Genomic DNA, 922,746 nt, shown 5'->3' with positions numbered 1-922,746 from the left:
TACAATTTTTTCGAAAAGTGTCTTAATCGATCATCGCCGACTTTTTCGATGCCCTGCAAAAGTGCGGATTTCTTTTCTACTGACTTCGGGAGGCGCGTAGACGCCATGGGACGTTTGACTACACACGTTTTGGACGCCGCGCACGGCTGCCCAGGCAGCGCCATCAAGGTGGAGCTGTATCGCGTTGAAGGGACACGGCTTGAACAGGTTGCCAGCGCCCTGACCAATAGCGACGGCCGTTGCGACGCGCCGCTGCTGCAAGGTGATGACTACCGTAGTGGGGTTTACCAACTGCAGTTCAGCGCCGGTGATTACTATCGCGCCCGTGGTGTGCAACTGCCGGAACCGGCGTTTCTCGACGTTGTGGTCCTGCGCTTTGGCATCAGTGCCGAACAGGAGCATTACCACGTACCCCTGCTGATTTCGCCTTACAGCTACTCCACTTATCGCGGTAGCTGAGTCGTCACCTCGCTTCACACCCCCAAAGCTCTTCGTTGGTTTCGCCCGCTCACACTGCGGGCTTTTTTTCGTCTGCGGATCCTGGGCGGGAATGAACGCCTTGGGCCAGCCCAAGGTGCAGTGTCAGCGACTGAGTAGCGAGGCGGCGCCGGCGCCGCCGAACAACCCGGCACTGACACGGTTAAACCAGCTTTGGCCCTTACCGCTACGTAAATAGCGCGCCGCGCCATGGGCGCTGAGGCCATAAGCCAGCTTGCACAGCAGGTCCAGGACAGTCCAGGTGGCGATCATGATCAGCAATTGCGGTAAGAAAGGTTGCTGGCTGCTGAGAAACTGCGGCAGGAAAGCGGCGAAAAACAGAATGTCCTTGGGGTTACTGGCGCCCAGGACAAACGCCCGCCCAAACAGCGTGCGAAAACGCGGCACCGGCGCGGCTTGCGGAACTTCCACGGCATGGCTCGGTTGGCGTGATTGCTGCCAGCTTTGCCAGGCAAGGTAGAACAAATACAGGGCACCCACGATCTTCAAGGCGCTGAACAATTGCTCCGACGCCAGCAACAAGGCGCCCAGCCCCAGGGCCGATGCGCTCAGCAGGCAGATCGAGGCAAACACGCCGCCGAGAAACGCCGGATACGAACGGCGCAGGCCATAGTTCAAGCTGTTGCTGATCATCAACAGGGACAGCGGGCCTGGAATCAGGATCACCACCAGCGCAGCGCCGCTGAACAGCAGCCAGGTTTCCACACTCATTACATTCCTCCATTCATGCATAAGCCCCACCCGAAGGCGTAATACCGTTCAGTTAAGGCTGAAAATCTCCTGTGGCGAGGGGGCTTGTCCCCCGTTGGGCTGCGCAGCAGCCCCAATAAAGAGGAATGCGGTGTATCAGGCATTCCTCAGCGGCTGGTTTAGGCTGCTACGCAGCCCAACGGGGGACAAGCCCCCTCGCCACAGGAGGGTGTTCGGCACGCGACTTTCTTAACTGAACAGCATTACGCCCGAAGGCGAGGCGGTTTTCGCCGGATCCCTGATTACAGGAAGATAAACTTGGCGATGAAAATTGCACACAGCGCCCACAGGCTGACGGAAATTTCCTTGTATTTGCCGGTGCCCGCCTTGAGTGCCACGTAACTGATAAAACCCAGGGCGATGCCGTCGGCGACCGAGAAGGTCAGCGGCATCATGATCACGGTGACAATCGCCGGGATCGTGTCGGTGGCTTCATCCCATTCGATATGCGCCATGCTGCCCATCATCAACATTGCCACATAAATCAGCGCCCCGGCGGTGGCATAGGCGGGAATCATGCCAGCCAGCGGCGCGAAAAACATCGCGGCCACAAACAGCACCCCCACGGTGACGGCCGTCAGGCCGGTACGCCCGCCAGCGGCGACCCCGGCAGCACTTTCCACGTAGCTGGTGACCGGTGGTACACCGACCATGGCGCCGAATACGCTTGAAGTACTGTCGGCTTTCAAGGCGCGGGAGAGGTTTTCAATCTTGCCGTCAGGGTTCACCAATCCCGCCCGTTGCGCAACACCCATCAGGGTGCCGGCGGTGTCGAACATGTGCACAAACAGAAACGCGAACACCACGCTGATCATGCTGACATTGAACACACCCATCACGTCCATCGCCATCCAGGTCGGTGCCAGGCTCGGCGGGGCGGCGAGGATGCCCTGATACTGCACCAGACCCAGGCCCCAGCCGGCCAACGTCACGGCGATGATGCTGATCAGGATCGCGCCGAACACACGGTGATAGCTGAGGATCGCGATCAACAGAAAGCAGACCGCCGCCAGCAGCGGAGCGGGCTCATGCAGGGAACCGAGCTTGATCAGGGTGGCGGGGCTGTCGACGATGATGCCGGCGGTTTTCAGACCGATCACCCCGAGAAACAGACCGACTCCCGCGCCCATCGCATGGCGCAGGCTCACCGGGATGCTGTTGAGCAGCCATTCGCGGATGCGCGACAGGGTCAGGATCATGAACAACACACCCGAGATGAACACCGCGCCCAGCGCCGTTTCCCAGTTGTAGCCCATGGTGCCGACCACGGTGTAGGTAAAAAACGCGTTCAGGCCCATGCCCGGTGCCAGGCCCACGGGCCAGTTGGCATACAGGCCCATCAACAGGCAGCCCAGCGCGGCAGCGATACAGGTCGCGACAAAGGCTGCGCCGTGATCGATGCCGGCGTCGGCCATAATGTTGGGATTGACGAAGATGATGTAGGCCATGGTGATAAAGGTGGTGAGGCCGGCAATCAGCTCGGTCTTCACTGTGGTGCCATGCAGACGCAGTTTGAACAGGCGTTCCAGCCAGCCTGGTTTCGTGGGGGTGAGGCGCGGCGACGCGAGGTCCAGCGGGGCTTCGGATTTGCGGCTTTCCACAGCAAGTACTCCTCAAGAGTTTTATTGTTATTTCCAGCGTCGGACACATGAGTGGGGTCGCGACGCTTTGAGGTACCAGCGGGCTTTGTTGACCGTTAGGTCAGGAACTCGCATGAAGCGAATTATGCTTTTGTATACAAATAAAGCAATTAATGTTTTCGATTATGTGTGCAAAAAAGATGAAAGGCTATTTCAAGGTAACGTCAGCGCCTTGTTCACCGCCAGCCACCCATTCACGGCGTCCTCGCCGGCTTCGGCGAACGCCCGCTGCAACAGCTTCACTTGTTGGCGGCGCAGGGATTGCTCGAAATGCAGCCCCTCTTCGGTCAGCTCCAACAGGCGTTTGCGCTTGTCGTTGGCGCAGGCGAGGCTGTTGACCAGATGCATTTCCTGCAATTGGCGCAATGGCATATTCAGCGCCTGTTTGCTTACACCGAGCAATTCCAGCAGTTGCTTGACGTTCAAGGCCGGATAACGGGCGATGAAAAATACAATGCGCTGATGCACCCGACTCAGGCCGCGCCGTTCGAGCATTTCGTCAGCCTTGGCGGTGAAGGCCTGGTAGCCGAAGAAGAACGCTTCCATGGCGGCTTGCTGCGAGTTCTGGTTTTTAAGGTCAAGCATATTGACGTATCTACTCAAGGCGTCGTAATTTCGGTCAACCAGTTTGACGTATTTTCCCCTGGCTTCGCTACCGGTGACCCGAATGGCTTTCTCTGAACGTGTTTCACGCCTTAAAAGCTCCTTGATCCGTGAGATCCTTGCCGCGGCCCAGCGTCCGCAAGTGATGTCGTTTGCCGGTGGCCTGCCCGCCGAGGTCATGTTGCCCGAGCTGGATTGGCAGGCGATGCCGCTGAATATCGGCCAATACGGCATGAGCGAGGGCGAGCCGCAGTTGCGCGAGTTGTTCGCGGCCGAGGCGCGAACGTTGGGCGTTGCCTGTGAGGCCAGCCAGGTGTTGGTGGTCAGCGGTTCCCAGCAAACCCTCGACCTGGCCGCCAAGTTATATATCGATCAAGGCACGCAGGTTCTGCTGGAAGGCCCGACCTACCTGGCGGCGTTGCAGATCTTCCAACTGTTCGGCGCCGATTGCCTGACCGTCGAGCTTGAGGCCGATGGCCCGAACCTGGCGACGCTGCGCCGCAGCCTGGAGCGCCAGCGTCCGGCCTTCATCTACTTGATTCCGACCTTCCAGAACCCATCGGCGGTGCGCTACAGCGAAGCCAAGCGTGGTGCGGTGGCGGCGTTGCTGGACGAGTTCGGCGTGACCCTGATCGAGGACGAGCCCTATCGCGAGCTGACTTTCGACGGCAGCAGCGCCCGGCCGATTGTCAGCCGTTTGCGGGCGGCAAGTTGGATCTACACCGGCACGGTATCCAAGACCTTGCTGCCAGGGCTGCGTGTCGGTTACCTGATCGCCAGTCCCGATCTGTTCCCGCATCTGCTCAAGCTCAAGCAATCGGCGGACCTGCACACCAATCGCGTTGGGCAGTGGCAGGCAATGCAGTGGATCGGCAGCGAAAAATACCAGCAGCATCTCGCGACGTTACGCAATTTCTACCGCGAGCGGCGCGATGGATTCCAGGCAGCGCTGGAGCGTCACTTCAGTGAGCTGGCCGACTGGCAGATGCCCGAAGGGGGATTATTCTTCTGGCTGACCTTGAAACAACCCTTGGACACCCGCACTTTATTGGCGCGGGCGCTTGAACAGGATGTGGCGTTCATGCCCGGCGAACCGTTCTTTTCCGAGCCGGATCGGCATCACGGCCACTTGCGACTCAATTTCAGCCACATCGATCCAGCGCGCCTGGATGAAGGTCTCAAGCGTCTCGCGGCGGTAATCCGTCAAGCACAGCTCGCGCAAGCGGCATAAGGAGATTTCCATGTACACGGTTTACGGCGATTACCGTTCGGGCAACTGCTACAAGATCAAGTTGATGCTCAACTTGTTGGGCATCCCGTATCGGTGGGTGGATATCGATATCTTGAAGGGCGACACTCAGACTGCGCAATTTCTGGCGAAGAACCCCAACGGCAAGATCCCGGTGCTGGAACTGGACGACGGAACCTGTCTGTGGGAATCCAACGCGATCCTCAACTTCCTGGCCGACGGCAGCGAATTCCTGCCCAGCGAGCCGCGCCTGCGCACCCAGGTGTTGCAATGGCAGTTTTTCGAGCAGTATAGCCATGAGCCATACATCGCCGTGGCGCGGTTTATCCAGTATTACCTGGGGATGCCGGAAGATCGACTGGAGGAATACAAGACAACCCACAAGGGCGGCTACAAGGCCTTGAAGGTCATGGAGCGCCAACTGCAAGCCACGCCGTACCTGGTGGGCGAGCAGTATTCCATCGCCGATATCGCGCTGTATGCCTACACCCACGTGGCCCATGAAGGCGGTTTCGACCTGAGCCCTTATCCGGCGGTACAGGCCTGGCTCGAGCGCGTGGCGAGTCATCCGAAACACGTGGCGATGCTCGACTGATGCGCGGGCTTCGCGGTGGAGTCAGATCGCCGCGAAGCGCTGGTCCAGATAGTCAATGATCACCTTGGAGTCATACATCCAGGTGGTCTGGCCATTTTCTTCAATGCGCAGGCAGGGCACTTTGATCTTGCCGCCTTGCTCAAGCAGGGTCTGGCGATCCTGTTCATTGTTCTTGGCGTCCTTCAACGCCACCGGCACATTCAAGCGATGCAGGGTGCGGCGGGTCTTTACGCAGAACGGACAGGCGTGGAACTGATACAGCGTCAGGTCCTTGGCTGCCGCGTTCACTTGGGCCTGTTGCTCGGCAGGACGCTGCTTTTTGCGGGGGCGGGTGATTAAGTCGGCGGCGATGATGACGTGGCCGAGACCGACTCGAAGTGCTTTGACGAACATGCCTGAAACCTCTTGTGCATGACAGAAGGGGCGGCAGCTTACCTGATTTTCCAAAGGCGAAAAAAAACCGACGATGAACGCCGGTTTTATCGAAGCGGCCTGTTACTTGATCAGGCTGAGGAACTCACTGCGGGTCGCCGCGTTTTCGCGGAACTCGCCCAGCATCACCGAGGTGATCATCGACGAGTTCTGTTTCTCCACACCGCGCATCATCATGCACATGTGCTTGGCCTCGATCACCACGGCCACGCCCAGGGCGCCGGTGACTTGCAGTACCGCGTCGGCGATCTGGCGGCTGAGGTTTTCCTGGATCTGCAGGCGACGGGCGTACATGTCGACGATGCGCGCGACCTTCGACAGGCCCAATACCTTGCCGCTCGGGATGTATGCGACGTGGGCCTTGCCGATGAAAGGCAGCAGGTGGTGTTCGCACAGCGAGTACAACTCGATGTCCTTGACCAGCACCATCTCGCTGTTATCCGAGCTGAACAGGGCACCGTTAGTGACCTCTTCCAGCGTCTGCTCGTAGCCACGGCACAGGTACTGCATCGCCTTGGCGGCACGTTTCGGCGTGTCGAGCAGGCCCTCGCGGGAGACGTCCTCACCCAGTTGGCCGAGGATCGCGGTGTAGTTTTGTTCCAATGTCACAGGGCTGTTTCCGTATGGGTTTCAGAGCGGTACGGTGTATGCCTGTACCAATGTGAAGCTGTACGCCAGCGAGCAAGAAGTTGCGCAGCATCGCCAGTGATTGGCGCACATAGTAGCGTAGCTATGGCAAGAGGTGTATGGCCGGAGGCGGTGACGCGGTAAATCGGCCGGACTTACTCGTCACGTCCTTCGAGCATCGTGCGCTTGAGCATCACGTAGACCGCGCCGGCTCCACCATGCCGCGGCTGGCATGAGGTAAACCCGAGCACCTGGGCATGCTGGCGCAGCCAGGTGTTGACGTGGCTCTTGATCATCGGCCGCTTGCCATCCAGGCGCACGGCTTTGCCATGGGTGACGCGCACGCAGCGGATTTCGAACCGGGTGGCTTCGGCGAGGAAGGCCCAGAGGGTTTCCCGGGCTTTTTCCACGGTCATGCCGTGCAGGTCCAGGCTGCCTTCAAAGGGGATCTGGCCAGATTTGAGCTTGCGTACCTGGCTTTCCTGGACACCGTCGCGGGCCCACATCAGTTCATCCTCGGGGCCGACGTCGATGACAAACTGGTCCGACAGCCCGTCCACCGTGGTGGCGTCCGTGCGCACCGTGGCCGCCTGGCGCAGTTTGGCGATCTGCGCACGGTCGGTCTTGGGTTTGCCGGTGTCGGCGCGGTCGTGCTTGATCGGCTTGACGCCGCGAAGCTCGTTTTTGAACAGGGAAAAGTCGTCGTCTTGCATGTCAGCCTCCGCGCAGGGCGGGCAGTTTACCCAAAACGTGGTGGTGCATGCCGGACAAAACGCTATCAGGGCTCCATCAATCGTGCTTTTTCATCAGGTGCGAGGCAATGTTCAGTGACAGCGGCTGGCGCATACGACGTCGGCAACGACGCCACAACCAGATGCCGAACCACAGGATCAATAGCCCGATCACCAGCAGTATTGCAGAGCCCGCAGGGCTGGCATTCAACTCGCCAAGGGCGGCTGAAAGTCCAAACAGACCGGCGGCGCCGGCCACAGTCAACAGTAAACCAAACATCGCCAGCAGCGCGGCAAAACCGACGCCCAAGCGCAAACGCCAGTTGCTCGGGCCTTTGGGGCGCAAGCGACGAGCGTCAAAACCATCGGATATCTTCATTCCGACCTTTCCTCCAGGGTATCGGCCCTTCGACCGGAAGATAAACAACTTGTTCCGGACAGGGAGGTAATTGCGGCAAATGACAGGCCTTTACAGATGAGCGGGGCCGAAAGAGGGCGCACCGCTCATCCCAAGGGCGATCAGATCAGATCTTTGGTCAAGGCAAGTGTGGCGAAATTGTCGGCCATGATCGCCATCTCAGTTTGCTGTACATGTTCGGCGCTGAGGATGCCGCCTTTGTAAGGCAGGTCCCGCGTCGCGCAGGCGTCTTCCACCAAGGTGCAACGGAAACCCAGGTTCTTCGCCGCCCGCACCGTGGTGCTGACACTGGAATGGCTCATGAAGCCGCAGACGATCAGGTCCAGGGAACCCAAATCCTGCAAGCGTTTTTCCAGCGATGTGCCGTGGAAGGCGCTGGGCAGCAACTTGCCGATGACCGTATCGTCACCCACAGGCTCCAGGCCGGGAATGAACTCGCCACGTTCGCCCTGTGGATCGAACAGGCCGCCGACGGTGCCCAGGTGATGCACGTGGACGATCGGGCGACTCGCACGGCGCGCCGCCGCAGTCAGCTGCTTGATGTTTTCCACGGCGCTGTCCATGCCCGACAAGGCCAGTGGACCGCTCAAGTATTCTTTCTGGGCATCGATGATCACAAGGGTCGCGTGGCTCAAATTGGCCGGCGCGTAACCACGACCGCTGAGTTGAAACATCGTCTTTGGAACGGACATTCTGGGGCTCCTGTGAGTGGGGCTTTTGCGACATTGTCCTCTGGCTGAGCGGTTCTGTGAATCGCTACTCACGCAAGGTACGCCGTTGCTGGCTTACAGCCGTGTCAAGAGGCGCGCGCGGGGACTGGAAAGTACCCGAAGCCGATGAAATCGGACGTATGGCTAAGGTGTTTTCGTACATCGTCGGTACAGCTCAAGGCTGTTAGAATCGCCAGTCGTTTTTTCCAGGAGTTTGCCCCCGTGATCACTTCCCGCCTGCGCACCTTGCGCGACCATATCCGTTGGGCTGTCAGCCGTTTCCATGGGGAAGACCTGTTTTTTGGCCATGGCACCGACAATGCCTGGGACGAAGCCCGGCAACTGGTGCTTGGCGCCTTGCACTTGCCTTGGGAAATCTCCGATAGCTACCTGGACTGCAACCTCGAAGACGATGAGTTGGTCAACCTGCAGCGCTTGCTCAAGCGCCGCATCGAGGAGCGTGTACCCACCGCTTACCTGCTGGGCGAAGCCTGGTTCTGTGGCATGTCGTTCATCGTCGATGAGCGGGTGCTGATTCCGCGTTCACCCATCGGCGAGTTGATCGAAAACCGCTTTGAACCCTGGTTGGGCGCACCGCCTGCACGGATTCTCGATCTGTGCACCGGTTCCGGGTGTATCGGTATTGCATGCGCCTACGAATTCCAGGAGGCCGAGGTGGTGCTCGCGGACCTGTCCTTCGAAGCCTTGGAGGTGGCCAATCAGAACATTGAGCGCCACGGCGCCGACGAGCGGGTCTATACCGTGCAGGGTGACGGTTTCGACGGTCTGCCGGGCCAGCGCTTTGACCTGATCGTGTCCAACCCGCCCTACGTCGATGCCGAAGACTTTGCCGACATGCCGGATGAATACCAGCATGAGCCGGAACTGGGCCTGGCGTGCGGTGATGATGGTTTGAACCTGGTACGACGGATGTTGGCCGAGGCGGCGGAGCATTTGACCGAGAAGGGACTGTTGATTGTCGAGGTGGGCAACAGCCAGGTTCACGTTCAAGCCCTTTACCCGGAAGTGGACTTTGCCTGGCTGGACTTCCAGCGCGGCGGGCACGGTGTGTTCATGCTCACGGCGCAACAGTGCCGCGAGCACCAGGCGCTGTTTGCTTCTCGGGTTTGAGTGAATTGGCGGCCCACATCTCTGAAGCGTACGCGGTGTAGCCTCTACATCCTTATTCGCTGACGAAGTCAGCGGTCTTTTGATCTGCTCTTGATCTTAGGCGCCCCGTTAAACCACGCTGGCCGAAGTCCGGTATTGATTCGGGGGGTAAACCGGCAGGACGCCAGTTTAGCCGCGCTGGGCCAGGGATGGCCCATCGCGGCGACCCCCCGAATCAATGTCGGACTGCGGGCACACCGAGCCTAAGCGAGGTGCCAAGTGGTGGGGCAAGAGCGCTTTGGTTACTTTCGCGCTCTTCGAAAGTGACTCGCCGTAAGGGCGAAACCAACATCAGCCGTGACCGCAGCAACGGATATGTACCCACACCCACACCCACACCCACAATCCGCTGTTTGCCACCGACCCCAAGCAGTCAACGGTGCGTAGCAATCCAAATCAATAACCCCGCCTGAAACACGGTAAACGCCACCAGGCAAGTAATGGTGAAGCGCAAACCGCTGTCCTCGCGCTTGAACTTGAGGACCTTTTCCTCCTCCTTGCGCAACTTCACTTGCAGTTCCGCCAGGTTCTGTTCGGCCTGTTGCAGCATCTGCGCCGCTTCGAGGATCTCCACGAACTGCACTTTCTCGGTGTTCCAACTGTCCAGCACATCGCGGACCTTGCCGGGCTGCACCTGACCTTTCAAATGCTGGACATCGGCATAGGCCACATCAAAACCCTGAACCCGCAGGAAATGATCACGCCGCAGCCGCGTGGCTTCATTCAGCGCGTCTTTGTTCGCCAGGTTGACGCCGTCGATGCGATAGTGCGACCACTTCTTTTTCGCCCATGCGGCGCCCTGGGCTACCAGGAAGCGACCCAGACCACGGTTTGGCGGTTCGATCTCCAGGCTGCTGCCCGGGCCGAAATACACGCGTTGGGTGGCGTGATCGACGTGGATATCCAAATGATTCTGCTCGCGCCGGACCCGCTGACCGGGTAACTGGATGACCATGCGCAGCAGGCTGTGATCCTTGTCATCGCGTTCGGCATAGCCAAACTGCACAAAACGCAGCGGGCGTGCGCCGGTGGCGCGGTCGGTGGCCAAGGGCGCCAGGCGCAGCATTCTGAAGTGTTCAGCTTGAACCTCCGCCCACGGCAAAGTGGCCGCTACGTTTTCTTCCGTTTCAGGGGGCGATTCGGGTATTGCTTCGGTGTTCGTCATTCGGCGCGATCCTGTCCAAGCCTTGCAGGTCGTCAGGCTTTTTGCTGTCGACCTAGTGCTTATCGGCCGCTTTCTTCAAGACTGGAGGGTAAATACTGGCTTAACGATGGCGAAGTCCGTCGATAAAGCGCACCAGGCGGTTACCCAGCTCGGCCGCGAGGGGCAATTGCGGATCGTTGTAGGAGCTCAATTGTTGTTTCACGTCGTTGGGCACAATCCGCATGACATGGTTCATGCCGGGTATCACCGTCAGCTCCGCATCCGGCTTGGCTGCCTTGAGTTTCCGGGCATCGGCGACACCGACCTGCAGGTCGTTGGTGCCCTGGATGATCAGGGCTGGCATCGTCAGCTTGGCGAACGCCGCCGAAGGGTCGGCGCGAAACAGGCTGATCAAGTAAGGCTGCACGCTGGATCGAAAAATACTTTCAAGCGGTGCCGGTACATCGTTATCAACCTTGCCGGCCTTGAGCTGGTCGAGAATCTGGTTGCTGCGCAGCAACAGGGCCGGTGGCAGGTGATCGGCCAGTTGTTGACGAATCACTTGATCCACTGGACGAGCGCTGCCGGACAGGGAAATTACCCCGGCCGGATTGAGCTGTGGAGCGGCGAGGGCGGCTACCAGCGCGCCTTCGCTGTGACCCAACACAATCAACGGCCCCAGCCGCGAATCGGACTTGAGCAACTTGCCCCAGGCCACGGCGTCGGCGACATAGGCGTCCAGCGTCAGGTTACGTTCGTCAGGCGTGGCCTTGAGGCTGGCGGCGACGCCGCGCTTGTCGTAGCGCACGCTGGCGATGTTGTGTCTGGCAAGTACCCAGGCCAAGCGCTTGAGGCTGTCGTTACGTGCGCCATCGGCACTGTTGCCGTTGCGATCGGTAGGCCCCGAGCCGGCAATGATCAGTACCACTGGCACCGGGCGCGCGGATTTGGGCAGCAGCAATGAACCAAACAGCTCGCCACTGCCGGTGTCCAGACTAATAGGGCGTTGCAGTACGACAGGCAAGGCCGCGTGGGCTACGGTGCAGAACAGGGTGAGGGTAAACAGCAAAACTCGAAGCATCATCGCGCCATCATCAGGAAGGTGCCGGTTGGACCAATGTCTACCGGTAAGGTTTCGAGGATGAACTACTCGGTTAGCCTGCGTATACTGGCGCGCTTAGTTATCGCGGTTGAGTTGGTTCAACTGATTTCACGGAGCGCCCTGCATGTCCGGCAATACCTTCGGCAAGCTGTTCACAGTCACCACCGCTGGCGAAAGCCATGGTCCGGCGTTGGTCGCCATTGTCGACGGCTGCCCGCCGGGTCTCGAGCTGTCCCTGGAGGATTTGCAACGCGACCTCGACCGGCGCAAGCCTGGTACCAGTCGCCACACCACCCAGCGCCAGGAGCCCGATGAAGTCGAAATCCTCTCCGGCGTCTTCGAGGGCCGCACCACCGGTTGCGCCATCGGCCTGTTGATCCGCAACACCGACCAGAAGTCCAAGGACTACTCGGCGATCAAGGATTTGTTCCGCCCGGCCCATGCCGACTACACCTATCACCACAAATACGGTGAGCGCGATTACCGTGGCGGCGGCCGCAGCTCGGCGCGGGAAACCGCGATGCGCGTTGCTGCCGGCGCCATCGCGAAGAAATACCTGGCGACCCAGGGCATTGTCATTCGTGGCTACATGAGCCAGCTGGGCCCGATCGAAATTCCGTTCAAAACCTGGGACAGCGTGCCAGACAACGCCTTCTTCTGCCCCGACCCGGACAAAGTACCGGAGTTGGAGGCCTATATGGACCAGCTGCGACGCGATCAGGACTCTGTCGGTGCGAAGATTACTGTGGTTGCCGAAGGCGTGAGGCCAGGGCTGGGCGAGCCGATCTTCGACCGTCTGGATGCCGAGCTGGCCCACGCGCTGATGAGTATCAACGCGGTCAAAGGCGTGGAAATCGGCGCCGGTTTCGCGTGTGTCGCCCAGCGCGGCACCGAGCACCGCGATGAGCTGACCCCGGAAGGCTTTCTCAGCAACAACGCCGGTGGCATTCTGGGCGGGATTTCCTCCGGCCAGCCGATTGTTGCGCACCTGGCCCTCAAGGCGACTTCGAGCATCACGACGCCAGGGCGTTCGATTGATGTCCACGGCAACCCGGTGGAGGTGATCACCAAAGGTCGCCACGATCCGTGCGTCGGTATCCGCGCCACGCCGATTGCCGAGGCGATGATGGCTATCGTGTTGATGGATCATCTGCTGCGCCATCGTGGCCAGAATGCCGAGGTGCGTGTGACCACGCCGGTGCTGGGTCAGTTGTGACGGTCTGACGGCCGTGGCAAGCCTTCCTTACTGGCGACTTTCCAGCTTCTACCTGTTCTATTTTGCCCTGCTGGGGGCGACCGCGCCGTTCCTCGCGTTGTACTTCCATCACCTGGGCTTCTCCAGCGCGCGTATTGGCGAGCTGGTAGCCATCCCGATGCTGATGCGCTGCGTGGCACCCAATATCTGGGGCTGGCTGGGAGACTACACCGGCCGGCGCCTGGCCATCGTGCGGTTTGGCGCGGTGTGCACCTTATTGAGCTTTTCACTGATATTCATCAGTCAGAGCTACGCCTGGCTGGCGCTGGTGATGGCCTTGCACGCGTTTTTCTGGCACGCGGTGCTGCCACAGTTTGAAGTGATTACCCTGGCCCACCTGCAAGGCCAGACCTCGCGCTACAGCCAGATCCGCCTGTGGGGCTCCATCGGTTTCATTCTCGCCGTGGTGGCCTTGGGGCGCCTGTTCGAGGCGTTGAGCCTGGATATTTACCCGGTGGCGATCATTCTGATCATGGCTGGCATCGTCGGTGCCAGTCTATGGGTGCCCAACGCCCAGCCCGTGTCTCAGGGCAACCGCGTGGCCGGTGATGGCTTTTTGCGGCAATTGCGCAGCCCCGGCGTGCTGGCGTTCTATGCCTGCGTTGCGCTGATGCAAATGAGCCACGGCCCGTATTACACCTTCCTGACCCTGCACCTCGAAAACCTCGGTTACAGTCGGGGCGTGATCGGCCTGTTATGGGCCCTGGGAGTGGTGGCGGAAGTGTTGATGTTCCTGGCCATGAGCCGCCTGCTGGCGCGCTTCTCGGTGCGTCGCGTACTGATGGCCAGTTTCCTGCTGGCGGCAGCGCGCTGGTTGCTGTTGGGATCCTTCGCCGAGCTTTTCTGGGTGTTGATACTGGCGCAGGTGATGCACGCGGCGACCTTCGGCAGTTTCCATGCGGCGGCCATTGCCTTTGTCCAACGCAGTTTCGGCGATCGCCAGCAAGGTCAGGGCCAAGCGTTATATGCCGCATTGGCCGGCACCGGCGGCGCTCTGGGAGCGCTTTATTCCGGTTATAGCTGGAACCTGCTGGGGCCGACCCTGACCTTCAGTATCGCCAGCGTCGCCGCATTGGCCGCTGCCGTTATCATCGGCCTTCGATTGCAAGAGCAAAACCAAGGAATCGTTCAATGAGTTATGTCGCCGTCTTCCCCCTCGCTTCACCCGACACCCCGAACAAGGTCCTGACCCACTTCGAGGATATTGTGTCGACCCTCGCCGCGCTCGGTGTACGTTTCGAGCGTTGGCAACCGGCCACATCGCTGGAAAGGGAGGCCGGTGAGGCTGAACTGATCGCGGCTTACCAGGCACAGGTCGATGCCCTCGGTTATGCGAACGTCGACCTGTTCAGTGTCACCTGCGATCACCCGCAGAAAGTCGAAGTGCGCGCGCAGTTCCTCGTCGAGCACCGTTACAGCGAAGACCATGTACGCTTTATCGCGGCTGGCCAAGGCCTGTTTACTCTGCATGTCGACGATTATGTCTATGCGGTACGTTGCGAGAGAAACGATCTGTTGATCATCCCGGCCGGCATGCCGCATTGGTTCGATATAGGCGAGAACCCGCATTTCGTTACGTTACGTGTGTTCGATACTCGGCAGGGGCTAGTGCCAGACGTCACGGGCAGCGTTATCGCAGCGGTTTTTCCGGGCCTGGATGACTGAAGCTTCTGATTGGGCCATCGCCAGGCTTGATAGGCATACTCTCCCAATCAATCTCCCGCCAGACAGTGCCGTAGGACATCGATAGCTGTGGTTGGGCGAAGCTGCCTTTTCGTCGGTCACGGCCCAGCCTGTGGGCTTGTGATGGGCGCATCAACGGCGAGATTTCCAACATGAACAGTCATGGCAGGCTTATGGCCGGCACGCTGGACAGCTTCAGCGGGTGCCCATGCCAAGCTCGACTGACTCCTTCGGTGTTCACGGCCGAGAAAACATTGCCATGACGGCCAAAGAGCTGGACGTCCTGCGCTGGGCGGCGGGGGGCAAGCATGGTTATGCCGAGAAACAAAACGGGCCGTGACGCGCAATGCGTCACGGCCCGGTTGTTGAAACCTGTACTTATGCCGAATGGTAGGTCGGCAGGGCGAAGCGGTGTTGGCTTTGCAGCATCGAAATCTGTGGCAGCTCGCTGGCTTGTTCGGCCAGGTCACGGCGAATGGCGCTGATGACCCAGGTCAATTGGTCGGCCGTGTGCAGCTGCTGATAGGAGATCGAGCGCTTGAACTGCTTGCCTTCGCTGTTACGCAAGGTCAGCAGGATGCCACCGTCAGGACGCGATTGGGTGGTGACGTCGTAGTTGGAGAATACAGAAGCAAATTTATCTTGGATCAGGCTCATGTCTATCAGCTCCATTGGTTCATGTTGGGCAGCGTGGAGTGATGAGTGCAGTGATTGTGCCAGTATTTCTCGTTAAAGAATTTCCTTTAAAATCAACTAGTTATAAATTATCGCGATTTACGTTTTCGTGCAATTTGCATGAATGGCCATCGTGCATCCTGCATTTTGCGTTATTCACTGTCGCTGCCTGGGCGTTTTGGGGGCTGTTTGGGTGATGGATCCGTCAAGCGCCGAGGAAATTTCTTTTTTCTCGTGACGGGACCCGGGATACAAAACTTTTCAAATCCTGCGTGTACAGCCAAAGAATGGCTGGCGTATTTTCCTGCAAGACGTGTGTTATCGGTCATACACCGAATGCAGGTCTAAGGATCATACGAATAATAAGAAAAAGGACGGCTGCGCATGAATCACCCGCGAGGCGAGATGATTACCTGGAGCATGATGCTGCGTAAGCTACCGAGCATTGTCAGGACCTTGCCACGACTGGTGCGTGGTATGCGCGTCGCCAATATCACCGATCCCCGACAGCCGTGCGGGCTGGCCTGGACCTTTGAGCAAGCCACCCTGCGCAATCCGCAAGGTGCGGCGTTGCTGTACGGCGATACGGTACTCAGCTATCACCAGGCCAATCAGCAAGCCAACCGCATCGCCCATTATCTGCAAACGCAGGGGATCGCCAAGGGTGATGTGGTCGCACTGTTTATCGAGAACCGCCCCGAACTGCTGCTGAGTGTACTGGCCGTGGCCAAGCTCGGTGGTATTTGCGCCATGCTCAACACCGCACACACTCAGGCGGTGCTGGTGCACAGTCTCAACCTGGTGCAGCCGGTGGCGATCATGGTGGGGGCCGAACTGGTCGATGCCTACACGGCGGTTCGTGAACAGGTGACGATCGAGCCACGGCGTACCTGGTTTGTCGCCGACCAGCCGCCCATCACTGTTGCACAAGGCTATGTCGACCTGCTGGCGGCCAGTGCGGCAGGATCGGTAGACAATCCCGCGAGTAGCCAGCGCATCTACTGCAATGATCCTTGCTTCTACATCTACACTTCCGGCACTACCGGGCTACCCAAGGCAGGTGTGTTCAAGCATGGTCGCTGGATGAAATCCTCGGCCAGTTTCGGCACCATCGCTTTGGATATGCGACCTGAAGACGTCGTCTACTGTACGTTGCCGCTGTACCACGCCACCGGCTTGTGCGTATGTTGGGGCTCGGCGATTGCCGGCGCTTCGGGTTTCGCCATTCGCCGCAAGTTCAGCGCCAGCCAGTTCTGGGAGGATGTACGCAAATTCAACGCGACGACCCTGGGTTATGTCGGCGAGTTATGCCGTTACCTGCTCGAGCAGCCGCCCAGCGAGCGTGATCGCGATACCCGGGTGGTCAAGATGATCGGCAACGGTTTGCGTCCGGGCGTATGGGCGTCGTTCAAGGAACGTTTTGGTGTCGAGCACATTTGTGAGCTGTACGCCGCCAGCGACGGCAATATCGGTTTCACCAATGTCCTGAATTTCGACAACACCATCGGTTTCTCCCTGATGCATTGGGCGCTGGTGGAGTACATGCATGACACCTGTGAGCCGATACGCGGCAGCAACGGTTTTATGCGCGAAGTGCAGAAGGGCGCTCAGGGCCTGTTGCTGGCGAGGATCGATGACAAGGCGCCGTTTGATGGCTACACCGACCCGGAAAAGAACCGCAAGGTGGTGTTGAACGACGTGTTCGAGAAGGGCGATCGCTATTTCAATACCGGCGACCTGTTACGCAGTATCGGTTTCGGTCATGCGCAATTTGTCGATCGCCTGGGGGACACCTATCGCTGGAAAGGCGAGAACGTTTCCACCACTGAAGTGGAAAATTTCTTGCTGCAACACCCGCAGATTTCCGAAGTCGTGGCTTATGGCGTTGAAATCAACGATACCGACGGCCGGGCAGGCATGGCGGCGATTACTCCGAGCGAGTCACTGGCCGCCCTGGATATGCGTGAACTGCTGCAATTTGCGCAGAGCCGTTTGCCTACCTATGCCGTGCCGCTGTTCTTGCGGATCAAACTGAAAATGGACACCACCGGCACCTTCAAATATCAGAAGGTGAAGCTCAAGGAACAGGCGTTTGACCCCGAAAAGGCCGGTGAGGATCCGCTCTTTGCCTGGCTGCCGGGGACGGACAGTTATGTCCCCGTCACGGGCCAATTGTGGACAGATATCCAGGCAGGCAAATACCGCTATTGATTTTGGCTATTGCGGGTTTTCGGAAAAAAACCATGACAGACGGGAACTCCCTCGCGAGACTGGGCGCCTTATACAGCACCAGACAAGGAGCTCCTACATGTCAGACCAAGCCAAACAAATGACCGCCGATGAAGCCGCTGAATTTGCCGAGCAGGTGTTCGATGTGGCACGCCGGGGTGACGCTGCAATGCTGGCAGCGCTGTTGGCCAAGGGCTTGCCGCCGAACCTGCGTAATCACAATGGCGATACCTTGCTGATGCTGTCGGCCTACCATGGCCACGCTGACGCGGTAAAAGTGCTGCTCGAATTCAAGGCCGATTCGCAGATCGCCAATGATAAAAACCAATTGCCGATTGCCGGCGCAGCGTTTAAAGGCAATCTGCAGGTGGTCAAGGCGCTGATTGAAGGCGGCACTCCGGTGGACGGTGCCTCTGCGGATGGCCGTACAGCGTTGATGATGGCCGCAATGTTCAACCGTACCGAAATGGTGGACTACCTGATCAGCCAAGGCGCCAATCCCCAGGCGACGGATGCCCAGGGCGTGACCGCGCTGGCCGCGGCCCAGACCATGGGGGCAGCGGATACGGCGGCGCAGTTGCAGAAACTGGTGTAGGCTTTGCGCCCTCAAAATCAGCCTCGCCACAGGATTTGCCCATGAACACCGCGCTCGTCGAACTCATCACTAAAATCAGTTCCGGCTGCCTGGGCGACGCCGAGATTGTGCGGATCGCCGACGAGGCCGCCCAGGCCTACGCGGATGCCGAAGGCTTTCTGGCGGCCAACCCGGACATCAACTACGACGACAGCTTCCCGATCCCGCTGGGTGAGTGGGTCGTCGTCGGCAGTCTGCCGGAAACCGTGTTGTTTCAGGCCGATACCTATCAGGAACTGTTCACGCAGATCGTTGCTTCCTTTGGCCCCGGCGTGGGCTTCAACCTCAAGCCCAAGCAGTTGGTGAAGACCGAGGCATTGACGGCGCTAAATCGTATCCAGATTCAGCTGAGTGCCATGAACCCGGAAAACGGCGGCTATACGCTGATGAATTTCAGCCAACTGCTGGATGACGAAATCCAGGCCGTATTGGTCTACGGCAATGATGTGCCTCGGGTGCGGGAATTGTGCGCCGACCTGGGTATCAAGGCCGAACCGTCCCTGGAAGCCTTGCGTGTTGCGGTCCACGTCTGAAATAAAACGGAACCCTCGCCAGCGCTGACTATCCTAAACAGGCAAACCCTCACTTAGGAGCGACACCATGGGTTCCACCTTTAATGGTCTGATTGGGCTGATCATCCTCGCGCTGGATATCTGGGCGATTATCAATGTCTTCAAAAGCGGTGCGAGCACCGGCGCCAAGGTGTTGTGGATCCTGCTGATTCTGCTGCTGCCAGTATTGGGCCTGATTATCTGGGCGATCGCCGGGCCACGGGGCAATGTGCGGATTTAATCACTGAACCACCCGGGCCCGGTTGCCTCTGCGCTGCGCCAGCCGAGCCCGGGCGCAGCCTCGCGTCACTCGAGCGCTACGGGCGTCGAGGATCCCTTTGCAGCTTTTTCCCCCTGCATGCGCAGGCGCGTTATTTGTATATCGGGCTATTCGCTGCACAAAATTTTCACACGTCATCCAAGACAATCCGCCGGCTAAATTTTCCTGCCCAGGCGCTAAAACCCGCGTCTGTGGCGGCGGGTGGGCGACGATCCTTGAGTAATCAATGGCGTTGCCGGCGTTGATCGGGCACCATCTGCCCACCGCGTTACTCCTGATCCTGCCGTTGCCTGACCAGGCATCGACAGAACAGCGCTGCATCATTTTCGCAACTTAAACTTCCAATGGGTCCTAAAACGACATGGCAAACCCGGACGCCCTGAATCAGCAACGAGCAGCCAAGGCTCGTCTGCTGCAACCCACCGTCAAATCTCATCTGGCGTACACGCTGCTTTGCGCACTGGTCATGATGGTGATGCTCTCGCTGCTGCGCCTGGCGCTGCTGGTGTACAACCGCGAGATGATCCTCGACACCCCGGCCTCGACCTTTCTCGAAGCGTTCGTCAACGGTCTGCGCCTGGACTTGCGCCTGGTGGTGTACCTGAGCATTCCGCTGATCCTGGCGCTGTTCAGCGTGTGCGCCATGGCTGCCCGCGGGTTCTTCCGATTCTGGCTCACCGTTGTTTCCAGCATCGCCCTGTTCCTGGGCTTGATGGAGATGGACTTCTACCGTGAGTTCCACCAGCGTCTCAATGGCCTGGTCTTCCAATACGTCAAGGAAGATCCGAGTACCGTGATGAGCATGCTCTGGTACGGTTTTCCGGTGGTGCGCTATCTGCTGGCCTGGGCCGTAGGCACCTTGATCCTGAGCATGGCCTTCAAAGGCGCGGATCGCGCGACCCGGCCTCGAGGACCGTTCAGCGGTGGCACCATCGGCACCCGCCAGGTCGCCCCGTGGTACAGCCGCATCGCGGTGTTCGTGGTGTGCCTGCTGATCGCGGTGGTCGCCGCCCGTGGCACCTTGCGCCAAGGCCCGCCGCTGCGTTGGGGTGATGTCTACACCACCGATTCGATCTTCGCCAACCAGTTGGGTCTTAACGGTACGCTGTCGCTGGTCGGCGCCGCCAAGGCGCGTTTCTCCGAGCACCGCACCAATATCTGGAAGGCCACGCGGGAGCAACCGCTGGCGACCCAGACGGTACGCGATATGTTGGTGCTGCCTGACGAGAAGCTGGTGGATACCGATACCGCCGCCGTACGCCGAGACTACATGCCGCCGGCCGACAAGACCCTGCCGATCAAGAACGTCGTGGTCATCCTCATGGAAAGCTTCGCCGGCCACTCGGTGGGCGTGCTGGGGCGTCCGGGCAATATCACGCCGTACTTTGACCAGTTGACGAAAGAAGGCCTGTTGTTCGACCGCTTCTTCTCCAACGGCACACACACCCACCAGGGGATGTTCGCCACCATGGCCTGCTTCCCGAACCTGCCGGGTTTTGAATACTTGATGCAGACGCCGGAAGGCAGTCACAAGTTGTCAGGGTTGCCACAGTTGCTCAGTGCCCGGGATTTTGACGATGTGTATGTCTACAACGGCGATTTTGCCTGGGACAACCAGTCGGGCTTCTTCAGCAACCAGGGCATGACCAACTTCATCGGTCGCAACGACTTTGTCGACCCGGTGTTCTCCGACTCGACGTGGGGGGTGTCCGACCAGGACATGTTCAACCGTGGCCTGGAAGAGTTGAAGGCGCGTGAGAACGGCAAGCCGTTCTATGCGTTGCTACAGACGCTGTCCAACCACACGCCCTATGCCTTGCCGACGCCGTTGCCGGTCGAGCCTGTTACCGACCGTGGCAGTCTGAACGAGCATTTGACGGCCATGCGCTACTCCGACTGGGCGCTGGGACAGTTCTTTGAAAAGGCCCGTAAGGAGCCGTACTTCAAGGAAACCCTGTTTGTGATCGTCGGTGACCATGGCTTCGGCAACGAGCAGCAAATCACTGAAATGGACCTGGGCCGCTTCAACGTGCCGATGCTGCTGATCGCGCCAGGGGTGCAGGAAAAATTCGGTGTGCTTGATCACACCGTCGGTACGCAGATCGATATTGTGCCGACCATCATGGGGCGCCTGGGGGGTGAAACCCGCCATCAATGCTGGGGCCGTGACCTGCTTAATTTGCCTGAAGGCGACAAGGGCTTCGGCGTGATCAAACCTTCGGGCAGCGATCAGACCGTGGCCTTGCTGACGGGTGATCGGATATTGGTACTGCCTAAGGACATGCCACCCAAACTCTGGCAATACCAATTGGGTGCCAACCCCGGTGGCAAAGTGATTCCCGAGTCGGCCGACGAGGCAGCGCTCAAGCAGAAACTCGAGTCGTTCCTGCAGACTGCGACCAAGGGCTTGCTGGATAACACCGCCGGTGTGGTGGACGGCGTGCCGGACTAAATAACCGAAAAGAGGCCTGAGGGCCTGATGCCGATGTAGGAGCGAGCTTGCTCGCGAAAAACCTCAACGATAACGCGTGCTTTCTGAATAAACGCGGCGCCTTTGAGTTCTTCGCGAGCAAGCTCGCTCCTACCGGGGGCGAGGTTCGCTTAACGGATCTGCATTAGGCCTGAGGGCCTCTTTTTTTGTGCGCGGTTTACGGTTTTATATCTTGCCGAGCAACAACAGAATCAACAGCACAATCAAGATGGTACCGAGAATCCCCGATGGCCCATAACCCCAGTTGCGGGAATGCGGGAACACCGGCAAACCGCCGACCAACAGCAGGATCAAGACAATGATAAGAATGAGGGTCATGGTGTGTTTTCCTTATTCGTCTTCTAGAAAGACCGGATGGTTAAGTAGCAGGGCCGATAGTCAATAACGCCTGCCTTAAAAAATCCGACTGTTGTGCGACCTGAAAGATTCAGTGTTTTTTTAAAGCTTTTCGCTTACTCGCTTATTTCTTTTTTAATTTGCCCACGTTGTGTGCTTAGTTCGCAAATATTGAACTTCTTTGGCAACGCGCTATCCGACCCAGCCGTTGGTTTGCCTGGGGCATTCAGCAATCTGATGGTCCACCGAAGACTTAATAACCTTCGCTACACTGGCGCCTACTTCTTCCCTGAACCACAAGGCACTTCCTATGCAAAATCGCATGATGATCACTGGCGCCGGGTCCGGCCTGGGACGCGAAATCGCGCTGCGCTGGGCCCGCGAAGGTTGGCAGTTGGCCTTGTCGGATGTCAGCGAACCGGGACTGCAAGAAACCCTCAGGCGGGTGCGCGAAGCCGGTGGCGACGGGTTTATCCAGCGCTGCGATGTGCGCGACTACAGCCAGCTCACCGCGTTTGCCCAAGCCTGCGAAGTGAAGCTGGGCGGCATTGATGTGATCGTCAATAACGCCGGCGTGGCCTCGGGCGGCTTTTTCAGCGAATTGTCCCTTGAAGACTGGGACTGGCAGATCGCGATCAATCTGATGGGCGTGGTCAAAGGCTGCAAGGCTTTCCTGGGGCTGCTGGAAAAGAGCAAGGGGCGGATCATCAACATCGCCTCCATGGCTGCACTGATGCAAGGCCCGGCCATGAGCAACTACAACGTGGCGAAGGCCGGCGTGGTGGCTTTGTCGGAAAGCTTGCTGGTGGAACTCAAGCAGCAGGAAATCGGCGTGCATGTGGTCTGTCCCTCGTTCTTCCAGACCAATCTGCTGGACTCTTTCCGTGGCCCGACACCCGCGATGAAAACCCAGGTCGGCAAGCTGCTGGAAAGCTCACCGATCAGCGCCGCGGACATCGCCGATTACATTTATCAGCGGGTGGCCGAGGGTGAGTTCATGATTCTGCCCCACGAACAGGGCCGTATGGCCTGGGCATTGAAGCAGAAGAATCCGCAGTTGCTGTATGACGAGATGACCAGCATGTCGGACAAAATGCGCGCCAAGGCCCAATCAGGCAGATCTTGAACAACGTGTTTAAAAGCTTGGCGTTTTGCAGGGGAAATTGTTATTTGTCTGTCAGGAAAGTTAACCCTGAGCTGCAGGAATTATCTGTTTATCCGGCAGGGCATTGATGAGGTATAGGCAAGAAGGCATGGTCAACGTCCGTCAACTTTCAAAGGACAGACGCCATGCTGATATTAAGCCGCGCGGTAGGCGAATTCATTTCCATTGGTGAACACATCACGCTGCGCATCCTGGAGGTAAACGGCAGGCAAGTGAAACTCGGCGTGGAAGCGCCGAGTGGGGTCAAGGTGTATCGGGAGGAGGTCTATCAGAGGATTCTCGAGCGCCAGGGCCGGTACGCAGCGCCTGAGTCGGTACCCAACCCTTAGTCAAACAGGTGTTTGGGCACATCGTGCTTGAGCATCAGTTGACATTGCTCGCTATCGGGGTCGAAAACGATCAATGCCTGGCCTTTGGTCAGCGCCTGGCGCACGCGCAATACGCGGGTTTCCAAGGGCGTGTCATCGCCATTGTCGGTGCCGTCACGGGTCACGAAGTCTTCGATGAGGCGGGTCAGGGTGTCGACTTCAAGTGCGTCGTGGGGAATCAGCATACAAGCCTCATGGTAGTGATCCCGGCGATGCTACTGCGCCGGGATCATTGTTGCCAGCTTCAGTTTTTTTGACCCAACAGGCTATCCACGGACGGTACGCGTGTATCGCTTTCCATTTGCGTCTCATGTTCCAGTTGATGACTGAACCGGTCGAGGGAGCCTTGGGCCGGTTGCGCATCGCTGGCAAACACCGGCGGGCTGAGGATATAAGCCCCCAACAGGCGGCTCAGGGCAGCCAGGCTGTCGATGTGGGTACGTTCATAGCCATGGGTGGCATCGCAGCCAAACGCCAACAGCGCGGTGCGGATATCGTGCCCGGCGGTCACGGCAGAATGCGCGTCGCTGAAGTAATAGCGAAACAGATCGCGGCGTACCGGCAGTTCGTTGTCCGACGCCAGGCGTAGCAAGTGTCGGGACAAGTGATAGTCGTAAGGACCGCCGGAATCCTGCATGGCCACGCTCACCGCGTGTTCGCTGGAGTGTTGGCCGGGAGCGACCGGAGCGATGTCGATACCGACGAATTCACTGACATCCCAAGGTAACGCGGCTGCCGCGCCGCTGCCGGTTTCCTCGGTAATGGTGAACAGCGGATGACAGTCGATCAGCAACGGTTCGCCGCTGTCGACGATAGCCTTGAGTGCCGCCAGCAGTGCCGCGACGCCGGCTTTGTCATCCAGGTGACGCGCGCTGATATGACCGCTCTCGGTAAATTCCGGCAGCGGATCGAAGGCGACAAAGTCACCGACGCTGATCCCCAGGGAGTCGCAATCGGCGCGCGTGGTGCAATAGGCGTCCAGGCGCAGTTCGACGTGGTCCCAACTGATGGGCATTTCATCCACGGCGGTATTAAAGGCGTGCCCGGAGGCCATCAAAGGCAGCACGCTGCCACGAATCACACCGTTGTCGGTAAACAGGCTGACACGGCTGCCTTCGGCAAAACGGCTGGACCAGCAACCCACGGGCGCCAGCGTCAGGCGGCCGTTATCCTTGATTGCACGCACAGCGGCGCCAATGGTGTCCAGGTGCGCGGAGACTGCGCGGTCAGGACTGTTTTTTTGGCCCTTGAGGGTCGCGCGGATGGTGCCGCGCCGGGTCATTTCAAACGGAATGCCCAGTTCTTCAAGGCGCTCGGCGACATAGCGCACGATGGTGTCGGTAAAACCGGTGGGGCTGGGAATGGCGAGCATTTCCAGCAGTACTTTTTGCAGATAAGCGAGATCCGGTTCTGGAATGGTTCGGGTCATGGAAACTCCTGATGGGGTAAGGGCATCGATGGTTTCGATGAAGGGGGCTGAAAAGTCACAGGCCCGTCTGTGAGTCGGTGTTGCGTAGCAGTTGTCGAGCCCCGGCGAGGCTGCGTCAACGGTCTGTCTGATACGCCGCTGACACAGCCTCGCGCGGGCTCGACAGCTGCTACGTGCGTTTCATGTCGTGGGCTGGCTGTGCGGGAACAATAAATCGACGAATTTTTCCGCCGTCGGCTGTGGCTCATGGTTGGCCAACCCGGCCCGCTCATTGGCTTCGATAAACACGTATTCCGGTTGATCGGCGGTCGCGACCATCAGGTCCAGGCCGACCATGGGGATGTCCAGCGCCCGAGCAGCGCGCACGGCGGCGTCCACCAGCGTGGGATGAAGAATGTCGGTGACGTCTTCCAGACTACCGCCCGTGTGCAGGTTGGCAGTGCGCCGCACGGCCAGGTGTTCACCTTGGGGCAGGATACTGGTGTAGTCGTAGCCAGCGGCTTGCAACGTCCGTTCGGTCTCGTGATCCAGGGGAATTTTGCTTTCGCCGCTGGTGGCAGCCTGGCGCCGTCGGCTCTGGGCTTCGATCAGCGTGCCGATGGAGTGCTGGCCATCACCGATCACCTCGGCCGGCCGCCGAATGGCCGCCGCGACCACCTCGAAACCGATCACCACGATGCGCAGGTCCAGGCCCTCGTGGAAGCTTTCCAGCAGCACTCGAGTATCGAACTGGCGCGCCGCTTCGATGGCTTTCTGCACCTCTTCGATGCTCTGCAGGTCCACCGCCACACCCTGGCCTTGCTCGCCATCCAACGGCTTGACCACCACGCGCTGGTGTTCGTCGAGGAACTCCATGTTGTCGTCGACGCTGCTGGCCAGTTGCTGGGCCGGCAGATTGAGTCCGGCGGCCTTGAACACTTTGTGGGTCAGGCTCTTGTCCTGGCACAACGTCATGCTGATGGCGCTGGTCAGGTCGCTCAATGACTCGCGGCAGCGTACCCGACGCCCGCCATGGTTCAAGGTGAATAAGCCGGCATCGGCATCATCGACCTGCACATCGATCCCGCGCCGATGGGCTTCCTCGACAATGATCCGCGCATAGGGATTGAACTCGGCCTGTGGGCCGGGTCCGAGGAACAACGGTTGGTTGATGCCGTTCTTGCGCTTGATGGCGAAGGTGGTCAGCGGTCGAAAGTCGAGCTTGGCGTAGAGGTTCTTCGCCTGGCGGTTGTCGTGCAACACCGACAGATCCAGGTAGCTCAAGCCGCGGCTCATGAAGTGTTCGATCAGGTGACGCACCAGCACTTCACCCACGCCTGGCCGACTGCATTGCGGATCCACCGCCAGGCACCAGAGGCTGCAGCCGTTTTCCGGATCGTGGAATGCCTTCTGGTGATTTAGGCCCATCACGCTGCCGATCACCGCGCCGCTGTCTTCATCCTCGGCCAGCCAGTACACCGGGCCACCTTGATGGCGTGGTGTCAGCAGTGCCGGGGCCACGGGCAGCATGCCGCGTCCCTGGTAAAGATGATTGACCGCCTGCCAATCCGCTTCGCTCTGCACCCGGCGAATCCGAAAGCCGCGAAACACCCGGGTGGACGGGCGATAATCGCTGAACCACAGGCGCAAGGTGTCGGACGGGTCGAGGAACAGTTGTTGCGGATCGATCCCCAGAATCTGTTGCGGCGCAGCCACATACAGTGCGATATCACGTTCCCCGGGCTGCTCGTTGAGCAGCTCCCGGGCGAGGCTCGCCGGATCGCAAAAGGTGTGGCCGATCAATAACCGCCCCCAGCCACAATGCACGGCAATCGAGGCAGGGCTCAGCTCACTGCCGTCCTCGGCTAAACGGGCTTGCAAGCGTTCGTAGGACGGTGACTGGCCGCGCAGCAAGCGTTGGCTGTAAGCCGTGGCATGAGGTTTCATCAATCAGATTCCTTGTTCGCTGAGCCACAGGTTCAGCGCCGCCAGTTGCCACAGCTTGGAGCCGCGCAGCGGGGTCAATTGACCTTGCGGGTCAGTGAGCAGGCGATCGAGCATGGCCGGGTTGAACAGGCCACGGTCCTGGCTCGGGTCCAGCAGCAAGTCGCGCACCCAATTCAAGGTATTGCCCTGCAAGTGCTTGAGGCCTGGCACCGGAAAGTAACCTTTCTTGCGGTCGATGACTTCGCTTGGAATCACCAGGCGCGCGGCTTCTTTGAGCACCTGTTTGCCGCCGTCTGGCAGTTTGAACTTGGCCGGGACGCGGGCCGACAACTCCACCAGGCGATAATCGAGAAATGGCGTTCGTGCTTCCAGGCCCCAGGCCATGGTCATGTTGTCGACCCGCTTGACCGGGTCGTCGACCAGCATCACCGTGCTGTCCAGGCGCAGGGCTTTATCCACAGGCGCATCGGCACCCGGCTGGGCGAAATGTTCACGGACAAAGTCGCCGGCAGCGTCATTGGCAGTCAACCATTGCGGTGCGACCGTCGCGGCGTAATCGTCATAGCTGCGGTCAAAAAATGCATCGCGGTAGGCCGCGTATGGATCGCTGGCGCCGTCCACCTGCGGGTACCAGTGATAACCGGCGAATAACTCATCGGCGCCCTGGCCGCTCTGTACCACTTTGCAGTGCTTGGCCACTTCCCGAGACAGCAGGTAGAAGGCGATGCAGTCATGGCTGACCATCGGCTCGCTCATGGCGCGGAACGCCGCTGGCAGTTGTTCGATGATTTCGCTCTCGGCAATGCGCAATTGGTGATGCTGCGTGCCGTAGTGTTTGGCGATCAGATCGGAATACTGGAACTCGTCGCCACGTTCACCGCCGGCGTCTTCAAAACCGATGGAAAAGGTCGACAGGTCCTGTACACCGACTTCACGCAGCAGGCCCACCAGCATGCTGGAGTCAACGCCACCTGACAGCAGCACGCCGACATCCACCGCCGCCCGTTGGCGAATGGCCACGGCGTCGCGGGTACTGTCGAGCACACGGTCGCGCCAGTCTTCCAGGGTCAGGTTGGCTTCATCGGCATGCGGCCCGTAAGTCAAGGTCCACCAGGTTTTCTGCTCGGTCTTGCCATCGGCCTCGATGCGCATCCAGGTGGCGGGCGGCAGTTTTTCAATGCCCGCCAGCAGCGTGCGTGGCGCGGGTACCACGGCATGGAAATTCAGGTAGTGGTTGAGCGCGACCGGATCGAGGATCGGGTTGATGTCGCCGCCCTTGAGCAACGCCGGCAAGGCCGAGGCAAAGCGCAGGCGCTTGCCGGTGCGCGACAGGTATAAAGGCTTCACGCCAAGGCGGTCGCGGGCAATAAACAGACGTTGGGCATCACGCTCCCAGATGGCAAATGCAAACATCCCGTTGAGCTTGGGCAGCAGCGCCTCGCCCCACGCGTGATAGCCCTTGAGCAACACTTCGGTGTCGCCGCCGGAATAGAAGGCATAACCCAGAGCTTCAAGCTCTGCACGCAATTCGGGGAAATTGTAGATGGCGCCGTTGAAGGCCAGTGACAGGCCCAGTTGAGCGTCGACCATCGGCTGGGCGGAGCCGTCCGACAGGTCCATGATTTTCAGGCGACGATGGCCCAGAGCAATCGGTCCCTGTGCCTGGAAGCCCCACGCGTCAGGCCCGCGTGGGGCCAAGTGGTGGGTGATTCGTTCTACTGCTGCCAGGTCGGCAGGTTGATGATCAAAGCGTAACTCGCCAGCTAATCCACACATATTGCTAAAGGCCTTGTATTTGCAGGGCCTTCACGCATCTACCGTGATTCAAGTACCAATTTTGTACCGTTTTTCGGTAAATCCAGCTTATCAAGCTCTGCGAAATCACTCGGAGAACTGATCCACTTGGCATAGGTTGAAAGCAGAACTTGAACGCTGTGTCCAAGCTGCGCCGCGATGAACGCTGGATTCATTCCCGACATAAGGCACATCGTTGCATAGGTGTGCCTGGTGTCGTACATCCGGCGATATCGCATTCCACTCTTGCGCAATGCCGTCAACCAATAGCGCTTAGCCCCTGTTTCGGAACGGATGTATAGCTCTGATCTTTCACCCGAGCCTTCCGGCGCAAAAACGTAATCAGAGCGCGCCGCCGTAAGAAGTCTGGCTTTTTCGAGTGCCTGCAAAGCGCGATCGTTCAATAAAACTTCCCGCGACACCTTCGTTTTCGTCCTTTCCTTGATCTTTCCGTAAAGCCTGATACGGCACACCTTAGCACGACGAGAGCGTGTATCAACCTCGCTCCACCGCAGGGCCATCGCCTCGCCTGGACGCATTCCTGTATAGAAAGAGAACTCAAAAAAGCACGCGTAGATCGACTGCAAACCGCTTGTCACTTCGTACACCTTCCCAATCAATACATCCGCTTCCTCGCGACTGAACGGATCAATCTCGCGCTTCGTAACCCTCGTTGGCGGGATTGAATTGGAGGGATTCCTCAATATCAGTTCATCGTTTACGGCCTGGGTGAGAAGACTGGTCACGAGGCGGATGGCACCTTTGCTCCTAATCGGTGAAGTCCACGTAATACCGTTGACGATTTTTCGCATCAGCACAGGAGTGATCTTGTCGAGCGGGTATCGGATCCAATCGGCGGTGCGACACATTACTATGCGACCACCATGCCGAAGCCTTCGGCCTGGGCGGCGGAGGCTAAACAGACGCTGCGTCTGGGGCATCACATGTTTTTCAAGGATGTGCCGTGATGATGCCCGGGAAGATCCTAGCGGCAGTCATGCTGGCGATGGTGATCAGCGCCACTGGATCCTGGCAGGTGCAGGACTGGCACATGGGACAGAAGCTGGCCGACCTTAATCTCGCTCATCAGGCCGATGTGACCACCATCAGCAATGCAGCTAACGCACAGACCCGCAAGGTACTGGAAAAGCAGCGTGCCGCCGAGCAGGCGCGTGCCGAACTCGACGCCATAGCAACCAAGGAGAAAGCGAATGATCTCTTCGAAAATGAAAGGTTGCGCCGTGCTGCTGACGATTCTGATCGCCGGCTGCGCATCACAGGCAGTTGTCGTGCCAATAACCGCAACGTGTCAAGTTCCACCAGCATGGGCAACGCAAGAACCGTCGAACTCACTTCAATTGCTGAACGAACTGTTTTCGATATCCGAGCTGGAATCATTGCTGATCAGGCAGCGTTGAGGGCGCTACAGAATTATGTTCGAGAGTTTTGTCGGTAGAAGGGCGGGCTTAAAGATGTTCACTAGGAGCTGGAGTAAGCATAGGCGTTAAACTGTGAACAATACGTGAAAGGGGAGAACGAAAGCCTGCACAAATCGGGAGTTTATCCGATGAGGCGAGTCGCCTGCCGGGACATCACCATTTCTTCCAATATCTCCCGGGCGAGCTTGTTGATGCCGGTCTCGCCATGGTATTGGCGCCGATCTATGTTAACGATAGTGAATTGGTCTGAGTCTGGACCTGTCACATCGACGGTCAAGCTGCCATCGACGCTGACCGTGCAGGAGATTACGCAGTTCGGCAGGCGGCTGGCGAGCACCGCCTCGATCTCCTGTCTGTTTAACGTATCCATTACATTCTCGCCTGGTAAGCCGAATTATGGAGCATAGAAGCATTGTCGTTGATGTGAATAATGGCCTATTGCCCTTTGAATGTAATCCCTCGCGTAGTCAGGCGAATCGAGGATACCGATGATAGAAGCGGTCCAGTCGGGTCGGAGTGCTCGCTGTAATGATGGGACCCGGAAATTAGATTGAGTCGAATCATTTCTCGTAACCCAAACAGAATCTGCTCTTGATCACCGTCCAGCTCTGTCGAGCTGATTTCTCCCTCAGCAGGCAATTGGTCCAGAATTGTACGGATCAAGTGGATGTTTTCGGTGAGGTACATAGCGCCACCATATTTGTTGTGATAATCCGTTCGATTTTTTCGGCAGTTGAAAGTTCACACTCAGGTGAATTGGATATAAGCCGCGCAGCATTATAGTGTCCAAACAGGCCTTCTCTCACCAGTCGCCTCTCGCATGTTCGCTTCCAATCTGATTTTTGAGCTTGGTGATTGCTTCCTGCATTCTCAGTTAAGGAGGTGAAATAGTTATCACCGTAGAGCCGGAGAACTCGCCAGGTGCGACGGTCCCTGAGCTGCTAAGTGTTGACGTGATGTCCAATTTGGTGGTCAGACCATCTGATACCTTGACATTGATACCCGTCGTAGCGTCCTTGCCGTTGATCGTAACCCTCGAGTACAGGCTACCATCGCTTCTGAGTTGAACGCCTGAAGAGTTTGTTCTGGATGCCGATACGGTCACACTAGCCGGGCCTCGACACTGCAAATCGAGTTGTGTCGAAGCTTTCGCCCCATTTAATGCATTATCCGGTAGGTTTCTATGGTTGATAGTTGTATCGCCTTTGATCTCGCATTGCAGCGACGGCGGAACTACCTTGGTGCATGGGCCGAAAAGAGAGACACCTCCGCCAATGTTTGGCCCCGTTTGCGAAAAGCTAAAAGAGATGCACAGGCGGTTGTTAGCGGATGCGTGAGGAACTAGAGTCGAGCCGTAAAAAGGCACTCGAAAACCCACTCTCATGAGGTCCGATAGTAGCGTTCCCATCGTGGAGTTACCCCAGTGGGTAGGTACCTTCCACTCGTAGGGGCGCACTGCCCCGTGATTCGTGGCTAAATAAATGTTACAGTTCTTCATTCGACTGTCTTCCGTTGAGCAAGGACTACGACCGCCCGATGTCCAATCTTGAACAACGTAGAAGTAACGAACACCGCCCGGCTCATAACGACTTTCTGTTGTAATGATATTATAGGCTTGTGCTTGCTCCGCAGCACCGTATAACAATACCAGTACCACGATGCAGCGGAACGTTAGTGAGTAAAACTTTCTCATGATGGTTACTCGTAACTCAAAGCAAAGGTCAGGGATGCTTCAAAGTCGCCTAACCCTAGTGCGCGATTTGCCAGCACCTCGGGTTCCCCTTGAAGGTATGCATTGAAGCTGACTAGGTTGTTGCCACTAGAAAGCTCCCCCATACGGTGACTCTTGTTCAACGGCAAGGCCTCACCGCCCGTTGTCTCCAGCCCCACCAGCAGGCCTTGCACGCTGGCGCTTTGGAGCACCAGCAGTCCGGGAAGGGCGCTGCTTTCGTTACCATTGAAAGTGATGCTGACCATGCGTTTACCGACGTCCAAGTCGCAATTTTTAAGGTGCAGATCGATAAGGTTTCCTCGGGTTCTGCCGTTAAGGTATAGGTCTTTGTCGATTACGCTTTTAAAGTCTAGTTTGATCAACTCATCTCTCTCATCCAGCACGCATGGCTCATTCACCAGCGTTCCGGAGAAGTACAGGTTGTCTTCTGCTGCCTGTACCGCCGACAACCACAGGCTGGCGGTGACCCAGGCGCTCAGGGTAATGGCCCACTTGCCCATAGAGCCTCCTAGTAGAGTTCGGCCATCAGTAGCGCCGATGCGGTAAAGTCGGTGCTGGGCAACGCTGCGCCGGTAAGCTTCACCGGCACGGCCTCCAGCACTGGCGGAGTCGATGCGTTGACATCGATATCTCGGGGCTGATTGGGAATCAATGGGGTACCGGCGAGCAATACCTTGATTCCCAAGTCCTTCACCGAGGTTTTGAGCGCGGTGGGGTCGAAGTGAGCGTCGATACCTTTGAGGGTCAGGCGCATGTGCCAGGTGATACCGGCACCGGCTGCACCCGGGCATTCGATCTGGTAGGGAATCGCTTGGCGATAAAGCTCGCCATCGATACGGTTGACGGCGATGTTGTTCTTGAATCGCACGTCGATACGTCCATCTTTGTCGCTGACTTTGCAGACGGGCGGTGCCAGCAGGTTACCGGTGAACAGCAGGTTGTCTGCTACAACACAGGGAATGGATAGGAGCGCGATTGATAGTATTGCCATCACGCGATGCAGAGTGTTCATCGATAATCCACCACGAGGGTTGCACTGGCCTTGAAGACACCGGCCTTGATATCGCTGTTCTGGCGCTTGACAAGTACCGCTTGCAGTACTGGCTTTTTGTTGGTGTCGAAGTCTGACCAAGTATTTATGGCAAGCCTTGTTCCGTCTTTTTTTAGAGCAACACCGAGGTTGTCGTAGCCCGGTACTAGCAGCAGCGAGGTGTCGAAACCTGCATCGTTGCCGCGCACTTGCATTCGCAATTCATTGGTCGTAGAACGACTGCAATCGAGCGAATAATCAAGGGTGATGGTTTTGTAGTAACCATCGATACCCGCAGTCTGAACATCACCAAACGGTTGAGTAAAGGGCTTGTTGTTATTGATCACGCAAGGAATCGCGGCGTATACAACACCTTTGATCGTTACCACCTGCTGCTCGGCAGCGAAGGTAGAGGATGCACAAATAGCCAGTACTGCCAGCAGTGCAGCGCGTCCGACATTCATCACGAGAGCCTCAGTCATACGCCAAGTGCACATTTAGGCTGGCGCGGAAGGTGCCTGGGCGTAGCGGCGCTGCCGTACGCTCAGGGCGGATGTAGTAGGTCAACTGGTCATCGCCAGGTGAGATGAACCAAGCTGGCGCGGTTCGGCCCAGGCGTACGTCGTTGCCTTGAATATCGAGCAATCGCAGGCCGAAGCCCTCGGCACCAACTACCTTTATTAGCGCGGGTGTATCGGCGTCGGCTACGGCGTCGAAAGCGACAGCAGCCACAGGCTCGATCGCGCTCCAGACTAAAATACCTTGCTGATCATCACGGCGGCCGCCGTCACTGCGCACACAGCCTTGCAACTTGAGGTGCAGGGCGACAGGCGCTCCCTGATCCCCGACGTGCAGTAAGCGGGCGGTGCTCAGGTCGCCTAGCGCCAAGCTCTGATAGGCGGAACTTGGGTCTAAGTAACAGGCGCTTTCAAGCAAGGTTCCAGTCACTTGAAACTCAGCAGTCTGTGCAAGAATGTCAGCGGCGTCAGAGCAAGTCGAAACGCTGGCACTGCAAAGCAAGGCCGCTAGGCAGTTACGGGTTATAGGCATCATGATTTGCCCTCACTTGAACAGGTCATGGCTCGGTGTCAGTGTTTATCGGTGACGGGACTGGCGGTGCAGGTGCCTGCGGCACAGCTGAACTGCAATTGCGGGCGGCCCCCGTAGTCGTTGACGTAGGTTAGTACTGGCTTGTCGCCCAGTGCTTTGCTGCTCACGCCCAGATCGAGTTGGCCTTTGGGGCTGATCATCAAGGGTTTGAAGTCAGTTGAGCTGGTAGCCTTGAGGTCACGGGCGGCATCGATCACAGTGACGTAGTAGGGCGTAGGGTTGTTCACCAGGTAACGATCGTCCTGGCGGATCAGGGTCAGCTTTTCCTGCCAGGGGGCTTCATTGACACCGACTTTACGGGCGATCGATACAGGTCGATAAAACAGCTTTACCCGCGTTTGCAGAGCAATTTGCAAGGTGTTCGGCTTATCGCTGCGCGGCGGAATTTCCCGCAGGTTGAAGTAGAACAGTGATTCGCGGTCCTGGGGCAGTCGGCTTAGTTCAGGCAGACCCTGGATCTTCACTTGACTATTGGTACCAGCTTCTAAACGCTGGATCGGCGGTAGCACTACAAGGGGACTGGTTATCTTTTCCGCGTGCTCGTTTTCGATCCAGGCCTGTGCCAAGTAAGGCAGCTGGGTATTTTGGTTGCTGACGCTGAGACTGACCGACTTCTCGCTGCCGGTGAAAATTACCCGGGTGCGGTCCAGCGACACAGCGGCCAGGCTGGTTTGCGCCGCGCAGGCGCCGAACAGCGCGAGGAGGGTAAGGGTGTTGCGTTTGAAGCTGATATTCATATAAGTACCTGTTGCAAATAGATTAAGCGGCGGAGTCGTCTGCGTCGCTGACGGGCTGGCACAGCAGCTCTAGTTGTCGTTCAAGCGCTGCTACTTGGTTGGGCAGGGTGAAATGGCAGCGTGCGCTGCCATCCCAATGCAGCGACATGGTTTCGCCCGGCTTCATACCGCTCAGGTAAGTCGATCCTTCTTCGCCGACAATGCCCGTTTCTTGGCCACGGCTGTTCTGTGCGGTCGCGCCAAACGGCGGTGCATTGCGGTTAGCCATACGGATGATGACCATGGCCTTGTGCCCGGAAATCACATCGAAACGGCGGTAGCCAATCGCACCCTCGGTCAGAGTCGCCTGGGTGACTGACTGGGTGGCTTCCACCTCGTCAGACAGACTGTCCAGGACAATGTTGGCCTGGTTACGGTAGTAGCTGTTGACGTCGGTAATTACCGCTTTGCCGAATCGGTTGGTACGAGTTACCGCGCCGTTGCCGCGCACCGGTACATTCGCTACACCTTGGGTATCCACTAGTAGCCGGGTACCGCCCATGATGCTGCTGCGGTGCAGCGCCGCGCCTTGACCAGTCAATGTCGCACCGCCTTGGAGGGACAAGCCTGCTGAGGTGTACTCACCGGCCTGGTAACTGGCGCTAGCCACAACCTGGGCCTGATCACCATCATGGGAAAGGAAGCCGCTGGCAGTTGTGCCGTTTGGAGTTGAACCGGCGCTGAGCATGTAATTATTACGCTCATCGATACGGTCGTAATAGCTCATACTATGGCTGCTTTCACCGCGGTTGAACGATGAGCTGAAGCTGAATGAGCCGGTGCTGTCCCAGGGGATGCTAACCGACAGATAGGCACCGTCATCGGAGGTTCCGTTGGCCTTGTTCTGGTACGCAGTCAGCGATAGGCTGAGGTTTTTCAATCCTCCCACATCAAAGTAGCGAGATAACGAAAGGCTGTAGCGATCGCTCGCCTGGCTGCTCCAGTAGGTTTGGTGGTTGTAATTGAAGTACACGCTGAGCGCGGAATCGCGAAACTGCTTACTTAATGTCGCCGTGTACAGTTCCTTGCTTTGGTTTAGCGGCTGTCCCCCACGCCGGGCTTCGATGAATTCGTTCATGCTCATGTAGTTCTCCTCTGAGAACCGGTAACCGGCGAAGGTGACCTGACTGTCGTACTCATCGAAGCGTTTGGAATAACTGGCACGATAAGACTTACCGCTCAATGAGTCGTGTTCCGGTAGGGTCGCCCGCGACTGAGTGACATCGAAGGACAGCGCGCCGAACGCCATTAGGTCGCGTCCCACACCCACAGCCAAGGAACCGTAGTCCTTAGCACCGAGGCCGCCGCCATACAGCGACCAACCATTGCTCACCCCCCAGGAAAACTCGCCAGTGGCAAAAGCGGGCCCATCGACTTGATGTTCCCAATCGGAGGGTTTGCCGGCCGCAAGCTTGTAGCGCACCGTGCCCGGACGGGTCAGGTATGGAATGCTGGCGGTATCGATTTGAAACTCCTGAGTGCTGCCGTCCTGCTCTTCAACGCGCACATCGAGTTGACCGGAGACAGCGTCGTTAAGATCTTGAATACGAAACGCGCCAGGCGGCACCTGGGTGTCATAGAGCACACGGCCTTGTTGGCGAATCACCACATGGGCGTTGGTGCGAGCCACTCCACTGACTTCAGGGGCATACCCCCTGAGGTTGGGTGGCAGCATGTTGTCGTTACTGCTCAGGTTGCCTCCGGTGTAGCGGAAACTACCGAACAGGTTTGAGTCTAGGTAGTCCTCACCGATGATGAGGCTAGAGCGCAGCGCCGGTATGGCACGCAACGCATAAAAACGGCTCCACGCAAATTGCTGTAGCGACGGTTGGTCAGCACTGCGTTGCATTTGAGTCTGCCAGTCGCCGCGCAAGCGCCAAGCGCCTAGGTTGACACCGGCGGTACCATTCCCACTGAGCTGGTCACTGCGCCCTTTACCGTGGTTGCGCTCGGTGGTCTGGGCGTTGATGTTGTAGTCGAAAAGTATGCCGCCAATGCCATTGTCCCAGCGCGAAGGCGGATCCCAGTTGGCTGCGGTGTACTCCAACTGGTCCTGGGGGATGCTCAGATATAGCCCAGCTGTGCCCAAGTTGCCACGTGCCTGCATACCAGGAACGCTGTCGAGGTTCAGGCAGGCGCCGTCGTGCCACCATTTCAAAGTTCTGAGGACGTTTTCTTTCAGGCCCAGTTCATCGACAATTGCCGGTGAAAGACAGGCAACACTGCTTTTTGGGTCGCCCTCGGCCAGAAAATAGTCGACTGGGAACTCGGTCAATGTATCGCTGTTCACGTGAACCATTAGAGTGTATTGGCCGGGCATGATGAAGTTGGCCGAGGCAAACACCCCCAGATCAAGATTCTCGCGATCCTTGAGGTCCAATACATCGGTGTTGAATTGGAATTCTTCGGCAGCACTTACACACGAGGCGAAAAAACACAGCGTCATGGTAGCCAATACCTTACGGTGATCCACGTGAATAAGTCCTTGTGTAACACTGCACAATCAGTGTCTGCAGTTCAGAAGTGTTGAATATTCAGCTTGATTGTGGCGTGATAATCGCCCGCTTTAAGCACATGACCGCTACCGACGAGGGTCAGGTAGTAATTAAGAATTAATATGTCGGCAGATTGCATGCTGTGGTCAAGTAACATGCCTGGGGAGATTAACTTCCCGTGTTCGTCTTTTATCTGTAAGGCAATGCCTTGAGCAGTCCCCTGAGTACCAAAGTGTTTGCCGTCAGTTTCACCTTCAAATGATAGCTTGAAAAGTTGTGGCGGCAGTGGACTTCTAAGTGCATGATAAGTTGTACAATCACTGACATAAATGTTGATGGGTTGTTGCGAGGTACTATCGCCGCTGACTAACCCGCTTAATACTGTGGGTTTAAAGGAAATTGTTTGACTTTCATTGCCCACGCGAATGGTGCAGGCGCTATCGACAATGCTTCCGGCTAGTTGAACGCGCCCCTTGAGTGCACCGCCAGACACTGCCTCAGTGGCACGAGCGGGCTCGCCAACCATGAACAGCGTCAGCGGTATCAGCGAAAGTGCGATTGAGCGAATCATGTAAATCTCCGCAAGCTTCCCCGCAGTACGCAGCCATTGCACACTGCGGGGCGCCTCAGTGACGAATGACGTTACTGATAAGCGAGGGTGAAGTTAGCGAAGGTCTCAAAGTCACCCGGTACGATCTCGGCCGCTGCCCCTTCGGCTCCGGCTTTGTCGCCCTGCAGGTAAGCATTGAACTGCAGGTAGGTGTTTCCATCGGATAACGTCTGCGCAGGCGAAGCACTGCCGAGCTTGATCAGGGCGCCGGTGTGGTCGGCAATGGCTAGGCTGGCACCTTGGGCAGTACCTTTAAGCGCCAGTAGGTCAGGGTTGGACGCAGGCGAGCCAGTGAAGGTTGCAGTTGCAGCTTTCAGAGCGCCCAGCTCACAGCCGCGCAACTCGATCTTGAAGGTGGTCGGGTTGGATTTGCCGCCGTTTTTCAGGGCGACGTTGGCGATTTGGTCCATGTCGACTGTTTGGTACTGAGACTCTTGAGCAATGGAGCAAGGCGCGTCAATAATCGCGCCTTTAAAGGTAATAACACCGTGACCCTGGTCTTCAGCAAAACTGACAGCAGAAGTCGCTGCCAGAGTAATTGCCATGACTGCACCAGCCAACGAACTAACTTTCATTTGATACTCCTAGATTGATATTGAGGTCCGTGAAGGGGCTCAATGGAACACTCTTCTCGCTCTGATACCTGTGTACCGTTGAGCTGGAGTAAGTCTAGGTGTAGAAAGGGAAGAAGTGAGTAGGACGTTGCCGATGCCGGCCTGGGAAATTTCCTACGAGCTATTTAATTGCCAGTCAGCGCATTGCGTTTGGCGAACTCGGCTAAATCAACCAACGACGTGGCCCCCAGCTTTTGTAGTAGGCGAGTTTTGTAGGTGCTCACGGTTTTATTACTGAGAAAGAGCATGTCACCAATCTGTTTGTTGGAGTAACCTTGGGCCAGATATTGCAGCACTGTTACTTCGCGGTCAGTTAGTGATCGAATTTGCTCCAGCTCTGATATTGTTTCCGAAGGGTTGACACTGTCAAACGTCAGCGAGGGAAAGAATGTATAGCCGGTATCCACCGCTTTAATCGCGGTAATCAGGCTGCCTAAGTCTTCTTCTTTATTAACGAAACCACGAGCACCTAACTGGATACAGCGTCGGCACACCGAGTCAGCAGGTTGCGAAGTCAGAATGAGTATTTCACTACGCACATTCAGTGCTTTGATTCGGGAAATAACGGTATACCCATCCAGCTTGGGGATACCAATATCGAGGATGACCACTTGCGGGGTAAGTTCGCGCACTAGCTGAACCGCATCGATTCCATTGTCCGCCTCACCTACCACGCGCATGCCGTGCTTTTCCAGCAGGACTCGGACGGCAAGTCGAATGACCGGATGATCGTCAACTATCAGAACGCTATGCATAGTGGGAATTTACCTTGAAAACACGCTTGTTATGGAACGGTACAGCTTGGCTAGCAGAAGGTTAACACTATTGGCCGTGTAGGACAGCGCTGTACTTGTTGTTACTTGGCTTTCGGAAATTTCCTAGGATGCAGAGGAAATCTCCCATGGATGTGTCGGAAATACGACTTGTACACTGTATCCCCTTCAATTGCGTGCGTGTAGACCTGCGATGCAAGACTTGACTGTTCTGGTGCTGGAGGATGAACCTTTCCAGCGCCTTGTCACCGTGACCGCGCTCGAAAAAGTATTGCCGGGACCCATCCTGCAAGCGGCGGATGGCCATGAGGCGGTAGCTGTGCTGTCTGACTGCGACGCTGTGGACATTGTCCTCTGTGATCTGAAAATGGCCGGTATGGATGGCCTGGCGTTTCTTCGTCATGCCAGTAGCAGCGGTAAAATCGGGGCGGTGGTGTTATGCAGCGAACTGGACCCGGTTCTGCGTCAGGCCACGGTCGCAATGATTCACTGCCTGGGTCTGACCTTTTTGGGCGACCTAGGCAAGCCGTTTAAACTGGAGGGGTTCAGCCAGATGGTCAAACTGTACCGGGAACACTGCAGCGCAGCTCCTAGGCAGTTGTCGTCCGCAGAGCTACCCACCTTGAGCGACGTGCAGGAGGGCCTCGATAAGGGTGAGTTCGAGGCCTATTACCAACCCAAGGTTACCATGAAGGGGCAGTTGCTGGTCGGCGCAGAAGTGCTGGCGCGCTGGACCCATCCCCAATGGGGGGTGCTGGCGCCTATGCATTTTTTACCCGTGATGGAAAAGCACAACCTGATTAATCGATTGTTCTGGCAGATGTTCGAGCAGGGCCTGGCACTGCAGCAAAGGCTGGCGGCACAGGGGCGTATAATCAACCTGGCGTTCAACCTGCATCCTGCACAGTTGGCCTGCTCGGCGCTGCCCGAGCGCATCAGTATGCTGATCAAACGCTCGCAGGTGCCCGCGGCCAGCGTGATGTTCGAAATCACCGAGTCTGGCCTTATCAGTGCACCGGCCAGAAGCCTGGAGAACTTGGTGCGCCTGCGTATGCTCGGCTGTGGCTTGGCGATGGATGATTTTGGCGCCGGCTATTCTTCGCTGGATCGACTAAGCGAGCTGCCATTCAGCCAGATCAAGCTTGATCGCGCGTTCGTTCGCAAGATGCAAAACCAGCCCAAAAGCGCCGCGATCATCAGCTGTTCGGTGGCTCTGGCCCAAGCATTGGGCATCTCGCTGGTTATCGAAGGTGTAGAAACGGTCGAGCAGCAGGCTCGCCTGATTGAGTTGGGCGGTACGCTTGCCCAGGGTTTTCTGTTTGCTCGGCCCATGCCGGAAAGCCACTTCATCAACTTCTGCACGCACCGGACATCACCAGGCAAGTCCTGATGAACGAGCGGCGACAACGGTCTTGAACTATCATTGCGCCGACTATAGTGGCGACCCTCAGGCTCTTTCGGTTTTTATTTCGCATGTATCTACGTTCTTTCTGCCTGTCCATCGGTCTACTGTTGAGTAGCGTGCAGCTGTTGGCGGCAACCTTGCCTGTGCTGTCCAGCCAGCTGCGTATTGATCGTCATGATATCGAGATTTCCACCGAAGACTGGCATTGGCTGCGGCGCAAGGCCGCGCTCAGGGTCGGAGTGTCGGAAACCGAGTCCGCGCCGTTTTCGGTCAATGCCCAAGGCAATCTGTACGAGGGCATCAGCGCTGATGCAACTGCACTGGTCGCGCAGCTATTGGGCTTGCAGGTGAAGATCGTGGCCTTTGCCAATGAGCAGGAGGCACGCAAGGCATTGCAGGCCGGGAGCGTCGATGTGATTAGTGTTCACGGCAGCACTGAACTACGTTCGGATTTGCTGTTAAGCATCCCCTACGCCCGGAACCGGCTGGCGGTGTTCAAGCGCAGTGCCGAACCCCGGCATTCCCCCGTCGATCTTGCCGGCTTACGCGTAGCGATCACCAACGAACGCGGCGCCGAGCTCAAGCAGCGCTACCCTCGGGCTGATTTTCGAGTGTATGCCGATCACGAAAAGGCGATTGCCGCTGCCGCCTTTGGCCAGGCGGATGTTTACCTAGATGACTTGTACAGCGCCTATTACCTGATCAATCGCGCGTTTTACAACGTTGTCAGTTTTGAGCGTTTCTCCGACGTGCACGGAGGCGACTACAGTTATGCTCTGCAAGTCGACAATACGCGTTTGCAGCGGCTACTCAACGTCGCCATTGGGGCCATCGGTGAAGATCAGTTGCACAACTTGGCCAAGCGCTGGGTGGGCAACAGCTTCATCCCCAGCGAAGAGCCCATCAATCTCACTTTAGAGCAGACTCGGTGGATCCAGCGGCATCCGGTGGTACGGCTGGTGATCAATGATGACCTGGCGCCGGGCGCATATTTCGACTCCAGCGGAGCGTTCTCCGGCGGGATCGCCGATATCCTCGAAGTGATAACCCTCAGTACCGGCCTGCATTTCGAAGTGGTTTCGCGAAGAGGTGGCTTTCCGCAGATCATCGAAGAGGTGCAGAAGGGTAAAGCCGATCTGGCTCTAATGACTGCAAGCCCTGAACGGGAGGAGAACTTGCGCTTCTCCATGCCGCTGCTCACCAGTCCATTCGTGTTGCTTAGTAGCATTGACAATCAAGGCAAATTGGAAAGTCTTATCGACAAGCGTGTGGCGGTTCCTACCGGGCACGTGGCCATCCAACGATTGCGCAAGCGATATCCCGAAGCCGTCGTAGTAGAAGCAGGCGGCTCGCTCGACTCGATGAATTTGCTCTATCAACGAAAAGCCGATGCTGCCATGGTGTCAATGCCCACAGCGCGGTACTACATTGAGCGCCTATTCCGCAATAAGCTGGCTATCAATCAAGTTCTCGATGTTGGGCCCGCGACGGTCAATTTTGCGATGCGCCGCAGCGATGTTGAGCTGCAATCGATTATCGACAAGGTCTTGCATAGCGTTGCTCCTGATGAGCTCAATGCAATTTCTAATCGCTGGCGCTCGCCTCCAGGTATGAGTGGTCAGACCTGGGTCGATTATGAGTCGGTGATTAGCGAAATCATCGCCGGTGCCTCGCTGCTTTTGTTGCTTTCGCTTGCCTGGGTGGTTTATTTGCGGCGGCAAATCAAGGCCCGACTCAAGGCCGAACGCCTGCTCAATGATCAACTTCAGTTTGTCGAGACGCTGACTGACTGTATGCCGCCGCCGTTGTATGTACGTGACATTAAGGGTCGCATGTTGTCGTGCAACCGCAGCTACCTTAAAAGCGTCGGCCTGAATTCCGAACAGGTGCTGAACAAAACAGTAGGCCAGTTACCCAAGGACAGTTTTGAAGGCCTTCCAGACTTTCATAGCATCTACCTGCAGGCGATTAGAGACGACCAGACCATAGAATCGGTACACGCTGTTGTCTTGCAAGGTAAGGAGGTGTGGATTAATCACTGGGTGCAACCGTTTCAGGATTCGCAAGGCGTCACCAAAGGGGTTATTTGCGGCTGGCTTGATATTACCGAGCACCGGCTACTGGTAGAGCAGTTACAGGAAGCGAAGAATCAGGCCGATGAGGCCAGCCGTGCCAAGACCAGTTTTTTGGCCACCATGAGTCATGAAATCCGTACCCCTATGAATGCCGTGATCGGGGTTCTTGAACTGGCGCTCAAGCGCGCCGATAGTCAACCGATTGACCGAGCCAGCATCGAAATTGCTTATACCTCGGCAAAAAGCTTGCTAGAGCTGATCGGCGACATTCTCGATATTGCACGAATTGAGTCGGGGCGTCTCAGTCTGTCGCCCAAGCGAGCAAACCTACGCGAATTAGTCGAATCAGTGGCCAGGGTGTTCGAGGGGCTAGCCCGGCAGAAGCGCCTGAACCTGATTCTTGATATCGATTCGAGCATCAACTGTGATGTGTTGGTCGATGCCCTGCGGCTCAAGCAGGTCTTGTCCAACCTGGTCAGCAATGCCATCAAGTTCACTGAAGAGGGGTCGATCAAAATCAGCATTTCTGGGCTACTCGCCAGTGCGAGTCTCCTTAAAGTCAGCCTCAGTGTCGAAGATACGGGCGTTGGCATCTGCCCTGCCGACCAGCAGCGCTTGTTCAGGCCTTTCGTCCAGGCGCAGCGCAATGTCCAGCAGACTGAAGGAACGGGCCTTGGCCTGGTAATCTGTCGCTCGCTGTGCGAGATGATGGGGGGGCGCGTAACCATGAGTAGTGCTTTAGGTCGCGGAACGCGGGTCGACGTAGAGCTGCACTTACAGGTATTAGAGAGCATCAGCATCACGCATTTGCCTGTCCTACCCTTGGTTCATCAACGTTACTGTTTACAGGTTCTTGTGGTGGATGATCACCAAGTCAACCGCCAAGTCTTACACCAACAGCTGAAATTTTTAGGTCACGATGTCTATGAGGCAGAAGATGGGCAGGGTGCGTTCGACTGCTGGAGAGAGCAGTCCTTCGATGTTGTCATCACCGATTGTCACATGCCGGTTATGAATGGTTCTGACCTCACACGAGCAATTCGTAGAGTCGAACAAGAGCAAGGTCTTGGGCCCACGGTAATTATTGGCCTCACTGCCGATGCACAGCCGGAAGAAATAGAACAGTGTATAAAAGCAGGCATGAATGATTGCCTGATCAAACCAATTGGTCTTGACGAACTGGACGCGAGGTTGCTGGCGCTACACCAGGATCGGGAAATAGAGAGCGAGTATCCCGAGACCTCATTGCCTCCAATGTCCCCAGATTCATTGCGACTGGTTGATCTGGGCTCCCTGGAGTTGCTCATCAATAGTGATCCGGTAAAGTTTCGCGAGATACTTGACGAGTTAATAAATAATAATCGTAAAGATTGTCAGTCACTGAAAGTTTTACTTCATAATGGTGAGACGGATAAATTAGGTGAGTTGGCTCACAGAATTAAAGGCGCTGCTCGTGTTGTGAAGGGAGAGATATTGGTCGAATCTTGCCGACGCATGGAAGCTATATGTGCGGACCCGCAATCTTCGTTTGAGGAGGTTTGTAAGGCGGTGGAGGAGGTGGAGATCGCCATAATCACAATGGAGCGTGCCCTTGGATCACACTGAGCCGGGCAATTTCTCTGGTGAGCTCGCATCGCGACGCATATTACTCTTGCTGCTTCAATTAGCTATGCATGCAATGTAGATCTGAGAATTCGGTAGCGGCATGGGGAAAACAAGAATCTGACTCAAGTGCAGCGCATGTTCGACGATCAAGGATTGATAACGCTGCGGAGGTGCCAGGCGTACGTCAGGGCTGTGGCCCCGTAGCACGCTCAACTCCAGCAGGAGCCGCTGATTCTCCCTTAATAGGCGCTCTCGCTGGCCAGCCACTATCTGGCGGCTGTTATTCTTCCTGCCCATCTCCCTGCTTTGGTAATTGAGCCTGTGAATCTCTAACTGCGCTTTCGCCAATTCGGATTCGGCCAGCGCCTTACCGGTGGCAAGCATGTCCTTCATCTGCACCAGTCCTGCGACATTCGCCCGAGCTTTGCGCAGCATCGACTGAGTTTCGATCAGCGCGTCCTCGAGCATGGCGCATGGGTGCTTGTACATTTCCAGGGGGGTTGGGCAGCCAAGCCAATCATCGGTGTTGTCGTCAACGTCCATAACGGAATCCAGGGTGCTGTATGTACAGTTATTGGGGTTTTCAGGGTGTGCGATTTGAGGCGACGAGCTGTAGTGGGGTTTGGTTCTGTGTTTCGTCGGCAGGACGCCTGGGGATGGGATGAAGCTCGTACCAGTTTCCTCGAGGGACTCTGCGGGATCTCAGAAGGCGCTGAAGCCCCTTGTCTAGCGCCTTTAGAATACGCCAGCTAATCCACACATAAATTCCTTACCGGTTTTCCGTTGGGGAGACTTCAGGGTACTTGAAAGCTGGCAAGCTCTTGTTGCGGTAGTTTTAGATCAATCGGTTATAAGGCGCGTGGCGCATGTGCCGGCGGGGCTGCCAGGGGATGGCAGCGCGGTGGGAAAATATCGGGTCGGTTTGCCCACTTTTCGAGGCTGGGCGGAGGGCTGGCTCAGGCTTGATTTCGTATCAAACGGCGCAACGCGAACCGGTTTGGGTGGCAGGCCTGGGCGACGCTGGCAGGCAACGGCAGCGGTTCCTGATTGATCCAGGCCGCCAGCAGTTCACCGCACAAGGGTGCGGTAATCAGGCCGCGCGAACCATGCCCGCTATTGACGTACAAACCGTCCAGCCAAGGGCAGGGCGTGTCCGGTACCTGGCGAGCGTCCTTGCGCAAGGCGGCGTAGGCCAGGGAAAAAGCCTGGCTGTCTGCCAGGGGGCCGACAATCGGCAGGTAGTCCGGACTGGTGCAGCGAAACGCCGCGCGACCTTCGAGGTGTTCGGGATCGAGCTCCTCGGCATGCAAGCGTTGCCACAGGTCGACGGAGATGTCCTGCAGCAGGCGCAGGTTACCGGCGTGTTCGCTGGCGGTCGGCGTCAGGTCCTCGCTGGTGAAGTCGAAGCTGGCGCCAAGGGTGTGTTCACCGAGGCGCGCCGGGGCAATATAGCCTTCGCTGCAGACCACGGTTGCCAGGTCCCGGCTGGTGGCGGTTTGCGCCAACCGGGTGATTTGCCCACGAATGCGCTTCAACGGCAGTTCGGCGCTGGCGGCAAAGCGTGTGACCTCGGCGGCGCCCGCGAGGACCACCACCGGAGCGCTGGCCAATACGCGGCCGGCCGCCTGCGCCTGCCATTGGTTATCGACCCGTTGCAGGTCGAGGGCGTCGTGGTGCGTCAACACCTCAATCAACGGGTGTGCGGCCTGCCATTGGCAGAGCGCCGGTGGATGCACCCAGCCACCCTCAGGGAAAAACAGCCCGCCGTGCGCCAGGGCGACACCGGCGATGGTCTGGGCCTGGGTCTGATCCAGGCACCGCAACAAGTCCGGCGCAAAGGCGTCGGCCAGTGTGGCCTGACGCTGGGCTTCCTTGGCGTTGAACGCCAGTTGCAGCACGCCGCAGGCGTCCCAGTCGACGCCTCGCTGCAACTGCTGCAGCAGGCGCCGGGTGTGGCCGAAACCGCTGACAATCAGCTGTGACAGCGCGGTGCCGTGGGCCGAGAGTTTGAGGTACAGCACGCCTTGCGGGTTGCCGGAGGCTTCCTGGGCCAGGGCAGCATGACGCTCCAACAGACTGACTCGCCAGCCACGGGCGGCCAGGCTGGCGGCCGTGGCGCATCCCGCGAGGCCGCCACCGACGACCATGGCGTGGCGTTCGCCGGTATGTGGCGCGGGGCGTGCGAACCAGGGCGCGGTGGTCGGCGGCCGCGGTGTTTGCTCGGGCCAGCCGAGAAATTCACCGCGCAGCACTTCCCACTTGTGGCCGATGCCCGGTGTGCGCTTCATCTTGAACCCGGCGCCATTGAGCAGGCGCCGTACCCAGCCGGTGCTGGTGAACGTGCTGATGGTCGAGCCCGGCGCCGCCAACCGTGCGAGTTCGGCAAACAGCTCGGCGGTCCACATGTCAGGGTTTTTCGCCGGCGCGAAACCGTCGAGAAACCACGCGTCGATTTGCGCGTCCAGCTGCAGCAGTTGCTCCAGCGCATCGCCGATCAACAATGTCAGCGTCACTCGACCGCTATCCAGTACCAGGCGTTGAAAGCCTTGATGAATCGCGACGTATTGCGCCAGCAGTTGATCGGCAAAAGGCTTGAGTTCCGGCCAGAGGGCGAGGGCCCGTTGCAGGTCGGCAGGTCTCAGCGGGTACTTTTCCACGCTGACAAAATGCAGTCGCGCACCTGCCACGGCCTGTTGTTCGAACAATTGCCAGGCGCAGAGGAAATTCAGGCCGGTGCCGAACCCGGTTTCGCCGATCACCAGGCTGCCGTCCACCGCCAAGGCTGCAAAACGCTCGGCCAGGCGGTTCTGTTCAAGGAACACGTGGCGGGTTTCTTCCAGGCCCGACTTGTCGGAGAAATACACATCGTCGAACACCCGCGAGCGCGGGCGTCCCTGGTCATCCCAGTCGAGCTGGGCGTGCGGCAGTACGGGGTTCATGGGCAACTCGGCAAAGGCAAGATGGCTATTCTAGCCGATCAACCGACGCGGAATATCGCTGTTGTGGCGAGGGGGCTTGTCCCCCGTTGGGCTGCGTAGCAGCCCCAAGCATTCAAGCAGCATGCGGTGTATCAGGCATTCCTCAGTGGCTGGTTTTGGGGCTGCTGCGCAGCCCATCGGGGGACAAGCCCCCTCGCCACAGACAAGCCTTTGCCTACAGACGAGCCTCTGCCTACAGGCGAGCCATCTTTCCACAGACAAGTCTCCTCACAGGGGCGTGCAAGTTTTTTAACTGAGACGGCATTAGGGCAAACGCCGGCGGAATTTCCTTGCGCCGGGTAATCTCCAATCCGCTAGTCTTGATCCATCTTGAAAGGGAGTCGTCCATGTTCGAATCTGCTGAAATCGGTCACGCCATCGACAAAGAGACTTACGACGCCGAAGTGCCGGCGTTGCGCGAAGCCTTGCTGGAAGCGCAATACGAGCTGCGCCAGCAAGGGCGGTTTCCGGTCATCGTGCTGATCAATGGCATTGAAGGGGCAGGCAAGGGCGAAACCGTCAAGCTACTCAACGAATGGATGGACCCGCGCCTGATCGAGGTGCGTACCTTTGACCAGCAGACCGATGAAGAACTGGCCCGCCCTCCAGCCTGGCGCTACTGGCGCCAACTGCCCGCCAAGGGGCGCATGGGGATTTTTTTTGGCAACTGGTACAGCCAGATGCTCCAGGGGCGGGTGCATGGCCTGTTCAAGGATGCGCGGCTGGATCAGGCGATTGCCGGTGCCGAGCGCCTGGAAAAGATGCTCTGCGACGAAGGCGCGTTGATTTTCAAGTTCTGGTTCCATTTGTCCAAGAAGCAAATGAAGGCGCGGCTCAAGACCCTGGCCGACGATCCGCTGCACAGTTGGCGCATCAGCCCGCTGGACTGGCAGCAGTCCGAGACCTATGACAAGTTTGTGCATTTTGGCGAGCGGGTATTACGCCGCACCAGCCGCGACTACGCGCCCTGGCATGTGATTGAAGGCGTCGACCCGCATTTTCGCGGTCTGACCGTTGGCAAAATCCTCCTCGAAGGCCTGCAAAACGCCCTGAAAGTTCGCAAGAGCAAGGCCAGCGGAATGAACCCGGCACCGTTGCTGGCCTCCGTGGATCAAAAGAACCTGCTGGACAGTCTGGACATGAGCCAGCGCCTTGAGAAAGACGATTACGAAGATCAACTGATTACCGAGCAGGCCCGCTTATCCGGCTTGATGCGTGACAAACGCATGCGCAAGCACGCGTTGGTCACGGTGTTCGAGGGCAACGACGCGGCAGGCAAGGGCGGTGCGATTCGCCGTGTGGCGGCCGCGCTGGATCCGCGTCAGTACCACATCGTACCGATTGCCGCGCCGACCGAGGACGAACGGGCCCAGCCTTATTTGTGGCGTTTCTGGCGGCAGATTCCGGGGCGGGGCATGTTTACCGTGTTCGACCGTTCCTGGTACGGCCGGGTGTTGGTGGAACGGATCGAAGGGTTTTGTTCGTCCGCGGACTGGATGCGCGCCTATGGCGAGATCAACGACTTCGAGGAACAACTGCACGACGCCGGTGTGATCGTCGTCAAGTTCTGGCTGGCGATCGACAAGCAGACCCAACTGGAACGTTTCCAGGCCCGCGAGGAAATCCCTTTCAAGCGCTTCAAAATCACCGAAGACGACTGGCGCAACCGCGAAAAGTGGGACGACTACCGGGCGGCGGTGGGCGATATGGTCGATCGCACCAGCACCGAGATTTCACCCTGGACACTGGTGGAAGCCAACGACAAGCGTTGGGCGCGGATCAAGGTATTGCGCACCATCAACCGAGCGCTGGAAGACGCCTTCGAGCAGTCCGATAAGCGTGCGAAGAAGGGCAAGAAAAAGTAACGCCATGCTTTTGCATACGCGGGGTGAATGATTGTCGCGGTCGTTGCAGGCTGGATCTATGCTCGGTCCAACTTCCACCCCCACAACAAGAGGCAAGCCCATGCGTGAAGTAGTGATCGTCGACAGCGTGCGAACCGGCCTGGCCAAGTCCTTTCGCGGCAAGTTCAACCAGACCCGTCCGGATGACATGGCGGCGCATTGTGTCAACGCGCTGCTGGCACGTAACGGCATCGACCCGGCCAGCGTCGAGGATTGCATCGTCGGCGCCGGTTCCAACGAGGGTGCCCAGGGCTACAACATTGGCCGCAACGTGGCAGTCCTTTCGCGGTTGGGCACCGGTACGGCGGGCATGACCCTAAACCGTTTCTGTTCCTCGGGCTTGCAGGCGATTGCGATTGCCGCCAATCAGATTGCTTGCGGCTGCAGTGACATTATGGTCGCCGGCGGTGTCGAGTCCATCAGCCTGACGATGAAGAGTGTCAACACCGACAACCTGATCAACCCGCTGCTCAAGGAACAGGTGCCTGGCATCTACTTCCCGATGGGCCAGACCGCCGAAATCGTCGCTCGTCGCTATAATGTCAGCCGTGAAGAACAGGACCTGTATGCCCTGCAAAGTCAGCAGCGTACGGCCCAGGCTCAGGCGGCCGGATTGTTCGACGATGAAATCGTGGCGATGCCGGTCAAGTACAAAGTCGAAGACAAGCATACCGGTGAGGTGCAGATCCTCGACGGCGTGGTGGACCGGGATGACTGCAACCGTCCAGACACGACGTTGTCCAGCCTGTCCGGATTGAAGCCGGTATTTGCCGAAGATGGGTCGGTGACGGCGGGTAACTCGTCGCAGTTGTCTGACGGCGCCTCGATGACGCTGGTGATGAGCCTGGAAAAAGCCCTGGAACTGGGGCTCAAGCCCAAAGCCTTCTTCCGTGGCTTTACCGTGGCCGGCTGCGAGCCGGACGAGATGGGCATCGGCCCGGTGTTCTCGGTGCCCAAGCTGCTCAAGGCGCGTGGGTTGCAGGTGGCGGATATCGACCTGTGGGAACTGAATGAGGCGTTTGCTTCCCAGTGTTTGTATGCGCGTGATCGGCTGGAGATCGATAACGCCAAATACAATGTCAACGGCGGTTCGATCTCGATTGGTCACCCGTTCGGCATGACCGGTTCGCGGCAGGTCGGGCATCTGGTGCGGGAGTTGCAGCGGCGTGATTTGCGCTATGGGATCGTCACCATGTGCGTGGGTGGCGGGATGGGCGCGACCGGGTTGTTTGAAGCGGTGCGGTAAAGTCCAGACAAATACCTCACCAATGTCCCAGTGATCCCCCTAGAATGCACACTTTCGTTCATCGTTCATTCGCGGGGCACTCATGCATATCTCATCCGGCCGCTGGGTCTACGGTTTATCGCTGACCCTGCTGACCGCGCTGCTCTGGGGCATTCTGCCGATCAAGCTCAAACAGGTGCTGCAGGTGATGGATCCGATCACCGTCACCTGGTTCCGCCTGATGGTCGCCGGCAGCTTTCTGTTCATCTACCTGGCGGCCGTGAGGCGCCTGCCTAACCCGCGTGCGCTCGGCCCGAAGGGCGGCTGGCTGGTGGCGATGGCGGTGTGTGGCCTGGTGGGCAACTACGTGCTGTATCTGGTGGGGCTGAAATTATTGAGTCCCGGCACTGCGCAACTGGTGGTGCAGATGGGACCGATCTTTCTGATGATCGCCAGCGTCTTTGTGTTCAAGGAGCGTTTCAGCCTGGGGCAGGGCGCGGGTCTGTTGGTGCTGATCATCGGCTTCGCGCTGTTCTTCAACCAGCGTCTGGCGGAGCTGCTGACGTCCTTGGGGGCCTACACCTCGGGCGTGCTGACGATTCTTCTCGCGACGACAATCTGGGTGCTCTACGCGCTGGGTCAGAAGCAGCTGCTGACGGTGTGGAATTCGTTGCAGGTGATGATGGTGATCTACCTGTCCTGCGCCCTGTTGTTGACGCCTTGGGCGCAGCCGATGGAAGCGCTGCAACTGAGTCCGCTGCAAGGTTGGCTGTTACTCGCCTGCTGTTTCAATACGCTGATTGCCTACGGCGCCTTTGCCGAGGCGCTGGCGCATTGGGAAGCGTCGCGGGTGAGTGCGACCTTGGCGATTACGCCGCTGGTGACCTTCGTGGCGGTGGCTGCCGCGGCCTGGTTATGGCCTGATTATGTGCATGCCGAGCAAATCAATGGGCTCGGTTATGGCGGGGCGGTATTGGTGGTGCTGGGTTCGGCGACGATAGCGTTGGCGCCATCGTTGTTCGCCGGGCTCAAGGCCCGGCGCACACGATTATTGTCTCAGTGACCCGCTTCAAGCATGTTTTGCGGACGTACCCACTGATCGAACTCTGCGTCGCTGAGGTAGCCAAGGTCCAGCGCTGCCTGGCGTAACGTGAGTCCTTCGGCATAGGCTTTCTTGGCGATCTCTGCCGACTTGTCGTAGCCGATATGCGGGTTCAATGCTGTCACCAGCATCAGGCCCCGCTCCAGGTGCTGCGCCATCTGCTCCGCATCCGGTTCGAGGCCGGCGATGCAGTGTTCCTGGAAGTTGCGGCAACCGTCAGCCAGCAAGCGGATCGATTCCAGCAGGTTGTGGATAATCACTGGTTTGTACACGTTCAACTGCAGATGCCCTTGGCTTGCGGCAAAGCCGATGGTCACGTCATTGCCCAGCACTTGGCACGCCAGCATCGACAGCGCTTCGCATTGGGTTGGGTTGACCTTGCCGGGCATGATCGAACTGCCTGGCTCGTTGGCCGGCAGCTTGATCTCGGCCAACCCGGTGCGCGGGCCCGAGCCCAACAGACGCAGATCGTTGGCGATTTTCATCAGGGCCACGGCCAGGGTTTTCAGGGCGCCGGACAGGGTGGTCAGCGGTTCATGCCCTGATAACGCTGCGAATTTGTTCGGCGCGGTGACAAACGGCAAGCCGGACAGCGCCGCGATTTCCGCGGCGATGGCTTCGCCAAAGCCATGCGGCGAATTGAGGCCGGTGCCGACTGCCGTACCGCCCTGGGCCAGCTCGCATACCGGGGGCAGGGCGCTGCGAATCGCGCGTTCGGCATAATCCAGTTGTGCGATGAACGCGGAGACTTCCTGGCCAAAGGTAATCGGCGTCGCGTCCATCATGTGGGTGCGTCCGGTTTTGACCAATTTCATATGGCGCGCCGACAACTCGGCCAGGCCTCCGGACAGCTCGCGAAGCGCCGGCAGCAATTGCTCGTGCACCGCTTGCACGGCAGCAATGTTCATCGCGGTGGGGAAGCAGTCGTTGGAACTCTGGGAGCGGTTGACGTGGTCGTTGGGATGTACCGGGCTTTTGCCGCCACGGGGTTGGCCGGACAGTTCGTTAGCGCGGCCAGCGATCACTTCGTTGGCGTTCATGTTGCTCTGCGTGCCGCTCCCTGTCTGCCAGACCACCAGCGGGAACTGGTCATCGTGCTGCCCGTCGAGCACTTCGTCGGCCGCTTGTTCGATCAACCGGGCGATGTCGGCGGGCAGGTCGCCATTACGGTCATTGACCCGTGCGGCGGCTTTCTTGATCAGGGCCAGGGCGTGCAGCACCGCCAACGGCATGCGTTGCTCGCCAATAGCGAAATTGACCAGTGAACGTTGGGTCTGTGCGCCCCAGTAAGCGTCATCCGGGACTTGTACGTCTCCCAGGCTGTCGGTTTCAATACGGCTCATCGCGAGGACCCTCCTTAAGTCAGTTAGCGCAGTTTAGGCCCTGTCTGGACCGTGGGGTTCCATTAAACATCTTTCGATGGGCGCTTTATGGCGTGACCCCCCGCAAAACCAGGTGCCGCAAGGTGTGGGGTTGAGTCGCGGCGTTTTTTAGGCGCAGAATGAGCGCCCTTGGGGTTTTACCTCGCCTGTTAGAAAGGAAACTCGATGACTCGTCTTCGTGCCATCTGTACCGCGGTTGCTCTGGTCTGCGCCAGCGGCCAGGTTCTTGCCGATACCGCCAGCCACAACGCCAGTGCCGAAGCCTTCCTTACCCTGGCCCATGCCGACAAGCTGGGTACCCCGGTGTACATGCAAGTGCAGCAAATGTTCGCGCAACGTTTCGAGCAGACCAAGGCGCCTGCTGCCAAGCAAACTGTCCTCGACAGCTATCAGGCCAAGGCCAACGCCGCCCTGGACCAGGCTATCGGCTGGAAAAAGCTCAAGCCTGACATGGTCAAGCTCTACACCAGCAACTTCAGCGAGTCCGAGCTCAAGGAGCTGGTTGCCTTCTACAAATCGCCCCTGGGCAAAAAAGTCTTGGAAAAAATGCCCCAGTTGACCCAGCAATCGGCCCAGTTGACCCAGGCCAAGCTGGAAAGCGCGGTACCGGTGGTGAACAAGTTGCTGGAAGACATGACCAACGAACTGGCGCCAGCCAAGAAAGCCGCAGCCCCTGTGAAGAAGTAAGTGGAGCCGGGAATGACCATGCAACAGCGTATAGAGACGGCACTTGGCGGCCTGAGCCCTGAGTACCTGAGCGTGCTGGATGAAAGTCATATGCACAGCCGTGGGTTACAGACCCACTTCAAGGCCGTGCTGGTCAGCCAGCAGTTCGAAGGGCTGAACCGCGTCAAGCGCCACCAGAAGGTCTATGCCACGTTGGGTGACCTGATGAGTGAGTTTCATGCGCTGGCGCTGCATACCTACACGCCTGAAGAGTGGGCGCAAATCGACGTCGCCCCGGCTTCGCCGACTTGCGCGGGCGGACATTGAAGCCAGCCTGAAACCCACACTGTGGCGAGGGGGCTTGTCCTGTGGTGAACTGTGGCGAGGGGGCTTGTCCCCCGTTGGGCTGCGCAGCAGCCTCAGTCAGGAAAAACGCGGTGTATCAGACAATTCTCGGTGCCCGGTTTTGGGGCTGCTGCGCAGCCCAACGGGGGACAAGCCCCCTCGCCACAGGAGTGGTCCATTCCAGGCGTCGACCCGGTCTGCCATGCCGTCATGGCAATTTGAAACTCCGCGCCTATCTAGAGTCGATGCTAACGTCGTGCGGATTTTGTTAGAATCCGCAGCGCGCCACACGGTTGGCGCTTTTTTTTGCATCCGGTTCACCCTTTACGAGGGTAGCCACCTGGAGAAATACCCATGACACACCCGATTGTCGTGGCGGCACTGTATAAGTTCGTCACCCTTGAAGATTACGTTGCCCTGCGCGAGCCGCTGCTCAAGGCGATGGTCGACAACGGCATCAAAGGCACCTTGCTGATTGCCGAAGAAGGCATCAACGGTACTGTTTCCGGCAGCCGCGAAGGCATTGATGGCTTGATCGCCTGGCTCAAGCATGATCCGCGCATGGTCGACCTCGATCACAAGGAATCGTACTGCGATGAGCAGCCGTTCTACCGTACCAAGGTCAAGCTGAAGAAAGAGATCGTGACCCTGGGCGTCGAAGGCGTCGACCCGAACAAGAAAGTCGGTACCTACGTCGACCCCAAGGACTGGAACGCGCTGATCAGCGATCCAGAAGTGCTGTTGATCGATACCCGTAACGACTATGAAGTGTCGATCGGCACCTTTGAAGGCGCAATCGACCCGAAAACCACCAGTTTTCGCGAATTTCCCGACTACATCAAAGCCAACTTCGACCCGGCCAGGCATAAGAAAGTCGCGATGTTCTGCACCGGCGGTATTCGCTGTGAAAAGGCCTCGAGCTATATGCTCAGCGAAGGCTTCGATGAGGTCTACCATCTCAAGGGTGGCATCCTGAAATACCTCGAAGAGGTGCCTCAGGAAGAAACCAAGTGGCAGGGCGACTGCTTTGTCTTCGATAATCGTGTCACCGTGCGCCACGACTTGAGCGAAGGCGACTACGATCAATGTCATGCCTGCCGAACCCCCGTCAGTGTCGAAGACCGGGCGTCCGAGCATTATGTGGCCGGCATCAGTTGCCCGCACTGTTGGGATAAGCTCTCCGAGAAAACTCGTCGCAGCGCGATCGACCGGCAGAAGCAGATTGAGCTGGCCAAGGCCCGCAATATGCCGCACCCGATTGGCTACAACTACAAGCAACCATCTTCCGAGGCCTGAGCCATGTCCGCGCGCCTGCTCTATGTAATGGACCCCATGTGTTCCTGGTGCTGGGGCTTTGCGCCGGTGGCCGAGGCGCTGGTGAAGCAGGCGCAAGCTGCCGGCGTCGAGTTGCATCTGGTGGTGGGCGGCTTGCGCACCGGCAGTGGCGCGGCGCTGGAGCCGACGACTCGGCGCTACATCCTCGAGCATTGGCAGGCAGTCACTGAAGCTACGGGCCAACCGTTCAATCGGGAAGGGGCGCTGCCCGAGGGCTTTGTCTACGACACCGAGCCCGCATGCCGCGCAATCGTTACCGCCCGCGGCCTGGCGCCGGATTGCGCCTGGACACTGCTGGGGCTGATCCAGCGTGCGTTTTATGTTGAAGGTCGCGACGTGACCCTCGCCAAGGTGTTGGTGGAACTGGCCGAACAGGCGGGTATACCGCGCATTGAGTTTGCCGAAGCGTTCGACCGTGCCGACCAGCATGCGGCCACTGCCGCTGATTTCACCTGGGTCCAGGATCTGGGCGTGGCTGGCTTCCCGACGTTGCTGGCCGAGCGTAATGGTCAATTGGCCTTGCTGACCAACGGCTACCAGCCGCTGTCCGAGCTGTCTGCGTTGCTCGGTCGCTGGCTGGAGCGCGCTGCCTGTGCCTGAGCCGTCTGCCGAGCAGGTCCAGCGTGTCGATCGGTTGACCTGGGCGGAAGTTCGCCGCCTGGCCCTGCACCACAAGAAATCCCTGTGGATTGCCAATGGCGTCGCCGTACTCGCGACCCTGTGCAGCGTGCCGATTCCCTTGCTATTGCCGTTGCTGGTGGACGAAGTGTTGCTGGGCTATGGCGACGCGGCGTTGAAGGTGATGAACCATGCGCTGCCGCTGGGCTGGCAGAAGGCCGCGGGCTACATTGGCTTGATGCTGTTACTCACCCTGGTGCTGCGTTGCGGCGCGCTGCTGTTCAACGTGCTGCAAGCCCGGCTGTTCGCGCGGCTGGCCAAGGACATTGTGTACCGTATTCGCGTCCGGCTGATCGAGCGGCTCAAGCGGATATCGCTGAGTGAATACGAAAGTCTGGGCAGCGGCACCGTTACCACCCACCTGGTGACCGACCTGGACACGCTGGACAAGTTTGTCGGGGACACCCTGAGCCGTTTCCTGGTGGCCATGCTGACGTTGGTTGGCACGTCCGCGATTCTGATGTGGATGCACTGGCAACTGGCGCTGTTGATCTTGTTGTTCAACCCGTTGGTGATCTACGCCACAGTGCAGTTGGGCAAGCGGGTCAAGCACCTGAAAAAGCTGGAGAATGACAGCACCTCGCGGTTTACCCAGGCGCTGACCGAAACCCTCGACGCCATCCAGGAAGTCCGCGCGGGCAACCGCCAAGGATTTTTCCTCGGCCGGCTGGGACGGCGAGCCCAGGAAGTGCGGGACTTTGCGGTCAACTCGCAGTGGAAAAGCGATGCATCGAGTCGTGCCAGCGGCTTATTGTTCCAGTTCGGCATCGACATCTTTCGCGCGGCGGCGATGCTCACGGTACTGTTTTCCGACCTGTCCATCGGGCAGATGCTCGCGGTGTTCAGTTACCTGTGGTTCATGATCAGCCCGGTGGAGCAGTTGTTGAATCTGCAATACGCCTACTACGCGGCAGGTGGTGCGCTGACACGAGTCAACGAGCTGCTGGCCCGGGCCGACGAGCCGCAATACGCCGGGGTAACCGATCCTTTTGTGGGGCGGGAAACGGTGGGGATCGAGGTGCGCGGCCTGAGCTTCGGTTATGGCGAGGAGCGGGTGCTCGACCAGCTCAACCTGATCATTGCGCCCGGTGAGAAGGTGGCACTTGTCGGCGCCAGTGGTGGCGGCAAAAGTACCTTGGTGCAACTGTTGCTGGGACTCTACACGCCGCAGTCGGGCAGCATCCGCTACGGCGGTGCAACCCAGCAGGAAATCGGTCTTGCAACGATCCGTGAGAACCTCGCGGTGGTGCTGCAACACCCTGCCTTGTTCAACGACACCGTGCGCGCCAACCTGACCATGGGCCGCGACCGCAGCGATCAAGCCTGCTGGCAGGCATTGGAAATCGCGCAACTGGACGCTACGGTCAAGGCTCTGCCCTTGGGCCTGGACAGCGTGGTGGGACGGTCCGGGGTGCGGTTTTCCGGTGGGCAGCGTCAGCGCCTGGCCATTGCGCGAATGGTGTTGGCCGAGCCCAAGGTCGTGATTCTCGATGAAGCCACGTCGGCTCTCGACGCCGCTACCGAATACAACCTGCACCAGGCACTGACGCGGTTTCTCAGTGGTCGTACTACACTGATCATCGCCCACCGTCTGTCGGCGGTGAAGCAGGCGGACCGGGTGCTGGTATTTGACGGCGGTCATATTGCCGAAGACGGTGACCATCAGCAGTTGATTGCCGATGGCGGGTTATACGCAAAACTTTATGGCCATCTGCAGCAAGTACGTTGATTTAGCTTAGGCTGTGCGCTCGGGGCGTGTTGGATTCGCGTGCGTATTTGGCGGTGCATGTGCAAGGGACCTCATGAAGCAAAAACGGACTTTCGGAACGCCACGGTTGTTGGGCATCGTCTGGCCATTTATCGCCGTGGTGCTGTTCCAGGCATTACTGGGTGGCGTCAGTCTCTACGTGCTGTCGGCGGTGCGTGGGTACGTCGCAGGCGAGAGCTTATGGTCCAAGGGGCAGAAAGATGCCATCTACTACCTGACGCTGTACGCCGATAGTCGTGACGAAGCCACCTTCCTCAAATACCAGAACGCGATTGCGGTGCCCCAGGGCGGGCATGAACTGCGGCTCGCCCTGGACCGCCCGACGCCCGACCTGAGCGCGGCACGCCTGAGTATTCTCAAAGGTGGCAACCACCCTGATGACGTTTCCAGCCTGATTTGGCTGTACCTCAATTTTCGGCATTTCAGTTACCTGGAAAAGGCTATCGAATTGTGGACGGTGGGGAATGGCTACCTGGTGCAACTGGATGCGTTGGCGCAGGAGATGCACCGGGCGATTCTTGGCAATCAGGTGAGCGATGGCGATGTGAAGCGCTGGAAAGCCCGCATCTTTGCCATCAATGACGGCGTGACACCGGCCGCCAAAGCCTTCAGTGATGCCCTGGGCGAAGGGTCGCGGGTGATTTTGCGCATGCTGTTGGTGATCAATCTCGCCACCGCACTGATCTTGATCGCTCTGGCGCTTTTGCGCACCCGCAAGTTGCTGACCCAGCGCCGCGCTTTTGCCGATGCCCTGGAGCTGGAAAAGGAGCGCGCACAGATTACCCTGGAGTCCATTGGCGACGGGGTCATCAGTACGGATGTCGACGGAGCCATCACCTATATGAATCCGGCGGCCGAGGCCCTGACCCACTGGAAAGCCGCTCAGGCCCAAGGATTGCCGCTGGCCGCGTTGTTCAATTTGCTCGATGAAGATGTCCAGGCCGATGGGTTTACCCTGATCGAGCATATTCTCGCTGACCAACTCAGCGGTGGCAGTGAGCATTCGAAGTTGATCCAGCGGGTGGACGGCAGCACGGTGTCCGTGACCCTGGTGGGCGCGCCGATTCGCAGTGCCGGCAAAGTCAGCGGCGCGGTATTGGTGTTGCACGATATGACCCAGGAACGTCAATACATTGCCAACCTGTCCTGGCAAGCGACGCACGACGCACTGACCGGCCTGGCCAACCGCCGCGAGTTTGAATATCGCCTGGAGCAGGTGATAAACAGCGCCGGTCGCCAGCACGGCGGGCGCCATGCATTGATGTTCCTGGACTTGGATCAGTTCAAGCTGGTCAATGACACTTGCGGTCATGCGGCGGGCGATGAGTTGTTGCGCCATATCTGCGCGCTGCTGCAGTCGGCCCTGCGTGAAGGTGACACCCTGGCTCGCCTTGGCGGAGATGAGTTCGGCATCCTGCTGCAGAACTGTCCGCCCCCGATGGCGGAAAAAATCGCCGAAAGCCTGCGCCATACTGTGCAAAGCCTGCACTTTGTCTGGAAGGGCCGGCCTTTCGTCACCACCGTCAGCATCGGCCTGGTGCATATCTCGCAAACCCCGACCACGCTGGAGACTTCGCTGCGGACCGCCGATATGGCCTGTTACATGGCCAAGGAAAAGGGCCGCAACCGGGTGCAGGTTTATCATGCCGATGATTCGGAGTTGTCTTTGCGTTTTGGCGAGATGGCGTGGGTGCAACGCCTGCATATTGCCCTTGAAGAGAACCGGTTCTGTTTGTATGCCCAGGAAATTGCTCCACTGGGCCATACCGAGTTGGGTTGCGGGCACATTGAGATTCTGCTGCGCCTGCATGATGAAACCGGACGGATCATCTTACCCAACAGTTTTATTCCGGCTGCTGAACGTTACGGCTTGATGACGTCGCTGGACCGGTGGGTGGTAGAGAACGTATTCAAGATCATTGCCAAGTGTATGCTCGAGCGGCCCGGCCGACCCATGGCGGTATGTGCGATAAATCTGTCAGGAATAACTATTGGAGACGACGACTTTCTCGGTTTTTTACGTGAGAAATTCAATGCTTACAATATTCCGCCAGAAATGATCTGTTTTGAAATCACCGAAACCAGTGCGATCTCGAACTTGGGCAGTGCAATTCGTTTTATTAATGAACTCAAAGCCTTGGGTTGCCAATTTTCACTGGATGACTTCTGCGCCGGAATGTCTTCATTCGCTTATCTCAAACATTTACCTGTAGACTTCTTGAAGATCGATGGAAGTTTCGTAAAGGATATGCTGGACGACCCGATTAACCGCGCAATGGTCGAAGTGATCAATCACATCGGGCATGTCATGGGTAAACGTACAATTGCCGAATTTGTCGAAACGCCGCAGATCGAGCAGGCCTTGCTTGAGATTGGCGTGGATTACGCCCAGGGTTACCTGATCGAACGTCCGCAATTGTTTACCTTTGATAGTTTGCAGTGTCGACCTGTGCGGGCACAGCCTCTGTTATTCAGGGCGCCTGGCATGTTCCGTTGAAACATTTGCTGGTCTGTACATATCACACATCAAAAGGAGCCCGACAGTGATCGACACATTCAACCGAACCGGTCCGCTTATGGATGCCTCAAGTTATCCCACCTGGGCTCAGCAACTGATCCAGGACTGTAGCGAGAGCAAGCGCCGCGTTGTCGAACATGAACTGTACCAGCGTATGCGCGATAACCAGCTCAGCGCCAAGACCATGCGGCACTACCTGATTGGCGGCTGGCCAGTGGTTGAACAGTTTGCGTTGTACATGGCGCAGAACCTCACCAAGACCAAGTTTGCCCGCCATCCTGGGGAGGATATGGCGCGCCGCTGGTTGATGCGCAACATTCGCGTGGAACTGAATCACGCTGACTATTGGGTGCACTGGGCGCGTGCCCATGGTGTCACTCTGGAAGAGTTGCAGGCACAAAATGTTCCGCCCGAGTTGCATGCCCTGAGCCATTGGTGCTGGCACACAAGTTCGGCGGATTCATTGATCGTTGCGATCGCTGCCACCAACTATGCGATCGAAGGCGCCACCGGTGAATGGTCTGCCGTGGTGTGCTCGACAGGCGTCTACGCGGCGGCCTTCCCCGAGGAAGATCGCAAGCGGGCGATGAAGTGGTTGAAAATGCATGCCCAGTATGATGACGCGCATCCCTGGGAAGCCCTGGAAATCATTTGCACCCTGGCCGGGATGAACCCGAGCAAGGCCCTGCAGGTGGAGTTGCGACAGGCGGTCTGCAAGAGCTACGACTACATGTACCTGTTCCTGGAGCGTTGCATGCAGCTGGAGAAAGCTCCGATTGCTCGCGAGCGGCAGGCGCTGGAAGCCAGCGAAGCCTGATATGACCTTGGCGGGGTCCTGGTTACCCCGCCAACGCCAGGCGATTACGGCCTTCGCGCTTGGCCACGTACAAGGCACTGTCGGCCCGGCGTAGCAGACTATCCGCGCTTTCTCCCGGCAACAACGTCGAGCAACCCAGGCTCACGGTTAATTCGATTCGTGTTGTATCCGCCCAATAATCCTGGGCTTGGGCCGCCTTTCGCAGGCGCTCGCCGACCAACGCTGCGGCCTCCCCGCCCGTGTTGGAAAGCAGGATCAGAAATTCTTCCCCACCAAAACGAAACACCATATCGACATTCCGCAGTTGGCTCTTGATCAACCCGGCGATCGCTTTGAGCACCTTGTCGCCGGTGGCATGGCCATGACTGTCGTTCACACGCTTGAAGTGATCAATGTCGAGCATCAGTAACGACAGCGGGTGCAAATGTCGCTTGGCCATGTCGATTTCCCGCTGCAGCGTCTGGTCCATGGCGATGCGATTGCCGGTGTCCGTCAAGGGGTCACGCAGCGCGCTGCGGGTTGCGGCCCGGTACATCAGGGCGTTGCGCATGGGATACAGCAAGGTGGCCAGCAACGACTCCAGGTTGCCTTGTTCCTCTTCACTGAAGCGCTGGTTGCGTCGGAAGATCAGTTCGCCCAGATGTTCACCCTCATGGCTGAGGGCATAGCTCACCGAGTGATGGCCGCGATGGCCGTATTCCAGGCGCAGATCACTGCTGTCGTGACGGTACTGCAGGGCCTCCAGGGGGACCAACCGCTGAATTTCGCGAAAAAACAGGCCGAGGATGCGTTCCGGCTGCAGGCTGGTCTGCAATTGCAGGGTCAGTTGCTGGCGCAGTTGCTCGAGGGTGGTGGGGCGAGGCGCAAGAACGGAAGGCCGACCAGAGCCCAAGCGCTGCAATTTGGCACTGTCGAAGTCAATCGCGTTGGTCTGGGTCGGTGTTTTCATGGATTGGCCTCTAAGCACCTAACACTGTCTGACAAGCTCAATGAGAGCAGCAGGTGCGGGTGTGCTACTGGTCATTCAGTTGTGTAAACCCTGAGTGACAGTTTAGTCCGCTTTGCCGAGGGTTATAACCCGCTTCCCATGCCGCGCGTCGTGATGTCGCGCAGCTTGCGTCGGGTAGAGTAGAGCGAAATTCATGCCATGTGCGTCAGCGGATAAAAAGCCAGCTGAATCATAGGATTGGAATTTGCTGGGGGCGCGGGCCGGACGGCGGAGAGTGGGCGCAGGCGCTGTCCGGGTCGAAATTTTCGCGATTGCTGGAAAGTTGCCGCCTCGTTTCGCTCGACCGCGCCTGCGGGTCGTGGGGTGAGCGGGTTATTGCGCGTCGAATGCCTGGCCATTGATACCGGTACTGTCCGGGCCCATCAGGTACAGGTACACCGGCATGATTTCCTCAGGCAGCGGATTGTTGACCGGGTTTTCCCCTGGATAGGCCTGAGCGCGCATGCTGGTGCGGGTGGCGCCCGGGTTGATGCTGTTGGCGCGTACGGCAGCGACGGTGTCGAGTTCGTCCGCCAGGGTTTGCATCAGGCCTTCGGTAGCGAATTTCGAAACCCCATAGGCGCCCCAGTAGGCGCGGCCTTTGCGTCCCACGCTACTGGAGGTGAATACCACCGAGGCATCCTGGGACAGCTTGAGCAACGGTAGCAAGGTCGCGGTCAGCATGAACATCGCATTGACGTTGATGTGCATCACGCGCATGAAGTTTTCGCCAGACAGCTGCTCGATCGGCGTACGTGGGCCAATGATCGAGGCGTTGTGCAGCAGACCGTCGAGACGGCCGAATTCTTTTTCGATCATTGCCGCCAGCTCATCGTATTGATGGGGCAGGGCGGTTTCCAGGTTGAATGGGATGACTACCGGCTGCGGGTGGCCAGCGTCTTCGATTTCGTCGTAGACCTGGGCCAGGTTGGCTTCGGTCTTGCCCAGCAGGAGGACGCTGGCACCGTGGGCTGCGTAGGTTTTTGCCGCTGCCGCGCCAATCCCGCGACCGGCACCGGTGACCAGGATGACCCGGTCCTTGAGTAATTCTGGGCGTGCGGAGTAATCAAACATAAACAACCTCAACAAAATTCAAGTGGCAATCCATGCGCCGCTGATTTCCCGTAGGAGCGAGCTTGCTCGCGAAAAACCTGAGAGCGCCGCGTCTAACCCGTAGCCGCGTATTATCGTTAACGTTTTTCGCGAGCAAGCTCGCTCCTACAGTGGGCGGGGGCGAATCAGCAGCTGCATAGCGCGTTATCCAGCACCTTGCGCAATTCCAGCGGGTGATTCACCACCACATCGGCACCCCAGTTGCGTGGGTTGTCGTCCGGGTGAATATAACCGTAGGTCACGGCGGCGGTGCGGGTGCCAGCGTCACGACCCGACTCGATGTCGCGCAAGTCATCACCCACGAACAGCACGCTGGCCGGGTCCAGGTCGAGCATCTTGCAGGCCAGGATCAGGGGTTCCGGGTCGGGCTTGCTGTTTTTCACGTGATCCGGGCAGATCAGCAGTGCCGAGCGGTTCGCCAGGCCCAGTTGCTGCATGATCGGTTCGGCGAAGCGCACGGGTTTGTTGGTGACCACGCCCCAGATCAGCTTGGATTTCTCGATATCGGCCAGCAGTTCGCCCATGCCGTCGAACAATTTGCTATGGATGGCGCAACCTTTCAGGTAACGCTCCAGAAATTCCAGGCGCAACGCTTCAAAACCCGGGGATTCAGGGTCCATCGAGAAGGTCACGGCGACCATGGCCTTGGCTCCGCCGGAGATTTCATCACGGATATGCTGGTCGTTGATCGGTGCCAGTCCGCGATCGGCGCGCATCGATTGGCAGATGGCGATAAAGTCCGGCGCGGTGTCCAGGAGGGTGCCGTCCATGTCGAAAAGAACTGCTTTCAACTTCACAGGCTCATTCCTCGCGCAAGGTCTGGATCATGTAATTGACGTCAACGTCGCTGGCCAGCTTGTAGTGCTTGGTCAGCGGGTTGTAGGTCAAGCCGATGATGTCCTTGACGGTGAGTCCGGCTTGACGGCTCCAGGCACCCAGTTCGGAAGGGCGGATGAATTTCTTGAAGTCGTGGGTGCCGCGAGGCAGCAGCTTCATGATGTATTCGGCACCGATGATCGCGAACAGATAGGCTTTCGGATTCCGGTTGATAGTCGAGAAGAAGACCTGGCCGCCGGGCTTGACCATGCGAAAACAGGCGCGGATCACCGAAGAGGGGTCCGGCACGTGTTCAAGCATCTCGAGGCAGGTGACCACGTCGAACTGCTCGGGCATTTCTTCGGCCAGGGCTTCGGCGGTGATCTGCCGGTATTCGACGCTCACGCCGGATTCCAGTTGATGCAGCTGCGCCACCGCCAGTGGCGCTTCGCCCATGTCGATGCCCATCACGGTCGCGCCGCGCAAGGCCATGGCTTCGCTGAGGATGCCGCCGCCGCAACCGACATCCAGAACCTTCTTGCCGGCCAGGTTGACGCGTTCGTCAATCCAGTTGACGCGCAATGGATTGATATCGTGCAGCGGCTTGAACTCGCTTTCGCGATCCCACCAACGATGGGCCAAGGCTTCGAATTTGGCGATTTCAGCGTGGTCGACGTTGCTCATGAATCATCCTCTAAATCTGATAAAACGGTTTGCCGGGCGTGAGGCGGGGCTCAAGCGCGGCGTTATTCGGTGTGTCCGCTGATGCGTTGGCCCCAGGCAATGGCCGTGGCGCACAACTGTTGTTCATCCAGGCGAGTCAGTTGCCGGTCGTCGAGCAATTGGTTGCCGTCGACCCAAAGGTGTTTCACACAATCGCGTCCGGTGGCATATATAAGCTGCGAGACAGGATCATAGATCGGTTGTTGCGCCAGGCCCGACAAGTCGAAGGCGACCAAGTCCGCGGCCTTGCCGATTTGCAGTGAGCCGATTTGGCTGTCCAGGCCCAACGCCCGGGCTCCATTGAGAGTGGCCATGCGCAACGCGCGATGAGCATCCAGGGCGGTGGCCGAGCCGGCAACGGCTTTGGCGAGCAAGGCCGCGGTGCGGGTTTCACCCAGCAGGTCAAGGTCATTGTTACTCGCGGCGCCGTCGGTGCCTACTGCCACATTGACGCCGGCTTGCCACAGACGTTCCACCGGGCAGAAGCCGCTGGCCAGTTTCAGGTTCGACTCCGGGCAATGGATGACGCTGCTGTTACTTTCTACCAGTAAAGTCAGGTCGTCCTCGCTGATTTGGGTCATATGCACCGCCTGGAAGCGCGGTCCCAGCAAGCCCAGGCGGCCAAGGCGTGTCAGCGGGCGCTCACCGTGATGCTCCACCGCCTGCTGCACTTCGAAGGCTGTTTCATGGACATGCATGTGAATGACGGCGTCCAGTTCCTCGGCGATCACCCGGACTTTCTCCAGGTTTTCATCGTTGACGGTATACGGCGCATGAGGCCCGAAGGCGATGTTGATGCGTGGGTGGTGCTTGAGGTCGCCAAACAGTTCGATGCCCTGGCGAATAGCCTCGTCGGCATTGCTGGCGCCGGGAATCGGGAAATCCAGGATCGGGACGGCGATCTGTGCGCGGATGCCACTGTTGTGCACCCGCTCGCTGGCAACTTTGGGAAAGAAATACATGTCCGAAAAACAAGTGATGCCGCCCTTGAGCTGCTCGGCGATGGCCAGGTCGGTGCCGTCACGCACGAAGGCTTCATCCACCCACTTGGCCTCGGCGGGCCAGATGTGATTTTCGAGCCAGTTCATCAGTGGCAAATCGTCCGCCAGGCCACGAAACAGTGTCATTGCCGCATGGCCGTGGGCGTTGATCAAGCCGGGGCTGAGCAACATGCCAGGCAGTTCCCGGACTTCGGTCGCCGCCAGTTTCAGTGCTTGCGTACGGGGGCCGATGAAGGCAATGCGCCCGTCACGGATACCCAGGCCGTGTTCCTTGAGCACTACGCCGGCAGGTTCGACCGGTACCAGCCAGGTTGGCAGGAGCAATAAGTCGAGCGGGGCGGCGGGTGGCATCATCGGAAGCGTCGTCCAAGGCTGTTATTAAGGAAGGGCGAAGTATACCCGAGCGTCTTGGCTGGCGGATCGCTATAATCGGCGGCTTTTGTGCATGAGTGCGGGGTGAGGGATGCGCGACCGACTGTTGGCTGCGGAGAAGGTAAAGGCCATCGATTGGCGTGATGGCGTCCTGCATCTGCTTGATCAGCGCAGGTTGCCATTCGAGGAAACCTGGATAGCCTGCGCCACTGCGGCGGATGTTGCGCTGGCTATTCGCTCGATGGCGGTACGTGGAGCGTCGGCGATTGGTATCAGTGCGGCCTACGGGCTGGTACTGGCGGCCCGTGCGCGGCTCGCCGAAGGCGGCGACTGGCAGGCGGCGTGGGAAGAGGACTTGGCGCTGCTGGCCGATACCCGTCCGACGGCGGCGCATCTGTTCTGGGCCTTGAACCGCATGCGCGACCGGCTGGATCGCTTCAAGGAGCCCGCCGACCCGCTGTCGACCCTGGAAGCGGAAGCCCGGGCGATCCATGAAAGTGATCGCGAAGCCAACCTGACCATGGCGCAGTTGGGTGTCGACCTGATCCGCAAGCACCAGGGCAATGCTCAGGCGATCCTTACCCATTGCAACGCGGGCGCCCTCGCGACCGGTGGTTTCGGCACGGCCCTGGGGGTGATTCGCGGGGCGTTCCTGGATGGCATGGTGGAACGCGTCTATGCCAACGAAACCCGTCCGTCGCTACAAGGTTCGCGGCTGACTGCGTGGGAGTTGGCGGGCGATGGCATCGCGGTCACGCTCAACAGCGATTCGGCCGGCGCCCATGTGTTGAAGACCAAAGGCGTCACCTGGGTGATCGTCGGGGCTGACTGCATTGCCGCCAATGGTGACGTGGCCAGCAAGATCGGCACTTATCAATTGGCCGTATGTGCGATGCACCACGGTGTGCGCTTCATGGTGGTGGCGCCCAGCTCCAGCATCGACATGATGCTGGCCAGTGGCGATGAAATCCCCCTTGAAGAGCGTGACGCAGAGGAGTTGCTGCAAGTCGGCGGCCAGCGGCTCGGGGCTGCCGTCGATGTGTTCAATCCGGTGTTTGACGTGACGCCGGCGGACTTGATTGACGTGATTGTCACGGAAAAAGGCATTGTCGAACGGCCCGACACGGCAAAACTGGCGCAATTGATGTGTCGTAAACGCTTGCATTGAGCGTTTTTCCCTGGAAAAACCGCCGAAGGTTTGCCTCAGGGCCTCTCTCGTCGCCGTCAAGCCTGTCATCCGTCAACTTACTATGCTCCATGCTCATCAGGGGGATAGGTGCGTGGCGGCGATTGTGATAACATTCGGCGGTTTCCAGGGTCACCCCAAGGGGTGATCTTTAATGCGCAGATCCGTGTCCTAACTCGTTGATTTGTCGTAAGTCGTTGCCAGGCACCATGCCGGCAGCGGCGAGCTTCGTTCGTCCCATATGGATGTGACGAGGTTTCACCCGAAAAAGGAATCAGGCTTCTCATGGGCGAACTGGCCAAAGAAATCCTCCCGGTCAATATCGAAGACGAGCTGAAACAGTCCTACCTCGACTACGCAATGAGCGTAATTGTCGGGCGGGCACTGCCTGATGCGCGCGATGGCTTGAAGCCCGTGCACCGGCGTGTGCTGTTCGCGATGAGCGAGCTGGGTAACGACTGGAACAAGCCGTACAAGAAATCTGCCCGTGTTGTCGGTGACGTGATCGGTAAGTATCACCCTCACGGCGACACTGCGGTGTACGACACCATCGTTCGGATGGCTCAACCGTTTTCCCTGCGCTACCTGCTGGTAGATGGCCAGGGCAACTTCGGTTCGGTCGACGGCGACAACGCCGCGGCCATGCGATACACCGAAGTGCGCATGACCAAGCTGGCGCACGAGTTGCTGGCCGACCTGCATAAAGAAACCGTGGACTGGGTGCCGAACTACGACGGCACCGAAATGATCCCGGCGGTCATGCCGACCCGTATTCCCAACCTGTTGGTCAACGGTTCCAGCGGTATCGCCGTAGGCATGGCCACCAACATCCCGCCACACAACCTCGGTGAAGTCATCGACGGTTGCCTGGCACTCATCGACAACCCTGAGCTGACCATCGATGAGTTGATGCAGTACATTCCCGGCCCGGACTTCCCGACCGCCGCGATCATCAACGGTCGCGCCGGCATCATCGAAGCCTACCGCACCGGTCGTGGCCGCATTTATATGCGTGCGCGCTCGATGATCGAGGACATCGACAAGGTCGGTGGCCGTCAGCAGATCGTCATTACCGAGCTGCCTTACCAGTTGAACAAGGCGCGCCTGATCGAAAAAATCGCCGAACTGGTTAAAGAGAAGAAGCTTGAAGGCATCACCGAGCTGCGCGACGAGTCTGATAAAGACGGTATGCGCGTGGTGATCGAGCTGCGTCGCGGCGAAGTGCCTGAGGTGATCCTCAACAACCTCTACGCCCAGACCCAGCTGCAAAGCGTGTTTGGTATCAACGTCGTGGCATTGATCGACGGCCGCCCACGCATCCTGAACCTCAAGGATCTGCTGGAAGCCTTTGTCCGTCACCGTCGCGAAGTAGTGACCCGGCGTACCGTGTTTGAACTGCGCAAGGCCCGTGAACGCGGGCACATCCTGGAAGGCCAGGCGGTAGCGTTGTCGAACATCGACCCGGTGATCGCCCTGATCAAGGCTTCGCCGACTCCGTCGGAAGCCAAGGAAGCGCTGATCAGCACCCCTTGGGAGTCCAGCGCGGTTGTCGCGATGGTCGAGCGCGCCGGTGCCGATTCCTGCCGTCCGGAGAACCTCGATCCGCAATACGGTCTGCGTGAAGGCAAGTACTTCCTGTCGCCGGAGCAGGCCCAGGCCATCCTCGAGTTGCGTCTGCACCGCCTGACCGGCCTGGAACACGAGAAGCTGCTGGCCGAATACCAGGAAATTCTCAACCAGATCGGCGAGCTGATCCGCATCCTCAATAGCGCTGTGCGCCTGATGGAAGTGGTCCGCGAAGAGCTGGAAGTGATCCGCGCCGAATACGGCGACGTGCGCCGTACCGAAATCCTCGACGCGCGTCTCGACCTGACCCTGGGTGACATGATCCCGGAAGAAGAGCGTGTGGTGACTATTTCCCACGGCGGCTATGCCAAGACTCAGCCACTGGCTGCCTATCAGGCCCAGCGCCGTGGCGGTAAAGGCAAGTCGGCGACCGGCGTCAAGGATGAGGACTACATTGCTCACCTGCTGGTTGCCAACAGCCACACCACGCTCCTGCTGTTCTCCAGCAAGGGCAAGGTGTACTGGCTGAAGACCTACGAAATCCCGGAAGCATCCCGTGCGGCCCGTGGTCGTCCCTTGGTCAACCTGCTGCCGCTGGACAGTGATGAATACATCACCACCATGCTGCCGGTCGAGGAATACACCGAAGGTCACTTCATTTTCATGGCGACCGCCAAGGGCACCGTGAAAAAGACCCCGCTGGAATCCTTCAGCCGCCAGCGCAGCGTGGGCCTGATCGCCCTGGAGCTGGACGAAGGCGACGTATTGATCTCCGCAGCCATCACCGATGGCGAGCGTGAGGTCATGCTGTTCTCCGACGGTGGCAAGGTCACGCGCTTCAAGGAGTCTGACGTGCGTGCCATGGGCCGTACCGCCCGCGGTGTGCGCGGTATGCGTCTGCCGGAAGGGCAGAAGCTGATTTCCATGCTGATCCCGGAAGAAGGCAGCGAGATCCTCACTGCTTCGGCTCGTGGTTATGGCAAGCGTACCGCTATCAGCGAGTTCCCGGAGTACAAGCGTGGCGGCCAGGGTGTGATCGCCATGGTCAGCAACGACCGTAACGGGCGTCTGGTCGGCGCGGTCCAGGTGCTGGATGGCGAGGAAATCATGTTGATTTCCGACCAGGGCACACTGGTGCGTACCCGTGTGGCTGAAGTGTCGAGCCTGGGGCGTAACACCCAGGGCGTGACGCTGATCAAGTTGGCCAGCGATGAAACGTTGGTCGGCCTGGAACGCGTCCAGGAGCCATCGGAAGTCGAAGGTGAAGAGCTCGAAGGCGAGACGTTTGAAGGCGAGGTGATCGCGGGCAGCGATGACAGCGTCGACGAGCCAACCCTCGACGCTGCCGCAGACGAAGAAGAACCGCAGGAATAAGCGGACATACAAGGGGGAGGATGAAAATTCGCCCCCTTGTTGTTTGTCCCGTTGAAATACAGCGTGGCCCGCGTAATGCTGCATCCGGTGCGCGTACGTCTGCCGGTCGCAGTGATTGCCCTGACTGTAGGAGCGAGCTTGCTCGCGAAGAGGGTTAACGAAAACGCAGCGCTTCTGGTTTATCTCGGTGCTCTCGGGTTCTTCGCGAGCAAGCTCGCTCCTACCGTCGGCGTTCGCAATGCGCCCTGGGCGGCGAGCAATCAGCGGTCTGCCGTTAATATTTGATGTATTGCACCACCCCACCAGATCAGAGTGAGATTGGATGTGAGCAAGAGAGCCTATAACTTCTGTGCCGGTCCCGCGGCGCTTCCTGAAGCAGTCCTGCAGCGTGCGCAGGGTGAACTCCTCGACTGGCATGGCAAAGGCCTCTCTGTGATGGAAATGAGCCATCGCAGCGATGAGTTCGTGTCCATCGCCACCAAGGCCGAGCAGGATCTGCGCGACCTGCTGGACATTCCATCCGATTACCAAGTGTTGTTCTTGCAAGGTGGCGCGAGCCTGCAGTTTGCCCAGCTGCCGCTGAACCTGCTGCCGGAAGACGGCACGGCCGACTACATCGACACCGGTATCTGGTCGCAGAAAGCCATTGAAGAAGCCTCGCGCTACGGCAACATCAATGTTGCGGGTACCGCCAAGCCTTACGATTACTTCGCGATTCCGGGTCAGAGCGAATGGAAGCTGTCTGCGGACGCGGCCTACGTGCACTACGTGCAGAACGAAACCATTGGCGGCCTGGAGTTCGACTGGGTGCCGCAGACCGGTGATGTTCCGCTGGTGTGTGACATGTCTTCGGACATTCTTTCGCGGCCTATCGATGTCTCCCGCTACGGCATGATCTACGCTGGCGCCCAGAAGAACATCGGCCCGAGCGGGATCCTGGTCAACATCATCCGTGAAGACCTGCTGGGGCGTGCGCGTTCGTTGTGCCCGACCATGCTCAACTACAAGGTCGCTGCCGATAACGGCTCGATGTACAACACTCCGCCGGCCTTTGCCTGGTACCTCTCGGGTCTGGTGTTCGAGTGGCTGAAAGAGCAGGGCGGTGTGGCGGCCATGGGCAAGCTCAACGAAGAGAAGAAACGCACCCTGTACGATTTCATCGATGCCAGCGGCCTGTACAGCAACCCGATCAACAAGACTGATCGCTCGTGGATGAACGTGCCCTTCCGCCTGGCGGATGATCGCCTGGACAAGCCGTTCCTGGCAGGCGCTGAAGAGCGTGGCCTGCTGAACCTCAAGGGGCACCGTTCGGTGGGGGGCATGCGCGCTTCGATCTACAATGCTGTCGACATCAATGGCGTCAAGGCGCTGGTGGCCTACATGACAGCGTTCGAAAAGGAACACGGCTAATGTCTGAGCAAGAACTCAAGGCCCTGCGCGTGCGCATTGACAGCCTCGACGAAAAAGTCCTGGAACTGATCAGCGAGCGTGCGCGCTGCGCCCAGGAAGTTGCACGGGTGAAAATGGCCTCCCTGGCCGAAGGCGAAGTGCCGGTGTTCTACCGTCCGGAGCGTGAGGCGCAGGTGCTCAAGCGGGTGATGGAGCGTAACCAGGGCCCGCTGGGCAACGAAGAGATGGCGCGGTTGTTCCGTGAAATCATGTCGTCGTGCCTGGCTTTGGAGCAGCCGCTGAAAGTGGCGTACCTCGGCCCGGAAGGGACCTTCACCCAAGCGGCGGCGATGAAGCACTTTGGTCACGCGGTGATCAGCAAGCCCATGGCAGCCATCGATGAAGTGTTCCGTGAAGTGGCGGCCGGCGCGGTGAATTTTGGCGTGGTGCCGGTGGAGAACTCCACCGAAGGCGCGGTCAACCACACCCTCGACAGCTTCCTTGAACACGATATGGTGATCTGCGGCGAAGTCGAGCTGCGCATTCACCACCATTTGTTGGTTGGCGAAAACACCAAGACCGACAGCATCAGCCGCATCTATTCCCATGCCCAGTCGCTGGCCCAGTGCCGCAAATGGCTGGATGCCCATTACCCGAATGTCGAGCGCGTGGCGGTGTCCAGCAACGCCGAGGCGGCCAAGCGGGTCAAGGGTGAGTGGAATTCGGCGGCGATTGCCGGTGATATGGCCGCGGGCCTTTACGGCTTGGCCCGTCTGGCGGAAAAAATCGAGGATCGCCCGGACAACTCCACGCGCTTTTTGATGATCGGCAGCCAGGAAGTGCCGCCGACCGGCGACGACAAGACTTCGATCATCGTCTCCATGAGTAACAAGCCCGGCGCGCTTCATGAGCTGCTGGTGCCGTTCCACGACAACGGGATTGACCTGACGCGCATCGAGACACGTCCGTCGCGCAGCGGTAAATGGACCTACGTGTTCTTTATCGACTTCATCGGCCATCACCGCGACCCGCTGGTCAAGAGTGTGCTGGAGAAAATCAGTCAGGAAGCCGTGGCGCTCAAGGTGCTCGGCTCTTACCCGAAAGCGGTTCTGTGAGGCTTTAACATGAGTGGCAATTTCCTCGCCTTGGCGCAGCCGGGCGTGCAACAACTGTCGCCTTACGTTCCAGGCAAGCCTGTGGACGAGCTGGCGCGTGAGCTGAATCTCGACCCGGCCAGGATCGTCAAACTGGCGAGTAACGAAAACCCGTTGGGCCCCAGTCCCAAGGTGCTGGCGGCGATTCGCGAAGAGTTGGCCGAGCTGACCCGCTATCCCGATGGCAACGGTTTTGCGCTCAAATCGCTGTTGGCCGAGCGCTGCCGGGTGGAGTTGAACCAGGTCACGCTGGGTAACGGCTCCAATGACATTCTTGAGCTGGTGGCGCGGGCCTATCTGGCGCCGGGCTTGAATGCGGTGTTCAGCGAGCATGCTTTTGCGGTCTATCCGATCGTCACTCAGGCGGTCGGTGCCGAGGCGCGGGTGATCCCGGCCAGGGACTGGGGGCATGATTTGCCTGCGATGCTGGCGGCGATCGATGCCCAGACCCGTGTGGTGTTTATCGCCAACCCGAACAACCCGACCGGGACCTGGTTTGGTGCCGAGGCGCTGGACGAGTTCCTGCAGGATGTGCCGGAACATGTGCTGGTGGTGCTGGACGAGGCCTACATCGAGTACGCCGAAGGCAGCGACCTGCCGGACGGCCTGGATTTTCTCGCCGCGTACCCCAATTTGCTGGTGTCCCGAACCTTCTCCAAGGCTTATGGCCTGGCCTCGTTGCGGGTTGGCTACGGCTTATCCACGGCGGTGGTCGCGGATGTGCTGAACCGCGTACGTCAACCGTTCAACGTCAACAGCCTGGCGCTGGCGGCAGCGTGTGCGGCTGTGCAGGACAGCGAGTACCTGGCTGAAGGCCGTCGCCTCAATGAAAGCGGCATGCTGCAGTTGCAGGAAGGTTTCCGCGAGTTGGGCCTGGGCTGGATTCCGTCCAAGGGCAATTTCATCTGCGTCGACCTCGGGCAAGACGCGGCGCCGATGTTTCAGGGGCTGTTGCGCGAAGGTGTGATCGTGCGTCCGGTTGCTAATTACGGGATGCCGAACCATTTGCGCATCACCATCGGTTTGCCGGCGGAAAACAGCCGTTTCCTTGAGGCGCTGGCCAAGGTCCTGGCCCGTGGTTGATGACACTGCGTTGCAACCTGTTGTGCCTGTGGTCGGTCGTCTGGTGGTGGTCGGGCTGGGGTTGATCGGCGGCTCCTTCGCCAAGGGGCTGCGGGAAAGCGGCTTGTGTGGCGAAGTGGTCGGCGTCGACCTGGATCCGCAATCGCGCAAGTTGGCGGTCGAGCTGGGGGTTGTCGATCGCTGCGAGGCGGACTTGGCGATGGCCTGCCGTGGCGCCGATGTGATTCAGTTGGCGGTGCCGATCCTGGCGATGGAAAAACTGTTGGCATTGCTCGCAGGCATGGACCTGGGGCAGGCGATTCTTACCGATGTCGGCAGCGCCAAGGGCAATGTGGTGCGTGCGGCGCGCTCGGCGTTTGGTGGCATGCCGTCGCGGTTCGTGCCGGGGCATCCGATTGCCGGCTCTGAACAGAGCGGGGTGGAAGCGTCCAATGCACAGTTGTTCCGCCGGCATAAAGTGATCCTGACGCCACTGCAGGAAACTGACCCGACCGCGTTGGCGGTGGTGGATCGCCTCTGGCGTGAGCTGGGCGCGGATGTCGAGCATATGCAGGTCGAGCGCCATGATGAAGTGTTGGCCGCGACCAGCCACTTGCCACATCTGTTGGCATTTGGTCTTGTCGATTCCCTCGCCAAGCGCAACGAAAACCTCGAGATTTTCCGTTACGCCGCCGGTGGCTTTCGCGATTTCACGCGGATTGCCGGCAGCGATCCAGTGATGTGGCATGACATCTTCCTGGCCAATCGCGAAGCGGTGCTGCGTACCCTGGACACCTTCCGCGGCGACCTGGATGCCTTGCGCGACGCGGTCGATGCCGGCGATGGCCATCAATTATTGGGCGTGTTCACCCGTGCGCGGGTGGCACGCGAGCATTTCAGCAAGATCTTGGCGCGCCGGGCCTATGTGGACGCTGCGGTGAGCGCCGACGAGGTGGTGTTTATCGCCAATCCTGGCGGTCGCCTGAGCGGGCAGATTCGGGTGCCGGGTGACAAGTCGATTTCCCACCGTTCGATCATGCTCGGTTCCTTGGCGGAAGGCGTGACTGAGGTCGAAGGCTTCCTGGAAGGCGAAGATGCGCTTGCGACGTTGCAGGCGTTCCGCGACATGGGCGTGGTGATTGAAGGCCCGCATCATGGGCGCGTGACAATTCATGGGGTCGGCTTGCATGGCTTGAAGCCGGCACCGGGGCCCATCTACCTCGGTAATTCGGGTACGTCCATGCGGCTGTTGTCCGGGTTGCTGGCGGCCCAGGCCTTTGACAGTGTCCTGACGGGGGACGCCTCGCTATCCAGGCGTCCGATGAGCCGCATCGCCAAACCCTTGCGGGAAATGGGCGCGATCATCGAGACCGGGCCGCAAGGGCATCCACCGCTGACCATTCGCGGCGGTCAGGCGCTTAAAGGCTTGAACTACGTGCTGCCGATGGCCAGCGCCCAGGTCAAGTCCAGTCTGCTGTTGGCCGGGTTGTATGCCGAAGGCAGGACGGCTGTCACCGAGCCTGCGCCGACCCGTGACCATACCGAGCGCATGCTGCGTGGTTTTGGTTATCCGGTTGAGGTTGCGGGGGCAACGGCTGCGGTCGAGTCGGGGCGCACGCTGCTCGCGACGCGTATCGAAGTGCCGGGTGATCTCTCATCTGCGGCGTTTTTCCTGGTGGCGGCCTCGATTGCCGAGGGCTCCGAGCTGTTGCTTGAGCATGTTGGCATCAATCCGACACGTATTGGTGTTATCGATATCCTGCGTTTAATGGGGGCGGACATCACCCTGGAGAATCTACGGGAGGTTGGCGGTGAGCCGGTTGCCGACCTGCGGGTCCGATCTGCGCCGCTGCAAGGCATCGAGATTCCCGCAGCGCTGGTGCCCTTGGCCATTGACGAATTCCCTGTGTTGTTTGTGGCCGCGGCCTGTGCCCAGGGTCGCACCGTATTGCGTGGGGCCGAGGAGCTGCGCGTCAAGGAGTCTGACCGGATCCAGGCGATGGCCGATGGTCTGCTGGCGCTGGGAGTGAAGTGTGTGCCGACACCCGATGGGATTATCATTGACGGGGGCGTGATCGGCGGGGGCGAGGTGCATGCCCACGGCGATCACCGGATTGCCATGGCATTCAGCGTGGCCTCGCTACGGGCTGCAGCGCCGATTCTTATCCATGACTGTGCCAATGTAGCTACATCTTTTCCGAATTTTCTTACACTGTGTGCCCAAGTCGGCATGCGTGTTGCCCAAGAGGCTTAATTGTGAATATCAAAGCACCGGTGATTACCATAGATGGGCCAAGTGGCTCGGGCAAAGGCACGGTGGCCGGCATTCTGGCCAAGCGCCTGGGATGGTGCCTGCTGGATTCCGGGGCGTTGTACCGCCTGCTGGCCTTCGCCGCGCGCAATCATGGCGTCGACCTGACCAATGAAGAATCGTTGAAACTGCTGGCCGCGCACCTCGACGTGCAGTTCGTGGGGGCGACGGAAGGTCATCCCCAGCGGATTATCCTGGAAGGGGATGATGTGACTGACGACCTGCGCAATGAGCAAGTCGGCTCCTGGGCTTCTCAGGTCGCCGCATTGCCGGCGGTGCGTGATGCGCTGCTGCAGCGTCAGCGGGCTTTTCAAGAGCCGCCGGGTCTGGTGGCGGATGGCCGCGATATGGGCACCGTGGTATTTCCCGAAGCGCCCTTGAAGATTTTCCTGACGGCCAGTGCCGAGGAGCGGGCCCGTCGCCGTTACTTGCAGTTGAAGGGCAAGGTCGATGGTGTTAGTCTGTCGAGTCTGCTAGATGAGATTCGTGCACGCGATGAGCGTGATACCCAGCGTTCGGTAGCCCCGCTTAAACCGGCGGCTGACGCCATACAGCTGGATTCCACGGAGTTGTCCATCGAGCAGGTGCTGGAACACATCCTGAGTGAAATCGCTATTCGCGATATCGCCGGATGACTTAGAAAAAAACGCAGGGGACCAGTCCTAGACCTGCGTTTCTTCTCTTATATGAACGTAACCCTCACCGTCTGGGGTGTGGCAGATGGGCGTATTCTTCGCCCTTATCAACAGGAATTAAAATGAGCGAAAGCTTTGCGGAACTCTTTGAAGAAAGCCTAAAAACCCTGAACCTTCAGGCAGGCTCCATCATCACCGGTGTTATCGTTGATATCGATTACCAGGCTCGCTGGGTAACCGTTCACGCTGGCCTGAAGTCTGAAGCACTCATCCCGCTTGAACAGTTCTACAACGATGCTGGCGATCTGACAATCAATGTCGGTGACGAAGTTCACGTTGCTCTGGACTCGGTTGAAGACGGTTTCGGTGAAACCAAGCTGTCCCGTGAAAAAGCCAAGCGCGCTGAATGCTGGATTGTTCTCGAAGCAGCCTTCGCAGCTGAAGAAGTGGTCAAGGGCGTTATCAACGGTAAGGTTAAAGGCGGCTTCACTGTCGACGTTAACGGCATCCGTGCGTTCCTGCCAGGTTCTTTGGTCGACGTTCGTCCAGTGCGCGACACCACGCACCTGGAAGGCAAGGAACTCGAATTCAAGGTCATCAAGCTCGATCAGAAACGCAACAACGTTGTCGTTTCCCGTCGCAGCGTCCTGGAAGCAGAGAACTCCGCCGAGCGTGAAGCTCTGCTGGAATCCCTGCAGGAAGGCCAACAAGTCAAAGGTATCGTCAAGAACCTCACCGATTACGGCGCATTCGTCGATCTGGGTGGCGTCGATGGCCTGCTGCACATTACCGACATGGCTTGGAAGCGTATCAAGCATCCTTCCGAAATCGTCAACGTTGGCGACGAGATCGATGTCAAGGTTCTGAAGTACGATCGTGAGCGCAACCGTGTCTCCCTGGGCTTGAAGCAGCTGGGCGAAGATCCATGGGTCGCTATCAAGGCTCGTTACCCAGAAAGCACCCGCGTTACCGCGCGTGTAACCAACCTGACCGACTACGGCTGCTTCGCAGAGCTGGAAGAAGGCGTGGAAGGCCTGGTACACGTTTCCGAAATGGACTGGACCAACAAGAACATCCACCCTTCGAAAGTCGTACAAGTCGGCGACGAAGTGGAAGTTATGGTTCTGGACATCGACGAAGAGCGTCGTCGTATCTCCCTCGGCATCAAGCAGTGCAAATCTAACCCATGGGAAGATTTCTCTGGCCAGTTCAACAAGGGCGATAAGATCTCCGGCACCATCAAGTCGATCACCGATTTCGGTATCTTCATTGGTCTGGACGGCGGCATCGACGGCCTGGTTCACCTGTCCGACATCTCCTGGAACGAAGTGGGCGAAGAAGCTGTTCGTCGTTTCAAGAAGGGCGACGAGCTGGACACCGTTATCCTGTCGGTTGACCCAGAGCGCGAGCGCATCTCCCTGGGTATCAAGCAGCTGGAAAGCGACCCGTTCTCTGAGTACGTTCAAGAGAACGACAAAGGCGCCATCGTTAAAGGCACTGTGAAAGAAGTTGACGCCAAAGGCGCCATCATCGTTCTGGCCGACGATATCGAAGCGACTCTGAAAGCCTCCGAAATCAGCCGTGACCGCGTTGAAGACGCGCGCAACGTTCTGAAAGAAGGCCAGGAAGTAGAAGCCAAGATCATCAGCGTTGACCGCAAGAGCCGCGTAATCCAACTCTCCATCAAGTCGAAAGACGAGATCGAAGAGAAAGAAGCGATCCAGAGCCTGCGCGACAAGCCAGCGACCTCTGACATCGCTGCAGGCCCGACCACTCTGGGCGACCTGCTGCGTGCACAAATGGAAAAACAGAACTAAGTTCTGCTAGACCATAGAAAAAGGGCGACTTCGGTCGCCCTTTTTTGTGGGTGGGATTTGGCCTGAAGCTGTGACCGGTGTCGTTTCTATCAGTCTATCCTCTGCTGTAAGCTTGGCGCCTCAAATCGTGTAGCTCAGTGAATTAGGTTGACGCTCCTGTCTTGGTTTTTTTGTCTGCGGCCACGGACTTGTTGAGATGAGGTATACCAAGGCGTGAATCTATATTGTTACATGTTTATGTATGGGGGGCATGTTCTAGCAAAAAAACCGTATATTATGCAATTGCCCATCGGTTCATTCAGGAAATATGTGTTCAAGTGGAAATGATAAGTGCATTTGCTGCGTTGGCGGCACTCATGATTGCGTTGTTATCAACTAATTTAATCGTGAATAAATTGGTAGCTCCTTCTGCTCACGGTCGATTTGTGACCATAGATGGTTTACGAGGGTATCTCGCTTTTTTTGTTTTTCTTCATCATTCGTGCATATGGTATTACTATTTGCAATCAGGTGTCTGGGCTTTGCCTCCTTCCAGGCTTTTTGTGCACTTTGGTCAAATTGGTGTCGCTTTATTCTTCATGATTACCGGCTTTCTTTTTTTTAACAAATTATTAGAATCGCGGGGACGAAAGGTTGATTGGCTTCGTTTGTATATCTCTCGCTTTTTGAGATTGACACCTCTTTATTTGTTTTCCATGGCTTTATTATTCTTGATTGTATGGGTGCTCACTAGGGATGGGTTGGTGCAACCGATCGATGAAATTTTGATAGGGGGGTTGAAGTGGATTGGGTTTAGGGTCGTTGGCGCCCCAGATTTAAATGGTCTCTTGGGTACAAGGTACATCAGTGCGGGGGTTACATGGACATTGCCCTATGAGTGGTTTTTCTATCTGTTTCTCCCGGTCATCGCGCTAGCTATAGGTCTGCGTCCGCCTTTCAGGTATTTGTTCTTGGCGGTACTGGCGGTATATGTATTTGAGGTTTATGGGTATAGATATGACTTCGGTTGGTTGTTTTTAGGTGGGATGGGTGCAGCCTTTCTGGTGCGCTACGATCGCTTTAATGCATTTGCTGTTTCAAGGTTGGCAACATGTATTATCGTAGGGGTTATTGTGTTCGTCGTGACCCGATATCCAACCATCTATGTTGGGTTTGAGCCAAAGTTGTTGTTAATGATTGTTTTTTGCTTGATCGCCGGGGGGAATAGTATATTTGGTCTGCTCAAACTTAAAGTGTCACGTGCTATGGGTGAGATGGCGTATAGTATCTATCTGCTCCACGGGATTTTGCTATTTGTGATTTTCAAGTTTGTGCTCGGAAGTGTAAGTGCTAGCCAGTTGACGTTCCTTCAGTATTGGGGGGTGATTGTGTTGGCTACTCCTGTTCTGATATTTGTCTGTGCTTTAACTTTCAGATTTATAGAGAGGCCTGCAATGAGAAGTGTCGACACATTAACCGGGTTGATCAGGGCAAAGAAAAAAAACTCGCTTGAGAGTGCTCGATAATCTGGGCAGTCTGCGTTGTCACCACCTTGCATTGCTGTCTACGACGTTTGACAGCTGGCAGTGCGGGGCTCGGCGCGGCAGCGAAGTCGTGGGAAGGGAGGGGAGGGGCTCTATTACCGATCGGTCAGCCCTTAACGCCACCTAAACGCCCTCGTAGACATTGGTCGCCGAAATTTGCATGTATCAGCGCTCCTGCAGAAAGGGGAGCGTTTTCCTTGATGCTGCGCGCTTGAATTTGGTCTCTTGTGTGCTGTGCTGCTACTTGGGCAAGATAAGTCAAGAGACAGGCTGTTCAAATTCATCAGGTCATGCTAAAACCTTCGGAGCGCTTTTCCTAGCTGCTTGAAAAAGAAGGGAAAAATATGACGAAGTCGGAGTTGATCGAACGAATTGTCACCCATCAAGGGCTGCTCTCATCCAAGGATGTCGAGCTGGCCATCAAGACCATGCTTGAACAAATGTCTCAGTGCCTCGCCACCGGTGATCGCATAGAAATTCGCGGCTTTGGTAGCTTCTCACTGCATTATCGTGCCCCTCGCGTTGGTCGTAACCCGAAAACCGGGCAGTCCGTCAGTCTCGATGGCAAGTTTGTGCCTCACTTTAAGCCGGGCAAGGAATTGCGGGATCGAGTGAACGAAGACGAAGAAGAGGGCGTCTGAGGTTTTTTGGAATTAGGAGAGGTTCATGCGTGGGGTCAAGCGCGTTATTTTGGTGCTGATTGTCCTGCTCGCCGCTTTGGCGATCCTGGCGTTCGTATTGGAAAACCAGCAGAACGTCGCACTGGCGTTTCTGGGATGGAGTACGCCGCAGATGCCGGTTTCGGTGTTTGTTACGTTGGCATTGATTGCCGGGATGTTGATAGGGCCGTTTCTGGGTTTGCTGAGGAAACGAAACGGAAGACGTAAGCAGCAGATCAAAAGCTTTGATAGTCTCTGATGGGAGTACTATTTTTAACTGGTAGCTACCGTTCGTCGGCTGGTCGGGCATGCGGAGTGCGTGATCTTCACGCTTGTTGCTGAGTTCATATTGATGCCGACTTCATGCGGGACCGCGTTTTTCCGTCAGGCGCCCATCTGCATTGCCTAGAGCAAGCAGCGTCAGATTGTTCCTGCAGGCATGTCAAGTCTTGTAATGTATTGAGGAGATGGCAAAATGCAACCTGTTCTCGATAACGGTCATTTTGTGTGCCCAACGCCCGGCAGCGACGCTTGGCTTTGTTGGCTGATCCTATAAGTATAAGAAACCCACAAAATCGTCTGCATAACGAGCCCGCAGTTTCTCTTTGAAGGCAGGTTTTTGTTGTGAGTAGTAGCTTCCGCGCCCCTCCTGTTTCCCTTTCAGATGATCACATAGACCTTTTTGTGCTTTCTCAAGCCATTTGGCGACAGAAGCTGTGCATCGTCGCGGTTGCCGCCGGGTTTGGCTTGGTCGCCGCCGTTTATGCATATGTTGCTACTCCTGAGTACCATGTCAGCAGTGTGCTCAGGCCCGCCGCGATAAATGAGCTTGATGCGCTGAATCGTTCGGACATTTATAAATTGCCGCCAGGCGCTGCCCTGAAAAAAGTTGGAGCATCACTGGAATCCTACGACACGCGTCTTGGTTTTTTTCGTGAAAACCGAAAATTGTTCGAAGAATTTGAGCGTCCGGGGCGAACGTTGGAGCAAAGTTTCGAAGAATTTAATGCTGACTCTATCAGGCTAACCCTCCCTGATCCTAAAAAAGCCGACTCCCTAAGCGCTTACATAAAGTTGTCGATGAACTATCCGAAGAATGTGGATGGTGTAGCGATTCTTAACGGTCTGGTTGATTACGCGATCAAGATTGAGCGGCAGCAGATTGCTAATGACATGGAAGTCATCGTCGACAACAGGTTGAATGAAATCAACGGCAAGCTGGATGCGGCCCGAGCCAGTTACGAGAATAGTAAAGAGGCTAAAATCGCATCGTTGATGGAGGCCGACACTGTGCGTCGTGCTCAGTTGCGCGATGAGTTGAAGGCGCTCAGGGCACAATTGAAGACGCGACGTGCCAACCGGGTTGCACAGTTGGACGAAGCCATCGGTATCGCACGCTCGCTGGGTATAAAAAAACCAGCGACGCCGTCTTCCTTGGGGGAAGCTGATCGCGGTGGCTCTTCAAGCGTAATGCGTACAGAAATCAACAATCAGCAGATTCCGCTGTACTTCATGGGCGTAGACGCGCTCCTGGCGGAAAGAACAGCCTTGGTACGGCGCAAGTCCGATGACTTTACCGAGGCACGCATAGCGGAGATCGTCAAGGAGCTACAGCTTCTCGAGGTGAACCGCAAAATTGAAGTGCTGAATGCGCGTGAAAAAGAGGATCTTTTCTTGCGTGACGTGGAGCCGCTGCGTGCAGAAGAGGCGCGCCTGCGCAATCTAAATCTTGATATTAGCCGTATCAAGCTTGTGACTATTGATAGGGTGGCATTGGAACCCTTGGAGCCTGTAAAGCCTCGTAAAACCCTGCTTATAGTCTTGGGGGTTTTACTAGGTTTCATTGTAGGTTTGGGGGGCGTAGTTCTTAGGCAGCTGTTCTTGTTGAAAAAAGAGGGTGGTGAAAATTTTTCGCACTCAGTAGCTCCTGCGATGATGGAAGGGGATGTCACTAATGCTCTGCCGCGGAGCCCGAGTGATCGCGGTTGATGCGGCTTTGATTTTCAGGTTGTTATGGATAATCATGCGCATGTCATGATCGGTCTGTTGCCTCAGGCAAGGTGTAGCGCCATCTGTTGGCGTGAATTGACCGCTTGTACGGAAGCGGTTTGAGGACCGCTTTGCATGGATCGTTCGGTCTGTATGTTATGCTCCGAGGCCACGTAGCCGAGTTGCACAATAGCTTGGGTCAGCGTCGCCGAGCCGGTGGGGCTGCTGAAAATAACGAAGTTTTCAAGGAGGAAATTCATCGAAGCGTCGAAATTCTAGAGTTAGATTCGAGTCTAAAGCGTCGAGGCGACTGAGGCATAACTGGTTGGACCCTCGAAAAGGGCTGAAAAATCAGGAAATAGCCCTATTCCCTCAGCTAGCTCAGTCATCTCCCTGCTTTTTGCTTTAGTCATGATGACCTACGCTGCTCGTATTAAGGCGTAGGGACGAAAATGTTGCGGTCACCATCAATCGAATTGAATTCAAGGTGATCTTAGGCTTCGCCTTGAGGTTGATAGTGATGAGCGAAGTATTGTTTTCAGTGCGGTAGCAGACATATGAACGTAGCGTTTGATTTTCCCTCATTGCGAATGATGGCTTATTGATACTGGTTGAGGGGGCTTTGGCTAATCCGATCTGTGAAAAATATAGCTATTGCTGAGCAAGGATGTGAAAGCTTGCAGTGATTGGGATTTTCGCTTCATTTTTCGGGCGTTCAATTTTATATCCAGCCCTGTATTGTGTGCTTTTAATAATGGGCGTCCAGGAAGGCTTCTGCGAAGGTATCGAGCCTGGATGTACTTGTTTCTTTGATTTTGGAGTTGTCGTGTGAAGACATTGTGCGTTTTTGGTACTCGTCCCGAGGCGATCAAGATGGCTCCGTTAGCTCTTGCGCTGGCAGCCGATGAGCGCTTTGAGGCCAAGGTCTGCGTTACTGGCCAGCATCGAGAAATGTTGGACCAGGTTTTGGAGTTGTTTGACATCCAGCCCGATTATGATTTGAACATCATGAAGGCAGGCCAGGATCTGACAGACGTCACGACATCAATCCTGCAAGGCATGAAAGCGATATTGGCGGAATTTCAGCCGGATATAGTTTTGGTTCACGGCGATACGGCGACAACATTTTCTGCGAGTCTGGCGGCGTACTTTCAACAGATCCCGGTAGCGCACGTAGAGGCGGGTTTGCGCACGGGTAATCTCTATTCGCCATGGCCCGAAGAGGGTAACCGCAAGCTCACTGGCGCGTTGGCTAATTTGCACTTTGCTCCAACGTCAAACTCCCAGGATAATCTGCTGCGCGAAGGCGTCAGCGCTGATCGCATCGTGGTCACCGGAAACACTGTCATCGATGCTCTGTTGGAGGTCGTCAATCGACTTGATCAGGATAGCGATCTCAGGGCTCGGGCGGCTGCTCCAGCGGCTTTTCTCGATTCAAGTCGCAAGTTGATTCTGGTGACCGGACACCGACGCGAGAGTTTTGGCGACGGTTTTGAGCGAATCTGTAGAGCGCTTATAGAGGTTGCCACGGCTCATCCAGAGGTCGATATTGTTTACCCCGTACACCTGAATCCGAATGTTCGTGAGCCCGTCAATCGATTGCTGACCGGTATCAACAACGTCCATTTGATAGAGCCTCTGGAATATTTGCCCTTCGTCTACATGATGAGTCGTTCGTACATCATTCTTACCGACTCGGGCGGTATCCAGGAAGAGGCCCCCTCATTGGGCAAGCCAGTACTGGTCATGCGCGATACCACTGAGCGACCCGAGGCTGTAGCTGCTGGTACGGTCAAGCTGGTGGGTACGCAAACGGAACGCATCGTTCAGGAGCTTAAGCAGTTGTTGGAAGACCCCGTCGCCTACGCGAATATGAGTTATGCGCACAATCCTTACGGCGAAGGGGATGCTTGCAAACGTATACTGGCGGCGCTGGCAGCATTGGATCAGTAAGTGAGTCCAGGGCCTTTCACGCATCACCTGAAATTCCGGCGCTGAGTGAAAAAAAACTGCACGTGGCCTAGTCATTCCAAGTTCAAATCGTTGTAAGGAACATTATGCCGTTTCAAACTATCTCTGTTGTCGGCCTTGGCTATATTGGGCTTCCCACTGCTGCTGTATTTGCGTCGCGCAAAAAACACGTAATTGGTGTTGACGTCAATTCAGATACAGTCGCGATCATCAATAAGGGCAGTATTCATATTGTTGAGCCCGACCTGGATATGGTGGTGCACGCAGCCGTGACTAACGGTTATCTGCGAGCGACGACGACTCCAGAAGCGGCTGACGCGTTCTTGATCGCCGTGCCTACCCCCTTCAACGCGGACTACACGCCTGATCTGGGGTATATTCAATCGGCCAGTGAGGCCATTGCTCCGGTTCTTAAAAAGGGCGACTTGGTTATCTTGGAGTCCACTTCTCCCGTCGGCGCAACCGAACAGATGTCTGCCTGGCTGGCATCTGCGCGTCCGGACTTGAGTTTCCCCCAGGATTGCGGCGAAGATTCCGATATTCGTATTGCCCACTGTCCGGAGCGTGTATTGCCGGGTCACGTACTGCGCGAGTTGGTACAGAACGATCGGGTGATTGGCGGCATGACGCCAAAGTGCTCTGCGGCGGCCGTCTCGCTGTATCAGATCTTCGTTGAGGGCGAGTGTGTCATCACCAATGCCAGAACGGCGGAGATGTGCAAGCTGACCGAAAACAGCTTCCGCGATACCAATATTGCGTTTGCCAACGAACTGTCGATGATTTGCGACAAGCTGCAGATCAATGTCTGGGAGTTGATTCGCCTGGCCAATCGCCATCCTCGTGTGAATATCCTACAGCCTGGGCCAGGTGTAGGTGGGCACTGCATTGCCGTTGATCCTTGGTTCATTGTCAGCAAGACACCGAAGGAAGCCCGTCTGATTCGCATGGCACGTGAGGTCAATGATAGTAAGCCTGAGTGGGTGTTGGAAAAGACCAAGCTGGCGGTGGCCGAGTTTCTTCAGGCCAATCCAGACAAGACTGCTCGTGAAGTAACGATTGCCTGTTTGGGCTTGGCATTCAAGCCGGATATTGATGACTTGCGCGAGAGCCCTGCACTTGCCATTACCCGGAAAATCCTGGCCTCTCACCCAGGTACGGTCGTTGCTGTTGAGCCGAACATCGAAGCATTGCCGAGTCAATTGGCTGATCAACTGAAGCTGGTTACAACCGAGTCGGCAATCGCCGATGCGGACGTTATCGTACTTCTGGTGGATCACAAGACCTTCAAGAAAATCCCGGCTACCATCCTTGAGACTCACAAAGTCGTTGATACTCGTGGCGTGTGGTCGGCTTGACCGCGAACCTTCGGGTTATGCAATGGGCCAATGAAAGAGTGTAAATGAGGCGGATGGACGCGAGCGTTCATCCGCATGTCCGTACTTGAGAAACTGTCTGGAATACTGAGAGGCAAGCCAGTATGCAATTGATTCAGCCAGTCTTGGCTAATCTCGTTACGGGGCAATGCTGGCGCCTTGCCGCTGATTCAGATGAAGCCTGTTCCTCAGGCATCGGGAACGCTCTATGAGGATTATGCGTGCGGGTTAACGCAAACGTTGTCAACGGTATATCGTTGATGGCAATACAAGGGGCTAACGCATTGTTCCCCCTGCTGGTCTTTCCTTATTTGCTGACATTGTTGGGTAAGGGCGCGTTTGCCGAACTGGTTGTGGCAGAAGCCATGGCATTTTACGTGCTGACCGTTTGCCTTTACAGTTTCGACACCAGTGGCGTGAATTCTATTGTTGAGGCGCGAAAGCAGGGTGATCTGTCAGAGGAGGCCGAGTGTTTTTTTAATATTCTTGGCGCGCGTATTTTTTTGTTTTTCGTGTCGGCGCTTCCTTTGGCTGGCGCTTACCATCTCTTTTCTGACGGCAGTTTGGCCGTACTGCTGGCTTGGTTATGCTTCGTGCTGGGCATGATTTTTCAATGCAATTATTATTTTCAGGCCGTCGAACGCAACTTACCGTTAGCGGTTTTTGTATTGGTTTCGCGGTTCGGTGCTGTATTGGCCATTTATCTTTTTGTGGGCGGGGCGACGGATCTGTTGCTCGCTTCGCTAATATTGGCGGGTAGTTTTTTAGCGTCCGGTATCGCTGCTTTTTTCTATTTGCTTTACCGCTTCGGTGCAGGAAACTTACGCTCGATGAGTGTTCGTTCGATTGTTTCTCTACTCGGTGATGGGCGTCACCTGTTTTTCGGCAACATCTCTGTAGCACTGTTTCGCGGTGCCAATATCCTGATTCTAGCCGGCGTTTCCAACAGCGCAGCCGTCTCCGCCTATGCCGTGGCCGAGAAGGTAGTAAAAAGTATCCAAGCCTTGGCTCGGCCACTTAATCAACTGTTCATGCCTAAAGCCGTTAAAGCTTGGTCGTTGTTGCCGGTTGAGGAAAAAACGCCATCGAAGGCATTTGATCTGATCTGGATTAATACGCGGATTCAGCTAGGCGTAATGTTCTTTGTAATGCCGCTTGGGGTGTTTGCGATCTATGTAGGACACCTCTTTGGTTTGCTGCCTGGGTTCGGCGACGAAGTGCTTCTGCTTATCGTATTGCTGGCACCGGCGGTGATATTTGGTGTTGCAAATGCCATGTTTGGAGCTGTGGGGTTAACGTTAATCGGTGCACAGGCCTATTTTGCGCGCTCTGTATTTGCTGTGGGGGCCTCTATTTTTCTGTTTTCACTGGTGGCGTCGTACTTCTACGATGCCGTCGGGGCGTCAGTAGCTTTTGTTTTGGCTGAGGTGTTGTTGTTGGTTATGTTTATGTGGAAGTATCAGCGGAAATTAAAGAATGGATAATTTTTGGGTTTTTAAATGTATAAGTTTGTTTTTGTCTTTTTTCTTTCTGCTCGGAGCGTGGTGCGCTAAAAAAGTTTTTAGAATCTGGTTAAATCCGGTTTCTATATTTTTGCTTTTTTGGTTTTTTTATACTATGTTTCCCCTTCTGGTAGCTTTCGAAGCTCCCGTTAATCCTTTGGTTATTTTATATATATTGTCGTTCTGTTTTGCTTTTTCCTTATCCTGTTTTTTCTTTCCGTGGTACATCGCATTAGCTCGAAATGAGAGCAAGTTGCCTTCAAGTTATTACTTTAATAGACCGTTGATTGTCGCGGCATTTTATGGTGCTGCCGGATTTTCGGCATTGATGATTTTTATGGGCGTATTGCAACAAGGAATTTCGATTGACCAACTGCTCGCGAATCCGATTGCTGTAGGTGGCGTTTACGCTGGAAAACGTTACTCAGGTGAAATTGTATCCAGTGTTTATGCGCAGCTTGGTCTACAGTGTAGCTATTACACTGCTGTTTTCGGTGGTTTGGTGTATGGTGCGCGTGGCGCTGCCAAAGGAAAAATAAAACTTCTAATAGTGTCTTTTCTTCCAGCCTTGCTCGTAATGTTTCTACAAAGTGCTAAAGGGCTTTTTTTCTTTTCTATTTTTTTGTTTCTTGGTGGGCTTTTGGTTGCTAGAGTCTATGATAAAAATTACACGCTGATTAATTATCAGGGTTTTCGCAGTTTATCTCTGTATGGGTTGTTAGTGTTTCCTATAGTCATTGCCTCATTTTTGTCTCGAGGTATTTATGAGCTTGATGACACAACGTTGATATTGAATCGCCTTAGGTATTATTTGGTTACCTACTCTTCCGTGCATTTGCCCGCTTTTTCTGACTGGTTTTCTGAGCGTTATTTGGGTGAGTCTTTGATGAGTTATCGACATGATACGCTGACGATGGGTTATTATACGTTTATGTCTCTATTTCAGTTGGCTGGTGATGATCGTAGTTTGCCTATGGGTATATATGATGAGTTTTATACTTATGGAGATTATGTTAAGGGTAATTTGTTTACGGTTTTTCGCGGAATTATCAATGACTTTGGTCTGATAGGTAGCATGTTTTTTGCTTTTTTTATGGGGCTTCTTTGTAATCTTGGTTATTGGCGCCTGTTGAGTCATAAGAATAGTGCGTTTGCAATTGTGTTCTTTGTTTATTTCGTTGCTATAAGTTATCAGACCTACATAATAAGCTCTATGAGTTGGCTGACACTTCCATTGGTTTTTACGGTTCAATGGATTTTATTGTTTTTGTTGATGAGAGTTAAAGTCTAATTGAGGTCTGAAGTGAAAATTCTCTTGGTTCCTGTTTGTTATAACGCCTACGAAGACGCAGGTCGTTTTCTGGCGTCTGTCGATCTGGCTTATCGGGCCTGTCCAGGTCTGGTGTTGGATGTAGTCCTTGCGGACAATTCAACCATTTCACCGATTAAGGACTTTTCCTCCAGTGACTACGCTTACTCATTCAAACATCTGAAAAACGAAAATGTCGGCTATTTTCCAGCATTTAATAAAGCATTGGCGAGTCAGCCTCAAGGGGTTGAGAGCTATGACTTCGTGGTGGTTTGCAACGTTGATCTGGTGGTTGCCGAGGATTTTTTTCAGACTCTCTTGGCGCATCCATTGGGCAACGAAACCGGTTTGATAGCCCCCGGCATTTTTTCCGATAAGGATGGCCGGGACTTGAATCCGAAGATGATGAGCCGCCCGACGGCACGTAAGATCAACTTCATGCGGATGGTTTGCTCTAACATTGTGCTATTTCGTTGGTACCACAAGCTGGTACGTATGCGTGAGTTGGCACGTTCCCGTGAGCAACGACGTGATCGCGGCCTTACAAGCGCGACCCCGACGGCCGCTGCGGTGGAGTCACCTATGTATGGTGCCCATGGTTCGTTCATGATTTTCACCCGGCGTTACTTTGCCAAGGGCGCCGACGTCGCTTACCCACGTTTTCTGTTTGGGGAAGAAGGCTTTGTTGCCGAACAGTTGCGCAGGCATGGCTTGAGCATTGAACATGTCCCAGGAGTGCGGGTTTTTGACAAGGAACACGCCTCGACCTCACAGGTGAAGTTGGACTTCATCTGTGCGGAGCACAAGAAGTCATACGACTACTTCTATACGCATTTTTTAAGGAACAGGTCCTAGCATCATGGCAAATACAGGATTGGTTAAGAAGATTTTTGCTCTGTCGCCGCATATCGAAATGCTCGGCCGGCGTGTGTATTGGCGCAACGTTCAACGTCTGGCCGGCAAGGTAAAGAAAAGCGCCAAGAAGAAGCGCCCTACCGAGACAGAGCAGACCAAACCTTTCGATTACCTTGCATTAGATCGTTATCTCAAAGACTGCGGTGCTCGTGCGGGTTCCTTGATGGTAGTGCACTCCGCATTTGCACCTTTTAAAGGGCGGGTGTCCGGGCCTGATGAAATGGTCGAGTTTTTGCTAGGGGTAGTCGGTGCCAGCGGTACGCTGGCAATGCCGGCGATGCCTATGTTCAGCAATTCGCGTTCGGTGGAGGAGTACCTGTCGACCAAGCCCGATGACAAGGTCTACGTCTACAACGTGCAGAAGTCGCGGATAAAGACCGGCGTTTTGCCTGGTGCGTTGCATAAGCGTGCCGGTTCGGTACGTAGTCGTCATCCGATCAATACGATGGTGGCCTCAGGCAAGCTTGCCGAGGTACTGATGGACGGTAATCTGACGGGAAATTCACCCCTGGCTTGTGGCGTGAACTCTTCCTGGAGCCGTTGCGTCGAACATGATGCACTGATCGTGGGCCTGGGGACTGACCTGACGCATAGTCTCACAATGATCCATGTGGCTGAGGATGTGAAGGATGCAGAATGGCCGGTCAGTGATTGGTATGTCGAGAAGCATTTTCTCATTAAGGATGGCGACTTCGAGGAGTCCCGCGTGCTGCGTGAGCGCGCACCTCGTTGGGGCGCGTTGCATTTTGGTGAACGGACGCTGTGTAAGGACTTGCTGGCAGCCGGTTTGCTGAAAACCGCGGTTATCGACGGAGTGGTTGTCGAGGTCCTTTCGGCCAAGGCGCTGATTGCGTTTCTTGATGCAAGAAATCACTCCGGTTATCCCTATTTCTGGGTGGGCTCATGAAGCCGGAATATGTATTGCCCAGGTTGAAACCTTTATTTCTGGATGACGCGGGACGTCTGGTGCTGGGGAAGGCCAATACGTTGTATCGACGCACTGAAGACGGTGTCCTTGAGCGCTTGGTTACTGTGCCTGAGTCGAGTAAAAGACGCTTGCTGGCGGCATCCCGCTGGACGTTTCGTCTGGCACGACTGGGCTTCGGAACAGGGGCTTTTTTTCAGGGCCTGTATTTTTTTTCTTATGGTGCCAAGCTTTACAGCTATTGTCCCGAGCAGGGGCAGTTACGTTGTGAGTTTTCGTTCAGGGTAGGTCGTGGACCGCTGAGCTTTTCCGTTATCGAGGGCGTTCCGGGTTTTGAGGACGGTATCTACTTCGGCGAGTATTTTGGCAACCGACAGCGCGATCCGGTCCACGTTTATAAGCGTGGTGAAGATGCTGGGTGGACCGTGGCCTATTCCTTTGCCACGGGTGAAATCAATCACATTCATGGTCTGGTGCCGGACCCTAAGCGTGGCTGTATCTGGCTGTTGGCAGGTGATTTTGAGCACTCGGCCAGTATTTGGATGGTCAAAGAAGGTTTCGCCCAAGTAGAACCCATTCTAAGGGGGGATCAGGCCCATCGCGCTTGTATCGCGTTTCCTATAGAACAGGGCCTGCTTTATGCGACGGACACGCAAATTACTCGGAACACCATCAGATTGCTGGTCCAACGTGACGGAAAATGGGTGTCTGAGCCGCTTTTAGATATCAATGGTTCGTGTATCTATGGCTGCGAGTTGCATGACTACTTTGTATTCTCGACAGCTACTGAGCCTTCGGATCAAAAGGGTAACCCCTTTATGGCGCTTCTGGATCGTCGGCCTGGCCCTGGAATAATCGAGAACAAATCCGATGTAGTAGTGGTGAGCAAAGCAAATTTGTCCCCTCGGATTTTGTTTTCCAAAGATAAGGACTTTTTACCTTATCGGCTCTTCCAGTTTGGTGCCGTTCAGTTCCCCCACGGGATCGCCCGTGATAACACCCTGTTTGCCTATTCAGTCGGCAACAAGGTGAATGATCTTGCTACCGAAGTGTATTGCGTGGATTGTAAATAATATTTTTGCGTTGAGGGTGGTATGAAGCAGATTCTTCAAGATATGGCCAAGGGCGGCACAACCGTAACAGTAGCCCCCGCGCCGCAAGTCTCCCGTGAACATGTGGTGATCAACACTACCGTGTCTCTGATCTCTGCCGGTACCGAGCGGATGCTGGTGGGCTTCGGCAAGGCATCCTATCTGGATAAGGCACGCCAACAGCCTGAAAAGGTCAGGATGGTGCTGGAGAAGGTCAACACCGATGGTCTGATGACGACGATTGAGGCCGTACAATCCAAGCTGGCTCAGCCACTTCCTCTCGGGTACTGCAATGTAGGCGTGGTGGGCGAGGTTGGTGCTGGTGTGCAAGGGCTCAAGACCGGTGATCGTGTTGTTTCAAACGGTCCTCACGCCGATGTGGTTAAAGTAGCGAAAAATCTGTGCGCGCGCATCCCTGACAGCGTCGATGATGAGTCCGCGGCATTCGTCGTAGTGGCCAGCATTGGCTTGCAGGGCATTCGATTGGCACAACCGACGCTGGGCGAAGCCTTTGTGGTCACCGGTGTTGGTCTGATCGGGCTGCTCACCGTGCAGTTGTTGCGGGCACACGGCTGCCGTGTGCTGGCAATTGACTTTGATGAGGCGAAACTCGAACTGGCTCGTCAGTACGGTGCGCAGATTTGCAACCCTGGGAAGGGCGAAGACCCCGTGGCCGCAGGCCTGGCCTTCAGTCGCGGCCAAGGCGTCGATGGCGTGATCATCACCGCGTCGACCAAATCCAATGACCCGGTAACCCAGGCTGCGCGGATGAGTCGCAAGCGTGGACGGATCATTTTAGTGGGCGTAACTGGACTGGAGCTCAACCGCGCCGATTTCTACGAGAAGGAATTGAGCTTCCAGGTTTCCTGTTCCTATGGTCCAGGGCGTTACGATCCCGAGTATGAAGAAAAGGGACAGGATTACCCTGTGGGCTTCGTGCGCTGGACTGAACAACGGAATTTTGAAGCGGTCCTGGACATGCTTGACAGTGGCCAATTGGAAGTCAAGACGCTGATCACCCATCGCTTTGCCTTTGAGGACGCTCCAGACGCATATGAAGCCCTGACCCAAGACAAGTCAGGCCTCGGTATGCTGTTGCTGTACACCTCGCCGGTCGCCGAGCGTGCCGTGCGGCAGGTGCCGCTTTCAACGTCCGCGACTTTTGACGCACAACGTCCGGTCATGGGGTTCATTGGTGCTGGCAATTATGCCTCTCGCGTCCTGATTCCTGCCTTTAAGGCCGCAGGCGCGCAGTTCCATACGATCGTTACTGCGGGTGGCATCAATAGCGTCATTCATGGGGCGAAATCCGGTTTTGCTCAAGCCTCGACCGATATGGATGCAATGCTGGCGGACTCGTCGATCAATACCATTGCCATTGTGACACGCCATGACAGTCATGCGCGGTTTGTCGCCAAGGCGTTGCTGGCAGGCAAGCACGTATTTGTCGAGAAACCGCTGGCAATTACAGAGGGCGAATTGGAGGAGGTGAAGGCCGCCTATCAAACCGCTCACCTGCAAGGCAAGGGGCCACAGTTGATGGTGGGTTTCAATCGCCGCTTTGCACCCCAGGTGCAGAAGATGAAGAGTTTGCTGGAAGCTGTCAAAGAGCCAAAAACCTTCATCATGACCATGAATGCGGGGGCCATTCCATCCAGTCATTGGACCCAGGACATTACGGTCGGCGGTGGTCGGATCATCGGTGAGGCCTGTCACTTCATCGACTTGATGCGCTATCTGGTGGGCAGCCCTATCGTTTCCATTCAGGCGCGACGGATGGGTGACTCTCCGGCAGTAGAGGTCTGTGAGGATAAAGCGTCAATTACGCTGGGATTTGAAGACGGCTCATTCGGGACGATTTTGTACTTGGCAAATGGCGCTGGCAGCTTCCCCAAAGAGCGGGTTGAAGTGTTCGCTGCTGGCCGAGTGCTGCAACTTGACAACTTCCGTAAGTTGAAAGGTTTCGGCTGGCCGGGTTTCAGTAAGTTCAATCTGTGGAAGCAGGACAAAGGGCAGCGACAGTGTGCAAGCGCCTTTTTGCAAGCCATTGAGCGTGGTACCCAGCCGGTCATCCCTTATGAAGAAATCATCGAGGTTGCTCGAGTATCGGTAGAAGTGGCTGCCATGTTGCGTAACCAGCAGGGTTGATCGGCGGAATGTCACTTCAAAAAATCAGTCGACTGGTTCATACCGTCCGATACCTCACCTTCCGGCAGGTGGCGTATCGACTGTACTACCGTTTTGTTCGGGTGGGCCTCGGACAGTTCCGCGACATTACGGCTCGTAGCTGGGTCGAGCGTTGGGATGCTCCGGCGTGGAGTAGACTATCGACTGACGACGGCGTTGGATTCACCTTCCTTGGAGTCCGGGGGGGGGTGCGCGACGCAGCCGATTGGCACTCGGGGCAGCACAGTAAGCTTTGGCTTTACAACTTGCATTATCTCGACGACCTGAACGCCATTGATATTGATAAAACTCCGGGTCTGGCCGATACCTTGATCCAGAACTGGAGTCATGCCAATCCCCCAGTTGTCGGTAATGGTTGGGAGCCTTATCCGCTTTCGTTGCGTATCGTCAACTTGGTGAAATGGCATTCTCGCAGCGACTCTCGGGCCGACGTTATGTTAGGCAGTCTGGCCAGCCAAACGGATGCTCTTGCGCAGCAGGTGGAATACCACATATTGGGTAACCATCTGTTTGCCAATGGCAAGGCTCTGGTATTCGCCGGCACCTATCTGTCGGGTGTCCAGGCAGACGCTTGGCTCGCCAAGGGGTTACAGATACTTGATGAGGAAGTCAGAGAGCAGTTTTTACAAGATGGTGGCCATTTTGAGCTGTCGCCTATGTATCACGCGACGCTTTTATGGGATATGTGCGATTTGGTTAATTTGGCTCGGCGTGCACAATTACCAGCCCTGATGAAGCGTTTGCCGGTCTGGGAACCTGTTGTCGCGCGAGGCATGGCATGGTTGCGCAGTATGTTGCATCTGGATGGAAAAATTAGCTTTTTTAATGATGCTGCGTTCGGCATTGCCCCTGATTTTGAACATATCCAAGGCTATGCAGCGCTGCTAGGTATACCAGACGCCGCTGGCGATGTACTACCTTCCGCCTTTCTTAATACTGCGACCGGCTACGCTGTCGTTACGCCCTCTGCGGGTGTCAAGGCGATACTCGATCTGGCTCAGGTCGGCCCTGACTATCAGCCAGGCCATGCACACGCCGATACGTTGAGCTTTGAACTAAGTGTTTTCGGGCAGCGATTAGTGGTCAACTCCGGCACGTCGCAATATGGAGAAGGACCTGAACGCCAGCGTCAACGTAGCACTGGTGCCCATAGTACAGTTGAAGTCGCCGGGCAGAACTCCTCTGAGGTCTGGGCAGGGTTTCGCGTCGCTAGGCGTGCAAGGCCGAGTATCGAGCGATTTGATCTGGCGGAAAAATTCATCTGCATTCAGGCAAGTCACGATGGTTATCGACGACTGCAGGGTTCCCCCCGTCACCAACGTACCTGGACTTTTGCTGACGATGGACTAGAGGTGGTTGATCAGTTGACCTGCAATCAGTCTGTGGCAGTTTCGCGTATTTATATCCACCCAGATGTCACCTTCCTTCCGGAGGCCAACGGTTTTGTTGCCGACATGGGTGAAGGAAAAAAAGTCGTCGTATCGATGCAAGGGGCCGACCAGGTAAGGATTGTTGGATCAACCTGGCATCCCGAATTTGGTTGTTCAGTAACTAATCAGTGCATTGAAGCCGTTTTCAGTAGTTGCTCACTGACCACGCACATCCGTTGGAGTTGATTTTGAGAGTATTGCTGCTGAGTTTTTACTACCAACCCGACCTGTCGGCAGGCTCGTTCCGTACCACTGCGCTGGTAAAAGCACTGCTTAACGTCCTTCCAGAAAATGCCAGTGTTGAGGTTATTACCACCCAACCCAACCGCTACAGCAGCTTCTCACTTGAGGCGCCGCTGCTCGAAGAACACCCACGGTTGACGATTCGGCGTATACAACTGCGTGACCATAACAGTGGCATGGTTGATCAATCGCGGGCATTTTTCGGCTACCTCAAGGAGGTTCTGAAACTCACTCGCAGCCAGCGATATGACGTGGTATATGCAACATCGTCGCGTCTGATGACTGCGTCACTGGGTGCCTTGGTCGCAAAACGCGCGAGATGCCCCTTGTATCTAGATATACGGGATATTTTCGTCGATACCATCAAGGATGTATTGCCCAGTAAAGTGACTTGGTTGATTAAGCCAGCGTTCTCCATAATTGAGCGTATGACCATTGGTGCGGCTACCCGCATTAACGTCGTTTCAGCAGGGTTTTTGCCATACTTCCAGAGCCGGTATCCGCGAGGTGAGTTTGTAGTCTTCACTAACGGTATTGACGAGGAGTTTCTTGACGCTCAACCGCAGGAGGAGCAACTGAGCGAATCAGGGGAATTGACTGTGTTGTATGCGGGAAACATGGGCGAAGGGCAGGGGCTTCATACGATAGTCCCGCAGCTCGCTCAACGTTTCGAGGGGCGCTTGAAGTTTCTTTGTATCGGTGACGGTGGGCGTCGATCCCAATTGAAAAGCGCGATTGAGGCCAGCGGCTGTCGTAATGTCACGTTAGCCCCGCCTGTTCGCCGTGATGAGCTTATCGCGGCTTATCAAGCGGCGGATGTGCTATTTCTTCATCTGAACGACTACGATGCTTTTCGCAAGGTATTGCCTTCCAAGCTTTTTGAGTACGCTGCGTTGGGTAAGCCGATCTGGGCGGGTGTGGCGGGTTACTCGGCTGAGTTTATTCGCCAGCATGTTTCCAATGCTGCAGTTTTCAGCCCTTGTAACGTCGAGGAAGCTGTTGAAGGTTTCGCATCCCTGAGCATGGCGACTCGCCCTCGGAACGACTTTGTCGAGCAGTTTGCCCGGACCCACATCATGCAGGGCTTGGCGCAAAATATTGTGTTGTTGGCAGGAAGTCAGTCTAAATGAATGTGTTTCTTACCGGGATAACAGGGTTTGTTGGTTGCGCCGCAGCAGAGCGGTTTTTGTCGGCAGGTCATCAAGTGCGTGCGGCGTTGCGCCATGCAAATTTGCCGTTGGTTCAAGGCGCCGAATCAGTGATTTTCGACGAGCTAGCAACTCACGATTGGGCGCCATCGCTCCTCGGGCAGTCCGTGGTTGTGCATTGCGCCGCTCGAGTTCATGTAATGAACGAACAGTCGATTGACCCATTGAATGAATTTCGCAAAGTTAATGTCGAGGGCACCCTCAACCTTGCCAGACATGCGGCGGAGACGGGGGTTAAGCGGTTTGTTTTTATCAGCTCGATCAAAGTCAACGGCGAAGGTACCCAGCCAGGTCAGCCCTACGCCGCCGATGATGTTCCGGCCCCGCTTGATCCTTATGGTATTTCCAAATGGGAAGCGGAGCAGGGATTGCGAGATATCGCTGCTCGGACAGGGATGGAAGTAGTGATTATTCGACCGGTTTTGGTCTATGGTCCGGGAGTGAAGGCTAATTTCCTGAGCATGATGCGATGGCTAGACAAGGGCGTTCCACTTCCTTTTGGTTCGATACACAATCAGCGCAGCATTGTTGCGCTGGATAATCTTGTAGACCTTTTGTTTACAACCATCGATCACCCAGCCGCAGCCAATCAAACCTTCTTGGTCAGTGACGGTGAGGATGTTTCGACTTCTGAACTATTGCGTCGTATGGCGAAAGCATTGGGACGCCCCGCCCGTTTGTTACCGGTGCCGAGTAGGGTATTGAGTAGCGCAGCAACGCTTTTGGGAAAGGGATCACTTGCCCAGAGACTCTGCGGCTCTCTACAGGTAGATATCAATAAAACCCGGTCTTTACTTCAGTGGGCACCTCCGGTTTCAATGGATAATGCTCTGAAAGTCGTCGCAGAAGTTTATATGGAAAGCAAAAAACAATGATTTTTTTGTGGCTGATTCCTATTGTTGTCCTTTTATCATTTGCATTAACTGCTGGTTTGCGGCGTTACGCGCTTCTTCGTAGCATTATTGATATTCCCAATGCTCGAAGCTCCCATTCATTACCGACTCCACGCGGAGGAGGGGTAGCGATTGTATTGTCTTTTTTACTGACATTACCGCTTTTGGGATGGGGCCAGCTCGTTCCGTTGGACGTTCTAATAGCAGTGGGTGGCGCTGGCGGTTTGATCGCCCTTATTGGCTTTATGGACGATCACGGACATATCGCGGCACGCTGGCGTTTACTGGGCCATTTTACCGCAGGCGGCTGGGCGTTATTTTGGTTGGAAGGATTCCCTGCGATTCAGTTTTTTGGCGTGACATATAATCTCGCTTGGGCCGGAGGCATTCTCGCCGCGTTCTACTTGGTATGGATGCTGAATCTCTATAACTTTATGGACGGTATCGACGGACTTGCCAGTGTGGAAGCTATATCTTCTTGCTTGGGAGTCTGTCTAATTTACTGGTTAAGTGGTTTTACCGGGTTGATCTGGATGCCCCTCTTGTTGTCTATGGCCGTAGGCGGTTTTTTGTGCTGGAATTTTCCGCCCGCTAAAATTTTCATGGGCGACGCAGGTAGCGGTTTTTTAGGTGTCACGCTGGGCGTTATCTCCATTCAGGCCGCATGGGCCTCCTCTCAGCTGTTCTGGGCTTGGTTGATCTTGCTGGGGGTCTTCATTGTCGACGCCACGGCCACGCTGATTCGTCGGTTGGTGCGAGGCGAAAAAGTATATGAAGCACATCGCAGCCACGCTTATCAGTTCGCTTCTCGACGTTTTGGCAAACATTTGCCTGTGACCTTGGCGGTGGTAGCCATCAACCTTTTCTGGCTATTGCCTGTCGCGCTATGCGTAGTATTGTTGGAACTGGATGGGAGTTTTGGACTGATTCTTGCCTATCTACCGCTAATTTTTCTCGCGTTTAAGTTCAATGCAGGCGGGCTGGAACGTGTTGATGAAACGGCTCAGAATCCAAGCTGACGTTTTTTGTAAACCATGACGCGACGAGAGACGTAGAATGGACGCTGATAATCAATTAGAGGAGAGGCATTCGGTGGCCGAAGGCGTTATGGACAAGTTACGGACGTTCTTGGTGGGCTTGCCCCGCCGCAAGAAAAGACTGCTCCAGGTAGTGACGGACATTTTTGTCGTGTGGGCCGCCCTGTGGCTGGCCTTTGTCGTGCGTCTGGGCATTGACGACATGATCAACCCATTTCGCGGCCATCTCTGGCTGTTCGTGGCTGCGCCGATTGTCGCCATTCCGTTGTTCATCCGCTTTGGCATGTACCGCGCGGTCATGCGCTATTTCGGCAACGACGCGTTGATTGCAATTATCAAGGCGGTCAGTCTTTCGTCGTTGATTCTGGGTATCGTCGTCTATTGGTACAGTAACCATCAAAGCGTTGTTCCGCGCTCGATCATTTTCAACTATTGGTGGTTGAGCCTGATTATGGTGGGCGGTTTACGTTTGGCGATGCGCCAGTATTTTCTTGGGGATTGGTTCAATGCTACGCAGCATGTTCCGTTCGCCAATCACGATGATGGCCTGCCGCGTGTAGCGATTTATGGCGCTGGCGCAGCGGGTAACCAGTTGGTGGCGGCGTTGCGCATGGGGCGTCTGATGCGTCCCGTGGCGTTTATCGACGATGACCCGAGTATCTCCGACCGTGTAATTGCCGGTTTGCATGTGTACAAGCCCAAGCATATTCAACGAATGATTGATCTCACGGGGGCGCAGGAAATCCTGTTGGCGATTCCCTCGTCCAATCGGGCCCGGCGTCGTGAGATTCTGGGTTTCCTGGAAGGTTTTCCACTGCACGTCCGCAGCGTTCCCGGCTTCATGGATCTTGCCAGTGGGCGGGTCAAGGTGGACGACATTCAGGAGGTCGATATCGCTGACCTGTTGGGGCGGGATGCGGTGCCTGCGCAAGGGGACTTGCTGGAACATTGCATCAAGCAACAGAGTGTCCTGGTTACTGGGGCAGGTGGTTCTATCGGTTCTGAGCTGTGCCGGCAGATTCTGGCACTGCGTCCAACGACCTTACTGCTGTTCGATCACAGCGAATTCAACCTCTATAGCATTCTCTCCGAGCTTGAACAGCGCATTTCCCGCGAGTCGCTATCGGTAAAACTGGTGCCGATTTTGGGTTCTGTGCGCAATGAGACCAAGTTGCAGGATGTGATGAAGGCTTGGCGCGTAGACACGGTCTACCACGCTGCCGCTTACAAGCATGTTCCAATGGTCGAGCACAACATTGCCGAGGGCGTGTTGAACAACGTGATCGGTACGTTATGCACCGCTCAAGCGGCTTTGCGCTCGGGCGTGGCCAATTTTGTATTGATCTCCACGGATAAGGCTGTACGTCCGACTAATGTGATGGGCAGCACCAAGCGTCTTGCCGAATTGACGTTGCAGGCTTTGAGCCATGAACTCGCGCCGGTGCTGTTCGGTGACAGTTCGAATGTGTCGAGGGTTAACAAAACCCGGTTCACCATGGTGCGTTTCGGCAATGTACTGGGCTCGTCTGGCTCGGTGATTCCGCTTTTCCACAAGCAAATCAAGTCCGGTGGGCCCCTGACGGTCACGCATCCGAAGATCACGCGTTATTTCATGACGATTCCCGAGGCGGCGCAGTTAGTGATTCAGGCGGGCTCGATGGGGCAGGGCGGAGACGTGTTCGTGCTGGACATGGGCGAGCCGGTGAGGATTGTCGAGCTGGCGGAGAAGATGGTCCACCTGTCGGGCTTCAGTGTTCGCTCCGAGAAAAACCCCCACGGCGATATATCTATCGAATTCACCGGCTTGCGTCCTGGCGAAAAGCTTTACGAAGAGTTGCTGATCGGCGACAACGTGGTCGCTACCCAGCACCCGATGATCATGAGTGCCAACGAAGATCATCTGGCGTGGGATATGCTCAAGGACAAACTGACCGAACTGCTCGCAGCCGTCGAGCAGGACGACTACAACCGCGTCCGCCAACTGCTGCGCGACACTGTCAGTGGTTATGCGCCGGACGGAGAAATCGTCGACTGGATCTACCAGCAACGCCGGCTGGAGCCCTGAGTTCACACCCTGTAACTCACCCATTTTTGACTAACTCCGCGCATCACCTAAGTTTGAAAAGCAGCTTCGGAAAAGCTGCTTTTCTTACTGATGTCATGGAGCGTCTCTAATGCGTAAATCCTGCTTTTCCTCGCTGGTCCTTGCCGTACTCACCAGCGTGTCCCTCGCCGTCACAGCCGCCCCTTCCGCAAAACCCGAGGCGCCATCGTCGATGGCCGCCCAGATGATCAAGGCCGAGCAATCCACTGCGAAGGTGAACCTCAACGCGGCAGACGTTGAAACCCTGCGTCGTGATCTGCTCGGCATTGGTGCTGCGAAAGCGAAGGCAATCATCGCTTATCGCGAGTCCAATGGTTCGTTCACGGTGGTGGATGAGCTGCTGGAGGTGAAGGGGATCGGTAAATCGCTTCTGGAAAAGAATCGCGATCGTCTGGACGTCAAATAAGCGTAAGGCCGGTTATTCCTCGCAATGCGGCTCAGTAAACGGTGAAGAGCCTCTACCAAGGCGCTTCATTCGCTTAACTGATCGGCATTAGGGTTTACCCGGCCTTTTTCGCCCACTGTTTTCAACTGCTCACTCACCACTTCTAGAATCCGCGTCGCCAACTCGGGGTTCTCGACGCTCCTCGCGAGCACCAATGCCCCCACCAGGGTCGACATCATGATCAGGCTTTGCTCGCCGGCATTTGGACTATGCAACGTCGCTTCTATTTGCTGGAGCCTGGTGCCTAGCACGGTGTCGGTGGTCGGGCTTGGTCGCCCTCGCTGCGCAATTTCCCAGGACATGGTCGGCAATGGGCAACCCTGGTCCGGTGAGGTTCGGTGCCATTCGGACAGGTAGCTGTCGATGAACGCGTGCAGTGGCTGTTCCTGGCTGAACAGCATTGCGCAGTGCGTGTCGAGTTCGGCGGCAGCGGCTTGCAGGGCCTTTTCCACCAGTTCGTCCTTGGATTTGAAGTGTGCGTAGAACCCGCCATGGGTCAGGTCCAGGGCTTTCATCAGCGGTTGCAGGCCGGTGGCGCCGATGCCGTCGCGACGAAATCGAACGGAGGCTTCTTTAATGATGCGCTGGTGGGTTTGAGCTTTGTGATCCTGCGAATAACGCATAGAGGCACCCTCCGAAACATCACGCCATATTAACCATGGTTTGGTACGGGTTCCTGCCTCTTTACAAAAAGCGGGCTACGCCTAATGCCGATGTAGGAGCGAGCTTGCTCGCGAAAGTCGTCAACGGTAACGCGTGCTGTCTGAGTAAACGCGGTGCCTTTGCATTTTTCGCGAGCAAGCTCGCTCCTACAAGAGCATTAGGGTCTACGCCGGCTTCTTTGCTGGTTGGCATGAATAGTGATTAGGCCTACCGAAATGAATGTTGAGTCCTCGTGACGTGTCGATGAGTAGCACTTCGTCCTTCGCCGGCCCTCGGCTCATACGCTGTTCGCCCACCGTTAATGGAGCATTGCACCATGTACAAAGACTATCCCGCGGCTTATCAGGTCAGCAAAGGCTCGGCGTTGCAGGTTGACAAGGCGTTCTACGAGCGGATTCGCGGTGAGGTTGATCAGCGCACACTGATTGAGCAGTTTGAAGTACCGATCAGGACGGGGCGTGCCTGGAAGGTGCCGGCCGGTCATGTGTTCCGGGTAACCACACCGGTTGGCCCGCAGGTGGGTGACTTCAATGTGTGGAACGCCAATGATCCCCGTGAGCGTCTGTGGGCGGCGCGTACTCGGCAACTGCAGGGCGCGCATGTCACGACCCATGATCGGTTGTGGTCAAACCTGCCGTTTTTGCGACCGCTGTTGACGATTACCGATGACAGCCTGGCTGCCTATGGCATCGATGAGCACGGTGGGCGTTTGCATGATCTATTGGGGACTCGTTGCGATCCTTATGTGAACAAGATGCTTACCGGTGAGGATTTCCACCATCATTGCCATTCGAATCTGACCCGTGCGGTGCTGCCACACGGGTTGACGGAGTTTGATGTGCACGATGTGCTGAACATCTTCCAGTGCACCGGCTTGAATCACGATGACATGTATTTCATGAAGGCCTGTCCGGCGCAGCAAGGTGATTACCTGGAATTTTTCGCCGAGATTGATGTGCTGTGCGCGTTGTCGACTTGTCCGGGGGGCGATTTGTCGCTGGCGATGTGGGGGCCTGACGCGCAGGATCCTCTCAGCGTCTGCCGGCCGTTGGGGGTGGAAATTTATCGGTTGGAGGACACCTTGCTGGAGGGCTGGAGTCCGCCAGAGCGTGCTGCCTACAACGGGCAGCACGGGCTGCATATCGCGAAAGCGGATTGGGAATAGACATCCCATCAGCGATCTTGTGCATCCTTGGCGTCTGCTTGCGCGTTGCGTTCAGCGACGCGCTTGCGTTGTTCATCGGTCAGTTCCACTTTGTTGGCGCTGTCGCGCAGCATCATCAAACCACCGACGATCGAGCCGATGGCGACAGCCATGATCAACCAGGCATACCAGGGCATAGGGTTCTCCTTGAGGCCGACTGCTGGGGGGAGGATTTCCCGCAGCACTATCAGCTTTGAGTGACGAGTTTCCTCAGTCGTTCCATTGTAGGCCGGTTACGCCCCACAGGCTCAGAGCCCGCTCGAGATTGCATCGGCGGGCGCGTGCGCAGCCGGGTGGGAGTCAATGAAAGCTGCTCGATACGACCGGGTTACGGTGCGCCGGGTTTGGGGCAATGCCGTTCAGTTAAAGCTGAAAATTTCCTGTGGCTAGGTAATGCCGTTCAGTTAAGGCTATTTGTAGGAGCGAGCTTGCTCGCGAAGAACTTATAGGCGCCGCGTTTATTCAGGAAACACGCGTTATCGTTGACGTTTTTCGCGAGCAAGCTCGCTCCTACCATGGATGCTATTCGCTTAACTGAACGGCATTACCTGTGGCAAGCCCCCGCGCCACAAAAGCGGTATCAGGCGCTCCGCTCCTACAAAAAATCGGTAAAGGCCCGTTCTTTACGGCGTTTTTACGCCCCTGCCATGCCCTCGCTCTCGTTCCTTTACACCACTCCTGTGGACAATCCTCCTACACGCGGCAGTCGCCGTACGACGGAGAAACTTCCATGAGCATTCTGGACGGAGTGTCACTGCTATTGGCCGTGGCGCTGTTCATTTATCTGCTGGTCGCGCTGCTACGCGCAGATCGGAACTAGGAGCGGCTATGCACAGTTATGACTATTGGCTGATCCTCGCCTTCTTTGTCGCAGTGCTGGTTCCGGCGCCTTTTCTGGGACGCTTCTACTACAAGGTGATGGAAGGTCAGCGCACCTGGCTGACGCCTGTGCTCGGGCCGGTTGAGCGCGTGTGTCTGCGCCTGTCGGGGGTTGATGCGCAACAAGAGCAAAGCTGGCAGAAGTATGCCCTGGCCTTGCTCGCGTTCAACCTTTCAGGCTTTGTGCTGCTGTTCGCGATCCTACTGCTGCAGGGCTATTTGCCCCTCAATCCGCAGCAACTGCAGGGCATGGAGTGGACGCAGGCGTTCAACACTGCCGTCAGTTTCATCACCAATACCAACTGGCAGTCCTACAGCGGCGAGGCGTCCCTGAGCTACTTCAGCCAGATGGTCGGCCTTGGCGTGCAGAACTTTGTCAGTGCGGCGACCGGCTTGGCCGTCCTTGTAGCGTTATGCCGTGGGATTGCTCGCAAATCGGCAAACACCCTGGGCAACTTTTGGGTCGACATGACCCGCGCCACGCTTTATGGACTGTTGCCACTGTGTCTGGTGCTGGCGTTGTTTCTGGTCTGGCAGGGCGTTCCTCAAACCTTCGCCCACTACGTTGATGCGCTGACGATGCAGGGCGTGGACCAGTTGATTCCTTTGGGGCCAGCGGCCAGCCAGATTGCCATCAAGCAACTGGGCACCAACGGCGGGGGCTTCTTTGGCGTCAACTCGGCGCATCCGTTCGAGGACCCGACGGCCTGGTCCAACCTGTTTGAGGTGTCGGCGATCATCCTGATCCCGGTCGCCCTGGTGTTCACGTTTGGCCATTACGTCAAAGACCTGCGTCAGAGCCGGGCGATTCTTGGCTGCATGTTCGCGCTGTTCCTGATCGGCGGCGCGGTGTCGCAGTGGTCCGAATACCAGCCCAACCCGACCTTGAATAACCCCGCCGTCGAACAGACCGCCCCGCTCGAAGGCAAGGAGTCACGCTTCGGCACCACCGGCACCGTGCTGTGGTCGGTGACCACTACGGCGGCGTCCAACGGTTCGGTCAACGGTATGCAGGACAGCCTCAGTCCCCTCAGTGGGATGGTGGCGTTGGTCAACATGATGGTCGGCGAAGTGATCTTCGGCGGCGTTGGTGCCGGGATGTACGGCATGTTGCTCAATGTGCTGATCGCGGTGTTTCTTGCCGGCCTGATGATCGGTCGCACACCGGAATATCTCGGCAAGAAGCTCCAGGCCAGGGAAGTGCAATTGCTGGTGGTGACACTGCTGGTCATGCCGGTGGCCGTGCTGGTGCTCAGCGCTATCGCCGCCAGCTTGCCTGGCCCGGCTGCGGCAATCAGTAATCCAGGCCCTCACGGTTTCAGCCAGTTGCTCTACGCCTACACCTCGGCGGGCGCCAACAACGGTTCGGCATTCGGTGGCTTTGGTGCCAACACGCCTTTTCACAACTTGATGCAAGGCCTGGGCATGTTGATCGGTCGTTTTGGCTACATCTTCCCAGTACTGGCCCTGGCCGGCAGCCTGGCGCTGAAGAAGAGCGCACCGGTCAGCCAGAACAGCTTTCCGACCCATGGCCCGCTGTTCGTGACCCTGTTGACCATGACCATTTTGCTGGTGGGCGGCCTGACTTTCCTGCCGACGCTGGCGCTGGGACCGATTGCTGAACACCTGAGCATGGGCTTCTGAAAAGGGATATGAACATGAATATGCCTGCAAAAAATGCCGCACCGGGCAAAACCCGCGAGCCTGCCAAAACCGCGATCTCAGCCCTGTGGCGTGCGGCGCTGGTCCAGGCGTTCGTCAAGCTGGACCCGCGCCAGTTGAAACGCTCCCCCGTGATGCTGGTGGTGGAGTTGACCGCGATCCTCACCACGCTCCTGTGCCTGATACCCGACACCGCTGTGCCCACCTTTATCGCCGTGCAAATCGCTGTGTGGCTGTGGTTCACGGTGCTGTTCGCCAACTTCGCCGAAGCCCTGGCCGAGGGCCGTGGCAAAGCCCGCGCCGACAGCCTCAAGGCGGGCAGCGAGGGCCTCAGTGCGCGCCGCCGGGAGGCGGACGGCAGCTTCACGGTGGTGCCGGCCTCGAGCTTGCACAAAGACGATGTGGTGCGGGTCGAGGCCGGGGAAATGATCCCCGGTGATGGCGAAGTCATTGAAGGCATCGCCGCCGTCAACGAAGCGGCGATCACTGGGGAATCCGCACCGGTGATTCGTGAATCGGGCGGCGACCGCTCGGCTGTCACTGGCAATACTCGGTTGGTGTCCGACTGGCTGCTGATCCGCATCACCGCCAACCCCGGCGAATCGACCCTGGACCGCATGATCGCGCTGGTAGAAGGCGCCAAGCGTCAGAAGACGCCCAATGAAGTGGCGCTGGATATCCTGCTGATCGGCCTGACCTTGATCTTCCTGCTGGTGGTCGTGACCTTGCAGCCGTTCGCTTACTTCGCCAATGGCAGCCTGCCGCTGGTGTTTCTGGTGGCGTTGCTGGTGACGCTGATTCCTACCACTATCGGCGGCCTGTTGTCGGCCATCGGTATCGCCGGCATGGATCGCCTGGTGCGCCTCAATGTGATCGCCAAGTCCGGCCGTGCGGTGGAAGCCGCGGGCGATGTGCATGTGTTGCTGCTGGACAAGACCGGCACCATCACTTTCGGTAACCGCCGTTGCGCGGCGGTGCATGCGGCGCCGGGTGTCAGCATCAACGAGCTGGTCGAAGGGGCGCTGCTGGCGTCTTTGGCGGATGACACCGCCGAAGGCAAATCCATTGTCGAGTACCTGCGCGCAATGCACCCGCAAACCGAACCGTCCGCCGGGGAACTGACGGGGGTGCCGTTCAGTGCTGAGACACGCTTGTCCGGCGTCGATTACCAGGGACGCGTCTTCCGTAAAGGCGCCGTCGACTCGTTGCTGAGCTTTATTGGCTTGCAGCGTCAGGAGGTGTTGCCCGCGCTGTCCAGGGAAATCGACAAAATCGCCCAGAGCGGCGGCACGCCCTTGCTGGTATGTGCCGACGGCAAGCTGCTTGGCGCGATTCACCTCAAGGACGTGGTCAAGCCCGGCATTCGCGAGCGTTTCGCCGAGCTGCGCAAACTGGGGATCCGCACGGTGATGGTGACCGGCGACAACCCGTTGACCGCCGCCGCCATCGCTGCCGAAGCCGGGGTTGATGATGTGCTGGCCGAAGCCACGCCCGAGAAGAAGCTGGCGCGCATTCGCCTTGAACAAAACGACGGGCGTCTGGTGGCCATGTGCGGCGACGGCGCCAACGATGCGCCGGCGCTGGCCCAGGCGGATGTCGGCATGGCCATGAATGATGGCACGCAAGCGGCCCGCGAGGCGGCGAACATGGTCGACCTCGACAGCGACCCCACCAAGCTGCTGGACGTGGTGCAGGTCGGCAAGGAATTGCTGGTGACCCGCGGTGCGCTGACCACGTTCTCCATCGCGAATGACGTGGCCAAGTACTTCGCCATCCTGCCGGCGCTGTTCGCCTCGATCTACCCACAATTGGGTGTGCTCAACGTGATGCACTTGAGCAGTCCGCAGAGCGCAATTCTCTCGGCCATTGTGTTCAACGCCCTGATCATCGTGGTGCTGATCCCGTTGGCACTGCGCGGTGTACGGGTGCAGGCGGCGAGCGCTGCGGCGTTGCTGCGGCGCAACCTGTTGATCTATGGCGTGGGCGGGCTTGTGGTGCCGTTCGTGGGGATCAAGCTGATCGACATGCTGTTGACGGCATTGCACCTGGTTTGAAGCGGTACCGCAGTTGTTGGCTGCGGTACTCAATGACGTGTTTCCCATGAGGATTTGATGATGACCAAGCTGATCCGCCCGGCCTTGAGCCTGCTGGTGTTGATGACCCTGATCACTGGCGTGGCGTACCCTTTGGTGGTCACCGGGATCGCCCAGATGGCCTTTCCTGATCAGGCCAATGGCAGTCTTGTACGCGATGCCGGCGGCAAGGTGCGTGGGTCCAGCCTGATTGCCCAGGACTTTACCGGTGATGGTTGGTTCCACCCACGGCCGTCTGCGGGGGCTTTTGCGACGGTCTCCAGCACCGCCAGCAACCTGGGCCCAAGCAACCCGGCGCTGGCGACGCGGATCTTCGACGACGCCGGTAAGCTCCAGGTTCCAGATCAGGGCCCGGTACCGCTGGCATTGTTGACGACTTCCGGCAGCGGTCTCGATCCGCACTTGCCACCGCAGGCGATTGCCTATCAACTGGCGCGGGTGGCGGCGGCACGGAATGTACCGGTAGCGACCTTGCAGCGGTTGTTGGATGAGCATATCGACAGCCCGTTGGTGGGGCCCGCTGTAGTCAATGTATTGGCACTGAACATGGCCCTGGAAAAACTCTGAACCCGTTTGATTTTCATTGTGCCTGATTACATGACATCTGAAGGACACTTCCCATGAGCGACTCCGGCCGTGCCGATGCCCTGTTAGCCGACCTGCCGCGCAATGGCCGTGGCCGACTCAAAGTGTTCCTCGGCGCCGCGCCTGGCGTGGGCAAGACCTACGCCATGCTCCAGGCCGCCCACGCCCAACTGCGCCAGGGCGTGAAGGTGGTTGCGGGCGTGGTCGAAACCCATGGCCGTGCGGAAACCGAAGCCTTGCTCGGTGGTTTGCCGCAGCAGCCTTTGCAGCGTTCCGAATACCGGGGCGTGATGCTGGAGGAGATGGACCTCGACGGCGTGCTCGCCACCAAGCCCAAGCTGGTGCTGGTGGACGAACTGGCCCACAGCAATGCGCCCGGCAGCCGCCACGAAAAGCGCTGGCAGGACATTCAGGAACTGCTCGCCGCCGGCATCAACGTGTTCACCACGGTCAACGTCCAGCACCTGGAAAGTCTCAACGATCAGGTGCGGGGAATCACCGGGGTACAGGTGCGTGAAACCTTGCCTGACTGGGTGTTGCAGGAGGCGGATGAGCTGCTGTTGATCGACCTGCCATCCCGCGAGCTGTTGGAGCGCCTGCGCGACGGCAAGGTTTACGTGCCGGAACAGGCCCGTGCAGCCATTGATGCGTTCTTCACCCAGACCAACCTCATGGCCTTGCGTGAATTGGCGATGCAGACCGCCGCCGCTCATGTCGATAATGATTTGACCCAGGGTTATCGCCAACTCGGCCAGGCCGTGCCCACGGTGCGCGGGCGGCTGTTGGTGGGCGTCGACGGAGATGGCCAGGCGGAGCGCCTGGTGCGGCATGCCAGCCGTGTGGCGCAGCGCCGGCATTTGCCTTGGAGTCTGGTGCATGTCGACAACGGCCGTGCGCGCGACGAGCAATCGCGTCTGCGCCTGCAAAATGCCCAGCAACTGGCAGAGCGTCTGGGCGGTGAAGTGGTGTTGCTGCGTGCCGGTGAAGTGGCCAAGACCCTGATCCAGCACGCCGCCGAGCGCCGTGCGAGTCTGCTGTTGGTCGGACAATCGCGTCCGCGTTTGCGACGCAGGCTGTTTGGCGGTGGGCTCGCGGCGCGGCTGTTGCGCAATGCGCGCGGCCTGGAAATCAACGTGCTCGACAGCGACGATGTACCGGCGCCAGCGCGTTTGCCCAGCGTGCGTGGTTTTGTGTGGTTCGACTATGCACTGGCAGTGCTGGCAACCTTACTCGCCAGTGCGTTGGCGTGGGGGGTGTCGAGCCTGTTGGCGTTGCCCAATATTTCCCTGGTGTTCCTCGCCGCGGTGTTGCTGGTGGCGGTACGCAGTAGCCTGGGGCCCGCGCTGGCCTGCGCGGCGTTGTCGTTCCTGATCTATGACTTCCTGTTTATCCCGCCAAATTTCTCCTTCGCCATCCAGCGTGAGGAAGACGTGCTGACGCTGGTGTTTTTCCTGTTGATGGCGGCGTTGACCGGCAATCTGGCGGCTCGCCAGCGTCGGCAGTTGCAGGCGCTGCGTGACACTCAGGAAGAAACCAGCGAGTTGCTCGACCTGTCGCGCAAACTCACCGCCGCCACGGATCGCCAGGCCGTAATCAGTGCGGCGGCTCATCATCTGCAAGGCTGGAGCGACCTGCAGTTGTGCCTCGTCAACCGCGACGGGCAGGGCGCCTGGAAGATCGAAACGGGTGGCCCGATCACCTTTACCGAAGCCGAAAGCGCCGCCGCCGACTGGGCCTGGCAGCACGATCAACCGGCCGGCGTAGGCACCGGCACCTTGCCGCTTGGACGTTGGTGGTGGTGGCCGTTGTCCGGCGAAGAGGGACCGCTGGGCTTGCTCGGTGTCAGCCCCAAGGCGGGCCGGGAGTTGAGTGGCCAGCGCCGTCGCTTGCTTACCGCCCTGAGCCAGCCGTTGGCCCAGGCGTTGGCCCGCGCGCAGTTGGCCCAGGATCTGGAAGCGGCGCGCCTGCACGGCGAAACCGAACAACTGCGCAGCGCGTTGCTGGCCTCGGTGTCCCATGACTTGCGCACGCCGCTGACCTCGATGCGTGGCAGCATCGACAGTCTGTTGGCCCTGGGAGAAGCGATTCCCCTGGCAGATCGCCGAGAACTGCTGGAGGGCACCCGTGACGAAGCCGAACGTCTGGACCGCTACATCCAGAACCTGCTGGACATGACCCGTCTCGGCCACGGCGCCTTGAAGCTGGCGCGCGACTGGGTCTCTCCCGGTGATATCGTCGGCAGCTCCCTTGGCCGTTTACGCGCAGTGCTGGCACCGTTGCAAGTGAGCACCGAGGTACCGGCCGAACTGCCGTTACTCTATGTGCATGCGGCCCTGATCGAGCAGGCCTTGGTCAATGTGCTGGAGAACGCTGCACGGTTTTCGCCGCCCCACGGCCGCCTGCAATTGCGTGCTGGCGTGACTGAGCAGCAGGTGTTTTTTTCTGTCAGCGATGAAGGTTCGGGCATTCCGCAGGACGAGCGAGCGAAGATTTTCGATATGTTCTACACCGCCGCCAGGGGCGATCGTGGCGGGCAGGGCACCGGACTTGGCCTGGCCATTTGCCAGGGCATGGTTGGCGCCCATGGCGGGCATATCGACGTGGCCGAGGGGATTGACGGGCGGGGCACTTGCATCACTTTGCTGCTGCCGCTGCCGGCTCAGCCTGGCCTGGAAAGTGAACATTGATCGCGGTTGCGCTACTCTCTTTTTCTCACCGGTTTTGATGGAATAGCATGAGCCAGACTGCGACGATTTTGGTCATTGATGACGAGCCGCAGATCCGCAAATTCTTGCGTATCAGCCTGGTCTCCCAGGGTTATAAAGTGATCGAGGCTGCAAGCGGCAACGAAGGGCTGGCCCAGGCCGCGCTGAGCAAGCCGGACCTGCTGGTGCTGGACCTCGGTTTGCCGGACATGGATGGGCAACAGGTGCTGCGCGAATTTCGCGAATGGTCGACGGTGCCCGTGCTGGTGTTGTCGGTGCGCGCCAATGAACAGCAGAAGGTCCAGGCCTTGGACGGTGGCGCCAATGACTACGTGACCAAGCCTTTCGGTATCCAGGAGTTTCTTGCCCGGGTGCGGGCGTTATTACGCCAGGCGCCGGCCGGCGAGGCTCAGGAAGCCGCACTGCGCTTCGGCCCGCTGACCGTGGACCTGGCCTATCGCCGGGTTTTGCTGGACGGTGTCGAAGTGGCCCTGACGCGCAAAGAGTATGCGGTGCTGGCGCAACTGGCACGTCATCCTGGCCGGGTGATTACCCAGCAACAATTGCTCAAGGATATTTGGGGCCCGACCCATACCGAAGACAGTCATTACCTGCGGATCGTGGTGGGCCATTTGCGCCAGAAACTCGTGGACGACCCGACCCAGCCACGGTTCATCGTGACCGAAGCGGGGGTTGGGTATCGATTGTTGAGTGCGCAGGCCTGACATTTGTACGCGCCGCCTCACCCCTACAACTGCTCGCGCTCATACCGATCCAGCGTATCACTGGCCACCTCACGACCCAGGGCGATCAACTCCGGCGCCTTGTAGAACTCGAAAAAACGGCACACCCGCTTAGGCACGTTGATCAGCACATCCGGTGGGTAGCCCGCGATCTTGTATTGCGCCAACGATGTTTGCATCACCTCGAAGCTCTGGTTGATCAAGTCCAGCAGCGAGGCGGGCCCCACGGTATCTATGATGAATGAACCTGTCGCCGACTTGGGCGTGCCGGCTTCTTCCGGAGCGGCGGCCGGTTGCTGGGATTCAGGTTCGGCGCCGTCCAGCCACGGTTTGATGTCGGCCGCCTGGGCCAGCAGCGCTTCCTTTTCCAGCGCCAACAGTTGCTCGGCCTGTTTGCGGCGGAATGGCAGGTGCGCGCCCAATGACTGCACCAGATTGTCGAAGCGACTTTTGAACGCCGGGGGACGTTGGATCACTGGCAGTTTGTAGTGCTTTTGATTCGTGGCGTTGAGGTTGACCGCGATGATCAGGTCGCAATGGCTGGACACAACCGGCACGATGGGCAGCGGGTTCAACAGGCCACCGTCCACTAGCATGCGATTGCCCTGCATCACCGGCGTGAACAGGCTGGGAATCGCCGCCGAGGCTCGCATGGCCTGATGCAGGCAACCTTCCTGAAACCAGATTTCCTGTTGGTTGGTCAGGTCCGTGGCCACGGCCGTGTACGGGATGCGCAATTCTTCGATATTGACCTCGCCGACGATCTTGCGGATCTGCCCGAAGACCTTTTCACCGCGTATCGCCCCCAGGCGAAAGCTGACATCCACCAGGCGCAGCACATCCAGGTAGTCCAGGCTTTCGATCCAGTTTCGATAGTCCTGGAGCTTGCCGGCGGCATAGATCCCTCCGACCACGGCGCCCATGGAGCAACCGGCGATGCATGCAATGTCATAGCCGCGTCTTTCGATCTCTTCGATCACGCCGATATGGGCATAGCCCCGTGCACCCCCGGAGCCCAGGACTAACGCAACACGTTTTTTCATGACCCTATCCTTCGTCAAACAGGTGTCCACAATGCACCCATCAAGGGAACGGCTTCAATCCCAATTGGCCAGAGCGATTATTTTCGTAAATCGAATTGTTTGCTCGGGTATGCTCTGGCGCCTGGCATCGTCCATTTCTCGCGGTGCGAGAAGGCACTTTTCGATGTAGGCAACGTCTACATCCCACGACTGTTTTTCTTTTCTTGAGGTGTCATTGATGAAAGCCTGGATGTGTTTGCCTGTGATCGTGCTGGCGCTGGCCGGTTGTGCCGGTAAAACTGCCTATCGCGACAGTTGCGGCAGCCAGTTGGACGCCGCCTGGCAGGAACTGGACCTGGCCAAGGCCGAAGGTTTTGCGGGCACCGTCAGCTACTCCAAAGCCTTGTCCTTGTTGACCGGCGCCAAGACGCAGCAGCAATTCGAAGCGTTCGAGGGGTGCACCAAAAAAGCCGAAAAAGCCCGCTTCTATATCCGCGAATCCCGCGCCGGCCGTTGATCGTGGTCAGCGGTAATCGTCTGGGTGGAGTGGGGCGCGGTTCGACTGCGCCCCAATTTTGACAGGGGAAGTACTATGTCTGCGCTGGTCGATCAGTTAGTCGCTCAGATCATTGGCCTGGAAGTCGGATTATTGAGTTGCCAGGCGCGCCTTGCCGCTGTGACGGATGATGAGGCGTTGCACGATCTGCGTACCACGGTGCGGCGTCTGCGCAGCCTGTTGCGGCCTTTGCGCGGTTTACCTGGTGTCGAGCAGCTTGAGAGCGCCGCCAGGGCGGTTGGTCAATTGACCACCCCGCTGCGTGACCGCGAAGTGCTGGCGGCCTATCTCCAGCAACATGACTATGCAGAAGCGGCTGCCCGGCGGATGCGCCAGCAGCCGAACGCCTACCGGCAGGTCGCCGCAAGCCCGGAGCTGGCGCAGCTGCTACTGATCCTCGGTGCGTTCCCCAGATTTATCCGTGCGTCCCAGCATCAGCATCTGCTCAAGGGCCTGCGTGCGCGCATCGAAAAGCGTTTGGCCAAGCAATGGCAGAAGCTCGATGCTGCATTGGATGATCCCGACCACGATCGCCACCGCCTGCGGCTGTTGATCAAGCGCGTGCGTTACGCGGCCGAGGCCTACCCGCAGCTGGGGAAATTGCCTGCGAAAGCGATGTCCCGCCTCAAGTCTGCCCAAGGTGCACTGGGGGACTGGCACGATTGCTGGCAATGGTTGGCGCAGGCCGGGCATCAAGCGGATCTACAGCCGTGCGTTGCGGTCTGGCACCGAACGATGGCCGAGGCTGAAGGAAGAGCGGACAGAGTGCTGGATAAGCTCGCCGCCGACTGCTTCTGACGTTGCCTTTCGGAGGACGGCTTATCTGTCCCGGACTTTGTCCGGAATAAGCGCTGTGTCTGACGGGAGCGCTGGGTAAGATCGCCCAATCGATTTTCCTGATGTGAGGTCGCCATGCGCTTTAGTGATTTGCTCGACGCTGTCCGTCGCAATCCGTTGGACGTGTCCGTTCCGCCTGAGTGGGCTCAGGGACGCGCCACGTTCGGCGGTCTGGTCGCAGCCTTGCAATATGAGGCCCTGCGCGCTCAAGTGCCGGATGACCGCCCGCTGCGCTCATTGGCCATTACCTTTGTCGGGCCGGTGGCGCCAGACGTTTCTGCGAGTTACCAAGTCGAAGTGTTGCGCGAGGGCAAGGCCGTCAGCCAGTTGCTCGGCCGTGTCGTGCAGAACGCTGAAGTCATGACATTGGTGCAAGCCAGCTTTGGCGCGTCACGAACCTCGGAAATCGACGTGGAGGCGCTGCCCGCGCCGCCATTCAAGCATTGGGACGAATGCCAGGAACTGCCCTATATCAAAGGCGTGACCCCCGAGTTCATGCGCCATTTGGCGATGCGCTGGAGCGTCGGCGGCCTGCCATTTACCGGCAACAAATCCCGTGACATGGGCGGTTGGGTGCGTTTGCGTGGCGATGTGAAAGAAGAGCCGCTGACCGAAGCGCATATCCTCGCGTTGGTCGATGCGTGGCCGCCAGCCTTGCTGCCGCACCTGAACAAACCCGCACCGGGCAGTACCTTGACCTGGACCATTGAATTCATCCAGCCGTTGCAGTCACTGAGCACGCTGGACTGGTGCCAATATCATGTCGAGATCGAACATGCCCGCGACGGATACGGTCACGCTGCGGCCGCGCTGTGGGGGCCTGATGGGCAACTGATCGCGATCAGCCGCCAGACCGTCGTGGTATTCGCCTGACCGAGTGTCAGCGCCGAGGGTGCTGACGCCATGCTTGCCACCAGCCACCGCTCAGGACAAAGCGCGGAAACGTCAGAAACTGCTCAACCACCAAGCGCTGTACCGCGTCTTTTGGATCACTGAACGGCTCGCTGGCCTGGGCTTCCAGGCTATGGCCATGACGTTGCAGCGCCAGGCCGGCCAGTACGCCGACCACGCCGATGGCAAGACTCGCCAGACTCAAGCTGAACACCCCCGACACAATCAGCAGAAACCCGATGATGAACAAGGGTACGGCAATCAGGTGCAACACCAGATTGGTCGGGTGCTGATGGTTCTGCGGGTAGGCGCGCCATTGCCAGGCGGGGAGATTCGGATGACGTTTGCCCATGGTGGTGAATCCTCTGTCCGTTGAAACGCGATACACAGAGTTTAGGTCGAGTGAGGGACGGCGGCGAATTGCGGTTGGCTATGGAGGGGATAGGTTTTTAAGGTCGCAAAGTGGCCCACGCTGACCGGCAAACCAGAAACCCTCTGTAGGCCCTGGCTTGCCGGTCAAAGGCGCTTACAGCTTGAGTTGCCCAATCGCCTTGTTCAACTCGCCAGCAAGGATCGCCAATTCGTTGCTGGTGGTTGCTGAGTCCACGGTCTGCTGCACGGTGTTTTCAGTGACATCACGAATGCTCACCACCGCGCGGTTCATCTCTTCGGCGACATGGCTTTGCTGTTCGGCGGCGGCCGCGATTTGCGTATTGCTCTCGCGCATCTGGGCTACGGCGTCGGTGATTTCGACGAGTGAGGCACTTGCTTCCTGGGCTTGCTGTACACAGTCGTCAGCCTTGAAGGAACTCTCCTGCATGAAGTCCACCGCGTCCCGGGTGCCGGCTTGCAATGCCGAGACCATGCGGGTGATTTCATCGGTGGAGTTTTGCACCCGCTTGGCCAGGTTGCGTACTTCGTCGGCGACTACCGCAAAACCCCGGCCCATTTCTCCGGCGCGGGCGGCTTCGATGGCGGCGTTGAGGGCCAAGAGATTGGTCTGTTCGGCGATGCTATGGATGACGCTGACCACCCCGTTGATTTTCTGGCTGTCCTCGGCCAGTTTCTGAATCATCTCGGCTGTTTGCTGGACGCCGGTGGACAGTCCGGCGATCGAGCGCTGCACCCGGCCGACGACTTCCTGTCCGCTGCCAGCCAGGGTGTCGGCGGTCTGGGACAGGTCGCGGGTGGCGCCGGCATGCTGCGCGATGTGATGCACGGTGGCGGTCATTTGATTGATGGCGGTGGCCGCTTGATCGGTTTCGCTTTGCTGGCCGAGCATGCCGTGCTGCACCTCGTTCATGCTGCTGGCCAGGCGCGCCGCGCCTTCATCCAATTGCTTGGCGGTGCGCGCCACGGTATTGACCACCCGTTGATAGCCTGCCTGCATGGCGTTGAAAGCACTGGCCATCTGCCCGACCTCGTCCTTGCACGCCAAGGGCACGTGGGCTGACAGGTCACCGGTTTCTTCCACGTGCAGCATCACGTCTTTCAAGGTGTTGAGTTGGCTGAGCAGAAAACGGATCAACAGCTGCGAGGCGCAGAGCATCGCCAGCATCAGAATCAGTACCGCCACCGCATACTGGGTGAAGCGCTCGGTGAAGACCTGGCTCAGGCTTGGCCCGTAAGCCAGTACCGCGACGTGTTGGTCGTCGGGGCGTGATATCACTTCGGCGCCGAGCAACAGGTTTTCGCCGAACAAGGGCAGATGGCTGAACTCGACCCAGCCGTTGGCACCGCTCAGGGCTGACAGGTCTTGATCCGCGGATTCGGGGGCCTGCCCACGGGTGAAGGCCAGCCAGTGTTCACCCTTGGGCAGCGATTGCCCGGCGGGCCAGGCAGCGAGCAGGCGCGCCTGGGTTTGCGCCGAGGCTTGGGCGGCGTGGCTGCGGGCCTGTTGTTCGAGCTGCACGGCGTACAGCACCAAGAGCAGGGTGGTGATGAACGCGACCGCATTCACGGCCCAGAATTTGTACTTCAGCGAGATGTTGCTAAGCCAGGCACCCATATAAGGTTTTCTCTGATAGCGGAAACAGCATTGGCAAGGTGCCATTATTGTGCCGCTATTCAGGAATGCGGTGTTGATATGGGTCAATGCGCCGCGTCAATCCGGCACGGGTAATCCGAAAAAGGCCCGGGCGCAGGCGGTCGTGTGTTGCGCCAGGTCTTCGAGGCTTTCTGCTCGATGCAAGGCTACTTCACGCAAGACTTCCGGCAGATAGGCCGGTTCGTTGCGACCTTTTTTTGGCTTGGGGCGCAAGGTTCGCGGCAATAGGTAAGGCGCATCGCTCTCCAGCATCAGGCGGCCACGGGGAATTTCCCTGACAAGCGGGTGCAGATGCGTCCCACGTCGCTCATCGCAGATCCAGCCAGTGATACCAATATGCAGGTCAAGGTCCAGATAGCTGAACAGCGCACGCTGTTCGCCGGTGAAGCAATGCACCACGGCGGCGGGCAGGCGATCACGATAGTCGCGCAGAATGTCCAGGAGCCGTTGCTCAGCGTCCCGTTCATGGAGAAACACCGGTAACTGGAGTTCGACCGCCAGCGCCAGATGCGCTTCGAGGACTTTTTCCTGCTGGGGACGTGGCGAGAAATCGCGGTTGAAGTCCAGTCCGCATTCGCCGACCGCTCGCACCCGGCGCGCGTTGAGTAGCTCGCGCAGCCGACGCTCGCTATCGGCGTTCCAGTCGCTGGCGGAGTGCGGATGAATGCCGGCGGTGCAGAACAATCGCTGAGCGCTTTCGTCCCGTTGCTGACACAGTTCCAGCGCTTGTTCACTGCCTTCGACGCTGGTACCGGTCAAGACCAACTGGCTGACCCCGGCGGCGTAGGCGCGGTCGAGCACAGCCTGGTGCTTGTCGTCAAAACTTGAGTTGGTCAGGTTGACGCCAATATCAATGAGTTGCATGGTGCTACCTCCGCCTGCGGCCGGAAAGCATATCAGAGCTGCGGATGTATAAGAAAAGCCAAGAACTACAATGCGTTATCGCTGTCTTTGAAGTTCGCAGGTGGCGCAGAGATTGGCCCGTTGGCGTGTGCTGTGCCAACCTTGCGTCCAAAATCTGCGCTCACAGCGCTCTGTTTCTGTCCCTCAATGTCTCGTTTTACGTGGTGCAATGGGCAGTTTTCTTTCCGGAGAACGGATGATCCGATCCTCAGCGTTGCTCATGTTGTGCCTGATGCTGCTGCCCATGGCGGCGGTTGCGCGCCTGGACGGGCCGCTGGAAGTGATCAAGCCCGGCAAGGTGCGCGACCTGGCAGAAATTCGCGGCAGCCGTACCTTGCGAGTATTGGTCAACCAGAGCCGCAACAGCTCGGGTGAAGTCCGGGGGCAGGCGATAGGCGTTGAGTATCGCCGCCTGCGGGCTTTCGAGCACTATCTGAACGGCCGTGCCCGTGCCGGACAGGAAATCCGACTCAAGATCATCCCGAAAGCCAAGGACCAGCTATTAGGCGCGCTGGCCCGTGGAGAAGGTGATCTGGTGGCTCCCGGTGAACTGTTGGATGTGGCGGCGGCGCACAAGATCATGAGCAGTGAGCCGATTGTCAGAGACGTGCCTCTCTGGCTGGTGGGCCGCAAAGGTGGACGACGTTTTACCCGCCCGGAGCAGTTGTCCGGGCGCACTGTGGCGCTGACCACTGGCAGTGCGGCGGGGGAGGCGGTGAACCAGCTCAATCAAAAACTGGCATTGCGCAAATTGCCACCGGTCAAGGTGGAGTGGGTGGATCCCAGTCTTGGGGTGGAAGATGTGCTGGAGATGGTTCACGCCGGGATCTTCAACCTGACCATCGTCGAGCGCCCGATTGCCGAGCGCTGGTCGAAAGTCCTGCCCAAGTTGCGCTTTGATCGGCAGGTGCGGATCAGTGAGCCGGGCGCGCAGTACTGGTTTGTACGTCAGGAAGCCTCGATGTTGCGGGCGAGCATCGACCGTTTCCTGAAAACCTACAAGACTCCAGCCGATCTCGACGTGGCCTTTCAACGTATTTACCGTCGTCTCTATCGCGTGCGCAATCCCCTGGTGCGGGCGGATCGTCAGCGTCTGGAGAAACTGCGCCCCGTATTGCAGAAACATGCTCGCGAACAAGGTATGGATTGGCTGAACCTGGCGGCGCTGGCCTACAAGGAATCATCCCTGAATCCCCGCGCGAACAGCGGCAAAGGCCCCAGGGGCCTGATGCAGATCACGCCGTCGGCGGCTCAGCGGGTGGGGGTCAACAACATCCGTTCGCTGGACAGTAATGTGCGGGCCGGGGCGCGTTACCTGGCAATGATCCGACGCAAGTTTTTCGCCAGTCCCAAGCTCAACGAACGCGAGCGCATGGCCTTTGTCCTGGCGGCTTACAACATGGGGCCGGAACGTGTGCAAGGTATGCGTGCCGAGGCGCGACGCAGGGGCTTGAACCCGAATCAGTGGTTCTTTCAGGTTGAACGCATTGCCATGGAGCAGGTGGGAATGGGCGCCGTCAGCTATGTTAATAGTGTCAATAAATACTATCTGGCGTTTGATCGTGAACGAACCACTCTGGAGCCATCCGCGGCAAAAAGGATTTCCCGTAAGTAATCGATAAATTCGATGTTTATAACGAGGTTTTTCGCCTTTAATCATTGCCTAAACTGATTAATATAGCGGCCAACCCACTCCTATATCGAAAAGGATTATCAACATGAGCCCAATGATCAAAAATGTTTTGTCCACGCGTGCAGGCTACGGTCTGACGGTGCTGCGAATTTTCGTCGGCATCATTTTCGCTGCCCACGGTTCGCAGAAGCTCTTTGGCTGGTTTGGCGGTGGCGGCCTGGCGGGTACGGCGCAGTGGATGGAAAGCATCGGTCTGGCGCCAGGCAGCTTGATGGCGTTGCTGTCGGGCGGTACGGAGTTTTTCGCCGGGCTGGCATTGATCATCGGTCTGTTGGCACGTCCTGCGGCCCTGGGATTGGTGATTGTTTCGCTGGTCGCGATTTTCGCGGTGCATATCAGTAACGGTTTGTTCATGGCGAACAACGGTTATGAGTTCGCCCTGGCCTTGTTGGGCGGTAGCGTTGCGGTGTTGTTCGAAGGTGCCGGCAAACTGTCTGCCGACCGCGCCATCGCCGATTGAGGGACGGCAAGACCCTCCTTGTGCGCAATGCTGTTCATTTAAGACTGAAGCCTCTTGTGGCAAGGGGCTTAAGGTTTTTGTAGGAGCGAGCTTGCTCGCGAAAAACGTCAACGATCACGCGTGTTTCCTGAATAAACGCGGCGCCTATGAGTGCTTCGCGAGCAAGCTCGCTCCTACAAAAATCTAAATAGGGCTTGCCGGAATACCGTATCGCCCCCTCGCCACAGCGGATTCTTGACACTGCCCTATCGGCTTCTCTAGGATGTTGCTCATGCGCCGATTTAAACAGCTAATTGCGGGGCGCCACAGGTGACTCATTACAGTCCCGACAGAAACCTGATCCAGGTTTCGAAATACCGCTAAAGCGCTGGTTCGGTGTTGCCTCTCACCTGCCCGCAGACTTTTGAGGCAGAGACACGACACGATGAATGCACTACGACCTCTTGTACGCCTGGCCCCTATCACTGCGGGCCTCACTCAGCGCAATCCGAAAATCCTCCTGGGCGGTAAACACCAGCCGACGCTATTGCGTTACCTGGATGGCTGGCCCCGCCGCACCGGCCGCCCTTCGGCCTTTCTGATCCAGTTTGTCGAAGACGGGGATTCCCTTGCGCGTTTTGCCACCGACAGTTTTGACCTGGCGGTGATTCAGGCGCCCAGTGCCGTGGATGCCGACGCGTTCATCCGACACCTGACCCGAGTCGCGCGCCAGGGTTTGATTACGCGCCGCTAGCCGGGACGCTCAGTAGAACGCTGCCGCAGGTGGATGTTGACGACGTCCGCGAACCAGCAAGATCCCCACGCCGAGCAAGCTCACTATCAACGGCACCGGCAGGATGGTGAGCAGCTTCACCTTGAACTCGAACTGACGGACGTTACGGTATACCTCGTTCCTCAACGCGTGCAGCTCCATGGGCAAGCGCAAGCGTTCTTTGTTGAGCGCTTGCAGCAAGGGGTTTGACGTCGCGGCTTGAGTCCCGAATGACAGGGCTGATGAGGTCAGTGACTGCCATTCTTTTTCCGTCTGATCCAGGCGTCGCGCCAGAGGGGCTGCCTGTTCTCGATAAGCGCGCTCAGCCTCGTTGCGCAATTTTCCCAGGCGTTTTGCAGGGCCTTGAATCCTTGCTTGAGGGCGGATAACCATCAGCGTGTCGGGGGCAGACAGGTTGTCGAGGATGTTCAAGACAAACGTGGCGTTATCCGGAAGCGGCTTTTTTTGCCCGGCGCTGTTTCGTACCGAAGTCCAGACGCGATCACTGAGCAGGTCGGTGTCGGCAACCACCACCACATGGATATCAGCGGCTTTGTGCAAGGTGGGCTTGTGTCCGTCGGTCCCGTCAGAAAATGCGGCATACGCGGGGCCTTGAACCCGGGCTGCGAGCACATGATGCTGGCCGCGAGTGGCTGCTTCCTGGATCAACGAATCGAAAGTCTCTGGCTGGGCAAAGCGGTCAACCCCGAACAGCGTCGCTTGGCCGGAGCTCTGGAGCAACGGGGTGAACCTGGTGCGGCTGTTCTTGCGCGGTGTGAGTGCGCCCGAACTCAACAGTCTGACGTTGTGCAGTTTCCGGGTACTGATGTCGTTTTGCGCCAGCGCCTCGCTGGGAAGTGTGAGGGCGCCGGGATGAAGCACCGGTGACGATCCGTCACCCAGAATGGCTGGCGTCGCGTACAGCTTGTCGGCCAGTACTTTGTCCATCGGCATCTGCACACCCCACGCGGCCAGTAAACCGTCCAGCCTGGAAGGCGAGGAGGGCGCCGTGGTGATTGAATTCCCCTCGCTCATGGGGTCGATAAACATCAGCAACTTGCCGCGTCTCAACACAAATTGCTCAATTGCAACCAGGGTGTTCTCGGGTAGTCGAGTCGGCTGAACGACCATCAACGTTTTTACGTGTTCGGGAATGCGCTGAGTGTCCTGGCCAAGGCTCATGAGGTTGAACTGCCGGCGAATTTCATCCAGTACCTGCCACGCGGGCACGAGTTGTCGGCTCTGCTCGTCGCGTCGGCTATCGATGGGCAATCCGGATATCAGCCCGACCACCGGCTGTTCCGTACGGACCACATGATGAATCAGGCGGCTGATTTCATATTCCAGAAATACCTCTTGATCGAGCCCGAGCCATTCTATTCGCTGCGGTTCACGATTTGCGCTACTGCCCACCAAGCCCAGGAAGCCTTGTTTGCCATCCAGCCCCAGTAATCCTGCCTTGTAGGCATCTTCCGAAAACGGCGCGGGATCAACTAGATTGAGAGTGATTTTGCCCCTTGCTGCGTTTTCATATTCCTTGAGCAGGGTGGTCACGCGCTCGACCTTTTTCTTCAGGTCCTGATTGTTTTGCGCAGAGGAATTAAAAAAATACAGATCCACCGGGTTTTCAAGTGCAGCAAGCATGGCTTTTGTGGTGGTGGACAGGGAGTGAATCTTATTGTTTGACAGGTCCAGGCGTAGAGTTGGCAGCTTCAACGCCCATACCAAATTGAAGGCAAGAAAAAGTAGAGCGATGACCGCAAGCGTCATGCCAAAACGTATTGAGTTCTTCATCAGGCTATTCCGTTCTCAGACTTTTCTGTAGTTCAGCGTGACGTTTGTCGCGGCGAGAAAAACCAAGATCAGGCTTGCGAAGTATAACAAGTCATGCAACGTCAGAAGACCCGAGTCGATAGTATTGAAACGTATTGACGGGCTAAGTTCGGTCAAGCTGTCAATGATCCAGATCGGAGTTTGATGATCCATTGCATCAATCATTGAAAATAAAATGCTGGTAGTCATCAATAATGCACAGGTGGAACCTAGAATGATCAGGCGCTGGTGAGTCAAGACACAGATAAAGCCGCTCGCGGAAAGGTAAGCCCCGGACAATAACCAGCTTCCCAGGTATTGAACGAGGATGACGCTGTCATTTGCAGTGCCCAGATAGTTAATGGTAATCAGGAGCGGGAAAGTTAATAACAGCGTAAGGCCACAGATTGTCCAGGCCGCGAGGAATTTTCCCAATGTCAGTTCAAGTGCCGTGACAGGTAGCGAATAAAAAAAATTCAGCGAGTCTGCTTTATGTTCGTCCGACCAGAGCTGGGTGGAAATAACCGGGATCAAGAACAGGTACAGCCACGGGTGATACTGAAAGAAAGCGTGTAAATCCGTTTGGTTTTGTTCAAGAAAGTTGCCTGCATGGAAACCGAGCACCGCGTTGGCTATGACGAACACGGCGATGCTGAAATAGGTGAGTGGCAGGCACAGGTAGTTGTTGAGCTGGCGTTTGAATATGACGGGCAAAAGTTTCAATTTGGCGCCTCCTGGCTCAATTGGTGGATGACGTCGCTCAGCCGGTCCGGCTCAAGGGTCAACCTGTTTATTTTCCAGCGGCGGTTAGCGATCAGGGTGTTGATGTGGGGGTAAATGATCTGCCCCGGCATCGCCAGCACCGTGACACTACCCGGCGAAACCCGGTCCTCTTCTATACCTGCTACTCCGGGCAGTACCGCCAGCGCCAGCAGATCCAATGGGCCATCGGCCGCCAGTGTGACTGCCTGGTGGTGGCGGGAGCTGCGTTGCAGCTCCTGCAGCGGGATATCCGCCAGTAACCTGCCTTCGCCCAGCACCAGCGCACGGCTGCAAATGCTCGACACTTCCTCGGGGTTTCGGGACGCCGTAACGACAGTCATTTCTTGCGCCAGGGACTTGATGAGTATTCTTATTTTGTGTTTTTGCGACGCATCGAGCCCTTCTGTAGGCTCATCCAGCAGCAGCAGTTTTGGGTCGTGCAAAATGGCTTGGGCAAGCGCCACCTTGCGCCTTAATCCTGGGGGCAATGTTTCCAAGGGCGAATTCAGTGCTTGCCAAAGTTCCAGTCGGGCGACCGCACGGTCGACCATTTTGCGTTTATCGATGCCGCGCAAGCCGCGAACCTCGGCAATGAAAGTCAGGAATGCCTTTACTGTCATGGTGCTGTGGCTAAGTGTGGATTCGGGTTGATAGCCGATTATTTTTCTCGCGTGCAACGGCTGTGTAGAGATATCAAATCCGGATATTTTTATGCTGCCCGAAGACCGCGGGATTGATCCTGACAACAAGTTGATCAGCGTGCTTTTACCCGCACCGTCATGTCCGAATAGTCCCACGCACTCTTGGTGCTGGACACGCAAAGTGAGGTCGTTGATAACGACCGATCTACCTCTTTTTTTTGTTAGATTTGTTATCTCGATCATTGTGCCTTTCTACTTGATTAAGTGTGCCAAGGCTCACAGTGTTGGCGAGCGCCTCGAGGAGCCTGCCTAAGCAGCGTGTGAAGTGTCGAAGTTGAAAGCTGAAACGTATTCGGCAGAGGATTTGAATATTCGTTTGTAAAAAAATAGTACGTTCAGTGGGGGATTTTGGGAACGTTGAAATGAGCGAATAAGGTAAGTCCTACATGGCGTTTGATCACGCCCTGAAACAATTGCACGGTTCTTGATGCTCTAGCGATTTCGAACCTGTAAATCTTGTGTATTTGAAGTATTGCCGTAACGGAGCCCGAATTTCATGATGCTTCTACGTACTCTTGTTCTTGAACAGTCTGGCCATGGCACCCCGGTCAACGGTGCGCTGCTCTGTTGTTTCGCTATTCCGCAAATAGCGTCAAATTATCTTGCTTATAGCCTGGATGAAGAAATGGAACCCGGAAGTGCCCGGGTTTACATGGCGGCGTTGCGTAAAAAATCAGAGAGGTATTTTCTTGGAAGTATCGATTCCCGGGATGATCTGCAGATAGCGATGCGTGTCTTCAAGCAAATCCTGACCTTGGCCGCGGCGTCCGGAACCAAGGACGGCAACGTCGCCGGGCCTCAAGTGCCGTACCACTTCATAGACCTGAAAGGCAGCAAATTGCCTCCCGCAAGACCCGAAGATCATCATTCGTTGATGATCAAGAAAGCGCTGGTGATGAAGGTGATCACCCTGGGCACTTCTGTTATCGGTCTGCCAGCTATCGAAAGCTCGGAATTGATTGTTCCGTCGATTCGCTTTTCCTCAAAAATGGTCACGCCGCTCAAGGCTGAAGATCGTCGTGAGGCACCCACACCCGCATTGCTTGAGGCGCAGCAAGCGCCGATGAGCGTAGCGGTGGCGCCACCCGTTGATGAGGTGCCGCCTGCCGCGATTGAGCCAACGGTGCCGGTGGTGAAGGAGGTATCAGCGCCACCTGCCACGCCAGATCAGTCAGATGCTACAGCGGCTCATGCCAAGCCATTCGCCCCCGCAGCCAAAGAGGATCAGGCCTGTCTGTTCGAGGTCGACAGTACGCTGGCCAACCTCGCCCGGGTGGCTCAGGAGTTGACGCAGCAGAAGCTTGCGGTGCTCAAGCAACAGGAAGAACTTGAGCAATTGCGTGGTCAACTGGAACGGGAAAAAGCCGCTTTAGACTGCTCAAGCCAACACGCGATTGAACAGGATGCTGCCATGCAGCAGATCGCCCGATCGTTGAGTGAGCGTGAAGAAGCATTGATCCATGGCACCCAAGTACAGCAGGCCGAGCAGCGTCGCCTGGAAGATTGGGCTCGGCAGCTGGAGAGTGAGTCGTTCAGGCTGCAGGCGCTTGATCTGGACATTCGCCAACAACAGGAGCAAGTATCGACGGGGTTCATTCAAGTATCAGGCATCAGGGACAACTTGAAGACACTGCTTTTTCGCCTGGATGAAACCCTGGTCCCCGTTGCAAATGAGCCTAACCAGATCAAGAGTGCCACGAGTCCATCTGACGCCTGAGTGCAGACGGTCTGACCACTCGGTTGCCCCGGCCGCGTTATCAGGTCTGGCTACTTTCTTGAGTTCATTTATCATCTGACTCCGCCAATCGGAGTCAGATGGTCAGTGTGCGCTTGCTTGAGGCCGCGATTGTTGAACACGTGAAAATTTCCCGGGGATGCGAAGCTTTTGAGTACCAAGCTGATAACCAAAGAAGGTCATGAGGCGCTGAAGAAAGAGCTTGATTATCTATGGCGAGAAAAGCGGCCTGACACCACTCGTAAAGTGACTTGGGCAGCGTCGCTGGGTGACCGCAGCGAAAACGCCGATTACCAGTACAACAAGAAGCTGCTGCGGGAGATCGATCGCCGGGTACGTTATCTGCGCAAGCGTCTTGAAGACATGCGCGTCGTTGAGTATCGGCCGGAGCAGGAAGGCAAAGTATTTTTTGGCGCCTGGGTGGATATCGAGAATGAACAAGGCGAGACCAAGCGCTTTCGTATTGTCGGTTATGACGAGATCTATGAGCGCATGGACTACATTTCCATCGACTCTCCCATGGCACGGGCGTTGTTGCGCAAGGAGGTGGACGATGAAGCGCTCGTCCAGACGCCCAATGGCGAAGTGTGTTGGTGGATTACTCGCATCGAGTACGAGAAGTAGCATTGATGGCCCGCGCTGCGTGAGGCAGGCGGGCCAATTTATTTCAACTGTCGCGCAACACGGTCAACGGACTGGCATTCAACGCGCGACGCGTACCGAATACCCCGGCGCCACCGATCAGTACCGCGCCGATGACAGGCAGTAACAGCAACCAGGGATGAGGGTGCCAGGCCAGGTCGAAGGCATAGCGGTAAAGCACTAGGGTCACCAGCTCGGTCCCCAGCGCCGCTAGCAGGCCGCTGACCGCGCCGAGCAATCCGAACTCAATCCGTCGTGCCTTGACCAGCAACCGGCGCTCCGCCCCAAGCGCACGCAGCAGCGCGCCTTGGCGGATGCGCTCGTCCAGCGTCGCCTGCAGCCCCGAGAACAACACCGCCATGCCCGCCGCCAGCACAAACAGCAACACGTATTCCACCGCCAGCGTCACCTGGGCAAGAATGCTGCGCAATTGGGCCAACAGCGCTTCCACCTGCAGGATGGTCACCGCTGGAAAGGCTCTGGACAGGTCGACGATCTGCTGGTCATGCCCGGCCGCCAGATAGAAGCTGGTCAGGTAGGTGGTCGGGAGGTTTTTCAAGGTGCCCGGTTGGAAGATCATGAAAAAGTTGGGTTGGAAGTTGTCCCAGTTGATCTCTCGCAGGCTGGTGACCCGCGCCTCGCGGGTTTCCCCGCCAACGGTGAACACCATGTGGTCATTGAGCTTGAGTTTCAGGCTGTCGGCGACCTTGGCTTCCACCGAGACACCGGGAATTCCATCGTTCGGTCGATCTGCCCACCAATTTCCCGATGTCAGGCGGTTGCCCGGCGGCAGGTCGGCGGCCCAGGTCAGGCTCAAGTCCCGTTGTGTCGCACGATCACCACTGGAATCCTTGCTGATGATTTCCTGGACCGGTTCGCCGTTGATACTGATCAGGCGTCCCGGCACCACCGGGTATAACGGCGCCGCCTGCGCCTGCAGCTCGAGCAGTCGGGCACCAAAGGCGTCCTTGTCCGCCGGCAGGATGTTCAGGGCGAAATAGTTGGGGGCGTCCTTGGGCAACTGATTTTGCCAGGTGTCCAGCAACTCCCCCCGCAACAAGGCAATCAAGCCCATGGACAGAAGAATCAGGCCGAACGCCAGCGCCTGGCCCGCTGCTGCCAGCGGATGGCGCAACAATTGGCCCAGCCCCAGGCGCCAGGGCAGGGAAGCCCGGGCGAGCAGGCGGCGCAGGCTCTGCAGTAGCAGAAGGAGCAGGCCGCCCAGTACCAGCGCGGCAATGACGCCACCTCCGAGCAGGGCGAAGGTCAGCACCAGGTCCAGGCTCAAGCGCCACATGATCAGCCCCAGGGCTAGCAGGGCCGCGCCGTAGACCGCCCACGTACTGGACGGGATCGGCAGCAAGTCGCGACGCAATACCCGCAGCGGTGGCACTCGACCCAACGCGGCCAGGGGCGGCAGGGCGAAACCGGCGAGCGCCACCAGCCCGGTGCCGATTCCGGCGACGGCGGGGAATAAGCCCCCCGGCGGGACATCTGCCGGTAACAGGTCGTGTAGCAGATAAAACAGTCCCAGTTGCGCCAGCCACCCCAGCGCAGCGCCGACAAGGCTGGCGAGCAAGCCCAGAACGCTCAGTTGCACGCTGAACAGCAGCATGGTTTCGCGCCGCGACAACCCGAGGCAGCGCAACAGGGCGCTGGCATCGAAACGCCGGCTGGCAAAACGATTAGCCGAGAGGGCCACAGCCACGCCGGACAGCAACACCGCCACCAGGCTGGCCATATTCAGGTAGCGCTCGGCCTTGCCCAGGGCGCCGCCGATTTGCTGGTTGCCGTCTCGCGCGTCTTGCAGGCGCTGGTTGGCGGCGATGCCCGGCTCGATCAGGTCGCGATAGGTTTGCAGGGCGGTGCTGGCTGGCGGGCCGCGCCACAGCTCGCGGTAACTGACTCGGCTGCCGGGTTGAACCACGCCGGTGGCCTCAAGGTCGGCCAGATTGATCATTACCCGTGGCGTCAAACTGTAGAGGTTGCCGGCACGATCCGGTTCGTACGTGAGTACGCGAGTCATGCGCAGGGGTTTCATGCCGACGTCGATGCTGTCGCCGATTTTCAGATCCAGCGCCGTCAACAGTCGAGCCTCGACCCAGGCTTCTCCTGGTTTCGGGCCGCCTCCCGACGTTTCCTCGGCAAAGGGTTCGGCGGCGCTTTTCAGCTCGCCGCGCAACGGATACTGCTCGTTGACCGCCTTGATGCTCGACAGCTGGATACCGTTGTCGGTGGCGATGACGCTGGAGAACTCCACCACGCGGGCATGCTCCAGCTCCAGTTCGATGCCGCTTCTTATCTGTTCGGCGCGGGCTGGGGAGCTGCCTTCCAGTACCAGGTCGGCACCGAGGAATTCGGTGGCGCGCAGCGCCATTGCGCCATTGAGGCGAGCCCCGAAATAACCGATGGCGGTGCTGGCCGCCACGGCCACCAACAAAGCAAAGAACAACACACGCAATTCACCGGCGCGGGCATCGCGCAGCAATTGACGTAGTGCAAGGCTGAACAGGCGCAACAGCGGCAAACGTGCCATCAAGGCTCCAGGGGCGCGACCATCAGGCCGGCTTCAAGACGGATCAGGCGGCGGCAACGATGGGCCAGGCGCTCGTCGTGAGTCACCAGCACCAGGGTCGTGCCGTTTTCTTTGTTGAGTTCGAAGAGCAGATCGCTGATGCGTTCGCCGGTATGGCTGTCGAGATTCCCGGTGGGCTCATCGGCGAAGAGCACGTCGGGCTCCGCGGCGAACGCCCGGGCAATCGCCACCCGTTGCTGCTCGCCGCCGGAGAGCTGGCGCGGCGAGTGGCTCAGACGCTGGCCCAGGCCGACGCGCTCCAGCAGGTGCCTGGCTCGTTCACGGGCGTCCTTGCGGCCGTCCAGTTCCAGCGGCAGCATGACGTTTTCCAGCGCGTTGAGGCTGTCCAGCAACTGGAACGACTGGAACACAAAGCCCACGTGTTCGGCTCTGATTCGCGCGCGCTGGTCTTCGTCAAGGGTGCTCAGGGCTTGACCGGCGAGGGTCACTTCTCCGCTGCTGGGCAGGTCAAGGCCGGCCAACAGGCCGAGGAGGGTGGATTTGCCGGAGCCGGAGGCGCCGACGATAGCCAGGCTATCGCCCTTGTTCAGTTCCAGGCTCAGTTGGTGCAGGATAGTCAGTTCACCTTCCGCGCTGGGAACCACTTTGCTGAGGTCCCGCGCGGTGAGAATGCTTGCGCCCATGGAGAATCCGATGCGAATGTGGTTTTTGAGTGCTGGCCTGGCCTTGATGTGCGTGGCCCAGGGCGCAGCGGCGGGTACAGTCCTGATCGTTGGCGATAGTATCAGTGCCGGTTTCGGCCTGGATACCCGCAAAGGGTGGGTAGCGCTGTTGGAGCAACGGCTCAAGCACGAGGGATTTGACGATAAAGTGGTCAATGCCTCCATCAGTGGCGACACCAGTGCTGGAGGCCTGGCCCGGCTGCCTGCGGCACTTGCAGAGCACAAGCCCGAACTGGTGATCATCGAATTGGGTGGCAATGACGGCCTTCGCGGCCAGCCTCCCGGGCAATTGCAACAAAATCTTGCGTCGATGATCGACCGCTCCAAGGCCATTGGCGCCAAAGTGCTGTTGTTGGGCATGCAGTTGCCGCCCAATTACGGCCCGCGCTACACCAAGGCCTTCGCCGAGGTCTATGCCACCTTGGCCAAGGAAAAGAACGTCCCGCTGGTGCCGTTTTTCCTTGAAGGGGTAGGGGGCAATTCGCAGCTGATGCAGGCCGATGGCATCCACCCGGCAGTCGGTGCGCAGAGCAAGTTGCTGGAAAATGTCTGGCCGACGCTAAAACCGCTGCTATGACGCTTTTCTAGCCGCGGTCTTTCGGCTAAGGTGGCGCCCCCGATTTGGAGCCCCCGATGTCGTCGCGTCCTGCCTGGTCCCTGTTTGCCTACCAACTGATCGAGCCTGACGAGCAGCTGGATCTGTTCGCCTGCCAGGAAGTACGGGTGCACCTGGTGACACGTCAACTGGAGCTGGGCGGTTCTATTGATCGTACGCTCTGTGGCACGTTGCTGCCGGCTCAACCGCGTTGGTCATCGGTAGATCGCTCGATCTTCCAGGATCAGCGCCTGTGCCCCCTGTGCCGGGCGATTCTCGAGTCGCAAAAGCGCGGTACACCGCCTATCTGGCCCGAGTTGCGCTTCGAGCTTTGAGTGTGGTGCCCGGCGGGCTCCCGTGTACAATCCAGTTTTACTACCCGTCGATCTGCGAAGGATTTTCCGGATGTTGTCGCGCCTCCCTGCCGTCACCCGCTGCCTGTCTCTCGCTGCACTGTGTGCAGCCGGTCCCGCCATGGCCTTGCAGTTGCCCTTGCCACCACCGGGTGAAGACATTGTCGGCCAGGTCCAGATGATCAAGGCCAAGTACGAAGATACTTTTGCCGATCTGGGGGTGACCTACGATCTTGGCTATGCGGAGATGGTCGCGGCCAACCCGGGCGTCGATGCGTGGTTGCCAGGAACGGGGGCGGACATTGTGCTGCCGACCCGTTTCATCCTGCCGCCGGGGCCGCGGGAGGGCATCGTGATCAACCTGGCGGAGTACCGCTTGTATTACTACCCCAAGGGCCAGGATGTGGTTTATACGTTCCCCCTTGGGATCGGTCGTGAAGGCTGGGGTTCGCCGATTGCCCATACCAGCATCATCGCCAAGACGCCGAACCCGACCTGGACACCGCCCGCTTCAATCAAGGCCGAGCACGCCGCCGAAGGTGATCCGCTGCCCAATGTGGTGCCCGCTGGCCCCGACAATCCGCTGGGGCCGTTCAAGTTCACCCTGGGCACACCGGGTTACCTGATCCACGGTTCCAACAAGAAGTTCGGGATTGGCACGCGTACCAGTCATGGTTGCTTCCGCATGTTTAACGAAAATGTGCTTGAGTTGGCGGATATGGTGCCGGTGGGCACGCCGGTGCGGATTATCAGTGAGGCCTACAAATTCGGCATGAGCGGTGGCAAGGTCTACCTGGAAGCGCACACACCCTTGAACGACGATGGCACGCCGTCGGTGGTGGACAAGCACACAGCGGTGATCAACGCCTTGCTGAAACGTGAAGACCTGTCGAACAACCTGCGCGTCAACTGGGATGAAGTGCGCAATGTGGTCGCGGCCGAAGATGGCTTGCCGACGGAGATCGGAGTCCCAGGCGAGGCGACGATGGTGACCAGCGCGCCGGTGGATCTGCAGTAGTAAAGGGATAGCCACTGCGCAATGTCTGCGTTCGGCCGGCGGGGTTTGGCGGGGGGCAGATTTCCCGCGTCATGGTTACGACCTTCGCGAGCGACCTCGCTCCTACAGACGTCCTGCCGGCCCGAATTGCGGGCAATAAAAAGCCGATCCAAAAATGGATCGGCTTGATAACAACCCCGAGGGATTATTATTTGCGGCTTGCTTTTTCAAGCATGCGCAGAGCGCGCTCGTTAGCTTCGTCAGCAGTCTGTTGTGCTTTTTGAGCAGCAGCCAGAGCTTCATCAGCTTTACGGTAGGCTTCGTCTGCACGGGCCTGGGAGCGAGCTGCTGCGTCTTCAGTTGCAGTCAAACGAGCTTCGGTTTCTTTGGATACGCTGCTGCAACCGGTAGCCAGAACTGCGGCCAGAGCCAGAGCAGAGAATTTCAGAACGTTGTTCATCGTGTTCCCCTTCAAGGACTTTCTATTTAATGGCTACTGTCTCAGAGTGAGCTAATAGCCGGCGTACATACTACCCATTACTTGTAGTAAGTAAACTGACGTAACGCAAGAAGCAAAAAAATCTTTCGGCGAGTCTATTTTGCTCAACCTTTAGCGGTTTTGTATAAAAAATATCCAGCGCATGAGCTATTCCAGAAGACTCGATCCAGCGCTGAAAGCGCCTCCTGGCAAGTGTTCGAGGTTGTAAGGTGCTGTCCATTTATATATCGGTCCGACTACTAGTGTTCAGGTTGTCTCTTCGCCTGCCGGTATCTTTTATGCATGTTGCGGTGACTTTAAGAGCGTCTGTTCGTCTCAAGGTTCAACTGCCGGCAATGTTCAGGCCATCGATTTTCAGGATGCTCGATTGGCCCTTTCTATGTCAGCCAGTCATGAGGGATGGTGAGTGCGTCTTGAGCCTTGGCGGGTTTGGCGTTTACTATTCCGACAGGCTGGTTGTGAGCGCTATAAGGCTTTCTCGTTGTCGAAACCCGGCACGGGTGGCATAGATGTTCCTTCGCCGGGAAAACATCGGTAAGGTAGGGGTCAGAAACCAAGACCCGCGAGGAGTAGTGATGAGCGAGGCGTTGTCCATCCACCATGACCAGACTGGTCATCAGTTCGAGACCACTGTGGACGGTCATCGTGCTTATCTGACCTATATGGACTTGGGCAAACAGACCCTGGATATTTATCGCACATTTGTGCCCAATGCCCTGCGTGGGCGCGGCATTGCCGCTGCGCTGACCGAACAGGCGCTGCAATACGCCGAGGGAATGGGTTACACGGTGATCCCATCGTGTTCCTACGTCGAACGTTACATGGAGCGCCATCAGCGCCACGCGGCGAAGTTGTGACCTGACTCTGCGACCATGAAAAACGCCGGGCTAAGCCCGGCGTTTTTGTGTGCGCAGTCTGCAATCAGCTGCGTTTGCGCTTGGGCAGTACGTCCTTGAGCTTGGCGTGCATGCTGCGCAGAGTGGTCTCGGTAGCGGACCAGTCGATGCATGCATCGGTGATCGACACGCCGTATTGCAGGTCGGCCAGATCTTTTGGAATCGCCTGGCAACCCCAGTTCAGATGGCTTTCGACCATCAGCCCGATGATCGACTGGTTGCCTTCCAGGATCTGGTTGGCGACGTTCTCCATCACCAGTGGCTGCAACGCCGGATCCTTGTTGGAGTTGGCGTGGCTGCAATCGACCATGATGTTCGGCTTGATCTTCGCCTTGGCCAGCGCTTGCTCGCAGAGGGCCACGCTGACCGAATCATAGTTGGGCTTGCCGTTGCCGCCGCGCAGTACAACGTGCCCGTAGGCGTTGCCTTTGGTGGTGACGATGGAAACCCCACCTTCCTGGTTGATCCCCAGGAAACGATGTGGACTGGAGACCGACTGCAGGGCATTGATGGCCACGGTCAGGCCGCCATCGGTACCGTTCTTGAAGCCGACCGCCGAGGACAGGCCCGAGGCCATTTCCCGGTGGGTTTGCGATTCGGTGGTACGTGCGCCGATGGCCGACCAACTGATCAAATCCTGCAGGTACTGCGGGGAAATCGGATCGAGGGCCTCGGTTGCCGTCGGCAGGCCCATTTCAGCCAGGTCCAGCAGCAACTGGCGGCCGATGTGCAAGCCGTCCTGAATCTTGAACGAGTCGTCCAGGTACGGGTCGTTGATCAAGCCTTTCCAGCCGACGGTGGTTCGTGGTTTCTCAAAGTAGACACGCATCACCAGGTACAAGGTGTCGGACACTTCCGCCGCCAACACTTTGAGGCGCTCGGCATACTCGTGGGCAGCCTTGAGGTCGTGGATCGAGCAAGGTCCGATCACCACGAACAGGCGATGGTCAGTGCCGTCGAGGATCTCACGAATGACTTCGCGGCCCTTGGTGACAGTCTGCAGGGCAACGTCGCTCAAAGGGATTTCGCGCTTGAGCTGATCGGGCGTGATCAGTGTCTCATTGGATTCGACGTTCAGGTCGTTGATTGGTAAATCAGCCATCGTGTTACTCGTCAGGGTCACGGGTGCCGGCCGCCAGCGATCCCCGTGCGGCGGAGCACAGCATGATTTAAATGCAGCGGGGGTGCCGAACCTTAGCGCGTAACACGCCTGCGCGACAATGGGCAATTGCGCGCGTTGTCGCTCGGCCTGATAGTGTGCGGGCGGCGCTTGAACGAGAACCAGAGGAGAGGCGATGACGGATACAGCACATCACACGCCCCGGATCGGCATTATCGGCACCGGTGCCATCGGTGGATTTTATGGCTTGATGCTGGCGCGGGCCGGGTTCGACGTGCATTTTTTATTGCGCAGCGAATACCCGGCGGTCAGTCAGCGCGGCTTGCAGCTCAATAGCGCGGTGCATGGCGCAATCAGCCTGAATCCGGTCCAGGCTTATGCCTGCGCGGCGGACATGCCGCCTTGCGACTGGTTACTGGTGGGGACTAAAACCACCGATAACGTCGAACTCGCGCCGACCATTGCGCAAGTGGCGGCGCCGGATACCAAAGTGGTGTTGCTGCAAAACGGGCTGGATGTCGAAGACCGTTTACGGGAGCACCTGCCCGAGTCAGTGCATTTGCTCGGCGGGCTGTGTTACATCTGCGTGCACCGCTCCGGTCCCGGTATTGTCGAACATCAGGCATTGGGTCGGGTCAATCTTGGCTATCACAGTGGCAGTGCCGCCAACGACGAGGTGCGCCGCCAGGCCATTGTCGAGGCGGGCGCCGGGCTTTTCCAGCAGGCCGGGATTGATTCCCAGGTCATGCCCAACCTGCATCAGGCCCGCTGGCACAAATTGGTCTGGAATGTGCCGTACAACGGGCTTTCAGTATTGCTGGGGGCGAGCACCACGGCGTTGATGGCTGATGAGTCGAGTCGTGAAATGATTCAGGCGTTGATGGCTGAAGTCGTGCTGGGTGCCAAGGCATGCGGGCATGAAATTGCCGCCAGCTATGCCGAGCAGATGTTCAGCATGACCGAACAATTGACCGATTACTGGCCAAGCATGTATCACGATCACGTGCACAAGCGCCCATTGGAGTTGGCAGCGATCTATGCCCGCCCGTTGGCTGCCGTCAGGGCGGCCGGGTGCGAGCTACCCCGCATGCAGGCGTTGTATCAGGCGTTGAGCTTTATCGATCGACGCAACCGCTGAGGAGCGAGCATGGCGAAAGGAATGAGCGACAAACTGGTGCTGGCGATTTCCTCGCGGGCGCTGTTCGACCTGAGCGAGAGCCATAAGGTCTACCTGGCCGAAGGTGTCGAGACGTATCGCAAGTATCAGATTGATCATGAGGAGGAAATCCTCGAGCCGGGCGACGCCTTCCCCTTGGTCAAGAAACTCCTGAGTCTCAACGCCAGCCTGGGACGCGCACGGGTCGAAGTGGTGCTGGTGTCGCGTAACAGCGCGGACACCGGCTTGCGTGTGTTCAACTCGATTCAGCATTACGACCTGGATATCTCCCGCGCCGCGTTTGTCGGTGGACGCAGTCCTTATCCGTATTTGTCGGCATTTGGCTGTCACCTGTTTCTTTCCACCCACGCAGAAGATGTACGCAGTGCTCTGGATGCCGGGTTCGCTGCGGCGACTATCTTGTCCGGCGGCGCCCGTCGGGCTTCGAGTGCCGAGTTGCGGATTGCTTTCGATGGCGACGCGGTGCTCTTTTCCGACGAGTCGGAGCGTATTTATCAGTCCGGCGGTCTGGAAGCGTTTCAGGCCAGCGAGCGGCAGTCCGCCCGCGAGCCCTTGCGCGGCGGGCCGTTCAAAGGCTTCCTGGCCGCTCTCAATCTGTTGCAGCGAGAGTTTCCCGACGAGTCATGCCCGATCCGCACGGCGCTGGTAACGGCGCGTTCGGCGCCGTCCCATGAGCGCGTGATTCGCACCTTGCGTGAGTGGGATATTCGGCTGGACGAGTCACTGTTCCTGGGTGGGCTGGATAAATCGGCGTTTCTCGAGGCATTCGCCGCTGATGTGTTTTTTGACGACCAGGCCGGTCATTGCGAGAGAGCCAGAGAGGTAGTGGCTACTGGGCACGTTCCTCACGGCATCAGCAACGAACTGAAAGTCCAAGCCCCTTGAGTCCATCGAAATCTCAAAGGCGCTGCTAAGCTGAAGCAATCCCCGCCATCCTGGCACACCAGGAGGTTCTATGATTCGTTCGATGTTGTACGCCACTGACCTCGGTCTGTATGCGCCTTATGTGATGCAGCACGCACTGGCGATGGCGCGAACGTTCAAGGCTGACCTGTATGTGGTTCATGTGGTCGAGCCCATCGGCTTGTTCGCCGAATCCGTACTGCAAAGCTATCTTGATGACGAGGCTCTCAATGATTGGCAGGCCCAGGGGTTGAAGAGGGTGATGGCGAGTATTGAGCAGCGCGTACTGGACAGCTTTCGTGAGGAACTGGCGGATGGGGAGCAGGACTTGTTGTTGATTCGGTCGGTACGGGTGATCCAGGGCGATCCTGCCCAAGCGATTCTCGTCCAGGCAGAGAAACTCTCTGTGGATTTATTGATCGTAGGTAGTCACAGTCAGGGGCCGGGTGTCGCCACCCCCTTGGGGCGCACCGCTGCCCGGGTGTTGCAGTTGTCCGAGGTGCCAGTGTATCTGGTGCCGTTGTTGCAGTGTCGGCGCAGTGATGATGTGTGAGGGAAAAAACGATAAAAAAGTTCTAGATTTGTCTTCGTTACCTTTAATATAGTTATATATCGTCGCTGATACTCATGGCGTCTATCTGCTTGAGGGACACATATGAAGCTTCAACAATTGCGCTACATCTGGGAAGTGGCGCACCACGACCTCAACGTCTCCGCCACGGCGCAAAGCCTTTACACCTCGCAACCGGGTATCAGCAAGCAGATCCGCTTGCTCGAAGACGAGCTGGGCGTCGAAGTGTTCGCTCGCAGTGGCAAGCACCTGACCCGCGTCACGCCCGCCGGTGAGCGCATCATCACCACGGCCGGGGAGATTTTGCGCAAGGTCGAAAGCATCAAGCAGATAGCCCAGGAATTCTCCAACGAGAAAAAGGGCACTTTGTCGATTGCCACCACGCATACCCAGGCCCGTTATGCGCTGCCGCCGATCATCAGTGCGTTTATCAAGCAGTATCCGGACGTGGCCCTGCACATGCACCAGGGCTCGCCGATGCAGATCGCCGAGATGGCCGCTGACGGTACTGTCGACTTCGCCATCGCCACCGAAGCCCTGGAGCTGTTCGGTGATCTGGTGATGATGCCGTGCTACCGCTGGAACCGCTGTATGGTGGTTCCCCAAGGCCATCCGCTGGCCAAGTTGCCGAAGCTGACCCTCGAAGCCCTGGCGGAATACCCGATTGTGACCTACGTGTTCGGCTTCACCGGCCGCTCCAAGCTGGACGAAGCGTTCAGTCATCGGGGGCTGACGCCGAAAGTGGTGTTCACCGCGGCGGACGCCGACGTGATCAAAACCTATGTGCGCCTGGGCTTGGGCGTCGGTATCGTGGCCAAGATGGCGGTCGACAGCAAAATCGACAGCGATCTGGTGGTGTTGGATGCCAGCGAGCTGTTTGAGTCCAGCGTGACCAAGATCGGTTTCCGTCGTGGCACCTTCCTGCGTGGCTTCATGTGCGACTTTATCGAGAAATTTGCGCCGCACCTGACCCGCGAAGTCATGGCCAAAGCCATCCAGTGTCACAACAAGCAGGAACTGGAAGAGCTGTTCGACGGCGTCGAGCTACCGGTTCACTGATTGGCTCACTTGACCTCGGTAACAGCGAACTGTTGCCGAGCGCCTGCCACCACAATCTCCACCTCATCCTCTTCGAACTTGCCCAGCAGGCTGTTGCCCAGCGGTGAGCGTGGGGTGATGACGGTCACCGGTTGCCCGACCACGTCCACTTTCAAGCCTGCTGCATCCGGCGCCAGGAACAGCCACTGCTGGCGACCCTGCTCATCCTCGAGCCCCAACAGCGAACCCATTTCAATTCCGCGCTGCTCATCGTAGGCGCGCAGGCTCAGGTTCTGGCAAAGCGTCAGCGCTTGCTTGATTTCTTCGACTCGCTTGGCTTGCCCGGCGGCGAGATAAGAGGCCTCCAGGCCTAAGGTGTCGTACTTGTTTTCGGCGATATTTTCTTCATGGGTCGCGGTTTCATAGGCGGTTTGCGCGGCGCGCTGGGCGACATCGAGATCGGCGACGAGTTTTTTCAGGATCAGTTGGTGCACGGCGTGTTTATTCATGGAAAGCTTTCTGATCAATCACAAAATTGCAGGACATTGGCCCGGGTTTTTTCGCTGGGGGCGTTCTGGTCCTGCTGGAGCCAGAACTGGCATTTGGGGTTGGACAGGTTGCGCGAATTATTGCGGGCCTGGTCCAGTGTCTGTTGTTGTTCCTGTTTGCGCAGGTTTTCCTGGTATTGCTCAAACATTCGATCTGGCGGTTCGGCAACCGCGGGCGGCGTCTTGCCTGGCTGTTGAATGACCTCGGCAAGTGGCGCCAGGGGAAGCCCGGGAAAATAGCGAGTAGCCAGCCAGCCGGTCAGCGCGATGGCGATAAAACCCAGCCACAGGCCCAGGGCAATGCCGATACTGAGCTTGAGCATCGATAACGGGCGTTCAGACATGATGGCCTCCAGGCGGGCATCTTCGGCACGTTGCGGATTGTCGCACAGCCTCTTTGCAGAATAATCCCTATCAACCCTTCTGCATTGCCACATTTATGCGGACAATCGAGCCTTTGAGTGGTGGAGCCCGGAATGAAAGCCCGCTGGGATATTTTTTGCAGCGTCGTGGATAACTTTGGCGACATCGGCGTGACCTGGCGCCTTGCCCGGCAGTTGGCGGCGGAACACGCCTGCGCGGTGCGGTTGTGGGTCGATGACTTGCGCGCCTTCGAGCGCATGTGTCCCGAGGTGGATGTGCAGTTGACACAGCAATGGCAGGAGGGCGTGGACGTGCGTCACTGGCCGCGGAACTGGACGACCACCGAGCCTGCGGATGTGGTGATTGCTGCATTTGCCTGTCAGTTGCCCCATGACTATATGGAAGGCATGGCGCAGCGTGAACGCGTGCCGTTGTGGATGAACCTGGATTATTTGAGCGCCGAGGAGTGGGTGGTGGGCTGTCACGGCCTGCCGTCGGTGAAATTCAAGGGTGTGCAAAAGTACTTCTTCTTTCCGGGATTTGGTCCAGGCACGGGGGGCTTGTTACGCGAGACTGGGTTGGTCGATCGACGTCAGGCGTTTCAGCGTGACCCTCAGGCGCAGCAACAATTCCTGCAATCGCTGGGTGTGTTTCCTATGGCAGGCACGCGCTTAATCTCGCTGTTCGCCTACGAAAATACCGGGCTGGCCAGTTGGCTGGAAGTGCTGGCGGCGCAACTGCAAGCCACGCATCTGTTAGTGCCGGAAGGACGCATCCTCGGTGACCTGCAGGCTTGGCTGGAAGTCGAGGCGCTGGCGGTGGGTGACGTGCACCGACGAGGCGCCTTGACCGTGCAGGTGCTGCCCTTCATGCGCCAGGAGCAATACGACCGCCTGTTATGGTGCTGTGATTTCAACGCGGTACGCGGCGAAGACTCTTTCGTGCGTGCGCAATGGGCCGGGCGCCCGCTGTTATGGCACATCTACCGTCAGGACGAAGACATTCACCTGGACAAGCTCGATGCCTTTCTTGCCCTCTACACCGAAGGCTTGTCCCCGGCCGCGAAAGCCGCGTTGATTGCCCTTTGGCAAGCCTGGAATGCCGATGGCGACATGGCGGAAAGCTGGACTAGGCTGCTTGAACACTGGCCGCAAGTGACACAACACGCCGAAAAATGGTGTCTGGAACGAGGCTTGCAGGCCGATCTTGCGACGGCGCTGGTACAGTTTTATGAAAGTTGGATATGATACGCGACCTTGATTTTTGTAAATCCCATCCAAATTTCGGATATACGCAATGAAAACTGGTAAAGAACTGAAACCCGGTACAGTGATCCGTCTCGAAAACGACCCTTGGCTGGTTCAGAAAGCTGAGTTCACCAAGTCTGGTCGTAACAGCGCAATCATGAAGACCAAGCTGAAGAACCTGCTGACCGGTTACAAGACCGAAATCGTCTACAGCGCCGATGACAAACTGGACGACGTGATCCTCGACCGCAAAGAAGCGACCCTGTCCTTCATCAGCGGCGACACCTACACGTTCATGGACACCACCGACTACACCATGTACGAGCTGAACGCCGAAGACCTCGAGGCCGTTCTGCCATTCATCGAAGAAGGCATGACCGACGTCTGCGAAGCTGTTTTCTTCGAAGAGCGCCTGGTTTCCGTAGAGCTGCCGACCACTATCGTGCGTAAGGTTGCCTACACCGAAGGTTCCGCTCGCGGCGATACGTCGGGCAAAGTGATGAAGGCTGCCAAGCTGGCTAACGGTACCGAACTGCAAGTGGCCGATTTCGTCGAAATCGACGACATGATCGAGATCGACACCCGTGAAGGTGGTTCGTACAAAGGTCGCGCCAAGAAGTAATTCCGGCGTCACCGCTACGAAAGAAAGCCCGACCAGTGTGTCGTAATGCTGTTCAGTTAAGAAAGTCGCGTGCCGAACACCCTTCTGTGGCGAGGGGGCTTGTCCCCCGTTGGGCTGCGCAGCAGCCCCTAAAAGGCCTCCCCGGTCGTCTAGTCAAACCGGGGTGGCAGGTTTGAGGGCTGCTGCGCAGCCCAACGGGGGCGATACGGCGTTCCGGCAAGCCCCCTCGCCACAAGAGCGGTAACAGGCGCTTCACTTGCTTAACTGAACAACATTGCGACCAGTGTGTCGGGCTTTTTCTTGTGCGCGGTTTTTGCGGCATGTGGCTATTTCAGGTGTCGCTTGAGTTCTTCCGACGCTTGCGACAGGGCGGAGCGCACCGCAGGAACCTGGCTGACCACGTTGAGCAAGCCGTAGTCGTGGATCATGCCGTTGTAGCGCACCGACGTGACAGCTACGCCAGCCTCATCCAGTTTGCGGGCATAGGCTTCACCTTCATCGCGCAATACGTCGGCGCCAGCGGTTTGCACCAGGGCGGGCGGCAGGCCTTTGAGTTGTGCGGGCGTCGCACGCAGCGGCGAGGCATAAATCTCGGCGCGCTGCTTGGCGTCGGTGGTGTAGTTGTCCCAGAACCATTTCATCATGTTTTTGCTCAGGAAATGGCCTTCGGCATATTGGTTGTAGGACGCCGTTTCAAAGTTGGCGTCGGTCACAGGCCATAGCAACAGTTGAAACTTCAGCGCCGGGGTGCCCTTGTCCTTGGCCATCAGGCTGACCACCGCCGCCATATTACCGCCAACGCTGTTACCGGCGACCGCCAGGCGCTTACCGTCGACGTTAATCTCTTTGCCATGCTCGGCCACCCACCGGGTGGCGCCGTACGCCTGGTTGATGGCAACGGGATAACGCGCTTCCGGGGACGGCGTGTAGTTGACGAATACCGCCGCGGCCCCCGAACCCACGACCAGATCGCGTACCAGCCGTTCGTGCGTCGGGAAATCGCCCAGCACCCAACCGCCACCGTGGAAGAACATGAACACGGGCAATGCCCCTTTGACGCCTGCCGGACGCACGATCGTCAGGTCCAGGGGCTGGCCATCGACTTGGATGGTTTTCTGGCTGATGTCAGCTTTGGGCAGAGTCAGCTTCACCCCGGCCTGGGCGCCGCTGAGCACGGCGCGGGCTTGCTCGGGCGCCAGCTGTTCAATCGGCTTGCCGGTACCGCTGTTCAATGCATCGAGAAACGCCTGGGTGTTGTGCTCGACATCCGTGCCTGCTGCAAAGGCGCTGGAAATGGACAGGGTGAGCACAGTGCCAGTCAGGGTTTTGCCAAATGTGTTCATGATCTTTTCCGGTGTGGGATTGGGATTAGACGGTTACGTGCAGGCGCACATCGACGTTGCCACGTGTGGCGTTGGAGTAAGGGCAAACCTGGTGGGCCGCCTCGACCAGACTCTGCGCGTCGGTCTGAGTCAAGCCGGGCAGGTTGACGTGCAAGTCGATATCCAGGCCGAAACCACCGGGAATCTGGCCGATGCCGACATGTGCGGTGATTGATGCGTCGTCAGGGATCTTGCGTTTGCTCTGGCTGGCGACGAATTTCAGGGCACCGATAAAGCAAGCGGAATAACCGGCGGCAAACAGTTGTTCAGGGTTGGTGGCCTGACCACCGGCACCGCCCAGTTCTTTGGGAGTAGCAAGTTTGACGTCGAGGACGTTGTCGCTGGAAACGGCGCGACCATCACGGCCGCCGGTGGCGGTGGCTACTGCGGTATAGAGCGTTTGCATGGGTAATTCCTCCCTGTTTTTGCGCTAAAATTTAGCGCGCTAAGTAAGTGGCGAGGTAAATGTATCGCGCTAATGTTTAGTGCGCAAGATAAATTTTAAAAAAATTCCCTCATCAAAGCGTGGTTGGCCTGTTGTAGGAGCGTGCTTGCTCGCGAAGAATTCAAAGGCGCCGCGTTTAGCCAGGATGCACGCGTTTTCGTTGATGTTTCTGGCGAGCAAGCACGCGCTCGTTTAACTGATCAGCAGCAGGGCTAGAGGCTGCCTTGCAGGTTGCCGCGCAACGCCAGCAAGTCGGTTTGCAGTTTGCGCAACTGCTCCATGTTCAACCCACTCGCGCCGAGGATGCATTGAGGAATATCCATGGCTTTGTCTCGCAAGGATCGGCCGGTTTCGGTCAGTTGCACCACTACCACCCGTTCATCTTCCCGGCTGCGCGTGCGGCTCAGCAGGCCTTCCGCTTCCAGGCGCTTGAGCAAAGGGGTGAGGGAACCTGGATCGGTCAGCAGGCGGTTGCTGATCTCGCCCACGGTCAGGCCGTCCTCTTCCCACAGCACCATCATGGCCAGGTATTGCGGGTAGGTCAGGCCCAAGGCTTGGAGCAGGGGTTTGTAGACCTTGGTCATCAGCAAGGACGTGGAGTGCAGGGCAAAACACAGTTGGTTTCCCAGCAACAGAGATTCGCATGGGTCAGAGGTCTTGGTCATGGCGGTGCCTTAAAACGCAGTTGATTTGGAATCTAGCGGGCAAATCTTTAACGCGCCAGATAATTCTGTCCGGACGATCAGCCCAAGCCGCTTTGCAACGCCAGATCCCAGGGCGGAACCGGGCTGAAACGGGCCTTGAGGTATTCCAACAACAAGCGACTGCGCGCATTGGCCTGTTGTTCCAGGCGCAGCGCATAAATGCCGGCAGTTTCGGGATTAGGCAGGCCATTTTCGCAAAACAACGGCACCAATTCGCCGCGTACCAGGTACTCACTCGCCAGCCATGTCGGCAGATGTGCGATGCCCAGCCCCGCCAGGGCGCCAGACAACAATGCCTCGGCATTATTGGCGCTCATGCGTATGCGTTGCGGACGAAAAGTGTTCTTGCGCCCATCCAGCTCGAAACGCCAGGCAAATAGCGGGGCCAAGCCCTCCCAATCGAGGCCGTCATGCTCATTCAACTGCCTCGGATGAGTCGGCGTGCCACGATTTTTCAGGTACGCCGGGCTGGCACAGGCGATCCGCACGATGCTGGCCAAGGGCGTAGCGATCAGCCGGCTATCGACGATATGGCCCGCGCGTAGCACCAGATCGACCTTTCCCAGGTGCTCGCCCTGCATGTCGACGAAGCTATCGATCAGGTGCAAATGTACGTCCAATCCCGGGTACACCGTGAGAAAGTCCGCGATGGCTGGCGCCAGATGCCGTCGGCCGAAGGCGGCGGGGGCGTCCACGCGTATAAGGCCTTCAGGCGCATGACTCAAGGACACGGCTTCGGCCCGGGCCAGTTGCAGTTCGCGAACGATCCGCCGCGCCCGTTCGGCAAACGCCAGGCCGGCAGGCGTGGGGACTACCGCGTGGGTGTTGCGCAGAAACAATCGGCTGCCTACGGAGTTTTCCAGGTTATCAATGCGCCGGGCTACAGCCGAAGGGGTCAATGGATGGCGGCGGGCCGCGGCGGAAAAGCTCCCAGCCTCCAGGACATCAAGAAACAGGCCCAATTGATCGGTCAAGGTATTAGGGTTCATTACAGTACTGCTTGTGCGAAATCGGCACAGCCATTGTGCGCTGCTGTGCGTTTCCCTGCCAGACCTGACGGCGTAGCATGCAGCGATTGTGTCGGTGGAGTAAGACGTTGTGGTTGATGTGGCGATGTATGTAGTGCTGGGCCTGGCATTGGGCACGGTTGGCGGCTTGTTTGGCATTGGCGGCGGCTTGATTGCGATCCCGGTCCTGGGGGTGGTGTTTGGTTTGGACCAACAAATCGCCCAGGGCACGGCGCTGGTAATGGTCGTGCCGAATGTGATGCTTGCGCTGTGGCGCTATCACCAGCGCAATCGCATTGAGCTGCGCCACGCATTACCGCTGGGGGTGATGGGCTTTTGCTTCGCCTGGCTGGGATCAATCTGGGCGGTGGGCATTGATGCCGGGGTCATGCGTATCGGCTTCATTGCATTTTTGCTGGTGTTGTCGATCTATAACCTGGTGCGCATGTTCACCCAGAATGCGCCGCGGTCGACGCAGATGCGTTATTCCTGGCCCTGGCTTGGCGTGCTGGGCGCGGTATCGGGATCGATGGGCGGTTTGTTCGGGGTGGGTGGCGCGGTGGTCGCGACGCCGGTCCTGACCAGTATTTTCGGCACCAGCCAAGTGGTGGCCCAAGGCTTGTCCCTGGCCTTGGCGTTGCCCAGCACCGGTGTCACGCTGGTGACTTATGCCTGGCACCATGAAGTGGACTGGCTGATCGGCGTGCCCCTCGCCATTGGCGGCCTGCTGAGCATCAGTTGGGGAGTGAAGGTGGCCCATGCCTTGCCCGAACGGCGGTTACGCGGTCTGTTCTGCGGCTTCCTGGTGGTGTGCGCGGTGATGCTGATGTTTAAAGTTTGAAGCCTTCGATGATGTAGTCCGCCAGGCACTCGGTGATCGGCGAAGTGGTGCGCGGGTTGCGCAGCAGGCGCAGGTTGGCCGAAGGCAAGGGCGGGAACCCTTCGGCTGGCCCCAAGACCCGCAGTTCATCGCTTATCAGGCTTTCCATGCTGACTGTCACCGCCAGGCCGGCGCCGACCACCGCCTGGATCGCGGCTCCGTTTGAGCTGTGATAGGCCAGGCGATATTCACGGCCCTGTGCGTCCAGCGCCGCGCAGGCCCACTGGGTGCCAAAACAGTCCCTGCCTGACACCGCCAGGGGCAGGGTGGCGTGCTCTTCCACGCAGAAGCATGCCGATGCGGCCCAGGCCAACCGTTCAATCCGCAGCAACTCGCCGATGTCATCGCCTTGTACGCGGCTGATCACGGTCAGGTCCAGGTCCTGGCGCTGCATCAGAATGGTTGACGCCTCGCAGTGCATTTCAATCTGGATCAGGGGATAGGCTTTGGAAAAACGCTTGAGGATGCCCGGCAAAAAGCGCATCACGTAATCATCCGGTGTCCCGATACGTACCAGCCCGACCATGTGCGGCTCGCGTAACGTATTGAACACCTCGCTGTGCAACTTCAGGATGCGCCGCGCATACCCCAGCAATACCTGGCCCTCGGGCGTGAGCTTGACCTGGCGGCCATCGCGGGCGAAGAGCTTGCGTTGCAAGATGTCTTCTTCCAGGCGCTTCATTTGCATGCTCACCGCCGACTGTGTGCGATTGACCTGCTCGCCGGCGCGGGTAAAACCGCCTTGATCGGCGATGGCGACGAAGGTGCGCAGCACTTCAGTGTCGATACTCGGGTAGCTGGGCAAATGATCAATCTCCGAGATGTATTGCATAAGAAACATTCGTTGGATTGATCATAGCGCCAGGCACAGACTTCAGTCATCCCCACTGGAGGGCGAGATGATGAAAGGTCAAAGAGGCTATGTGTTAATGGTGAAGCGGCCGTTTTCCGGGCTGTTTCAACGGATTTCCCGCTGGTCTGCCTTGCACCGCGAGCGTCAGCTCCTGGCGGGCCTGACCGATGAGTCACTCAAGGATATCGGGTTGACGCGTGCGGATGTCGAACCTGGGCGTCACCGGCATTTCTGGAATGATCCGTTGGGCAAATGATGCAAGTCGGGCTACACACGGACCCTGCGGTCAGGTAGTTTGCGAGCATACAAAGGAGATGCACATGCCCGCTGAACTGTCTTTGTCCCTCAAGCAGGCGCGGCGTCTGGCGCTGGCTGCCCAAGGCTTCAACGGGCGCCAGCCGCCGGCGCTGGTCAAGGCCACGCAGGTCAATCGCTTGATTGATCGCCTGGGTGTCGTGCAGATCGACTCGGTCAACGCAGTGGTGCGTTCGCATTACCTGCCGCTGTTTTCCCGCCTTGGCAATTATTCTCCACTCATTCTTGAGCAGGCCGCCTGGAGCCAGGGACGACGGCGCTCGTTGTTTGAATATTGGGGGCATGAAGCGTCCTTATTGCCGATGGCGCTTTACCCGCTGATGCGCTGGCGTATGCAGCGCGCCCGCGAGGGGCGAGGCATCTATCAGCAGATGGCGCGTTTTGGGCGTGAGCAGCAGGTCACTATCCGTCGGGTGCTGGCGATCGTCGAGCAGCAGGGCGCGGTGGGGGCAGGCAGTTTGTCGACCCGCGAGGAGCGCGCCGGGCCTTGGTGGGACTGGAGCGACGAAAAGCACGCCCTGGAGTGGCTGTTCGCCGCAGGCCTGGTGACAGTGGCCGGGCGGCGTGGTTTTGAGCGGCTCTATGACTTGCCGGAGCGGGTTATTCCTGCTGCAATTCTGCAGCAAGCGCCGTTGGGTGAAGCCGAGGCGCAGCGGCGATTGTTGCTGCATGCAGCAAGTGCCTTGGGCGTCGGCACCGAAAAGGACTTGCGCGATTACTTCCGACTGGAACCCGCGGACAGCCGTGGGTGCCTGGCTGAATTGGTCGAGGACGGCCAATTGCGCACTTGCCGCGTCCAGGGTTGGAAGCAGGCGGCTTATTGTCTGCCCGAACCGAAAGTCCCACGCAAAGTGCCGGCCAGTGCCTTGCTCTCACCGTTTGATTCGCTGATCTGGGAGCGCAGCCGCACCGAGCGCCTGTTCGACTTTCGTTACCGACTGGAGATCTACACACCGCAGGACAAGCGGGTGTACGGCTATTACGTGTTGCCGTTCCTGCACAACGAACGGATTGCCGCGCGGGTCGACCTGCGGGCCGAACGGGCGGCGGGGCGCCTGGCGGTACATGCAGTGCATGAAGAGCAGCCGGGCCTGGACGAGGAGGGGATGCAGGCGCTGGCGTTGAACTTGCGGCGGATGGCCGACTGGCTCGGACTTGAGCAGATTCAGCTCAATTGCCAGCGGCCCAGTGCCGCCCGGCTGCGGGCGGCATTGCTGCTTAGCGTCTGACCTGTTTCAAGGTCTCGGCAATCAAGAAGGCCAACTCCAGTGACTGGTCGGCATTCATGCGTGGATCGCAATGCGTGTGGTAGCGGTCCGAAAGCCCGTCTTCGGTAATCGGTCGTGCGCCGCCAATGCATTCGGTGACGTTTTGTCCGGTCATTTCGATATGAATCCCGCCGGCATACGTGCCTTCGGCTGCATGGACCTGGAAGAATTCCTTCACCTCACCCAGGATCTGCGCGAAGTCTCGGGTCTTGTAGCCGCTGCTGGCCTTGATCGTGTTGCCGTGCATTGGATCGGAGCTCCACAGCACCTGCTTGCCTTCGCGTTGTACGGCACGAATCAAGTCAGGCAGATGATCGCCGACCTTGTTGGCCCCCATGCGCGCGATCAGGTTCAGGCGGCCGGGGTCGTTGTCCGGATTGAGGGTATCGATCAGACGTATCAGGTCATCCGGGTTCATGCTCGGGCCGACCTTGACCCCGATCGGGTTGTTGACGCCTCGCAAGAACTCAACATGGGCGCCATCGAGCTGGCGCGTGCGATCACCGATCCACAGCATGTGTGCCGAGCAGTCGTAGTAATCATTGGTCAGGCTGTCACGGCGCACAAATGCTTGTTCGTAGTTGAGCAGCAGTGCTTCGTGGGCGGTGAAGAAGCTGGTCTCACGCAATTGCGGCGAGGTGTCCATGCCGCAGGCGCGCATGAAGGCCAGCGTTTCGTCGATACGGTCCGCCAGTCGGCTGTACTTCTCGGCCAGCGCGGAGTTGGCAATAAAATCCAGGTTCCACTTATGTACCTGGTGCAGGTCGGCAAAGCCGCCCTGGGCAAAGGCCCGCAGCAGATTCAAGGTGGCGGTGGACTGGTGGTACGACTGCAGCAGACGGTCCGGGTCCGGCACACGGCTTTTCGGATCAAAACCGATGCCGTTGACGATGTCACCGCGATACGCCGGCAGGGTGATGCCGTTGATGGTTTCATCATTGGCCGAACGCGGTTTGGCGAACTGGCCGGCCATGCGCCCAACTTTTACCACCGGGCAGCCAGCGGCGAAGGTCATCACAATCGCCATTTGCAACAGCACCTTGAAGGTGTCGCGGATCTTTGCCGCAGAGAACTCGGCGAAACTTTCAGCGCAGTCGCCGCCCTGCAACAGAAACGCGCGACCCTGGGTCACCTCGGCAAACTGACGGCGCAATTCGCGAGCCTCTCCGGCAAACACCAGCGGCGGGTAGCTGGCCAGGTTCTGTTCCACTTGCAGCAAGTGCGCAGCGTCCGGGTACTGGGGTTGTTGCTGGATCGGCAGGGCGCGCCAGCTGTCGGGGCTCCAGGGTTGGCTCATCATGAACTCGAGTGATTGACGGTAGGAGGCCAATGTTATCAGCAATTAGTGCGTGACCTGTTGTCGCCAGTTGGCCGACAATCGGCCCTTTGCAGTGCCGCAACGTTAGGAGTAGTGATGACAGAGGAGCGCGTCGAGCGCCTGCTGGCCGAGGTCCACGATGACTTTGGGATGATCCGTGTGCTGGAAGTGGCCGATTACCGTTTTCTCGAATTTGGCGATGCCATCGAGCAAAGCTGTGTGTTCACCGCGGACCCAAGCTGGCTGGAGTACGACTACACCCGGGCCATGTTGATCGGTGCGCTGTGTCATGAGCAGCCCGAAAGTGCGTTGTTTCTCGGTTTGGGTGCCGGGACGTTGACCCAGGCTTGCCTCAAGTTCCTGCCGCTGGAAGATGTCGAGGTCATTGAGTTGCGCCCCGAGGTGCCGCGCCTGGCCATCGAGTATCTGGGGCTGGATGATGATCCACGCCTGTACATCCGCGTTGGCGATGCCCTGGAGTTGCTGGACACGGCCGAACCGGCGGACTTGATTTTCGTCGACCTGTATACCGACGTCGGCCCGGGTGTAGGCCATCTGGCCTGGACCTTCCTGGAAAACTGCCAGAAAAAACTCAATCCCGGTGGTTGGCTGATCATCAATCAGTGGGCCACCGATGACGGCAAACCCTTGGGCGCGGCGTTGTTACGTGGGTTGTATCACCGGCATTACTGGGAGCTGCCGGTGAAGGAGGGCAATGTGATCCTGATCGTCCCCGCAGACCTGGATCAGGCGCTTGACCTGCCGGGGCTCAGCGCCCGGGCCGAATCCCTGGCACCGCGCTTGGGGTATTCGCTGCAGTCCTTGATCAAGGCGGTTCGTCCGGCGACTTGATCGGAGTGGATGGTAATGGTTGTGCCCTGTGGCGAGCGGGCTTGTCCCCCGTTGGGTTGCGCAGCAGCCCCAAAAAGGCCTGCCCGGTCCTCCAGCCAGACCGAGGTGACAGGTTTGAGGGCTGCTGCGCAACCCAACGGGGGACAAGCCCCCTCGCCACAGAAAGGTGAAGCGTTTAAGCTTCATGGCCAGCAGGGCCGGGCGTTTGAAAAATAGATGCCCTTGCAAGGATGTGCAAAGCCTGTGATACAGAGCAGTTGAATGGGCTTTTGCGATAAAAAAAGCTCCCTTTTTAACGGAATTCCGGTATAGTGCGCGCCGGCCTTTAACCGGGCCGCGTTTAGGTAGCGCAATTCCCCGAAGTCAGCTTCGGCTGCACGTCCGCACAGCGGACTCTTCCTTGACGAATCTTTTCATTCATTCGTTTTCGCAAATCCCCGCCGACAAAGCAGCCAGGGCGACTCTTGAGTCTCAACACGGCATGCGCAGCTTTGGAGCATGGGTCTTTGCGGATGCACTTAGAGGCAGACCCATGACCCAGGAAACCGGCGGCTTCGCCGCTTTTAATCTTAATCCGAATATTCTTGCAGCCGTCGCAGCGACTGGCTACGAAGAACCTTCGGCCATTCAGCAGCAATCGATCCCGATCATCATGGCCGGCCAAGACATGATTGGCCAGGCGCAAACCGGTACCGGTAAAACCGCCGCGTTCGCCCTGCCTATCCTGCACTGCATCGATCCTGCCAAGCGCGAGCCGCAAGCCCTGATCCTGGCGCCAACCCGAGAGTTGGCGCTGCAAGTAGCAACCGCTTTTGAAACCTACGCCAAGCAAATGCCAGGCGTCACTGTTGTGGCCGTTTACGGCGGCGCGCCGATGGGCCCGCAACTCAAGGCAATCCGTAATGGCGCACAAATCGTTGTCGCCACCCCGGGCCGCCTGTGCGACCACCTGCGTCGCGACGAGAAAGTCCTGTCGACCGTGAACCACCTGGTTCTCGACGAAGCCGACGAAATGTTGAAGCTGGGCTTCATGGATGACCTGGAAGCCATCTTCAAGGCGCTGCCACCCACCCGTCAGACCGTATTGTTCTCGGCTACCCTGCCGCAGTCGATCCGTGCCATTGCCGAACGCCATCTGCGCGATCCGCAACACGTGAAGATCCAGACCAAGACTCAGACAGTTACCGCGATCGAACAGGCTCACCTGTTGGTTCACGCTGACCAGAAGACCTCGGCTGTATTGAGCCTGCTGGAAGTCGAAGACTTCGACGCCCTGATCATGTTCGTGCGTACCAAGCAAGCCACCCTGGACCTCGCCAGCGCCCTGGAAGCCAAAGGCTACAAAGCTGCTGCGCTGAACGGTGATATCGCCCAGAACCAGCGTGAGCGCGTGATCGACTCCCTCAAGGATGGCCGTCTGGACATCGTTGTGGCGACCGACGTTGCCGCTCGTGGCCTTGACGTTCCACGTATCACCCACGTGTTCAACGTTGACATGCCGTACGATCCTGAATCCTACGTTCACCGTATCGGCCGTACCGGTCGTGCGGGTCGCGAAGGTCGTGCACTGCTGCTGGTGACTCCGCGTGAGCGCCGCATGCTGCAAGTGATCGAGCGCGTGACCGGGCAGAAAGTTGCCGAAGTCCGCCTGCCGGATGCCCAGGCCGTTCTCGATGCGCGCATCAAGAAACTGACCAACAGCCTGTCGCCGCTGGTGGCTGATGCTGAAGCGACTCACGGTGACCTGCTGGATCGCCTGACCGCCGATATCGGTTGCACCCCGCGTGCCCTGGCTGCAGCGCTGCTGCGCAAGGCGACCAATGGCCAGGCGCTGACCTTGGCAGCCATCGAGAAAGAACGTCCACTGGTGCCGAACAACGCTCCGCGCGGTGATCGTCCAGAGCGTTCCGGCGACCGTCCGGACCGTGGTGATCGTGAGCGTCGTGCGCCGATCCCGTTGGCCGAAGGCCGCGCTCGTTGCCGTACCGCGCTGGGTGCGCGGGATGGTATCGCCGCCAAGAACCTGCTGGGCGCTATCCTCAATGAGGGTGGTCTGGCACGTGAAGCCATCGGTCGCATCCAGGTGCGTGACAGCTTCTCGCTGGTGGAACTGCCGGAAGATGGTCTGGAAAAACTGCTGACCAAGCTGAAGGACACCCGCGTTGCCGGCAAGCAGCTCAAGCTGCGTCGCTATCGCGAAGATTGATCGGCGCTTGCGCTGATTGATCGTCGATAAAAAATCCCCGACTGGTTCGGGGATTTTTTATGCCTGAATATCTGTATTTAACCGAATCGGTAGATGTCCATGCCCAGCGCACCGAGGGTGAACCCTTGGTGTGCCACGCTGAATTCCCCGCCGGCCGCTCTGGCGAAATACAGCGGCAACAAATGCTCATCGCTGGGGTGGTTGCGCACGGCGTGCGGTGCCCGTCGACGGTAGTCGTGCAGTGCGGCTTCGTCTTGTGCGGCCAGTTTATCCACCACCCAGTCGCGAAAGTCCCGTGCCCAGGGCTTGATACGTTCCGGTGCGGCCTGCCAATCCAGTTCACCCAGGTTATGGGTAATGCTGCCAGACCCGATCAGCAGTACGCCTTGCTCGCGCAAACCGGCCAATGCATGCCCGATCTGGGTTTGCAGGGCCGGGCCCATCTGGCTTGGCAGCGATACTTGCATCACCGGAATATCGGCGCTCGGATACATCAACGACAGCGGCACCCAGGTGCCATGGTCAAAAGGGCGCAGTTTATCGACACGCGCATTCAAGTCACTGGCGGCGAGCAACTCGACAATCTGTTGCGCCAGTTCCGGGTTGCCGGGGGCCGGATACTGCACGGCAAACAGCTCTCGCGGGAAGCCGCCGAAGTCATGCCAGGTCTCTGGGGCGGGGCTGCCGCTGACCAGTAGCTCATGGCTTTCCCAGTGGGCTGACACCACCACAATCGCTGTCGGCCGGGGCAACTCGGCCGCCAGGCGCTGGAGTGCCGGACCGCTGGCGCCGGGTTGCAACGCGAGCATCGGCGAGCCGTGGGAGATAAACAGGCTGGGGAGCATGAGCAAGGCCCTCAAGGTTAAGATGGGACCATCTTCAATCAAGTCTTTGATCTAAATCTAATATAAGTTTTAGCGCGGTTTAATCGAATTTTTGGGGTGGTTCATGGATTTCACGTTTTGGCATGAGCGCTGGGCGCACAATCAGATCGGTTTTCATCTGTCGCAGGTTAATCCGTACCTGCAACGACACTGGCCAAGCCTTGAGCTTGCGTGCGATGCCAAGGTACTGGTGCCGTTATGTGGCAAAAGCCTGGATCTGATGTGGCTGGCCGGTCAAGGGCATCGGGTTTTAGGCGTCGAACTGTCGGAAAAGGCAATTGAAGCGTTCTTTCGCGAGCAGCGGCTAAGCGCAACCTTTCGTGAGCAGGGTGCGTTCAAGGTCTATCAGGCGGGAGCAATCGAATTGTGGTGCGGGGATTTCTTTGCATTGAGTGCGGCTGATGTGGCGGGTTGTACCGCGCTGTATGACCGGGCGGCACTGATTGCCCTGCCGATGTCGATGCGCGAACAATACGCTGCGCAGTTGAATACATTGCTCGTTCAAGGCAGAAGTGGCCTGTTGATCACCCTTGATTATGACCAGGCGCAGAAAGCCGGGCCGCCGTTCGCGGTGGGCGATGATGAGGTGAGAGCGCTGCTGGGCACACGCTGGGGCCTGAAGACGCTGGAGCGGCGAGATATCCTGGAGGCGAGCCCCAAGTTCCTAGAGCACGGCGTCCAGCGGCTTGAGGAGCGGGTCTACCAGTTAACCAGAACGTAAAAGGCGCGCAGAAAAAAGGAGCGATCGGATCGCCCCTTTTTGCCTTGCCACCGAGAATCAGCCGCGACGGCGCAGTGCGTCGATACGCTCTTCCAGTGGCGGGTGGCTCATGAACATCCGAGCCAGGCCTTGCTTGACGCCACCATTGATGCCAAAGGCATTCAGGGTGTCCGGCATATGCACCGGCAAGCCCTGTTCGGAGCGCAGGCGTTGCAGTGCGCCGATCATGGCGTTGGTGCCGGCCAGTTGGGCCCCGGCTTCGTCGGCGCGGAATTCCCGCTTGCGCGAGAACCACATCACGATGGAGCTGGCGAGGAAGCCCAGAACCAGTTCGGCAAAGATGGTCGCCACGTAGTAGGCGATACCCTGGCCGCCTTCGTTCTTGAAGATCACCTTGTCGACGAAGTTACCGATGATCCGCGCGAAGAACATCACGAAGGTGTTCACCACGCCTTGCACCAGCGCCAGGGTGACCATGTCACCGTTAGCCACGTGACCGATTTCGTGAGCCAGTACTGCCTTCACTTCGTCGGGCGAGAAACGCTCCAACAAGCCTTGGCTGACGGCAACAAGCGCATCGTTTTTGTTCCAGCCAGTGGCAAATGCGTTGGCCTCGTAGGCCGGGAAAATCCCGACCTCGGGCATCTTGATCCCGGCTTCGCGAGACAGCTGTTCGACGGTCTGCAGCAACCATTGCTCATGGCGGGTGCGCGGTTGGGTGATGATCTGGGTGCTGGTGCTCATCTTCGCCATCCACTTGGAGATGAACAGCGAGAAAATCGAGCCGGCGAAACCAAAGACCGCACAGAAAACCAGCAGCTGATTAAGGTTCAGATCAACCCCGTTGGCCGCCATGAACCCGTTGAAGCCAAAAAGGCTCAGGGTGATGCTGGCAATCAGCACGACCGCCAGGTTAGTGGCCAAGAACAGCAGGATGCGCATCATGGTTGTAGAATTCTCCTCATGCTTAATATGTCGCGTACTGCGGGGTATATAAGGTGCGGCACTGGGCTATTCAACCGGGCGACTATTTCAAACTGTGTCCTACAGCCTGAGCGTAGAGCCTTGAAGGTTTTTTCCGAGCCTGTGTGAAGATGAATATTCACGTTCGGTAGTCGTTACGCCCCGTGATTGTTGGGGGGAGCGCGTGGTCAGGCGGCGAGTGTGACGCTCTGCAGATGCCTGCAGCTGCCCAGGAAGAGATGTGTTGCCAGATAATCACTGTACGACCTTCAGCAGGTCGTACAGTGGAAATATCGTTATTGGCGATAAGACTTCAGGAAGTTGCCAATGCGCCCGATAGCCATCTCCAGGTCATCCACGCGCGGCAAGGTCACCACGCGGAAGTGGTCGGGCCATGGCCAGTTAAACGCCGTGCCCTGGACCACCAGCAGTTTTTCCGACAGCAGCAGATCGAGAACGAACTTCTCGTCGTTGTGGATCGGGCAGACCTTCGGGTCAATCCGTGGGAAGGCGTACAGCGCACCCATGGGTTTGACGCAACTCACGCCGGGAATGTCGTTAAGCAGCTCCCAAGTGCGGTTACGCTGCTCCAGCAGGCGGCCAGCCGGCAATACCAGGTCGTTGATGCTCTGGTATCCGCCCAGGGCGGTCTGGATCGCGTGCTGGCTCGGTACGTTGGCGCACAGGCGCATATTGGCCAGCATATCGATGCCTTCGATATAGCTCTGAGCGTTGTGCTTGGGGCCGGAGATCGCGACCCAGCCGGAACGGAAGCCCGCGACCCGATAGGACTTGGACAAACCATTGAAGGTCAGGCACAGCAGATCCGGTGCCAGGGAGGCGGTGCAGATGTGCACTGCGTCGTCATACAGGATTTTGTCGTAGATCTCGTCGGAGAACACCACCAGGTTGTGTTGGCGGGCCAGTTCAAGCATACCCAGCAACACTTCCCTGGAGTACACGGCACCGGTGGGGTTGTTCGGGTTGATGATCACCAGGGCCTTGGTGTTGGGGGTGATCTTGGCCTTGATGTCTGCCAGGTCCGGCCACCAGTTGGCTTGCTCGTCGCACAGGTAATGCACAGGATGGCCGCCGGCCAGAGACACCGCAGCGGTCCAGAGCGGATAATCGGGCGCCGGTACCAGCACTTCATCGCCATTATTGAGCAAGGCCTGCATGGCCATCACGATCAGCTCGGAAACACCGTTGCCCAGATAGATGTCTTCGATGCCGACACCTTCCACCTGCTTTTGCTGGTAGTACTGCATCACCGCCTTGCGTGCGCTGAACAAACCCTTGGAGTCGCTGTAGCCTTGGGCGGTAGGCAGGTTGCGGATCACATCCTGCAGAATTTCGTCCGGCGCCTCGAAGCCAAAAGGTGCCGGGTTGCCGATGTTCAGCTTGAGGATGCGTTGGCCTTCCTCTTCCAGGCGCTTGGCGTGCTTGAGCACTGGGCCGCGAATGTCATAGCAGACGTTGGCGAGCTTGTTCGATTTGCTGACCTGCATGGCGATGTGATCCTGAAAATGAACGATCCGACGGTGTGAAGACGACTGTGCCGGGAATCCCGCGTTGGCCTGACCGATAAATACGTTTGAATGCCGATAACGCGGGTGCCAGACTGGCAGTTTGAAGAGGCGCAATCATACGTGCCGCCTGATCCATGGAAAAGACACAGATCAGGCTTTTTCAATTGCCGAGGTGTATCGATGGAAAAGTTGCAGAAAACCCTTCAAGAATGGCAGGACATGCTCGACCCGGCGCAGTATCAGGTGTGCCGCCTCAAGGGCACCGAGCGACCGTTTTCCGGCAAGTACAATGCCACCACCACCGATGGTGTTTATCACTGCATCTGCTGCCATGAACCGTTATTCGATTCACAGACCAAGTTTGATGCCGGCTGTGGCTGGCCCAGTTTCTACGCGCCGATTGCCGACAATGCGATGATCGAGATTCGCGACGTCAGCCACGGCATGATCCGCACCGAGGTCACCTGTGGCAAGTGCGATGCGCATCTGGGCCATGTATTCCCGGATGGTCCGCCGCCGACGGGGTTGCGTTATTGCATCAATTCGGTGTGCCTGGATTTGGTTCCGCGTTAATCCATCGCGTTGCGCAGGGGTGCGTCAATCCGCTCCTGCCGTGGGTTATGCCGTGCCATAAGTGCGCTCAATTAAATTGTATGCAATTTAATTGAGCGCTATGTTTTGCGCCTGTTCACTCTTGCGAGACGTCATCATGAGCGACAACCTGCTGAGCATTGCGTGTACCACCATCAAGGGCGAGGAAAAGACCTTGGCGGATTTCGCCGGTAAGGCCATTCTCGTGGTCAATACCGCCAGCAAATGCGGTTTCACCCCGCAGTACAACGGCCTGGAACAGCTCTGGCAGCAATACAAGGACCGAGGCCTGGTGGTGCTGGGTTTTCCCTGCAATCAGTTTGGCAAGCAGGAGCCAGGCAACGAAGGGGCTATTTCCGAGTTCTGCGAGTTGAATTTTGGTGTGAGCTTTCCGCTGTTTAAAAAGATCGACGTCAACGGTGACGCGGCTCACCCGTTGTTTGTGCAGTTGAAACAACGCGCGCCGGGTGTACTCGGGTCCAAGAGCATCAAGTGGAATTTCACCAAGTTCCTGATTGGCCGTGATGGTCAGGTGGTCAAGCGTTTTGCGCCGACCACCAAACCCCGGGAGCTGACCCAAGAGATCGAAGCACTGCTCAAATGAACGACCTGAGCGCTGATTCCCTGAGCCTCGACAACCAGTTGTGCTTCAAACTGTACGCCGCTTCGCGGGCGGTAACGCGTGCGTATAAACCGATGCTGGAACAGTTGGGCCTGACTTACCCGCAATACCTAGTGATGCTGGTGTTGTGGCAATGGCAGGAGACAGCAATGCCACAGCCCACGGTCAAGGCCCTGGGAGAACGCTTGCTGCTGGATTCCGGTACGCTCACGCCGCTGCTCAAGCGGCTTGAGCAATTGGCCTTGATCAAGCGGCGGCGCAGTGCCAGCGATGAGCGCGAGGTGCATCTCAGCCTTGCCGAAGCGGGTATGGCGCTGCGTGAACGTGTCCAGCCGTTGAAGGCGCGCCTGTTGTGTGAGAGTGGCGTCGACCTGAGTCAGGCCGAGGTTTTGCGCCGTGGCCTGGATCAATTGCTCACGCAACTCAGAGACTTGTCGTAATCGGTACCCACAGGTCGAGCAGGGCGTTGAGTTCTTCCCGGCGAAAAGGCTTGGCCAGATAGTCGTTCATCCCCGCTGCCCGGCAACGCTCCCGTTCTTCGGACAGAGCATTGGCGGTCAGCGCGACAATCGGCAGCTCGGGCCAGCGTCCGCTGCGGCGAATTTGCCGGCTCGCCTCGTAGCCATCCATCACCGGCATGTTGCAGTCCATCAACACCATGTCGAAGCGGTGCTCCTCCAACAGCTTCAGCGCTTCGCCGCCGTGGGCCGCCACAATCACCTCGCAGCCGAGCTTGCCCAGCATGCCCTTGGCCACCAGTTGATTGACTGGGTTGTCCTCCACCAGCAGGATTCGCGCGCGGAAAGCCAGGGGAGCGCTTTCCAGTTGGACGAAATCCAGTGCCGTGTCGGCGCCGATGCGCAAGGTTCGCTGCAAAATCTGGTACAGCGCAGTGCGGCTCAGCGGACGTGCCTGCTGCTGTAAGGGGGCGAAGGCGGCCACCTCTGCGCTGGGCATGAAGTTACCGTAGGCAGTGACCAGCAGAATCGGTGCCTTGATGGCTGGCCGCAGATTGAACAGGCACTCAGGGCAGTCAGTGATCAGCAGATCGGGAGCGAGCCCGTACAAATTGTCGTCGAGGGTGTAGCAACGCGGCGTCAAGCCCCAACCGGGCAGCAGTGTGTTGAGTAATTCCGCAAGGCCGCTGCTGGCTCCGGTAATCACTATCACGTCACCCGCCAGAGGAGCCAGGTCGACGGCTGGCGTATGAGCGGACAATGGCAGATCGGCGCAGAACTGGCTGCCAAATCCCGCCTCCGAGCTGATGCTCAGGCGGCCGGACATGGCTTCGCAGAGGTTGTGAGTCAGCGCCAGCCCCAAGCCTGTCCCACCAAACTGGCGTGTAATGCCGGCGCCGGCCTGAGTGAAGGGTTGAAATATCTTCACCTGAGCCTCCTGCGCAATGCCGATGCCGGTGTCGCATACCTCGATGCGCACATCACCCTCATGCATGCCGACGCGCACATCGACCCGGCCGAAGCGGGTGAATTTCAAGGCATTCGACAGCAAGTTACTGATGATCTGCCGGACTCGGGTCGGATCGCCGATGATTTGGGCGGGAAACTGCGGTTCGATCAGGCACGTCAGCTCGACACTGGGTGCCGCGTTTTGCGAAAGCAGATTGGCGGTGTCCTCGACCAGTGAGCCAAGGTCGAACGGAATGCTCTCCAGCTCCAACTGACCGGCATCGAACTTGGACAAGTCGAGAATATCGTTGAGCAGTTCCACCAGCACTTTGCCGGAGTCGTGGGCGATGGACAGTTGTTGACGCTGCTCGGCATTCAGCGGGCTGTCCAGGGAAAGGGCGATCATCCCCAGCAAACCATTGAGCGGGGTGCGGATTTCGTGACTCATGTTGGCCAGGAAGGCGGCCCGTGACTGGGCCATGCCGAGGGCTGTCATCTTCGCAGCTTCCAACTCTTGGTTGGATTGGCTCAATTGAAGGTTGCTCGCCTTGAGCTCGGTCGTCCGCGCTGAAACAATGTCCTCCAGTTGCCCGAGATACTCGGTCAGGCGATCCTCGGCGTGGCGCCGTTGCTGGATTTCGGTTTCCATGTTTTCAAATTGCTGGTTGGCGACGTTGACCAGTACGCCGATTTCGTCGTGTTCGTGGCCCGGCGGGCACTTCAGGCGCTTGCTGGAAGCGTTGCGGGTGTCATGGGTGCTCAGTTCGCGGATAATCCGCACCAGGGGCTGCGTCAGCATCACGTAGAACAGCCCCAGCAGAAGACCTGTCAGGATCAGGCTGCGGGCAAAGCCGTTGAGCAGGGTGATCACGGCGCGGTGCAGGAAACGGTTTCCGAACGTGTAAGTGTCGACATCCAGGCGCAAGACCCCCAGGGACTCGCTAGGCATATGCGTGAGATACAGCCGGTCTTCGAACTGGCGATTGGCACCGAACATAAAATCGCTGAGGGGCCGGTAGCTGCTTTCCTTGCGCGGCCGGTCAACGTCCGCCAGTACCATCCCGTTGTTGTCGATCAATTGCGCCCGGATGATGGCGGGGGAGTGCAGCAGGCCTCGCGTCAGCTCCTGGGCCAGTTCGGCGTCGATGTTGTAGGCAATGCGCGAAGCCGGGTTATGGCTGATTTCTATCAGCGAGTGTATTTCACGGTTGATGGAGGCGTCTTCGCTGGCATAATCAATGCCGATCTGGATCAGGCTGAGCAAGGTTCCCAATACGAAACCGACCAGCACAGTCAGTCTGGCTTGCCTATAAGACAAGCGGTGGGAGAACTTGATATCCATCGAGTGCTGAACCACTTTACGTTTCCCTTCGCCCGGCAATCATAGCTGAACATTCACAAGATCGACCTTGCCCGGCATGAATCGATTTATTCAGGTGCAGCCCGCGGGCTGCGTCAGGTTGCCAATACGCCATCTTTTACAAAAACTTGCCAGAGGAATAGTCGTGGATTCTCGATTGAATGCCTTTCTTGAGCGGGCCGATGCGGTGCTTGCTCGTCTGGAGCCTTTATTGCCAGCCCCTCGCCAAGTCATTGACTGGGACCAATGTTTGGCTGCCCGCTGGCAGCGCGAAGGTCGCAGCGGATTCTTGTTGCCGCTGGAAGTCAGCCTGGATATGCGCCTGTCGGATTTGATCGGCGTGGACAAGCAGCGCGAACAACTGGCGCGCAATACCCAACAGTTTCTCGACGGTTTGCCGGCCAACCACGCATTGCTCTGGGGCGCGCGGGGGACCGGCAAATCCTCTCTGGTGCGGGCTTTGTTGGCTCAGCACGCCAAGGCCGGTCTACGGCTGATTGAGATCGAACGCGATCACCTGGCGGACCTGCCAAGGGTGGTGGAGCAACTGGTCAAGTTGCCACAACGCTTCGTGCTGTTTTGCGATGATTTGTCCTTTGAAGCGGGTGAAAGCGATTACCGGGTCCTCAAGAGCGTGCTGGATGGCTCCCTGGAACAGGCGCCGGAAAACGTCTTGCTGTACGCCACGTCCAACCGCCGCCACCTGGTCCCGGAAAACCAGAGCGACAATGAGAATTGGAAGAGAGTCGATGGCGAGCTGCATCCCAATGAAGCCGTGGAAGACAAGATTGCCTTGTCCGATCGTTTTGGGCTGTGGCTGTCGTTTTATCCGTTCAGTCAGGAGCATTTCCTGGATGTGGTCGAGCATTGGATCGGCGAGTTGGCGAGCAAGTCCGGTCTGCAATGGCAATGGGATGAAGAGCTGGACATTCTTGCGGTGCGCTGGGCCACGGGGCGCGGTAACCGAAACGGCCGCTGTGCCTATCAGTTCGCCCGTTATTGGGTAGGTCTGAAACTCCTGGAGCGTCAAGCATGATCGATTTACAGCAGGCCGGTACTGGCCTTGACGGGTACGCAATGCTGTGTGCGCAACTTGAGTCCTTGTTGGCGGATGAGCGGGACTTCATTGCCAATGCGGCGCAGTTTTCCGCGTTCCTGTTTAATCAACTCGAGGATTTGAACTGGGCGGGCTTCTATCTCAATCGTGACGAAGAGCTGGTCCTCGGGCCTTTCCAGGGACAGATCGCCTGCGTGCGAATTCCGTTTGGCCGGGGTGTCTGTGGGGCTGCCGCGGCCACACGGCAAACCCAGCGGGTGGAAGATGTTCATGCCTTTGCCGGGCACATCGCATGTGACAGCGCCTCCAACAGCGAACTGGTTGTCCCTTTGATCAAGGATGGGAAGTTGATTGGCGTGCTGGACCTCGACAGCCCAGAACTGGCGCGTTTTACCCTCGAAGATCAAACCGGTATCGAGCAACTGTCAGCGATTTTCCTGCGCTTGACCGACTGCTGAGCGGATCTGGCGTATACGAGCGCCTGATATTCGGGCGCCCGGATGAAAAACTGACGCTCGTCAGTGAGACGATGGCCGGTCGAGTTGCATTTTCAGGAGACGTTCCAGCTCCAGCATGGTTCTTTCGATAGCCTTGACCCACGTGTCGATGTGCGGTTGGTCGACACCTTCGCCAGCCTGTTCCAGGGCTTCGCATTGCTCCGCCAAGGTCCGGGCCTGGACGATTCTGGCCGCGCCCTTGATTTTGTGGGCCTGGTTAATGAGGTCTTGGCGCGTGCCTTGCGCCAGAAGTGTCATCAGCTCTTCGCGGTCATGGCGGCTGCTTCTGAGCAATTCCCCCAGCAGACGCTGGCTTAATATGGGGTCACCGCCGGTGAGGGCATTCAGGTTACCCAGCTCAAAGAGTTCACCGGGCGGCTTGGGGGTAATTTCGGCCAGGTGGCGCTCCAGCATCGTGAGGCTGATGGGCTTGAACAGACAGTCATTCATGCCGGCTTCTTTGCAGCGCTGCCGTTCTTCGGGTTGGGCATTGGCGGTAAAGCCCAGGATGATACAAGGCGCGAGGTTTTCCCGTTGTTCATGTTCGCGAATCGAGCGGGCCAACTCATAGCCGTTCATGATAGGCATGTTGCAGTCGGCGATGATCAGGTCGAAATGCGCCTGGCGCCACGCTTGGAAACCTGCTGCGCCATGCTGGACGGCGGTAAACTGATGACCCAGGAAGCCCAGTTGCTGGCACATGAGTAAACGATTAGCGGGGTGGTCGTCCACCACCAGTACGCTGAGTACGGCGGCCGCATTCGGGGCCGCGGGCTTGAGTTCGATCAAAGGCTGTGCGGGCGGCAGACTGGTCAACTTGAGTGAGACAAAGACCTCGGTGCCGACGCTGGGCACACTGCTCAGTGTCAATCGCCCGCCCATCATTTCGCACAGGCTGCGACAGATTACCAACCCCAGGCCCGCACCGCTTCTGGCCAGGTGCCCAGAGTTGTCGGCTTGGGAGAACGGTTCGAACAACCGTTGCTGATCACGCCGGCTGATGCCGATTCCCGTGTCTTCGACTACCAGCCTCATCTCGATTTGTTGCGGTTGGAGGGTGGGTTGGACGTCCACCTTGATCTTCACTTCACCCTGCTCGGTGAACTTGATGGCATTACTCACCAGGTTCGACAGAATCTGCTTGAAGCGCAGGGGATCGATCTGCACGTCGTTTTCGCTGACGCCGGAATTGAACTCCAATAGCAACTGCAGGCTTTTCTGGCGCGCCAGGCCATCGAAGACGCGTATCACCGACTCGATCATTTCTCGCAGGTTGACGCGTTCCGGTGCCAGGCTCAAGCGACCGGATTCGATCCGGGCGATATCCAGGATATCGCCGATCAACTCCAGCAGGTCTTTGGCAGAGTTGTAGGCAACTTCGATCGCCGGGCGATCCAGCCCCCCATGATCGGCGCGCTTGAGTGTCAGCTCAAGCATCCCGATGACCGCGTTCATCGGCGTGCGAATCTCGTGGCTCATGGTTGCCAGGAACGTGCTTTTGGCGCGATTGGCTTCATCCGCGCGATCCTTGGCGGCGCGCAGTTCATCGAACAATTGACGTCGTTCACTGATATCGATCCAGCCGCCGATAACGCCCTGGACTTCGCCGACTGAGTTACGGTACGGCAATATCCAGTGATAAATCGTCAACTTCTGCCCATGGATGTGCAAGGGGCGATCAAGGATCAGTGAGCTGCCTTCGCTCACCACCCGCTGATAATCGGCTTGGTATTGCTTGGCTTCCGAATCAATGTCGAGGCCCATCTGAGTGATGCATTTACCAATGACCTCCTCACGCTTGACGTCGAAAACCTGCAGGTAGCTGTCATTGCAGATCTGGAGCAAGCCATCGCGGTCACGTACGTAGATCGGGTGGGGCGTTTCATTGACCAGGGCGCGCATGAATTCATATTGGTCGTTGAGCGCGCGCTCAGCCATCTGGCGTTGCTTGATCTGCCTGCGCATGTAGGCATTCCAGGCTAAAGATGTCAGCAACAGCAGTCCGATACCCGTGATGATCTGGATAATCAAGCGGTGGTAGTTGCGCCAGTAACTGTCGGACACCTCCGTGTAACCGCGCCAGCGGCTGTTGATGACCCCCAGTTCATCGGGGGCGATGCTCAGGAGCGCCTTGTCGAGGATCGAGTTCAGTTCGGTGGCACCGCGCGAGGTCGCCAATGAAAAGGAAGCGAGTTCAGTGCCAATACTCGAGCTTATCTGCAAATTGTTCTTGAATACGTGCGAGGAGAGGAAGTAGTTGGCGACCACCAGAGAATTGACCGCACCTTCCACTTGCTCCTGGGCCAACATTTCCGTTGCCTTGAAGGTGTCGCTGACTTCCTGCAGGATAATCTGCGGAAACTCGCGCCGCAGATAGCTCACCACGGGATTGCCCTCGGTGACCGCGAGATGCTTGCCTGCCAACTGCTCCAGGCTGGAGGGCGCACCAGGTTCCTTGCGTGTCAGCAGGACATAGGAGTTTTCCAGGTAGGGACGGCTGAAGTTCAGCCTGCTCTCTCGTTCTGGGCTAGGGAGTATTGCCGCGATGATATCTGCCCTGCCGGTTTCAATTTGCTGGATCATTTCGTTGACGCTGCGGGTATTGTGAACCTCGAAGCGCAGACCTGTACGCAAACGGATCAGCTCCAGCAGGTCAGCGGTGATGCCGCGCAATCGGCCCTCCGAGTCAAGAAAGGTCAGTGGTGCGAAGGTCTCGTTGATCACCACCTTCACTACGGGGTGTTGCTTGAGCCAGCGCTCCTCTCGCACGCTCAGTTGCAACTTCTGATCGGTCAACAAAATGTCGCTGCCAGCGCTCCAGCGCTTGGAGATGCGTTCCCGCTCATGGGTGGTGACGGCGGCGAGAATCGAGTTGATGATGCTGAGCAGGATTTGCTGATCGTGGTGCACGGCAAAGCTGAAGCCATACGCTTCATGCTCGCCGAAATTCGCCATCCGGATATTTTTCAGATAGCCCTTGTTGATCATGTAGTGAGTGGAAATGGTATCGCCGAGAAATACATCGGCCTTGTCGAACGCCACGGCATTCAGCGCGTTCTGGTAGGACTGGTAAGTCTGGATAATGGCCTCTGGATAGAGCGCTTCGACTTCCGCCAAGGGCAAGTAATGGTAGACAAGGCTTAGTCGCATACCAGCCAGCCCGTCATTGAGTGGAGGGTTTTCTCCCTCTCGAGTGACCAGTACCGGCTGGTCTATAGCGTAGGGCTGAGACAGGACAATAGCGGAATTTTTTGCTTCAAAGCCGTTGGCAGTGCCCAGCAGGTCGATTTCCCCTGCTTCCAGTGCCTCGATCGCGGCTTCCCTCGACGGGTAGCGCAGCACGCTGATGGGCAGGGCGAGGGTCTTGGCGAGGATGCCGGCGTAATCGGCTGTGATGCCTTCATAGTCGCGTCCGCTGACGGTCACGTCGAAAGGGGCGTAGTCGGGTGCCGAGGTCCCCAGCACGAGCTCGCGTTTGTTTTGCAGCCATTCACGCTGTGTTTTGTTCAGTGCCGCAGTCCGCGGAATACTACTGGTACGGCTCAGTAGCGAATAACGTTCCGGATCGGCGTGAGTGGCTGACACTGAGGTACTCAGGCACAGCCCGAAACTTAATATGATTAAATAGTCCTTTAAGCGCCTTGGCATCCTGTTTCTCACACTAACGCGTTGCGTTTTGCCATCTCGATAAGTTCTACCAAGGATTTGGCTTTGAGTTTTTGCATGAGTCTCTTTTTGTAGGTGCTGACGGTTTTGTTACTGAGGAACATACCTTTGGCGATTTCCTTGTTTGTACGCCCTTGTGCAAAAAGCTGCAAAACCATTAGTTCCCGATCGTTGACGGATTTGAAAAGTTCAAGCTCTTCGTTGCTACCCTCTTCAGCATTACTGGCGTTCAAGGCCTGGCTGGGAAAGTAATTGTATCCGGATAGCACAGCCCTTATGGCGCTTATAAGTTCACTCAGATCACCCTCTTTACACACATAGCCATCGGCGCCTGATCGCATGCAACGTGTAGCGAAGAGTGTCGGAGACTGGGCTGTAAGAATCAGGGTTTTCATCGGAGTACTCATTGCATTGAACCTGCAAAGGACCTCCAGTCCGTCGAGTTTAGGAATGCTGATGTCAAGAATTATAAGGTCTGGAAGGCATTCGCGAACCATCTGTATTGCGTCGCAACCATTGTCGGTTTCACCAACTACTTTGTAACCTTCGTGTTCGAGTAACATTCGTATGGCAAGTCGAATAACAGGATGATCATCGATAATAAAAACTGAGTTCATAATCCAATTCCAGGCAAATGCAAATAAGCGCGCACATTAGCCCAGAAGGTAGGGCAGGAGCATGAAGGGATGGCTGGGCAGGCACAAAAGAGGAAAAATCCCACGCAAAATAAGGCGCTGGACTACATTCCGCTAAGGCGTTCTTAGCTGTTGTGTAAGAGTTTTCTGGGTGAAAGGTTATGACGTTTAAGTGGAGCGTACAGCGGTCTTACAAATGCGATATTTCGTAGGAACTTACGTTTAATGTCCTACGTATAGTATCTAAAATGGAGTTGGCTTGCGCTGACCCTTCAGGTCGGATTAATGAGGGGTGGCAGAACGCAGCTTTTGATTCGATGCAAGCCCGGAGTTACCAATGATCGTGATCCACGCTTCTTTATTCAGAGGTTTAGCCAGATAGCCGAGCAACGGGATGTTACGTTTTACTGCCTGGGTTTTCAGGCTTTCCAGTTCGATGACGGGGAGCCCGCTTAACAATATGGCGCGTTTGATAAAACCCGCGCGGTTGGCTATTTCTATCAGCTCAAGTCCGGTTAGGTCAGGCAGGCATTGATCGCAGATCATGACGTCGAATGGTATTTCGGTGTGTGCCATCAACTTGATCGCCTGTTCTGCATTTTCAGTGGGCGTCAATTGATTGAATCCAAAACTGTTGAGCAGGCTTTGGATCGCCAGAAGTTGGAAGGGATGATCCTCCACTAGCAGGATGCGCAGCTGTTGTTCGAGCATAGGAAGTTCCGTAGGAGTCGCTCATGCTGGAGTGGCTCCAGGCAAGTCTTGTATCGGTACGGCCTGTCAGTTGGTCGCCGATCTCGTGTTGAGCTGTAGGTATGTAGGATCTGCACGCTATAGCAGATGAGATTTCGGGGATTATTCACTGAAGGTTTGGGGCGCAGCGATCAGTTTGCTCTGGTCCCAACGTAGGCAGTTTCTTTGGCATGAATGCCCTGCCAGGACAATCTGGCAGGGCAGCAATTTATTGGGGGCTGGAACGCCCGGTCATCTCGCGCGCCATCTCGCTGGCATAGCTGTCGGTCATGCCCGCGATGAAATCAATCATGCGCAGGAATGAGCGATGCATCGACCAGTCCGGATGCGGAGCGCTGTTGCCCAATAAGTCGAGGATTCTTCTGTTCTTGAAGGATGGCGTGCGGCCGCCATGTTGCTCCAGTGCAGCTCCACAGAAGGCATTCAGGAGAATTTCCAGGGTGGTGTAGGCGCCAATTTCATGCAGCGTCTTACGTTTGTCCTGGAAGATCTTCTTGCGCGCCATGTCCTTGGCATTGAGTACGCAACGTTTGGCGGGGCCATGCATATGTTCCACCAGGTCACCTTGCAGGGTGCCGGCCAGCAACGCTGACTGCTGTTCGACGAAGGCCCGTGCCGCGGCGTTGGTCAAATGCTCGATGGCCTTGCCACGCAGGATCGCCAGCTTGCGTCGCCGGGAGTCCTGCGGGCCCAGTTGCCGATATGTCTCTGGCAAATCATCGCCCACCAGATTCAACAGCAGCGATTCGACTTCGGCGTATTCCAGCAGATCCATCTCAAGGCCGTCTTCCAGATCGATCAAGGCGTAGCAAATATCATCGGCGGCCTCCATCAAGTAGACCAGCGGATGGCGCGCCCAGCGTTGCTCTTCGAGTTGCGGCAGACCTAGTTTCTGGGCGATTTGCTCAAGGATCGGCAGCTCGCTCTGGTAGCAGCCGAACTTGTGTTTCTTGTAGCCCAGTGAATCGGCATGGCGAGCGCTCCAGGGATATTTCAGGTACGTCCCGAGTGTCGCGTAGGTCAGGCGGGTGCCACCGTCGAACTGGTGGTACTCCAACTGCGTCAGCACCCGGAAGCCTTGGGCATTGCCTTCGAAATTGAGGAAGTCATTGCGCTCGGCGCTGCTCATGTCATCCAGCCAGCCGCGACCCGCTGCCTGCTGGAACCAGTGGCGAATCGCGTCTTCACCGGAGTGGCCGAACGGTGGATTGCCGATGTCGTGCGCCAGGCAGGCAGAATGCACCACCATGCCCAGGTCGCTGGGGTCGCACCAGTCGGGCAGGGCGCTGCGAATTGTTTCGCCGACACGCATGCCCAGCGAGCGACCGACGCAACTGACCTCCAGGGAATGAGTCAGCCTGGTATGAATATGGTCGTTGCTCGTGACCGGGTGGACCTGGGTCTTGCGGCCCAAGCGGCGGAAGGCTCCAGAGAAAATGATCCGGTCATGGTCTTTATGAAAGGGGCTGCGACCCAGTTCTTCCGGGCTATGCAGGGATTTTCCAAGGCGTTCGCGGGTGAGCAGGGTGGGCCAATCCAAAGCGTGGTTTCTCCGTGCGGTGAATGACGCCCACCAGCTTCCCGGTTCGGCCCGCCGGGAGCAAGCGAAAAACTACACGCCAGTGGCATCAATAACGATTAACAGCAAACGCTGACCGTTGTCGAAGAATTGCCCTGCTGGATGGCGGTAGTGATGGGGCGCCACGTGGCGGTAGGGGCTGGAAAGACGCAGGTGGGTTCGTCCCGGCCTTCGGCCAACGGCTGATAAAAATAGCGCCGCCACGACTAATGCCAGTCAGTTAAGCCAAACTCCTGTGGGAGCGGCATAAAGAAAGCCCGGCTTTCCTCGCGAGAGAAGCCGGGCCTGATGCGCCTGCAGCGATGTAGCCAGCGTCGGTCAGCGCTTGCGACCGGCGCCCTGCATGGCCAATTTGATCAAGGGAATGAGGCCGGCACTGAGTCGTACCAAGCGAGTCATGGTGCTCAGACTGCCACCCTTGGCCCCTTTGCCGGTGAGAAACCCCAGCACGGTCACGGCCGCCACGCCCCACAGCGGCGCATGCTTGAGGCCGAAGCCGTCTTGCCAACTCTGGCCCATATTGCGCACCTTTTGCAGCGGTAGCAGCAGTTGCTGGGACTCGTGGCGAATTTCCTGGCGGTGCATTTCCATGCGCAAGCGAATCAACGCCTTGCGCATTTCGCGTCGGGAGTTGGTCTGCGGCAGTTCAGTCCGGCTCATGGCAGCAGGCGCTCCCGATCATTGGCCAACTCTTCGAGTGTGGCGTGGAAAGGTGTGGATTCATCAAACACCGCAGCCTTCAAGCGCACTCCACAAAACGCTGCGGCCAGTACATAGAAGACACAGAGACTGATAATCCCTGCCAGGCGATGGGTGTCCCATACCAGGATCATTACCAGTGCCGACAAGCCCACCAGTAACAGAAGGGCAAACACCAAAGCCAGGCCGGCAAATAGCAGCAGGCTGACGGTACGTGCTTTCTGTTCCTGCAGCTCGATGCCGAACAATTCGACATGACTGTGCAGCAAGCCCAGAACCGCTGCACCCAGGCGCCGTGAGGAAGAGCTTGGGCCCGTGGACGAGCCGGATTCGCCGATAGCCATGATTAGCGCCTTGTGGCCAGCAGGCCAATCAGAAACCCGACGCCGGCAGCGATGCCGACGGCCTGCCAAGGATTGGCCTGGACATAATCTTCAGTGGCGGTGACCGCTGCCTTGCCGCGCTCGCGCAAGGAGTCTTCGGTCAGTTTCAGGGTCTCGCGGGCCTTGAGCAGGCTATCGTGAATTTTTGAACGTAGTTCATCTGCCTGGTCACCCGCCAGTACCGCTGTATCGTCCAGCAGCTTCTCGGTATCGCTGACGAGGGTCTGGAAATCTTCCATCAATATTTCTTGAGCCGTCTTTGCCGTTTCGCTAGCCATGATTATCTCCATGAGTGGCTGGTGGGTATTTTTTCAATGGTTTTGTTTCGAGTCACCGGCATCGGTGAAGGTTCACTGCAATCGTCTGGTACAGCATATTGCTATGCCTTGCTGCGCAAACCCTGAACGTGCGCTGAATCCGAGCGGTTTCGGCCAAGGCCTAAAAAACCTTACCCTAAATAACTAAAACCCGTGGAAAAACCCGGCAGTCATTGTCTTTTCCAAGCGCCGCTGCGCTAAAGCGGTTCATGTTCTTTGACGAGGATCAAACGTCAGGTGCCATTTAGTGCGCGACCGTTGGCAATGAACTGATTGGGTGCTTTTCCTGAACTGCAGGCCTGCCAGCTTCCATGGGCAGTGTGCAAAGCGCGCTGGACATACTGGTCCATAGCTCCAATACCTTATTCATACGGTTCGGCGCGGTGATGGTTTTGGCCTTGCACGCCGGCTTCGCGTTTCTCGAGGTCGGCACCATCAGGCAGAAAAACCAAGTCAATGCGCTGTCGAAAATCCTCAGCGACCTGCGCTTGCCTCAGGAAGAGGAGTACTACGGCGCGAACTTGTCGATCCACCAGATTGGCGCTGTCAGTCAGGATTAATGGGGGGATCTCGGTCGGCGTTGCTCTTGCGATAGAAACCGTGAAGCAGGCTGTAGCGGTTGTGCCGTACTTCGTCGACGCGGTCCCGCACCTGCTGGTCCGGCAGTCCCAGCATGATCAGTGCATGCGAGGCGAGCATCAGGCTCGACTCCAGCAGCTCGGGCACTACTTCGCTGGCTCCGGCGGCTTTCAGTGCCGTCAGTTGACTGTCGTCGCGGGTGCGTACCAGGATCGGCACCTTGTGGTTGAGCCGTCGCGCTTCCTTGAGGATGGCCAGCGCAACGTCCGTGTTGTCCACGGCGATTACCACCAGTCGCGCGCGCTCAAGGCCAACTGCACTGAGCAGCGCGCCGCGACGACAATCACCATAATGCACGCTGCTTTCTTCGGTGGTGGCTTCCTGGACGCGCTCCGGGTCGTCGTCTAGGGCGATGAACGCATGTTGTTCGCTGCGCAGGAAACGTCCGATGGATTGGCCGACCCGGCCATAGCCGCAGATCAGCACATGCCCTTGCAGTTCGGCGTTGAGGGCGGTGATTTCTTCCAGCCGGACTTGTTGGTTGGGGTTGCGGTGCAGGCGCAGGGCGATGCCCGGAGCGGCCCGGAGCAGCAACGGCGTCAGCAGCATCGAGCAAAAGGTCGCCGCCAGCAGCAAGCCGCTGTATTCGGTGGGCAGCAGATTGCTCAACTGCATCTGTGCCATCAGCGCGAAGCAGAACTCACCTCCTTGCGCCAACGCCAGGCCGCTGCGCCAGGCGGTTTCACTGTCGCTGCCCCGCAGCTTGACCAGCAGGGCCACGATGCCGCCCTTGATCAGCATCAGGGCGAGGGTCAGCCCGAGAATCTGCAGGCTGTGGCTGACGAATAGTTGCAAGTCGATCAGCATGCCGATACTGACAAAAAACAGTCCCAGCAGAATGTCTCGAAACGGACGGATATCCGCTTCGATCTGGTGCCGATAATGGCTTTCTCCCAATAACATCCCGGCCAGGAAGGCGCCGAGGGCAGGAGACAGCCCCAGCAGGTGCGTCAGCCACGCCGTAAGCAGCACGATGACTAGGGCGAGCAGCACGAACAGTTCTGCCGAATGAGAGGCGGCTACTTCGTGAAACAGGCGCGGCAACAACCAACGGCTGGCGAACAGTAAGCCCAGAAACAGCACCACGGTTTTACCCAGTGTGGCCGGCAATGCCCAGTACCAGGTTTGATCACTGCTGCCGGCAAACACCGGAACCAGTGTCAACAACAGTACCGCCACCACGTCCTGGAACAACAGCACGCCGATTGCATTCTGGCCGTGGCTGCTGAATATCTCCCCAAGGCTGGTCAGCTCCTTGCTGACTATCGCAGTCGACGATAATGCCAGCCCGGCCCCCAGTAACAGGGCTGCGGTGGGGGTTAGCCCCACCAGTATCAGCAAGCCCCCCAGCAACAATCCACAACACAGCACTTGCAAACTGCCCAGGCCAAATACCACTCGGCGCAAGGCGAGCATTTTTGTCAGGGAAAACTCCAGGCCCAGGGAGAACAGCAGGAACACCACGCCCAGCTCGGCGAGGTCCGGCAGGTCTTCACTGTCATTCACCCAGTCGAGGGCGGTGGGGCCAACGGCCAGGCCCACGCACAGATAGCCGAGCACCGGGGGCAACTGCAGCCGCCTGAAGAGTGCGATGACCACCAGGGATGAGGCAAGAATGATCAGCAGGTTGGCAAACACAGACATCTCCGTTGGGAACTGCGGCAAAACGCTACGAGCATCGCTGACTGAGTGATAGGCCCTGCTGATCTGAATCAGCTGTCTGTCCTGACTCGACGAGGTTTTTCCCGCGGCCTAGAATAAACGCCTGTTCCTATTGGGTCTGTTCATCATGCCTCCTGAATGCCAGCTGTTCACCACCTTGGGTTGCCATCTCTGCGAACTCGCGGAAGAAGAACTCATGCCGTTGGTCGAGCACGGGCTGCTGGTGGAGTTGGTCGACATTGCCGATTCCGAAGCCTTGTTCGAAGCCTACGGGCTGCGTATTCCCGTGCTGCGCCGGGTGGACACGGGAGCGGAACTGGGATGGCCCTTCGACACCGAGCAAGTGGTCGCCTTTCTTCTAGGCTAGCGCTATTCCATTGGCGGGTTGCTGATTATTCGGTTACTGTATGTTTGTACAGCGATTGAGTGAGAGGGAACGCCCGTGGTGAATGTCGAACAATTGAAAAGCAGCGTCAATCGCATGTCTGTCGATGTGGTGCAAGATGCGGTGCAGGAGCTGCGCCTCGATGGCCTGGTCACTGAGGGCAAGACGCCGTTCAACAAAGTGCATTTTAATACGTGCTTTGCGGAAATCGAGGCATTGTTCCAGCGCGCCGGTTACCACAAACAGCTGGACGTCGTCGGCTATCAAGGCTTGTTGTACGCGCTGTACGATCCTGGCCGCTGGGAGGCGGTGGATGTGCTGCGTTGGCTCAAGGAGTTTACCGAGGCCGCGAGCGCGTCGAGGCTGCGGCAGGCCGAGCTGGTCAAGGCTTGAGATTTCCAGGCTTGGCGCGGGTTGATGAGGGATAATGTTCGTCGTACTTTCCAGGCTCTGAGCATTCGCATGTCCGATACCGGTTTTTCCGCTTCACAGAACCAGGCCAGCACCTTGTATCTGCCGCCTGGCCCTTGGGCGACGGTGCTGGATTGCCTTTGCGGGCACTTTCGCGCCATTGGCCGTGAACAATGGCTGGATCGTATTGCCCGTGGTCGCGTGCTCGACGGGAATGGTCGGCCAATTACCGCAGATCTGGCCTACAAGGAAGGCCTGCGCATCCACTACTTTCGCGAAGTGCCGGATGAGAAGCCGATTCCCGTACAGGAGAGCATTTTGTACGCGGATGAGCATTTGGTGGTGGCGGACAAACCGCATTTCCTGCCCGTCACGCCCGCGGGCGAGTATGTCGAACAGACCTTGCTGCGGCGCTTGATCCGTCGCCTGGACAACCCGGCGCTGGTGCCGCTGCACCGCATTGATCGCCACACGGCGGGGTTGGTGCTGTTTTCTGCCAATCCCCGGACACGCTCGGCGTATCAGCAACTGTTTCCGACTCGCCAAATCGACAAGTTCTACGAAGCCATTGCTCCGGCATTACCTGGGTTGACGTTCCCGTTGGTCCACAAAAGTCGCTTGGTGGATGGCGAGCCCTTTTTCCGCATGCAGGAAGGGCCGGGCGCAAGCAACACGGAAACAGCGGTGGAGGTTCGCGAAAAAAACGCTGGCCTATGGCGCTACGGCCTGTTTCCGGTGACCGGCAAGAAGCATCAGCTGCGGGTGCACATGACCGCGCTGGGGGCGAGTATCTGTAATGATCCGTTCTATCCCGATGTCATCAAGGACGCCGAGGATGACTATGCCAATCCGCTCAAGTTGCTGGCTCAAGGCGTGCGGTTCATTGATCCGGTGAGTGGGGCAGAGCGCAGCTTCAGCAGTGAAATCGTCCTTGAGTGGTGATCGGTTCCAGGCGCCAGATACAACGAAGCCCGCTAAAAAGCGGGCTTCGTTGTATCTGCATCAAGACTTACAGGTCCTTAACGGTGCGAACCTGATCCTTGTTGATCCGGGTGCGCTTGCCATCAAGTTGTTCGAATTCGTAGAAACCGGAGTCTTCGTTGAACTGAGGGGTATCGACGGCCTGGATTTCGCGACCGTCATTCAGGGTGATCACTGTTGGCGAGGCGCAACCGGCAAGGGTAGCGAGGCCCAGTGCAAGCATGAAAGCGGCGATGGTCCGTTGGGTCATGAGTCTGTCTCCGAGAGAATTCTGTTTTGATTACCGAACGTGTGACGTATGGAACGCGGGCAAAGTTCCTTGTGCAAGCTTCATTCTGACACGCTGGGCCGGGGGTGCAACAATTCTGGTGTGTTGAAATTGTCCAGGCGCGGATCATTTTCCGCGCAAACCAGGGCCTGGGCGCCCAGTTGCAACAGGATCTGCCGCGGGCTGCGCTCTCCGGCCTGCCAGGCGATTTCAACACGCGCGCGAAGCTGTGTCGGAATGACGCAGAGCAAGGGCTCCCAAAAGTCACCGTGCCGCAGCATCAAGGGCACCTGTGGATGTTGCCGGGTTTTTTCGAGCATGGCGTTCAACAGCGCTGCGTCGATTTGCGGCACATCGCAGGGCAGCACCAGCAAGTGTGCATGGCGAGCTGCTGCCAGCCCGGCCCGGATACCGGCGAGCGGGCCCGGAAAGTCGGGGCTGTCATCGCTGACCAGGCGATCGCCGTAGGCGGCGTACTGTGGCTGGTTACGGTTGCAGGAGATGATCAAGTCATCCGTCAATGGCCGCACCAGACGATGCAGGTAGGCAATCAGCGGTTGTCCTTGCCAGTCAAGCAAGCCTTTGTCTTGACCGCCCATGCGCTGGCCACGACCGCCGGCCAGCAGCAGGATCGAGCAAGGAATGAGGGAAGAATCGAGTGACATGACGGCTCCGCTGCGGCAGTGAAATAGGGGGCTGTGATATAACATCGGGCTGTTTCTTCGACAACCGGACCAAGCCATGAAAGCCAAGGCTGATGCGCCTTTCGTACCTCTGAATATCGCTGTACTGACTGTCAGCGATACCCGCACCCTGGAAACCGATACTTCCGGGCAGGTCTTTGTAGACCGTCTGCTTGCTGCCGGTCACCGTCTGGCCGAGCGGGTGTTGCTCAAAGATGACCTCTATAAAATCCGCGCGCAAGTCGCCCACTGGATCGCCGAGGAGGTGGTGCAGGTGGTGTTGATCACGGGCGGCACCGGCTTCACCGGTCGCGACAGCACTCCGGAAGCCGTGAGTTGTTTGTTGGACAAGCACGTGGATGGCTTTGGTGAGCTGTTCCGGCAAATCTCGGTGGCCGATATCGGCACCTCCACCGTGCAGTCGCGAGCGTTGGCCGGGTTGGCCAATGGCACTCTGGTGTGCTGCCTGCCAGGCTCCACCAATGCGGTGCGTACCGGTTGGGACGGGATTCTCGCCGAACAGTTGGATGCGCGTCATCGCCCGTGCAATTTCGTCGCGCATCTGAAGCAAGCCGCGCCCTGTGAATCCCGTGGATAAGCCCGGCAAGAGCGGCGCCCTGATGCCGCTGGAGGAAGCGCTTGAGCGCTTGCTGGCGATGGCCGCAGCGGCGCCGATCAGCGAGCGGGAACGCTTGCCGCTGGCTGAATGCGATGGCCGCGTCCTGGCCCAGGCACTGATTTCCACGCTCGACCTGCCGCCCTGGCCCAACAGTGCCATGGACGGTTATGCGTTGCGCTTGGCCGATTGGACGGGCGAGCCACTGGTGGTGAGCCAGCGGATTTTCGCCGGTGCTGCACCTGAGCCGTTGTCGCCGGGCACGTGCGCGCGAATCTTCACCGGCGCGCCGGTGCCGCTGGGCGCCGATTGCGTGGAGATGCAAGAAAACGCCGAGGTCCAGGCGGATCAGCGGGTGGTTTTTACCCAAGCGTTGCGTGTCGAGCAGAACATCCGGCCACAGGGCCAGGAAACCACGGTGGGCGAAGAAGTCTTGCCCGCCGGTACACGACTCGGCCCGATCGAGCTGGGCCTTGCCGCCTCCCTGGGGTGCGATCAACTGGAGGTGGTGCGACGCGTCCGTGTGGCGGTGTTGTCTACCGGTGACGAACTGATCGAGCCGGGCCTGCCACTCGGCCCGGGGCAGATCTATAACAGTAATCGACGCCTGCTGTGCAGTTGGTTGGCGCGCCTCGGGTGTGAGGTGATCGATGCTGGCATCTTACCCGACGATCTGCAGCAGACTCGTACCCGGTTGGCGGCGTTGGATTCGGTAGACCTGATTTTGTCCACTGGTGGTGTTTCGGTAGGCGAGGCTGACTTTCTCGGTGTGGCGCTGCGCGAGGAGGGCGAGCTGGTGTTGTGGAAGCTGGCCATCAAGCCCGGCAAACCCCTGACATTCGGTCACTTCCAGGGCGTGCCGGTGATCGGCTTGCCGGGCAATCCGGCCTCCACGCTGGTGACGTTCGCCTTGCTGGCCCGGCCGTATCTGTTGCGTCGCCAAGGCGTCGAAGCGGTGCAGCCGCTGCGCTTTGAAGTGCCGGTGGGGTTTGCCTGGCCCAAACCGGGCAATCGTCGTGAGTATTTGCGCGGACGCCTTGAGCACGGGCGCGCCATTATCTACCGCAATCAGAGCTCCGGCGTGTTGCGCAGTGCCGCGTGGGCCGAAGGCTTGGTGGAAGTGCTGGAAGGCACGACGTTGAAGGAGGGGGACCGTGTCAACTTCATACCTTTGAGCGAAGTGTTGGGTTGATGAATTAATTCGTCGCCAATGGCTTTTTTCCCAATCTTGAAGGTCAACATTCCTCAGATCCCTTTAAACGACAGGAGCATCACCCATGAGCAAGCCCAAGGCATTGTTGATTCTGCACGGCAAGCAAGCCCTCAATGAGGACGTGCGGGCAGCCGTGCAAGGCAAGCGCGAACAGGGTTGGGATCTTGCGGTACGGGTGACGTGGGAGGGCGGCGATGCGCACCGCTTGGTGGGCGAGGCACTTGAGGCCGGTTATACGCAACTGATTGCCGGCGGCGGCGACGGAACCCTGCGCGATGTGGCCGAAGCCATGGCCCTGGCCAAGACCGAAGCCAGCCTGGTGCTAATGCCCTTGGGTACCGCCAATGACTTTGCACGTGCCGCCGGTGTGCCGCTGGAGCCTGATCAGGCGCTCGCGCTACTGGATGTGCCAGCGCGTGCGATCGATCTGGGACAGGTCGGCGGGCAGGTTTTTCTGAATATGGCGACCGGCGGTTTTGGCAGTCAGGTCACCGCGAATACGTCCGAGGAATTGAAAAAGGTGCTGGGTGGGGCGGCTTATCTGTTTACCGGTTTGTCCCGCTTCAGCGAATTGCACGCGGCTTATGGCGAATTGCAGGGGCCGGATTTCCATTGGCGCGGCGAGCTGCTGGCCTTGGGTATCGGCAATGGACGTCAGGCCGGCGGTGGTCATGAATTATGTCCGGGCGCCCTGGCGAATGATGGCTTGCTGGATATCAGCATTCTGCCCGCGCCTCAGGAAGTGGTCGGCACCCTGCGCAGCCTGATGACTGACGGTTGGGGGCTGGACAACCTGTTTGTCCGCGCGCGGTTGCCTTGGGTTGAAATCAAGGTCTCCGAAGGGCTCGATATCAACCTCGACGGCGAGCCACTCAGCGGCAATGACTTGCGTTTTGAAGTGTTGCCCGGCGCACTGAACGTCCACCTGCCCGTGGATTCAGCGTTGTTGGCTAGTCGTCCAGACTGATGATCTGCTCGCGCACGGCAAACAACACCAGGCCTGCGATGTCGAAGATCTGCAAGCGTTTCATGATTTGCGAGCGATGGGCTTCCACAGTCTTGATGCTCAGGCCCAGGCCGTTGGCGATCTCCCGGGTGGACTTGCCGCGCACGATCAGCCGCAGGATTTCCAACTGCCGCACGGTCAGGTTGTGGTTATGCACGGGCGGCATAATCTCGGTTTGATTACGGGTCAGCGCCTGGCTGATGACCGTGTGGGCGATCGCAGGGCTCAAATAGCGCTCGTTATTGCGCAGCGCTTGCAAGGCGTGCTCCAGCTCGTTGGCGGTGGTGTCCTTGAGCAGGTAGCCATGGGCGCCTGACTCCAGGGCGCGCATGATCAGTTCCGGGTCGGTGTGCATCGACAGGATCAACACTTTGCTTTTGGGATAGGCGTGCTTGAGCTGCTGCAGGGCATCCAGGCCGCTGGTATGTTTCATCGACAAGTCCAGCAGCACGATATCCGGTTGCAGCGTCCGGAACTGTTCCAGTACTTGCGCACCGTCATCGGCTTCGCCGATCACTGCGTAATCGGGAAGGTCCATGACCAGTGCGCGCACCCCGGCCCGGATCAATATGTGGTCATCCACCAGCAGTAAGTTGCAGATCACTCTAGAACCTTATGGGGATTGGCCCGTTCGAGGACGCGCGGAGCCCAGGGGAAAAGCGCTTCGATCCGTGTTCCTTTGCCCGGTTGGCTAATGACAGATAACGTGCCTCCCAGTTGATCAACCCGCTCGGCCATGCCGGCCATGCCCCGCTGTCCTTCCCGGCCAGGATTGACGGCAGGGGAAAACCCTTCACCGTCATCGCTGACAAACAGCGACAGGCCCTCGGGCTGGCGTTGCAGGCGTACCAGCAGGTTACGCGCCTGCGCATGGCGCAGCATGTTGGTCACTGCTTCCTGGGTGATGCGAAAGGCCGCCACGGCTGTCTCTTCGGAAATTCCGTTCAGCCGCTGCTGGCATTCCAGGCTCCAGTGGACTGACGTATGTTCCAGCGTCTTGAGCAGATGCGCCCGCAGACTTGCCTCCAAACCCAGGCTGGCCAGTTGCCGTGGATTGAGAATGGCGGAAACGTCTCGCACCTTGGCCAGGGTTTCGTTCAAGGTATTGCACAACACGGCGCAGGGTTCTCGAAGCTCTTCCGGCAAGCGGCGCTTGAGCCAGTCGCTTTGCAGCTTGGCAGCGGTCAGCAGTTGGCCGATGTCGTCGTGCAATTCGCGACTGAGACGGTGGCGTTCGTTTTCCTGGACTTGCAGCAGCCGGTCGGCCAACTCCTGGGGTTGGAACTTGATGGCCTTGCGCGAACGCCACTGTTGCAAGCCGATAGCGGCCAGAACCGTCAAGTTGAGGATCAGCACGGCGATTGGCAGCGGAGCGGAGTGTGCGTACGTCCACAGACTGGCCAGGGTCGAGCTGATACACAGGCCGAGCGTCATCCAGCGTGCATTGCGTCGGGACACGGACCTTGCAATGAGGGACTTGAGACTGGCATGCATAACGGTTGGAGCCAATGGATGTTCGCTGCGGGTAGAAGACCCGTCACGAAGTTCGGCCGGGCGCTGTTTGGAAAACACGTGCGGGGCATAATCCGATTCGGGTCGACATGGCGTTGAGTTCGATGGGCGCGCGAGGTGCTTTTCATGTTTTCTTGCATCATGAAGTTCGGCGATCCAAGCGCGGGATAGTACCACTAACCACTGCCATTGGTCGCCCGGTGCTGTTCTCGAACGGTCTCACGGATCAACAAGGGCCGCTGCATAGGCGTTCCGTTAGCGTTTCGCTGAATAACTTATATGTTTCATCTTGTGTTGTGTCGTTATTGCCCGATCATACCCATCGTTTATTTTTCTCGAGGCGTACTGATGGGGGATTTAGTTGTCGTTTTCAGATACCTGCAGCGTCGAAGACGACATCTACAGATATCGACGAACTAAATTTGAAAAAGAGTCAGGCGGTGTGTGAAAGCGTTTGTCGAGCGGGGGACTCGAGGCCTATTTGGGGAATCTGTTGGATTGCCGTTGCAATCAATGCTGTTTGTTCGTTTTCATCGAGGCTGAGTTTGCCGGTCTTGGGGTCGATCAATTCCAGTTGCCAAGCCATCAGATTCAAGCAGTCGTGTAACACCTTCAGGGCTTCATCGTGGAGCTGCAGGGGATTCTGGGCGTTGCCGAACAAACTCAGGAGACGCCGTGGGAATGTGCTGATGGCGCTCAACGCCATGGCGTCGGCTTTTTCCGCCAACTTGAGCGGGCTGCCTTTCAAGCAGTCGATGGCGTCGTTATCGTTTCGGAACTGGCGCAGGTGACTTAAGCATTCTTCAGACTTGGTCAGCAGCATTTCAGCCTCCAGAAGGAATTCGGGAAGCGTGTCTTGCCACTCTTTACCGTCGTTCATCAGGAAAATCTCCACAACATACGGTCAGATGATGAGGTATCACACGGGGGCAAGAGCTGTAAGCTACCGTTGGAATATGACCGGAATTTGTAGTTTTCTTCTGATTTTTTCGTAGTGCGTTTATTGAGGTGATCAGCGCAGCGACGTGTGTCCCTGGGGGCCGTTGAACTAACGATGGTTGCCAAGGCGTGGGTGCCTGGAAGGCCTATGGGCCGTGGGCTTGCGATAGCAAACAAAAGCCTGACTCCATTCATTGCAATGAGAATGGCGTCACATTAATGGCTATTGGATATCGCGAATATCAGGTTAGGCCTGATTGCGTCTAAGGGAATCCCCTACGAAGCGGAACCTCGTGGCGAATTCAGGGTCGCGACCCTGTGTTTGAGGTCGAAGGCAGAAGTGAGTTCAGTAAACCATGATGTCAGTGTGACATCAATGTATTTGCATGGCATTTTAGGGGGAATCAAGGTCCGGCAAATGCCGCCGATAACCTTCCTAATAGAGCAGTAAAATTCTTTCGCGCATCAGGAGTCTTTAATGGCCGGCATTCTCGACACGGTAGATCAACGCACGCAATTGGTGGGTGAGAATCGCCTGGAGCTCCTCATGTTTCGCCTGGCCGGGCGCCAGTTGTTCGCAATCAACGTGTTCAAGGTGCAAGAAGTCCTGCAATTACCCAAGCTGACGCTGATGCCGCAACGTCATCCCTTTGTCTGTGGAGTGGTCAATTTGCGTGGCCAGACGTTGCCGGTAATCGATCTGTCCCAGGCCATCGGCATGCGGCCATTGGTGCCCGGCCCTGGCAGCACCATTATTGTCACTGAGTACAACCGTTCGGTGCAGGCATTCCTGGTGGGCGGCGTCGATCGCATCGTCAATATGAACTGGGAAGCGATCCTGCCACCGCCGACCAGCGCTGGCCGCCAGCATTACCTGACCGCCATCAGTAAGGTCGACGACCAGTTGGTGGAAATCATCGACGTGGAGAAAGTCCTGGCGGAAATCGTGCCCTACAACGCCAAGGTTTCCCGTGAAAAATTGGACGACCCCGTGCTTGAACGTGCGCGTGGGCGCGAAGTGCTGCTGGTGGATGACTCCAATGTGGCGCTGTCGCAATTGCGCGACACGCTGGGCCAGTTGGGGGTGAAGATGCACATCGCCAGTGATGGCCTCAAGGCTTTGAATATGCTCAAAGGTTGGGCAGACAGCGGCCAGGTGATGACTGACAAGCTGTTGATGATTTTCACCGATGCCGAAATGCCTGAGATGGACGGTTATCGCCTGACCACCGAGATCCGCAACGACCCGCGCCTGCGTAGCCTGTATGTGGTGCTGCATACCTCGTTGTCGGGCAGCTTCAACGAATCGATGGTGAAAAAGGTTGGCTGCGACAACTTCCTCTCCAAATTCCAGCCAGACAAGCTGGTGGATGTGGTGCGTCAGCGCCTGATGCTGGATGAAGCGGCGTCCTGATCTTTTTGATTCTCTCCACGGGCTCATATAGGGTGACGGTTTTGCCCATAGGAAAGCAGGCTCATGCTGCGTCTTAGCGCGTTGTATCGGTACCCGTTGAAGTCTGGCAGGGGCGAAACCTTGCAGCATATCGGTCTGGATAAACTCGGGCTGAATGGGGATCGACGCTGGATGTTGGTTGACGAGGCCAGCGGGCGTTTCCTGAGTCAGCGTGCGGTGGCGCGGATGAGCCAGTTGTCTGCGCTCTGCAACGCCGACGGAGGCTTGACCTTGAGCGCCACCGACATTCCGGCAATGGATGTGCCGTTGCCCGGGGTTGAGGCTCAATTGCGTGGCGTCACCCTCTGGCGCGACACCTTTCGGGTTCCCGACGCCGGCGACGCCGCGGCAGCCTGGGTCAGTGATTTCATCGGCAAGCCCACGCGCCTGGTACATCTCCCGCTGGAACGCGCACGTGCCACGGCAGCCGGATATGGCAAGGATGATGATCAGGTGGCTTTCGCCGACGGTTTCCCCTTGCTGCTCATCGGCCAGGCTTCCCTTGATGACGTGTCGCAGCGTATCGGCCGCCCCATGGAAATGCTGCGCTTTCGCCCTAACCTGGTGGTCGAAGGTGGTGAGGCGTTTGCCGAAGACAGCTGGAAGCGGGTGCGGATCGGTGATGTCGAGTTTCGCGTGGTCAAGCCCTGCTCGCGCTGCATTCTGACCACCCTTGATCCTCGAACCGGAGCGCGCAGTGAAGACCGTGAACCCTTGACCACGCTCAAGACTTACCGTGAGCGGGACGGTGACATTCTGTTTGGCCAGAACCTGGTCAACGAGGGGGCGGGTCACCTTGAGGTCGGGATGCCGGTGACGATTCTGGAGTAGCTGATCGCGCAATGAAAAAAGCCCGTCTCACAGCAGACGGGCTTTTTTTTGAACGCAAAAAGCTTAGGCGCGGTATTCGCACAGGTAAGCGGTATCCACCTCAACCTTCAACTGGAACTTGCTGTCGGCGGGCACATTGAATTGACTGCCGGTTTTAAAAGTTTCCCAGCTGTCGCTGCCCGGCAGCTTGACGGTCAAGGCGCCGGACACGACGTGCATGATCTCGCGCTGAGCGGTACCGAACTCGTATTCGCCCGGGGCCATGACGCCGATGGTCGCCGGACCTTCGGTAGTGCCGAAAGCGATCGACTTGACGGTGCCGTCGAAGTACTCATTGACTTTGAACATGGGCGAATCCTCGAAAAAAGGGGCAAGAAAGGCCGGCCAGTATGCCTTCTACACGGGCAAAATCAACGGCAGCAGGCGCGCAGTGTTGCGTGCATCTTCCAGTGCCCGGTGTTGCTGGCCGTTGAACTGCATCCCCGCCAGTTGCAGCGCTGCGTTGAGCCCCAGGGGCTTGTCCAGGCGCCGAGCCTTGGCAAAACGTTGCTTGAGGTTCATATGCGGCGTTTGACTGAGCACGCTGGGCAGGCCGTGGCGCTGCCACTCGATCTCCAGTTGCTGACGGTCGTAGTCGCCCCAACTGGCCCAACCTTCCAGGCGCGACCGATGCTGCCCGAGCCAGCGCTCGAACAGCGCCCAGACTTCGCCCAACGGCGCGGCGCCTTCGATATGAGCCTGGCTGATGTGCGTCAACTGGCGGCAGAATGGCGTCAGCAACGGACGGCGCAGAGGTCGCACGAAGCGCTGGAAATGGTCCAGCTCGCGGCCCTGGCGATTGACCAGGGTTGCACCGATTTCGATGACTTCCATCTCGGTCACGGGCCAGCCGCCTTCATCCGTTGTGGCTTCAAGATCAATAATCAGCCAATGAGGCATCGCAGGTTCCCGTACTATTCCTTTCCTGATGGGGATAGAGCGTAGCCAAGTCTGGTAGTTCCGCTCAGGGGTTACTCAATCAGCAGCAATACCTGGCGATTGCGCACTTGATCGCCTGTCGAAACTTGAATCTGCTTGACCACTCCGTCGATGCCGGCCTTGAGCGGGTGTTCCATTTTCATCGCGTCCAGCACCAGCAGCAGCTGGCCTTTACGCACTGAATCACCTTCGCGCACCTGCACCAGGGCGATGGCGCCGTCCATCGGCGCCTTTACCGTGCCACTGTGGGTTTCGGCCAGGCGGCTGGCCACGACTTGGGTTCGATTGATCACCTGCAGGCTGCTGCCAGTAACGCAGAACCAGAGTTGTGCGTCTTGCAGGTGATAGGCAATTCGACGGCGGATGCCGTTGAGGGTCAGGGTAGCCCAGCGTCCGTCGGTATCGAGGTCACGAATCTCGACACCGGCGATTTGCAGGTGATTGTCAGCCAGTGCGCTGATACTCACTTCGCTGATTTCATCCTCGACCGCCAGGCGGTAGCTGCAAGGTGCACTCGCGGTGTTGCGCCATCCGGCCAACGGCGGGGAATGCACCCGGGCGCTGTGTCGGTAAAACAATGCGGCAGCCACCGCCAGTTGTTCGTTGGTGATCTGTCGGGCGGTGATTTCGCTGAAGTGCGCGCCGATAAACCCGGTACTAAAATCCGCGGCGATAAAGCGCGGATGCTTGAGTAAATCCGCCAGCAACCACTGATTGCTCACCACCCCCAGCAATACACAGTCTTCCACCGCCCGCAGCAGTTTACGCCGTGCCTCTTCACGGGTTGCGCCATGGGCGATGATCTTGGCCAGCATCGGGTCGTAGAATGGACTGATTCGCTGGCCTTCAAGCAAGCCATGATCGATCCGCACGTCGGTGCCTGGTTCCCAGCGCAGCACATCGCCGGTTTGCGGCAGAAAATTCTCGCTCGGGTCTTCGGCGTAGAGTCGCACTTCCATGGCGTGGCCGTTAAGGGTCAGCTGCTCCTGGCGCAAGGGCAGGGGCAGGCCGGCGGCGATTTGCAGTTGCCAGTCCACCAGGTCCAGGCCGGTGATCAGCTCGGTTACCGGGTGCTCTACTTGCAAGCGGGTGTTCATTTCCAGGAAGTAAAATCGGCCACCCTTGTCCAGCAGAAATTCCACGGTGCCGGCGCCGACATAATTCACTGCGCGCCCGGCCTTGAGCGCCGCGTCACCCATGGCTTGGCGCAGTGCTGCGGTCATGACCGGGCAGGGCGCTTCTTCGATGACTTTCTGATGACGCCGTTGTACGGAACAGTCCCGCTCGCCGAGGTGGATCAGGTTGCCGTGGGCATCGCCGAACAGCTGTACTTCAACATGGCGCGGCTCGATCAGTGCCTGTTCGAGGATCAGTTCGTCGCTGCCAAAGGCATTCAAGGCCTCGGAGCGCGCGGTGTGCAACTGTTCCAGCAAGTGTTCGCCACTGTGTACCAGGCGCATGCCACGTCCGCCGCCGCCGGCGCTGGCCTTGATCATCAGGGGATAGCCGATGCGATCGGCTTCCTGTTGCAGCGTAGCGTCGTCCTGCGCGCTGCCTTGATAGCCGGCGATGCACGGGACACCGGCGTTGAGCATGGCGATTTTTGACTGGCGCTTGCTGCCCATCAGCTCGATGGCTGCGGCGCTGGGGCCGATAAATACCAGCCCGGCGTCGGCGCAGGCGCTGGCGAACCCGGCGTTTTCCGAGAGGAAACCGTAGCCGGGATGAACCGCATCGGCGCCGCTGATGCGCGCGGCTGCAAGGATGGCCGGGATGTTCAGGTAGGAGCTATGTACAGGTGCCGGGCCGATATTGACGGCTTCGTCGGCTATTTGTACATGCAGGGCGTTGGCGTCGGCATCGCTGTATACCGCTACGGTGCGGTAACCCAGTTTCTGGGCGGTGCGCTGGATGCGACAGGCGATTTCACCGCGGTTGGCGATCAGGATTTTCTGGAAACTGGGCAATTGGGAACCCCTTTGTTTGATGGTGTACAGATCCGCGTTCGCGATAACGCCCTGTAGGAGCGAGCTTGCTCGTGAAGAACCTGAGGGCACCGTGGAGTACCCGTTTTCCCGCGTTATCGTTAACGACCTTCGCGAGCAAGCTCGCTCCTACGGGGAGAGTGCGTTCGCGAAGCCGGGTTTTTTCAACGGCACATATGGAGGTTTCATCCAGCCCAGCGCGGCTTGCGCTTGTGCACAAAAGCCCGAGTTCCTTCGATCCCTTCCTCCCCACTTACCGCCTCGGCAAACCACTGCGCCGCCTGATCCAGCACAGGCCCCAACGGCTGTCCGAGACTTTCCAGCAGCAACGCCTTGGTTCGCGCATTCGCCCGTGGCGCGCAACGCAAAACCTGGTCCAGCACCTCATCCAGTCGCTGCGCCAATCCCTGCGCATCCTGCTCGACAAAATGCACCAGCCCCAGCCGCGCTGCCTCAACCCCGTCAAACCGCGCTGCGGTCAACGCCAGCCGGCGCGCCTGCGTCAGGCCGATACGCTTGACCACAAACGGTGCGATCTGCGCCGGCAGCAGACCGAGACTGGTTTCCGGCAAACCGAACTGCGCTTGATGATCGGCCATCGCGATATCACTCACACACGCCAGACCCAGGCCGCCGCCCAGCACCGCGCCCTGCAGCACCACAATCACCACCTGCGGCAGCGCTTCGAGCTCTTGCAGCAGCGTCCCGAAGACCCGGTTCAAATCACGCAACGCCTCGTGACTGGCGGCGCCGCTCATGTCCTTTACATCGCCGCCCGCCGAGAAGTGCCCGCCCGCGCCGCTGATCACCAGCGCCCGCACCTGATCGTCGCAGGCGACGTCCGCCAGCACGGCGCGCAACTCACTGACCATTTGCAGGCTCATGGCATTGCGGCTCTGCGGACGATTGAGGGTGATGTGCAGCACGCCGTTGTGGGGCTCCAGCAACAGCGTTTGACAGCACATCACGACTTTTTCCCCGGCAACGTGCCCATCAGTTTGCAGATGATCCCCAGCATGATTTCGTCGGCACCGCCGCCAATCGACACCAGGCGCACATCGCGATAGGCGCGGGCCACCGGGTTGTCCCACATAAACCCCATGCCGCCCCAGTATTGCAGGCAACTGTCGCTGACTTCCCGGCCCAGGCGTCCAGCCTTGAGCTTGGCCATCGAGGCCAGTCGTGTCACGTCCTGGCCTTTGATGTACTGCTCGGTAGCCTGGTACACCAGCGCCCGCAGGCACTCGATCTCGGTGGACAATTCGGCCAGGCGAAAGTGGATCACCTGGTTGTCGATCAACGCCTTGCCGAAGGTCTGGCGTTCCTTGCAGTACTCGATGGTGCTGTCGATGCAGTATTCCAGGCCCTTGATCATATTGGCGGCGCCGAACAGTCGCTCTTCCTGGAACTGCAACATCTGCATCATGAAGCCCGCACCTTCTTGGCCGATCCGGTTGCGCTGGGGCACCCGCACGTCATCGAAAAACACCTGGGCGGTCTCCGAGCTGTGCATGCCGAGCTTTTCCAGGGCCGGGCTGACGCTCACGCCCGGGGTGTGCATCGGCACCATGATCAAAGATTTGTTGATGTGCGGCTTGTCGTCGGAGGTGTTCGCCAGCAGGCAGATAAAATCAGCGCTGGGCGAGTTGGTGATCCACATTTTGCTGCCGTTGATCACGTAATCGTCGCCATCCTTGCGGGCATGGGTTTTCAGGCCGGCCACGTCGGAACCGGCGCCGGTTTCCGAAACACCGATACAGCCCACCTGTTCGCCGCTGATGGCGGGGCGCAGGAACTCATCGCGCAGTTGGTCGGAGCCGAAGCGCGCTAGCGCTGGGGTACACATGTCAGTCTGCACGCCGATGGACATCGGGATGCCACCACAACGAATGGTGCCGAATTCTTCGGCCGCGACAATCGAGTAGCTGTAGTCCAGGCCCATGCCGCCGAAAGCCTGCGGCTTGGAAATGCCCAGCAGGCCGAGGTCGCCGGCCTTGCGGAAAATCTCGTGGATCGGAAAGCGCCCGGCTTTCTCCCAGGCGTCGACGTGAGGGTTGATCTCGCGCTCGACGAAGGTGCGGACGGTGCGACGCAATGCTTCATGTTCCTGGGTTAAGATCATTTCTGTTCTGCTCCTGATCGTTAAAACCGCGCGATACCAAAACTGTTGGATTGCAGTGGTCGCGCCTGCGCTTCGTGGCAGATATCCAGCAGGAAACCCAGTAACGTGCGAGTGTCCCGTGGATCAATCAGCCCGTCGTCCCACAGATTGGCGCTGCCATACAACGCGGTGGATTGGCTGTCGAGCTTTTGCGCGGTGACCTGCTCGAGCAAGTCGAGCACCTTGGGATCGGGCACCACGCCGTCCTTCAATTGCTTGGCCTCGGTGACGATCCGCAGCACCTTGCCGGCCTGGGCACCGCCCATTACCGCCGTGCGGCTGTTGGGCCAGGCGAAGATAAAGCGCGGATCGAGGCCACGGCCGCACATGGCGTAGTTGCCGGCGCCATATGAGCCGCCGACAACCACGGTGAGCTTCGGCACGCGGGCATTGGCTACCGCCTGGATCATTTTTGCGCCGTGTTTGATCACACCTTGCTGTTCTGATTCGGTGCCGACCATAAAACCGGTGGTGTTGTGGAAAAACAGCAAGGGCGTCTGGCTCTGGTCGCACAGCTGGATAAACTGCGCCGCCTTACTTGCACCTTTGGGTGTGATCGGACCGTTGTTGCCGATAAAACCGCAGGCGCGGCCCTGGATGTGCAGGTGGCCGCAGACCGTATGGGCATCGAACTCGCTTTTGAATTCCAGAAAGTTGGATGCGTCGGCCACGCGGGCGATGATTTCCCGTACGTCGTAAGGGTGTTTCGGATCGTCAGGGATCAGTCCCAGCAGTTCTTCAATCGGGTACAGCGGCTCGGCATAAGTGCGCGCAGGGTTGAGCGGCAACGCGTCATTCCACGGCAACAGGCTGACAATCTCGCGCACGATGCGCACACCGTCTGCATCATTTTCCGCCAGGTATTCGGCGGTGCCCGCGACGTGCGCGTGCATCTCGGCGCCACCCAGTTCTTCATCCGTCGCCACCTCGCCGGTGGCGGCCTTGAGCAGCGGAGGGCCGGCGAGAAACAGCTTGGCCTTGCCGCGTACCACCACCACGTAATCCGACAATCCTGGCTGATAAGCGCCACCGGCCGTGGCCGAACCATGCACCACAGTGATTTGCGGCAGGCCCATGGCCGACATGCGCGCCTGATTGGCAAAACTGCGCGCGCCTTCGACGAAAATATCCGCCGCATAATTAAGGTTAGCGCCACCGCTTTCCGCCAGCGTCACCACCGGCAGTTTGTTTTCCATGGCGATCTGTTGCAGGCGCAGGGATTTTTTCAGGCCCGAAGGTGATATGGTCCCGCCCTTGATCGCGCTGTTGTTGGCCACCACCAGCACGCGCACACCGCTGACATAACCAATCCCGGCGATCAACCCGCCACCTGCGGTGCTGCCGTCCTTGTCGTCATGCAGTTTGTAGCCGGCCAGGCTTGCCAGTTCGAGAAATGGCGCGCCGGGGTCAAGCAACAGGTTGAGGCGTTCGCGTGGCAGCAATTGCCCGCGTTTCTCGAACTTGACCTTGGCCTCGGCGGCCTTGTTCAACAGGTTTTGTTCCAATTGGCGCAACTGCTCAATGGCGGTGCGCATTGCTTCGTGGTTGCGGGCGAATTGCGCACTGTGGGTGTCGAGTGGTGAGTCGATGACCGGCATGACTTATTCCCCCTTGAGCACATCCGGCAGGTACGCCCGGTGAAAGCCGTTAAAGGAAGCGTTCGCAGATTGGGCCTTGTGCAACGGCCAGGCGCGGCTACCGAGGCTGGCGGCACCGTCGATGCGCAACGTGCTGCCGCTGATGAACGCGGCGGCGGGGCTGAGCAGAAACACAATCGCCGCGCTGACTTCCGATTCGGTGCCGATGCGCTTGAGCGGTACGTGTTCGCGCAGGGTCGGGATCACCGCCTTGAACGCGCCTTCGTAGGTGTCCATGCCACTTGAGGCAATCCAGCCCGGCGCCACCGCGTTGACCCGCACCCCGGCGTAACCCCACTCGAATGCGGCAGTTTTGGTGAAGTTGTCCATGCCTGAGCGCGCCGCGCCCGAGTGACCCATGCCGGGCATGCCGCCCCACATGTCCGCGAGCATATTGACGATGGCGCCGCCGTGTTTACTCATCGATTGGTTGAACACTTCCCGCGCCATCAGGAACCCGCCGACCAGATTGGTGCGCAGTACCGTTTCGAAGCCTTTTTGATTGATCGACGCGAGAGGCGATGGATATTGGCCGCCCGCATTGTTCACCAGCCCATGGATCGGGCCGTGCGCTTCAATGATCTGGCTGACCAGGGCTTTCACCGCCTCTTCATCGCGAATGTCGCAAGCCTGGCAAGTGGCACGACCGCCATCCTCGGTAATTTCCCGCGCGACGTCTTGCAGCTTTTCAGGCTTGCGTCCGACCAGCACCACATGGGCGCCGAGCGCCGCCAGTTCATGGGCGGTGCAGCGGCCGATGCCGCTGCCGCCACCGGTGACAATCACGGTCTGCTCGTGGAACAGGTCGGCTTTGAAGATCGAGTCGAAGGCCACGGCGTGCGTCCTTTAATTAAGTTGATCAGCGAGGTGTTGCGGTACGGCGATGGGAATTTCCAGCAGTTGCTGGGCAAACGCCTTGCCTTGAGGGTCAATGCGCAAGCTGGCGATCCCGCCACCGCCCAAAGCGTTTTCCAGGAGAAAATTCAGGCTGTGGCTGCCGGGTAGATACCAACGTTCCACGCGACCGTGAACCGGGTCGAGAACGTGACTCATCCAGTCGACGATAACTTCTGGCGTCAACGCCTCGGCAATCCACGGCAAGTATTCCGGACGACGCGCGATCACCCCGATGTTGCTGTGGTTGCCCTTGTCACCGGAGCGGGCCACGGCCAGTTTCACCAGCGCCACGCTGGCGTCGGCGCGACCTTCGGGTTTGGCTGGAGCAATCGGCGCGTGCGGGGTCTGCATGGACGCCGCCCCAGGCAGCGCACACGGGTGACGCTCGCCTTGAAAGTCGACGCTCAATTCGCACGCGGACTTGTCGATCAGGAACGAGAACAAGCGGATCAGCGGATACACAGTCGGTCGGCCCCCGACAATGCCGGTCAGGCCAGGCGCCATGCCGGTGGCCGCCTGGGCGATCTCCCGGGCGAACAGCAGCAGCGCTTGTCTAGTCGGATGACGCACCGCCAGCTTGAGCACCACTTCGCGGCAATCCTGGCGTCGGCCGTGGGCGCCGTAGGTGGCTTCGCTGCCCAGCAGTTCGATATTGACCTCGGAGTAGGGCGCCCAGCCGCGCTGGCTGAACAGTGCCGACGTCTTGTTGATGATCGCCTGGCTGACCCGCTCGGCCTTGGCTACCGCGTCGATGCCGGCCAGCAGGCAACTGGCGGTGCAGCGAAAACCATCGGGGTACGTCGCGCTGACCTTGTATTGGCCGGTGGGCGGCAAGCCTTTCGCGCCGTGCAGGCGCACCTGGTGTTCGCCCTGTTGTTGCAGCTGGACTTGACTGAAGTCGCAGATCACATCCGGTAGCAGATAAGCGCGTGGGTCGCCGATTTCATACAACAGTTGTTCAGCGACGCTCAGCTCGCTGATCAGCCCGCCGCTGCCGTCGACTTTGGTAACGCTGAAGTGCCCGTCGGCCCCCACCTCGACAATCGGAAAACCGATGTGTTCGTAATCCGGCACGTCGCGCCAATCAGTGAAATTGCCGCCGGTGCACTGGGCGCCACATTCGATGATATGGCCGGCCAACGCGGCCTGGGCCAACCGGTCATAGTCTTGCCATGACCAGTTGAATTCATGCACCAGGGCGGCGCTGACCACGGCGCTGTCGACCACGCGGCCGGTGATCACGATATCGGCGCCCAGTTGCAGCGCCTGGACGATGCCCGGCGCGCCCAGGTAGGCGTTGATGGAAACGCACATCGGTGGCAGAGGTGCGCCGCTGAACATATCGGTAGCGCCTTGTAGCTGTTTGAGCTGCGGTTGCAGGTCGTCGCCCAGCAACACGGCGATTTTCAGCGGGATCTGCGCCTGGTCGCAGGCGGCTTGCAGCGCGGCGGCGCAGGCTTGCGGGTTGATGCCGCCGGCGTTGCTGATCACGCGAATGCCCTGGCGCTGGATGTCGGCCAGCAGCGGTGCGAGGACTTCGATGAAATCCGTGGCGTAGCCGGCCTGGGGATCCTTCATTCGTGCTCCAGCGAGAATCGACATCGTGACTTCCGCCAGGTAATCGAACACCAGATAGTCCAGCGCGCCGCCCTGCACCAACTGTGCGGCGGCGGTACAGGTGTCGCCCCAGAATGCACTGGCGCAGCCGATACGAACGGTCTTGTGCATGAGAAGTCCTTCTCTGAAATCGCTGGCTGGAGACTACCAAGCAAGCGCTTGGTTTGTAAACGATGCTGGTAACTTTTACCCAAGCGCTTGCTTGGGTGGCCGTCACGGCCTAAATTGCCGGCCATGACGCAATCAAAGTAGTTGAGGAGAGCAGCATGGATGAGCAAAAAGCCCTGCTGGTAATGCGCGGCATGGTGGACGGTGGGCAACTGACCGACCCCGAGAGTGCCCGGGGCAAGTTGCTGCAAACCGCGGCTCACCTGTTTCGCAACAAAGGTTTTGAGCGCACCACGGTGCGTGATCTGGCCAGTGCGGTGGGAATTCAGTCCGGGAGTATTTTTCACCACTTCAAGAGCAAGGATGAAATCCTGCGGGCGGTGATGGAGGAAACCATTCTTTACAACACCGCGCTGATGCGCGCCGCCCTCGCAGAGGCCGGTAACGTGCGTGAGCGCGTGCTGGCGCTGATTCGCTGCGAATTGCAGTCGATCATGGGCGGCAGCGGCGAAGCGATGGCGGTGCTGGTCTACGAATGGCGCTCGCTGTCGGCCGAAGGCCAGGCCCAGGTGCTGGCGCTGCGTGATGTCTATGAAGACATCTGGTTGCAGGTCCTCGGTGAAGCCCGGCAGGCCGGGTATATCAAGGGCGATGTGTTTATCACCCGGCGTTTTCTAACCGGCGCCTTATCCTGGACCACCACGTGGTTCCGCGCCCAAGGCAGCATGACTCTGGAGCAACTGGCTGACCAGGCATTGCTACTGCTCCTGAAGTCCGACTAGAGACCCCGCGCAAGCGATTAATTGTCAGGGATAAAGTTGTCTCGCCAGGTGAAAACGCCTAGCTTAGCGAGATTACAGTTTTGAACGGTGTGTGCCTTGATGTTTTCGCCATTGCGGCTGGCTGCGGGACTTTCATTGTTGGCGATGGGCATGCTCTGGCAACTGCCGGTTTCGGCGGCGCAACTGGTAAGGATTGGTGCCGCGCATTTTCCGCCTTATACCGTGCGTCCGGAGCAGGGCGCAGACACCGGCTTACTGCCGCAGTTGGTGGAGGTATTGAATCGTCGACAAACCGCCTACCGGTTTGTGCTGGTGCCGACCTCGATTCCCCGGCGTTTCCGTGATTTCCAGCAGGGCCGGGTCGACATGGCGATCTTCGAAAACCCGCAGTGGGGTTGGCAGGATATTCCTCATACAGCAGTCGATATGGGCCTGGAGGATGCGGAAGTCTTTGTCGCCCTGCGTGCGCCCGGTCGTGAGCAGTCGTATTTCGCCGATCTTTCCGGCAAGCGCCTGGCAGTGTTCAGCGGTTATCACTATGCCTTTGCCGACTTCAACCCCGATCCCAAGAACATGGCGCGTCAGTTCAATGCCACGTTGACCTATTCCCATGACAGTAACTTGCTGATGGTCGCCCGTGGCCGCGCCGATATCGCATTAGTGACGCGCTCTTACCTCAGCGATTTCCTGGTGTACAACCTCGATATCGCCGGGAAATTCCTGGTATCGGAGCGAATTGATCAGATCTATCGCCACTACGCCCTGATCCGCCCCAAGGCCCCCATCAGCGGTGCGGCATTTGCCGGCTTGCTCTCGGACCTGCGCGACAGTGGCGAGTTGCTGAAGATCTTCGAACCTTACCGAATTGACGTCAGGCCTGTGCCTGCCGTGCCATGAGCGAGGCAGCTCGGGCTTAAATTTTTCCCGTTGGCTCACGTCACTTCGTCTAACTGTCGACGATTCCTGTGAGCCCCCTTCATGCCCAATCTCAACGCTTTGTCCGTCCTGCCGCTGCCGACGGGGCCCGCCCTGAACGCCGATGAAAGCGACAACCGCCTGACCCTGACCCTTGCGGGTCAGCCGCTGTTACGTCTACACCTGGAACACGGCGATACGTTGCAACTGCACTTGCTCACGCCGGGTGAGGTGCCGGCTGCGCGTGCCGTGTGGGCAGCCTGTTATTGGCTGTTCGCCCGGCAGCCCGAGCGCCAGCAACTGACCTGGCATCTCGAGCACGCGCCTGACGATGCACTGCGCAGCGGCTTGCTGGTCGCGACTGACGTTGCTGGCCAGTTCCGCAGCGAGCGCACGCTGTTCTGGCAATTGCCGCAGCCCTGGCTGGGCCAACCCTGCAACAACGGCTACCCGCAACAGATGATCGTCAGCGCCGGCAAACGTCATCCCGTTCGCGCGCCCAAGCCGCGTGGCGAAGTCTATCGCCGTTTTGACGCGCGCCTGGGTGCCTGGGTGTCATTGCGCACGCTTGAGGTGGAGGTTGATCTGGCCCGTTTCAATCGCTGGCAGAACAGCGCCCGCGTGGCGAATTTCTGGCAGGAAAGCGGCAGTCTGGAACAGCACCGTGAATACCTGGAGAGGCTCGACGCCGACCCGCATTGCCTGACTCTGATCGGTTGTTTCGATGATGAACCGTTTGCCTACTTCGAGGCCTATTGGGCCAAGGAAGATCGGATCGCACCGTTCTATGACGTGGCGGATTATGACCGAGGCATTCACATGTTGGTTGGAGAGGAACATCACCGGGGACCGCACAAGGTCGCCAGCTGGTTGGCGGCGCTGGCGCACTATCTGTTTCTCGACGACCCGCGCACCCAGCGCGTGGTGGCCGAGCCGCGTGCCGATAACGCCAAAATGATCCGCTACATGCAGAATCAGTGCTTTCACTGCGAGAAAGAGTTCGATTTCCCCCACAAGCGTGCGGCGTTGATGGTGCTTGGGCGCGAACGCTTTTTTGATCGGTGCGGGTTGGTGTGAGGGGGCCTGTAAGCGCCAGTCTTTCCAGGGTCTTTGAAAAAAAGTCGCATTTGGCTGATACCGAGCTGTCGAGAGCTGAAGATCTGCCAGCGGGTGAAATCCTTGTGGGAGCTGTCGAGCTTAAAAAAGGCGGCGTTGGCCGTAAGATAATTGGCAGGTTTGGAAAGCGCCCCTCACCTTAACCCTCTCCCGGAGGGAGAGGGGACTGATCGGGGGATATCGGCGGTTTACGGCGACCTGACAGATCGGCGTTGAATCCATAATCAAAACGGTTGTTCAGGTCGCCCATTTTCTCAGCACACTTCAGTCAGTCCCCTCTCTCCTTTGGGGAGAGGGTTAGGGTGAGGGGCGGTTTCCAAACCTGCCAATTATCTAACTGCCACCCCCGCATCTTTAACCTCGGCTCACTCCCCAACAACTCTGCTGTACCGCGCGCGTGCTCAAACGCGCCGCGCAAAGGTATCGCTGTGCGTCCCGGAAACCTTGCGGCAGTGCACCAGCGCATCGCGAATCATGAAGTTCACCAGGGTCGGCGAAACCCCCAGTTCCTTGGCGATGTCCTTCTGCGGTACACCGTGCAAACGGTACATCTCAAACGCATAGCGGGTTCGTTGGGGCAGTTCGGTCAGCGCGTCGGCGATGTTTTCCAGGGTGGAAAAGTTGATATGCGAGGTTTCAGGTGATGCGCCGTGAATGACTACATTCAAACCTTCCTCCTCGGTCCCGGAGTACTTCAGCTCAAGCGCCTGCTTGCGGTAGTGGTCGATGGCCAGGTTACGCACGATCTGGAACAGATAACTGAGTTGTGCCTTGAACGAGGAGGTGATCTGCGGTGCTGATTGCAGTCTGAAGTAGGCGTCTTGCACCACGTCTTCGGCGCGGGAGCGGCAGCCGGTAATGCGTGCCGCGATCTTGACCAGGATCAGCCGGTTATCAACGAAAGCCTGGAGGAGTGGCGAGTCGCACCTGCTTGTGGAGACTTGTTCCGTCATGGAAATCACCTTGCTGCAAATAAGGTTAGTGGAGGGCATCCGTGCTGCGACCTCCTACACATCGGGCAACAAATTATTCTTAATGATAATTATTGTCAAATGAGAAGGCGAACTAATCTTATGTCTGAATGCGAACTGTGAGACAGGTCGCTTTGTGCTCAGGCTCCTATCGGGCGACTAATTATTTGCCGGTGCCATCCGTTTTCATTGGTGACAGGCCGGGCTAGCTGCCGGCCAAGGATTTGCACCCGGAGGAGGGCGACATGGGTTTCTATCGCGAAATCAGCGCCGAGCTGGGCGCCCCACATGCCTTGTTCGGTCACAACCTGGGTGGTTTGTGGGCATTCGAACTGGTCCACGTCTTGCGCGAGCGAGGCTTGCCGCAACCGCGAGCGACCGGCTGATCAGTTCGTCGCCTGCGCGCCTTCGTCTTCTATCCCCGATTTCCCCGTAAGCCGATTTCAGGCAGGAACCCTTCATGATGGACGCCTTCGAACTTCCCCGCACGCTGGTCCAGTCTCTGCAACAGCGTGCTGCGCAGACCCCGGATCAAGTGGCGCTGCGCTTTTTGGCCGAATCTGTCGAGCAAAGCGTCGTGCTCAGCTATCGCGAGCTGGACCTGCGTGCCCGTACCATCGCTGCCGCCTTGCAGGCTTCGGCTGAGTCGGGCGACCGCGCTGTGCTGTTGTTTCCGAGCGGTCCGGATTACGTCGCGGCATTTTTCGGTTGCCTGTATGCGGGCGTGATCGCGGTGCCGGCCTATCCGCCGGAGTCCAGCCGGCGCCATCATCAGGAACGGTTGCTGTCGATCATCGCCGATGCCGAACCGCGGCTGTTGCTGACCAGTACGAGCTTGCGTGACGCGCTGGCACAGATCGATGAAGCGCCGCCGTTGCTGTGTGTCGACGACCTGAATAGCGCGATTGCAGAAAGCTGGCTCGCCCCGAACCTGCAGGACGATGATATTGCCTTCCTGCAATACACCTCCGGTTCCACCGCCTTGCCCAAAGGTGTGCAAGTCAGCCACGGCAACCTGGTGGCCAACGAATTGCTGATCCGTCGTGGTTTTGGTATCGACCTGAACCCCGATGACGTGATCGTCAGCTGGCTGCCGCTGTACCACGACATGGGACTGATCGGCGGCTTGTTGCAGCCGATTTTCAGTGGTGTGCCTTGTGTGTTGATGTCGCCGGCGTATTTCCTCGCCCGGCCATTGCGCTGGCTGGAAGCGATCAGCCAATACGGCGGCACCATCAGTGGCGGGCCGGATTTCGCTTACCGTCTGTGCAGCGAGCGGATCAGTGACGCGGCCTTGGAGCGCCTGGACTTGAGCCATTGGCGCGTAGCTTATTCCGGTTCTGAACCGATTCGTCTGGACACCCTGGAACGCTTCGCCGAGAAGTTTGCCACCTGCGGTTTCACGGCCGAGAATTTCTTCGCCTCCTACGGCTTGGCCGAAGCGACCTTGTTTGTTGCCGGAGGGCAGCGCGGCCAAGGCATCCCGGCCTTGCGCCTGGATGATCAAGCCTTGGCCGCCAACCGTGCCGAGCCAGGGCAGGGCCGCGCGATCATGAGTTGCGGCACCAGCCAGCCCGAGCACGCGGTGCTGATTGCCGATCCCCAGACGCTCAGCGAATTGGCGGACAGCACCGTCGGTGAGATCTGGGCCAGCGGGCCGAGTATCGCCCAGGGTTACTGGCGCAATCCCGAAGCGAGTGCCACCACGTTCGTCCAGCATCAGGGCCGCACTTGGCTGCGCACCGGTGACCTGGGGTTTATCCGCCAGGGTGAGGTGTTTATCACCGGGCGCTTGAAAGACTTGCTGATCGTACGGGGCCACAACCTCTATCCACAGGACCTCGAGCAAACCATCGAGCGTCAAGTCGAGGCGGTGCGCAAGGGTCGGGTCGCGGCGTTCGCGGTTAACGACCAAGGCTTGGAAGGCATCGGCATTGCGGCGGAAATCAGCCGCAGCGTACAGAAAATCCTGCCGCCCGAAGCCCTGGTCAGAGCCATTCGCCAAGCCGTGGCCGAGGCCTATCAAGAAGCGCCGAGCGTGGTGGTGTTGCTCAACCCCGGCGCGTTGCCGAAAACCTCCAGTGGCAAGGTCCAGCGTTCGGCTTGCCGCAAGCGGTTGGCCGATGGCAGCCTCGACAGCTACGCACAGTTCCCTGAGTTGAACGTGCAGGCTGATGCCGCTGCGCTGGTGGGCGAACTGCAAAGCCGGATCGCCGCGATCTGGTGCGAACAGTTGCAGTTGGCGAGCGTGGCCGCTGACGATCACTTCTTCCTGCTGGGTGGCAACTCCATCAGCGCCACCCAAGTGGTTGCCCGCCTGCGCGAAACCCTGGGCCTGGAACTCAATCTGCGCCTGTTGTTCGAGGCTCCGACACTCGCTGCGTTCGCCGCCTGTGTCGAGCAATTGCAGGAGGCCGGCGGTGTGGTCCAGGGCTCGATCCAGACGCTCTCGCGCCAGGAGGATCTGCCGCAGTCCCTGGCCCAAAACCGTCTGTGGATTACCTGGCAACTCGACCCACGGAGCAGTGCCTACACCATTCCCGGCGCGTTGCGCCTGCGCGGCGAGCTTGATGAAGAGGCTGTGCGTAGCAGCTTTCAGCAGTTGGTCCAACGTCATGAAGCCCTGCGCACGCGCTTCTATGAGCGTGATGGCCAGGCCTTCCAGCGCGTGGATGCTCAGCGGAAGGTTGATCTGCAAGTCATCGACCTTGGCGATTTGCCTGAGAACGAGCGCGAAGCCCGTGCCCGACAACTGCGTGAAGACCAGGCCCGCACCGGCTTCGATCTGGAAAAAGGGCCGCTGTTCAGGGTCACCTTGCTGCGCCTGAACGAGGATGAGCACCAACTGCTGGTGACGATGCACCACATCATCGCCGACGGTTGGTCGCTGAATGTGCTGATCGACGAATTTTCGCGCCTTTACGCAGCGGCTGCCCAAGGTCAGAGCGTTGCATTACCGGCGCTGACCCTGCAGTACGCCGACTACGCCAGTTGGCAGCGCCAATGGCTGGCCGAAGGCGAGGGGCAGCGCCAGTTGGCCTACTGGACGCAGCAGTTGGGTGACGAACATCCGGTTTTGAGTCTGGCCACCGATCATCCACGTTCGGTCCAGCAACGGCGCAGTGCGTCGCGTTACAGCGTGCGTCTGGACGCGAGCTTGGGAGAAGCCATTCGCCAGACCGCCCAGGCCCATGAAAGCACGCCGTTCATGCTGTTGCTGGCGGCGTTCCAAAGCTTGCTGCATCGCTACAGCGGCCAGCGTGAGATCCGTGTCGGCGTGCCCAACGCCAACCGTCCACGCCATGAAATCCAGGGCCTGATCGGCTTCTTTATCAATACGTTGGTGATGCGCGCTGAGCTGGGCGCACGCCTGCCGTTCAGTCAATTGCTGGCGGCGACCCGTCAGGCCGCGTTGGATGCGCAAGCGCATCAGGACCTGCCATTTGAGCAACTGCTGGAAGCTTTGCCGAGCGCCCGTGAGCACGGCTTGTTCCAGGTCATGTTCAACCACCAGCAGCGTGACCTCGGCGCCTTGCGCCGCTTGCCCGGTTTGCTCGCGGACGAGCTGCCGTGGCACAGCCGTGAAGCCAAATTCGACCTGCAGCTGCACAGCGAAGAAGATCGCAACGGACGCTTGAGCCTGTCCTTCGACTACGCCGATGAACTGTTCGACGCTGCTTCGATCGAGCGTATGGCCCAGCACTTGGTCAACCTGCTGCAGGCTATCTGCGCACAACCGCAACAGGCCATTGGTGATGTGAACCTGCTGAATGCCGATGAGCAGGCCCAGCAACGCCAATGGGGTCAAGCAGCGTGCCAGCCCGCGCAAGCCTGGTTGCCGGAGCAGCTCAACCGGCAGACCTGCGAGCGCACCGCGCTGGTCTGGCAGGACGGCAGCTTGACCTATGCGCAACTGCACAGCCAGGCCAACCGCCTGGCGCATTATCTGCGGGACAAGGGCGTCGGCCCCGATGTGTGCGTAGCCATCGCCGCCGAGCGTTCACCGCAACTGGTGATCGGTTTGTTGGCGATCCTCAAGGCGGGCGGTGCCTACGTGCCGCTGGACCCGGATTACCCGCGTGAACGCCTGGCATACATGCTTAAGGACAGCGGCGCGCACTTGCTGTTGACGCAGTCTTCGTTGCTGGAGCAACTGCCGGTTGCCGAAGGCGTCTGCGTGATTGCCATGGACAGCCTCAAACTCGATAACTGGCCCACTCAAGCGCCGGGCCTGCACCTCAATGGCGACAATCTCGCCTACGTGATCTACACCTCTGGCTCCACCGGCCAACCCAAGGGCGTGGGCAATACCCATGCGGCATTGGCGGAACGTTTGCAGTGGATGCAGGCCACCTATCAACTGGATGAGACCGATGTGCTGCTGCAAAAGGCCCCGATCAGTTTCGACGTGTCGGTGTGGGAATGTTTCTGGCCGCTGATCACCGGTTGTCGCCTGGTCCTGGCTGGCCCTGGCGAGCATCGCGATCCGCATCGCATTGCACGTCTGGTGCAGGAACACGCTGTGACCACGCTGCACTTTGTGCCGCCGCTGCTGCAGCTGTTTATCGAAGAGCCGCTGGTTGCCGAATGCACCAGCCTGCGTCGCCTGTTCTCGGGCGGTGAAGCCTTGCCCGCCGAGTTGCGCAATCGTGTGTTGGCGCGGCTGCCGGCGGTACAGTTGCATAACCGTTATGGCCCGACCGAAACCGCGATCAACGTCACCCATTGGCAATGCCGTCACAAAGACGGCGAGCGCTCGCCGATTGGCCGGCCGTTGGGCAACGTGATTTGCCGGGTGCTGGACGAGCAGCTCAATCCGCTGCCCAGCGGCGTGCCCGGTGAACTGTGTATCGGCGGGACAGGGTTGGCGCGGGGCTATCTGGGGCGTGCCGCGCTGACCGCGGAGCGTTTTGTCGCCGACCCGTCGGGCGCGGCGGGTACACGTCTGTACCGCACGGGTGACCGCGTGCGCTGGGGGGCTGACGGTGTACTGGAGTATCTGGGGCGCCTGGATCAGCAGGTCAAGTTGCGCGGTTTTCGGGTTGAACCGGAGGAAATCGAAGCGCGCTTGCTGGCCCAGGCGGGTATCGCCCAAGCCGTGGTGCTGGTGCGCGAAACCGCCGTCGGTGCGCAGTTGATCGGGTATTACAGCGCCTGTGGCGAGTTGGACGAACAGAGCATACAAGCCACCCTGGCCACCGAGTTACCGGAGTACATGGTCCCCGCGCAGTTGATACGCCTGGACGTGATGCCCCTGAGTCCCAGCGGCAAGCTGGATCGCCGTGCCTTGCCGGAGCCGGTGTGGCAGGTGCGTGAACATGTCGAGCCGCAAACTGCCCTGCAACAGCAGATTGCCGGAATCTGGCGCGACGTGTTGGGCCTTGCGCGCATTGGTCTGCGTGACGATTTCTTCGCGCTGGGCGGTCACTCGCTGCTGGCCACGCAGATTATCTCGCGCACGCGTCAGGCCTGTGACGTCGAGCTGCCGTTGCGCACCTTGTTTGAGGCCAGCGAACTGGCTGATTTTGCTGAGCAGGTGCGACTGATTCAGGCTGGCGGGCAACGTAACCAGCAAAGCCTGATTGGCACGGTCGACCGCAGTCAGCCGGTGCCGCTGTCCTATTCGCAGCAGCGCATGTGGTTCCTCTGGCAGCTGGAACCGGACAGCCCGGCCTATAACGTCGGCGGCATGGCGCGACTGCGCGGTGTCCTGGATATCGGGCGCTTTGAGGCGGCATTGCAAGCCTTGATCATGCGCCATGAAACCCTGCGTACCACGTTCCCGAGCGTCGATGGCGTGGCGCGGCAGCAGGTCGCCGCGCAATCCGGCGTCCGCATGGACTGGGAGGATTTTTCCGCCCTGGACGGCGCCGCTCGGCAGCAACGCTTGCAGCAGTTGGCCGACCGCGAAGCTCACACCCCGTTCAACCTGGAAACCGGCCCATTGCTGCGTGCTTGCCTGGTCAAGGCTGGTGAACAGGAACATTACCTGGTGCTGACCCTGCACCACATCGTCACCGAAGGTTGGGCCATGGACATCTTTGCCCGTGAACTCAGCGCGTTGTACGAAGCCTTTATCGACGAGCGCGACTCGCCCCTGGCCCCGTTGCCGGTGCAGTATCTGGATTACAGCGTGTGGCAGCGCCAGTGGCTGGAGTCCGGCGAGCGTCAACGCCAGCTGGATTACTGGCTCGCGCAACTGGGCAGCGAACATCCTTTGCTCGAATTGCCAAGTGACCGTCCGCGCCCGGCAGTGCAAAGCCATCAGGGCGGGTTGTATCGCTTTGACCTGAGCGATGAACTCGCTACCCGCGTACGTGCGTTCAATGCCGAGCGTGGTCTGACGTTGTTCATGACCATGACCGCGACCCTGGCGGTGTTGCTCTACCGCTACAGCGGCCAGACCGACGTGCGCATTGGCGCACCGGTGGCCAACCGTATTCGCCCGGAAAGTGAAGGGCTGATCGGTGCGTTTCTCAACACTCAGGTCCTGCGTTGCCGGCTTGACGGTCAGATGCGTGTCGGTGAATTGTTCGAGCAGGTCCGTCACACCGTGATCGAAGGCCAGTCGCATCAGGATTTGCCCTTCGATCATCTGGTGGAGGCCCTGCAACCGCCGCGCAGCGCCGCTTACAACCCGCTGTTCCAGGTGATGTGCAACGTGCAGCGCTGGGAGTTCCAGCAACGCCGTCAGCTTGCCGGCATGAGCGTCGAGTACCTGGCCAACGACGCCCGCGCGACTAAGTTCGACCTCAACCTGGAAGTCACCGACCTTGATCATCGGTTGGGTTGCTGCCTGACATACAGCACCGATCTGTTCGACGAACCGCGCATTGCGCGCATGGCAGGCCATTGGCGCAACTTGCTGCAAGCACTGATCGCCGATCCACAGCAACGCTTGAGTGAACTGCCGCTGCTGGCGGCGGGTGAACAACGAGCACTGCAAGACAGTCTTCGGGCCGAGGCGGGCGAGCAGCGTCTCGACCAGTGCATTCATCAGCTATTCAACGCACAGGTCCTGGCCCGTGCCGATGCGCCGGCGCTGACCTTCGGCGATCTGACCCTGAGCTATGGTGAGCTGAACAGCCGCGTCAACCGCCTGGCCTGGAAACTGCGTGAATGTGGGGTTGGACCGCAGGTGCGTGTCGGCCTGGCATTGCCCCGCTCGTTGGAAATGGTCGTTGGTTTGCTGGCGATTCTCAAGGCGGGTGGCGCCTATGTACCGCTGGACCCGGAATACCCGCTGGAGCGTCTGCGCTACATGATCGAGGACAGCGGCATCCGCCTGTTGCTCAGTGACCGGGCAATGTTCGACGCCCTGGGTGACTTGCCGCTTGACGTGAGCCGTTGGTGCCTGGAAGAGGACGGGCCGGCGCTGGCGGATTATCCGGCCAGTGAGCCGCCGTTTATCAGCGATGCGCAGCATCAGGCGTACTTGATCTACACCTCCGGCTCCACCGGCAAGCCCAAGGGCGTGGTGGTGGCCCACGGCGAAATCGCCATGCATTGCCAAGCGGTGATCCGACGTTTCGGCATGCGCCCCGACGATTGCGAGCTGCACTTCTATTCAATCAATTTCGACGCGGCCACCGAACGTCTGCTGGTGCCGCTGCTCGCCGGGGCGCAGGTGGTATTGCGGGCCCAGGGCCAATGGGATGCGCAAGAAATGTGCGGGCTGATTCGCCGACATCGCATCACCATTCTCGGCTTTACCCCCAGTTACGGCAGCCAGTTGGCGCAATGGCTCGCCACCCGACAGCAGACCTTGCCGGTGCGTATGTGCATCACCGGGGGCGAAGCCTTGACCGGCGAGCATCTGCAGCGCATTCGCGAGGCGTTCCAGCCGGCAGTGTTTTTCAACGCCTACGGCCCGACCGAAACCGTGGTCATGCCGCTGGCCAGCTTGGCTCCGGATCAGTTGGAAGAGGGCGCTGGCAGCGTGCCGATTGGCAGCATCGTCGGGGCTCGTGTCGCTTATATTCTCGACGCCGACCTGGCGTTGGTGCCACCAGGCGCGAGCGGTGAACTGTACGTCGGCGGCGCCGGTCTGGCCCAGGGTTACCACCAGCGTGCGGGGCTGACGGCGGAGCGCTTTGTGGCTGATCCGTTTGCCAGCGGCGGGCGGCTTTACCGCACCGGCGACCTGGTGCGCCAGCGTGCCGATGGCCTGGTGGAATACCTGGGCCGGATCGACCAGCAGGTGAAGATTCGCGGCTTTCGTATCGAACTGGGCGAAATCGAAACCCGTCTGCTGGAACACGAGGCGGTGCGCGAAGCCGTGGTGTTGGCGCTGGATGCCCCCAGCGGCAAGCAATTGGTAGCGTATCTGGTCAGCGATGAAACAGATCCCGGGGTCTTGCGCGATGCGCTCAAGACGCATCTGAAAGCGCAATTGCCCGACTACATGGTGCCTGCTCACTTGATGGTGCTGGACAGTATGCCGTTGACCGCCAACGGCAAACTCGACCGCCGCGCCTTGCCGCAGCCGGACCCGGAAGCCAATCGTCAGCCATTCGTGGCGCCGGGCAACGAACTGCAACTAACCCTGGCGGCCATCTGGTGCGCGGTGCTCAACGTGCAACAGGTCGGTCTGCACGACAACTTCTTTGAACTTGGCGGCGATTCGATCCTGTCGATCCAGGTGGTCAGCCGTGCGCGCCAGGCGGGGATTCATTTCAGCCCCCGCGACCTGTTCCAGCATCAGACCGTGGAGGCCTTGGCGGCGGTCGCCCGTCGCAGCGAACAGGTCAGCGCCGAGCAAGGCGTGCTGAGCGGCCCTTCGAGGCTGACACCGATTCAGCAGTGGTTTTTCGACAGCGAAATCCCGGCCCGTCATCACTGGAACCAGGCGTTATTGCTGGCGCCGGTGCAGGCCCTGGATCCACGGCGGCTGGAACAGGCGCTGCTCGCGGTATTGGCGCATCACGATGGGTTACGCCTGAGCTTCACCCGCCACGAGGGACAATGGCAGGCCAATTATTTGCCGGTGTCGGAAGATGCTGTGTTATGGCTGGCTCAGGTAACGGACATGGAGCAGTCCGCTGCACTCTTCGCCGATGCCCAGCGCAGCCTTGATCTGGAGCAGGGCCGGCTGTTGCGTGCCTTGCTGGTGGACGGGCCGCTGGGCGAGCAACGCCTGTTGATCGTGATCCATCACCTGGTGGTGGATGGCGTGTCGTGGCGGGTGCTGCTGGAGGATCTGCAACAGGCTTATCGTCAATTGAGCGACGGTCAATCGCTCAGCTTACCGGCCAAGACCAGCGCCCTGCGCGACTGGGCGGCGCGTTTGCAAGCCTATGCCAGCAGCGAATCCCTGCGTGAGGAACTCAGCGTATGGCAGGCGCAATTGGCCGGTGCGAAGGTTGAACTGCCGGTGGACCGTGCCCAAGGTGCGCTGCGTGTTCGCGATGCCGAAACGATCAGCGTGCGGCTGGACGCTGATCGTACCCGGCAACTGTTGCAACAGGCGCCGAGCGCCTATCGCACCCAGGTCAACGACCTGCTGTTGACGGCGCTGGCCCGTGTGCTGTGCCGCTGGAGCGGCCACGCATCGGCGTTGATTCAATTGGAAGCTCATGGCCGCGAAAGCCTGTTTGACGAGATTGACCTGACACGCAGCGTCGGTTGGTTTACCAGCGCCTATCCGCTCCAGCTGACGCCCGTGCGGATCGAGGATGCAGCCGGGCAGGGCGCGTCGATCAAGGCCATCAAGGAACAACTGCGCGCGGTGCCCCATAAGGGCCTGGGCTACGGCGTGCTGCGCTACCTGGCGGACGATCAGTGCCGCCAGGCCATGGCGGCGCTGCCCAGCGCGTCGATCACGTTTAACTACCTTGGCCAGTTCGACCAGAGTTTTGATCGCGACGCCTTGTTCCACCCGCTGGAGCAGTCCGCAGGCCCGGCGCATGACCTGGATGCACCATTGCCTAACGCGCTGAGCGTCGACAGTCAGGTCTACGGCGGTGAACTGCTGCTGCGCTGGACCTTCAGTCGCGAGCGCCACGATCACCAGACCATCAGTGAACTGGCGGACGCCTACCTCGACGAATTGCAGAGCCTGATCGCTCATTGCCTGGGGGATGATGCGGGCGGTCTCACACCGTCGGATTTCCCGCTGGCGCGCCTGACCCAACCGCAACTCGATGCCTTGCCGGTGCCGGCCAGCGCCATCGAAGACGTATATCCATTGACGCCGATGCAGGAAGGCCTGCTGTTGCACACCCTGCTGGAACCGGGCACCGGTCTTTACTACATGCAAGATCGTTATCGCATCAACAGCGAGCTGGACCCCGAGCGCTTCGCCCTGGCCTGGAAAACCGTGATCGCCCGTCATGAAGCGTTGCGCGCGTCGTTTTGCTGGAATGTCGGCGAGGACATGTTGCAGGTGATCCACAAACCCGGCAGCACGCCGATCGAATACCTGGACTGGAGCACGATTGCGCAAAACGAGCAGGAGCCACGTTTGCAAGCCTTGCTCAAAAGCGAGCGCGAGGCCGGTTTCGATCTGCTCAACCAGGCACCGTTCCACCTGCGCCTGATCCGGGTCGGCGCGGCGCGCTACTGGTTCATGATGAGCAATCACCACATCCTGATCGATGCCTGGTGCCGTTCATTGTTGATGAACGATTTCTTCGACATCTACATGGCCCTGGGCGAGGGGCGCGAGGCACAACTCGCGGCGCCGCCACGCTACCGCGATTACATCGCCTGGCTGCAACGCCAGAATATGAACGAGGCGCGGCAGTGGTGGCAACAGAACCTGCGCGGCTTCGAGCGCACCACGCCGATCCCCAGCGACCGTCCGTTCCTGCGCGAACACGCCGGTCACAGCGGTGGCATGTTGGTCGGTGACTGCTACACGCGGCTCGATGTACGCGACGGCGCGCAATTGCGTGAACTGGCGCAGGCGCACCAGTTGACCGTCAATACCTTCGCCCAGGCGGCCTGGGCGCTGGTGCTGCGGCGCTTGAGCGGCGAGCGTGACGTGGTGTTCGGCGTCACCGTCGCCGGACGCCCGGTGGACATGCCCGAGATGCAGCGCACGGTGGGTCTGTTTATCAACAGCATCGCTCTTCGGGTCAAGTTGCCCGAGGAGGGGCAGCCCTGCAGCGTGCGTCACTGGCTGAGTGGCCTGCTCGACAGCAATATGCAACTGCGCGAGTACGAATACCTGCCGCTGGTGACCCTGCAGGAACACAGCGAACTGCCCAAGGGCCAGCCGCTGTTTGACAGCCTGTTCGTGTTTGAGAATGCCCCGGTGGAAGTCTCGGTGCTGGACCGTGCACAAAGCCTGAACGCGACCTCGGATTCCGGCCGGACCCACACTAACTTCCCGCTGACGGCCGTGTGTTATCCCGGCGATGATCTGGGCCTGCACCTCTCCTATGATCAGCGCTACTTTGATGAAAGCACGGTGCAAGGCATGCTCGGCGAATTCAAGCGCCTGTTGCTGGCACTGGTTCAGGGTTTGCATGGCGACATGGCCGACCTGCCGCTGATTGGCGAGCAGGAACGCGAGTTCCTGGTGCACGGTTGCAACCAGAGCGCGCGTGAGTATCCGCTGGAGTGCAGCTATGTCGAGCTGTTTGAAGCTCAGGTGGCCGAGCACCCGCAGCGGATTGTCGCCAGTTGCCTGGACCGGCAATGGACCTATGCCCAACTGAACCGTCGCGGCAACGGCCTGGGGCATGCCTTGGTCGCGGCGGGTGTCGGGCTGGATCAGCCGGTGGCTTTGCTGGCCGAACGCGGCCTCGATTTGCTTGGCATGATTATCGGCAGTTTCAAGGCCGGCGCTGGTTATCTGCCGCTGGACCCCGGCCTGCCGACTCAGCGTTTGAGCCGGATCATCGAACTGAGCCGCACGCCGCTGCTGGTGTGTACCGAGGCCTGTCGTGACCAGGCCCTGGCGCTGCTGGAAGCGTTCTCCTGCGCCGGGCGGCCAACGTTACTGGTGTGGGACGAGGTAATGGGATCGGACGCCAATCCCGGGATCTACAGCGCCCCGGACAATCTTGCCTATGTGATCTACACCTCGGGTTCCACCGGCCTGCCGAAGGGCGTGATGATCGAACAGCGCGGGATGCTCAACAACCAGTTGAGCAAGCTGCCGTACCTGCACCTGAGCGAGCAGGACGTCATCGCCCAGACTGCTTCGCAAAGCTTCGATATTTCGGTCTGGCAATTCCTCGCCGCGCCGCTGTTCGGGGCGCGGGTGGATATCGTGCCGAACAGTATCGCCCATGATCCGCAAGGCTTGCTGGCACATGTACGGTCCCAGGGCATCACGCTGCTGGAGAGTGTGCCGTCGCTGATTCAAGGCATGTTGGCGAACGAACACATCGGCCTCGAGGGGTTGCGCTGGATGCTGCCCACCGGTGAAGCCATGCCGCCGGAACTGGCGCACCAATGGCTGTCGCGTTACCCGGACATCGGCTTGGTCAATGCGTATGGCCCGGCGGAATGCTCCGACGACGTGGCGTTCTTCCGCATCGACCAGGCATCGACCCGTGGTACTTACTTGCCCATCGGCACGCCCACCGACAACAACCGTTTGTACCTGCTCGATGATGCGTTGGAACTGGTGCCGCAAGGCGCGGTGGGCGAACTGTGCGTGGCCGGCATCGGTGTGGGACGCGGTTACGTCAGTGATCCGTTGCGCACTGCCCAGGTGTTCGTGCCGGACCCGTTCGGCGCAGCCGGAGCGCGTTTGTACCGCACGGGCGACCTTGCGCGTCGCCGCCGCGATGGCGTGCTGGAGTACGTGGGGCGTATCGACCATCAGGTGAAAATTCGCGGCTATCGAATCGAATTGGGCGAAATCGAAGCCCGTCTGCACGAGCAAGCGCAAATCCGCGATGCCGCGGTCGGCGTGCAGGACGGCGTCAACGGCAAGCACTTGGTGGGTTATCTGGTGGCCACCGAGGCGGTCCTCAATTTCGCGCAATGCCTGGACCATATCAAGCAACGCCTGCGGGCCGAGCTGCCGGAGTATATGGTGCCGTTGCATTGGTTGTGGCTTGAGCGCCTGCCGCTGAACGCCAACGGCAAACTCGACCGCAAGGCCTTGCCGACTCTTGAAATCGGCCAGTTGCACAGCCAGGACTATCTGGCACCGCGCAATGAGCTGGAGCAGACGCTCGCCGCGATCTGGGCCGAAGTGCTGAAGGTTGAGCGGGTCGGGGTCAGGGACAACTTCTTCGAACTGGGCGGACATTCGTTACTGGCTACGCAGATTGCCTCGCGAGTGCAGAAAACCTTGCAACGGGATGTGCCGCTACGGGCGATGTTCGAGTGCAGCACGGTGGAGGCGTTGGCGGGGTATATCGACGGGCTGGTGGCCAACGAGCTCAGCGCCGGGACGGTGGATCGGTTGAGCGATCTGATGGCGGAACTGGAGGGTTTATAACGTAGTACCGAGCACTTGTAGGCGCAAGCAAGCACCAGGCGTGACCCTCGCGCCTACAAGTGAACGGCGTTACTTCGCCCCGAGAATTTTCACCAACTTATCCGGCGAAGGCGCGCCTTGTTGTTGCTGCAATTGGCCCTTGTCATCCAGGTAGAAGATCGCTGGCGTGGCGGACAACTCCAACTCGTCCATCAACTTCATGTTGGCTGCGAGTTTGGCCTGGATCTCGGCGGGAATTGTGCTCAGTGCTTTCAATTGGCTGCCTTTACCGGCGGACTCATGTTCTTGCAAGGCCTTTGCCGGGTCTTTGCTGGCCAGCAGCGCCGCCGATTTGCCGGGGCTGTCTTCGCGAATAATCCCGACCATGATGTGTCGCAGCTGCACCTTGCCGGCTTTCACCCATGGTCGTGCCTGTTCCCAGAACATGTTGCAGTACGGGCAATTAGGGTCGCTGAACAGGTAGACGGTGCGCGGAGCCTGTTTGTCGCCGTCCTGGATCCAGCTGCTCTGTTCCATCTTGGCCCAGACTTCCTTGGCCATTGGCGCGTAGACCAGTTTTTCCAGGGGCGCGCTGCTCAGATCATTGCCCTTGGCGTCGTACAGATTGCCGGCGATGACGTGCTGGCCGTCGGCGGTCAGGTACAGCGCCATGCCGCGGTTCTGGTATTGCGCTGCGTAGCCCTTGAGGCCGCCGGGAGCATCGAAGCTGCCGATGATCTTGGCGCCCTTGGCTTCGATCTGTTGGATCGGCGCAGGCCATTCTTCGGCGTGAACGAGGGTGGCGGCCAGGGTCAGCGGCAACAGGGTCAGCAGGTGGCGGAGGCGGGGCATAACGGTTTCCTTGTGGAGGCTGGCTTGGCAGCGGTTGTGTCCGTGGGGTCGAAATATTCCATGGCGCGGGCCAGGCTGGCCTGGGATAACTCACCGAGGTGGCTGTTGATCAGGCGTCCATCGGCTTGATAGAAGAGGGTGGTGGGCAAGGCCATCGAACCGACGGCTTGGCCGAGGCGGCCGCTGGCATCGAACAACACGTTGTCCAGGTTCAGGCCCTGGGTCGCCAGGTAGGTGCTGACGCTTTGCATGCTTTCAGCCTGGTTGACGAACAGAAAGGTCACGTCGGGCCGCTGTTTCTGAGCGTTTTCCAGTACCGGCATTTCGCGTCGGCACGGCGGGCACCAAGTGGCCCACAGGTTGATCACCAAGGGACCGCCTTGGTAGTCAGTCAGTTGTACGGTTTCGCCACTGGCAGTGCGCAGGGTTATCTCCGGCAGGCGCGTGCCTTTTTCGTAGATATTCAAGGAAAAGCTGGCCATCGCCCAGAAGGCCAGGCCCGAGATGACACCTGCACTCAACGGCTTGCGCAGGGGCGGGCGACGCCAGCCCCAAAGCGTCGCACCGAGCAGCAGTGCGATGACGCCGGGCCAGGCAAGGAAACCGCCGTCGCGCAGGTCGACGATTTGCAGTGGGTCGTCGCGGTAATAGGCCCAATACATCAAGACGAAGCTGATCCGCGCACTGAGCATGCCCAGCAGAAACAGGCTGAACAGCACCGATTCGGGGTTCTCGCCGCCGCGCTTGGCCACTCGCCAGCCCACCAGCGTGGCGAGGATCAGTGCGCTGATCAGCAGCAAGTGGTTCAGTGCAATGGCAAAGGTGCCAATGGTCAGCGTCAGCATCAGAGGGCGTCCCGGGTCTGGGTCCAGCGTTGCAGGAAGGCCTCGGCGTCCACTTCACCGGTGATGCGTTGGGCGCGGCGTTCCTCACCGTCCGGACCGATCCAGACGAAGCTCGGTGGGCCCGGCACCTTGTAGCGCCCCAGCAATTCACGGCTGGCTGCATTGTCGGCGGTGACGTCCAGGCGCAGCAGGCGCACGTCCTTGAGCGCGTCCATCACTTCAGGTTTGCCGAACACCTGTTTTTCCATGATCTTGCAGGACACGCACCAGTCAGCGTAGTAGTCCAGCAACACCCATTGGCCCTGGGCCTTGGCGCTGTCGAGCTGGCTTTGCAACTGCGTCGGGTCATTGAGGGTGAGGAACGCATCGTGGGCGGTGGGGGCGCTGCTGATCTGCGATCCGCTGTAGACCTTCAACGGTTGCCACAGATCATCGCTGCCACCGGCCGCACCCACCACCAAGACGACGCCCCACAGCCCGAGCACCAGGGAACCTGCGCCGATGACCTTGGCCGCAAGCCCATATTCACGCGCCAGGCCCCAGCCGCAATAGGCCATGACCAGCGCCAGCACGCCCCACAGACCGAGCCACAGGCTTTCGCCGACCACCGGGCGAATCATCAGCACGGCGGTGGCGAGGAACAGGAAGCCGAAGATGCCCTTGAGCACATTCATCCAGGTGCCTGGCTTGGGCAGGAAGCGATTGCCCACGGTGACCAGCAACAACAGCGGCACGCCGATACCGATGCCCATGGCAAACAGGATCAGTCCGCCGTGCACTGCGTTGCCGCTTTGGGCGATGTACAGCAGCGCACCGGCGAGTGGCGCGGTCATGCACGGCCCCACCAGCAGGCCGGACAGGGCCCCGAGTACGCCGGCGCCGACCAGGCTGCCACCGCTTTGCTGGCGGCTCACATTGTCGAGGCGGTCACGCAGGAACGCCGGCAATTGCAACTCGAAGAAACCGAACATCGGCAACGCGAGGATCACAAACAGCGCGGCGAAACTGCCGAGGATCCACGGCGTCTGCAACCAGGCGGCGAGGTTGCCGCCCAATAGCGCAGCCAATACCCCGAGGCTGGCGTATACCAGGGCCATGCACACTACGTAGCTGGCGGCCAGGGCAAAGCCGCGTCGCGGGCTGGCGCCGCTGCCGACCACTAACCCGGCGAGGATCGGCAGCATCGGTAATGAACAGGGCGCAAAGGCCAGCAGCAGCCCCAGGCCGAAGAACACCAGCAGGCTCCAGCCCAGGCTGCGTTGTTGCAGGCCGCTGGCCAGGCTTTGATCCTGCGCCTGGGCGGTGGCGGCGACGGCCGGATTGCCACCCAGGTCGACCGTGATCGACTGCGGCGGATAGCACAGTCCCGCATCCGCGCAGCCCTGCCAACCCAGCTTGAGCTGGCCGGTGGCGTCCGCGGGAATCTTCACTTCAAGGCCCTGGCGATACACTTGCTGCTCGCCAAAGAACTCATCGCTATGGGCTTCGCCGTCAGGCAACACCGGCTTCTGGGCCAGGCCGTCGAACTTCATGCGCTGTTGGTATAGGTAGTAGCCATCGGCAATCTGCCAATACAGCTGGGTTTCGCCGGACGCCAGGCGTTCGGAGGTAAAGACAAAGGCTTTACCCACTGGAAGGAAATCGGGTTTAGTCTCGAAAGGATTATTGCCAGGCGCTGCCTGGGCCAATCCAGCGAACAACGCCAGCAGAAAGATAAATAGATGCCGCATGGTCAAGCCTTAGTTCGATGCAAGTGGGGCACACAATGTGTGGCGCTGATTAACCGATGATTAACCGGGCTATTCTAAGGTGTAGGGATTCTCTGAACGTGCCTCTTTTAACGGCATAATGCGCGCTTAATCCGTCATCCTTTAAATCAGCACTTTTGCGAAGGGTTCACTATGCACGTACTGGTCTGTGAAGACGACGAACTGATCGCCAGCGGCATCGTTGCCGGCCTCGGCGCCCAGGGCTTCACGGTCGAGCGCGTCGGCACGGCGGCGGCGGCGCGGGCGATGCTCAAGGCGGCCGAGTTTGACATCATGGTGCTCGACCTTGGCCTGCCGGATGAAGACGGCCTCAAGCTGTTGCAGCAACAGCGCAGCGCGGGCCTGGAGATTCCGGTGTTGATTCTCACGGCGCGGGACTCGGTGACCAACCGGGTCGATGGGCTGCAAGCCGGTGCCGACGATTACCTGCTCAAACCCTTCGACCTGCGTGAACTCGCTGCGCGTCTGCAAACCTTGTTGCGTCGGGTCGCCGGGCGCAGTGTCAATCTGATCGAACACGGCCGGTTGACCTACAACCCCAGCAGTCGGGAAACCTTGCTCGGCGGCCAGCCGGTGGACTTGTCTCGCCGCGAGCAGGCGCTGTTGCAAGCGCTGCTGCATAACAAGGGACGGGTGCTGTCCAGCGAGCAGCTCAAGGACAGCGTCTACGGTTTCAGCGACGAACTGGAAAGCAATGCCTTGAACGTCCACATCCACCATCTGCGCCGTAAACTGGGCAACGGCATTGTCGAGACAGTGCGCGGGCTCGGCTATCGCCTGGGCTCCGCCGACACAGGAGAGGACGCTTCGTGATGAGCCTGCGTCTGAGGCTGACGTTCAAGCTGGGCGCCGCGTTTGTGCTGATCTGGACGCTGGCGGCGGCCTGGATGCTGAACGACCTGCGTAAACAGATGATGTTTTCCCTGGATCAACGGTTGGTCGCGTCGGCACGCATGGTGGCCGGGTTGATGGAGCAGATGCCGGACCTGGTGAGTGTGGGCGAGGGCAAGCGTTTCGGTGCTGAGCAATTGAATGTTCCCGGCGGCATGGCGTGCCAGGTCAGTTCGCTGCGGGGCGAAATCCTCGCCCACAGTCATAGCACCCCGGATCAGGGGCTGGAGTCCCGGCAAAGCGGTTTTCGCGACCAGATCATCGACGGTGCCAGTTGGCGCAGTTTTACCCTGGCCCGGGGCGACTTGCTGATCACCACGGCTGATCGCCAGGTGGAGCGCGAGGCCTTGAATATGTCGATCCTGCTGGCGGCCTCGGTGCCGGTGGGCGTTGCGCTACTGGGCTGCCTGTGCCTGCTGTGGCTGGGGATCGGCCAGAGCCTGGTGCCGCTCAACCGGATGCGCGATGCGCTGAGGCGCCGCAGCGCCGATTCACTCGAGCCGTTGCAGATTCATCCGTTGCCCAGTGAGCTCAAGCCGCTGCTCGACACTCAGAACCAGTTATTGCAACGCATCGCCAAGACCATCGAGCGTGAACGTCGCCTGACGGGCGACGCCGCCCACGAACTACGCAGCCCGCTGACAGCGATCAAGACCCATCTGCAAGTGGCACGTATGACCGAGGGTGCGGCTCGCGACCAATCCCTGGCCCACGCCGAGGAAGGTGCCGACCGTTTGCATCGCACCCTTGAACAGCTGCTGTTGTTGGCGCGGGTCGAAGGTAGCCTGTCGTTTGACGATGGCTTGCAATCGAGCGCCGAACAAGTGGCCCGCCTGGCCATTCAGGATGCGAATGCCGGGGATAATCGACGGATTGACCTGGTTCTGCCGGATACCTTGCCCGAGACACCTGTGGAGATGCCCGTGGGACTGGCCGTCGCCGCCTTGCGCAATCTGCTGGATAACGCTTTGCGCCATACCCCGGATGACACGCGGGTGGAGCTGAGCTTGTTCATCACCGGCGACCAGGTCGTGTTCCGTGTGCGCGATCATGGCGCGCCGATTTCCAGCGAAGACCTGCAAAACCTCACCCAACGCTTTTGGCGCAATGGCAACAGCGCCGGTTGCGGCCTGGGGCTGGCCATTGTGCAGGCGATCGTGCAGCGTTGCTCCTGTTCGTTGACATTCGACAGCCAGACGGATGGCCTGCGGGTTGATTTGGGCATGCCGTTGCGGCGTTGAACCTTCACCGACACCTGCTGCACATAGATACCGCCATTCTCCAGAAGGATGGCGGTATTTTTTTTGGTTTGAAGGTTTACCGGCTGAATGACTCAGCCCGTGTTGAAAAGGACAGCGCCATGTTGGTCATCGATACCACTTACCCTGCGAAAGATTTTAATGAGCGTGATGACGAAGCCGTGCGCCAGGTGATTGTGCATTACACCGCCGCACCGTTTGCTTCGTCCCTGCGCACCCTGACCCAGCTTGGGGTCAGCGCGCACTACCTGCTTCCCGACCCGCGTGAGGCCAGCTACAAGGCCGCCGGCTATGACGAACTACGCGTGTTTCGGCTGGTGAATGAGCGCCAGCGCGCGTGGCATGCCGGCGCCAGCCATTGGGCGGGACGAGACAACCTGAACAGCCGTTCGATCGGCATCGAAATTGTCAATCTGGCCCGTGATGAGGGTGGGGTTTTTACCTTTGCGCCATATGCTTCGGAGCAAATCGAAGTGTTGATTGCCTTGATCCGCGACATTTGTCGGCGCTACCCGCAGATCGGTGCCACGGACATCCTCGGGCATTCGGATGTAGCCTACGGGCGCAAAAGCGACCCCGGCCCCCGACTGCCATGGCAGCGTCTGTTCGAGGCGGGTATCGGAGCCTGGTTCGATGAGGCAGTCAAAGCCGCCTATCAACGCCGGTTTCGTCTCGGGTTACCCATGGAAGTGGAGATCGAGCGCGCATTCCAGCGCTACGGTTATGCGCCGGCGAAAAATCGTCAGGCGTTCCAGCAGCGTGTCCGGGCGTTTCAGATGCACTTTCGGCCTGCCGATTATTGCGGGCAACTGGACGTCGAAACCTGCGCGATTCTGTATGCGTTGAATGAAAAGTACAGCTGTACCCCCGAGTAGCGACATTCGCCGGCTTTTAACGTCTCACGGTGTAAATTCTCAAACCGCTGAAGCGTTTCCAGAACAGGAAATCCGTGCGTATGCCCTCTTCGGGCCAGACGCCAACGGATGGGCAGTTTGGTCATCATCAGCGTATTGAGGGATCGAGAGATGTCAGTCGCTACCAGTCATATCGAAGATTTTCAGGTTCCGGCCACCCCGGCACCCGTCGAAACACTCTATGAGTTCAACGAGTCTCCGTTGCTGGCCCGTCAGTGCCAGCAGGAATCCAATGCTCGCAGCTATCCCCGACGCATCCCCCTGGCGCTCAAGCGTGCCAAGGGAATTTATGTAGAGGACGTCGAAGGCCGGCGTTTCATCGACTGCCTGGCCGGCGCCGGTACCTTGGCTCTGGGGCATAACCACCCGGTGGTCATCGAGGCAATCCAGCAGGTGCTGTGCGATGAGTTGCCCCTGCATACCCTGGACCTGACCACGCCGGTCAAGGACCAGTTCGTTCAGGACCTGTTCGGCTTGCTGCCGCAGGAGCTGGCGCGGGAAGCGAAAATCCAGTTCTGCGGTCCGACCGGTACCGATGCGGTGGAAGCCGCGTTAAAGCTGGTGCGAACCGCCACCGGACGCAGCACCGTGTTGTCGTTCCAGGGTGGTTATCACGGCATGAGCCAGGGGGCGCTGAGCCTGATGGGCAGCCTGGGACCGAAAAAGCCTTTGGGGGCGTTGCTCGGCAATGGCGTGCAATTTCTGCCATTCCCTTATGACTATCGGTGTCCCTTCGGCTTGGGTGGCGCGCAAGGGGTGAAGGTCAACCTGCATTACCTGGAAAACCTGCTGAATGACCCTGAAGCCGGTGTCCTGCTACCGGCGGCGGTGATCGTCGAAGTGGTTCAGGGTGAAGGCGGTGTGATTCCGGCGGATCTCGACTGGCTGCGTGGCCTGCGACGGATTACCGAGCAGGCTGGCGTGGCGTTGATTGTCGATGAAATCCAAAGCGGTTTCGCGCGTACCGGCAAGATGTTTGCCTTTGAACATGCGGGCATTGTCCCGGACGTGGTGGTGCTGTCCAAAGCCATTGGCGGCAGCCTGCCGTTGGCGGTGGTGGTGTATCGCGACTGGCTCGACACCTGGCTGCCCGGCGCTCACGCCGGGACCTTCCGTGGCAATCAAATGGCGATGGCCGCGGGCTCGGCAGTGATGCGTTACCTCAAGGAACACGACGTGGCAGCTCACGCGGCAGCCATGGGCGAGCGACTGGGCGAGCATCTGCGTGTCTTGCAACGGGACTTCCCGCATCTCGGCGATGTTCGCGGGCGCGGCCTGATGCTGGGCGTGGAGTTGGTGGACCCCAACGGTACGCCCGACAGCCAGGGCCATCCGCCGGTGCATCGCCAGTTGGCACCGTTAGTCCAGCGTGAATGCTTGAAGCGCGGGCTGATCCTGGAGTTGGGTGGGCGCCATGGCGGCGTGGTGCGCTTCCTGCCACCTCTGGTGATCAGTGCAATGGAGATTGACCGGGTTGCGCAGATCTTTGGTCGTGCCCTGGCGGCAGCGGTGGCCAGCCTCTAATTTTCCACAGACCTTGTACGTTCCTACTACATCAGTGCCGTGCGTGGTGTGCGGCCAGCCTTTGAGTGACGGAGAACCGTAATGACCTCAGTATTCGACCGCGAAGACATCCTGTTCCAAGTAGTGGTCAACCATGAAGAGCAGTATTCCATCTGGCCTGACTATAAGGCTGTACCGGAAGGTTGGCGCACCGTGGGGAAAAGCGGGATGAAGAAAGACTGCCTGGCCTACATCGAAGAGGTGTGGACCGACATGCGCCCGCTGAGCTTGCGCCAGAAGATGGACGGTCAAGTGGTGGCGGGCTGATCAAAGGCTGCAAACAAAGGCACCGATCAGTTAAGCGAATGAGGTACCTGTAGGAGCGAGCTTGCTCGCGAAGAACTCAAAGGCGCCGCGTTTATCCAGAATGTACGCGTTATCGTTGACGTTTTTCGCGAGCAAGCTCGCTCCTACAAAAAAGGCTTAACCGATCGGGTGCCTTTTTTGAGAGGAGGTCTACAAGGTCAAGGCCTTGATCAGTTGATTCACATTCCCCTCCAGTTCCGCCACCGGGTCCGCGCCGTCGGTACCCAACACCAACAGTTTGGCACCGCCTGCGCTGACCGCCGATTTCACCGCCTCGACCGGCTGGCGATGGTGCAGCACCAACGCCACGTCGTTGTCCTTCAAATTGTCAGTCAGTGCCTTCAAGGCGTCAGGGGTCCATTCGGTATCGGGTCGTGGGTCGGTGCTCACCAACTCCAGATTCAGCCCGTTGACCAAATACCCGAAATGATCGCTCAAGCTGACCACGCTCAGGTTCTCGACCTCGGCCAAGCGCGCCTCGCTGTCTGCGTTGAGCTTGAGTAAGCGTTGCTTGAGGTGCGCCAGGTTGCTATCGATCTGCACCTTGGCATCGGGTGCCAGGCGTGACAGGTCGGCAGCCATCACATCCGCCATGCGTCCGAGGTTGTTGCTCGACTGCCAAGGCTGGCTGTTGAGACCATCGACAGCGCCAGGTTGCAGGGCGATCCCCGGCAGGCCGCCATCCACTGGCCGCGCGGCGTCGACTTCAACGATGCGGATATTGCTGCGACGTGAAACCGGGTACAGCGGGTCGTCCGGCCAGATCGAACGCAGGCCGATGGCGGCGTCGGCATCCAGCGCCAGGGCGTGTAAGGCGGGCGCCCCGCGCCCGGTGAAGTAGGACGTCTGGCGTGAACCGGGCAATTTGGCGGGCGCCGCGCGTTCAAGTCTGACCTCGGTGCCTTTGAGCAGTTGCTCGGCCAACCCGTAGGTCACCGGCAAGGCCGCGAGGACTTTCACCGGCTTGATCGACTTGGTCTTGGACAGGGTAGCGTGGCCAACGCCTTGGTTGCCGGTGATCGGCAGCGGTTTGAAACTGTCGCCTGCCAGCAGCGGGGTGCTGATCAGGCAAGCGATGGTCAGGGCCAGGGGGCGAAGAGCAGCGTGCATTATCCGAGGTTCCCTTTCAGGCTGGGGAGAGTACCGCGCGCAATGGCGGCGAGGGCGAAGGCGATACCGGCAACCAGAATGATCGCGGCACCGGACGGAATGGGCAGGTCAAAGATGATCGGCAGTAGGATTCCGCATAAAGTGCTGAGGGTGGCAATCACCACCGAGATCCAGAAAAAGCCCTTGAGCGACTGGCTCAACAAGCGCGCGGCAGCAGCCGGGATCACCAACAGGGCGCCCACCAGGATCGCACCGATGACCTTCACCGCGGCCACGGTGATCAGTGTCACCAGGATCACGAACAGATAATCCAGGGTCTTCACCGCGACGCCGCGCACGGCGGCCAGTTGCGGGTTGAAGCTGGCGAGCATGATGCGGTTGTACAGTGGCAACGCCAGGGCCATCACCAGCGAGCCGACAATCGCCAGCACCAGCAGGTCATTGCCATTGACGGTCAGCACCGAGCCGAACAACACGTTCTCCAGGATGTGCACGTTGATCTTGCCCGCCAGGATCAGCAGCAGGCTCGCGCCCAGTGCCAGCGACACCGAGAGGAAAACCCCGATCAGCGTATCGGGTGCCAGGCCGGTGCGGTTGCGCAGGTAATTGAGCAGGATGCCGAACAGCAGGCAGTAACCGAACAGGCTGCCATAGGGCCCGGTATAGGGTTCTCCCAGCAGAATGCCGACGGCCACCCCGGTCAGCGCGGCATGGCCGACCGCTTCGGAAAAGAACGCAAAGCGCTTGACCACCACCAACGTGCCCAAGCCGCCCAGCACCGGGCCGATCAGTAAACCCGCGAGCAAGGCATTGACCACAAAACCGTAGGCCAGGGCTTCCGGTAGATACCCGGAGGAGGCCCAGCCCTGGACCATCAAGCGGAAGGCTTCGTAGCTCATTGGGCCGTGCTCCGTGGGTGCGTGGAAAACAGCGTCAGCAAGCGATCCGGGGTCAGCGCTTGCTTGGGTGTGGCATCGAACAGTACGCGGCGATTCAAGCCGGTCACCCGATCCGCCAGGCGCGCGACGGCTTCCAGGTCGTGCTCGATCCACAGCACGGTGATGCCGGTCTGGCGCCAGTCGTGGAGCAAGCGTTCGAATACCTGGATCCCGGCCTCGTCGAGGGCAGACATCGGTTCATCAAGCACCAGCAACTGTGGCGCCGGAATCAGGCCCTGCGCCAACAGGACCCGTTGCCGTTCGCCGCCGGACAACGCGCCCATGCGGCGTTTGCGTTTGTCCTGCATGCCAACGCGCTCCAGGGCTTCGCCAATCGCGGCGGCGTAGTGCCGGGACAAGCCAAGAAAGGCCGGGCGACGCTGGCACATGGCTGCCATGAAGTCATCGACCGTGATCGGTAGGCCTCGGTCGAACTCCAGCGCCTGGGGCACGTAGCCGATGGTGCCTGGCGCATCCGGCCAATGCAGGCTGAGTTGACCCTGGTGCGGGGTTTGCCCCAGCAGGGTCTTGATCAGCGAGCTTTTGCCACCGCCGTTGGGGCCAACCAGCGCGTGAATACTGCCCGGCTGGACCTGGAAACTTACCGTTTCGAGGATCGCGGTGCGCCCGAGTGTCAGTGAGACCTCGTTGAAATCAATCGTCGGGCCGATGCCAAGGGGTTCGGCCGCCGTCATACCCCGGACTCCTGGATCGCACGGACCACGGTGTCGAGGTTGCCGGTCATTTCCTCTTCGTACTTTTCAGCGCTGTATTCACCGTAGGAAATATGCGACAGCGGGTAGAGCTTGACCCCGGATTCACGCTGGATGGTATCGACGTAGCTGGACGGAAAGTCTATTTCCGAGAAGATCACTTTGACGTCCAGTTCACGCAGCTGGTCGATGGTCTTCTTTAATTGGCTCGGACTTGGTTCGATGCCGTGGGCCGGTTCCACCACTGCAGTGACTTCCAGGCCAAACTCGCGCAGCAGGTAGTCATAGGCGGAGTGTACGGTGGCCACTCGCAGGTCGGGGTTGGGCGCGCTGGTGAGCTTGGCCAGGGCAGCGGCACGCATCTGGCGCAGGCGCTTGCCATAGGCACGGGCATTTTGGGTATAGGTCTTGGCGTTGTCCGGGTCGATCTTGCCCAACTCCCGGGCAATGTTGTTGACCTGGGCGATGGACGCACTGATCGACAGGAAGGTGTGTGGGTTGACCACCTTGCCGGCGCCACGGGCGGCATTGCCGGTGGCCGCGAGCAGGGGCACGTTGGCATTGGCTTCAATCACCGGGATATCCGGGCGCTCGCTGGTGGCGATCATGCGGTCGGCAAAATCATCATGGCCGACGCCATTGAGTACGATCACGTCCAGCGTGCCGATACGCTTGATGTCTTCGGCGCGCGGCTCGTAGGCGTGGGGGTTGAACCCAGCCGGAATCAGCGGCACCACGTCGGCTTTGTCGCCGACGATATTCGCCACATAACTGTAGTACGGATGCAGGGTGATACCGATACGCAAGCGTTTGCCCGCCTCGGCGTTGGCCAGCGGTACCAGCACAATGCTGATCAGGCCGACCAGCAGAAGGCGTAACAAGGGAGATAAAATGGACATGGGGACTCGGTCTTCTCTCGGATACGGCATGAATTCAGTGGCGATGCTGGCGGGTGACACCGGCGTCGAACTGCGCCACGACCTGCTGCCAGCCGGCATCGATCAATGCCTGGTCGCTAAGGTCGCTGGGAGCGGCGAGGTTGGCGCGACGATTGAGCCAGATGTCCGGCTCGGCACCGCTCACGCGCATCAACAGGGAGCCGCTGGTTTCCACCACCTGACTCAAACCCAGGTAGGTCGAAGGTTCCAGCAATTGCCAGTGATGGCCGCCACGGCTGATCGAACTGGCGTCCTGGGCGAAGGGCGCGAAACCTTCTTCAGCGAGTTGCGCGGGTGTCGGCAAGGCGTTTTGTTCCTGCTGGAGCAATTGAATTTCATCCAGGGTCACCCGCAGATCGGCGTAGATGCCTTGCTCGCCCGCGCTCAGGTCGCGGCGGGCGTCCAGTTGGTGGCTGGCTACGGTCTGGACTTCTTCGGTTTCGCCATGCAAGGCCACCACCGTGCCGGCAACCGCCAGGATGATCAGGCAGAGCAGCAGGACATAGAGCGTTTCGTGGCCGGCTCCAGCCGGACGGACGATGTGCGTACTTCCTCGGGTGGCGACGGTCATTGGGGCTGGATATCCGCTTGGTCGATCTCGACAACGTGGCCAGGGCCGGCATCAAACAGCACGTAGAACTCGGCGGAAGGTTTCTTGAAGGTCAATGTCGAGTCCTCGCCCAGTTTGCCGGGCACCAGGATGGTTTCGTCGTAGCCGATCACATCCAGGGTCACGCCGGGTGCCCCACTGCCGTCGGAAAAGCCGCCGGTGCATTGGATCTGCTCGCCGGGGATTTCCTTGCATTCGCACATCGGGTTGTGGGCCAGGGCGTAGGTGCTGACGCCTGCGCAGAGGATCAGCGCGGCGCAGGCGCGGGTCAGGCGCGTGAAAGTCATGGTTTAACTCCTTGCTTGTTCAGCCAGGCGATGGTGGCAGGCGAGGCCTGGCTCAAGGGAATGGAAGCCTGTTGCATGCTGCCGTCCCAGCCTTCCATGGTGATCCACAGTTCGGCATCGGGCGAGGTGCGTGCGGGAATCGGCAGGACGGCACCCATGCGGTAGGTGGTACCGAAGAAAATCACCCCGGCAGCGCGCAGGCTGCGCGGCTTGCCGATACGCAGGTAGGTGGCTTTGACCTGGTCGCCGCAGGTGTCGCACAGGGCTGCGCTGAAGAATTTCATGGGGCCCGCCGGATCGGGTCTGGGCCCCTCATTACGCAGCTCGGCCAGCTTGATGCTCCACGGCCCGACCTGCACCTCACCGACTTCGCGTTCGCCCAGGCCGCTGTCACCGCGAAACAACGCGACGTCGGCAAAGTACTTGGGCATGAACCCCAGCGGAATCAGCAACAGCAGGATATTGATATGGAAACGCCATTTAAGCCAGAAGGCACGCAGGAGGGAGGGCGGTTGAACGGCGGTGGCCTTGCTCATCTATTTGCCCTCCGAGGTTTCAGCCTGCATGACGGCGATGGTCTGGGGCGCAGCGGTGTTGCGAGGTGACTTGGCGCTGCGTTTGAGCGCGTGCAGGGTGGCCAGGGCCGTGCGCTTGCTCCAGATCAGTAGGCCGCTCAAGACCATCATGCTCAACAACAGGCCGAAGAAGAACCAGATCAATTTGACCCACAGCCCGCCAAAGTCACCGGTATGCAGCGGACGCATGGACTCGGTCACGAACTCAAGACCCGAGCGGTCGGAAAGCAGGTGCGAGGCAGCAATCTCTCCACTGTAGGGGTTGATTTCGGCGGTCTGGAACATCAACGGGTACCAGCCGCGCCCGCCAACGGCCAGATGGCTATAAGCGTTGCTCGGCAGACTGACGAAGTTGACCTCAAGCCCGGGAATGCGCTGGGTGGCAATTTCGATCGCAGCGTCCAGCCCGATCATGGGCGCCGGCACGCCGGGGCTGGACAGTGGCACCTTGTCCCGAGCAATGACCGGAACCACCGGCTGGCTGGAGATAGTGATCTGGTTGTCACCCAGGATGGCCTGGATCATGAACCAGGTCCCGGTGATCGAAATCACCGCAATAAACCAGATCGACCAAATGCCGCTCAGGCGGTGGAAATCACCCCAGAAAATCCGCGCCCCGTGATTGAAGCGCAAGGTGGGTTTGAAGAAGCCTTTCCAGAAGCGCTTGTAGACCACCAGTCCGGTGACCAGCGAGGCGAGCATCGGCAGCCCGAGGAACGACACCAGGTACCAACCCCAGCTATAGCCGTTAGTGAACGGAACCAGCCACCAACCATGAAGAGCGCGGGTGAAGGCTTGAAAGTTGAACGACGGGCTGACGCCCTGAATCACCCCGGTGTAAGGGTTGACGTATACCGCCACGGAGCGACCGTCGGGGTAGCTGATATCGACGGCGAGGGCGAAGTGCGATTCGTCCGGGCGCCTCAGGGACTCGACGATGGCCTTGGGTTCGGCGCGATTGATGGCGGCAATGATCTGGTCATAGCTCAGCGGCTCGGCATCGTCCGACGGTTTGCTGGCACGCATTTCGGGGTTGGCCAGCCAGACGATTTCCTGGCTGACGACCGCCAGGGTGCCGGTAACGCAGACAATCAGTACGAAGAACCAGATGGGCAACGCCAGCCAGCTATGTACAAGAAACCAGAGTTTGGAGCGTGACTTCTTTGGCATGTTAATGAGGATCTTGAGCGGGAGGGGCAGTGCAGGCCCGGGAAAGGCCAGTCGTAGCTTTTGCTTACGCGACGGGCTGTATCTAAGTTAAGACGGATGAGAAACGAAAAACCCTAAGCGATAAATGAAAGTAAATGTTTCAGATACGCATTTACGGACTCTGGCCGTGCTCCAAGCCGCTAAAAACAGCAGCAGGAGCTGACGAGGCGCTGTCTCGACAGTTCCTGCAGGGGAAGATGGCCGGTCGCTTTATGCGTCTGGCGCTGTTGGCTTGAACAGCGCGTCGGCGCGCTGGCGCACCTCTTGTTCTGTCAGGTCCTCTTGGTGCGTGGCGAGGAACCAGACGTGCCCGAACGGATCTCTCAACGTTCCAGAACGGTCGCCGTAAAACTGATCCTTCGGCTCTGAAATTGCCGTGCCTCCAGCCGCGATCGCTTGCTTGTATTGCTTGTCCACATCATTGACATACAGGTGCAACCCGACGCTGACGGGTTCTTGTCCAGGACTGCCGAAGGCCATTTCGTCACAGGGCGAGGCCAACATGATTGCCGAGTCGCCAATGCGCAGTTCAGCGTGACCGACCTTCCCGTCGGGCATGTCCAGACGCATGATCTGCTTGGCGTCGAAGGCTTTCGTGTAGAACTCGATGGCTTCAGCGGCTTTGTCGATGCCCAGGTAAGGCGTGAGGCTGTGATAGCCCTCGGGGATGGGTTTAACGCTCATTTCGTTCTCCTTGGTTGTTGTTGTGGAGGGCGCCGGTTTTCCGGTCTTTTAACTATAGGTCACGGGCCTGGCCGCTTCCTGGCAACCGACGACCGTCAGCTTTTGCCGGGTTCCAGCAACTGCGCCCCGGGCCCGTGCTCGCCCAACTGATCATCCTGATTGCGCAGTGGGCACGCCTCCAGTGACAGACATCCGCAACCGATACAGCCCGTGAGCTTGTCCCGCAGCAGCAACAGCTTGTTGATGCGCTCATCCAGATCTTCCCGCCATTGCGCCGACAAACGCTCCCAATCCGCAGCGGTGGGCGTCCGGCCATCGGGCAAGGTTTTCAGGGTTTCGTGGATATTGGCCAGGGGAATCCCCAGGCGCTGTGCAATCTTGATCACCACCACCCGGCGGAGCACGTCACGTGGATAGCGTCGCTGGTTTCCGGCATTGCGATTGCTTTTGATCAATCCCTTGGATTCATAGAAGTGCAGGGCGGTGACCGTCACGCCACTGCGCGCAGCCAATTGACCGACGGTAAGTTGCTTGGCAATCATGAGTGCCCCCGAAAAATGCTTGACCTTTACTTAACTAGAGGTTTTACCCTGCGTGATATTGGATCGCAAGATTTCACTTACGGTGAATGGGGAGTTTTCATGCAGGAATCAGCGAAAAGTCGTGGCTTTACCCAATTGATCGAATTTCATATAGAGCCCAGCCAGCAGTCCGCGTTGGCACTGGCGCTGTCCGAGCAGACTGAGCGTCTGGCCCTCGAGCATGAGGGCTTTCTCAGTGCCAGCGTGCAAGTCAGTGATGACGGGCGGCGGGTACTCAACTACCTGCATTGGCTGTCTCGCGAAGAGGGGGACGCGGCGTTCAAGCGTTTTGAACAGCAAGGGGAGAGTTTCTGGATGTTGATCCGCGCCCATCAGGCGACTGCCGTGACCTTCGGTTCATTCCAGGTACTGCGTAGCATTGAGCGAAGCCATGACAACGCTTTGCATTGCACCCTGTATCGATAGCGCTAACACCCACGCGCCTTGCACGCGCCGAGATTGCTGATAGCGACTATCACGGAGGATGATTTTTCCCTGCGCGAGGGTGGGAGTAGCCTGTGTTCATTGACTTCAGCAGGCTTCGCAGGACCTCCATCATGAACCGTATACTCGCCATTTCGTTGTTGCTTGTCACCTCTGTCCTCGCTGGTTGCGCGACGCATCCTGCTCCCGAATTGCGGCCATATACCGCAGAAGAAAGCCGGCAGTTGGCAATGGAGGCGCTGAACCGTCGTGGCTTATCGTTTGACGAGTATCAACAGAAAAAGACCCACCTGACCGCCCAACCGCAGAAGGCTATTGGTTTTGATCGCCAGGGAGAGATGAACGCCGAGCGCAGTGTGACGTTGCAGGGCCGTCCCAGCTGATCAAGGCCTGTGGCGTCGCCGAGCCCGAAGTTCCTCGTTGGAACTTCGGGCTTTTTTGTTTTTCAACCTTTTCGCAGAGCCTGTTAAGCTGAATTTCAGGAGCGTTCCTACGCACTTTTAAATAAAGTCGTCTTCCTTTAACGGCGTGCGATCAGGTAAATCTGAAATCTTTCTATCTGGTCGCGGCCCCTGGGAGACTGATCTCGGGAACATGCTCTGCGAGACTCAACGCCATGAATAAACGTCCGCTGTATTTCGATTACGCCGCCACCACACCGGTGGATGAGCGGGTCATTCAGGTCATGATCGATTGCCTGGGTTTCAACGCCAACTTCGGTAACCCGGCATCCAGCTCCCATGCGTTCGGCCAGCAGGCTCGGCAAACGGTCGAGCAGGCGCGGCGCCAAGTGGCAGGCTTGGTCGGTGCCCAGGCTGAACAGATTGTCTGGACTTCGGGCGCAACCGAATCCAACAATCTTGCGATCAAGGGCGTGGCCCAGGCGCGTGGCATGACTGGCGGGCATGTGATTACCAGCCAGATCGAGCACAAGGCAACCCTCGATACTGCTCGCCAGTTGCAGGAGGCCGGCATTGCGGTCACTTATCTGGTCCCCGACGCAGAAGGCCTGATCAGTGTGGAGGCGCTCGGCGAGGCGTTGCGTGACGACACTTTCCTGGTGTCGCTGATGCTGGTCAACAACGAACTGGGCACGCTTAACGACATTCCTGCCATCGGTGCGCGGGTCCGTGAACACGGTGCGTTATTCCATGTGGACGCAGCGCAGGGGGCGGGCAAGGTGGTCATTGACCTCGCGCGCTGGCCCGTCGACTTGATGTCGTTTTCAGCACATAAGCTCTACGGCCCGAAAGGCATCGGTGCGTTGTATGTCGGGCCGCGGGCGCAGCAAAAGGTATTGGCGCAGATTCACGGTGGCGGTCATGAAGGTGGGCTGCGCTCCGGTACCTTGGCGACCCATCAGATTGCCGGCATGGGCAGCGCTTTTGCGCTGGCCGCCGAGTCCTTCGCTGAAGAGTCGGCGGTCATTGTGGCCCTGCGCGAGCGCTTGCTTGAACAACTGGGCAGCATCCCCGGCGTGCGCCTTAACGGCAGCGCCACTCAGCGTATCCCGCATACCTTGAGCCTGACCTTCAACGAAGGTGAGTTCAATGCGGCGGCGCTGAGTGCTGGGATTGCCTTTTCGGCCACCTCCGCGTGCAACTCGGCGAGCAACGCGCCCTCCCACGTGCTCCAGGCCTTGGGTCATGACGCCCGTAGCGCAGCGCGTACCATCCGTTTGAGTTTGGGACGCTTTACCACCGAGCAGGATATCGATCAGGCTGTGCAGTTGATCAGGACTGCGCTGACCAGCGCGCCGGCCTTTTGGACGGTGTGAACAGGTCATCCGCAGCACATAATAATGATGAGTGGTTAGCAGGAGACATAATGAGTACGCAGTCTTTGACCCATGGAACGGTTCCCCAGCGCATGGCGCGTATCCGCGAGTTGATGAGTCGGGAAGGGATTCATGCCTTGCTGGTTCCCTCGGCTGATCCGCACCTGTCTGAATACTTGCCGGGTTACTGGCAGGGACGCCAGTGGTTGTCGGGGTTTCATGGTTCCGTGGGAACGTTGATTGTTACTGCCGATTTTGCAGGGGTCTGGGCAGACAGTCGTTATTGGGAGCAAGCGACGAAGGAACTTGCAGGCAGCGGCATTGAGTTGGTGAAGCTGCAACCGGGTCAACCTGGACCATTGGAGTGGCTGGGGGAGCAAACCCCGGAAGGTGGCGTGGTAGCGGTCGATGGCGCGGTGATGGCCGTGGCGTCCGCACGTACGTTGAGCAGCAAGCTGGAGGCGCGCGGTGCTCGCCTGCGCACCGATATCGATTTGCTGAATGAAGCTTGGCAAGACCGTCCGGCATTGCCGAACCAGCCGATCTATCAGCACTTGCCTCCCCACGCCACTGTCAGCCGAGCGGAAAAGCTGGTGGATTTACGCAAAAGCCTGAAGGAAAAGGGCGCAGACTGGCATTTCATCGCGACCCTGGACGACATCGCCTGGCTGTTCAACCTGCGCGGGGCCGATGTGTCGTTCAACCCGGTATTTGTATCTTTTGCCTTGATCAGCCAACGGCAGGCGACGTTGTTTGTGGCGTTGAGTAAAGTCGATGCCGAGTTGCGCGGCATACTCGAACACGATGGCGTGACGCTGCGTGACTACAGCGAAATCGCCGCTGCCTTGCGTGAAGTGCCTGTTGGCGACAGTCTGCAAGTCGACCCAGCGCGAGTGACTGCGGGCTTGCTGAATAACCTGGCCAGTGGCGTCAAGTGGGTCGAGGGGCTCAATCCGACTACATTGGCCAAATCCCGCAAAAGCCTGGCGGACGCGGAGCACATTCGCCAGGCCATGGAGCAGGATGGCGCTGCGTTGTGTGAATTCTTCGCCTGGTTCGAGGGGGCTGTGGGGCGCCAACGGATTACGGAATTGACCATCGATGAACACCTGACCGCTGCACGTGCGCGTCGCCCGGGTTATGTGTCGTTGAGCTTCAATACCATTGCGGCGTTCAATGCCAATGGTGCGATGCCGCATTATCACGCGACGCAAGCAGAGCATGCAGTGATCGAAGGTGATGGCTTGCTGCTGATCGACTCAGGCGGCCAGTATCTGGGGGGTACCACCGATATCACGCGGATGGTGCCGATCGGCACGCCGAGCGATGAGCAGAAGCGCGATTGCACGCGGGTGCTCAAAGGTGTGATTGCACTGTCCCGGGCGCATTTCCCCAAAGGCATCCTCTCGCCCTTGCTGGACGCTATCGCCCGTGCGCCGATCTGGGCGCAAGGGGTGGATTATGGACACGGCACCGGTCACGGCGTCGGCTATTTCCTCAATGTGCATGAAGGCCCGCAAGTGATTGCCTATCAGGCAGCCGCGGCGCCGCAGACGGCCATGCAGCCCGGGATGATTACCTCCATCGAGCCGGGGACTTATCGGCCGGGTCGTTGGGGTGTACGTATCGAAAACCTGGCGATGAACCGTGAAGCCGGCAAGACCGAGTTCGGTGAGTTCCTCAAGTTTGAAACCTTGACGTTGTGCCCGATTGATACCCGTTGTCTGCTGCCCTCGTTGCTGACAGGTGAAGAACTGCAGTGGCTCAACGATTACCATGCTCAAGTACGGGAGCGTTTGAGTCCATTGCTCGGTGGCGCGGCGCTGGAATGGTTGCAGGTGCGCACGGCACCTGTATGAAGGCCGGCAGCACGGGGTAGGACCCGTTGCTGCCAGATGATCTAGAGCAGGGCTTCGCGTACGAAGTCCAGGCGATCCTGGCCGAAGAACAACTGGTCGCCCACAAACAGGCTGGGTGCACCGAATACGCCGCGCTGGATGGCCTGTTCGGTGTTTTCCCTGAGGGCGGCTTTCACGTCTTCGGCATTGCTCAACTCCAGTACCTGGACAGGATCGAAACCGTGTCCGGTAAGGACTTCAGCCACCACGGCGGGATCGCCGAGGTGACGCCCATCGACCCAGATCGCTTGGAACAGGCAGTCGATAAAGTCGATAAAACGCTTCGGTTGGTGCAACTGAATGCCCGTGACCGCTCGCATCAGCATCAAGGTGTTGATAGGAAAGTGCTGATTGAACTTGAGTGGGACACCGTAGCGCCGTGCGTAGCGTTCCAGATCTTCAAGCATGTAGCGGCCTTTGGCAGGGATGGTGACAGGAGAGGCGTTGCCAGTGGCTTTGAACACGCCTCCCAGCAACATGGGGTGATACACCAATTGGCTACCGGTTTCAGCGCAGATTCCAGGAAGCTGGGTGTAAGCCAGGTAAGTGGCGGGGCTGCCGAGATCGAAAAAGAACTCCAGGGTTTTATTCATGGTTGCGACTCGCTGCTTATATGGGAGACGTGTTTACCAAGGTTCATTCCAGGGGCGCAGATCCAGCTCGAAGGTCCAGGCATCCCGTGGCTGACTGTGCAGGTACCAATAGCTATCTGCGATATGTTTGGGATCAAGAATGCCGTCTTGATCCTTGAGGGCGTATTTTTGCGGGAAGTTATCGCGGATGAAATCAGTATCGATGGCGCCGTCCACCACTACATGGGCCACGTGGATGTTCAAGGGGCCAAGCTCGCGCGCCATGCTTTGAGCCAGGGCGCGTATTCCATGTTTGGCGCCGGCGAATGCGGCAAAGCCGGCCGCACCCCGTAGTCCTGCGGTAGCGCCGGTAAACAGAATCGTGCCCCGTTGGCGAGTCACCATTCGTTTTGCCACTTCCCGGGCATTCAGGAAGCCTGAGAAACAAGCCATCTCCCAAATCTTGAAATACTTGCGTGCGGTTTCCTCCAGAATACTGCAGGGCACGTTCGCGCCGATGTTAAACACGAAGACTTCTATGGGCCCCAGCTCGTTTTCAATCTTCTCCACCAGAGCGATGACCTGGTCTTCCTTGCGCGCGTCGCAGGCAAAACCGTAGGCCTCGCCGCCAGCGGATTGAATGCTTTCTACCAATGGTTGCAGCTTATCGGCACTGCGCCGGGTGACACAGGCGACATAACCTTCGCTGGCAAAACGCTTGGCTATTGCCCCGCCGGTAGCATCACCTGCACCGACGACCAATACGATCTTCTTATTGTCAGTCATTGCTTCAACCCTTTGGTAAACGATCGTTAGCTAAACGAACGTTATGCTATGATCCATTGGGCGTCAAGGTTGCGAAGTCGAGAGGAAGGTAATGCGTTATTCCGTCAGCCATAAACAACAAACCAGAGAAAAGCTTTTGCAGAGCAGCGCTGCCCTTGCGAAGAAGGAGGGTTTTGCCAATGTCGGTGTGGATGGCTTGATGAAAGCCATAGGGCTGAGTGGCGGGGCTTTCTACAGTCACTTTTCTTCCAAGGACGAGTTGTTCGGCTCAATCGTCGAGCGTGAGTTAAGCCAGAGTCTGGAGCGGTTGGGGGCGGGGGACGCGCAAAGCCGCGAGCGGCTGGACCGTTGCCTGAAGTTTTACCTGAGCATGCCCCATGTGGAACAGGCAGAAAGCGGTTGTGCCTTGCCGAGCATGGGGGCGGAGATAGCGCGATCGGATGTCGCAGTGCGCGAACACGCGCAGACATGGATCTGTCGGTTGCATGCCAACTGGGCGCGTACTCTCGAGAGTGAAAGCCTGGCGTGGGCGATTCTTTCCCAGTGCGTTGGGGCGTTGGTAGTCGCCAGAATGATGGTCGACCCGCACGTACAGTCGCAGGTGCTTTCATCCAGTTATCAAGAGCTCAGTCGGCGAATTGCCGATCACTGAGCCTGCACACCGCCTATTTGCAGATGACGATCATGCTGCGGCTGGTGTAGCCGGCGGGATTCAGGCCGAAAGGATAATCCCCGGGCTCTTCTGAGTCGTCTCCCGACTTTGCAATGACCTTATAGCCTTTCTTGCCGCATGAGTTGGCTGCACTGGTGTAGCACTTGCCCCAGGAGGAGGACAGGCCAGAACAGTTGATATGCAACCCTTTCTTTCCACGCTTAACTTCTGTCTTGGTGGTCGCGGCGCAACCGGCAAGGGCGACCACGACAAGCATTATCAAAATTCGCTTCATTACCATCCTTAATAGCCTGGCCGCGTATGGACGCACCGCTGGCTTTTGCTCGCTCACAAATGCAGCGTTCTTGGATGTCCCTATTCGAAAATTTCCATGACTGGCACTGAGTTACAGCCTAAACATGGCCTAACTGAGCGGCAAATGCCAGAGCTACGTTAAATCCGGAATCAATCTGCCGCCACCAATGGCGTTGATTCGTTGCGCATGGTCAAGGTTGCCCCAACGGAGGCCAGGATAATGCAGGCGATGGCGAGCCATTGCGCCAGAGACAGGTATTCCTGAAGGAAAAACAGCCCGGATAAAGCGCCGAACGCGGGTTCGATGCTCATTAATGTGCCGAACGTGCGCGTGGGCAAGCGAGTCAGTGCAACCATCTCCAGGGTGTAGGGAAGGGCGGTGGAGAGAACCGCGACTCCGATGGCGATCGGAATCAAAGACGGCGTCAGCAGTGCGGAGCCGGCGTGAACTATTCCGATAGGTGCGACAAATAAAGCGGCGATCATAACGCCAAGGGCGGCCGTCTGGACGCCGTTATCCGCCCCGGCTTTCTGTCCAAACAGAATATAAAGTGCCCAGCAGATGCCTGCGCCTAATGCATAGGCGGCACCCGTCAGGTCAATGCCTTTGCTGGTTTCTCCGACCGGTATTAACAGCAGTAGGCCGATGACGGCCAAGGCTATCCAGAGAAAATCCACCGCACGTCGTGAAGCATAGATGGCAACGGCCAGCGGGCCGGTGAATTCAAGCGCAACCGCAATGCCCAAGGGAACGCTGCGTAAGGACATATAGAAGAGGAAATTCATGCCGCCCAGTGCCATCCCGTAGACGATTACCGTGCGCAAAGAACTGGCGGTGAGCTTTGCGCGCCATGGGCGCAATAGCAGCAGCATGATGAAACTGGCGAAAACCAGGCGCAGGGTGGTGGTGCCTTGGGCTCCAACGATAGGAAACATGCTCTTGGCCAGGGATGCGCCTGACTGTATGGAAGCCATGGCAATCAGCAGCAAGCCGACAGGGAAAAGCGCCGAGGCCATGCTTCGCGATGAGGTGTTCATTTGGGTGTCTGTCCGAGGTCATATATAGAAGCAAGGTGACTATGATGCTCAACTCGCTCGATTTGAGCAATATACTGCTCAAACCGACTTGGTTTCTTTCCAGGCAAGCATCATTCAGCCTGTTTCGATAGAAAGGTGGAATTAACGGTTGACGGCGAATTATATCTGTCTATAATTCGCCCCACTTCCGGCGCAGTCGAAACGGAAAACTCCTTGGTAAACAAAGAGTTATGCAGAGTTCGACAGCGGCCCGCTTCAGATCATCGAAGCCTGGAAGAAGTTGCTGGAGCCAGGTTGTACGGCTTCATCAACGGTTCGATCTTCTCGGTCGAAAGCGGAGAAAAAGAGGTGTTGACAGCAGCGTGTAACGCTGTAGAATTCGCCTCCCGCTAACGAGAGATCGGAAGCGCAAGTGGTTGAAGTTGCAGAGGAAACTTTGAAAACTTCTTAAAATAACCGCTTGACAGCAACAGAGGCTGCTGTAGAATGCGCGCCTCGGTTGAGACGAAAGATCTTAACCAACCGCTCTTTAACAACTGAATCAAGCAATTCGTGTGGGTGCTTGTGGAGTCAGACTGATAGTCAACAAGATTATCAGCATCACAAGTTACTCCGCGAGAAATCAAAGATGTAACCAACGATTGCTGAGCCAAGTTTAGGGTTTCTTAAAAACCCAAAGATGTTTGAACTGAAGAGTTTGATCATGGCTCAGATTGAACGCTGGCGGCAGGCCTAACACATGCAAGTCGAGCGGTAGAGAGAAGCTTGCTTCTCTTGAGAGCGGCGGACGGGTGAGTAATGCCTAGGAATCTGCCTGGTAGTGGGGGATAACGTTCGGAAACGGACGCTAATACCGCATACGTCCTACGGGAGAAAGCAGGGGACCTTCGGGCCTTGCGCTATCAGATGAGCCTAGGTCGGATTAGCTAGTTGGTGGGGTAATGGCTCACCAAGGCGACGATCCGTAACTGGTCTGAGAGGATGATCAGTCACACTGGAACTGAGACACGGTCCAGACTCCTACGGGAGGCAGCAGTGGGGAATATTGGACAATGGGCGAAAGCCTGATCCAGCCATGCCGCGTGTGTGAAGAAGGTCTTCGGATTGTAAAGCACTTTAAGTTGGGAGGAAGGGTTGTAGATTAATACTCTGCAATTTTGACGTTACCGACAGAATAAGCACCGGCTAACTCTGTGCCAGCAGCCGCGGTAATACAGAGGGTGCAAGCGTTAATCGGAATTACTGGGCGTAAAGCGCGCGTAGGTGGTTTGTTAAGTTGGATGTGAAATCCCCGGGCTCAACCTGGGAACTGCATTCAAAACTGACTGACTAGAGTATGGTAGAGGGTGGTGGAATTTCCTGTGTAGCGGTGAAATGCGTAGATATAGGAAGGAACACCAGTGGCGAAGGCGACCACCTGGACCAATACTGACACTGAGGTGCGAAAGCGTGGGGAGCAAACAGGATTAGATACCCTGGTAGTCCACGCCGTAAACGATGTCAACTAGCCGTTGGGAGCCTTGAGCTCTTAGTGGCGCAGCTAACGCATTAAGTTGACCGCCTGGGGAGTACGGCCGCAAGGTTAAAACTCAAATGAATTGACGGGGGCCCGCACAAGCGGTGGAGCATGTGGTTTAATTCGAAGCAACGCGAAGAACCTTACCAGGCCTTGACATCCAATGAACTTTCTAGAGATAGATTGGTGCCTTCGGGAACATTGAGACAGGTGCTGCATGGCTGTCGTCAGCTCGTGTCGTGAGATGTTGGGTTAAGTCCCGTAACGAGCGCAACCCTTGTCCTTAGTTACCAGCACGTAATGGTGGGCACTCTAAGGAGACTGCCGGTGACAAACCGGAGGAAGGTGGGGATGACGTCAAGTCATCATGGCCCTTACGGCCTGGGCTACACACGTGCTACAATGGTCGGTACAAAGGGTTGCCAAGCCGCGAGGTGGAGCTAATCCCATAAAACCGATCGTAGTCCGGATCGCAGTCTGCAACTCGACTGCGTGAAGTCGGAATCGCTAGTAATCGCGAATCAGAATGTCGCGGTGAATACGTTCCCGGGCCTTGTACACACCGCCCGTCACACCATGGGAGTGGGTTGCACCAGAAGTAGCTAGTCTAACCTTCGGGAGGACGGTTACCACGGTGTGATTCATGACTGGGGTGAAGTCGTAACAAGGTAGCCGTAGGGGAACCTGCGGCTGGATCACCTCCTTAATCGACGACATCAGCTGCTCCATAAGTTCCCACACGAATTGCTTGATTCATTGAAGAAGACGAAAGAAGCAGCCCGAAATTGGGTCTGTAGCTCAGTTGGTTAGAGCGCACCCCTGATAAGGGTGAGGTCGGCAGTTCGAATCTGCCCAGACCCACCAATTTTGTGTGGGAAACGCCTGTAGAAATACGGGGCCATAGCTCAGCTGGGAGAGCGCCTGCCTTGCACGCAGGAGGTCAGCGGTTCGATCCCGCTTGGCTCCACCACTACTGCTTCTACTGTTTAAAGCTTAGAAATGAGCATTCCATTGTGATGATGGTGAATGTTGATTTCTAGTCTTTGATTAGATCGTTCTTTAAAAATTTGGGTATGTGATAGAAAGATAGACTGAACGTTACTTTCACTGGTAACGGATCAGGCTAAGGTAAAATTTGTGAGTAATTGCGAATTTTCGGCGAATGTTGTCTTCATAGTATAACCAGATTGCTTGGGGTTATATGGTCAAGTGAAGAAGCGCATACGGTGGATGCCTTGGCAGTCAGAGGCGATGAAAGACGTGGTAGCCTGCGAAAAGCTTCGGGGAGTCGGCAAACAGACTTTGATCCGGAGATGTCTGAATGGGGGAACCCAGCCATCATAAGATGGTTATCTTGTACTGAATACATAGGTGCAAGAGGCGAACCAGGGGAACTGAAACATCTAAGTACCCTGAGGAAAAGAAATCAACCGAGATTCCCTTAGTAGTGGCGAGCGAACGGGGACTAGCCCTTAAGTGGCTTTGAGATTAGCGGAACGCTCTGGAAAGTGCGGCCATAGTGGGTGATAGCCCTGTACGCGAAAATCTCTTAGTCATGAAATCGAGTAGGACGGAGCACGAGAAACTTTGTCTGAATATGGGGGGACCATCCTCCAAGGCTAAATACTACTGACTGACCGATAGTGAACTAGTACCGTGAGGGAAAGGCGAAAAGAACCCCGGAGAGGGGAGTGAAATAGATCCTGAAACCGTATGCGTACAAGCAGTGGGAGCCCACTTTGTTGGGTGACTGCGTACCTTTTGTATAATGGGTCAGCGACTTATTTTCAGTGGCGAGCTTAACCGAATAGGGGAGGCGTAGCGAAAGCGAGTCTTAATAGGGCGTCTAGTCGCTGGGAATAGACCCGAAACCGGGCGATCTATCCATGGGCAGGTTGAAGGTTGGGTAACACTAACTGGAGGACCGAACCGACTACCGTTGAAAAGTTAGCGGATGACCTGTGGATCGGAGTGAAAGGCTAATCAAGCTCGGAGATAGCTGGTTCTCCTCGAAAGCTATTTAGGTAGCGCCTCATGTATCACTGTAGGGGGTAGAGCACTGTTTCGGCTAGGGGGTCATCCCGACTTACCAAACCGATGCAAACTCCGAATACCTACAAGTGCCGAGCATGGGAGACACACGGCGGGTGCTAACGTCCGTCGTGAAAAGGGAAACAACCCAGACCGTCAGCTAAGGTCCCAAAGTTATGGTTAAGTGGGAAACGATGTGGGAAGGCTTAGACAGCTAGGAGGTTGGCTTAGAAGCAGCCACCCTTTAAAGAAAGCGTAATAGCTCACTAGTCGAGTCGGCCTGCGCGGAAGATGTAACGGGGCTCAAACCATACACCGAAGCTACGGGTATCATCTTCGGATGATGCGGTAGAGGAGCGTTCTGTAAGCCTGTGAAGGTGAGTTGAGAAGCTTGCTGGAGGTATCAGAAGTGCGAATGCTGACATGAGTAACGACAATGGGTGTGAAAAACACCCACGCCGAAAGACCAAGGTTTCCTGCGCAACGTTAATCGACGCAGGGTTAGTCGGTCCCTAAGGCGAGGCTGAAAAGCGTAGTCGATGGAAAACAGGTTAATATTCCTGTACTTCTGGTTATTGCGATGGAGGGACGGAGAAGGCTAGGCCAGCTTGGCGTTGGTTGTCCAAGTTTAAGGTGGTAGGCTGGAATCTTAGGTAAATCCGGGATTCTAAGGCCGAGAGCTGATGACGAGTTACCCTTTGGGTGACGAAGTGGTTGATGCCATGCTTCCAAGAAAAGCTTCTAAGCTTCAGGTAACCAGGAACCGTACCCCAAACCGACACAGGTGGTTGGGTAGAGAATACCAAGGCGCTTGAGAGAACTCGGGTGAAGGAACTAGGCAAAATGGCACCGTAACTTCGGGAGAAGGTGCGCCGGTGAGGGTGAAGGACTTGCTCCGTAAGCTCATGCCGGTCGAAGATACCAGGCCGCTGCGACTGTTTATTAAAAACACAGCACTCTGCAAACACGAAAGTGGACGTATAGGGTGTGACGCCTGCCCGGTGCCGGAAGGTTAATTGATGGGGTTAGCTAACGCGAAGCTCTTGATCGAAGCCCCGGTAAACGGCGGCCGTAACTATAACGGTCCTAAGGTAGCGAAATTCCTTGTCGGGTAAGTTCCGACCTGCACGAATGGCGTAACGATGGCGGCGCTGTCTCCACCCGAGACTCAGTGAAATTGAAATCGCTGTGAAGATGCAGTGTATCCGCGGCTAGACGGAAAGACCCCGTGAACCTTTACTATAGCTTTGCACTGGACTTTGAATTTGCTTGTGTAGGATAGGTGGGAGGCTTTGAAGCGTGGACGCCAGTCTGCGTGGAGCCAACCTTGAAATACCACCCTGGCAACTTTGAGGTTCTAACTCAGGTCCGTTATCCGGATCGAGGACAGTGTATGGTGGGTAGTTTGACTGGGGCGGTCTCCTCCTAAAGAGTAACGGAGGAGTACGAAGGTGCGCTCAGACCGGTCGGAAATCGGTCGTAGAGTATAAAGGCAAAAGCGCGCTTGACTGCGAGACAGACACGTCGAGCAGGTACGAAAGTAGGTCTTAGTGATCCGGTGGTTCTGTATGGAAGGGCCATCGCTCAACGGATAAAAGGTACTCCGGGGATAACAGGCTGATACCGCCCAAGAGTTCATATCGACGGCGGTGTTTGGCACCTCGATGTCGGCTCATCACATCCTGGGGCTGAAGCCGGTCCCAAGGGTATGGCTGTTCGCCATTTAAAGTGGTACGCGAGCTGGGTTTAGAACGTCGTGAGACAGTTCGGTCCCTATCTGCCGTGGACGTTTGAGATTTGAGAGGGGCTGCTCCTAGTACGAGAGGACCGGAGTGGACGAACCTCTGGTGTTCCGGTTGTCACGCCAGTGGCATTGCCGGGTAGCTATGTTCGGAATAGATAACCGCTGAAAGCATCTAAGCGGGAAACTAGCCTCAAGATGAGATCTCACTGGAACCTTGAGTTCCCTGAAGGGCCGTCGAAGACTACGACGTTGATAGGTTGGGTGTGTAAGCGCTGTGAGGCGTTGAGCTAACCAATACTAATTGCCCGTGAGGCTTGACCATATAACACCCAAGCAATTTGCGTCGGCTCTCTAATCCAGAGCAACCAGATTGCGGTGTGTGAAGACGATACAAACCGAAAGTTTGCAGCACACACAAATCTATTACATACCCATTCGCTGGAACGTGATCTCGTTAGAGAAAACGCGCCGGCTACCGAATTTCTTGACGACCATAGAGCATTGGAACCACCTGATCCCATCCCGAACTCAGTAGTGAAACGATGCATCGCCGATGGTAGTGTGGGGTTTCCCCATGTGAGAGTAGGTCATCGTCAAGATTAAATTCCAGAACCCCTGTCTGCTTACGCAGACAGGGGTTTTGTTTTTGGGCGATCTGTAGGAGCGAGGCGCGCGCCTGGCCCTTGCTGGCGAAGAGCGTCAACGATAACGCTTGCTACCTGACATCAAACACCGCTCTTTGGTATGGTGCAGCACCTTTCCAGGGACTGATCGTTTAACCGCAGGACGCGGCATCCTCATTGTTCAACGAGATGCTGTAGAAATGCCCGCTCCGATCCCCCTCAAAGATCATGCAAAAGAACACCGCCTGGTCAACAAACGTCTGTTGGCCTGTGGGATGTTAGTGCTGTGCGTTACCTGCGCCTTGGTAGCGCGAATGTATTTCCTGCAAGTGGTGCAGTTTGATTATCACTCCACCATCTCTGAAAACAATCGAGTCCATGTCTTACCCCTCCCGCCGGCCCGTGGCCTTATCTATGACCGCAACGGTATGGTGCTGGCTGACAATCGTCCCAGCTACAACCTGACCATCACGCGTGAACGCGCCACCGACCTCAAGGGTGAGTTAGACGCTATCGTCACTCTCCTGCATCTCCCAACGGAAGATCGAGCATCGTTCGACAAGGCGCTGAAACAGGCGCGCCACCCATTTGTACCGGTGACGCTGTTCTACCAACTGACCGAAGAGCAAATTGCCGTATTGGCCGTTAACCAATTCCGTCTCGCGGGTGTGGACGTGGAGGCTCAGTTCGTTCGTCACTATCCGTTGGGCCCTCACTTTGCGCATTCCGTCGGCTATGTTGGGCGTATCAACGAGAAAGAGTCGAAGACCCTGGATTCGGTGGAGTACCGTGGCACGCAGTCGATCGGGAAGACCGGGATCGAGCGTTTCTACGAGGCACAGCTGCATGGACAGGTCGGTTACGAAGAGGTCGAGACCAACGCTCAAGGCCGAGTCCTGCGCGTGCTTAAGCATACCGACCCGATTCCGGGCAAAAACATCGTGCTCAGTCTGGATGTACACCTTCAGGAGGCCGCAGAAAGAGCCCTGGGTGATCGCCGCGGCTCAGTCGTTGCCCTCGATCCTGAAACCGGTGAGGTCCTGGCGATGGTCAGCAAGCCGAGTTTTGACCCGAACTTGTTCGTCACTGGTATCAGCTTCAAGGCGTATGCCGCGTTGCGTGACTCCCTTGACCGGCCGCTGTTCAACCGGGCGCTGCGCGGACGCTACGCACCGGGTTCGACGATCAAGCCGGAAGTCGCCATCGCGGGTCTCGACAGCGGCGTGGTCACCGCGCAGACCCGCGTATTTGACCCCGGTTACTATCAGCTCCCGAATTTCGATCACAAGTACCGCAACTGGAATCACAGTGGTGACGGCTGGGTCGACATGGACGCCGCGATCATGCGCTCCAATGACACCTATTTCTACGACTTGGCCCACAAGCTGGGCATCGATCGTCTGCACGACTACATGGCTGAGTTCCGGCTTGGCCAGAAGGTTTCCCTGGACATGTTCGAAGAATCGGCAGGCTTGATGCCGTCCCAGGCATGGAAACGGGCGACACGCCGCCAGCCTTGGTTTCCGGGGGAAACTGTGATTCTTGGCATCGGCCAAGGCTACATGCAAGTCACGCCACTGCAATTGGCCCAAGCCACCGCGCTGATCGCCAACAAAGGGGTGTGGAACCGACCGCATTTGGCCAGGAGCATCGACGGTGTGCCGCCCGTGGATCGAAATCCCATGCCGGACATCATCCTCAAGGATCCACGGGATTGGGAGCTGGTCAATCATGGTATGCAACGGGTGATGCATGATCCGCGCGGAATTGCCCGTGCAGCGGCTGCCGGCGCGCAATACCGGATTGCCGGCAAGAGCGGCACGGCGCAGGTGGTCGCAATCAAGCAAGGCGAGCGTTACAACCGTTTGAAGATCTCGGAGCGCAATCGTGACAACGCCTTGTTTGTCGGTTTTGCTCCGGCAGAGCATCCACAAATCGTGATTTCGGTAATGATCGAAAACGGCGAGGCGGGTGGTCGTGTGGCAGGTCCCGTCGTGCGGGAAATCATGGATGCCTGGTTATTGGACCAGCACGGTCATTTGAAACCGCAGTACGCTGCTCCCGGCAAAAAGTCGGACAAGCCCCACGTCTGAAAAGGCCCGCATCGTTGTGTCCGCAAAAACTTTGATTCAATGCGCTCAAAAACGAACCTCTGGTGCCAGACTGACTCACAACAATACGATCATAGTTTGACAGGGAGTTGCCCATGCCAGGCCCACGCGATTATCAAGGTTTCATTCCGCCTTACATTCTCCATCGCCTGATTGACCACGGTTCCGAGTGGCAACGCTCGCGAGCCATGCACACCCTTACCCACGTTCGACAGCTGCATGGCGAATTCGCCCAATCCGCGCAGCCTCTGGTCGTGAAAGCCGTCCAGCCTGGCACGGTGCAACGCCACATTTATGATGCGCAGAACTTGACCTTGCTGCCCGGCGCCCTGGTGCGGACCGAGAAGCAACGTGCCAGCGGCGATCCGGCAGTGGACGAAGCCTACGATGCCCTAGGCGCGACCCACGATTTTTTCTGGAGCGTTTACAAGCGTGATTCGATCGACAATCGCGGCTTTGCCCTGGCGGGCACTGTGCACTACGGCGAGGGCTATGAAAATGCCTTCTGGAATGGTGCGCAAATGGTCTTCGGCGACGGTGATGGCGAGGTGTTCCAGAGGTTTACCCGGGCCCTGGATGTTGTGGCCCACGAGTTGACCCACGGCATCATCGAGAGCGAAGCGGGGCTGGTTTACCGCAATCAGTCCGGCGCGCTCAATGAGTCGATTTCTGACGTGTTCGGTGTACTTACCCGGCAATACGTCCTCAAACACACCGCCGACCAAGCTGACTGGCTGATCGGCGCGGATTTACTGACGGACAAGGTCAAGGGCCGAGGGCTGCGCTCGATGTCCAATCCCGGCAGCGCCTATGACGATCCGGTGTTGGGTAAAGACCCGCAACCGGCGCACATGCGCGACTTTATCGTCACCCAGGATGACAACGGCGGTGTTCATCTGAATTCCGGCATCCCCAATCGTGCGTTTTACCTGGCCGCCAAGGCGTTGGGCGGTTTTGCGTGGGAGCAGGCCGGGCAGATCTGGTACGACACCTTATGTGATAAACGCCTGGACAATGATGCGGACTTCCAGGGTTTTGCCACACTGACTGTCGAGAATGCGCTACAGCGCTTTGGCCACACCCAGGCGCAGGCGGTACAGCAAGCCTGGGCGCAGGTGGGCATCAACCTGGCATGAGGAGAACGTCATGAAAACCCTGCCACCCTTGGGTGACGAAGCCACGGTCAAACTCTCCCGCCAGGGCGGCGTGGCGGCGATCCAGGCGTTGACCCGTCCGCGGGAAATCGAGTTCGCGCAGTGTGATCTCGACCAGCGCAAGCGGATCCTGAATGTTATTGAAGGCTGCCTGCCCTTGGATTCGTCGCAGGCAGGGCAGGGCGACCGGCGCTTCTATCAAATTGAAGTGCGCGTTCGCCTGGACGATCAACTGATGCTGCAGATACCTGAAGATCAGGCGCCCGGAGAGCTGGTTCTGCTGTGGGACAAGGGCCAAGTGTCCTGAGTCGGTAACCTCAAGCAGACGCCTGTCGCATTCGGTTGCTCGTGCCCAGGACCTTGGCGACTGGAGTAGAATCGCGCCCTGAAAGCGATTCTTGAGGTGCGGTACGGTGGACTTACAGCAGGGTTTTGTTCTGACCCGGCATTGGCGCGACACTGCCGCGGGAACAGAGGTCAGCTTTTGGCTGGCCACCGACCACGGCCCACGGTATATCCGCTTACCGGTACAACCTTCGGTGGTGTTTATTCCGGTTGTCCATCGCAAGCCCGCTGAAATGCTGCTCAAGGGCGAACGCGAGGTTGAATTGCGCCCACTGCAACTGTGTGACTTCCATCACCGTCCGGTGCTGGGTCTCTACACCCGCCACCATCGACAACTGATGGACCTGGAAAAACGTCTGCGTACAGCCGGGGTGGATGTCTACGAAGGTGATGTGCGTCCGCCCGAGCGCTACATGATGGAGCGCTTCATCACCGCACCGGTGTGGTTTGGCGGTACACCGGGCGAAGACGGGATGTTGCTGGCGGCGCAGATGAAACCTGCTCCTGACTACCGCCCGCCGCTGAAGCTGGTGTCCTTGGACATTGAAACCACCGCCAAAGGGGAGCTGTACTCCATCGCCCTGGAAGGTTGCGGTGAGCGCCAGGTGTACATGCTTGGCCCGCCGAACAAAACCGATGCAGTGGATTTCAAGCTCGATTACTGCGATAGCCGTGCCCAGTTGCTCGAGCGCCTGAACCAATGGCTGGCGTTGCACGATCCCGATGCAATCATTGGTTGGAACCTGGTGCAGTTCGACCTGCGCGTACTGCATGAACATGCCCAGCGCCTGAACGTGCCGCTCTTGCTGGGGCGCGGTGAGGAGGCGATGAACTGGCGCGAACATGGCAGCCGCAACCATTACTTTGCGGCCGCTGCCGGACGGTTGATCATCGACGGCATCGAAGCGCTGCGCTCCGCCACCTGGAGCTTTGAGTCGTTCAGTCTGGAAAACGTCGCCCAGACCTTGCTCGGTGAAGGCAAATCCATCTCCACACCGTATCAGCGCATGGACGAAATCAACCGCATGTTCGCCGAGGACAAACCCGCACTGGCGCGCTATAACCTCAAGGACTGTGAGTTGGTGACGCGGATTTTCGAAAAAACCGAGTTGCTCAAGTTCCTCCTTGAACGCGCCAGCGTCACCGGGTTGCCGGCGGATCGCAACGGCGGCTCAGTGGCGGCCTTCACTCACCTGTACATGCCGCTGATGCACCGCCAGGGCTTCGTTGCGCCGAATCTGGGCGACAAACCCCCTCAGGCCAGTCCCGGCGGCTTTGTCATGGATTCGCGTCCCGGCCTGTATGAATCGGTCTTGGTGCTGGACTATAAAAGCCTGTATCCGTCGATTATCCGCAGCTTCCTGATCGACCCGGTGGGCTTGATCGAAGGCCTGCGCCATCCCGACGACAGCGAGTCGGTGCAGGGTTTTCGCGGAGCGCGTTTTTCCCGTAGCCGACATTGCCTGCCTGCCATCGTCGCGCGCGTTTCCGAAGGCCGCGAAGTGGCCAAGCGTGAGCGCAACGCGCCATTGTCCCAAGCCCTGAAAATCATCATGAACGCTTTCTACGGGGTACTCGGTTCCAGCGGTTGTCGGTTTTTCGACACCCGCCTGGCATCATCGATCACCCTGCGTGGCCATCAGATCATGCGCCAGACCCGCGAACTGGTCGAAGCGCAAGGCTATGAAGTGATCTACGGTGACACCGACTCCACCTTCGTCTGGCTCGGCAGTGCGCATTCCCCCGAGCAGGCAACGCGTATCGGCCAGGACCTGGTGCAACACGTCAACCAATGGTGGCGTGAGCACCTGCGCACTGAGTACGGTCTGCAAAGCGCGCTGGAGCTGCAGTACGAAACCCATTTCAGCCGCTTCCTGATGCCGACCATCCGCGGGACGGAAGAGGGCAGCAAAAAGCGTTACGCCGGGCTCGTCATTCACGCCGACGGGCGTGAAGAAATGGTCTACAAAGGCCTGGAAACCGTGCGCAGTGATTGGTCGCCGCTGGCCCGGCAATTCCAGCAAGCACTGTATGAGCGGATCTTCCGGCGCCAGCCGCATCAGGATTATGTGCGTGATTACGTGCGCCGCACCCTCAGCGGAGAGTTCGATGAATTGCTGATCTACCGCAAGCGCCTGCGCCGACAGTTGGGTGATTACGAGCGCAACGTCCCACCGCATGTGCGCGCAGCTCGCCTCGCGGATGAGTTCAACCTGCGCCAGGGTCGCCCACGGCAATATCAGAACGGTGGGTGGATCCGTTATGTGATGACCGTCAACGGCCCCGAACCCTTGGAAGTACGCCAGGCGCCGATTGATTACGATCATTACGTCACCCGGCAATTGCAGCCGGTGGCCGATGCGATTCTGCCGTTTGTGAACGACGATTTCGGCACCCTGGTTGGCGGGCAAATGGGCTTGTTTTAAGGACTGAAAGACGCTTCACTCTGGCTCAGGACTTCAAGACGGATTACCCCATGTACACGCTTTACGGCACCCGCAACTCCGGTTCCTGCATCATTGAAGTTGCCCTGCAACGCTGCGGCGTGCAGTGGCGTCAGGTTGAAGCCAGCCCTTGGGGCGATCCCGCCAGCATGGAGGCGCTGGCGCAGATCAATCCGCTCAGGCAAATCCCTACACTGCAACGGCCTGACGGCAGCGTATTGACGGAAAGCGCGGCGATCCTGATTCACCTGGGGCTTGAATATCCGGAGTCCGACCTGCTGCCCCACGACTCGGCCCAGGTCATTCGCGGCCTGGTGTATATCGCCGCCAACTGTTATTCGGCGATCAGCATCATCGACTATCCACAACGCTGGCTCGACAGCGAGGATGAGCAACTGCAAGCTTGCCTGACCATCGGAACGCGCAAACACCTGCACCGGGCCTGGCAGCTGTTTGCCGATCAGTTTGCCGGGCAATTGTTGTCACCGCAGTCCGTGCCGAACGCCTTGGGCATCATGGCGGCGGCCGTGTCCCGCTGGGATGGCGCCCGAGACCTGCTGGTACATTCCCGGCCTGAGTGTGCCAAGATCCTCGAGCAGGTAGATGCCGACCCGCTGGTCGCTCCAGTGTTTGCCTGGCATTGGCCGAAGTGGCCGCAAGAATGAACATGCCGTTCGCTCGGCCGATTGCCTGGCTGGAACGAGGACTCCTACAGTCAAGGCGCCTGGGAAAAACTTGCCGCCTAGGGCTCGGCAATCAAAAGAAACAATGAGCCCTGAAACTCCTTAACCCCTTGCGCCGCCTGCGTCCTGGCCTACGCTTCTGAAAGTGGCGTAGGAATCATCCTTGAATTTGATTGTCGCAGACATGAAACTCAAGAACCCTGCATGGAATTAAAAGGAGGTGCGCATGCTCATCCGGTCGCTGACACTGGCTACCTTGATGGCGTTTACTGGGCCATTGTTGGCTGCGGATAACCGAGGCCCGTTAGAGCAAGATCTGGGCAAATTCCGCCCACTGATTGTCATCGCGCCCAGCTCCATCGACCCGACTCAGGTCAAGCTCAAGAAAGACCTTGAAGAGGCTGGCAACAAGCAAAAATTCACCGAGCGCAACATGGTGCTCTATACCGTGAACTACACCAACATCGGCACCGTCGGACAGCGTGACGGCAAGGACCTCGGCGCCCAGGACACTAACGCGTTGATCCGTGCGCTGAAGCTGAGCGCCAGTACCGGTACCAAAGTCATCCTGGTGGGCAAGGACGGCGAGAAGAAAGTCGAGAAGACCGTGCCCCCCGACACCCTTGACCTGGCAGAGTTTTTTGCCGCCATCGACAAAATGCCCATGGCGGAAAAAGAAGCCGCTGCAGCGGCTGAGCCGGAGCCCACCGCGCCGGTTACTGGCGACGCCGGCAAAGCGCCTCAAGAACTGAACGATTGAGTGACGCCCCTGTAGGAGCGAGCTTGCTCGCGAAAAAACCGAGCGCTGCGCAGTCAGCTTGATTGTTTGCGTGACGGTAGAGGTTTTTTGCGAATGGCTCGCGCCTACAGGTGCGTGGCCTCCAAAAATCGTTGGCCAGTGACCACTCCAAGGCCTCCTGCAAGTCCTCCAGGCGCACGCCAATTTCACCGGCCAAGGCAGGCAGTCTGTCGCGCAAATCAGGGGAGTGCAGTATCCGGTGTTTCATATTGCGGCCACTGACTTGGCTGCGCTTCTCACCCCAGTCGCGTTGCCGCCCGCGCTGCGATTTGACTACGGGTTTTGCGCGATTCGACGGTGCGCAGGGTGGCTTCTGCCAGCACCTGCGCCGGCGCGGTGTCTGGCCGACCCGCATTGAATGGCGGGGCCGGCGCATATTCGAGCTGCAATTGCACCAACTGTGCGGCTGCCTCGCCATACAACTCGGCCGCGAGCGTCAGGGCAAAATCGATTCCCGCCGTGATCCCGCCACCCGTGAACAGATTGCCGTCACGCACCACACGCTCCTGCACCGGGATAGCGCCCAGGGTGCTCAGCATGTCGTGATAGGCCCAGTGCGTGGTGGCTCGACGCCCGCGCAATAGGCCGGCCGCCCCGAGCACCAGCGCGCCGGTACAGATTGACGTCACATACCGTGCGGTCTGCGATTGCGCGATGAGAAAGTCCAGGGTTTGCTCATCTTCCATCAGCGGCCCGACCCCTGAACCACCCGGTACGCAGACCACATCCAGCGTCGGGCATTCGGCGTAGGTGATGGTGGGGGAGAGGATCAGGCCGGTGCTGGAGGTGACCGCTGCCAGGTCCTTCCAGATCAGGTGCAGCTTCACATCCGGCAACGACGCCAGAACGTCGTAAGGACCGGTGAGGTCCAGTTGCTGGATGCCGGGGAACAACACAAAGCCGATATGCAAGGTCATGACGAAACTCCTGAAAAGAGATGGACGATCTCACTCTAGTGACCTAGGATTTGGCGAATACGCCATTAACCCCACCCATTACGCCAATCATGCCAAAAATCGTTCATGTGCTCGCCTTTCCCAATGTGCAGGTCCTCGACGTCACCGGGCCTTTGCAGGTGTTTGCTTCGGCCAACGATCTGGCGCGCCAACAAGGTTTGCCGTCGCCCTATGCGGTGAATGTGGTCACCTCCCAGACCGAACCGGTAATCACCTCCGCCGGTTTGGCCCTGCTGGCCGAGCCCCTGCCGGCGGCCGATGCGGCGTGCGATACGTTGGTGATCGCCGGCGGCTGGGGGGTGTACGGTGCGGCCGAAGACTCAGGCTTGGTGGATTGGGTCAGGCTGAAGGCCGCTCGGTCGCGGCGTACGGCGTCGGTGTGTACCGGCGCCTTCCTGTTGGCTGCCAGCGGCTTGTTGGACGGTTGTCGGGTGGCGACTCACTGGACCCGCTGCGAGGAGTTGGCGCGCAAGTACCCGAAACTGCGGGTCGAAGCCAATCCGATCTTTATTCGCCAGGGTAAGGTCTGGACCTCGGCGGGCGTCACTGCCGGCATCGATTTGTGCCTGGCGCTGGTGGAAGATGACCTCGGCCGTGCGGCGGCCCTGGACGTGGCGCGGCAACTGGTGGTGTTTCTCAAGCGTCCCGGGGGGCAAGCGCAGTTCAGTGTGACCCTGTCGTTGCAAAATGGCGGTAGCCGTTTCACCGAGTTGCATGCCTGGATCGCCGAGAACCTTAGTCTGGACCTGAGCGTCCCGACCCTGGCGGCACAGTCCGACATGAGCGAGCGCAGCTTCGTGCGTCACTATCGCGCCGAAACCGGCCAGACCCCGGCGCGGGCCGTGGAATTGATCCGTGTGGAAACCGCGCGCCGACAACTGGCGGACAGCGGCGTGGCGATCAAGCGCATCGCCCAGCAATGTGGTTTCGGTTGCGAAGAAACCATGCGCCGTAGTTTTCTGCGGGCCTTGTCGGTGACGCCACAAGTTTATCGCGAACGGTTTTCTTCACCGGCTTGAGTCAACTCGAGCAGTTCAAACAGTGCGGCGAGCGTGGCCTGGGGGGCTTCCTGAGGAATATTGTGGCCGACCCCGGCGAGCACTCGTCGTTGATAAAATCCGTTGAAGTGCGCCACGTCATCATCCACCTCGGAGGGTGGGCCGACGCCATCATCGGCCCCGCACAGGGAAATGCTCGGCACCGAAATCGGCGGCTGCGGCGCCAGTGCTTGTTCCAGCGCCTCCAACGCCGGATCGCCCTCGGCATACATGAAGCGATGGCGATAGGAGTGAATCACCACCTCGACAAAATCCGGGTTATCGAATGATGGCGCGGTGTCTGGGTACAGGCCGGATCCTGCCGCCCAGGAGGGCGACCAAAGCGACCACAATAACTCACACAGCTCACGGCGGTTGGCGGTCAAGCCATCGACACCCCGTTGCGTGTGGAAGTAAAACTGGTACCAGAGCCGATGTTCCGTGACCGGTGCCCGAGGCTGGGTCGACCGGGCAATGTTCTGAATGTTGTAGCCATCGCCTGTCACCAGGCAGCGAACCCGCGCGGGCCACAGCGCGGCGACAATACAGGCTGCACGCCCGCCCCAGTCATAACCCGCCAGGGCGGCCCGGTCGATGGACAGCGCATCCATGAAGTCCAGCAAGTCCTTGGCCAGAGCGGCTTGCTGGCCGGAACGCATGACCCCGGCGTGGATAAACCGAGTCGGGCCATAACCGCGCAGATACGGCACCAGCACCCGATAGCCGCGCGCGGCCAGTACCGGCGCAATCGCGTCGTAGCCGCGAGGATCGTAGGGGAACCCGTGCAGCAGAATCACCACCTCGCCGTCGGTTGGGCCATGGGCTTCGTAGGCGATATCGAGCATCGGGGTACGCGTGTAAAACAGCGGGATCGAGGGATTCATCGCGACTCCGTGTGTCTACCAGAAGTGCGCCTGGCCTTTAGCCCGAAACCGACGACGCTGTACTCATGGCAAAGCAACGAAAAGATTTGCAGGTCCTGATAGCGACCGCCCCAGAATCCCGCTTCGCGCAGCATGCCTTCCTGAGTGAAGCCCAGACGGCCGAGGAGCGCTTGGCAGGCGCTATTGCGTGGGTGTACCAAGGCTTCGACCCGGTGCAGTTGCATCTGGGCAAAACCCCACTCGAGCATGGCGTGCAACGCCTCGCTCATCAGCCCGTTGCCCCAGGCCGAAGGCGCCAGTTCACAGGCCAGGGAACAGCTGTTCCAGCTACGATTCCACTTGAACAGCCCGCAACTGCCGAGCAATCTGCCGTCATGCTCAAGCCCCCAGCGCGTGCCCGGGTTTGGCTGGGTTCGCCAGTGGGAAAACGTCGCTATCAATGCATGGGCCTGGGCAAGCTCGGTCATGGGATCGATGCCAAACCAACGCATGGCTTCGGCATTGCGATAAATCTCGAACAGTACCGGTGCGTCGTCGGCGACCAACTCCCTCAAGTGCAAGCGTTCGGTGTGCAGGATCGGAAAAGTGTTCATGGCGTTCCTTGCAGTCGTCGAAGCGGCCCGCCAGTGTGTGCGTCCTGTTTCACGGTTGCCAGACGGTCTTTTCACCGCTCAATTTGCGATCCAGAAACGTCGCCGCGCTGATCAGCGCCAAGTGACTCAAGGCCTGGGGAGTATTGCCCAAATGGCGTGCCTGACTGTCAAACTCCTCGGCATATAACCCCAGCGGATTGGCGTAGCGCAGCAGTTGCTCGAATTCCAAGTGGGCCTTTTCCACTTGGCCGGCGCGCGCCAGGCATTCGACGTACCAGAAGGAGCACGCGGTGAACGCGCCCTCGATGCCTTGCAAGCCGTCGATCTGGTTATCGTCGTTGCGATAACGGTAGACCATACCGTCGCGCACCAGGTTTTTCTGGATCGCCTCCAAGGTCGACAGCCAGCGCGAATCGGTGGCCGCGACGAAGCGTACCAGCGGCATCAGCAACATTGAGCCGTCGAGATTGGTGCTGCCGATATGTTGTACAAAGTGCCCGCGTTCTGCGTTCCAGAAGTTGCTCCAGATGTCTTCATAAATCGCCTGGCGGGTCTGATCCCAGCGCGCGAACGGCGCCGGCAGCGAGCGCTTTGAGGCTAGGCGGATGGCACGGTCCAGCGCCACCCAGCACATCAGGCGCGAGTGCAGGAAGTGATGCGACTCGCCGCGCATTTCCCAGATGCCGACGTCCTTCTGATTCCAGGTTTCACACACTTGGTCAACCACCTCCACGGCGTGTTTCCAACCTTCGTAGGAGATGGCTTCTCCGTACTTGTTGACCAGGTATACGGCATCCATCAGCTCACCAAAAATATCCAGCTGAACCTGATCCCAGGCGCCGTTACCAATGCGCACCGGCTGCGCGCCGCCGTGGCCGCTAAGGTGCTTGAGTTCGGTTTCCGGCAGTTCCTGGCGGCCATCGATCGCGTACAAGATATTGATCTTCATCGGCTGGCCGCAGCAGTCGCTGACGCGTCCTCGCAGCCAACGCATATAGTCGTTGGATTCCTGCACGAAACCCAGGCGCATGAACGCGTAGACGGTGAACGAGGCGTCGCGGATCCACGTGTAGCGGTAGTCCCAGTTGCGCTCGCCACCGGGCGTCTCCGGCAGGCCAAAGGTCGCGGCGGCGAGAATTGCGCCATGTTTGCGCGAGGTCAGCAGCTTCAGGGCCAACGCCGAACGATTGACCATTTCACGCCAGCGGCCACGGTAATTGGATTGGGCCAGCCAGCCGCGCCAGAACTTCAGGGTGCGTTCCAGGCGCAGGTCGGTGCCGCAGCTCTCGACGCGACTGTCCTCGAGGCCGCCGAGGACAAATTCAGCACCCTGGTCCTGTTCCAGGCTGAAATGCGCGACGGCGGCGTCATCTTCAATCGTCAAGGCGTGGCTGCTGGCCAGGCGCAGGCCGGGCTGGTCCGGTGCCGAAAAGCACACATCGGCGTTGTCCGCCGTGGCGCGGGTCGGCGCCCGGGCGTAGTCGTGGCGCACCGCGCAGCGCAGGTGCAGCGTGGCTTTGCCGCTGATCACCCGGACCCGGCGAATCAGCAACGGCAGGTCGTCGATGTCGTCACTGATGCTCAGCAGATCGGTGATTTCCACCACCGCCTCCTCGCTTAACCAGCGGGTTTGCAGGACGTTGGTATTCGGCAGGTAGATCTGTTCCCGGCGGGCGCCGGGCAGATCCGGGGTCAACTGAAAAATCCCGGCGGCCGGCGAGTCCAGCAGCGAGCAAAAGATTGACGGGCTGTCGAATTCCGGCCAGCAGAAAAAATCGATGCTGCCCTTGTCGTTGATCAGCGCGGCGCTGCGCATGTCACCGATAATTCCGTGGGCATCAATCGCGCTTTGAGGTTCGTTCTTCAGATCAACCATTGTGACGGAACTCCGGATAAAGGCTCATGCCACCGTCAATAAACAGGGTGCTCCCCACCACGTAGTCGGACGCATCGCTGGCCAGCCAGACCACGGCGTTGGCGACGTCTTCGACATCGCCGACCCTGGCATAAGGAATCAGTTTGAGCAGCGCTTGTTCGGCATCGCCTTGCGTAGCATCCCGATTGATTGCGGTACGAATGGCGCCCGGTGCAATGCCGTTGACGCGAATCCGCTGCTCGCTGACTTCTTGGGCAAGGCTACGCATCAGCATCTCGACGCCACCCTTGGACGCGGCGTAATTGACGTGTCCGGCCCACGGGATCAACTGGTGGACCGAGCTCATGTGGATGATTTTGCCGGCGGCCCGCGACACTCCGGGGCGCAGGCCCTGGCGGTTGAAGATACGCAGTGCGGCGCGTGCGCAGAGAAACTGCCCGGTGAGGTTGACGCCGATCACCGTGTTCCAGTCGTCTAAAGACATGTTGGCGATGGCGGCGTCTTTCTGCAGGCCGGAATTGGCCACCAGGATATCCAGGTGATCAAATGCCTCCAGCGTCTGTGCAAACAGGCGTTCGACCTCGGCTTCGTTCGATACGTCGGCACCGATGGCGATCGCGCGCCCGCCGGCCTGGTTGATCTGCGTTGCCAATGCCTCGGCGGGCGCGGCCTGACTGTGGTAGTTCAGCACCACGGCGGCACCCGCTTCGGCCAACGCCTTGGCGGCGCCCGCGCCGATGCCGGAACTGGCGCCGGTGACCAGCGCCACTTGGTTATCCAACGAAATGTGCATATCACCTGACCTTTTTCGGAACACTCATCAGCTGACTGACGGTGCATCGCACAAGTTCATCCCTTGTCTGCAATACAACGATAGCTGTTTATACCGGTCCTCATGATCGCAATGCCTGGGGCCATGCCGTGTGCGCTGGCGGCGTGGTTATCGCGGCGCGCTTGATTCAGGTTCGCGGTTTCAAACCGCGAAGCAACAACTCCAGGCCTTGCAGCGCTTGCTCCAGGCGCTCGCCCGCCTGTTCGTCCCGGGCAATCCACAGCGCCGCGTCCACCAGACTGCCGTTGATCAGGCGGGCTAATGCCTGGCTGGGCGCGGGCTCGATGAAGCCGGCCTGAATCAGTGCGTCGAGCAACAGGCGCAGCGACTCGATGCATTGTGGTTGGTTGGCGGATGCGGCATCCCCGAGTACCGCCGGCGCATCTTGCAGCACGATGCGGCGGATCTCCGGATCCTGGGCCATGCGCAGGTAGGCGCGACAGCGCTCGCAAAAGCCGCGCCAGGGCTCATCGGCCTGGTCCGTAATGTGCTGCAGGTGCGCATCCATTTCGCCATCGAGTTGCGCAACCACTGCGCTCAGCAAACCTTTCTTGTCACCAAAGTGGTGGTACAACGCCCCACGTGTCAGGCCCGCGCTGGCGGTAAAGTCATCCATCGAGGTATTGGCGTAGCCTTGGGTGGCGAAAGCGTGACGGGCGCTGGCGATCAGACGGGCGCGGGTGTTTTCGATCATCTCGGCACGGACTCGGGGCATGGATTAACGCTCGCATTAGACGGGTTGGGTAATTGACATACGGTGCGTATGTTGCGCATGATTTGTGACATACGCACCGTATGTATTTTGCCCTGATAGCACCAGATAGCAAGTGCCAGGGCACTCAGGAAGAGGTTATGTTCCATGGCAAACCCTTACGCCGAGCTGTTTCAGGCGCCTGGTTCCAGGGCTTTTGTATCCGCCGGCATGCTCGCCCGCATGCCGATCTCCATGACGGGTATCGGACTGATCACCATGTTGTCCCAGGTTCGCGGCGGTTATGCTCTGGCCGGTGCGGTGGCGGCGACCTTTGCCTTGGCCACGGCTGTTTGTGCGCCTCAGGTTTCGCGGCTGGTTGACCGTTACGGCCAGGGTCGAGTCTTGCCGGTGGCCGCCGCCGTGGGCGGTGGGGCGTTGTTGTTGCTGTTGCTCTGCAGCCGTCTACAGGCGCCGGACTGGACCCTGTTTATCTTCGCCGCGCTGGCCGGCTGCATGCCCAGTATGTCGGCCATGGTACGCGCGCGCTGGACTGAGCTGTACCGGGGCCAGCCGCGCTTGCAAACCGCATTTGCCCTGGAGTCGGTGCTGGATGAGGTGTGCTTTATCCTCGGCCCGCCGCTGTCGGTCGGCTTGTGTGTATTGCTGTTTCCCGAGGCGGGCCCGCTGGTAGGCGCGATATTGCTGGCGGTGGGCGTCACCGCGTTCGTCCTGCAAAAACACACTGAGCCACCCGTTCACGCCTATCACGCTCATCATGGCCGCTGGTTGATCGCCTCACCCTCGGTGTTGGTGCTGATGATCCTGTTGATGGCCATGGGCACTATTGTGGGGGTAGTGGATGTGGTCAGCGTGGCGTTTGCCGAACACCAGGGTCAGCCGGCTGCCGCAAGCATCGTGCTGTCGGTGTATGCCATTGGTTCGTGCCTGGCCGGCCTGGCATTCGGGGCCCTCAAGTTGAACATGTCGTTACCTCGGCAGTTCCTGTTCTGTGGCTTGGCCACGGCGCTGACCACGCTGCCCTTGCTGCTGGTCGTGGATATTCTCGGACTATCGCTGGCGGTGTTCATTTCCGGGCTGTTTTTTGCCCCCACGCTCATCGTCTCCATGGCCCTGGTGGAGCGCGTGGTACCGCCCAGTCGCCTGACCGAAGGCATGACTTGGCTGATCACCGGCCTGAGCATCGGCGTGGCAATTGGCGCCGCGAGTTGCGGTTGGATGATCGACCGCTTCGGCGCTCCCAGCGGGTTCTGGGTGGCGCTGGTGGCGGGCGCGGTGGTGCTGGTGTCGGCGCTGCTGGGCGCACGGCGCTTGGCCCAGGCGTAAAAAGTCATCCCGGACCGGCAGAGTGCCTGTCCGGGGCGGGGAGTGCTTAGAAGTTGGTACGCATGGTGAACATCAGGTTGCGCGGGTTGCCGTAGTAGCTGTTGCTCTCGATGGTGCCAGTCTGCGAGTAATACGTACGGTCAAAGATGTTCTCGATATTGACCGCCAGATTGACGTTCTTGGTCACGTCGTAGGCCACGCGTGCGTTGTAGATGGCATAGCCACCCGTCTCATTCTTGATCCCGGTGCCGACGTTGCCACCCACATGGCGACCATAAACGCCGCTCTGGATGTTAGTGCCCGCACCCACTTGCCACTTCGAGTACTCACCTTGCAGCTGATAGTTGGCCCAGGCACGCAGCATGTGTTCGGGCATGGACGTCTGGAATGTGGTGTCTTCCAGGTCCGGGTTGTTCGGGTTCTTGACGTACTTGCTGGTGTTGAAGGTGTAGCCCGCGGTCAGCTCCAGGCCGGGCATGACCCTGCCAGTGATCTCGGCTTCGAAGCCCTGGGCGCGGACCTTACCACCTGCCACATAGCAATTGCAGGTTGTTGGCTGGTTCGGGTCGCGCTGGGCAAGGCCGGAGTAGGTGGTGCGAAAGAGGGCGAAGTTGGTGTTCAGCGTACCGTCGTAGAACTCGCCCTTGAGGCCCAGTTCGTAGGTATCACCCGAGCGCGGTGTCAGGGCATTGCCCGCAGCGGTTTCGACGTTGAGTTGTGGGGTGAAAATTTCCGCGTAGCTGGCGTACGCCGACCAGTTGGGGTTCAGCGCATAGACCAGGCCATAGAACGGTACCACCTTGGCATTGGTTTGCATGTCGCTCTTGGTGTGCCGGCCATTCGTTTCGTTGAGCATGTCCTGCTTGTAATCCCACCAACTGACACGCGCGCCGACGATCACGTCCAGCGGCTCGAACACATTGACCCGCAGCGAACCGTACAGGCCTTGCTGGTCCAGGGTCGAGGTGGTGGTGCGGTACTTGTCGGTGCGCTCGTATTTGGGTGGAATGAAATTCAGAATGTCCGGGATAAAATCGTAGGCACCTTTGTAGTCGGTCACGTTATAACGCCCGGCGACCCGCTTGCTGTGGGAGATATTGGCGCCCAGGATCGCTTCGCTGCGATGGCCCAGCATGTCGAAGTTGCCGTTGACGAACAGATCGGTGTTGTACTGGTAGTTGTTTTCGCCACGCCCCTCGGCCCAGTTGTAGGCTCCCGAATTGTCGACCGGGTCGATCTGGCCGCCGGTGTTGCTGTACAGGGCATCCAGGTTGAAGCGGGTGTAGTTGGTGGCCAGGGTGGCTTTCCAGTCGTCATTGAGCTGATGTTTGGCTTCGAAGAAGTACTGGGTCGACTCGACGTCGTTATAGTCCGACGGCGAGCTGAGGTTGGTCGAGCGTTTGAAGTCGATCTTCGAGCCGTCCTTGTAGCCCGGCAGGCCCCAGTCCATGGTCGAGCGGTTATCGGCATTCTGATAAGTGAAGCCGGCGCTCAGCAAGGTATCCGGGTTGAGGTCGAACTCCAGTACGCCATAGGTCGATGCCCGCTTGCTCTTGCCGCCGTCATAGAAGTAATGGCGCGTGCTGTAGGAGGTCGCCAGACGACCGCGCAGGGTTTTTTCTTCGTTGAGTGCGCCCTGCACATCGACTTCCTGGCGGTAATTGTCCCAGGTCCCGGCCTGGGTGACGGTGCTCAGCTTGAAGTCGCCACCGGCGCGCTTGCGCACCAGATTGATCGCGCCACCTGGCGAACCCGCGCCCTGGAACAGTCCGGCCGAGCCTTTGAGTACTTCCACGCGCTCATAGGAGATCAGGTCTGACCAGTTCAGCGAGCTGATGCCGGTGCTGGTGCCGGCCGGGATCGGAATGCCGTTGACCTGGAAGTTGTCGATCTCGAAGCCACGGGCGTACGGTTGGTTGTCGCCGTTGAGGGCGCCGTAGGTGACCACCCCTGGAACGAGGCCGTAGACGTCGTTGAGGGTGGTGATGTTTTGATCCTTGATACGTTGGGCGGTCAGTACCGTAACGGTTTGCGGTATTTCTTTGAGGCTGCGTTCGCTCTTGCCGATGGTCACCGCGCCGGTGGTGTAGGAGCGGGTGTTTTCAGTGTTGACGCCCAGGCCGGATTGACCGACGACAGTGGTTGCAGCCAGCTCCATGGCATCCCCGGTTTGGCGGCTGATGCTCGCCGAATTACCCTGGAAACTGTAACTGATACCGGTATTTTGCAACAACCTCGCCAGTCCCTCCTGCGCACTGAACCTGCCGTTGAGCCGTGTGCTGCGTAATCCTTGAATATCATCCGGGCTGTACAGCACCTGTACCGATGACTGCTGGCCGAATGTCCGCAGGGCATTGGCCAGTGGCTGTTGCGGAATATTGAAATCCACCGCCTGCTCTTGTGCATGTGCCGCCAGGGGCAGAGCCATGGCCATCGCCAGGTTGAGAGCGGTGAGGGAGAAGCGCTTGCTCAGGGCGTGAGACATAAGAAAGGCTTTGACATACGGATTCATTGGTCGAGGAACTGGCCTTGTCATTTTTTTACCTTGTGAATAGGAGGCAGATGATTCTTATTAAGACGTTGGGGGTGAAGAAAAACGGAAGCGTTGCGCAACTTTTTTCAGCTTGCCGTCACGCTGGTTGCGCCTGGGTCATGACCCGGCCACTTTCCATGCGCACCAGTTGGTCGGCGATATCGAAATAACGGTCGTCATGGGAGATCACGATGATCGTCTTGCCCAGGCGCTTGAGGTCCGGCAGCAGTTCGGTGTAGAAAATCCGGCGGAAGGTCGGGTCCTGGTCCGCCGCCCACTCGTCGAATACCAGGACCGGACGCTCTTCCATCCAGGCGTTGACCAACGCCAGGCGTTTGCGCTGGCCGGTGGAAAGGTCGGTGGTGGTGAAGTTGCCGTCGCGCACGCTGACCTTGTGGGCGATTTCCAGGCGTTCCAGGTAACGGTTGGCGTCGTCCGGGATGTGTTGGTCGCCCTGGACAATGTCATCGAACAGGTAATAGTCGGCAAAAATCGTGGTGAACAGTTGACGGTAGTCATCGCGGTTGGTCGCATCGATCGTGGCGCCATTGAGCGTGATGTCACCCTGCTGCGGGGCATACAGTCCCAGCAGCAATTTGATCAGAGTCGTTTTGCCGCAGCCGTTCTCGCCGACGATAAAGGTGATGTCGCCCTGGTTGATCTTCAGGTTCACCGGGCCAAGACGGAAGGGTGCGCTGCCTTCGGCGGCCGGGAACGTGTAGCTGACATTGTTCAGCTCCAGAGTCGTCACGGGAGTAGCGGGCGCGCCCTTGTCGCTGAGCAGCAAGTGCGGCTCGGGTGAGGAGAACTGTTCGCCCAGTTGCGCGATACGCCGGAAGGCGATCTGTGCGCGGCTGATGATCGGCAAGGTGCCGATCAGGTGTTCCAGTGGGCCTTTCATGTACAGCAGTACCAGTACGAAGCCGCTCATGACCGTGTTGTCGGCGCTTGGCCATTGCGATTGCAGGGTCAAGGCCAGCCCGATGACCACGAAGAACAGCATCGAGCCGAAGCTCTTGGCGATGATAAAGGTGTTGATCGAGCTGATCTGGGTGTCGCGAATGGAGTTGGCGGTACGCTGGATCCCCAGGGTGAACATGCGTTGGCGGCGGGGCCGGTGAATGCGCAGTTCCTTGGCACCTTCGGCAATCGCGTTGTAGTGCTTTTGCAGTTCGTCTTCTGCTTCGCGCGCGGCGATGAAACCCTTGATACCACGGGCCCGAGCGATCGACTGGACCACGCTGCCGATGCCGATAGCGACCAGTATCATCACGAACATCGGCCACGACAGCATTGCCAGATAGCCCAGGCAACCGAGGGTCACGGTCAGGGAAATCGCCAGCGGGGCGAAGGCAAAGGCAAAGTCGCTGATGGTGTCGACGTCATGGGTCAGCACCGGAATCAAGCGATGAGTGCGATAGCGTTCAATCTGCTCGATGGGGGTCGAGAGTACCTTTTCTCCCAGCTCCTTACGTAGCCTGGCAATGATGTGCTGGCCCACATAGTTAGTGCCGATGTCCGAGAGGATCGAACTGGCCAGCGCCAGCAGGCATAGGCCGGCGAACACGGCGATGACAGTCTGGGTCAGGCCCTCGGGGGCGTGCAGGGCATTGTTGATAGTGGCGAGCAACACGGTGACGCTCAGGCCGCCGATCATGCCGAGCACAATGGAGAGGCAGACGATCAGGCGGAAGGGCTTGAGCAGGGCGAGCAGTTCTTCGATAGCCCCGCGTGTTGGCTTGTTCATTGAGGTTTCCTGTCAGGAGAAGAACGTAGGGCCGCTACTCACGAAAACGAATGGCCAGGCAGTTTATTTAAAGGACCGCGCAAGTCCGCGGTCCGCTGGCCGGATCAGAGGTCGCGTTCTACGCGAAAGCCCAGCCAGTCACCGCTCTCGTTGGGGTACATGTTGTTGCGATTGCCGGAGCGCGAGAAGACCGGCGCTTCGAGGTAGTCGTTGCCGCGAATGCTCTGCAGCTCGCAGTTTTTTTCGACCCAGGCACTGCCGTCAGCAGGGGCGCCGAGGTAATTCGGGTGATAGCAATCGGCAACCCATTCGGAGACGTTGCCGTGCATGTTGTAAACACCAAAGGCATTGGGCGCAAAGGCCTTGGCCGGGTTGGTGTAGGTATAGCCGTCGGCCGGGCCGTAGGTGTTGGCGTGTTTGGAGATCTGGTAGTTCTGGCCTTCATCGAAGGGGAACGGAAAGGGGCCAGGGCTGCCGCCGCGAGCGGCGTACTCGCGGACCGCTTCGCTCACCAGGCGGTACTGCTTGCCGGTTTTGTTCGACAGCCAGGCAATATAGGCCTGGGCTTCGGCCAGGTTCATGCATACCGCAGGCTGCTGCGACTTCTGCGGATAGCTCGGTTTGCCATTGGTGCAGCGGCGACCTGGGCGTACATCGAAGTCATTGAGGCGGGTGCCGGTTTCGTTCTGATAAGCGTTGAACTCGCCGGCCAGTACCTGGAAGCGGCTGATGGCGAAAGGCTTGGCAAACGTCACTGGATGCTGCGGGCTTTCGTCAGGCTCGTGGCCGATTTCATCGTCCGGGGAGCCCATGGTGAAAGTACCTGCCGGCAACACGACCATTTCCGGGCAGTCCTTGCAGTCTTTGAAGACCTTGCCCGGCTGCGGTGCCGTGGTTGCAGCGCCAGCCAGGCCTGGCTGCAGGCAGAAGGCTGCGGCCAGGGCCGCCAAGGCCTTCAGGGAGAACAACGCGGTATTGGGAGTGGAAGTCATAAGTCGTCTCGATAGAAGAAATCGGCGCTCAACGGCGGCATCAGAGTTTTTTGCCAAGCAACGTCATGAAACGCTCGACTTCGGTCTCGTTGTTCAGCAATCCCGGTGCGGTGCGGATCACTGGCCCGGCGTCGCGGTGCACCGCGTCGCAGACCACTCGGTTTTCCATGAGATAGGCAGCGACTTTGTCGCTGTCTTGCTGCTTGACCCGGAAGAAGGTGAAGCCTGCCGATAGCTCGGGGCTGGTGGGCGTCACGAGCTCGATCTGCCGATGGGCCTGCAGGCGCTCCTTCAAGTAACTGTTGAGTCCATGGATACGGGCCTGCACCTCGGCTTTGCCGAGTTGCAGGTGCAGCTTGAAGGCTTCGTTCAAGGCCCAGCGATGTTCGAAGGCGTGGTAGCCGCCAGGGGACATAGTGGTGGCAAAGTTGGTGTCTTCGGAGAAGGTCGGCACCGTCGGCGTCACGTCCTTGAGTTCTTCGGAGCGGGCGCAGATGATCCCGGTCCCCCGTGGTCCGAACATCCACTTGTGGGTGCCGGCGATGAAGAAATCACAGTGCATCTGCGCAAAGCTCAGGTCCTCGACGCCGAAGCCGTGTACACCGTCGACCACGTAGAGGATGCGGTCTTTCTCGTCGCGGTTGCGGTTGAACTCTTCCACCAGCTTGCCGATTTCGCCGATGGGCAGTTTCACGCCGCTGCCCGATTGGACCCAGGTCATGCCCAGCACCCGGGTGTTGGGGCGGATATTGCTTTTGATCGCGCTGAGTACTTCATCCACCGACGTCTTCTGGGCGTCCTTGAACAGCTTGATCTTGCGGACCTGGGTACCTTCTTTCTGTATCCGGTAATCGAGGGTGAATTCGGTGGAGTAATGCTCGTGGACCGTGGTCAGAATCTCCTGATCCGGGCGCACATGTATGCCGCCGTAGATCATCGCCAGCCCTTCGGTGGTGCTGCCGGTCAAGGCTATCTGCCCCGGTTTTGCCTGCAGGTAGCGGCCGGCCCAGTCACGCACCTCGGCTTCGCGCTTCCAGGCTTCCTGCAAGTCCCAGTCCATGGCCAGGCCGGGGTTGCGGTCTATCCGTGCCCGGTGCAGATCGATCGCGTCGCGCACGGGCTTGGGGTGGGAGGTGACCAGGAAATTGGAAAAGTGGATATAGTCCGGGTCCTGGGTGAACAACTGGCGCAATTGCGCCCATTTTCCCTCGGGCACGGGCGGTGGTGTATTCGCCAAGGCGTGCTGATTCAGCACGGCGGTGCCCAGCGGGAGGCCGGCGGCGAGTATCCCGGCCTGTTTGAGAAACGTGCGGCGATCAGTCATGTGCTCGGTTCACTTGTCTGCAAAAGGGAAGGCAATCAGCGCTCGGCCACCGGCCTGGCGGCTGTTTGCACCTGGTCCCAGACCCGCAGGAAGTTGCCTCCCCACAGTTTGGCGATGTCGGCTTCGGAGTAACCCCGGGAAATCAGTTCGGCGGTCACGTTGCGTATCTCACCGACGTTGTCCCAGTTCTTGACACCGCCCCCTTCGTTGAAGTCGGAGGCAATGCCGACGTGGTCGATACCGATCTTGCGCACGGTGTAGTCGATGGCGTCGCCGTAGTCTTTGAGGCTAGCCTTGGGCTCTTCTTCAAGGATCGAATACAGGCCGCTGGCGTATTGGCCGAACTTCTGTTCGGACCAGGCGGAGATGATTGGGTCGCCTGGCATCAGCGCCATGGCCAGGTTCGGCAGCGGCGGCAGGTCGAAACGCGCGCGCAGAGTGTTGAGCTTGTCCTGGGTAGGTTGGGTCAGTGGACGCAGGTATTGGGAGAACCCGACCACCTGGACCACGCCGCCGCTGTTCTTGATCAGTTGCATCTCTTTGTCGGTGAGGTTGCGCGGGATGTCGACGAAGGCCCGTGGTGCCGAGTGCGAGGCCACCATCGGTGTACGGCTCAGTTGCGCGACTTGTTCCAAGGCCTTGGTCGACATCTGCGAGACGTCGATGATCACCCCCAGGTCATTGAGCCGATGCACGGCCTGTTGGCCGATGTCCGACAGGCCGTTGAGAGCGTCAGGCGAATCGTTGAAGAACGGCAGCGGGCGTGAGGAGTCGGCCCAGCTGTTATTGCCGATATAGCTGAAACCGAACATGCGCATGCCGCGTGCGGCCCACATGTCCAACAGATTGAGGTCGTTGCCCAGTGGGTAGGCGTTGAGCATGCTGATGAAAATGGCGAACTTACCCTCGCCGTGCAGGCGTCGGAAGTCGTCCGGGGTATAGGCGATGGCTACCTGATTGGGGAAGTCGCGGACCATTCCAGAAATGATTTTGTAGCGCACTTCCTGCTGGTTGCGCGCCTCCTCGACAAAGCCTGCGGTCGGGCGATGAGGGGCATTGGCGCCGTTCCACATTTCGGGCCAGCCGAAGATGGTCAGGGCGGCCCCGGACAGGCGCCCACGGTTGGCCTTGACCAGGTCGAACTGGCTGTCGCCATCCTTGTCGGCTTCGTGGCCGTGGGTACCGAAATTCAGCGGCACCGAGATGTGACTGTCGAAGGACAGCAAACGATCCTGCATTTCATTGGCTTGCTTGATCACCTCCAGTGGGTAACCGGCGTTGCCCCTGAACCAGTGATCCCAGGCCAGAAAGCCGGCCCCGGCGCTAATGGCGAGTGCCAGCGGCAGGCCAATGTAGAGAGCCTTTCTTGAACGTGGTTTTGTCATTGCCATCTCAATCAGTTCGCCGTCGAAGTGCAGGCGCAAGGGCCTTCGCTATCTGGGAAGAACGAGCGCTGCAGAGAAAAATTTAGGCACCTGGCCCGTGGCGGTAAATTTCCCTCGGTAACAAACGTTCTAGCTTGGATAAAGCCTGCTTCATGGCTGTTTTCAGGCGGGACAATGCAGGTAGGAAAATGACGATTTCTCGACGAGGGTTCATTGCAGGCCTGGCGCTGACGGGCGCTGCGGTGCCTGCGGCCTTTTATGCCCATCGCGAGTTGACGCGTGAAGAGTTCCCGGTGACGCCGGAGGAAGCGACTGTCGAACTGGCCGACACGGCCGGTCAGCGCCTTGCCGACTCCTTGCGGGGGGTCTGGAGCCTGCGCCTGGAAGGTCGTGAGGCGGGCCTCGACGGCCTGCCGCTTGAAGGGCTGGAGTTGTTTCTTGATATTGCCCCGCGCGGGCGAGGGCTGCGGGGTTACCTCGGCACCGCCGAACAGCTGCGTGGCGACGCCGAGCCGCGTTATCAGGTGATGGGCGATCTGGGGCCAGGCAATGCATCCGAGCTGTATTGGCGACTGATCGACCGCGAGACGCCTGGCGGCGCGCCGACCCATGAGCTGAAAATGACCTTGGATGAGGTCTGGGCGGAGTTTGGCAATGCCGGCAGCGGCACCCTCAGCGGGCACATCCTGCGCCTGGACCGACCTTTGGCGCTGCCCGAACAAGACAGCCGTTTTGTTGCCACCAAACAACTGTTTCCCGAAGCTCGGGAGCGAATCGGTTTGAATCCGGCATTGATGGCCTGGTTGATCGCTCCTGAACATCGCCTGTTTCACCAGCTCTGGCATGCCTCCCGTGATCAGTGGCACAAGCTTGCCGAAGACAAGCGTGACGCCCTGCGCGGCATTGGCTGGCAGCCCGGGCCGCGGGATAAGGAGCGCGATGCGCGTGGTCCGCGCAAGGACCGCAACGGTTCAGGGATCGACTTCTTTTTCATGCATCGGCACATGCTCGGGACGGCACGCTCGATGCAAGACCTGCCGTCCTGGCCGCGTTTCCCTGCGCCGCAACCGGAGCTTGAGCGTGACCGCCAGGGGTTCGCCCGCTACTTCGACAACCACGATGGCTTTGCACTACCGCCCACCTGGCTGGCCAGTGGTGATAGCGACTACACCCAATGGGTCAGCGACATCAAGGCGACCGAGACCTACCACAGCAATTTCCAGGTCTGGGAGTCGCGGTACCGCGATCCGCGTTATCTGGCGAAGCTCACCCTGGGCCAGTTTGGCTCGGAGGTCGAGCTGGGGCTGCACGATTGGCTGCACATGCGCTGGGCCTCGGTGCCACGGGACCCGTCCAACGGCGCCCCGGTACCGTTTGCCCGCGACCCGGCGGACTTCGCCGGTCGTTGGTACACGGCGCAAAACGACTTTCTCGGCGACCCGTTCTCTTCGCATGTGAACCCGGTGTTCTGGTATTTCCATGGCTGGATCGATGACCGTATCGAGGACTGGTTTCGTGCGCACGAGCGTTTTCACCCAGGTACAGTCAGTCGCCTTGAAGTCAATGGCGTACCTTGGTTCGCGCCGGGACGTTGGGTGGAAGTGGCGGACCCCTGGCTTGGCCCGGTGACTCACGGTTGCAGCACGACGCCGGGATTGCAGATGGGCAAGTCAGTGGAGATGGATCCGGAAACCATGAAGCTGGCGCTGCGTATCACCTTTGGTGCTGACGATGACCAGCTCGCCCAGTTGCTGCGCAAGGTGCCCAGGCGCCCCTGGTATGCGCGGCATCTGAAGGTCAGGGAGCGGGCGCTGTAGTCGTGGAATGGAGCGACCGACTGGCGAAGGGCCGGGCTTTACCAGCCGCGCCCGGAGTTGACCCAGAAATTCACGGACAGCGAGGTGGACACTGACTCCACTTGATGGAACCAGCCTTCCGGCAGGAACAACAGGTCGCCTGCCTCCAGGGTCACTCGGAGGAAGTTCACGTCGCGGGAGGTCGGAAAACGTTGGTAGTCCGGTGCGTCAGGGTTGACTTCGCAACCGTCGAGTCCGCCCTCCGGCGATGTCGACCAGGTGCCCAGCGCTTCACGGTGATGGGGCGCGGCGAGGATGAAGGATTTACGTCCCCAGACCTGGGCAAACATATTGTCCGTGTCATCGCGATGCAGTGGCGTCAGGGTGCCTTTGGGGCCGATCCAGATGCGTGGTGCGATGAACAGCGACTGCTCGAAGTAGGGCGGGTGCTTGATCTGCTGCATCAACTGTGCCGGCAAAATGTTGTTGCCCATGTAGGCGGGCGGCGTGCCGTCGGCGTTTTTCGATGCGGGAGTGTCCAGCGAGGCGATGAAGTCCGCCATGGAGGTGGAGCGAAAGTCGCGATCGGCGGAGAAGGTTTTCTTCACGTAATCGCCGTGACGGGTGATCCCTTGCAGTTCGGCGAAATGCACCAGGGACTCTTCGCGGCTGAGTTTGAACAGTGGCCAATCCTGCAGTGCATCGCTGATGATCAGGGGGATGCCATGGGGCAGGTAGCGACTGCGAAATTCGCTGACCGAGACCTCGCTGCGCGGCCGGCGTTCCACACTGCGCAGAGGCGGCAGGCTGGCTGAAATTCGTTCGCTGAAGCGTGCCGGTGTTGGGTAGCGTTTGTTCATGTCGACCTTGTCGGTCTTGGTGCCACCCTGGCGTGCATGGTCGATGATTTGCGGCAGCATCGTGGCCAGGCCCATGTTGCCGCTGATCTTCAGGCGTCCGCTGGCAAACAGTTCTTCGACGTTGGCCACGCCGCCCATGATCCCCAGGAAATCCCGCTCCGTCACCTCGATGGTCACGTCGGGGTGGGCATGGCGACCCCGCTCGGTGCGGCTGTGGGCCTTGACCTCGGACCAGAATGCCTGCTCGGGCGCGAACGCGAACTGAAAAATACCTTCAATGCCGACGGCACCGGCATTGGCAAACAGCTTGGTCAGAATGGCATGCAAATCCACGGTGATCCCTCTTATCGGGTATTGGTCTGAACAAGAGAACGAGCGCTGCTGCATGAAATTTATAGGAGGTGCCGCGGGCGGCCTGGCGTGTGCCTAATTTGCCCGCGTGCTCATCCGTTCCTTTTACACGTAATGGATTGAGGTAAACGTGGTGACCAAGCTGACACTGCTGTGCCTGCCGTACTCCGGCGCCAGCGCCATGGTCTACAGTCGGTGGCGGCGCAAGCTGCCGGAATGGTTGCGCGTGCATCCGGTGGAACTGCCAGGCCGTGGCTCACGGTTTGATGAGCCCCTGCAAACTGACATGCGCGCCCTGGCTCGCCAGCTGGCTGCGGAACACCAGCCGGCGCTCGAAGCGCCCTATGCGCTGTTTGGGCATAGTCTGGGAGCCTTGCTGGCGTGCGAAATGGCGCATGCATTGCGCGCCTTGGGCTGTCCCGAACCGGTGGCGCTGTTCGCCTCGGGCACGGCGGCACCGACCCTGCGCAGCGACTACGACCGTGACTTTGCCGAGCCCAAGACCGATGAGCAACTGATTGATCAGTTGCGCACTTTCCAGGGCACCAGTGAGGCGGTGCTGGCGGACAAGGAGCTGATGAACCTGACACTGCCGGTGCTACGTGCCGACTTTTTGCTGTGCGGACGTTTCCGTCCCCTGCAGCGGCAACCACTCAAGTGCCCGGTACACGTGCTCGGCGGCAAAGAAGACAAGGCCACCACGGAACAACTGATGGGTTGGCGCAAGGAAACCGCCGGCAGTTTTTCGGTAGACATGATGACCGGTGGCCACTTCTTCATTCACGAGCATGAAGCGCGAGTGCTGCGGGTCATCAAGGAGCACTTGGAAGCGCATCATCGCCGCTATGTCCAGATGAGCGCACTCGCTCGCTAGAACCGCGCCCGCTGGCGCAATTGATGGTTTACAGGAGGCCCGTCATGGGTGTTGCCTTGGGATTTTCCGTTGGTCCGTTACGGGCGGGGCAGGGGCGTTTGCCACTGCTGGTCGAGGCTACAGAGCCAGACACCAGCCTGCTGGCGGTGTTTGAAGAGCTCAAGGCATTGGTGGATGAGCATCTGTTGCGCGACGGCGGGATTCTGTTTCGCGGGTTTACCCTGGCGGGCGCCGAGCAGTTTCGCGAATTTGCCGCCAGTTTTGGTCACCCTTTGTTGAATTATGAGTTTGGCTCGACCCCGCGCAGCAGTGTTACGCAAGGGGTGTACACCTCCACCGAATATCCGGCGCACCAGAGTATTCCGCTGCACAACGAGCAGGCCTACTCCCGTGACTGGCCCATGCGGATCTGGTTCTACAGCATGCTCGCCGCGCAGTCGGGGGGCGAGACGCCGATTGCCGATAGCCGCGAAGTCTACAAGCGCATCCCGGCGTATATTCGCGAGCGTTTCGTCAGCAAGGGCCTGATGTATGTCCGCAACTTCGGCAACGGCCTGGATGTGGCGTGGGAGCAGGTCTTCAATACCGAGGACCGGACAGTCGTCGAGGCGTACTGCAACGCTCACGGGATTGTTTGCGAATGGAAGGATGACGGCGAACTGCGCACCCGCCAGACCTGTCAGGCGGTGGCTCGCCATCCGCGCACGGGTGAAATGGTCTGGTTCAACCAGGCACACCTGTTTCATATCTCCAACCTGCAGCCAGAGGTGCGCGAGACGCTGTTGGACATCGTCGAAGAAGAAGATTTGCCGCGTAACGTCTACTACGGTGACGGCTCGGCTATTGAAGATCAGGTGCTCAACGAGATCCGCGCGGTACTCGACGAGTGCATGGTCAGCTTCCCCTGGCAGTCAGGTGATGTGCTGATGCTCGACAACATGCTTGCGGCTCACGCGCGTGCACCCTTCGAGGGCAAGCGCAAGGTCATCGTGGCCATGGCCGAAGGCTTTTCCGCCGACCAGTTGTAACCAGCATCCTCGATTGTTCCCGCGCCAGCGGGAGCGATCTGACCCGCATCAGGGTGGGGCTATCGACCCACCCTGCAAGCCGCCGTACCGGGCGCAAAAATCCTCAAGCTTCAAGGTCGTTCCGGGCTGATTCCTGCCTGCGCCAGCGGGTCCAAGATAGTTGTTCTCAGTCGCTAATTTTCCCCGGTTGCATTCGTTTTATAGGGATGACGTGCCTTTGCGCTTCCTGCCTATTGACCCGGATGCTAAGAAATGAATGCTGAAGACTCCTTGAAACTCGCTCGCCGGTTTATCGGGTTGCCCCTGGAAAAGCGCCGGTTGTTCCTCGCGGCCTTGCAAAAGGAAGGGGTGGATTTTGCTCGGTTTCCGATCCCGGCGGGTGTAGCGGTCGAGGATCGTCAGGCGTTGTCCTACGCACAGCGACGGATGTGGTTCCTCTGGCAGCTTGATCCGCAAAGCGCTGCCTATAACCTGCCCAGTGCCGTGCGGCTCAAGGGCATGCTCGACGAACCGGCACTGGAGCAGGCTTTTGCCAGCCTGGTGGAGCGCCACGAAGCCTTGCGCACGGTCTTTCGCCAGTTGCCCGACGAGCGTCTGCAACAAGTGCCCGCCAGTGCCCCGTTGATTTTCGAGCGCGAGGACTTCAGCATCCTCCCCGATGACGAGCGTGAGCGCAGGGTCCGCAGCGAAGCCCAGCAACAGTCAATGCTGCCGTTCGACCTGGCTGCCGGGCCGTTGCTGCGGGTCAAGCTGATCAAGCTCGAGGCTGAGCAGCATGTGCTGTTGCTGACCTTGCATCACATCGTTTCCGATGGCTGGTCGATGAGTATCATCATCGACGAGTTCGTCCGCTTCTACGATGCTCACCGTCGTGGCGAAGCGCTTAACCTCGAACCGCTGCCGATCCAGTACGCCGACTATGCCCTGTGGCAGCGGCGCTGGATGGAAGCTGGTGAACAGGAGCGTCAATTGGCTTACTGGCAGGCGCAACTGGGCGACGAGCATCCGCTGCTTGAATTGCCGACCGATTTCCCGCGTCCGGCGGTGGCCAGCCATCAAGGTGGCCGTCATGAGTTCGACCTGCCGCCAGCCCTGGCGGATGAACTGCGTCAATTCGCGCGCCAGCAGAATGTGTCGTTGTTCACCGTCTTGCTGGCGGCCTTCAATATCCTCTTGTATCGCTACACCGGCCAGACCGACCTGCGGGTTGGCGTGCCGATTGCCAACCGAAACCGGCTGGAAGTCGAAGGCCTGATCGGTCTGTTCGTCAACACTCAGGTGATCCGTGCGCGTTTTGATGAGCAGACCCCGGTCACTGGCCTGTTGCAGGATCTCAAAGAGGTGGTCAACGCCGCGCAGGCCCATCAGGACCTGCCATTCGAGCGCCTGGTGGATGCGCTCAAGCTGGAGCGCAGCCTGAGCCACACCCCGCTGTTCCAGGTGATGTACAACCATCAGCCGGAAGTGGCCGACCTCGAGGCATTGAAACTGAGTTCCGGACTCAGCTTGAGCCGTCTCGACTGGGACAGCCGCACCACCCAGTTCGACCTGACCCTGGATACCTACGAGAAAGGTGGCACGCTCAAGGCTGCCCTGACGTTTGCCAGCGATCTGTTCGCCCTGGCGAGCGTCGAGCGCATGGCCGGTCATTGGCTCAAGATACTGAGCGAAATCGTCGCCGACAGCGCGCGTCGGGTCAGTGAGCTGCCGCTGCTCGATGCCCTGCAGGTACAGACTCAGGTACTCGACTGGAACCGTACCGAGGCGCAGTTCCCGGCGCAGCGCGGTGTGCATCAGTTGTTCGAGGAACAGGTGCAGCGCACGCCACAGGCGATTGCCCTGTTGTTCGATCAACAGGTCCTGACGTATCGACAACTCAATCAGCGCGCCAACCGCCTGGCACACAAGTTGCGCGAATCGGCACCGGCCGATACTGAGCTGTTGGTGGGCGTGGCCACCGAGCGCTCGGTGGAAATGGTCGTGGCGCTGCTTGCGGTGCTCAAGGCTGGCGGAGCCTACGTGCCGCTCGATCCGGAATATCCGAGTGAGCGCCTGCGCTACATGCTTGAAGACAGTGGCGTGCGCTTGCTGTTGACCCAGAGCCATCTGCTGGACAGCCTGCCGCTGGGCGATGCTGTCCAGGCCTGGTGCCTGGATCAGGACGGCGACTGGCTGGAAGGCTACAGCGAAGTCAATCCGGCTCTGCCATGCTTGCCGGAACAACTGGCCTACATGATCTATACCTCAGGCTCCACCGGCCGGCCCAAAGGCGCGGGCAACCGGCACACGGCCCTGACCAACCGCCTATGGTGGATGCAGCGCGCCTACAGTCTGGATGCGCGCGACACGGTGCTGCAAAAGACCCCGTTCAGTTTCGACGTCTCGGTCTGGGAGTTCTTCTGGCCGTTGATGGTCGGTGCGCGGCTGGCTGTGGCGCTACCGGGTGAGCACCGCGAGCCGGCACGCCTGATCGAAACCATCGGGCGTTACCAGATCACTACCTTGCACTTCGTGCCATCGATGTTGCAGGCCTTTATCCATGAAGCCGGGGTCGAGGCCTGTGGCAGTCTCAAGCGCATCCTATGCAGCGGTGAAGCCCTGCCGGTGGATGCCCAGCAGCAGGTGTTCGGCAAATTGCCGGGTGCCGCTCTGTTCAATCTTTATGGTCCGACCGAAGCCGCCATCGACGTGACGCACTGGCGGTGTGTCGACGAACGCCGCGCCAGCGTGCCCATCGGGGTGCCGATCGACAACCTGCGGACCCAGATCCTCGGTTCCGGCCTGAGCCTGCTGCCGGTCGGCGCGGGTGGCGAACTGTACCTGGGCGGTGTTGGCCTGGCCCGTGGTTATCATCGGCGGCCGGGACTGACCGCCGAGCGTTTCGTGCCCGATCCGTTCAATGCCGGCGAGCGCTTGTACCGCACCGGCGACCTGGCGCGTTATCGGGTCGATGGAGTTATCGAATACCTCGGGCGTCTCGATCATCAGGTCAAGCTGCGCGGCCTGCGTATCGAGCTGGGTGAAATCGAAGCCAGTCTGTGTGACCACGAACTGGTCCGTGAAGCTGTGGTCCTGGCCCAGGACGGCAAGCAACTGGTGGCTTATCTGGTATTGACCTGCGAGCAACCGCCGGCCGACTGGCGCGAACAGCTCAAGGCCAGCCTGCTGCTGGGCCTGCCGGAATATATGGTGCCGCAGCACCTGCTGCAGCTGACGGCGCTGCCGTTGATGCCCAACGGCAAACTCGACCGTAAATCCCTGCCGCGCGCCGAGGCCGGCGTGCAGGCGCAATACATTGCGCCTGCCAGTGACATCGAGAAAGCCCTGGCGGCGATCTGGCGTGACGTATTGCGCGTGGAGCAGGTCGGCCTGGAAGACAATTTCTTCGAGTTGGGCGGCGATTCCATCGTCTCTATCCAGGTCGTCGGGCGTGCCCGTCAGGCCGGGATTGCCTTCAGCCCGCGGGACTTGTTCCAGCACCAGACCGTGCGCAGCCTGGCGCAGGTTTGCCAAGCCGACGTTGACATCACCATCGATCAAGGCCCGGTCAGCGGGGAGGTGCCGTTGACCCCGGTGCAACGATGGTTCTTCGAACTGCCGATGGCCCAGCGCGCGCACTGGAACCAATCGCTGTTGTTGACCCCGAGCGAAACCCTTGACTTGGCCCATGTGGACGCCGCCGTATTGCGCCTGATCGAGCAGCACGATGGCCTGCGCCTGCGTTTCGAGACCGGTGCCCAAGGCTGGACCCAGGCCCATGCCGCGATGCCGGATGTATCGCCGGTATGGCAACGCCAGGCGGCCACCGCCGAAGAACTCAACGCCCTCTGCGATGAGGCGCAACGCAGCCTGGACCTGGGCCAAGGTCCGCTGCTGCGGGTCTTGCTGGTGAATATGGCGGACGGTAGCCAGCGACTGTTGCTGGCGATCCATCACCTGGTGGTGGACGGGGTGTCCTGGCGCGTGCTGCTGGAAGACCTGCAAAGCCTGCTGAACCAGGCCAAGGCCGCTGCAACCCTGGCGCTGCCGGCGAAAACCAGCGCCTACAAAGCCTGGGCCGAACAGTTGCAGGACTATGCCCAGCGCCCGGCCCTGAACCAGGAGATGGACTATTGGCAGCAGGCGCTGGCCAATGCGCCAGCCGATTTGCCCCGCGATCACTCACAAGGCGGGCTGAGTAATGCCCTGGGGCAAAAGGTCGCCGTGACCTTCGATGCTCAATTGACGCGCCAGTTATTGCAAGAGGCGCCGGCGGCCTACCGCACCCAGGTCAATGACCTGTTGTTGACCGCGCTGGCACGTGTCATTGCCCGCTGGAGCGGTGAACCATCGGTGTTGATCCAGCTTGAGGGCCACGGTCGCGAAGAGCTGTTTGAAGACATTGACCTGACCCGCACCCTGGGTTGGTTCACCAGCCTGTTCCCGATCAAGCTGACCCCGGCACTGGATTTGGCCGGTTCGATCAAGGCGGTCAAGGAGCAACTGCGCGCAGTACCCGGCAAAGGCCTGGGGTTCGGTGTGTTGCGCTACCTGGGCGAGCCGCAGGTACAGGCGGCCCTGGCCGAGCTGCCGGCGCCACGCATCACCTTCAACTACCTGGGGCAGTTCGACGCTCAGTTCGACGACGGCGCACTGTTCGTGCCGGCCATCGAAAAATCAGGCGTAGCCCAGGACGAGCAAGCCCCGCTGGCCAACTGGTTGAGCATCGAGGGCCAGGTGTATGCGGGCGAACTGTCGTTGCAGTGGACCTTCAGCCGTGAGTTGCACGAACGTGCGACCATCGAGCGATTGGCCGAAGACTATCGTCAGGAGTTGACCGCGCTGATCGCTCATTGCCTGCAAGCCGAAGCCGGTGGCGCCACGCCTTCGGACTTCCCGCTGGCCAGCCTGACTCAGGAGCGTCTGGATACACTGGCGACCCCGCTGGCGCAGATCGAAGACATTTACCCGCTGTCACCGATGCAAGAGGGCTTGTTGCTGCACACCTTGTTGGAGCCGAATTCGGGCATTTACTTTATGCAGGACCGTTACTGCATCGACAGTGACATCGACCTGCCGCGCTTCCGGAGTGCCTGGCAGCAAGTCATCCAGCGTCACGATGCCCTGCGGGCTTCGTTCAACCTCGATCACCAGGGTGAAACGCTGCAGATCATTCACCGCCATGCTCCGTTGCGTATCGACTGCCTGGACTGGAGCGGGGTGCCAGTCGAGCAGCACGAAGCCGATTTGCAGCGTCTGCTGGAGAGCGAGCGCCAGCAAGGCTTCAACCTGCTGGAGCAGCCACCGTTCAGCCTGCGCCTGATTCGTCGTGCGCCCCAGCAATACTGGTTCATCCTCAGCAATCACCACATCTTGATCGATGCCTGGTGCCGATCCTTGCTGTTGCAAGACTTTTTCACCCTTTACCAGGGCAAGCAAATACCGCCACCGGCGGCGCGCTACCGCGACTTTATTGCCTGGCTGCAAGAGCAGGGCGAAGCGGCGGCGATCAGCGCCTGGCGCGAAGAGTTGCAAGGCGTCGAGCAACCGACCTGGCTGCCTTACGACCGACCGCTGCAGCGTCAGGGTGGTCAGTCGCAGATAGGTGACCGTTACCTGAATCTGGAACGCAACGAAGGTCGCGCCCTGCGGGAACTGGCCCAGCATTATCAACTGACCGTCAACACCTTTACCCAGGCGGCTTGGGCCTTGGTCATGCACCGCTACAGCGGTGAGTCGGATGTGTTGTTTGGTGTGACTGTGGCCGGTCGGCCAATCAATCGCCCGGAAATGCAGGACACCGTCGGCCTGTTCATCAACAGCATCCCGCTGCGGGTGCGCATGCCGCAGACCGGCAGCGTCAAGCAATGGCTGCAGGCATTGTTCGAGCACAACCTGGCCTTGCGTGAGCATGAACATCTGCCGCTGGTGAAAATCCAGGCATGCAGCCACATCGACAGCAGCCAGCAGTTGTTCGACAGCCTGTTTGTGTTCGAGAACGCGCCGCTGGAGAGCGCGGTGGTCAGCGGCGCCGAGGAACTGAGCGCGATTGCCGACAGCGCACGGACTCACACCAACTATCCGCTGACGGTGGTGGTCTACCCCGGTGACGAACTGGGGCTGCACCTGTCTTACGACCAGCGCTTCTTCGACGAAGCAACGATTGATCGCTTGCTGCACGATATGAAGCGCGTACTGGGCGCGCTGGTCAGCGGCTTCCATGGCGAATTTTCGGCCTTGGCGCTGCTGTCCGACGCGGACCGCTACCAGTTGGTTGAAGCCTGTAACCAGACCGAACGCACCTACCCGCTGGACCAGGGTTATGTACGCCTGTTCGAGGCCAGCGTGGCGCAGTACGGCGAGCGCACGGTGGCGTCGTGCCTGGACCGGCAATGGAGCTACAACGAACTCAACCGCCAGGCCAACCGTGCCGGTCATGGGCTGATGGCGGCTGGGGTGCAGGTTGACCAGCCGGTGGCTTTGTTGGCCGAACGTGATCTGCCGTTGCTGGGCATGATCATCGGCAGCTTCAAGGCCGGTGCCGGCTATCTGCCGCTCGACCCGCATTTGCCAGATGAACGTCTGCTGCGTCTGCTGGAGCTGAGCCGCACGCCGGTGTTGTTCTGCACGGCGGCCTGCGCCGAGCGGGCTCGCGGCCTGTTGGCTAGCCTTGCATCAGACGTCGCGCCACGGCTGCTGGTCTGGGAAGACCTTCAGCAAGGTGATGCTGCGCAGGGCAACCCGCACATCTACGTCGGTGCCCGTCACTTGGCGTATGCCATCTACACCTCCGGCTCCACCGGCACGCCCAAAGGGGTGTTGGTCGAGCAGGGCGGCATGCTCAACAACCAATTGAGCAAACTGCCGTACCTGGAACTGGGGGAACAGGACGTGATCGCCCAGACCGCCTCGCAGAGCTTCGATATTTCGGTATGGCAGTTCCTCACCGCGCCGCTGTGCGGAGCGCGCGTCGACATTGTGCCGAACGACATTGCCCAAGAGCCAGCGGCCTTGCTGGCCCATGTACGGCAGGCCGGCATCACGGTTCTGGAAAGCGTGCCGTCGCTGATCCAGGGCTTGCTCGATGAGCCGGTGATGGCGCTCGAGCACTTGCGCTTTATGCTGCCCACCGGGGAGGCGATGCCGCCGGAACTGGCGCGCCGCTGGCTGCAGCGCTACCCGAGGATCGGCCTGGTCAACGCTTACGGTCCGGCCGAATGCTCGGACGACGTGGCCTTGTACCGCGTGGAAATGGCCGCGACCCAGGGGGCTTGCCTGCCCATCGGCAGTCCGACGGACAACAACCGCCTGTACCTGCTCGACGGTCAGTTGCAACCGGTGCCTGTGGGCGCGGTGGGTGAGCTGTGGGTGGCCGGCGTCGGGGTTGGCCGTGGTTACCTGAGTGACCCAGCGCGCACGGCCCTGGCCTACCTGCCGGACCCGTTCGCCCTTGAGGCCGGTGGCCGGCTGTACCGCACCGGCGACCTCGGCCGTCGGCGTAACGACGGCCTGTTGGAGTACGTGGGACGCGTCGACCACCAGGTCAAGGTGCGTGGTTTCCGGATCGAACTGGGCGAAATCAGTGCGCACCTGCTGGAGCTGGACGCGGTGCGCGAGGCGGCGGTCGATGTCTACGAAAGTGGCACCGGCAAGGCCTTGGTGGGTTACGTGGTGCCGGCGTCGACCGAGCTGGCCCAGGACGCATTGCGTGACAGTCTGCGTGACAGCCTGCGCCAGCGCCTGCCGGTTTACATGGTGCCGTTGCAGTGGGTGTTCCTTGAGGTGCTGCCATTGACACCGAATGGCAAGCTGGATCGCAAGGCGCTGCCGGCGCCGGATGCCAGCCAGTTGCAGCAGCGTTTCATGGCCCCGCGCACTGCACTGGAGCAGCGTATCGCGCAGATCTGGCAGGACGTGCTCAAACTGGAACGCGTCGGCCTCAATGACAATTTTTTCGAGCTGGGCGGTCATTCGTTGCTGGCGACCCAAGTGATTTCCAGAGTGCGCCATGCGCTGAAGATCGAACTACCGCTACGTACGCTGTTTGAGCACAGCACCTTGCAAGCCTTTGTCCAGGCGCTCGGCCAGAACCGCGCGGGTGACGAACCGGCGCTGCTGGCGGTGGATCGTCAACAGCCGCTCTTGCTGTCCTATGCCCAGGAGCGTCAATGGTTCCTCTGGCAGCTGGAGCCTCAGAGTCCGGCCTATAACATCCCGCTGGCGCTGCGCCTGCGTGGAGGCCTGGACGTTGCAGCCTTGGCCCGTAGCTTCGATGCGCTGATCGAGCGCCATGAAAGCCTGCGTACGCGCTTTGCCCAGGATCAGCAGGCGCTGCAAATCATTGACGCCCCGGTGGCATTGCCGCTGGTGGCGGAACCCTTGGCCAGTGACGCGTTGATCGCCGCCACCGTGGAAGCCGAGGCCCAGGCGCCGTTCGATCTTCAGCGGGGGCCGTTGTTGCGGGTGAAATTGCTGCAGCTGGCGGCGGATGATCATGTGTTGTTGCTGACCCAGCACCACATCATCTCTGATGGCTGGTCGATGCAGGTATTGGTGGAAGAGCTGATTGCCCTGTACCGCGCCTATAGCCAGGGCCAGCACCTGGAGCTGCCAGCCCTGCCGATCCAATACGCCGACTATGCGCAATGGCAGCGGCAGTGGATGGAGGCCGGTGAGTTGCAACGTCAGCTGGCTTACTGGCGCCACCAGTTGGGGGGTGAACAACCGGTACTGGAACTGCCGACTGACCGGCCGCGCCCGGCGGTGCAGGATCAGCGCGGCGTCCGCCTGGACATTGCGCTGGATGCGGCACTGAGTACCGGCCTGCGACAACTGGCACAACGCGAAGGCTCGACCCTGTTTATGGTTCTGCTGGCGTCGTTCCAGGCCCTGTTGCATCGCTACACTGGGCAAAGCGACATTCGTGTCGGTGTGCCGGTGGCCAATCGGCAGCGGGTCGATATCGAGCGCCTGATTGGTTTCTTCGTCAATACCCAGGTGCACAAGGCCGAGGTGGATGGCCAGTGCGCGTTCATCGAGCTGTTGCGCCAGGTCAAGCAAACGGCGCTGCACGCCCAGGCCCACCAGGACCTGCCGTTCGAACAACTGGTGCAAGCGCTGCAGCCGCAGCGCAGCCTGAGCCACAGCCCGCTGTTCCAGGTGATGTACAACCACCAGAGCGAAGGCAAGAAAAGCATCGACGTCGATTTGCCAGGGTTGCGGGTCGAAGGCCTGGCCTGGGAAAACCAGGTCGCGCAGTTCGACCTGACACTGGAAACCTACGAGTCTCGCGACAGCCTGAGTGCCTCGCTGGTGTATGCCTGCGAGCTGTTCGACGCCAGCACCATCGAGCGCCTGGTGCAACACTGGCAGCACCTGTTGCAGGCGGTAGTGGCCGACCCGACGCAGCGCATCGCCCAATTGCCATTGCTGGCTGCAGCCGATGAGCGAGTGATCCTCGAAGACTGGAACCGTAGCGCCGTGGCCTACCCGGCCGGGCAGTGCATCCAGCAGTTGATCGAGGAGCAGGCGGCGCGCACTCCGGAAGCGCTGGCGCTGGTGTTTGCTGAACAGCAACTGAGCTACGCCGAACTCAATGCCCGGGCCAACCAGTGGGCGCACCGCCTGCTGGAGCTGGGCGTCGGCCCGGATGTGCTGGTGGGCGTGGCGGTTGAGCGCTCGCTGGAAATGGTCATCGCTTTGCTGGCGGTGCTCAAGGCTGGTGGTGCCTATGTGCCGCTGGACCCGGAGTACCCGCAGGAGCGCCTGGGCTACATGATCGACGACAGTGGCCTCAAGCTGCTGCTGACCCAGGCTCACTTGTCCCTGCCGCTTGCGCCTCATGTGCAGGTGCTGGACCTGGGCCAGACCTTGAGCGGCTACAGCACGGCGAACCCGCAGGTGACGCTGGACCCGGAAAACCTCGCCTATGCGATCTACACCTCAGGTTCCACTGGCAAGCCCAAAGGCGTGATGGTGCGCCATGGCGCGCTGACCAACTTTATCGTGAGCATGGCCGCCGCGCCGGGGATCGACGCGCAGGATCGGTTGCTGTCGCTGACCACGTTCTCCTTCGACATTTTTGGCCTGGAGTTGTACACGCCATTGATGGTCGGTGGCCGTGTGGTCCTGGTCAGCCAGGATACCCAGCGCGATCCGGAACTGATCCTCAAGCAGGTGCAGGAGCAGGGCATCACGCTGTTGCAAGCTACGCCGTCGACCTGGCGCATGCTGCTGGAAAGCGCCAACGCTGGCGTCCTGGACGGCCGTCGTCTGCTGTGTGGCGGTGAAGCGCTGGCCGATGAATTGGCGGTGCGCATGACCGCGCTGGGGGCGCAAACCTGGAACCTCTACGGCCCGACCGAAACCACCATCTGGTCGGCCTTGCAGGCGTTGGACAGCGAGCACAGCCAGCCGCACCTGGGCAGGGCGATCAATAATACGTCGTTGTACATCCTCGGTGAAGACCTGTCGGCCAACCCGGTGGGGGTCGCCGGTGAACTCCTGATCGGTGGCGATGGTCTGGCGCGGGGCTATTTCGAGCGTCCGGCACTGACCGCCGAGCGTTTCCTGCCTAACCCGTATGGGGAACCGGGAGGGCGTTTCTACCGTACCGGCGACCTGGCGCGCTACCGCGCGGACGGGGTGATCGACTACATCAGCCGGATCGACCACCAGGTGAAGATCCGCGGTTTCCGTATCGAATTGGGCGAGATCGAGGCGCGCCTGCTGGAGCACAGCGAGGTGCGCGAAGCGGTGGTGGTGGCTCAGGAAGGGCCGCAAGGACCGCTGCTGGTCAGTTATCTGGTGGCGCCCGACGCCGCGCAAGAAACCTTGCGTGAAGCGTTGAAACACAGCCTGCACCAACAGTTGCCGGATTACATGGTGCCGCAGTACTGGCTGTTCATGGCGCGTCTGCCGCTGACGCCCAACGGCAAGCTGGACCGCAAGGCCCTGCCGCAGCCGGAGGCCAGTCAGGTGCAGAAGCCCTACGTTGCGCCGAGCACTGAACGCCAACGACAGGTCGCGCAGATCTGGCAAGAAGTGCTCAAGCTGGAGCGCGTGGGGCTGGCGGACAACTTCTTCGAACTGGGCGGGCACTCGTTGCTGGCCACGCAGGTCATGTCGCGGGTGCGGCAGTTGCTGAACACTGAAGTGGCGCTGCGCACCTTGTTCGAACACAGTACCTTGCACGCCTTTGTCCAGGCCCTGGGGCAGGAAATGGCCGGTTCGGCACCGGTGCTGTTGCCAGTGGCTCGCGACCAGGTATTACGCCTGTCCTATGCCCAGGAGCGGCAGTGGTTCCTCTGGCAACTGGAGCCGCAGAGTGTCGCCTACAACCTGCCTCTGGCCCTGCGCCTGCAAGGGCAACTGGAGGTGTCGGCACTCGAACGCAGTTTCAACAGCCTGATTGCCCGGCATGAAATCTTGCGCACTGGTTTTACCCAGAATGACAGCCAGGTCCTGCCGGTGATTCAGGCCCAGGCCAGCCTGCAACTGGAGGTGCAAGCGCTGGACAGCGTGGCCGGGATCGATGCCGCGGTGGATGCCGAAGCGCATCGCCCGTTCGACCTCAAGCATGACGCGTTGTTGCGGGTGAAGCTGTTACGCCTGGCGGCTGACGAGCATGTCCTGATCCTCACCCAGCACCACATCGTCTCCGATGCCTGGTCGATGCAGGTGATGGTCGACGAACTGCTTGAAACCTATGCCGCCTACAGCCAGGGGCAAACCCCGAGTCTGCCGGCGCTGCCGTTGCAGTACCTCGACTATGCGCAATGGCAGCGGCAGTGGATGGAAGACGGCGAACAGGCGCGACAACTGGCCTACTGGACCGACAAGCTGGGTGGCGAGCAACCCGTATTGGCACTGCCGACCGACCACCCACGGCCGAGTGTCCAAAGCTTTATCGGCGCCAGCCAGGTGGTGAAGTTGCCGGCCAGCCTGCTGCACTCGCTCAAAGCCCTGGCCCAGCGTGAGCAGACGACTCTGTTTATGCTGTTGCTGGCCTCGTTCCAGACGTTGTTGCACCGCTACAGCGGGCAAACCGACATTCGCGTCGGGGTGCCCATCGCCAACCGTAACCGGGTGGAAACCGAGCGTCTGATCGGCTTCTTCGTCAATACCCAGGTGCTCAAGGCTGAGGTGGACGGGCAGAGCGCCTTCAACGAATTGCTCGAGCAGGTCAAACAGACTGCGCTGGAGGCCCAGGCCCATCAGGATCTGCCGTTCGAACAGCTGGTGGAAGCCTTGCAACCGGAGCGCAGCCTGAGCCACAGCCCGCTGTTCCAGGTGATGTACAACCATCTCGAGGAAGGCCGCAGAGGACTCGACATTGCCTTGCCGGGCCTGACCCTGTGCGGTCTTGAAGCCCGTGGCCGCACCACGCAGTTCGACCTGAGCCTGGAAACCTACGAGTCAGACCAACAGCTGGTAGCAACCCTGACCTATGCGGTCGACCTGTTTACCCCGGCGAGCATGGCGCAATTGATCGGCCACTGGCAGAACCTGCTGCAAGCGATTGTCGCCGACCCGACGCAACGGATTGCCGCATTGCCGCTGCTGACCGAGACCCAGGCCCAGCAGGTGCTGCTGGACTGGAACCAGACCCGGACCGAGTACCCGCTGCATCTGGGCGTACACCAGTTGATCGAGGCTCAGGCCGAGCGTACGCCAGAGGCCATCGCCCTGGTGTTCGGCGATACGCAACTGACCTACGCCGAACTCGATGCTCGCGCCAACCAATGGGCACGGCGCCTCTGCAGTTTGGGGGTGGGTACCGATGTGCTGGTCGGCGTGGCAGCCCAGCGTTCGCTGGAGATGGTCATCGGCTTGCTCGCCGTGCTCAAGGCCGGCGGCGCTTATGTACCGCTCGACCCCGAGTACCCGCCGGAGCGCCTCAACTACATGATGCAGGACAGTGGCATCGGCCTGTTGTTGACCCAGGCGCACCTGCGTGAGCAGTTGCCGGTTCCTCAGGGTGTACAGCAGCTTGATCTCGGTGAGTCGGTAGCCAGCTTCAGTACCGATCGGCTACAGCGCGAACTGGACCCGCAAAGCCTGGCGTATGTGATCTACACCTCCGGGTCTACCGGGCAACCCAAGGGCGCCGGCAACCGGCACACCGCGTTGACCAACCGCCTGTGCTGGATGCAGGAGGCCTACCCACTGGATGCAGCCGACGCGGTGTTGCAGAAAACCCCGTTCAGCTTTGATGTCTCGGTCTGGGAATTCTTCTGGCCGCTGATGACCGGTGCACGCCTGGTGGTGGCCGCACCTGGGGCGCATCGTGATCCGGGCGCCCTGGTCGAGTTGATCAATCAACACGCCGTCACCACGTTGCACTTTGTGCCTTCGATGCTCCAGGCCTTCCTGCTGGACCCGCGCGCGGCCAGTTGCCACGGCTTGCGTCAGGTGATGTGCAGCGGTGAAGCATTGCCGGTGGAAGCTCAACAGCAGTTGTTCCAGCAACTGCCGCAGACCCGGTTGTACAACCTGTACGGCCCAACCGAAGCGGCCATCGATGTGACGCATTGGCAATGCGTCGACGAAGGGCGCGACAGCGTGCCGATTGGTCAGCCGATCGCCAACCTTGGCACTTATATCCTCGGCCCGGATCTGGAACCGTTGCCCGTGGGCGTGGCCGGTGAGTTGTACCTGGGCGGCGAAGGTCTGGCCCGTGGTTACCACCGGCGGCCGGCGTTGACCGCCGAGCGTTTTGTGGCAAACCCGTTTGGCGCCGGGCGCTTGTACCGTAGCGGTGATCTGGCGCGGCATCGGGCCAGCGGGGTGATCGAGTACCTCGGCCGTATCGATCATCAAGTGAAGATCCGTGGCTTGCGCATCGAGCTGGGTGAAATCGAGGCGCGTCTCATGGAACAGCCGTCGGTGGTCGAGGCGGTAGTGATCGCGCGGGACGGGCCGACCGGCAAACGCCTGGTGGCTTACGTGGTGCCAAGCGATGCGCAACTGCTGGAGAGCAGCGCGCAGGAACAGTCGCGTTATGGCGCCACGTTGGGCGCAAGCCTGGTGCGCCACCTGCCGGACTACATGGTGCCTGGGCAGTGGATCGTCCTGGCGCGGATGCCGTTGAACCCCAATGGCAAGCTTGATCGCAAGGCCTTGCCCCAGGCTGATCCGCTGTTGGCACAGCAGGCCTACCAGGCTCCTGAAACCGAGATTGAACAACAGATCGCCGCGATCTGGCAGGACATCCTGCACGTCGAGCGCATTGGTCTGGGTGACAACTTCTTTGATCTTGGAGGGCATTCGCTGCTCGCGACCCAGGCGGTCTCGCGCATCAACTCACAACTGGGCATCGACATTGCGCTGCGCCTGATCTTTGAAACGCCGACCCTCGCCGAGTTCGCCCAGGCAGTGCTCGAAAGCCGCTCGGCACTGAGTGAGGAAGGGCTGTCGGATATTGAAAAAATGATGGACCTGATGGAGGAGGCTTGAAATGGATAAGACTACCGCAGAGCGTATTGCCAAGCGTTTCATCGGCCTGGGTCTGGAGCAGCGGCGGCAGATCCTGGCGAAGATGAACGAGGCCAACAACAGCTTCAAGCTGTTGCCGATTGTCACCTGTCGCCATGACGTGCCACGTATTCCTTTGTCTTTTGCCCAGCAACGTCTGCTGTTTCTGTGGCAGATGGAGCCGCAGAGTTCGTTCTACAACGTACCGCGCGCGGTACGCCTCAAGGGCGAACTGAACGAAACCACATTGCGCCAGGCTTTCGACGCGCTGGTGCAGCGCCATGAGGTGCTGCGTACTCGCTTTGTGTCTGAAGACGGCGCCTTTTATCAGGAAATCCACGATAGCGCGCCGGTGAATCTGCATCGCATCGACGTCCCAACTGCAGCCCTGGACGCGGGGGAGGCAGGGCTCAAGGCGCTGGTCGCCGAGGAACTGGCGCAGCCCTTCGACTTGATCAATGGGCCGTTGCTGCGGGTCAAACTCTACCGTCTCGAGGCCCATGAACATGTGCTGGTGGTGACTCTGCATCACATCGTTTCCGATGGCTGGTCGAGCCAGTTGATGGTCGAGGAATTTGTCCATCTGTATGACGCGATCGCCCATCAGCGTGAGCCGCGACTGCCGGCCTTACCGATCCAGTACGCGGACTTCGCACTGTGGCAACGCAGTTGGATGGAGGCTGGGGAAAGCGCGCGCCAATTGCAGTACTGGACGCAGAAGCTGGGCGACGAGCAACCGCTGCTGGCGTTGCCGTTGGACCGCGAGCGTCCACCCGTGCCGAGTTACCGGGGCGCGGTGTTGACCGCCGATTGCTCCCCAGTCTTGTCCCAGGCCCTGAAAAACCTTGGCAGCGCGCGCGGTTATACCCTGTTCATGTTGGTGCTGGCGGCGTTTTCGGTGGTGCTGGCACGTCAGAGCGGGCAGCGCGACATTCGTCTGGGGGCGCCGAACGCCGGGCGCAATCGCAGCGAAACCGAAGGACTGATCGGCTTCTTTATCAACACCCAGGTACTGCGGGTCGAGGTCGATGAACAGCAGAGCTTCGAGCAGTTGCTGGCTCAGGTCAAAGAAACCGTATTCGGAGCCCAGGCCCATCAGGACTTGCCCTTCGAGCAGTTGGTGGACGCCCTGGCGCCCGAGCGTAACCTGAGCCACAACCCGTTGTTCCAGGTGAAGATCAACCAAAACCTGGCGGGCAGTGGCCTGAGCCACAACGGCCAGGGCAGTTTTTCCGCGCTGGATATTGAAGTGTTCGAGATCGCGGAAAGCGACGCGCGTTTCGATCTGGCGCTGGATTTCACCGACACTGAACACGGCCTGCAGATCAGCTTCAGCTACGCGACCGACCTGTTCGAGCGGCGCACCGTCGAGGCGATTGCCGACTCGTTGCAGGGAGTATTGCAGGACATGGTCGCGGCGCCTGCCGCGCTGATTGATCAACGGCCGGCCGTGGCCGGGGTGGCTGACGAAGCGCCCACGGAAGATTTCCCGCACCCGCATTTCCTGGCGTTGTGGCAGGCCAACGGCCAAACCCGTGGCGCTGCCGTCGCCGTGCGCTGCGAGCAAGAACTCATCAGTTTTGCCGCGCTGGAGCAGCAGTCCAACCGTCTGGCCCGGCACTTGCGCGAGCAGGGATTGCGTAACGGCGAGGTGGTGGCCCTGGCACTGGAGCGCAGCGTGGCCTGGACCGTAGGCCTGCTGGCGGTGCTCAAGGCCGGTGGCGTGTACCTGCCGCTGGATGTCCAGCAACCCGCGGAACGCTTGCAGCAGGTGGTGAGTCGCAGTGGCGCTGCCTGGCTGTTGCGCACGGCGGGCGATCAACGTATCGATTGCCAGTGCCGGGTGCTTGATTATGACGAGGCGCGGTTTGCCTCGTGCAGTGCTGCTCCACTGGCGCTTGAAGTGGCCCCGGAACAACCGGCTTACCTGATTTTCACCTCGGGCTCCACCGGTCAGCCCAAGGGTGTACTGGTCAGCCACCAGGCGTTGGGTAACTACGTGCAAGCGATTCTGCAGCGCCTGCGCCTGCCGACCGATGCCAGCCTGGCGATGATCTCCACCCTGGCGGCGGACCTCGGGCACACCATGCTGTTTGCCGCGCTGGCCAGCGGTCGCCTGTTGCACTTGGTGCCACAGGCATACGCTTTCGACCCGGACCGTTTCGCCGGTTACATGAGCGAGCACCGGGTCGGTGCGCTGAAAATCGTGCCCAGCCATTTGCACAGCCTGTTGCAGGCCGGCAACCCGGCAGATGTACTGCCGGCACATGCGCTGGTGCTGGGGGGTGAGACTTGCTCTTGGTCGTTGGTACAACAGGTGGCGCAGTTGGCACCGGATTGCCGGATCATCAACCATTACGGCCCGACGGAAACCACGGTCGGCGTGCTGACCCATGAGGTGACGGACGAACGCCCCGCGACCCTGAGCGTGCCCGTTGGCCAACCCCTGGCCAATACCCGCGCGCGCCTGCTGGATGCCTACCTCAACCCGGTCGCCGCGCGGGTGGCGGGGGAGCTGTATCTGGGCGGTGCCGGTGTGGCTCAGGGCTACCTGAATCAGCCAGGGCTGACCGCTGAACGTTTCGTTCCCGATCCGCAAGGGTGCAAAGGCGAGCGGGTGTACCGCAGCGGTGACCGTGCACGCAGTGTCGACGGCGTACTGGAGTTTCTCGGTCGCGGCGACGATCAGGTGAAAATCCGTGGCTACCGGATCGAACCTGGCGAGGTCCGGCACATGCTGCGGCAGTTGGATGACATACAAGATGCTGCCGTGCTGGCGTTGCCGATGGAGGGGGATGCCGGGCGTTTGCAACTGGTCGCCTACTGTGTGCCGGCGCCGACGGCCACCACCGATGCCGAACAACTGACCCGCGAACTGCGCGGGCTGCTGCCGGACTACATGGTGCCGGCGCGGATCATCCTGCTCGAACGCTTGCCCCTGACGGCCAACGGCAAGCTGGATCATCGGGCCCTGCCGGCCCCGGATGCTCAGGTTCAAGACTACGTGGCTCCGAGCAATGAACTGGAGCAGGTTTTGGCCGAAGTCTGGGCCCAGGTGCTCAAGCTTGAGCAGGTAGGCACTGGTGACAACTTTTTTGAACTGGGCGGCGACTCGATTCTCAGCCTGCAGATCATTGCCCGGGCCAAGCGCCGCGGAATCAAGCTGACCCCCAAACAGTTGTTCGAAAAACAGACCATTGCCCAGTTGGCGCAAGTGGCCAAATGGGTAGAGGTCAAGGCCCCCGCGACCCCGGCCAGCGCCCTGCAGATCAACGGAGCCCAGGCGCTGTTGCCGATCCAGGCACGTTTCTTTGGCATGGATATTCCCGAGCGTCATCACTGGAACCAGTCGATCCTGCTGCACCCTCAGGCCCGCCTGGAGGTAGCGGCGTTGAACCTGGCATTGCAAGCGCTGTACGCGCAGCACGATGCGCTGCGCCTCGCATTTACGCGACAGGATGGGCAATGGCGCGCCGACTATCAGGCTCGCATGCCCGGCGAGTTGCTGTGGACACCTGCGGCCCTGGCGACAGCTGATGAGGTCCAGGCCCTGGCCGATCAGGCCCAGCGTAGCCTGAACCTGGAGCAAGGCGTGTTGCTGCGCGCGGTACTGATGGAACTGCCCGAGGGGCAGCAGCGCCTGCTGCTGGTGATTCATCACACCGTCGTGGATGGAGTCTCCTGGCGGGTATTGCTGGAAGATTTGCAAAGCGCCTACACCCAGGCGACGCGCGGGGAGCCGGTCAAGCTGTCGGACAAGGGGGCTTCGCTGCAAACCTGGGCTGAGCGGTTGCAGGGCCATGCCCAGAGCGACGTGCTCAAGGCCGAGTTGCGGTATTGGCAGGATTGCTTGCAGGGCTGCGCGCTGGACCTGCCCCGCGACAACCCGGACGGCGGCTTGAGCCTGTCTCAAGCCCACGTCGTCTCGACCCGCCTGGATCGGGGATTGACGCACAAACTGCTGAAGGTCGCGCCAGCCGCCTACCGGACCCAGGTCAATGACCTGTTGCTGACCGCACTGGCCCGCGTGCTGTGCCGCTGGAGCCAACAGTCTGCAGTGGCTATCCAGCTGGAGGGGCATGGCCGTGAAGCCTTGTTCGATGAGCAGGACATCTCCCGGACAATGGGCTGGTTCACCAGTTTGTTCCCGGTGAAGCTGACCCCGGCTGCCGATCTAGACGCTTCGATCAAGCAAATCAAGGAGCAACTGCGTCAACTGCCGAACAAAGGCATCGGCTACGGCTTGCTGCGTTACTGCGGTGATGCGGCCAGCCAGGCGGCGTTGGCCGACCTTGGCGAACCACGGATTACCTTTAACTATCTGGGCCAGTTCGACGCTGATTTTGCCGCCGACCAAGGTGCGCTGTTCATGCCAGCGCCGGAATCCGACGGTGCCGCACGCAGCGAACGGGGGGAACTGAGCAACTGGCTGAGTATCAACGGTCAGGTGTACGGCGCCGAACTGGAGCTGAGCTGGACCTTCAGCACTGGCATGTATCAGCGCAACACGGTGCAGGCGTTGGCCGACGATTACGCGGCTGAACTGGCGGCGTTGATCGAGCATTGCAGCAGCGCACAGCAGAGTGGTGTGACACCGTCGGATTTCAATCTGGTGAACTTCACCCAGGCGCAGTTGGAGCGGTTGCCAGTGAATCCACGGGATATCGCCGACCTCTATCCGCTGTCGCCCATGCAGCAAGGGATTCTGTTCCACACCCTGCACGAGCCGGATGGCCCGGCCTACACCAACCAGTTGCGGGTCGACGTCCAGCAACTCGACGCCGAGCGCTTCCGTGCAGCCTGGCAGCAGACCTTGGACGCCCACGACATCCTGCGCACGGCGTTTGTCTGGCCACCGGAGATGAGCGCGCCGGTACAGATCGTGCTGGGCAGCGTGCCCATGCCGCTGGTGATTCACGACTGGCAAGGCCGGGCGAACCTTGAACAAGCCCTCGATCAGTTGGCCGCTGAGGATTTGGACGCCGGCTTCCAGCTTGATCGTGCGCCGTTGCTGCGGGTAATCCTGGTACGTACCGGTGCTAGCACTTATCACCTGATCTACACCAGCCATCACATCCTGATGGACGGCTGGAGCACTTCGCAGCTGTTTGGCGAGGTGTTGCAACGCTACGCCGGGCAGGCGCCTGCCGCAGCGCAGGGGCACTATCGCGACTACATCGAATGGTTGAGCCAGCGTGATGCCGAGGTCAGCCAAGGGTTCTGGCGTGGGGCTCTGGGTCATTTGCAGGAGCCAACCCGCCTGGCTGACGCCGTGGGCCCGCAACAGGTGCTGGGCAGTGGTTATGCGGATCATGAGCATCTGTTCAGCGCCGAGCTTACCGCGCGGTTGAACGGTTTTGCCCGTGAGCAAAAGATCACCCTCAACACCCTGATGCAGTCGGCCTGGCTGTTGCTGTTGCAGCGCTACACCGGCCAGGCCACGGTTGCCTTCGGTGCCACCGTGGCTGGACGGCCGATGGACTTGCCCGGGGTCGAGCAACAGATTGGGCTGTTTATCAACACCTTGCCGGTGGTTGCCACGCCGTCTCCGCACCTGACCGTGACGCAGTGGCTGCAGCAGGTGCAAGACCTTAACCTGGCCCTGCGTGAACACGAACACACGCCCCTGTATGAGATTCAAAGCTGGGCTGGACTGGGTGCCGGTCCGCTGTTTGACAGTATTCTGGTGTTCGAGAACTACCCGATGTCCGAAGCCTTGCAGCAAGGGCAGGGGAGTGGCCTGGGGTTTTCGCCGATTCGTCGCCAGGAGCAAACCAACTACCCGCTGACCCTGGTGGCGGTGGCGGGTCGCGAATTGGCCCTGGGTTGCAGTTTTGACCAGGCCTGTTTCGATGCAGCGGGCGTCCAGCGTTTGGCCGAGCAACTGGAACACCTGATGCGCCAGTTCATGGCCGATGCCGGCCAGCCGCTGGGTGTGCTGGAGTTGTTGCCCCCGGACCAACGCCAGGCCGCATTGGCTTGGGGGCGTTCGCCGAGTCGTGCACCGGCCACTGCTGGAGTGGTGGAGCAGATCGAGGCGCAGGTCCGGCATGATCCGCAAGCGCTGGCGATGCTGTTTGGCGAGGAACAACTGGATTACGCCACCCTTGATGCGCGTGCCAATCAGTTGGCGCACAAGCTGCGGGCGTTGGGCGTTGGTCCGGAAGTGCGGGTCGGTGTGTGCCTGCGCCGTACCCCGCAGATGGTCATCAGCCTGCTGGCGATCCTCAAGGCGGGCGGTGCTTATGTGCCGCTGGATCCGGAGTACCCGCAGGAACGCTTGCTGCATATGCTCGACGACAGCCAGGCCGCCGTTGTGCTGGCCGAAGCGTCGTTGCGCGAGGTACTGCCGGCGGTGTTGCAGGCGCAGGTGCTGTTGGTGGAGTCAGACGCGCAATGGCTGCACGACTGGCCGCACACCTGTCCGGCGCCGCTGACCTGCGCGGCCAACCTGGCGTATGTGATTTACACCTCGGGTTCCACCGGCAAGCCCAAGGGTGTAGCGATTACCCATGGCAACGTCGCGGCCCTGGTCCAGTGGTCGTTGGCGACCTATTCGCGTGAAGCCCTGCAAGGGGTGCTGGCCTCGACTTCGATCTGTTTCGACCTGTCGGTCTGGGAGATTTTCGTCACCCTGGCCGGCGGTGGTTTCATGGTGCTCGCGGACAACGCCCTGGCCTTGCCCGAGTTACCGGCGCGGGAGCGGGTGCGGCTGATCAATACCGTGCCATCGGCGATTGCCGCCTTGCAGCGGGCCAGACAGATTCCGCCCTCGGTGCAAACCATCAACCTGGCGGGCGAGCCGCTCAAGCAGGCGCTGGTCGACAGTTTGTACGCCAGCACGGCGGTGGAGCGCATCTACGATCTGTACGGGCCGTCGGAAGACACCACCTATTCGACCTTCACCCTGCGTGTGGCGGGCGGTCAGGCGAACATCGGGCGGCCGCTGGAAAACACCACGGCCTATTTGTTGGACCCACAGTTGCAAGCGTTGCCGGCGGGCGTCGCGACCGAGTTGTACCTGGCGGGCGCCGGGGTGACCCGTGGTTACTTGATGCGTCCGGGGCTGACCGCGGAGCGTTATGTACCTGACCCGTTCTCCACCCGCGGTGAGCGGCTGTACCGCAGCGGCGATCTGGTACGCCAGGGCGCGGAGGGCGACATCGAGTACATCGGGCGGGCCGACCACCAAGTGAAAATCCGAGGTTTCCGCATCGAGTTGAGCGAAGTCGAAGCCCGCCTGCTGATGCATCCTGCGGTACGCGAGGCGGTGGTGCTGACTCAGGAAGGCGCTGCCGGCAAGCAGTTGCTGGCGTATGTGGTGGCTGAACCGGAGGACGGCGAACAGCCCAACCTGGTGGACAGCCTGCGCAGCCATCTGGCGGCCAGTTTGCCGGCGCACATGGTGCCAAGCCATCTGCACCTGATCGAGGCGTTGCCATTGACTCCCAATGGCAAGCTCGACCGCAAAGGCCTGCTGGCGCTGGGTGGCAACCCACGGCAATTGGCTTACGAGGCACCGCGCACCGACTTGCAATGGGAAGTGGCGACTCTCTGGCAGGAAGTGCTGGACGTTCAGCGGGTCGGCTTGAACGATAGTTTCTTCCACCTCGGTGGCCATTCGTTGCTGGCAACGCTGGTGGTGACGCGGATCAAGGAGCGCTTGGGTGACCAGGTGCCGCTCAGGGAGCTGTTCGCTGCGCACACCCTGGAACAGTTCTGTGACCGCATCCAAGCCCTGCGCGCTGATTTGTCGCCGGTTCAGGATGAATTGGCTAAATCTCTGGAGACCCTCAAACGTCTATCTCTCGATGATCTTGAAAAACTGATTTCTTGAGTGAGGACAACGCGTGCAAGAGTTAATTGAGTCGGTAGGGAAACTTTCGGCCAAACAAAGAAAGGCTCTGGCAGTTCTGCTCAAACAGAAAGGCCTGAACCTTTTCACGATTGCCCCGGTTTTCCCGCGCGCGGCCGAAGAACCGTTGTTGCTGTCCTATGCCCAGCAACGGCAGTGGTTCCTCTGGCAGTGGGCGCCGCAGAGCACGGCTTATAACATCCCCACGGCCCTGCGACTCAAGGGCCGGCTGGATGTGGCTGCGTTGCAACGCAGCATCGAGGCCCTGGTCGACCGACACGAAAGCCTGCGCAGCGTGTTCACTCAACAAGATGATCAGCCCTTGCAAGTGGTCCTGCCCGCAGGGCCTTTTGCACTGGATGTCGATGAACTGCACCTGCCGCAGGGCGAACCTCTTACGGTTCACCTGCAGGCATTCGTCGAACAGGAAACAGGCAAACTCTTTGATTTACAGACGGGCCCGCTGATGCGCGCGCGTTTGCTGCGTCTGGCCGCTGACGACCATGTGTTGGTGGTGACTTTGCATCACATCGTCTCCGACGGTTGGTCGCTGCAGGTTATGGTCGAGGAGTTGGTGCAGTTTTATGCCGGCTTCAGTCAGGGCCAGGCCGTTCACCTGCCGGAATTGACGATCCAGTACCCTGACTACGCGCAATGGCAGCGACAATGGATGGAGGCGGGTGAGCAGGAGCGACAACTGGCTTATTGGCAAGACACGCTCGGCGGCGAACAGCCGGTGCTTGAACTGCCCACCGATTTCCCTCGACCGGCGGTGCAGAGTTTTGCCGGTGCCAGCCACCGCCTGATGCTGGATGAGACGCTCGCCGAAGGCCTCAAGGTCCTGGCCAAACGAGAAAACACCACGCTGTTTGTGCTGTTGCTGGCTTCATTCCAGACACTCTTGCACCGTTACAGCGGCCAGCAGGACATTCGTGTCGGTGTGCCCGTCGCCAATCGGGGGCGCGCTGAAATCGAGCGCCTGATCGGCTTTTTCGTCAATACCCAGGTGCTCAAGGCTGATATCAATGGCCAGTGCTCATTCGTCGAGTTGCTGCGCCAGGTCCGCCAGACCGCGCAGGACGCCCAAGCTCATCAGGACCTGCCTTTCGAGCAACTGGTGGAAGCGTTGCAGCCCGGCCGCAGCCTGAGCCACAGCCCGTTGTTCCAGGTGATGTTCAATCACCAGGCCGAAAGCCGCAACGATGCGCAAACCGGCTTGGGCGAACTGAGCGTGGAACGCCTGGAATGGCAAAGCCAGACCGCTCAGTTCGACCTCGTGCTCAACACTGTCGAACATGCCCATGGCATTGAAGCCGTGCTCAAGTACGCCACGGATCTGTTCGCCGCCAGCACCATCGAGCGCCTGGTGCAACACTGGCAGCACCTGTTGCAGGCGGTGGTGGCTGACCCGACGCAGCGCATCGCCCAATTGCCGTTGCTGGCCGCAGCCGATGAGCGAGTGATACTCGAAGACTGGAACCGTAGCGCCGTGGCCTACCCGGCCGGGCAGTGCATCCAGCAATTGATCGAGGAGCAGGCGGCGCGCACTCCGGAAGCGCTGGCGCTGGTGTTTGCTGAACAGCAACTGAGCTACGCCGAACTCAATGCCCGGGCCAACCAGTGGGCGCACCGCCTGCTGGAGCTGGGCGTCGGTCCGGATGTGCTGGTGGGCGTGGCGGTTGAGCGCTCGCTGGAAATGGTCATCGCTTTGTTGGCGGTGCTCAAGGCCGGTGGCGCCTATGTGCCGCTGGACCCGGAATACCCGCAGGAGCGCCTGGGCTACATGATCGAGGACAGTGGCCTCAAGCTGCTGCTGACCCAAGGTCACTTGTCCTTGCCGATCGCGCCCCATGTGCAGGCGCTGGACCTGGGCCAGGCCTTGAGCGGCTACAGCACGGCGAACCCGCAGGTGCCGCTGGCCCCGGAAAACCTCGCCTATGCGATCTACACCTCAGGTTCCACGGGCAAGCCCAAAGGCGTGATGGTGCGCCATGGCGCGCTGACCAACTTTATCGTCAGCATGGCCGCAGCACCCGGGATCGGCGCGCAGGATCGCCTGCTGTCGCTGACCACGTTCTCCTTCGACATCTTCGGCCTGGAGTTGTACACGCCGTTGATGGTCGGTGGCCGTGTGGTCCTGGCCAGCCAGGCTACCCAGCGCGATCCGGAACTGATCCTCAAGCAGGTGCAGGAGCAGGGCATCACGCTGTTGCAAGCCACGCCGTCGACCTGGCGCATGCTGCTGGAAAGCCCCAACGCTGGCGCCTTGGCGGGCCGTCGTTTGCTGTGTGGCGGTGAAGCGCTGGCCGATGAATTGGCGGTACGCATGACGGCACTGGGGGCGCAAACCTGGAACCTCTACGGCCCGACCGAAACCACCATCTGGTCGGCCTTGCAGGCGTTGGACAGCGAGCACAGCCAGCCGCATCTGGGCAGGGCGATCAATAACACGTCGCTGTACATCCTTGGTGAAGACCTGTCGGCCAATCCGGTGGGGGTCGCCGGTGAGCTCCTGATTGGTGGCGATGGTCTGGCGCGGGGCTATTTCGAGCGCCCGGCATTGACCGCCGAGCGTTTCCTGCCCAACCCGTATGGCGCACCGGGAGGACGTTTCTACCGTACCGGCGACCTGGCGCGCTACCGCGCGGACGGGGTGATCGACTACATCAGTCGGATCGACCATCAGGTGAAAATCCGCGGTTTCCGTATCGAATTGGGCGAGATCGAGGCGCGCCTGTTGGAGCACAGCGAGGTGCGCGAAGCGGTGGTGGTGGCTCAGGAAGGGCCGCAAGGACCGCTGCTGGTGAGTTACCTGGTGGCGCCCGACGCCGCGCAAGAAACCTTGCGTGAAGCGTTGAAACACCGCCTGCAGCAACAGTTGCCGGATTACATGGTGCCGCAGTACTGGCTGTTCATGGCGCGTCTGCCGCTGACGCCCAACGGCAAGCTGGACCGCAAGGCCCTGCCGCAGCCGGAGGCCAGTCAGGTGCAGAAGGCCTACGTTGCGCCGAGCACTGAACGCCAACGACAGGTCGCGCAGATTTGGCAAGAAGTGCTCAAGCTGGAGCGGGTGGGGCTGGCGGACAACTTCTTCGAACTGGGCGGGCACTCGTTGCTGGCCACGCAGGTCATGTCGCGGGTGCGGCAGTTGCTGAACACTGAAGTGGCGCTGCGCACTTTGTTCGAACACAGTACCTTGCGCGCCTTTGTCCAGGCCCTGGAGCCAGAAGCTTCGCCCCAGGCGCCGTTACCACTGGCCCCCGCGTTGACCCGGGTCGAGCGCGATCAATCGCTGCCGCTGTCCTATGCCCAGGAACGGCAATGGTTCCTCTGGCAATTGGACCCGGACAGCACGGCTTACCATATCCCGGCGGCGTTGCGCCTGCGCGGCGTACTGGATGTGGTTGCCCTGGAACGCAGTTTCAACGCTCTGCTGGCGCGCCATGAAAGCCTGCGCACGCAGTTCATCGAGGAAGACGGGCGCACCGTGCAGGTGATTCAGCCCGCGATGAGCCTGACCCTCACCGTCGAACCCTTCGGGCCGGCAGCCGATTTCGATGCCCGGCTCAAGGCCCGGGTCGACGCAGAAATCAGCCAGCTGTTCAATCTGCGCCAAGGCCCGTTGCTGCGGGTCAAACTGCTGCAGTTGGCGACCGATGATTACGTGCTGATCGTGACCCAGCACCACATTGTGTCTGATCGCTGGTCGATGAAAGTGACGGTGGATGAGTTGATCGAACTCTATGCCGGTTACAGCCAGGGCCAAGAGGTGCAACTGCCGGCCTTGCCGATCCAGTACGCCGATTATGCCCACTGGCAGCGGCAATGGATGGATAGCGGCGAGCGCGAGCGTCAATTGGCGTATTGGCTGGAGCAACTGGGCGGTGAACAGCCGGTGCTGGAATTGCCGACCGATCATCCCCGTCCGGCCCAGCAGAGTTACCGTGGCGCGCAAATACACATCCCGTTGAGCCCCGAGCTGGGCGTGGCGTTGAAGCAGTTGGCCCAGCGCGAGCAGGTCACGCTGTTCATGCTGTTGCTGGCGTCGTTCCAGGCGCTGTTGCATCGCTACAGCGGGCAAAACGATATTCGTGTCGGCGTGCCCATTGCTAACCGTAACCGCCTGGAAACCGAGCGTCTGATTGGCTTCTTCGTCAATACCCAGGTACTCAAGGCTGAATTCACCGAAGGCTTGTCGTTCCGCGACTTGCTGGGCCAGGTGCGCCGCGCCGCGCTGGCCGGCCAGGCCTGGCAGGACCTGCCGTTCGAGCAATTGGTGGATCGTCTGCAACCCGAGCGCAGCCTGAGCCATAACCCCTTGTTCCAGGTGATGTTCAACCATCAGAGCGAGGACCCTCGGGCCCAGGCTATCAGCACTCAACTGGGGGCGTTGCGCGTCGAAAGCTTGAGCTGGGAGAGCACCACCGCGCAACTCGACCTGACCTTGAACACCTTCGAATCCGAGGACGGGGTGTCGGCGTCACTGATTTATGCGACTGACCTGTTCGACGCGGCGACCATCGAGCGCCTGGCCATGCATTGGCAAACCCTGCTGCAGGGGATCGTCAGTCATCCGCAGCAGGCGGTGGCCGAGCTGCCGCTACTCAGTGCTCGCGAGGCGCAACTGATCACCTACGACTGGAATGCCAACGGTTCGACCTTTGCCGATCAGCCGGGCATTGCGCATCTGATCGAAGCGCGCGCCGCACAACAGCCGAATGCGCTTGCCCTGGTGTCGGGCGGGCGAACCCTGAGTTATGGTCAGCTCAATGCACGGGCCAACCAGTTGGCGCACCACCTGATCGAGTTGGGCGTCGCGGCGGAAGTCCGGGTGGGCGTGGCGATGCCACGCTCCAGCGAGTTGGTGATTGCCTTGCTGGCGGTGTTGAAGGCCGGTGGCGCCTATGTGCCGCTGGACCCGGATTACCCGCAGGACCGCGTGGCCTACATGCTTGAAGACAGCCAGGCCAAGGTCCTGCTGACCCAGGCCAGCTTGCTGGAACAACTGCCGCAGGGCGACGCCCAGGTATTGCTGGTGGAAGCCGGTGGTCATGCGTTTGCCGGGTACCCTGAGCACAATCCGGGGTGCCGTGGGCAGTCGTCGAACCTGGCCTATGTGATTTACACCTCCGGCTCCACTGGCAAGCCGAAGGGTGTGGCGATTGCCCACCGTAACGTGTTGGCGTTGATCCACTGGTCGCAGCAGGTGTACAGCCAGGATGACCTGCAAGGTGTCCTGGCCTCGACCTCCGTGTGTTTCGACCTGTCGGTCTGGGAGATTTTTGTCACCCTGGCCAGTGGCGGCTCAATCGTCATGGCGCGCAACGCCCTGGAGTTGCCCGACCTGGCGGCCCGCGATCAAGTGCGCCTGATCAATACCGTGCCATCGACGATTGCCGCCCTGCAACGGGCCGGGCAGATTCCCGCGAGTGTGCGCATCATCAACCTGGCCGGTGAGCCGCTGAAGCAGTCGCTGGTGGAAGTCCTCTACGCGCAGCCCACGGTGGAGCATGTCTACGACTTGTACGGTCCGTCGGAAGACACCACCTATTCGACCTGGACCCGGCGTGCCAGCGGGATGTCGGCCAATATTGGCCGGCCCCTCGCCAACACCGCCAGCTACTTGCTGGACCCGCAGCTGCAAACCGTACCGGTGGGGGTCGCCGCCGAGCTGTACCTGGCGGGTGAAGGCATTACCCGTGGCTACCTGTTCCGTCCGGGCCTGACTGCCGAACGCTATGTCCCCAACCCGTTTTCGAGCACGGGCGAGCGTCTGTACCGTACCGGCGACCTGACCCGTTACCGCGCCGATGGCGTGATCGAATACGTTGGGCGTATCGACCATCAGGTGAAGGTGCGTGGCTTCCGTATCGAGCTGGGCGAAATCGAGGCTAGGTTGCTGGCTCTTGAGTCAGTGCGCGAAGGCGTGGTACTGGCAATCGAAGGGGGCAGCGGCCAGCAGTTGGTGGCCTACCTGGTGGCATCCGTCAACGTCAGCGAAGGGCAAGCACCCCAGGGCGAGGCGATCCAGGCGCAGCTCAAGGCGCATCTGCCGGAGTACATGGTGCCGGCGCACGTGGTGTTCCTCGACCAGTTGCCGCTGACACCCAATGGCAAGCTCGACCGCAAGGCCTTGCCGTTGCCTGACCTGAACCAGCACCCGCGGGCTTATCTTGCCCCGAGTAATGCGCTGGAACGCCAGCTGGTGGCGCTCTAGCAGGAGATCCTCAAGCTTGAGCAGGTGGGGGTCACCGATAACTTCTTTACCCTGGGTGGCGACTCGATCATCTCGATCCAGGTGGTCAGCCGAGCCCGTCAGGCGGGCATTCGCTTTACCCCTAAAGATTTGTTCCAACAACAAACCGTACAGCGCCTGGCGATGGTGGCCGAGGTCGGCGAACCGGATGGGCTCGGTGAGCAAGGCCTGGTAAGCGGAGTCAGCGCGCTGTCGCCGGTGCAGCAATGGTTCTTCGAGCAGGAAATCCCCGAACGCCAGCGCTGGAACCAATCGGTCTTGCTCAAGCCCTTGAGCCCTATGGACCCGCAACGCCTTGAACAGGCATTGCAGGCGCTGATCAGTCATCACGACGGCTTGCGCCTGAGCTTTGATCCACAGACCCTGACGGCAAGTTATCGCGCCCTGGAGCAACAGCAGCCGTTGCCTGCGCCGCTCTGGCACAAAACGGTGGCGGACCTGGACGAACTTGAGCGTCTGGCCGATCAGGCCCAGGGCAGTCTTGGCCTGGAGCAGGGGCCGCTAGTGCGGGCGGTGCTCTTCGAGTTGCCCAATGCCGAACAGCGCCTGTTGCTGGTGGTGCATCACTTGGTGGTGGACGGTGTGTCCTGGCGCATCTTGCTGGAGGACCTGCAGGATGCCTACAAGCAACTGTTGGCAGGGCAGGCGATCAGGTTCAGCCCGAAGACAGTGTCATTCAAACGCTGGGTCGAGCACTTGCAGGCTTATAGCCAGAGCGCCGCTCTACTGCGCCAGTTGCCGTACTGGCAGGCCCAGGGGATCGCCGATGCCGCGCAACTGCCTTGCGACAATCCGCAAGGCTCGCTGCAAAACCGCCACGCCCAGACGGTTTACACGCGTCTGGATGCAACCCTGACCCGTCAGTTGTTGCAAGACACAGCCGCGGCCTATCGGACCCAGATCAACGACCTGTTGTTGGCCGCTCTGGCGCGGGTAGTCTGCCGCTGGACCGGGCAGCACTCAACGTTGATCCAACTTGAAGGCCATGGTCGTGAAGAATTGGTCGAACAGCTGGATCTGACCCGCACCCTGGGCTGGTTCACCAGTATGTTCCCGGTCAACCTGACGCCAGCCGCCGGGATCGCCGACTCGATCAAACAAATCAAGGAGCAGTTGCGCGCGGTACCGGATCGCGGGATCGGCTTTGGCCTGTTGCGTTACCTGGGCGATGAGCCGACGCGCCAGGTCCTGAGTCAATGCGCAGTGCCGCGCATTACCTTCAACTACCTCGGGCAGTTCGACGGCAGCTTCGATGCCGAGGGCGGTGTGCTGTTTGTCCCGGCCAATGAAGCCAAGGGCGCCGAGCACAGTCCGCTGGCGTCATTGGGCAACTGGTTGTCGCTCAATGGCCAAGTGTATGGCGCAGAGTTGACCCTGGGTTGGACCTTCAGTGCGCAGATGTTCAGTGAACCGGTGATTCAGCGTCTGGCCGATGAATACGCCAGCGAGCTTGAGCAACTGATTGAGCATTGCTGCCAGCCGCAGCATCGCGGCCTGACACCGTCGGACTTCCCGCTGGCGAATCTGAGCCAGCAGCAGCTCGACGAATTGCCAGTCAGCGCCTGCGCGATTGATGATGTGTACGCCTTGTCACCGATGCAGCGCGGCATGTTGTTTCATACCTTGTATGAGCCACAGGGCAGCAGTTACACCAATCAGGTACGGCTGGATGTCGAGGGGCTCGACCCGCAACGTTTCCAGGCCGCCTGGCAAGCCACGGTGGATGCTCGCGATGTATTGCGCAGCAGTTTTGTCTGGCAGGGCCTGGAGCATCCGGTGCAGGTGGTTCACCCCCACATCAGCGTGCCGTTCACGCTATTGGACTGGCAAGGCCGCGCCGACCTCGTGGCGGAGCTGGACGCCAGGGCCTTGGCCGAACTGGAGCAGGGTTTTGATTTGATGCAGGCGCCGCTCTTGCGTCTGGTGCTGATACGCGTCGATGCACGGCGTTATCACTTGATCTACACCAACCACCACATCCTCATGGACGGCTGGAGCGCCTCGCAATTGATGGGTGAGGTGTTGCAGCGCTACAGCGGTGAAACGCTGGCGTTGAATGCCGGTCGCTATCGTGACTACATCCAGTGGTTGCATCGCCAGGATGCCGAGGCCAGCGAACGGTTCTGGAAAGAGCAACTGCTGACACTCAATGAGCCGACTCATCTGGCCCGCGCTATCGCACACACGCCAGTCGCCGGTTTGCGGGCGCTGTATGGCGAGCAGCGCCAAGTCCTGGACGAATCCATCACCCAGCGTCTGCGCAGCCTGGCCTAGGCGCATAAAGTCACCCTCAACACCTTGGTCCAGGCGGCCTGGCTGTTGCTGTTGAAGCGTTACACCGGTCAATCGAGCGTGGCGTTCGGAGCCACAGTGTCCGGGCGCCCAGCGGACCTCAAGGGGGTCGAACAGCAGATCGGTCTGTTCATCAACACGCTGCCGGTGATTGCCAGCCCACAACCTGAACAAAGCCTGGAAAGCTGGTTGCAGGGCGTGCAGCAGTTGAACCTGCGCCTGCGTGAGTACGAATACACGCCGCTGTTCGACATCCAGCGCTGGGCCGCGCAGGACGGTGGTGACCTGTTCGACAGCCTGCTGGTGTTCGAGAACTACCCGGTGTCCGAGGTGCTGGAGCAGGAAGCGCCTCGGGAGCTGGTGTTCAAGGACGTCAGTTATTTCGAAAGGACCAACTATCCGTTGACCGTGATGATCGGCGTCGGCCAGACCCTGGCGTTCAACTTCAGTTACCAGTGTGCACACTTTGCGGCGTCGACCATTGTTCAGGTGAGCGAGCAACTGATGGCCGTGCTCGAACAGATGCTTGAGGTGGCGGCGGACAGTCCGTTGGGTGCGCTCAAGCTGTTCGAGGCCGAACAGCAGCAAATGCTGCATGACTGGAACCGTAGCGCCGTGGCCTACCCAGCCGACCAGTGCATCCAGCAATTGATCGAGGAACAGGCGGCGCGCACTCCGGAAGCGCTGGCGCTGGTGTTTGCTGAACAGCAACTGAGCTACGCCGAACTCAATGCCCGGGCCAACCAGTGGGCGCACCGCCTGCTGGAGCTGGGCGTCGGCCCGGATGTGCTGGTGGGCGTGGCGGTTGAGCGCTCGCTGGAAATGGTCATCGCTTTGCTGGCGGTGCTCAAGGCTGGTGGTGCCTATGTGCCGCTGGACCCGGAGTACCCGCAGGAGCGCCTGGGCTACATGATCGACGACAGTGGCCTCAAGCTGCTGCTGACCCAGGCTCACTTGTCCCTGCCGCTTGCGCCTCATGTGCAGGCGCTGGACCTGGGCCAGACCGTGAGCGGCTACAGCACGGCGAACCCGCAGGTGACACTGGACCCGGAAAACCTCGCCTATACGATCTACACCTCAGGTTCCACGGGCAAGCCCAAAGGGGTGATGGTGCGCCACGGCGCGCTGACCAACTTTATCGTGAGCATGGCCGCCGCGCCGGGGATCGACGCGCAGGATCGGTTGCTGTCGCTGACCACGTTCTCCTTCGACATTTTCGGCCTGGAGCTTTACACACCGTTGATGGTCGGTGGCCGTGTGGTCCTGGCCAGCCAGGATACCCAGCGCGATCCGGAGCTGATCCTCAAGCAGGTGCAGGAGCAGGGCATCACGCTGTTGCAAGCCACGCCGTCGACCTGGCGCATGCTGCTGGAAAGCCCCAACGCTGGCGTCCTGGCCGGCCGTCGTCTGCTGTGTGGCGGTGAAGCGTTGGCCGATGAGCTGGCGGTGCGCATGACGGCCTTGGGTGCACAAACCTGGAACTTGTATGGCCCGACCGAAACCACCATCTGGTCGGCCTTGCAGGCGTTGGACCGTGAGCACAGCCAGCCGCACCTGGGCAAGGCGATCAATAACACCTCGCTGTACATCCTTGGTGAAGACCTGTCGGCCAACCCGGTGGGGGTGGCTGGTGAGCTCCTGATTGGTGGCGATGGCCTGGCGCGGGGCTATTTCGAGCGCCCGGCTCTGACCGCCGAGCGTTTCCTGCCCAACCCGTATGGTGAGCCGGGAGGACGTTTCTACCGTACCGGCGACCTGGCGCGCTACCGCGCGGACGGGGTGATCGACTACATCAGTCGGATCGACCATCAGGTGAAAATCCGCGGTTTCCGTATCGAATTGGGCGAGATCGAGGCGCGCCTGTTGGAGCAAGCCAGCGTCATCGAGGCCGTGGTGGTTGCTGTGCTCGGACCCACCGGGCCGCGCCTGGTCGGCTATGTGGTGCCTCAGGACCGCTCGTTGCTGGAGGCCGAACTGTCGCGCCAGGCGGATTTCGTCAGCCAATTGCGCGAACAATTGAGCATCAACCTGGCCGATTACATGGTGCCGTCTTCCCTGGTCCTGCTCGACCGCATGCCGTTGACGCCCAACGGCAAGCTGGACCGCAAGGCGCTGCCGGCGCCAGATCAGGCATTCGCCCAACCGGCTTTCGTAGCGCCAGCCACCGAGGTTGAAAGTCTCCTGGCCGCTATCTGGCAAGGTGTGCTGGGGATCCGCCAGGTCGGGGTAACCGATAACTTCTTTGCCTTGGGTGGCGACTCTATCAGCTCGATCCAGGTGGTCAGCCGTGCGCGTCAGGCCGGCCTCGAGCTGAGCCCAAGGGATATTTTCCAGCACCGTACCATCGAGACCCTGGCCCGGCATAGCCGTTGGGCTGTGCCGGCTATTGCCGCTGATACCAGGTTCAGCGAGCAAGCGTTACATGGGCTCAATGATGCACAGTTGCACAGCCTGGGGCTGCCTCTGGAGCGGGTCGAGCATCTGTATCCGTTGTCGCCAATGCAGCAGGGCATGTTGTTCCTCGGCCTGAATGCGCCGGATGCCGAACTCTACATCAACCAGTTGAGCATTCCGGTGCAGGGGCTGGATGTCGAGCGCTTCAAGCGTGCCTGGAGCGCGGCCTGCGAACGTCATGCCATTCTGCGCACCGGTTTTGTCTGGCAAGGCCTGGAGCAACCCCTGCAATTTGTCATGGACTGTCTTGAGCTGCCATTGGTCGAGTTGGACCTGCAAGGGACCTCCGACTTGCCGCAACGCCTGGAACGACTGGCCCGCGAGGAGCTTGAGCGCGGGTTCGAGCTGGAGCGACCGCCGTTGCAGCGGATTGTCCTGGTACAGCTGGGTGCGGACAGCTACCAGATGATCTGGACCTATCACCACTTGCTGATCGATGGCTGGAGTGTGTCGCAACTGCTGGGCGAAATCTTGCAGCACTACGCGGGCGCATCATTGCCGGAGCCCGTGGCCTACCGCAATTATATCGCTTGGCTGCGCCAGCAAGACCCGCAGGCCAGTCAAGCGTTTTGGAGCCAGCAGTTGTCGCGGCTGGACGCGCCGACCTACCTGGCCAACGCGTTTGCGGCCCAGCCACGCGGCCAAGGCCATCATGCGTTGTACAGCCGCCTGGGCGAGGTCGCGACCGAACGCTTGAAAGGGTTTGCGCAAACCCAGCACGTCACGCTCAATACCCTGGTGCAAGCCGCTTGGCTGATCTTGCTCAGTCGCTACAGCGGCCAGAGCAGCGTGGCTTTTGGCGCCACGGTCGCTGGGCGTCCCGCCGAACTGGCCGATTCCGAGCGCATGCTTGGGTTGTTCATCAACACCCTGCCGGTGATTCAAGTAATCGACCCGTCGCGCCAACTGGGTGACTGGTTACGTGATATCCAGGATTACAACCTGCAACTGCGTGAGCGCGAGTACACGCCGCTGTCCGATGTGCAACGTTGGGCCGGCCAGAGTGGTCAGGCCTTGTTCGACAGCATCATCGTGTTCGAAAACCATCCGGTCGATCAGGCCCTCGATGGGGTCGACGATCCACTGCTGCGCTTTGGTGAAACCGGCAGTTACGGGCGTACCAACATTCCGATGGACCTGATGGTGACGCTCGAAGACGGTCTGGTCATCGAGTACCTGTATTTGCAGGAGCATTTTGACGAAGCCGCGGTGCAGAGCATTCGCCGCAACATGGAAGGGCTGCTGGAACAACTGGCGCGCAATCCGCATCAGTCGTTGGGCAGCATCGGTCTGCCTGAGGCACTGACTGCCGAGGCTCAGTCGGCCGGTCCTGCCTTCGATGGCCTGTATGTTCACCAGCGCATTGCCCGGCATGCCGTCCAGGCACCGCAGCAGCCCGCCGTGCTGTTTGGTCAGACGGTGTGTTCCTACGCCGAGCTGGATGCCGCCGCCAACCGCCTGGCTCACCTTTTGGTCGCCGAAGGCGTGGGGCCGGAAGTTCGAGTGGGCGTGGCGATGCCACGCGGCCAGTCGTTGATCGTGGCCTTGCTCGCCGTATTCAAGGCCGGTGGTGCTTATGTGCCGCTGGACACCGGCTATCCGAAGGACCGCCTGAGCTACCTGATGGAAGACTCGGGCATTGCCTTGCTGCTGACTGCCACCTCGTTGCGCGAGACACTGCCGACGCTGGCGCACTTGCGGGTGCTGGAACTCGATCAACTGGACCTCGCCGAGCAGCCTGTGACAGACCCGCAGGTGCGGTTGCACGCGGAAAACCTGGCGTACGTGATCTACACCTCGGGGTCCACCGGTCTGCCCAAGGGCGTGGCGGTGGCGCATGGTCCGCTGGCCATGCATTGCCGGGCGATCGGCGAGCGCTACAGCATGAGCTCTGAGGATTGCGAGTTGCTGTTTATGTCCTTTGCCTTCGACGGCGCCCATGAACGTTGGCTGACCACGCTGACCCATGGCGGGCGCCTGCTGATTCGCGATGACACCCTGTGGACGCCGGAACAGACCTTTGAGGCCTTGCACCAGCACGGTGTGACAGTCGCGGCGTTTCCACCGGTCTACCTGCAACAGTTGGCCGAGCACGCCGAGCGTGAAGGCAACCCGCCGCCGGTGCGAATCTACTGCTTCGGCGGCGATGCGGTACCGCAGGCCAGCCTGGCTCTGGCGCAACGCGCCTTGCAACCCCAGTACATCATCAACGGCTATGGCCCGACCGAAACCGTGGTCACGCCGCTGATCTGGAAGGCCGGGCCCGACGACACATGTGGCGCCGCCTACGCGCCGATTGGCAGCAAGGTCGGCGCGCGCAGCACCTATGTCCTGGACAGCGACCTGAACCCTTTGCCCAAAGGCGTTGCGGGTGAGCTGTACCTGGGCGGCCATGGCATGGCCCGGGGTTACCTGGACCGTGCCGGACTGACCGCCGAACGTTTTGTCCTCGATCCGTTCAGCCTTGATGGTGGACGTTTGTACCGTACCGGTGACCTGGTGCGCGAACGTCAGGATGGCGTCTTCGATTATCTGGGGCGTATCGACAATCAGGTGAAGATCCGCGGATTCCGTATCGAGCTGGGTGAGATCGAATCACGCCTCAAGGGCTGTGCCGGGGTGCGCGACGCCGTGGTGGTCGCCCGTGACGGTGGCAGCGGCAAGCAACTGGTCGGTTATGTGGTGGCCCAAGACGGTGGCGTTGACAGCGGCTGGTGTGATCGCCTGCGCGAACAACTGAGGGGCGAGTTGCCGGACTACATGGTTCCGGCGCATTTGATGGCGCTGGAGCGTATGCCGCTGACCCCGAATGGCAAGCTCGACCGCAAAGGCTTGCCAGAGCCTGATGTCAATCAGCAGCAACGCGCTCACGTAGCACCGCGCACTGAACTGGACAAAGCCCTGGCGCAGATCTGGCAGAGCGTGCTCAACGTCGCGCAGGTCGGGCTGGACGACAACTTCTTCGAGCTGGGTGGCGACTCGATCCTCAGCCTGCAAGTCGTGGCCAAGGCGCGAGCGCTGAAGGTGCATGGTTTCAGTCTGAAACTGCGTGACTTGATGCAGAAACCGACGATTGGCGAACTGACCGGCAGCCGTGAGGGGCCGGCGCTGGCGGCGAAGCCCACCTCGATACTGACGATGAATCAGGCAGGGACCGAATTGGCCCCCTTGTTCTGTGTACATGCCGGGTTTGGCACGGTATTCGATTACGAGCCCGTCGCACGGCTGCTGGCCGGGCGCCGTGCGGTCCAGGCGATTCAGTGCCGGATGCTGCTTGACGCCAACTGGCAGGATCAGTCGCTGGAGCGCATGGCCGTGGATTACGTCGATGACCTGCGCGCCCGGCAACCTCAGGGGCCCTACCATTTACTGGGCTGGTCGCTGGGTGGGACGCTGGCGATCTTGATGACGGCGGAACTCGAGCGCCAGGGCCAGCAGGTCGAATTCCTCGGCCTGATGGACAGTTTCGTTCCGGGCACCGAGCCGGGTGCAGAGATGGATGACGGTCTGGAAGATCTGCAATCGTTTATCCAGGTGATGATGCCGGGGGCGCACGCGCCACTGCCGGTCACGCTGGATGAGAGCCCGGCGGGCTTGCATCAACTGTTCGCCGGCTTGCTGGCACAGCAGACGGTAGCCGCGGGCTCACTGTCCCAGGCGTTGGGGGCGGATGAGCTGGGGCATATTTTCAGCGTGGCTCGGCGTCTCAAGCGTTTGTCCCTGGCGCTGGCCCGTTGCCCACAGATCCACACGGCGCCGCATTGTTGGTGGGCCGCAGGTCATGCAGCGGCGGCCCAGGCGCTTCATGTGCAAATAGGCCAGGACACCGCAGGGCCGAGCTTGCCTTGCGGGCACTTTGAGGTGCCCCACAACCCGCGTTTCCTTGAAAGCCTGGACCAGGCACTTACCCGTTTGCTGACCTCGATCAGCGCTTGAACCTGAATCTGGCCGGGCGAGTCGCCCGGTCAGTATGGAGTTGTTTCATGTCGTTAAACCCTGATATCGCCGCATTCCTTGAACTGGTCGGCGCCGGTCGTGACAGCGGCAAGCGCACGGCCATGCATCAGTTGACCCCACAAGCTGCTCGTGAACAGTTTGATCAATCCTCCCAGTTGATGATGGCTGACTGCGAGGCGCTGCCATGGGTTGAAACCCTGTCGATCAAGGTGCGGGATGGCAGCCACCTGGAAGCTCGCTTGTACAGCGCTACGCTGCCGGGATCTACCTGTGGCGCCTTGTTGTATTTCCATGGTGGCGGCTACGTGGTCGGCAGTCTCGACTCGCACGATGCGCTGTGCCGTTCACTGGCGGCCCGGGCCGGTTGCAGGGTGATTTCCGTGGCGTATCGACTGGCTCCGGAGTGGAGGTTTCCCACGGCGGTGCATGATGCGCAGGATGCCTGGCACTGGTTGATACAGGAGGCTGAAGTGCTGGGGATCGATCCGACGCGTCTGGCGGTAGCCGGCGACAGTGTCGGCGCGAGCTTGGCCACGGTTCTTTGCAACGAGCTGGCGGCCGATCCGCGCCAGGTCCAGCCGTGTTTGCAGGTGTTGATCTACCCGGTGACTGATGCGAGCCGCCCGACAGCGTCGTTGGAACGTTATGGCTCGGGCTATCTGTTGGAAAAGGATACGTTGAACTGGTTCTATCAGCATTATGCCGGCGAGCACGGTAATCGGCTGGATCCGCGCTTTTCACCGCTGTTGGCGCAGATTCCATCTAACGTGGCGCCGGTGCTGCTGGCGGTGGCTGAGTGCGATCCGCTGCATGACGAAGGGGTGGCGTATGGCGCTCACTTGAAACAGGCAGGTGCGGAGGTCGATATGAAGGTTTATGCGGGTATGACCCATGACTTTATGCGCATGGGGGCGATTATCGACGAGGCTGAAGAGGCTCTGGAATGGATCGCCGAATCGTTGCGAGTGGTGTTTGCACGGCACTGATTCAGTGCGCTAAGAGCGCAACTCCCTGGTGGCTACCGCAGCAACGGATATGCATGCCAACCAGCAAAGAGGTGTCGATCCCAAGGCCAGTAGGTGCCGGCAAGCCGACGCCTACTGTACCTGCCAGCCACCGCCCAGGGCCTTGTACAGCGCAATGCTCGCCCCCAGTCGCGCCTGGCGCAGTTGCACGTTCAGGTCCTGGGCGGCATACAGCGTGCGCTGGGTTTCCAGGACGCTCAGCAAGTCTTCCGCGCCTGCCTCATAACGGCTCTGGGCGATGCGGAATGCGCTCTGGGCCTGGCTCAATTCCTCATGCTGCCACCGGCGCTGTTCGTCCAGGCGGCGGACAGCGTTCAAGGCTTTTTCCACATCGGCAAAACCATTGATGATCGCCTCGCGATAGGTTTGCAACAACTCCTCCTGGCGGGCCGTGGCCCGGTCGCGTTCGGCGCTGAGGCGGCCGTTGTTGAAGATGGGTGCGACCAATCCGCCCGTCAGGTTGTAGAGGGGGTTACGCAGCATATCGGCGACCCGGTTGGCGCCGGAGCCAAGGTTGGCGGTCAGGATTACGTTGGGCAGCATCGCGGCGCGGGCGACGATGACGTCGGCCTGGGCAGCGGCCAGCTGCGCTTCGGCGCGGGCGATGTCCGGGCGGCGGTTCAGCAGGTCGCTGGGTACGCCGCTGGCGATGGACGGCCAGCGCAGGGTGTCAAACGCTTGAGTATTGAGTTGCAGTGCCTGTACCGGCTGGCCGAGCAAGGCGGCGAGGGTGATCCGGGTCTCTTCGGCGTGCTGGCGTACTTGCGGTAATTGTCGTTGTTGCGCGGCCACCGAACTCTTTTGCTGCGCCAGTTCCAGCTGGGTCGCGGAGCCGGAGTCATGACGGGTTTGCACCAGCTTGAGGACGTTCTGCGCATTGGCCAGGTTCAGTTCGGCGATGCGCTGTTGCTCGTGCAGTGCCAATAACTGGGTGTAGGCCGTGGCCACGCTGCTGAGCAGGCTCAGTTCGACGGTGGCACGCTCGAATTCACTGGCGCGTGCCGCCAGTTCAGCACTGTCGCGGGCGGCACGCTTGCCTCCCCAGAAGTCGACTTCGTAGGTAGCCGTCAGGCTGGCATTGAAGTAGTCCACCGCGTCGTTGTTGCTGTCGGCATCCAGCTCGCTGTAGCCGCTGCCGCGTAGCAGTTTTTTGCGATTGGCGTTGAGCCCGCCCGCGAGTTCAGGCAACAGCGGCCCGCCAGCGACCACCACGCCTGCCCGGGCCTGGCGCACCCTCGCCAGCGCACTGGCGAGGTCGTAGCTACCGCGGCGGGCCTGCTCGATCAGTTGGTTGAGTTGTGGGCTGCCGAAGGCCGTCCACCATTGCTGGTTGACTTGCCGGGCACCGGCCGTGTTCGCCGTGTCCCAGGTGGCCGGGGCTTCCAGGCCGCTGTCCGGGCGCTGCGCCGGGCTGCTGCACGCCACCAGCAGCAGGCTGGCGGCGACGAGGGTCAAGTGCGCTTTCATAGGGCGATCATTCACTGGTAAGGGCCGTGACTGGGTCGAGCCGGGCGGCTTTGCGGGCCGGCATAAAGCCGAAGATCACGCCTGTGACCAGGGCGCAGGCGAACGCGCCAAGCACGGCGGGCAACGAGAAGGCGACGGCCACGCTGCTGAGGGTCAGTGCGCCGCCCACCAGCAGGGACAGGCCGATCCCGGCGAGACCGCCGACCATCGTCAGCATCACCGCTTCAGTCAGGAACTGGCGCAGAATGTCCCGCTGCCGGGCACCGGTGGCCATGCGGATACCGATTTCCCGGGTCCGTTCGCGCACGGTCATCAGCATGATGTTCATCACGCCGATGCCGCCCACCAGCAGCGAGATGGCGGCAATCGAGCCGAGCATCAGCGACAGGGTGTTCTGGGTGCGCGCTTCGGCCTGGATCATCGCGGCGTTGTTGGTCAGTTCATAATCACGCTTGCCGTTGTGCAGGCGCAGCAGCAACTGGTCGATGGCCTTTTCAGCTTCATGCACTTTGCGCGCATCGGCGGCGGCGATCACTACGTATTCGGGGTTGTAGCTGCCGAACAGGCGAATGCTCGCGGCGGAGTAGGGGATGGCGATACGGTCGTCGCTGTCCTTGTCGCCGGAGCTGGAGCCTTTTTCCGCCAGCACGCCGACTACCTGGAACGGCACGTTTTCGATCAGGATGTATTGACCGATGGGACTGGGCAGGTCCTTGAACAGCTTGTCACGCACCCGTTTGCCAATCACCGCGACGGTGGCGGCGGCGCGCTCGTCGGCTTCGGTGAAATAACTGCCCTCGGCCACCGGCCAATTGAAAATCGCCGGGAAGTGGGTGTCGTTGCCTCCGACATAGGCCATGTGATCGACGTTGCCAAAGCGCACCCCGGCCTCCGCGCCGTTGACCGGCATGATGCGCTGGACCTGGGGCAGGCTGGCGATGGCCGCGACGTCGCTCATCGTAATAATGCCCGGCGGCGTGCGCGGATTGGGCGCCGAGCCACCCAGGTAAAGGATGTTGGAGCCGAACGCGCCCATTTGTGCCATGACCTGGCGTTTGCTGCCTTCGCCCACTGCGAGCATGACCACTACCGAGGCGACGCCAATAATGATTCCGAGCAAGGTCAGGGCGGTGCGGAAGCGGTTGACCCACATCACGCGCCAGGCTGCCTGCACGGCGTCCAACAGTTCGGCTTTCCAGGCGCCGTTGTGTTCCGCGCCGTCGACCAGGCGCTGGCGCAAGTCGACGGCTTGCAACGCGCCTGGGTCGGCTTCGACAGGTGCTTGCCCGGTGCCGTTTGGCGTATCGCTGATGATCAGGCCGTCATGGATTTCGATGATGCGATTGGCCCGCGCCGCGACATTCCGGTCGTGGGTAATCAGGATCACGACGTGGCCCTGTGCGGCCAGTTCGTCCAGCAGCAGCATGACTTCGGCGCCGCTGTGGCTGTCGAGGGCGCCGGTCGGTTCGTCAGCCAGGATGATATGGCCGCCGTTCATCAAGGCGCGGGCAATCGATACCCGTTGTTGTTGGCCGCCGGAGAGTTGATGCGGGCGATTGCCGGTGCGTCCGGCGAGCCCCAGGCGATTCAGCAGGGCGGCGGCGCGGGTATGGCGTTCGGCGGCCGCAAGCCCTGCGTAGATGGCGGGCATCTCGACGTTTTCCTGGGTCGAACCAGACGCGATCAGGTGATAGCCCTGGAACACGAAGCCAAAGGCTTGGCGACGCAGCCAGGCCAGTTCATCGCTGCCCAGGTGCGCGACGTTCTCCCCGGCGAACCGGTACTCACCCGTGCTGGGGCGGTCGAGGCAGCCGAGAATGTTCATCAAGGTCGATTTGCCGGAGCCTGAGGCTCCGACAATCGCCACGAATTCCCCGGCGTGGATCGACAGGTCGATCCCGTGCAGTACATCGACTTGCGGCGAGTCGCCGCCGCCGTAGGATTTACCGATGCCCTTGAGTTCGATCAGCGGCGTCAAGATTCAATCTCCACTGCTGTCGACCGGACCGATCAGCAGATGGTCGCCTTCGACGAGGCCGTCGAGGACCTGGACACGCAGGCGATCACTGATGCCGACTCGCACTTGGCGCTCTTCGATAGCGCCGTCCTGGGTGACCACCCGTGCGAGCTGTGTGTCGGCGCGAGTGCTGCCTTGCAGAGCCGCTACCGGTGCGGTCAGTGCATTGGTGACGCGGTTGGCGACGAAAAATACCTGGGTGGTCATTTCTGCCATCAACGCATTGTCGGCGTTGTCCACATCCAGCAGCACGGTGTAGAGCACCACGCGGCCGCTGCCGCTCTTGCCGGAACTGCTGGGGCTGCCTCCGCCCTGGCTGGCTTCGTTCAGGGGTTTGGGTGGCACCGGCAGAATTTGGCGTACGGTACTGGTCCAGCGCCGATTGCCGCCGCTCAATGTGGTGAAATACGCCTGCATGCCGGGTTTGACATGGCCGATATCGGCTTCCGAAACTTCTGCCCAGACAGTCATTGGCGACAGATTGGCAATGCGCAGGATCAGCGGTGTGGTTTGTTGGGTATTGAGGGTCTGGCCTTCACGCGCATCGAGGGCGACGACGGTGCCGGAGATCGGTGCATAGATGCGGGTGTAACCCAGTTCTGCCTGGTCGACCCGCAAGCTGGCCTGGGCCTGGCTGATCTGCGCCTTGAACATGTCGATGCGTGCCTGGGTGGCGTGCAGTTCGGCGCGTGCGATTTGCACGTCTTCATCACGGGTGGCGCCCCCGGCGGCCAAGCGTTGCTGGCGCTGGTACTTCTGGCGGGCCAGTTGGTTTTGTGCGCGCTGCTCTTGCAGTTGGGCTTGCAGGTTGGCAATGGAGAAGCGCGTGGCATCGAGTTTGGCTTGCTGGGTGGAGGGGTCGATTTCTACTAACAGGTCACCTTCCTTGACCTGGGCGCCTACCTCGACGTGGATCTTGCGGATCTGTCCCGATGCCTGGGAGCCGACATCGACATACCGTCGCGGTTGCAGAGTGCCAAGGGCCGTAACGCTGCTTTCTATATCGCCCCGGCGTACTTCCAGGGTGGCAAATCTGTCCCGGTCAGGCGGGAGCAGTTGCCAGGCGGCGAAGGCCGCGACGGGAATCAAGCATAGTGCTGCCAGCCAGGCGCGCCGGGTGTGACGAGGACGTTTCATGCACGGTTTCCAGCCAGGAAAGATCGGGCCGCGGCTCAATCGCGCGCAGCAGGCGGCGGATATGAGGGCTGTCGAGCGACGACAGGTGCGGGAGAACTGTCAGGTAAACGAGAGGTTTGCCCGGAAATTTAGGCGTTTACCTATGCAGTTACAGCTTGCGGGAATACAGATGTCTGGCTGCTGATGTAAGTTTTCTTTAAATCTATATGAGAATTACTATAAATTACACTAGTTCAATCTGCCATCACTCTATATCCTCGGCAGCTGTCTGCGCGCTCAAGGGTCATAAGCCGTCATAAAATGCGGTCGGGAGTCATGTTGGAAAGCTACTATCGCGAGTTGGTATGTTTCCTCAACGCCAAGCTGGGCAACCGTCAGGTGGCCGAGGATGTGGTGCATGACGCCTATGTCCGGGTGCTGGAGCGCGCCAGCGATACGCCGATCGAGCAACCTCGCGCATTTCTTTATCGCACCGCCCTGAACCTGGTGATTGACGGCCATCGACGCAACACCCTGCGTCGGGTCGAACCGCTGGATGTGCTGGACAGCGAAGAACGTTTCTTCAGCCCTTCGCCCCAGGTCGGCCTGGATCACCGCCAACGCCTGGACATGCTCGGTCGCGCCCTGGCCGAATTATCGCCTGCGTGCCGGGAAAGTTTCCTGCTGCGCAAAGTCGAAGGCTTGTCCCATCCACAAATTGCCGAACGCCTGAACATCTCCCGCAGCATGGTGGAGAAACACATTGTCAATGCCATGAAGCATTGCCGGGTCCGGATGCGCGAGTGGGACCGTCACTGAACGCAAGCGCCTGCTTAAATTTTCTTTCATTGTCCTCGTCTCCTATCAACACATGACCTGTTGTTCAGCAGGTCGCCCAGGCTTTTTCGCCCCAATGCCACGGGGCTTATCCAGAGGACACTGGAATGACACAGGCAATTGCATCGCCCGCGGTTCACGACCTGATCGGTATCGGTTTCGGTCCTTCGAACCTGGCGCTGGCCATCGCCCTGCAGGAGCGCGAGAAAGCCCAGGGCAAGCTCGATGTACTGTTTCTCGACAAGCAGGCCGACTACCGCTGGCACGGCAACACCCTGGTGAGTCAGAGTGAATTGCAGATTTCCTTCCTCAAGGACCTGGTGACCCTGCGCAATCCCACCAGTCCTTACTCATTCGTCAATTACCTCAAGGTCCACGGGCGCCTGGTGGACTTCATCAACCTGGGCACGTTCTACCCGTGCCGCATGGAGTTCAACGACTACCTGCGCTGGGTCGCCGGGCAGTTTGCCGAGCAGAGCCGCTATGGCGAGGAAGTGCTGGCCATCGAACCGATTCTGCAGCAACAGCAGGTCGAGGCGTTGCGGGTGATTTCGCGCGATGCCCACGGCGAACAGCTGGTGCGCACCACGCGTTCGGTGGTCGTCAGTGCGGGTGGCACGCCGCGGATTCCCGAGGCCTTCAAGGCGCTCAAGGATGACGGGCGTGTGTTTCACCACTCTCAGTACCTGGCGCGGATGGCCCAGCAGCCGTGTGTCGAGAACAAGCCGATGCGCGTTGCGATCATCGGGGGAGGGCAGAGTGCGGCAGAAGCCTTTATCGACCTCAACGACAGCTTCCCTTCGGTACAGGTGGACATGATCCTGCGCGGCTCGGCCCTCAAGCCCGCCGATGACAGTCCGTTCGTCAACGAAGTGTTTTCCCCGGAGTTCACTGACCTGGTCTTCCAGCAAGCCAGCAGTGAGCGCGAGCGTCTGGTCAACGAGTATCACAACACCAACTACTCGGTGGTGGACCTGGATCTGATCGAGCGCATCTACGGGATTTTTTATCGTCAGAAAGTCTCAGGTATCGCCCGTCATGCATTCCGGACCCTGACCACGGTGGAAAAAGCCGGCGCCGGGCCGCTGGGTATCGAGTTGCTGGTGCGGCATAACGCCACCGGGGAAACAGTGATCAACCATTACGACGCGGTAGTCTTGGCCACCGGGTATGAGCGCCAGATGCATCGTCAGTTGCTGGCGCCGCTCGAAGCGTACATGGGGGACTTTGAAGTGACTCGCGATTATCGCGTGGTGACGGATGAGCGGTGCAAGGCCGGCATTTACATGCAGGGGTTCAGCCAGGCGAGCCATGGTTTGAGCGATACCTTGCTGTCGATCCTGCCGATTCGGGCGGATGAGATTGCCGCTTCGTTGCATGAGCATGACCGTAGCCGTGGACAGGGGCGCCCGGTGCGCGATGTGTTGCTTGCTACCGCCAGCTGAAAATACCTGCGTGGGTTAATGGGGTGCCTGAAATCAGCCAACCAGATTGGTGTGAACGCCTTCCCCACCTGTAGGAGCGAGCTTGCTCGCGAAGGCCGTTAACGATGACGCGGGCAATCTGGCACCCCGAAACATCCCCTCGCTCATACAGAAGACGGCGCCTCGCTTGTGGGCGTGCGGGTGCTGTCATGCAGCAAACTGAGGAGCTTTTTTGATCTGCAAGGGATAGTGCTTGCGGTGTCTGGCTTGAAGTCCACCCCTCACCCTAACCCTCTCCCCAAAGGGGAGAGGGAACCGAATGGGGATATTTCAGATACCTTGCGACCTGAATGATCGGCTTTGAATGCACAATCAAAACGGTTTTTCAGGTCACCCATTTTCTCGTCACACTTCGGTCGGTTCCCTCTCCCTCCGGGAGAGGGCTAGGGTGAGGGGGCTCAAGACTGCCCATTATCTTAATGCCAATACAGCATTTTTTAAGCCCGACAACTCCCTCAATGGTTTCACTTCGTTGGCAGATCCCCCCCGCCCTGAACCCTTCCTGAAGAAACCTCTTATTTCCCCGCCAAGAATCCTCCCGACGATTTACTCCCCTGAAAGCCCAGCGTAGACTTCGCGCGTTTTCATCAATAGCGGAGCCCCTCAATGGGTACTTGTTCGAGCCACAGTTGTCGGCCGGTCACGGTCAACGGCATATTTTCGGCAAGTTAACGCGCTTTTTCCCGCCGTTGTCTCGCCGATAAAGCGAGATGCGGCATTCCGGCAGCGGCCAGCCCTGGCCCTGTTCCGAAGTCCCCTTGGCTTGATGCCCAACCGCCCGTGAACCCTGGGTTGCCGTCGCTGAATCGGGCATGTCTGTTGCGGATCCCGCAGGTCACAAAGGGACGTATTTCATGCAAGCCATCAACAACATCAACCTCGATTCCTTGATCGATACGCTGGTCAGCCTCAGCGCCGCATTCATCCTCGGTGGGCTGATTGGCTATGAGCGGCAATATCGCCAGCGCACGGCCGGGCTACGGACTAACGTGCTGGTAGCCGTGGGGGCGGCGATTTTTGTCGACATGGCCAACCGTCTCGGCGGTGCCGAAGGCGCAATACGGGTGGTGGCGTACGTGGTGTCCGGCATCGGCTTTCTCGGGGCCGGGGTCATCATGCGCGAGGAGGGCAATGTGCGCGGGCTCAATACCGCCGCCACCCTATGGGCCTCGGCGGCCGTGGGTGCGTGCGCCGGTGCCGACCTGATCCTTGAAGCCTTGCTGGGCACGCTGTTTGTCCTGGCGGCCAACACCCTGTTGCGACCCATCGTCAATAACATCAATCGCCAGCCTCTGGACGTAGTTTCCGCCGAAGTCACCAATATCCTCTATGTGATCGCCCATCGTACTCAGCAAAAAGCCGTCCTGGCGTTGTTGGAGGCGGAACTGGCGCGCTGCAACTATCCTGCTAGTGATGTCGATGTACGGCCCTTTGGCAATGATGAAGTGACGGTTGAGGCGACGCTGGCCGCGACTTCCGTCGACGGTGACGAGCTGGATGCCCTCGTTGCGCGAATCTCCCAATCGAGCCTGGTGGTGCAAGCCTTCTGGAGCCCCAGTACCACCGACTGAATCGGCTCCCGGTTCAAGACGGCTGTTTTTGCCGATAACGATATGAGGATTAATCCTACAGCGTTGCCGGATATTCCCTTCGGTCGTGGCATCCTTCCGTTGTTAAGGTTGCGCCGCTGCGGCTAGTCACTATTGACGGTGCTGCTGTTTAACGCACAGAACCAGGCTCACTTTCGTCGTTCCCGGCTACGTAGTGCCGCTCGTCGGAACTGTGATTTCTCACAGGTGCTTGAACTCTGTGCGGTGTGTAAGGGTATTGGTGTCTTGAGGAAACGATGAGTCGCCAGTGAAGCAGTCAACCAGTCGTGGTGCCTTCCCAGGGGAGTCGCATGAGCAAAGCGTTAATAGTGGATGATCATCCGTTCATTCGTGCAACCGTCAAATACTTGCTGCGCCAGGAAGGCTTCGAGCCGATTTTCGAAGCAAGTAATGGCGCTGATGCGATGCAAATCGTCAGGGAGGAACGGCCAGACCTGATCATTCTGGATCTGGCGATGCCGAAATTGGGTGGGTTGGAGGTCATCAGCCGGATCAAGGGGCTTGGCTTGCCGTGCAAAATCCTGGTGCTGACCTCGTATTTGGCGGTGTTTTTTTCGGCCCGTTGCATGCGTGCCGGTGCCATGGGGTTCGTCGCGAAAACAGGCGAGCTGGATGAGTTGCAGAAGGCCATAAAAGCCGTCATGTCCAACTACAGTTGCTTTCCCAGTCTACCCACCAGTTCCGTGCGCCGGGATGACTTGCAGACCACCGAGCAAGAGTTGGTGGCAGCCCTTTCAGACCGGGAGTTGACCGTCCTGCAAAAGCTCGCGCTGGGCTTGGGCAACAATCAGATTGCCGAAGACATGCTGTTGAGTCACAAAACCATCAGCACCTATAAAACCCGCTTGAAGGAAAAGCTGCGCATGTCATCCGTCGTACATTTATCCAAGTTCGCTCAGCGCAACCATCTGATCTGACATGCCGGCGCCCCTTGGAAAGTGGTTCGCGACAATCTGTCTGGCGGGCCTGTCACTCCTCACAATGGATGTGACCCGTGGCGAACCCCAGTCGATGCGCCTGCTGGGCCATTCCAGCCTTGAAGAGGCGCACCTCAAACTGGATGAAGCCGATTGGCATTGGCTGCGCGAGCGGCGCACGTTGTTGTTGGGGGTGTCTACCCCGGAGTACGCGCCGTTCGATCTGGTGAACAATAACGACGAGCTGCAAGGGATCACGGCCGATTATGCCGCGCTGCTCGCTCAACTGTTGAACGTCACGGTCCAGGTGCGTCGCTACAGCCACCGAGACGAAGTGATCGCGGCGCTCAAGCGCGGCGAGATAGACCTGCTGGGATCGTCCAATGGGTATGAAGCGGGTGACCGGCAACTGATATTGTCGCGTTCCTATGCCAATGACCAACCGACACTGGTGACGCGTATCGGCGAAGGCCAGGCTCTTGCGGCCGACCTGGCCGGCAAGCGGCTCGCCATGTTGTCTCACTACATGCCGCCTGAGACGGTGGCTGCGTTCTATCCCGAGGCGTCCCTGCAACTGTTCCCTTCGACGATCGAGGCGATTGGCGCCGTGGCATTCGGCCAAGCGGACGTTTATCTGGGCGATGCGATCAGCGCCAACTACCTGATCACAAAAAACTATCTGAATAACGTCCGCATGGCTGATTTCTCGAGCATGGAAGTCAGCCCTTTCGCGTTCGCGCTGGACCGGGACAACGCGCGGTTGCTGCGCATTGTCAACGCTGCCCTGGCGGCGATCCCGGCCAGCGAAGAGATGGAAATCCTGCGGCGCTGGAGCGCCGGCAATCTCGGTTTCGCCGGCAGGGATCGCCTGCGCTTCAGCGCCAGTGAACAGCGCTGGCTGGACAAGCATCCCGTGGTGAAAGTGGCGGTCAGTGACAAACTCCTGCCCTTGTCGTTTTTCAACCAGAAAGGCCAGTTCGTCGGCATGAGCGCCGAAGTGCTGGCGCAGATCAGTTTGCGGACCGGCTTGAAGTTTGACGTGATGCGCGGCAGTTCGTTGCCGATTCAGGTCGACCAGGCTGGCGCGGGCGACATCGACATGGTGGCGGTGGTTACCCCAAGCGTTGAGCGTGAAGACAAAATCCGCTTTACCCGACCGTACCTGACCAGCCCCTTCGTGCTGGTCACGCGCAACGAAGAGGGGGCGCCGAACACCCTTGAAGACATGGCCGACAAGCGCCTGGTGCTGATCGGCGGTAATGCCCTGCGTGGCAGTATCGCCCGCAACTACCCCGATATTGCGATAACGGAGGTGGATAACACTGCCCAGGGCTTGGCGATGGTGGCAACCGGGGAAGCTGACGCCGCGGTCAACGCGCTGATCATGGCGCGTTACATCATTACCCACGAGTACCGCGACCGTTTGCGCGTGACCAGCACCGTCGGTCCCTTGCCGGCGCGGATCTCCTTCGGCGTCAACCGCAGCCAGTTGGAGTTGTTCTCGATCCTCGACAAGGCGCTGTTGAGTATCACCCCGCAGGAAATGGATGAGTTGGCCAATCACTGGCGCAACGAAGTGGTCATCGACGACAGCTACTGGCTCCGCAACCGGACCACCATCATCCAGGGGTTTGTGCTGGCGGCGCTGCTGCTGCTGATCACCTTGGGGTGGGCGATGTACCTGCGCAGCCTGATTCGCAAGCGCACCCAGGCCGAGCGTGCGCTGAGCGACCAGATGCGGTTTATGAGCGTATTGATCGATGGCACACCCCATCCGATTTACGTACGTGACCGCATGGGACGCTTGATGGCCTGCAACAATGCCTACCTGGATGTATTCGGCTTCAAGCTCGAAGAGGTGATCGGCAAGACCGTGGTCGAGACCGACACCGGCAATCTGCCCCAGGCCCAGTCCTACCATCAAGACTATTTACGCCTGATGGAGCGGGGCGAACCGCAGATTCACGACCGTGTGCTCAAGGCGCCGGGCGGAGTGACCTTGACTATCTATCACTGGATGTTGCCGTACCGTGACGGCGACGAAAAAGTCGTGGGCATGATTGCCGGCTGGGTGGATGTGAGCGAGCGCCAGCATTTGCTCGCGCAATTGCAGGCAGCCAAGGAAGATGCCGACGCTGCCAACCGCGCCAAGACGACGTTCCTGGCGACCATGAGCCATGAGATCCGCACGCCAATGAACGCCGTGATCGGCATGATCGAGCTGGCGCTGAAAAATGCCGAGCAGGGGCGGATTGATCACGATGCGCTGGAAGTGGCCTCTGACGCTTCCCGGGGCATGTTGGAGTTGATTGGCGATATTCTCGACATCGCCCGTATCGAGTCCGGCCACCTGTCCTTGACACTTGAACCTTCGAACCTGCGTGAATTGCTCGCGTCGGTGGCGCGGATCTTCGAAGGGTTGGCGCGTGCCAAGGGGCTGACGCTGCGGGTGGAGCTTGAGCCGTTGATCGATCGCCATGTACTGATTGATCCGCTGCGGTTCAAGCAGGTGGTCTCCAATCTGTTGAGCAACGCCATCAAGTTCACCTCCAGCGGTCAGGTCCGATTGAGCGCCAGTGGCTCGCCCACAGCCGCCAACGGTTACCTGAGCCTGCGTCTGTTGGTGGAGGACACGGGAATCGGTATCAGCAACGAGGACCAGAAGCACCTGTTCAACCCCTTTATGCAAGGCCGTAATACCGAGCAATCGGCCCGCAGCGGATCTGGCCTGGGGCTGGTGATCAGCCGCAACCTGTGCGAAATGATGGGCGGCCAGTTGAAATTGAAAAGTGTCGTCGGGCAGGGTACGCGGGTAGAAGTGACGCTGGCGCTGGCGGTGGCCGAGTCAACCTTCGTCCGGGCCGAACTTGCGCCGTTGGAGGCGCCGCCAGCCCATGTGCTGAATATCCTGGTGGTAGACGACTATCCCGCCAACCGCCTGTTGCTCGCCCGGCAACTGAGCTTTCTGGGGCATCGGATCAGCACTGCCGATGATGGCGTACAGGGGCTGGAGCGATGGCGGGCCGAGCGCTTCGACGGGGTGATCACCGACTGCAATATGCCGTTGAAAAATGGCTATGAACTGGCCCGGGACATTCGTGCCGATGAACAGGCTCGCGGCTTGCCACCCTGCCTGCTGCTGGGCTTCACCGCCAATGCTCAGCCGGAAGAAACCGAGCGCTGCCTGCAGGCGGGCATGAACGGCTGTTTGTTCAAGCCCACTGGGCTTGAGGATTTGCATGCCGCGCTGGCTTCACGCACCGCCACGCCGTCAGTCCGCGAGGGCGTGGTATCCGAGTCAAGTTCAGGTGTCGATTTAAGTCGGTTGATGAAGTTGACGGGCGACGACCGTGACGCCCTCAAGGAATTGCTCACGCCGTTGCTCGCCAGTCTGGAAACAGATCGCTCGCAACTGGCGATCCTGCTGGATAAAAAGGACTACGCCGAGTTGCATAACCTGGCTCACAGAACCAAGGGCGGGGCCCGCCTGGTCGACGCTCGAGCGTTGATAAGTTGCTGCGACGCGTTGGAGCGGGCGAGTGAACAACGTGATCTTCACGCATTGGTCACGGCAGTCGCCGAGATGCGCGACGCGATTGATTCCCTGCATCACACCCTGACGGGTTATTGCAACCGAGCTTGAGTGGTTTGCCATTCAGGATGGCGTATTGAAGCTTTGGGATAACTCCTACATCAAGTAGGTACAACGCTGATTTTGTCGTCGAGATATGTCTGGAAAAGTACGCCACTCTTCTCCTTTCGCGAGCGCTGCTTGCTCAGGGTTTATCATGCCAAACGCCTCATTGACCCTCCTGGTTGCCGACGAACATCACCTGCAACGGCTGTATATCGAAAAAATGCTCAACCAACTGGGTTACCACCGTATCGTTCCGGTGCAGAGCTTCGAAGAGGTGCGAATCCTTATCGACATACCGGCCGAGCCTTTTGATGTGTTGATCATCAATGCCGGCCTGGTCGCGGCTGGCGGGAGCCGGACGCTGCGGCAGCACCCGCGGGTGCGCCACGTGCTGGTCTACGACGATCAGAAACTGGGGCCGAGCATCACCCTGACGCAGTCGGCGCTGATGCGTTTGCCGGGTTCGCCGGACAGCATTACCCTCGAGCACTTCATGGAGATCATCGACCCACCCTCGCCGACGTCTGGCCTGCGGGTCTTGCCGTGGCTACGGGAACTGGCCCGCAAGCCTGCGCGAAACAAAGGATTCGCCATAAAAACTTGACTGGATGGAAGGAGTCGGCCTCCGCCGGGTGGCGATTATGAGAGACTCTACCTGGCATGTTCGGGTGTATGAGCCGAGATCGCTGTAATATATCGAGTCCGCTTTGCCGGTGACGTTTTTTTCCTCTTGATGCTCGAGCGACTGATGATGCAGGCCACCCGCTTGACCCTGATTTGTCATGCCAGCACCCGCGCTCAAAAGCGCGGCTGTTTTGCACTTGATGAGCCGTTGGAAATGGACTGGCAGAACGCGGCGCAGTCTTTCTCTTCGCGCTTCAAGCACCTGCCACGGGTGCTGTGTGGACCAGAAACCCGGACCCGGCAGACTGCAACGTTGTTTAGCCGCGCTGCCACGGTTGACGAGGCGCTGCGCGATTGCGATCTGGGCCGCTGGCGTGGCGCGGCAATCGAGCAGATTCAACAGGCCGAGCCCGAAGCGTTACAGGCCTGGTTGACCGATCCCACGGTCGCGCCCCATGGCGGCGAATCGCTTTCGCAGCTACGCGAGCGGGTCGGGCAGTGGTTACAGTCGCTGGAACGCACACCGGGGCATGTGCTGGCGGTCACTCATCCCTTTATCATCCGCGCTGCGTTGTTGCACGTTATGCAATGCCCGCCCGCGCAGTTCAACAGGATCGATGTGGAGCCGCTGTCCTCCACCGAGCTGCGTTTCAACCACGTATGGCGCCTGCGCCTGGAAACGCGTGAGACCTGACCCGCGCGAACATGGCAGAATTCGCCCCCCGCATTGAGAACACCGTCATGAAAAAAATCCTGATCATCGGCATTGGCGCCGGCAACCCTGACTACATCACGATGCAGGCGGTGAAGGCGCTGAACCGTACCGATGTGTTTTTCCTGATGGACAAAGGCCAGAGCAAGGACAAGCTGATCGATCTGCGCCGGGAAATCTGCGCGACCTATATCAATGCCGATCATGCCTATCGATTCGTGGAAGCCGATTGCCCCGAGCGAGTGCGCGGTGAGATCGACTACACCGCTGCCGTCCAGGATCTCAATCGGGACAAACAACAGACGTTTGAGCGGATGATCAACGAGGAGTTGGCCGAGGGTGAAGTGGGGGCGTTTCTGGCCTGGGGCGATCCGGCGTTGTATGACAGCACCATTCGCATCTTGCAGGCGATTCTCGCCAGTGGTCGCTGCGTGTTCGAGTTTGAGGTCATTCCCGGCATCACCAGCGTCCAGGCGCTGGCCGCCCAGCATAAAGTGCCGTTGAACCGCATCGGGCGCTCGATTGAAATCACCACTGGGCGTCGGTTGGCAGCGGGGCAGGCGAGCGATGCCGACACGCTGGTCGTGATGCTGGATGCCGAGGATTCCTACCGCAGCGTCGCCGATCGGGACATGGACATCTATTGGGGCGCTTATCTAGGCACGCCGGACGAAATTCTGATCAGCGGCAAGGTGGCGGAGGTGGCCGAGGAAATCGAGCGGGTACGCAAGGCCGCGCGCCAGGCCAATGGCTGGATCATGGACACTTATCTGTTGCGCAAACCCTAGGACCGCTACTTGCCGCCGGTAATCTGTTTCACCAACAGACCGTGACCCTTCGCATCATCGGCGCGGGAAATAGCCTGGATCACCAGCAAGCGATTACCCGAACCGGCCAGGAAGGTTGAGTTCAACGTCTTGCCGCCGCCCATCGTCGCGGTGCTGTCCACCTGGCGCAGACCCAGGCCCTTGACCGTCAGTTTCCGCTCTTTCTGCTGCTTGAAGTCAGGCAATGCGGCGCTTTGGTCCTTGATGAAACCGGCCACGGCGCCATCGAGAAACTGTGGGTCGTTGTCCTTGATAGTGATGCCGTCATTGCGCACCGTTTCGGCCACGATCACCACGCTTTTACCGACCTGGTTGGTGTACATCGTGCCGCGAGTGCCGGCGGTACCCTGCGCTTCGTCACCTGAGGGCAGGGCGTCGGCGATATAGGCGTTTGGCAGGTGGAAAGTGAACTTGCCGTCCAGGGTGGAGATGGCTTGGCTGGCGGTTTTCTGCGCGGCGGGTTTGGTGGCCGCCACCCCGTGGCTGGCGCCGAACCCGGCGGTCAGCGCGAGGGCCAGAAAGGCAGCGGTTTTGCTGAGGGTGGCCATGAAGCTCTCCAGAAAAGAACGAATTTGCGGCGTATTCTGTCAGAAATTTCGCAAATTCGTTCATCTCTCCCCTCAGGCCTTGTTGGACTCTTCCTCGAGGCGGTCCATCTCAAACAAACGCGCCAGTTCGGCGCGGGCCTCCTGGGCAGACTGCATCACCTTGGCGGCGTCGTCGTACACCGCGTGTTGGGCCGCCAGCAGGTGCAAGTCGTGAAGCTTGAAGCGGTTGATCCGGGCGTCGGCCTGGGCCTGGCTCAGACCCAGGCCGACCAGGGTCTGCCGGCTCATTTCCAGGCTGGAATAGAAGGTTTCTCGCACCGACGCGGCATCCAGATCCACCAGACGATGCACGTGCTGGCGATTTCGGGCACGAGCGATGATCTTCATGTGCGGGTAGAGATTGCGCACCAGCTCGGCGGTCTTGATGTTGATTTCGGGATCATCCATGGCGATCACGAAGTACTCCGCTTGATCGACCTTCGCCGCATGCAGGATTTCCGGACGCTGAGGGTCGCCATAGAACACCGGCATATCACCAAAGCTGCGCGTCAGCTCGATGGTTTCCACCGAAGTGTCGAGGGCGATAAACGAGATGTTCTGTGCCCGCAGGATTCGCGCGACGATCTGCCCCATGCGGCCCATCCCGGCGATGACCACCCGTGGCGCATCACTGTCGATGGCGCGGTACTCTTCTGGCACCTCCACCGGTTTGCTCTTGGCCTTGAACAATTTCGGACACAGCAGCAACAGCAAGGGTGTCAGGGCCATGGACAAGGTAATGGCCAGCACCAGAAGGTCATACAGGCGCGGCTCGAACAGGCCCTGATCGCGTCCGATCTTGAACACCACGAAGGCGAATTCCCCGCCTGCGGCCAGCACGACACCCAGGCGCAGCGCGCTTTCGCGGTTCAACTCACCGACCATCTGGCCCACGCCATACAAGAGTGGCAACTTGATGCCGATCAGCAATAGCGTCAGCCCCAGTACCACGAACGGTGTGCTGAACAACAGACTGATATTGGCGCTCATGCCGACGCTGATAAAAAACAGCCCCAGCAGCAGGCCCTTGAACGGTTCGATCTGGGATTCCAGTTCGTGGCGGTATTCCGAATCGGCCAGCAGCAAGCCAGCGAGGAATGCGCCGAGAGCCATGGACACACCCACCAGTTCCATCAGCCAGGCGGTACCAATCACTACCAGCAGCGCGGTGGCAGTGGACACTTCGCGCAGGCCGGTCTTGGCGACGATGCGAAACACCGGGCGCAACAGGTAGCGACCGCCGATGACCACCACCGCGATACTGCCCAATACCTGCAGCCCGTGATTCAGGTCCTGGGCGGCGGTGGTGGTGTGATCGCTGCCGGCCAGCAGCGGCACCATGGCGATCAACGGAATAGCCGCGATGTCCTGAAACAGCAAAATGGCAAAGGCCAGGCGCCCGTGGGGGCTGTTCAGCTCCTTGCGTTCAGCCAGGCTTTGCAGGCCAAAGGCGGTGGAGGACAGCGCCAGACCCAGGCCCAGCACGATCGCGCTGTTCCACGACTGATCAAACGCCCAAAGGGCCACCGCGCCCATCACCGCCGCGGTTGACAGCACCTGGGCCAGACCGACACCGAACACCGACTTGCGCATTACCCACAGGCGTTTTGGTGACAGCTCAAGACCGATGATGAACAGCAGCAACACCACACCCAGCTCGGAAAACTGCGCAACACTCTGCGGGTTGCCCACCAATCCCAGCACCGAGGGACCGATGATCACACCGGCCAGCAAATAGCCGAGGACGGCCCCCAGTTGCAGACGCTTGGCCAGGGGCACGGTGAGTACGGCGGCAAACAGGAAAACCACGGCCGCTTGTAACAGGTTGCCTTCATGGGGCATCGCTTACTCCAGGATTTTTAGCGAATCAACAGGGCGCTATTAGAGCGTTTTTTGCGCTGGGGGAATCTGAATTTTTTGCGAAGAACCACCAACCCTGTGGCGAGAGGACAAGTCCCAATACCGTTCAATTAAGCAAATAGCGATCACTGTAGGAGCGAGATTACTCGCGAAAAACGTCAACGATAACGTGTGTTTCCTGGATAAACGCGGCACCTATGAGTTCTTCGCGAGCAAAAGCCAGGTGCCCCTCGCTCCCTACACAAGCCTTAACTGAACGGCATGGGGACAAGCCCCCTAGCCACAGGATCACAGCGCTTTTCACGGTCTTGCTGCTCACCCTTTGCTACTATCGCCCTCCATCGTCCAGGAGTCAGCGCCTCATGCAACACCAGTGGGAGGAAATGCACCGCACCCGCAAGCCCACGTTCGTCCTGTGTGGCGACCCCCAAGGGGAGGTGCTCAATCTTTACGTTCACGGTTATTCGGCGTTCTTCAATCAGCAACAGTTGGGCAACTTCAAGCACCAGCTGGCGAGCATCGAGGGTTCCACCAACCTGATGCTGTTCTGGCCGGCGGGGCATTTCCTGGAAAATCTGTTCGCGCCGTTCAAGGACGTGATCGGCTCGATGCTCGGCGGCGGTACCCTGGGCGCGGCGACGATTGGCCTGGGCAAGGCGATTGCTTATTTCCTCGACCACTACAAAAGTGTCGAGGCGCGGGTCGACGAGGTGGCGAAGAGCCTGCTGCCTGAACTGGCCAATTACCTGCATCGCGAATCCATAGACGTACAGCGAATCAACCTGATCGGCCACTCCCTGGGCGCGCGGATTCTGGTCAAGAGCCTGTTGGCGACTCCCGACACGGCCCGAGAGTTGCCGTTGAACAATCTGCTGTTGATGGGCGGCGCAATTTGCACTTCCAGCCCATGGGATGAAGTTTCGGCGCCCCTCAAGGGCCGGGTGATCAACTGTCACTCCAGCAAGGACTGGGCGCTGGCGCTCAAGCCGGACAGCGAGCGCTGCATCGGCCGTTACGCGATTCCCGTTACCCCGGCGCTCAAGGCCAAAGTGGCGAATGTGCATCTGGCCACCTTCGACCACGCTGCCTACTGGCCTCAGTTGAAAACGGTGGTGCAGTACACCGACCTGTTGCAGGAGCGTCGCGGTATGATTCGCGCCGATCAGCGCAGCAGCGAAGTCCGCTTTGCCGAGGACGATATCGACCTGTTTCCGTTGCTGGTGCAGGCGCGGCCGGAAGAGTTGAAGTTCCTCGTCGAGTTGATGGCGCAGAAACGCAGCGCGGCGATCGATGCCACGGTACGTGAGCCGCTGAAGTTGGCTATCGAACTACAGCGCATGGGCGGCGATAGCTTTATGAACCTGGCACGCGGGCATGGCGTCAGCTATCGGGAAATGGCCCAGGATGTGGCGCAGCGCCTGGGGATCAAGTTCGACGAGTCCCCCGACAAGGTGGCGCTGGCGGATCTGGAAGCCCAGGTCGCCGAGCGGTTGATCGAGCAATACAAGGACAAGCTCAGCCAAGCTGACCGGCAGGCCTTCGACGCGGAGCTCAAGGCCGCGGCGCACAAGGAACAGGGTTTTTTCAATCGATTCGATGTCGGGCGCACGGCGACAACCGCCTTGAGTGGCACGGCGCTCGCCGGCTTGACCGGTTTTATCCTGCGCCGTGGTGCGGCCACCGCGATCCCGGTAGTGGGTCAGGCGCTGGCGGCAGCGATGTTACTGGTGAGCGGGGTGCGCGCCTTTTCCGGGCCGGCGTACTCCATCACGACGTTGGCGGTGCTGGTGTTGGGGGGGGATTCGCCAACGCCTGGAACGGGAGGCGTTGAGTCAGGAAATGGACCTGGTGGTGAAAGTCGTCGAGGCGTTTGATCTGCCTCGGGAGACGGTGATGCGTACGGTCGCGTCCGACTGCTAAGCTGCGCGCCTGTCGAGTGTGTCCGCCGAGTGCCCCGCGTGAAATTCAGTCTGCCGAAAATCGCTACTGCGCCGTTTTGTCCGCCGGAAGTCGCCGGTACCATCGCTGTCGATGCCAGCGCTTCGTTTTTCAAGCGCGTGTTGAGGTTCGCGGGTCCAGGCTTGTTGGTCTCCATCGGCTACATGGACCCCGGCAACTGGGCCACGGCCATCGAGGCCGGATCACGTTACGGCTACAGCCTGTTGTTCGTGGTGTTGCTGGCCAGCCTGGCGGGAATGGCGGTGCAATGCCTGTGTTCGCGCCTGGGGATTGCGACGGGCAAGGATCTGGCGCAATTGTGCCGCGAACGCTACAGCAAGCGTTCGTCGCGCCTGCAATGGGTGCTCGCGGAAATCTCGATCATCGCCACCGACCTGGCCGAAGTCCTCGGCTGTGCCCTGGCGTTTCACCTGTTGCTGGGGGTGTCCTTGACCACCGGTATTGTGCTCACCGCGTTTGACACGCTGTTGATCCTGGCCCTGCAAAACCGTGGTTTCCGCCGTCTGGAAGCGATCATGCTGGCGCTGGTGGCGACCATCGGCGTGTGTTTCTTTGTTGAACTGGTTTTGATCAAACCCTATTGGCCCGATGTGTTCCGTGGTTTCACGCCGTCACTGTCGGCCATCAGCGATGCCGCGCCGCTGTACCTGGCGATCGGTATCCTGGGCGCCACGGTGATGCCGCATAACCTGTATTTGCACAGTTCAATCGTGCAGACCCGCTTATTCGGCAAGGACTTGGCCAGTCGTCAGGACGCGGTCAAGCTGGCACGGATCGACACCATTGGCTCGCTGGCCCTGGCGTTGCTGGTCAACGCCGCGATTCTGGTGCTGGCGGCAGCGGCGTTTCACCAGACCGGCCATACCGACGTGGTGCAAATTCAGGACGCTTATCACTTGCTGGACCCGCTGGTCGGCGGTGCGTTTGCCAGCGTCCTGTTTGGCATTGCCTTGCTGGCGTCCGGCCAGAGTTCAACCTTCACCGGCACCATTGCCGGCCAAGTGATCATGGAAGGCTATCTCAATCTGCGGATTCCGTGCTGGCAACGGCGTCTGATCACACGCGGGCTGGCGCTGATCCCGGCGTTTCTTGGGGTGTGGTTGATGGGTGATGACGCCATCGGCAAGTTGCTGGTTCTCAGCCAGGTGGTGCTTAGCCTGCAGTTGCCGTTTGCCCTGTATCCATTGATTCGCATGACCAGTGACAAGCCACTGATGGGACCTTTTGTAAACCGTCTGCACACGCGTTTGCTGGTCTGGACGCTGTTCGTGGTGATCTGCGGGGCGAATGCCTGGTTGATTGGCCAATGGCTGTTCTGATTCAACGATCCCAGTACGGCACCGTTCCGAACGTTTCGACAAAGTAATCGATAACCGTACGCACCTTCACTGACAAGCGCCGGCTGCCGGGCCACAGGGCGGCGATTTGTTGGGGTTCCAGGGTGGTTGCCACGTCATACTCGGTCAGAACCGCGCGCAAGGTTCCAGCCCGCAGGCTTTCGCCAATCAGCCAGGAAGGAAACACCACAAATCCCAAGCCTTGTTCGGCGGCGCGAGCGAGAGTATCGGCGTGGTTGCCGGTGATCGGGCCTTTGACGGAGTAGGGCGTCCAGTCGCCCTGGGCGCGGCGAAAAAACCAGCGCTGCTGGCCATTGGCACCTTTGTAGGCCAGGCATTGGTGATTGACCAATTCATCGGGATGCCTTGGCGTACCGCGCCGTGCGAGATAATCAGGGCTGGCGGCGATGCGATACCGCTGAGGGGCGAAAATGCGTGCTTGCATACCGGAATCGTTGAGCACGCCAATCCGAAATAACAGATCCGCACCTTCTTGCAGCGGGTCGACGAAGGTGTCGGTTTGCTGGATATCCAACTGCAACTTGGGATAGCGCTCACACAGTTGTGCCAGCCACGGTGACAAGTGCCGCTGGCCGAAGACCATTGGTGCGTTGATCCTGACCAGGCCGCTGGGTTCACGTTCCTGTTCCTGCAAGGCCTGCCCGGCCTCTTCCAGTTGTTGCAACATCACGCGCGCATGATGGCCTAACAACCGCCCGGCTTCGGTGGGGCTGACGGCACGGGTGTGGCGATACAGCAATTGCTGGCTAAGGGCCTGCTCCATCAACTGTATCTGCCTGGAAATGGAGGAGGGCGCCAAGCCTTCGCGACGAGCGACTTCGGAGAAACTGCCGTAGTCCAGCACTGCGACAAACAGGCGTAGCGCCTTGAAACTCAACTCGTTCAAGCCTTGCATCGGGTCACCATGCTGTGCGCAGTGCGCAAAAGTGTTGTCCGCATGCTCCCATTTATCGCACAGCAGTGCTACCGGATAATGCGCGTCATTGTTCTTCTCTGACGCACAGGTGTGTATGCAAACTTCTTCGATTGACACGGCGGCGCAGGCTTCGGCGCCGGCAAAACCGAAAACCCTCCTCAGGCTTTTGCTCTTGCCCCTGGTCATCCTCGCCGGCATGGGGTTGTCGGTGGAAGCCGGGTTACTCGGGCCTTTGGGCGAGCAGGTCGGGCACTTGTGGGCCACCTTGAGCATCTTCGGCGTCGGTGCAGCCATTCTGCTTCTGCTGCTGCTATTGAGTGGTCCGCAAAAAGGTCCGGCGTTGACTGAACTGCCACGCTGGCAACTGATCGGCGGGTTCCTGGGGCCGATGTATGTGGTAGTGCTGACCTTGGCCACGCCGCATATCGGTATCGCCATGACCATGATCGCGATTCTCTCGGGCCAGGTCGGCAAAAGCGTATTGATCGATCATTTCGGCTGGTTCGGCACCGCGCGTAAGCGGGTCAACGGCGAACGCTGGATCGCGCTGCTGTTGATTGTGGTGGCGCTTGTTCTGATTTCACGGGGTTAAAACGATGAATCTGATTTTTCTGTTGATGTTGGTGGTCGCCGCAGGCGCGGTATTGAGCGTGCAAGCGGCGATCAACGGTCGCTTGGGACAGACGGTCGGTGTGCTGCGTAGCAGTCTGCTGACATTTGCGGTGGGCGCTGTGGTGACCGGGCTGCTGATTGTGTTTTTCGAGCCGGCCCACACTGTCAGTCTGTTGCAGGTGCCCAAGTGGCAACTGACTGGGGCGCTGTTTGGCGTGGTGTACATGATCGTGATGGTGGGCGCGGTGCCTGTCGTGGGCACGGCAGTGGCGACGGTCGCGGTGATCGTCGGGCAATTGGGCATGGGGATGTTGATCGATAACTTCGGTTGGCTGGGCAACCCGTCCATCGAACTCTCCGGCAGCCGTATTCTGGCAATGTTGTGCCTGGCTTTGGCGCTGGTGTTCATGTATCGCAGCAACACCCGGCGAGCCGACCAATGAGGTTGAACCTAGTGTGTTGGCCAGCAGTCACTGCTTAAGGTGCTGGCGACCGCCGCACCGGGACGACCATGAAAAGGAGTCTGAACATGCCAGATCCAACCTGTGCCTGCCCACACTGCAACTGTGTATTAGGGCAAGATGCCGTGCAGAAAGACGGCAAGGGCTATTGCTGCCAGGGCTGTGCCGACCAGCATGCGCATGGCGAGCCGTGTGCTTCGGCGACCGGCTGTGAGTGCGCCAAGTCAGCTCATGGCTAGACGCGAGAATGGGGGGCTGGCACGCCAGCTCCCTGAGTCGCGGTCTATTGCGGTTCCAACGCCTGCCTGAGGCTGGCGCCGGGTTGCACGCACTACGCCGCTGGTCCGGCGCCCCTCCAGAGCGAAAACTACCGTTTGTGCGTCTTGAAGGTCGTCGGGAAACGGTTGAAATACCTGCAGGACCAGACTACCCGGCGCCTCCTCAAGCAAGCTCACCTGGCACTCCGCGTGGCCAAAGGTCCAAACAAGGTGTCCTGGGTGTAGTCGATCCGTGCTTTGCCGTGAACCGCTTGTCTGTCGTTCATCTGCGCAGATATCGACCTGGCCGTGGCGCGCCTGGCTCAACGGGCCTTGGTAAATGGCAACGCCTGATAACCGTTGCGCTGGAACAGGTACAGCGCGGTTTCCCGCCGATATTCGCTGGGGGTCTGGTGCATTTCGATACGAAAGTGTCGGTTGAAGTTGGAAAGATTGGCGTAGCCCACTTCAAAACAGATATCGGCCACCGACATTTCAGTTTGCAGTAACAACCGACACGCGCGCTGGACCCGGAATTTACGCATCAGATCAATAAAACCGTGACCGGTGACGCGCTTGAAGAAGCGTGAAAAGCCTGGCTCGCTCATGTTCAAACGCTGGGCGATGACCGACAGGCGCAGATCGCCGGTCAGTTCTGTCATCAGGTAATCGAACGCTGTGTGAATGCGTTCGCAGCTGCGGGCATCCAGGCTCGGGGTGTAACAGGCGCTGGCCAGGATATGACTGTGCGGTGCCGGTGCCTGCGCCAGGGTTTGCAGTAATTGCATAAACAGGATCAAGCGATTCAAGCCTTGCGCCAATCCAATCGCTTCAAGCAATTCGGCGGCGCGCAGCGCGGTTTCTCCGGTGAATTCAAGGCCGCGTCGGGCGCGCTCAAACAACCCCTGCAAATCCCCCAGTTCCGGCAGCGTACCGCGTAACGCCAACAGCGCCGCGCCATCGAACTGCAGGACCACATCGCGTCCTGTCAAGTATTCGCCGGGCGCCAGGTCGCCAATCCAGTCGTGGGGCAGGTCGGGGCCGATCAGCGCGACATGGCCGGCACCAAATCCACCGATATAGTCGCCCACCACCAATTTGCCGCTGCCTTGGCGGATCAGGTGGATTTCAAATTCAGGGTGATGGTTCCAGCGGGCGAGCGCATAGGGATAGTCGTGTTCGTACCAGCGAAAGCCATGCTCGGGTTCAGGAAGAATCACCTCCAGCTCGGCGGGACGTTGCTCGAACAGGGCGCTGCGGCTGTCTGGCATGGGGTTAAGCCTTGTTGGGTCTTGGCATTACACCAAAATACGCGTAATCGATGACCGGCCGCTAGCAGCGGTTTTACCCGCGACTGATACTTTTTTGATCTCGGGCCAGCGGTTAAAAAAGTACCGGGACGACATCCGCCACGGGTTTGTCCGGTCCAGGCCAAGCTGCTGTAATCGATCCGTGAACAACGAAAGGCCGCCCGCAACCCACGTCACGCCGTGGAGAACGGCAAGGATTATTCGAAGTCATCACTTTTCTAGACGGATGAGCGTTCAATGAAACGACTGCAAGGTAAAAGCGCCCTGATCACCGGGTCTGCGCGTGGCATCGGCCGAGCCTTTGCCCAGGCCTATATTGACGAGGGGGCGATGGTGGCTATCGCCGACATCAATCTGCACAGCGCTCAGGCCTGCGCAGCGCAACTCGGCCCACAGGCTTATGCGGTAGCGATGGATGTGACCGATCAAGTTTCCATCGACGCCGCGATTGCCACCGTGGTGGCCCGGGCTGGCAAGCTCGACATCTTGATCAACAATGCGGCGCTGTTCGACCTGGCGCCGATTGTCGACATCAGCCGGGAGAGTTTCGAGCGCCTGTTCTCGATCAACGTCGCTGGCAGTCTGTTCACCCTGCAAGCCGCCGCCCGGCAGATGATCCGCCAGGGCCATGGCGGCAAGGTAATCAATATGGCCAGCCAGGCCGGGCGTCGGGGCGAGGCGTTGGTCGCGGTGTATTGCGCGAGCAAGGCGGCGTTGATCAGCCTCACGCAATCAGCCGGGCTGGACCTGATCAAGCACGGGATCAATGTGAATGCTATTGCCCCGGGTGTGGTGGATGGCGAGCATTGGGATGGTGTGGACGCATTGTTTGCCAAGCACGAAGGGCTGCCGTTGGGCGAGAAAAAAAGGCGGGTCGGGGCCCAGGTGCCGTTCGGACGGATGGGTCGCGCGCAGGACCTTACCGGAATGGCGATTTTTCTCGCCTCTAAAGAGGCCGATTACGTGGTGGCGCAAACCTATAACGTGGATGGCGGGAATTGGCTGAATTGAGGCAAAACGATCGTTGAAAATGCCGGTCTCAAGACTGCCCGGCAGCGCGTCTTGCCGATCAGTCCGGTATTTTCCGAGCCGGCGGTGAGGCGGGTGGCGTACATTGCATCAGTGCAGTGGTATCGCGGCATGCCGATCTAACTACTTTTCTGGAGACTTCCATGGCAACAGCATCTTCTGTAATTGAAATCCCGGTCTCGGCCGAACAGGTCTGGCAATTGGTCGGTGGCTTCAATTCGCTGCCGGACTGGCTGCCCCTTATCTCCAAGAGTGAACCCGCGCAGGGCGGTCGCGTACGTCATCTGCAAACCGCCGACGGTGGGGTGATTGTGGAACGTCTGCAGACCTTTGATAACGTGGCGCGCACCTACAGCTACACCATCGAGGCGTCACCGTTTCCGGTGAGCGCGTACCTGGCCACCTTGCAGGTGGAAGCCCTGACCGAAAGCTCGGCAAAAGTCACCTGGTCCGGTGTGTTTACCCCGCAGAACGGGGTGACGGATGAAACCGTGGAAGCGTTGTTTGCCGGTGTCTACAGCGGTGGCCTGGAAGCGTTGCGCGGGAATTTCCCGGACCATTGACCTCGGCAGCGTCGAACGGGGGCTCGACAGCGACTAGCGGCTGACGCCTGTTCAGCCGACTTGACTTTGACCCTTGCCCCGCCATCGTTTTACTGTCATCGTTTGCGCGATTGGTAATCTTTCTTATTTGAGAAATTTTTGCGCATGCATGACTTTCCTGTGGCCGACCGTACAAGCGCCCGCCGCCAGCAGACCCTCACCACGCTTTATAGCGATCACCATGCCTGGTTGCATGGCTGGCTGCGCAAGAAGCTGGGGTGCTCGCAACATGCGGCGGATCTTGCCCATGATGCGTTCGTGCGCGTGTTGTTGCTGGCCGACCCACAGAACATCAAGGAACCACGGGCCTTTTTGGCGACGACCGCGGGGCGCTTGCTGATTGATGGCGCACGGCGGCGCAAGATCGAGAGGGCCTACATGGAAGCACTGGCGATCCAGAGCCAGGAGGCGGGCATGCCGGATCCGGCGGCCATTCATGTGGCATTGCAAACCCTGGAGCGGATCGCGCTGATGCTCGCCGGGCTGCCGGAAAAGGTCCGCGAAGCGTTCCTGCTCAGCCGCCTTGACGGTTTGACCTACAGCGAAATCGCCACTCAGCTCCAGGTGTCGCCGAGCACCGTGAAAAACTATATTTCCCATGCGCTGGTGCACTGCTACCACACACTGCACGGCGCAGATCCGCTGTGAGTGCCCAAGCTCCATCCTCCGCACAGATCATCAACGAAGCGGCCCGCTGGCTGGCGTTGCTGCATGACGATGCGGTCACCGAGATCGACCGCGCAGCGCTTGAAGACTGGTGCCAGCTCGATCCACGGCATCGGGTGGCGTATGAACGCATGCGCACACTGTGGGGCAGCCTTGATGAGTTGCCCGCTGCTCCGGCACGCCAGGCATTGAGTCAAGCCTTCACCCCGCACAAACCGAGGTATGCCGCCCGCGGCGCCCAGACTATTGCGCTGCTGGGGCTGTTGATTTGCGGCTGGGCGGGGCTTGAGCACTTGCCGGTATGGATGGCCGACCAGCGCACCAGTGTGGGCGAACGGCGCCAGGTGCTGCTGGCGGATGGCAGCCAGTTGCAGCTCAACAGCAACTCGGCGCTGGACGTGAAGTTCGACGGCCACCAGCGGGAGATCGAGTTGCTGCAAGGGGAAATGTGGGTCGAGGTGGCCAAGGATACCCAGCGGCCATTCGTGGTACGCACCGAGCAAGGTACGGCAACCGCATTGGGTACGCGCTTCCTGGTACAGCGCGTGGCGGATGGTTCGACGCGGGTGACGGTGATCGAGTCAACCGTGGCTGCCAAGGGCAACCATAGCGAGGTGGTGAACGTCACGGCCGGGAACATGTCGGTCCTGAAGGATGGTCGTGCGCAGCCGGCGCAACCGGTTGGCAACAGTGACCCGGCCGCCTGGACCCGGGGCCTGCTGACGGTGGATGACCAGCCGCTCAGCGAAGTGCTGCAGACCCTGGCCCGCTACCGGCATGGCGTGGTGCGCTTTGATCCCGAGGCGCTGCGAGGACTGCGCGTGTCCGGGGTGTTCAAGCTCGATGACACGCACGCGGCGCTGGCGACACTGGCGGACAACCTGCCGATCAAAGTGGAATATTTCACCGATCTGGTGGTGGTGATCAAGCCGCTGTGATTCGGGCTTGAATAAAAAGCACTCTCATTCATACCCGATTTTCCGACATGGCCGTCATGGAATATAGAACCCCATCTTCCAGGACTTCTCATGTCACGCTTTGTTCGTCCGATGCATCCACTGGCGTTATCAGTGGCGTTGGCTTGTGCCGCCATTCCCTTGTTCACCGTGCAGTCCTCATGGGCTGACGAAAGCAGCAGTGCGGTCCACAGTTTCTCGATTCCAGCCGGTGATTTGAGTCAGGCGCTCAACGGTTTTGCTGAGCAGGGCGGGCTGGTGTTGGCGTTTGATCCGGCCCTGACCCGGGGTAAGCGCAGTAACGGTTTGAACGGACAATTCAGCCGTGATGCGGCCTTGGCTCATTTGCTGGCCGGCAGCGGTTTGCGCGCCGAGGCCTTGTCTGCCCAGCGCTATCGCATTGAGACGATCCCGCAGGCGGAGGGCGCCGTGGAGTTGCAAGCCACCACCATCAGCGGCGCTTATCAGAGCGAAAGCCCCACCGGCCCAGTCGCTGGCTACGTGGCCACCCGCAGCCTGTCCGGGACCAAGACCGACAGTGCATTGATCGAAACCCCGCAGTCGATCTCGGTGGTCACTAAAGACCAGATGCGCGCGCAGAACGCTGAAAGTCTCAACCAGATCCTGCGCTACAGCGCCGCCGTGGTTCCGGAAACCCGTGGCGCCACCGCTTCGCGACTGGATCAGTTGACCATTCGGGGTTTTGCCCCGGCGACTTACCTCGACGGGCTACGCGTGGCCTCAAGCCGCGATGCCTCGCCGCAAAAGGATGCGTTCGACCTGGAGCGCGTGGAAGTACTGCGCGGTCCGGCTTCGGTGTTGTATGGCCAGGGCAGCCCGAGCGGGGTGATCAACCTGGTCACCAAGCGCCCGCTGGACACGCCTTTTCATGAAGTGGGTGTCGAATACGGCACCTTCAACAAAAAACGCACCACCTTCGATTTGAGCGGCCCGCTGGACGATCAAGGGGTGTATTCGTATCGGGTTGCCGGCTTGTTCGATGATGCCGATGGCCAGGTCGAACATACCGAGACGCGTCGTCAGTCATTGTCCACGGCGTTCACCTGGCGCCCGAGCGATGCGACGTCGCTGACCTTGCTCGGGCATTTTCAGAAGGACCCCAAGGGCGCGTCCTACGGGTCGATGCCGGCCTGGGGTTCGGTGCTGCACAGCCCGCTCGGGCGCAGCATTGATGTCGATTTTTATGATGGCGAGAAGAATTTCGAGAAGAGTGACCGTGAACACTTCTCCCTCGGCTACGCCTTCGAGCATCACTTCAATGACATCTGGACTGTGCGCCAGAATGCTCGCTACATGCGCAGTGAAGGCATTTACCGCAGCATCTACCACAGCAACCTGCAAGCGGACTACCGCACCTCCACGCGTTCGACCATCGCCACCGATGTCGACCTGGATGCCTACAACCTCGATAACCAGATACAGGCGAAGTTCGACACCGGTTCGCTGCAACACACGCTGTTGATGGGCCTCGACTATCAGAACACCAGCACCGACACCAAGGCCGGCTACGGCAGAGGCCCGGACCTGGATATCTTCGACCCGGTGTACGGCGCACCGGTCGAGACCCCGGCCTTCGGCACCGACGCCACCGCTCGCAGCGAACAGACCGGCGTGTACCTGCAGGAACAACTGAAGTGGGGCCAATGGGTGCTGTTGATGGGCGGCCGTTATGACTGGGCCAGCACTGACAACACTACGTTGAATTTGAAGAGCAACAGCAAGTCCAGATCTTCGCTGGACAGCAAAGCTTTTACCGGCCGCCTGGGCGTGGTCTATCTGTTCGACAACGGGCTGGCGCCGTACGCCAGCTACTCGGAGTCTTTCTCGCCGCAATCGGGGACTGGCTACGGCGGCACGGTGTTCGAGCCGACTGAAGGCAAACAATACGAAATCGGTATCAAGTACCAACCGCCCGGCAGCAACAGCTTTATCACCGCCGCCATTTTCGATCTGCGCCAGAGCAACGTGCCGACCATGGACCCGGACCCAACCCACCTGTGTGGCAACGGCCGCTGCCAGGTTCAGGACGGCGAAGTGCAATCCCGTGGTTTTGAGCTGGAGGGCAAGGCCAGCCTCAATGACAACCTGGACATCACGGCGGCCTACGCTTATCTCGATAACCGCATCAGCAAGTCCAACAGCACCGTGAGTTATGCGCCGATCACCGACATTGGCGTAGGCCCGGCGGTGCCCACAAAAGGCACCACCACCTACGGCGTCCCGCGTCATACCGCCTCGGTGTGGGCGGACTACACCTTGCACGACGGCAACCTCAAGGGCTTCGGCGTAGGGGCGGGCGCGCGTTATGTCGGCTCTTCCTGGGGCGATACCGCCAACACCCTGAAAGTCCCGGGCTACACCTTGTTTGATGCGTCGGTGCACTATGACATCCCACACATCAATACCCTCGACGACAACCTGCGCCTGGCATTGAACGCCACCAACCTGGCGAATAAAGAGTACGTCGCCTCGTGCTATTCCTACTCCTGGTGCTGGTATGGCGCGCAGCGCACGGTCCAGGCCAGTGCCACGTATCAGTGGTGATTTGAGCGAGAGGGGTGAGAGGTTTTCTGCGCAATGGCCTTTAATCCGGGCCATTGACTCTCTATTATCCGCCCCCAGCACTCCGGCCATGGAGACGCTCCATCAACTAAGGAAGTCGTAATGCACATTGGAAAAATGCTGGGGTTGGCCCTGATTATGTTGGGTATGGGTGGCTGCGCCAGCTTCACCAAGGACGAAGTCGCGCCAGTCAGCCTGCCATCAATGGCCAGCTTCGCCCATAAACCGAACGTCTACGTGGACTTTGATTTCTATCAGGGTGAACCGACTAACGCCGCTGCAGCTGAAGTGCCGCAGGCGCGAGATATGCTGCGGCCACAACTGCAAAAAATTCTCACCGATTCAGGCCTGTTCGGCCGCGTGACCCTGGATGAGTTCCAGAAACAGCCGGGTGACTACAACCTGCGCCTGAAGGTATACAACCATCCACCCAGCGGTGGTCAGATGGCGATGGCGTTCATCAGTGGCCTCACTTTTACCATTATCCCGGCACTGGGTACCGATCAGTACACCATGAGCCTGGAAACCCTGGACTCACAAGGTCAGGCGCTGAGCAAAGGCAGTAACCATGATGGAATCAATACCTGGATAGGTATCTGGTTTATCCCGATGATGGGTAACTCGCCCAAAGAAGCGGTGACCGATACCTTCACTCGCCAGGTCAATGCGCTGCTCAAACAGATGGTCGATAGCAAACAGTTGAAGTACTCAGCGCTGGATGCCGGCGTGCCACGGGCCTGATCGCCCGCTGTAAAAAAATGGGAGCCGGGTAACCGGCTCCCATTTTTTTTACTTGAGCGCTTTGATGAACAGCGGATCGCTGTACAACGACTTAAGCAAGTCACGCACCAGCGGGTTATAGGCATTTGCCGCGTTCGGGATAGCAATCGGTCCGAAGAACGAACTTGACCAGACGCTGCTCACTTCCTTGGTGGCGTCGAACACCACCGCATTATCCTTAAGCAGGGTAAAACGTGCGGCCAGTGTACCGTTGCCGGAGCCTACACCCGCTGTCAGGTCATTCTTGACCAGTAAGACGTCGAGACGACGAGGCGCCTGCGGATTCAGCAGGCCTGCCAGCTTGAGCTCTTGGGTGATAGCTGCCTGAACATGCTCGGGAATGCTGCCGTTGGGTGAACTGATTGGATTGGCCCGCACCATCAGCGAACCCTGGCCGGATGCGGCTGTGACGTTGGCCTGGCTGACAGGTTGCAGCGGTGGCGTTTGCTTGAGGCGCTGGACGTTATCGAAGTTGGGTTCGTATTGCGTCATGGTCACGCCACAACCTTGCAACAACAGCGCGAATAACGGAGCCAACAGTAGACACTTCTTCACGGCATTTCCTTGCGTGAGGGGAGAGAGAGGGCCGCGATTATGGTCAGGGTAGGGCGCAGCGGCAACAGCGGGTGCGGCCAATTCACCCAGAAGGCAATTTACTGGCCCCGCGCTTACAAAAGTTTCGTCAAAATCACTTTTATTTTCAGGTGGTTAGGCTGAATGCACATGCGCAATGTAAAAGTCACGCTGATTGCTTTGTCCCTGGTGAGCGGTTCGGTGTCTGCCCAAGGTAAAACGTTGCGCGAGGGCGATCGGTTCATGTGCAGTTGGGGCGCCGGTACTGCGGCCAGGGCTCAGGAGTTGAAACTGTCAGGTGTCTCGTTGTACGCCGCACGACAGAAAATTCAGACGTACAAGTTCAATAAATCCTGGATGCGCATGATGGCCATGGGCATCACCGAGCAGACTTACAACAGCTCGTCACGACTCAAACCGCCCGCCGTGCGTCAGAGTTTTTACGAAGAATGCGTGCGCTACAAACTGGCCCGTAAATAACCGCTTAATTAACCTGATATTTATTATGGGATTAACCTGGGATTGGCTAAAGTTGCACCAAAAAGAGGCAGTAAAGTTACCTTGATCCATGGAAAATATGTGGTTATTGAATGACTTAGAGATATTTTTAACTGACGAAAGGTCGCAAATTATCTTGTTACAAATTTGTTCAGTCGTTACTATAGCCAGGCGTTCACCTCCCACGGTTTATGCATTTTTAAATCCCAGGTTTCCATCAGCTACTTGGGATTTTTTTTGCCTGCGATTTGACCTTTACCTCCATTTTGGTCGTGGCATCCCGACTCAAGATCAGGTGTGATGAGGCGAATGATGGAAGTCTCGCCGCAGGGTTTTAAGCGTGTCATGTCCGGTCTGTGACAGGCACGCTGGAGGCGAGGCGGGAAAGCGCCGATACTGCCCCCACTGAAATAACACCCACGAAGGAGAGACAGATGAGCACTATCCGCTGGGGCATGATCGGCTGCGGCAGTGTCACTGAGCTTAAAAGTGGCCCGGCTTTCTACAAAGCGCCAGGTTCAGCGCTGGTGGCCGTCATGGGGCGTCGCGAAGTTGCGGTAAGCGATTATGCCGCCCGGCATGGCATTGCGCGGTATTACACCGATGCCCAGGCGCTGATCGAGGATCCGCAGGTGGACGCGGTGTACATCGCCACGCCCCCGGCCAGTCATCTGGAATACAGCCTGATGGTCGCGGCGGCCGGCAAACATTGCTGTGTCGAGAAACCGATGTCGCTGAACGCCGAACAAAGCGCGTTGATGCAACGCACCTTCGAGCGAGCCGGGTTGCATCTGTTTGTTTCTTATTACCGGCGCTCCTTGCCACGTTTCCAGCAAGTGCGCACGTGGCTGCAGGAAGGACGCATTGGCGAGTTGCGTCACTTGAGCTGGACCTTGTGCAAACCTGCGGCGCCGACGGATACCCAGGCCGGTAACTGGCGTACCGATCCGGCGATTGCCGGGGGTGGGTATTTTGCCGACCTCGCCAGTCATGGGTTCGACCTGTTCCAGTACTTGGCGGGGGATATTGTCGAGGTCGCGGGTTATACCGCGCGTCAGGCCGGTCGGTATGCGGCAGAAGATGCGGTCACCGCCTGTTGGAGCTTTGCCTCGGGGGCGCTGGGCATGGGCTGCTGGAACTTTGTGGCCGACCGACGCGAGGACCGGGCGGAGCTGATTGGCAGCCAGGGGCGCATCAGCTTTTCGGTGTTCGAGGAGCAGCCATTGCGGCTTGAGGGCGAAATCAGCGAAACCCTCGAAATTGCCAATCACCCCCATATTCAGTGGCACCATGTGCTGGGCATGAACGCGCATATTCGTGGTGAGAGCGTGCATCCGGCGCTGGCGATTGAAGCGCTGAAGACCGATCGGATCATGGATCGGGTGTTGCAGCGTAAGCCTTAGCCGTCGGTTTAGCGGGGTGCGACACCAGGTCAGCGCCGACTAGCGGCTATTGTCAGAAATTTCTTACAGGAGTACAAATGTACTCCATGACCACTCTGACTCCCCGCCGTACCGCCATCCTGACCTTCATTCGCGAGCGCATCGCGCTGCACGGTCAGTCCCCCAGCCTCGCCGAGATCGCCGAGGCATTTGGTTTTGCCTCGCGCAGTGTCGCCCGCAAGCATGTGCTGGCCCTGACCGAGGGTGGTTTTATCGAGGTCAACCCCAACCAGGCGCGGGGTATTCGTTTGCTCAACCAACCGCTACAGCCACAATGGCTGGACATTCCGGTGCTGGGCCGGGTGGCCGCTGGTTCGCCCATCGGTGCCGATGCCGAAGTCCATAACCGCCTGATGCTCGACCCGTCCACGTTCGCTCGGGTGCCGGATTACCTGTTGCGAGTCCAGGGCGATTCGATGATTGAGGACGGTATTCTCGATGGCGATCTGGTGGGCGTACGCCGCAGCGCCGATGCGCTGAACGGGCAGATTGTCGTGGCCCGCCTGGATGGCGAAGTCACCATCAAGCGTTTCGAGCGGGCTGGCGCGAGTATTCGCCTGTTGCCGCGTAACCCCGCTTATCAACCTATTGTCGTGCGCCCCGACCAGGACCTGGCCATTGAGGGGGTGTTCTGTGGCCTGGTGAGGCAAGGCTGATGGGCGCCGTGGTTGCACTGGACTCGCTGTTCAATGGTGGCCGGGTCTGGAAAGGCCGGCCGGCAGCGCCACCGGCCAGCGTTCATCCCACCGGGCTGGCGGCCCTGGATGCAGTGTTGCCCAGTGGCGGCTGGCCGGAGGCTGCGTTGAGCGAAATCCTGATCAGCCAGGAGGGCGTGGGTGAATTGCAACTGGTCTGGCCAACCCTGGCGCGGTTATCGGCGGCGGGAGAAAGGATTGTGCTGGTGGCCCCGCCTTATACTCCGTACCCCCATGCCTGGGCGAACGCCGGGGTGGACTTGCGCCAGCTGGCGCTGGTCCAGGCCGATGAGCACGAGGCATTGTGGGCTGTGGAGCAATGCCTGCGTTCCGGCAGTTGTGGGGCGGTGCTGTGCTGGCCGCGCAAGGCCGATGACCGAGCCCTGCGCCGTTTGCAGGTGGCCGCCGAAACCGGCCAGACCCTGGCCTTTGCCTGGCGCGCCATGAGCGAGGCGCTCAACCCGTCGCCGGCCGCCTTGCGCCTGGCTGTCGAGGCTCGGCCTGCGCAGGTGCGGGTACTCAAGTGCCGGGGCGGCCTGGCGCATCCCGCGCCGATTGCCTTGGCTGCCGGACACTGAGGTTGGCATGCGCTGGGTGTGTATTGTCTTCCCGCAATTGGCGTTGGACGCCGTGCAGCGCTTGCGTCCCGACCCGGATCAAGCGCTGGCGCTGTTGACTGGCACTCCGCAACGGCGGGTGTTGCAAACCGTTAATGACGCCGCCCGGGCGTTAGGCCTGCGTCCCGGCCAGTCGTTGACCGCGGCGCATGCCCTGACCAAGGCCTTCGCCTGTGCCGAATATGACCCTGTGGACATCGAGCACTGGCAGCAGTTTCTTGCCGCCTGGGCCTATCGTTTCAGTTCTCAGGTCAGCGTGTTTTACCCGCGTGCCTTACTCTTTGAAATCGAATCGAGCCTGGGCCTGTTTGGACCCTGGCCGCTGTTGGAAACGCGGTTGCGCAAGGAACTGACGGAGCTGGGCTTTCGCCACCGCATCGTCGCGGCCCCGAATCCGGCGGCTGCACGGGTACTGGCCAACGCTTACGATGGCCTCGCCGTGGCCGATGACCAGCGCTTGTGCCAAGTCCTCGGGCCCATCCCGATTGATCGCGCAGGTCTCGAGCCGCAGATCGCCAGCGCCTTGTCGCGTATGGGGCTGCGCACCCTGGCCCAGGTGCAGGCGTTGCCCCGGCATACCCTGGCCCGGCGGTTTGACGCCACGTTGCTCAAGCATCTGGATGCGTTATCGGGACAGCGCCCGCTGGCCCTGGGCTTCTACCAGCCGCCGGAGCGTTTTGATCTGCGCATCGAATTGAATTTCGATGTGCTGTCGCACCAGGCGCTGTTGTTTCCCTTGCGTCGCTTGACCAGCGATCTATCGGCCTTTCTCTGCGGTCGGGACAGCGGCGTGCAGCGTTTTGATCTGCACCTGGAGCATGCACAAGCACCGGATACGCGAATCAAGGTCGGCCTACTGAGTGCCGAGCGCGATCCGGCGATGTTGTTTGAACTGGCCCGTGGCCGTCTGGAGCACGTGCAAGTGAGCTCGCCGGTGCGCAACGTGCGCCTGGTGGCCGAGGACCTGCCGGTGTTTGTGCCCCAGCGCCAGGACCTGTTCGACGCGCGTGCGCAGCAAACCCTGGCGTGGGAGCAATTGCGCGAACGCCTGCGGGCGCGCCTGGGGGACGAGGCGGTGCAGGGCGTGCGCTTTCATGCCGACCATCGTCCTGAGTGCGCCTGGCAACCGGGCGCCGACAGCCGTGCGTGTCAGCCTTTGAGCCAGGTCCGGCGCCCCGGTTGGCTGCTGAATGAACCGACCGCGCTGGCCGAGCGGAGCGTGCAAATCCTGATGGGCCCGGAACGCATCGAGTCAGGTTGGTGGGATGGGGCCGATGTACGCCGTGATTACTACCTGATTCAGACCCGCAACGGTCAACAGGGCTGGGCTTTCCGCACTGTGGGCGAAGACAGCGGGTTATGGCTGCAAGGCTGGTTTGCATGAGCGAGCCCTATGCCGAGTTGCATTGCCTGTCCAATTTCAGTTTCCAGCGTGGCGCGTCCAGCGCACAGGAATTGTTCGAGCGCGCAAAACAGCAGGGTTATCAGGCCCTGGCAATCACCGACGAATGCACCTTGTCGGGTATTGTGCGGGCCTGGCAGGCGGCCAAGGCCGTCGACCTGAGGCTGATTGTCGGCAGCGAAGTGCGTCTGGAAAACGGCCCGAAACTGGTGTTGTTGGTGGAGAGTCTGGAGGGCTACCAGCACTTGTGCCGGCTGATTACCCTTGGTCGTCGTCGCGCTGAAAAAGGCCGCTATCGTTTGTTGCGCGAAGATTTTCTTGAGCCGGTGCCGGGGCTGCTGGTGCTGTGGGTGGCCGAGGAGAGGGATACCCAAGCCGACCGCGAATGGCTCTGCAAGACCTTTGTCGATCGATTGTGGCTGGCGGTGGAACTGCATTGCGCCCAGGACGATGCCCGCCGCCTGGCGCATTGCCTGGACCTGGCCGCCCACCTGCAAATCCCGGCTGTGGCCTGTGGCGATGTGCATATGCACGTGCGGGGCAGGCGTGCCTTGCAGGACACCATGATGGCTATTCGCCACCATGTTCCGCTGATCGAGGCTGGCCAACGTCTGTACCCCAATGGCGAGCGACACTTGCGCAGCCTGGAGGCCATACGAGCACTGTATCCACCGCAGTTGCTCGAGGAATCGGCGCGGATTGCCCGTCGTTGCCGTTTCGACCTCAGCCAACTGCGCTATCAATACCCCAGGGAGTTGGTGCCCGAAGGACAAACAGCGGCGTCATGGCTGCGCAGCTTGACCGAAGCAGGCATCGCCCGGCGCTGGCCCGAAGGCATTGATGCCAAGGCCCTCAGGCAGATCAACAGTGAGTTGGCGTTGATCGGCGAACTGGGTTACGAAAGTTACTTCCTCACCGTGCATGACATCGTGCGGTTTGCTCGCAGCCGTTCGATTCTCTGCCAGGGACGAGGGTCGGCGGCCAACTCGGTGGTGTGTTTTGCCCTGGGCATCACCGAAATCGACCCGAGCCGGATGAACATGTTGTTCGAGCGCTTCCTGTCCCGCGAGCGCAATGAGCCGCCGGATATCGACGTCGACTTTGAGCACGAGCGCCGTGAAGAGGTGCTGCAATACGTATTCCAGCGCTATGGCCGGACCCGTGCCGCACTGACGGCGGTGGTCAGCACCTACCACGGCGCCGGCGCGGTGCGCGATGTGGCCAAGGCCCTGGGTTTGCCACCGGATCAAGTCAACGCCCTGGCCGACTGCTGCGGGCGCTGGAGCGATGAAGCGCCGCCGCTGGAGCGCCTGCGCGAAGGCGGTTTCGACCCCGACAGTCCAGTGCTGCGGCGGGTGCTGAGCTTGACCCGGCAGTTGATCGGCTTCCCGCGCCATCTGTCCCAGCACCCCGGCGGCTTTGTGATTTCCGAGCAGCCGCTGGACACGTTGGTGCCGGTGGAAAACGCGGCCATGGCCGAGCGCACCATCATCCAGTGGGACAAGGATGATCTGGACGCCGTGGGCCTGCTCAAGGTCGATATCCTTGCCTTGGGCATGCTCAGCGCCATCCGTCGCTGCTTTGACCTGCTACGCCGGCATCGCAATCTCGACCTGACACTGGCCACGGTGCCCCCGGAAGACCCGGCGACCTACGCGATGATCAGCCGCGCCGATACCATTGGCGTGTTCCAGATCGAGTCCAGGGCCCAGATGTCCATGTTGCCGCGACTCAAGCCCAAAACGTTCTATGACCTGGTGATTCAAGTCGCCATCGTACGTCCCGGGCCGATTCAGGGTGGCATGGTGCATCCGTACCTGCGTCGGCGTAACAAGCAAGAGCTGGCCACTTATCCTTCGCCCGAACTGGAGACTGTGCTGGCGCGCACCTTGGGCATTCCGTTGTTCCAGGAGCAAGTGATGCAAATTGCGATTGTCGCCGCCGACTACAGTCCTGGCGAAGCTGACCAATTGCGCCGCTCGATGGCGGCCTGGAAACGGCATGGCGGCCTGGAGCCGCATCAGCACCGACTGCGTGCCGGCATGCTGAAAAACGGCTATACCGAAACCTTCGCCGCGCAGATCTTCGAGCAGATCAAGGGTTTTGGCAGCTACGGTTTCCCAGAGTCCCACGCCGCCAGTTTCGCCTTGCTGACCTATGCCAGTTGCTGGCTCAAATGCCATGAGCCGGCGGCGTTCGCCTGTGCCCTGATCAACAGTTGGCCCATGGGCTTCTACAGCCCGGACCAGATCCTGCAGGACACGCGCCGTCATCACTTGCAGATTCGTCCGGTGGACGTGAACGCCAGCGACTGGGATTGCAGCCTGGAACCGCTCGAGGGCCGGCAGCCGGCCCTGCGCATGGGGCTGCGGATGATCTCGGGTTTTCGCGAAGAGGATGCCCAGCGTATTGAAAAAGCCCGCCAGGCCTATGCCTTTCGGAACATTGTGGACCTGGGCGAACGCGCGCAACTGGACGCGCGTGCCCAGACGTTGTTGGCGGATGCCGGTGCCTTGCGCGGGTTGGTCGGGCATCGGCATCGGGCGCGCTGGGAAGTGGCCGGCGTGGAAAAACAGCTGGGGCTGTTTGCCGGGGTGCCGAGCCCCGAAGAATCGCCGGTCCAACTGCCTCGACCCACCGTGGGCGAAGACCTTTGCGCCGACTATGCCAGCGTCGGTACCACGCTGGGTCCACACCCGCTGGCGCTGTTGCGCGATGAGCTGCGGGCAAGGCGCTGTCGCAGTTCACAGGAACTGCTGGCGATGGAACATGGTCGCAACGTCAGCGTCGCCGGGCTGGTCACGGGGCGGCAGCGGCCCGGCACGGCCAGCGGCGTGACCTTCGTGACCCTGGAAGACGAATTTGGCAATGTCAATGTGGTGGTCTGGCGTGACCTGGCCGAACGTCAGCGCCAGGTGCTGGTGGGCTCGAGTCTGCTCAAGGTGGAGGGTCGCTGGGAAGCGGTGGGCGAGGTTCGCCACCTGATTGCCGGACGCTTGAGTGACCTGACACCCTTGCTGGCGGGGATCAATGTGCGCAGTCGGGATTTTCACTGAGGCTGGCCCGACGCAGGGGCAGGGCAAAGGAATTGCCCCTGGACATGACAAGCACCCGTCGAATGGGCTAGCTTCAACCTGTACCAGTCATTGAGCCACTTGCGGAGGTACTTCATGCCAGTGAAACACGATCTGTATCAGGATTTGGGGTTGAACAAAGACGATGTTCAGCAACGCAGGATGAGTAACAGCCGTTTGGATGTGTTACTCACTCAATACGATGCCGCCGACAAGGAGGTGGTGGACGCCGAATCCGCAAGTGCCAACGATGATGATGTGGAGAAACTGAAGAAGAAACGCTTGTTGATCAAAGACAAGATCGTCGATCAACTCGGCGCCTGAGTGCCGTCTCCTCTGTAGCCTACCGAGTGAAACGATACGGTGGGACGGCTACGGAGGAGCGCCCAGTTTTGTTCAGAATTGTCACAAGGACAGCGGCGCTACTGCTGTCTATCATACCCACCGTTCGCCCGACCCTGGGGCACGTCAACTGCGCAAGGATTGCGCAATAGTGTCGGGCGAACTCTTTTCTGCTACGCCAACAGTGTTTTCAAGCAGGTATCGATTGAGCGCTGTTGAGTGTCTGCATACAGCGTCAACTCATCGATTGTCTGGCGCCCCAAGGCGTGTTCAAACTCGGCCTGATTGGCGTTGACGCCATAGTCAGACTGCGTCGCATCTCCCAGGTTTGACTGGAAAATTCCCGCTGCGCTGACGGGCAGAAAGTCCTCATATACCAAAGGTTCGAGATCCACGTGGCCGGCCTCGATCAGCCCGTCCAGGTTGCGCGGTCGTTGCCCTTGGGCGGCGCGACCCTGGTCGGTGACGAAGTAGCGAAAGAACGCCAGCCCTTGTTCGCGCATTGACCGGTAATCATCCGGGAATGCCTGGAAGTGTTGCGCCATCAACTCGCTGTAGCGCCCGGCGTTGGCCTCATTGGGAAAGGCGCCCAACTCATCTCGCGCGGCATTTAACAAGTGGTCGTACAGCGCCCGCCCCTTGGGGGTAAGCGCCACGCCGCGTTGTTCAATCTCCCCGAAACGCGCGCTGTGACGGCCTTGTGCATCGGTAAAGGTAATGACTTCGTCGAGTGCCTTGAAGCTGGTTTGCCGCAGCAGGATCGGGCATTGACGGCGCGGTGGGCCTTCGATCACCGCCTTGGGGGTGATGCCCTTGCCGGGCATCTCGGCTTGCACGCGGTCGATGTCCAGGGTGCGTGGGGTCAGGTGGTTGATGTGCGGCCCCCTGAACGCCACGACATCAGCGATCAAGCGGTGCTGGTCGCTCAATTGCTGATACTGCGCAGCGCTGACAGTGGCGGTGTGATGCCAGCGGAAGGTTTCCAGCGCTTGCAGAATAAATTCATCGGCATCGTGGCTGTCGAGACCGCCGTCGGTTTCTGCCTGTTCGATCAGCGCCATGGCGCGCGGGGTGAAGATCGAGCGCTGGTCCAGGGCGGCCTGGGCAAACGCCCGCAGCTCGAGGTTTTCGATCAGTTCCAGGCGCAGCAGCGAAGTGAAGACGCGAAACGGGCTGTTCTGTAACGCGTTTTCATGCACGGCGCGAAAGGCGGTGGAATGCACCGGTACGCCGGCGGGCGTCAGGTCGTAATACCCCACCGGTTGCATGCCCATTACCGCAAACAGACGACTGATGGTGGCCAACTCAGAGGCGGTGCCCAGGCGAATGGCGCCGTGGCGCTCCCTGTCCAGGCGTTGGATTTCTCCGCTGCGCTGAAGTTGCCGAGCCAAGTCGGTGTCCGTCGCCAGTACCTGTGCATTGGTTTCGGCCACCAGATCCAGCAGCGCGCCATACAGCGGCACCTCGGCGCGGTACATGTCGGACATGGCTTTGGAGAAGCCTTTGCGAATGTCGTCGGGGCTGACATGGCGAGAGGTCGACATAGAAAAATTCCTGGCTGCACTAATGAAGGATTGGGCCGTCAACCAGATTTTGTTGGGCGTCGCCTTTGGGTGCAAACGAAGATTCCTCTGGACTTCATTCTGCAAATGAATGAGTGAGGCACGCAGGTTTTTCGACAGCAAAAAAATCCCGCCTGGGTAGGCGGGATTTGGTCGATCCAGGGTTGCCCTGAATCAGGCCGGGAACAGCTCGCTCAGCTTCATCGCCAGCATCATGTCGCCTTCGGTGCGCAGCTTGCCGCCCATGAAGGCCTGCATGCCGTCGGTTTCACCGCTGACGATGCCTTTCATGGTGTCAGCGTCCATGACCAGCGTGACTTGAGCGTCAGGATTTTCGCCTTCCAGCAGTTCACAGGTGTTGTTTTTAACAACCAGCGAGAAGTTCTGGGTGTCATCGATACGGAAACCGAACACCAGGTCCAGGCCGTCAGCAGCGGCTGGGTTGAATTTGGCTTTCATTGCTTCTACGGCTTTAGCTACGTCAGTCATGGTTCGATCCTTTTAGGGGTGGTGCCAGTGACCTCGAGGTCACGGTTGGCCGCAAATCATCGGAAAGTGATGAGCTGCGGCGCCTTCAACAGTTGCAGGTGGGTATGACTATTGAAGGAAGCCAGTGCCACCTCGCGCCCACGGAACTTCAAGTGGTTGAGCGAGGTGTTAACAATTTGCCAGTTCAATTCGAAGGCCTGGGTGGCAGGCATTCGGGTAATCAGGTGGAGCAGGGCGGTGATGGTGCCGCCGGAGGTAAACACGGCGATCTTGTGGGTGCTGTCGGCCGTCTCGAGCAGGCGTTGCAAGCCGCCCTGGACCCGTTCGACAAAACCCAGCCAGCTTTCCAGCCCCGGAGTGTCATACGTGCCGCTGAGCCAGCGCTCGACGATCAGCGCGAAGATGCGCTGGAATTCGCCACGGTTTTGCGCGGCATTGCGCAGGATATCCAGGGCTTCGGGCTCGCTGTCGAGCAAGTCCGGAAGTAGCGCGCGGATAATTGCGTCGGCGTCGAATTCGTTGAACGCGCTGTCGATTTCCAGTTCGGGAACCGTGAGGCCTTGAGCACTATAGGATTCGAAAGCCGCATTGGCCGTGTGTTGCTGGCGACGCAGATCACCCGACACGCAGCGGTCGAACGTCAGGCCCAGATCCGCCAGGTGGCTGCCGAGCACTTGCGCCTGCTGCACACCGATTGGCGACAGCACGTCGTAGTCGTCTGCACCGAAGGAGGCCTGGCCATGTCGAATCAAATAGATGCTGCCCACGTCCGTTCACCCGGTACGTTGAAAGTCTGGCGAGATTATGAGGATGCCGGGAAGCTGTCAATGAAAAAACATACGCTTGTTTTAAAAGCTCGTTAGAGGCCCGTTGTCAGGGGTTTCACTGCTGGCTCCCCGACGATGCCGTCGGTATGCTTGGGGCGATCCGCGCCTGGCGCACCGAATCTTGAAGGAGTCTTATGGAGTTTTTGGCTGAGTACGCCAGTTTTCTGGCTAAAACCGTCACGTTGGTGGTCGCCATCCTCGTGGTGCTGGTCAGTTTCGCCGCGCTGCGCAGCAAAGGTCGGCGCAAGCATGCGGGTCAACTGCAGGTGAGCAAGCTCAACGATTTCTACAAAGACCTGCGTGAGCGCCTGGAGCAGACCTTGCTCGACAAGGATCAACTCAAGGCTTTGCGCAAGACCCAAAGCAAGTCCGAAAAAAAGCAGAAGAAAACCCCCGAGATCAAACCCCGGGTGTTCGTTCTGGATTTCGACGGTGATATCAAAGCCTCGGCCACCGAGAGTCTGCGCCATGAAATCACCGCGCTGCTGAGCCTGGCCACGCCCAAGGATGAAGTAGTGTTGCGCCTGGAAAGCGGCGGTGGCATGGTCCACAGTTACGGCCTGGCGTCGTCGCAACTGGCACGTATCCGCCAGGCGGGTGTGCCGTTGACTGTGTGCATCGACAAGGTCGCGGCCAGCGGCGGCTACATGATGGCGTGCATCGGCGAGAAGATCATCAGTGCGCCGTTTGCCATCCTCGGTTCGATTGGCGTGGTGGCCCAGCTGCCCAACGTCAACCGTCTGCTGAAAAAGCACGACATCGACTTCGAAGTGCTGACCGCCGGGGAATACAAGCGCACCTTGACGGTGTTTGGCGAAAACACCGAGAAGGGCCGGGAGAAGTTCCAGGAAGACCTGGACATCACCCATCAACTGTTCAAGAACTTTGTGTCACGCTATCGCCCGCAACTGGCGATTGATGACGTCGCCACTGGCGAGGTCTGGCTCGGGGTCGCGGCACTCGACAAACAACTGGTGGACGAGCTGCAGACCAGCGACGAATACCTGGCCAGCAAGGCCAAGACCGCCGAACTGTTCCACCTGCACTATGCCGAGCGTAAAAGCCTGCAAGAGCGGGTTGGCCTGGCTGCCAGCGGCTCGGTGGACCGGGTGTTGTTGACCTGGTGGAGCCGCCTGACCCAGCAGCGGTTCTGGTAAGCCCGGTCAAGTTCAAGACGGTATTTACGGGGGGGGGCGGCCTGATCTTCTGCGAGCGTGCCTCCTTTCTGTAGGAGCGAGCTTGCTCGCGAAGATCGTTAACGATGACGCGGGGAATCTGACCCCCCGAGGCGATCTCAGGTTTTTCGCGAGCAAGCTCGCTCCTACAGAAGGCGGCTCTGCTTTTGATCGTGATCTCAAGTTCAAGACAGTATTTACGGGAGGCGGCCTGATCTTCTGCGAGCGTGCCTCCTTTCTGTAGGAGCGAGCTTGCTCGCGAAGGTCGTTAACGATGACGCGAGAAATCTGACACCCCGAGGCGATCTCAGGTTTTTCGCGAGCAAGCTCGCTCCTACAGAAGGTGGCTCTGCTTTTGATTGTGATCTCAAGTTCAAGACAGTATTTACGGGAGGCGGCCTGATCTTCTGCGAGCGTGCCTCCTTTCTGTAGGAGCGAGCTTGCTCGCGAAGGTCGTTAACGATGACGCGGGAAATCTGACACCCCGAGGCGATCTCAGGTTTTTCGCGAGCAAGCTCGCTCTTACAGAAGGTGGCTCTGCTTTTGATCGGCCCCGTTAAACCACGCTGCCTGCCTGCGGGTACACCGAGCCTGAGCGAGGTGCCGAGTGGTGTGCCGGCTAACACAAACGCGGCTGCACCGAATCCGCCAGCCGCGTCAGGATCAAGCAGCACGACACCGCCCCGGCATCCAGCACGCCCAGCGAACGCTCTCCCAGCCGGCTGGCCCGGCCGATTTTCGCTATCAGGTCCTTGGTCGAGTCGCGCCCTTGGGAAGCCGCGCTTTTCATCTTTTCCAGCGCGTCATTGAAGGGGGCACCAGAGGCGTGTGCTTGTTCAAAGGCCTCCACCGCCGGAATCAAGGTGTCCATCAGGCACTTGTCGCCCACGCCGGCTTCGGTGATGTCCTGCAACGATGTGAGGCCGCCGCGCAGCAAACGGGCAAAGGTCGCGGCGTCGATATTTTCGCTGGCACGTACTTCGTCGGCCATGCCGATAAACAGGCTGCCGTACAAGGGGCCCATGGAGCCACCGATGCCCTCCATCAGGCTCAAGGTCAATTCATCCAGCGCTTCGGCCAGCGTCAGTTGCCGACCTTCAAGGGTACGGCCGCAATGGGCAAAACCCTTGGCCATATTGATGCCGTGGTCACCGTCGCCAATCGCGCCGTCGACTTCACTGAGGTATTCACGGTTGGCGACGATCACGCTCACCAGATCAGTCACGATGGCGCTGCCCTCTCGGGTAGAGAAATGCTGGCTCATGGGTCAGTCCTCCTGGGTCATGCCGATGGCGCGGCAGGGTTGGTCGATCAGGGTTTTCAGTTCGGCGTCCAGGCCCAGCAGGGTCAGAGTGACGCCCATCATTTCCAGGGAAGTGAAGTAGTTGCCGACATAACAGCGATGAATCTTCAGTCCCTTTGTCTTGAGCTGGCGCTCGACTTCCGCGTAGAAGATGTACAGCTCCATCACCGGCGTCGCTCCCAGGCCTGAAACCAGCACCACCACGCTGTCGTCCTGGCTGAAATCGCGGTCGGCGAGAATCGGCGCCAGCATGCGCTCGGCCATGGCGGCAGCAGACTCGATGGGGATTACTTCGATTCCCGGTTCGCCGTGGTGGCCGATGCCCAACTCCATCTGGCCGTCCGGGATCTGGAAGTTCGGCTTGCCCACTGCGGCAATGGTGCAGGGTGTGAGGCCGACGCCAATGGAGCGACAATGATCGACGGCTTTCTGGGCAACGCGAATCACTCCGCCCAGGTCGTAGTGCTGTGCGGCGGCGGCCCCTGCGACTTTCCACATGAAAATCTCCCCGGCCACGCCACGACGCTTGGCGATATCGGCCTTGGGCGCCGAAGCCACGTCGTCGTTGGCGACCACGGTGCGGATCTGCATGTCCTTGCTGGCAGCCATTTTCATCGCCAGCTTCACGTTCATATTGTCGCCGGCATAGTTGCCGTACAGGCAGGCCACGCCGGCACCGTGATCGGCGACGCGGAAGGCGTCGAAAAAGCTCTTGGCGGTCGGCGAGGAGAAAATTTCGCCAACGGCTACCGCGTCCACCAGGCCGGGGCCGACATAACCGAGGAAGGCCGGCTCATGACCGGATCCGCCGCCGGTCACGATGCCCACCTGGCCCCGACGGGAAGGCTTGGCTTTGCTGATGACCCGTGGATTGGTATCGCTTTGACGCAGCTCGGGGTGTGCGACCAGAATGCCGCGCAGCATGTCTTCGACCACTTGATCCGGATCGTTTATCACTCGATTCATAACGCGGGTTCCTGTGTTCTTGTTTTGAGTGGGGGTGTAGGACACATCAAGGTTCGAGGACGACTTTGAGCGACTTGTCCCCGCGTTCCATCACCGCGAACGCCTCCTTGAAATCCGCCAATGCAAACTTGTGGGTCACCACGTCGCGCATGTCGATCTTGCGCTTGGCGATAAAGTCGATGGCCCTGGGGTACATATACGGGCCCAGGTGCGAGCCGAGAACATCCAGTTCCTTGCGGTCGCCGATGATGGACCAATCGACAGTGGCTTCGTCGTTGAAGACGCTGAATTCGACAAAACGCCCGAGCTTGCGCAGCATGGCCAAACCCTGGTTCACCGCCTTGTGGTGTCCGGTGGCTTCGATATAAATGTCGCAACCATAACCGTCGGTGATCGCGCGGATCTTCGCCAGCACATCGACTTCAGCCGGGTTCCACACTTCGTCGGCGCCCATGCGCAACGCCAGTTCCGCGCGCTCGGGTTTCATGTCGAGGACGATCAGTCGTTTCGGGTTGCGCATGCGTACCGCCCCGATGATCCCAAGCCCCAGGGTGCCGGCCCCGGCGACCACCACCACGTCATCGAAATCGACATTCGCCCGCTCGGCGGCGTGCAGTGAGCAGGCCAGTGGTTCGATCAGGATCGCTTCGTCCGGGGCGATGGCGTCCGGCACCTGATGGATGATGCCTTCCTTGGTGAAGATCATGTATTGGGCCATGGCGCCCTGCACGTTGTTCTGGAAGCCGTAGAGGTCGTGTTTCTGGCACATCCAGTACTGGCCATGGTTGCAGAAGCGGCAACCCCAGCACGGTACGATCTGCTCGGAGATTACCCGGTCACCGATCTTCACCCCACGCTTTTCGGCGCCAGGGCCGAGGGCTACCACGCGGCAGACGAACTCGTGGCCGGGAATCATCGGTGGCTTGACGTAGCGGGGCTGCTCGGCGTCGCCCCAGAACGAGGGCGCGCCACGATAAGTCTTGATATCGCCCATGCAAATGCCACACAGCTCGACTTTGGTGAGGATTTCGTCGGGGCCGGGCGTCGGTACGTCGACGGTTTCCAGGCGATAGTCTTCCGGGCCATGGCAGACCACGGCCTGCATGGTTTTGGGGATGAGCGGATTGAGTTGTTCGGTAGTGCGTTCGGTAGCGGTGGACATGACGGGCCCTCACGACAAAAGATGAATTACTGAATGCTGTAACCGCCGTCAATCACCACGTTTTCGCCGGTGATCATCTTTGCGGCGTCACTGAGCAGGTACAGCGTCAGTCCGGCAATTTCGTCCGGCTGGGCAAAGCGGCCCGCCGGAATCTGCAATTTGGCGCGCTCGCCTACCTCGCCGGCCCAGGCTTTTTTGCCCAGGGCGGTTTCAACGATGGTGGGGGAGATGGCGTTGACGTTGATGTGCGGCGCCCACTCCATGGCGAGCACTTTGGTCATGCCGACAATCGCCGCCTTGCTCGCGCAGTAGGCGACATGGCGATCCAGGCCGATAACGGCGGCCTGGGAGGCCAGGTTGACGATGCGCCCGCTGCCCTGGGCCAACATATGCCGGGCGCAGGCCTGGGCCACGAAAAAGCTGGCCTTGAGGTTGATATCGAGCGTGGTGTCCCAGGCGTTTTCGCTGACATCGATGGCCTTTTCCAGCACCACTACGCCGGCGCTGTTGACCAGGTAATCCAGGCGTTTGAAGTGATCGAACACGTAGTCGACGCTGCTTTGCAGTTGATCAAGCTGGCGCAGGTCAACGGCAATGCCGATATGTCCGGTGCCGAGGCTGGCGGCGACGTCGACTACGGCGGGGTCACGGTCGAGCAAGGCGACGCGCGCGCCGCGTTCCACCAGCAAGCTGGCGCAGGCCAGGCCAATCCCGGCGGCCCCGCCGGTGATCACCGCGCAGCGGCCGGTGAGGTCGAAGGCCTGATTCCAGAATCCAGACATTGGGTTGACTCCATTTTCAAAAACAGTGGCGACCAAATGTGGGAGCGGGTTGGCTCGCGAAGCGGTGTGTCAGATGGCCGATCAGTTGGCTGCTCGACTGCTATCGCGAGCCAGCCCGCTCCCACATTTGGAGTGCATTTACAGGTTGGAACCGTTACTTGCCGCCGATGACCTGTTGATACAGCGCATCCGCATTCGCGTTGGTCACCGGTACCCACGGCAGGATGTAGCTGGTGGCGGTACCGTCAGCCCACTTCACGTCTTTGGCATACCGCTCCCAGATCACCGAGCGAGGCTTGTAGTCCTTGCCGGCCAGTTGGCGTAGGGCGACGTCGAGGGCGCCCTGGGATTGAGCCTGGGCGTCTTGCAGGAAGGTGGTGACTTCATCCTTCTTCGCGGCCTGGATCGCATCCGGCATGCCGTCGATGGAGGTCACCGGGACTTCGGCAGGCGTCAAGCCACGGGACTTCACCGCTTGCAGGGCGCCAAGAGCCATGTCGTCGTTTTGCGCGATGATTCCCGAGATGCCGCCATTGGGGTGAGCATTGAGCCAATCCTCGGTCAGGGACAGGGCTTCGGCGCGGGACCAGTTGGCGGTCTTCATCTCGATGATCTTGATGCCTGGGTGTTTTTTCAGCACTTCCATTTCGCCGCGTTCCCGGTCGATCTGGGCTGACTGGCCGATCGGCCCCTGAATGATCGCAACGTTGCCCTTGCCCTTGAGCTTGTCGACCATGGCCTGCGCCTGGAGGCGACCGCCCTCGACATCATCGTTACCCACATAGGGCACTTTAGGGTCCGCCAGCTTGGCATTGGAGGCGATTACCGGAATGTCTTCGGCCATGGCGCGTTTCACGGTACCGATGCCGGCCTTGGTATCGATGGGCACGAACAGGATCGCGTCGAAGCGCTGGGTGATCATGGTTTCGATCTGGTTGTTCTGGGTCAGCGCGTCGTAATTGCCGTCGAACACGGTGATTTGCACGCTGCCGTCCTTGACCGCCGGGTGCTCCTTGAGCTCGCGGACCCAGTTCTGCATGAATTGTCCCTTGAGCCCGTAGACGGCGGCGCCGATCTTGTAAGGCTTGCCTTCGGCGGCCAGGGTGACGCTGCTGGCGAGCAGGGTAAGGGCCGCGACAGCGGCAAAGGATGTAGCGAATTTCATGATGAGAACTCCGTTTATTGTTGTGGTCGTTCAGTTCGTTTCAGAGGAAAAGCGACTAGCGTTTTTTCTTGCGCCACACGTCAATCAACACCGCGAGCACGATGATCAGGCCCTTGGCGACCTGCTGGTAATAAGAGGACACGCCGAGCAGGTTCAGGCCGTTGTTGATGACCCCGATCAGCAGCGCGCCGAACAAGGTGCCGACGATGCTGCCGGTACCACCGGACAGGCTAGTGCCGCCAATCACCACGGCGGCAATTGCATCCAGTTCATAAGACATGCCGGCCTGGGGCAGGGCGGAGGTGGTGCGTGCCGCCAGCACCACGCCCGCGAGGCCGGCCAGCAACCCGGAGACCACGTACACCGAGAACGTCACCTTGCGCACGCCGATCCCGGAGGTGCGGGCGCTCTTCTCGTTGCCGCCTACCGCGTAGATGTAGCGTCCGTACGTGGTGTAGCGCAGCACCATCCAGAAGATCAGCGCGACCACCGCGAAGATGATCACCGGTACGCCAATCGGCCCGAGCTTGCCGATACCCAGCGCGAGATAGGCGTCGGGCAGGTCGGTGACCGGGCTGCCGTCGTTGAGAATGAAGGTCATGCCACGGGCGATGCTGAGCATGCCCAGGGTCGCGACAAAGGGTGGGATTGACAGGTTCGCGACCATAAAGCCATTGACCATCCCCAGCATGGCGCCGGCAAACATTCCCGCGCTGACGGCTGCCAGCAAACCGTGGCCTTGAGTGACGACCAGCGCGCTGCACAGGCCGGCGAAGGCCAGGATCGAGCCGACCGAAAGATCGATGCCCTTGGTCAGGATCACATAGGTCATGCCCACGGCGAGGATGCCGTTGATGGAGGTCTGGCGCAGGATATCCATCCAGTTGCGCCAGGTCATGAAGTACTCGCTGGAAAAGGCCATCACCACGCACAGCAGGATAAACACCAGCGGCAGGCCAAAGCGGTCGAGGGACAGGCGCAGACGGCTGCGCGGGGCGGCAGCGACAGGCGAGGTGGGTGGGGTGGCGGTTTTTGGCGTAGACAGTGTTTTGGCATTCATGAGGCAAGACTCAACAAGGCTTCCTGGGAAAGGGCGGTGTCGCTGCTGATGGTCACCAGCCTGCCACCTTTGAATACCGCGATGCGGTCGCTCAGGTGCAGCAGCTCCGGCGCTTCCGACGACACCACGATGGCTGCGCCGCCGGCGCGCACGAACTGGTCCAGCAGGTGGTAGATCTCTTGCTTGGCGCCTTCATCGATGCCGCGGGTAGGTTCATCGCACAGCAGGCAGATCGGTTGGGTCGACAGGCATTTGGCGAGCACGACTTTCTGCTGGTTGCCGCCGCTCATGGAGGCCACTGGCAGATCCAGCGAGGTGGTTTTGATCTGCAGGCGCTTGACCATGTCCTGGGCCAGCTGATTTTCCTTGCGGGCATTGATCAGCGACCAGCTCGACAGCTGTTTGTAGGCCGACAGTGCGATGTTGGAAAGAATGCTGGCGCTGAGCACCAGGCCGCTTTCCTTGCGATCTTCGGTGACCAGTGACATGCCGGCGCGGATGCTTGCCTTGGGCTCGCCGATGGGCATTGGCTTGCCTTGCAGCGTCATGCTGCCGGAGTCCGGGGTGGTCAGGCCGTAGACGCAGTTGAGAAATTCGCTGCGCCCCGACCCCATCAAGCCATAAATACCGAGGATTTCGCCCTGGCGCAGTTGCAGGCTGACGTCCTGGAACTCGCCGGCACGGCTCAGGCCGTTAACATCGAGGCAGTAATCGGTGGTGCATTCTCGACCGACCTTGTGGTCGATGCGCGTCAATTCCTGACCAACGATGCCGCGTACCAGATGGACATGGTCGATATCGGCCATGCGCCCGGTTTCGACGAAGGCGCCGTCACGAAAGATGCTGTAGTCGTCGGCAATCTGCGCCAGTTCGCTGAGGCGGTGGGACACATACACGATGCCGGCGCCGCGGGCTGTGAGGCGACGGATGGCCTTGAACAAGGTTTCGGCTTCGCGCTCGCCGATGGCTGAGGTCGGCTCGTCCATGATCATGACCTGACAGTCATGACTGAACGCCTTGGCGATCTCCACCAGTTGAATCTGCGCCACGCTCAAGCGGTGCATGGGGAGGCTGGCGTCGACGTCGAACTCCAGGCTTTCCAGCAGTTCGCGAGTGCGCAAATAGAGTGCCTTGCTGTCGACGATGCAACCGGCGCGGCGCGGCTCGCGGCCCAGCCAGATGTTCTCGGCGACGCTCATGTAGGGGATCGGCTCCAGCTCCTGGGTGATCATCGCAATCCCTGCCGCCAACGCTTCGCTCGGGCGATTGAACTGCACCGGCGTACCGTTGAGCAGAATGCTGCCGGCATCTCGTTGAGTGATGCCCATCAAGATACTGAGGAAGGTGGATTTGCCTGCGCCGTTGCCACCGCACAGGGCGTGCACGCTGCCGGCTCGCAGCGAGAGTCGGCCGTCGCGCAGGGCGGGGATGCCGGCGTAGGCCTTGGCGACATGTTCAGCCTGGAGCAGTAATGGCGTGGCCATTGGCGTGTCCTCGTGCTGTGAATTCTTATTAGGTCTGCGGTCGTGTGATCATATGTGTATCAAATGAAATTCTGATCAGTCAATCTCTTTCACTTGAAAGTTAAAAGAGTGCTCATTTTCGCAAGTGTTGCCCTGATAAAGGGCTTTGACCGGGAAGTCAGTTAAAACTTGCTTGACAGGGAGTGTTTAATATCTGAGAAATGCCTGAGAATAATTTCATAGTTTGATCATATGATCATTGCGGATTTTCACGACGGCAGCGGAGCCTAATGCCATGAACACACCTTTCCCGGTAGCTATCGGGTGCGATGAAGCGGGTTATGAACTCAAGGAACTGTTGAAGCGCCACATCGAGGCGCTGGGTTACCCGGTGACTGACTTCGGTACCCATTCCACGGCGCCGGTGCTTTATCCGGACATCGCGCTGGCGGTGGCTACGGCCATTAATGCCGGGCAGCAGCGCCTGGGCGTGCTGGTGTGTGGTACCGGGATCGGCATGGCGATTTCGGCCAACAAAGTGCTGGGGATTCGCGCGGCCCAGGCCCATGACACCTATTCGGCTGAGCGTGCGCGCAAAAGCAATGATGCGCAGATCCTGTCCATAGGCGCGCGGGTGGTCGGTGCGGAACTGGCCAAAAGCATCGTCACCGCGTTCCTCGCGTCGGAGTTCGAAGTGGCGCGTTCGGGGGCCAAGGTCGAGCGGATCAATGCCATTGAGCGCGATGGGCATCAGTAGTGGACGTGATGGGGCAAGAGTCGGGAGAATGCGCCTTTGACGCCGAAACGGAAGCCCGTGCCCATGAGTGACAGTACCCAGCGCATCGCCAGCGATATCGATCTGATGACCGAAGTGGCGATGCTCTATTACCTTGAGAATGTCACTCAGGAAGCCATTGCCAAGCGCTTTGACCTGTCCCGGGCCAAAGTCAGCCGGCTGCTCAAGCGTGCGCGGGACGAAGGGATCGTCGAGGTGCGGGTGCTGCAACATCCAGCGATGAACAATGAGCTGGAACAGGCGCTGGTCGAACGTTTCCAGCTGGATCGCGCTTTGATCGCGGTCGATCACAGTGATCCCGATACCCAGCGCTCGGCGGTCGCGAGCCTGGTGGCCAACTACCTGAACAAAACCTTGAGCGACGGCATGATCGTCGCGGTGGGCATGGGGCGCAATGTCGGCGCGGTGGCTGATAACGTGTTTTTGCCGGTGACCCGTAATTGCACGTTTGTGTGCGCTATCGGCGGTTCACTCAAGGCCGGTGAATACATGAATCCCGACCACATTTGCCGACGCCTGGCCCTGCGCTTTGGCGGTGAAAGTGAAAGCTTGTATGCGCCGGCGCTGGTGGCTAACCCGGAGCTGCGCAGTGTGCTGATCAGCAACGATACGGTGCGCTCGACCCTGGACCGCGCGCGCCGCGCGGACCTGGCCTTGATCGGTATTGGCGATATGAGCGAGAACAGCAATATGGTGCGCATGGGCTGGTTCTCGCCCCAGGAAATCGCCCAGGCGCGCCTCTCCGGGACCGTGGGTGACATGATGGGCTACGACTTTATCGACATCCACGGCCAACCCGCGGTCAATGCCATTCAGGGCCGTGTGATCGGGTTGACGGTGCAGGAGTTGTTTCGTATTCCGGATGTGGTGGCGATTGCCAGCGAGAACACCAAGGCGGCGGCGACCCTGGGAGCGCTGCGTTCGGGGGTGATCAATACGCTGGCGACCACCGTCACCAACGCCCACACCATCCTGGCGCTGGACGACGCGACTCGTAAAAGCTGAAGGGGCGCCAGTGTAATGGAGACAGATTTTGTAATAGTTTTGCGTTGTAAAGGATTTAGCTTTCAGTTGTAGGATTCAAGTCCTTTTGTCATTGCAGGACTTGCATGAACACCCTCTCGGAGCCTCCCGGTCGTCTTTCCCCAAGACCCTCGCTGCCGCTGTTCCCGCTGAAACATCCCGTATTCCGAACGCTGACTTTCCCCGGTCGCCTGACCGCATTTTGCCGTGCCCGGTATTCTGCAAATCAATAAAGAGACAGAGACATTTATATGGAATGGATAGCGGATCCAACGGCCTGGCTCGGCCTGTTGACCTTGATTGTGCTGGAACTGGTGCTGGGCATTGATAACCTGGTGTTTATTGCGATCCTGGCGGACAAACTGCCACCGGAACAGCGCGACCGTGCGCGGTTGATCGGCCTGTCCCTGGCACTGCTGATGCGCCTGGGCTTGTTGGCGAGTATTTCCTGGTTGGTAACCCTGACTCAGCCGTTGTTCGAGGTGTTCGACAAAAGCTTCTCCGGGCGCGACCTGATCATGCTGTTCGGTGGTGTGTTCCTGTTGTTCAAGGCCACCATGGAGTTGCATGAGCGCTTGGAAGGGCATGTTTCCCAGCGCTCCGGCAACGCCGGTTATGCACTGTTCTGGCCGATTGTGGCGCAGATCGTGGTGCTGGACGCGGTGTTCTCCCTCGATGCGGTGATTACCGCGGTCGGTATGGTGGACGAGCTGGCGGTGATGATGATCGCGGTGATCATTTCCATCGGTCTGATGATCGTGGCCAGCAAGCCGCTGACCCGCTTCGTCAACGCGCACCCGACGGTGATCATGCTGTGCCTGGGCTTCTTGATGATGATCGGGTTTGCCCTGACCGCCGAAGGCCTGGGTTTCCACATTCCGAAGGGCTACCTGTACGCGGCCATTGGCTTTTCGATCCTGATCGAGGTGTTCAACCAGATCACTCGGGCCCGACGCAAGAAGTCGGCGCAAGGGCTGCGACCCGTTCGTGAGCGTACCGCTCATGCGGTGATGCGCCTGTTGGGTGGGCGCAGCCTGGCGGTGGAAGAGGTCGGCGAAGAGGTCGCCGATCTGTTGGGTGAGGCGGATGGCAATCAAGGACCGCTGTTTGACCGCCGTGAGCGGGTGATGATCAGCGGGGTGTTGCAGCTGGCCGAGCGACCGATCCGCACCCTGATGACGCCGCGCGCCAACGTCGACTCTATCGACCTGGCTGACGATCCCGAGACGATTCGCCTGAAACTGATGCACTCGTCCTATTCGCGCCTGCCATTGATCCGTAATGGTGCGGTGGATGAGCCCTTGGGTTTTGTCCACAAAAAAGAGTTGCTCAAGGAGTACCTGGCGGGCAACGAGCCGAACCTGGAACACTTGGCGCGCCGGGCGATCAATCTGCTGGAGAGTTTCTCGATTCTCAATGCCCTGGAACAGATGCGCCAGGAATCCACGCACATTGCTTTCGTGATCAACGAATTCGGCGACTTCATGGGGGTGTTGAGCATGACCGACATTCTTGAATCGATCGCCGGTGAGTTGCCGGATGCCAGCGAAGTCGAAGGACCGGATATGGTCGAAGAGCAGGGCGGATTCCGTGCCAATGGCGCGTTGAACCTGAACCTGATTCGGCAGCGCACCGGTTTCAAGGCGGTCGCTACAGAGGACTACCAGACCCTCGCCGGTCTGGTCATGAGCCTGTTGGACCGCTTGCCCGTGGTGGGTGACAGCCTGGAACACGAGGGCTGGCGCCTGACGGTTGCGGCGGTGGAGGAGCGTCGGGTCACCCAGGTGTTGCTGGTGCCGGTTGCCGCTGCCTGAGCCAAGGGGCCAGCGGTCAAGTTCGCTTGGCGCGCTTGGTCGGTACGCGCCGCGTGTGTCGTGCGAAGGTTCTGTTCAAGGTCTGCTCCTGGGTTTCCCAGGGGCCGAACCCCTTGAGTCGTTCGACCAACTTGCCGTTCTTCAAAATCAGCAGTGTCGGTGTGCCGGTCACGTCAGGGTGGCGCGGCGTCTGAGTAGTATCGAGCAGGTAAAAAGCCGCCTGCCGGCGATAGCGAGCGGCCACTTTGCTGAATAACGGTTTGGCTGCGCCGCACGCTGGGCAGTGTGGTGATACAAACAGCATGAATACCGTACGCCGTGTCTCCAGCGCCTTTTTATAGGCTGTCGCGTCCTCAAGTACGGTGTTGATCAGGCCCATGGCAATCTCCTTCGCTAAAAGTCCCGCTACCTTCTGAGCCACGCTAAGCCAGGCTGGCGAGCGGGTCTACTGTCAGAGTTCACAGGTACAGCGTCGATTGGCCACCGTTTGAGCACGTCCAATGTGAGTACTCACGCGCACCGGAATGTGCCCTGTCACCCCCGATTGAGGTCGACGGTAGCAATGCAGCTGCGGGTGCTGAGGCCAGGTGGTTTCCTGAAAGCGCCTGTATCTGACTGATTTTCAATAAATTCATATCAACAATATTTTCTTGCGACTGGCTGTGGCACACTTTCTGCTGTCTATTCCGTTGTTACATACCATGTTCCGGTATAACGGAATACACAGTCTCTGGAGGGCTTGTCATGCATCACCGACCTTGCGTGTTTAAAGCGTGTGTTTTTCTCTTCGCCGCATCAGCTTCTCTCGCCAGCGTCGTGCAGGCGGCGGACAGCAAGCTCGATGAGGTGCTCAAGCGTGGGCACCTGATCGTGGGTACAGGCAGTACCAATGCGCCGTGGCACTTCCAGGGAGCGGATGGCAAGTTGCAAGGTTTTGATATCGACATCGGCCGGGTCGTGGCCAAAGGGTTGTTCAACGACCCAAGCAAGGTCGAGTTTGTGGTGCAGTCTTCCGATGCGCGCATTCCCAATCTGTTGACCAACAAGGTCGACATGAGCTGCCAGTTCATTACCGTGACTGCCAGCCGGGCGCAGCAGGTGGCGTTTACCTTGCCGTACTACCGCGAAGGGGTTGGCCTGCTGCTGCCGGCCAACAGCAAGTACAAGGAAATCGAAGACCTGCAAGCGGCAGGTGACGACGTGACCGTCGCGGTGCTGCAAAACGTCTACGCCGAAGAGTTGGTCCATCAGGCGCTGCCCAAGGCCAAGGTCGACCAGTACGACAGTGTCGACCTGATGTACCAGGCGGTGAATTCCGGTCGCGCCGACGCTGCCGCCACCGATCAGTCTTCGGTCAAGTACCTGATGGTGCAGAACCCGGGGCGCTACCGCAGCCCGGTCTACGCCTGGAGTCCGCAAACCTACGGGTGTGCCGTCAAGCGTGGCGATCAGGACTGGCTGAACTTCGTTAATACCGCCCTGCATGAAGCCATGACCGGCGTTGAATTCCCGACCTACAAAGCCTCGTTCAAGCAATGGTTCGGCGTGGATCTGCCTGAACCAGCGATTGGTTTCCCGGTTGAATTCAAGTGATGTATCAACCTGAGGCGTCGCTACAGGCGCCTCGAATCAGGTGCTGCCGACCATGAACTATCAGTTGAACTTTGCCGCTGTCTGGCGCGATTTCGACACCTTGCTGGTGGGGCTCGGCCTGGGGCTTCAGCTGGCATTGCTGTCGATCGCCATCGGCTGCGTGATCGGCCTGCTGATGGCCTTTGCGATGCTGTCCAGGCACCGTGCGCTGCGTATCCTCGCCTCGGTGTATGTGACAGTGGTGCGCAATACGCCGATTCTGGTGCTGATCTTGTTGATCTACTTCGCCTTGCCCGGACTGGGCATTCGCCTGGACAAGATTCCCTCGTTCATCATCACCCTGTCGCTGTACGCCGGTGCCTACCTGACCGAAGTGTTCCGCGCCGGTCTGTTGAGCATTCCCAAGGGCTTGCGCGAAGCGGGCTTGGCGATTGGCCTGGGCGAATGGCGGATTCGTGCCTACATCACCGTCCCGGTCATGCTGCGCAACGTGTTGCCGGCGCTCTCGAACAACTTCATCTCGCTGTTCAAGGACACCTCCCTGGCGGCCGCGATTGCGGTGCCGGAGCTGACCTATTACGCCCGCAAGATCAACGTCGAAAGCTATCGGGTGATTGAAACCTGGTTGGTCACGACGGCGCTCTATGTGGCTGCCTGTTACCTCATCGCGCTGTTGCTCCGTTACCTGGAACAACGTTTGGCGATCCGTCGTTAAGGAAGGTGCCCATGTACGAATCCCCCAGCTGGTTGCATGAGTTGTGGATCGCCCGGGATACGCTCTGGGCGGGGTTCCAGACCAGCGTTTATTGCTCGGTGCTGGCGATTATCTTTGGCACCCTGATCGGCATTGTCGCCGGGTTGGTGCTGACCTACGGCAAGTTCTGGATGCGCGCGCCGTTTCGTTTGTACGTTGACCTGATCCGCGGCACACCGGTGTTTGTGCTGGTATTGGCCTGCTTCTACATGGCGCCGGCGCTGGGTTGGCCGATCAGCGCATTCCAGGCTGGCGTCCTGGGGTTGACGTTGTTCTGCGGTTCCCATGTCGCAGAGATCGTGCGGGGTGCGCTGCAGGCCATTGCCGCTGGCCAACTGGAGGCCGGCAAGGCAATCGGACTGACCTTCTATCAGTCGTTGGGCTATGTATTGCTGCCCCAGGCGTTGCGGCAAATCCTGCCAACCTGGGTCAACTCGTCGACGGAAATCGTCAAGGCCTCGACCTTGCTCTCGGTGATTGGTGTTGCCGAATTGCTGCTGAGCACGCAACAGGTGATAGCGCGGACGTTCATGACCCTGGAGTTTTACCTGTTCGCCGGATTTCTGTTCTTTGTCATCAACTACGCCATCGAATTGTTCGGGCGCTACATTGAAAAGCGGGTGGCCTTGCCATGATTCAATCTCTTACTGAAACGCAGCCCCTGCTGAATATTCGTGGCCTGCGCAAACAATACGGCGCGGTGGAAGTGCTCAAGGGCGTCGACCTGTCCATGCAGCGCGGCAACGTGGTGACGTTGATCGGCTCCAGCGGCTCGGGCAAGACCACGCTGCTGCGTTGCGTCAACCTGCTGGAAGAGTTTCAGGGCGGACAGATCACCCTCGACGGTGAGTTCATTGGCTACAGCGATGTAGCCGGTAAGCGTGTACGACATCCGGAAAAGCTCATCGCCCAACATCGGGCCATGACCGGCATGGCGTTCCAGCAGTTCAACCTGTTCCCGCATTTGACCGCGTTGCAGAACGTTACCCTCGGTTTGCTCAAGGTCAAGAAACTGGCCAGGGACGAAGCCATCGCGCTGGCCGAAAAATGGCTGGATCGCGTGGGCTTGCTGGAACGTCGCAATCATTTTCCCGGTCAGTTGTCCGGCGGACAGCAACAGCGCGTGGCGATTGCCCGGGCCATTGCGATGAACCCGAGCTTGATGCTGTTCGACGAAGTGACTTCGGCACTCGACCCCGAGTTGGTCGGCGAAGTGCTCAGTGTGATCAAGGGCCTGGCGGAAGAGGGCATGACCATGTTGCTGGTGACCCATGAGATGCGCTTTGCCTACGAGGTCTCGGACAAGATTGTGTTTATGAACCAGGGGCGTATCGAAGAGCAGGGACCGCCGAAAGACATGTTCGAGCGCCCGCAATCGCCGCGCCTGGCGGAATTTTTGAAGAACATCCGGTTTTGATTTTCAGCTTCATATCAGGAGAAACACTATGAGTATTACTCGTTACGGCACCGGCAGCACCGCCGGCGGCGGTCAGCCTCGTCCTTTTGCCCGCGCGGTGGAGGCCGATGGCTGGTTGTATGTCTCCGGGCAGGTGCCGGCGGTAGAGGGGGAAATCATCAGCGGCGGGATTGTCGAACAGACCCGCCAGACCATGAAGAATGTGGTGGCGATTCTCGAAGAAGCCGGCTATGCCCTCGAGGATGTGGTGCGGGTCGGCGTGTGGCTGGAAGACCCACGGGATTTCTGGAGTTTCAACAAGGTCTTCGGCGAATACTTCAGCCCTGAACATGCGCCGGCACGGGCCTGTGTGCAGGCGAACATGATGGTTGATTGCAAGGTCGAGATTGATTGCGTGGCTTATAAGAAGAAGTAGCGGGTGGGATGTGGGGGAGATTGAGGGTCACCCCTCACCCTAGCCCTCTCCCCAAAGGGGAGAGGGGACTGATTGGGGGATATTTGAGAAAATCCGCGACCTGGAGTATCAGCTTTGAATCCATAATCGATTCGGTTTTTCAGGTCGCAGAATTTCGTAAAACACTTCGCTCAGTCCCCTCTCCCCCCTGGGGAGAGGGTTAGGGTGAGGAGGCGATCCAACTGACACCCATCCCCCATCCAGTTACCCTCCCAACCTCTCCAACGGGACCCAAGACAGCCATGACCGAAGACACCATCAAGCGCCGCGCCAAAGGCCTCGACCGGGCGTTCGATATCCTCGATTTTCTCAAGGAAGTCGGCCAGCCCCTGCGCCCGAACGATATTGCCAGCGGCATCGGCAGCCCTAAATCCACGGTGTATGAATTGGTCGCCTCGTTGTTGGCGCGGCGGATCCTCGAAACCGTGGGCAAGGACGGTCACGTTTACCTGGGGCGTCAGCTGTACTTTCTCGGTCAGGCGCACTTGCGCCATTTCGACCTGACACGCGAGGCTGATCACGCCCTGCAGGAAATCGTCAGCCAGACCCACGAAACCGCGCAAATGTGCCTGCTCAACGGCCGTAAATACACGGTTGCGCTGATGCGCGAGGGCGAGCGGCACTTCCGGATTTCCTCGGACATCGGCGAGAACGCGCCGATTCCCTGGACTGCCTCCGGACGTCTGCTGTTGGGGCATCTGAGCGACCAGCAAATCGTCGACTTGATCGACCCTGACGACTTCATCCTCCCGGACGGTCAGCGTCTGTCCGTGGAAAGCTTCCTCGAGCAAATCCGCCAGGCCACCCTCGACGGCTTCTTTTCCTTCGACAGTGTCGCCGACACCTTCACCCATTGCTTTGCCGCCCCGGTGCGGGACGCGCAAGGCGTCAGTATTGCGACCCTGTGCATTGTTGCGCCACGTGCCGATGCCAGGAATAACTACAACGACTACCGCCGGGTGTTGATCGAAAGCGCCGACAACCTGGCCCGTCGCATCAATGATTAAAGAAACGGAGTAACCCCATGTCTGCCTTCAATGCCGTTGAAAAAGGCGCCGCCGCCCTCGGTGCGCATCTGGTGCGCGACGTCAGCCTGCCTGCGCTGGTGCTGCATCGCGATGCGCTGGAGCACAACATCCGCTGGATGCAGGATTTCGTCAGCAAAAGTGGCGCGCAACTGGCCCCCCACGGCAAGACCAGCATGATGCCGGCGTTGTTCCAGCGTCAGTTGGCGCAAGGTGCCTGGGGCATTACCCTGGCCAGCGCGGTGCAGACCCGCGCGGCCTATGCGGGTGGCGTCCGCCGGGTATTGATGGCCAATCAACTGGTGGGCGCGCCGAACATGGCGTTGATCGCTGAGTTGCTGGCTGATCCCGCGTTCGACTTTTATTGCATGGTCGACCATCCGGACAACGTCGCCGACCTCGGTGCTTTCTTCGCCGCCCGTGGCCTGCGGTTGAACGTGATGATCGAATACGGCGTGGTCGGCGGGCGTTGTGGTTGCCGCAGCGAGCAAGCGGTGCTGGCGCTGGCCAGAGCGATCCGGGCCCAGCCGGCATTGGCCTTGACCGGAATTGAAGGTTACGAGGGCGTGATCCACGGCGAGCAGGCCGTCAGCGGTATTCGTGAGTTCGCCGCCTCGCTGGTGCGTCTTGCGGTGGATCTGCAAGACAGCGGCTCATTCGACATTGGCAAGCCGATCATTACCGCGTCGGGATCGGCCTGGTACGACTTGATCGCCGAGTCCTTCGAAGCGCAAAACGCAGCAGGCCGCTTTCTCAGTGTGTTGCGTCCCGGCAGCTACGTGGCACATGACCATGGGATCTACAAAGAGGCTCAGTGCTGTGTACTCGAACGTCGTAATGACCTCGACGAAGGCCTGCGCCCGGCCCTGGAAGTGTGGGCCCATGTGCAGTCGCTGCCGGAACCGGGTTTTGCGGTGATTGCCCTGGGCAAGCGTGACGTGGCCTATGACGCTGGTTTGCCGGTGCCGCTCAAGCGCTACAAAGCCGGTGTGTTACCGGCGGTGGGGGATGATGTCGGTGCGTGCAAAGTCACGGCGGTGATGGACCAGCACGCGTTCATGAGCGTGGCGCCGGGGGTTGAATTGCGCATCGGTGACATCATTTCCTTCGGTACTTCCCACCCTTGCCTGACCTTCGACAAATGGCAAGTGGGCTGCCTGGTGGATGAGCAATTGCAGGTGATCGAAACGCTGCAGACGCGCTTTTAGTGTCTGCAGCAAAGCACCCGAACCCTCAAGAGGTCTCAGTATGAACTCACCCCCGCGCATCGCCCTGATCGGCGAATGCATGATCGAGCTGCAACAGCGTGCCGACGGCAGTCTGCAACAGAGCTTCGGCGGCGACACCCTGAACACCGCGGTCTATCTGCGTCGCGAGCTGGGAGACAAGAGTGTCGTGGATTACGTCACGGCCTTGGGCGATGACAGCTTCAGTGATGCCATGTGCCAGCAATGGTCCGAAGAAGGTCTGGGCCTGAGCAGGGTGCAGCGCCTGCCGGGCCGCTTGCCGGGCTTGTACTGCATTCAGGTCGATGCTCGCGGTGAGCGGAAATTTCTCTACTGGCGCAATGAGGCTGCCGTGCGCGATTGCTTCACCACGCCGACGGCGGGGCCGATCCTGGCGGCCTTGCCGACTTACGACGTGTTGTATTTCAGTGGTATCACGCTGGCGGTGCTGGGTGAGGCAGGGCGCCAGCATTTGCTGGAAAGCCTGGTGGAGGCGCGCAAGCGCGGCGCCAGCGTGGTGTTCGACAATAACTACCGAGCGCGACTCTGGACCAGTGTCGAGGCCGCGCGCGCAGCGTATCGGAAGGTGCTGACACAGGTGGATATGGCGTTGCTGACCGAGGATGACGAACACGCGCTGTTTGGTTATGCCGACAGCGAGCAAGTATTTGCCGCTTACCCGGCGATTGAGGAAGTGGTACTCAAGCGGGGAGCGGAGGACTGCCTGATTCGTTGCGCCGGCGAGCGCTTTGCCGTGCCGGCGCTGAAGGTCGAAACGGTGGTGGACACCACAGCGGCAGGGGATTCGTTCAGTGCGGCGTATCTGGCCGGGCGGCTCAAAGGCGGCACACCGGAACAGGCGGCCCGTTCCGGCCACCGCTTGGCAAGCCGGGTGATCCAGGTGCCAGGCGCATTGATTCCCAGAGACGGAATACCTGTAGCAGCCGGCGAGTAGAACGCGGCCGCGTGGGGTTGCGAACCAGCCCCAAAACCGGCCACGCTGCAGATTCAGTCGCGGTAAAACACCTGCACCAGATGATAACCAAACTTGCTCTTGATCGGCCCGTGCACCACCCGCAGCGGTTTCTTGAAAATCACCGCATCGATCACGCCGACCATCTGCCCCGGCCGCACCTCGCCCAAGTCACCACCCCGCTTGCCGGAGGGGCAGGTGGAATACTTTTTGGCCAGCACATCAAAGGCTTCGCCCTTGGCAATACGCTGCTTGAGCTGTTCGGCTTCTTCGCTGGTCTTCACCAGGATATGACGGGCTTGGGCTTTCATCGGCAATTACCTTGCAACGGTCGGGCTTGAAGGCGCGCGATTATGCATCAACTCGCTCGATGGCGTTGATCATGCTGCGAATTTTAGTCGCCAGCAGCTCAATGGAGAACGGCTTGCCCACCATGTCCATGCCTTCTTCGAGAAAACCCTGACGTTCAACGGCATTCTCAGCGTATGCCGTCATAAACAATACCTTGAGTCCGGGGCGGTACTGGCGCGTAATTTCCGCCAATTGCCGACCGTTCATGCCGGGCAATCCGACATCGGTGACCAGCAAGTCCACACGCAGATCAGACTCCAGTAACGTCAGCGCTGTCCGGGCATCGGCGGCCTGGTGGGCGGTATAACCCAGTTCGTCGAGCACGTTGACCACCAGCATGCGCACCGCGGCATCTTCCTCGACTACCACCACCGCTTCGCCGTGCAGTGCGACCGGCGCCTCGGAAGGACTTTCGGGCGGAGTTTTTTCCGGGGCGGTGCCGTGCAGGCGCGGCAAGTACAGGCGTACGCATGTGCCGCGGTCAGGTTCACTTTGAATCGTGACATGGCCACCCGATTGCTGGGCAAAACCGTAAATCATCGACAGTCCCAGCCCTGTACCCTGGCCTATAGGCTTGGTGGTAAAGAACGGGTCGAAAACCTTGGCCAGGACCTTCGGGGTCATGCCGGTGCCGTTATCGCAGACGCCCAGCATCACATAATCACCGGCCTTGACCGGTTCCAGGGTGATGATGTCGGTACCGTCGAGGTAACTGTTGGCCGTCTCGATACGCAGCTGTCCACCCTCGGGCATCGCATCGCGGGCGTTGATCACCAGGTTGAGCAGGGCGTTTTCCAGTTGGCTGGCATCGGTGTTGACAGGCCAGATGTCGTTGCCCAGTTGCACCTTGAGGTTGATGTGGGCGCCCTTGGTGCGGCGGAACAGTTCTTCCAGCGACGCGACCAGTTGATTGGGGTCAAGCGGCCGGCGGTCGAGGGATTGGCGTCGGGAGAACGCCAGCAAACGGTGGGTCAGCGCGGCAGCACGGTGGGCCGAGGCCACGGCGGCGGCGGCGAATCGCCCGATATCTTCGCTGCGACCTGCCGCGATGTAGCGCTGCATCAGGTCCAGGCTGCCGATTATGCCGGTGAGCATGTTGTTGAAGTCATGGGCGATACCCCCGGTAAGTTGCCCCACGGCTTCCATTTTCTGCGCGTGACGCAAGGCCTCTTCGGCACGCTCACGCTCGAGCATCTCGTTTTGCAGGCGCTGGTTGGCTTCGGCCAGCGCCTGGGTGCGCTGGTTCACGCGCTCTTCGAGGGTATCGTTGAGGTGGCGTAGCGCCTGCTCGGTGTGTTTGCGTTCAGTCAGGTCCACGGCGGCCCCGAGAAAACGTGCGGGCCGGCCATGGTGATCCTTATAGCAGCGGCCACGGGCAAATACCCAGCGCACCTGGTCGTTGGCCTGGAGCAGGCGGTACTCCTCGGCGTACTCGGTGCCATGGGTGATGCAATGCTTGATGCTGCGGGCCACCAGGCCACGGTCTTCCGGATGGACCCCGAGCAGGTAGTCGCTGATGGGCAAGCGACCGGCCCGTTCGGGGTCGACGCCATGCAATTGGGCGAAATGCGCGTCGGCGATAAAGCGGTCACTGGCGATATCCCAGTCCCAGGTGCCTACCGCATCTGTCGCGGCCAAGGCCAATTGCAGGCGCTGTTCGGTATTCTGCTGGGCCTCGAGGATTTCTTCGGAGCGTTGTTGCAGCTCTTGGGCAAACTGCCGCCGCTCGTTGGTTTCGATGGCCGTGACCAGGATCCCCGCGACCTGGCCTTGCTCGTCACGGATCGGGCTGTAGGTCAGGTCAAGCCAGATCTCAGTGTCGCGATGGTTGCGTTGCAGGACAAAGCGCTGCTCGCTGAAGCTGCGCACCTGGCCGGCCAACACGGCGCTGTAGATTGGGCCGGTGAAGCCTTCAAGTTCTGGCCAGATCAGATGGGTTGGCTGGCCAAAACCTTGCGGGTGCTTATTACCGGCCAGCAGTGCGAAGCCATCATTGTAGATCTGCGTGAGTTCGTCGCCCCATAGCAGGAGCATTGGCATGGGTGAGTGGATGACGATGTCGACTGCCGTGCGCAGACTTTGCGGCCAGTTGCAGGCATCACCGAGGGGGCTTTCTGCCCAGTCCAACTGTGCGATCAGTGCTACGGCTTCACTGCCGAGGGGAGATCCGTTCATATAGGTGCTCTGCGCGTAACGCTTTGAAAATTGACAAAAGCCGACTCTCCCGTGGCGCGAGACCGGCTGACTACCCCTCGAAAAATAGCATGCTTGAGGGGGTTGTCTTCAAATGAGTGCGTCAGCGCCGAAACCTTTCATCTTCATGCGAGTTCAGGACGGTTGCGAAACTGCTCCAGGGCTTCGGGGTTGGCCAGTGCATCGGTGTTTTTCACCGTTTCGCCATGCACCACGTTCCTTACCGCCAGCTCGACGATCTTGCCGCTGATGGTACGGGGAATGTCCGTGACCCCGAGGATCTTCGCCGGAACGTGCCGGGGCGTGGTGTTGGCGCGAATCACGTCGCGGATCTGTCGTTCAAGTGCCGCGTCCAGCGCCACGCCGTCCTGCAAGCGCACGAACAGCACCACTCGCACATCGTCCTGCCAACGCTGACCGATGGCCAGGCTTTCTAGGACCTGCGGGACTTTTTCCACTTGGCGGTAAATCTCCGCGGTGCCAATACGCACGCCGCCAGGGTTGAGTACCGCGTCCGAGCGACCATGGATCAGCAAGCTGCCGTCGGGCCGTTGTTCAGCGTAATCGCCCTGGGCCCAGACGCCCGGGAACAGCTTGAAGTAAGAGGCGCGGAGTTTTTCCTGCTGTGGGTCATTCCACAGGCCGATGGGCATTGCCGGGAAGTGCCGGGTACACACCAATTCGCCTTTTTCGCCAATCAGCGGCTGGCCCTGGTCATCCCACACCTCGATGGCCATCGCCAGGCTCTTGCATTGCATTTCGCCACGCCGTACCGGCAGCACCGGGTTGCCAATCACAAAGCAGGAAACGATATCGGTGCCGCCGGACATCGACGACAGGCACAGCTCTTGTTTGATCTCGCGGTATACATAATCGTAGCTCTGGGGCGATAACGGCGAGCCGGTGGAAATCAAGCCCTTGAGGCTGCTCAGGTGGTGGCTCAAGCGCGGTTGCAGGCCGGCTTTTTCCAGGGTCGTGAGGAATTTCGGGCTGGTGCCGAAGATGCTGATCTGTTCCTGGTCGATCAAATCCATCAACCGTTCAGGCCCTGGATGAAACGGCGAACCGTCATACAGTACCGCCGTGGCGCCGATGGCCAGCACCGAGACCAACCAGTTCCACATCATCCAGCCGCAGGTGGTGTAGTAGAACAAGCAATCGTCACGTGAGAGATCGGCGTGCAGTCCATGTTCCTTGAGGTGGGTCAGCAGCACGCCACCGGTGCCGTGGATGATGCATTTGGGCACGCCGGTGGTGCCGCTGGAGTAGAGGATATACAGCGGGTGGTCGAAGGGCACGGCGACAAATTCGGGCTCGCCGCCAGCGCTGTAGAAATGGTCCCAGAGGGCGACGTTGGCCTGGGTCTGATAGTCGTCGATGCGCGCTGCGGGCCGGGCATAAGGCACGATGATCAACTGTTCCAGGGAGGGCAGGCGTGCCAGGATTTCATTGAGCTTGGCGCTCTGGTCGATGAGCTTGCCGGCGTAGCGATAACCCGCGCAGGTGATCAGCACCTTGGGTTCGATCTGGCCGAAGCGGTCGATGACGCCCTGGGTACCGAAGTCCGGCGAGGAACAGGACCAGATGGCGCCGAGGCTGGTGGTCGCCAACATGCCGACCAGCGTCTGCCAGGTGTTGGGCATGCACGCGGCCACGCGATCGCCACAGCCCACGCCGGCGGCGCGCAAGCTGCGTTGCAGGCCGGCGACGTGGCGAGCCAGTTCGGCATAGGTCAATTGTTCGCGTTGGCCGTCTTCAGCGATGGCCACCACCGCTGTATGTTCGTCGCGGCGGCGCAGCAGGTGCTCGGCAAAATTCAGCGTGGCGCCGGGAAACCAGCGCGCGCCGCGCACCTGGCTACCGGCTTCGCTGCACAGGAACAAGACCAATTCCCCCAACTGTGGCGGCGTGACGAACTCCAGCGATGGTTGCTTCTCGGCCAGCAGGTCATGCTGGGCCTGTTGCGGGTCGACGCCGCTGGCGATGCGTTCATCAATCTGCTTTTGCACCAGCGGTGTCAACACCCAGCCAGGGCAAATCGCATTGCAGGTGACAGGGCTGCCGGCGGTTTCCAGGCCGACGACCTTGGTCAATCCAATCACCCCGTGCTTGGCGGCGACGTAGGCTGCCTTGCCCACTGAACCGACCTGGCCGTGCACCGACGCGATATTGATAATCCGCCCCCAGCCTTTGCGTTTCATGCCCGGCAGAGTGAGGCGCGTGCTGTGGAACACCGACGACAGGTTGATCGCGATGATCGCGTCCCAGCGCTCCAGCGGGAAGTCTTCAACGGCTGCCACATGCTGGATACCGGCGTTGTTCACTAGAATGTCGACGCCGCCGAATTCGCGCTCGGCATAGGCGATCATGTCGGCAATCTGCGTCGGATCGCTGACGTCCGCCGGGTGATGGCCGACCTTGCCGCCGAAGGCTTCGACCTCGGCGATCACTGCGCGGGCGTCGCCGAAACCATTGAGGATCAGGTCCGCGCCGGCCTTGGCCAGGCTCAGGGCGATGCCCAGGCCGATGCCGCTGGTGGAGCCGGTAACCAGGGCGGTCTTGCCAGTTAATGTCGTCATGAAAACCTCACACAATGCCGGTGGCGTAGAAAGTACCGATCACCACAAATACCGCGAGGGTCTTGATCAGGGTGATGCCGAAAATATCTTTGTAGGCTTCGCGATGGGTCAGCCCGGTGACCGCCAGCAGCGTGATGACGGCGCCGTTGTGGGGCAGGGTGTCCATGCCGCCGCTGGCCATGGCGGCGACCCGGTGCAGGACTTCAAGCGGGATATTGGCGGCGTGGGCCGCGGCAATGAAACTCTCGGACATGGCCGCCAGGGCGATGCTCATGCCGCCGGACGCCGAGCCGGTGATACCCGCCAGCAAGGTCGCGGTAATGGCCTCGTTGACCAACGGGTTGGGGATGCCCTTGAGCCAGTCCGCCAACACCAGAAAGCCTGGCAACGAGGCGATCACCGCACCGAAACCGTATTCCGAGGCCGTATTCATCGCCGCCAGCAGCGCGCCACTGACCGCACTTTTACTGCCTTCGGCCAACTTGCTGCGAATCGCCGACCAGCCAAATACCAGTACCACGATGATCCCCACCAGCAGCGCTGCCTGCACCGCCCAGATCGCCGTGAGCTTGGCGATTTCGGTGGTGACCGGCGCGCTCATGCCTGGCAGGCTGAGGCTGTGGGTCTTGCCGTACCACTGCGGAATCCAGTGGGTGAACAGCAGGTTCATGAGGCCGACCAGCAACAGCGGCGACACGGCGATCCAAGGGTTGGGCAGCGTCAGATTCTCAGCGGTTTCCGGTTCGTTGCGCAACTCGGTGCCGTAGCCTTCACCGGCGCGCTGGGCCTTGTTGCGCTGGCGCGCCAGATAGAGCATGCCGGCGCAGACTACAAAAATGCTGCCGATCAGGCCCAGCCAAGGCGCGGCCCAGGCGGTGGTGTTGAAGAAGGTGCTGGGGATGATGTTCTGGATTTGTGGTGTGCCGGGCAGCGCGTCCATGGTGAACGAAAACGCACCGAGGGCGATGGTCGCCGGGATCAGACGCTTGGGGATATTGCTCTGGCGGAACATCTCGGCGGCAAACGGATACACCGCGAACACCACCACGAACAGCGAAACGCCACCGTAGGTCAGCAGGGCGCAGACCAGCACGATCACCAGCATTGCCTGGCGCGTGCCGAGCACGCGAATCGCGGCGGCGACGATAGAGCGCGAGAAGCCCGACAGTTCGATCAGCTTGCCGAACACCGCGCCCAGCAGGAATACCGGGAAATACAGCTTGATAAAACCGACCATTTTTTCCATGAACACCCCGGTAAAGGCCGGGGCAACGGCGGAGGGGTCGGTGAGCAGCACGGCGCCAAGGGCGGCAATCGGGGCGAACAGGATGACGCTGTAGCCACGGTAGGCAGCCAGCATCAGCAGCACGAGGGCTGCCAGGGCAATGATCACACTCATGGTGTGTCTCCATCGGATCGTTATTTTTGTGGGGTGAAGCTTATGAGGGGAGTTATGCGGGAATTGTGCCAATTCGTAAGCTGTTGAAATATATGATGTTTTTATTGTTTCAGAAGTGTTTTTCTCTGTAATGAGACGATGGCTCGGCTCTTGTAGGAGCGAGCTTGCTCGCGAAGGTGGTTAACGATGACGCATACATCCAGGATACATGCGGTGTTCTGTAGGTTTTCGCGAGCAAGCTCGCTCCTACAGTCGAGTGTCTTGGTTATGAGATATTTGTCTCTTTATTGAGACTATTCGATGCCCAGCGCAACCATTTTCTTATACAGGGTCGATCGGCCCAGCCCCAGCCGTTTGGCGGCCTCGATCACGTTCCCCTCGCAGTGCTTCAACGCGGCGGTAATCAACTGTCGATCAAACCGCTCTCGTGCCGCGCTGAATGTCTCGGCCTCGACGGACGCAACGGTACCGCGCGCCACCGGGCTTAATGTGCCAATCGCGGCACGAATCTGGCGAGCGTCCAGTACCAAGTCATCACTGAGCAGCGCTGCCCGTTCCAGTACATTGCGCAGTTCGCGGATATTCCCCGGCCAGGCATGTTGCGCCAGTAGCGCCAAGGCTTCGCTGTCCAGTTCATGCCGGCTGCGCAGTTCCTCGAGAATCGCTTCGCTCAAGGCTGGCAGGTCGTCCAGACGTTCGCGCAGTGGCGGTGCCTGGATCGGCAGCACGTTGAGGCGGTAATACAAGTCTGCGCGAAACTCGCCGCGCACGATTGCCGCTTCAAGATCGGTGGATGTCGCGGCGATCACTCGCACATCGCTGTGGATCATCTCGTTGGAGCCTACGGGTTCAAATTCTTTCTCTTGCAACACCCGCAGCAGTTTGCTTTGCAATGGCAACGGCATGTCGCCGATCTCATCAAGAAACAGCGTGCCGCCTTTGGCGATCTGCAGTTTACCGGGGCGCCCCTTGCGGTCGGCGCCGGTGAACGCGCCTGGCGCGGTGCCAAAAAATTCGGCCTCGAGCAGATCATTAGGAATCGCGGCACTGTTGATGCTGACGAAGGCTTTGTTGGCGCGTGGGGACGCACCATGGATCGCCTGGGCCAGCAACTCCTTGCCGGTACCTGTTTCCCCCAGCAGCAATACCGGCGAGTCGGCACTCGCACTGCGCCGGGCACGGCGTTTGACTTCCAGGCTGGCGGCGCTGGTACCGATAAAGTGCGCGAAGTTGTATTTGCTCTGGCGCGAGCGCAGTAACGAGCGCGTGGACGCCAGCTCCTGTTGCATGCTCAGGTAGCGTTCGATCAGTGGCGACAGGTTGCGCAACTCATCGAACAGTGCAAAACCAATCGCTCCGATCACCGCGCCGGCGTCGTCGTGGATCGGCAGGCGCATCACCACCAGCGGACCTTTCGGGGTGTCCTGGATATCCAGCAGGATTGGCCGGTCGCTGCGCACCACCTGGCGTAACCGGCTGTTGGAGATCACCTGCTCACACGGCTGGCCGATTGCCTGGTCGGCGCTTTGCAGGCCAAAGCGCTTGGCGTAGCGTTCGTTCATCCAGACAATATTGGCGTCGCGGTCGACAATGACCGTGCCTTCGCTGGACTGCTCGATGATCTCGAACAGCGACTGGATTGCCAGACCGCGAACGTGCGGGTAGTCCTTGAGGCTTTCAATCGGGTTCATGGCGGCGGTCCGTTCTACACGCAGGCGGCGGCGAGGAGTTCTTGGGTATAGGGATGTTGCGGCGATTCGAACACGTCACGACTCGGTCCGCGTTCCACCACCTTGCCGTCCTTGATCACGATCAGGTCGTGGGCCAATGCGCGCACCACCGCCAGGTCATGGCTGATAAACAGGTAGGTCAGACCGTACTTGTCCTGGAGTTCACGCAGCAGCGCCACCACCTGCTTTTGCACCGTACGGTCGAGCGCGGAGGTAGGTTCGTCGAGCAGTATCAGCGCCGGGCGCAGCACCAGCGCACGGGCGATGGCGATGCGTTGGCGCTGGCCACCGGAGAACTCGTGAGGATAGCGGTGGCGGCTGGCGGGATCGAGACCGACGTCTTGCAGCACCTTGATCACCTGCGCGTCACGCTCCTCGAGGTTGCAGGGCGCGTGGATTTCCAGGCCCTCGCTGATGATCTGGTGCACCGACATGCGCGGGCTGAGACTGCCGAACGGGTCCTGGAACACCACCTGCATCTGCTTGCGCCACGGGCGCATCTGTTTTTGCGTCAGGCTGTCGAGGGCCTCGCCCTGGAAGCGAATGCCGCCGCTGGAATCCAGCAGGCGCAGGATCGCCTGGCCCAAGGTGGACTTGCCGGAACCGGATTCGCCAACGATGCCCAGGGTCTTGCCGCGTTGCAGGCTCAGGCTGATACCGTCCACTGCGCGCAGGTACGTTTTGCTGCGGAACAAACCGCCGCCAAGGGGGAATTGTACGTTCAGGTCATCCACCTGCAACACCGTTTCGCGCTCGTCCAGGCACAGGGCTGCGCCGGCCGGTTCGGCATCCAGCAGCAGGCGGCTGTAGGGATGTTGCGGGGCGTTGAACAGGGTTTGGCAGTCGGCATGCTCGACGATTTCCCCGGCACGCATCACGCACACCCGCTGAGCAATGCTGCGTACCAGATTAAGGTCGTGACTGATCAGCAGCAGCGACATGCCCAGGCGCTGCTGCAGGGATTTGAGCAGCAGCAGAATCGTGCGCTGCACCGTCACATCCAGCGCCGTGGTCGGTTCGTCGGCAATCAGCAGTTGCGGCTCACAGGCCAGGGCCATGGCGATCATCACCCGCTGACGCTGGCCGCCCGAGAGCTGGTGGGGATAGGCCTTGAGGCGTTCCTGGGGTTTCTGGATGCCCACCAGTTCCAGCAGCTCGAGGATGCGTGCTTGCGCGGCTTTGCCGCCGAGGCCCTTGTGCAGCAGCAGGGTTTCGCCAATCTGTTTTTCGATGCTGTGCAAGGGGTTGAGCGAGGTCATCGGCTCCTGGAAGATCATCGCAATGCGATTGCCGCGCAGCTTTTGCAGGAGGGTCGCCGAAGCGCCGATCAATTCCTGGCCGCGATGCTTTATCGAGCCGGTGGTTTGCGTACCGGCTTGCGGCAGCAATTGCAGGATCGAATGGGCGGTTACCGATTTGCCTGAACCCGACTCACCCACCAGTGCCAGGCACTCGCCGGGGCGCACGTCCAGGCACAGATTGCGCACCACGGTCTGGCCGTTGAAGGCGACGCACAGGTCGCGGATCTCGATCAGGTTGTCGCTCATACGGATTCACTCATGAACGTGGGTCGAAGGCATCGCGCAACGCCTCGCCGATAAAAACCAACAATGACAGGATCAGCGCCAAGCTGAAAAACGCGGTCAGACCCAGCCACGGCGCTTGCAGGTTCTGCTTGCCTTGGGCGATCAACTCGCCCAGGGAGGCGCTGCCCGCCGGCATGCCGAAACCGAGAAAGTCCAGGGCGCTCAGGGTGGAAATCGCCCCGGTCAGGATAAAGGGCAAATAGCTCAGGGTCGCGGTCATGGCGTTCGGCAGGATGTGTCGGCGGATGATCTTGCTGTCGCCCAGGCCCAGGGCGCGTGCCGCCTTGACGTATTCCAGGTTGCGCCCGCGCAGGAACTCGGCGCGCACCACGTCCACCAGGACCAGCCAGGAAAACAGCGCCATGATTCCCAGCAGCCACCAGAAATTCGGCTCGACGAACCCCGAGAGAATAATCAGCAGGTACAGCACCGGCAGCCCCGACCATACTTCCAGGATCCGTTGTCCGAGCAAGTCGACCCAGCCGCCGTAATAGCCCTGCAAGGCACCGGCGGTAATGCCGATGGCAGCGCTGATGACGGTCAGGGCCAACGCAAACAGAATTGACACCCGGGCACCAAAGATCACGCGCGCCATCACGTCGCGCGACTGATCATCGGTGCCCAGCCAGTTCACCGCAGACGGCGGGCTCGGGGCAGGGCGGGTCAACTCGTAATTGGGTGTGTCATCGCTGAAGGGAATGGGCGGGAACAGCATCCAGCCGCCGTCGTGCTTGATCAGTTGTTGCACGTAATCACTGCGGTAATCCGCCTGGAACGGCAGTTGCCCGCCGAACTGTTGTTCGGTGTAGCGCTTGAACACCGGGAAATACAACTCGTCCTGGTAGCTGAGGACCAAGGGCTTGTCATTGGCGATCAGTTCGCCACCCAGGGTCAGGGTGAACAGGCCGATAAACAGCCACAGCGACCACCAGCCACGGCGGTTTTTCTTGAAGCGTTCAAAGCGCCGTTGCGCCACGGGAGATAGCTTGAACATCAGGCGTTCCTCGCGGCGAAGTCGATTCGCGGGTCCACCAGGGTGTAGCAAAGGTCGCCGATCAGTTTTATCAAAAGGCCGAACAGCGTGAAGATAAACAGCGAGCCGAACACCACCGGATAATCCCGCGACACCGCCGCCTCGTAACTCATGCGGCCCAGACCATCGAGGGAGAAGATCACCTCGATCAGCAGGGAACCTGCGAAAAACACACTGATAAACGCCTGGGGAATCCCGGAAATCACCAGCAGCATGGCGTTGCGAAACACATGGCCGTAGAGCACGCGTCGCTCGCTCAGGCCCTTGGCGCGTGCGGTGACCACGTAGTGGCGGGTGATTTCATTGAGGAACGAGTTTTTAGTGAGGATGGTCAAGGTGGCGAAGCCGCCGATCACCAGAGCGCTGACTGGCAAGACCAAGTGCCAGAAGTAGTCGGCGATTTTGCCGACGGTGCTCAACTGCTCGAAGTTTTCCGAGACCAGGCCGCGCACCGGAAACCAGTTCAGCGACGTGCCGCCGGCAAACACCACGATCAGGAACATCGCAAACAGGAACGCCGGCATCGCGTAGCCAATCACAATGGCCGTGCTGCTCCACACATCGAAACTGCTGCCGTGGCGTACCGCCTTGCGAATCCCCAGCGGGATCGAGACCAGGTAGGTGATGAGCGTGGCCCAGAGTCCAAGGGAAATGGTCACCGGCATTTTTTCGAGGATCAGCTCGGTTACCGTCGAGCCGCGAAAGAAGCTGTCGCCAAAGTCCAGCCTGGCGTAGTTTTTGAGCATCAGCCACAAGCGTTCCGGAGCGGACTTATCGAAGCCGTATTGTTTTTCGATGTCCTTGATCAGTTTTGGGTCAAGACCTCGACTGGCGCGTGAGCCATTGCTGACCGCGTCCCCGGAGGAAGCGCCGACGCCACCGCCGCCGATCCCTTGCAGGTGGGCGATGGCCTGTTCCACCGGCCCGCCCGGTGCGGCCTGGACGATGATGAAATTCACCAGCAGGATGATCACCAGGGTCGGAATGATCAGCAGCAGGCGGCGCACGATATAGGCCAACATCAGCGGGCACCTCGCGGTGTGTTCAGGCGGGCTTTCATCTGTTCGTTGGTCAGTGGCGTCGGGCTGACTTCCCACCAGGTTTCCAGGGCTTCGTCATTACTCGCCTCGATGGCCGGGCGGCCGAAACGGTTCCACCAGGCGGCCGAAGTGCCTGGTGGGTAGTAATTGGGAATCCAGTAATAATTCCATTGCAGTACCCGGTCCAGGGCGTGGGCATAGCTGAGCATTTGTTCCTGGGTGGTCGCGCGCACCAGGCCGGTTATCAGCGTGTCCACCGCCGGGTTTTTCAAGACGATGTAGTTGTTGGCGCCAGGGTCGAAGGCGGCTGACGAACCAAAGTAATTGTACAGCTCCATCCCAGGCGAGGTGGTGACGGGGAAACCGGTGACGATCATGTCGTAGTCCCGGGCCATTATCCGGTTGACGTACTGGGAGGAGTCGATGCGGCGGATATTCAGGGTAATGCCGATCTGCGCCAGGTTGCGCTTGTAAGGCAGCAGCAAGCGCTCCAGGCCGTTCTGGGCATTCAGGAACGTGAACTCCAGCGGCTCGCCCGCGGCATTCACCAGTTTGTCACCTTTGGGCTTCCAGCCGGCGTCTTCCAGCAAGGCCAGGGCTTGCAGCTGTTTGTCACGGATCATGCCGCTGCCGTCGGTGGTCGGCGCCTTGAATACCTGAGTGAAGACCTCGTCGGGAATCTGCCCGCGCAAGGGTTCGAGGATCGCCAGTTCCTGGGCATCCGGCAGTTGCGTGGCCGCCAACGGGCTGTTGGAAAAGTAGCTTTGCTGGCGGATGTACAGGTTGCGCATCATCTGCCGGTTGGCCCATTCGAAATCCCAGAGCATGGCCAGGGCTCGCCGTACGCGGCGGTCCTGGAACACCGGCTTCTGTACGTTGAACACGTAGCCCTGGGCTATCTGGGGCGCTTCTTTGGCCAGGTGGGCGCGCTGCAAGCGGCCGTCATCCAGGGCCGGGCCGTTGTAGCCGATGGTATAGCCGGTGGCCGAGAATTCGCGGTTGAAGTCGTAGGCGCCACCGCGCAGGACCTGGCGCGCGACTTCGGTGTCGCCGAAATACTCCAGACTCAGTTGATCGAAGTTGTACAGGCCACGGCTGACGGGCAGGTCCTTGCCCCACCAATCGGGATCGCGCTGGAAGGTGATGGTGCTGCCGGAGTTGATCTTGCTGACTTTATACGGTCCGCTGCCCAAGGGGGCTTCGTAACCGCCGCCATTGGCGAAGTCGCGGGTCTTCCACCAATGTTCGGGAAACACCGGCAAGGTCGCGAGGTCCAGAGGCAGGGTGCGATTCTGGTTGCTGGAGAAGTCAAAACGCACTCGGCGCGGGCCTTCTACCTCGACGTGCTTGACGTCGGCAAACAGCGTGCGAAAACGCAGGCTGCCCTGGGTCATCAGCAGGTTGAAGGTGTAGCGCACGTCTTCGGCGGTGATGGGCTCGCCATCGGCGAACCGCGCCTTGGGATTGAGATAGAAGCGCAGGGACAGGCCGTCCTCGGCGCGCTCCATTTGTTCGGCCACCAGGCCATAGACGCTGTAGGGCTCATCCAGGGAGCGCTGGGCCAGGGGCGAGTACACCCAGCCGTCGATCTGGGAGACACCGATGCCTTTATCGATATACGGCAGGACGTGATCAAAGCGCCCGATCTCGATGGCCGAGCGTTTCAGGCTGCCGCCCTTCGGGGCCTTGGGGTTGGCGTAGTCGAAGTGGCTGAAGCCGCTGGGGTATTTGGCTGGCTCGCCGTAGACGGTGAGCGAGGGTTGTGGCGCTGCCAGTGCGGGCGTATTCGCCAGCAACAGGGCCAAGGTGGAGCAAAGCAGGGTCGAGACAAATGAGCAGAGGAAGTCCAGTCGCATTATCAACCTTGAGCGCCGGGTGAAGAAGGAAGGGGATTTGTACGCTAACCGCGCACGTGCCGCCAGTCACCATGCCGCCACACAAGCACAACGGCCCACCAAAAGGCGGGCCGTTGTGTCATGCCGGGGGCTTGATCAGTCCTGGCGGCTGGTCACTTCCAGCAGGTGATAACCGAACTGGGTTTTCACCGGACCTTGCACGGTGTTGACCGGTGCGCTGAACACGACGGTGTCGAATTCCTTGACCATCTGGCCAGGGCCGAACGAACCCAGGTTGCCGCCGTCACGGCTGGATGGGCAGCTGGAGTTGGCTTTGGCGATTTCCGCGAAATCAGCGCCGCCTTCGATTTGGGCCTTCAGTTCGTTGCACTTGTCTTCAGTGGCAACCAGGATGTGGCGGGCGGTGGCTTTGGCCATGAGGGGTAACTCCTTGAATAAAAAAGGTGAGCCTACCGGATTCAGTCGGTTATTTCCCGGCAAAGTTCCCATGATGTCCACGCAGCCGATGAGCCGCCTCGCGCAGTAGCTGTTCTGTCCCGCTCCAGCCCAGGCAGCCGTCCGTGACCGAGACGCCGTAGCGCATCGAAGAACTCAACGGCTGGCAACCTTCGAAGAGGTGGCTTTCCAGCATCATGCCGATCAGCGAGGTGTCACCTTGCAGGCGCTGCTCCAGTACGTCATTGAAGACCGCGGGTTGACGCAGCGGGTCCTTGCCGCTGTTGGCATGGCTGCAGTCGACCATGAGCCGCGGTGCCACTTTGCTTTTCGCCAGGTCGGCCTGCACTTGGGCAACGCTGTGTCGGTCGTAGTTCGGGCCACGATGACCGCCGCGCAATACCAAATGGGTATCGGCGTTGCCTGGCGTCTGGATGATCGCCGGGTGGCCCTGGCTGTCTACGCCGAAGTGGCGGTGCGGATGGGCGGCCGAGCGCATGGCGTCGCAGGCAATGGCAACGCCGCCATCGGTACCATTCTTGAAGCCGACCGGCATGCCGAGGCCGCTGGCCATTTCCCGGTGGATCTGCGATTCGGTGGTGCGGGCGCCGATGGCGACCCAACTGAGCAGGTCGTCGAAGTAGCCAGCCGCCATTGGTTGCAGCAGCTCCGTGGCAACGGGCAAGCCAAGACGCAGCATTTCGCGCATCAGTTCCCGAGACAGCGTCAAGCCGGCGGCCATGTCGTCGCTGCCGTCCAGGTGCGGATCGTAAGCCAAGCCTTTCCAGCCGACCGTGGTGCGGGGTTTTTCGACGTAGGCGCGGATCACCAACAGCATCTGGTCACTGAGCTCATTGGCCAGTTTCTTCAGATTGCGCGCGTATTCCATGGCGGACTCGGGATCATGGATCGAACAAGGCCCGACGATGACCAGCAAGCGGGAGTCTTCGCCATTGAGAATGGCGCGTACCGCCTGGCGGTGAGCGGTGATTTGCTCGGTGAGGAACGGGCTCAGGGGCAACTGATGTTTGAGCTCAAGGGCGCTGGGCAAGCGCTGGGTCAGCGTTTCATTGGCGCTGGACAGGGTGGCAACGGGCAGGGCGGCGATGGAGGAGTTCATATTCAAGGCTTCCTGGGCAAACGGCGGGTTATTCCCGCGCGCCAGCCCTACTGGGGTGTTCGACAATTGGCCGGATTGGCTGCGTGTGTTGGCTTGCCACCGATAGGTGACCGATCGGAGGCGGCAGGCTGTCCCGAGCGGAGCTTGCTAAATCGCCAGGCGGTGCAGGTGTCGTAGCGGTAATAGGTGGCGTAGTTCATGGGTTGATTCCTTTAAGTATTCGATCTGTAGCGAAAAAAAACGGGCTTAAAAAACAAAACCCCCGGTCGGGGAGCCGACCGGGGGTTAGATTTCTCTGGTAGGCGACCCTTGAGTAGTGGGCGCCGATTTCAGGTATCAGGCGCGCCAGTGGCTAAACCAATACCCAAAATAAAAACTGACCAGTGCGCTCAAACCGTTCACACGGGTAGCCACGACCGAACGCTGAGCGTTGGTGCTGGGGCAAGCCTGGATCAAGGTGAGTTGCGACATGGTGTTTCTCCAAATGATGGGTGCAGCTTACTAGAGGCGTGCTGGAGGATTCAATCAGTAATTTCTATCATCGGCGGGTACTTACCGCTATGGGCAACTGCCGATATGCTGCGCGAACTCACCCTGATGATTGCCCGGACGCGACGATGACCGCCTTGACCCTTGCTGCCGCTCAAACTGTTTCCATCGCCGGCGACCTGCCCGAGAATATCGCCCGTCATCGGGTGCTCATGCGCGTGGCGGCCGAGCACGGCGTGCAACTACTGGTATTTCCCGAGCTGTCGCTGACCGGGTATGAGCCGTCATTGGCAACCGAACTGGCGATCGCGCCAGACGATGCTGTATTGACGCCCCTGCGGGAGCTGGCCCGCGAATTGCGCCTGACAGCGGTGGTCGGCATGCCGATCCGCCTGTCATCGGCACCGCAGGTGTTGATTGGTGCGCTGGTGATGGCGGCGGACGGCTCGTTGGCGGTCTATAGCAAACAGCATCTGCACCCGGGCGAGGAGGCCGTGTTCGCCCCAGGCGCGGGCGGTGCGGCATTGATGTGGGGGGATGAGCGGATCGCACTCGCCGTATGCGCCGACTTTTCCCACGCCAGTCACCCGCGTGCCGCGGCTGCGTTGGGGGCCACGGTGTATGCCGCTGGCGTTTTGATCAGCGAAGGTGGTTACGCGGCGGACACTGCTTTGCTCCAGGGATATGCCGCCGAGCACACAATGATGGTGCTCATGGCCAACCACGGCGGCCCTTCCGGTGGCTGGCGGTGTGCCGGGCGCAGCGCAGTCTGGTGCGAGCGCGGTGGTTTGCTCGCGGCAGCACCTGGCGTCGGCGAAGGGCTGGTGCTCGCGCGCCGTGAAGCGGGGCGCTGGAGTGGGCAGCACGTCGGGATTTGAGGGAGGTGGATGGATATGGCGTTTCAGCTCAAAGCCGCGTCGGATCAGCACTTGGCGTTTGCCCGCACGCTCACCCAGCACGCGATGGGGGATTATTATCGCCAGTACGGTCTTGTGTGGTCCGACAAGGGGTTCGACAGCGCGTGGGCGGGTCGGGAAAACTGGTTGATTTACGAGGGTGACACGTTGTTGGGGTTTATCAGTCTGAGTCGGCACGCTCGGGCGTTATATATACGTGAGCTGCACATTCTGGAGGCTTTTCGTCGCCAAGGGGCTGGCCGTTGGGTGCTGGAGCAAATGATCGCCAAGGCGCGTGCGGAGGGGAGTCGGCAGTTGCGACTGACGGTGTTCAAAAGCAATCCTGCGAAAGGCCTGTATCAGCGCCTGGGCTTGAATATCGTCGGTGAGGAAGACTGTTTCTGGCGCATGGAACGTGACTGTCGATCAACACCCGCGCAGTGATAAGCGGCTAAATCGTGTAAAAACGGTTACTCGGTTTCAATAAGCGCATACTGCCCTTGGGAGATGAGCTCCTGATCGTTGCTCTGGCCTTCGACCTCGTTAAGGACAACCCCTTCTTTCATGCCCAAAAGTACCGCTACTTTATGGGCTTCCCCCCTTCGTCCCTTTTTACGCCCAGCGAGCACTTGATAAGTGGTTGCCGGGTCTACGCCATGTTCCCTGGCGAACGCTTGAACAGACTTTCCTTGATGATCCAGCCAGGCTTTGGCTTGTGCAGCAGTACGGATTCCGGGCATAGTTCAAAACCGTTCAAGTTTGTGTAAAAACGAGATGAGAGTGTCACCTCTTGGGGGGCGCTAAACAGGATCATACATCCAAATGAGTGGAATCGGTTCGCGGTTAAGGCAAGAAAGGGAGCGGCTGGGGCTGTCGCAAAAGAATTTTGGTGAAATAGGAGGCGTCGAAGCAAACGCACAAGGCAACTATGAGAGCGGTGGCCGGGCGCCGAAAGCCGACTACTTGTCCCGTGTGGCAGAAAAAGGTGTGGATATCCTTTATGTACTGACCGGTAGCCCCAAGCCCGCGGTGCTGGATAACTTGAGCCGAAACGAAGAGAAGGTGCTGGGTGACTTTCGTGCGATGTTCAAGGAGGATCAGGATGCAATTCGTCGGTTGACGTCGAGTTTGGCCGAGCACTCATCCGGCCTGAATGGAAAAATCCCTTCAACTCCCAAGGAATCCTGACCCTTAAACCAGAAATTTCAGGCAGTTCGCTATCGCGAAGGCTCTCACGGCGTATTGAAACTCTATATATATGACGCTTGCAGCTAGGTCTGTGCCTTGGTTTTTTGCTAAGGTGTTCAGCAACCTATAAGACCATATCGCGAGGTGTCTGCTTGATTAGGGTGCTAGTAGTCGATGACCATGATCTCGTTCGTACAGGCATTACACGAATGCTGGCTGACATCGATGGCCTGCAAGTAGTCGGCCAGGCCGAATCGGGGGAGGAGTCCCTGATCAAGGCCCGGGAGTTGAAGCCCGATGTGGTTTTGATGGACGTCAAGATGCCTGGAATCGGCGGTCTGGGGGCCACTTGCAAACTTTTGCGCAGCCATCCGGACATCAAGGTTGTGGTGGTGACTGTCTGCGAGGAAGACCCTTTCCCTACAAGGCTTCTACAAGCAGGCGCTGCCGGTTACCTGACAAAAGGTGCAGGTCTGGCCGAGATGGTGCAGGCAATACGCCTGGTATTTGCGGGCCAGCGCTACATCAGCCCGCAGATTGCCCAGCAATTAGCCATCAAGTCGTTTCAACCGGTCAATGATTCACCGTTCGATGCGCTGTCCGAGCGCGAAATTCAGATTGCCTTGATGATTGTCGGTTGCCAAAAGGTCCAGGCGATCTCCGATAAGCTTTGCCTGTCCCCGAAAACCGTGAACACCTACCGTTATCGAATCTTCGAGAAGCTCTCCATCAGCAGTGATGTTGAATTGACCCTGCTGGCGGTTCGCCACGGCATGGTGGACGCCAGCGCCTGAAATGCAAGCCTCTGAAATAACAGCCTCGTTTGATCCGAGTGCGTTTCTCGCAACCTGCAGCGGCCGTCCTGGCGTCTATCGCATGTTCGACGAGGACGCGCGCCTGCTTTATGTCGGTAAGGCCAAGAACCTCAAGAAGCGCCTGGCCAGCTACTTTCGCAAGACCGGTCTGGCGCCGAAAACCGCTGCCCTGGTGGGGCGTATCGCCCAGATCGAAACCACCATCACTGCCAATGAAACCGAAGCGCTGCTGCTTGAGCAGACGCTGATCAAAGAGTGGCGGCCGCCCTACAATATTTTGCTGCGCGACGATAAATCCTACCCCTACGTGTTTTTATCGGACGGTGCTTTTCCGCGCCTGAGCATCCATCGCGGCGCGAAGAAGCAGAAGGGCAAGTATTTTGGTCCTTACCCCAGCGCTGGCGCGATCCGTGAAAGCCTGAGCCTGCTGCAAAAGACCTTCTTCGTGCGCCAGTGTGAAGACAGCTTCTATAAAAACCGCACCCGTCCGTGCCTGCAATACCAGATCAAGCGTTGCAAGGCGCCCTGCGTCGGCCTGGTAGAACCCCAGGAATATGCCGAGGATGTGCGTCATTCGGTGATGTTCCTCGAAGGACGCAGCAATGCCCTGGCCGACGAGCTGTCCGGCGCCATGGAGCAGGCAGCCAGTACGCTGGACTTTGAGCGGGCCGCGGAACTGCGGGACCAGGTGTCTTTGCTGCGCCGGGTCCAGGATCAGCAGAGCATGGAAGGGGGGACTGGCGACGTTGACGTCATCGCGGCTTTCGTCAATCCGGGTGGCGCTTGCGTACACTTGATCAGCGTACGTGGCGGGCGCGTATTGGGCAGCAAGAACTTCTTTCCCCAGACGGGTATTGAAGAAGAGGTCGCCGAGGTCATGGCCGCATTCCTGGGCCAGTACTACGTCAGCAGTCCCGAGCGCGATCTGCCGGGAGAATTGATTGTCAACGTGGTCCATGAGGACTTTGCGGCGCTGATCGAGGCGATTCATGAACTGCGCGGGCGCGAGCTGGACATCAGCCACCGGGTGCGTGGCACGCGGGCACGCTGGCAGCAATTGGCCGTAACCAATGCTGAGCAGGCCTTGAGTGCGCGTCTGGCCAATCGGCAGCATGTTGCCGCGCGCTTTGAAGCGTTGGCCGATGTGCTCAAGCTGGACGAGCCACCTCAGCGGCTGGAGTGCTACGACATCAGCCACTCCAGTGGCGAGGCGACCGTGGCGTCTTGTGTGGTATTCGGTCCGGAGGGGCCGATCAAGTCCGATTATCGGCGCTATAACATTGAAGGCGTTACCGCAGGCGATGACTATGCCGCCATGCACCAGGCGTTGACCCGGCGTTTCAGCAAGCTGAAAGACGGCGAGGGCAAGCTGCCCGATATCCTGTTGGTGGACGGTGGCAAGGGACAGCTTTCCATGGCCCGCGACGTACTCAACGAACTGGCGGTGCCCGACCTGATCCTGCTCGGCGTGGCCAAGGGCGCGACCCGCAAGGCCGGTTTCGAGACGTTGTATTTGAACGACGCAGCCCATGAGTTCACCTTGAAGGGTGACTCCCCGGCGCTGCACCTGATTCAGCAGATCCGCGACGAAGCCCACCGTTTTGCCATTACCGGGCATCGCGCCCGACGCGGCAAGACCCGCCGGACCTCAACCCTGGAGGGGGTTGCCGGGGTCGGGCCGAAGCGGCGGCGGGAACTGTTAAAACATTTTGGTGGATTGCAGGAGCTGTCTCGTGCAAGCATCGAAGAAATAGCCAAAGCCCCGGGTATCAGTAAAAAGCTCGCTGAGTTGATTTATGCAAATCTGCACAGCGAGTAGAATGCCTTCTCACCTCGTAGCCAGTTGTGCCGATGAATATCCCTAATCTGATCACCGTTTTACGTGTCCTGCTTATCCCGATTTTCATTTTGCTGTTTTATCTGCCTTATGAATGGAGTTATGTAGCCTCAAGTTCCGTGTTTGCCTTTGCGGCAGCGACCGACTGGCTGGATGGATACCTGGCGCGTCGCCTGGAGCAGAGCACGCCGTTTGGCGCGTTCCTCGATCCCGTGGCCGACAAGCTGATGGTGGCCGTGGCCCTGGTATTGTTGGTGCAAGAACACGCTAACCTTTGGCTGACATTGCCGGCTGCCGTGATCATTGGTCGCGAGATCGTCGTCTCCGCCTTGCGCGAGTGGATGGCAGAGATTGGCGCGCGCGCCCATGTGGCCGTCTCCAACATGGGCAAATGGAAGACCGCTGCGCAGATGCTCGCCCTGGTCATTTTGCTGGGCAATCCCGCGAACTTCACGTTCTGGGTGTTGTTGGGTTACGCCTTGCTTCTGGTCGCCGCCGGCCTGACATTGTGGTCGATGCTGCAATACCTGCGTGCCGCCTGGCCCCACCTGCGGACCACCGTTGAAAAGAAATAAAACTTTTTTGAATCAAAGGGTTGACGGGTGATTAGGATGCTATAGAATGCGCATCATCAAGACGCGGGAATAGCTCAGTTGGTAGAGCACGACCTTGCCAAGGTCGGGGTCGCGAGTTCGAGTCTCGTTTCCCGCTCCAAGCATTAAAAAATGGATCTCTGAAAAGAGGTCCATTTTTTTCGTCCAGAGAAAAGTATTTCTTTGGCTTTTGCCGCGCCCCCCCTGAAAACACGCAGGTCCAGCCCCAATGGGCACATTTTCCGGTACATCAAAACGCTGAAGCAATTCTTGTTGGGTTTCTCCAGGATGAAGTGGAGTGATATCGCGCCTGAAGATTCGGTTAATTGCGAAGTATTCGAGCTGTTGTGCTGACAAAAACCAGCAGCACGATCAGGCAGCCCAAAGCGAATGACAAGGTGCTTAGATGGGCGACTGCCCCAATAAATACGGGACCTATCAGAATGCCCGCGTAGCCCATCGAGATGACCGCGGGGATGGCAACCGCCTGTGGCATACGTTGCTGCCGGCCTACAGCGGTAAAGATCACTGGGACAATGTTCGAGCAGCCAGCCCCGACCAGGGCGTAGCCGACCAGGGACGCGGGCCAGCCATCGATCCCAAGCGACACGAGCATGCCTGCGGCTGCGCAGAGTCCGCCTAGCGCAACTACACGCACGCCACCTAGTTTGCTGACGATGGTGTCCCCCGTCAGGCGACCCACCGTCATTGCAGCGGCGAAGGATGCGTAGCCCAAACCGGCGATGCTCGGCTCTAACCCTCGGTTCGAGACAAGGAAGACCGCGCTCCAGTCAAGCATTGCACCTTCAGTGAGGAATACGATGAAACAGAGCGTCCCTAAAAACAGCACGATACCCCTAGGCACCGCGAACAATGGTCCACCCCGTTCAGTGCCATAAGTCAGCAAAGCAGGCGCAGCCTTGTAAAGCGCTCCCAAAACGGTGGCAACGATGCAGAGCGCAGCCATCAGTGGATCTAGGCCGAAGGTCAGTAAAGCGGTCATCGCCCCGGCGCCCAATATACCTCCGACGCTGTAAAGGCCATGGAAGCCAGACTGAAGTGCCTGCCCGCTGTTTTTCTCGACGATGACGGACTGTATGTTCATGGCGCAATCGAGCATGCCCATGCTGGCGCCGAAGATAATGACAGCTATGACCAGGCCGGGCAGCCAGACCACGGTGCTCAACAGCGGAAAAACGGCGCACAAGACAATCGTCGCCCAGATTACGACCGGTCGACATCCATGGTGCGCAGTGAGATATCCAGCGAAGGGCATGGCCACTATAGATCCACCGCCCAGGCCAAGCAGCAGCAACCCTAGGCCACCATCGTCCAAGCCAGCACGGGTTTTAACCAATGGGACCAGAGGCGCCCATGCGGACATGAGTAAGCCCGCGATAAGGAAGGCGATGCGTGTAGACATCCGTTCGCTGTGGTTAGCCGTCGGTATCAACACTGACGATGTAGCATTCATAATTCTCGGTAACCCTTATCAATGATGCTAGCCATCATTTGCTCGGCTTAGACAGTGTGGGTTTATTGTGTTTTTTGCATGCCCGGGTTTCGGAAAACTTAGCGCCTGCGCTCATACGTCGCTCTATAACTACTCGGCGCGACGCCAAAGAAGTCACGAAAGCGCATATGGAAGTTGGCGAAACTACAGAAGCCGGTTGCAATCGCGATATCGGTGATCGGTCGATTGCTCTGCAAAATAAGCTGTCGCGCTCGAGTCAAGCGCAGCTCAAGGTAGTAGCGTGTGGGTGTGGCGCCCACGAAACGACAGAAGCGACGCTCCAGTTGTCGTCGGGAAATGTTCACGCACTCAGCCAGTTCATCTATCGATAACGGCTCTTCGATGTTCTTTTGCATCAGTTCTAAAGCGAGCTTCAGGGTTTGGGGCAAGGTGGGGTCAGAGTCAACTATGACAGTCGATATCCCAGAGACTTCATTGGTTTGATCACAACTGAGTATTTCCTCGACAGCATGGGTCAGTGACACGCCTTGTTTAGCGGTGATGAGCTCCAGCATCATGCGTAACGAGCTGCTGGCGCCGGCGCACGTGATACGGTTTTTGTCTATTACGTGAGTTCGACAAGAGACCAGGACTTTGGGGAAAACATCCTCCATCATTGCTCGCCCATCTGGATGGAAGGCGCACTCGACACCGTCCATTAGCTGAGCTTCCGCCAGGAAAAATGCACCGTTCCACAACCCCCCCATGGTCGCGCCAAGAGAGGCGACGTTACGTAGCTTGCGCCGTAATAGCGGGTCGCTGATCAGTTTGACCCGTAAACCACCGGCGACGATGAGAACGTCGATACGATCCGGAAGTTGTGATAGCTCCAGGTCTGCTGAAATCGCAATACCCAGATCGCTCATCACCAGACGGCCCCTGATGCCGACAGTCAACACCTCAAACGCTGGTGTCTCGCTAATCAGGTTGGCGGTCACCAGCGCATCGATAGCACCGGTGAACGACATCATCGAGAAATTGTTCAAAAGCACGAAAGCTACACGAGTCACTGCCTGCGGCTTTACTGGTTTCTCAGCCGTATAGGAGTACCCCAAGTTCTTGTCTTTAAGCACGCTCTCGAATACGAATGGCATAAATCCTCTTTGACACCTGAACGAATAGCCAGGAAACCGTTGGCAATCTAGGCAGCGGTTTTTGGAGCGGACAGCAACAAATCAAAGAACGATTGGCAGTCATCACTGCCGAGCAATGCATCAACACTGTTCTCGATGGCATTGCTGAGCGTGGCCCCCAAGCTGTCATCAGCCAGCAGATGGTATTTAGCGGTGAGATCGTCACTCGACATAGGGTTGCCGGGGTCGCCCTTGGCCGTCGCGGTCGGGCTGGTAAGACGCGTACCGTCTTTCAGGGTAACCGTGACGCGGGACAGAATTTCCTCCGGGAACCTGGCGGAGAGGTCAGGCGCCTCCTGAAGGGTGATTTTCGCGCTGACACTCAAGATGTCTGGCGCATGAATGGAATCCCCGGTGACCTCTTTAGGGCCCAGCTTCCCGCGAACGATCAAGGCAGCCAAGGGAAACGCCAGCGCATACTGGGCCTCGTCCGCATTCTTCGGAAAATGCCCCTGCAAGCACACAGACTCATGGAACGTTTCGACATCAATGGTCTCGATCAACGCTGCAGTGATGACCGGATGTGCCCGCATCAAATCAGTCATGGCTGTGAGCGCCGGTTGCGCCCAGCGACATACCGGCCACGGTTTGAAATATTGCTCGTCGATCTCCCAGCGGGTTCCGATGTCCTGCCAGAAAGCGGAAATCTCCAAAGGTTCAACGGTCGCGGCTGGAGCGCCAGTGACACCGAGCTGTGCCATCAGTAGTGCGTTCAGTCCGGCATGCGCGCCGGCGCCGTGGGCATCACGCAACATCGTCGGGAAGCTCACCAGGCGCATCATCGGACACCTCGGGCCAAAGTATTCCGCGATACCCAGCGCATGACGGAACGTCGTTTCATCAAGCTTCAGCAGGCGGGCGCCAGCGCAAACCACCCCGATTCCGGAAAAGGCACCTGAGGCATGATATTCAGGGGCGCTGGCCATCAATGCCTGGCCCGCCCGTAACGCGGTTTCATAACCGATGCACAGTGCGCTGAGGAATTCTTCGCCGCTGATGTCTTTGCCCTGACCGAGATACGCGTCGACCAACGCAACAATAGCCGGGACAACGGTTGCACCCGCATGCCCCTTGGAGGTGAAGTGACCTTCATGTGCATCCAGGCTATCGACGCAGAAACCGCCTGCATACGCGGCGCCCAATGGATGTACGGCTCTGCCGTCGAACCAAAGGCGGCTGGACAACTTGTTGGCAGAGTAATGGGTGTCAGCGTAGGTTTTGAGCATCACGCTGGTTTGATTGTCGCGAGCACCGGCGGCCACACCAATGATGTCGAGCAGGCAGGTTTTAACCAATTCGCGTGTATGCAGGGGCGCATCCTTGTAACTGAAATTCTGGACGAACGAATACAACTGCATTTCATGATTCCTGAATGATGAACACCGAAACGGATGAAAAAGTTGCCCCGGGAAGGGCAACCTTTTATGCAGATTTAAATGAAGGGACTAGTTTTTTGCGGTGGCAGTGTTGGCCGCAGCGCGTGCGTCTGCCAGCCAGATGTCGTATTTCGCGCGATGGGCCGCGATCCATTCTTTGGCGTGACGAGTAATGTCAGCTGCACTTTTTTCGCCATTGTGCATTTTCAGGTTTTGCGCGCTTTCATCGTCGGTAGTGATCTGCATTTCAGACAGGAACTTCACTGCAGCCGGATTTTTCTCGGCGAACTCTTTATTGATAACCGCTCTGACACTGTCTACTGCGAAGCCCAGGTTTTTACCATTGAAGGTCGTGTTGACATCGTTTTTGCCACCTGGAAGATCCGTACGTGGCACGGTCAACCACACAACATCTTTACCTTCTACCAGAACACCGGATATCCACTGAGGTACCCAGGTGTAATAGAGAATCGGCTTGCCTTGTTTATAGCGAGCGATGGTGTCCGCCATCAAGGCAAAATAGGAGCCCTGGTTATTGGAAACGGTCTTCATCAGGTCATAGGCTTTCATGTGGTGCGCAATGATGAGCTCACAGCCCCAACCCGGGTTGCAACCCGTGAGGTCGGCTTTACCGTCACCATTGGCATCGAACAGTTTGGCAATTTCCGGCTTCTGCAAATCTGCGAGTGAGGTGATGTGGTGCTCATCAGCCGTTTTTTTGTCAATCATGTAGCCCTGCAACACGCCCGGCATGATAGCGCCGGTTTTCACCATCACCTCATCGCCGCCAGCCTTCTCGTAGAAAGATTTGTGCAGTTCCTCCCACAGGTGCACCGAGAAATCCGCGTCACCATTGGCAATCGCAACCATCATGGTGGAGTACTCGGTTTCCTTTGGTGTTTCAACGTCGTAGCCCAATTCCTTGAGACCCGCCATTGCAATCTCTCCACGAAACCGCTCTTCGGCGATCGACGGAAAGATCGGGGTGATTGAGACCCCTTTTCCGGGCTCCTGCGCCGTGGCGGCCGATGTGAACAAAGGTGATACCGCTAAAACTAAAAGTGCCACAGAATGAATGAGTTTCTGTTTTATTCCGAAGGTTGTGAAGTTCATTATCGTTTACCTTGGCTGGTTAAGAAGTTGGCATTTCTTTTGGTTCACAACGCGCCGCAAAGCGGATTAGCTTTCTTTGGGACTAACTTCTATCTTTGTAATGGTGTTCTTTCTTTTCAGACGGTAAACGACACCCGCAGGGCCGGTCTGATACCAGTGTTCGCCTTTGGTTGCTCTGTTACTGCGTTCGCCCATTGCCTGGGTCAGGCGGTCGAGGAAAATCGCCAGCAGCACCAGGCCCAGTCCTCCGACGGTGGCCAAGCCCATATCAAGGCGGCCAATCCCGCGGAGTACCATCATCCCCAAGCCTCCCACCGAAATCATTGATGCGATCACGACCATGGAAAGTGACAACATCAATGCCTGATTGAGGCCGGCCATGATCGTCGGTGCAGCCAAAGGAAGTTGGACTCGCCTCAGCATCTGGCGTGGTGTGCATCCAAAAGCCCGGGCCGCCTCAATCTTGTCTTCCGGTACCTGGCGAATGCCCAGATTGGTAAGCCTGACCAGTGGCGCTACCGAAAAGATGATCGTGACCAGCACCCCCGGTACGTTGCCGATACCAAACAGCATCACCACAGGTACCAGGTAAACAAATGCCGGCAGTGTTTGCATTGCATCGAGTACCGGCCGCAACAGCATCTCCAGCCGGTCACTCCGGGCACACAGGACACCCAGCGGTATGCCAATAACTGCACAGAAGAACAGTGAAGTGAGCACCAGGGCGAGGGTGACCATGGCGTCACTCCATACGCCGATCACTCCCAAGAGGGTGAGGGTGACGAAACAAAGGATTCCAATCTTTCTCCCTCCTACCTGCCAGCCCAGGAGCGTCGCAAAAATAATGAATATCGACGGAGGAATAGCCAACAATCCGAACTGAATTCCATTAAGTACCTGATCGATTGGCCATCTAATCGAACGGAATACCTCGCGGAAATTATGAACCAGATAATTCAGGGCAACTTCTACCCATTGGCCCAAAGGGACGTTGAGGGATTGAAACGGGTCTAGAAAACTGAATTCGTTCATGTCATCACCTGAATATCCGAGCCTGGCAAGCCAGCAAATAGAGACTATTAGTGCCGGCTCATTGTCTGAAGCAGTAGGCTCTTGGAGATCGTGCCTTTGAACACACCCTGACGATCCAGCACAGCAACTGGATTAACGGCATCAGCAACAATGTGAAAGACGTCCTGCAGGAGTACATCGTCGCGCAGCGTAGGCATGGATTGATCCATGGCGTACGGATGCTCTGCACAGAACTTGGCAACGTCGCCAGCCTTGAGGATCTTCGAGGCATCAAAGCCTTTGAAGAAAGCTCTGACGTAATCGTTCGCGGGGCTGCAAAGCAGCTCTTGCGGGGTACCGATCTGTACCACCCGGCCACCCTCCATAATTGCAATGCGATGGCCGATGCGAATCGCCTCCTCAATGTCATGGGAGATGAAGATGATGGTGCGATGTTGTTCTGCCTGCAGGCGGATCAGTTCGCCCTGCATTTCGTGGCGAATCAACGGGTCGAGTGCCGAGAAGGCTTCGTCCATCAGCAGGATGGCGGGGTCGTTGGCCAGCGCTCGGGCCAGGCCTACCCGCTGTTGCATACCGCCGGACAGTTGGTGCGGATAGCTGTAGGCGTGGCCATCGAGCCCCACCTGTTTGAGTGCCTCGAGTGCACGTTTATGCCGTTCACTTTCCTCGACACCCGAGATTTCCAGTCCGAAGGCAACGTTGTCGATCACACTCATGTGGGGCATCAGGGCAAACGACTGGAACACCATGCTCATGTCTTTGCGGCGAACGCTAAGGAGATCAGCATCAGACAGACCGGTGATTTCCTGGCCGTTGAGATGGATAGTTCCGGAGGTTGGCTCGATCAGTCGATTGAACAACCGCACCATCGTCGACTTCCCGGAACCGGAAAGCCCCATGATGACGAAAATCTCTCCACGTTTTACGGAGAAACTGGCATCAAAAACGCCAACGACTTGACCGGTTTTGCTGAAAATTTCACTTTTATCAGCACCGCGAGCCAGCATCTCCATCGCGAGCTTTGGCTGAGCACCAAAGACTTTGTAAATGTTTTTTACCGAGAGTATCTCGTCACCAAGACTCATAACCCCTCCTGCTGCAAATACGACGTAAGACCAAGAATTTAGATATACGTATCTTGATCAGTGAAGACGGTGCTTATGGGGGCAGTCAAGCTGGGAGAAAGGTTGCGAGTTAGTCATTGTGACCATCCTCTTTATTATGTGATGTTTATTATTCTTGTTTTATCGGCGCTGAATTAATCAGCGCCTTGAGACCCAAGTTATTACCTTATAGAGTCAGCGTCTAACAACATTTCTTCCAGCCAATCAATAACGTCATGTTATCAATAAATGAATCGTGTCAATTTGCGACTACAAAAGTGCTGTTTGCGAAGGCGACTACTGCTGGCCCTGTCTTAGACCCTCTGTTTCAGCTACGCTCCAGCGCAGGCTCTAGGTGGAACCTTCTCGCCGATCTCATCGCTAACGGCCCTCCAAACGGCCCCGAACCGGATATTCAATACTCTAGGTTATGGTTAAGCACATCGATCCAGACATGACGCTGCTGAAAATGCCGTCTCTGAAAGCAGTGAAGTCATTCGTAGCAGCCGCCAAATATCAGAGCTTTACGCGTGCGGCTGAAGCGCTGTGCGTTACTCAAGCGGCAATCAGTCGTCAGATTCGGGAGCTTGAAACTTACCTTGGGGTGGATCTCTTCAAGAGGGTGGGGCGAGCAGTCGAGTTGACGGAAGCCGGATCCATCTTTTTTGATGCGGCACAGTTATCTTTCGTCAACATTTCCCAGGCGGCGGAGCGCATTCGCACCAACAATGCAGGCAAGCGCACGTTGACACTTTGCTGTTCTCCCGCGTTTTCAGCCCTCTGGCTCGCAGCGAAGTTGCCGGGTTTTTTTACGAGGAACACAGACATCGACCTCAATCTGGTCACCACTCAGAACTTCCTGTCGATGGAACCGGGTGTAACTCCAGACATCTTCATCACCAAAATGGCCAGGATTCAGGATGGCTACCGCAGTTATCCGTTGTTTCACGACGTCATCTACCCGGTGTGCACACCTCGTTACAAAGAGGAGCACCCTGAGCTGTCCAGCCTGGAAGGATTACGCGACGGGGTTTTGCTAAACCTCAGCCCCTATGGCAGATCCCAGGTAGCGGAGCACGTTGATTGGGGTGTTTGGCTGGCTTATCACGATGTTGATATCGAAAAACGCCCCCATGACAGCCCTCACGTTTTCAACGCCAACGACTACAACCTGGTCATCAGCATGGTGTTGACCCATCAGGGCGTAGCCCTCGGATGGAATCACCTGGTTGCAACGCTAATCGAAAACGGCACGCTGATACGGCCGATCGAAGAGGAAGTGGTTCTCCATGAAAGTCAGCATTATCTGACATTTCGTGAAGACCGGATCAATGACGACGCCTGTTGCCGGCTACGCGACTGGATTCTTGCTCAGTTTTCCTGAGCTGTTTGGAAGAAAGGAACACGAGTTGTGGCGGAGAGGGAGAGTGGTTTGAAGGTCCGAATCAAGATACCGGTGGTGATCATTCGTGGTTCTCACCACCGGCAGTGCTGCACTTAGCCGACAGATCTTAACGGGATCGTGTCATTGAGCTGCTCAAGCATCGTTTTGCAGTACCAATCATCAAACTGGCACACACCGATTTCGCTGGCCACCGACAACGGGCCTGGCTCGAAAGCTGGAGAGCTGACACCCACCTGTGCGCCTTCAACCAAGGTGCGATCCTGGTCATTGGTTGCGAGCCAAACCTTTGTAAGGCGATCGATGTCGTAGTCGACACCTTCCTGCGCGTCTTTCTTGACGAGCCATTTTGTAGTGACCATCGTCTCGCCTGGACCGATGGGCAGAACGCGGAAGCTCAGCGCGTGATCGCCCAGAAAGTGGTTCCAGGTGGATGGGTAGTTGAAATAAAGCAGCGCACCGATGTTGGCTTCACCGGTTGTGTCCAAGCGCCCGGCAACCGCAGGCTTGCCATCCATGGTGTAGCTGACGGCCCCGGAAAAAAGGGGGATGCGCGTCATGCGGAAACGACCGTCATCATCCATGACCAATCGGCTAGGCAAACCTGCCGCCTCGCAGCGATCCCAATGCTCTTTGAGTTCGAGATCTTCATCGCCTCCGGCGCCGCCCACTGATGGGTTGTCCACGAATGAGTGCATCAATTCCGGGTGAGTAAAATCGCAGTGGTAGCACTCGCGGTTGTTCTCGAAAACCAGTTTCCAGTTGCCTTTCTCGATGATGTTCGACTCAAACGCGACTTTGCAGTCGTCCAGGTTATGCGGCGCAACGAAAGGGGTAACGGATTTTCTGAACGACGAAAAGTCTGGGGCGATATCTGCTACGCACACGTAGATATACGTTTCGACGACCTCACAGTGCACGGGCTTCAACCCATGCTGAGACTTGTCGAAATCGTCCGCCATGTTCCCAGCGAACAGCAGGCGACCATCCAGTTCGAATGTCCATTTGTGGTAAGGGCACACCAGCTTGGCGACCTTGCCGCTGGCTTCCGGGCACACCTTGGAACCGCGATGGCGACAGACGTTGTGGAAGGCACGAATCTGCTTGTCTGCGCCGCGCACGATAGCGACAGGATAATCGCCGATTTGCAGCGACAGGTATTGACCCGACTTCTCCAGCTCAAATGTGTGCCCTGCGAAGATCCAGCTTTTGTGCCAGATCTGTTCCAGATCCTGCCTGTAAACGTCGGGATCGCTATAAAGGGCACCTGGCAGCGCGTGGTCAGGCTTGCGCTGCGCGATTAGATTTGAAACTGCCGATTTAGTACTCACGGTCAACACACTCCAAAATACCAAGGGGGCGACACATTCAGCCTGCTCAGCGAGATGAGGCCAAACGGTCTTGAGTTCGCAGTACCGCCTGTGGATGCAAGCCCATCAAACCGTGCTGCTTCTATCCGCAAACCGGAGCGTTTTGCCACGTCCAGGAAGCGTCTTACACAAAATGTGCCTTCTTGGATGGTGGTGCCATCCGTGCACTCATTTCGTTCGAGTCCTTATTAAGGCAGACAATTCTGAAATGCCGATGTTTGCATCCGCGGCAATGTTGCTACAGCACCTTATTCGACCCCGAACAAACAGTTTCCAACTAATGGAACGAATGTACGAGAAATTCTATTTTCCAATTCGTCAGTAGAATATCGCTGTTGTAAGACTACGACGGCAATCATGCATCAACAAGAAACTTTTACTCTTATCAATGCATAATCAAATGTTATCGATTGACGTCTTGGTATCGGCTAGAAAAATTCAAACCATTGAAAATAAAGAGAAAGATATTTTCACTGGCGTCTGAAGCACCCATCTGAAAATGTATGCGCGGGAAATACACTCTATTGACCGACTTCTTGGCCCATGTCAGTCTGGATTCAACAGTTAAGCAAAGTGTCGCAATTGATCTTGTGTTTGAGCATTGGGAACCGCCCCGTGAAAACATGAAGATTCTTGTCGCGCCTAAAGGCATCAAAGCTGACGCGTTCGTTGATCTCCCACCTAACTCGCATTCGGAGCATTTATCTTGAAATTTGAAGGTATTTATACGCCAGCAGTAACTCCTTATAACTCTGATGGGGAGATTGACTGGAACGTGTACTCGGAAGTTTTGGAGTCGCTGATCGAGGCGAAGGTGCACGGCATTATTATCGGTGGGTCGACCGGCGAGTATTATGCGCAGACTGCGGAAGAACGCACCGAGTTGGCAGCCTACGCCAAAGATGTGATCGGCACTCGAGTGCAACTGATCGTCAGTACCGGGGCGATTCGCACCGAAGATGCGGTTCAGTACGCCAAGGATGCCAAATCGATCAAAGCGGACGCCATTCTCGTCACCAGCCCGCCGTATGCGCTGCCGACCTCCCAGGAAAACGCGATCCATGCATTGACGATTGATCGCGCCGCCGACCTGCCGATCATGCTTTACAACTATCCGGGGCGCATGTGCGTTTCGATGGACGAAGAATATTTCACGCGTGTCAGCCAATCGAAAAACGTCGTCGCCATCAAGGAAAGTTCCGGCGACATGGGCCAGGTGCATATGCTGGCCCGGCAGTTCCCCAACATCGCCTTGTCCTGTGGATGGGACGACCAGGCCCTCGAGTTTTTTGCCTGGGGCGCCCGCAGTTGGGTGTGCGCAGGTTCCAACTTCCTGCCCAAGGAACACGTTGCGCTTTATGAAGCCTGCGTGATCGAAAAGAACTTCGACAAAGGCCGTCAAATCATGACAGCGATGATGCCGCTGATGAATGCCCTGGACGGTGGCAAGTTCGTGCAGTCGATCAAGTACGGCTGCGAAGTTGCCGGATTGAAAGTCGGTAACGTGCGCCTGCCATTGCAGCCACTGGAAGCGGACGAGAAGCAGAGTTTCGCGTCGGTCATTACTGAACTCAAACGTAACGTAGCCAACATTTCTTCGGGAGCCAGCCATGGGTGATCTTCTGAGCAAGGCCGAATATGCCGCGCTGGCCAAAGACATTTCGTTGCCGTCCAAGGCGTTCATCAATGGCGCATTCAAGCCCGCGATCTCTGGCAAAACCTTCGCCACGAACAACCCGGCGACCGGTGCCTTTTTGACCGACGTCGCAGCGTGTTCGTCCGAGGATGTCGCCCTCGCGGTGAGCAATGCCAAGGAGGCCTTTGAGGATGGACGCTGGAGATCTGTTTCTCCGCGGGAGCGCAAAGCGGTCCTGTTGAAGTTTGCAAACCTGCTTGAAAGCCATCAACACGAACTGGCTGTCCTCGAAAGTCTCGATAGCGGCAAACCGGTCAGTGAATGCCAGTTGGTTGACATACCGGACACCATCCACACGATCCGCTGGCACGCAGAACTGATTGACAAGATTTACGACAACACCGCTCCGGTGGGCAGCGACGCGCTGACCATGGTAGTTCGGGAGCCAATCGGCGTGGTGGGCTGCGTATTGCCCTGGAACTTCCCGCTGCTGATGCTGGCCTGGAAAATCGGCCCGGCGCTCGCTGCGGGCTGTTCGGTCATCGTCAAACCTGCTGAGCAAACCTCGCTGACCACGTTGCGTGTCGCGCAACTGGCGTTTGAAGCCGGCGTACCTGCCGGCGTACTCAACATTGTCACCGGCACGGGCAAGGACGTTGGTGAACCGATTGGTTTGCATAACGATGTCGACATGGTCAGCTTCACCGGCTCCACCACGACAGGCCGCCGTTTCCTGCATTACGCCGCCGATTCGAACCTGAAACGCATCGTCCTCGAGTGCGGCGGAAAAAATCCGGCCGTGGTGATGGACGATGCCCAAGACCTGGATCTCGTCGCTCAGCACGTGGTCAATGGCGCGTTCTGGAACATGGGCGAAAACTGCTCCGCAACTTCTCGTCTGATCGTCCATGCATCGGTTAAGGACGAGCTGCTGAAGCGCATGGGCGCCTACATCCGCGAATGGAAAATGGGCGATCCACTCGATCCGGAAAACCGCGTAGGGTCGCTGGTCAGCCCTGAGCATTTTGCCAAAGTGCAGTCGTACCTTGAGCACGCCGCCGCCGGAAAGCTTGAGGTGGTTTACGGTGGTGCGACCAAAGACGGCGCCTTTGTAGAGCCGACGGTGATTGACGGTGTTGGTCGAGACAACCGGCTGTTCCAGGAAGAGATCTTCGGCCCGATTCTGTCGGTCACCACCTTCAACACGATCTCCGAAGCCATTGCGCTGGCCAATGACACGGTCTACGGCCTCGCGGCCTCGGTATATACCGGCAGCCTGCGGCGGGCAATCAAGTTGTCGCGGGAAATTCGCGCGGGCATCGTCACCGTGAACTGCTTTGGTGAGGGCGACGCATCGACACCCTTCGGTGGCTACAAGGAGTCGGGCTTCGGCGGTCGGGACAAATCCATTTTCGCCCATGACCAGTACACCGAAATCAAAACCATCTGGATCGATGTGTCTGATCGGTCGGATGAAGAGACCGAAAAATGAGCACCCATACCATCAAGCGTCTGCCGGTAGACACCGGGGTTTCAGGTTGGGAGGCGATTTCCGAACGCACTGCGCCTGTCCGCATGCTTGATGGAAACGTGACGGCGGACTGGCTGATTATCGGGGCCGGTTTTGCCGGCCTGTCCGCCGCTCGCAGACTTTCACAGCTGCATCCGGGTGACAGCATTGTCGTGGTCGATGCTCATGAAGTCGCCAAGGGGCCGGCCGGCAGAAACTCTGGTTTCATGATCGATGTGCCGCACAGTCTGTCGTCCGGGGAATACTCCGTGGCGAGTGAGTCTGCAACGGCGCTGGAAATTGCGCAGAACCGCTTTGCGATTGCTTTTGCCGCTGCCGCTGCGCGGGAGTACGGCATGTCTGCCGACACGTTCGACCCTTCCGGGAAGATCAACGCGGCCGCCACTGAGCGGGGATTGAAACTGAACGTCAATTACGCTCAATCCCTTGAACGCATTGGCGAGAAGTTCCAGATGTTCGATGCCGCGCAAATGCGCGAAATCACTGGGTCCGCCTATTATCACGGTGGGATCTACACGCCGGGCACAGTGATGATTCAACCCGCGCAATACATTAGAGACCTGGCAGCAGGGCTCGAAGGGAAAATCACGCTGTTCGAACGCTCTCCGATTGTTGAATTGACCAGGCAGGGAAGTGGTTGGAGCGCTCGATCTCATAACGGGACGGTGCACGCACCCAAGGTCATCCTGGGAGTTAACGGGCACATTGAAGACTTTGGCCATTATCAAGGACGACTGTTGCACGTTTTCACTTATGCCTCCATGACGGCTGCTTACAGTGATGATGCATTCAGGAAAGAGGTGCCGGGTAAAGCCAGGTGGGCGTTGTTGCCGGCGGATCCCATGGGCGCGACCGTCCGCAAGATCTCTTCAGACGGTCTCTCGCGTATCGTCATCCGGACCAAGTTTACCTATGACCCGAGTATCCAGGTCACTCCAGAGCGGGTAGCGGCGGTGGCCAAAGAACAGCGACACTCCCTGGATGCGCGCTTTCCCGAATTGAAATCCACTGCGCTGGAATTCAGTTGGGCCGGCCGCCTGTGTCTGAGTCGTAACAGCGCCGCTGCATTTGGCGAGATTGAAGAAAACCTGTACTCGGCTTGCTGCGAAAACGGACTGGGTACTGTGAAAAGCACCCTGGCCGGTGTGATGGCTGCGGAGTTGGCATCGGGTACGCGTTCGGAGTTTCTCGATAGCTTTAGTCACGCACCAGGCCCCAGCAAGCTACCACCCAGGATAATAACGAAACTGGGTGTCAGTTCGGTTATTCACTGGCATGAGTTTTGGGCCGGGCGAGAAGGCTGACAAGTTCAAGTCGTCGGCTATCTACCGACTTCAAAGTCTGATCGGAACGATCTACGAAGGAAAGGTTGATTGAATAGCGACCGAACAAAAAATATTACGCATTTAACGACGCCCACCGTTGCTGCTAATCCCGGGATCGCGAGGCCCCAACTCGGGATTTTCCTCTGCCTGCTTTCAATGCTGATTTTCGCCAGCCAGGACGGCGTAACCAAGGTGCTTGTCAAAGACTTCCCGGTTGCCCAACTGGTCATGGTGCGTTATTGGGTGTTTGTCGTTTTTGCTCTCGGATATGCCGCTTACCTAGGCAGGGGCCAGGCGACGTTTCGCAGTAAGCACCCTTGGCTGCAAATCATTCGAGCGCTGTTAGCCGTTGGTGAAACCCTGCTGTTTGCGGTGGGGCTACGATATTTGGGGCTGGCCGAAATGCACGCACCTTATGCCGTATTTCCGCTGATGACACTGGCATTGGCGGGGACCGTGCTTGGGGAGTTCATAGGTCTACGGCGCTGGATTGCGGCGGCCATAGGGTTCACCGACACGCTGGTCATCCTCCGGCCAGGCGCGGGCGTCTTTGAACTCGCGGCGCTGATCCCGCTGCTGGCTGCTTTGGCGTTCGCGGTGTTCAACGTACTAACGCGTCGAATCAGCCAGCACGACTCCTTTGCTACGAACATGCTCTTTATGGCGTGTGTGGGTGCCTTGACGGTCACATTTGGGTTTCCCCGACTCCGATCCAGGGCCTTTTGATGGGGATCCTGGCATTGACGGGAGTCGCCGCACAGATTCTCTTCATTCAAGCACTGAAACACGCGACCGCTTCAATCTTGCAGCCTTTCAACTATTCACTTCTGGTGTTCGCCACGTTGATTGGTGTAATCGTTTTTGGCGAGCACCCGGATACCTGGGTGGTTGTCGGCGCCGCGTTGGTGATTATCGGTGGGCTGTATGCGATCAAAGCGAAGGCGTGAGGATTCAACCGGACTGCCATGGGCTCAGGGATTAAACCCCGCCGCAGAATCTTGCAGCGCAGGAGGGTAAGTCCCTCCCTGCGTCGCAACTCGGGTGGATTCGATCAAAACGGCAGTGGCAATTTCGCCGTGCGCCCCCCATCCACCACCAGCACCTGCCCAGTGATGAAGGCCGATGATTCGCAGGCGAGGAAAACGACTGTCCCGCCCACATCCGCCGGCAACCCGGTACGTCCGACCGGATGAAGGCGCAGGAGTGCCTGGCGAGCCGTACGCGGATCCGCTTGAGCTGAGAGGTATGCATCACTCAGCTCGGAGTTTATCCACCCCGGAGCAATGGCATTGCAGCGAATGCCGTCGCGGCCGAGATCGATTGCCAAGGCTCGGGTCAGCCCATGGATGCCCGCCTTGGAGGCACAGTACGCGGCATGTTCAGGGTTGGCGCCTAAACCTTCGATCGACCCGATGTTGATGATGCTGCCACCACCTCGCTGACGCATCTGAGGCACCAACGCCTTGCACAAGAATGCGGGCGCTCGCAGATTGACAGCCATCATGCGATCCCAGTCCTGCTCGGTCATATCGTCGATGGACTTCTCGAACATGAACCCGGCGTTGTTGACCAATACATCGATTCCGCCAAGCTGCTCCTGGGCGAACTGTGCAATCAAATTCGGTGACTCCATCGAAGCGAGATCAGTCTCGACGAAACAGACTTGAGGGTGATTCTGCAAGCCGGCGTCCAGTGCCTGACGCTGAGCGATCAGCACAGAAGCTCCTGCCTCAAGCAATTGTTCGGTAATGCCTCGGCCAATCCCTCGGCCGCCCCCGGTCACCACTACATTTTTACCTTTGAGCATCGCTACCTCCCCTTAGCCGGATACCGGCTTGGCGCCTGTGACTTCTACCGTTTCACCGGCGATGTACCTGGCCTCGTCGGATGCCAGAAACGCGATGACATCCGCAATGTCTTCAGGCTCGGCGATACGGCCTAATGGCACGCTCTTGTTCAGTTCTTGCACAGCTTTATCCGGATCCAGGCCTCGACGCTCAAAGCCGCTGCGTATCATCGGGGTATTGATTTCGTGCGGGCACACGGCGTTGACACGGATGCCCAAAGGGGCGCAATCGCGGCCCAGATTTTTAGTTAAAGCCGCGACGGCCCCTTTGCTTGTGCAATACGCCACGTGAGCGGGGCCGGGATAAATACCCCACACAGATGATGTGTTGACGATTGCGGCGCCCGGGCGATTTTTCATGTGCGGTATCGCGGCACGGCAGATGAAGAACACCGCATTCAGGTTTACGCCCATGGCGTCAAACCACATGTCGTCAGTGGTTTCCTCAATTGTGCCGCGGGGAATGATGCCCGCATTGTTCAATACGATGTCGATTCCCGAAAAAACATCGACGGCAGTTTGGACAATCGCTTCGCAATATTCTTTACGGCGTAAGTCGCCAGCCACGTAGTGCACTTCAGCACCCAGGTCACGGACTTTTGCGGAAATTGATTTGCAACCGCCTTCATCAAGATCAGACAAAACAAGCTTTGCGCCTTCTCGGGCGAACAATAACGCTAACGCCTGTCCGACGCCCCCAGCAGCGCCGGTGATGATCACCACTTTATTATTAAACTTCATGGCACCTACCTAATATTTTTTTTGGTAGAACCATTATTTGGTTTCATTGGTTCTAATCGTCTAGCAACTTTTTTATAGGGGCAAAGATAACCTGTTGTTATCTAAAAGATGGAATCGACAGGAGGTCATTAGTGACCAGTCGTACGGCTCGGACGGTATTTGGTGAGGCAAATCCGTTGTGAGATCGAATGCGGATCAGCGTCTAAAAAATGTACGCTTCTGTACATGCCGTGTACGCCACAGATTATGAGGTGTACAGTGGGGAAGAATTTTTAATAAAGGTGCAACCCGAATGTCACAGACAGGAAGGGCTAAAACCAAAGCGCAGGACGCAGGCTGGCGAGGCTCCGTGGATGGTTGGCTGGACGCCGCCTACGATGCTCTCAAAGAGTCGGGCGTGGATGCTGTGCGGGTGATGCCGCTGGCCAAACGCTTGAATTTGTCTCGAACCAGCTTTTACTGGTTCTATGAAGATCGGGAGCAACTGCTCGCAGCACTCCTGGCTCGATGGCGGGACAAGAACACCGGCGGTATGGTCAGCCAATGTGAGAGTTATGCAGAAAGTATTTCCGAGGCGATTCTCAACGTCTTCGAGTGCTGGGTGAACCCCGACCTGTTCGACTCGCAATTCGAATTTGCCGTGCGCAGTTGGGCGCTGCAATCGGACGAAGTCACAGCTGAAATCGCTTTGGCCGATGAGACACGGATGAATGCGTTGGCGGCGATGTTCCGACGGTTTGGCTACGACGGCGAAGGCGCCGATGTTCGGGCCAGGACGATCTACCTCACGCAGATCGGCTACATCTCCATGAAAACCAATGAAGATATCGTCGTACGATTTCGACGGATTCCTCAGTACGTGAGCGTGTTTACCGGCAAAGTACCGAAGCGGCGCGAACTGGACCGCTTTTATGGAAAGTTCGGCTACGCGGAAAAAGAACCCGGTGTCTTCGTTCCCTTGGTCGAAACATTCGAGGAGTCCGCTGCCGATGGAGAGTAGAACGCTGGGCATCATCGGGGGCACCGGCTGGCTCGGGCGTGCAACTGCCGAGGCGCTCCTCGAAAGCAGTTTCATCAAGCCTGACCATTTGTTGATTTCGAACCGCTCCGGCGTCAGTACCTTCGAGCCAGGTGTGAAGTTGCTCGCCGACAACCAGCAGTTGGTGGACCTCAGCGATATTGTCGTGCTCTCCATCCGGCCGGAGCAGTTTCGCGAGCTGCAGATCAACGCCCGTGGCAAGCTAGTGATTTCTCTGATGGCTGGCGTTTCGGCGGCGGCCATCAGCGCGGCCACCGGTGCGGATGTAATAGTGCGGGCCATGCCGAATGCAGCCGTGGAAATCAGACAGTCGTTCACGCCCTGGTACTGTATCGGAAACCTTGTTGAACGCGACCGCGAATGGGTGCAGCGTTTATTCGAGTGCGTCGGTGCGGCGGACGAACTGCCTGACGAAGACGGTATTGATTACCTCAGCGCATTGTCCGGGACGGGGCCGGCGTTCCCGGCAATGTTGCAGATGGCGCTGACTAATCAGGCGGTGGCGGCGGGAATTCCTCTTGCCATCGCGCAGCGTGCAGCACAAGGCGTGATGGTGGGCGGCGGGCAGATGCTGGCCAACCGCGATCCGCGGCAAATGATTGAATCGTTGATGGCATACCGGGGTGTGACTGCAGCCGCGTTGCAATCGATGGCCGATCAAGGCATCGAGTCCATCGTCGGACGAGCGGTCCAGGCGGGCGCTGAAGTGGCGCGGCGCGGTCTGTAAGCGGGGCAATAATAAGCACTGAAGGCCCGTTAAAGGGCCTTCAGTTTTTAATCGCGAACCTCCGTTCCACCCGGAAGGGAGGCCCGGATTCAGAGGTCTTTCACCAGGCGCAAAGCGTCGTAGATGGCCGCGTGAGTATTGCGAGCTGACACGGCATCGCCGATCCGGAACAGCTGGAAGCGCCCCTCGGGATTGGTGACGATGTTCTGTGCCGTGCCGGCGATCAAGTCATGCTGCTCCACCGCGCCGCCATTGCTGGAGAGCGGACGCAGGTCGAAGTACAAATCGTCCAGAGGAAGGGTGCCGTGGTTGACGACCACCTGATCGACCACGCGTTGCTTGTGAACCTTGCCGTAATCGCTGCCCAAGGTGGCAACGAGCCCGCCATCGCGTTTTTCCACGGTATCGACCCGGTAGGTGACGGTGAAAGTGACGGCCAGATCCTGCAGGCTGCGCATGTAGGGCACCAGGTTCATGGCCATGACTTCAGGTGCAAACGAGCGGTCTGGCGTGACGATCTCCACGGTCGCACCGCTTTGCGCAATGACTTCGGCAGCCTGCAGGGCAGCATGGTCCCCCGCATCGTCAAAGATCAGTACGTTGCGTCCGGGCTTGATGTCGCCGGAAATGATGTCCCAGGTCGAAACCACGAGTTCGTTGCCTGCGCGCAGCACCTCGGTATCCGGCAGGCCGCCGGTCGCGACGATGACCACATCTGGTTCGAAGGCTTGCACGGTGTTGGCTTCGGCCCAGGTGTTGAAATGAAACTTCACCCCCAGCCGTTCGCATTGCGCCATGCGCCAATCAATGATGCTGATCATCTCGCGACGTCGCTCGCTCAGCGCCGTCAGGCGAATCTGCCCGCCGGGCTGGTCAGCCGCCTCGAGCACCGTCACGTCATGGCCGCGCTCACCGGCGACCCGCGCTGCTTCCAGCCCCGCCGGGCCGCTGCCGATCACCAGCACCTTGCGCCTGACGGCGGCTTTGGGAATGTCGTGGGGCATGGTGGTTTCGCGACCCGTCGCCGCGTTGTGGATGCAATAGGCCGCGCCGCCCTGGTAGATGCGGTCCAGACAGTAGTTGGCACCTACGCACGGGCGAATCTCTTCTTCGCGCTTCTCGATGATTTTACGCACGATGTGTGGGTCGGTCATGTGCGCCCGGGTCATGCCCACCATGTCCACTTTGCCCGAGGCGATCGCGTAGCGCGCGGTGGCCACATCGGGGATCTTGGCGGCGTGGAAGGTCGGGAAGCCGGTTGACGAGCGAATCTCACCCGCGAAGTCGAGGTGCGGTGAGTTGCGCATGCCCTGAATTGGGATCACATCGGTCAAGCCGGCATCCGTATCAATGTGACCGCGCACGACGTTCAGGAAGTCGACCAGCCCGCTGTCCTTGAGCATGTGAGACACCTGCATGCCCTCGCTGGCCGTGAAGCCACCGGGCAATTCTTCATCACCGGTGTAGCGAACGCCCAGCAGGAAATCTTCGCCGACCCGCTGGCGGATGCCACGCAAGACGTCGAAGGTAAAGCGCATGCGGTTTTCCAGCGAGCCGCCGTAAGGGCCATCAAGGTCATTGGTCAACGGTGACCAGAACTGGTCCATCAAATGTCCGTAAGCCTGTAGCTCCAGACCATCGAGGCCTGCCGCCTTCATGCGCTCCGCGGCGTCTACATAGTCCTTGATGATCCGCTCAATGTCCCATTCCTCCATTTTCTTCGGGAAGGAGCGGTGTGAAGCCTCTCGACGGTGGGACGGCGACACCACCGGTAACCAGTCGGCCTTGTCCCAGCGGGTGCGACGGCCCAGATGGGTCAACTGGATCATCACTGCCGCGCCATGTTCGTGGCATTCATCGGCCAGGTCCTTCAACCATCCGACTACTTCGTCCTTGTAGGCGAGCACATTGTTGAACACCGGCGGGCTGTCTCGGGATACGGCAGCGGAACCGGCAGTCATGGTCAGGGCGACACCCGCTTTGGCGCGCTCCACGTGGTAGGCGCGATAAAGATCCTTGGGCATGCCGTCCACAGGGTAGGCCGGTTCATGGGAGGTGGTCATGATCCGGTTTCTGAGGGTCAGATTCTTGATTTTATAGGGTTGCAGCAAGGGATCGCTGGACATCGTGGTGCGCTCCAAAGTGGGCTTCATCAGGCTCGGTGACTTGAAATTAGGATAAATGTACACTTGCGTCAACTGTTTATGACACAGGTGTACATTTTGCTTGCATGCCAAAAAATCCAGGATTAACATCCGTCAAAACCCGGGCTGATTTGATTCGTACGCGCCTGGCTGCCATCGCATTGAGCGGTCAGTGCCTGCAGAGTGATGAACGTGCGCGCAGCGGCAAACCGCACTCGTTGAGGCGGACGTGAAAGTGGGTGTTATAGGTGACGGTTCAGGTGTGATTCAGTGGGATTGAAGAGGGCACAGTCGTGCTTTCTTAATCTTCTGCCTTATTGATATTTCGGAAAGGAGAGCATAGGTGACAGAGTTATTTGATATTCGCTTGGCTAGCAAACAAACAGCTTTCACTGAAATTCCCGTCATAGATATATCGTCGCTCATAAATGGCGAAAATCCGCTGAAGGTGGCAAGCCAAATAGGTGATGCATGCGAAAAGGTGGGTTTTTTTTATATAAAAAACCATGGCATTGACCAGCAGTTAATAGATGAGATGTATGCGCTTACCAAAAGTTTTTTCAAGCTTCCTTTTGAGGAGAAGAACAAGCTTAATGTCGTGAATTCCGGGCTCACGCTACGTGGTTATATACCGATGTACGCGGAAAACGTCGATCCTGCTAATACCCGCGATTTCAAAGAGTGTTTTGATTGCGGAGCTCATTATGATGAGATCTCTCCATTCTTTGGTCCTAATCAAATGCCATCTGTACTGCCGCAATTTGAGAAGGTTGCCGAAGATTACCATTCCTCTGTATTGGCACTCGCACGAATGCTGATTGGCGGGATCGCGTTGAGCTTGGGTTTACCACAAGATTACTTTGAACATCTTCAGCGTAAGCCCATCACTATTCAACGGATTTTGCGTTATCCGCCCCAGATCGGAAGGGTTTCCCAAGAGGAGATCGGTATCGGGGCACACACGGACTATGGTTTCTTGACGGTCCTGTCCCAAGATGCAGTTGGCGGTTTGCAAGTCAGGAACCGTGCAGGGGAGTGGGTTACTGCACCACCCGTTGAAGGCACTTTTATCGTCAATATTGGTGATCTAGTTCAAACCCTCACCAACGATCGCTACACCTCGACAATGCATCGCGTCATAAATATTAGCGGTCTAGAGCGCTATTCAATTCCTTTCTTTATTGATTTGGATTTTGATGCAGTTGTTGAGCCTGTGCCAACCTGCGTGAGTGAGGCTCTACCCGCGAAGTACAAAGCGTACACGTGTGGTAAACACAAATTTAAGCGTTTCGTAGATAGCTATGCGCATCTGAAAGGCGAAACAGATCGTCCAGCGGCAACCTGAACAATAAGGCAGGATCTGCGAGCAGCAGGCCCTGCCTTATTCATGCTTGGGAAACACACGATGAAAATGATCAGCGCGCAACAGATCCAATCGGTGCTGGATTGGGAGGGCGTACTGCAGGCGCTGCACGAGGCCCACCTCGGCTCACGCCCGATGGGCGATAGCTACTTCATCGGCGACGCCGACTACGGACTGTTCAGCCGTGGCGTGATTCTGCCGGGGGCTGGCGCAGGCATAAAACTCGCCTCGATTTATCCCTCCAACGCAAAATCCACACCACCACTGCCCACCGAACATGCTGCGTTCATGGTAATTGACCAAACCACCAAGGCCATCGCCGCTGTACTCAACGGCCCGGCCATCACCAGCATCAAGACTGCTGCCGATTCGGTCCTGGCCGCGCGTCGACTGAGCCGCGAGGACAGCGAGGTGCTACTAGTGCTCGGCGCAGGGCCAGTCGCTCGGTCGCTGATAGACGCCTATCTGCACATCCGTCCTTCGATTCGCCAGGTCCTGCTTTGGAATCGTTCGCCGGAGAAACTGCAGGAAGCCCGCATCGACTTGCAGCGCCGGGGCCTTGCGACGACCATCGTGCTGGATCTGAACGAGGCGGTAGCCCGGGCCGATATCATCAGCTCGGCCACCAGTTCATCTGCTCCACTGATTCTCGGGCGCCACGTGCAACCGGGTACTCATATTGACCTGGTCGGCGGTTTCCGTCCGGACATGCAGGATGCGGACAACATGTTGTTGGGCAAGGCGCGGATCTTTGTCGATGACCGCCAGTCGGCGGCAGTGGCGGGGGATATCTTGATTCCGCTGGAAGCAGGAGCAATCAGTGAGGCGCAGATCGAGGGGGATCTCTTCGATCTATGTCAATTGATGGCCTTTGAGCGGGGGGCAGAGGAGATCACCGTGTACAAGAATGCGGGTGGTGCGCACCTGGACCTGATTGTCAGCTTGTTTGTGATACGGCGTTTGGATGAGCTTAAGCTGGATTGATGGCGGCTGTCCTGGTACCACTGAGGCCAATCGCCGCCAGAAATGGCTAGGAGCAGAGCCCAGTCGACTGCCTTGGAACTTCTTCTTTGTTGCTCTTGATACACTCTGAAAACAAGTCCAGAATTGAGTCTTTTCCTGCTTCGGCAAGAAAAGAAACCCCTTAGATTTCAACGAGTCGGACACCAGATACGAGTCTCGTTTCCCGCTCCAATTATTTTTCTACAGGCTTCTGTTGAAGTCTGCAGGAACTGAAAAAAGAGGCTTAGGCCTCTTTTTTCGCTCCAGTAAAGTCCATTCTGATACATCAATAGCCACGTTTGTTTGGTACATTTTTTAGTACATCAATTCGACGCTTGGTAAATCAGTTTTAGAGCTCCTTGGCGCTCTGAAAACCGTACAACACCTCTTCATTCATATGAAATGGAGTGAGTGCGATGGCCCATACCAATACGGCGGTCGACACGCCAAACCTCGCGCCAAAAACTACACCCTTCCTGACTTTGACGGCCTCGCGCTTTTCGTGAATACGAAAGGCACCAAGAGTCAAGGGTGATGTCTAGTCGCTGCTTATTGCAGTGTGGGCGCTATGTCATGGCGCCCATATCTGTGCATCACCGGCGTCCACCGCCTTTGGCAGCAGCCCTGCCGCAAAAAACGCATCGGCGATTTTCTGCTGTTCATCCAACTGATCGGCTTTTACCGGCTGGACCTGATAGCTGCGATGGGCGTTGGCGGCCTCGACCGTTTCGACATCGAGGTTGCCCCACAACGGCCCCAGCACTTGGGCCGCATCGCGAGGATGGTTCTTGGCCCAGTGCCCGGCTTCTTGGAGTTGTTCGTAAACCAGCTTGAGTATCTCCGGGTGTTGCTTGGCGTAGGCGTTGCCGGTCAGATAGTAACGTTTGTAGCTCGCCAGTCCGGTTCCGTCAGCCAACGTACGCGTTGGCAACTGACGTTGCACGCCACTGAGGAAGGGCTCCCAGGTCACCCAGGCGTCGACTTTCCCGTTCTCGAACGCGGCCCGGCCATCGGAGGGCGACAGGTACGCCGGTTGTATATCGGCAAACTTGAGGCCGGCCTTGTTCAGCGCCGCGATCAGTAAGTAGTGGGCGCCTGCTGCCTTGGTGACCGCCACTTTCTTGCCTTTCAAGTCCGCCAGTTGCTGCAACGGCGAATCCTTGCGCACGACGATGGCCTGGGCTGAAGGCGAGGGGGCTTCCTGGGCGAAGTAAGTCAGCTTGGCCTGGGCGGCTTGGGCAAAGATCGGCACGGTATCGGCCACGTCGGCGCTGATGTCGACATTGCCGACGTTCAATGCCTCCAGCAGCGGCAGGCCGCTGGGAAACTCATGCCAGCTCACGTCGATGTCGGCCTCGGTGAGTGCCTTGTCCAGCTTGCCTTGGGTCTTCAGCAGTGTGATCAGTGTCGAGGACTTCTGGTAGCCGATACGCAGGGTTTCCCGCGCCTGGGCCGGGAGTGCAGTGGACGACAAGAGCAGCACGACGACCGCTCCGGCCAGGACGGGACGACGGAATATCGCCCCAGGGTTCTCGATCAGTCTGGACATGGGATTCTCGACATTGATTAAAGATAGGGTTAACACCCCCAAGAATCTTATTGTTCTAAAAAACAATTTATAAATACTTTTTGAGTATTAGCTTAGGCGGCTTTTCAAGCGCCGTCAGAGGTCATAGCGCACAGACAGCAAGAGGGTTCGCGGGTCGTTGACGGAGTAGTAGCGCGCGCCACTGGGTCGTGTTGCCTCGGTCAGTGGCGCGGCCAGCGCGAGGTGATCGGATCGGGAAAACAGTTCATGGATGCCCGGTAGCCGCGCACATTGATCGGTCGCGCCAGCAACACACAGGCTGCGGCTGGGAGGTCACTGGGGACTCCGGCCGGTACTTCAAGCACCTCGGCGCCAAGGTGTGTCAGCGCGAGGCGCTGGCGAATCACATCGTTGAAGTCTTCATCCAGTTGGCTGGCGATCACGAGGGCGCTTATGGAATGTCCTTTTTCTGACGTTGAGCGAACACCGCTTTGCCGACGCCTTGCAGCACGGCATCGTTTTGCGGGGTGTGGACGCGGCTGCACAGCACATCGCGGTAATGCCGTTGCAGCGGATTGTGCCGTGACAGGCCGGGGTTGCCGGAGGCTTCGATGGCGAGTTCGACTGCGCGGATCGCGTTGCCAGTCACCAGGTACTTCAATTGCGCGGCGTGATGGGCGGGGGTGCGCCCTTCGGCGGCGGCATCCTGCAGGCTGCGGTTGGCGAACAGCAGGGTGTCGATGTGCCCGACGGTTTCCTGGAACCGTGGCAGGGTCGACAACGCGGCGCCGAGGTTGGACGGCTTGCGTTGTTCCAGCCAGCTGACAAACCAATCACGTGCGGCTTGCGCGACGCCGTCATAGACCGCCGCCAGCAACACCGACATCCACAGGAAACCATCGCTGTCGAGTTCCGGTTGCGGTGCGCTCCAGGGACTGACGCTGACCGCGTGATCCAGCGGCACCAGCACGTTGTCGAACAGCACTTCGTGGCTGCAGGTGGCGCGCATGCCCAAGTGGTCCCAGTCCTCGATGATGCTGATCCCGGGCGTATCCTTATGCACCAGCCAGGCGCCTATCAGTGGGTCTTCGTCGGTGCTGCGGGCCCAGACGCTGAACCACGTCAGGCCGTGGCTACCGGTGGAATAGATCTTGCGCCCGCTGATTCGCCAGCCCTCTGAGGTGCGCCTGGCGATGGTCGCCGGCAGGCCGCCACGGGCCGGAGTGCCCAGGTCAGGCTCGACGCGCAAGGCATTGATCAAGGCGCCTTCACGCACGGCTTCACGAGCGACGCGCAAGCGCAAGGCTTCGGGCCAGGTCCGGCTGTCCTGCAGGCGCGACTGCTGGAGATACTGCATCACCAGGATCAACGCCGTGGAAGGCTCGCCCTTGGCGACCGCAGCGATGACCTTGCGCGCCTGCACCAGGCTGGCGCCACCACCGCCGAGCGCCTTTGGCACCGTCAGGGCCAGCAGGCCGTGTTCGTGCAGCAGCCTGAAGTTGTCCTGGGGAAAGTCGCCGCTCTCGTCATAAACGTGGGCGGTGGCGGCCAATTGTTGACTGAGGCGTTCGAGCAATATGTCGAAGTCGGCGACATCAACCGATTGCAACAAGGGTGGACGTAGGGAGGAAAGACTCATGGCGGGTTCACTCGATCAAAAAGGTAAGAGGCCGCTATGACCCTGTGGCGAGAGGGCTCACAACGGCAGCAGGCGGAAGTTGCGGTCCCACAGCGGACTTACGTCGAGCCGTTCGTTCAACACGCCGGTGGCGAAGAACAGATCGGCGACTTCCTGTTGCGAGGCGATGGCCTGGTCGTTCACTTCGATGACTGTCGACGGTTGGCTGCGGTTGTTGTGCATATCGAGAAACACGGCCTTGTCGACGCCCAGCAACTGCGCCGACCTGGTTGCCCAGGGCTCGGGATTGTTGTTGATCCATTCCAGGGTTCGCGCCTCACGCTGGATGTAGTCCTGGATCGCCTGCTTGCGTAGCGGGTCTTCCAGCGCCGCGGGTCGTGCGGCGATCAGATAGTTGCCGGACAAGTAGCCCAAGGCGGTCTTGAGTACCCGGGCGCCACTGCGGAACTTCGCCAGTTGGATGAACACGCCATAGATCACCCAGGCATCCAACTGGCCACTCTGGAATGCGCTGAAGCCATCTTGGGGCGTGAGTGCCACCGCGGTGATGTCGTTCATGGTCAGGCCCTGTTCCTTCAAGGCCTTGATCAGAAAGTAGTGGGAGGTGGTGGAGCGCACGTAACCGACCCGCTTGCCGCGCAACTGTCCGACCGACTCGATCGGTGAATCCCTGGGAATTAGGAGCACCTGGTTGTTCACGTCGCCTTGCAGCACCGCGACCAGGCGCGGCTGGCGATGGCTTTGTATGGAGAAAATTGGCGGGATTTCGCTCATGCCGCCAACATCCAGGCTGCCCGAAGCCAGCGCTTCGACGATCAGATTGCCGCCGGCGAATTCGGAGTACTCCACCTTGTAAGGTGTCTCGCTGGTGCCGGCATCCTCGAAGAAATAGGAGTCCTGGCCTCGGTAGGTGGCGACGCCCAAGGTCAGGTCCGCAAGGCCCTTGTCTTGCGCGAAAGCTCGCGGGGCGAGGCCCAGTGAGGACAGCCCCAGCGCCCCCAGGGCGAAGGAGCTGGCCGTGAGGAAATCGCGACGATTGATCTGTTTCATGCCACGGCCTCGCGGGTTGCATCATTCGCTTGGGCCGTCGGTGCATAACGATTGATGGGCATTGGTAAGCCCAGGTTGTCCCGCAGGGTATTGCCGCTGTATTCGCTGCGAAACAAACCGCGCTGTTGCAGGACCGGTACGACCAGTTCGGTGAAATATTGCAGGCCGTCCGGCAGCAGGGAATTGATGATGAAGCCGTCGGCTGCGCCGTTCTCGAACCAGGCTTGAATGGCGTCGGCCACCTGGTCGGGGGTGCCGACAAAATCGCGCCGTGGCTGGGAGAAGCGCAGGGCGACTTCGCGCAAGGTCAAGCCTTCGTCGCGGGCCAGTTGTTTGATCCGGTCCGAGCCGCCTTTCTGGCTGTTGGCACCCAGCTCGCCCAGGTCGGGAAACGGGGCATCCAACGGGTATTGGCTGAAATCATGGTCATTGAAGGGGCGGCCGAGGGCGACGATTGCGTCTTCGATGCTCACCAGTGACACCGCTTGCTGGTAGCGGTCTTCGACTTCGGCGTCATCGCGACCCACGATCGGACGGATCCCGGGCAGGATCGACAGGTGTGCGGCATCGCGGCCAAAGCCGTTGGCGCGGCGTTTCAGGTCCTGGTAATAGGCACGCGCTGCTTCGAAATTTTCGGCGCCGACGAAAATCGCATCGGAATTCTCGGCGGCGAAGTTACGCCCGTCCTCGGAAGTACCGGCCTGGAAAATCACCGGTTGACCTTGACGGGAGCGGGCGATGTTGAGCGGGCCCTTCACCGAGAAGAATTCGCCCTTGTGCTCCAGCGCGTGCAGCTTGCCGGGGGCGAAAAATTCCCCGGTTTTTTTGTCGTAGCTGAAAGCGTCGTCTTCCCAGGAATCCCACAGCCCCTTGACCACTGCCACGTGTTCCTTGGCGATCCGGTAGCGCACGGCATGGGGCGGGTGCTCGCTCTTGCCGAAATTATCCGCGGTACCGCTGAGCCACGACGTCACCACGTTCCAGCCGGCGCGCCCGCCACTGAGATGGTCCAGCGAGGCGAACTGGCGCGCCACCTGGTAGGGCTCCGTGTAGCTGACGGTGACGGTGGCCACCAGGCCGATGTTGGATGTCAGTGCCGCCAGCGCCGAGAGGATGGTCAGCGGCTCGAAGCGGTTGAGGTAGTGCGGACTGGATTTTTCATGGATGTGCAGGCTGTCGGCGATGAAGACGAAATCGAACTTGGCGCCTTCGGCCAGGAGCGTCTGTCGCTTGTAGAAACCGAAGTCGGTACTGGCGTTGGGTTGGGCCTGCGGATGGCGCCATTCGCCCCAGCCGTGACCGACGCCATGGACCATTGCTCCGAGTTTGAGTGGGCGTTGTTTGCTCATGGTTCTGCTCCTTTAGCGCGAAGCCTGGGTGAGAGGGGCACGCAGGGTGTTGAAGCTCTTGTCGAAGCCTTGGGAGACATCGATGTGTCGAGTCAACAGGCCTTCTTCCTGATAAATATCGGCGGTTGTCTGCAGGCCGCTGACCACCGCGTCGTCAATGACCACTGGCTGCATGTGGGTCGCGTTGGCTACCGCCAGGTGCACCTCCAGGGGCAAGCCAGTGATTTTGGCCTGCGCAGCGGCATACTCGTCGGGGTGGTCGTTGCTCCAGCGATAGGCTCGATCGACCCGGGCGACAAAGTCGTCCAATTGCTGGCGTTTATCGGCGATGGCCTGGCTGGTGGCGGCGAGATAAAGGTGATTGCTCAGCAGGTTGCTGCCGCTGACCAGCACCTTGGCCTGGCTTTGTGCCGTGACGACGGTGGTGAAGGGGTCCCAGGTGGACCAGGCGTCCGCGGTACCGTTATCCAGCACCAGCCTGGATTCGCTGGGCAGCAGGAAAACGAACTCCACGTCTGCGGTACTCAGGCCTGCGCTGCGCAAGGCCTTGATGGCCAGGTAATGTCCGATGGAGCCGCGTGTGGTGACGATGCGCTTGCCCTTGAGATCGGAGACAGCCTTGATAGGGGAATTCTTGGGAACAAGAATGGCGGTGGTATTGCGTCCTTCGGCGTGGATGATGCTGACGACCTTGAGCGAGGCGCCGGCGCCCAGGGCGAACACATAGGGGGCATCGCCCAGGGCGCCGATATCCACGGCTCCGGCATTCAGCGCCTCGCCCAGTGGTGCGGCAGCGGGGAATTCGGAAAACTGGATATCGTAAGGCACGTCCTTGAGCTCGCCGGACACTTCCAGCAGGGCCTTGATGGTGGACTTCTGATTGGCGACTCGCAGCGGTTGCAAGTCAGCGGCGTGGGTTGTGCCAAAGGCAAGGGTGATTAACAGCAGGGGCAGGGTCAGGCGCATCGCGGGGCTCCAGGCTATGAGTGTTGCGTTCAGTCGCCTCCGCCTGGAGAAGGGGTCGGCTGGTGTAGGGGGCGATCATTGCGCCCCCCTGGGCATTCAGATGACGAAAAAACCATGGGAGCCGTCGCGGGCCAGTTGGTCGACGAGGCTGTACTCCCAATCCAGGTACGCCTGTATGGCCTCCCGTGGGTTGTCGGTGCCCTCGTAAGGCCGGCGGTAACGGTCGATGCGCGGTGAGACGAGACGGGTTTCGCCATGCTCCAGCGGCAATTGCGCAGCAATCCAGGCAGCGGTGCCGTCGCGCAGCAGGAAAGCGGCTTTGCCGGTGATCGCCTCGACCTCGGCGACCGCCAGCCGTGCCAACTGGCTGCTGCCACAGGTCAGCACATAACGTTGGGCGGACGGCACCTTGCTCAGGGCTTCGCTCAGTTGCGCGCGCAAAACCCACCAGGCGCCCGGGATATGGCGCTTGACGTAGTTGGCGCTGCTGGTGAAATCCAGCACCACCGTGTCGCCTTCGGCCAGCCACTGGACAAGGGTGTCAGGGCTGATTTCCTCGGCCTGCGGCGGTACAGGAACGGGGGCTTTCCACGGGCCCTGTTCACTGAAGTGCGCGGGCTGCAAATCATCTAGTACGTACACTTCCCAACCCAATTGCGCGAGCCAGGAGCCGGTCATATTGGCCCGTACGCCGTCGTCATCGATCAGCACCAGGCGCGCGCCGCGAACACTGGCGAAGTGATCGGTTTCCTGCACCAGTTGCCCGCCGGGGGTGGGGCGGGAAGCGGGCAGGTGACCGGCTTCGAATTCCTCCGGGGTGCGTACGTCGAGCAGGTAGGTGCTGCGTGTCGGTTCCTGTTGCCAGCGGTGCAAGTCGGCAAGGGTGGCACGACCCACCAGCGCCTTGTCGGCAACGCGGCGGGCATCGCTGGCGGCAATGTCTCGATGTTCCTCGCCACTCTCGGCGAATCGACGCGACTGGCCGTGCTCCAGCGCCTGGCCGGCCAGGGTCCAGCCGATGGTGCCGTTGCGCAGCGCGGACACCGGGTTGGCAATGCCCGCATTGATCAGTGACTGGGTGCCGATGATGCTGCGGGTACGCCCGGCGCAGTTGACGATGATTCGGGTTGACGGGTCCGGAGCCAGCGCCCGGGCACGCAACACCAGTTCCGCCCCCGGCACACTGATACCGCCGGGAATGCTCATGGTCTGGTACTCGTCGAAGCGTCGGGCATCGAGCACCACCACGTCGGCCTCGTTGTCGAGCAGCGCCTTGACCTCTTCCGCTGCCAGCGACGGCGTATGGCGCTGGCTTTCCACCAGTTCACCAAAGGCCTTGCTCGGCACGTTGACGTCGATGAACAGCTCGCCACCGGCCTTGCGCCAGCCCTCCAGGCCACCTTCGAGCACGCTGACATCAACGTAACCCAGGCCCTCCAGGCGCTGGACCGCAATGTTGGCCAGGCCTTCACCCTTGTCATAGACCGTCACCGGGGTGTCGCGCCTCGGGATGCGCGAGTAGACCTCGAGTTCCAGCTTCGACAGCGTAATGTTGGCTGCAAACAGTGGATGGCCCTGGGCGAAGGGCGCCTCTTCACGCACATCGATGAGGGCCAGCTCTTCACGGTTCAGCAACGCCTGGCGAATCTGCGAGTAGGAGCGGGTACGTACGGTGCTCATAGGGCTTGGCTCTCTTTGGACAGGTCCCAGATATTGGGGAGGACGGCGTTGGAATAACCGGAGATGAACAGTTTTTCGCTGCCGTCGGGCTGGTACACCGCGCGGCGTACGGCGCCGATGTTGGCGCCATAGACATGAATGCTGATGGAAACCTGGTCGTCGAAGGCGTTTCTGACCTGATGGATATCGCCAATCCGGGGAGAGACGGCTTCGACCTGGCCGGGTACCAGTTGAATCGGCGAACCCTCGGGTGCCAGGCTGCCATTGGGATGGCGGGCAAAACCTTGTGAGTGCTCTGCGCCGCGCAACATGCCGATCAGGCCCCAGACCCGATGGTCATGGATCGGCGTACGTTGCCCTGGCCCCCAGACAAAACTGACGACACTGAAACGCTGTCGCGAATCGACGTGCAGCAGATATTGCTGGTAGCGCTCAGGGTCTGGCTGGGAGAACGCTTCGGGCAGCCAGTCGTCATGGCTGACCAGTTGTGCAAGCAACTTGCCGCCGCGATGCAGCAGATCGCCCTCGCGAGGATTGCCGTCGATCAGCTCTGCCAGGGCGCCTATGAATGCTCTGAGTCTCTCCGGGTGTCGGGCCTGGGTCATGGCGGATTCCATCGTCGTGTTGAAAAGTCGATATCAGGATTTAAGCATAATGATTTTTCTTAATATGCTATTTTTTTATGATTAGGATATGGCTGAAAAGAATTTAGAACCCATTTTACTAATGTTAGATGTTATCGAAGGGTGGGTCGGGCTATCCAGATTTGCGCAATGGCACTATGCTTTTTCGCAGCGCTTTATGCTTTTAAAACATTTTATTGACTGTTTTCTATGTGCGGGCCAAATGAAAATTGACGATATTGACGCCTTTGTCGAAGTGATTCGTTGCCAGTCCATCAGCCATGCCGCCGAGACGTTGCAACTGACGCAGCCGGCGATCACACGGCGCGTGCAGAACTTCGAGCAGGCCTTGGGGGTGGAGTTGTTCGACCGTAATACCAAGCCGCTCAAGCCGACCTTGATCGGTACGCGGGTCTACGAGCAATGTCGTTTGATCCTGCGGGAGATGGATGCGTTGCGCGAACTGGTCGCCACCGACGCGCCGCCTACCGGGTTGTTGCGCCTGGGCGTTCCGCAAACGATCGGTGATGTGGTACTGCTCGATGCCCTCAAGCATTTGCGCGGCGAGTATCCCGAACTGCGCGCCCAGGTGGCCACGGGCTGGGGCAGTCAACTGGTCGGCAAGATCGAGCGCGGCGAGTTGGATGCGGCGGCTGCGTTGTTTCCCGCTGGCAAGATTTTTCCCGACAACATTGTTGGCGAGTCGATCGGCAAGATGGAGTTGGTCGTGGTCTGTGCCAAGGCGCAACTGCCCAAGCGCCCCTGCAAGTTGGCTGATGTCTACCAGAATGGCTGGGTGCTCAATCCCGACGGCTGCGGTTTTCGCGCCGGGCTGCAGCGGACCTTGTCGGATCAGGGCTTGGCCCTGCGGGTCAACCTGGAGACCTTCGGCACTGAACTGCAGCTGGGCCTGGTCGCCGATGGCCTGGGCCTTGGCCTGGTGCCGCGTCCGTTACTGGAGCGCAGCGCCCACCGCGATCTGCTGGCGGCCATGCCCCTCAAGGACTTCAAGCCCGTGATGGACCTGTGGCTGATCTATCCGCACTTCCTCGGCAACCTGCAAGGGCCGGTGGATGCCTTCGGCAAGTTGGTGGCCGGATCGTTGCAGAAGATCAAGAGTGCTGCATAAGGAACACGGCCGGCGATTTATAATAAAAAATAATAATAATTAGCTTAGATTAAAATGTGCTTTTTATTATTTTTTGCCTTCCCCTAGGCTTGCTGGAGATCCTTAAGGCCATCCAGGAAGTCTTGCCATGAGCAGCGTCAGCCCGCTATCCAGTGTCTCGAAAAATGTCCGTCAACGCGTCACTCCCGAGGAGTGGGACGTGCGCGTGAAGCTGGCCGCAGCCTACCGCTTGGCGGCCTTGTTCAAATGGACCGACCACATCTACACGCATTTTTCCGCGCGGGTGCCCGGGCCCGAAGAGCATTTCCTGATCAACGCGTTCGGGTTGTTGTTCGATGAAATTACCGCTTCCAACCTGGTCAAGGTCGACGTCGACGGCACCCTCGTCGACGACCCGACAGGACTTGGCATCAACCACGCAGGCTATGTGATCCATAGCGCGATCCATGGTGCGCGGCCTGATCTGCAAGCCGTTCTGCACACCCATACCCGCGATGGCATTGCGGTGTCCGCCCAGCAGGACGGTTTACTGCCGATCTCCCAGCATTCCATCGCCTTTTCCGGGCGGGTGGCCTACCACGGATATGAAGGCATTGCGCTGGACCTCGACGAGCGCGAACGACTGGTGGCGGACCTGGGGGACAAGAGCGTGCTGATCCTGCGCAACCATGGGTTACTGACCGCGGGCATCAGCGTCGAACATGCGTTCCAGCAACTGCAAGGCCTGGAACGCGCTTGCAACATCCAGATCGCTGCGCAGGCCGCTGGCAACGCCGAACTGGTCTTCCCACCGGCCGACGTCGTAGCCAAGGTCGAAACCCAGGCCGAGGGACTCAAGAGAGGCGATGGACCGGGGGTTGCGCGGCATTGGAATGCGCTGATCCGGCAATTGGAAAGGACTGACCTCGACTACAAGAACTGAACCTGTGGGCGAGTGTGCCGGAAATAAGAACCGGCACATTTCTTTTGTGGGAGCTTGGTGGTGAATGTAGAACTGGCGGTAGCCGGAAACATTGTGGGAGCAAGCTTGCTTGCTCCCACAATGTCTGCATGGCGCTTTCAGGCCACCTTTTCCGCAGTCTGGCGCTCGCGCTCGGCAATCAATTGGCGGGTCAGAGGGATCAGGCGCTTGCCGTAATCGATGGCGTCTTCGAGTGGATCGAAGCCGCGGATCAGGAAGGTGGTGATGCCTAGGTCGTAGTAGTCGAGCAGCGCTTCTGCCACTTGTTCTGGGGTGCCCACCAGAGAGGTCGAGTTACCCTGTGCGCCCAGCAGGCCGGCAATGCCGGTCCACAGTCGCTTGTCCAGGCGCGAGCCCTGGGCTGCCGCTGCCAGCAGGCGTCGCGAGCCTTCGTTCGGTGGTTCTCGGCGCACGAATCCATTCTGTTTGGCCAGTGCGCTTGCCTGTTGCAGAATGCGCTCGGCGCGTTCCCAGGCTTGCTCCTCGGTGTCTGCCAGAATCGGTCGCAACGACAGGCTGAAGCGGATGCTGCGACCATGCCTGGCGGCTTCGGCACGCACCTGGTTCACCACCTCGCGCACTTGCTCGTAGGTTTCCCCCCACAATGCATAGACGTCCGCATGCTTGCCCGCCACTGCGATGGCGGCCGCCGACGACCCGCCGAAGTACAGCGGGATATGCGGTTGCTGCGGCGATTTCACGTCCGAGTGCGCGCCTTCAAATTGGTAATACTTGCCTTGATAGTCGAAAGGCTTTTCGCGGGTCCATTCCTGGCGAAGCACGTCGAGGTACTCATCCGTGCGGGCATAACGCTCGTCCTTGCCGATGTAGCTACCGTCGGCACGCAGCTCGCGATCATCGCCGCCGGTGATGATGTGGACGGCGGTGCGTCCGCCATTGAATACGTCCAGCGTATTGAACTGGCGAGCGGCCAGGGTCGGCGCAACGAACCCCGGTCGATGGGCGATGAGGAACTTCAGGTTTTTCGTCACGCTGGCGGCGTGGGAAGCGATCAGTGTGCTGTCCGGGCTATTGGAATGAAACGCGACCAACGCTCGGTCGAAACCGGCCTCCTCGTGGGCCCGGGCCACTTTCTCCACGTACTCGGGCTGCAGGACTGGGCCGCTGCGCGGATGGATCTCCGAGGCGTGGTGGCCGCCGATGAAACCGATAAATTCGACACTCATGGTGGATTCCTTTTCATTTTCATTGAACTGGCGTGATTGAGCCTCCACCGGGCGAGGGGTCGGTCCGTGACGAGCAAAGTAGGCGTAGCGGGCAGGCCTGTGAAATGCCGATTTGTTCTATGTTAATTATCAAATATTTTAATCAGTATTTAGACGTACTATCAGGTATTTGCATTTTGTGGTGGGTGGCTCGTGAGTCCGCAATTGACGCTGCCCGTAGCGAATTATTATGCAAATAATTCATTTGGTGTTTGAGATATCTGATTTTTAATCATATTAGGTTATTCCCAAAAAGAATTTCACTGGGTTTTTTTATGCGAATAGCATGAAACCGAAGCTGATGCATGACGCCTCTGGCCATGTTCTATATGAGGAAGGAAACCTGATGAGCGACAAGATTTTCGAGACACAGGGCACCAGCAGCTCTTTTTTCGTCGAGAAGACCGCGCGCCTCAACGCAACGCGGCAAGGTGCGTGGAGACTGGCCCCCGACGGGTTGCGTCATTGGCGCACGCCGGAGGCGTTGTTGCGCTTGATCAGTCCGATTGTGCTCCTGCTGTTGTGGGAGCTGGCGTCGCGCTGGGGCCTGATCCCGCCGCGGGTCATTGCCGCGCCGTCGCAGATCGGCGGAACGCTATGGGCCATGATCGTCTCAGGTGAGCTTGGCAGGCATCTGTGGGTCTCGCTGCAACGAGCGCTCGTGGGGCTGAGCATCGGCGTAACGATCGGTGTGATCGCGGCGCTGATCAGCGGCCTGTCGAAACGCGGTGAGGTGGTCCTCGATTCGCCGATGCAGATGCTGCGCACTATCCCTTCGCTGGCCCTCGTGCCGCTGTTCATTCTCTGGTTCGGTATCGGCGAGTTCACCAAGATCGCCCTGATCGTCATTGGCACTACCTTCCCGGTGTACCTGAATCTGTTTGCTGGTATTCGCAATATCGACCCCAAGCTGATCGAGGCCGCCAACACCTTGGGCCTGAGCCGTCGAGAGCTGATCTGGCACGTGATCCTGCCGGGTTCCTTGCCCTCGTTTTTCGTCGGGCTGCGCTACTCCCTGGGCATTTCCTGGCTGGCCCTGGTTTTCGTCGAGCAAATCAACACCACCGCCGGCATCGGCTACCTGGCCAGTGATGCGCGAGATTTCATGCGCACCGACGTGATCGTGATTTGCCTGCTGATCTACAGCGTCCTCGGCCTATTGATCGACGGATTGATCCGCACGCTGGAGCGATTTGCCCTGGCCTGGCGCCCAACTTTTGTGAGGAACTGATATGTCGAGCATTGATCTTGTGGAGGCGTCCAAACTCACGGATGCCGTAGCGCCTGTGCAACTGCGCAATGTGGTGCGTCAATTTGGCCAACAACGGGTCATCGATGGCCTGGACCTGGACATCGCCCCGGGGGAGTTCGTCGCGCTGCTCGGCGCCAGTGGTTCGGGCAAGACCACCTTGCTGCGCAGCCTGGCCGGGCTCGACAGTATCGACAGCGGTCAGCTGCGAGTGCCCAAGGCGCGGGCGGCGGTGTTCCAGGAACCCCGGCTGATGCCCTGGAAACGGGCCTGGAAGAACGTGATTCTTGGCCTGCGCGTGCCCAACGCCAAGACCCGCGCGGTGGAAGCCCTGACCGAGGTGGGCCTGGCCCATCGGCTGGAAGCCTACCCGGCGACGCTGTCTGGCGGCGAAGCCCAGCGGGTAGCGCTGGCCCGCGGCCTGGTGCGCGAGCCAAAGTTGTTGTTGCTTGACGAGCCGTTCGCCGCGCTTGATGCGCTGACCCGGATCCGCATGCATCGGCTGATCATCGACTTATGGCGCAAACACACCCCCGCTGTGTTGCTGGTGACCCACGATGTGGACGAAGCGATCCTGCTGGCCGATCGGGTCATCGTGCTGGCCAACGGTAAGATCGCTGAACAATTGACGATTGATCTGCCCAGGGCGCGGGACACCGGCCAGGAGGGTTTCCAGCAAATCCGTGCGTGCTTGCTGAAACTGTTGGGTGTTGAAACGCTGGAACCTGCGGCCCAGGCAAATGGCACCGCACGTCAGGCTACGGCCAGCAGTGTCCGGCGTTTTGCCCATGGATGATCTGTCGATGAGAGCGTTCGCCATGCCCAGGCGTACCTGGAAAACCACGGCCGTGCTGTTGGCCGGTGCCGCGTTGTTGCTGGCTGGTTGCGGAGAAAGCAGCGATACGAAATCGACTTCCGTCGAGGCCCCCGACTTGTCCAGCGTGACGTTGGTGCTGGGTGATCAAGCCAAGGGTTTGCGCACGGTGGTGGAAGCGTCGAACGCATTGGAGGGTATTGAGTACAAGGTGCAGTGGGCGAACTTCCAGGGCGCCGCGCCGTTGTTCGAAGCCCTGCGGGCCGGCGCTGTCGACCTGGCGCCGGCGGGTGATACGCCGGTGCTCGCGGCGGCAACGGGAGGTACGCCATTACGGATTGTCGCGGCGCGGCGCGGTCAAGCGCGAGGGATCGCGATTCTGGTTCCGCCGGATTCAACGATCCGTAGCGTCGCCGATCTGAAAGGCCGCAACGTCGTGGTCTCGTCGGCCCGCGGCAGCATTTCCCAGTACCTGCTGATTCGTGCACTGGCCAACGCCGGGGTTGATGAAAAAGACGTCAACGTGGGGTTTGTCCTGCCGACCGATGCATTGCCAGCGTTCAACGCCGGAAAAATCGAAGCCTGGGCGACGTTTGGTGTGTACCAGGCTTTCGCCGAGCAGAAGGGCGCCCGGGTATTACTCAGCGGTGAGGGCATCAATTCGGGGCTGACGTTTATCACGGCCTCCGATGAAGTCCTGAATGACCCGCTCAAGCGCAAGGCGTTGAGTGATGTGCTCGGACGTTTTGCCAAGGCTTTCGAATGGGCGCAGGACAATCGCGACGAGTACGCCCGGGTCTTCGCCAAGGTTAACGACATTCCCCTTGAAGTCTCGCAGACCTTGCGCAGTTGGGGCGACGAGTCGCTGGTCCCGGTCGAGGCGCAAGACATCCAGGCCCTGCAGCAAGTCGACGATTTGTTCGTGGCAAAGAAGATTTTCCCCCATCGAGTCGAGGTTAAGACGCTGACGGATCAGCAGCTGTTTTCTCCAACGCCGTTGACGCTGACGCAATCGGAATCGGCGCGTTAGCCCAGGATCTGGCGCGTGTTCAATTTGGACATTTACAGGAGTCAATCAATGGGCAATGTTCAAAGCGCCACCCGTGGCCTGGAGGTATTCCGGCACCCGCTGCCGAGTGGCGAGCTGTTGGATCTTGGCCGGGTGTTCCGCGAATCTTTGGCGTTGTCACGGTTGCACACCACGCCCAAACGCGTATCGAGTCGTCGCGAAGGGCTCTTGCTGGGGAGGGGCGTCCTGGTGCTGCATGGCGCGGTGATTGTCTGGGTCAACCAGGCGCCCGCGCCGGTATTGCCCGTGGTGCCGCCGGAGATTCCGCCGATGACCATCGAGTTTTCCCAGCCCGCGCCGCCGGTGGTGGAGCTGCCACCGGCACCTGCAGCTCCGCCGCAACCGGTGGCGCCCCTTCGGCTAGCGCCGGTTACTTGAAAAATCTAGCGCCGGAATATTCGTCGCTGGCAATGCGCCGCGGCTGGGAAGGCACGGTGTTGTTGCGGGTGCATGTCCTGGCCAGCGGCAAACCCGGTGAGGTCCAGCTCCAGAAAAGCAGCGGCCGCGATCAACTCGACGACGCTGCGTTGGCGGCGGTCAAGCGCTGGAGTTTTGTTCCGGTCAAGCAGGGAGATATCGCCGTAGACGGGTGGGTCAGCGTGCCCATCGACTTCAAGATCAAGCAGGCACGACGGAAACAGATTAGGGTCGAAATTTTACCAATCCAGCTTTTATAAGCTCATTTTCGAGAATAGTCATAAGCTTGCCATGCTTCGCGTCAATGTGATCGTAGGCGGTTGGTGGTTCTTAATCCCAATGTTTTCGTGCCTCAGCATCACCTGCGATGCCTCTAAACTCAATTGATCTCTAAAATTGAATAATAAGAATGATTATTCAATTAGTGCTTTCGGAGGCAATCTCTTACGATTTTCTTAGCTCGGCGGCGTAGCTCCCTGCACCCGTCAATGATCAGCTAGCTGAGGAAATTCAATTGGGCCAGACAAATAATAATCAGCCTATGGCCGGTGTCCGCGTACTGGACATCGCTACGTTCGTTGCGGCTCCGTTTTGCGGAACCATCCTTGCGGATTTTGGTGCAGAGGTCATTAAGATCGAGCAGCCGGAAGGTGGGGATACCCTGCGAAAATTCGGTACGCCTACTGAATGTGGCGACAGCATGGTCTGGCTCAGCGAAGCCAGGAACAAAAAATCTGTCACGCTCGATCTGCGCTCCGAGCAAGGTGCTGACCTATTTAGACAGCTTGTGGCTAAGTCGGACGTCGTTCTGGAAAATTTCCGTCCAGGAACGCTGGAGAAGTGGGGTCTCAGCTTCGAGTCCCTGCGAGAGATCAATCCCAAACTGGTCATGCTCCGTGTCAGCGCCTACGGTCAAACTGGCCCGAAGCGAGGCGAACCTGGATTCGCTCGCATTGCGCATGCATTCGGGGGCCTGGCCTTTCTCGCAGGCGAGAAAGACGGCCCGCCAGTCGTACCTGGTTCTACCTCGCTTGCTGACTACATCTCAGGCATGTGGGGAGCCATCGGCGTCCTGCTGGCCCTTCGCTCCGTTGAAGCTGGCGGTATTGGTCAATACGTCGATATCGGACTGTATGAATCGGTCTTCAGGTTGTTGGATGAGATCGCGCCGGTGTATGCCAAGTATGGATACGTTCGTGAGCGCATGGGTGCCGATACCATTAACGTCGTACCACATAGCCACTATCAGACGAAAGATGAGAAATGGATCGCGCTGGCTTGCAGCAATGATCGAATGTTTCAGCGTCTCGCGCAGACAATGGGCACTCCAAAACTCGCAATCGAATACCCGACCAGCCCTGATCGTGTGAAGGATCGAGCGAAGATCAACGCGCTCGTCGCACTTTGGGTGTCCGGTTTCACCCAGGAAGAACTTCTTGAAGTGTGTGTACAAGGTCAGGTTCCGGCAGGCCCTGTGAACTCCATCGCGGATATCTTTGAAGACCCTCAATTTGCAGAGCGTGAGAACTTGATTCGCGTACAAGACCCGCGTATCGGCGAACTTGTTCTGCCTAATGCAATGCCTCGTCTTTCCGAAACGCCCGCTGCTTTTGTCTCCACCGGCCCCTCGCTTGGGTCGAGTACTGAGGAAGTGTTGAGCCGGCTCCTGGGCGTTTCTCCAGAAGTCCTGCAAGCGCTTAAAGCCAGCAAAGTTATCTGACCAATCAAAGATTACGGGAATCAAAATGACTAATTATAAAATGTACGTTGGTGGTGAATGGATTGATGCCGCTGCGGGCGAAACCTTCGAAACTAAAAACCCTTATACGGGCGAAACCTGGGCGACCCTGCCTCGCGGCCGTGCTGCCGATGCTGAGCGAGCTGTCGCTGCAGCGAAAGCAGCTTTTAACTCTCCCGAATGGTCGAAGATGAAGCCAAGTGTCCGTGGGCAGTTGCTGCGTCGGCTGGGCGATCTTATCGCGGAAAACGTAGAGCATCTGGCCGCTACTGAAGTGGCAGACAACGGCAAACTGCTTGCCGAAATGCGTGGCCAGGTTCGTTACCTGCCTCAGTATTTTTACTATTTTGGCGGCCTTGCTGACAAAATTGAAGGCGGGGTGTTGCCTATCGACAAAGCCGACACCTTCACCTTTACCCGCTACGAACCTCTTGGCGTTTGCGTAGCCATTACCGCCTGGAACTCGCCACTGTTGCTGGCCGTGAATAAGCTTGCCCCTGGTCTAGCGGCAGGTAATACGTTTGTGCTCAAGCCGTCGGAGTTCACCTCAGCGTCGGCCCTGGAGCTTGCGAAGCTCGTTGAAAAAGCAGGTTTCCCAGCGGGCGTAGTAAACGTCGTCACAGGGTTTGGTCTCGAAGTTGGCGAGCCTCTGGTGACCCATCCGGACGTAGAGAAGATTGCATTTACCGGTAGCGAATACGGCGGGCAGAAAATCTACGAGTCTGCAGCCAAGAATTTCAAAAAGGTCACGCTGGAACTCGGCGGCAAGTCGCCCAATATCGTGTTCGACGATGCCAATCTCGACAACGCTGTAAAAGGCGTGGTCGGTGGGATCATGGCGGCAACAGGTCAGACATGTGTCGCTGGTTCTCGTCTACTCGTTCAAGAGTCGATCCACGATGAGTTCGTGGAAAAGCTGCTGGCCTTCGCACGCACGGCGAAGATGGGTGATCCGATGTTGCCCACTACCCAGGTTGGCCCTGTAACCACCCCCGCGCAGTATCAAAAAATTCTGGACTACATCGCCATCGCGAAGGATGAAGGTGCGGTATGCCGCTTGGGTGGCAACCCATCGACCAAGCCTGAGTGCGGGAACGGCCTGTTCGTCGAGCCGACGATCTTCACCGGCGTCAACAACCAGATGCGCATCGCTCGCGAGGAAGTCTTCGGCCCTGTGCTTTGCGTCATCCCGTTCAAGGATGAGGAGGACGCAATTGCTATCGTCAACGACACGCCCTATGGATTGGCCGCTGGTGTCTGGACTCAGGATATGCGTCGCTCATTGGTGATGTCCGAGCGTCTTCAGGCCGGGATGGTCTGGGTGAACATGTACCGAGCAGTGAGCTACATGGCACCGTTTGGTGGATTCAAGCGCTCAGGTGTCGGTCATGAAAATGGCCAGAACGCTATCTACTCCTACCTGCAGACCAAGAGTGTCTGGATCAGTACCGCCCTTGAGACGCCGGATCCATTTGTTCTCGGCTGACAATCAGAGCTGTTCAAAGAATAAGGAAGAGAATGATGGAAACTCAATTTCCCATGCCTGGACGTTTTCTAGAAGACTTCAAGGTCGGTGATGCGTATCGTCACTGGCCGGGTAGGACTGTCACAGAGGCTGACAACATCCAGTTCAGTCTTATGACGATGAATCGCCACCCGATGCATTGCGACGCCAACTTTGCTTCGATGAGCGAGTTCGGTCGCCCGCTCATCAATAGTGGTCTGACCGTTGCAATCGTATTGGGCCTAACTGTTGATGACGTCAGCCTCAATGCGATCGCCAACTTGGGTTGGAAGGACATCACGCTCAGTGCACCGGTTTTTCCCGGTGACACACTTTATGCCCGCTCTGAAGTGACAGAGGTGCGTGAAAGCGCCAAGAGACCGGGGCAGGGCATTGTGACTACGCGCACCGAAGCGTTTAATCAAGACGGCACGGTGTGCATGAGTTTCACGCGTGCTTGCCTCGTACCCACTAAGCAGAATGCGATCAACCTTCGCTCCCAGAGGGCTGAACGCGCATGAACTACGATCTGCTCAAAGGCGTTCGGGTTATCGAAAGCTCGGCGTTCATCGCAGCTCCTCTGTGCGGGATGACCTTGGCGCAATTGGGTGCGGAGGTTATACGCGTGGATCTGATTGGCGGAGGCCTCGACTATCAGCGTCTACCGATGATGCCTGAGGGCCGGAGCATCTACTGGACGAGTCTGAACAAAGCCAAGAAGTCTGTTGCGATCGATATCAAGCGCCCCGAAGGACGTGAACTGCTGCAACGTCTTGTTGGCGCGCCGGGTGAGGCAGGAGGCATTCTGCTGACCAATATCGGTACGCCCTGGTTGAGCCACAAAACACTTTCAGAACTTCGGCCGGATCTGATCTCCTGCACCATCGAAGGCAATTTCGATGGGAGCACGGCGGTGGATTACACCGTCAACTGCGCGACTGGTTATCCGATGTTGACGGGGACGGGTTCACCCGATCGTCCGGTCAACCACACACTTCCCGCATGGGACGTTATCTGTGCCAACCAGGCTGCGACCGCAATCGTAGCCGCACTGGCTCGCCGGCAGGGAAGCGGAGAAGGTGCTGAGATTCGTCTGGCTCTGTCTGACAGTGCGTTTTCGACGCTCTCTAATCTCGGTCTCTTGACGGAGTCCGAGCTGATTGGGCAACAGCGTGAATCTCTCGGCAATTACCTGTACGGCGCCTTTGGACACGATTTCGCGACCTCAGACGGCCGGCGAGTGATGATCGTGGCCATCTCGGCACGCCAATGGCGCGCCTTGGTGAAAGCCTGCGACTTGCAGAGCGCAGTGCAATCCTTGGAAGCAGCTCTGGGAGTGAACTTCGACAGCGAAGCTGACCGTTTCGAAGGACGCGAATTGCTGGCCGCATTGATCAAACAGTGGTGCATCAAAAGACCACTCGCTGAGATTGAGGCGCACTTTATCCAGCATGGAGTGGCTTACGGGCCATATCGCACGGTACGACAGTTGCTCCAAGAAGATAAGCGTGTCTCCCTGGACAACCCTATCTTCGAGCGTATTCAGACACCTGGCGTTGGCGAGCATTTGGCGGCTGGTACGCCGCTCAGGTTCGGTCACATGTCTCGTCAAGCTGTGCAACCTGCTCCCGAGCTAGGTGAGCACACCGATGAAGTTCTTGCTGATGTATTGGGACTGAGCGACCAGCAAATCGGTGCATTACGTGACAGTGGAATTGTCGGTGGTTCCTAGGGAATAACACCACTGACAACGGAACGTGCGACTTAAAAAAATAAAAGCGAGCGATCTGTATGAGTAGTTTATTGATCTGCCTGGCATCGCTAGGATTCTTGATGTTCGTGGCTTACAGGGGCTTTAGCGTCATCCTGTTTGCTCCGATTGCGGCGTTGGCTGCGGTGCTTCTTACAGAGCCTTCGATGGTTGCGCCTGCTTACAGCGGGCTGTTCATGGACAAGATGGTCGGGCTGCTGAAGCTCTACTTTCCGGTGTTCATGCTCGGCGCAGTTTTTGGGAAACTGATCGAAGTTTCGGGTTTTGCACGATCAATTGTGAATGCCATTTCCAAAGTCTTCGGTAGCAGCTACTCGATCTCCTGCATCGTTTGCGTGGGCGGGGTGCTGACCTATGGCGGCGTATCTCTGTTCGTTGTGGTCTTTGCGCTTTATCCGTTTGCGGCGGAGCTGTTCCGCCGCAATAACATTCCCAAACGTTTGATCCCGGCAACCATTGCCTTGGGTGCGTTTACGTTCACCATGGACTCGCTGCCAGGTACCCCTCAGATCCAGAACATTATTCCCACGGCCTTTTTCGGCACTGATGCCTACGCTGCTCCTTGGCTTGGGATTATCGGCGCCATTTTCATCGCTGGCTGCGGCATCACCTACCTGGAAATGCGTCGTAGAAGTTTGATGGCCAAGGGCGAGGGTTATGGCACAGGGCATTACAACGAGCCTGAGCCGCCTACTGATGAGGCCATGATCAGTCCATGGATTGCCATCTTGCCATTGGTCATCGTCGGGGTAGGCAACAAGCTGTTGCTCGATCTGATTTTGAGTTACTACGGCGCAGGCAGTCAGGTGCTTGTGTCGTTCCGTCCTGACTTCGCCGCAGTGACGCAGGATGTCACCAAAATGGCCGCAGTGTGGGCTGTTGAAGGTGCATTGGCCCTGGGTATTCTGGCCACCCTGGCGCTGGGCTGGGGCAGAATCCGGGGCAAGTTCACGAACTCGACTCAAATAGCCGTTACCGGTTCGCTGCTCGCCGGCATGAATACGGCGTCGGAATACGGTTTTGGGGCGGTCATTGCGGCGCTGCCGGGTTTCAAACTGGTGGCCGACACGCTTTCAAATATTGAAAATCCGCTGATCAACCTGGCCGTCAGTGTCAACGTGCTTGCAGGCATTACCGGGTCTTCGTCCGGAGGCTTAAGCCTGACCCTGGGTGCGCTGGGTGACCACTTCATCGCGCTTGCTCAGCAACATGCGATACCTGCCGAAGTGATGCACCGCGTCGCATCCATCGCAGCAGGCGGAATGGATACGCTGCCGCACAACGGGGCAATCATCACGCTATTGGCGGTGACTGGGCTAACCCACCGACAGGCCTACGGCGATATTTTCATTCTTACGATTTTTAAAACCATGGCGGCATTTGTCGTGATCACCGTGTTTTACCTTACCGGGCTGATTTGATCGGCCAGCTCCGACAAAAACAATTGATAGGGGTGAAGAAATGAACACATCGACCTATGACTACATCATCGTAGGGGCAGGCTCGGCGGGCTGCGTGTTGGCAAACCGACTCAGCGCTGACCCGACCAAACGTGTCCTGCTTTTGGAGGCTGGCCCATCGGATGACCTTCTGTGGATCAAGATTCCGGCTGGGATGACCCGACTGTTTTCGAACAAGAAGGTGAACTGGCGATATCAGGGGGCAAAGGAGCCGGGTTTCAACAACCGTACGCTGTACTGCCCTCGCGGCAAGACGCTAGGTGGTTCCAGCTCTATTAACGGGCTGGTTTACATGCGAGGCAATTCGCATGACTACGATGCCTGGCGCGATGAAGGTAACGAAGGCTGGGGCTGGTCGGATGTGCTCCCTTACTTCAAGAAAAGCGAGCGTCAGTTGCGGGGGGGGGGCGATGAGTTTCATGGCGCCACCGGTGAGCTTGCGATTTCTGACGTGGTGAACCCGCACGTGGCCTCGCTAACCTTCATCGATTCAGCGAAGGCAATCGGCATTCCGTTCAATAAGGATTTCAACGGTGCTCAGCAGTACGGTGTCGGCTACCCGCAAATGACCATGGAGAACGGTGTGCGACAGTCTGCATCTACCGCCTTTCTAAAGCCGATTCGCAGCCGTACCAACCTTGAAGTACAGGTGAACGCGCATGCCGAGCGAATTTTGTTTGAAGGAAAACGGGCTGTCGGCGTGCACTTCGCCATTAAGGGCAGCAAGCAAAAGCGGGATGTCTACGCGAAAGAGATCATCCTCAGCGGCGGCACTATCGCCTCGCCTCAGTTACTGATGCTTTCAGGCGTAGGCCCTGCAGATCATCTGCGTAGCCACGGCATCGATGTTGTCCATGATCTACCGGGGGTTGGAGAAAACCTTCACGACCATGCTTATGTTCATTTTCTGAATCAGGTAACGCCGAAGTTTTCTATCAACCATGAGATTCAAGGCTGGCGCCTGATCCCTCATGTCCTGCAATACGTTGGCTCCCGCAAAGGGCTACTGACTTCGGCGGCCGCCCAGGTCTGCTGCTTCGTCAAATCCGATCCATCCATGATCTCACCTGACCTGCAGATTCAATTCAGACCATTTAGCATCGTCGTGACTGAAGACGGCAAAATCGTGCCGGAGAAGATCCCTGTCGTTACCGCGTCTTGCAGCCAGATTCGACCAAAATCGCGGGGTCATATACGCCTGAATTCTGCGAACCCGTATGACGATCCAGACATTCTCATGAACTACCTGACCCACGAAGATGACTGCAAGGCGTTGATCGCAGGTATTCGCTGGATGCGCAAGATCTACGCCGCCCAGCCGCTTGCCCAACATGTCGTCAAGGAGACCATGCCAGGCACGCAGGTGCAGACAGATGAGCAGCTCCTCGACTATTTGAGAAAGTTTGGTCAGTCGATGTATCACCCGGTCGGGTCTTGCCGGATGGGGAATGATCAGACTGCAGTAGTCGACTCAAGACTGCGTGTACGAGGTGTCGAGGGTCTTCGCGTGATCGACGCGTCCATCATGCCAAGTATCTGTTCGGGTAACACCAATGCTCCAGCCATCATGATTGCGGAAAAAGGTGCGGACATGGTTTTGGAAGACGCTCGCTCAACCAAAAACGCGGGCGGCCGAGATTTGAAAAATGGCGCAGCGCTAGCCTGAGGAGGGTGTGTGGAATACTCAGAATGGATCGGTAAAACTCAAGAGCGCGCAGAAGTTATTACCTCGAAGCATGTGGCCAAGCTGGCCGTAACCTTGAATGAACAAGCGCCGGCTGATGGTAGCCCGTTACCACTGTTATGGCATTGGGCATACTTTCAAGATCTTGCATTCACTGAATCTCTGCGTTCGGACGGACACCCGGTGACGGGGGACTTCCTTCCTGCTGCAGGGGACCGAACCCGGATGTGGGCGGGTGGTCGACTGTCGTTCATAAAGCCTCTACTGGTTGGCGGGCTTGTCCACCGTCGTTCTACGATCGAAGACATCAAGGAGAAACAAGGTCGGACTGGCTCGCTGCTGTTTGTGAAAGTTCGCCATGAGTACCTTCAGGATGAAGACACCGCGTTGATTGAGGAACAAGACATCGTCTATCGGGTCGCTACCCAAGCCATTGTGGCAGAAGGCGATCCCTTACCTGACGCTGAATGGACCGAGGAAATCGACGCGAGTCCTACGTTGCTGTTTCGCTATTCAGCGGTGACCTTCAATACTCACCGTATCCACTACGACTGGCGATATGTGACCGAGGTTGAGGGCTACCCAGGATTAGTCGTGCACGGGCCACTGACTGCAACGTTGGTCATGCGTGCATTTTCGAAATTTGCGCCTGAAGTGACTGTCCGAACTTTTGCTTTTAAAGGCGTCCGACCTCTTATAGCTGGCGATGCTTTGATCGTAGGAGGACGTGTTGAAGAGGAGGGAAGAGCTGCGGTTTGGGCAGGCAATAAAGGCGGCATTGGCCAACTTGGCGAAATCGGGTTCGCTTAACCCATTCGACGTGACGGTGGAAGTAATTATGAACAACGCTTCAGTCAGTACTGCAGGATATGATCTGGTGCGCTCTGCGCTCTTCGTACCGGGTGATCGACCCGAGCGATATGAAAAGGCGCTCGCCAGTGGGGCAGACCGTGTCATCGTTGATTTCGAAGATGCTGTAGAGGAAGGGTCCAAAAGCAGTGCTCGTGAGTCGTTAGGTGAGTATCTGCTCAGCCATCCTCAGGCCACAGTTTTGGTTCGCGTGAACTCACCCGGTCATGTGCAGCACGAGGCTGATCTCGCTTTTTGCAAAGAACATCAGGGCGTCATAGGAATCATGCTGCCAAAAACGGAAACGCGCGCTCAACTGGCGAACGCAGCTGAAACTAGAAAGCCGATTCTGCCTATTATCGAAACCGCTCTCGGTGTAATGAATCTCCCTGAACTTTGCTCCGTGCCAGGGTTGGAAAGGCTTTGCTTTGGCGCCATCGACATGGCTCTGGACTTGGGTCTGAAAGACGGTTCGCCAGGCGCGCTGACTGTACTCGATCACCTTAGGGTTTCCGTTATTGTGCAGTCTCGAATTTACGGCTTGGCCTCGCCGCTAGATGGTGTGTTCCCGTCGATAAACGACTTGCCAGGTTTGACCCGTGCGGTGCAGACCGCGTTGGAGATGGGCTTTGGCGGCGTTTTATGCATCCATCCTAAGCAAGTGGTGGTTATTCATGAAGCGTTGACGCCGGAAGCAGACGAAGTTAGTTGGGCAAACCGTGTGCTGTCGGCTGCTGAAACCCAGGGTGGAGCTTTCAAGCTGGATGGGCAGATGATCGATGCGCCAGTGCTCTCTCGTGCAAGGCGCATCATCAATGCATTGAGTAACTAAACGTCGACCGTCAGCTCCTGTTGCGCTGACGGTCAATCGAGTGTGGCGCTGTTATCAAAAGGCGCACGAGCTGAGCCAGGCGGGATGCGGCAGGTGACATTGATCGGCCCTTGATCGTGATTATGGCCACTTGCCTCATGAGCTCTGGCTCGATGATCAGCATTTCATGTGTGTCGGGATGGGGATCATCCGGTAATACCACAGCAGGTAAAACTGCAGCACCCAGTCCCGCATTAGCCATTGATATCAGCGTCTGCGCCTGATTGAACTGGTAGCGCGTCTTCAATTCCAGGCCGAGCTGTTTGGCAGTGTCATCGACAACTGCCCGCAGTGCTGTCGCGAGGTTGAGCAGCAGCAGAGGCATCTGGGCGAGGTCGGTCATCGTGATGGTTGACCCTCCTGCCTCGTGCAGCTTCTTCGGAACTAGCGCGTACAGATTTTCTGTGAGGATCGTTTCACAGTTGAAATCTGGTAAGTCACTGACCGGTCCGATGCCGAAATCCACTTCACCTTTGCGAATGCTGTCATGCATGTCCCCGGAGGTCAGTTCACGAACGAATACTTCGATCCCTGGATAATCGCTTTCGAATGCGGCGAGGATTTTCGCCAACCGAGTTGCAGCAACGGTGGTTGAACAGGCCAGAAAAATTCGGCCGCGCTTCAAATCCGTCGTTTCCTGTATACGCCGCAACCCCCGCTCGACCTCATGCACCGCTCGCTTCGCACTTTCCAGCAGTTCAACTCCTGAGGCTGTAAGACTCACCTGACGAGTTGTTCGATGAAAAAGTTGAACGCCCAACTGACTTTCCAGCTGCTTGATCTGGCTGGTCACAGCTGACTGAGATTTGTGCGTCAGGTCGGCTGCCTGCCGAAAACTTCCGTGCTCTGCCACAAGCATAAATGCCTGCAACAGTTTCAGATTCACGTTCGGTAAAGGGTGGGGGTCAAGGGGCGTGGACATGCAGGCCTCATTATTAGATTAGATTGCATAATCCTAATGATAATTGAATTGGTCGATATTGCCAGCCGGCGGTAACCTCAATTTCACCAAAACGGTAATGGCGCCATATAAAAATAAAAGGAGCCCGCTGTGTATTCTGACCCAGTACCTTTCGTATCCCCAAGCTTCCGTCTGGATGGCAAAACCGCCTTGATTACAGGTGCAGGCGGCGGAATCGGTGAGGGCATTGCCCTTACTTTCGCCAATGCCGGCGCCCACGTCATCCTGGTTGGCCGCAACCGTGATCCTCTCGACCCCATAGCCGTTTACATTCGCGCCCAAGGTGGCGAGGCAACCGTAGCGGTTTGCGATGTCACCGACACCAGCGCCATACGTGCGCTGATCGATGAGCTTCCCGCCCTCGACATCCTGGTAAACAACGCTGGCACAAACTTCCCCGAGCCGATGGTGGAAGTCAGTGACGAGCACTTGGATGCCATGCTCAATCTCAACGTTCGGGCCTGCTTTGTCACTGCTCAAGCTGCGGCGAAGAAAATGCTCAGCTCGCAATCGGACGCCCCCGGTGTGGTCATCAACATCACCTCTCAAATGGGGCATGTTGGTTCTCCGAATCGAACTGTGTATTGCATGACCAAGCATGCTGTTGAAGGCCTGACGAAGGCGATGGCGATTGAGTTTGCAGACCGTGGGTTGCGGGTAAACAGTATTGCTCCCACATTCGTGGATACACCTCTTATTCGCAGCATCGTCAACACGCCTGAAAAGCATCAATTCCTCGTCTCCAAAATCCCTCTTGGCCATATGGCCCAAGTTGAGGACATCGTCGGTGCTGCTCTCTACCTCGCCAGTCCTGCAGCTCGGATGGTGACCGGGGCAAGCTTGATGGTGGACGGTGGTTGGACGGCGCAATAAACAAATCCCACGGGCTTTTTAAGCGAGGTATCAGAGTGAGTAATTTAATAGGCGCACTTATCGTCGAACGGACAGGGGGCCCGGAAGTGCTTCAATGGCAACAAATCGAGTTGCCTGAGTTAGGCGATAACGAAGTTCAGATTCGCCAAGAAGCCGTTGGCGTCGATTTCATTGACACCCAATTACGTTCCGGCCTGCTTGCGCTTCCTAAACTTCCGAGTGGCCTGGGATTTGCCGCTGCCGGGGTCATCGAAAAAGTAGGCAAATCGGTCACTGGTCTGACTGAGGGCGACAAAGTGGTTTATCACTTTCTTACGCCTGGGGCCTACGCAGAGAAAAGAAATGTTCCTGCTGAGCGGGTGTTCAAACTGCCAGACCAGAGCCTGGATTCAATCACCGCTGCCGGAGCATTGTTTCGGGGGCTGACGGCTTGGTACTTGGCTACACGTCTGAAAGATATCAAGTCTGGCGACTGGGTGCTGGTTCACGCAGCGGCCGGAGGGGTTGGGCTTATCCTCTGTCAGTGGCTGTCCCATCTCGGCGCCAATGTTATCGGTACCTGCGTTGGGCAAGAGAAAGTGCAAATTCTCAAAGAATATGGCTGTGCTCATCCGGTGGATATCGAGAAAGCCGATTTCCTGGAAGTCACCAAGAAGTTGACTGACGGTAAAGGCGTGAGCGTGGTGTTCGAGTCTATCGGTAAGGAAACCTTCGAAAAATCGTTAGATTGCGCACAGCGTTTCGGTCTGATCGTGTCGTTCGGCTGGGCATCCGGGGACGTCGCTCCGATAGATCTCGCCTACCTGCGAAACAAAGGTTCTTTGTTCATTACCCGTCCGACAATTTCGCATTACGTCGCTGAAGCTGCTGATTTCCAACGAGGGGCAAGCGAGCTCTTTGCGTTGATCAAGTCTGGCGCTCTGCGCATTCGCGTTGACCATCAATATCCGCTGAAAGAGGCGGGCACCGCTCACGAAGATCTCGCTTCAGGCAAAACGAGTGGATCGGTAATTCTTATCGTTTGAGCGCATCACGACTTCTCCGAAAACAAGAGCAAGGGAGATCACCATGTTACTCAAAGGAAAGACCGCCATCATCACAGGTGGCGCTTCGTTAAAAGGTATCGGCTGGGCTACCGCTCAGCTATTCATCGAAAACGGCGCTCGGGTGGCGATCCTCGATCTCGACCCTGGTGTGATTGACATTGCTGTTCAGGAGCTCGGAAACGAAAGCATCGGCTACAGCTGTGATGTTCGATCCCCCGACGCTTGTCAGCAAACAGTTGATGCAATCATCCAGGTATTCGGGCGGGTAGACATCCTAATCAACAATGCCGGTGTCAGTCAGCCGTTCAAGCTGATGGCAAGTACGATGGATGATTACGATCTTGTAATGGACGTTAGTCTGCGTGGCGCGTTCAACATGTCCAGAGCAGTGGTGCCCCATCTACGTGCCTGCGGCAGTGGTGCCATCGTGAACATGGGGTCAGTGGCCGCTCAACGGGGCGGAGGTGTGTTGGGCGGCCCCCATTACGCGGCCGCAAAGGGGGCCACTCAGACCCTTGCAAAAGCGATGGCTCGCGAGTTGGCGCCCGACGGTATTCGTGTCAACGCCATCGCTCCCGGGTTGGTCGACACCGAATTACTCGTGGGCAAGCTCACCGACGAAGGCCGGCAGGCAGCGTTGGCCACGACTCCGTTGGGGCGCCTAGCTCTTCCCATAGACATCGCAAACGCCTGTCTTTTCCTCTCGTCTGACCTATCAAGCTACGTGACGGGCGTCGTTCTCGACGTCAATGGCGGGCTGCACATCCACTGAACCTGGGAGCCGACAAATGCCGGCAACGGGAGGAGATACCGATATGTTGCTCAAAGACAAAGTGGCGCTGGTGACGGGAGCGGGATCGCTCAATGGCATTGGTTGGGCCATTGCCAAGCGGTTTACAGAGGAGGGCGCCAAGGTCGTTCTGCTAGACATCGCCGCCGACAAACTTCAGATCGCCGCCGACACGCTGGGTTTCCCTCATCAAGGCTTTGTGTGTGACGTCAGGGATTCTCAGCGTTGTAAAAAAGTGGTTGAGCAGGCTGTCGAAGCTCTCGGGCAGATCGACATCCTGGTCAATAACGCCGGAGTCAGTCAGCCGCGACGGCTGTTGGACATCGATGATGAGGGTTACGACCTGGTGATGGACGTAAGCCTGCGCGGCGCGTTCAACATGTCAAAGGCGGTGGTGCCTCATATGCGCAAAGCAGGCAGTGGAAGCATCGTTTGCATGGGGTCGGTTTCAGCCCAGCGTGGCGGCGGCGTCATGGGCGGGGCTCATTACTCAGCGGCCAAAGGCGGCATTCAAACCTTGGCGAAAGCGCTGGCACGAGAGCTTGCGCCAGATGGCATTCGAGTTAACGCCGTTGCTCCGGGATTGATTGAGACTGACCTGATCGCAGGAAGGCTCTCTGATGAAAATCGTAAAGCGACACTCGTTGCGACGCCGTTAGGGCGCATTGGCCAACCGGTGGAAGTAGCCAATGCATGTCTCTATCTCGTGTCCGATATGGCGAGTTATGTCACTGGAGTAGTGCTCGATGTGAATGGAGGCCTCCACATTCATTAATTAACGTTTCGCCAAAAGATTTGAAAACAATAACAACGGAGACAAATCATGCGAGCTCTACTGCGTACTACTTTGACTGTTTCAACCCTGTTGTTGGCCATGAACGCCATGGCGGTAGACCCGATCAAAATTGGTGCTCCCGGCCCATACACAGGTGCGTCAGCTCCGATGGGCGTTTCGATGCGAGACGCTATGCGGATGGCAGTTAAAGAAATAAACGATAAAGGCGGGGTTCTGGGTCGGCCACTGGAACTGGTCGAGCGCGACGATGAGGCGAAAAACGAACGCGGAAATCAGGTTGCCCAAGACCTGATCTACAACAACAAAATCGTCGCAGCGGTGGGTGTGATCAACACTGGTGTAATGCTCGCCAGCCAACGTTTCTACCAGGAATCCAAGATTCCGGTTGTGACTCCTGGCCCGTCGGGAACCGAAGTCACCAAGACCTTCCTGCCTGACAGCTACATCTTCAGGGTTTCGCTCCCTGATCGCATTCAGGCCGAAATGATAGTGAAAGAAGCGGTGGAGACTCGTGGGTTCAAGAAAGTGGCCATCCTTGCTGATTCCACTAACTACGGCCAATTGGGTCGTGCCGACTTGGAAGCAGTGCTCAAGGAAAAAGGTATCGAGCCTGTAACCGTTGAAAAATTCAATATCAAGGACGTCGACATGACGCCGCAATTGTTACGTTCGCGTATGCGGGGTGCCGAGGCGATATTGACCTACGGGATCGGGCCGGAGCTCGCGCAAATTGCGAATGGTATGGCCAAGCTCGGTTGGAAAGTCCCAATGGTCGGCAGTTGGACGCTGTCGATGCCTAACTTTTCTGAAAACGCAGGTGCCAATGCTGAAGGGGTGAGGATGCCACAGACCTTCATCCTTGATGGCGCTACAGATAAGCGTAAAGCATTCATTGAAAACTACCTCAAGACTTACGCTGTCGACCGGATCCCTGGCCCAGTGTGGGCAGCACAAGGATATGACTGCGTTTACATCCTGGCAGCTGCCATTGAGCAGGCTGGTTCGACCGATGGCGCCAAGATCAAGGAAGCCTTGGAAGACCTGCAAAAGCCGGTCGAGGGGCTGGTAATGACATATGACAAGCCATTCTCCAAAACCGACCACGAAGCATTCAAGACTCCTGCCGTTGCGGTTATCGGTGAGATCAAGAACGGTCGCGTTGTTTACGCCTATGAATCCGATCGGAACAAACCTTAGTTTGCCGAGCTGACAAGTGGGCAGCGGAAGTCTCCGCTGCCCCTATATATCGACCCCCGCAGGGGAGGACATATCTATGGACGGGCTACTGTTACAAGTGCTGCTCAGCGGTATCTCTATGGGCATGATCTACGCGGTAATCGCCTTCGGATACCAACTAACGTTTGCGACCTCCACTACATTGAACTTCGGTCAGGGCGAGGCGCTTGCACTCGGAGCACTGGTGGGCCTAACGCTTTATCCCTACGTAGGATACTGGGCCGCGATTCCGCTGGTCATGCTTTTCGGCGCCTTACAAGGCGTGGTCGTTGAACGGATCGCGGTGCGTCCAGCGATGAAAATCAAATCGGAATTCGGCTGGATCATGTCGACGATTGCCCTGGCAATCATATTCAAGAACGTGGCGGAAAATATTTGGGGCAAGGATGACATGAAGTTTCCTTCTCCACTTCCTGAGACACCGCTGCAGATCGGTAGCGCATTCGTGATGCCGATGGAGCTGCTGGTAGTGGGCGGGGCCATTCTGCTGATGCTTGCCGTCGAGTTCTTCAATCGCAAGACCATTTTCGGTAAAGCGGTGGTTGCTACCAGCTCTGATCGAGACGCGGCCGGACTGATGGGTATCAACACCGGATCCGTCATCACGTTCTCCTACGCGCTCTCATCCATGACCGCCGCGTTCGCGGGCATTTTGGTCGCTCCGTTGACATTGACCGGAGCAAGCATGGGCGTGGCGCTGGGCTTGAAGGCTTTCGCGGTGGCGATCATTGGCGGATTGACGTCCGGTGTCGGCGTCATCGTAGGGGGCATCATTCTTGGGGTCACTGAGACCGCGACAGGCTTCTTTCTGTCGACCGGTTACAAGGACGTCCCAGGTCTGGTGTTGTTGCTCATTGTATTGATGATTAAGCCCGCCGGTATCTTCGGCAGGGCCGCGATCAAGAAGGTGTGAGTATGCGAAACGTCCAACTCATCTTCGGCTGCCTTTTGCTTGTGCTGGCAGCTGCATTACCCCAGGCATTCCAAAATCCTTATTACCTGCACCTCGTTGTAGTTATCGGGATTTACGCAGTGCTTCTCTTTGGCATGGATATTCTGGTCGGGTATACGGGAGAAGTATCTCTCGGGCACGCCGGACTATTTGCCGTAGGCGCGTACACGGCGGGTTTGATTTCGACGAAGCTTGGCTTGCCATTCTATGCAGCAGTGCCCGCGGCCATGGCGGTCACGGCGGTCTTTGGCGGGTTGTTAGCCTTCCCGGCGTTGCGTGTTACCGGGCCGTACCTTGCAATGGTCACCCTCGCGTTTTCGACCATCATCATGATCCTCATAAACGAGATGGATTTTCTTACTAATGGCCCTCAAGGGTTGCAGGTGCAGAAGCCGGTGTTTTTTGACCACAGGCTCACTTCTGAGGAGTTCTACTACGTCGTTCTCGCAGCGGTTGTCTTGTCATTTATCGCCGTGACCCGAATCCTGCGCTCTCCATTAGGGCGAGCGTTTGAGGCGCTCAGAGGCAGTCCGGTGGCTGCAGACTGCATGGGAGTCAACGTGTATCGCTACAAGGTGCTGGCGTTCGTCATCAGTGCCACATTTGCAGGGCTTGCCGGCAGCTTGTTCAGCTATTCGGAGGAGTACATTGCTCCGAACGGATTTGGATTCGAGCTCAATGTCCTGTTCCTGCTTGCATTGATCCTGGGTGGTAAAAAGAGTCGGGTGGGCGCCATTCTGGGCGCGTCCGTGGTGGTGTTGCTTCCTAACTGGCTTTCCGATCTTGCGTTGTTCCATTCGTTGGTTGTGGGTCTGGTTGTAATTGTCGCGCTGGCGGTGGGAGCAGGGCTTGTACGAAAACGGTTTACACCTCGGCAAGTCGCGCTACCTTGTTTGGCGCTCGCGGTGTTCGTGGTATTTGCCTTCAACATCACTGACATCACCGAACAACGGCTGACGATCTTCGGTTTGATGATGCTCGCCGTGATCTATTACCTACCAAATGGCGTCATGGGCTTTCTGAAAGCACCTTTCGTGAGGCTCAAAGCAGATCAATCTGCTGCAACAAATCTGTCCAAGCCCCGAGCTGTTGCGTTATGGGAGACAGATAAGTCTGCTCAATCAAGCAGTGAACCTCTGTTCATGGCCAAAGACATCGTCATGCAGTTTGGCGGTTTGAAGGCACTCAACAAGGTGACCTTGTCAATTACCAGTGGCAGCATTCACGGACTGATAGGCCCCAACGGCTCTGGCAAGAGCACGATGATGAACGTCATCACCGGCATTTACGTGCCCATTGCTGGCGCGGCAGTTTTCGACGGTCACTCCATCGTCGGGCGGCCACCCTCGAAGATCGCACTGGGCGGCATCGCACGGACGTTTCAGAACGTCCAGCTGTTCGGCGAAATGAGCGTCCTCGAAAACGTGCTGGTGGCGTTCAACCATACATTCCATCGAGGCTTGCCGGCGATCCTGTTGAACCTTCCGGGCTATCGCACAGAACAACAGGCAGCGAAGGATAAAGCACTCAACATTCTTGACTTCATGGGGCTCAAGTCCTTGCGTGATGAAGAAGCGCGCAACCTGCCTTACGGCAAACAAAGATTGCTTGAGATCGGCCGGGCCCTCGCACTCAAGCCAAGAATGCTGCTGCTCGATGAACCCGCTGCAGGTCTGACTGCACCTGATATTGCGGACCTGGTACAGATCATCAAGAAAATCCGAGACCACGGCGTTACCGTCGTGCTGATCGAGCACCATATGGACATGGTCATGAGCATTTGCGACACGGTCACCGTGCTCGATTTCGGGCAGAAGATTGCCGAGGGTAAGCCTGCCGTTGTGCAGTCTGATCCCCGAGTAATTGAAGCATATCTGGGTGGTTCTGCGGTTGAGCCGGAACCGGAGCCATCCTCTGAGCCTGGCGTACCCCATGTTCTGATTCAGAAGGAAGCCTGACCATGCTTACGGTAAAAAACTTGCACGCAGGTTATGGGAAAGTCCAGGTTTTACATGGTATCAGTCTTGAAGTTCCGAAAGGTCAGGTTGTAAGCCTGATTGGCAGTAACGGCGCCGGGAAAACGACGACCATGCGGGCCCTATCAGGAATGATCTGCCCCCAAGAGGGCTCGATCATGCTTGGGGACAAAAACATCGCGGGGCTACCTGCACACAAGATAGCTAGATGCGGACTGGCGCACTCGCCGGAAGGGCGTCGAGTTTTCCCAACCTTGTCGGTCATCGACAACATCACACTGGGTGCTTTTCCTCGATTCATCCGTAGTCGACCGAGGGGCGATATCAATCAGGATCTGGAACGTGCTCTTGAGCTGTTTCCGCGACTTCAGGAGCGGAGGAATCAGTTGGCGGGCACATTGTCAGGCGGAGAGCAGCAGATGCTCGCCATGGCCCGTGCAGTGATGCTAGCGCCTGAAGTGATTCTTCTCGATGAGCCGTCCATGGGTTTAGCGCCCATTCTGGTGGACGAGGTGTTTCGTATCATCGAGCGACTGAAGGCGACGGGTGTGACGATGCTGTTGGTCGAGCAATTTGCCGCCGCAGCCCTCGAAGTAAGCGACTACGCCTACGTTCTCGAGAATGGCCGAATCTCCGTTCAGGGTCTTGCTAGCAAGTTGCGTAGCGATCCTGCCGTAAGGGCTGCCTATCTGGGTTCTACCCATTAATTCCATAACAAAAAAGAGGTGCTGGTATGCAACGCAAAGGTTTTATCTACGCGGAACTGGTGGTGACCGATCCAGAGGATTTCTACAACGAGTACATGACGAGGGTTGGCCCCGTCTTGGAGAAGTGGGGGGCGACATTCGCCATAGCCGGTGGTGAACCTCAAGTGCTTGAAGGAGATCGTAATGTGGAAAGGGTCGTACTGGTGGAGTTCGACAGTCCCGAAAAGGCCCGCGATTTCTACCATTCCCAAGACTATCAAGATGTGATTGGGTACCGAACTCGATCTGCAAAGAGCCATCTCTATCTTCTTGAGGGTACGGCACAGTAAACGTGCGAGGGTGCTCCCACTGCCACTTTTGGGACAGGCACCCACGCTCAACCGCCCCCTGAGAACTACTTTGACACGATGGTTTTTTGGTCAGGGGTATTCGCTAGGTGTCGATTCTAGTGACCCAGCGATAAACCTGATTTTTGATCAGGTTCGGTATTCATTACTCATCAACAGTGCAGCAAATAACCTTGCGGCGCTGCTGGACACGATCTTTCCCAAAGTTAAACCCCCCGAAGGGCTAGTCGCGTTTGCCCGACACGGTAAGAGCATGGGAATGGGCGGGATGCTTTACATTCATCCAAGGCAAATCGCGCTTATCAACCAGATAAATCAGCCTCAGAAGGCAGAAGTTTTGAGAGCGCGGCGTCTAATGGACGTTGCATATGGACAACCTGGAGCGTTTCGATTTGAAGGGGAAATGATCGATGCACCGGTGCAAGAGCGAGCAATGCGCTTGCTGAGTGAGTGTCACGAAAGCTCGGGAAAGTACACAAACATCAACCGGAATGGGATAAAAACAATGATCATTCGTTCAGCTGTGCTGCGCCAGTCGGGCGTATCCAAACCATTCGAGCAAACCCTGCCATTGCACGTTGAAGAAATCAGTTTGTCGGGGCCCGGGCCTGGGGAAGTTCTCGTCGAGATGATCGCGGCTGGCTTATGCCACTCTGATCTCTCGGTTATAACCGGCGTTAGGCCACGACCACTTCCGATGTCTCTCGGGCATGAGGCAAGCGCAAAGATCGTCGAGGTTGGTTCGGGGGTCGACAATGTCAAGCCAGGCCAGATGGTGGCTTTGGTATTTGTCCCTAGCTGCGGTCACTGCTCACCTTGCATGGAAGGGCGGCCAGCATTGTGTGAACCCGGTGGGGAGGCTAACGCTCGCGGCGAGCTTTTGGGCGGCCACCACCGGTTGAGCCAAGCAGACACCACTATCAATCATCACTGCGGAGTCTCCGCATTTTCCGACCACGCGGTGGTATCGGCGCGTTCCTGCATTCCAATCGGCGAAGATATTGATCCCATCGAGGCTGCAGTGTTCGGCTGCGCGGTACTGACGGGTGTTGGGGCGGTGGTCAACACAGGCCAGGTGCGACCGGGTTCGTCTGCTCTGATAGTGGGGCTTGGCGGGGTCGGCCTAAGCGCATTGTTAGGTGCGTTTGCCTCCGGCGCCAATCCCGTCATCGCCGTGGATGTGCATCAGAGTAAGCTGGACTTGGCGCGTGAGTTGGGTGCAGACCTCACCGTCAATGCCAAAGACCCGGATGCCGTTCAACACATTCGAGAGTTCACCAAGGGCGGCGTGGATTATGCGTTTGAGTTCGCAGGATCTGTATCGGCGATGCAACTGGCCTACGCGTCCACACGCCGCGGCGGGACGACGGTCACTGCGGGGCTGCCACACCCGGATGACAAATGGCCGTTACAACAACTGTCTCTCACCGCGGAGGAACGCACGGTCAAAGGCAGTTATGTTGGGTCATGCATTCCGGCACGAGATATTCCTCGCTACATCGCGCTCTATCGGGCGGGGAAGCTGCCGATAAACAAATTGATCGGCGAGCGATTCAAGCTTGAGGATATCAACGTAGGTTTCGACCGCTTGGCTAGCGGTAACTCGCTGCGCGATCTGATCGTGTTCTAGATTTGAGATCTGCCAGCGTCTGCGCCGTGTGGAGAACGAGGCCGTCGCAGTTGGCTTTGCGGCTCGTGATACAAATACGCGGCGGAACGCTGCAACTCGGTGCTCACGCGCGGGTACGTCATCTGTGATGTGCACGCCAGCAGAAGCCCCCCGAGTTCGTCTTCGAACTGCTGGATCTGCCGGCTCAGCGGCGGTTGGGCGATGTGCAGCAGTTCGGCGGCGCGGGTGAAGTTGAGGGTTTGAGGCAACACCTGAAAATACCGCAGGTGACGCAGTTCCATGAGGCCTCCGGACGTTGATCTGTTAAATACCTTTAAGGTATCGAGCCAGACCAATTCTATATTGGCCGCCCGGAAAAAGTCGTACCAGAATCCGTTCCAGAACTTTAAGAACCTGACGGGTATCGACATGCGTGCAACTGCCATTGAATCGATCGAGACGATCATCGTCGATCTGCCGACCATTCGCCCGCACAAGCTGGCGATGCATACGATGCAGAACCAAACCTTGGTGATCATTCGTGTGCGCTGTGCCGACGGTATTGAAGGGGTCGGTGAATCGACCACCATTGGCGGTCTGGCCTATGGCAACGAAAGCCCGGACAGCATCAAGACCAATATCGATAAACACTTCGCGCCATTGCTGCTTGGCCAGGACAGCGGCAATGTGAATGCCGCGATGTTGCGCCTGGAGCGCAGCATTCGTGGCAACACCTTCGCCAAATCGGGTATCGAAAGCGCCTTGCTCGATGCTCAGGGCAAGCGCCTGGGCTTGCCAGTCAGTGAGCTGCTGGGTGGCCGCGTTCGTGATGCGCTGCCGGTGGCCTGGACCCTGGCCAGCGGCGACACCGCCAAGGATATCGCCGAAGCGGAAAAAATGCTCGACCTGCGTCGCCACCGGATCTTCAAGCTGAAAATCGGTGCCGGCGAGGTTAACCGCGACCTGGCCCACGTCATTGCGATCAAAAAGGCGCTGGGCGATCGCGCCAGCGTGCGGGTCGATGTCAATCAGGCCTGGGACGAAGCGGTCGCGTTGCGCGCCTGCCGGATCCTCGGAACCAACGGCATCGACCTGATCGAACAACCGATCTCGCGCAACAACCGCGCCGGCATGGTGCGCCTGAATACCGTGAGCCCGGCGCCGATCATGGCCGATGAATCCATCGAATGCGTGGAGGATGCCTTCAACCTGGCGCGGGAGGGCGCGGCTTCGGTATTCGCCCTGAAAATCGCCAAGAACGGCGGCCCACGCGCCGTGTTGCGAACCGCCGCGATTGCCGAGGCAGCCGGTATCGGCCTGTATGGCGGCACCATGCTCGAAGGCGGCATCGGCACGCTAGCCTCGGCCCATGCCTTTATCACGCTGAACACACTGGGCTGGGACACCGAGTTGTTCGGCCCGCTGCTGCTCACCGAAGACATCCTCAGCGAGCCGTTGGTCTACCGAGATTTCCAACTGCACGTCCCGCAAACACCGGGGTTGGGCCTGACTCTAGATGAAGAGCGCCTGGCGTTTTTCCGTCGGGACAAGACATCCACTGCCGTTCATCAAGCCTGAGGAGGGCATCATGCTATTTCACGTAAAAATGACTGTGAATTTACCGGTCGACATGAACCCGGAACGCGCCGCTCAGCTCAAGGCCGACGAAAAAGCCTTGGCCCAGCACCTGCAAGAGCAAGGCAAGTGGCGTCATCTGTGGCGCATCGCCGGGCTCTATGCCAATTACAGCGTGTTCGATGTCGACAGCGTTCAAGAACTGCACGACTTGCTGATGCAATTGCCGCTGTACCCGTACATGGCGATCGAAGTCACCGCGATGTGCCGGCATCCTTCTTCCATTCGCGAGGATGACCGCTGAACCCAGCCTGTTCAGTTCGCTACGCTAATAATTACAAGATGAGGAACCCACTAAAATGAACGTCAAGATTTCCCACACTGCCAGTGCCCAGAAGTTTCTCGAAGAGGCCAGCGGTCTGCATAACGAAGCCGGCGATCCGCGGGTCAAAGCGCTGATTTACCGGATCCTGCGGGATTCGGTGAACATTATCGAAGACCTGGCCGTGACCCCGGAAGAGTTCTGGAAAGCCGTCAACTACCTCAACGTGCTGGGTGCGCGTCAAGAGGCCGGGTTGGTGGTGGCCGGGCTCGGTCTGGAGCATTACCTCGACCTGCTGATGGACGCCGAAGACGAGCAGGCCGGCAAGGCCGGCGGCACACCGCGGACCATCGAAGGCCCTCTGTACGTGGCGGGTGCGCCAATATCGCAAGGCGAAGCGCGGCTGGATGATGGCGTCGATCCGGGTGTGGTGCTGTTCATGCAGGGCCAGGTCAAGAATACTGCCGGCGAACCGTTGGTCGGCGCGGTGGTGGATGTCTGGCACGCCAACACCGGCGGCACTTATTCGTACTTCGATACCACTCAATCGGAATTCAACCTGCGTCGTCGTATCGTCACCGATGCCGAGGGCCGTTACCGTTTTCGCAGCATCGTGCCGTCCGGCTATGGTTGCCCGCCGGACGGTCCGACCCAGCAATTGCTCGATCAATTGGGCCGTCATGGTCAGCGTCCGGCGCATATCCACTTCTTCATTTCGGCAGCGGATCATCGCCACCTGACCACTCAGATCAACCTCGACGGTGATCAGTACCTGCATGACGATTTCGCCTACGCCACCCGTGATGAGCTGATTGCCAAAATCACCTTCAGCGATGATCCGCAGCGAGCGGCGGCCCATGGCGTGAGCGGGCGCTTTGCCGAAATCGATTTTGACTTCACGCTGCAGTCGTCTGCCCAGCCTGAGGAGCAGCAACGCCACGAACGGGTTCGCGCGCTCGAGGACTGATATCCTCAACCAGCCGAGCCGGGCCACGAGATAACCGACCGTTTATCTCGTGGCCTTCTGTGTTTCGACCAAGGCATTAGAATGGTGGCTCCACCGATAACAACAATGAGAGTGATCCGATGATGCAAGCGCAATTGTTGAGTCATCGCAGCAGAGTCTTCGACCACGCGGACCCTTACGCGGTGTCAGGCTACGTCAATCAGCACGTCGGCAATCATTGCCTGCAGATGCCCAGGGCCGGCCGGCCGCTGGCCAGCCTCGATCATCGCAAATTCGCCAGCCTCGACCTGTGCCGCATCAGTTACGGCGCCAGCGTGCGGGTTATATCCCATGCGCTGGACAGCATCTATCACTTGCAAGTGCTGCTGCGCGGCAACTGCCTGTGGCGTGGTCATGGCCAGGAACATTACTTCGCGCCTGGCGAGTTACTGCTGATCAATCCCGATGATCCGGTGGATCTGACCTATTCCAGTGATTGCGAAAAATTCATCCTGAAAGTCCCCTCGCAGCTGCTGGAGTCGGTGTGCGAAGAGCAGCGCTGGCGGTATCCAGGGCAGGGCGTACGGTTTCTGGAGAACCGTTATCAGCTCAATGAACTGGAAAGTTTCGTCGGTCTGCTGGCGATGATTTGCCAGGAGGCGGAAGCCACCGAGCAGATTCCCCGGGTGCAGGAGCACTATGCGCAAATCATTGCCAGCAAGATGCTTGGCCTGATGAAGACCAACGTCATCCGCACCGATCCCGGCTCACCTTCGGCTACGTTCGAGGCGCTGGTCGATTACATTGCGTGCAACCTCAAGCAGGACATCGACAGTAAAGAACTGGCACGCCAGGCGCGGATGAGCCTGCGTTCGCTGTATGGGTTGTTTGAACGCAACGCGAGGGACACGCCGAAAAACTACATCCGGCAGAAAAAGCTCGAACGCATCCACGCCAACCTGAGCGACCCGACCTGCAACGTACGTAACGTCACGGAAGTGGCCATGGATTACGGCTTTCTGCACTTGGGCCGGTTTTCCGACAGCTACCGCAAACAGTTCGGCGAATTGCCGTCGGACACCCTAAAGCGCCGCCACTGACCTCGCAAACGCCGCCCACCGTTATTTAATCGTTCCCACGCTCCCGCGTGGGAATGCCTCAACGGACGCTCCGCGTCCGCTTTTGGGACGCAGAGCGTCCCGGGCTGCATTCCCACGCAGAGCGTGGGAACGATCAGGTCACTCTGCACAAAACGGATACAGGTCTGCACCCTGCGGATAGTGCGCCCCATTCCCTCGTCCTAGCATGGCCCTGCCTGATAAAAACAATGGAGGCGGCGGCCATGACCCTGCGACCCGAATACCTTCACTCCCTGCTTGAAGAAGACCCTGAGCAGGGCATCTATCGCTGCAAGCGCGAGATGTTCACCGATCCGCGGCTGTTCGACCTCGAGATGGAACACATCTTTGAAGGCAACTGGCTGTACCTCGCCCACGAAAGCCAGATCCCCAACAACAACGATTTCTACACCACCACCATGGGGCGTCAGTCGATCTTCATCGCGCGCAACAAGGACGGTGAACTGAACGCCTTTATCAACGCATGCAGCCACCGTGGAGCGATGCTCTGCCGGCACAAGACCGGCAACAAGAGTTCGTACACCTGCCCCTTCCACGGCTGGACCTTCAACAACTCCGGCAAGCTGCTCAAGGTCAAGGACCCGGCGGCGGCTGGCTACCCGGCGAGCTTTAATTGCGAAGGCTCCCACGACCTGACCAAAGTTGCGCGTTTCGAATCCTATCGCGGCTTCCTGTTCGGCAGCCTCAAGGCCGATGTCGTGCCGCTGGTTGAGCACCTGGGCGAGTCGGCGAAGATCATCGACATGATCGTCGATCAGTCCGCCGATGGCCTGGAGGTGCTGCGCGGTTCTTCCAGCTACATCTACGAAGGCAACTGGAAACTCACCGCCGAAAACGGTGCCGACGGCTATCACGTCAGCTCGGTCCACTGGAACTACGCGGCGACCCAGAACCAGCGCAAGCAGCGCGAAGCCGGCGATTGCAATCCAACCATGAGCGCCGGCACCTGGGCCAAGCAGGGCGGTGGTTTCTATTCCTTCGACAAGGGCCACATGCTGCTCTGGACCCGTTGGTCCAACCCCGAAGACCGTCCGCTGTACGAGCGTCGCGACGAGTTGGCTCGCGACTTTGGCCAGGCTCGCGCCGACTGGATGATCGAGAACTCGCGCAACCTGTGCCTGTACCCGAACGTGTACCTGATGGACCAGTTCAGCTCGCAGATTCGCATCGCCCGGCCGATCTCGGTCAACCGCACCGAAATCACCATTTACTGCATCGCCCCCAAAGGCGAAAGCGACCACGCCCGTTCGAGCCGGATTCGTCAGTACGAGGATTTCTTCAACGTCAGCGGCATGGCGACCCCGGACGATCTGGAAGAGTTTCGCTCCTGTCAGATGGGTTACCAGGGCAGCGTCACCACCTGGAACGACATGTCCCGTGGCGCCGAACATTGGGTCGAAGGCGCCGATGACGCGGCCAAGGAAATCGATCTGCATCCGCTGCTCAGCGGCGTGCGCACCGAAGACGAAGGCCTGTTCGTGTTGCAACACAAGTATTGGCAGCAAACGATGCTTAAGGCGTTGGCCGCTGAACAGTCCGAACTGATTGCAGTGGAGGCCGTGCAATGATCCTCACTTATGACAACCTGCGCGACTTTCTCTACCGCGAAGCACGCTACCTCGACGACAAACAATGGGACGACTGGCTGGAGTTGTACGCGCCGGAAGCGACATTCTGGATGCCGTCCTGGGACGACAACGACGAGCTGACTGAAGACCCGCAGCGGGAAATCTCGCTGATCTGGTACGGCAACCGCGTCGGCCTGGAAGACCGCATCTTCCGCATCAAGACCGAACGCTCCAGCGCCAGCGTGCCGGACACCCGCACCTCGCACAATCTCAGCAATATCGAGCTGATCGAACAGGCCGACGGCCTGTGCAAGGTGCGCTTCAACTGGCACACCCTGAGCTTTCGCTACAAGACCGTCGACAGCTATTTCGGCAGCAGTTTCTACACCCTGGATGTGCGCGGTGAAACCCCGCTGATCTTGGCCAAGAAAGTGATCCTGAAGAACGACTACGTTCGCCAGGTCATTGATGTTTACCACCTCTGAGGCGGCCGTCATGACTCATTCCATTGCGTTCAACTTTGAAGACGGCGTCACCCGATTCATCGACGCCAATGCTGGGGAAACCGTGGCCGATGCCGCGTATCGCCAGGGCATCAATATTCCACTGGACTGCCGCGACGGCGCTTGCGGAACCTGCAAGTGCTTCGCCGAGGCTGGCCGCTACGACTTGGGTGAGGACTACATCGAAGACGCCCTCAGTGCCGACGAAGCGCAGCAGGGTTTTGTCCTGACCTGCCAGATGCGGGCGCAGAGCGATTGCGTGGTGCGGGTGCCGGTTTCATCGGATGTCTGCCGTACCCGTCAGGCCAGTTATGACGCGACCATCAGCGCCGTGCGTCAGTTGTCCGACAGCACCATCGCGCTGTCGATCAAGGGCGAAGCCCTGAGCAAACTGGCGTTTTTGCCGGGGCAATATGTGAACCTCGGGGTTCCCGGCAGCGAGCAGACTCGCGCTTACTCGTTCAGCTCGTTGCAGCGTGACGGCGAAGTCAGCTTTCTGATTCGCAACGTGCCCGGCGGCTTGATGAGCAGTTTCCTCACCGGCATGGCCAAGGCCGGCGACAGCATGAGCCTGGCCGGGCCGTTGGGCAGCTTCTACCTGCGCGACATTCGCCGTCCGTTGTTGCTGCTGGCCGGTGGCACCGGTCTGGCGCCGTTCACCGCGATGCTGGAAAGAATCGCCGAACAGGGCAGCGAGCATCCGCTGCATTTGATCTACGGCGTGACCAACGACTTCGATCTGGTGGAGCTCGATCGACTTGAAGCCTTCGCTGCGCGCATTCCGAACTTCAGCTTCAGTGCCTGCGTGGCCAATCCCGACAGCCGGCACCCGCTCAAGGGTTATGTGACCCAACACATCGAGCCGCGGCATTTGAACGATGGCGACGTCGACGTCTACCTGTGCGGCCCGCCGCCGATGGTCGAGGCAGTTAGCCAGTTCATCCGCGAACAAGGCATTGCGCCGGTGAATTTCTACTACGAGAAGTTTGCCGCCAGCGCCGCGTAATCTCGCGCTAGAACTGCGCGATACAGATTGATTGTAGGAGAGCCGGTCGAGGTCCGAACGCTCGCGAAGAACGCTCGGACGCCGCCTCTGTTCAGAATGTCCGCGTCACCGTTGACGGCCATCGCGGGCCGGCGCCTACAAAACGCTTCGTCATGAGGTACACATGAATAGATTTCGAGACAAAGTCGCACTGATCACGGGTGCCGCCCAAGGCATCGGACGGCGTGTCGCCGAGCGAATGGCTGGGGAGGGCGCGCGGTTGATCCTGGTCGACCGCTCTGAGCTGATCTACGACGTGGGGCAGCAGCTAGCGCAGAGTAGCGAAGTGCTCGCACTCACTGCAGATCTTGAGCTGTACGACGAATGCAACCGGGTAATGCACACCGCCATCGAGCGTTTCGGGCGTCTGGACATCCTCATCAATAATGTCGGCGGGACGATCTGGGCCAAACCCTTCGAGCACTACGACCCTCAACAGATCGAGGCTGAAGTCCGACGGTCACTGTTCCCGACGTTATGGTGCTGCCACGCTGCGCTGCCATTTATGCTCGAGCAGGGCAGCGGGGCCATTGTCAATGTGTCGTCGATCGCAACTCGCAGCATAAATCGTGTGCCTTATGGCGCGGCAAAGGGTGGAGTGAATGCGCTGACGGCGTGTCTGGCTTTCGAAACCGCGGGGCGGGGCGTGAGAGTCAATGCGACGGCGCCTGGTGGAACTGAGGCGCCACCCCGGTTGATTCCGCGTAACAGCGTCGAACAAAGCACCGAGGAGAAACACTGGTACCAGCAGATTGTCGATCAGACAATCGACAGCAGTCTAATGAAGCGCTATGGCACATTGGACGAGCAGGCGGGCGCGATACTGTTTCTGGCGAGCGATGAAGCGTCCTACATCACAGGTCTGACCATGCCGGTAGGAGGAGGTGATCAAGGATGAGGAACCAGACTCGCGATACTGATAAGCGTAGTCGCTGACTCTTTTAGGTGCTCTTTGCTCAGCGGCTGTCTATGCGGCTGCGCACTCAAGCGCATCGGTGAAGATGTCAGTGAAAAACTGGACTACACGCCTGGCGTGTTTACCGTTGAGCGCCATGTCCGTGGCAAGTGGGTTTGCGATGACTGCGAAACGCTGATCCAGGCCCCGGTACCAGCGCAGGTCATCGACAAGGGCATCCCGGCTGCCCACGTCATGATCGCGAAGTTCGCTGATCATCTTCCGCTTTACCGTCAGAAATCGATTTTCGGTCGAGCTGGCTTGGCAATTCCACGCTTGACTTTGGCCCAATGGGGCGGCGTGGCTGGCGTGCAGTTGCAGCCCTTGGTCGATGCCCGGGCAGCAGGTTGTGCACGCGGATGTCGGTCTGCGGCGATTTTGGCGGCTACAAAGCCAGTTTCGAACTCGGCGTGACCGAGATCGGCTGCATGGCCATGCTCGGCGCAAGTTTTTCGAACTGCACGCCACGAACAAAAGCCAGCTCGCCGAGCAGGCCCTGCGCTACATCCAGTTGTTGTACGAAATTGAAAGCGAAGTCCGCGATCTTGAACCGGATTTACGGCACCGAATACGGCAAGAAAAAGCCGCACCGATAATGGACATGCTGCATGCCTGGATGAGTGCCCAGCCCGATTTTGTGCCCGAAGGTTCAGCTATCAGCAGAGCACTCGATTACAGCCTTAAACGCTGGGCAGCGCTGTCGCGCTACCTCGATGACGGGGCCGTGCCTATTGATAATAATTGGGCGGAAAACCAGAGCCGGCCGTGGGCTCTTGGACGCAAGAACTGGCTTTTCGCCGGGTCGCTACGCAGCGGAAAACGAGCTGCGGCAATCATGAGCCTGATCCAGTCTGCACGGCTCAAAGGGCATGGTCCGTATGCGTATTTGAAGGACGTGCTCACGCGCCTGCCGTCGCAGCGGGCGAGTGAGGTTGCCGATCTGCTGCCACATAATTGGGTGGTCATCTGACCGCGCATATTTCAATGCGAAAATTTGCGGCGTAACGCCAAGTGGCTTAATCCTACGCGATTTTGATTACTACCTTACCAAAGGCGCCTCTGGCCAAATGTTCGTACGCTTCACGTGCTTGATCGAATGGATACACGTGGTCGATTACCGGGCGAATCTTGTGCTCATTCAAGAATTCGTTCATTCGGTCAAATGACGAGCGTGGAGCAACGGCTATGCCGCGAATAGTTGTTTGTCGGAAAATCATAGGCATCAGGTTCAGGGCAGAGGTTTGACCTGTCAGAAAGCCGATCTGTGCGATACGTCCACCTGCCTTTGTTGCAGCAATCGATTGATTGATGCCGTCACCGCCTGCCACATCCAGCAGGAGATCCACGCCCTTGCCATCAGTGAGCTTCAGAACTTCCTCTGCCCACTCGGGGGTAGTGCGATAATTCACACCAGCAACAGCGCCCAGTTTTTTTACAGCGTCCAGATTGGTATCACGGCTGGAGGTGACGATAACCTTGGCTCCTAAAGCTGTGGCAATTTGTGCTGCAAAAACAGAAACACCTCCAGATCCCTGAACCAAAACGGTTTGGCCTGCCTCGATCTGGCCATAATCGACGAGCGCATACCACGCCGTCAGAGCAGCAATTGGAAGGGTCGCGGCTTCTTCATCTGACATGTTGTCGGGGGCACGTACCGCGCTGTCTTCATGGATGATCATGTATTCCGCCAGACCACCAGGCAATGGCGAACCGAAGCAGTAGTTGGGTTCATCTGGCCCGGGCATGCCGTCCAACCAACGTGAGTAGAGGTGTGAGTTGACCCGATCTCCAATAGCGAAGCGGCTGACACCATCACCAACTGCCACGACAGTCCCCGCCGCATCGCTGACGGGGATCAGCGGCTTGGGCACCATGTGAGGTTCGTAGATACCGTCAACGATGGCCTTGTCCCGGAAATTGAGTGATACAGCGCCTACCTTAACCAGCAGTTCACCAGCTTGGGGCACGGGAGTTTCCGTTTCGCCCTGCACCAGATTCTCCAAGCCAAAATCTTTCAGAAGCCACGCTTTCATTTTCTGTCTCCAGCAGTTTTGAGGTGCAGAGGAGGAAAAGCTCCCCCTTTACGCTGAGGACATTGTTCCGCGTTGCGACTTCTGGATAAATGTGCAGAAACCAACAGGATTGTTATCCTGGTAAGCAACAATATCGCAGTCATATGCTTCTCGGGGGGACTTATGGAGCTTCTACAGGCGATGCAGGTATTCGCCAAGCTAGCGGAGCTAGAGAGCTTCACTAAAGTTGCAGAAGTAATGCAGGCAGGGCGCCCGCACGTCACACGCACCATTCAGGATCTGGAAGCTTCGCTGGGTGTCCGTCTCTTCCAGCGCACTACTCGCAAGGTAAAACTGACTGCTGAGGGGGAGCGATTTTACGAACGCGTCAAAGAGATTTTGGCGAATATCGCAGAGACCACTTCGATGTTCGACCGTAGTGGGGCGACCTTACGTGGAAGGCTTCGAATTGACATCCCCACTGCATTTTCCCAACATAGCTTCATGGAAAGCCTTAGGAGATTTACGGAGGCATTTCCCGAAATCGAACTTGCGCTGGGTGTGACCGACCGTACGGTAGATCTCGTAGCCGAGGGCATCGACTGTGTACTGAGAATTGGTGACCTCCCAGATTCAAGTATGGTGGCCAGAGAAATTGGCACCGCCATCATGGTGACCTGTGCGTCCCCTGGTTATCTCCAAGCCTTCGGAGCACCCACAACCCTGCAAGATCTAATAGACCACCGATGTGTCAGCTTTCTTTCCGGTCAAAGCAACAGGCCGCTCCCTTGGCACTTCTCGGTGGACGGCGAGGATCATCCTCACACCCCCAGTGGTGGTATCACTGTGAATGAGTCAAATGCCTACGTTCAATGTGGTGTTGCAGGCTTCGGCATTGTTCAAGCTCCGGGTATTACCGTTGAGACCTTCCTCGCAAGTGGAGAACTGGTTGAGGTGCTCAGGGCTCATCGTCCACAGCCGCGATTGGTTTCCGTGCTTTATCCAAGCAGAACGCATCTTGCTCCTCAGGTCGACGCATTTGTGGATTGGCTGAAGGAACATTTTCCTGTGCTACACCCCAGCTGGTTCACAGCGCACTAACCTTCGTTCGTATGCTGACTTCGCACCAAAACGGGCTAGTGCTAGATGTGTTCGGCAGACGCTTACTTTAAGTCCAGGATTCTGACGGGTACTGAATCGATTTATTGCTGGAGCAGATTGTGTAGCGAGGTGAGCATCTGGCCCCCGACCCGAAACTCCGTCACATCGGTCACCCATTTCTGGTTCGGTCGTTTGGCATCGAACTTCCGTTTCAGCAGGTTCGGCGCTACCTGACCCTCTTTCGCCGAGCAAGCCCTGCGCTATATCCAGTTGCTGGACGAAATCGAGAGCGAAGTCCGCGACCTGGAGCCGGATTTACGGCACCGAATACGGCAAGAAAAAGCCGCACCGATAATGGACATGCTGCATGCCTGGATGAGTGCCCAGCCCGATTTTGTGCCCGAAGGTTCGGCTATCAGCAGAGCACTCGATTACAGCCTTAAACGCTGGGCAGCGCTGTCGCGCTACCTCGATGACGGGGCCGTCTCCATAGATAACAACTGGGCCGAAAACCAGATCCGGCCATGGGCGCCTGGGCGCAAGAACTGGCTCTTCGCAGGGTCGCTACGCAGCGGCAAACGGGCGGCGGCGATCATGAGCTTGATCCAGTCAGCGCGGCTGAATGGTCATGATCCTTCCGCCTATCTGAAGAATGTTCTCACGCGCCTGCCGACGCAGCGAGCGAGTGAAATCGAGCAACTGCTTTCGCATAAGTGGCATCAGGCTTAATCGCACAAGATCAACAACGGATGCTGGGTGTAGGCCGTCCATACCAGTGCATCTGAACTTAACTCCGATGACGGTATTCACGCGGCGTTACGCCGGTATGACGCTTGAACAATTGAGCGAAATAACTTGGGCTGGCATAGCCAACCTCAAGAGCGACGTTCAGGATGCTGAGGTCTGATTCCAGAAGCAGCTCCCGCGCCATTTCCATCCGCAGATGAATAAAGTACTGGGATGGACTCCGTCCTGTTGCTTTCTTGAACAGACGGCTGAAGTGCGAAACGCTCATGCCCGCTTCGGATGCCAGTTTGTCCAGGCTGAATGTACTGTCCATTCCTGTTTGTAGGGTCGCAATGGCCTTATGGAGTTTGTAGGCCGGCAAGGCGTTCATCCGTTTGGACGGTTCGCTACCGTCGCCATAGCGTCGGGCCAAATGCACAGCAAGCGCTTGGCCTACGCCTTGCAGGTACAGCGAGCTGGCTTGGGGGTTTGAAGTCACTTCGTGATAGAGGGATCTCATCAGCGCCGTAACTTCGGGATCTCGTTCGCCGGATACCTCTCGTAGCCGCTGGACTCCGTCCGGACACGAAACAATATCCCGCGCGGCAAGATCCAGCAGATGCTGGCTGAGATAGACATGCATCACTTCAAAGCCCCCATCGCTTTCTGTTTGCCATCGCATTTCATAGGGGAGGGGCGACGTAGTCAGAAAAAAGTCGCCAGCAGCGACAGGGGTGGCCGTCCAGTCTTCGTTCCCCATGCGCTCTTCGACGACGGCAGCACCCGAAACGATCAGAACAAGCAGAGGTTCTGCGACAGCAGGAATCATCAGACTCTGCTGGGTGGTTCGATGCCTGAATATCTGTACCTGCACCTGCGAGTTCAAACTTTGGCCAGAAGGCTGATGGGCCGTAGCGGGTAGGTAATCCGGCATTTTATGGGCGGGAATCCGCTCATGATGATCTGAACGGGATGGCTGGCCAAGCGTTGCCATGGCATGTTTTTCGCGAGTGATGGGTCGACAGAGTAGCGAGTCCAGGCAACTAAAAGCAAAATCCCGACAGCCCGGCAAAGATGCGGCAGATCCGCGCGAAAGAATGAGAGAAGGTGCCGTCGTCTACAGCAGCAGTTGTTGCGGCTGGATGCCTTCTCTGGAGAGAAAGATGACGGTTGATACACGTGGTGAATTCGAAGGTCGGGTGGTTCTGGTGACCGGTGCAGCGAGTGGGATTGGCCGGGCTGTCGCCCTGATGCTGCATGAGCGCGGGGCTAAAGTGGTAGCTGAAGACAAAAGTCCGACAGTCGAGCAACTCGCCCGGCCCGGCCTGGTTCCACTGATTGCGGATATCACTGAAGATGGCGCTGCCGAAACAGCAGTGGCGACAGCGATAGCACACTTTGGCCGTCTGGATATATTAGTCAATAACGCCGGGATCATCATAAACAAATTGGTCGTGGACATGACTCGCGATGATTGGGAGCGTATCCAGGCCGTCAATGTCACGGCGGCATTTTTGCATGCTCGGGAAGCCATAAAGGCGATGATCCCGAATCGAACGGGTGCCATTGTCAACATCGCGTCCTATGCGGCTTACCAAGCGTTCCCTACGATTGCGGCTTATACCGCTTCAAAAGGTGCGCTGGCCCAGCTGACTCGCACATTGGCCCTAGAGGTCATCGATTACGGTATACGCGTCAATGCAGTCGGCTCCGGAGATGTTGTGACCAATATCCTCAACGATGTTGTTGAAGACGGCCCTGGGTTCCTTGCCCAGCATGGTGAAAAGACGCCGATCAAACGTGCCGCTCAGCCCGAGGAAATCGCTGAAGTCGTGGCGTTTCTAGCCTCAGAGCGGGCATCTTATATTTTAGGCGCCATCGTCATGGCGGATGGAGGGATGAGCGTCCCCGCCGGAGCCTGATAGGGCCTATTCCTGTCACTTACTGCGTGTTGACCGACTGGGCCAGCGTTCTGTTCATGTGATTGGTTGATTTGGTCGCATCAACGGCAAAAGGGGCCTTGCCCAGACGGTTACAGTGAAACGGCCCTCATCGTGCCCCATCAGTCGCCTGCCATACCCGTTCCAATCCAGACTGAAAAATTGCACAAATCTCAGAGGTCTGACATCCAGCGCGATCGTATCTAAGATGCTGGCCAGTTATGAGGATTCGAGCAATTTGCCGTTGCTGGTCTTCGCCAAGCTGGCAGGTAAATCCCGCGATCAGATCAATCGCGATATCAAGGCCCGGCGCCTGGGTAGTTTGACGAACTTGGCGGGGCAGTGCTCTCACGTATCGTAAGCGTGAAAGGCAGTATCACAATCTGCCTGACGGTCGATTTTGTCTCGATCACGTCGATCAGCATTTCTACCGCTCTTCGCCCAAATGCTTCGCAAGGCTGTGCGATGGTCGTAAGCGGTGGATCGCAATACTGCGCCAGTGGAATGTCATCGAACCCCACCAACGAAATATCCTCGGGCACGCGCAGGCCCATTTCCTTGATGCGCTTGAGCGCGCCAATGGCCATCTCATCGTTCTCACAAAACAGCGCTGTAGGGCGATCGGGCATAGTCAGCAGGGTCGTGGCGCCGTCATAGCCGGCGCGCAAGCTGAAGTCACCGTGGCAAATAATCGCTGAGTCGGGAGTGATGCCTGCTTGATCCAAGGCAGTCTGGTAACCCGCGACCCGATCTTGGGTCAGAGGGCTGCTTTGAGGACCTTTGATCAGGCCGATCCGGCGATGGCCCAAACTGATCAGGTGCTCGGTCATCGCCTTGGCGGCCGCGTGGTTGTCGAGACTGATGGTGGGGTGGCGGCCGCCCTTGATCACTTCGCATGCATTGACCATCGGCGGGGTGTCAACGCTATCAGCTGGGAAAGGATCGTAGGCGCGCAGCTGGATCACGCCATCGGCCTGATGAGCATAGACTAGGTCGGCAAACTCACGTTCGATGTCTTCGCGCCCTTGGGTATCGCACAACAACAGTCGATAACCGGCGGCTTGGGCAGCCTGTTGTGCACCGCTGATCACGCGGGCAAAAAACGTGTTGGCAATTTTCGGGACGAGGATGACCAGGTTGGCGGTTCGCCGTGAACGGAACTGCACGGCCATCAGGTTGGGGCGATAACCCGCTTGCTCGACGGCGGCATTGACCTTGTCCCGAGTGGCCTGGCGCACGCAGTCGGGTGATTTCAGGGTTCTCGATACGGTGGCCACCGACACGCCGGCGAGCCGGGCGACTTCACGAATATTGGACAAAACCACCTCATGTTCACACTGTGCGTCGGGCGAGCTTACAGCAGGTCCGCCTGCGCCGAAATCCTCGCAAGTAGGTTTTATCGATTTGACAGCCGGCTCGGTAACGCATAAATTCTTGTTGAAATGTAACCGGTTACATTTTGCTTCAAGCAGCCGTTTAGCCAGGCCGAAAAGAGAAGATCAGTGATGAGCACAGTGATACCTAAAATAAGAATGGGCTTCGTCGGTGGGGGGGGAGGGCTCTTTTATTGCCCAAGCTCATCGTCAGGCCGCGGGGCTCGATGGGCGTTTTGAGCTGGTATGCGGTGCGTTCAGTCGCGACCTGCAGAACAACCTGCGCACGGGCAGTCATCTGGGTCTGGCGCAATCGCGCTGCTACAGCACTTGGCAACTGATGCTTGAGGCCGAGCGGGCGCTTCCAGCAGAGCAGCGCATGGAGCTGCTGGTGATCGTCACCCCCAATCATCTGCATGCGCCAGTGGCCAGCGAGGCGTTGGCCGCAGGCTTCCATGTTTTCAGCGAAAAGCCCGCTGCGCTGAATCTGGCTGAACTGCGGGCCCTGAAGAACGTGTTGGACACCAGCGCCGGTCTGTATGGCCTGGCCCATACCTACCTCGGCTACCCCATGGTCTGGCAAGCGCGTGAAATGGTGCGCAGCGGCGTGATCGGTGCCGTGCGCAAGGTGCTGGTGGAGTATCCCCAGGGCTGGCTCAGCCAGGATGTGGCCGGGCAAGGCAACAAGCAGGCCGAGTGGCGGGGGCAGCCGGCGTTGTCTGGGTTGGGTGGTTGCATCGGCGATATCGGCACCCATGCCTTTTCCCTGGCGGAGTTTGTTGCCGATCAAGCTGTCACCCACCTGTGTGCCACCCTGGGTGTGCACATCGAGGGCCGTCAACTGGATGACGACGCCGCTATGTTGTTCAAGATGGAGCAGGGCGCCAGTGGCGTGCTGATCGCCAGCCAGGTCTGCGCGGGTGAAGAGAACCCGCTGAGCATTCGTGTCTACGGCGACAAGGGCGGCCTCGAATGGCGGCAGGAACAACCCGCCAGCCTGATTCATCGCGCATTGGATCAACCGCTGCGCATCTTGCGCTCCGGCACCGGGCAGCCGTGGTTGTGCGAGGCCGCGACCCAGCGTATGCGCTTGCCCGCCGGCCATCCTGAAGGCTACCTGGAAGCCATGGCCAATCTGTATGGCGATTTTGCCAAAGCCATTCGTAGTGAGGTGACAGGCAACACTGCACCCGGCGTGCCGGGAATTGAGATTGGTCTGCGTGGCATGGCCTTTATCGAGACCGCCATTGCCAGTCATAACAGCAACGCCAAGTGGACCCCGCTGGAGTGCTCCGTATGAAACAGCAGACGCCTGCCGTGACCCCGAACGCCCTGGCCCATCAAGGTCTGCGCGGACCTGGGATATTCCTGGCGCAGTTCATCGCTGATGAAGCGCCTTTCGACACCCTGGCCAATATCGCCCAGTGGGCGGCATCCCAAGGCTACAAAGCCATCCAACTGCCGACCCTCGGCACGCGCTACATCGACCTTGAACGTGCTGCCGAAAGCCAGAGCTATTGCGATGAATTGAAGGCCGTGTGCGCCAGCGCCGGGGTTGAAATCAGCGAGCTGTCCACCCACCTGCAAGGGCAGTTGGTGGCCGTGCACCCGGCGTTCGATGCGGTGTTCGATGACTTCGCGCCGGCTCATCTGCGTGGCCAACCCCAGGCACGCACCGAGTGGGCGATTGAGCAATTGAAGCTGGCGGCGCGGGCCAGTCAGCGTCTGGGGTTGACGGCGCACGCGACCTTTTCCGGGGCCTTGCTATGGCCCTATATGTACCCCTGGCCGCAACGTCCCGCGGGGTTGGTGGAGCAAGGTTTTGCCGAACTGGCCAAGCGCTGGCTGCCGATCCTCGACTGCTTTGATGAGGCCGGTGTCGACCTGTGCTACGAAATTCATCCCGGTGAGGACCTGCACGACGGCGCCACATTCGAGCGTTTCCTCGATGCCGTCGATCACCATCCGCGCGCGGCCATCCTCTATGACCCCAGCCACCTGCTGCTGCAGCAAATGGACTACCTGGGTTTTATTGACCGTTATCATTCACGCATCCGCATGTTCCACGTCAAGGACGCGGAGTTCCGTCCCGATGCGCGCTCCGGTGTCTATGGCGGTTACCAGAGCTGGGTCGAGCGCCCTGGACGTTTTCGCTCGCTGGGTGATGGCCAGATCGATTTCAAGTCGATTTTCAGCAAGCTGACCCAATATGGCTTCACCGGCTGGGCCGTGCTGGAGTGGGAGTGCTGCCTGAAAGACTCCGCGCAAGGCGCCGCCGAAGGCGCGGGGTTCATCCGCGAACACATGATTACCCGAAGCCAAAAGGCCTTTGACGATTTTGTCAGCGTGGCCAGCGATGCGGCTTCCAACAGGCGTTTGTTGGGCTTGCCTGACGCCTGAGTTTCACCTGCTGCTTTCAATAACAATAAGACGGTGACTGTTATGACGTGGATGACTGCGCGCTTGAGCGCCATGATGTTTCTGCAGTTCTTTATCTGGGGTGGCTGGTTCGTCACCCTGGGCACTTTCCTGTCCAGCCAGTTGGGTGCCAGCGGCGGCCAGATTGGCATGGCGTTCTCGACCCAGTCCTGGGGCGCGATCATTGCCCCGTTCGTGATCGGGCTGATCGCTGACCGCTTCTTCAATGCCGAGCGTATCCTGGCGGTGCTGCACCTGGTGGGGGCGGTGTTGCTCTATCAGCTGTACCGGGCGCCGGACTTCGGCGCGTTCTATCCCTACGTGCTGGCCTACATGATGATCTATATGCCGACCCTGGCATTGGTCAATTCCGTGGCTTTTCGGCAGATGCGCGACCCGGCGCTTGAGTTCTCGCGTATTCGGGTGTGGGGCACCGTGGGCTGGATCGTCGCCGGCGTGGTGATCAGTTTTGTCTTCGCCTGGGACTCTAAAGACGCCATTGCTAGCGGTGGCCTGCGCAACACTTTCCTGATGGCGGCGCTGGCGTCCCTGGTGCTGGGGCTGTACAGCTTTACCCTACCGAGTACCGCGCCGCTCAAGTCCGAAACCCGCCGCAGAGGCCTCAAGCAGATGCTCGGTCTGGATGCGCTGGGCCTGCTCAAAGACCGCAGCTACCTGGTGTTCTTCATTGCCTCGATCCTGATCTGCATTCCGCTGGCGTTCTATTACCAGAATGCCAATCCGTTCCTCGCGGAAATCGGCGTGACCAATCCCACGGCGAAGATGGCCATCGGGCAGGTCTCCGAAGTCCTGTTCATGCTCCTGCTGCCTCTGTTCATTCACCGCTTCGGCATCAAGATCGCATTATTGATGGGCATGTTGGCCTGGGCCTTGCGCTACGTGCTGTTCGCCTACGGCAATAACGCGGACCTGGCCTTCATGCTGTTCACCGGTATTGCCTTGCACGGTATCTGCTACGACTTTTTCTTTGTGTCCGGGCAGATCTACACCGACGCCAAAACTCCAGAGCGCTTCAGAAGTTCGGCTCAAGGCCTGATTACCCTGGCCACCTATGGCTTTGGCATGCTGATCGGTTTTTGGGTCGCGGGTCATGTCTCCGACTACTACGCCACCCCCGCGGGTCATCAGTGGCAGAGCATCTGGTTGTTCCCGGCCTGCTTTTCCCTGGGCGTGGTGCTGGTGTTCCTGTTTGCCTTCCGCGATGAGCGAGCGGTGGAACTGGCATCAGCCAAGGTTTGAACGGCTACGAATACACAATAATAAATAAGGAACTCGCGATGCGCTTACTCAAACAATGGTATTGACCGCCATTCGGCAGCTAGGCGGCCTTTGCAGCCCTTCCTGACAGCGTTGAAGAGCTGCAATGAGTCAAGACGATCTGCACTGAACGCAATACGTTCGGAAGCCACGAGAGTGGAATCAAAGGCAACACTGTCTCCGTTCCCAACGCACACCGCGTTAGGTTGCTGATTAGCGTTCCTCACCACTCTCTTGGAAGCCGTGACCATGAAAACCTTAAGTCTCAAGAACCCTAGAACCAGCGTAGAAAACCCTTCAACGCTCGGGGGCCGAACCATGGCAATAGGCACCTACGGTGCTTACTTTGCACTTACCGTGATTTACTTCTGGTTCGGCGGTATGAAGTTCACCCACTACGAAGCAGTCGGACTGGTTCCGCTGGTGAGCAATAGCCCTTTCCTGGGTTGGGTTTATGGCATTTTCAGTGTGGATACCTTCTCCAGCCTGCTCGGCGTGCTGGAGGTCTCGATCGGTGTTCTGATCGCAGGTCGCGTGCTGTCACCAAAGCTCTCATTGATCGGTGGTGCGCTGTCTGCCGGATTGTTCTTCACAACCCTGAGCTTTATGTTCTCAACCCCCGGCGTGATTGAGCCTAGCCTCGGTTTTCCAGGCATTTCGGTTGCGCCGGGTCAGTTTCTTCTTAAAGACATCGGGTTGCTTGTCGCTTCGATATTTGTGGCCGGTCACTCTTTAACCGAATTGGAAAGCCGTTAAACCGATGGTTGTCCTCTTGGAGTGGCCTGAAGCAGTTCGATGCTCTCCTCAGGCCATTGCCCCGTCACATTCTCCTGACAGATCTTTCATCCAGTCCCGAGGGCTATAACCCGTCTTGCGTCGAAATGCGCGTGCAAGTGCCGAAGGGCTTTCATAACCGACTTCGGCGGCGATCAGCGTAATCGAGCGTCCTTCACGCAGACGTTTTTGCGCCAGGCTGATACGCCAACTCAACAGATAATCCGCAGGTGTTTGCCCGATAACCGCCCGAAAATGCACCGCATAGGCTGCACGCGACATGTTCGACTCGCTCGCCAGTTCCGCGATCGACCAGGCACGATGAGGTGCATTGTGAATCTGTACAAGAGATCGCGCCAGCCGCACGTCGGCCAATCCAGCCATCATTCCGCTACGCAACTGTTGATGGTCGAGCAGGTGCCGAAACAACAAAATGATCAATAATTCGAACAAGCAATTCAGTGCGGCCTCCCTGCCACAATGTCCGCCTGCCGCCTCGTCGAACATCCATTTCAGCGTATCGGCCAACATTGGCAGCTCATCCAGGGACAGCACCAGGCAATCGGGTAGCGACGCCGACAACGGGTTATCTACGCCGCCCTCGAACTCCACTGACGCACACAGCAGTTGAGCGCTCTCGGACTCATCAGCAAAGAGTTGATGACGGCTGGGACGTGGCATGAAAATCAGGCTGGGGCAGGTCAGCAGCAAGTCCTTGCGATCGGGCCCCGACAACGTGACGCTACCCGCCTGCAGCAGATGGATATAACCACGCCGTTCAGTGCCATTGTAGGACGCCAAGCCGCACAGTTTGCCGTTGTAAAACAGGTTTGCGCGCACTCCAAACTGCGACAACAACGTGGACAAGCGATCCATGGGCACTCTCTTGGCGAAATATAAACGCTTAGATCATATCACCGACGATTTGTGGCTCGATTTTGCCGTATTTGCCGCTCCAAGGGCAGGTCATGGGCGCGCTATTCAGTGCATCCCCCGTTGATTGTCTTCGCCTCATCACATACAAAGACGACGAGTCAGATCATTTGGGTAACTATGTCAGCCTGCACGAAAACCTCATGAACCTGACCCACCTGAGCTTTCTTCATGCGAACACCATTGGTACGCCAGACTATGCCAGCGCGCCCTACAAGCTCGACCTCAAGGAGGGCCATTACACGCTGATTCGCGAAGTGGTGCCGACCACCCTGTCGCCCGTCTGGGGCCAGACGACTGGCCTGGAAGACTGCACAACGGCGGCACGCATTGCCACCTCAGAGTTTCTATCGCCGGCCTTGCACCGAGTCAGGGTGACCTTCTACGACAGCGCCCAACCGCTCGAACGCCGTGAGCTGTTTCACATTCGCACGGCGCACATCCTGACTCCGGAAACCAACAACAGCTTGCATTACTTCATCGTCCACGGGCGCGACTTCGCCCAGCGCGATAAAGCCCTCGGCGAGTTCATGCACGAGCGAACTCTTCGCCACCTTCAATGAGAATGTCGAGGGTCTCGGGGGTCTGGAGACGGCACTCAACGACCGCGGCGAGCAACATTACGAGATATCCGTGGCCAGTGATGCCCCCGCTGTCGCTACCCGCATTCACCTGAAAAAACGCGCCGACGTCGAACAACAACGACGTGACCAAAAGGCGGGACAATGATCTCGCCAAACCGTTATCGACGACGCCCTCTAACCGAAGAACCGCCCGAAGGCGGTTCAAAATAAACTGGCTCCTGCAGTACCAAAAAGCCGACGGATTAGTCCGCGAGTGTTTCCCGATGGGGAATGATTGCCCCTGGCCCTGACAACCCACACGCTGAAAGTCTCAATGGAGAGCAAGGAAGAAGTTGACATCGCCTGCCATATAACGCAACTTCAAATATTACATGACTTCCGGCTCGTCAGGCGCCGGCTGCTGTTATTGCGCCAAGCACTGCTGTACTTCCTGGTTTCTCGTTGAAGAACGCAGGAAAAACCAGCGTTTGATCGCTCCCACTCTTCAGGATTTTATGAAACAAGACCACACTTCGCCCTATGCGAACGCGGGCATGATTGCATCTTATACGGACGATGCGCCTCGCAAGGTCCCGGGGCTTGCCGATCTCCATCGCATGATGATGCTACTTCTGGCTGAACAAGCCCCCAGTGGAGCCCACATTCTTGTCCTTGGCGCAGGAGGCGGACTGGAAACCAAAGCCTTGGCTGAAGCACAACCAAGTTGGCAGCTGACCGGTGTCGATCCTTCACCCGCCATGTTAGATCTGGCGCGCCGAACGATTGTGCCATTTTCGGATCGCATCAGTTTAGTCGAGGGGACTGTGGACCAGGCGCCTGCAGGACCCTTCGACGGTGCAACCTGCCTTCTCACGCTCCACCATATCGAACGGAGTGAGCGGTTGCGCACGCTGAAGGAAATACATCGTCGGCTAAAACCTGGTGTGAACATCGTGATCGCAGGACACTCGGCTCCGGAACCCGATCCAATCCACTGGATAACGCGTTCTGTTGCTTTTGGCGATCGTCGTGGCCTCGATCCGGCGACCGCAGCTAATACGGGAAAGTTGATGGCTGAGCGCCTGCACCTGCTAACCCCAGCCGAGGAAAAAGAGATGTTGCAAGAGGCCGGTTTTCTGAATGTCGCAATGTTTTATGCGGCGTTTTCCTTCCGCGGATGGGTCGGAACTGCTCGCTCGCGATAGCGGCAATGCATTGCCGAAAATGGCCTGCGAGCAGCTGTGTGATCTCGGTTCAAGCCAACGGTGCAGTAGCTTCTTGGCGGCTGTATGTCCGCTCTTGGTCGCTAGTTGCGAAGAGCGTTTCTTCGCAACTCCTCCAGCGGCTTAATGCTCGACCGACCCGAGATGCCCAAGGTAGCCCAACGTGCGTGAGGATCAGACGCTGATGCACTCGACGCTGACGAAACCGCTTTCCAAATCTTTTATGGAAATGTGCCCCTTGGTAGAGATAATATATCTGCGAATCATTAGCATTCACGCTATTGGCTTACCGTTTTCCCGCAGGTACTCACTCGATGCTATTTCCATCTCGCCTTACGTTGCTTGCTGCATGCTGCTCAGTCAGTTTTCTTACCCAGGCGGCAGAACCTATTGAATTGGGAGTGACCGACATTACTGCCGATGCGATCAACCCTAATTCCAACACGTTACCCACGCCCTATGCGGGTGGTCAGGTGGCGAGGGGAGGCCAGATGGGGGTGCTGGGAAATCAGGACAACATGGATGTCCCGTTCGTGATGACCAGTTACACCTCAACGCTGATTGGGGATCAACAAGCTGAAGACGTGGGTGATGTGCTTCTCAACGATCCGTCGGTACGTCAATCCTATGGGTTTGGTAACCAATCTCAAGTGTTCGTGATTCGAGGCTTGCCGCTTAGCAGCGACGACATTTCCTACAATGGGTTGTATGGCGTTTTACCGCGTCAAATTCTATCGACGGATGCTATCGAGCGTGTCGAGGTATTCAAAGGCCCCAACGCGTTTATCAACGGTGTCAGTCCGACGGGCTCGGGTCTTGGGGGCGGAGTCAACTTGCAGCCCAAGCGCGCAGAGGATGTGCCGACTCGTCGCTACACGCAGGACATCAGCAGCGATGGCCGCATTGGCGAGCATTTGGATATCGGGCAGCGATTCGGCGAGGATAACCGGTTTGGCGCCAGGTTAAACCTGAGCCAGCGGGAAGGTGAAACAGCGATCGACAACCAGGATCAGCGCACAAAGTTGTTCGTTGCGGGCTTGGACTATCGAGGTGATAACTTCCGCGTTTCCAGCGATTTTGGGTATCAGAAACAGCGTGTCAATGGACTGCGTAATTCTGTGAATATCGGGAACGTCACCCGCATTCCCACTGCTCCACGCGCTAGCCACAATTATGGACAGGACTGGACCTACTCCGAAACGGAAGACACCTTCGGCATGATTCGTGGCGATTGGGATCTGAACGAAAACTGGACGGCATACCTTGCTGGTGGAGCAAAGCACACCCGAGAAACCGGGATATACGCCACCCCGACACTGGTGGGCAATAACGGCGTAGCTACGATCGGTGGCTCAGAAATTCCCCACAATGAAGACAATACAACGTTCAGTGGAGGGTTGAACGGGCGCTTTAACACTGGCCCTATTTCCCACCAGATTGCGATCGGGGGCTCAACGATCTGGACCGAGCAGGAAAACGCGTACACGTTCTATCGTCCCGTTACCGGGAATAGCAATATTTACAACACCCCGGCGCTTCCTAAGCCGACTGCGGTGTCCAGCACTGGCGGTAAAATGGGTGATCCCGGGGTGACCGGCAAAACCCGCAACCGTAGCCTGGCGATTTCCGACACGTTGGGCTTGTTCGATGACAAATTGCTGGTCACCTATGGTGTCCGCCGTCAGCAGCTGCGTGTCGAAAACTATAAGTACGATGGCAGCACTTCAAACGGTGTAGCCAATCCAGCAAACGATGGCAGTCGTAGCACTATCTACGATGAAGCCATTACCACGCCTGTTTACGGCATCGTGTACAAGCCTGTGGAGAGCGTGTCGCTCTACGCCAACAGAATCGAAGGCCTTGCAAAAGGGCCAGTGGCGTCCGGTACAGGTGTCACGAACCTGGGCGAAGCCTTTCCCCCTGGCCGCACAAAACAGTTGGAAGCGGGTATCAAGCTGGACATGCAAACCTTCGGTGCCAACTTGGGTGTTTTCCGCATCGAGAAACCTTCCGATGGCTACGTCGACAACGCGCGCAAGCTCTATGTGCGTGATGGGGAACAGGTCAACAAAGGGCTAGAGATCAGCGTTTTCGGCGAGCCAATCGAAGGCCTCCGGTTGATGGCCGGCGGTACCCGCATGACGTCTGAACTCAAAAAAACCGCAGGCGGTCTCAACGATGGTAATCACGCCATTGGCGTGCCAACGTTTCAGCTCAATGCCAGCGTAGATTGGGATGTTCCGGGTATCGAAGGTGCCGCTCTCAGCGCAAGGATGTTGCGCACGGGCGGGCAGTACGCTGATCAGGCTAACAACCTGAGCTTGCCTACATGGAACCGTTTCGACGCTGGTGCACGTTATAAAATGAAACTCGTGGAGAAAGACCTGACGTTGCGCGTCAACCTGGAAAACATTACCGACAAGAACTACTGGGCCTCGGCAAACGGCGGCTACCTCTCGCAGGGTGACCCACGCTTGGTGAAATTCTCGGGAACTATCGATTTCTAAGTATGCATTTGAGGAAGGCTTGAATATCGAGGGCAGTGGTGATGTTTTACAGTCTTGATTGGATCAGGAGTACTCTGCACAAACCACCTACGCAGACTGTGTGAAAACCTGGCACTCTGCGCGGCGCTCAAAAAAATGCTCCGTATCGAAAGATACGGGGCATTTTTCGTTATGGCTTACATCCAAGCAGAGTCCTGCAGCCAGACCAGCTTGTTTCCGGTCTTGCTGGAGGAACTGATCCCTGCGGATCACCTCGTACAGCCACGATTTTTTAGTACATCTTCCAGTACGTCGATCCGCGCGATCAGCGACGCCTTGAGCACAATGCCAAACGGTTGGCCCCGCAGAGCACCTCCTGAGCGTTGTTTTAGTCTTGATGCAAGTCCTCAGTCCTAAGGGTAGTTTCCCTCAAGCGCCGGGAACGCCTCACTCCACAGGGGGCTGTGAATTTCCTGAGGCGAATAGCCCGTTTCCAGGACCACGCGAGCGACCTTGTCAAAGGCCGAGATCGGTGATCCGGCGTCGAGGAAAAACCCTGCAGGCGCCTGCCAGATCTTCAAGCGGTTTGCCTCGACAGTTTTCATACAGTGTCCCTTAGCTTGGTGGGTGCCCGGCGACCGAAAGGTAGGGTAGCCGAAAGTGCCCAAGCAGCCATCCCTCCCCGGGACGATCGGTGCGCGCGCGCGATCCATAAAAACCAATCTCCCCTAAAAAGCGTGCAAGACGATTTTTGTGATCTGATAATAGGTTGACATGAATCAATAAGTGTATGATTATTTCAATTAAGTGATATTTATAAATCGCACAGCGATACGGAGAGTAAATTGTACGATCCTCTGATCAACACTCATCCTGGCGTCGGAATGCCACATTCAGCATCCTATTGGGTGGATACCGCAGGGTCCGCTCCCCAGGATGATGGCCCGGTCAACGGGGCCATGGATGTCGAGGTAGCGATCATTGGTGCCGGTTATACGGGGCTGAGTTGTGCGCTGCATCTGGCCCGTGAGCATGGAATTCGCGCAGTGGTGTTGGAGGCGAATCAGGTCGCGTGGGGGTGCAGTGGGCGCAATGGCAGCTTTGCGCGCATTTCCGGTGGTCGTGTGCCGCTGGCGGAGCTGATCCAGCGTTATGGCGCAAGCGAGGCGAAAGCCTATTTCGAGGAAATGTCCGCAGGCCTGAATACCGTGCGTGGTCTGATTCGGGAAGGTCAGATCGATTGCGACGTGCAGCCGGATGGCGTCTACAAGGTCGCCAGCCATGCACGCCATGTTGACGGGCTCAAGCGTGAAGTGGGCCTCTATAACGAGGTATTGAAGTACGGCGCAACGTTTGTCAGTGACACGCAAGTGCATGCCGTGCATGGCGGTGCCGAGTCATTCGGTGCGCTGTATATGCCCGACGGGTTTTCGATGCATCCGCTGAAGCTGGCCTGGGGTATCCATCGCATGGCGCGTGCCGCCGGGGTCAAGGTGCATGTCGCCTCGCCGGTGACCGACTGGCACAGCGACAATGGTCATCATCGTCTGGTGACGCCGGGTGGGGTGGTCACTGCGCGCCAGGTGGTGGTAGCCACCAATGGCTATACCTCCGGGGCGCTGAACAAAGCCACCGCTGGACGGGTGCTCCCGGTTCACTCGCAAATCATCGTCACGCGTCCTTTAACCGCCGACGAGAAACAACAGAGCCTGGTCGGCAGTGAATGCATGTTTGATACGCGCAATTTGCTCTCGTATTACCGCCGCTTGCCGGATGATCGCATTCTGTTCGGCGGGCGCAGCGCCATCACCGGACGCGACGCGGAACATCCCCGGCACCGACAAAACCTGCATGACGCGTTGTGCCGCAAGTTTCCGGCATTGCGTGGAATTGCGGTGGATTACAACTGGGGCGGCTGGGTCGCGGTGAGCGAAAACTCGTTACCGTTCATTTGTAAGGTCCCAGGCCTGGACAATGTGTTTTCCGGCGGCGGTTACGCCGGTAGCGGCGTGTCGTTTTCCGTGCAGACCGGCAAGCGCCTGGCTCAAATGGTGGCGGGTGATTCACGGCCCACCTCAATCGATTTTCTCCACAGGAGTCCCAAGCGTTTTCCGTTTCAACCGTTCTTGCGCGTGGGGCAACGGATGGCGTATGTCTGGTATCGCTTCAAGGATGCGCGATAAACAGACACGCGTGACGGCTTCAAAAAGCGACAAGAGAGGATGGCGGAAAACGTCTCCCGATATAACAACAAGCAGGTGGGCAGCAACGCCCGGCGTTCGATTCAACTGTCTAATTACAATAAGCTCAGGAGTTGAAAATGCGATCAATCAATAAGCGAATGGCGGGTGTAGCGTTTGCCATGTCCTTGTTTTCCGTTGCCCAGGTGCAGGCGGCGGGTACCGTAACCTTTGCTGGCTGGGGAGGGGCGTTGCAGGATGCTGAACGCAAGGCCTATCTCAAACCGGCGGAGGCTGCGCTGGGGATCAAGATTAAGGAAGACAACATGGATGGCCTGGCCGCGGTGCGTGCCCAGGTGATGTCGGGCAAGCCGAAGTGGGACGTGGTTGAACTGGCGTCCAATGATTGTGTGATGGCGCAGGAGCAAGGCCTGACCGAGCCGCTGGATTACTCGGTGATCAGTACCGAGGGCGTGGCCGCGAATTTCTATGGCAAAAACTGGATTGCCAGTAACGCCTATTCCACCGTGCTGGCCTGGGCGAACGATGCGGGCGAGAGCACGCCGAAAACCTGGAAAGCCTTCTTTGACCCCGAAGTGAAAGCTTCACGAGCCATGTACCGGCAGCCCTATACCACGCTCGAACTGGCCCTGATTGCCGATGGTGTATCGCCCAAGGCGCTCTATCCGCTGGACGTCGATCGTGCCTTCAAGGTGTTGGAGCGCATCAGGCCGCAAGTGGTCAACTGGTGGCGCAGCGGCACCGACTCTGCACAGTTGCTTCGCAGCCGCGAAGTGGATGCGTTGGCGATCTGGGCATCCCGGGTTGACGAGCTGAAGCAGTCCGGTGATGCCGTTGACTACACCTATGACTATGCGCTGGTCGATTACGACTGTGTGGTCGTGCCAAAGGGTGCCCCGAACAAAGAGTTGGCGATGAAGCTGGTGGCTGAAATCATGAAGCCCCATAGCCAGGCGACCCTGGTGACCCTGATCCCGAATCCGCCCATCAACGTCAAGGCCTACGATACCGGTATCATTCCGGCTGCGATGGCCGCCACCTTGCCGACTGCTCCGGCCAACATCGACAAGGTTGTGTTTTTCGACCCGGTCTGGTGGCAGGCGCATCAGGCTGAAGTCCAGCGTCGATTCGATCTGTTCATCCAGAATTGATAAAGGTATCTCTATGAGTATCATCAAGAAAAGCCTTCTGCAGGGTTCAGTTGCTGCGGTGTTGGCCTTGGGCGCAAGTGCCTCTGTGCTGGCGGACAGCGTGACCTTCTCCGGTTGGGGAGGCGCCTTGCAGGACGCCGAGCGCAAGGCTTATCTGGAGCCCGCCGCGAAGGCGTTGGGTGTCACGATCAAGGAAGACAACATGGACGGCCTGGCCGCCGTTCGTGCGCAGGTGATGTCGGGCAAGCCGAAGTGGGATGTGGTGGAGTTGGGCAGTACCGAGTGCGCCCAGGCTCAACAGGAAGGGCTGGTCGAACCGCTGGACTACTCGGTGATCGATGCCACGCATGTCGACAAGACGGTGGTCAGCAGCCACTGGATTGCCAGTCACGCGTACGCCACGGTGGTGGCCTGGGCTGAGGACAGCGGAGCACCCGTGGCGAAGAACTGGCAGCAATTCTTCGACCCGCAGGTCAAGGGCGCGCGCGCCCTGTACCGTCAGCCCTGGCTCACCATGGAAGCGGCCTTGCTGGGTGATGGTGTGGCGCCCAAGGACCTGTATCCGTTGGATGTCGAGCGTGCGATCAAGGTGCTCGCGCGCATCAAGCCCCAGGTGGTCAACTGGTGGAGCGCAGGGGCCGACTCGGCGCAATTGTTGCGCAGTCGTGAAGTGGATTTCCTGGCGATCTGGAATGGTCGGGTCAGTGAGGTCAAGGCCAGCGGTGAGCCAGTCGACTACAGCTTCGACGGGGCGCTGTTGAGCCATGATTGCCTGGTCGTTCCCAAGGGTGCACCGAACAAGGCGCTGGCGATGAAGTTGATTGCCCAGATCATGAAGCCTGAAAGCCAGGCGATGCTGGCCACGCTGATTCCGTACTCGCCAGTGAACGCGAAAGCCTATGAGCTGCCGATCATTACCGAGCAACTGGCTGCGCGCCTGCCGACGTCGCCGCAGAACATCGACAAGGTGGTCGCGGTGTCTCCGCAATGGTGGGTCAAGAATCAGGAAGCTGTTCGCCAGCGATTCGCCTTGTTCCTGGCCAACTGATCTGTTGCGTGCAGTTTGAGAAGTGGGGTGGGGCGCCCATGGCGCCCGATCTACGATAAAAAGGACGCGAAGCGTCCGATTTGCGCCGAGTGTGAGCATGTCCGAAGACCCTAAACTTTCAATGTCCATCGACATCGAGAACCTGACCAAGACCTACGACAGCTTTGCTGCGTTGGATGATGTCTCGCTGTCGATCAAGAGTGGCGAGTTCCTGTCCTTGCTGGGCTCCTCCGGTTCCGGCAAGACCACGCTGTTGATGGCGTTGGCCGGGTTTGTCCGCCCCGATGCCGGCAGTATTCGCTTTGGCGGCCGTGAGATGATCTTCGAGCCTCCGCACAAGCGTGACGTCGGCATGATGTTCCAGAGCTATGCACTGTTCCCTCACATGAACGTGTTTCAGAACGTCGCCTATCCGCTGAAGTTGCGTGGCTACAACCGTGCCGACATTCGCCAGCGAGTCGAACAAGCGCTGGCCACCGTGGAGCTGGATCACCTGATCGAGCGTGGCATCACCGAAATGTCCGGTGGCCAGCGTCAACGTATCGCCCTGGCCCGCGCTATCGTATTCGAACCCAAGATCCTGCTGATGGATGAGCCACTGTCGGCCCTCGACAAGCGTTTGCGCGAAACCATGCAGCTGGAATTGCGCCGCCTGCACGAGCGTCTGGGGATGACCGTGGTCTACGTGACCCATGATCAGCGTGAAGCCCTCACCATGTCGGACCGCATCGCGGTGATGAGCAAGGGGCAGATTCGCCAGGTCGACACGCCGATCAATCTTTATGAGCGCCCGTCGAACCGGTTTGTCGCCGAGTTCGTCGGCGAGTCTTCCTGCCTGCCTGTCACGCTGCACGGCGGCCAGGTGCAGTTCCAGGGACGCCCCTTGCGCGCAGCCAGCGCAATCGCTGGGTTGAAGAACCCGAGCCTGGTGGTGCGTCCGGAAAAACTGCAGTTCGTGACGGCCGATGCCAGCGATTGCAACCTGTTGCACGGTCATGTCACCGATGTCATTTTCCAGGGTGAAAGCCAACTGGTGCAGATCGACCTGGGTGAGGGCATGGCCGTGGCCATCCGCCGGCCAACCCGTAGCTCTGCCAGCAACCGCCTGCCGACGCGTGGCGAAGCCGTGGTGTTGGGCCTGCATCTGCAAGACACGCTGGTGGTTGGAGACGAGCAATGAGCCGCGCCGAATCAGGTGCGCGCAATGTGCGCGAGTTGCGTAGCGCAGAACGGCGCAATCGCTGGTACCTGTTCGGTTCGGGGCTGCCGGCGCTGCTGTTGGTACTGCTGACATTCGTGCTGCCGATCGGCTGGTTGTTCTGGTTGTCGCTTTTTGATGCCAATGGCGAACTGACGGTGGAGAACTACACCCGTCTGCTGGAACCGATCTACGTGCTGACCTTTGTGCAGACCTTCAAGATCAGCATCATCGTCACCGTCGCCTGCGTGCTGATCGGTTATCCCTATGCGTATTTCATGATCAAGGGGCCGCGCTGGCTGGCCAACCTGGCGATGGGCCTGCTGCTGGTGTCGCTGTGGACCTCGCTGCTGGTACGTACCTATGCCTGGCTGATCATCCTGCAGCGACGCGGCATGGCCAATGACTTGTTGATGAGCCTGGGCATCACCGATGTCCCGTTGCAGTTGGTGCATAACCTGACAGGTACGGTAATCGGCATGGTGCACATCATGTTGCCCTTCATGATCCTGCCGCTGTTCGCGTCGATGAAGAGCATCGACCCGATCTACAACCAGGCTGCTGCGGCCTTCGGGGCATCGCCATCGCGAGCCTTTCGCGATGTGTTCCTTCCGCTATCGCTGCCGGGTCTGGCCGCCGGGGCAACGTTGGTGTTCGTGATCACCCTCGGGTTCTACGTCACCCCGGCCTTGTTGGGCGGTGGCAAGGTGCAGATGATTTCGATGCGGATCGAGAGCGACGTGTCGATGTACGCCAACTGGGGGGCTGCGTCGTCGCTGGGTGTGGTGCTATTGGTAACCACCTTGCTTATGTTGTTTATCGTCAAGAAGAGCGCGGGCCTCGGCCGGCGCAGTGAGTGAGACCATGAGTCGATTCAAACAAAACCTGACAGGGGCGGTGCGCGCCTCCTGGTTGTACTTGCTGGTGCTGGTGACCATGCTGTTTCTGGTGCTGCCGACGCTGATCGTGATCCCGATGTCGTTGTCCGATGCGCGCTACCTGAGCTTTCCGCCCAAGTCGTTCAGTATCGAGCCATTTTTCAGCTACTTCGCGTCGCTGGAGTGGCGCACGGCAACCAAGGTGTCGCTCATCACCGCCACGCTGACCATGCTGCTGGCCACCTCCCTGGGCACAGCGGCAGCGTATTCGCTGCATGTCACCCAGTCGCGCCTCTCGGGCGTGCTGCGCGGCCTGATGCTGGCACCAATGATCGTGCCAACGATCTTTATCGCCATTGGCCTGTTTTTTGTCTACGCGCGCTTCGACCTGAACAACACCATCCCCGGACTGGTGCTGGCGCATACGCTGCTGGCCTTGCCCTATGTGGTGATCAATGTCAGTGCGGGGCTGCGCAGCTACGACATGACCCAGGAACAGGCAGCCTGTATCCTCGGCGCCACCCGGCTGCGGGCGTTTTTTGATGTGACGTTGCCACAGATTCGCTTTTCGGTGATTGCCGCCGCGATGTTCGCCTTTGCCATTTCCCTGGACGAAGCGGTGATCTCGTTGTTTATCAGTGGCGGTGACAGCTCAACCCTGACCAAGCGCATGTTCAGTTCGCTGCGCTCCGAGATCGATCCCTTGATCGCCGTGGTGGCGACGCTGATGACTCTGCTGTCGATCATCATGCTGTGCATCAGCATCATGGCGCAGCGCAAGGCCAAGAGGAACGCAGCATGAGCAACGGCAGTCTGCGCCTTGAGCGTGCCAGCACGGAGCTGGTCGAGTTCTCCTGGAACGGTCGCGTCGTGCAGGGGCGCCGGGGTGAAAGCGTGGCCACTGCGTTGCTGGCCAATGGCATCCGCACGCTGGCCTGGAGCCGCAAGTCCCATCGACCGCTGGGCTATTCCGGTAGCTATGTCACCGGTGTCCTGGCCCGCGTGGACGGTGTGCCGAATGTGCGCCTGGATCTGTTGCCGGTGACGGCCGGTGCGCGGGTGGAGATGCAGAACTGCTGGCCAACGCCCGGGTTCGATCTATTGCGTCTGTCGCGACTGATTCCTGCCAGCTGGATCCAGGGCGGTTTCGAACACTCCAACCTGGTGCCCAGCGGTACGGCATTGTTCCAGCGCTGGGAGGCTATCCTGGCGTTCCTCGCCGGTGTGGCCAAGCCGGCCGAAGACACTGGCGAAGTACCTGTGCCGACGGCGCGGCATGTGAGTGCGGATGTCCTGGTGATCGGCGGTGGGCCCGCCGGCTGTGCCGCCGCCAATGACGCGGTGGCCGCAGGACACAGCGTGGTGCTGGTGACGCGCGGTCAATCGCTGGCCCGTTATGCCCAGGCGGCGGGCCAGGCTCGACCCGTACTGGACGAGCGCGTGCAGTTGGTGTGCGGCGTTGAAGTGTTCGGCGCCTACCGCGAAGGCGAGCTGCTGCTCGCGGCGCCCCATGATCCGGCGCAAGGTGCATTGGTTCTGGAAGCGGACGAGGTGATTCTGGCGGGCGGCCGCCGTGCCTGCCCGCCGGTTATTCCAGGGATGTGGTTGCCCGGCGTGATGGATGTGCGCACGGCGCTGATCATGGCCCATGAACAATCGGTGGCGCCGGGGGCGCGGGTCGTGGTTGTCGGCAATGGCGACCAGGAAGCGCTCGCCAGTCGCTTGCGCGAACTGGGCGTCACGGTGGTCGCCGCGCGAGCGGTTACCGATTTGCGCCGGGTGGTGGGGCGCAGCCGGGTGACCGCTGCGCTGTTCGCCAAGTCGATCGCCTGTGATGCCGTGGTGCATGCCAGGCCCTGGATTGCCGATGCCAGCCTGACCTTCCAAAGTCGCGCCGAAGGTTTGCTGCAGCTGCGCGAGCAACGCCAGAGCCGCCTGCGTGAAGTGGGGGCGGTCGTGGAGGCCGACCAGGTGCTGCCGGTGGCCGCGCGCTCGCGCCACAAGACGTTGTTGTGTCCGTGCTTCGATGTGTCTGACCACGAGGTCGAGGCCTTGCTGGCCCAGGGCATTACCGACCTGGAAGTGATCAAGCGCCTGACGTCCTGTGGCATGGGCCCGTGCCAGGGGCAACCTTGCTGGGATGCTCTGCGCGCGCTGGTCAGTGTCCGCGGCGGCGTCGCCCTGGCCGGGTTGGCCCGGCCGACGCTGCGTCCGCCGCGCCGTGCCTTGAGTGTTGCTCAGGCGGCCGGCCTGACCGCTGTTGTCGAGCCATTGCAATGAACAACGTCAACCCGCTGCCTGGGAAGGCGTCGATCATTATTGTCGGGGCCGGTATTCAGGGCCTGTCACTGGCATTCAATTTGGCCGAACTGGGCGTGCGCGACATTCTCGTGCTGGACGCCGGTTACTGGCAGGGCGGTGCGTCGGGCCGTAACGGCACACTGATTCGTGGTGCGTTCAGTTCGCCCGAATGGACGCGTTTCTTTGCCCATTCCTGCCACTTGTGGCAGGGATTGTCCAAGCGCCTGGGCGAAAATGTCATGTACTCTCGCCGGGGTTACACCATGGTGGGCGAGCGCAGTGCCACGGCGGCGCTGCTGGTCCGCACGCTTGAAGTGCACAAGGCTTGTGGCATCACCTCAAGCCTACTCACCCCCGCACGATTGCGCGAGGTGCTTCCGGCCCTGGCCCATGGACGAGTGAGCGCGGCCCTGCACCTGCCCGACAGTGGTGTCGCGCCGCACCATGCCGCGATGTACGCCTATCGACAAGCCTGCGCCGCGCGTGGGGTGGATATTCGCTACCGCACCGAAGTCACCGCCATCGACCAGAGCGCGGGGCGTGTCTCCGGGGTTCGGGTGGGGGAGCACTGGATTGCAAGCGATACCGTGGTGCTGGCCGGCGGCGCCGAGAGCAATCGCCTGGCGCAACTGGCGGGCGTGCCACTGGAGGGTTATCCGATGCGCCTGGAAGCCATGGCGCTGGAGCCGACCCGTCCGCTGATCGGGCCTGCCGTGGCGCTGCTGGATCGACTCTGCTACATGCACCAGACCGCGCGCGGAGAAGTGGTGGGCGGTGCCGAAGTTGCCGAACGACCGCAGCACACGCTGAATGCCGACGTACCGGTGATGGCGGCGACGGCGCGAGCGTATCTGGAGATGTTTCCGCAATTGGGGCACGCGCGTATCTTGCGCCAATGGGCGGGTCTGGTGCATATCTCCAAGGATTTCGGGCCGCTACTGGGGGCCCACCAGGACCTGGCGGGTTTATTCGTCAGCGCGGGCTGGTGTTATGGCCACGCCGGTGCACCGGCAGCGGGTGAGTTCCTGGCCAAGGCCATTGTCAGCGGCGAAGTGGATGAGCGCATGCGCCCCTTTGCAGTGAACAGGTTTGAATGCAACAAGCCGGTCGTGGAACCGGGCATTGTCTTGAGCCATTTCGAATGAAATACAGAATGAAAAGTATCGTTATGCACGCACCTGTCGCGGCAACAACAAGGATAATTCCATGAGTTCCCTAGAAGATTCGCCACTCTTCATTACTGCTTTGTCCAAGGGACTATCGATCCTGACGGCATTCCGTGCCGGGCGTCCAAGCATGAGCCTGATTGAACTGGCTGAAGCCACCGGCCTGAACAAAAGCACCGTCCAGCGTTCGACCTTTACCCTTGAAGCGCTGGGTTACCTGTACAAGGAACCCGTCACCAAACGCTTTCGTCTCGCGCCCAAGTCCCTCGACCTTGGCACCGGCTACCTGCAAACCAGTGAGCTGATCGAACGCGCCAACCCGTACCTGCATGAGCTCAACCGCGATGTCGAGGAGAGCTGCAACCTGCTCGAGCCTTGCGGCCTGGACATGCTTTACGTCGCGCGTTTCCCCAGCCACAAGCAGATTGCCATTCATATGCCGCTGGGCCGTCATCTGCCGATGTACTGTACTTCGGCAGGTCGCGCATACCTGGCTGCACTGCCGGAGGCGGAGACGGATGCCATTCTGATTGCCTCCGAACGCCAGGGCTACACCGCCAGCACCGTCACCGAGCTGGACCCGTTGCGCGCGATCGTCGCCGAGGCGCGTCGTGAAGGCTATGCCTATGCCCAGGAAGAGTATTTCGCCGGGGACATCAGCGTCGCCGCGGCGGTGGTCAATGCTGATGGCTACCCCCTGGGGGCCGTCAACATCTCCGTGCCGTTCAGTCGCTGGAACCTGGAGGACGCGCGCAAACACCTGGCACCCAAGGTGATTAACACCGCACGCAACATCGCCAGCGCGACGCGCAGTTTACGCCCCGTGGGCTGACGCTCCGGAGAGTTCTTTCGACCCGCACACCCTGCCGCCGGCCCCGGCCCGCGGTATAGGTGTCCACTTGCCCGAAAATCGGGTGGATGTTTCAGGAGAGAGCGATGAGTCAAACCATGAAGGCTGCCGTTCTGCACGCCGTCGGCGAACCGCTGCGTATTGAGCAGGTAGCGATTCCCCAACCCGGCCCCGGAGAAATACTGATTCGTATCGTCGCCTGCGGCGTCTGTCACAGTGACCTGCATGCGATCGACGGTGACTGGTCGGCCTTGCCCACGCTGCCGCTGATTCCCGGCCATGAAATCACCGGTCATGTGGCCGCCCATGGCGAAGGCGTCAGCCAGCCTGCTATCGGCACTGCAGTCGGCATGCCCTGGATGTACAGCGCTTGTGGCACCTGCGAGTTCTGTCTCGGTGGTATGGAAACCATCTGCGAGCATCGTGAATCCACCGGCTACAGCAAGCAGGGCGGCTACGCCGAGTACATGGTGGCACCGGCAGCATTCGTTGCCACGATCGAGCCGGACGTGGACCTATACGCCTTGGCGCCCATTCTCTGCGCCGGTGTGACCACCTACCGTGGCCTGATGCGTTCGCGTGCCCGGCCGGGGCAGTGGGTGGCGGTCATGGGCATCGGTGGCTTGGGCCATGTGGCGGTGCAGTACGCCATTGCCATGGGGCTGCGCGTGGCGGCCATCGATGTGGCCGACGACAAGCTTGAACTGGCTCGCAGTTATGGCGCCGAGTGCCTGATCAATGCACTCGACAACCCGGTCGAGACCCTTAGGCAACAGATTCCCGGCGGCGTCCACGCCGTGCTGGTGACCGCCACCGCCAATGCTGCGTTCGAGCAGTCGGTGAAGATGCTGCGCCCTGGTGGAACGGCAGTGTTCATTGGCCTGCCGGGCGGCGATGCCGATACGGTGCGCGCTTCCATTTCCAGCATCAGCGGCTGGGAACTGTCGATCACCGGTTCCAACATCGGCACCCGCCACGACTTGAACGAGGCGGTTTTGTTCGCCGCACGTGGTCTGGTCAAGGCGCAGATCAACCTCGAACGCCTGGACGATATCAACGACATCTTTGCACGCATGCGCACGGGCCAACTGGTCGGCCGCACGGTGCTGCAAATCGCCTGATTCAACCCACTTTCCTAGCAGGAGTTACCACGATGACCATCACCCGACTACAACCCAACCCCGGTCTGCTCAGCCACGCGCTGGTGCACAACGGTATTGTCTACATCACCGGTCAGGTGCCTGCCGACCGTACCCAGGACGTCGCCGGGCAGACCGCCCAGGTGCTGGCGCGCATCGACGCGCTGCTGGCCGAAGCCGGTTCCGACAAATCGCACATCCTGTTTGCGCAGATCTGGCTCAAGCATGCGGTCCAGGACTTCGCGGCGATGAACGCAGTCTGGCGCGAGTGGGTGCCACAGGACGCACTGCCGGCGCGGGCGACCGTCGAGGCCAACATGGCGGCGGACAATATCCTGGTGGAAATTGCCCTGCAGGCGGCCGTCAAAGCCTGATTTGCCAGGCATCCGCCATACGGGCATTAGCCATTCATACCTGCCGGCAGGATGTCCCTGTCCGGCACTGGAGAGTTTTATGAGCAGTATCGTTCCCCATCTGATCAACGGTGTTCGCGTGCAAGGCACGGGGCGTACCGCAGATGTCTACAACCCGTCCACCGGCGCAGTGACCAAACAAGTGGCACTGGCCGACGGCGCCACCTTGCAGCAAGCCATCGACGCTGCCCGCGCCGCATTCCCCGCCTGGCGTAATACCCCGCCAGCCAAACGTGCGCAGGTGATGTACCGCTTCAAGCAACTACTGGAGCAGAACGAAGACAAGATCGCGCAACTGATCAGCGAGGAGCACGGCAAAACCCCGGAAGATGCGGTGGGCGAGCTCAAGCGCGGTATCGAAAACGTAGAGTTCGCCTGCGGCGCACCGGAGCTGCTGAAAGGCGATTACAGCCGCAACGTCGGGCCCCATATCGACGCCTGGACCGACCTGCAGCCCGTGGGCGTAGTGGCCGGCATCACGCCGTTCAACTTCCCGGCCATGGTACCGCTCTGGATGTACCCACTGGCTATCGTCTGCGGTAACTGCTTTATCCTCAAACCTTCCGAGCGCGACCCCAGTTCGACCCTGTACATCGCCGAGTTGCTGATCGAAGCGGGTCTTCCCAAGGGCGTGATGAGCGTGGTACATGGCGACAAGGAAGCCGTCGACGGCCTGATCGAGTCGCCCCATGTCAAGGCACTGAGCTTTGTCGGTTCCACCCCGATTGCCGAGTACATCTACAGCGAAGGCACCAGGCGCGGAAAACGTGTGCAGGCCTTGGGCGGCGCGAAGAACCATGCGGTGCTGATGCCTGATGCGGACTTGGACAGCGCTGTTGGCGCGTTGATGGGCGCGGCGTATGGCTCGTGCGGCGAACGCTGCATGGCGCTCTCGGTGGCCGTGTGTGTCGGTGATGCGGTTGCCGATGCGCTGGTGGCAAAACTAGTGCCTCAGGTGCGTGCACTTAAAGTCGGTGCCGGTACCTCCTGTGGCCTGGACATGGGCCCACTCGTGACTGGTGCGGCGCGTGACAAGGTCAAGGCTTATATCGACGCCGGGGTCGCCCAGGGCGCGAGCCTGCTGGTGGATGGCCGTGACCTGGTGGTGGCCGGCCATGAACACGGCTTTTTCGTCGGGGGGACGCTGTTCGATCAGGTGACCGCGCAGATGAGCATCTACACCGACGAAATTTTCGGCCCGGTGCTGTGCATTGTCCGCGTTGGCAGCCTGGAAGAAGCCATGCAACTGATCAACGATCACGAGTACGGTAACGGCACCTGCATCTTTACCCGTGACGGTGAGGCGGCGCGCCTGTTCTGCGATGAGATCGAAGTGGGCATGGTTGGCGTCAACGTGCCCTTGCCGGTCCCGGTGAGCTACCACAGCTTTGGTGGTTGGAAGCGTTCGCTGTTCGGCGACCTGCATGCCTATGGCCCGGACGGGGTGCGTTTTTACACCCGCAAGAAAGCCATTACCCAGCGCTGGCCACGTCGTGCCAGCCATGAGGCGGCTCAATTTGCGTTCCCCAGCAACAGCTGAGCCCGCGCAACCCCTTCAACGGTGACGAGGGCACGAATGTCCTCGCCCAGCGACCCAGTCAAGGTGAAAAAATCCATGAACAACGCGCTCAAGTTCTACATCGATGGCCAATGGACCGATGCCCTTTCCGGCAATACCCTTGAAGTCATCGACCCCTCCACCGAGCAGGCCTTTATCAATATCGCCGTGGGTAATACGGCGGATGTGGACAAGGCCGTAGCGGCCGCTGCCAAGGCATTCCCGGCTTTCTCGGTGACCAGTGTCGGCGAGCGTCTGGCCCTGCTCAAGGAAATTCTGCGGGTGTACAACCTGCGTTACGAAGACCTGGCCAAGACCGTCAGCCAGGAGATGGGCGCGCCGTTGCATTTCGCCCGTGACGCGCAGATCTGGAGTGGTCGTACGCACCTTGAGTCGACCATCAGCGCGCTGGAAAAATTCCAGTTCAGCGAGTCGCACGGCAGCACCCGGGTCGTGCGTGAAGCCATCGGCGTCTGTGCCCTGATCACGCCCTGGAACTGGCCGCTGAACCAGATCGTCTGCAAGGTCGCGCCTGCCATCGCTGCGGGCTGTACCGTGGTGCTCAAGCCCAGCGAGATCGCACCGCTGACCGGGATCATTTTCGCGGAAATCCTCCATGAGGCGGGTGTGCCGGCCGGGGTGTTCAACTTGCTTAACGGTACAGGTCCCGACGTTGGCCAGCACATGGCAAGCCACCCCAAGGTCGATATGGTTTCGTTCACTGGCTCGACCCGCGCCGGGATCATGGTGGCGAAGGCGGCGGCCGATACGGTCAAGCGCGTTGCCCAGGAACTGGGCGGGAAATCGGCGAACATCCTGCTGGAGGATGCTGACTTCGACGTTGCGGTGGCCAAGGGCGTGCAGGGCTGCTTCTCCAACTCGGGACAATCGTGCGATGCGCCTACCCGCATGTTGGTACCGGCTTCGCAGCACGCGCGCGCCCTGCAGATTGCCCGGCAGACAGCCGAGCAGATGGTGACCGGCAGCCCACTCGAGGCCAGCACAAACCTCGGTCCGGTGATCAGCGAGGCGCAGTTCGCCAAAATCCAGGGCCTGATCGCCATCGGCATCGAGGAAGGCGCCACGTTGGTGACGGGTGGTTTGGGGCGTCCGGATGGCCTGGAGAAGGGCTACTATGTGCGGCCTACTGTTTTCGGCAATGTGACGGCGCAGATGACCATTGCTCGCGAGGAAATCTTCGGCCCGGTGCTGGCGATCATTCCATACGATAGTGAAGAGCAGGCCATCGAAATCGCCAACGATACCGTCTACGGCCTGGCGGCCTATGTGCAGTCAAGTGATATCCAACATGCCCGCGCAGTGGCGGGGCGCATGCGCGCCGGTTCGGTCTATCTGAACTATCCGAGCTGGGATACCTTTGCGCCCTTCGGTGGCTACAAGCAGTCCGGCAATGGCCGCGAGTACGCGGGTTGGGGTATTCACGACTTTCTGGAGATCAAGGGCGTGGTCGGCTGGGGCAACTGACGCCCGAGGCTCGCTGCTTTAGACGGCGGGAGGCCCGGCTTATGAATTCATCCCTTTCATAGGCCTGGCCGTTATGAGTAACCGAATCGAGCGTCCTTCACGCAGACGTTTCTGTGCCAGGCTGATACGCGCACTCCGCATTGCGACAACAACGTGGACAAGCGATCCATGGGCACTCTCTTGGCGAAATATAAACGCTCAGATCATATCACCGACGATTTGTGGCTCGATTTGGCCGCATTTGCTGTTCTAAGGGCTGGTCATGGGCGCGCTATTCAGTGCATCGCCCGCCGATTGTCTTCGCCTCATCACATACAAAGACGACGAGTCAGATCATTCAGAAGCCATCGGCCGGCTTTCCCTAACGCGCGATTTTGCATGTGCGCTGCGTAGATCGGAAGTGAGTCCGGTGTGCTCTGAAGTTCGGCGGTCAACTCAAGCGGCACGAGGCGTCCTGAAGCCAGATGATCCGCAATAAGATGCTCTGGCATTCGACACCAACCGAACCCCGCGAGCAAAAAGTCCAGGCGTCGTGCCAAATCTACAAACCGCCACGGGTGACAGCCCGTCACTCCATAGCTTGGGCCGCCGGGAGAAACCGGATCGGAAAGTACCAGTTGCACGTAAGGCTTGAGGTCAGCAACCGTGACCCGGCGGCCTAACTTGGCCAACGGATGTTCGCTGGCGACTACTGGCCACAGCCTGACGCTGAGCAGCGGCAGTGCGGTGACATCGTCGGGCACTGTCGGAATCAACGTACACAGCGCCAATGCCGCCTCGCCGTTGCGCAATCGGCGCTCTGCGCCACCCAAGCCTTCCGTAGAGAAACTCACCGCTAGGTGAGGAAACGCTTCACGTATCGCGCTGAGGCTCTCGATAAGCGGCGCACTGGGGGCTAAAGGGTCTATAGCGAGTGCGAGTTCCGGTTCGACCCCTGCGACTGTGCTTGCCGCCATTGCTTCAAACTGGGCAGCGCTCTCTAGCACCGCGCGTGCTTGAACCACGAGCACCCGACCGACCTCGGTCAGCGTTGGACGATGGCCGCTGCGATCGAACAGCGTCACGCCCTGAACTGACTCAAGTGTGGCGATCGACTGGCTAATCGCGGATTGGGCGCGCCGCAGGTGACGTCCCGTGGCCGAGAAACTGCCTGTATCGGCAATAGTCACAAGAATGCGCAACTGATCCAAACTGAGATTTCCGATCACGACCCATCACTTATATAGATGGACTCGATCATATTTACATCACTCCTGCAGAGAGGTCGCGTTGGGTAGAGTGTGTCGCACATCGCCTGAAGCGACAACGCAAAACACACCGCGGCGTGACCGCGCAGGAGCTACTTCCATGTCCAGACTTCTTACCATTGAAACCAGCCCACGTGGGGACGCTTCAATCTCCCGGCAGCTCACGCGCAGATTTGTGGCAGCGTGGGAAGCTGCACATCCTGGGGGTGCCATCAAAATACGGGATCTAACGCAGACGCCTCTTGCGTTCGTGACCGCCCCCTGGTTACAGGCCTATTTCACTCCGGACACCCAGCATTCGCCTGAAATGAAAGCCATGCTAGGGCTGTCCGATGAGCTTGTGGCTGAGTTGCTGGAAACCGATCATCTGGTTATTTCAACGCCTGTCTACAACTATAACGTCCCTGCGGCGCTCAAGGCTTGGGTGGATCACGTGGTACGTAAAGGCTTGACCTTGGGCTTTGACGGTAAAGGGCTGGTGGCCGCTAAAAAGGCCACCGTGCTGCTCGCCTCGGGAGGCGTATACACCAGCGGCTCGCCGATTAGAGACCGTGACATTGCGACCCAATATTTGAAACTGATCCTGAACGTCCTGGGTATCACCGACGTTACCTTTATTGCGGCTGGCGGCGCTAAAGCTGTAGATCTCGGAGAAATCAGCATGCACGAATTTCTAGATACCTTTGATGATCAAATTCAAAAACTGCTCGCTTAGCGCGCATAGGTTTTTGGCCTGTCAAGTAACCGGCTTGCTAGCGGATTTGCGATGCGTCAGCAAAACGATGCCGGTGACCACAATAACCCCGCCCAGAATCTGCCCCGCACTGAGCATTTGATCCAGCACAAACCAGCCCATCAGCAACGTCGCCAACGGCTCGATGTTCATTACCGGCGCGTTGCGTGGCATGTCCAGCCGGGGCACCGAAATGAACAGCACGATAAAACCGGTGCCGTACAGCACCACCAAGGCGGCGAGGGCCAGCCATCCGGTCGAGGTCGCGGGCAGGTTTAGGCCGCCTGGCAGGGCGCCAGTCAGTCCCGCCAGATTGACGCTGCTGAAGACGATAAAAATGGTTAACAGACTGCGCACCGAACCGCGTACCTGAGACAACTTGTGGTCGGTGATCCACAGAGCGCAGGCGAATACGCTGGCGGCGCAGAACGCGAGCGCGACGCCCAGCAGCCATTCCGGACCGACGTTGGTGGTGGTCGAAAGACGCCCGGGGACGTCCAGTACAAACACCAAACCCACCAGAATCAACCCCATCAACGTCGCAGTACGTGCGGTCGGTCTCGGGCCACCCGCCGCCCAGGTGAGCAACGCCAGCAGGATCGGAAACACGTTGGCCACCAGCAGCGCCAGCGCCACCGGGACCCGTGCGACGGCGGAGTACAGACATAGGCTCTGCGCGGTAATCAGAAGGCCCAGCAGCAATTGCCAGCGCCAGGCACCCGCCGGCAGACGCAGACTTTGTCTTTGCCACAGCACCAGGATGGCGAGCACCAGCAACGTCCCGCCAGAACGCATCAAGATCGCCAGCAACACACCCGCGCCATCATCAAAAGCGACCCGCGCCATCACATGGTTGCCGGCGAACGCACACCCCATGCACAAAAGAATGATCACGGCGAGATGGCGGGGGAAGGGCGGCGGTATGGTTTGCGCAGAGGTAGGACGGGACATGGCAGGTCTCGAAGAGTGATAAGCCAACTCGGGATGGCGTGGGATTATTGTTGTGTTGTCGTACAACCTGGTCTGTTTGTACCGTATTCGGCTAGGCCGGGCAAGAGAGATTGGGAGGGCTGTGGCTCTGGTGCTGGGCTTTAGGGTGGTTTTTTGGGTGCATGGGTTGAAGTGTAGAGATCGTATGACCTGTTTTAACAGGGCCAAATCAGAACACTTCGCGAGCAAGTCAGCGCCCACAAGAATTTGTGCGGCGGCCACGGATGTGGTGTCTGGCGGTGATCAAACTGCGGGAGCGTGCTTGGTCGCGAGAACGGATTCACATCCAGCATGGGTTTGCTCAGATTGGGATCACAGATACCTTTATATGAGTGCGTTGCAAAACAGTAACGATGGCGGCCCTCTGGTTTTCTCGGGTTGGTCCATGTTTACTCTGGCCATGACTTGGAGCGTGGCGCTTATCACACTCTCAAGACGGATACGGTACGCGTATCTTGCGACCTGTCTGCTATGCTGGGCAGTAAGCCCGTTTTCAGCCTATTGAAAGGCTATTTTAAACTTTCACCGCGTTTTTGATTTGCTCTCCAACAGGTTCGAAATCTACGAGTCGCCGCAAACGACAGAGTCTTGAACTGTCGCCTACCATGACGTTCTATCCGGGTAAGAGTCAGGAAAAGCACAATGACAAATATCCAGGAACTTCCCACCGAACTCAGTGAGTTCGACCGCCTGGTCTCGATGAGCACAGACACCCTTGATGCCTTTCCGGGCGCCGTCTATCTGTGCGATCAGGACGGCTGGCTCGTCAGTTTCAATACAGAGGCGGCGCGGCTATGGGGAAGGGCTCCCGTCCTTGGAAGCAGTGGAGACCGATTCTGCGGGTCGTATCAGCTTTTCTTGCTGGATGGGACACCACTCGCGGCGCAAGACTGCCCGATGGCGTCGACCCTGAAAACGGGCGTCGAATCAAGAAATGCTGACGTAATAATCCAGCGCCCAGACGGCTCGCGTTTCGTTGCGCTGGTAAACATCCGCGCACTTAGAGACAAGCGCGGCGCAATCCAAGGGGCCATCAATTGCTTTCAAGATGTCTCGGCGCATCATGCCATGGCGCAGGAGCTCCGGCTTAAAAGCGCTGACCTTGAAGATTTTTTCGACAACAGCGCCGTCGGCCTTCACATCGTCAGCGGTGAGGGAATTATCGTGCGCGCTAACAAGGCCGAACTCTCTCTCTTGGGATACGCAGCGGACGAATACATTGGGCGTCCTGTCACGGATTTCCATGCGGATGCGCATGTTATTGATGACATTCTCAATAAGCTCGGCAGCGGCGAAAGTCTGGAAAGTTACCCGGCGCGATTACGCGCCAAGAACGGATCCATCAAGCATGTGCTTATCACGTCTAATGCGCGCATCAAGGAAGGGACACTTTTTAATACCCGCTGCTTCACCGTTGACATATCGGATGTACATGCAGCAGAAATGGCGCGTCGTGAGAGTGACGGCAGACTTTCGGCAACTTACGAGGCGGCTACGATAGGCATCGCCGAGGCCGATTCAGAAGGGCGTTTACTCCGTGTTAACGACGCCCTCTGCGACATGCTTGGGCGTAGGCGCGAACAGCTGCTGGCGATGGCCTTCTTTGAGTACACCCATTCGGATTCCGTAGAGCAGGATTCCGGTCTTTACGCACGCCAGGTTGCTGGCGAACTTGAGAACTATGTACTTCGCAAGCGAGCGTTCAAGCCGGGTGGCGAAATCGTCTACCTGGACGTCCATAGCTCATCGGTGAGGGACTCGTCCGGCAACTTCCGCTACGGAGTGCGGGTGATTCAGGATGTCACAGCGGCACATCGGATGCAGAAGCAAGTCCGGGAAAGCGAGCGGCATATGCGCGCTCTTCTCGAAGCGTTGCCTGCTGCGGTGTACACCACAGACGCCGAAGGACGGATCACCTTCTACAACCGAGCTGCCGTCGAACTGGCGGGGCGAACGCCTCAACTGGGCGATATGTGGTGCGTCACGTGGCGCCTGTTGAATGTTGATGAGTCTCCCCTTCCGCATGATCAATGTCCAATGGCGGTGGCGTTGAAGGAAAACCGGCCGATACGGGGCGTCGAGGCGATTGCGGAACGGCCCGATGGCACGCGCGTTCCGTTCATTCCGTATCCGACACCGCTCCATGACGCCAATGGTGAATTGGTGGGTGCAATCAACATGCTTGTCGACATTACCGAGCGAAAACAGGCAGAAAACAGGCAGAAGACCCTGATCGACGAACTCAATCATCGGGTCAAGAACACGCTTGTTACCGTGCAGTCAATCGCTAGCCAAACGGCGCGCAATGCTGACAGTGCAGAAGAGGGTTACCAGCGGTTCGAAACCAGGCTGCTGGCGTTGTCCAGAGCGCACAATCTCCTGACAAAGCGCCATTGGGGGAAATCCCCCTTGGATTCCCTGGTGCGTGAAGTGGTCGCGCCAGTGTTCGGGCATGACCCCAGCCGCTTGTTGATTGAGGGGCCGTCAATTGATGTCAACTCTCGTGTCGCGCTCAATCTCACCATGACGCTCAACGAGCTTGCAATCAACGCGTTGAAGCATGGAGCCATGAGAGTCGAGACGGGTAGTCTTTCCATCCTCTGGAGCACGCAGCCGCATGCGGATGGAATCATTCTTTCATTAGAATGGCGCGAGCATGGCGGGCCGAAGACATCAGAGCCCAAAACGCGCGGCTTGGGCCTGCGGTTGATGGCGCGTTGCATTGAGCGCGATCTGGATGGGAACTTCGAACTCTCGTTCGCTCCAGAAGGTGTTGTCTGCCGCCTCTCATTCGTCATCGGAGCGCAGTAGCGATGGCCTGTTTGAATGGCCTCAGAGTGCTGGTTGTCGAGGACGAGGGCGCCGTTGCCATGTTGATCGAGGAGATGCTGGAAGACTTCGGATGCGTGGTGGTGGCATCCGTTGCCCGGCTCGCCAAGGCGCGCGAGGTTTCGCGCGTGATAGAAGCCGATCTGGCGATACTGGATGTAAACCTGGCCGGCGAGCTGGTGTTCCCTGTCGCCGAGATTTTGCGCGAGCGCAATATCCCCTTCATCTTCAGTACAGGATACGGCGTCACGGGGCTTCAGGACGAGTTTGCACTGCGTCCCGTGTTGCATAAACCGTTTTCGCTAAGTGACCTGGAGGGCAAGATCGGCATTGCGCTGAAATGACGATTAGTGAGTCATGAGAGTCCTTTGAGGGGGGAGTAGGATTGGGGGGCTTTGACAGAGATCCCAAGGCTCAAAACGATGACTGTCTGGCAGCCGCTCTGCGAGCTCAGGGGATGAAAAACGACTCATGCACGACACTTTCAATCTGTCCCGTTTCGTCGATGCCCAACACCCAGTATTCAGTCGGGTCATGGACGAGCTGCGCGCAGGCCGGAAGGAAAGTCACTGGGTGTGGTTCATATTTCCGCAAGCGCGGGGGCTCGGTCGTTCCGAAATTGCGGATCGTTTCGCCATCTCCGGCGTTGCCGAGGCCCGAGCGTATTTACAGCACGATTTGCTCGGTCCTCGACTCGACGAATGCGTGAAAACGGTTCTGCAACACCGCGGCATGAGTGCAGAGCAAATATTCGGCTCGCCCGATGACCTTAAGTTTCGCTCTTGTCTCACACTGTTCATAAGTGTCCAGGCCGAGTCCCCTCTGTACCAACAGGCGCTCGATCAGTTTTATGCGGGTGAGCCAGATCGCCAAACTCTTCTCCTGCTCGGGCGCTCAGCGTGAAGTCTTTAACATGACTGTCATGGCATTAAGCAATTATTGAGTACCTGAAATCCCTGCCAAGGAAGCTTCTCCATGACCACCGTCACGCCTTCAAGCAGCGCCACGCCTTCATCGCAGAAGAATTCCGCCTCTGCCTTCGATGCTAAATTGGACATCGCCAAGTCCAGTCGGATTCTGGCCGACTACATGAAAGAACAAGGCAAGGGCGCGATCAGCGGTAATGAACTCTCGTCGCTGGCCAACGCTCCGGCCAAAGAGGTGCCTGCTGAAGTTTCGGCAGCCGCGGACTATATGACGCGCCATTCGGACGTCTTCACCGCCATCGAAACTCACGATGTGGCCGGTGCCGACAGCTACAGCGGCGCGTGGAACTTCGAATGGGCAGCAAGCGGCGGGCTCAAGGGCACTGCCACTGAAACCCTCGCCAATATGAGCGATGTGTTCGACTCCGCCATTGCCAAGTCTGCGAAAATCACTGAGCTGACTACCGTTGCCAAGACCGAGCTGGATTCGTCCAAACAGCGTCCTCAGAACTGATCCCTCCTACCCATCAGCCTGACGCCTCCAGGCTGACCCCTCCGTACATCCGCCTGATTTTTCGTCTGTGCGTCCAGCCCTGATGGACGGGCGGCTGGCGCATACGTTTGGTTGTAACACTCTGCGGCGATACTCACTTTTCATCATGTTGGCGCATGCAGATTCGATCATCCAGTCAATACCCTGCTAAGGGCAGGTTCATGCGTATCCATGCTGGCTGATCTGTCGCGAATAGTGCTTCCCATATGGGTTCGCACCGCCGTTGCACTCATTTATGCCCTAAGAAAAGGAGTCATCAATGTCCGTTCAAGATGTCAGTTTTGTCGGCATAACATCCAAGCCGCAAGACCCCAAGCTCGCCGAAGCCTGGGACCAGGCGATCAAACAGGCCAAGGAGGCGGGCATTGAATGGGAGCGGCCAAAAGGCGACAACCGCTCGGCCCAGGACATCATTGACGACACTCCGGTGCTCAAGAACCTGGGCAACCAGAGCGATGTGAAGGATAACCTCAAAGACCGTGTCGGCGATTTCGAGACGGATCCCGATGCGGCCTACCGCGCCAAGCAGGTGCTTGAGCACGTGGAAAAATATAATGAGGGTGGTGAGCGGATCGCCAGCAAGGACATCGATAACGGCCGGGTCGATGGCTTCACAAAGGGCGGCGATGCCAAACATGGCACCGAGGCGGGTCGCCTGCAGGACTTTGGCCGGCAAGGGTTCTCCCACCTCAAGGGCGAGCTCAAGGATCTGTCCAAGGCTGGCGATGATCCCAAGGTACGTGAACAGGCCGAGGCCTTGGGTATCAAGTGGGAGCGCCCTGAAGGGGACGATCGCTCCGCGCGGGACATCATCGATGACAATGCCTTGCTCAAGAATCTGGGCAACCAGAGCAGCGTCAAGGACATGCTCAAGGAGCAGGTCGGCGATTTCGAAAATGACCCGGACGCCGCCTATCGTGCGACCCAGGTGCTGGAACACATCGAGACCCTCGATGGCAAGGGCAGCAAGATTGCCGGCAAAGACGTAGGCAACGGCCGCGTCGACGGCTTCACCAAAAGCGGCGAAGCGAAGAATGGCACTGAAGCCGGTCGCCTGCAGGACTTCGGCAAGCAGGGTTTCTCTGCCCTCAAGGGTGAAATCAAGGACTCTGCGTCGGCTGGCGACAACAAGGAAGCCCGCGAGCAGGCCGAAAAGATCGGCATCGTATGGAATCGCCCGAAAGAGGATAAGCGTTCGGCGCAAGACATCATCGAAGACAACCCGATGCTCAAGAACCTGGGGAACCAGAGTGGTGTCAAGGACATGCTCAAGGACCAGGTCGGCGATTACGAGAGCGATGCTGATGCCGCCTACCGGGCCGCGCAGGTCATGGATCGCATCACGATGTTCGATGACAAGGGCAATACCCAGTCCGGTGGTGATCTGTTCAACAGCAGTGTGGACGGTTTCACCAAGAGCGGCGAAGCCAAGCACGGCACCGAGGCTGGTCGCTTGCAGGACTTCGGCAAGTACGGTTTTTCGGCCCTGTCAGATCTCAAGAAAACCGATGATATCGCCAGCTACAAGGATTACCTCAAGACCAATCCGGATGCCGATCCAGCGTCGCAGCAGATCGCCAAGTACGCAGCGATCCTTGATGAAAACTTCGATGCGATCAAGGGCAAGACCGGTGCGGGCAAGTACCTGACTGCCGACGACATCAAGGAGTACAAGAACCAGAATTCACAGTTGAACGAGGAGACCAAGCAGGCACTGGATTTCTGGTCTCAGCCAGGTGCTTTCAAGGTCATCGACAACGCTAAGAACCCATTGGACAATAATCCTGATGGCGATCTGAGCAAGGCCGATGTCCAGGGCTGGCTCAAGAGCGCCAATGTACCCAAGGATGCGACCTCCGTTATCACGCTGCTCTCGGGGATCGCCGGCAGCAATGCCTTGGCCAAGGTCGATACCGCAGGCTTGAACAAGGACGTGTTCGATCACCCGGATAAATATTCGGCAGAAGAAAAAGCCGCTGTTCTGCAGGATCTCAAGGCCGCCCAGCAATTGATCATCCAGGGCAGCGCTGCCGGAATGTGGAAGGACGACAAGTCGCAGGTCACGATTGCCAACAAGGTGGGCAGCCATCCTGATGCCCAGAAGCTGCTTGACGATGTGAACGCGCACATCGAGATCCTGCAAAGCGACCCTGAGGTCAGTCAGTACGTGAGCGAACACGGCTCCAGCGAGTTGATCAAGCTGGTGGAAGGTAACAAGGGGCTCAAGGAGTCCCTGCAAAAGACCTACGACGACGAAATCAAGTCTGGCAAGTCACTCGATACGCTATGGGACGCCAAGTCCAAGGATGGCAAGACCACGCAGCCGGAGATTCTTGCCGATTTCTTTGGTACTGCGCTGACCCTCCAGGGCGCGCTGGGCATCGATAATACCGGTGAAATCCAGGCTGCTGTCAAAGGCTCCAAGGCCAATGGCGAATTGGAAAGCTATTACGAGAAGTCGCTGGCTTCAGGTGATCGCCTGAATGAGTTGCTCAAGGACCATACCCCTGAGGAGGCCATGAGTGCCTACAGTCTTGAAGTCACGCTGTACAACTCGGCACTGGACCCTGAGTTCACTGGCAAGCTCGACACAAAGCTCAACGAAAACTTCACCCGGATCGCTCAGGACAATGTCTTCAAGGATGCCTCGTTCGACGATATGAAGGTGGCCTTCGGCGTGAATGGCGGTGCTGAGCTGGATGAGGCCAAGGTCAAGAAAATCATCGAGCAGATCAGCAAGGAAAACCCGCAGTTGCTCGTCAATGCCGACGGCACCGTCGCGACGCCAGACCAGGTCCTTGCCAACTTCAGGGGCGACTGGGACCTGCTTCGCCAAGGCACCAAGACCTTGGATGCGCTGGATGTATTCAGCAAGGACTCGTCGCTCAAGGAGGCTTCGAGCAAAGGCGTCCTGCACGGTGTGAGCGGGTTGTTCATGGCCGGCGTTACCATCGCCAAGGGCGCCAACAACGCCGGGAAGCTAACCGAGCGGCAGACCGTTGACATCGCCACCGGTTCGGTACAGTCCGCCACGCTCCTGGCTGAAGGTGGTCTCAAGAACTATCAGGATTACCTCAAGGGTGTGAAGGACAAGCTTTCGGGTGACCAGTTCGGCGACCTGATCAAAAAGATGGACGATCCGCTGAAAAGCGTGACCGCCAACCTCAAGGGCATGGAAAACGCGGCCAAGGGCATTGGTGGCATTGCTGCTATCGCTGCTGGCGCCTACGGCATCTTCGATGGCGTCAACGCGCTCAGGAAAGGCGATACGGTTGCCGGCGGCATGAATATCACGGCCGGTTCGCTGGGGATTATGGCCGGCCTGGCTTCGGCGGTTGAAGCGGGCGCCAGCGCAATGAACGTTTCGGCGGTTGCCGCTTCGCGGATCTCGATGTTAGCGGGCGGCCTGGGCTTCGCGGCGGCGGGTGTGGCTGCGCTGGCACTGCTCATTCCGGGCCTGATCGAGGAAGTCAAGCAGGAGAAACGGGTGGGCAAGTTCGCGGATGCCCTGAGCGATTACCTGACCCAGTATGAGATCGACGGTGTACCGCACGGTGATATCTGGGATATCCCTTACGAGGAGTGGCCGGGTGAAGAGAGCACCATCGCTTCCTGAGTCTGACACGCGCAGATAGCGAGCTTACAAAAACGGGCGTAACTGTTTCAGTTATGCCCGTTTTTGCAAATGAAATCGGGTGGTATCCAATAGCTTACGTAGAACTGATTGCAACTGGCCATCAATGCTTAGTTGATAAAAATGGATCTTCTATTCAGAAAAGATCCATAGGTATTTATGGGTTATTTGATCTTTCTGTTTGTTTTTTAGGTGGGGGGAATAGTTGGTCCGGCACTCTGATTTCAGCTGCAAGAGCATCTTATATTGATGCCGATCTGTAGGAGCGAGCTTGCTCGCGAAGAGCGCCAAGGCACCGTGTTTATCCCGAATGCACGCGTTATCGTTGATGTTTTTCGCGAGCAAGGGCTGGGCGCGCGCGCCCTCGCTCCTAAAGTAGTCGGCGTTCCCTTAACTGTTCAGCCTTAGCCGTGTCGCCGGTGTTTATGGTGCTGCTCAGAACAAGATAATAGTTGGCGTCGAGATTAAAACACCTGTTAGACGTTGAACTGTAATATTCGATCCCTATTCTTCGATTGGCAACATTAGTGGGCCGCTTGGCGGCGCAAGTATCTCTCACCGATTAGGAGAACCACCATGAGCACGACTCCCCCAGTAAGTTCCGGCAACGCTGACTCGGCTATCGCTAAAATGGAAGCCACTTTCAACATGGCGATCGAAAAATCGGCCAAGATCACCGAGCTGTCCACCGCTAAGAAAGCTGAGCTCGACGCCACCAAACAGCGTCCTCAGAACTGATGTCGTCATGCGGGCAGCCTCATGGCTGCCTGCATGTCTGTTCGTGGTCGCGCCAAGCCTTGAAAACATGACAGCGTTATCTGCGCCTCATAGGTATTTGTCCGCAAGTCTTATTCCGGTAATACAACCATGACGGCCTTGACTTTCCTTGCCGCGGTCCCAGCCGTAGCCACTACGGGCAAAGGGCTGCCGGTGCTTGATATCACCCACGGTCTGCATCAGGGAGTTTGCTTGCCCCTGGACAAGCCCGTCTACATTCTTGGCTGTGCCGCAAATGCTGATCTGTTGCTCAGCGACGCAGGCATCGTCGAACGTCATATGGCGTTGCGTTTCAGCGCTGGCCAGGTGGCCGTCGAAGCAATTGGCGGCGACGTGTTCGTGCGCGCCCCCCATGCCCGGGAAATGCTCATTCCCGCCGGCAAGGGGCATCGTGCGCATTTGCCCGTGGATATTCGCATCGGCGAGGCCCGCCTGACCCTCAGTCGCGACACCGCATGCCTGGAGCCGATAGCGGCTCCAGCTATACCACCTGCCTGGCAGCGCAAGCTGCGGTGGATCATGGCCTTGCTGCTGATGTTTTTGTGCGTGGGCGCCTTTGCCTTCCGGGGCGAGCCGGTCTCGCCGCAGGCGTTGAACGGCGCTGACAAGGCCGCTGCGCTGGCCGTGCCCGATGAACCGACGCAGACCACCGCGCAGGCCAAGGCGTGGCTCGAACAGCAGCTTGCCAGGTCAGACCTGCACCAGATCAAGGTCAGCGAAGTCGATGGCCAGCTCAGTGCCCAGGGGACTTATGGCCCAACCCAGAAAAGCCAGTGGCTTGACGTGCAGCAAGCCTTTGATCGCCACTTCGGCCAACAGGTGATGTTGCTCCCCGGCGTGGTGGCCCGCAACGAAATCGCCAAGCCCCGTGTGCGTTTTCAGGCGGTTTGGTTCGGCGATAACCCGTATGTGATCAACGACGACGGCGAACGCCTGTTTCCAGGGGCTGCATTGGCCGACAACTGGATGCTCGAACGCATCGAGAGCCATCAGGTAATTCTCGCCCGCGGTGAAGAAAGGTTCACGCTCACCTTATGAGAATTGATCCGGGTGCGCCCTTACCGACAACCGCCGAAAGAACCCCGGCGGTAGACAGCGTCCAGCCGGCCAAGGCGCGCCAAGGTGGGCGCTTCGAGGCGGTGCTGGGTCAGCGCGCGGTGCTGGCACGCCGTTCGCTGCGTGCCGAGATTGAGCAGTCGGGCATCGTTGAGGGTATGACGGCCGAGCTGTTCGGCAGTCGCCGCTCGATGGAGATTCTCGAATACGTCTTGGACAACGTGATTCCCACCCTGGATGCCGAGCCCGACATCAAGGTGTTGGCCCATGAACTGATCAGCGAAGAAATCGCCCTGCGCCGCTTGCTCGAAGAGCAACGCGCCGAGGTGATCGAGTCATGAATCGTCAGGAACAGGACTGCGTCGATCTGCTCAAGGGCATGGGCGAGTTGTATCGCCGTAGCGGCCAGTCGCAGCGTGCCTTGGTGCTGCTGTTGATCGCCGTGCAGATGGCGCCCGGCGACACTGCGTTGCTGCGCAATCTGGTCATGGCCTTTACCGACAGCGGCCAGGCCGAGCGCGCCCTGTCGGCGCTGGACCGCTTGGTCGAACTGGACGGCGAGTCCTCTGGCCTCTGGCTGTTACGCAGCCGTGCGTTGTGGAGCGGCGGGCGCAAGAATGAGGCGCGCCAGTGTTTCAAACGTTATCTGACCGCCCGCAGAGCCGCGCAATAATGTTCTTCGACCGCCTTAACGCATTGGCTCGTATGGCCGCCCAGCGCAGCGACGTGATCGTCGTCGCCTTCATGCTGATGGCTATCGTGATGATGATTATTCCGCTGCCAACCTGGCTGGTGGATACGCTAATCGGCCTGAACATCTCGCTGAGCATCCTGATCCTTATCGTCGCCTTCTACATCAAGCACTCGGTGGAGTTCTCGGCACTGCCGCCGCTGATCCTGTTAAGCACGCTGTTTCGTCTGTCCCTGTCGATCACCACCACGCGTCTGATCCTGCTCGACGGCAACGCCGGGCACATCGTCAAGGCGTTTGGCGATTTTGTCATCGCAGGCCAGGTCGTGGTGGGGTTGGTGGTATTTCTGATCATCACCGTGGCCCAGTTCGTGGTGATCACCAAAGGTGCCGAGCGTGTGGCCGAAGTGGCGGCGCGCTTCACCCTGGATGCCATGCCAGGCAAGCAGATGAGCATCGACAACGACTTGCGCAACGGCGATATCGATCAGCATGAAGCCCGTCGTCGACGCTCGCGCCTGGAACGTGAAAGCCAGATGTTCGGTGCGATGGATGGCGCCATGAAGTTCGTCAAGGGCGATGCGATTGCCAGTCTGGTGATCCTGGCGGTCAACCTGCTGGGTGGCATGATGATCGGCATGGTCGAACGGAATATGTCGTTCGCCGATGCGGCGCACACCTATTCGCTGCTGACCGTCGGCGACGGCCTGATCGCCCAGATCCCGGCGCTGTTGATCTCGGTCGCGGCCGGCATGGTGGTGACCCGGGTCAACAGTGGCACTACCGAAGGCAACCTGGGCAGCGAGATCCTTCACCAGTTGGGTTACAGCGCCCAGGCCCTGGGCTTGACTGCTTTGATCCTGCTGGGCGTGGCGTTACTGCCGGGTTTTCCCGCCCTGGTATTTATCGGCTTGTCGGCGTTGCTGGGGGTTGCTGCATTCACGATCTACCGCCGCGACAAAGCGCCCCAACCCGAGGTTGCCGAAGGGGCCAGCGAAGTCGCGGTGCTTGCAGACGAGCCGATCGAGCAGTACGCAACCCTGGCCAAGCCATTGGACTGCCGGGTGCTGCTGAGCATCGGCCTGGAAGTGGCCCAGGTGGCGCCCGAACTGCCGCTGCGCCAGCGTATCGAAGCCTTGTGCCATGAACTTCGCGGCGACCTGGGTATCGAGGTGCCGGTGCCGGACATCTACATCGATCGCAATCTGCCCGCCAATGGCTTCGTGGTCGAGCTCGAGGGCGTGCCGATCAGCGAGGGCGAGATACCGGTCGGTTGCTTGATGCTCAAGGACGATCTGGTGCACGTACAACTGCTGGAAATCCATGCGTTGGAGGCACCGTCGCCGTTGCACAGTCGCCCGGCGCAATGGATTGAGCGTGCTCATCAGGGGCTACTGGAGGAGGCCGGTATCGGGTTTCTCAGCGTCGCTGAAGTCCTGCGAGCCATCCTCGAGCGCAGCCTGCGCCGTAATGCGGCGAGCTTTCTGGGCATTCAGGAAACCCGCAGGATTCTGGAACGCATGGAAGCCAGCTATGACGAGTTGATCAAGGAAGTACTGCGCAACGTGCCCTTGCAGCGTCTGGCGGAAACCCTGCGTCTGTTGGTCGCGGAGGGTGTGTCGATCCGCAACCAGCGTGCCTTGCTCGAAGCCATGGTCGAGTGGGGCGCCCGCGAGCCGGATGCCGCGCGCCTGGCCGATCACCTGCGCGCCAGTCTGGCGCGGCAGATCAGCCACCAGTACGCCGACCGTAACCGTGTCATCACCGCCTTTGTGCTGACCCCCGCGGTTGAAGAACAGTTGCGTGCTTATCTGCGCCGAGCCGACAACCCACGCGAGTTGCTCAACGAGCATGCCAGCCGGTCATTGCTGACCCAATTGCGTACCGTTTGCGGGCACCTGGCCGAGGGTAATCGCAGTGTCCTGTTGGTACACCCCGATTTGCGTCGCAGCCTGCGTCGGCTGGTGGTGCGTGGCGAGCTGGAGTTGGCGGTGCTGTCGTTCCGCGAGCTGGCCGGTGAGTACAACCTGCAGGCCATCGGCTCCATCAGCTTGACTGAAATTACCGACCGCCGGACAGCCGGTGGTGCTTCCCTTACTTCAATGGCGACTGCTTAATGATGTGTTTTGCGCCGTTGCGTGTGCCTGTGTATTTCGGTTTCTGGATCGCCCTTGCGTCAGTCGTACTGCTGCCGCAACTGGCGCGTGCGCAGGTTATCGCCTCGGGCAGCAGGGCCACCCTGGATCTGGCTCAGGGCGAAGGTCGCATCCTGCATTTCCAGGACCCGGTCGAGTCGGTGCTGGTTGCAGAGCCTGGCATCGCTGATCTGCAGGTGGTTTCGCCTGGTGTGATCTATGTGTTCGGTAAGACGCCAGGGCAAACCAGCCTGATTGCCCTGAGCGCCGAGGGTGAAGAGCTGGCCAGCCTGAGTCTGGCAGTCAATCGTGGCACCCAGGCAGTGACCCGGCCGTTGCGGGACCTGCACTCCGGGAGCAATGTCCAGGTGAGCGCCGTCGGCAATCGCATGGTGACCCGCGGCATGGTCAACAGCGTCGGCGAAGCAACCGACCTCAACAGCCTGCTCGACACTGAAGGCCAGGACTTTGGCTCAGTCCTCAACACGACGTCCTACTCAGGCTCGGCCCAGGTCAACCTGCGGGTGCGCTTCGCCGAAGTCTCGCGCTCGGAATTGTTGCGCTACGGTGTGAATTGGAATGCCCTGTTCAACAACGGCACCTTTTCTTTTGGCCTGTTGACTGGCGGCGCACTGGCGTCCGGCGCGGCTGCTGGCGCATCCAATGTGGTCAGCGCCGGCTTGGCTTCGGGTAACGTCAACATCGATGCGATGCTCGAAGCGTTGCAAAGCAATGGCATCCTGGAAATCCTCGCCGAACCCAATATCACCGCCATGACCGGCCAGACAGCCAGCTTCCTGGCCGGAGGCGAGGTCGCGGTGCCGGTGCCGGTCAACCGCGACACGGTAGGGATCGAATACAAACCCTACGGTGTTTCGCTGATGTTCAACCCGACCCTGCTGCCCAACGGTCGCATCGCCCTGCAAGTGCGCCCGGAAGTCAGCAGCCTGATGGGCTCCAGCACCGTGTCAGTCGGCGGCTATCAGGTCCCGTCGTTCCGGGTGCGGCGTGCCGATACCCGGGTCGAGGTTGGCAGCGGCCAGACCTTCGCCATTGCCGGATTGTTCCAGCGCGAGAGTACCCAGGACATCGAGAAAGTGCCGATGCTGGGCGAGATGCCGATCCTCGGCAATCTATTCCGCTCCAAGCGCTTTCAGCGCAACGAAACCGAATTGGTGATCCTGATCACTCCGTATCTGGTAGAGCCGGTTCGCACACGCGCCCTGGCCACGCCGCTTGATGTCCAGCTCACGGGCGCGAGCAACACGTCTGGCGGACCGCGCAGCAGCGACATGTTTGGTTTCTACATCAATTGAGCCAGGAGCGAGTATGAACCTTCAATCGTCTCACCTGCCCCTGACCGCTCTGTTGTTCGGCGTGCTGTGGCTACTGACTGCCTGCAAGACTCAGCTTGATCCGGTGAGCTATTCGCCAGACTACCAAGCCTTCATCCGTGCCGATGATCGCATTGAGCGGGTGCCGGTGGCGTGCCTCGAACCACCGGTCGAAGACAGCTTCTATACCGATGCTGGGAGCTATTCGCGCCTGCTGCCGCCGGGTTGCGCGAATAACCTGATACTGCTGCAGATGGTCGAGCAGCCTTCGGATCTGATCGAGGGCCGGGCGACTGGCCCCACCATGGCCGCGCCGGTTGGCCGGGCAGCCCAGGTCTACATCGAAGGTTACGATCGCGAAGAGCTGCGTCGGCGGTTGGCCGAGCAGCAGGCCAAGGCCGACAAGCAGGAGGGTCAATGAAGCATTCTGGCTCAGCGGCTGCCGACCAGCCCCAGCTCATGGGCCTGGATCACCGGGTCTTGGATGGCCTTGATGCGTCGGGCCTCGGTCAGCAACCGGGTGTATTGCTGGGGCGTGATGTCTTCCAGATTCTGGGTCTTGAGATCCTTTTCGCGGCCGCTCAACACCATGACCAGCAGGGCGTTGCGTTGGTGGCTGGCCTGGGCGCGGGGCGACTCGCGTACCGCCTTGATGGTTTGCAGCGCCCGTTGCGGCTGGCCGCCCAAGGCGTAGGCGAGTGCCAGGTTGCATTGGGTATCCAGGTTGGTGGGGACCAGGACCAGGCTTTGGGCGAACGCCACCTGGGCCGCCGCTGGCTGGCCACGCAGCATCTGCGCCACCCCCTGGCGGTTGAACGCTTCGGGGGAAGCGTTGCCCGCGCTGGCCTGGGTCAGGGAGGTGATTGCCCGCTCCAGTTTGCCCTGGTGCAGTTGGGCAGTGCCGACGCCGAGCAATGCCGCGACACTTTCGGGGTTGCGCTCCAGCGCTTGCTGATAGGCGCGCTCGGCGGCACGCGCATCGCCGGTTGCCAGGCGCGCCTCGCCCAGCTTCAACCAGGCCTCGATCTGGGCGTCCGGTTCCTGGCTGGCTTTTTCGTACAAGGCCGCGGCAGATCCTGCATCACCGCGTTGTTGCAGGTCGCCGGCCAGTTGCATGTAGCGCTGGTAGCTGCCATCGGAGTTTGGCTGGTTGGCGCAGGAAGCAAGAATGACGCTGGCAAGCAACAACGATGTGTAGGCAAAACGATTTGGCATGAACAGAGCTCTTTCGGCGGATTTTGCAGGGGACAAAACCAAGGAGTGTTGACTTCTCAGACCCGACAGGTTGCCCGACGTTTAAGTCATCTTCTTGACATGATCCGTAAACATGCACGTTTTTTTGTTGGTTCGTGCCATCCGGCCGGTCGCGGGGAGCAATTGCATGCGTAACCTGAAACTGGCTGCTATCGGTCTGGCGCTGGTGATGGCGGCGTTTAACTCGCTGGCCGCCAGTCCAACTGACGCGGATCCCACCGGCCAGCAGCCGAGCTGGTTCACTCGGCCCTATGCCTATGTGCTGGTCGAGCAGAATGTGCGCGACGCGCTGGAAGAGTTCGGCCACAACATGGGCCTGACCGTGGTCATGTCGGACAAGGTGCGCGGCCAGTCGCGTAGCCGGGTACGCGCTGAAACTGCTGGGGATTTCCTCACGGCGCTGTGCGACTTCAACGGCCTGGCCTGGTACTTCGACGGCAATGTGCTTTACCTCTCCTCCGACACCGAAACCGGTACGCGAATATTCAAGGTCCAGGGTCGGCAACTGGAGCAATTACAGGATTACGTCGCCAGCCGGGATGTCTATGGCAAGCCTATGTCAGTGCGTGCCGGGCCCGATGGCGATGAGTTGTTCATCTCCGGACCACCGGCCTGGCTGGCCATGATTGGGCAGTACCACGACCAGCAACTTACGTCGACGCCGATGGCGGCGACCCGCGAGCGCGGCGTGCGTGTATTTAGGGGCGGTGCAGTGACACAAGAATGAAAGCACGCGCCTGTAGGCTCAATTATCCGTTCGATCTTTCATCAATCCAGTAAAGGAGAGTCACCATGTCAGTTACCCCCATCAGCGAAAACAACGCTGTTACTGCCACCTCCGAAGCGCAGTTCAATGCCGCTGTAGACAACGCCAAGAGCGAACTGAGCGATGCAGAACTCACCGAGGCCCTGATCACTCAGGCCGTCACTATCGGGGGGCAGTTCATCATCATGCCGCGTGCCCAGGAAATCCTCAACGAAGCCCAGTCGGACGACGACGAATAGGTCCACGCCATGACTGTAAGTCTCGCCGCAATCGCCACGGCGGCCCAGCCGCCGTCGGGAGGGCAGGTCGATCTGCAGGCCTCCCAGAATCTGTTCGAGCACATGACTGACAACGCCAAGGGCATGCCTGCCGGGGCCGCCCCGCAGCAAATCGGCGAAGGCTTGATGGAGCGCCTGAACGGTTTTATCGACCGTTCGCAAAACTTCGCCAAGCGTGCCGATGCGCTGACTAATGGGCCGATGGCTGGCAGCGCCGTGGCGCCTGCCGGCAACCAACAACTCGCGTCGCTACCCACGGGTGCCGGAGCGGGCGAGCCGGCAAAAAAGGTCGCAGATCAACAGATCGACCACATCGTCCAGTCACTGGGCCGCATGTTCGATTACTCCATTGAAACTCAGATGGTCGTTCGTGGCGCGACGCAGATTTCCGGCGCAGCCAACACGCTCTTGAAAGGTCAATAAAGCCATGTTCCGCCGTTGCCATGCCATGCGCCTGATGATTGTTCTTACCTTTGCCAGCTTGCTGCAGGGCTGCGATATCGACCTGTACACCAACCTCAGCGAACGCGAGGCCAATGCCATGGTCGCAGTGCTGTTGCGCGATGGTGTGCCGGCCTCTCGCAAGGTCCAGGAAAACGGTCAGCTCACCGTGGTTGTGGACGAGACGCGCTTTGCCGAGGCCATGAGCCTGCTCGAGGAGGCTGGCTTGCCGGGCCAGACCTTTTCTAACATGGGGGCCGTGTTCAAGAATAATGGCCTGGTATCTTCCCCGGTGCAGGAAAGGGCGCAGATGGTCTATGCGCTCAGTGAAGAACTCTCGCACAGCGTTTCGCTGATCGACGGTGTGGTCTCTGCCCGGGTGCATGTGGTGTTGCCCGACAATGACCTGCTCAAACGAGTGATTTCCCCGTCGTCGGCTTCAGTGCTGGTGCGCTACGACCCCAATACCGACATCAACCCGTTGATCCCGCAGATCAAAACTCTGGTGGCCAACGGCATTTCCGGTTTGAGTTACGAAGGTGTCTCGGTCACTGTGATCAAAGCCGCGTCCGTCAGCAGTCGCGCCGATGCACAGCCGCGCCTGGCCAGCTTCCTGGGTATATGGATCCTCGAAGACAACCTGACCCGTGCATGGATGTTGTTCGCAGTCCTGTTGCTGGCCGTGCTGTCGATGGCCGGCGTGTTGGGCTGGCAATACTGGCAGCGTCGTTCCTCCCAAGCCTTGTATGCGCTGGAGGAAGTTAAATGAGTGAGGCCGTGTTGCAGCAATGGCAGGAGCTGATCGAGCAGCCACTGGATTTCGTCGGCACACACTCTCTTGCGGCGTGCTTTGCGGATACCCTCGGCAGCGAGCAACTGGGTGCGTTGCGCACACAGCCGCGTTTCCAGGCGCGTTTGTTGCGTTTGCTGCTCAGCAGTCATGAACTGCAAGCCCCCGATCGCCTGCCACTGCCCGATGCCGTCGATCTGCCGGTCCTGCTGCTGCCCCCCAAAGCCTTCCAGCGTTTGCCGCGCCTGTGTGGCGCGATCCTGCATAGCACTACCCTGAGCCGCGAAATCCGTGGCGATGCAGTCAACCAATTGCGCGATTTGCTGGGCAGCGATGTGTTTGCCTTGGCGTTGGCAAACCGTGCCTTGGGCAGCAGCGCCGACTTACTGCGCCAGCCGGCCGAACTGCTTGAAACCATCGACCGCGATGGCGCCCGATGTATAGCCGCCTGGCTGCAGGCGCAGCCCGCCAGTCTGCGGCCTTGGCTGTGCCTGCGTTTTGCCGAGCTGCAAGCCGAGGGCGAGCCCGAGACTCGTGCACCTGCGGCGAATGCCCTGGCCATTGTGCGCAGCGCCGCGTCGAATCTCCAACAGCTTGAAGAGCAGGGCGCCCGATGAGCGAACTCCCAACCCGTCCTGCCGTCCGCATCCTGCGCGCCGAGCAGGCTGACCTGTGGATCGACGGTTACGCCTTCCTGCAGGCCGCCCGTGACCAGGCCGAGGCCATCCGGCAAGACAGCGAGCGCTGGTTGCAACAAGCCCATGCCGAAGGGTTTGAAAGTGGTCGCCAGGAGGGTGCCGAACAGGTCAGCGCGCTGCTGGGCGAAACCTCGCTGAAGGTCGATGCCTGGCTGGCCGGGCTGGAAACGTCCCTGGCTGACCTGGCGCTGGGCATTGTGCGCGAAATCCTCGATGACATGAACGATGCCGAGCGTGTGGTGCGCTGCACCCGCAAGGCGTTGGGGGCATTCCGCCAGGACCAGGCCTTGACCCTGTTTGTCTCGCGCCAGGACGCCGAAGCCGTGCGCCAGCAGCTCAAGCTGCAAGCGCGTGAGCTGCCGGCGATTGCCGTAGAGCCGGACGATCGCTTGCAAGGTGGTCAGGCACGCTTGAGCAGCCCGGTAGGTTCGGTAGAACTGGGACTCGAAGCCCAGTTGCTCAATCTGCGCCGCAACCTGCTGCCGTTTGCCGACGAGGCACAGCCGTGAGCGTGATCCCCCATGATTTGCTGCCGCGCCTGGCCGAACGCTTGGTCAATGCCCGGCCGCGCCCCATGAAAGGCACCATCCGCAGTATCCGCGGCGTGCTGCTGCGCGCCAGCGTTGCCGGTGTGCACATTGGCGAACTGTGCCAACTGCGCGAACCCGGCAGCGGCCGCAGCCTGGCTGCCGAAGTCATCGGCTTCGAGGATGACGAGGCGATCCTTTCGCCCATCGGTTCGATGGACGGGTTGTCGACCCGTACCGAAATCATCGCCACCGGCGAGACCCTTGGGGTGAGCGTCGGCGATGCGCAGTTGGGCCGGGTGATCAGCCCCATGGGTGAGTTTCTCGATGGCAGTCCGCCGTTGGGTGGGTTGCTGCGTTATCCCTTGCATGCCGAGCCTCCCGCGCCGTTCAGCCGTCAACTGATCGCCCACCCGATGTCCTTGGGGGTGCGCAGCATCGACGGCCTGCTGACTCTGGCCCAGGGTCAGCGCATGGGCATCTTCGGTGAACCGGGGGTGGGCAAGTCGTCGCTGCTGGCCAGCATCGTGCGCAATACCAATGCCGAGGTGATCATCATCGCCCTGATCGGTGAGCGAGGCCGTGAGGTGCGTGAACTGCTCGATGTGCAGATGGGCGCCGAGGCCCGGCGGCGTACCGTTGCCGTGGTCGCCACCTCCGACCGCCCGGCCGCCGAGCGGGTACGTGCCGCCTTCGTTGCCACCGCGTTGGCCGAATATCACCGTGACCAGGGCCGCCACGTGCTGTTGCTGATGGATAGCCTGACCCGCTTTGCCCGAGCCCAGCGCGAAATCGGCCTGGCGGTGGGCGAGCCGCCGACCCGTCGCGGTTACCCGCCGTCCTTCTTCTCGGCCTTGCCGCGCTTGCTTGAACGCGCCGGCCCCGGCGAGACCGGCAGCATCACCGGATTGTATACGGTGCTTACCGAAGGCGACGCCTCGATGGACCCGGTGGCCGAGGAAACCCGCTCAATCCTCGACGGGCACATCGTGCTCAGCGCCGACCTGGCGCAACGCAACTTTTTCCCGGCGGTGGATGTGCTGCAAAGCCGTAGCCGACTGATGGACCAGGTGTGTGGCGACGAGCAGCGCCACCTGGCCATGCGTATGCGCGAGCTGATGGCGCGGCGCAACGAGATCGAAATGCTGATCCGCGTCGGCGAATACGCGGCCGGGAGCGACCCGCTGGCCGACGAGGCGATTGCGCGGCATGCCGCTATCGAAGCGTTCTTGCGCCAAGGCGCCAACGAGCCAAGCAGCCCCGATGAAACCCTGAAACACATGCGCAGGGTTATGGCATGACAACCCTGGAGGCCCGATGAAAACCAATGACATGCGCAACCTTCAAGCCTTGCGCCAGTTACGTGAACAACGTGCGTCCAGCCAACTGGTCGCCCAGCAGCAGCTCTGCCGGGAAACCCACGTGGCCCTGGACGACGCCAAGGAAAAGCTGCGCCTGCATCGTGAGGCCCTGGCCCGCGAAGCCGAGCGCATCTTCGGACTGATCAGCCAAGGCGTGTCGGTCAGCGACTGGCAGGCGGCCCAGGACCACTTGGAGGCGTTGTACGAGGGCGGTCAGAGAAAGCTGGAAGTGAGCGTCGGCGAAGTGGCCCGCACTCTGGAAGCCCACGAGCACACGCGTGAAGTGTTCCGGGTGGCCCATGTGGCCCGACAGCGCCAGAGCGAAGCCTGCGACACGCTGCTCGACGGCCGCGAGCGCCTCGAGCAGCGTGTCGACGAACACCGCCTGGAGGCCGACGAAATTCCTCGGGTTGCCACTGGAGGGCGTACGTGAACTGTCGCCAGGACTCATCCTGGACACCTTTTGTCGAGCAACTGCCTTCTGTCGACCGCCGATGGTTGGACGTGCACAACCGCCTGCATCGCAACCGCGAAGCCTGGCATGGTGAATGTGCAGGCCAGGCCATCGGTGTTCACTGGTGCTCCGTTGCCGAGCCTGACGCCACGGCGATTGAACTGTTGCTGGGGCTGGGCGAAGAGGGCGATGCCTCGGCTATCAGGCTGCACCTGCCAACGCCGGCGCTGCACGTTCTGGGTGTGCCCGTTGCCCTGGACGTGCAGACCTTGCCTGGGGCAATGCTGCTGGAGCTGGCGCTGCTGAGCCTGATCGAACCCCTGGAGCACCTGACCGGGCAAACCCTCCATTTGATTGACCGCACCGACCCGACCCATGCCGTCCTGGCCGCGCAACCCTGCCCGTTGCATCTGGCAACCCGGGTTGAACTCGGCGGTTCGTCGATGCCTGTAGCGCTGCACCTGAGCGCCAAGGCCGGCGAACAGATCGCGCAATGGCTCGACCAGCATGCATTGCCGGCTCCCCATGCACTGACAGACCTGCGTCTGTGGCTGGCGGTCGAGGCCGGCGAAGCCGAGCTGAGCGTCGACGAGCTGTACAGCCTCAACCCTGGTGACGTGGTGATGCTCGATCCTTGGCCCACGGCTCAGGTGCGGCTGCTGTTGAACCAGCGTCTGTACGCCCGGGCTGGCCAGGACGGCACCACGCTGAAACTGCTTGAAACACCGATGTGCGTCAACTTTCCCAAGGAATTCTCTGTGAGCGAAGCACCCACCATGAATGAAGCACCGGACGGGCGGAGCCTGGATTCGTGTCTGGACGAGTTGCCGCTGAAACTGGTCTGCCAGGCCGGCAGCGTCGAATTGACCCTGGCGCAACTGCGCGAACTGGGCGAGGGCAGCCTGCTGTCGTTCACCGAGCAACGCCAGGACAGTGTCGACCTGATGGTCAACGGACGTCGCGTCGGCCAGGGACAACTGGTCAAGATCGGTCCCGGTCTCGGCGTACGTGTGTTGAGTATCACCACATCATGAATGGCTACCAGCCCAACTTGATTGAAATCATCGTGGTCGTCGCCACCATCGGTTTGATTCCGCTGGCGGTGGTGACCCTGACCGGTTTCATGAAAATCTCCGTGGTGCTGTTCCTGATCCGTAACGCCCTGGGCGTGCAACAGACACCGCCCAATATGGTGCTGTACGGCATCGCCCTGATCCTGTCGGTCTACGTCACCACACCGTTGATCGGGGACATGTACCGGCAGGTACAGGGCCGCGATCTCAACATCGAGAGTATCGAGCAGCTTACCGCCTTCGGCGATGCACTGAGGCCGCCATTGCAGGAGCACCTTGCGCGCTTCGCCAACGAAAGCGAGCGCGGTTTTTTTATCAAGGCCACTGAAACCATCTGGTCCCCCGAAGCCCGGGCCGACCTGCGCGACGATGATCTGGTGGTGCTGGTGCCGGCCTTCGTCAGCTCCGAGCTGACCCGTGCGTTCGAAATCGGTTTTCTGCTGTATGTGCCGTTTCTGGTGGTGGATTTGCTGGTGGCCAATGTGCTGATGGCCATGGGCATGTCCATGGTCTCACCGACGCTGATCTCCATACCGCTGAAGCTCTTTCTTTTTGTCGCCTTGAGCGGCTGGTCGCGCTTGATGCATGGCCTGATTCTCAGCTATGGGGGGGCATAATGGGCCAGGATGTCTTTCTTTCATTGATGAATCAGGCGCTGATGACGGTGCTGCTTCTGTCCGCCCCGGCGCTGGCTGTCGCGATTGTCGTGGGCTTGGGAGTGGGTTTGCTGCAGGCCCTGACCCAGATCCAGGACCAGACCCTGCCACAGGCGGTCAAGCTGGTGGCGGTGCTGCTGACGATCGTGTTCGTTGGGCCGCTACTGGCCAGCCAGGTGATTGAACTGGGTAACCAGGTGCTGGACAACTTCCCGTTGTGGACGCGCTGAATGGCATGAATATAGAGCTTGCCAACCAGTTCATCGAAGTCGCCTACCCCGTCATCAGCTCGGCGGCGCTGTCCGCCAGCCGCGCCATGGGCGTGGTGGTAATCACCCCGGCCTTCAACCGCCTGGGCCTGACCGGCATGATTCGCAGCTGCGTCGCGGTGTCCATTGCCATTCCCATGTTTGTTCCGGTGTACGGCGCTTTCACGGCATTGCCGGACCATGGTGGTTTTTTTCTGGCGGGTTTACTGGTCAAGGAATTCCTGATCGGCATCCTCATCGGCCTGCTGTTCGGCATTCCGTTTTGGGCCGCGGAGGTGGCTGGCGAGTTGGTCGACCTGCAGCGTGGCTCGACCATGGCCCAACTGCTCGACCCGTTGTCATCGGGCGAGTCCAGTGTCATGGCCACTTTGCTGACGGTGATGCTGATCGCCCTGTTTTTCATGTCCAGCGGTTTCATAATGATGGTCGACGGCTATTACCACAGCTACCTTTTATGGCCCGTTACCGCGTTCACACCGTTGTTCGCCAGTTCGGCGCTGATGGCGGTGCTGCAGATCCTTGACCAGGTGATGCGCATCGGCGTGATCATGGTCGGGCCGCTGATCATCTGTATGCTGGTCACCGACCTGATGCTCGCCTATCTGTCGCGCATGGCGCCCAACCTGCACATCTTCGACCTGTCATTGCCGGTGAAGAATCTGTTCTTCAGTATCTTGATGGTGGTCTACATCAGTTTCCTGATCCCGGTGATGATCGACCAGCTTGGCGAATTTCGCGGCATCGTGGAGCTGCTCAAGACTCTGGCGGGCTCGGCATGACCCCGCTTATCGTGCGAAGCGCCGATGAGCGATAGCAGCGAGGAGAAATCCCAGCCGGCAACGGACAAGAAGCTCCGTGAGGCGCGCAAGAAAGGCCAGGTGTCGAAGAGTCAGGACCTGGTCTCGGGCATGGTCATCCTGTTCTGCACGCTGTGCATCTCGATCATGGTACCCAAGGCCCAGGCACAGATCACCGCGTTGCTGGACCTGATCGCGCTGATCTACATCGAGCCCTTTCACAGCGTCTGGCCACGCGTGCTGGACACCGCCGAGCAATTGCTGATCAACCTCACCCTGCCGGTGGTGGCCGTGACCGTGGGGACGGTGATCCTGACCAACATCATCACCATGCGTGGCGTGGTGTTCTCGGTCGAACCGATCAAGCCAGACATCAAGCGCATCAACCCGTCCGAAGGTTTCAAACGCATTTTTTCGATGCGCAGTTTCGTCGAATTCCTGAAGGGCGTGGTCAAGGTCGTACTCTTGGGCCTGGCCTTCTGCGTGGTCGGGCGCATGGCGTTACAGGCGCTGATGGAGTCATCGCGCTGCGGCGCTGGCTGCATCGAATCGACCTTCTACCTGGTGCTTAAGCCGCTGGTATTCACGGTGCTGGCCGCCTTCTTGCTGGTCGGCGCGGCAGACGTGCTGATGCAACGCTGGTTGTTCGGCCGCGACATGAAAATGACCCTCAGCGAACAGAAGCGCGAACGCAAGGACAGCGACGGCGATCCGATGATCAAGCAGGAGCGCCAACGCCAACGCCGCGAAATGCAAGCCCTGGCCAACAAGCTGGGGGTGAACCGTGCATCGTTGATGGTCGGCTCCGCGGGTGGCTGGGTGGTGGGCATACGTTACGTGCGCGGTGAAACCCCGGTGCCGGTCGTGGTGTGCAAGGCCGAGTTCGAGGAGGCGGCGCAGATGCTCGCGCAGGCCTCGGACCTGGGGATCGCCCATAGCCTTGATAGCGTCCTGGCCAAGGAAATCGCCCGACGGGCAGTGCCGGGGGACCCGGTGCCGGACAATACCTTCCAGGCCGTGGCGGATATGCTGGTGGCCGCACGGTTGATTTGAGGGTGGCTGCGGGTGGTGCGGTACAAACGTGGCAAGTGTTACGAAATGCAGAGCAAGCGCTGTGTTAGAGCGGCTGTAACGCCGGTTCTCTCCCTGCATCCGCCCGGCCAAGTCATCCCCCTGTCATGTGCAACGGTAATAGTTGATTCCCCTAGCGCCATCGGCTCTATGATCAGGAGAACGCCCCCTTGCGAATCGACAGCAACGCCCGCCCCGCAGATAACCAATTCCCTGATTCTGGAGTAGGTCAGCGCTTTGAGAAAATACTTGGCGCGGCCCGCAAGCACGTCAGCGATAAAAAGGCTGACCTGGGCGGTGCGGTAGGCGTGGCGGTGCAAGAAACGGTTGGCACCTTGATCGAGGCGCTGAAGCAGCAACACGGACGCACGCTGCGCAACGACGAAACCGTACCGCTCCAGGATCTCGAGAACCTCACGGCATGGCTGGTAAATGACGAGGTGGTGGCCTACACAGCCCGGGACAAAGAGGGCAATGAAATCACTATCAGCAAGGAAGCGACGCCTGATTACTTCGACAAGGTTGATGCGTTGCAAAAGGGCAACGACGAAGGCTTTGCATTGCGCGGCGATGGCGCGCTTCTATCAGCAGAAGAGCTGGCGAGCGCAGACATTTTGCCCCCGGATGAACACACTGGCTTTATCCGCCTGACTATCAATGGCGAAAAGATCAACGTCTCGAAGGATGTGACGCCCGACCTCTACAACCAGCTGGTCTGGAAACAGGAAGGCTACCAGAGCAAGTTTTACGAACAGAACAGCGAGATCATCGAAACGGTCCGTGATCGATGGGACGACTGGAATGGCTCCGACAGTATTGTCAGTGATAAGGATTTGAGGAAGTACGCTGTCGATGAAAATCGAAGCGCGCAAGAGCGCGAGGCGGCCCAGTTCCTGCTCGATAACAAAGGGTTTTTTGACCTGCTTGATACCAAGGCACACAACAACAAGGCCGACGGCAAAATCAGCAGCAACGATCTGAATGCGTGGCTACGCCCTGTTGCAGTCAAAGCCGACGACATCGGTGCCTATAACGACTTTCTGAAAGCTTCCCCGAATGCTGACGCAACCTCTTTGGAGCTTGCGAAGCATTCGGCGCTGCTGCTGGAGAACTTTGACGAGATCAGCGATCGGACCGATAGCGGTAAACACCTGTCGCGCGAGGCCTTGCAGAAATACCTGGATGAAAACCCGAACATCAGCGATGACTTGAAGCAAGCCCTGACTTTCTGGTCGCAGACGGGGGCGTTCGAAATGCTCGAAACCGCTGGGAAACCATTGGAGAGCAGACCTGATGGAAAGCTCGGCAAGAACGATATCCAAAACTGGCTGAAGAACACCAGTCCCAAGACCTCTGGGGACGCACTGCTATTCCTTAACCAGGTAGCGAATACCAACTCGGTCTCCAGCATCGATACCAGTGACCTGGGCAAGGACGTCTTCGAAAATCCAGGCAACTATTCCGTCGAACAGCGGGCGGCGGTGTTACAGGATTTGCTCAAGGCCCAACAGTTGATCATCGACGGTGCGGCTGCAGGTATGTGGAGTGATGACTACGGTAAGGTGTCCATCGCCAACGCTGTGCGCAGCCATCCAGATCCCAACAAGCTACTTGCCGATGTCAACAGCCACATTGAGCAGCTACAAAGCGATCCCGAGGTGGTCAAGTTTCTTAATGAAACCACCTCGACGCAAATGGCCAATCTGTTTGAGGCAGTTCCTGGGTTAAAGGACTCGGTGCAAAAAAACTACGATGACATCAAGTCTGGTGCAGCTCTTGATGCGCTATGGGATAAGCATACGAAAGACGGCAGCACTGACCAACAGGCGGTGCTGGCCGAATACCTCTCGACGGCAACGCTTTATCAGGAAGCGCTCGGCATCAATGATCGGGCAGAAATTCAGAAGGGGCTCGCTGCCTCTCAGCATGCCCAGGCGTTCCAGGATTATTACGAGCACTCGCTTGCTTCCGGGACGCGACTGGAAGAACTGATGAAAACGGGCACCTTCGAAGAAGCGATCGGCACCTTCTCCGCGGAGGTCGCACTCTACAACGCGACGCTGGATCCCAGCATCACCGCAGGTTTCGACGCGCAGTTGAACGACAATTTCAGCCGGGTCGGGCGCGACAACGCGATGAAAGACGGCACCTTCGATGACCTCAAGCAAGCCCTGGGTATCAATGGCGGTGACGAGCTTGACGAGGCCAAGGTCAGGACGATGGCCGAGACGCTTATCCAGTCCAATCCGGAACTGGTGACCAATCAGGATGGCACCGTCGCAACGGCCGACCAGATCGTCGCGGGTATCCGTTCGGATTGGGACATCCTGCGCCAAGGCACCAAGTCGCTTGCGGAGTTGAAGTCGTCCTTGCTCAAACCCGACGGCGCCCTCAAGAACGCGTCTGACAAAGGGGTACTGCATGGCGTCAGCGGCATCTTCATGGCTGGCGTGACGATCGCCAAAGGCGCTCAGAATGGCGCAAACCTGACCGAACGAAACATCATCGACATCACCACAGGATCGGTCATGACGACGACCCTGCTCACCGAGGGTGGTGCCAAGAACCTGAAAAGCTACCTGAAAAACGAAAAAAACATTGATCTTCATCCCAAAATCAAAGCCTTTTTCGACGACCCCATAAAATCTCTCACTGGCATTGCCGACAAGTTTGAAAGCGGTGCCAAGGGTATCGGCGGTCTGGCCGGCATGGTTGCGGGTGCGTACGGAATCTTTGATGGGGTTCAGTCGATTCGCAAGGGCGACCTCGTCAGTGGCGGTATCAGCATCACTTCAGGCGCACTGGCGTCGTTGTCGGGCCTGGCATCAGCGATTGAGGGCGGCGCAGCCCTTTTTGGCAATTTGGCACTCAAGGCGGCGATGGCTCCGCTGGCAGGAGTCCTAGGCACCGTGGCGGCGGGCGTCGGCGCGGTTGCCCTGTTGCTTCCGGGCCTTATTGCGGAGGGCAAGCGACAGACGCAGCAAGACCACTTCGGCGACCTGCTCGGCGACTATCTGACACAGTACGAAATCGATGGCGTGCAGGGCGGTGATATCTACGACGTTCCCGACGAGGATTGGCCGCAAACCGACTGAGGCCCGTCACAAGCTTGCCAGGTGCGCTCTTGCTCTCCACCGGAATCCCTGTCCGGATGGGCATAGGTATCTACACACCTTTCAGAAACTGACGACTTTCCTTGTGGCGAGCGGGCTTGTCCCGCGCTGGGCTGCGAAGCAGCCCCAGTAAGCCGAATGCGGCGTTCCGACAAGCCCGCTCGCCACAACAGCCCTATTTGCCTGGATTTAAGCGTTGAGGCAAAGTTGTGTAGATACCTATGCCGGATGGGGGGCGGTGCTCCAGACTGCCAACTTTGATGCCAACGCGGCATTTTCAAATCGGACACCACAGGGTCCACTTCTCCGGCAGACCTATATCGAACGAGTTATCCACGAAATCCGTGAGTATGTCTGTGGATAACCGTGCTGATGCCAAGTGGCCAAGGCGTTTTAACAGGCGATCAAAAAATATACAGGTTGAGTGGCAGGCATCACGTCTCGCCGCTGGCCATTGAGTGTGAATAAAGGCTGGAAACCTATATCACCTTGCATGCCTGTTCATGCGGTAGGAAATTGGAGTATTTTTTGCAGAGTCTAGGGCCTGTCGAGTTCGATTGGCCGCAGAAGTCGAGAAACCCGCAGATTCTTGCGTTCAATGGCTGCTCCGATAAGGTGGCGTTTTAGCTCAAACCTCTGCAAGCGTAGACCCCAGCGGTGAATTGTGGCCACTGATCCTGGAACAGATAGTTTGAGTGTGCCTATGACGCTCAAGCATTGCCGAATGCCAGCCGGCAGGATTGGTTTCCATGCGGCTGGCCAGTCTTTCGTGATTAGCCGTTTTCGGCGCATTGCTTCAAGCGCGACCTTTTCAGCGGTCTATGGAGTGTCAGGGCGTGTGGGCAGAGCAATCTGTGGTACATGCGTGGTCATCAACTCCACCACCCAGTCCATGAATACGCGTAATTTTCGGCTGACATGGCGGTTCGGCGCATAGGCCAGATAGAGCGGCATCGACGCGATGTGCCAGTCTTCGAACAGCGGCACAAGTTCGCCGTTCGCCACGGGTTGCAAGGCCATATATCGCGGTAGCCAAAGTATCCCCAGACCTGCCTGTCCGGCTGCCAGATAAGCATTGCCATCGTCGACGGTCAGCACATGCCGGCCATGCACTTCCAACTGCTCGCCCAGGCGCCGCAAGGCATAAGAGAGCGCTTTACCGGTTCGTGCCCAGCGATATCCCACGACACGGTGCTCACCTTCCTTTAATTCGCGCGGATGTGCTGGCACGCCGTAGAGAGCCAGGTACGCGGGCGCTGCATACACGCCCAGCGGCAGGTCGGCGATGTGCCGCGCCACCAGGGAGGTGTCGGTGATCTCTCCGCCGCGAATCACACAATCAACGCTCTCATCTATCAGGCTCACCTGACGGTCGCTCACACCCAAATCCAGCTGGATGTCCGGGTATCGCTGTTGGAAGTCCGGTAACGCCGGAATCAATATAAAACGCGCCAGTGGACTGGGTACATCCACCCGCAGCCGTCCGCGCGGCGCTGCCGCAGCGCTCGATAGCGCGGTGTCAGCGTCATCCAGCGCTGCCAGCAAGGATTGCACCCGCTCGTAGTAGACAGCGCCATCGGCGGTGACCTTGACCTTGCGGGTCGTGCGATTGAGCAACTTCACACGTAAGCGTGCCTCCAGTTGCTGGACGAGCTGGGTAACGGTGGTTTTGCTCATGTGCAAGGTGTGGGCGGCTCGGGTAAAACTGCCGGTTTCTACCACCCGGGCAAAGGCTTGCATGGCATCGAAACGATCCATGGGGGCTCCGTATTGTTTGGGAATCACAAACAGTCATGGTCAGCATTGCCTGTTTATCCGTCCCGGGCAAGCGCCATACAGTGTTCAAGTCGCTTTCTAACCACTGGAGTTTTTCATGAACCAACGAGACGTTGTATTCCCTGTGGGCCGGCAGGCTATTTACGAGCGCAATCGCTATTCACCGGCGGTGCGCAGCAATGGCTTGCTCTTCGTTTCCGGCCAAGTGGGCAGCCGTGAAGATGGATCCCCGGAACCGGAACTCAAGGCGCAAGTTCGACGCGCTTTCGAGAACCTCAACGCGGTGCTGGCCGCAGCCGGTTGCAGCTTTGATGATGTCCAGGATGTAACCGTCTTCATGGTTGAGCCGCAGACGATCTTCGAGCAGGTATGGGAGGTTGTGCCTGAGTATTGGGGCGAGGCGCCTTTTCCAACGATTACGGCGGTAGGGGTGACCTGGCTGTATGGTTTCGATTTTGAGATCAAGGTGGTGGCTAAACTGCCTGAGGTGTAATTGCGTGGACTTGACCACCCATTTGCATTCGACTTGACCAGCGGTTGAGTGCCCCCGCTATTTTTCCACGTCAACGATTTCAGCAGATGCTGTTGCAGACCTTTCCGGTGTTCGGTGAAGAACCGCTGGTGCTGGTGGACTGGCTGCCGTGGAACCATCGGCTTGCCGGCGCCGGGCTGCGAGGTCCGCCTGGTGCCGTTGGAGGGCAAGCTGGAAGGGCGCTTTCGTGGCCCGCACATCATGCCTGGCTACCTCACCGAGTTCGCCAGCGCTCTGGACCGCTTGTGCGACACACTGTCTACGGGGGTCGACGACATACGCGAACGGTCCCGGGAGGACAGTGAATATCCCTATCGGGCCGCCGGGGACTTTCTCCAATTGTGCGGCATTAGCTTGTTGGCCATGGCCTGGGGGCGGGCGGCGCGGGTCTCCAGGGAGCTGCCGGAAGAAGATCCGTTGCGCGCCAGCAAACTGCAAAGCGCCGGCTTCTTCTTCAACTACTTACCGTCCAGGGTGGCGCCGCACCTGGCCGCGATAGAGGGCGCACGGGCAACCTTGGCATTTGTCTAGTGGATCCATTGTCAGCTTCGATCAGCGGTACACCTCCAAAAGATCACCGAGTGCCGGAAACACACGTGGGTGATCGATAATCGAACGGAAATGTGTGTGGCGCTGTATATCATTAAGTAATTGATATTAAAGATATTTGCTGATTATTTTTCATCGGCCGGGAGTGCTTTTCCTGCGCTTCCACGTGTGGAGGCTCTTGTTCGTGGATCCATTAGCGGGTTAATTAGCGCCCTGGCGATGGCAGGAGCCCTCCTGATCATCCCGATAAAAACTACAAGAAGGGTTTCGTCATGAATGGCTTATCAACGGCGCACACCTGCGTGGGTTCTGCTGGTCACCGGTGCGCGTGTACGCTGCTGTCTACTTCTCCGTCGCTGTGGGTTCTGCACGCGGAGGTCCGATCATGAGCTTCGATCTGCAGCGCCGCGTGGACAGCGGCCCCATGAATTCCTTTCAATACGTGGCGATCGGCATCTGCATTGTGCTGAACATGATCGATGGTTTCGATGTGTTGGTCATGGCGTTCACCGCGGCGTCGGTGTCGGCCGAATGGAGCCTGAGCGGTGCACAGATCGGCTTGTTGCTCAGCGCTGGGCTGTTCGGCATGGCCGCTGGTTCATTGTTTATCGCGCCTTGGGCCGACCGCTTCGGTCGACGCCCATTGATCCTGTTCTGCCTGGGGATTTCCGGGCTCGGCATGCTGCTCTCGGCGCTGAGTCAGACCCCCATGCAACTGGCCTTGCTGCGCGGTCTCACAGGCCTGGGCATCGGCGGCATCCTGGCCAGCAGCAACGTGATTGCCAGCGAGTACTCCAGCAAGCGCTGGCGCGGTTTGGCGGTCAGCCTGCAATCCACCGGCTACGCCCTGGGCGCGACTCTCGGCGGCTTGCTCGCGGTGTGGCTGTTGACTCACTGGGGCTGGCGCTCGGTGTTTCTGTTTGGTGGCGTGGTGACCTTGGTGGTGATTCCATTGGTGCTGCTGTGGCTGCCGGAGTCCCTGGACTTTCTGCTCGCCCGCCGCCCGGCCAACGCCCTGGCGCGGATCAATCGCCTGGCCCGGCGCCTGGGGCAACCGGCGCTGGCGCAAATGCCGGCGGCGGTGCTCAAGCAACCCGGCGCTGCCAGCGGTTTCGGCGTGCTATTGGCACCAGCCATGCGCCGCACCACGTTGCTGATCTGGCTGCTGTTTTTCCTGGTGATGTTCGGCTTCTACTTCGTCATGAGTTGGACCCCGAAACTGCTGGTCGCCGCTGGTTTGTCGGCACAGCAAGGCATTACCGGCGGGGTGCTGCTGAGCGTCGGCGGAATCTTCGGTGCGGCGCTGATCGGTGGCCTGGCCTCACGCTGGCCGCTGACCCGGGTGTTGTCGCTGTTCATGCTGATCACGGCCGGCTTGTTGGTGCTGTTCGTCGGCTCGGGTTCCTCGATTGCCGCGGCCCTGGGGCTCGGCTTGCTGATCGGCTTGTTCTCCAACGGCTGCGTCGCCGGTCTCTATGCGCTGTCGCCCGTGGTCTATGACGCCTCGGTGCGTGCCACCGGAGTCGGCTGGGGCATTGGTATCGGGCGCATCGGCGCGATTATTTCGCCGACCGTGGCCGGCTTTCTGCTCGACGACGGCTGGCAGCCGCTGCACTTGTACGGGGTTTTTGCCAGTGTGTTCGTGATTGCCGCCGGCTGTCTGTTACTCCTCAAACTGCCCAGGGCCCAGGCCGAACCTGCACTGGCCAGCGCCTAGCACTCGCCACAGCTGATTGACGCCCGGCTGCGCCGGGCATTTTCTGCAGCCACTGAAAAACAGGCCCCCAGTTGCCTGCCGGGGGACGGCTGCGCCTATGAAAAACGGAAAACAATAATAATGAAGCTCTCTCACCACAGCCTTGCACGTTCGATAACCGCAGCCTCGCTGACCTTGTCCATCGGCCTGCCGGCCTGGGCCGAAGACGCCGGTTTTCTCGAGGGTGCGAAGACCGATCTGCTCGTGCGCAACTATTACTTCAATCGGGATTTTCGCGATCGCGGAGCGGCCAAGAGTCAGGTCGAAGAATGGGCCCAGGGCGTTATTCTCAAGTTCAATTCCGGCTACACACCGGGTTTCGTTGGTTTCGGTCTGGACGGCATCGCCATGTTCGGCCTCAAGCTCGACAGCAGTCCCGGGACCAGTGGTTCGGATCTGCTGCCGATACAGGGCGATGGACGGGCGGCGGATAATTTCGGACGCGCCGGTGCGGCGTTCAAGATGCGCATGTCTGCCAGCGAATTGAAGATCGGCGAATTACTGCCGGATGTTCCTGTGCTGCGCTACGACGATGGTCGGCTACTGCCCCAGACTTTCCGCGGGGCCATGCTCGATTCTCGGGAAATCGAAGGGCTGGGGGTACAGGCAGGGCAGTATCGCTCGGTGAGCCTGCGCAACTCTTCGGACATGCAGGACCTCTCGGCCTGGGCGGCTCCGGGCGTTACCTCCGATGGCTTCAATTACGCGGGTGTCGAATATCGTTTCAATCAGCAGCGAACCCTGGTCGGGGCCTGGCATTCGCAGCTTGAAGACATCTACCGCCAGAGCTACTTCAACCTCTTGCACAAGCAGCCGGTGGGCGATTGGGTGCTGGGGGCGAACCTGGGTTACTTCATCGACAAGGAGGACGGGCGTGCGCGTATCGGCGAGATCCAGAGCCGCACTGCCTTTGCCTTGCTCTCGGCGGCAACTGGCGGCCATACCGTGTACCTGGGACTGCAGAAGGTCAGTGGCGACAGTCCGTGGATGTCTGTCTACGGCAGCAGTGGCCGGACCTTGGGTAATGACATGTTCAACGGTAACTTCAGCAACGCTGATGAGCGCTCCTGGCAGGCCCGCTATGACTACAATTTTGCCGCGATGGGCGTGCCAGGGCTATTGGCGATGGTGCGTTACGGCCATGGGGAGAACGCTACCACCCAGACGGGCACTAACGGCAGGGAGTGGGAGCGCGATACCGAGGTGAGCTATACCTTCCAGAGTGGTGATTTGAAGAACCTCAGTGTGCGCCTGAATAACGCGACCAATCGGCGCAGTTTCAGCAGCGATTTTGACCAGACTCGGCTGATTATCAGTTATCCGCTGGCGCTGTAAGGAGGGCGAGGCGGGGCGTACGAAAGAGCGGATAAGTATTCAATCGCCCCGCCAGGCATTCCCCGGAGAGTCAGCTACAACGGTCCGCTGCCCTGTTCGCCTGCAAGCGGCACAAGCCTTGCGGTACTATGGCGGCCCACGTGCCCTGGAAGTGTCTGGATGAGTAAGCCCGGTCAATTAGTGCTGGTTGCGCTGCGCAAGATGATCGCCTCTGGCGAGTTGGCGGCGGGTGAGCGCTTGATGGAAATCCCCACCGCGCAACTGTTCGGTGTGTCACGGATGCCGGTGCGCATGGCATTCCGGACCTTGGAGCAGGAAGGCCTATTGGTGCGTTTTGGCGGACGCGGCTTTCAGGTGCGTTCGGTGAGTGCCGACGACATCGCCGGCGCGGTCGAGGTTCGAGGTGTGCTCGAGGGTCTGGCAGCGCGCCAGGCCGCTGAGCGAGGGTTATCCGAGGCGGCGCGGGCGGTGCTTGAGTTGTGCCTGATGCAGGGCGACCAGTTGTTCGACAAGGGGTATGTGACCGAGGACGATCTTGAGATTTATCATGATCTCAACATGCGTTTTCACCAGATCATCGTCGAGGGTAGCCACAACCCCGCGATTGCCGACGCGCTGGCGCGCAACGATCACCTGCCGTTCGCTTCGGTCACCGCACTGGCCGTGGACCGTGAGGACATGGCTCGCGAATACCGGCGCTTCAACTATGCCCACATGCAGCATCACTCCGTGTTCGATGCCCTGGTCAGTCGCCAGGGCGCGCGGGCCGAGGCAATCATGCGCGAACATGCCAATGCCACCTTGCGCTACGCCGAGGTCTTCAGCAGCGCGACGGCAGACCAGCGGATGAAAATCATTCTGCGTACCGAGTAACCCGCCTCAGATATCCAGCACTAGCAGCGGCGTTTTCGAGCGTGAGCAACAAGGCGTGAACTGATCGTTGAGCGCCTGTTCTGCTTCGGTGAGAAACAGGTCGCGGTGCTCCGGTTCACCTTCCAGTACCCGTGTCAGGCAGGTGCCGCAAATGCCTTGCTCACAAGACACGGTAATCTCGATGCCGTGGCTTTCCAGGACCTGGACCACGGTTTTGTCGGCCGGTATTTCGACGACTTGGCCACTGCTGCCGAGCTTGACCGAAAAGCGCCCATCGTTGCTGCTGTCCACCGGGGCCGCAGCGAAATATTCGCGGTGCAGGTGGTCTTCCTGCCAACCCTGGGCGCGGGCGCTGTCGAGCACATGCTGCATGAAACCGCCGGGACCGCACACGTAGAGATGCACATTGTCTGCGGGTGTCGCGAGGACCTTTGCGGCATCCAGGGCGGTGTGCGGGGTTTCGTCGAAATGCAGGAACACCCGATCGGCAAACGGCGAATCCTTGAGACGCTGGACAAAGGCCGCGCGCGTGCTGGAACGGGCGCAATAGTGCAGTTCGAAGTCGGCGCCAGCCTGGGCCAGACGCTCGGCCATGCACAGAATCGGGGTGATGCCGATACCGCCGGCAAACAGCAGGCTGCGTCGGGCGCCGTGCACCAGCGGGAACAGGTTGCGCGGTTCGCTGATGCGCAGGTGAGCGCCGGTATGGATCTGTTCGTGCAGGCACTGGGAGCCGCCTCGGGAGGCTGGGTCTTTGAGCACGCCAATCAGGTAGCGATGCTGCTCTTGCGGGTGATTGCACAGCGAGTATTGGCGGACCAGCCCGTCGGGCATGTGCACGTCGATATGCGCGCCGGCGCTGAAGGCCGGCAGCGGCTTGCCATCGAGGCTCGCCAGTTCATAGCTGCAGATGTCCTCGGCTTCGGTGTTGCGGGATACCACCACCACATCGATCATGTTCGGTCCTTGGCGTGTTGCCGCTGCGAGCGGCCACTTCTGTTTATTCGGTAAAGGCACAGGGCAGGGCGCGGCGCCATGAGGAAGCCGCGCTCGGTGCAGGCGGCGTCAGGCGCTGGTTGCGGCGATCAGTTGCGGTTGCGCGCTGCGCTCCTTGGCGATCAGGCGCTCCAGCACTTTGCGCGACTGCACGCCGCCGGCATCGATATTGAGCTTGAGCAGGTTGCGGGTCGGATGCGCGAGCAGGTTCTGTTGCTGGCGTTCGAGCATCTCCAGGTCTTCGCTGAAGATCTTTCCCTGGCCTTCGCGAATACTGGCTGTCAGTTCCTGGTCCTGGGGGTTGAAGTTGCGCGCCATGCCCCAGAAGTACCAGATCGAGGTCTCGGTCTCGGGGGTGATGAAGTCCACCACGATGCTCGCGGCCTTGTGTTCGGCAGCGGCGTCATAGCCGCCCTTGCCAGCGTGGGCCACGCCGACCTCGATCAGTACATGGCTGGGCGGGCTGAAGCGGCAGATCTGCCAGCGATCCACCGGTACGTCATCGGCGAGGTTGTTGCCGCGCAGGGCCATGCGCCAGAACGGCGGGGGCATGATGTTTTCCATATGCCGGGCGGTCACCACCTCGTCGCCCTCGACGGTGGTCACCGGCGGCGCTTCGTCGATTTCCTTCTGACCGATGCTGGACGCGTGGACGTAGGTTTCGTGGGTCAGGTCCATCAGGTTGTCGATCATCAGGCGGTAATCACACTTGATGTGAAACAACCCGCCGCCATAGGCCCACTGATCGCTCACTGCCCATTCCAAATGATGGATCAATGCGGGATCGGCCTGGGCCTGATCGCCGGGCCAGACCCAGATGAAGCCGTAGCGCTCAACCACTGCAAAGCTCTTGTTGCACGGAAACCCCCGCACCCGCTGACCGGGCATTTCCACCGTCTTGCCGTCACTGCCCATCACCAGACCGTGATAACCGCAGACGAGGTTGCCGTTTTCAACATAGCCCAGGGACAGTGGGGCGCCGCGATGTGGGCAGAAGTCCTCGACGGCTGCGACTTTGCCCTCCGCGCCGCGATAAAACACCATTTTTTCACCGCAGATCTGCCGGCCGAGGGGCTTGTCAGCGATTTCATCGGGGGTGCAGGCAACGTACCACGTGTTCTTGGGATACATGGGAGCTCTCCAGGCTTATACTTATTTTTGTTTAATGGATCCATTAGGTGGTGAAAATCACGGAGAGTCAACATTGTCGCGGGCTAATCCTGGGAATTTATGGGCGATTATCGCGCAGTTTTATTTTATTTTTTTATAATGGATCCATTGGTCGGTCGATCGACCACCGCCTTTGAGTGGGTGAGGTGCATGAACAGGCACCCACTGATCAACGGCCAGAACGCAAAACGCCGGCGAGTGCCGGCGTTGGTAGGTACAGGACTCAGCTTCAGCGGAAGGCCGGCACCACGTGCTTGATAAACAGCGCCAGGGATTTTTTCTTCTCCGCATGGGGCAAGCTGTTATCACACCAGAAGCTGAACTCGTCGACCCCCAGCTCCTGGTAATACCGGATTCGCGGAATGATTTCTTCGGGCGTGCCGATCATGGCGGTCCGGTGCAGGCTTTCCAGTTCAAACTCCGGGCGGGCGGCGAACTTCTCTTCAGGGCTCGGCGCGAGGAAACCGTTGACGGGCACCTCTTTATTGCCGAACCAGGCATCGAAGGTCCGATAGAACCTGGAGATCGCCTTGGCCCCGACTTTCCAACCTTCAGGGTCATCGACCGCATGCGCGTGGGTGTGGCGCAGTACCATCAATTGCGGGCGTGGCACATCCGGGTTGTTATCCAGCGCGGCCTGGAATTTGTTTTTCAGGTCGAGGACTTCTTCGTCACCCTTCATCAACGGGGTGACCATCACGTTGCAGCCATTGGCCACCGCGAAGTTGTGGGAGTCTGGATCGCGCGCGGCTATCCACATCGGCGGGTTAGGCTGCTGGATCGGTTTGGGCACGCTGGTGGCGGTCGGGAATTTCCAGATATCGCCGTCATGGGCGTAGTCGCCCTTCCACAACGCACGCACCACCGGCACCATCTCGCGCAACGCCGCGCCGCCGGCGGAGGCGGGCATGCCCCCGGCCATGCGGTCGAATTCCACCTGGTAAGCGCCACGTGCCAGGCCGACCTCCATGCGGCCGTTGCTGATGACGTCGAGCAAGGCGCATTCGCCCGCCACCCGCAATGGGTGCCAGAACGGCGCAATGATGGTGCCCGCGCCCAGGTGAATGGTGGTGGTCTTGGCCGCGAGGTAAGCCAGCAGTGGCATCGGGCTGGGTGAGATGGTGTATTCCATGGCGTGGTGTTCGCCGATCCACACGGTGCTGAACCCACCAGCCTCGGCCATCAGGGTCAATTCGCTCAGGTCTTCAAACAACTGACGGTGGCTGACACTTTCATCCCAGCGCTCCATGTGTACGAACAGGGAAAACTTCATGATGCTTACCTCGGATCTATTGTGATCGGCTTGTCGACTGCAGGCCCTTAAATGCTCTTGCCCCTGTGAAGCCTGCCAGTGGTGACAGCTGTTCGGTGGAGTGATGTTTGGTATACCATAATACGTAATTTCCGCAAAATGTTTCTCTCCATCCGTTGCCCTCGCGCGGGATCTGTCAGGCAACCGCGGGCAGGGCACCCATCTTGCCGTGGCAATACACCAGTGGCCCGGCGTTCTGCTGGGGCATGATCAGGTTCTTCACCGAGCCGACCATGATCGCGTGGTCGCCGCCTTCATATTCTCGCCACAGTTCGCACTCGATCACCGCCGAAGCATTGGCCAGTATCGGGTTGCCCAGTTCGCTCAGGGTCCATTCGATGCCCTGGGCCTTGTCCTTACCCTTGCGCGCAAAGGCATAAGCTTCGTTTTGCTGCCCGCCGGAAAGTACGTGAATGGCAAAGCGTTTGTTCTTGATCAGGACTGGGTAGGAGTCGGAGCTGTAATTGGGGCAGAACAGCACCAAGGCCGGGTCCATGGACAATGAGCTGAACGCACTGGCGGTCAGCCCGACGATTTGGCCGTTATCATCAAGCGTGGTGATCACGGTAACCCCGGACGGAAACGAACCCATCACTTGTTTGTAGATGGCAGCATCGATCATGGGACGGTCCTCTGGCGGTGAAGCGGTTTTTATAAATTTGTAAGTCTGATGGTATACCGTAATACGATCTGTGCAAGCGCTTTTTCCTGCGACTGATGAGCGTGCAGGTTTGTGCTCAAGCTCAATAAATACGGGGATTTTGGCAATAAATAACGTTCTGCCATGTATCGCAATAGCGGATCAGATACGTGTCAGAATGACGAATCAGCCTTGTGAAAATATTGGAATACCATAATATGGTGTTCAACTTGGGGGCCGGAGAGCTCTCCCGGTTTGGCGTCAAACAACTATAAGATCAGACAAACGCGAGTTCATTTCCATGCCCCAGATGTCCCGGCAAGACCCCCTGATCGAGAATCACACGGTCGATTATGTCCCCCTCGCGGAGCGCCATGGAAAGGCCCGCGACCTGTTCACTTTATGGTTCAGCACCAACATTGCACCGCTGCCCATCGTCACCGGTGCCATGGTGGCCCAGGTATTCCATCTCAATCTGGTCTGGGGGCTGCTGGCGATTGCCTTTGGACATATGCTTGGCGGGGTGGTGATTGCGCTTGCGTCGGCCCAGGGCCCGCGAATGGGCATTCCGCAGATGGTGCAAAGTCGTGGACAGTTCGGGCGCTATGGCGCGTTGTTGATAGTGTTTTTCGCGGCGCTGATCTATATCGGCTTTTTCATCTCCAACATTGTGCTGGCCGGTAAATCTATTGTCGGTATCGTGCCGTCGGTACCGATGCCGGCGAGCATCCTGATCGGCGCGCTCAGCGCCACGGCCATCGGTGTGATCGGCTACCGTTTTATCCATACCTTGAACCGTGTCGGCACCTGGGTGATGGGTGGTGCATTGCTCGCGGGCTTTATCTATATCTTCGCCCATGAGCTGCCGGCGGACTTTCTGACCCGTGGCGGCTTCAACCTGGCCGGCTGGTTGGCAACGGTGTCCTTGGGGGTGATCTGGCAAATCAGTTTCTCGCCCTATACCAGCGATTATTCGCGCTATCTGCCGGCGGATATCGGCATTACCCGACCCTTCATTGCGACGTACCTGGGCGCCACTCTCGGCACCATCCTGTCCTTTGCTTTCGGTCTGGTAGCTGCCTTGGCCACACCGGAAGGCACCGAAGCCATGGTCGCGGTCAAGCAAGCCACCGGTTGGCTGGGGCCGATCCTGATGGTGTTGTTCCTGCTTAATATCATCAGTCACAACGCCCTGAATCTGTATGGCGCGGTGCTGTCGATCATCACCTCGATCCAGACCTTCGCCAGCCAGTGGACACCCAGCATCAAGGTGCGAGTGATGCTGTCGGGCGTGATCCTCGCGGGCTGCTGTGTGGTAGCGCTGGGGGCTTCGGAGGATTTCATCTCGCAGTTTATCGGGCTGATCCTGGCGCTGCTGTTGGTGCTGGTGCCATGGGCGTCGATCAATTTGATCGACTTCTACCTCATCAAGCGTGGGGTCTATGACATTGCCTCGATCTTCCAGGCCGACGGCGGGATCTATGGGCGCTTCAATCCGCACGCCATCGTCGCGTACTTCATTGGCATCATCGTGCAACTGCCATTTGCCAATACATCGCTGTATGTCGGGCCGTGGGCCAACCTGGTGGAAGGCGCGGACCTGTCGTGGCTGGTGGGGTTGGTGGTGACGTGCCCATTGTATTACTGCCTGGCGACGCGTCAGCAGACGCAGAAGGTCAAGGCGGTGAGGTTAGGTTATACCGACTAATTTTCGAATCAGTTGAAATGCCCGGCCAATGCCGCAATGCGTGCAGTTAAGGCTGAATCTCCTGTGCCGAGGGGCTTGTCCTGTGGCGAGGGGGCTTGTCCCCCGTTGGGCTGCGCAGCGGCCCTAATAAAGACAAATGCGGTGTATCAGGCACTCTTCAGCGACTGGGTTTTGGGGCTGCTGCGCAGCCCAACGGGGGACAAGCCCCCTCGCCACAGGATGGTGTTCGGCACGCGACTTTCTTAACTGAACAGCATTGCGGTCAATGCCGGGCATTTTTGTATCTGGGCTCTGGTTACCCTGATCGCCGGAAGGGGTGGTGTTGCAGCTTAGTGATTGCGTGCAGCACCTAGAGATGACCGAACACCAGGACGTTTCTGTCGGCGTTATTTCTTCGCCGTGTAGGTAGATTCCCAAATATTATTTCGCCCCTCTGGCTTGTGTCCGGGGTTGTAGTTGCTTGTTTATATTTCGACGCCATCTCTAATTGCATCCAGGATGTAAGGCATGGCGCAGGGGTATATCAACGACCGAACCACGGACTACTCGAGTTTGAAATCCCGCTTGTTGGACGGCGCCCCTAGTCGGCAGCGCTCCGATCATTTCGATGTATTGAACCGGCACCTGCGCCTTGGATTGGTCACGCCGGGTCAGTTGGTGATTGTTCCTGACACCTACAGCGTGAGCTGTTCCCTGGAGGAAGCCTGGCTGATGCGTCGGGGCGAAGAAGTGCGGCGCAACCTGGAATCGGACCCCACGACCGGGACAGCGATGATCAACGATTATGACCTGTTGCAGAGCTTACTGGCGTATGGCTCGATTGGCATCGGCAGTTCGACGTCGGCCTGGGGGCGGCATCTGGATGAAATCGCACAGACGTTGGAGGACATCGAGCGGCTGCATCAACGGTTGAGAGCGGGCGGGTTTGATCGCGAGACGTTTATTCGGCAGCGCCAGGTGCTATTGGCGCTGCTGGACACGCAGTTGCGAGGAGCAGCGCGATTCGGGACGGGGTTGCGGGCTAACCACTCGTTGAAAAAGGTGCTGGGGATTTCGACAAAGAGCTATCTGCATAAAGGTGAGATCGCAGGGTATGCGCAACGGATTCGGGCGATTGGATAGACATCTAAGTGGCTGAGTAAAGGGACTTATCTGGGGTTGGCGCTGGATGTGGGAGTGACGGGGTTGGAACTCAAGGAGGCGTGTATGACTGGGAGAGAGGCGCAATGTAGAAGGGCGAAGTACGTGGAGAGTGGGCGATTGGTGGGTGGGGTGGCAGGAGCAGGCTGGTTTGGGGCCTCAGGTGCTAAAGCCGTGCGGCGCTTATGTACGGTTGTTTTGGGTGTGGCTGTTAAAGGACGTGGTGAACTGGTCTGTGGAATTATTGGCGGCGTGGGGGGAGGGTATGCAGGAGGTAGTGTACTCGGCGACGGTGGTGCGTTTCTGGGTGGTGAGATCATAGAAACCGATGGTGATTTGATATTTCAACCAAAAGGAGCCTAGCAGTGTCATTTTTTCTCGCCTACACCATTGTTATGTGTTCCGGGGCGTTAATTGGCTTTGCGGTGATGTTATATGCCGAGTACCGAAAACTCGACGAGTTGGAAAGTTATTTCAGTGAAAACGAAAAAGTGCGTAGACATAAACGTTTCTGGAGAAGGAATCGGCGAATCGACAGATTTCATCGCATGGGTCTGATGATTGATTTTCTGTCAAATCCCAAGCCCTATTTGCAAGCAGGCCTCGTGACCGAGATCGAATTGGCTGCTGTTCCCTTAACGCTGAAGCGTTGGGCGTTGTGGCCCTATCGTTTTGCTTACGTTTGGGCTGCTGTGGCGGGCATTTGGTACTTTTGGGGCGGTTAGTTGCAGCCTGTGCTGCTTCAGTTTCGAGAGGTCTATAGGTAAGGCTACGTCGTGCCACGGGAGGGTGGGCCGGCACCGCGCTGGGTTGAGGTAAGTTTGCTGGTGTAATCCGCAGGGGCGACTGTTCTGAACCGAGAAAAACAAAACCGAACTAATCGTTTAACCACAGCAAGGCGTTGGGCGTTGATCGGTAAGAGAAAATCAACGATTACCGGGCGCTCCGGGTGTACGCGCATGCCAGCTGAATCAAGCGAGTGATTTGACGATTGCTCTTAGTCGTACTAACACTTCATCTGTAAGAAGTGACACGCCTGTGAATGACAGGCGACTTACTTAGGATGAGTGTCTATTTGTTGTCGTGATTTTTGTTTCTATGGCTGCACGCCATGTCGTGAACACGCAGTTGAATTGCAGTGCAGGACATTCCAATTGAAATGCTGGAGTTCGTGCGCCTCTACCAGGCGGCGATTCCCTGCCAGGTGCGTGCCCGCCGGATGCGTTTTGCAGTCGTTCCAGTTTGCGAGAGTCGCTTGGCTTGCCTGTGAGGTTGCAAGTCATGGAGAGGTCTATCGGTCCACGTGCGCGCGTGTCGAGTGCCGGGTCAGTGTTGTTGGCTATGCTGCTGGTCCTGGCTTGTTTCGATCTGATGGCGGCGCCACAGCAAGCCTGTACTGCACCGGATTACCAGGCAGGAACGACCTACCAGCAGGGCGATCAGGTCCAGAACGTGGGCCGACAGTTCGAATGCTGGAAAGATGAGGAAGCGCCGCTGGGCGCCGGCAGTTGGCAGTGGTGTCGGCAAGCGGACTACAATCCTGGACTGCCCGCCTCCAGTGGCGCGGAGCCCTGGCCGGACGCCTGGAAAGACCTGGGTGAGTGCGGTGGCTACCAGGGCAATCGCCTAACGCTGAGTTTTGCCACGCTCAGCGGCAGGGCGCCGCTGAAAAGTCCGCAGCCTGGTGTCTCGCGGCTCGATCAGGTGGTGACGGGCGTGCTGCGCTGCAAGGCCGAAGATATTCCTGTCAGCGGCAAATCCGGCGACACGATCCATATCGATAATCTCAAGGCCTGCGACTATCAGTTGGTGATGAATGTCGCCGATGGTTTTGTGCCGTTGAACACGCCTCGCATTGTGTCCTTCACCAGCGCTGAAGGTGAAGAGCAGGCATTGACGGTGAAGTACCGCCCACCGGTGAATGTCGCCGCGCTCAGCGGCTTGCCCGGGATAAAGATCGAACTGTTCGCCCAGGGCCTGATCCAGCCACGCCAGATGGCCATGGGCAAGAACGTGCTGTATGTCGGATCCAGTGCCATTCCATCGTATGTCTACGACGGCAAGATCGCCGATATGATTTATGCCTTGCCGCTGGATGATTCCGGCAACCCGACGGGGATCCATGTGATCGCCAGCGGGCTCGAAGAGCCGCATGGCGTGGCGTACCGCGACGGTGATTTGTATTACTCCACCACCGGTGGCCTGTATCGTCTGCGCGACGCATATGACAACTATAAAGATCCTGCGCCCGAACGGGTATTCAACTTCCCGGCCGATGATAATCTGTTCCCGCTGCCGTCCGCGGAGTCTGGATCCAGTACGCGCGTCTGGCACATGAAGCACCCTTTGCATTTCAACCCTCTGGATCCGGCCGACAAGGGGCTTTATACCGCCGTCGGCACCCCGTGCAACCTGTGCATGATTCCTCCCGATGAGCGTTACGGGACGTTGCTGCGCTACGACCTGGAGACCGGCGAGGCGCAGATTCAGGCCAAGGGCGTACGCAACTCCGTGGGGTTCGACTGGAACCCGAAGACCGGGGAAATCTGGTTCAGCGACAACAACCGCCAAGGCTTTGCCAATCCTGACGAGGTCAATCGCAGCAGCGCCGCTGGGCAGCATTTCGGCGTGCCTTACCGGTTTGGCAAGGACACACCGGGGTTTACTGAGGAAGAGTTTGCCGACCCAGACGTGATTCAACCGCCGCTGGTACCGGGGGCGATCGTCTCCGACAAGTCCCTTGAGCAAATTGATCCCAAAGACTACGTGGCACCGGCATTCGAGCTGGGCACCAACACCGCGCCGCTGGGCGTCAAGTTCTGGGATGCCTACCCGGCGAAAGCGGACACGCAGAACTTGCTGGTGGCTGTCCACGGCGCCGGGTCGGCCGCCAGGCCGGGCATGGATGTGCGCCTGTTAACGGTCCAGGACGGAACGCGCGTGGTCAATCAGATCCCGTTGATCAGCGGATTTATCCAGGATCCGAGCAGTTTTGATGTGTACTGTCTGGACGACTCCTGCATTGGCCGGCCGGCGGACATTCTGGAGCTGGCGGACAAGAGCCTGCTGATTTCCGACGACGTCGCGGGGGTGATCTATCGCGTCAGCTACGACCCCGCCGGCTTGCCCGAGACACAATTGTCGTTGCTGCCAATGCTGGCACCAGCGCCTGGGCTTGAGACGGAAATGCTCAGCGGTACATTGACCTTTCCCGACAACACTGCCCGCGCCTTTCATATGTCCTGGAACCCTGCAGACGGCGAGGCCTGGCTATCGCTCAAGGGTCTGGCGTACGGCGACTATCAACTCAAGCTCAATGATGTGAAGAACTGGATCCCCCAGGTTCGCAATACGTCATTTGCCTTGTCTGCCGCCAATCCCAACCAAACGGTCAATTTGCGCTACCGCGAACGGCCAGAAGAGCTTGCGGTAAAAGTGACAGTGGTGGCACCGACCAAGCCGGCCTCGGTGAGTGACGCGCAATGGCATTTCACGCTCAAGAACAAGGAACAGGCAGCCCCGCCGCCGCAGCTGATCCATGTGCCCTGGGGCGCGAGTGTGACGCAGATTCTGAATTACGGTCAGTACGAGATCATTTACCCGTTTTACCCTCAAGAAATGCCCCAGCCGGAATTGGTCTCGGTGGTGATTAACGAAGAAAGCGAGGACATGCAACTTGCTCCGACGAACTATCGGCATATGACCAACCTGGGGGAAACCGTGCTGGCAGAGACGTGCACCCAATGCCATGCGGTGGAGTTCTTCGACAGTTTGCGCATGGCCCTGGCCTGGAGCGTTGCAGGGCAGGACAAGCTGCTCAAGCAGATCCAGAGCATGCCGGTGTCCGGGCATTGCGACACCACCTGCGCGACCGAGATCAGCACGCATTTGTATGACGTGGTATGGAAACCCTATCTGGATCCCGAGGCGTCCTACGGGGCACGGCAGTTGCGCCTGCTGACGCCTGACGAGTACGCCGCCAGCGTCAAGGACATCCTCGGCGTAGATATCGATTCGCAGAAACTGCCGGCCGACAAATCGGAAAAAACCTTTAAATACCCAGGCGAAGCGGACAAAGGGATTCTGCAGGCCGAAGACGTCAAGCAGTTCTATGATATGGCATTGTCGGTGGCCGACCAGGTGCCGGAGACCCGGGTGCGTGGGGCCGGAGCTGATCCGGTCACGGCGTTGGGGTATTCGCTGTTCCGTCGTCCGTTGAGCGACGAGGAGCAGACTCGCTATCAAACGCTGTTTGAAACCCACGGGCACTCCGCGTTGGTCGGCGCCTTGCTGCTGTCGCCCAACTTTCTCTACCGCTCCGAACTGGGGCTCGCCACTGACGCGGATGGCGTCTTTCAACTGACGTCCTTTGAAGTGGCTACCGCGCTTTCCTACAGCTACCTGGGCACCTCTCCGGACGCTGAACTGCTAGGCAAGGCCCAACGCGGAGAGTTGCAAACCGCGGAGCAATTATCCGCCGAGATCGAGCGCATGCTGGGTACGGAGCGGGGGATCGAGCAGTTCAATCGATTTGTCAGTTATTACGTCAAGACCAATCGTGGGGTTCAGGAGAAGCCTGGGTTGAGTGCTGCGACGATCCAGCTCATGGCGCAGGAGCAATACCTGCTGGTCAGCGGATTGTTGCAGGGCGATGGCACGCTCGCACAGTTGTTCAACCCGGGTTACACCTACCTGAACCAGGCCCTGGCGACCCATTACGATATCCCCGGTGTGACTGGCGATGACCTGCACAAGGTAGCGGTAGAGGACGGCAAGCGGGGTGGCTTGTTGCACCTCGGGCTGGTGCAGGCGGCCAACTCCGACTATCAGGCGACCTCGCTGGTCAAGCGCGGCATCATGATTCGCGAACAGCTGTTCTGCCGCGAGTTCGGTGCCCCCGTTGAAGCGGATCCTACGGAACCGGTCTATCCCGCGCGCGCGGTCACCACCCGTGAACACTGGGACCTGGTCAACGGTGAAGAGGCCTCCGAGGGGCGTTGCTGGCAGTGTCATCAATACATGAATGACACCGGGGCTTCCATGGAGCATTACGACGCCGCGGGACGTTATCGCGATCAGGAAAAGGCCTACAACTACAGCCAGTACCCGCAAATGGTCGCGATCAAGGCTTCGGGCCCCTTTATCGGAGCCACCGGCACTGAACAAATCAATGACGTTCGGGATGTTGCCGGGCTGATTCCCGACAATCCCGCCGCGCAGTTCTGTATGGCGGACAGCTATTTCCGGTTTGTCTTCGGTAATGAATCTGACGTGTCCACTTCAGGCACTGTCAAGGCGATCGCCGACGGCTTGAAAGACTCCGGTTCCCTGGTCGATATGTTGCGCACTATAGGCTCTTCCAACGCCTTCACCCACAAGACTCAGAGGGATTGACCATGGGCATTTTGAAAAGTCGTCGTCGCTTTCTGGCCGCACTGGTGGCTGCCGGGGTTTACGGCCCTCTGACTCAGTTCGGCCTGACACGCATGGCGTTGGCGGGGCAGACCCAGGAGGCGAAGCTCAAGATTGTATTTGTGGTGGTTCCCGACGGCCTGGCAGTGGATTCCTACCAAGGCGGTGGGTTTGGCGATGGGCGCGGGCTGTGGTACCCCGAGGCCGACGGCGCCGATACCACGCAGTTTCAATTGAATGAGGTGAGTGCCGAACTGCAGGCCTATCGCACGCAGTCCCTGTATCTGCGCGGCATCATCCTCGGACCGGGCAACGTCGGACACAATGGCTGGAACTGGGTGTTGCGCGACACTGAGTCACGTCAGTCGTCGATCGACATTGTGCTGGGGCAGGTATTGCCGGGCAGCGAGCCGTCCCACCGTAGCCTGTTTGCCGGACCCCATGCCGGGATCGATGGAACACCCTGGTTTGTATCCTGGCAAGGCACGGCCATTCGCACACCGTATCGCGACCCGCAGTTGATGGCCCAAGCGCTGTTCAGCAGCCCGGGAGCGGCGGCGAAAGATCAAGCTAAAGGTACGGAACTGCTGGATGTGGCGCTGGAGGATATCCGCGACCTTCAGGATAAGCTGACCGGCGCGCAGCGCCAGAAACTGCAGACGCATTTGGACTCGGTGGAGCAGGTCATCAAGGATATCGAGCAGTCCACGCCACCTGTCGGTGAGTGCAAGCCAGTTGTCCTGGAACCGTTGCCTTGGCAATCAGCGGAGTTTCGCAACCAGATCCAGGGCAACCACCATCAAGTGGTTGCTACGGCGTTGAGTTGTGGCATCACTCGAGTCGCGACCATCCAGATCGGACGTTCGGCGGAATCGCTGAACATCATTGACGTCAGCCCGACCAGTAACCCCCATGAATGTGCGCATCGGCGTTCCGGAGAAGCGTTCTGGAAGGGCACGCGCCAGTGGTATGTGCGCCAGGTCAAGCTGTTTATGGATGAATTGGCCCGCTACCAGGACCCGCACGTACCGACTGACAAGCTGCTTGACCATACGTTGGTGGTGCTCACCAGTGAGATGGCGGATGGGGCGCCGGAGCATATGATCGACATGCCAGTGGTGCTCATGGGAGGCGCCAGTGGCTTACTCAAAAGCGGTGATGGCGTCGGGCGCTATCTCAATATCACGTCCCAGGCCGATCGCGAGCATCACTCGGGAAATCCGGTGATAGGCAAACGTTTTGTGGATATGCAACGCATCTGGGCGACGATTGCCAAGGCTGCCGGTACTAGCGTGCCTTATACCGGGAATGTCGACGTCGTCAGCGGAATATTCACCAACGTTTGAGGCCGCTAAAGGGCTGCTCAGTCCGTTCTCCCCTTTGGGAGGAGGGTGAGGAGCGGCCTCAAGGGGACGCGTTTTGGCCTGCGATCAGTGCGCGCCTGCAGCTTTGTTCAGATCACTGTCTTGCCATTCGGTATACACGCACGCATCCGCCGTCGCCCAGCGCACGCGCACCGGATCACCGGCCTTGAGTGGCATGCCCGCGGCAGACAGTGCCTTGACCGTCATCGAGGTGCCGCCCAGGGTTTTCACGCTGCAGGTCAGGCTTTCGCCGAGGAACAACACTTCGCCGACCACCGCCGAGACTTCATTCCAGCCAGCGGCCAATGGCTGCTCGGCGGCCTGTTCGATGCTCAGCGCCAGGGCTTTTTCCGGTCGTACCATCAGCAGCACCGGCTGGTCGGTGTGCAGCCCGGTGGTCAGGCGGATCGATAAGGACTGCCCCTCGAACGCCGCCACCGCGTTGCCTTGGGCCTTGAGCTTGAGGAAGTTGGAGTTGCCGAGGAAGGACGCGACAAATGCATTCGGCGGGTTCTGGTACAGGTCGAAACCGCTGCCCAAGCCGACGATCTTGCCATGGCTGAAAATCGCGATGCGCTGGGACAGACGCATGGCTTCTTCCTGGTCGTGGGTCACGTAGACAATGGTGATGCCCAGGCGTCGATGCAACTGACGCAGTTCGTCCTGCAAGTCTTCACGCAGTTTCTTGTCGAGGGCGCCAAGGGGCTCGTCCATCAGCAGGATGCGTGGCTCGTACACCAGCGCACGGGCGATAGCGACCCGCTGCTGTTGACCGCCGGACAATTGCGAGGGGCGGCGATGGGCGAATTGCTCCAGCTGCACCAGCTTGAGCATGGCGTCGACGCGCTTCTCGCGTTCGGCGCTGGCCAGTTTGCGGATCGCCAGCGGGAAAGCGATGTTGTCGCGTACCGACAGGTGCGGGAACAATGAGTAGCGCTGGAACACCATGCCAATGTCGCGCTTGTGCGGCGGTACATTGACCAGGGATTGGCCGTCGACCAGGATTTCGCCGCTGCTCGGCGTTTCGAAGCCGGCGAGCATCGACAGGGTGGTGCTTTTACCCGAGCCGCTGGAGCCGAGGAAGGTGAGGAATTCACCGTCCTTGATGTCCAGCGAGATAGTGTCGACGGCGGCGAATTCGCCGTAGTACTTATTCAGGTTGCGCAGGCTGACCAAGGGTTGGTCATGGTTTTGCGCGCAATCTTTGATCACTGCACTCATGTTTTACTCCTGGGCGCTCAGGCGCGGGTTTCAGCGCGCCGGCGAACGGCGGCGGCAATCATCATGATCATTACTGACAGGCCAATCAGCAGCGTCGAGGCGACGGCGATCACCGGCGTCAGGTCCTGGCGCAGGGTGGTCCACATCTTCACTGGAAGGGTTTGCAGGGTTGGGCTGGCCATCATCACGCTGAGTACCACTTCGTCCCACGAGACGAGAAAAGCGAACAGCGCACCGGCCACCATCCCCGGGCGAATCGCCGGGAAGGTCACCTTGAACGCCGCCTGCAAGCGCGACGCGCCGCAGATCACCGCCGCATCTTCAATCGACTGATCGAACAGCTTCAGCGAGTTGATGATCGAGATGATGGTGAACGGCAAAGCGACGATGACGTGGCTGACCACAAAGGCGAACATCGTGCCGGTGTAGCCGAGCTTGAGGAACAGCGCGTACACCGCCACCGCAATGATCACCAGCGGTACGATCATCGGCAGGGTGAACAGGCCGTAAAGCAGCTCGCGGCCGGGGAAACGTCCGCGCACCAGGGCAAACGCGGTGGGCAGGCCCAGGGCGACGGCGAACACGGTGGTCAGCAGCGCGACCTTGAGGCTGGCCATTGCCGCGCTCATCCAGTCGGGATTGGAGAAGAACTGGCCGTACCATTTCAGCGTCCAGCCCGGCGGCGGAAACACCAGCCATTGCGAGGAGCCGAACGACAACAGCACGATAAACACGATCGGCAACAGCAGGAACAACGCAATCAACCCGGTGGTCGTGTACAGGCCCAGGCGCATCCTGCGGCTCATGGCATTGGGAGTCAGGAGCATGACGGCTTACCTCGCGTTGCTGGCGCCAACCGGAGATTCCGGCTGAAGCTTCAGGTAGAAGTAGAACAGCACCAGCGTGATAAAGATCAGCAACGCGGCGCCGGCGCTGGCCAGGCCCCAATTGAGGAACGATTGCACCTGCTGAATGATGAACTCGGGCAGCATCATGTTCTGCGCGCCACCGAGCAGCGCCGGGGTGACGTAGTAACCGAGGGACATCACAAACACCATCAGCCCGCCGGAAAACAGCCCCGGCCGACACAGTGGAAGGAACACCCGGAAGAAATTGGTCCAGGGGCTGGCGCCACAGATCGAGCCGGCCTGCAGGATCATCGGGTCGATGGCCTGCATGGTCGCCTGCAACGGCAGCACAATGAACGGGATCATGATGTAGCTCATGCCGATCACTACGCCTGTGAGGTTGTGCACCATCTCCAGCGGTTGATCGATGATGCCCATCGCCATCAACGCCTTGTTGATTACCCCTGAAGCCTGGAGCAACACCAGCCATGAATAAGTACGGGCGAGGAGGCTGGTCCACATCGACAGCAGCACGATGTTGAGGATCCAGCGCCCCCAGCCGCGCGGCACCAGGGTAATTGCCCAGGCCAGCGGGAAGCCCAGCAGCAGGCTGAACAGGGTCACCAGTCCCGCCACCGAAAAGGTGTTGAGCAGCACTCGGGCGTACGCCGAATTGGCGAACAGCTGTTCATAGTTGCCCAGGCCCGGCACCGGTTCCAGCACGCCGCGCAACAGCAGGCCGATCAGCGGCGCGAGGAAGAACAGGCCGAGAAACAGCAGGGCCGGGATCAGGTTGCCCGAGCCGCGCCAGCGCTGTGCCAGGGAAGGGCCTGTCGCGTTGCCTGGAGCCGCGCCGGCAGCGCCATGGGCGCTGCCGGTCGGCGTCGTTGCCGTCATTTTCATTTGACTAGCCATTCGTTCCACCGTGTTGCAATGGCCGGACCATTCTTGGCCCAGTAGGCGAAATCAAGCGTGATCTGGTCCTTGGCATACGCCGTCGGCAAGTTGGGCGCCAGTACCGAATCCAGGCGCTGCACGCTGCCGATATTCACCGGTGCATAGGCGGTCAGGTTGGAGAAGTCGGCCTGGCCTTTGGCGCTGCTGGCATAGGCCAGGAACTTCATGGCAGCGGCTTTGTTTTTGGCGCCTTTGGGCACCACCAGAATATCGGCCATGACCAGGTTCTGCTTCCAGCTCACGCCAACCGGTGCGCCGTCTTCCTGCAGGGCGTGAATGCGACCGTTCCAGAACTGGCCCATGCTGACTTCACCGGAGGCCAGTAACTGTTGCGACTGTGCGCCGCCACCCCACCAGACGATGTCTTTCTTGAGGGTGTCGAGTTTCTTGAACGCGCGGTCCAGGTCCAGCGGGTAGAGTTTGTCGGCGGCGACGCCGTCGGCCAAAAGAGCCAACTCCAGCACGCCGGGACTGGGCCATTTGTAGAGGGCGCGTTTGCCGGGGTAGGTCTTGGTATCGAACAGTGCGGTCCAATCCTGGGGTTTGCCAGCGCCGAGCTTGTCTTCGTTGTAGCCGAGCACGAAGGAAAAGAAGAACGAGCCCACGCCATGGTCGGAGATAAATCGCGGGTCGATCTTGTCGCGCTGGATCACCGCGAAGTCGAGGGGTTCGAGCAGGCCTTCGGCGGCGGCGCGCAAGGCGAAGTCAGCTTCGACATCCACCACGTCCCACTGAACGTTGCCGCTTTCGACCATAGCCTTGAGTTTGCCGTAGTCGGTGGGGCCATCCTGGACCACGGTGATGCCGCTGGCTTTGCTGAAAGGATCGGCCCACGCCTGCTTCTGCGCATCTTGGGTACTGCCGCCCCAGCTCACGAAATTGACGCTTTCGGCCGCCTGCACGGCTTGGCTGGTCACACTCAGCAGTCCCGCAAACAGCACGGCGGTTGCAGCTTTGTTCAACACCATTTTTACGCCCTCATTGTTGTGTTTATGAGCGGGGCTTTTGAATGCCCGCCTATCGGGAGCAGTCGGTCCGGTTGATGCTTTGAGCGCCATTCGGATTGTGGAATATCATATTATGGTATTCCAAAATTTGCGCAAGCATTTTGCTATACCGGCCATCCGCCAACGCAGGTTTTTCAGGGTCAAATGAAAGCAATACTCTCCACCACTTCCAGGTCGTAGCCGGTCAAGCCTGCGTATTTCAGCGGTGGTCCGAGGTGGCGCAACTTGCCCACGCCGAGGTCTTGCAGGATCTGCGCGCCGGTCCCTACTTCAGAATAGATGCGGGACTGCGAACGGCTGAACTGGCGAGGTGCCTGGGTCAGCTGCGGCACCCGCTCCAGCAGGGCTTGGGAGGATTCGTGATTGGCCAGCACCACCACCACGCCACTGCCTTCAGCGGCGACGCGTTGCAGGGCGGCCCACAACGTCCAGTTGGATGGGCCACTGTAGTCGGCGCCCACCAGATCGCGCAGCGGATCAATCACATGCACCCGCACCAGGGTGGGTTCGTCGCGGCGCAGTTGGCCCATGACCATCGCCATATGCACGCCGCCGTCGATACGGTCTTCAAAGGTAATCAAGCGGAAGGTGCCATGTACGGTCGGCAGCTCGCGTTCGCCGATGCGCGTCACCGTGCGTTCGGTGCTGAGGCGATAGTGGATCAGGTCAGCGATGGTGCCGATCTTGATCCCGTGTTTGCGTGCGAATACTTCCAGGTCCGGCCGGCGAGCCATGGTGCCGTCGTCATTCAGCACTTCGACGATCACCGAGGCCGGGATGTGCCCGGCCAGGCGTGCCAGGTCGCAGCCGGCTTCAGTGTGGCCAGCGCGGGTCAGCACGCCACCGTCCTTGGCGCGCAGCGGGAAAATATGCCCCGGTTGCACGATGTCGGCAGGACCGGCATTGATGTCGACGGCTGCTGCCACAGTGCGTGCGCGGTCAGCGGCGGAGATACCAGTGGTGACACCTGTGGCGGCTTCGATGGACACGGTAAACGCCGTGCCGAACACGCTGGCATTGCTCGGCACCATCTGTTCCAGGCCGAGACGCTGGCAGTGTTCATCGGTGAGGGTCAGACAGATCAGGCCCCGTGCTTCGCGAGCCATGAAGCTGATACTTTCGGCGGTGCAGCAGGCGGCGGGCTGCAACAGATCACCTTCGTTTTCCCGGTCTTCATCGTCGACCAGCAGCACCATTTTGCCCTGGCGGTAGTCTTCGATAATTTCTGCAATGCTGTTGAAGGCCATGTGTAGGTGCTCAAGTTATTGGTTGTATGTATTATGGTATACCACAAAACTTAAACAAGAGGATGTCGCGATGAAGGCCTACTGGATTGCCCATGTAGATATTTCCGATGCCGAGCAATACACCCACTACACCCAGCGCGCACCGGCGGCGTTCGCGGCGTATGGCGGGCGGATCCTCGCCAGGGCGGGCCGCAGCACCGCGCTGGAAGGCGGGCGCACGCCGCAGCGCAGCGTGGTGATCGAGTTCGACAGTTACGAGCAGGCCGTGGCGTGTTACGAGTCCGAGCTGTATCAGCAGGCGAAGCGACATCGCGAGGGTGTGGCCCAGGCGCAGGTGATCATTGTGGAAGGCGTGGCGCCCTGACAGCGCGCGCCGAACACCATCCTGTAGATAGGGGGCTTGTTTGTGGCGAGGGGGCTTGTCCCCCCGTTGGGCTGCGCAGCAGCCCCAATAAAAACGAGTGCGGTGTATCAGGCACTCCTCTGCGGCTGGTCTGGGGGCTGCTGCGCAGCCCAACGGGGGGACAAGCCCCCTCGCCACAGACGAGCTCACCCTATCCACAGACAATTCCTTAGCATAGGTAGATCGCCGTGCAGCCTCAGCGGATGAAGTGAATCTTGCCGCTGTCGTCGTTGCCGATGTAGATGCCGTAGACCCCGGCCTGGCGTTCTTCGATATAGCGCTCGAGGATCTGCCGGATGGCCGGGTAATAGATGCTGTCCCAGGGAATATCCTCGGGAGCGAAGAACTTATAGTCGAGGGTTTCCGGGCCGAACTGGCCGGTGATCTCCTGCGCGATGGCGCGGAAAATAATGTACACCTCGCTGATCTTCGGCACGCTGAAGATCGAGTAGGGCGAGAGGATCTCGGCACGCACGCCGCTTTCTTCCCAGACTTCGCGCAGTGCCGCCTGTTCGGTGGTCTCGCCGCCCTCCATAAAGCCTGCTGGCAGCGTCCAGGTGCCCGGGCGTGGGGGGATCGCACGTTGGCACAGCAGGTATTTACCGTCCTGCTCGATGATGCAGCCGGCGATGATTTTCGGATTGACGTAATGAATATGGCCGCAGCCACGGCACATCAGACGCTCATGCGTATCGCCCGGTGGCAACTGGTGACCGAGGTCACTGCTGCCGCAGCAAGGGCAAAAGCGCGGGCTGAACAAGCTCAGTGACCTATGCGTGGTTCTTTGAGCGCGATCGGCAGGGTGATATCCGGAATCTTGCCGGTCTCTTCCTGTTTGCGCTTGAGGTAGTCCAGCGCGACGGCCGCTGCCGCGCGCACGTGATCGACGCAGGCCTGGTGGGCGGCGAGTGGGTCGCCACTCTTGATCGCCTGCACCATGCGCTCCATTTCCTGGTTGCTGCTGCCGCGACGGTTCTCCTGGGACACCGACGTTGCCCGCAGGTAGCTGATGCGCGCCTGCAACTGCCGCAATTGGGTGGCGGCGATGTGGTTGCCGGAGCCTTCGAGCAATACGTCGTAGAAGCCTTGCACCGAGTCGATGACCTGTTGCAGTTCGCCATCCTTGAGGGACTTGCGGTTTTCCTCGAGGGCCTTTTCCAGGGCCTTGATGTCTTTTGCCTTGGCGCGCAGGGTGAACAGCTGCACGATCAAGCCTTCGAGCACGCAGCGCAGTTCATAGATATCGACGGCATCGGCCAGGGTGATCACCGCGACTTGCGGGCCTTTGGCGTCGGCGAACTCTACCAGGCCTTCCGACTCCAAGTGGCGCAGGGCTTCGCGCACCGAGGTGCGACTGACGCCCAGGCGATCACACAGGTCGCGTTCCACCAGGCGATCGCCCGGCAAGAGCTGGAAGTTCATGATGGCGCTTCGCAGTTTTTCCAGCACGATTTCGCGCAGCGTAACCGGGTTGTGATTGACCTTGAAGCTGTCGTCGAGTGGCAGGCGTTTCATGGGGGCTGCTCTGAATGAAGCGGTTAACTGGAGGCCTCGGCGTCGGCTTCGGCGAAGGCTTCCCGGGCCAGCCGGAAACTGTCTACGGCCGCGGGAACCCCGCAATAAATGCCGACCTGAAGCAGAATTTCGCGTATTTGTTCACGACTCAGCCCGTTACGCAAGGCGCCACGTATATGCAGCTTGAGTTCGTGGGGCCGATTGAGGGCCGAAATCATCGCCAAGTTTATCATGCTGCGTTCTTTAAGCGACAAACCCTCGCGGCCCCACACATGGCCCCAGCAGTACTCGGTGACCATCTCCTGCAGCGGCCGGGTGAAATCGTCGGCGTTCTCGAGCGAGCGCTTCACGTAAGCCTCGCCCAGCACCTGGGTGCGAATTTTCAGGCCTTGTTCATACTTGTCGTTGCTCATCGTTCAACACTCCTCAAGCCAGGGTGGGTAGCGGGCCCAGTTTGCCTTTGTGGTAGATCATCGGCGTGACGGGTTGCTCGGGCAGGATCAGATTTTTCACCGCGCCGACGATGATCGCGTGATCACCGCCGTCGTATTCGCGCCACAGTTCGCACTCGATGATCGCCGTGGCCTTGGCCAGCAGCGGGTTACCCAGTTCGCTCAGGTGCCACTCGATGCCCTTGGCTTTCTCCTTGCCCTTGCTGGCGAATGCATAGGCTTCGGCGGTCTGGTCGGCGGACAGCAAGTGAATCGCGAACTGCTTGCTGTCGCGCAGGATCGGGTAGGTGTCCGAGGCGTAATTGGGGCAGAACAGCACCAGCGCCGGGTCGATCGACAGCGCGCTGAACGCACTGGCGGTGATGCCGACGATGCCGCCGTCCGGGTCGAGGGTGGTGACCACCGTGACGCCCGAAGGAAACGAGCTCATGACGTCTTTGTAAATACCGGGTTCGATCATGGTTCTGGACTCTTAGCGCATCACAAAAGGATCAGGCATGGGCGCCTGAGAGAGATTGATCCACACCGTCTTCAGCTCGGTGTAGGCCAGCACCGAATCGATGCCGCTTTCGCGTCCGTAGCCGCTGTTCTTGAAACCGCCGATGGGCGCCATGGCGGACACGGCACGGTAGGTGTTGACCCAGATGATCCCTGAGCGCACATCCCGCGCCAGGCGATGGGCACGCCCCAGATCGCGGGTCCAGATGCCGGCGGCAAGGCCGAACTGCGAGTCGTTGGCGATCGCCAGTGCTTCGGCTTCATCCTTGAAGCGAATGACCGAGGCCACCGGGCCGAACACTTCTTCCTGCATGATTTTCATCGAGTTGCGGTCGCACTCGAACAGGGTCGGCTCGTAGAACCAGCCTTCGCCCAGATCCTGTGGCCGCTTGCCGCCCATGCGCAGGCGGGCACCTTCGGCGATGGCGTCCGCCACCAGGCCTTCGACCACCGCGAGCTGTTGTGCCGTGGCCATGGGACCCATTTCGCTGGCATCTTCCTGGGGGTTACCGATGCGGATGCGCCGGGCGCGTTCGACCAGGCGGTCAACGAACTCATCGTAGATTTCATCCTGCACCAGCAAGCGCGAACCGGAGACGCAACTCTGTCCGGACGCCGCATAGATACCGGCAATCGCACCATTGATGGCGCTGTCGAGATCGGCGTCGGCAAAGATGATATTCGGCGATTTACCCCCAAGCTCCAGTGACAGTTTGGCGAAGTTTTCGGCGCTGCTGCGCACCACATGGCGCGCGGTGGCTGCACCGCCGGTGAAGGCGATCTTGCGTACCAGCGGGTGGCGGGTGAGGGCGGCACCGGTACTCGGGCCGTAGCCGGTGACCACGTTGACCACGCCCGCCGGGATACCGGCTTGCAGCGCCAGGCGCGCCAGCTCGAGAATGCTCGCCGAGGCGTGTTCCGAGGGTTTGATGACGATGGTATTGCCCGCAGCGAGGGCCGGCGCGAGTTTGATCGCGGTCAGGTACAGCGGGCTGTTCCATGGGATGATCGCGGCCACCACGCCCATGGCTTCGTGCACGGTGTAGGCGAACAGGTCCGGCTTGTCGAGGGGCAGGGTGCCGCCTTCGAGCTTGTCCGCCAGGCCCGCGGTGTAGTGAAAGAACTCCGGCAGGTAGCTGACCTGGCCGCGGGTTTCACGGATCAATTTGCCGTTGTCGCGGCTTTCCAGTTGCGCCAGTTGCTCCTTGTTGTCGGCGATCAGATCACCGAGACGACGCAACAGCTTGCCCCGCGCGGTGGCGGTGAGACCACGCCAGGCCGGGCTGTCGAAGGCGGTTTGTGCAGCTTGCACGGCGCGCTCGACATCCGCTTCATCGGCGTCGGGCAGTTGCGCCCAAGGCTGGGCCAACGCGGGGTTGAGACTGTCAAAGGTCTTGCCGGACAGGGCATCGACCCATTCACCGCCGATGCACATCTGGAAGCGTTCAAGCGTCATGCCACGATCCCCTTTATTGGATGTTGTTGGGCGTGTGCCGTTTCAAGAAAATCCAGCAGCAGCTGGTTGACCAGGCGCGGCGATTCGACCGGCATCATATGCCGTTGCTCGGCCAGCACCGCGACGGTAGCACCGGGGATGCGGTCGGCCAATTGCCGGGCCATCTGCGGTGTCGAGCCGGGGTCCAGTTCACCGGTGGCGACCAGGGTTGGCGCCTGGATGCTGCCCAGGTCGTCTGCGCGGTACATGTCCTGGGTGGCAAACAATTCGTAGGTGGTCAGGTAACCCTGCGGATCATTGCCCGCCAAGGTCTGGCGCAATGCCGCGATTTGCGCCGGGTTGGCCGCCTGGTACTCGCGGCTGAACCAACGGGACAGTGCGGCTTCGGCATTCGCGTCCGGCCCGTGTTCGGCGGCCTGGGCGGTGCGAGCGATCACGCCGGCACGCTGCTCGGGGCTGCGGTTGAACACGCTGTTGAGCACCACCAGGCTTTGCAAGCGTTGCGGGTAATGCAAGGCAAATGCCCGTGCGACCAGGCCCCCCATGGAGAACCCGATCACCGTCGCCTGGGGCAATTGCAGGTAATCGAGCAGCTCCAGCAGTTGATCGGCATAACCGAGCAGCGGGGTGCCGGCGGTCGGGCGTGGGCTGGCGCCATGACCGAGCATGTCATAGCTGATCACGCGGTACTGCGTGGCCAGACCAACGACCTGGCCGCCCCACATTTCTTTATTCAAGCCCACGCCGTGGATCAAAACCACAGGCTGGCCTTGGCCGGTCGCCAGATAACTGGTACCAGCCGGGGTGCGTTCAGCGGTGAGCCGAATCATGGAGCGCTCCTGCATACCTTTTTTATTGGGATAACTCGCTTGGGTTTACTGGGCTTTTTCGGCGGCCAGTTCTTCCAGGTCGATATAGCGGTTACCGATCCGTGGGTGCAGGCGACCACCATCCGCGCAACCCAGCACCACGACAATCTCGTCGGCGCGCGGAGCGTCTTCGATTTGCATTTCCAGGGTGATGTAGTGCGAGCGCAGTCCTTCGTCGTCCTTGTGCATCATCGGAATCTGGATCGAGGTCCCCGGGCCGCCGCGCTTGTTGGTGAAGCTCAGGTAGCTCTTGGCCTTGACCGCTTCACGGTAGTGGTTGCCGAAACGCAGGGTATGGATGATCGCCGAGGCATGCTCGATTTCGCCATCGGCGCCCACCACGGCCGCCTTGCCGTAGGCCTCGATCTTGTCGGCGCCGCCGATGATGCTCACCAGGCGCTCGACCATCAATGCACCGAGGTCGGAGCAGTTGGCACGGATTTCCGGCTTCAGGTCTTCGACGAAACCACGACCCAGCCATGGGTTTTTCAACACAACAGCCAGGCCGACCATGCTCACCGGCGTGTCCGAGGCTTTGCCGCCTTCGATAAAGGTTTCTTCTACATAGCTGACGATTTTGCGGATTTCGAAACTCATGGCTGCTCCAACTGGATGTGAGTGGGTCTGTGTATGATGGTATACCATAATACCTTAAGTGCAAGTGTCAACAATCAGCGGAGGAGGTTTGCAGCGACAAAAGGTTAGTCGGGCCTGCATTTGCGGGCCTGACAGGAGCAGGATTTCTAGGCGGAACTGAAAGCACAGGTTTCAGTGTCTTTTATGATCCCGTTACCCGCGACCACCCCGTGCGTGTTCGATTTCGAGAAGAAGGTCGCGAGCCAGAGGGGCGTTGTAAGGTGAGTGCGGGCATTTACTTTGGTTATATTTATTCGTCCAAGAATGCTCTGTATGTTGCCGTCACTAATAAAACTAAACACGCTGACAGATGAGACGCCAGGAAGGACCGATGCAGGTCAATGCTGTTTCACCCGGTCCCACACCCCATGTCTTGATTATCGACGACAGTGTCAGCGAAGTTCGACCGTTGCTGCAGTTATTGCGGACACAACCCTGGCGCATTTCATTCGCCAGTGATCCCCACCAGGGCTATCAGCGCGCACTGACGTTGCGTCCCGAAAGGCTGCTATCCGAAAATCCGGAACCTTGGCCCGTTTGGACTGAGATGAGTTCGTCGCCGGGCTCATCGTTCGTCATAGGCATGGTGCTGAACCAATTCCCGAGAGAGTCAGTCCGCAGCATCTCGCCCCGAAGGTAGACAGAACGTTCGTGCAGGTGCTCGACGTCCTCGTAAGTCAGTTCCTGTCACGTACTTCTCCCCAGTCCCCACCGCCAGCCAGTCGGCATTAACGCTCAACAAGCGTGCGATATTTTTGAGCCGCTGTTCTGGTATACCCCTCGAAAACCAGTTGTTCAGCCGCTGCGGGCTGATCCTCACAAACAGCGCGAACTCCATCGGGGCAATCCTGCACTCCTTCAACACTACGCGCAGACGCACGCCGGAGTACTCCGCGCCAACGGCCCGAAACGTGGTTGACCTTCTTCCTGTGCCTATTTCCTTTTGTTGTTCTTGGATCATTCCTTACTCCTTATGCCGCTCCATGGCCGTTGCCAGCTTGATAACGTTTACGTCTCAGTATAAACGCACCTTTTTCTCAGCTTTCCAATGCATCACTAATGGGCGCTCATCTAGACATTCAACCCACCCACCCCATCGGATCCTTGCCAATAAACCGCCTGATCTGAGGATCATAGTACCGATACCGCGGTCTGCTTTACCGCAAACAGCAACCAGCGCACGGCATTCCGATTCTGGATCGACAATAAGCGGTAGTAGTGGACCCGTCGCTCTTCCTCTCGATTGAGCTGGCGGGGGCGCAGGCATGCCGGGGCCAGATGCCCGACTGTTACGTAGCCGGGCTTCAGGGAATCGGATCCAGTTGCCGTCCCAGTTCACAAAGGAACAGCGTCAGGGAGTCGGCGTTTCGAAGCATGACGTCAATACGCAGGTCCGATGAGCGCGGATCCAGGAATACGTCGCGAGCCTGATGCAAGGTCGTGGTGCCGGTGATTTCCAGGATTTTCCTGACGGTGTCCCTATGGTTGGGGAAAAGATCGAGACTCTTGAGTGAGTTGGTTCCCCTGTCCCAAGCCTTGAACAGGCGGGCGCGTGGCGTGGTCCACGAAAAAGCGTTGAGTTGCTGATCTTTTTGTTCATTGTATTTTTCTTGCCCGAGGTGAGTCACCGTCGAAATGAGGTCCAGGTAGGGCAGGAATGCGCCCAGGTAGACGATATCGAGCGTACCGCAGAGCAGATGGGACAGCTCATGAATGAGGGTTGCGCCTTGGGCATGAGCGTCGACATTGAAGGTGTCGGGCACGGCGGTCTTGTACCAATCCAGACCCATGTTGAAGAAATGGTGGGTGAGATAGATTCTCCCGGCCTTGCTGGAAGCAAGCACGAAGGCAACCGCATGATCGTCGATGTACCTGAGGCTGCCAATAACGATACGACTGCCGTTGCGCTGCTCCCATGATGGATCAGCCAAGGCCTGGCAGATCGGTGCAACCGCAGTGTGTATTTTTTTAACGAGATGGGCATCAATTGTCCTGACACCAAGAAAAGTCTTCAGGACGGTATCCAGTCGGGAACCTGGATGCACACCGTCTTTAACCTGTTCAAGATTATGCAGCGCGTTGATTGAGTAATACCGTGCCGTGTCCACGGCCTGCACGATCATGTTGGCGTGACCTGGGTATCTGCTGCGTATCTGCGCCATGCCCCGTGCTTCGATATTGAGCACCCCACCCGCCTGGCGATCGCTATAAACATCGTTCAACCTCGACATCACTTTGCCGTAGCGAATGGACTGCGGGGCTGGATCGAGGGTCCACCGCCCGGACTTAGGCGAATGCTTGAGCATCGGCCCCTCTCCGTGCTCATGGATGATGCGCCAACCGTGGCCGGCCTTTGCTACCTGGAAGACTTTTCCGAGCACCGGTGCGTAGCGAATGCCCGACGCACTGGCCTGGTAGGTTCCGTCGCTCGGGTGTCGTTTAAGGTTGAGCAGGCTGACCTCGATGGCTTCGAAAGCCTGCAGGTCAGTGCGCGTGGCACCGGTCAGGCTCTGCCAGTGAGTTGGATTTACCGCAGGGGGAGGCGGGGCAGCAGGGCTAACCGGATCGAGCAGGCCGAAGGTATCGTCCCGGTTGAGCCAGCCCAGGGAGACCATTTCCGCCGCGCCGGCGATGAAGTTATGCAGGCCTGCCCCCCAGTCGTGCTCCCGCAAGGCCTCGGAAGAAGCCTTGAAATCGTCATAGGCGTCTTTGAGTGTCTCGATAAAGGTCAGTTTGCCAGGCAGTTCCCGACCAAGGGCCCTGATGCCGGTACTGAACAGATGCACGACGGTTTGCCAGTCGAACTGGCGTGTCGTATCGGTCTGGGTTTTGAGCATATCTGCGAGCAAGGTGATGTTGTCATTGAACAACGTACCGAGCAGATCGGAGATCGGGTTCGAAGCCAGGGTTATCTCCGACAGATGCCCGGCAGTGGAGGCGAACAGGTTCCTGAACGTGGCTTGCTGGCTTTCGGGCAACAGGCGAATCAGCCGGTCCTGCAGCGATCCTGGCGTGTTGAAAGCCGCAATGATGCTCGCTTCATCCGCGAACTCGGTGAAGTCATGGCTTTCGTTGTAAGGGGAATACAAGACATGGGGTGCTTTTGCATCGACGCTCGACCCGATCAGGTAAAGCCCAGGCGCTGTGACGGCTTCGGCGCCTTCGGTCGTGATCAGTTCCAGTGGGCGAATGATTGCCTTGGCCGTCTCCGTTGCCAGTCGAGCGATACTGTCCGGCATATCGAGCACCTGGCTGATCAGGCTGAAGGCAGTGGGGGAAAGGTACTGTTGCAGATACCGGGCATGGGCATGTTGCAGCAGTTGCCACGGTAATTGTCGATAGAATCGGTGCTTCCTTTGCTTGATATCGACGGCGGAGCTGGACAGTTTGTCCAGCACATGTCCTCTGTAGGTGGTTGAAATATCCAATGACAACAGTATCTGCGTGATAGCGGATTCGTTGAGGTTGTCAGGGAGTTTTTGCCGGGACGTTGACGAAATCTTGAAGCCGGTCCGATGACGGGTGTCGATAGGATTCAAGGCGAAGTCGGTCAGGCTGCTTGCGGGACCTGCCAGCGCAAGCTTGGGCGCAATCAGGAGAGTGGCGGGGTCAAGGTTGGTTCCGGGGAAACGCGCCTCCAGCAGCGTTTTCAATGTTCTGGCGACATAGGTGCGTAGCGGTTCGATGCCGTCCAGGTAGTCCTTATTATCGTCCACGCTGTTTCGATATTGCTCCAGCAGTTCGATGTGCTTGTGTTGATCCTCGAGCGAGGCGGTACCGAGCCAGCCAGGAAGCGTGTGTTGCCGCCTGTTGGCGCGGGCGATATACGCAACATTCTGCAGATTGGTGGGCGCTCCCTTGCTTAACAATGCGTTCAGGCTTTGAAGAAATTCAGGTCTGGCCAGTTGCCAGTCACCAATCTTCAATGCGCGCAAATACTCGTGTTCGGCCGCAAAGTGTTCGATGAACGAACTCATCCGATCCATAAGCACATTGCCTTCGATCAGTTCAAACGCCTCGAGTTGATAGCGGGCATGGGGATTGCGTTGCGCGGGTGTGAGATTGGCCAGCAAACCGAAACGCCGCCGGGAGTCGAGCAGGTAATGATTCAACTGCTGGGTGGCATGGGCGACGGATGAAAACAACCTCAGGCCGTCGGAAGGGATCCACAGGATCACCATGCCGGAAAAAGGTGTATCCAGGCCCCCGCGCTCGGTCAGCAGGAAGCAATTGGCGGCAGAAAAGGAGGCCCTGGCGCCTTCCGATGTGCAGGTCAACTTCAATGAATACACATCCGGACGAAAGCCTTTGACGCTCGCGCGTTTTTCGCGTTCAGGGTAGTCAGGATCGAAGGCAAACACGGTTTTGATGAGGTTGTGGGCGTCCGTCGACAGTGTCCCGTTGAGCTCCCGGAGCTCAGCCTCCTCTCTGATGCCCAGGGAAAAACTACTGCATAGCTTGGAAAGCAGCTCCCTCAGTTCATTGCGCAGGGCTCTGTTGCTGGAATGCGATAACAGCCTGAACTCGGTATCGAAAGCGTCCTGGACACTGGCATAGGTCTTGAGCTTTCTCTGCAGTAAATGGACCATGAAATTGGACGGTGGCAGGTTTGCATAAAACGCAGGCCGCGTTCCCCAATGCCCCTCGGCTTTCTGGTCCAGCAGGCTGTCGTTGATCAGCGTGCGTATGTCCAGTGCCTTGTCGACCAATGCGTGGATATCGATATCGTCCTGACGGGACATTTCCAAAGCGTAACCAAGATTTTCCAGTTGTTTGGCAATGATTGCTCCAGCCAGGGACTCGGATACAGGCGGGGACACGCCCTTGCCGGAGATCTGCGGGACGTCGAAGCGTAAAAAACGGTTGCGTTCTTCAATGCTGAGGAGGCTGTATAGCGTGTGCTTTCGCTTGGCGGTGAAGGGCGAACCCAACAGAGCACTGCTGAAACCCAGATGATGCTCCACTTTCTTGAAACCGTGACTGGGGAGGTAAAGGTAGTGCTCATTTGCACTGATCATCAACGTGCCCGCCAGTTCGACACTGTGCGGTTTATACTCCCAGAGGCGCACCGTTTCGATGAACATCAACGTCTCGTCCGGGCGAGACGGCCGGAACAGGCGATGCAGTTCACGGCTTTGGGCGTCTGTCAGGTACCCTTTTTCCCGTTCGACAATGATGGTCGAACGCAGCCTGTCGCTGATGAACTGGGATAAAAAATGCCGGCGTGAAATATTGAAGAAGCTTTTGGCGTCCCAATAGGCGTCGAGACAATCGGTGAGGCGGGGGAGCAGGTTCCTGGCAGCGAGCTTCACGATGGTTTGCCAATGCAACGTATTGTTGGCCGAGTCATTGATGTCGGGGTGAAAAAACTCCACGTCACATCCGCCAGGCCAGCCCTGATGATGAAAGTAAGTCAGGATCGCGTCACTCAGTGGCATGTTTCGGCTCCACTGTTGGGTCTTTGGATCTCCTGCTGCCTTGTTTGCGTTGAGTGACACCCGGGCCTGCTTGTGATCGAAGTTGGACAACTTATCGTTCAATATCCGGTCAAGCATCGTCGCCAGCGAGGGGGCCTGGAGTAGCTCGCTCACCATGGCCCGGTCATTCAGATCCTGGGCTTTTTTCATGGACGCCAATTGCGTCTTGAAGACATCGCCATGCACCGTTCGCCGGGTCTTTTCCAGGGTGGTTGCGCCATGGAGTTCGTTGCGCTGGGAAATCGAAAGGAGGCGGAACAGGTCATCCCGTTCCAGAGGTAGCGACAACATCTCATCAAGCCTCTGGTCGACGGATTCCGGGCTGTCGAATTTCACGATGCCGCCATACGGCGTATAGAGGAATGCGGGGTGATCGCCTGGCGCGCTGATCACCAGGCAACCGGCCAGTGGGATCGAAGCCTTGCCTCCGACTTCCAGGGTAAGCGTTTCGACGGTCATTGCCGGGACCTGTACGCTGCGTAGGGCGTGGCTGGGCAGGGTGGTGTGATGCAGCCAGTCAAGGTCGGCCTGGGTCAACTCGTGGGGGGCGTTCAATTCATCCAGGCGGTGGGCTCTCAATATTTCGGGGAACAGGAGGGGCGGGTTTGCAATGTTCATCGTTGCTTCTCGATCATGACGCCTCAAGACGGTACATCCGTGAGTGAGGCGCCAGACTAGGCAACGAAAATTGACTGCAGGTGGCACATACTTGTCGAGCGCGTTGGCCGGTTGCATGGTTGACATCGTGACTGGGAAGCGGTGGTCAGCGGGCTTGGTCTCCTCACGCTGTAGCTACCTCCAACAATCACTCTGGCGCTTCAGATGCCCGCGCTAACCGATCCCTGACTCGGAGGAGGGTGTTTTTCAGTGTGGAGGAGGAGAGCGCCGGTTAGACCCTGGTGCGTGGGGCCAAGTGACCAGGTGGGAGCTGTTTACTAGGCGTTTATCATAAAAACTTCACAAAGTTACTGCAGAGTTCGGGAGCCCGCTATCACGAGGAGTCCCTTTGATGAAAAGCTTTATGAAGTCTGCTGCGCTCGCCGTCACGATTTCTTTGTGTGCCACCTCAGTCTCTTTCGCTGAAGAAAGCGTCCGACTGACAGGTTCTGGCGCCAGTTTTCCAGCACCGATTTACCTGACCTGGTTCAAGGATTTCAGTAAAAAAACCTCCGGCGTCACCGTGGACTATCAATCCAAGGGCAGCGGCGCAGGTGTACAGGACTTTCTGAACAATACCGTTGATTTCGCGGCCAGTGACTCGGCCATGAAAGACGAAGACATTGCCAAGGTCGCCGAAGGCGTGCAATTGCTGCCGATGACTGCGGGTGAAATCGTATTGGCGTATAACCTGCCGGACAGTCCCAAGGGGCTGAAACTGCCGCGTGACGTTTACTCCAATATTTTCCTGGGCAAGATCACCCACTGGAACGATCCGGGGATCGTCAAAGCCAATCCGGAGCTGAAGCTGCCCGATATGCCGATCACCGTTGTCGTGCGCGCAGACTCCAGCGGCACCACCGCGGTATTTACCAAGCACCTGTCGGCCATCAGTCCAGCGTTCGATAAGGCGCTGGGTGAGGGCAACACGGTCAATTGGCCAGCCAGCGACAAATTCATCAAATCGCCGAAGAACGATGGTGTAACGGCCACCGTACGCCAGACCCCGGGTGCCATTGGCTACATCGAGTACGGCTTCGCCAAGCTGGCCAAGGTTGATTTTGCTCAGTTGCAAAACAAAGCCGGTCATTACGTTGTACCGAACGCGGAAAGTGGTGCCGAAGCTTTGGCTGCGGTGAAAATGCCGGAGAACCTGGTGGCTTGGCTGCCTGATCCAGACGGTGCCAAGTCCTACCCGATCACTTCCTATACCTGGATGATCTTTCGTAAGCAGAACGAGAACCCGGCCAAGGCCAAGGCCATGCGTGAAATGATCGAGTACGGCCTGACCGAGGGTCAGAAAATTGCCGATTCGATGGGCTACATCCCACTGCCACAAGCAGTCATCGAGCCGGTTCGCAAAGCTTCTGCCAACATCCAGTAACGCTTGGAAGTCCTCTCTCGGCGTGTGCTGCGTGCCTCGCCGAGCGAGTTTCCCCTAGTTCCGGAACTCGCCAATGAACAAACCTTTTGTCGTGCCGGTCAATCCGGATTCTGCCTGCCAACCACCTTCCACCAAGGATTTCATGGTTGACCGCATCTTCCGTGCGTTAGCGCGTGTGGGGGTGGTTCTGGTGCTGGCGTTGGTATTTGCGCTGGTATTCGAGGTAGGCCGCAAGGCCTTTCCAGGCATGGAGAAGCACGGCCTGGATGTCGTTTTGGGCAGCGTCTGGGACGTTAACCAAGGCAAGTACGGCATTCTGCCGGCCATTTGGGGCACGCTCTACAGCGCCCTGATTGCGCTGATGATCGCCGGCTTCTTCGGCGTCAGCATGGCTATTTTCCTGACCCAGGATTTCCTGCCCGCCAAGCTTGCAGCGGTCTTTCGCACCGCCGTCGAGCTGCTCGCGGCCATCCCCAGCGTCGTTTACGGCCTGTGGGGGATCTACGTAGTGATCCCGGCGATTCGGCCCCTGACGGCGTGGTTGCACAGCGAACTCGGCTGGATTCCGTTTTTCGGCACGTCCTTGAGCGGACCAGGACTGCTACCTGCCGCGTTGGTGCTTGCCATCATGATTCTGCCGACCATTGCCGCTGTTTCACAGGATGCCCTCACGGGGGTTCCAATGAAAACCAAGCAGGCAGCCTATGGCATGGGGACCACGCACTGGGAAGCGATTCTCAAGGTGATGGTGCCATCCGCGGCCACCGGCATCTTTGGTTCGCTGGTATTGGGTCTGGGCCGGGCACTGGGTGAAACGATGGCCTTGGCCATGCTGGTAGGCAACGCGAACAATATCTCGCTTTCTTTGTTTGCCCCGGCCAATACCTTGGCGGCCTTGCTGGCGCTGAATTTCCCCGAAGCTGGGCCGAACGAGATTGAGGTGTTGATGTACGCCGCACTGGTTCTGATGTTGATCACGCTACTGGTGAACATCATCGGATCGATGATTATGGTCTATGCCCAGCGAGGCACAAAACAATGAGTGACCTCACTTCTCGTACAGGTGCCTTACCCAGCTTGCAACGCAAGTTCGAAGGCCGCGCCTTGCGCAGCCTGCTGTTGACCACACTGGTCTGGGGCGGCGCTCTGCTGGCCAGCGTACCGTTGATTTCCGTGCTCTACATGCTGATCACGCGCGGCGGTGCTCGCCTCAGCCTGGAGGTATTCACTGAACTGCCGCCGACCGGTTTCGAGACGGGCGGCGGCTTCGGCAATGCGATGGCAGGTACCTTCGTGATGGTCGGTATCGCCGCCGCAATCGCGGTGCCGGTCGGCATCATGGCGGCGATCTTCCTGGCTGAATTGGGCCCGGACAGCAAGCTGGCCAACGCCGCACGCTTTGCCGCCAAGACCCTCACGGGCCTGCCTTCGATTTTGGCCGGGGTTTTTGCCTACGCCTTGGTGGTGATGACCACCGGTACCTACTCGGCACCGGCGGGTGGTGTGGCGCTGGCCGTGCTGATGCTGCCGATCGTGGTGCTTACGGCTGAAGAGTCGATGAAGATGGTGCCCAAGATCATGAAGGACGCCGCCTACGGCATGGGCTGCACCCGTTCGCAGGTCATCTGGAAAATCGTCTTGCCCACCGGCATGCCGGCGATCCTGACCGGTGTCATGCTGGCCGTGGCGCGCGCAGCGGGCGAAACCGCACCGTTGTTGTTTACCGCGTTGTTCAGCAACTACTGGATCTACCACGAAGGCAGTCTTGAAGTGATGAATCCGACGGCGTCGCTTGCCGTGCTGATTTACAACTTTTCCGGGATGCCGTTCGACAACCAACTCGAGCTCGCATGGGCGGCCTCGCTGGTGCTGGTGATGATCGTGCTGGTCGTGAATATTGTCAGCCGTATTTTCGGCAAGCCCAAGTTCTGAGAATGGGAGCACCTGAATTTTGAACGTACTATCTGCGCAAGAAACCGCCCCGTTTGCCACTCAGGCGCCTGTGGTCATGGACTGCAAGCTGGACAAGATTTTCTATGGCAACTTCATGGCGGTACGTGACAGCCATGTGCCGATTGAAAAAAACAAGATCACCGGATTCATCGGTCCTTCCGGCTGCGGCAAGAGTACTGTGCTGCGCAGCCTGAATCGGATGAACGACCTGGTGAAAGGTTTCCGTTTCGAGGGGCATGTGCATTTTCTCGGCCAGGACGTCTATGGCAAGGGTGTTGACCCCGTGGTCGTACGCCGCTATATCGGCATGGTGTTTCAGCAGCCGAACCCGTTCTCGATGAGCATTTTCGACAACGTCGCCTTTGGCCTGCGCCTCAATCGCTACAAGGGTGATATGGGCGATCGGGTAAAGCACGCCTTGCAAGGCGCCGCGTTGTGGGATGAGGTCAAGGACAAGCTCAAGGTCAGCGGCCTGTCCCTTTCCGGCGGGCAGCAGCAACGACTGTGTATCGCCCGTGCCATCGCCACTGAACCGGAAGTTCTGTTGCTGGACGAACCGTGCTCGGCGCTTGACCCGATCGCTACCCGGCGGGTCGAGGAACTGATGGTCGAGTTGAAGAAGGACTACACCATCGCTCTGGTAACCCACAATATGCAACAGGCCATCCGTGTCGCTGATACGACGGCCTTTTTCTCGGTGGATATTTCCCAGGGCACGCGTACCGGTTATCTGGTTGAAATGGGTCCGACTACGCAGATTTTCGACAGTCCTCGCGAACAAATGACGGGGGATTACATCAGCGGGAAGTTCAGCTGATCAACAGCCGTCCGATCAACACCGCATACCGCCAAGGGCTAGACTGCCTTGGCGAGTACCCGGTCGTTTTGGCTTTTTCACACACCGCTCATCAGGATTGCCAATGTCTGTAAAGCGTCGCCTTGATTTGCCTGCGATTGAACGTGCACTGCGTAATGTGCAGAGCCGCTTTGCCGAGCTCAGCAGACACTTTACCGAGCCGCGCGATCCCTTGACCGACGAGGTGCTGCAGAATGTGCTTGAGGGCTACGCGCTGATTGACGATTATGTCGCACGTGATGTCGACCTGTTTGATCTTCAGCAAGTGAATCTGATGCTGGAGATCAATGCCACGGTGCTCTGCGGTCGAGACCCGGCGCGCCGACTGGAGTTCGCTCAACACCTTGCCGCCACGGAAGAGCACTTTTTCAACAACGTAGAGGGTGGGATCAAGGATTTATACAATTGGTACTGCGCGTACCGCAGTGAGTCGGTATGGAAGCGTGCGGCCGGTGTGTATGTCCGAATCCTCAGCAAGCCGCAATTGTTCATTGAAGGCAATAACCGCAGTGGGTCGCTCATCGTCAGCTATTTGCTTATGCGCGCGGGGCTTCCTCCATTTGTACTGACGCTGGATAATGCCGAGGGCTACTTCAATCCGTCATCGGTCATACGCAACTCCGCCAAGCATGGTGTAAAGGCATTGTACGAACTGCCCAAGATCAAGAAAAAATATGCAGCGTTCCTGGAAGAAAAGGCCCCCGATCCAATGGAATTTTTTCTGAGCGACAAACAATTACCCGTCTATCCAGGTCGCCCTCGATGAAAAAGTATCTGGCGCGCGACAACCACCGTATTGCCCGAAGTCGGGTATGGCGAGCCATCATGCGCGTTGTTCCCGTACACATGTTCAAGCGTCAGCCATTACGTATTTCGTTCGACATAGATGACACGCTGGCCTGTCAACTCCACCACTGCGCGACCGAGCAAAGCCGGCTGCCGGCATGTGTTCATCGCTGGCTGGGGGAGCCGTTGCGTAGCGGAACGCGCTCCCTGACCCGAGAGTTGCGGCGGCGGGGGTGCAGCATCTGGGTCTATACGTCGTCCGGCCGGACACCGTCCTATATCAAACGTTGGCTGATGCTCTACGGCATCCGTGTCGACGGCGTGGTCAACAGTGTTCTGCATAACCGCGCGCTGGCGGAACATGGGCTTTCGAAATCCCCCTCGAAATTTCCACCGGCATTCGATATCGACTTGCATGTCGATGATTCCGAAGGGGTGCGCAGTGAAGGCTATGATCACGGTTTTCGCGTGGTTGTGGTGCGTCCGGATGATGAACTCTGGGCGCAGAGAGTCCTCGATGCCGTCGCTGAAGTCCAGGTGCAGTTGGCCTGGCAGCAGCCGCTCAAACACAAGGCGCCAGTGCCACAGCCCGCAGAAGTTTTTTCCTCCTGACGCTTAACGGTGATCCCAAGCCCTACGGTCAAAGGCGAATGTCCTCAGGGCCCTTGATCAGCGCCTCAATCCGCGTTCCGGTAGCGCGTTCTTCGTTGCTGAACCCGTCGTAATCGGCAAGATTCCCGAAGCGAATGTTCGTCAACTGTTCAATCTGGATCACACTCCGCTGGTAGGTTCGTAGCTGGCCAAACACCAGCTCCAACTGACCCAGTTCACGAGTTTGATCAATCATGTAGGCGCTCGCGGATGGCTTGCCGTCGTCACCCAGGTAGGCGACAACTTTCCAAAAGGCGCTTGGGATTTTAACTCCACGGTACATACGATCATCGTCTGCAAACACCGGACCGGTAAATACCGTCGCTCGCGCTTTCCACCTTTGCGTGTGGTCAAGAATGTAGTCTTCCAGTTCCAGCCAGGTCTTTTGATTGAATGCGCCCATTTGCGGTGAGCAATTGGTGAAGTGGAACGTATCGAAGTTGGCGAGATGCGCTTCTTTGCCCCAGTTTGGATCTTGTCGGCGGACTAGATGGCCTCGATCCAGGCCATTGCCGACATATAAATCCTCGCCAACCTGCGCGCTGATGGGCAGGCGTCCATCGTACGACCAGCTGTCGTTCTTCCGGGGAACATCCACACCCAGGCCACCCTCGATATTGACCCCGACGTAGAACGCCAGTCGCCGAGAGCGTGACATGCTGACAGAGAAGTGCGTGTAGTCCAGACGGTCGCCTCCACCGATCAACTCCTGTACGTCATCGGCAATTGACGCATCAACCGTTGGCCAAGGAACAACCAAGCTGCCCAGGAAACCCTCAGCGTAGCCTTGCCGGTCCTCGAGGTCTGCCGCCGAGGTGACTTTTTTTGCCGCCGCTCTGGCCTCCATGATCGTCATCGTCGAATGGGCCGGTGCCAATGGTTTGAGATCGGCAAGCCGGGGGCGGTGCAAGAGGTCGATTTTGGCTTTACGTGCTGACATGGGACGTTCCTCACAGGCCTCGGATAAACACTACTGCAACACCGATTCATGACAATTGATACCCAGTATAGGAACTTATACTTGGAACCAATAAATGGATCGGTCCAGTGTTTACGCTAAGGGTGGAGGCCTTGGGTCATCGCGGTTGCAGTGAACAAGCCGAGCCGCTTCGGCGGTCTTTCAGCCGACGGCTTGCGTAGCCGACTCCTGCGTACGTGGCTTGCTGACCGACCTGCTGGCCAACAGACCCAGCTCAAACAGCAGCCACATCGGCACCGCCAGCATGGTTTGCGAGAACACGTCGGGTGGCGTCAGTATCATGCCCACTACGAAGCAGCCGACGATGACATACGGTCGGCTTTTTTGCAGGGTTTGCACGTCAGTGACACCGGCCCAGATCACCAGGAAAGTGGCGACCGGGATTTCAAAGGCCAGGCCGAACGCCAGCAGCAGCGCAAGAATGAAATCCAGGTACAGGGCGATATCGGTCATCATCTCCACGCCGTCCGGCGTGACGCTGGTAAAGAAGCCGAACATCATCGGAAACACCAGGAAAAACGCAAACGCCATGCCGGCGTAAAATAACAGCACGCTGACCGCCAGCAACCACGCGGCAATCCGTCGTTCCTGGCGATACACCGCCGGCGCGATCAACCCCCAGACCTGATGCAGCAACAACGGCATGCTGATAAACAGGGCAAGCATCATCGTCAGCTTGAGCGGCGCCAAAAAGGGTGACGTCACTCCGGTGGCGATCATGCTGGCGCCTTCGGGCAGAAACTCACGCAGCGGCTGGGAGACGAAGCTGTACAGGCGTTGGGCAAACGGAAACAGTGCGCCAAACACCAAGACAATCGCCAGGGCGCAACGCAGCAGGCGCGAGCGCAGCCGGGTCAGGTGAGTGGTCACCGACAGGCGCGGGGCAGGCAAGGGCAGATCGCTCATGAGGCTTGCCCAGATGGGGTGCTGCTCTCTGGCTGCGGCGTGGAGGGCGGGGTGACCTCCAGGCGGATACCGTCGCGCAGTTGCTGTTCCAGTTGACGCAGTGGCGGCTGATCGAGGTCCTTGAGCAGGTGTTCGTTGTCCAGCTCCTGGGTCACCTGGGCCTTGAGCATGTTCATCGCACGCTTCGCCCGGCCCAGCCACAGGCCAGCGTTGCGCGCGGCTATCGGCAGGCGCTCAGGACCCAGTACCAACAGTCCCACCAGGCCGACCAGCAGCAGTTCGCTGAAGCCGATATCGAACATCAGTGTTTGCTTTCTGCGGATCGGGTGTGGGCGAGATCCGCCTCGAGGCTGGATTTCGCAGGGTCTGGCTGCGCGTTGGGTTCACTGCCCATGGAGGAGCGAAACCCCTTGATGGCCTCGCCTACATCGGAGCCCAACCCTTTGAGGCGTCGGGTGCCAAACAGCATGACCACGATCAACAGCACGATGACCAGTTGCCAAATCCCTATACCACCCATACCGACACTCCAAGCCATTGATTTGAAATATGAGGGCGCAGTTTGCCGAGGCTTTATGACGCTGCGGTGACGATTTCGGGCAATTTGTGTGAGCCTGCCACTTGGCTGAAACATCCACTCTGTTGAATGTCGTCTGGTTCTTTAACGCAAGCGGCGTGGCAATGTTCAGAAAGCGACAGCAAGGGGCGGCATTGTTGATGGTTCTGGTGGCTCTGGCGATGCTGGCGGGCGGCATGGCCTGGATGGTCGAACAAGGACGCCAGGAGGTCGACAGCGTGCGTTTGGTCCAGCAGCGGGTGCAGGCGCGGGCGATCGAGCGGGCGGCGCTGGCCTTTACCGAACAGGCGCTGCGCGATCCGTTGTGGCGCGCGAGCCCGCTGTTCTGGCAAGCCATGCGCGGGCAACCCTTGAGTTATGACTTCAAGGGCGGCAAAGCGATTATTCGTATTCGCGACCTGCACAGCTGTTTCAACGTCAACGCGCTGATTGGCCCCGAAGCCGAGCGTGCGCAACGCCAGTTGGTGCATTTGCTGGGTGCCGACATGGCTGCCGAGCGTTTGACCCAGACCCTGGCCGACTGGCTCGACGCCGATCAGCAAACGCGCCTGCAAGGTGCAGAAAGCAATGAGTACCTGCGCCAGTCGCCACCGCGTCTGGCGGCCAATCAACTGATGCGCGACATCAGCGAGTTGAACCTGTTATCGGCCCCCGACGCCGTTCGGGCCTTGCGCTATCCGCAGTTATGCAGCCTGGCCGAAACCTCCGGCTGGCGCCTCAACGCCAATGCGCTGAGCCTGGATATGTTGCCGCTGCTGGATGCGTTGTATGAAGGCGAGGTGTCGCGCTCGTTGCTGACGCGCCTGGTCAGCGCACGACCTGCGGGCGGTTATCGCGACGCCAGCGATCTGCGCCAGGCGCTGGGAGCGCTGGATGACGCGACGTTCGAGCGTTTGAGCGAAGGTCTGCAGCTCAACGGCGACCATTTCCTGTTGCAACTGGACATTGATCTGGATGGCCAGCGGTTTCGCAGCCAGTACCAGGTCGAGGCCCTGGGCGTAGTGAAATGGCACGCCCGGGTGCCCGCACAGGGCATGCTGCTGCGCTCGCGCGAGCCGCTGCCGCTCTAGACTGCAGACAAACAAAAGCCCCGAACCAGTCGCAATGCTGTTCAGTTAAGCAAGTGAAGCGCCTGATACCGCTTGTGTGGCGAGGGGGCTTGTCCCCCGTTGGGCTACGTAGCAGCCCCAAAGGCCTACCCGATCGTCCAGTCAAACCGGGGGGCAGGTTTCAGGGCTGCTGCGCAGCCCAACGGGGGACAAGCCCCCTCGCCACAGGCGGTGTTCGGCACGCGACTTTCTTAACTGAACAGCATTACGAACCAGTCGGGGCTTTTGTTGATTACCGGGTGTTAGCCGATCGCCAGTTCACCACCATCGGTGCGCTGGATCACCACGGTGGAAGCGCGCGGGCGCACGGTACCGACGGTGACGTCGGTGGCCACGTCGGTGGACGGCCAGTTCTCCGGGTGCTGGATATTGATGAACACCGTCTTGTTGTCCGGTGTAAAGGTCACGCCGGTCACTTCCGCACCGTTTGGCCCGACGAAAAAGCGTCGCAGATCGGCCTGGTTCTGAGCGTTGACCGGCACCTGCTTGCCTTGGGCATCGACCAGATTGGTGGGAATTACCACCAGCATCTGGTCGTTGGTGTAGCTGGTGATGGTCGATTCGCCATTGTCAGTCTGGATCCACATCACACCACGGCTGTCGAAGCTCATGCCGTCCGGGCTGGCGAACTGGTTCAGCTCGGTCAGGCCGGAGCGGTTGAGGTCGGGAGTGCCGGCGGCGTTGGCGCCAAAGACGAAGATGTCCCAGGTGAAAGCCGCCTGGCTGTCGGCTTCATGCCAACGAATGATGTGACCGTGCTTGTTGTTGACGCGCGGGTTGGCGGCGTTGGCGGTGGTCCGGCTGGTGTTGTTGGTGAGCGTCAGGTAGACGTCGCCAGTGAGTGGATTGACCGATGTCCATTCCGGGCGGTCCATCGGCGTGGCGCCCACGGCGTCGGCCGCGCCACGGGTGTTGAGGATGATTCCCGGCAGGTCGGTGAACTTCGCACCCAGGGTACTGCCGTCGGTGGTGCTGCTGGCTACGTCGAGCAACAGCCAATCGCCACTGCCGTCGGCATTGAAGCGCGCTACGTAGAGCTTGCCGCTGTCCATGTACTTGGCGCCGGTCGCCAGGCGATCGCTTGGATTGGCGTCGGCCGGGTCCCACAGTGCGGTGGAGACGAACTTGTACAGGTATTCGTTTTGCGAGTCGTCACCGCTGTAGAACACCACCGGCTTGCCGGCGGAGGTCAGGCCTGGCCAGCAGCCTTCGTGGCGGAAACGACCAAGCGCGGTGCGTTTTACTGCGCGGGTCGTGGCGTCGTAGGGGTCGATCTCGACGATATAGCCATAGGTGCTGGCTTCGTTACGGTAGTCGTCAGTCGCCGTGGCGCCGGTGGGTGTCACGTCGAAACGGCTGAATTCGTCGTTCACTTCGCTCGGGTCGCCAGCGGCAGTCTCCCAGCGATAGTTGCCGTTGCCGGTGCCTACACCGATGCGTACTTGGTCTGCTGGGCGGTTCCCGCTTTTATTGACGAAAATCCCTGGCCAGTTTTCCTCGCAGGTGAGGTAAGTGCCCCACGGTGTATAGCCATTGCCGCAGTTGTTGTTGGTGCCGCGGGTCTGGGTGCCGGTCGACGAGAACTTGGTCTTGACGTGATCGGTGCCTTTCATCGGCCCCGCGAGGTCCATGACCGAGGCGGTGGTGAAGCGGCGATTCAACGGATCATTTTCGATCACCTGCCAGCGACCGCTGACTTTGGTCACGCGCATCACGCCAGCGCCGTGGGCGTTGATTTCCTTGCGCACTTCCTCGGCCGGACGAACGCCGCCGACCAGGGTCGGGCCCGCCGGGTGCAGTGCCGACGCGTCGATGTATTCGTGGTTGATCGCGAGCAGGCCATCCGTTGAGCTGCCATTGATCGGGAAGAAATGCATGCCGTCATGGTGCATGCCCACCGCGTTGGCCTGATCGGTCGACGTGTTGCTGCCGTCGCTTTTCCAGGCGGCGGCGTTGCTGTTCAGCGGCGTGCCCCAAGGTGCCAGGACGTGAGCGGTATAGCCGGCCGCTACGCTGCAGGCGTCGGTGAGAGAACCGGGGATGGAGTTGAAGCCCAGTTTCAGCGCAGGCTTGGGCGGAGTAGTCGGAGCGGGGTCGTCTGAACCGCCGCCGCTGTCAAAGCAGCCCGTCAGTCCGGTACCGGCAATCATGGCGATCGCGGCGCCGAGCCCGCCACGTACCACACTGCGTCGGCTCAGGTAGGTGGTGAGTACCGATTCCATCGGTTCGTTGAGGCTCAGGTTGCGATTCTGGTTGTCGCCAGTCTCTCGACTCATTTCATCAGGTCCTTTTTAGATCACGATTGGTTTGAAAGGAGCTGGAACTGTAAGAGGCAAGTGTGATGATTCTTTGGCGGTTTTGTTAAAAATGGATTTAAGTGGATTTCTTTTATTTCCTTTTGTTACAAGGTCCTGCATTACACGAGCGTTAAAAAACTGACATTAAACTGTCATTAATTGCCCCCCACTATGCCGCCCCTGTGCAGAGTTAGCTTCAGGGTGAGGGAATAATGGTTTCAATGGTGCGGCGCGATGTACTCGGATGGATGACGCTGGGCGCCTGCGCGCCCTGGCTTGCCGGCTGCTCCAGTCTGGGCGCGGCGGCGGGGCCAAGTGACAGCCAGCCGGTGGATCTGTTGTATATCGCCGACACTCTCGATGCGCGCCAGCCGGGTCGCCCGGTGGTGCCTGCCACACGCCTGGGACCGGCCACACGGATCGGCCAGGCGCCTTGGATCACCGGGGCCAATGCACGTTTTCGTCAAGTCGATGGCAGCCACTTGGATGGTTTGCTCGATTTCACCCTGAGTGACACCGTGCAAACCGGCGGCTACGCGGTGCTCGGTGCGGTGCTGCAACGTTTGCGTGATGCGGCAGGCGAGGACAACAGTCTGACCCTGGAAAACGGCCAATGCTGGAACGGCAGCGGCTTGGCGTACCTGACCCGAGGTCTGTCCGGGGTTCAGGGCAGTCAGATACTGGGCAGCGAAGTGCGGGTCAGCAGCGATGAACGCGTGCTCTGGCCGGAACAATGTCAGGGCCTGTACCAGCAGTTCGGGCATCCGGTGCTCGGCGCCGGGTTGGCCGGCGACAGCGCGCAACGCCTGGCCACTCCTGGCATGAGCGTGTTCCGTCGCGGCGGTGTGCGCATCGCGGTGGTCGGTATTACCGACCCTTATGCGCGGGATCAAAAAGCTTCCTTGAAACAATGGCTGCACAGTCTGCAGCCGGTGCTGACTCAAGCTCGGGCCGAAGCCGACCTGGTGGTGGCCCTCGCAGACGTCGGTACGGGCCCTGGATTCTGGCTGGCCGAGCGCATGAGCCAGGTCGACCTGGTGCTCTGCGCGCGCGGCCAGGACCTGTGGCCGCAACCGGTCGAAATCCTGCAAAGTTCGGGGAAGCGGGTACCGGTGGTGCTGGGCGGGACCCGGGCCAGCGGCGCGTTTCGCATCCGCTGCCAGGCGCAAGCCGGGCATTGGCGTTTTGATGCACGTTTTTATCCGGCCCAGAGCGTTGCCTTGGACGCTGCCGGCCAAGCCCATGCCCAGGGTCTGCAACAACCCTTGCAACAACAACGTGCGGCCCATGCGGGCTGGTTGGATCAACCCTTGGCCCGCGCCCCGGAAAACCTCTGGCGCCGCGATGTGCGCGCCGGCAGTTGGGACCGCTTGTTGCACCAGGCCCTGGCCCGGGAGCCCGAAAGCGCGGTGCTGCTGCCCGGCTTGCGCTACGACAGTCCGTTGGCGCGCGGCCAGATGATTACCCGCGAACACTTGATCAGCCTGAGCGCCAGCTACCCGGCGCCGGTGGTTGACGTACCCGCGCAGCAAGTGCGCCAGGTGCTGGAGAACGCCGCCGAGCAATTGTTCGGTGAACCGTTGCTGCTGGATAACAGCCAGGACTTGCCGCGCTGGCTCGGCCAGCCTTGGCAAGTCACGTATAGCCCGGGTGGCAAGCGGGTCGGTGAGTTTGCCGAACCGGTCGGCACGTGTCGCACCTTTAGTCTGGGCTTTGACGCGAATGCCGGGCAGCCGCTGTGGCAGCACGTGGAAAGTTGGTTGCGCGAGCAGCCGACAGACTGGCAACTGCCGCCGTTGCAATTGCCCGAGGTGCGCTACGTACAGGGGCATCCTGGATGGCATCCACGGAGCCTGGTCAGTTGAGTCGTGCTGGCGGCCTGTTCAACCTATTGCTGGTGACGCTTTTTGCCTGGCTGGTGGCGCGCTGTGTGCTGCAGCTCTGGCACGGCGTCGCGCAGCCGATTGAACCGTACCCGGCAGCGGCACCGGTGCCCGACCTGTTAAGTGGCCACTGGACGCCGCGCCGGGCGCTGAGCGATGACTTGCCGCTGACCACGCTCAAAGTCGATTACCTGGGCAGCCTCAAAGCCAGCCAGTTACGCGCCACTGTGGTGGTGCTGCGTTTCCAACAACAAGAACGGACGCTGACCCTGGGTCAGCGCCTGGCTCCGGGCATCGTTTTGCACGACATCGATGAGCGTGGGCTGATTTTCGACAATCAAGGACAGCACGAGCGCCTGCCGTGGCCGCCGCGGCGGCCGGTAATCGGTCTCACGCGCCAGGAATCAACCGACTATGCACATGATCAATAAATGCCTGGGCCTGACGGCGCTCTACCTGGCCTTGAGCTTTATCCCGGCCGGCGCCGAAGACGAGCAGGCGCTGTACGAGGTCAATTTCATCGACACCGAACTGACGGAGTTTATCGACAGCGTATCGCGCATCACCAACACCACCTTCATCATCGACCCACGGGTCAAGGGCAAGGTCACGGTGCGCAGCATCGAGATGCTTGGCAGCGAAGAAATCTACGACATCTTTCTTGCCCAACTGCGGGCCCAGGGCTTCGCCGCGGTCGACCTGCCCAATGGCAGCGTGAAGATCGTACCGGACCAGGCCGCGCGCCTGGAGCCGGTGCCGGTAGAATCCTCGCGCCAGGATGCACAGACCAATGATGGCATGGCCACCCGAGTGTTCAGTGTGCGCAACGCCGCCAGTGAACAGATGCTTAATATTCTCAAGCCGCTGATCGACCCCCGGGTCGGGGTGATTACGCCCTATCCGTCGGCCAACCTGCTGGTGATCACCGACTGGCGCAGCAACCTGGACCGTATCGACAGCCTGCTGCTGCAACTCGATCAGGTCAGCCAGGAACCCCTGGAGGTGTTGCCCCTGACCAACGCCAGCGCCAACGACACGGCACAATTGATGACCCGTCTGCTGGCCCGCGAGCAGGGCGCCGACGGTGCCCAAGTGATCGCCGACCCACGCAGCAATGCGTTGCTGGTGCGTGGCAGCGCCGACAGTCGCCAGCGGGTGCGTACGTTGCTCAAACAATTGGATCAACCGCAAAGTGCGTTGCGCAGCTCGAACACGGTGGTGATGTATCTGCGCCATGCCAACGCGGCCGAAGTGGTCAAGGTGCTGCGTGGCTTGAGCCAGGATTCGATGGGGGCCGCGGCCGACGGCATCGCGGCCGAGGGCGAGCAAAAGCCGGTCGCGACCAGTTCTTCGGGCATTCGCATGGAGTCGGAGGAGGGCACCAATGCCGTGGTGATGGTGGGGCCGGACAGCGAAATCGCCGCCTACCGAACCATCGTCGAACAGTTGGACATCCGTCGCGCCCAAGTGGTGGTCGAAGCGATCATTGCCGAGGTCTCCGATACCCGCGCCCAGGAGTTGGGGGTGCAATGGCTGTTCATGGGCAACTCCTTTGGCGGCGGCACGGTCAACTTCACCAACAGCGGTGCGAGCATCACCAGCCTGGCGGCGGCCGCTTCAAGCAACGACACCGCAGGCTTGAGTAAACTGCTGGCGGCGGTGCCGGGGGTGACCGCCGGCGTCGGCAACCTGAACGGCGGCGGCCTGAACTTCCTCGCGCTGCTCAATGCGTTGAAAAGCGAAAGTGGTTTCAATCTGCTTTCGACCCCGACTTTGCTGACCCTGGACAACGCTGAGGCGTCGATTCTGGTGGGCCAGGAAGTGCCTTTCGTTACCGGTTCGGTGACGCAAAACAACACCAACCCCTACCAGACCATCGAGCGCAAGGAAGTCGGGATCAAGCTGCGAATCAAACCGCAGATCAATATCGATAACACCGTGCGCCTGGACATCGTCCAAGAGGTTTCGTCGATCGCCGACAGCAGCGGTGCCAGCGATGTGATCACCAACAAGCGCGAGATCAAGACCAAGGTCATGGTCGAAGACAACGGCCTGGTGGTGCTCGGCGGGCTGATCGGTGACGAGGCCAAGACCGGTGACCAGCGCGTGCCGTGGCTCGGCGATATCCCGGGTCTGGGCCGGCTGTTTCGCTCCACCAACAGCCAGCGCACCAAACAGAACCTGATGGTGTTTATCCGCCCTCGAATCGTGCGCGACGGAGACTCCCTGGCCAATCTCAGCAACGAGAAGTACCGCAATATCAAGGCCAACTCGTCACTGGCGCTGCCGGCGCTCTCGGAGAGCAACGGCTTGCTGCAGTTGTTTCCAGCCAGTCGCGAGCGTCTGGGCGAGGGCCCGTGGTGAGTACCCTGTTGCCCTATCGGCTGGCGCGTCAGGCGGGATTGGCGCGGGCGCCGGGCCCGCAGGGTTGGACCTTGTGGCTGCGCGAGGATGTCGACACCGATGCCTTGCAGGAAGTGCTGCGGGTCCACGGTCTGCCGTCGGCGGTCGAACACCTCGACACGGCCCAGTACGAACTGCGCCTGGGTAGCCTGTACCAGGCTGGCGAGTCGGCCACTGCGGCCTTGATCGAAGGCATTGGCGAGCAGGTCGACCTCGACAGTCTGATCAACGAACTGCCACGCATCGAAGACTTGCTCGAAAGCGACAACGAGGCGCCGGTGATCCGTCTGATCAACGGGCTGTTCGCCGAGGGCTTGCGTTTGCGCGCCTCGGATATTCACATCGAGACCTTCGAGCAGAGCCTGGTGGTGCGCTTGCGGGTCGACGGTCATCTGCGCGAGATATTGCGTCCGCCGCGAGCCTTGTCGGCGATGCTGGTGTCGCGGATCAAGGTTATGGCGCGGCTGGATATCGCCGAAAAGCGTCAGCCTCAGGACGGGCGCATCACCCTGCGTTCGGGCGGCCGGGAAGTGGATATTCGCGTCTCGACCTTGCCCGGCATCCACGGCGAGCGGGTGGTGATGCGTGTACTGGACAAGCAGGCCAACCTGTTGGATCTGAGCAACCTGGGCATGCCCGCCGCAGTCGAGCAGGCTTTGCGTGCCTGCCTGTCGCGGCCCAACGGGATCTTGCTGAGCACCGGGCCGACCGGTTCGGGCAAGACCACCACGCTGTACGCCAGCCTCAATGCGCTGAACGATGGTTCGTGCAATATCCTCACCGTCGAAGACCCGGTGGAATACGCGATTACCGGCATCGGCCAGACCGCGATCAACCCTCGCGCCGGCATGACCTTCGCCAGTGGTCTGCGGGCGATTCTGCGCCAGGATCCGGACGTGATCATGCTCGGGGAAATCCGCGACCAGGAAACCGCGCAGATCGCGGTGCAGGCGAGCCTTACCGGGCACCTGGTGCTGTCGACGCTGCACACCAACAGCGCGGTGGGCGCAGTGACCCGCTTGCGCGACATGGGCATCGAGCCGTTCCTCATCGCTTCGAGCCTCAAGGGGGTGATGGCCCAGCGTTTGGTGCGGCGCTTGTGCCATTGCGCCACGCCCGTTCCCTTGCAGGCGGCCGAGCGTCAGTTGTGGCCAGAGTTGGCGCAACTGGAGCAGAGCTTTCATCCCCAGGGTTGCGACGACTGTCAGGGCACTGGCTACAACGGGCGCATCGGGCTCTACGAATTCATCACCCTGGACGCCGGGCTGATCAGCCTGCTGTACGACGGCGCCAGCGAAATGGCCATGCATGAATACCTGGCGGACAAGCGCCAGAGCCTGACCGCAATGGCCACTGACTGCATGCGCCGTGGCGAAACCAGCCTTGAGCAAGTGCTGCGTGCGGTGCGCGACTGATGCCGACGTATCGCTATCAGGCGCTGGACCTGCTCGGGCGTCGCCGCAAAGCCAGCATCCAGGCCGAAAGCGAGCGCCATGCCCGGCAATTGCTGCGCGAACAGGGACTCTTCGCCCGCGAGTTACAGGTGCAAAACGCAAGCTTGGCCAGCCCGCGTGGGCAACGCTTGAACCACGGACAACTGTGTGAATTGACGCGCCAGCTAGCCACCTTATTGAGTGCCGGCATTCCGCTGGTGGATGCCCTGGCTACCCTCGAACGCCAACTGGCAGAACCGGCCATTCGCAACTTGCTGGTGGCGGTACGCGGCGCCTTGGGTGAAGGCTTGAGCCTGGCCCAGAGCCTGCGGCGCCAGGGCGGGCAGTTCAACACGCTGTATTGCGCGCTGGTCGAGGCCGGGGAGCGCTCCGGAAAATTGGCGCCGGTGCTGGAGCGACTGGCCGAGCACCTGGAGCAAGTCCAGAAACAACGGCACAAGGCCCGTACCGCGCTGATTTACCCCGCGGTGCTGATCCTGGTGTCGATGGCCGTGGTGATCGGCTTGATGACCTTTGTCGTGCCCAAGCTCACCGAGCAGTTCAGTCATACCGGACAGAGTCTGCCGTTGATCACGCGTGTGCTGATCGGCGCCAGCGAGGGCTTGGTGCTGCTGGGTCCGTGGTTGCTGGTATTGGGCGTGCTGTCGGGGCTGGTCGCTCGGCTGTTGCTGCGCCAGACGATCTGGCGCTTGCGTCGCGACCGCCTGGCTTTGCGCCTGCCGCGGATCGGTACGCTGTTGTCCGTGCTGGAAAGCGCGCGGGTATCGCGCAGCCTGGCGATTTTGCTGGGCAGCGGCGTGCCGTTGCTCGAATCACTCGAGGTAGCGACCGCCACTGTCGGTAACCGACAGATTCACCAGGCCCTGGAAACGGTGCGTGAGCAAGTGGAAGGCGGCGTGACCCTGTACCGCGCGTTGAGCGCCAGCGGGCATTTCCCGCCCATGCTGTTGAACATGGTCGCCAGTGGTGAGGCCAGCGGCACCTTGCCTGACATGCTCGAGCGAGTCGCCGACAACCAGGAGCGCGGTTTCGCGCGGCAGGTCGACCTGCTCCTGGCGTTGTTCGAACCCTTGATGATTCTGCTGATGGGCGCGGTGGTGCTGTTTATCGTGTTGGCGGTGCTGCTGCCGATCATGCAACTCAACCAAGGCCTTAGCTTTTGAAAGTAGAGAACCTGAAAATGGAGACCCAAGCCATGTCCGGCAATCGTATGTCCAAGCGTCGTGAGCGCGGTTTCACCCTGATGGAAATCATGGTGGTGATTTTTATCATCGGCCTGTTGATTGCCGTGGTTGCGCCCAGCGTACTCGGCAGCCAGGACAAAGCCATGCGCCAGAAAGTCCTGGCTGACCTGGCGACCCTGGAACAAGCGCTGGACATGTACCGGCTCGATAACTTGCGCTTTCCCAGTTCCGAGCAGGGCTTGCAGGCTTTGGTCAAGAAACCGGGCGTGGAACCGCTGCCGCGCAGTTGGCGCGCCGATGGCTACATTCGCCGCCTGCCTGAAGATCCGTGGGGCAATGCTTATCGCTACCGCACACCGGGTGAGCATGGTCGGGTGGATATCTTTTCGTTGGGCGCTGATGGCCAGGAAGGTGGCGAAGGCACCGACGCCGACATCGGTAACTGGGACCTCTAGGCATGCAGCGCTGCCATGGATTCTCGCTGCTGGAAATGCTGGTGGTCTTGTTGATCGTCGGTTTGTTCAGCGCGCTGGGGGTGGCTTCGCTGGATGCGGGCCAGGCGCCGATGCACCAAGCCTTGGCGCAGTTGGCCAACGAGGCGCGCACGCAAGCCGCCCTGGCTCGGCATAGCGGGCAAGTGCTGGGCATGCGCTGGAACGGCCGACAGCCGGAGTTCGTGCGCTGGCAATCTGAACGTGGGCAACCGTCGTGGCGGCTCGAGTCGTCGCGCGCGGTGTCCTGGCCGGCAGGGCTGCAGCCTGACTGGCCGGTGAGCGCAGCGCCGCAGGTGATGTTTACGCCTGCGGGGCTGGCCCGTCCTGTTTCGGTGACCTGGCACTGGGCCGAAGGCCGCCAGCGCTGGCAATGGCGTGCGGACAACACGCTGCGGATTGCGACCCAGCCATGAAGCGCCAACGCGGGTTTACCTTGCTGGAGGTGATGGTCGCCCTGGGAATCGCCGCACTGATGGCGGTGATGGTCAGCCAGCTATTGCGGCAGCGCATCGCCACCCACCAGGCAGTAGCGCAACATCGTATTGGCAATCTGTGCGCGCGGGAACTGGAGACGCGGTTTGGCGTGGAGCGGTACTGGCCGCAGATCAATGCGGTGGCGGGGGAACTGCGGCAGGGGCACACCACCTGTCACTGGCATTTGCAACTGGGTAACACCGGGGTCAGCCGCTTGCGGCGTGGCGAGTTGTCGTTATTCGCCGATCCCGAGCAACGCCACCCGCTGGGTCAGTTCAGTCTGTTCCTGGTGCGCCCGTGAAGACCGCGCAGCGTGGTTTGACCCTGATCGAACTGCTGGTGGCGATGGCGCTGACGGCGGTGATCGGGGTGTTGCTGGCGGCGTTGGTCAATGGCTGGGTCAAGGTTCGCGAGCGTCTTGACGAACCCGGTAGCGAGCCGCAGGTGCTGGAGTTTTGCCTGGCCCTGGAGCGCCGTTTCGACACGCTGGTGTTGCGCCAGTTATATGAGCAGCGCTTGCCGGAAAAACTCGCCTGGCTGGATTGGCAACCCGCGTCCGGGCAATTGCAATGGGTTGCGTTGACGGCCTGGCCGCCCGCGCAGGCCCACTCGCGGGTGCAACGCCAGCGCCTGCTGTTTGATGCCCGGCAAAGGCGTTTGAGCCTGTTTACTTCAGTGGACCTGTATGCCGCGGGGAAACCGCGCTGGGAACTCAGAGAGTCGCTGGCGCCTATCGACCGCGCCGTTTTCAGTTTTTATCAGGGCACGCGCTGGCTGGCCTTTCCTTCCACTGTTGCCGCCCAGCCTAATCGCGGCGTGCGGATCGAGTTCGAGCACCATGGAGCACCTTATGTCTGTACCTTCGCCTTGCCCGATACTCAGCCATGAGTCGGAGCGCGCGCATGTTTGAGCGTTTGCGGGCGACACCGCGTGAGTGGTTGCTGGTACGTCCGCCGGCTACGTCCGAAGGCGCTTGGCAATGGTTGCACTATGCCGCGCAGGGCGCCCAATCCAACGGCACCTGGCCGCCGCCACCCGCGTATTTGGAGTTGCCTGCGGCCTTGATCATTCCGGCGCTCGATTGCAGTCATTTCTGTCTGCCGGCGCCTCCGGGGCTCAAGCGCCATGAGTGGCCGCAACTGTTCGAAGAGTACGCACAACAACCCGCCGAAGCCTTACTGGTCAGTTGCCTGTCCCGCGAGGCCGGACACCTTGAGCTGTTGGTGATGCAGCGCCAGCAAGTGCAGGATTGGCTGGCCGAATGTGCAGCGCTTGGGCTGCAGGTCAGCCATGGCTGGGCGGAACTGCAGTTGTTGGCGCAACCCGAGCCCGGGCATGCCATACGCTGGCAACGCGAGCGGTTGCTGTGCCTGAAGGCGCATCCCCGACAATGGCTGGTGTGGCCGCAGGTGCTCGGTGAGCGCTTGCCCCAGGCCTGGCGTGAGTTGCCTGTCGAGCAGATGGAAGGGCACTGGCCATCGCGCCTGGCCCGTCTGGAACAACTGCCCAGCGTACTGGAAGATGCGCGCCCGGTGCGTACACGCGAGCGACGTGTCCCGAAGGTGAGTCGCGTGCAGCGACGCTTGCTGCTCGGCTGTGCATTACTGGCGGTCTGTTGGAGCGCAGTCTATTTGCTCCAGACGATGCGCCAGCTCGATGCCTGGAAAACCCAGGTCGAGGCCGTGGCCGGTGCGTCCGATAACCTGTCTCAGGCCCGCGTGGCGCTTGCGCGTCTGAAGAGCCGGGAGAACGACTGGCGGGTGCGTCAGCAGCAAGTGGTCGCCATGGAGCAGGCGTTCTCGGCGTGGCTGCAGCAACAGCCCGGCTGGTCAGTCTCGAGCAATCATTTTGACGGGCGCTTATGGCGTCTCGGCCTGAGTGGTAGCGGGCCTCGACCTGCGGTGGCCGAGTGGCAGGCAATGGCCCAGGCCGCCGGTGCCCAGTTGAGTGGCGAGCCGCAGGGCGGGGCTGCTGATTTGCAGTTGAGTTTCGATTTGGGAGAACAGCCATGAGCACCCGGTTGCTTGAGTACCTGGCCAGTTTCAGGCAACTGCCGCCAATGCGTCGCTATTGTGTGCTGGCAGGCTGGTCAATGGTGCTGCTGTTGCTGCTGGTACTCATCACACGGCCGCTGCTGGCGGCCTGGCAGGACGCGCGGGAATGGCAGGTGTTGGCGCAACAGGCCCAGGCACTGGCGCCACCCGCCGTGTTTTCCAACGAGCAATGGCAGGCGCTGGCTGCGTCGCGACAGTGGGTATTGACCCATGTCGAACAGCAGGACGGCCGATGGCAACTGCAAGGTGAACTGCCTGGGCCCGAGGCCTTGCAGCAATTGCTACGCACCGTGCAGGAACAAGGCGGACGACCGCTGCAGTGGAGCCTGTCGCAGGGCGGCCAGGGCTATGCGTTCAGCCTGGAAGTGGCGGAGGGGGCGGCTGGGCCATGAATCGTGCCATCGCATGGGCGGCTTTGGTGTTTGTTCTGACCTTGCTACTGAACGTGCCGGCGGCTTTTGTCGCCCGGCAGTTGGCTTGGCCCTCCGGCTGGCAGCCTGGCGGAATCTCCGGCAGCCTGTGGAATGGCCGTGCCACTCGGCTCGGTGCCTTTGGACCGGTGCAGTGGACGGTCCGGCCCTGGGCGCGAGAGGCGCAATTGAACCTGGGCTTTCAGCAGCGAATCTGGGCCTTGTCGATTCACGGCTGGCCCTGGAACTGGCAAGCGACGCTGGCACCCCAGGCGGTCAACGCGATGCCCCCGTCGATGTTCGTGCTGGATGGCAGTTGGGCGGGACACTTGCAGGTCAGCGGTGCCGGGCGCACCTGTCGCAGCGCAGAGGGCGAGCTGTCGGGCCGCGATCTGGCGCTACTGAGCCCGTGGACGCTCAACCTCGGAAACACCCGACTTGAGCTGAAGTGTCTGGAAGGGCTGCGGTTGTCGGCGAACCTGCAATTACCGGCAGAGCACCAGTTCCAGATCGAAGCCGACCTGCAGCGTCAGCGCTTGCAGGTGGACGGGCAGGTTGAACCGGGCGCAGCGGTGACGCCGTTGCTGGTTCAGGCGCGCTGGTTGCAGCCACCTGAGCAGACGTTCAGCAAGGTGTTGGGCAAACGCTGAGGCAAGAAGTCAGCAAACTGTACTTGGATGTACATTTTGCGGTCGCCGGGCTACATTCGCGCTACGCATTTTTGAACAAGGTAAGCGCGATGCGCCAGTTAGGGAAGGCACGAGGTAAGGCCCAGGAGGCCGGCTGGCGGGGATCCGCCGAGGGTTGGCTGGAGGCCGCTTATGATGCCCTCAAAGAGTCAGGTATCGATGCGGTCCGGGTTATGCCGCTGGCCAAGCGCCTCGGCCTGTCGCGCACCAGCTTCTACTGGTTTTTCGAGGATCGCGAACAGTTGTTGGCCGCGTTGCTGGCGCGTTGGCGAGAGACCAATACAGGGGGGGCTGATCCGGCAAACCGAAAGCTATGCGGAAAGCATCTCCGAGGCGATCCTGAATGTTTTCGAGTGCTGGCTGAACCCTGAATTGTTCGATTCACCGTTCGAGTTCGCCGTGCGCAGCTGGGCGTTGCAGTCGGATGAGGTCGCCCGTGAAGTCTCGGTCGTGGACGAACAGCGCATGAGCGCCTTGGCGAGCATGTTCAGGCGTTTTGGTTATGACAGCCAAGGCGCCGATACCCGGGCTCGAACGATTTACCTGACCCAGATCGGCTACATCACGATGAACACCGGTGAGCTGATCACGGTGCGTTTTCAGCGCATTCCGCATTACGTGAGTATTTTTACCGGGAAAGTACCCAAGCAGCGCGAGTTGGATCGATTCTACGGGAAGTTCGGTTACGCCGAAAAAGAGCCGGGGGTGTTTGTGCCGTTGCTGGACACCTTCGATGAGACGTTCACAGAGGCTCAGTGAGGCAGTTTAAGGCTTGATAAAAGCATGATTTCAGATGTCTTTGAGCAGTCGTAGTGCATCGTAGATGGCGGCATGGGTATTGCGCGCCGACACCGCATCGCCAATCCGGAACAGCTGGAAACGGCCTTGCGGATTGGTCACGATATGTTGCGGCTTTCCGGCGAGCAGATCGTGCTGTTCAACCGCGCCGTTGTTGCTCGCATGGGCGCGCAGATCGAAGTACAGGTCGTCCAGGGGCAGGGTGCCGTGGTTGACCACCACCTGATCGACCACTCTCTGCTTGTGCACCGGCCCATAGTCGCTAGCGAAATGTGCCACCAACCGACCCTCACGTTTTTCTACCGAGTCAACCCGATAGGTGACCGTAAAGGTAACGTTCAAGTCTTGCAGGCTGCGCATGTACGGCACCAGGTTCATCGCCATCACTTCTGGCGAAAACGAGCGGTCAGGTGTAACGATTTCCAGCGTCGCGCCGCTGTTGGCAATGACCTCGGCAGCCTGGAGTGCCGCGTGGTCGCCAGCGTCGTCGAAAATCAGCACGTTGTTGCCGGGCTTGACGTCGCCAGAAATGATATCCCAGGTCGACACCACCAGTTCATTACCCTGTTTGAGAACCTCGGTGTGCGGCAGGCCACCGGTCGCGACGATCACTACATCCGGCTCTGCAGCCAGGACTGTCTCGGCGTCGGCCCAGGTGTTGAAGTGGAACCTCACCCCCAGGCGTTCGCATTGCGCCATACGCCAATCGATGATGCTGATCATCTCGCGACGACGCTCGCTCAGAGCGGTCAGACGGATTTGCCCGCCGGGTTGGTCGGCGACTTCGAACACCGTGACGTTGTGGCCGCGCTCACCGGCAACCCGGGCTGCCTCGAGACCCGCCGGGCCGGTACCGATCACCACCACCTTGCGCTTGGTGGGCGCCTTGGGAATCTCGTGGGGCATGCTGGTTTCGCGCCCGGTCGCGGCGTTGTGGATGCAATACGCCGCGCCACCCTGGTAGATACGGTCCAGGCAGTAGTTAGCGCCGACGCAGGGGCGGATTTCTTCTTCGCGCTTTTCGATGATCTTGCGCACGATGTGCGGGTCGGTCATATGCGCCCGGGTCATGCCGACCATGTCCACCTTGCCGGAGGCGATGGCATGGCGTGCGGTGGCCACGTCCGGAATCTTGGCGGCGTGGAAAGTCGGGAAGCCGGTGGCCGTGCGGATCTCGCCGGCAAAATCCAGGTGCGGCGAGTTACGCATGCCCTGGATCGGAATCACATCGGTGAGGCCGGCATCGGTATCAATATGTCCGCGAACGACATTGAGGAAGTCGACCAGGCCACTGTCCTTGAGCCTATGGGAAATCTGTATGCCGTCCTTGGCACCGAAACCGCCCGGCAGGTCTTCATCACCGGTATAGCGAATCCCCAGCGGGAAATCCTCGCCGCAGCGCTGGCGGATGCCGCGCAACACATCAAAGGTGAAACGCAACCGATTTTCCAGCGAGCCCCCGTAAGGGCCGTCGAGATCGTTGGTCAGGGGCGACCAGAATTGGTCCATCAGATGACCGTATGCCTGCAACTCCAAACCGTCGAGGCCCGCCGCCTTCATGCGCTCGGCGGCGTCTACGTAGTCTTTGATGATTCGTTCGATGTCCCAGTCTTCCAGCTTTTTTGGAAAGGCCCGGTGAGAAGCTTCGCGGCGGTGCGAAGGTGATACGACCGGGAGCCAGTCAGCCTTGTCCCAGCGCGTGCGCCTGCCCAGGTGAGTCAATTGAATCATCACCGCCGCGCCGTGTTCGTGGCATTCGTCGGTCAAGTCCTTCATCCATTTGACCACCTCGTCCTTGTACGCCAGCACATTGTTGAACACCGGAGGGCTGTCGCGGGAAACAGCGGCGGAGCCTGCAGTCATGGTCAGCGCAACCCCGGCCTTTGCGCGTTCCACGTGATAAGCCCGGTACAGCTCCTTCGGCATGCCATCGACAGGATAGGCGGGCTCATGGGAGGTGGTCATGATTCGGTTTCTGAGGACCAGGTTCTTGATCTTATAGGGCTGCAGCAAGGGATCGCTGGACATGTAGTTGCTCCGGGAACAGAACATCAGGCGTGTGTTGATATGAAAATATGTCGAATGTACACATGTGTCAATAAGAGTGACGTGAATGTACATTCTGAGGGCGTAATCAGAAAATAGTGCAGATTCCGGCTCGGAACGGGGGCAGGTGCAGGCCCATCGGCTGCCAGCCAATAACGATTAATACGCCACGCGCAGATACAGCATGATTAGGTCATTCGGTAGAACGCTTATCGGCGGGGGGAGTTGCAGGCTTGGTCCTGGCTGCCTGCAACCAAGATCCTGACTGTTGAGGTGGGTGACGGATTTATTACATTGTCCATATGTATTGATAGCCCGTTATTACTGTTGTTTCCAGGTGACGAACAGCCGTTTTTAAGTGGCTTATACTGACTGTTTGCGTTTGTTGATTAATTTTTTCCAAATAAAAATGATGTGATGCGTTGCCATGATATACGGAAAAGCATATATTAATTTTGACCTGTATGAGCTGAAGCGTTTCCGATGCATTCCGTCACACGTTTCACGAAATCCATGATCGCACCGAGATGTTTGTCTGGGTGAAACCAGACACTGAGAACAGCAATGGCTGACCACCTGACCCCGACCACCGTTTTCAAATGCCTGGCTGATGACAATCGGGTGCGCATGATGCTGCTCATTGCCCGAGAGGGAGAGTTATGCGTCTGCGAGTTGACCTGCGCGTTGAATGAAAGTCAGCCGAAGGTCTCCAGGCACCTGGCGCAGTTGCGAACGTGCGGTTTGCTGTCAGATCGTCGGCAAGGTCAATGGGTCTATTACCGGTTGCACCCGAATCTCCCCGACTGGGTGTATCAGGTACTGAGCGTGGTGCTTGATACCAACAAACATTGGTTGAGCCCCGATGCCAAGCGCCTTGATGAAATGGCTGGCCGCCCCGAACGAGCAACCACGTGCTGTGAAAGCACCCTCGCCTGATTCCGCCTTCGACTACGAGACCTCCCGATGAAAATCCTGTTTCTCTGCACTGCCAACAGCTGCCGCAGCATTCTCTGCGAGGCGGTGTTCAATCATCTGGCACCACAAGGCATGACAGCTTTCAGTGCCGGCAGTCAGCCGAAGGGGCAGGTGCATCCGCTCAGCCTCAAGACCCTGAATAACGCCGGCATTTCCACCGAGGGTCTGTTCAGCAAATCCAATGATGCACACGAAAATCTGGCGCCTGATTTTGTCATTACGGTGTGTGATAAAGCGGCTGGCGAAGCGTGCCCGGTATTTTTTGGCCTCTCGGTGAAAGGGCACTGGGGATTGGCGGACCCTTCCGAGTACCACGGCACACAAGAGGAGATCGAGGCCGCTTTTGAAGCCACCGTGGAACAGATCAAAACCCGTATTAACGCTTTCCTGGCATTGCCGCTTTCCCAGTTGAGTGCCGAACGGCTCAAGGCAGAGCTGACCTTGATAGGCACGTTGTAAGCACAGGAGCAATGATCATGGGTAAAAGCCGCCTGTCTTTCCTGGACCGCTACCTGACGCTGTGGATTTTTCTTGCCATGGCCCTGGGCATCGGTCTGGGCAGCCTGTTTGAAGGTTGGCCGCAGTGGCTCAACAGTCTTTCCGTGGGCACAACCAACATTCCCATCGCTATCGGCCTGATCGTGATGATGTATCCGCCGCTGGCCAAGGTGCGCTATGAAGAACTGCCTGAGGTCTTCAAGGACAAACGAATCCTGGTGTTGTCCCTGGTCCAGAACTGGATCATTGGACCGGTATTGATGTTCGCACTGGCGATCATCTTTCTTCGTGACCAGCCGGAATACATGACCGGCCTGATTCTGATCGGGCTGGCGCGGTGCATCGCGATGGTGCTGGTCTGGAATCAGATCGCGGGGGGAAATAATCAGTACGTCGCCGGTCTGGTGGCCTTCAACAGCATCTTCCAGATCCTGTTTTTCAGCGTGTACGCCTGGGTCTTTCTTGGACTGTTGCCGCCGCTGTTCGGGGTGGAAGGCAGTGTGCTTGAAACCAGCTTTATCAGCATTGCCGAGTCGGTCCTGATCTACCTGGGCGTGCCGTTCCTGGCGGGCTTCCTGACACGCAAGATCCTTATCGCACGCAAAGGCGAAACCTGGTTTCAGGAGCGATTCATTCCAAAAATCAGCCCCCTGACGTTGGTTGCACTGCTGCTGACCATCGTGGCGATGTTCAGTCTCAAGGGTGACGTGGTACTGCAATTGCCATTCGATGTGTTGCGTATCGCGATCCCTCTGACGATCTACTTCGTGGTGATGTTCTTCATCAGTTTCTGGATGGGCAAATTGCTCAACGCCGATTATCCACGCACCACCGCATTGGCTTTTACCGCCGCCAGCAACAACTTCGAACTGGCGATTGCCGTGGCCATTGCCACCTTCGGCCTGGCGTCGCCGGTCGCGTTTGCCACGGTGATTGGCCCGTTGGTGGAAGTGCCGGTGCTGATTTCCCTGGTCGGTGTCGCCCTTTGGTTGAAGCGCCGCTGGTTCGATGACTCCAAGAGCGCCGTTGCGCAGGACAAAGACTATGTTTGATGACTCAATCCCCCAACTCGATATCGATCTGGTCGATCTTCCATCGGCAGATAAACTGGGTGTCGAAAAGACCTCCCTGCATAAACCACGCATTTTGCTGTTGTACGGATCGACCCGTGAGCGCTCCTTCAGTCGCTTGATGGTCGAGGAGGCTGCGCGACTGCTGGAGCACTTTGGCGCCGAGGCCCGGATTTTCAATCCGTCAGGCTTGCCGCTGCCAGATGACGCGCCTGTCGATCACCCACGGGTCCAGGCTCTGCGTGAATTGATGCAATGGTCGGAAGGGCAGGTCTGGTGCTCCCCGGAGCGTCACGGCGCCATGAGTGCGGTCTTCAAGGCACAGATCGACTGGGTGCCACTGGCGATGGGCGCTGTACGTCCGACCCAGGGTAAAACCCTTGCCGTCATGCAGGTGTGCGGAGGTTCGCAGTCTTTCAACGTGGTCAATCAACTGCGGGTGCTGGGACGCTGGATGCGCATGTTCACCATCCCCAACCAATCGTCCGTGCCGAAGGCCTACATGGAGTTCGACGACAACGGCCGAATGAAACCTTCCCCGTTCTACGACCGTGTCGTGGATGTGATGGAGGAGTTGGTCAAGTTCACGTTGCTGCTGCGTGATCGGCAGGACTATCTGGTGGATCGCTATTCCGAGCGCAAGGAGTCAGCGGAAGAACTCATCAAGCGTGTCAATCAACGCGCCCTCTAACAGATTCGATCCCCCCTCAATGAGCGGCAACCGGCTACGCGCGCCGCCTGACGAAACAGCGGGGGCAAGGCTGAAACATTTCCACACAACTAGTTGAAATAATGGTTGTACGACGTCGTACCTACTGTGTTCGACTACGCCGGTTCTTACAAAAAAAATAATCGGAGATACCCGCTATGACCAGCATCCCTTCGGCCGAAGGCCAGGCTGCGGCGCCCACGCAAAACCGATTTGCCCGCACACTCAAACTATTGGGCCCTGGCATCATTGCCGTCCTGTCCTGGTTGGGTGCGGGCGATCTGATCACTTCATCCGTGGCCGGTGCCAATTATGGTTACGCCATGATGTGGGTGCTGGCCGTGTCTCTGCTGTTGAGATACCTGATCGTCAACATCATTGCGCGCTTCCAGCTGTGCAATAACCAAGGCATGACCATCCTGCAGGGCTATGCGCAACTGAACCCGTTTTTCGCCTGGTTCATGCTCGTCTATGCCTTGTTGATGGGGCACTTGATGAACGCCTATATGATCAAGGGCGCGGGTGAGTCGTTGGCGATGTTGCTGAGAATCGACCAACCCTTGTTATGTTCCTTCGCGGTGGTACTGGCGGTGTGGATGCTGGTCGGTCGCAATATTTACTCGATGATCGAAGGCGTGATGAAGGTGCTGCTGGCGATCATGACGCTGGCGTTTATTGCGTTGGCGGTGATGTCCGGGCCGGATGTGGTCGGCATCGTCAAAGGCACCATTGGTTTCAGCATTCCGCCCGATGAAGGCGTGCACGGTGCCTTGCTGGTCGCGGTCTCGGTGATTGGTGCCGTGGCCGGTTCGATTGCCAATTTCGTGCATCCGTATGTGATGCGCCAAAAGGGCTGGGTAGGGCCGCAACACAAGCGTATTCAACGTAATGACCTGCTGTTTGCGGTGTTTGTCGGGATCGTCATCAACTTGGCGATCTGGATCGTCGGCGCGGAAATCCTGCGGCCCAACGGTATCGAAGTGAAAACCCTGAGCGACCTGGGCAAGGCGCTGGAAATATACTTTGGCTCGATCGGATGGTACGTGTTCTTCATCGGGGTGTTCGCCACGCTGTTCGCGAGTATTTCCGGCAAAACCACTGCGTTCCCGATGCTGATTACCGATGCGTTCCAACACGTGCGCCCCAAGCGTCGCGATAAGTACGGCAAAGAGTTCCACCATGACCCGATGCACAAATGGTTCATGCTGTTTATTCTGGTCACACCGTTGATCTGGTCATTGCCCGGCATGCCGGACTTCGTGACCCTGACCATTGGCGTCAGCGCGCTGAATATTATCGGTCTGCCGGTGATTTCCCTGGGCTTGCTGATCATGTCCAACCAAAAAAAGCTGCTGGACAAGAAGTACCGCAACAACCTCTTCGAGAACATCGCGCTGCTGTTTGCCACAGGCCTGGCGTTGTGGGTGGCTTTCCAACTGGGGGTTGATCTGTTTATCTGACGCTGAACAGCCGGGTGGTGAGCGTCATGCCTTCCCGGCTAATCTGCAGGATTGGACCTCAGCAAAAAACCTCACTGCGCAATGCATTGAGCACCAGCGAAAACGCCGGGGTTGGCAGGCGGCGGCTTGGGTAGTAGAGATGGTAGCCCGAGAAGGTCGGGCACCAGTCTTCCAGCACACGCACCAGATCACCGCTCTCGATATGCGGGGCAAATTCCTCCTCCGGCAAGTAAGCGATGCCCAATCCGCTGAGCGCCGCCGCCGGTACATGGGCGCTGGTGTTGAAGACCACTTGACCTGCCACGCGTACGTTAACCTTGCGACCGCGTTTTTCGAACTCCCAGGCATCCGTCCCTCCCAAGGTCGGAAAGCGGATATCGATGCACGCGTGTTGCAGCAGGTCTTGGGGTTTTTTAGGCGCGGCGTGACGGGCCAGATACGCTTTCGCCGCCACCGCCGCCATACGGACCGTGGAACCGATCGGTACGGCAATCATGTCTTTATCGACGGTGGCCCCAAAGCGTATGCCTGCATCAAAGCGGTCGGCGACGATGTCCCGGAAACCATAATTGATATCGAACTCTACCTTGATGTCCGGGTATTCCAGGAGCACCGGCGCAAGCCTGGGAAGCAGCAAGGTCCTCAGCACGAAATCGCCGCAGGTAATACGCACCGTGCCGGCTGGCTTCTCCGAGAGTTCGGTTAGAGCATCCAGTTCGAACTCTATCTCATCCAGACGATGACCAACGGTCTGCATCAGGCGCTCACCCGCGCTTGTCGGCGAAACGCTGCGTGTTGTACGCGTCAGCAACCTGATCTTCAAACGCTTTTCAAGCCCGGATACGGTTTGGCTAAGCGCCGACTGGGTCACCCCCAACTGGGCCGCCGCACGGGTAAAACTGCCTTCTCGGGCGACGGTGATAAAGGCCAGGAGATCATTCAGATTATGGCGTCGCATCGCAGGTCTTCCGAATCAATTGATTAGTATTGCTGATAAGCACAACAACGTTTCATTAGATTATCAAACAAGCGTCGAGTGCGGATAATAGCGCAAGCCTTGGCCGCATTGGCTGCGATCGCAACAGCCTCATGGGTCATTACTTTCACTCAAACGGGAGCACGCGTTATGAAAAAGCTCGTCATGTCGCTTGGATTTCTGTTGGCGTCGCTCTCTGTACAGGGAGCAGACATGAGCAACGGCGCCGACAATTTCTACAAAAGTAATGAGGTCACGATGCAAAAAGTGACGTTCAAGAATCAGTACCAGCTGAACATCGTCGGGAACCTGTTTGTGCCCAAGGGCCTGAGTGCGGACAGGAAAAACCCCGCGATCATCGTCGGGCACCCCATGGGCGCGGTCAAAGAACAGAGCTCGAATCTATATGCGCAAAAGCTGGCGGAGCGGGGTTTTGTGACCCTGGCGATCGATCTGTCGTTCTGGGGCGAGAGCGCGGGTCAGCCGCGTAATCTGGTGTCGCCGGAAATCTATGCGGAAGACTTCAGCGCCGCAGTGGATTACCTCGGCACACATAGCTTGGTCGATCGCAACCGGATTGGTGTCCTGGGCATTTGTGGCAGCGGGAGTTTCGTGATCAGCGCCGCCAAGATCGACCCACGGATGAAGGCCATCGCCACGGTTAGCATGTATGACATGGGCGCGGCTAATCGTAATGGTCTGAAGCACGCCTTCAGCGTCGCGCAACGCAAGCAAGCGATCGCGGCGGCAGCTGATCAGCGTTACGTCGAGTTCACGGGGGGCGAAACCCGCTACACCAGCGGCACGGTCCATGAGCTGAGTGAGAAATCCAACGCCATTGAGCGTGAATTCTACGACTTTTATCGCACGCCGCGCGGCGAGTTCACTCCGAAGGGGCAGTCACCTTTGCTGACCACGCATCCGACGTTGTCCAGCAACGTCAAGTTTATGAATTTCTATCCGTTCAGCGATATCGAGACCATCTCGCCACGTCCGATGTTGTTCATCGCCGGTGAAAATGCACACTCGCGCGAGTTCAGCGAAGAGGCCTACACGTTGGCTGGCCAACCCAAGGAGTTGGTGATCGTACCGGGCGCCGGGCATGTGGACCTTTACGATCGCACGGAGCTGATTCCATTGGCCACGTTGACCTCGTTTTTTCTGACCCACCTGAAATGAGCCTGATGACCCGCACTTCTTTGGCGATACCCGCCGCGAGCCGACAGGTTTGGGGCGCCGTGCTGGCGATGGCGTTGTGCGCCTTTGCCTTGGTGACCTCGGAGTTCCTGCCAGTCAGCTTGCTCACGCCGCTTGCGGCCGATCTTGCGCTGAGCGAAGGGCAGGCCGGACAAGCGATTTCCATCTCCGGAATCTTTGCCGTCATCACCAGCCTGTTTATCGCCTCAGTCATCCGCCGACTTGACCGTCGGCCCGTATTACTGGGCCTGACAGCCTTGATGATGGCTTCGGGTACGCTCGTGGCCTTGGCTCCGAACTACACGACATTGATGATCGGTCGCGCCATTCTGGGAATTGCAGTGGGTGGCAGTTGGTCGATGTCGACCGCCGTCATCCTGCGCATTGCCCCCGAGCACTTTGTGCCTAAAGCCATTGCCATGATTCAGGGCGGTACGGCCCTGGCCACGGCCATCGCAGCGCCCGTGGGCAGTTACATGGGGGGGCTGATCGGCTGGCGAGGGGCGTTCTTTTGCGTGGTGCCGCTGGCTGCTGTGGCGCTCTGTTGGCAAGCGTTGACCTTGCCGAAAATGCCCAGTGATCAGCAAGTCGGTTCGACGATGGATGTGTTTCGACTGCTGGGCAGTGCCAAGGTCGCTCTAGGAATGGCTGCTGTCGGCTTTGTGTTTATGGGTCAATTTGCGCTGTTCACCTACTTGCGCCCGTTTCTCGAGTCGGTGACCCAGGTTGATGGTTCTGAACTGTCCCTGTTGTTGCTGATTATCGGCATGTCAGGCTTGGCGGGGACGATGCTGATCGGCTCGGTATTGAACAACAACCTGTATCGGGTACTTATGAGCATCCCACTGCTAATGTCGGGGATTACCGTGGCGCTGTTGATGTATGGCAGTTCGATAGGGACTGTCGCTCTGTTGCTTGGGGCGTGGGGCCTGATCGCAACGTGTGCGCCGGTAGGCTGGTTCACCTGGCTCTCACGTACCCTGCCGCAAGAGGCCGAGACGGGAGATGGGCTGATGGTGGCCGTGATTCAGTTGGCGATTACCCTCGGCGCGACAGTGGGGGGCGTGCTGTACGACGGCGTCGGCTACCAGGCCACCTTAATCGCTAGCGCCGCGTTTCTGTTGGTCGCGGCGATGCTGGCGTGGATGGTTTCGCGCACTTCCATGCCGCACGTGATGACAGAGTGAGTGGTCGGCTTTACCGCCGGCCCGTACGGGTACTTACATCCACCCACACCGCCAGCACCAGAATGCCGCCCTTCACAATCATCTGCCAGTAGCTGTCCACGTCGAGCATGGACATGCCGTTGTCCAGGCTGGTGATCACCAGCGCGCCCAGCAACGCGCCATAAACGGTGCCGGAACCACCGCGCATGGAGGTGCCGCCGATGAAACAGGCGGCGATCGCATCGAGTTCGCCCATGCTGCCGGCCGAGGGCGAGCCGGCTGCCAGGCGCGCGGTGTTGACCATGCCGGCGAGCGCGCACATCACGCCCATGATGCCGAAGATCCACAGTTTCACCGCCTGTACGTTGATGCCGGACAGGCGCGTGGCTTCCATATTGCTGCCCACCGCATAGACGCGGCGACCGAACACGGTTTGGCTGGTGACGTAGCTGAACACACCTAACAGGATCAGGAGCAGCAGCACCGGCACCGGGATGCCGTCGTAGCTGTTCAGGGTATAGACGAACCCCGCCAGCACTGCGCCAATCACCACCACGCGCGAGCCGTCGCGCATCAGCGAGTGCGCCGCCAGGCCATGCAGGGCACGATTGCGCCGCTGTTTCCAGATCAGAAACAACGTCAAGGCAAACAGCAGTACACCGAGCCCCGTACCGACCGCATGCGGCAGATAGCCCTGCCCGACATACACCAGCGACGGCGATACCGGGGCGATGGTGGTGCCACCGGTAATTCCCAGCAAAACCCCGCGAAACGCCAGCATGCCGCCCAGGCCGACAATGAACGAAGGGATGCGCAGGTAAGCGGTCATGTAGCCGTTGGCCAAGCCAATCATCAAGCCACACAGGGCGACCAGACTCAGGTTGGCGAGCAAGGGTATTTGATAGACAACGTCGAGAATCGCCGCCAGACCGCCCAGCAAGCCCAGCAGCGAGCCCACCGATAAGTCGATCTCGCCGCTGATGATCACCAGGACCATGCCGCAGGCGAGAATCCCGGTGATCGACATCTGCCGCAGCAGGTTGGAGAGGTTGCGCGGGGTCAGGAACCCGCCTTCGGTCTGCCAACTGAAGAACAGCCAGATCACCGCTACGGCAATGACCAGCGCAAGCATTTTGTAGCGGGTGAAAAAGTGTTTGAGCTGATTCATCTACGCGGTCTTCCGATCGTTATTGTTATGACTGAGCGCGGCGGCGAGCACCTGTTCCTGGGTGAGTCCCTGGTTGATGAAGTCGCCGCGCAACTGGCCTTCGCCGATCACCAGCACGCGGTTGGATACGCCCAGCACTTCGGCCAGTTCCGAGGACACCATGATGATTGACACGCCTTCGGCCGCCAGTGCCCCCATCAGTTTGTAGATTTCGTACTTGGCGCCCACATCCACGCCACGGGTAGGCTCATCCAGGATCAGCACCCGAGGTTTGGCCATCAGCATTTTTGCCAGCACGGCTTTTTGCTGATTGCCGCCGGACAGACTGGTGATGGGCAGGAACGGGCTCGCTGTCTTGAGGTGCATGCGCGAAATTTCCTGCTCAATGCTGCCCAATTCGGCTTCGGCGTCGATACGGCTCAGGTTCGAGTAACTATCCAGCACCGTCAGGGTGATGTTCTGGCCGACGCCGAGGTCGGGAATGATGCCTTGGCGCTTGCGGTCTTCGGGGACCATGCAGAGCCCGGCGCGAATCGACTTGAGCGGCGTGCGCGTATCGATCAACTGGCCGTCCAGCCAGACTTCGGCGCTGTAGCGGCCGGGGTAGGCACCGAACAGTGTCGACACCAGTTCCGTGCGTCCGGCGCCCACCAACCCGGCGATGCCGAGGATCTCGCCGCGCTTGAGCACGAACGAAATATCATCGACGCGTTTGCGCTCCGGGTTGTCGACGTCGTAGCAGGTGACGTGGCGCGCCTCGAAAATCACCTCGCCGATCCCATGGGGCAGGGCAGGGTAAAGGTTGCTCATTTCCCGACCGACCATTTGGGTGATGATCTGCGTGATATCCAGATCAGCCATGGCCGTGGTTGCGATGTGTTTGCCATCGCGGATCACCGAGATGGTGTCGCACACGGCGGCCACCTCATCGAGCTTGTGCGAGATATACACGCAGGCTACGCCCTTGACCTTGAGGTCGCGGATGATGTCCAGCAGCACCTCGATTTCCGAGCGGGTCAAGGCCGACGAGGGCTCGTCGAGAATCAGCAGGCGTGCCTGCTTGTTCAGGGCCTTGGCGATTTCCACCAGTTGCTGGTAGCCACCGCCATACTGCGAGACCGGCAATGAGACATTCATGTCCGGCACTTTGAGCTCGCGCATCAGGGCTTCGGCGCGGTGGATCATCGCCGGGTAGTTCATGCGCCCGCCGGGCAAGGTCAGCTCGTGCCCCATAAAAATGTTCTCGGCCACCGACAGGTCGGGGACCAGGGTCAGTTCCTGGTGAATGATGACAATCCCGGCGGCTTCGCTATCGCGAATCGACTGCGCCTTGAGCGGCTTGCCGTCCCAGAGAATTTCACCGTCCCAGGTGCCATGGGGATAGACCGCCGACAAGACTTTCATCAGCGTGGATTTACCGGCACCGTTCTCGCCGCACAAACCGACACATTCACCCGGTTTGACTTTGATATCGATGCCATTCAGGGCGTTGACACCGCCAAAGGTCTTGACGATGCCGCTCATTTGCAGCAGGTAATCGGACATGGCACACGCTCACAAGACGGCCGTCCCCTGTAGGAGCGAGCGTGCTCGCGAAAAACGTCAACGCTAACGCATGCTTCCTGGATAAACGTGTTGCGCTCAGGTTTTTCGCGAGCACGCTCGCTCCTACAGGGTGTGGGCACGGAGATTTACCGAAGGATTACTTCCCGGCCATCTGCTCTTTGGTATAAAACCCGTCCTTTTCCAGCAGGTCGATGTTGTTCTTGGTCAAGGAGGTAGGCGTCAGCAGGATGGTGTCGACCTTTTTGCGGCCATTGTCGTATTGCGAGCTGTAGGTAGGTTTTTCGTTACGCGCCAGTTGCACCGAGAGCTTGGCGGCTTCAGAGGCAATCAGTTTGAGTGGCTTGTAGACGGTCATGGTCTGGGTACCATCGATCACGCGTTTGATCGCGGCCAGATCGGCGTCCTGACCGGAGATCGGCACCTTGCCGGCGAGTTTCTGCGCGGCCAGGGCCTGGATCGCACCGCCCGCAGTGGCGTCGTTCGAGGCAACGATAGCGTCGATTTTGTTGTCGTTGCGGGTCAGGGCATTTTCAACGATGCTCAGGGCTTCGGTGGGGTTCCATTCCTTGACCCATTGTTGCCCGACAATCTTGATATCGCCCTTGTCGATTGCCGGTTGCAGGATTTTCATCTGACCTTCGCGCAGGACCTTGGCGTTGTTGTCGGTGGGGGCGCCGCCGAGCAGAAAGTAGTTGCCCTTGGGCGCTGCTTGCAAAACGCCGCTGGCCTGCATCTCGCCGACCTTTTCGTTATCGAAGGAGATGTAGGCGTCAATATCGGCATTGAGGATCAGCCGATCATAAGACACCACCTTGATCCCGGCCTTCTTGGCTTCGGCGACGGCGTTGGTCAGCACAGTGGCGTTGAACGGTACGATGACGATTACATCGACACCGCGGGAGATCAGGTTTTCGATCTGCGATATCTGCTTCTGCTCGTTGGCATCGGCTGACTGTACGTAGACCTTTGCGTCCATTTTTTCCGCCGCCGCGACGAAGTAATCGCGGTCGCGCGACCAGCGTTCCAGGCGTAGGTCATCGATGGAAAAACCGATTTTCGGATGGGCTGGATCGGCTACGACTGGAAGGGCGAGCAGGGCCAGGGCGCTGGCGAGCAGCGTGCGTTTTAAAGTGTTCATGGTGGTGCGTCCTCTTATTGTTGTTTGAAAGACACTGCCTGACGATGAATCGATGCCGGTAGAACTGTAGAGCGTCGCGGTACGTTGCGCGCATAGATTTGTCGCGCAAATGTCACAGCGTCATCAGGTGTAGATAAACCGGTTGACCACACCTTCGAGCATCTCCTGCCGGCCGCTCACCGCCTGGGGATTCAGCTCGCCTGCAAACGCGTGCTCGGCGAGTGACTGGAGACTGAACTCCCCGGCGAGCACCGCCTGGCCCAGCGGCTGCTGCCAGCCGGCGTAACGCTGGTCCTTGAAGTGCTGGAGCCGATCGTTCTGCACCATCGCTGCCGCACGTTCCAGCGCCAGGGCGAGTACATCCATGGCGGCAACGTGGCCGTGGAACAGGTCGATCTCGTCCAGGCTCTGGCGTCGTACCTTGGAATCGAAGTTGTAGCCGCCATGGGTGAATCCACCGGCCTTGAGGATTTCGTAGGTGGCGAGGGTCATCTCCTCGACGCTGTTGGGGAATTGGTCGGTGTCCCAGCCGTTCTGCGGGTCGCCACGGTTGGCGTCAATGCTGCCGAAGATCCCCAGCGAGAGCGCCGTAGCGATTTCATGATGGAAACTGTGCCCGGCCAAGGTCGCATGGTTGGCCTCGATATTGACCTTGATCTCGTGCTCCAGACCGTACTCATGCAGAAAACCGAAGACCGTGGCGCTGTCGTAGTCGTATTGGTGTTTGGTGGGTTCCTGCGGCTTGGGTTCGATCAACAGGTCGCCCTTGAAACCGATTTTGTGCTTGTGCTCGACCACCATGCGCATAAAACGCCCGAGCTGTTCACGCTCACGTTTGAGGTCGGTATTGAGCAGGGTTTCGTAGCCTTCGCGTCCGCCCCACAGCACATAGTTGGCGCCTTTGAGGCGCTGGGTGGCATTCATGGCGCTGAACACCTGGGCGGCGGCGTAGGCGAACACTTCCGGGTCCGGGTTGCTCGCGGCACCGGCGGCAAAACGCGGGTGGCTGAAACAGTTGGCGGTGCCCCACAGCAGCTTGATGCCGGTCTGTTCCTGGTGGCGTTCGAGGTGGTCGACCATTTGCGCGAAGTGGTTGCGGTATTCCTTGAGCGAACTGCCTTCGGGCGCAACGTCTGTGTCGTGGAAGCTGTAGTAGTCGATACCCAGTTTGGAAAAGAATTCAAACGCCGCTTCAGCCTTGCCGATCGCCAGTTCCATGGGGTCGCCGGCGTGCTGCCAGGCACGCTTGAAAGTGCCCATGCCGAACATGTCGGCACCCGGCCAGACAAAGGTGTGCCAATAGCAGGCCGCCATGCGCAGGTGCTCACGCATGGGTTTGCCGAGCACCAGTCGGTTGGCGTCATAATGACGGAAGGCCAGGGGAGAATCGCTGTCGGGGCCTTCGTAGCGGATCTTGTCGACACCGGGAAAGTACGGCATGTGCGGTTTCCTTATTGTTCTTGACGGTGTCTGGATACTAGCAACGGCTCAGGGGGCGCTGATTATGAAAACCACCAAGGTGTGGTGCGATTTTGAGTATTGAGCTATGACGTGCGCGGGCCTAGTCTGTGCAGACCGGCCTCAGGACAACAACAATGAAAACCCTACCGCCTGTTCACCGCATTGCGCTGTTGTTCAACGGCAGCAAGATTTACGACCGCGGCATCATTACCGGCATCGGCAACTACCTGAGCAGCACCCGCGCGTCCTGGGACCTGTTTTTGGAGGAGGATTTTCTCTGTCGCTTGAGAGGTATCGAACGCTGGCAGGGCGACGGCATCATTGCCGATTTCGATGACCCACTGATCGGCGAGGCGTTGGCAGGGATCAAGCTGCCGGTCGTGGCGGTGGGCGGGTCGTATCAGGATGAACGCGCCTACCCCAAGGGCATTCCGTATGTCGCCACCGATAATGAAGCGTTGATGAAGTTGGCCTACGCGCACCTGATCGAAGCCGGATTGACACGGTTTGCCTGTTTCAGCCTGCCCGAAGCTCAAGCCAATCGCTGGGCGCAGGAACGCGAACAGGCCTTTCGCCGCTTGTTGCAGCGCGACGGCCTGCACGCCGAGGTTTATCGCGGCATGGGCACCAGCGCACCGCTGTGGGACAGCGCGGTGGAACAGCAGATAGCCTGGTTGCAAAGCCTGCCCAAGCCCATCGGCATCATCGCCGTCAGTGACGCTCGGGCGCGCCAACTGCTGCAAGCCTGTCTGACCGCCGGAATTGCCGTGCCGGAGCAAGTCGCGTTGATCGGCATCGACAACGACCCGTTGACCCGTACCCTGACGCGGGTGCCACTGAGTTCCGTGATCCAGGGCACGGAAACCATGGGCCGCACCGCCGCGCACGTGCTGCACCAGATGCTGCACGGAATGCCATCCACGGGGACGCAGATCCTGGTGCCGCCGGAGGCAATCAACGTGCAGGCCTCCAGCTTGCATCAACCCTTGGGCAACCCGTATGTGATGCAGGCGCTGCTATTTATCCGGCAATACGCTTGCCAGGGCATCAAGACCGCCCAGGTGGCGGGGTATGTGGGCGTGTCGCGCTCCTCCCTGGAGTCGCACTTTCGCCAGGTACGCGGCTGCAGCGTGCACGACGAGATCCTGCGTTTCAAACTGGCGGCGGCGGCCAAGGGGCTTGAGCGCAGCGATTTGGCGATTGCCGACATTGCGCAGAAGTGCGGTTTCAAGTCGGCGCAGTATCTGCATACGGTGTTTCGGCGTGAGTTTGGTTGTACGCCACGCGAATATCAGCAGGGCGGTGGCGACTACGTAGGCGCCACGGTCGGCGCCCCACGCACCGTGGGCATGGGGCTGCGTTACGAGCTGTAGACCCGGGCCGCCTGACGGTGCGTTACAGCGGTGTCAGTACATTCATCACGGTATCGAGCGCCACGCGGGTGTCGTCAAGCTGCACCAGCGAAGCGTGCCGTGCGCCGAGTGCGTCGCGGTTTTTGATGGCGGTGAGTATCGCCTTGTGCCGGGGCAGGCTCAGGCGTTGGATATCGGGACGCCGGTTGGTGATGTTGATCGACTCGCGAAGCGGTAACGAGAGCATGTTGCACATATATGCGAGCAAGTCATTGCGGGTCGCGTCGGCGATTGCGCGGTGGAAATCCAGGTCAGCCTGCAACAGCTCCTCGTGGGTCTGGGCGGTTTCCATGGACAGATAGGCTTTTTCGATAATGCCGATGTCCGCGTCGGTCGCCGTGGTGGCGGCCATGGCGGCGATTTCCGGCTCAAGGATGCGGCGTACGCCGGCAAGGGTGTTGAAGAACTCGCTGTGGGGTGTCGACTGCATCAGCCACGACAGGACGTCCGGGTCGAGCAAATGCCATTTCAAGCGCGGACGTACCACCGCGCCCACCCGTGGCTTGGAATACACCAGCCCCTTGGCGCTGAGCACCCGGGTCGCCTCGCGCAGCACCGAGCGACTGACCTTGTACTCTTCGCAGAGTGTCGCTTCCATGGGCAATCGTTCTTCCGGCTTGAAGCGTCCGGAGACAATGTGCATGCCCAGGTCTTGAACGATCTGGGCATGCATGCTCTTGCGTGGCTTGGGCGGCTGGGGATCCATAGCTGGGAGGTTACTCTGACGAAATACGGCGCATCATAGCATTGCTCCCGTGACTTTCAGTGGGAATGACGCGGGACTTCGGCGCCACGGCAACCGACCAGGAAGTCGAAGTCACAGCCTTGGTCGGCCTGCAGCACATGGTCGATATACAGCTGGCGATAACCGCCCACGATCAGTTTTTCTGGCGGTGGCAAGTCAGCCATGCGCGCTGCCAGTTCGGCATCCGGGATATCCAGGTGCAGGCGCCCGTTGGCGCAATCGAGTTCAATCCAGTCACCTTCCTTCACGGTTGCCAGCGGTCCACCGGCCGCCGCTTCCGGCGCGACATGCAACACGACCGTGCCGTAAGCCGTGCCGCTCATGCGTGCATCGGAAATACGCACCATATCGGTCACACCCTGGGCCAGCAGCTTGGCCGGCAGGCCCATGTTGCCGACTTCGGCCATGCCGGGATATCCCTTGGGGCCGCAGTTTTTCATGACCAGGATCGAGCTGGCGTCGACGTCCAGCTCCGGGTCGTTGATCCGCGCCTTGTACATGTCGAAGTTCTCGAACACCACGGCGCGGCCGCGATGCTGCATCAGCTCGGGACTGGCCGCCGAAGGCTTGAGCACGGCACCCAGCGGCGCGAGGTTGCCGCGCAGTACGCAAATGCCGCCGTCGGCGCGGATCGGGTTGTCGAGGGTGCGGATCACTTCGTCCTGGCCGTAGATCGGCGAGTCCTGGGTGTTTTCGCCCAAGGACTTGCCGTTGACGGTCAGCGCGTCGGGGTGCGGGATCAGGTTGGCTTCGCCAAGGCGGCGCAATACGGCGGGCAGGCCGCCAGCGTAGTAGAACTCTTCCATCAGGAAACGCCCGGACGGCTGCAGGTCGACGATGGTCGGCATGCCACGGCCCATGCGGGTCCAGTCATCCAGGTCGAGCTCGACACCGATACGCCCGGCGATGGCTTTCAAGTGAATCACCGCGTTGGTCGAGCCGCCGATGGCGGCGTTGACACGGATCGCGTTTTCGAAGGCTTCCTTGGTGAGAATCTTCGACAGCTTCAAGTCTTCGCGGACCATCTCCACCGCGCGCATGCCGGACATGTGCGCCAGTACATAACGTCGCGCATCCACTGCTGGGATCGCCGCGTTGTGGGGCAGGGAAGTACCGAGCGCTTCGGCCATGCAGGCCATGGTCGAGGCGGTGCCCATGGTGTTGCAGGTGCCTGCCGAGCGCGACATGCCACCCTCGGCCGCGAGGAAATCGTCCAGGGTAATGGTGCCGGCCTTGACCTGCTCGCTGAGCTGCCAGACCACGGTGCCCGAACCGATGTCCTGGCCCTTGTGTTTACCGTTAAGCATCGGCCCACCGGTGACGACGATGGCCGGTACGTCACAACTGGCGGCCCCCATCAGCAGCGCCGGGGTGGTTTTGTCGCAGCCGGTCAGCAACACCACGCCGTCAATCGGGTTGCCGCGAATGGCTTCCTCGACATCCATGCTGGCCAGGTTGCGGGTGAGCATCGCGGTGGGGCGCAGATTCGATTCGCCGTTGGAGAACACCGGAAACTCGACGGGAAAACCGCCGGCCTCGATCACGCCGCGTTTCACGTGCTCGGCAATCTGGCGAAAGTGCGCGTTGCAGGGCGTCAGCTCCGACCAGGTGTTGCAGATGCCGATAATCGGCTTGCCATGGAACTGGTGGTCGGCAATCCCCTGATTCTTCATCCAGCTGCGGTACATAAAGCCGTTTTTGTCGGCGGTACCAAACCACTGGGCGGAGCGCAGACCGGTTTTTTTATCAGACATGATCAACTCTCTTATTGTATGACTATATGTTCTCTGTGGCGCTAACATAAGCGCAAAATCTTCGGTTTGGAAGTGTTGTTGCGTAAATAGTATTACTATATAGTCGGTTTTGACTGAGGTATGACCCTGGCGGTTTTCCGCGAGAGGCATCCCCCGCAGCTTCTATAAAAACAACAATCGGAGATCGATCTCATGAGCCAGGAACTGCGGCTTATACGTCGCATCACGCTGAAACTGATTCCCTTCCTGATCTTGCTGTACCTGATCGCCTACGTGGATCGTTCTGCCGTGGGCTTTGCCAAGTTGCACATGGGCGCCGACGTCGGCATCGGCGATGCGGCCTATGGTCTGGGGGCAGGGCTGTTCTTTATTGGCTACTTCCTGTTTGAAATCCCCAGCAACCTGATGCTCGATCGCTTCGGCGCCCGGCGCTGGTTTGCGCGGATCATGATCACTTGGGGCGTGATCACCATCGGCATGGCTTTCGTCCAGGGGCCTCACAGCTTCTATGTGATGCGCTTTTTGCTGGGCGCGGCCGAGGCCGGGTTCTTTCCGGGCGTTCTCTACTACATCACCCAATGGTTTCCGGTGCGCCATCGCGGCAAAATCCTTGGGTTGTTTATCCTCTCCCAACCCATCGCGATGATGATCACCGGGCCGGTGTCCGGCGGCCTGCTGGGCATGGACGGGATTCTCGGTCTGCACGGCTGGCAGTGGTTGTTCATCGTGATCGGCACGCCAGCGATCCTGCTGACCTGGCCGGTGCTGCGTTATTTGCCGGATGGCCCGCAGCAGGTCAAATGGATGAACCAATCCGAGAAGGATTGGTTGGCCGGTGAACTGAGCAAGGACCTGCAAGCTTATGGCCAGACTCGACATGGCAATCCGCTGCATGCGCTCAAGGACATGCGTGTGCTGCTGCTGGCGCTGTTTTATCTGCCGGTGACCTTGAGTATCTACGGGCTGGGCCTGTGGTTGCCGACTTTGATCAAGCAGTTTGGCGGCAGCGACTTGACCACCGGCTTCGTATCGTCGGTGCCGTATATCTTCGGGATTATCGGGTTGTTGATCATCCCGCGCAGTTCCGATCGCCTGAATGACCGCTATGGGCACTTGGCGGTGCTGTACGTGCTGGGCGCGATCGGCTTGTTCCTCAGTGCCTGGTTGACGGTGCCGGTGCAGCAATTGGCGGCGTTGTGCCTGGTGGCGTTTGCGCTGTTTTCCTGCACCGCGGTGTTCTGGACCTTGCCCGGACGTTTCTTCGCCGGCGCCAGTGCGGCGGCGGGCATCGCGCTGATCAACTCGGTGGGCAATCTCGGGGGTTATATCGGTCCGTTCGTGATCGGCGCGCTCAAGGAATACACCGGCTCCCTGTCTTCGGGCTTGTACTTCCTGTCTTGCGTGATGGTGTTCGGTCTGCTGCTGACAGGTGTGGTGTATTGGTTGTTGGAGCGTAGGCACGTGCTGCCGGCCGAGCAGTTTGCCGCCAGTGCGCGCGGTGCAACACGGACTTAATCGATTATCAGGAGAAAATTCATGCGTTTAGTTCAGTTCGAATTGAATAACGGCGAGCGTCGGGTGGGCGTGGTTGAAGGCAGTCTGGTGCGTGAAGTGCAGCACGCCCGCACCACTCGCGAACTGGCGCTGGCGGCGATCGAGGCGGGGGTTGGTTTGCAGCAGCAAGTACAGACCCTCGGCCTGGGTGACAGTCATGACTACGCCGGGTTGTTGGCCGAGCTGAAAATTCTGCCGCCGCTGGATCATCCGGATCCGGCGCACATGCTGGTCAGCGGTACCGGCCTGACCCACCTGGGCAGCGCCTCGGCGCGTGACAAGATGCACCAGCAGGCCGGTGACGAGAGCGCGATGACCGACACCATGCGTATTTTCAAATGGGGCGTGGAGGGCGGTAGACCGGCGTCTGGCCAGGCGGGGGTACAGCCAGAGTGGTTCTACAAGGGCGACGGCAGTATTGTCGTGCGCCCAGGTCAGCCGTTCCCGGTGCCGCCGTTTGCCGAAGACGCTGGCGAAGAGCCGGAGATTGGCGGCCTGTATGTGATCGGTCAGGATGGCAAGCCGTACCGCCTGGGGTTTGCGGTAGGTAATGAGTTTTCCGATCATGTGATGGAACGTAAGAATTACCTGTACCTGGCTCACTCAAAACTGCGCAGTTGCAGTTACGGTCCGGAGTTGCGGGTCGGTGAATTGCCCCAGCATCTGGCCGGCACCAGCCGCATCGTGCGCGACGGCCAGACGCTCTGGGAAAACCAGTTTCTCAGTGGCGAAGCGAATATGTGCCATAGCCTGGAAAACCTCGAGTACCACCATTTCAAATATCGTCAGTTCCTCAAGCCGGGCGATGTACACATTCACTTTTTCGGCACCGCCACCCTGTCATTTGCCGACGGTATACGTACCCAGCCGGGGGACGTGTTCGAAATCAGCCAAGCCGAATTCGGCGCACCGTTGATCAACGGTATCGAGCTTGTCGATACCGTGTTTGAACCCGGCAACGTCAACCCGCTTTAAGGAGACCCACATGACCCAGTTTCTCGGCCACAACTACATCGGCGGTCAACGCAGCGCCATGGGCAGCGTCACGCTGCAGAGCGTCGATGCCAGCACCGGCGACACCTTGCCTCACGTCTTTTACCAGGCCACCGAGCAGGAAGTGGATGCGGCGGCCAAGGCTGCCGCAGCGGCTTACCCCGCCTACCGGGCGCTGAGTGCGCAGCGGCGTGCGCAGTTTCTGGACGCGGTGGCGGATGAACTGGATGCGTTGGGCGATGACTTCGTCGAGCTGGTCTGCCGCGAAACCGCGCTGCCCGCCGCACGTATCAAAGGTGAGCGCGGACGTACCAGCGGCCAGATGCGTCTGTTCGCCACGGTGCTGCGGCGTGGTGATTTCTACGGTGCACGGATTGATAAGGCATTGCCTGAGCGCCAGCCGCTGCCGCGTCCCGATCTGCGTCAGTACCGCATTGGCGTGGGGCCGGTGGCGGTATTCGGCGCCAGCAACTTTCCCCTGGCCTTTTCCACCGCGGGTGGCGACACCGCCGCCGCGTTGGCCGCTGGCTGCCCGGTGGTGTTCAAGGCTCACAGCGGGCACATGGCGACCGCAGAACAGGTGGCCGATGCGATCCTGCGTGCGGCTCACACCACGGGTATGCCGGACGGTGTATTCAACATGATCTTCGGTGGCGGCGTCGGTGAAGCGCTGGTCAAGCATCCGGCGATCCAGGCGGTCGGTTTCACCGGCTCGCTCAAAGGCGGGCGCGCCTTGTGCGACATGGCGGCGGCACGCCCGCAACCGATCCCGGTGTTCGCCGAGATGTCCAGCATCAACCCGGTCATCGTGCTGCCGCAGGCGCTGCAGACGCGGGCGGAAACCGTGGCCGGTGATTTGACGGCCTCGGTGGTGCAGGGCTGCGGCCAGTTTTGCACCAATCCGGGCCTGGTGATCGGCATTGCTTCGCCGCAGTTCACAGCGTTCACCCAACAGGTGGTGCAACTGATCGGTGATCAACCGGCCCAGACCATGCTCAACGCGGGCACCTTGAGCAGCTATGGCAAAGGCTTGGCAAAACTCCTGGCGCATCCTGGGATCCAGCACTTGGCGGGCAATGTTCAAGCGGGCAATCAGGCCCAGCCACAGTTGTTCAAGGCGGATGTCAGCTTGTTGATCAATGGCGATGCAGTGCTGCAAGAAGAAGTGTTCGGCCCGACCACGGTGTTCGTCGAGGTCGCCGACCAGGCGCAACTTAGCGCCGCCTTGCACGGCCTGCACGGTCAACTGACGGCGACGATCATTGGTGAACCTTCGGACCTGGCGCAATTTGCCGAACTGACGCCCTTGCTTGAACACAAGGTCGGCCGCATTCTGCTCAACGGTTATCCGACCGGCGTCGAGGTCTGCGATTCGATGGTGCACGGTGGACCGTATCCGGCCACTTCCGATGCCCGTGGCACCTCGGTGGGCACGCTGGCCATCGACCGTTTCCTGCGCCCCGTGTGCTTCCAGAACTACCCGGACAGCTTGCTGCCTGACGCGTTGAAAAATACTAATCCGCTGCGCATTCAGCGGTTGGTGGATGGCGTGCCAACCCGCGAAGCGCTTTAGTGGGGGCGCCACTCGCCACTTAAAAACATGCACCTGAGAACAACAATAATCCAGGAGGCTTCATGTCGTGTAACGCTGTTACCGCACACCGTGCGCAATTGGGCGAAGGGCCGTTCTGGGACGCGCCCACCCAGGCGTTCTATTGGGTGGATATCGCCGGCAAACAGGCGCTGCGCCTGATCGGCGACAGCCTGCAGGTCTGGCATCTGCCCGAGCATGCGTCGGCGTTTATCCCGTGTGCCAGCGGTGATGCGCTGGTGACCATGAGCAGCGGCGTGTATCGCCTTGATCTGGCCTCGGAGCAACACGCGCCGTGCTTGACCTTGTTGTGTGTGGCCGACCCGCAACCGGGCAATCGTGGCAATGAAGCTCGCTGTGATGCCCAGGGGCGGCTGTGGCTCGGCACCATGCAGAACAACATCGGCGAGCATGGCGAAGATTTGCCCGTGTTGCGCCGTTCCGGTGGCCTGTTTCGCGTGGACGCCGATGCGCGGGTCACGTGCTTACTGCAAGGTCTGGGGATCCCCAACACTTTGCTCTGGAACGATGAGGCTACTCAGGTGCATTTCGGCGACAGCCTGGACGGCACGCTGTATCAATATTCGATCCATGCCGACGGCCAGCTTGGCCGCGCGGCGGTGTGGTTCGGGCCGCACGCGCGTGGAGGTCCGGATGGTTCGGCGATGGACGCTGAGGGTTATATCTGGAATGCGCGCTGGGACGGCAGTTGCTTGCTGCGCCTGACCCCGGAGGGTGAAGTCGAGCGTGTGATCGAGCTGCCAGTCAGTCGCCCGACCAGTTGCGTATTCGGCGGCCCGAACCTCAGCACCTTGTACATCACCAGCGCTGCCAGTCCATTGGATCACCCGTTGGATGGCGCGGTACTGGCGATTGAGGTGGATGTGGCCGGGAAAACCTGCCATCGATTTGCCGGGTAATAAACACCTTTTTGCTCTACCGCAGTACTACGAACTCTCAAAAAAACAACAAGGAGTCACCGTATGAATCGTCGTCGTGGTATCCGTTCCCTATGTTGCGCCGCCGTGGCAGTCTCGGCCATGAGCCTGAGCGGGCTGTTGCTGGCCGCCGAAGAAGTGAAGATCGGCTTCCTGGTCAAGCAGGCTGAAGAGCCCTGGTTCCAGACCGAATGGGCATTCGCCGAAAAGGCCGGCAAGGACCATGGTTTCACCGTGATCAAGATCGCCGTGCCGGATGGCGAGAAAACCCTGTCGGCCATCGACAGCCTGGCCGCCAATGGCGCCAAGGGCTTTGTGATCTGCCCACCGGACGTCGCCCTCGGCCCGGCCATCGTCGCCAAGGCCAAGCGCAATGGCTTGAAAGTCATGGCGGTGGATGACCGTTTTGTCGATGCCAAGGGCAACTTCATGGAAGACGTGCCGTACCTGGGCATGGCCGCCTTCGAAGTCGGCCAGAAGCAGGGCGCCGCGATGGCCGCCGAAGCGAAAAAACGTGGCTGGGACTGGAAAGACACCTACGCGGTGATCAATACCTACAACGAACTCGACACCGGTAAAAAGCGCACCGACGGCTCGATCCAATCCCTGAAAGAAGCGGGCATTCCTGAAGACCATATCCTCACCGCGGCCCTCAAGACTCTGGACGTCCCCGGCAGCATGGACGCCACTAACTCGGCCCTGGTCAAGCTGCCCAGCGGCGTGAAGAACCTGATTATTGGCGGCATGAACGACAACACGGTGCTGGGCGGCGTGCGCGCCACCGAAAGCGCCGGGTTTGCCGCCGCCAACGTGATCGGTATCGGCATCAACGGCACCGATGCCATCGGTGAACTGAAGAAGGTCAACAGCGGCTTCTTCGGCTCGATGCTGCCCAGCCCGCACATCGAGGGCTACAACACCGCGAAGATGATGTTCGACTGGGTAACCAAAGGCACCGAGCCGCCGAAGTACACGGCGATGGACGAAGTGACGCTGATCACCCGTGACAATTTCAAGCAGGAACTGGAAAAGATCGGCCTGTGGAAATAAGGCCGTTCGCTTTCCTCGGCGGCCCTGGCCACAGGGCTGCCTGACCGGTGTGATGAGGTGGTTATGCACGTGCAACTGAATGAACAACAACCCATTGCCGGAGCCAGTCTGCGTTTTGACGGCATCGGCAAAACCTTCCCTGGCGTCAAGGCACTGGATGGCATCAGCTTCAGCGCGCAGCCAGGCCAGGTGCATGCCTTGATGGGCGAGAACGGCGCGGGCAAGTCGACGCTGCTGAAAATCCTCGGCGGTGCCTATATTCCGAGCAGCGGCACCGTGCAGATCGGCGCGCAGGTCATGGCCTTCAAATGCGCCGCCGACAGCATCGCCTGCGGCGTGGCGGTGATCCACCAGGAACTGCACCTGGTGCCGGAAATGAGCGTCGCCGAAAACCTCTTCCTCGGGCATTTGCCGTCGCGCTTTGGCGTGGTCAATCGTGGGCTGCTGCGTCAGCAGGCGCTGGCGTGCCTCAAGGGCCTGGCCGACGAAATCGACCCACAGGAGAAACTCGGTCGCTTGTCCCTGGGCCAGCGGCAACTAGTGGAAATCGCCAAGGCGCTGTCCCGCGGCGCCCATGTGATTGCCTTCGACGAGCCCACCAGCAGCCTCTCGGCGCGCGAGATTGACCGCTTGATGGCGATCATCGCGCGCTTGCGCGATGAGGGCAAAGTGGTGCTGTACGTTTCCCATCGCATGGAAGAAGTCTTTCGTATCTGCAACGCGGTGACCGTGTTCAAGGACGGTCGCTACGTGCGCACCTTCGACGACATGCAGGCGCTGACCCACGACCAACTGGTCACCTGCATGGTCGGGCGTGACATCCAGGACATCTACGATTACCGCCCGCGTGAACGGGGCGAGGTGGCGCTCAAGGTCGACGGTATAACCGGGCCGGGTCTGCGTGAGCCGGTCAGTTTCGAGGTGCACAAGGGCGAGATCCTCGGGCTGTTCGGGCTGGTGGGCGCGGGGCGTACCGAACTGTTTCGTCTGTTAAGCGGGTTGGAGCGTGCCACGGCCGGCGAGTTGCAACTCTGCGGCGAAAAACTGCAGCTGCGCTCACCGCGCGATGCCATTGCCGCCGGCGTGCTGCTGTGCCCGGAAGACCGCAAGAAGGAAGGCATCATCCCGCTGTCCAGCGTCGCTGAGAACATCAATATCAGTGCCCGTGGCAGTCATTCGGCCTTTGGTTGGCTGTTGCGCGAGGGTTGGGAAAAGACCAACGCCGACCAGCAAATCCAGGCCATGAAAGTCAAGACTCCGAGCGCGGCGCAGAAAATCATGTACCTCTCCGGCGGCAATCAGCAGAAGGCGATTCTGGGTCGCTGGCTGTCGATGCCGATGAAGGTGCTGCTGCTCGACGAGCCGACGCGAGGTATCGATATCGGTGCGAAGGCGGAGATTTACCAGATCATCCATAACCTGGCGGCCAGCGGCATTGCGGTGATCGTGGTGTCCAGCGACTTGATGGAAGTGATGGGTATCTCCGATCGTATCCTGGTGCTGTGTGAAGGCGCGTTGCGCGGCGAAAAAAGCCGCGAACACGCCACTGAATCCAATCTGCTGCAATTGGCTCTGCCGAGCCAACGTGCCGACGGCCTGGCGAACTGAAGAGGTGAATATGACAAGCCAAAACAACGCGTTGCCGACGGCGCGCAAACCCCTGGACCTGCGTAGCCTGCTCGACAACTGGGCAATGCTGATGGCGGCGGCGGGGATCTTTCTGCTCTGCGCCTTGCTCATTGACAACTTCCTGTCTCCGCTGAACATGCGCGGACTGGGCCTGGCGATCTCAACCGTGGGCATCGCGGCCTGCACCATGCTGTATTGCCTGGCTTCGGGGCACTTCGACTTGTCGGTGGGCTCGGTGATCGCCTGTGCCGGGGTGGTGGCGGCGATCGTGATGCGCGATACCGAGAGCGTCATGCTGGGCATCGGCGCAGCATTATTGATGGGACTTGTCGTCGGGCTGATCAACGGCATCGTGATTGCCAAGCTGCGAGTCAACGCCTTGATCACCACCTTGGCGACCATGCAGATCGTGCGCGGCCTGGCTTATATCTTTGCCGACGGCAAAGCGGTCGGGGTATCGCAGGAGCAGTTCTTCGTATTTGGCAACGGCCAGTTGTTCGGCGTGCCGGTGCCCATCCTGATCACCATCGCCTGCTTCGTGTTTTTTGGCTGGTTGCTCAACTACACCACTTACGGTCGCAACACCATGGCCATTGGTGGCAACGCGGAAGCGGCATTGCTGGCTGGGGTCAACGTTGATCGAACCAAGATCATCATCTTCGCCGTACACGGCTTGATCGGCGCGCTGGCCGGGGTGATCCTCGCTTCGCGCATGACCTCCGGCCAACCCATGATCGGCCAGGGCTTCGAACTGACAGTGATATCCGCCTGCGTGCTGGGCGGGGTGTCGCTGAGCGGCGGCATCGGTATGATCCGTCATGTGATTGCCGGGGTATTGATCCTGGCAATCATCGAGAACGCGATGAACCTGAAGAACATCGACACGTTCTACCAGTACGTGATTCGCGGTTCGATCCTGTTGCTGGCGGTGGTGATCGATCGGATGAAACAACGTTGATGGGACCGTGCTGAAACCAGGCACCTCGGATCTGGTCCGGGCTGCCTGTAATACGTAGATCACTGATCTGTTGAGTTTTTTTCTGCATCGAAGCCTTTGAATAATCTGAAAAAGACCGCTCGCCAACTTGCGCCGAGAGGACTGGATCTATATATTCCCTAGCCTGCTGCAACGCTCAAGGGGTCTGATCGACAAAACCTCCTGGGCCGCTTCATCGCGCTGCCGCCCGAATGGCGAAACTGGTAGACGCATGGGACTTAAAATCCCCCGCCTGTAAGGGCGTCCCGGTTCGATTCCGGGTTCGGGCACCAATCAAAACAAGGACTTGCTTGATTTATTAGGCGAGTCCTTTTTTATTTCCGCTCCGCAATTTCATATCTTGCTCCGCAACTCACTGGGTAGACGTGACCTTTTTTCCTATACGTTTACGAATGTAGTTTTCGGTCATCACCACTGTAGTGTGCCCAAGTTGATCACGCGCCTGCAGGATATCTCCGCTGGATTGCGCCTTATCTGTTCCGGCTTCTGCGCGTAGATCGCGCATCTGAAAATCTCCTTTCTCAACACCGGCCGCTTCCCGTGCCGCGTCGAATCTCCCTCGCGGAATGCATTCTTTTCTTGGGGCGTACGAATACCTCGCCCGCCGCTCACCGGCAGGCATTTCTGTTTACGATTTCTAGGAAAAGTCCTAAAGGCCTCGATACGCGTGTTAGCTAAACTGGTGCAGTTCGCCCACCCAGGATTTTCATAGCAGCCTTTACCGGGGGACTTGCTTCTGGTCTGGGCGAACTCTTTGCGCCGCTCACCGGCAGGCATGTAGGGGGATTGGGGTTACAGTTCGATAACAGTTCAGTAAGTGACGGTAATGAATCATTTCACTGATAATCTGTTGCCCGCCTGCGGATGACGCCCGTCGGATCGACCGGAGGTAGGTTCTCAGGTGAGCGCCTTTTTATTGCTTGAGTGCGGCGATTGCTTAACTCCGGCTACTTAGTCGATTCACGCAAATGGGTAGTTAGAAGTGTTTAAGAGATACAGCGTGGCATTGTTGACCTTGGTCATATCAGCTATGGCCGCGGCTGATGAATTGCCTCAAGGTCCGTTGCTCCAGCGCTTTGGTGAAGCCATCAATCAGTTACCTAAACCGGCTGCGCCCCCACAGGTGAAGCCCGTGCCGCGTGAAATACATATCGAAGGACTTGAGGCGCTGAACCAGCCTGGGTATCCCGTTAGGCCCGAGTCCGAAAAAACCGGCAATCCCAGTATCGATAACATGCATGCCCGCGATAGGGGGACGTGCCGACGGGTTCGAGCAGAGGCTTTAGGCCGGGGGAAGGGTTTGAGTTTGGGTTGTGAATAGGAGGGCGGTTACTGGGATCATGGCGCCACCCGCTTGAACTCGACCACCCAGACCCAGGGGTTGGTATCCCCGTTGCCGCCGACGGAAGCCCATAACCCTGCAAAAGAGTCGTTCGGGCTCGCCCAATAGTATTTGCCGTCTTCGACGTGGTGTCCGCCACCAGGGTGCTTGGCGATGCCCTCGGCCAGCGCCTGCTCTTCACTGATGTTCTGCAGCCGTTCGACGTGTACATCGGCGATCTCCAGAAGAATGCGGCTGGCTGATGGAGCCGCTTGCGGCGAGCCTCTGGGTCGAATCAAGCGGCAGAACGGTGCAGCGCTGATCATTCTGACTGATAGTCGGCTTCATCGAGGCTTGAGCGCTTGAGCGCTTGACGGGTTCGGGTTCGGCAAAACGATGGTTTCGTCGAACTCTCCAGACTGTTCGGCATTACTCGCGTTATGCCTTAAAATAGCCGGTCGCCGAAAGAACCGTCATGGCCATAGCCATGACAGGCTTTCATCCTTTGCAAATAAATGTGGTGAAGATGAACAAGCCTTTCATTTCGCTGTGCCCTGAAATTACTCGGGCGCACGCGCTGAAGCTGATGGATTGGTTGGAGGATGAGCGCGTTACCTGCTATCTGAGCGATTCGCGTCATGTCTCCCGTTCCATCGAGCAAGTCATTGATCGGACTCAATTGCCGATCCTGACCCATCTATTCAACCGCGGCGGCCGATTCTTCATGGCCTATGACCGGCATGATGCCCCGGTGGGCTTTGTCCGACTAATCAAGACCGGCGCAAATTGCGAGATAGTCCTGGTCATCGGAGACAGCGACAAATGGGGTCGAAACCTCGGCGCTCGCACGATCCGTGAAGGCATGAAACTGGCCTTCCTCGATATGCGGGCCGAGAAGCTCATCGCCAAGATCCACCCGGACAACGTGCGCTCACTGAAAGCCTTTCTGCGCAGCGGCTTTCTGCTTGAGAGCGAAACGCCGGCATTGAAGTCATTTTCCATGACGGCGGGGCGCTATCGCCAGTTCTTGCGCGAAGGTGCCGTTGATGACTCCACCAGGATCTACATCACTGAAATCGACAAGGCCAGGCTCGAGAGTCTAATCACGCTTGAGCAAGGCCCGGCCGTTGTTGAACTCGAACATGAGCTTGAGCGAGCCATTGTCGTCAAGTCGCAGCAGGTGGCACGCAATGTCGTCACGATGAACTCCAGGGCCTTGCTGCAGCTGGACGACGAAGAGATCGAAGTGGCCTTGGTCTACCCTGAAGACGCGGACAGCAACGCAGGGAAGCATTCCGTGTATTCCGACATCGGCGCCGCCATCCTGGGCTATCAGGAGGGGGACGCCATCGACTGGCGAATTTCTGATCGGACCCGCCGGATCGAGATCAGGAAAGTGCTTTACCAGCCGGAGGCTGCGGGCGATTTCCACCTATAATTGCGCCTTTTGCTCGGTGTTCGTCCATCAGGAGCGAGGATCCCCCACAGGACGGGGCCTCGCTTTCCGTGCCTGAACGACCCGTTGGATGGTCAAGGGTAGGAGCGGAGTCAGTTGCGAAAGGCTGGAGGCAGTAGGACAGACCTAGCCGGCTTCAGAGTAAAGTAATGATGCTCGACCCGGAGTTGTCATCAAACTGAGCTAATGAAGCGGGTTTCATGCCGCACAACAACTCTCTCCAGTGCCTTTCCTTGCGGAATATTAATAGGGGGCCGCCGAAGCGGCCCCCTATTTTCAGCCGTTACACGGTCTTACTTATATTTGTCCAGGTTGGTCTCAGGACCATCCTTAACCACGGCCTGGGCTTTGCTGTAGCTTTCCATTAGGCACTTGTATTCCGGACAAACATGCTCGGCAAGGATTTCAGCGAAACGCGAGCCTTCAGGACGGTTCCAAGTTCGCATCAACTCAGCAACTATGGCGAAAGTGTCAGTCGGAATTGCACCCGCTTGGGTGACACGTGCGATGGTGGTATCGGTCGCTAACTTGCTCCAGTTGCCTGAAGCATCTACCACACAATAAACGTTGTAACCTTCTCGCACCGCACTCACTGCAGGAAAGGCCATGCAAACGCTGGTGAGAGTGCCGGCGATGATCAATGTTTTACGACCGGTCTTCTTGATAGCATCAACGAACAAAGGGTTGTCCCAAGTGTTGATCTGTCCGGTGCGTGGCACATACACCGCGTGGGGAGCATGCTGATGGATTTCTGGAATCAACGGGCCGTTGGGGCCATCCGGTACGGAAGCGGTAGTGATCACCGGAATGTTCAGTAAGGTCGCGGTCTTCGCGATCGCTATGACGTAATTGCGAAGATCGGGAACGGGCACATCGCGCACGGTGTTGAATAGGCCGCTCTGGTGATCGATAAGAAGAATGACCGCATCATCTGCATCCAGCATTCCATTGGTACTCGCCATTTTGTTACCTCAGATGTCGAAATTTGATGCTAGTGTCGTGCCAACCATTTAACGAAGGCACCTTTATTCAAGCCCGAACAAATTAGGTCTTGCGTACCAAAATCGCAAGTACTTACATTTAGGATACTAGTTTCCTAAATGATACTGAGGCCTATCATGCCCGTTGCTAAAAAGAGTGCAGGTTGTCCCGTAGAAACCACCCTGAAAGTCATAGGAGGAAAGTGGAAGGTAATGATCATTCACTTCCTGCTTGAAGACACACAACGGTTTGGCGAACTGGCGAGAAAACTGGGGCGCATATCGCCAAAAACCCTTACCCAACAACTGCGCGAGCTGGAGGAAGACGGTGTGATTATCCGCAAGGATTTTGGCGAAGTCCCGCTGAGGGTCGAATACAGCATTTCCACGTTGGGCTTTACCCTTTCGCCGATTTTGCACGCGATGGAAGATTGGGGAGCGTTTCTGGAGGCCAAGCAAAAGAAAACTAAAAGAACTTCGCGCAATTCTGTTCCGTTGGGTTGATCCCACAGGGATGGCAGCCCGTTTATTTTCATCGCGGTCTACCATACCAATCATGATCGTAGGATGGCTCTTTTCATGAAAAAACATTAATTATTTCAATTCCGTTCAAGCCTCCGGAGGCAGCGCAACGCTGGATCGATAGTCAGCTGTCCTGACGCCGCGCAACGGCAAGTATGTCGGGTAGGGCGAAGGCCCGGAGCTCGGAAGCCGGATAGCGCGAGGGTTTGAGAATAAATCGAACCCTGGGCTTTACTCGCCTCTCCAACGTAGACGCCCAGTTAGAGCGGGCATTGCGAGGTGTCTATGAACAACCACATGCATATGCAGGGCAACACCCCGATGGACTATCCACTTCCTGTGGCACCCGGGCCGCTGGATCCTGGGCGTCCGGATGTTCCGCCACGCCCAGAAGATGGCGTTGAGCAGGTGCCGGATCATGAGGGAGAGCGTCCTCTGGATGACGACGACACGGGCCTGGATCCGGGTCGTATGAGGGAGGAGACGGACGTGGACAGAGAGCAGGAGCGCTGAAGGGGCAAGCGTGAACGGAGACTGACAGAGTGCTACGCGGTTTTTATGGGTGCCATTCGTCCAGTGTCCGGCACTCTCGCTGCTGCGCCGTCTCTCAAGCGTAAGCGCGGATTTCCCGCGTGCCACAGCGGAGAGTCAGCATGGAGATTAACGAGAACGCGCCGGGTAACCTATCCCAGCAGGTCGTAACGCGTGGTACCGACAACGAAACTGGGCATGATCCACAGCGCGACGAAAGTGAAGTTCCTCTGGCGCCAGACGACGAAGCGCCTCTCGAAGAAGATATGTCGGATGTGGATGCTGCCGATTCGGTGGCTAGCGAGCATCCTGACAACTGAGCGTCGACTTGAACTGACGAGCCCGGCCTATGTGCCGGGTGCGTTGTGTTACAGGTGCGCAACTGTATTGACGGGTACTCCTCTCAACAATCTGACCCTCGCCACCGCACTTTTTTTGATTTTTCCGCTCTATGTCTGTCCCGACCACGCTGATTCTCCGCGTGGACAGAAGAACCAGACTGGGTGCTGATGGAGCGCACGTTACCTGTTTTTGTGACTTATTGGATGCGTTGGCCGCTGATATTGGCGGCAGTCTTGATGCTCTGTGCCACTGGCTGCAGCCAGCAACAGGGGCGTGATATCGCCCGGCAGTTCAGTGATGGCAAGCCTGATGAACTGTTTCAAACCAGTGTCGACCGGATGGCGACGCTGGGCATGCACGACAACCTGCAAAGCCTGTATTTGCTGATGAGTAAGCTCTATCTGCGTAATCCCAGCCAGTGGCGTCAATCGGGTTATCCAGATGCCGTGAGTGCCGCTCGGCAAGTCCGTCAGGCCATCGAGGAGCGTCGACCGTTACCCGCGCTTGGGGCGCGTCGCGATCTGGAGGCTTTGAGCTATTCATTGAGTGCGGAATTTCACGGCGACCGGGTTGGGGCCTTTATCTATGCGATTGGCAGCATGCTCGTTACCGCACATGGCGGGCGTACCGAGTTTTATGTAACGGACTCGATCAACCCCCAGTTCGTCAGCAATGCTGCGCGCAATATTGAAAAAGCGACATGGCTGCTCAGCCAGCGTCAGGATGCCAACGGGGTATTGTTGTTGTTCTCCAACGAAATATCGGAGGAGGCCAGCAACCTCAGTTTTGCGGTGGAGTTCGGCAAGATAGTCGCGCGCCTCGACCTGTTGACCCAGATGCTCGACGAACGCTACCGGCGCGTGGCGCTCAACTATGCGCAAAGTCTGTTGTTGATGAACTTCTTGCCCGTGCAGTAACGATCCGCGCAGATGACGGCGGGTCGTCAGCTTTGGTGGGTTTCAACCGAGTGCCTTGAGTCGGGCGGGCTTGCGATTGACGTCAGGATGATACGAACCGCCATGACCACACCGACAAGAACCGCCGTGAGGCCTGAAGCTTCCAAAAGGCTTGGCAGTCGCTGATGGAATAACCAGCCAAGCATGCTGGCGAACAGCGATTCAAGGGCAATCAGTTGCCCGGAAAGCACCATGGGCAGGCGACGGGATGCTGCGTTCCAGGCCCAGGCCCCGACCAGCGAAGACATCACGGCGATCACAAAGCCCCACAGGTACACCTGGCCGGCCAGGGAAATACTGAAGCCCAGGGACGGCAACTTGAGCAGTTCGAGTGTCTGCACAACAGGTAACAGGCACAAGGTACCCAGACCGGCGCCCGCCATCATGAGTCCTGTCCAGATACCCGTCGCATTGGCTGGGAGGTGCTTCAGGGCTTTTTGATTCAGCACGCTGAATGCGAGCCACAGGACCACGGCGCTGACGGAGAAAAACAGCCCTAACGGCCACGAACTATTCGCTGCAAGGGGTTGATGGAGACTGCTGATATTCGACAGTAGCAGCCCGGCCGTCAAAAACGTCAGGGGTATCGTCAGTCTGCGCCATGGAAGTGTTTTTTGCGTGGCGTTGCTGAGCAGCGCCAGCAAGACCGGCACCATGCCGATAAACGCCGGAGTCAGCACCGGGCCGCCGAAAATAACCCCTGCGGCAATACAGGTGCTGTACCCGAGGTAGCCGATCACACCCAGCCCCGCGGCGAGAAACGCCTGGCGACCAAGCAAGAGCTGGAACTGCGCACGACAAAGCAGCACCACGCTTACCCCCAGCGTACCGGCGATCAGAAACCGGATCAGCATCAAGTCATAGATGCTGTACCCGCCCGTGACGTAGGGGGCGATGAAGTTCAGTGCCCAGCTCAGGGTCGCGACCACGGCGAGGGACACGCCGATAGTGATGTTTGAATGAATAGAGGTCATCTGCCGATCCGCGAGGTATTCAGCTTATGTTGCACAGCCTGCGGGATATGCTACAAACGAGTTCTCGGCCTTGGATGCATAACCTCAGATTATGAATATGCTTGGAAAGTCATTGCCGCCGCTGGCCAGTTTGCTGCCCTTTGAAGCGGCCGCTCGACTGCAGAGCTTCTCGAAGGCTGCGGATGAGTTGCACATCACCCAGGCCGCAATCAGTCGTCAGATTCGCGGGCTTGAAGATAATCTCGGGTTGAAGCTCTTTTACCGGCGCAACCGCGCCGTCTTCCTGACGCAGGAAGGGCGTGAACTGGGGCGCGTGGTGAGTGCCGCGCTGCAAAGTATCAGTGCCAGTGCCGTCAACCTGCGTGAGTCACCGCGCAAAAACCGTGTCGTTCTGCTCTGCCAGTTGTGCGAGGCGTTTTACTGGCTGATGCCACGCCTGTCGACGTTTCATCAGCTACACCCGGAAATCGAGATCCAGGTCGCGACATCCACCCGCCCGCTGGCTGAGTTCAGTGACCATTTTGACGTGGCCTTGCAAAGCACCGGTCGCCCCAGCGGTTCGCATGTTCTGGCGTTCACTGCCGCCGATGAGGTGTTTCCCGTATGCAGTCCCGATTACTTGAGCGCCCGTCAGTCACTGGACATCAGCGATCTGCGCCTCCACACGCTTTTACACCACAGCGCCACGCCACCTCACTTGATGGAGTGGGATAGCTGGCTGCAGGCGTTTGGGCAGACATCGGAGGGTTATGCTCATCATTGTTTTTTTGACAGTTATCCTTTGATGCTTCAGGCCGCCGTGGAAGGCCATGGGATTGCTATGGGCTGGCGCCGAACTGCCGGAAAACTCATTGAAAATGGTGCGCTGGTGAGGCCTTGTGCGCAAAGTGTCCCGTTACCCGACGCTATATCGGTTTTCAGGCAGCAGGGCGAGGCGGACCGGATCGAGGTGCAAGCATTGATCGGGTGGCTGGAAGAGCAGTTGCAGAGTGAGTCCGAATTTTTCGGGCGGATGGATTGATCAGTGAGAGTGTGCTCAGGTGCAGTGTTCACCTCGTCACGGCCTACAACATTCTGCTCTGGGACAATTGACCAATGGCCGTCAATAGTCGCAAGAAGTGGCTGTGCCCCTTAACCCATATCCGTGCGACGCTCGGTAGCTTTTTACCGCTTGTCCGGGTGTATGGTAAGTCAGGCAACTCCTCGATTATCTCTGGATGAAGAGAGGTGACTATGAGCGTTCCAATGTTGAACAAGATGCACCTTAACGGCTATGACATCGTCCGGGTCAATAGCGGCCCATGGCGGGTTTGTACGCGGGACGACCGACTGGCGTCGTTTGGCTCCCGTGAACAGGCGCTGGCCTATGCCGCGGCGTTGCCAGGGTACAAGGCTCGCCCGAGGGCGGTATCAAACGATGATTGACCGCTAGGAACTGTCGAGTTTCAGCGAGGCTGAGCAGGCGCTGGATGAGTCAAGTTCCATTTGCCTGCCGTGTCCAGCCTTGCTGGAGCCACGGCGGCTTCGACATCGGGCCTATATTGCTGATGCCCGTCAGTAAGCCAAACTCCCACAGGTTCCGCTGCTTAACTGATCGGCATTAGCCTATATCGCCGTTTTTTTTGCGTGGAGTTGAACTGGGGCTAGGCGTCGTTGGAGGTTTTGGTGGATCATTCGCCAACTGTTGGCTCCGACGAGGCCGCTCTTGCGGGGAAGCCCTGATGTCTCTTACTACATTATTTGTATTTATCACGATGAGCGCCGCGATTATCGCGATTCCGGGGCCAACGGTGCTATTGGCGTTGCAGAACGGATCACGTCACGGGTTGCGGGCGGCGGCCTGGGGCATGGGGGGCGCGGTACTTGCCGATGCGCTGCTGGTCACGGCGGTGGCGTGCGGTCTCGGACTGTTACTTGCAGCCAGCGAGGGGTTGTTCCAGGTGCTGAAGTGGATCGGCTCGGCGTATCTGGTCTGGCTGGGCTGGCAAATGTTGCGCGCACCGCAAGCGGCATTGCCAACAGTGGGCGAGGGGACCGACCCCGGCGCTCGTTCAGTGGGTATTTTCACCCGCAGCTTTCTGGTAGCGATCTCCAATCCCAAGGCCTTGCTGTTCATGTCGGCATTCCTGCCGCAGTTTGTCGACAGCACTCAACCCCAACTGCCGCAGTACGCCTGCCTGTTGCTGGCGCTGTGTGTACTGAACGTGATGACCATGATGTTTTATGCCGTGTGCGGGGCGCGTTTGTTAAGCCGCCTGCGGCCGGCACATTTGCAGCATTTCAATCAGGGCGCGGGCGGCCTGTTAATGACGATGGGGGTGCTGTTGGCTGCCTACCGTCGTGATCCGGTGTCTTGAAGTGGGCGAATGACTCGCCGGCGCAGAAGTTTTGCGGCCTATACAAATTGTCAAAAGGAATGAGTGATGAGCGTTGAAAGGGTTTGTTGGGAAGGTGGTTGCCGATGTGATCGGGTACGGTTCACCGTCAGTATGAAGCCGATTATCACCATGGCCTGTCATTGCACCGGCTGCCAGAAAATGTCCTCCAGTGCCTTCTCCCTCAGCGCGCTCATACCTCAGGCTGGTTTTACCATCAACCAGGGCGAGCCAGTGATCGGCGGGCTCCACGGTGCCGCACGCCATTATTTCTGCGCGCATTGCATGAGTTGGCTGTTCACACGCCCTCACGGTATTGATGATCTGGTCAACTTGCGAGCGCCCCTGCTGGATGATGCCAGGAACTACGTTCCGTTCATGGAAACCTGGACCAGCGAGAAGCTGCCATGGGCATCCACACCTGCGGTCCACAGCTTTGCGCAGCTTCCCGAATCTGAAGAATTCTCGCACCTGTTACAGGCCTACGCCGAGTTTGCTGCGGCGGATGCCAATCGGTAAGTCGACGCTGGCCGCGTGATCTTGGCGTTATAGGGAGGAACGGCTATTGTTCTTGGTCTGGAGCACAGCTCAAAGGAGAGCGTCACCATGAACACCAGCGATTTACTCGAACAGTTGCTGCGAGCCGGTCAGGCCTCGATGACACAACAAGGCGGTTCGGCTGCACCCCAAGGCGGGGCAGGCGGGCTTGGTGGTCTGGGTGGTTTATTGGGCGGCTTGCTTCGTGGCGGTGGTTCTGGCGCTACCGCGTCGGGCGGCGGCGGGCTTGGGGATCTGCTCGGTGGGCTCGGCGGCCTGGGCGGAATGCTGGGGGGCGCGGCGTCGGGTGGTTCGACCCAAGGACGTTCCGGTGGCAGCAACTATGCGGCCCTGGCATCACTCGGCATGATGGCTTTCCAGGCGTATCAAGCCTGGCAGCGGCAACAGGCGTCGGCGCCACAGCAGGCGTTGCAGACGGTTGACCAACTGTCCGGCGCTGAAGTCGAAGCGCACAGTCATGCGGTGTTGCGAGCATTTATCGCGGCCGCCAAGGCTGATGGGCGGATTGATGAGCAGGAAACGCAATTGATCAATGCCGAGATCAAGCGCCACACCGACGATCCGCAGTTACAGCAATGGCTGGACGCCGAAGTCGCCAAGCCATTGAGTGCTGCCGATTTTGCCGAATATGCCCATGATCCGGCGATGGCATCGGAGGTTTACCTGGCCAGTGTCATGTTGGTGGATGATCAGCAGGATGCCGAACGTCGTTATCTGGATGAACTGGCGGGCGCGCTGAACATTGATCCCGAGCTGCAATTGCGCCTTGAGCAACAGGCCAAAGGCCAGGCTGCCTGAGGTGACGATTTAAAACCGCAACGTCGCCCCTGTCGTCAGCCATGGGTCCCGGTCTTCGACCAAGCTGCGCCCGATCACTAGATCGACATCCAGACGTTTGCCGACATGCAGTCGCGGCCCGGTCTGCCAGGCCTGGTCGCCATGCTGTCGGCCGTATCGCTCGGCGACCCATGTCATTGAATCCGCGACGCTGTACTCAAACCCGACGCCCCAGGCCAGGCGTTGGTTCTGCTCGCCGTCGTCATAGGCGTGGGCCCAGCCGGCGTTGACGTTCAAGCGCAGTGCGTCCCGTGGTTGCCAGGTAAGCGGGACACCCAACTCCGCACCCTCGAAGGCATGCCGACGATGCACCGCGACATGCGTCGCGCCGGCTATCGCGATCTCAATGCCCGCGTCCGGCCATGACCATAACGAGGCCTTGAACTGTGGGCTGACTTGAGTCTCGGTTTCGTCATCCTCGATAACAGCCGCCCATTGCACCCTCGGTAATGCCTTGGGCGTGCAGGCGGCCGAGAGGGTTGTGTGGTGCGTCGAGGAATCATGTCGATTGCGGGTGTACCAGGCGTCCAGGTTGCATTCGCCGGGCGCATTGATTGCGCCGTCGTCAACCACATAGGGGCCGCCGGCTGCGAAGGCCCGGGAAAGCAGACTGAGCAACAGGATGCCGCCCAGGGTCGTGCCGATAAAGATCAAATTACGCCGCAACGCGCGTTGCCGAGAGGCCGGCAGGGACCGGAAGAGCGGGCTGGCGGCGGACTTTTGCCGGTTGCGGTATTTGGCGAACCCGTTCGGCCGCCGCGATGTGTGTTTGTGCATGGTTCATGCTCCAAAAAACTCAACTTGCCCGGGCGCGGGCTATCGGGCGACAGCCCGCGCCGGGTGGCTCAGTACCACTGCTTGAAGCGGCGGATGTAGAGGGTCTTCATCAGTTGTGCGACGCAGCAGTAGCTGACCAGGGTGGCCACCAGCCATGGGAAGTACGCCAGTGGCAACGGTTCCAGGCCGACCAGCGTGCCCAGGGGCGAGAAGGGCACGTAGATCCCCAGCACGATGACGATGCAGGTCATCATGAGTACCGGCCAGGCGGCGGTGCTCTGGAAGAACGGGATCTTGCGGGTGCGCAACATGTGCACCACCAGGGTTTGCGAGAGCAGCCCTTCGATGAACCAGCCGGACTGGAACAAGGTCTGCATTTGCACGCTGTTCGCCGAGAACACGTACCACATCAGGGCGAATGTGGTGATGTCGAAGATCGACGAGGTCGGCCCGATCCAGATCATGAACCGTCCGATATTCTTCGCATCCCACTTGCGCGGTTTGGCCAGATATTCCTTGTCCATCTTGTCCCAGGGCAAGGCCAACTGAGAGATGTCGTACATCAGGTTTTGCAACAGCAGATGGATCGCCAGCATCGGCATGAACGGAATGAATGCGCTGGCAACCAATACCGAGAACACGTTGCCGAAGTTGGAACTGGCGGTCATGTTCAGGTACTTCATGATATTGCCGAAGGTCTCGCGCCCCTTGAGCACACCTTCCTCCAGCACCATCAGGCTTTTTTCCAGCAGGATGATATCGGCCGATTCCTTGGCAATGTCGGTGCCGCTGTCCACCGAAATACCGACGTCGGCGTCGCGCAGTGCAGGCGCATCGTTGATGCCATCTCCGAGAAAGCCGACGGTATGCCCATTGGCCTGCAACGCCTTGAGCACCCGGGACTTTTGCAGTGGGGTCAGTTTGGCGAAGAGCGTGCGTTCCTCGACCTGCCGCTTGAGGGTGGCATCGTCCATGGCTTCGATGTCCACGCCCAGCAGCGGCTCACCAGGCTCCAGGCCGACCTGGCGGCAAATGGTGCGGGTGACCACCGCGTTGTCGCCGGTGAGTACTTTGATGGCGACGCCGATCTCTTGCAGGGCCGCAATCGCAGGGCCCGCGGTTTCCTTTGGTGGATCCAGAAAGGTCAGGAAACCGTGGATCACCAGGTTGCGCTCATCGGCGGTGGTGTACTGCTGGCGGGCCAGGGCCTTGGGAATGTTGCGGGTGGCAACCACCAGCACCCGGAAGCCGTCCTCGTTGTAGTCGTTGGCGGTGTTCAGCAACTCCTGGCGACGTTGCTCATCCAGCGCGACGGCGGTCTCACCCTCCATCAGATGCGTGGAAATGCTCAACATCTCCTCAACCGCGCCTTTGCATACCAGCAGGTGATCGTCGTGGCTGTCCTTGAGCACAATCGACAGACGCCGGCGTACAAAGTCGAAAGGCAATTCATCAACCTTGCTGTAGGCAAACGGCACCTGGAACTTGGGATTGTGCTGGGAGAACTCCACCACGGCCTGATCCATCAGGTTCTTCATACCACTTTGGTGATGGCTGTTGAGCCAGGCCAGAGACAGCACCTTATCGTCCCGTTGGCCGAAGGTGTTGACGTGGTGTTCGAGGATGATTTTGTCTTGGGTCAGGGTCCCGGTCTTGTCGGTGCAGAGCACGTCCATTGAACCGAAGTTCTGGATCGCGTTGAGGCGCTTGACCACCACTTTGCGCTTGGCCATGGCCGTCGCACCCTTGGCCAGGTTGGCGCTGACGATCATTGGCAGCATTTCCGGGGTCAATCCCACCGCCACCGCCAGCGCAAACAGAAATGCGTCGCCCCAGTCGCCTTTGGAGAAACCATTGAGGAAGAACACAATGGGCACCATCACCAGCATGAAGCGAATCAACAGCCAACTGACGCTGTTCACTCCACGGTCAAACGCGGTCTGCACCCGCGATCCGACAATCGCCTTGGCCAGTGAGCCGAAATAGCTGCGCGGCCCGGTTGCGACCACCACCGCCCGGGCCCGACCGCTGACGACGTTGGTACCCATGAAGCAAATATTCTGCAGGTCCAGCAGGTTGCTCTGGTCCGGTGCTTTAAACGTCGCGGATTTTTGCGTGACATCGCCCAGGGTGTCGTACTTTTCCACGGGCAAGGCTTCGCCGGTCAGCACCGCCTGGCTGATGAACAGATCGCGGGATTCGATCAGGCGGATATCGGCGGGGATCATGTCACCGGCCGACAGTTGCACAATATCGCCGGCCACCAGCTCGCGCATCGGCACTTCGCGCAACGTGGGTTGCGCGCCGGCTTGGGCACGTCGCAACACAGTAGCGGTGGTGCGCACCATGGCTTTCAAGGCTTCGGCGGATTTTGCCGAGCGATGTTCCTGCCAGAAGCGCAACAGGCTGCTGAGGAGGACCATGGTCATGATGATAATGACCTTGGTCAGCTCGGTTTCTTCACCTGCACGCAGCGGCAGCCAGTAATCGGTGACGAAACTGATGGCGCCCAGGGTCAGCAGCACGTAGATAAACGGATTGTTCAGGGCCTGGAGAAACTGCACGACGGCGTGAGGCGGCTTGTCGTGGGCCACCTCGTTGTAGCCTTCGCGTTGCAGGCGGGCGCTGGCGTCCAGCTCCGTCAGGCCGTCTTTGGTCGCCCTGACGTTGGCGAACGTGGCGGTGAGGCCGTTGTGCGCTTCGCGAGCGGCCCGCATCGACAGTTTGGCGTCAGAGTCGGTGCGGGTTTTGTTCGGTAGTTGCGTGGTTTTTACTGCGCTCATTGTATGTACTCCTGTCGCCATTTTTTCGACAAAACATACCCGCTACTTACCTGCTGACAGGCTAGCGAAAGCATGCCGAGTCGCTGTTGTCGCGATCGGTTTTAATGAATATCTAGTGGGGCTATGAACGTTGATTGTTTAACTGGCGCGCAGCGAAGTACGGCTGGATTAGTTCACGAAGAACGCCAGTTAGATAATTAACCCATAATCAGGAAGTTGCTGTTTACAACCGGCTTACGCCACGCGAACGCTCGGATAGCGGTTCAGCATCACACTCGTTTGGCGAGCAGGCTGGAAACGTTTCGACTCTGAGGATCTTGAGGGTCGGTGTGATCCCGCTGCTCGACCAGATGGCCAGTATTGGGGCGCAGACGCCAGTAGGCCTGGAAATGTACCAGGCTGATACGCGCAGAGGGGGAAATCAAGGCGATGCGTGGTCGGGCTGCGCCCAAGAATCCACGCCGCAGCTTGGCCCGCAGGGCCGTGGCCAGCCCATGCAGTTCGGGTAGAACAAAGGTTTTGAAATTCATAACACACCTCGGGACCGGACTGGCGCCGGCTGAGGCAGTTACGTTGGAGCGTCAAGCTCTAGCGCAGCTTACCCGGCCTGAAAGGCGAGTCCCGTCATTACTCTGGGTTTGGTGCCCGACTCCCGCATTCACGGTGAGTGGACAGCGACTAGATACTGTGTCCATTGGCTTCTTTTGTGAGATTGAAAAAGGCCTGAATTGCAGGCACGGGCAATCTACTCAGGCGTGCGGAAGTTGTCAATATTTAATAAGCCGATGGAATATTGGTTCAGAGACTGTTCAGCTAAGGGAACCAAGTTTATATATTTACAGACTGCCGGCGGCCAGGAATGCCAGATAGATCAACACCGCGCCACAAGTGCCGTAACTGATGCGCTGCCAAGTTGCCGATGCGTTTTTTCCCAAAACATTCACCAGGGCTGCAACCAGGAAACACGAGAGGATCGATGCCAGCATGAACCCGGCGAAAAACATCAGGGTCTGGCCATGACTTGGCGTGGCCCCGACAATGCCTGATAGCGCGCTGCCAAGGGCGCCCCAATAGACAATGTTTTTCGGGTTGGCCAGTGAGATGGCGGCTCCGACCATCAGTGCATTGCGTCCACTGCCCACGGGAACGTTGTCGGGTTGCGGCAGGCGCCAGGCATCCAGCAGGCTGCGTACCCCGAGCCAGGCCAGGTACAACGCGCAAACGGCGGTCAGGGGAACCCTTATCGCTTCATGCTGAATCAGCAGCGCCATGCCGGTCAGGCCGATCACTGCCCAGGTTGCATCGCCCACCAACGACCCGACCTGCACCAACAGCGCCGGGGTAAAGCCGTGCAACAGGCCGCGACGCAAGGTTTCCGCCAGTACCGCGCCGGGGGACAGGCAAAATACAAAGCCAAATACCACGGCGGAAAAAAAGATCATCAACATGGTCAGGGTCTTCCGGCGGTGTGTTGGCTCAGCCAGGCGTGGTGCATGGAACTCATCCGTGGGGCTCGGTGAGGGTCGAGAGTGGCGAGCCTACGCTGTCCACTGCGTTCGAATCGACTGTCGGTTGGCCCTCGTCGACAGCTTTCAAAGACTGAGGCGCAGGGCCAGTGCGGCCAGAGTGATCAATAGCACCGGGAGTGTGAGGACGATGCCGACCTTGAAGTAGTAACCCCAAGTGATCCGGACGCCTTTTCGCGCCAGAATATGCAGCCATAGCAGTGTCGCGAGGCTGCCGATAGGCGTGATTTTCGGCCCCAGGTCGCTGCCAATCACATTGGCGTAGATCATTGCCTCCTTGACTATGCCCACGGTATGACTGGCCTCAATGGACAGCGCTCCGATCAATACAGTTGGCAGGTTGTTCATGGCCGACGACAGCAACGCGGTGAGCAAGCCGGTCCCGAAGGCCGCGCCCCATACGCCATATTCGGCAAAGGTGTTGAGCCAGGTGGCCAAATAGCTCGTCAGACCTGCGTTGCGTAAGCCATACACCACCAGGTACATGCCCAAAGAGAAAATCACGATCTGCCAAGGCGCCTCCTTCAGCACCTTGCGCGTGGATATCGTGTGGCCCTTGGCGGCGATCACCAGCAACAGCAACGCGCACACCGCACTGATGGCGCTGATGGGAATCCCCAGTGGTTCCAGGGCAAAACAGCCCAACAACAGAATGCCCAGCACCCACCAACCGGCGTAGAAGGTGGCGCGGTCGTGGATGGCACTGGCTGGATCGTCGAGGACGGCGGGGTCATAGGTTTGCGGAATATCGCGCCAAAAGAACCACAGCAGGACCGCCAGCGTCGCCGCAACGCTGACCAGGTTAACCGGCACCATCACGGCGGCGTATGCGTTGAAACCGATGTTGAAATAGTCCGCGGAAACGATGTTCACCAGGTTGGAAACCACCAGCGGCAGGCTGGCGGTGTCGGCGATAAACCCCGCGCCCATGACAAAGGCCAGGGTTGCCGCCGGGGAAAAACGCAGCGCCAGCAGCATCGACATGACGATCGGTGTGAGGATCAGGGCCGCACCGTCATTGGCAAACAATGCCGACACCAGAGCGCCCAGCAGCACCATATAGGCGAACAACCGTCGACCCCGGCCGCGCCCCCAACGCGCGACGTGCAGCGCAGCCCAGGCGAAGAAGCCGGCTTCGTCCAGCAGCAAACTAATGATGATCAGCGCGACGAAAGTGCCCGTGGCGTTCCAGATGATGTGCCATACCACCGGGATGTCGGCCAGGCTGACAACGCCGCTGGCCAGCGCCAGGATCGCTCCCAAGGAGGCGCTCCAGCCCACGCCCAGGCCTTTGGGTTGCCAGATGACCAGGGTAAGGGTGAACAGGAAGATGGCGACGGCGATGAGCATCAAGCACGAATCTCCGATGAGGGGGTACAACAAGCCTTTTGATTGATCTGTGACAAGGTACGTGGATTACAGGCCAAGTGCTTGAAATTAAAATGAAACATAGCTGTCGTAAATTGCCTGCTCTTGGTGATTAAGGAAGTACCCGCGTGACCCGTGCCACTCGAAACCTGCGCAAGACCCTCGATTCCGTTGCGGATAATAACGAAACCGCAGCCTTTGACCTGATGCGTGCGGTGGAAAAGCTTGCTGATGAGGTCTTGCGCCAGCGCTTGCTCAATACCATTCACCGCCTCAATCAAGATGCTCACGAATTACGCGAAGCCCGCGACGCGGTGGAGCGGGTGTCAGCCAAGCTGGCTTGAGCCCGTAGCGCAGCGAGCAATATCGTTCAAGACAGCGTCCACGGGCGCTGTCATGCTTGTCGAATGTCTGTCGATGAGCCTGTTTTCCATGCCTGCAACCTTGCCTCATTATGCTTTCGCACGGGGTGCGATCGCGATTATTCCCTTGTCCTTGGCCTGTGGCCCGTGGGGCCTGCTGGCCGGTTCCCTGGCGATTGACGCTCAGTTCACCCCGCTGGAGAGCCAAGGGCTGTCGGCCATTGTGTTTGCCGGCGCGGCGCAGTTGGTGGCGATTGGCATGGTCAAGAGTGGCGCGAGTCTGATCGCCATTTTGCTGACGACCCTGCTGCTGACCTCTCAACATTTGCTCTACGGTATGCACCTGCGCCCGACAGTGTCACCACTTCCGGCGCGCTGGCGCATGAGCCTGGGCTTCCTGCTGACTGACGAGTTCTTCGCGCTGGTCAGCCAGTACGATCGCGAAACCTTCAATCGCTGGTATGCCCTCGGGGTCGGACTGACGTTCTACCTGATCTGGAATCTGTTCACGCTGGCCGGGATCGTGCTCGGCAAGAGCATTCCGAATCTGGATCAACTGGGGCTGGAGTTTTCCATCGCCGCGACCTTTATCGCCTTGATCACGCCGGTGGTGCGAGATGTACCGAGCGTGGTCTGCGTCGCGGTGGCGCTGCTGTTCTCAGTGTTACTGAGCTATTGGCACTGGGAGTCGGCGGTGGTGGTATCGGGCGTGCTGGGGATGAGTGCCGGGTATGCCTGTAAACGCCTGGGGGTAGGGCAGCGATGATTTTTGTGATGATTTTCGGCATGGGCCTGGCGGTTTTTTTCAATCGCTACCTGTTCCTAGAACCCCGTTTGCCGGTACGTCTCAATCGCGGTGCGCGAGAGTTTCTCGGTTTTGCGGTGCCGGGTATGTTGACGGCCATCTGCGGTCCGATCATTTTCCTAGCGGAGCATAGACTCAACCTGAGCCTGGACAACCCGTACCTGTTGGCCGGTGCCTGTGCGGTAGCGTTGATGTTCTGGACTCGCAGCGTACTGATCACGGTATTGCTGAGCATGACGCTGTTTTACGTGTTCCGCTGGGTGTTGTAATACCCTACGTTGAAACAGCGTTCATCCCGTCACTGACTTTTGCTTGCGTGGCACCTGCTCAGCCAAAACCAATGCTACAGTCGCGGTTTTTCCAAGGAAGCGATGGTATGCGGAAGGTGGTGATAGGTGCGTTGGTACTGGCAGCGTTGGCCGGTTGCGCCGGCTCGAAGATGAAACAGGCGCGTGCTGGCGCGCCTTACAAAACCCTGGCCTCGGATAAAGCGGTGCTGGTGGTCGCGCAATGCATCCAGTTCGGCTGGCAGGACGAAGCGGTCTTTGGTGTCGATGCCGGTGGGTTCATGGAGCCTGCACAGGGCGGCGGCCACACGGTCTACACCACGGGCGGCGACTACTTCGTCGATGTGCGCAGCGCTGGCGCCACTACGACGGTCAGTTACTACGCCATCGAGGACAACTGGGCCGCCAAGCGTCGTCTGGCGGCCCTGGCGACCTGTTTGTAGGGCGTCGCCTTAGAATTGTTCAGAAATGCCCGACGGACACACCGCCGACGCTGACTTAATATACGTTCGCTCGCCCGATATTGGCTCTTTACCGGCACATGGACGTCGAGGCGGATGTCGGGCGAGCACCTAGCTCAACGTGGCATGTAACCGAGGTGCCAGCGCCGCGGAATCTTCAGCGACACCAGCCCCAGCAGTGCCGAGAGCAAGCCGCTGACCAACAGTGCGCGAATGCCCATGTGCTGTTCCAGCAAGGCGCCGATGACTGCGCCGACAAACATCCCGGCCCAGGGAATCAGTTGCACACGCCAGCCATTGCGCCGTTCTCCCAGCATCCAGCGTCCCAACCCTCGGCCGAAACGCGACAACGCGCCTGTCACGTAGGTCAGCCCCACGGGTAAACCATTCACTTCTTCGACCGCCGCATTGAGCATGCCCATGGCAACGATCGCCGCCAGCAATGCGGGTAACAGGTCGTCCCACGGCCAGGCCGCGGCACCGCACAGCAGCATGGCGATACACAGCAACAGCGGCAGCGCGTGGCGCTTGCTGGCGCGGCTGATGATCACACCCAAGGCATTGCCGAGGACAAACGTGGCCACCAACAGCGTGAGGCGAGCACTCAGGCCCAGATCGCCGTCACTGATCGCGACGGCCAGGCGCGTGGTGTTACCGCTCATGAATGAAACAAAGTCGCCGCTGGCCATAAAGCCGATGGCATCGGTCATGCCGGCGAGCACCGACAGACTGGCCACCAGCATCAGTCCAACACGGCCACGCCATTTGTGTCGTTGCAGCAGGGCCGCGCTGGCTTGAGGTTTAAAGGAGGAGGGCAGCATGGGGCGGGCATCCTTGATGACTGCGGCAGTTTGTGAAAATACAGCAGGCCGGTGGCTTTATCCAAGAACTGGCTTCGAGCGCAATATCCAGGAGGTATCACGCTTGTCCCGGCTTATCGACCTGGCTCAGATGGCTTAATCCCCACAGTACGTCCAGTACATGCTGGGTAGACCGTTCGACATGTGCATCGCGATGGGCAATGCCCAAATGTCGCCACAACGCAGGCCGCAGTGGCCGCATCACGATGGTGTCATCGGGCAACCGCGTGGCCGCTTCATGCGGCAACAATGTCGCGCCGTAACCCGCGGCCACCAGGCTCTTGATCGCGTCGTTGTAATTAAGCTGAATGCGCGGCGTGGGCTGCTCCCCTTCGCTGGCGAACCATTCTGCTGTCAGCCGCGAAAGTCGGGTGCTGTTATCGTTCAGAATCAACGGCTGAGCGGCCAACCAGTCGGGCGTAATGACCGGCGGGCAATCCCAGCGGGCCGGCAGGAAAGCCAGCACCGGGTCGCGCCGCCACGGTTCAATCCGCAATCCCTTGATCGGCGGTTGCGGTAGTGCGACCAGCCCGATGTCCAGTGCGCCGTCGACGAGCTTTTTCAGGGTTTCCTGTGAGGTGAGCACCGCGACCTGCACATCGATCGTGGGATGCTGCTGACTCAAGGTTTCCAGGGCTTGAGGCATCAGCTGCGCAATGGCGCCCGTCGATGCGCCCAATCTCACGCGTCCCGCCAGACCCAGGACTTGGCGCTGCACATCGTCGAGCGCCTGCTCGGCATCGGCCAACAGCTGTCGCGCCCGTTCCACCAGGGTTTCGCCAATCGCTGACGGCTGAACGCGGCCCCGGGTGCGTGATAACAGCAGGGCGCCGACGCGGGACTCCAAATCGGCAATATGCAAGCTGACCGTGGGCGGCGCCAGGTTCAGCATGCCGGCGGCCTTGGCAAACGAACCGAGGTCGGCAACGGCCACCAAGGTGCGCAAGCGATCCAGGCTGATTTCACGCATGCATGACTCCTGATTCAGAAAATCTGAATTAAAGCGTTCTTAAATTCAACTTTCATTATTGTAGGGCCATGGAGAAGATTGCGCTTATTGAATCTTGCTGACGAGCGCTGTGCATGACCACTCCCCTGATATTTATCGACGGCGACCAAGGCACCACCGGTCTGCAAATCCACCAGAGACTGCACGAGCGGGCTGATTTGCAGCTGGTCACACTCGCTGCGCCATACCGCAAAGATCCTCAACGCCGCGCCGATGCGATCAACGCCTGCGACATCGCGATCCTCTGCTTGCCTGACGATGCGGCACGTGATGCGGTCGCCAGCATCAGCAATCCAGCGGTGCGGGTGATCGATGCCAGTTCGGCGCACCGTATCCACCCAGACTGGACCTACGGTTTCGCGCAAATGAGCCCACAGCAGGCGCAACATATTGCCAGCGCGCGTCGGGTCAGTAATCCCGGTTGTTATCCGACTGGGGCGGTAGGTCTGCTGCGTCCGTTGCTGGAGGCCGGTTTGCTACCCAGGGATTACCCGGTCAGCATCCATGCGGTGTCAGGCTATTCCGGCGGCGGACGTGTGGCTGTCGAACAGTATGAGGGTGAAACCGCATCCCAGGCGTCGGCGTTTCAACTATATGGGCTGGGCCTGATGCACAAGCATGTTCCGGAGATCCAACTGCACAGCGGCTTGGCGCAGCGCCCGATGTTTGTCCCGGCATACGGCGCTTTTCGCCAGGGAATCGTCTTGAGCATCCCGCTGGAGCTACGTTTGTTGGCCCCCGGGACTGATGCGATGCGGATACAGACGTGCCTGGAGCAGCATTACGCCGATGCCGATCATGTACAGGTCATGTCGATGGGCGATGCAAAGCAGCTGCTGGCTCTGGACCCGCAAATGCTCAACGGGACGGACGATATGAAGTTGATGGTGTTTGAAAATGGCAATCAGCTCCTGTTGGCCGCGGTGTTTGACAATCTAGGCAAGGGCGCCGCGGGCGCGGCCGTGCAGAACCTGGATTTGATGCTGGCGATGGTTTAAGGGCGATGAACCCTGATGACAAGCTCTTCATCCGGATGAGGCGCGCGGAAGTGGCTGGTAATCAGGTCAAACTCGGCATCGGTCGCCGCAAAGTCGTGGTCGCGCTGCTGGTTCCGCGCGTGAAGTCGGGCACGGCAAGTGTCGTCATCCACCTCAAGAAAATGCAGGCAATGCGGCACGCGCGCGGTCAGGGCCAAGCCGCGCAACCATGCGCGATCCGCGACGGTATTGGCGGGAAAGTCCAGTACCACGCAGACGCCTGACTCAAGCAGGTCGATCACCAGCGGCCCCAACACCCCACGCAGTCTCTGTGCACACCGCCGGTAGTCCGCCACCGAACGAATCTCTCCAGGATAGAGCCGGGAAAGCCATTGGTCTTCACTGAGTACCATCGCGCCGTGATCAACGGCGAGGGTGTTGGCCAGCGTTGACTTGCCTGCTGCGATCTTGCCGCACATCAGATGCAGCGTGGGTGTTGGCATGGGTGACAAGCTCCTTGTGTCGGCTCTGGATCATGAGCGACGCAGGCTGATGGTGCAAAGGCTGAGCTGCCTGGCTGAATGAACGGTGCGTGCGATTCAACTCAGCGTCAGGCGCCAGCCATCGGCGTGCCAGCTCAGAACATGAGTCGGGTTGAGCGCTTCGAGAAAGCTGGCGTCGTGGGACACCGCTAGCAGCGCACCGGGAAATCCCTGCAAGGCGCGTTCAAACGCGGTGATTGATTCCAGGTCCAGGTGGTTGGTGGGCTCATCCAGCAACAGCAGTTGCGCCGGGGTAGCGCGCCATAGAGCGACGGCCATGGCGGCCTTCAAACGTTCACCACCGCTGAGCTGGCCGACCGCTTGAGTGACCCGCAACGCATCCAGTTGCAACAGGGCCAATCGAGTGCGCAACTCGCCTTCGGCCAGTGGCGTGTTCAGCAGATTGAGCTGCTCGACAATTGAATATCGATCGTCGAGCAACGCCAGTTGTTGATCGATATAGGCGCAGGCGAGGTGCACGGCGCATTCGCCACTGACCGGGCGCAATTGGCCTGCCAGCAGTTTGAGCAAGGTCGATTTACCGCAACCGTTCGGTCCGCTCACGGCCACCCGTACCGGCCCGGTCAGGCTCATGCTGATGAACGAAGGTGGCGCCGAAGGATCAAGCCAGGGAAGCTGCACATCGATCAGCGACAGGACCTGACGCCCGGCGGGCAGAAGGAGGTCAGGCAACGCCAGCAGGATCGGCGCGTCCTCCACGACACGCTCGTGGGCCGCTCGCACGCGCTGGTCCAGTTGCTGCTTGTGTTGCACGTGAGCGCTGCGCACGTTGCTGACGATTTCATTCGCGGAACCTTTCCAGCGCGCCTGGGTGAAGGCGTCGACATTCGCGGTTTCTGCGTGTTTGCGCGCGCGCGGCCTGGCGCTGGAGGCTGTCATGCTCATGTTGCAGGCGCTGGCGTTCACGCCGCCGCTCCAGGCGCGCATGTTCGAGCGAGGCCTGAGCGGCGTGCTGTTCGGCATCACGTTGACGGCGATAGTCGTCATAGTTGCCGCCGTAGATGCGCAGACCCAGGGGCGACAGTTCGATGATCCGACCCACTGTATCGAGCAGTTGTCGGTCATGACTGACCATGAGCAAACCGCCGCGCCAATGCGCCAGCGTGCTCAGCAGCCAGTCGCGCCCCGCGCTGTCCAGATGGTTGCTGGGTTCGTCGAGAATCAGCAATTGCGGTTTCCTCAGCAATGCACCGATCAGCGCGACCCTGGCCAACTGGCCACCGCTGAGCTGTTCGGCGGGCTGGTCAACCACGGTATCAGACAAGTCAGCGGCGTCGAGCGCCTGGCGCAGGCGTTCGGCCAGGTCCCAGCGATCGTCGATCAATTCCAGGTCATCGGGCAGGGCGTGTCCTTCGGCCAGGCGCTCCAGGGCGGCAAGAACGTCGGCGCACCCGGTCAGGTGGGCCACGGTTTGGTTGGGCGCCGGGTCGATGATTTGTGGGACGTAGGCCACGCTGGCCGAGGATTTGAGAGTGCCGGAAGACGGCACCAGTTCGCCGGCGATTAAACGCGCGAGCACACTTTTACCCATGCCATTGCGTCCGACAATGGCGGTAGGTGTGTGATCGAAAGAGACCGTGAGGTCTTCCAGCAAGGTTTCGCCATTGGCGAACTGAAAACCCACGTGATGCAAGGAAACAAGTACAGGCAGCCGCTTGACGTCAGTCATCAGCACCTCCAAAACACTGTGGTACAAGCCAACAAGCGCGTCGGGCGGCTCGTTGCGTTTACATGTTGGAAGGCTTAGTGGTTCACGTCGGCGGTCGTCCTGGGGACAGAAAGGTTCGACAGGGTAGCGCAACGGGAAGTTTTCCTACAAGGTCGCAGCCAGTCGTTCGAGAAACATCGCCAATCCCACTTCCTCGGCTTTCAACCCTTTGCGTGCCCGGGGCTTGGGCAATTTCGCCAGTTCTCCGAGGGTAAAGTGCTCGAGCACAGCCGGATGAATGTAGCATTTGCGGCACACTGCTGGGGTATTACCCAACTGCCTGGCGACATCCTTGACCATCTGGACCAGGTGCTTTTTCGCGTCGGATTCCGGTTGCCAGGCCAACTCCCGCAGCACCGCCAACGCCTGTGCGCTACCGGCCCAGGTCCGGTAATCCTTGGCGGTAAAGTCCGCGCCGGTGAGGCTGTGTAAGTAGGCGTTGACGTCGGTGGAGCTGACGGTACGTCGCTCGCCGTTTTCGTCCAGGTACTGGAACAGGTTCTGTCCCGGCAGTTCCAGGCAGCGCTTGATCACATTCGCCAGTCGCCGGTCCTTCACGCTGACCTGATGCTCAATGCCGCTCTTGCCGCGAAACTGGAATTGGATTTCACTGCCCTTGACGTCCACATGCCGCGTGCGCAGGGTGGTCAGTCCATAGGAGCGGTTGTCTCGCGCATATTGGCTGTTGCCGACCCGGATCAGTGTTGCGTCCAGCAACGACACCACGGTCGCCAGGACTTTTTCCCGGTTAAAGCCAGAGGTGGCGATTTGCGCTTCCAGTTGCTTGCGCAGCTTGGGCAGCGCGTTGCCGAACGCCTGCAGGCGCGAATATTTGTCGCTGTCACGCACTTCGCGCCAGCGCGGGTGATAACGGTATTGCTTGCGGCCCCGAGCATCGCGCCCGGTGGCCTGCAGATGGCCTTGCGGGTCGGCGCAGATCCAGGCGTCGGTATAGGCCGGTGGGATAGCCAGGGCGTTGATGCGCTGGATTTCGGCGGCGTCGCTGATGCGCTGGCCGTCGGCATCGAAATACTGGAACTTGCCGCGCAGTTTTTTACGGCGCAGGCCGGGTTGGGTGTCGTCAACGTAATGCAGGTCGCGGGGCAGGTCGGCAAACAGCGCGGAGTCGGGCATGGCAAAGTCCTGGAGGGCAATCAGGCGGGTATGACTGATTGACCGCGGCCGTGTGCGGTGGTGCCAACGGATTGCACCCGATCAGGCCAGCACTGCCACCGCCTTGATCTGCACCCACAAAGCCTGCCCGGGATGCAGTCGCAACTGGTCCCGTGAATAGCGGGTGATCCGCGCCAGCAATGGCGTGCCCGCCGCGTCGAGACGTACCAGCACATGGGCGCTGTTGTCGGCGGGAATCTCCTCGGTCACGATCACCGGCAAGCGGTTGAGGATACTGCTGTGTTCCTCCGGCTGCAGGCTGAGGCTGACATCCCGCGCCTGCACTTTGAAGCGCAATTGTTTGCCCAGGTCCAGCGGCCCGTGGGCCACGCGCATCTGTAACGGGCAGTCGGGCAGTTGCAGGGTGAGTAACTGATAGTGAGCGTCATGGGCGCTGACGGTGCCGCTGATCACGACGCCAGCCTCGTCACCAAGCGCCAGCGGCAAGTCGAGCCGGGCCAGGGTTTCGCCGATGGGGCCGCTGGCCAGGGCCTTGCCCTCGCTGAGCAAGACGATGTGATCGGCCAGGCGCGCCACTTCATCCTGGGCATGACTGACATACAGCAGCGGAATCTCCAACTGGTCGTGCAAACGTTCCAGGTAGGGCAGGATTTCGCCTTTACGCTTGCTGTCCAGGGCGGCGAGGGGTTCGTCCATCAACAGCAATTGCGGGCTGGTAAGCAGAGCGCGGGCGATGCCGATGCGCTGGCGTTCGCCCCCGGACAAGTGTTCGGGACGGCGCTCCAGCAAATGACCAATACCCAATAACTCGGTCGCCTGTGCCAGGTCGACCCGCCGCTGTTGTCGGGGGATGCGCTTGAGGCCGAATTCCAGGTTGGCCAGCACCGACAAATGGGGAAACAGACTGGCCTCTTGAAAGACGTAGCCGATGGCGCGTTTGTGCGGCGGCACAAACACGCCGTTGCGGCTGTCTTGCCAGACCTGATCGTTGATTTGCACAAAGCCGTTCTCGGCCCGTTCCAGCCCGGCGATGCAGCGCAGGCAGGTGGTCTTGCCGGAACCGGAATGCCCATAGAGTGCGGTGACGCCACGACCGGGTAATTGCAGGTCGACATCCAGGGCAAACCCCGAATAGTGCAGTTGCAGAGACAGTTCAATCATCGACATCAACCCCACCCCGCGCGGGTTTTGCGGCTGGAGTAGAGGGCCAGCAACACCAGGAAAGAAAACACCAGCATCGCGCCGGCCAGCCAATGGGCTTGCAGGTATTCCATGGCTTCGACGTGATCGTAGATCTGCACCGAGACCACCCGGGTCTTGTCAGGGATATTGCCGCCGATCATCAATACCACGCCGAACTCGCCGACGGTGTGCGCGAAACCGAGAATCGAAGCGGTGATAAAGCCTGGACGGGCCAGCGGCAGGATCACACTGAAAAACGTGTCCCAGGGGTTGGCTCGCAAGGTCGCGGCCACTTCCAGCGGACGGGTGCCAATCGCCGAAAACGCGTTCTGCAACGGCTGCACCACAAAGGGCATCGAATAGATCACCGAGCCGATCACCAGGCCCGCAAAACTGAAGGTCAGCGTGCCCAGCCCCAGCCATTGGGTGAACTGGCCGAGGTAGCCGTTGGGTCCCATGGCCAGCAGCAAGTAAAAGCCGATCACCGTCGGCGGCAGCACCAAGGGCAGGGCGACCACCGCCCCAACCGGCCCGCGCCACCACGAGCGCGTGCGCGAAAGCCATAAGGCAATCGGCGTACCGATGATTAGCAGAATCACGGTGGTCAGCGACGCCAGTTTCAGGGTCAGCCAGATCGCGGAAAAATCGGCGCTCGATAGAGGCATTTACAGTTGGTAACCGTAGGATTTGATGATGGCAGCGGCTTTTGGCCCTTTGAGGTAGTCAACCAGCGCCTGGGCGGCCGGGTTGCCTTTGCCTTTATCGAGGATCACGGCGTCCTGTTTGATCGGGTCATGCATCCGCGCGGGAACGATCCAGGCGGAGCCGCTGCTGACCTGGCCGTCTTTATAAATCTGCGACAAGGCGACAAACCCCAGTTCGGCATTGCCAGTGGACACAAATTGGTAAGCCTGGGTGATGTTCTGGCCTTCAACGATTTTGTCTTTGAGCTGTTCGTTCAGGCCCAGCGTCGCCAATACCTGGGTGGCGGCGAGGCCATACGGCGCCGTTTTGGGATTGGCAATCGACAGATGCTGGTAGACATTTTTCTTCAGCACCTCACCGGTGGCGTCGACATAACCTGCCTTGGGCGACCACAACGCCAGGGTGCCGACAGCGTAGGTGAAGCGTGATCCCTTGACGGTGTGGCCTTCGCTTTCAAGCTTTTGCGGGGTTGTATCGTCGGCACTCAGGAACATTTCGTAGGGTGCGCCGTTGTTGATCTGGGCATAGAACTGCCCTGTGGCACCGTAGGCGGCAACCAATGTGTGGCCGGTGTCTTTTTCGAAGGCGGCGGCAATTGCCTGGATCGGCGCGGTGAAGTTGGAAGCTACCGCGACCTGGACCTCGTCGGCTTGGGCCGAACCGAAGGTAAAAAGCGCGATCAGTGCGCTCAGCCGGGCAGCGACAGCTGTTACGCCGGGGTATTGCGGTGAAAAAATGCGGGTACCCATATCAAGCAGCTCCTGGGGTGGGCAAAGGGCTGATAGCGCTATGTACGGGAATATATAGCGATCAGCCCTCGGCGGTACAGTGCAACGTTGCCCCTGAAGCCGGTATTTTCAGGTTCTTTGGAGTTTTTCCAGTGCTTGTGCGCCCAAGGTTCGGGTCAGTTCATAGCTCGTCTGGTCCTTGCACAGGCGCAACGCCTGTCCCGACCACAGATTGCTGAAGTCGGCTTCGTGCTTGGCCTTCAACGGCATCAAGGCGCCGCCGGACAGCGGAAACGCTGGGGCGGCGGGGCTGATCGGTCCCAGTTCGCGCATGATCCGATTGATGATGCCGCGCGCCGGGCGCCCGGTGAACAGGTTGGTCAACGCCGTCTCACTGGCTTGGGCACTGCGCAATGCGGAGTGGTGTGACGCTGTGACGCTGGCCTCCGGGGTGAACAGGTAAGCTGTGCCGATCTGTACCGCCGACGCCCCGAGGGCGAACGCCGCGACGATGCCCCGCGCATCACCGATGCCGCCGGCCGCGATCACTGGCAGGCTGACGGCATCGACAATCTGCGGCACCAACGCCATGGTGCCGATCTGGCTGTTGAGGTCCTCGCTGAGGAACATCCCGCGATGGCCGCCGGCTTCATAACCCATGGCGATGATGGCGTCGCAACCGTGCTGCTCGAGCCAGATGGCCTCTTGCACGGTGGTGGCGGACGACAACACTTTTGCACCCGTGGCCTTGACTCGCTCCAGCAGACGCTTCTCCGGCAGGCCGAAGTGAAAACTGACCACTTCGGGGCGAAACTCTTCCACTACTTCACACGCGACACTGTCGAACGGCGCGCGATTTGACACGGGTGTCGGCGCATCGAAGTCGGCGCCCAGTTCACGGTAGTAGGGTTCCAGCAGGTTTTTCCACTGACGCTCACGTTCGGCATCGACAGGCGGGGGTTGGTGACAGAAGAAGTTGACGTTCAGCGGTCGCGTGCCGGCTGCGCGCAAGGTGCCCAGCGCCTCGCGCAGTTGTTCGATACTCAGGGCCGCGGCGGGCATGGAACCCAAGGCTCCGGCGCGGCTGGCGGCAATCACCATCGCGGTGCCGGTGGCGCCCGCCATGGGGGCTTGAATGATCGGCAGTTCAATGCCCAGCAGATCGAGAATGCGGGTGTCTGGCCAGGTGCTCATGGATCGCGTCTCCAGAAGGAATGCATGCCAGCTGTTTTAGCAGGGCCTGGACACCGGCGGCCAGTCTGTTTTATTCACTGGACGAACCCGGCGTTTCATGCCGGGCTCCTTGGCCAGTCTCAGTCGATGGCGTGTCCCAGCACCGCATGGATTCGTTGGGCAATATGCGCGGCATGGGTTTCCAGAGCGAAATGCCCGGTGTCGAGTAACTCCACCACCGCGTTAGGGTTGTCGACCTTGTAAGCGTGAGCGCCGGGGGGAATGAAAAATGGATCATTGCGCCCCCAGATCACCAGCGTCGGCAGTTGTGTGGCCTGGAAAAAGGCCTGGAAAGCCGGGTACAACGTCAAGTTGTTGCGGTAGTCGAGGAACAGGTCGAGCTGGATCTCGTCATTGCCGGGGCGCTGCATCAGCAGCGTGTCGAGCATATAGGACTCAGGTGCGACCAGCTCCGGCTGAGCCACCCCATGCAGGTACTGATAGCGGGTGCCTTCCAGGCTGACCACCGCATGACGGATCACCTCTCGATTGGCTGGGCTCGGATCGGCCCAGTAGGTGCGGATCGGTGCCCACGCATCGCCCAGCCCTTGCAGGTAAGCGTTGCCATTTTGCGACACCAGCGCGCTGACCCGCTGCGGATGGGCTACCGCAAGACGCAGGCCAACCGGCGCGCCGTAGTCGAATACGTACAGGGCATAGCGACTGAGCTCAAGCACATCAACGAAGTGGCCGACGGTGCTGGCCAAATTGTCGAAGCTGTAGTGGTACTCGCGTTCGGGGGGCACTTCGGTAAAGCCAAATCCTGGCAGATCCGGCGCGATCACGCGGTAGCGGGTGGCGAGCAGCGGGATCAAGTCGCGGTACATATGGGACGAACTGGGGAAACCATGCAGCAGTAATATGACCGGTGCCGAAGGATCACCGGCTTCGCGATAGAACACGCGGACGCCATCGGCGTCGACATGGCGGTAGTGGATTACGGGGGCTGAATGCGACATGACTGCGTTCCTTTTGTAACTGTTTAAATGTATTTAATGGGTTACTCAGTAAGCAGGCTGCACTGAAATATGTAACCTGTCAAATTAATTTAATTGGTTACTGTGTTGGCGTGCATTTCTGATTCTGTAACTACACAAATTGTTGAATAGCGGTTACTCTCGTGAGGTGTTCAAGAGGACCTGCCATGACCGTCACACCCCCAACCGATTCGCCGCTGGAACCTTACGTGCTGGCGGATGAGCCTGTGCTGGACCTGCTAAATACCCGTGCCAATATTGACGGAGTGCCACGAGACTTCTGGCAGACGGACGCCGATGTCGAGCGTTGGCTGGTGCGCCTGGGATGGGCTGTAGAGGGCGGCTTGCCGGTGTTTGAGAAGGGGGCTTTGCTGCAGGTCGCCCGAGGGTTGCGCGAGGTGATCCGGGATGTACTGGAACAGCGCAAGGCGGGTCAGCAAGGGGATCCGAGCGCGCTGAACGGTTTTTTGCGCAAGGCGGTCAGCCATCCGCTACTGGTATGGCCCGCGCCGGGCGAGGTGCGCCTGGAGCGCCAGCGCAAGCTGCAAACCCCTGAACAGTTTCTTGCGCCGCTTGCCGAAGCCGCGGCGGTCCTGCTGGTCGAGGGCGATTTCGGCTTGATCCGCACCTGCGAACATCCCGAATGCGTGTTGTGGTTCTACGACCGCACCAAGGGTCACAAGCGCCGTTGGTGCAGCATGGCGCTGTGTGGCAATCGGCATAAGGTGGCGCAGTTTCGTCTGCGCAAGCTACAGGGATAAAGGGTTTCTGTCAGGCGTGGCGCCTTCGCGCTCCAGCAACTGACGCTTGCGCTCCACACCCCAACGGTACCCTGACAGATTGCCATCGCTGCGTACCACCCGATGACAAGGAATCGCTACCGCCAGCCGGTTGGCCCCGCACGCTTGGGCCACCGCGCGAAAAGCGCTCGGCGCACCGATTTGCCTGGCAATTTCGGCGTAACTGGCAGTGCCGCCGGGTGGAATGTTGCGCAAGGCTTGCCAGACCCGTTCTTGAAATGCTGTGCCGCGCACATCCAGGGGCAGGTCCAGGCCCAGGGCTGGCGCCTCGACAAAACCGACGACCTGGGCGATCAACTGTTCGAAGCCGTGATCGGCACCGATGAGATTTGCCCGCGGAAACTGATCCTGCAGATCACGCACCAGTTTCTCGGGATCGTCCCCCAGCAGAATCGCGCATACACCCCGATTGCTTTGCGCCACCAGAATTGCACCGAGGGAGCACTGGCCGACCGCAAAGCGAATATCACTGTTGGTACCGCCGGCCTTGTAATCGCCGGGCTTCATCCCGAGCAACTGGTCGGCGTTCTCGTAGAATCGGCTGTTGGAATTGAACCCGGCGTCATAGAGCGCATCCGTTACCGAATGACTGTCCTTGAGCCCGTCACGCACCTTGCGTGAGCGATGGGCGTTGGCGTAGCCCTTGGGCGTCAGGCCGGTGACGGCCTTGAAGATCCGGTGAAAATAAAACGGACTCAGGCCGGCGAGGTCGGCCAGGGCCTCGAGGCTGGGCAGGTTTTCGGCGTGTTCGATGTGCCGGCAGGCTGCGGCGACGATGTGGGCATGGCGCTGCGCGACTTGGTTTTGATCCCCTGATGCGCGTTTACTGGCACGGTATCCGGCGATCTCGGCGTGATGCGCTGTGTCGAAGAACTCGACGTTTTCCGGGCGTGGCAGGCGCGCGGCACTACCGGGGCGACAATAGACACCGGTGGTTTTCACGCCGTAGACGAACTGCAGATCGACCTTGGGGTCGCGGGCAACGATAGCGGCCCAGCGTGGATCTTGTTCAGTGGGGTGGCGCGTCGTCATGGTTGCTTACTCTGGGGCGAACATGACCAGATTAGTCTGGCGGCTGATGCGCGGCACTCCGATGCTTGCGGTCAAATTCACCCGGCCATGCGAAAGGTCAGATTGATGCGCTGTGGGCCTATTTGCGGGTGCACGCCTTCCTTTATGGGGAGCACGCCATGAAAACGCAAGCGGTCCACGCCGCCCCAGACCACTACATCGCCATGCAGCAGCAAGACTTTTTGCGTCTTGTCAGTGCGCAGATGGCCGCCAAACAGAAACACCGCCGGCAACCCAAGGGACACCGAGACCACAGGTGCGGCATAGTCGCGTTCGTTCTTGTCCTGATGCAGAGACATTTTCGCGCCTGGCACATAGCGGTTGATCAGGCACGTATCCGGCTCGAAAAGGGCGAACCCCGCTTCAGCCGCCGCGGCTACCGCCAGTTGACGCATGCTGTCGGGCAGCACGGGCCAGGGTTGCTGGCTGTCGGGGTCGAGGGGCGTATAGCGGTAACCGGTGCGATCCGTGCTCCAGCCCAGTTCGCCGCAACTGCTCAATGCCGCCGACATGGTAAAGCCGCCTGGGGTAACCATCTTTCTAAACGGAGATTGCGCCAGCACGTGGCGTAACTCTGGCAACAAGCGCTCGACCCAGGGCAGGGCGTAGCCCCTGAGGACGTAGGATTGCTCGCCCATCTGTTCGCTGCCCGCCGATTGCTGCGAGGAGTCTTCGGCGAACAGGTCGGCGGTGGGTCCGGGAATCGGCTTACTGCGCATCGTGAAAAATCACTCCCAAGGTATGACGTTTGCCACTGTGCAGAACACTAACCCCGTGGCGCAAGCTCACCCGATAAAAACCTCGCGAACCGGGCATCGGCCGCTGATTGACGGCAAAGATCACCGCGTCACCCCGATTCAAGGGCACCACCTGGGCCCGAGATTGCATCCTTGGGCGCTGCTCGGTGAGTACCAGTTCGCCGCCGCTGAAGTCCTCGCCCGGCTGCGATAAAAGGATTGCGACCTGGAGGGGGAAGGCATGTTCACCGTAAAGATCCTGGTGTAAGCAGTTGTAGTCTCCAGGGCCATATTGCAATAGCAGCGGGGTAGGGCGGTGCTGGCCGGCGGCGTGGCATCGCGCGATAAAGTCGGCATGCGTGGACGGGTAGGTGACCGGCAGCTTCATCTGATCGTTCCAGCGATTGGCCTGCGATACCAGGTACGGATAAATGTGTTCGCGCAGTTCACTGACAAGGGTGGGCAGCGGGTAGCGCAAGTATTTGTACTCGCCCCGGCCAAAGCCATGCCTGGCCATCACCACGCGGGAGCGAAACAGCTCCTGTCGCGGGTAATAGCCGCTCAGTTCGGCGCATTCGCGGGCATCCAACAGGCCAGTCATCAGCGCATGGCCCTGTTGATCGAGAGCCTGCTCGATAGCGCGCCAGTCCTGAGTGGCCAGGCGCTCGGTCGGTGAGGCGTGTACGGATGAAGTGAGCATTGGCGAGTTCCTGCAGCAACGGGGAAAGCTGCAGTCTAGAAATACACCTGGGGTGTGGCACTCCGATGCTTGCGCTCGAATTACAACGCCTTGCTCACGTTGATCTCAGTGATTTCATCATTGGCATCGTGAATTTTTGCCAGGGCTTGCTTGGCCTCTTCGACGCTGGCCGATTGCAACTGAGCGAATTCGAAACGGCGTTCGCCGTTGAGTTTGTACTTGATGACGTATTTGGTGGTTTGAGTCACGGTATTTCCTGTCGGCTGCGGGGGGGAACGATCAGTTCAGCTTGGAGTGGGTGCGGCGAACGATGCGGATCTTGTGAGACAAGGTTGGCTTGCGGGTGACGCTGATGGCTCGACGGGTGACAACGTCGAGGGTGATGTTCCAGAACCCGGTGCTGGGCGCGGTGATCTTGGCCGGGAATTTTTCGAACGCGCCGCCATGATAGGTGTGGCGACCACCATTTTTGAAACTGCGGAAATTCGCATCGCTCATCAGACGAATATTACAAGTTTGCGAGCATTCGATGACGACAATGTCCCCTTCGTTCAGGTGTTCGCGCTGGTGAATGAATTTCATGGGGGTGTCTCCAGAAGGGCTTTTTCTGAAAAATCAGAACGATACGTAGGTTAAGATGGAGTTTATCAGTCCCGGCGCGTTTATTATCGGGTCGTCGTCGGTGTCTTCGACAATTTAAAACAGTTATTTCTTAAGTTATCAGGGATAAATCCTGCGCGGGAGGGAGAAAAATACTTTCTCCGCTGTCGTAGGGTCTTTAACGGAGGTTTTGTATGAAGTGGAGTGTATTGGTTCTGGCCCTGGCAATAAGTGGATGTGCTTCGGTGGCAGACATCAAACAGACACCGCCAACGCTGGCGGTCATCTCCGGGAAAAAGCCGCAGGAATACGCGGCGTGTGTTGTCCAAAAGCTCTCGTCAACCCGCCGACCGTCGCAGATCGAGCCGCAAAAGGAAGGTGTCCGGGTGATCGTGCCACAAAAGTTTTCCGCCGACCCGTCTGCCATTTTCGAAATCGAAAACCGTTCAAGCGGCAGCAGCATCAAGCTCTATGAAAGCATGTCCAACGTCCCGATTCGTCCAGGCGACGTGAAAAAAGCCGGGGAAGAGTGCATTTCCGGCTGAGCCCACGGGCCCGCTGATACACCCTCCAAACCGATCAAGAAACCTGGCCTGCGTTGCAGCGCCAGGTTTTTTCGGCCTGAAAGACCATAAGGCATCCGGTAAACTATGCTCTACCCACAACAAATGCCGCTGAAACCGAGGGTTTCAGCGGCATTGTCATTTTGGACAATCAGCCATGAAGCGCGAACGCGTCAGAGAGCGGCATGCAGAGGGACACATCTCTGCCACCCATGTGATTCAAAACCCGGCCAATTCCGGGGAGTGGATCGTGTTTTTCAAGAAAAGTGCCGGGCGCAGCTTCTTCCTGGTGGATGAGCAGGATGAAGTCGAATCCTTCCAGCGCCTCGACGACTTGATCGACACTATTCGTGGCCTAGGTATCAAGTTTGCAGAGATCCACATGTAGTCGGCCGCGTTACTTGCAGACCACCACGACACTGCGACCTTTGAAGTTGCCAACATCTGCGCCCAATGTCTTGTCGCTTTCCTTCAGCGCCGGTGTGCCCTCGGTGCCGACGATTCGGTAGCCCGTGCCTGCACAAGACGCATCGGCTTTCTCGTAGCAACTGGCCCAGGAATTGGCCTCGCCCGAGCAATCAATCGTGAGTCCTTGCTCGCCGCTTTTCAGGTAGGTGTCGGAGGTGGTGGTGCAGCCGGAGAGTGCCAGTACCGCAATCAGTGCCAGAATCTTGTTCATATGTAGAGTCGTCGTTGAGAGGTGTTGAGGAAGCGCTGACACAGTCGTGGGGCGGTTTCGGGAAGATTATAGCGAACGGCCATCAAGGTACAGACAAACACAAAAAAGCCCCGTTCGCCGTGTGTGGGCGAACGGGGCGTCTAGTCCGGCCTAGCGCTTGGTTTTTTTCTGTGCGTGCCCGGTTTCATCTACAAATACTTCGGCCACTGCAATCGCCTCGCGCTCGGTGGCGAATGTTCCGGCAACGCTCTCGCCGTGGAAATTGATCAGGCTCCACCGGCCATCCGCCTGCTGTTTGATCAGGTACCCGTTAACGCCTTTTGGTTCCGACATCTATTTGTCTCATTGTCTGGTTCAAGTGCGCAATGATAGCGGCAAATCCAGTCCGGCAGCGCAAGTTGTTGCAGGTCAGTGCCGGGGGCCATAAAGCATGTTAAAAAGAACATGGCCTTGCAAAGCAAGGTGGGTTGGCGTTTCAGCCAGCGTTTGGAACGCTTGTTTGAATGCAAGTGGAACTAACCACGACATTTTTTCTCTATGTTGACATCGCAACGCCAGCAGGAGCCATTGTAAGGTGACTGCGGCCTGATTAGACTGCGCCGAATTTCGTACGCACAGCCCTTATTAAGGACTCATATGATCAAGAAATGCTTGTTCCCAGCAGCCGGTTACGGTACTCGCTTCCTGCCAGCGACTAAAGCCATGCCCAAAGAGATGCTGCCGGTGGTAAACAAGCCACTGATCCAGTACGGCGTCGAAGAAGCACTGGACGCCGGCCTGAACGAAATCTCCATCGTGACCGGACGCGGCAAGCGTGCGCTGGAAGACCACTTCGACATCAGCTATGAGCTGGAAAACCAGATCAAGGGCACCGACAAGGAAAAGTACCTGGTCGGTATCCGCAAGCTGCTTGACGAGTGTTCGTTCTCCTACACTCGCCAGACCCAAATGAAGGGCCTTGGTCACGCAATCCTGACCGGTCGTCCGCTGATTGGTGACGAGCCTTTCGCAGTGGTGCTGGCGGACGACTTGTGCGTCAACCTGGAAGGCGACGGCGTATTGACCCAGATGGTCAAGCTTTACCAGAAGTACCGTTGCACGATTGTTGCGGTTCAAGAGGTCGATCCTCAGGAAACCAACAAGTACGGCGTGATCGCTGGTGACGACATCGGTGATGGCTTGATTCGCGTGCGCGACATGGTTGAGAAGCCGGCGCCGGAAGATGCACCGTCGAACCTCGCGATCATTGGTCGCTATATCCTGACCCCGGACATCTTCAAGCTGATCGAAGAAACCGAGCCAGGCAAGGGGGGCGAAATCCAGATCACTGACGCCCTGATGAAGCAGGCCAAAGATGGCTGCGTCATTGCCTACAAATTCAAAGGCCGTCGTTTCGACTGCGGCGGTGCCGAAGGCTACATCGAGGCAACCAACTTCTGCTACGAACACTTCTACAAGACGGGCAAGGCTTACTGATTCAGGTTTGCCGCCAGCAATGCAAAGCCACCTGCGCAGGCTGTGTGACACCTAGTCCCACGCGGGCGCTCAACGAAAATGCTCCGTATCGCAAGGTACGGAGCATTTTTCGTTATGGGCCTACTTAGTCGACGTGGACCTGGCCTTCGCCATTGCCGATGGGTTGATGCGCTACCGCATTGGCACGCAAAAGACCAACAACCCGATTACCCCGCGCAGCTTTGAAGGGTTTTTCCCGCCTCGAACCCTGTTGGAGGAGCGTCGAAACAGCAAGGCCACCGACAGGTTCGCCCAGCGGTGAGGGCGGCCCGACCCTCTGCAATCAGTGTTACTTGCATTGCGCGCAGGTTGCCAGGTTTTCACACCGTCTGTTCGGTTGGCTTTCGCGTTATTCAGCCCCATGTATGACCCGAGCTGTATCAGCAGGTATGCTGATGACCTGCCGAGGAGAGTGAAATGGCCTACGATTTTGATCTGTATGTAATTGGCGCCGGTTCCGGCGGTGTGCGGGCTGCGCGGTTTGCGGCGGGGTTTGGCGCCAGAGTGGCTGTGGCTGAAAGCCGCTATTTGGGTGGCACCTGTGTCAACGTTGGCTGCGTGCCGAAAAAACTGTTGGTCTACGGCGCGCATTTTGCCGAAGACTTCGAGCAAGCCAGTGGTTTTGGCTGGTCCCTGGGCGAAGCCAACTTCGATTGGCCGACCCTGATCGCCAACAAGGATCGTGAGATCAATCGCCTTAATGGCATTTACCGCAATCTGCTGCTCAACAGCGGTGTCACCCTGCACGAAGGTCATGCGCGCCTGACTGGGCCGCACGAGGTGGAAATCAATGGCGAGCGCTTCACCGCCCAGCATATTCTGATTGCCACCGGCGGCTGGCCACAGATTCCTGAAATCCCCGGCCGCGAACACGCTATCGGCTCCAACGAGGCGTTCTTCCTCAAAGAGTTGCCCAAGCGTGTGCTGGTGGTCGGCGGTGGTTACATCGCGGTGGAGTTCGCGGGGATTTTTCACGGTCTCGGGGCACAGACTTCGCTGCTGTATCGCGGCGACCTTTTCCTGCGTGGATTTGACGGTGCAGTGCGCAAACACTTGCAGGAAGAGTTGACCAAGCGCGGTCTTGATCTGCAATTCAATGCAGATATTGCACGCATCGACAAGCAGGCTGATGGCAGCCTCAAGGCCACGCTGAAAGATGGCCGGGTGCTGGAAGCCGATTGTGTGTTCTATGCAACGGGTCGACGTCCGATGCTCGATAACCTGGGGCTGGAAACCACCGGCGTCAAACTTGATAAGCGGGGTTTTGTCGAGGTTGATGACCTGTACCAGACTGCCGAGTCGTCGATCCTGGCGATTGGCGATGTCATTGGGCGCGTCCAGCTGACGCCCGTGGCCCTGGCAGAAGGCATGGCCGTCGCGCGTCGTCTGTTCAAGCCTGAGCAGTATCGTCCGGTTGACTACGCGATGATTCCGACAGCCGTGTTCAGCTTGCCTAATATCGGCACAGTGGGCCTGAGCGAAGAGCAGGCCAGGGCTGATGGTCATAAGGTGCAGATCTTTGAAAGCCGCTTCCGCCCGATGAAGTTGACCCTCACGGATTGTCAGGAGCGGACCCTGATGAAGCTGGTGGTCGATGCCGATACTAACAAGGTGCTGGGTTGCCACATGGTTGGGCCGGATGCAGGCGAGATCGTCCAGGGTCTCGCGATCGCCCTCAAGGCGGGGGCGACCAAACAGCATTTCGATGAAACCATCGGCGTGCACCCGACGGCGGCCGAAGAATTCGTCACCATGCGCACGCCCGTATCGAGCTGATCAGGTAGTGGTGGTGGCTGTTGCTTCTGGCGGTGTCGCAGCGACGGCCGCCAGGCGCAACGCTTCCATACTGGCCTGGGCCTTGACCAAGTCGATCTCCAGGGATTTGTTGATCTGTTGGTGCTCGGCCAACGCTTCCTGGCGCGCCTGGGTTTCCAGCAGGGCAACCCGCAGTCGCTCTTGCAGCAGACTGCGCTCGGCGTCGATCAGGTTGAGCTGCTCGCGCAATTGATGCTGTGCTTCACGGTCCTGGCCGAGCTGCGCCTGCAATGCACTCAGTTCCTTGACGGTGACGCGATGCTCAATCAGCAGGCGCTCGTTGTCGCGATGTAACTGGGTAATTTCGTCCTGGCGCACCATTGCGCTCTGCTGTGCCTGGCGCAGTTCGGCTTGCACCTGTTGCAGTTGACCTTCATGGCGTCGCTGTTCCTGTTCGCGCTGATCCTTGATCGCGTTGCGATAGTGCTCCAATGCCTCTCGCGCATGCAGGTGTTTCTCTTCCAGTGAGCGAATCTGCTCGTCCTTGTCATTGATCCGCAGCTCGTAATCGCTACAGGCCTGGCTCAGGCCGGCGTTGCGGGTTTGCTCGGTCTGCAGGCTGGACAGCGTGCTTTGTAGTGTGGCGCTTTCATCTTCCAGCGCAGCGGCCTGAATCTCGAACTGCTGCTTGAGTTGCGTGTGGGCCAGTTCCAGCTCTTCCAGTTGAGCGAGCAGGGCGGTTTTCTGCTGTTCGAATTGCGCCAGCGCGTTATCAATCGGTTCCTGGGCCTTGTCTTTCAGGCGCTGGGCCAATTTCCCCACTAGCTCTGCCAGTTCATCGTCAATCGGTGCCTGGGTGATGGCCTGCCGGGCTTCGTTTTCGTCGAGCTCCTTCAGGTAGCGATGAATCGTGGTTTTCGAGCCGGTATTACCCATTTCAATGCGCACCGCGTCGATGCTGGGGTTTTCGCCGCGGGCGATGATCGCCAGGCGGGCTGTCTGAACCACTGCTTTGTTGATGCCGCCGCGTGCCATGCTGTCTCCGTCGATTTCGTACTGTGGTACATGTTATGTATATACATACTATAGCATGCGAATTAATTTATATAAATTGAGATTATTACAGATGGGATATTGGCGTATTATCCCGTGTCAGGCATGTTTTTAGCTGGATGCCCCACAAAGCCGTACACAAAGGTCTGCCCCATGAGCGAATTGGACCGCTATCTAAACGCCGCCACCCGCGACAACACCCGCCGCAGTTATCGTGCCTCGATCGAGCATTTTGAGGTGAGTTGGGGCGGGTTCCTGCCTGCCACCAGTGACAACGTGGCGTGCTACCTGGTGGCCTACGCGGGCGTACTGTCAGTCAACACCCTGAAGCTGCGCCTCTCGGCCTTGGCGCAATGGCACGCCAGCCAGGGATTTCCCGATCCAACCAAGGCACCCGTGGTGCGCAAGGTACTGAAGGGGATTCGCGCGCTGCATCCGGCTCAGGAAAAACAGGCTGAGCCATTACAGCTCCAGCATCTGGAGCAGGTGACTCGGTGGCTGGCGCAGGAGCGCGATCAGGCGAGAAGCGCGGGAGATCAGGCTCGGTGGCTACGTGCAACGCGTGACAGTGCCCTGATCCTGCTGGGCTTTTGGCGAGGGTTTCGCAGTGATGAGCTATGCCGGCTGCACATTGAGCACGTGCAAGCGAGGCCAGGCGAAGGAATTACGCTGTATCTGCCGCGCAGCAAGAGCGATCGCGAGAACCTGGGCAAGACGTATCAGACGCCGGCATTGCGGCGCTTGTGCCCGGTCCAGGCCTATAGCGAATGGCTTGGGGCCTCGGCGCTGGTGCGCGGACCGGTGTTTCGCGGCATTGATCGCTGGGGAAATCTGAGTGAAGCGCGATTGCACCCCAACAGTGTTATCCCGTTGTTGCGTCAGGCGCTGGAGCGAGCGGGGATTGATGGTGAGCAATACACCAGTCATTCCTTGCGCCGGGGCTTCGCCACTTGGGCGCATCGCAACGGTTGGGATATGAAGTCGTTAATGAGTTACGTCGGTTGGAAGGACATGAAGTCTGCCATGCGCTATGTTGAAACGACGCCGTTTCTTGGCATGGCTCAGGCTGAGGTCCCGCTGATTTGAAATTCTTCTATTAATACAGTCCGTTGATAGTCAAAACCAATCACGAGCATCAGGTTTGCCAATGAGCCATCTGGCAAGAGTGCGGGTAGGATTCACCCATCAACTTACTAACCCCCTGACGGAGAGTCATCGATGCCTATCATCAACAGCCAAGTAAAACCGTTCAAAGCCACCGCATTCAAAAACGGCGCTTTCGTAGATGTGTCGGACGCTGACCTGAAAGGCAAATGGTCTGTCGTATTTTTCTACCCAGCTGACTTCACCTTCGTCTGCCCGACCGAACTGGAAGACCTGGCTGACAACTACGCCGAATTCCAGAAACTGGGCATCGAAATCTACAGTGTGTCCACCGACACTCATTTTGCCCACGCTGCCTGGCACAACACCTCGCCAGCCATCGGCAAAATCCAATACACCATGATCGGCGACCCGACGCTGGCCATTTCCCGTAACTTCGACGTACTGATCGAAGAAGCTGGCTTGGCAGACCGCGGCACCTTCGTGATCAACCCTGAAGGCCAGATCAAAATCGTTGAAATCAACGACGGCGGTGTTGGTCGTGACGCTTCCGAGCTGCTGCGCAAGATCAAGGCTGCTCAGTACGTTGCTGCTCACCCTGGCGAAGTCTGCCCAGCCAAGTGGAAAGAAGGCGAGGCTACGCTGGCTCCGTCCCTGGACCTGGTCGGCAAGATCTAAGACTGTGAAACGCTACAGGGCGGGTTTTACCGCACTTCAGTAAGCTGCACCGCCCCCAAAGACGCCCGGGCGAGATTCGCTCGGGCGTTTTTTTTCGACTGTAAAAAACCGAATTAACAGGAAATCGCCCGTATGTTGGACGCCAATCTTAAAGCTCAGTTGAAGTCATACCTGGAACGGGTCACCCAGCCGATCGAGATCGTCGCCTCCCTCGACGACGGTGCGAAATCCCAGGAAATGCTTGCCTTGTTGCAGGACGTAACCAGCCTCACCACGCTGATTACCTTGCACACCGATGGTAACGATGCGCGTAAACCCTCGTTCTCCATCAATCGCCCAGGTGCCGATATCAGCCTGCGTTTCGCCGGCATTCCGATGGGCCATGAATTCACTTCGCTGGTGTTGGCGCTGCTGCAAGTCGGCGGTCATCCCTCGAAGGCCAGTATCGAAGTGATTGAACAAATCCGTAATCTCAAAGGTGAGTTCAACTTCGAAACCTACTTCTCGCTGTCCTGCCAGAACTGCCCGGACGTGGTCCAGGCGTTGAACCTGATGGCCGTGCTCAACCCGAACATCCGCCACGTAGCCATCGACGGTGCGTTGTTCCAGGCCGAAGTCGATGATCGCCAGATCATGGCGGTGCCAAGCGTTTACCTGAACGGTGTGAACTTCGGTCAGGGTCGCATGGGCCTGGAGGAAATCCTCGCCAAGCTCGACACCAGCGGCATCGAGAAGCAGGCCGAGAAAATCAGCGCCAAGGCCGCTTTCGACGTGCTGGTGGTGGGTGGCGGTCCGGCCGGCGCATCGGCGGCGATCTATGCGGCGCGCAAAGGTATCCGAACCGGTGTTGCCGCCGAGCGTTTTGGTGGGCAGGTGCTGGACACCATGGCCATCGAGAACTTTGTCTCGGTCCAGGAAACCGAAGGGCCCAAGCTGGCCGCCGCCCTGGAAGAGCATGTGAAGCAATATGATGTCGATATCATGAACCTGCAGCGTGCCAGTGCGCTGATTCCGGCAAAAAATCCCGGTGAGCTGCATGAGATTCGCTTTGAAAGCGGTGCGACGCTGAAATCCAAGTCGGTGATTCTGGCGACCGGCGCCCGCTGGCGTGAAATGGGCGTGCCGGGTGAGCAGGACTACAAAGCCAAGGGCGTGTGTTTCTGCCCGCATTGCGATGGCCCGTTGTTCAAGGGCAAGCGCGTGGCGGTAATTGGTGGCGGTAACTCGGGTGTCGAGGCCGCGATTGATCTCGCAGGTATCGTCAGCCATGTGACCTTGCTTGAATTCGACAGCAAGTTGCGCGCCGACGCGGTATTGCAGCGCAAGCTCTACAGCCTGCCCAATGTCAATGTGATCACCAGCGCCCTGACCAGTGAAGTGAAAGGTGATGGTCAGAAAGTCACCGGCCTTGCCTACAAAGACCGAGACAGTGGTGAGTTCCACACCGTCGAGTTGGAAGGGATTTTTGTGCAGATCGGTTTGCTGCCGAACACCGACTGGCTCAAGGGTACCGTTGAGCTTTCGCCACGCGGCGAGATTATTGTCGACGCCCGTGGCGAGACATCGCTGCCAGGTGTGTTTGCCGCCGGTGACGTGACCACCGTGCCGTACAAACAGATCGTGATCGCGGTGGGCGAGGGCGCCAAGGCTTCGCTCAGTGCCTTCGATCATTTGATCCGCAGCTCAGCGCCTGCATGACGTCAGGCTTGAAAATAAAAAACCCATGATCGCTCATGGGTTTTTTTTCGCCGGCAGTTTTACAGTGGCGCGGGTTGGATGATCTCGACCCAGTAGGCGTCCGGGTCTTTGATAAACGCCAGGCTTTTCATGCGCCCGTCAGTCAGGCGCTTCTGGAAATCGCAGCCGAGGGCTTCAAAGCGCTCGCAGGCAGCCACGATATCTGGCACTGAAATGCAGATATGACCAAAGCCACGTGGGTCGGTGTTGCCGTTGTGGTAGGCGAAATCGGCATCGTTTTCGGTGCCATGGTTGTGCGTCAGTTCTAGGATGCCCGGAATCGACTTCATCCATTGGGTGCGTTCGGCGGCATCCCGCGGGATCTGTGCCTTGTCCACCAGCGCCAGGAAGTACAGGCTGAATTCGGCTTCCGGGAAGTCGCGTTTTTCTACCAGCGAGAAACCCAGTACACGCGTATAGAAGTCCAACGACTTGGTGATGTCCTTGACCCGCAGCATGGTGTGATTGAACACGAAGTTCGAGGTGGCGGTATCCGGTTGGGCGGTGACGCCCGGAAAGGTATTCAGTTCGTGCAGGCTCATGGGCCCTCCAGAAAAAATGGGGCATACGCGACTCATTGCATGAGCGGTCCCTTGGCGTGCGGCTGACCGGCATCCGTGCAGCGAGACCATGATACGCAAGCCCTGAGCGTTGCGCCAAATGAAAAAGCCGACGTAAGCCTTGCGGTTGACGGGTGGCCGGCCGCAAACTTTGGCGCTTGGAACTTGAGTGATTTTCGCTATGACCCGATCTCGTGCTTCGTTGTTTGGCGTCGCCTGTTTGCTGTTGAACAGCACAGTGGTGTTGGCCGCCGACCCGGAAATTCATTGGCCCGCCGGCTGGCAGGTGGAGGAGGTTGTGCCCGATGCTGAAGTTAAGGCACAAGCCACGCAGGTTTCCCGGCAGCGCGCGATAAAAAATGATGAAAACGGCGCGACGCTGATGGTGATGGAGTTGACGCGCACGCCCATCGAGGCAGGGCATACAGTCAATCTGCAGGGCGTTTTGCTGGAGATGCGCAAGTCTATCCAGAAGGATTTCGGGCGTACGGGGTATCAAAGTGTCTGCAACAAAATTCACGCCACAACATTGAGTCGTCTTGAGGCGCTTGAAACTACCTGCGTCATCACCGAAAACGGTCGGCACGTATTGTCGCAAACATTGGTGGGGGCTCTAGATACCGATAAGGCCTATGTTTTTTCGTATGCGGGACAAACCGAGGCTTACGAAGCCAGTAAGGAGGAAGTGAGTTCGGTGCGTGACAGCCTGAAACTTTGACCCATTCAGACTAATGCTCAGGTAATTTCGAAGGTACGCAGGGTACAACTTCCCGTCACTATCACCTCATAGGTGGTGCATGGTTACAAAGTGAAATGTTTTTTAAACTTCATTTGCGTCCGTAAGGCATCAGCGTTTTTGTTCAGAATCGAAAATCCACCCAAAAAAAACCCCGCATCGGCGGGGCTTATATGAGTCGAGCGGTATTAGCCACGAAGCCATGAGTCGACAGTGGACGCGCCGTACTCTTCTTTCCACGCTTTCAGGCCGCGGTGGTTGCCGCCTTTGGTTTCAATCAATTCACCGGTGTGCGGGTTTTGGTAAACCTTGACCACGCGAGCACGGCGTTGTTTTGGCGCGGCCGTTAGTTGAATACCGGATTTGCCCGGGTTTGGATCAAGGATTGCGATGATGTCGCGCAGGCTCTTGCCGTAGGTTTTCATCAATCCTTGAAGCTTTTCTTCGAATTCAATTTCTTTCTTCAGGCCTGCGTCATTCTTCAGGGATTCCAGCTGGGCCAGCTGTTCTTGAAGGGCCTTTTCTGCTGCGCGAAATTCGGCGAGTCTGGACAAAATCTGTACTCCAATAGTGTTTGGCTGATACCAACTGCAAATAAAGCTATGAGCCAAGAGCCATTAAAGTGGCCCTCCTGCCAATTCTGCACAGGCAGGAAAAATTGTAGTAGTTAATTCGGCGAGAGTAAATCATGAGTTTTGCGTATAGGGTGATATTCCACTCGGGTGGCAGCGGGTTAGTCATTGGTCATGCAAGCATTTAATGAAGTCATCGGCTGGCATTGGCCTTGCAAACAGGTAACCCTGCAAAAAATCCACGCCTTGAGTCGCCAGATACTTGCATTGTTCAGCTGTTTCGACGCCTTCGGCAACGATACCTAAATCGAGCTTGCCGGACAGTTCAATGATGCTGTCAAGTATGTGTCGTGATAATGCATCCGCACCAATCATCGCCACAAAGCTCTGATCAATCTTCAAGTAGTCGACGTTGAAGTTGCGCAAGTAACCGAGGCTGGAGTGACCGGTGCCGAAGTCATCAATGGCGATCATCACCCCCAGGCGATGCAGGGCTTCGAACAGTTGGCGAGTGATATCGGTCGGCACGATCAACTCGCGTTCGGTCAACTCCAGCACCAGTGTGATCTGGCCCGGCGGGAAGGCGGCTAGGAACTCTTGGCAGTCAACCACCAACTCCAGGTCGTGACAATGGCTGGCGGAAATGTTGATGCCCACATGAAAGCCTGGGATGAATGAACCGGCATGGGGCGCCAGTTGGGCCGCCGTCTCGCGCATCAAGGCGCGTGTCATCGGGACGATTAGCCCGGAGTGCTCGGCCAATGGGATAAACAGGTCGGGGCGTACAAGGCCCTCTTTGGGGTGTTTCCAGCGCGCCAGTACTTCACAGCCGGCCCATTGATGTGTATCACCACGTACCACTGGCTGGAAGTAAGGTATGAACTCATTGGCTGCCAACGCTCTTCGCAATTCATGGGTAGGGGCGCAAGCGCGTTTCTGCAACCAGTGAGCGAATAAACCTGCCAATACGCCGAAAAACACCACCAGGCTGAATAGGGGCGGATAGCGGGCCTCCATATAACGCCACACTTCCTCTTGCGGCATGCCAGCCACGACGTGATAGGCGTAGCGCGAGGACGCAAGCTGGTAGTGAGCGACGGGAAAGACGGGCGTCGCGCTGCTGTGGACCTTGCCATCGGCTCTCAGCCAATGAGGTCCGACCTGCAAGACCAGTTCGGTATAGCGGCTGATTAAGCGCAAGGCGTTTGTCAGGTGATAACCGTCAATCGACGCAAAGACGCCTCGATCGCCCTCTGTCAGCCGGTATACGAGCAATGCGCTGTCGGGGGTGACGGGGTTGCCATTCATGAGCCAAAGCCGACCATCGACGTAATCGTCGGGATTGACCGGTGACACATGGGAGCCGCCAAACAGTGAGCTGCAGTAGATATTCTTTTGCCATGACAGGGTGGTTGCGCGCACGAATGGACGGCGCGTGACTTGTTCGCGCAGGGCAAGCTTCGTTGCGTTGTCACACAGGCTGCCAGCCAGTGGCATCAAGGTTTTGGCGGCAAGTGCGGTGTTGTCGAGCATAAGGTCGAACTGACGCACCGCTTCGATAGCGTTTTGCGCGGTGTTTTGCTCAAGGGTGCGCTGGGCCTGCCAATACAGAATCAACACGCCCAGCAAAATGGGCAGCGCGCCACTCACCAGAGTCACCAGATAGCGAGTTTTGCTAGTTCGTGTGGCTTTGACGGTCAGTGGCATTTGCGCGACCTGTAGCAATTAAGGACGATAGAGCTCCCCAAAGCGCCTCGCCACAGCGAGGCCGTTAAAAAAACAGGCGGGCATTGGCCGTGGTCGATGGCTGGGTGATGCTGCGCGCGGGCGCGGCGTGAATGGTCCCATATTGACCGGCGTCCGTCATGTATCAGTGCCATATTCAAGCCGGGTCGCCAGCTTGATAAATGCCCGTGTGGCGGGAGACACCTGTCGCTGATCCAGAACTGCCAGCCCGACCTGACGCCTGACTGCCGGATTCAGCGGTTTTTTCAGATAACTTGCTGATTGCACCTGCGGCAATGACAGTTCAGCCAGGATGGTCACGCCGTCTCCACGCCGCACGGCGTCCAGGGTGCTGAGCAGTTGCGAGCAGCGGTAGCGGATATCGGGCTCGAGTCCGGCGCCGATGAAGAGGCGCGATACCAGCTCCGATGAGCCGGCCTCGGTCAGGATAAACGGGTCATTGCACAGTGCCTTGAGACTGATGTCCGGTTGATCGCGCAACGGATGGTTGACCGGCAGCAGCGCCACCAGTTGGTCTTCGACCAGGGCGAAAGTGTCGAAGCGCTCTATGGGGAGCACCACAAACGCGACATCGATGCGCCGCTCCTCAAGCCATTGCACGACCTGGCGATCAGGGCCTTCGTCGATATGTACGTTGATTCCCGGATGTGCCTGGCGAAAACGCTGCAGGATTTCGGGCAACAGGCGAATGGAGGAGGTGGGCCCAAAGGAGCCGATGCGTAAGGTGCCACGTTTCATACCCCGTGCGTCATCGGCTTCCTGTTGCAGGGTATTGGCCAGACCCAGCATGGCGCGGGCCCGCGACAATAGCTGGTGCCCGATGTCGGTGAGTTCAATATGGGCCTGGCGTCGGTGAAACACCTCCACGCCTATTATCAACGCTTCACGCGCTTCATTGATTGTCGCCCTGAACCCGGCGGTGATTGGTCTGGCGGCGTGGTGGTGGTTCAAGGAGCGCCTGGGGCGCGGCAAGGTGTCGGGTATCGCCTTATGCCTGGTCGGAGCGGGGTGGGTGATTGCGAGCCGCAATCCGCAGTTGTTACAAGGCGCGGACGACGCCTGGATCGGCGACCTGTTGATATTCGGTTGCGTGGTGGGCTGGGGCGTCTACTCGTTATGTGCGCGCTCGCTGAACCAGAGTCTGGGTCCACTGCAGACGGTGACCTGGTCGATCCTGTTGGGTACGCTGATGCTTGGCGTCGTTACCCTCGTTACGGGCAGGCTCACGGCTGACGCCATGCGCGCAATTGATCTGCCACAGTGGCTGAGCCTGCTGTACCTGGGCGTGTTGGGTTCGGCCTTGGCCTACATCGGGTATTACGATGGTATTCGTCGAATCGGGGCGACTCGGGCCGGGGTGTTTATCGCGCTCAACCCACTGACCGCGGTGATCTGCGGCGCGCTGTTGCTCGCAGAGCCACTGAGCGCCTCGATGTGCTTGGGCGGCGCAGTGATTCTGCTGGGCATTTATCTGTGCAACAAACCCCTTGCGTCGGGCAGGGCATAGGGATTTGATGAAGGAGTACGGACAAACCCGATTACGCTGTGTAGAATCAGGTTACGCATACAAGAATAAGCGCTTGCCTGACCGCAGGCCTCGTCCGCCAGAGACGCCCGTAAGAGAATGTCCAACCATGAAGCAACTCGGGTTCCAACTCATCTACGGTGACTTCCTCGCCCGCAGCGTGCGGGGTATCTCCTGTGCGCCACCTTCCCACCTCATCCTTGCTGGCAATTAATCCATTTAATTCTAAAAAGATGATGAGGCGCCAAATCATGGCAGATCTATACGAAAACCCGATGGGCCTGATGGGCTTCGAGTTCATTGAGTTCGCATCGCCAACCCCGGGCACCCTGGAGCCGATCTTCGAGATCATGGGCTTTACCAAGGTCGCGACCCACCGCTCCAAGAATGTGCACCTGTATCGTCAGGGCGCAATCAACCTGATCCTCAATAATGAACCCAACAGCGTGGCCTCGTACTTTGCCGCCGAGCACGGCCCGTCGGTGTGTGGCATGGCGTTCCGGGTCAAGGACTCACAGAAAGCCTACAACCTCGCGCTGGAGCGTGGGGCGCAGCCGATCCAGATTGAAACCGGCCCCATGGAACTGAACCTGCCGGCGATCAAAGGCATTGGCGGCGCGCCGCTGTACCTGATCGACCGCTTCGGTGAAGGCAGCTCGATCTACGACATCGACTTCGTTTTCCTGGAAGGGGTCGACCGTAATCCCGTGGGCGCCGGCCTGAAAATTATCGACCACCTGACTCACAACGTCTATCGTGGACGCATGGCCTACTGGGCCAACTTTTACGAAAAATTGTTCAACTTCCGCGAAATTCGTTATTTCGACATCAAGGGCGAATACACCGGCCTGACCTCCAAGGCCATGACCGCCCCGGACGGGATGATCCGCATCCCGTTGAACGAGGAGTCGTCCAAGGGCGCCGGCCAGATCGAAGAATTCCTGATGCAGTTCAACGGTGAAGGCATCCAGCACGTGGCGTTTCTCACCGACGACTTGATCAAGACCTGGGATCAGTTGAAAGGCATGGGCATGCGCTTTATGACCGCGCCGCCGGAAACCTATTATGAAATGCTCGAAGGGCGTCTGCCGAACCACGGCGAGCCGGTCAACGAGCTGCAATCGCGCGGCATCCTGCTGGATGGCGCATCCGAATCCGGTGACAAGCGTTTGTTGCTGCAAATCTTCTCGGAAACCCTGATGGGCCCGGTGTTCTTCGAGTTCATCCAGCGCAAGGGCGATGATGGTTTCGGCGAAGGCAACTTCAAGGCACTGTTTGAATCCATCGAGCGTGATCAGGTGCGTCGCGGTGTGTTGACCACTGAATAAAGGTTGCAACGACGCAAAAAAAAGCCCGTTCGAGGGACTCCTCGACCGGGCTTTATAGTGTCTGCAATCAGGCTTTGCGTTGACGCACCAGATGTTTGAACCCTTCAAACACCAGTACCACCACCGCCATCCATATCGGGATATAGGTCAGCCATTCCCCAGGCCCGATGTTTTCTCCCAGCAACAACGCCACTGCCAGCAGCAGCACCGGTTCTACGTAGCTGAGCAGGCCGAACAGACTGAACGGCAGGAGACGGCTGGCGATGATATAGCTCACCAGCGCAGTGGCACTGATCACTCCCAGAATTGGAATCAGTGCGTACAGCACTTTGTGGGCATCCAGTACGCCAAAGCCCTGTTCACCGCTTTGCACAAACCACAGTGCCACTGGCAGCATCAGCGCCATATCGAGCCACAGGCCGCCCAAATGATCGGTGCCCAGCCATTTGCGCAGCACGAAATAAACCGGATAACCGATGATCACCACCAAGGTCGCCCAGGAGAAACCGCCCACCTGATACAGCTCGTTGAGGACACCGACAGCGGCAAGACCCACCGCGATCTGTTGCAAGCGTGACAATCGTTCGGCGTATACCAAACGGCCGGTCAGGACCATGCTCAACGGCAGCAGGAAATACCCGAGGGACACATCCAGGCTCCGGTCATTGAGCGGCGCCCACATGAACAGCCACAGTTGCACGGCCAGCAACGCCGAAGTCAGCACGATGCCGCCGATCAGGCGCGGTTTGCCCGCGACCCACCGCACCAGCTCCAGCACCCGCCGCCATTCGCCGCTTACGAACATGAAAACGGTCATGCACGGTACGGTCAGCAGCATCCGCCAGCCAAAAATCTCCAGTCCGCTCAATGGCGTGAGCAGGGAGGTGAAGTAATACATCACGGCAAACAACACCGAGGCCAATACCGATAGAGCAACACCTTTAGACACGCTGTCCTCGCGAAACGATTGAAACTAAAAGGGGGGAATCCAGGTGGGAATATATTGCTTTTGCAGTGAGACGTTTGCTCTATTTTGCGGCATTTAATGAGGAATTATCTCACATCAAGGTCGCCCGGATGCCCATTCCCTCTCAATCGATTCTCGATGCCGTCGATCTGGCGATTCTCCAGCAACTGCAAACAGACAACACCACCGCGCTGCGGGTGTGTGGTGAGATGGTTAATCGGTCAACGGCGGCAGTGCAGCGACGAATCAAACGCCTGCCAAAAGTCGGTGGTGTGATTAAGCTCGGGCAACCCGTCCCGAAACAAAATGCCCTAAACGGGTCGGTTACTTGTCTTTCAAAGGATGAAACACAATGCACGCACCTGAATCCCTTATCGTTATCCAGCGTTTTACTGACGTTCACCTGGAAGGTGTCACTGCGCTCTATAACGACCCGATCGTCTGCCGTCAGGTGTTGCAAATGCCTTTCCAGTCCGTTCAGGCCTGACGCAAACCTGTTGGCGGCAGCCTTGGAGGTGGCCGACAACTGGATGAACCTGCGCCGTGTGGAACTGACGGTATACGCCGACAACGAAGCCGCCCATGCGCTGTACCGCAAGTTCGGCTTTGAAATCGAGGGGCGGCTGCGCGATTACGGCGTCCGGGATGGCGCGTTCGTCGATGCCCTGAGCATGGCACGGTTGCGCGTGTCGGCCTGATCAACGTCCCAGGGCGAACGCCACCGCAGCTTGTGCATGCAACTCGGTGGTGTCCAGCAACGGCAGGTCGCTGTGCTCAGGCTTGATCAGCAGGCCGATTTCGGTGCAGCCGAGGATCACGGCTTGGGCGCCACGGGCAGCAAGGGACCGGATGACCTGTTGGTAGACCTGACGCGAAGCGTTACTGATGACTCCGACGCACAGCTCTTCATAAATGATCCGGTGTACGGCTTGGCGTTCCTGTGCGTCAGGTACCAGCACGGTCAGGCCCTGTGCGGCCAGGCGTGTCTTGATGAAATCCTGCTCCATGGTAAACGCCGTGCCCAATAAGCCAACGGTCAAGGTATTCGCCTCGACAGCCGCCGCGCCTGCCGCGTCGGCAATGTGCAGGAACGGAATCGAAACAGCGGCTTCGATCTTCGGTGCCACTCGGTGCATGGTATTGGTACACAACACGATGCATTCGGCGCCGCCCGCCTGCAGTCGGCGCGCGGCGTCTTCCAGGATCAGTGCCGCCTCATCCCAGCGTCCGGCATGCTGAGCCTGTTCCACCGGGCCGAAATCCACGCTGTACATCAATAACGGTGCCGAACGCAGCGGTCCGAGTTGGTCACGGACCTGTTGGTTGATCATCCGGTAATACTCTGCACTGGACTCCCAGCTCATTCCGCCGATAAGGCCGATGGTGCGCATGCGGTGCTCCTGAAGCAAGTGGGCGAGGGCACACCTTACCCAAGACTCGGGTGTTAGTCATACGCAGCGATGCGGTATCTGCCATGATCATTGTTCGCAGTCTGTTTCACCCGAGGAGCACCGCAATGAACGATGTACAGCAATTGGGCGAGATGCTTCGTCATTACGCCGACAGCGAAGCGCACAAGCGGCAGCAGTTCGAGGTGCAGTCCGCACATTGGACGCAGAAAATCACTGAGCTGTTCGGTCAGATCGGGCAGTGGCTGGAACCGGTCAAAAGTGTCGGCCTGCTGGAAGTCCACCGGGAGGCCTATGTGGCCTTCGGCCCGAGTGTTGCGGTGGAGACCTCGACCTTCAAGACCGAGAAACTGACCATCAACATCGCTGGCAAACCGGTGGAGTTCGTGCCGGACGTGATGGGCGCTGGCGGCCTGATTTCGTTGGCGGTGATCGGCTTGACCGCTGCCCGCTACGGGAGCATTTCCCTGGTGCTGCCGCCGGGTCAAAACGACTGGCTGTGGAAGAAGACCAACGGCCTGAAAGATCCGGATACCTTCGCCTTCGATGCCAACTTCCTGGCCTTGCAGTTGCAGGGCTTGATCCCCCGCGAACGAGGATGAACCGGTTGCTCATGTGGAGGCTTGCCCCCACATGAGCATTTCTTCGTGCACGCCGATGGCGCTATTTTTCCAGAATTGGCTATACCTACAGCTCAATGTTCCGAAAAATAACTGCCAGGAGTTCCATGATGAAGCCAGGGCTAATGATCAGCGCGCTCTGCATCGCCTCGATCGGCGTGATGGGGTGTAGCAGCAACGTCACGCAACCGGATGAATACTCCGGGTTTCTCGTGGATTACAGCCGCTTGAAGGAAGCCAAATCGCCGTCGGGTGTGGACGTGATGCGCTGGATTGATCCCAATCTGAATCTCAACCGCTACACGTCGGTGTACATTGAGCCCACCCAGTTTTTTCCCACACCTCAAGCCACTAGCAAAATCCCCGAAAGCACGCTGCAAGGCATCAATAGCTATTACAACCAGGCGCTCAAGCGTGAGCTGGTCAAGTCGCTGCCGCTCGCCGAGGGACCGGGGCCGGGGGTGATTGTGGTGCGTGCGGCGATCACCGCGGTCAGTAGCAAAACCGAGGGCCTCAAGCCTTACGAGTTGATTCCCGTGGCGCTGGTGGCGGCGGCGGTCAGTACCGGCACCGGGATTCGCGATCAGGAAACCACCCTTGGCACCGAAGCCCAGTTCCTTGACGGCAACAAAGTGATTGCCCAAGTGGTACGCAAAGGCACGGGCAAGCCGTTGCAAAACGATACCCAAGTCATGCAAACCGACGATGTGAAAAACGTCATCGACGGTTGGGCGCAGGATTTGCATCAGTCGTATTTGAAGCTCAAGGACAAGTAGCCGGGGGTGGCAAACTCAGGGTGCGGTGAAAACGGCTTTGATCTTGTCGCGCAACTGATCGATCGAAAACGGCTTGCCAATGACATACATGCCTTCGGGCACATCAATGTTTTCTGCATAGCCGCTGGCAAACAGTATCGGCAAGGTCGGGCGTAACTCCCGTACCTTGGCCGCCAGTTGCTTGCCGTCCATGTATGGCAGGCCGACGTCGGTCATCATCAGGTCGATAATCTGCTCGTTATTGTTGACGAGCGTAAGGGCTTCCTCGGCATCAGCGGCTTCAATCACCTTGAACTCCAGTTCTTCGAGGACATCGACGATCAACATACGCACGATGTCGTCGTCTTCGACTACAAGGATGGTGGAGGAAGCTTCGGACATAACTGGGGTTCCCGAGAAATAGAGATGCAGGCCTTGAGCAGTTGAAGGACCTTTCTCTAGTGAGTCATGTCAATCACGGCAAGTTCCCGAACAGGGGGCCATTGTGACGGTTACCCGCGTGAATGTCCCGTCTGGCCATGATTTGCGAGGTATGGCTTGTGTTGCGTGTGGCCGGTTGCGTGGACAGCTGTGCAGTGTTTGAGTGAGAAACCACACAAACGTAGCCCTTGTCCTCGACTTTGGGGCAAACTTCCGGTTTTTCCGCACTTGGCCAAGGCATGACCATGACTCCTGCGTCGTCAGTCAATGAGAACAATTTCCGTAAGCTCCTGAGCCGCAACGTCACGTTGCCGTTGGGCGTTGGTGTTCTCAGTGCAGTGTTTTTCGTCTCCCTGATCACCTATCTGTTGTCTGTAATCCAATGGGTTGAACACACCGACCGGGTGATCAATAACCTGAATGAAACCGCAAAGCTGACTATTGATCTGGAAACGGGCATGCGTGGTTATCTGATCACGGGCGATGAGCACTTCCTTGACCCCTACGAGGTGGCCAAGCCGCGCATCGTCGCCGAGCTGCGTGGTCTGCAGGAACTGGTGGCGGATAATCCGCAGCAGATCGATCGCCTCAAGCGACTGGAAGCGATGCAAGTTGAGTGGAATGGCTATGCCCAGGAGATGATCAGGCTGCGCCGCGAGAACGGTGATTATCGTGGCGCGGTGCAGGCCGGGCGAGGCAAGCGCCTGACTGACGAGGTTCGCAAGGAATACGCGCAAGCGGTTGCGGTTGAACAGCAGTTCCGGATTACCCGCAATAAGGAAGTCACCCAAACCACAGTCGTCAGTGTTTCGCTCTACCTGCTGTTCGTGCTCGGCCTGAGTGGCTTTCTTGCTTATATGGGTAGAAAAAACCTTGTGACGTTGTCTGCCGATTACAGCGCCACCCTCGCGTCGCAACAAAGGACCGCCAAACGCCTGGAGCAGCAAGCCTGGCTGCGCAATGGCCAGACCGAACTGGCCGAGCAGGTGCTGGGCCAGCCGTCCCTCAACCTGCTGGGCCGCAAAATTTTGCAGTTCTTCGCCCAATACATGGGGGCGGTGGTTGGCGCGGTCTACGTGCGCGAGGAGCATGGCGGCCTTCGGCGCGTGGCTACTTACGGCTTTTCTCGGGAGCAGGAACAGCAGGAGCAGTCGATCTACAGCGATGAAGGCCTGGTCGGGCAGTCGGCGCAGCAAGATCGCCTGATTCGCCTGGATGATGTGCCTGTGGGTTACTTCAAGGTCAGTTCCGGCCTGGGCGAAGGCCCCGCCCGCAGTGTGCTGGTCGTACCCACGAGTGATGACGACCGGGTGAATGGCGTGGTCGAACTGGGTTTTCTGCGCCCATTGGACGAGCGTGACGTGGAGTTGCTGGAGTTGATTGCCGACAATATCGGCACCTCCATCGAAGCCGCGCGCTATCGCCAGCGTCTGCAGGAAGTGCTGGCCGAAACCCAGCAGCTCAACGAAGAGCTGCAGGTGCAGCAAGAAGAACTCCGCACAGCCAACGAAGAGCTGGAAGAGCAGTCGCGTATTCTCAAGGAGTCCCAGGCTCACCTGGAAACCCAACAGGCAGAACTTGAGCAGACCAACGAGCAACTGGCCGAACAAGCCCAGACGCTGGCCGATCAGCGCGACGCCATGGATCATAAGAACGTTGAACTCAATCGTGTGCAGATAGAGCTGGAAGAGCGCGCTGACGAGTTAGTACGCTCCAGCAAGTACAAATCCGAATTCCTCGCCAACATGTCCCACGAACTGCGCACCCCGCTCAATAGCTCGTTGATCCTGGCCAAATTGTTGGCGGAGAACCCTCAGGAAAACCTCAGTGCCGAACAGGTCAAGTTTGCCGAGTCGATCTACTCGGCGGGTAACGACTTGCTCAACCTGATCAATGACATCCTCGATATCTCCAAGGTCGAGGCTGGCAAGCTGGAAGTGCGTCCGGAAAACACCAGCGTGCCGCGCTTGATAGACGGCTTGCGCGGGATGTTTGAACCGCTCGCTGCCGACCGGCAGTTGGCGTTCACGTTGACAGTGGAGGAAGGTACGCCACCGATGTTGTTTACCGACCGGCAGCGCCTGGAGCAGATTCTCAAGAACCTGCTGTCCAACGCGATCAAGTTCACCGAAAAAGGTCAGGTCAGCCTTACCGCTACCCGCCAGCCGGGGGAGGGCATTGCGTTCATGGTGCGTGATTCCGGCATCGGCATTGCCCCGGATCAGCAGGAAAGCATCTTCGAGGCCTTCCGGCAGGCGGATGGCACCACCAATCGGCGTTACGGCGGCACGGGCCTGGGTTTGTCGATTTCCCGTGACTTGGCAGCACTGTTGGGAGGCTACATTAACGTCGCCAGCCAACCGGGGCAGGGCAGTACCTTTACCCTGGTGCTACCGGAGCAGTATGTAGAGCGGGACGAGGACGCGGCCGCGGTCGAGCCGGTACGCAATCCATTGCCCGTCGCGCCGGCTCCTTCACCGCCCCGGGTCTCGCCATTGTCTGTGGTCGACGAACCGCAGATTCCGCGCTTTGCCGATGACCGCGACAAGGCGCCGTTCACCACCCGCTGTATTCTAGTGGTGGAAGATGAACCCAACTTCGCACGCATTCTCTTCGATCTGGCGCATGAACTGGGCTACCACTGTCTGGTGGCCCATGGCGCGGATGAAGGCTACAACCTCGCGGAGCAATACACTCCCGATGCGATCCTGCTGGACATGCGGCTGCCGGACCATTCCGGCTTGACGGTGTTGCAGCGTCTCAAGGAGCACGCCGGTACCCGCCATATTCCGGTGCATGTGATCTCTGTCGAGGACCGCGTCGAAGCGGCCATGCACATGGGCGCCATCGGTTACGCGGTAAAGCCCACCACCCGCGAAGAGCTCAAGGACGTGTTTGCGCGCCTGGAGGCCAAACTCACGCAGAAGGTCAAGCGTGTATTGCTGGTGGAGGACGATGACTTACAACGCGACAGCATTGCGCGCCTGATCGGTGACGAGGATATCGAGATCACCGCTGTCGGTTTCGCCCATGAGGCCCTCGAGCTGCTGCGCACCACGGTCTACGACTGCATGATCATCGACCTCAAGCTGCCGGACATGTTGGGTAACGAGCTGCTCAAGCGCATGGCCACCGAGGATATCTGCTCGTTCCCACCGGTCATTGTGTATACCGGGCGCAACTTGACCCGGGACGAAGAAGCGGAGCTGCGTAAATATTCGCGTTCGATCATCATCAAGGGCGCTCGCTCTCCAGAGCGCCTGCTGGACGAGGTCACACTCTTTCTGCACAAAGTCGAATCCCAGCTGTCCCATGAACGCCAGAAGATGCTCAAGACAGCGCGCAGCCGCGACAAGGTCTTCGAGGGGCGCAAGATATTGTTGGTCGATGACGATGTGCGCAACATTTTCGCGCTCACCAGTGCGCTTGAACAAAAGGGCGCACTTGTCGTCATCGGCCGCAATGGGCGCGAAGCAATCGATAAGCTCAATGAAGTCGACGATATCGACCTGGTGCTGATGGACGTGATGATGCCGGAGATGGATGGCTATGAGGCAACTGCCTTGATCCGCCAGGACCCGCGCTGGCGCAAACTGCCGATCATCGCGGTGACGGCCAAGGCCATGAAGGACGACCAGGAGCGTTGCCTGCAGGCCGGTTCCAATGATTACCTGGCCAAGCCTATCGACCTTGATCGCCTGTTTTCCCTGATTCGGGTGTGGCTCCCCAAGATGGAACGTATTTAATTGGAACGAAGCACTGACATCGAGCTGCGCTTGCTGATTGAGGCGATTTACCTCAAATACAGCTATGACTTTCGCGACTACTCCGGCGCGTCGATCAAGCGCCGTGTGGCCCACGCCTTGACCCAGTTCGACTGCAAGACCATCTCGGCCTTGCAGGAGCGGGTACTGCATGACGCCTCGGCATTCCTGCAGCTGTTGCAGTTCCTGACCATTCCCGTCAGCGAAATGTTTCGCGATCCCTCGCACTTCCTGGCCATCCGCCAGGAAGTGGTGCCGCTGCTCAAGACCTATCCGTCGATCAAAATCTGGATCGCCGGCTGCAGTACCGGGGAAGAGGTGTATTCCATGGCCATTCTGCTGCGGGAGGAAGGCTTACTGGAGCGTACGATCATCTACGCCACCGACATCAACCCCAGCTCTCTGGAAAAAGCCAAGCAAGGTATCTTCTCCCTCGAGAGTATCCGTGCCTACACCCACAACTATCAGCAGGCTGGCGGGCAGCGCTCGTTTGCCGATTACTACACTGCCGCCTACGATTACGCAATCTTCGATAAAACCCTGCGCGAAAATATCACGTTCGCTGATCACAGCCTGGCGACCGACAGCGTGTTTTCTGAAACTCAATTGATTTCATGTCGTAACGTACTGATATATTTCAATAAAAAGTTGCAGAATAGAACCTTTGGGTTGTTTCACGAGTCGCTGTGTCACCGTGGCTTCCTGGTACTGGGCAGCAAGGAAACTCTCGACTTCTCGAGTTACAGCAAGCAGTTCGAGCCTTTGGTCAAACAAGAACGGATCTATCGAAAACTATGAGCGACGTCTGCGCCAGCGAGCTGCGATTGCCCGGGATCCAGGCCGTCGTCATCGGTGCTTCCGCGGGTGGGGTCGAGGCGTTGCTGAATATTTTTGCTGCGTTGCCGACGGGATTTGCCCTGCCGATCATCGTGGTCCTGCATTTGCCGGATGAACGCCGCAGCCAATTGTCGGAAGTCTTCGGGCACCGAGTGTCAGTGCCGGTCCGGGAAGCGCAGGACAAAGAGCTGATCAAGCCCGGGACCTTGTATTTTGCAGGCCCTGGATATCATTTGTCGGTGGAGCAGGACCGCAGTTTGTCATTGAGCCAGGAAGACCGTGTGCATCATTCGCGTCCCGCCATTGATTACCTGTTCACCTCGGCGGCCGATACCTATGGCAGCGGCCTGCTGGCGATATTGCTGACCGGCGCCAATCAGGACGGTGCCGAAGGCTTGGCCCACGTCAAACAGAGCGGCGGCACCACGGTGGTACAGGACCCGAGCGAGGCGCGGATTTCAGTCATGCCCCTGGCGGCCCTGGCCTTGCACACTCCCGACCATATTCTTACCTTGAGCCGCATTGCGGTATTGCTGGCTTCGCTGGAATTTTCCCCATGTTAAGTACTGTCCAGGCCAAGCTGCTGATCGTCGATGATCTGCCGGAAAACCTGCTGGCCCTTGAAGCGCTGATCAAACGCGAGGATCGCCTGGTCTATAAGGCACTGAATGCCGACGAGGCGTTGTCGTTGTTGCTTGAGCATGAGTTTGCGATGGCCATTCTTGACGTGCAGATGCCCGGCATGAACGGTTTTGAACTGGCCGAAATGATGCGCGGCACGGAAAAGACCAAGAACATTCCCATCGTGTTTGTCAGCGCCGCCGGCCGCGAGTTGAACTATGCCTTCAAAGGCTATGAGAGTGGGGCGGTGGACTTCCTGCACAAACCGTTGGATATCCACGCGGTCAAGAGCAAGGTCAATGTCTTCGTCGAGTTGTATCGCCAGCGCGAGGCCATGAAGCTGCAAGTCGAGGCGCTTGAGCAAAGCCGTCGCGAACAGGAAACCCTGCTGACCAGGCTGCAGGCGACCCAGGCGCAACTCGAGCAGGCGGTGCGCATGCGTGATGACTTCATGTCCATCGTCGCCCACGAAGTGCGCACGCCGCTGAATGGACTGATCCTTGAAACCCAGTTGCGCAAGATGCATCTGGCCCGTGACAACGCCAGTGCCTTCACCCTGGACAAAATGCGCGCCATGGTCGATCGCGACGAGCGGCAGATCCAGAGCCTGACGCGCTTGATCGAAGACATGCTCGACGTGTCGCGTATCCGTACCGGCAAGTTGTCAATTCGCCCCACGCGTTTCGACCTGTCCCTGTTGGTGCGCAACCTGTTGGAAAACTTCGCCCCCCAAGTGGCGGCGGCCGGTTCATCGATAGACTTGCTGGCTGAGCAGCCGGTGGTGGGGAATTGGGATGAGTTCAGGATTGAGCAGGTGGTGTCCAACCTGTTGACCAACGCCTTGCGTTACGGCGCCAAAAGCCCGGTGGACGTGCGCGTGTACGCCGAACACGGTGAGGCACGGATCGAGGTGCGCGATCGCGGGATTGGTATCAGCGAAGAAAACCAGAAGCGGATCTTTCAACAGTTCGAGCGGGTCTCGGCCAGCCATGCCGTTGCTGGGCTGGGGTTGGGGCTGTTCATTTCCGAGCAGATCATTGCCGCCCACGGCGGAACTATTGAGGTCGAAAGCCGGGTAGGCGAGGGCGCCTTGTTTCGGGTGTGCCTGCCCCTTGAGGCAGACGCGTGAAATCAGACGTATATTCAACGCAACCTCTGCGTGACCTTATGGTCGTATCTGCAGCTATCGACCGAGCAAAGGCTTCCCATGAGTGAAGATGCGCAAGATGTTGTACTGATCGTCGAAGATGACGAATCGATTATGTTTGTGTTGGGTGAATACCTGGCTGGCCTGGGCTATCGGGTACTAAAAGCCATTAATGGCGAGCAGGCGTTCGAAATTCTTGCCAGCAAACCGCACCTGGACTTGATGGTCACCGACTACCGGTTGCCTGGAGGCATTTCCGGGGTGCAGATCGCCGAGCCCGCGCTGTTGCTGCGACCGGAACTGAAGGTCATCTTTATCAGCGGTTATCCGCAAGAGATTCTGGACTGCAACAGCCCGATCACCCGCAACGCGCCGATCCTGGCCAAGCCGTTTGATCTGGATACGTTGCAAGAGCATATTCAGCGATTGCTGGCTTAAGAGCGCTGTGTTGAACCTGTATTTCCGGGAGCCGGACACTTGTCTGTGTTGGCGTATCCACACAACTTCCACAAACCGACGAATTCTCCTGTGGCGAGCGGGCTCGCCCCGCGTTGGGCTGCGAAGCAGCCCCAAAACCTGCCGCTACGGAGTATCTGATACACCGCATTCGGCTTACTGTGACTGCTTCGCAGCCCAACGCGGGGCAAGCCCGCTCGCCACAACCGCTCTATCTGCTTGGATTTAAGCGTGTGTAGATACCTATGCTGTGTCGGAGGAGGATCGATGGTCAGCAGCGGCCACACGACCTCCTCAACGTTGCTGAATCATCTCTCGTACTTTCGCGGTCAATAAATCAAACGTGAAGGGCTTGGTAATCAACTGCATGCCAGGATCCAGGAAACCGCCGCGCGCTGCCGCGTGTTCGGCATATCCGGTGATGAACAACACCCGCAGCTCCGGCCTGACCTGGCGCCCGATCTCTGCCAACTGACGACCATTCATGCCTGGCAGGCCCACGTCGCTGATCAACAGGTCAATTCGCTGGCTGGACTGGATGATCGGCAGCGCACTGTCGGCGTCGGGGGCTTCGACAAAGGCGTAGCCCAATTCGCTCAGTACCTGGCTTACCAACACCCTGACCGCAGGGTCGTCTTCGACGATCAGCACGGTCTCGCCGGTATTGGCGTAGGGGAGCAAGGCCGGGTCCGGCAGGTCAGCCCCCACCGCTTCGCCGACAAAACGCGGCAGGAACAGGCTGACGGTGGTGCCTTCACCAACCACACTGTGAATGCACACATGACCACGGGACTGGCGAGCGAAACCGTAGATCATCGACAGGCCGAGGCCGGTGCCTTGGCCGATGGGTTTGGTAGTAAAAAACGGATCAAACGCTCGGCGGACAACGCTTTCGGGCATTCCGCAGCCGGTGTCGCTGACACTCAGTTCCACGTAATCACCCGACTGGAGCGTCCCGTAGGCGGCGGCAAAGACGCTGTCCAAATGGCGATTGCTGGTTTCCACCACCAGTTTACCGCCGGTGGGCATGGCATCCCGGGCGTTGAGCACAAGGTTGAGCAGGGCACTTTCCAGTTGATTGGGGTCCGCCTCGGCAGTCCATAACTGCTCGTTCAGGCGCATGTCCAGGGTGGTACTTTCATTGAGGCTGCGTTGCAGCAGCTCGCCCATGGATGACACCAGGTTGTTGATCTGCACTGGTTTGGCGTCGAGCGATTGCCGACGGGAAAATGCCAGCAGGCGGTGGGTCAGGCTGGCCGCGCGGTTGGCTGAAGTCACACCGAGGTCGATCAGGCTGTCGAGGTCTTCGAAACGACCTCGGGCCAAGCGTCGGCGCAACAGTTCCAGGCTACCGATAATGCCGGTGAGCATGTTGTTGAAGTCATGGGCGATACCGCCGGTCAATTGACCCACGGCTTCCATTTTCTGCGATTGGCGCAAGGCCTCTTCGTTGTTGCGCAACTGGGCGGTGCGCTCTTCAACCTGCTGCTCGAGCGTTTCAAGGGTTCGATGCAGGCGCAATTCGCTTTGGCTCAGATCGATCAAGCGATCCCGCGCTTCATATTGCCGACGTCGTCCGCGCAACGCTGTGGACACCAGGCTGATCAAGGTAATCGGATGGAAGGGACGCTCGAGCAGCGTGATGTTGCCCAATAGCGCACTCAGTTGTGAAGAGTTGGCCTGTTCGCCCCCGCCATGCTGGGTCATCAATACAATCGGCAGGTCCGACCAGGCCGGCTGCTGCTGCAAGTAATCGAGCAGCGGTTGCAAGTCGGCGCCGCGCAAGGCTTCGGCGGCAATGATCAACAGGCCGGCACCTTGCTCCAGCTCCTCGCAGAGCATGGGCAGGTGATTGGCGGTTATTCCGCTGAAACCCGCCTCGTTGAGCATTTGCAGAGCCAGAGTGCTGTCGCGTCCCAGAGGCGCGAGAATGATCGCGCGTTCGTGGATGCCGGGCAAATCACTCACAATCGCGGATCCTTGAGCAGCGGATTGTCGGTGCCCATATACGTCGGCACACCCCGCAGTACACCATGGAAAGCATCCAGTGGTTCGCCGACGGTCATGCCCTGGCTGCCGATGCGGTATTCGCGAATGGTCGTCTCATGGCTGCCGGTACGTTTCTTGATGATTGAAATAGCCCGGCGTACCTGGCCCAGCGCTTCGAAGTAACGCAGCAGGATCACGGTATCGGCCAGATAGGTGATATCCACCGGCGCCTGCATGTTGTCGCCTACCAGGCCATGCTGAGCGACTGTCATGAAGGTCGCGGCACCTTGGCGGTTAAGGTACAGCAGCAATTCATGCATATGCAGGATCAGCGCGTTCTCTTCGGGCATGGCCGCCTGGTAGCCATTGATGCTGTCGATGATCACCGTCTTGATCCCACGATCGTCGACGCACCGGCGCACGCGGTGGGAGAACTCGCCGGGCGACAGTTCAGCGGCGTCGACCTGTTCGATGAACAGATTGCCGGTCTGCTGCAACATCTCCAGATCGATGTCCATTTTCTTCATGCGGTCGAACAGTAGACCCAGGTCTTCATCGAAGATAAACAGCGCGGCCTTCTCGCCACGGGCGACGGCAGCTGCGGCGAAGATCAGCGAAATCAGCGATTTGCCAGTGCCGGCCGGGCCGAGGATCAGGGAACTGGAGCCGCTCTCGATACCGCCGCCCAACAATGCATCCAGCTCGCCTATGCCACTGCTCAAGGTCTGTCGCTGGTAACCGCTACGATGTTCAGCCGCCACCAGTCGGGGGAACACATGCACGCCGCCACTCATGATGGTGAAATCATGAAAGCCGCCACGGTATTTCTGACCCCGGTACTTGACCACCCGTACCCGACGGCGCTCAGCGCCGTAGTTGGGGTTCAGCTCCTCCAGGCGAATCACCCCGTGGGCCACACTGTGCACCGTCTTGTCGAGAGCTTCGGTGGTCAGGTCGTCGAGCATCAGCACCGTCGCTTTGTAACGTACGAAGTAATGCTTGATCGCCAGAATCTGTCTTCGATAGCGCAACGAACTTTGCGCCAGAAGGCGGATTTCCGAAAGGCTGTCGATCACCACCCGCGACGGCTTGACGCGCTCCACCACCTCGAAAATCTGTCGGGTGGCTTCGCCCAGCTCCAGGTCCGAGGAGTACAGCAGGCTTTGCTGGTGCTCGGCATTGAGCAGGTTTTCCGGCGGGGTCAATTCAAAGATATGGATGTTTTCATCCAGGTCCCAGCCGTGGGACTTCGCTCCCTGGCGCAATTCGTGTTCGGTTTCCGACAGGGTGATGTACAGCGAGCGTTCGCCGGCCTTGGCCCCGTTCTGCAGAAACTGCAGGGCTACGGTGGTTTTACCGGTGCCTGGCTCGCCTTCAAGCAGGAACAAATGGCTCCGCAAAAGCCCGCCGCAGAGGATATCGTCGAGTCCTTCGATACCGGTTGCCGCTTTTGCTGTGAAGAGCGCGTTGGATGTAGACAAGGAGTGCCCTCGGTCACTTACAAGTTGGCGGCGTAGCCCAATCGGATGCGCCATATTTACTTGACCGTGGCACTTTATGACGGTTCCACATTTTCTCGCCGTTGTGCGAGCCGGGTCGCAGTTTTCAGCGGTTTGAACGTGGGTCTACAGGCCTTGTTGCAGCGCTGGATCATCGGGGTTTTGCTGTTCCAATTGGGCTAACAACACCTGGACGTTTTGCAACTGACCGCTTTCCTTCCAGTAATGGACCAGCAGCACGCGTGCCTTGCGATTCTGTGGGTGACGTTGGACGATTTCTTCCAACTGTCGCTGGGCGGCCTCCAGTTCCTTTTGGGCGTACAGGGTGGTGGCCAGGTCGTAGCGCAAATCCTGATTGTCGGGTTCAAGCTCTACGGCCTTGGACAGCCCGAGGAGAGCGTATTCGCGCTCACCGTGGTTCAGCAGCCACATCCCCAAGGCGTGTTGCAGGTAAGCCGACTCCGGGTGCGCTCGCAGTTGGTTGGCCAGTAATTGGCGCGAGTCATCGACTTTGCCTTGCTTATCCAGCAGCTCGATCTGTGCCACAACGGCTGGCAGGTTGTCCGGTTCCAGGCGCAGAGCCTGTTGCAATGCACTCTGAGCCTCGGTCAGGCGAGCGTTGTGAATGTACAAGCGTGCCAGTTGAATCCAGCCCTCGGACGTTTCGGGCTGGCTCTTGAGTTGCTTTTCGAATTCGTCGAGCACGCGCTGTAACGGGCCAAAATAAAGGCCCACTGCGTCGGGTGAAAGCCCGAGCAACGCGTTGGCAGCCGCGAACCGTACGCTTTGTTCGGGATCCTCCAGTAATGGCCCCAGCAGTAGGGTCCGCTGGCCACTGGGCACCAGCCCGACAATGCTGCGAATGGCCGCCTGGCGTACCAGTGGCGCGTTATTGATGAGGTCTTTGTCCGCCAGTTTCAGCGCCTGGGGACTGGGGTAGTTGGGCAGCTCGGCGTGCAGCGCGACCCGCCGGGTCGGCGACAAGTCCTGGCGCGCCAGTTGTTGATAGAGGACGCGCGCAGCTCCCGGTTCGCCATGCCGAGCCTGCTTCAACGCCTTGGAGTAGCCATGGGCAATGGTCTGGGGCACGACTTCCGGGGAAGTGCCCGTGAAATACCAGGAGATCAGTACGGTAAACAACAGGATGCACAAGCCGACGATGGCGTAACGGCGAGATTTTGACATGCAGGCGTCCGGAAGCTAGGCAACTATTGCAAGGCCAACAGCTTCGGTCAGGCCACTTCGCGTGTCAAACCCACATTGGGACACTCTGTAGTCAATGACCCTCTGAGCACTAGCTTGCGACCTTCCACCAACACCAGCCCTTGCAAGCCGGCGTGCACCATTGGCCAAACCAGTCAGTCATGTTGAAGGCTTTGACCATTGTTCGCAGTCCGCTCTGGAGCGACTATTTCCCCGGTTTACGTAGCCCGTCCTCAAAACAAAAAGACACAGGGATTTGAAGCGATGCGTGATTATTCGACTGCAATTACCCAATTCAACTATCAGCAAACCGTCGACGCCGCGCTGGCCGGCAACCTGCAAGGACTCAATGCCTGCGTCGAATGCTGCGATCGACATGTATTGCCGGGTCGTATTGCGTTGTTTTGGGAGGGCAAGGATGGCAGCAGCGCCACGTTCACCTTCAGTGAGCTGCAGGACCAGGCCGCGCGCTTTGCCAATTTCCTCCTGGCCCGCGGCGTCAAGCGCGGCGACAAGGTGGCAGGCCTGCTGCCGCGTACTGCGGAACTGCTGGTAGTGGTGTTCGCCACCTGGCGCATCGGTGCGGTTTATCAGCCGTTGTTCACCGCATTTGGCCCGAAGGCCATCGAGCATCGCCTGAACAGCTCGGGGGCGGCGCTGGTGGTCACAGATACCGTCAACCGCACCAAACTCCTCGAAGTTGCCGATTGCCCGACGATTGTCACCGTCTCGGGTCCCAAGGGCGAGGGCATTGTCCGGGGCGATTACAGCTTCTGGGCCGAACTGCCGAATTACTCCAACCAGTGCGAGCCGGTGCTGCTGGGGGCCGATGATCCTTTTCTGTTGATGTTCACTTCGGGCACCACCGGCCCCTCGAAAGCGCTGTCGGTGCCGCTCAAGGCCATCGTCGCGTTCCAGAGCTACACCCGTGATGCGGTGGACCTGCGCCCCGAAGATGCATTCTGGAACGTGGCCGATCCAGGCTGGGCCTATGGCATCTACTTCGGCGTGACCGGGCCGCTCGCCATGGGGCACCCAATCACCTTCTACGACGGGCCGTTCACCCTGGAAAGCACTTGTCGCATCATCAATAAATACGCAATCACCAACCTTACAGGTTCGCCAACGGCCTATCGCCTGTTGATTGCCGGCGGTGAGCAGTTCGCCCGCTCGGTCAAGGGCAAATTGCGCATCGTCAGCAGCGCTGGCGAACCGTTGAACCCGGAAGTGATCCGCTGGTTCGCCGATAACCTGGGCGTCACCATCCATGACCACTACGGCCAGACTGAGCTGGGCATGGTCTTGTGTAATCACCACGGCCTGGATCATCCGGTGCATGTGGGCTCCGCCGGATTTGCCTCGCCGGGCCACCGCATTGTGGTGCTTGACGACGACTGTCAAGAGCTGCCGGCCGGCCAGCCCGGGATCCTCGCCATCGACCGCGAGCAGTCGCCGATGTGCTGGTTCGCCGGCTACGAAGGGGTCAAGACCAAGGCGTTCGTCGGCAAGTACTACCTCAGCGGCGACACCGTGGAGTTGAACACCGATGGCAGCATCAGTTTCGTCGGGCGCAGCGATGATGTGATCACCACGTCGGGTTATCGGGTCGGTCCGTTTGACGTGGAAAGTGCCCTGGTGGAGCACCCCGCGGTGGTCGAAGCAGCCGTCGTCGGCAAGCCGGACGCGCAGCGGACCGAACTGGTCAAGGCATTCGTGGTGATCCACGGGCAATACCGCGCCGACCCGGCGCTCGCCGAAGAGCTGCGCCAGCATGTGCGCAACCGTCTGGCGGCACATACCTACCCACGGGAAATCGAATTTGTCAGCGACCTGCCCAAGACACCGAGTGGCAAGTTGCAGCGTTTTATCTTGCGTAACCAGGAAATTGCCAAGGTCCAGGCCGCGCTTGCCGCCACCACCACGGTTTGATCCTACTTTCAAGGAAACAGTGATGCAGATTGAGAACAAGGTTTTTCTGGTCAGCGGCGGAGCATCGGGCCTCGGTGCCGCGACCGCCGAAATGCTGGTGTCCGCAGGTGCCAGGGTGATGCTGGTGGATCTGAATGCCGACGCGGTTGCCGCGCAGGCCAGCAAGTTGGGTGAACAGGCGCGGAGCGTGGTGGCGGATATCAGCCAGGAAGCTGCCGCTGAGGCAGCGGTGCAGGCGACTGTTGCGGCGTTTGGCGGTTTACATGGGCTGATCAACTGCGCAGGCGTGGTGCGGGGCGAGAAGATCCTTGGCAAAAATGGTCCGCATGCCTTGGCCAGCTTCGCTCAAGTCATCAACGTCAACCTGATCGGCAGCTTCAACCTGCTGCGTCTCGCCGCTGCCGCTATCGCCGAAAGTGACGCCAACGCCGACGGTGAACGCGGGGTGATCATCAACACTGCGTCGGTCGCCGCCTTCGATGGTCAGATCGGCCAGGCCGCGTACGCCGCCTCCAAGGGTGCGATTGCCAGTCTGACATTGCCCGCCGCCCGGGAACTGGCGCGTTTCGGCATACGAGTGATGACCATCGCCCCTGGTATCTTCGAAACCCCGATGATGGCTGGAATGACCCCGCAAGTCCGCGAATCGCTGTCCGCCGGTGTGCCGTTCCCGCCGCGCCTTGGCAAACCCGCCGAATACGCGGCGCTGGCACGTCATATCATTGAAAACAGCATGCTCAATGGTGAGGTGATCCGTCTCGACGGCGCCTTGCGCATGGCGCCGAAGTAAGGAGGATTTATCATGACTCAGAACCACGATCCGATTGTCATCGTCAGTGCCGTGCGTACCCCAATGGGCGGTTTTCAGGGCGAGTTGTCGGGCCTGACCGCGCCCCAATTGGGCGCCGCGGCAATTCGCGCCGCGGTCGAGCGCGCCGGTATTGCCAGTGATGCGGTGGATGAGGTGCTGTTCGGCTGCGTATTGCCGGCCGGACTCGGCCAGGCGCCCGCACGCCAGGCGGCATTGGGTGCCGGGCTGGATAAATCGACCCGCTGCACCACCCTCAACAAAATGTGCGGTTCGGGCATGCAAGCGACGATCCTTGCCCATGATTTGCTGCTGGCTGGCAGCGTCGACGCCGTGATCGCTGGAGGCATGGAGAGCATGTCGAATGCGCCTTATCTGTTAGATCGTGCCCGCGGCGGCTACCGCATGGGACATGGCCGGGTGCTTGACCATATGTTTCTCGACGGCCTGGAAGACGCCTATGACAAGGGCCGATTGATGGGCACTTTTGCCGAGGACTGCGCCGAACGGAACGGCTTCAGCCGTGAAGCACAGGACGCCTTTGCGATTGCTTCACTGACCCGCGCCCAGCAGGCGATCAAAGAGGGCAGCTTCAGCGCCGAGATCGTCCCGGTGCAGGTCACCGTCGGCAAGGAGCAGAAAACCGTCACCCACGACGAGCAACCGCCCAAGGCCAGGCTGGACAAGATCGCCAGTCTGAAACCGGCGTTCCGCGAGGGCGGGACCGTCACGGCGGCCAACTCCAGCTCGATCTCCGACGGTGCGGCGGCGTTGCTGTTGATGCGTCAGTCCGAGGCGCAGAAGCGCGGCCTCAAGCCGCTGGCGGTGATTCACGGACATGCCGCGTTTGCCGATGAGCCGGGCCTGTTCCCGGTGGCGCCGGTGGGCGCGATTCGCAAACTGTTGAGCAAGACTGCTTGGCAGTTGGACGATGTGGACCTGTTCGAGATCAATGAAGCCTTCGCGGTGGTCAGCCTGGTGACCATGAGCAAGCTGGAGATCGCGCATGACAAGGTCAACATCCACGGCGGCGCTTGCGCCCTCGGACATCCGATCGGCGCGTCCGGCGCACGGATTCTGGTGACGCTGCTTTCGGCCCTGCGCCAGAAAGGCCTCAAGCGTGGTGTGGCGGCCATCTGCATCGGCGGCGGTGAAGCGACGGCCATGGCCGTTGAATGCCTGTACTAGGCTCTTTTTCAGAGGCAGCTTATGCTCCCCAATGACGAACAACTGCAAATCAGCGAAGCGGCGCGGCAATTTGCTCAGGAACGGCTCAAACCGTTCGCTGCCGAATGGGATCGCGATCACCGGTTTCCCAAGGAGGCCGTGGCTGAAATGGCTGGGCTGGGTTTCTTTGGCATGCTGGTCCCGGAGCAATGGGGCGGCTGCGACACCGGCTACCTGGCCTATGCCATGGCCTTGGAAGAAGTTGCTGCGGGCGATGGCGCCTGTTCGACCATCATGAGCGTGCACAACTCGGTGGGCTGTGTGCCGATCCTCACCTTCGGCAACGATTCGCAAAAAGAGCAGTTCCTCAAACCCTTGGCCAGCGGCGCGATGCTCGGTGCTTTCGCGCTGACCGAACCTCAGGCCGGCTCCGACGCCAGCAGCCTGAAAACTCGCGCGCGTCTTGCGGGCGATCACTATGTACTCAATGGTTGCAAACAGTTCATCACCTCGGGGCAAAACGCCGGGATCGTGATTGTGTTTGCCGTGACCGATCCAACCGCTGGCAAGCGCGGGATCAGCGCCTTTATCGTGCCGACCGATTCGCCGGGCTACACGGTGGCGCGGGTTGAAGACAAGCTCGGCCAGCACGCTTCTGATACCTGCCAGATTCTGTTTGAGGACGTCAAAGTGCCCCTCGCCAACCGTTTGGGCGAGGAGGGCGAAGGTTACCGGATTGCCCTGGCCAATCTGGAAGGTGGTCGCGTGGGGATCGCTTCGCAATCGGTGGGCATGGCCCGTGCGGCGTTCGAAGCTGCCCGTGATTACGCCCGTGAACGCGAGAGCTTCGGCAAAGCCCTGATCGAGCACCAGGCCGTGGCGTTTCGTCTTGCCGACATGGCCACCCAGATCGCCGTTGCCCGGCAGATGGTGCATTACGCCGCTGCCCTTCGCGACAGCGGCCAGCCCGCGCTGGTGGAAGCCTCGATGGCCAAGCTGTTTGCCTCGGAAATGGCCGAAAAAGTCTGTTCTGCCGCCTTGCAAACCCTCGGCGGTTACGGTTACCTGAGCGACTTCCCGTTGGAGCGGATCTACCGCGATGTGCGGGTCTGTCAGATTTATGAAGGCGCCAGCGATATTCAACGCATGGTCATTTCGCGCAATCTTTGAAGAGGAACGCATCGATGAGTTACGACACCATTTTGCTGGAAGTTCAGGGCCGCGTCGGGCTGATCACCCTGAACCGCCCTGAGGCGCTGAACGCCTTGAACGCGCAACTGGTCCGCGAAGTCAACCAGGCCCTGGACAGCCTGGAAGCCAATCCCGAGATCGGTTGCGTGGTGTTGACCGGCTCAAAAAAAGCCTTTGCGGCCGGCGCGGACATCAAGGAAATGGCCGAACTGACCTACCCGCAGATCTACCTGGACGACCTGTTCAGCGACAGTGATCGCGTGGCCAACCGCCGCAAGCCGATCATTGCCGCTGTCAACGGTTTCGCCCTGGGCGGTGGCTGTGAACTGGCGCTGATGTGCGATTTCATCCTGGCTGGCGATAACGCCAAGTTCGGCCAGCCGGAAGTCAACCTTGGCGTGCTGCCGGGCATGGGCGGCACTCAGCGTCTGACGCGTGCGGTGGGCAAGGCCAAGGCCATGGAAATGTGTCTGACCGGACGCTTTATCGATGCGGTGGAGGCTGAGCGGTGTGGCATCGTCGCGCGGATCGTACCCTCGGATGAGCTGTTGGAAGAAGCGCTGAAAGTTGCCGCGTTGATCGCCAGCAAGTCGGTGCCCATCAGCATGATGGTCAAGGAAAGTGTGAACCGGGCCTTTGAAGTCAGTCTGTCCGAAGGCGTGCGCTTTGAGCGTCGAGTGTTCCATGCGGCCTTTGCCACACAGGATCAGAAGGAAGGCATGGCGGCTTTCGTGGCCAAGCGCGCGCCAGCGTTCAAGGACCAATAAGCGGTTTCGACAGGCTTGGGGAGCGGCGGTGTGATTCGACGGCGCATCGCGCCTTCCCCGCGGGCCTGAGATTCAATCGGTTGCAAGACATGCCAAAGCTTTTCATCGCCTGTAACATAAGACCCCACCCGTTCAGGCCATTCCGCATTCGGACAGGAGCCTGGCAGGGCTGTTGGCACACAGTGAATACATTTTTACAGGTTCAGGAATCCGTCATGACCCAGAAACAACGCTTGATTTACTCGATTCTGATTTCCCTGGTGGTCCTGGGAACGATGTTTGGCCTGTCCTATCTGCAGAACATCGGCGCCATCAGTGAGAAAACCTTCCAGTACATCGCGATTGCCGTGGCGGTGATCGTGGTGGTGATCAACGGCATCATGCGCCGTAAGGTCAAGCCCAACCTCTGAGTCAGATGTCAGCGGCGAGTACCTTGGCGGCGTCTTCATGAAGGCTATAGCTCTTGTCGCTGTTGAGGGTGAGCAAGCCCTCGCTGCACAGGCGCTTGAGCACTTCGCGCACGCTGAGAAACGACAACGGGATACCCAGTTCCAGCAAGTGGCTGTGTACACCCCGTACGCCCAGTGAACGGCCGTTATCGGCGGCGCTGAGCAGGGCGTCGATGACTTTCAGGCGAATCAGGCTGGTGCGCAGCCCGAAACATTTGAGCAAGTGTCGGATGCGTTGGTTGCCTTGATGCTCGGGAGCCTTGGCGAAGGCGCGGTTTGCCGAGCCGAAAGCGGCGTCATGTGCCATAGCGTGACCGTCCGTGGGCAGTTGCGGGTTGTACATGCAAAAACTCCTTATCAGAGCCTGATCAGGAAAATGATGATGCTCTTTGTTACTAAGACGTATGAGCAGCGCAAATCATGAAGGGCAATGCGTATAAAATTTGTCAGTAACAGCCTTGGCACCTTTCGGATCCCAGGGAACAACCTCGCAGTCCCTAAATTAATCGGTTTTTTTACGTCTTTAAGGATGGGCTGGCATTTGCGAGTCGGCTCCGCCTTGGGCGTTTAATGTGGCTTGATGATGGGGTCTGCGTGATTATTTCCAACGGGTTGTCCAGGGTTTGCGTGACGGGTGTGTTGCTTGGCTTGAGTCTGTCAGCGTGTGTCCGGCAAGCGAATGAAGGCCAGGTGGACAAGACGGCGGCCGATATCCGCCGTACCGGTTTTGGCATCCCGCATATCCGTGCCAGCGATGAGCGCGGCCTCGGCTATGGCATTGGTTATGCCTACGCTCAGGACAACCTGTGCCTGCTGGCCAATGAAGTGGTCACAGTGAACGGCGAGCGTGCCAAGTATTTCGGGGCGCAGCAGTCGACCCTGGAGGAGCGCGACAATCTCACCAGCGACGTGTTTTTTACCTGGCTCAATACGCCTGAGGCTGTCGCGACGTTCTGGAGCGCGCAGTCTGCGCAGATGCAACAGCGCATTGAAGGGTATGTGGCCGGATACAACCGTTATCTGAAAGAGCGCACTGCCCAAGGACTGCCGGCGCAATGTCAGGGTGACTGGGTGCGGCCGATCAACCCGCAGGACTTGGTCAAACTGACCCGGCGTCTGCTGGTGGAAGGTGGCGTCGGACAATTCGCCGAGGCGCTGGTGGGAGCGACGCCGCCGCAATTGGGGGCGGTTACGCAGCCTGACGCCCGGGCCTTCGAGGTGGCGGCGCAGCATCAGCAACGTTTTGCCCTGGATCGCGGCAGTAATGCACTGGCGGTGGGAGGCGAGCGTTCGTTCAACGGGCGCGGCATGTTATTGGCCAACCCGCACTTTCCATGGTTCGGTGGCATGCGTTTTTATCAGATGCACCTGACGATCCCGGGTCAGCTGGATGTGATGGGCGCCGCGTTACCCGGGCTGCCGGTGGTCAATATCGGCTTCAACCAGCATGTAGCCTGGACCCACACCGTGGACACTTCCAAGCATTTCACCGTCTATCGCCTGACCCTCGACCCGAAGGATCCGACCCGTTATCTGGTGGATGGCAAATCGATCCCGATGCACAAAACCCAGGTCACGGTGCAGGTGAAGGGCGCGGACGGCAACAGCGCCGCGCAGTCCCATACGGTGTACAGCTCGCAGTTCGGTCCGGTGGTGCAATGGCCGGGCAAGCTTGACTGGGACGCTCAATACGCGTTCAGCCTGCGCGACGCCAACCTGGGCAATGACCGTGTATTGCAACAATGGTACGCGATGAACCGCGCCGCCAGTCTTGAGGAACTGCAAGCCTCGGTCCATACACTGCAAGGAATCCCTTGGGTCAATACCGTGGCGGCGGATGATCGCGGGCAGAGCCTGTACATGAATCTTTCGGTAGTGCCCAACGTCAGCGCTGAAAAGCTTGAACAGTGCAGCGATCCACGTGCCGGCCTGGAGATAATCATGCTCGACGGCGCCCACAGCGCGTGTGCCTGGGACATCGACCCGCGTGCGGCCCAACCGGGGATTTTCTCGGCGCAACAGCTGCCGCAGCTGGCGCGCAAGGATTTCGTACAACATTCCAATGATTCGGCCTGGATGGTGAATCCGCAGGCGCCGTTGACCGGTTTTTCTCCGCTGATCAGTCAGGAACAACGCGCATTGGGGGCGCGTGCGCGTTTTGCCTTGCAGCGTTTGCGGGACTTGGCTGAACAGCCGATTACGGTTGCCGACCTGCAGAATATGGTCATGGATAATCAGGTGTACCTGGCCAGTCAGGTCATGCCGGATCTCCTGAAGTTCTGTGAGGCCAACCACGATGTGGGCTTGAAGCCCGTCTGCGTCAGCCTCCAGGCCTGGGATCAGAAAGCCAACCTCGACAGCGGGTTGGGCCTGGTGCATTTCATCAACCTGCACAAGCAACTGCGGGCCGTACCGCAACTGTGGCGCGTCGCGTTCGACCCCGCGCAGCCACAAACAACCCCGCGCGGCCTGGCCATTGAGCGAGCGCCGGTGGCCAAGGCGTTGCGCGAGGCCATGTTGGCCTCGGCGGCGCAGGTTGCGCAGATGGGACTCAAGGACGGCGCGCGTTGGGGCGATATCCAGGTAGCGGGCAACACGCCGATCCATGGCGGTCCGCAGGAACTGGGGATCTACAACGCGATGCAAAGCGTGCCGAGGGCCGATGGCAAGCGCGAAGTGGTCAGCGGCAGCAGTTATCTGCAGATCGTCACGTTTGATGATTCGGGACCCAAGGCGCAAGGCGTGCTTGCGTTCTCGTTGTCCAGCGACCCGGCGTCACCGTACTCGCAGGACCAGACCCGAGCGTTTTCCGAGAAGAGGCTCAGTCCGCTGCCCTTTACCGAACAACAGATCACCGCAGATCCGCAGTATCGGGTGCAGGTGATCAGCGAAAAGTAACGCAGCGACGAGGGGGGCGTTTAGTTCCTGGCAAGCAGTTCTTCTACTGCGGCAAAAGCCCGGTCATGCCGCGCCTGCCAATCTCCGCCAATCACCCGGAACGGCTGTCGATGGCGTTCCAGCCAGTCCTGGCTGGCCGCAAAGAACGCCTGGCGATCGGCCAGTTCGGGCTGGCAACGCTGCCCGTCCGCGGTCCAGCCGATCCCTTCGGGGGACAGCAACAGATGCAGGTCGTAGTGGCGTGCGAGCAGTTCCCTGTCCAGCCATGACGGGGCGTCGCCAAACAGCGTCAGGCTCCACAGCTTATTGGTCAGCAGATTTGTGTCGAGGATCAACAGTTGCGGCGCTTGCGCGCGACCGGCATCTTCCCAGGCCAGTTGGCCACGGGCGATGTCGGGGATATCCGCCAGGGTGGTATCGCGCTGGAAGTGGTCGATGAAATAGCGCACGTACTCACCCACCAGCACCGCACCGAAATGCGCTTGCAACTGTTCGGCCAGCCAGCTTTTACCACTGGACTCGGGGCCGGCCATCACCAGCACCTTCATGCGCGCAGCGCCGGGTCGGCGCGCCACTCACGCCAGCCTTGCACCGCGATCACCGTAAACAGGGCGTAGAGCGCAGCGGTGAGATAAAGGCCTTTGTAGAGGAACAGGCCGACAAAAATCACATCGACGACAATCCATAGCGGCCAGCACTGCAGGCGTTTTTGTGCCATCCACATTTGTGCCACCAGGCTGAAACCGGTCAGCGCCGCGTCGAGCCAGGGTTGTGCGGCGTCGGTCCAGTGCGCCATGGCAGCGCCCAGTAACAAGCTGCCCAGGGCCCCGACTCCGAGACTCAACAATATGGATTGCACGCCGAGACGGGTGACTTTTCGGCCCTGTTTGACCTCGCCAGCGCGTGTCCACTGCCACCAGCCGTAGAGTTGCAGCCCGGCGTAGACCACTTGCAAGAGCATGTCCGAATACAGCTTCACCTCGAAGAAGACCCAGGTGTAAAGCAATACCATGACCAGACCGATGGGCCAGCACCAGGGGTTTTGCTTGACCGTCAACCAGACGGCGGTCACCCCCAGCACGGCGGCAAACAGTTCAAGCCCGGACATGGAATTCCTTGGAAGAGTCGAAGAGGAGGGCGATTGTAACCAACCGCCCGGGCAAAATCTTGCAACGATCAGTCGATCAAACCTTGAACTGGCGCAACAAGCCGTTCAACTCTTCGCTCAAGTCTTTCAAATGGCCGCTGGCCGCGCTCGATTGTTCCGCCGCCAGCGCCGTGCTGTGGGACAGTCCGGCCGCCTGGGTGACGTTCTGATTGATGTCTTCGACCACGTGCGCCTGTTGCAGGGTAGCGCTGGCAATCGAGGCGTTGAGGCCGTTGAGGTTGCGCAGGGCCTGACCGATGGCGGTGAGGCTGGCACCGGCCTGGCCTGCTTGCTCGATGGTCAGTTGCGAGGCTTGATGGCTGTCGCTGATGACTTTGACCGCCGCTTCGGAGTGGCCTTGCAGGCGTTCAATCATGCCCTGGATTTGCGCGGTGGACTTTTGTGTGCGCTGGGCCAGCAACCGCACTTCGTCCGCGACCACCGCAAAACCACGGCCTTGTTCACCGGCGCGGGCCGCTTCGATGGCCGCGTTGAGCGCCAGCAGGTTGGTCTGGTCGGCGATCGAGCGGATCACTTCAAGTACGCCGCCAATCTGGGTGCTCTCGGTGGACAGGGTGCGCATCACGTCGACCGCCTGATTGATGGTGCTGGACAGTGAGTCAATCTGTTGCAGGCTGCCATCGATGTTGATCTGGCCTTGTTCGGCCTGAGCCTGGGCATCGCGCATTTCACTGGCCGCATGTTCTGCATTTTTAGCCACATCCTGCACGCCGTAGGTCACTTCATTGATGGCAGTGGCGACCAGCTCCATCTGCTGGGACTGCTGCTGGCTGCGGTCATGGGCCTGGCTGGCGTTGTTGCCCAACTCCGTCGACGACTGGCCCAGGGCGTTGGCGCACGTCTGCAACTGGCCGACCACCTGGCGCAATTTGGCGGTGAAGCTGTTGAAGTGCCGGGACAGTTCGGTGACTTCGTCCTGGCCGTGGGTGTCGAGGCTGCGGGTCAGGTCGCTTTCGCCGCTGGCGATATTGGCCATGGCATTCACTGCGTCCTGCAACGGGCGCACGATGCTGCGGGCGATCAGCACCACCAGCAACGTCATGATCAGGGCAATACCGAGGCCAATGATGCAGGCTTTCCACATCTGGACCCGGAACTCTGCCTGCACATCATCAACGTAGACGCCGGAGCCGATAATCCAGCCCCAAGGCTTGAACAACTGGATATAGGAGGTTTTTGCCACGGGCGCATCCGCGCCGGGTTTGGGCCAGCGGTAGTTGACCATGCCAGCGCCCTTGGCCTGGGCCAGGCTGACAAACTCATTGAACACCGCAAAACCGTCCGGGTCGCGAATGGACGAGAGATTCTTGCCATCCAGCTTGGGATTGGCCGGGTGCATGATCATCACTGGCGTCATGTCGTTGATCCAGAAGTAATCATCGACGTCATAACGCAGCCCGCGCACGACGCTCAAGGCTTGCTGCTGAGCCGCTTCACGGGTCAGTACGCCGGTGGTTTCGAGATTGTGATAAAAATTCAGGATTCCGCCGGCGGTTTCTACCACATGCTGGGTCTGCTGACTTTTGGCCTGGTAGAGGTCGTTGTGAATCTGCTTGAGCATCAGCAAACCCAGGGTGAGCAACATCAGCACCGCGACTATCAAGATCAACCAAAGGCGTCGGCTGATCGACATATTGCGCAAACTGTTCATAGTCTTGTCACTCCGCGTTCTTATTTTTTTTGGCGTTGCCCGGACTGGCCAGTGATAACGCGAGGCGAAAAACGGGCTTGTCTGATAGGCTTTCGGCCCGGAATCAAAAAACCTGAGTCCTGCCTGATTTTTCACGGAATTTTTTGCAGTTCAGCCTTGATCCTGCGCGCTGGAAACTGAGCGTGCTCAGCGTTAGTGAACATAGAAAAAATATCAACCAGGCATGCTGACGCATGACCTTTTGGGGGAATAATGGATTTTTGGACCGCCTTTCAGGCATTGATACTTGGCATTGTCGAAGGGTTGACGGAGTTTTTGCCGATCTCCAGTACCGGTCACCAGATCATCGTTGCCGACTTGCTCGACTTCGGTGGCGAACGCGCCATGGCATTCAACATCATCATCCAGTTAGGCGCCATTTTGGCGGTGGTCTGGGAGTTTCGACGCAAGATCATTGACGTTGTGCTTGGGTTGCCCACCCAACGCAACGCGCAGCGGTTCACCGGCAACCTGCTGATCGCCTTTATGCCTGCGGTAGTGTTGGGGGTGATTTTTGCCGACCTGATCCACGAGTACCTGTTTAACCCGATCACCGTGGCTACAGCGCTGGTGGTGGGCGGTGTGATCATGTTGTGGGCCGAGCGCCGCGAGCATGAAGTGCATGCCGAAAGCGTGGATGAGATCACCTGGAAAGACGCCTTGAAAGTGGGCTTCGCTCAATGCCTGGCGATGATTCCGGGGACTTCCCGTTCCGGGTCGACCATCATTGGCGGCCTGTTGTTCGGCCTGTCGCGCAAGACCGCCACGGAGTTCTCGTTCTTCCTGGCCATGCCGACCATGGTCGGCGCGGCGGTGTACTCCGGCTACAAGTACCGGGATCTGTTCCAGCCGGCCGATCTGCCGGTGTTTGCGGTCGGCTTTGTGACCTCGTTCATTTTTGCGATGATCGCGGTCCGAGGCTTGCTCAAGTTTATCGCCAGTCACAGCTACGCCGCTTTTGCCTGGTATCGCATCGCGTTCGGTTTGTTGATCCTGGCCACCTGGCAGTTCGGGTGGATTGACTGGACAGCGGTCAAAGCCTGATGAACAAGCACCACAACGCTATCCAGCATCCGCGCTTCAAGGTCTTGATGTTTCTGTTGCTGTGCGCCGTGCCACTGTTCGGCGCGGCGTGGCTTGGGTTTCGCGGGGGCTCGCTGATTCCGCTGGCAGCTTATGGGCTGGTCAGCGTGGTCACGTTTTTCCTCTATTGGAGCGACAAGCGTAAGGCCCAAGGTGGCAGCTGGCGTACGCCGGAGAAAATCCTCCACGCCCTGGAACTGGCCGGCGGCTGGCCGGGTGCGCTGGTCGCCCAACAAGTGTTTCGCCACAAGACCCGCAAAGTCGCTTATCAGGCGGTATTCTGGTTGATCGTGTTGCTGCACCAGGTGTTCTGGATCGATCAACTGTTCCTGGGGGCCACGCTGTTCTCATGGTTCTAGCTTGAGTCCAATCTGCGTGCGTTTGGGCAGTTTGCTCACTACCAGTTGGTGGGAGCGCTGCAACAAACCGCGCAGCTCTTCACCGCCCAGCGGGTAGGGCGTTTGCATGATGATCCACTGCGCTCGCGCCAGGTAGGGAGCGGGGTGGATCCCTGGGCGATCGACATGACCGAGAAACAATTCCTTGTCGACCTTGAACGCCAGTGACTCGCCCCGCAGATTCTGCAGGGCGAACATCTTGTTCCCCGCGATCGAGAACACCCGCACGCCGCCCCACTTATAGTCCTCGCGCGCCCCGGGCAAGCCCAGGCAGAAGTGCGCGACGTCTGCTTCGGTCATCTTCCTGTCACTCATAACGGTCGGTCTCCGCAGTTTTCAAAGGCGTGCGCCATGAAATCAATCCAGGCACGTATCGCCGGCGATACACCGCGCCGGTGAGGGTACACCGCTTGCAGCCAACCGCCGGGCAGCGACCAGTCCGGTAACAACTGCACCAGTCGGCCACTTTGCAGTTCCTGCTCGCAATACATCATCGGCAGCATGGTAAAGCCCAGCCCGGCGAGTACGCAGGCTTTGCGCACCAGAAAATCTTCGGTGCCCAGACGTGCCTCCATCACCCGATCATGGCTGTTGCCCCCGGGATCAAGTATGCGCAGGTGGACCATGCGGTCGGCTTCCAGTGCACCGAGCACGGGCAGTTGCTTCAGGTCGTCCAGGGTCGCGATCTGTCGAGCACGCACCAGTTCCGGGCTCGCCACCAGCGCGGTGCGGGCCTGCCGCAGGCGTCGAGTCACCAGCAGTGGATCCTCGTCGCCCAATTCCCGTACCCGCAACGCGACATCGATGCCTTCGGCCACCAGGTCGACACGGCGATTGATCAGCATCATCTCCAATTGCACCAACGGGTACGTAGCGAGAAACTCCGGGACCATTGTCGGCAGGATTTCGTGCGCCAGACCCACCGGGCAACTGACACGCAATCGGCCGCGTGGCTCACTGGACATGTTGACGACCGCTTCGTCAGCCATCTCCGCCTCCAGCAACATCGCCTGACAGTGCCCGAGGTAGCGCTCGCCGACGGCCGTCAGGGTCAGTTGACGGGTCGTTCGTTGCAATAAGCGGGCGTCCAAGCGTTCTTCCAGCTCGGCAATCCGTCGCGACAGCCGCGACTTGGGCACGCCAAGCAGGCGCCCGGCGGCCGCGAAACCACCGGCTTCCACCACCTTGGCAAAATAATAAAGGTCATTAAGGTCTTGCATGGATCGGCCTATTGTCCTGTCAGTGGGACGAACTATCGCATTTTAATGGGCTAATCGGCTATTCGTTTGATCTATAGGATGGCCTGCATTCGATCGCCGGTGGCGATCCTCACTCGGAGATCCCACATGAAACTTTTGCATATTGATTCCAGTATCTTGGGCGACAACTCGGCGTCCCGTCAGTTGAGCGCGCAAGTGGTCAAGGCCTGGCAAGCGGCCGAGCCGGGGGTGGAGGTGACTTACCGTGACCTGGCCAGTGAAGGGATCAGCCACTTTTCCGGCGTCACCCTGGGTGCGTTGGGGACTGCCGCCGAGTTGCGTGACGCGGTGCAGAAGCACGAAGCTGACCTGAGCGCCTCGACCCTGGCTGAATTCCTCACCGCTGACGCCGTGGTGCTGGCCGCGCCAATGTACAACTTCACCATTCCGACCCAGCTTAAAGCCTGGATCGACCGCATCGCCGTTGCCGGCCAAACCTTTCGCTACACCGAAGCCGGTCCGCAAGGCCTGTGCGGCAACAAGAAAGTCATCGTGGTTTCCACCGCAGGTGGACTGCACGTTGGCCAGCCGTCCGGTGTGGCCCACGAGGATTACTTGAAATTGCTGTTGGGCTTTATTGGTATCACCGATATTGAGTTTGTCCGTGCCCAAGGCCTGGCTTACGGTGAGGAAGCGCGCAACAAGGCCCTGAACGATGCCAGCGCGATGATCAGCGATCAGCTATTCGCTGCTGCATAAGCACCGCGTAAATTTCGCCGCGACTCGATCAGTCTGGGTCGAGACGTCAGAGCTCTGTATTCGGGGGCCTGAAAGGTGCCGCAGTACCGCGATGCTGTTGCCTGATACCGTTTTTGTGGCGAGGGGGCTCGTCCCCCGTTGGGCTGCGCAGCAGCCCCAATCGCTATACACCGCATGACTCCAGAAAAAACTCAGCGACCGCTTTCAGGGCCGCTGCGCAGCCCAACGGGGGACGAGCCCCCTCGCCACGGGACGGTGTTCGGCACGCGACTTTCTTAACTGAACGGCATGACGGGAGTACCGGGCTTTTTGTTTAAGCGGGAGCGTCAGGTATCGCTGCCGCAATCCCGGTCACATCCTAGGTCTGTCGACCGACGCGAGGATGCACACGGCCGATCACTGGGCCCGCCGCTTGAGCAACAGGGTCAGACCCAAGCCGCTCACCGAGAGCAGCGCGGCGCAAAAGAAAATCCACGCATATCCCAGGTTCCGCGCCACCGCTCCCATCAGCGGTCCGGCGATTGCCAGCGCTAAGTCAAAAAATACCGCATACGCACTTAACCCCGCGCCACGACTGCTGTTGGGCACTTGTTTGATCGCCTCGACGCCTAGCGCCGGATAGACCAGCGACAGGCCGAATCCGGTCAGGCCCGCGCCGATCAGCGCAACGCTGGTGGACGGGGCCAGCCACAACAGCACCAGCCCAAGGGTTTCGAGACTCATGCAGGCGATCGCCGCGTGGAATCCACCGAAGCGGTTGATGCTGGAGATAAACAGCAGTCGCGCGAGGATAAAGCAGAGGCCGAATACCGTCAGGCACCAGGCGGCGCCAGCCCAGCCGCGGCTCAGGTAGAACAAGGTAATGAAAGTAGTCAGGGTGCCGTAACCGATGGAGGCCAGGCACAGACTTGTGCCAAACGGGGCTATGCGCCCGAAAACCGCCCAGAAGGGCAGGCGCTGACCGCGTACCACTGGCACCGAGGGTTTTTTGCGAATTAACAGCAAACCAAGGGCCGCGAGCAGTGTGAGGGCGAGACCAAGGCTGGGGTAACCGTAGCGCGTGACCATCACCACCCCGAGCGGCGCGGCGATGGCAATGGCGCCGTAGGAGGCGATGCCATTCCAGGAAATCGAGCGCGCCGTGTGCTCGGCACCGACTTGACCCATGCACCAACTGATGGTGCCGACGCCGATCAAGCCTTGGGCAACACCGAGCAGCACCCGTCCAATGATGAGGATACCCAGGCTCAGGTTCGGCAGGTCTTGCAGCAAGGTGGCCAGGAAGGTCAGCACGCCGCTGATGAGGATGCCACTCAGCCCGAGCACAATCGCACGCTTGGTGCCGACACTGTCCGACATGCGCCCAGCCATGGGCCGACTGAGCAAGGTGGCCAGGTATTGCGAGCCAATGGTTACACCGGCCACCACCGCGCTGAAACCCAATTGCTCATGGACATAACCCGGAATCACCGCAATCGGCAGACCGATGCAGATAAAGGCGATGAAGGTATAGAAGACGATAGAGACGATTTGCAGGGTAACTGACAGGGAGCTGGGGGCGACTGGCATGGCGGCTCGTTCGCGGGCGGGCGGTGAACACATCATGGCAAGGGCGAGGCAGAAAAGGAAGCAGGCTAACTATCTAGGCGAGCTGCTTTGATAGAGAGGGTCCCGTATCGCAGGCGGGTATGAAAGTGACCCATGGCAAACTCCCGTAGCAGTTGTCGAGCCTTGGCGAGGCTACGTCGACCGCTAACGCAGCCTCGCCAAGGCTCGACAGCTTCTACAGGGCTAAGCTCAAGACGCTGATTTGTCCCAGTAGAAACGCAAAAAGCCCCGTCACATCAGACGTAATGCCGTTCAGTTAAGCACATAGAGGCCACTGTAGGAGCGAGGGGGGCGCCTAGCCCTTGCTCGCGAAAAACGTTAACGATAACGCGTGTTTCCTGAATAAACGCGGCATCTATAAGTTCTTCGCGAGCAAGCTCGCTCCTACAAAAACCTTAACTGAACGGCATTACGTCACATCAGACGGGGCTTTTTGCTTGCGGCTTGCGGCTGCTTTTAAAACACCACACCCTGGCTGCGCAAGTAGTCGTCGTAGGTGCCGCTGAAGTCGATCACGCCACTTGGGCTCAGTTCGATAATGCGGGTGGCCAGGGACGATACGAACTCACGGTCATGGCTGACGAAGATCAGCGTGCCTGGGTAGTTTTCCAGCGCCAGGTTGAGGGCTTCGATGGATTCCATGTCCAAGTGGTTGGTCGGTTCGTCCATGATCAGCACGTTGGGCTTTTGCAGAATCAGTTTGCCGAACAACATGCGACCTTGCTCACCACCGGAGATGACCTTGACCGACTTGAGGATTTCATCGTTGGAGAACAGCATCCGACCCAAGGTGCCACGGATGACTTGCTCGCCCTGGGTCCACTGTCCCATCCAGTCGAACAGGCTGACGTCGTCTTCAAAATCATGGGCGTGGTCCTGGGCGTAATAACCCAGTTCCGCCGCGTCGGTCCACTTGACAGTACCGGCATCCGGCGTCAGTTCGTTGACCAGGGTACGCAGCAGCGTGGTCTTGCCGATACCGTTCGGACCGATGATCGCCACGCGCTCGCCGGCTTCAACGGTGAAGCTGAAGTCCTTGAACAGGGCCTTGCCATCAAAACCCTTGGCCATGCGCTCGACAATAACGGCCTGGCGGTGAAGCTTTTTGGTTTGCTCAAAGCGGATGAACGGGCTGACGCGGCTCGATGGCTTGACTTCCGCCAGTTGGATCTTGTCGATCTGCTTGGCGCGGGAGGTGGCCTGCTTGGCTTTCGAGGCGTTGGCCGAGAAGCGGCTGACAAAGGATTGCAGCTCGGAAATCTGTGCTTTCTTCTTGGCGTTGTCTGACAGCAGCTGCTCGCGGGACTGGGTCGCCACGGTCATGTATTCGTCGTAGTTGCCCGGGAACAGGCGCAGCTCACCATAGTCCAGGTCGGCCATATGGGTGCAGACACTGTTCAGGAAGTGACGGTCGTGAGAGATGATGATCATCAGGCTGTTACGCTGGGTCAGGATATTTTCCAGCCAGCGAATGGTGTTGATGTCCAGGTGGTTGGTCGGTTCGTCGAGCAGCAACACTTCCGGATCGGAAAACAGTGCCTGTGCCAGCAGCACCCGCAGTTTCCAGCCTGGCGATACTTCGCTCATCGGGCCGAAATGCTGTTCCAGGGGAATGCCCAGGCCCAGCAGCAGTTCACCTGCGCGGGATTCGGCGGTGTAGCCGTCCATCTCGGCGAATTCGGTTTCCAGCTCGGCGACGGCCATGCCGTCTTCTTCACTCATTTCCGGCAAGGAATAGATGCGATCGCGCTCGGCCTTGACCTTCCACAGCTCTTCGTGACCCATGATCACGGTGTCGATGACATTGAATTCTTCGTAGGCGAACTGATCCTGGCGCAGCTTGCCCAGACGCACGTTCGGTTCCAGCATGACTTGTCCACCGGACGGCTCCAGGTCGCCACCGAGGATTTTCATGAAGGTCGACTTGCCGCATCCGTTGGCACCGATCAAACCATAACGGTTACCGGCGCCGAACTTGACCGAAACGTTCTCAAAGAGTGGCTTGGCGCCGAACTGCATGGTGATGTTAGCTGTGGAGATCAATTACTTTACCTATCAATAGCTTGGGGTGCGCGTATTTGAGCCTGGAGCCTTTTGAACCAGGGCCAACGGGCATGCGTCGACAGCGACTGTGGGGCGTGGGATCCAGTCACTGAGCGGGAAATATGGGGTGCATGTTGGAATTTGGCGCGCATTGTCGCATATGTGAGGCGCGAGTTGTATGGCAGGGTGGGACCGTCTGGAAACCGGACGGGGATTGCTCAGTCGTAGGGGCTGAAAACTCTACAAAATTCACGAAGTTGTAGAGAAAACCTCGCGTTGATCAGCTTTTGCGCATTTTCTTCTTGTTAACAGTTGAACATATCATTGGCCTGACCTAAGTTTCTTGCGTTCGCCCTGCAGTAATGGCTCTTTACCGGTTCAAGGACGACGAGGCTGTTAGTGCAGGGCGAACGACTTTCGAAGCCTGCGTCCCGTTCGGACGTCAGGAGACATAATGGACAAACCCACCTGCGCCAATACCCGCATTCAAATTACGCCCAATATGAGCACCAGGTCGCGCAGTTGCCGATGTGCTGCACACTGACGGCGGTCAAACAATCGGCTTGAGTGACGCGCAGGCAAAAAAAAGGCCTGCTGGGGAAGCAGGCCAAGAGATTCACTTGAGGAGTAGCCTTCACCCTATAGCGGCAAAGGTGAAGGCTTCGTGAAAATCCTGTCGCAAATCTGCTTGCCCGATTAATCACTGTCTGCGGACAAACGTGCGCATGGTTTGTCCGGGACCGGTACTGAAATGGACGGGCCTCGGCATGCCTTCGTCAGCAGCGATAAACCTGAAGTAGCCACCATCCAAGATGTAGCTCGCCGGCAATCGCTTGCCGGCGTCGCTTCCCATCGAATCAATCCAGGTAATGCTCTTGGGTGTTGTACTGGCATCCAGGGTAAAGCTCCCCGCCAATAATACCTCGCCACTGGGTGCTGCGACCTGGAACCGGTCATCACGGATCGTGGTGACTGCGCCAGGCGCGCTGTGCGCGTCTGGAGGGTTGGTGATGCCACCTTCTTCCAGTTCGGTTTGTTCCCACTCACCTTGCAGGTTCTGAAAATCTTGATCGTCAGGGCAGGGCGCCAAGGGCGTCACGGAGAGCGACATATAAAGATCCTTCTTGGAAGAGATGGGGCAGCAATATCACCGGCCTGCGCCACTTCCGCAGGCGGCCGCTGAAATGCGTTTAAGAGTTATCTGAAAGAAAACCTGATTTTCGAGGTTTCCCCTTTTCCGACAGGCATTTAGCGCAATTTTGGCATATCGTAGGCGCAGTTCCACGTCGTCGGGGCTCACGAGCAGCCTAAACACGCTTCCCGTGAGGAAAAGGAAACATTTTTACGCCGTAGGGATTTTTCCAGCCGATAAGTGGTCCGATTACCGTTGGCTTGCGTGCATTTGCCGTGCCCGGGGCGTTGTCCCTGTATTTTCAATTAGTTACTCAGATTTACCGTGTACTGGACAAGCAGCGTCCACTACTTGAGGGTGTGCCCATTTTGAATAAAACTCCCCAGCTTCAATCTCATGTGGGATCGGACGAAATTGATTTGTTTGAACTGTTTCAATCCATCTGGCGGCAAAAGAAACTGGTCATCGGCTGTACGGTTTTTGTAGGTCTCCTGGGCGTAGGTTACGCATTACTGGCGCCCCGCGAATATCGAGTCAGCAGTGTGTTGCGCCCTGCAGCCATCAATGAGCTGGATGCTCTCAACCGGTCCGAAGTCTATAAACTGCCCCCCGCTGACGCGCTGATCAAAGTCGGCTCGCAACTGGATTCATACGACACCCGATTGAGCTTTTTCAAGGCCAACCAGGCGTTGTTCGAAGCGTTCCAGCAGCCAGGGCGCAGCCTTGAGCAAAGTTTCGAGGCCTTTAACCGGGACGCTATCAAGCTGACCTTGCCCGACCCGAAAAAAGCCGACTCCTTGAGCAGTTACATCCGCTTGGAGTTGGATTATCCCGCTGACATCGATGGGGTCGCGATCCTCAATGGCTTTGTTGACTACGCGATTGCCGCCGAACGGGCGCAAGTCGGTGCCGACCTGAAAGTGATCGTCAATAACCGGCTCGCTGAACTCAAAGGCAAGATTGACGCCGAGCGTTCCAATTACGAGACCGATAAAGAGTCAAAGATTGCCACGTTGCTGGAGAGCGACAAGCTCAAGCGTGCACAGCTCGAGGACGAACTCAAGGCCTTGCGCCTGCAGATGAAAATGGAGCGTTCCAACCGCTTGGCGGAGCTGAGCGAGGCGATTTCGATTGCCAAATCCATGGGCATCACACACCCGACAACCCCTTCGTCCATGGCGGATGCCGGGCGCGATAGTTCGAGCCAGGTGATGCGCACCGAGGTGAACAACCAAAAGATCCCGCTGTATTTCATGGGGACCGAGGCTCTTGAAGCCGAACGTATTGCCCTGCAGCATCGTACCAGTGATGACTTCACTAACAGCCGTATCGCTGAAATCGGCAAAGAGTTGCAGATGCTGCAGGTCAACCGTGAGGTCGAGGTGCTGAACAAGCGCGGCAACGAGGATATTTTCCTGCAGGATGTCGAGCCGTTGCGGGCGGAGATGGCGCGTCTGCGTGGCCTGAACATCGACATGAGTCACTTGAAGCTGGTGACGATCGACCGCCGTGCCCAGGAACCACTGAGCCCTGTCAAACCGAAAAAAGTCCTGGTGGTTGCGTTGAGCCTGGTGGCCGGATTGGTGCTCGGAGTACTGGCGGCATTGATTCGCCATTTCGTCCTGGCTCGGCATGCAACGCCGCCTTACTCACCGTTGGTGGATGACCGCTTCTCCCGGCGTGAACGCAAGGATGATGAACCGTTGGTCTGAGACGGCAAAGCTAAAACCTTCCCGGGCTGCGTCGCAGCCCGACACATCCGCCGTGGATATTTCGCGGCGGTTGAGTAACATAGTCGCTGAACACCTTTTCACAAATTTCGGTTAACCTTTGGTTACAAACTATGGCTAGAATAAAGGCCATTGGCCACGATCAGGACGGTGTTCAAGCCTGTCGTGTCGCCTGTTAACGAATTGTGATTTCAGGTGCTGCTTTTCAATTCGCGGTCTGTCGGGACCCGCAGGAGCAGCCTGTACTCTTCTGACATGTGACTAATTCCCTTGAAACTCATCATTGTTACTCTCTACGTTGCCTCGATTGCGTATGTCCATCTGCGTGGCCGGGTGAGGCATAAGCTGGGCCGCCAATTAAGTGACCATTCGACGTTCCTCGCGCCGGTCAATTGTTTCCTGTACCTGTTCTCCAAGCTGCCCGGTCGACCGTATTTGTCCCCCCGCGACTTTCCCGACCTGAGTCCCTTGGAGGAACATTGGGAAGAGATTCGCCTGGAGGGCCAGAACTTGATCCGAGCTGGCGCGATCAAGCGGTCCGAGCAATACGACGACGTGGGTTTCAACTCGTTTTTCAAGTCGGGCTGGAAGCGTTTTTACCTGAAGTGGTATGGCGACAGTCATCCGTCCGCCATGAAGTTATGCCCACGCACGACCGAGTTGGTGCAAGGCATTGGCTCGATCAAGGCGGCGATGTTCGCCGAGCTGCCGCCAGGCTCCAGGCTGGTTCGCCATCGTGATCCGTACGCCGGGTCCTATCGTTATCATCTGGGGCTGGACACGCCCAATGATCCGGGTTGTTACATCAACGTGGACGGCGAAAACTACCACTGGCGTGACGGCGAGGCGGTGATGTTCGATGAAACCTATATCCACTTTGCCGAAAACATGACCCAGCACAATCGCCTCATCTTGTTTTGCGATATCGAGCGCCCGATGAAGTATCGCTGGGCGGCTGCCTTCAATCGCTGGTTCAGTCGCACTGTCATGGCGGCGGCCGGCTCGCCCAATGATGCGGGCGACAAGACGGGCGGCTTGAATCGGGCCTTTGCGCGCTTGTACAAGATCCGTCTGCGCGGCAAAGCGCTGAAAAAGCGTAACCGCACGCGCTATTACCTGGAAAAATGGGCGATCTTTGCGCTGCTGGCGGCGGTTTTTGTGCTTATTTAAGCGCGTTTACGGAGCGCCTCAGTCTGGCGGATGCGCTCCCAGCTTCTCCCACATTTTCTGGCTGATTCGCTGTCGATTGGCGTAACCCGCCCATGGATCCTCCTGCAAACCCTGCAACCGTTGGTGCAGGTTGGCGATGTTCCATTGTTGCGCGCCGCGCAGCCCGTTCAACTCATCCCGGCTGACAGGCACAGACACCGGTAAGCCCGGTCGGGCCCGGACCGAGTAGGCCGCAACCGTACTGGCTCCGCGGCTATTGCGCAGGTAATCGATAAATATCTTCCCGACGCGATTTTTCGGCCCCGAGGTGGCGGTAAAGCGTTCCGGCAATTGCTTTGCCATGAACTGTGCGATGGCCTTGGTGAAAACCTTCAGCGTTTCCCAGCCATCTCTGCGTGCCAACGGGACGATGAAATGCAAGCCCTTGCCACCGCTGGTCTTGAGGTAGCTATCCAGGCCCAGTTCATCCAACACCGCTAAGGTCAATTGCGCGGCTTCCAGCATGCTTTTCCAGGGCAATGCCGGGTCCGGGTCGAGGTCGAGCACAAACAGATCCGGGGTCTCGATCTTGTTCGTCGTCGCGCCCCAGGTGTGCAGCTCGATCGTGCCCATCTGCACCGCGCCGGTCAGCGCCTCCACGCTGTTGATTTCCATCAGGCGTGCATGTCCGGGGTCCAGCGCCTGATCCAGCTGCTTGATATGGGGGATCGCCAGGCGCTCGGCGTGCTTCTGAAAAAACTGTTCACCTTCGACGCCTTCTGGCGCCCTCAGCAGCGAGACAGGACGGTTGCGCAGGTGCGGCAGGATCCACTCGCCGATGGCCTCGTAGAACCTCGCCAGTTGCTGCTTTTGCGTGCCACTTTGGGCATCAATGATCCGCGCCGGATGGGTGATTTTTACCCCGGCGACGTTAGCCTTGTCAGCATCCGCGATGTGCGGGGCAGCGGTTTTCGTGGCTTTCAAGGACTTGGCTGGACGCGGTAGCTCATGCACGATCTGCTCCACAGGTTTATCCGTACGCAGCCCGACAAAGGCCGCCTGGCGTACAACGCCTTCGCGGGTCCATTCGGCAAACTGTACCTCGGCGACCAATTGCGCTTCGATCCAGCGCACGCCGTGCCCCTGGACGCCGGACAAGGGCTTATCCAGCGCTGGCGACTCGCGCTCCAGAGGCTGCATTTTCGTGTATATGGATTTCAGCGCCGCCTGGTCGAACCCGGTTCCTACGCGTCCGGCGTAGACCAGGCCAACCTCATCATTGACCGCCAGCAACAACGCGCCAAAGCCGCTGCGCGACCCTTTTGGCTGGGTGTAGCCGATAATCACGAACTCCTGGCGCAGGCGACATTTGAGTTTGATCCAGTCCGGGCTGCGGCAAGAGTTGTAGGGACTGCCGGCGCGCTTGCCAATGACGCCTTCGAGGGAAAGGTCGCAGGCGCTTTCGAAAATATCTTGCTGATTGGCGGTGAAGGCTGTGGAGAAGCGCAGCAATTTGCTGTTGTTGCGTGCCATCGCCTCTTTCAGTGCGGCTCGACGTTTTTCCACCGGGTCGCCTCGCTGGTCGCGGCCTTCGAGGAAGGGCGTGTCGAACAGGTAATAGACGATGTCCAGGCTGCGACCGATATCAAACGCGTTCTGTAGTGCCTGAAAGTCTGGAAGGCCATCGGCATTCAGGCTGACTACTTCGCCATCCAGCCAACTGTCCTGGAGTTTCAGCGCCTCCAGGGCTTTGACCTGGCGGGGCAGGCGATCAGTCCAGTCATGGCCGTTGCGGGTGAACAGGCGCACTTGGCCGTTGCGAATACGGGCCAGGATCCGGTATCCGTCGAACTTGATTTCGTATATCCAATGGCCTGCGGGCGCCCTGTCTACCAAGGTGGCCAGTTGCGGCGCAAGGTGTTCGGGCAGAACGGTTTTCTTGCTGGTCTTCTTGCGCGCGCTGGTCGTGGCCTTTGCCCGCCCCACCGATGCGCCGCTCAAGACACTTTTGGGTTCGGCGGTGACGATATCGTAATCATCCGAGGCGCGTGCCTGCTGGTCATTTTCCTTGATCAGCAGCCATTGTTCCTTGTCACCGCTGCCCTTGAGCCGGGTACGGACCAACGTCCAGTCACCCGCGAGTTTTTCACCGATCAAGGTGAACTTGAGTTTGCCGGCGGTGTAGCTCTGCAGCGGATCGCCATGGGGTTGCCAGACGCCACGGTCCCACACAATCACGTCACCCGCACCGTATTGGCCGGCAGGGATGCTGCCTTCGAAGCCGCCGTAGCTTAACGGGTGATCTTCGACGTGCACCGCCAGGCGTTTCTGGCTCGGGTCCAGGCTTGGTCCCTTGGGCACCGCCCAGCTCTTGAGTACCCCGTCGAGTTCGAGGCGAAAATCATAGTGCAGGTTACGCGCGTCATGCTTCTGGATCACAAACGACAGGGCCGACGCCGAGGCTCGGCGCTTTGAAGCGGGCGCCGATTCGGAGGGCTCTGAGGTGATCTCGAAGTTACGCTTGCGTTGGTATTCACTCAGGGGCTTGGCCATGGCGGTTTCCTTGCAGGTTCCGGCTCAAGAAGCCTTGGTGGTTTTTTTGCGCGCCGCAGGTTTGGTCGTTTTTGACTTGGCGCTGCCCGTCGACTTGGCTCCGAGGCTGCGCTTGAGCAGCTCGGTCAGGTCGATCACGTCGGCTGACTTGCGTTCTTCTTTGCCTTCGTTCGATTCGATGTCTTCGATCTTGCCGGCCTTGGCCTTTTTTGCCACCAGCGCCATGATTTTGTCCTGGAAGCTGTCGCGGTAATCTTCTGGCCGCCAGTCGGCACTCATGTCCTCGACCAGACGCTTGGCCATATCCAGCTCGCCCTTGGTCAAGGTCGGCTGCGTCACATCGCTCTCCAGCTCCAGCTCGTCCAGGCCGCGAACCTCGGCGGGCCAGCGCAACATCACCAGCACCAGCGCGGATTCCAGCGGGACCAATGCGGCCAGGTGTTGTTTGGTGTGCAATACCACGTTCGCCAGGGCGACCTTGGCGGTTTTCTTCAAGGTTTCGCGCAGCAAGGCATAAACCTTGCCGCCGCGTTTGTCCGGCGCCAGAAAATACGGCGTATCGATGTTCTGCAACGGAATCTGGTCGCTGGCGACAAACGCGATGATTTCGATGGTTTGTGTGGATTTTGGATGGGCCGAGCGGATTTCGTCCTCACTCAGCACCACGTAGCGGCCTTTTTCGTAAGCCACACCCTTGACGATGTTGTCTTTAGTGACCTCCTTGCCGGTGGTTTTGTTGATGCGCTTGTAACCGACCGGGTCCATGCTGCGCTTGTCCAGCCAATCAAAATCCACACCCTGGGAGGATGTCGCCGAGACCAGCGAGACGGGGATGTGCACCAAGCCGAAACTGATCGCACCTTTCCATATGGCTCTTGGCATAGAAGTAGCTCCTGAAGGGATAGCGTGCTTAGGTGACCTGTCGGCCTTCAGAAAAGTTTCTACCATCGGCTGGCCGGCAACGCGGTCTCAGCGGCTCTGAAAAGCCGTGTTACACCTGATCGGAGACTATTTAGTGACCAAAACCGAACGCAGGGCGTAGCGTGCTATCGAAAGCAGGTCATCCTCGTATCCGAGAGGTTTTGTCATGAAGGTTCCTATGCGTAACCTTGCTGCGTTGACGTTCGGCCTGATGCTGAGTGCAATCACTCAGGCCCAAAACGCGCCCAGCAATAACAACCCGTACAACGGTCCGATTCACCGGGCCAATCCCAACAGCATGCAGGGTACACAGCCCACTACGCCGATTTTGCGCGGCGGCACCTATACCGCGCCCGTTCCACGGCCGCCAACCTTGGAAAACGGCGGCATTGGCAATCGTTATCCGCAGCGTGATACAGCACCGGTGCGGCCATCCACCCAGCCTTCGCCTCCCACGCGCGACGCGAATGGCAATCGCCAGCCTTGAACGCTGTTACCGTTGAAAAACACAAGGAGCTCCACGGTATGTTTCTACGCAAAACTCTATTGGCGACCTTCTGCGCTGGCGCCTTGCTGCCCTTCGCACCTGCGGTGTCCGCCGCCGACACTCAGCAGTTTCCCAGCGAGCAGGGCAAGGTGACGGTGACGCCAGTTGCCGAAGGTTTGGAAAACCCTTGGGCGGTGGCATTTTTGCCGGATAACCAGGGTTTCCTGGTCACAGAACGGCCAGGCAATCTGCGGTTCATCAGTCCGGATGGCAAGCTTTCCGCGCCGCTGAACGGAGTGCCGCAAGTCTGGGCCAAAGGGCAGGGTGGTTTGCTGGATGTGGTGCTCTCGCCGGACTTCAAAGAGGACCGGATGGTTTATCTGTCCTACGCCGAAGGCGGCGGCAAAGGCGGCACTGCCGGTACCGCCGTGGGACGTGGTCGATTGACTGAAGACTTGAGTGGCCTGAAGGATTTTCAAGTCATCCTGCGTCAGGAACCGAAGCTGTCCACCGGCAATCATTTTGGTTCGCGGTTGGTGTTTGACCGCGACGGCTATCTGTTTGTGACCCTGGGGGAAAACAACGATCGCTCGACGGCCCAGGACCTGGACAAGTTGCAAGGCAAAGTCGTACGCATTTTCGCGGATGGTCGGGTGCCGGACGATAACCCCTTTGTCGGCCAGAAAGGCGCCAGGCCCGAGATCTGGTCCTACGGCCAGCGTAACCCTCAGGGCGCTGCGCTGAACCCTTGGACCGGCACCTTGTGGGAAAACGAACACGGCCCTCGCGGCGGTGACGAAATCAATATCATCGAGCGTGGGAAAAACTATGGCTGGCCGCTGGCGACCCATGGCATCAATTATTCCTTGCTACCGATTCCCGAAGCCGAGGGCAAGACCGTCGAGGGCACGGTAGGGCCGCATCATGTGTGGGAGAAGTCGCCGGCTATCAGTGGCATGGCGTTCTATGACGCCGACCGTTTCAAGCCCTGGCAGCACAATGTCTTTATCGGTGCCTTGGCCAGCCAAGAGTTGATTCGCCTGCAGTTCGAGGGCGACAAGGTGGTGCACGAGGAGCGTTTGCTGGCTGAGTTGAAGGCACGTATTCGCGATGTGCGACAGGGACCGGACGGTTATCTGTATGTGCTGACGGATGAGGAGAATGGGGTGTTGTATCGGGTTGGATTGAAACAGGATTGAAGGTGTTTAAGTCGCTGACATGCAGTGGACGGAAGAGCTGTTTTGATCTGCAGTGAATGGTTTTTTTGTGTTTTGTTTGTGAGCCGCCCCTCACCCTAACCCTCTCCCCTCTGGGGAGAGGGGACCGACCGCAGGATATTGGCGGTTTACGGCGACCTGAAAGGGCAGTTTTGAATCCATAATCACTACGGTTTTTCAAGTCGCGCATTTTCTCAGCACACTTCGCTCAGTTCCCTCTCCCCAGAGTGAGAGGTGACCGACCGCAGGATATTGACGGTTTACGGCGACCTGAAAGAGCAGCTTTGAATCCATAATCACTACGGTTTTTCAAGTCGCACATTTTCTCAGCACACTTCGCTCAGTTCCCTCTCCCCTCTGGGGCGGTCCGACGTTTCGGGAGGGTTAGGGTGAGGGGCGGTTCTCAAGGTTGCCAGGTATTTTGCCGCCAGCGCAGCATTTCCGGCTCCCGATGGCATCCCCTCAGGCCGCCTGAACATCTGGGCACCAAGTAATCATTACAACCCCAACTCGGACAGCCCCGGATGATCGTCCGGGCGCCGACCCAGGGGCCAGTGGAACTTCCGATCGCTGGCCTTGATCGGCAAATCGTTGATGCAAGCATGTCGGTTGGACATCAAACCATTCTCATCGAACTCCCAGTTCTCATTGCCATAGGAGCGGAACCAGTTGCCCGAATCGTCATGCCATTCGTAGGCGTAACGCACGGCAATGCGATTGCCAGTGAAGGCCCACAGCTCTTTGATCAAGCGGTAATCCAGCTCCTTGGCCCATTTGCGGGCAAGGAAAGCCCTGGCTTCGTCGCGGTTGCGGGCAAACTCAGTACGGTTGCGCCACGTCGTGTCGAGTGTGTAAGCCAGGGACACGCGTTGCGGGTCCCTGGAGTTCCAGCCGTCTTCGGCCAGACGAATCTTTTCAATCGCCGACTCTTGAGTGAACGGTGGAAGGGGTGGGCGAACTTCAGCATCGGATGACATGGCACGGCTCCTGAACGTTAAGGGGTGAACCTGGGTTATCGCAATCAATAGCGTTTAAAGCGCCAATAAAGTTCGCGCCATGGTTTGCGCAGTCTCAGCGGCGGTTGAATCTCCCATGACGAGGGCAACGGTAATGGCGCCATCGATCAGGATCAGCAGTTGCGCGGCCTGTTGTTGCGCCGCTACACAGCCATGCGCGTTACACAACTCAAGCACGTACTCGGACAGTTTCTGTTTGTGAGCCTTGGCCAGCAAACGCACCGGGTCTTGCGGGTCACCGGTTTCGCCACTGGTGTTGATGAACGCGCAGCCGCGAAAATCCTCGGAACCGAACCAGGTCTTGAGCGCGCTGAACAGTCCGAGCAGGCGTTCACCGCTGCTCTCGTTGCGTTCGACTTCGCTGCGTAGCCACTGCAGCCAGCGCGCATCGCGGCGCTGAAGGGCCGCGATGACCAACTCGTCCTTGTTGGCAAAGTAGCGATAAATACTTTTTCTGGAGACCCCGGCAGTTTTCACCAGAAGGTCCACACCGGTAGCCGCAATGCCACTTTTATAGATCAACTTTTCGGCAACATCCAAAATGATATCGCGGGTTTCATTGCTGTTGATTTCGTTCATGACTTAAAAGTAGAACGATCATTCTTCTTGGTCAAGCGATTATTTTGAACGGCCAACGGGAAGACCTGTGTCCGCCTATGGTGTAAGCTCGTGGGCTCTTCGGATTCGACCCATTGCGAGCCCTATGCCGTCGTTATTCAAACGTTCCCTGTTGCCCAAGCTGCGCGGTTTTCCTCTTGCCCCCGAGGCGATCGACGTGCTCTGCGGAGCCGCCGAGTTTCGCCGCTGCCTGCTGGAAAAAATTGCCCAAGCCACTCAGCGCATTTACATCGTTGCGTTGTATTTGCAACACGACGAGGCCGGCCAGGAGATATTCGATGCCCTGCACGCGGCCAAGGCCGCTCGTCCCGAACTGGATGTCGTGGTGGTGGTTGACTGGTTGCGCGCTCAGCGCGGCCTGATCGGTGCCGGTAAACAGCCGGGAAACAGCGCCTGGTATCAAGCCATGACCCACAGCCACGCCAGCAGTGTGCCGGTATACGGTGTGCCGGTGCAGACCCGTGAATTGTTTGGCGTGTTGCACCTCAAGGGATTCGTGATCGATGACAGCGTGCTGTACAGCGGCGCCAGCCTGAACAATGTGTATCTGCACAAGTTCGACAAGTACCGTTTCGACCGCTATCACCTGATTCACAACAAGCCGCTGGCCGACTCCATGCAGCATTTGGTGGAGCATGGGCTGGTCGCTTCGAAGGCCGTTCACCGCCTGGACCTGGCGAATCCGCCCAGCACACGCAGCTTGCGCAATGACATCGGTGATCTGCGCAGCCGTCTCAAACATGCGGCATATGACACCAGCAGCGGTCAGTTGCCCAATGGCGGGTTATCGGTCAGCCCGTTGCTCGGGGTTGGCAAAAACAATTCGCTGAGTCGGGTGATCTGTGAACTGATCGCCAGCGCCCAGTACCAGTTGACCATCTGTACACCGTATTTCAACCTGCCGTTGGCCGTCACCCGTGAAATCAATCGTGCCCTGGCACGTGGGGTGAAGATTGACATCGTCGTCGGTGACAAGACCGCCAACGATTTCTACATTCCGCCTAGCGAGCCGTTCAAGGTGATCGCTGCGCTGCCGTATCTCTATGAGATCAGCCTGCGCCGTTTTGCCAAACGGCATCAGCGGATGATCGATAGCGCTCAACTGAACCTGCATCTGTGGCGCGACGGGGATAACACCTACCACCTCAAGGGCATGTGGATTGACCAGTGCTATACCTTGCTCACCGGTAACAACCTCAACCCGCGGGCATTTCGCCTGGACTTGGAGAATGCCTTGCTGATTGACGATCCCAAGGGCGAATGGTTGGAACCGCGGGGCGCCGAGCTTGTGGAGATTTTCCGGCACGCCACGCGTATCGAGGGTTACCAGCAACTGCAGACGCTGGTGGATTACCCGGCAGCCGTCGGCAAGTTTCTGCGTCGGGTCAGCCGAGTGCGGATCGAGCGCTTGTTGTACCGGATCCTCTAGGATTCAGCGCGGTTGCCGGGGCGCGGGCCAGCAGGCGACGAGTAACAGCAGGGCCGCGGCCACCAGGTACGGCAGACGCGGTTCGATGGCATAGATCAGGGTCCCGACGAGTGGCCCGATGACCACCCCAAAACCCTGCGCAGCGCCCACCGAACCCGCCGTCGCGCCTTGTTCAGAGGCTTCTACGGCGTTGGCCGCAAGTGCCGCGAAGGACGGAAAAATCCAGCCCATCCCGGCTGCCGAGACAAAGAAGCACAGCCACAGGATCCACGCCGTGTCGGCGAACATGCTGCCGGCGAACCCCAGGCCCGAAACGATGGCGCCGACACGAATCATCCGCAGTGGCGACCACTCCAGTTTGCGCACCAGCAGTTGCGAGCAGATCAAGGCCAGGCCGACCATGGTCAGGGCGATCCCGGCTGTTTGGGCGGCATCGGCCGGATTCATTTTCAGACGGTCCAGGGCGAAGAAACCCACGGTGATCTGGGCAATCGATACACACAACATTGCGACAAACGCCACCACCAGCGGACGCCGCAAGCGTGGGTCCGAGAGGTTCACCGCCTTGGGCGGCTGTTTGAGATGCAGTTCCTGGCGTGGCAGTTGTTTCAGCAGCACCAGGAAGCCCGCCATCGGCAGCAGCGCCATTGCATAAAACGGCAGGCTCAGGCTGTACCGGGCCAGCAGCGCGGCAATCGCCGGCCCCAACACCAGGCCGCAAGCGTTGGCGGCACCCAGGGAAGCCATGGCTTTGGCGCGATGGCCGGGTTCGATATTGTCGGCAATCAGCGCATATCCACCCACCGGGATGGCCGCGTAGAACACCCCGATCAAGCCGCGCCCCAGCACCAGCCCGATAAACGCCAGCGTGGCCGAGGGCAGCAGCTCCAGCGAGGCATCGATAAACACGCAAAGAGCCCAGTAGGCCAAGGTGAAACCGCCTGTGCCGAGCAACAATACCCGGCGCCGACCAAGACGGTCGCTGGCCTGGCCCCAAGGCCGCGCCAGGAGCATCCAGATCACGCCCGACACCGTTACCGCCGCACCCGCCTGCCAGGTTGCCAGCCCGAGGACCCGGGCGATCGGACCGATCAGTGAGACGAACGCCATCATCGCCATGGTGCAGGCCATGTTGGCGATGAGCAGCGGACGCAAGTTGAACGAGGCCGGGGCGGTCAATGCAGCTTTGACCCCAGCGGTCGAATTGGACATGGGCAATCTTCCGTGAGTGAGTATCGCTTGAACGGTATAGATAAGACGACTAAACCGATAGCGAGATTAGCCGGACTGATGAGGATGTACAGCCGGCCGATACGCAATCGCGGGCGAAAGTCGCCCGCGATTATTGCCCGGATCGAGCCTGCTTGGATCAGTTCAAGCCCAGCTTGCCACGCAGGGTCGACAGGTCTTCGGCCAGGGTGTTGACCGGACCGATCAGCGCCTTGCGGTGGTTTTCCTTGACCTTGTCGTAGGTTTCAAAGCCGCCGTCGGTGGTTCTGTACTGGGCCAGGATGTTGTTTACGGTGGCGAAGTTCTTGTCGACCTTGGCCAGGAATACCTTGTCCTGTTGCTCGATCTGTCCACGGAACAGGTCGACGATTTTTTTCGCACCGTCGATATTGCCCTGGAAGTCGTACAGGTCGGTGTGGCTATAACGATCTTCCTCACCGGAGATCTTGGTGGCGGCCACTTCTTCCAACAACGCGGCGGCACCGCCGACGACCTTCTCCGGTGGGAAGGTCAGCTCGGCGACACGCTGTTGCAGGTCCTTGACGTCGTTGTTCAGACCGTCGGCCAGGGCATCCAGGCCTTGGGTGGTGTGTTCGGCGAACAGGCTGTATTCGAGGCGGTGGAAGCCGGTGAAGTCCTCGGCCTTGACGCCTTTTTCGTGATCATCGACACGAGAATCAATCGACGCATCAAGGTCGCTGAACAGCTCGGCGATCGGCTCGATCGTTTCATAGTGGACGCGGGTCGGTGCATACAGCTGCTTGGCGGTGGCCAGATCGCCCTGTTTCACTGCTTGGGTGAAGGCCTGGGTCTGCGTGACCAGTTCGTCGATCTGCTCGGTGACGTAGATCTTGTAGTCCGAGACCGGGCCGACCAGATCCAGTGGCGCCGGCGCGGCAAAGGCCGCCTGCGCAGCTACGGCCAGCAGCAACGATAACGCGAGAGGTGTTTTTTGCATGGGACGGTTTCCGTTGTGGTGTGTCAGGTCTTGGCGGTGGTTGGCGCTTGCGTGGCAGCCAGCAGCGTGCGGCCGACAAAATCCTGCGGCCCGGTGACGCCCGGCAAAGTGAAAAAATACCCGCCGCCTACCGGTTTGAGGTATTCCTCCAAAGGTTCGCCGTTGAGTCGGGTTTGCACACTGATGAAGCCTTTCTCCAGGTCAGCCTGGTAACAAATGAACAGCAGCCCCATGTCCAACTGACCGTTTTTGTTGACGCCGTTGGAGTAATTGAACGGCCGACGCAGGATCAGATTGGCCTGCGTTTGCGGGGTGCGCGGGTTGGCCAGGCGGATATGCGCATCGAGCTTGGTCAACTTGCCCTGCGGGTCCTTGCTGTAGTCGGGAACTTGGGTTTCCTGTTGACCGTCCATGGGCGCGCCGCTGGCCTTGATCCGGCCGATGATGCTTTCCTGCTCCTGCAGGGGCGTGCGGTCCCAGCGCTCGACGAAATTGCGGATGATCCGCACCGCCTGGTAGCTGCCATTGGCCGCCCAGGCGGGTTCGTCGCTGGCGGGCTGCACCCACACGATTTGCTCCATGGTTCGATGGTCATTGGAGTCCGGGTTGGCCGAGCCATCGCGAAAACCGAGAAAGTTGCGCGCGCTCTGGGCGGGTGTGCCGGGACGGGCAGGGGGCTGGGGCGGCACGCTGCCTTCCTGCTTCCAGCGCACCAGCAGGAGGTCTGGCAGGTTCTTCACGATGTCGCGCAGGGCGTGGATATTGGTGTCCGGGGTATTCGCGCAGAATTGCAGGCTCAGGTCGCCATGGCACTGCGCCGCCTCCAAGGCGTCGTTGGGAAAACCGACCATACGGCTCAGGCGCTTGGGCTTGGCGCTGGCCAGGCCGAAACGCTCATCGAACAGCGAATCGCCGACCGAAACGGTGATGGTCAGATTGTCCGGCGTCACCACCGGGCCAAGAATGCCCGAGTCGGTCGGCGGTAGTTTCGGATCCACCTGCGGCACGGCACCGCCGGTCATCAGAAAGCCGATGCGCTCGTTCAACGTGCGGAACAGCCGCTCCAGGTCTTCACGGTCGCTGGCCAACACATCGAAGGCCACCAGCATCCCGCAGGCCGGGCGCGGCGTGACGATGCCGCTTTGGTGCTTGCCATGGAAAGCATGATGGTCGCGGGTCTTATCGCTGCTCGGAGCGGTCGTGACCTGGGCGGCAGTGGCAGCCATCGCCGGACAACTCAGGCTGCTGCCGGCTAGCGCAGCGCCGGTGGCAGCCATTCCCAGCAGGACACGGCGCCGCTGGCGGTCAAATTGTGCTGAATCAGTCATCTGTCTAGTTGTCTTCACTTCAGGCCGGAAAGGTCAAGGGCGGGGTCGATTCCATCGAGTGCAACGGCCAGGGCCTTGGCCTTGTCGGCGATCTGCTTGCGCTGATCGACGGTAACGCTGTCATAGGGTCTGTAGTGGTTATCGGTTTTCAAGGCGTTGAGTTGGGCATCGAATCCGGCCATGGTGCTGTCGATCCCGGGTAACAGCTCGGCAGCCGACTTGCTCAGCAGCGCACGCATCAGGTCGACCACCTTGCGCGTCACTTCCAGGTTGGCGGCAAAGCCATTCAGGTCGATGTGGCTGTAGCGCTCTTCCTCGCCGCTGGCGGCACGCACGTCCGCGAGGTTATTGAGGTTGCGCACCAGGATGCTCACCAGTTGCTCCGGCGGCAGTGACTGGGCCAACAGCTGTTGCTTGAGACGGGTGACATCGGTGAGCAGGCGCTGCGCCATGGGCGTGAGATTGTCGAGGCTGCGTTGCTCGAACAGGCTGTATTCGAGGCGATGAAAGCCGGTGAAGGCCGGGTCTTGCTCACGCTTTTCAAAGTAATCGGCGCGGGCGTTGATTGCATTGTCCAATGGCGCCAGGCGCTGGGCGGCCGGGGCGAGACGCTGGTAGGCTTCGCGGGCGGGCAGGTACAGCGCTTGAGCCTGATTCAGGTCGCCGGCGGCAATCGCCTGTTCAAGCGCGGTGACGGCCTGGATCAACGCACTGCCTTGACGACTCAGATAGACGCGGAACTCGGACAATGGGCCGATAAAGGCGACCATCGAAGGCTTGGCTTTCGCCTGGGCCTCGGATTCGGCCGTGGGGGTCACCTGCAAGGTGCCGCGCGGGTTGCTCAACAAGCCGCAGGTGATGGCGTAGTTGCCGGGCAACAGGTTGGCGTTGATCACTTGGCTCAGGCCTGGCGCGATGTTTTCGCGTTCTTCAACCACCAGCACGCCATCGAGGATTTCCCATTCCACTGCCCGCTCCGAACGGTTGATGATGCGGAAGCTGGCCCGGCCCGCCGGTACCGTCAGGGTATTGGGCTCGCAGCGGTGGGCGTGGATGGTCACCGCGATCTCATTGTGGTTGACCTGACGCTTGGCGGCGGCCCGTTGTGAGGCGTAGTAGAACAGGCCTGCGGCTGTGATCATCACGACCGCCGAGCCGGCCACTGCCCAGCGCAGAGCGCGAGGAGGCGAAGACGGTTGAGGAGATTGAGTGGACAAGAGGCGTTCCTTACGGGTTGGCAACGGAAGAAGAAGGGCGCGGCGCGCAGGTGATGGGAGCCGCTGGAAGAAAGAACATCACCAGGGCGATCACCAGGTAGATCAGATAGGCGCCCAGGGTGCTGGCCGTCGGCGCATCCTGATAACCGAACATCCCCGCCAGTACCGAACCCAGCGACCCATCCATGGGCAGCGTGGCGCTGAAATCGAACAACACGGTTTGCCAGTGGTTCCAGACTCCCGCTTCGTGCAGGGCCTGTACCGAGTTGGCGAGGATGCCGGCGGCCACCACGAGAATGAACAGACCGGTCCAGCGAAAAAACGCACCGAGGTTCAGGCGCATGCTGCCGCTATAGATCAGGAACCCGACGATGATCGCCAGGATCAACCCGAGCAGAGCGCCTACGGGCGCGCCCAGACCGTCGCTTTGCTGGAATACCGCGAGCAGGAAGAACACGGTCTCCAGGCCTTCCCGAGCCACGGCGAAAAACACCATGGCGATCAGCGCGATGACCTGATGCCTGGAGCCGGTCAGCGCGTGATCGAGAGATTGGTGCAGGGAATGCTTGATGGACCGCGCCACCTTGCGCATCCAGAACACCATGGAGCTGAGAATGCCCACGGCCACCAGGCCGACGATGCCTTCGAACAGCTCTTGCTGTTTTTGCGGGAACTCGGCGCTGACAAGTTCCAGGCCGCCACCCACCAGCAACGCCAGGGCGGCGGCGAGAAACACCCCGATCCAGACCGCCGGCATCCACTGGCCGCGTCCGGTCTGTTGCAGGTAGCTGGCAATGATGCCAACGATCAGCGCCGCTTCAATCCCTTCGCGCAGCATGATTAGAAATGGAACGAGCATTCGACACCGCAGCTAATTAGATAGGGTGCTAAGTTGTAACATAATGATACTTATTCCTAAATGACATTTATTGGCGTTTGCTGAACGGCGGCTGAACGGAATCCATCTGCATCGCAGGGTGCTCGCGAAGAAAACCAATACACCGCAGCTGGCCGCGTTATCGCTGGCTTCCTTCGCAAGCAGGCTCGCTCCTACAATGGTCGACTTACACATGACAACAAAATTGAGCCTTCGCCAATGTCGGTAAAAGACACCATCTCCATTCACCTGGTACGTGAAGCCCTGTTGCAGAGCTGCGCGCCGGGTGCGGCGACCCAGGAAGCGTTGAGCAAGGTGGGTATTGCCCCGGCGCTGTTGGAACAACCCATGGCACGGGTTCCGGCCATGGCTTATGCACGGCTGTGGCGCTTGCTGGCACGACGCAGTGATGATGAGTTCTTCGGCATGGACCCGCGCAGGCTCAAGTCCGGCAGCCTGGCATTTCTCTGCCGCGCCTCGATGGCCCAGCCGACCCTGGCGGCGGCCCTTGAAACCGGACTGGAGTTTCTATCGTTGATGTTGGAACACATGCCGGCCCAGCTGGTGCGCCAGCAGAGCCTGGCGGAAATTGTACTGCTGGAACCGGAAACCGACCCCCGGCGCGCATTTACTTATTTTTGCTACTGGATGATCGTCCATGGCGTCGCTTGCTGGTTGGCAGGCCGACGCATTCCGATCCTGGCGATTGAATTGCGTTGCCCGCAACCGGCGTTTTGTGATGACTACCAGGTGATGTTTTCCGACAACCTGCGCTTTGATCGGCCACGCACGCGGATGATTTTCTCTGCCGATTGTCTTGATCTGCCGATCAAGCGCAGTCCTGAAGAACTCAAGCGCTTCCTGGCCCATGCACCGGCCAATATCCTGGTCAAATACCGTGACCCCGACAGCTTGGCCACCCGCATCAAGAAAGACTTGCGCCAGATGCCCGCCGACACCTGGCCCGAAACCGAGAGCCTGGCTAACCGCTTGTGCATGTCCGCTTCCACCTTGCGCCGCCGCCTGGCCGAGGAGGGCCAGACTTATCAGGGACTCAAGGACAGCGTGCGCAAGGAACTGGCGATTGTCTGGCTGGCCGAGGCCGAGATCAGCTTTGCCGATATCGCCAGCCGGTTGGGGTTTGCCGATGTGAGTTCGTTCTATAAGGCGTTTCGCAAATGGTCAGGCTCCAATCCTGGCCATTACCGCAGCCTGATTCTCAATGACCTCAGTTAACGGCAAAGTCGGCTGTCGCACCGGAAACATCCTATAGGTGGCGATAATGTAATCCATAAGCTGGAGGCACTTTTTCCGAGTTAAAGAGTGCCGAACATGCCATTGAATCGCCTTCACGCTGATTCCTTGAACGGGTATCGCCCCTCAGGCAATCTCGCGCCGCGTCGCTTGAGCAGCATCGGTGAAGAGGTGGTGACCGTACGCAACAGCGCACAACAACTCGCCGGTCATGCTGAGCTGGAGCAATTGCGCCAAGACATCAAGCACACCTCGGACGCCCTGCAACGCCATCAACTGCACGCCGATTATGAAGATGTACGCCAACATCCACTGAGCAACACGCAAAAGCTCAAGGACCTGTTGATGCGGGTCCGGATGGCCGGCTCCGGGCATCGGCCAGGACATGTTCCCAACCGCTCCATGCAACAGGCATGGGCGGCCGAAGAGCGGTTAGCGCAACTGAATCAGCGATACCTTCCACTGGCCAGGGCAGAAGCCTTGGCGCAGATGGGCGATCAATTGACGGCGGCGGAGCAGGCGCTCGAAGCGCTTCCGGCGGCCCTTGCGGCTGCACTCAAGCCTCAGGTCGAGCGCTTCAAGGAGCGTTATGAGGCGGCAAAATTCGGCTTGGCGATCACCGTCGGCAGGGACTTTGCGCAAGACGCCGCGCCTTTGATGCCGCTGTTCAACCTGGGTACCTATCTGGGGATTGAGCAAGCAGGTCAGGGCATCCGCGACGCCGTGCAGGCGGCACAGGATCTCTACAGCGGGGAAACGGCCAGCCGCCCCAGCCGCTTATATGAAAACCAGTCGAAGATGTTCGCCGAGGACCAACAACGGGCCAGGGCGGCCTGGGACGCACAGGTCGTCGACGCGCCGGCGCCAACCGCGCCCACCACGGCGGGTCCCACCTGGCTTCAACAGTTCAGCGCCGACGCCCGGGAATTGCTGCGGCGCATCGACCGCGCGCTGAGCCTGCCGGGTGCCGAGGGCGTGGAGCTGGAGGAAGTGGTGGTGCTGTTGCAAGACATGGTCGGCCAGGGACGTCACGTCGAGTCTGCCGGCCTACAGGCGCTGGGCAATGAGGTGTATCGCCCGACCACCGAAAGCATCGCGAACCCGGCGCTGACCGAGCAGCTGCAATCGATGGCTGGGGCCCTGCGCACGTGGCTGGTGCTGACAGGCGCGTTGGCGGCGCAACGGGTAGGCAACGCGGTTGAGCAACATCCGCTGCTGACTGTGGGCGCGCTTGCCGCGTACGGTGCCATCAGCACTGTCTACAGCAGTTGGTGCCTGCCCGCCGACGACGGCTTGATCGTTCCGTTTGCCAAACAGCCCGAGGTCCCATCGCAATTGACCAGCGAGCAGTTGCAAGTGCGGGTCGAGCGCGCGCTGGACGCGCCATGGCCGGGGCATCCGCATGAGACGTTCTATGATGCCCTGGCGGTGCTGGTGGACGACTCCGCGACCACGCCGACGCGGCGTCGGCGTGATGCCGAGCGCGAGACGCCGTCGTCTGTCGAGGTGCAAAAAGTGCTCGTCTGGCTGCATGCACCGAGTGCGGACGGTTGTTCGACGTTAGGTTCCGAGTTTCGCCGATACGCGCTCGTTCCGATTTCTGTAGCGGATGATCTACTCGCGGAGCAAGTGCTCAAGGCGCTGGCCGCACGTGTACGCGCCGAGGAGCACACTGCCGAGCGCCTGGCGGCGAAACTGGCGGCCCATACCGAGGCGCAGATCGAGCCGTTGCTCACGGAGTGGATGAGCACCTACAAACCGATCCTGCAACCCAGCGTGTTTATCGAGCAGCATATCGCGCAAGGCATCCAGGCTTTTCAGAACGCCACCGGCACCGCCAAGCACTGCACCTCGGATACCCCGATCCGAGTCGGATACCGCGAAATATTACCTGCCAACCCTAACCTGCAGATCCGGGCGCCGCAGATCCAGTATCAGACTTTCGCCCTGCGAGAAGTCGTCACGGGCACCTTCTGGCATGACATTCGCGCCAAACGCGGCCCGCTGGACGTGCGTTACACAGCGGTTTCCTACGAGCATCAGCGGCTGATCGACGCGCTACGGGCACAGGATCTGGCTGGCAAACTGGAGAAAAGCCTGGCTGAGTACCGAGCCGACCCGCGCAACAAACAGCGGGTGAGCCAGTTGTATCAGGGTCAGATCCAGCAACGTTGCCTCGAATACCTGAACCGCCACCCTGCGGATTCGGCGTTCTACGGCAATGTCACCGATTTCATGCTCGGCAAACACCAGGCCGCCGAGGTGACCTTTCACGGCGTCAGGCTCAACGGAGTGGTACTGATCCCGCAAGAGCAGGGCGGCCTGCTGTTCAGCGTCGACGACGAGCAGTACTTTCATATCGAGACCAAAAACGAAGTGTATGTGCACTACGGCCAGAGGAAATGGCAACCGGTGCCGGTGTACCCAGACAGCCCGGAGTTTCGTCAATGGGTCATGCAAAAGCTGCCGGTTTTCGAGCAGTTCAAGTACGCCGCTGACGCCAACGCATTTGCCGTGAAAAAGGAGGGATACCACAAACAGGCGCACCTGGGCATTCCCGAGAACGGCGGCAAGCTTTCCTTCCTGCCGCTGGCCTTTGAGCCGCGTGAAGATATGCGCGATCTCAGCGAGCAACTGTTCGACGGGTTCATGCAGCGCCTGAAGTCCGACATCGACAAGCTGGTGTTTACCGACGGCGAACGCCGCAGCCTGGATTTGCTCGACGTCTGCAAGGCGATCTTGCAACTCTATGCCACGGTCGGGGCCGTGGGCATGGGCGGCACGGGCGGGGTAATGCTGGGCGGCGTGTTAGGCGCCGCGGGGATGGGCGTCAGCCATGCCCAGGCGGCCATTTCCGATCGTCCTGACGAGGCTGCGCGCTACCAGCAGCAAGCCTCCGACTACACCAAGCAGGTGGTGCTCTCGGCCTTTCTGCTGGCGGCGGGCCCGGCGTTCAGGCCTGCCATGCTCGCCCGCGGCGGTTATCGCACGGTTGCCCATATCAAGCCGCTCTTGCAGCGCTATCACTGGCTCAAATACCAGGCGGGCCGGACGGCGGCGAAAATCTCCACGCAACTGCGCTGGGCGCAGCTCAACGATGCCGGTAAAACCCAGCAGTTGACCAAGGTGTTAGCCGGCACCGCGGATGCACGCGCGCTGGCGGGGTTGGTCGACGAGCGCACGCTCAATCAGGCGATTCGCAACAACCTGCTGCTCGATGGTCTGGGGCAGTCCAAGACGCGTTTTTCCTGGGGCCGATTTGCCTTCGAGCGGTTCAACGGCCAGCGACGCCTGGCCTCCGACCTGCGCCGGCTCAGAGAGGTCAACAGGCAGGTAGAGACGTTGTTCAAAACCCCACCTGTGGTGCCACGGCAAGTGATGTCCGGCGACCCCGCAGCGGCAGCGGCCGAATGGATAGTCGGCCGCAGCACCAGTAATACCCTGACGAGCGCGCAGGTGGAGCGGGTGTTGCGACAGTTTCGCCATGCCGACATCAATGATCCCAAGGTGATCGATGCGGTGCATGCCGCCCTGTATCAAGCCCCGGGCGGACAACTGCCGCGGTTCTTCCGTTCCAGCAGCGACCCGGTACATATGGGCTCGGATGTGGCGCGCGCGGGATTCGAGAAAATCATTCGCGGTTCGGCGCAGTCGGCGAACGCCGATCGTCTGTTTGCCACGATCAACCGTTATCACCCGTATGGCGATGGCAATGGGCGCACGGCGCGCGCGCTGTACGCCCTGGCGCGATTGCGCGAGGACGGCACGGCCTTCAAGGCGTTGACTGCCGAGGGGGAGAAGTTGCTGCTGGGTTTGCAGCACCCCGCAACACCGGGTGTCGCCCCGCTCATCAACGCCATCGGCGGGCGCGCCCAACGCTCGAGAATCGCGGTGTTCAGAAGCAGTGATCTGCCCAAGCGCAAAATCCCTACACCCAGGTTGCGGACTGAGCCGGTGAGAGTGATCGAGGCGCATCCATCCTACCGCTTGCCCGCCGAGATGCAGGACTATCTGGCGCTCTTGCAACGTGATCGAGCGATCGCGGCCGCCATCGCTGCGCCGGCGGGGAAATGCGCATCGCTGATGGAACCCGTGGCCCGGTTCATGAAAGCGCAGGGGATGACTGATATCAAATACCGCGGCATCTTTATGTTCAACAACATGGCCGAGGAAAAGTGGCTCAACCATTTTGTGGTCGTCGGGTCCAAGCAAGGCAAACCCTATGTGTTCGATCTGACGGCCACCCAGTTCGCCAACAAAGGCATGCCCGCGCTCGACAAACCGTTGATCTTGCCGGAGGCCGCCTGGGCCGATCTGTACCGCTCGGCCACCACCCGCAAGCTGATCAAATACAAGGACTTTTCCAGCAGTCAAAGGGCGGAGCAGGCGTTCAACCCGCAGCCTCCGGTGCAAAGCCCGACGACCTTTATCGAGGACGCAAAAATTCTCCACGCGCCCAGCTGGTACACCCAATTGAGCTAAGAAAAACCCCCGTTCAATCAGATTGAACGGAGGCTTTTTGTTGCAGCGGTGATGGGTGTCTGACACAACAGCCCATGTGCGGGACGGGCTTGTGTGGGAGCGGGCTCTACTTTGCTGCAAATCGGCGCAGACAAAAAAAGCCCCGTGACCGAATGGACCACGGGGCTAAAGATTGGCTGGATGCGACCAACCAAAGGAGCTCTTTTACCTCACTTGCTGCTGGCGACCACCGTATCCGGCTGCCAGCCACCACCCAGCGCCTTGTAGATCGCGACGATGCCGCGATACAGATCGACTTCGGCCTGGGCCTGGGTGTCTTCGGCGGCCAGGCGTTCGCGTTGGGCGTCCAGCAGTACCAGGAAATCCACGGTGCCTTCGCGGTAGCGAATCTGCGCCAGGTCGGCAGCGGCGCGACTCGACTCGCTCTGACGAATCAGCGAGATCAAGCGCTGTTGACGTTTGCTGTAGTCGCTGAAAGCGTTTTCCGATTCTTCCAGCGCCAGCAACACTTGCTGCTCATACGTTGCCAATGCGCCATCGGCCTCGGCATCCGCGCCGCGCAGGCGTGCCCGCACGCTGCCCAGGTCGAAGGCGGCCCAGGTAATGCTCGGGCCCAGCGCCCAGGCGCTAGCGGCGGATGAGCCGATCTGCGAACCGCGTCCGGCGGTAAAGCCGAGGAAGCCGCTGAGGCTGACCCGAGGAAACAGGTCGGCCTTGGCCACGCCGATGCGTGCGGTGGCGGCGGCCAGTTTGCGTTCGGCGCTGAGAATGTCCGGGCGTCGTTGCAGCAATTGTCCCGGATCCCCAATCGGCAACGCCTTGGCAATCGCCGGCAGGTTCGCCGGGCTCAGGTCCACGCTCAGCTTGTCCGGGCGCTGGCCGAGGAGGGTGGCGATGCGGTTGCGCTCGCGCACTTGCTCGGCTTGCAACTGCGGCACACTCGCCTCGACTGCGGCGAGGCGTGCGTCGGCGCGCACCACGTCGAGCTGATCACCGACACCGGCATCGCGCAGGCTTTCGGTAATGGTGCGCGAGTCCTGCTGGTTTTTCAGGTTGGCCAGGGCGATTTTTTCCCGCAGTTGCGCGCCCCGCAGTTGGCCGTAGGCATCCACCAATTCGGCAATCATTGTGACTTGCAATTGATAGAGGTCGGCTTCGGCGGCCTGTTGGTCGGCGTCGCTGGCCTCAAGGTTGCGCTGAATACGCCCGAACAGGTCCAGCTCCCAGGCCATGTCCAGGCCCAGGTCGTAGCGTTCGCTGTTGACCCGGCGGGTGGTCTGGCCGGGGATTTGTCCCTTGGCCAAATCACTGCTGGCGCGGCTGGTAATGGTCGGCATGGCGTCATTGCTGGCGTCATCGCGAATCGCTCGCGCGGCCCGCAGCCGAGCAAAGGCGACCCGTAAGTCCCGGTTGCCTTGCAGTGACTGAGTCACTAACTGGTTGAGCGTCGGGTCCTCGAACTGCTGCCACCAGATGCCTTCAAATTTTGCGTGGTCGTACTGTTTGGCGTCGGCGGCGGCCGTAATATTAGCCGCCTCCGGGGTTTGGGCCTGGTAGTCCGGGCCCACGGCACAAGCGCTCAGCGCCAGTACCAACAGGCTCGGGAGAAAGACTTTCACACTCATTGCTGTGTCTCCAGCTTCAGGGCCTTGGCCGCTTTGCGCGCTTCGCCGCGCTCGACATAACGACGGATCAGTACGTAGAACACGGGGGTCAGCAGTAGCCCGAAGAAGGTCACCCCGATCATCCCGGAGAACACTGCCACACCCATCGCATGCCGCATCTCGGCACCGGCGCCGCTGGAGAAGACCAAAGGCACGACACCCATGATGAACGCGAACGAGGTCATCAGGATCGGCCGCAGACGCAGGCGGCAGGCTTCCAGCACCGCTGCCAGCGGATCGAGACCTTCCTGCTGTTTATCCTTGGCAAACTCGACGATCAGGATCGCGTTCTTACAGGCAAGCCCCACCAGTACGATCAAGCCGATCTGGGTGAAGATGTTGTTGTCGCCGCCGGACAGAATCACCCCGGTGATCGCCGACAGCAAGGTCATCGGTACGATCAGGATCACCGCCAACGGCAGGCTCCAACTTTCGTATTGGGCGGCCAGTACCAGGAACGCCAGCAATACACAGAGCGGGAACACGAACAGCGCGGTATTGCCCGAGAGGATCTGCTGATAGGTCAGGTCGGTCCACTCGTAGGTCATGCCGTTGGGCAGCTCCTCTTTCAACAGTTTTTCAATCGCCGCCTCGGCTTGGCCGGAGCTGTAGCCCGGTGCCGCGTTGCCGTTGATTTCAGCGGTGATAAAGCCGTTGTAGTGCATCACGCGATCCGGCCCCGAGGTATCGCTGACCTTGATGAAGGTCGCCAACGGGATCATCTCGCCTTTGTTGTTGCGCACTTTCAATTGGCCGATCTGGTCTTCGTCGAGACGGAACTGCTGCTCTGCCTGCACGTTGACCTGATAGGTGCGACCGAAACGGTTGAAGTCGTTGGCATACAACGAGCCCAGGTAGATCTGCAGCGTGTCGAAAATGTCACTGATTGCCACGCCGTGGGTCTTGGCCTTGTCGCGGTCGATAGCGGCATCAACCTGCGGCACATTGACCGTGTAGCTGGTGAACAGACCAAACAGCTCCGGCACGTCATGGCTCTTGGTGATGACGTTCTGCACTTCTTTGTACAGCTCCTCGTAGCCCAGGTTGCCACGGTCTTCGACTTGCAGACGGAACCCGCCGATGGTGCCCAGGCCCTGTACCGGCGGCGGCGGGAAGATCGCCATGTAGGCTTCCTGGATATCGGCGTACTTGCCGTTCAAGGCACCGGCAATTGCACCTGCGGACAGGCTCGGATCCTTGCGCTCATCGAACGGCTTCAAGGTCACGAAGACGATGCCGCTGTTGGGGCTGTTGGTAAAGCCATTGATCGACAGGCCGGGGAAGGCCACGGCGCTGTCCACGCCTGGCTGTTTCAAGGCGATGTCGGACATGCGTTTGATCACGTCCTCGGTGCGGTCCAGGCTGGCGGCGTCCGGCAGTTGGGCAAAGGCCACCAGGTATTGTTTGTCCTGGGCCGGGACGAAACCGGTCGGAGTATGGGCAAAACCGAACCAGGTCAGCACCATCAAGCCGGCGTACAGGAACAACGCAATGCCGCTGCCGCGAATTACCCGCCGCACGGTACTGACGTAGCCACCACTGGCGCGTTCGAAAAAACGGTTGAATGGACGGAACAACCAGGCTCCGAACAGCTTGTCGAGCACCTTGGAGAAACGGTCCTTCGGCGCGTCATGGCTGCGCAGCAGCACGGCGGCCAGGGCTGGCGACAAGGTCAGCGAGTTGAAGGCCGAGATCACCGTGGAAATCGCAATGGTCAAGGCGAACTGTTTGTAGAATTGCCCGGTCAGGCCGCTGATAAACGCGGCTGGGATAAACACCGCACACAGCACCAGCGCCGTGGCGATGATCGGGCCGGTCACTTCGCTCATGGCCTTTTCGGTGGCCGGGAACGGTTCCAGGCCCAGCTCGATATTGCGCTCGACGTTTTCCACCACCACGATGGCATCGTCCACCACGATACCGATGGCCAGTACCAGGCCGAACAGCGACAACGCGTTCAGCGAGAACCCGAACAAGTGCATCACTGCGAAGGTGCCGATCAACGATACCGGGACCGCCACCAACGGAATGATCGAGGCGCGCCAGGTTTGCAGGAACAGGATCACCACCAGTACCACCAGGATCAACGCTTCGAACAGCGTATGCACCACGGCCTCGATGGAGCCGCGCACAAAGATCGTCGGGTCATAGACGATGCTGAAGTCCATGCCTTCGGGGAAGCTTTTCTTCAACTCGGCCATCTTGTCGCGGACCTCGTTGGAGATCTCGATGGCATTGGAGCCAGGCCGCTGGAAAATCGGAATGGCCACCGCCGGCTGGTTATTCAGCAACGAACGCAGGGCGTATTGGCTGGAGCCCAGTTCGATCCGTGCGATGTCCTTGAGGCGGGTGATTTCACCGTTATCGCCAGCGCGAATAATGATGTTCTCGAACTCTTCCTCGGTGACCAGGCGGCCTTGGGTGTTGACCGACAACTGGAAGCTGGTGGCGCTCGGCGCGGGTGGCGCACCCAGGGCACCGGCGGCCACCTGACGGTTTTGCTCACGGATCGCAGTGACCACGTCGGTGGCGGTCAGGTTGCGTGAAGCGGTCTTGTTCGGGTCCAGCCAGACCCGCAGCGAGTAATCGCCCATGCCGAACAATTGCACATCCCCGACACCGCCCAGGCGCGCCAACTCATCCTTGATGTTGAGGATGGCGTAGTTGGACAGGTACAGCATGTCGTAGCGCTGATCCGGCGAGGTCAAGTGCACCACCATGGTCAAGTCCGGAGAGGCCTTGTCCACGGTGATGCCGATCCGCGTCACTTCTTCCGGCAGCTTGGGCTGGGTACGCGTCACGCGGTTCTGCACCTGGACCTGGGCGTTATCCAGGTCGGTACCCAGGGCGAAGGTGATGGTCAGAGTGATCTTGCCGTCGGCCGTCGACTGCGAGGACATGTAGAGCATGTTCTCGACGCCGGTGATGGCTTGTTCCAGTGGCGCGGCCACGGTCTCGCCGATGACCTTCGGGTTGGCGCCGGGGAAGTTGGCGCGTACCACCACGGTCGGCGGCACGACTTCCGGGTATTCACTGATCGGCAACTGGAACAGTGAAATCGCGCCGGCGATCAGGATCAACAGCGAAAGCACCGCTGCGAAGATCGGCCGGGAAATGAAGAACTTGGAAAAATTCATCTTGTGTGTAGTCCCTTAACCGCGCGGAGTCGCAGTGCTGACGAGCTTGGAGGCGGTTTTTTCCGGCGTCACTTGCTCCAGGTTGCTGGCCTCAAGTGCTCGTCGTTGTTGTGCCAAGGCCGCGAGAGTTTCCTTGCTGGCCATCGGGATGGTCTCAGGCGCCACCGATGATCCCGGACGCACCCGTTGCAGCCCCTTGACGACAACCGTGTCGTTCTTGTCAAGCCCGCTGCGCACGATGCGCAAGCCTTCGATCTTCGGGCCCAGCTCGACGGCGCGGTACTCAGCCTTGTTGTCGCCGTCCATGACCAATACAAACTTCTTGCCCAGGTCGGTACCGACGGCTTCATCGTTGATCAGCACCGCGGAATAGGTGCCGCTGCCCACCAGTTTCAGGCGTGCATACAGGCCCGGCGTGAAGCGTCCGTCGGTGTTGTCGAACACCGCGCGTCCACGGATGGTGCCGGTCGCCGGGTTGACCTGGTTGTCGACAAAGTCCATCTGGCCCAGGTGCGGGTTGCCGGTTTCGTTGGACAGGCCCAGGTACACCGGAGTGGTGGCGCCACGGCGACCCTGGCGGGCCAGTTCGCTGTACTTGAGGTACACGCGCTCGTCGGCGTCGAAGTAGGCATAGACCTTGTCGGTGGAGACCACGCTGGTCAGTTCGGTGACATCAGCAGTCACCAGGTTGCCGGCGGTGATATCGGCACGGCTGACGCGGCCGCTGATCGGCGCGGTGACGCGGGTGAAGCTCAGGTTCAGCTTGGCCAGGTCCAACTGCGCCTGGATCCCGGCGACAGCCGCGCGGGCTTCCTGGGCGGCGGTGGTGCGCGAGTCGGCCAATTCGGCGGAGATGGCGTTGCTCTGGCGCAGGCGTTCGCCGCGCTTGGCTTCGTTTTCACTGCGCGAAGCGGCGGCCCTGGTCTGTGCCAACTGGGCTTCGAGGCGACGCACTTCGGCCTGGAACGGGCGCGGGTCGATCTGGAACAGCAGGTCGCCTTTCTTGACCAGCGCGCCTTCGGTGAAGGCCACTTTATCGATCTGGCCGGACACGCGCGGGCGAATCTGTACGGTTTCCGGGGCCTCCAGGCGGCCGGTGAGCTCGTCCCATTCATTGACCGGTTGTTCCAGCACCTTGGCGACGCTGACTTTACTGGCTGGCATCGCCGCCGCTTGTTCCGGGGCCTTGCCGCACGCGCTCATCACCATCACCGCCAAAATGGCCAGTGGATAGCGTAAATGTTTGAGTGATTGTTCCATGAGGTGCATCCGCCAATATATTTGAGATGGGGCGGATCATGCTCGGTGACGTGCGCTCTCACGAATCGAATGAACCAAAGATAACTATCATTCGGAATGATATAAGCGCCCGCCAAGCCCCCTGGAATGGGGGTTTCGTTAGGGTGCTATCAATGTGATTGATGATAAACGACTGTCGCAAGCGCTACGGTGTGATTCGCTCATCATATCTGTCCGGAATCCAGTACAGATTAAGACGCTCTGTAGGACATAGATTTCTGTCGCTGAGGACGCTTCCTATGCGTCGCTGACGAGCCTGGCTGTGGGCTTGAGAGCGGGTCGCGTTTGTCGTCTTATTTCCAGTGCTCTGTTGGCGAACTGGAGAGAAACACGGATAAATAAAGGTATTTCATTGGCCTGGGTGACAAGATCACCTGCTGAACTCCACTCGACTGCGTGGCCAGACAACCTTGGGCGACCATCCGAAGTTGAAAACGGCGCTGGATATTTCCAGTAAAAGTCCGGTGCATCACTGGAACAAGGCCGCCGCGTGGGCACGTGGGCAGTCACCACTGCGCATACCTGCACGGCTCGAGCCCAGCGCGGCCGATCCTTCTCTGCCTTCCGAGGCCTGATCGAAACAATGTTGTCGTACAACTACTTGAGCTATGATTGCGGTTCATCCGCCACACCGAGATAACCGCTCTGATGGACCATCACAACGTCCACCCCCGCGTTCGCCACAAGCATCGTAGCCTGACTGAGGAGTTGGTCACCGAGCTGTCTCGACGTATTCATGACGGCGAACTGGCGTGCGCCACCAAGATGCCAACCGAGTCCGAAGTCATGGAGGAACACGGTGTCAGTCGCACGGTGGTGCGTGAGGCGATTTCACGTTTGCAGGCGGCCGGGCTGGTGGAAACCCGGCATGGCGTCGGCACCTTCGTGCGTGACGTGCCCGGGCCAAGCGGCTTTCGGATCGACCCTGGGAGTATTGTGACCCTGGGCGATGTACTGGCGGTTCTCGAGTTGCGCATCAGCCTGGAAGTGGAGGCGGCGGGCCTGGCCTGCGCACGTCGAACGGATGAGCAGTTGCAGGTGATGCGCGATTCGCTGGACGCCCTTAACTCCAGGGTGGTCAGCGTCGATTATGCCGTGGCCTCGGACTTCCGGTTCCACCAGCAGATCGCCCTGGCCACCGGCAATCGCTACTTCACCGACATCATGTTGCACCTTGGGGTCAGCATCATTCCGCGCACCCGGGTGCATTCGACTCGCTTGGTGAATGACAAAAAAGAGCCTTATCTGGAGCGCTTGAGCCGCGAGCACGAGGGTATCTACCAGGCCATCGCCCGACGTGATGCCGACGCCGCCCGTGCCGCCATGCGCCTGCATTTGTCGAATAGTCGTGAACGTATGCGACGCGCTTATGAGGCGGTGGACGAAGCGGCGAAGGACGCCTGATTCAGTCGCCAAACGGCCCGGCAGCGGTAAAGGCTCCGCCTTGAAACAAGCTGTCCGGAGCATCTGCCGCCGGTCTAGGCTGGCTTTCGATCTGCGCACGAAAGGCTTCTGAACTGTCTTGCGCGACAAACCCCAAGTGCTCGGCATGGCGGTTGTTCCACCACCGGTCACGATTGGCGGACACCCCATAGATCACGCTGTGACCGACATCACTGGCCAACAGTGCACGCTCCACCAAGCGGCCCAGGTCTGCATGGCTCAGCCAGGTCGCGAGCATCCGCAGGTTGTGCGGTTGCGGGAATGAGGAGCCGATGCGCAGACTGACGGTTTCGATGCCGTAACGATGAAAGTAAAAGGCCGCCAAGTCTTCGCCGTAGGACTTCGATAGCGCGTAGTAACCGTCTGGCCGGCGCGGTGCGTGTGCGTCCACTTCGACATCCTGGGAATAGAATCCGGTGACGTGGTTGGAGCTGGCGAAGACTACCCGCCGGATGCCGTGCTTGCGTGCGGCCTCATAAACATGAAAGGTGCCACGAATGTTCGCCTCGAGGATCTCCTCGAAGGCTCGCTCAACCGAAATGCCGCCCAGGTGGACAATCACATCGACATCTTTGGCCAAGGCGTGGACGCCGGCCTTGTCCGCCAAATTGCAGTTGATGACCTCGTCATGAGCCCCGCGACTCGGCGTCATGGGGCTGATGTCTGAGGAGCGGACGATCGCGGCGTGGGCCTGCAAGGTTTCCCTGAGAATTTGCCCCAGGCCGCCGGCGGCACCGGTGAGCAGGATGCGGTTAAAAGGTTTTTGCGGAGATGTCATGGTGGTTTTTTCCATTGCTCGGATTTTCGAGGGTGAGAAAGCCTGCGCCGGCCTGGCGCACGATGCGCGGTTGCCAGGCCGGCGGGAGGTTTACATAAAGTTGTACTGGACCCCAAGACGCCAGCGGGCCTGGCGGTCGTCGGTGGTGGAATTGACCTTGATATCGCCGATTTCCATGAACGGCACCCACTGTTTCGTCAGCTTGTATTTGACGGTCAGGTTCTGCTCGTAATCGCTTTTCTTGTTGTCGTAGCGAATGTAATCAGTCTTGAAGTAGATGTACTGATACTCATATGCCCACTTGCTGGCCGGCGTATAGCCGAGCCATCCCTCAAGGCGATTGGTGTTCTGGTTGTCCTTGGCGCGATCCGGCAACTCTTCGTTGATCTGGTCGCGATCCAGCTTCTTTGCGTCCCGCCGGTAGCGGGTGGCGACATAGAAAGCATCGTTGATCTTGTAGCTGTACTTGAGTCCGAACTTGTAGCTGGTGGAGTCCTTCGAACTGTCCATCTGGAACGCCGGGGTCAGCGTCGATTGCGGGCTGAGCTTGTAGTTGTAATTGACCGTGAGTTCGTGACCGTTGTTGATGATGTTGTCGTAAGCGACATCTTCGCGGTCACCGGCAGTGCGGTATTTCAGCTCGCCCTCAAACCCCAAGCCATTCTCCAGTCGATAGCTCAGCTTGACCCGGTCGGCATGGATGCTGTCGCTCTCGGTGAACTGGTGGCGGTAGTTGATGCTGGCGGAGTCGGCGCTGGCGCAGAAGGGCAGGCTAATGGCCGCGACGGTAACAAGCGTACGTAGAGTGCTGTTCATGAGGTCTTCTTTTATTGTTTTTGTTGGATGCGTGAGCGGGTGTGGCGATGCCGTTGTTGAGTTCGACTCTCATTTAACCTGCTAGAAATACGTTATCGTACAACAAGACGACATATCTATGATATTTGGCTATTTTGAAACAAATTGACACATATTCAAATGGAAGGCCTATGTTTTAATGCGGACTGCTAATATGGTGTTGTCTCTTTATGTGCTGTGTTTATGGGGGTTGTGGGTTTTTCATGGCTGGCTTATGGGTTTTTAATCGTGTCTTTTCAAATGTTGTACGATGACATATGATTATTTTCAGCAGCCGAAGCTCCTGTCACAAATCCAATAAACAGGCTAAAGACATCCATGAGAATCACAGCAGTCAACGTCCAGGTTTTTTCCTATCCGACCCGCCGCGCAGTGGACAGCGCCGGTCACGCGCATCCGGGTGACATCACCCAGGCCAAGATGGCTTTGCTGCGCATCCAGACCGAAGATGGCACTGAAGGCTTCGCGTTCGGCGCCCCAGAACTGATTCGTCCCTATGTGCTCGATGGTTTTGTGCGCAAGGTGCTGGTGGGGCAGAACGCCCATGACAGCGAAAGAATCTGGCATGACCTGGCGCACTGGCAGCGCGGCAGTGCCAGCCAATTGACCGATCGCGCGCTGGCGCTGGTCGAGCAGGCATTGTGGGACTGGGCCGGACGCAAGTTGGGCGTGCCGGTGCACAAGCTGATCGGTGGCTTCCGGGACAAGGTTCCGGCGTACGGTTCGACCATGTGTGGCGATGAACTGCCGGGTGGCCTGGCGACGCCGGAAGACTACGGGCGTTTTGCCGAAACCCTGGTCGAGCGGGGCTATAAGGCGATCAAGCTGCACACCTGGATGCCGCCGGTGTCGTTCGCGCCTAGTCCGCGCATTGATGTCAAAGCCTGTGCTGCTGTCCGTGAAGCTGTCGGCCCGGATATCGCGCTGATGCTTGACGGCTACCATTGGTACAGTCGCACCGACGCGCTGTATATCGGCCGCGAATTGGAGAAGCTGGACTTCGCCTGGTTCGAAGAACCGATGATGGAAGAGTCCGCAGAATCTTATGCCTGGTTGGCCAACCAGTTGGATATCCCGGTGCTAGGCCCGGAAACCCTGGCCGGCAAACACCTGAGTCGGGCCAGCTGGGTGAAGCACGACGTCTGCGATATTCTGCGCGCCGGCGTGGCCGGGGTTGGCGGGATTGCACCGTGCCTGAAGGTCGCGCACATGGCCGAATCCTTTGGCATGGATTGCGAAATCCATGGCAACGGCGCCGCCAACCTGGCGGTGGTTGGCGCGATCAAGAACTGCACCTGGTACGAGCGCGGGTTGCTGCATCCGTATCTGGATTACGACGAGGTGCCAGCGTACCTCAAGCGTCTGGTGGACCCGATGGACGAACACGGTTTCGTTCACTTGTCCGACCTGCCGGGCCTGGGCGAAGACATCGATTTCGACTTTATCGAGACCCATACCCTCAACAGTTTTTGATCTGAGCGCGGCCGGCCCGGTGAATGCCGGGACGTCCGAGAGCCCTATAAATATAAGAAAGGCACTCTCACCATGAATATTCTTCCTTCGCTCTGGGCGCAGGTCTTTGCGGTTACCCTGGCAGTCAGCAGCGTACCGCTTGCCTATGCTAAAACCCCGGCCGACCAACTGATCGTCGGCATGAGCATGATCAACCTGTTGTCCCTCGACCCGGCTGCCGCCACGGGCCTTGACGTGTCGGAGGTCAATGCCAATCTCTATGACATGCTGCTGGTGCAGGACGTCAAGCAGCCGGATCGTCTGCTGCCGGCCCTGGCCGAACGCTGGCAGGTCAGCGATGACCGCAAGACCCTGACCTTCAATCTGCGCTCGGGGGTGCAATTCCAGTCTGGCAACCCTTTGAGTGCCGAAGACGTGGCCTGGTCGCTGCAACGCGTGCTCAAACTCAATCTGGCGCTGGCCTCGACCTGGAAAGCCTACGGCTTCAGTGCCGACAATGTTGAGCGCTACATGCGCGCGACGGACGCCAATACCTTTGTCATCGAGCTGCCACGGCCAACAGATCCCTTGCTGGTACTCAATACCCTGGCGACGTCGCCCAGCGCCTTTATCCTCGACCGCAAGAAAGTCCTCGAACACCAGAAAAACAACGATATGGGCGCCGCCTGGTTGGTGACGCATGCCGCTGGCAGCGGTGCCTTTGTGCTCAACGACTGGCGGGCCAACGATGTGATTCTGATGAGCCGTTTCGACGGTTACTGGGGCGGTCCGGCCAAGCTCAAGCGAATTGTCATGCGCAACATGACCGAATCGCAGTCGTTGCGGTTGATGATCGAGCGTGGTGACCTGGATATCGCCAAGGGCATGTCGGCACCGGATATCCAAGCCCTGCAAGACAACCAGAAGGTCCGCACCCAGACCTTGCAGCGCGGCACGTTGTACTACGTGGCCTTGAGCGTAAAACAGCCGATGTTCGCCGACGCCCGGGTGCGCCAGGCGGTGCGTTCGTTGATCGATTACCAGGGCATCAACCAGACCGTGATGCCGCACTACGGCTTGATCAATCAACGACCGCTGCCCTTGGGCCTGGCCGCGCGCCTGCCGGATCCGGGTTACCGGCTGGACGTTGAGCAGGCGAAAAAACTGTTGGCCGACGCGGGTTACCCGAATGGCTTCAAGACCACCATTCGCGTGTTGAGCGAGCCGCCGTTTATCAATATCGCTTCCAACTTGCAGTCCACGCTGGCCCAGGCCGGCATCGAGGCGAGCATCATCACCGGCACCGGCAACCAGGTCTACGGCGCGATGCGTGAACGCAACTTCGACATCATTGTCGGGCGCGGCGGTGGCGGGGCGGAGCGCCATCCACATTCAAGCCTGCGCACTCTGGTGTACAACCCCGACAACCGCGACGCCGCCAAGTTGAGCAACTTCCAGGGCTGGCGTACCTCGTTCTACAGCCCCGAGTTGAATCAATTGATCGAGAGCGCCGAGGTCGAGCCCGATGCCAACAAACAGTTGGCCCAGTACCGCGAGATCCAGGAGCAACTTGACCAGCAGGTGGGGGCGATCCTGCCGGTTTCACAGATGACCGATACGGTGCTGGTCTACGGCGATGTGGCCGATTTCCAGGGCCACACGGCGGCGACCACACGCTACAAGGACGTCTACAAGAAGCGCTGAATCCCGCCGCTAAACCACGGGTATCACGTGCATCTCTGACTGATCTATCAGGAGCTCACTATGTTTGTTTCAACTGCCTCGGTGTTCGGGACCCGTGCCTCCAACACTGCCCGGCGTGCCGGTACGGTGCTGGTGACGTTGCTTGGCTTGCTGGCGCTGACCTTCGTCATTGGTCGGGTCATGCCGCTGGACCCCGTGCTGGCGGTGGTCGGGCCGGACGCGGACAGTTCCACCTATGACCAGGTCTATCGGGCGATGGGCCTGGACCAGCCGATCTGGACCCAGTTTGGTCTGTACCTCAATGACCTGCTGCACGGTGATTTCGGCAACGCGTTGTTGACCGGCCACCCGGTGCTCGAGGACATCCTGCGGGTATTCCCGGCGACCATCGAACTGGCGACGCTGGCGATTTTGTTCGGGATCGTGATCGGTTTGCCGCTGGGCGTCTGTGCCGCCAGTAACCAAGGGCGACTGGGTGACCACGTGGCTCGCGTCATCACCTTGTTCGGTTATTCCACGCCGATTTTCTGGCTGGGCATGATGGGCTTGCTGGTGTTCTACGCCTGGCTCGGCTGGGCCGGTGGCGCCGGGCGTATCGACCTGGCGTATGACGGCATGGTGCCGGAAGTCACCGGCCTGTTGCTGATCGACTCGACCCTGGCGCGGGATTGGGAGGCTTTTGCCAGCGCCTTGCGACATATCGTGTTGCCGGCGCTGATCCTGGGCTTGAACTCGGTGGCCTACATCAGCCGCATGACCCGCAGCTTCATGCTGGAGCAACTGTCCCAGGAATACATCATCACCGCCCGCGTCAAGGGGCTGTCCCGGCGCCAAGTGGTGTGGGGACATGCCTTTCGCAACATTCTCGTGCAACTGCTGACGGTGGTCGCGCTGGCCTACGGTTCCCTGCTTGAAGGCGCGGTGCTGATCGAGACGGTATTTGCCTGGCCAGGTTTCGGCCAGTACCTGACCAGCAGCCTGATGCTCGGCGACATGAACGCAGTGATGGGCTGTGTGCTGGTGATTGGCCTGATTTTCGTCGCGCTCAACCTGATCAGCGATGCCTTGTACAAGGTATTCGATCCGCGCACCCGTTAATCCTCGCCGGTTTGCGAAACGGTAAAACTATAAAAACAAGGATTTTTTCAATGAAGACCCCTTTCTCAACCCTGCACATGAGTCTGATGGCCGCTGTCCTGGCGTTGGCCCCGATGACTGCGGTGAACGCTAAAACTCCGTCCGACCAGTTGATCGTCGGCATGAGCATGGTCAATCTGTTCTCCATCGATCCGGCCAACGCCCCAGGCCTGGACGCTTCGGGCGTCAATGCCAATCTCTACGACACCCTGATCAAACGTGATAACAACAACCCGGAAAAACACCTGCCCCAGTTGGCCGAACGCTGGGATATCAGTGAAGACGGCAAGCAACTGACGTTCCATTTGCGCCAGGACGTGAAGTTCCACTCCGGCAATCCGCTGACCGCCGAGGATGTCGCTTGGTCGCTGTACCGGGTGATGAAGCTTAATTACGGCCTGGCCACGACCTGGAAAGCCTACGGCTATAACGTCGAGAATATCCAGGGGCTGATCCGCGCCACCGATACCCACACCTTGGTCATCGACCTGCCGCAGGTCATGGACCCATTGCTGCTCGTTGATTCGCTGGCAATTTCGCCAAGTGCCGTGGTGGTGGACCGCAAGACGGTCCTGGCGCATGAGAATAACGGTGATCTCGGTGCTGCCTGGCTGGTGACCAACGAAGCCGGCAGCGGTCCGTTCGTGCTGACCAAATGGAGCGCCAACGATTCGCTGCTGCTGACGCGTTTCGAGGGTTACTGGGCAGGTGCGGCCAAGCTCAAGCGCGTGGTAGTGCGGCACATGACCGAATCACAATCCTTGCGTCTGATGCTCGAGCGCGGCGACCTGGATCTGGCCTACGGCATGGCCGCCCCGGATATTCGCGCCATCGACGGTTCGGACAAGTTGCAGGTGCAATCCTTGCAACGCGGCACCATGTATTACGTGGCCATGAGCATGAAACAAGCGGAGTTTGCCAAGCCCAAGGTACGCGAGGCGGTGCGCAACCTGATCGATTACAAGGGCCTGGATCAGCAAGTGATGCCGTACTACGGCACGCTCAACCAGCAGCCGATGCAACTGGGCCTGGAAGCGCGCCTGCCGGATCCTGGCTATCACATGGATGTGCCCAAGGCGAAAGCGCTGCTGGCTGAAGCCGGCTATCCCGACGGCTTTACCACCACCATCCGAACCTTGTCCGAGCCGCCGTTCATTGATATCGCGGCACGCCTGCAATCGACGCTGGCTGAGGGCGGTATCAAGGCCAATATCGTCACCGGCACCGGCAACCAGGTGTATGGCGCGATGCGTGCGCGCAATTTTGAAATCATCGTGGCGCGTGGCGCCGAGCGCTATCCGCACCCGTATTTCAGCTTGCGCACCTTCGCCTACAACCCTGACAACAGCGATGACGCCGGCTTGCCGAACTTCCAAGGCTGGCGTGCGGCGTTCTTCAACCCGCAACTCAACGCCTTGATCGATAAGGCAGGACAGGAGCGCGACAGCGCCCAGCGCCTGGGCCTGTATCACCAGGCCCAGGAAATTTACGACGCGCAAGTCGGCCCAATCATGATGATCTCGCAAATGACCGACACTGTGGTCAGTGCCGCCGACGTCAAGGGTTTTGACGGCGATGACGCGCTGGCAACCCGTTACCTGGGCGTGCACAAACAACGCTGAATGCGACCTGGCGCGTCCATGGGCGCGCCGGGTGATTTCCATTTCAACCTGAGAACATGCCAATGATTGCCAACATGTCTTCTACCGAGTCCACCGCCAAGCGGCAGGCGGAACGCACACCCGGGTCCAGCTTCGATGCCTTGTGCAAGAACGGCCTGCGTGTGCTGCGTCATTTACTGCGTAACCCCATGACCCTGGCCGGGTTGCTGGTCGCGATGTTGTTGATCGTGGTGGCAGCGTTCGCGCCGTGGATCGCCACTCACGATCCCGTGGCACAGAACCTCGCCAACGCCTTGCAGGCGCCGGGCGCGGCCCATTGGTTCGGCACTGACGAATACGGCCGGGACATTTTCAGCCGGCTGGTCTACGGCTCGCGCATCACCCTGTACATCATTGCGCTGGTGACGGTGATTGTCGGACCCATCGGGCTGTTTATCGGCACCGTGTCCGGCTATTACGGCGGCATCGTCGATACGGTGTTCATGCGTCTGACCGACATCTTCATTTCGTTTCCCAGCCTGGTGTTGGCGCTGGCTTTCATTGCTGCCCTCGGCCCAGGACTGGAGCACGCGGTGGTTGCGATCGCCTTGACCTCCTGGCCGCCTATTGCGCGCCTGGCCCGGGCAGAAACCCTGTCTTTGCGCAACGCTGACTTTGTGGTCGCGGTGGAGCTGCAAGGGGCTTCGTCGTCGCGGATTATCCTGCGGCACATTGTGCCCATGTGCCTGTCGTCGGTGATTATCCGGCTGACCATGAACATGGCCGGCATCATCCTCACCGCCGCGGCGCTGGGCTTTCTTGGGCTGGGCGCCCAGGCACCGCTGCCGGAGTGGGGCGCGATGATTTCCACCGGGCGTCGCTACATGCTGGAGTGCTGGTGGCTGGTAGCCGTTCCGGGTGCCGCGATCATGCTGGTCAGCCTGGCATTCAACCTGTTGGGCGACGGCCTGCGGGACATTCTTGATCCGCGCAGCGAGTAACCGGAGGCTGTATGTCTGCCATTAAATTGAAGGTCGAAGGGCTTGATGTGCGCTTCGTCAACGGCCAGAAAGAAACCCATGCGGTACGTGACGTATCGTTCACCCTGGGGCGGGAAAAACTGGCGATTGTCGGCGAGTCCGGGTCGGGCAAATCGACGGTGGGACGCAGCTTGCTCAAGCTGCACCCTAACAGTGCCAAAATCAGCGCCAGGGCTATGCAGTTCGGTGAAGTCGATCTGCTGACGGCCAACGAAAAAGCCATGCAGAAAATTCGTGGCCAGCGCATCTCGATGATCATGCAAGACCCCAAATACTCGCTCAACCCGGTGGTCAAGGTCGGTGACCAGATCGCCGAGGCCTACCTGGCCCATCACAAAGCCAGTCGTCGCGAGGCCCGTGAGCGCGTCATGGAAATGCTCGAAAAGGTGCATATCCGCGATCCGCAGCGGGTCTACAACCTGTATCCCCATGAAGTCTCCGGCGGGATGGGGCAGCGCATCATGATCGCGATGATGGTGATCACCCAGCCCCAAGTGATCATCGCCGATGAACCGACCTCGGCCCTCGACGTCTCGGTGCGCCAACAGGTGTTGAGTGTGCTGGAGGAGTTGGTCGAGCAACAGGCGTTGGGGCTGATTTTTGTCAGTCACGACCTCAATCTGGTGCGCAATTACTGTGATCGCGTGTTGGTGATGTACGCCGGGCGGGTGGTCGAGTCCCTGGCTGCCTGTGATTTGCAGTACGCCGAACATCCCTATACCCGTGGCCTGCTGGCCGCGCTGCCGAGCATGGACAACCGCCGCGAGCGGCTGCCGGTGTTGCAGCGCGATCCGCTCTGGCTGACCTGCTGAGGAATTGACCATGTCCATGATTCAAGCGCATTCGCTGAACCTGAGTTTCGGCACTGGCCCGACGGCCAACCAGGTGCTGCACGATGTCAATCTCAGCGTGGCCGACGGCGAGTCCTTTGGCCTGGTGGGGGAGTCCGGTTCGGGCAAGACCACCGTGCTGCGTTGTCTGGCCGGCCAGTATCGGCACTGGAACGGCGAGTTGAGCATTGCCGGCTCGCCCTTGCAGCACAAGATTCCCAAAGCGCATTTTCGCCAGGTGCAAATGGTCTTCCAGGACCCGTATGGCTCGCTGCATCCGCGCCACACCATCGACACGGCCTTGCGTGAGCCGCTGATTATTCACGGGGTAGGGGACAAGGACGAGCGGATCAACGAAATCCTGCTCAAGGTCGGCCTGAACGACAGTTTCCGCTTCCGCTACCCGCACCAGTTGTCGGGCGGGCAGCGCCAGCGCGTGGCAATTGCCCGGGCGTTGATTCTCGAACCGCGCGTGCTGCTCCTGGACGAGCCAACGTCAGCCCTGGATGTATCGGTCCAGGCCGAGATTCTCAACTTGCTGGCTGACCTGCGCCAACGTGAAAAACTGACGTATCTGATGGTGACCCACGACCTTGGCGTGGTGACGCACCTGTGTGACCGGGTGGCGGTGATGCAGCAAGGCAAGATCGTCGAGTTGCTCGACAGCCAGGCGCTCAGCCAGAACTGCGCCAGCCATGCCTACACGCAGATGTTGGTGCAGGCCAGTCGAGACTTCAGTCGCGAGTCCCCGCGCCAAAGGGTCAACTGAAACAGATAAGGACAAGCCCCATCGCCACTGTCACCACCCACTGATTTGCTGCCTGAGGATGTCAAACATGCCCCATTGCATCATCGATTGTTCTGCGCCCCTGGCGAGCCGTGTCGGCGAGCAGACCCTACTGGCCACTGTGCATGATGCCCTCGACGGGTTTGGCCTGTTCAAACCGGGGGATCTCAAGGTGCGACTGAATGCCTTCGCGCATTACCGGTGCGGCGCGACCCAGGATGACTTTATCCACGTCGCGCTGTACCTGTTCGCTGGACGCAGCGCCGAGCAACAGCGCAGTCTCGCCACGGCCACCGTTGCCGCGCTGGTGGCCTTGCTGCCTGAGCTACAGGCGCTGTCCATGGACGTGCGGGAGATGCCGCGAGAAACCTTCGTCAACCGCAGCCAATACTTCGAGGAAGCCGGATTGACGGCGTAAAGCCGCCGGTGTGATTGCAGGCAAAAACAAGGAAAACACCATGCCGCATCCAACTACTGTTGTCTGCCAGGGTCTGGCGTTAGCGCTGGCGCTGGGTGCAAGTCTGCCCGCGTGGGCGCTGGACCCTCCGACCCAATTGCAAGTACCTACACTGGCGTTCGATGACCAGGCCATCATCCTGGTCTGGCAGAAGCCGGCCGATCATCGCCTAATCAAGGATTACCGGATCTACGCCAATGGCACGTTGCTGGGCAGCGCCACTGCCAACAACGATCAAGTGTCACCGGCAAAACCCTATATAGACTGGTTCTATGAGCAGGACACCGCCAATTTCCATTACCGCATCGGTATCCACAGTTACACCGCTCAAGGGCTGAAGCCCGATACCCAGTACCGCTTCACCGTGCGCTCGGTAGGGGCCGATGGTCGCGAGTCCGCCGACAGCATCGCGCTGGTGCAGCGCACCACCCGTCCGGCGCCAGTGTTCGACGTCAAACAGTACGGCGCCCTGGGCGATGGCAGTCACCTTGATACCCAGGCCATTCAAAGCACCATCGATGCGTGCGTGCCCGGCTGCAAAGTGCTGCTGCCCAAGGGCACCTATAAAAGCGGGGCGCTCTACCTCAAAAGCAACATGACCCTGGAAATTGCCGAGGGCGCGACGCTGCTGGGTTCCGAGCGTGCCGAAGACTATCCGCTGGCGGGCTACATTCAATACCCGTATTCCAGCACCGTGCGTCCGGCCTCGCTGATCAATGCCTTGCCGCGCGATCCGCGTAAACACCAGACGTTCGAGAACATCCGCATCGTCGGCAAGGGCGTGATCGACGGCAACGGCTGGAAGCGCCGGGCGGATACGGTGGACGAGCGCGGGCAAGCGCTGCCGTCGTACCTGCCCAGCGATAACACGCGCTATATGCAGGACGGCGTTCTGGCCAAGGCCCAGGTGGAGCAGGCGGTGGCTCGCGGCATGAACGTCAAGGATGCGTACGGGCAAATGCGTTCATCGCTGATTACCCTGCGTGATGTGAAAAACGTGTTCTACGGCGGCTTCACCGTGCTGAACCCGGCATTCCACGGGATCATGAACCTGGAGACCGAAAACGTCGTACTGGCCAACACCACGCACATGACTTACGACGCGAATAACGGTGACGGCATCGAGTTCGCCAACAGCAAGGGCGCGATGGTTTTCAATAATTTCTTTGACACCGGTGACGATTGCGTCAATTTCGCTGCAGGCACTGGCGCGGATGCGGTGCATCAGAAACCCCAGGAAGATGCCTGGATCTTCAACAATTACTTTCGCAAGGGCCACGGCATGGTGGTCGCTGGCAGCCATACCGGGGCCTGGATCCAGAACATCCTCGCTGAAGACAATGTCTCCGATGGCACGGATGCGGGACTGCGCATGAAGAGCACTCACTTCATGGACGGTGGCGCGCGCAATGTCACCTTCCGTGATTCGGCGCTCCGCAACACCGTCAAGCAAGCGTTCATTTTCACCCTCGACTACAACGATCCGAACGCCAAGCTCGACTACAAACGGTCCACGGTCGCCGGGCAGTTCAAGGACATTCATGTGAGCGATGTCAGCGTCGAAAATGCCCAGGGCGCGGCGATTGAAGTCAAGGGTGACAGCCGCCGGAACGCCTACCACCAAGGGCTGGTTTTCGAGCGCGTGCGCTTCAGTGGCCCGGCCAAGGCGCGGCTGGCTGGCCTCAAGGACTCACGCTTTGACAACGTGGTGTTCAGCGAGACCGACGGCGCCAATCCCTGGCAGGTGTCGGGCAGCCACGGTCTGACATTTGAGGATGTGCGGCCAGCGCCGTTGTAATGGAGTGGTCAACGGCCCGCTGATTACCCGGGCCGCTACCAGATGAGAGTTACTCGGCAGTCGAAGGCTTTTCCCACAGGTTGATGCCACCCTCTTGGGCGAACTGATCAATCTCGGCCAACTCCTCGGCGCTGAAGCCGAGGTTATCCAGTGCCGCGACGTTCTCGATAATCTGCTCCGGCCGGCTGGCACCGATCAGCGCGGAAGTCACGCGTGGATCACGCAGCGTCCAGGCCAGCGCCATTTGCGCAAGACTCTGGCCACGGCGCCGGGCGATTTCATTCAGGGCGCGCACGTGGGCGAGGTTTTCCCGGGACAAGTGCGCTGCTTGCAACGAACCGCCACCCGGACGATTGACCCGCGCATCCACCGGAATATCCTTGAGGTATTTGTCGGTCAACAAGCCCTGGGCCAGCGGGGTGAAGGCTATCACCCCCGCGCCGAGTTCATCGGTGGTGTCCAGCAGGTCTTTTTCCACCCAGCGGTTGAGCAGGTTGTAGGCTGGCTGATGGATCAGCAGCGGGACTTTCCATTCCTGCAGCAGGGCGGCGATTTCACGGGTTTTTACTCCGGAATAGGACGAGATACCGATGTACAGCGCTTTGCCTTGTTGCACGGCGGTGGCCAGTGCGCTGGCGGTTTCTTCCAGTGGCGTATCAGGGTCGAAGCGGTGCGAATAGAAGATGTCGACATAGTCCAGGCCCAGGCGTTGCAGGCTCTGGTCGAGACTGGCCAACACATATTTGCGCGACCCGCCACCCTGGCCGTAAGGCCCGGGCCACATATCCCAGCCGGCTTTGCTGGAGATGATCAGCTCATCGCGATAGGCCTTGAAATCTTCGCGCAGCAGACGCCCGAAATTCACCTCGGCGCTGCCGTAGGGCGGACCATAGTTGTTGGCCAGGTCGAAGTGGTTGATGCCTCGGTCGAATGCCGTGCGCAGCAGGGCGCGCTGGGTGTCGATCGGCGTGCTGTCACCGAAGTTGTGCCACAGGCCTAAAGATAGCGCTGGCAGTACCAGCCCACTGCGGCCCACGCGTCGGTAAGGGATCGAGTCGTAACGGTTTTCGGCGGCGGTGTAGGTCATGACATCCTCATTAATGTGGGTATGCATGGAGCGAGTTCGTGGTGGTCAAGGTTAGCATTCGTGTGGGCGGAGCTGGTTGAAGTCGTGGCTGACATCCTCAAAGACCCACTGCAGGTACAATATATAGATGTCGATCAACATCAAAATAATTGACGATTAAGATGACGACCATCATCATGATTCTGTAACCCCCGCGATCAGCACGTCGGCAATGATCAACGACAGTAGTGTCGTTAACTGGCACTGCGCCTTGCCTCAGCGAAACCACCATTGAGTGAGCAGAACCATGAAGGCATTTTTCATCGAACGCTATAAGGATACTGGCCGCATTGGTCAATTACCGCCTCCCGAAGTCGGCGGCGACGAGGTATTGATCCAGGTACACGCCGCGAGTATCAACGTGCTGGACTCCAAGATCAGAAGCGGCGAGTTCAAGCTGGTCCTGCCCTATGCTTTCCCTCTGGTATTGGGCAATGACCTGGCAGGCGTGGTCGTGCGGGCGGGCGCCAACGTTCGGCATTTCAAGCCCGGCGACGAAGTGTACGCGCGTGCGCAGGAAGCCCGCATCGGCACTTTCGCCGAGCTGGCGTGCGTGAAGGAAGAAGCGCTTGCGCTGAAACCCGAGAATCTGGACATGGTGCAGGCTGCCTCATTGCCCTTGGTCAGTCTGACCGCGTGGCAGGTATTGGTGCAGACCGCCAAGCTGAAAAAAGGCCAGAAAGTGTTGATTCATGCAGGATCCGGAGGCGTGGGAACGGTCGCTATCCAGCTCGCCAAGCACCTGGGCGCTTTTGTGGCCACCACCACCAGTACCCGGAACATCGAGTGGGTCAAGGCGTTGGGAGCCGACCTGGTAATCGACTACACGCAGCAGAACTTCGAAAATGTGCTGCAGGATTACGATGTCGTCTTGAACAGCCTTGGATCAGGCGTACTCGCCAACTCCCTCAAAGTCCTCAAGCCGGGTGGTCAGCTGATTTCCATTTCTGGCCCTCCAACACCACTGTTCGCGCAAGAGCAGCGGCTGTCCTGGGGGTTAACGCAAGTCATGCGCCTGCTGAGCTACGGCATTCGCAGCAAGGCGCGCAAACGCGCAATCGACTACAGTTTTGTTTTTATGCGGGCCAATGGCAGCCAGTTGCGTGAGATCACCGGCCTCGTCGAGTCCGGCGTGATTAAACCTGTGGTTGATCGCACCTTTACGCTGGAATCTACGGCAGAGGCACTGGCCTATGTCGACAAGGGCAGGGCAAAAGGTAAAGTAGTGATCAGCGTGATCCAGTGACGGGCCACGGGCAATGTCACGAATAACCTGAGGAGTAACCCAATGACACTTCCCAAAGCCTTGGCATTTGACGTCTTCGGCACGGTGGTTGACTGGCATTCGAGCATCGCCCGTGAAACCCGTGCATTCCTCTCCAGCTGCTTGCCATCGGTCGACCCCGCGACGTTTGCATTGCAATGGCGCGAGTTGTACCCACAAGCCATGAACGACTGCATCAGCGGCCAGCGTGGTTTCGTGGTGCTCGATACGCTGCACCACGAGACGTTGCAGAAAGTCTTGAAGGCCCACGGCGTGGATGTCGGGCAGATTGATCCTGCCCAATTGTGGCACGTTGCTCATGCCTGGCGCCGCCTGGACCCTTGGCCCGATGTTGCTGAAGGGCTGGCCCAACTGCGCCGCAGCTTTCCCGTGGTGACCTTGTCGAATGCCAATGTGCAGTTGATGATCGCGATGAACCGTTATAACGGCTTGCAGTGGGATGCGCTATTGGGCGCGGAGTTCGCGCAAACCTATAAGCCGGACCCGGTCGCCTATCTCACCACGGTCAAAGCGCTGGGGTTGGCGCCAGAGCAACTGTGCCTGGTCGCCTGTCATCACCGTGATCTTGCGGCAGCCAGGGCGTGTGGCTTGATGACCGCGTATGTTGATCGTCCGATGGAGTACGGCGGAGCTCCGGCGCCTGACGCTGGAGAGGCCCAGCAATGGGACTGGCAGGCCGAGAATTTCATTGAACTCGGACACGCGTTTCAGGCAGCACCGGGTATGTAAACTGATTACACCGCCTTTCCCGCATCACGCTGATCAACCCCCGCGTCTTACCCCCGCTGACATGCGCCTTCCCAGCGCATGCAGCTTTTTCCTTCCCCGCAACGATAAAAACCCTCGTTTCGCAAATCCCCGCCTGCCAACACAATCGCCTCGACACCACCCTTCGATAGCCGCAACCGCAGAACAACAAAAACACCACAACCCGAGTCGGCGCCACGCCGGCCTGAATTAAGCCCACTGCCGGAAGTGCACAGACATGCCCGTTGAAACAGTACAGATAGACACGCTCGTTGTAGGTGCCGGCCAGGCCGGCGTGGCCATGAGTGAGCACTTGAGCAGGCAAGGGGTGCCGCACCTCGTGCTGGAGCGCAATCGGATTGCCGAAGCCTGGCGCACGGCGCGTTGGGATTCCCTGGTGGCCAACGGCCCGGCCTGGCATGACCGTTTCCCTGGGTTGGAATTCGAGGGGCTGGCGCCCGATGCCTTCGCCGCGAAGGACCAGGTGGCGGATTATTTCGAAGCTTATGCCAGCAAGTTCAACGCGCCGATCCGCACAGGTGTAGAGGTCAAGAGCGTACAGCGTAATAGCGCTCGACCGGGCTTCACCGTGGAAACCTCCGAGGGCCGGATCGAAGCCTTGCATGTGGTGGTTGCCACCGGGCCATTCCAACGGCCAGTGATTCCGCCGATTGCGACCCAAATGGCGGGTGTTACGCAAATCCACTCCGCTGAATATCGCAACCCGCAACAGCTTTCCGAGGGCGCGGTACTGGTCGTGGGCGCCGGTTCGTCCGGGGTGCAGATCGCCGATGAATTGCAGCGTGCCGGCAAGCAGGTCTATCTCTCGGTGGGCGCCCATGACCGTCCGCCCCGGGCCTATCGCAAGCGTGATTTCTGCTGGTGGCTGGGGGTGCTTGGCGAGTGGGATGCCGAGGCGGTCCAGCCCGGCAAGGAGCACGTGACCATTGCCGTAAGCGGAGCGCGTGGTGGGCATACAGTGGATTTTCGGCGTCTGGCCCATGACGGCATCACGCTGGTGGGGCTGACCCAATCGTTCGACGCCGGCGTGGTGAGATTCGAGTCCAACCTGGCTGAAAACATTGCCCGTGGCGACGAGAACTATCTGGCGCTGCTGGACGCCGCCGATGCCTATATCGCGCGCAACGGCCTGGACTTGCCGCTCGAACCGCAAGCTCGCGAGTTGCTGCCTGACCCGCACTGCCTGACTCAACCGATCCTTGAACTGGATCTGGTCGCGGCCGGCGTGAGCACTGTCATCTGGGCCACCGGTTATTCAGTGGATTACAGCTGGCTGCAGGTCGACGCACTAGACGCTAACGGCAAGCCCCGGCATCAGCGCGGTGTATCCAGCGAGCCGGGCGTGTATTTCGTTGGCCTGCCGTGGCTGTCGCGGCGGGGCTCAGCGTTTATCTGGGGCGTCTGGCATGACGCTCGACACATCGCCGATCACATCGCCAAACAGCGTACCTATCTCGCTTATCGGGATGCCGGCGAGCGCCAATGCGAGCGCGACTCGCAACCTTCGAAGAACAACAGCCTGATGGGAGTCCGTTGATGCCTACTCACACACGCATCCGCATGTTCAACACCAAAGAAACCTACCCGAACCAGGCGCTGGACAACGACCTGTGCCAGGCCGTGCGCGCCGGCAACACTGTCTACGTGCGTGGCCAGGTCGGCACGGATTTCAGCGGCCAGCTGGTGGGACTGGGCGATCCGCGTGCCCAGGCCGAGCAGGCAATGCGCAACGTCAAGCAGTTGCTCGAGGAGGCCGGCAGCGACCTGAGTCATATCGTCAAGACCACCACTTACCTGGTCGACCCGCGCTACCGCGAGCCGGTCTACCAAGAGGTCGGTAAATGGCTCAAGGGGGTGTTCCCGATTTCCACCGGTCTGGTGGTCAGCGCGCTTGGCCAGCCGCAGTGGCTGATGGAAATCGATGTGATCGCGGTAATCCCCGAATAAGGAGTTGAGCATGACGTTTTCCATTGTCGGACGCTGCACCGAAACCGGTCAGCTAGGCATCGCAATCAGCTCCTCGAGCATCGCCGTCGGCGCCCGTTGCCCTTGGCTGCGCGCCGGTGTGGGGGCGGTAGCCAGCCAGAACATCACGCTGCCGGCCCTGGGCCCACAGATCCTGGATGAACTGGCCGCGGGACTGGTCGCGCCAAAAGCTATGGATCGCGCTCTGGCGCGCAACGGGTATAGCCAGTACCGCCAGGTAGCGGTGGTCGACGCCCACGGCAACACGGCGCTGTTCAGCGGCAGTCATGCTCTGGGCAACCACCACGCCTTGGCCGGAGAGCAGTGCGTGGCCGCCGGCAACCTGTTGGCCGATGTGGGGGTGATCGCGGCCATGGTCGCGGCATTCGAGTGCAGCGAAGGATGTCTAGCCGCGCGCCTGATGAAGGCGTTGCAGGCGGGGCAGGCGGCGGGCGGTGAAGCCGGGACGGTGCATTCGGCGGCCCTTTCGGTGGTCGGTGACCTGACATGGCCGATTGTCGATTTGCGGGTCGACTGGGCAGAGAAAAACCCGATTGGTGAACTGGAAAAACTCTGGCTCGCCTACCAGCCGCAGTTGCAGGATTACTTGACCCGCGCCCTGGATCCGACCCTGGCCCCCCGCTATGGAGTGCCGGGCGATGAATGAGCTGCGCAGCCGCGCACTGTTGGCCAGACTGGTGGGTTTTGCCACGGTCAGCCGCGAATCGAACCTGGCATTGATCGAATTCGTACGCGGTTATCTGCAAGACCTTGGGGTGGATTGCGAGTTGATCTACAACCCTGAACGGACCAAGGCCAACCTGCTGGCGAGCATCGGTCCGCCAGTGGCCGGCGGTGTGGTGTTGTCGGGGCATACCGACGTGGTGCCGGTGGAGGGACAGGCCTGGACGGTTGAGCCGTTTTGCCTCAGCGAAGCTCATGGCAAGTTGTTTGGTCGTGGCACGGCGGACATGAAGGGCTACCTGGCGTCGGTGCTGGCAGCGGTGCCGTTGTTCCTGGCCAGCCCGTTGCGCCGTCCGGTGCACCTGGCGTTTTCCTATGACGAGGAGGTCGGTTGCCTGGGCGTGCGCAGTCTGCTCGCGCTGTTGCCCCAGCGCATTCCCCAGCCGGCGCTGTGCCTGATCGGTGAACCGACCGGTCTCCAGCCGGTGTTGGGTCATAAGGGCAAATTGGCGATGCGCTGTCATGTCAAGGGAGTGGCCTGCCATTCGGCTTACGCACCTTACGGGGTGAACGCCATCGAGCAGGCCGCACGCCTGATCGGTCGCCTGGGCGAGATTGGCGCAGACCTCGCCGCGCCGTCGCTGCATGACGCGCGCTTCGACCCGGCGTATTCCACGGTCCAGGTCGGCGTGATTCAAGGCGGAACGGCGCTGAATATCGTGCCCGCCGATTGCCGTTTCGATTTCGAAGTGCGCGCCTTGCCGGACTTCACGGCACATAGCGTCGTCGCGCAATTACAGGACTATGCCGAGCAGGCGCTGTTGCCAGGCATGCGCACAGTACACGCCGACACGGCGATTCATTTTGAACAGCTCAGCGCCTACCCGGGCCTGGCCACCGCACCGGACAGCAATGCCGCGCGGCTGATTGCCCGGCTGTGTGGCAGTGATGCATTCGGCACGGTGGCGTTTGGCACCGAAGGTGGCCTGTTTCATCAGGCGGGCGTGCCGACGGTGGTCTGCGGTCCCGGCAGCATGGACCAGGGGCACAAACCCGACGAGTACGTGAGTGTTGAACAAATGGCGGCCTGCGACCGCTTGATGGATCGCCTGGCGATTCACCTCAGTGAACCCAACGACGTCTGACCCAAGGAATTTGCAGTGAACGATTTCAACCAGTGGAAAATCCGCGCCGCACAACTGCGCCTGCGCGACAGCGCACTGATCGATGGCGAGCCTCGGCAGGCGGCTGATGGCGCGCGTCTGGAGGTGGTCAACCCGGCCACCGGCAAGTGCCTGGCGAACGTGGTGGCCTGCGCTGAACCGGAAGTCGACCTCGCCGTGAGCAGCGCGCGCAAGGCTTTCGAACACGGCCCTTGGGCGCGCATGGCGCCCACCGAACGCAAGGCCGTGCTGTTACGCCTGTCGCAATTGATGCTGGCGCACCGCGAGGAATTGGCGCTGCTGGATTCCTTGAGCATGGGCAAGCCGGTGATGGACGCCTGGAACATCGATGTACCCGGCGCCGCCCATGTGTTCGCCTGGTATGGCGAAAGCCTGGACAAACTCTACGATCAGGTCGCGCCTTCGGCGGCAAATGTCCTGGCGACCATTACCCGGGTTCCGCTGGGAGTGATCGCGGCGGTGGTGCCATGGAACTTTCCGCTGGACATGGCCGCCTGGAAGCTCGCGCCAGCGCTGGCCGCGGGCAACAGCGTGGTGCTCAAGCCTGCCGAACAGTCACCGTTCTCGGCCCTGCGCCTGGCCGAACTGGCGCTGGAAGCGGGCTTGCCAGCGGGCGTACTGAATGTCGTGCCAGGGCTGGGTGAGCAGGCGGGGCGGGCGTTGGGCTTGCACCCGGATGTCGACTCACTGGTGTTCACCGGCTCCACCGAGGTTGGCAAATACTTCATGCAGTACTCCGCGCAATCGAACCTCAAGCAGGTTTGGCTGGAGTGCGGCGGCAAGAGTCCGAACCTGGTGTTTGCCGACTGTCAGGACCTGGATCTGGCTGCGGAAAAAGCCGCGTTCGGAATTTTCTTCAACCAGGGCGAAGTGTGCTCGGCCAATTCGCGACTGCTGGTGCAACGATCTATTCATGATGAGTTCGTCGAACGCCTGATCACTCAGGCGCGCCTGTGGCAGCCCGGTAATCCACTGGACCCGTCGAGCCGCGCCGGGGCGATTGTCGATGCCCGCCAGACTGCGCGGATCATGCATTACATCCAGCAGGCCAGCGCCGAAGGCGCGAGCCTGGTCTGTGGTGGCCGGCAGTTGAATGTCGATGGATCGAGCAACTTCATCGAACCGACGATTTTCACCCACGTGCATCCCGCGATGCAGTTGGCTCGCGAAGAGGTGTTCGGACCGGTCCTCGCGATCAGTGTGTTCGATGACGAAGAACAGGCGATTGCCATGGCTAACGAGCATATCTACGGCCTGGCGGCATCGCTGTGGACCGATGACCTGAACCGCGCCCACCGCGTTGCGCGACGACTGAACGCCGGCACGGTGTCGGTGAACACCGTGGATGCGCTGGACGTCACGGTGCCCTTTGGCGGCGGCAAGCAGTCGGGCTTCGGTCGCGATCTGTCACTGCATGCGTTCGACAAGTACACCCAACTCAAAACCACCTGGATCCAGTTGCGTAGCTGACGACGACTTCACAGGTTTCACCGGCAATCGATTTGTTCTCCCTTAAAACAAGAAAACGGAGCAACCGATGGACAGTTCCTCAAGCGTGCCGCTACAAAACGTTACTCCCACCTCAGTGGGCTCGCGCCGACGCCTCGGCTTGAGCGCCCTATTGGCGGTAGCCGTCGGCCTGGTGGTTTCCCAAGGCGTCATGGTGTTGATGCTGCAGGGTGTCGGGATCGCCGGCATGGGCTTTGTCATACCCCTGACCCTGGCGTGGCTGTTGGCGCTGAGTTACGCCTGTTCGTTCTCCGAACTGGCATTGATGATTCCTCGTGCCGGTAGCCTGAGCAGTTATACCGAAGTCGCGATCGGTCAGTTTCCGGCGATTCTGGCGACGTTCTCCGGTTACGTGGTAGTGGCGATGTTTGCCCTGTCGGCGGAATTGCTGCTGATGGAGTTCATCATCGACAAGGTCTATCCGCACGCGATGCCGCCGCTGAGCGTGGCGCTGGGCGTGCTGTGCCTGTTCACCGTACTCAACCTGTTCAATATCGACATTTTTTCGCGCCTGCAGACCGTGCTGGCGCTGGTTATGACGGTGATGTTGTTGGTGATGGGCCTCGGAGCGGTGACAAGCGAGGGCGCCGGCAGTATCTCGACGCTGGTGGCCACGTCCGGCTGGAATCCCCTGGGACTGGGGGTGATTGCATTGACCGCGATGGCTGTGTGGGGCTTTGTCGGCGCCGAGTTCGTTTGTCCGCTGGTGGAGGAAACCCGTCGCCCGGAGCGCAACATCCCGGCTTCGATGATGATCGGCCTGACGGTGATCTTCGTGATCATTTGCCTGTACTGCCTGGGCGCTCTATTGACCGTTCCGCAAGCGGAGCTGGCCAGCAACGGCCTGCCACATTATCTGTTCGCCACCACGGTATTTGGCGAGGCGGGACAGGTGTTTCTAGTGTCTGCCGCGATCACCGCGACCTGCAGCACGCTTAACAGCTCCCTCGCGGCGATTCCGCGCATGTTGCTGGGCATGGCCCGCAGCGGCCAGGCTTTCGGGGTGTTCAAGCTTCGAGGCAAGCGCAGCGGTGCACCGTGGGTTGCGGTGCTGTTCGTGGCAGCGGTTACCGGCCTGCCGCTGTTACTGATGCATGACAACCCGGACGCCATCAACCTGCTGTTGCTGGCTGCCGCCCTGGCCTGGCTGCTGGCCTACATCATCACCCACATCAATGTGATCGCCCTGCGCCGGCGTTATCCCAACGCGCATCGGCCGTTTCGTACGCCGTTCTACCCGTTGCCGCAGTTGTTCGGCATAGCCGGCATGCTCTTTGCCATCTGGCATGTATCCCCCAGCCCCGAAATGACTGTTCCGATCTTTGCCAGCGCCGGTGTGGTGCTGGGCATTGTCTCGCTGATTGCGGTGGTGTGGGTCAAGTGCGTCATGCGCAAACCGCTGTTCAAGCCCGAGCCGCTGGCGGCCGTACCGGGCACTTCTTCCGAAAAGATCAATAAGCAAGGAGACCTGCAATGAACGCATCACTCAAGGCAACTCGCAGCACCCGTGAGTATCAGGCGCTGGACGCGGCGCACCATATCCATGCGTTTCTCGACCAGAAGGCCCTCAACGCGGAAGGGCCTCGGGTAATCGTGCGCGGCGAGGGTTTGGCGTTGTGGGACAACGATGGCAAGCGTTACCTGGATGGGATGTCCGGCCTGTGGTGTACCAACCTGGGTTATGGCCGCCAGGACCTGGCCGCCGCGGCCAGCCGCCAGCTGGAACAGTTGCCGTACTACAACATGTTCTTCCACACCACCCATCCGGCGGTGGTGGAACTGTCGGAGTTGCTGTTCAGCCTGCTGCCGAATCACTACAGCCACGCCATCTACACCAACTCCGGCTCCGAGGCCAACGAGGTGCTGATTCGCACTGTGCGCCGCTACTGGCAGATCCTCGGTAAACCGCAGAAGAAAATAATGATCGGTCGCTGGAATGGCTACCACGGCTCGACCCTGGGCGCCTCGGCCCTCGGGGGCATGAAGTTCATGCATGAAATGGGCGGTGTGATTCCAGATGTGGCGCATATCGATGAACCGTACTGGTTCGCCCATGAAGGTGCCCTGACACCCGCCGAGTTCGGGCTGCGCGCCGCTCGGCAACTGGAGGAAAAAATTCTTCAGCTGGGCGCCGACAACGTCGCAGCGTTCGTCGCCGAACCGTTCCAGGGCGCTGGTGGCATGATCTTCCCGCCAGACAGCTACTGGCCTGAAATCCAGCGTATCTGCCGTCAGTATGACGTGCTGTTGTGCGCCGACGAAGTGATTGGCGGCTTCGGTCGTACCGGGGAGTGGTTCGCCCACGAATACTTCGGTTTTGAGCCCGATACTTTATCCATCGCCAAGGGCCTGACCAGCGGCTACATCCCCATGGGCGGGCTGATTCTGTCCAAACGCATGGCTGAGGTATTGGTGGAGCAGGGCGGAGTCTTCGCCCATGGCCTGACCTATTCCGGGCACCCGGTGGCTGCGGCGGTGGCGATTGCCAACCTCAAGGCGCTGCGCGACGAAGGCATTGTGGCGCAGGTCAAGGCCGACACCGGCCCGTACCTGCAGCGTTGCCTGCGCGAAGCCTTCGCCGACCATCCGCTGATCGGTGAAATCCAGGGCGTCGGGATGGTAGCAGCGTTGCAACTGGCCGAAGACAAAGATAGCCGCAAGCGCTTTGCCAATGAAAACGAGATGGCCTGGCAATGCCGCACCTTTGGTTTTGAGGAAGGCCTGATCATCCGCTCCACGTTGGGCCGGATGATCATGGCGCCGGCGTTGGTGGCCAGCCATGCCGACATCAATGAACTGGTCGATAAGACCCGTATTGCTGTAGATCGCACCGCCCGCGCTTACGGTCGCCTCTGAGTCCCGTCGCCGGCTCGTGCGGGCGAGTCGGCATTTCGAGGAACCGCTTCATGTCCAGATCCTTGCGTTGCACTGTTGCGTGTGCCCTGGTGCTGTTGAGTACCAACGCGTTGGCCGCGCCCCAAAACCTGACCGTGATTTCCTTCGGCGGCGCCACCAAGAAGGCCCAGGACAAGGCCTACTTTCAACCCTTTAACGCCAGCGGTGCGGGAAACATCGTGGCCGGCGAATACAACGGAGAACTTTCGAAGATCAAGGCCATGGTGTCGGCCGGGCACACCAGTTGGGACGTGGTCGAAGTCGAAAGCCCCGAGCTGTTGCGCGGGTGTGAGGAAGGGTTATTCGAGCGACTCAACCTGACCGCGCTGGGTAATGCGGCGAATTTTGTGCCGGGAACCCTCACCGAGTGCGGCGTGGCGACTTATGTCTGGTCGATGGTGCTGGCTTTTGACCAGCGCAAACTGGCCCAGGCGCCGAAGTCCTGGGCTGATTTCTGGAACGTTGCCAAGTACCCGGGCAAGCGCGGTCTGCGCAAGGGCGCCAAGTACACCTTGGAGATCGCCTTGCTGGCCGACGGTGTCAAGTCTGGTGAGTTATACAACGTGTTGAGCACACCGCAAGGCGTATCGCGGGCATTCGCCAAGCTGGACCAGATCAAGCAGGACATCCAGTGGTGGGAAGCGGGCGCGCAGCCGGCGCAGTGGCTGGTAGCGGGTGACGTGGTGATGAGTGCCGCCTATAACGGGCGCATCGCTTCAGCGCAGAAGGAAGGTGTGCCGCTGAGTATCGTCTGGTCGCAAAGCCTGTACGACCCGGAGTACTGGGCCGTGGTCAAGGGCACGCCTAACAAGGCCTTGGCTGAGCAGTTCATTGCCTTTGCCAGCCAGCCACAAGCGCAGAAAGTGTTCTCGGAAAACATCCCTTACGGCCCTGTGCATCGTGAAACCCTGGCCTTGTTGCCCGCGGCCGTACGTGATCAATTGCCCACCGCCGAGGCCAACCTGGCTGGAGCACGGGCGGTGGACGCCGAGTTCTGGGTTGACCATGGCGAGGAACTGGAGCAACGCTTTAACGCTTGGGCTGCTCGCTGACCAAACAGAACCTGTCGCAGATACCGGTGTGGTTCAAGACGGTATCTACGCGACAGGCTTCCAAGCGTTGTATTCAGACCAGCCATTGCTTGAATTGCTCTTTGCAGTAATCCACGAACAACTGCGCCGGTTTGGTCAGGTGCGTACGCTTGAGCCAGCCCGCCACCAGCGCCGAACCGGTCACGTCCTCGGCGATGTTGACGCACACCACTTGCTGCCCATCGTAGGTGCAGGTTGAATGCGGCTTCGTCACCAGCAGCGCAAAGCCGAACGCTTGCCCCACCATGCCACGCACCATCTCGATGGAGGGCGAGCTGAACACGATGTTCGGGGTCAGGCCCAGCTCCTCGAAGATACTCACGAAATACGTGCGACTGGGTTGCACGTCCAGCAGAATCATCGGCTCCAGCGCCAGATCGCGCAGCGACACTTCGGCCTGGCCGGCAAAACGATGCCCAGCCGGCAGCAATGCGTAAGGCCGCTGTGGCGCCATCAGCGCTTCGGTCTCGATGGTGCTGTCCAGATCGTGCTCATAGAAAATCGCCAGATCAAAACGTCCACCCGTCAGGCCTTGCACCAGTTCCTGTTGCTCGCCGTCCTGCAGGCGGATTTCCACTCCGGGGAAACGCTGGCGGAAACCTGCGATCAGCCGCGGCAGATAGAGCGGGGCGACCGTCTCGAAGCAACCGATATCGATCTGCCCGCTGACCACATCGTTATCGGCCAGGGCGTTCTGCTCGAACTCCCGGGCCATGCGCAGCAGTTCCTGGGCCTTGCGATAGAAGCGTGCGCCACCCGGCGTCAGCGAAACGCCCTGGGCATGATGGCGGATCAGTAACTGCACGCCGAAACTGTCTTCCAGTCCCTTGACGGCCGTGGCGATGGATGGTTGAGCGATATACAGCTTGCGGGATGCTTCAGCGACGCTGCCACATTCGACGGTGGTGACGAAATACTTCAACTGACGCAAGGAATAGGACGCCACTGCACACCTCGATCCGGATGGTTTTTTACCTACTTTACCTTGTGGCGTTGATAGCCGGGACGGGCGTCGCTACGGATTTTCCTGGGCAGTGGCGATATTAAAACTGGGTTTGAGCCGCCGAGATGCACTGCAAGCCTGCAATCCGTCTGCCGCTGCAGTTCAACCCGTTCGTCTTGAAGCTAATAAATAATGAACCCCGCCCGTGTATCCACAACCTAAAAGTACATAACTTGGAGGTGCACCATGCAAACCACTTATTTTTGGATCGGCTTGGCAGTTCTCCTGGTAGTGCTCGACCTGTGGGTCATCAATAGCCTATGGCGAAGCGACAACACACGGGGAAGCAAAGCGCGGTGGACCGCGGTCGTCGTGTTATTGCCGTATGTCGGCGCGGCAATATGGGCCGTTGCCGGCCCGCGCGGTGTCACCAAGGGCCCGTCCTCGCCTGAACACAGTAAGGGCTGAGCCGGGAATCCGATATGAAGAGGCCAGGCCATAGCGACCTGCATAGCCGTGACTATCCAGTGCGTGAAGACATGGCATTGCAACGCAAAGTCTGGCGCTTCGAGCGATTGGGCTGGTATGTGCTGGTTGTGCTGATCGGGCTGACGTTGGCCGGGTTGTTCTCAAAGGGGCCCCTGAGTACCACGCACGCGCGCAGCGCTGATGGACAACTGCGGGTGGAATACCAACGGTTCGCGCGCAATGGTTCTTCCAGTGCGCTGGTGATTTATATGCAAGGTACAGCGCGAGCGCCCCTCGAGATCGAGATCAGCGGCGAGCTGCTACGCGGTTTCGATATCGAAATGCTGCAGCCTCAACCACTCAAGGCGAGTACTGCCGGTGAGGGCATGAGGTTGTGGGTGCTGAGCGACAACCACGGACGGGCGGTACTGCACGTGTCTTTGCGCAGCGATGGCGTGGGCAGTTTTGATACTCGGGTCTCGCTGGAAAAGGGGCCTGTAGTGCCCCTCTCTCAATTCATTTATCCCTAGGGGCAACTATGGATTCAGTCTTGCGTGCGGCCGCCATTTACCTGGTGTTGATGATCCTGTTCAAAATCGGCGGCAGGCGTTCCATGGCGGAACTCACCACCTTCGACCTGGTGTTGTTGATGGTCATCGGTGAAGCGACCCAGCAGGCGTTATTGGGCGATGATTTCTCCTTGATCAACGCGACTTTGGTCATCGTCACGCTGATCGCTATCGATATTGGCTGTTCGCTGGTCAAGCAGCGTTCGAAGTGGTTTTCGCGTCTGCTCGACGGTGGACCGACCGTATTGGTCGAACATGGGCAGGTGCTCTACAAACGCTTGAAACAGGCGCGAGTGGATGAAGACGACATTCTTGAAGCGGCCCGATCCGGCCAGGGCATTATTGAGATCAAACAGATCAAGTTCGGGATCCTTGAGCGCAACGGAAAAATTTCAATCATTCCTTATGAGTCTGCCGATGACTCCATTCGGGACACTCGCGAAAAATTGCCGGAAAAGAGCGTCGGAGAGGGGCTCACCGACGATCAGCGGGTTTCCAGGGAAGGTGAGGGCGAGCAGGCACCGAACGATAAAGGGGCGCGGGTGAGGCCGGGCCCGGAAGATGAAAATCGCTTGAAACCCTGACCATACCTGGCGCCACAGCTTGTTTTGCAAACCCTTGGTCAGGGTACGGCGCACGCCGATGGAATTATTTCGTAGCGGGTTGTTCTCTCGTATTAGAGGCACAAAAGACGTCCAGCGATAAGCACTGGCAGCCGTCGATTGCCCGAATAGGAACATGCCGCTGGAGCCTGCTATGTCTGCATTGCCTGATTGCATTTACTGCCGGTTTTCTTCATGTGTACCCGGCGTGTGCTTGCCTGCCGATAGTCATTGGCGGCGGTGCCGGGTGAACCATCAAAGGAGCGTCTCATGACCGTCTTCCAAGCCCTGCAAGGTGCATCTGGCCAGTTGCAGGATGAGGGGCCATTGCTCAGCGTGTACCAGCGCTTACTCACCGAGTCTGATCCTGAATCCATGCAACTGGCGGTGGATTTTCTGCAGGCGCAACTGGATCTGGTCGGTGACGCCGAGGCCATGCAATTGCCGGAATCCCCGGATCAGTTAATGAACTGGGTCGAACACAACTGCGCCGCGGTTGCGCAGGAGTATGCGCAGTACCTGCAGGGTCGGCAGCAAGGCAATGGCCGTCGTTATTTTCAAGGCAAAGCTCACGCGCTGTACTTCCTGCAATGCGTGGCGCCGACCAAGCAAGTGGATGGCGCTTGGCTCTACGGCGTCCTCGCGCACTGGCGCGATTACCGCTACGACGGACTCTTGACCACCTATCTGGAAGAACTCGGCGATGGCGAGCCGGCGCAGAACCATGTCGCGATCTATCAACGTCTGCTGGCCGAGCAAGGCTGCGAAGGCGATTTCGACTGGCAAGATCAACACTTCCACCAAGGCGCGCTGCAATTGGCGCTCGGCCAGGGCGCCCACGCCTATATGCCGGAAATCCTCGGCTACAACCTGGGTTATGAACAACTGCCGCTGCACCTGCTTATTTGCGCCTACGAGCTCAGGGAGCTGGGCATCGATCCCTACTATTTCAGCTTGCATGTGACCATCGATAACGCCAGCAGCGGGCATGCGCGTCGGGCTGTGCAGGCAGTTCTCGAGTTGATGCCTCGCGGCATGGACGCAGCGGACTATTGGCAGCGGGTAGGGCGCGGATATCGCTTGAATGACCTCGGGGTGAGCTCGACCGCGGTGATTCAGGCGTTTGATCTGGAACGCGAACTGGTGGCGATGCTTGAACGCAAGCGCCCCTTCGCTCAGCACATGCATTCCGATTATTGCCGCTTCGAAGGCAAGAGCGTCAATCAGTGGCTGGCGCAGCCCGGCCAGATGCGCGGGTTTTTGCAGGCGCTGCAGGACAAGGGCTGGATCAAACGGCACCAGAATCCGCAAGACAGCCGTTTCTGGCAATTGATCGAAGGCGCGGGCGCCGCGATGTTTGGTGTGTTCAGCGGTTACGAAAAACAGTTGCTGCGCGATTGGATTGCGGGGGATTGGCACGAGGTAAAAAGCGCTACTCGCCGCCGTCCGGTGCAGCAGGTTGCGCAGGACGACCTGCCGGACGATCCGGAAACCCGAGCCCTTCGCAAGGCTCTGGCGCGGCAACCGGTCGAACAGCAGTTGGCCCTTCTGTCACCGTGGCTGGGTCCTCATCGCCATCACCGTCCCGCCGGCCTGTTCGCCACCCGACGTTTTATTGAACTGCGCGCAGGCATGCGCTGACCGACAAGGAAACCCGTGCATGGTCGACTCAACCCTGTGTTCCCCGCTCCCTGTGTCATCGGCCCAGTCGCGTGCCGATCAGGCGCTACTGCACCTTGGCCGTCGGCTGCAGGCGGACGGATACCGCTTCATTACACCCACGCCCTTGACGCACCATCGGGTCAATGCGCGTACGCACAACACTTCAGCCCGTGACATGCGCGGGATTTTCGGCTGGTCGCGTCCCTTCGACGCTGATGTGTTCGAGGCGGCCGAGTGGCTGGAGCTGCAACAGAGCGGAATCATCGTCAAGGCGCACGGACGTTGGCACAGCACTGTGCGCTGGTCGACTCTGGGCCCACTGCTGCTGGCGCATTCGGCGTTTCCCACCGATGACGCCGATTCTGTATTTTTTGGCCCCGACACCTACCGCTTCGCCAGCGTGATTGAGGAGTGCCTGCGCCAGCGCTTCGCACCGATCCGCCGCGCGGTGGACATCGGCTGCGGTTCGGGCGCCGGAGCCTTGCTGGTGGCGCGTGGCCGACCTGAAGCCGAGGTGCTGGCGGTGGACATCAACCCGCGGGCGCTGCGCCTGAGCGCGGTCAATGCGCAATTGGCCGAGGTGCGCAATGTCAGTGTTTACCACAGTGATGTGCTCGACAGCGTCGACGGCCGCTTTGACCTGATTCTGGCCAACCCGCCCTACATGAAGGACGGCCAGCAGCGAGCCTACCGTCACGGCGGCGGGGCGCTGGGTGAAGCACTGTCGTTGCGCATCCTGCAAGAGGCGCTGCCACGCCTTGAGCGCGATGGCACCTTACTGCTCTACACCGGCGTGGCGATGGTCGATGGCCGCGATCCGTTCCTGGAGGCCGCCCGCAGCGTGTTGACCGACGACGCCTTTGGCTGGACCTATCGCGAACTGGACCCCGACGTGTTCGGCGAGGAGCTGGAAAAACCCGGCTACGAGCGCGTCGAGCGCATCGCCGCTGTAGCCCTGACCGTTACACGTCTGAACTGATCGTCCATGGACGGTTTGCAGCGCTTCGGCATTGAAGAAGAGTATTTCATCACTGATCTGCTTAGCCGGAGCATGGTTGCCGAACCGTCCGCGCGAGTGCTGCAAGCCTGTCGCGCGGCGATTGGCGAAGGCTTTGCCTATGAAATGTTCCAGGGCCAGATTGAAGTGGCGTCACCGGTGTTCGACCAAGCCGCACAAGCCGTCGCTTATCTTGGCCGGGTGCGCCGTGACCTGAGCCAGGCGCTTGCCGAGTTCGGCCTGGGGTTTATCTGCAGCGGTACACATCCACTGGCCGACTGGCAGGCACAACGCGCTACGGACCAACCCCATGCCCAGCAGTTGTTCGAGGATTTTGCCCTCGTCGCGCAGCGCAGCGTGCTCAGCGGCCTGCACGTGCATGCGGAAATTGCGCCGGGTATCGACCGGATCGCGGTGATGAACGAGTTGTTGCCCTGGCTGCCGATGCTGCTGGCCTTGAGCGTTTCTTCGCCGTTGTGGCGGGGCCAGCCGAGCGGTTATTGCAGCTATCGGCAGACGGCCTGTGACGAATGGCCACGCATGGGCGTGCCCGAGTATCTGCCGGATGAGCGCAGCTTTCAGCATTACTTGGACGTGCTGAAACGCAGCGGCGCGGTAGCCAAGGATGCGAACATTTGGTGGGGCTGCCGTCCTTCGTCAAAGTACCCGACGCTGGAGCTGCGCATGACCGACGCCTGCCCCCGGCTGACGGACGCCCTGGTCCTGGCGGGGCTGTTTCGAGTGATGATCAGGCATGCGTGCCGGTTGCCGAGCCCCGGTAATCAATACAGCCTCGAGCACCATTGGTTGTTCAAGGAAAATCGTCTTCAAGCCCGGCGTTGGGGTTCCCATGGACGCTTCGTGCTGGCGCCCGATACGGCGGCGATTTCGCTCCAACAATGGCTGGCGTTGGCGGAGCAAAGGTTCGGTGAAACTGCTCGTGCATTGGGCGAGGAGGGTGTCTTTGCCCAGGCCCGGCAGTTGCTGCACGACGGAACCAGCGCCGAGCGTCAATTACGCTGTTTCGCGGCAGGCACCGCGCCTGCCCATGAGCGTTCGCAGGCGGTGGTTGACCTGCTGCTGGCAGAGAGTGGCGCCGGCTGAGGATCACTTGGGTTTTGAACTTTTCTACAGACCAAGCTTTCTTTACAGGAATCGAGTAGAAACAGGCTGCTTCGTGCAGGGAGAATGATCATGTCGGTTGTCGCTACCACCATCGATTACCTTAAACACCCTCGACTGGTACTCACGACTGCTGAGTCGTGTACCGCCGGGAACCGATTGTCTTGCCTGGGCCTTTCGTACCGGGCGAGGCTGCAGTGTATTCAGTCGAAAGGAACGCTGCATGGGGGGCGTGAGCACGTTCAACTCTCCGCGGCTATGCATGCCTTGCAGTGGTTGCCGCATTTTCACCAGCGTGCGATGGCGGGTGAACAGGGTTAGCCGGTCTTCGAGTTCAGCGAGGACCTCCGTACATGGGGAATATTCTTGGGTCCTGAAATCGCAAGGTAATTACCTGCGTACCTCAATTTTTTTAAAACGCTCAAAGCAAGCGTTCAATGGCAGAATCGCCTTAACTTGATCGTTTTGGAAACCACCATGCTGCGTGCATTTGAACGAAGGCTCGACCCTTTTCCCCCTGACCAGGCGCCACCGCCACCCGCCGGCCTGGTGCAATTCCTGTGGGCCTGCACGCGGGGCGCCCGTGGTTACATCCTTGCGCTGGCGCTACTCAGTGCCGGTGTATCGATTTACGAAGCCTGGCTGTTTGCCTTTCTCGGGCAGGTCGTTGACCTGCTTTCGACCTGGCAGGCTGGCGGGGATGCGGCGGCGCAGGAAAGTCGCGTGTTGTGGGGCATGGGCATCGTAATGGTGGCCAGTGTCGGGCTGGTGGCGTTGCGCACCATGGTGCAGCACCAAATATTGGCGATCAACTTGCCATTGCGGCTGCGCTGGGACTTCCATCGCCTGATGTTGCGGCAGAGTCTTTCGTTCTTTTCCGATGAGTTTTCCGGCCGAGTCACTACCAAGGTGATGCAGACGGCGCTAGCCGTGCGCGACGTGCTATTCACGTTTATCGAGATCGCCCCCGGAATCGGGGTGTATTTCGTCGCGATCATCGCACTGGCCGGCGGCTTCGCTTTGAAACTGATGCTGCCTTTCATTGCCTGGATCGTGTTGTTCGGGCTGGCCATGCTGTACTTCGTGCCTCGTCTGGGGAAGGTCGGGCAGGAACAAGCCAATGCGCGGTCGATGATGACCGGACGTATCTCGGACGCCTACACCAACATCACTACGGTGAAGCTGTTCTCGCACTCCAATCGTGAGGCGCACTTCGCACGTGCGGCGATGGAGGATTTCAAGCAAACCGGCTTTCGCCAGATGCGCCTGGTCAGCCAGTTCGAGATCGTCAACCAGGCGTTGGTGGTGGCGTTGATCATGGCAGCGGGTGGTTATGCTCTGTGGCTATGGCATCAGGGTGAGGTCGGTGCGGGTGCCGTGGCGGCAATCACGGCCATGGCGTTGCGTATCAACGGCATGTCGCACTGGATCATGTGGCAAATGACCTCGCTGTTCGAGAACATCGGCACCGTACAGGATGGCATGGCGACACTGACCCAGGGCACCAAGGTGCAGGATGCGCCGGACGCGGGCCTGTTGGTGACCTCGGGCGGCGCGGTAACCTTCGATAATGTGAGCTTCAATTACAATGGCGAACGTCAGGTCCTCGATGGCCTGAGCCTGAACATCCGCCCGGGTGAAAAAATCGGCCTGGTTGGCCGCTCGGGCGCCGGCAAATCCACACTTATCAATCTGCTGCTGCGCTTCTATGACGTAAACAGCGGGGAGATTCGCATCGATGGCCAAAATATCGCTCAAGTGACGCAAGAGAGTCTGCGCAGCTCCATCGGCATGGTCACGCAGGATACCTCCCTGCTGCACCGTTCAATTCGCGATAACATCGCTTACGGTCGTCCCGATGCGACCGATGCGCAAATCCGCAGCGCCGCGGCCAATGCCCAGGCCGATGAGTTCATCAACCAACTGAGCGACCGGCAAGGTCACACTGGCTACGACACCCTCGTGGGTGAGCGCGGCATCAAACTGTCGGGCGGCCAGCGCCAACGCGTCGCAATTGCCCGGGTGATGCTCAAGAACGCTCCGATCCTGCTTCTTGATGAAGCGACCAGCGCGCTGGATTCGGAAGTCGAAGTCGCTATTCAGGAAAACCTCGATGAAATGATGCAGGGCAAGACGGTGATCGCCATCGCCCATCGGCTGTCTACGATTGCGGCCATGGACCGGCTCATCGTGATGGACGAAGGACGCATTATTGAACAGGGTACCCACGCCGAATTGCTTGGAAAAAACGGCGTCTATGCGCAGTTGTGGCAGCATCAAAGCGGTGGATTCCTGGGCGAGGACAAGGGAGTGCTCGAGGTTATGGATCAGGCGTGAAACCCACTACGGGGTAGGCCCGACTAGTTGTTTTTGTGGCTGTTTTGAAAGTGGGTCGCAAGTTGTCAAGCACCTTTGAGATGAGTAAGCTGAACCCATGAACCAGCCATCAATACCATCGTCCGGCCTGCGTGGTCCTGCGGATCATGACATTCGAGACCAGATTATCGCGGCGGCCAACGAGCATTTCAGTCAATACGGTTACGCTAAAACCACGGTTTCTGATTTGGCAAAGGCCATCGGGTTCTCCAAGGCGTATATCTACAAATTCTTTGATTCCAAGCAGGCGATCGGTGAGGCCATCTGTACCCATTGCCTCGCCGAGATCACTTCGGCTGTGGAGCAGGCTATCAATGTAGAGGGTATCTCGCCGACGGAGCGCTTTCGACGCTTGGTCAAAACGTTAGTCAGCACCGGCGTGAACCTGTTTTTCAATGAGCGGAAACTCTACGATATAGCGGCCTTTTCCGCCTCGGAGCATTGGTTGAGTTCGCAAGTCTATGACGCGAAAATCAAAAGCTTTGTGCTGCAAATCGTGCGGGAGGGGCGTGAGGCAGGTGAGTTCGAACGCAAGACACCGCTGGACGAAACCGTAGAGTCAATACACTTCGCCTTGCGGCCATTCGTCAATCCTTTGCTATTACAGTACAGCCTTGACTTCGTCGAAGAGGCCCCGGCGCTTACCGCCAACCTCATCTTGCGTAGCCTCATGCCTTGAGTGGCTGCTGACGACGGCAAGTCGTGCCCAACTGCGAGTCATCGAATGACCACGGGGCGGGTTTCTGGGGGTTGCCAGCCACCACCGAGCGCTCTGAATGCCGCGATCGCTGCCCGTGCCGAGTCCGTTCGCGCTTGCGCTCGGGCATCCGATGCCTGCAGCAGCGTCTCGTCGGCATTCAGGACATCGATCAAGCTGGCGGTGCCTTTCTGATAAGCAATAAACGACGATTGGCGAGCCTGGGTCAGAGACGCTTCTCCCCTGGAGAGGGTAGTGACCTGGCTTTCGCGATTTGCCATGGCGGAGAAAGCGTTCTCGACATCCTCGGTGGCGCGTAACACCGACTGACGGTAAGCGGCAAGGGCTTCGGCTTCCTGGCCCTTGGCTTGCTCGATTTGCGCGTTGATGCGGGCAAAATCGAAGAATCGCCAGCGCAGGCCCAGGACGCCCGCCGTCTGGCTGGCGCCGCTGCTGAAAAGGTTACTGCTGGATACGGCCGTGGCACTCCCTAGCAATGCACTGAGGGAGAATTGCGGATAATACTCTGCGATTGCTTCCCCGATGCGCGCGTTCGAGGCCTCCAGGCGGCGCTCGGCCGCAATGATATCTGGCCGGCGGCGCAGCAGATCGGCAGGCGAGCCCATAGCCGTTATCTGTGGCGCGATGGGAATGCCTTGCGCATTGGCCAGTTGCGCACGGTGGGTACCTGGCGGCGTACCGAGCATCACATCCAGTGCGTTCATGGCGGCATCCAGTCCCATTCGCAGGGCCGGCACTGTTGCCTGGACCTGCGCCAGCGAACCCTCTGTCTGGCGAACCTGATAGTCGGCTGCAAGACCCTTGCTATAGAGCAATTGGACTTTCTCCAACAGGTCCTGTTGGGTTTTGACTTGTCGTTTCGCAATGACCAGCCGGGTCTGCAATCCGCGCGCAGTGACGTAAATATCGGCGGTTTGGGCTGCAACGGCCAACCGCGTGGCGCTGGCCCCTGCTTCGCTGGCCTGGTACTCGGCCCGTGCGGCCTCGCGTCCGCGTCGCAGTCCGCCAAAGAGGTCCACCTCCCAGCTGGCATCGAGGTTGAGCTCGTAGGCGTTTCCGTGCCGATCATAGCCGGGCGTTGAATTCAGCACCTGGCCAAGTGGCGTTTCAATTGACTGGTAGGCGCGTGTGGCTTGGCCGCTGACGTTACCTGAGGGCAGCAAGGCGGCATTTGCCGCACCCAGGCTTGCCCGTGCCTGCGCGACCCGCGCCGAAGCTTGAGCCAGGTCCAGGTTCTGCTCAAGCGCCCGGGTGATGAAGCGGCTTAGGGCTGGATCACCAAAGCCCTCCCACCAGGCTACCAAGTCGGCTGGCGTCGCTGCGGACCGTTGTCCCACAGAAGGCTGGCCCAAGTAACGAGCCGAAAGCGGAGCGTCCGGACGATGGTAGTCCGGACCGACCGCACAACCAGCCATCAAGCTGGCGCTCACCAAAAGAGCTGCGGGGCGCAGGGAAGGCATTGGAGTTCCTTGAAACGAACCTGAGTTGTGACCATATTACTTATTGGTCACACTCTGTCAATTGACGTTCATACGTTACGGTTAAAGATGACTGCGGATGTGCAAGTATACCGAAGGCGTATGGGCGAATCATAGCTCCTCGATTTGTGCTGTGGGGCGCATCAGTTATGTGACTGTTGACAGTAATGGTCACGAGCATGAGAATATGACTTCCATCATATTATTGAGTAGGGAACCTATGCTCCTGCTTCGACCTGTCATCATCGCCGGTTGCTTGTTGCCTCTCGTCCTGACGGCGTGTGGTGACTCTTCTATTGTGAAAGACCCGCGCACGCTTGCCCCCTTGGTGCGGGTCTCGGCAGTTCAGGATTCCTCCGACACCTTGCGTGCTTTCACCGGTGTGGTGGCGGCTCGGGTCCAGAGTGACCTGGGTTTCCGGGTCTCGGGCAAGGTCCTCGAGCGCCTGGTGGATGCCGGCCAGACGGTTAAACGCGGTCAAGCGTTGATGCGCCTAGATCCCGTTGATCTGGGGTTGCAGGCGCGAGCACAGCAAGAGGCGGTCGCAGCCGCCAAGGCCCGAGCCAAACAGACCGCAGATGACGAGGCGCGCTACCGTGACCTGGTGGCCGTCGGCGCTATTTCCGCCTCCGGCTACGACCAGATCAAAGCCGCAGCCGATACCGCGCAGGCGCAACTCAACGCCGCGCAAGCCCAGGCTGATGTGGCTCGTAACGCGACGGGCTATGCCGTGCTGCTGGCCGACGCTGATGGCGTAGTAATGGAGACGCTCGTTGAGCCCGGGCAAGTGGTTAGCCCTGGGCAGGTCGTGGTTCGACTGGCGCGGGCCGGGCAACGCGAGGCCATCGTACAACTGCCCGAGACGCTAAGACCTGCGGTAGGGACCACCGCGCAGGCGACGCTTTATGGCGACACCTCGGGTGCGGTCACCGCGAAGCTGAGGCTGCTTTCCGACTCGGCGGATCGCGTGACACGCACCTTTGAGGCGCGCTATGTGCTTGCGGGTGTGTTGGCGAATGCGCCGCTGGGATCGACCGTCACCCTGCGGATCGGCGAAAGCGGGACCCGGCGGCAGGTGCTGCAAGTGCCAATCGCTGCAGTGTATGACCCGGGCAACGGAGCTGGTGTGTGGGTCATTACCGGCGAGCCTGCGAAAGTCACCTGGCGACCCATCCAGGTCCTGGGCTTGAGCGACGACGGCGCGCGCGTCGCTGGCGATCTCAAGGTGGGTGAGCGGATTGTCGGGCTAGGCGCGCATTTGCTACGCGATGGCGAGGAGGTGAGGCTGGCTCAAAACGGTGATGTGAAGGTTGCCGGGGGCGATCAATGAGCCTCAATTTATCAGCGCTCGCCGTTCGCGAGCGTTCTATCACCGTGTTTCTGATCTTCCTGATCGCGGTCGCGGGCACCCTGGCGTTCTTCCAGCTTGGGCGCGCCGAGGATCCTCCGTTTACGGTCAAGCAATTGACCGTCATCACCGCATGGCCGGGCGCGACGGCCCAGGAGATGCAGGATCAGGTCGCCGAGCCACTGGAAAAACGCCTGCAAGAACTGAAATGGTATGACCGCACGGAGACCTACACCCGTCCCGGTCTCGCGTTCACCATGGTGTCGCTGGTCGATCGCACGCCACCCTCACAAGTGCAGGAGGAGTTCTATCAAGCGCGCAAGAAGCTCGACGATGAGGCCGCGAAGTTGCCAGCGGGTGTCATCGGGCCGATGGTCAACGACGAGTTTTCCGACGTGACCTTTGCATTGTTTGCGCTGAAAGCCAAAGGCGAGCCGCAGCGATTGCTGGTGCGAGATGCCGAAGCGCTGCGCCAGCGTCTATTACACGTGGCAGGCGTGAAGAAGGTCAACATCATCGGTGAGCAGGCCGAGCGCATCTTTGTGTCTTTCTCCCATGATCGGCTGGCCACTTTGGGTGTCTCGCCCCAGGATTTTTTTGCTGCGCTGAACGGCCAGAACCTGCTGACACCCGCCGGCTCTATCGAAACCAACGGTCCACAGGTCGTGCTGCGGATGGACGGTGCCTTCGATAAGTTGGAAAAAATCCGCGATACGCCCCTGGCGATACAGGGGCGGACGCTGAAGCTGTCGGACGTGGCGACGGTAGAGCGCGGCTACGAAGATCCGGCCACTTTCCTCGTGCGCAATGACGGCGAAGAGGCTCTGTTGCTGGGGATCGTGATGCGTGAGGGATGGAACGGGCTGGACCTGGGCAAGGCATTGGACGCCGAGACCAGCAAAATCAATCAAGGCATGCCGCTGGGCATGACGCTGACCAAGGTCACCGATCAATCGGTGAATATCGACTCGGCTGTCGGCGAGTTCATGGTCAAGTTCTTCGTCGCGTTGCTGGTGGTGATGCTTGTCTGTTTTCTCAGCATGGGCTGGCGGGTCGGTGTGGTGGTCGCGGCGGCGGTGCCGTTGACGCTGGCCGTGGTGTTTGTGGTCATGGCGGCCACCGGCAAGAACTTCGACCGCATTACCCTCGGCTCGCTGATCCTGGCGCTCGGGTTGCTGGTGGACGACGCGATCATCGCCATCGAGATGATGGTGGTGAAAATGGAGGAGGGCTACGACCGGATCAAAGCCTGCGCGTATGCGTGGAGCCATACCGCCGCCCCGATGCTGTCCGGAACGCTGGTAACGGCGATCGGTTTCATGCCCAACGGCTTCGCTCAATCCACCGCTGGTGAATACACCAGCAACATGTTCTGGATCGTCGGCATTGCCCTGATTGCCTCGTGGGTGGTCGCGGTGGCCTTCACTCCTTATCTGGGTGTGAAGCTGTTGCCGGACATCAAGCAGGTCGAGGGCGGTCACACCGCCATCTACAACACCTCGCATTACAACCGTTTTCGCCAGGTCCTGACGCGTGTCATTGCGCATAAATGGTGGGTGGCCGGTACCGTGATCGTGACGTTTGTGGTGGCGATTCTCGGCATGGGGCTGGTCAAGAAGCAGTTCTTCCCGACCTCGGACCGTCCGGAGGTGCTGGTCGAAGTGCAAATGCCCTATGGCACGTCTATCGAACAGACCAGCGCCACCACCGCCAGGGTCGAGGCCTGGCTGCAAAAGCAGGAAGAGGCAAAAATTGTCACCGCCTACGTCGGCCAAGGCGCGCCGCGCTTCTACCTGGCGATGGCGCCGGAACTCCCTGATCCATCGTTCGCCAAGATAGTGGTACTGACGGACAGCCAGGAGGCCCGTGAAACCCTCAAGTTCCGCCTTCGCGAAGCGGTCGCCGAAGGGCTCGCCCCGGAGGCGCGGGTGCGGGTGACCCAGTTGGTGTTTGGTCCTTATTCGCCATTTCCGGTTGCCTATCGGGTAATGGGGCCTGATCCGTCAACGTTGCGCGAAATTGCCGATCAGGTACGAGATGTCATGCAGGCTAGCCCGATGATGCGCACCGTCAATACCGACTGGGGCCCGCTGACGCCGGCGCTGCATTTAAATTTGGATCAGGATCGCTTGCAGGCGGTGGGCCTGACCTCGAATGCCGTCGCCCAGCAATTGCAGTTCCTGCTCACGGGGGTGGCGATCACCGCGGTTCGCGAGGACATCCGTTCGGTGCAAGTGGTCGGTCGTGCTGCCGGAGACATCCGTCTGGATCCGGCCAAGATACAAGGCTTTACGCTGGTGGGCGCGGCGGGGCAGCGTATCCCGCTGTCGCAGATCGGTGAGGTCGATGTGCGCATGGAGGACCCGATCCTGCGGCGGCGTGATCGCACGCCGACGATAACCGTACGTGGCGACATCGCTGAAAACTTGCAGCCACCGGATGTGTCGAGCGTGATCAGCAAGCAACTGCAGCCGGTCATTGACAGTCTCCCAGACGGCTATCGGATCGAGCAGGCCGGAGCCATCGAGGAGTCGGGCAAGGCCGGCAAGGCGATCGTGCCGCTGGTCCCGATCATGGTGGCGCTGACGCTGTTGATCATCATCGTCCAGGTACGTTCGATCTCGGCCATGATCATGGTGTTCTTCACCGCGCCGCTGGGATTGATTGGCGTGGTACCGACCTTGCTGATATTCCAGCAGCCATTCGGCATCAACGCGCTGGTCGGCCTGATCGCACTCTCGGGCATTCTGATGCGCAACACGCTGATTTTGATCGGGCAGATTCATCACAACACGCAAGAAGGGCTGGACCCGTTCCATGCGGTGATCGAGGCCACGGTACAGCGGGCGCGCCCGGTGCTGCTGACGGCGCTGGCGGCCATCCTCGCATTCATCCCGCTGACGCACTCGGTGTTCTGGGGGACGTTGGCCTACACGCTGATCGGCGGCACGTTCGTCGGCACCATCATGACGCTGGTGTTCCTGCCGGCGATGTATTCCATCTGGTTCAAGATCCGTCCCGACCAACAGGCTCGAACTGAAACAGCGGGGCTGGCGTAAGCCAGGCAAGCGCTGCTGTTAGTGGATGTTGATTGAGACATGAAGAGGTTCTTATGATTATTCCCCAAGCTCCAAAGCGAATTGTCGTCACCGGTGTCGGCATCGTCAGCCCACTGGGCTGCACGGTTGAAGAGGTTTGGCAGCGGTTGCTGGCTGGACGCTCTGGCATTCGTCACCTGCCCGAGGATATTACTCAGGGCACGGGTGTTGCTGTGGGTGGCCAGGTGCCATCGCTGGAAGAGGACGCCACGGCGGGGTATGAGCCGGAGCGCTTCATATCGACCAAGGATCGCAAGAAGATGGACCGCTTCATCGAGTTTGCACTGGTGGCCGCCGATGAAGCCCTGGCGCAAGCGGATTGGCATCCGACTGATGCCGTCGACCAGGAACGCACCGCGACGATCATTTCCTCCGGTGTGGGCGGCTTTGGCGCGATTGCCGATGCTGTTCGCACCACCGATGCCCGTGGTCCGCGGCGCTTGTCGCCGTTCAGCGCGCCGGCCTTTCTCGCCAATATGGCGGCCGGGCACGTTTCCATCCGCCACGGGTTCAAAGGACCTCTCGGCGCCCCGGTCACGGCCTGTGCCGCCGGAGTGCAGGCCATCGGCGATGCCGCGAGGCTCATCGGAAGTGGTGAGGCGGATATCGCTATATGTGGTGGCAGCGAAGCCGCGATAGACCGTGTGACCCTGGGGTGTTTTGCTGCAGCCCGGGCGTTATCCACGGGTTTTGCCGAACACCCGCAGCAGGCTTCACGTCCCTTCGATCGTGATCGCGACGGCTTTGTCATGTCCGAAGGTGCTGGGTTGCTGGTTATCGAATCTTTGGAGCACGCTCTGGCGCGCGGGGCAAAACCCTTGGCGGAGTTGGTCGGTTATGGCACCAGTGCCGATGCCTATCACCTGACGGCAGGCCCGGAAGACGGCAACGGCGCCCGGCGGGCCATGGAGCAGGCGCTGCGCCAGGCCAATGTCAGTCCCGCCGATGTGCAGCATATCAATGCCCACGCCACGTCCACCCAGGTCGGCGACAGTGGGGAGCTGGCGGCGATTGGCTCGGTGTTCGGGCGTGATTCCGGCGTGGCGATCACCTCGACCAAATCCGCCACTGGGCATCTTCTGGGGGCGGCCGGAGGTATTGAAGCCATCTTTACGGTATTGGCGCTTCGTGACCAGGTGGTGCCCCCCACGTTGAATCTGCTCAATCCCGACGAGGCGGCTGACGGGCTTGATTTGGTCGGCCTCAAGTCACGGAAGATGCCAATTACCCACGCGCTCTCAAATGGGTTCGGGTTCGGCGGGGTTAACGCCAGCGTTCTGTTTCGCCGCTGGATCTGACGTTCCTGCAGTACTGGGCTAGCGATAGAGAAGGAACGTAGCGTTTGAGCCTGTGGCACCCGAAGGTCAGGCATCTGAAGTCCGCATCCCGCTGGAGCAACTGGCACGTCGACGTGCAGGAAGTGCTTCAAGCAGATCCTGACGAAATCCAGTATGGCTCTGGGTGGCTTTCAGTGTGCAATAATTGGAGGTAGACGTCTGAAAAGATCGATGGCGAACACTGAAGGTTCGCCATCTAGGAGATTAAACTGCCGTGAGCATATCTGATGGCCAGCGGCCGCTATTTGAGACTGCCTCTAGACATAACTCCACATCACTTACCTGCCAACACACAAAGAAGCCTCCGCCACAAAGCTTTGGGTGTTTGAACTTCCATATTCGCTCGCTTTTCTGACTAAGCCTGGGAACTGACTCACCTAATCGAATGATGGTGAAAAAGCCAGCCGGCGTCGGTTGCCTGTCGATAACCTCGCTGGATTGATGCTCAAACCTTTCGAGCAGATTTAGAAGTGCTTTTAACTCAAGCGATTCGAGTTGCATCGAATTTGCCTCCTGACGAGCCATTAGTGGTTCGACGAAGTGTCATCATCTGTTTATTATTTTCTTTTTTAGCGTCAATTCAGAATTTACTTGCCATACATATCGAACTTGAAATAGCGATTCTGAATCTTTTTGTACTCACCATTTTCCCGGATTGCTGCCAAGGCGCTGTTAAATCGCCCGGCCAGGGCTATGTCACCCTTACGCACCGCGATACCGACGCCATCACCAAAATATTTCGGGTCTCTCAGTGGGCCTCCTGCAAATGCGAAGCCCTTGCCGCTGGGTGTGTCGAGGAACCCCATTTGAACAGCAACATCGTCTCCCTGGACAGCTTCGAGACGGCCTGCGATCAAATCTAGGTAGGCCTCATTGAGCGACGTGTAACGAATAACCTGAGCGCCCGCTGGGGCGAGAACTTCGGTAGCAAAGCGGTCATGGATCCCCGCACGTTGCACTCCAACCCTCTTACCTGACAAGCCCGAAAAGTTTGTACCCACGTCGCTGCCCTCGAGCATTACCAAGCGGCCAGCTGCTTGGTAATAGCGATTGGTGAAGTCGACTGATTTCTTCCGCTCCTCACTGATGGTCAAGGAGGAAATGATTGCGTCTACCTTCCTCACCTTCAGAGAGGGGATCAACCCATCGAATTCCTGCTCCACCCACTGGCACTTCAGCTGCATCTGCAGGCACAAGGCATTGCCGATGTCGTAATCAAATCCGACAATTTCGCCTTTGTCAGTCTTTGAGGCGAATGGGGGATAAGCTGCCTCAATACCAATTTTAAGGGTGTCCGCGGCGCTGGAGTGAGCGGCCATCAGAAGGGCTAGGACTGAGCTGGAAAACAGAACGGGCAGCTTTTTTATTTTCATGATTTCGCTCCGGGCAAGGTCAAGCGCGCTCAGGGTGGGCGCGCGAGTTGGGTATGGCGAGAGAATTAGCCTTTCATGGATGCCAGAGCACAACTGGAGATCTGGGCATCCTGTACAGCCACACCAGTCAGGTCGACCAGCGTAATCTGATCATCGTTGTCGCGACCTTTGGCTCGACCAGCCAGCAACGCACCAAGCTCAGCCAACTGCTCTTCACGAATCAGCCCTGCCTTAAGTGCGTGCGAGATTTCACCGTACTGGCTGCACTGATAGATGGAGTCCACAATGATGCGATCAGCGCGAGCGACCAGAGCGGGATCCAGCTCTTGCTTGCCAGCGGCATCAGCGCCCACGGCAGTAATGTGTGTCCCTGGTTGAATCCACTCACTCTTGAGCAGAGGTTCGCGCGAAGGTGTAACGCAGATGATCAGATTTGCGGACCGTGCGACGTTTTCCAGGTTACGAGTGGTTTGCACCTCATAGCCGAGATCACTCGCAAAGGCCTTATAGGCCTCAAGCTCTACGTCGTTGCGACCCCACACCACCACCTTGCGGCAATCGGTGACAGCATGAAGCTGCTCCAGGTGCATCCGTGCCTGCATGCCGGTACCTACGATGCCGATTGCCGTTACTTCGCGCGGAGCCAACAAACGGGCAGCGATTCGCCCCGCGAGCGCTGTGCGAATACACGTCAACCAGCCTTCGTCCTGCAGTAACGCTAGTGGTTGCCCTGTGGTAGCGGACAACACCATCATCAGTCCATCGTTGCTCTCCAAGCCTTTGCTCGGATTGTCGTAGAAGCCTGTCGATATCTTCACGGTGAAGGTATCACTGCCTTTAACGTAAGCCGATTTAACGCAGCAATCGCCATTAGCCTCTATAAACGAAAAAGCTTGAACTGGCGGTACTTGCACCTCGCCGTTGGAGAACGCGACGAAGCCTTCCTCCAAGCGGTTTACGGCGAGATTCAGATCAAGTTGGGAGATGATCTGTTGCTTGTTGAACACCTTCATTGAACGGCTCCGAGGAATTTTTCGAGGATGATGTTGCGACCGCAAATGACCACGGCAACACGCTTGCCACGGTATTCCTGCGCGAGTTTCTTCATGCTGGCCACGGCAACGCCAGCTGCGCCTTCGATGATCCAGCGTTCACAGCTTGCGACATCGCGCATTGCCGCTTTGATTTCATCTTCACTAACCAGCACTGTGCGCGTTAACAAGGCTTGGCAGAGTGGGAAGGTAATGCTGCCTGGTTCAATACCGCCGGCAGTGCCATCGGAAATGGTCTCGTCTTCCTCCATCTCGATAATCTCGCCGGCTTCGAGAGAGCGCTGCATGGTCGGTGCATTTGCTGGCCAGCAACCGATGATTTCGATGTTTGGATTGAGAGCTTTCAATGCAGCGCCAATCCCTGAAATCATCCCACCGCCACCGACTGCCACGAACACCGCGTCAAGGTCAGGGGCCTGCTCGAACAATTCGACACCGATCGTGCCTTGGCCAGCGATGATTTGTGGATCGTTATAAGGTGAAACGAAAGGTTTGCCCTGAGCGGCAGCTTGGCGCGCAGCCTCCAACTCCACGCTCAAAGGGTCGAGATCCAGACTGACGACATCTGCGCCCAGGGCACGAATGGCATCCAGCTTGTATGCGGATGCAGAAGTGGTGGTGTAGACGGTAACCGGAACACCCAAAACCTTGCCGGCGAGAGCCAAGCCTTGCCCATGATTGCCTGAAGAGGCGGTGAGCACTCCCAACTGACGCTGTGCTTCAGGGAGAAGACGGATTTTGTTGCTGGCGCCTCGAAACTTGAATGAGCCTGTATGTTGCAGGTGTTCGCATTTCAGATAGACCTCGCATTCGGTCATGGCTGAAAGTCGTGCGCTGTAAATTAGAGGCGTTACAGCTACCGCAGGTCGCAATGCTTTGTGTGCTTCGCATATCGAGTCGTACAAAGACGACAAGCTGGTTTGATCAACCGACATTTCAAAATTCCTTCATAAGTCAGAAGTGATTGAGTAGTTGGCCCGCCCGGCGATTGGGCAGGGGTTCAGTGCCCGCGAGTAGTGCTACTCGCTGACCTGCTCGAACCAGTTTGAACAGAGGTTGAACCACGATCACCCCGTCTACATCACTGAAGATAGGCAGTCGAGGCGTGCCAATTGCGCTGTCGAGTGGGACGATTTCCCCGATTAACTCTCCTTTTGAAACGGCTTCCCCGACTCGTTTTTTCCAGACGAGCAGACCATGGCCGGGAGACGGCAAATGGCTTGCACCTTCCAGCGGATAAACCTGCGGAATGCATTTCGCCTCGATTGGGGCATCAAGCCGAATTAGCCCCTCTTCAGCGAGAAAATCCAAAATGCCTAGAGCATCTTCGTGAGCAAGTTGATCATCGACATCTGCCTGCCCACGCAACTCGATACTCGCTGCGAATGGGCGTGCTTCTTTGCTGAGGAGTTCGTTCTTGATGAGCCAGTCCCACGGACGATTACATGATTCATCAAACGGTTGACCGCCAGCTGACTCCTCAAGAAAAACTATCTCGATGTTCATGCACTCGGCCAGCTTAAGCGCTTGGTCACGCGGGCCCTGATTTGCGTAGAGGTGCAGGACGCCGGCAGTGTCGCAATGGAGATCCAACACAACATCATGCTGCAGCGCTTCACCCAATAACGTCTGACGCAGAGCACTAACCGTATCGGTCGGCGACAGTGCTCCAACGGCGTTCATCAGGCGCTGCTTAGGGGGCAGTTTTTGGCAGGTGGAATCATTGAGCTGTGCATCCAGGAGAGGCAGCAGATCTGGGAAGTTACGGTTGAAATTTTCGCCGTTTGCCAGATTGAAGCGACCAGCCCAGAACCCAAAAACGTTTTGGGTCATGCCAACTGGATTGGCAAAAGGGCACAACACTATTCGACCTAGAATTTTGTTCTGTTTATGCAGCGTCACTAACATTTTCTTCAGGTGCTGCACGACCAACAAACCAGGGTGCTCGTCAGCGTGCAGTCCTGCCTGAATATAGGCACTGCGCGAGCTCCCCTTCCCAGTGAACTCATGTGTGTACAAATGCAGCGGGGCGCCCGGACTGAGTGGCGGTAAATCAGTGAAGCGAGTCTGGATCGACATGGGAAAGCCATCACAATATGTAGAATATTTATCTACAATAGACTCGTAATCTCCATGTGGCAATCATAAAAATCGAGTCAGCCCTGATCAAAAAAGCATCATGAAAATTCTCGAATGGGGTTTTGATGGCTCTAGATAAGGGCTGACAGCGATACATGACGAATATTTCTGTATGGAAAAAATCCCTCATGGACATTATTCTTATGCGTCAGAGAGCATTGTGTGCGTCCGGCTTGTGTTCTCTTTCTCTTTAGGTCAGTTACTAGCACCTGCCTTGATTGCCTGTCTGCGGTACATCAAACGGGGGTTGACCAGCAATTTCTTAATACGTCCATGATGCGTTTGGAGTGATATACCACTCGACAGGTGCCAGGGCGTACCTCAGCTTTTATAGAAGGTGGTTAAGTCCGGATTACAAACTGCCGAATTTGATTAGATGTGCAAGTTCTTGGCCGCAAGCAATCGTAAATATAAGTTTTGGATAACTACAGGTGTACTCGACCGAAAGCGACGGCGACAAAGAAAGATTGATAGACAGAAAATATACACGCACGCATCGCTGGACGGCGAGCGACTGCTGAATATTTCCAAAGACTTAGGAGGCGTACTGGAGCGAACGGTTATGTCGATTGTTTAATGGTTTTTTACACGTCAAAGCCTCTTTCGAGGCGCTTGAGCTTGGTTTGCAGATGCGTTCTATATTAGCTGATTCGCACCTCGATTAATTTCTCAGCTGTTTCAAATACTTATATACGGTGGCGCGCCCCATGTTCAGAACATTGGCGACATAATCAGCACCGCTGCGTCCCTTAAACGCCCCCTCAGCAAATAACGCCTCGACCAAAGCACGTTTATCCTTGGTGTTAAGAGTGCGCAACGACAAATTTTTATCTTGTAACCACGCATGAAGAAATGTATTTATTCGCTCTTGCCAATCATCCTTGAACAGTGCGTCGGGTTGCGGTATTAGGCGGCTGACTTTGAAGAAATCAGCCAGTGCAAGGTGAGCTTGCTCAAGAACGGAGAAATTTAAATTAATGCACAGCAGATATTCGGCCTTACCATCCTGATCACAGAGAACGCTGGTAATAGAGCGGATTTTTTGCCCATTCCAATTGATTTTCTCATAAGGCCCTATGCTGCTCGCATTGCTAAAATCACCTAACTCTTCGTCTAGTGCTGAATCATCGCCCAGTTTTCGTTTGGAAAAGTTGTTCGCTATGTGGACAACGGTCTGACTTTTTACATGATGAACAATGACTTCTGCATTTGGGAAAAGCAGCGTAGCGATGCTGTCCGCAACCACTTTGTAGTTTTCAATATTCTTCATTAGCTAATGACTGATTTTTGGAGATTGATGGGGCGCTGGATCAGCGCAGAGCTATCGATCAATGCGTGGCATATTTGTCCATGGTGGACTGAGTGCCCATGTTTTTCAAGAAGGTGGTGTGCTGAAGAATGCTTCAACTGCGAACCTCTGGGCAGCGCGAGGCTGAGAAACCACACCTGACCAGGCATGGCTGCTTCGGTCACGACGAGTTCTTTCGGCGGTCTGGTTGCGTGTGCAGGGTGCGAGCGGCGTGGAAGGCCTTGCTCTGCAGACTGCCGCTCAGCGCCTGACTCCTCGCAAAATGACCGCACTGGGGTTCAAGTCGAGCCACACAACCGAGATTGCGGAGTCAGATATGTCAGGTAAATTCGCTGATCAGGTTGCCGTCGTTACCGGCGCATCCACCGGATCGGGTTTGCGATTGCGCAGGGCTTGATTGCCGAGGGCGCCAGGCGCGTTTACATCACCGGGCGCTCGGCAGCCAAGCTCGAGGCGGCGGTGGCCAAGCTTGGCGATAGAGCGGTCGCGGTCATTTCCGATGTCGCCCGCCAGGCTGATCTCGATAAGCTCAAGGCGACGATTGAGGCGCGCAACGATCAGTTGGACTCAGTGTTTGCCAACGCGGGTATCTGTGAAAAGAACCCGCTGGGCGAGACCTCCGAGGCGGCTTATTTCAACCTGTTCGACATTAACGTGAAGGGGGGCTTTTTTACCGTTCAGACGTTAATGCCGCGGTTGAAAAATGGTGCTTCGATCGTTCTGACGGCCTCTATCTGCTCCAGCAATGGCATGGAAGGACTGAGCCTCTACAACGCATCCACGGCCGCAGTACGGTCCTTCGCCAGGACTTGGGCCAACGAACTCAAAGGTCGCAAGATTCGAGCGAATGTCCTGAGCCCTGGCTTCACCCGCACGCCTCTAATGGATAACGGCTTGAAGATGAGCGAAAGCGAGATTGCCGCGCTGCGCCAACACGTCGAGCAGATCACTCCGCTGGGGTATATGGCCCAACCAGAAGAAATCGCCTCGTCGGCGCTGTTCCTTGCATCTGCCGATGCGAAATATGTCAACGGTGTGGAGCTGATGGTCGACGGCGGCCTGTCGCAGATCTGAACACGGGCTCAACCGTAGCGCAGCCCTCGTAGAGGGTTGCCTTTGTCGCTTTTGCGAAGTCTCAGCAGGGGAAACCCCATCATGAACATTGAAGAACTGACTACGCGACTGCAAGCACTGGAAAGTCGCGCCGCCATCGAGTCGCTGATCAGCACCTACGCCAATGCGTTCGACCGTATTGACGTGTCGCTTCTGAGTGGAATCTGGCACGAAGAATCGACACTGGATCTACCGGGTTTTGGCAAGGCCGATAACCGTGATGAAATTATCGTGATGGCGCAAAACAGCTGGCGCCAGATGCCACATATGCACCACTGGATGGCCAACCCGCTGATTGAAATCGAGGGTGACAGCGCGGTGGGTACGGTGGCTGCAGATTGCCTGTTCCATGACCTTGAAAAAGGTCCGGTTCAAGTCAGCGGGTTGTACCACGACAGGTTTGAACGTCGCGACGGAAAATGGGCGTTTCTGTCACGTCGTTTTGAACTGCATTTCCTGACACCGTTGAAAGATTGGGCACCCGTAGCGGGCGATGAAAAGTACCCAGTGAGCCAACATCAGCGCCTGAGTACGCTTTCAAGGGATGACATGTTTGCATAATGTTCAGTGAGCGGCGCGAACCACAAGCGCTGCCCGCTGATGTCGTTCAAGCTGCAGGGAATGACAGCGAAAAACGGATAATCCCGGGCTTTGGCTGTTCGACACGCACGTGACCTTCATGCAGTTGCATGATTGCCACGACGATGGCGAGGCCAAGGCCGTAGGAGTCAGAGTTCTGGTGGCGAGACGCATCGCCGCGGTAAAAGCGGTCGAAGAGTTTGCCCAAGGTTTCGTTACTCAGCACGGGCCCTTGGTTCTCCACCTCAATCCGGGCACCGTTGTGGGTTTCCATTATCCGCATCAAAATCTCGGTGCCTTCGTGGGCGTAGCGAATCGCATTTGCTACCAGGTTGCTCAAGGCTCTGCGCAGCAGCAAGGGGTCAGCGAGCACGTTGCCATCGCCTGTTATCTGGAAGGTCATTTGCCGCTCTTCAGCCAAGCCTTCAAAATATTCAGCAATGCGCTGTGATTCGTCATGCAGCGACAGTTTTTGGCGCTCCACCACTGCTTGCGTTTCATCGGCGCGCGCAAGGAACAGAATGCTTTCGACGATACGGGAGATCCGTTCGAGCTCCTCAAGATTCGAAGCGATGAGTGCCTGATAGTCATCCTCGCTGCGGCGCTGGCGAAGGGCGACCTGGCAATGCCCCATCAGCGATCCCACCGGCGTGCGAATTTCATGGGCAAGGTCGGCGGAAAATTGCGTCAACCGCTGATAACCCTGGGAAAGGCGATCGAGCATCGCGTTGTAGGCATCACTCAGCTGTTGCAGTTCAACCGGCGTATCAGCGCTGTCCATGCGGCTGTGGAGACGCTCGGGCGTGATGGCTGCGGCATGTGCGGCCATTCTGCGCAACGGGCGCAGCCCTCGACGCAGTACCAGGTAACCCAACAACGCTGTCGCTAGAAAGGCCAGCGCAACGGCCAGGTAGATACGTTCGCGATACGCTGCGAGCATAGCCATTTCCTTGCCCATGAGGTGCGCGGCCGTCAGTCGGACTTCGCGCCCACCCGATGTTGTGACGACGGTAGCGGCGCGCAGCATTGTTCCCGAGTCGGTCACGCCGCTGCGCAGGTCACTGACGCTCAGCTTTGTATCCTGGCCGATGACGGGCAGTTCAGGCAACGTAACGTTCAGTGGATTTACGTGGATTACCGGTTGCTGTCCGGGCTCTTCAATGATGAAGATGTCGTCTTCGCTGTCGAGCATGTTCTTGAAAATCTGCGGGCTGTCGCGCAGTTTCTCGATGGCGAGTTCGTAGTGCAACAGCTTACGAAAGTGCTCCAGACGGCCCATGACCGCATGATCGCTGTATACCAATACCGAGGCTTTCATCGTCTGATACAGATAAAAGCCCGCACCGGCCACGGCCAGCATCGCTACCATGGAAAACGCCACGGTCGATCGCAGGGTCAGAGAGGGTTGGCGTCGGGACCGCATGGCCTCACCTCGCAGACATAGCCGATACCGCGAATGGTATGGATCAGTTTGTTCGAATAGGGCTGGTCGACCTTGCTGCGCAGGCGCTTGACCGCTACGTCCACCACGTTGGTATCGCTGTCGAAATTCATGTCCCAGACTTCCGAAGCGATCTGTGTCCTGGACAGCACATCGCCTGCCCGGCGCAGAAACAGATGCAGCAGGGCGAACTCCTTGTTGGTCAGCACGATTACTTGCTGTTGGCGTGTAACGCGGCGCCGCACCAGGTCCAGCTCCAGGTCTGCGAGGTGGAAATGGTCGGCTTCGCGTACGACACCGCGACGCAAAATGGTGCGGATGCGTAACAGCAGTTCGGTAAACGAAAAAGGTTTGACCAGGTAATCATCGGCGCCCAGTTCCAGGCCGCGAATGCGGTCATGCAATTGGTCGCGCGCGGTGAGGAACAGCACGGGTACGTCTTGTCTGGCGCGCAAGAGCTCAATGATCTGAAATCCGTCAATCCCGGGCAACATCACATCCAGCACGATCAGGTCGTAGGTTGTATGCAAGGCCATGTGCAGGCCGTCGGCACCATGCTGGGTCCAGTCGACGTTGTAACCGGATTCGCCGAGCCCCTTTTTGAGGTACTCACCTGTTTTGGTGTCATCTTCGATCAGCAGGATATGCATCGTGAGGTGCGCTCGGGTCTCTTCATGACGGGATTCAGCCCGCGACATCGGTTTCTCGGCTGTGCAGTGTAACGAGATGAGGCGGCGCAGTTGGTTACATTTCTGTCATTCATTGGAATGGGCTGGCGAATGACAAAAATGTCATTCGGCGGTCATCGTGACGTCCCGGTCTGCGGTCGAGGATGGCGGCACATCAACCCATGAGGAATCGTCGCCATGCAACTCAAAAACGCCTTGTCCACCACGTTCGGTTTGTTGATGCTCAGTGCTGCTGTCATTGCTACCGCGGCTGACATGCCGGTGATCAAACCGCTGCGTGGCACGGTGGAAAGCGTCAGCAACAATACTCTGACATTCACTGTCCGCTCCGGCGCCCAGCAGACTATCGGACTGACTGACAAGACCGGTATCAACCGAGTATCGAAGGCCAATATCGACTCGATCAAATCCGACAGCTTCATTGGCTCGGCGGCCATCCCGCAGGCCAACGGAACATTGAAGGCGCTGGAGGTGACGGTTTTTGACGCCAGCCTGAAGGGCAGCGGCGAAGGTCATTATGGCTGGCAGAACGCGGATGGCAGCACAGGCACCATGACCAACGGTACCGTGGGAAAACTGTCCAAAGCTGACGGCCGCACATTGACCGTCAACTACAAGGGTGGCGAGAAACAAATCGTCGTACCGGACGATGTGCCAATCGCCTACGTCGAGCCAGGCAAAGCCGATGAACTGGTCAAAGGTACGAAAATTGTCGTGTTCCCCGCCGCAGATGGAACCACCGCGCGCGGCATTGCGGTTGGCAAGGATGGCTTCCGACCACCGATGTAATCACCTGAAAAGGCAGGGGCGCTGCCGTTTGGCAACGCTCCGCTACATGGATGGTTTCGAGGGCAAACACGTGAGACAGAAAAAGCTTCATCCCTGGCCGGTTCGCCTCACCCACGGGCTCAACGCCGCCTGCATGGTCTGCATGTTTATGAGCGGTTGGGCCATTTACAACGCCTCGCCACTGTTCGGCTTCAGGTTTCCAGTGTCGGTAACCGTGGGTGGGTGGCTGGGTGGGGCGCTGGCCTGGCATTTCGCATTCATGTGGCTGCTGCTGATCAACGGCGCAATCTATGTGCTGTATGGGGTCGTCAGTCGCCATTTCAAACGTGAGTTGCTGCCCATTGGTCTTGCCGCGTTGAAGCGTGATTTGACGGATGCTTTGCGCTTTCGGCTCGTGCATGAAAAGGGTGTCTATAACGCAGTGCAGCGCCTTATGTACTGGATGGTGCTGGCGGCAGGCGCACTCGTCGTCATTTCGGGCGTGGCGATCTGGAAACCCATTCAACTTCAAGAGCTGGTCGCGCTACTGGGCGGTTATGACGTCGCTCGCTACGTACATTTTGCGGCGATGGCGATGATTGCTGCATTCGTCGTGATTCATCTTGGGTTGGTAATGCTGGTACCCAAAACCCTGATGCCAATGATTACAGGTGGTGCGCGGTCGCTTGATATCAGGAGAAATGGCCATGATTGAATCCAAAAAAGGAACTGTTCAGCGCGTCAGGCTTGAACCTGCGCAACAGCTTGAGTTGGAGAATATCCAGCGCCGCCATTTCCTTCGTGCCGGCTTGACCGTGGGCGCGATGTCGATGCTGACCGGCTGCAACCTGCAGGACGGCGATCAGGTCGACAAGGTCCTGTGGGCCATGTCGCGCTGGAACGATAGGGTCCAGGCATGGCTGTTCAGCGGACAGAAACTGGCGCCGACCTTCAGCAGGGCGCAGATCACCACGCCATTTCCGTTTAACGCATTCTATAGCCAGGACGACATCCCTGAAGTGGACTTGGCAAGTTACTCGCTCGCCGTCTCCGGCCGGGTCAGGAACAAGGCTCCATGGACACTCGAAAGCTTGCGCAACCTGCCGCTACGTAGCGATATCACCCGGCTGATCTGTGTTGAAGGCTGGAGCGCCATTGGGCAGTGGGGGGGCGTACCTCTCAAAAGCTTTCTGGAACGCATCGGGGCCGACACCACAGCGAAATTTGTCGGGTTCAAATGTGCTGATCATTACTACTCCAGCCTGGACATGCCGACGGCCTTGCACCCGCAGACACTGCTGGCGCTGGATTACGGTGACGTTGCGTTGCCGCCCGAGTACGGCTATCCGCTGAGGGTTCGAGTACCCACCAAATTGGGCTTCAAAAACCCCAAGCATGTTGTCGAGATTTTCGTGAGCAACGACAACCCGGGCGGGTATTGGGAAGACCAAGGATACAACTGGTTCAGCGGGATCTGATGAGGCGAAGAAACTGAACTGTAAACGGACGATTGAAGACAGGTTGCGTTAGCGCGATTCCTTTCTGTTTGTACACCGTCACGCCACCAACACTGGCGAGACTCACGACACCAGGCGAGATATGAGGCGTTCCTATGACAGGTATATCTGCGGTACCGCCAGCTTCATCAATGTTGCCGACTTCAGAAAACAAGTTGCGGACAACGACTCATGGGGCAGATTTCCAATCCCAATTGCAGGCTCAGTCCACGTCGCCTGTACAACCGTCGGATACAACCCGCGCTCGGGAGCTATCGGATTCGACTATCAACCTGTCGCGCCGACCGGAGATGCAGGTAATGCTTCAATTGTTGGCATGGCGCAAGAACGCCGAAAGCGCTCCCAGCAGAGCAGGCCGATCAGTACCAGGTACGCGAGCCAGTGGCCTTGATATTGCGGACTTCAACTTCCCTGATCTAGAAGTTTTGAATAGCAGTGAGGTTATTAAACATGCCCACGGAAATGAGGAGGGCAGATGGTCCTGCTTAAAGTCCGTTGATGAGCGGACCGTATGTACTCTCAATGGCGAAGAAAGTGAATTCTCCTCTGGCGTTATCTGCGAAGGGGGATTGAACGCGTTCGTCACTGCAATGGCTCTTTCCCCGATAGTCCTCACCTGGTTACCGATTGAGATTGTAAGAGCACCACTACGGTCGCCTGGCATACGGATTATTCGCCGTCGCAAGCCCTCTTCAGCCGAGAGCCACCTTCTCGACAGGTCAATTTCAGAGTAAGGGGGTTAAACGGGCGGATCTCGATAGTTCTTTCGCCGCGGGGCTAGTATTTCTATGGAGAAAGCAGCTACGCCAATGCTCGCCTTTATTTATTAGTGGTCTGTCGTTCGCTTACTGGCCGGGGTTTCTGGAGTGGCGAGTGCGGTTTTATGAGGCAGGGTTGACCAGTGACCCGAGTGGACGCCGCGCTGGCACGTGAGTTAGCGTTCGTATCCGTTTATATTTTGGGCTCCACAACCATGACTGATCGTCAGATCATTGTTCCGGATGGCATGAGATTGCTCTGCGAGCACGCGGGTTATGCACCCGCTGTAAAGGTAGGATATCGGTCGGCCAGTTCACTTTGACGGTGTCGCGCGGATGCAGAATTTCAACGCTGATATTCGCAGTTCCTTGCGCCACCGATTGCATAGGCACCGGATAATAGAGGTTGAAGTGCGATGCTGTTCTGCGTTTGCACCCGAATCCAATTGTGGACGAGGTTCGCGTTGAGGTGATGGCTGAGGGCGACGCTGGCAATCGAGGCTCCGGGCTGGACACACGCTTGAATGATTTGGAACAAGAACGGCGTGTTGGCAGCATGAGATACCCGATTAAAAGGCTAGAACTGGTGCCCACCTAAATTTAAGTGCACACCATGTCCTGGCTTGTCGGGCTTGGGTAGATGACTTGGCCGGACGCAGACACGTTTTGGGTAAACCGATTTTTTCAACAGAATCGGCCAATAGTGGACGTTCGAAGTAGGGTAAAGAAATCCGTCCCCTTTCTCCGTAGACTGAAAAGGTACGGCGTTCCCAAGCCTACTGGCGACGGGCCAGACAGGATTGTTTGAAGCTCAGTGTGATGACACGAAGGGCGAGGGGGTTGTCGGTGCCGGCAACGCATACGTCTGCTTCATCCACGCCACCTCCGCTATCGGTGTGCGTCCGAAGAGGCGTTTGAAATCGCGGCTAAATTGCGAAGCACTTTCATAACCCACCAGAAATGCCGACTTGGCCGCCGTCAGGTGGTTACGCAGCATCAGTAATCGCGCTTGATGCAACCGCGTCGACTTGAGGTACTGCATAGGCGAGGAATCAGTCACCTTGCGAAAATGTAGATGAAAGTTAGGCACGCTCATCTGCGCTTCCTGGGCCAGGATTTCTACATCCAGATGCTCGTGGTAACAGCGGTGGATTTTGTGAATGGCGCGCGTTACCTTGCCGAACTGACCCTGCTGGGCGATGGCCGCGCGTAGGGTGCCGCCTTGTTCGCCGGTGAGGATGCGGTAGTAAAGTTCGCGCAACATCGCCGGGCCGAGGATTTGCGCGTCGGTGCGGTCGCCCATGATTTCTAGAAAACGCAAGGTCGACTGGCGCAGCGGTTCGTCCATGAACGAGGCGTACATGCCCATAGGCTGAGCCACGCTGATGTTCCGTACCTCATCTACCTGCTGAATCAGCTCGCCGGCCAGATTGAAATCCAGACGTATGTACACCGCCAGCATTGGCTCCGCCTCGCTAGCGTCGGTCTCCATTGTAAAAGGCACTGGCACTGACACCACCAGATAATACTGGGCGTCATAGATGTAAACTTCATCACCCAGATAGCCGCGTTTCTGCCCCTGACAGAGGATGACGATACCCGGTTCATATAAAACCGGCGTGCGCATCAGCGGCCGGTTGGAACGCAGAAAACGCACATCATCCAGCGGACTCAGGTTGTAACCCTCCAGCGGTGCAAGCTGGCCCATCAACTGCACCATACGCGCTGTGCTCGGGTGCTTAGGTTTCGGCATCGATTGCACGTTCTCCACTTTTATGCTCAGCCGTCCGTAGAACAGCTAAGCGCTTCCCATTGCTCAATACTCTCCGCCGTTCGGTGCAGCTTGTCACGCACCAGAGCCAGGGCGTCGCTGCCCAGCAGCAGTTGAGCCGGCGGGTTCGGGCTGGCGATAATAGTCATCATGGCGCGTGCGGCTTTCTGCGGGTCGCCCAGTTGATGGCCGCTTTTTTCCTCACGGGCTTTTCGCACCGGGTCGAAAGTCGCATCGTAGTCACTGATGCTGCGCGGCGTACGCTGCATCGAACGACCTGCCCAGTCCGTTCGGAAAGACCCCGGCGCCACGGCCGTAACAAAAATATTGAAGGGGGCAAGTTCCTTGTTCAACGCGTCAGAGATGCCCTCCAGCGCAAATTTGCTGCCGCAGTAGTAAGCAATGCCTGGCATGGTGATATAGCCACCCATGGAGGTGATATTGAGGATATGCCCCGCGCGCCGCTGGCGAAAATACGGCACAAACGCCTTGGTTATCGCCACCGCACCGAATACATTGACGTCGAACTGACGGCGCATTTCCGCCAACGACGACTCCTCGAAAATCCCTTCGTGGCCATAACCCGCGTTGTTAACCAGCACATCCACCGGGCCATACTGGTCCTCAACAGCGGCGATCACGGCGTCGATGGCATTAAAGTGGGTAACGTCCAGCACCACACCATGGGCTCTCTCAGGCAAGAGCGCCTGGAAAGTTGCCAGAGAGGATTCGCTGCGAACAGTGCCGATCACTCGATGGCCCTGAGCGAAAGCTTCCTTAGCCAGGGCCTGGCCAAAGCCGCTACTAACGCCGGTGATAAAAATGGTTTTTTCTGCACTCATGGGGCGCACTCCTGAATATATAAGGTGAGGCCATGCTAGGGCGGAGAGTGGTTGGGGACTATGCCTGATTGGATTTTAGTATTGCCTGATCCTATCGGAGTGCTCGGTGAGCAACCTGAAATCTGGTGGTAAAAAACGAGACCAAAGGAAGAAAGGCGACGGACTTATTTACCCTGTTCTAATGTGTGCTTCGGGTCGAAAGTCGTCTTTCGGTAACGCCATCGTGTAGTGGCCTATGAAACCGGACACCCATTTAGGCGAGAATGCTCGCCAGACCGAGGTATCAGGTGAGATTGGCGATGGCGAAGCCATGATTCTTGCCGTCGTGGCTGGCACTGGTCTGTGCCAGATGCCGTGCTAGAACAAATTGATGGCGATTTCGGGCAAAGGCAACGGGACTGGCAGGCTGGGAAGTGAATGGGTCTCCATGGCCTATGAAAAGCTAGAAATGATCAGCTAAACAGCCTATCCGGCGACACCTAAAGACTCTCAGGGTCGCCAAAAAACATTTTGACTTGGCTCTAGGGTGGTAGTTACAGCCTGAAAAAATCGAATTATGCCCCCAGGTTTGCCCCCATTTGCACCGGATGGGTGAGCGATCGCGAATGGCGATTCCTGATAAACACCAGCGTGGCTTTGGCTGGCTTTCAGTGTAATTCCACATTTGATCTTGAAGGAGGGCCAGAACTCAATCGTCAAGAGGCCGGCTATCAGCGAGGCTAACCGGTAAATCCGAATTGGCTGACGGTCATGGATCTTTTCTAGCCGGTTATCCGATCCTCAAATTGATTAGCGTCTGGTGGCGCTCGTTTCCCCTAGGATCCTCCCGGCATCTTGTGCAGGAGGAAGTCCAAATACCCGTGAATAATCCCTGCTGAATTGTGTCGCACTTTCATAGCCGACCTCGAAGGCAGCTGCCATGACACTCTTGGCGTGGGCCACCATCAGTGTTCTAGCCTGGAGCAGGCGAACCCGTTTTTGATACTGCAAAGGACTCAGGCTGGTGACTGCCTTGAAGTGGCGATGAAACGCCGAGACGCTCATTGAAGCTCGTTGCGCCAAGCGTTCCACCCCAATGGGTTGCGCGAAGTCACGGCGGATCCACTGGATCGCCATGTTGATTCGGGCCATCGCCGTATCGGGCGCTGCAATCTCGCGCAGCATCCAGCCATGGGGACCCTGGAGCACACGGAAGATGATTTCCCGTTCATAAACCGGGGCCAGGGCTGCGATGGCGTCCGGATCGCCCATCAATCGCAACATTCGCACCCAAGCATCCATCAGATCGGTCGTGACTGGAGCAACGGAGAATCCGAGAGTGTTTTCAACGTTGCTGGCAGGTTTGGGCAGGTCTGCAAACAGCGTTGTCAGCACTGTCGGGTCCAGCGTCAGGCTCACTGCCAAGTAAGGTTCTCCCGATTCGCTTGGATGAACAGACCCCACTGCTGGCAAATCAATGGACATGACGAAATAGGTCGCAGGGTCATACCGAAGCGTCCGATCCCCCACGCTCATGCTTTTACTGCCTTGCAGGATCACATTGATCATCGGGTCATAGACCGCCGCCAGCATGTGTTCGGGGATCTTGCCCTTGACCATGGCCACGCGGGGAATGCCCGTTTCGGTGCGGCGATTTTCAGCCTTGGCCGCGAGCGCCCTGAGTTCATTCAGTTGATTGTCCATGCTGGGCATGCTGACGGCAGAACGCTGCGCCATGCAAGCGAAAAGCAGAAACAGGCAGGTTTCAAGTAGAAACGAGTACGACCCTGGCGACCGTGATGATTACTGTGGGGCCACCTATAAGCCACAGAGGAACATAAAATGAGCGTCATCGTCATTACCGGCGGTAGTCGTGGAATCGGTGCCAGTGCAGCCGAGCACATTGCTCGGCGCGGTATGGGTGTCATCCTGACCTACAACGCTGATTCCCAGGCCGCCGCCTCAGTCGTAAAACGCATCGAGCGCGTCGGTGGCAAGGCTGTCGCCCTCAAGCTCGACGTGTCTAATGTTGGCAGCTTCGAAGCGTTTCGCGAGTCAGTGGTACTGACCTTACGGGACACCTGGAACGCCACCCTGCTAAGTGGCCTGGTCAACAATGCCGGGTACGGCCTGTTCAATCCCTTGGCAACTGTCACCGAGGCGCAGTTCGACGGCCTGTTCAACGTGCACCTCAAGGGGCCGTTTTTTCTCACTCAAACCCTACTGCCGCTGCTCGCGCAAAATGCCAGTATCGTCAACCTGACCAGTGCCACTACCCGCGTCGCCACCGCTGGCGTGGCGCCCTATGCTGCCTTCAAAGGCGGGCTCGAGGTGCTCACCCGTTACATGGCCAAAGAATTCGGCGATCGGCGCATACGGGCCAACGCGGTATCACCCGGCGCCATCCGCACCGACTTGGGCGGGGGGCTAAACGCTGAGTTCGAGGCGAAGCTGGCGGCGCAAACAGCGCTCGGCCGGGTCGGCGAGCCGGAAGACGTCGCGCGCGTCATTGCCATGTTGCTGTCAGAAGAGGGCGCCTGGATCAATGCCCAGACGGTCGAAGTGGCCGGTGGCTACAACATCTGAATACATGAGGGTTTCGCCATGCTGGATCATATCTTTTTGTCCGTGAGCGATATAGCACGGTCTATCCGTTTCTACGAAGCTGCCCTGGCCCCACTGGGTATCACCGCGCGCCTGGACTACGATGGCAAGGACGGTCCACCGGGTCATCCTGACCTGAAAGGCTTCGGTGCCAATGGCCGGATGTTTTTCTGGTTGCGTGAGGGCGTTGTGGGTGGGCGCGCGGTACATGTTGGTTTTGTCGCAAGCAGCCAGGCTGAAGTTGATGCCGCTTATACCGCTGCCCTGCATCAGGGTGCGGTGGACAACGGCCCACCTGGGGCACGCTTGCATTACGACCCCGATTACTACGCGGCCAATGTGCTGGACCCGGATGGGTACAGCCTCGAATTCGTCTACAAGAAATGGCAGCACGTCCAATGAGTACGCTACTGATCTACGGAGCTACAGGCTATACCGGTCGGATGGCTGCTGAGCGAGCAAAAGCGCTCGGTCTGGATTTCGAAATCGCCGGGCGTAATGCCAAGCGTCTCGAATCGCTCGCAGCGCAATTGGACGTGCCTTATCGGGTGTTTGATACCCATGATGCCGAAGGCTCTTTATCTGGCATCTCAGTATTGCTGAACTTCGCCGGGCCGTTTGCACGAACGGCCGAGCCGTTGATGCACGCCTGTATCAAAGTCGGCACGCACTATCTGGACATCACTGCCGAGATCAATATTTACCGCATGGCCGAGGGGCTGGGCGCTGAAGCGGCAGCTAACCACGTCATGCTGTTGCCGGGTGTCGGCTGGGATGTCGTTCCTACCGATTCGCTGGCGGTGCATGTTGCCAAGCGTGCAGTAAAACCGGTTGCGCTGAGTATCGCGCTTCAGGTCCCCGGTTCGATGTCTCGCGGGTCTGCGATGAGCGTCAGCGAAATCCTCGGCGCAGGCGTGCTCGCCAGGGTTGATGGCGAACTGGTTGCAACACCGGACGCCGCGCCGCGGCTCTTTGATTTTGGCCAGGGACCGGTCCTCTGTGCGCCGTTGTCATTCGGCGATCTGGTGACGGGCTGGCATTCGACCGGCATCCGCAACATTGCGATGTTCGTGCATATCACGGGCGAAGCGTTTCCCGAAGGTGATCTGTCGCAGTTGCCTGATGGTCCCACACCCGAGCAAAGGGCTGCTCATCGCGCGCGGGCAGTGGTTGAGGTCACCGGGACTGATGGCGCAATCGCGCGCTCGGTGATTGACACCGTCAACGGCTATTCCTTTACGCCGCTGGCGGCGATAGAAGCTGCGCGGCGAGTAATGAACGGTGAGCAGCAGCCGGGTTTTGCAACGCCGGCCAACGTGTTTGGTGGTGGATTTGCCCAGAGTATTGCCGGCACGGTGATCACCGACTTCTGAGGTGAGTGTTGGCTGTTCAAGAGGCTGTTATACATGCTGGGTTGGGGCGGGCGTCCTGAATCTGGCCGCGTCCCGTGCCGGAGGCAGACCGAACAGGCGTGAATACTCCCGGTTGAATTGGGAGGCGCTTTCGTAGCCTACGGCATAAGCGATGGACGTCGCGTCCAGCGTATCGAACAGCAGCAGCCAGCGCGCCCTTAGCAAGCGCAGGCGCTTCTGGTACTGAATCGGTGTCATGGCGGTCACGGATTTAAAGTGCCGATAGAAGGCGGCAACGCTCATGTCTGACATTTGCGCCAGTGGCTCGACGCGAAAAGGCTCTGCGTAATGCTCCCGGATCCACTGGGTAACCCGGCGGATCTGCGTCATTCGGCCATCAGGTCGTGCAACGTCGCGCAGAATATTACCCAGTGGTCCTTGTAGCGCGCGCAACAAAATTTCGCGTTCGATCATCGGCGCCAGTATCGCGACCTCATTTGGGCGATCCATGAGTCGCATCATGCGTAACCATGCATCCATCATTTCAGCGGGCGCGTACACGCCCTCAAAACAAGCGTTTTGCGCCGCCCTCGGCGCCTTGCCCTCGTCCATCAGCAACGTAGCGATTACATCGGGATCCAGGGTCAGGCTGACGGCAAGATAAGGCTGATCCAGGGTGTCGGCGTGTACCTGGCCCGTCGCGGGCACATCGACGGGCACCAGAAAATAGGTGCCCTCGGTGTATCTGGAAACGTCCGCGCCGATCGACAGGGTCTTGGTGCCTTGGAGCACCAGATGCAACATCGGCTGATAGACCTGATCCGCACAGGCCTCTGCCCGGACCATGGCCACGCGGGGTAATCCGGTTTCGGTCCACTTGTCTTGTGCGCGCATCACGATGCTGCGCAGTTCTGCCAGTGATTTTTTCATGCCTGCCACCGTGAGCTAAATCCAGGTGCGTGGCAAGCCAGCTGAGAAGAATAGGCAAGGATGAGCGAATAACCGGCAAACGTCTGATCGTTCAATCGCTGAATATTGATGACACGCGGCTCGTTGCACCAGCGGTCATGCAAGCCCCGACTGCAAGCAAGCCTCATATCACGTCATATCAAAGGTCAGTTTATGAAACTCGAAGGAAAAATAGCGGTGGTCACGGGTGCGTCCAAAGGCATAGGCGCCGGGATCGCCAAGGCTTTGGCCGCAGAGGGCGCAACAGTCATCGTCAACTACGCCTCCAGCAAGTCCGACGCGGAGGCAGTCGTTGCGCAGATCGCAGAGCGTGGCGGTCGCGCTTTTGCTGTCCAGGCAGACATGAGCCTGGCAACAGATGTGGTGCGACTGTTCGAAACGATCCGGATTGAGTATGGCACCCTGGATGTGCTGGTTAACAATGCCGGTGTCGCGGTGTTCCAGATGATCGATGACCTGACTGAAGAAGCCTTCCACAAGCAGTTCAACCTGAACGTGTTGGGCTACCTTCTGGCTGTACGCGAGGCCGTCAAGCTGTTGGGGCCGACAGGCAGCATCATCAATATCAGTTCGATTCTCAGCACCGATCCCTACCTGGCTTCGAGTGTTTACTCGGCGACCAAGGGCGCGGTCGATACCTTCACCTTTGCACTGGCCAGGGAGCTGGGCGCGCGTGGCATCCGGGTCAACTCGATCCTGCCAGGGCACACGAACACGCCGGCGACTGACGGAAATTTTGCCGGTGAATTTGGTGAAAAGCTCATCGCGGGCACTCCGCTAGGTCGCTTCGGTGAGCCGGAAGATATCGCACCCTTGGCCGTGTTTCTGGCATCGCAGGATTCGCATTGGGTGACAGGTGAATCCATCCGGGCTTCAGGCGGTGTTCGTGGTGTGGGCTACTGACCCCACTGAACCAACCAAACACACGCCCCCGTTACCATTGAGCAACGGGGGCGTGCTTGTAACTGGGCGAATCAGACTTGGGCCATGCCGCCGTCTGCAAAAATTTCGGCGCCATTGACGAAGCTTGAGTCGTCACTGCCGAGGAACAGCGCGGCTTTGGCGATTTCATCGGCTTCACCGACTCGCCCCATCGGGACGAGGGTGCCGAGGTGGTCAAGCATACCTTGCTGATGTGCAGGATCATCACCTGCATAGGCCAACAGTGCAGGCGTGTGGACGGGCCCCGGGCTCAGTACATTGACCCGAATGCCTGTGCCTTTGAGGTCAAGAATCCAGCTACGCGCCAGGTTGCGAACCGCCGCCTTGGATGCAGCATAAACGCTGAACGCAGCGGTGCCTGCGATGCTGGCGCTTGACCCCGCCAGGATCACGGATGAGCCTGAGACCAGGAGTGGCAGCGCTTTCTGGACGGTAAAAATCAGCGCTTTGACGTTCAATCCGAACGTGTCGTCGACCTGCTGCTCGGTGATCTGACCCAGGGGCAGCAGCGTGCCGCCCCCTGCGTTCGCATACAGCACATCAATACGGCCTGCCTCGGTCTTGATCCGTTCGAATACGTGATCAAGGTCTGCAATCAGCGTCGAGTCAGCCTGGATACACGTCACGTTGCCGCCGATTTCATCCTGTGCTGTCTTTAATGCGTGGAGGGTGCGCCCGGTGATGTAGACACGCGCGCCTTGCGCTGCAAACAGTTTGGCGGTGGCCAGGCCGATGCCGCTGGTAGCGCCAGTGATGAGTGCGATTTTGTCGTCGAGTCTGTCGGAGATCATTGTTCCCAGCGCCTAAAGAGCCTGACCTGAAGGGTTCAGGTCAGCAACTGAAGGCGAGTCTAGAGCGGGGTGATCGACCTCAGAAGCCCGCCGGGGTGGAGTCTCAATCCACGCGCATGGATAATCGATCTACACTGTGCTGAATGCGCTGTCCAGCGCTTCAATTTTTAAAATTCTCCTTGCTGAACAGCTCTACTGCCCAGTCAATAAAAACGCGCAATTTTGCACTGGGATGACGCGCTGCCGGGTAGACCAGTTGGAGCGGATGGGAAGGCGGGGTCCATTCCTTCAGGATCGGCACCAGGCGTCCGGCAGCGATATGCGCACGCGCACTAAAACTGAAAATTTGCCCGATACCCATCCCGGTCAGTACCGCTTCGGTCAGGGCCGTGCTCTCGCTCACGCTGATGCCAGGCTGGCCATTCACTTCGTATCTCTCACTGTCTTTGGCGAAGTGAAGAGGCAGCGTCTTACCCGTGTTTGAAAAAAAATAGCGAATCGTACGGTGGTTCTGCTCAAGCTCCTGTGGATGGGCAGGAGAACCAAAAGAAGATAGATAATCAGGTGTGGCACAAGTGACGAAGTCCGCGTTGCAGAGATGGCGTGCGATCAGCGAGCTGTCTGGTAACGCGCCGCCGCGAATCACGCAGTCGACGCCATCGCCGATGAGATCGGCAGGACGATCACTGACTCCGAGCATCAGTTCCAGGTCAGGATAGCGCGCGCGAAATTGCGCAAGCGCCGGGATGATCACCAGGTTGGCCAGTGATGAACCTATGTCCACACGAAGTCGGCCATGGGGGCTCGCTCGCGTTTGCCGAGCGGTGAGATCCATCTCGTCCAGGCCCGCCAGCAGATTCAAGGCTTGCTCCCTGTAGACTTCACCTGCCTGTGTGATGGTGAATGAACGGGTGCTGCGCTCGACCAGCTTGGTACCCAGGTGCTGTTCCAGATCCTGGAGCAGTTTACTGACGGAGGAGCGGGGTATGTTCAGCGAATCGGCGGCTTTCGCAAATGAGCGAGCGTCCGCAATTCGGATGAAGACCCGTATGGCGAGAAGTTGATCCAAGGCTGCGCTCCATGAAGGGGGGGAGGGTCGAAATTAACCTGACGGTTAACGCTGCGTTGCCTCAATCTTTCGTATCAAAGGCCGTTTGGCGTCTATGAGCGTTGTTCAAGCCGACGAATGCCCGGAGTCGAAGCTTTTTGGAAGATGCGCAGTACTGAGTGGCTCAGAAGTCTGCGGTGGCTCGTGTTCTGCCAATACCAGAGAAATTGCTTTGCTGGCAACTTGGGCTACTTCCATCAAGCGTTTTCGAGACAGGCCACTGCATGCTGCGGCGGATAGGCCCCGCAGGGTAATCAGCACGTAGTCGGCCAGCGTCTGCGCGGCTTGCGGGCAAACCTGGTCGAGATAACGACGGATCGTCTGAATCGCGGCATCACCCAATGTCTCTGCCATCTTTCGGGCAATCGGGTCGTCCGCCCGCATGCCCTCGGTGATCAAGCATCCACGCAAGGTTTTATCTCGTCCGTATTGCGTCGCAGCGCTAACCAACAGGGCAGTCAGCGCTTGAGCAGGAGCTCGATCCGGCGCCAGAAGTCTGTCTAAAGGAAGCGCGCTTTCACCGGCGTAACGACGCATCGCCCGCTCGAAGAGCTCTGCCTTGCTACCGTAGGCGGCATAAAAGCTCGGGGGTTTGATGTTCATGGCATTGGTCAGATCGGACAGGCTCACGGCGTCAAAACCGTGTTGATGAAACAATGCCTGAGCGATGGCTATCCCTTGCTCGCGGTCGAAGGCGGGACGGCGCTGCCGGTTGTTTTCGTTCATGGTCATCTCGCTGAGTCGATACGGCGACTGTAGCGACCGCTACAACGTATATCAATCGCCGCGTGCAGGTCTTTTTATATAGTGGTCGCTAAAAAACTTGTGGGTGGGCGCAAATCTATATAGTGTTCGCTACATAAATTCCTGGAGGTGTTTCTCATGCTGTTCAACAATAAAGTCGTTTTGGTAACCGGTGGCTCTTCGGGCCTTGGCTTCGCGATTGCAGAAGCGTTCGTCAACCAAGGTGCCACTTTGATCATAACCGGGCGTCGCCAGGCCCAACTCGACGATGCCGTGAGCCGCCTCGGTGCAAACGCGTCTACCGTATGCGCAGACATTTCGGACCCCGCCGACCTTGACGCGCTATTCGGTCACATACAGACGGTCCATGGCCGTATTGACGTGCTGATTGCCAACGCTGGGACAGGTGCAGTCGAGCCCTTGGGAGCAATCACCGTCGCAGGCTTCGATAAGCTGTTCACAACCAACGTCAAGGGCACGATTTTCACGGTGCAGGGTGCGCTACCTTTAATGGCCAAGGGGAGCAGTATCGTCATCATTGGCTCGACCGCATCCATCAATCCTGGCCCCGGCCTCGGTGTCTACGGGGCTACCAAGGCAGCGCTACGGGCGCTGGTGCGCAGCTGGATCCTGGATATCAAGGGCTCTGGCGTTCGCATCAACCTGCTCAGCCCAGGCCCGGTGAACACCCAATCTCTGCGCGATGTACTGGGCGAGAACGCACAGCAGATCATCGATGTTCTCAGCGAGAAGAGCACGCTTGGTCGTATCGGTCAGGCCCACGAGATCGGCCAGGCCGCGCTGTTCCTTGCAAGTGATGCGTCGAGCTACGTCAATGGCGCCGAACTGTTCGCCGATGGTGGTGCATCTCAGGTCTAGGCGGGTACGGAGCAGACCTCCCCTGTCGTTAAAAAGCTGTATTTGCTGCCGATGAATCGGCCATCAAGGAGTTACCTAATGAGCGACTTTACTGGTTCGGCAATAGATCATATGGGCATCGCTGTTTCGGACACCTCGTATTCTCAAGCCTTCTACGAACCAGTGCTCAGGCCGTTAGGGATTACCCTGGTGATGAGTATCGAGGCGAATCCGACAGGGCTGAAGCCTCGACGGCTGGGGTTTGGTTCTGGAGGAAAGCCTTTCTTCTGGTTGCATGACGCGTCTGTCGCCAGTCACGGGGTGCATATAGCACTGATCGCCCCAAGTCGTGAGTCGGTTGATGCTTTCCACGCGGCCGGCATTGCTGCCGGCGGGCGGGACAATGGGCCGCCGGGCATCAGGCCGCACTACCACGCCGATTACTACGCCGCTTATGTGCTGACACCTGATGGCGTGAATTTGGAAGCCGTTTGCCAAGTGGCCTCTTGATCGAGGTTCACATCAGGTCCATTCCAGATGCCAGGGGGGCAGCCTCAATTTTTAGAAGCGGCATCGGCTACCAGCGGCAGCACCTCCGTCGCTGCGCGAAAGCGTCAATTACTGCGTTTGAGGATCGAACTGTTTGTCTCGGATAAATAGCGCCGAAACACGCCGCAAATAAAGTAAGCCGAGCTCATCACTAGAAAGAGCGACAAGCGCTAAACGAACTGCAATACGTTGCTTACTTCTTTACGCGGTTTCTGGGGCCAGTTGGCCACACCCGGGTAGCCAACCGTGATCAACATCACCGGCACTTCTTCATCCGACAGCCCAAACTCCTTGGCCACTGCAACTTGATCGAACCCGATCATCGGCGTCGAAACCAGGCCTTGGCCCTTGGCGGCCAACATCAGGGTCATCGCGGCTAGTGAGCCAGAGCGGATGGCTTCGTCGCGCTGCAATTGAGCGTTTTCCTTGTACATGCCTTGAGCCGCGCCCACCCACATGTCATAGACGGACTGGTCAATGATTCCGGCATCCAGGGTCGGCTTCAATGCATCGGGCAAAGTTAGATGCGGGTTCAGGGTGCCGCAGACAATAAACGTCACAGCGGCGTCCACGACCTTTTGCTGACCGAATGCCAATGGCAACAAGCGCGCCTTGGCTTGGATGCTGTCTACGGCTAGGAACTTCCAGTTTTGCAGGTTGAAGGCGGACGGAGCGTGCGTAGCCAAGTCGACCAACGCGGTGATCTGAGCGATCGTCAGTGAACGTTCAGTGTCGTAGCTGTTGGCGGAGACGCGAGACTTAATAACTTCAGCGATAGCGGACATGGTGATCTCTGTGCGGGATAAGGATAGGCAGGGCACGTTAGTCACTGTTGAACCTGCGCTTGTTTCAATTCAGCGGCTGAAACCGTCGAATGGGGTCATGTAAACGGCGCCGAACGGGTCCAGGCGCTTGCGGATTTCAGCGTCGGGGGTGCCGTAGACCACCAGGCAAGTGACGGTGCACAACTCCAGGAAACGCTGGCCGAAAGGCGCAAACGTGGTGTCGACGTGGCTTACCACGGCATCGACGTTATAACGCTCAAGGATGTGCACGGTACTGTTGTCTTCGTTGACGCTGTATTCGTAAACCAGTGTGCCCGGCTCAGCCTTGGTGGCAGCAACGATTGTGGCGATCAGTGCTTTGAATTCAGCGAACTCTGTGGGTTTTACCGCAAGTGAGAACAGGCAGGAAATATGGGGATGCATGGTGGCGGTCTCCGGCAGATGGATGACAAAAACCTGCACGGCAGCATCACTGGATTAGCTGATGCATGCGGTGCAGGTCGGGGCGTCAGGATTTTTCGGGGGCTTGGGCGAATAGCTTGCCAGCGCCGGCCCAATCCGATGCGGCTACGTCTTCGAAAATCACGTAAATGTGACTGGCATCGGTACCGGTGTGTTTAACGATGCTTTCGGTGATGTCGGCTGCAACAGCGGATTTCTGCGCATGCTCCTTACCTTCGAACCAGCTCACACGTACGACGGGCATGATGTATTCCTTCTAGGACATTGATATGGGGAGGTGCGCGAAGTGCACCGTTGCCTTGCTGGAATCCATCGTACTGTTGAATACGGTGGCGATAAACGGCCTGAAGCTATAATCTGGATAGACTTAAATTCTACAATGGTGGGCGCAGCATGGTACCTATCGACTCCTTTCAGGGCGTCATCACCTTCGTTGTGGCGGCGCGCTCGTCCAGTTTTACCCAGGCAGCAGATCGCTTGGGACTGTCAAAATCTGCCGTAGGCAAGGCCATTGCGCGTTTGGAAGAGCGTTTGGGCACGCAGTTGTTTCATCGCACGACGCGACGGATATCTCTCACCGCCGATGGTGAGGCCTACTTCGTCGCGTGCTCCACGGCCTTGGAGGAAATCGGCACCGCTGAAAGCGGGCTGGGGCCAGGTGGTGGTGAACCTTCTGGCCGTTTGCGGGTTGATATCCCGGTGGCCTTCGGACGGCGGGTCGTCGCCCCACTGCTGTTTGAGATCGCCAATAAATACCCGGCGCTGCAATTGAGCCTGACGTTTTCCGATCATCTGGTGGACCCGTTCGAAGAGGGTATCGATTTGTTGGTACGGTTCGGCGAACTGCAGGACACCAGCGGCCTGGTAGCGCGACGATTGACCCGCCAACGCTGGGCCGTCTGCGCCTCCCCTGACTACCTTGCGCGCTTCGGCACCCCGCAAACCCTGGAAGAGCTGACCCAGCATCGTTGCATCGTCGGCCATCGACGCGGCCAGCCGCTGGCATGGCGAGTGATGCAGGCGGGTCAGACCGTCCGTTACGCCCCTCCTTCAACGCATCAGATCGGCGATGGCGAAGTCATGATTCTTGCCGCCGTGGCTGGCGCCGGCCTGTGCCAGATGCCGCGCAGCCTGTTCCAGAATGACATCGAGGCCGGCAGGCTGGTCGAGGTGTTGCAAGCCTATGAGCCCGAAGCGGTTGATGTGCATGCGGTCTGGCCGAAGGTGTCGCACCTGCGTCCCAAGGTCCGCTATGTGGTCGATGAGTTGGTCAAGTTGTGTTCGCATTGGCAGTAAACGCTGTACACGCAGTCATTCGTTGAACAGATCGAACATCAGTTGTCCGAACCATTTATTTCCGGGTCCGGTTGTATTTGCTCGGCCAGAATAAGTTGATGGCGATTTTGGGAAGCAACGGAACTGGAGGGCTGGGAGGTGAATGGATCTCCATGCCCATAAAAAGCCAGAAATGATCAGTTAAACAGCCTGTCCAACGACGCCTAAAGACTCTCAGGCAAGCCGAAAAACATTTTGACTTGGCTCTAGGACGGCGGTTTCAGGATGGAATTTTGATGCTATGCCCCCAATTTTGCCCCCGGTCGCAGCGGGTGCGCCGGCGATCGCGACTGGCGATTTCTGACACGGACCAGGGTGGCCGTCAGCGGCCTTCAGTGTACGCCAGTCTCGGCTTGTTCGGAGCATGCCTGATGATTGGTTGCCCAGGGCAGGGCGTCAAGCGCACTTTAGGACCGTACAGCGTCCTTGCGCATCTATCATTTTCAACTTGATCGCTGCTCGGCAAACCCAGGCGGCTGGTCTACGTGAGCCGTAGCTAGGCGCGCTGTGCGTCGCGCTCGTGACAGTGATGGCACCGGCTACGACTGCCACGACAGCCATGCCGGTTGAGTGAGAATGAATCAGGCCATGCTTGGACTACGGCTCGTCACGCGGATGGCCACGGCCTTGGTGATCGTGCCTTCTGACTCGCTACATTCCGAGTTGGTCGAGCCGCGTGCAGACGGTATGGAGTCGCATCATTTTGCCGGACACCCCTTCGCTCGCGCTCGACAACCTAGCGGGCACTGATCCGGCTGGTTACGCTGGCCTTGAGGATGGTGTCGATTGGCACTGGGATCGCATCTTTGCAGGTGCCGCGTTGACGACATTGCTGGGTGTCGGCGCGGAGTTGGCTGCACCGGAGAATCGCCAAAACGGGGATCGCGTCATCATCGCAGGGCGTGACAGCATGCAGGACAGCGTGAATGAGGTCGGGCAGGAGATGACCCGACGCAACCTCAACATCCAGCCAACGCTAACTGAGCGTCCCAGATTGCCGGTCCGCGTCATCGTCAATCGCGATCTGATTCTGGGGCCGTATCAGCCTCTGTTCTTCGATCGGGGGATATCAAGATGAGCACATCGCGCAAGCTGCGGCTGGGGCCGCTCCCCAAGACCGAGAGCGTCAAGCCGACCATCATGTGCCCAGCGAGATTGAAAGCCGACTTGGACCGCTATGCGGCATTACACGGTCAAGCGTATGGCGAGACCGCCGATGCAGCGACTCTCATTCCGTACATGCTGGAGGCCTTTATGGCAGGGGACAGAGGATTTAAGAAGGGCGACCCGAAATAGCCGCGTAGGACACACTAGGCTTACGGTCCCACAATGCGCATTCGGGGATCCTGAAGCCTGGATCGAGCGCGAGGGACCGGTTCAACTTGGCTAGGGAACAGTCCTCAAGGGCGGCTGGACTGTTAGCCGAGCCGGCCATGGCGTTCGAGTATTCGCATCAAAATGCTGTTCGCATGACTGAAGTTCTCGCGCTGATCGCGAAGCTCATAGGCCCATTTTTCGCCGTGGAAGAGATTGTTGCGTAGGCGCCAGACGATCATCAGAAGAGCTAACATTCGGTCGCGTGGGGGGTCGTTCACCCCTTCAACAACCTCCTGAACGAGACTAAGGTGGTCTGAGGGCCGGAGTTTCAGGTGAGGGAAATGGTGAGTCAATTCACCGTCGGCATAGTAACGATTCCGAAAATAGGCAAGCTCCCCCTCGTAGAGCTCAGCTCCTAGCGTTCTGTCCAAAGTCCAGGCATCGATTCGATCGCGGATGCGATCAGTCCGGGCGTGGTTCTCCATGATCTGTGCCTCGAAAAGACTCCAAAGAAAGGCGAAGTCGAATATGACGCGGCGATCAAGATCTGGTAGGCGCCGAAAGCTGGGGGCTCGGGCTTCAAGCCATTGTTCACTTGCACTAAGTTCCTTGTCAGTCATGGCTCAGTCGTCCAAGTATTCGTTGCGTGGGTCCAAGTTCGAAAAGTCCGTTAGCGTGTCGCAGTTCAGACAGTGGTACATCTGTGATGCATCTTGAAAGTGCATGCCGCACAGGCAGCCGCAGTAGGGGCAGCATTCATAGATCTCAAGGTCGCCCCATTCCCATACCCCAAGATACTCCGGCACAGCGTCACGGTCATAGCCAATGACCTGGAACGCATCAGCGTTCTTGGCGACAAATCCGTCTAGGCCAGCGCGCATGAGAATGGGCAAGATCTCTGCAGGCTCGATTGCGAACCACTCGCCGCGCACATGGGTCGACTCGAAGTGCTGATGAAGCTGGCGTTCAAGCTGAAAGGCATCGGCTACTTCGATCCATCCGAGCAGTTTCAGATCAAGAGGGTTACCGGTCTGGAGATTGCGCTTACGCTCCTCGATGTTCTTCGCCACCCCGATCTTGATAGGAGAGCATCCGTTTTCATCTTCGCCAATGAAGTAGACCGGCAAGTTACTTCCCCTAGGCCTTCAACCGAGCCGGTCGAGCAGCATTTCGACCATTTCTTTGTTCGAGTAGGCGACAATGTCGAGCGGAAGGTTTTCCTGCCGCATAAGCGCGATTAGGACACAGGCCGTGAAAGCCCAGAATGATGAATCGGCTGGCAGAGTGTAGCCACGGATCATTGCTGTCAGCCGTTCGGTGATCGGTGGATATTCGCTATTGCCCCAACGTGCATGGGGCGGCGTCATCGCATGAACGATGACGGCGGCGAGCGTGATGCCCATCGCACGCTTGTTCTGGACCTGGGCGAAATCGTGTCCGTGTACCTTCGCATAGGCGGCGAGCTCGCTTGTCATGAAAGTTCGGGCATAGGTGTCGCAGGCGATTTCCTCTTCAGGTCGCGTAGAGGGCGCGCGTTTATCGGCGCAGAACATGACGTGCTGGAATTCGTGTAGCAGGGCGAAGGCCAAGGCGAGCGCAACAAGGTCGAATGCCGCCATGTGCTGAATGTTGCCCAGGCCATCACGGTCGGCGCTCGGCAGGGGGATGTCCACCGGCCAGGATACGTCTGAGGTCTGTTCGGCTGTGATGAGCGACTGGGCGGCGGCGATGCGCTGCTTGTAGTCGAATTCATATTGGCCGCGTTCTTCATCGACACTGAGGGCTTGGTCGAGCGGTAACCCGTTGGATGTCGCGACAACTAAGGCTGGTGCGTACACCTCGATGGCCCGCCACGAGCTGAAGCCAAGCAGCCAGAACAAGTCGATCGTCTTAGTGTCGAACTGGATACGTTTCCCGTTGGCATTCATCGTCACGCCCTTTCTACTTGGCGCGACCTCGACGGCATGGCCGTATTGGCTCCAAAGACCGCTGATTTCATCGGCTCGTTCGGGCACGGCGCCGCGGAGGAGATATAGGATGATCGTCCGATCAGATGGCTCATTCGTCATTGTCGTTGTCTATTCTGTGCTCGTGGGGGGCAGGTGGTTGGCGACGGTCACGCGGCTTGCTCGTCACAGCGGGTTTGCCGTCCATCTGTAGATGAGTGATCGATGAGATGACTGAGTTCGCCCAAATCGTGCTGCATTCGATGTCGCCATCGCGTTCAAACCAGTGGGTCGCGCCGGGGATGAGATCAAACGGGATGGGATGTGTTGCCAATGGGTTGTGAAACACTTCCAGTTCCTGACACCAAGCTTCGCCCCACGGCCAGAGTGCTTGGTATTCGGTACTGTCGACGGCAAGGTTGAAATCGATAGGCTCTAATGCGCCCGGAGCTCGGTCGAAGAGAATGCCGCGCCTGATCATCGTCAGCCCGGGCGGTCGCCATCCTGCCAAGAAACCCATGCGGTTGAATTTGGCGAGCGTTGCAGAATTACTGAAGATGACGGCCGAGAGGTGTGCGAAATTTGGGTCGCGGAAGAGCCCAGCAGGAATGCTGTGTTGGCCCGTCAGATTTGCGATCGGCACTCCAATCGCGCGACGATCAGTGCCATCGCCGGTGACGTCCGCGCGTAAGCCGTAAAGGTAGGTGGGAAGAGCCTCGCGGCTCCAAACCATGGAGCCGAAATCATGGAAGTCGGCGATCGCTAAGGCGAACGGCTGTCCTTTTACATGGTCCAGTTCATGATAGTTGCGCTGGAGCTTGCCGCGCAGCGTCTTTGCGAATCGTTCCGCCGGGTTGCCTGTGAGCCGTTCAATGCGATCCTTTGGGGCATGAACCCATTTCCCGATGCCGCCGGCGCGTGGAAGCTTGGAGTTTGCTGTAACTGCCTCAATCCAGCATGCGTTACCTTCCTTCTCGATCAAGAAGTCGGGAGAGACATGGTTTTGTCGGACGTTCAAACCCTGCTCACGAAAGCAGCTGAAAAGGTAGAGCTCGAACAGACGGGACGCGAAGTTGTTGGTTTGAAAATCCGAGACGAAATTGGCGTCGGGGTTGGGAAGCGCGAGGTAGCATTCGCCGACCGCCATGAGCGCCGGCAGATGGTTGATCGTGGTTGTCAGCAGCTGGAACTCTGGAGACGTCCCACGCGGCCCCGGTTTCAGCAAATGCGGGCGACGCCTGACTCCTGGCGGCAATGGTTCCGGTGGATCACTGGCACGCATAGCGACGGTGAGTCGGTCTAGTGCAGCCTCGGGTGTGGAGTAGGGCCCGCTTTCATCTACTTTAATCCAACAGTGGTCGATGCGGCGGCGCATGGCCAGATATGTGAAAGCTCCTGTGTCCGGATCAAGAAGAATGCAGCCGGTTACGCCACCAGTTCCGGCCTGATAGGCACTGAAAATATGTGCGGGGTCGAAATTGGGACCGTGTTCGAGCGACAGGGCATAGAGCTCGAATTGGCGCTGGCTGATTAAGGTGAAAAGTCGAGTTTCGCCGGTTGCGGACATGGTCGGCCTCTTAGCCCTGTATGTAGCAGATGCGCGAATTCAAGTTCCTCTTCACAAGGACTCCGTTGCGGCAAGGATGTCGGTGGACTCCCAGTTGTCGATCTGGCGGATGGTCACGAACTCACGGTCCCAGACGCCCCAATTCACGGTCAATGGTGCCTGTGCCAGGGGATTGTGAACATAGGTGATTGGCCGAACCTGACGCGAGAGGTTGCCAAGGCCAACCCGTGACCAGATCACGCCAGAGATATCTGCGAAGCGCTCGTCAAGAAATGCCGAGCGCGGGATCGGATTCCGTTCTCGGTGGATCAAGGGAGAGACGTGAAAGCCTTCTTCGATGACATCGCCTGTATCGCGATCGATAGTGAGGAAAGCATCGCCGATGGGGAACAGCGTCGTCATGATGAGTGGTAAGGGATGTTCGGGGACATAGATGCCGAAGCGGCTGGCGCTGATCGCGACGATGCGAGCGTCTTCCGGGGCGATCACGCCCTGTTCGATATAGCGGCTGATCTTCCTTGCTTTGGTCCAGAATGCCCCGGAGGTCCGAAGTTGCGCTTGACGGATCGGCGCAGCAATAAGGCCACCGCCCTCATTGATCGGCACAGGACGCACAATCCGTTCTGGTCCCGCAGCGCCTCCGTCTGGAGCTATAGCTTCGATCCAGATACGGCGATTCTCTTCAAGCACGCATAGGTCGGGCTGGCCGCCTTTGCGCTGACGGTCGGCGACGGGCAACAATGTGCGCCCCGCCTCAAGAAGTGTGCAACCCAGATACATCTCCCAGAAGCGTCCATCCACGTCACGTGCGAATCCCTGGCGGAAGTCTGGATCGGCATAGGGCTCGTAGTGGGTCCACATCTCTTGCAGTGTGACGCGAAGCTGCTGCTCAACCGGGCTTTCGGCGGCCTTCAGGTTCTCGAACCCCAGATCGAGATTGGAACCGTCAACATCGAATAGGTCGCTCATTGTCTGATTGTTTCCATATGCAAAATATTCTTTTCTCGTGAGAGTATTATTAGGTATGTGTGCGTCTCAAGGACGACGCTAATGGCCACAGTGGTCAGGCGTCGATCCAAGAGAGACAGCGCGCTCTGGATTGTCCTGCGCCTGATATCCTAGTAACAGTTTGGCTGGTTCGGTTGAACCTAGCAGAACATGTGGTCGCTAAGGTACAGCGGTTGCTTGAGGTGCTTTTACGATAGGGTGACGGGCTGGCTGCACTGGGTGCAACCGTAGGACTGAACAAATCGATTGTCGAGCTGACCGGCTTTGATCCTGCCGAGGTAGCAGCCGACGGTTGGCTGGCCTATCCGGCGCTCGATCGGTTGGCTCAGGTGGCATCGTTGAACATGGCTCAGCAGATGTTCCTCGCCCGCTGCAAAGGCTTGCACGAGGTGTGGCAGCGCATTCCCAACGGATACTCAAGTTATTGTTGGAGCGGGCTGGATGTCCGACGGGGACCGTCAGGGACCTGGGAAGCCTTCGGCTGTTGCAGGCACTGTTGAACATTCTAGAAGGACTGAATGCTCAGGATGAGGCAAACGATACCTTCGCCTCAGCCAGGGAGCCTGTGGATTGGAGCGATCGCAATGAGTCCATGGCCTCCTTGTTCTTGAATAACGATCTCAGAATCGCCGATGCGCACGAGGACGTTGATCGCTGCTTGGCGACACTGCAAGAGCTTGGATTCGATACCGTAAACGTCCATGCAGGCTACGGACGAGCACTTGATTTCATCTTAGATGGTGTTATCAATGCTTTGGGGGTAATGGCCTCGGCTATCGAGAAGCTGTTTAGGGGCAGCTGAGGGGGCTGATGGAGCAGGGGGGGGGGCGGCTTAAGCTGTCTCCTGTATGCACGTAAGACGGCCAGATCGTTTCAGCAGCGATGCTGAAGGACATCTGACAAATGACATGGAAAGACTGGCTTACTCAGCAAAGCCAATTAACGCGAGGACAGCAAAGATGCTCGATAACGCCGAATTCTTCAAGAAAGAAGAACAGCAGTCACACTCTTTCGTATATTTTGATCAAGGCCCACCCTATTGCGAGCTAGGATGGAAAAAATATAGACAATTCAATAGCCTGATAAATGAGTGGCTCCAGGATTTTGGGAAAGTACATGGCGTAAAGGTCTATGTATATGAGTACGAGTTAATTTTCGTTGAGGGTGCATTTTTATGGGGCTTCAGCTTTCTTGAATCGGACTGTAAAAAAAGAGACGAATTAACCAATCTCCTATTAAGTGGGGTGATGAAAATTATAGACTCATTCCCCAGCATGAAAGGAAGGAGCATACTAAATAATCATAGCAAAAACTTTTCACTACACCCCGACCTGGCAATGCACTATACCGGCTTGGTTTTAAATGCTGAGTATTCACTAGAAGCTTCATACCGGCCACCAAAAGAAAAATCATATGAAAAAGACGACATCGATCTTGATATATTCAAGAGGCCGATATCTGTAGTTGAATTCAAGAGATTAATACAGGAGCACCTGTCTATAAGTTCAAGTAGCGATTTGAGCTACATCCATGCGCCAGATGGGTTTTTCTCAAACAAATATCGGGCAAATAAATACCTAAGAGAAGAGTTTTTGCCTGTCAATTATTTTTTGATGAAGAGGTCGATACCAGATCATGCCATTCTTGAACTTGGCACAGAAAAAGAGAATTTCGATGCTAAAATCACTGATGATGAAAATAACCAAGAAATAATAATAGAGGTCACTCTGGGGTGCCCGAAAAACGATTATCTTTTGCACTCGCTAGCTAGCGAGACGCACGACGGCACATTTCCACTAAAGACAATGGCGTACCTGAAGCAGGAAACCGATACTCTTGCCGCCAGAGTTACAAAAGCCATCGAAGATAAACACGATAAAAACTATCAAGACAAACGCATCTTAATGGTAGTTGTGCCAAGCGAATACACCTACCAGGGCGAGGAGTACATAATCGAAGAAGTCATTGATGAAGTGCGCGATTCTGTAAAATTAAAGAAAGGAAATTTTACGGAGATAATCATGCTGTGCGGAAAGAAATTCTTCACCCTTTTCTGAAATTAATTCATGAAAATCCTGGAGAAAATTTCTAGCATTGGCAGCGCACCGACCTCATGGTCAAAGACAGTTGAATCAACAGATCAGCAGGCTCTTTGGCGCACTTTGATCAAAGAGTCGTTCTTCCAACTGCAACGGGACATTGACGTTCTGCAGAGGTGGCAGGAAGACACCAAAAGCCGCCAGCTCAAAGAAAGGCGCAAACGCGCCCGATCCTTAACACTAGGTCGAGCGCGCGCTCAGAATGCGCTATACATCCGAAGGCGAATCATTTCAGGGACAGAACATGACTACCGTCTATATTGATGAAAGCGGCCACAGCGGGGACATGATCAACAGCGGCACGCAGCATCCAGCCATGGGGACCTTGAAGAACACGATACAGAATCTCACGTTCGTAGTAGGGGGCAAGGGGCGCGATGTCCTCGGGCCGGTTCATAAAGCGCAATAACTGTACCCAAGCATCCATCAAGTCGGTCGTGACAGGAGCTACCGAGAAGCCCGCATTCTTGTCGTATTGCTCGCTGAGTTTTGGAAGATCGGCCAATAAGGTTGCTAGTACTATCGGATCGAGTGTCAGGCTGACAGCGAGGTAAGGCTCTCCATTGGTACTGGTATACTTGGCCTTCCGCCGGCAACTCAATGGACATCACAAAATACGTCGATCGTAGCGCAGCGTATGGTCTGCGAAGCTGTCTCGTTTTGGTGCGAATGCAGGGTTGTCCAAATGAATCAGGGCGGTTTGAAGATAGATGCCGCGACTCACCCGGTAGGCGTACGAAACCGACAGGTTGCTGGACGCATCGGCGTAATCCAGGTTTGCCGCTGACGCATTGCGCATTGCGCATTGCGCATTGCGCCTTGCGTACTTGCTTGTGCCTTCCATACGATGGCTTTCGCAATAGCTTATAGCTAAGCCGCATTTACGATGCTGAGCGTGACCAGCTCTAAAGTTGGCGCCACTTAATCGTAGGCGAACTGGTCAATCAACCCCAGACGTGGAACGTGGGTGTTTGGCCGTAGTAGAGCGCCGGGAGCAATGACTGCGTTTGCTCCAATTTTGCAGCCGTCACCGACTAAGGCACCGAATTTTTTTACTCCCGTCACGATCACATTGTCACCATGGCGGATTTTGATATCTGCACCATCCAGTTCATTACGGTAATTGGCAATTATTGCACCTGCTTCAATATTCACGCCCTCGCCGATCAATGAGTCGCCGACAAAGTTGAAGTGTGCCAGCTTGCTTCCACCGAGCATGAAGCTGCTTTTCATTTCGCAGCTTGGCCCAACGATGCAATTGCTGCCGAGGTAAACGCCTCCACGTAGGTAAGCTCCCGCCGCCACAAATGATCCTTCGCCGATGATAATCGGGCCTTTCAGCACAGCCCCTTGCTCCACAACGGCGCTTTCGTGGATGGCACAGTCTCCATGGCGCCGATAACCCGCACCAAGACCTGCCAGCAAGGCCAAAATTTGGTTTTCGCAGTCTTGAGAAACAAGCCAAGCGGCAGGGGGCACCAAGCCTAGCAATGGCCACCGAGTAATAAACATACTGATCTCAACTAGCTTCATAGAAATTCCTCCGGTATGGGTAATGTGCGGGTAGATCCACGCGGCTGACGCTAAGGGAGTCTCCCGAAATTCACGTGCAGGCCATGCCTGGGCTTTGCTGAGCTGAGTAGATGACTTCACCGGACGGATACGCTTCGCGTCACCCACCCAAGGCAGTAGCCGTATGCGGTAGTTCCCCATGTACGGAGCTGTGCAGGGGCAGGTAACTGCCATCCCAACCGCGACCACATATTAGAAGCAGGAGCCGTATTCGATAGTTCGGCATATGCGGATTTGTGCGAGGAACTGCAGATAACAGCCGCACCAGCCGCAAACAGCAAAATGTCCATGTGCTAGCACTTAACGTCCACACTAGGGTTAGAATGCACATATAATACAGCAAAGATTGGCTGCCAAAATATCGAATCCCACCCTAATCGCTTGATTTTAAACATTTTCTATATAAATTGGTATGTATGGTAATGATGGTTTTCGACGTATTTGGAAAAACACTAGGCATTCAGAAAACGCAAAGCGAGTGGTATGTCTTTTATCTTGACCAAAGTACAGGGAAGCGCTCACGAGCTGTGGAAGTGGTCATTCCTGACTTTATTCATGAGGATGAAATTGCAGGGTGGCTGGACGATATTTACCATGAATCTGCAAGCGCTACGAGGCCGTGCGTGGTAAGGATCAAATAAGCCTCGTGTGACTGGAGTGTTGCTATTGAGATTGTAGCGGCATGCCCACTATGTACAGCTGACACAATGCGAACGGGATAAGAATGTTTCTAAGCGCTGCAAAGCCACGGGTAAGCAAGCTCTATGGATATCTACGTCTTATACTCTATTGATTGGTTAGCCTGAACATGCTGCCCTGAAAAATATCAGCAACGGCTGTCTTATCGGCGTCTTGGAGAGCTGAGTGTTAAGAGTGGCACTGTTGTGTATAGCTCTCAGGGCTCTCTGCGGACGGGGTTGATCAAGTCTGTCAGTGACCTAAAGATGTCGCGAATTTCTTGAGCGACCGCGTGCGTCGCGATGGGGTTGGCGGTTTTCCTGTTGAGCAAAAGCGCCCTGTCTGTCAGCAGACCTTTGATCGGAGTGATCCGTATGGTTTCACGCAGCGCCATCTGGCGCGCGGCACTCAATGGCAGGATTGCCGAACCGATACCGCGCAGGACGAGGTTAAGTTGTGCTGACAGGGTGGCGGCCTCGGCCACGACATGCAGTTGTACGCCGGCCGCTCGCGCTATGTCTTCCAGGTGGCTTCGCCGGGCGTTGGGGAGCGGGGTCAACACCAGTGGCATGGATAATATCCGGTCTATCGGTATAGTCGGGCCGAAGGGCATCCCCTGATCCAACGTCACGAGATAATCCTGCTCCTTCATCAAGAGCTCAACCTCACACTGGTAAGTGGATCGCTCACCAGCCACGCTCGCGACCGACAGATCCAAAGATCCATTTTCCACGCTCTCGATCAGGCCGGTCGCGCCCTCTTGACAGATAATACGCACGCCAGGGTGTCTGGCTTGAGTCGACTCAACAAGGGTGCTCAAAAGCGTGTCCGCGAAGGCTGACGGCAAACCTAGCCGGACCTCGCCTGTTGCCGGTAAATTTCGAGGGCAGAGCAGATCCTGTAGCGCATGGATACGCGTCAGAATTTCTCGCGCCTCCTTGAACAACAGCAAGCCCTGCGCCGTAGGCGTGACACCGGAAGCGGTGCGAGAAAGAAGCTGCACCCCAAAGGCATTTTCCAAAGACTGGATTTGTCGTGTGAGTGCGGGCTGGGCGATATTCAGGTCTTTCGAGGCGCGTCGAAATCCGCCTGCCTCAACGACCTTAACGAAGTAGTGAAGCTTCCTGAAGTCCATTGTTTGTTCCGGAACCGTCGACGGTAAAGTTGATGATCGTGCATCGGCACCCTCAGGGCGTCCAGCAAAAAACTGCCCGGATCGGGGCGTTCTATTCGAAAGCGGGCGCCGTTCGGCGGGGGCTCACAAGGTCCAGGGCGGCATCCATAGGCCTTCGGTGATGCCGTCTCGGTATCGCTGCTTCTCAAAAGGTATTATTCGGGCCCTTCCATAGCCACTACACTTTTTCATCGACGCATACCTGGAGCGATTTCCAGGTTTAAATCCCTGCATTGATTATCCGGCTATGGAGATAAAAGCATGCAAACCCAAGCGTTTACCGATCTGGAAGGCCGGCTGCGTACAGTGGAAGACAAACTCGCCATTTACGAGCTGATCGCTTCCCATCCGCCAAGTGCCGATACAGGGCATGCCGACTACACGTTGTCGGTGTATCAGGAGGACGGCGTGTTCGATCGCGGTCCGACACTGGATGGCGCTCACGGCGCAAAGGAAATCGCCGCCTTCATCCAACGGCCCGAACATGAAGCTGCCATCCGTGGCGGACTCGCTCATTTTACCGGCCTGCCGCTCATCGATCTGCGCGCAGATCAGGCCATTGTCACGTCGTATCTGATGATCGTGCATTTGGATCACCAAGGCCTCGAACGCGACCTGCCCAATCATGGTACTTCCACCGGATACCGCATTCACCGCGCGGTCGTAAATCGCTGGCAGTTAGTCCGGCGGGATAATCGTTGGACAATCGTGCGACGCACACTGTTGCCAGTAAACGGGTCAGACATCCAGCGCGAGTTACTGCGTGGCGCATTGGATGAGCTCTACTTTTCGCACCCTGAAAAATCACAATAAAACGGGTCAAGCTCCGTTGACGAAAGCCGCTGAAAATTGCATTTGTCCCCAAAAGTTGTTGGATGTCCTGGAAGCCGTAGGCATTCCAGGATGTGCGTCGTGACGATGGGGTGTTCAACGGTATGGGCTGGGTCAGGCTAGGTGGTCGGCAAAGGTCGTAGCGAAGCGGCATCAGCAACAGGGGCGACGTCTCCTCTTGGGCTGAATTTTGCGGTTATTGCCAAGCAGGTTGCCGCCAACACGGCCATTGGTGCGCCGACGCCCGCCATCGCATAACCCAGCATGCCTTCACCTCCCAGAAGCCCGCTGAGTGCAGCGACCGCGGGTGCTGACAGGCTGCTGCCGATTGCTCCCGCAATGATGTAAAGGCCGAACGCTCGCCCCCGCAGTTCATTGGGAATAAGGAAGTTGATGGCGATCACGGGTACGACGATAGCGACAGCAGCGGCCAGTTGAAAAACAGTCAGTGTGACGGCGAAAAGCGTGACGCTAGACATTATTGCCATGGCGGAGGCGGGCGCACATATCAGCGCGCTTATGGCTGCCGGAATCATGACCGCGCGATAGCCACCATTGCGCTGTGCCCAACTCACCAGTTTTCCCGATGCAGCCACGCCGATGCCGCCTGAACCGAGTATTACCGCGGCATACCATCCGGCAAAGTCGCCTGGTTGCTGGTGGTATAGACGCATGAGAGCAGGCGCCGCCCAGGTTGCAATGTTGGTGGACATGCCTGTCAGTAGTCCGACACCGGCAAGCAGAGGAACGAGAAAGCTACGGTACGCCCAGAGCTCCTGCCACGTACCACCGCCTTGTTCGCGCGCCTCCATACGCTGTGGCTCGCGCATCAATAAGATCAATCCTATGATCGGTAGCGCGACAATTGCGGCGAGTGCGAAAACTGCGCGCCAAGGTGTCAGCCCTCCCAGGCCGTTGGGATCGATAGCATAGATCTTGCTGAGCGCATCAAAGCCCAATCCGCCGACCAGGACAGCAGCCGCTCCGCCGAGGATGCTGCCCAATGGGTAGGTTGTTGTCGCGGAAGCGCGTCGTTCAGGCGCAAAGTAGTCGCCGAAAAGCGAGAGGGCTGCGGGAAGCGAGGCGGCTGTTGCGGCGCCCATCAGCGCCTTGGCCAGCGCCAAGGTCCAGAAGCCGGTCGCGAACGCTGCCAGGCCGAGCGAGGCACACCACAACACCATCGCCAGGAGCAAAAGTCTTACCCGGCTCGTCTTGTCAACCAATAACCCCATAGGCAGGCTCAACAGGCCGTAGGCCAGGGAATAGCTTGTAGTGTTCGCGATGCCCGCTTGTAGGTCGGTAAGGCCCAAATCCAGTTTGATGGGTTCCAGCAACAGAGCGACGATCCCGGCGTCCATCGCCAAGAGGAGGGCGATCAGTCCGAGGACGTATTGCGCATAGCGCGCGCGTCCCAGGCTCGGATATTCGTTTGCGAAGGTGGGGGGAGGAAGGGGAAGGTCGGTCATGGTGCTTCTCATGCAGGTTAATGGGCGCGGACGCCAGGCCGCTGGATCAATAAGCAGCGCTGCCACCAACAAGGCGCAATCGCTTGTAAGGTCACTGGATCAGGTCCCGTCTCAACGATCATTGATAACCAGCTCAACGCCTCGTTTCGTGCTCCAATTCGTACAACGAGCATGCCCCTGGCCCTCGGGGGTGAGGGCAAGGTGCGTGGGCACCGGCTTTAGCTTGCGATCCAGGGCTTGTGCATGACTAGAAGAATATGGACAACTTCTTGTACATCGGAAACAATCTGGCCACTCAGGAGTGAGCGCTCACTTCGATAAAAAATGGGGTGGGGTCGTGGACTACGCGAAAAAGATGGACGCTCCGGTTCTTGAGCTCCGCATGGGCTTCCTGCTCCTTCCGGACTTCACGCTGCTCGCGCTCACAGGGTTTCTTGAAGCGCTGCGCATCTCGGGTGATGAGCTTGACCTCAGCCGTAACCTCTTTTGTCAGTGGGAGATCATGGCACCGACTGGGCGCGCGATTCGGTCGAGCTGCGGCCTTACCGTTTTGCCGAGCGCTACGCTCCAGCCGCCCGAAGGTTTCGATTACATCGTCGTGGTCGGCGGCAAGCTGCAAAGTCATCAGCGTACTGATCCCGCGATCATCAGCTATATACGGGCCGCTGCCGGATCGGTGCCACTGATAGGCGCCTGTACGGGCAGTTTCATGCTGGCGCGGCTAGGCGCGATGCAAGGCCGACGTGCTTGCGTTCACCAATTCCACGTTGCGCAGTTCCAATCTGAATTTCCCGATATCGTCGTGGAGTCCGACCGCCTCTTTACGATCGACGGTCCACGACTCACGTGTCCGGGTGGCGCCAGTGCTTTTGACCTCGCGATTCATCTGATCCAGCGGCACTGCGGACGAGAACGGGCACTGAGAACGGTCTCAATGCTGCTGTTTGATGAGGTGAGGGCAAGCAATCATCCGCAGGCACGCGCGGCGCTGGACCTGAGTGCGCCGGTGCGCGATCCCCTGGTGCGAAGGGCGCTCTTGATCATGCAGCAGAACCTGGGCCGCCCGGTCACAATCCACAGCATCGCCGAGAAGTTGAGCACAAACGTGCGGCGCCTCACGCGCGGCTTTGACGCCGAACTCGCCATGCCGCCTTCCCAAACCTACCGGCAAATTCGTCTCGAGCGCGCCATGTGGTTGATCGAACACACCCTCAAAAGTATGTCCGAGATTGCTTATGAATGCGGTTTTGCCGACGCATCCCATTTCTCGCGAACGTTTCGCGAGGTTTTCAACACCTCGCCCAGTGATGTGCGTAGTGATTTGCGGGCGAGAGCCACGGAGCCGCTCCCTGCAGGCACCTTTATGTCCAAGCTTGCCCCCAACTGAGGGCCTCGTCAGTGCAATCTAAATGCTTCATGTCCGGCCAGGCGCGCCCACGGCTTTGGCCCGCCACTGCGTCCTTGAATGCATCATTGAAGTAATGTTCATACATCCATGACCGTTGCCGTGAAGGGTTGTTCATCTGATCGGGTGACGGTTTCGGTGGCGAAAACAGACCAGTCCTTGTTTCCAAGCCCCCGAGCAACTGCTGCCGTCATTTTCGATCGCACGGCGTCGGCAGCCGGTAACGCCAAATCTTTGAGGCGAGCTGCATCGATTGCCAGGTTGATGTCCTTGAGCCCCAGAGACAGTTTGAAGCCCGGTTCAAATGTGCCTGCGACGATGTTCTGCCCATATCGTTGATAGCTGGGGGAGGCGAACAGGGTTTGCGTCATGAGTTCGATGAAAACGGCAGGACTCAATCCGTAACGCTCGGCGAGCACACTGGCCTCGCCCAGCGACTGGATAGCCTGGGTGATCATCATGTTACCGGCGATTTTCGCAATGCACGCCTGGTCGGGTTGATCGCCCAGAAACCAGGTCTTTTTCCCCAACAGGTCAAAGATCGGCTGGACAGTCGCAATGGCCGCCTGCGAACCGGCTGCCAGGATATTCAACTCACCTCTGGCTGCCACCGCAGGCACACCAAACACCGGCGCGGCGATCAGTGCGATACCAGCGTCGTGATGAGCCGTTTGTAGCGCTTTCATAAGCAACGGCGACAGCGTTGACATGACAATGTGGATGCAGCGTTTATCTGCCTTGCCGAGGGCCTGAGGAGACAGCAGCACCTCTCGTACGGCGCGATCGTCGGCAAGCAGGCTGATTACAACAGCTTCCTGGAAGGCCGCTGCCGGGGATTCGAGAGGTCGCACACCTTCCAGATCCGCCATTGCTTCACGGCTACGGTTCCAGGCAGAAACATGATGGCCAGCCTTGATGAGTAACGGAATGATGGCTTTGCCCATGCTTCCCGTTCCGATAAAGCCGATATTCATAGAGGTCCTCGCTTTGCTCGTTGAGCGAACATGTAGGCCGTTGAGTATGTCGGCAGGGGGATTGCTACGGGAGTGTCATTGTTGCACTCTCATCGTTCATTTTTGTACGAGGTGGGGCATGGACTGGAGTGACATGCGGGTCTTCCTGGCGATTGCCCGCAGCGGTTCTTTGGGCGGCGCGGCCAAACAGTTGGGTATCAGCCACCCGACAGTAGGGCGGCGCTTGCAGGTGCTTGAAAAGGGCTGCGGGCAGGTCTTTTTTCTTCGGACTGCCCAAGGGTTGGTACTGACTGACAGCGGTGAAAAGATCCTCAACCTCGCGCAAGAAATGGAACACAGTGCGCTGGCTATCGAGCGGCGCCTGGCGGGTGACAGTGCTCAGCCTGAAGGTTTGTTGCGGATTTCATCCGCGGACTGGTTTGCCTGTTACGTCCTGGCCCCGGTCCTGAGCGAGTTGGCGACACGCTACCCTTTGATCGTCCCTGAGGTTATTGCAGGGCATCGGTTATTCGATCTTTCTCGTCGCGATGCGGACATTGCCTTTCGCATCGTGCCCTTCACAGAACCGGATATCGTTCACCGCAAGCTCACAACCCTCAGTTACGGCCTGTATTCGGCCATTGGATTCCCTGCGCCAAAGCCCCAGGGTGAAGGCCTGGGTTTGATCACCATGAACATCGCCCAGGCTCACTACCCCGATGTGCACTGGCTGCAGCAGCGTTATCCGCTTGCCCGAACCGTGTTCACCAGCAGCAGCCGCACGGTTCAGGCCCAGATGTGCGCGCAAGGCCTCGGCGTGGCCGTGCTGCCGCGCCCACTTGGCGATCAGTTAACCGCCCTCAAGTTGATTGATCCGGACGAGCCGCCACCGGGGCGCGATATCTGGATGGGGTATCACCAGGATATGCGGCAGATGGACAGGCTGCGCGCGCTAGCCGACCTTGCGTCCAACATGCTCGGCTCCCAGTGAAGGCGAGTCTGGCGTACTCAGCTCGGGCGTATCGTTGACGCTTTCAGTGCCAGCGCAGGCTGTCGCGCCAGAGTGACGCTTAGCCAGGCGCCCAGGGCAAGGCACGCGGCGATACACAATAGGGACACGGTGAAGGCGTGGGTGATGGCCGCCGGGTCTGTGTGCGTGCCTAGCAGGGTATAGAACACGCCGCCGATCAGCGCGACGCTTAGCGACGTACTTATTTGCAGCGTGGAACTGGTGATGCCTGCAATCATGCCGGAATACGCCGGTGCCACGCGCCCTGTGACCATGCGCATCAATGTCGGCATGGCGAGGCCTTGCCCAAAGCCGATCACGAAGAGGATCACGGCGAGTAGCAGCGACGGCGGAGCGGCGCTGATCGGTGTCGCCAGTACCAGCCAGGTCAGGGCCAGGAAGCCGACGACCTCCAATCCCATGCCCACGGAATTAACGTAGTCGCCAAGCAGGCGCTTGCCATGGGCAGTCGACAACGGCCCAAGCAGAAACCCCATGCCGAATGGCAGGAAGATCAGGCCTGCGCTGAGTGCGGACGCATTCAGCGCGCCCTGCAGATAAATCGAAAGCAACAGGAAAAACACACCGATCGAGTAAAAGGACAGCGCAACCAGCAACGCTCGGCCCAATCCCGGTGCCTGCAGGACGGCTGGGTTGAGCAATGGTGCGCCACCGGCCTGGTGTAGACGGGTTTCGTATCGCCAGAACAGCCAGGCCAGCAATGGCACGGCAGCCATTGAAAGCCATGCCCACAAAGGCCAGCCCGCCTCGCGCCCTTCGATCAATGGCACGATCAATGCGCCCAGCGTCACCATCGACAGTGCCGTTCCGCCCAGATCCAGCTTGCTCGCGTGCCGTGCACGCGTTTCCTTCAGCACGGGAATGCCAAACAGAATGACCAGCAGTGCAATCGGCAGATTCACCAGAAAAATCGCCCGCCACCCCAGGCCTATCAGATTGAGCGAAATCAAGATTCCGCCCAGAGCCTGACCGACTACCGACGCCAGGCCAAAGACAGCGCCATAGAGGCTGAGCGCCAAGGGCTTTTCCGATTCCGGGAATATTGCCTGCACTGAAGCGAGCGCTTGAGGCGCCATCACGGCGGCTGTGACGCCTTGCAATGCCCGGCCACTGATCAACACCCAAGGCGAGGCCGCAATCCCGCACAACAGCGACGCTGTCGCGAACCCGACCAGGCCGAGGAAAAACATCCGCCCGCGACCGTAAAGATCACCGAGTCGCCCGCCGGTGATCAGCGTGACGGCATAGAGCGTGGCGTATGACGAAATGACGAGCTGTTCGGCAGAAGAAACGGTGTCGAGCTCCTCTTGAATCGACGGCAGCGCGACATTGACGATGAAGAAATCCAGCGGTGGCAAAAACGCGCCGACCAACAGGATTGCGAACATAAACCAGCGCCGCCGTTCGACTGGCGTGACTTCGATCTGAGACATAAGGAGAGTCCTGTATGAAACTGTACGGTTCTAAATTTATTAAGGCTTGAATATCAATCCAGGAGACACATCGCGCATTTGACCAAGGCAATCATGTCTGCCTTGCATGCGCCTGTTTTTCCGAGCACTCGCATGGCCTCGATCTGGCAAACCAGAAAATGCGCCACCGCTCGTTTCTTCACTGTGCTGAACCGATCGGTTCCAATGTAAACGACTCGTCCTCAGCTTTCGCCGCACAAAAATGTACATCCACCGTTCATTTATGGCAGTGCCGCCAGCGCGGAATGACTCCCACAATGGCGCCACTTTCACTTCATATGATCCACACCATCCACCACCGAGGAGTCAGGAATGTCGGGTAAATTCAGCAATCAAGTTGCGGTTGTGACGGGCGCATCCACCGGAATCGGATTCGCGATTGCGCAAGCGTTGCTTGTCGAAGGGGCCAAACGCGTTTACATCACCGGACGTTCGGCAGGCACACTGGAGGCCGCGGTGGCCAAGCTCGGCGACAAAGCCGTGGCGGTCCTCTCAGACGTCTCATCTCAAGTCGATCTAGATAAGTTAAAGGCGACCATCGAAGCCCGGCACGATCAATTGGATGCGGTATTTGCAAATGCCGGCATCTGCGAGAAAAACCCGTTGGGCGAGACCACCGAGGCCACGTACTACAACGTGTTCGACGTGAACGTGAAGGGCGTCTTCTTTACTGTTCAGACCCTCTTGCCATTGATGAAAGACGGCTCGTCAGTTGTGTTGACCGCCTCAATCTGCTCCAGCAACGGCATGGAAGGGCTGAGCCTGTACAACGCCTCCAAAGCTGCGGTGCGCTCCTTCGCACGCACTTGGGCCAACGAACTCAAAGGCCGCAAGATCCGCGCGAATGTGTTGAGCCCCGGCTTCACCCGCACCCCTCTGATGGACAACGGCTTGAAAATGAGTGCGGGCGAGATCGAGGCGCTCCGTCAGCACGTCGAACAGATCACGCCACTGGGCTACATGGCTCAACCTGAAGAAATAGCCACCGCGGCCCTGTTTCTGGCGTCCGCCGATGCCAAGTATGTCAACGGCGTGGAGCTGATGGTCGACGGAGGCCTTTCGCAAATCTAAAGGTGCTCGCGCTGATTTTTCAGGCATCAGCCAACCCAATTCTCCTGACTCATCCGGTTGCGGACTTGGCGGGTAGATACGAGAAAGGGCCCAAGGCAGAGTAGCTATTTTCGGCTAGAACACTGCTTTGGGCCTGATTCACGAGACTGCGCTGGCGCTTCGATGCTCATCGTCGAGATGATTCCGTAAGTAAAGCGCTTGAACACGACACCCTGCTGACTACCACTCACATTGACTTGGGCGTTGAGCCAATGCGCCTGGCTGAAAAGCATACCTATAACCGCGTCTGTCGCCATGGAGAGCATGAGCGGTTGTGAGGAGCCGGTCTTGACCAGGTCTTTTATGATGTCTGAAAGAATCTGGGTGTACTCGCTCTTCAGGTCGCTGAATTCTTTTGCCTGTTCCCCCGCCAGATTGATGTATTCGCGAGACAGCAGGATGGTGCGGTTCACCGAATGTTGCTTGAAACCCAAAAGCGTATCGATAAAGCAGTCCAGCCTGTCTCGGGCCTGGGCTTTGCGGCGTAAGTTCAGACGCGTGCGATAGAGCAGCTCACTGACGGCATCTTCCACGAGCTCGTACAGCAACGACTGCTTACTCTCAATGTGGTGGTAAAGCGAACCTGGCTTTACGCCAACGTAAGTTGCCAGGTCTCGCAAGCTGACCGCCTGGAAACCGTGAAGAGCAAAGAGCTCGCATGCACCTTCCAGGATTCGATCGCGAGCGCTTTTCACGTCGAGCGCTGTCATGGTCACCACCTATGGTTGTTGGGGACAGTGGGTGGAGGGAGGCGCTCCGATCAGGTGGCTTGGTAGCCACCTGGTCGGATGTCATGCATTGAAGTCGCAGGTACAACCAGCGACGACCAAGGACGAGGGTTTAGAACACCAGAACCAGGGTGGTATAGGCGTTCAAAGAGCTGTCTCGTTTTGGTGCGAACGTAGGGTTGTCCAAATGAATCAGGGCGGTTTGAAGATAGATGCCGCGACTCACCCGGTAGGCGTACGAAACCGACAGGCTGGTGGACGCATCGGCGTAATCCAGGTTTGCCGCTGACGCATTGCGCCTTGCGTACTTGCTGTATTGGTTCTTCGATGCGCCGATGGCGAACAGGTCATACGGACGCGATTCAAACGGCGCCAGGCTGTAAAGCGAGCCGCCGAAAGCACCCGGCAAGTAGTTGACGTTTTCCGAGCCCTTGTTGACATAGGCGTTCACGTACCAGCCTTTGTAAGGCAGTGCCGAGTTCGGTTGTGTCAACTGCAGGTCACCTACGATGTAGGCCCCGTGGTTATTGGATTTCTGGTCTGGCTCGTCCAGCCGGGTGTACTCGGAGTTGTTATACACAACGCCGCCACGCAGCCAGATTTTCTTTTGGTTGGGGCCTGCTTCGATTCGATAACCAACCTCGTCAATGGCGACAGCCCTGGCGTTTTTAGTATTGAATTTCAGCCCCGAGCGATTGTCATCCGAATCAGGAAACAAGCCTTCAGGGCTGATGCTTCGCGCCACGCCGAAGTGGTTGTAAAAACGCTTGTCTTCGGAGTAGAGACGAACATCGAACGCCGGTGATGGTTTGAAGCCCTGGGCGCCGGTTTGAGCCAGCAGTCCACTGCTTGGGCCAAGCGTCGATGCGGCAATGTTGTTGCCCAGGAGAGTGCCGTAGAACTGGCCTGCCAGACTGAAGTAACCAAACTGCACAATCACCCGGTCATCATAAAAGGGCAGGCGTGCGGACAGCTGACTGATAAAGCCCTCGCGAAGACCATCGCCACGGAAGCTGCTGTAGGCGAGGGAGGCACCGAGGGTAAACAAGGAACCCTCGGGAAGCCCGTATCGCCCCAGGTCGTGGTTGACCAAAAGGCTGCCGGTCGACGTCGAAGAGAGCCGCTGTCCGCTGTACACCTGCGTCTCGCGATCGTGACTCTTGATATCGTAAGTGAGGCCTGTGGTCAGGATGAGCTGTGAACTCCACCCCGCGTTATACATCGACTCGCGAAACCCTCCCAGCTCCGGGAATATAGATTCGCAGTTGGAGGGGAAGGGTGACTCGGAGCCGGTGTAGTTGTATTTGTCGTATTTCAGACATGCAGGCGCTTCAGCAGCGACTACGGCTTCGGTGGTTTTGTCTTCACTGGCGTTCGCACTCGACCCGATGAACACGAGAGAAATCAACAAGGCATTGGCGATGCGCAGGCCTGGCGATTGCCAGCTTGCGGGTGCCTTGGCTTTGATGAGTGAGTTGATTTTTTGCGCTCCGAATTTTTTTAAGTCGAAGGGTAAATGCGCGATGACATTGTTCATCTGATTTCCTTTCTTTTTTTTGTGTTGGGTTGTAGGTACGCTGCCGTGAAACAGCACTCACACTCGGAAGAACCTGTAGCAGGGTCGGTGAAGCTGACCCTTTTGGAGCAGTCCACCGGAGCGCAACGGCCCCGGCGAACATGTGGGCGAATGACCAATTCGTCCTCATACAGTCGACGACATCAGCCTGCCCGCACCGCCGCCGTCACAACAATTTCCACTTTGATTTCCGGCATCGCCAAGCGCGCTTCCACCGTCGCCCGCGGCGGTGCATGGCCGGCTGGAACCCATTCGTCCCAGGCAGCGTTCATCTGCGCAAAGTCGGATATATCAGCCAGGAAAATCTCGGCTCGCAGGATGTGTGTCTTGTCCGTGCCGACGCGCACCAGCAACGCATCGATTGCGTTCAGCACTTGGGTTGTCTGGCCATGCACGTCCGCACTCATGTCGGAGGGGATCTGGCCGGCAAGGTAGGCGACGCCGTTATGGGTGGCGATCTGGGAGATGCGCGGGCCGACGTCGAAGCGTTGAAGGTTGCTCATAGCGGTTCTCTCGGTGAATGAATTGTTGTCGAATCTGTGAAGCACCCACAGCAAAGCCGGCCCGGCCCCGCGGGGAGGGCGGCTTGATTACGGTTCTCTTGTGGCGGACTGTTTAGTCGTGCCAGATCTGCTCGGCCAGTCGCAGCCAATTGCCGCCGAACACAGCGCTCAGTTCAGCGTCGGCCATTCCCCGCCTGCTTAACTCCGTCGCCAAATCTGGAAGCGCCGCCGGAGCCATCATCTGCATGCCCGCGCCGTAACCAAGGTGGGGCGGGAACTTGTCGGGGTTCGCGGCGAGGTACTCATCGATTTCATCGCTGTCGTGCATGAAATCCAGTCCGATGCCGACATGCTCGACGCCGACCAGTTCGGCCACATACATGACGTGCCGCGCTACATTGGCCGGCGACGCGTCGTTACCGCCCAGGAACAGGCCGATCCCATTGATGCCGATCACGCCGCCGCGTGCGGCGCAGGCGCGGATTAGTTCGTCGGGAATGTTGCGCGGATGCTCGTATAACGCGCGCGGGTTCGAGTGCGAGAAAATCAATGGCGCAGGCGATGCATCGATCGCCTCACGCGCCGTGCGGTAGCCCGTATGCGAGCAGCAACCGATCATGCCGACACGTGCCATTTCCTCCAGCATCGAGCGACCGAACGCGCTCAGGCCGGGATCGTCATCCTGGCAACCGCCGCCGGCGCGATTGTTCTGGTTGTAGGCCAGCAGCATCCAGCGCACGCCGAGGTCGCGGTACAGTTCGATCAGGCTGAGCTGGTCGCCGATCGCGTTGGCGCCTTCGATGTCGAACCCCACGGCCAGTTGTCTGGCGGCCCGTGCTGCGTGGATATCCGCGACCGATCGGATCAACCGGTAGTGCTCGGGGCGCGCTGCGAGCCAGGCGCGAAACGTGGCGAGCATGCGCAGGTGCGACTCGATCGAGTCGTCGCCGAAGCCGACGTTGAGCATCACCACGTCGGTACCGCTGAGGCGATGCCATTCAAGCTGATCGAGGAAACCTACGTCGTGCGGACGCAAGGGCATGCACGCATGGTTGTCCCACACCAGCATCGAGGACAGCGGCGAAGAGGTGTTTTGTGAAGGCGCTTTCATCGTCAGTCTCTCCGTACGAATGGCAAATGTCGCGTGCGCATGGTGTGGATGAAAAAGCCCGTGACGCGGCCGTCCTTGCGTTCGACGTTGAGTACCCCGCGCAGGGACAGGACGGCGATCGACGACACCAGGCCGAAAACCTCGGCACTGAAGGCTTCGAGCGGCAGCACCGAGACCGCGTGGGCGCCGTAGACATACAGATTGAGGGCATTGCCGTCGAAACGGATCTCGGCGTCCGCGCCAAGATCGGTGGCGTGATAGCGCCCGACCAGGGCCGCGCCCACTTCCGCCAGCGACGGTGCGACAGCCGGGAGGCGTTCGAATGTCGAGGTGTTCCCGGCCTCGCTGAACTGGAGCGTGGTCGGTGCTTCCACGATGCCTGCCAATTGCGCGACGGGCAGGCTCAACGGGCCCGCAGCCAGCTCCTGGAAACCGATGCGCAGTGTATCGCCAGCATCTGTCAGGGGGATTGCCGGGCTGTTCAGGAACGCCAAACCCAGCTTGCCGCCCACCTCATTGAAGCCAATCACATGGCCAGTGCGCTTGGCGTGGTAGCGGGTGCCCGGCAGCGGGCGGAAGCGTTCTGCCGCGGCCTTCTCTGTGCGAGGGCCGAGCGCTTCGCCGAGCATCGCGTCGACGATTTGATTGGCGAGTTCGATAGGATTCGCCATTGCGCCGTTGGTCATAATGATCACGTCGAGTTCGTGGCTCGGCACGGTCAGCATCTGCGACGAACCACCGATCACGCCGCCGGCATGATGGATGATGTCGAGGCCACGGTAATCGTGCCGCATCAGCCCGAGGGCATAAGGCGCAGTGCTGCCGTCGTTCAGTCGCGAAAGTGTCTTCATTTGCGCCCAGGTGGCTTCGCTGCCGACTGTCTTGGTACCGCGCAGGTGGGCGAGCCATCGCAGCATGTCGTCCAGCGTCGAGATGATTGCGCCTTCGCCGAGCAGCTCTTCGCTGGGGAAGATTCCACGCGTCCAACTGCCGTCGGGTTTGGGCAGATGCAGCGTCGCCATGCCACGGTGGATCTCCAGGTCGCTCGGTACCGAGGCGGTGTCCACCATGCTCAACGGCGCGAAAATCCGCTCATGCATGAATTGTTCGAAGGAAATGCCGCTGATTCGCGCGACGACAAGGGACAGCAGGTGATAACCGCCATTGCAGTACAGGCTGGATTCGCCCGGTGCGAAGTTGGCGGCCGTCTGGCGCAGCAGTGTTGTCAGCGCAGTGCCTTTCGGTTGCATTGCCATGCCACTGGCGATGAATTCCAGGTCGAGATGGCAACGATAGCCACCGGTATGCGACATCAACTGACGCAAGCTTGGCTCGCCGTGCAGTGGGGGGAGTTCGGGGAGATAACGGCGCACGCTGGCATCGGGATCGACCTTGCCTTCCTCGGCGAGCAGCAGTACGGCCAGGCACGTGAAATGCTTGCTGGTCGAGCCGATACGCATACGTGTCCAGGGTGTGTTGGCGACACCCAGTTCTACGCTGGCCAGGCCAAAGGCTCGGCGGTACAGGGTATTGCCATGCTGCGCGACGCCGACGACCAGGCCCGGCGCATCGCTGCGGTTGAATGCCTGGAAGAGGTCGTCCAGTGCGCGAACGCCGGTCTTGCCTGCGTTGGTGTGGTCGGGGGAATCTGCAATGTTCATGAGAATCCTTGTGAGCAGCGACTTTTTTACTTTTTCTGTTGTCACAGCCTAGCAACAAAGTTTCTGTATCGGAATATAAATTTCCATACGAGTGTTTCATGTGATGCGTTTTACTTGGGGGAATGGAATGTGCCTGCTACAGTGCGCACCATGAAAATCACCGACTCCATCCCGAAAATGACTGATACACATACAGATAATCGCAACAGCAACCCCGGTGCAACCATCCGCGCATTGCGTCGCAGTGCGGACATGACCCTTGCACAACTGAGCGCAAAGACCGGTCTGGCTGCCTCGGCCTTGTCGAAGCTGGAGGCTGGCCACATATCGCCTTCTTTCGACAAGCTCGCGGCGATCAGCCGTGGCCTGGACGTCGATATGACGGAGCTGCTGGGCAGCCCGCCCCAGGCGCCCGCTCCGGCGCCCATCAGTATTGGCCGCCGGGTCGTGTTGCGCGCAGGCGAGGGCCAGCACGTGGAAACCCGCAGCTACAGCCAGACTTATCTTGCCACGGAACTGCTGCACAAAAAGATGACACCGATGGTCGTCGAAGTGCATGCGCGCACCATGGATGAGTTCCTGGCGGAGTTCGGTGACTTCATCCGCCATCCGGGCGAGGAGTTCGTGTACATCATCGAGGGTGAAGTGGAGTTCTGTACCGACCTCTACGCGCCAATACGTCTGTGCGCGGGCGACTCGCTGTACTTTGACAGCGAGATGGGGCACGCCTATCTCAAGGCCAGCGACGTGCCTTGCCGCATCGTAGCGGCGGCTGCGCCGCGGGGTAGTGTGGAACCGGTGATCGACACCTTTGTTTCAATGTCCGAGAAGGGTACCGCTGCAGCCGAGGGGCAGCCGAGCGATGCCAGCCCGCGACGCTCACCACGAGCGAAGTAAGGCTCAGTTGTTATGGAAAATAAATTTCCCTTTTGGCATTTTTATTTCGTATAGTCGACCTTTAGCAATCTTCTAGAGGTGGCAGTAAATGAGTCAAGTCAGGGAAGTTGATTTCGTCGTAATCGGCGCCGGCATCGCCGGCGCTTCAGCGGCGGCCCATCTGGCCGCGCGGGGCTCGGTGCTCCTGTTCGAGACCGAGGACCATCCCGGCTATCACTCCACCGGCCGCTCCGCCGCGCTCTTCTCGGAAATCTACGGCAACGCCGTTGTGCGTTGCCTCACCCGCGCCAGCCGCCGCTTCCTGTTCGAACCGCCCGCCGGGTTTGCGCCGGGGCCGTTGGTGACGCCACGAGACACGCTGTTTTTCGGCACGCGCGACCAACTGGACCTGCTGGAGCGTTTCCGCCTTGATCCCGATGTAGCGAGCAGAACGGTGATACTGACGCCAGAGCAGGCGCAAGAACGTGTGCCTGCATTCCGCGCGGGCTACCTGGGCGGCGCTGTGCTGGAAACCGGCTCGGCGGATATCGACGTCGACGCGCTGCATCAAGGTTTCCTGCGTCAGGCGCGTGCGCAGGGTACGGAAATCTTGACCGCCTCGCGCATTGAAACGCTCTCCTATAGTGAAGGCACCTGGCTGGTAAATACCCACAGCGGCAGTTATCGCGCGCCGGTGGTGGTCAACGCGGCAGGTGCATGGGGCGACGAGGTGGCGCGCAGTGCCGGCGTCGCACCGCTCGGCCTGCAACCCAAGCGTCGCACGGCAGCGCTGGTCAATGTGCCAGCTGGCCTGGACGCCACACATTGGCCTGCGTCGGTGGCGATCGATGAGCAGTTTTATTTCAAGCCGGATGCCGGCCTGCTGCTGATCTCGCCTGCCGACGAAACTGATTCACCGCCATGCGATGCGCAGCCGGAGGAACTCGATGTGGCCATCGCCGTGGACCGCTTCGAACAAGCGACGGGCGCGCAGGTTCGTCGGGTCATGAACAGTTGGGCAGGGCTGCGGGTGTTCAGCCAGGACCGTACGCCGGTCGCCGGCTTCGACCCCGTCGCAAAGGGCTTCTTCTGGCTGGTCGGGCAGGGCGGCTACGGCATACAGACCGCCGCGGCGCTGGGGCGCTTGACGGCTGCACTTTGCGCCGACGGCAAGCTGTCGAAAGACCTCATCGACTTCGGTCTTGAGGAGCACATGCTCTCGCCTGCGCGTTTCAGTGCCTACAACAATAATTAACCTGAAAAGGACATGGTCATGACCCACGATTTCGCTACCGTCATCGGCGACCTCACCAGAAGCGGTGAAGTCACCGGCGCATCCTTCGCTTATTGGGACGGCGAGCAACTGCACAGCGCCGTTGGTGGCTTGCGCAACAGCGTGACCGGTGACCCGGTGACGCTCGACACGCTGATGCACATCGGCTCGATCACCAAGGTGCTGAACGCCACGCTCTTCATGCAGTTGGTCGACGACGGGCTGATCAGTCTCGATGATCCCGTGGCCAAGCATCTGCCTGAGTTGCGCCTGGGTGATCCACAGGCGCTGCCCAGGATTACTTGCCGGATGCTCATCAACCACACCAACGGCATCGACTATGACTGCCCGGCCTATCTCGGTTTTGACGAGCAGCGCATCGTCGATGCAATTGAGGACTGCGCGTCCAAGTTACAGTTGCATCCGCCGGGCGAGGCCACGGCCTATTCGAATGTTGGCACCGTCATCGCTGGCTACATCGCCCAGAAGCTTCGCGGAGAGAGTTGGTACAGCCTGATCAAGTCGCGGATTTTCGAGCCACTGGGCCTTGAACATTCGTTGGCGGATATTACCGAGCTGCCCCGGTTCCGCGTCAGTGTCGGCGATCAGGTCGATACAGCAGGCAAGCTGGTTCAAAGCACTCGGCCATTCCTGCCGCTGAGCTTTGCCCCGGCGGGCGCCACGGTGATGATGACTGGCGCCGACCTGGTGAATTTCGCCCGGGCGCTGATCAATGGCGGCATTGGCGTGAACGGTACGCGTATTTTGTCCCAAGCCAGCGCGTCGCTTATGGCTCAGGAGACGACTGGATTTATCTCGCCTCATAACTGGCGTGTGGGCCTCGGCTGGATGATCCTGGAGGGCGGCGTGCTGTTTCACGGCGGTGGCGGTCCGGGTGTCAATTCTGCGCTCTACGCGCATCCCGAAAGTGGCAAGGCGTTCGCGCTGCTGACCAACTGTTCCAAGTACGGTGCTTTCGATGCGACGCTCGTCGACCCGATCCTGGAAAGCTGGGGTTCGACGGCCGCACCTCTGACCCCCATCGAAGGAGACTTCGACACTGCGCCTTATGAAGGCAGTTTCGAGAATCAGCTTTTCCGATTCGATATCTACCGCGAAGGCGACCAACTGTGCGCCAGGATGGTTGCACGCCAGGATGTCTATGAAACCGACAATGCCCAGGCCCCGGCCTTCCTGTTGAAGCGGGCCGGCGAGCATCTGTTTCAGATGAGCATGGGCGGTGTGGCGCATCCGTTCCCGCTGGCGTTCGTCAATCCTGATGCGAGCGGGAAGATGCAACGCCTGGGCGCGATGGTGAGGATTTTCAATCGCGTGGTTTGAAACGGCCGCTCGCCCTCGAGGGCGGGTTTTAAACGGCGCGATGCCAATCGCACTTGAACCTTGTGTTTCGGGAAAGATGATGCAGAACGATTTTCGCGGCCATCGGTCGTTCATTGAAGCGCAACAACTGACAAGCGCATGGTTGCGTCCCGGCAGTGGCGAGGCCTCCAGCCTGAGCCAACTGATGGCGAGCCCCGACGGCGCCACTGCGGTCGCTACGGCGGTGGTGTGCGAGGCGCTCCAGGGCCAGCCCTCGACGCGCATCGCGCTGGTCGACCTTGCTACGGGGAATATTGAGCTTCTCACCCGGGGACTGGGTTCGGATAGCAGCCCCAAATGGTCGCCGGACGGCAGTTCGATCGCGTTCCTGTCGGATCGCGAGCAGGCTCACGTGAATCGCCTGCATATTCTCGGCATCGACACCGGTGCCGAGCATGCCGGCCCACAGGTTGACGGTTTTGTGGAGTCGCTGGAATGGTCGGCTGACGGCAGGTTCGTGCTGCTCTGCACGGCGGGCTTTGGCTCCGACCTGGCAGGCGCGCAGGGGGCGGTTGCGGTCAGTCTCGAGCGTGACGCCGAGGCGCAAGCGGACTGGGCGCCGACTGTCGAGGGCGCGCCTGAGGCGTCTCCCTGGCGCAGTGCATGGGTGTATGACGTCGGTACACACCGTGTGCGGCGGGTCACTTTGCCTGGTATCAACGTCTGGCAGGCCAGTTGGGCAGGGCCTGATCACATCGTTGCGATATGCTCGGATCAGCCGGAGGAGACGCGGTGGTACACCGCTGATGTGCGCCTTATAGCCGTCGAAAACGGTGATTTTCGTACCCTGTTCAAGCCCGATGACCAGCTCAACTGTGTGGTTGCATCACCGTCGGGCGACACGGTGGCCGTGATCGAAGCGGTTTGCAGTGATCGCAACCTCGTGGCCGGTGATCTGCGCTTGATCGATGTCGCAAGTGGCGAGGTGACCAGCGCGGCGACGCTCGATGCCGATGTCACTCAGTTGATCTGGCGTGATGAGGACACGCTGCTCTTTGGCGCGGGCCAGGGGCCGGATTATGTCGCCGGGCTGTTCGATCGGCAGACGGGTGCGGCCCGCGAGTTGTGGCGCGACAGCCGGCGCCAGCCGAGCGGTATGATTTTTCCCGAGATCGCGCCGTTGGGTCGTCAAGCTGCGGATTTTCTCTGTCTCGTTGAAGCGTTTTCGGCAGCGCCGACCCTGGTCGCGTACGAGGGCGGTGCAGAGCGTGCCATCCGCACCGTTGGCGCTCCGGAGGTCGATGCGCGTGTACAGGCGCTCGGCGTTTCGGCGCGCGACTTCACCTGGACGGCGCCAGATGGGCTAGCGCTGCATGGCTGGCTCATCACGCCAAAAGGGGCCGGCCCGCATCCGCTCATCATGCACGTCCATGGCGGCCCGGTATGGTACGTGCGCCCGCAATACCTTGGCCGTTCGGCGCTGCTGCAGATGGCGCTTGCCGCCGGCTATGCCTTGTTCCTGCCCAACCCACGTGGATCCAGCGGGCGCGGTCAGAAGTTTGCGCGCAAGGTCTTCGGCGACATGGGCGGGCGCGATACCTACGATTATCTGTCGGGGTTGGATGCGCTCGAATCCCAGGGCGTGATCGATCGTGCGCGAATCGGTGTCATGGGTACCAGTTATGGCGGCTACATCACCTCCTGGCTCATTACCCAGGACCGGCGCTTTGCCGCGGCCGTGCCGATAGCGCCGGTCACTCACTGGGTCAGCCAGCACTTGACCTGCAATGTGCCGACCTTCTGCGAGCTGTTTCTCAGCGACAAGTTGGGCGACCCGCTGGGTCAGTATTTCACCCGCAGCCCCATCCACTATGCCGAGCGGGTGAGGACACCCACACTCCACATCTGCGGCGCGCTCGACAAAATCACCCCTGCGGGCCAGGCGCTGGAGTTTCATAAGGCCTTGCAGGGCAGTACCGATGTGGAGACTGTGCTGCTGACCTATCCACACGAAGGCCATGGCATCCGAAGCATGCCGGCGATCTTCGACTTTACCGCGCGAGTGATGGCGTGGTTTGAAAAACACATGCCCGGTCGCACTCCGGACAGGCTGTAGCTCGCGCTTGTTACCAGGTTCCTACTGGTTGGTAGGCTAGCCATTGACGCATGCGCACTATCCGTAGGTGTGCGCCTGCATCACGGCCTGTCCAGACCAGGCTCCAAAACGTGGAACAGGAAGATTGAAAATCGGGACCTAGGCCGGATGCTTGAGCGAAAACCGGCGCATCGCTATCAGGACGGGCAGGAAATTGCGGCCCGCATCCGATAATTGATATTCAACCCTGAGGGGCTTCTCGCCGAAGTCGATACGCTCGATCAGCCCGTCTTCGGCCAGTTCGCGCAGATGCGCGGTCAGCATCTTCTGGGAAATGCCTGGCAGGTCGCGTTTCAGCTGCAGGGTGCGCAGGGATGGGTCGGCATAGAGCCTGAAGAGAATCGGCAGTTTCCAGCGTCCCTGGATCATCCGAACCACACGCGAGACATGCGCTACCGAGCCCTCGGGGCCGAGGCAGATCTCTCGTTCGTCTTCGCCGATGGGCACATAAAAGTGCGTACTGGTCTGATCGGTCATCTCACTCTACCTTGCGAAAACAACGAGGATTAGTCAGGAGGTGGTACGTGGATCTGCAATTGGGCGCAAAAACGGCACTGATTACCGGCAGCAGCAAAGGTATTGGTGAAGCCATCGCCAGGAAACTTGCGCTGGAAAACGCCGTGGTCATTGTCCATGGCCGTGACAGGATGCAGGCCGAGAAAGTCGCGGGCGACATCATTATGCGCGGTGGCCGCGCGCATGTGGTAGTGGGCGACCTTACCGACGATGAGCAAGTCCGGCAGATGATCGATTCGGCACACGAGCTTGCCGGCTCCATTGATATTCTGATCAATAACGCGGGCGGCTCCGGTGGCCTCAAGGAGGATTGGGACACAACGCGCCCTCAGTCGTGGCAGGCCGCCTATGATCGGAATGTGCTCGCGGCGGTGCGCGTCAGCACGGCGCTGCTGCCGGCGATGCGTGCGGCGCACTGGGGGCGGGTCATCAGTATTTCCAGCCTGGCAGCCACGATGGCACCGCCGTCGGCGCCGGATTACTCGGCGTGCAAGGCGGCGATGAACGCCATGACGCTGTCCATGGCCAAGGCCGTTGCGGCCGATGGCATCACGGTTAATGCGGTGTCACCCGGAACCATTCACAGTGCGGCGCTCGATGCGCGTTTTCGTGATGTCGCCGAAGAGCGTGGTGTGGCGAGCAGAGATGCGCCGTGGGAGGCGATAGAGCGTGCCGTGCTGCCGATGTTCGCCCAGGTGCCCGTGGGCCGGGTGGGGCGCCTGGACGAGATCGCTGCCGCCGTGGCGTTCCTTGCCAGCCCGGTTGCCGGGTACATCACCGGCATGAACCTGCGGGTCGATGGAGGGCTTTCGCCGGTTCTGTGAGCACTGCGAAGCGCCCGGGTTGCCTGGAGGGTTGGCACGGCTTAGGCTTTGCTGCTATTCAGGGGGAGCCGGACAGCATGGTCATCAATAAAAAGATAAACAGCGCTTCAGTGCAGATGCGTTCGTTGCATCCGCTGGATACTGCCCTGGAATTGCTGCATTTCGGTTTTCGCGGCCTGACGGTCAAGGCTGACCAGTTCCTGGCCACCCATGCGCTGTCGCGTGTCCATCATCGCGTGCTTTACATTATTGCCCGGGCGGACGAGATCAATGTCGGCGACCTGGCGCTGACCCTGGGGGTCAGCAAACAGGCCTTGCATCGTCCCTTGAAGCACCTGTTCGAGCAGCAATTGGTGCAATACACCCGAGCGCCGGAGCGGCATCGCTTCAAATTGCTCGCGCTGACGGAGCAGGGCGGTGCCGTCGAGGCGGCGGCCACCGAGCTGGAGCGTCAGGTCCTGCGCCAAGCCCTCGATTGCGTGAAACCGAAAGGGCAGGACGCATGGACCACCGTCATGACGGCACTCGCGGATAACCTGAACGAGCCGCTCAAGTGATGCGTTCGCGCACCATGATGCACTTGGCGAGCGGTTGCAGGAGCGCTTCGGTCGCTTCGTCCGGTGACACCACGGTCGGGCTCACCAGCAGGGGATCACACTGCCCGCTCCCGATAAGGTCGAGCACTTTGGGGATGTGCGGGCGGACATTGCAGACACCCACCGACAGCGTCACGTCACGCAGGTACATGCCGAAAAGCGGGATCACCGGATCTTCGAAGATAATGCCGATGCATGAGCAATGCCCGCCCGGCGCCAGCGCCAGCAAGCCTCGATGCAGTGCCCGGGGATCGCGTGTGGCCGACACCACGACGTCGTAGCGCTCATCGAGCACCGATTCCAGCTCCACGCTGGCGCCGCTGCGTGACGCGAGGTCTCGCCGGTAATCATTGTCATCCAGGTAGTCCACGCTCGCGGCGCCAGCTGCGACGGCCATTTGCACTGCCAGCACACCCAGACTTTCCGTGCCACCCACTACCAGCACCCGCGCATCCTCCCTGGCACTGATCGGGCGGCTGGTGGCCACCCAGGCGTCGGTGAGGTTGTCGCTGGCGCTGGCCGCCGCCAACGGGTTGATGCCGGGAGGCAGGGGCACCAGCATCGCGTCGGCGAACGGCACGTCGACCACCTCGGAAAACAGCCCGCCCCAGTCGCCGCCAGCCGGCACGCCGTAAGCCGCGTGGCGTGGCACCGACGTGCAGGCGGTAGCGCGTCCGGCGTGGCACTGCTTGCACGTTCCGCAGGCGATTTTCCAGGGGACGCATACCAGGTCGCCCCGTCGCACGGATGTCACGGCGTCGCCCACCTGTAGCACCTCTGCCACGCATTCGTGGCCAAGCGCAAACGGTGGCTTGAACGGCGTGACACCGGCGATCAAGCGCCGGTCCAGATCACATGAGGCGGAAGCAATCGGGCGGACCAGCGCGCTGCGGGGGCCGGAAAGCCTCGGCGTCGGCGCCTCCACCCACACCAACTGGCCAGGGCCTTGCACGGTGAGTGCTTTCATCGCTCAGCCTCCCACGACGAATGTCGTCGTGGCTTTGGCGAACAGCTTGCCGTGCTCATCCACCACCTGAGCGTCGCATATCGCCAGGCTTCGGGTACGCTCCACCACCCAGCCGTCTACCCGGTAGGTGTGGCCGGCGCGCAGCGGTCGCACGTACTTGACGTTGAGATCCACGGTGGAATGCGGGGTGCTGATGTCCAGGGTCGAGAACAACGCCAGCGCAGCAGCGCCGTCAAGACAGGTGGCGGCGAAACCGCCATGCACCGCTCCCGCCGGGTTCAGATGGCGGTCGTCGGGGCAGGCTTGGAGCGTGATCCTCCCGGTACTCACATCAACGGCTGTGAGGCCCATGGTTATACCGATGGAAGGGTTTGGGACCTCTGCGCGAATCAGCGCACGCAATGCCTGGAGACCGGTAGCTTCGGGTTCGCTCATAGGTATCTTCCTGCTGTGGTCGGGCCGCTGGGCGTGGTACGCCGAGCCGTCCTTCGGGAATTATTGGTGAGGTGCGTCGGGGATGTCATGGGTGCGTCGCAACACACGCTAAACGTTGCGGCCTTTTCAAGTCAATAGTGTTGATGTGTGAATGTGCAGGGCGTGCAAGCTATCCCGTTGCGGGGTTTGCCGTGCGCAAAAATACTTCAGTAACCCGGGTATTCATCGGCAGTTCTTTTCAGGCCTGGGGCTTGAGTTCTTGCGCCGTCACTTTGTAAAACCTACCTTCTGGATGGTAGCTGATTGCCGTAAGGTCTGATAGGTTAGGCGTCGAACAAATCAACGCGATGTTTGGGGCCGGCCATGGAAAAAGCACCAACACAGATCATTCTGCAAGACGCCTGCGAGAGAGCTGCAGGTTACTTGCAGGGCATCAAGTTCCGTCCGATTCTGGCTTCATCCAGGGCCGTGCAGCGACTCGAAGAACTGCGCCACGGCTTGCCGTACAAAGGTGTCGATGCGCTGGAGGTCGTGCGCCAGTTGGATGAAATTGGTTCGCCTGCAACGGTCGCGACAGCTGGCGGACGCTATTTTGGTTTGGTGATTGGCGGCGCGTTGCCGGTGACCGTGGCGGCCAATTGGTTGGCCACCGCGTGGGACCAGAATGCGTGCTTTCGCTGGACTTCTCCGATAGCGGCAACCCTTGAGGATGTGTCGTTGCTCTGGCTGCGCGAGTTGTTTGGCCTGCCGCCGGAAACAGCGGGGGCCTTTGTCAGTGGTGCGTCGATGGCAAGCTTCAGCGCACTGGCTGCCGCGCGTCACGCGCTATTGGCGCGCCAGGGTTGGGATGTGGAAGCCCTGGGACTGTATGGAGCGCCACAATTGCGCGTGGTGGTCAGTGAAGAAATTCACGTCACCGTCCTGAAAGCCCTCGCGCTACTGGGGCTGGGGCGCGAGTGCGTTATCCGCGTTCCCACCGATAAACGTGGAAGGTTGCAAGTCGATCAGATGCCAACGCTGGATGACCGTACGATCGTCTGCATCCAGGCCGGAAATGTGAACACCGGTGATTTCGACCCGGCAGCCGAGGTGTGCCGGCTCGCCAGGGCCGCGGGTGCCTGGGTGCATGTGGACGGTGCCTTGGGGCTCTGGGCGCTGGCCAACCCGGCCTTGAGTGTGCTCACCGATGGTTTCGCCGAGGCCGACTCCTGGGCGACCGACGGGCACAAATGGCTTAACGTGCCCTATGACAGTGGGATTGTGTTGGTTCGCCAGGCGGCCTATCTACGGGCCGCGATGTCGATGAGTGCTGCTTATCTGGCCGGCGGGGTGGAAGGCGACCGCGAGCCTTCCCACTACACGCCTGAATCGTCCAGGCGGGCACGGGGTGTAGAAATATGGGCTGCACTCCTGCATCTGGGACGCGACGGCCTCGTAGCATTGGTTGCGCAATATTGTCGGCAGGCCTTGCAGTTCGCCCAGGGGCTTGCGGCGTATGGCTATGAAATACTCAATGAAGTGGTGCTCAACCAAGTGCTGGTCTCATTCGGCTCGGCGCGGACCACCCTCGCCGTGATCGAGGCTATCCAGGCCGAGGGTGTGTGCTGGTGTGGCGGCACGGTTTGGCAGGGGCGAACGGCGATGCGTATCAGCGTGGCCAACCTGGCGACGACGGAGTTGGACGTCGAACTCAGCCTTCAGGCGATTGATCGGGCCGTCGAAAAGGTACGGCTGGATTCGGTGCATTCAGACGGCCTTGGGCAGCGCAAGCCCGGCTATCGCACAGAGGCTGATCAGCGCCCTGGGAAAAACAACGAAAATCGAATGGTTCCAGGCTCAGGCTGCTCCACACTCACTTCACCGCCATGCAGTTGCATGATCGCAGTGACGATCGCGAGGCCAAGGCCGTATGAGTCGGAGCTTTGATGGCGGGATGCATCGCCACGGTAGAAACGGTCGAACAGCTTGCGCAGGGTGTCTTCGGCCAGCACGGGGCCGTGGTTTTCCACATCGATGCGGCAACCTGTCCCATTCGCCGCCACGCGCATCAGCACCTCACTGCCTTCGTCGGCATAGCGAATGGCGTTGGCAACCAAGTTGCTCAATGCACGGCGCAGCAGTAAGGGATCGGCGTGGGTCATGCCTGTGCCGACAGCCCGGAGAGTGATCTGGCGCTCCTCTGCCAGGCCCTCGAAGTAATCGGAGATGCGCTGTATTTCGTCGTGCAGGGCCAGGTGCTGTCGCTCCACCACGGCCTGCGATTCGTCAGCGCGGGCGAGGAACAAGATGCTCTCGACAATTCGGGAAATGCGCTCCAGCTCGCCCAGGTTTGACGCCAGCAGCGCCTGGTACTCGTCCGGGGTGCGAGACTGACGCAGCGCCACCTGGAAGTGGCCCATCAACGAACCGATCGGCGTGCGGATTTCGTGGGCCAGGTCGGCGGAAAACTGCACCAGGCGCTGGTAACCGTTGGCGAGGCGATCGAGCATGGCGTTGTAGGCGTCACTCAGTTGCTGCAACTCGACCGGGGTGTCGGCACTGCTCATGCGGCTGTCCAGCCGTTGCGGCGTGATATTGGCCGCATGGGCCGCCATTTTGCGTAAGGGACGCAGGCCGCGCCGCAGCAGGATATAGCCGAGCAGCGCCGTGGCCAGAAATGCCAGGCTCACCGCCAGGTAGATGCGTTCGCGAAAGGCCTCGAGCATGGCCATTTCCTTGGCCATCAAGTGCGCGGCGGTGAGCTGTACGGTGCGTCCGCCGGACGTGGTCTGCACGGTGGCGGCGCGCAGCGGCACATCCGCGTCGGTCATGCCGCTGCGCAAGTCATCCACGCGCAGCGTCGCGTCCGGTTTGATCACGGGCAGCTCCGGCACGATCACGCCCAACGGGTTGACGTTGATCACGGACGCCTGGCCCGGCTCGCCGATGATGAAGATGTCATCTTCGCTGTCGAGCATGTTCTTGAAGATCTCGGGGCTGGCGCGCAGTTTGTCCAGGGCGAGCTCGTAGTGCAGCAGCTTGCGAAAGTGCTCCAGGCGCCCCATCACCGCGTGATCGGTGTTCATCAGCACCGAGGCGCGCATGGAGGCGTACAGGTAAAAGCCGGCACCGGCCACGGCAAGCATGGCGACCAGCGAGAAGGCCAGCGTCGAACGCAGGGTCAGGGATGGCTGGCGTCGGGGCCACATGACCGCACCTCGCACACGTAACCGATGCCGCGCACCGTATGGATCAGTTTGACCGGGTAGGGCGAGTCGACCTTGCTGCGCAGGCGCTTGACGGCGACGTCTACCACGTTGGTGTCGCTGTCGAAGTTCATGTCCCAGACTTCCGAGGCAATCTGTGCCCGGGACAGCACATCGCCTTCTCGACGCAGGAACAGATGCAGCAAGGCGAACTCCTTGTTGGTCAGGATGATCACCTGCTGCTGGCGGGTGACCCGACGGCGGACCAGGTCAAGCTCCAGGTCGGCGAGGTGGAAGTGATCGATTTCCCGCACCACGCCGCGCCGCAGAATAGTACGAATGCGCAGCAAGAGTTCGGTAAAGGAAAAGGGTTTGACCAGATAGTCGTCAGCCCCCAGCTCCAGCCCGCGAATGCGGTCTTGCAATTGGTCGCGGGCCGTCAGGAACAGCACCGGAACGTCCTGCCGGGCGCGCAGCAGTTCGATGATCTGGAAGCCATCGATGCCGGGAAGCATCACGTCCAGCACGATCAGGTCATACGCCGTTTCCAGGGCCATGTGCAGGCCATCGGCGCCGTGTTGGGTCCAGTCGACATTATAGCCGGACTCGCCCAGCCCCTTCTTCAGGTACTCGCCGGTTCGGGTGTCATCTTCGATCAGCAAAATATGCATTCAGGGGCGCTTACTGCAAAGGGTAGGGATCGGCGCGTTCCGGGCCGAATGTGAAAAGAAGTTTAACCAGCTATGGGCGGGGCGGGGGTTACATTTTTGTCATTCGCGGGGCGGGGCGGCTTATGACAAAAATGTCATCTGCTGGTCATCGTGGGGGACCGGCTCGGGTTGGAGGATCAAGGCACTTCAACCAGTGAGGAATCTTCAGATGAAGCTCAAGAATGCGCTGTCCACTACCTTTGGTTTGCTCATGGTCGGTGCTGCCGCCGTCGCAAGTGCAGCCGATATGCCGGTGATCAAGCCGTTACGGGGTGTGGTCGAAAGCGTTGCCAATAACACCCTGACCTTTACCTCGCGTACCGGTGCCCACCAGACCATCGGCCTGACCGACAAGACCGGTATTGTCCGGGTGTCCAAGGCGGATATCGAGTCGATCAAGGCCGACAGCTTTGTCGGTTCGGCGGCCACGCCGCAGGCGGATGGTACGCTCAAGGCGCTGGAAGTCACCGTATTCGAGTCCAGCCTCAAGGGCAGCGGTGAAGGCCACTACGGGTGGCAGAACGCAGATGGCTCTACCGGCACCATGACCAATGGCACCGTGGGCAAGCTCTCCAACACCAATGGCCGCACCCTCACCGTCAATTACAAGGGCGGCGAGAAGCAGTTGGTGGTGCCGACTGATGTGCCGATTGCGTACGTCGAACCCGGCAAGGCCGACGAATTGGTCAAGGGCGCCAAGATTGTCGTGTTCCCGGCGCAAGATGGCAGCGCACGTGGTGTAGCGGTCGGTAAAGACGGCTTCCAGCCGCCGATGTAAAACGGCACAGCTGTGGCAGCCGGGCCCGCGTGGCCCCGCTGCTATCGCCTGGCTTCTACGGGAGGAAGCAGCATGAAAAAAGCGCGTATCCATGCCTGGCCTGTGCGTCTCACCCATTGGGTCAATGCCGTTTGCATGGTGTGCATGTTCATGAGCGGATGGGCGATCTATAACGCCTCGCCGCTGTTTGCATTCAGGTTTCCCGCGCAATTGACCGTGGGCGGCTGGTTGGGTGGTTCGCTTGCCTGGCACTTTGCATTTATGTGGTTGTTAGTGATCAACGGCCTCGTCTATGTGCTCTATAGCCTGGTCAGCCGGCATTTCCAGCGCGACTTCCTGCCGGTCACCGTCCAGGCGGTCAAGCGTGATTTGAACGACGCCCTGCATTTTCGGTTGGCCCATGAGAAGGGTGTATACAACGCCGTACAGCGCTTGATGTACGGCTTGGTTTTGGTCGCTGGGGCGTTGGTGGTGGTGTCGGGCGTGGCGATCTGGAAGCCCATCCAACTGCAAGCGTTGGTTGCGCTGATGGGGGGCTACGACCGTGCACGCTATGTGCATTTTGCCGCGATGTCGGCCATCGGTGCGTTTGTTGTCGTGCACTTGGCGCTGGTATTGCTGGTGCCGAAAACCTTGTTGCCCATGATCACGGGGGGCGTTCGGTCGAATGAAAAGGGGAAGCTCGAGCATGAATGAGCCCAAGAAACGCGCGGTCCAGCGTATCCGGCTTGAGCCGGCCCAGCAACTTCAACTGGAAAGTATCCAGCGCCGGCATTTCCTGCGTGGCGGCTTGACGGTTGGGGCCATGGCCATGCTGAGCGGGTGCAATTTGCAGGACGGCGACCAGGTGGACAAGGTGTTGTGGGCCATGTCGCGCTGGAACGATCGGGTCCAGGCCTGGCTGTTCAGCGGGCAGAAACTGGCGCCGACGTTCAGCAAGGCGCAAATGACCACGCCCTTTCCCTTTAATGCGTTCTATGGCGAGGACGACATTCCCGAGGTCGACCTGTCGAGCTATTCGCTGGCCGTGTCCGGGCTGGTTCGCGATAAGGCGCCGTGGACGCTGGAAGGTCTGCGCAAGCTGCCGCAGCGAACCGACATCACGCGCTTGATCTGTGTGGAGGGATGGAGCGCTATCGGACAATGGGGAGGCGTGCCGCTCAAGACTTTTCTGGAGCATGTCGGCGCCGATATTACCGCCAAGTATGTGGGCTTCAAGTGTGCCGACCGCTATTACTCCAGCCTGGACATGCCGACTGCCCTGCATCCGCAAACACTGTTGGCGTTGGATTATGGTGAAGTCGCGCTGCCGCCGGAGTATGGATATCCGCTGCGCATCCGCGTGCCCACCAAGCTAGGCTTCAAGAACCCCAAGCATGTCGTCGAGGTGTTTGTGGGCAATAACAACCCGGGGGGCTACTGGGAAGATCAGGGCTACAATTGGTTCAGCGGCATCTGAAAGCTTGACGCCAAACCGACTGGAAGATAGATTTTTCCAATGAATAATCCTTCCAGTACCTTCAATGAAATTCTTGATTGCGCGCGCGCCCTCATCATCGGGGGTGGGTACAACGGTTTCAGTTACGCTGATATCTCCGAGTTCGTGGGCATTCGCAAGGCAAGCATCCACCATCATTTCCCCACCAAGGTAGACCTCGTCCGCACCCTGGTTGAGCGTTATCGCGAAGAGGCCGAGGCTGGGATCGCGGCGCTGGAGCGTTATCACTCGGATCCGGCAGACCAATTGCGTGCCTATATCGGGTATTGGCTGGGCTGTGTCGGTGATGTGACCAAGGGCTATTGTGTGTGTGCCCTGCTTGCCACCCAGATTCCGGTGTTGCCTCAAGATATAGTGCTGGAAGTGCGCGCCCATTTTCTCGCGCTTTCGGCCTGGATAACGTCCGTGCTTGAGCGGGGGGCAAAACAGGGGGCATTCGCATTATCGAGTGATGCGTGCTCCGAAGCAGAAACGTTCATGGCCACCGTGCACGGCGCCATGCTTTCGGCGCGAGCCTACGGCGATCCTAAAATGTTCGGCGTCATCACCGGACCTTTGCTGGACCGGCTTGTTATTCAAAAAGATTGAAATCCGGGGTCGCGGGGTTGCGCTTGTGCGAAGGCTGCACCCGTGGCGGCGTTGGGGCCCGAACCACGGCAGTCGGTATCCAGGTGAGAACACTCGCGGGCTGCGCCAAGGCCGTGAGGGACGCAGGCACGACGCATTCGAAAGGAACACCGACGATGTAGGCATTCCTGCATGTATTGGCGTGCCCGACATCCGGTCGAGGCGGGTTATTGGTCGTCTGGCATTGCTCCTTGAGCAGCGCAGGAAAATCTCCGGCAACGGCGCTCACCTGCGCACAACTTCCAGGGTCTGCGCTCTTTGGAAACCCAAAAGGTGCGGGCGGCAGGGCGGGAATGCTGGTCATGACAGATCCTCGTGGCGTTGCTTGGATTTAACTGTCTACTAGTTGGAAGGTGATTTCAAATTTTTGTGTCAGGCCCCGTGAGTATTCCTCGGGAATGAATCGCAGGAGGGCAGGTGTCATGCCGGTAGAAACACTGGAAAAACAGTTGAATTTTCTGCGGGAAATCGATCGCTTGAAGTCGGTGATACGGCAATCTCCGCTGCTGGACAGCAGCCGAAAAGAGAACTCGGCCGAGCATTCCTGGCACCTGGCAATGTATGCCTTGATCTTGAGTGAGTACGCCAACGGTCCCGTGAATACAGCGCGCGTCATTCAAATGTTGATGCTGCACGACATCGTCGAGATCGATGTGGGCGATTTTCCCATTCACGGCGGTGCCTCGAGCGAGGTGCAGGCGGAGCTGGAGGACACGGCCGCGCAACGCCTGTTTGGTTTGCTGCCGCAGCCCCAGAATGACGCGTTCCTCAGCCTGTGGCGAGAGTTCGAAGACGCGAAGACCGACGATGCGGCGTTCGCCAAGGCGCTCGATCGTTTCCAGCCGTTGCTCATCAATGTCTTTACCGGCGGCGGCACGTGGAAAGAGAGCGGTGTTTTACTTGACCAAGTCATGTCGCGCTATGGCCCGCTGATTGAACGGGGCGCTCCGCAGTTGTGGGCGGTGTGCGAACGTTGGGTCGCCGAGCACTTTTCAAGATAAGTATCGTCGTCGCTCACCTCACTGCGGCGTGAAATGATTGCAGGCGACGTTGACGAATTCCTCGGCTAACGCCGAGCGTGCTGCCCCACGCAGCCAAACGATCCCGACTTGTCTGAAGGGCAGGGCGCCCCAGGCGTTCGAGCAACTTGGAGCAATTGGGCTGCTCTCCTGTTTGACCTACGTACCACGCGAGCCAATCTTCCTGTTCGCCGGCACCAGACGCTATGCCCCATCGTTTCACCAGCTCCATGGTGAGGTCGGTATTCCCGCCGAGCGTGATACCCCCGAGCCAAGAAGCACTGCGTAGACGCCTTTGTTTTCAAACATTGAAAACGCGATTTGGGTTGTTGAATCACTGATGGCAGCAGTCATGCACATTCCTAAATTTCAGCGGGGAGGTGAGGTTTCTGCGCGACCATCGGCTTATCTAAAAGTAGTCAGATCCGCGTCGGTCGGTGGCAGCGACGGTGGCAGGTGACGACTTGCTGCATCTCCAGCCAATCGAACTATTTGCGGTGCAAGATAAGCCCATGATAGTCGGCGCTGATGCGATTTTGACCCAGGTTGCTGATTTTGACTGACCCACACGCTGCCTCCGAAATCACCCGCAAGGTAATCATTTCTTGAGTACTCGGGTGGGCCAATGAGTTCCGGTAGCCGGCGTTAAAAATCACATCAGCGCCAAAAACTATGGAATCTTGATACCCAACGCATTCAGCGATGGTGTATCCATCCGGCCATTCACGGTCAACCCACTGTCCATCTGAAAGGCCATCAACGCACCACGTGTCGTCTTGCCCATCACCCCATCAATGGTGCCTTGGTAATACTGGCGCACCATCAGCGCGGTCTGCACACGGGTGACCAGGTTGCTTTTCTGCTCATTTGTCGCGCGGCTCTTAGAAGTGCTCGAACTTGTCCCGCTGGTAGTGCCAGACGACTGATAAAGGCTGTTGCTGCTTGGGGTGCTGCTCGAAGCACTCGGCGCGCTGTAGCTTCGGGTGCTGGTAGCGGGGGGGCTGTAGTAGCGAGGTGCGCTATAGCCACCCGAGCCGCTGTAGTGAGAACTGTGGGAACTGTGGGACCGGTGAGAACTGTGCGAGCGATGTGCCGCATAGATGTTGACGGTGTCTGGCGCATTGAGCGTATCGGCAAATACCGGGGGCTGTAGCTTGTCGTTGGGTTGCCAGTTCGCATCGGCGAGCGACAGATGGCCCGCCTGTGCCAGGGTGGTACCTGCCATTGGCAGCAAGCTGATCCCACTGATCAGGACTTTCCAGCGGTCGAGCAATTTCACTAAGCACTCCTTGCATAGGCGCTAAAGGCCTCGGTCGATAGTAGTTGTACGCCGCGGCTCTGCCAGCGGTCGGTGTGGGATTTGAAGAAGCCAGAGCAATGTTTGACGGCAGCGCATTGCTGGCAGGTGTCGATGAACAGGTTCTTCCAGTCCGAGATGCTCTGGCGGGCGAAACGCGAGAGGTGGGCCGGGATCAGGCACAGGGGCAAGTTGTAGATCGAAACCGGCACTCCGCGGTTGAACAAGAAATACACGGCCTGGCTCAACGACTCCTGATAGTCCAGCGGGTCAATCCACAGTTCTTCGTAGTTCTTCCTGGCCAGGCCGGTACTTTCGATACCCATCAGCGCAACATGCCGCACGAAGGGCAAGTTCCTGAACACGTAGTGGGCGAGCTCTGGCAAGCGTGGCGTGGTCAGGCGATTGAGCACCACGCGTATCTCGATGATCTGGTTGGCGCGCGCCAGGTTGTAAAGACCTAGCAGGGTTTCGCTAAACGCGCCGGGAGCCTGCACCACATGGTCATGGTCTTCGGCATTATCGGCATACAGCGGGATACCCCAGCTCAACTGAGGGTGGCCGATGGCAGAGAGCGCTGCGATCCAGCTCGGGTGTTGGAGCAGACGCCCGTTGCTGAGCACATGAATGGATTTTTGCGGTAAAACGGCTTTGCACTTGGCCAGGATTTCGAGCAGGCCGTCGCGATAAAGCGTTGGTTCTCCGCCGCTGATTCCCAGATTTTCCTCGCCCGGGTCCATCAGGTCGATCAGCCGTAGGTTCTCCTCGATGTGCCAACGGTCATCGATATCTTTGGGCGGCTGCGAGCACATCAAACAGAGGCTGTTGCAACGATCGGTCATGAACAGCAGGTTGCTGTCCGAGCCTCGTCGATAGAGCACTCGCACCAAAGCGTTGCCTGGTGTGATGGCAATGACATCCCCGGGCTGCACGACATCCGCATCTTTGGGTGTGTGCAGGTGTAGCTGCGCGCTGTCGAAGTCGCCGATCAATGGCTCCGGGATCAGGAATCCACCCACTGGTAATGAGAGCAGATGCGGGTTCCGTAGCCGTTCTTCGTTTGGCAGCCAAAGCAGCAGGTCACCGAACTCAGCGCTTCCGGCACAAACAGCCAGGCCTTGTTCGATGAACTCATCCAGAGTGATGACCTTGAGCAGTTTCGGCTCATTCAGATGATGGATTTCGAAGTGGGTATCTTTGCGCAGCATCGCCATCAGCCCCTGTAACCCGTGAACCGGACATCGTTGTAAGAGCGCCTGTTCAACCAAGACAGCAGCACCCTCTGCACGTTGTCGTCGCCATCGCGAAGCAGGCCGAAAAGATGCTTCAGCAACCCCATGTTCTTTTTGCAGAAGCTGCTGAACACTCGGTGTCCGATCGGGTCAGCTTGGCGGGCATAGTGTTCGATAGGGTCGGCACCACAGTACGGGACAAGTGCGCAGTCGGAGCAGCCCGGCAGCGCCTCTGCTACACCACTGGCGAGCAACGCATTCACAACGGGCGATGCGAGTAATTCAGACAAGGGTTGGTGTACGGTGCCGAGCCTAAAGCCTTCTTCACCCATCTCGAGCAACATTCGGGCTTCGTCCGATGGATAGACGTAACCGTCGTAGTTGTAAACCAGCGCCGCAGTGCCTGCGCCAGCAGGGGAACGGAGGTCTACATAGCCGGAGGAGAAGGGTGTCAGGATATTCTTCAGCAACAGGCTCGTATAACTCTCTGAGAGGTATACGCCCTGTTTGTTGATATGCAGCAAATAGGCCAGTGCCTTCTTGTAGAAGGCCAGGTATCGCTCAATAGGGTAATCAAGTCGATGGGCACTCTTGGTGGCAAACCCATAAGGGCTCAGAGGTCGAAGCGAGATGCTGGAGAAGCCCTGGCTTACATACTCATCGATGATCGCTTCAGGCTGTTCGAGGCTTCTTGAAGTCAGCGTGGTCAACGCGGAAACTGCATCATGGCCAAGGCGCTCACGGACCCACTGGATGCCTTTTACAGTGCGCTCGTAGGAGTCTCGTGACGGGGTAGGGCGGTTGGCATTGTGCAAGGGTGCCGGGCCATCGAGCGAGGTCGAAAACTGGATGCGATATTCTTCTGCGAAGTCGAGTATTTCCTCCGTCAGGTGGTGCAGTGTAGTGGTGATGACGAACTGGATATCCCGTTGTTTGACCACGTTCCGCTCGACGACCCATTCGACAATCTGGCGGACGCGCTCGAAGGCCAGAAGCGGCTCGCCACCCTGAAACTCCACAGTCAGGGCGGGAGCATTGGATTCGAACAGGCGATCGACTGCCGCCTGTGCATCCGTTTCCGACAGGTCGTGGCCGGATCCTCCCAGAGGGGCCCGCGACACCTGGCAGTACTGGCAGGTGTGGTTGCAGCGCAATGTAACCACGAACAAGTGCAGTGCAGGGCCCTGGAAGAGAAAGTCCTTGCGGCTGCGATACTGCGCGGCCATTTCCGGGGACGGGTCGTGGCGGCCTGGTTCATAGATGAAGTGGCGGGCCAGCAGGTCCTTGTAGAAAGGCGTACTTGCTTGAACGTCGAAGTAACTGAGGGCTCGTAATTGCGCGTCGTTCACGTGCATGTACTCGCCGGTATCGGAGGTGAGCAGGATGTCACGGTCATGTCCCGTGTTCATGCGCATGAATCGAAAAGGCAGCAAGCGGTAGTGCTTGGAATCTGTCGCAATTAGTGTCACTGCGAAATCCCACATCCAGCGAGCGCGGCTCGAGCCAGTACTACGCGCAACCCTGTTGTTTCGCGGTTGATATGGTCGCGTAGGGCGAAGTCGTTCAGATGCTGGAGGATCAGCGAGTGCGCCTGCTCCGGGGAAAGCGCTAGCCTAACTTCAGCGGGGCGGGCCGTGAGGCTTATCTGATTGGCTTCAATACCGACCTGGATCGCGACAGTGTCGGCCAGGGAGTAAGCGACGCGTTGCACCACACTGAGCGGGTAGGCTGCGCTGTCGAGTTTCAGCGTGACTGGCCATGTCATCGGAACCGGTCCTTCAAATCCGTTGGGAACGTGTGGATTTTGCCGGTTTCCAAGGCATTATGCCATCATCATTTTTTACATTTGCACGCATTTGTTCAGCGTGGTGGGTGGTGCGTTCACTAGGGCTCGGTCATTGATATGGGTAGGGGCGAGGATCCACATCTCCCTTAGTGCATCCATCCTCATCAACAGCCCACCGGCCCAAGGCTGGGGGCATTCTTTTAAAACAATCCCAAGCATGCGCTCAGATGTGCCCCCAATGTAGCAATCCACCGGAAGTGAATGGAGCTCCATGGTTTGTGGAAAGGCAGAAATGATCAGCCGAACAGCCTGCCAGACAACGCCTAAAGACTCTCAGGATCGCCAAAAAACATCTGAATCCGCGACCGCAACCAACGCTCCCCTGGATCATTGTCCTGGGAACCACGCCAGGCCATATGCAGCTCAAAGGTGCGCACCACCGGCAAGGGTGGGTCTTCGGCGCGCAGGCCGCCGGCGGCGGTCAGGGCTTCGGCGGTGTAGTCCGGGACGGTGGCGAGGATGTCGGTGCCTGCCAGTAGTGTCCCCAGCCCGTTGAACTGCGGGACGGCCAGTACTACATGGCGTTTGCGGTCGAGCTTTTCCAGTTCTTCATCGATGAATCCGCTCAGGTCGCCGGCAAACGAGACCAGCGCATGGGGACGGGCGCAGAAATCGTCCAGGCTCAGGGCGCCGGGCACGCTGTCGGCACGCAGCAGTTTGGGCAGGCTGCGACGCAGGACCTTGCGCTTGGCATTGGCCGGCAGGTCGGTGGTGTAGCTGACACCGATGGATATTTCCCCGGAAGCCAGCAGGCTTGGCATCAAGATGTAGTTGACGCGACGTATGACTAGCACGATGCCCGGCGCTTCGGCGCGCAGGCGTTTGAGCAACTGGGGCAGCAGGGCGAATTCCACATCGTCGGAAAGGCCGATGCGAAACACCGCGGTGCTGGTGGCCGGGTCGAACTCGGCGGCGCGGCTGACCGCCGTGGAAATCGAATCCAGGGCCGGCGAGAGCAGTGCGAAGATTTCCACCGCCCGCGCGGAAGGCTCCATGCTGCGTCCGGTACGCACGAACAACGGGTCATCGAACAGCCCGCGCAGGCGTGACAGCGCGGCGCTGATGGCCGGTTGGCCGAGGAACAATTTCTCGGCGGCGCGGGTCACACTGCGTTCATGCATCAAGGTTTCGAATACGATCAACAGATTGAGGTCGACACGTCGCAGGTCGTTACGGTTCATCTTGTGTCCCAGGCGGCGTCAGCAAACTTGACGAGAGTGGCCACATAAGAACGTTGGCCAACGTGAATCTTACGGGGAAAGGCTGGTACTCTGCACAGGATTATTCAATTTTCCTACGTGGCCTGAGGTGTTTTCCTAAGGTGCGAATCAATGACAGACATGTCGACTATTAATGGTGACCGGTGGTCTTGCCCGGAAAGCCCAGATAGAGTTCATGGTATTAGAGGTTATTTTGGCGAGGTTTGCGATGTCCCGCACGATTCGTTTTCACAAGTTTGGTCCGGCCGAGGTGCTCAAATGCGAAGAGCATGAGGCCACGTTGCCTGCACCGGGCGAAGTGCAGGTGCGTGTCGAAGCGATTGGCATCAGCTGGTATGACATTTTATGGCGCCAGAACCTGGCATCGTCCCACGCCCGCCTGCCGTCCGGCCTTGGCCATGAGATGGCCGGGGTGGTGGTAGCCCTTGGCGACGGCGTGGATGACTTGGCGGTGGGCGATAAAGTGGCCAGTTTTCCGGCCGAGAGCCCCAACGATTACCCGGTGTATGGCGAACAGATCGTCCTGCCCCGTTCGGCCCTGACCCGATACCCTGAGGTGTTGAGTCCGATCGAGGCCAGCGTGCATTACACGCCGCTGTTGATTGCCTATTTTGCGTACATGGATTTGGCGCGGGTCAAGCCTGGGCAATTCGCCTTGGTGACTGACGCCAGCCACTGCGCCGGCCCTTCCTTTGTGCAACTGGGCAAGGCCTTGGGTGTCAGGGTGATTGCCGCAACCAAGGACAGCGCGGAACGTGAGTACTTGCTGTCCCTCGGGGCGGAAAAGGTCATCGTCACTGAAGAGCAGGACCTGCTGATGCAAATCAACAAGTTCACTGACAATCGCGGCGTTGACGTGGTTTTTGACGGTTTGGGTGGGCCGCAGATGTCGCTGCTGGGCGATGTCCTGGCTCCTCGTGGCAGCCTGGTGCTTTACGGTCTGCAGGGCGGTAACCAAACCCCGTTCCCGGCGTGTGCGGCGTTCCAGAAGAACATTCAGTTCTTCGTGCACTGCATCGGCAACTTCACCGGCAAACCGGAGCTGGGCATCATCCAGGACCAGGTGGCTTTGCAGCGGGCCTTGCGTGATATCAACCAGTTGACCGCCGACCGTGTGCTGGTGCCGCTGAAAACCACGGTGTTTCCGTTCAGCCAGTTCGTTGAAGCTCATCGTTATATGGACGAATGCCCATGCCGTGAGCGGGTTGCGTTGCAGATCGAGCTGGCTTGATCTGTAGGAGCGTTCGCAAACGGGTATGTTTCTTGGACTGCCCATGTGGCAAATACGCCATTTAGAAGGACTCTATCTACTTGTGAGCCGAGATATTATCTCGGCTCTCACTCTCCCAAACGTGCTCTTGACGCCGCCGCCGCCCTGAATTTCAGGCGGCGGCGTTTTGCATGGGCGCAAGTTTTGACCGTTGAATAACTATCTGCACTGGTTTTTCCACGGGCTCTGTATCTTTTAATCATTATTCAAGTACCGATAATTACCCGATCGCTGTCATCTCAGACGCAGAGCAATGATGGGTGGAGTCGCGTGTCCACCCATAAATCCACTGTAACTAGCGCGCACCTACAAAAGTCGATGCCAAGGGGTGTTTCGTTCGGCGCTTCGAGAGCCGAGGGTGATCTTTTGTATTTGGTTTTATATGCGTCGGAATGTTCTTTGTTTTCTGAACTAAGGATAAGTAGGACGCTGTAGGAGTATTCCTAGGGTTGCGAGAGATGGCTGGAAGGCTACAGGATAGGCACCTTTATCCTCGTTTCGTTGAAAACATCGTCGGACATTCTAACTATCGTCTTGTTAAGCGGTGCTTACATTTGGGGAATTATCCGTGTCGCAAAAAAAGACATCACCTCTGCATACGCAATAAGTCCGCTAAACGTACAGGTACGTTTAGCGGAAATGGATCGTCAATCTCAGGTAGTAAAACTATGAGCGCTATTCACGAACAAGCCATGAACTATGTCTATCAACAAGTTTTGCAGCGGTTGCTGGGAAAATTTTCCCGGGCAGAACGGACAGCGCTTCAATTATTGGTTCAGCGGGTGATTGTTGCGGCAGGCGGTATTGATCAAATAGGCGACTATAAAGTATTGATCGCCCATGGTGGTGGCAAAGGAAGTAGCTGCGCCCTGGCTTTTCTTAGAGCTGCTCAGTTGACCATCGCCGGCCGTGCGCCGAAGAGTTTCCAACTGCGAGTCGCGACCTTGCGACATGCTGGCATGACACAAACCACCCTGGATAACATCCAGCGTGGTTACAGTGCGTTGTTTTTTCATGATGACCCCAGGGTCGAATTGTTGATGGTGGAAAATCAGGAGGTGCTGCCATTCAATCATTTGCGCCTGGTGTCCACTGCTGGCCAGTACGCCAGTCGACGCAACATGCTGATGATCGGTCATGTGACTGGTGGCGATATACGCGCCAGTCTGCACAACGACGGCTATTTATCTGTTGGGGATTTCTACCGGCGCATCACTTCCTGGAAAGGCGGGGTGCATGCCTTGCTCAGCGGCGATCCCTCGTGCAAGCAAAATCGATACCTTGGGTGGTTGACGAAAACCACAAGAGCTGCGAAGAGCAGGGAGCGAGCCCGCCGGCCATTGACGCTCAACGCGTTATTCACGGACATGGACGAGCGTAGTGCGATGTATTACCGCGATATTTACGGTGATCAGAGCGCGTTGGCGCACGACTCATCATCCAAGCATGATCATCGCCCCCTTGCCTATATCGGTGTAGCTGATCTGCTGACCGAAACCAACGCCGACTTTACCTGGTTGCTGAACGACTTCATGGGGCACAGGCTTGATGAATTTGCCTTTCAATTCAGCAATCACGCCTACGCCAACCCGCTCTTGATGGCGCACTTGCATGGCCTGCAAGCCGAGGTGTTGTTGGAGCTGGACTACCATCAGGGAGCCACGGGTTTTGTTCAGCGGGCTACGGCCTTCATGCGTCGCCAACAGATCCCTGAACTGTTGCGGGCCCAGGCCGGAACCCGGGAGGGGCGAATGCTGGCGGCTACTTATGCGCGAGAGTTCTTCAGCCTGGAAGAAAGCCAGTTGGTGTGCATGTTGTTTTCACCCTTTGTTCAGCAAGGTCAAAAACTCGAAGCTTTCTTGCGCCGTTGCCATCCCGGTATGTTGGTGGCGTTACCCGAGGTGCATAAGGCACTCCAGGGTAAGCCTTGCGCGGATTTGATCCAGCATTGGATTGTCGATACCAGCGGTCTACCTCTGGAACTTTTGCAGCACCTCTATCGCACTCAACCGGCGGCAAGCGCGTCGTGTCCTCCTGCCGACCCACCCATGGGGCAAGGACGCTAAGGGATTGTTGCTCAGACATAAACGCTCATGAGGTCTGGCAAGCAGGCAGACTTCGCCTATCAGGCGGTCTATCGCTACATGATCAACCTGATCAATGAGGTCAGTCCTGATGCACGGATCAAGTTACCTTCCCTGCGGCATTTGGCAGAGCGTTTGAATGTATCGATTTCGACCATTCAATACGCTTACTCGTTGTTGGAAAAGGAGGGCAGGGTCTACTCGGTGGCCAAGTCGGGCTACTACGCCTTGCCTGCCCCCACAAGTACGCCGTGGAGCCCCGGTGGTGATTTGCTGGAGCGTCTCTATGCCGGTACCAGAAGGCCCGGGATGCGGGTGCTCAGCGCTGATGAACCGGCGCTGCTACTGCCGCTGGATGCAGCCTTGTTGCAACTGGAACGCGAGGTGGTACGCCAATATCCGCGTCCACTGGAACCTTATTTCCAACCGTGCGGTATCTGGGAGTTGCGTGCGGCGATTGCGGCACGTTACACCCAGTCACCGACGCGCTACTGGCAGGCAGATGACGTTTATATCGGTGCCGACTTGCGCGGCGTTCTGGAAATCCTGATTGAGGCGCTTGGTCTCAAGGGAGCAGGCGTACTGGTGGAGTCACCCTGTGACTGGATCATTCTGCGCCTGCTGCAAGACGCCGGCGTGCGCGTGATCGAGGCTCCCTGTAATGAGAGCGGCAGCCTGGACCTGATGCGCCTGGAGCACCTGCTGCATACCGAAACGGTGCAACTGGCATTGCTCTCGTCGACGGCCAGCTTGCCACCGCAGGAACGCGTGCACGCAGCGCGGTTGCTGGAGCGCTATGGCTGTTGGGTACTGGAAAATGACGTCCACGGCGAACTGGAGTACGAACCACCCACCTGCCATCTGCGGAATTTGGTGAACCCCGATCGGTTACTGGTGTTTTCCACCTTTGAGAAAATCATTGGGCCAGAGGCGCCTTACGGATATTTGCTATCACGCCACTTGAGCGCTCCTTTGCAGCGCCAGTTCGTGTTGCGGGCGTTTCGTTTATCGTCGATTCGCCAGCGCGCCATTGCCCGGCTCTATCAGAATGGCCGTCTTGACCAGCACGTGCAGGCATTGCGTGCATTGCTCAAGATGCATGCGACTTCAATGAATACGCACCTGAGGCAGCACTTGGGAGACCGTGTGAGCTATCGCATGCCACAGGCTGGGGCCACCTTTTGGCTGCGCTCCACACAGGCTGTCGATATGCGCCGGGTATTCCAGCACATGTTGGCCCAGCAGGTGGTGATTGCCCCGGGAGAGTTGTTCAGTGTCAGCGGACTCTACCGGCAACACCTGCGGTTGAGTCATACCTTCAGTGGTCATCTTCCCCTTGAACAGGTGATGGAAACGTTGGCTCAAGCGCTCAGGCAGGGGCAGATCAGCTAAACCGAGCTGCATAGGATTTATCGCAACTTATTACGGAATAGATAACATCTAGTTGTGGGATATATAACATCGCGCCGTGGTCGAACTCTCAGTAAACTGCATTTCTTTTACGAATCCTTCTTTTCAGAGGTTTTTGCATGACTCTCAGTCCTTTTGCGGGCAAGCCAGCGCCAGCTCAGTTGTTGGTGGACATCCCGCGACTGGTGACGGCCTATTACACTGGTCAGCCTGATGCAGCGATCTCCACCCAGCGTGTGGCCTTTGGAACTTCAGGGCACCGTGGCAGCTCCTTTGACTTGAGTTTCAATGAATGGCACGTGTTGGCAATCAGCCAGGCCATTTGCCTGTACCGTGCGGCCCAAGGCATCAATGGCCCGCTGTTTGTTGGCCTGGACACCCACGCGCTGTCGACCCCGGCCGGTGCCAGTGCCCTGGAAGTGCTGGCTGCCAACGGGGTCCACGTGATGCTCGCGCAGGGTGATGAATACACTCCGACACCAGCGATTTCCCACGCCATCATCTGCTACAACCGTGGGCGTACCAGCGGTCTGGCGGACGGTATTGTGATTACCCCGTCGCACAACCCGCCCCAGAGTGGCGGTTATAAGTACAACCCGCCAAACGGTGGCCCGGCAGACACACATGTCACCAAATGGGTCGAAGCTAAGGCCAACGAGCTGCTTGGCGCGAGACTCGCGGGGGTCAAGCGCATGACCCACGCACAGGCGTTGAAAGCCGACACCACTCATCGCCATGACTACCTCAACAATTATGTCTCGGACCTGATCAACGTCATCGACATGGACGCCATTCGCGGCGCGGACCTGCGTCTGGGCGTTGATCCGCTGGGCGGAGCGGGGGTGCGCTATTGGTCGGCGATTGCCGAGCATTACCGTCTTAATCTGGAGGTGGTGAACACCGAGGTCGACGCTACCTTCCGCTTCATGAGCGTCGACTGGGACGGGCAGATTCGCATGGACCCTTCGTCCAGTCACGCCATGCAAGGCCTGATCGGACTCAAGGAACGTTTCGACGTCGCGTTTGCCTGCGACCCGGACCATGATCGCCACGGCATTGTCACGCCATCCGGTGGGCTGTTGGCGCCGAATAACTACCTGGCGGTGTGCATCGATTACCTGTTTCAGAATCGGCCTGATTGGCGCGCCGATGCCGCGGTGGGCAAAACCGTGGTCAGCAGTGGCCTGATCGATCGGGTCGCTGCACGTATCGGCCGCAGACTTTACGAAGTGCCGGTGGGCTTCAAGTGGTTTGCCGACGGGCTGTTCGAAGGATCCCTGGGTTTTGGTGGCGAAGAAAGCGCCGGCGCCTCGTTCCTGCGCAAGGACGGCAGCGTCTGGAGTACCGACAAGGATGGCTTGATCCCGGCGCTGCTGGCTGCGGAAATGACCTCGCGCAAAGGCCAGGATCCGAGCCAGATCTATCGCGGTCTGACGGATGCCCTGGGTGAGCCGTTTGCCATCCGTGTCGATGCCAAGGCGACGCCTGCGCAGAAGGCCTTGTTGGGCAAGCTGGCGCCGGAGCAGGTCACCTCCACGCAATTGGCCGGGGAGAGCATTCAGCAGATCCTCAGCCATGCACCGGGTAACGATCAGGCGATCGGCGGGCTGAAGGTCATGACCGAAAACGGCTGGTTTGCCGCGCGACCATCGGGCACCGAAGACATCTACAAGATCTATGCCGAGAGCTTTATCGGCGAGGATCACCTCAAGCGTCTGGTGGAAGAAGCTCAAGTGTTGGTGGATGGCGCAATCGCCGCTGAATAACTCCGCCCAGGCTCGGTACGAAACTGTGGCGGGGAGCTTGTCGCCTCGCCACAGGGTGGCCCTCGACCTATACAAAACCTAGACCACATCTTCACTTCATCGCCTAACTGCATGAACCCAAAGCAATTGGCTGGTACTGGCGGAAGATTCCGGCGACCATAGTGCTCCTTGTCCGAGCCCAAACATCGCAGGAGTCCGCGTGCCGCAACACCCCCCCGATCTGCCTCCCGAATTGCGGCCTTTGGCCGATATGCCGCTATTGAAACGACTCGCCGCGCGCTTGTTCGGACACGGCTTGACGCGCTTGCGCGCCCAGCACCGTTTTTCCTGGTTGCACGGCCAGGCCGACGGCTTTCGCAGTGGCCATGAGGCGGGCGTGGAATATGGCTATCGGGAAGGCAAGGCGGATGGCATCGAGGAGGGGCGCCAAGTCCTGTTGATTCGAGACTTTCGATCCGACGAGCACCGCGCGCCGATTATCGACGCCAGTCTGTTCGACGACTGGCGTCTGCCGCTGACCGCCGAGTTGAAGAAGCGCATCAAAGCCGATGTGGCGCGTTTGCTGCCGGCCCGCTCGCAGCCGAGTGCGGCGCAGTGGAAGATGATCTTCAGCGACACGCCCTCGACCTCGGTCATCGCCGGGGCCGGTGCAGGCAAATCGACCTCTTTGGTCCTGCGTATTCTGCTGCTCACCCATTACCTGGGTTTTGAACTGAGCTCAATGACGGTGGTGACCTTCACCCGTGAGTCGCGCAAGGACTTCATCAACAAGCTCATGGAAATTCTCAGCCTGTGGGGGCAACCTCTTGGTTTGAAAGAAGCACAAGCGGTGGTGCGCACCTTTCATTCGCGCATCCTGCCAATGGTGCGCAGTCTGCCGGGTTTCGAGCGTCTGCAAGCCTTTGAGAATCTCAGTGCGCGCAAGGGCCCAGGCGATGATGAGGGTGACAGCAACCCGTTTGAACTGCGTATCAATGATGTCCAGCGCCAGCAGCTCAACGCGTGCTATCACCGACTGTACGCTCGCCATGCACGCTTTCGCGAGCTGATCGCGCCTCTGGCGCGCCACGCCCTGCAACTCAAGGAGCTGGAGCGCGACCATCCCGATGTGCAGAAACGCGTGGCGGTGACCGAACTTGCGGCCAAGCGTGACGAAGACCTGTGCGATGTGGTCGAAGACCTGTGGTTCCGTGCCGGTGCGTGGCCGATCAAGGGCATTGAGCCCAACCGCCAGACGGTTGAAATCAACGGTGCGCAATTCCATTGCCATGGTTACATCGCCGAATTGGGCGCGTGGGTTGTGCTGGGCTTTGACCCTCGTGAAAATCCGCAAATGGTTCGTCCCGGGGCCAAGCTCTCGGTGCGCGCAGAGTGCGCGGTTAAGCGCACACTCTTTCAAGCTTTCTGTCGCAAGCCTTTGATATGGCTGGATAGTTACGAGGAATCAAAGCGCGTATCAAGCAGCCTGGCGGAGGACGCCACAGCCGGGCCTGGCTTCGATTACAAGGTCAAGGGCGAACTGGCTTCGTCGCCGTTGCTGGATTGTTTTGTCACCGCTGCGGGGTTTATCGAAAATCTCGGCCTGGACGTCACGAACGCCGTAGGCCAAATGAGTTTTGCCGAGGACGATCCGGACCGTTCGTTCTTCGAGGCCCTGAGTATTTTCTGGAAAGCCCTGGAAGATCACCTGCTGGACCAGTCGCCGCCGATCATGACGTATAACCGGATGTTCTCGTTGTTCGGCGAAAATACTCCAGAAAACCTCAAGCTGCTCGACGATGCATTACTGCGGCCGATGTCGCACCTGATGATCGATGAGTTCCAGGATGTCTCGCCACAGATCGTCTCGTGGATCCGCGCCAGCCTGCGCGAAATCCGCAGCCGCGGACCGGCGATGCATGTGGGGCGGGGCGCGCAGCATTCGTCGCTGTTGTGTGTCGGAGATGATTGGCAATCGATTTATGGCTGGCGCGGCAGTTCGCCCAAGTACTTCATGGAGTTCAACAAGGAGTTCCCGTCGCCAGCTACCACGCGGGTCATGCTGGGTGAAAACTACCGCAGTCATCAACACATCATCGATGCTGCCGAACACATCGTTAAATCCGCTCCGGCGATCACGGGCAAGAAGGCCAAGGCCAGCGGAAACGCAAAGACGTTGGTGCCAGTCGCCGTGCGAGATCGGGATGATGCAGGGCTGGCGCAACAGCTACTGACGCACTATAACAATGGCCAATCCGTGTTGATGCTCTATCGAAGAAGTAGTGATAAGTATTTGATTGGACAGTATATTCAGTCTGTAGTTAATCTTGATTCTAGCTTGCCGCCCGCAGCGCGACGCTTGAAGCAGCTGACCTATCACAGCGCCAAGGGCCTGCAGGCCGATGCGGTATTCCTATTGGGGGATTGCCAGCATTTGACCCGTTCGCCCTACAAGAATCAGGTTTACCGCATGGCGGGCCTTGGCAAGGATGCGGACGCCGAACCTTATGACAGTGCCCAACGCGACGAAGCCTTGCGCCTGGCGTATGTGGGCATCACTCGAGCGGTGAGTCATTGCTACTGGTATGTCGAAAGGCAAGAAGCCGGTGTCAAAGGGCACAAGGCGTCTGACCGTATTGCTGGGAACAGGCCGTTCTTTGACGATCAGCGTGGCGTGAAGGGGGAGTGAAGGAAATAGGAGCGAGCCCGCAAGTTCGCTCCTACAGCGACAGCATTCAGGCCCGCAGCAACAGAGGAGGTATAAAGGACTCGAGTTCGTCCTCGATTGCCTCGATGATCCGCTCGACGTCGCTTGCGTTCATCACCGTGGCGCAGGGAATGCCGGCGATGGCGATCAGGGTCGCGCCGCTTTCCCGGTCAAACAATCGTGCGACCATGCTGGCTGGAGCATCCATGTGCCCTTCAAAACCTATTGGATGAAAATGCCAGCGCATCAGCTGGCATGCATTTGGGAATGTCACCTTGTTCATATGCCCTCCTTGATCATTGAGCGCTTCCTTTAGCTCGCGGCAAGGGTGCCAAGCCTATCTATGATCCTGGCCGTTGAAGGTTAAAAGTAGCACTCATTCGCAGCCCTTATCAGGATTTTCCTATCCGTTCGGCAGTTCTTTCCGATTAATTTGAAGTACGTCATGTCCTACCTGAATTTTGGCAAAAGGCCATTAGCGCGCCATCGCTAGGTCGGCATTGAAGCGGTTGGCAACGTTGGGCGAGTGACTCAGGCATTGGGCCGCAAGGGGTTGGCTTTGTAGAGGCAGCGTGGTTGGACGTAGCCTCGCTTGAGGCGCTGCGCCGGACGGCCTGGCACAGCCACATCAACATAACATCGCATAGATAACGCCTGATCGGGTAGCTGTCATTAATAATAAAATATTTAGCCGATGATATTAATGACACGGTGGCACTTTGCGAGTGAGCTCCACTCAATATATTGGATCCGGCTCAGTTCAAAGTGTGAGTGCTTTAGCATTTAAGTGTTTAGCAGTATTTAATATTTAAATAGAGGTTTGTCCTGGCGCAGGCTAATCCCAAGGATTGGATCGGCTTATTCACCAATGTTTGCGGGCGTTATTCGCTTTTTGCACTTTTTAGTGCAAAAAAATGCTGGACGGCTGATTTAAAATTGTGTCAGTTTTCTTTCGCCTTCATAAGAGGCGAGTGATAGGACGATCTCGCCAGAGCGCGTCGCTATCGGACAAAAACTGTTCCACTTGCAAACAAGGAAGTACGTTTATGTCGAAAGTTAAAGAAAAAGCTATTGTGTCGGCGGCTCAAGCAAGTACCGCTTATGCGCAGATTGATAGCTTTAGCCATTTGTATGACCGCGGCGGCAATCTCACGGTCAATGGCAAACCGTCCTTTTCCGTCGATCAGGCAGCTGAGCATTTACTGCGCGATAACGCGGCGTATCGGGATGTCGATGGTAACGGCAGGATTGATCTTACCTACACCTTCCTGACCTCGGCCTCATCGGCGACCATGAACAAACATGGCATTTCCGGATTCAGCCAGTTCAGTAACCTGCAAAAAGGCCAGGCGGTGCTCGCCATGCAGTCCTGGGCCGATGTGGCCAATGTAACCTTCACCGAGCGAGCCTATGGCGGTGACGCGCACATGACCTTTGGCAACTACAGCGGGGGGCAGGACGGCGCGGCGGCCTTTGCCTACCTGCCGGGTACCGATGAGCAGTACAACATGAGTGGCCTGGACGGCTCGTCCTGGTACTTGACCAACAGAAGCTACACGGCCAACGTCAATCCCGGGCTCAATAACTACGGCCGCCAGACCCTGACCCATGAGATCGGCCATACCCTGGGCCTGGCTCACCCTGGCGATTACAACGCCGGGACCGGTAACCCTTCCTACTACGACGCGGACTATGGACAGGACACGCGCGGCTACAGCCTCATGAGTTACTGGAGTGAAAGCAACACCAACCAGAACTTCACCAAGGGTGGGGTAGAAGCCTACGCTTCCGGGCCGCTGATTGACGATATCGCCGCAATCCAGAAGCTTTACGGCGCCAACTACAACACCCGCGCCGGCGACACCACCTACGGTTTCAACTCCAACACCGGGCGTGATTTCCTCAGTGCCAATTCGAACGCCGACAAACTGGTGTTCTCGGTATGGGACGGTGGCGGCAATGACACTCTGGATTTCTCCGGTTTTACCCAGAACCAGAAAATCAACCTCAATGAGACCTCGCTCTCTGATGTGGGCGGCTTGGTGGGCAACGTTTCCATTGCTCAGGGCGTGACGGTCGAAAATGCCTTTGGTGGTGCCGGCAATGACCTGCTGATCGGTAACGCTGCGGCCAATGTCCTCAAGGGCGGCGCCGGCAACGATCTGATCTACGGCGGCGGCGGTGCTGACAAGCTGTGGGGTGGGGCGGGGGCGGACACCTTTGTGTTCGGTGCCAGTTCGGACTCCAAACCCGGCGCGGCTGATCAGATCCTCGATTTCATCTCGGGATCGGACAAGATCGACCTGACCGGAATCACCCACGGTAACGGCTTGCACTTCGTCAATGCCTTCACCGGCGCGGCCGGCGATGCAGTGCTCAGTTATGCCTCGGGCACCAACCTGGGCACCTTGGCGGTGGACTTCTCCGGGCACGGCGTGGCGGACTTCCTCGTTACCACTGTCGGCCAGGCGGCGTTCAGCGACATCGTGGCTTGATCCAGGCCTGAGGAGAGCAGCGCCCCGGCGCTGCTCTCTCCTTGCAACAACCCCGTAAACGGGTAATGGTGATGAACAACTATCGCAATGCAATCGCCTGTCTGATTCAGGCGTTGCTCGTGTCGGCAGGAGCCAACGCAATGGCAAGCAGTCTTGTTTTACCCAACGCCGCAGAATTGGCCGGGCATTGGCAATTGCATCGGCAAGAGCAGATCTGCGCACTGGACCTGATTGCCGATTCCAACGCACTGGGTGGGGATGTCGATTGCGCCGAACAGTGGTTGGGGGATAAACCCATTACTTGGTCGCCGACACCGGACGGTATATGGTTGATGAATGCCGAAGGCACTGGCATTATCCATTTGAATCGCCTTAAAGTGGGTGAATATAAAGGTCGCAGCCGTTCAGGTGCTGAACTTTTATTGCAGCAGGCACCTTGAATATATAAAACGGCTATATCGTTGTAGTCGGTGACCAGAGAGTCACTTTAAGTATAAGTCGGTCAGTATTAAGCAACTGTGGTAGTTGTCCGCCCATTATTTGGGCGTTCGGCAGGCTATTGTGTGCATTCAGCTTAGGGATGATTAAGCAACATGGCGAAGACCACTCCCGCTGCACCTTTGTTCAAGGCGCTTGGTGAATATAAAAGCATTCTGATCAGCGTCGGTTTTTTCACCGCACTGATCAATCTGCTGATGCTGGTGCCCTCTATCTACATGCTGCAAGTTTACGATCGAGTGCTGTCGTCGCAGAACGAAACCACGCTGGTGATGTTGACGCTGATGGTGGTGGGCTTCTTTGCGTTTATCGGCGCACTGGAAGTGGTGCGCAGTTTCATCGTGATCCGCATCGGCAGCCAGTTGGAGCGTCGTTTCAACCTCAAGGTCTACAAGGCCGCGTTCGAGCGCAATCTGCAACGCGGCGAGGGACATGCCGGGCAATCCCTGGGGGACTTGACCCATATACGGCAGTTTCTCACCGGGCCCGCGCTGTTCGCGTTTTTTGATGCGCCGTGGTTTCCGATCTATCTGGCGGTGATTTTCTTGTTCAACGTCTGGCTCGGCGTACTGGCCAGCGCGGGCGCGGTGTTGTTGATCGGCCTGGCGTGTCTGAACGAGTACCTGACCAGGAACCCCTTGCGCGAAGCCGGTGGCTATTCCCAGCAGTCGACGCAATTGGCCACCAGTCATCTGCACAACGCCGAAACCATCCAGGCCATGGGCATGCTGGGGGCGCTGCGCAATCGCTGGTTTGCGGTGCATTCGCGGTTTCTCGGCCTGCAGAACCAGGCCAGTGACACCGGTTCAGTGATCAGTTCCCTGAGCAAATCCCTGCGCCTGTGCCTGCAATCGCTGGTATTGGGGTTGGGGGCCTTGTTGGTGATCAAGGGCCAAATGACCGCCGGGATGATGATTGCCGGCACGATCCTGATGGGGCGGGTGCTCAGCCCTATCGATCAGTTGATCGCGGTGTGGAAACAGTGGAGTTCCGCCAAGCTCGCCTATCAACGCCTGGATGGTCTGTTGCAGGAGTTCCCGCCAGAAGCCGAGGCCATGGCGTTGCCGGCGCCGCAGGGCCAAGTGAGTTTCGAACAGGTCAGCGCGGGGCCGCCCGGTCGGCGGGCTGCGACCTTGCATCAGGTCAGCTTTAACCTGGCGTCGGGCGAAGTGCTCGGCGTGCTGGGTGCTTCCGGTTCCGGCAAGTCGACCCTCGCGCGGGTGCTGGTGGGCGTGTGGCCGACACTGGCTGGCACGGTGCGCCTGGACGGTGCGGATATTCATCGTTGGGACCGCGACGAACTGGGGCCGCACATCGGCTATTTGCCGCAGGACATCGAACTGTTCAGCGGCAGCATCGCCGACAACATCGCGCGCTTTCGCGAGGCCGACCCCGAACTCGTAGTGCGGGCCGCGCAACAAGCTGGTGTGCATGAGCTGATCCTGCGCCTGCCCCAGGGCTACGACACGGTGTTGGGGGACGATGGCAGCGGCCTGTCCGGAGGCCAGAAACAACGCGTCGCCCTGGCGCGCGCGCTGTACGGCGGGCCACGCCTGATCGTGCTCGATGAACCTAACTCCAACCTCGACACCGTCGGCGAGGCCGCGTTGGCCAGCGCCATCATGCAAATGAAGGCCCAGGGCAGCAGCGTGATTCTGGTGACACACCGCTCTTCAGCGCTGGCCCAGGCCGACAAGTTGCTGGTGCTCAACGAAGGTCGCCTGCAGGCGTTTGGCCCCAGTCAGGACGTCTTGCGAGCGTTGTCCGGCCAGCAGGAACCGCCCCGCGAGAAAGCCGGTGTCAGCCTGAGTCGTCAGTATCAAGCCGCAAGGAATCCAGGCCAATGAGCGTCGATAGTCGCCTTCAACTCGACTCGGTTCGCCCCGAACGTGATGCACGCTTCTTTGCCCGGATGGGCTGGCTGTTGAGCGTGGTCGGCGCTGGTGGGTTTTTCCTGTGGGCCAGCCTCGCCCCGCTGGACCAGGGGGTTGCCGTGCAGGGCACGGTGGTGGTGTCCGGCAAGCGCAAAGCGGTACAAACCCTGAGCCCCGGTGTGGTCAGCCGGATCCTGGTGCGTGAAGGCGAGGTGGTGAAGCAAGGCCAGCCCTTGTTTCGACTCGACCAGACGCAAAGCCAGGCAGATGTCCATTCGCTGCAAGCCCAGTACCGCATGGCCTGGGCCAGCGTCGCGCGCTGGCAGAGCGAGCGCGATAACCTGCCGGATGTCACCTTTCCAGTCGAACTGAGCAGCAACCCCGATCCGGCACTGGCGCTGGTGCTTGAAGGCCAGCGCCAACTGTTCAGCAGTCGCCGCCAGGCCTTTGCCCGCGAACAGGCGGGGATTCGCGCCAGTATCGAGGGCGCCAATGCTCAGCTCAGCGGCATGCGCCGTGCCCGCAGTGATTTGCACGCCCAGGCACAATCCCTGCGCGATCAGTTGAACAACCTGCAACCCTTGGCTGACAACGGCTACATCCCGCGCAATCGCTTGCTCGAGTACCAGCGCCAGCTGTCCCAAGTGCAACAGGATCTGGCGCAGAACAGCGGCGAAAGCGGGCGCATCGAACAAAGCATCCTCGAATCCCGCCTGAAGTTGCAGCAGCACAGTGAGGAGTACCAGAAGGAAGTGCGCAGTCAGTTGGCCGATGCGCAACTGCGCAGCCTGACCCTGGAGCAGCAACTGACGTCAGCCGGCTTCGATCTGCAGCACAGCGAAATCAACGCTCCGGCGGACGGTATTGCAGTCAACCTCAGTGTTCACACCGAGGGTGCGGTGGTGCGTGCCGGTGAAACCCTGCTGGAAATCGTGCCCCAGGGCACGCGCCTCGAAGTGGAAGGGCATCTGCCGGTCAATCTGGTGGATAAGGTCGGCACCCATCTGCCGGTGGACATTCTTTTCACTGCCTTCAACCAGAGCCGCACGCCACGGGTGCCAGGGGAGGTGAGCCTGATTTCCGCGGACCAGATGCTCGACGAGAAAACCGGCGCGCCGTATTACGTGCTGCGCACCGCGGTCAGTGACGAAGCCCTGGAGAAACTCCATGGGCTGGTGATCAAGCCAGGGATGCCAGCCGAAATGTTTGTGCGTACTGGCGAGCGTTCGCTGCTCAATTACTTGTTCAAGCCGCTGCTGGATCGTGCCGGCTCCGCATTGACCGAGGAGTGAGCATGGCTTTCAGGTATTCAAGACAGCTGCTCACGGCCTTGCTGCTGGGATGCGGCAGCGCCGAGGCGGCCATGGGGCCGTTCGATGTCTACGAACAAGCCCTGCGTAACGACCCGGTGTTCCTCGGTGCCGTCAAGGAGCGTGACGCCGGCCTGGAAAACCGCCTGATTGGCCGTGCCGGGCTATTGCCCAGGCTGTCGTACAACTACAACAAGGGCCGCAATAACTCCCAGGCCACCTTGCCCGATGGGCGTGGGGGCAATTATCACGACGATCGCAACTACAACAGCTACGGCTCGACGTTCACCCTGCAACAACCGTTGTTCGACTACGAAGCCTATGCCAACTACCGCAAGGGCGTGGCCCAGGCGCTGTTTGCCGACGAGAGTTTTCGCGACAAGAGCCAGGCGCTGCTGGTGCGCGTGCTGACGTATTACACCGAGGCGCTGTTCGCCCAGGATCAGATCGATATTGCGCGGGCCAAGAAAAACGCCTTTGAGCAGCAATTCCAGCAGAACCGGCATCTGTTCGAGCAAGGCGAGGGCACGCGTACCGATATTCTTGAAGCGGAATCACGCTATGAACTGGCTATCGCCGAGGAAATCCAGGCGCTCGATGAACAGGATGCTGCCCTCAGGGAGTTGGGCGCGTTGCTCGGTGTACGCAGTGTCGATATCGCCGACCTGGCGCCGCTGAACGAGGATTTTGCCGCCTTTACCCTGACGCCGGCCAACTATGACACCTGGCACGAGCTGGCAATCACCAACAACCCGACACTGGCCTCCCAGCGCCAGGCCGTGGAAATCGCACGCCAGGAAGTGGCGCGCAACCGTGCCGGGCATTTGCCGACGGTCACGGCCTACGCCAGCTCGCGACAACAGGAATCCGACAGCGGTAATACCTACAACCAGCGCTACGACACCAACACCATCGGTATCGAGGTCAGCATGCCGCTGTATGCCGGAGGTGGCGTATCAGCGTCCACTCGCCAGGCCAGCCGTGCAATGGAGCAGGCCGAATATGAGCTGGAAGGCAAGACCCGCGAGACCCTGATCGAACTGCGACGTCAGTTCAGCGCTTGCCTGTCGGGCGTGAGCAAGCTGCGCGCCTATCAGAAAGCCCTGGCTTCGGCCGAAGCGCTGGTGGTCTCGACCAAGCACAGCATCCTTGGGGGCGAGCGGGTCAATCTCGACGCCCTCAACGCCGAGCAGCAGTTGTACAGCACCCGTCGCGACCTGGCCCGGGCCCGTTACGACTACCTGATGGCCTGGACCAAATTGCATTACTACGCCGGCAACTTGCGCGACACCGACCTGGCCAAGGTGGACGAGGCTTTTGGCCGTGCGCAGCGTTAATGGCTGGCTGGATGCCAGCTGCTACGCCGGGGGGTGTAGATGCCCACAAGAACAACAAACGCGACAAAACTAAGGAAGGTAACCGTGAACGCAAAACGACGAGGGTTTCAATCCGCCATCCCAACAGGCCCGGGCTACCCGCTCAAGGCTTTGAGCGGCGTGCCATACGGCGCGTTGCTGTGTTGCCTGGCCAGCCTGGGAACCGCCCAGGCCGCACCCTACGTGGAAACCGGCAAACTGGGCGATGTCGCCAGTTGGCGCAGCGATGAGTTCAAGGCCGATTGGGGATTGGGCGCGGTGAATGCCGACGCGGCCTACGCCGCCGGCTATACCGGTAAGGGCGTGAAGCTGGGGATTTTCGATCAGCCGGTCTACGCCCAGCACCCGGAGTTCGCCAGCCCCGGCAAAGTAGTGACGCTCGTCACTGAAGGCATCCGCCAATACACCGACCCCTACATTCCGGTGAAGGCCGGCGATGCGTTTCGCTACGACGGCACGCCGTCCCTGGGATCCAACGGCAAGCTGGGTAACCACGGCACACACGTCGGGGGAATTGCAGCGGGCAACCGTGACGGTGGGCCGATGCATGGCGTGGCCTTCGATGCGCAGATCATCACGGCTGAAAACGGTGATCCGGGGCCGGAAGACGGGATCATCCTCGGCAACGATGGCGCGGTGTACAAGGCCGGTTGGGATGCCTTGGTGACCAGCGGCGCGAGGATCATCAATAACAGTTGGGGCATCGGCATCGGTGATCAGTACGCCAAGGGCGGGCGGGATCCGGCATTCCCCAATTTCACGGTGGTTGAAGCCCAGGCGCAGTTCGATAACATTCGGCCGATCCTCGGCACCCATGCCGGCGGCGCTTATCAAGGCGCTATCGATGCCGCCCGCAGCGGTGTGCTGACGATTTTTGCTGCCGGTAACGACTACAACCGCAACAACCCCGATGCCATTTCGGGCCTGGCGTATTTTGTGCCGGAAATCGCCCCCAACTGGCTTTCGGTAGCAGCCTTGCAGCAGAACCCGGACACCGCCAGCAGCGACCCGTATGTGATCAGCACTTTTTCGTCGCGCTGTGGCTACGCCGCAAGCTTCTGCGTGGCGGCGCCGGGGACGAAAATCTACAGCTCGGTGATCAACGGCACGTCCCTGGAAAACCTCACCACGGATTACGCAAACTTCAACGGCACTTCTATGGCCGCGCCGCATGTTGCCGGGAGTGCCGCGGTGCTGATGGAGCGCTTTCCATACATGAGTGGCGAGCAGATTTCGACGCTGCTGAAAACTACCGCCACCGACCTCGGCGCGCCGGGCATCGACGCATTGTACGGCTGGGGCATGATCAACCTGGGCAAGGCGGTAAACGGACCTGGAATGTTGGTCACCGCAGAGGATATTCCGTTCGAGTTGCGTATCGACGGTGCCTATGGCAGCGGCCAGTTCGTCGCGGACTTGCCAGGGATTGGCGCCGTGGTCGACGCGGACAAACCGACCCAACGCCGGTGTACCGATGTGCACTGCGCACTGGATGTGTGGAGCAATGATATTTCCGGTCACGGCGGCCTGACCAAGCAGGGCATCGGTGCGCTGGTGTTGAGCGGCACCAACACCTACAGCGGGCCGACCCTGGTCAACCAGGGTCTGTTGGCGGTCACGGGTTCGCTGACCTCGGCGGTCACGGTCGGCAACAGCGGCGTGCTCGGCGGTTCCGGGACGGTGGGTTCGTTGATCGCGAGCAGTGGCGGCACGGTGGCGCCGGGAAACTCCATCGGCACCTTGAACGTGGCCGGGGATGTGCGTTTCGATGCCGGTTCCACGTATGCGGTGGAGCTGTCGGACAGCGCCAGCGACCGAATCGTGGCTGGTGGCACGGCCACGCTCAACGGCGGCAACGTGACCCTGGCGCTGGAAAACAGCGCGACGCTGCTCAGCCAGAGCGAAGCGCACAGCCTGATCGGTCGCCAATACAACATTCTGCAGGCCGCTGGTGGCATCACGGGCAGCTTCGGCGCCGTGTTGCCCAACTATCTGTTTCTCGGTGGCACGCTCAACTATGCGGCCAATGGCGTGCAGTTGGACGTCGGGCGCAACGCCAACAGTTTCGCCAGTATCGCGACCACCCACAACCAGCGCTCCGTGGCGGCTGCCGCCGAGCAATTGGGGGCCGGTAATGGCGTCTATGAAAGCCTGCTGCTGGCCCCCGACGCGGCCTCGGCCCAAGGGGCATTTCAACAGTTGAGCGGGGAAATCTACCCGGCCCTGGAAACCGCGCTGATCAATGACAGCCGCTACCTGCGCGAAGCGGTGGGCGAGCGCTTGCAGCAAGGTGAAATGGGCACGACCACTCAAACCATCGACAGCCGTGGCAACGTGTGGGTCAAGGCGCTGGGGGCCTGGGGCAAGACCGATAGCCGCAGCGATACGGCGGGCTACACCACGTCCATCGGCGGCATGCTGGCAGGCGTCGACGGCGCGCTGGACGAGGACACGCGCCTGGGCCTGGTGGTCGGTTATAGCGACACCTCGCTGAACATGGGCAGTGGCACGCACTCCCGCGCAGCGGTGGACAGTTACCATTTCGGCGCTTATGCCGGGCATGAGATCGGCGCCTGGCGCTTGAGCGGCGGGGCCAGCTACAGCTGGCATCGCGCCGATGTAAAACGCGACCTGCAGTACGGCAACGTGTCCGGCAAGCAGAAAGCCAAAGTCGACGCCGGCACGACTCAAGTGTTCACCGAAGCAGCCTACCGTGTGAATCTGCAACCACTGGCGCTTGAGCCTTTCGCCAACCTGGCCTACATCCATCTGGCTACCGACGGTTTCAGCGAGAAGGGCGACGCTGCCGCATTGCGAAGTGGTGATGACACCCGCGATCTGGTCCTGAGTACGCTGGGCGTGCGGGCGTTGAAGACCTTCAATCTCACGGATCATCAACAACTGGATGTTTCCGGCACCTTGGGCTGGCAGCACAACCTCAGCTCGACCGACGCCGAGCAACACCTGGCCTTTGCCTCTGGCGGCAGTTCCTTCGCGGTAGAAAGTGCGCCGATGGTGCGCGATGCGGCCGTCGTGGGCGCTCGAGTCAGCCTGGCGCTGACCAAGGACGCACGGGTGAACGTTGACTACAACGGACTGCTGGCCAGCAAGGAGAAGACCCATGGAGTGGGCTTGAGCCTGGATTGGGCGTTCTGATGCCCGATTTTTAGTACACGAAGGACAATGTGGGAGCCGGTGCTCCCACATTCAGCACATTCCAACCGTTTTAGCTTTCTCGACAATTCCAACAAAAGAGAGGCAATACCATGGGTGTCTATGACTACAAAAACCTCGCAACCGAGGACTCCAAAGCACTGTTCGCCGATGCCATGGCGATCACGTTGTATTCCTATCACAACCTGGACAATGGCTTTGCCGAGGGCTATCAGCAACACGGCATGGGCATCGGGTTGCCTGCCACCCTGGTACAGGCGCTGCTTGGCAGCACTGACTCGCAAGGCGTGATCCCGGGAATTCCCTGGAACCCCGACTCGGAAAAAGCCGCCCTGGAAGCGGTGCAAAAGGCCGGCTGGACGCCGATCAGCGCCAGCACCCTTGATTACGCGGGGAAGGTCGACGCTCGGGGCACATTTTTTGGCGAGAAGCCGGGCTACACCAGCGCTCAGGTGGAGGTTCTGGACAAGTACGACGATGCCGGCAAACTACTGGAAATCGGTATCGCGTTTCGGGGGACCTCGGGCCCTAGGGAAACCCTGATCACGGATTCCATTGGCGACGTGATCAGCGATCTGTTGGCGGCCTTCGGTCCACAGGACTATGCAAAGAACTACTCGGGTGAAGCCTTCGGCACCTTGCTTGGCAAGGTTGCCGAATATGCCAGTGCCCAGGGACTGAGCGGCCAGGACGTACTGGTCAGCGGCCATAGCCTGGGTGGTCTCGCCGTGAACAGCATGGCGGACCTGAGCGACAGCACCTGGTCAGGGTTCTACCTGGATGCCAACTACGTGGCCTATGCCTCACCGACCCAAAGTGCCGGCGACAAGGTGTTGAACATCGGTTATGAAAACGACCCGGTGTTTCGTGTCCTTGACGGCTCATCCTTCACTCTATCGTCCCTTGGCGTACACGATCAGGGGCATGCGTCCAGCGCGGATAACATCGTCAGTTTCAACGATCACTACGCTTCGTCATTGTGGAACGCACTGCCGTTTTCCATCGCCAACCTGGCGACCTGGGTCTCGCATTTGCCCACCGGCTACGGTGATGGCATGACGCGCATTCTTGAGTCCGGGTTCTATGACCTGACCACGCGTGACTCGACCATCATCGTTGCCAACCTGTCCGACCCGGCCCGAGCCACTACTTGGGTGCAGGACCTCAACCGCAACGCCGAGACTCATCAGGGCAGCACATTCATCATCGGCAGCGACGCTAGCGACCTGATCCAGGGCGGCAAGGGCAACGATTATCTGGAAGGGCGCGCGGGCAACGACACCTTCCGCGACAGCGGCGGCTACAACATGCTGCTCGGGGGTTCGGGCTTCAACACCCTGGACATCCAGCAGTCGTTGAAAGGCGTCGAGGTTGCCAATGACGGTGCCGGCACTCTGTACCTCCGTGACGACCATGGCGGCATCAGCGTGACCCGTGATATAGGCGCGTTGGTGAGCAAGGAAAGCAGCCTGTTTTTCTTCTCCAAGCATGTGACCCACACCGTCACGGATCAAGGCTTGCGGGCGGGCAGCGACCTCACCGCCTATGCCTCGTCGGTCAAGGGCGATGCCAGCGACAACCTGCTCAAGGCCAACGATAGCGGGCAATGGTTGTTTGGCCTGGAGGGCAATGATCATCTGATCGGTGGCAAAGGCAACGATGTGTTGGTCGGCGGTGGCGGCAATGACTTGCTGCAAGTGAGTGGCGGTGGCAATACCTTGCTGTTCGACGGGCACTTTGGCCAGGACCGAGTTGTCGGCTACCAATCGACGGACACCTTGGTGTTCATGGGAGTAGACGGGGTGAACGGGCAGTACGACTACCTTGAGCATGCCAAGACGGTGGGGAGCGATACGGTGCTGAGTTTTGGCGCCGATTCGGTGACCCTGGTGGGGGTAGGGCTGGATAGCCTGTCGGCAGACGCCATTATCCTCGCGTGATACGCAGCGGGCTGAATTATCGAAGGGCAGAAGCTTCGCTGATTCGGCCCGCTGTCAGGTGAGTGGTTTACTTTTCCTTGATCACGGTCGCGACATCCGCAGCCTTGACCCGTACTCGCTTGCCGGCGATATCGGTGAATTCGTAGAAACCGTCCGGGGTCTTGGCGTTCGGCGTGTCCTTGGTCAAGTACTGGGTACCGTTCTGTAACGTCACGACGGTGGGTGTCGAGCAACCGGCCAACACCAGAAAAGTGAGTGCAACCAGCGGCAGCCCCAAGTGCTTCATGTTCATTTACCCTTACCTTCACTCTTCAAAAGTCCGTGCCTTAGCGGCGTCGGACCGTAAATGTTACGCCATTCCCCTGCATCTGATCACTTTTCTGCAAAAAGTTGCGTGAGCCACTGATCTATTACTGATTGCAACGGCGGGCCATGAACGGCAATCTGTATGCATAAACAGTGTTCGATCAAGTGCCTGCAATGTCCAATCCCCTGCAAGATCCTTTCTATTACCTGCATAACTTCCGCCAAGTGCTCGATTGGCTCGGGCAACGCTATGCCGATTTGCTGGATCGCGAGGAACGACATTTCATTGAGCAATTCGATCGCTTGCCGCAAGCCTCCCAGGCCTTGCTGGTGCGTATGGTCATGCGTAAAGGTCGGCACTTTCGCGCCAACAAGCTGGATTATGTCGAGATCGGCTCGACCTGCGCGGCGATCGCGCCCTTGCTGGAACAGGGCTGGGTGGACAGGCAGGGCTTGCTGACGTTTAGCGAGCTGTTTGGGTTGCTGCACAAAGGTGAAGTGCTTGCGGCTTTCAAACCCTGGATCGAGCAGCCCCGGGGCAAGAAGGCCGATTGGCTACCGATGCTGGCAGCGCAGTTCCCGGAGACCCGGAGCTTCCAGCAATGGTCTCCGCAGATCGCGGAGCCGCTCTACAGCCTGACGGTCATGGACCTCTGCGATCGCCTGCGCCTGATGTTCTTCGGCAATCTGTACCAGGACTGGTCGGAATTCGTGCTGGCGGACCTGGGCATCTATACCTACGAAAAAGTCGAGTTCTGCGCCGAGTCCCGTGGCTTGCGCAGCCGCGACGATGTCTACGGATTTCTGTTCCTTCACCAATGCCAGCAGGCCCTTGAGGCCGGCGCCGCACTGGAAAGCGTGCTGGAACAAATCGCCACCCTGAACACCGATAACCCGTGGCTGGAAAAGCGTCGGGCCAAGCTGTTGTTTCAACTCGGTCAACAGTGCGAGCGGCGCGCCGAGCTGGCCTTGGCCGAGGTGATTTATCGGCGTTGCGCGCATCCCGGTGCACGGGCGCGATTGATCCGGGTACTGGAGCGCCGGGATAACATTGGCGCGGCGATGGCGCTGGCGGTGCAGGCACAAACCGCCCCCCACAGTGCGGCCGAGCAGCAGCATCTGTTGCGGGTTCTGCCACGGCTGCGACGCAAGCTGGGCGAGCCGGCATTGCCCAAGCCAACGCCACGGGAGATTCTGCGCCTGGATCTGGAACTGCCATTTCCGCAACCGCTGGCGGCGGTGGAGTATTGCGTCCAGACGCACCTGAACGATGAAGCGGCGCCGGTGCATTACGTCGAGAACAGCCTGATCAATTCGCTGTTTGGGCTGTTGTGCTGGCCGGCGATTTTCGCGCCGTTGCCGGGCGCGTTTTTCCATCCGTTCCAGCGGGGTCCGGTGGACCTGCACAGCGAAGACTTTCATCAACGCCGTGCCGAACTGTTCGCTGCCTGCCTGGATGAACTGCAGGACGAGCGCTACAAAACCACCATTCGCCAACGTTACTTCGACAAATGGGGGATCCAGTCACCGTTCGTGTTCTGGGGCGCGCTGAACGAAGAACTGCTCGACCAGGCCCTTGACTGCCTGCCCGCCGAGCACTTGCGACAGTGGTTCGCCCGTCTGTTGCTGGATATCCGCGCCAATCGCAGCGGGATGCCGGACCTGATCCAGTTCTGGCCGGCGCAAAAGACCTATCGCATGATCGAAGTCAAAGGCTCTGGCGACCGCTTGCAAGACAACCAACTGCGCTGGCTGGAGTTTTGTGGCGAGCATCAGATGCCGGTCACGGTCTGTTATGTGCGGTGGGCGGAGCAGGGGGCTTGAGCTACACCGTCGCGGTTCGTGCATTGTGTGAGTTCACCGCCAAGGTCGGTGACCTCGACTTGCGTTTCACGCCGTCTCCCAGCGCCCAGGAGGGGATTGTCGGCCACCGCACCGTGGCCTCCCGACGTAGCGCCCATTACCAGAACGAAGTGGCGCTGGAGGGTAACTATCAACAGTTGACTGTCAGGGGCCGCGCGGATGGTTATGACCCTGACCGCAATCAATTGGAGGAGGTCAAGACCTACCGTGGCGACCTTGAGGCCCAACCCGTCAATCATCGGCAATTGCACTGGGCACAGGTCAAGGTGTATGGCTGGTTGATGTGCCAGAAGCTGGGCCTTGCCGAGGTTGTCCTGGCGTTGGTGTATTTCGACATCGTCAGTGAGCGTGAAACCCTGGTCCGCCAGACCTGCCAGGCCGCTGAGCTGGAACAGTTTTTCAACCGCCAATGCGCGTTGTTTCTCGGCTGGGCCGAGCAGCAAATGCAGCGGCGCCAGGCCCGAGATGCCGCGGCCCGGGTTCTGGGGTTTCCCCACCACGATTTTCGACCCGGCCAGCGCGTCCTTGCCGAGTCGGTGTACAAGGCGGTCAGCACTGGGCGCTGCCTGATGGCGCAGGCGCCCACCGGCATCGGTAAAACCCTCGGTACGATTTTTCCCCTGCTCAAGGCCCTGGCGCCCCAGCAGTTGGACAAGGTGTTCTTTCTCACGGCGAAAACCCCCGGCCGCAAGCTGGCGCTGGATGCCGTGCAAGTGCTGTTCGACAGCAGCCCGGATTTGACGCTGCGGGTCCTGGAACTGGTGGCCCGGGATAAAGCCTGTGAACATCTCGACAAGGCGTGTCACGGTGATTCCTGTCCATTGGCCAAAGGTTTCTATGATCGCCTGCCGGCGGCGCGGGAAGCCGCGGCCAAAGTGCGCCTGCTGGATCAGCGCCAGCTGCGGGAAGTGGCCCTGGACCACCAGGTGTGCCCGTATTACCTGAGCCAGGAAATGGCGCGCTGGGCCGATATGGTGGTCGCCGACTACAACTATTATTTTGATTTCGGCGCGCTGCTGTTTGGTTTGGCCCAGCTCAACCAGTGGCGTGTCGCGGTGCTGGTGGATGAAGCGCATAACCTGGTGGAGCGTGGTCGTTCGATGTACAGCGCCGAGCTGGATCAGTACACCCTCAAGGCTTTGCGTACCACGGCGCCTGAGCCTTTGAAAAAATCTTTGCAGCGTCTGAACCGCGAATGGAATGCGCTGCACAAGGAGCAGCTTGCACCGTATCAGGCGTATGCCGCCAAACCGGAAAAGTTGCTGCAGGCACTGGCGTTATGCACCCGCGCCATGGGAGAGTATTTCAATGACCATCCACAGGCGCTGGGCGGTGATCTGCAACGTTTCTACTTCGATGCGCTGCAGTTTTCCAAGGTGGCGGAGCTGTTCAACGAGCAGTTCATCTTTGACATCACCCAGCGCGAACCGCTTGCCAAGCGCGCCCTGTCACGACTGTGCCTACGCAATGTGGTGCCCGCCGAATTTCTTCGACCACGGCTGACGGCAGCCCGTAGCAGCGTGTTGTTTTCCGCGACCTTGAGCCCTAGGCATTACTACACCGACTTGCTCGGTTTACCGGCCAATACCGCGTGGATTGACGTCGAATCGCCGTTCCAGGCGCAACAGTTGCACGTGTGCATCGTCGAGCGGATTTCCACCCGCTTTGTTCATCGCCAGGCTTCCCTGGCACCCATCGTCGAGTTGATCGCCGAACAGTTCCAGCGTCAGCCGGGCAATTACCTGGCGTTTTTCAGCAGCTTCGATTACTTGCAACAAGTGGCGCAGCTGTTGGCCGAACGCTATCCCCACATCGCGCTGTGGCAGCAAGCGCGCGGGATGGCTGAAACCGAACGCCAGGCCTTTCTCGATCAGTTCACCCAGAACAGCCAGGGCGTAGGCTTCGCGGTGTTGGGCGGAGTGTTTGGTGAAGGCATCGACTTGCCGGGCGCGCGCCTGATCGGCGCGTTCATCGCCACCCTGGGGCTGGCGCAGTTGAACCCGATCAATGAACAGATGAAGCAGCGCATGGCGGCGATTTTTGGCGCCGGGTATGACTATACCTACCTGTATCCCGGGATCCAGAAGGTCGTACAGGCGGCGGGCCGGGTGATTCGCACCCAACAGGACCAGGGTACGGTGATGCTGATCGATGATCGCTTCGCCGAGCCCAAGGTCAGGCAGTTGTTGCCGCGCTGGTGGTCGCTGAGTTGACGCGTGAGAGGCGCCATTCCCGGCATCAATGATGCTGGCGAAGGCTGCAGGGGTGCGTCAGTCTCAGGTCTGTCCCGTCCCCTCATCTACACAATTTTGCCTTAACGCTTAAATCCCTGTGGATAGGGCTGTTGTGTGGCGAACGGGCTTGTCGGAACGCCGCATCGCCCGTGTTGGGCTGCGAAGCAGCCACGGAGTATCTGATACACCGCATTCGGGTAACTGGGGCTGCTTCGCAGCCCAACGCGGGGCAAGCCCGCTCGCCACAAGGAAATAAGTTGTGTAGATGCCTATGCCTCAAGGAGCCGAGTGATGTATACCCCCGAACAACAGACGATCCAAGTCAACGGCATTCAACTGAGCCTGCACATCACAGGTCCCGAGTGCGGCCCACCCGTCTGGCTGCTCCATGGTTTCCCTGAGTGCTGGCATTCCTGGCGTGAGCAGATACCGGCGCTGGTGGCGGCTGGATACCGGGTATTTGCCCCGCAAATGCGCGGTTACGGGCGCAGCAGCGCACCGGCCGGGATTGCCGACTATGACCTGCTGACCCTGTGCGCGGATATCCAGGCTGGCATGGATTTTTTCGGCCATCGCCAGGTATCGATGGTCGGCCATGACTGGGGCGCGGTGGTGGCCTGGCATCTTGCATTGTTGGAGCCGGCGCGTGTCGCGGCATTGGTGACGATGTCAGTACCGTTTGCCGGTCGCGCACGCAGGCCGGTGATCGAGATAATGCGCGAGCTGAATGCTGATCGGTTCAACTACATCCTGTATTTCCAGGAGCCGGGTGTGGCGGAAAAGGAACTGGACGCTGATGTCGAGCGCACTTTGCGGCTGTTCATGCAGGATCAGGATGTGTTTCTGCAGAAAAAGCCCGCCACGGCCAAGTTGTTCGACGACGTGGTGCAACCCGCTGCCTTGCCCCATTGGTGCAGTCAGCAAGATTTGCAGATTTACCTGCAGACGTTTGCTGAAGGCTTTCGCGGGCCGTTGAACTGGTACCGTAATTTTGAGCGCAATTGGCAGCGCACCGAGTTCCTCGCCGGCAGAAAAGTCCTGCAACCGACGCTGTTCCTGATCGGTGACCGGGATCCGGTGGGCGTGTTTGAAGCCCATACCCTCAAACGCATGCCTGAGGTGGTGCCGAGACTGGAATCCCACGTACTGGCGGATTGTGGGCACTGGATTCAGGTTGAACAGGCGCAGCAGGTCAACACACTGTTGCTCGACTTTCTCATGAGAACACCGTCCTGAACCGCGCCCAGGTTCGACAGTTTCGGGGCGAGGACGGTAGGAGCGAGCTTGCTCGCGAAGAACTCAAAGGCGCCGTGTTTATCCAGAATGCACGCGTTATCGTTGACATTCTTCGCGAGCACGCTCGCTCCTACAAGGGGGCGCTTCGAACTCGGTACCCTTGAACTGCTTGTCGCCCACCCGTGCCCGTCTTAAACCACTTCCAGGTAAGAACTGCGAATTGCTCCTGTCGTCATCTGTGGCAGGCTGGACCTTGCAGGAAGCCGCCTGATTCACCCGGCATGCTCAACGCCGGTGCGTGGGAGTCGCAATGAGTGCTCCAGGACGGTGCGAATGATCCACTTGAACTAAGGGCAGCGCCGGCTCTTCTAAAACAAACAAGTACTGTGAGGATCACCTTTTGTGCCTAGGATCATTCGCCCGCAAGACCCGGAATCGGCGCTGAGCGACCACGATGAATGCAACGCCAGGATATTTGGTTCGCCCAAGGACCGACTGGATTTCTATCGTCGGGAAATCCAATACGAAACCAGTATTCTGGCTAACCGCACCGACGCCTATCTCACGGCGCAATCGTTTCTGGTGATTGCCTTTGTATCCGGTATGGGCAATCTCAATCCGGAGTGGAGCAAACTGTTCACGTTGGTGGTGCCGCTGTTTCTGGCGCTGCTTGGGGTGCTCAGTTCACTCAACGCCTGGCCGGGTATTCGGGCGGCCTACGACATTATTGATCACTGGCACTTCAAACAAAGCGAGTTGCTGCGCAGCGAGCCGATGATGGGCCTGGCCTACGATGAATCACCGTTGTTCAGCGAAATGGAATCGACCCACAAGGGTTACCGCAAGTCACTGTTGTTTTCAGTACGCACGCCCTGGTTGTTCATGGTGTTCTGGATTGTGCTTGGGGCGTTTTCGTTTTATATCCAGGTGGACAACCCCGGTGCGTGACCACTGATCAGCCGCGGACAATTTGAAGGAACTTCATCCTGGCCGACAAGACCTTAACTTTACGCATAGACGTATTGATGAACCGGTAAAGAGGTAGAGATGAACGCGACCGACGACCCAGATCCACAAGTCAGCGACAGGAACGATCCGGCCATTGACGGTGGTCGTGAGGATGTCCCGGCGGCCGACACCGGCGCGGCGGCCCCCAAGGACCGCAAACCGCCAGCGGACCCGGTCGCCAAGGAGAATGAGTTCAGTCCTGACTTCAAGCCGGAACCCGAACCCAAGCCCGAAACAGATGCCGACATCGATACTCAGGGCGGCTAGAGGAGGCGAGCATGCACACTCCGCCAGAAGAGGAACCCATCAATGACCCCGGCAACGAAGATCCGGGTTCGCTGATGGACGACGCCGAGGTACCGCTTACCGCTCCGGAGGAGCCCGAGCCTTGAGCCTTCGAGTGCAGGTTATTCGGCCAACGGCGGTAACCGGCGTTTGACCGGAGTTTTCTTGACGATGGCGGTGTTGGTTTCGGCGTAGCCATTGAGTCGGTCGAGCAGCGTATCCAATTGATCCATGGTACGCACATGCAAGCGTGCGATAAAACAGTCGTCGCCGGTGACCTTGTCGCACTCGGTAAATTCCGGGATCGCCTGGATCTGACGCTCCACTTCCTGCAGTTGGCCGGGGAGGGGGCGGATCCGAACAATGGCTTGCAGCAGATAGCCAAAGTGTTTTGGATCGATATTGACCGTGTAGCCTTTCAACACCCCGCGTTCTTCCAGGCGTCGTAGTCGTTCGCTGACGCTGGGCGAGGACAGTCCGGTGATGCCCGCCAGGGTTTTCAGCGAACGTCGCGAATCTTCCATCAAGGCCGCAATCAGTTGCTGGTCGATAAGATCAATCATGCCTGTCTCCTGAAGTGAATTCGCCTTTTTGCCTAACAAGAAAAGGTCATGACCGACCTTTGCCTTTTTTAGGCGCTGGAGCCTGTGTGACGCAGATTGCCATAATTTAGCCTCATTCGAGGAGCACAAACTATGGACAAATCCATGCGTCGCGGAACGTGGGAAATGATTGTCGCCATGCTGATCTCAGGCACGATCGGCTGGTTTGTACTGGTATCAGGCGTGCCGGTGATCGAGGTGGTGTTCTGGCGCTGCGTTATCGGCGCCTTAGCGCTGTTACTGGTGTGCTGGCTGCTGGGGTATTTGCGGGTCGACTTGTTGAGCTATTCGACACTCGGGTGGGCGATGCTCAGTGGGGTCGCCATCGTGGGCAATTGGCTGCTGCTGTTCGCCTCCTATGCCAAGGCGTCCATTGCTATCAGCACAGCGGTTTATAACGTCCAGCCGTTCATGCTGGTCATGCTCGCGGCACTGTTTCTCGGTGAAAAGATCACCGTGCAGAAGCTCGCATGGCTGAGCGTGGCCTTTCTGGGGATGCTGATGATCGTTACGGCTCATGGCGAGCAGCAAACCGGCGGCGAGCAATACCTGCTCGGGATCGCACTGGCGATGGGCGCGGCCTTTTTGTACGCGATCGCTGCGCTGATTATCAAACGGTTGAAGGCGGTGCCACCGCACCTGATGGCGTTGATCCAGGTGACTACCGGAGCCGTGCTGCTGGCACCGCTGGTCTCGTGGCAGAGTTTGTCGGCGTCCTTCGAGGCCTGGGCTGCCTTGTTGACACTGGGGGTGGTACATACCGGATTGATGTATGTGTTGCTCTACGGTGCGATACAGAAATTACCCACCGCCATGACCGGCGCGCTGTCATTCATTTACCCGATCGCGGCGATTCTGGTCGACTGGATTGCCTACGGGCATCGTTTGGGCTGGGCACAATGGCTGGGTGTGGCGGCGATTCTGTTGGCTGCGGCGGGGTTGCAGCGTGGATGGTGGTGGCGCCTCAAGCCCGATCGCCGGGCCCAGGGCGTATGACTTCGTCTTCAACCACCGAATACCGTCCGGCCCGGGTATTACGTAGCTGTCGAGCCTCGCCAAGACTCGACAGCTACGAGTGGCTCACGGCTAGTGCGCGCCGCGAGGAATGGTCTTGAGCAAGTCGGCCGGGCTGATGTGACCCACTACTTGCTGTACGCCACTGCCCGGTTGCGGCAGATCGAGGATGTGGCCCTTGATCTTGCCAATCACGTGCATCTCGCAGGGTTTGCAGTCGAACTTCAGGGTCAGCACTTCGTCACCCTGAATCAGCTGCATCGGTGCGACTTTGGTACGTACGCCGGTGACGCCTTTCGCCTGTTTGGGGCACAGGTTGAAGGAGAAACGCAGGCAATGCTTGGTGATCATCACCGGTACTTCGCCGGTTTCCTCATGGGCCTCGTAGGCCGCATCGATCAGTTTGACCCCATGGCGGTGATAAAAGTCGCGGGCCTTCTGGTTGTAGACGTTGGCCAGGAACGACAAGTGTGACTCCGGATAGACCGGCGGCGGAGTGGTTTCAGCCTTGCGCCCGCCACGAGGATGCGCCTTGACTCGCGCGACGCTCAGCGCTTCGATCACGTCGCGGCGCAACGCCTTGAGCTGCGAGTTGGGGATGAAATAGGCCTGCGGCGCATCCAGTTCGATCGCGGTAGCGTGATACTGGGTGGTGCCCAGTTGGCCAAGCAGATCCTGCAACTGCTCCAGGGCCTGTTGCGGTTTGTTGGCGATCCCAAATGGGCCAGGCAGGGTGGTGCTGACGCTCACGCCCTCTTCGCTGGTGGCGCTCAACTCCAGGCGATCCTCCCGCAGACGGGCGAGCCAGGAAAGGCTGATCCGACGTTCGGCCGAGGTCTTGAGCAGCGCTTGCTGCCAGTTATGGTCCAGGTTGCGATTCAGCGGATGGCTCGGCTTGAGGTTATACAACCCGCCCGGCATCTCGTTGGGTTCGACGCGATAGCGGTAGCGTTTTTCACCGTCCTCTTCGAACTCACCCTTGGCTTCGGCGATGTTCGCGCGAAAGCCGACCACTTCACGCTTGACCAGCACATTCAGGCCATCGCCGTTGGACAGTGGCTCGTGGGTGACGACTTGCATGTCGCGCTTGCCAACTTTCTCCACCACGCCGACCGGTAAACCGGTGAACGTCGGCGTATCGAAGGCACCAATGTCGATCTTGCGGTCACTGACAAAGTAATCGGTACTGCCTCGGTGGAAGGTTTTTTCCGGATCAGGCAGGAAAAAATGCGCGGTGCGGCCGCTGGAAGCACGGGCCAGGTCTGGGCGATCCTCAAGGATTTCGTCCAGGCGCTGACGATAATAGGCCGTGATGTTCTTGACGTAGCCCATGTCCTTGTAGCGGCCCTCGATCTTGAACGAGCGCACGCCGGCGTCCACCAGGGCGCGCAGGTTGGCGCTCTGGTTGTTGTCTTTCATCGACAGCAAGTGTTTTTCGAACGCGACTACACGACCCTGGTCATCCTTGAGGGTGTAGGGCAGGCGGCAGGCCTGTGAGCAATCGCCACGGTTGGCACTGCGGCCGTTCTGCGCGTGGGAAATATTGCACTGGCCGGAAAACGCCACGCACAGCGCGCCGTGGATGAAAAACTCGATGGCGGCATCGGTTTCATCGGCAATCGCGCGGATTTCCTGCAGGTTCAGCTCGCGGGCCAGCACCAGTTGGGAGAACCCGGCCTGGTCGAGGAACTTGGCCCGGGCCAGGGTGCGGATATCGGTCTGGGTACTGGCGTGCAGCTCGATGGGCGGAATATCCAGCTCCATCACCCCCAGGTCCTGGACGATCAGCGCATCGACACCCGCATCGTAGAGCTGGTGGATCAGCTTGCGGGCCGGTTCCAGCTCGTTGTCGTGCAGGATCGTGTTGATGGTGGTGAAGACCCGGGCGTGGTAGCGCCGGGCGAACTCCACCAATTGCGCGATATCGCTGACTTCGTTGCAGGCGTTGTGGCGCGCGCCAAAGCTCGGGCCACCGATGTAAACGGCATCGGCGCCATGAAGAATAGCCTCGCGCGCGATGGCGACATCGCGGGCAGGGCTGAGCAATTCAAGATGATGCTTGGGCAAGGACATAGTTTTTTTAGTCAGGCTTGTCACGGTCGAGGCGCGCATTGTAGCCGTGAATGGCTTGACCGGCACCCGCTGGATGCCCAATGGCGGTCCAAGACCCCGAGTCCGCCTGAAAAAACCGCTGAGCTTATCCCTTCAAGCTTAGCCCTTGGCCGCCATCGCCGTGACTTCGACACGCATGCCCTCGACCGCCAGCGCCGCCACGCCAACTGCCGCGCGTACGGGCCAGGGTTTGGCGAAGAAGCGTTTGTAGACTTCGTTAAAGGCCGCGCGGTCAGCCATGTCGGTCAGATAAATGGTCAGGTGCATCACCCGGTCCAGGGAGCTGCCGGCGCGTTCAAGGGCAACCTTGAGGGCTTGCAGGGTGCATTCGCTTTGCAGGGTGATATCACCCAGTTCCAGGCTGCCATCGGCACGCGTGGGGATCTGCGTGGAGACAAGAATGCCGTTGAAGCCGATGACGTCGGAAGAAATGGAATCCGGGTCGAGGTCTGGAGTGAAGCTTAGGTCTTGATTGGCCATGACGGTCTACTGAGGTGGGTTGAAGGGGAGAAGCGTACAACCTTTCATTAGGGGTTAGCGATTGTCGTCTGAAGTCTCGGGGGAGGGTGCAACGTATACGGTGCGCGACGGGAGCGCAAAGCTGACGCCCAATTCGTTGCAGGCATCGATTATCCGCAGGTTGATCTCCTGCTGGACGTCCATATAAATGTTGTAGCTGGGGTCGAGCACGATATAAACGGTTTCGAACTCCAGCGCGCTGTCACCAAAACTGCGGAAATGGCATCGATCAAACCGAGCCATTTTCTGCTGCCGGATGATCTGCTCAATCCGTTGCGCAACGTCCTTTATTTGTTGTGGCGTACACGCATAGGTCAACCGAATCTCGAACACGATCCGGCGCTCTTGTAGGCGCTTATAGTTTTGTATGGTGCTGCCGATCATGTTGGCGTTGGCCATGACGATCTGTTCGCCGCCCAGGCTGCGTATCCGGGTGGTTTTCAAGCCGACATGCTCTACGGTACCGGAGAGTGAGCCGACCACAATGAAGTCACCCACTTCGAAGGGCTTGTCCACCGCAATCGACAGCGAAGCGAAGACGTCGCCCAGAATGTTTTGCACGGCTAGGGCAATCGCGATGCCGCCGACGCCAAGACTGGCGACGAAAGCGGTGATGTTCACGCCGACATTAGACAGCATGGCCAGCACCACTACGACCCACAGGAATACTTTCGCACCCCACAGGCTCAGCGTTGCCAGGGCGCTTCCCTGGTAGGTTTCAGTGGTGCTGTGCCGGCGAAAATAGCGAGACAGTGCCAGCGTCACAGCCCGGCTCACCCATAACCCGACCTGCAAGGCCGCCACCACGAACCACAGGCTGCCGACGCGCTCCAACCAGCGTTCGGGCAGGTCCAGCACGCCAACACCAATCAGTATCGATGCCAGCAGTAAAAGCGTATTGCTGGTGCCTGAAAGGACCTCAGCCGCGATATGACTTATAGGGGCTTTGGGTAACGCTGAGGTTTTTCGAAGCTTCTTCAGGAAAAAACTAATTGCAGCCCTGGCCAGAATGAAGCTGAGCGTTGCCGCTGAAGCAGCGAATATCCAGTTGGCTAGCGATATCCCCAAAAACTCATGAACGACGAAAAAATTCAAAAAACCCTGAAACATATGACCCTCAGTTTGATCCGCGAGATGAAACCCTTAGCGTGGATACCTCTCGCAAGGTGAAGAGCGTGAGGTGCGACGTGACGCACACGGTGCGGGTATCGATAAGCGACCCGTCAGGGTTAGAGGAGGTAATGCACAGCACGTTCACTTAAATAGCGTGATCAATCATCGTCGGCTGTTGAGTGGCGGTGTCGGTCAGCCGGAGAAAAGCGCTGACCATCTGTCACCGAACAGGGCGATGGCCAAGCCTGCCAGGATCACCATCGACCCGCCCAACTTGACGGCAGACACCGTTCTCTCAAGTGCCCCCATCGGTCCAAAATGATCGATGACCAACGACGAAGTTGCTGTTGGGACAATTGGCATTGATGCTCGTATGCACCTTGCTGGCCGTGCGAGTGGCTATTGGTCCGCTTACGCGTTTGGCCAACGCAGGAGGAGGTTTCGTGCCCGAGCACCTATGCGATCGCCGTTTGAGCAGGGCCAAAGAGTGGAGTATCCGAACCATTTCTTAACGAAGCCTGAAAGTGACAGAAGGAAATTCCACGACTGATCTTCAAACTGCCAGGGCAGGGGACACGGTCGGTTTGCCCCCCGACCGGATCGAGACGGCCGAACGATTTGACCGTCGCTCATCACATTCAAGAGGCACCTACTGAGCCGCGACAACCCCGTAAACCATTATGGAAATATCGATGACTTGCATTGGCTGATGTTGGCGCTGTTTGTCGGCGTGTATGCGTGCGCCGAAATTAACGGATTCATGCCCCGAAGCCGCGACGAGCGAGGCCTGCTTATGGGGTTGCATGGAGTGTTCGGCGCGAGCATTAGCCTATGATTTTCAGAGGACTTGATCTATAGCGCATGTCCAAAAAGGGAATTTCTCCTATTTTTTAGTCACCACGGGGATCGGATCAAAAACGCAACCCCAACCACTGGGAATGGCGGCCCTGTAACATCAGTCCCCCCTAAGACAATTATGAATGTCTCATTAATGCGATGCGCAGTGGATATCTCTACGATGCACTATTTGCAACGCCAAGCCCGGCAGCATTTCTAACATAACACCTGATTTAACTTATGGGCGATGTCATATGTTTATAAGTCGCTCGCGGGTCTGCCACTACTGGCTAAATGCTAGTGAAATGAATGCGGCGATCATTCAGGCACCAGGCTCAAAGAGTAAGTAAGGGGCTAGTATTGTGATTGCTTTCCTGCTCTTGGGAAGTTTCATACACGTTCTAGAGATTCTATGGCTGTGCGATGAGCCAGGAGAGTGCGAATATTTCCACAGCTCTCCTACTGAACAAAGAGAGCCAAAATTAACCTGAAAGGAAATGGCCTCTATAAAAAATTGATCGCTTTGCGCTGCTTATTAAATGTAACAACTCGTATTTTATTCGTTTCAAAAAATAATCTCTCTTAAAAGGTTGTGCCTATGAAATTTTCAATAAAAACGGCTGCGATTTCCTTCGCTCTGTTGGCTGGCTCTATCTCTGTTGCAAACGCGGCGGGACAAGGTGAAGGGCGGGTAAACTTTCTAGGGTCGATTCACGATGGGGCATGTTCTATCTCGCCTGAAACTGTAGACCAATCTGTAAACCTGGGTGCGATTTCCAAGAAAAAACTGGAAGACGGTGGTCGCACTGAGGGAGAGGAATTCAGGATCGAGCTGGAAGGTTGTGATGTGGCAGCGCTCACTGACAAGACGGTGACGGCCACCTTTACCGGAACCTCGGACCCAATGATTCCCGGCTCGTTGGCGCTGGCGGGCGCGGCTAGCGGGGCCGGTATCTTTATGGAACACGGTGGCGAAACCGTCGAGCTGGGTAAGCCGACGAATCCGCAACTTATTCAAGATGGTAATAACACCATGATTTTCAGTGCCTATGTACAAGGTGCTGCTGCGGGAACTGTCCCTGTGGTAAGTGGTGCATTCACCGCGGTCACCAACTTCACTTTGGCTTATCAGTGATGTTTGCCCCTACGGCTTTGGCTGTAGGGGTAATACTTATGGGTGGTAAAAGTGAAAATGTCTACTCGATTCACAGTCGCCGCTTCAATGATGATGTTTTTTTCTACTTTCAGTTTTGTGCAAGCGTCTGACCAGGGTGAGGGCGTGGTCCGCTTAGGGGGAGAAATTGTTGAATCTGCCTGCGGATTAGATGCGGCAACTGCTGATCAAACTATCGAGATGGCTCCCGAGCCAATCGGCCGGCTACTGCGAAGTGCCGAAGGTAAACCTCATCCCTTCCAGTTGCGCTTGGTTGATTGCAGTTTAAGTCGTCCTGATCCATTGCGTCCTGGCCAGAGTTTGCCTGATTGGCAACACCTGCAAGTTACGTTTGACGGCGAACGTGATAGAGGGGGGCGTTCGTTTGCCACCTTTGGTAGTTCCCAAGGTGTCGCGCTGCATATCGTGGATGCCTTCGGCCAAGAAAGCACGCCTGGAGAACCAATGCCTCTACACCCTGTAACGGATGGAGACATAACACTCCACTACACGCTTCGCCTAATCGGTAATGGGCGCCCCTTAGTTGCAGGGGCTCACAGTGCTGCAGTGCGGTTCAAACTGAATTATTACTGAACATTGATGGGTTGATTTAATGTTGAATGCGTCGACTGTCAAAAATGTGCTGCGCACCGGCTTGTTAGGAGGGTTGATGTCATCGGGAGGAGGCGCCTTGGGCGTCGAGAATATTCAGTTTAATACTGATGTTCTTGATCTGAATGATCGCATCAATATCGACCTGTCCCAATTTGCACGCAGTGGATTTATCCTGCCCGGCACTTATCCAATGGTTCTTAAGATCAATGGCCAGGCATTGCGTGAGTACGCGGTGGCATTTTATCCACCTGAAGACGACCCCAAGGCTAGTGAGGCATGCCTGACCTCCGAGATAGTGAAGCAGTTCGGCTTGAAAGAAGACGGCGGCGCCCAGCTCGCTTGGTGGAGGGGAGGGCAGTGTCTGGTTATTGAGAGTCTGCCGGGCATGTCGGCGAGTGGTGACCTCGCTTCCGCGGCGCTGAATGTCAACATTCCTCAAGCCTATTTGGAATACAGCGCCATTAACTGGGATCCTCCATCGCGCTGGGATGACGGGGAGCCGGGACTGTTGATTGACTATAATATGACGGTGCTATCAAGTTCCCAAAAGTACAAAGGGACCAGCAATGGGCTCAGCGGCAACGGCACCGTCGGGGCCAATGCCGGTGCCTGGCGCCTGCGCGCAGACTGGCAGGCGAGAATCGAGGGCAGGAACGCGTCCAATCAGCAGCAGAGAATGACGTGGAGTCGTTATTACGCTTATCGCGCCATTCCCTCGCTCAGGGCAAAACTGGTAGTCGGCGAGGATTACCTGTATTCGGACCTATTTGATAGTTTTCGCTTCACCGGGGCGTCGCTCAACTCTGATCAGAGTCAGTTGCCGCCAAACTTGCGGGGCTACGCGCCGGAAGTCGTCGGTGTGGCCAAGACCAACGCAAGGGTCATCATCAGCCAGCAAGGCCGAGTACTGTATGAAACGCTGGTCGCAGCGGGTCCCTTTCGCATTCAGGACCTCAATGATGCTGTGAGCGGTTCGCTAGACGTTCGGGTAGAGGAACAAGATGGTTCGGTTCATACGTTCCAGGTCGAAACCGCCGGTATTCCTTACCTGACACGTCCCGGAGAAGTGCGTTACAAGCTGTCCACCGGGCGTCCGTCCAACCTGCGGTATGGCAGCGACGGTGATGTGTTTGGCAGTGGCGAGTTTTCCTGGGGCATCAGCAATGGCTGGTCGCTGTTTGGCGGAGCCATAGGAGATAACAATTACCGGGCGCTCTCGATCGGGGTAGGCCGTGACCTGCTTGCGTTCGGCGCGGTGTCTATGGATGCGACCCAGTCACACACGAGTTTGTCGGGTGAGAAACTCTCCGGCAAGTCTTATCGAATCCAATACTCCAAGAATTTTGACGAATACGACAGTCAGGTGAGTTTCGCGGGTTATCGGTTTTCCGAAAAAAACTTTTTGAGCATGAGCGAATACCTGGACGCTCGCTATTACGGTTTGTACGAAAACTTCGAAGGCACTAATCAATACGACGAATACGGAAATCGTCGGGGCCCCGTCGGCGGCAACAAGGCCGCCTATACCGCGAACTTTAACAAGCAGTTTCGTGACCTTGGGGCGTCCATTTATTTGACTTACCACAGACAAACCTATTGGAACCGCCCGGACGCGCAACGTTGGAACGTGGCGGTATCACGCTACTTCACGCTGGGGTCAGTCAAAAACATGAGCATGTCGTTAAATATGTACCACAGCCAAGAATATCAACACAAAGATAACGGAGTAACACTGTCGGTCAGTTTACCGCTGGGACGCAGCGGCACGCTGACGGTGGGAGCCGATAGGGCCCAAGGCAAGAACGGTTTTTCAACCCGTTACAGCGATCGTTTCGATGACCGTAACAGTTACCAGTTAAGCGCGAGTGATACGTCTACCAGCGCTTACCTGAGTCATACCGGTGACCACGCCGACATCGATCTCAGCGCCAGCACCCAAGGGGGTGATTACAGCAGCCTCAGTCTATCTGCTCGTGGTGGGGGCACTGTCACAGCCCAAGGTGGAGCATTCCATCGCAGCGGCGTCACGGGGGGGACCCGCTTGATGTTGGATACGGGTGGCGTGGCTGGTGTGCCGGTGCGTGGATATGGTGCGCCCACCCAAAGTAACGCGTTTGGCAAGGCAGTCATTTCCGATATCAGCAGCTATCAACGGAGCGCCGCCACAGTTGATCTGGAGAGCTTGCCTGCGAATGTCGAAGCGACTCAGTCGGTGACGCAACTGACATTGACCGAAGGTGCTATTGGTTATCGCACGTTGGACATCATTTCAGGCGAGAAGGCCATGGCTGTATTGCGCCTGCCAGATGGTACTTCACCGCCGTTTGGCGCAACTGTGAAGAACGAGAAACAGCAAGACACCGGCATTGTGAATGACGGCGGCAGTGTCTATCTAAGCGGTATTCACGCCGGCGAGCAGATGACCGTCAGTTGGGGCGGCGCCGAGCAGTGCACCCTGACGCTACCGATGAATCTGCCGACTGATGGGTTGACCGATACCCTGCAATTATCCTGCCTGATGGTAGGCGTTAATCATTCCCGGCCAGCACCGCTGACGGAAAAGTCTACCGATACGGAGAATACATCCTCATGAAGTTGAATTTAATACCCTTAGCCCTTTCTCTGCTGGCGCTGGGTTTAAGCCACAGCCAAAGTGTTAATGCGGCGATTGGGTTGGATCGCACTCGGGTGGTTTTTGATGGCGGCAAAGATGCCGCTAGCGTCAATATCACCAACAATAACACTCAGTTACCTTACTTGGCCCAAGGTTGGATTGAGGATGAGCAAGGTAAAAAAATTACCACGCCTTTGATCGTGCTCCCACCCGTCCAGCGGTTGGAACCCGGCAAGCAAAGCCAGATAAAAGTCCAGGCGCTGCCGGCGGCCAAGTTGCTCCCTCAGGACCGTGAGACGGTCTACTACTTCAATCTGAGAGAGATTCCTCCGCGCAGCGAAAAAGCCAATACCCTGCAGATAGCCCTGCAAACTCGAATCAAGTTGTTTTACCGGCCAGCTTCCATCATGCCGAGTCAGCAAGAGATCGCCAATCCCTGGCAGGAAAAGCTCACCCTTGCTCGGGAGGGCGACCGCTATACGGTCAATAACCCGAGTCCCTACTACGTGACGCTGGTCGATGCGCGCAGCAGCAAGGACGGCAAGACCATCAAAGGCTTCGAACCGCTGATGGTACCGCCCAAAGGCATGCTGACGCTGGGGCCTAGTGCTACAGCGCTTGGCACGACGCCGTACTTGACCTACGTGAATGATTACGGCGGCCGCCCGGTCTTGGCGTTCACCTGCAGTGGAAGCACCTGCAAAGTGAATCTGGATGCCAAGCCGAATAAATGATGACGGGTACCATCCGCCGGAGAACGTTATGAGTACGTATGGCATCAGAGGCCTGAGTGGCCTGTTACTGACCTTGGGGGCAGCGTATACCCTGGCGGCCGATGATATTGAAGGCCAGCATGGCATGCTGAATATCACAGGGTCCATCTATGAAACACCGTGCGGCATCAAGATGGCCTCACTGCACCAGACGGTTGATTTAGGTGTGATCTCTGCGGGTAAGTTGCAGCACCCAGGCGATCAGGCCGATCCGATAGCGTTTCAGCTGAACTTCCAGGATTGCCAGCGGCCGGCCGGTAGCATCCGGAGTGAACGAAGGGGAAACCTGACCTGGAGTGCGTATCAGCCGGTGCTATCGGTTGCCTTTCTCGCGCCCGCCGATGCCGATGATCCCCGGCTGGCCAAGGTACAAGGCGTTACGGGAATGGGTCTGCGCTTGACTGACCCATTAGGGCGTGACGTACAGCTTGGCACGCGGGGTGAGCCCTTGTTCTTGACCTTGGGCGGAAGCTCCGAAACTTGGACGGTTCAGCCCACGCGCACCGCTGCCCCCTTGAGTAGCGGGTCGTTCCGGGCGGTAGTGGGTTTCAGGCTCAACTATGAGTGAGGAAGCAATGATGGCGAAGTTAACTGGCTCGCGCGCGCTGCTAATTTGTGGCGGCCTGTTGTGGGCTGCCGGTCAGAGTGCCCACGCTGCAAACAGTCTCACGATCAGGGGGGGTTATCGTGGTTCCTCCGGCGTGCGTTATTAACGGTGGCGGCACCACTGAGGTGCCGTTCGGGGATGATCTGCTAACGACCCGGGTTGACGGGGTGAACTATCGGCGTGGAGTACCTTACACTGTCCTTTGCACGGCTCCTCCCACCAATGCCATGACCCTGGAACTCCAGGGTATGGGCGCTTCTTTTGATGACGACGTGCTGGCGACAACCGGAAAATCGGACCTGGGCGTAAAGTTATTCATTAATGGCGTTGATTGGCCACTCAACACACCAGTGCGTTTCACCTATCCAAGTCTTCCAGTCGTGCAGGCGGTGCCCGTCAAACGCGCCGGGAGCACACTGACTAGCGGGGCGTTTTCTGCGGCCGGTACTCTGGTCGTCAAGTGGCAATGAAGAGGATAACGCAATGACAGTCTGGCCACAGCGAGCACTGCTCGCCTTGTGCATCATCAGCCTCAGCAGTGGTGTATCGGCGAGCAATCTTACTTTCAGCGGCACGCTGAATGAGCCTCCATCCTGCACCATTGATAATGGCAGCTCGATCGAAATCGATTTTGATGAGGTTGAGATAAAGAAAATCGATGGCGTGAATTACCGAACAAGAGTGCCTTACGTTATTAGATGCGGTCCTGACACGTTACCGTGGGAACTCAAGCTGAGTGTCAACGGAACGGCAACGACCTTTGAGTCTTCAGCGGTGCAGTCCAGTGAAACTGATTTGGGTATTCAGCTGTTGCAAAACAGTGTGCCTTTTCGACTGAACAGTCCGTTGATTATCAGCCTGTTGACCCCCCCATTGCTGGAAGCTGTACCCATCAAGAAGCCTGGCGCATCCCTTGAGCCTGGCGGGTTTACAGCGTCGGCAACGCTATTGGCCGAATATCAGTAAGGAATTCCCTTCATGCAGTATGAAATTGATAATACGGCTTGGCAACGCGTGGGATTGTTATTGTTTCTCACCTTTTTTCTGACGTCCAAAGGATATGCAGTGGATAACCTGAAGTTTAAGGGAAATCTGGTGGAAGGGGCCTGTAGTATTCGGCCTGGCGATGAAGACATATCACTTGAGTTCAGACAAATCACCAGTAAGTATCTTTACTTAAATACGCGAACTTTAGGCGAGCGCTTTGAGCTGCACCTGGAAGGTTGTGACACCGCTATAGCAGATTCGGTGACCATTATGTTTGACGGCACACCCAACATGCAGTTGCCAGGCTTGCTGGCGCTGGGGGCCGGCAGCGTGGCGTCAGGCGTTGGAATTGGGATAGAGACATTGCAAGGGAAACCGCTGCCGTTGGGTGAAGTCAGTGATGAGCAGTCTATTAGTGATGGCGCTAATGTGATTGAACTGCAGGCCTATGTACAGGGCGAACCGCAGGCTATTGCGGACCACACGATAGGGGCAGGGGTATTTAATGCCACTTCTACGTTTACTCTGGACTATCCGTAACAACGGCTGAGCTCCGGTTGCGTCTGCGTTACTTAGCTGCTGGCTTTAAACTCGATCACGATGGTAACCCTAGGCTGATCTTGGCCTTCGTCGGCGGGTGAAATTCAGTTAATCGCTTATTTAAGGCAGGGTACGGTTTTTGGTATCCGAGTTGCGATGCCAATACTTGAACCGGACCGCTTGGCGTTTCATAGTCAGCGCCTGCAGACAAAAGCCGTATACGACCACCTCTATAAAACATGCACTGATACCTATTACGAACGAGGCCGATATATGCGAAAGGCTATAACCGTAGCACTACTTCTAATGATGTCTACTGCCGCCCATAGCGCACGTTGCTGCGTCAATGGAAGTCAATGCAAAGGGCTAAGTGGTAGTGACACCTTCACGGCAAATGCCACAGTCAGGGCGACAGATGCCGGTAACACCATACGCATTGACGGCTATGAATTAAGTTGCCGTTTCAACCCATATTCTCCTGGCTGGCCAGGAACCTATGCTGATTTCTGGCGGACTTTAGCGCCTGTACTAACGCCTTCCCCGGTCTTTGCACCGTACAACACGGGACTAAGCATAAAAGGGACGGATCACCTATCCCCGATCTCGTCGGGAATCATTGTAGCGCGAATACCTAACCAGCAGGTATGGGTCAACCTTGAGACATATATGTTTGTGCGTAAACGAGGAACGCCGGGGGGGCCGATAAATATAAGGAGAGGAGACAGGCTGGGAGAAATACGCCTTCGTCAGACAAACAATTATGATGGAACCTCAAACACCATCATGCTCGCCCTTAAGGCCGGAAATGACCTTATAATCCAACCTTCGACGTGTACGATCAACGGGAACCGCGCCATCGAAGTAAATTTCAAGGATGTATCTTCGGATGCGCTCGGTTCCGACCCGATTACCAGTACCGTAAGGAATACTCAGCGGTTGACTTATACGTGTCCCGATCCCGGGGTTACCACCCCGATCACTATCACATTCAAGGGGACTCCGTCTGCGTTCGACCGACGGGTGCTCGCGACAAGTAATAATCTGGGCACCGGCATGACCAGAGCGGGAGCGTTAGTGGCCCCCGAGGGGCGATTTTTAACAAGTATCACTAACAGTACGGGAGGGGACGATGTGACATTCACTCTCGTTCGCAACCCCAAAACCCCTCCTGCATCAGGCGCTTTCACCGCCAGCGGCACCTTAGTAATGGGCGTACCTTGATCCACGCGCATTAGTCATGCTGGGCGGGGAGAGGAGGCAAGCTACAATCGAAAATCCTACATGTCAGCCTGTAGTGGCCTAATGAAACCGGACACCCATTCAAGAGTCCATCCAGGAGAACGAGATGATTGGCAACATTCGTCTCATACTCACACAGCGGGTCACGATTTGGCGCAGATGGCCGGGGCGCTGCACCAGACGGTTGCGCGTTTTAAGGTCTAAGTTGATCCGGTGGGTGGTTGTGTCGGGGCTCAGGACCAGCCCCAGAACTGCAACCACCAGCCAAACCCTACCAAGCCGATGGCGAGTAACAGCCAAGTGCTGGCAGCGCAGCGGCGAACCTGGGAAATGCCTTCGCGATCCAGCCGTTTCCATCCCAGCCACAGACTCCAGCCCATCGCGGCCAGTAACAAGCAGGCCCTGGCCGGTTGTACCCACTCCAGCAACAGCCCTTCATAGCGAAGCAATTTTACCGTTGTGGCCGACAGCCCGAGAAACAGTCCCGCACCACCCAAGGGCGTCAGTGTCAGCGCCAGGGGCCGATACAGTGCATGATCTTGCGCCAGTCGCGCTGTCAAGCGCAGAAGGGTCATCAACGTCGCGCCCAACATCATCGAGCTCAAACTCAGATAAAAGACGATGCTGAAACCGTCGAGCCAACTGAAGCTGTCGTTGAGCTGCGGGTAATGGGTGAGGAGCCACCAGGGCGCGTTGTCCTCCAGGGCCCAGAGCTGGTTGTGCTCGACCAGCCATTGGGCGAAGGTTTGTTTAAGGGCGACAAACCATGGGCTGACCGTCCACTGAAATGCACCCATGGCCAGGCCGATCACACCGAACAGCAATAAGCGCGCGTCCCACGGTGATAGCGTCTGTGCTGTTGCGTGAAGAACCTCTTGGTTACTGGAGCGAGCGATCAACTGAACAGCACCGCGTTGTCCGCTGCAGCGTCCGCAGGCATGACAGTCACTGGCGCCTTGCATGCGACGGATATCGAGCAAGGGCGCGCAGTTGGGTGGAGGCAGGCGTGGTGCGGAGTTTTCACTCCAGCGTTGTTCGTCGACCTGAAAATGTACGGGAGCCAGGCGGGCGAGCAGGGCGAAGACGCCGCTGACCGGGCACAGGTAACGACACCAGACCCGCTTGCCCCGGGCGAACAGCAACCCGACGACGACCGCCGCAACGGTCGAGCCGCCCAGAATCAACATCACTGCCTGGGCGTAATCATAGACGCTGATTAATTGGCCGTAGAGGGTCGTCAGGCAGAACGCCAGGGTTGGCCAGCCGCCCCAGCGCAGCCAGCGCGGCACACCCAAACCTTTTCCGTAATAACTGGCCCATTCGGTGAGTGAGCCTTCTGGACAGAGAACGCCGCACCAGAGTCGGCCGAACAACACGATTGACAGCAGCACGAATGGCCACCAAATGCCCCAGAACAAAAACTGCGCGAACAAGGTCAGGTTATCGAGCAGCCGTGCCTGGCTGTCCGGCAGCGGCAACACCGCCGGTACCACCAACAGCAACACGTAGACCGTTACGATGACCCACTGCACCGCACGGATGACGGATGCATGGTGACGCATGCCGTCACCCAGGCGCTGGAGCCATCGATTGCGTCGATTCAGTTCAGGCATGGGACGTTGTCCGGTGTACGGCGCCGTAGCCAGCCGCCGACGGTCAGCCAGTAACCGACCCACACCAGCAAAGTCAGGCCGCTGGGGGTTGATCGATAACCGGTAAAACCGGCCAGAAAACCACCCAATCCATAGCTGTCGCTCAACCCTGCGCTGCTGTCCCAAAGGGCTTCGCCAACGCTGCTGTAAACCATCTCCGGCAAATCCAGGGCCAGCAATTGGCCGCTGATTCGTTCGATACCGCTGATCAACAATGCCGCACCGAGCAGGAGCAAAACTGCTTCGCTGATCGCAAAGAATCGCTGCAATGAAATGAACCGGTGAGTGCTATGCAGTAGGCCGATGGTCAGCCCAGACAGCACCAGTCCCAATACGCCGCCCATGGCAAACAAGCCGAGTTGCGGACCTCGCAGCCGAGCACCGGCGCCATAGAGAAACACCACCGTTTCACTGCCTTCACGGCTGACGGCGAGCATGGCCAGCAACAACAACCCCACGCCGCCTCGCCGGGCCAGGTGACTGTCGGCGTGGCGGCGTAAATCGTGTTTGAGCCTACGTCCGTGGCGATGCATCCAACCGACCATTTGCACTATCAGCAAGCTGGCAACCAACGCCAGTGCGGCCTGGAACCATTCGCTGCCTGACCCGCTCATGGCGTCACCGGCAAACAGAATCAGCACAGCGAGCAGGCCCGAGAGCATCAACCCCAGCACCACACCTGCCCACAGGTATTTGAGCAGGCGACTCCCTTGGCTTTGCTGGCTGGCCCAGGCCTGGAGAATACCGATCACCAGCAGCGCCTCGACGCTTTCGCGCCAGACGATGAACATTGATTGATTCATTGAAACTCCATCATGACGAGGCTATTTCGCGAGGATGCCGCCTTCGGGCAATTGCGGATTGAACTCGTCGAAGAAGGGGTAGTGACCGGGCCTGAGGGGGTGAATAACCACGAATGTCGTCACCCCCGGAGACAGGACTTTTTCAACCCGCAACGGCGTGCTCTCGAACTCTGCCGGACCCTGGCCGATGTTTTTCAGGATGATTTTGAAGCGCTTTCCGGCCGGCACCTCAAGCAGGGCAGGGGTGAAGTGGCCATCGCGCAGGCTGAGTTCATAGCTCTGTAAATCGGCATAGGCCGTCAACGGCGCAACTGCTCCGGCCAGCATCAGCCAGGCAAAGTGCCGACGCTTCATTCAATAACCACCTTTTTTACCAATGCCGGCGTAGATGAACTCGTAGTGCAGTTCGCAGCGTTCGAACCACGGCGCAACACCGGTTTCCTTGTCGGTATGACGCCCGAGGGATCCATGACCGCTGGGCGGCAGGACGGTGAAGGTCAGCTGATATTTGCCCGGACCTAGCAGCTTCACATTGTCGCCGTAGTGCGGGCCGTCATTGGCGACCATGGCGTGGAAATCACCGCTGAGTTCCGGGTCGCTGCCATGTTTTTTCAGGTTGAAAGAGACGTTGAGGTAGGGCACGAAACTGCCTTCCTGGAAGCCCTGCCGATTGTCCGCAGTGGCCCGAATGTCAGCTTCCAGATGTACATCGGAATCCGCGGTGGCCCGCATCATCCCGGCAGGCTCCATCTCGATCGGCTGTAAATACACCGCCCCGACTTCCAGCCCAGGGCACAACTGTGGCTCACCGATCGGGTATTCCTTGGCGTGAGCCAGCGGTGTGAGCAAGAGCAGGGCAAGCGAAAGCGACAAGGGGGTACGCATAATTTCTTCCTGGGCATTGGCGAGTAGGAGCCCGAGTCTAGGAAGCTTTGGTGCGAACAATAATGATTGTTATCAAGTTTCGAGCAATTAAACCGATGGCTCATCACGTTGGCGAAATCGCTGGGCGCGCTCGACGCTGTTGATCATCTGTTCGGCTGCGTGAATGGTCAACGGATGCTGAATAAAACCGGGTCTGGGGGAAATGTAGGTGGCCATTTCCCGGGCAACGGCGAGCTGGTGTTCGGAGCCTTCGGCCAGCAGGGCGATGACCAGGTTCTCCAGGGCAATCACTCGGACACGCAGATGAACCAGTTCGGCGTTCGTCAAGGTTGGAGGAGCGGCAAAAACTTCGTCATCGAGCGAGGTTGCGGCGTTTTGATTGTCCCAGGTCGACAGGGTTGGATGGTCACTAGGGAAAGGATTTTTATTGAGCATGAGAAACGTCTCCAAGTTTATTCAGCCGTTAGCTTAGCCCCGGGATTGCGAAAGAGGGACCCGCCCGATGTCGATGACGCGGAGTTTATTCCCTTGCCGAAAGGGCTTCCGTTGCCCTGAGGAGGAATCCGGCCCTGTCTTGGATCATCGACTTCGTTTGCTGGGCGACGATCCAAGCAGCGTTTTAGGCGAGTCGGATCGGCTCTTAATGACGGCAGTTGATTTTCGTATTGACATATCGGTAAATCCAGATACGATTGTGTTATGGAAGTGATCGAAATATTTAAAGCCCTCTCGAATCCTACACGCCTTCAAATCTTGAAAGGCTTGAAGGATCCCGCAAAAAACTTCCCTCCTCAGGATGAAGGGGACGTTCTCACGGTGGGGGTCTGCGTCAGTAGTATTCAAGAAGGCATCGGGCTGTCGCAGTCGACGGTGTCCGGCTATCTGGCCACTCTGCAACGAGTCGGTCTGGTCGAAGTCAGGCGCATTGGTCAGTGGACTTACTACAAGCGCAATGAAGCAAACATCAGTGCACTTGCCGAGATCCTTAAGAAGGAATTGTAATTTTTTGCTGCAGGACATCTAGATATTCAGATATTCCTTTTTATGGATTCGAAGATTCATAAATGAGAGCGATGATACTTAAATCATTTGGCGGCCCGGGTTGATTCGAACTCTTCGACGCCCCCAAGCCCGTGCCGCGTTCAAGACAAGTTCGGTGCGGGTATCCGTTCTCGATTTCCATCCCGCCCCTTGATTCTCAACCCCACATCGAGATTGCACCGCAGGCCCCTCATGCCTTTTTTCGAAACCTATGCTTTTCATCTTAAAGATGCTTCGCACGACGACTATTGCCGCCCCGCTGATTTTTTTGCTTGCGATACGTTAATCGAGCAGGAAGAGTTTGAGGAGCCAGGCGTCCCACACGCCACTGAACTCCGCGCACGTGCAAATGCTGCTCCTCGCCCTTCAAGCAGGGCGACAGTAGGCATTAAAAAGTGACGTTCTACCCAATGCGCAATTGCACGAACTTAACAGCTCAATTACATCGCCCCGAACCAGCATCCTTCGGCAGTAGCATTGTAGGGCGGGGTGTGTCGCAAGAAGGGGAAGCATTGAGAGAGTCTTGATGGGGCTTTTGAGGCGAGTACCGGCGCCTCATAGGCAGCGACGGCAAGCGCGGTAGGATTGTCGGCTTTGGGGTTTGGGAGCAACGGAACAGAAAGTGCACTTAAGCTCGGATACCCTGGTTTCGCGACCTACCCACAGACTTACCCGGACTGATTTTTCACGGAGCGGCCGTCGGTTCAGGTGCGAAATATTTCGTATGGCTTTTCAGAAATGCCCTGCAGCGCACCTGAAAGCCTTGCAATAGGATGTTCAGCTGACTAAAAAGGAGCGTCATGTATGGCTAACCACGGTTATATGACCCTCACCGGTAAGGCTCAAGGACTGATTTCGGCGGGTTGTTCAACCCAAGACTCTATTGGTAATAAGTGTCAGACCGGGCATGTCGACGAAATCATAGTGCTGTCTTACACCCACAATATGGTCAACATCGGAAATATTGATAAGCCAACACATAGTCCAATCATTATCACCAAAAACGTTGATAAAGCCTCGCCGCTACTCGCTCAAGCACTCTCAACTAGAGAGGAAATAAACTGCACAATTGGTTTTTATCGAGTGTCTTCTTTTGGCATGCAGGAAAAATTCTATTCAGTATCGATCAATGGCGGAATTATTGCCGATCTGACACTTGAGATGCCTCATGCCATTTTGCAAAGCGACGCAGAACCTCAAGAGCACCTTGCTATTCTCACGTGGACCCACCACGCTGCTGGTACCAGCGGATATAGCACGTGGGGAAATAACGAATGAAACCAACAAGCGAAAGTTGCATACCTGGTAGCTGTGATTATTGGATGGTTAGCCAAGCCGCCGCAAAGCTGGGTAGTCAAGCCAGCACATTAGGCGCTAGACATATTAAAGATGGAACGCTGCGCTTGCAATTCAACAGAGAGGTTTCTTATTACGCCAGAGGCATTGTTAATGACGTTTCTCAGGGTAATAAAAGCGCTGAGCAGGGATTAAAGAGCTAAAGGATGAGCAAAACAGTCTACTCAGTCAGGCAAGAGACGTTGCCTTACGAGGAGCAAGCGTTATCTCGGGAACGCTTCAGTTTGCTGCGGGCGCTGGGATTTGCTACGCCTCCGTGGGCACACTTTGCCTTTTCGCCGGAGCGCCCATGATGCTCAATGGAGCTAATAATATCTATGAAAATGGGCGCAACCTTTTCGAGAACCGTACCGATACCGTAGGGCCAGTAAGAACAGGTTATCGCGCCGTTTCTGAAATGCTGGGGAAAGGTAATTGTGAAGCCGATGTGGCCTATGGAATGGTTGACTTGAGTTCGTCAGCCTACGGCATAGGCAGAATGGTATTAAAACCCGATGCTTGGCGTTTTTTTAGATACGTAAATACGGATTATGTTAGAGGATATCAACAAGCTACGCGAGGAGGCTTTATCTTCGATAGATTGATGGGCAGTGCGACTGCAAAAACCATGTATGGCGCGTGCTACCCTTCTAATGAGTAACTTTATTTTTTGTTTCATCTTCGTGCTGATAACGGTGCTTCTGTACTGGCCTTCCTACTGGGCATACTTCGCGTTTTCAGGTCGAAATTTTTCCCCCTTTAAATTTTGGGGAGTTGGTATCTACAACGTACTATTCGGCTCTATTCACGTTTTGTATGTGCAAGACAGCACGCTACCATTTATGGGGCACGTAGATAACTCCGTAATGGGCTGGCTATCCCTTGTTATGATATTTGTCTATGCGTTTACCCTTCCAGCTAATTGGGAACGGAAACGCTGGTTTTTCCGAAAGTAAATTCACACCGAATCAATACCCATCCAGAAGGCCTTCAAAGATGCCTTCTGGTTATCCTCACAGGTCATCGTCTGGATTCCGCAGTGACCGCAGCTCACCACGGGCGACTTCTTCCGGAACGGCGAAGGAGTACCGTCTTAACATATTGATGTGCTCGAAGATCAGCGGCGACAGTCGAACCAGATCCTCGTCCTGCACCGGATAGCCGTGCTGCTTTAGCTGCTCGTGAGCGGTAGGGCAGGTTGGCAGGACGGGCAGTCATTTTACCAAGTGGTATCGGGCCAGTGAGCACGAACGTCAGTTGGCCCGATGAGTCCTTGCACTGTGAAAGCCTTAGAAAGCAGGATCACCTGTAGCGAAAGCCGCTCCCTCAATGTGATAGACCTGCGGTTCTTCCGAGAAGTATTCCTCCAGGCCGAGCATGAACACTCGATGGTCTTCACTCGCTTCGAAGCCCGGCGTGTGATCCTCCAGTGAAGCCCAGCGCACGATCAGGTTGAATTGCTCCGGGGTTTCGATCCCTGCGGCCAGCATGTGCCCGCCGTAACCTTTTGCGCGGGTGAGCAAAGGGGCGACCTCGGCAAATGCACGTTGAAACTTTTCAACGCGGTCTTTGTGAATCGGTAGCACAGCGATTTCATAAATCATGGCGTTCCTCGACAATGACTTGAACAGAAGTACCCACTTACGGGATCAGCGACGGCTCGACGGCAATCACGATCTTGCCTTGAAGCCCGTTGTTCGGTGTCTCCAGCTTTGCATGGGCTTGCCCAAGGTCGGCCAGTGAATACACGTCGCCCACGTGCGGGCGCAGCTGACCGCGTTCTACCAGCGCGCTCAACTCATCGAGCTTGCCGCGGTTTTGGCGGGTGAAAACGAAGTGATAACTCGCGTTCTTGCCCCAGGCCTGAACCAGGTTCTGCGGCTGGGCGATGTCCACAATCGAGACCACGCGGCCCAATTGAGCGAGCACGTCGGGACTGCGCGTCAACGTGTTGCCGCCGATGGTGTCGAACACCACATCGACTCCGCGGCCATCCGTTTCCCGATTGATGACGTCGACGTAATCCTCTTTTTCGTAGTCGATGACCACATCGGCCCCCATGCCTCGAGCGAACTCAAAATTTGCTTCGCGCACGGTGGTGAAGACCCGGGCGCCAATGGCTTTTGCCACCTGGATCGCGATATGACCTACGCCACCCGCGCCGCCGTGGATCAGAATGCTTTCCCCGACTCTGAGCACTGCACGCCCAGTCAGTGCTTCCCACACCGTGCCACCCACCAGAGTCAAGCTGGCCGCCTCAAGATGACTCAGGGATGCCGGCTTCTTACCGATAATGCTTTCGTCCGCCACGTGGTACTCGGCATAACTTCCTGGGCCGTCAAATATTTGCGGGGTGTACCAGACTTCGTCGCCGGGCGCGAAAGCCGTCACACCCGGCCCGACTTCTTCGACAACGCCCGAGACGTCGTGACCGGTAATCGCCGGCAGTGGCACCAGGTCGGCATAATCGCCGCGTCGGACCTGATAATCCAAAGGATTGATGGAGGTGGCGTGCACCTTGACCAAGACTTCTCCCGAGCCCGGCACTGGTTTGGGCACCTCGCTAAGTTCGAACGATTCCGGGCCACCGAAGGACTTGAGTATCATCGCTTTCATAAAAAATCCTCACATCTATAAAAAGGCATATCGAGATATATCGATATATTGGGTGAAAAATTACAGCTCTTTTCACTATGATCTCGGCAGGCACACCTTCATCCTGCGCAGGGAAGTTCTTCACCGGGTCCTTCAAGCCTTTCAAGATTTCAAGGCGTGTAGGGTTTGAGAGGGCTCTGAACATTTCGATCAATTCCATAACACGATCATATCTAGATTTATCGATATGTCAATACATGAGTCGGCCGCCGGTATTTAGCACCTGCCGACTCTGTACCAGATGGCGCTATTACTTCAGCACCATCAGCCTTGGTTACCCCCGTACTCACTCGACAGGCGCGCAAATTCGCCGTTCCGCTGCCAATGCAATCAATGCCCAGGTCGATGACTTCATAACTCGCGCCGTTTTCCTATGCTTCGAATACCCGCAAATCGAGAGTTCAGAGCACAGCTTTCACCTGCAAACCGAGCACCAGCGCATTGTCGATGTCTTGTCCGGAAAACGCGCCCGGTTCGATGATGTATTGCACATTCGGGCGCAGCGTCAGCCAAGGCGTTGCTTGATAGCCGTAGCCAAGCTCGATCAGTTGTTCGGCACTGTCCAGGTTCGGGGACATTGTGCCATTGGCGAGCGCAGCGTTTTGCTGCATCTCCCGGCTGCGCGGGTTAGGTACCGCCCGGCCATAGCCCAGAGCGACGGTGTCCCGCGGGCGACCTTCGAAGGGTTTGTACAGAACCACGCCTGTGCCGTACCACTTGCTGAACGGTGAAGCCGCTTCGCTGGCCGACGAGTATTGACCGAAGGCGTGCAGGCTGCGACCCTCGGACGATTGCGAACTCCACACGGCCTGATCAATCAGCAGGTAATGACCGCCGCGACCGGACACTTCTTTATCGCTGCCGATGCGATCCACGTTGGAACTGTCGTAGTAATAGCCAACCTTATACTCGCCGGGCAAGGCCCCCGCGTGTTTGTAAACCAGTTCGATTGGCACCACGGTACCCGTTGTGTGCTTGGGTCCCAAATGCCAGGCGCGACTGGAGTTGCCGTTGCTCTCAGGGTCGACATTAAAGGCCGCCACTCGCAGCTGCCACGAGGACGACAGGTCGTACTTTACCCGCACGCCCAGGTGGGCGTTGGGGTAGTTAGTCCAGCCACTACCGCCGGACATGTTCAGCGGATGGCCGCAAAAACCAGCATTCATGAAGTTGCAGAGAATGCCACTGTCCAGGCCACCGAGGTCATTGCCCATGGCCATGTAACCCAGTTTCACGTTGAGCGCCGGGGTGAACAAAGTGCGCTCATAACTCAGTTCGGTCAGACGCGTGTAAAGACCGCCGTAGTTTTCCTGAATAGGCAGACGGTTGCCGACCAGATCCTCGGAGGCGCTGTTGCCGCGCCGGTCGTTGATGGTCAACTGAACCTTGCCGGCATTGTCCAAGCCATACAGTTTGCTCAGGTCGAACTGGACGCCGAGTTTGATGTTCTGCGAGTAACGGGTCGAACGGTGCAGACCGCCATCGGCGTTGTAAGCAGTTTCGCCGCTGTAATCGCCGGTGAATTTGATGCCACTCTGATCCATCTGGTGGCGCAGACCACCCCAATCACCGGTCAGGGTATTTCGGGTCAAAAGGTTCGGATCGGTATCGGCGAAGGCGGGCAGGGCGGTGCTGCAGGTGAGGCCTAGCAGCAAGCCGTTGAGCCAGCCTGCAGGAGAAAAGCGAACAGCTAAAAACATGTGAGTCTTCCTGCTGGAATCTGAATGGTTTCGCAAAGCGGCGCGGCACCCGCAGGTGCCGCGCACAGAGAGATTGCCCCCCAGTGAGGCGGGCACAGCGGTTTACGGCAAGGCGTAAGCGATCACGTAGTCGCCACGATCAGTCGACTGGCGCGCACCACCGGCAGTGATGACGATGTACTGCTTGCCGGTCTTCGGCGAAACGTAAGTCATCGGGCCGCCCTGACTGCCGACTGGCAGGCGCGACTTCCAGATTTCTTCGCCATTACCGCTATTGAAGGCGCGCAGGTAGAAGTCCTGAGTGCCGGCGATGAAGATCAAGCCACCTTGAGTCGACAGGGTGCCACCGAGGGTCGGCAGACCGATTTTGATCGGCAGGTGCATGCGGATACCCAGCGGCCCTGTGTCTTCCACGGTGCCGACTGGAACTTGCCAGGCGACTTTCTGCGTTTTCATGTCGATGGCAGTCAGCGTGCCGAACGGTGGGGCCTGGCAAGGAATGCCGGCCACCGACAGGAAGCGGTTTTTGTTTACCGCATAAGGCGTGCCTTTGAGCGGCACGGCGCCCATGCCGGTGTTCAGCGATTCACCACCGGACGCGGCTTGGCCCTTGTTCTGCGAGGGGATCATCTGAATCCACAGGCCCAGGCGCATGTCATTGACAAAGATGAAACCGTGCACCGGGTCGGTGGAAATGCTGCCCCAGTTCATGCCGCCCAGCGAGCCCGGGAAGCTCAGGGATTTATCGGTGCCGGGCGCGGTGTACAAGCCGTCGTAGCGCATGCTTTTGAAGTCGATGCGGCAAAGTAACTGGTCGTACGGCGTGGCGCCCCACATGTCGGATTCGGTCAGTTGCTGCGCACCGATCTGCGGCATGCCCAGCGATTTCGGCTGGGTTGGCGAGTACGGTTCGTTGGGGATGTTTGCGGCTTTGACCGGCACTTCTTTAACCTCGGTCAGCGGTTTGCCGGTGGCACGGTCGAGCACGTAAATCTGCCCGGCCTTGGTACCTATGACCAGCGCCGGAATGCTTTTACCGTCCTTGGTGAAGTCGATCAGGCTCGGCTGCATCGGCAGATCGAAGTCCCAAAGGTCATTGTGAACGGTCTGGAACACCCACTTTTCTTCACCGCTGTTGGCGTCCAGCGCGAGAATCGAAGCGCCGTAGGTGTGATCGAGTTTGCTGCGCTCCACGCCATAGATGTCGGTCGAGGAACTGCCCATCGGCAGGAATACGGTATTGGTCGCCGCGTCGTAAGACATTGGCGCCCAACTGTTCGGCGTGCTGCGCACATAGGTGCTGCCGTCTGCCGGCGCCTGTTTATCCTGCGGATTGCCCGGGTCGAAGGCCCAACGCATGGCGCCGGTGATGACGTCAAAGCCGCGAATCACACCACCCGGCATGTCGCTCTGCACGTTGTCGGCCACACGACCGCCAACCACCACGGTGGTGCCGGCCATCAACGGGGCGGAGGACAACTGATAGTAGCTGTCCGGGACATCACCCAGACCGGCCTTGAGATCCACCTGACCGTTGTTGCCAAAACCCTGGCAGAACTCGCCAGTGTCGGCATCCACGGCAATCAGACGGGCATCAATGGTGTTGGTCAGCAAACGACGCTGGCAGTTGGCGACAGGTGCGGCTTGAGCCTCTGCGACTGGTGAGCTGGCTGGCTTGGCAACGGCCGCCATGGCGTCGAAATAAGCCATGCCGCGGCATCGCTGCCAGACTTTCGACTGCGCGTTGATCGGGTTTTTCCATAGCTCCTTGCCACTGTCGGCATCGAGCGCGATCAAGTTGTTGTGCGGCGTGCAGATGAACACCTTGTTACCGACTTGCAATGGGGTGAGCTGGTCTTCGGCGCCGTTGCCATCACTTTCGGCGACGTCACCCGTGTGATAAGTCCAGGCCACTTTCAGCTTGTCGACGTTGCCGCGATTGATTTGATCCAGTGCGGCGAAGCGGCTGCCACCTTCGGTATTGCCGTAGTGAGCCCAGTCCTTTTGCGCTTTGTCCGGCTCGACCGGCGTCAGTCCTGGGCCTGTGCCGGTCGCGGCGACTGTCGGGTGTGCAACGAACATATTTCCGGCGGCGACCGCCAGCCCAATCGCCAGTACTGCAGCGATGCCATAGGCGCCACGGCCCGGTACGCCACCGTTGGCACGCTTGAGCAGCGGATAGACCAATGTCACCGCCAGGCCGATCGCGCTGAACATGAACAGGCGCGAGAACACCGGCCAGAACACCAGGCCCGCGTCGCTGATGGCCCAAATGGCTGTACCCACCAAAAACGCAGCAAACAGCCAGGCACCTGCCGGTTTGAAACGCGCGATCAGCAGACCGGAAATGGCCATGACCAGACCACCTGTCAAGAAGTACCAGGAACCTCCCAGGCTGATCAATTTCACGCCGCCTGCAGCCAGTGCCAAGCCGAGCAGGGCGATGATCACGCCCAGCCCGACCAGAATGAATTTCGATACACCCGAGAGGCGTTGACCCTGCGTCATGTTGAATGTCCCGTTGAGATAATGCGCGCATTATATAGGTGACTAACTATCTAGTTAAATTGTAAATTCAGAATCAAGCGTACTCCGCTGCTTTTCTGCGCCTGACCGAAGACGCGCACGCGCCAGGGATTTTGCAGAGTCTGTTGAAACGCCTAAAAAGTCTCTTTTTTGTCAGGCGATAGATGAGTATTGACAGTTATAGACCAAGGCGCAGAAGTGCGAATCGGAGAATCAGCTTGGAACCACCGACAATTAACCGACGAATGGTTAGAGGCACCGCTGTTCGGCTACGCAACTTGCGATCCCGGACGACCCGACCAACCTCGGTGAAATATCCGTAAGCGGCCATGCTGCCGCGGGTGATGAATCAGGGAAGAGGGCGAGTTGATTTATCCAGCCTGTGCCAGGGTCGTAGTCGACTTGAATTTGTTGGGCTGCATCGTCGGCAGTCCGCTGTCAGTTCAGGAATGCAAGGGCCGACAGGCTTCTTCCAGGACGGCGCGTACAGCCTGGCACAGATCATCGGCCCCGGGCGTCTGGCGAAAGTTTCGGACATGTTGTTGGAGGGCGGCGAAAGCAGTCCCTTCGATGACCTTTGCCAGGCTGAGCATCGGGTCTGGCTGGATGTAATGCGGGTGGTCAGGTGCCAGGTGGAGGCCATTGAGATTCTGGTAGTCGGCGTCGATCCAGGCGTACAGGTGATGGTCGAAGTGCTCGGCAAAGCGATAGCGACCGAAGTCCATGATCTGCAGCTGCAGTGGATCGGCGCTGGACTGTCCGGCCAGTTGCACATTGACGCCGTCGATCACCAGTGGCTTGCCTTGGTTGTTCGCCAGTAGCTGTTCCAGTGTCTTGATCACCTGGTTGCTGACCTTGAGTGCTGCGCCGTCGCGTTGCACCTGCAGTTTCCCGTCCTCCTGGCTGACCTGAAAACGCACCGCGCCACAGGTGCTGGCAGTCAGGCCATAACGCCTGAGCAGCAGTTCGGTCTGCATCAAGGCGCCCGCCAGTTCGGCCCCTTGCCAGTAACGTTGCCACTGACAGCGTGGGCGGGTGCAAGGTCGGCGCAATAACAGCACTGCGGGTTCAGGTGGCCGACCGTCATGCCACAAGGCATCGAAGCCCAGGTCAATAACGGCATAGGTCGGCAGCGGTGTGATTGCTTCTTTTGCATGCGTCATGGCCGCCAATACCAGGTGCTCCATCAGCACTTCATGCATGGCTTCGGCCAGGGTCAGCAAACCGTTGGAATGAGGGAGCACGGGGGCTTCATCCGGTGGTACGCCGATGCCCTTGACGTCGAAGAGCACCTGGTCGCTGGAGGGCGAGCACAGCACCGCGGCCCTGCCATAACGGGGCGGACGCCAGGCTGGCACGCGGCGGCCGTCGAGGGCAATAGGCGTGTTGATGCCGTGCGCTGCGGCTTGGCTGCTGGAGATAAAGGCCGCATTGTGCAGCAGCCAACGGTCGATCTCGGCGTGCCCGGTCGTGTCTGCGCACGCTCCCCAGAGAGCGCCTAAGTCGGCCCGAATCGCTGCATAGTTGGCGAACAGGACCCGGGCATTGGCCACCCCCAGCAGTTGTTCTTCGAGCAAGGCCTGGCCACTGTCGGCGTAGTTCGCGAGGCGCTGCACCCTTGGGCCGATGGTGAAGGGCTGGGCCAGGTCATGGACGGGTGAATTCATCGAAGGTCTCCGGCCCAGGCCGCCAGATGCTGTGGATGATCGAGGGCGGCCTGGGGATCGAGTAATATCCAGTTGCGGTGCAGATCCAAAGTGGGCTTCGGCCCTTCGGCCACCTCTGTACGAGTGCCAAGCATGGGTAATTCCCGCAATGCACGGGCGGCCGGGGCACAGACGCCGAGGAGATCGGCATAAGGGCTGTAGCGAAGGTGTTCGAACACCCGGGCATCGCGGGTGCGGATCGGGATGAACTGCCAGCTCGGCGCCAACGCGTCTTGGCTGACCCAAGGGTCCAAGCCATATTGACGCAGCCGTACCAATAACTCGGGTACCTGCTGCCGTAGCCGTTGGGTTCGCGCCTGAGCCGTTGCGACGGCCTGCATCAGGGCGGGCAGGGCGTGGATCGATAAGGGCGGGCTCGACGCCGGGCGTGGCCGAGAGCGTTGGCCTGGCGACCACACATCGATATCGGCATCCATCGGGATGTCACCGAACAGTGCGCCACCGCCGCCGATATCCAGCGGTTTCCCGCTTCCCAGGGAGGTCACCACCCGTGAAGCGCCAGGGCGATTGAGATCCCAGGCGCCGGCGCTGTCTTCGATGATTGGCATCTGGGGCCCTAGTTGTCGACGCAGGGCCGGGATATCACAAGGCAAACCGTATTGATGAACGGCGATCACCGCATCCAGGCTGCTCTCATGACTTTCCAGGGCGGCGCCGCTGAGCAGTAACTCGGCACCGTTTTCGATGATGACCGGCACTGCGCCGGTATTGAGGACAGCCGCCACCACCTGATGGCAGGTCGCCGCCGGAACCGCCACCCGCCAATCGGCCGTGGCGCCCAATTGCCGTAGCGCCAGTTCCAGGGCGGCGGTGCCGCTGCCCACCAAGGCACCGTGACGGCGCGCGTAAAACTGTGCGAGCCAGGACGAGCACGGGAGCCTGTCGGCTTCCCGTGCCCGCCACTGGCCATTGGCAGGGCCTGGGGTTACTTGCATTTGTCCATGGCGCAGGCAGTCAAGGCTTCGATCTTGCACTTGTCCTCGGCGCAGGCAGTCAGGGCTTCGATCTTGCACTTGTCCTCGGCGCAGGCAGTCAGGGCTTCGATCTTGCACTTGTCCTCGGCACAAGCAGTCAAGGCTTCGACTTTGCACTTGTCCATGGCACACGCGGTCAGGGCTTCGGCCCGAGGCCCGCCAATGCGCCAACTGGTGAACTTGCTTTGCGGCAGTGTCGCACGCTTGACCACATCCAGGTGCAAGGTGCGGGCATCGTGATCGTTGCACTCAAGGAGAATCTCGTCCTCGGCAACCGCGAAGTGATCATGCAGCAGGCAGAGTCCGAAGCGATCCAGGTTGCCATGGCGCTCCAGTAGCTCATGCAGGTCATTGATGAATTGCACGTCAGACGCCCCCAGTGGCATAGCTTCGGCAAAGGAGGGATTGGTATGTCCGTTCATAAGGTGTACTCCAATATGTTTGAGTTAAGGCTTGTCAATGTCATCAACCGTGCGCGGTGCATTTTCGTCTCATAGACCTCCTTGTCCCGGGGGAACCTTGCTGGCCGATACCCAAAGATTTTCGATGCTCAGCAACGGCGGCTGGTTGTCCGAGGCCAGTGCACCTTGTGCCAATTGGGTCGGGTCGTCGGCGCTGAACGCGCGCAGAGTCAGGTCGATCCGGGCGTTGCCTTGGACCGTGACTTGCTCGGCCTGGCGCCAGCGATCGATGGCCTGGCTGAACGAGTTGGTGAAGGCGGGCGGGCTGTTCAGCGAAGTGGCCACCGGCAACATCAGCGCCGCCGGCAGCACGGTGCGCGCGACGACCCCCTGGCCGGCGATGTCGTAGCTGTAGCGCCCCTCCATGCCCACCTGCACCGTGGTGCCGTTGCTGCCCGAACCCAGGGCTGCAAAAAACACCTCCAGGTAATCGTCGAGGCTGGCATTCGCCACGGGCAGGGTGTCCAGGGAGAAACTGCCCTGGGTGATGTGGGGGCTGATGCTGTCGACAAAGCGCACGATCGGGGTGCAGAAGCGGAACAGCGGGTTTGTCTGCAGGGTGCCGATGTCCGCGGCAGGGAACAGGATGCGGTTGCGCTCCACCGACAGCGAAGCCCAGGCGTCCTGATGGTCGAACACATTGAGGGCCGGCAGGCTGGTGCGGCGCTCGTTGACCAGCAGCGCTTGCTCGTAATCGAGCCATTTGACCGGCAGGACGCCCTTGAGCTGATAGCGGTAGGCGATCAACCCGGGGTTGTCCGGATCGACGACGCTCACCGCCTCGTATTGCGCCGGATCTATTTCCACCCGTGGGGCCGGCAGGCTGACCTCGCCCAATTGCGCCAGGGTGGCGCTGATTTGGCCGGTGCCTGGATCGTAGATGGCCGCCACATCGTTGATGGTCACGTCCAGCAGCAGGGTCTCGGCCACTTCTTGCCCATCGATCGTCACCGGTGCGAGTACCTGGCTGAAGGCACAGGTCAAGGCCTGGGGATGCACAAACGCGGTTTTGCTCAGGATCGGACTGGCCCACGCATGGTAGGCATCGGTGACCTCCTGGACGATGTATACGAAGGCTTCCACTGCATGCTGAGCCTCAGCGATTTGCAGCTCGGCTGGCTGGCCGACATCGATCCCGGTGAGGCTCTGTTGCATGGCCACTTCAATGCTCGGGTAAACGGTGACGAACTGGGCCAATGCGGTGACCAGGCGTTTTCCGGTACTGCGCAACGCGCCGTTGAGCGTTGGAGTGTTCAGGGCTATGGCGACGTTGAGGCTGTCCTGGGCGGTACCGCGAAACAGCGATTCGAAAGCGTAGGTCCACTTGCTCAGGTCCGAGGCACTTTGTGGCGGCTGTGCCCAGGCTGTGGCTGTCTGGCCCTGGATCGTCGGCGGTTCAGGCAAGGCCCGCAGCAGTACCGGCAGGTTCATGGTCTGCCCCCCGGCCAAGGGGATTCGCAACGGCCCGGAGATCAGGGAAATCCAGTTCGATTGGGTGTAGCCGCTGATCCCTGGGACGCCGCGCATATCGTGTTCCAGGTGACTGATCTGCAACTCCAGCTCCAGCGGCACATAGCTCCTTGCTGCCTCGTTGCGGGAATTGAACACAAACGCCAGGGCGCTTTCGCCGGGCGATGCCTGCAAGCCGATGCGGCCGCTGCCAAAGGCGTAGTTGTCGTTCCCGGTGCCCGGCGTGGACTGACTGGAGCCTGAAGCGGTCGGTTGGCCGTACAACGACAACGTTTGGTCGGTTGCGCCGCCTTGCACGGAAAAGCCGACGATGGCCGTGGTGCTATAGGCCGAGTACAACTGGTTGAGCAAGGTCTGGCGCAGTTTTTTACCCGCCGCGGCCCGGGTCGCTCCGTCTTGCGGACCTGCCGACAGCACCGGTTCTATGGTGGACGCGATATCGTCAGCCAGGGTCTGCTTGGCACTGAGGATCTTGCCGAGATTGCCGTCCTTGAGCGGGTCCTTGCTGCCAAGCAAGGTGTCGAGCAGGAACACCGAGGGGGCATAGGTCGGTGACAGGAAGCCGTCGATGGCCTTCAGGGCCGTCTCGAACCACAGGTTCTGGTCGACGCCGGTGAGGTTGAGTGTCGCCAGGTCATTGCCAGGGAACGGCTGGTCCGGCCGGTAGGTGGGGGAGATCTGCACGCTGTCCGAGGTCAGGCTGTTGGCGATCGGTCGGGCCGCGAAGTAGCCCGGGGCCGGATCGATGCGATAGCGAATGCCAACCGCGTCATCCTGCAGGGCGAAACGGGTGGCCCACAGGGTCTGGTTGCGTCCGTCCGGTGTGCTGCCGGGGTCTGCGGTGCCGCTGCCGAGCCTTGTCAACCAGGCGCCGGAGCGCTGGAACAGCGCCTCAAAGGCCGTGGCGAACAAGCTGTAGCCACTGGTGCTGGCCGTCAGTGGGTCGGGGACTGGCAGCAGAGTGCTGGTCACCGCCACACCGCCCTCCAGGCCGGCGACATCCGGCGCGACCAGGGTCGAGACCCGACGCAGGCTGAGGGTCAGACTCAAGGGCAGGATCGAACCGGGCGCGAGGCTGTCGATATCCACTGCAAGGCTCAGGCGCACCGTGGCCGGCGGTGTTGCACTGGCGCCCTGGACCACTTGCCCGAGGTACAGAATCACCCCGTTGATGTAGTCCAGCAACGGTTGCGACTGACTGTCGTCGAGCCGGCTCAGTGGCTGGGCGAACAGGCTGTTGACCAGCTCCACGCTGACGGCGCGGCCCTGGCACCAGGGCAGGTTCAAGCCCTGGTAGGACTGGTTCAACTGGTAGTAAATCAGGCTGAACATTTCCAGGTCCTTGCCGGCCTGGACTTTGATATCGCCGCCGCTGGCCGGGTCGTAGCTGGAGGTGTCCAGGCTCAGGCTGATGACCAGTTGCGCTCCACCGGTAGTGGCTTCATAGGTGTAGAAGCTGCGGGTATTGGGCCAGGCCGACAGGGCAATCAGGCGATCGTTGTAGCGTAACGGCAGCGGTGGATGGTTGAGGCTGCCACTGTAGCCGGCCGGCGGCTGCTGGAGGGGCGTCACGGTGATGTTGCCGAAGATGTCCAGCCAGGAGAGCTTGACCTGGGCGAAGCTACCCACGCCTCGATAGGGGTTGTCGGAGGCGGCCGGCAGGCCTGGGTTCGTGGGCTGCGGGGCGGCGTTGCTGGTGGCGCGCCGGGCCAGGCCAAGGGTTTGCTGATAGGTGTACTGGCTGTCGTCGGCCAGGGCATTGAGGGTCTCGCGTCGGCTCTGCGGGTTGCGCATGGCCTGGCGATGGATTTGCGCCTCGAGTTCATCCGACCCGCTGTCCGGCCGCTGCGGACCGAAGGGCAGGGCCAGGTCGCTGGCGCTGAACCAGGGCGAGCCGTCGATGCCGGCGGACAGCACCGAGTAAAGGTTGTACAGGTAGGCATTGGCATAGCCGTCCGGGTCCACGCTCGGTGAGTCCACCGGTGGCGGGTTGTCGCGCAGGACACTGAAGGCGGCATTGCCTTGGTTGAACACCGCTTGCAAATCGAAGGTCCGGGTATCGAGGGTCAATGTACTGCCGCTGACCAGCAGCCCGGGAACCCGCTCGGCGCCGACCGCCAGCGCATCGAGATCAAGATCGTAGTAGTCGGCCAGCGATTGCAGGCTGTTGCCCGGTGCAAGACTGCCGTCGACGAGATAGACCAGTGCCGGGATGAACAGCGCCACGGTGCTGGTGGCGCTGACGCCGGGGTTGAGGGCCGCGATCTGCGCGGCGGTGATCGGTTGCAATGCCCCCACCGAGTAGTAGCGGGCCAGGTTGTCGAGGATGGCTGCGGGTTGGCCATTGCCGGCGGTGGAGTCGGCCGGTGTCACCAGGTGAATGATGCCGTCGATCGGCACTTGTGCGTGGGGGGCCAGTGTCGCGCCCGGATTGAGTTCGGCAATGCGTCCGGAGCCGATACCATAGAACGTCGCCAGGCTTTCCAGGCTGTCAATGGTGCGGGTCGGCTGGCTGGGGTTGGTGGTGCTGGCCGAGCGCAATGTCGTGTGGCTGCCTTGCTGGATCACCGTATCGGTCGTGACAAAGGCGTTGATGAAGTTGCACAGGCGGCCTTGCAGGGCCTCCCTCGGGTAGGTCACCACCAGGGTCAGGGTCGCCGTGCCGCTGTCGTCGAAAATTCCATCGGGCAACCCGCTGCCGGCGATCACGTCGTAATAGCTCAGGTAGTAGCCGCCCGAACGGACGGTGGATAGTTCCCAGAGCAGCTTCACCACTTCCTGGGGGGGATTGAGGATGCCGCGCGGCCCGGCGTCGTCGTCCATGCGCGCGTCCATCAAATCGGGCGGCGGGTTGGTTTCGGTCGACAGGTTGGTCTGGGTCAGGAACGCGAGGAAGTCGCTCTGGGCCTGACTCAGCAGGTTGCTGGCCTTGGCGTTGCCTTGGGGCATCAGCAGGAACTGGCCGCTGATGATTGACGTACCCAACTCGTCGACTGCGCTCAACAGGCGTTCCAGCAACTGCGCATCGGTGGCCGAAGGGCCCAGTAGTTGGTAGGTATAGGACAAGCTGCTACCACTGCTGGCGATGACGCCGGGCTCGGCCTGGGGCAGCCGCTTGATGGTGAAGTCGACCCGGGTCGCGTAGCTGTAGGAGGCTATTTCGCGGTGGGTGGTTTCCAGGGTCGCGGGGTCGGTTGAAACTTCGCAAGGGGTGAAGGCCGGCAGGTAGGGCAGTTGCTGCGAGAGATCGGGCAGTTGCGGGGCGAGACTGCCCACCCGCTGATTGATCAGGCGGACCAGGCCATCCGGCAGGGACCAGAGCATGGGTTGTACGCTGGGGGCTTCTTCAGTCGAGGCACGCAGCCCCGGCTGGCAAAGGTCACGCAACTGCTGGAGGTCGGCGGTCGACCACAGCGAAACGCTTTTCACCGCATAGTCTTTCGGGTTGCGGGCCACCGTCGGCAGCAGGCTGATGCTCGGTGCCGGCTGGAACTTGCCTTGTTGTGCGTAGGCCAGCACCACGGACAGGTTGCTGTAGGCCTGGTTCAGGTTCATCGAACCGCTGCTGCCGCCGGCGATCTGCACGAAGGACAAGTCGACGCCATGACTGGTGGCCGCCCGGCTCAAGCTGATGGGGAAGTCGGTGCCGGGCGCCTGGTCGGTTGGCGTGGGGAACTGCTGGCCGGTCAGTTGATAGAGGCCATAGGCGCTCTGGTTGTTTGGGTAGAGGAATTGCGCACTCAGGCTCAGGCCGTCCATGCCCGCCGGGTTCGACGGCAGGCGCAGGCCATAGGCCAGGAAGCGCGAAAGCATACCTGCCAATTGGGCCAGTTGATCGGTGCCCACGACCACGCTCCATAGGTCCTCGGTAAAGAGGCTATTGAGGGCTGTCAGGGTGATCTGCGGCGTGGCGAATAACGGCTCGACACTGAAGTTGCCGGACAGCGGGTCGCTGAACAGCGCCATGGCACTCACGCCAAAGCGCACACCGCTGCTGTTCAGGCTGTCGCCGGCGGCGGTCTGGTACGCCAGGGGCGGCAGCAGCAACGGTTGGCCGGGCAACAGCAGGCCGGCCATGTCGTAGAGCGCGCTGTCCTGGGCCAGTACTGGCAGGTCGACACCCAAGGCCCTGGCCAGGCTGTTGAAGGTTTCCCCTGGGCCTGTGGTGTATTGGTGAATGTCGTTGCCCACCAACAGGCTGATGAGTTGATTGGCAGCGATCACCGTCGAGTTGCCATTGGCCAGGATCAATCCCGGCGCGGTGGTCGTCCAACGTGCCGGTACGGCGCTGTCGGACCACGCCCGTGCGACGGTGACCAGGGTGTCGCTGCTTTGCAGGGTATAGGCGGGCAGCGGGATGTCCAGGGTCAACCCAACGGTCAAGGCGACCTCGGCGTTGGGCCGGACAATATCGTCCAGGGTCAGGCTGTTGCCACGAGCGTCATTGGTCCATTGCAGGATCTGCTCGATGGAGTTGCCGTGGGCGGTGGCATAGGCATAGTCGTCAAAGGCATTGAGGGCGACCTGCAACAGCTGTCGGCCGATGACCATGAAGGCATCGGTAAAAATCACGGCGGCCATGGATTCGTTGTCATCGCCTGCGGCCCGCAGTGGCGGCGCGCGATTGTCGTCCTTGGCCGTGACTACGGCCGCCAGTTCCTTGAACAACTGCGCGACGTTGCTGCGGTAGGTGCTGTTGGTGCCCACGTACTGGAGAAAATCCAGGGTTGCACTGCCGGCGTTCGCCAGGGGAACATCCAGGGACAGGCCGTCGAAGACCGGGAACAGCACCGAGCCGGCTTCCAGCACTTGCTTGATCTGTGCCTGGTTGGTGGCGTCGGGCAACGTGATGCTGACGTCGAAGGACGACAGGAACGTCAACAACTCGCTGATGCCGAACGGCGGGTTGGCCAAGTCGGCGAGGCGTTCGATATCCACTTCCAGCAGCGCCTTGTCCACCAAGGTGCCGAGGATGTCGGCCAGGGAGTCCTGGTCGCTGCTGGCTGAACCCAGGGTGCCGATCAGCCACGGCAGGTAATCGGCGCACAGGCGCTCGAAACTGCTGGTGTTATCCGCCTGCCGTGTCTGTTGAGTCGGGGACGGTGCGTCCATGGTCAACAGGAACACGAAAGCACCTTGCTGGCCGCTGTAGCTGGTCACGCCCTCGTTGCACATCACGGTGAATTGCGGTGTTGCGTACAGGTTCAATACCGGCTTGGTTGCACTGCGCGGCACCGACATTGCCTTGGGCACGGCGGCCCGGCGTTGGCTGGCGAGTTGCAGGTGCCGGGCCTGGCGAGCCAGCAACTGGGTTGGCTCGGCCCAGGGTGCCGGGCCGCTGTTGAGGGCATTGATCTCGAAGCGTGCCGAGACGTCGGCATGGAATGAAAAACTGATGCTGAAACTGAACAGCCCCAGGTCGATCTTGACCTTGACGCTGACTTCCACTGTGGCTCGGGCGGCAATGGGAATGGGCTTGTAGCTTTCGTAGGTCAGGGAGAGCGACAAGGTGATGCGCACATTGACCGCCGCCGAGATAATGGCGAAATCGATGCTGCCGTAGAGCAGGCCGATGACCCCGACCGTGCCCTGGATCTTGAAGTAGTAGTCGTCCTGGACGCTGCTGTTGGCCGTGACCAGCGCGGTGGCCGGGCGATAGGCGTGGAAGGCGGCGATGGTGCCTTCCAGGATGCCGAACACCGTCAGGGCGAAGCCGGCCTTGAGCGGCCCCTTGACGAAGTTGTAGCCCAGCCCGAGTTGCAGGCCCAGGCCGAAGACGATTACCGGGTCGAAGGTGCCCTGAGTGGTCTTCGGTACCTGGGTCGCGGTGACCGACGACAGCTTGCCCAGATAGAAACCACCGGCGCCCAGCACGGGTACTCCGTAGACGATCGCGGAAATCGAGAACGAGCGAGTGAAGTCGAGGTTGTAGGGGAAGCCGATGTCGATGAAGAAGTCGCCGTTGGTGTAGATCTTGACGCCGATCTCCGGCAGCACGATCGACACCGCGCCGAAATTCAGGTTGCGGATGCTGTCGGGAAAGGTCCATTCGATCTGGTACACGCCCACATCATCGGTGATTTTCTTGTAGAGGATGTCGAGTACCAAATTGCCCAGCGCCTTGGCTTTCTCCCCGGCCAGGGCAAGACGCAGGCCGTAGAGGTTGGGGTCGTTGAACACCAGCATCAGATCGACGGTCCAGTCCTTGCCGGTCTTGAGCAGCAACAGTTGTCCGGCGATCAGCCAGTCGCTGTTGCGGTTGTAGTACGGCGTGCCCTTGGTACCGCTGTCGCCAGGGTTCAGCGGGTTGCTGGAACCGGTTGTCGAAGGCACCTTCTTCAAGGCGTCGATCACCGCTTTGGTGTTGGCGAAGCTGTCGTAGCCACTGATGGCCACACGTTGGCCGAGCACCAGCAACGGCAGGCTGAAGTAGTCCGTGCCCTGACCCGGAACCGAAGGCAGCTTGTCCACGGGGTGGCCCTTCTGCGGATCCAGCAGGTTGCTCCAGTCCTGTTGTTCCTGGGGATTGTTGCCTTTGAACACTGAGGAACCGTCGATGCCCAGGGTGATTTTGTCGACGCCATCGACCTTCTTGCGTTCGAACACCAGGCCGTCGATGCTCATGAAACCCAGGTCGATCTTGCTCGCCAGGGTGTATTTGGCGGCGATGGTCGGCGTGCTGCCGTTGCTGGTTTCCAGGCTGATGATCAGCGACAGGCCGTCGAGGGAAATCTGGTTGAGCGCGTCCCAGGGTGAGTCGAGAGTGAAGTAGGGGTCGCCCAGGGACTGCATGAGCTTCTGGATCAGACGCCCCAGGCTCCAGTTTTTCAACGTGAAGGTCAGGGTCTTCTTGTCGACCTGGTAAATCGCCGTCAGGCCTTCCCAGGACAGGCTCAACTGGGCGTTGCTGCCCTGATTGTCGGGGGCGAAGCTGTAGCCCAGCAGCACGCTGTCGTTGAGGAAACTGAAATCCCATAGCGTGGTGGCGCTGCCACTGTATTGCTGTTGGGCGGGTTTGCTGGCGTCATAGCTCAGACTCAGGGTGGCCAGGGTGTCGACGCTGAAGGCCTGGCCCAGGTTGAAGGTCCAGCGCAGGCTACCGGCGACGGTGTAGCGGTCGATCGGGGTGGCGCCGGTGGCGAGACTGGCGTCGACCTCAAGGGTGTTGACCAGCAGGGTGCCGGGCAGGAAATCCGGGAATGTGAAGGCGCCACCGAAGCTGAGGAATTGGCTGACCAGTTGCTGCACATCCACCGGTTGCGCCAGTCGTGCGGCCACTTTCCAGGTGGCTGGAGTCTGGGTGCCGTCATAGTCGACGTTGGCGTTGGCGAAGTACGGCCCGATGCCAACCAGTCCGCCGATGCCCGCCTGGTAAGTGGTGACCGGAGGGGTATTGGCGACACCGCTGGCGCTGGTGGGGGTGGTGGCCTTGATATAGAGCTGGCCGTCGGTGACCGAGAGTATGGGTTGGCCGCCGAGCGTGAATAGGTTCAGGTCCAGCTCGAAGCCGGCATTGAAGGCGTAGCTCTTGGCGCCGACGTCAAGGCTCAGGCCGACATCGGACAGCGAGGCATCGACAAAACCCTTGGGAATGCGGATCAAGTCCAGGGTGAGCATGGCAATCATGTCGTTGAGATTGGCTGTGCCGTCGAAGCGTGCGAGCAACTGGAGGTCGGAGTTGAACTGGACGAAGAACAGGCCATTTTCTGCGGCGGTCTTGCCTTTGAACACCTCGGGTAGCAACAGGAACTGAGTCTGGAACAAAAAGCTCTGGGTACTGCCCTTGGGCAGAAAGTTGATGCCCCACACCAGTTCGAAATCGGTGATGCCGAAAACCAGCTTGTTGGTCGGGTCCTGCAAGGGAACCCAAGGGTGCTCGACATTGATCACCGTCGGGTCGGCGCCCAGGGTCACACTGGCACTGCTCAGGGCCAGGCTGGGGCTGGTGACGCCGCTGAGGCTGAGGCTACGCAGGCCGATCCCTGACAGGAACTGCTGCAGTACCGGTGGCGTTCCGGTGAAAAAGCTGCCGTTGTTGTCCAGCAGGCCGATGATCGTGGCCGGCGTCAGCAGGGCGCTGCCGTCGTCGCTGTGACCGAGGTAGAAATTGAAAGCGCTGCCGTTGTTGATCTGGGCCAAGGCACGCATCTGGTAGTCGACGGATTGACCTTGTTGGTCAGTCAGGCTCAGGTCCAGGCCAAAATACAGGCTGACTTGCTGATCGTAGAAGGCCTCCGCCGGGTCGTCGCCATCCTGTAGCTCCGGTGGGCCGATGATCAACCCGAAAACCGGCGCGTCGACACTCAGGTACAACAGTTTCAAGGCGCTGTCCGGGCCGAGGAAAGGCGCCCGCAGGGTGGTGGTCGGCATGAAGATGTCGACCCCGTCGACCTTGGCGAAATCCATGCTGCCGGTAAAGGGCAGGGCGAGGGTCGGAAACCCCAGGTTTTGCACCACCGCGACGGCGTTGCTGAGCTGGGTGGGTGGCGTCAGGTTGGCGGCAAAGCCCTGGCAGGCGCCCAGGCTGTCATTGAAGGTGAACACCGCGTTGCTGATCCCGGCCCACTTGAAGGGGATCCCGGTAGCAAAAGTCGACAGATCGGACCAGGTCCAACTGGCCGGCGTGGTGACGATCTCCAGGCTCAGGCTCTGCGCGCCGACGCTGCCCCGCAGGCCGAAGGTCAGCACCAGCCCCTGCTTGACGTCCTGTTGCAGAAAACGCGCACTGACTCCGGTGACCTTGAACGTTTGGCTGGCAGGGTTCAGCGGTTGCACGCTTTGCGCTGTCAGGCTTATCGACAACCCGGCGACAGTCGACTGGAAGGCCGCCTTGAGGTCGCTGTCCAGGCGGGCGGAAACGCTGACGCTGGCGTCCGCCAGGCCTGCGATCAGGTAGTCACGGGTGAGGAGAATCGGCGCGCCAGCATCGCGAGTCAGTGCCGCGGCGAGATTGCTCAGTGGGTTGTTGGCCATCTGTCTTCTCCTTGATTCAGACCGTCACGAACAGAGCCAGGTGATCGCTGGTAGAGCGGATGTGCCCCATGTTTCTCCAACCACGGAAACGTTGTCGGTCGCCCGCGACAAATGCCTGTGCCGGTGACGGCGGCCAGCCAAGCGGTGGGGCCTGGAAATCGCTGGCGATCGCCACCACGCCCATGGGCGCCCCGCCAGGCGTGGGGTTGACCACATTCAATGGCATGCCGACTACGGTGTTGGCGATGGTGAAGTTCCCGGCAGCACCGCCGCGCACCAGGATGTTGTCGATCGAATACAGGTTGCTGCTGTTTGAAGAGCCGATGTAGCGGTAGCCCGGATAAGGCACGCCCCCCACGTTGGTCGACCAGAAGATCGTCGAGTTCTTGCTCTTCAGGTGGGTGGCGAAATAGCCCATGTAGGCATCCAGGGCCGGAGGCGGGGCCGCGGCCGGTGGTTGCAGTTGCAGGGCATAGCCCAGGCCGGTGAGCGGGGCGTAGCGCAGTGGATCATTGCCGTTCTGGCTTAGCAGGTTGACATTGAAATCACCGGTGATGACCCGGGTTTCCAGCGCGCCCAGGGCGGCACTGATGTCGCGCACGTTAGCCAGGCCGTTGAGGTAGGCATTGGCCGCCACATACTGCGGCGGCGAATGGATGGCGAACAGCGTGAGGTTACGCTGCACCACCACGGGCGGACCGTCGACAGTTTCACAGAACGTCACCATGTAGGGCTGGCGCAGGCCGCCATAATTGATTGGTGCACCGAGGTTGTCGACGAAATCGACTCGCGCCGCGCACTGGCTCTCAATCGGGTTGCCGGGGTTCAGGGCGGTAGGGGGAATAGCGCGACCGGCGACGGTAAAACAGCTATTGGTCTGCAGCAGCGGGTAGTTGCCGGCGGCGGGCGCGGGCAATACGGTCGGGTTGAAACTGATGCCATTGCCCGCCGGTGACCAGGCGTTGGGACCGGTGAACAGGCGTCTGCCGGCCGCCACGCCACCGCCCGCCGGGATCACCGGTTTGTAGAACACCGCGACGCCCTCGGCTCGCCCGGCCTGGCCAACCACCAACGGCGGTACCAGGTTCCAGGCAAGGCCGGTCAGGTTGCGAATGCGCAATAGCAGTTCGACACAGCCTTGCCAGCCGCCGGTGGGAGAAATCAGCGAGCCTGGACCGTTGCTCGGGCCGCTGGCGGTCTCCACCACCACGAAGATGTCCGGGTTGAAGGCGGTGATGTGGGCGAGGATCAGCGCCAGTCGATCGGCCGCGCTCAGGTCGGGAATGGGCGCTCCGGCGCGGTTCCGTTTGGTGGTCAGGGGACGAATCTTGTTATAGCCGAAGCTCTCGATGTTCCAGTACAGGACGCGAGTCATGAGGCGATCTCCGATGGCCCGGTCAGTGCCGGATGCGTGGACGTGTCCGACGCCAGGGCCAGCAGGCGCTCGGTTTCGCTGTCCGGATCTTTGACGTAGGCGGCATACCAGCCCAGGCTGCCGGAGGACTGAGGGTCGCCAAACAGGAAAAACTGCAGGGTCGCACCCGGTGGCAACTTGGCGATGCCGAGAATCTTGATACCTATATCGGTCAGTTGCAGGTTGAAGAATTTCGCTTCGGGATCGGGCTGCCCGGGGATGGTCTGGTAGAGCAGTTTGATCGGTCCGGTGGAGACCTTGATGATCCCCTGCAGGGAGAACACGCTGGCGGATGGCGCCGCGCCGGGCAGGCTCAAGCCAACGAAGAGCATTGGGTTGGCATCGGTGCTTTTGCTGCCGGGCGACCAGGCGACCAGCAGGTCGGACTCGAAACCGGTGCCCGAGACCAGGGCGCCGGGCGATCCCATGGTGACCTTGTAGACAATGCCCGACCAGGCTCCGGACATGGCTTTGAGCGCCAGGTTCTGCGGCAGGACCGGAAGAAAACCATAGTCCGCGGGTTTTTTCTGTTCTGGCGCCTGGATGAACTGCTTGAGCTGCAGGGTAAAACCCTTGTACAGGCTTTTTCCGCGAACCTGGCTGGTGACCGGATCGAATCCCAGGTTGTCGGGGTTGAAGTTGAAGCCCACCGCATTCGGCGTGGCGCTGGGAAAGCTCATGCCGATTTGTAGGTTGGTATAAGCCAGGCCCTGGTTGCTCGGGCTGCCGTCGTCGCTACCAAACGACAACAGGTCGAATGACCCGGCGGAGGTCTTGAGCAGGGCGAAATCCAGCTTGCCCCACAGCAGAAAACGACTGGCGGTGGTAACGCCGCCATCCGGGCTGCCCAGGGTGTTGAACTGGATGCGATTGACCGATGCGGCGGGTAGCACGTTGCTGTCCAGGTTGAACAGGTAGCTCTGGCTTTGCTCGAACACATAGGTGGTGGTGTCGTTTTGTTGCAGGGCACTGCCGTCGAGCACCATGGCATTCACGGCGCTGGGTTGGTCGGCGCGCAACGTGGCCTGGATCGGTGAACCGAACAGGCGGTCCAGGCTCAACTGGATACGACTGTTGAAGGTCACCAGCCTGGACTGGCGAAACAATGCCTGGAGCTGGAGAACGCTGAAGGCATAACCTTCGGCCGTGGGCAGGGCGATCGGCATGTCGGCATCTGCGCCGTTGGTCTGGGCCTGTTCATAAGCCGGGTTCTGGTAGTCGATCAGTCCGAACAGGTTGGAAATGCCCTGGATATCCAGGGTGTCGTCCTGATGACTGATGCGACTGACGCTGGCACCGAAGTGGTGGGCGAGAAAGCGACTGTAATCGATGCCGGCGGCGATCCCGGCCAGTTGCTCGGGGAGACTGTCCAAGGGCAGGTCGGCGTTGAGCACCATGAAGCCATTCCAGTCGGGATCGTTGACCTGGGCGACGAAGTCCGCATAGAGGCTGTCGGGTGTGGCGGCGGCCTTGAGCTCGGCGGCGCCGATGAAGTCTTGCAGCCATTGGGACAGGCCGGTGTAGGCCAGGGTTTCCAGGCTCGGCACCAAGTCTGCGGTTTTCGAAAATGTCTCGGGCATGGTCCAGCGGTTGGGGTTGTCGATGCGGTCCTTCAGGCTGCCGCTGCAATACTTCATGATCAGTACGTTGCGATAGCTGGTGGTTTGCACACCGACACCGATATTGGCGATGAAGCGCCAATCGGCGATCTCCATCTGGTTGCTGAACGTCGCGCTCTGGGTGAAAAACGGTTGCCGGTTAACGCCGACGAGGAACAGTTGATTGGTTTGCAGGGCCTCGTGTAACTCGTTGGTGGGCTGCTCGAAGGCAAAATCCAGCAAACTCTCGGCAGATTTAGAGCGTGCCAAGAGTACTTTTCGGTAGCCGACACCGTCCGGATCGAGGTCCACCAGTAAGCCTTGCGGTGTCGTCGCCCGATCAGGTTTTTCCGTCGTGGCAGTCAGGGCCCGTTGCAGGCGTTTGAGCCGTACGGCCTGTTTGCCCGGCAGGGTGGCGGCGCTGATCAGGCTCTTGCGCGAGGCGGCGAGAATTTCGCTTTCGAATTGGGTCAGGTTGACGCTCGTGGTACTGGTCATGCCGGCATAAGGCACCAGGGGGAAGGCGAAGCCGGGGTCCTGTGGGAGCGGTGTACGGGGAGCGGTCGGCGTCAGCAGCACAGTGTCGCCATCGGTCGCGGCCTGGCCATAAAGCGGGCTACCGTCGGGCTGAGCGCTGTAGGCCGGGGTAGAGGCACCGGCAATCAGGTTGCTCCAGGAGGTCCGGTAGTGGTCGGTCAGCAGGGCCGTGACCGCGCCACTGGTGGGCGAGACCAGGCTGCTGGTCTGGAACGGAAAGACCGATGCATACGCCGATTGCGCGGCGAACAGGCGCATGCGGTCATTGTCGGTGGGGCTGACCGCGGGATTGTAGTTGGTGAAGCTCAGCCACTCGGTACCGAAGATGCCACACAACAGATTTTGCCCGGCGGTGGCTGCGGGCACGGTCGGCAGACTCAAGCCATAGTCGCCGCTCAGGGTCAGGCTGTAGCTAGCACCGTCGTCGCAGAACACCAGGCTGGCCGCGTGAGGCAGGGGCCAACCGTTGGCGTCGAGGCCATTGAGCGGGACCAGACTGATAGGGTTGCCGGCGGTGCTGCGCCATTGACTGGGCAGCAAGGTGCTGCCGGAAGCGGCGAAGGTCAGGCCGGTGCGGATCAGCCCGGCGGCCAGTTGTGGCGCACTGATGTTTTGGTTCAGCGGGTCCAGCGGGTCGAGGACACCGCCCATGTTCAACTTGGCCGGCATGCCGACCGGGTTGAATACCGGGTAATTGAGCACGTTGTTACCGTTCCCGGTATTGACCACATAGGCGAAGCCGGTCTGGAAATACCGCAGCGCAGGCGCCGAACTGTAGGTCAAGGCATAGGCCAGGCTTCCGGCCTGGCTACCGTCCAGCGGTACATAGGCCAACGGCTGCTGCGCAGGCGTCAGTTGCAGACCGCTGTCGGCCTGCAGTTTGTCGTTGAAGCCCATGCTGATACCGATGTTGCCAGACTTCAGGCGCAACGCATTGAAGTCTGCGTCGTATTTGACGAAGGTGCCGAAGTTGAGGAAGAAAGTCAGGCGATCGCCGAGTTGCACGTTGAGGTTGTTCTGCACCTGGCAAGGTGTCTGCAGGCTGATGCGCAACCCATAGTCGTCGAAGCGCTTGGGCGCTGGCAGCCTGCTTCCAGGCAACCAGAGCAGCGCCCGACCGACGAAGTTTCGCTGTTCGACGGCAAACAGGAAGTCGTACAGCGCGGCGACGAACCCCGAAGGATCGCTGCGCAGGCTCACCGGCTCGCTGGGGGCGAACAGGTAATGGCCGGCATTTTTGTCGAACGCATCGGCAGGGCTCAGGCTGGCCGGCAAGCTGGCAGGCGGGGTGCCTTGGGGCATGACGTAGCCACGCCAGCCATAGCCACTGTCATCGGGCAGGGCATAGGCCGCGCTGTTGGCGATTTGTTGATAGTCGGATGGGGCGGCGCGGCTGGTCATGTCTATCCCCTGCAATTATCGGCACGGCCACGAATCCACGACCAGTCGGCGATGCTGCCGGCATAGTGGTTGGGCGGGTTATGGCCGGACTGGAAAGTGCCATCGAGGCTGAGCTGCCCTCGCTGTTCCTGGGTGGCGGGACGAAACGACAAGGCCCCGCCCTGGATACTCACCGGCCCGACGCTGGATTTGCGCAGGGTCACGGGGGTGGCGGTGGCCATGACGGTGTAGCGGTCGATCAGGTTCGTGGCGTAGTAGAAACTCACTTGGGCCGTCAACGCGTTGCTGCTGTCGGGTTTGTAGGGGTCGAGCAGTTCCACGGTCACTTGCAGGTCCGGCAGCAAGGGTTGGTGGTAGCGGGCGATCACGCTGGTGGTCGGGCTTTGCCAGCGGATCAGGTCGCCGCGGTAGACTTGCGTGCTGTCCTTGCTGCCGTCGTGTGTGCCCTCGATATTGAAGTCGGCGAGCACGTGCGATGTGTTCGGCGGGGCACAGAAAAATGCCCCCAGGCTGCCCCGTACCCGTTGGCCATCGCTGGCCAGGTCAAAGGTGGCAGTGGGTGTTTCGGCCGTCATGCTCAACCCGGTCAGGCCTGCGCTGCCCATGGACAGTTCTGCGTTCACCCGCGCCTCGCGGCTATCGACGATCAGCACGAACAACACCGGACCGACCTGGCGGCTGACGTTCATGCCGGGCAGCAGTATCGGCCCGGGCAGGCAGGGTGCCGGGATCGCCGCAGAGGAGGAAGAAGAGGGTGCAAGGTCGGCGCAACCCGATATCGAGGATGTACGCTCGGCGTTGGAAAAGGTATGCCTGTACCCGTCAGGCGAAGCCGTTGGCGCAGATCTGCCGGTAGCGAGTACCCACAGTATTGTTGCCAGAATCGCGCCCAGTGTTACCCAGAAAACCCGGGTATAAAGCATCCGATGCTTTGTCACGCGAGGGTACCGTCCATGTCCCGTACTGCGTTAAATGAAGCCGGCGTATGGTGTCCGCGTCCGCCGGCTTCAAGGATGGGTTCTGCTTACAGAGCCCGTGTGGATCAGGAAAGGCTGAATGTACCGATGTTGGTGCCGTTGAAAGGCGTCTCGGAACCGCTGTCGACGATGCTGCCAGTAAACAGGATGCTGAACGCCGAACCGACGTTTTGCAGCGTCACCTTGGCGCCAGCCCGCAGGATTACCGGTCCGGCAGAGGCGTCGGCAGAGAGCGTTTGCGTTGAGGCAGTGTTGTTGACCTGGGTAGCCCACAGCAGGTTGTTCTGGTAGCTGAACGTGATCTTGGTGGTCTCGTTGGGATCACCGTTGTAAGTGGTCACGGAGTTGCAGTTGATGGTCAGGGGGGTGGTGACGGTATTTACCGAAGTGAAGGCGGTCATTTTGAATATCCTTTTCGTGTGTTGGTCATGACTCAGGGAGCTGAATCCAGTGAGAGTCTAGGCGCGCTTCTTCGCCTGTAAAGGACGGTCTTGAACTTGATGAGGCGCATTTTTCGGTAAAATTTTGCGGCCGAAACAGGGCATTGTTGAGCTGCAAGTTTCTGTAATTAAACGGGTTTTTATTCGTAAATAAGATGAGGCACATTGCTTCTAATAGCGTTTTGTTATCACTCTTAGGTCGAAATAGTCATTCGATCAAGCCTTAGGACAGGCCTGTGCGAAAAAGCGGCATCGGCTGTGCAGGGGGAATGCAGATTGCTCAAACGATCGTCGATCAGGATGTTGTGGTATCCGCTGCGCGCCTCAACCTTGTAGACCTAGCGAAGCTACGCCACCAGAGCGGTCGGGGCCCAGATGTGTCTGCGATGCTGGGGGCAGTCCAGCTGTCGCGGCGGGTGTCCATTGGAGGGGCGGCGCTCGATCCAAACGCTGCTTTAGGTGTAGGCGCACATAGCAAAATTTCGGCGTGAGACGTTGATCTAGCAGGGATATATACGCACGTTAATCAACGTTCGAGGAAAACATTACGTTGTTGCCGATCATAAATAGAGCATGAGTTGAAGTCATACCTCTATGACTTTTAATGGTTACAGCCGCTCGAACTTCCAGTGTTAAAAAATCGCAAACAAGCTCATCAACAAAACCATAGAGCGTTTGCACCCATGCCTGTTTTCAAGACTCCTTCCCCCTCAATTACCCGCAGCGCTCTCCCGTTTCATCAACGGCCACCCGAGCGAGAAGGCTCGTGTGTCCGTGATTATTCGCAAATCACTGGAGCGTAACGACTAATGAAAAAACTCGATCTGTACATCGGCGAAGGCTTCGAAGGCCCAGGCGTGAACGCCGCCCACATCAACATTCTGATTGGCCCGCGCAACGGCCCGGCGGGGCAGGCCTTCGCCATCAGCCTTGCGTCGCCAAGCCAGGGCCACTGTCCCTTCATGGTGATCGCTCAGCCGAATATTCCGGTGAAGCCGATGACCCTCTACGTCAACAAAGCCGCGATCGGTAGCGATCTGCATGGCAACGCCACGTGGGGCGCGTCCCAGGCTGGCATCGCCAAGGCGGTACTCGAAGCCTTGCTCGACGGGACCTTGCCGCCCGAGGCCGAAGACGAGTGGGCCATCGTCACTGCCAACTGGGTCAACCCGGCGTGCGATGACCTCGATGCGGTCTACCAAAACAATTACAACGCCTGCCGAACAGCGATCCGCGCGGCGCTGACCGGCCAACCGTACACCGCGCAATTGGCGGATGTGGTCGGTCACATCAGCAACCCTTTCTACACGCCAAAAGCCTGAGGTTCGCGCCATGCAATTCGTTCGTTTGGGCAACTCCGGCCTGCAAGTCTCCCGCCTGTGCCTGGGCACCATGAATATGGGCACCCCGGACTGGAAACCGTGGATTTTCGATGAAAAGCAAAGCGAGCCGATCGTCGCTCATGCGCTGGACAACGGGGTGAATTTCATCGACCTCGCCGACTTCTACTCTGCTGGTGTCGGCGAAGAAGTCGTGGGGCGCATCGTCAAACGCTTGGCGCGCCGCGAAGACCTGGTGATCACCACCAAAGTCGGTTACGGCACCCGCAGCGGCATCAATGCCAGCGGTCATTCGCGCAAGCACATCATGGACAGCATCGACGCTTCACTGAAGCGCTTGAACATGGAGTACGTCGATGTGTTCATGCTGCATTACTTCGACGTGAACACCCCGGTCGAAGAAACCATGAGTGCCATGAACGACATCGTGCGCGCCGGCAAGGCCCGCTACATCGGCGTGTCGACCATGCTCACCGGGCAACTGGCGAAAATCCTCATGGCGTGCGAACGCAATGGCTGGGTCAAGCCGATCAACATGCAGCTGCAACTGAACTGCGCGTACCGCGAAGAAGAGCGCGAGATGATGCCGTTCTGTCGTGACCAGGGCCTCGGTGTGTCGGTATTCAGCCCGCTGGCTCGCGGCTTGCTGACCGGCGATGTGCAATCGACGCGCAACCAAACCGACTTTTTCACCCAGCAAATGTACAGCGACGAAGCCTCGTTCGAGATTGCCCATTCCGTCCAGCGTGTCGCCCTAGCGCGCGGTGTGCCCAATGCGCAGATCGCCCAGGCGTGGGTCGCCAACCATCCCGGCGTCGATTGCATGCTGGTCGGCGCCGACACCACCGCGCAATTCGACAGTGCGCTGGCTGCCCTGGAAACCCGGCTCGACGCTGAAGAACTGCATGAACTGGAACGCAATTACACCCCTTGCGACGTGATCAACGATTACACCGCAGGCAAACGCATTTTGCGTTCGGCCCGACCGGGTCTGGAACGCTTTCATCTGAAAGAGGCTGTGGCATGAGCGCACTGATCCGTAATGGTCATTACATTGATGGTCAATGGTCCAGCGGTGGTCCGACCTACCCGGTGGTCAACCCCGCCAACGGCGAGTTGATCGCCGATGTGCAAAAGGCCGGTGCGGTCGAGACCAACCTGGCCATCGACGCCGCCCATCGCGCCTTGCCGACCTGGCGCAAGCTCACAGCCAAGGAACGAAGCCAGAAGCTCAAGCGCTGGAGCGAACTGATGCTGAGCCATCAGCAAGATCTGGCCACGTTGCTCAGCCGCGAGCAGGGCAAGCCGCTGGCCGAAGCCATGGGCGAAGTGGTGTACGCCGCTAGTTTTCTCGAGTGGTTTGCCGAAGAGGCCAAGCGCGCCTATGGCGATGTGATCCCGAGTCACAAGGCCGATGCGCGGATTATCGTGATCAAGGAAGCCATCGGTGTGGTCGCCGCGATCACCCCGTGGAATTTCCCACTGGCGATGGTCACCCGCAAGGTCGGCCCGGCGCTGGCGGCGGGTTGCACGATGATTCTCAAGCCTTCGGAAGAGACGCCGTTATCGGCGTTTGCCCTGGCGGTGCTGGCGGAAAAGGCGGGCATTCCGGCCGGTGTGTTCAACATCGTTTCCGGTGACGCCGTGGCGATCGGCGGGGCGCTGCAGGCCTCTGGCATCGTGCGCAAACTGTCGTTCACCGGCTCCACGCGCACCGGCAAATTGCTGATGCGGCAGGCGGCCGACACGCTGAAGAAACTCTCCCTGGAGCTGGGCGGCAATGCGCCATTCATTGTCTTCGACGACGCTGATCTGGACGCTGCCGTCAAAGGCGCCATGGCGTCGAAGTACCGCAACACCGGGCAAACCTGCGTCTGTGTGAACCGCTTCTTCGTCCAGGAAGGCGTCTATGAAGCCTTCACCGGCAAGCTCGCCGAGGCTGTTGCGGCCATGCGCGTCGGCAGTGCGCTGGAGGGCGAAACCGAGCAAGGCCCGCTGATCAATGCCGCGGCGCTGAGAAAGGTTGAGTTGCACGTGGCTGACGCGCTGGAAAAGGGCGCCAAGCTGTTGTGCGGCGGCCGTCGGCATGCACTCGGCGGCACGTTTTATGAGCCGACCATTCTTGCCGATGCCAGCCGCGACATGCTGATCGCCCAGGACGAAACCTTCGGTCCTGTGGCCGCGTGCTTCCGTTTCAAAGACGAAGCCGAAGTGCTGCAACAAGCCAACGACACACCCTATGGTTTGTCGGCGTACTTCTACAGCCGCGACATCGGTCGGGTCTGGCGCATGGCCGAAGGCCTCGAAGCCGGCATGGTCGGGATTAACGAAGGAATCATTTCCACGGAAGTGGCGCCGTTCGGTGGCGTCAAGGAATCGGGGCTCGGCCGCGAGGGTTCCAAATATGGACTGGATGACTATCTGGAAATCAAATACCTGCTGATGGGCGGCTTGTAAAAGCATTGCCTGACCCTGTGGGAGCGAGCCTGCTCGCGAAGCGTTTTTATATTCAACATCGATGTTGATTGGTACACCGCATTCGCGAGCAGTCTCGCTTTCACACCAAACAAATCGATTTCATTTCTCCGTCAATAACAACAATTGGAGACTTAAATGTCCGTACAACCGGTAAAAATCGATGACCTGCCCATCGGGCCTTTCCACCTCAAAATAGCTGGATTGACCTTCGGCGCGCACTTTACCGACGGCTATATCCTCGGCCTGATCGGGATTGCCTTTACACTGCTAAGTCCACAGATGCAGCTCGATGCCTTCTGGCAAGGGCTGATAGGCGCATCGGCGCTGATAGGCCTGTTTCTCGGCAGCCTGTTCTTCGGCTGGATTTCCGACAAGGTCGGTCGGCAGAAAATCTTCCTGGTCAGCTTCGTGTTGATCACGCTCGCGTCAGTCATGCAGTTTTACGCCGAAACCGTCATGGGTCTGTTCCTTTGTCGGGTGCTGATCGGCATCGGGCTCGGTGGTGATTTCAGTGTCGGCCACGCCATGCTCGCCGAATTCGCGCCGAAGAAGCACCGAGGTGTGCTGCTCGGTTCATTCAGCGTGATCTGGACGTTTGGTTACGTCGCCGCCACCTTCGTTGGCACCGCCATGCT

779 protein-coding genes, 4 tRNA genes, 3 rRNA genes and 35 pseudogenes (1 of these 821 running past the window's edge) are annotated in these 922,746 nt (G+C 58.9%); 478 read left to right on the top strand and 343 right to left on the bottom strand.

Features of this window, described 5'->3' with window-relative positions; translation table 11 throughout:
* Positions 1–105: 105 nt before the first annotated feature.
* Entirely contained in the window at positions 106–459 is a 354-nt protein-coding gene (gene uraH, locus BLU75_RS14260; protein WP_084381575.1) for a hydroxyisourate hydrolase, read from the top strand.
* 123 nt (positions 460–582) lie between these two features.
* Here uraH and BLU75_RS14255 read toward each other — a convergent pair whose 3' ends face one another.
* The 3 genes from BLU75_RS14255 to BLU75_RS14245 all read right to left on the bottom strand — a co-directional run bounded on the left by BLU75_RS14255 (position 583) and on the right by BLU75_RS14245 (position 3,473).
* Positions 583–1,209 (bottom strand): LysE family translocator, encoded by a 627-nt coding sequence (locus BLU75_RS14255; RefSeq protein WP_084381574.1) that lies wholly within the window; start codon positions 1,207–1,209, stop codon positions 583–585.
* A 281-nt stretch (positions 1,210–1,490) separates the two neighbouring features.
* Positions 1,491–2,849, bottom strand: a complete 1,359-nt coding sequence (locus BLU75_RS14250) for an NCS2 family permease (protein WP_084378071.1) — start codon at positions 2,847–2,849, stop codon at positions 1,491–1,493.
* Positions 2,850–3,041: 192 nt separating this feature from the next.
* Positions 3,042–3,473, bottom strand: a complete 432-nt coding sequence (locus BLU75_RS14245; protein WP_084378072.1) for a MarR family transcriptional regulator — start codon at positions 3,471–3,473, stop codon at positions 3,042–3,044.
* A gap of 82 nt (positions 3,474–3,555) precedes the next feature.
* Here BLU75_RS14245 and BLU75_RS14240 point away from each other — a divergent pair, with 82 nt between their 5' ends.
* Both BLU75_RS14240 and BLU75_RS14235 read left to right on the top strand, forming a co-directional pair.
* Positions 3,556–4,722: an aminotransferase-like domain-containing protein gene (locus BLU75_RS14240; RefSeq protein WP_084378073.1), complete on the top strand. Its 1,167-nt coding sequence runs from the start codon at positions 3,556–3,558 to the stop codon at positions 4,720–4,722.
* Between the two features lie 10 nt (positions 4,723–4,732).
* The gene (locus BLU75_RS14235) at positions 4,733–5,335 is read left to right on the top strand and encodes a glutathione S-transferase family protein (RefSeq protein ID WP_084378074.1); all 603 of its coding nucleotides are present in this window, start codon (positions 4,733–4,735) and stop codon (positions 5,333–5,335) included.
* A gap of 21 nt (positions 5,336–5,356) precedes the next feature.
* On the opposite strand, the gene BLU75_RS14230 is transcribed toward BLU75_RS14235, so the two are convergent.
* The 5 genes from BLU75_RS14230 to BLU75_RS14210 all read right to left on the bottom strand — a co-directional run bounded on the left by BLU75_RS14230 (position 5,357) and on the right by BLU75_RS14210 (position 8,235).
* Entirely contained in the window at positions 5,357–5,728 is a 372-nt protein-coding gene (locus tag BLU75_RS14230; RefSeq protein WP_084378075.1) for a glutathione S-transferase N-terminal domain-containing protein, read from the bottom strand.
* Positions 5,729–5,830: 102 nt separating this feature from the next.
* On the bottom strand, positions 5,831–6,376 hold the full coding sequence (gene folE / locus BLU75_RS14225; RefSeq protein WP_003175229.1) for a GTP cyclohydrolase I FolE: 546 nt from the start codon (positions 6,374–6,376) through the stop codon (positions 5,831–5,833).
* 173 nt (positions 6,377–6,549) lie between these two features.
* Entirely contained in the window at positions 6,550–7,107 is a 558-nt protein-coding gene (locus tag BLU75_RS14220; protein WP_084378076.1) for a Smr/MutS family protein, read from the bottom strand.
* A 76-nt stretch (positions 7,108–7,183) separates the two neighbouring features.
* On the bottom strand, positions 7,184–7,504 hold the full coding sequence (locus BLU75_RS14215; RefSeq protein ID WP_084378077.1) for a hypothetical protein: 321 nt from the start codon (positions 7,502–7,504) through the stop codon (positions 7,184–7,186).
* 140 nt (positions 7,505–7,644) lie between these two features.
* Positions 7,645–8,235, bottom strand: a complete 591-nt coding sequence (locus BLU75_RS14210) for a cysteine hydrolase family protein (protein WP_084378078.1) — start codon at positions 8,233–8,235, stop codon at positions 7,645–7,647.
* A 240-nt stretch (positions 8,236–8,475) separates the two neighbouring features.
* Between BLU75_RS14210 and prmB the strand changes: the two genes are divergently transcribed.
* Positions 8,476–9,384 carry a 50S ribosomal protein L3 N(5)-glutamine methyltransferase gene (prmB, locus tag BLU75_RS14205; protein WP_084378079.1) on the top strand — a complete coding sequence of 303 codons (909 nt, stop codon included), beginning with the start codon at positions 8,476–8,478 and terminating at the stop codon, positions 9,382–9,384.
* 412 nt (positions 9,385–9,796) lie between these two features.
* On the opposite strand, the gene BLU75_RS14200 is transcribed toward prmB, so the two are convergent.
* Together BLU75_RS14200 and BLU75_RS14195 are read right to left on the bottom strand one after the other, a co-directional pair.
* A complete protein-coding gene (locus BLU75_RS14200; RefSeq protein WP_084378080.1) occupies positions 9,797–10,588 on the bottom strand; it encodes a hypothetical protein in 792 nt (263 codons plus the stop codon).
* Between the two features lie 100 nt (positions 10,589–10,688).
* Positions 10,689–11,651, bottom strand: a complete 963-nt coding sequence (locus BLU75_RS14195; protein WP_084378081.1) for an alpha/beta hydrolase — start codon at positions 11,649–11,651, stop codon at positions 10,689–10,691.
* Positions 11,652–11,793: 142 nt separating this feature from the next.
* Here BLU75_RS14195 and aroC point away from each other — a divergent pair, with 142 nt between their 5' ends.
* The 4 genes from aroC (at position 11,794) to BLU75_RS28115 (ending at position 14,947) form a co-directional block, all read left to right on the top strand.
* Entirely contained in the window at positions 11,794–12,885 is a 1,092-nt protein-coding gene (gene aroC / locus BLU75_RS14190; RefSeq protein WP_084378082.1) for a chorismate synthase, read from the top strand.
* 13 nt (positions 12,886–12,898) lie between these two features.
* Entirely contained in the window at positions 12,899–14,059 is a 1,161-nt protein-coding gene (locus tag BLU75_RS14185; protein ID WP_084378083.1) for an MFS transporter, read from the top strand.
* A complete protein-coding gene (locus tag BLU75_RS14180) occupies positions 14,056–14,589 on the top strand; it encodes a 1,2-dihydroxy-3-keto-5-methylthiopentene dioxygenase (RefSeq protein ID WP_084378084.1) in 534 nt (177 codons plus the stop codon). The genes BLU75_RS14185 and BLU75_RS14180 overlap by 4 nt, the downstream gene beginning before the upstream one ends.
* A 226-nt stretch (positions 14,590–14,815) precedes the next feature.
* A complete protein-coding gene (locus tag BLU75_RS28115) occupies positions 14,816–14,947 on the top strand; it encodes a hypothetical protein (RefSeq protein ID WP_255313241.1) in 132 nt (43 codons plus the stop codon).
* Between the two features lie 38 nt (positions 14,948–14,985).
* On the opposite strand, the gene BLU75_RS14175 is transcribed toward BLU75_RS28115, so the two are convergent.
* Positions 14,986–15,264 carry a DUF3509 domain-containing protein gene (locus tag BLU75_RS14175; protein WP_084378085.1) on the bottom strand — a complete coding sequence of 93 codons (279 nt, stop codon included), beginning with the start codon at positions 15,262–15,264 and terminating at the stop codon, positions 14,986–14,988.
* A gap of 402 nt (positions 15,265–15,666) precedes the next feature.
* Here BLU75_RS14175 and BLU75_RS14170 point away from each other — a divergent pair, with 402 nt between their 5' ends.
* From BLU75_RS14170 to BLU75_RS14150, 5 genes are all read left to right on the top strand, one after another.
* Complete coding sequence (locus BLU75_RS14170) at positions 15,667–17,493, top strand: long-chain-acyl-CoA synthetase (protein WP_084378086.1); 1,827 nt, start codon at positions 15,667–15,669, stop codon at positions 17,491–17,493.
* A gap of 97 nt (positions 17,494–17,590) precedes the next feature.
* Positions 17,591–18,106, top strand: coding sequence for an ankyrin repeat domain-containing protein (locus BLU75_RS14165; protein ID WP_084378087.1), 516 nt, complete (start codon positions 17,591–17,593; stop codon positions 18,104–18,106).
* Positions 18,107–18,147: 41 nt separating this feature from the next.
* Complete coding sequence (locus BLU75_RS14160) at positions 18,148–18,678, top strand: hypothetical protein (protein WP_084378088.1); 531 nt, start codon at positions 18,148–18,150, stop codon at positions 18,676–18,678.
* Between the two features lie 67 nt (positions 18,679–18,745).
* Entirely contained in the window at positions 18,746–18,937 is a 192-nt protein-coding gene (locus tag BLU75_RS14155) for a PLDc N-terminal domain-containing protein (protein ID WP_003172956.1), read from the top strand.
* Positions 18,938–19,337: 400 nt separating this feature from the next.
* A complete protein-coding gene (locus BLU75_RS14150; protein WP_084378089.1) occupies positions 19,338–21,428 on the top strand; it encodes an LTA synthase family protein in 2,091 nt (696 codons plus the stop codon).
* Positions 21,429–21,632: 204 nt separating this feature from the next.
* On the opposite strand, the gene BLU75_RS14145 is transcribed toward BLU75_RS14150, so the two are convergent.
* Positions 21,633–21,785, bottom strand: coding sequence for a DUF3309 family protein (locus tag BLU75_RS14145; RefSeq protein ID WP_084378090.1), 153 nt, complete (start codon positions 21,783–21,785; stop codon positions 21,633–21,635).
* 328 nt (positions 21,786–22,113) lie between these two features.
* On the opposite strand from BLU75_RS14145, the gene BLU75_RS14140 reads away from it, so the two are divergent.
* The gene (locus tag BLU75_RS14140; protein ID WP_084378091.1) at positions 22,114–22,929 is read left to right on the top strand and encodes an SDR family oxidoreductase; all 816 of its coding nucleotides are present in this window, start codon (positions 22,114–22,116) and stop codon (positions 22,927–22,929) included.
* Positions 22,930–23,093: 164 nt separating this feature from the next.
* Positions 23,094–23,297, top strand: a complete 204-nt coding sequence (csrA, locus tag BLU75_RS14135; RefSeq protein ID WP_084378092.1) for a carbon storage regulator CsrA — start codon at positions 23,094–23,096, stop codon at positions 23,295–23,297.
* Here the strand turns inward: csrA and BLU75_RS14130 are convergent.
* The 5 genes from BLU75_RS14130 to BLU75_RS28145 form a co-directional block, all read right to left on the bottom strand.
* On the bottom strand, positions 23,294–23,521 hold the full coding sequence (locus tag BLU75_RS14130; protein WP_046071876.1) for a YheU family protein: 228 nt from the start codon (positions 23,519–23,521) through the stop codon (positions 23,294–23,296). The two genes, csrA and BLU75_RS14130, sit on opposite strands and share 4 nt — an antisense overlap.
* 59 nt (positions 23,522–23,580) lie before the next feature.
* Entirely contained in the window at positions 23,581–24,765 is a 1,185-nt protein-coding gene (locus BLU75_RS14125) for an osmoprotectant NAGGN system M42 family peptidase (RefSeq protein ID WP_084378093.1), read from the bottom strand.
* 180 nt (positions 24,766–24,945) lie between these two features.
* Positions 24,946–26,691 carry an N-acetylglutaminylglutamine synthetase gene (gene ngg, locus BLU75_RS14120; RefSeq protein ID WP_084378094.1) on the bottom strand — a complete coding sequence of 582 codons (1,746 nt, stop codon included), beginning with the start codon at positions 26,689–26,691 and terminating at the stop codon, positions 24,946–24,948.
* A gap of 3 nt (positions 26,692–26,694) precedes the next feature.
* Positions 26,695–28,467, bottom strand: a complete 1,773-nt coding sequence (locus BLU75_RS14115; RefSeq protein WP_084378095.1) for an N-acetylglutaminylglutamine amidotransferase — start codon at positions 28,465–28,467, stop codon at positions 26,695–26,697.
* A gap of 38 nt (positions 28,468–28,505) precedes the next feature.
* On the bottom strand, positions 28,506–29,006 hold the full coding sequence (locus tag BLU75_RS28145; protein WP_331717141.1) for a tyrosine-type recombinase/integrase: 501 nt from the start codon (positions 29,004–29,006) through the stop codon (positions 28,506–28,508).
* 318 nt (positions 29,007–29,324) lie between these two features.
* Between BLU75_RS28145 and BLU75_RS27485 the strand changes: the two are divergent.
* A pseudogene (locus BLU75_RS27485) lies at positions 29,325–29,453 on the top strand (cell wall hydrolase); the annotation flags it as partial.
* A 29-nt stretch (positions 29,454–29,482) separates the two neighbouring features.
* Positions 29,483–29,941, top strand: a complete 459-nt coding sequence (locus BLU75_RS14105) for a lysis system i-spanin subunit Rz (RefSeq protein WP_172832075.1) — start codon at positions 29,483–29,485, stop codon at positions 29,939–29,941.
* 104 nt (positions 29,942–30,045) lie between these two features.
* On the opposite strand, the gene BLU75_RS14100 is transcribed toward BLU75_RS14105, so the two are convergent.
* The 11 genes from BLU75_RS14100 to BLU75_RS14050 form a co-directional block, all read right to left on the bottom strand.
* Entirely contained in the window at positions 30,046–30,294 is a 249-nt protein-coding gene (locus tag BLU75_RS14100; protein WP_090221485.1) for a hypothetical protein, read from the bottom strand.
* A 504-nt stretch (positions 30,295–30,798) separates the two neighbouring features.
* Complete coding sequence (locus BLU75_RS28450) at positions 30,799–31,308, bottom strand: MrpH family fimbial adhesin (protein WP_462687346.1); 510 nt, start codon at positions 31,306–31,308, stop codon at positions 30,799–30,801.
* 314 nt (positions 31,309–31,622) lie between these two features.
* Complete coding sequence (locus tag BLU75_RS14090) at positions 31,623–32,156, bottom strand: fimbrial protein (RefSeq protein WP_084378100.1); 534 nt, start codon at positions 32,154–32,156, stop codon at positions 31,623–31,625.
* 8 nt (positions 32,157–32,164) lie between these two features.
* Entirely contained in the window at positions 32,165–32,668 is a 504-nt protein-coding gene (locus tag BLU75_RS14085; protein ID WP_084378101.1) for a fimbrial protein, read from the bottom strand.
* The gene (locus BLU75_RS14080) at positions 32,665–33,168 is read right to left on the bottom strand and encodes a fimbrial protein (RefSeq protein WP_157720770.1); all 504 of its coding nucleotides are present in this window, start codon (positions 33,166–33,168) and stop codon (positions 32,665–32,667) included. The genes BLU75_RS14085 and BLU75_RS14080 overlap by 4 nt, the downstream gene beginning before the upstream one ends.
* Positions 33,161–33,739 (bottom strand): fimbrial protein, encoded by a 579-nt coding sequence (locus BLU75_RS14075; RefSeq protein WP_084378103.1) that lies wholly within the window; start codon positions 33,737–33,739, stop codon positions 33,161–33,163. Before BLU75_RS14075 ends, BLU75_RS14080 begins: the two co-directional genes overlap by 8 nt.
* A gap of 35 nt (positions 33,740–33,774) precedes the next feature.
* Positions 33,775–34,533 (bottom strand): fimbria/pilus periplasmic chaperone, encoded by a 759-nt coding sequence (locus tag BLU75_RS14070; RefSeq protein ID WP_084378104.1) that lies wholly within the window; start codon positions 34,531–34,533, stop codon positions 33,775–33,777.
* 22 nt (positions 34,534–34,555) lie between these two features.
* Entirely contained in the window at positions 34,556–37,045 is a 2,490-nt protein-coding gene (locus BLU75_RS14065; protein WP_197676941.1) for an outer membrane usher protein, read from the bottom strand.
* 44 nt (positions 37,046–37,089) lie between these two features.
* The gene (locus BLU75_RS14060) at positions 37,090–37,638 is read right to left on the bottom strand and encodes a fimbrial protein (RefSeq protein WP_090221484.1); all 549 of its coding nucleotides are present in this window, start codon (positions 37,636–37,638) and stop codon (positions 37,090–37,092) included.
* Positions 37,639–37,709: 71 nt separating this feature from the next.
* Positions 37,710–38,252, bottom strand: a complete 543-nt coding sequence (locus BLU75_RS14055) for a fimbrial protein (RefSeq protein ID WP_084378107.1) — start codon at positions 38,250–38,252, stop codon at positions 37,710–37,712.
* A 164-nt stretch (positions 38,253–38,416) separates the two neighbouring features.
* Complete coding sequence (locus BLU75_RS14050; RefSeq protein ID WP_084378108.1) at positions 38,417–39,046, bottom strand: response regulator transcription factor; 630 nt, start codon at positions 39,044–39,046, stop codon at positions 38,417–38,419.
* A gap of 211 nt (positions 39,047–39,257) precedes the next feature.
* Between BLU75_RS14050 and BLU75_RS14045 the strand changes: the two genes are divergently transcribed.
* Positions 39,258–40,454 (top strand): EAL domain-containing response regulator, encoded by a 1,197-nt coding sequence (locus BLU75_RS14045; protein ID WP_084378109.1) that lies wholly within the window; start codon positions 39,258–39,260, stop codon positions 40,452–40,454.
* Between the two features lie 83 nt (positions 40,455–40,537).
* Positions 40,538–44,149 carry a transporter substrate-binding domain-containing protein gene (locus BLU75_RS14040; RefSeq protein WP_084378267.1) on the top strand — a complete coding sequence of 1,204 codons (3,612 nt, stop codon included), beginning with the start codon at positions 40,538–40,540 and terminating at the stop codon, positions 44,147–44,149.
* Between the two features lie 54 nt (positions 44,150–44,203).
* Here the strand turns inward: BLU75_RS14040 and BLU75_RS14035 are convergent, their stop codons facing one another.
* Together BLU75_RS14035 and mnmC are read right to left on the bottom strand one after the other, a co-directional pair.
* Positions 44,204–44,692, bottom strand: coding sequence for a hypothetical protein (locus BLU75_RS14035; RefSeq protein WP_307652332.1), 489 nt, complete (start codon positions 44,690–44,692; stop codon positions 44,204–44,206).
* A gap of 413 nt (positions 44,693–45,105) precedes the next feature.
* Positions 45,106–47,088, bottom strand: a complete 1,983-nt coding sequence (gene mnmC / locus BLU75_RS14030; RefSeq protein ID WP_084378110.1) for a bifunctional tRNA (5-methylaminomethyl-2-thiouridine)(34)-methyltransferase MnmC2/FAD-dependent 5-carboxymethylaminomethyl-2-thiouridine(34) oxidoreductase MnmC1 — start codon at positions 47,086–47,088, stop codon at positions 45,106–45,108.
* Positions 47,089–47,474: 386 nt separating this feature from the next.
* Here mnmC and pap point away from each other — a divergent pair, with 386 nt between their 5' ends.
* The 3 genes from pap to BLU75_RS14015 all read left to right on the top strand — a co-directional run bounded on the left by pap (position 47,475) and on the right by BLU75_RS14015 (position 51,319).
* Entirely contained in the window at positions 47,475–48,992 is a 1,518-nt protein-coding gene (pap, locus tag BLU75_RS14025; RefSeq protein ID WP_084378111.1) for a polyphosphate:AMP phosphotransferase, read from the top strand.
* A gap of 100 nt (positions 48,993–49,092) precedes the next feature.
* Positions 49,093–50,277, top strand: a complete 1,185-nt coding sequence (locus BLU75_RS14020) for a thiolase family protein (protein ID WP_084378112.1) — start codon at positions 49,093–49,095, stop codon at positions 50,275–50,277.
* Between the two features lie 82 nt (positions 50,278–50,359).
* Positions 50,360–51,319, top strand: coding sequence for a DMT family transporter (locus BLU75_RS14015; protein WP_090221483.1), 960 nt, complete (start codon positions 50,360–50,362; stop codon positions 51,317–51,319).
* Here the strand turns inward: BLU75_RS14015 and BLU75_RS14010 are convergent.
* On the bottom strand, positions 51,313–52,701 hold the full coding sequence (locus BLU75_RS14010; protein ID WP_084378114.1) for a class II fumarate hydratase: 1,389 nt from the start codon (positions 52,699–52,701) through the stop codon (positions 51,313–51,315). The genes BLU75_RS14015 and BLU75_RS14010 overlap by 7 nt on opposite strands.
* Before the next feature lie 204 nt (positions 52,702–52,905).
* Here BLU75_RS14010 and BLU75_RS14005 point away from each other — a divergent pair, with 204 nt between their 5' ends.
* From BLU75_RS14005 to BLU75_RS13975, 7 genes are all read left to right on the top strand, one after another.
* Positions 52,906–53,427: a DUF2059 domain-containing protein gene (locus BLU75_RS14005; RefSeq protein ID WP_084378115.1), complete on the top strand. Its 522-nt coding sequence runs from the start codon at positions 52,906–52,908 to the stop codon at positions 53,425–53,427.
* A 12-nt stretch (positions 53,428–53,439) separates the two neighbouring features.
* Positions 53,440–53,733, top strand: a complete 294-nt coding sequence (locus tag BLU75_RS14000) for a BolA family protein (RefSeq protein ID WP_084378116.1) — start codon at positions 53,440–53,442, stop codon at positions 53,731–53,733.
* A 372-nt stretch (positions 53,734–54,105) separates the two neighbouring features.
* Complete coding sequence (gene trhO / locus BLU75_RS13995; protein WP_084378117.1) at positions 54,106–55,047, top strand: oxygen-dependent tRNA uridine(34) hydroxylase TrhO; 942 nt, start codon at positions 54,106–54,108, stop codon at positions 55,045–55,047.
* Positions 55,048–55,050: 3 nt separating this feature from the next.
* Complete coding sequence (locus BLU75_RS13990; protein ID WP_084378118.1) at positions 55,051–55,686, top strand: DsbA family protein; 636 nt, start codon at positions 55,051–55,053, stop codon at positions 55,684–55,686.
* On the top strand, positions 55,679–57,493 hold the full coding sequence (locus BLU75_RS13985; RefSeq protein WP_084378119.1) for an ABC transporter ATP-binding protein: 1,815 nt from the start codon (positions 55,679–55,681) through the stop codon (positions 57,491–57,493). Before BLU75_RS13990 ends, BLU75_RS13985 begins: the two co-directional genes overlap by 8 nt.
* Before the next feature lie 73 nt (positions 57,494–57,566).
* Positions 57,567–60,029: an EAL domain-containing protein gene (locus BLU75_RS13980; protein ID WP_084378120.1), complete on the top strand. Its 2,463-nt coding sequence runs from the start codon at positions 57,567–57,569 to the stop codon at positions 60,027–60,029.
* A 79-nt stretch (positions 60,030–60,108) separates the two neighbouring features.
* Entirely contained in the window at positions 60,109–60,867 is a 759-nt protein-coding gene (locus tag BLU75_RS13975; RefSeq protein ID WP_373863641.1) for a TenA family transcriptional regulator, read from the top strand.
* Positions 60,868–60,889: 22 nt separating this feature from the next.
* On the opposite strand, the gene BLU75_RS13970 is transcribed toward BLU75_RS13975, so the two are convergent.
* From BLU75_RS13970 to BLU75_RS13950, 5 genes are all read right to left on the bottom strand, one after another.
* Positions 60,890–61,816 carry a GGDEF domain-containing protein gene (locus BLU75_RS13970; RefSeq protein ID WP_084378122.1) on the bottom strand — a complete coding sequence of 309 codons (927 nt, stop codon included), beginning with the start codon at positions 61,814–61,816 and terminating at the stop codon, positions 60,890–60,892.
* A gap of 372 nt (positions 61,817–62,188) precedes the next feature.
* Entirely contained in the window at positions 62,189–62,929 is a 741-nt protein-coding gene (locus tag BLU75_RS13965) for a YciK family oxidoreductase (RefSeq protein WP_084378123.1), read from the bottom strand.
* 164 nt (positions 62,930–63,093) lie between these two features.
* On the bottom strand, positions 63,094–63,765 hold the full coding sequence (gene mupP / locus BLU75_RS13960) for an N-acetylmuramic acid 6-phosphate phosphatase MupP (protein ID WP_084378124.1): 672 nt from the start codon (positions 63,763–63,765) through the stop codon (positions 63,094–63,096).
* A gap of 4 nt (positions 63,766–63,769) precedes the next feature.
* Positions 63,770–64,468, bottom strand: a complete 699-nt coding sequence (gene ubiG, locus BLU75_RS13955) for a bifunctional 2-polyprenyl-6-hydroxyphenol methylase/3-demethylubiquinol 3-O-methyltransferase UbiG (protein WP_084378125.1) — start codon at positions 64,466–64,468, stop codon at positions 63,770–63,772.
* 62 nt (positions 64,469–64,530) lie between these two features.
* A complete protein-coding gene (locus BLU75_RS13950; RefSeq protein ID WP_084378126.1) occupies positions 64,531–65,862 on the bottom strand; it encodes a TRZ/ATZ family hydrolase in 1,332 nt (443 codons plus the stop codon).
* Positions 65,863–65,971: 109 nt separating this feature from the next.
* Here BLU75_RS13950 and mtnA point away from each other — a divergent pair, with 109 nt between their 5' ends.
* The 12 genes from mtnA to BLU75_RS13885 all read left to right on the top strand — a co-directional run bounded on the left by mtnA (position 65,972) and on the right by BLU75_RS13885 (position 82,545).
* Positions 65,972–67,048, top strand: coding sequence for an S-methyl-5-thioribose-1-phosphate isomerase (gene mtnA, locus BLU75_RS13945; protein ID WP_084378127.1), 1,077 nt, complete (start codon positions 65,972–65,974; stop codon positions 67,046–67,048).
* Positions 67,049–67,351: 303 nt separating this feature from the next.
* Positions 67,352–70,006 (top strand): DNA gyrase subunit A, encoded by a 2,655-nt coding sequence (gene gyrA / locus BLU75_RS13940; protein WP_090221481.1) that lies wholly within the window; start codon positions 67,352–67,354, stop codon positions 70,004–70,006.
* 324 nt (positions 70,007–70,330) lie between these two features.
* Positions 70,331–71,416 (top strand): 3-phosphoserine/phosphohydroxythreonine transaminase, encoded by a 1,086-nt coding sequence (serC, locus tag BLU75_RS13930; protein WP_090221480.1) that lies wholly within the window; start codon positions 70,331–70,333, stop codon positions 71,414–71,416.
* Entirely contained in the window at positions 71,416–72,510 is a 1,095-nt protein-coding gene (pheA, locus tag BLU75_RS13925) for a prephenate dehydratase (RefSeq protein WP_084378131.1), read from the top strand. The genes serC and pheA overlap by 1 nt, the downstream gene beginning before the upstream one ends.
* Before the next feature lie 9 nt (positions 72,511–72,519).
* Positions 72,520–73,632, top strand: coding sequence for a histidinol-phosphate transaminase (hisC, locus tag BLU75_RS13920; protein WP_084378132.1), 1,113 nt, complete (start codon positions 72,520–72,522; stop codon positions 73,630–73,632).
* A gap of 28 nt (positions 73,633–73,660) precedes the next feature.
* Positions 73,661–75,865, top strand: a complete 2,205-nt coding sequence (locus BLU75_RS13915; RefSeq protein ID WP_084378268.1) for a bifunctional prephenate dehydrogenase/3-phosphoshikimate 1-carboxyvinyltransferase — start codon at positions 73,661–73,663, stop codon at positions 75,863–75,865.
* 2 nt (positions 75,866–75,867) lie between these two features.
* Entirely contained in the window at positions 75,868–76,557 is a 690-nt protein-coding gene (gene cmk / locus BLU75_RS13910; RefSeq protein WP_084378133.1) for a (d)CMP kinase, read from the top strand.
* 122 nt (positions 76,558–76,679) lie between these two features.
* Positions 76,680–78,374, top strand: coding sequence for a 30S ribosomal protein S1 (gene rpsA / locus BLU75_RS13905; protein ID WP_084378134.1), 1,695 nt, complete (start codon positions 76,680–76,682; stop codon positions 78,372–78,374).
* A 323-nt stretch (positions 78,375–78,697) separates the two neighbouring features.
* On the top strand, positions 78,698–79,879 hold the full coding sequence (locus tag BLU75_RS13900) for an acyltransferase family protein (protein ID WP_231982674.1): 1,182 nt from the start codon (positions 78,698–78,700) through the stop codon (positions 79,877–79,879).
* Between the two features lie 362 nt (positions 79,880–80,241).
* Positions 80,242–80,538 carry an integration host factor subunit beta gene (ihfB, locus tag BLU75_RS13895; protein ID WP_003218804.1) on the top strand — a complete coding sequence of 99 codons (297 nt, stop codon included), beginning with the start codon at positions 80,242–80,244 and terminating at the stop codon, positions 80,536–80,538.
* Positions 80,539–80,563: 25 nt separating this feature from the next.
* Positions 80,564–80,815 carry a lipopolysaccharide assembly protein LapA domain-containing protein gene (locus BLU75_RS13890; RefSeq protein ID WP_084378136.1) on the top strand — a complete coding sequence of 84 codons (252 nt, stop codon included), beginning with the start codon at positions 80,564–80,566 and terminating at the stop codon, positions 80,813–80,815.
* 365 nt (positions 80,816–81,180) lie between these two features.
* Positions 81,181–82,545: a Wzz/FepE/Etk N-terminal domain-containing protein gene (locus BLU75_RS13885; RefSeq protein ID WP_084378137.1), complete on the top strand. Its 1,365-nt coding sequence runs from the start codon at positions 81,181–81,183 to the stop codon at positions 82,543–82,545.
* Between the two features lie 62 nt (positions 82,546–82,607).
* Here BLU75_RS13885 and BLU75_RS27480 read toward each other — a convergent pair whose 3' ends face one another.
* Positions 82,608–82,805: a hypothetical protein gene (locus BLU75_RS27480; protein WP_084378138.1), complete on the bottom strand. Its 198-nt coding sequence runs from the start codon at positions 82,803–82,805 to the stop codon at positions 82,608–82,610.
* A gap of 613 nt (positions 82,806–83,418) precedes the next feature.
* Here BLU75_RS27480 and wecB point away from each other — a divergent pair.
* The 14 genes from wecB (at position 83,419) to BLU75_RS13810 (ending at position 101,139) form a co-directional block, all read left to right on the top strand.
* Positions 83,419–84,498 carry a non-hydrolyzing UDP-N-acetylglucosamine 2-epimerase gene (gene wecB / locus BLU75_RS13875; RefSeq protein ID WP_231982673.1) on the top strand — a complete coding sequence of 360 codons (1,080 nt, stop codon included), beginning with the start codon at positions 83,419–83,421 and terminating at the stop codon, positions 84,496–84,498.
* Positions 84,499–84,602: 104 nt separating this feature from the next.
* Positions 84,603–85,871, top strand: coding sequence for a UDP-N-acetyl-D-mannosamine dehydrogenase (gene wecC, locus BLU75_RS13870; RefSeq protein WP_084378140.1), 1,269 nt, complete (start codon positions 84,603–84,605; stop codon positions 85,869–85,871).
* A 302-nt stretch (positions 85,872–86,173) separates the two neighbouring features.
* Positions 86,174–87,373, top strand: a complete 1,200-nt coding sequence (locus tag BLU75_RS13865) for an oligosaccharide flippase family protein (protein WP_169716214.1) — start codon at positions 86,174–86,176, stop codon at positions 87,371–87,373.
* On the top strand, positions 87,366–88,682 hold the full coding sequence (locus BLU75_RS13860) for an O-antigen polymerase (RefSeq protein WP_084378142.1): 1,317 nt from the start codon (positions 87,366–87,368) through the stop codon (positions 88,680–88,682). The genes BLU75_RS13865 and BLU75_RS13860 overlap by 8 nt, the downstream gene beginning before the upstream one ends.
* Before the next feature lie 12 nt (positions 88,683–88,694).
* Positions 88,695–89,555 (top strand): glycosyltransferase family 2 protein, encoded by an 861-nt coding sequence (locus tag BLU75_RS13855; RefSeq protein WP_084378143.1) that lies wholly within the window; start codon positions 88,695–88,697, stop codon positions 89,553–89,555.
* 4 nt (positions 89,556–89,559) lie between these two features.
* Entirely contained in the window at positions 89,560–90,522 is a 963-nt protein-coding gene (locus tag BLU75_RS13850; RefSeq protein WP_084378144.1) for an AAC(3) family N-acetyltransferase, read from the top strand.
* Positions 90,519–91,613 (top strand): hypothetical protein, encoded by a 1,095-nt coding sequence (locus BLU75_RS13845; RefSeq protein WP_084378145.1) that lies wholly within the window; start codon positions 90,519–90,521, stop codon positions 91,611–91,613. The genes BLU75_RS13850 and BLU75_RS13845 overlap by 4 nt, the downstream gene beginning before the upstream one ends.
* Before the next feature lie 21 nt (positions 91,614–91,634).
* Positions 91,635–93,779, top strand: coding sequence for a bi-domain-containing oxidoreductase (locus BLU75_RS13840; RefSeq protein WP_084378146.1), 2,145 nt, complete (start codon positions 91,635–91,637; stop codon positions 93,777–93,779).
* Positions 93,780–94,063: 284 nt separating this feature from the next.
* Positions 94,064–95,434, top strand: coding sequence for a heparinase II/III family protein (locus BLU75_RS13835; RefSeq protein WP_331717133.1), 1,371 nt, complete (start codon positions 94,064–94,066; stop codon positions 95,432–95,434).
* Entirely contained in the window at positions 95,431–96,621 is a 1,191-nt protein-coding gene (locus BLU75_RS13830) for a glycosyltransferase family 4 protein (RefSeq protein WP_331717140.1), read from the top strand. Before BLU75_RS13835 ends, BLU75_RS13830 begins: the two co-directional genes overlap by 4 nt.
* Positions 96,618–97,574, top strand: a complete 957-nt coding sequence (locus BLU75_RS13825) for a UDP-glucose 4-epimerase family protein (protein WP_084378149.1) — start codon at positions 96,618–96,620, stop codon at positions 97,572–97,574. The genes BLU75_RS13830 and BLU75_RS13825 overlap by 4 nt, the downstream gene beginning before the upstream one ends.
* Entirely contained in the window at positions 97,571–98,611 is a 1,041-nt protein-coding gene (locus BLU75_RS13820) for an MraY family glycosyltransferase (protein ID WP_084378150.1), read from the top strand. Before BLU75_RS13825 ends, BLU75_RS13820 begins: the two co-directional genes overlap by 4 nt.
* Before the next feature lie 88 nt (positions 98,612–98,699).
* Positions 98,700–100,694, top strand: a complete 1,995-nt coding sequence (locus tag BLU75_RS13815; RefSeq protein WP_084378269.1) for a polysaccharide biosynthesis protein — start codon at positions 98,700–98,702, stop codon at positions 100,692–100,694.
* 109 nt (positions 100,695–100,803) lie between these two features.
* Positions 100,804–101,139 carry a ComEA family DNA-binding protein gene (locus tag BLU75_RS13810; protein WP_084378151.1) on the top strand — a complete coding sequence of 112 codons (336 nt, stop codon included), beginning with the start codon at positions 100,804–100,806 and terminating at the stop codon, positions 101,137–101,139.
* A 65-nt stretch (positions 101,140–101,204) separates the two neighbouring features.
* Here the strand turns inward: BLU75_RS13810 and BLU75_RS13805 are convergent, their stop codons facing one another.
* Positions 101,205–101,801: a TetR/AcrR family transcriptional regulator gene (locus tag BLU75_RS13805; protein WP_084378152.1), complete on the bottom strand. Its 597-nt coding sequence runs from the start codon at positions 101,799–101,801 to the stop codon at positions 101,205–101,207.
* 356 nt (positions 101,802–102,157) lie between these two features.
* Here BLU75_RS13805 and BLU75_RS13800 point away from each other — a divergent pair, with 356 nt between their 5' ends.
* Positions 102,158–103,006, top strand: coding sequence for an urea carboxylase-associated family protein (locus BLU75_RS13800; protein WP_084378153.1), 849 nt, complete (start codon positions 102,158–102,160; stop codon positions 103,004–103,006).
* 8 nt (positions 103,007–103,014) lie between these two features.
* Here BLU75_RS13800 and BLU75_RS13795 read toward each other — a convergent pair whose 3' ends face one another.
* A complete protein-coding gene (locus BLU75_RS13795; RefSeq protein WP_084378154.1) occupies positions 103,015–103,182 on the bottom strand; it encodes a DUF2897 family protein in 168 nt (55 codons plus the stop codon).
* A 593-nt stretch (positions 103,183–103,775) separates the two neighbouring features.
* Between BLU75_RS13795 and kdpF the strand changes: the two genes are divergently transcribed.
* Genes kdpF through BLU75_RS13765 form a run of 6 tightly spaced genes read left to right on the top strand, consistent with a single transcriptional unit; the run spans position 103,776 to position 111,694 of the window.
* Positions 103,776–103,865 (top strand): K(+)-transporting ATPase subunit F, encoded by a 90-nt coding sequence (gene kdpF, locus BLU75_RS13790; protein ID WP_017128001.1) that lies wholly within the window; start codon positions 103,776–103,778, stop codon positions 103,863–103,865.
* Between the two features lie 8 nt (positions 103,866–103,873).
* Complete coding sequence (gene kdpA, locus BLU75_RS13785; protein ID WP_084378155.1) at positions 103,874–105,568, top strand: potassium-transporting ATPase subunit KdpA; 1,695 nt, start codon at positions 103,874–103,876, stop codon at positions 105,566–105,568.
* Between the two features lie 8 nt (positions 105,569–105,576).
* The gene (gene kdpB / locus BLU75_RS13780) at positions 105,577–107,640 is read left to right on the top strand and encodes a potassium-transporting ATPase subunit KdpB (protein WP_084378156.1); all 2,064 of its coding nucleotides are present in this window, start codon (positions 105,577–105,579) and stop codon (positions 107,638–107,640) included.
* 60 nt (positions 107,641–107,700) lie between these two features.
* A complete protein-coding gene (gene kdpC / locus BLU75_RS13775; protein ID WP_084378270.1) occupies positions 107,701–108,246 on the top strand; it encodes a potassium-transporting ATPase subunit KdpC in 546 nt (181 codons plus the stop codon).
* A 53-nt stretch (positions 108,247–108,299) separates the two neighbouring features.
* Positions 108,300–110,951, top strand: coding sequence for a sensor histidine kinase (locus tag BLU75_RS13770; RefSeq protein WP_084378157.1), 2,652 nt, complete (start codon positions 108,300–108,302; stop codon positions 110,949–110,951).
* A gap of 47 nt (positions 110,952–110,998) precedes the next feature.
* On the top strand, positions 110,999–111,694 hold the full coding sequence (locus BLU75_RS13765) for a response regulator (RefSeq protein WP_084378158.1): 696 nt from the start codon (positions 110,999–111,001) through the stop codon (positions 111,692–111,694).
* A 23-nt stretch (positions 111,695–111,717) separates the two neighbouring features.
* Here the strand turns inward: BLU75_RS13765 and BLU75_RS13760 are convergent, their stop codons facing one another.
* The gene (locus BLU75_RS13760) at positions 111,718–112,755 is read right to left on the bottom strand and encodes a patatin-like phospholipase family protein (RefSeq protein WP_084378159.1); all 1,038 of its coding nucleotides are present in this window, start codon (positions 112,753–112,755) and stop codon (positions 111,718–111,720) included.
* A gap of 217 nt (positions 112,756–112,972) precedes the next feature.
* On the opposite strand from BLU75_RS13760, the gene BLU75_RS13755 reads away from it, so the two are divergent.
* The 3 genes from BLU75_RS13755 to BLU75_RS13745 all read left to right on the top strand — a co-directional run bounded on the left by BLU75_RS13755 (position 112,973) and on the right by BLU75_RS13745 (position 115,000).
* Positions 112,973–113,251 (top strand): hypothetical protein, encoded by a 279-nt coding sequence (locus BLU75_RS13755; RefSeq protein WP_084378160.1) that lies wholly within the window; start codon positions 112,973–112,975, stop codon positions 113,249–113,251.
* Positions 113,252–113,326: 75 nt separating this feature from the next.
* Complete coding sequence (locus tag BLU75_RS13750) at positions 113,327–114,088, top strand: CHAD domain-containing protein (protein WP_084378161.1); 762 nt, start codon at positions 113,327–113,329, stop codon at positions 114,086–114,088.
* A 114-nt stretch (positions 114,089–114,202) separates the two neighbouring features.
* A complete protein-coding gene (locus BLU75_RS13745) occupies positions 114,203–115,000 on the top strand; it encodes an acyl-CoA thioesterase (RefSeq protein ID WP_084378162.1) in 798 nt (265 codons plus the stop codon).
* A gap of 7 nt (positions 115,001–115,007) precedes the next feature.
* Here BLU75_RS13745 and BLU75_RS13740 read toward each other — a convergent pair whose 3' ends face one another.
* The 3 genes from BLU75_RS13740 to BLU75_RS13730 form a co-directional block, all read right to left on the bottom strand.
* Positions 115,008–115,370: an Mpo1-like protein gene (locus tag BLU75_RS13740; RefSeq protein ID WP_084378163.1), complete on the bottom strand. Its 363-nt coding sequence runs from the start codon at positions 115,368–115,370 to the stop codon at positions 115,008–115,010.
* 174 nt (positions 115,371–115,544) lie between these two features.
* Positions 115,545–117,026 (bottom strand): methyl-accepting chemotaxis protein, encoded by a 1,482-nt coding sequence (locus BLU75_RS13735; RefSeq protein WP_084378164.1) that lies wholly within the window; start codon positions 117,024–117,026, stop codon positions 115,545–115,547.
* A 96-nt stretch (positions 117,027–117,122) separates the two neighbouring features.
* Complete coding sequence (locus tag BLU75_RS13730; protein WP_084378165.1) at positions 117,123–117,929, bottom strand: TatD family hydrolase; 807 nt, start codon at positions 117,927–117,929, stop codon at positions 117,123–117,125.
* A gap of 235 nt (positions 117,930–118,164) precedes the next feature.
* Between BLU75_RS13730 and BLU75_RS13725 the strand changes: the two genes are divergently transcribed.
* The 3 genes from BLU75_RS13725 to BLU75_RS13715 all read left to right on the top strand — a co-directional run bounded on the left by BLU75_RS13725 (position 118,165) and on the right by BLU75_RS13715 (position 120,854).
* Positions 118,165–119,583, top strand: coding sequence for an MltF family protein (locus BLU75_RS13725; protein WP_090221479.1), 1,419 nt, complete (start codon positions 118,165–118,167; stop codon positions 119,581–119,583).
* A gap of 103 nt (positions 119,584–119,686) precedes the next feature.
* Entirely contained in the window at positions 119,687–120,121 is a 435-nt protein-coding gene (locus BLU75_RS13720) for a DoxX family protein (RefSeq protein ID WP_084378167.1), read from the top strand.
* Between the two features lie 424 nt (positions 120,122–120,545).
* On the top strand, positions 120,546–120,854 hold the full coding sequence (locus BLU75_RS13715; protein WP_090221478.1) for a hypothetical protein: 309 nt from the start codon (positions 120,546–120,548) through the stop codon (positions 120,852–120,854).
* 9 nt (positions 120,855–120,863) lie between these two features.
* On the opposite strand, the gene BLU75_RS13710 is transcribed toward BLU75_RS13715, so the two are convergent.
* From BLU75_RS13710 to BLU75_RS13700, 3 genes are all read right to left on the bottom strand, one after another.
* On the bottom strand, positions 120,864–122,516 hold the full coding sequence (locus BLU75_RS13710; protein WP_331717132.1) for a Gldg family protein: 1,653 nt from the start codon (positions 122,514–122,516) through the stop codon (positions 120,864–120,866).
* Positions 122,517–122,681: 165 nt separating this feature from the next.
* Positions 122,682–123,407, bottom strand: coding sequence for an ABC-2 transporter permease (locus tag BLU75_RS13705; RefSeq protein ID WP_084378170.1), 726 nt, complete (start codon positions 123,405–123,407; stop codon positions 122,682–122,684).
* The gene (locus BLU75_RS13700; RefSeq protein WP_084378171.1) at positions 123,404–124,330 is read right to left on the bottom strand and encodes an ABC transporter ATP-binding protein; all 927 of its coding nucleotides are present in this window, start codon (positions 124,328–124,330) and stop codon (positions 123,404–123,406) included. Before BLU75_RS13700 ends, BLU75_RS13705 begins: the two co-directional genes overlap by 4 nt.
* 313 nt (positions 124,331–124,643) lie before the next feature.
* Here BLU75_RS13700 and BLU75_RS13695 point away from each other — a divergent pair, with 313 nt between their 5' ends.
* Together BLU75_RS13695 and greB are read left to right on the top strand one after the other, a co-directional pair.
* Positions 124,644–125,864: a flagellar biosynthesis protein FlhF gene (locus tag BLU75_RS13695; RefSeq protein WP_084378172.1), complete on the top strand. Its 1,221-nt coding sequence runs from the start codon at positions 124,644–124,646 to the stop codon at positions 125,862–125,864.
* Between the two features lie 168 nt (positions 125,865–126,032).
* Entirely contained in the window at positions 126,033–126,506 is a 474-nt protein-coding gene (gene greB / locus BLU75_RS13690; RefSeq protein WP_084378173.1) for a transcription elongation factor GreB, read from the top strand.
* A 43-nt stretch (positions 126,507–126,549) separates the two neighbouring features.
* On the opposite strand, the gene BLU75_RS13685 is transcribed toward greB, so the two are convergent.
* Positions 126,550–129,060, bottom strand: a complete 2,511-nt coding sequence (locus tag BLU75_RS13685; protein WP_084378174.1) for an ABC transporter permease — start codon at positions 129,058–129,060, stop codon at positions 126,550–126,552.
* Positions 129,060–129,743, bottom strand: a complete 684-nt coding sequence (locus BLU75_RS13680) for an ABC transporter ATP-binding protein (RefSeq protein ID WP_084378175.1) — start codon at positions 129,741–129,743, stop codon at positions 129,060–129,062. The genes BLU75_RS13685 and BLU75_RS13680 overlap by 1 nt, the downstream gene beginning before the upstream one ends.
* 10 nt (positions 129,744–129,753) lie before the next feature.
* Between BLU75_RS13680 and BLU75_RS13675 the strand changes: the two genes are divergently transcribed.
* From BLU75_RS13675 to BLU75_RS13665, 3 genes are all read left to right on the top strand, one after another.
* Complete coding sequence (locus tag BLU75_RS13675) at positions 129,754–130,359, top strand: arylesterase (protein WP_084378176.1); 606 nt, start codon at positions 129,754–129,756, stop codon at positions 130,357–130,359.
* Between the two features lie 56 nt (positions 130,360–130,415).
* On the top strand, positions 130,416–130,712 hold the full coding sequence (locus BLU75_RS13670) for a hypothetical protein (RefSeq protein ID WP_084378177.1): 297 nt from the start codon (positions 130,416–130,418) through the stop codon (positions 130,710–130,712).
* A gap of 70 nt (positions 130,713–130,782) precedes the next feature.
* Complete coding sequence (locus BLU75_RS13665) at positions 130,783–131,748, top strand: L,D-transpeptidase family protein (protein ID WP_084378178.1); 966 nt, start codon at positions 130,783–130,785, stop codon at positions 131,746–131,748.
* A gap of 187 nt (positions 131,749–131,935) precedes the next feature.
* Here BLU75_RS13665 and oprI read toward each other — a convergent pair whose 3' ends face one another.
* Positions 131,936–132,187 carry an outer membrane lipoprotei OprI gene (gene oprI / locus BLU75_RS13660; protein WP_003172710.1) on the bottom strand — a complete coding sequence of 84 codons (252 nt, stop codon included), beginning with the start codon at positions 132,185–132,187 and terminating at the stop codon, positions 131,936–131,938.
* Between the two features lie 614 nt (positions 132,188–132,801).
* Between oprI and BLU75_RS13655 the strand changes: the two genes are divergently transcribed.
* Complete coding sequence (locus tag BLU75_RS13655) at positions 132,802–133,083, top strand: GNAT family N-acetyltransferase (RefSeq protein ID WP_084378179.1); 282 nt, start codon at positions 132,802–132,804, stop codon at positions 133,081–133,083.
* 64 nt (positions 133,084–133,147) lie between these two features.
* Here the strand turns inward: BLU75_RS13655 and BLU75_RS13650 are convergent, their stop codons facing one another.
* Positions 133,148–134,224 (bottom strand): 3-deoxy-7-phosphoheptulonate synthase, encoded by a 1,077-nt coding sequence (locus BLU75_RS13650; RefSeq protein ID WP_084378180.1) that lies wholly within the window; start codon positions 134,222–134,224, stop codon positions 133,148–133,150.
* 193 nt (positions 134,225–134,417) lie between these two features.
* On the opposite strand from BLU75_RS13650, the gene BLU75_RS13645 reads away from it, so the two are divergent.
* The 4 genes from BLU75_RS13645 to cysB all read left to right on the top strand — a co-directional run bounded on the left by BLU75_RS13645 (position 134,418) and on the right by cysB (position 137,952).
* Entirely contained in the window at positions 134,418–135,380 is a 963-nt protein-coding gene (locus BLU75_RS13645) for a putative 2-dehydropantoate 2-reductase (RefSeq protein ID WP_084378181.1), read from the top strand.
* 9 nt (positions 135,381–135,389) lie between these two features.
* Positions 135,390–136,304 (top strand): 5'-nucleotidase, encoded by a 915-nt coding sequence (locus tag BLU75_RS13640; RefSeq protein ID WP_084378182.1) that lies wholly within the window; start codon positions 135,390–135,392, stop codon positions 136,302–136,304.
* Between the two features lie 70 nt (positions 136,305–136,374).
* The gene (locus BLU75_RS13635) at positions 136,375–136,875 is read left to right on the top strand and encodes a universal stress protein (RefSeq protein WP_084378183.1); all 501 of its coding nucleotides are present in this window, start codon (positions 136,375–136,377) and stop codon (positions 136,873–136,875) included.
* A 102-nt stretch (positions 136,876–136,977) separates the two neighbouring features.
* Positions 136,978–137,952, top strand: coding sequence for an HTH-type transcriptional regulator CysB (cysB, locus tag BLU75_RS13630; RefSeq protein ID WP_084378184.1), 975 nt, complete (start codon positions 136,978–136,980; stop codon positions 137,950–137,952).
* 5 nt (positions 137,953–137,957) lie between these two features.
* Here cysB and BLU75_RS13625 read toward each other — a convergent pair whose 3' ends face one another.
* Together BLU75_RS13625 and BLU75_RS13620 are read right to left on the bottom strand one after the other, a co-directional pair.
* A complete protein-coding gene (locus BLU75_RS13625; RefSeq protein ID WP_084378185.1) occupies positions 137,958–138,440 on the bottom strand; it encodes a GreA/GreB family elongation factor in 483 nt (160 codons plus the stop codon).
* A 14-nt stretch (positions 138,441–138,454) separates the two neighbouring features.
* On the bottom strand, positions 138,455–138,823 hold the full coding sequence (locus tag BLU75_RS13620; RefSeq protein ID WP_084378186.1) for a hypothetical protein: 369 nt from the start codon (positions 138,821–138,823) through the stop codon (positions 138,455–138,457).
* Between the two features lie 132 nt (positions 138,824–138,955).
* On the opposite strand from BLU75_RS13620, the gene earP reads away from it, so the two are divergent.
* Positions 138,956–140,089 (top strand): elongation factor P maturation arginine rhamnosyltransferase EarP, encoded by a 1,134-nt coding sequence (earP, locus tag BLU75_RS13615; protein WP_084378187.1) that lies wholly within the window; start codon positions 138,956–138,958, stop codon positions 140,087–140,089.
* Positions 140,090–140,138: 49 nt separating this feature from the next.
* Positions 140,139–140,711: an elongation factor P gene (locus tag BLU75_RS13610; protein ID WP_084378188.1), complete on the top strand. Its 573-nt coding sequence runs from the start codon at positions 140,139–140,141 to the stop codon at positions 140,709–140,711.
* 326 nt (positions 140,712–141,037) lie between these two features.
* Here BLU75_RS13610 and BLU75_RS13605 read toward each other — a convergent pair whose 3' ends face one another.
* The 4 genes from BLU75_RS13605 to BLU75_RS13590 all read right to left on the bottom strand — a co-directional run bounded on the left by BLU75_RS13605 (position 141,038) and on the right by BLU75_RS13590 (position 144,231).
* A complete protein-coding gene (locus BLU75_RS13605) occupies positions 141,038–142,054 on the bottom strand; it encodes an alpha/beta hydrolase (RefSeq protein ID WP_084378189.1) in 1,017 nt (338 codons plus the stop codon).
* A 25-nt stretch (positions 142,055–142,079) separates the two neighbouring features.
* Entirely contained in the window at positions 142,080–142,499 is a 420-nt protein-coding gene (locus BLU75_RS13600) for an organic hydroperoxide resistance protein (RefSeq protein WP_084378190.1), read from the bottom strand.
* 251 nt (positions 142,500–142,750) lie between these two features.
* Positions 142,751–143,203, bottom strand: a complete 453-nt coding sequence (locus BLU75_RS13595) for a MarR family winged helix-turn-helix transcriptional regulator (protein WP_084378191.1) — start codon at positions 143,201–143,203, stop codon at positions 142,751–142,753.
* Between the two features lie 77 nt (positions 143,204–143,280).
* Complete coding sequence (locus BLU75_RS13590; RefSeq protein ID WP_084378192.1) at positions 143,281–144,231, bottom strand: LysR family transcriptional regulator; 951 nt, start codon at positions 144,229–144,231, stop codon at positions 143,281–143,283.
* A 109-nt stretch (positions 144,232–144,340) separates the two neighbouring features.
* On the opposite strand from BLU75_RS13590, the gene BLU75_RS13585 reads away from it, so the two are divergent.
* Positions 144,341–145,090, top strand: a complete 750-nt coding sequence (locus tag BLU75_RS13585; protein WP_084378193.1) for a sulfite exporter TauE/SafE family protein — start codon at positions 144,341–144,343, stop codon at positions 145,088–145,090.
* Here the strand turns inward: BLU75_RS13585 and BLU75_RS13580 are convergent.
* Positions 145,080–145,961 carry a LysR family transcriptional regulator gene (locus BLU75_RS13580; protein WP_084378194.1) on the bottom strand — a complete coding sequence of 294 codons (882 nt, stop codon included), beginning with the start codon at positions 145,959–145,961 and terminating at the stop codon, positions 145,080–145,082. The two genes, BLU75_RS13585 and BLU75_RS13580, sit on opposite strands and share 11 nt — an antisense overlap.
* A 70-nt stretch (positions 145,962–146,031) precedes the next feature.
* Here BLU75_RS13580 and BLU75_RS13575 point away from each other — a divergent pair, with 70 nt between their 5' ends.
* Both BLU75_RS13575 and BLU75_RS13570 read left to right on the top strand, forming a co-directional pair.
* Positions 146,032–146,238: a DUF1127 domain-containing protein gene (locus BLU75_RS13575; protein WP_331717139.1), complete on the top strand. Its 207-nt coding sequence runs from the start codon at positions 146,032–146,034 to the stop codon at positions 146,236–146,238.
* Positions 146,239–146,302: 64 nt separating this feature from the next.
* The gene (locus BLU75_RS13570; RefSeq protein ID WP_084378195.1) at positions 146,303–147,526 is read left to right on the top strand and encodes a winged helix-turn-helix domain-containing protein; all 1,224 of its coding nucleotides are present in this window, start codon (positions 146,303–146,305) and stop codon (positions 147,524–147,526) included.
* Here BLU75_RS13570 and BLU75_RS13565 read toward each other — a convergent pair.
* The gene (locus BLU75_RS13565; RefSeq protein WP_084378196.1) at positions 147,516–148,862 is read right to left on the bottom strand and encodes a class II 3-deoxy-7-phosphoheptulonate synthase; all 1,347 of its coding nucleotides are present in this window, start codon (positions 148,860–148,862) and stop codon (positions 147,516–147,518) included. The genes BLU75_RS13570 and BLU75_RS13565 overlap by 11 nt on opposite strands.
* Positions 148,863–148,979: 117 nt before the next feature.
* Here BLU75_RS13565 and BLU75_RS13560 point away from each other — a divergent pair, with 117 nt between their 5' ends.
* Both BLU75_RS13560 and BLU75_RS13550 read left to right on the top strand, forming a co-directional pair.
* Positions 148,980–149,735 (top strand): spermidine synthase, encoded by a 756-nt coding sequence (locus tag BLU75_RS13560; RefSeq protein WP_084378197.1) that lies wholly within the window; start codon positions 148,980–148,982, stop codon positions 149,733–149,735.
* 532 nt (positions 149,736–150,267) lie between these two features.
* A complete protein-coding gene (locus BLU75_RS13550; RefSeq protein ID WP_084378198.1) occupies positions 150,268–151,941 on the top strand; it encodes a DEAD/DEAH box helicase in 1,674 nt (557 codons plus the stop codon).
* A gap of 77 nt (positions 151,942–152,018) precedes the next feature.
* Here BLU75_RS13550 and BLU75_RS13545 read toward each other — a convergent pair whose 3' ends face one another.
* Positions 152,019–152,786: a DODA-type extradiol aromatic ring-opening family dioxygenase gene (locus tag BLU75_RS13545; protein ID WP_084378199.1), complete on the bottom strand. Its 768-nt coding sequence runs from the start codon at positions 152,784–152,786 to the stop codon at positions 152,019–152,021.
* Positions 152,787–152,889: 103 nt separating this feature from the next.
* Between BLU75_RS13545 and BLU75_RS13540 the strand changes: the two genes are divergently transcribed.
* Entirely contained in the window at positions 152,890–153,546 is a 657-nt protein-coding gene (locus tag BLU75_RS13540) for a thiopurine S-methyltransferase (protein WP_084378200.1), read from the top strand.
* Between the two features lie 57 nt (positions 153,547–153,603).
* Here BLU75_RS13540 and htpX read toward each other — a convergent pair whose 3' ends face one another.
* Both htpX and BLU75_RS13530 read right to left on the bottom strand, forming a co-directional pair.
* Positions 153,604–154,491 carry a protease HtpX gene (gene htpX / locus BLU75_RS13535; protein ID WP_084378201.1) on the bottom strand — a complete coding sequence of 296 codons (888 nt, stop codon included), beginning with the start codon at positions 154,489–154,491 and terminating at the stop codon, positions 153,604–153,606.
* A gap of 314 nt (positions 154,492–154,805) precedes the next feature.
* A complete protein-coding gene (locus BLU75_RS13530) occupies positions 154,806–156,017 on the bottom strand; it encodes a pyridoxal phosphate-dependent aminotransferase (protein WP_084378202.1) in 1,212 nt (403 codons plus the stop codon).
* Positions 156,018–156,218: 201 nt separating this feature from the next.
* Between BLU75_RS13530 and msrB the strand changes: the two genes are divergently transcribed.
* From msrB to BLU75_RS13515, 3 genes are all read left to right on the top strand, one after another.
* Entirely contained in the window at positions 156,219–156,611 is a 393-nt protein-coding gene (gene msrB / locus BLU75_RS13525) for a peptide-methionine (R)-S-oxide reductase MsrB (RefSeq protein ID WP_084378203.1), read from the top strand.
* A gap of 136 nt (positions 156,612–156,747) precedes the next feature.
* Positions 156,748–157,233, top strand: a complete 486-nt coding sequence (locus BLU75_RS13520; protein WP_084378272.1) for a glutathione peroxidase — start codon at positions 156,748–156,750, stop codon at positions 157,231–157,233.
* Entirely contained in the window at positions 157,230–157,691 is a 462-nt protein-coding gene (locus tag BLU75_RS13515; protein ID WP_084378204.1) for a MarR family winged helix-turn-helix transcriptional regulator, read from the top strand. Before BLU75_RS13520 ends, BLU75_RS13515 begins: the two co-directional genes overlap by 4 nt.
* Here BLU75_RS13515 and BLU75_RS13510 read toward each other — a convergent pair.
* Positions 157,675–159,999: a hybrid sensor histidine kinase/response regulator gene (locus tag BLU75_RS13510; protein WP_084378205.1), complete on the bottom strand. Its 2,325-nt coding sequence runs from the start codon at positions 159,997–159,999 to the stop codon at positions 157,675–157,677. The genes BLU75_RS13515 and BLU75_RS13510 overlap by 17 nt on opposite strands.
* 163 nt (positions 160,000–160,162) lie before the next feature.
* Here BLU75_RS13510 and BLU75_RS13505 point away from each other — a divergent pair, with 163 nt between their 5' ends.
* Positions 160,163–161,053, top strand: coding sequence for an ATP-binding protein (locus BLU75_RS13505; protein WP_084378206.1), 891 nt, complete (start codon positions 160,163–160,165; stop codon positions 161,051–161,053).
* A complete protein-coding gene (locus BLU75_RS13500) occupies positions 161,050–161,532 on the top strand; it encodes a GAF domain-containing protein (protein ID WP_084378207.1) in 483 nt (160 codons plus the stop codon). Before BLU75_RS13505 ends, BLU75_RS13500 begins: the two co-directional genes overlap by 4 nt.
* Positions 161,533–161,592: 60 nt before the next feature.
* On the opposite strand, the gene BLU75_RS13495 is transcribed toward BLU75_RS13500, so the two are convergent.
* From BLU75_RS13495 to BLU75_RS13465, 8 genes and pseudogenes are all read right to left on the bottom strand, one after another.
* Positions 161,593–165,219 (bottom strand): transporter substrate-binding domain-containing protein, encoded by a 3,627-nt coding sequence (locus tag BLU75_RS13495; RefSeq protein ID WP_084378208.1) that lies wholly within the window; start codon positions 165,217–165,219, stop codon positions 161,593–161,595.
* Positions 165,220–165,227: 8 nt separating this feature from the next.
* Entirely contained in the window at positions 165,228–165,854 is a 627-nt protein-coding gene (locus tag BLU75_RS13490; protein WP_084378209.1) for a response regulator transcription factor, read from the bottom strand.
* 300 nt (positions 165,855–166,154) lie between these two features.
* Positions 166,155–166,583 carry a response regulator gene (locus tag BLU75_RS13485; protein WP_084378210.1) on the bottom strand — a complete coding sequence of 143 codons (429 nt, stop codon included), beginning with the start codon at positions 166,581–166,583 and terminating at the stop codon, positions 166,155–166,157.
* Between the two features lie 247 nt (positions 166,584–166,830).
* Positions 166,831–168,162: a deoxyguanosinetriphosphate triphosphohydrolase gene (locus tag BLU75_RS13480; RefSeq protein WP_084378211.1), complete on the bottom strand. Its 1,332-nt coding sequence runs from the start codon at positions 168,160–168,162 to the stop codon at positions 166,831–166,833.
* Between the two features lie 72 nt (positions 168,163–168,234).
* A pseudogene (locus tag BLU75_RS27885) lies at positions 168,235–168,407 on the bottom strand (EAL domain-containing protein); the annotation flags it as partial.
* Positions 168,408–168,519: 112 nt separating this feature from the next.
* Positions 168,520–168,861, bottom strand: coding sequence for a hypothetical protein (locus BLU75_RS13475; RefSeq protein ID WP_084378212.1), 342 nt, complete (start codon positions 168,859–168,861; stop codon positions 168,520–168,522).
* Positions 168,858–169,244 carry a phage holin family protein gene (locus BLU75_RS13470; RefSeq protein ID WP_084378213.1) on the bottom strand — a complete coding sequence of 129 codons (387 nt, stop codon included), beginning with the start codon at positions 169,242–169,244 and terminating at the stop codon, positions 168,858–168,860. The genes BLU75_RS13475 and BLU75_RS13470 overlap by 4 nt, the downstream gene beginning before the upstream one ends.
* A 2-nt stretch (positions 169,245–169,246) precedes the next feature.
* On the bottom strand, positions 169,247–169,561 hold the full coding sequence (locus tag BLU75_RS13465; protein WP_084378214.1) for an ElaB/YgaM/YqjD family protein: 315 nt from the start codon (positions 169,559–169,561) through the stop codon (positions 169,247–169,249).
* 350 nt (positions 169,562–169,911) lie between these two features.
* Here BLU75_RS13465 and BLU75_RS13460 point away from each other — a divergent pair.
* A pseudogene (locus BLU75_RS13460) lies at positions 169,912–170,082 on the top strand (ammonium transporter); the annotation flags it as partial.
* A 64-nt stretch (positions 170,083–170,146) separates the two neighbouring features.
* Here the strand turns inward: BLU75_RS13460 and BLU75_RS13455 are convergent.
* Positions 170,147–171,877, bottom strand: a complete 1,731-nt coding sequence (locus tag BLU75_RS13455; protein ID WP_084378216.1) for a cation:proton antiporter — start codon at positions 171,875–171,877, stop codon at positions 170,147–170,149.
* Positions 171,878–172,028: 151 nt separating this feature from the next.
* Here BLU75_RS13455 and BLU75_RS13450 point away from each other — a divergent pair, with 151 nt between their 5' ends.
* The 3 genes from BLU75_RS13450 to BLU75_RS13440 all read left to right on the top strand — a co-directional run bounded on the left by BLU75_RS13450 (position 172,029) and on the right by BLU75_RS13440 (position 173,639).
* Positions 172,029–172,268: a glutaredoxin family protein gene (locus tag BLU75_RS13450; protein ID WP_084378273.1), complete on the top strand. Its 240-nt coding sequence runs from the start codon at positions 172,029–172,031 to the stop codon at positions 172,266–172,268.
* Positions 172,269–172,343: 75 nt separating this feature from the next.
* Positions 172,344–172,679: a transcriptional regulator gene (locus BLU75_RS13445; protein WP_084378217.1), complete on the top strand. Its 336-nt coding sequence runs from the start codon at positions 172,344–172,346 to the stop codon at positions 172,677–172,679.
* A 69-nt stretch (positions 172,680–172,748) separates the two neighbouring features.
* Entirely contained in the window at positions 172,749–173,639 is an 891-nt protein-coding gene (locus tag BLU75_RS13440; protein ID WP_084378218.1) for a pseudouridine synthase, read from the top strand.
* Between the two features lie 67 nt (positions 173,640–173,706).
* Here the strand turns inward: BLU75_RS13440 and BLU75_RS13435 are convergent, their stop codons facing one another.
* Both BLU75_RS13435 and mobA read right to left on the bottom strand, forming a co-directional pair.
* Positions 173,707–173,928, bottom strand: coding sequence for a YgdI/YgdR family lipoprotein (locus BLU75_RS13435; RefSeq protein ID WP_084378219.1), 222 nt, complete (start codon positions 173,926–173,928; stop codon positions 173,707–173,709).
* Between the two features lie 80 nt (positions 173,929–174,008).
* Positions 174,009–174,611, bottom strand: a complete 603-nt coding sequence (gene mobA / locus BLU75_RS13430) for a molybdenum cofactor guanylyltransferase MobA (protein ID WP_084378220.1) — start codon at positions 174,609–174,611, stop codon at positions 174,009–174,011.
* A 76-nt stretch (positions 174,612–174,687) separates the two neighbouring features.
* Here mobA and moaB point away from each other — a divergent pair, with 76 nt between their 5' ends.
* The 3 genes and pseudogenes from moaB to yegS form a co-directional block, all read left to right on the top strand.
* Complete coding sequence (gene moaB / locus BLU75_RS13425; protein WP_084378221.1) at positions 174,688–175,227, top strand: molybdenum cofactor biosynthesis protein B; 540 nt, start codon at positions 174,688–174,690, stop codon at positions 175,225–175,227.
* A gap of 22 nt (positions 175,228–175,249) precedes the next feature.
* Entirely contained in the window at positions 175,250–176,437 is a 1,188-nt protein-coding gene (locus tag BLU75_RS13420; RefSeq protein WP_165447461.1) for a molybdopterin molybdotransferase MoeA, read from the top strand.
* Positions 176,438–176,522: 85 nt separating this feature from the next.
* Positions 176,523–177,447: pseudogene (gene yegS / locus BLU75_RS13415) on the top strand (lipid kinase YegS); the annotation flags it as partial.
* On the opposite strand, the gene BLU75_RS13410 reads toward yegS, so the two are convergent.
* The 3 genes from BLU75_RS13410 to BLU75_RS13400 all read right to left on the bottom strand — a co-directional run bounded on the left by BLU75_RS13410 (position 177,409) and on the right by BLU75_RS13400 (position 179,856).
* Positions 177,409–178,068, bottom strand: a complete 660-nt coding sequence (locus tag BLU75_RS13410; RefSeq protein ID WP_084378223.1) for a response regulator — start codon at positions 178,066–178,068, stop codon at positions 177,409–177,411. The pseudogene yegS and the gene BLU75_RS13410 sit on opposite strands and share 39 nt — an antisense overlap.
* Positions 178,065–178,958, bottom strand: a complete 894-nt coding sequence (locus tag BLU75_RS13405) for a sensor histidine kinase (protein ID WP_084378224.1) — start codon at positions 178,956–178,958, stop codon at positions 178,065–178,067. The genes BLU75_RS13410 and BLU75_RS13405 overlap by 4 nt, the downstream gene beginning before the upstream one ends.
* A 451-nt stretch (positions 178,959–179,409) precedes the next feature.
* Positions 179,410–179,856, bottom strand: coding sequence for a hypothetical protein (locus BLU75_RS13400; protein WP_084378225.1), 447 nt, complete (start codon positions 179,854–179,856; stop codon positions 179,410–179,412).
* 537 nt (positions 179,857–180,393) lie between these two features.
* Here BLU75_RS13400 and BLU75_RS13395 point away from each other — a divergent pair.
* Positions 180,394–181,329 (top strand): chemotaxis protein CheV, encoded by a 936-nt coding sequence (locus BLU75_RS13395; RefSeq protein WP_084378226.1) that lies wholly within the window; start codon positions 180,394–180,396, stop codon positions 181,327–181,329.
* A gap of 63 nt (positions 181,330–181,392) precedes the next feature.
* Complete coding sequence (locus BLU75_RS13390) at positions 181,393–182,199, top strand: MOSC domain-containing protein (protein WP_084378227.1); 807 nt, start codon at positions 181,393–181,395, stop codon at positions 182,197–182,199.
* A gap of 63 nt (positions 182,200–182,262) precedes the next feature.
* Here the strand turns inward: BLU75_RS13390 and ppnP are convergent, their stop codons facing one another.
* The 8 genes from ppnP to BLU75_RS13345 form a co-directional block, all read right to left on the bottom strand.
* Positions 182,263–182,547: a pyrimidine/purine nucleoside phosphorylase gene (gene ppnP / locus BLU75_RS13385; RefSeq protein WP_084378228.1), complete on the bottom strand. Its 285-nt coding sequence runs from the start codon at positions 182,545–182,547 to the stop codon at positions 182,263–182,265.
* A 48-nt stretch (positions 182,548–182,595) separates the two neighbouring features.
* A complete protein-coding gene (locus BLU75_RS13380; protein ID WP_084378229.1) occupies positions 182,596–183,138 on the bottom strand; it encodes a 3'-5' exonuclease in 543 nt (180 codons plus the stop codon).
* Between the two features lie 71 nt (positions 183,139–183,209).
* The gene (locus tag BLU75_RS13375; RefSeq protein WP_084378230.1) at positions 183,210–185,144 is read right to left on the bottom strand and encodes an acetyl/propionyl/methylcrotonyl-CoA carboxylase subunit alpha; all 1,935 of its coding nucleotides are present in this window, start codon (positions 185,142–185,144) and stop codon (positions 183,210–183,212) included.
* Between the two features lie 203 nt (positions 185,145–185,347).
* Entirely contained in the window at positions 185,348–186,127 is a 780-nt protein-coding gene (locus tag BLU75_RS13365) for an enoyl-CoA hydratase/isomerase family protein (protein WP_084378232.1), read from the bottom strand.
* Complete coding sequence (gene atuD / locus BLU75_RS13360; protein ID WP_084378233.1) at positions 186,127–187,284, bottom strand: citronellyl-CoA dehydrogenase; 1,158 nt, start codon at positions 187,282–187,284, stop codon at positions 186,127–186,129. Before atuD ends, BLU75_RS13365 begins: the two co-directional genes overlap by 1 nt.
* A gap of 20 nt (positions 187,285–187,304) precedes the next feature.
* The gene (gene atuC, locus BLU75_RS13355) at positions 187,305–188,921 is read right to left on the bottom strand and encodes a geranyl-CoA carboxylase subunit beta (RefSeq protein WP_084378234.1); all 1,617 of its coding nucleotides are present in this window, start codon (positions 188,919–188,921) and stop codon (positions 187,305–187,307) included.
* Positions 188,922–188,924: 3 nt separating this feature from the next.
* A complete protein-coding gene (locus BLU75_RS13350; RefSeq protein ID WP_084378235.1) occupies positions 188,925–189,794 on the bottom strand; it encodes an SDR family oxidoreductase in 870 nt (289 codons plus the stop codon).
* A 12-nt stretch (positions 189,795–189,806) separates the two neighbouring features.
* Positions 189,807–191,585, bottom strand: coding sequence for an acyclic terpene utilization AtuA family protein (locus BLU75_RS13345; protein ID WP_084378236.1), 1,779 nt, complete (start codon positions 191,583–191,585; stop codon positions 189,807–189,809).
* A 155-nt stretch (positions 191,586–191,740) separates the two neighbouring features.
* Here BLU75_RS13345 and BLU75_RS13340 point away from each other — a divergent pair, with 155 nt between their 5' ends.
* From BLU75_RS13340 to BLU75_RS13330, 3 genes are all read left to right on the top strand, one after another.
* A complete protein-coding gene (locus BLU75_RS13340) occupies positions 191,741–192,364 on the top strand; it encodes a TetR/AcrR family transcriptional regulator (RefSeq protein WP_084378237.1) in 624 nt (207 codons plus the stop codon).
* Positions 192,365–192,463: 99 nt separating this feature from the next.
* Positions 192,464–193,261, top strand: a complete 798-nt coding sequence (locus tag BLU75_RS13335; RefSeq protein WP_084378238.1) for a substrate-binding periplasmic protein — start codon at positions 192,464–192,466, stop codon at positions 193,259–193,261.
* 81 nt (positions 193,262–193,342) lie between these two features.
* On the top strand, positions 193,343–194,356 hold the full coding sequence (locus tag BLU75_RS13330; protein ID WP_084378239.1) for a GNAT family N-acetyltransferase: 1,014 nt from the start codon (positions 193,343–193,345) through the stop codon (positions 194,354–194,356).
* A 440-nt stretch (positions 194,357–194,796) separates the two neighbouring features.
* Here BLU75_RS13330 and BLU75_RS13325 read toward each other — a convergent pair whose 3' ends face one another.
* The gene (locus tag BLU75_RS13325) at positions 194,797–195,348 is read right to left on the bottom strand and encodes an RNA polymerase factor sigma-70 (RefSeq protein WP_029298131.1); all 552 of its coding nucleotides are present in this window, start codon (positions 195,346–195,348) and stop codon (positions 194,797–194,799) included.
* A gap of 278 nt (positions 195,349–195,626) precedes the next feature.
* On the opposite strand from BLU75_RS13325, the pseudogene BLU75_RS27275 reads away from it, so the two are divergent.
* A pseudogene (locus BLU75_RS27275) lies at positions 195,627–195,743 on the top strand (thioesterase); the annotation flags it as partial.
* Positions 195,744–195,826: 83 nt separating this feature from the next.
* Positions 195,827–208,771: a non-ribosomal peptide synthetase gene (locus BLU75_RS13320; protein ID WP_084378240.1), complete on the top strand. Its 12,945-nt coding sequence runs from the start codon at positions 195,827–195,829 to the stop codon at positions 208,769–208,771.
* 69 nt (positions 208,772–208,840) lie between these two features.
* On the opposite strand, the gene dsbG is transcribed toward BLU75_RS13320, so the two are convergent.
* Genes dsbG through dsbD form a run of 3 tightly spaced genes read right to left on the bottom strand, consistent with a single transcriptional unit; the run spans position 208,841 to position 212,177 of the window.
* Positions 208,841–209,602 carry a thiol:disulfide interchange protein DsbG gene (gene dsbG / locus BLU75_RS13315; RefSeq protein WP_084378241.1) on the bottom strand — a complete coding sequence of 254 codons (762 nt, stop codon included), beginning with the start codon at positions 209,600–209,602 and terminating at the stop codon, positions 208,841–208,843.
* Positions 209,578–210,447: a TlpA disulfide reductase family protein gene (locus BLU75_RS13310; RefSeq protein WP_084378242.1), complete on the bottom strand. Its 870-nt coding sequence runs from the start codon at positions 210,445–210,447 to the stop codon at positions 209,578–209,580. Before BLU75_RS13310 ends, dsbG begins: the two co-directional genes overlap by 25 nt.
* Positions 210,447–212,177, bottom strand: a complete 1,731-nt coding sequence (dsbD, locus tag BLU75_RS13305; RefSeq protein WP_084378243.1) for a protein-disulfide reductase DsbD — start codon at positions 212,175–212,177, stop codon at positions 210,447–210,449. The genes BLU75_RS13310 and dsbD overlap by 1 nt, the downstream gene beginning before the upstream one ends.
* Positions 212,178–212,348: 171 nt before the next feature.
* Here dsbD and BLU75_RS13300 point away from each other — a divergent pair, with 171 nt between their 5' ends.
* From BLU75_RS13300 to BLU75_RS13280, 5 genes are all read left to right on the top strand, one after another.
* Positions 212,349–213,029, top strand: a complete 681-nt coding sequence (locus BLU75_RS13300) for a response regulator (protein ID WP_084378244.1) — start codon at positions 212,349–212,351, stop codon at positions 213,027–213,029.
* Positions 213,029–214,348, top strand: a complete 1,320-nt coding sequence (locus BLU75_RS13295; RefSeq protein WP_084378245.1) for an ATP-binding protein — start codon at positions 213,029–213,031, stop codon at positions 214,346–214,348. Before BLU75_RS13300 ends, BLU75_RS13295 begins: the two co-directional genes overlap by 1 nt.
* A gap of 119 nt (positions 214,349–214,467) precedes the next feature.
* Positions 214,468–215,241, top strand: a complete 774-nt coding sequence (locus tag BLU75_RS13290) for an N-acetylmuramoyl-L-alanine amidase (RefSeq protein WP_084378274.1) — start codon at positions 214,468–214,470, stop codon at positions 215,239–215,241.
* A 150-nt stretch (positions 215,242–215,391) separates the two neighbouring features.
* The gene (locus BLU75_RS13285) at positions 215,392–216,804 is read left to right on the top strand and encodes an aspartate aminotransferase family protein (RefSeq protein ID WP_084378246.1); all 1,413 of its coding nucleotides are present in this window, start codon (positions 215,392–215,394) and stop codon (positions 216,802–216,804) included.
* An 81-nt stretch (positions 216,805–216,885) separates the two neighbouring features.
* Complete coding sequence (locus BLU75_RS13280; RefSeq protein WP_084378247.1) at positions 216,886–217,110, top strand: MbtH family protein; 225 nt, start codon at positions 216,886–216,888, stop codon at positions 217,108–217,110.
* 189 nt (positions 217,111–217,299) lie between these two features.
* Here BLU75_RS13280 and BLU75_RS13275 read toward each other — a convergent pair whose 3' ends face one another.
* The 10 genes from BLU75_RS13275 to soxR form a co-directional block, all read right to left on the bottom strand.
* Entirely contained in the window at positions 217,300–218,259 is a 960-nt protein-coding gene (locus BLU75_RS13275) for a metal ABC transporter substrate-binding protein (protein ID WP_084378248.1), read from the bottom strand.
* On the bottom strand, positions 218,259–219,158 hold the full coding sequence (locus BLU75_RS13270; protein ID WP_084378249.1) for a metal ABC transporter permease: 900 nt from the start codon (positions 219,156–219,158) through the stop codon (positions 218,259–218,261). Before BLU75_RS13270 ends, BLU75_RS13275 begins: the two co-directional genes overlap by 1 nt.
* The gene (locus tag BLU75_RS13265; protein WP_084378250.1) at positions 219,155–219,892 is read right to left on the bottom strand and encodes a metal ABC transporter ATP-binding protein; all 738 of its coding nucleotides are present in this window, start codon (positions 219,890–219,892) and stop codon (positions 219,155–219,157) included. Before BLU75_RS13265 ends, BLU75_RS13270 begins: the two co-directional genes overlap by 4 nt.
* A complete protein-coding gene (locus tag BLU75_RS13260) occupies positions 219,889–220,809 on the bottom strand; it encodes a metal ABC transporter substrate-binding protein (protein WP_084378251.1) in 921 nt (306 codons plus the stop codon). The genes BLU75_RS13265 and BLU75_RS13260 overlap by 4 nt, the downstream gene beginning before the upstream one ends.
* A 34-nt stretch (positions 220,810–220,843) precedes the next feature.
* Complete coding sequence (locus BLU75_RS13255) at positions 220,844–221,419, bottom strand: DUF6162 family protein (RefSeq protein WP_084378252.1); 576 nt, start codon at positions 221,417–221,419, stop codon at positions 220,844–220,846.
* On the bottom strand, positions 221,416–221,745 hold the full coding sequence (locus BLU75_RS13250; RefSeq protein WP_084378253.1) for a hypothetical protein: 330 nt from the start codon (positions 221,743–221,745) through the stop codon (positions 221,416–221,418). Before BLU75_RS13250 ends, BLU75_RS13255 begins: the two co-directional genes overlap by 4 nt.
* Complete coding sequence (locus BLU75_RS13245; RefSeq protein WP_084378254.1) at positions 221,742–222,281, bottom strand: thiamine pyrophosphate-binding protein; 540 nt, start codon at positions 222,279–222,281, stop codon at positions 221,742–221,744. Before BLU75_RS13245 ends, BLU75_RS13250 begins: the two co-directional genes overlap by 4 nt.
* Complete coding sequence (locus tag BLU75_RS13240) at positions 222,282–223,490, bottom strand: PepSY-associated TM helix domain-containing protein (protein ID WP_084378255.1); 1,209 nt, start codon at positions 223,488–223,490, stop codon at positions 222,282–222,284.
* Positions 223,491–223,739: 249 nt separating this feature from the next.
* Entirely contained in the window at positions 223,740–224,213 is a 474-nt protein-coding gene (locus BLU75_RS13235; protein WP_084378256.1) for a VOC family protein, read from the bottom strand.
* Positions 224,214–224,308: 95 nt separating this feature from the next.
* Complete coding sequence (gene soxR / locus BLU75_RS13230; RefSeq protein WP_084378257.1) at positions 224,309–224,755, bottom strand: redox-sensitive transcriptional activator SoxR; 447 nt, start codon at positions 224,753–224,755, stop codon at positions 224,309–224,311.
* 99 nt (positions 224,756–224,854) lie between these two features.
* Here soxR and BLU75_RS13225 point away from each other — a divergent pair, with 99 nt between their 5' ends.
* The 4 genes from BLU75_RS13225 to BLU75_RS13210 all read left to right on the top strand — a co-directional run bounded on the left by BLU75_RS13225 (position 224,855) and on the right by BLU75_RS13210 (position 228,874).
* Positions 224,855–225,220, top strand: coding sequence for an antibiotic biosynthesis monooxygenase (locus tag BLU75_RS13225; RefSeq protein ID WP_084378258.1), 366 nt, complete (start codon positions 224,855–224,857; stop codon positions 225,218–225,220).
* Between the two features lie 131 nt (positions 225,221–225,351).
* The gene (locus BLU75_RS13220) at positions 225,352–225,621 is read left to right on the top strand and encodes a hypothetical protein (RefSeq protein ID WP_084378259.1); all 270 of its coding nucleotides are present in this window, start codon (positions 225,352–225,354) and stop codon (positions 225,619–225,621) included.
* Positions 225,622–225,854: 233 nt separating this feature from the next.
* Entirely contained in the window at positions 225,855–227,015 is a 1,161-nt protein-coding gene (locus BLU75_RS13215) for a cysteine desulfurase family protein (protein WP_084378260.1), read from the top strand.
* Between the two features lie 50 nt (positions 227,016–227,065).
* A complete protein-coding gene (locus BLU75_RS13210) occupies positions 227,066–228,874 on the top strand; it encodes an aminopeptidase P family protein (RefSeq protein WP_084378261.1) in 1,809 nt (602 codons plus the stop codon).
* Between the two features lie 41 nt (positions 228,875–228,915).
* On the opposite strand, the gene BLU75_RS13205 is transcribed toward BLU75_RS13210, so the two are convergent.
* Entirely contained in the window at positions 228,916–229,506 is a 591-nt protein-coding gene (locus BLU75_RS13205) for a 2-hydroxychromene-2-carboxylate isomerase (protein ID WP_084378262.1), read from the bottom strand.
* A 33-nt stretch (positions 229,507–229,539) separates the two neighbouring features.
* Positions 229,540–230,271, bottom strand: coding sequence for an SDR family oxidoreductase (locus tag BLU75_RS13200; protein ID WP_084378263.1), 732 nt, complete (start codon positions 230,269–230,271; stop codon positions 229,540–229,542).
* Between the two features lie 91 nt (positions 230,272–230,362).
* On the opposite strand from BLU75_RS13200, the gene BLU75_RS13195 reads away from it, so the two are divergent.
* Positions 230,363–230,923, top strand: coding sequence for a TetR/AcrR family transcriptional regulator (locus BLU75_RS13195; RefSeq protein WP_084378264.1), 561 nt, complete (start codon positions 230,363–230,365; stop codon positions 230,921–230,923).
* Positions 230,924–230,936: 13 nt separating this feature from the next.
* Here the strand turns inward: BLU75_RS13195 and BLU75_RS13190 are convergent, their stop codons facing one another.
* Together BLU75_RS13190 and rhtA are read right to left on the bottom strand one after the other, a co-directional pair.
* Entirely contained in the window at positions 230,937–231,218 is a 282-nt protein-coding gene (locus BLU75_RS13190) for a hypothetical protein (protein WP_084378265.1), read from the bottom strand.
* A 170-nt stretch (positions 231,219–231,388) separates the two neighbouring features.
* Positions 231,389–232,276: a threonine/homoserine exporter RhtA gene (rhtA, locus tag BLU75_RS13185; protein WP_084378266.1), complete on the bottom strand. Its 888-nt coding sequence runs from the start codon at positions 232,274–232,276 to the stop codon at positions 231,389–231,391.
* A 685-nt stretch (positions 232,277–232,961) separates the two neighbouring features.
* Between rhtA and BLU75_RS13175 the strand changes: the two genes are divergently transcribed.
* From BLU75_RS13175 to BLU75_RS13125, 11 genes are all read left to right on the top strand, one after another.
* Positions 232,962–234,498 (top strand): 16S ribosomal RNA (locus BLU75_RS13175).
* 81 nt (positions 234,499–234,579) lie between these two features.
* A tRNA-Ile gene (locus BLU75_RS13170) sits at positions 234,580–234,656 on the top strand.
* A 30-nt stretch (positions 234,657–234,686) separates the two neighbouring features.
* Positions 234,687–234,762: transfer RNA gene (locus tag BLU75_RS13165), tRNA-Ala, on the top strand.
* Positions 234,763–234,995: 233 nt separating this feature from the next.
* Positions 234,996–237,889, top strand: a 23S ribosomal RNA gene (locus tag BLU75_RS13160).
* A 161-nt stretch (positions 237,890–238,050) separates the two neighbouring features.
* A 5S ribosomal RNA gene (gene rrf, locus BLU75_RS13155) occupies positions 238,051–238,166 on the top strand.
* Together the 16S, 23S and 5S rRNA genes with 2 tRNA genes alongside form the textbook arrangement of a ribosomal RNA operon.
* A gap of 224 nt (positions 238,167–238,390) precedes the next feature.
* Positions 238,391–240,283 carry a penicillin-binding protein 2 gene (mrdA, locus tag BLU75_RS13150; protein ID WP_090221477.1) on the top strand — a complete coding sequence of 631 codons (1,893 nt, stop codon included), beginning with the start codon at positions 238,391–238,393 and terminating at the stop codon, positions 240,281–240,283.
* A 113-nt stretch (positions 240,284–240,396) separates the two neighbouring features.
* Entirely contained in the window at positions 240,397–241,437 is a 1,041-nt protein-coding gene (locus BLU75_RS13145) for a M4 family metallopeptidase (RefSeq protein ID WP_084380156.1), read from the top strand.
* A 10-nt stretch (positions 241,438–241,447) separates the two neighbouring features.
* Complete coding sequence (locus BLU75_RS13140) at positions 241,448–241,762, top strand: protealysin inhibitor emfourin (RefSeq protein WP_084380154.1); 315 nt, start codon at positions 241,448–241,450, stop codon at positions 241,760–241,762.
* Positions 241,763–241,868: 106 nt separating this feature from the next.
* Positions 241,869–244,226 carry a DNA polymerase II gene (locus BLU75_RS13135; protein ID WP_084380152.1) on the top strand — a complete coding sequence of 786 codons (2,358 nt, stop codon included), beginning with the start codon at positions 241,869–241,871 and terminating at the stop codon, positions 244,224–244,226.
* A gap of 50 nt (positions 244,227–244,276) precedes the next feature.
* A complete protein-coding gene (locus BLU75_RS13130; RefSeq protein ID WP_084380150.1) occupies positions 244,277–244,909 on the top strand; it encodes a glutathione S-transferase family protein in 633 nt (210 codons plus the stop codon).
* 244 nt (positions 244,910–245,153) lie between these two features.
* The gene (locus BLU75_RS13125) at positions 245,154–245,687 is read left to right on the top strand and encodes a DUF4174 domain-containing protein (RefSeq protein WP_084380148.1); all 534 of its coding nucleotides are present in this window, start codon (positions 245,154–245,156) and stop codon (positions 245,685–245,687) included.
* 275 nt (positions 245,688–245,962) lie between these two features.
* Here BLU75_RS13125 and BLU75_RS13115 read toward each other — a convergent pair whose 3' ends face one another.
* A complete protein-coding gene (locus BLU75_RS13115) occupies positions 245,963–246,643 on the bottom strand; it encodes a DJ-1/PfpI family protein (RefSeq protein WP_084380144.1) in 681 nt (226 codons plus the stop codon).
* 89 nt (positions 246,644–246,732) lie between these two features.
* On the opposite strand from BLU75_RS13115, the gene BLU75_RS13110 reads away from it, so the two are divergent.
* Entirely contained in the window at positions 246,733–247,701 is a 969-nt protein-coding gene (locus BLU75_RS13110; protein ID WP_084380142.1) for a GlxA family transcriptional regulator, read from the top strand.
* On the opposite strand, the gene BLU75_RS13105 is transcribed toward BLU75_RS13110, so the two are convergent.
* The 5 genes from BLU75_RS13105 to BLU75_RS13085 all read right to left on the bottom strand — a co-directional run bounded on the left by BLU75_RS13105 (position 247,671) and on the right by BLU75_RS13085 (position 252,619).
* Complete coding sequence (locus tag BLU75_RS13105) at positions 247,671–248,603, bottom strand: alpha/beta fold hydrolase (protein ID WP_084380140.1); 933 nt, start codon at positions 248,601–248,603, stop codon at positions 247,671–247,673. The two genes, BLU75_RS13110 and BLU75_RS13105, sit on opposite strands and share 31 nt — an antisense overlap.
* A complete protein-coding gene (locus tag BLU75_RS13100) occupies positions 248,600–249,196 on the bottom strand; it encodes a GNAT family N-acetyltransferase (RefSeq protein WP_084380138.1) in 597 nt (198 codons plus the stop codon). Before BLU75_RS13100 ends, BLU75_RS13105 begins: the two co-directional genes overlap by 4 nt.
* A 49-nt stretch (positions 249,197–249,245) precedes the next feature.
* Positions 249,246–251,072, bottom strand: coding sequence for a glycoside hydrolase family 15 protein (locus BLU75_RS13095; RefSeq protein WP_084380136.1), 1,827 nt, complete (start codon positions 251,070–251,072; stop codon positions 249,246–249,248).
* Positions 251,065–251,865, bottom strand: a complete 801-nt coding sequence (locus tag BLU75_RS13090) for a glucose 1-dehydrogenase (protein WP_084380134.1) — start codon at positions 251,863–251,865, stop codon at positions 251,065–251,067. Before BLU75_RS13090 ends, BLU75_RS13095 begins: the two co-directional genes overlap by 8 nt.
* Before the next feature lie 166 nt (positions 251,866–252,031).
* Complete coding sequence (locus tag BLU75_RS13085; protein ID WP_084380132.1) at positions 252,032–252,619, bottom strand: TetR/AcrR family transcriptional regulator; 588 nt, start codon at positions 252,617–252,619, stop codon at positions 252,032–252,034.
* A 144-nt stretch (positions 252,620–252,763) separates the two neighbouring features.
* Here BLU75_RS13085 and BLU75_RS13080 point away from each other — a divergent pair, with 144 nt between their 5' ends.
* Positions 252,764–253,942, top strand: a complete 1,179-nt coding sequence (locus tag BLU75_RS13080; RefSeq protein ID WP_084380130.1) for an MFS transporter — start codon at positions 252,764–252,766, stop codon at positions 253,940–253,942.
* A 46-nt stretch (positions 253,943–253,988) separates the two neighbouring features.
* Here BLU75_RS13080 and BLU75_RS13075 read toward each other — a convergent pair whose 3' ends face one another.
* The 5 genes from BLU75_RS13075 to pvdM all read right to left on the bottom strand — a co-directional run bounded on the left by BLU75_RS13075 (position 253,989) and on the right by pvdM (position 261,923).
* Positions 253,989–256,427 carry a TonB-dependent siderophore receptor gene (locus BLU75_RS13075; RefSeq protein WP_165447491.1) on the bottom strand — a complete coding sequence of 813 codons (2,439 nt, stop codon included), beginning with the start codon at positions 256,425–256,427 and terminating at the stop codon, positions 253,989–253,991.
* A gap of 145 nt (positions 256,428–256,572) precedes the next feature.
* A complete protein-coding gene (locus BLU75_RS13070) occupies positions 256,573–258,222 on the bottom strand; it encodes a cyclic peptide export ABC transporter (protein WP_084380126.1) in 1,650 nt (549 codons plus the stop codon).
* Between the two features lie 104 nt (positions 258,223–258,326).
* Positions 258,327–259,214, bottom strand: a complete 888-nt coding sequence (locus BLU75_RS13065) for a formylglycine-generating enzyme family protein (RefSeq protein ID WP_084380124.1) — start codon at positions 259,212–259,214, stop codon at positions 258,327–258,329.
* 40 nt (positions 259,215–259,254) lie between these two features.
* Positions 259,255–260,538, bottom strand: a complete 1,284-nt coding sequence (pvdN, locus tag BLU75_RS13060) for a pyoverdine-tailoring periplasmic protein PvdN (RefSeq protein ID WP_084380121.1) — start codon at positions 260,536–260,538, stop codon at positions 259,255–259,257.
* 35 nt (positions 260,539–260,573) lie between these two features.
* Positions 260,574–261,923, bottom strand: a complete 1,350-nt coding sequence (gene pvdM / locus BLU75_RS13055; protein WP_084380168.1) for a pyoverdine-tailoring dipeptidase-like protein PvdM — start codon at positions 261,921–261,923, stop codon at positions 260,574–260,576.
* Positions 261,924–262,111: 188 nt separating this feature from the next.
* Between pvdM and pvdP the strand changes: the two genes are divergently transcribed.
* Complete coding sequence (gene pvdP / locus BLU75_RS13050) at positions 262,112–263,740, top strand: pyoverdine maturation tyrosinase PvdP (protein ID WP_084380119.1); 1,629 nt, start codon at positions 262,112–262,114, stop codon at positions 263,738–263,740.
* A gap of 38 nt (positions 263,741–263,778) precedes the next feature.
* Here the strand turns inward: pvdP and BLU75_RS13045 are convergent, their stop codons facing one another.
* Entirely contained in the window at positions 263,779–264,912 is a 1,134-nt protein-coding gene (locus tag BLU75_RS13045; protein ID WP_084380117.1) for a cupin-like domain-containing protein, read from the bottom strand.
* Between the two features lie 151 nt (positions 264,913–265,063).
* On the opposite strand from BLU75_RS13045, the gene BLU75_RS13040 reads away from it, so the two are divergent.
* The 8 genes and pseudogenes from BLU75_RS13040 to BLU75_RS13010 all read left to right on the top strand — a co-directional run bounded on the left by BLU75_RS13040 (position 265,064) and on the right by BLU75_RS13010 (position 305,086).
* Complete coding sequence (locus BLU75_RS13040) at positions 265,064–265,804, top strand: thioesterase II family protein (RefSeq protein WP_084380166.1); 741 nt, start codon at positions 265,064–265,066, stop codon at positions 265,802–265,804.
* Between the two features lie 44 nt (positions 265,805–265,848).
* Positions 265,849–266,832, top strand: a complete 984-nt coding sequence (locus tag BLU75_RS13035) for a TauD/TfdA family dioxygenase (protein ID WP_084380115.1) — start codon at positions 265,849–265,851, stop codon at positions 266,830–266,832.
* A 252-nt stretch (positions 266,833–267,084) separates the two neighbouring features.
* Positions 267,085–281,268 carry a non-ribosomal peptide synthase/polyketide synthase gene (locus BLU75_RS13030; RefSeq protein ID WP_084380113.1) on the top strand — a complete coding sequence of 4,728 codons (14,184 nt, stop codon included), beginning with the start codon at positions 267,085–267,087 and terminating at the stop codon, positions 281,266–281,268.
* 1 nt (position 281,269) lies between these two features.
* Positions 281,270–289,123 carry a non-ribosomal peptide synthetase gene (locus BLU75_RS13025; RefSeq protein WP_084380111.1) on the top strand — a complete coding sequence of 2,618 codons (7,854 nt, stop codon included), beginning with the start codon at positions 281,270–281,272 and terminating at the stop codon, positions 289,121–289,123.
* 13 nt (positions 289,124–289,136) lie between these two features.
* Positions 289,137–295,358 (top strand): non-ribosomal peptide synthetase, encoded by a 6,222-nt coding sequence (locus BLU75_RS13020; RefSeq protein WP_231982654.1) that lies wholly within the window; start codon positions 289,137–289,139, stop codon positions 295,356–295,358.
* 24 nt (positions 295,359–295,382) lie between these two features.
* Positions 295,383–298,223, top strand: a pseudogene (locus BLU75_RS27875) (condensation domain-containing protein); the annotation flags it as partial.
* 165 nt (positions 298,224–298,388) lie between these two features.
* Positions 298,389–303,674 (top strand): annotated as a pseudogene (locus BLU75_RS13015) (amino acid adenylation domain-containing protein); the annotation flags it as partial.
* Between the two features lie 452 nt (positions 303,675–304,126).
* The gene (locus BLU75_RS13010) at positions 304,127–305,086 is read left to right on the top strand and encodes an alpha/beta hydrolase (protein WP_084380105.1); all 960 of its coding nucleotides are present in this window, start codon (positions 304,127–304,129) and stop codon (positions 305,084–305,086) included.
* A gap of 111 nt (positions 305,087–305,197) precedes the next feature.
* Here BLU75_RS13010 and BLU75_RS13005 read toward each other — a convergent pair whose 3' ends face one another.
* Genes BLU75_RS13005 through BLU75_RS12995 form a run of 3 tightly spaced genes read right to left on the bottom strand, consistent with a single transcriptional unit; the run spans position 305,198 to position 309,746 of the window.
* The gene (locus BLU75_RS13005; RefSeq protein WP_084380103.1) at positions 305,198–306,592 is read right to left on the bottom strand and encodes an efflux transporter outer membrane subunit; all 1,395 of its coding nucleotides are present in this window, start codon (positions 306,590–306,592) and stop codon (positions 305,198–305,200) included.
* A 7-nt stretch (positions 306,593–306,599) separates the two neighbouring features.
* The gene (locus BLU75_RS13000; protein ID WP_084380102.1) at positions 306,600–308,573 is read right to left on the bottom strand and encodes a MacB family efflux pump subunit; all 1,974 of its coding nucleotides are present in this window, start codon (positions 308,571–308,573) and stop codon (positions 306,600–306,602) included.
* Complete coding sequence (locus BLU75_RS12995; protein WP_084380100.1) at positions 308,574–309,746, bottom strand: efflux RND transporter periplasmic adaptor subunit; 1,173 nt, start codon at positions 309,744–309,746, stop codon at positions 308,574–308,576.
* 315 nt (positions 309,747–310,061) lie between these two features.
* Here BLU75_RS12995 and BLU75_RS12985 point away from each other — a divergent pair, with 315 nt between their 5' ends.
* From BLU75_RS12985 to cobF, 8 genes are all read left to right on the top strand, one after another.
* Positions 310,062–310,544 carry a sigma-70 family RNA polymerase sigma factor gene (locus tag BLU75_RS12985; RefSeq protein ID WP_084380096.1) on the top strand — a complete coding sequence of 161 codons (483 nt, stop codon included), beginning with the start codon at positions 310,062–310,064 and terminating at the stop codon, positions 310,542–310,544.
* A 125-nt stretch (positions 310,545–310,669) separates the two neighbouring features.
* The gene (locus BLU75_RS12980; protein WP_084380094.1) at positions 310,670–312,007 is read left to right on the top strand and encodes a lysine N(6)-hydroxylase/L-ornithine N(5)-oxygenase family protein; all 1,338 of its coding nucleotides are present in this window, start codon (positions 310,670–310,672) and stop codon (positions 312,005–312,007) included.
* An 893-nt stretch (positions 312,008–312,900) separates the two neighbouring features.
* Complete coding sequence (locus BLU75_RS12970) at positions 312,901–313,617, top strand: MgtC/SapB family protein (RefSeq protein ID WP_084380092.1); 717 nt, start codon at positions 312,901–312,903, stop codon at positions 313,615–313,617.
* Between the two features lie 329 nt (positions 313,618–313,946).
* Positions 313,947–314,573, top strand: coding sequence for a response regulator transcription factor (locus BLU75_RS12965; protein WP_084380090.1), 627 nt, complete (start codon positions 313,947–313,949; stop codon positions 314,571–314,573).
* A gap of 64 nt (positions 314,574–314,637) precedes the next feature.
* Positions 314,638–318,216, top strand: coding sequence for a transporter substrate-binding domain-containing protein (locus tag BLU75_RS12960; protein WP_231982653.1), 3,579 nt, complete (start codon positions 314,638–314,640; stop codon positions 318,214–318,216).
* Between the two features lie 145 nt (positions 318,217–318,361).
* Positions 318,362–318,814, top strand: a complete 453-nt coding sequence (locus tag BLU75_RS12955) for a chemotaxis protein CheY (RefSeq protein ID WP_084380086.1) — start codon at positions 318,362–318,364, stop codon at positions 318,812–318,814.
* Between the two features lie 147 nt (positions 318,815–318,961).
* Positions 318,962–319,528, top strand: a complete 567-nt coding sequence (locus BLU75_RS12950) for a histidine phosphatase family protein (RefSeq protein ID WP_084380164.1) — start codon at positions 318,962–318,964, stop codon at positions 319,526–319,528.
* A 47-nt stretch (positions 319,529–319,575) separates the two neighbouring features.
* The gene (cobF, locus tag BLU75_RS12945) at positions 319,576–320,334 is read left to right on the top strand and encodes a precorrin-6A synthase (deacetylating) (protein ID WP_084380162.1); all 759 of its coding nucleotides are present in this window, start codon (positions 319,576–319,578) and stop codon (positions 320,332–320,334) included.
* Positions 320,335–320,339: 5 nt separating this feature from the next.
* Here cobF and BLU75_RS12940 read toward each other — a convergent pair whose 3' ends face one another.
* Positions 320,340–320,921: a DcrB/PsbP domain-containing protein gene (locus tag BLU75_RS12940; protein WP_084380084.1), complete on the bottom strand. Its 582-nt coding sequence runs from the start codon at positions 320,919–320,921 to the stop codon at positions 320,340–320,342.
* 72 nt (positions 320,922–320,993) lie between these two features.
* Complete coding sequence (locus tag BLU75_RS12935) at positions 320,994–322,802, bottom strand: monovalent cation:proton antiporter-2 (CPA2) family protein (RefSeq protein ID WP_084380082.1); 1,809 nt, start codon at positions 322,800–322,802, stop codon at positions 320,994–320,996.
* A 380-nt stretch (positions 322,803–323,182) separates the two neighbouring features.
* Between BLU75_RS12935 and BLU75_RS12930 the strand changes: the two are divergent.
* A pseudogene (locus BLU75_RS12930) lies at positions 323,183–324,740 on the top strand (DUF726 domain-containing protein).
* Positions 324,741–324,778: 38 nt separating this feature from the next.
* A complete protein-coding gene (locus BLU75_RS12925; RefSeq protein ID WP_084380080.1) occupies positions 324,779–326,098 on the top strand; it encodes an Nramp family divalent metal transporter in 1,320 nt (439 codons plus the stop codon).
* 1 nt (position 326,099) lies between these two features.
* Here the strand turns inward: BLU75_RS12925 and BLU75_RS12920 are convergent, their stop codons facing one another.
* Positions 326,100–327,032, bottom strand: coding sequence for a LysR family transcriptional regulator (locus tag BLU75_RS12920; protein WP_084380078.1), 933 nt, complete (start codon positions 327,030–327,032; stop codon positions 326,100–326,102).
* A gap of 115 nt (positions 327,033–327,147) precedes the next feature.
* Between BLU75_RS12920 and BLU75_RS12915 the strand changes: the two genes are divergently transcribed.
* The 3 genes from BLU75_RS12915 to BLU75_RS12905 all read left to right on the top strand — a co-directional run bounded on the left by BLU75_RS12915 (position 327,148) and on the right by BLU75_RS12905 (position 328,365).
* Positions 327,148–327,645 carry a DMT family transporter gene (locus tag BLU75_RS12915; protein WP_084380076.1) on the top strand — a complete coding sequence of 166 codons (498 nt, stop codon included), beginning with the start codon at positions 327,148–327,150 and terminating at the stop codon, positions 327,643–327,645.
* A 4-nt stretch (positions 327,646–327,649) separates the two neighbouring features.
* Complete coding sequence (locus tag BLU75_RS12910; protein WP_084380075.1) at positions 327,650–328,108, top strand: DMT family transporter; 459 nt, start codon at positions 327,650–327,652, stop codon at positions 328,106–328,108.
* A gap of 86 nt (positions 328,109–328,194) precedes the next feature.
* Positions 328,195–328,365 (top strand): metallothionein, encoded by a 171-nt coding sequence (locus BLU75_RS12905; protein WP_084380072.1) that lies wholly within the window; start codon positions 328,195–328,197, stop codon positions 328,363–328,365.
* 341 nt (positions 328,366–328,706) lie between these two features.
* Here BLU75_RS12905 and BLU75_RS12895 read toward each other — a convergent pair whose 3' ends face one another.
* On the bottom strand, positions 328,707–329,654 hold the full coding sequence (locus tag BLU75_RS12895; protein WP_084380070.1) for an AraC family transcriptional regulator: 948 nt from the start codon (positions 329,652–329,654) through the stop codon (positions 328,707–328,709).
* Between the two features lie 276 nt (positions 329,655–329,930).
* On the opposite strand from BLU75_RS12895, the gene BLU75_RS12890 reads away from it, so the two are divergent.
* From BLU75_RS12890 to BLU75_RS12865, 6 genes are all read left to right on the top strand, one after another.
* The gene (locus BLU75_RS12890) at positions 329,931–330,704 is read left to right on the top strand and encodes an L-iditol 2-dehydrogenase (RefSeq protein ID WP_084380068.1); all 774 of its coding nucleotides are present in this window, start codon (positions 329,931–329,933) and stop codon (positions 330,702–330,704) included.
* Positions 330,705–330,865: 161 nt separating this feature from the next.
* Positions 330,866–331,285: an SRPBCC family protein gene (locus BLU75_RS12885; RefSeq protein ID WP_084380066.1), complete on the top strand. Its 420-nt coding sequence runs from the start codon at positions 330,866–330,868 to the stop codon at positions 331,283–331,285.
* 144 nt (positions 331,286–331,429) lie between these two features.
* Complete coding sequence (locus tag BLU75_RS12880; RefSeq protein ID WP_084380064.1) at positions 331,430–331,972, top strand: sigma-70 family RNA polymerase sigma factor; 543 nt, start codon at positions 331,430–331,432, stop codon at positions 331,970–331,972.
* Positions 331,969–332,928, top strand: a complete 960-nt coding sequence (locus BLU75_RS12875; protein WP_084380062.1) for a FecR family protein — start codon at positions 331,969–331,971, stop codon at positions 332,926–332,928. The genes BLU75_RS12880 and BLU75_RS12875 overlap by 4 nt, the downstream gene beginning before the upstream one ends.
* Positions 332,929–333,018: 90 nt before the next feature.
* Entirely contained in the window at positions 333,019–335,511 is a 2,493-nt protein-coding gene (locus BLU75_RS12870) for a TonB-dependent siderophore receptor (RefSeq protein ID WP_084380060.1), read from the top strand.
* Between the two features lie 120 nt (positions 335,512–335,631).
* Positions 335,632–336,270, top strand: coding sequence for a hypothetical protein (locus BLU75_RS12865; RefSeq protein WP_084380058.1), 639 nt, complete (start codon positions 335,632–335,634; stop codon positions 336,268–336,270).
* Between the two features lie 48 nt (positions 336,271–336,318).
* Here the strand turns inward: BLU75_RS12865 and BLU75_RS12860 are convergent, their stop codons facing one another.
* Complete coding sequence (locus tag BLU75_RS12860; protein WP_084380056.1) at positions 336,319–336,864, bottom strand: hypothetical protein; 546 nt, start codon at positions 336,862–336,864, stop codon at positions 336,319–336,321.
* Positions 336,865–337,032: 168 nt separating this feature from the next.
* Between BLU75_RS12860 and BLU75_RS12855 the strand changes: the two genes are divergently transcribed.
* The 7 genes from BLU75_RS12855 (at position 337,033) to BLU75_RS12825 (ending at position 344,934) form a co-directional block, all read left to right on the top strand.
* A complete protein-coding gene (locus BLU75_RS12855; protein WP_084380160.1) occupies positions 337,033–337,362 on the top strand; it encodes a hypothetical protein in 330 nt (109 codons plus the stop codon).
* Between the two features lie 452 nt (positions 337,363–337,814).
* Positions 337,815–338,783, top strand: coding sequence for a Gfo/Idh/MocA family protein (locus BLU75_RS12850; protein ID WP_084380055.1), 969 nt, complete (start codon positions 337,815–337,817; stop codon positions 338,781–338,783).
* Between the two features lie 77 nt (positions 338,784–338,860).
* Entirely contained in the window at positions 338,861–339,478 is a 618-nt protein-coding gene (lexA, locus tag BLU75_RS12845) for a transcriptional repressor LexA (protein ID WP_084380054.1), read from the top strand.
* The gene (gene imuA / locus BLU75_RS12840) at positions 339,478–340,095 is read left to right on the top strand and encodes a translesion DNA synthesis-associated protein ImuA (protein WP_084380053.1); all 618 of its coding nucleotides are present in this window, start codon (positions 339,478–339,480) and stop codon (positions 340,093–340,095) included. Before lexA ends, imuA begins: the two co-directional genes overlap by 1 nt.
* A gap of 7 nt (positions 340,096–340,102) precedes the next feature.
* Entirely contained in the window at positions 340,103–341,518 is a 1,416-nt protein-coding gene (locus tag BLU75_RS12835) for a Y-family DNA polymerase (RefSeq protein ID WP_084380052.1), read from the top strand.
* Positions 341,494–344,592 carry an error-prone DNA polymerase gene (locus tag BLU75_RS12830; RefSeq protein ID WP_197676957.1) on the top strand — a complete coding sequence of 1,033 codons (3,099 nt, stop codon included), beginning with the start codon at positions 341,494–341,496 and terminating at the stop codon, positions 344,590–344,592. Before BLU75_RS12835 ends, BLU75_RS12830 begins: the two co-directional genes overlap by 25 nt.
* A gap of 114 nt (positions 344,593–344,706) precedes the next feature.
* Positions 344,707–344,934, top strand: coding sequence for a DUF465 domain-containing protein (locus tag BLU75_RS12825; RefSeq protein ID WP_084380050.1), 228 nt, complete (start codon positions 344,707–344,709; stop codon positions 344,932–344,934).
* Between the two features lie 191 nt (positions 344,935–345,125).
* Here the strand turns inward: BLU75_RS12825 and hglS are convergent, their stop codons facing one another.
* From hglS to BLU75_RS12810, 3 genes are all read right to left on the bottom strand, one after another.
* Complete coding sequence (gene hglS, locus BLU75_RS12820) at positions 345,126–346,496, bottom strand: 2-oxoadipate dioxygenase/decarboxylase HglS (RefSeq protein WP_084380049.1); 1,371 nt, start codon at positions 346,494–346,496, stop codon at positions 345,126–345,128.
* Positions 346,497–346,688: 192 nt separating this feature from the next.
* The gene (locus BLU75_RS12815) at positions 346,689–347,003 is read right to left on the bottom strand and encodes an SCP2 sterol-binding domain-containing protein (RefSeq protein ID WP_084380048.1); all 315 of its coding nucleotides are present in this window, start codon (positions 347,001–347,003) and stop codon (positions 346,689–346,691) included.
* Between the two features lie 56 nt (positions 347,004–347,059).
* On the bottom strand, positions 347,060–347,770 hold the full coding sequence (locus BLU75_RS12810) for a histidine phosphatase family protein (protein ID WP_084380047.1): 711 nt from the start codon (positions 347,768–347,770) through the stop codon (positions 347,060–347,062).
* 194 nt (positions 347,771–347,964) lie between these two features.
* On the opposite strand from BLU75_RS12810, the gene sohB reads away from it, so the two are divergent.
* Entirely contained in the window at positions 347,965–348,987 is a 1,023-nt protein-coding gene (sohB, locus tag BLU75_RS12805; protein ID WP_084380046.1) for a protease SohB, read from the top strand.
* 637 nt (positions 348,988–349,624) lie between these two features.
* Here sohB and dhaL read toward each other — a convergent pair.
* From dhaL to BLU75_RS12760, 7 genes are all read right to left on the bottom strand, one after another.
* A complete protein-coding gene (gene dhaL, locus BLU75_RS12790; RefSeq protein ID WP_084378831.1) occupies positions 349,625–350,269 on the bottom strand; it encodes a dihydroxyacetone kinase subunit DhaL in 645 nt (214 codons plus the stop codon).
* A 3-nt stretch (positions 350,270–350,272) separates the two neighbouring features.
* A complete protein-coding gene (locus BLU75_RS12785; protein WP_084378830.1) occupies positions 350,273–351,274 on the bottom strand; it encodes a dihydroxyacetone kinase subunit DhaK in 1,002 nt (333 codons plus the stop codon).
* 46 nt (positions 351,275–351,320) lie between these two features.
* Positions 351,321–352,436, bottom strand: a complete 1,116-nt coding sequence (locus tag BLU75_RS12780) for an MDR/zinc-dependent alcohol dehydrogenase-like family protein (RefSeq protein WP_084378829.1) — start codon at positions 352,434–352,436, stop codon at positions 351,321–351,323.
* 26 nt (positions 352,437–352,462) lie between these two features.
* Positions 352,463–353,218, bottom strand: a complete 756-nt coding sequence (locus BLU75_RS12775) for an SDR family oxidoreductase (protein ID WP_084378828.1) — start codon at positions 353,216–353,218, stop codon at positions 352,463–352,465.
* Positions 353,219–353,372: 154 nt separating this feature from the next.
* Entirely contained in the window at positions 353,373–354,383 is a 1,011-nt protein-coding gene (locus BLU75_RS12770; protein ID WP_084378827.1) for a substrate-binding domain-containing protein, read from the bottom strand.
* 55 nt (positions 354,384–354,438) lie between these two features.
* Complete coding sequence (locus BLU75_RS12765; protein WP_084378826.1) at positions 354,439–355,443, bottom strand: ABC transporter permease; 1,005 nt, start codon at positions 355,441–355,443, stop codon at positions 354,439–354,441.
* A complete protein-coding gene (locus BLU75_RS12760; RefSeq protein WP_084378825.1) occupies positions 355,440–356,927 on the bottom strand; it encodes a sugar ABC transporter ATP-binding protein in 1,488 nt (495 codons plus the stop codon). Before BLU75_RS12760 ends, BLU75_RS12765 begins: the two co-directional genes overlap by 4 nt.
* 274 nt (positions 356,928–357,201) lie before the next feature.
* On the opposite strand from BLU75_RS12760, the gene rpiB reads away from it, so the two are divergent.
* The 3 genes from rpiB to BLU75_RS12745 all read left to right on the top strand — a co-directional run bounded on the left by rpiB (position 357,202) and on the right by BLU75_RS12745 (position 360,539).
* Positions 357,202–357,663 (top strand): ribose 5-phosphate isomerase B, encoded by a 462-nt coding sequence (gene rpiB / locus BLU75_RS12755; protein WP_084378824.1) that lies wholly within the window; start codon positions 357,202–357,204, stop codon positions 357,661–357,663.
* Between the two features lie 63 nt (positions 357,664–357,726).
* A complete protein-coding gene (locus tag BLU75_RS12750; protein ID WP_084378823.1) occupies positions 357,727–358,707 on the top strand; it encodes a sugar-binding transcriptional regulator in 981 nt (326 codons plus the stop codon).
* 269 nt (positions 358,708–358,976) lie between these two features.
* Positions 358,977–360,539, top strand: coding sequence for a TerC family protein (locus tag BLU75_RS12745; protein ID WP_084378822.1), 1,563 nt, complete (start codon positions 358,977–358,979; stop codon positions 360,537–360,539).
* Between the two features lie 16 nt (positions 360,540–360,555).
* Here the strand turns inward: BLU75_RS12745 and BLU75_RS12740 are convergent, their stop codons facing one another.
* The gene (locus tag BLU75_RS12740) at positions 360,556–360,918 is read right to left on the bottom strand and encodes a thioredoxin family protein (RefSeq protein WP_084378821.1); all 363 of its coding nucleotides are present in this window, start codon (positions 360,916–360,918) and stop codon (positions 360,556–360,558) included.
* Positions 360,919–361,283: 365 nt separating this feature from the next.
* On the opposite strand from BLU75_RS12740, the gene BLU75_RS12735 reads away from it, so the two are divergent.
* From BLU75_RS12735 to BLU75_RS12700, 8 genes are all read left to right on the top strand, one after another.
* Positions 361,284–362,132: a transporter substrate-binding domain-containing protein gene (locus tag BLU75_RS12735; protein ID WP_084378820.1), complete on the top strand. Its 849-nt coding sequence runs from the start codon at positions 361,284–361,286 to the stop codon at positions 362,130–362,132.
* Positions 362,133–362,184: 52 nt separating this feature from the next.
* The gene (locus BLU75_RS12730; protein WP_084378819.1) at positions 362,185–362,847 is read left to right on the top strand and encodes an amino acid ABC transporter permease; all 663 of its coding nucleotides are present in this window, start codon (positions 362,185–362,187) and stop codon (positions 362,845–362,847) included.
* Between the two features lie 11 nt (positions 362,848–362,858).
* On the top strand, positions 362,859–363,521 hold the full coding sequence (locus tag BLU75_RS12725) for an amino acid ABC transporter permease (RefSeq protein ID WP_084378818.1): 663 nt from the start codon (positions 362,859–362,861) through the stop codon (positions 363,519–363,521).
* The gene (locus BLU75_RS12720) at positions 363,518–364,303 is read left to right on the top strand and encodes an amino acid ABC transporter ATP-binding protein (protein WP_084378817.1); all 786 of its coding nucleotides are present in this window, start codon (positions 363,518–363,520) and stop codon (positions 364,301–364,303) included. The genes BLU75_RS12725 and BLU75_RS12720 overlap by 4 nt, the downstream gene beginning before the upstream one ends.
* Positions 364,304–364,331: 28 nt before the next feature.
* Positions 364,332–364,718 (top strand): RidA family protein, encoded by a 387-nt coding sequence (locus BLU75_RS12715; protein ID WP_084378816.1) that lies wholly within the window; start codon positions 364,332–364,334, stop codon positions 364,716–364,718.
* A gap of 281 nt (positions 364,719–364,999) precedes the next feature.
* Complete coding sequence (locus BLU75_RS12710; RefSeq protein ID WP_084378815.1) at positions 365,000–365,764, top strand: IclR family transcriptional regulator; 765 nt, start codon at positions 365,000–365,002, stop codon at positions 365,762–365,764.
* Positions 365,765–365,781: 17 nt separating this feature from the next.
* Complete coding sequence (locus BLU75_RS12705; protein ID WP_084378814.1) at positions 365,782–366,990, top strand: amino acid deaminase; 1,209 nt, start codon at positions 365,782–365,784, stop codon at positions 366,988–366,990.
* A 40-nt stretch (positions 366,991–367,030) separates the two neighbouring features.
* Positions 367,031–367,963, top strand: a complete 933-nt coding sequence (locus BLU75_RS12700; protein ID WP_084378813.1) for a sugar kinase — start codon at positions 367,031–367,033, stop codon at positions 367,961–367,963.
* 53 nt (positions 367,964–368,016) lie between these two features.
* Here the strand turns inward: BLU75_RS12700 and BLU75_RS12695 are convergent, their stop codons facing one another.
* The 13 genes and pseudogenes from BLU75_RS12695 to BLU75_RS28110 all read right to left on the bottom strand — a co-directional run bounded on the left by BLU75_RS12695 (position 368,017) and on the right by BLU75_RS28110 (position 383,774).
* Positions 368,017–368,292, bottom strand: a complete 276-nt coding sequence (locus BLU75_RS12695; RefSeq protein WP_007898282.1) for a peptidylprolyl isomerase — start codon at positions 368,290–368,292, stop codon at positions 368,017–368,019.
* A 40-nt stretch (positions 368,293–368,332) separates the two neighbouring features.
* Positions 368,333–370,507 carry a hybrid sensor histidine kinase/response regulator gene (locus BLU75_RS12690; protein WP_090221473.1) on the bottom strand — a complete coding sequence of 725 codons (2,175 nt, stop codon included), beginning with the start codon at positions 370,505–370,507 and terminating at the stop codon, positions 368,333–368,335.
* Between the two features lie 143 nt (positions 370,508–370,650).
* Positions 370,651–372,378, bottom strand: coding sequence for an acetoacetate--CoA ligase (locus tag BLU75_RS12685; protein ID WP_231982671.1), 1,728 nt, complete (start codon positions 372,376–372,378; stop codon positions 370,651–370,653).
* Positions 372,361–373,104 (bottom strand): annotated as a pseudogene (locus BLU75_RS27865) (3-hydroxybutyrate dehydrogenase); the annotation flags it as partial. The pseudogene BLU75_RS27865 and the gene BLU75_RS12685, both read right to left, overlap by 18 nt.
* A 7-nt stretch (positions 373,105–373,111) precedes the next feature.
* A complete protein-coding gene (locus BLU75_RS12680) occupies positions 373,112–374,503 on the bottom strand; it encodes a GntP family permease (RefSeq protein WP_090221472.1) in 1,392 nt (463 codons plus the stop codon).
* 293 nt (positions 374,504–374,796) lie between these two features.
* The gene (locus BLU75_RS12675; RefSeq protein ID WP_090221471.1) at positions 374,797–376,194 is read right to left on the bottom strand and encodes a sigma-54 interaction domain-containing protein; all 1,398 of its coding nucleotides are present in this window, start codon (positions 376,192–376,194) and stop codon (positions 374,797–374,799) included.
* 14 nt (positions 376,195–376,208) lie between these two features.
* A complete protein-coding gene (locus BLU75_RS12670; protein ID WP_084378808.1) occupies positions 376,209–377,780 on the bottom strand; it encodes an ABC transporter ATP-binding protein in 1,572 nt (523 codons plus the stop codon).
* A 10-nt stretch (positions 377,781–377,790) separates the two neighbouring features.
* On the bottom strand, positions 377,791–378,813 hold the full coding sequence (locus BLU75_RS12665; RefSeq protein ID WP_084378807.1) for an ABC transporter permease: 1,023 nt from the start codon (positions 378,811–378,813) through the stop codon (positions 377,791–377,793).
* On the bottom strand, positions 378,813–379,874 hold the full coding sequence (locus BLU75_RS12660) for a microcin C ABC transporter permease YejB (protein WP_084378806.1): 1,062 nt from the start codon (positions 379,872–379,874) through the stop codon (positions 378,813–378,815). Before BLU75_RS12660 ends, BLU75_RS12665 begins: the two co-directional genes overlap by 1 nt.
* Entirely contained in the window at positions 379,874–381,748 is a 1,875-nt protein-coding gene (locus BLU75_RS12655) for an extracellular solute-binding protein (RefSeq protein ID WP_084378805.1), read from the bottom strand. Before BLU75_RS12655 ends, BLU75_RS12660 begins: the two co-directional genes overlap by 1 nt.
* Positions 381,749–381,883: 135 nt before the next feature.
* Positions 381,884–382,165, bottom strand: a complete 282-nt coding sequence (locus BLU75_RS12650) for a peptidylprolyl isomerase (RefSeq protein WP_032861429.1) — start codon at positions 382,163–382,165, stop codon at positions 381,884–381,886.
* Positions 382,166–382,214: 49 nt separating this feature from the next.
* On the bottom strand, positions 382,215–383,303 hold the full coding sequence (locus BLU75_RS12645; RefSeq protein WP_084378804.1) for a 3-deoxy-7-phosphoheptulonate synthase: 1,089 nt from the start codon (positions 383,301–383,303) through the stop codon (positions 382,215–382,217).
* A 336-nt stretch (positions 383,304–383,639) separates the two neighbouring features.
* Entirely contained in the window at positions 383,640–383,774 is a 135-nt protein-coding gene (locus BLU75_RS28110) for a hypothetical protein (RefSeq protein WP_255313270.1), read from the bottom strand.
* A gap of 146 nt (positions 383,775–383,920) precedes the next feature.
* On the opposite strand from BLU75_RS28110, the gene BLU75_RS12640 reads away from it, so the two are divergent.
* Positions 383,921–384,670: a carbon-nitrogen hydrolase family protein gene (locus tag BLU75_RS12640; protein ID WP_090221470.1), complete on the top strand. Its 750-nt coding sequence runs from the start codon at positions 383,921–383,923 to the stop codon at positions 384,668–384,670.
* Between the two features lie 15 nt (positions 384,671–384,685).
* A complete protein-coding gene (locus BLU75_RS12635) occupies positions 384,686–385,132 on the top strand; it encodes a GNAT family N-acetyltransferase (RefSeq protein ID WP_084378845.1) in 447 nt (148 codons plus the stop codon).
* Between the two features lie 26 nt (positions 385,133–385,158).
* On the opposite strand, the gene BLU75_RS12630 is transcribed toward BLU75_RS12635, so the two are convergent.
* Positions 385,159–385,428: a DNA-binding protein gene (locus BLU75_RS12630; protein ID WP_084378803.1), complete on the bottom strand. Its 270-nt coding sequence runs from the start codon at positions 385,426–385,428 to the stop codon at positions 385,159–385,161.
* A gap of 82 nt (positions 385,429–385,510) precedes the next feature.
* Between BLU75_RS12630 and BLU75_RS12625 the strand changes: the two genes are divergently transcribed.
* From BLU75_RS12625 to BLU75_RS12605, 5 genes are all read left to right on the top strand, one after another.
* Positions 385,511–385,876, top strand: a complete 366-nt coding sequence (locus BLU75_RS12625; protein WP_084378802.1) for a helix-turn-helix domain-containing protein — start codon at positions 385,511–385,513, stop codon at positions 385,874–385,876.
* 152 nt (positions 385,877–386,028) lie between these two features.
* On the top strand, positions 386,029–386,670 hold the full coding sequence (gacA, locus tag BLU75_RS12620; protein WP_084378801.1) for a response regulator transcription factor GacA: 642 nt from the start codon (positions 386,029–386,031) through the stop codon (positions 386,668–386,670).
* Between the two features lie 16 nt (positions 386,671–386,686).
* Positions 386,687–388,510, top strand: a complete 1,824-nt coding sequence (uvrC, locus tag BLU75_RS12615; RefSeq protein ID WP_084378844.1) for an excinuclease ABC subunit UvrC — start codon at positions 386,687–386,689, stop codon at positions 388,508–388,510.
* A 32-nt stretch (positions 388,511–388,542) separates the two neighbouring features.
* Positions 388,543–389,103: a CDP-diacylglycerol--glycerol-3-phosphate 3-phosphatidyltransferase gene (gene pgsA, locus BLU75_RS12610; RefSeq protein WP_084378800.1), complete on the top strand. Its 561-nt coding sequence runs from the start codon at positions 388,543–388,545 to the stop codon at positions 389,101–389,103.
* A 63-nt stretch (positions 389,104–389,166) separates the two neighbouring features.
* Positions 389,167–389,242: transfer RNA gene (locus tag BLU75_RS12605), tRNA-Gly, on the top strand.
* A gap of 201 nt (positions 389,243–389,443) precedes the next feature.
* On the opposite strand, the gene BLU75_RS12600 is transcribed toward BLU75_RS12605, so the two are convergent.
* The 6 genes from BLU75_RS12600 to BLU75_RS12575 all read right to left on the bottom strand — a co-directional run bounded on the left by BLU75_RS12600 (position 389,444) and on the right by BLU75_RS12575 (position 396,373).
* Positions 389,444–390,595, bottom strand: a complete 1,152-nt coding sequence (locus tag BLU75_RS12600; RefSeq protein ID WP_084378799.1) for an MFS transporter — start codon at positions 390,593–390,595, stop codon at positions 389,444–389,446.
* Positions 390,596–390,693: 98 nt separating this feature from the next.
* On the bottom strand, positions 390,694–391,728 hold the full coding sequence (locus BLU75_RS12595) for a GlxA family transcriptional regulator (protein WP_084378798.1): 1,035 nt from the start codon (positions 391,726–391,728) through the stop codon (positions 390,694–390,696).
* Positions 391,729–391,775: 47 nt separating this feature from the next.
* Complete coding sequence (locus BLU75_RS12590; RefSeq protein WP_084378797.1) at positions 391,776–393,125, bottom strand: MmgE/PrpD family protein; 1,350 nt, start codon at positions 393,123–393,125, stop codon at positions 391,776–391,778.
* 87 nt (positions 393,126–393,212) lie between these two features.
* Positions 393,213–394,256 carry a glycine betaine/L-proline ABC transporter substrate-binding protein ProX gene (gene proX / locus BLU75_RS12585; protein ID WP_084378796.1) on the bottom strand — a complete coding sequence of 348 codons (1,044 nt, stop codon included), beginning with the start codon at positions 394,254–394,256 and terminating at the stop codon, positions 393,213–393,215.
* Positions 394,257–394,322: 66 nt separating this feature from the next.
* On the bottom strand, positions 394,323–395,288 hold the full coding sequence (gene proW, locus BLU75_RS12580; RefSeq protein ID WP_084378795.1) for a glycine betaine/L-proline ABC transporter permease ProW: 966 nt from the start codon (positions 395,286–395,288) through the stop codon (positions 394,323–394,325).
* A gap of 47 nt (positions 395,289–395,335) precedes the next feature.
* A complete protein-coding gene (locus BLU75_RS12575) occupies positions 395,336–396,373 on the bottom strand; it encodes a quaternary amine ABC transporter ATP-binding protein (RefSeq protein WP_084378794.1) in 1,038 nt (345 codons plus the stop codon).
* 448 nt (positions 396,374–396,821) lie between these two features.
* Here BLU75_RS12575 and BLU75_RS12570 point away from each other — a divergent pair, with 448 nt between their 5' ends.
* Positions 396,822–397,775, top strand: coding sequence for a LysR family transcriptional regulator (locus BLU75_RS12570; protein WP_084378793.1), 954 nt, complete (start codon positions 396,822–396,824; stop codon positions 397,773–397,775).
* A 113-nt stretch (positions 397,776–397,888) separates the two neighbouring features.
* Here the strand turns inward: BLU75_RS12570 and BLU75_RS12565 are convergent, their stop codons facing one another.
* Positions 397,889–399,124 carry an aromatic ring-hydroxylating oxygenase subunit alpha gene (locus tag BLU75_RS12565; RefSeq protein WP_084378843.1) on the bottom strand — a complete coding sequence of 412 codons (1,236 nt, stop codon included), beginning with the start codon at positions 399,122–399,124 and terminating at the stop codon, positions 397,889–397,891.
* A 745-nt stretch (positions 399,125–399,869) separates the two neighbouring features.
* Here BLU75_RS12565 and BLU75_RS12560 point away from each other — a divergent pair.
* From BLU75_RS12560 to BLU75_RS27855, 5 genes are all read left to right on the top strand, one after another.
* Positions 399,870–400,781 carry a dihydrodipicolinate synthase family protein gene (locus BLU75_RS12560; RefSeq protein ID WP_084378792.1) on the top strand — a complete coding sequence of 304 codons (912 nt, stop codon included), beginning with the start codon at positions 399,870–399,872 and terminating at the stop codon, positions 400,779–400,781.
* Positions 400,774–402,291: an aldehyde dehydrogenase gene (locus BLU75_RS12555; RefSeq protein WP_084378791.1), complete on the top strand. Its 1,518-nt coding sequence runs from the start codon at positions 400,774–400,776 to the stop codon at positions 402,289–402,291. Before BLU75_RS12560 ends, BLU75_RS12555 begins: the two co-directional genes overlap by 8 nt.
* A complete protein-coding gene (locus BLU75_RS12550; RefSeq protein WP_084378790.1) occupies positions 402,288–403,634 on the top strand; it encodes an NAD(P)/FAD-dependent oxidoreductase in 1,347 nt (448 codons plus the stop codon). The genes BLU75_RS12555 and BLU75_RS12550 overlap by 4 nt, the downstream gene beginning before the upstream one ends.
* A 69-nt stretch (positions 403,635–403,703) precedes the next feature.
* A complete protein-coding gene (locus tag BLU75_RS27860; protein WP_231982652.1) occupies positions 403,704–404,381 on the top strand; it encodes a DMT family transporter in 678 nt (225 codons plus the stop codon).
* Complete coding sequence (locus BLU75_RS27855) at positions 404,381–404,602, top strand: DMT family transporter (RefSeq protein WP_231982651.1); 222 nt, start codon at positions 404,381–404,383, stop codon at positions 404,600–404,602. The genes BLU75_RS27860 and BLU75_RS27855 overlap by 1 nt, the downstream gene beginning before the upstream one ends.
* A gap of 104 nt (positions 404,603–404,706) precedes the next feature.
* Here BLU75_RS27855 and BLU75_RS12540 read toward each other — a convergent pair whose 3' ends face one another.
* Together BLU75_RS12540 and BLU75_RS12535 are read right to left on the bottom strand one after the other, a co-directional pair.
* Positions 404,707–405,462 (bottom strand): SDR family NAD(P)-dependent oxidoreductase, encoded by a 756-nt coding sequence (locus BLU75_RS12540; RefSeq protein WP_084378789.1) that lies wholly within the window; start codon positions 405,460–405,462, stop codon positions 404,707–404,709.
* A gap of 12 nt (positions 405,463–405,474) precedes the next feature.
* On the bottom strand, positions 405,475–406,242 hold the full coding sequence (locus BLU75_RS12535; RefSeq protein ID WP_084378788.1) for an SDR family NAD(P)-dependent oxidoreductase: 768 nt from the start codon (positions 406,240–406,242) through the stop codon (positions 405,475–405,477).
* A gap of 292 nt (positions 406,243–406,534) precedes the next feature.
* On the opposite strand from BLU75_RS12535, the gene BLU75_RS12530 reads away from it, so the two are divergent.
* Complete coding sequence (locus tag BLU75_RS12530) at positions 406,535–407,242, top strand: TetR/AcrR family transcriptional regulator (RefSeq protein WP_084378787.1); 708 nt, start codon at positions 406,535–406,537, stop codon at positions 407,240–407,242.
* Positions 407,232–408,008 carry a pyrroline-5-carboxylate reductase family protein gene (locus BLU75_RS12525; protein WP_084378786.1) on the top strand — a complete coding sequence of 259 codons (777 nt, stop codon included), beginning with the start codon at positions 407,232–407,234 and terminating at the stop codon, positions 408,006–408,008. Before BLU75_RS12530 ends, BLU75_RS12525 begins: the two co-directional genes overlap by 11 nt.
* An 89-nt stretch (positions 408,009–408,097) precedes the next feature.
* On the opposite strand, the gene BLU75_RS12520 is transcribed toward BLU75_RS12525, so the two are convergent.
* Positions 408,098–410,134 carry an NADH:flavin oxidoreductase gene (locus BLU75_RS12520; RefSeq protein ID WP_084378842.1) on the bottom strand — a complete coding sequence of 679 codons (2,037 nt, stop codon included), beginning with the start codon at positions 410,132–410,134 and terminating at the stop codon, positions 408,098–408,100.
* A gap of 361 nt (positions 410,135–410,495) precedes the next feature.
* On the opposite strand from BLU75_RS12520, the gene BLU75_RS12515 reads away from it, so the two are divergent.
* Both BLU75_RS12515 and BLU75_RS12510 read left to right on the top strand, forming a co-directional pair.
* Positions 410,496–411,497 carry an isopenicillin N synthase family dioxygenase gene (locus BLU75_RS12515; RefSeq protein WP_084378785.1) on the top strand — a complete coding sequence of 334 codons (1,002 nt, stop codon included), beginning with the start codon at positions 410,496–410,498 and terminating at the stop codon, positions 411,495–411,497.
* Positions 411,498–411,557: 60 nt separating this feature from the next.
* Positions 411,558–412,499, top strand: a complete 942-nt coding sequence (locus BLU75_RS12510) for an ornithine cyclodeaminase family protein (RefSeq protein WP_084378784.1) — start codon at positions 411,558–411,560, stop codon at positions 412,497–412,499.
* Positions 412,500–413,088: 589 nt separating this feature from the next.
* Here BLU75_RS12510 and BLU75_RS12500 read toward each other — a convergent pair.
* The 8 genes and pseudogenes from BLU75_RS12500 to BLU75_RS12465 all read right to left on the bottom strand — a co-directional run bounded on the left by BLU75_RS12500 (position 413,089) and on the right by BLU75_RS12465 (position 421,334).
* Complete coding sequence (locus tag BLU75_RS12500; RefSeq protein WP_084378783.1) at positions 413,089–414,066, bottom strand: aliphatic sulfonate ABC transporter substrate-binding protein; 978 nt, start codon at positions 414,064–414,066, stop codon at positions 413,089–413,091.
* A 209-nt stretch (positions 414,067–414,275) separates the two neighbouring features.
* Positions 414,276–414,500 (bottom strand): annotated as a pseudogene (locus BLU75_RS12495) (dihydrofolate reductase); the annotation flags it as partial.
* Positions 414,497–415,684, bottom strand: a complete 1,188-nt coding sequence (locus BLU75_RS12490; RefSeq protein ID WP_084378782.1) for an acyl-CoA dehydrogenase family protein — start codon at positions 415,682–415,684, stop codon at positions 414,497–414,499. The pseudogene BLU75_RS12495 and the gene BLU75_RS12490, both read right to left, overlap by 4 nt.
* A gap of 57 nt (positions 415,685–415,741) precedes the next feature.
* Positions 415,742–416,734, bottom strand: coding sequence for an ABC transporter substrate-binding protein (locus BLU75_RS12485; RefSeq protein ID WP_084378781.1), 993 nt, complete (start codon positions 416,732–416,734; stop codon positions 415,742–415,744).
* A complete protein-coding gene (locus BLU75_RS12480) occupies positions 416,731–418,083 on the bottom strand; it encodes an LLM class flavin-dependent oxidoreductase (protein WP_084378780.1) in 1,353 nt (450 codons plus the stop codon). The genes BLU75_RS12485 and BLU75_RS12480 overlap by 4 nt, the downstream gene beginning before the upstream one ends.
* A gap of 12 nt (positions 418,084–418,095) precedes the next feature.
* Entirely contained in the window at positions 418,096–419,049 is a 954-nt protein-coding gene (locus BLU75_RS12475; protein WP_084378779.1) for an ABC transporter substrate-binding protein, read from the bottom strand.
* Positions 419,050–419,145: 96 nt separating this feature from the next.
* Positions 419,146–420,729: a rhodanese-related sulfurtransferase gene (locus BLU75_RS12470; protein WP_084378778.1), complete on the bottom strand. Its 1,584-nt coding sequence runs from the start codon at positions 420,727–420,729 to the stop codon at positions 419,146–419,148.
* Positions 420,726–421,334 (bottom strand): cysteine dioxygenase family protein, encoded by a 609-nt coding sequence (locus BLU75_RS12465; protein WP_084378777.1) that lies wholly within the window; start codon positions 421,332–421,334, stop codon positions 420,726–420,728. Before BLU75_RS12465 ends, BLU75_RS12470 begins: the two co-directional genes overlap by 4 nt.
* Before the next feature lie 241 nt (positions 421,335–421,575).
* Between BLU75_RS12465 and BLU75_RS12460 the strand changes: the two genes are divergently transcribed.
* Positions 421,576–422,481 (top strand): LysR family transcriptional regulator, encoded by a 906-nt coding sequence (locus tag BLU75_RS12460; protein ID WP_084378776.1) that lies wholly within the window; start codon positions 421,576–421,578, stop codon positions 422,479–422,481.
* A gap of 127 nt (positions 422,482–422,608) precedes the next feature.
* Positions 422,609–423,403 carry a class II aldolase/adducin family protein gene (locus tag BLU75_RS12455; RefSeq protein WP_084378775.1) on the top strand — a complete coding sequence of 265 codons (795 nt, stop codon included), beginning with the start codon at positions 422,609–422,611 and terminating at the stop codon, positions 423,401–423,403.
* 137 nt (positions 423,404–423,540) lie between these two features.
* Here the strand turns inward: BLU75_RS12455 and BLU75_RS12450 are convergent, their stop codons facing one another.
* Entirely contained in the window at positions 423,541–424,629 is a 1,089-nt protein-coding gene (locus tag BLU75_RS12450) for an LLM class flavin-dependent oxidoreductase (RefSeq protein WP_084378774.1), read from the bottom strand.
* Positions 424,630–425,014: 385 nt separating this feature from the next.
* On the opposite strand from BLU75_RS12450, the gene BLU75_RS12445 reads away from it, so the two are divergent.
* The 12 genes and pseudogenes from BLU75_RS12445 to BLU75_RS12390 all read left to right on the top strand — a co-directional run bounded on the left by BLU75_RS12445 (position 425,015) and on the right by BLU75_RS12390 (position 438,055).
* Positions 425,015–425,899 carry an ABC transporter permease gene (locus tag BLU75_RS12445; RefSeq protein WP_084378773.1) on the top strand — a complete coding sequence of 295 codons (885 nt, stop codon included), beginning with the start codon at positions 425,015–425,017 and terminating at the stop codon, positions 425,897–425,899.
* Position 425,900: 1 nt separating this feature from the next.
* Positions 425,901–426,713, top strand: coding sequence for an ABC transporter ATP-binding protein (locus BLU75_RS12440; RefSeq protein ID WP_084378772.1), 813 nt, complete (start codon positions 425,901–425,903; stop codon positions 426,711–426,713).
* A 22-nt stretch (positions 426,714–426,735) separates the two neighbouring features.
* Entirely contained in the window at positions 426,736–427,761 is a 1,026-nt protein-coding gene (locus BLU75_RS12435) for an ABC transporter substrate-binding protein (protein ID WP_084378841.1), read from the top strand.
* Between the two features lie 48 nt (positions 427,762–427,809).
* Positions 427,810–428,477: pseudogene (locus BLU75_RS12430) on the top strand (energy transducer TonB).
* Between the two features lie 254 nt (positions 428,478–428,731).
* Positions 428,732–429,937 (top strand): CaiB/BaiF CoA transferase family protein, encoded by a 1,206-nt coding sequence (locus BLU75_RS12425; protein WP_197676956.1) that lies wholly within the window; start codon positions 428,732–428,734, stop codon positions 429,935–429,937.
* 19 nt (positions 429,938–429,956) lie between these two features.
* Entirely contained in the window at positions 429,957–431,441 is a 1,485-nt protein-coding gene (locus BLU75_RS12420; RefSeq protein WP_197676961.1) for an aldehyde dehydrogenase, read from the top strand.
* 35 nt (positions 431,442–431,476) lie between these two features.
* Positions 431,477–431,980, top strand: a complete 504-nt coding sequence (locus tag BLU75_RS12415; protein WP_231982650.1) for a MaoC family dehydratase — start codon at positions 431,477–431,479, stop codon at positions 431,978–431,980.
* Positions 431,977–433,191 (top strand): CoA transferase, encoded by a 1,215-nt coding sequence (locus BLU75_RS12410; RefSeq protein WP_084378768.1) that lies wholly within the window; start codon positions 431,977–431,979, stop codon positions 433,189–433,191. The genes BLU75_RS12415 and BLU75_RS12410 overlap by 4 nt, the downstream gene beginning before the upstream one ends.
* A gap of 59 nt (positions 433,192–433,250) precedes the next feature.
* On the top strand, positions 433,251–434,651 hold the full coding sequence (locus BLU75_RS12405) for a GntP family permease (protein WP_084378767.1): 1,401 nt from the start codon (positions 433,251–433,253) through the stop codon (positions 434,649–434,651).
* Positions 434,652–434,691: 40 nt separating this feature from the next.
* On the top strand, positions 434,692–436,356 hold the full coding sequence (locus BLU75_RS12400) for a GMC family oxidoreductase (RefSeq protein WP_090221468.1): 1,665 nt from the start codon (positions 434,692–434,694) through the stop codon (positions 436,354–436,356).
* 9 nt (positions 436,357–436,365) lie between these two features.
* Complete coding sequence (locus tag BLU75_RS12395; RefSeq protein ID WP_084378766.1) at positions 436,366–437,184, top strand: HTD2 family dehydratase; 819 nt, start codon at positions 436,366–436,368, stop codon at positions 437,182–437,184.
* A 28-nt stretch (positions 437,185–437,212) separates the two neighbouring features.
* Entirely contained in the window at positions 437,213–438,055 is an 843-nt protein-coding gene (locus BLU75_RS12390) for an HpcH/HpaI aldolase/citrate lyase family protein (RefSeq protein ID WP_084378765.1), read from the top strand.
* Between the two features lie 10 nt (positions 438,056–438,065).
* On the opposite strand, the gene BLU75_RS12385 is transcribed toward BLU75_RS12390, so the two are convergent.
* On the bottom strand, positions 438,066–439,016 hold the full coding sequence (locus tag BLU75_RS12385; RefSeq protein WP_084378764.1) for a LysR family transcriptional regulator: 951 nt from the start codon (positions 439,014–439,016) through the stop codon (positions 438,066–438,068).
* A 129-nt stretch (positions 439,017–439,145) separates the two neighbouring features.
* Here BLU75_RS12385 and BLU75_RS12380 point away from each other — a divergent pair, with 129 nt between their 5' ends.
* The 10 genes from BLU75_RS12380 (at position 439,146) to BLU75_RS12335 (ending at position 449,408) form a co-directional block, all read left to right on the top strand.
* Positions 439,146–439,928 carry an SDR family NAD(P)-dependent oxidoreductase gene (locus BLU75_RS12380; protein ID WP_197676955.1) on the top strand — a complete coding sequence of 261 codons (783 nt, stop codon included), beginning with the start codon at positions 439,146–439,148 and terminating at the stop codon, positions 439,926–439,928.
* A 35-nt stretch (positions 439,929–439,963) separates the two neighbouring features.
* Positions 439,964–440,953 carry a quinone oxidoreductase family protein gene (locus BLU75_RS12375; RefSeq protein WP_165447463.1) on the top strand — a complete coding sequence of 330 codons (990 nt, stop codon included), beginning with the start codon at positions 439,964–439,966 and terminating at the stop codon, positions 440,951–440,953.
* A 43-nt stretch (positions 440,954–440,996) separates the two neighbouring features.
* Positions 440,997–441,746 (top strand): SDR family NAD(P)-dependent oxidoreductase, encoded by a 750-nt coding sequence (locus BLU75_RS12370; RefSeq protein ID WP_084378762.1) that lies wholly within the window; start codon positions 440,997–440,999, stop codon positions 441,744–441,746.
* Positions 441,747–441,789: 43 nt separating this feature from the next.
* Entirely contained in the window at positions 441,790–442,539 is a 750-nt protein-coding gene (locus BLU75_RS12365) for an SDR family NAD(P)-dependent oxidoreductase (RefSeq protein ID WP_084378761.1), read from the top strand.
* A 48-nt stretch (positions 442,540–442,587) separates the two neighbouring features.
* Positions 442,588–443,757, top strand: a complete 1,170-nt coding sequence (locus BLU75_RS12360; protein ID WP_084378760.1) for an ABC transporter substrate-binding protein — start codon at positions 442,588–442,590, stop codon at positions 443,755–443,757.
* A 76-nt stretch (positions 443,758–443,833) separates the two neighbouring features.
* Positions 443,834–444,709, top strand: coding sequence for a branched-chain amino acid ABC transporter permease (locus BLU75_RS12355; protein ID WP_084378759.1), 876 nt, complete (start codon positions 443,834–443,836; stop codon positions 444,707–444,709).
* Positions 444,710–444,711: 2 nt separating this feature from the next.
* Positions 444,712–446,706, top strand: a complete 1,995-nt coding sequence (locus BLU75_RS12350; protein WP_084378758.1) for a branched-chain amino acid ABC transporter ATP-binding protein/permease — start codon at positions 444,712–444,714, stop codon at positions 446,704–446,706.
* Between the two features lie 2 nt (positions 446,707–446,708).
* Positions 446,709–447,431: an ABC transporter ATP-binding protein gene (locus tag BLU75_RS12345; protein ID WP_084378757.1), complete on the top strand. Its 723-nt coding sequence runs from the start codon at positions 446,709–446,711 to the stop codon at positions 447,429–447,431.
* Between the two features lie 26 nt (positions 447,432–447,457).
* Positions 447,458–447,760 (top strand): DUF1330 domain-containing protein, encoded by a 303-nt coding sequence (locus tag BLU75_RS12340; protein ID WP_084378756.1) that lies wholly within the window; start codon positions 447,458–447,460, stop codon positions 447,758–447,760.
* Between the two features lie 70 nt (positions 447,761–447,830).
* Positions 447,831–449,408 carry a zinc-binding dehydrogenase gene (locus tag BLU75_RS12335; RefSeq protein WP_231982649.1) on the top strand — a complete coding sequence of 526 codons (1,578 nt, stop codon included), beginning with the start codon at positions 447,831–447,833 and terminating at the stop codon, positions 449,406–449,408.
* 137 nt (positions 449,409–449,545) lie between these two features.
* Here BLU75_RS12335 and BLU75_RS12330 read toward each other — a convergent pair.
* Positions 449,546–449,689 (bottom strand): annotated as a pseudogene (locus BLU75_RS12330) (LysR family transcriptional regulator); the annotation flags it as partial.
* Between the two features lie 127 nt (positions 449,690–449,816).
* On the opposite strand from BLU75_RS12330, the gene BLU75_RS12325 reads away from it, so the two are divergent.
* The 9 genes and pseudogenes from BLU75_RS12325 to tnpC form a co-directional block, all read left to right on the top strand.
* On the top strand, positions 449,817–450,965 hold the full coding sequence (locus BLU75_RS12325) for a muconate cycloisomerase family protein (protein ID WP_165447464.1): 1,149 nt from the start codon (positions 449,817–449,819) through the stop codon (positions 450,963–450,965).
* Positions 450,966–450,975: 10 nt separating this feature from the next.
* Entirely contained in the window at positions 450,976–451,266 is a 291-nt protein-coding gene (gene catC / locus BLU75_RS12320) for a muconolactone Delta-isomerase (protein WP_084378754.1), read from the top strand.
* A 55-nt stretch (positions 451,267–451,321) separates the two neighbouring features.
* On the top strand, positions 451,322–452,251 hold the full coding sequence (gene catA, locus BLU75_RS12315; RefSeq protein WP_084378753.1) for a catechol 1,2-dioxygenase: 930 nt from the start codon (positions 451,322–451,324) through the stop codon (positions 452,249–452,251).
* A 119-nt stretch (positions 452,252–452,370) separates the two neighbouring features.
* Positions 452,371–453,330 (top strand): AraC family transcriptional regulator, encoded by a 960-nt coding sequence (locus tag BLU75_RS12310; RefSeq protein ID WP_084378752.1) that lies wholly within the window; start codon positions 452,371–452,373, stop codon positions 453,328–453,330.
* Between the two features lie 242 nt (positions 453,331–453,572).
* Positions 453,573–454,937: a benzoate 1,2-dioxygenase large subunit gene (benA, locus tag BLU75_RS12305; RefSeq protein WP_084378751.1), complete on the top strand. Its 1,365-nt coding sequence runs from the start codon at positions 453,573–453,575 to the stop codon at positions 454,935–454,937.
* Positions 454,934–455,422, top strand: coding sequence for a benzoate 1,2-dioxygenase small subunit (benB, locus tag BLU75_RS12300; RefSeq protein ID WP_084378750.1), 489 nt, complete (start codon positions 454,934–454,936; stop codon positions 455,420–455,422). The genes benA and benB overlap by 4 nt, the downstream gene beginning before the upstream one ends.
* Before the next feature lie 10 nt (positions 455,423–455,432).
* Positions 455,433–456,446, top strand: coding sequence for a benzoate 1,2-dioxygenase electron transfer component BenC (benC, locus tag BLU75_RS12295; RefSeq protein WP_084378749.1), 1,014 nt, complete (start codon positions 455,433–455,435; stop codon positions 456,444–456,446).
* Positions 456,447–456,609: 163 nt separating this feature from the next.
* A complete protein-coding gene (locus BLU75_RS12290) occupies positions 456,610–457,383 on the top strand; it encodes a 1,6-dihydroxycyclohexa-2,4-diene-1-carboxylate dehydrogenase (protein WP_084378748.1) in 774 nt (257 codons plus the stop codon).
* 66 nt (positions 457,384–457,449) lie between these two features.
* Positions 457,450–458,410: pseudogene (tnpC, locus tag BLU75_RS12285) on the top strand (IS66 family transposase); the annotation flags it as partial.
* 52 nt (positions 458,411–458,462) lie between these two features.
* On the opposite strand, the gene BLU75_RS12280 reads toward tnpC, so the two are convergent.
* Entirely contained in the window at positions 458,463–459,473 is a 1,011-nt protein-coding gene (locus tag BLU75_RS12280; protein ID WP_084378747.1) for a zinc-dependent alcohol dehydrogenase family protein, read from the bottom strand.
* A gap of 180 nt (positions 459,474–459,653) precedes the next feature.
* Between BLU75_RS12280 and BLU75_RS12275 the strand changes: the two genes are divergently transcribed.
* A complete protein-coding gene (locus BLU75_RS12275; RefSeq protein ID WP_084378746.1) occupies positions 459,654–460,553 on the top strand; it encodes a LysR family transcriptional regulator in 900 nt (299 codons plus the stop codon).
* Positions 460,554–460,796: 243 nt separating this feature from the next.
* Positions 460,797–461,282, top strand: a pseudogene (locus BLU75_RS12270) (IS66 family transposase); the annotation flags it as partial.
* A 58-nt stretch (positions 461,283–461,340) separates the two neighbouring features.
* Here BLU75_RS12270 and BLU75_RS12265 read toward each other — a convergent pair.
* Positions 461,341–462,273, bottom strand: coding sequence for a helix-turn-helix domain-containing protein (locus BLU75_RS12265; protein WP_231982648.1), 933 nt, complete (start codon positions 462,271–462,273; stop codon positions 461,341–461,343).
* A 169-nt stretch (positions 462,274–462,442) separates the two neighbouring features.
* Here BLU75_RS12265 and BLU75_RS12260 point away from each other — a divergent pair, with 169 nt between their 5' ends.
* Positions 462,443–463,201, top strand: a complete 759-nt coding sequence (locus BLU75_RS12260; protein WP_084378744.1) for an SDR family NAD(P)-dependent oxidoreductase — start codon at positions 462,443–462,445, stop codon at positions 463,199–463,201.
* Between the two features lie 317 nt (positions 463,202–463,518).
* Here the strand turns inward: BLU75_RS12260 and BLU75_RS12255 are convergent, their stop codons facing one another.
* Entirely contained in the window at positions 463,519–464,538 is a 1,020-nt protein-coding gene (locus BLU75_RS12255) for a LacI family DNA-binding transcriptional regulator (protein ID WP_084378743.1), read from the bottom strand.
* 186 nt (positions 464,539–464,724) lie between these two features.
* On the opposite strand from BLU75_RS12255, the pseudogene BLU75_RS12250 reads away from it, so the two are divergent.
* From BLU75_RS12250 to BLU75_RS12235, 4 genes and pseudogenes are all read left to right on the top strand, one after another.
* Positions 464,725–465,892: pseudogene (locus BLU75_RS12250) on the top strand (Gfo/Idh/MocA family protein).
* Entirely contained in the window at positions 465,889–466,992 is a 1,104-nt protein-coding gene (locus BLU75_RS12245; protein WP_084378742.1) for a sugar phosphate isomerase/epimerase family protein, read from the top strand. Before BLU75_RS12250 ends, BLU75_RS12245 begins: the two are co-directional and overlap by 4 nt.
* Before the next feature lie 42 nt (positions 466,993–467,034).
* Positions 467,035–468,270: a nucleoside permease gene (locus tag BLU75_RS12240; protein ID WP_084378741.1), complete on the top strand. Its 1,236-nt coding sequence runs from the start codon at positions 467,035–467,037 to the stop codon at positions 468,268–468,270.
* Positions 468,271–468,537: 267 nt separating this feature from the next.
* Positions 468,538–469,044, top strand: a complete 507-nt coding sequence (locus BLU75_RS12235) for a YkgB family protein (RefSeq protein WP_084378739.1) — start codon at positions 468,538–468,540, stop codon at positions 469,042–469,044.
* Between the two features lie 48 nt (positions 469,045–469,092).
* Here BLU75_RS12235 and BLU75_RS12230 read toward each other — a convergent pair whose 3' ends face one another.
* Complete coding sequence (locus tag BLU75_RS12230) at positions 469,093–469,938, bottom strand: helix-turn-helix transcriptional regulator (RefSeq protein WP_084378738.1); 846 nt, start codon at positions 469,936–469,938, stop codon at positions 469,093–469,095.
* Positions 469,939–470,138: 200 nt separating this feature from the next.
* Between BLU75_RS12230 and BLU75_RS12225 the strand changes: the two genes are divergently transcribed.
* From BLU75_RS12225 to BLU75_RS12215, 3 genes are all read left to right on the top strand, one after another.
* A complete protein-coding gene (locus BLU75_RS12225; RefSeq protein WP_231982647.1) occupies positions 470,139–470,558 on the top strand; it encodes a hypothetical protein in 420 nt (139 codons plus the stop codon).
* Positions 470,559–470,950: 392 nt separating this feature from the next.
* Positions 470,951–471,763 carry a class I SAM-dependent methyltransferase gene (locus BLU75_RS12220; RefSeq protein ID WP_231982646.1) on the top strand — a complete coding sequence of 271 codons (813 nt, stop codon included), beginning with the start codon at positions 470,951–470,953 and terminating at the stop codon, positions 471,761–471,763.
* A gap of 332 nt (positions 471,764–472,095) precedes the next feature.
* On the top strand, positions 472,096–474,288 hold the full coding sequence (locus tag BLU75_RS12215) for a TonB-dependent receptor (protein WP_084378737.1): 2,193 nt from the start codon (positions 472,096–472,098) through the stop codon (positions 474,286–474,288).
* A gap of 392 nt (positions 474,289–474,680) precedes the next feature.
* On the opposite strand, the gene BLU75_RS12205 is transcribed toward BLU75_RS12215, so the two are convergent.
* Positions 474,681–474,872 (bottom strand): hypothetical protein, encoded by a 192-nt coding sequence (locus BLU75_RS12205; protein ID WP_174580145.1) that lies wholly within the window; start codon positions 474,870–474,872, stop codon positions 474,681–474,683.
* A 279-nt stretch (positions 474,873–475,151) separates the two neighbouring features.
* On the opposite strand from BLU75_RS12205, the gene BLU75_RS12200 reads away from it, so the two are divergent.
* The 13 genes from BLU75_RS12200 to BLU75_RS12140 all read left to right on the top strand — a co-directional run bounded on the left by BLU75_RS12200 (position 475,152) and on the right by BLU75_RS12140 (position 489,655).
* On the top strand, positions 475,152–476,450 hold the full coding sequence (locus BLU75_RS12200) for an NAD(P)/FAD-dependent oxidoreductase (protein ID WP_084378735.1): 1,299 nt from the start codon (positions 475,152–475,154) through the stop codon (positions 476,448–476,450).
* A gap of 137 nt (positions 476,451–476,587) precedes the next feature.
* Complete coding sequence (locus tag BLU75_RS12195; protein WP_084378734.1) at positions 476,588–477,619, top strand: ABC transporter substrate-binding protein; 1,032 nt, start codon at positions 476,588–476,590, stop codon at positions 477,617–477,619.
* A gap of 13 nt (positions 477,620–477,632) precedes the next feature.
* Positions 477,633–478,667 carry an ABC transporter substrate-binding protein gene (locus BLU75_RS12190; protein WP_084378733.1) on the top strand — a complete coding sequence of 345 codons (1,035 nt, stop codon included), beginning with the start codon at positions 477,633–477,635 and terminating at the stop codon, positions 478,665–478,667.
* Positions 478,668–478,764: 97 nt separating this feature from the next.
* The gene (locus tag BLU75_RS12185) at positions 478,765–479,847 is read left to right on the top strand and encodes an ABC transporter ATP-binding protein (RefSeq protein ID WP_165447465.1); all 1,083 of its coding nucleotides are present in this window, start codon (positions 478,765–478,767) and stop codon (positions 479,845–479,847) included.
* Positions 479,844–480,725, top strand: coding sequence for an ABC transporter permease (locus BLU75_RS12180; RefSeq protein ID WP_084378731.1), 882 nt, complete (start codon positions 479,844–479,846; stop codon positions 480,723–480,725). The genes BLU75_RS12185 and BLU75_RS12180 overlap by 4 nt, the downstream gene beginning before the upstream one ends.
* A 4-nt stretch (positions 480,726–480,729) precedes the next feature.
* A complete protein-coding gene (locus BLU75_RS12175) occupies positions 480,730–481,545 on the top strand; it encodes an ABC transporter permease (RefSeq protein ID WP_084378730.1) in 816 nt (271 codons plus the stop codon).
* Positions 481,542–483,023, top strand: a complete 1,482-nt coding sequence (locus tag BLU75_RS12170) for a 2Fe-2S iron-sulfur cluster-binding protein (RefSeq protein WP_084378729.1) — start codon at positions 481,542–481,544, stop codon at positions 483,021–483,023. Before BLU75_RS12175 ends, BLU75_RS12170 begins: the two co-directional genes overlap by 4 nt.
* A complete protein-coding gene (locus BLU75_RS12165; RefSeq protein WP_084378728.1) occupies positions 483,020–484,189 on the top strand; it encodes an NAD(P)/FAD-dependent oxidoreductase in 1,170 nt (389 codons plus the stop codon). The genes BLU75_RS12170 and BLU75_RS12165 overlap by 4 nt, the downstream gene beginning before the upstream one ends.
* A gap of 61 nt (positions 484,190–484,250) precedes the next feature.
* Entirely contained in the window at positions 484,251–485,042 is a 792-nt protein-coding gene (locus BLU75_RS12160; RefSeq protein ID WP_084378727.1) for an IclR family transcriptional regulator, read from the top strand.
* Positions 485,043–485,146: 104 nt separating this feature from the next.
* The gene (locus tag BLU75_RS12155; protein ID WP_084378726.1) at positions 485,147–486,181 is read left to right on the top strand and encodes a zinc-dependent alcohol dehydrogenase; all 1,035 of its coding nucleotides are present in this window, start codon (positions 485,147–485,149) and stop codon (positions 486,179–486,181) included.
* 32 nt (positions 486,182–486,213) lie between these two features.
* Positions 486,214–486,573: a RidA family protein gene (locus BLU75_RS12150; RefSeq protein ID WP_027620518.1), complete on the top strand. Its 360-nt coding sequence runs from the start codon at positions 486,214–486,216 to the stop codon at positions 486,571–486,573.
* Positions 486,574–486,652: 79 nt separating this feature from the next.
* Positions 486,653–488,152, top strand: coding sequence for a CoA-acylating methylmalonate-semialdehyde dehydrogenase (locus tag BLU75_RS12145; RefSeq protein ID WP_084378725.1), 1,500 nt, complete (start codon positions 486,653–486,655; stop codon positions 488,150–488,152).
* A gap of 75 nt (positions 488,153–488,227) precedes the next feature.
* On the top strand, positions 488,228–489,655 hold the full coding sequence (locus tag BLU75_RS12140) for an aldehyde dehydrogenase family protein (protein ID WP_084378724.1): 1,428 nt from the start codon (positions 488,228–488,230) through the stop codon (positions 489,653–489,655).
* A gap of 308 nt (positions 489,656–489,963) precedes the next feature.
* Here BLU75_RS12140 and BLU75_RS12135 read toward each other — a convergent pair whose 3' ends face one another.
* On the bottom strand, positions 489,964–490,845 hold the full coding sequence (locus BLU75_RS12135) for a LysR family transcriptional regulator (protein WP_197676954.1): 882 nt from the start codon (positions 490,843–490,845) through the stop codon (positions 489,964–489,966).
* 157 nt (positions 490,846–491,002) lie between these two features.
* Between BLU75_RS12135 and BLU75_RS12130 the strand changes: the two genes are divergently transcribed.
* Positions 491,003–491,617: an FMN-dependent NADH-azoreductase gene (locus tag BLU75_RS12130; RefSeq protein WP_084378722.1), complete on the top strand. Its 615-nt coding sequence runs from the start codon at positions 491,003–491,005 to the stop codon at positions 491,615–491,617.
* Positions 491,618–491,638: 21 nt separating this feature from the next.
* Here BLU75_RS12130 and BLU75_RS12125 read toward each other — a convergent pair whose 3' ends face one another.
* Positions 491,639–492,586, bottom strand: a complete 948-nt coding sequence (locus BLU75_RS12125) for an EamA family transporter (protein ID WP_084378721.1) — start codon at positions 492,584–492,586, stop codon at positions 491,639–491,641.
* Between the two features lie 681 nt (positions 492,587–493,267).
* Here BLU75_RS12125 and BLU75_RS12120 point away from each other — a divergent pair.
* From BLU75_RS12120 to BLU75_RS12065, 13 genes are all read left to right on the top strand, one after another.
* The gene (locus BLU75_RS12120; RefSeq protein ID WP_084378720.1) at positions 493,268–495,436 is read left to right on the top strand and encodes a PAS domain-containing sensor histidine kinase; all 2,169 of its coding nucleotides are present in this window, start codon (positions 493,268–493,270) and stop codon (positions 495,434–495,436) included.
* Between the two features lie 2 nt (positions 495,437–495,438).
* Complete coding sequence (locus tag BLU75_RS12115; protein ID WP_084378719.1) at positions 495,439–495,798, top strand: response regulator; 360 nt, start codon at positions 495,439–495,441, stop codon at positions 495,796–495,798.
* Positions 495,799–495,925: 127 nt separating this feature from the next.
* Positions 495,926–496,357, top strand: a complete 432-nt coding sequence (locus BLU75_RS12110) for a DUF1810 domain-containing protein (protein ID WP_084378718.1) — start codon at positions 495,926–495,928, stop codon at positions 496,355–496,357.
* A 72-nt stretch (positions 496,358–496,429) separates the two neighbouring features.
* Entirely contained in the window at positions 496,430–496,894 is a 465-nt protein-coding gene (locus tag BLU75_RS12105; protein ID WP_165447466.1) for a hypothetical protein, read from the top strand.
* A 298-nt stretch (positions 496,895–497,192) separates the two neighbouring features.
* A complete protein-coding gene (locus BLU75_RS12100; RefSeq protein WP_084378717.1) occupies positions 497,193–500,549 on the top strand; it encodes a type III effector HrpK domain-containing protein in 3,357 nt (1,118 codons plus the stop codon).
* A 53-nt stretch (positions 500,550–500,602) separates the two neighbouring features.
* A complete protein-coding gene (locus BLU75_RS27475) occupies positions 500,603–500,830 on the top strand; it encodes a hypothetical protein (RefSeq protein ID WP_172832074.1) in 228 nt (75 codons plus the stop codon).
* Positions 500,831–501,143: 313 nt separating this feature from the next.
* Positions 501,144–501,305, top strand: a complete 162-nt coding sequence (locus BLU75_RS27470; RefSeq protein ID WP_163006721.1) for a hypothetical protein — start codon at positions 501,144–501,146, stop codon at positions 501,303–501,305.
* Between the two features lie 129 nt (positions 501,306–501,434).
* Entirely contained in the window at positions 501,435–502,382 is a 948-nt protein-coding gene (locus tag BLU75_RS12090; RefSeq protein WP_084378715.1) for a SctD/MshK family protein, read from the top strand.
* Positions 502,379–502,741, top strand: a complete 363-nt coding sequence (locus BLU75_RS12085; RefSeq protein WP_165447467.1) for a hypothetical protein — start codon at positions 502,379–502,381, stop codon at positions 502,739–502,741. Before BLU75_RS12090 ends, BLU75_RS12085 begins: the two co-directional genes overlap by 4 nt.
* Positions 502,738–503,073, top strand: coding sequence for a type III secretion apparatus assembly chaperone SctY (sctY, locus tag BLU75_RS12080; protein ID WP_084378714.1), 336 nt, complete (start codon positions 502,738–502,740; stop codon positions 503,071–503,073). The genes BLU75_RS12085 and sctY overlap by 4 nt, the downstream gene beginning before the upstream one ends.
* Positions 503,070–505,208, top strand: a complete 2,139-nt coding sequence (sctV, locus tag BLU75_RS12075) for a type III secretion system export apparatus subunit SctV (protein WP_373863645.1) — start codon at positions 503,070–503,072, stop codon at positions 505,206–505,208. The genes sctY and sctV overlap by 4 nt, the downstream gene beginning before the upstream one ends.
* Entirely contained in the window at positions 505,208–506,542 is a 1,335-nt protein-coding gene (locus BLU75_RS12070; protein ID WP_084378712.1) for a type II and III secretion system protein family protein, read from the top strand. The genes sctV and BLU75_RS12070 overlap by 1 nt, the downstream gene beginning before the upstream one ends.
* A 13-nt stretch (positions 506,543–506,555) precedes the next feature.
* Positions 506,556–506,981, top strand: a complete 426-nt coding sequence (locus BLU75_RS12065; protein WP_084378711.1) for a hypothetical protein — start codon at positions 506,556–506,558, stop codon at positions 506,979–506,981.
* 11 nt (positions 506,982–506,992) lie between these two features.
* Here BLU75_RS12065 and BLU75_RS12060 read toward each other — a convergent pair whose 3' ends face one another.
* Positions 506,993–507,775 carry a tetratricopeptide repeat protein gene (locus BLU75_RS12060; protein WP_084378710.1) on the bottom strand — a complete coding sequence of 261 codons (783 nt, stop codon included), beginning with the start codon at positions 507,773–507,775 and terminating at the stop codon, positions 506,993–506,995.
* Between the two features lie 166 nt (positions 507,776–507,941).
* On the opposite strand from BLU75_RS12060, the gene BLU75_RS12055 reads away from it, so the two are divergent.
* The 14 genes from BLU75_RS12055 to BLU75_RS11990 all read left to right on the top strand — a co-directional run bounded on the left by BLU75_RS12055 (position 507,942) and on the right by BLU75_RS11990 (position 520,090).
* A complete protein-coding gene (locus BLU75_RS12055) occupies positions 507,942–508,541 on the top strand; it encodes a type III secretion protein (protein WP_084378835.1) in 600 nt (199 codons plus the stop codon).
* 65 nt (positions 508,542–508,606) lie between these two features.
* On the top strand, positions 508,607–508,819 hold the full coding sequence (locus tag BLU75_RS12050) for a hypothetical protein (protein ID WP_084378709.1): 213 nt from the start codon (positions 508,607–508,609) through the stop codon (positions 508,817–508,819).
* Between the two features lie 9 nt (positions 508,820–508,828).
* Positions 508,829–509,281 (top strand): hypothetical protein, encoded by a 453-nt coding sequence (locus tag BLU75_RS12045; RefSeq protein WP_084378708.1) that lies wholly within the window; start codon positions 508,829–508,831, stop codon positions 509,279–509,281.
* A 4-nt stretch (positions 509,282–509,285) separates the two neighbouring features.
* Positions 509,286–510,068, top strand: coding sequence for a type III secretion system inner membrane ring lipoprotein SctJ (gene sctJ, locus BLU75_RS12040; RefSeq protein WP_084378707.1), 783 nt, complete (start codon positions 509,286–509,288; stop codon positions 510,066–510,068).
* A complete protein-coding gene (locus BLU75_RS12035) occupies positions 510,065–510,706 on the top strand; it encodes a type III secretion protein (RefSeq protein WP_084378706.1) in 642 nt (213 codons plus the stop codon). Before sctJ ends, BLU75_RS12035 begins: the two co-directional genes overlap by 4 nt.
* On the top strand, positions 510,703–511,296 hold the full coding sequence (sctL, locus tag BLU75_RS12030; protein ID WP_084378705.1) for a type III secretion system stator protein SctL: 594 nt from the start codon (positions 510,703–510,705) through the stop codon (positions 511,294–511,296). The genes BLU75_RS12035 and sctL overlap by 4 nt, the downstream gene beginning before the upstream one ends.
* Before the next feature lie 65 nt (positions 511,297–511,361).
* Positions 511,362–512,615 carry a FliI/YscN family ATPase gene (locus BLU75_RS12025; protein WP_231982670.1) on the top strand — a complete coding sequence of 418 codons (1,254 nt, stop codon included), beginning with the start codon at positions 511,362–511,364 and terminating at the stop codon, positions 512,613–512,615.
* 16 nt (positions 512,616–512,631) lie between these two features.
* Positions 512,632–513,108: a YscO family type III secretion system apparatus protein gene (locus tag BLU75_RS12020; RefSeq protein ID WP_084378703.1), complete on the top strand. Its 477-nt coding sequence runs from the start codon at positions 512,632–512,634 to the stop codon at positions 513,106–513,108.
* On the top strand, positions 513,105–514,163 hold the full coding sequence (locus tag BLU75_RS12015; protein WP_231982645.1) for a FliM/FliN family flagellar motor switch protein: 1,059 nt from the start codon (positions 513,105–513,107) through the stop codon (positions 514,161–514,163). The genes BLU75_RS12020 and BLU75_RS12015 overlap by 4 nt, the downstream gene beginning before the upstream one ends.
* On the top strand, positions 514,160–514,819 hold the full coding sequence (gene sctR, locus BLU75_RS12010) for a type III secretion system export apparatus subunit SctR (RefSeq protein ID WP_084378702.1): 660 nt from the start codon (positions 514,160–514,162) through the stop codon (positions 514,817–514,819). The genes BLU75_RS12015 and sctR overlap by 4 nt, the downstream gene beginning before the upstream one ends.
* Positions 514,819–515,088: a type III secretion system export apparatus subunit SctS gene (gene sctS / locus BLU75_RS12005; RefSeq protein ID WP_084378701.1), complete on the top strand. Its 270-nt coding sequence runs from the start codon at positions 514,819–514,821 to the stop codon at positions 515,086–515,088. Before sctR ends, sctS begins: the two co-directional genes overlap by 1 nt.
* A gap of 5 nt (positions 515,089–515,093) precedes the next feature.
* Positions 515,094–515,906 (top strand): type III secretion system export apparatus subunit SctT, encoded by an 813-nt coding sequence (sctT, locus tag BLU75_RS12000; protein ID WP_084378833.1) that lies wholly within the window; start codon positions 515,094–515,096, stop codon positions 515,904–515,906.
* Positions 515,907–515,930: 24 nt separating this feature from the next.
* Positions 515,931–516,977 (top strand): EscU/YscU/HrcU family type III secretion system export apparatus switch protein, encoded by a 1,047-nt coding sequence (locus tag BLU75_RS11995; protein ID WP_084378700.1) that lies wholly within the window; start codon positions 515,931–515,933, stop codon positions 516,975–516,977.
* 188 nt (positions 516,978–517,165) lie between these two features.
* Entirely contained in the window at positions 517,166–520,090 is a 2,925-nt protein-coding gene (locus BLU75_RS11990) for a type III effector HrpK domain-containing protein (protein WP_084378699.1), read from the top strand.
* An 837-nt stretch (positions 520,091–520,927) separates the two neighbouring features.
* Here BLU75_RS11990 and BLU75_RS11985 read toward each other — a convergent pair.
* Positions 520,928–521,866, bottom strand: coding sequence for a LysR family transcriptional regulator (locus tag BLU75_RS11985; RefSeq protein WP_084378698.1), 939 nt, complete (start codon positions 521,864–521,866; stop codon positions 520,928–520,930).
* 115 nt (positions 521,867–521,981) lie between these two features.
* Between BLU75_RS11985 and BLU75_RS11980 the strand changes: the two genes are divergently transcribed.
* The 5 genes and pseudogenes from BLU75_RS11980 (at position 521,982) to BLU75_RS11960 (ending at position 526,929) form a co-directional block, all read left to right on the top strand.
* Positions 521,982–522,377: a RidA family protein gene (locus BLU75_RS11980; RefSeq protein ID WP_084378697.1), complete on the top strand. Its 396-nt coding sequence runs from the start codon at positions 521,982–521,984 to the stop codon at positions 522,375–522,377.
* Between the two features lie 150 nt (positions 522,378–522,527).
* Positions 522,528–522,947: pseudogene (locus BLU75_RS11975) on the top strand (acyl-CoA dehydrogenase C-terminal domain-containing protein); the annotation flags it as partial.
* A 403-nt stretch (positions 522,948–523,350) separates the two neighbouring features.
* Positions 523,351–524,682 (top strand): MFS transporter, encoded by a 1,332-nt coding sequence (locus BLU75_RS11970; RefSeq protein ID WP_084378696.1) that lies wholly within the window; start codon positions 523,351–523,353, stop codon positions 524,680–524,682.
* A gap of 120 nt (positions 524,683–524,802) precedes the next feature.
* The gene (locus tag BLU75_RS11965; protein WP_084378695.1) at positions 524,803–526,056 is read left to right on the top strand and encodes an OprD family porin; all 1,254 of its coding nucleotides are present in this window, start codon (positions 524,803–524,805) and stop codon (positions 526,054–526,056) included.
* A gap of 159 nt (positions 526,057–526,215) precedes the next feature.
* Positions 526,216–526,929, top strand: coding sequence for a GntR family transcriptional regulator (locus tag BLU75_RS11960; protein ID WP_084378694.1), 714 nt, complete (start codon positions 526,216–526,218; stop codon positions 526,927–526,929).
* A 6-nt stretch (positions 526,930–526,935) separates the two neighbouring features.
* On the opposite strand, the gene BLU75_RS11955 is transcribed toward BLU75_RS11960, so the two are convergent.
* The 4 genes from BLU75_RS11955 to BLU75_RS11940 all read right to left on the bottom strand — a co-directional run bounded on the left by BLU75_RS11955 (position 526,936) and on the right by BLU75_RS11940 (position 531,029).
* Positions 526,936–527,886 (bottom strand): PDR/VanB family oxidoreductase, encoded by a 951-nt coding sequence (locus BLU75_RS11955; RefSeq protein WP_084378693.1) that lies wholly within the window; start codon positions 527,884–527,886, stop codon positions 526,936–526,938.
* Positions 527,887–527,994: 108 nt separating this feature from the next.
* Positions 527,995–529,056, bottom strand: a complete 1,062-nt coding sequence (locus BLU75_RS11950; RefSeq protein WP_084378692.1) for an aromatic ring-hydroxylating oxygenase subunit alpha — start codon at positions 529,054–529,056, stop codon at positions 527,995–527,997.
* A 268-nt stretch (positions 529,057–529,324) separates the two neighbouring features.
* Positions 529,325–530,368 (bottom strand): LLM class flavin-dependent oxidoreductase, encoded by a 1,044-nt coding sequence (locus BLU75_RS11945; RefSeq protein WP_084378691.1) that lies wholly within the window; start codon positions 530,366–530,368, stop codon positions 529,325–529,327.
* A 175-nt stretch (positions 530,369–530,543) separates the two neighbouring features.
* Positions 530,544–531,029: a flavin reductase family protein gene (locus BLU75_RS11940; protein WP_084378690.1), complete on the bottom strand. Its 486-nt coding sequence runs from the start codon at positions 531,027–531,029 to the stop codon at positions 530,544–530,546.
* A 319-nt stretch (positions 531,030–531,348) separates the two neighbouring features.
* Here BLU75_RS11940 and BLU75_RS11935 point away from each other — a divergent pair, with 319 nt between their 5' ends.
* The 5 genes and pseudogenes from BLU75_RS11935 (at position 531,349) to BLU75_RS11915 (ending at position 540,653) form a co-directional block, all read left to right on the top strand.
* On the top strand, positions 531,349–532,755 hold the full coding sequence (locus BLU75_RS11935; RefSeq protein WP_084378689.1) for a purine-cytosine permease family protein: 1,407 nt from the start codon (positions 531,349–531,351) through the stop codon (positions 532,753–532,755).
* Between the two features lie 507 nt (positions 532,756–533,262).
* Positions 533,263–534,258: pseudogene (locus BLU75_RS11930) on the top strand (hypothetical protein).
* Positions 534,259–534,260: 2 nt separating this feature from the next.
* On the top strand, positions 534,261–534,620 hold the full coding sequence (locus tag BLU75_RS11925; RefSeq protein WP_084381739.1) for a hypothetical protein: 360 nt from the start codon (positions 534,261–534,263) through the stop codon (positions 534,618–534,620).
* A gap of 556 nt (positions 534,621–535,176) precedes the next feature.
* On the top strand, positions 535,177–539,289 hold the full coding sequence (locus BLU75_RS11920) for a DUF1592 domain-containing protein (RefSeq protein WP_084381738.1): 4,113 nt from the start codon (positions 535,177–535,179) through the stop codon (positions 539,287–539,289).
* 2 nt (positions 539,290–539,291) lie between these two features.
* Positions 539,292–540,653, top strand: coding sequence for a DUF1552 domain-containing protein (locus BLU75_RS11915; RefSeq protein ID WP_084381737.1), 1,362 nt, complete (start codon positions 539,292–539,294; stop codon positions 540,651–540,653).
* An 84-nt stretch (positions 540,654–540,737) separates the two neighbouring features.
* Here the strand turns inward: BLU75_RS11915 and BLU75_RS11910 are convergent, their stop codons facing one another.
* From BLU75_RS11910 to ribBA, 5 genes are all read right to left on the bottom strand, one after another.
* Entirely contained in the window at positions 540,738–541,892 is a 1,155-nt protein-coding gene (locus tag BLU75_RS11910) for an ABC transporter ATP-binding protein (protein ID WP_084381736.1), read from the bottom strand.
* Positions 541,893–541,909: 17 nt separating this feature from the next.
* Positions 541,910–542,719, bottom strand: coding sequence for an ABC transporter permease (locus BLU75_RS11905; RefSeq protein ID WP_084381735.1), 810 nt, complete (start codon positions 542,717–542,719; stop codon positions 541,910–541,912).
* Between the two features lie 6 nt (positions 542,720–542,725).
* Complete coding sequence (locus BLU75_RS11900) at positions 542,726–543,643, bottom strand: ABC transporter permease (protein WP_084381734.1); 918 nt, start codon at positions 543,641–543,643, stop codon at positions 542,726–542,728.
* Positions 543,640–544,665, bottom strand: coding sequence for an ABC transporter substrate-binding protein (locus tag BLU75_RS11895; RefSeq protein WP_084381733.1), 1,026 nt, complete (start codon positions 544,663–544,665; stop codon positions 543,640–543,642). Before BLU75_RS11895 ends, BLU75_RS11900 begins: the two co-directional genes overlap by 4 nt.
* Before the next feature lie 179 nt (positions 544,666–544,844).
* Positions 544,845–545,951, bottom strand: a complete 1,107-nt coding sequence (gene ribBA / locus BLU75_RS11890; RefSeq protein WP_084381732.1) for a bifunctional 3,4-dihydroxy-2-butanone-4-phosphate synthase/GTP cyclohydrolase II — start codon at positions 545,949–545,951, stop codon at positions 544,845–544,847.
* Positions 545,952–546,021: 70 nt separating this feature from the next.
* Between ribBA and BLU75_RS11885 the strand changes: the two genes are divergently transcribed.
* Positions 546,022–546,315 (top strand): DUF1330 domain-containing protein, encoded by a 294-nt coding sequence (locus tag BLU75_RS11885; protein ID WP_084381731.1) that lies wholly within the window; start codon positions 546,022–546,024, stop codon positions 546,313–546,315.
* Between the two features lie 235 nt (positions 546,316–546,550).
* Here the strand turns inward: BLU75_RS11885 and BLU75_RS11880 are convergent, their stop codons facing one another.
* From BLU75_RS11880 to BLU75_RS11840, 9 genes are all read right to left on the bottom strand, one after another.
* Entirely contained in the window at positions 546,551–547,114 is a 564-nt protein-coding gene (locus BLU75_RS11880; protein ID WP_084381730.1) for an NUDIX hydrolase, read from the bottom strand.
* A 2-nt stretch (positions 547,115–547,116) separates the two neighbouring features.
* Positions 547,117–547,869, bottom strand: a complete 753-nt coding sequence (locus BLU75_RS11875; protein WP_084381729.1) for a GntR family transcriptional regulator — start codon at positions 547,867–547,869, stop codon at positions 547,117–547,119.
* A gap of 23 nt (positions 547,870–547,892) precedes the next feature.
* Positions 547,893–548,282, bottom strand: a complete 390-nt coding sequence (locus BLU75_RS11870) for a carboxymuconolactone decarboxylase family protein (protein WP_084381728.1) — start codon at positions 548,280–548,282, stop codon at positions 547,893–547,895.
* A 13-nt stretch (positions 548,283–548,295) separates the two neighbouring features.
* The gene (locus BLU75_RS11865; RefSeq protein WP_084381727.1) at positions 548,296–548,781 is read right to left on the bottom strand and encodes a flavin reductase family protein; all 486 of its coding nucleotides are present in this window, start codon (positions 548,779–548,781) and stop codon (positions 548,296–548,298) included.
* Positions 548,782–548,793: 12 nt separating this feature from the next.
* On the bottom strand, positions 548,794–550,275 hold the full coding sequence (locus BLU75_RS11860) for an aldehyde dehydrogenase (protein WP_084381726.1): 1,482 nt from the start codon (positions 550,273–550,275) through the stop codon (positions 548,794–548,796).
* Entirely contained in the window at positions 550,272–551,105 is an 834-nt protein-coding gene (locus tag BLU75_RS11855) for an alpha/beta fold hydrolase (RefSeq protein WP_084381725.1), read from the bottom strand. Before BLU75_RS11855 ends, BLU75_RS11860 begins: the two co-directional genes overlap by 4 nt.
* A 45-nt stretch (positions 551,106–551,150) precedes the next feature.
* Positions 551,151–551,741, bottom strand: coding sequence for an amino acid synthesis family protein (locus BLU75_RS11850; protein WP_084381724.1), 591 nt, complete (start codon positions 551,739–551,741; stop codon positions 551,151–551,153).
* A gap of 649 nt (positions 551,742–552,390) precedes the next feature.
* Positions 552,391–552,741 (bottom strand): helix-turn-helix domain-containing protein, encoded by a 351-nt coding sequence (locus BLU75_RS11845; protein ID WP_084381723.1) that lies wholly within the window; start codon positions 552,739–552,741, stop codon positions 552,391–552,393.
* Positions 552,742–553,084: 343 nt separating this feature from the next.
* Entirely contained in the window at positions 553,085–557,992 is a 4,908-nt protein-coding gene (locus BLU75_RS11840) for a M35 family metallopeptidase (protein WP_231982644.1), read from the bottom strand.
* Between the two features lie 274 nt (positions 557,993–558,266).
* Between BLU75_RS11840 and pstS the strand changes: the two genes are divergently transcribed.
* The 6 genes from pstS to BLU75_RS11810 all read left to right on the top strand — a co-directional run bounded on the left by pstS (position 558,267) and on the right by BLU75_RS11810 (position 563,505).
* Complete coding sequence (gene pstS, locus BLU75_RS11835; protein ID WP_084381721.1) at positions 558,267–559,298, top strand: phosphate ABC transporter substrate-binding protein PstS; 1,032 nt, start codon at positions 558,267–558,269, stop codon at positions 559,296–559,298.
* 73 nt (positions 559,299–559,371) lie between these two features.
* A complete protein-coding gene (gene pstC / locus BLU75_RS11830) occupies positions 559,372–560,340 on the top strand; it encodes a phosphate ABC transporter permease subunit PstC (RefSeq protein ID WP_084381720.1) in 969 nt (322 codons plus the stop codon).
* Positions 560,337–561,230: a phosphate ABC transporter permease PstA gene (gene pstA / locus BLU75_RS11825; protein ID WP_084381719.1), complete on the top strand. Its 894-nt coding sequence runs from the start codon at positions 560,337–560,339 to the stop codon at positions 561,228–561,230. The genes pstC and pstA overlap by 4 nt, the downstream gene beginning before the upstream one ends.
* 76 nt (positions 561,231–561,306) lie before the next feature.
* Entirely contained in the window at positions 561,307–562,068 is a 762-nt protein-coding gene (pstB, locus tag BLU75_RS11820; protein WP_218020870.1) for a phosphate ABC transporter ATP-binding protein PstB, read from the top strand.
* Positions 562,069–562,171: 103 nt separating this feature from the next.
* Complete coding sequence (locus BLU75_RS11815) at positions 562,172–562,873, top strand: hypothetical protein (protein ID WP_084381717.1); 702 nt, start codon at positions 562,172–562,174, stop codon at positions 562,871–562,873.
* Positions 562,874–562,932: 59 nt separating this feature from the next.
* A complete protein-coding gene (locus BLU75_RS11810; protein WP_090221626.1) occupies positions 562,933–563,505 on the top strand; it encodes a hypothetical protein in 573 nt (190 codons plus the stop codon).
* A 28-nt stretch (positions 563,506–563,533) separates the two neighbouring features.
* Here BLU75_RS11810 and BLU75_RS11805 read toward each other — a convergent pair whose 3' ends face one another.
* From BLU75_RS11805 to tatA, 4 genes are all read right to left on the bottom strand, one after another.
* A complete protein-coding gene (locus tag BLU75_RS11805; protein WP_084381715.1) occupies positions 563,534–564,484 on the bottom strand; it encodes a DNA/RNA non-specific endonuclease in 951 nt (316 codons plus the stop codon).
* A 180-nt stretch (positions 564,485–564,664) separates the two neighbouring features.
* Positions 564,665–565,429: a twin-arginine translocase subunit TatC gene (gene tatC, locus BLU75_RS11800; protein ID WP_084381714.1), complete on the bottom strand. Its 765-nt coding sequence runs from the start codon at positions 565,427–565,429 to the stop codon at positions 564,665–564,667.
* Positions 565,426–565,731 carry a Sec-independent protein translocase protein TatB gene (gene tatB / locus BLU75_RS11795; RefSeq protein WP_084381713.1) on the bottom strand — a complete coding sequence of 102 codons (306 nt, stop codon included), beginning with the start codon at positions 565,729–565,731 and terminating at the stop codon, positions 565,426–565,428. Before tatB ends, tatC begins: the two co-directional genes overlap by 4 nt.
* On the bottom strand, positions 565,731–565,949 hold the full coding sequence (gene tatA, locus BLU75_RS11790; RefSeq protein ID WP_084381712.1) for a twin-arginine translocase TatA/TatE family subunit: 219 nt from the start codon (positions 565,947–565,949) through the stop codon (positions 565,731–565,733). The genes tatB and tatA overlap by 1 nt, the downstream gene beginning before the upstream one ends.
* A gap of 161 nt (positions 565,950–566,110) precedes the next feature.
* Between tatA and gspK the strand changes: the two genes are divergently transcribed.
* Positions 566,111–567,076 (top strand): type II secretion system minor pseudopilin GspK, encoded by a 966-nt coding sequence (gene gspK / locus BLU75_RS11785; protein WP_084381711.1) that lies wholly within the window; start codon positions 566,111–566,113, stop codon positions 567,074–567,076.
* 281 nt (positions 567,077–567,357) lie between these two features.
* Here the strand turns inward: gspK and BLU75_RS11780 are convergent, their stop codons facing one another.
* Positions 567,358–569,391: a PhoX family protein gene (locus BLU75_RS11780; protein ID WP_090221466.1), complete on the bottom strand. Its 2,034-nt coding sequence runs from the start codon at positions 569,389–569,391 to the stop codon at positions 567,358–567,360.
* A 230-nt stretch (positions 569,392–569,621) separates the two neighbouring features.
* Here BLU75_RS11780 and BLU75_RS11775 point away from each other — a divergent pair, with 230 nt between their 5' ends.
* The 13 genes and pseudogenes from BLU75_RS11775 (at position 569,622) to BLU75_RS11715 (ending at position 581,216) form a co-directional block, all read left to right on the top strand.
* On the top strand, positions 569,622–571,277 hold the full coding sequence (locus tag BLU75_RS11775; RefSeq protein WP_090221465.1) for a bifunctional UDP-sugar hydrolase/5'-nucleotidase: 1,656 nt from the start codon (positions 569,622–569,624) through the stop codon (positions 571,275–571,277).
* Positions 571,250–571,726, top strand: a complete 477-nt coding sequence (locus tag BLU75_RS11770) for a hypothetical protein (protein WP_084381680.1) — start codon at positions 571,250–571,252, stop codon at positions 571,724–571,726. Before BLU75_RS11775 ends, BLU75_RS11770 begins: the two co-directional genes overlap by 28 nt.
* Positions 571,710–573,659, top strand: coding sequence for a type II secretion system secretin GspD (gene gspD / locus BLU75_RS11765; protein ID WP_231982643.1), 1,950 nt, complete (start codon positions 571,710–571,712; stop codon positions 573,657–573,659). The genes BLU75_RS11770 and gspD overlap by 17 nt, the downstream gene beginning before the upstream one ends.
* Positions 573,660–573,664: 5 nt before the next feature.
* Complete coding sequence (locus BLU75_RS11760) at positions 573,665–575,113, top strand: GspE/PulE family protein (protein ID WP_084381710.1); 1,449 nt, start codon at positions 573,665–573,667, stop codon at positions 575,111–575,113.
* Complete coding sequence (gene gspF, locus BLU75_RS11755; protein ID WP_084381681.1) at positions 575,113–576,315, top strand: type II secretion system inner membrane protein GspF; 1,203 nt, start codon at positions 575,113–575,115, stop codon at positions 576,313–576,315. The genes BLU75_RS11760 and gspF overlap by 1 nt, the downstream gene beginning before the upstream one ends.
* Before the next feature lie 32 nt (positions 576,316–576,347).
* Positions 576,348–576,791: a type II secretion system major pseudopilin GspG gene (gene gspG / locus BLU75_RS11750; RefSeq protein ID WP_084381682.1), complete on the top strand. Its 444-nt coding sequence runs from the start codon at positions 576,348–576,350 to the stop codon at positions 576,789–576,791.
* Positions 576,792–576,793: 2 nt separating this feature from the next.
* Positions 576,794–577,243, top strand: coding sequence for a prepilin-type N-terminal cleavage/methylation domain-containing protein (locus tag BLU75_RS11745; protein ID WP_084381683.1), 450 nt, complete (start codon positions 576,794–576,796; stop codon positions 577,241–577,243).
* The gene (locus BLU75_RS11740) at positions 577,240–577,605 is read left to right on the top strand and encodes a type II secretion system protein (protein WP_084381684.1); all 366 of its coding nucleotides are present in this window, start codon (positions 577,240–577,242) and stop codon (positions 577,603–577,605) included. The genes BLU75_RS11745 and BLU75_RS11740 overlap by 4 nt, the downstream gene beginning before the upstream one ends.
* On the top strand, positions 577,602–578,192 hold the full coding sequence (locus tag BLU75_RS11735; RefSeq protein WP_084381685.1) for a PulJ/GspJ family protein: 591 nt from the start codon (positions 577,602–577,604) through the stop codon (positions 578,190–578,192). The genes BLU75_RS11740 and BLU75_RS11735 overlap by 4 nt, the downstream gene beginning before the upstream one ends.
* A gap of 14 nt (positions 578,193–578,206) precedes the next feature.
* Entirely contained in the window at positions 578,207–579,316 is a 1,110-nt protein-coding gene (locus BLU75_RS11730; protein WP_084381686.1) for a hypothetical protein, read from the top strand.
* Positions 579,313–579,750, top strand: a complete 438-nt coding sequence (gspM, locus tag BLU75_RS11725) for a type II secretion system protein GspM (RefSeq protein WP_084381687.1) — start codon at positions 579,313–579,315, stop codon at positions 579,748–579,750. Before BLU75_RS11730 ends, gspM begins: the two co-directional genes overlap by 4 nt.
* Complete coding sequence (gspN, locus tag BLU75_RS11720) at positions 579,747–580,418, top strand: type II secretion system protein N (protein WP_084381688.1); 672 nt, start codon at positions 579,747–579,749, stop codon at positions 580,416–580,418. The genes gspM and gspN overlap by 4 nt, the downstream gene beginning before the upstream one ends.
* An 89-nt stretch (positions 580,419–580,507) precedes the next feature.
* Positions 580,508–581,216, top strand: a pseudogene (locus tag BLU75_RS11715) (TetR/AcrR family transcriptional regulator).
* 30 nt (positions 581,217–581,246) lie between these two features.
* Here BLU75_RS11715 and BLU75_RS11710 read toward each other — a convergent pair.
* Positions 581,247–583,283 (bottom strand): NADH:flavin oxidoreductase, encoded by a 2,037-nt coding sequence (locus BLU75_RS11710; protein WP_084381689.1) that lies wholly within the window; start codon positions 583,281–583,283, stop codon positions 581,247–581,249.
* A 582-nt stretch (positions 583,284–583,865) separates the two neighbouring features.
* Here BLU75_RS11710 and BLU75_RS11705 point away from each other — a divergent pair.
* The 5 genes from BLU75_RS11705 to BLU75_RS11685 all read left to right on the top strand — a co-directional run bounded on the left by BLU75_RS11705 (position 583,866) and on the right by BLU75_RS11685 (position 588,013).
* Positions 583,866–584,237, top strand: coding sequence for a metalloregulator ArsR/SmtB family transcription factor (locus BLU75_RS11705; RefSeq protein WP_084381690.1), 372 nt, complete (start codon positions 583,866–583,868; stop codon positions 584,235–584,237).
* 27 nt (positions 584,238–584,264) lie between these two features.
* Positions 584,265–584,735 carry an arsenate reductase ArsC gene (locus BLU75_RS11700; protein ID WP_084381691.1) on the top strand — a complete coding sequence of 157 codons (471 nt, stop codon included), beginning with the start codon at positions 584,265–584,267 and terminating at the stop codon, positions 584,733–584,735.
* 17 nt (positions 584,736–584,752) lie between these two features.
* A complete protein-coding gene (gene arsB, locus BLU75_RS11695; protein ID WP_084381692.1) occupies positions 584,753–585,826 on the top strand; it encodes an ACR3 family arsenite efflux transporter in 1,074 nt (357 codons plus the stop codon).
* A complete protein-coding gene (gene arsH, locus BLU75_RS11690; RefSeq protein ID WP_084381693.1) occupies positions 585,819–586,535 on the top strand; it encodes an arsenical resistance protein ArsH in 717 nt (238 codons plus the stop codon). The genes arsB and arsH overlap by 8 nt, the downstream gene beginning before the upstream one ends.
* A gap of 176 nt (positions 586,536–586,711) precedes the next feature.
* Entirely contained in the window at positions 586,712–588,013 is a 1,302-nt protein-coding gene (locus tag BLU75_RS11685; protein ID WP_084381694.1) for an Nramp family divalent metal transporter, read from the top strand.
* A 58-nt stretch (positions 588,014–588,071) separates the two neighbouring features.
* Here BLU75_RS11685 and BLU75_RS11680 read toward each other — a convergent pair whose 3' ends face one another.
* The gene (locus BLU75_RS11680; RefSeq protein ID WP_084381695.1) at positions 588,072–588,971 is read right to left on the bottom strand and encodes a LysR family transcriptional regulator; all 900 of its coding nucleotides are present in this window, start codon (positions 588,969–588,971) and stop codon (positions 588,072–588,074) included.
* Positions 588,972–589,139: 168 nt separating this feature from the next.
* Here BLU75_RS11680 and BLU75_RS11675 point away from each other — a divergent pair, with 168 nt between their 5' ends.
* Complete coding sequence (locus BLU75_RS11675) at positions 589,140–590,168, top strand: alpha/beta hydrolase (protein ID WP_084381696.1); 1,029 nt, start codon at positions 589,140–589,142, stop codon at positions 590,166–590,168.
* Positions 590,169–590,173: 5 nt separating this feature from the next.
* Positions 590,174–591,373, top strand: a complete 1,200-nt coding sequence (locus BLU75_RS11670) for an MFS transporter (RefSeq protein WP_090221464.1) — start codon at positions 590,174–590,176, stop codon at positions 591,371–591,373.
* A 10-nt stretch (positions 591,374–591,383) separates the two neighbouring features.
* Here BLU75_RS11670 and BLU75_RS11665 read toward each other — a convergent pair whose 3' ends face one another.
* The 4 genes from BLU75_RS11665 to xylA form a co-directional block, all read right to left on the bottom strand.
* Entirely contained in the window at positions 591,384–592,520 is a 1,137-nt protein-coding gene (locus BLU75_RS11665) for a sugar ABC transporter permease (RefSeq protein ID WP_084381698.1), read from the bottom strand.
* Positions 592,521–594,065 (bottom strand): D-xylose ABC transporter ATP-binding protein, encoded by a 1,545-nt coding sequence (gene xylG / locus BLU75_RS11660; RefSeq protein WP_084381699.1) that lies wholly within the window; start codon positions 594,063–594,065, stop codon positions 592,521–592,523.
* Between the two features lie 157 nt (positions 594,066–594,222).
* Positions 594,223–595,224 (bottom strand): D-xylose ABC transporter substrate-binding protein, encoded by a 1,002-nt coding sequence (xylF, locus tag BLU75_RS11655; protein ID WP_084381700.1) that lies wholly within the window; start codon positions 595,222–595,224, stop codon positions 594,223–594,225.
* A gap of 123 nt (positions 595,225–595,347) precedes the next feature.
* A complete protein-coding gene (gene xylA, locus BLU75_RS11650; protein ID WP_084381701.1) occupies positions 595,348–596,664 on the bottom strand; it encodes a xylose isomerase in 1,317 nt (438 codons plus the stop codon).
* Between the two features lie 155 nt (positions 596,665–596,819).
* On the opposite strand from xylA, the gene BLU75_RS11645 reads away from it, so the two are divergent.
* Positions 596,820–598,058, top strand: a complete 1,239-nt coding sequence (locus tag BLU75_RS11645; RefSeq protein WP_231982642.1) for a XylR family transcriptional regulator — start codon at positions 596,820–596,822, stop codon at positions 598,056–598,058.
* A gap of 22 nt (positions 598,059–598,080) precedes the next feature.
* On the opposite strand, the gene BLU75_RS11640 is transcribed toward BLU75_RS11645, so the two are convergent.
* Both BLU75_RS11640 and BLU75_RS11635 read right to left on the bottom strand, forming a co-directional pair.
* Positions 598,081–598,803, bottom strand: coding sequence for a FadR/GntR family transcriptional regulator (locus BLU75_RS11640; RefSeq protein ID WP_084381702.1), 723 nt, complete (start codon positions 598,801–598,803; stop codon positions 598,081–598,083).
* 56 nt (positions 598,804–598,859) lie between these two features.
* On the bottom strand, positions 598,860–600,596 hold the full coding sequence (locus BLU75_RS11635; RefSeq protein ID WP_084381703.1) for an IlvD/Edd family dehydratase: 1,737 nt from the start codon (positions 600,594–600,596) through the stop codon (positions 598,860–598,862).
* Between the two features lie 192 nt (positions 600,597–600,788).
* Here BLU75_RS11635 and BLU75_RS11630 point away from each other — a divergent pair, with 192 nt between their 5' ends.
* The 8 genes from BLU75_RS11630 to BLU75_RS11595 all read left to right on the top strand — a co-directional run bounded on the left by BLU75_RS11630 (position 600,789) and on the right by BLU75_RS11595 (position 609,620).
* Positions 600,789–602,111, top strand: coding sequence for an MFS transporter (locus BLU75_RS11630; RefSeq protein WP_084381704.1), 1,323 nt, complete (start codon positions 600,789–600,791; stop codon positions 602,109–602,111).
* Between the two features lie 21 nt (positions 602,112–602,132).
* A complete protein-coding gene (gene araD1 / locus BLU75_RS11625; protein ID WP_084381705.1) occupies positions 602,133–603,125 on the top strand; it encodes an AraD1 family protein in 993 nt (330 codons plus the stop codon).
* A gap of 10 nt (positions 603,126–603,135) precedes the next feature.
* Positions 603,136–604,716: an aldehyde dehydrogenase (NADP(+)) gene (locus BLU75_RS11620; protein WP_084381706.1), complete on the top strand. Its 1,581-nt coding sequence runs from the start codon at positions 603,136–603,138 to the stop codon at positions 604,714–604,716.
* Positions 604,717–604,778: 62 nt separating this feature from the next.
* On the top strand, positions 604,779–605,654 hold the full coding sequence (locus BLU75_RS11615; RefSeq protein WP_084381707.1) for an SMP-30/gluconolactonase/LRE family protein: 876 nt from the start codon (positions 604,779–604,781) through the stop codon (positions 605,652–605,654).
* A gap of 63 nt (positions 605,655–605,717) precedes the next feature.
* The gene (locus BLU75_RS11610; protein ID WP_090221462.1) at positions 605,718–606,722 is read left to right on the top strand and encodes a substrate-binding domain-containing protein; all 1,005 of its coding nucleotides are present in this window, start codon (positions 605,718–605,720) and stop codon (positions 606,720–606,722) included.
* A gap of 63 nt (positions 606,723–606,785) precedes the next feature.
* Positions 606,786–608,330, top strand: a complete 1,545-nt coding sequence (araG, locus tag BLU75_RS11605; protein ID WP_090221461.1) for an L-arabinose ABC transporter ATP-binding protein AraG — start codon at positions 606,786–606,788, stop codon at positions 608,328–608,330.
* 10 nt (positions 608,331–608,340) lie between these two features.
* Complete coding sequence (gene araH, locus BLU75_RS11600) at positions 608,341–609,309, top strand: L-arabinose ABC transporter permease AraH (protein WP_090221460.1); 969 nt, start codon at positions 608,341–608,343, stop codon at positions 609,307–609,309.
* A 224-nt stretch (positions 609,310–609,533) separates the two neighbouring features.
* Positions 609,534–609,620 (top strand) — tRNA-Leu (locus BLU75_RS11595).
* Positions 609,621–609,700: 80 nt separating this feature from the next.
* Here BLU75_RS11595 and BLU75_RS11590 read toward each other — a convergent pair.
* Both BLU75_RS11590 and BLU75_RS11585 read right to left on the bottom strand, forming a co-directional pair.
* Positions 609,701–609,913, bottom strand: a pseudogene (locus BLU75_RS11590) (integrase); the annotation flags it as partial.
* A 773-nt stretch (positions 609,914–610,686) separates the two neighbouring features.
* The gene (locus BLU75_RS11585; protein ID WP_130909207.1) at positions 610,687–610,968 is read right to left on the bottom strand and encodes a hypothetical protein; all 282 of its coding nucleotides are present in this window, start codon (positions 610,966–610,968) and stop codon (positions 610,687–610,689) included.
* A gap of 176 nt (positions 610,969–611,144) precedes the next feature.
* Here BLU75_RS11585 and BLU75_RS11580 point away from each other — a divergent pair, with 176 nt between their 5' ends.
* Positions 611,145–612,107, top strand: coding sequence for a bifunctional GNAT family N-acetyltransferase/nucleoside diphosphate kinase regulator (locus BLU75_RS11580; RefSeq protein ID WP_084381206.1), 963 nt, complete (start codon positions 611,145–611,147; stop codon positions 612,105–612,107).
* Positions 612,108–612,418: 311 nt separating this feature from the next.
* Here the strand turns inward: BLU75_RS11580 and BLU75_RS11575 are convergent, their stop codons facing one another.
* Complete coding sequence (locus tag BLU75_RS11575) at positions 612,419–613,087, bottom strand: isochorismatase family protein (RefSeq protein WP_084381205.1); 669 nt, start codon at positions 613,085–613,087, stop codon at positions 612,419–612,421.
* Between the two features lie 156 nt (positions 613,088–613,243).
* On the opposite strand from BLU75_RS11575, the gene BLU75_RS11570 reads away from it, so the two are divergent.
* The 3 genes from BLU75_RS11570 (at position 613,244) to BLU75_RS11555 (ending at position 615,417) form a co-directional block, all read left to right on the top strand.
* Positions 613,244–613,609, top strand: coding sequence for a winged helix-turn-helix transcriptional regulator (locus BLU75_RS11570; protein WP_084381214.1), 366 nt, complete (start codon positions 613,244–613,246; stop codon positions 613,607–613,609).
* Positions 613,610–614,280: 671 nt separating this feature from the next.
* Positions 614,281–614,478 carry a hypothetical protein gene (locus tag BLU75_RS11560; RefSeq protein ID WP_084381203.1) on the top strand — a complete coding sequence of 66 codons (198 nt, stop codon included), beginning with the start codon at positions 614,281–614,283 and terminating at the stop codon, positions 614,476–614,478.
* A 189-nt stretch (positions 614,479–614,667) separates the two neighbouring features.
* Positions 614,668–615,417, top strand: a complete 750-nt coding sequence (locus BLU75_RS11555) for a hypothetical protein (protein ID WP_084381213.1) — start codon at positions 614,668–614,670, stop codon at positions 615,415–615,417.
* A 26-nt stretch (positions 615,418–615,443) separates the two neighbouring features.
* Here BLU75_RS11555 and BLU75_RS11550 read toward each other — a convergent pair whose 3' ends face one another.
* Complete coding sequence (locus BLU75_RS11550; RefSeq protein ID WP_084381202.1) at positions 615,444–616,430, bottom strand: DMT family transporter; 987 nt, start codon at positions 616,428–616,430, stop codon at positions 615,444–615,446.
* Positions 616,431–616,521: 91 nt separating this feature from the next.
* On the opposite strand from BLU75_RS11550, the gene BLU75_RS11545 reads away from it, so the two are divergent.
* The 5 genes from BLU75_RS11545 to BLU75_RS11525 all read left to right on the top strand — a co-directional run bounded on the left by BLU75_RS11545 (position 616,522) and on the right by BLU75_RS11525 (position 620,161).
* Complete coding sequence (locus tag BLU75_RS11545) at positions 616,522–617,451, top strand: LysR substrate-binding domain-containing protein (protein WP_084381201.1); 930 nt, start codon at positions 616,522–616,524, stop codon at positions 617,449–617,451.
* A 212-nt stretch (positions 617,452–617,663) separates the two neighbouring features.
* Positions 617,664–617,855, top strand: a complete 192-nt coding sequence (locus tag BLU75_RS11540) for a DUF2188 domain-containing protein (RefSeq protein ID WP_084381200.1) — start codon at positions 617,664–617,666, stop codon at positions 617,853–617,855.
* Between the two features lie 296 nt (positions 617,856–618,151).
* Positions 618,152–618,787, top strand: coding sequence for a LysE family translocator (locus BLU75_RS11535; RefSeq protein ID WP_090221459.1), 636 nt, complete (start codon positions 618,152–618,154; stop codon positions 618,785–618,787).
* 66 nt (positions 618,788–618,853) lie between these two features.
* Positions 618,854–619,324, top strand: a complete 471-nt coding sequence (locus BLU75_RS11530) for a GFA family protein (protein WP_084381199.1) — start codon at positions 618,854–618,856, stop codon at positions 619,322–619,324.
* An 87-nt stretch (positions 619,325–619,411) separates the two neighbouring features.
* Positions 619,412–620,161, top strand: coding sequence for a tellurite resistance TerB family protein (locus BLU75_RS11525; protein WP_084381198.1), 750 nt, complete (start codon positions 619,412–619,414; stop codon positions 620,159–620,161).
* Between the two features lie 9 nt (positions 620,162–620,170).
* Here the strand turns inward: BLU75_RS11525 and BLU75_RS11520 are convergent, their stop codons facing one another.
* The 5 genes from BLU75_RS11520 to BLU75_RS11500 form a co-directional block, all read right to left on the bottom strand.
* Positions 620,171–620,977, bottom strand: coding sequence for a hypothetical protein (locus tag BLU75_RS11520; protein WP_084381197.1), 807 nt, complete (start codon positions 620,975–620,977; stop codon positions 620,171–620,173).
* Between the two features lie 68 nt (positions 620,978–621,045).
* Positions 621,046–623,760, bottom strand: coding sequence for a magnesium-translocating P-type ATPase (gene mgtA / locus BLU75_RS11515; protein WP_084381196.1), 2,715 nt, complete (start codon positions 623,758–623,760; stop codon positions 621,046–621,048).
* Between the two features lie 269 nt (positions 623,761–624,029).
* Positions 624,030–624,290, bottom strand: a complete 261-nt coding sequence (locus tag BLU75_RS11510) for a hypothetical protein (RefSeq protein WP_231982640.1) — start codon at positions 624,288–624,290, stop codon at positions 624,030–624,032.
* A 306-nt stretch (positions 624,291–624,596) separates the two neighbouring features.
* Complete coding sequence (locus BLU75_RS11505; protein WP_084381195.1) at positions 624,597–625,208, bottom strand: LysE family transporter; 612 nt, start codon at positions 625,206–625,208, stop codon at positions 624,597–624,599.
* 144 nt (positions 625,209–625,352) lie between these two features.
* Positions 625,353–626,636, bottom strand: coding sequence for an arsenic transporter (locus tag BLU75_RS11500; protein ID WP_084381194.1), 1,284 nt, complete (start codon positions 626,634–626,636; stop codon positions 625,353–625,355).
* A gap of 146 nt (positions 626,637–626,782) precedes the next feature.
* On the opposite strand from BLU75_RS11500, the gene BLU75_RS11495 reads away from it, so the two are divergent.
* The 4 genes from BLU75_RS11495 (at position 626,783) to BLU75_RS11480 (ending at position 628,551) form a co-directional block, all read left to right on the top strand.
* Positions 626,783–626,998, top strand: coding sequence for a hypothetical protein (locus BLU75_RS11495; protein WP_084381193.1), 216 nt, complete (start codon positions 626,783–626,785; stop codon positions 626,996–626,998).
* Positions 626,999–627,086: 88 nt separating this feature from the next.
* On the top strand, positions 627,087–627,782 hold the full coding sequence (locus BLU75_RS11490) for an AzlC family ABC transporter permease (protein ID WP_084381212.1): 696 nt from the start codon (positions 627,087–627,089) through the stop codon (positions 627,780–627,782).
* Positions 627,779–628,090, top strand: coding sequence for an AzlD domain-containing protein (locus BLU75_RS11485; protein ID WP_084381192.1), 312 nt, complete (start codon positions 627,779–627,781; stop codon positions 628,088–628,090). Before BLU75_RS11490 ends, BLU75_RS11485 begins: the two co-directional genes overlap by 4 nt.
* Before the next feature lie 107 nt (positions 628,091–628,197).
* A complete protein-coding gene (locus BLU75_RS11480; protein ID WP_084381191.1) occupies positions 628,198–628,551 on the top strand; it encodes a hypothetical protein in 354 nt (117 codons plus the stop codon).
* Between the two features lie 134 nt (positions 628,552–628,685).
* Here the strand turns inward: BLU75_RS11480 and BLU75_RS11475 are convergent, their stop codons facing one another.
* Together BLU75_RS11475 and BLU75_RS11470 are read right to left on the bottom strand one after the other, a co-directional pair.
* Positions 628,686–629,390, bottom strand: coding sequence for a YoaK family protein (locus tag BLU75_RS11475; RefSeq protein WP_084381190.1), 705 nt, complete (start codon positions 629,388–629,390; stop codon positions 628,686–628,688).
* Between the two features lie 97 nt (positions 629,391–629,487).
* Entirely contained in the window at positions 629,488–630,399 is a 912-nt protein-coding gene (locus tag BLU75_RS11470; protein WP_084381189.1) for a LysR family transcriptional regulator, read from the bottom strand.
* A 113-nt stretch (positions 630,400–630,512) separates the two neighbouring features.
* On the opposite strand from BLU75_RS11470, the gene argC reads away from it, so the two are divergent.
* Entirely contained in the window at positions 630,513–631,436 is a 924-nt protein-coding gene (gene argC / locus BLU75_RS11465; RefSeq protein ID WP_084381188.1) for an N-acetyl-gamma-glutamyl-phosphate reductase, read from the top strand.
* Here the strand turns inward: argC and BLU75_RS11460 are convergent.
* The 8 genes and pseudogenes from BLU75_RS11460 to BLU75_RS11425 all read right to left on the bottom strand — a co-directional run bounded on the left by BLU75_RS11460 (position 631,433) and on the right by BLU75_RS11425 (position 639,627).
* Positions 631,433–631,918, bottom strand: coding sequence for a P-loop nucleotide/nucleoside kinase family protein (locus BLU75_RS11460; protein WP_084381187.1), 486 nt, complete (start codon positions 631,916–631,918; stop codon positions 631,433–631,435). The two genes, argC and BLU75_RS11460, sit on opposite strands and share 4 nt — an antisense overlap.
* A gap of 96 nt (positions 631,919–632,014) precedes the next feature.
* Positions 632,015–633,647 (bottom strand): annotated as a pseudogene (locus BLU75_RS11455) (ABC-F family ATP-binding cassette domain-containing protein).
* 144 nt (positions 633,648–633,791) lie between these two features.
* Complete coding sequence (locus tag BLU75_RS11450; RefSeq protein ID WP_084381186.1) at positions 633,792–634,820, bottom strand: DNA topoisomerase IB; 1,029 nt, start codon at positions 634,818–634,820, stop codon at positions 633,792–633,794.
* Positions 634,821–634,901: 81 nt separating this feature from the next.
* Complete coding sequence (modC, locus tag BLU75_RS11445; protein WP_373863670.1) at positions 634,902–635,987, bottom strand: molybdenum ABC transporter ATP-binding protein; 1,086 nt, start codon at positions 635,985–635,987, stop codon at positions 634,902–634,904.
* Complete coding sequence (gene modB, locus BLU75_RS11440; RefSeq protein ID WP_084381185.1) at positions 635,987–636,667, bottom strand: molybdate ABC transporter permease subunit; 681 nt, start codon at positions 636,665–636,667, stop codon at positions 635,987–635,989. Before modB ends, modC begins: the two co-directional genes overlap by 1 nt.
* A complete protein-coding gene (modA, locus tag BLU75_RS11435; RefSeq protein WP_084381184.1) occupies positions 636,668–637,456 on the bottom strand; it encodes a molybdate ABC transporter substrate-binding protein in 789 nt (262 codons plus the stop codon).
* A gap of 108 nt (positions 637,457–637,564) precedes the next feature.
* On the bottom strand, positions 637,565–638,629 hold the full coding sequence (locus BLU75_RS11430) for an NAD(P)H-dependent flavin oxidoreductase (protein ID WP_084381183.1): 1,065 nt from the start codon (positions 638,627–638,629) through the stop codon (positions 637,565–637,567).
* A gap of 119 nt (positions 638,630–638,748) precedes the next feature.
* Positions 638,749–639,627, bottom strand: coding sequence for an alpha/beta fold hydrolase (locus BLU75_RS11425; protein WP_084381182.1), 879 nt, complete (start codon positions 639,625–639,627; stop codon positions 638,749–638,751).
* Between the two features lie 185 nt (positions 639,628–639,812).
* On the opposite strand from BLU75_RS11425, the gene BLU75_RS11420 reads away from it, so the two are divergent.
* A complete protein-coding gene (locus BLU75_RS11420; protein WP_084381181.1) occupies positions 639,813–640,406 on the top strand; it encodes a CGNR zinc finger domain-containing protein in 594 nt (197 codons plus the stop codon).
* On the opposite strand, the gene ada is transcribed toward BLU75_RS11420, so the two are convergent.
* From ada to BLU75_RS11395, 5 genes are all read right to left on the bottom strand, one after another.
* Positions 640,395–641,477 carry a bifunctional DNA-binding transcriptional regulator/O6-methylguanine-DNA methyltransferase Ada gene (gene ada, locus BLU75_RS11415; protein ID WP_084381180.1) on the bottom strand — a complete coding sequence of 361 codons (1,083 nt, stop codon included), beginning with the start codon at positions 641,475–641,477 and terminating at the stop codon, positions 640,395–640,397. The genes BLU75_RS11420 and ada overlap by 12 nt on opposite strands.
* A gap of 77 nt (positions 641,478–641,554) precedes the next feature.
* The gene (gene alkB / locus BLU75_RS11410; RefSeq protein ID WP_084381210.1) at positions 641,555–642,220 is read right to left on the bottom strand and encodes a DNA oxidative demethylase AlkB; all 666 of its coding nucleotides are present in this window, start codon (positions 642,218–642,220) and stop codon (positions 641,555–641,557) included.
* A gap of 4 nt (positions 642,221–642,224) precedes the next feature.
* Complete coding sequence (locus tag BLU75_RS11405; RefSeq protein WP_084381179.1) at positions 642,225–642,953, bottom strand: 2OG-Fe(II) oxygenase; 729 nt, start codon at positions 642,951–642,953, stop codon at positions 642,225–642,227.
* An 80-nt stretch (positions 642,954–643,033) separates the two neighbouring features.
* Complete coding sequence (locus BLU75_RS27465) at positions 643,034–643,201, bottom strand: hypothetical protein (RefSeq protein WP_090221458.1); 168 nt, start codon at positions 643,199–643,201, stop codon at positions 643,034–643,036.
* Positions 643,202–643,232: 31 nt separating this feature from the next.
* Entirely contained in the window at positions 643,233–643,535 is a 303-nt protein-coding gene (locus BLU75_RS11395; protein ID WP_084381178.1) for a DUF1883 domain-containing protein, read from the bottom strand.
* A gap of 212 nt (positions 643,536–643,747) precedes the next feature.
* Here BLU75_RS11395 and BLU75_RS11390 point away from each other — a divergent pair, with 212 nt between their 5' ends.
* Both BLU75_RS11390 and BLU75_RS11385 read left to right on the top strand, forming a co-directional pair.
* Complete coding sequence (locus BLU75_RS11390; RefSeq protein WP_084381177.1) at positions 643,748–644,098, top strand: hypothetical protein; 351 nt, start codon at positions 643,748–643,750, stop codon at positions 644,096–644,098.
* Positions 644,099–644,273: 175 nt separating this feature from the next.
* Positions 644,274–644,504 carry a hypothetical protein gene (locus tag BLU75_RS11385; RefSeq protein ID WP_084381176.1) on the top strand — a complete coding sequence of 77 codons (231 nt, stop codon included), beginning with the start codon at positions 644,274–644,276 and terminating at the stop codon, positions 644,502–644,504.
* A 9-nt stretch (positions 644,505–644,513) separates the two neighbouring features.
* On the opposite strand, the gene BLU75_RS11380 is transcribed toward BLU75_RS11385, so the two are convergent.
* Complete coding sequence (locus BLU75_RS11380) at positions 644,514–644,795, bottom strand: hypothetical protein (protein ID WP_084381175.1); 282 nt, start codon at positions 644,793–644,795, stop codon at positions 644,514–644,516.
* A 150-nt stretch (positions 644,796–644,945) separates the two neighbouring features.
* Positions 644,946–645,128: a hypothetical protein gene (locus BLU75_RS11375; RefSeq protein WP_084381174.1), complete on the bottom strand. Its 183-nt coding sequence runs from the start codon at positions 645,126–645,128 to the stop codon at positions 644,946–644,948.
* A 303-nt stretch (positions 645,129–645,431) separates the two neighbouring features.
* Here BLU75_RS11375 and galU point away from each other — a divergent pair, with 303 nt between their 5' ends.
* The 3 genes from galU (at position 645,432) to gorA (ending at position 648,086) form a co-directional block, all read left to right on the top strand.
* Positions 645,432–646,271 carry a UTP--glucose-1-phosphate uridylyltransferase GalU gene (gene galU / locus BLU75_RS11370; protein WP_084381173.1) on the top strand — a complete coding sequence of 280 codons (840 nt, stop codon included), beginning with the start codon at positions 645,432–645,434 and terminating at the stop codon, positions 646,269–646,271.
* Positions 646,272–646,404: 133 nt separating this feature from the next.
* Positions 646,405–646,572 carry a hypothetical protein gene (locus tag BLU75_RS27260; RefSeq protein WP_157720768.1) on the top strand — a complete coding sequence of 56 codons (168 nt, stop codon included), beginning with the start codon at positions 646,405–646,407 and terminating at the stop codon, positions 646,570–646,572.
* Positions 646,573–646,727: 155 nt separating this feature from the next.
* Complete coding sequence (gorA, locus tag BLU75_RS11365; protein WP_084381172.1) at positions 646,728–648,086, top strand: glutathione-disulfide reductase; 1,359 nt, start codon at positions 646,728–646,730, stop codon at positions 648,084–648,086.
* Here the strand turns inward: gorA and BLU75_RS11360 are convergent, their stop codons facing one another.
* Positions 648,087–649,100 (bottom strand): DNA-binding protein, encoded by a 1,014-nt coding sequence (locus BLU75_RS11360; RefSeq protein WP_084381171.1) that lies wholly within the window; start codon positions 649,098–649,100, stop codon positions 648,087–648,089.
* A 171-nt stretch (positions 649,101–649,271) separates the two neighbouring features.
* Between BLU75_RS11360 and BLU75_RS11355 the strand changes: the two genes are divergently transcribed.
* From BLU75_RS11355 to ahpF, 3 genes are all read left to right on the top strand, one after another.
* Positions 649,272–650,204: a site-specific integrase gene (locus tag BLU75_RS11355; protein ID WP_090221457.1), complete on the top strand. Its 933-nt coding sequence runs from the start codon at positions 649,272–649,274 to the stop codon at positions 650,202–650,204.
* 132 nt (positions 650,205–650,336) lie between these two features.
* Positions 650,337–650,900: an alkyl hydroperoxide reductase subunit C gene (ahpC, locus tag BLU75_RS11350; RefSeq protein ID WP_084381169.1), complete on the top strand. Its 564-nt coding sequence runs from the start codon at positions 650,337–650,339 to the stop codon at positions 650,898–650,900.
* Between the two features lie 132 nt (positions 650,901–651,032).
* A complete protein-coding gene (ahpF, locus tag BLU75_RS11345; RefSeq protein WP_084381168.1) occupies positions 651,033–652,598 on the top strand; it encodes an alkyl hydroperoxide reductase subunit F in 1,566 nt (521 codons plus the stop codon).
* A gap of 59 nt (positions 652,599–652,657) precedes the next feature.
* Here the strand turns inward: ahpF and gloA are convergent, their stop codons facing one another.
* Positions 652,658–653,179 (bottom strand): lactoylglutathione lyase, encoded by a 522-nt coding sequence (gloA, locus tag BLU75_RS11340; protein ID WP_084381167.1) that lies wholly within the window; start codon positions 653,177–653,179, stop codon positions 652,658–652,660.
* 199 nt (positions 653,180–653,378) lie between these two features.
* Here gloA and BLU75_RS11335 point away from each other — a divergent pair, with 199 nt between their 5' ends.
* Positions 653,379–653,915, top strand: coding sequence for a DUF4946 domain-containing protein (locus BLU75_RS11335; protein WP_084381166.1), 537 nt, complete (start codon positions 653,379–653,381; stop codon positions 653,913–653,915).
* Between the two features lie 206 nt (positions 653,916–654,121).
* On the opposite strand, the gene BLU75_RS11330 is transcribed toward BLU75_RS11335, so the two are convergent.
* The 3 genes and pseudogenes from BLU75_RS11330 to BLU75_RS11320 all read right to left on the bottom strand — a co-directional run.
* Positions 654,122–654,487, bottom strand: a complete 366-nt coding sequence (locus BLU75_RS11330; RefSeq protein WP_084381165.1) for a histone-like nucleoid-structuring protein, MvaT/MvaU family — start codon at positions 654,485–654,487, stop codon at positions 654,122–654,124.
* A gap of 183 nt (positions 654,488–654,670) precedes the next feature.
* The gene (locus BLU75_RS11325) at positions 654,671–656,212 is read right to left on the bottom strand and encodes an EAL domain-containing protein (RefSeq protein ID WP_084381164.1); all 1,542 of its coding nucleotides are present in this window, start codon (positions 656,210–656,212) and stop codon (positions 654,671–654,673) included.
* 156 nt (positions 656,213–656,368) lie between these two features.
* Positions 656,369–657,124, bottom strand: a pseudogene (locus tag BLU75_RS11320) (LysR family transcriptional regulator substrate-binding protein); the annotation flags it as partial.
* 1 nt (position 657,125) lies between these two features.
* On the opposite strand from BLU75_RS11320, the pseudogene BLU75_RS11315 reads away from it, so the two are divergent.
* Together BLU75_RS11315 and hppD are read left to right on the top strand one after the other, a co-directional pair.
* Positions 657,126–657,758, top strand: a pseudogene (locus tag BLU75_RS11315) (DMT family transporter); the annotation flags it as partial.
* A 269-nt stretch (positions 657,759–658,027) separates the two neighbouring features.
* Positions 658,028–659,104 (top strand): 4-hydroxyphenylpyruvate dioxygenase, encoded by a 1,077-nt coding sequence (gene hppD / locus BLU75_RS11310; protein ID WP_084381163.1) that lies wholly within the window; start codon positions 658,028–658,030, stop codon positions 659,102–659,104.
* A 67-nt stretch (positions 659,105–659,171) separates the two neighbouring features.
* Here the strand turns inward: hppD and rarD are convergent, their stop codons facing one another.
* On the bottom strand, positions 659,172–660,053 hold the full coding sequence (gene rarD / locus BLU75_RS11305) for an EamA family transporter RarD (protein WP_084381162.1): 882 nt from the start codon (positions 660,051–660,053) through the stop codon (positions 659,172–659,174).
* Between the two features lie 128 nt (positions 660,054–660,181).
* Here rarD and BLU75_RS28300 point away from each other — a divergent pair.
* Both BLU75_RS28300 and BLU75_RS11295 read left to right on the top strand, forming a co-directional pair.
* Positions 660,182–660,271: pseudogene (locus BLU75_RS28300) on the top strand (hypothetical protein); the annotation flags it as partial.
* Positions 660,272–660,423: 152 nt separating this feature from the next.
* Positions 660,424–660,769, top strand: a pseudogene (locus BLU75_RS11295) (GNAT family N-acetyltransferase).
* Here BLU75_RS11295 and BLU75_RS11290 read toward each other — a convergent pair.
* Entirely contained in the window at positions 660,770–661,462 is a 693-nt protein-coding gene (locus BLU75_RS11290) for an aspartate/glutamate racemase family protein (protein ID WP_084381161.1), read from the bottom strand.
* Positions 661,463–661,587: 125 nt separating this feature from the next.
* Between BLU75_RS11290 and BLU75_RS11285 the strand changes: the two genes are divergently transcribed.
* Together BLU75_RS11285 and BLU75_RS11280 are read left to right on the top strand one after the other, a co-directional pair.
* Positions 661,588–662,082 (top strand): hypothetical protein, encoded by a 495-nt coding sequence (locus BLU75_RS11285; protein ID WP_084381160.1) that lies wholly within the window; start codon positions 661,588–661,590, stop codon positions 662,080–662,082.
* 128 nt (positions 662,083–662,210) lie between these two features.
* Entirely contained in the window at positions 662,211–662,876 is a 666-nt protein-coding gene (locus tag BLU75_RS11280) for a DUF3313 domain-containing protein (protein WP_084381159.1), read from the top strand.
* Between the two features lie 15 nt (positions 662,877–662,891).
* On the opposite strand, the gene BLU75_RS11275 is transcribed toward BLU75_RS11280, so the two are convergent.
* Positions 662,892–663,257: a response regulator gene (locus BLU75_RS11275; RefSeq protein WP_084381158.1), complete on the bottom strand. Its 366-nt coding sequence runs from the start codon at positions 663,255–663,257 to the stop codon at positions 662,892–662,894.
* Between the two features lie 284 nt (positions 663,258–663,541).
* Here BLU75_RS11275 and BLU75_RS11270 point away from each other — a divergent pair, with 284 nt between their 5' ends.
* The 5 genes from BLU75_RS11270 to BLU75_RS11250 all read left to right on the top strand — a co-directional run bounded on the left by BLU75_RS11270 (position 663,542) and on the right by BLU75_RS11250 (position 670,103).
* A complete protein-coding gene (locus BLU75_RS11270) occupies positions 663,542–667,042 on the top strand; it encodes a response regulator (RefSeq protein WP_084381157.1) in 3,501 nt (1,166 codons plus the stop codon).
* Positions 667,043–667,858, top strand: coding sequence for a CheR family methyltransferase (locus BLU75_RS11265; RefSeq protein WP_084381156.1), 816 nt, complete (start codon positions 667,043–667,045; stop codon positions 667,856–667,858). It abuts the gene before it with no gap.
* A complete protein-coding gene (locus tag BLU75_RS11260) occupies positions 667,855–668,460 on the top strand; it encodes a chemotaxis protein CheB (RefSeq protein WP_084381155.1) in 606 nt (201 codons plus the stop codon). The genes BLU75_RS11265 and BLU75_RS11260 overlap by 4 nt, the downstream gene beginning before the upstream one ends.
* The gene (locus BLU75_RS11255; RefSeq protein WP_084381154.1) at positions 668,454–669,647 is read left to right on the top strand and encodes a hybrid sensor histidine kinase/response regulator; all 1,194 of its coding nucleotides are present in this window, start codon (positions 668,454–668,456) and stop codon (positions 669,645–669,647) included. Before BLU75_RS11260 ends, BLU75_RS11255 begins: the two co-directional genes overlap by 7 nt.
* Positions 669,648–669,725: 78 nt before the next feature.
* The gene (locus BLU75_RS11250; protein WP_084381153.1) at positions 669,726–670,103 is read left to right on the top strand and encodes a response regulator; all 378 of its coding nucleotides are present in this window, start codon (positions 669,726–669,728) and stop codon (positions 670,101–670,103) included.
* A 312-nt stretch (positions 670,104–670,415) separates the two neighbouring features.
* On the opposite strand, the gene BLU75_RS11245 is transcribed toward BLU75_RS11250, so the two are convergent.
* The 3 genes from BLU75_RS11245 to BLU75_RS11235 all read right to left on the bottom strand — a co-directional run bounded on the left by BLU75_RS11245 (position 670,416) and on the right by BLU75_RS11235 (position 674,794).
* Positions 670,416–672,089: a response regulator gene (locus BLU75_RS11245; RefSeq protein WP_084381152.1), complete on the bottom strand. Its 1,674-nt coding sequence runs from the start codon at positions 672,087–672,089 to the stop codon at positions 670,416–670,418.
* Positions 672,086–673,591: an ATPase domain-containing protein gene (locus BLU75_RS11240; protein WP_090221455.1), complete on the bottom strand. Its 1,506-nt coding sequence runs from the start codon at positions 673,589–673,591 to the stop codon at positions 672,086–672,088. Before BLU75_RS11240 ends, BLU75_RS11245 begins: the two co-directional genes overlap by 4 nt.
* Positions 673,592–673,735: 144 nt before the next feature.
* On the bottom strand, positions 673,736–674,794 hold the full coding sequence (locus BLU75_RS11235; RefSeq protein WP_084376521.1) for a tetratricopeptide repeat protein: 1,059 nt from the start codon (positions 674,792–674,794) through the stop codon (positions 673,736–673,738).
* 282 nt (positions 674,795–675,076) lie between these two features.
* Between BLU75_RS11235 and BLU75_RS11230 the strand changes: the two genes are divergently transcribed.
* The 6 genes from BLU75_RS11230 (at position 675,077) to BLU75_RS11205 (ending at position 681,084) form a co-directional block, all read left to right on the top strand.
* A complete protein-coding gene (locus BLU75_RS11230; protein ID WP_084376522.1) occupies positions 675,077–676,741 on the top strand; it encodes an AMP-binding protein in 1,665 nt (554 codons plus the stop codon).
* A 22-nt stretch (positions 676,742–676,763) separates the two neighbouring features.
* Positions 676,764–677,531 (top strand): SDR family NAD(P)-dependent oxidoreductase, encoded by a 768-nt coding sequence (locus BLU75_RS11225; protein ID WP_084376523.1) that lies wholly within the window; start codon positions 676,764–676,766, stop codon positions 677,529–677,531.
* Positions 677,532–677,543: 12 nt separating this feature from the next.
* Positions 677,544–678,737, top strand: a complete 1,194-nt coding sequence (locus BLU75_RS11220) for an acetyl-CoA C-acyltransferase (protein WP_084376524.1) — start codon at positions 677,544–677,546, stop codon at positions 678,735–678,737.
* 21 nt (positions 678,738–678,758) lie between these two features.
* Positions 678,759–679,886, top strand: a complete 1,128-nt coding sequence (locus tag BLU75_RS11215) for an acyl-CoA dehydrogenase (protein ID WP_090221454.1) — start codon at positions 678,759–678,761, stop codon at positions 679,884–679,886.
* A 14-nt stretch (positions 679,887–679,900) separates the two neighbouring features.
* On the top strand, positions 679,901–680,674 hold the full coding sequence (locus BLU75_RS11210; protein ID WP_084376526.1) for an enoyl-CoA hydratase: 774 nt from the start codon (positions 679,901–679,903) through the stop codon (positions 680,672–680,674).
* Positions 680,675–680,889: 215 nt separating this feature from the next.
* Positions 680,890–681,084: a hypothetical protein gene (locus BLU75_RS11205; protein ID WP_057440092.1), complete on the top strand. Its 195-nt coding sequence runs from the start codon at positions 680,890–680,892 to the stop codon at positions 681,082–681,084.
* A 1-nt stretch (position 681,085) separates the two neighbouring features.
* On the opposite strand, the gene BLU75_RS11200 is transcribed toward BLU75_RS11205, so the two are convergent.
* Positions 681,086–681,466: a fe2+ zn2+ uptake regulation protein gene (locus tag BLU75_RS11200; protein WP_084376527.1), complete on the bottom strand. Its 381-nt coding sequence runs from the start codon at positions 681,464–681,466 to the stop codon at positions 681,086–681,088.
* A gap of 251 nt (positions 681,467–681,717) precedes the next feature.
* On the opposite strand from BLU75_RS11200, the gene pvdQ reads away from it, so the two are divergent.
* Positions 681,718–684,021 carry a bifunctional acylase PvdQ gene (pvdQ, locus tag BLU75_RS11195; RefSeq protein ID WP_084376838.1) on the top strand — a complete coding sequence of 768 codons (2,304 nt, stop codon included), beginning with the start codon at positions 681,718–681,720 and terminating at the stop codon, positions 684,019–684,021.
* 20 nt (positions 684,022–684,041) lie between these two features.
* Here pvdQ and BLU75_RS11190 read toward each other — a convergent pair whose 3' ends face one another.
* The 4 genes and pseudogenes from BLU75_RS11190 to BLU75_RS28440 form a co-directional block, all read right to left on the bottom strand.
* Positions 684,042–684,569 carry an AAA family ATPase gene (locus BLU75_RS11190; protein WP_084376528.1) on the bottom strand — a complete coding sequence of 176 codons (528 nt, stop codon included), beginning with the start codon at positions 684,567–684,569 and terminating at the stop codon, positions 684,042–684,044.
* Positions 684,566–685,129 (bottom strand): nicotinamide riboside transporter PnuC, encoded by a 564-nt coding sequence (gene pnuC, locus BLU75_RS11185; RefSeq protein ID WP_084376529.1) that lies wholly within the window; start codon positions 685,127–685,129, stop codon positions 684,566–684,568. The genes BLU75_RS11190 and pnuC overlap by 4 nt, the downstream gene beginning before the upstream one ends.
* A gap of 76 nt (positions 685,130–685,205) precedes the next feature.
* Positions 685,206–685,730, bottom strand: a pseudogene (locus BLU75_RS28445) (methyl-accepting chemotaxis protein); the annotation flags it as partial.
* A 378-nt stretch (positions 685,731–686,108) separates the two neighbouring features.
* Positions 686,109–686,750 (bottom strand): annotated as a pseudogene (locus BLU75_RS28440) (cache domain-containing protein); the annotation flags it as partial.
* 342 nt (positions 686,751–687,092) lie between these two features.
* Between BLU75_RS28440 and BLU75_RS11175 the strand changes: the two are divergent.
* Together BLU75_RS11175 and BLU75_RS11170 are read left to right on the top strand one after the other, a co-directional pair.
* Positions 687,093–687,923 (top strand): undecaprenyl-diphosphate phosphatase, encoded by an 831-nt coding sequence (locus tag BLU75_RS11175; RefSeq protein WP_084376531.1) that lies wholly within the window; start codon positions 687,093–687,095, stop codon positions 687,921–687,923.
* Positions 687,923–688,321, top strand: a complete 399-nt coding sequence (locus BLU75_RS11170; RefSeq protein ID WP_084376532.1) for a DUF1294 domain-containing protein — start codon at positions 687,923–687,925, stop codon at positions 688,319–688,321. Before BLU75_RS11175 ends, BLU75_RS11170 begins: the two co-directional genes overlap by 1 nt.
* Here BLU75_RS11170 and BLU75_RS11165 read toward each other — a convergent pair.
* Together BLU75_RS11165 and BLU75_RS11160 are read right to left on the bottom strand one after the other, a co-directional pair.
* Positions 688,310–688,660 (bottom strand): MmcQ/YjbR family DNA-binding protein, encoded by a 351-nt coding sequence (locus tag BLU75_RS11165; protein WP_084376533.1) that lies wholly within the window; start codon positions 688,658–688,660, stop codon positions 688,310–688,312. The genes BLU75_RS11170 and BLU75_RS11165 overlap by 12 nt on opposite strands.
* Positions 688,661–688,671: 11 nt before the next feature.
* Positions 688,672–689,580: a LysR substrate-binding domain-containing protein gene (locus BLU75_RS11160; RefSeq protein ID WP_084376534.1), complete on the bottom strand. Its 909-nt coding sequence runs from the start codon at positions 689,578–689,580 to the stop codon at positions 688,672–688,674.
* A 126-nt stretch (positions 689,581–689,706) separates the two neighbouring features.
* Between BLU75_RS11160 and BLU75_RS11155 the strand changes: the two genes are divergently transcribed.
* Positions 689,707–690,318 carry an FMN-dependent NADH-azoreductase gene (locus tag BLU75_RS11155; RefSeq protein ID WP_084376535.1) on the top strand — a complete coding sequence of 204 codons (612 nt, stop codon included), beginning with the start codon at positions 689,707–689,709 and terminating at the stop codon, positions 690,316–690,318.
* 396 nt (positions 690,319–690,714) lie between these two features.
* On the opposite strand, the gene BLU75_RS11150 is transcribed toward BLU75_RS11155, so the two are convergent.
* On the bottom strand, positions 690,715–691,887 hold the full coding sequence (locus tag BLU75_RS11150; RefSeq protein ID WP_084376536.1) for an MFS transporter: 1,173 nt from the start codon (positions 691,885–691,887) through the stop codon (positions 690,715–690,717).
* Between the two features lie 495 nt (positions 691,888–692,382).
* Positions 692,383–693,969, bottom strand: coding sequence for an ABC-F family ATPase (locus BLU75_RS11145; RefSeq protein WP_084376537.1), 1,587 nt, complete (start codon positions 693,967–693,969; stop codon positions 692,383–692,385).
* Positions 693,970–694,434: 465 nt separating this feature from the next.
* On the opposite strand from BLU75_RS11145, the pseudogene BLU75_RS27845 reads away from it, so the two are divergent.
* Positions 694,435–694,536 (top strand): annotated as a pseudogene (locus BLU75_RS27845) (SAM-dependent methyltransferase); the annotation flags it as partial.
* Positions 694,537–694,669: 133 nt separating this feature from the next.
* On the opposite strand, the gene BLU75_RS11140 reads toward BLU75_RS27845, so the two are convergent.
* Positions 694,670–695,080, bottom strand: coding sequence for a TIGR03067 domain-containing protein (locus tag BLU75_RS11140; RefSeq protein WP_084376538.1), 411 nt, complete (start codon positions 695,078–695,080; stop codon positions 694,670–694,672).
* Positions 695,081–695,469: 389 nt separating this feature from the next.
* Here BLU75_RS11140 and BLU75_RS11135 point away from each other — a divergent pair, with 389 nt between their 5' ends.
* Both BLU75_RS11135 and lpxO read left to right on the top strand, forming a co-directional pair.
* On the top strand, positions 695,470–696,813 hold the full coding sequence (locus tag BLU75_RS11135) for a Wzz/FepE/Etk N-terminal domain-containing protein (RefSeq protein ID WP_084376839.1): 1,344 nt from the start codon (positions 695,470–695,472) through the stop codon (positions 696,811–696,813).
* 288 nt (positions 696,814–697,101) lie between these two features.
* Complete coding sequence (gene lpxO / locus BLU75_RS11130; protein ID WP_084376539.1) at positions 697,102–698,001, top strand: lipid A hydroxylase LpxO; 900 nt, start codon at positions 697,102–697,104, stop codon at positions 697,999–698,001.
* Positions 698,002–698,019: 18 nt separating this feature from the next.
* Here lpxO and ligD read toward each other — a convergent pair whose 3' ends face one another.
* Together ligD and ku are read right to left on the bottom strand one after the other, a co-directional pair.
* Positions 698,020–700,533, bottom strand: a complete 2,514-nt coding sequence (ligD, locus tag BLU75_RS11125) for a DNA ligase D (RefSeq protein ID WP_084376540.1) — start codon at positions 700,531–700,533, stop codon at positions 698,020–698,022.
* A 24-nt stretch (positions 700,534–700,557) separates the two neighbouring features.
* Positions 700,558–701,415 (bottom strand): non-homologous end joining protein Ku, encoded by an 858-nt coding sequence (ku, locus tag BLU75_RS11120; RefSeq protein ID WP_084376541.1) that lies wholly within the window; start codon positions 701,413–701,415, stop codon positions 700,558–700,560.
* Positions 701,416–701,620: 205 nt separating this feature from the next.
* Here ku and BLU75_RS11115 point away from each other — a divergent pair, with 205 nt between their 5' ends.
* Together BLU75_RS11115 and BLU75_RS11110 are read left to right on the top strand one after the other, a co-directional pair.
* Positions 701,621–701,941 (top strand): hypothetical protein, encoded by a 321-nt coding sequence (locus tag BLU75_RS11115; RefSeq protein ID WP_090221453.1) that lies wholly within the window; start codon positions 701,621–701,623, stop codon positions 701,939–701,941.
* A gap of 38 nt (positions 701,942–701,979) precedes the next feature.
* Positions 701,980–703,140 carry a PQQ-dependent sugar dehydrogenase gene (locus tag BLU75_RS11110; RefSeq protein ID WP_084376543.1) on the top strand — a complete coding sequence of 387 codons (1,161 nt, stop codon included), beginning with the start codon at positions 701,980–701,982 and terminating at the stop codon, positions 703,138–703,140.
* 515 nt (positions 703,141–703,655) lie between these two features.
* Here BLU75_RS11110 and BLU75_RS11105 read toward each other — a convergent pair.
* Both BLU75_RS11105 and BLU75_RS11100 read right to left on the bottom strand, forming a co-directional pair.
* Positions 703,656–704,135 carry a nuclear transport factor 2 family protein gene (locus BLU75_RS11105; protein WP_090221452.1) on the bottom strand — a complete coding sequence of 160 codons (480 nt, stop codon included), beginning with the start codon at positions 704,133–704,135 and terminating at the stop codon, positions 703,656–703,658.
* Between the two features lie 54 nt (positions 704,136–704,189).
* Entirely contained in the window at positions 704,190–704,753 is a 564-nt protein-coding gene (locus BLU75_RS11100) for a TetR/AcrR family transcriptional regulator (protein WP_084376545.1), read from the bottom strand.
* A gap of 124 nt (positions 704,754–704,877) precedes the next feature.
* On the opposite strand from BLU75_RS11100, the gene pssA reads away from it, so the two are divergent.
* Entirely contained in the window at positions 704,878–706,221 is a 1,344-nt protein-coding gene (pssA, locus tag BLU75_RS11095) for a CDP-diacylglycerol--serine O-phosphatidyltransferase (RefSeq protein WP_084376546.1), read from the top strand.
* A gap of 3 nt (positions 706,222–706,224) precedes the next feature.
* Here the strand turns inward: pssA and BLU75_RS11090 are convergent, their stop codons facing one another.
* From BLU75_RS11090 to efeU, 5 genes are all read right to left on the bottom strand, one after another.
* The gene (locus tag BLU75_RS11090; RefSeq protein ID WP_084376547.1) at positions 706,225–707,433 is read right to left on the bottom strand and encodes an MFS transporter; all 1,209 of its coding nucleotides are present in this window, start codon (positions 707,431–707,433) and stop codon (positions 706,225–706,227) included.
* 157 nt (positions 707,434–707,590) lie between these two features.
* Positions 707,591–708,409, bottom strand: coding sequence for an iron uptake system protein EfeO (gene efeO / locus BLU75_RS11085; protein WP_084376548.1), 819 nt, complete (start codon positions 708,407–708,409; stop codon positions 707,591–707,593).
* 23 nt (positions 708,410–708,432) lie between these two features.
* Positions 708,433–709,737: an iron uptake transporter deferrochelatase/peroxidase subunit gene (efeB, locus tag BLU75_RS11080; protein ID WP_084376549.1), complete on the bottom strand. Its 1,305-nt coding sequence runs from the start codon at positions 709,735–709,737 to the stop codon at positions 708,433–708,435.
* Positions 709,738–709,751: 14 nt separating this feature from the next.
* The gene (gene efeO / locus BLU75_RS11075) at positions 709,752–710,954 is read right to left on the bottom strand and encodes an iron uptake system protein EfeO (protein WP_084376550.1); all 1,203 of its coding nucleotides are present in this window, start codon (positions 710,952–710,954) and stop codon (positions 709,752–709,754) included.
* A 10-nt stretch (positions 710,955–710,964) separates the two neighbouring features.
* Positions 710,965–711,813, bottom strand: a complete 849-nt coding sequence (efeU, locus tag BLU75_RS11070) for an iron uptake transporter permease EfeU (protein WP_084376551.1) — start codon at positions 711,811–711,813, stop codon at positions 710,965–710,967.
* A 237-nt stretch (positions 711,814–712,050) separates the two neighbouring features.
* On the opposite strand from efeU, the gene BLU75_RS11065 reads away from it, so the two are divergent.
* Positions 712,051–713,067 (top strand): AraC family transcriptional regulator, encoded by a 1,017-nt coding sequence (locus BLU75_RS11065; RefSeq protein ID WP_084376552.1) that lies wholly within the window; start codon positions 712,051–712,053, stop codon positions 713,065–713,067.
* Positions 713,068–713,163: 96 nt separating this feature from the next.
* Positions 713,164–717,567 carry a hypothetical protein gene (locus tag BLU75_RS11060; protein ID WP_084376553.1) on the top strand — a complete coding sequence of 1,468 codons (4,404 nt, stop codon included), beginning with the start codon at positions 713,164–713,166 and terminating at the stop codon, positions 717,565–717,567.
* 209 nt (positions 717,568–717,776) lie between these two features.
* Here the strand turns inward: BLU75_RS11060 and BLU75_RS11055 are convergent, their stop codons facing one another.
* Genes BLU75_RS11055 through mexE form a run of 3 tightly spaced genes read right to left on the bottom strand, consistent with a single transcriptional unit; the run spans position 717,777 to position 723,628 of the window.
* The gene (locus BLU75_RS11055) at positions 717,777–719,192 is read right to left on the bottom strand and encodes an efflux transporter outer membrane subunit (RefSeq protein WP_084376554.1); all 1,416 of its coding nucleotides are present in this window, start codon (positions 719,190–719,192) and stop codon (positions 717,777–717,779) included.
* Positions 719,189–722,368 (bottom strand): efflux RND transporter permease subunit, encoded by a 3,180-nt coding sequence (locus BLU75_RS11050; protein WP_084376555.1) that lies wholly within the window; start codon positions 722,366–722,368, stop codon positions 719,189–719,191. Before BLU75_RS11050 ends, BLU75_RS11055 begins: the two co-directional genes overlap by 4 nt.
* A 15-nt stretch (positions 722,369–722,383) precedes the next feature.
* Positions 722,384–723,628 (bottom strand): multidrug efflux RND transporter periplasmic adaptor subunit MexE, encoded by a 1,245-nt coding sequence (gene mexE / locus BLU75_RS11045; protein ID WP_084376556.1) that lies wholly within the window; start codon positions 723,626–723,628, stop codon positions 722,384–722,386.
* Between the two features lie 687 nt (positions 723,629–724,315).
* Between mexE and BLU75_RS11040 the strand changes: the two genes are divergently transcribed.
* Positions 724,316–725,071, top strand: a complete 756-nt coding sequence (locus BLU75_RS11040; RefSeq protein WP_084376840.1) for a FadR/GntR family transcriptional regulator — start codon at positions 724,316–724,318, stop codon at positions 725,069–725,071.
* A 1-nt stretch (position 725,072) separates the two neighbouring features.
* Here BLU75_RS11040 and BLU75_RS11035 read toward each other — a convergent pair whose 3' ends face one another.
* Together BLU75_RS11035 and BLU75_RS11030 are read right to left on the bottom strand one after the other, a co-directional pair.
* The gene (locus BLU75_RS11035; protein WP_084376557.1) at positions 725,073–725,888 is read right to left on the bottom strand and encodes an NAD-dependent epimerase/dehydratase family protein; all 816 of its coding nucleotides are present in this window, start codon (positions 725,886–725,888) and stop codon (positions 725,073–725,075) included.
* Between the two features lie 90 nt (positions 725,889–725,978).
* A complete protein-coding gene (locus BLU75_RS11030) occupies positions 725,979–726,704 on the bottom strand; it encodes an oligogalacturonate-specific porin KdgM family protein (RefSeq protein ID WP_084376558.1) in 726 nt (241 codons plus the stop codon).
* Between the two features lie 357 nt (positions 726,705–727,061).
* Here BLU75_RS11030 and BLU75_RS11025 point away from each other — a divergent pair, with 357 nt between their 5' ends.
* From BLU75_RS11025 to BLU75_RS10985, 9 genes are all read left to right on the top strand, one after another.
* Entirely contained in the window at positions 727,062–728,216 is a 1,155-nt protein-coding gene (locus tag BLU75_RS11025; RefSeq protein ID WP_084376559.1) for a mandelate racemase family protein, read from the top strand.
* Positions 728,217–728,288: 72 nt separating this feature from the next.
* Positions 728,289–729,899: an ABC transporter substrate-binding protein gene (locus BLU75_RS11020; protein ID WP_090221451.1), complete on the top strand. Its 1,611-nt coding sequence runs from the start codon at positions 728,289–728,291 to the stop codon at positions 729,897–729,899.
* Between the two features lie 60 nt (positions 729,900–729,959).
* On the top strand, positions 729,960–730,997 hold the full coding sequence (locus BLU75_RS11015; protein ID WP_084376561.1) for an ABC transporter permease: 1,038 nt from the start codon (positions 729,960–729,962) through the stop codon (positions 730,995–730,997).
* Between the two features lie 50 nt (positions 730,998–731,047).
* A complete protein-coding gene (locus tag BLU75_RS11010) occupies positions 731,048–732,658 on the top strand; it encodes an ABC transporter substrate-binding protein (RefSeq protein ID WP_084376562.1) in 1,611 nt (536 codons plus the stop codon).
* A 62-nt stretch (positions 732,659–732,720) separates the two neighbouring features.
* Complete coding sequence (locus tag BLU75_RS11005) at positions 732,721–733,638, top strand: ABC transporter permease (RefSeq protein ID WP_084376563.1); 918 nt, start codon at positions 732,721–732,723, stop codon at positions 733,636–733,638.
* A gap of 11 nt (positions 733,639–733,649) precedes the next feature.
* A complete protein-coding gene (locus tag BLU75_RS11000) occupies positions 733,650–734,489 on the top strand; it encodes an ABC transporter ATP-binding protein (RefSeq protein ID WP_084376564.1) in 840 nt (279 codons plus the stop codon).
* Positions 734,490–734,499: 10 nt separating this feature from the next.
* The gene (locus BLU75_RS10995) at positions 734,500–735,276 is read left to right on the top strand and encodes an ABC transporter ATP-binding protein (protein ID WP_084376565.1); all 777 of its coding nucleotides are present in this window, start codon (positions 734,500–734,502) and stop codon (positions 735,274–735,276) included.
* A 67-nt stretch (positions 735,277–735,343) separates the two neighbouring features.
* Entirely contained in the window at positions 735,344–735,712 is a 369-nt protein-coding gene (locus BLU75_RS10990) for a 5-carboxymethyl-2-hydroxymuconate Delta-isomerase (RefSeq protein ID WP_084376566.1), read from the top strand.
* A gap of 40 nt (positions 735,713–735,752) precedes the next feature.
* A complete protein-coding gene (locus BLU75_RS10985) occupies positions 735,753–737,549 on the top strand; it encodes a glycosyl hydrolase family 28 protein (protein WP_084376841.1) in 1,797 nt (598 codons plus the stop codon).
* A gap of 49 nt (positions 737,550–737,598) precedes the next feature.
* Here the strand turns inward: BLU75_RS10985 and mgrA are convergent, their stop codons facing one another.
* Positions 737,599–738,636, bottom strand: coding sequence for an L-glyceraldehyde 3-phosphate reductase (gene mgrA, locus BLU75_RS10980; protein WP_084376567.1), 1,038 nt, complete (start codon positions 738,634–738,636; stop codon positions 737,599–737,601).
* 286 nt (positions 738,637–738,922) lie between these two features.
* Here mgrA and BLU75_RS10975 point away from each other — a divergent pair, with 286 nt between their 5' ends.
* From BLU75_RS10975 to BLU75_RS10930, 10 genes are all read left to right on the top strand, one after another.
* Entirely contained in the window at positions 738,923–739,921 is a 999-nt protein-coding gene (locus BLU75_RS10975) for an NADP-dependent oxidoreductase (RefSeq protein WP_084376568.1), read from the top strand.
* Positions 739,922–739,963: 42 nt separating this feature from the next.
* A complete protein-coding gene (locus BLU75_RS10970; protein ID WP_084376569.1) occupies positions 739,964–740,689 on the top strand; it encodes a haloacid dehalogenase type II in 726 nt (241 codons plus the stop codon).
* A gap of 256 nt (positions 740,690–740,945) precedes the next feature.
* The gene (locus BLU75_RS10965; protein ID WP_084376570.1) at positions 740,946–742,265 is read left to right on the top strand and encodes a flavin-containing monooxygenase; all 1,320 of its coding nucleotides are present in this window, start codon (positions 740,946–740,948) and stop codon (positions 742,263–742,265) included.
* A complete protein-coding gene (locus BLU75_RS10960) occupies positions 742,265–742,675 on the top strand; it encodes a RidA family protein (protein ID WP_084376571.1) in 411 nt (136 codons plus the stop codon). The genes BLU75_RS10965 and BLU75_RS10960 overlap by 1 nt, the downstream gene beginning before the upstream one ends.
* Positions 742,676–742,685: 10 nt before the next feature.
* Complete coding sequence (locus tag BLU75_RS10955) at positions 742,686–743,360, top strand: DUF1028 domain-containing protein (RefSeq protein ID WP_084376572.1); 675 nt, start codon at positions 742,686–742,688, stop codon at positions 743,358–743,360.
* Entirely contained in the window at positions 743,353–744,522 is a 1,170-nt protein-coding gene (argE, locus tag BLU75_RS10950) for an acetylornithine deacetylase (protein WP_084376573.1), read from the top strand. Before BLU75_RS10955 ends, argE begins: the two co-directional genes overlap by 8 nt.
* A gap of 15 nt (positions 744,523–744,537) precedes the next feature.
* A complete protein-coding gene (locus BLU75_RS10945; protein ID WP_084376574.1) occupies positions 744,538–746,031 on the top strand; it encodes an aldehyde dehydrogenase in 1,494 nt (497 codons plus the stop codon).
* Between the two features lie 67 nt (positions 746,032–746,098).
* Positions 746,099–747,547, top strand: a complete 1,449-nt coding sequence (locus BLU75_RS10940; RefSeq protein ID WP_084376575.1) for an APC family permease — start codon at positions 746,099–746,101, stop codon at positions 747,545–747,547.
* The gene (locus tag BLU75_RS10935) at positions 747,544–748,926 is read left to right on the top strand and encodes an aspartate aminotransferase family protein (protein WP_090221450.1); all 1,383 of its coding nucleotides are present in this window, start codon (positions 747,544–747,546) and stop codon (positions 748,924–748,926) included. Before BLU75_RS10940 ends, BLU75_RS10935 begins: the two co-directional genes overlap by 4 nt.
* A gap of 50 nt (positions 748,927–748,976) precedes the next feature.
* Positions 748,977–750,017: an ABC transporter substrate-binding protein gene (locus BLU75_RS10930; protein ID WP_084376577.1), complete on the top strand. Its 1,041-nt coding sequence runs from the start codon at positions 748,977–748,979 to the stop codon at positions 750,015–750,017.
* Between the two features lie 73 nt (positions 750,018–750,090).
* Here BLU75_RS10930 and BLU75_RS10925 read toward each other — a convergent pair whose 3' ends face one another.
* Complete coding sequence (locus BLU75_RS10925; protein WP_084376578.1) at positions 750,091–751,002, bottom strand: LysR family transcriptional regulator; 912 nt, start codon at positions 751,000–751,002, stop codon at positions 750,091–750,093.
* A gap of 243 nt (positions 751,003–751,245) precedes the next feature.
* On the opposite strand from BLU75_RS10925, the gene BLU75_RS10920 reads away from it, so the two are divergent.
* The 8 genes and pseudogenes from BLU75_RS10920 (at position 751,246) to BLU75_RS10880 (ending at position 759,474) form a co-directional block, all read left to right on the top strand.
* Complete coding sequence (locus BLU75_RS10920) at positions 751,246–751,467, top strand: PLDc N-terminal domain-containing protein (RefSeq protein ID WP_084376579.1); 222 nt, start codon at positions 751,246–751,248, stop codon at positions 751,465–751,467.
* Positions 751,468–751,481: 14 nt separating this feature from the next.
* On the top strand, positions 751,482–751,997 hold the full coding sequence (locus BLU75_RS10915; RefSeq protein WP_084376580.1) for a hypothetical protein: 516 nt from the start codon (positions 751,482–751,484) through the stop codon (positions 751,995–751,997).
* 8 nt (positions 751,998–752,005) lie between these two features.
* Positions 752,006–752,446, top strand: a pseudogene (locus tag BLU75_RS10910) (DUF421 domain-containing protein); the annotation flags it as partial.
* A 462-nt stretch (positions 752,447–752,908) separates the two neighbouring features.
* Positions 752,909–754,279, top strand: coding sequence for an iron-containing redox enzyme family protein (locus tag BLU75_RS10905; RefSeq protein WP_084376582.1), 1,371 nt, complete (start codon positions 752,909–752,911; stop codon positions 754,277–754,279).
* Positions 754,280–754,298: 19 nt separating this feature from the next.
* The gene (locus BLU75_RS10900) at positions 754,299–755,279 is read left to right on the top strand and encodes a methyltransferase (protein ID WP_084376583.1); all 981 of its coding nucleotides are present in this window, start codon (positions 754,299–754,301) and stop codon (positions 755,277–755,279) included.
* 6 nt (positions 755,280–755,285) lie between these two features.
* Positions 755,286–756,401 (top strand): carboxylate-amine ligase, encoded by a 1,116-nt coding sequence (locus tag BLU75_RS10895; RefSeq protein ID WP_084376584.1) that lies wholly within the window; start codon positions 755,286–755,288, stop codon positions 756,399–756,401.
* A gap of 495 nt (positions 756,402–756,896) precedes the next feature.
* Positions 756,897–758,756: an ABC transporter ATP-binding protein gene (locus BLU75_RS10885; RefSeq protein WP_084376585.1), complete on the top strand. Its 1,860-nt coding sequence runs from the start codon at positions 756,897–756,899 to the stop codon at positions 758,754–758,756.
* A 97-nt stretch (positions 758,757–758,853) separates the two neighbouring features.
* Entirely contained in the window at positions 758,854–759,474 is a 621-nt protein-coding gene (locus BLU75_RS10880; RefSeq protein ID WP_084376586.1) for a TetR/AcrR family transcriptional regulator, read from the top strand.
* A gap of 38 nt (positions 759,475–759,512) precedes the next feature.
* Here BLU75_RS10880 and BLU75_RS10875 read toward each other — a convergent pair whose 3' ends face one another.
* Positions 759,513–760,973, bottom strand: coding sequence for an efflux transporter outer membrane subunit (locus BLU75_RS10875; protein WP_084376587.1), 1,461 nt, complete (start codon positions 760,971–760,973; stop codon positions 759,513–759,515).
* 238 nt (positions 760,974–761,211) lie between these two features.
* On the opposite strand from BLU75_RS10875, the gene BLU75_RS10870 reads away from it, so the two are divergent.
* From BLU75_RS10870 to fabF, 3 genes are read left to right on the top strand one after another with little or no spacing between them, the layout of a single operon-like run.
* Positions 761,212–762,321: an efflux RND transporter periplasmic adaptor subunit gene (locus tag BLU75_RS10870; RefSeq protein WP_084376588.1), complete on the top strand. Its 1,110-nt coding sequence runs from the start codon at positions 761,212–761,214 to the stop codon at positions 762,319–762,321.
* A complete protein-coding gene (locus BLU75_RS10865; protein ID WP_084376589.1) occupies positions 762,318–765,398 on the top strand; it encodes an efflux RND transporter permease subunit in 3,081 nt (1,026 codons plus the stop codon). The genes BLU75_RS10870 and BLU75_RS10865 overlap by 4 nt, the downstream gene beginning before the upstream one ends.
* A gap of 53 nt (positions 765,399–765,451) precedes the next feature.
* Positions 765,452–766,735, top strand: a complete 1,284-nt coding sequence (fabF, locus tag BLU75_RS10860; protein WP_084376590.1) for a beta-ketoacyl-ACP synthase II — start codon at positions 765,452–765,454, stop codon at positions 766,733–766,735.
* Positions 766,736–766,978: 243 nt separating this feature from the next.
* Here the strand turns inward: fabF and BLU75_RS10855 are convergent, their stop codons facing one another.
* The 6 genes from BLU75_RS10855 to BLU75_RS10830 all read right to left on the bottom strand — a co-directional run bounded on the left by BLU75_RS10855 (position 766,979) and on the right by BLU75_RS10830 (position 772,608).
* The gene (locus tag BLU75_RS10855) at positions 766,979–767,275 is read right to left on the bottom strand and encodes a hypothetical protein (RefSeq protein ID WP_084376591.1); all 297 of its coding nucleotides are present in this window, start codon (positions 767,273–767,275) and stop codon (positions 766,979–766,981) included.
* An 86-nt stretch (positions 767,276–767,361) separates the two neighbouring features.
* Positions 767,362–768,141: an ABC transporter substrate-binding protein gene (locus tag BLU75_RS10850; protein ID WP_084376842.1), complete on the bottom strand. Its 780-nt coding sequence runs from the start codon at positions 768,139–768,141 to the stop codon at positions 767,362–767,364.
* 71 nt (positions 768,142–768,212) lie between these two features.
* Positions 768,213–769,160, bottom strand: a complete 948-nt coding sequence (locus BLU75_RS10845; protein ID WP_084376592.1) for an ornithine cyclodeaminase family protein — start codon at positions 769,158–769,160, stop codon at positions 768,213–768,215.
* Positions 769,157–770,134: a threonine/serine dehydratase gene (locus BLU75_RS10840; RefSeq protein WP_084376593.1), complete on the bottom strand. Its 978-nt coding sequence runs from the start codon at positions 770,132–770,134 to the stop codon at positions 769,157–769,159. Before BLU75_RS10840 ends, BLU75_RS10845 begins: the two co-directional genes overlap by 4 nt.
* Positions 770,135–770,153: 19 nt before the next feature.
* Positions 770,154–771,278, bottom strand: a complete 1,125-nt coding sequence (locus BLU75_RS10835; RefSeq protein ID WP_084376594.1) for a succinylglutamate desuccinylase/aspartoacylase family protein — start codon at positions 771,276–771,278, stop codon at positions 770,154–770,156.
* A 721-nt stretch (positions 771,279–771,999) separates the two neighbouring features.
* On the bottom strand, positions 772,000–772,608 hold the full coding sequence (locus tag BLU75_RS10830; RefSeq protein ID WP_084376595.1) for a helix-turn-helix transcriptional regulator: 609 nt from the start codon (positions 772,606–772,608) through the stop codon (positions 772,000–772,002).
* 432 nt (positions 772,609–773,040) lie between these two features.
* On the opposite strand from BLU75_RS10830, the gene BLU75_RS10825 reads away from it, so the two are divergent.
* On the top strand, positions 773,041–773,721 hold the full coding sequence (locus BLU75_RS10825; protein WP_231982639.1) for an SDR family oxidoreductase: 681 nt from the start codon (positions 773,041–773,043) through the stop codon (positions 773,719–773,721).
* Positions 773,722–773,802: 81 nt separating this feature from the next.
* Positions 773,803–774,321, top strand: a complete 519-nt coding sequence (locus BLU75_RS10820) for a nuclear transport factor 2 family protein (RefSeq protein ID WP_084376596.1) — start codon at positions 773,803–773,805, stop codon at positions 774,319–774,321.
* 46 nt (positions 774,322–774,367) lie between these two features.
* Here BLU75_RS10820 and BLU75_RS10815 read toward each other — a convergent pair whose 3' ends face one another.
* The gene (locus BLU75_RS10815; RefSeq protein WP_084376597.1) at positions 774,368–775,762 is read right to left on the bottom strand and encodes a heavy metal sensor histidine kinase; all 1,395 of its coding nucleotides are present in this window, start codon (positions 775,760–775,762) and stop codon (positions 774,368–774,370) included.
* Positions 775,735–776,430, bottom strand: coding sequence for a heavy metal response regulator transcription factor (locus BLU75_RS10810; RefSeq protein ID WP_084376598.1), 696 nt, complete (start codon positions 776,428–776,430; stop codon positions 775,735–775,737). Before BLU75_RS10810 ends, BLU75_RS10815 begins: the two co-directional genes overlap by 28 nt.
* Before the next feature lie 216 nt (positions 776,431–776,646).
* On the opposite strand from BLU75_RS10810, the gene BLU75_RS10805 reads away from it, so the two are divergent.
* From BLU75_RS10805 to BLU75_RS10795, 3 genes are read left to right on the top strand one after another with little or no spacing between them, the layout of a single operon-like run.
* Positions 776,647–777,258: a hypothetical protein gene (locus BLU75_RS10805; RefSeq protein ID WP_084376599.1), complete on the top strand. Its 612-nt coding sequence runs from the start codon at positions 776,647–776,649 to the stop codon at positions 777,256–777,258.
* A gap of 46 nt (positions 777,259–777,304) precedes the next feature.
* On the top strand, positions 777,305–777,952 hold the full coding sequence (locus tag BLU75_RS10800; RefSeq protein WP_373863632.1) for a cytochrome b/b6 domain-containing protein: 648 nt from the start codon (positions 777,305–777,307) through the stop codon (positions 777,950–777,952).
* On the top strand, positions 777,945–778,715 hold the full coding sequence (locus BLU75_RS10795; RefSeq protein WP_090221449.1) for a molybdopterin-dependent oxidoreductase: 771 nt from the start codon (positions 777,945–777,947) through the stop codon (positions 778,713–778,715). Before BLU75_RS10800 ends, BLU75_RS10795 begins: the two co-directional genes overlap by 8 nt.
* Positions 778,716–780,323: 1,608 nt before the next feature.
* Here BLU75_RS10795 and BLU75_RS10780 read toward each other — a convergent pair.
* The 3 genes from BLU75_RS10780 to BLU75_RS10770 form a co-directional block, all read right to left on the bottom strand.
* On the bottom strand, positions 780,324–781,265 hold the full coding sequence (locus BLU75_RS10780; RefSeq protein ID WP_084376602.1) for an AraC family transcriptional regulator: 942 nt from the start codon (positions 781,263–781,265) through the stop codon (positions 780,324–780,326).
* Between the two features lie 26 nt (positions 781,266–781,291).
* Positions 781,292–782,125, bottom strand: a complete 834-nt coding sequence (locus tag BLU75_RS10775; protein WP_084376603.1) for an oxidoreductase — start codon at positions 782,123–782,125, stop codon at positions 781,292–781,294.
* 789 nt (positions 782,126–782,914) lie between these two features.
* On the bottom strand, positions 782,915–783,808 hold the full coding sequence (locus tag BLU75_RS10770; RefSeq protein ID WP_084376844.1) for an AraC family transcriptional regulator: 894 nt from the start codon (positions 783,806–783,808) through the stop codon (positions 782,915–782,917).
* Positions 783,809–783,946: 138 nt separating this feature from the next.
* Here BLU75_RS10770 and BLU75_RS10765 point away from each other — a divergent pair, with 138 nt between their 5' ends.
* The 3 genes from BLU75_RS10765 to BLU75_RS10755 are packed head-to-tail and all read left to right on the top strand — an operon-like array spanning position 783,947 to position 786,081.
* A complete protein-coding gene (locus tag BLU75_RS10765; RefSeq protein WP_084376604.1) occupies positions 783,947–784,690 on the top strand; it encodes an SDR family NAD(P)-dependent oxidoreductase in 744 nt (247 codons plus the stop codon).
* A gap of 18 nt (positions 784,691–784,708) precedes the next feature.
* A complete protein-coding gene (locus BLU75_RS10760) occupies positions 784,709–785,110 on the top strand; it encodes a VOC family protein (RefSeq protein WP_084376605.1) in 402 nt (133 codons plus the stop codon).
* Positions 785,107–786,081 carry a saccharopine dehydrogenase family protein gene (locus tag BLU75_RS10755; RefSeq protein ID WP_084376606.1) on the top strand — a complete coding sequence of 325 codons (975 nt, stop codon included), beginning with the start codon at positions 785,107–785,109 and terminating at the stop codon, positions 786,079–786,081. The genes BLU75_RS10760 and BLU75_RS10755 overlap by 4 nt, the downstream gene beginning before the upstream one ends.
* A gap of 27 nt (positions 786,082–786,108) precedes the next feature.
* Here the strand turns inward: BLU75_RS10755 and BLU75_RS10750 are convergent, their stop codons facing one another.
* A complete protein-coding gene (locus BLU75_RS10750; protein WP_084376607.1) occupies positions 786,109–786,990 on the bottom strand; it encodes an AraC family transcriptional regulator in 882 nt (293 codons plus the stop codon).
* Positions 786,991–787,182: 192 nt separating this feature from the next.
* Between BLU75_RS10750 and BLU75_RS10745 the strand changes: the two genes are divergently transcribed.
* On the top strand, positions 787,183–787,932 hold the full coding sequence (locus BLU75_RS10745; RefSeq protein WP_084376608.1) for a glucose 1-dehydrogenase: 750 nt from the start codon (positions 787,183–787,185) through the stop codon (positions 787,930–787,932).
* Positions 787,933–788,003: 71 nt separating this feature from the next.
* On the opposite strand, the gene BLU75_RS10740 is transcribed toward BLU75_RS10745, so the two are convergent.
* The 3 genes from BLU75_RS10740 to BLU75_RS10730 form a co-directional block, all read right to left on the bottom strand.
* A complete protein-coding gene (locus tag BLU75_RS10740; protein WP_084376845.1) occupies positions 788,004–788,759 on the bottom strand; it encodes an SDR family oxidoreductase in 756 nt (251 codons plus the stop codon).
* A 163-nt stretch (positions 788,760–788,922) separates the two neighbouring features.
* Entirely contained in the window at positions 788,923–789,831 is a 909-nt protein-coding gene (locus tag BLU75_RS10735) for a LysR family transcriptional regulator (RefSeq protein WP_084376609.1), read from the bottom strand.
* Positions 789,832–789,936: 105 nt separating this feature from the next.
* Positions 789,937–790,596 (bottom strand): TetR/AcrR family transcriptional regulator, encoded by a 660-nt coding sequence (locus BLU75_RS10730; RefSeq protein ID WP_084376610.1) that lies wholly within the window; start codon positions 790,594–790,596, stop codon positions 789,937–789,939.
* Positions 790,597–790,752: 156 nt separating this feature from the next.
* Here BLU75_RS10730 and BLU75_RS10725 point away from each other — a divergent pair, with 156 nt between their 5' ends.
* Together BLU75_RS10725 and BLU75_RS10720 are read left to right on the top strand one after the other, a co-directional pair.
* Positions 790,753–791,493, top strand: coding sequence for an SDR family NAD(P)-dependent oxidoreductase (locus tag BLU75_RS10725; protein WP_084376611.1), 741 nt, complete (start codon positions 790,753–790,755; stop codon positions 791,491–791,493).
* A gap of 78 nt (positions 791,494–791,571) precedes the next feature.
* Positions 791,572–791,982 (top strand): VOC family protein, encoded by a 411-nt coding sequence (locus tag BLU75_RS10720; protein WP_084376612.1) that lies wholly within the window; start codon positions 791,572–791,574, stop codon positions 791,980–791,982.
* A 209-nt stretch (positions 791,983–792,191) separates the two neighbouring features.
* Here the strand turns inward: BLU75_RS10720 and BLU75_RS10715 are convergent, their stop codons facing one another.
* From BLU75_RS10715 to BLU75_RS10705, 3 genes are all read right to left on the bottom strand, one after another.
* Positions 792,192–792,806: a nitroreductase family protein gene (locus tag BLU75_RS10715; RefSeq protein WP_084376613.1), complete on the bottom strand. Its 615-nt coding sequence runs from the start codon at positions 792,804–792,806 to the stop codon at positions 792,192–792,194.
* 69 nt (positions 792,807–792,875) lie between these two features.
* Complete coding sequence (locus tag BLU75_RS10710) at positions 792,876–793,229, bottom strand: putative quinol monooxygenase (protein ID WP_084376846.1); 354 nt, start codon at positions 793,227–793,229, stop codon at positions 792,876–792,878.
* An 85-nt stretch (positions 793,230–793,314) separates the two neighbouring features.
* Positions 793,315–793,512 carry a tautomerase family protein gene (locus tag BLU75_RS10705; RefSeq protein ID WP_084376614.1) on the bottom strand — a complete coding sequence of 66 codons (198 nt, stop codon included), beginning with the start codon at positions 793,510–793,512 and terminating at the stop codon, positions 793,315–793,317.
* Between the two features lie 149 nt (positions 793,513–793,661).
* Here BLU75_RS10705 and BLU75_RS10700 point away from each other — a divergent pair, with 149 nt between their 5' ends.
* The 3 genes and pseudogenes from BLU75_RS10700 (at position 793,662) to BLU75_RS10690 (ending at position 795,899) form a co-directional block, all read left to right on the top strand.
* A complete protein-coding gene (locus tag BLU75_RS10700) occupies positions 793,662–794,564 on the top strand; it encodes a LysR family transcriptional regulator (RefSeq protein WP_084376615.1) in 903 nt (300 codons plus the stop codon).
* A 709-nt stretch (positions 794,565–795,273) separates the two neighbouring features.
* Positions 795,274–795,681 (top strand): annotated as a pseudogene (locus BLU75_RS10695) (TraB/TrbI/VirB10 family type IV secretion system protein); the annotation flags it as partial.
* Positions 795,678–795,899: a DUF2274 domain-containing protein gene (locus tag BLU75_RS10690; RefSeq protein ID WP_076954077.1), complete on the top strand. Its 222-nt coding sequence runs from the start codon at positions 795,678–795,680 to the stop codon at positions 795,897–795,899. The pseudogene BLU75_RS10695 and the gene BLU75_RS10690, both read left to right, overlap by 4 nt.
* 122 nt (positions 795,900–796,021) lie before the next feature.
* Here BLU75_RS10690 and BLU75_RS10685 read toward each other — a convergent pair whose 3' ends face one another.
* Genes BLU75_RS10685 through BLU75_RS10665 form a run of 5 tightly spaced genes read right to left on the bottom strand, consistent with a single transcriptional unit; the run spans position 796,022 to position 800,402 of the window.
* Positions 796,022–796,540 carry a hypothetical protein gene (locus BLU75_RS10685; protein ID WP_084376616.1) on the bottom strand — a complete coding sequence of 173 codons (519 nt, stop codon included), beginning with the start codon at positions 796,538–796,540 and terminating at the stop codon, positions 796,022–796,024.
* A 3-nt stretch (positions 796,541–796,543) separates the two neighbouring features.
* Positions 796,544–797,047: a GIY-YIG nuclease family protein gene (locus tag BLU75_RS10680; RefSeq protein ID WP_084376617.1), complete on the bottom strand. Its 504-nt coding sequence runs from the start codon at positions 797,045–797,047 to the stop codon at positions 796,544–796,546.
* An 18-nt stretch (positions 797,048–797,065) separates the two neighbouring features.
* Positions 797,066–797,989, bottom strand: coding sequence for a phage exclusion protein Lit family protein (locus BLU75_RS10675; protein ID WP_076954079.1), 924 nt, complete (start codon positions 797,987–797,989; stop codon positions 797,066–797,068).
* Positions 797,979–799,433, bottom strand: a complete 1,455-nt coding sequence (locus BLU75_RS10670; RefSeq protein ID WP_084376618.1) for a hypothetical protein — start codon at positions 799,431–799,433, stop codon at positions 797,979–797,981. The genes BLU75_RS10675 and BLU75_RS10670 overlap by 11 nt, the downstream gene beginning before the upstream one ends.
* Before the next feature lie 51 nt (positions 799,434–799,484).
* Complete coding sequence (locus tag BLU75_RS10665) at positions 799,485–800,402, bottom strand: hypothetical protein (RefSeq protein WP_076954081.1); 918 nt, start codon at positions 800,400–800,402, stop codon at positions 799,485–799,487.
* 535 nt (positions 800,403–800,937) lie between these two features.
* Here BLU75_RS10665 and BLU75_RS27570 point away from each other — a divergent pair.
* The gene (locus tag BLU75_RS27570; protein WP_197676953.1) at positions 800,938–801,243 is read left to right on the top strand and encodes a hypothetical protein; all 306 of its coding nucleotides are present in this window, start codon (positions 800,938–800,940) and stop codon (positions 801,241–801,243) included.
* 106 nt (positions 801,244–801,349) lie between these two features.
* The gene (locus BLU75_RS10655) at positions 801,350–802,498 is read left to right on the top strand and encodes a hypothetical protein (protein ID WP_084376619.1); all 1,149 of its coding nucleotides are present in this window, start codon (positions 801,350–801,352) and stop codon (positions 802,496–802,498) included.
* Positions 802,499–802,841: 343 nt separating this feature from the next.
* On the opposite strand, the pseudogene BLU75_RS10650 reads toward BLU75_RS10655, so the two are convergent.
* The 3 genes and pseudogenes from BLU75_RS10650 to BLU75_RS10640 all read right to left on the bottom strand — a co-directional run.
* Positions 802,842–803,163, bottom strand: a pseudogene (locus tag BLU75_RS10650) (AraC family transcriptional regulator); the annotation flags it as partial.
* Positions 803,148–803,384, bottom strand: coding sequence for a hypothetical protein (locus BLU75_RS28295; RefSeq protein ID WP_130909200.1), 237 nt, complete (start codon positions 803,382–803,384; stop codon positions 803,148–803,150). The gene BLU75_RS28295 and the pseudogene BLU75_RS10650, both read right to left, overlap by 16 nt.
* 77 nt (positions 803,385–803,461) lie before the next feature.
* Positions 803,462–804,073: an LbetaH domain-containing protein gene (locus BLU75_RS10640; protein ID WP_084376620.1), complete on the bottom strand. Its 612-nt coding sequence runs from the start codon at positions 804,071–804,073 to the stop codon at positions 803,462–803,464.
* 455 nt (positions 804,074–804,528) lie between these two features.
* On the opposite strand from BLU75_RS10640, the gene BLU75_RS28435 reads away from it, so the two are divergent.
* Entirely contained in the window at positions 804,529–804,753 is a 225-nt protein-coding gene (locus tag BLU75_RS28435; protein ID WP_423213265.1) for a DUF7661 family protein, read from the top strand.
* 254 nt (positions 804,754–805,007) lie between these two features.
* Here the strand turns inward: BLU75_RS28435 and BLU75_RS10630 are convergent, their stop codons facing one another.
* Positions 805,008–805,925 carry a LysR family transcriptional regulator gene (locus BLU75_RS10630; protein ID WP_084376621.1) on the bottom strand — a complete coding sequence of 306 codons (918 nt, stop codon included), beginning with the start codon at positions 805,923–805,925 and terminating at the stop codon, positions 805,008–805,010.
* A gap of 300 nt (positions 805,926–806,225) precedes the next feature.
* On the opposite strand from BLU75_RS10630, the gene BLU75_RS10625 reads away from it, so the two are divergent.
* On the top strand, positions 806,226–806,777 hold the full coding sequence (locus BLU75_RS10625) for a nuclear transport factor 2 family protein (protein WP_084376622.1): 552 nt from the start codon (positions 806,226–806,228) through the stop codon (positions 806,775–806,777).
* A gap of 137 nt (positions 806,778–806,914) precedes the next feature.
* Here BLU75_RS10625 and BLU75_RS10620 read toward each other — a convergent pair whose 3' ends face one another.
* Positions 806,915–808,261, bottom strand: a complete 1,347-nt coding sequence (locus tag BLU75_RS10620; protein WP_157720766.1) for an MFS transporter — start codon at positions 808,259–808,261, stop codon at positions 806,915–806,917.
* A gap of 337 nt (positions 808,262–808,598) precedes the next feature.
* On the opposite strand from BLU75_RS10620, the gene BLU75_RS10615 reads away from it, so the two are divergent.
* Positions 808,599–809,648 (top strand): GlxA family transcriptional regulator, encoded by a 1,050-nt coding sequence (locus BLU75_RS10615; RefSeq protein WP_130909199.1) that lies wholly within the window; start codon positions 808,599–808,601, stop codon positions 809,646–809,648.
* Between the two features lie 98 nt (positions 809,649–809,746).
* On the opposite strand, the gene BLU75_RS10610 is transcribed toward BLU75_RS10615, so the two are convergent.
* The gene (locus BLU75_RS10610; protein ID WP_084376625.1) at positions 809,747–810,640 is read right to left on the bottom strand and encodes an NAD(P)-dependent oxidoreductase; all 894 of its coding nucleotides are present in this window, start codon (positions 810,638–810,640) and stop codon (positions 809,747–809,749) included.
* Between the two features lie 118 nt (positions 810,641–810,758).
* On the opposite strand from BLU75_RS10610, the gene BLU75_RS10605 reads away from it, so the two are divergent.
* Positions 810,759–811,610 (top strand): LysR family transcriptional regulator, encoded by an 852-nt coding sequence (locus BLU75_RS10605; protein WP_084376626.1) that lies wholly within the window; start codon positions 810,759–810,761, stop codon positions 811,608–811,610.
* 17 nt (positions 811,611–811,627) lie between these two features.
* On the opposite strand, the gene BLU75_RS10600 is transcribed toward BLU75_RS10605, so the two are convergent.
* On the bottom strand, positions 811,628–813,082 hold the full coding sequence (locus BLU75_RS10600; protein WP_084376627.1) for an MFS transporter: 1,455 nt from the start codon (positions 813,080–813,082) through the stop codon (positions 811,628–811,630).
* Between the two features lie 351 nt (positions 813,083–813,433).
* Here BLU75_RS10600 and BLU75_RS10595 point away from each other — a divergent pair, with 351 nt between their 5' ends.
* The gene (locus BLU75_RS10595) at positions 813,434–814,192 is read left to right on the top strand and encodes an SDR family NAD(P)-dependent oxidoreductase (RefSeq protein WP_084376628.1); all 759 of its coding nucleotides are present in this window, start codon (positions 813,434–813,436) and stop codon (positions 814,190–814,192) included.
* A 104-nt stretch (positions 814,193–814,296) separates the two neighbouring features.
* Here BLU75_RS10595 and BLU75_RS10590 read toward each other — a convergent pair whose 3' ends face one another.
* From BLU75_RS10590 to BLU75_RS10570, 5 genes are all read right to left on the bottom strand, one after another.
* Positions 814,297–814,941 carry a TetR/AcrR family transcriptional regulator gene (locus BLU75_RS10590; protein WP_084376629.1) on the bottom strand — a complete coding sequence of 215 codons (645 nt, stop codon included), beginning with the start codon at positions 814,939–814,941 and terminating at the stop codon, positions 814,297–814,299.
* A 130-nt stretch (positions 814,942–815,071) separates the two neighbouring features.
* Positions 815,072–816,496: a carbohydrate porin gene (locus tag BLU75_RS10585; protein WP_084376630.1), complete on the bottom strand. Its 1,425-nt coding sequence runs from the start codon at positions 816,494–816,496 to the stop codon at positions 815,072–815,074.
* Between the two features lie 182 nt (positions 816,497–816,678).
* A complete protein-coding gene (locus BLU75_RS10580) occupies positions 816,679–817,038 on the bottom strand; it encodes a RidA family protein (RefSeq protein WP_084376631.1) in 360 nt (119 codons plus the stop codon).
* Between the two features lie 112 nt (positions 817,039–817,150).
* Complete coding sequence (locus tag BLU75_RS10575) at positions 817,151–818,149, bottom strand: dipeptidase (RefSeq protein WP_084376632.1); 999 nt, start codon at positions 818,147–818,149, stop codon at positions 817,151–817,153.
* A gap of 2 nt (positions 818,150–818,151) precedes the next feature.
* Positions 818,152–819,810 (bottom strand): serine hydrolase domain-containing protein, encoded by a 1,659-nt coding sequence (locus BLU75_RS10570; RefSeq protein ID WP_084376633.1) that lies wholly within the window; start codon positions 819,808–819,810, stop codon positions 818,152–818,154.
* A gap of 150 nt (positions 819,811–819,960) precedes the next feature.
* Between BLU75_RS10570 and BLU75_RS27255 the strand changes: the two genes are divergently transcribed.
* The 4 genes from BLU75_RS27255 (at position 819,961) to BLU75_RS10550 (ending at position 825,395) form a co-directional block, all read left to right on the top strand.
* Positions 819,961–820,707, top strand: coding sequence for a helix-turn-helix domain-containing protein (locus BLU75_RS27255; RefSeq protein ID WP_172832073.1), 747 nt, complete (start codon positions 819,961–819,963; stop codon positions 820,705–820,707).
* A gap of 88 nt (positions 820,708–820,795) precedes the next feature.
* Positions 820,796–821,941: an NAD(P)/FAD-dependent oxidoreductase gene (locus tag BLU75_RS10560; RefSeq protein ID WP_084376634.1), complete on the top strand. Its 1,146-nt coding sequence runs from the start codon at positions 820,796–820,798 to the stop codon at positions 821,939–821,941.
* 18 nt (positions 821,942–821,959) lie between these two features.
* Complete coding sequence (locus BLU75_RS10555; RefSeq protein ID WP_157720763.1) at positions 821,960–823,300, top strand: serine hydrolase domain-containing protein; 1,341 nt, start codon at positions 821,960–821,962, stop codon at positions 823,298–823,300.
* Between the two features lie 40 nt (positions 823,301–823,340).
* Positions 823,341–825,395, top strand: a complete 2,055-nt coding sequence (locus BLU75_RS10550; RefSeq protein WP_084376636.1) for a S9 family peptidase — start codon at positions 823,341–823,343, stop codon at positions 825,393–825,395.
* Positions 825,396–825,533: 138 nt separating this feature from the next.
* Here the strand turns inward: BLU75_RS10550 and BLU75_RS10545 are convergent, their stop codons facing one another.
* Positions 825,534–825,911: a winged helix-turn-helix transcriptional regulator gene (locus BLU75_RS10545; RefSeq protein WP_084376637.1), complete on the bottom strand. Its 378-nt coding sequence runs from the start codon at positions 825,909–825,911 to the stop codon at positions 825,534–825,536.
* Positions 825,912–825,958: 47 nt separating this feature from the next.
* On the opposite strand from BLU75_RS10545, the gene BLU75_RS10540 reads away from it, so the two are divergent.
* Positions 825,959–826,774 carry an SDR family NAD(P)-dependent oxidoreductase gene (locus BLU75_RS10540; protein WP_084376638.1) on the top strand — a complete coding sequence of 272 codons (816 nt, stop codon included), beginning with the start codon at positions 825,959–825,961 and terminating at the stop codon, positions 826,772–826,774.
* A gap of 77 nt (positions 826,775–826,851) precedes the next feature.
* The gene (locus BLU75_RS10535; protein WP_084376848.1) at positions 826,852–827,331 is read left to right on the top strand and encodes a MarR family winged helix-turn-helix transcriptional regulator; all 480 of its coding nucleotides are present in this window, start codon (positions 826,852–826,854) and stop codon (positions 827,329–827,331) included.
* Here the strand turns inward: BLU75_RS10535 and BLU75_RS10530 are convergent.
* Positions 827,324–828,337: a zinc-dependent alcohol dehydrogenase gene (locus tag BLU75_RS10530; protein WP_084376639.1), complete on the bottom strand. Its 1,014-nt coding sequence runs from the start codon at positions 828,335–828,337 to the stop codon at positions 827,324–827,326. The two genes, BLU75_RS10535 and BLU75_RS10530, sit on opposite strands and share 8 nt — an antisense overlap.
* A 3-nt stretch (positions 828,338–828,340) precedes the next feature.
* A complete protein-coding gene (locus BLU75_RS10525; protein ID WP_084376640.1) occupies positions 828,341–828,772 on the bottom strand; it encodes a PaaI family thioesterase in 432 nt (143 codons plus the stop codon).
* 363 nt (positions 828,773–829,135) lie between these two features.
* Here BLU75_RS10525 and BLU75_RS27840 point away from each other — a divergent pair.
* Positions 829,136–830,248 (top strand): annotated as a pseudogene (locus tag BLU75_RS27840) (pyridoxal phosphate-dependent decarboxylase family protein); the annotation flags it as partial.
* 317 nt (positions 830,249–830,565) lie between these two features.
* Here BLU75_RS27840 and BLU75_RS10515 read toward each other — a convergent pair.
* Together BLU75_RS10515 and BLU75_RS10510 are read right to left on the bottom strand one after the other, a co-directional pair.
* On the bottom strand, positions 830,566–831,960 hold the full coding sequence (locus tag BLU75_RS10515; RefSeq protein ID WP_084376641.1) for a heavy metal sensor histidine kinase: 1,395 nt from the start codon (positions 831,958–831,960) through the stop codon (positions 830,566–830,568).
* Positions 831,933–832,628, bottom strand: coding sequence for a heavy metal response regulator transcription factor (locus tag BLU75_RS10510; RefSeq protein WP_084376642.1), 696 nt, complete (start codon positions 832,626–832,628; stop codon positions 831,933–831,935). The genes BLU75_RS10515 and BLU75_RS10510 overlap by 28 nt, the downstream gene beginning before the upstream one ends.
* Positions 832,629–832,836: 208 nt before the next feature.
* Between BLU75_RS10510 and BLU75_RS10505 the strand changes: the two genes are divergently transcribed.
* The 4 genes from BLU75_RS10505 to BLU75_RS10490 all read left to right on the top strand — a co-directional run bounded on the left by BLU75_RS10505 (position 832,837) and on the right by BLU75_RS10490 (position 835,531).
* On the top strand, positions 832,837–833,445 hold the full coding sequence (locus BLU75_RS10505) for a hypothetical protein (RefSeq protein WP_084376643.1): 609 nt from the start codon (positions 832,837–832,839) through the stop codon (positions 833,443–833,445).
* A 72-nt stretch (positions 833,446–833,517) separates the two neighbouring features.
* On the top strand, positions 833,518–834,141 hold the full coding sequence (locus BLU75_RS10500; RefSeq protein WP_084376644.1) for a cytochrome b/b6 domain-containing protein: 624 nt from the start codon (positions 833,518–833,520) through the stop codon (positions 834,139–834,141).
* A complete protein-coding gene (locus BLU75_RS10495) occupies positions 834,134–834,904 on the top strand; it encodes a molybdopterin-dependent oxidoreductase (protein WP_084376645.1) in 771 nt (256 codons plus the stop codon). The genes BLU75_RS10500 and BLU75_RS10495 overlap by 8 nt, the downstream gene beginning before the upstream one ends.
* Positions 834,905–834,943: 39 nt before the next feature.
* Positions 834,944–835,531, top strand: coding sequence for a TetR/AcrR family transcriptional regulator (locus BLU75_RS10490; RefSeq protein WP_084376646.1), 588 nt, complete (start codon positions 834,944–834,946; stop codon positions 835,529–835,531).
* On the opposite strand, the gene BLU75_RS27250 is transcribed toward BLU75_RS10490, so the two are convergent.
* The gene (locus tag BLU75_RS27250) at positions 835,515–835,874 is read right to left on the bottom strand and encodes a hypothetical protein (RefSeq protein WP_130909197.1); all 360 of its coding nucleotides are present in this window, start codon (positions 835,872–835,874) and stop codon (positions 835,515–835,517) included. The genes BLU75_RS10490 and BLU75_RS27250 overlap by 17 nt on opposite strands.
* Before the next feature lie 118 nt (positions 835,875–835,992).
* On the opposite strand from BLU75_RS27250, the gene BLU75_RS10485 reads away from it, so the two are divergent.
* Positions 835,993–836,571: an HD domain-containing protein gene (locus BLU75_RS10485; RefSeq protein ID WP_084376647.1), complete on the top strand. Its 579-nt coding sequence runs from the start codon at positions 835,993–835,995 to the stop codon at positions 836,569–836,571.
* A 688-nt stretch (positions 836,572–837,259) separates the two neighbouring features.
* Here BLU75_RS10485 and hxsA read toward each other — a convergent pair.
* The 5 genes from hxsA to BLU75_RS10450 all read right to left on the bottom strand — a co-directional run bounded on the left by hxsA (position 837,260) and on the right by BLU75_RS10450 (position 842,145).
* Complete coding sequence (gene hxsA, locus BLU75_RS10475) at positions 837,260–837,868, bottom strand: His-Xaa-Ser repeat protein HxsA (RefSeq protein ID WP_084376648.1); 609 nt, start codon at positions 837,866–837,868, stop codon at positions 837,260–837,262.
* The gene (hxsC, locus tag BLU75_RS10470) at positions 837,868–839,100 is read right to left on the bottom strand and encodes a His-Xaa-Ser system radical SAM maturase HxsC (protein WP_084376649.1); all 1,233 of its coding nucleotides are present in this window, start codon (positions 839,098–839,100) and stop codon (positions 837,868–837,870) included. Before hxsC ends, hxsA begins: the two co-directional genes overlap by 1 nt.
* Entirely contained in the window at positions 839,100–840,602 is a 1,503-nt protein-coding gene (gene hxsB / locus BLU75_RS10465) for a His-Xaa-Ser system radical SAM maturase HxsB (RefSeq protein ID WP_231982638.1), read from the bottom strand. Before hxsB ends, hxsC begins: the two co-directional genes overlap by 1 nt.
* On the bottom strand, positions 840,584–840,883 hold the full coding sequence (gene hxsD, locus BLU75_RS10460) for a His-Xaa-Ser system protein HxsD (protein WP_084376651.1): 300 nt from the start codon (positions 840,881–840,883) through the stop codon (positions 840,584–840,586). The genes hxsB and hxsD overlap by 19 nt, the downstream gene beginning before the upstream one ends.
* Before the next feature lie 344 nt (positions 840,884–841,227).
* Positions 841,228–842,145: a LysR family transcriptional regulator gene (locus BLU75_RS10450; RefSeq protein WP_084376653.1), complete on the bottom strand. Its 918-nt coding sequence runs from the start codon at positions 842,143–842,145 to the stop codon at positions 841,228–841,230.
* A 247-nt stretch (positions 842,146–842,392) separates the two neighbouring features.
* On the opposite strand from BLU75_RS10450, the gene BLU75_RS10445 reads away from it, so the two are divergent.
* The 5 genes from BLU75_RS10445 to BLU75_RS10425 all read left to right on the top strand — a co-directional run bounded on the left by BLU75_RS10445 (position 842,393) and on the right by BLU75_RS10425 (position 851,382).
* Positions 842,393–843,415: a zinc-dependent alcohol dehydrogenase family protein gene (locus BLU75_RS10445; RefSeq protein WP_084376654.1), complete on the top strand. Its 1,023-nt coding sequence runs from the start codon at positions 842,393–842,395 to the stop codon at positions 843,413–843,415.
* Positions 843,416–844,122: 707 nt separating this feature from the next.
* On the top strand, positions 844,123–845,520 hold the full coding sequence (locus BLU75_RS10440) for a hypothetical protein (protein WP_231982669.1): 1,398 nt from the start codon (positions 844,123–844,125) through the stop codon (positions 845,518–845,520).
* Positions 845,521–845,547: 27 nt separating this feature from the next.
* On the top strand, positions 845,548–846,930 hold the full coding sequence (locus BLU75_RS10435; protein WP_084376656.1) for an aminotransferase-like domain-containing protein: 1,383 nt from the start codon (positions 845,548–845,550) through the stop codon (positions 846,928–846,930).
* Between the two features lie 137 nt (positions 846,931–847,067).
* Positions 847,068–848,714, top strand: a complete 1,647-nt coding sequence (gene pgm / locus BLU75_RS10430) for a phosphoglucomutase (alpha-D-glucose-1,6-bisphosphate-dependent) (protein ID WP_084376657.1) — start codon at positions 847,068–847,070, stop codon at positions 848,712–848,714.
* A 199-nt stretch (positions 848,715–848,913) separates the two neighbouring features.
* Positions 848,914–851,382, top strand: a complete 2,469-nt coding sequence (locus BLU75_RS10425; RefSeq protein WP_084376658.1) for a UvrD-helicase domain-containing protein — start codon at positions 848,914–848,916, stop codon at positions 851,380–851,382.
* Positions 851,383–851,428: 46 nt separating this feature from the next.
* Here the strand turns inward: BLU75_RS10425 and BLU75_RS10420 are convergent, their stop codons facing one another.
* Positions 851,429–851,683, bottom strand: coding sequence for a DUF1652 domain-containing protein (locus BLU75_RS10420; RefSeq protein ID WP_084376659.1), 255 nt, complete (start codon positions 851,681–851,683; stop codon positions 851,429–851,431).
* Between the two features lie 763 nt (positions 851,684–852,446).
* Here BLU75_RS10420 and BLU75_RS10415 point away from each other — a divergent pair.
* The 7 genes from BLU75_RS10415 to BLU75_RS10385 all read left to right on the top strand — a co-directional run bounded on the left by BLU75_RS10415 (position 852,447) and on the right by BLU75_RS10385 (position 864,067).
* The gene (locus tag BLU75_RS10415; protein ID WP_084376660.1) at positions 852,447–853,895 is read left to right on the top strand and encodes a serralysin family metalloprotease; all 1,449 of its coding nucleotides are present in this window, start codon (positions 852,447–852,449) and stop codon (positions 853,893–853,895) included.
* A gap of 71 nt (positions 853,896–853,966) precedes the next feature.
* The gene (locus BLU75_RS10410; RefSeq protein WP_084376661.1) at positions 853,967–854,335 is read left to right on the top strand and encodes an AprI/Inh family metalloprotease inhibitor; all 369 of its coding nucleotides are present in this window, start codon (positions 853,967–853,969) and stop codon (positions 854,333–854,335) included.
* 153 nt (positions 854,336–854,488) lie between these two features.
* Complete coding sequence (locus BLU75_RS10405) at positions 854,489–856,240, top strand: type I secretion system permease/ATPase (RefSeq protein WP_084376662.1); 1,752 nt, start codon at positions 854,489–854,491, stop codon at positions 856,238–856,240.
* A complete protein-coding gene (locus BLU75_RS10400) occupies positions 856,237–857,559 on the top strand; it encodes an HlyD family type I secretion periplasmic adaptor subunit (RefSeq protein WP_084376663.1) in 1,323 nt (440 codons plus the stop codon). Before BLU75_RS10405 ends, BLU75_RS10400 begins: the two co-directional genes overlap by 4 nt.
* A 2-nt stretch (positions 857,560–857,561) precedes the next feature.
* The gene (locus BLU75_RS10395) at positions 857,562–858,914 is read left to right on the top strand and encodes a TolC family outer membrane protein (protein ID WP_084376664.1); all 1,353 of its coding nucleotides are present in this window, start codon (positions 857,562–857,564) and stop codon (positions 858,912–858,914) included.
* A 117-nt stretch (positions 858,915–859,031) separates the two neighbouring features.
* Positions 859,032–862,109, top strand: coding sequence for an autotransporter domain-containing protein (locus tag BLU75_RS10390; RefSeq protein ID WP_373863634.1), 3,078 nt, complete (start codon positions 859,032–859,034; stop codon positions 862,107–862,109).
* A gap of 110 nt (positions 862,110–862,219) precedes the next feature.
* Positions 862,220–864,067 (top strand): polyurethane esterase, encoded by a 1,848-nt coding sequence (locus tag BLU75_RS10385; protein ID WP_084376666.1) that lies wholly within the window; start codon positions 862,220–862,222, stop codon positions 864,065–864,067.
* 67 nt (positions 864,068–864,134) lie between these two features.
* On the opposite strand, the gene BLU75_RS10380 is transcribed toward BLU75_RS10385, so the two are convergent.
* The gene (locus tag BLU75_RS10380; protein ID WP_084376667.1) at positions 864,135–864,359 is read right to left on the bottom strand and encodes a YgdI/YgdR family lipoprotein; all 225 of its coding nucleotides are present in this window, start codon (positions 864,357–864,359) and stop codon (positions 864,135–864,137) included.
* A gap of 188 nt (positions 864,360–864,547) precedes the next feature.
* Here BLU75_RS10380 and BLU75_RS10375 point away from each other — a divergent pair, with 188 nt between their 5' ends.
* The 5 genes from BLU75_RS10375 to BLU75_RS10355 all read left to right on the top strand — a co-directional run bounded on the left by BLU75_RS10375 (position 864,548) and on the right by BLU75_RS10355 (position 870,981).
* Positions 864,548–866,197, top strand: coding sequence for a VRR-NUC domain-containing protein (locus BLU75_RS10375; protein WP_084376668.1), 1,650 nt, complete (start codon positions 864,548–864,550; stop codon positions 866,195–866,197).
* A complete protein-coding gene (locus BLU75_RS10370; RefSeq protein ID WP_084376669.1) occupies positions 866,194–868,449 on the top strand; it encodes an ATP-dependent DNA helicase in 2,256 nt (751 codons plus the stop codon). The genes BLU75_RS10375 and BLU75_RS10370 overlap by 4 nt, the downstream gene beginning before the upstream one ends.
* 312 nt (positions 868,450–868,761) lie before the next feature.
* Entirely contained in the window at positions 868,762–869,706 is a 945-nt protein-coding gene (locus tag BLU75_RS10365) for an alpha/beta fold hydrolase (protein WP_084376670.1), read from the top strand.
* A 402-nt stretch (positions 869,707–870,108) separates the two neighbouring features.
* A complete protein-coding gene (locus tag BLU75_RS10360) occupies positions 870,109–870,654 on the top strand; it encodes a hypothetical protein (protein WP_084376671.1) in 546 nt (181 codons plus the stop codon).
* A gap of 99 nt (positions 870,655–870,753) precedes the next feature.
* Complete coding sequence (locus BLU75_RS10355; RefSeq protein WP_084376672.1) at positions 870,754–870,981, top strand: hypothetical protein; 228 nt, start codon at positions 870,754–870,756, stop codon at positions 870,979–870,981.
* Between the two features lie 140 nt (positions 870,982–871,121).
* Here BLU75_RS10355 and BLU75_RS10350 read toward each other — a convergent pair whose 3' ends face one another.
* Positions 871,122–871,562, bottom strand: a complete 441-nt coding sequence (locus BLU75_RS10350; protein WP_084376673.1) for an Lrp/AsnC family transcriptional regulator — start codon at positions 871,560–871,562, stop codon at positions 871,122–871,124.
* A gap of 132 nt (positions 871,563–871,694) precedes the next feature.
* On the opposite strand from BLU75_RS10350, the gene BLU75_RS10345 reads away from it, so the two are divergent.
* Positions 871,695–872,597, top strand: a complete 903-nt coding sequence (locus BLU75_RS10345) for a DMT family transporter (protein WP_084376674.1) — start codon at positions 871,695–871,697, stop codon at positions 872,595–872,597.
* 90 nt (positions 872,598–872,687) lie between these two features.
* Here BLU75_RS10345 and BLU75_RS10340 read toward each other — a convergent pair whose 3' ends face one another.
* From BLU75_RS10340 to BLU75_RS10330, 3 genes are all read right to left on the bottom strand, one after another.
* The gene (locus BLU75_RS10340) at positions 872,688–874,688 is read right to left on the bottom strand and encodes a peptidase U32 family protein (protein ID WP_084376675.1); all 2,001 of its coding nucleotides are present in this window, start codon (positions 874,686–874,688) and stop codon (positions 872,688–872,690) included.
* 138 nt (positions 874,689–874,826) lie between these two features.
* Positions 874,827–875,207, bottom strand: a complete 381-nt coding sequence (locus BLU75_RS10335; RefSeq protein WP_084376676.1) for a RidA family protein — start codon at positions 875,205–875,207, stop codon at positions 874,827–874,829.
* 54 nt (positions 875,208–875,261) lie between these two features.
* Complete coding sequence (locus tag BLU75_RS10330) at positions 875,262–876,356, bottom strand: mechanosensitive ion channel family protein (protein ID WP_084376677.1); 1,095 nt, start codon at positions 876,354–876,356, stop codon at positions 875,262–875,264.
* Between the two features lie 655 nt (positions 876,357–877,011).
* On the opposite strand from BLU75_RS10330, the pseudogene BLU75_RS27835 reads away from it, so the two are divergent.
* From BLU75_RS27835 to BLU75_RS28290, 10 genes and pseudogenes are all read left to right on the top strand, one after another.
* Positions 877,012–877,185, top strand: a pseudogene (locus tag BLU75_RS27835) (cytochrome B); the annotation flags it as partial.
* A gap of 609 nt (positions 877,186–877,794) precedes the next feature.
* Positions 877,795–878,331, top strand: a complete 537-nt coding sequence (locus BLU75_RS10315) for a fimbrial protein (protein ID WP_084376678.1) — start codon at positions 877,795–877,797, stop codon at positions 878,329–878,331.
* A 57-nt stretch (positions 878,332–878,388) separates the two neighbouring features.
* The gene (locus BLU75_RS10310; protein WP_084376679.1) at positions 878,389–878,943 is read left to right on the top strand and encodes a fimbrial protein; all 555 of its coding nucleotides are present in this window, start codon (positions 878,389–878,391) and stop codon (positions 878,941–878,943) included.
* A gap of 19 nt (positions 878,944–878,962) precedes the next feature.
* Positions 878,963–881,557, top strand: coding sequence for an outer membrane usher protein (locus tag BLU75_RS10305; RefSeq protein WP_084376680.1), 2,595 nt, complete (start codon positions 878,963–878,965; stop codon positions 881,555–881,557).
* Entirely contained in the window at positions 881,554–882,312 is a 759-nt protein-coding gene (locus tag BLU75_RS10300) for a fimbria/pilus periplasmic chaperone (protein ID WP_084376681.1), read from the top strand. The genes BLU75_RS10305 and BLU75_RS10300 overlap by 4 nt, the downstream gene beginning before the upstream one ends.
* Positions 882,313–882,340: 28 nt before the next feature.
* Positions 882,341–882,919: a fimbrial protein gene (locus BLU75_RS10295; protein WP_084376682.1), complete on the top strand. Its 579-nt coding sequence runs from the start codon at positions 882,341–882,343 to the stop codon at positions 882,917–882,919.
* 10 nt (positions 882,920–882,929) lie between these two features.
* Positions 882,930–883,428: pseudogene (locus BLU75_RS10290) on the top strand (fimbrial protein).
* A gap of 13 nt (positions 883,429–883,441) precedes the next feature.
* On the top strand, positions 883,442–883,924 hold the full coding sequence (locus BLU75_RS10285) for a fimbrial protein (protein WP_084376683.1): 483 nt from the start codon (positions 883,442–883,444) through the stop codon (positions 883,922–883,924).
* A 12-nt stretch (positions 883,925–883,936) separates the two neighbouring features.
* Complete coding sequence (locus BLU75_RS10280; RefSeq protein WP_084376684.1) at positions 883,937–884,485, top strand: fimbrial protein; 549 nt, start codon at positions 883,937–883,939, stop codon at positions 884,483–884,485.
* Between the two features lie 156 nt (positions 884,486–884,641).
* Positions 884,642–885,706 carry a fimbrial protein gene (locus BLU75_RS28290; protein WP_084376685.1) on the top strand — a complete coding sequence of 355 codons (1,065 nt, stop codon included), beginning with the start codon at positions 884,642–884,644 and terminating at the stop codon, positions 885,704–885,706.
* A 251-nt stretch (positions 885,707–885,957) separates the two neighbouring features.
* Here the strand turns inward: BLU75_RS28290 and BLU75_RS10270 are convergent, their stop codons facing one another.
* The 5 genes from BLU75_RS10270 to BLU75_RS10250 all read right to left on the bottom strand — a co-directional run bounded on the left by BLU75_RS10270 (position 885,958) and on the right by BLU75_RS10250 (position 889,499).
* The gene (locus tag BLU75_RS10270; RefSeq protein WP_084376686.1) at positions 885,958–887,337 is read right to left on the bottom strand and encodes a 4Fe-4S binding protein; all 1,380 of its coding nucleotides are present in this window, start codon (positions 887,335–887,337) and stop codon (positions 885,958–885,960) included.
* Entirely contained in the window at positions 887,325–888,179 is an 855-nt protein-coding gene (locus BLU75_RS10265; RefSeq protein WP_084376687.1) for an FTR1 family iron permease, read from the bottom strand. The genes BLU75_RS10270 and BLU75_RS10265 overlap by 13 nt, the downstream gene beginning before the upstream one ends.
* Positions 888,180–888,200: 21 nt before the next feature.
* Complete coding sequence (locus BLU75_RS10260; RefSeq protein WP_084376688.1) at positions 888,201–888,533, bottom strand: cupredoxin domain-containing protein; 333 nt, start codon at positions 888,531–888,533, stop codon at positions 888,201–888,203.
* Positions 888,534–889,064 (bottom strand): iron transporter, encoded by a 531-nt coding sequence (locus BLU75_RS10255; protein ID WP_084376689.1) that lies wholly within the window; start codon positions 889,062–889,064, stop codon positions 888,534–888,536. It abuts the gene before it with no gap.
* An 87-nt stretch (positions 889,065–889,151) separates the two neighbouring features.
* Positions 889,152–889,499 carry a hypothetical protein gene (locus BLU75_RS10250; RefSeq protein ID WP_084376690.1) on the bottom strand — a complete coding sequence of 116 codons (348 nt, stop codon included), beginning with the start codon at positions 889,497–889,499 and terminating at the stop codon, positions 889,152–889,154.
* A gap of 264 nt (positions 889,500–889,763) precedes the next feature.
* On the opposite strand from BLU75_RS10250, the gene BLU75_RS10245 reads away from it, so the two are divergent.
* From BLU75_RS10245 to BLU75_RS10235, 5 genes are all read left to right on the top strand, one after another.
* The gene (locus tag BLU75_RS10245) at positions 889,764–890,066 is read left to right on the top strand and encodes an ArsR/SmtB family transcription factor (RefSeq protein WP_084376691.1); all 303 of its coding nucleotides are present in this window, start codon (positions 889,764–889,766) and stop codon (positions 890,064–890,066) included.
* Between the two features lie 231 nt (positions 890,067–890,297).
* The gene (locus tag BLU75_RS27460) at positions 890,298–890,504 is read left to right on the top strand and encodes a hypothetical protein (RefSeq protein ID WP_172832072.1); all 207 of its coding nucleotides are present in this window, start codon (positions 890,298–890,300) and stop codon (positions 890,502–890,504) included.
* Positions 890,505–890,909: 405 nt separating this feature from the next.
* Positions 890,910–891,383: an Hcp family type VI secretion system effector gene (locus BLU75_RS10240; protein ID WP_084376692.1), complete on the top strand. Its 474-nt coding sequence runs from the start codon at positions 890,910–890,912 to the stop codon at positions 891,381–891,383.
* Positions 891,380–891,604, top strand: a complete 225-nt coding sequence (locus BLU75_RS28140; protein ID WP_307652134.1) for a hypothetical protein — start codon at positions 891,380–891,382, stop codon at positions 891,602–891,604. Before BLU75_RS10240 ends, BLU75_RS28140 begins: the two co-directional genes overlap by 4 nt.
* Entirely contained in the window at positions 891,592–892,101 is a 510-nt protein-coding gene (locus tag BLU75_RS10235) for a DUF4225 domain-containing protein (protein WP_331717137.1), read from the top strand. Before BLU75_RS28140 ends, BLU75_RS10235 begins: the two co-directional genes overlap by 13 nt.
* 352 nt (positions 892,102–892,453) lie before the next feature.
* Here the strand turns inward: BLU75_RS10235 and BLU75_RS27235 are convergent.
* The 13 genes and pseudogenes from BLU75_RS27235 to BLU75_RS10170 all read right to left on the bottom strand — a co-directional run.
* Positions 892,454–892,618 (bottom strand): annotated as a pseudogene (locus BLU75_RS27235) (hypothetical protein); the annotation flags it as partial.
* A 111-nt stretch (positions 892,619–892,729) separates the two neighbouring features.
* Positions 892,730–893,044, bottom strand: coding sequence for an antibiotic biosynthesis monooxygenase family protein (locus BLU75_RS10225; RefSeq protein ID WP_084376694.1), 315 nt, complete (start codon positions 893,042–893,044; stop codon positions 892,730–892,732).
* 37 nt (positions 893,045–893,081) lie between these two features.
* A complete protein-coding gene (locus BLU75_RS10220) occupies positions 893,082–894,056 on the bottom strand; it encodes a zinc-dependent alcohol dehydrogenase family protein (RefSeq protein ID WP_084376695.1) in 975 nt (324 codons plus the stop codon).
* Positions 894,057–894,150: 94 nt separating this feature from the next.
* Positions 894,151–894,255: pseudogene (locus tag BLU75_RS10215) on the bottom strand (transcriptional regulator); the annotation flags it as partial.
* Positions 894,256–894,496: 241 nt separating this feature from the next.
* Complete coding sequence (locus BLU75_RS10210; protein ID WP_084376696.1) at positions 894,497–895,795, bottom strand: carbohydrate porin; 1,299 nt, start codon at positions 895,793–895,795, stop codon at positions 894,497–894,499.
* A 102-nt stretch (positions 895,796–895,897) separates the two neighbouring features.
* Complete coding sequence (locus BLU75_RS10205) at positions 895,898–898,303, bottom strand: glucose/quinate/shikimate family membrane-bound PQQ-dependent dehydrogenase (protein WP_084376697.1); 2,406 nt, start codon at positions 898,301–898,303, stop codon at positions 895,898–895,900.
* Between the two features lie 461 nt (positions 898,304–898,764).
* The gene (locus tag BLU75_RS10200; RefSeq protein ID WP_084376698.1) at positions 898,765–899,988 is read right to left on the bottom strand and encodes a hypothetical protein; all 1,224 of its coding nucleotides are present in this window, start codon (positions 899,986–899,988) and stop codon (positions 898,765–898,767) included.
* Positions 899,985–900,983: a DegT/DnrJ/EryC1/StrS family aminotransferase gene (locus BLU75_RS10195; protein ID WP_084376699.1), complete on the bottom strand. Its 999-nt coding sequence runs from the start codon at positions 900,981–900,983 to the stop codon at positions 899,985–899,987. Before BLU75_RS10195 ends, BLU75_RS10200 begins: the two co-directional genes overlap by 4 nt.
* Positions 900,974–901,444, bottom strand: coding sequence for a hypothetical protein (locus BLU75_RS10190; RefSeq protein ID WP_084376700.1), 471 nt, complete (start codon positions 901,442–901,444; stop codon positions 900,974–900,976). Before BLU75_RS10190 ends, BLU75_RS10195 begins: the two co-directional genes overlap by 10 nt.
* Before the next feature lie 69 nt (positions 901,445–901,513).
* Positions 901,514–911,926, bottom strand: coding sequence for a hypothetical protein (locus BLU75_RS10185; RefSeq protein WP_084376701.1), 10,413 nt, complete (start codon positions 911,924–911,926; stop codon positions 901,514–901,516).
* A gap of 16 nt (positions 911,927–911,942) precedes the next feature.
* Positions 911,943–913,301 (bottom strand): hypothetical protein, encoded by a 1,359-nt coding sequence (locus tag BLU75_RS10180; RefSeq protein ID WP_084376702.1) that lies wholly within the window; start codon positions 913,299–913,301, stop codon positions 911,943–911,945.
* Entirely contained in the window at positions 913,298–916,876 is a 3,579-nt protein-coding gene (locus BLU75_RS10175) for a hypothetical protein (protein WP_084376703.1), read from the bottom strand. The genes BLU75_RS10180 and BLU75_RS10175 overlap by 4 nt, the downstream gene beginning before the upstream one ends.
* A 2-nt stretch (positions 916,877–916,878) precedes the next feature.
* Positions 916,879–917,565 (bottom strand): hypothetical protein, encoded by a 687-nt coding sequence (locus BLU75_RS10170; protein WP_084376704.1) that lies wholly within the window; start codon positions 917,563–917,565, stop codon positions 916,879–916,881.
* On the opposite strand from BLU75_RS10170, the gene BLU75_RS10165 reads away from it, so the two are divergent.
* On the top strand, positions 917,564–917,794 hold the full coding sequence (locus tag BLU75_RS10165; RefSeq protein WP_084376705.1) for a hypothetical protein: 231 nt from the start codon (positions 917,564–917,566) through the stop codon (positions 917,792–917,794). The two genes, BLU75_RS10170 and BLU75_RS10165, sit on opposite strands and share 2 nt — an antisense overlap.
* Before the next feature lie 124 nt (positions 917,795–917,918).
* Here BLU75_RS10165 and BLU75_RS10160 read toward each other — a convergent pair whose 3' ends face one another.
* Positions 917,919–918,254 (bottom strand): hypothetical protein, encoded by a 336-nt coding sequence (locus BLU75_RS10160; protein WP_084376706.1) that lies wholly within the window; start codon positions 918,252–918,254, stop codon positions 917,919–917,921.
* Between the two features lie 848 nt (positions 918,255–919,102).
* Here BLU75_RS10160 and fae point away from each other — a divergent pair.
* From fae to BLU75_RS10140, 4 genes are all read left to right on the top strand, one after another.
* Positions 919,103–919,615 (top strand): formaldehyde-activating enzyme, encoded by a 513-nt coding sequence (gene fae, locus BLU75_RS10155; RefSeq protein WP_084376707.1) that lies wholly within the window; start codon positions 919,103–919,105, stop codon positions 919,613–919,615.
* Between the two features lie 10 nt (positions 919,616–919,625).
* Entirely contained in the window at positions 919,626–920,660 is a 1,035-nt protein-coding gene (locus BLU75_RS10150) for an aldo/keto reductase (protein ID WP_084376708.1), read from the top strand.
* A complete protein-coding gene (locus tag BLU75_RS10145; protein WP_084376709.1) occupies positions 920,657–922,090 on the top strand; it encodes an NAD-dependent succinate-semialdehyde dehydrogenase in 1,434 nt (477 codons plus the stop codon). The genes BLU75_RS10150 and BLU75_RS10145 overlap by 4 nt, the downstream gene beginning before the upstream one ends.
* A 156-nt stretch (positions 922,091–922,246) precedes the next feature.
* On the top strand, positions 922,247–922,746 hold the 5' end (the start) of the coding sequence (locus tag BLU75_RS10140; RefSeq protein ID WP_084376710.1) for an MFS transporter. It continues 787 nt past the right edge of the window; only the first 500 of its 1,287 coding nucleotides appear in the window; it begins with the start codon at positions 922,247–922,249; its stop codon lies off the right edge, out of view.

This window comes from Pseudomonas mucidolens, assembly GCF_900106045.1.
In the GTDB taxonomy this organism is placed as follows: domain Bacteria; phylum Pseudomonadota; class Gammaproteobacteria; order Pseudomonadales; family Pseudomonadaceae; genus Aquipseudomonas; species Aquipseudomonas mucidolens.
Note: the sequence above shows the minus strand (reverse complement) of the source record. Positions and strands in the feature narration are given on the sequence as shown.

Bases quoted from the DNA above. Each gene is read 5' to 3' on its own strand.
- BLU75_RS13075 (WP_165447491.1), bottom strand. From the start codon at position 256,427: ATGTCTCACGCCCTGAGCAAGCGCTTCTCCCTCACCGCTCTCAACCTG.
- BLU75_RS10515 (WP_084376641.1), bottom strand. From the start codon at position 831,960: ATGTGGCCCCGACGCCAGCCATCCCTGACCCTGCGTTCGACGCTGGCC.
- BLU75_RS12500 (WP_084378783.1), bottom strand. From the start codon at position 414,066: ATGTCCAGACTGATCGAGAACCCTGGGGCGATATTCCGTCGTCCCGTC.
- pssA (WP_084376546.1), top strand. From the start codon at position 704,878: ATGCCGTCGTTATTCAAACGTTCCCTGTTGCCCAAGCTGCGCGGTTTT.
- hxsB (WP_231982638.1), bottom strand. From the start codon at position 840,602: ATGTGGGATTTCGCAGTGACACTAATTGCGACAGATTCCAAGCACTAC.
- BLU75_RS12390 (WP_084378765.1), top strand. From the start codon at position 437,213: ATGAACAACGCTTCAGTCAGTACTGCAGGATATGATCTGGTGCGCTCT.
- BLU75_RS11050 (WP_084376555.1), bottom strand. From the start codon at position 722,368: ATGAATTTTTCCAAGTTCTTCATTTCCCGGCCGATCTTCGCAGCGGTG.
- gspF (WP_084381681.1), top strand. From the start codon at position 575,113: ATGCCGACGTATCGCTATCAGGCGCTGGACCTGCTCGGGCGTCGCCGC.
- BLU75_RS10595 (WP_084376628.1), top strand. From the start codon at position 813,434: ATGTCGGGTAAATTCAGCAATCAAGTTGCGGTTGTGACGGGCGCATCC.
- soxR (WP_084378257.1), bottom strand. From the start codon at position 224,755: ATGATTGCCAAGCAACTTACCGTCGGTCAATTGGCTGCGCGCAGTGGC.
- BLU75_RS14160 (WP_084378088.1), top strand. From the start codon at position 18,148: ATGAACACCGCGCTCGTCGAACTCATCACTAAAATCAGTTCCGGCTGC.
- BLU75_RS13100 (WP_084380138.1), bottom strand. From the start codon at position 249,196: ATGAACACTTTTCCGATCCTGCACACCGAACGCTTGCACTTGAGGGAG.
- BLU75_RS10940 (WP_084376575.1), top strand. From the start codon at position 746,099: ATGGACAGTTCCTCAAGCGTGCCGCTACAAAACGTTACTCCCACCTCA.
- BLU75_RS14140 (WP_084378091.1), top strand. From the start codon at position 22,114: ATGCAAAATCGCATGATGATCACTGGCGCCGGGTCCGGCCTGGGACGC.
- arsH (WP_084381693.1), top strand. From the start codon at position 585,819: ATGTTTGATGACTCAATCCCCCAACTCGATATCGATCTGGTCGATCTT.
- BLU75_RS10280 (WP_084376684.1), top strand. From the start codon at position 883,937: ATGCAGTATGAAATTGATAATACGGCTTGGCAACGCGTGGGATTGTTA.
- BLU75_RS11900 (WP_084381734.1), bottom strand. From the start codon at position 543,643: ATGAAAATGACGGCAACGACGCCGACCGGCAGCGCCCATGGCGCTGCC.
- BLU75_RS13540 (WP_084378200.1), top strand. From the start codon at position 152,890: ATGGATTTCACGTTTTGGCATGAGCGCTGGGCGCACAATCAGATCGGT.
- BLU75_RS12510 (WP_084378784.1), top strand. From the start codon at position 411,558: ATGAAAATGATCAGCGCGCAACAGATCCAATCGGTGCTGGATTGGGAG.
- BLU75_RS11635 (WP_084381703.1), bottom strand. From the start codon at position 600,596: ATGTCTGATAAAAAAACCGGTCTGCGCTCCGCCCAGTGGTTTGGTACC.
- BLU75_RS11910 (WP_084381736.1), bottom strand. From the start codon at position 541,892: ATGAGTGCAGTGATCAAAGATTGCGCGCAAAACCATGACCAACCCTTG.
- BLU75_RS10195 (WP_084376699.1), bottom strand. From the start codon at position 900,983: ATGCAAGTAACCCCAGGCCCTGCCAATGGCCAGTGGCGGGCACGGGAA.
- BLU75_RS10485 (WP_084376647.1), top strand. From the start codon at position 835,993: ATGCCGGTAGAAACACTGGAAAAACAGTTGAATTTTCTGCGGGAAATC.
- BLU75_RS12700 (WP_084378813.1), top strand. From the start codon at position 367,031: ATGAACTCACCCCCGCGCATCGCCCTGATCGGCGAATGCATGATCGAG.
- BLU75_RS11870 (WP_084381728.1), bottom strand. From the start codon at position 548,282: ATGAGCAACGACAAGTATGAACAAGGCCTGAAAATTCGCACCCAGGTG.
- gloA (WP_084381167.1), bottom strand. From the start codon at position 653,179: ATGAGCCTGCACGAACTGAATACCTTTCCGGGCGTCACCGCCCAACCG.
- BLU75_RS10875 (WP_084376587.1), bottom strand. From the start codon at position 760,973: ATGCCTTCCCTGCGCCCCGCAGCTCTTTTGGTGAGCGCCAGCTTGATG.
- BLU75_RS12105 (WP_165447466.1), top strand. From the start codon at position 496,430: ATGACCACCGTCACGCCTTCAAGCAGCGCCACGCCTTCATCGCAGAAG.
- BLU75_RS11985 (WP_084378698.1), bottom strand. From the start codon at position 521,866: ATGGATCGTTTCGATGCCATGCAAGCCTTTGCCCGGGTGGTAGAAACC.
- BLU75_RS10265 (WP_084376687.1), bottom strand. From the start codon at position 888,179: ATGAATCAATCAATGTTCATCGTCTGGCGCGAAAGCGTCGAGGCGCTG.
- BLU75_RS13380 (WP_084378229.1), bottom strand. From the start codon at position 183,138: ATGCCTCATTGGCTGATTATTGATCTTGAAGCCACAACGGATGAAGGC.
- BLU75_RS13590 (WP_084378192.1), bottom strand. From the start codon at position 144,231: ATGAACCCTAATACCTTGACCGATCAATTGGGCCTGTTTCTTGATGTC.
- aroC (WP_084378082.1), top strand. From the start codon at position 11,794: ATGTCCGGCAATACCTTCGGCAAGCTGTTCACAGTCACCACCGCTGGC.
- BLU75_RS13765 (WP_084378158.1), top strand. From the start codon at position 110,999: ATGAGCCAGACTGCGACGATTTTGGTCATTGATGACGAGCCGCAGATC.
- BLU75_RS14085 (WP_084378101.1), bottom strand. From the start codon at position 32,668: ATGAACACTCTGCATCGCGTGATGGCAATACTATCAATCGCGCTCCTA.
- BLU75_RS13330 (WP_084378239.1), top strand. From the start codon at position 193,343: ATGCCCAATCTCAACGCTTTGTCCGTCCTGCCGCTGCCGACGGGGCCC.
- BLU75_RS10960 (WP_084376571.1), top strand. From the start codon at position 742,265: ATGCCTACTCACACACGCATCCGCATGTTCAACACCAAAGAAACCTAC.
- BLU75_RS11950 (WP_084378692.1), bottom strand. From the start codon at position 529,056: ATGTATCCCAAGAACACGTGGTACGTTGCCTGCACCCCCGATGAAATC.
- BLU75_RS12970 (WP_084380092.1), top strand. From the start codon at position 312,901: ATGCAAGCCATCAACAACATCAACCTCGATTCCTTGATCGATACGCTG.
- BLU75_RS10920 (WP_084376579.1), top strand. From the start codon at position 751,246: ATGCAAACCACTTATTTTTGGATCGGCTTGGCAGTTCTCCTGGTAGTG.
- BLU75_RS12600 (WP_084378799.1), bottom strand. From the start codon at position 390,595: ATGAATGCTACATCGTCAGTGTTGATACCGACGGCTAACCACAGCGAA.
- BLU75_RS28110 (WP_255313270.1), bottom strand. From the start codon at position 383,774: ATGTCGCAACTCACCTTGATCCAGGCTTGCCCCAGCACCAACGCTCAG.
- BLU75_RS10340 (WP_084376675.1), bottom strand. From the start codon at position 874,688: ATGTCCTTGCCCAAGCATCATCTTGAATTGCTCAGCCCTGCCCGCGAT.
- BLU75_RS13215 (WP_084378260.1), top strand. From the start codon at position 225,855: ATGAATAAACGTCCGCTGTATTTCGATTACGCCGCCACCACACCGGTG.
- gspK (WP_084381711.1), top strand. From the start codon at position 566,111: ATGTTCAGAAAGCGACAGCAAGGGGCGGCATTGTTGATGGTTCTGGTG.
- pstC (WP_084381720.1), top strand. From the start codon at position 559,372: ATGAACAAACCTTTTGTCGTGCCGGTCAATCCGGATTCTGCCTGCCAA.
- moaB (WP_084378221.1), top strand. From the start codon at position 174,688: ATGAAAGCCAAGGCTGATGCGCCTTTCGTACCTCTGAATATCGCTGTA.
- BLU75_RS12085 (WP_165447467.1), top strand. From the start codon at position 502,379: ATGAGAATTGATCCGGGTGCGCCCTTACCGACAACCGCCGAAAGAACC.
- BLU75_RS11645 (WP_231982642.1), top strand. From the start codon at position 596,820: ATGAAAACCCTACCGCCTGTTCACCGCATTGCGCTGTTGTTCAACGGC.
- BLU75_RS12695 (WP_007898282.1), bottom strand. From the start codon at position 368,292: ATGAAAGCCCAAGCCCGTCATATCCTGGTGAAGACCAGCGAAGAAGCC.
- BLU75_RS12185 (WP_165447465.1), top strand. From the start codon at position 478,765: ATGTCCGAAGACCCTAAACTTTCAATGTCCATCGACATCGAGAACCTG.
- BLU75_RS11850 (WP_084381724.1), bottom strand. From the start codon at position 551,741: ATGAGTTTCGAAATCCGCAAAATCGTCAGCTATGTAGAAGAAACCTTT.
- BLU75_RS13740 (WP_084378163.1), bottom strand. From the start codon at position 115,370: ATGGGCAAACGTCATCCGAATCTCCCCGCCTGGCAATGGCGCGCCTAC.
- pvdN (WP_084380121.1), bottom strand. From the start codon at position 260,538: ATGACTGATCGCCGCACGTTTCTCAAACAGGCCGGGATACTCGCCGCC.
- BLU75_RS12980 (WP_084380094.1), top strand. From the start codon at position 310,670: ATGACACAGGCAATTGCATCGCCCGCGGTTCACGACCTGATCGGTATC.
- BLU75_RS10285 (WP_084376683.1), top strand. From the start codon at position 883,442: ATGACAGTCTGGCCACAGCGAGCACTGCTCGCCTTGTGCATCATCAGC.
- BLU75_RS13115 (WP_084380144.1), bottom strand. From the start codon at position 246,643: ATGACCTTGCATATCGGCTTTGTGTTGTTCCCCGGCATCCAGCAACTG.
- BLU75_RS11210 (WP_084376526.1), top strand. From the start codon at position 679,901: ATGAGTTACGACACCATTTTGCTGGAAGTTCAGGGCCGCGTCGGGCTG.
- BLU75_RS13260 (WP_084378251.1), bottom strand. From the start codon at position 220,809: ATGTCCATTTTATCTCCCTTGTTACGCCTTCTGCTGGTCGGCCTGATC.
- BLU75_RS12555 (WP_084378791.1), top strand. From the start codon at position 400,774: ATGGGTGATCTTCTGAGCAAGGCCGAATATGCCGCGCTGGCCAAAGAC.
- BLU75_RS10385 (WP_084376666.1), top strand. From the start codon at position 862,220: ATGGGTGTCTATGACTACAAAAACCTCGCAACCGAGGACTCCAAAGCA.
- BLU75_RS10310 (WP_084376679.1), top strand. From the start codon at position 878,389: ATGTCTACTCGATTCACAGTCGCCGCTTCAATGATGATGTTTTTTTCT.
- BLU75_RS11460 (WP_084381187.1), bottom strand. From the start codon at position 631,918: ATGCCAACACCCACGCTGCATCTGATGTGCGGCAAGATCGCAGCAGGC.
- BLU75_RS10530 (WP_084376639.1), bottom strand. From the start codon at position 828,337: ATGAAAGCACTCACCGTGCAAGGCCCTGGCCAGTTGGTGTGGGTGGAG.
- BLU75_RS12650 (WP_032861429.1), bottom strand. From the start codon at position 382,165: ATGGCCAAAGCCACCGCCCGCCACATCCTGGTTGCCACTGAAGACAAG.
- modC (WP_373863670.1), bottom strand. From the start codon at position 635,987: ATGTCGATGATTGAACTGTCTCTGCAACTGCACTATTCGGGGTTTGCC.
- BLU75_RS13420 (WP_165447461.1), top strand. From the start codon at position 175,250: ATGCCGCTGGAGGAAGCGCTTGAGCGCTTGCTGGCGATGGCCGCAGCG.
- BLU75_RS12750 (WP_084378823.1), top strand. From the start codon at position 357,727: ATGAGTGACAGTACCCAGCGCATCGCCAGCGATATCGATCTGATGACC.
- BLU75_RS11450 (WP_084381186.1), bottom strand. From the start codon at position 634,820: ATGCCCGACTCCGCGCTGTTTGCCGACCTGCCCCGCGACCTGCATTAC.
- BLU75_RS13840 (WP_084378146.1), top strand. From the start codon at position 91,635: ATGAAGCAGATTCTTCAAGATATGGCCAAGGGCGGCACAACCGTAACA.
- BLU75_RS13035 (WP_084380115.1), top strand. From the start codon at position 265,849: ATGGGTGTTGCCTTGGGATTTTCCGTTGGTCCGTTACGGGCGGGGCAG.
- BLU75_RS11285 (WP_084381160.1), top strand. From the start codon at position 661,588: ATGAACGATGTACAGCAATTGGGCGAGATGCTTCGTCATTACGCCGAC.
- BLU75_RS12240 (WP_084378741.1), top strand. From the start codon at position 467,035: ATGACGTGGATGACTGCGCGCTTGAGCGCCATGATGTTTCTGCAGTTC.
- BLU75_RS13965 (WP_084378123.1), bottom strand. From the start codon at position 62,929: ATGTTTGATTACTCCGCACGCCCAGAATTACTCAAGGACCGGGTCATC.
- kdpB (WP_084378156.1), top strand. From the start codon at position 105,577: ATGAACATGAATATGCCTGCAAAAAATGCCGCACCGGGCAAAACCCGC.
- BLU75_RS12815 (WP_084380048.1), bottom strand. From the start codon at position 347,003: ATGACTGACGTAGCTAAAGCCGTAGAAGCAATGAAAGCCAAATTCAAC.
- BLU75_RS13490 (WP_084378209.1), bottom strand. From the start codon at position 165,854: ATGAACTCAGTTTTTATTATCGATGATCATCCTGTTATTCGACTTGCC.
- BLU75_RS13685 (WP_084378174.1), bottom strand. From the start codon at position 129,060: ATGGCACGTTTGCCGCTGTTGCGCCTGTTCAGCCTTGCACTACGTCAA.
- BLU75_RS10840 (WP_084376593.1), bottom strand. From the start codon at position 770,134: ATGTCGGTTGATCAAACCAGCTTGTCGTCTTTGTACGACTCGATATGC.
- BLU75_RS10220 (WP_084376695.1), bottom strand. From the start codon at position 894,056: ATGAAAGCGATGATACTCAAGTCCTTCGGTGGCCCGGAATCGTTCGAA.
- earP (WP_084378187.1), top strand. From the start codon at position 138,956: ATGAAAGCCCGCTGGGATATTTTTTGCAGCGTCGTGGATAACTTTGGC.
- BLU75_RS10770 (WP_084376844.1), bottom strand. From the start codon at position 783,808: ATGGACAATCAACTGAATGAACTCAGGGCGCTCGCGGCCAAGGCTGAA.
- BLU75_RS12190 (WP_084378733.1), top strand. From the start codon at position 477,633: ATGAGTATCATCAAGAAAAGCCTTCTGCAGGGTTCAGTTGCTGCGGTG.
- BLU75_RS11555 (WP_084381213.1), top strand. From the start codon at position 614,668: ATGGAGCGCACGTTACCTGTTTTTGTGACTTATTGGATGCGTTGGCCG.
- BLU75_RS12745 (WP_084378822.1), top strand. From the start codon at position 358,977: ATGGAATGGATAGCGGATCCAACGGCCTGGCTCGGCCTGTTGACCTTG.
- BLU75_RS12245 (WP_084378742.1), top strand. From the start codon at position 465,889: ATGAAACAGCAGACGCCTGCCGTGACCCCGAACGCCCTGGCCCATCAA.
- BLU75_RS11535 (WP_090221459.1), top strand. From the start codon at position 618,152: ATGTCTCTTACTACATTATTTGTATTTATCACGATGAGCGCCGCGATT.
- BLU75_RS10750 (WP_084376607.1), bottom strand. From the start codon at position 786,990: ATGAAAAAATCACTGGCAGAACTGCGCAGCATCGTGATGCGCGCACAA.
- BLU75_RS13255 (WP_084378252.1), bottom strand. From the start codon at position 221,419: ATGACCGTCGCCACCCGAGGAAGTACGCACATCGTCCGTCCGGCTGGA.
- efeB (WP_084376549.1), bottom strand. From the start codon at position 709,737: ATGACTGATTCAGCACAATTTGACCGCCAGCGGCGCCGTGTCCTGCTG.
- BLU75_RS11970 (WP_084378696.1), top strand. From the start codon at position 523,351: ATGAGCTTCGATCTGCAGCGCCGCGTGGACAGCGGCCCCATGAATTCC.
- BLU75_RS12385 (WP_084378764.1), bottom strand. From the start codon at position 439,016: ATGTCCACGCCCCTTGACCCCCACCCTTTACCGAACGTGAATCTGAAA.
- BLU75_RS13710 (WP_331717132.1), bottom strand. From the start codon at position 122,516: ATGCTTGCTGCACTTGAAAACCCGGTGGATCTGTATTTTTTTAATTCC.
- BLU75_RS10760 (WP_084376605.1), top strand. From the start codon at position 784,709: ATGCTGGATCATATCTTTTTGTCCGTGAGCGATATAGCACGGTCTATC.
- BLU75_RS11935 (WP_084378689.1), top strand. From the start codon at position 531,349: ATGCCCCAGATGTCCCGGCAAGACCCCCTGATCGAGAATCACACGGTC.
- dsbD (WP_084378243.1), bottom strand. From the start codon at position 212,177: ATGCGGCATCTATTTATCTTTCTGCTGGCGTTGTTCGCTGGATTGGCC.
- BLU75_RS12535 (WP_084378788.1), bottom strand. From the start codon at position 406,242: ATGAAGTTTAATAATAAAGTGGTGATCATCACCGGCGCTGCTGGGGGC.
- BLU75_RS12280 (WP_084378747.1), bottom strand. From the start codon at position 459,473: ATGAAAGCGTGGCTTCTGAAAGATTTTGGCTTGGAGAATCTGGTGCAG.
- BLU75_RS10670 (WP_084376618.1), bottom strand. From the start codon at position 799,433: ATGTCCGCAACCGGCGAAACTCGACTTTTCACCTTAATCAGCCAGCGC.
- BLU75_RS14060 (WP_090221484.1), bottom strand. From the start codon at position 37,638: ATGATTCGCTCAATCGCACTTTCGCTGATACCGCTGACGCTGTTCATG.
- BLU75_RS27255 (WP_172832073.1), top strand. From the start codon at position 819,961: ATGAAAATCACCGACTCCATCCCGAAAATGACTGATACACATACAGAT.
- BLU75_RS10160 (WP_084376706.1), bottom strand. From the start codon at position 918,254: ATGACCGCCTTCACTTCGGTAAATACCGTCACCACCCCCCTGACCATC.
- BLU75_RS10990 (WP_084376566.1), top strand. From the start codon at position 735,344: ATGCCCCATTGCATCATCGATTGTTCTGCGCCCCTGGCGAGCCGTGTC.
- BLU75_RS10725 (WP_084376611.1), top strand. From the start codon at position 790,753: ATGCTGTTCAACAATAAAGTCGTTTTGGTAACCGGTGGCTCTTCGGGC.
- BLU75_RS11115 (WP_090221453.1), top strand. From the start codon at position 701,621: ATGAAGGTTCCTATGCGTAACCTTGCTGCGTTGACGTTCGGCCTGATG.
- BLU75_RS11575 (WP_084381205.1), bottom strand. From the start codon at position 613,087: ATGGCGAGTACCAATGGAATGCTGGATGCAGATGATGCGGTCATTCTT.
- BLU75_RS10930 (WP_084376577.1), top strand. From the start codon at position 748,977: ATGTCCAGATCCTTGCGTTGCACTGTTGCGTGTGCCCTGGTGCTGTTG.
- atuC (WP_084378234.1), bottom strand. From the start codon at position 188,921: ATGCCGGTCATCGACTCACCACTCGACACCCACAGTGCGCAATTCGCC.
- BLU75_RS11000 (WP_084376564.1), top strand. From the start codon at position 733,650: ATGTCTGCCATTAAATTGAAGGTCGAAGGGCTTGATGTGCGCTTCGTC.
- BLU75_RS11945 (WP_084378691.1), bottom strand. From the start codon at position 530,368: ATGAAGTTTTCCCTGTTCGTACACATGGAGCGCTGGGATGAAAGTGTC.
- BLU75_RS12125 (WP_084378721.1), bottom strand. From the start codon at position 492,586: ATGTCCCGTCCTACCTCTGCGCAAACCATACCGCCGCCCTTCCCCCGC.
- BLU75_RS11770 (WP_084381680.1), top strand. From the start codon at position 571,250: ATGGCATCCACGGAGCCTGGTCAGTTGAGTCGTGCTGGCGGCCTGTTC.
- BLU75_RS13285 (WP_084378246.1), top strand. From the start codon at position 215,392: ATGTCAGTCGCTACCAGTCATATCGAAGATTTTCAGGTTCCGGCCACC.
- BLU75_RS13530 (WP_084378202.1), bottom strand. From the start codon at position 156,017: ATGCAGGTCAGCAAATCGAACAAGCTCGCCAACGTCTGCTATGACATT.
- BLU75_RS10975 (WP_084376568.1), top strand. From the start codon at position 738,923: ATGAAGGCATTTTTCATCGAACGCTATAAGGATACTGGCCGCATTGGT.
- BLU75_RS12780 (WP_084378829.1), bottom strand. From the start codon at position 352,436: ATGTCCACCGCTACCGAACGCACTACCGAACAACTCAATCCGCTCATC.
- BLU75_RS12230 (WP_084378738.1), bottom strand. From the start codon at position 469,938: ATGGATCGCTTGTCCACGTTGTTGTCGCAGTTTGGAGTGCGCGCAAAC.
- BLU75_RS13365 (WP_084378232.1), bottom strand. From the start codon at position 186,127: ATGTGCTGTCAAACGCTGTTGCTGGAGCCCCACAACGGCGTGCTGCAC.
- BLU75_RS11290 (WP_084381161.1), bottom strand. From the start codon at position 661,462: ATGCGCACCATCGGCCTTATCGGCGGAATGAGCTGGGAGTCCAGTGCA.
- BLU75_RS13280 (WP_084378247.1), top strand. From the start codon at position 216,886: ATGACCTCAGTATTCGACCGCGAAGACATCCTGTTCCAAGTAGTGGTC.
- kdpC (WP_084378270.1), top strand. From the start codon at position 107,701: ATGACCAAGCTGATCCGCCCGGCCTTGAGCCTGCTGGTGTTGATGACC.
- BLU75_RS12050 (WP_084378709.1), top strand. From the start codon at position 508,607: ATGTCAGTTACCCCCATCAGCGAAAACAACGCTGTTACTGCCACCTCC.
- BLU75_RS13500 (WP_084378207.1), top strand. From the start codon at position 161,050: ATGATCGATTTACAGCAGGCCGGTACTGGCCTTGACGGGTACGCAATG.
- BLU75_RS10270 (WP_084376686.1), bottom strand. From the start codon at position 887,337: ATGCCTGAACTGAATCGACGCAATCGATGGCTCCAGCGCCTGGGTGAC.
- BLU75_RS13485 (WP_084378210.1), bottom strand. From the start codon at position 166,583: ATGCTCGAACAACAGCTGCGCATCCTGCTAGTGGAGGATCATCCCTTC.
- BLU75_RS11035 (WP_084376557.1), bottom strand. From the start codon at position 725,888: ATGACATCTCCGCAAAAACCTTTTAACCGCATCCTGCTCACCGGTGCC.
- BLU75_RS12145 (WP_084378725.1), top strand. From the start codon at position 486,653: ATGAGCAGTATCGTTCCCCATCTGATCAACGGTGTTCGCGTGCAAGGC.
- BLU75_RS10610 (WP_084376625.1), bottom strand. From the start codon at position 810,640: ATGAATATCGGCTTTATCGGAACGGGAAGCATGGGCAAAGCCATCATT.
- BLU75_RS12870 (WP_084380060.1), top strand. From the start codon at position 333,019: ATGTCACGCTTTGTTCGTCCGATGCATCCACTGGCGTTATCAGTGGCG.
- BLU75_RS11270 (WP_084381157.1), top strand. From the start codon at position 663,542: ATGACTCCTGCGTCGTCAGTCAATGAGAACAATTTCCGTAAGCTCCTG.
- BLU75_RS12090 (WP_084378715.1), top strand. From the start codon at position 501,435: ATGACGGCCTTGACTTTCCTTGCCGCGGTCCCAGCCGTAGCCACTACG.
- BLU75_RS12730 (WP_084378819.1), top strand. From the start codon at position 362,185: ATGAACTATCAGTTGAACTTTGCCGCTGTCTGGCGCGATTTCGACACC.
- BLU75_RS14000 (WP_084378116.1), top strand. From the start codon at position 53,440: ATGACCATGCAACAGCGTATAGAGACGGCACTTGGCGGCCTGAGCCCT.
- benC (WP_084378749.1), top strand. From the start codon at position 455,433: ATGACTCATTCCATTGCGTTCAACTTTGAAGACGGCGTCACCCGATTC.
- BLU75_RS12595 (WP_084378798.1), bottom strand. From the start codon at position 391,728: ATGCCATTCGTATTCGAGAGCGTGCTTAAAGACAAGAACTTGGGGTAC.
- BLU75_RS12180 (WP_084378731.1), top strand. From the start codon at position 479,844: ATGAGCCGCGCCGAATCAGGTGCGCGCAATGTGCGCGAGTTGCGTAGC.
- BLU75_RS13720 (WP_084378167.1), top strand. From the start codon at position 119,687: ATGAGCCCAATGATCAAAAATGTTTTGTCCACGCGTGCAGGCTACGGT.
- BLU75_RS12775 (WP_084378828.1), bottom strand. From the start codon at position 353,218: ATGTCTGGATTCTGGAATCAGGCCTTCGACCTCACCGGCCGCTGCGCG.
- argC (WP_084381188.1), top strand. From the start codon at position 630,513: ATGACCACTCCCCTGATATTTATCGACGGCGACCAAGGCACCACCGGT.
- BLU75_RS10885 (WP_084376585.1), top strand. From the start codon at position 756,897: ATGCTGCGTGCATTTGAACGAAGGCTCGACCCTTTTCCCCCTGACCAG.
- BLU75_RS11260 (WP_084381155.1), top strand. From the start codon at position 667,855: ATGAGCGACGTCTGCGCCAGCGAGCTGCGATTGCCCGGGATCCAGGCC.
- ada (WP_084381180.1), bottom strand. From the start codon at position 641,477: ATGACGACGCGCCACCCCACTGAACAAGATCCACGCTGGGCCGCTATC.
- BLU75_RS10245 (WP_084376691.1), top strand. From the start codon at position 889,764: ATGGAAGTGATCGAAATATTTAAAGCCCTCTCGAATCCTACACGCCTT.
- BLU75_RS11745 (WP_084381683.1), top strand. From the start codon at position 576,794: ATGCAGCGCTGCCATGGATTCTCGCTGCTGGAAATGCTGGTGGTCTTG.
- BLU75_RS13565 (WP_084378196.1), bottom strand. From the start codon at position 148,862: ATGAGCCAACCCTGGAGCCCCGACAGCTGGCGCGCCCTGCCGATCCAG.
- BLU75_RS14215 (WP_084378077.1), bottom strand. From the start codon at position 7,504: ATGAAGATATCCGATGGTTTTGACGCTCGTCGCTTGCGCCCCAAAGGC.
- BLU75_RS12575 (WP_084378794.1), bottom strand. From the start codon at position 396,373: ATGAGTCTTGGTGACGAGATACTCTCGGTAAAAAACATTTACAAAGTC.
- BLU75_RS13900 (WP_231982674.1), top strand. From the start codon at position 78,698: ATGATAAGTGCATTTGCTGCGTTGGCGGCACTCATGATTGCGTTGTTA.
- BLU75_RS13465 (WP_084378214.1), bottom strand. From the start codon at position 169,561: ATGGCTAGCGAAACGGCAAAGACGGCTCAAGAAATATTGATGGAAGAT.
- BLU75_RS10905 (WP_084376582.1), top strand. From the start codon at position 752,909: ATGACCGTCTTCCAAGCCCTGCAAGGTGCATCTGGCCAGTTGCAGGAT.
- BLU75_RS13695 (WP_084378172.1), top strand. From the start codon at position 124,644: ATGATGCTTCTACGTACTCTTGTTCTTGAACAGTCTGGCCATGGCACC.
- BLU75_RS14145 (WP_084378090.1), bottom strand. From the start codon at position 21,785: ATGACCCTCATTCTTATCATTGTCTTGATCCTGCTGTTGGTCGGCGGT.
- BLU75_RS10800 (WP_373863632.1), top strand. From the start codon at position 777,305: ATGGATGGTTTCGAGGGCAAACACGTGAGACAGAAAAAGCTTCATCCC.
- BLU75_RS12825 (WP_084380050.1), top strand. From the start codon at position 344,707: ATGCCAGTGAAACACGATCTGTATCAGGATTTGGGGTTGAACAAAGAC.
- BLU75_RS13225 (WP_084378258.1), top strand. From the start codon at position 224,855: ATGCAGGAATCAGCGAAAAGTCGTGGCTTTACCCAATTGATCGAATTT.
- BLU75_RS13395 (WP_084378226.1), top strand. From the start codon at position 180,394: ATGGCCGGCATTCTCGACACGGTAGATCAACGCACGCAATTGGTGGGT.
- BLU75_RS11905 (WP_084381735.1), bottom strand. From the start codon at position 542,719: ATGCTCCTGACTCCCAATGCCATGAGCCGCAGGATGCGCCTGGGCCTG.
- BLU75_RS10815 (WP_084376597.1), bottom strand. From the start codon at position 775,762: ATGCGGTCCCGACGCCAACCCTCTCTGACCCTGCGATCGACCGTGGCG.
- BLU75_RS12400 (WP_090221468.1), top strand. From the start codon at position 434,692: ATGAACACATCGACCTATGACTACATCATCGTAGGGGCAGGCTCGGCG.
- BLU75_RS10955 (WP_084376572.1), top strand. From the start codon at position 742,686: ATGACGTTTTCCATTGTCGGACGCTGCACCGAAACCGGTCAGCTAGGC.
- BLU75_RS13805 (WP_084378152.1), bottom strand. From the start codon at position 101,801: ATGCGTTATTCGCAGGATCACAAAGCTCAAACCCACCAGCGCATCATT.
- oprI (WP_003172710.1), bottom strand. From the start codon at position 132,187: ATGAACAACGTTCTGAAATTCTCTGCTCTGGCTCTGGCCGCAGTTCTG.
- BLU75_RS13770 (WP_084378157.1), top strand. From the start codon at position 108,300: ATGAGCGACTCCGGCCGTGCCGATGCCCTGTTAGCCGACCTGCCGCGC.
- msrB (WP_084378203.1), top strand. From the start codon at position 156,219: ATGGAAAAGTTGCAGAAAACCCTTCAAGAATGGCAGGACATGCTCGAC.
- BLU75_RS11960 (WP_084378694.1), top strand. From the start codon at position 526,216: ATGAGTAAGCCCGGTCAATTAGTGCTGGTTGCGCTGCGCAAGATGATC.
- BLU75_RS13390 (WP_084378227.1), top strand. From the start codon at position 181,393: ATGCTGCGTCTTAGCGCGTTGTATCGGTACCCGTTGAAGTCTGGCAGG.
- BLU75_RS11685 (WP_084381694.1), top strand. From the start codon at position 586,712: ATGACCAGCATCCCTTCGGCCGAAGGCCAGGCTGCGGCGCCCACGCAA.
- BLU75_RS10200 (WP_084376698.1), bottom strand. From the start codon at position 899,988: ATGAATTCACCCGTCCATGACCTGGCCCAGCCCTTCACCATCGGCCCA.
- BLU75_RS11275 (WP_084381158.1), bottom strand. From the start codon at position 663,257: ATGTCCGAAGCTTCCTCCACCATCCTTGTAGTCGAAGACGACGACATC.
- BLU75_RS13680 (WP_084378175.1), bottom strand. From the start codon at position 129,743: ATGGGCGCAAGCATTCTCACCGCGCGGGACCTCAGCAAAGTGGTTCCC.
- ahpC (WP_084381169.1), top strand. From the start codon at position 650,337: ATGCCTATCATCAACAGCCAAGTAAAACCGTTCAAAGCCACCGCATTC.
- BLU75_RS13725 (WP_090221479.1), top strand. From the start codon at position 118,165: ATGATCCGATCCTCAGCGTTGCTCATGTTGTGCCTGATGCTGCTGCCC.
- BLU75_RS13080 (WP_084380130.1), top strand. From the start codon at position 252,764: ATGGCAAACCCTTACGCCGAGCTGTTTCAGGCGCCTGGTTCCAGGGCT.
- BLU75_RS12590 (WP_084378797.1), bottom strand. From the start codon at position 393,125: ATGCAGTTGTATTCGTTCGTCCAGAATTTCAGTTACAAGGATGCGCCC.
- modB (WP_084381185.1), bottom strand. From the start codon at position 636,667: ATGCCTCTATCGAGCGCCGATTTTTCCGCGATCTGGCTGACCCTGAAA.
- pap (WP_084378111.1), top strand. From the start codon at position 47,475: ATGTTCGAATCTGCTGAAATCGGTCACGCCATCGACAAAGAGACTTAC.
- BLU75_RS13715 (WP_090221478.1), top strand. From the start codon at position 120,546: ATGAATGCACTACGACCTCTTGTACGCCTGGCCCCTATCACTGCGGGC.
- BLU75_RS13510 (WP_084378205.1), bottom strand. From the start codon at position 159,999: ATGGATATCAAGTTCTCCCACCGCTTGTCTTATAGGCAAGCCAGACTG.
- BLU75_RS13320 (WP_084378240.1), top strand. From the start codon at position 195,827: ATGATGGACGCCTTCGAACTTCCCCGCACGCTGGTCCAGTCTCTGCAA.
- BLU75_RS14055 (WP_084378107.1), bottom strand. From the start codon at position 38,252: ATGAAAGTTAGTTCGTTGGCTGGTGCAGTCATGGCAATTACTCTGGCA.
- BLU75_RS13345 (WP_084378236.1), bottom strand. From the start codon at position 191,585: ATGCACAAGACCGTTCGTATCGGCTGCGCCAGTGCATTCTGGGGCGAC.
- BLU75_RS10380 (WP_084376667.1), bottom strand. From the start codon at position 864,359: ATGAACATGAAGCACTTGGGGCTGCCGCTGGTTGCACTCACTTTTCTG.
- BLU75_RS13495 (WP_084378208.1), bottom strand. From the start codon at position 165,219: ATGCCAAGGCGCTTAAAGGACTATTTAATCATATTAAGTTTCGGGCTG.
- BLU75_RS11640 (WP_084381702.1), bottom strand. From the start codon at position 598,803: ATGGATCCCCAGCCGCCCAAGCCACGCAAGAGCATGCATGCCCAGATC.
- BLU75_RS13340 (WP_084378237.1), top strand. From the start codon at position 191,741: ATGGATGAGCAAAAAGCCCTGCTGGTAATGCGCGGCATGGTGGACGGT.
- BLU75_RS11525 (WP_084381198.1), top strand. From the start codon at position 619,412: ATGAACACCAGCGATTTACTCGAACAGTTGCTGCGAGCCGGTCAGGCC.
- BLU75_RS13290 (WP_084378274.1), top strand. From the start codon at position 214,468: ATGTTGGTCATCGATACCACTTACCCTGCGAAAGATTTTAATGAGCGT.
- BLU75_RS13845 (WP_084378145.1), top strand. From the start codon at position 90,519: ATGAAGCCGGAATATGTATTGCCCAGGTTGAAACCTTTATTTCTGGAT.
- BLU75_RS11225 (WP_084376523.1), top strand. From the start codon at position 676,764: ATGCAGATTGAGAACAAGGTTTTTCTGGTCAGCGGCGGAGCATCGGGC.
- BLU75_RS10490 (WP_084376646.1), top strand. From the start codon at position 834,944: ATGAATAATCCTTCCAGTACCTTCAATGAAATTCTTGATTGCGCGCGC.
- BLU75_RS10185 (WP_084376701.1), bottom strand. From the start codon at position 911,926: ATGGCCAACAACCCACTGAGCAATCTCGCCGCGGCACTGACTCGCGAT.
- BLU75_RS10865 (WP_084376589.1), top strand. From the start codon at position 762,318: ATGAGCCTCAATTTATCAGCGCTCGCCGTTCGCGAGCGTTCTATCACC.
- BLU75_RS13580 (WP_084378194.1), bottom strand. From the start codon at position 145,961: ATGCAATACATCTCGGAGATTGATCATTTGCCCAGCTACCCGAGTATC.
- uraH (WP_084381575.1), top strand. From the start codon at position 106: ATGGGACGTTTGACTACACACGTTTTGGACGCCGCGCACGGCTGCCCA.
- BLU75_RS13655 (WP_084378179.1), top strand. From the start codon at position 132,802: ATGAGCGAGGCGTTGTCCATCCACCATGACCAGACTGGTCATCAGTTC.
- ubiG (WP_084378125.1), bottom strand. From the start codon at position 64,468: ATGAGCAACGTCGACCACGCTGAAATCGCCAAATTCGAAGCCTTGGCC.
- BLU75_RS12365 (WP_084378761.1), top strand. From the start codon at position 441,790: ATGTTGCTCAAAGACAAAGTGGCGCTGGTGACGGGAGCGGGATCGCTC.
- BLU75_RS14245 (WP_084378072.1), bottom strand. From the start codon at position 3,473: ATGCTTGACCTTAAAAACCAGAACTCGCAGCAAGCCGCCATGGAAGCG.
- BLU75_RS11090 (WP_084376547.1), bottom strand. From the start codon at position 707,433: ATGTCCAATTCGACCGCTGGGGTCAAAGCTGCATTGACCGCCCCGGCC.
- mgtA (WP_084381196.1), bottom strand. From the start codon at position 623,760: ATGAGCGCAGTAAAAACCACGCAACTACCGAACAAAACCCGCACCGAC.
- BLU75_RS13635 (WP_084378183.1), top strand. From the start codon at position 136,375: ATGATTCGTTCGATGTTGTACGCCACTGACCTCGGTCTGTATGCGCCT.
- BLU75_RS13700 (WP_084378171.1), bottom strand. From the start codon at position 124,330: ATGATCGAGATAACAAATCTAACAAAAAAAAGAGGTAGATCGGTCGTT.
- gspN (WP_084381688.1), top strand. From the start codon at position 579,747: ATGAATCGTGCCATCGCATGGGCGGCTTTGGTGTTTGTTCTGACCTTG.
- BLU75_RS11280 (WP_084381159.1), top strand. From the start codon at position 662,211: ATGAAGCCAGGGCTAATGATCAGCGCGCTCTGCATCGCCTCGATCGGC.
- BLU75_RS10505 (WP_084376643.1), top strand. From the start codon at position 832,837: ATGAAGCTCAAGAATGCGCTGTCCACTACCTTTGGTTTGCTCATGGTC.
- BLU75_RS13975 (WP_373863641.1), top strand. From the start codon at position 60,109: ATGGATGCCTCAAGTTATCCCACCTGGGCTCAGCAACTGATCCAGGAC.
- BLU75_RS12165 (WP_084378728.1), top strand. From the start codon at position 483,020: ATGAACAACGTCAACCCGCTGCCTGGGAAGGCGTCGATCATTATTGTC.
- BLU75_RS12710 (WP_084378815.1), top strand. From the start codon at position 365,000: ATGACCGAAGACACCATCAAGCGCCGCGCCAAAGGCCTCGACCGGGCG.
- BLU75_RS13475 (WP_084378212.1), bottom strand. From the start codon at position 168,861: ATGAGCCGGACTGAACTGCCGCAGACCAACTCCCGACGCGAAATGCGC.
- BLU75_RS12855 (WP_084380160.1), top strand. From the start codon at position 337,033: ATGCGCAATGTAAAAGTCACGCTGATTGCTTTGTCCCTGGTGAGCGGT.
- BLU75_RS11155 (WP_084376535.1), top strand. From the start codon at position 689,707: ATGAAACTTTTGCATATTGATTCCAGTATCTTGGGCGACAACTCGGCG.
- BLU75_RS13095 (WP_084380136.1), bottom strand. From the start codon at position 251,072: ATGGTTGATCTGAAGAACGAACCTCAAAGCGCGATTGATGCCCACGGA.
- BLU75_RS11545 (WP_084381201.1), top strand. From the start codon at position 616,522: ATGAATATGCTTGGAAAGTCATTGCCGCCGCTGGCCAGTTTGCTGCCC.
- BLU75_RS11670 (WP_090221464.1), top strand. From the start codon at position 590,174: ATGACCCGCACTTCTTTGGCGATACCCGCCGCGAGCCGACAGGTTTGG.
- argE (WP_084376573.1), top strand. From the start codon at position 743,353: ATGAATGAGCTGCGCAGCCGCGCACTGTTGGCCAGACTGGTGGGTTTT.
- BLU75_RS10550 (WP_084376636.1), top strand. From the start codon at position 823,341: ATGCCAATCGCACTTGAACCTTGTGTTTCGGGAAAGATGATGCAGAAC.
- BLU75_RS10260 (WP_084376688.1), bottom strand. From the start codon at position 888,533: ATGAAGCGTCGGCACTTTGCCTGGCTGATGCTGGCCGGAGCAGTTGCG.
- BLU75_RS12360 (WP_084378760.1), top strand. From the start codon at position 442,588: ATGCGAGCTCTACTGCGTACTACTTTGACTGTTTCAACCCTGTTGTTG.
- BLU75_RS13210 (WP_084378261.1), top strand. From the start codon at position 227,066: ATGAGTACGCAGTCTTTGACCCATGGAACGGTTCCCCAGCGCATGGCG.
- BLU75_RS11920 (WP_084381738.1), top strand. From the start codon at position 535,177: ATGGAGAGGTCTATCGGTCCACGTGCGCGCGTGTCGAGTGCCGGGTCA.
- BLU75_RS10435 (WP_084376656.1), top strand. From the start codon at position 845,548: ATGAGGTCTGGCAAGCAGGCAGACTTCGCCTATCAGGCGGTCTATCGC.
- BLU75_RS10205 (WP_084376697.1), bottom strand. From the start codon at position 898,303: ATGACGCAGGGTCAACGCCTCTCGGGTGTATCGAAATTCATTCTGGTC.
- BLU75_RS11780 (WP_090221466.1), bottom strand. From the start codon at position 569,391: ATGAGTCGAGAGACTGGCGACAACCAGAATCGCAACCTGAGCCTCAAC.
- BLU75_RS13560 (WP_084378197.1), top strand. From the start codon at position 148,980: ATGACAGAGGAGCGCGTCGAGCGCCTGCTGGCCGAGGTCCACGATGAC.
- ppnP (WP_084378228.1), bottom strand. From the start codon at position 182,547: ATGTTCAAAGTCAATGAGTACTTCGACGGCACCGTCAAGTCGATCGCT.
- BLU75_RS10625 (WP_084376622.1), top strand. From the start codon at position 806,226: ATGCAAACCCAAGCGTTTACCGATCTGGAAGGCCGGCTGCGTACAGTG.
- tatB (WP_084381713.1), bottom strand. From the start codon at position 565,731: ATGTTCGATATCGGCTTCAGCGAACTGCTGCTGGTCGGCCTGGTGGGA.
- BLU75_RS10545 (WP_084376637.1), bottom strand. From the start codon at position 825,911: ATGACCGATCAGACCAGTACGCACTTTTATGTGCCCATCGGCGAAGAC.
- BLU75_RS11105 (WP_090221452.1), bottom strand. From the start codon at position 704,135: ATGTCATCCGATGCTGAAGTTCGCCCACCCCTTCCACCGTTCACTCAA.
- BLU75_RS14040 (WP_084378267.1), top strand. From the start codon at position 40,538: ATGTATCTACGTTCTTTCTGCCTGTCCATCGGTCTACTGTTGAGTAGC.
- BLU75_RS13550 (WP_084378198.1), top strand. From the start codon at position 150,268: ATGACCCAGGAAACCGGCGGCTTCGCCGCTTTTAATCTTAATCCGAAT.
- BLU75_RS10985 (WP_084376841.1), top strand. From the start codon at position 735,753: ATGCCGCATCCAACTACTGTTGTCTGCCAGGGTCTGGCGTTAGCGCTG.
- BLU75_RS10795 (WP_090221449.1), top strand. From the start codon at position 777,945: ATGATTGAATCCAAAAAAGGAACTGTTCAGCGCGTCAGGCTTGAACCT.
- BLU75_RS13110 (WP_084380142.1), top strand. From the start codon at position 246,733: ATGCCAAAAATCGTTCATGTGCTCGCCTTTCCCAATGTGCAGGTCCTC.
- BLU75_RS13730 (WP_084378165.1), bottom strand. From the start codon at position 117,929: ATGCAACTCATTGATATTGGCGTCAACCTGACCAACTCAAGTTTTGAC.
- BLU75_RS12760 (WP_084378825.1), bottom strand. From the start codon at position 356,927: ATGGCCACGCCATTACTGCTCCAGGCTGAACATGTCGCCAAGGCCTAC.
- BLU75_RS12985 (WP_084380096.1), top strand. From the start codon at position 310,062: ATGTTGGAAAGCTACTATCGCGAGTTGGTATGTTTCCTCAACGCCAAG.
- BLU75_RS12720 (WP_084378817.1), top strand. From the start codon at position 363,518: ATGATTCAATCTCTTACTGAAACGCAGCCCCTGCTGAATATTCGTGGC.
- BLU75_RS10715 (WP_084376613.1), bottom strand. From the start codon at position 792,806: ATGTCCGCTATCGCTGAAGTTATTAAGTCTCGCGTCTCCGCCAACAGC.
- BLU75_RS11170 (WP_084376532.1), top strand. From the start codon at position 687,923: ATGAACAAGCACCACAACGCTATCCAGCATCCGCGCTTCAAGGTCTTG.
- BLU75_RS14075 (WP_084378103.1), bottom strand. From the start codon at position 33,739: ATGATGCCTATAACCCGTAACTGCCTAGCGGCCTTGCTTTGCAGTGCC.
- BLU75_RS12550 (WP_084378790.1), top strand. From the start codon at position 402,288: ATGAGCACCCATACCATCAAGCGTCTGCCGGTAGACACCGGGGTTTCA.
- BLU75_RS10210 (WP_084376696.1), bottom strand. From the start codon at position 895,795: ATGTTTTTAGCTGTTCGCTTTTCTCCTGCAGGCTGGCTCAACGGCTTG.
- BLU75_RS11875 (WP_084381729.1), bottom strand. From the start codon at position 547,869: ATGAAACGCCTGCCACTCGACGACAGCTTCAAGGTCAATCACAACCCG.
- wecC (WP_084378140.1), top strand. From the start codon at position 84,603: ATGCCGTTTCAAACTATCTCTGTTGTCGGCCTTGGCTATATTGGGCTT.
- BLU75_RS13675 (WP_084378176.1), top strand. From the start codon at position 129,754: ATGCGAATGTGGTTTTTGAGTGCTGGCCTGGCCTTGATGTGCGTGGCC.
- BLU75_RS12115 (WP_084378719.1), top strand. From the start codon at position 495,439: ATGGCCTGTTTGAATGGCCTCAGAGTGCTGGTTGTCGAGGACGAGGGC.
- BLU75_RS12025 (WP_231982670.1), top strand. From the start codon at position 511,362: ATGAAAGGCACCATCCGCAGTATCCGCGGCGTGCTGCTGCGCGCCAGC.
- BLU75_RS14195 (WP_084378081.1), bottom strand. From the start codon at position 11,651: ATGATGCTTCGAGTTTTGCTGTTTACCCTCACCCTGTTCTGCACCGTA.
- BLU75_RS13145 (WP_084380156.1), top strand. From the start codon at position 240,397: ATGCCAGGCCCACGCGATTATCAAGGTTTCATTCCGCCTTACATTCTC.
- BLU75_RS11230 (WP_084376522.1), top strand. From the start codon at position 675,077: ATGCGTGATTATTCGACTGCAATTACCCAATTCAACTATCAGCAAACC.
- BLU75_RS14090 (WP_084378100.1), bottom strand. From the start codon at position 32,156: ATGGGCAAGTGGGCCATTACCCTGAGCGCCTGGGTCACCGCCAGCCTG.
- BLU75_RS12340 (WP_084378756.1), top strand. From the start codon at position 447,458: ATGCAACGCAAAGGTTTTATCTACGCGGAACTGGTGGTGACCGATCCA.
- BLU75_RS14150 (WP_084378089.1), top strand. From the start codon at position 19,338: ATGGCAAACCCGGACGCCCTGAATCAGCAACGAGCAGCCAAGGCTCGT.
- BLU75_RS13750 (WP_084378161.1), top strand. From the start codon at position 113,327: ATGTCTGCGCTGGTCGATCAGTTAGTCGCTCAGATCATTGGCCTGGAA.
- BLU75_RS11580 (WP_084381206.1), top strand. From the start codon at position 611,145: ATGGCCATAGCCATGACAGGCTTTCATCCTTTGCAAATAAATGTGGTG.
- BLU75_RS10225 (WP_084376694.1), bottom strand. From the start codon at position 893,044: ATGATTTATGAAATCGCTGTGCTACCGATTCACAAAGACCGCGTTGAA.
- BLU75_RS10605 (WP_084376626.1), top strand. From the start codon at position 810,759: ATGGACTGGAGTGACATGCGGGTCTTCCTGGCGATTGCCCGCAGCGGT.
- sctT (WP_084378833.1), top strand. From the start codon at position 515,094: ATGAATATAGAGCTTGCCAACCAGTTCATCGAAGTCGCCTACCCCGTC.
- BLU75_RS12910 (WP_084380075.1), top strand. From the start codon at position 327,650: ATGAATCTGATTTTTCTGTTGATGTTGGTGGTCGCCGCAGGCGCGGTA.
- cysB (WP_084378184.1), top strand. From the start codon at position 136,978: ATGAAGCTTCAACAATTGCGCTACATCTGGGAAGTGGCGCACCACGAC.
- BLU75_RS13800 (WP_084378153.1), top strand. From the start codon at position 102,158: ATGTACAAAGACTATCCCGCGGCTTATCAGGTCAGCAAAGGCTCGGCG.
- ahpF (WP_084381168.1), top strand. From the start codon at position 651,033: ATGTTGGACGCCAATCTTAAAGCTCAGTTGAAGTCATACCTGGAACGG.
- BLU75_RS12155 (WP_084378726.1), top strand. From the start codon at position 485,147: ATGAGTCAAACCATGAAGGCTGCCGTTCTGCACGCCGTCGGCGAACCG.
- BLU75_RS12325 (WP_165447464.1), top strand. From the start codon at position 449,817: ATGCGTGCAACTGCCATTGAATCGATCGAGACGATCATCGTCGATCTG.
- BLU75_RS12715 (WP_084378816.1), top strand. From the start codon at position 364,332: ATGAGTATTACTCGTTACGGCACCGGCAGCACCGCCGGCGGCGGTCAG.
- BLU75_RS10710 (WP_084376846.1), bottom strand. From the start codon at position 793,229: ATGCATCCCCATATTTCCTGCCTGTTCTCACTTGCGGTAAAACCCACA.
- BLU75_RS11540 (WP_084381200.1), top strand. From the start codon at position 617,664: ATGAGCGTTCCAATGTTGAACAAGATGCACCTTAACGGCTATGACATC.
- BLU75_RS13890 (WP_084378136.1), top strand. From the start codon at position 80,564: ATGCGTGGGGTCAAGCGCGTTATTTTGGTGCTGATTGTCCTGCTCGCC.
- BLU75_RS27480 (WP_084378138.1), bottom strand. From the start codon at position 82,805: ATGAATTTCCTCCTTGAAAACTTCGTTATTTTCAGCAGCCCCACCGGC.
- BLU75_RS27855 (WP_231982651.1), top strand. From the start codon at position 404,381: ATGGGGATCCTGGCATTGACGGGAGTCGCCGCACAGATTCTCTTCATT.
- BLU75_RS12655 (WP_084378805.1), bottom strand. From the start codon at position 381,748: ATGCGACTGGACTTCCTCTGCTCATTTGTCTCGACCCTGCTTTGCTCC.
- BLU75_RS11025 (WP_084376559.1), top strand. From the start codon at position 727,062: ATGAGAATCACAGCAGTCAACGTCCAGGTTTTTTCCTATCCGACCCGC.
- BLU75_RS11705 (WP_084381690.1), top strand. From the start codon at position 583,866: ATGGCTGACCACCTGACCCCGACCACCGTTTTCAAATGCCTGGCTGAT.
- BLU75_RS10730 (WP_084376610.1), bottom strand. From the start codon at position 790,596: ATGAACGAAAACAACCGGCAGCGCCGTCCCGCCTTCGACCGCGAGCAA.
- rhtA (WP_084378266.1), bottom strand. From the start codon at position 232,276: ATGAACACCTCATCGCGAAGCATGGCCTCGGCGCTTTTCCCTGTCGGC.
- BLU75_RS12130 (WP_084378722.1), top strand. From the start codon at position 491,003: ATGTCCAGACTTCTTACCATTGAAACCAGCCCACGTGGGGACGCTTCA.
- BLU75_RS12785 (WP_084378830.1), bottom strand. From the start codon at position 351,274: ATGAATCGAGTGATAAACGATCCGGATCAAGTGGTCGAAGACATGCTG.
- BLU75_RS12765 (WP_084378826.1), bottom strand. From the start codon at position 355,443: ATGAATGCCAAAACACTGTCTACGCCAAAAACCGCCACCCCACCCACC.
- BLU75_RS11520 (WP_084381197.1), bottom strand. From the start codon at position 620,977: ATGCACAAACACACATCGCGGCGGCCGAACGGGTTCGCCAAATACCGC.
- sctL (WP_084378705.1), top strand. From the start codon at position 510,703: ATGAGCGAACTCCCAACCCGTCCTGCCGTCCGCATCCTGCGCGCCGAG.
- BLU75_RS14165 (WP_084378087.1), top strand. From the start codon at position 17,591: ATGTCAGACCAAGCCAAACAAATGACCGCCGATGAAGCCGCTGAATTT.
- BLU75_RS12475 (WP_084378779.1), bottom strand. From the start codon at position 419,049: ATGCGCCTGACCCTGCCCCTGCTGTTAATCACCCTTGCCTTTGGCACA.
- BLU75_RS10775 (WP_084376603.1), bottom strand. From the start codon at position 782,125: ATGAGTGCAGAAAAAACCATTTTTATCACCGGCGTTAGTAGCGGCTTT.
- BLU75_RS12665 (WP_084378807.1), bottom strand. From the start codon at position 378,813: ATGTTCAAGCTATCTCCCGTGGCGCAACGGCGCTTTGAACGCTTCAAG.
- modA (WP_084381184.1), bottom strand. From the start codon at position 637,456: ATGGGTACCCGCATTTTTTCACCGCAATACCCCGGCGTAACAGCTGTC.
- BLU75_RS11895 (WP_084381733.1), bottom strand. From the start codon at position 544,665: ATGGTGTTGAACAAAGCTGCAACCGCCGTGCTGTTTGCGGGACTGCTG.
- BLU75_RS12045 (WP_084378708.1), top strand. From the start codon at position 508,829: ATGACTGTAAGTCTCGCCGCAATCGCCACGGCGGCCCAGCCGCCGTCG.
- BLU75_RS12530 (WP_084378787.1), top strand. From the start codon at position 406,535: ATGTCACAGACAGGAAGGGCTAAAACCAAAGCGCAGGACGCAGGCTGG.
- ribBA (WP_084381732.1), bottom strand. From the start codon at position 545,951: ATGGCCTTCAACAGCATTGCAGAAATTATCGAAGACTACCGCCAGGGC.
- BLU75_RS13070 (WP_084380126.1), bottom strand. From the start codon at position 258,222: ATGAACAAGCCAACACGCGGGGCTATCGAAGAACTGCTCGCCCTGCTC.
- pvdP (WP_084380119.1), top strand. From the start codon at position 262,112: ATGACGATTTCTCGACGAGGGTTCATTGCAGGCCTGGCGCTGACGGGC.
- BLU75_RS14005 (WP_084378115.1), top strand. From the start codon at position 52,906: ATGACTCGTCTTCGTGCCATCTGTACCGCGGTTGCTCTGGTCTGCGCC.
- BLU75_RS11530 (WP_084381199.1), top strand. From the start codon at position 618,854: ATGAGCGTTGAAAGGGTTTGTTGGGAAGGTGGTTGCCGATGTGATCGG.
- BLU75_RS11610 (WP_090221462.1), top strand. From the start codon at position 605,718: ATGAATCGTCGTCGTGGTATCCGTTCCCTATGTTGCGCCGCCGTGGCA.
- fabF (WP_084376590.1), top strand. From the start codon at position 765,452: ATGATTATTCCCCAAGCTCCAAAGCGAATTGTCGTCACCGGTGTCGGC.
- BLU75_RS10810 (WP_084376598.1), bottom strand. From the start codon at position 776,430: ATGCATATCCTGCTGATCGAAGATGACACCAAAACAGGTGAGTACCTC.
- ku (WP_084376541.1), bottom strand. From the start codon at position 701,415: ATGCCAAGAGCCATATGGAAAGGTGCGATCAGTTTCGGCTTGGTGCAC.
- BLU75_RS10720 (WP_084376612.1), top strand. From the start codon at position 791,572: ATGAGCGACTTTACTGGTTCGGCAATAGATCATATGGGCATCGCTGTT.
- BLU75_RS13470 (WP_084378213.1), bottom strand. From the start codon at position 169,244: ATGGCTATCGGCGAATCCGGCTCGTCCACGGGCCCAAGCTCTTCCTCA.
- BLU75_RS13310 (WP_084378242.1), bottom strand. From the start codon at position 210,447: ATGCTGACGCTGACCATTGGCACCTTTGCCATTGCACTGAACCACTTG.
- BLU75_RS13950 (WP_084378126.1), bottom strand. From the start codon at position 65,862: ATGATGCCACCCGCCGCCCCGCTCGACTTATTGCTCCTGCCAACCTGG.
- BLU75_RS12520 (WP_084378842.1), bottom strand. From the start codon at position 410,134: ATGTCCAGCGATCCCTTGCTGCAACCCTATAAAATCAAGAATCTGACC.
- BLU75_RS12220 (WP_231982646.1), top strand. From the start codon at position 470,951: ATGACTTCCGGCTCGTCAGGCGCCGGCTGCTGTTATTGCGCCAAGCAC.
- BLU75_RS10190 (WP_084376700.1), bottom strand. From the start codon at position 901,444: ATGAACGGACATACCAATCCCTCCTTTGCCGAAGCTATGCCACTGGGG.
- BLU75_RS10510 (WP_084376642.1), bottom strand. From the start codon at position 832,628: ATGCATATTTTGCTGATCGAAGATGACACCCGAACCGGCGAGTACCTG.
- BLU75_RS10580 (WP_084376631.1), bottom strand. From the start codon at position 817,038: ATGAGCAACCTTCAACGCTTCGACGTCGGCCCGCGCATCTCCCAGATC.
- BLU75_RS14105 (WP_172832075.1), top strand. From the start codon at position 29,483: ATGCTGGCGATGGTGATCAGCGCCACTGGATCCTGGCAGGTGCAGGAC.
- BLU75_RS12490 (WP_084378782.1), bottom strand. From the start codon at position 415,684: ATGAGTCTTTCCTCCCTACGTCCACCCTTGTTGCAATCGGTTGATGTC.
- BLU75_RS11425 (WP_084381182.1), bottom strand. From the start codon at position 639,627: ATGTCGCATTCAGCCCCCGTAATCCACTACCGCCATGTCGACGCCGAT.
- BLU75_RS14235 (WP_084378074.1), top strand. From the start codon at position 4,733: ATGTACACGGTTTACGGCGATTACCGTTCGGGCAACTGCTACAAGATC.
- xylF (WP_084381700.1), bottom strand. From the start codon at position 595,224: ATGAACACTTTAAAACGCACGCTGCTCGCCAGCGCCCTGGCCCTGCTC.
- BLU75_RS12275 (WP_084378746.1), top strand. From the start codon at position 459,654: ATGCAGGTATTCGCCAAGCTAGCGGAGCTAGAGAGCTTCACTAAAGTT.
- BLU75_RS14100 (WP_090221485.1), bottom strand. From the start codon at position 30,294: ATGGATACGTTAAACAGACAGGAGATCGAGGCGGTGCTCGCCAGCCGC.
- BLU75_RS11015 (WP_084376561.1), top strand. From the start codon at position 729,960: ATGTTTGTTTCAACTGCCTCGGTGTTCGGGACCCGTGCCTCCAACACT.
- BLU75_RS12465 (WP_084378777.1), bottom strand. From the start codon at position 421,334: ATGACCCAGGCCCGACACCCGGAGAGACTCAGAGCATTCATAGGCGCC.
- pstS (WP_084381721.1), top strand. From the start codon at position 558,267: ATGAAAAGCTTTATGAAGTCTGCTGCGCTCGCCGTCACGATTTCTTTG.
- BLU75_RS10665 (WP_076954081.1), bottom strand. From the start codon at position 800,402: ATGAGCGACCTATTCGATGTTGACGGTTCCAATCTCGATCTGGGGTTC.
- BLU75_RS13325 (WP_029298131.1), bottom strand. From the start codon at position 195,348: ATGACGGAACAAGTCTCCACAAGCAGGTGCGACTCGCCACTCCTCCAG.
- BLU75_RS12035 (WP_084378706.1), top strand. From the start codon at position 510,065: ATGAGTGAGGCCGTGTTGCAGCAATGGCAGGAGCTGATCGAGCAGCCA.
- sctS (WP_084378701.1), top strand. From the start codon at position 514,819: ATGGGCCAGGATGTCTTTCTTTCATTGATGAATCAGGCGCTGATGACG.
- BLU75_RS12660 (WP_084378806.1), bottom strand. From the start codon at position 379,874: ATGTTGGCCTATATCGTGCGCCGCCTGCTGCTGATCATTCCGACCCTG.
- BLU75_RS13025 (WP_084380111.1), top strand. From the start codon at position 281,270: ATGGATAAGACTACCGCAGAGCGTATTGCCAAGCGTTTCATCGGCCTG.
- imuA (WP_084380053.1), top strand. From the start codon at position 339,478: ATGGGCGCCGTGGTTGCACTGGACTCGCTGTTCAATGGTGGCCGGGTC.
- BLU75_RS12880 (WP_084380064.1), top strand. From the start codon at position 331,430: ATGCATGACTTTCCTGTGGCCGACCGTACAAGCGCCCGCCGCCAGCAG.
- BLU75_RS13640 (WP_084378182.1), top strand. From the start codon at position 135,390: ATGGCGAAAGGAATGAGCGACAAACTGGTGCTGGCGATTTCCTCGCGG.
- BLU75_RS13620 (WP_084378186.1), bottom strand. From the start codon at position 138,823: ATGTCTGAACGCCCGTTATCGATGCTCAAGCTCAGTATCGGCATTGCC.
- BLU75_RS10145 (WP_084376709.1), top strand. From the start codon at position 920,657: ATGAGCGCACTGATCCGTAATGGTCATTACATTGATGGTCAATGGTCC.
- BLU75_RS13735 (WP_084378164.1), bottom strand. From the start codon at position 117,026: ATGGGTGCCTGGCTTAGCAACATCTCGCTGAAGTACAAATTCTGGGCC.
- gyrA (WP_090221481.1), top strand. From the start codon at position 67,352: ATGGGCGAACTGGCCAAAGAAATCCTCCCGGTCAATATCGAAGACGAG.
- BLU75_RS12680 (WP_090221472.1), bottom strand. From the start codon at position 374,503: ATGAGTGTGATCATTGCCCTGGCAGCCCTCGTGCTGCTGATGCTGGCT.
- catA (WP_084378753.1), top strand. From the start codon at position 451,322: ATGAACGTCAAGATTTCCCACACTGCCAGTGCCCAGAAGTTTCTCGAA.
- BLU75_RS12150 (WP_027620518.1), top strand. From the start codon at position 486,214: ATGACCATCACCCGACTACAACCCAACCCCGGTCTGCTCAGCCACGCG.
- BLU75_RS11335 (WP_084381166.1), top strand. From the start codon at position 653,379: ATGACCCGATCTCGTGCTTCGTTGTTTGGCGTCGCCTGTTTGCTGTTG.
- BLU75_RS10170 (WP_084376704.1), bottom strand. From the start codon at position 917,565: ATGAACGTCAGCCGCCAGGTCGGTCCGGTGTTGTTCGTGCTGATCGTC.
- BLU75_RS27470 (WP_163006721.1), top strand. From the start codon at position 501,144: ATGAGCACGACTCCCCCAGTAAGTTCCGGCAACGCTGACTCGGCTATC.
- BLU75_RS12265 (WP_231982648.1), bottom strand. From the start codon at position 462,273: ATGGCAACGCTTGGCCAGCCATCCCGTTCAGATCATCATGAGCGGATT.
- galU (WP_084381173.1), top strand. From the start codon at position 645,432: ATGATCAAGAAATGCTTGTTCCCAGCAGCCGGTTACGGTACTCGCTTC.
- pnuC (WP_084376529.1), bottom strand. From the start codon at position 685,129: ATGTCCGGGCTTGAACTGTTTGCCGCCGTGCTGGGGGTGACCGCCGTC.
- araH (WP_090221460.1), top strand. From the start codon at position 608,341: ATGACAAGCCAAAACAACGCGTTGCCGACGGCGCGCAAACCCCTGGAC.
- pstB (WP_218020870.1), top strand. From the start codon at position 561,307: ATGGACTGCAAGCTGGACAAGATTTTCTATGGCAACTTCATGGCGGTA.
- BLU75_RS12830 (WP_197676957.1), top strand. From the start codon at position 341,494: ATGGCTGCAAGGCTGGTTTGCATGAGCGAGCCCTATGCCGAGTTGCAT.
- BLU75_RS13265 (WP_084378250.1), bottom strand. From the start codon at position 219,892: ATGACGGCGGCCGAACCCCTTGGCATCGGCCCGACGATTGATTTCAAC.
- BLU75_RS11010 (WP_084376562.1), top strand. From the start codon at position 731,048: ATGAAGACCCCTTTCTCAACCCTGCACATGAGTCTGATGGCCGCTGTC.
- BLU75_RS10420 (WP_084376659.1), bottom strand. From the start codon at position 851,683: ATGAACAAGGTGACATTCCCAAATGCATGCCAGCTGATGCGCTGGCAT.
- BLU75_RS10410 (WP_084376661.1), top strand. From the start codon at position 853,967: ATGAACAACTATCGCAATGCAATCGCCTGTCTGATTCAGGCGTTGCTC.
- BLU75_RS14070 (WP_084378104.1), bottom strand. From the start codon at position 34,533: ATGAATATCAGCTTCAAACGCAACACCCTTACCCTCCTCGCGCTGTTC.
- BLU75_RS12770 (WP_084378827.1), bottom strand. From the start codon at position 354,383: ATGAAATTCGCTACATCCTTTGCCGCTGTCGCGGCCCTTACCCTGCTC.
- BLU75_RS12915 (WP_084380076.1), top strand. From the start codon at position 327,148: ATGCAAACTTCTTCGATTGACACGGCGGCGCAGGCTTCGGCGCCGGCA.
- BLU75_RS10250 (WP_084376690.1), bottom strand. From the start codon at position 889,499: ATGCTCAATAAAAATCCTTTCCCTAGTGACCATCCAACCCTGTCGACC.
- BLU75_RS11815 (WP_084381717.1), top strand. From the start codon at position 562,172: ATGTCTGTAAAGCGTCGCCTTGATTTGCCTGCGATTGAACGTGCACTG.
- BLU75_RS10500 (WP_084376644.1), top strand. From the start codon at position 833,518: ATGAAAAAAGCGCGTATCCATGCCTGGCCTGTGCGTCTCACCCATTGG.
- BLU75_RS13970 (WP_084378122.1), bottom strand. From the start codon at position 61,816: ATGAAAACACCGACCCAGACCAACGCGATTGACTTCGACAGTGCCAAA.
- BLU75_RS11805 (WP_084381715.1), bottom strand. From the start codon at position 564,484: ATGTCAGCACGTAAAGCCAAAATCGACCTCTTGCACCGCCCCCGGCTT.
- BLU75_RS12120 (WP_084378720.1), top strand. From the start codon at position 493,268: ATGACAAATATCCAGGAACTTCCCACCGAACTCAGTGAGTTCGACCGC.
- BLU75_RS11730 (WP_084381686.1), top strand. From the start codon at position 578,207: ATGTTTGAGCGTTTGCGGGCGACACCGCGTGAGTGGTTGCTGGTACGT.
- BLU75_RS11630 (WP_084381704.1), top strand. From the start codon at position 600,789: ATGAGCCAGGAACTGCGGCTTATACGTCGCATCACGCTGAAACTGATT.
- mexE (WP_084376556.1), bottom strand. From the start codon at position 723,628: ATGGAACAATCACTCAAACATTTACGCTATCCACTGGCCATTTTGGCG.
- BLU75_RS10935 (WP_090221450.1), top strand. From the start codon at position 747,544: ATGAACGCATCACTCAAGGCAACTCGCAGCACCCGTGAGTATCAGGCG.
- BLU75_RS13090 (WP_084380134.1), bottom strand. From the start codon at position 251,865: ATGCACATTTCGTTGGATAACCAAGTGGCGCTGGTCACCGGCGCCAGT.
- BLU75_RS14125 (WP_084378093.1), bottom strand. From the start codon at position 24,765: ATGACCCGAACCATTCCAGAACCGGATCTCGCTTATCTGCAAAAAGTA.
- sohB (WP_084380046.1), top strand. From the start codon at position 347,965: ATGGAGTTTTTGGCTGAGTACGCCAGTTTTCTGGCTAAAACCGTCACG.
- BLU75_RS11710 (WP_084381689.1), bottom strand. From the start codon at position 583,283: ATGTCCAGCGATCCCTTGCTGCAGCCCTATAAGATCAAGAACCTGGTC.
- BLU75_RS11475 (WP_084381190.1), bottom strand. From the start codon at position 629,390: ATGCTGCCCTCCTCCTTTAAACCTCAAGCCAGCGCGGCCCTGCTGCAA.
- BLU75_RS12850 (WP_084380055.1), top strand. From the start codon at position 337,815: ATGAGCACTATCCGCTGGGGCATGATCGGCTGCGGCAGTGTCACTGAG.
- BLU75_RS12635 (WP_084378845.1), top strand. From the start codon at position 384,686: ATGGCGTTTCAGCTCAAAGCCGCGTCGGATCAGCACTTGGCGTTTGCC.
- BLU75_RS11480 (WP_084381191.1), top strand. From the start codon at position 628,198: ATGCGGAAGGTGGTGATAGGTGCGTTGGTACTGGCAGCGTTGGCCGGT.
- BLU75_RS27460 (WP_172832072.1), top strand. From the start codon at position 890,298: ATGCCTTTTTTCGAAACCTATGCTTTTCATCTTAAAGATGCTTCGCAC.
- BLU75_RS13600 (WP_084378190.1), bottom strand. From the start codon at position 142,499: ATGCAAACGCTCTATACCGCAGTAGCCACCGCCACCGGCGGCCGTGAT.
- BLU75_RS12920 (WP_084380078.1), bottom strand. From the start codon at position 327,032: ATGCAAGGCTTGAACGAGTTGAGTTTCAAGGCGCTACGCCTGTTTGTC.
- BLU75_RS12525 (WP_084378786.1), top strand. From the start codon at position 407,232: ATGGAGAGTAGAACGCTGGGCATCATCGGGGGCACCGGCTGGCTCGGG.
- BLU75_RS13065 (WP_084380124.1), bottom strand. From the start codon at position 259,214: ATGACTTCCACTCCCAATACCGCGTTGTTCTCCCTGAAGGCCTTGGCG.
- BLU75_RS13400 (WP_084378225.1), bottom strand. From the start codon at position 179,856: ATGAACGACGGTAAAGAGTGGCAAGACACGCTTCCCGAATTCCTTCTG.
- BLU75_RS10805 (WP_084376599.1), top strand. From the start codon at position 776,647: ATGCAACTCAAAAACGCCTTGTCCACCACGTTCGGTTTGTTGATGCTC.
- BLU75_RS11390 (WP_084381177.1), top strand. From the start codon at position 643,748: ATGAAGTGGAGTGTATTGGTTCTGGCCCTGGCAATAAGTGGATGTGCT.
- htpX (WP_084378201.1), bottom strand. From the start codon at position 154,491: ATGATGCGCATCCTGCTGTTCTTGGCCACTAACCTGGCGGTCGTGCTG.
- sctJ (WP_084378707.1), top strand. From the start codon at position 509,286: ATGTTCCGCCGTTGCCATGCCATGCGCCTGATGATTGTTCTTACCTTT.
- BLU75_RS13130 (WP_084380150.1), top strand. From the start codon at position 244,277: ATGTACACGCTTTACGGCACCCGCAACTCCGGTTCCTGCATCATTGAA.
- rpiB (WP_084378824.1), top strand. From the start codon at position 357,202: ATGAACACACCTTTCCCGGTAGCTATCGGGTGCGATGAAGCGGGTTAT.
- BLU75_RS10585 (WP_084376630.1), bottom strand. From the start codon at position 816,496: ATGAACAATGTCATCGCGCATTTACCCTTCGACTTAAAAAAATTCGGA.
- gorA (WP_084381172.1), top strand. From the start codon at position 646,728: ATGGCCTACGATTTTGATCTGTATGTAATTGGCGCCGGTTCCGGCGGT.
- BLU75_RS11060 (WP_084376553.1), top strand. From the start codon at position 713,164: ATGCCATTGAATCGCCTTCACGCTGATTCCTTGAACGGGTATCGCCCC.
- BLU75_RS13300 (WP_084378244.1), top strand. From the start codon at position 212,349: ATGCACGTACTGGTCTGTGAAGACGACGAACTGATCGCCAGCGGCATC.
- BLU75_RS10560 (WP_084376634.1), top strand. From the start codon at position 820,796: ATGAGTCAAGTCAGGGAAGTTGATTTCGTCGTAATCGGCGCCGGCATC.
- BLU75_RS14220 (WP_084378076.1), bottom strand. From the start codon at position 7,107: ATGCAAGACGACGACTTTTCCCTGTTCAAAAACGAGCTTCGCGGCGTC.
- BLU75_RS11375 (WP_084381174.1), bottom strand. From the start codon at position 645,128: ATGTCGGAACCAAAAGGCGTTAACGGGTACCTGATCAAACAGCAGGCG.
- BLU75_RS10150 (WP_084376708.1), top strand. From the start codon at position 919,626: ATGCAATTCGTTCGTTTGGGCAACTCCGGCCTGCAAGTCTCCCGCCTG.
- BLU75_RS12445 (WP_084378773.1), top strand. From the start codon at position 425,015: ATGAGCGACAAGATTTTCGAGACACAGGGCACCAGCAGCTCTTTTTTC.
- BLU75_RS10375 (WP_084376668.1), top strand. From the start codon at position 864,548: ATGTCCAATCCCCTGCAAGATCCTTTCTATTACCTGCATAACTTCCGC.
- BLU75_RS10870 (WP_084376588.1), top strand. From the start codon at position 761,212: ATGCTCCTGCTTCGACCTGTCATCATCGCCGGTTGCTTGTTGCCTCTC.
- BLU75_RS28290 (WP_084376685.1), top strand. From the start codon at position 884,642: ATGCCAATACTTGAACCGGACCGCTTGGCGTTTCATAGTCAGCGCCTG.
- kdpA (WP_084378155.1), top strand. From the start codon at position 103,874: ATGCACAGTTATGACTATTGGCTGATCCTCGCCTTCTTTGTCGCAGTG.
- BLU75_RS28140 (WP_307652134.1), top strand. From the start codon at position 891,380: ATGAAACCAACAAGCGAAAGTTGCATACCTGGTAGCTGTGATTATTGG.
- xylA (WP_084381701.1), bottom strand. From the start codon at position 596,664: ATGCCGTACTTTCCCGGTGTCGACAAGATCCGCTACGAAGGCCCCGAC.
- pstA (WP_084381719.1), top strand. From the start codon at position 560,337: ATGAGTGACCTCACTTCTCGTACAGGTGCCTTACCCAGCTTGCAACGC.
- BLU75_RS14170 (WP_084378086.1), top strand. From the start codon at position 15,667: ATGAATCACCCGCGAGGCGAGATGATTACCTGGAGCATGATGCTGCGT.
- rpsA (WP_084378134.1), top strand. From the start codon at position 76,680: ATGAGCGAAAGCTTTGCGGAACTCTTTGAAGAAAGCCTAAAAACCCTG.
- BLU75_RS14020 (WP_084378112.1), top strand. From the start codon at position 49,093: ATGCGTGAAGTAGTGATCGTCGACAGCGTGCGAACCGGCCTGGCCAAG.
- BLU75_RS12310 (WP_084378752.1), top strand. From the start codon at position 452,371: ATGATGCAAGCGCAATTGTTGAGTCATCGCAGCAGAGTCTTCGACCAC.
- BLU75_RS10180 (WP_084376702.1), bottom strand. From the start codon at position 913,301: ATGACTCGCGTCCTGTACTGGAACATCGAGAGCTTCGGCTATAACAAG.
- BLU75_RS10305 (WP_084376680.1), top strand. From the start codon at position 878,963: ATGTTGAATGCGTCGACTGTCAAAAATGTGCTGCGCACCGGCTTGTTA.
- BLU75_RS13820 (WP_084378150.1), top strand. From the start codon at position 97,571: ATGATTTTTTTGTGGCTGATTCCTATTGTTGTCCTTTTATCATTTGCA.
- BLU75_RS11150 (WP_084376536.1), bottom strand. From the start codon at position 691,887: ATGCCAGTCGCCCCCAGCTCCCTGTCAGTTACCCTGCAAATCGTCTCT.
- hisC (WP_084378132.1), top strand. From the start codon at position 72,520: ATGAGTGGCAATTTCCTCGCCTTGGCGCAGCCGGGCGTGCAACAACTG.
- BLU75_RS11980 (WP_084378697.1), top strand. From the start codon at position 521,982: ATGAACCAACGAGACGTTGTATTCCCTGTGGGCCGGCAGGCTATTTAC.
- BLU75_RS13665 (WP_084378178.1), top strand. From the start codon at position 130,783: ATGTTGTCGCGCCTCCCTGCCGTCACCCGCTGCCTGTCTCTCGCTGCA.
- BLU75_RS10300 (WP_084376681.1), top strand. From the start codon at position 881,554: ATGAAGTTGAATTTAATACCCTTAGCCCTTTCTCTGCTGGCGCTGGGT.
- BLU75_RS10295 (WP_084376682.1), top strand. From the start codon at position 882,341: ATGAGTACGTATGGCATCAGAGGCCTGAGTGGCCTGTTACTGACCTTG.
- benB (WP_084378750.1), top strand. From the start codon at position 454,934: ATGATCCTCACTTATGACAACCTGCGCGACTTTCTCTACCGCGAAGCA.
- BLU75_RS10780 (WP_084376602.1), bottom strand. From the start codon at position 781,265: ATGCCGAAACCTAAGCACCCGAGCACAGCGCGTATGGTGCAGTTGATG.
- BLU75_RS10995 (WP_084376565.1), top strand. From the start codon at position 734,500: ATGTCCATGATTCAAGCGCATTCGCTGAACCTGAGTTTCGGCACTGGC.
- trhO (WP_084378117.1), top strand. From the start codon at position 54,106: ATGACACACCCGATTGTCGTGGCGGCACTGTATAAGTTCGTCACCCTT.
- lexA (WP_084380054.1), top strand. From the start codon at position 338,861: ATGTACTCCATGACCACTCTGACTCCCCGCCGTACCGCCATCCTGACC.
- BLU75_RS12690 (WP_090221473.1), bottom strand. From the start codon at position 370,507: ATGAACGGATCTCCCCTCGGCAGTGAAGCCGTAGCACTGATCGCACAG.
- BLU75_RS12640 (WP_090221470.1), top strand. From the start codon at position 383,921: ATGACCGCCTTGACCCTTGCTGCCGCTCAAACTGTTTCCATCGCCGGC.
- BLU75_RS13605 (WP_084378189.1), bottom strand. From the start codon at position 142,054: ATGAACACATTTGGCAAAACCCTGACTGGCACTGTGCTCACCCTGTCC.
- BLU75_RS11865 (WP_084381727.1), bottom strand. From the start codon at position 548,781: ATGATCGAACCCGGTATTTACAAAGACGTCATGAGCTCGTTTCCTTCG.
- BLU75_RS10590 (WP_084376629.1), bottom strand. From the start codon at position 814,941: ATGACAGCGCTCGACGTGAAAAGCGCTCGCGATCGAATCCTGGAAGGT.
- BLU75_RS10970 (WP_084376569.1), top strand. From the start codon at position 739,964: ATGACACTTCCCAAAGCCTTGGCATTTGACGTCTTCGGCACGGTGGTT.
- kdpF (WP_017128001.1), top strand. From the start codon at position 103,776: ATGAGCATTCTGGACGGAGTGTCACTGCTATTGGCCGTGGCGCTGTTC.
- wecB (WP_231982673.1), top strand. From the start codon at position 83,419: ATGGCTCCGTTAGCTCTTGCGCTGGCAGCCGATGAGCGCTTTGAGGCC.
- tatC (WP_084381714.1), bottom strand. From the start codon at position 565,429: ATGAGCGATCTGCCCTTGCCTGCCCCGCGCCTGTCGGTGACCACTCAC.
- BLU75_RS11500 (WP_084381194.1), bottom strand. From the start codon at position 626,636: ATGCTCATCGCCGTCGCCATCTTCCTGTTCACCCTTACCCTGGTCATC.
- BLU75_RS10835 (WP_084376594.1), bottom strand. From the start codon at position 771,278: ATGTCGATCCAGACTCGCTTCACTGATTTACCGCCACTCAGTCCGGGC.
- BLU75_RS12020 (WP_084378703.1), top strand. From the start codon at position 512,632: ATGAAAACCAATGACATGCGCAACCTTCAAGCCTTGCGCCAGTTACGT.
- BLU75_RS12675 (WP_090221471.1), bottom strand. From the start codon at position 376,194: ATGAACCCGATTGAAAGCCTCAAGGACTACCCGCACGTTCGCGGTCTG.
- BLU75_RS11030 (WP_084376558.1), bottom strand. From the start codon at position 726,704: ATGAACAGCACTCTACGTACGCTTGTTACCGTCGCGGCCATTAGCCTG.
- BLU75_RS13250 (WP_084378253.1), bottom strand. From the start codon at position 221,745: ATGACTTTCACGCGCCTGACCCGCGCCTGCGCCGCGCTGATCCTCTGC.
- mtnA (WP_084378127.1), top strand. From the start codon at position 65,972: ATGCGCGACCGACTGTTGGCTGCGGAGAAGGTAAAGGCCATCGATTGG.
- BLU75_RS12440 (WP_084378772.1), top strand. From the start codon at position 425,901: ATGTCGAGCATTGATCTTGTGGAGGCGTCCAAACTCACGGATGCCGTA.
- BLU75_RS10620 (WP_157720766.1), bottom strand. From the start codon at position 808,261: ATGACCGACCTTCCCCTTCCTCCCCCCACCTTCGCAAACGAATATCCG.
- BLU75_RS13755 (WP_084378160.1), top strand. From the start codon at position 112,973: ATGAAAGCCTGGATGTGTTTGCCTGTGATCGTGCTGGCGCTGGCCGGT.
- BLU75_RS11100 (WP_084376545.1), bottom strand. From the start codon at position 704,753: ATGAACGAAATCAACAGCAATGAAACCCGCGATATCATTTTGGATGTT.
- BLU75_RS12140 (WP_084378724.1), top strand. From the start codon at position 488,228: ATGAACAACGCGCTCAAGTTCTACATCGATGGCCAATGGACCGATGCC.
- BLU75_RS10640 (WP_084376620.1), bottom strand. From the start codon at position 804,073: ATGAAGCTAGTTGAGATCAGTATGTTTATTACTCGGTGGCCATTGCTA.
- BLU75_RS14045 (WP_084378109.1), top strand. From the start codon at position 39,258: ATGCAAGACTTGACTGTTCTGGTGCTGGAGGATGAACCTTTCCAGCGC.
- BLU75_RS12205 (WP_174580145.1), bottom strand. From the start codon at position 474,872: ATGAAAACTGTCGAGGCAAACCGCTTGAAGATCTGGCAGGCGCCTGCA.
- BLU75_RS10355 (WP_084376672.1), top strand. From the start codon at position 870,754: ATGAACGCGACCGACGACCCAGATCCACAAGTCAGCGACAGGAACGAT.
- BLU75_RS13245 (WP_084378254.1), bottom strand. From the start codon at position 222,281: ATGAGCAAGGCCACCGCCGTTCAACCGCCCTCCCTCCTGCGTGCCTTC.
- gspM (WP_084381687.1), top strand. From the start codon at position 579,313: ATGAGCACCCGGTTGCTTGAGTACCTGGCCAGTTTCAGGCAACTGCCG.
- BLU75_RS13405 (WP_084378224.1), bottom strand. From the start codon at position 178,958: ATGCATGCCAGTCTCAAGTCCCTCATTGCAAGGTCCGTGTCCCGACGC.
- BLU75_RS11860 (WP_084381726.1), bottom strand. From the start codon at position 550,275: ATGACGCTTGAACGCTTCCAGATGTGCATCGGCGGTGAATGGGTCGAT.
- BLU75_RS11675 (WP_084381696.1), top strand. From the start codon at position 589,140: ATGAAAAAGCTCGTCATGTCGCTTGGATTTCTGTTGGCGTCGCTCTCT.
- BLU75_RS10240 (WP_084376692.1), top strand. From the start codon at position 890,910: ATGGCTAACCACGGTTATATGACCCTCACCGGTAAGGCTCAAGGACTG.
- mobA (WP_084378220.1), bottom strand. From the start codon at position 174,611: ATGTCACTCGATTCTTCCCTCATTCCTTGCTCGATCCTGCTGCTGGCC.
- BLU75_RS12725 (WP_084378818.1), top strand. From the start codon at position 362,859: ATGTACGAATCCCCCAGCTGGTTGCATGAGTTGTGGATCGCCCGGGAT.
- BLU75_RS12570 (WP_084378793.1), top strand. From the start codon at position 396,822: ATGGTTAAGCACATCGATCCAGACATGACGCTGCTGAAAATGCCGTCT.
- BLU75_RS11740 (WP_084381684.1), top strand. From the start codon at position 577,240: ATGAAGCGCCAACGCGGGTTTACCTTGCTGGAGGTGATGGTCGCCCTG.
- BLU75_RS12470 (WP_084378778.1), bottom strand. From the start codon at position 420,729: ATGAGCACCGTACGTACCCGCTCCTACTCGCAGATTCGCCAGGCGTTG.
- BLU75_RS11490 (WP_084381212.1), top strand. From the start codon at position 627,087: ATGCCTGCAACCTTGCCTCATTATGCTTTCGCACGGGGTGCGATCGCG.
- pgsA (WP_084378800.1), top strand. From the start codon at position 388,543: ATGAATATCCCTAATCTGATCACCGTTTTACGTGTCCTGCTTATCCCG.
- BLU75_RS11020 (WP_090221451.1), top strand. From the start codon at position 728,289: ATGAATATTCTTCCTTCGCTCTGGGCGCAGGTCTTTGCGGTTACCCTG.
- BLU75_RS12890 (WP_084380068.1), top strand. From the start codon at position 329,931: ATGAAACGACTGCAAGGTAAAAGCGCCCTGATCACCGGGTCTGCGCGT.
- BLU75_RS11885 (WP_084381731.1), top strand. From the start codon at position 546,022: ATGAAGGCCTACTGGATTGCCCATGTAGATATTTCCGATGCCGAGCAA.
- BLU75_RS11845 (WP_084381723.1), bottom strand. From the start codon at position 552,741: ATGATCCAAGAACAACAAAAGGAAATAGGCACAGGAAGAAGGTCAACC.
- BLU75_RS13010 (WP_084380105.1), top strand. From the start codon at position 304,127: ATGTCGTTAAACCCTGATATCGCCGCATTCCTTGAACTGGTCGGCGCC.
- BLU75_RS11810 (WP_090221626.1), top strand. From the start codon at position 562,933: ATGCGCGTTGTTCCCGTACACATGTTCAAGCGTCAGCCATTACGTATT.
- BLU75_RS10400 (WP_084376663.1), top strand. From the start codon at position 856,237: ATGAGCGTCGATAGTCGCCTTCAACTCGACTCGGTTCGCCCCGAACGT.
- BLU75_RS11165 (WP_084376533.1), bottom strand. From the start codon at position 688,660: ATGACCGAAGCAGACGTCGCGCACTTCTGCCTGGGCTTGCCCGGGGCG.
- pheA (WP_084378131.1), top strand. From the start codon at position 71,416: ATGTCTGAGCAAGAACTCAAGGCCCTGCGCGTGCGCATTGACAGCCTC.
- BLU75_RS12480 (WP_084378780.1), bottom strand. From the start codon at position 418,083: ATGAGCAAACAACGCCCACTCAAACTCGGAGCAATGGTCCATGGCGTC.
- BLU75_RS12225 (WP_231982647.1), top strand. From the start codon at position 470,139: ATGAACCTGACCCACCTGAGCTTTCTTCATGCGAACACCATTGGTACG.
- BLU75_RS13235 (WP_084378256.1), bottom strand. From the start codon at position 224,213: ATGAGCGTTAAACCCATCCCCGAGGGCTATCACAGCCTCACGCCTTAC.
- BLU75_RS11965 (WP_084378695.1), top strand. From the start codon at position 524,803: ATGAAGCTCTCTCACCACAGCCTTGCACGTTCGATAACCGCAGCCTCG.
- BLU75_RS12170 (WP_084378729.1), top strand. From the start codon at position 481,542: ATGAGCAACGGCAGTCTGCGCCTTGAGCGTGCCAGCACGGAGCTGGTC.
- BLU75_RS11510 (WP_231982640.1), bottom strand. From the start codon at position 624,290: ATGAATTTCAAAACCTTTGTTCTACCCGAACTGCATGGGCTGGCCACG.
- BLU75_RS10690 (WP_076954077.1), top strand. From the start codon at position 795,678: ATGAGCACATCGCGCAAGCTGCGGCTGGGGCCGCTCCCCAAGACCGAG.
- BLU75_RS13810 (WP_084378151.1), top strand. From the start codon at position 100,804: ATGCGTAAATCCTGCTTTTCCTCGCTGGTCCTTGCCGTACTCACCAGC.
- BLU75_RS12450 (WP_084378774.1), bottom strand. From the start codon at position 424,629: ATGAGTGTCGAATTTATCGGTTTCATCGGCGGCCACCACGCCTCGGAG.
- BLU75_RS13575 (WP_331717139.1), top strand. From the start codon at position 146,032: ATGAAAGGTCAAAGAGGCTATGTGTTAATGGTGAAGCGGCCGTTTTCC.
- BLU75_RS13190 (WP_084378265.1), bottom strand. From the start codon at position 231,218: ATGAAGCGAATTTTGATAATGCTTGTCGTGGTCGCCCTTGCCGGTTGC.
- BLU75_RS10175 (WP_084376703.1), bottom strand. From the start codon at position 916,876: ATGACCAGCCGCGCCGCCCCATCCGACTATCAACAAATCGCCAACAGC.
- BLU75_RS10350 (WP_084376673.1), bottom strand. From the start codon at position 871,562: ATGATTGATCTTATCGACCAGCAACTGATTGCGGCCTTGATGGAAGAT.
- BLU75_RS13200 (WP_084378263.1), bottom strand. From the start codon at position 230,271: ATGACTGACAATAAGAAGATCGTATTGGTCGTCGGTGCAGGTGATGCT.
- BLU75_RS13435 (WP_084378219.1), bottom strand. From the start codon at position 173,928: ATGACCCAACGGACCATCGCCGCTTTCATGCTTGCACTGGGCCTCGCT.
- BLU75_RS10965 (WP_084376570.1), top strand. From the start codon at position 740,946: ATGCCCGTTGAAACAGTACAGATAGACACGCTCGTTGTAGGTGCCGGC.
- BLU75_RS12645 (WP_084378804.1), bottom strand. From the start codon at position 383,303: ATGAACTCCTCCATCGCCGCCCTGCCCGTTGCCACCCTGTCCAGCGCC.
- BLU75_RS10900 (WP_084376583.1), top strand. From the start codon at position 754,299: ATGGTCGACTCAACCCTGTGTTCCCCGCTCCCTGTGTCATCGGCCCAG.
- BLU75_RS14240 (WP_084378073.1), top strand. From the start codon at position 3,556: ATGGCTTTCTCTGAACGTGTTTCACGCCTTAAAAGCTCCTTGATCCGT.
- BLU75_RS10345 (WP_084376674.1), top strand. From the start codon at position 871,695: ATGGACAAATCCATGCGTCGCGGAACGTGGGAAATGATTGTCGCCATG.
- BLU75_RS12355 (WP_084378759.1), top strand. From the start codon at position 443,834: ATGGACGGGCTACTGTTACAAGTGCTGCTCAGCGGTATCTCTATGGGC.
- BLU75_RS14050 (WP_084378108.1), bottom strand. From the start codon at position 39,046: ATGCATAGCGTTCTGATAGTTGACGATCATCCGGTCATTCGACTTGCC.
- BLU75_RS12175 (WP_084378730.1), top strand. From the start codon at position 480,730: ATGAGTCGATTCAAACAAAACCTGACAGGGGCGGTGCGCGCCTCCTGG.
- BLU75_RS12415 (WP_231982650.1), top strand. From the start codon at position 431,477: ATGGAAACTCAATTTCCCATGCCTGGACGTTTTCTAGAAGACTTCAAG.
- BLU75_RS11680 (WP_084381695.1), bottom strand. From the start codon at position 588,971: ATGCGACGCCATAATCTGAATGATCTCCTGGCCTTTATCACCGTCGCC.
- BLU75_RS13295 (WP_084378245.1), top strand. From the start codon at position 213,029: ATGAGCCTGCGTCTGAGGCTGACGTTCAAGCTGGGCGCCGCGTTTGTG.
- BLU75_RS11470 (WP_084381189.1), bottom strand. From the start codon at position 630,399: ATGCGTGAAATCAGCCTGGATCGCTTGCGCACCTTGGTGGCCGTTGCC.
- csrA (WP_084378092.1), top strand. From the start codon at position 23,094: ATGCTGATATTAAGCCGCGCGGTAGGCGAATTCATTTCCATTGGTGAA.
- BLU75_RS12345 (WP_084378757.1), top strand. From the start codon at position 446,709: ATGCTTACGGTAAAAAACTTGCACGCAGGTTATGGGAAAGTCCAGGTT.
- BLU75_RS13085 (WP_084380132.1), bottom strand. From the start codon at position 252,619: ATGCCCCGAGTCCGTGCCGAGATGATCGAAAACACCCGCGCCCGTCTG.
- BLU75_RS11110 (WP_084376543.1), top strand. From the start codon at position 701,980: ATGTTTCTACGCAAAACTCTATTGGCGACCTTCTGCGCTGGCGCCTTG.
- efeU (WP_084376551.1), bottom strand. From the start codon at position 711,813: ATGCTCGTTCCATTTCTAATCATGCTGCGCGAAGGGATTGAAGCGGCG.
- benA (WP_084378751.1), top strand. From the start codon at position 453,573: ATGACCCTGCGACCCGAATACCTTCACTCCCTGCTTGAAGAAGACCCT.
- BLU75_RS12960 (WP_231982653.1), top strand. From the start codon at position 314,638: ATGGATGTGACCCGTGGCGAACCCCAGTCGATGCGCCTGCTGGGCCAT.
- xylG (WP_084381699.1), bottom strand. From the start codon at position 594,065: ATGTCCGATTACCTGCTGCAAATGAGCGGCATCGTCAAGACCTTTGGC.
- dhaL (WP_084378831.1), bottom strand. From the start codon at position 350,269: ATGAGCCAGCATTTCTCTACCCGAGAGGGCAGCGCCATCGTGACTGAT.
- BLU75_RS14255 (WP_084381574.1), bottom strand. From the start codon at position 1,209: ATGAGTGTGGAAACCTGGCTGCTGTTCAGCGGCGCTGCGCTGGTGGTG.
- BLU75_RS12160 (WP_084378727.1), top strand. From the start codon at position 484,251: ATGAGTTCCCTAGAAGATTCGCCACTCTTCATTACTGCTTTGTCCAAG.
- BLU75_RS13625 (WP_084378185.1), bottom strand. From the start codon at position 138,440: ATGAATAAACACGCCGTGCACCAACTGATCCTGAAAAAACTCGTCGCC.
- BLU75_RS10820 (WP_084376596.1), top strand. From the start codon at position 773,803: ATGAACATTGAAGAACTGACTACGCGACTGCAAGCACTGGAAAGTCGC.
- BLU75_RS11665 (WP_084381698.1), bottom strand. From the start codon at position 592,520: ATGAATCAGCTCAAACACTTTTTCACCCGCTACAAAATGCTTGCGCTG.
- BLU75_RS12405 (WP_084378767.1), top strand. From the start codon at position 433,251: ATGAGTAGTTTATTGATCTGCCTGGCATCGCTAGGATTCTTGATGTTC.
- BLU75_RS13005 (WP_084380103.1), bottom strand. From the start codon at position 306,592: ATGAAAGCGCACTTGACCCTCGTCGCCGCCAGCCTGCTGCTGGTGGCG.
- BLU75_RS12435 (WP_084378841.1), top strand. From the start codon at position 426,736: ATGCCCAGGCGTACCTGGAAAACCACGGCCGTGCTGTTGGCCGGTGCC.
- mgrA (WP_084376567.1), bottom strand. From the start codon at position 738,636: ATGACCTACACCGCCGCCGAAAACCGTTACGACTCGATCCCTTACCGA.
- BLU75_RS10395 (WP_084376664.1), top strand. From the start codon at position 857,562: ATGGCTTTCAGGTATTCAAGACAGCTGCTCACGGCCTTGCTGCTGGGA.
- BLU75_RS11940 (WP_084378690.1), bottom strand. From the start codon at position 531,029: ATGATCGATGCTGCCATCTACAAACAAGTGATGGGTTCGTTTCCGTCC.
- hxsC (WP_084376649.1), bottom strand. From the start codon at position 839,100: ATGGCGATGCTGCGCAAAGATACCCACTTCGAAATCCATCATCTGAAT.
- BLU75_RS12370 (WP_084378762.1), top strand. From the start codon at position 440,997: ATGTTACTCAAAGGAAAGACCGCCATCATCACAGGTGGCGCTTCGTTA.
- BLU75_RS12215 (WP_084378737.1), top strand. From the start codon at position 472,096: ATGCTATTTCCATCTCGCCTTACGTTGCTTGCTGCATGCTGCTCAGTC.
- BLU75_RS12835 (WP_084380052.1), top strand. From the start codon at position 340,103: ATGCGCTGGGTGTGTATTGTCTTCCCGCAATTGGCGTTGGACGCCGTG.
- BLU75_RS12195 (WP_084378734.1), top strand. From the start codon at position 476,588: ATGCGATCAATCAATAAGCGAATGGCGGGTGTAGCGTTTGCCATGTCC.
- BLU75_RS13760 (WP_084378159.1), bottom strand. From the start codon at position 112,755: ATGAAAAAACGTGTTGCGTTAGTCCTGGGCTCCGGGGGTGCACGGGGC.
- sctR (WP_084378702.1), top strand. From the start codon at position 514,160: ATGAATGGCTACCAGCCCAACTTGATTGAAATCATCGTGGTCGTCGCC.
- BLU75_RS27475 (WP_172832074.1), top strand. From the start codon at position 500,603: ATGCCCGTTTTTGCAAATGAAATCGGGTGGTATCCAATAGCTTACGTA.
- BLU75_RS12455 (WP_084378775.1), top strand. From the start codon at position 422,609: ATGAGCAGCGTCAGCCCGCTATCCAGTGTCTCGAAAAATGTCCGTCAA.
- fae (WP_084376707.1), top strand. From the start codon at position 919,103: ATGAAAAAACTCGATCTGTACATCGGCGAAGGCTTCGAAGGCCCAGGC.
- BLU75_RS11140 (WP_084376538.1), bottom strand. From the start codon at position 695,080: ATGTCGCTCTCCGTGACGCCCTTGGCGCCCTGCCCTGACGATCAAGAT.
- BLU75_RS13610 (WP_084378188.1), top strand. From the start codon at position 140,139: ATGAAAACTGGTAAAGAACTGAAACCCGGTACAGTGATCCGTCTCGAA.
- BLU75_RS14175 (WP_084378085.1), bottom strand. From the start codon at position 15,264: ATGAGCCTGATCCAAGATAAATTTGCTTCTGTATTCTCCAACTACGAC.
- BLU75_RS10525 (WP_084376640.1), bottom strand. From the start codon at position 828,772: ATGAGCGAACCCGAAGCTACCGGTCTCCAGGCATTGCGTGCGCTGATT.
- BLU75_RS11220 (WP_084376524.1), top strand. From the start codon at position 677,544: ATGACTCAGAACCACGATCCGATTGTCATCGTCAGTGCCGTGCGTACC.
- BLU75_RS13335 (WP_084378238.1), top strand. From the start codon at position 192,464: ATGTTTTCGCCATTGCGGCTGGCTGCGGGACTTTCATTGTTGGCGATG.
- BLU75_RS13825 (WP_084378149.1), top strand. From the start codon at position 96,618: ATGAATGTGTTTCTTACCGGGATAACAGGGTTTGTTGGTTGCGCCGCA.
- BLU75_RS12630 (WP_084378803.1), bottom strand. From the start codon at position 385,428: ATGCCCGGAATCCGTACTGCTGCACAAGCCAAAGCCTGGCTGGATCAT.
- BLU75_RS14230 (WP_084378075.1), bottom strand. From the start codon at position 5,728: ATGTTCGTCAAAGCACTTCGAGTCGGTCTCGGCCACGTCATCATCGCC.
- tatA (WP_084381712.1), bottom strand. From the start codon at position 565,949: ATGGGTGGTATAGGGATTTGGCAACTGGTCATCGTGCTGTTGATCGTG.
- BLU75_RS12350 (WP_084378758.1), top strand. From the start codon at position 444,712: ATGCGAAACGTCCAACTCATCTTCGGCTGCCTTTTGCTTGTGCTGGCA.
- BLU75_RS13125 (WP_084380148.1), top strand. From the start codon at position 245,154: ATGCTCATCCGGTCGCTGACACTGGCTACCTTGATGGCGTTTACTGGG.
- BLU75_RS11395 (WP_084381178.1), bottom strand. From the start codon at position 643,535: ATGAAATTCATTCACCAGCGCGAACACCTGAACGAAGGGGACATTGTC.
- BLU75_RS13205 (WP_084378262.1), bottom strand. From the start codon at position 229,506: ATGAATAAAACCCTGGAGTTCTTTTTCGATCTCGGCAGCCCCGCCACT.
- BLU75_RS11005 (WP_084376563.1), top strand. From the start codon at position 732,721: ATGATTGCCAACATGTCTTCTACCGAGTCCACCGCCAAGCGGCAGGCG.
- BLU75_RS13195 (WP_084378264.1), top strand. From the start codon at position 230,363: ATGCGTTATTCCGTCAGCCATAAACAACAAACCAGAGAAAAGCTTTTG.
- ngg (WP_084378094.1), bottom strand. From the start codon at position 26,691: ATGAAACCTCATGCCACGGCTTACAGCCAACGCTTGCTGCGCGGCCAG.
- BLU75_RS13545 (WP_084378199.1), bottom strand. From the start codon at position 152,786: ATGCTCCCCAGCCTGTTTATCTCCCACGGCTCGCCGATGCTCGCGTTG.
- BLU75_RS11055 (WP_084376554.1), bottom strand. From the start codon at position 719,192: ATGAGTGTGAAAGTCTTTCTCCCGAGCCTGTTGGTACTGGCGCTGAGC.
- BLU75_RS11360 (WP_084381171.1), bottom strand. From the start codon at position 649,100: ATGGCACGCGGCGGCATCAACAAAGCAGTGGTTCAGACAGCCCGCCTG.
- efeO (WP_084376548.1), bottom strand. From the start codon at position 708,409: ATGCAAAAAACACCTCTCGCGTTATCGTTGCTGCTGGCCGTAGCTGCG.
- BLU75_RS13815 (WP_084378269.1), top strand. From the start codon at position 98,700: ATGGACAAGTTACGGACGTTCTTGGTGGGCTTGCCCCGCCGCAAGAAA.
- BLU75_RS11620 (WP_084381706.1), top strand. From the start codon at position 603,136: ATGACCCAGTTTCTCGGCCACAACTACATCGGCGGTCAACGCAGCGCC.
- BLU75_RS14080 (WP_157720770.1), bottom strand. From the start codon at position 33,168: ATGACTGAGGCTCTCGTGATGAATGTCGGACGCGCTGCACTGCTGGCA.
- BLU75_RS10535 (WP_084376848.1), top strand. From the start codon at position 826,852: ATGGTCATCAATAAAAAGATAAACAGCGCTTCAGTGCAGATGCGTTCG.
- BLU75_RS12065 (WP_084378711.1), top strand. From the start codon at position 506,556: ATGAACCTTCAATCGTCTCACCTGCCCCTGACCGCTCTGTTGTTCGGC.
- BLU75_RS10330 (WP_084376677.1), bottom strand. From the start codon at position 876,356: ATGTTTCAGGGTTTTTTGAATTTTTTCGTCGTTCATGAGTTTTTGGGG.
- BLU75_RS28295 (WP_130909200.1), bottom strand. From the start codon at position 803,384: ATGGAAGGCACAAGCAAGTACGCAAGGCGCAATGCGCAATGCGCAATG.
- BLU75_RS14155 (WP_003172956.1), top strand. From the start codon at position 18,746: ATGGGTTCCACCTTTAATGGTCTGATTGGGCTGATCATCCTCGCGCTG.
- BLU75_RS10440 (WP_231982669.1), top strand. From the start codon at position 844,123: ATGAGCGCTATTCACGAACAAGCCATGAACTATGTCTATCAACAAGTT.
- BLU75_RS14130 (WP_046071876.1), bottom strand. From the start codon at position 23,521: ATGCTGATTCCCCACGACGCACTTGAAGTCGACACCCTGACCCGCCTC.
- BLU75_RS13980 (WP_084378120.1), top strand. From the start codon at position 57,567: ATGAAGCAAAAACGGACTTTCGGAACGCCACGGTTGTTGGGCATCGTC.
- BLU75_RS13745 (WP_084378162.1), top strand. From the start codon at position 114,203: ATGCGCTTTAGTGATTTGCTCGACGCTGTCCGTCGCAATCCGTTGGAC.
- BLU75_RS10655 (WP_084376619.1), top strand. From the start codon at position 801,350: ATGGAAAGACTGGCTTACTCAGCAAAGCCAATTAACGCGAGGACAGCA.
- BLU75_RS11505 (WP_084381195.1), bottom strand. From the start codon at position 625,208: ATGTTGATGATCTTTTTTTCCGCCGTGGTATTTGGCTTTGTATTTTGC.
- BLU75_RS10915 (WP_084376580.1), top strand. From the start codon at position 751,482: ATGAAGAGGCCAGGCCATAGCGACCTGCATAGCCGTGACTATCCAGTG.
- BLU75_RS11615 (WP_084381707.1), top strand. From the start codon at position 604,779: ATGTCGTGTAACGCTGTTACCGCACACCGTGCGCAATTGGGCGAAGGG.
- BLU75_RS13850 (WP_084378144.1), top strand. From the start codon at position 89,560: ATGGCAAATACAGGATTGGTTAAGAAGATTTTTGCTCTGTCGCCGCAT.
- BLU75_RS13240 (WP_084378255.1), bottom strand. From the start codon at position 223,490: ATGCCAAAGAAGTCACGCTCCAAACTCTGGTTTCTTGTACATAGCTGG.
- BLU75_RS13515 (WP_084378204.1), top strand. From the start codon at position 157,230: ATGAACGACCTGAGCGCTGATTCCCTGAGCCTCGACAACCAGTTGTGC.
- BLU75_RS13220 (WP_084378259.1), top strand. From the start codon at position 225,352: ATGAACCGTATACTCGCCATTTCGTTGTTGCTTGTCACCTCTGTCCTC.
- BLU75_RS12200 (WP_084378735.1), top strand. From the start codon at position 475,152: ATGCCACATTCAGCATCCTATTGGGTGGATACCGCAGGGTCCGCTCCC.
- BLU75_RS13105 (WP_084380140.1), bottom strand. From the start codon at position 248,603: ATGAATCCCTCGATCCCGCTGTTTTACACGCGTACCCCGATGCTCGAT.
- BLU75_RS11200 (WP_084376527.1), bottom strand. From the start codon at position 681,466: ATGTACAACCCGCAACTGCCCACGGACGGTCACGCTATGGCACATGAC.
- BLU75_RS12940 (WP_084380084.1), bottom strand. From the start codon at position 320,921: ATGGCCACCCTCAGCAAAACCGCTGCCTTTCTGGCCCTCGCGCTGACC.
- BLU75_RS11840 (WP_231982644.1), bottom strand. From the start codon at position 557,992: ATGCAACCGGCCAACGCGCTCGACAAGTATGTGCCACCTGCAGTCAAT.
- BLU75_RS13440 (WP_084378218.1), top strand. From the start codon at position 172,749: ATGTCCGATACCGGTTTTTCCGCTTCACAGAACCAGGCCAGCACCTTG.
- BLU75_RS13520 (WP_084378272.1), top strand. From the start codon at position 156,748: ATGAGCGACAACCTGCTGAGCATTGCGTGTACCACCATCAAGGGCGAG.
- BLU75_RS12865 (WP_084380058.1), top strand. From the start codon at position 335,632: ATGCACATTGGAAAAATGCTGGGGTTGGCCCTGATTATGTTGGGTATG.
- BLU75_RS10365 (WP_084376670.1), top strand. From the start codon at position 868,762: ATGTATACCCCCGAACAACAGACGATCCAAGTCAACGGCATTCAACTG.
- gspD (WP_231982643.1), top strand. From the start codon at position 571,710: ATGCACATGATCAATAAATGCCTGGGCCTGACGGCGCTCTACCTGGCC.
- BLU75_RS13990 (WP_084378118.1), top strand. From the start codon at position 55,051: ATGTCCGCGCGCCTGCTCTATGTAATGGACCCCATGTGTTCCTGGTGC.
- BLU75_RS14210 (WP_084378078.1), bottom strand. From the start codon at position 8,235: ATGTCCGTTCCAAAGACGATGTTTCAACTCAGCGGTCGTGGTTACGCG.
- BLU75_RS11430 (WP_084381183.1), bottom strand. From the start codon at position 638,629: ATGAGCACCTGGCCAGACACCCGCATTCTCGATCTGCTGGGCATTGAA.
- hxsD (WP_084376651.1), bottom strand. From the start codon at position 840,883: ATGACATGGCCAGTCACGCTGAAACTCGACAGCGCAGCCTACCCGCTC.
- BLU75_RS11420 (WP_084381181.1), top strand. From the start codon at position 639,813: ATGACCGTCACACCCCCAACCGATTCGCCGCTGGAACCTTACGTGCTG.
- BLU75_RS10450 (WP_084376653.1), bottom strand. From the start codon at position 842,145: ATGAACCGTAACGACCTGCGACGTGTCGACCTCAATCTGTTGATCGTA.
- araG (WP_090221461.1), top strand. From the start codon at position 606,786: ATGCACGTGCAACTGAATGAACAACAACCCATTGCCGGAGCCAGTCTG.
- BLU75_RS12740 (WP_084378821.1), bottom strand. From the start codon at position 360,918: ATGGGCCTGATCAACACCGTACTTGAGGACGCGACAGCCTATAAAAAG.
- BLU75_RS10685 (WP_084376616.1), bottom strand. From the start codon at position 796,540: ATGACTGACAAGGAACTTAGTGCAAGTGAACAATGGCTTGAAGCCCGA.
- BLU75_RS11385 (WP_084381176.1), top strand. From the start codon at position 644,274: ATGAAGCGCGAACGCGTCAGAGAGCGGCATGCAGAGGGACACATCTCT.
- BLU75_RS10335 (WP_084376676.1), bottom strand. From the start codon at position 875,207: ATGGCCAATCAAGACCTAAGCTTCACTCCAGACCTCGACCCGGATTCC.
- BLU75_RS11255 (WP_084381154.1), top strand. From the start codon at position 668,454: ATGTTAAGTACTGTCCAGGCCAAGCTGCTGATCGTCGATGATCTGCCG.
- BLU75_RS11325 (WP_084381164.1), bottom strand. From the start codon at position 656,212: ATGCCACTGACCGTCAAAGCCACACGAACTAGCAAAACTCGCTATCTG.
- BLU75_RS13595 (WP_084378191.1), bottom strand. From the start codon at position 143,203: ATGACCAAGACCTCTGACCCATGCGAATCTCTGTTGCTGGGAAACCAA.
- araD1 (WP_084381705.1), top strand. From the start codon at position 602,133: ATGCGTTTAGTTCAGTTCGAATTGAATAACGGCGAGCGTCGGGTGGGC.
- BLU75_RS12885 (WP_084380066.1), top strand. From the start codon at position 330,866: ATGGCAACAGCATCTTCTGTAATTGAAATCCCGGTCTCGGCCGAACAG.
- BLU75_RS10675 (WP_076954079.1), bottom strand. From the start codon at position 797,989: ATGACGAATGAGCCATCTGATCGGACGATCATCCTATATCTCCTCCGC.
- hglS (WP_084380049.1), bottom strand. From the start codon at position 346,496: ATGTCGACCTCTCGCCATGTCAGCCCCGACGACATTCGCAAAGGCTTC.
- BLU75_RS11250 (WP_084381153.1), top strand. From the start codon at position 669,726: ATGAGTGAAGATGCGCAAGATGTTGTACTGATCGTCGAAGATGACGAA.
- BLU75_RS10745 (WP_084376608.1), top strand. From the start codon at position 787,183: ATGAAACTCGAAGGAAAAATAGCGGTGGTCACGGGTGCGTCCAAAGGC.
- BLU75_RS12260 (WP_084378744.1), top strand. From the start codon at position 462,443: ATGACGGTTGATACACGTGGTGAATTCGAAGGTCGGGTGGTTCTGGTG.
- BLU75_RS12965 (WP_084380090.1), top strand. From the start codon at position 313,947: ATGAGCAAAGCGTTAATAGTGGATGATCATCCGTTCATTCGTGCAACC.
- BLU75_RS11355 (WP_090221457.1), top strand. From the start codon at position 649,272: ATGAGCGAATTGGACCGCTATCTAAACGCCGCCACCCGCGACAACACC.
- BLU75_RS11995 (WP_084378700.1), top strand. From the start codon at position 515,931: ATGAGCGATAGCAGCGAGGAGAAATCCCAGCCGGCAACGGACAAGAAG.
- BLU75_RS14115 (WP_084378095.1), bottom strand. From the start codon at position 28,467: ATGTGTGGATTAGCTGGCGAGTTACGCTTTGATCATCAACCTGCCGAC.
- BLU75_RS12055 (WP_084378835.1), top strand. From the start codon at position 507,942: ATGCGTAACCTGAAACTGGCTGCTATCGGTCTGGCGCTGGTGATGGCG.
- BLU75_RS10165 (WP_084376705.1), top strand. From the start codon at position 917,564: ATGCCGGGCAGCAGTATCGGCCCGGGCAGGCAGGGTGCCGGGATCGCC.
- BLU75_RS11855 (WP_084381725.1), bottom strand. From the start codon at position 551,105: ATGATTCGGCTCACCGCTGAACGCACCCCGGCTGGTACCAGTTATCTG.
- BLU75_RS10765 (WP_084376604.1), top strand. From the start codon at position 783,947: ATGAGCGTCATCGTCATTACCGGCGGTAGTCGTGGAATCGGTGCCAGT.
- BLU75_RS11405 (WP_084381179.1), bottom strand. From the start codon at position 642,953: ATGCTCACTTCATCCGTACACGCCTCACCGACCGAGCGCCTGGCCACT.
- BLU75_RS13670 (WP_084378177.1), top strand. From the start codon at position 130,416: ATGTCGTCGCGTCCTGCCTGGTCCCTGTTTGCCTACCAACTGATCGAG.
- BLU75_RS11160 (WP_084376534.1), bottom strand. From the start codon at position 689,580: ATGCAAGACCTTAATGACCTTTATTATTTTGCCAAGGTGGTGGAAGCC.
- mnmC (WP_084378110.1), bottom strand. From the start codon at position 47,088: ATGAACCCCGTACTGCCGCACGCCCAGCTCGACTGGGATGACCAGGGA.
- BLU75_RS12100 (WP_084378717.1), top strand. From the start codon at position 497,193: ATGTCCGTTCAAGATGTCAGTTTTGTCGGCATAACATCCAAGCCGCAA.
- BLU75_RS12935 (WP_084380082.1), bottom strand. From the start codon at position 322,802: ATGCCCCATGAAGGCAACCTGTTACAAGCGGCCGTGGTTTTCCTGTTT.
- BLU75_RS11175 (WP_084376531.1), top strand. From the start codon at position 687,093: ATGGATTTTTGGACCGCCTTTCAGGCATTGATACTTGGCATTGTCGAA.
- BLU75_RS11485 (WP_084381192.1), top strand. From the start codon at position 627,779: ATGATTTTTGTGATGATTTTCGGCATGGGCCTGGCGGTTTTTTTCAAT.
- BLU75_RS13450 (WP_084378273.1), top strand. From the start codon at position 172,029: ATGCCTCCTGAATGCCAGCTGTTCACCACCTTGGGTTGCCATCTCTGC.
- BLU75_RS10700 (WP_084376615.1), top strand. From the start codon at position 793,662: ATGGTACCTATCGACTCCTTTCAGGGCGTCATCACCTTCGTTGTGGCG.
- ihfB (WP_003218804.1), top strand. From the start codon at position 80,242: ATGACGAAGTCGGAGTTGATCGAACGAATTGTCACCCATCAAGGGCTG.
- BLU75_RS12950 (WP_084380164.1), top strand. From the start codon at position 318,962: ATGCAGGCCACCCGCTTGACCCTGATTTGTCATGCCAGCACCCGCGCT.
- BLU75_RS11700 (WP_084381691.1), top strand. From the start codon at position 584,265: ATGAAAATCCTGTTTCTCTGCACTGCCAACAGCTGCCGCAGCATTCTC.
- BLU75_RS14010 (WP_084378114.1), bottom strand. From the start codon at position 52,701: ATGAGCCGTATTGAAACCGACAGCCTGGGAGACGTACAAGTCCCGGAT.
- BLU75_RS10705 (WP_084376614.1), bottom strand. From the start codon at position 793,512: ATGCCCGTCGTACGTGTGAGCTGGTTCGAAGGTAAGGAGCATGCGCAG.
- BLU75_RS10830 (WP_084376595.1), bottom strand. From the start codon at position 772,608: ATGAAGAATATTGAAAACTACAAAGTGGTTGCGGACAGCATCGCTACG.
- pvdM (WP_084380168.1), bottom strand. From the start codon at position 261,923: ATGACAAAACCACGTTCAAGAAAGGCTCTCTACATTGGCCTGCCGCTG.
- BLU75_RS10445 (WP_084376654.1), top strand. From the start codon at position 842,393: ATGTCCCGCACGATTCGTTTTCACAAGTTTGGTCCGGCCGAGGTGCTC.
- BLU75_RS28115 (WP_255313241.1), top strand. From the start codon at position 14,816: ATGCCAAGCTCGACTGACTCCTTCGGTGTTCACGGCCGAGAAAACATT.
- BLU75_RS13645 (WP_084378181.1), top strand. From the start codon at position 134,418: ATGACGGATACAGCACATCACACGCCCCGGATCGGCATTATCGGCACC.
- BLU75_RS13270 (WP_084378249.1), bottom strand. From the start codon at position 219,158: ATGAGCTACGAAGCCTTCCGCTTGATGGTCCAGGGCTGGGCCTCCTCC.
- BLU75_RS12670 (WP_084378808.1), bottom strand. From the start codon at position 377,780: ATGAGCGACAACCTGATCGAGATCCGCGACCTGTGCGTCGCCTTCAAC.
- BLU75_RS12070 (WP_084378712.1), top strand. From the start codon at position 505,208: ATGATGTGTTTTGCGCCGTTGCGTGTGCCTGTGTATTTCGGTTTCTGG.
- dsbG (WP_084378241.1), bottom strand. From the start codon at position 209,602: ATGCCCCGCCTCCGCCACCTGCTGACCCTGTTGCCGCTGACCCTGGCC.
- BLU75_RS10555 (WP_157720763.1), top strand. From the start codon at position 821,960: ATGACCCACGATTTCGCTACCGTCATCGGCGACCTCACCAGAAGCGGT.
- BLU75_RS11190 (WP_084376528.1), bottom strand. From the start codon at position 684,569: ATGAAGGTGCTGGTGATGGCCGGCCCCGAGTCCAGTGGTAAAAGCTGG.
- BLU75_RS10630 (WP_084376621.1), bottom strand. From the start codon at position 805,925: ATGGACTTCAGGAAGCTTCACTACTTCGTTAAGGTCGTTGAGGCAGGC.
- BLU75_RS10755 (WP_084376606.1), top strand. From the start codon at position 785,107: ATGAGTACGCTACTGATCTACGGAGCTACAGGCTATACCGGTCGGATG.
- BLU75_RS13650 (WP_084378180.1), bottom strand. From the start codon at position 134,224: ATGGCTGATTTACCAATCAACGACCTGAACGTCGAATCCAATGAGACA.
- BLU75_RS14180 (WP_084378084.1), top strand. From the start codon at position 14,056: ATGAGTTATGTCGCCGTCTTCCCCCTCGCTTCACCCGACACCCCGAAC.
- proW (WP_084378795.1), bottom strand. From the start codon at position 395,288: ATGAACGAATTCAGTTTTCTAGACCCGTTTCAATCCCTCAACGTCCCT.
- gspG (WP_084381682.1), top strand. From the start codon at position 576,348: ATGTCCGGCAATCGTATGTCCAAGCGTCGTGAGCGCGGTTTCACCCTG.
- arsB (WP_084381692.1), top strand. From the start codon at position 584,753: ATGGGTAAAAGCCGCCTGTCTTTCCTGGACCGCTACCTGACGCTGTGG.
- BLU75_RS13860 (WP_084378142.1), top strand. From the start codon at position 87,366: ATGGATAATTTTTGGGTTTTTAAATGTATAAGTTTGTTTTTGTCTTTT.
- BLU75_RS11065 (WP_084376552.1), top strand. From the start codon at position 712,051: ATGTCGGTAAAAGACACCATCTCCATTCACCTGGTACGTGAAGCCCTG.
- BLU75_RS12290 (WP_084378748.1), top strand. From the start codon at position 456,610: ATGAATAGATTTCGAGACAAAGTCGCACTGATCACGGGTGCCGCCCAA.
- BLU75_RS14035 (WP_307652332.1), bottom strand. From the start codon at position 44,692: ATGGACGTTGACGACAACACCGATGATTGGCTTGGCTGCCCAACCCCC.
- BLU75_RS12955 (WP_084380086.1), top strand. From the start codon at position 318,362: ATGCCAAACGCCTCATTGACCCTCCTGGTTGCCGACGAACATCACCTG.
- BLU75_RS10495 (WP_084376645.1), top strand. From the start codon at position 834,134: ATGAATGAGCCCAAGAAACGCGCGGTCCAGCGTATCCGGCTTGAGCCG.
- BLU75_RS28450 (WP_462687346.1), bottom strand. From the start codon at position 31,308: ATGAGAGTGGGTTTTCGAGTGCCTTTTTACGGCTCGACTCTAGTTCCT.
- BLU75_RS28145 (WP_331717141.1), bottom strand. From the start codon at position 29,006: ATGGCCCTGCGGTGGAGCGAGGTTGATACACGCTCTCGTCGTGCTAAG.
- BLU75_RS12485 (WP_084378781.1), bottom strand. From the start codon at position 416,734: ATGAAACAGATCAATCGTCGCGATTTCCTCACGGCCAGCTCCTTCGCC.
- BLU75_RS11040 (WP_084376840.1), top strand. From the start codon at position 724,316: ATGGACCATCACAACGTCCACCCCCGCGTTCGCCACAAGCATCGTAGC.
- BLU75_RS13570 (WP_084378195.1), top strand. From the start codon at position 146,303: ATGCCCGCTGAACTGTCTTTGTCCCTCAAGCAGGCGCGGCGTCTGGCG.
- pgm (WP_084376657.1), top strand. From the start codon at position 847,068: ATGACTCTCAGTCCTTTTGCGGGCAAGCCAGCGCCAGCTCAGTTGTTG.
- BLU75_RS10895 (WP_084376584.1), top strand. From the start codon at position 755,286: ATGGACGGTTTGCAGCGCTTCGGCATTGAAGAAGAGTATTTCATCACT.
- BLU75_RS11955 (WP_084378693.1), bottom strand. From the start codon at position 527,886: ATGATCGATGTGGTGGTGGTATCCCGCAACACCGAAGCCGAGGACATC.
- atuD (WP_084378233.1), bottom strand. From the start codon at position 187,284: ATGATCTTAACCCAGGAACATGAAGCATTGCGTCGCACCGTCCGCACC.
- BLU75_RS11380 (WP_084381175.1), bottom strand. From the start codon at position 644,795: ATGAACAAGATTCTGGCACTGATTGCGGTACTGGCACTCTCCGGCTGC.
- BLU75_RS12905 (WP_084380072.1), top strand. From the start codon at position 328,195: ATGCCAGATCCAACCTGTGCCTGCCCACACTGCAACTGTGTATTAGGG.
- BLU75_RS11550 (WP_084381202.1), bottom strand. From the start codon at position 616,430: ATGACCTCTATTCATTCAAACATCACTATCGGCGTGTCCCTCGCCGTG.
- BLU75_RS10570 (WP_084376633.1), bottom strand. From the start codon at position 819,810: ATGAACATTGCAGATTCCCCCGACCACACCAACGCAGGCAAGACCGGC.
- sctY (WP_084378714.1), top strand. From the start codon at position 502,738: ATGAATCGTCAGGAACAGGACTGCGTCGATCTGCTCAAGGGCATGGGC.
- mrdA (WP_090221477.1), top strand. From the start codon at position 238,391: ATGCCCGCTCCGATCCCCCTCAAAGATCATGCAAAAGAACACCGCCTG.
- BLU75_RS14015 (WP_090221483.1), top strand. From the start codon at position 50,360: ATGCATATCTCATCCGGCCGCTGGGTCTACGGTTTATCGCTGACCCTG.
- BLU75_RS12895 (WP_084380070.1), bottom strand. From the start codon at position 329,654: ATGCCAGACAGCCGCAGCGCCCTGTTCGAGCAACGTCCCGCCGAGCTG.
- cobF (WP_084380162.1), top strand. From the start codon at position 319,576: ATGAAAAAAATCCTGATCATCGGCATTGGCGCCGGCAACCCTGACTAC.
- BLU75_RS11570 (WP_084381214.1), top strand. From the start codon at position 613,244: ATGCCCGTTGCTAAAAAGAGTGCAGGTTGTCCCGTAGAAACCACCCTG.
- BLU75_RS12995 (WP_084380100.1), bottom strand. From the start codon at position 309,746: ATGAAACGTCCTCGTCACACCCGGCGCGCCTGGCTGGCAGCACTATGC.
- BLU75_RS11205 (WP_057440092.1), top strand. From the start codon at position 680,890: ATGACCCAGAAACAACGCTTGATTTACTCGATTCTGATTTCCCTGGTG.
- BLU75_RS12410 (WP_084378768.1), top strand. From the start codon at position 431,977: ATGAACTACGATCTGCTCAAAGGCGTTCGGGTTATCGAAAGCTCGGCG.
- BLU75_RS27250 (WP_130909197.1), bottom strand. From the start codon at position 835,874: ATGACCAGCATTCCCGCCCTGCCGCCCGCACCTTTTGGGTTTCCAAAG.
- BLU75_RS14200 (WP_084378080.1), bottom strand. From the start codon at position 10,588: ATGACGAACACCGAAGCAATACCCGAATCGCCCCCTGAAACGGAAGAA.
- BLU75_RS13795 (WP_084378154.1), bottom strand. From the start codon at position 103,182: ATGCCCTGGTATGCCTGGTTGATCATGGCTGTCGCCATCGGCTCGATC.
- proX (WP_084378796.1), bottom strand. From the start codon at position 394,256: ATGAACTTCACAACCTTCGGAATAAAACAGAAACTCATTCATTCTGTG.
- BLU75_RS12705 (WP_084378814.1), top strand. From the start codon at position 365,782: ATGTCTGCCTTCAATGCCGTTGAAAAAGGCGCCGCCGCCCTCGGTGCG.
- BLU75_RS13140 (WP_084380154.1), top strand. From the start codon at position 241,448: ATGAAAACCCTGCCACCCTTGGGTGACGAAGCCACGGTCAAACTCTCC.
- BLU75_RS12625 (WP_084378802.1), top strand. From the start codon at position 385,511: ATGAGTGGAATCGGTTCGCGGTTAAGGCAAGAAAGGGAGCGGCTGGGG.
- BLU75_RS12060 (WP_084378710.1), bottom strand. From the start codon at position 507,775: ATGCCAAATCGTTTTGCCTACACATCGTTGTTGCTTGCCAGCGTCATT.
- ligD (WP_084376540.1), bottom strand. From the start codon at position 700,533: ATGGCCAAGCCCCTGAGTGAATACCAACGCAAGCGTAACTTCGAGATC.
- BLU75_RS11915 (WP_084381737.1), top strand. From the start codon at position 539,292: ATGGGCATTTTGAAAAGTCGTCGTCGCTTTCTGGCCGCACTGGTGGCT.
- catC (WP_084378754.1), top strand. From the start codon at position 450,976: ATGCTATTTCACGTAAAAATGACTGTGAATTTACCGGTCGACATGAAC.
- BLU75_RS12735 (WP_084378820.1), top strand. From the start codon at position 361,284: ATGCATCACCGACCTTGCGTGTTTAAAGCGTGTGTTTTTCTCTTCGCC.
- hppD (WP_084381163.1), top strand. From the start codon at position 658,028: ATGGCAGATCTATACGAAAACCCGATGGGCCTGATGGGCTTCGAGTTC.
- BLU75_RS10855 (WP_084376591.1), bottom strand. From the start codon at position 767,275: ATGCAACTCGAATCGCTTGAGTTAAAAGCACTTCTAAATCTGCTCGAA.
- BLU75_RS10845 (WP_084376592.1), bottom strand. From the start codon at position 769,160: ATGAAGGTGTTCAACAAGCAACAGATCATCTCCCAACTTGATCTGAAT.
- BLU75_RS10880 (WP_084376586.1), top strand. From the start codon at position 758,854: ATGAACCAGCCATCAATACCATCGTCCGGCCTGCGTGGTCCTGCGGAT.
- BLU75_RS10600 (WP_084376627.1), bottom strand. From the start codon at position 813,082: ATGTCTCAGATCGAAGTCACGCCAGTCGAACGGCGGCGCTGGTTTATG.
- BLU75_RS11235 (WP_084376521.1), bottom strand. From the start codon at position 674,794: ATGTCAAAATCTCGCCGTTACGCCATCGTCGGCTTGTGCATCCTGTTG.
- BLU75_RS10315 (WP_084376678.1), top strand. From the start codon at position 877,795: ATGAAATTTTCAATAAAAACGGCTGCGATTTCCTTCGCTCTGTTGGCT.
- BLU75_RS13030 (WP_084380113.1), top strand. From the start codon at position 267,085: ATGAATGCTGAAGACTCCTTGAAACTCGCTCGCCGGTTTATCGGGTTG.
- BLU75_RS11215 (WP_090221454.1), top strand. From the start codon at position 678,759: ATGCTCCCCAATGACGAACAACTGCAAATCAGCGAAGCGGCGCGGCAA.
- BLU75_RS10405 (WP_084376662.1), top strand. From the start codon at position 854,489: ATGGCGAAGACCACTCCCGCTGCACCTTTGTTCAAGGCGCTTGGTGAA.
- BLU75_RS10415 (WP_084376660.1), top strand. From the start codon at position 852,447: ATGTCGAAAGTTAAAGAAAAAGCTATTGTGTCGGCGGCTCAAGCAAGT.
- BLU75_RS11560 (WP_084381203.1), top strand. From the start codon at position 614,281: ATGGAGATTAACGAGAACGCGCCGGGTAACCTATCCCAGCAGGTCGTA.
- BLU75_RS12540 (WP_084378789.1), bottom strand. From the start codon at position 405,462: ATGCTCAAAGGTAAAAATGTAGTGGTGACCGGGGGCGGCCGAGGGATT.
- BLU75_RS12110 (WP_084378718.1), top strand. From the start codon at position 495,926: ATGCACGACACTTTCAATCTGTCCCGTTTCGTCGATGCCCAACACCCA.
- BLU75_RS13275 (WP_084378248.1), bottom strand. From the start codon at position 218,259: ATGCACGCTGCTCTTCGCCCCCTGGCCCTGACCATCGCTTGCCTGATC.
- BLU75_RS10575 (WP_084376632.1), bottom strand. From the start codon at position 818,149: ATGAAAGCGCCTTCACAAAACACCTCTTCGCCGCTGTCCTCGATGCTG.
- BLU75_RS28435 (WP_423213265.1), top strand. From the start codon at position 804,529: ATGGTAATGATGGTTTTCGACGTATTTGGAAAAACACTAGGCATTCAG.
- BLU75_RS12235 (WP_084378739.1), top strand. From the start codon at position 468,538: ATGAAAACCTTAAGTCTCAAGAACCCTAGAACCAGCGTAGAAAACCCT.
- BLU75_RS10255 (WP_084376689.1), bottom strand. From the start codon at position 889,064: ATGCGTACCCCCTTGTCGCTTTCGCTTGCCCTGCTCTTGCTCACACCG.
- BLU75_RS12460 (WP_084378776.1), top strand. From the start codon at position 421,576: ATGAAAATTGACGATATTGACGCCTTTGTCGAAGTGATTCGTTGCCAG.